621 protein-coding genes, 26 pseudogenes, 1 CRISPR repeat array and 1 riboswitch (1 of these 649 running past the window's edge) are annotated in these 922,746 nt (G+C 71.9%); of the genes and pseudogenes, 266 read left to right on the plus strand and 381 right to left on the minus strand.

All coding sequences use genetic code 11. The features are described 5' to 3' along the window. The 5 genes from GA0070608_RS25820 to GA0070608_RS25840 all read right to left on the minus strand — a co-directional run. Window positions 1–484 carry the 5' end (the start) of a proline racemase family protein gene (locus GA0070608_RS25820; protein WP_091631050.1) on the minus strand. 518 nt of this gene lie to the left of the window's left edge, so only the first 484 of its 1,002 coding nucleotides appear in the window; its start codon is at window positions 482–484; its stop codon lies off the left edge, out of view. Next, window positions 484–1,377 (minus strand): dihydrodipicolinate synthase family protein, encoded by an 894-nt coding sequence (locus tag GA0070608_RS25825; protein ID WP_091631051.1) that lies wholly within the window; start codon window positions 1,375–1,377, stop codon window positions 484–486. Before GA0070608_RS25825 ends, GA0070608_RS25820 begins: the two co-directional genes overlap by 1 nt. A 168-nt stretch (window positions 1,378–1,545) precedes the next feature. Then, window positions 1,546–2,253 carry a GntR family transcriptional regulator gene (locus tag GA0070608_RS25830; protein WP_218107582.1) on the minus strand — a complete coding sequence of 236 codons (708 nt, stop codon included), beginning with the start codon at window positions 2,251–2,253 and terminating at the stop codon, window positions 1,546–1,548. Window positions 2,254–2,346: 93 nt separating this feature from the next. Further along, complete coding sequence (locus tag GA0070608_RS25835; protein WP_091631052.1) at window positions 2,347–3,672, minus strand: flavin monoamine oxidase family protein; 1,326 nt, start codon at window positions 3,670–3,672, stop codon at window positions 2,347–2,349. 90 nt (window positions 3,673–3,762) lie between these two features. Next, entirely contained in the window at window positions 3,763–5,169 is a 1,407-nt protein-coding gene (locus GA0070608_RS25840; protein WP_091631053.1) for an aminotransferase-like domain-containing protein, read from the minus strand. Between GA0070608_RS25840 and GA0070608_RS25845 the strand changes: the two genes are divergently transcribed. Continuing rightward, complete coding sequence (locus GA0070608_RS25845) at window positions 5,168–6,106, plus strand: DMT family transporter (protein WP_091631054.1); 939 nt, start codon at window positions 5,168–5,170, stop codon at window positions 6,104–6,106. The two genes, GA0070608_RS25840 and GA0070608_RS25845, sit on opposite strands and share 2 nt — an antisense overlap. 133 nt (window positions 6,107–6,239) lie before the next feature. Continuing rightward, on the plus strand, window positions 6,240–6,770 hold the full coding sequence (locus GA0070608_RS25850) for an SRPBCC family protein (RefSeq protein ID WP_091631055.1): 531 nt from the start codon (window positions 6,240–6,242) through the stop codon (window positions 6,768–6,770). A gap of 56 nt (window positions 6,771–6,826) precedes the next feature. On the opposite strand, the gene GA0070608_RS25855 is transcribed toward GA0070608_RS25850, so the two are convergent. Continuing rightward, on the minus strand, window positions 6,827–8,050 hold the full coding sequence (locus tag GA0070608_RS25855) for a multidrug effflux MFS transporter (protein ID WP_091636191.1): 1,224 nt from the start codon (window positions 8,048–8,050) through the stop codon (window positions 6,827–6,829). Between the two features lie 476 nt (window positions 8,051–8,526). On the opposite strand from GA0070608_RS25855, the gene GA0070608_RS25860 reads away from it, so the two are divergent. From GA0070608_RS25860 to GA0070608_RS25880, 5 genes are all read left to right on the plus strand, one after another. Next, a complete protein-coding gene (locus GA0070608_RS25860; protein WP_091631056.1) occupies window positions 8,527–13,995 on the plus strand; it encodes an ATP-binding protein in 5,469 nt (1,822 codons plus the stop codon). Window positions 13,996–14,273: 278 nt separating this feature from the next. After that, window positions 14,274–15,311, plus strand: a complete 1,038-nt coding sequence (locus tag GA0070608_RS25865) for a nucleotidyltransferase family protein (protein WP_141719548.1) — start codon at window positions 14,274–14,276, stop codon at window positions 15,309–15,311. Between the two features lie 251 nt (window positions 15,312–15,562). Beyond that, a complete protein-coding gene (locus tag GA0070608_RS25870) occupies window positions 15,563–16,528 on the plus strand; it encodes a carbohydrate ABC transporter permease (protein ID WP_218107583.1) in 966 nt (321 codons plus the stop codon). Next, window positions 16,525–17,355, plus strand: coding sequence for a carbohydrate ABC transporter permease (locus GA0070608_RS25875; RefSeq protein ID WP_091631058.1), 831 nt, complete (start codon window positions 16,525–16,527; stop codon window positions 17,353–17,355). Before GA0070608_RS25870 ends, GA0070608_RS25875 begins: the two co-directional genes overlap by 4 nt. 20 nt (window positions 17,356–17,375) lie before the next feature. Next, window positions 17,376–18,785: an ABC transporter substrate-binding protein gene (locus tag GA0070608_RS25880; RefSeq protein WP_091631059.1), complete on the plus strand. Its 1,410-nt coding sequence runs from the start codon at window positions 17,376–17,378 to the stop codon at window positions 18,783–18,785. Between the two features lie 95 nt (window positions 18,786–18,880). Here GA0070608_RS25880 and GA0070608_RS25885 read toward each other — a convergent pair whose 3' ends face one another. Continuing rightward, window positions 18,881–20,407, minus strand: a complete 1,527-nt coding sequence (locus tag GA0070608_RS25885; protein WP_091631060.1) for a carboxylesterase/lipase family protein — start codon at window positions 20,405–20,407, stop codon at window positions 18,881–18,883. Window positions 20,408–20,629: 222 nt separating this feature from the next. On the opposite strand from GA0070608_RS25885, the gene GA0070608_RS25890 reads away from it, so the two are divergent. Beyond that, window positions 20,630–21,034, plus strand: a complete 405-nt coding sequence (locus GA0070608_RS25890) for a YbaB/EbfC family nucleoid-associated protein (protein WP_091631061.1) — start codon at window positions 20,630–20,632, stop codon at window positions 21,032–21,034. Window positions 21,035–21,346: 312 nt separating this feature from the next. On the opposite strand, the gene GA0070608_RS25900 is transcribed toward GA0070608_RS25890, so the two are convergent. Genes GA0070608_RS25900 through GA0070608_RS25910 form a run of 3 tightly spaced genes read right to left on the minus strand, consistent with a single transcriptional unit; the run spans window position 21,347 to window position 25,220 of the window. Continuing rightward, window positions 21,347–23,338: a hypothetical protein gene (locus tag GA0070608_RS25900; RefSeq protein ID WP_091631063.1), complete on the minus strand. Its 1,992-nt coding sequence runs from the start codon at window positions 23,336–23,338 to the stop codon at window positions 21,347–21,349. Beyond that, entirely contained in the window at window positions 23,335–24,495 is a 1,161-nt protein-coding gene (locus tag GA0070608_RS25905; RefSeq protein WP_091631064.1) for a 5'-methylthioadenosine/S-adenosylhomocysteine nucleosidase family protein, read from the minus strand. Before GA0070608_RS25905 ends, GA0070608_RS25900 begins: the two co-directional genes overlap by 4 nt. Further along, window positions 24,492–25,220 (minus strand): NUDIX hydrolase, encoded by a 729-nt coding sequence (locus GA0070608_RS25910; RefSeq protein ID WP_091631065.1) that lies wholly within the window; start codon window positions 25,218–25,220, stop codon window positions 24,492–24,494. The genes GA0070608_RS25905 and GA0070608_RS25910 overlap by 4 nt, the downstream gene beginning before the upstream one ends. A gap of 173 nt (window positions 25,221–25,393) precedes the next feature. On the opposite strand from GA0070608_RS25910, the gene GA0070608_RS25915 reads away from it, so the two are divergent. From GA0070608_RS25915 to GA0070608_RS25955, 9 genes are all read left to right on the plus strand, one after another. Then, window positions 25,394–28,204 carry a M14 family zinc carboxypeptidase gene (locus GA0070608_RS25915; RefSeq protein WP_091631066.1) on the plus strand — a complete coding sequence of 937 codons (2,811 nt, stop codon included), beginning with the start codon at window positions 25,394–25,396 and terminating at the stop codon, window positions 28,202–28,204. A gap of 139 nt (window positions 28,205–28,343) precedes the next feature. Further along, window positions 28,344–29,180, plus strand: coding sequence for a CPBP family intramembrane glutamic endopeptidase (locus GA0070608_RS25920; protein WP_091631067.1), 837 nt, complete (start codon window positions 28,344–28,346; stop codon window positions 29,178–29,180). Then, a complete protein-coding gene (locus GA0070608_RS25925) occupies window positions 29,180–30,334 on the plus strand; it encodes a sensor histidine kinase (protein ID WP_091631068.1) in 1,155 nt (384 codons plus the stop codon). Before GA0070608_RS25920 ends, GA0070608_RS25925 begins: the two co-directional genes overlap by 1 nt. After that, window positions 30,331–30,990, plus strand: coding sequence for a response regulator (locus GA0070608_RS25930; protein ID WP_091631069.1), 660 nt, complete (start codon window positions 30,331–30,333; stop codon window positions 30,988–30,990). The genes GA0070608_RS25925 and GA0070608_RS25930 overlap by 4 nt, the downstream gene beginning before the upstream one ends. Window positions 30,991–31,244: 254 nt before the next feature. After that, window positions 31,245–31,646: a YbaB/EbfC family nucleoid-associated protein gene (locus tag GA0070608_RS25935; RefSeq protein WP_091631070.1), complete on the plus strand. Its 402-nt coding sequence runs from the start codon at window positions 31,245–31,247 to the stop codon at window positions 31,644–31,646. Then, a complete protein-coding gene (locus GA0070608_RS25940) occupies window positions 31,633–31,953 on the plus strand; it encodes a type VII secretion target (protein ID WP_091631071.1) in 321 nt (106 codons plus the stop codon). The genes GA0070608_RS25935 and GA0070608_RS25940 overlap by 14 nt, the downstream gene beginning before the upstream one ends. Next, a complete protein-coding gene (locus GA0070608_RS32805) occupies window positions 31,950–33,260 on the plus strand; it encodes a WXG100 family type VII secretion target (protein ID WP_176733840.1) in 1,311 nt (436 codons plus the stop codon). Before GA0070608_RS25940 ends, GA0070608_RS32805 begins: the two co-directional genes overlap by 4 nt. Then, the gene (locus tag GA0070608_RS25950) at window positions 33,257–33,673 is read left to right on the plus strand and encodes a hypothetical protein (RefSeq protein ID WP_091631072.1); all 417 of its coding nucleotides are present in this window, start codon (window positions 33,257–33,259) and stop codon (window positions 33,671–33,673) included. The genes GA0070608_RS32805 and GA0070608_RS25950 overlap by 4 nt, the downstream gene beginning before the upstream one ends. Window positions 33,674–33,740: 67 nt before the next feature. Next, window positions 33,741–34,046, plus strand: coding sequence for a hypothetical protein (locus tag GA0070608_RS25955; protein WP_141719549.1), 306 nt, complete (start codon window positions 33,741–33,743; stop codon window positions 34,044–34,046). 103 nt (window positions 34,047–34,149) lie between these two features. Here the strand turns inward: GA0070608_RS25955 and GA0070608_RS25960 are convergent, their stop codons facing one another. Then, complete coding sequence (locus GA0070608_RS25960; protein ID WP_091631074.1) at window positions 34,150–34,401, minus strand: hypothetical protein; 252 nt, start codon at window positions 34,399–34,401, stop codon at window positions 34,150–34,152. Then, window positions 34,398–34,685: a DivIVA domain-containing protein gene (locus GA0070608_RS25965; protein ID WP_091631075.1), complete on the minus strand. Its 288-nt coding sequence runs from the start codon at window positions 34,683–34,685 to the stop codon at window positions 34,398–34,400. Before GA0070608_RS25965 ends, GA0070608_RS25960 begins: the two co-directional genes overlap by 4 nt. 262 nt (window positions 34,686–34,947) lie before the next feature. On the opposite strand from GA0070608_RS25965, the gene GA0070608_RS25970 reads away from it, so the two are divergent. Both GA0070608_RS25970 and GA0070608_RS25975 read left to right on the plus strand, forming a co-directional pair. Continuing rightward, window positions 34,948–35,835 carry a helix-turn-helix domain-containing protein gene (locus GA0070608_RS25970; RefSeq protein WP_091631076.1) on the plus strand — a complete coding sequence of 296 codons (888 nt, stop codon included), beginning with the start codon at window positions 34,948–34,950 and terminating at the stop codon, window positions 35,833–35,835. Next, window positions 35,828–36,037 (plus strand): DUF397 domain-containing protein, encoded by a 210-nt coding sequence (locus tag GA0070608_RS25975; RefSeq protein WP_091631077.1) that lies wholly within the window; start codon window positions 35,828–35,830, stop codon window positions 36,035–36,037. Before GA0070608_RS25970 ends, GA0070608_RS25975 begins: the two co-directional genes overlap by 8 nt. A 198-nt stretch (window positions 36,038–36,235) precedes the next feature. Here GA0070608_RS25975 and GA0070608_RS25980 read toward each other — a convergent pair. From GA0070608_RS25980 to GA0070608_RS25985, 3 genes and pseudogenes are all read right to left on the minus strand, one after another. Next, a pseudogene (locus GA0070608_RS25980) lies at window positions 36,236–37,405 on the minus strand (ISAs1 family transposase). Window positions 37,406–37,505: 100 nt separating this feature from the next. After that, window positions 37,506–37,658 (minus strand): hypothetical protein, encoded by a 153-nt coding sequence (locus GA0070608_RS32810; RefSeq protein WP_176733841.1) that lies wholly within the window; start codon window positions 37,656–37,658, stop codon window positions 37,506–37,508. A 67-nt stretch (window positions 37,659–37,725) separates the two neighbouring features. Next, on the minus strand, window positions 37,726–39,882 hold the full coding sequence (locus GA0070608_RS25985) for a UvrD-helicase domain-containing protein (protein WP_091631078.1): 2,157 nt from the start codon (window positions 39,880–39,882) through the stop codon (window positions 37,726–37,728). Window positions 39,883–40,350: 468 nt separating this feature from the next. Here GA0070608_RS25985 and GA0070608_RS25990 point away from each other — a divergent pair, with 468 nt between their 5' ends. Next, complete coding sequence (locus GA0070608_RS25990) at window positions 40,351–41,493, plus strand: M14 family zinc carboxypeptidase (RefSeq protein ID WP_091631079.1); 1,143 nt, start codon at window positions 40,351–40,353, stop codon at window positions 41,491–41,493. 202 nt (window positions 41,494–41,695) lie between these two features. Here GA0070608_RS25990 and GA0070608_RS25995 read toward each other — a convergent pair whose 3' ends face one another. Together GA0070608_RS25995 and GA0070608_RS26000 are read right to left on the minus strand one after the other, a co-directional pair. Beyond that, window positions 41,696–45,427, minus strand: a complete 3,732-nt coding sequence (locus tag GA0070608_RS25995) for an AAA family ATPase (protein WP_091631080.1) — start codon at window positions 45,425–45,427, stop codon at window positions 41,696–41,698. A gap of 83 nt (window positions 45,428–45,510) precedes the next feature. Further along, complete coding sequence (locus GA0070608_RS26000; RefSeq protein ID WP_141719550.1) at window positions 45,511–46,887, minus strand: serine/threonine-protein kinase; 1,377 nt, start codon at window positions 46,885–46,887, stop codon at window positions 45,511–45,513. Between the two features lie 446 nt (window positions 46,888–47,333). On the opposite strand from GA0070608_RS26000, the gene GA0070608_RS26005 reads away from it, so the two are divergent. After that, the gene (locus GA0070608_RS26005) at window positions 47,334–50,681 is read left to right on the plus strand and encodes a DEAD/DEAH box helicase (RefSeq protein WP_091631082.1); all 3,348 of its coding nucleotides are present in this window, start codon (window positions 47,334–47,336) and stop codon (window positions 50,679–50,681) included. Here the strand turns inward: GA0070608_RS26005 and GA0070608_RS26010 are convergent. Next, entirely contained in the window at window positions 50,671–52,293 is a 1,623-nt protein-coding gene (locus GA0070608_RS26010) for an Hsp70 family protein (RefSeq protein ID WP_176733842.1), read from the minus strand. The genes GA0070608_RS26005 and GA0070608_RS26010 overlap by 11 nt on opposite strands. 39 nt (window positions 52,294–52,332) lie before the next feature. Next, entirely contained in the window at window positions 52,333–54,426 is a 2,094-nt protein-coding gene (locus tag GA0070608_RS26015) for a hypothetical protein (RefSeq protein ID WP_091631084.1), read from the minus strand. A gap of 244 nt (window positions 54,427–54,670) precedes the next feature. On the opposite strand from GA0070608_RS26015, the gene GA0070608_RS26020 reads away from it, so the two are divergent. Together GA0070608_RS26020 and GA0070608_RS26025 are read left to right on the plus strand one after the other, a co-directional pair. Then, window positions 54,671–55,009, plus strand: a complete 339-nt coding sequence (locus GA0070608_RS26020; RefSeq protein ID WP_141719551.1) for a hypothetical protein — start codon at window positions 54,671–54,673, stop codon at window positions 55,007–55,009. A 75-nt stretch (window positions 55,010–55,084) separates the two neighbouring features. Beyond that, window positions 55,085–57,679, plus strand: a complete 2,595-nt coding sequence (locus GA0070608_RS26025) for an N-6 DNA methylase (protein ID WP_218107584.1) — start codon at window positions 55,085–55,087, stop codon at window positions 57,677–57,679. A 9-nt stretch (window positions 57,680–57,688) separates the two neighbouring features. Here the strand turns inward: GA0070608_RS26025 and GA0070608_RS26030 are convergent, their stop codons facing one another. From GA0070608_RS26030 to GA0070608_RS26040, 3 genes are all read right to left on the minus strand, one after another. Beyond that, window positions 57,689–60,226, minus strand: a complete 2,538-nt coding sequence (locus GA0070608_RS26030) for a GmrSD restriction endonuclease domain-containing protein (RefSeq protein ID WP_091631086.1) — start codon at window positions 60,224–60,226, stop codon at window positions 57,689–57,691. A 176-nt stretch (window positions 60,227–60,402) separates the two neighbouring features. Next, window positions 60,403–61,320, minus strand: a complete 918-nt coding sequence (locus GA0070608_RS26035; protein WP_091631087.1) for a helix-turn-helix domain-containing protein — start codon at window positions 61,318–61,320, stop codon at window positions 60,403–60,405. Beyond that, window positions 61,313–61,585 carry a hypothetical protein gene (locus GA0070608_RS26040; RefSeq protein WP_141719552.1) on the minus strand — a complete coding sequence of 91 codons (273 nt, stop codon included), beginning with the start codon at window positions 61,583–61,585 and terminating at the stop codon, window positions 61,313–61,315. The genes GA0070608_RS26035 and GA0070608_RS26040 overlap by 8 nt, the downstream gene beginning before the upstream one ends. Before the next feature lie 108 nt (window positions 61,586–61,693). Between GA0070608_RS26040 and GA0070608_RS26045 the strand changes: the two genes are divergently transcribed. Beyond that, window positions 61,694–61,930 (plus strand): GntR family transcriptional regulator, encoded by a 237-nt coding sequence (locus GA0070608_RS26045; protein ID WP_091631089.1) that lies wholly within the window; start codon window positions 61,694–61,696, stop codon window positions 61,928–61,930. Window positions 61,931–61,955: 25 nt separating this feature from the next. Here GA0070608_RS26045 and GA0070608_RS33690 read toward each other — a convergent pair. Continuing rightward, window positions 61,956–62,246, minus strand: a pseudogene (locus GA0070608_RS33690) (helix-turn-helix domain-containing protein); the annotation flags it as partial. Between the two features lie 677 nt (window positions 62,247–62,923). Between GA0070608_RS33690 and GA0070608_RS26055 the strand changes: the two are divergent. Then, on the plus strand, window positions 62,924–64,123 hold the full coding sequence (locus GA0070608_RS26055; RefSeq protein WP_141719611.1) for an IS110 family RNA-guided transposase: 1,200 nt from the start codon (window positions 62,924–62,926) through the stop codon (window positions 64,121–64,123). Window positions 64,124–64,834: 711 nt separating this feature from the next. On the opposite strand, the gene GA0070608_RS26060 is transcribed toward GA0070608_RS26055, so the two are convergent. The 4 genes from GA0070608_RS26060 to GA0070608_RS26075 form a co-directional block, all read right to left on the minus strand. Then, window positions 64,835–68,893, minus strand: coding sequence for an Eco57I restriction-modification methylase domain-containing protein (locus GA0070608_RS26060; protein ID WP_091631090.1), 4,059 nt, complete (start codon window positions 68,891–68,893; stop codon window positions 64,835–64,837). Further along, window positions 68,893–71,835, minus strand: coding sequence for a DEAD/DEAH box helicase (locus GA0070608_RS26065; protein WP_091631091.1), 2,943 nt, complete (start codon window positions 71,833–71,835; stop codon window positions 68,893–68,895). Before GA0070608_RS26065 ends, GA0070608_RS26060 begins: the two co-directional genes overlap by 1 nt. Before the next feature lie 59 nt (window positions 71,836–71,894). Further along, on the minus strand, window positions 71,895–78,179 hold the full coding sequence (locus tag GA0070608_RS26070) for a protein kinase domain-containing protein (RefSeq protein ID WP_091631092.1): 6,285 nt from the start codon (window positions 78,177–78,179) through the stop codon (window positions 71,895–71,897). 359 nt (window positions 78,180–78,538) lie between these two features. Next, the gene (locus tag GA0070608_RS26075) at window positions 78,539–80,461 is read right to left on the minus strand and encodes an N-6 DNA methylase (RefSeq protein ID WP_245715952.1); all 1,923 of its coding nucleotides are present in this window, start codon (window positions 80,459–80,461) and stop codon (window positions 78,539–78,541) included. Window positions 80,462–80,563: 102 nt separating this feature from the next. Between GA0070608_RS26075 and GA0070608_RS26080 the strand changes: the two genes are divergently transcribed. The 23 genes from GA0070608_RS26080 (at window position 80,564) to GA0070608_RS34045 (ending at window position 115,173) form a co-directional block, all read left to right on the plus strand. After that, on the plus strand, window positions 80,564–81,094 hold the full coding sequence (locus GA0070608_RS26080; RefSeq protein WP_091631094.1) for a DUF4352 domain-containing protein: 531 nt from the start codon (window positions 80,564–80,566) through the stop codon (window positions 81,092–81,094). 178 nt (window positions 81,095–81,272) lie between these two features. After that, entirely contained in the window at window positions 81,273–82,010 is a 738-nt protein-coding gene (locus tag GA0070608_RS26085) for a hypothetical protein (RefSeq protein WP_091631095.1), read from the plus strand. Window positions 82,011–82,099: 89 nt separating this feature from the next. Then, window positions 82,100–82,918: a ribonuclease HI gene (locus tag GA0070608_RS26090; protein ID WP_091631096.1), complete on the plus strand. Its 819-nt coding sequence runs from the start codon at window positions 82,100–82,102 to the stop codon at window positions 82,916–82,918. Window positions 82,919–83,250: 332 nt separating this feature from the next. Then, window positions 83,251–85,875, plus strand: a complete 2,625-nt coding sequence (locus tag GA0070608_RS26095) for an AAA family ATPase (protein WP_091631097.1) — start codon at window positions 83,251–83,253, stop codon at window positions 85,873–85,875. Next, window positions 85,872–86,393, plus strand: a complete 522-nt coding sequence (locus GA0070608_RS26100; protein WP_176733843.1) for a hypothetical protein — start codon at window positions 85,872–85,874, stop codon at window positions 86,391–86,393. The genes GA0070608_RS26095 and GA0070608_RS26100 overlap by 4 nt, the downstream gene beginning before the upstream one ends. 63 nt (window positions 86,394–86,456) lie before the next feature. Then, entirely contained in the window at window positions 86,457–88,472 is a 2,016-nt protein-coding gene (locus GA0070608_RS26105; protein WP_091631098.1) for a phage tail sheath family protein, read from the plus strand. Between the two features lie 12 nt (window positions 88,473–88,484). Then, window positions 88,485–89,003: a phage tail protein gene (locus GA0070608_RS26110; protein ID WP_091631099.1), complete on the plus strand. Its 519-nt coding sequence runs from the start codon at window positions 88,485–88,487 to the stop codon at window positions 89,001–89,003. Continuing rightward, entirely contained in the window at window positions 89,000–89,734 is a 735-nt protein-coding gene (locus GA0070608_RS26115) for a hypothetical protein (RefSeq protein ID WP_091631100.1), read from the plus strand. The genes GA0070608_RS26110 and GA0070608_RS26115 overlap by 4 nt, the downstream gene beginning before the upstream one ends. Then, a complete protein-coding gene (locus tag GA0070608_RS26120) occupies window positions 89,731–90,498 on the plus strand; it encodes a hypothetical protein (RefSeq protein ID WP_091631101.1) in 768 nt (255 codons plus the stop codon). The genes GA0070608_RS26115 and GA0070608_RS26120 overlap by 4 nt, the downstream gene beginning before the upstream one ends. Beyond that, window positions 90,495–91,781, plus strand: a complete 1,287-nt coding sequence (locus tag GA0070608_RS26125; RefSeq protein WP_091631102.1) for a Pvc16 family protein — start codon at window positions 90,495–90,497, stop codon at window positions 91,779–91,781. Before GA0070608_RS26120 ends, GA0070608_RS26125 begins: the two co-directional genes overlap by 4 nt. Continuing rightward, window positions 91,781–93,607: an ATP-binding protein gene (locus GA0070608_RS26130; protein ID WP_091631103.1), complete on the plus strand. Its 1,827-nt coding sequence runs from the start codon at window positions 91,781–91,783 to the stop codon at window positions 93,605–93,607. The genes GA0070608_RS26125 and GA0070608_RS26130 overlap by 1 nt, the downstream gene beginning before the upstream one ends. After that, a complete protein-coding gene (locus tag GA0070608_RS26135) occupies window positions 93,604–93,846 on the plus strand; it encodes a hypothetical protein (RefSeq protein WP_091631104.1) in 243 nt (80 codons plus the stop codon). The genes GA0070608_RS26130 and GA0070608_RS26135 overlap by 4 nt, the downstream gene beginning before the upstream one ends. Further along, the gene (locus GA0070608_RS26140) at window positions 93,843–101,375 is read left to right on the plus strand and encodes an eCIS core domain-containing protein (RefSeq protein WP_091631105.1); all 7,533 of its coding nucleotides are present in this window, start codon (window positions 93,843–93,845) and stop codon (window positions 101,373–101,375) included. The genes GA0070608_RS26135 and GA0070608_RS26140 overlap by 4 nt, the downstream gene beginning before the upstream one ends. Beyond that, on the plus strand, window positions 101,372–102,016 hold the full coding sequence (locus tag GA0070608_RS26145; RefSeq protein WP_091631106.1) for a hypothetical protein: 645 nt from the start codon (window positions 101,372–101,374) through the stop codon (window positions 102,014–102,016). Before GA0070608_RS26140 ends, GA0070608_RS26145 begins: the two co-directional genes overlap by 4 nt. Beyond that, window positions 102,013–102,435, plus strand: a complete 423-nt coding sequence (locus GA0070608_RS26150; RefSeq protein WP_218107586.1) for a hypothetical protein — start codon at window positions 102,013–102,015, stop codon at window positions 102,433–102,435. Before GA0070608_RS26145 ends, GA0070608_RS26150 begins: the two co-directional genes overlap by 4 nt. Next, entirely contained in the window at window positions 102,428–103,579 is a 1,152-nt protein-coding gene (locus GA0070608_RS26155) for a hypothetical protein (RefSeq protein ID WP_091631107.1), read from the plus strand. The genes GA0070608_RS26150 and GA0070608_RS26155 overlap by 8 nt, the downstream gene beginning before the upstream one ends. Further along, window positions 103,576–104,082, plus strand: coding sequence for a phage baseplate assembly protein V (locus GA0070608_RS26160; protein ID WP_091631108.1), 507 nt, complete (start codon window positions 103,576–103,578; stop codon window positions 104,080–104,082). Before GA0070608_RS26155 ends, GA0070608_RS26160 begins: the two co-directional genes overlap by 4 nt. Further along, entirely contained in the window at window positions 104,082–104,426 is a 345-nt protein-coding gene (locus GA0070608_RS26165; protein WP_091631109.1) for a hypothetical protein, read from the plus strand. Before GA0070608_RS26160 ends, GA0070608_RS26165 begins: the two co-directional genes overlap by 1 nt. Next, the gene (locus GA0070608_RS26170; RefSeq protein ID WP_091631110.1) at window positions 104,423–104,785 is read left to right on the plus strand and encodes a GPW/gp25 family protein; all 363 of its coding nucleotides are present in this window, start codon (window positions 104,423–104,425) and stop codon (window positions 104,783–104,785) included. Before GA0070608_RS26165 ends, GA0070608_RS26170 begins: the two co-directional genes overlap by 4 nt. After that, window positions 104,782–107,157: a baseplate J/gp47 family protein gene (locus tag GA0070608_RS26175; protein ID WP_141719553.1), complete on the plus strand. Its 2,376-nt coding sequence runs from the start codon at window positions 104,782–104,784 to the stop codon at window positions 107,155–107,157. Before GA0070608_RS26170 ends, GA0070608_RS26175 begins: the two co-directional genes overlap by 4 nt. Then, window positions 107,154–109,625 carry a putative baseplate assembly protein gene (locus tag GA0070608_RS26180; RefSeq protein ID WP_091631112.1) on the plus strand — a complete coding sequence of 824 codons (2,472 nt, stop codon included), beginning with the start codon at window positions 107,154–107,156 and terminating at the stop codon, window positions 109,623–109,625. The genes GA0070608_RS26175 and GA0070608_RS26180 overlap by 4 nt, the downstream gene beginning before the upstream one ends. Beyond that, entirely contained in the window at window positions 109,622–111,745 is a 2,124-nt protein-coding gene (locus GA0070608_RS26185; RefSeq protein ID WP_091631113.1) for a phage tail protein, read from the plus strand. Before GA0070608_RS26180 ends, GA0070608_RS26185 begins: the two co-directional genes overlap by 4 nt. Beyond that, window positions 111,742–115,173 (plus strand): DUF6519 domain-containing protein, encoded by a 3,432-nt coding sequence (locus tag GA0070608_RS34045; protein WP_091631114.1) that lies wholly within the window; start codon window positions 111,742–111,744, stop codon window positions 115,171–115,173. The genes GA0070608_RS26185 and GA0070608_RS34045 overlap by 4 nt, the downstream gene beginning before the upstream one ends. Window positions 115,174–115,393: 220 nt before the next feature. Here GA0070608_RS34045 and GA0070608_RS26195 read toward each other — a convergent pair whose 3' ends face one another. Both GA0070608_RS26195 and GA0070608_RS26200 read right to left on the minus strand, forming a co-directional pair. Continuing rightward, the gene (locus GA0070608_RS26195) at window positions 115,394–116,686 is read right to left on the minus strand and encodes an RNA polymerase sigma factor (protein WP_091631115.1); all 1,293 of its coding nucleotides are present in this window, start codon (window positions 116,684–116,686) and stop codon (window positions 115,394–115,396) included. A 5-nt stretch (window positions 116,687–116,691) separates the two neighbouring features. Then, window positions 116,692–117,033, minus strand: a complete 342-nt coding sequence (locus tag GA0070608_RS26200) for a YciI family protein (RefSeq protein WP_245716150.1) — start codon at window positions 117,031–117,033, stop codon at window positions 116,692–116,694. Between the two features lie 198 nt (window positions 117,034–117,231). Between GA0070608_RS26200 and GA0070608_RS26205 the strand changes: the two genes are divergently transcribed. From GA0070608_RS26205 to GA0070608_RS26225, 5 genes are all read left to right on the plus strand, one after another. After that, window positions 117,232–117,633 (plus strand): hypothetical protein, encoded by a 402-nt coding sequence (locus GA0070608_RS26205; protein WP_091631117.1) that lies wholly within the window; start codon window positions 117,232–117,234, stop codon window positions 117,631–117,633. Between the two features lie 171 nt (window positions 117,634–117,804). Continuing rightward, a complete protein-coding gene (locus GA0070608_RS26210; RefSeq protein ID WP_091631118.1) occupies window positions 117,805–118,920 on the plus strand; it encodes a glycoside hydrolase family 183 protein in 1,116 nt (371 codons plus the stop codon). Window positions 118,921–119,059: 139 nt separating this feature from the next. Next, window positions 119,060–120,187: an ABC transporter permease gene (locus tag GA0070608_RS26215; RefSeq protein WP_091636205.1), complete on the plus strand. Its 1,128-nt coding sequence runs from the start codon at window positions 119,060–119,062 to the stop codon at window positions 120,185–120,187. Beyond that, the gene (locus tag GA0070608_RS26220; RefSeq protein WP_091631119.1) at window positions 120,184–120,861 is read left to right on the plus strand and encodes an ABC transporter ATP-binding protein; all 678 of its coding nucleotides are present in this window, start codon (window positions 120,184–120,186) and stop codon (window positions 120,859–120,861) included. Before GA0070608_RS26215 ends, GA0070608_RS26220 begins: the two co-directional genes overlap by 4 nt. Before the next feature lie 14 nt (window positions 120,862–120,875). Beyond that, entirely contained in the window at window positions 120,876–121,457 is a 582-nt protein-coding gene (locus GA0070608_RS26225; RefSeq protein ID WP_091631120.1) for a TetR/AcrR family transcriptional regulator, read from the plus strand. An 83-nt stretch (window positions 121,458–121,540) separates the two neighbouring features. Here the strand turns inward: GA0070608_RS26225 and GA0070608_RS26230 are convergent, their stop codons facing one another. The 3 genes from GA0070608_RS26230 to GA0070608_RS26240 all read right to left on the minus strand — a co-directional run bounded on the left by GA0070608_RS26230 (window position 121,541) and on the right by GA0070608_RS26240 (window position 123,055). Continuing rightward, the gene (locus GA0070608_RS26230; RefSeq protein WP_091631121.1) at window positions 121,541–121,813 is read right to left on the minus strand and encodes a cation:proton antiporter regulatory subunit; all 273 of its coding nucleotides are present in this window, start codon (window positions 121,811–121,813) and stop codon (window positions 121,541–121,543) included. Window positions 121,814–121,934: 121 nt separating this feature from the next. Further along, the gene (locus GA0070608_RS26235) at window positions 121,935–122,699 is read right to left on the minus strand and encodes a rod shape-determining protein (protein ID WP_141719554.1); all 765 of its coding nucleotides are present in this window, start codon (window positions 122,697–122,699) and stop codon (window positions 121,935–121,937) included. Between the two features lie 152 nt (window positions 122,700–122,851). Continuing rightward, window positions 122,852–123,055 (minus strand): hypothetical protein, encoded by a 204-nt coding sequence (locus GA0070608_RS26240; RefSeq protein ID WP_091631123.1) that lies wholly within the window; start codon window positions 123,053–123,055, stop codon window positions 122,852–122,854. Between the two features lie 186 nt (window positions 123,056–123,241). On the opposite strand from GA0070608_RS26240, the gene GA0070608_RS26245 reads away from it, so the two are divergent. From GA0070608_RS26245 to GA0070608_RS26255, 3 genes are all read left to right on the plus strand, one after another. After that, window positions 123,242–123,682 carry a hemerythrin domain-containing protein gene (locus GA0070608_RS26245; RefSeq protein WP_091636208.1) on the plus strand — a complete coding sequence of 147 codons (441 nt, stop codon included), beginning with the start codon at window positions 123,242–123,244 and terminating at the stop codon, window positions 123,680–123,682. Window positions 123,683–123,803: 121 nt separating this feature from the next. After that, window positions 123,804–124,700 carry a bifunctional helix-turn-helix transcriptional regulator/GNAT family N-acetyltransferase gene (locus GA0070608_RS26250; RefSeq protein ID WP_091631124.1) on the plus strand — a complete coding sequence of 299 codons (897 nt, stop codon included), beginning with the start codon at window positions 123,804–123,806 and terminating at the stop codon, window positions 124,698–124,700. Between the two features lie 158 nt (window positions 124,701–124,858). Further along, window positions 124,859–126,187, plus strand: coding sequence for an extracellular catalytic domain type 1 short-chain-length polyhydroxyalkanoate depolymerase (locus GA0070608_RS26255; RefSeq protein ID WP_091631125.1), 1,329 nt, complete (start codon window positions 124,859–124,861; stop codon window positions 126,185–126,187). Between the two features lie 275 nt (window positions 126,188–126,462). On the opposite strand, the gene GA0070608_RS34050 is transcribed toward GA0070608_RS26255, so the two are convergent. Then, a complete protein-coding gene (locus GA0070608_RS34050; RefSeq protein ID WP_281186155.1) occupies window positions 126,463–126,594 on the minus strand; it encodes a hypothetical protein in 132 nt (43 codons plus the stop codon). 137 nt (window positions 126,595–126,731) lie between these two features. Here GA0070608_RS34050 and GA0070608_RS26260 point away from each other — a divergent pair, with 137 nt between their 5' ends. The 3 genes and pseudogenes from GA0070608_RS26260 to GA0070608_RS26275 all read left to right on the plus strand — a co-directional run bounded on the left by GA0070608_RS26260 (window position 126,732) and on the right by GA0070608_RS26275 (window position 129,287). Then, a complete protein-coding gene (locus tag GA0070608_RS26260) occupies window positions 126,732–127,415 on the plus strand; it encodes a DUF1963 domain-containing protein (protein ID WP_176733844.1) in 684 nt (227 codons plus the stop codon). A gap of 236 nt (window positions 127,416–127,651) precedes the next feature. Further along, window positions 127,652–128,014: pseudogene (locus GA0070608_RS26265) on the plus strand (IS5 family transposase); the annotation flags it as partial. Window positions 128,015–128,528: 514 nt separating this feature from the next. After that, on the plus strand, window positions 128,529–129,287 hold the full coding sequence (locus tag GA0070608_RS26275; RefSeq protein ID WP_218107587.1) for a hypothetical protein: 759 nt from the start codon (window positions 128,529–128,531) through the stop codon (window positions 129,285–129,287). Window positions 129,288–129,680: 393 nt separating this feature from the next. Here GA0070608_RS26275 and GA0070608_RS26280 read toward each other — a convergent pair whose 3' ends face one another. Further along, window positions 129,681–131,075: a glycoside hydrolase family 10 protein gene (locus GA0070608_RS26280; protein ID WP_091631128.1), complete on the minus strand. Its 1,395-nt coding sequence runs from the start codon at window positions 131,073–131,075 to the stop codon at window positions 129,681–129,683. A 700-nt stretch (window positions 131,076–131,775) separates the two neighbouring features. On the opposite strand from GA0070608_RS26280, the gene GA0070608_RS26285 reads away from it, so the two are divergent. Further along, the gene (locus GA0070608_RS26285) at window positions 131,776–133,644 is read left to right on the plus strand and encodes an adenylyl cyclase (protein ID WP_091631129.1); all 1,869 of its coding nucleotides are present in this window, start codon (window positions 131,776–131,778) and stop codon (window positions 133,642–133,644) included. Window positions 133,645–134,331: 687 nt separating this feature from the next. On the opposite strand, the gene GA0070608_RS26290 is transcribed toward GA0070608_RS26285, so the two are convergent. Beyond that, complete coding sequence (locus tag GA0070608_RS26290) at window positions 134,332–134,691, minus strand: hypothetical protein (RefSeq protein ID WP_091631130.1); 360 nt, start codon at window positions 134,689–134,691, stop codon at window positions 134,332–134,334. A gap of 190 nt (window positions 134,692–134,881) precedes the next feature. Between GA0070608_RS26290 and GA0070608_RS26295 the strand changes: the two genes are divergently transcribed. Further along, window positions 134,882–136,252 carry a glycosyl hydrolase family 18 protein gene (locus GA0070608_RS26295; RefSeq protein ID WP_091631131.1) on the plus strand — a complete coding sequence of 457 codons (1,371 nt, stop codon included), beginning with the start codon at window positions 134,882–134,884 and terminating at the stop codon, window positions 136,250–136,252. A 171-nt stretch (window positions 136,253–136,423) separates the two neighbouring features. Here GA0070608_RS26295 and GA0070608_RS26300 read toward each other — a convergent pair whose 3' ends face one another. Next, window positions 136,424–136,867: a VOC family protein gene (locus GA0070608_RS26300; RefSeq protein WP_091631132.1), complete on the minus strand. Its 444-nt coding sequence runs from the start codon at window positions 136,865–136,867 to the stop codon at window positions 136,424–136,426. 189 nt (window positions 136,868–137,056) lie between these two features. Between GA0070608_RS26300 and GA0070608_RS26305 the strand changes: the two genes are divergently transcribed. From GA0070608_RS26305 to GA0070608_RS26315, 3 genes are all read left to right on the plus strand, one after another. Then, window positions 137,057–137,470 carry an RlpA-like double-psi beta-barrel domain-containing protein gene (locus tag GA0070608_RS26305; RefSeq protein WP_091631133.1) on the plus strand — a complete coding sequence of 138 codons (414 nt, stop codon included), beginning with the start codon at window positions 137,057–137,059 and terminating at the stop codon, window positions 137,468–137,470. A 14-nt stretch (window positions 137,471–137,484) separates the two neighbouring features. After that, complete coding sequence (locus tag GA0070608_RS26310) at window positions 137,485–138,081, plus strand: cell wall protein (protein ID WP_091631134.1); 597 nt, start codon at window positions 137,485–137,487, stop codon at window positions 138,079–138,081. Window positions 138,082–138,150: 69 nt separating this feature from the next. Then, the gene (locus GA0070608_RS26315; protein ID WP_176733845.1) at window positions 138,151–139,017 is read left to right on the plus strand and encodes a MauE/DoxX family redox-associated membrane protein; all 867 of its coding nucleotides are present in this window, start codon (window positions 138,151–138,153) and stop codon (window positions 139,015–139,017) included. Between the two features lie 125 nt (window positions 139,018–139,142). On the opposite strand, the gene GA0070608_RS26320 is transcribed toward GA0070608_RS26315, so the two are convergent. The 4 genes from GA0070608_RS26320 to GA0070608_RS26335 form a co-directional block, all read right to left on the minus strand. Beyond that, window positions 139,143–140,279 carry a CaiB/BaiF CoA transferase family protein gene (locus GA0070608_RS26320; protein ID WP_091631135.1) on the minus strand — a complete coding sequence of 379 codons (1,137 nt, stop codon included), beginning with the start codon at window positions 140,277–140,279 and terminating at the stop codon, window positions 139,143–139,145. A 158-nt stretch (window positions 140,280–140,437) separates the two neighbouring features. Next, on the minus strand, window positions 140,438–141,217 hold the full coding sequence (locus GA0070608_RS26325) for an SIR2 family NAD-dependent protein deacylase (RefSeq protein ID WP_091631136.1): 780 nt from the start codon (window positions 141,215–141,217) through the stop codon (window positions 140,438–140,440). A gap of 127 nt (window positions 141,218–141,344) precedes the next feature. Beyond that, window positions 141,345–142,010: an SMI1/KNR4 family protein gene (locus GA0070608_RS26330; protein ID WP_091631137.1), complete on the minus strand. Its 666-nt coding sequence runs from the start codon at window positions 142,008–142,010 to the stop codon at window positions 141,345–141,347. Further along, the gene (locus GA0070608_RS26335) at window positions 142,007–142,723 is read right to left on the minus strand and encodes an alpha/beta fold hydrolase (protein ID WP_091631138.1); all 717 of its coding nucleotides are present in this window, start codon (window positions 142,721–142,723) and stop codon (window positions 142,007–142,009) included. Before GA0070608_RS26335 ends, GA0070608_RS26330 begins: the two co-directional genes overlap by 4 nt. A gap of 240 nt (window positions 142,724–142,963) precedes the next feature. On the opposite strand from GA0070608_RS26335, the gene GA0070608_RS26340 reads away from it, so the two are divergent. After that, window positions 142,964–143,692: a DUF899 domain-containing protein gene (locus GA0070608_RS26340; protein ID WP_091631139.1), complete on the plus strand. Its 729-nt coding sequence runs from the start codon at window positions 142,964–142,966 to the stop codon at window positions 143,690–143,692. A 24-nt stretch (window positions 143,693–143,716) separates the two neighbouring features. On the opposite strand, the gene GA0070608_RS26345 is transcribed toward GA0070608_RS26340, so the two are convergent. From GA0070608_RS26345 to GA0070608_RS26365, 5 genes are all read right to left on the minus strand, one after another. Beyond that, window positions 143,717–144,385 (minus strand): M23 family metallopeptidase, encoded by a 669-nt coding sequence (locus tag GA0070608_RS26345; protein WP_091631140.1) that lies wholly within the window; start codon window positions 144,383–144,385, stop codon window positions 143,717–143,719. 126 nt (window positions 144,386–144,511) lie between these two features. Beyond that, a complete protein-coding gene (locus GA0070608_RS26350) occupies window positions 144,512–146,968 on the minus strand; it encodes a right-handed parallel beta-helix repeat-containing protein (protein ID WP_141719555.1) in 2,457 nt (818 codons plus the stop codon). A 102-nt stretch (window positions 146,969–147,070) separates the two neighbouring features. After that, window positions 147,071–148,066, minus strand: coding sequence for a ribonucleotide-diphosphate reductase subunit beta (locus GA0070608_RS26355; RefSeq protein WP_091636214.1), 996 nt, complete (start codon window positions 148,064–148,066; stop codon window positions 147,071–147,073). A gap of 47 nt (window positions 148,067–148,113) precedes the next feature. Beyond that, a complete protein-coding gene (locus GA0070608_RS26360; protein ID WP_091636218.1) occupies window positions 148,114–150,459 on the minus strand; it encodes a ribonucleoside-diphosphate reductase subunit alpha in 2,346 nt (781 codons plus the stop codon). A gap of 220 nt (window positions 150,460–150,679) precedes the next feature. Beyond that, a riboswitch (cobalamin riboswitch) is annotated at window positions 150,680–150,895 on the minus strand. 204 nt (window positions 150,896–151,099) lie between these two features. Beyond that, entirely contained in the window at window positions 151,100–152,164 is a 1,065-nt protein-coding gene (locus tag GA0070608_RS26365; RefSeq protein ID WP_091631142.1) for a golvesin C-terminal-like domain-containing protein, read from the minus strand. Window positions 152,165–152,540: 376 nt separating this feature from the next. On the opposite strand from GA0070608_RS26365, the gene GA0070608_RS26370 reads away from it, so the two are divergent. Both GA0070608_RS26370 and GA0070608_RS26375 read left to right on the plus strand, forming a co-directional pair. After that, complete coding sequence (locus tag GA0070608_RS26370; RefSeq protein ID WP_091631143.1) at window positions 152,541–153,119, plus strand: hypothetical protein; 579 nt, start codon at window positions 152,541–152,543, stop codon at window positions 153,117–153,119. Window positions 153,120–153,277: 158 nt separating this feature from the next. Beyond that, on the plus strand, window positions 153,278–153,997 hold the full coding sequence (locus GA0070608_RS26375; protein WP_091631144.1) for a VOC family protein: 720 nt from the start codon (window positions 153,278–153,280) through the stop codon (window positions 153,995–153,997). A 62-nt stretch (window positions 153,998–154,059) separates the two neighbouring features. Here GA0070608_RS26375 and GA0070608_RS26380 read toward each other — a convergent pair whose 3' ends face one another. The 3 genes from GA0070608_RS26380 to metH form a co-directional block, all read right to left on the minus strand. Then, window positions 154,060–154,593 carry a GNAT family N-acetyltransferase gene (locus GA0070608_RS26380; protein WP_091631145.1) on the minus strand — a complete coding sequence of 178 codons (534 nt, stop codon included), beginning with the start codon at window positions 154,591–154,593 and terminating at the stop codon, window positions 154,060–154,062. 314 nt (window positions 154,594–154,907) lie between these two features. Then, window positions 154,908–155,228: a hypothetical protein gene (locus GA0070608_RS26385; RefSeq protein ID WP_091631146.1), complete on the minus strand. Its 321-nt coding sequence runs from the start codon at window positions 155,226–155,228 to the stop codon at window positions 154,908–154,910. A gap of 152 nt (window positions 155,229–155,380) precedes the next feature. Continuing rightward, the gene (metH, locus tag GA0070608_RS26390) at window positions 155,381–158,896 is read right to left on the minus strand and encodes a methionine synthase (RefSeq protein ID WP_176733846.1); all 3,516 of its coding nucleotides are present in this window, start codon (window positions 158,894–158,896) and stop codon (window positions 155,381–155,383) included. Window positions 158,897–159,156: 260 nt separating this feature from the next. Here metH and GA0070608_RS26395 point away from each other — a divergent pair, with 260 nt between their 5' ends. Both GA0070608_RS26395 and GA0070608_RS26400 read left to right on the plus strand, forming a co-directional pair. Continuing rightward, window positions 159,157–160,026 carry a PAC2 family protein gene (locus GA0070608_RS26395; protein ID WP_091631148.1) on the plus strand — a complete coding sequence of 290 codons (870 nt, stop codon included), beginning with the start codon at window positions 159,157–159,159 and terminating at the stop codon, window positions 160,024–160,026. Window positions 160,027–160,152: 126 nt separating this feature from the next. Beyond that, window positions 160,153–160,944: a GntR family transcriptional regulator gene (locus tag GA0070608_RS26400; RefSeq protein ID WP_091631149.1), complete on the plus strand. Its 792-nt coding sequence runs from the start codon at window positions 160,153–160,155 to the stop codon at window positions 160,942–160,944. A 183-nt stretch (window positions 160,945–161,127) separates the two neighbouring features. Here GA0070608_RS26400 and mshC read toward each other — a convergent pair whose 3' ends face one another. The 4 genes from mshC to GA0070608_RS26420 all read right to left on the minus strand — a co-directional run bounded on the left by mshC (window position 161,128) and on the right by GA0070608_RS26420 (window position 164,779). Then, on the minus strand, window positions 161,128–162,366 hold the full coding sequence (gene mshC, locus GA0070608_RS26405; protein ID WP_091631150.1) for a cysteine--1-D-myo-inosityl 2-amino-2-deoxy-alpha-D-glucopyranoside ligase: 1,239 nt from the start codon (window positions 162,364–162,366) through the stop codon (window positions 161,128–161,130). Between the two features lie 106 nt (window positions 162,367–162,472). Beyond that, on the minus strand, window positions 162,473–163,288 hold the full coding sequence (locus tag GA0070608_RS26410) for an SCO1664 family protein (protein ID WP_091631151.1): 816 nt from the start codon (window positions 163,286–163,288) through the stop codon (window positions 162,473–162,475). Then, the gene (locus GA0070608_RS26415; RefSeq protein ID WP_091631152.1) at window positions 163,285–163,869 is read right to left on the minus strand and encodes a DUF3090 domain-containing protein; all 585 of its coding nucleotides are present in this window, start codon (window positions 163,867–163,869) and stop codon (window positions 163,285–163,287) included. Before GA0070608_RS26415 ends, GA0070608_RS26410 begins: the two co-directional genes overlap by 4 nt. 193 nt (window positions 163,870–164,062) lie before the next feature. Beyond that, window positions 164,063–164,779, minus strand: coding sequence for an MSMEG_4193 family putative phosphomutase (locus tag GA0070608_RS26420; protein ID WP_091631153.1), 717 nt, complete (start codon window positions 164,777–164,779; stop codon window positions 164,063–164,065). Between the two features lie 170 nt (window positions 164,780–164,949). Between GA0070608_RS26420 and GA0070608_RS26425 the strand changes: the two genes are divergently transcribed. After that, on the plus strand, window positions 164,950–165,681 hold the full coding sequence (locus tag GA0070608_RS26425; protein WP_245715953.1) for a YoaK family protein: 732 nt from the start codon (window positions 164,950–164,952) through the stop codon (window positions 165,679–165,681). 55 nt (window positions 165,682–165,736) lie between these two features. Here GA0070608_RS26425 and GA0070608_RS26430 read toward each other — a convergent pair whose 3' ends face one another. The 12 genes from GA0070608_RS26430 to GA0070608_RS26485 form a co-directional block, all read right to left on the minus strand. Next, the gene (locus tag GA0070608_RS26430) at window positions 165,737–167,392 is read right to left on the minus strand and encodes an ammonium transporter (protein ID WP_245715954.1); all 1,656 of its coding nucleotides are present in this window, start codon (window positions 167,390–167,392) and stop codon (window positions 165,737–165,739) included. A 27-nt stretch (window positions 167,393–167,419) separates the two neighbouring features. After that, the gene (gene yut / locus GA0070608_RS26435) at window positions 167,420–168,445 is read right to left on the minus strand and encodes an urea transporter (RefSeq protein ID WP_091631155.1); all 1,026 of its coding nucleotides are present in this window, start codon (window positions 168,443–168,445) and stop codon (window positions 167,420–167,422) included. A gap of 19 nt (window positions 168,446–168,464) precedes the next feature. Continuing rightward, window positions 168,465–169,382 (minus strand): urease accessory protein UreD, encoded by a 918-nt coding sequence (locus tag GA0070608_RS26440; protein ID WP_091631156.1) that lies wholly within the window; start codon window positions 169,380–169,382, stop codon window positions 168,465–168,467. Further along, window positions 169,379–170,008 carry an urease accessory protein UreG gene (gene ureG, locus GA0070608_RS26445; protein WP_091631157.1) on the minus strand — a complete coding sequence of 210 codons (630 nt, stop codon included), beginning with the start codon at window positions 170,006–170,008 and terminating at the stop codon, window positions 169,379–169,381. Before ureG ends, GA0070608_RS26440 begins: the two co-directional genes overlap by 4 nt. A 107-nt stretch (window positions 170,009–170,115) precedes the next feature. Further along, complete coding sequence (locus GA0070608_RS26450; RefSeq protein ID WP_091631158.1) at window positions 170,116–170,793, minus strand: urease accessory protein UreF; 678 nt, start codon at window positions 170,791–170,793, stop codon at window positions 170,116–170,118. 23 nt (window positions 170,794–170,816) lie between these two features. Continuing rightward, window positions 170,817–171,380 carry an urease accessory protein UreE gene (locus GA0070608_RS26455; RefSeq protein WP_091631159.1) on the minus strand — a complete coding sequence of 188 codons (564 nt, stop codon included), beginning with the start codon at window positions 171,378–171,380 and terminating at the stop codon, window positions 170,817–170,819. Window positions 171,381–171,441: 61 nt separating this feature from the next. Continuing rightward, a complete protein-coding gene (locus GA0070608_RS26460) occupies window positions 171,442–173,160 on the minus strand; it encodes an urease subunit alpha (protein ID WP_091631160.1) in 1,719 nt (572 codons plus the stop codon). Window positions 173,161–173,207: 47 nt separating this feature from the next. Continuing rightward, on the minus strand, window positions 173,208–173,669 hold the full coding sequence (locus GA0070608_RS26465; RefSeq protein WP_091631161.1) for an urease subunit beta: 462 nt from the start codon (window positions 173,667–173,669) through the stop codon (window positions 173,208–173,210). A 42-nt stretch (window positions 173,670–173,711) separates the two neighbouring features. Next, complete coding sequence (locus GA0070608_RS26470) at window positions 173,712–174,014, minus strand: urease subunit gamma (protein WP_091631162.1); 303 nt, start codon at window positions 174,012–174,014, stop codon at window positions 173,712–173,714. Window positions 174,015–174,217: 203 nt separating this feature from the next. Beyond that, window positions 174,218–175,666, minus strand: coding sequence for a sugar porter family MFS transporter (locus GA0070608_RS26475; RefSeq protein ID WP_245715955.1), 1,449 nt, complete (start codon window positions 175,664–175,666; stop codon window positions 174,218–174,220). 172 nt (window positions 175,667–175,838) lie between these two features. After that, on the minus strand, window positions 175,839–176,675 hold the full coding sequence (locus GA0070608_RS26480; protein ID WP_091631165.1) for an undecaprenyl-diphosphate phosphatase: 837 nt from the start codon (window positions 176,673–176,675) through the stop codon (window positions 175,839–175,841). Then, entirely contained in the window at window positions 176,672–177,724 is a 1,053-nt protein-coding gene (locus GA0070608_RS26485) for an LLM class F420-dependent oxidoreductase (RefSeq protein ID WP_091631167.1), read from the minus strand. The genes GA0070608_RS26480 and GA0070608_RS26485 overlap by 4 nt, the downstream gene beginning before the upstream one ends. A gap of 175 nt (window positions 177,725–177,899) precedes the next feature. On the opposite strand from GA0070608_RS26485, the gene GA0070608_RS26490 reads away from it, so the two are divergent. Continuing rightward, window positions 177,900–178,871, plus strand: coding sequence for an aldo/keto reductase (locus GA0070608_RS26490; RefSeq protein WP_091631169.1), 972 nt, complete (start codon window positions 177,900–177,902; stop codon window positions 178,869–178,871). Window positions 178,872–178,971: 100 nt separating this feature from the next. Here the strand turns inward: GA0070608_RS26490 and GA0070608_RS26495 are convergent, their stop codons facing one another. The 3 genes from GA0070608_RS26495 to GA0070608_RS32815 are packed head-to-tail and all read right to left on the minus strand — an operon-like array spanning window position 178,972 to window position 181,281. Next, a complete protein-coding gene (locus tag GA0070608_RS26495; protein ID WP_091631172.1) occupies window positions 178,972–179,871 on the minus strand; it encodes a hypothetical protein in 900 nt (299 codons plus the stop codon). Window positions 179,872–179,893: 22 nt separating this feature from the next. Next, the gene (locus GA0070608_RS26500) at window positions 179,894–180,955 is read right to left on the minus strand and encodes a WXG100 family type VII secretion target (protein WP_091631174.1); all 1,062 of its coding nucleotides are present in this window, start codon (window positions 180,953–180,955) and stop codon (window positions 179,894–179,896) included. Then, window positions 180,952–181,281 (minus strand): hypothetical protein, encoded by a 330-nt coding sequence (locus tag GA0070608_RS32815; protein ID WP_176733847.1) that lies wholly within the window; start codon window positions 181,279–181,281, stop codon window positions 180,952–180,954. The genes GA0070608_RS26500 and GA0070608_RS32815 overlap by 4 nt, the downstream gene beginning before the upstream one ends. 94 nt (window positions 181,282–181,375) lie before the next feature. On the opposite strand from GA0070608_RS32815, the gene GA0070608_RS32820 reads away from it, so the two are divergent. The 3 genes from GA0070608_RS32820 (at window position 181,376) to GA0070608_RS26515 (ending at window position 183,063) form a co-directional block, all read left to right on the plus strand. Next, complete coding sequence (locus GA0070608_RS32820; RefSeq protein ID WP_176733848.1) at window positions 181,376–181,795, plus strand: YbaB/EbfC family nucleoid-associated protein; 420 nt, start codon at window positions 181,376–181,378, stop codon at window positions 181,793–181,795. Further along, window positions 181,792–182,760: an SseB family protein gene (locus GA0070608_RS26510; RefSeq protein WP_091631178.1), complete on the plus strand. Its 969-nt coding sequence runs from the start codon at window positions 181,792–181,794 to the stop codon at window positions 182,758–182,760. Before GA0070608_RS32820 ends, GA0070608_RS26510 begins: the two co-directional genes overlap by 4 nt. A 111-nt stretch (window positions 182,761–182,871) precedes the next feature. Further along, window positions 182,872–183,063, plus strand: a complete 192-nt coding sequence (locus tag GA0070608_RS26515) for a DUF5703 family protein (protein ID WP_013734349.1) — start codon at window positions 182,872–182,874, stop codon at window positions 183,061–183,063. A 55-nt stretch (window positions 183,064–183,118) separates the two neighbouring features. Here GA0070608_RS26515 and GA0070608_RS26520 read toward each other — a convergent pair whose 3' ends face one another. Beyond that, window positions 183,119–183,772, minus strand: a complete 654-nt coding sequence (locus tag GA0070608_RS26520) for a hypothetical protein (RefSeq protein WP_091636225.1) — start codon at window positions 183,770–183,772, stop codon at window positions 183,119–183,121. Window positions 183,773–183,831: 59 nt separating this feature from the next. Beyond that, complete coding sequence (locus GA0070608_RS26525; protein WP_091631180.1) at window positions 183,832–185,160, minus strand: M20/M25/M40 family metallo-hydrolase; 1,329 nt, start codon at window positions 185,158–185,160, stop codon at window positions 183,832–183,834. A 171-nt stretch (window positions 185,161–185,331) separates the two neighbouring features. Between GA0070608_RS26525 and GA0070608_RS26530 the strand changes: the two genes are divergently transcribed. From GA0070608_RS26530 to GA0070608_RS26540, 3 genes are all read left to right on the plus strand, one after another. After that, entirely contained in the window at window positions 185,332–185,940 is a 609-nt protein-coding gene (locus GA0070608_RS26530; RefSeq protein WP_091631183.1) for a hemerythrin domain-containing protein, read from the plus strand. Window positions 185,941–186,037: 97 nt separating this feature from the next. Then, a complete protein-coding gene (locus GA0070608_RS26535; protein WP_091631185.1) occupies window positions 186,038–187,033 on the plus strand; it encodes a LysR family transcriptional regulator in 996 nt (331 codons plus the stop codon). Window positions 187,034–187,052: 19 nt separating this feature from the next. Further along, window positions 187,053–187,295 (plus strand): hypothetical protein, encoded by a 243-nt coding sequence (locus GA0070608_RS26540; RefSeq protein ID WP_091631187.1) that lies wholly within the window; start codon window positions 187,053–187,055, stop codon window positions 187,293–187,295. Window positions 187,296–187,350: 55 nt separating this feature from the next. Here GA0070608_RS26540 and GA0070608_RS26545 read toward each other — a convergent pair whose 3' ends face one another. From GA0070608_RS26545 to GA0070608_RS26550, 3 genes are read right to left on the minus strand one after another with little or no spacing between them, the layout of a single operon-like run. Then, window positions 187,351–187,701, minus strand: coding sequence for a DUF3140 domain-containing protein (locus tag GA0070608_RS26545; protein ID WP_091631189.1), 351 nt, complete (start codon window positions 187,699–187,701; stop codon window positions 187,351–187,353). Next, window positions 187,701–187,865: a hypothetical protein gene (locus GA0070608_RS32825; RefSeq protein ID WP_176733849.1), complete on the minus strand. Its 165-nt coding sequence runs from the start codon at window positions 187,863–187,865 to the stop codon at window positions 187,701–187,703. The genes GA0070608_RS26545 and GA0070608_RS32825 overlap by 1 nt, the downstream gene beginning before the upstream one ends. Window positions 187,866–187,877: 12 nt before the next feature. Further along, a complete protein-coding gene (locus GA0070608_RS26550) occupies window positions 187,878–190,433 on the minus strand; it encodes an ATP-dependent Clp protease ATP-binding subunit (RefSeq protein ID WP_091631192.1) in 2,556 nt (851 codons plus the stop codon). Between the two features lie 181 nt (window positions 190,434–190,614). Between GA0070608_RS26550 and GA0070608_RS26555 the strand changes: the two genes are divergently transcribed. From GA0070608_RS26555 to GA0070608_RS26575, 5 genes are all read left to right on the plus strand, one after another. Then, a complete protein-coding gene (locus GA0070608_RS26555) occupies window positions 190,615–191,022 on the plus strand; it encodes a hypothetical protein (RefSeq protein ID WP_091631194.1) in 408 nt (135 codons plus the stop codon). A gap of 124 nt (window positions 191,023–191,146) precedes the next feature. After that, entirely contained in the window at window positions 191,147–191,407 is a 261-nt protein-coding gene (locus GA0070608_RS26560; RefSeq protein WP_089000636.1) for a hypothetical protein, read from the plus strand. Between the two features lie 9 nt (window positions 191,408–191,416). Next, a complete protein-coding gene (locus GA0070608_RS26565; RefSeq protein ID WP_245715956.1) occupies window positions 191,417–192,661 on the plus strand; it encodes a hypothetical protein in 1,245 nt (414 codons plus the stop codon). Next, a complete protein-coding gene (locus tag GA0070608_RS26570) occupies window positions 192,654–195,326 on the plus strand; it encodes an FtsK/SpoIIIE domain-containing protein (RefSeq protein WP_091631196.1) in 2,673 nt (890 codons plus the stop codon). Before GA0070608_RS26565 ends, GA0070608_RS26570 begins: the two co-directional genes overlap by 8 nt. Next, window positions 195,323–195,988, plus strand: coding sequence for a hypothetical protein (locus tag GA0070608_RS26575; protein ID WP_091631199.1), 666 nt, complete (start codon window positions 195,323–195,325; stop codon window positions 195,986–195,988). Before GA0070608_RS26570 ends, GA0070608_RS26575 begins: the two co-directional genes overlap by 4 nt. A gap of 60 nt (window positions 195,989–196,048) precedes the next feature. Here GA0070608_RS26575 and GA0070608_RS26580 read toward each other — a convergent pair whose 3' ends face one another. Together GA0070608_RS26580 and GA0070608_RS26585 are read right to left on the minus strand one after the other, a co-directional pair. Further along, window positions 196,049–197,317, minus strand: coding sequence for a cupin domain-containing protein (locus tag GA0070608_RS26580; RefSeq protein ID WP_091631201.1), 1,269 nt, complete (start codon window positions 197,315–197,317; stop codon window positions 196,049–196,051). A gap of 10 nt (window positions 197,318–197,327) precedes the next feature. Then, complete coding sequence (locus GA0070608_RS26585; RefSeq protein ID WP_091631203.1) at window positions 197,328–197,615, minus strand: hypothetical protein; 288 nt, start codon at window positions 197,613–197,615, stop codon at window positions 197,328–197,330. 161 nt (window positions 197,616–197,776) lie between these two features. Here GA0070608_RS26585 and GA0070608_RS26590 point away from each other — a divergent pair, with 161 nt between their 5' ends. Further along, window positions 197,777–198,553 (plus strand): PIG-L deacetylase family protein, encoded by a 777-nt coding sequence (locus tag GA0070608_RS26590; RefSeq protein ID WP_245715957.1) that lies wholly within the window; start codon window positions 197,777–197,779, stop codon window positions 198,551–198,553. Window positions 198,554–198,617: 64 nt separating this feature from the next. Here GA0070608_RS26590 and GA0070608_RS26595 read toward each other — a convergent pair whose 3' ends face one another. The 9 genes from GA0070608_RS26595 to GA0070608_RS26640 all read right to left on the minus strand — a co-directional run bounded on the left by GA0070608_RS26595 (window position 198,618) and on the right by GA0070608_RS26640 (window position 204,730). After that, the gene (locus GA0070608_RS26595; RefSeq protein ID WP_091631205.1) at window positions 198,618–199,046 is read right to left on the minus strand and encodes a DUF2267 domain-containing protein; all 429 of its coding nucleotides are present in this window, start codon (window positions 199,044–199,046) and stop codon (window positions 198,618–198,620) included. Window positions 199,047–199,349: 303 nt separating this feature from the next. Next, window positions 199,350–200,222 carry a DUF72 domain-containing protein gene (locus tag GA0070608_RS26605; RefSeq protein ID WP_091631207.1) on the minus strand — a complete coding sequence of 291 codons (873 nt, stop codon included), beginning with the start codon at window positions 200,220–200,222 and terminating at the stop codon, window positions 199,350–199,352. Between the two features lie 48 nt (window positions 200,223–200,270). Beyond that, the gene (locus GA0070608_RS26610; RefSeq protein ID WP_091631210.1) at window positions 200,271–200,669 is read right to left on the minus strand and encodes a TraR/DksA family transcriptional regulator; all 399 of its coding nucleotides are present in this window, start codon (window positions 200,667–200,669) and stop codon (window positions 200,271–200,273) included. A 161-nt stretch (window positions 200,670–200,830) separates the two neighbouring features. Continuing rightward, the gene (locus tag GA0070608_RS26615) at window positions 200,831–201,469 is read right to left on the minus strand and encodes a nucleoside/nucleotide kinase family protein (RefSeq protein WP_091631213.1); all 639 of its coding nucleotides are present in this window, start codon (window positions 201,467–201,469) and stop codon (window positions 200,831–200,833) included. A 73-nt stretch (window positions 201,470–201,542) separates the two neighbouring features. Continuing rightward, window positions 201,543–202,148 carry a winged helix-turn-helix domain-containing protein gene (locus GA0070608_RS26620; protein WP_091631216.1) on the minus strand — a complete coding sequence of 202 codons (606 nt, stop codon included), beginning with the start codon at window positions 202,146–202,148 and terminating at the stop codon, window positions 201,543–201,545. A 388-nt stretch (window positions 202,149–202,536) separates the two neighbouring features. Beyond that, complete coding sequence (locus tag GA0070608_RS26625) at window positions 202,537–203,091, minus strand: winged helix-turn-helix domain-containing protein (RefSeq protein ID WP_091631219.1); 555 nt, start codon at window positions 203,089–203,091, stop codon at window positions 202,537–202,539. A gap of 48 nt (window positions 203,092–203,139) precedes the next feature. After that, entirely contained in the window at window positions 203,140–203,634 is a 495-nt protein-coding gene (locus GA0070608_RS26630) for a rhodanese-like domain-containing protein (RefSeq protein ID WP_091631222.1), read from the minus strand. Between the two features lie 173 nt (window positions 203,635–203,807). Then, window positions 203,808–204,263 (minus strand): cysteine dioxygenase, encoded by a 456-nt coding sequence (locus GA0070608_RS26635; protein ID WP_091631224.1) that lies wholly within the window; start codon window positions 204,261–204,263, stop codon window positions 203,808–203,810. Between the two features lie 89 nt (window positions 204,264–204,352). Beyond that, window positions 204,353–204,730: a cupin domain-containing protein gene (locus tag GA0070608_RS26640; RefSeq protein WP_091636235.1), complete on the minus strand. Its 378-nt coding sequence runs from the start codon at window positions 204,728–204,730 to the stop codon at window positions 204,353–204,355. Between the two features lie 109 nt (window positions 204,731–204,839). On the opposite strand from GA0070608_RS26640, the gene GA0070608_RS26645 reads away from it, so the two are divergent. After that, on the plus strand, window positions 204,840–205,193 hold the full coding sequence (locus GA0070608_RS26645; protein ID WP_411970849.1) for an ankyrin repeat domain-containing protein: 354 nt from the start codon (window positions 204,840–204,842) through the stop codon (window positions 205,191–205,193). A gap of 149 nt (window positions 205,194–205,342) precedes the next feature. Then, window positions 205,343–206,299 (plus strand): DUF3500 domain-containing protein, encoded by a 957-nt coding sequence (locus GA0070608_RS26650; protein WP_091631228.1) that lies wholly within the window; start codon window positions 205,343–205,345, stop codon window positions 206,297–206,299. Window positions 206,300–206,648: 349 nt separating this feature from the next. Here the strand turns inward: GA0070608_RS26650 and GA0070608_RS26655 are convergent, their stop codons facing one another. The 6 genes from GA0070608_RS26655 to GA0070608_RS26680 all read right to left on the minus strand — a co-directional run bounded on the left by GA0070608_RS26655 (window position 206,649) and on the right by GA0070608_RS26680 (window position 214,801). Then, window positions 206,649–207,152: a DUF2231 domain-containing protein gene (locus GA0070608_RS26655; protein ID WP_091631230.1), complete on the minus strand. Its 504-nt coding sequence runs from the start codon at window positions 207,150–207,152 to the stop codon at window positions 206,649–206,651. Between the two features lie 278 nt (window positions 207,153–207,430). Continuing rightward, window positions 207,431–208,171 (minus strand): GAF and ANTAR domain-containing protein, encoded by a 741-nt coding sequence (locus GA0070608_RS26660; protein ID WP_091631232.1) that lies wholly within the window; start codon window positions 208,169–208,171, stop codon window positions 207,431–207,433. 185 nt (window positions 208,172–208,356) lie between these two features. Next, window positions 208,357–210,648, minus strand: a complete 2,292-nt coding sequence (gene secA2 / locus GA0070608_RS26665) for an accessory Sec system translocase SecA2 (RefSeq protein ID WP_091636240.1) — start codon at window positions 210,646–210,648, stop codon at window positions 208,357–208,359. A gap of 97 nt (window positions 210,649–210,745) precedes the next feature. Continuing rightward, window positions 210,746–212,617, minus strand: a complete 1,872-nt coding sequence (locus GA0070608_RS26670) for an ABC transporter ATP-binding protein (protein ID WP_091631235.1) — start codon at window positions 212,615–212,617, stop codon at window positions 210,746–210,748. Between the two features lie 95 nt (window positions 212,618–212,712). Continuing rightward, a complete protein-coding gene (locus tag GA0070608_RS26675; protein ID WP_091631237.1) occupies window positions 212,713–213,801 on the minus strand; it encodes a zinc-dependent alcohol dehydrogenase in 1,089 nt (362 codons plus the stop codon). Next, window positions 213,794–214,801 carry a Gfo/Idh/MocA family protein gene (locus tag GA0070608_RS26680; protein WP_091631239.1) on the minus strand — a complete coding sequence of 336 codons (1,008 nt, stop codon included), beginning with the start codon at window positions 214,799–214,801 and terminating at the stop codon, window positions 213,794–213,796. Before GA0070608_RS26680 ends, GA0070608_RS26675 begins: the two co-directional genes overlap by 8 nt. A 224-nt stretch (window positions 214,802–215,025) precedes the next feature. Between GA0070608_RS26680 and GA0070608_RS26685 the strand changes: the two genes are divergently transcribed. The 5 genes from GA0070608_RS26685 to ctaD all read left to right on the plus strand — a co-directional run bounded on the left by GA0070608_RS26685 (window position 215,026) and on the right by ctaD (window position 220,731). After that, window positions 215,026–216,009, plus strand: coding sequence for a glucosyl-3-phosphoglycerate synthase (locus GA0070608_RS26685; protein WP_245716151.1), 984 nt, complete (start codon window positions 215,026–215,028; stop codon window positions 216,007–216,009). Between the two features lie 73 nt (window positions 216,010–216,082). After that, window positions 216,083–217,240: a glycosyltransferase gene (locus tag GA0070608_RS26690; RefSeq protein WP_091631244.1), complete on the plus strand. Its 1,158-nt coding sequence runs from the start codon at window positions 216,083–216,085 to the stop codon at window positions 217,238–217,240. A 93-nt stretch (window positions 217,241–217,333) separates the two neighbouring features. After that, a complete protein-coding gene (locus GA0070608_RS26695) occupies window positions 217,334–217,798 on the plus strand; it encodes a DUF4383 domain-containing protein (RefSeq protein WP_245715958.1) in 465 nt (154 codons plus the stop codon). 93 nt (window positions 217,799–217,891) lie between these two features. Beyond that, the gene (locus GA0070608_RS26700) at window positions 217,892–218,620 is read left to right on the plus strand and encodes an ATP-binding protein (protein WP_091631250.1); all 729 of its coding nucleotides are present in this window, start codon (window positions 217,892–217,894) and stop codon (window positions 218,618–218,620) included. Between the two features lie 107 nt (window positions 218,621–218,727). Further along, window positions 218,728–220,731, plus strand: a complete 2,004-nt coding sequence (gene ctaD, locus GA0070608_RS26705) for an aa3-type cytochrome oxidase subunit I (protein WP_091631252.1) — start codon at window positions 218,728–218,730, stop codon at window positions 220,729–220,731. Between the two features lie 165 nt (window positions 220,732–220,896). Here the strand turns inward: ctaD and GA0070608_RS26710 are convergent, their stop codons facing one another. From GA0070608_RS26710 to GA0070608_RS26730, 5 genes are all read right to left on the minus strand, one after another. Then, the gene (locus tag GA0070608_RS26710; RefSeq protein ID WP_091631254.1) at window positions 220,897–222,036 is read right to left on the minus strand and encodes a SigB/SigF/SigG family RNA polymerase sigma factor; all 1,140 of its coding nucleotides are present in this window, start codon (window positions 222,034–222,036) and stop codon (window positions 220,897–220,899) included. Between the two features lie 228 nt (window positions 222,037–222,264). Further along, the gene (locus GA0070608_RS26715) at window positions 222,265–223,677 is read right to left on the minus strand and encodes a hypothetical protein (protein WP_091636245.1); all 1,413 of its coding nucleotides are present in this window, start codon (window positions 223,675–223,677) and stop codon (window positions 222,265–222,267) included. Window positions 223,678–223,972: 295 nt separating this feature from the next. Next, window positions 223,973–225,370 (minus strand): WD40 repeat domain-containing protein, encoded by a 1,398-nt coding sequence (locus GA0070608_RS26720; RefSeq protein WP_091631257.1) that lies wholly within the window; start codon window positions 225,368–225,370, stop codon window positions 223,973–223,975. A gap of 93 nt (window positions 225,371–225,463) precedes the next feature. After that, window positions 225,464–227,224, minus strand: a complete 1,761-nt coding sequence (locus tag GA0070608_RS26725; protein ID WP_091636249.1) for a thiamine pyrophosphate-binding protein — start codon at window positions 227,222–227,224, stop codon at window positions 225,464–225,466. After that, a complete protein-coding gene (locus GA0070608_RS26730; protein ID WP_091631259.1) occupies window positions 227,217–228,341 on the minus strand; it encodes a baeRF2 domain-containing protein in 1,125 nt (374 codons plus the stop codon). The genes GA0070608_RS26725 and GA0070608_RS26730 overlap by 8 nt, the downstream gene beginning before the upstream one ends. A 142-nt stretch (window positions 228,342–228,483) precedes the next feature. On the opposite strand from GA0070608_RS26730, the gene GA0070608_RS26735 reads away from it, so the two are divergent. Next, on the plus strand, window positions 228,484–229,032 hold the full coding sequence (locus tag GA0070608_RS26735; protein ID WP_091636253.1) for a hypothetical protein: 549 nt from the start codon (window positions 228,484–228,486) through the stop codon (window positions 229,030–229,032). Window positions 229,033–229,305: 273 nt separating this feature from the next. On the opposite strand, the gene GA0070608_RS26740 is transcribed toward GA0070608_RS26735, so the two are convergent. After that, the gene (locus GA0070608_RS26740; RefSeq protein WP_091631261.1) at window positions 229,306–229,644 is read right to left on the minus strand and encodes a DUF3817 domain-containing protein; all 339 of its coding nucleotides are present in this window, start codon (window positions 229,642–229,644) and stop codon (window positions 229,306–229,308) included. A 182-nt stretch (window positions 229,645–229,826) separates the two neighbouring features. Here GA0070608_RS26740 and GA0070608_RS26745 point away from each other — a divergent pair, with 182 nt between their 5' ends. Beyond that, on the plus strand, window positions 229,827–231,305 hold the full coding sequence (locus GA0070608_RS26745; RefSeq protein ID WP_091636257.1) for a glutamate-cysteine ligase family protein: 1,479 nt from the start codon (window positions 229,827–229,829) through the stop codon (window positions 231,303–231,305). A gap of 236 nt (window positions 231,306–231,541) precedes the next feature. Here the strand turns inward: GA0070608_RS26745 and GA0070608_RS34055 are convergent, their stop codons facing one another. After that, window positions 231,542–231,991 carry a GNAT family N-acetyltransferase gene (locus GA0070608_RS34055; protein ID WP_141719556.1) on the minus strand — a complete coding sequence of 150 codons (450 nt, stop codon included), beginning with the start codon at window positions 231,989–231,991 and terminating at the stop codon, window positions 231,542–231,544. A 49-nt stretch (window positions 231,992–232,040) separates the two neighbouring features. Here GA0070608_RS34055 and GA0070608_RS26755 point away from each other — a divergent pair, with 49 nt between their 5' ends. The 3 genes from GA0070608_RS26755 to GA0070608_RS32830 all read left to right on the plus strand — a co-directional run bounded on the left by GA0070608_RS26755 (window position 232,041) and on the right by GA0070608_RS32830 (window position 232,991). Then, complete coding sequence (locus GA0070608_RS26755) at window positions 232,041–232,520, plus strand: DUF2975 domain-containing protein (protein ID WP_091631264.1); 480 nt, start codon at window positions 232,041–232,043, stop codon at window positions 232,518–232,520. After that, window positions 232,520–232,726, plus strand: coding sequence for a helix-turn-helix domain-containing protein (locus GA0070608_RS26760; RefSeq protein ID WP_076472788.1), 207 nt, complete (start codon window positions 232,520–232,522; stop codon window positions 232,724–232,726). The genes GA0070608_RS26755 and GA0070608_RS26760 overlap by 1 nt, the downstream gene beginning before the upstream one ends. Before the next feature lie 100 nt (window positions 232,727–232,826). Continuing rightward, window positions 232,827–232,991, plus strand: coding sequence for a hypothetical protein (locus GA0070608_RS32830; protein WP_176733851.1), 165 nt, complete (start codon window positions 232,827–232,829; stop codon window positions 232,989–232,991). Between the two features lie 104 nt (window positions 232,992–233,095). Here the strand turns inward: GA0070608_RS32830 and GA0070608_RS26765 are convergent, their stop codons facing one another. Continuing rightward, complete coding sequence (locus GA0070608_RS26765) at window positions 233,096–234,733, minus strand: pentapeptide repeat-containing protein (protein ID WP_091631267.1); 1,638 nt, start codon at window positions 234,731–234,733, stop codon at window positions 233,096–233,098. A 416-nt stretch (window positions 234,734–235,149) separates the two neighbouring features. Here GA0070608_RS26765 and GA0070608_RS26770 point away from each other — a divergent pair, with 416 nt between their 5' ends. The 4 genes from GA0070608_RS26770 to GA0070608_RS26785 all read left to right on the plus strand — a co-directional run bounded on the left by GA0070608_RS26770 (window position 235,150) and on the right by GA0070608_RS26785 (window position 238,877). Then, window positions 235,150–236,148, plus strand: coding sequence for a hypothetical protein (locus GA0070608_RS26770; protein WP_245715960.1), 999 nt, complete (start codon window positions 235,150–235,152; stop codon window positions 236,146–236,148). A gap of 71 nt (window positions 236,149–236,219) precedes the next feature. Beyond that, complete coding sequence (locus tag GA0070608_RS26775; RefSeq protein ID WP_091631270.1) at window positions 236,220–237,785, plus strand: class I SAM-dependent methyltransferase; 1,566 nt, start codon at window positions 236,220–236,222, stop codon at window positions 237,783–237,785. Between the two features lie 168 nt (window positions 237,786–237,953). After that, window positions 237,954–238,436 (plus strand): cation:proton antiporter regulatory subunit, encoded by a 483-nt coding sequence (locus GA0070608_RS26780; protein WP_091631272.1) that lies wholly within the window; start codon window positions 237,954–237,956, stop codon window positions 238,434–238,436. Window positions 238,437–238,529: 93 nt separating this feature from the next. Further along, window positions 238,530–238,877, plus strand: a complete 348-nt coding sequence (locus tag GA0070608_RS26785; RefSeq protein ID WP_218107589.1) for a type I restriction enzyme subunit R domain-containing protein — start codon at window positions 238,530–238,532, stop codon at window positions 238,875–238,877. Between the two features lie 209 nt (window positions 238,878–239,086). Here the strand turns inward: GA0070608_RS26785 and GA0070608_RS26790 are convergent, their stop codons facing one another. The 3 genes from GA0070608_RS26790 to GA0070608_RS33705 form a co-directional block, all read right to left on the minus strand. Continuing rightward, a complete protein-coding gene (locus GA0070608_RS26790) occupies window positions 239,087–239,770 on the minus strand; it encodes a tyrosine-protein phosphatase (RefSeq protein ID WP_091631275.1) in 684 nt (227 codons plus the stop codon). A gap of 122 nt (window positions 239,771–239,892) precedes the next feature. Then, a complete protein-coding gene (locus GA0070608_RS26795; RefSeq protein WP_245716152.1) occupies window positions 239,893–240,867 on the minus strand; it encodes a trypsin-like serine peptidase in 975 nt (324 codons plus the stop codon). Beyond that, on the minus strand, window positions 240,767–241,687 hold the full coding sequence (locus GA0070608_RS33705; protein ID WP_141719557.1) for a TetR family transcriptional regulator C-terminal domain-containing protein: 921 nt from the start codon (window positions 241,685–241,687) through the stop codon (window positions 240,767–240,769). The genes GA0070608_RS26795 and GA0070608_RS33705 overlap by 101 nt, the downstream gene beginning before the upstream one ends. A gap of 282 nt (window positions 241,688–241,969) precedes the next feature. Here GA0070608_RS33705 and GA0070608_RS32835 point away from each other — a divergent pair, with 282 nt between their 5' ends. Continuing rightward, window positions 241,970–242,815, plus strand: coding sequence for a CHAP domain-containing protein (locus GA0070608_RS32835; protein ID WP_176733852.1), 846 nt, complete (start codon window positions 241,970–241,972; stop codon window positions 242,813–242,815). 192 nt (window positions 242,816–243,007) lie between these two features. Here the strand turns inward: GA0070608_RS32835 and GA0070608_RS26810 are convergent, their stop codons facing one another. The 4 genes from GA0070608_RS26810 to GA0070608_RS26820 all read right to left on the minus strand — a co-directional run bounded on the left by GA0070608_RS26810 (window position 243,008) and on the right by GA0070608_RS26820 (window position 247,026). After that, window positions 243,008–244,177, minus strand: coding sequence for a Cmx/CmrA family chloramphenicol efflux MFS transporter (locus GA0070608_RS26810; RefSeq protein WP_091631281.1), 1,170 nt, complete (start codon window positions 244,175–244,177; stop codon window positions 243,008–243,010). Between the two features lie 223 nt (window positions 244,178–244,400). Continuing rightward, window positions 244,401–245,546 (minus strand): helix-turn-helix domain-containing protein, encoded by a 1,146-nt coding sequence (locus tag GA0070608_RS26815; RefSeq protein WP_091631284.1) that lies wholly within the window; start codon window positions 245,544–245,546, stop codon window positions 244,401–244,403. Next, on the minus strand, window positions 245,533–245,703 hold the full coding sequence (locus GA0070608_RS32840) for a hypothetical protein (RefSeq protein WP_176733853.1): 171 nt from the start codon (window positions 245,701–245,703) through the stop codon (window positions 245,533–245,535). The genes GA0070608_RS26815 and GA0070608_RS32840 overlap by 14 nt, the downstream gene beginning before the upstream one ends. 129 nt (window positions 245,704–245,832) lie before the next feature. Next, a complete protein-coding gene (locus GA0070608_RS26820) occupies window positions 245,833–247,026 on the minus strand; it encodes a helix-turn-helix domain-containing protein (RefSeq protein ID WP_091631286.1) in 1,194 nt (397 codons plus the stop codon). Between the two features lie 153 nt (window positions 247,027–247,179). Between GA0070608_RS26820 and GA0070608_RS26825 the strand changes: the two genes are divergently transcribed. From GA0070608_RS26825 to GA0070608_RS26840, 4 genes are all read left to right on the plus strand, one after another. Beyond that, window positions 247,180–247,641 carry a hypothetical protein gene (locus tag GA0070608_RS26825; protein WP_091631289.1) on the plus strand — a complete coding sequence of 154 codons (462 nt, stop codon included), beginning with the start codon at window positions 247,180–247,182 and terminating at the stop codon, window positions 247,639–247,641. A 721-nt stretch (window positions 247,642–248,362) separates the two neighbouring features. Continuing rightward, on the plus strand, window positions 248,363–249,886 hold the full coding sequence (locus GA0070608_RS26830) for a carboxypeptidase-like regulatory domain-containing protein (RefSeq protein WP_091631292.1): 1,524 nt from the start codon (window positions 248,363–248,365) through the stop codon (window positions 249,884–249,886). Window positions 249,887–249,983: 97 nt separating this feature from the next. After that, on the plus strand, window positions 249,984–250,823 hold the full coding sequence (locus GA0070608_RS26835) for a helix-turn-helix domain-containing protein (protein ID WP_245715962.1): 840 nt from the start codon (window positions 249,984–249,986) through the stop codon (window positions 250,821–250,823). 66 nt (window positions 250,824–250,889) lie between these two features. Next, window positions 250,890–251,471, plus strand: coding sequence for a dihydrofolate reductase family protein (locus GA0070608_RS26840; protein WP_091631297.1), 582 nt, complete (start codon window positions 250,890–250,892; stop codon window positions 251,469–251,471). Between the two features lie 146 nt (window positions 251,472–251,617). On the opposite strand, the gene GA0070608_RS26845 is transcribed toward GA0070608_RS26840, so the two are convergent. Together GA0070608_RS26845 and GA0070608_RS26850 are read right to left on the minus strand one after the other, a co-directional pair. Continuing rightward, window positions 251,618–252,814, minus strand: coding sequence for an epoxide hydrolase family protein (locus tag GA0070608_RS26845; RefSeq protein WP_091631300.1), 1,197 nt, complete (start codon window positions 252,812–252,814; stop codon window positions 251,618–251,620). A gap of 164 nt (window positions 252,815–252,978) precedes the next feature. Further along, a complete protein-coding gene (locus tag GA0070608_RS26850) occupies window positions 252,979–253,527 on the minus strand; it encodes a YciI family protein (protein WP_091631303.1) in 549 nt (182 codons plus the stop codon). 100 nt (window positions 253,528–253,627) lie between these two features. On the opposite strand from GA0070608_RS26850, the gene GA0070608_RS26855 reads away from it, so the two are divergent. From GA0070608_RS26855 to GA0070608_RS32845, 6 genes are all read left to right on the plus strand, one after another. Further along, entirely contained in the window at window positions 253,628–254,503 is an 876-nt protein-coding gene (locus GA0070608_RS26855) for an alpha/beta fold hydrolase (protein ID WP_091631306.1), read from the plus strand. A gap of 105 nt (window positions 254,504–254,608) precedes the next feature. Beyond that, complete coding sequence (locus GA0070608_RS26860) at window positions 254,609–255,517, plus strand: ABC transporter ATP-binding protein (protein WP_091631309.1); 909 nt, start codon at window positions 254,609–254,611, stop codon at window positions 255,515–255,517. 10 nt (window positions 255,518–255,527) lie between these two features. Further along, on the plus strand, window positions 255,528–256,268 hold the full coding sequence (locus GA0070608_RS26865; protein WP_091631312.1) for an ABC transporter permease: 741 nt from the start codon (window positions 255,528–255,530) through the stop codon (window positions 256,266–256,268). A 3-nt stretch (window positions 256,269–256,271) separates the two neighbouring features. Then, complete coding sequence (locus GA0070608_RS26870; protein WP_091631315.1) at window positions 256,272–257,549, plus strand: sensor histidine kinase; 1,278 nt, start codon at window positions 256,272–256,274, stop codon at window positions 257,547–257,549. Further along, complete coding sequence (locus GA0070608_RS26875) at window positions 257,546–258,175, plus strand: response regulator (protein ID WP_091631317.1); 630 nt, start codon at window positions 257,546–257,548, stop codon at window positions 258,173–258,175. Before GA0070608_RS26870 ends, GA0070608_RS26875 begins: the two co-directional genes overlap by 4 nt. Window positions 258,176–258,303: 128 nt before the next feature. Continuing rightward, the gene (locus tag GA0070608_RS32845) at window positions 258,304–259,143 is read left to right on the plus strand and encodes a CHAP domain-containing protein (RefSeq protein ID WP_176733854.1); all 840 of its coding nucleotides are present in this window, start codon (window positions 258,304–258,306) and stop codon (window positions 259,141–259,143) included. A gap of 174 nt (window positions 259,144–259,317) precedes the next feature. Here the strand turns inward: GA0070608_RS32845 and GA0070608_RS26885 are convergent, their stop codons facing one another. From GA0070608_RS26885 to glgX, 5 genes are all read right to left on the minus strand, one after another. After that, window positions 259,318–261,006 carry a hypothetical protein gene (locus tag GA0070608_RS26885; protein WP_091631319.1) on the minus strand — a complete coding sequence of 563 codons (1,689 nt, stop codon included), beginning with the start codon at window positions 261,004–261,006 and terminating at the stop codon, window positions 259,318–259,320. 78 nt (window positions 261,007–261,084) lie between these two features. Continuing rightward, window positions 261,085–261,429, minus strand: coding sequence for a hypothetical protein (locus GA0070608_RS26890; protein ID WP_091631321.1), 345 nt, complete (start codon window positions 261,427–261,429; stop codon window positions 261,085–261,087). Between the two features lie 20 nt (window positions 261,430–261,449). Beyond that, window positions 261,450–263,183 carry a malto-oligosyltrehalose trehalohydrolase gene (gene treZ / locus GA0070608_RS26895; RefSeq protein ID WP_091631323.1) on the minus strand — a complete coding sequence of 578 codons (1,734 nt, stop codon included), beginning with the start codon at window positions 263,181–263,183 and terminating at the stop codon, window positions 261,450–261,452. Further along, window positions 263,180–265,504, minus strand: a complete 2,325-nt coding sequence (treY, locus tag GA0070608_RS26900; RefSeq protein ID WP_091631325.1) for a malto-oligosyltrehalose synthase — start codon at window positions 265,502–265,504, stop codon at window positions 263,180–263,182. The genes treZ and treY overlap by 4 nt, the downstream gene beginning before the upstream one ends. Window position 265,505: 1 nt before the next feature. Continuing rightward, window positions 265,506–267,623 (minus strand): glycogen debranching protein GlgX, encoded by a 2,118-nt coding sequence (gene glgX / locus GA0070608_RS26905; RefSeq protein WP_091631327.1) that lies wholly within the window; start codon window positions 267,621–267,623, stop codon window positions 265,506–265,508. A gap of 273 nt (window positions 267,624–267,896) precedes the next feature. Here glgX and GA0070608_RS26910 point away from each other — a divergent pair, with 273 nt between their 5' ends. From GA0070608_RS26910 to GA0070608_RS26925, 4 genes are all read left to right on the plus strand, one after another. Continuing rightward, complete coding sequence (locus GA0070608_RS26910; protein WP_176733855.1) at window positions 267,897–268,559, plus strand: response regulator transcription factor; 663 nt, start codon at window positions 267,897–267,899, stop codon at window positions 268,557–268,559. A 255-nt stretch (window positions 268,560–268,814) separates the two neighbouring features. Further along, entirely contained in the window at window positions 268,815–270,908 is a 2,094-nt protein-coding gene (locus GA0070608_RS26915; RefSeq protein WP_245715963.1) for a M14 family metallopeptidase, read from the plus strand. A gap of 91 nt (window positions 270,909–270,999) precedes the next feature. Beyond that, window positions 271,000–271,689, plus strand: a complete 690-nt coding sequence (locus GA0070608_RS26920) for a fasciclin domain-containing protein (protein WP_091631331.1) — start codon at window positions 271,000–271,002, stop codon at window positions 271,687–271,689. A 272-nt stretch (window positions 271,690–271,961) separates the two neighbouring features. Beyond that, a complete protein-coding gene (locus tag GA0070608_RS26925; RefSeq protein ID WP_091631334.1) occupies window positions 271,962–273,353 on the plus strand; it encodes a glycosyltransferase family 4 protein in 1,392 nt (463 codons plus the stop codon). Between the two features lie 148 nt (window positions 273,354–273,501). On the opposite strand, the gene GA0070608_RS26930 is transcribed toward GA0070608_RS26925, so the two are convergent. The 4 genes from GA0070608_RS26930 to GA0070608_RS32850 all read right to left on the minus strand — a co-directional run bounded on the left by GA0070608_RS26930 (window position 273,502) and on the right by GA0070608_RS32850 (window position 278,868). Then, window positions 273,502–274,785: a citrate synthase gene (locus tag GA0070608_RS26930; protein ID WP_091631337.1), complete on the minus strand. Its 1,284-nt coding sequence runs from the start codon at window positions 274,783–274,785 to the stop codon at window positions 273,502–273,504. Window positions 274,786–275,127: 342 nt separating this feature from the next. Further along, entirely contained in the window at window positions 275,128–277,218 is a 2,091-nt protein-coding gene (locus tag GA0070608_RS26935) for a sulfatase-like hydrolase/transferase (RefSeq protein ID WP_091636268.1), read from the minus strand. Between the two features lie 67 nt (window positions 277,219–277,285). After that, window positions 277,286–278,710 (minus strand): class I SAM-dependent methyltransferase, encoded by a 1,425-nt coding sequence (locus GA0070608_RS26940; protein ID WP_091631339.1) that lies wholly within the window; start codon window positions 278,708–278,710, stop codon window positions 277,286–277,288. Window positions 278,711–278,718: 8 nt separating this feature from the next. Further along, the gene (locus GA0070608_RS32850; RefSeq protein ID WP_165947858.1) at window positions 278,719–278,868 is read right to left on the minus strand and encodes a hypothetical protein; all 150 of its coding nucleotides are present in this window, start codon (window positions 278,866–278,868) and stop codon (window positions 278,719–278,721) included. A gap of 190 nt (window positions 278,869–279,058) precedes the next feature. On the opposite strand from GA0070608_RS32850, the gene GA0070608_RS26945 reads away from it, so the two are divergent. Then, window positions 279,059–279,454: a VOC family protein gene (locus GA0070608_RS26945; RefSeq protein ID WP_091636271.1), complete on the plus strand. Its 396-nt coding sequence runs from the start codon at window positions 279,059–279,061 to the stop codon at window positions 279,452–279,454. Between the two features lie 88 nt (window positions 279,455–279,542). On the opposite strand, the gene GA0070608_RS26950 is transcribed toward GA0070608_RS26945, so the two are convergent. From GA0070608_RS26950 to GA0070608_RS26960, 3 genes are all read right to left on the minus strand, one after another. Further along, on the minus strand, window positions 279,543–279,920 hold the full coding sequence (locus tag GA0070608_RS26950; protein ID WP_091631341.1) for a winged helix-turn-helix domain-containing protein: 378 nt from the start codon (window positions 279,918–279,920) through the stop codon (window positions 279,543–279,545). Further along, window positions 279,917–280,144, minus strand: a complete 228-nt coding sequence (locus GA0070608_RS26955; protein ID WP_091631344.1) for a hypothetical protein — start codon at window positions 280,142–280,144, stop codon at window positions 279,917–279,919. Before GA0070608_RS26955 ends, GA0070608_RS26950 begins: the two co-directional genes overlap by 4 nt. A 157-nt stretch (window positions 280,145–280,301) precedes the next feature. After that, the gene (locus GA0070608_RS26960; RefSeq protein ID WP_091631347.1) at window positions 280,302–280,988 is read right to left on the minus strand and encodes a helix-turn-helix domain-containing protein; all 687 of its coding nucleotides are present in this window, start codon (window positions 280,986–280,988) and stop codon (window positions 280,302–280,304) included. A gap of 37 nt (window positions 280,989–281,025) precedes the next feature. On the opposite strand from GA0070608_RS26960, the gene GA0070608_RS26965 reads away from it, so the two are divergent. Next, a complete protein-coding gene (locus GA0070608_RS26965; protein ID WP_091631350.1) occupies window positions 281,026–281,880 on the plus strand; it encodes an arginase family protein in 855 nt (284 codons plus the stop codon). A gap of 67 nt (window positions 281,881–281,947) precedes the next feature. Here GA0070608_RS26965 and GA0070608_RS26970 read toward each other — a convergent pair whose 3' ends face one another. The 3 genes from GA0070608_RS26970 to GA0070608_RS26980 form a co-directional block, all read right to left on the minus strand. Then, window positions 281,948–283,441, minus strand: a complete 1,494-nt coding sequence (locus GA0070608_RS26970; RefSeq protein ID WP_091631352.1) for a sensor histidine kinase — start codon at window positions 283,439–283,441, stop codon at window positions 281,948–281,950. Further along, window positions 283,419–284,165 (minus strand): response regulator transcription factor, encoded by a 747-nt coding sequence (locus tag GA0070608_RS26975; protein WP_091631354.1) that lies wholly within the window; start codon window positions 284,163–284,165, stop codon window positions 283,419–283,421. Before GA0070608_RS26975 ends, GA0070608_RS26970 begins: the two co-directional genes overlap by 23 nt. A gap of 175 nt (window positions 284,166–284,340) precedes the next feature. Then, window positions 284,341–284,574, minus strand: a complete 234-nt coding sequence (locus GA0070608_RS26980) for a hypothetical protein (RefSeq protein WP_091631358.1) — start codon at window positions 284,572–284,574, stop codon at window positions 284,341–284,343. 171 nt (window positions 284,575–284,745) lie between these two features. Between GA0070608_RS26980 and GA0070608_RS26985 the strand changes: the two genes are divergently transcribed. From GA0070608_RS26985 to GA0070608_RS27000, 4 genes are all read left to right on the plus strand, one after another. Beyond that, window positions 284,746–285,693 carry a serine/threonine-protein kinase gene (locus tag GA0070608_RS26985; RefSeq protein ID WP_091631361.1) on the plus strand — a complete coding sequence of 316 codons (948 nt, stop codon included), beginning with the start codon at window positions 284,746–284,748 and terminating at the stop codon, window positions 285,691–285,693. Between the two features lie 168 nt (window positions 285,694–285,861). Further along, a complete protein-coding gene (locus GA0070608_RS26990) occupies window positions 285,862–286,290 on the plus strand; it encodes an OsmC family protein (RefSeq protein ID WP_091631363.1) in 429 nt (142 codons plus the stop codon). Between the two features lie 278 nt (window positions 286,291–286,568). Continuing rightward, the gene (locus GA0070608_RS26995; protein ID WP_091631365.1) at window positions 286,569–287,411 is read left to right on the plus strand and encodes a hypothetical protein; all 843 of its coding nucleotides are present in this window, start codon (window positions 286,569–286,571) and stop codon (window positions 287,409–287,411) included. Between the two features lie 166 nt (window positions 287,412–287,577). Further along, complete coding sequence (locus GA0070608_RS27000) at window positions 287,578–288,522, plus strand: NAD-dependent epimerase/dehydratase family protein (RefSeq protein ID WP_176733856.1); 945 nt, start codon at window positions 287,578–287,580, stop codon at window positions 288,520–288,522. Window positions 288,523–288,526: 4 nt separating this feature from the next. On the opposite strand, the gene GA0070608_RS27005 is transcribed toward GA0070608_RS27000, so the two are convergent. The 5 genes from GA0070608_RS27005 to GA0070608_RS27025 all read right to left on the minus strand — a co-directional run bounded on the left by GA0070608_RS27005 (window position 288,527) and on the right by GA0070608_RS27025 (window position 292,995). Then, window positions 288,527–289,075 carry an ATPase gene (locus tag GA0070608_RS27005; RefSeq protein ID WP_091631369.1) on the minus strand — a complete coding sequence of 183 codons (549 nt, stop codon included), beginning with the start codon at window positions 289,073–289,075 and terminating at the stop codon, window positions 288,527–288,529. A 172-nt stretch (window positions 289,076–289,247) separates the two neighbouring features. Then, entirely contained in the window at window positions 289,248–289,694 is a 447-nt protein-coding gene (locus GA0070608_RS27010; RefSeq protein ID WP_091631371.1) for a response regulator, read from the minus strand. Window positions 289,695–289,764: 70 nt separating this feature from the next. Then, complete coding sequence (locus GA0070608_RS27015; protein ID WP_091631373.1) at window positions 289,765–290,112, minus strand: STAS domain-containing protein; 348 nt, start codon at window positions 290,110–290,112, stop codon at window positions 289,765–289,767. Window positions 290,113–290,197: 85 nt separating this feature from the next. Next, window positions 290,198–291,250: a cobalamin B12-binding domain-containing protein gene (locus GA0070608_RS27020; RefSeq protein ID WP_091631375.1), complete on the minus strand. Its 1,053-nt coding sequence runs from the start codon at window positions 291,248–291,250 to the stop codon at window positions 290,198–290,200. After that, window positions 291,247–292,995, minus strand: coding sequence for a PP2C family protein-serine/threonine phosphatase (locus tag GA0070608_RS27025; protein ID WP_091631377.1), 1,749 nt, complete (start codon window positions 292,993–292,995; stop codon window positions 291,247–291,249). The genes GA0070608_RS27020 and GA0070608_RS27025 overlap by 4 nt, the downstream gene beginning before the upstream one ends. Window positions 292,996–293,234: 239 nt before the next feature. Here GA0070608_RS27025 and GA0070608_RS27030 point away from each other — a divergent pair, with 239 nt between their 5' ends. After that, a complete protein-coding gene (locus tag GA0070608_RS27030; protein WP_091631380.1) occupies window positions 293,235–293,579 on the plus strand; it encodes an STAS domain-containing protein in 345 nt (114 codons plus the stop codon). 74 nt (window positions 293,580–293,653) lie between these two features. Here the strand turns inward: GA0070608_RS27030 and GA0070608_RS27035 are convergent, their stop codons facing one another. Continuing rightward, entirely contained in the window at window positions 293,654–293,968 is a 315-nt protein-coding gene (locus tag GA0070608_RS27035) for a hypothetical protein (protein WP_091636275.1), read from the minus strand. Between the two features lie 212 nt (window positions 293,969–294,180). Between GA0070608_RS27035 and GA0070608_RS27040 the strand changes: the two genes are divergently transcribed. Next, complete coding sequence (locus GA0070608_RS27040; RefSeq protein ID WP_091631383.1) at window positions 294,181–295,158, plus strand: 4a-hydroxytetrahydrobiopterin dehydratase; 978 nt, start codon at window positions 294,181–294,183, stop codon at window positions 295,156–295,158. 62 nt (window positions 295,159–295,220) lie between these two features. Continuing rightward, a complete protein-coding gene (locus tag GA0070608_RS27045; protein ID WP_091631386.1) occupies window positions 295,221–296,012 on the plus strand; it encodes a spermidine synthase in 792 nt (263 codons plus the stop codon). Between the two features lie 86 nt (window positions 296,013–296,098). On the opposite strand, the gene GA0070608_RS27050 is transcribed toward GA0070608_RS27045, so the two are convergent. The 9 genes from GA0070608_RS27050 to GA0070608_RS27090 all read right to left on the minus strand — a co-directional run bounded on the left by GA0070608_RS27050 (window position 296,099) and on the right by GA0070608_RS27090 (window position 305,124). Next, entirely contained in the window at window positions 296,099–297,400 is a 1,302-nt protein-coding gene (locus GA0070608_RS27050; protein WP_091631388.1) for an NAD(P)/FAD-dependent oxidoreductase, read from the minus strand. Between the two features lie 51 nt (window positions 297,401–297,451). After that, window positions 297,452–299,605, minus strand: a complete 2,154-nt coding sequence (locus GA0070608_RS27055) for an amylo-alpha-1,6-glucosidase (protein ID WP_091631392.1) — start codon at window positions 299,603–299,605, stop codon at window positions 297,452–297,454. A 21-nt stretch (window positions 299,606–299,626) separates the two neighbouring features. Further along, the gene (locus GA0070608_RS27060; protein WP_091631395.1) at window positions 299,627–300,175 is read right to left on the minus strand and encodes a GNAT family N-acetyltransferase; all 549 of its coding nucleotides are present in this window, start codon (window positions 300,173–300,175) and stop codon (window positions 299,627–299,629) included. 62 nt (window positions 300,176–300,237) lie between these two features. Beyond that, window positions 300,238–300,630 carry a SnoaL-like polyketide cyclase gene (locus GA0070608_RS27065; RefSeq protein ID WP_091636281.1) on the minus strand — a complete coding sequence of 131 codons (393 nt, stop codon included), beginning with the start codon at window positions 300,628–300,630 and terminating at the stop codon, window positions 300,238–300,240. 53 nt (window positions 300,631–300,683) lie between these two features. Beyond that, complete coding sequence (locus tag GA0070608_RS27070; RefSeq protein ID WP_091631397.1) at window positions 300,684–300,977, minus strand: DUF6510 family protein; 294 nt, start codon at window positions 300,975–300,977, stop codon at window positions 300,684–300,686. A 20-nt stretch (window positions 300,978–300,997) separates the two neighbouring features. Then, window positions 300,998–301,732, minus strand: coding sequence for a ferredoxin reductase (locus GA0070608_RS27075; RefSeq protein ID WP_091631401.1), 735 nt, complete (start codon window positions 301,730–301,732; stop codon window positions 300,998–301,000). Further along, window positions 301,729–302,319: a sulfite oxidase-like oxidoreductase gene (locus tag GA0070608_RS27080; protein WP_218107687.1), complete on the minus strand. Its 591-nt coding sequence runs from the start codon at window positions 302,317–302,319 to the stop codon at window positions 301,729–301,731. The genes GA0070608_RS27075 and GA0070608_RS27080 overlap by 4 nt, the downstream gene beginning before the upstream one ends. Before the next feature lie 80 nt (window positions 302,320–302,399). Next, complete coding sequence (locus GA0070608_RS27085; RefSeq protein ID WP_091631407.1) at window positions 302,400–303,419, minus strand: TerC/Alx family metal homeostasis membrane protein; 1,020 nt, start codon at window positions 303,417–303,419, stop codon at window positions 302,400–302,402. A 217-nt stretch (window positions 303,420–303,636) separates the two neighbouring features. Next, entirely contained in the window at window positions 303,637–305,124 is a 1,488-nt protein-coding gene (locus GA0070608_RS27090) for a DUF418 domain-containing protein (protein ID WP_218107591.1), read from the minus strand. Window positions 305,125–305,195: 71 nt separating this feature from the next. On the opposite strand from GA0070608_RS27090, the gene GA0070608_RS27095 reads away from it, so the two are divergent. Then, on the plus strand, window positions 305,196–306,362 hold the full coding sequence (locus tag GA0070608_RS27095) for a CaiB/BaiF CoA transferase family protein (protein ID WP_091631409.1): 1,167 nt from the start codon (window positions 305,196–305,198) through the stop codon (window positions 306,360–306,362). 93 nt (window positions 306,363–306,455) lie between these two features. On the opposite strand, the gene GA0070608_RS27100 is transcribed toward GA0070608_RS27095, so the two are convergent. Continuing rightward, on the minus strand, window positions 306,456–306,866 hold the full coding sequence (locus GA0070608_RS27100) for a DUF2267 domain-containing protein (RefSeq protein WP_091631411.1): 411 nt from the start codon (window positions 306,864–306,866) through the stop codon (window positions 306,456–306,458). Between the two features lie 154 nt (window positions 306,867–307,020). On the opposite strand from GA0070608_RS27100, the gene GA0070608_RS27105 reads away from it, so the two are divergent. Next, window positions 307,021–307,293: a DUF2795 domain-containing protein gene (locus GA0070608_RS27105; protein ID WP_091631414.1), complete on the plus strand. Its 273-nt coding sequence runs from the start codon at window positions 307,021–307,023 to the stop codon at window positions 307,291–307,293. Between the two features lie 116 nt (window positions 307,294–307,409). Further along, entirely contained in the window at window positions 307,410–308,063 is a 654-nt protein-coding gene (locus GA0070608_RS27110) for a DUF1345 domain-containing protein (protein WP_218107592.1), read from the plus strand. A 255-nt stretch (window positions 308,064–308,318) separates the two neighbouring features. Here GA0070608_RS27110 and GA0070608_RS27115 read toward each other — a convergent pair whose 3' ends face one another. The 5 genes from GA0070608_RS27115 to GA0070608_RS34060 all read right to left on the minus strand — a co-directional run bounded on the left by GA0070608_RS27115 (window position 308,319) and on the right by GA0070608_RS34060 (window position 312,464). Next, a complete protein-coding gene (locus GA0070608_RS27115; protein ID WP_091631416.1) occupies window positions 308,319–308,981 on the minus strand; it encodes a hypothetical protein in 663 nt (220 codons plus the stop codon). 48 nt (window positions 308,982–309,029) lie between these two features. Continuing rightward, window positions 309,030–310,001 carry a pirin family protein gene (locus GA0070608_RS27120; RefSeq protein WP_091631419.1) on the minus strand — a complete coding sequence of 324 codons (972 nt, stop codon included), beginning with the start codon at window positions 309,999–310,001 and terminating at the stop codon, window positions 309,030–309,032. A gap of 160 nt (window positions 310,002–310,161) precedes the next feature. Continuing rightward, window positions 310,162–310,758 carry a hypothetical protein gene (locus tag GA0070608_RS27125; RefSeq protein WP_091631421.1) on the minus strand — a complete coding sequence of 199 codons (597 nt, stop codon included), beginning with the start codon at window positions 310,756–310,758 and terminating at the stop codon, window positions 310,162–310,164. Between the two features lie 629 nt (window positions 310,759–311,387). Continuing rightward, the gene (locus GA0070608_RS27130) at window positions 311,388–312,239 is read right to left on the minus strand and encodes a DedA family protein (RefSeq protein WP_091631424.1); all 852 of its coding nucleotides are present in this window, start codon (window positions 312,237–312,239) and stop codon (window positions 311,388–311,390) included. A gap of 93 nt (window positions 312,240–312,332) precedes the next feature. Beyond that, window positions 312,333–312,464, minus strand: coding sequence for a hypothetical protein (locus GA0070608_RS34060; protein ID WP_266321256.1), 132 nt, complete (start codon window positions 312,462–312,464; stop codon window positions 312,333–312,335). A gap of 154 nt (window positions 312,465–312,618) precedes the next feature. Here GA0070608_RS34060 and GA0070608_RS27140 point away from each other — a divergent pair, with 154 nt between their 5' ends. Continuing rightward, a complete protein-coding gene (locus tag GA0070608_RS27140; protein ID WP_245715965.1) occupies window positions 312,619–313,500 on the plus strand; it encodes an MOSC domain-containing protein in 882 nt (293 codons plus the stop codon). 7 nt (window positions 313,501–313,507) lie between these two features. On the opposite strand, the gene GA0070608_RS27145 is transcribed toward GA0070608_RS27140, so the two are convergent. The 6 genes from GA0070608_RS27145 to GA0070608_RS27170 form a co-directional block, all read right to left on the minus strand. Continuing rightward, the gene (locus GA0070608_RS27145) at window positions 313,508–315,085 is read right to left on the minus strand and encodes a serine/threonine-protein kinase (protein ID WP_091631431.1); all 1,578 of its coding nucleotides are present in this window, start codon (window positions 315,083–315,085) and stop codon (window positions 313,508–313,510) included. Window positions 315,086–315,187: 102 nt separating this feature from the next. Then, complete coding sequence (locus GA0070608_RS27150) at window positions 315,188–315,391, minus strand: hypothetical protein (protein ID WP_091631434.1); 204 nt, start codon at window positions 315,389–315,391, stop codon at window positions 315,188–315,190. Between the two features lie 2 nt (window positions 315,392–315,393). Then, window positions 315,394–316,449, minus strand: a complete 1,056-nt coding sequence (locus GA0070608_RS27155; RefSeq protein WP_091631436.1) for a LacI family DNA-binding transcriptional regulator — start codon at window positions 316,447–316,449, stop codon at window positions 315,394–315,396. A 138-nt stretch (window positions 316,450–316,587) separates the two neighbouring features. Beyond that, window positions 316,588–317,436, minus strand: coding sequence for an SAM-dependent methyltransferase (locus GA0070608_RS27160; protein ID WP_091636293.1), 849 nt, complete (start codon window positions 317,434–317,436; stop codon window positions 316,588–316,590). Between the two features lie 107 nt (window positions 317,437–317,543). Continuing rightward, entirely contained in the window at window positions 317,544–318,425 is an 882-nt protein-coding gene (locus GA0070608_RS27165; RefSeq protein ID WP_091631439.1) for a helix-turn-helix domain-containing protein, read from the minus strand. Window positions 318,426–318,563: 138 nt separating this feature from the next. Further along, window positions 318,564–318,803 carry a DUF397 domain-containing protein gene (locus GA0070608_RS27170; RefSeq protein WP_091631441.1) on the minus strand — a complete coding sequence of 80 codons (240 nt, stop codon included), beginning with the start codon at window positions 318,801–318,803 and terminating at the stop codon, window positions 318,564–318,566. Between the two features lie 261 nt (window positions 318,804–319,064). Between GA0070608_RS27170 and GA0070608_RS27175 the strand changes: the two genes are divergently transcribed. Continuing rightward, entirely contained in the window at window positions 319,065–319,715 is a 651-nt protein-coding gene (locus tag GA0070608_RS27175; protein ID WP_091631443.1) for a GGDEF domain-containing protein, read from the plus strand. 83 nt (window positions 319,716–319,798) lie between these two features. Further along, entirely contained in the window at window positions 319,799–320,449 is a 651-nt protein-coding gene (locus GA0070608_RS27180) for a flavodoxin family protein (protein WP_091631446.1), read from the plus strand. 3 nt (window positions 320,450–320,452) lie between these two features. On the opposite strand, the gene GA0070608_RS27185 is transcribed toward GA0070608_RS27180, so the two are convergent. After that, window positions 320,453–320,935, minus strand: coding sequence for a type II toxin-antitoxin system PemK/MazF family toxin (locus GA0070608_RS27185; protein ID WP_091631449.1), 483 nt, complete (start codon window positions 320,933–320,935; stop codon window positions 320,453–320,455). Between the two features lie 88 nt (window positions 320,936–321,023). Here GA0070608_RS27185 and GA0070608_RS27190 point away from each other — a divergent pair, with 88 nt between their 5' ends. Together GA0070608_RS27190 and GA0070608_RS27195 are read left to right on the plus strand one after the other, a co-directional pair. Further along, window positions 321,024–321,650 (plus strand): DUF4291 domain-containing protein, encoded by a 627-nt coding sequence (locus GA0070608_RS27190; RefSeq protein ID WP_091631451.1) that lies wholly within the window; start codon window positions 321,024–321,026, stop codon window positions 321,648–321,650. 145 nt (window positions 321,651–321,795) lie between these two features. Beyond that, window positions 321,796–322,101, plus strand: a complete 306-nt coding sequence (locus GA0070608_RS27195; protein ID WP_091631453.1) for a glutaredoxin family protein — start codon at window positions 321,796–321,798, stop codon at window positions 322,099–322,101. 27 nt (window positions 322,102–322,128) lie between these two features. Here GA0070608_RS27195 and GA0070608_RS27200 read toward each other — a convergent pair whose 3' ends face one another. Beyond that, complete coding sequence (locus GA0070608_RS27200; RefSeq protein ID WP_091631456.1) at window positions 322,129–322,581, minus strand: DUF2752 domain-containing protein; 453 nt, start codon at window positions 322,579–322,581, stop codon at window positions 322,129–322,131. Window positions 322,582–322,930: 349 nt separating this feature from the next. Here GA0070608_RS27200 and GA0070608_RS27205 point away from each other — a divergent pair, with 349 nt between their 5' ends. Together GA0070608_RS27205 and prfH are read left to right on the plus strand one after the other, a co-directional pair. Then, window positions 322,931–324,106 (plus strand): RNA ligase RtcB family protein, encoded by a 1,176-nt coding sequence (locus tag GA0070608_RS27205; protein WP_091631458.1) that lies wholly within the window; start codon window positions 322,931–322,933, stop codon window positions 324,104–324,106. Beyond that, window positions 324,103–324,834, plus strand: a complete 732-nt coding sequence (gene prfH, locus GA0070608_RS27210; RefSeq protein ID WP_091631461.1) for a peptide chain release factor H — start codon at window positions 324,103–324,105, stop codon at window positions 324,832–324,834. The genes GA0070608_RS27205 and prfH overlap by 4 nt, the downstream gene beginning before the upstream one ends. Here the strand turns inward: prfH and GA0070608_RS27215 are convergent. After that, on the minus strand, window positions 324,823–325,509 hold the full coding sequence (locus tag GA0070608_RS27215; protein WP_091631463.1) for a macro domain-containing protein: 687 nt from the start codon (window positions 325,507–325,509) through the stop codon (window positions 324,823–324,825). The genes prfH and GA0070608_RS27215 overlap by 12 nt on opposite strands. A gap of 200 nt (window positions 325,510–325,709) precedes the next feature. Between GA0070608_RS27215 and GA0070608_RS27220 the strand changes: the two genes are divergently transcribed. Next, window positions 325,710–327,329, plus strand: coding sequence for an ADP-ribosyltransferase domain-containing protein (locus tag GA0070608_RS27220; protein WP_091631466.1), 1,620 nt, complete (start codon window positions 325,710–325,712; stop codon window positions 327,327–327,329). A gap of 39 nt (window positions 327,330–327,368) precedes the next feature. Here GA0070608_RS27220 and GA0070608_RS27225 read toward each other — a convergent pair whose 3' ends face one another. The 3 genes from GA0070608_RS27225 to GA0070608_RS27235 all read right to left on the minus strand — a co-directional run bounded on the left by GA0070608_RS27225 (window position 327,369) and on the right by GA0070608_RS27235 (window position 330,428). Further along, a complete protein-coding gene (locus GA0070608_RS27225; protein ID WP_218107593.1) occupies window positions 327,369–327,608 on the minus strand; it encodes a hypothetical protein in 240 nt (79 codons plus the stop codon). A 264-nt stretch (window positions 327,609–327,872) separates the two neighbouring features. Then, window positions 327,873–329,510, minus strand: a complete 1,638-nt coding sequence (locus GA0070608_RS27230) for a BCCT family transporter (RefSeq protein ID WP_091631468.1) — start codon at window positions 329,508–329,510, stop codon at window positions 327,873–327,875. Between the two features lie 285 nt (window positions 329,511–329,795). Next, entirely contained in the window at window positions 329,796–330,428 is a 633-nt protein-coding gene (locus tag GA0070608_RS27235; RefSeq protein ID WP_141719558.1) for a hypothetical protein, read from the minus strand. Between the two features lie 131 nt (window positions 330,429–330,559). Between GA0070608_RS27235 and GA0070608_RS27240 the strand changes: the two genes are divergently transcribed. Then, the gene (locus tag GA0070608_RS27240) at window positions 330,560–331,822 is read left to right on the plus strand and encodes a hypothetical protein (RefSeq protein WP_245715966.1); all 1,263 of its coding nucleotides are present in this window, start codon (window positions 330,560–330,562) and stop codon (window positions 331,820–331,822) included. A 102-nt stretch (window positions 331,823–331,924) separates the two neighbouring features. On the opposite strand, the gene GA0070608_RS27245 is transcribed toward GA0070608_RS27240, so the two are convergent. From GA0070608_RS27245 to GA0070608_RS27255, 3 genes are all read right to left on the minus strand, one after another. Beyond that, window positions 331,925–332,860, minus strand: coding sequence for a TauD/TfdA family dioxygenase (locus tag GA0070608_RS27245; protein WP_091631474.1), 936 nt, complete (start codon window positions 332,858–332,860; stop codon window positions 331,925–331,927). 75 nt (window positions 332,861–332,935) lie between these two features. Then, a complete protein-coding gene (locus tag GA0070608_RS27250) occupies window positions 332,936–333,694 on the minus strand; it encodes a thioesterase II family protein (protein ID WP_091631477.1) in 759 nt (252 codons plus the stop codon). A 253-nt stretch (window positions 333,695–333,947) separates the two neighbouring features. Continuing rightward, entirely contained in the window at window positions 333,948–334,334 is a 387-nt protein-coding gene (locus GA0070608_RS27255; protein WP_091631480.1) for a DUF2267 domain-containing protein, read from the minus strand. Window positions 334,335–334,477: 143 nt separating this feature from the next. Here GA0070608_RS27255 and GA0070608_RS34375 point away from each other — a divergent pair, with 143 nt between their 5' ends. Continuing rightward, a complete protein-coding gene (locus GA0070608_RS34375) occupies window positions 334,478–334,705 on the plus strand; it encodes a hypothetical protein (RefSeq protein ID WP_245715967.1) in 228 nt (75 codons plus the stop codon). Window positions 334,706–334,726: 21 nt separating this feature from the next. Here the strand turns inward: GA0070608_RS34375 and GA0070608_RS27265 are convergent, their stop codons facing one another. Genes GA0070608_RS27265 through GA0070608_RS27275 form a run of 3 tightly spaced genes read right to left on the minus strand, consistent with a single transcriptional unit; the run spans window position 334,727 to window position 337,946 of the window. Then, complete coding sequence (locus GA0070608_RS27265; protein WP_245715968.1) at window positions 334,727–336,094, minus strand: MGH1-like glycoside hydrolase domain-containing protein; 1,368 nt, start codon at window positions 336,092–336,094, stop codon at window positions 334,727–334,729. Next, the gene (locus GA0070608_RS27270; RefSeq protein WP_091631483.1) at window positions 336,091–336,909 is read right to left on the minus strand and encodes a sugar phosphate isomerase/epimerase family protein; all 819 of its coding nucleotides are present in this window, start codon (window positions 336,907–336,909) and stop codon (window positions 336,091–336,093) included. Before GA0070608_RS27270 ends, GA0070608_RS27265 begins: the two co-directional genes overlap by 4 nt. Then, on the minus strand, window positions 336,909–337,946 hold the full coding sequence (locus tag GA0070608_RS27275) for a zinc-dependent alcohol dehydrogenase (protein WP_091631484.1): 1,038 nt from the start codon (window positions 337,944–337,946) through the stop codon (window positions 336,909–336,911). The genes GA0070608_RS27270 and GA0070608_RS27275 overlap by 1 nt, the downstream gene beginning before the upstream one ends. A 116-nt stretch (window positions 337,947–338,062) precedes the next feature. On the opposite strand from GA0070608_RS27275, the gene GA0070608_RS27280 reads away from it, so the two are divergent. The 5 genes from GA0070608_RS27280 to GA0070608_RS27300 all read left to right on the plus strand — a co-directional run bounded on the left by GA0070608_RS27280 (window position 338,063) and on the right by GA0070608_RS27300 (window position 342,626). Next, on the plus strand, window positions 338,063–339,457 hold the full coding sequence (locus tag GA0070608_RS27280) for an ABC transporter substrate-binding protein (protein ID WP_091631487.1): 1,395 nt from the start codon (window positions 338,063–338,065) through the stop codon (window positions 339,455–339,457). Next, window positions 339,454–340,416 carry a carbohydrate ABC transporter permease gene (locus GA0070608_RS27285; RefSeq protein ID WP_091631490.1) on the plus strand — a complete coding sequence of 321 codons (963 nt, stop codon included), beginning with the start codon at window positions 339,454–339,456 and terminating at the stop codon, window positions 340,414–340,416. The genes GA0070608_RS27280 and GA0070608_RS27285 overlap by 4 nt, the downstream gene beginning before the upstream one ends. After that, window positions 340,416–341,282 carry a carbohydrate ABC transporter permease gene (locus tag GA0070608_RS27290; RefSeq protein WP_091631493.1) on the plus strand — a complete coding sequence of 289 codons (867 nt, stop codon included), beginning with the start codon at window positions 340,416–340,418 and terminating at the stop codon, window positions 341,280–341,282. The genes GA0070608_RS27285 and GA0070608_RS27290 overlap by 1 nt, the downstream gene beginning before the upstream one ends. 47 nt (window positions 341,283–341,329) lie before the next feature. Continuing rightward, on the plus strand, window positions 341,330–341,923 hold the full coding sequence (locus tag GA0070608_RS27295) for a GNAT family N-acetyltransferase (RefSeq protein WP_218107594.1): 594 nt from the start codon (window positions 341,330–341,332) through the stop codon (window positions 341,921–341,923). 97 nt (window positions 341,924–342,020) lie between these two features. Next, window positions 342,021–342,626: a class I SAM-dependent methyltransferase gene (locus tag GA0070608_RS27300; protein WP_091631499.1), complete on the plus strand. Its 606-nt coding sequence runs from the start codon at window positions 342,021–342,023 to the stop codon at window positions 342,624–342,626. Window positions 342,627–342,788: 162 nt separating this feature from the next. On the opposite strand, the gene eccB is transcribed toward GA0070608_RS27300, so the two are convergent. Next, window positions 342,789–344,180, minus strand: coding sequence for a type VII secretion protein EccB (eccB, locus tag GA0070608_RS27305; RefSeq protein WP_091631502.1), 1,392 nt, complete (start codon window positions 344,178–344,180; stop codon window positions 342,789–342,791). 81 nt (window positions 344,181–344,261) lie between these two features. After that, entirely contained in the window at window positions 344,262–345,266 is a 1,005-nt protein-coding gene (locus GA0070608_RS27310) for a zinc-binding dehydrogenase (RefSeq protein ID WP_218107688.1), read from the minus strand. Between the two features lie 131 nt (window positions 345,267–345,397). On the opposite strand from GA0070608_RS27310, the gene GA0070608_RS27315 reads away from it, so the two are divergent. The 4 genes and pseudogenes from GA0070608_RS27315 to GA0070608_RS27320 all read left to right on the plus strand — a co-directional run bounded on the left by GA0070608_RS27315 (window position 345,398) and on the right by GA0070608_RS27320 (window position 348,982). After that, window positions 345,398–346,111 (plus strand): polyamine aminopropyltransferase, encoded by a 714-nt coding sequence (locus GA0070608_RS27315; protein WP_091631508.1) that lies wholly within the window; start codon window positions 345,398–345,400, stop codon window positions 346,109–346,111. Between the two features lie 504 nt (window positions 346,112–346,615). Then, a pseudogene (locus tag GA0070608_RS34380) lies at window positions 346,616–346,807 on the plus strand (DUF488 family protein); the annotation flags it as partial. A 115-nt stretch (window positions 346,808–346,922) separates the two neighbouring features. Beyond that, window positions 346,923–347,099 carry a hypothetical protein gene (locus GA0070608_RS32860; RefSeq protein ID WP_176734010.1) on the plus strand — a complete coding sequence of 59 codons (177 nt, stop codon included), beginning with the start codon at window positions 346,923–346,925 and terminating at the stop codon, window positions 347,097–347,099. Window positions 347,100–347,290: 191 nt separating this feature from the next. Next, entirely contained in the window at window positions 347,291–348,982 is a 1,692-nt protein-coding gene (locus tag GA0070608_RS27320) for a long-chain-fatty-acid--CoA ligase (protein ID WP_176734011.1), read from the plus strand. 24 nt (window positions 348,983–349,006) lie between these two features. Here GA0070608_RS27320 and GA0070608_RS27325 read toward each other — a convergent pair whose 3' ends face one another. Continuing rightward, on the minus strand, window positions 349,007–350,824 hold the full coding sequence (locus GA0070608_RS27325; protein WP_091631513.1) for an acyl-CoA dehydrogenase: 1,818 nt from the start codon (window positions 350,822–350,824) through the stop codon (window positions 349,007–349,009). Between the two features lie 461 nt (window positions 350,825–351,285). On the opposite strand from GA0070608_RS27325, the gene GA0070608_RS27330 reads away from it, so the two are divergent. Further along, window positions 351,286–352,857: a pectate lyase family protein gene (locus GA0070608_RS27330; protein WP_091631515.1), complete on the plus strand. Its 1,572-nt coding sequence runs from the start codon at window positions 351,286–351,288 to the stop codon at window positions 352,855–352,857. A gap of 271 nt (window positions 352,858–353,128) precedes the next feature. Here the strand turns inward: GA0070608_RS27330 and GA0070608_RS27335 are convergent, their stop codons facing one another. The 3 genes from GA0070608_RS27335 to GA0070608_RS27345 all read right to left on the minus strand — a co-directional run bounded on the left by GA0070608_RS27335 (window position 353,129) and on the right by GA0070608_RS27345 (window position 356,805). Continuing rightward, window positions 353,129–354,301, minus strand: coding sequence for an alanine--tRNA ligase-related protein (locus tag GA0070608_RS27335; RefSeq protein ID WP_091631518.1), 1,173 nt, complete (start codon window positions 354,299–354,301; stop codon window positions 353,129–353,131). Between the two features lie 254 nt (window positions 354,302–354,555). Next, window positions 354,556–355,698 (minus strand): fatty acid desaturase family protein, encoded by a 1,143-nt coding sequence (locus tag GA0070608_RS27340; RefSeq protein WP_091631521.1) that lies wholly within the window; start codon window positions 355,696–355,698, stop codon window positions 354,556–354,558. Between the two features lie 15 nt (window positions 355,699–355,713). Beyond that, window positions 355,714–356,805 carry a ferredoxin reductase gene (locus tag GA0070608_RS27345; protein WP_091631523.1) on the minus strand — a complete coding sequence of 364 codons (1,092 nt, stop codon included), beginning with the start codon at window positions 356,803–356,805 and terminating at the stop codon, window positions 355,714–355,716. Between the two features lie 84 nt (window positions 356,806–356,889). On the opposite strand from GA0070608_RS27345, the gene GA0070608_RS27350 reads away from it, so the two are divergent. The 7 genes from GA0070608_RS27350 to GA0070608_RS27375 all read left to right on the plus strand — a co-directional run bounded on the left by GA0070608_RS27350 (window position 356,890) and on the right by GA0070608_RS27375 (window position 367,191). After that, complete coding sequence (locus GA0070608_RS27350; protein ID WP_091631525.1) at window positions 356,890–358,128, plus strand: PucR family transcriptional regulator; 1,239 nt, start codon at window positions 356,890–356,892, stop codon at window positions 358,126–358,128. A gap of 247 nt (window positions 358,129–358,375) precedes the next feature. Further along, window positions 358,376–359,776 (plus strand): hypothetical protein, encoded by a 1,401-nt coding sequence (locus tag GA0070608_RS32865; protein ID WP_176733858.1) that lies wholly within the window; start codon window positions 358,376–358,378, stop codon window positions 359,774–359,776. A gap of 137 nt (window positions 359,777–359,913) precedes the next feature. Beyond that, complete coding sequence (locus tag GA0070608_RS32870) at window positions 359,914–360,858, plus strand: transporter substrate-binding domain-containing protein (RefSeq protein ID WP_218107595.1); 945 nt, start codon at window positions 359,914–359,916, stop codon at window positions 360,856–360,858. A 14-nt stretch (window positions 360,859–360,872) separates the two neighbouring features. Further along, window positions 360,873–361,742: a hypothetical protein gene (locus GA0070608_RS27360; protein WP_091631528.1), complete on the plus strand. Its 870-nt coding sequence runs from the start codon at window positions 360,873–360,875 to the stop codon at window positions 361,740–361,742. Beyond that, a complete protein-coding gene (locus GA0070608_RS27365; protein WP_091631530.1) occupies window positions 361,739–363,967 on the plus strand; it encodes a serine/threonine-protein kinase in 2,229 nt (742 codons plus the stop codon). Before GA0070608_RS27360 ends, GA0070608_RS27365 begins: the two co-directional genes overlap by 4 nt. A 35-nt stretch (window positions 363,968–364,002) precedes the next feature. Then, window positions 364,003–365,454, plus strand: a complete 1,452-nt coding sequence (locus GA0070608_RS27370; RefSeq protein ID WP_141719559.1) for a VWA domain-containing protein — start codon at window positions 364,003–364,005, stop codon at window positions 365,452–365,454. A 6-nt stretch (window positions 365,455–365,460) separates the two neighbouring features. Beyond that, window positions 365,461–367,191, plus strand: coding sequence for an ATP-binding protein (locus GA0070608_RS27375; protein WP_091631534.1), 1,731 nt, complete (start codon window positions 365,461–365,463; stop codon window positions 367,189–367,191). Between the two features lie 451 nt (window positions 367,192–367,642). On the opposite strand, the gene GA0070608_RS27380 is transcribed toward GA0070608_RS27375, so the two are convergent. The 5 genes from GA0070608_RS27380 to GA0070608_RS27400 form a co-directional block, all read right to left on the minus strand. Continuing rightward, complete coding sequence (locus tag GA0070608_RS27380) at window positions 367,643–368,026, minus strand: VOC family protein (protein ID WP_091631536.1); 384 nt, start codon at window positions 368,024–368,026, stop codon at window positions 367,643–367,645. Window positions 368,027–368,047: 21 nt separating this feature from the next. Continuing rightward, window positions 368,048–368,293, minus strand: a complete 246-nt coding sequence (locus tag GA0070608_RS27385; RefSeq protein ID WP_091631538.1) for a DUF5988 family protein — start codon at window positions 368,291–368,293, stop codon at window positions 368,048–368,050. Between the two features lie 261 nt (window positions 368,294–368,554). Beyond that, a complete protein-coding gene (locus tag GA0070608_RS27390; protein ID WP_091631541.1) occupies window positions 368,555–369,292 on the minus strand; it encodes an ABC transporter permease in 738 nt (245 codons plus the stop codon). Then, complete coding sequence (locus tag GA0070608_RS27395; protein WP_091631542.1) at window positions 369,289–370,230, minus strand: ABC transporter ATP-binding protein; 942 nt, start codon at window positions 370,228–370,230, stop codon at window positions 369,289–369,291. Before GA0070608_RS27395 ends, GA0070608_RS27390 begins: the two co-directional genes overlap by 4 nt. Before the next feature lie 276 nt (window positions 370,231–370,506). Continuing rightward, window positions 370,507–371,181 (minus strand): HAD-IA family hydrolase, encoded by a 675-nt coding sequence (locus tag GA0070608_RS27400; protein ID WP_218107596.1) that lies wholly within the window; start codon window positions 371,179–371,181, stop codon window positions 370,507–370,509. A 244-nt stretch (window positions 371,182–371,425) separates the two neighbouring features. Here GA0070608_RS27400 and GA0070608_RS27405 point away from each other — a divergent pair, with 244 nt between their 5' ends. Further along, window positions 371,426–372,835 (plus strand): acyl-CoA synthetase, encoded by a 1,410-nt coding sequence (locus GA0070608_RS27405; RefSeq protein WP_091631543.1) that lies wholly within the window; start codon window positions 371,426–371,428, stop codon window positions 372,833–372,835. 93 nt (window positions 372,836–372,928) lie between these two features. Here GA0070608_RS27405 and GA0070608_RS27410 read toward each other — a convergent pair whose 3' ends face one another. Beyond that, window positions 372,929–373,591: a 4'-phosphopantetheinyl transferase family protein gene (locus GA0070608_RS27410; protein ID WP_091631545.1), complete on the minus strand. Its 663-nt coding sequence runs from the start codon at window positions 373,589–373,591 to the stop codon at window positions 372,929–372,931. 169 nt (window positions 373,592–373,760) lie between these two features. Here GA0070608_RS27410 and GA0070608_RS27415 point away from each other — a divergent pair, with 169 nt between their 5' ends. Next, entirely contained in the window at window positions 373,761–374,237 is a 477-nt protein-coding gene (locus GA0070608_RS27415) for a cold-shock protein (RefSeq protein WP_091631547.1), read from the plus strand. 44 nt (window positions 374,238–374,281) lie between these two features. Here GA0070608_RS27415 and GA0070608_RS27420 read toward each other — a convergent pair whose 3' ends face one another. Then, entirely contained in the window at window positions 374,282–375,661 is a 1,380-nt protein-coding gene (locus GA0070608_RS27420; RefSeq protein WP_091631549.1) for an AMP-binding protein, read from the minus strand. Between the two features lie 1,400 nt (window positions 375,662–377,061). On the opposite strand from GA0070608_RS27420, the gene GA0070608_RS27425 reads away from it, so the two are divergent. Together GA0070608_RS27425 and GA0070608_RS27430 are read left to right on the plus strand one after the other, a co-directional pair. Beyond that, window positions 377,062–379,911 carry an AAA family ATPase gene (locus tag GA0070608_RS27425; protein WP_091631551.1) on the plus strand — a complete coding sequence of 950 codons (2,850 nt, stop codon included), beginning with the start codon at window positions 377,062–377,064 and terminating at the stop codon, window positions 379,909–379,911. Between the two features lie 653 nt (window positions 379,912–380,564). Then, a complete protein-coding gene (locus GA0070608_RS27430) occupies window positions 380,565–383,387 on the plus strand; it encodes a helix-turn-helix transcriptional regulator (protein ID WP_091636311.1) in 2,823 nt (940 codons plus the stop codon). A 64-nt stretch (window positions 383,388–383,451) separates the two neighbouring features. On the opposite strand, the gene GA0070608_RS27435 is transcribed toward GA0070608_RS27430, so the two are convergent. The 18 genes and pseudogenes from GA0070608_RS27435 to GA0070608_RS27510 form a co-directional block, all read right to left on the minus strand. Continuing rightward, window positions 383,452–384,858 carry a glycosyltransferase gene (locus GA0070608_RS27435; protein ID WP_176733860.1) on the minus strand — a complete coding sequence of 469 codons (1,407 nt, stop codon included), beginning with the start codon at window positions 384,856–384,858 and terminating at the stop codon, window positions 383,452–383,454. Window positions 384,859–385,391: 533 nt separating this feature from the next. Next, window positions 385,392–386,231, minus strand: a complete 840-nt coding sequence (locus GA0070608_RS27440; RefSeq protein ID WP_091631555.1) for an ABC transporter permease — start codon at window positions 386,229–386,231, stop codon at window positions 385,392–385,394. After that, the gene (locus GA0070608_RS27445; protein ID WP_091631556.1) at window positions 386,228–387,280 is read right to left on the minus strand and encodes an ABC transporter ATP-binding protein; all 1,053 of its coding nucleotides are present in this window, start codon (window positions 387,278–387,280) and stop codon (window positions 386,228–386,230) included. The genes GA0070608_RS27440 and GA0070608_RS27445 overlap by 4 nt, the downstream gene beginning before the upstream one ends. 87 nt (window positions 387,281–387,367) lie before the next feature. Then, a pseudogene (locus tag GA0070608_RS27450) lies at window positions 387,368–392,857 on the minus strand (type I polyketide synthase); the annotation flags it as partial. A gap of 25 nt (window positions 392,858–392,882) precedes the next feature. Next, a complete protein-coding gene (locus GA0070608_RS27455) occupies window positions 392,883–402,374 on the minus strand; it encodes a type I polyketide synthase (protein ID WP_091631560.1) in 9,492 nt (3,163 codons plus the stop codon). A gap of 49 nt (window positions 402,375–402,423) precedes the next feature. Next, complete coding sequence (locus GA0070608_RS27460) at window positions 402,424–407,412, minus strand: type I polyketide synthase (RefSeq protein ID WP_091631561.1); 4,989 nt, start codon at window positions 407,410–407,412, stop codon at window positions 402,424–402,426. 36 nt (window positions 407,413–407,448) lie between these two features. After that, window positions 407,449–418,410 carry a type I polyketide synthase gene (locus tag GA0070608_RS27465; protein WP_091631563.1) on the minus strand — a complete coding sequence of 3,654 codons (10,962 nt, stop codon included), beginning with the start codon at window positions 418,408–418,410 and terminating at the stop codon, window positions 407,449–407,451. Window positions 418,411–418,457: 47 nt separating this feature from the next. Continuing rightward, the gene (locus GA0070608_RS27470) at window positions 418,458–432,599 is read right to left on the minus strand and encodes a type I polyketide synthase (RefSeq protein WP_091631566.1); all 14,142 of its coding nucleotides are present in this window, start codon (window positions 432,597–432,599) and stop codon (window positions 418,458–418,460) included. 46 nt (window positions 432,600–432,645) lie between these two features. Then, window positions 432,646–443,826, minus strand: coding sequence for a type I polyketide synthase (locus GA0070608_RS27475; RefSeq protein WP_091631568.1), 11,181 nt, complete (start codon window positions 443,824–443,826; stop codon window positions 432,646–432,648). Between the two features lie 42 nt (window positions 443,827–443,868). Continuing rightward, a complete protein-coding gene (locus tag GA0070608_RS27480) occupies window positions 443,869–458,481 on the minus strand; it encodes a type I polyketide synthase (protein ID WP_425413258.1) in 14,613 nt (4,870 codons plus the stop codon). A gap of 25 nt (window positions 458,482–458,506) precedes the next feature. Beyond that, window positions 458,507–468,544, minus strand: coding sequence for a type I polyketide synthase (locus GA0070608_RS27485; RefSeq protein WP_091631572.1), 10,038 nt, complete (start codon window positions 468,542–468,544; stop codon window positions 458,507–458,509). 349 nt (window positions 468,545–468,893) lie between these two features. Next, on the minus strand, window positions 468,894–498,770 hold the full coding sequence (locus GA0070608_RS27490) for a type I polyketide synthase (protein WP_091631574.1): 29,877 nt from the start codon (window positions 498,768–498,770) through the stop codon (window positions 468,894–468,896). Window positions 498,771–498,796: 26 nt separating this feature from the next. Further along, a complete protein-coding gene (locus tag GA0070608_RS34385; protein WP_425413244.1) occupies window positions 498,797–504,061 on the minus strand; it encodes a type I polyketide synthase in 5,265 nt (1,754 codons plus the stop codon). After that, window positions 504,058–510,942, minus strand: a complete 6,885-nt coding sequence (locus tag GA0070608_RS34390; RefSeq protein ID WP_425413245.1) for an SDR family NAD(P)-dependent oxidoreductase — start codon at window positions 510,940–510,942, stop codon at window positions 504,058–504,060. Before GA0070608_RS34390 ends, GA0070608_RS34385 begins: the two co-directional genes overlap by 4 nt. Beyond that, window positions 510,843–521,477, minus strand: coding sequence for a type I polyketide synthase (locus GA0070608_RS33730; RefSeq protein ID WP_245715969.1), 10,635 nt, complete (start codon window positions 521,475–521,477; stop codon window positions 510,843–510,845). The genes GA0070608_RS34390 and GA0070608_RS33730 overlap by 100 nt, the downstream gene beginning before the upstream one ends. Window positions 521,478–521,803: 326 nt before the next feature. Continuing rightward, complete coding sequence (locus GA0070608_RS27500; RefSeq protein ID WP_091631576.1) at window positions 521,804–522,664, minus strand: metallophosphoesterase family protein; 861 nt, start codon at window positions 522,662–522,664, stop codon at window positions 521,804–521,806. A gap of 208 nt (window positions 522,665–522,872) precedes the next feature. Next, window positions 522,873–542,243 (minus strand): type I polyketide synthase, encoded by a 19,371-nt coding sequence (locus GA0070608_RS27505; RefSeq protein ID WP_091631581.1) that lies wholly within the window; start codon window positions 542,241–542,243, stop codon window positions 522,873–522,875. Between the two features lie 43 nt (window positions 542,244–542,286). Beyond that, complete coding sequence (locus GA0070608_RS27510) at window positions 542,287–547,935, minus strand: type I polyketide synthase (RefSeq protein ID WP_091631585.1); 5,649 nt, start codon at window positions 547,933–547,935, stop codon at window positions 542,287–542,289. A 284-nt stretch (window positions 547,936–548,219) separates the two neighbouring features. Here GA0070608_RS27510 and GA0070608_RS27515 point away from each other — a divergent pair, with 284 nt between their 5' ends. Beyond that, window positions 548,220–548,981, plus strand: coding sequence for a thioesterase II family protein (locus GA0070608_RS27515; RefSeq protein ID WP_091631589.1), 762 nt, complete (start codon window positions 548,220–548,222; stop codon window positions 548,979–548,981). Window positions 548,982–549,049: 68 nt separating this feature from the next. On the opposite strand, the gene GA0070608_RS27520 is transcribed toward GA0070608_RS27515, so the two are convergent. From GA0070608_RS27520 to GA0070608_RS27530, 3 genes are read right to left on the minus strand one after another with little or no spacing between them, the layout of a single operon-like run. Further along, window positions 549,050–549,937 (minus strand): SAM-dependent methyltransferase, encoded by an 888-nt coding sequence (locus GA0070608_RS27520; protein ID WP_091631592.1) that lies wholly within the window; start codon window positions 549,935–549,937, stop codon window positions 549,050–549,052. A 31-nt stretch (window positions 549,938–549,968) separates the two neighbouring features. Continuing rightward, window positions 549,969–551,594 carry a bifunctional 3-(3-hydroxy-phenyl)propionate/3-hydroxycinnamic acid hydroxylase MhpA gene (mhpA, locus tag GA0070608_RS27525; protein WP_245715971.1) on the minus strand — a complete coding sequence of 542 codons (1,626 nt, stop codon included), beginning with the start codon at window positions 551,592–551,594 and terminating at the stop codon, window positions 549,969–549,971. Between the two features lie 46 nt (window positions 551,595–551,640). Further along, the gene (locus GA0070608_RS27530) at window positions 551,641–566,592 is read right to left on the minus strand and encodes a type I polyketide synthase (protein WP_091631597.1); all 14,952 of its coding nucleotides are present in this window, start codon (window positions 566,590–566,592) and stop codon (window positions 551,641–551,643) included. A 224-nt stretch (window positions 566,593–566,816) separates the two neighbouring features. Between GA0070608_RS27530 and GA0070608_RS27535 the strand changes: the two genes are divergently transcribed. Both GA0070608_RS27535 and GA0070608_RS27540 read left to right on the plus strand, forming a co-directional pair. After that, window positions 566,817–567,653 carry a hypothetical protein gene (locus tag GA0070608_RS27535; protein WP_245715972.1) on the plus strand — a complete coding sequence of 279 codons (837 nt, stop codon included), beginning with the start codon at window positions 566,817–566,819 and terminating at the stop codon, window positions 567,651–567,653. Beyond that, complete coding sequence (locus GA0070608_RS27540) at window positions 567,634–568,674, plus strand: 3-dehydroquinate synthase family protein (RefSeq protein ID WP_091631600.1); 1,041 nt, start codon at window positions 567,634–567,636, stop codon at window positions 568,672–568,674. Before GA0070608_RS27535 ends, GA0070608_RS27540 begins: the two co-directional genes overlap by 20 nt. 92 nt (window positions 568,675–568,766) lie before the next feature. Here the strand turns inward: GA0070608_RS27540 and GA0070608_RS27545 are convergent, their stop codons facing one another. After that, on the minus strand, window positions 568,767–569,933 hold the full coding sequence (locus GA0070608_RS27545) for an ATP-grasp domain-containing protein (RefSeq protein ID WP_245715973.1): 1,167 nt from the start codon (window positions 569,931–569,933) through the stop codon (window positions 568,767–568,769). Window positions 569,934–571,226: 1,293 nt separating this feature from the next. Between GA0070608_RS27545 and GA0070608_RS27555 the strand changes: the two genes are divergently transcribed. Both GA0070608_RS27555 and GA0070608_RS27560 read left to right on the plus strand, forming a co-directional pair. Continuing rightward, on the plus strand, window positions 571,227–574,919 hold the full coding sequence (locus GA0070608_RS27555) for a non-ribosomal peptide synthetase (RefSeq protein WP_091631610.1): 3,693 nt from the start codon (window positions 571,227–571,229) through the stop codon (window positions 574,917–574,919). A 124-nt stretch (window positions 574,920–575,043) separates the two neighbouring features. Further along, complete coding sequence (locus GA0070608_RS27560; RefSeq protein ID WP_091636318.1) at window positions 575,044–578,754, plus strand: non-ribosomal peptide synthetase; 3,711 nt, start codon at window positions 575,044–575,046, stop codon at window positions 578,752–578,754. A gap of 136 nt (window positions 578,755–578,890) precedes the next feature. Here GA0070608_RS27560 and GA0070608_RS27565 read toward each other — a convergent pair whose 3' ends face one another. The 3 genes from GA0070608_RS27565 to GA0070608_RS27575 all read right to left on the minus strand — a co-directional run bounded on the left by GA0070608_RS27565 (window position 578,891) and on the right by GA0070608_RS27575 (window position 581,530). Then, the gene (locus tag GA0070608_RS27565; protein WP_091631613.1) at window positions 578,891–580,651 is read right to left on the minus strand and encodes a vWA domain-containing protein; all 1,761 of its coding nucleotides are present in this window, start codon (window positions 580,649–580,651) and stop codon (window positions 578,891–578,893) included. A 208-nt stretch (window positions 580,652–580,859) separates the two neighbouring features. Then, window positions 580,860–581,015 (minus strand): hypothetical protein, encoded by a 156-nt coding sequence (locus GA0070608_RS32875; protein ID WP_176733861.1) that lies wholly within the window; start codon window positions 581,013–581,015, stop codon window positions 580,860–580,862. Window positions 581,016–581,053: 38 nt separating this feature from the next. Next, window positions 581,054–581,530 (minus strand): hypothetical protein, encoded by a 477-nt coding sequence (locus GA0070608_RS27575; protein ID WP_091631622.1) that lies wholly within the window; start codon window positions 581,528–581,530, stop codon window positions 581,054–581,056. A gap of 549 nt (window positions 581,531–582,079) precedes the next feature. Here GA0070608_RS27575 and GA0070608_RS27580 point away from each other — a divergent pair. Both GA0070608_RS27580 and GA0070608_RS27585 read left to right on the plus strand, forming a co-directional pair. Continuing rightward, window positions 582,080–582,766 carry a hypothetical protein gene (locus GA0070608_RS27580; protein WP_091631625.1) on the plus strand — a complete coding sequence of 229 codons (687 nt, stop codon included), beginning with the start codon at window positions 582,080–582,082 and terminating at the stop codon, window positions 582,764–582,766. A 117-nt stretch (window positions 582,767–582,883) separates the two neighbouring features. Next, the gene (locus GA0070608_RS27585; protein WP_176733862.1) at window positions 582,884–583,396 is read left to right on the plus strand and encodes a DinB family protein; all 513 of its coding nucleotides are present in this window, start codon (window positions 582,884–582,886) and stop codon (window positions 583,394–583,396) included. A gap of 19 nt (window positions 583,397–583,415) precedes the next feature. Here GA0070608_RS27585 and GA0070608_RS27590 read toward each other — a convergent pair whose 3' ends face one another. The 3 genes from GA0070608_RS27590 to GA0070608_RS27600 are packed head-to-tail and all read right to left on the minus strand — an operon-like array spanning window position 583,416 to window position 586,442. Next, window positions 583,416–584,111, minus strand: a complete 696-nt coding sequence (locus GA0070608_RS27590) for an HAD-IA family hydrolase (RefSeq protein ID WP_091631629.1) — start codon at window positions 584,109–584,111, stop codon at window positions 583,416–583,418. Between the two features lie 37 nt (window positions 584,112–584,148). Beyond that, window positions 584,149–585,282, minus strand: a complete 1,134-nt coding sequence (locus tag GA0070608_RS27595) for a Gfo/Idh/MocA family protein (protein ID WP_091631632.1) — start codon at window positions 585,280–585,282, stop codon at window positions 584,149–584,151. After that, window positions 585,279–586,442, minus strand: a complete 1,164-nt coding sequence (locus tag GA0070608_RS27600; protein ID WP_091631636.1) for a DegT/DnrJ/EryC1/StrS family aminotransferase — start codon at window positions 586,440–586,442, stop codon at window positions 585,279–585,281. Before GA0070608_RS27600 ends, GA0070608_RS27595 begins: the two co-directional genes overlap by 4 nt. Window positions 586,443–586,777: 335 nt before the next feature. Here GA0070608_RS27600 and GA0070608_RS27605 point away from each other — a divergent pair, with 335 nt between their 5' ends. The 4 genes from GA0070608_RS27605 to GA0070608_RS27620 all read left to right on the plus strand — a co-directional run bounded on the left by GA0070608_RS27605 (window position 586,778) and on the right by GA0070608_RS27620 (window position 589,170). Further along, window positions 586,778–587,209 (plus strand): type II 3-dehydroquinate dehydratase, encoded by a 432-nt coding sequence (locus tag GA0070608_RS27605; protein ID WP_091631639.1) that lies wholly within the window; start codon window positions 586,778–586,780, stop codon window positions 587,207–587,209. 91 nt (window positions 587,210–587,300) lie between these two features. Further along, window positions 587,301–587,654 carry a DoxX family protein gene (locus GA0070608_RS27610; protein WP_091631641.1) on the plus strand — a complete coding sequence of 118 codons (354 nt, stop codon included), beginning with the start codon at window positions 587,301–587,303 and terminating at the stop codon, window positions 587,652–587,654. Window positions 587,655–587,661: 7 nt separating this feature from the next. Then, window positions 587,662–588,597, plus strand: a complete 936-nt coding sequence (locus GA0070608_RS27615) for an ROK family protein (RefSeq protein ID WP_091631645.1) — start codon at window positions 587,662–587,664, stop codon at window positions 588,595–588,597. 12 nt (window positions 588,598–588,609) lie between these two features. Next, on the plus strand, window positions 588,610–589,170 hold the full coding sequence (locus tag GA0070608_RS27620) for an NADPH-dependent FMN reductase (RefSeq protein WP_091631649.1): 561 nt from the start codon (window positions 588,610–588,612) through the stop codon (window positions 589,168–589,170). 84 nt (window positions 589,171–589,254) lie between these two features. Here GA0070608_RS27620 and GA0070608_RS27625 read toward each other — a convergent pair whose 3' ends face one another. From GA0070608_RS27625 to GA0070608_RS27655, 7 genes are all read right to left on the minus strand, one after another. Continuing rightward, entirely contained in the window at window positions 589,255–590,763 is a 1,509-nt protein-coding gene (locus GA0070608_RS27625; RefSeq protein ID WP_091631653.1) for an MFS transporter, read from the minus strand. After that, window positions 590,760–592,616 (minus strand): IucA/IucC family protein, encoded by a 1,857-nt coding sequence (locus GA0070608_RS27630; protein WP_091631657.1) that lies wholly within the window; start codon window positions 592,614–592,616, stop codon window positions 590,760–590,762. The genes GA0070608_RS27625 and GA0070608_RS27630 overlap by 4 nt, the downstream gene beginning before the upstream one ends. After that, entirely contained in the window at window positions 592,613–593,179 is a 567-nt protein-coding gene (locus GA0070608_RS27635) for a GNAT family N-acetyltransferase (protein ID WP_091636327.1), read from the minus strand. The genes GA0070608_RS27630 and GA0070608_RS27635 overlap by 4 nt, the downstream gene beginning before the upstream one ends. A 5-nt stretch (window positions 593,180–593,184) precedes the next feature. Further along, a complete protein-coding gene (locus tag GA0070608_RS27640) occupies window positions 593,185–594,483 on the minus strand; it encodes a lysine N(6)-hydroxylase/L-ornithine N(5)-oxygenase family protein (protein WP_091631663.1) in 1,299 nt (432 codons plus the stop codon). A gap of 28 nt (window positions 594,484–594,511) precedes the next feature. Continuing rightward, window positions 594,512–596,068: a pyridoxal phosphate-dependent decarboxylase family protein gene (locus GA0070608_RS27645; RefSeq protein WP_091631667.1), complete on the minus strand. Its 1,557-nt coding sequence runs from the start codon at window positions 596,066–596,068 to the stop codon at window positions 594,512–594,514. A gap of 144 nt (window positions 596,069–596,212) precedes the next feature. Beyond that, entirely contained in the window at window positions 596,213–597,454 is a 1,242-nt protein-coding gene (locus tag GA0070608_RS27650; protein ID WP_091631671.1) for an MFS transporter, read from the minus strand. Next, complete coding sequence (locus tag GA0070608_RS27655; protein WP_091631675.1) at window positions 597,451–598,161, minus strand: siderophore-interacting protein; 711 nt, start codon at window positions 598,159–598,161, stop codon at window positions 597,451–597,453. The genes GA0070608_RS27650 and GA0070608_RS27655 overlap by 4 nt, the downstream gene beginning before the upstream one ends. 48 nt (window positions 598,162–598,209) lie before the next feature. Here GA0070608_RS27655 and GA0070608_RS27660 point away from each other — a divergent pair, with 48 nt between their 5' ends. Both GA0070608_RS27660 and GA0070608_RS27665 read left to right on the plus strand, forming a co-directional pair. Further along, a complete protein-coding gene (locus GA0070608_RS27660; RefSeq protein WP_245715974.1) occupies window positions 598,210–600,330 on the plus strand; it encodes a penicillin acylase family protein in 2,121 nt (706 codons plus the stop codon). Further along, on the plus strand, window positions 600,327–600,887 hold the full coding sequence (locus tag GA0070608_RS27665) for a GNAT family N-acetyltransferase (RefSeq protein ID WP_091631681.1): 561 nt from the start codon (window positions 600,327–600,329) through the stop codon (window positions 600,885–600,887). Before GA0070608_RS27660 ends, GA0070608_RS27665 begins: the two co-directional genes overlap by 4 nt. Before the next feature lie 146 nt (window positions 600,888–601,033). Here the strand turns inward: GA0070608_RS27665 and GA0070608_RS27670 are convergent, their stop codons facing one another. Further along, window positions 601,034–602,491 carry a cellulase family glycosylhydrolase gene (locus GA0070608_RS27670; RefSeq protein ID WP_091631684.1) on the minus strand — a complete coding sequence of 486 codons (1,458 nt, stop codon included), beginning with the start codon at window positions 602,489–602,491 and terminating at the stop codon, window positions 601,034–601,036. A 441-nt stretch (window positions 602,492–602,932) separates the two neighbouring features. Then, window positions 602,933–604,168, minus strand: coding sequence for a S8 family peptidase (locus GA0070608_RS27675; RefSeq protein ID WP_091631687.1), 1,236 nt, complete (start codon window positions 604,166–604,168; stop codon window positions 602,933–602,935). 268 nt (window positions 604,169–604,436) lie between these two features. Here GA0070608_RS27675 and GA0070608_RS27680 point away from each other — a divergent pair, with 268 nt between their 5' ends. The 3 genes from GA0070608_RS27680 to GA0070608_RS27690 all read left to right on the plus strand — a co-directional run bounded on the left by GA0070608_RS27680 (window position 604,437) and on the right by GA0070608_RS27690 (window position 607,760). After that, entirely contained in the window at window positions 604,437–605,513 is a 1,077-nt protein-coding gene (locus GA0070608_RS27680; protein WP_091631690.1) for a cellulose binding domain-containing protein, read from the plus strand. A 430-nt stretch (window positions 605,514–605,943) separates the two neighbouring features. Beyond that, a complete protein-coding gene (locus GA0070608_RS27685) occupies window positions 605,944–606,804 on the plus strand; it encodes a flagellar basal body-associated FliL family protein (protein WP_091631694.1) in 861 nt (286 codons plus the stop codon). A 311-nt stretch (window positions 606,805–607,115) separates the two neighbouring features. Continuing rightward, on the plus strand, window positions 607,116–607,760 hold the full coding sequence (locus GA0070608_RS27690; RefSeq protein ID WP_176733864.1) for a response regulator transcription factor: 645 nt from the start codon (window positions 607,116–607,118) through the stop codon (window positions 607,758–607,760). Between the two features lie 76 nt (window positions 607,761–607,836). On the opposite strand, the gene GA0070608_RS27695 is transcribed toward GA0070608_RS27690, so the two are convergent. Then, entirely contained in the window at window positions 607,837–610,743 is a 2,907-nt protein-coding gene (locus tag GA0070608_RS27695; protein ID WP_245716155.1) for an AfsR/SARP family transcriptional regulator, read from the minus strand. 519 nt (window positions 610,744–611,262) lie between these two features. Between GA0070608_RS27695 and GA0070608_RS27700 the strand changes: the two genes are divergently transcribed. Then, the gene (locus GA0070608_RS27700) at window positions 611,263–614,991 is read left to right on the plus strand and encodes a S8 family peptidase (RefSeq protein WP_176733865.1); all 3,729 of its coding nucleotides are present in this window, start codon (window positions 611,263–611,265) and stop codon (window positions 614,989–614,991) included. Window positions 614,992–615,225: 234 nt separating this feature from the next. After that, entirely contained in the window at window positions 615,226–615,486 is a 261-nt protein-coding gene (locus GA0070608_RS27705) for a hypothetical protein (protein ID WP_091631708.1), read from the plus strand. A gap of 151 nt (window positions 615,487–615,637) precedes the next feature. On the opposite strand, the gene GA0070608_RS27710 is transcribed toward GA0070608_RS27705, so the two are convergent. Then, a complete protein-coding gene (locus tag GA0070608_RS27710) occupies window positions 615,638–617,278 on the minus strand; it encodes an MDR family MFS transporter (protein ID WP_091631711.1) in 1,641 nt (546 codons plus the stop codon). After that, window positions 617,275–617,742, minus strand: coding sequence for a MarR family winged helix-turn-helix transcriptional regulator (locus tag GA0070608_RS27715; RefSeq protein WP_218107597.1), 468 nt, complete (start codon window positions 617,740–617,742; stop codon window positions 617,275–617,277). The genes GA0070608_RS27710 and GA0070608_RS27715 overlap by 4 nt, the downstream gene beginning before the upstream one ends. A gap of 109 nt (window positions 617,743–617,851) precedes the next feature. Here GA0070608_RS27715 and GA0070608_RS27720 point away from each other — a divergent pair, with 109 nt between their 5' ends. Beyond that, window positions 617,852–618,481 carry a TetR/AcrR family transcriptional regulator gene (locus tag GA0070608_RS27720; protein WP_091631720.1) on the plus strand — a complete coding sequence of 210 codons (630 nt, stop codon included), beginning with the start codon at window positions 617,852–617,854 and terminating at the stop codon, window positions 618,479–618,481. A gap of 94 nt (window positions 618,482–618,575) precedes the next feature. Here GA0070608_RS27720 and GA0070608_RS27725 read toward each other — a convergent pair whose 3' ends face one another. From GA0070608_RS27725 to GA0070608_RS27760, 8 genes are all read right to left on the minus strand, one after another. Further along, on the minus strand, window positions 618,576–619,859 hold the full coding sequence (locus tag GA0070608_RS27725) for a hypothetical protein (protein ID WP_091631723.1): 1,284 nt from the start codon (window positions 619,857–619,859) through the stop codon (window positions 618,576–618,578). Then, window positions 619,852–620,394, minus strand: coding sequence for an RNA polymerase sigma factor (locus GA0070608_RS27730; RefSeq protein WP_091631728.1), 543 nt, complete (start codon window positions 620,392–620,394; stop codon window positions 619,852–619,854). The genes GA0070608_RS27725 and GA0070608_RS27730 overlap by 8 nt, the downstream gene beginning before the upstream one ends. A 168-nt stretch (window positions 620,395–620,562) precedes the next feature. Continuing rightward, on the minus strand, window positions 620,563–621,594 hold the full coding sequence (locus GA0070608_RS27735) for a ParB/RepB/Spo0J family partition protein (protein WP_176733866.1): 1,032 nt from the start codon (window positions 621,592–621,594) through the stop codon (window positions 620,563–620,565). A gap of 249 nt (window positions 621,595–621,843) precedes the next feature. Further along, window positions 621,844–623,844 carry a tachylectin-related carbohydrate-binding protein gene (locus GA0070608_RS27740; RefSeq protein WP_141719560.1) on the minus strand — a complete coding sequence of 667 codons (2,001 nt, stop codon included), beginning with the start codon at window positions 623,842–623,844 and terminating at the stop codon, window positions 621,844–621,846. Window positions 623,845–624,000: 156 nt separating this feature from the next. Beyond that, on the minus strand, window positions 624,001–626,376 hold the full coding sequence (locus GA0070608_RS27745; RefSeq protein WP_141719561.1) for a DUF8189 domain-containing protein: 2,376 nt from the start codon (window positions 626,374–626,376) through the stop codon (window positions 624,001–624,003). A gap of 59 nt (window positions 626,377–626,435) precedes the next feature. Next, window positions 626,436–636,182: an RHS repeat-associated core domain-containing protein gene (locus GA0070608_RS27750; protein ID WP_091631743.1), complete on the minus strand. Its 9,747-nt coding sequence runs from the start codon at window positions 636,180–636,182 to the stop codon at window positions 626,436–626,438. Window positions 636,183–636,494: 312 nt separating this feature from the next. Next, window positions 636,495–639,068, minus strand: a complete 2,574-nt coding sequence (locus GA0070608_RS27755) for a glycosyl hydrolase family 18 protein (protein ID WP_281186158.1) — start codon at window positions 639,066–639,068, stop codon at window positions 636,495–636,497. A 193-nt stretch (window positions 639,069–639,261) separates the two neighbouring features. Continuing rightward, window positions 639,262–640,296: an MSCRAMM family protein gene (locus GA0070608_RS27760; protein ID WP_091631747.1), complete on the minus strand. Its 1,035-nt coding sequence runs from the start codon at window positions 640,294–640,296 to the stop codon at window positions 639,262–639,264. A 187-nt stretch (window positions 640,297–640,483) separates the two neighbouring features. On the opposite strand from GA0070608_RS27760, the gene GA0070608_RS27765 reads away from it, so the two are divergent. Then, window positions 640,484–641,500 (plus strand): methyltransferase, encoded by a 1,017-nt coding sequence (locus tag GA0070608_RS27765; RefSeq protein ID WP_091631750.1) that lies wholly within the window; start codon window positions 640,484–640,486, stop codon window positions 641,498–641,500. Window positions 641,501–641,592: 92 nt separating this feature from the next. Here GA0070608_RS27765 and GA0070608_RS27770 read toward each other — a convergent pair whose 3' ends face one another. From GA0070608_RS27770 to GA0070608_RS27775, 3 genes are all read right to left on the minus strand, one after another. Beyond that, the gene (locus GA0070608_RS27770; protein ID WP_176733867.1) at window positions 641,593–644,916 is read right to left on the minus strand and encodes a S8 family serine peptidase; all 3,324 of its coding nucleotides are present in this window, start codon (window positions 644,914–644,916) and stop codon (window positions 641,593–641,595) included. Continuing rightward, window positions 644,916–645,179, minus strand: coding sequence for a sulfurtransferase TusA family protein (locus tag GA0070608_RS32880; protein ID WP_176733868.1), 264 nt, complete (start codon window positions 645,177–645,179; stop codon window positions 644,916–644,918). Before GA0070608_RS32880 ends, GA0070608_RS27770 begins: the two co-directional genes overlap by 1 nt. Before the next feature lie 163 nt (window positions 645,180–645,342). Beyond that, window positions 645,343–648,432, minus strand: coding sequence for an ATP-binding protein (locus tag GA0070608_RS27775; protein ID WP_176733869.1), 3,090 nt, complete (start codon window positions 648,430–648,432; stop codon window positions 645,343–645,345). A 368-nt stretch (window positions 648,433–648,800) separates the two neighbouring features. On the opposite strand from GA0070608_RS27775, the gene GA0070608_RS27780 reads away from it, so the two are divergent. Next, window positions 648,801–651,410 (plus strand): M4 family metallopeptidase, encoded by a 2,610-nt coding sequence (locus GA0070608_RS27780; protein ID WP_091631761.1) that lies wholly within the window; start codon window positions 648,801–648,803, stop codon window positions 651,408–651,410. 142 nt (window positions 651,411–651,552) lie between these two features. Here GA0070608_RS27780 and GA0070608_RS27785 read toward each other — a convergent pair whose 3' ends face one another. The 10 genes from GA0070608_RS27785 to GA0070608_RS27830 form a co-directional block, all read right to left on the minus strand. Beyond that, a complete protein-coding gene (locus tag GA0070608_RS27785; RefSeq protein ID WP_091631766.1) occupies window positions 651,553–652,248 on the minus strand; it encodes a response regulator in 696 nt (231 codons plus the stop codon). Then, a complete protein-coding gene (locus GA0070608_RS27790) occupies window positions 652,245–654,797 on the minus strand; it encodes a sensor histidine kinase (RefSeq protein WP_091636335.1) in 2,553 nt (850 codons plus the stop codon). The genes GA0070608_RS27785 and GA0070608_RS27790 overlap by 4 nt, the downstream gene beginning before the upstream one ends. A gap of 95 nt (window positions 654,798–654,892) precedes the next feature. After that, window positions 654,893–655,774 (minus strand): potassium-transporting ATPase subunit C, encoded by an 882-nt coding sequence (locus tag GA0070608_RS27795; protein ID WP_091631770.1) that lies wholly within the window; start codon window positions 655,772–655,774, stop codon window positions 654,893–654,895. Window positions 655,775–655,776: 2 nt separating this feature from the next. Next, a complete protein-coding gene (kdpB, locus tag GA0070608_RS27800; RefSeq protein WP_091636340.1) occupies window positions 655,777–657,981 on the minus strand; it encodes a potassium-transporting ATPase subunit KdpB in 2,205 nt (734 codons plus the stop codon). A gap of 20 nt (window positions 657,982–658,001) precedes the next feature. Beyond that, window positions 658,002–659,657, minus strand: coding sequence for a potassium-transporting ATPase subunit KdpA (gene kdpA / locus GA0070608_RS27805; protein WP_091631774.1), 1,656 nt, complete (start codon window positions 659,655–659,657; stop codon window positions 658,002–658,004). Next, window positions 659,657–659,746 (minus strand): K(+)-transporting ATPase subunit F, encoded by a 90-nt coding sequence (gene kdpF, locus GA0070608_RS27810; RefSeq protein ID WP_036343797.1) that lies wholly within the window; start codon window positions 659,744–659,746, stop codon window positions 659,657–659,659. Before kdpF ends, kdpA begins: the two co-directional genes overlap by 1 nt. A gap of 248 nt (window positions 659,747–659,994) precedes the next feature. Then, entirely contained in the window at window positions 659,995–660,303 is a 309-nt protein-coding gene (locus tag GA0070608_RS27815) for a universal stress protein (RefSeq protein ID WP_091631777.1), read from the minus strand. After that, window positions 660,300–661,805 carry a tripartite tricarboxylate transporter permease gene (locus GA0070608_RS27820; RefSeq protein ID WP_091631780.1) on the minus strand — a complete coding sequence of 502 codons (1,506 nt, stop codon included), beginning with the start codon at window positions 661,803–661,805 and terminating at the stop codon, window positions 660,300–660,302. The genes GA0070608_RS27815 and GA0070608_RS27820 overlap by 4 nt, the downstream gene beginning before the upstream one ends. Beyond that, on the minus strand, window positions 661,805–662,473 hold the full coding sequence (locus tag GA0070608_RS27825; RefSeq protein ID WP_245715975.1) for a tripartite tricarboxylate transporter TctB family protein: 669 nt from the start codon (window positions 662,471–662,473) through the stop codon (window positions 661,805–661,807). Before GA0070608_RS27825 ends, GA0070608_RS27820 begins: the two co-directional genes overlap by 1 nt. Window positions 662,474–662,478: 5 nt before the next feature. Continuing rightward, window positions 662,479–663,486 carry a Bug family tripartite tricarboxylate transporter substrate binding protein gene (locus GA0070608_RS27830; RefSeq protein WP_091631789.1) on the minus strand — a complete coding sequence of 336 codons (1,008 nt, stop codon included), beginning with the start codon at window positions 663,484–663,486 and terminating at the stop codon, window positions 662,479–662,481. Window positions 663,487–663,586: 100 nt separating this feature from the next. Here GA0070608_RS27830 and GA0070608_RS27835 point away from each other — a divergent pair, with 100 nt between their 5' ends. From GA0070608_RS27835 to GA0070608_RS27845, 3 genes are all read left to right on the plus strand, one after another. Next, window positions 663,587–665,281 carry a sensor histidine kinase gene (locus GA0070608_RS27835; protein WP_091631793.1) on the plus strand — a complete coding sequence of 565 codons (1,695 nt, stop codon included), beginning with the start codon at window positions 663,587–663,589 and terminating at the stop codon, window positions 665,279–665,281. Further along, window positions 665,278–665,952, plus strand: a complete 675-nt coding sequence (locus GA0070608_RS27840) for a response regulator (RefSeq protein ID WP_091631797.1) — start codon at window positions 665,278–665,280, stop codon at window positions 665,950–665,952. The genes GA0070608_RS27835 and GA0070608_RS27840 overlap by 4 nt, the downstream gene beginning before the upstream one ends. A gap of 173 nt (window positions 665,953–666,125) precedes the next feature. Then, window positions 666,126–667,610, plus strand: a complete 1,485-nt coding sequence (locus GA0070608_RS27845; protein WP_245715976.1) for an MFS transporter — start codon at window positions 666,126–666,128, stop codon at window positions 667,608–667,610. A 49-nt stretch (window positions 667,611–667,659) separates the two neighbouring features. On the opposite strand, the gene GA0070608_RS27850 is transcribed toward GA0070608_RS27845, so the two are convergent. The 6 genes from GA0070608_RS27850 to GA0070608_RS27870 all read right to left on the minus strand — a co-directional run bounded on the left by GA0070608_RS27850 (window position 667,660) and on the right by GA0070608_RS27870 (window position 671,100). Continuing rightward, a complete protein-coding gene (locus GA0070608_RS27850) occupies window positions 667,660–668,127 on the minus strand; it encodes a hypothetical protein (protein WP_218107598.1) in 468 nt (155 codons plus the stop codon). Between the two features lie 117 nt (window positions 668,128–668,244). Beyond that, window positions 668,245–668,406, minus strand: coding sequence for a hypothetical protein (locus tag GA0070608_RS32885; RefSeq protein ID WP_176733596.1), 162 nt, complete (start codon window positions 668,404–668,406; stop codon window positions 668,245–668,247). A gap of 8 nt (window positions 668,407–668,414) precedes the next feature. Next, window positions 668,415–669,350, minus strand: a complete 936-nt coding sequence (locus GA0070608_RS27855) for a peptidoglycan-binding domain-containing protein (RefSeq protein ID WP_091631802.1) — start codon at window positions 669,348–669,350, stop codon at window positions 668,415–668,417. Continuing rightward, complete coding sequence (locus GA0070608_RS27860) at window positions 669,347–669,895, minus strand: hypothetical protein (protein ID WP_218107599.1); 549 nt, start codon at window positions 669,893–669,895, stop codon at window positions 669,347–669,349. The genes GA0070608_RS27855 and GA0070608_RS27860 overlap by 4 nt, the downstream gene beginning before the upstream one ends. Next, complete coding sequence (locus GA0070608_RS27865; protein WP_091631805.1) at window positions 669,892–670,482, minus strand: MauE/DoxX family redox-associated membrane protein; 591 nt, start codon at window positions 670,480–670,482, stop codon at window positions 669,892–669,894. Before GA0070608_RS27865 ends, GA0070608_RS27860 begins: the two co-directional genes overlap by 4 nt. A gap of 6 nt (window positions 670,483–670,488) precedes the next feature. Then, window positions 670,489–671,100 (minus strand): hypothetical protein, encoded by a 612-nt coding sequence (locus tag GA0070608_RS27870; RefSeq protein ID WP_218107600.1) that lies wholly within the window; start codon window positions 671,098–671,100, stop codon window positions 670,489–670,491. A gap of 361 nt (window positions 671,101–671,461) precedes the next feature. On the opposite strand from GA0070608_RS27870, the gene GA0070608_RS34395 reads away from it, so the two are divergent. From GA0070608_RS34395 to GA0070608_RS27910, 9 genes are all read left to right on the plus strand, one after another. Next, window positions 671,462–671,713 carry an IS3 family transposase gene (locus GA0070608_RS34395; protein ID WP_176733870.1) on the plus strand — a complete coding sequence of 84 codons (252 nt, stop codon included), beginning with the start codon at window positions 671,462–671,464 and terminating at the stop codon, window positions 671,711–671,713. Between the two features lie 701 nt (window positions 671,714–672,414). Beyond that, window positions 672,415–675,906: an NB-ARC domain-containing protein gene (locus GA0070608_RS27875; RefSeq protein ID WP_141719564.1), complete on the plus strand. Its 3,492-nt coding sequence runs from the start codon at window positions 672,415–672,417 to the stop codon at window positions 675,904–675,906. Window positions 675,907–676,519: 613 nt separating this feature from the next. Then, window positions 676,520–677,572, plus strand: coding sequence for a LacI family DNA-binding transcriptional regulator (locus GA0070608_RS27880; protein ID WP_091631816.1), 1,053 nt, complete (start codon window positions 676,520–676,522; stop codon window positions 677,570–677,572). 32 nt (window positions 677,573–677,604) lie between these two features. Next, complete coding sequence (locus GA0070608_RS27885; protein WP_091636352.1) at window positions 677,605–679,200, plus strand: FAD-dependent oxidoreductase; 1,596 nt, start codon at window positions 677,605–677,607, stop codon at window positions 679,198–679,200. A 22-nt stretch (window positions 679,201–679,222) separates the two neighbouring features. Continuing rightward, a complete protein-coding gene (locus GA0070608_RS27890) occupies window positions 679,223–680,506 on the plus strand; it encodes an ABC transporter substrate-binding protein (RefSeq protein ID WP_091631821.1) in 1,284 nt (427 codons plus the stop codon). Window positions 680,507–680,519: 13 nt separating this feature from the next. Then, window positions 680,520–681,467, plus strand: a complete 948-nt coding sequence (locus GA0070608_RS27895; protein WP_091631824.1) for a carbohydrate ABC transporter permease — start codon at window positions 680,520–680,522, stop codon at window positions 681,465–681,467. Beyond that, complete coding sequence (locus tag GA0070608_RS27900; RefSeq protein WP_091631829.1) at window positions 681,457–682,299, plus strand: carbohydrate ABC transporter permease; 843 nt, start codon at window positions 681,457–681,459, stop codon at window positions 682,297–682,299. Before GA0070608_RS27895 ends, GA0070608_RS27900 begins: the two co-directional genes overlap by 11 nt. 2 nt (window positions 682,300–682,301) lie before the next feature. Further along, a complete protein-coding gene (locus GA0070608_RS27905) occupies window positions 682,302–683,258 on the plus strand; it encodes an ROK family protein (protein WP_091636357.1) in 957 nt (318 codons plus the stop codon). Beyond that, a complete protein-coding gene (locus GA0070608_RS27910; RefSeq protein WP_091631833.1) occupies window positions 683,255–683,950 on the plus strand; it encodes an N-acetylmannosamine-6-phosphate 2-epimerase in 696 nt (231 codons plus the stop codon). The genes GA0070608_RS27905 and GA0070608_RS27910 overlap by 4 nt, the downstream gene beginning before the upstream one ends. Before the next feature lie 38 nt (window positions 683,951–683,988). Here GA0070608_RS27910 and GA0070608_RS27915 read toward each other — a convergent pair whose 3' ends face one another. Next, complete coding sequence (locus GA0070608_RS27915; RefSeq protein WP_091631837.1) at window positions 683,989–685,059, minus strand: LacI family DNA-binding transcriptional regulator; 1,071 nt, start codon at window positions 685,057–685,059, stop codon at window positions 683,989–683,991. A gap of 182 nt (window positions 685,060–685,241) precedes the next feature. Here GA0070608_RS27915 and GA0070608_RS27920 point away from each other — a divergent pair, with 182 nt between their 5' ends. The 3 genes from GA0070608_RS27920 to GA0070608_RS27930 are packed head-to-tail and all read left to right on the plus strand — an operon-like array spanning window position 685,242 to window position 691,054. Further along, on the plus strand, window positions 685,242–686,945 hold the full coding sequence (locus tag GA0070608_RS27920) for a DUF4127 family protein (RefSeq protein WP_176733871.1): 1,704 nt from the start codon (window positions 685,242–685,244) through the stop codon (window positions 686,943–686,945). Next, window positions 686,942–688,534: a hypothetical protein gene (locus GA0070608_RS27925; RefSeq protein WP_091631844.1), complete on the plus strand. Its 1,593-nt coding sequence runs from the start codon at window positions 686,942–686,944 to the stop codon at window positions 688,532–688,534. The genes GA0070608_RS27920 and GA0070608_RS27925 overlap by 4 nt, the downstream gene beginning before the upstream one ends. A 57-nt stretch (window positions 688,535–688,591) precedes the next feature. After that, window positions 688,592–691,054 carry a DUF4127 family protein gene (locus tag GA0070608_RS27930; protein ID WP_091631848.1) on the plus strand — a complete coding sequence of 821 codons (2,463 nt, stop codon included), beginning with the start codon at window positions 688,592–688,594 and terminating at the stop codon, window positions 691,052–691,054. A gap of 225 nt (window positions 691,055–691,279) precedes the next feature. Here GA0070608_RS27930 and GA0070608_RS27935 read toward each other — a convergent pair whose 3' ends face one another. Both GA0070608_RS27935 and GA0070608_RS27940 read right to left on the minus strand, forming a co-directional pair. Next, on the minus strand, window positions 691,280–692,188 hold the full coding sequence (locus GA0070608_RS27935; RefSeq protein WP_141719565.1) for a hypothetical protein: 909 nt from the start codon (window positions 692,186–692,188) through the stop codon (window positions 691,280–691,282). 101 nt (window positions 692,189–692,289) lie between these two features. Further along, window positions 692,290–692,592, minus strand: coding sequence for a helix-turn-helix domain-containing protein (locus GA0070608_RS27940; RefSeq protein ID WP_091631857.1), 303 nt, complete (start codon window positions 692,590–692,592; stop codon window positions 692,290–692,292). A 65-nt stretch (window positions 692,593–692,657) separates the two neighbouring features. Between GA0070608_RS27940 and map the strand changes: the two genes are divergently transcribed. Then, the gene (gene map / locus GA0070608_RS27945) at window positions 692,658–693,440 is read left to right on the plus strand and encodes a type I methionyl aminopeptidase (protein WP_091631860.1); all 783 of its coding nucleotides are present in this window, start codon (window positions 692,658–692,660) and stop codon (window positions 693,438–693,440) included. 54 nt (window positions 693,441–693,494) lie between these two features. Here the strand turns inward: map and GA0070608_RS27950 are convergent, their stop codons facing one another. The 5 genes from GA0070608_RS27950 to GA0070608_RS27970 all read right to left on the minus strand — a co-directional run bounded on the left by GA0070608_RS27950 (window position 693,495) and on the right by GA0070608_RS27970 (window position 701,082). Continuing rightward, entirely contained in the window at window positions 693,495–694,376 is an 882-nt protein-coding gene (locus tag GA0070608_RS27950) for a family 3 encapsulin nanocompartment shell protein (protein ID WP_141719566.1), read from the minus strand. Continuing rightward, window positions 694,373–695,110 (minus strand): sulfotransferase-like domain-containing protein, encoded by a 738-nt coding sequence (locus GA0070608_RS27955; RefSeq protein WP_091631862.1) that lies wholly within the window; start codon window positions 695,108–695,110, stop codon window positions 694,373–694,375. The genes GA0070608_RS27950 and GA0070608_RS27955 overlap by 4 nt, the downstream gene beginning before the upstream one ends. A gap of 58 nt (window positions 695,111–695,168) precedes the next feature. Further along, window positions 695,169–696,152, minus strand: a complete 984-nt coding sequence (locus tag GA0070608_RS27960) for an aldo/keto reductase (protein ID WP_091631865.1) — start codon at window positions 696,150–696,152, stop codon at window positions 695,169–695,171. A gap of 44 nt (window positions 696,153–696,196) precedes the next feature. Further along, entirely contained in the window at window positions 696,197–699,322 is a 3,126-nt protein-coding gene (locus GA0070608_RS27965) for a non-ribosomal peptide synthetase (RefSeq protein WP_091631868.1), read from the minus strand. A gap of 188 nt (window positions 699,323–699,510) precedes the next feature. Further along, on the minus strand, window positions 699,511–701,082 hold the full coding sequence (locus GA0070608_RS27970) for a long-chain-fatty-acid--CoA ligase (protein ID WP_091631871.1): 1,572 nt from the start codon (window positions 701,080–701,082) through the stop codon (window positions 699,511–699,513). Between the two features lie 138 nt (window positions 701,083–701,220). Here GA0070608_RS27970 and GA0070608_RS34400 point away from each other — a divergent pair. The 3 genes and pseudogenes from GA0070608_RS34400 to GA0070608_RS27985 all read left to right on the plus strand — a co-directional run. Next, window positions 701,221–701,367 (plus strand): annotated as a pseudogene (locus GA0070608_RS34400) (BTAD domain-containing putative transcriptional regulator); the annotation flags it as partial. Between the two features lie 145 nt (window positions 701,368–701,512). Next, a complete protein-coding gene (locus GA0070608_RS27980; protein WP_176733872.1) occupies window positions 701,513–702,724 on the plus strand; it encodes a cytochrome P450 in 1,212 nt (403 codons plus the stop codon). 58 nt (window positions 702,725–702,782) lie between these two features. Beyond that, a pseudogene (locus tag GA0070608_RS27985) lies at window positions 702,783–715,490 on the plus strand (SDR family NAD(P)-dependent oxidoreductase); the annotation flags it as partial. Window positions 715,491–716,098: 608 nt separating this feature from the next. Here GA0070608_RS27985 and GA0070608_RS27990 read toward each other — a convergent pair. From GA0070608_RS27990 to GA0070608_RS33105, 6 genes and pseudogenes are all read right to left on the minus strand, one after another. Further along, entirely contained in the window at window positions 716,099–716,341 is a 243-nt protein-coding gene (locus GA0070608_RS27990) for a ferredoxin (RefSeq protein WP_176733873.1), read from the minus strand. A gap of 63 nt (window positions 716,342–716,404) precedes the next feature. After that, window positions 716,405–717,226 carry an FG-GAP-like repeat-containing protein gene (locus GA0070608_RS27995; protein WP_141719567.1) on the minus strand — a complete coding sequence of 274 codons (822 nt, stop codon included), beginning with the start codon at window positions 717,224–717,226 and terminating at the stop codon, window positions 716,405–716,407. Window positions 717,227–717,644: 418 nt separating this feature from the next. Beyond that, window positions 717,645–717,770 (minus strand): annotated as a pseudogene (locus GA0070608_RS34200) (trypsin-like serine protease); the annotation flags it as partial. A 226-nt stretch (window positions 717,771–717,996) separates the two neighbouring features. Beyond that, window positions 717,997–718,425, minus strand: coding sequence for an HAD family hydrolase (locus GA0070608_RS28005; RefSeq protein ID WP_091631888.1), 429 nt, complete (start codon window positions 718,423–718,425; stop codon window positions 717,997–717,999). Window positions 718,426–718,480: 55 nt separating this feature from the next. Beyond that, on the minus strand, window positions 718,481–719,122 hold the full coding sequence (locus tag GA0070608_RS28010; protein WP_091631893.1) for an SIMPL domain-containing protein: 642 nt from the start codon (window positions 719,120–719,122) through the stop codon (window positions 718,481–718,483). A gap of 230 nt (window positions 719,123–719,352) precedes the next feature. Next, the gene (locus GA0070608_RS33105; protein WP_218107601.1) at window positions 719,353–720,039 is read right to left on the minus strand and encodes a hypothetical protein; all 687 of its coding nucleotides are present in this window, start codon (window positions 720,037–720,039) and stop codon (window positions 719,353–719,355) included. Window positions 720,040–720,322: 283 nt separating this feature from the next. On the opposite strand from GA0070608_RS33105, the gene GA0070608_RS28020 reads away from it, so the two are divergent. Further along, window positions 720,323–720,757: a hypothetical protein gene (locus GA0070608_RS28020; protein ID WP_141719568.1), complete on the plus strand. Its 435-nt coding sequence runs from the start codon at window positions 720,323–720,325 to the stop codon at window positions 720,755–720,757. Between the two features lie 72 nt (window positions 720,758–720,829). Here the strand turns inward: GA0070608_RS28020 and GA0070608_RS28025 are convergent, their stop codons facing one another. After that, complete coding sequence (locus GA0070608_RS28025) at window positions 720,830–721,765, minus strand: helix-turn-helix transcriptional regulator (protein ID WP_091636371.1); 936 nt, start codon at window positions 721,763–721,765, stop codon at window positions 720,830–720,832. 118 nt (window positions 721,766–721,883) lie between these two features. Between GA0070608_RS28025 and GA0070608_RS28030 the strand changes: the two genes are divergently transcribed. Then, the gene (locus GA0070608_RS28030) at window positions 721,884–722,633 is read left to right on the plus strand and encodes a class I SAM-dependent methyltransferase (RefSeq protein WP_091631901.1); all 750 of its coding nucleotides are present in this window, start codon (window positions 721,884–721,886) and stop codon (window positions 722,631–722,633) included. Between the two features lie 995 nt (window positions 722,634–723,628). Next, on the plus strand, window positions 723,629–724,144 hold the full coding sequence (locus GA0070608_RS28040; RefSeq protein WP_141719570.1) for a hypothetical protein: 516 nt from the start codon (window positions 723,629–723,631) through the stop codon (window positions 724,142–724,144). Between the two features lie 771 nt (window positions 724,145–724,915). Here GA0070608_RS28040 and GA0070608_RS32305 read toward each other — a convergent pair. Beyond that, window positions 724,916–725,029 (minus strand): annotated as a pseudogene (locus GA0070608_RS32305) (transposase); the annotation flags it as partial. Window positions 725,030–725,303: 274 nt separating this feature from the next. Here GA0070608_RS32305 and GA0070608_RS28050 point away from each other — a divergent pair. From GA0070608_RS28050 to GA0070608_RS28055, 3 genes are all read left to right on the plus strand, one after another. Then, entirely contained in the window at window positions 725,304–726,029 is a 726-nt protein-coding gene (locus GA0070608_RS28050) for a hypothetical protein (RefSeq protein ID WP_141719571.1), read from the plus strand. A gap of 137 nt (window positions 726,030–726,166) precedes the next feature. Continuing rightward, window positions 726,167–726,970, plus strand: a complete 804-nt coding sequence (locus tag GA0070608_RS32890) for an IS5/IS1182 family transposase (RefSeq protein ID WP_176733874.1) — start codon at window positions 726,167–726,169, stop codon at window positions 726,968–726,970. A 44-nt stretch (window positions 726,971–727,014) separates the two neighbouring features. Then, window positions 727,015–727,800 (plus strand): hypothetical protein, encoded by a 786-nt coding sequence (locus GA0070608_RS28055; protein ID WP_091631910.1) that lies wholly within the window; start codon window positions 727,015–727,017, stop codon window positions 727,798–727,800. Between the two features lie 205 nt (window positions 727,801–728,005). Here the strand turns inward: GA0070608_RS28055 and GA0070608_RS28060 are convergent, their stop codons facing one another. After that, complete coding sequence (locus GA0070608_RS28060; protein ID WP_245715977.1) at window positions 728,006–729,277, minus strand: MFS transporter; 1,272 nt, start codon at window positions 729,275–729,277, stop codon at window positions 728,006–728,008. 342 nt (window positions 729,278–729,619) lie between these two features. On the opposite strand from GA0070608_RS28060, the gene proB reads away from it, so the two are divergent. Genes proB through GA0070608_RS28075 form a run of 3 tightly spaced genes read left to right on the plus strand, consistent with a single transcriptional unit; the run spans window position 729,620 to window position 733,184 of the window. Further along, a complete protein-coding gene (gene proB / locus GA0070608_RS28065) occupies window positions 729,620–730,702 on the plus strand; it encodes a glutamate 5-kinase (protein ID WP_091631918.1) in 1,083 nt (360 codons plus the stop codon). A gap of 2 nt (window positions 730,703–730,704) precedes the next feature. After that, a complete protein-coding gene (locus tag GA0070608_RS28070) occupies window positions 730,705–731,955 on the plus strand; it encodes a glutamate-5-semialdehyde dehydrogenase (protein WP_091631921.1) in 1,251 nt (416 codons plus the stop codon). Further along, window positions 731,955–733,184, plus strand: coding sequence for a pyridoxal phosphate-dependent aminotransferase (locus GA0070608_RS28075; RefSeq protein ID WP_091631924.1), 1,230 nt, complete (start codon window positions 731,955–731,957; stop codon window positions 733,182–733,184). Before GA0070608_RS28070 ends, GA0070608_RS28075 begins: the two co-directional genes overlap by 1 nt. Window positions 733,185–733,412: 228 nt before the next feature. Here the strand turns inward: GA0070608_RS28075 and GA0070608_RS28080 are convergent, their stop codons facing one another. The 10 genes from GA0070608_RS28080 to GA0070608_RS28125 all read right to left on the minus strand — a co-directional run bounded on the left by GA0070608_RS28080 (window position 733,413) and on the right by GA0070608_RS28125 (window position 742,795). Beyond that, complete coding sequence (locus tag GA0070608_RS28080; RefSeq protein ID WP_091631927.1) at window positions 733,413–733,997, minus strand: hypothetical protein; 585 nt, start codon at window positions 733,995–733,997, stop codon at window positions 733,413–733,415. Window positions 733,998–734,308: 311 nt separating this feature from the next. After that, window positions 734,309–735,031 (minus strand): SDR family oxidoreductase, encoded by a 723-nt coding sequence (locus GA0070608_RS28085; RefSeq protein ID WP_091631931.1) that lies wholly within the window; start codon window positions 735,029–735,031, stop codon window positions 734,309–734,311. A gap of 163 nt (window positions 735,032–735,194) precedes the next feature. Then, window positions 735,195–736,145 (minus strand): hypothetical protein, encoded by a 951-nt coding sequence (locus tag GA0070608_RS28090; protein ID WP_091631934.1) that lies wholly within the window; start codon window positions 736,143–736,145, stop codon window positions 735,195–735,197. Between the two features lie 326 nt (window positions 736,146–736,471). After that, entirely contained in the window at window positions 736,472–737,242 is a 771-nt protein-coding gene (locus GA0070608_RS28095) for an SDR family oxidoreductase (RefSeq protein ID WP_091631937.1), read from the minus strand. 48 nt (window positions 737,243–737,290) lie between these two features. Continuing rightward, window positions 737,291–738,043, minus strand: coding sequence for an HAD family hydrolase (locus GA0070608_RS28100; protein ID WP_176733875.1), 753 nt, complete (start codon window positions 738,041–738,043; stop codon window positions 737,291–737,293). Continuing rightward, complete coding sequence (locus GA0070608_RS28105; protein WP_091631944.1) at window positions 738,030–739,064, minus strand: beta/alpha barrel domain-containing protein; 1,035 nt, start codon at window positions 739,062–739,064, stop codon at window positions 738,030–738,032. Before GA0070608_RS28105 ends, GA0070608_RS28100 begins: the two co-directional genes overlap by 14 nt. Then, complete coding sequence (locus tag GA0070608_RS28110; protein ID WP_176733876.1) at window positions 739,061–739,450, minus strand: L-rhamnose mutarotase; 390 nt, start codon at window positions 739,448–739,450, stop codon at window positions 739,061–739,063. Before GA0070608_RS28110 ends, GA0070608_RS28105 begins: the two co-directional genes overlap by 4 nt. Then, window positions 739,447–740,385, minus strand: a complete 939-nt coding sequence (locus GA0070608_RS28115) for a dihydrodipicolinate synthase family protein (protein WP_091631950.1) — start codon at window positions 740,383–740,385, stop codon at window positions 739,447–739,449. The genes GA0070608_RS28110 and GA0070608_RS28115 overlap by 4 nt, the downstream gene beginning before the upstream one ends. A gap of 48 nt (window positions 740,386–740,433) precedes the next feature. Beyond that, window positions 740,434–741,516 carry an NAD(P)/FAD-dependent oxidoreductase gene (locus GA0070608_RS28120; protein ID WP_091631955.1) on the minus strand — a complete coding sequence of 361 codons (1,083 nt, stop codon included), beginning with the start codon at window positions 741,514–741,516 and terminating at the stop codon, window positions 740,434–740,436. Further along, window positions 741,509–742,795: a lysine N(6)-hydroxylase/L-ornithine N(5)-oxygenase family protein gene (locus tag GA0070608_RS28125; RefSeq protein ID WP_245715978.1), complete on the minus strand. Its 1,287-nt coding sequence runs from the start codon at window positions 742,793–742,795 to the stop codon at window positions 741,509–741,511. Before GA0070608_RS28125 ends, GA0070608_RS28120 begins: the two co-directional genes overlap by 8 nt. Window positions 742,796–743,158: 363 nt before the next feature. Between GA0070608_RS28125 and GA0070608_RS28130 the strand changes: the two genes are divergently transcribed. The 6 genes from GA0070608_RS28130 to GA0070608_RS28155 all read left to right on the plus strand — a co-directional run bounded on the left by GA0070608_RS28130 (window position 743,159) and on the right by GA0070608_RS28155 (window position 751,827). Continuing rightward, on the plus strand, window positions 743,159–743,536 hold the full coding sequence (locus GA0070608_RS28130) for a cupin domain-containing protein (protein ID WP_091631964.1): 378 nt from the start codon (window positions 743,159–743,161) through the stop codon (window positions 743,534–743,536). Beyond that, on the plus strand, window positions 743,533–745,122 hold the full coding sequence (locus GA0070608_RS28135) for a class I tRNA ligase family protein (RefSeq protein ID WP_091631968.1): 1,590 nt from the start codon (window positions 743,533–743,535) through the stop codon (window positions 745,120–745,122). Before GA0070608_RS28130 ends, GA0070608_RS28135 begins: the two co-directional genes overlap by 4 nt. A 4-nt stretch (window positions 745,123–745,126) precedes the next feature. Next, window positions 745,127–747,118: an FAD-dependent oxidoreductase gene (locus GA0070608_RS28140; RefSeq protein ID WP_091631972.1), complete on the plus strand. Its 1,992-nt coding sequence runs from the start codon at window positions 745,127–745,129 to the stop codon at window positions 747,116–747,118. A 103-nt stretch (window positions 747,119–747,221) separates the two neighbouring features. Continuing rightward, window positions 747,222–747,818 carry a pyridoxamine 5'-phosphate oxidase family protein gene (locus tag GA0070608_RS28145; RefSeq protein ID WP_091631976.1) on the plus strand — a complete coding sequence of 199 codons (597 nt, stop codon included), beginning with the start codon at window positions 747,222–747,224 and terminating at the stop codon, window positions 747,816–747,818. Window positions 747,819–747,873: 55 nt separating this feature from the next. Then, window positions 747,874–749,724, plus strand: coding sequence for an asparagine synthase (glutamine-hydrolyzing) (asnB, locus tag GA0070608_RS28150; protein ID WP_091631979.1), 1,851 nt, complete (start codon window positions 747,874–747,876; stop codon window positions 749,722–749,724). Window positions 749,725–749,796: 72 nt separating this feature from the next. Then, on the plus strand, window positions 749,797–751,827 hold the full coding sequence (locus tag GA0070608_RS28155; protein WP_091631983.1) for an AfsR/SARP family transcriptional regulator: 2,031 nt from the start codon (window positions 749,797–749,799) through the stop codon (window positions 751,825–751,827). A 47-nt stretch (window positions 751,828–751,874) separates the two neighbouring features. Here the strand turns inward: GA0070608_RS28155 and GA0070608_RS28160 are convergent, their stop codons facing one another. The 6 genes from GA0070608_RS28160 to GA0070608_RS28185 form a co-directional block, all read right to left on the minus strand. Continuing rightward, on the minus strand, window positions 751,875–753,242 hold the full coding sequence (locus GA0070608_RS28160) for a condensation domain-containing protein (RefSeq protein WP_091631987.1): 1,368 nt from the start codon (window positions 753,240–753,242) through the stop codon (window positions 751,875–751,877). A 44-nt stretch (window positions 753,243–753,286) separates the two neighbouring features. Beyond that, window positions 753,287–754,861: an AMP-binding protein gene (locus GA0070608_RS28165; RefSeq protein WP_091631991.1), complete on the minus strand. Its 1,575-nt coding sequence runs from the start codon at window positions 754,859–754,861 to the stop codon at window positions 753,287–753,289. An 83-nt stretch (window positions 754,862–754,944) separates the two neighbouring features. Next, complete coding sequence (locus GA0070608_RS28170; RefSeq protein WP_245715980.1) at window positions 754,945–755,676, minus strand: SDR family NAD(P)-dependent oxidoreductase; 732 nt, start codon at window positions 755,674–755,676, stop codon at window positions 754,945–754,947. Window positions 755,677–755,926: 250 nt separating this feature from the next. Next, window positions 755,927–759,175, minus strand: a complete 3,249-nt coding sequence (locus tag GA0070608_RS28175; protein WP_091631998.1) for a non-ribosomal peptide synthetase — start codon at window positions 759,173–759,175, stop codon at window positions 755,927–755,929. Next, a complete protein-coding gene (locus GA0070608_RS28180; RefSeq protein WP_091632001.1) occupies window positions 759,169–759,390 on the minus strand; it encodes a phosphopantetheine-binding protein in 222 nt (73 codons plus the stop codon). Before GA0070608_RS28180 ends, GA0070608_RS28175 begins: the two co-directional genes overlap by 7 nt. A gap of 330 nt (window positions 759,391–759,720) precedes the next feature. Then, window positions 759,721–760,641, minus strand: a complete 921-nt coding sequence (locus GA0070608_RS28185) for a hypothetical protein (RefSeq protein ID WP_245715981.1) — start codon at window positions 760,639–760,641, stop codon at window positions 759,721–759,723. Window positions 760,642–760,982: 341 nt separating this feature from the next. On the opposite strand from GA0070608_RS28185, the pseudogene GA0070608_RS28190 reads away from it, so the two are divergent. Continuing rightward, window positions 760,983–762,383, plus strand: a pseudogene (locus GA0070608_RS28190) (ISL3 family transposase). 340 nt (window positions 762,384–762,723) lie between these two features. Next, window positions 762,724–763,377 carry a hypothetical protein gene (locus GA0070608_RS32315; protein WP_141719572.1) on the plus strand — a complete coding sequence of 218 codons (654 nt, stop codon included), beginning with the start codon at window positions 762,724–762,726 and terminating at the stop codon, window positions 763,375–763,377. A gap of 668 nt (window positions 763,378–764,045) precedes the next feature. Here the strand turns inward: GA0070608_RS32315 and GA0070608_RS28195 are convergent. Then, window positions 764,046–764,606 carry a hypothetical protein gene (locus GA0070608_RS28195; RefSeq protein ID WP_091632008.1) on the minus strand — a complete coding sequence of 187 codons (561 nt, stop codon included), beginning with the start codon at window positions 764,604–764,606 and terminating at the stop codon, window positions 764,046–764,048. A gap of 705 nt (window positions 764,607–765,311) precedes the next feature. On the opposite strand from GA0070608_RS28195, the gene GA0070608_RS34065 reads away from it, so the two are divergent. Both GA0070608_RS34065 and GA0070608_RS28205 read left to right on the plus strand, forming a co-directional pair. Further along, window positions 765,312–768,167, plus strand: coding sequence for a helix-turn-helix transcriptional regulator (locus GA0070608_RS34065; protein WP_218107602.1), 2,856 nt, complete (start codon window positions 765,312–765,314; stop codon window positions 768,165–768,167). A 178-nt stretch (window positions 768,168–768,345) separates the two neighbouring features. Continuing rightward, window positions 768,346–772,380 (plus strand): S8 family serine peptidase, encoded by a 4,035-nt coding sequence (locus GA0070608_RS28205; RefSeq protein WP_218107603.1) that lies wholly within the window; start codon window positions 768,346–768,348, stop codon window positions 772,378–772,380. 676 nt (window positions 772,381–773,056) lie between these two features. Here GA0070608_RS28205 and GA0070608_RS28210 read toward each other — a convergent pair. Then, window positions 773,057–773,458, minus strand: coding sequence for a UTRA domain-containing protein (locus tag GA0070608_RS28210; RefSeq protein WP_091632016.1), 402 nt, complete (start codon window positions 773,456–773,458; stop codon window positions 773,057–773,059). Between the two features lie 25 nt (window positions 773,459–773,483). On the opposite strand from GA0070608_RS28210, the gene GA0070608_RS32320 reads away from it, so the two are divergent. Beyond that, window positions 773,484–773,693, plus strand: coding sequence for a protein BatD (locus GA0070608_RS32320; RefSeq protein WP_141719573.1), 210 nt, complete (start codon window positions 773,484–773,486; stop codon window positions 773,691–773,693). A 970-nt stretch (window positions 773,694–774,663) separates the two neighbouring features. Here GA0070608_RS32320 and GA0070608_RS28215 read toward each other — a convergent pair. The 14 genes from GA0070608_RS28215 to GA0070608_RS28280 all read right to left on the minus strand — a co-directional run bounded on the left by GA0070608_RS28215 (window position 774,664) and on the right by GA0070608_RS28280 (window position 791,576). Next, window positions 774,664–775,095 carry a hypothetical protein gene (locus tag GA0070608_RS28215; RefSeq protein ID WP_141719574.1) on the minus strand — a complete coding sequence of 144 codons (432 nt, stop codon included), beginning with the start codon at window positions 775,093–775,095 and terminating at the stop codon, window positions 774,664–774,666. A gap of 660 nt (window positions 775,096–775,755) precedes the next feature. After that, window positions 775,756–778,629 (minus strand): FAD-binding and (Fe-S)-binding domain-containing protein, encoded by a 2,874-nt coding sequence (locus tag GA0070608_RS28220; RefSeq protein ID WP_245715982.1) that lies wholly within the window; start codon window positions 778,627–778,629, stop codon window positions 775,756–775,758. A gap of 59 nt (window positions 778,630–778,688) precedes the next feature. Continuing rightward, the gene (gene lhgO / locus GA0070608_RS28225) at window positions 778,689–779,894 is read right to left on the minus strand and encodes an L-2-hydroxyglutarate oxidase (protein WP_091632027.1); all 1,206 of its coding nucleotides are present in this window, start codon (window positions 779,892–779,894) and stop codon (window positions 778,689–778,691) included. Beyond that, window positions 779,894–781,390 carry an aldehyde dehydrogenase family protein gene (locus GA0070608_RS28230; protein WP_091632030.1) on the minus strand — a complete coding sequence of 499 codons (1,497 nt, stop codon included), beginning with the start codon at window positions 781,388–781,390 and terminating at the stop codon, window positions 779,894–779,896. Before GA0070608_RS28230 ends, lhgO begins: the two co-directional genes overlap by 1 nt. Continuing rightward, window positions 781,377–782,333, minus strand: a complete 957-nt coding sequence (locus GA0070608_RS28235) for a ribokinase (protein WP_091632034.1) — start codon at window positions 782,331–782,333, stop codon at window positions 781,377–781,379. The genes GA0070608_RS28230 and GA0070608_RS28235 overlap by 14 nt, the downstream gene beginning before the upstream one ends. Further along, window positions 782,330–783,343, minus strand: coding sequence for an acetamidase/formamidase family protein (locus GA0070608_RS28240; RefSeq protein WP_091632037.1), 1,014 nt, complete (start codon window positions 783,341–783,343; stop codon window positions 782,330–782,332). The genes GA0070608_RS28235 and GA0070608_RS28240 overlap by 4 nt, the downstream gene beginning before the upstream one ends. Continuing rightward, complete coding sequence (locus tag GA0070608_RS28245; RefSeq protein ID WP_091632041.1) at window positions 783,340–784,110, minus strand: alpha/beta fold hydrolase; 771 nt, start codon at window positions 784,108–784,110, stop codon at window positions 783,340–783,342. Before GA0070608_RS28245 ends, GA0070608_RS28240 begins: the two co-directional genes overlap by 4 nt. Then, entirely contained in the window at window positions 784,107–784,865 is a 759-nt protein-coding gene (locus tag GA0070608_RS28250; RefSeq protein ID WP_091632046.1) for a glutamine amidotransferase, read from the minus strand. Before GA0070608_RS28250 ends, GA0070608_RS28245 begins: the two co-directional genes overlap by 4 nt. A 57-nt stretch (window positions 784,866–784,922) precedes the next feature. Beyond that, window positions 784,923–785,855, minus strand: coding sequence for a nucleoside hydrolase (locus GA0070608_RS28255; protein ID WP_176733877.1), 933 nt, complete (start codon window positions 785,853–785,855; stop codon window positions 784,923–784,925). Continuing rightward, a complete protein-coding gene (locus GA0070608_RS28260) occupies window positions 785,852–786,763 on the minus strand; it encodes an ABC transporter permease (RefSeq protein ID WP_091632054.1) in 912 nt (303 codons plus the stop codon). The genes GA0070608_RS28255 and GA0070608_RS28260 overlap by 4 nt, the downstream gene beginning before the upstream one ends. Beyond that, on the minus strand, window positions 786,760–787,878 hold the full coding sequence (locus GA0070608_RS28265; RefSeq protein WP_091632058.1) for an ABC transporter permease: 1,119 nt from the start codon (window positions 787,876–787,878) through the stop codon (window positions 786,760–786,762). Before GA0070608_RS28265 ends, GA0070608_RS28260 begins: the two co-directional genes overlap by 4 nt. Beyond that, entirely contained in the window at window positions 787,875–789,428 is a 1,554-nt protein-coding gene (locus GA0070608_RS28270; RefSeq protein WP_176733878.1) for an ABC transporter ATP-binding protein, read from the minus strand. The genes GA0070608_RS28265 and GA0070608_RS28270 overlap by 4 nt, the downstream gene beginning before the upstream one ends. A 76-nt stretch (window positions 789,429–789,504) precedes the next feature. Next, entirely contained in the window at window positions 789,505–790,599 is a 1,095-nt protein-coding gene (locus GA0070608_RS28275) for a BMP family lipoprotein (RefSeq protein ID WP_091632061.1), read from the minus strand. Next, window positions 790,596–791,576, minus strand: a complete 981-nt coding sequence (locus GA0070608_RS28280) for a LacI family DNA-binding transcriptional regulator (RefSeq protein WP_091632064.1) — start codon at window positions 791,574–791,576, stop codon at window positions 790,596–790,598. Before GA0070608_RS28280 ends, GA0070608_RS28275 begins: the two co-directional genes overlap by 4 nt. A 937-nt stretch (window positions 791,577–792,513) precedes the next feature. Between GA0070608_RS28280 and GA0070608_RS28285 the strand changes: the two genes are divergently transcribed. Then, window positions 792,514–792,933, plus strand: coding sequence for a VOC family protein (locus GA0070608_RS28285; RefSeq protein WP_141719575.1), 420 nt, complete (start codon window positions 792,514–792,516; stop codon window positions 792,931–792,933). Between the two features lie 181 nt (window positions 792,934–793,114). Here GA0070608_RS28285 and GA0070608_RS28290 read toward each other — a convergent pair whose 3' ends face one another. After that, a complete protein-coding gene (locus tag GA0070608_RS28290) occupies window positions 793,115–794,557 on the minus strand; it encodes an MFS transporter (RefSeq protein ID WP_091632074.1) in 1,443 nt (480 codons plus the stop codon). A 411-nt stretch (window positions 794,558–794,968) separates the two neighbouring features. On the opposite strand from GA0070608_RS28290, the gene GA0070608_RS28295 reads away from it, so the two are divergent. Further along, window positions 794,969–795,250: a heavy-metal-associated domain-containing protein gene (locus GA0070608_RS28295; protein WP_091632079.1), complete on the plus strand. Its 282-nt coding sequence runs from the start codon at window positions 794,969–794,971 to the stop codon at window positions 795,248–795,250. A gap of 299 nt (window positions 795,251–795,549) precedes the next feature. Here GA0070608_RS28295 and GA0070608_RS28300 read toward each other — a convergent pair whose 3' ends face one another. The 19 genes and pseudogenes from GA0070608_RS28300 to GA0070608_RS28385 all read right to left on the minus strand — a co-directional run bounded on the left by GA0070608_RS28300 (window position 795,550) and on the right by GA0070608_RS28385 (window position 813,946). Continuing rightward, window positions 795,550–796,743, minus strand: coding sequence for a thiolase family protein (locus tag GA0070608_RS28300; RefSeq protein ID WP_091632086.1), 1,194 nt, complete (start codon window positions 796,741–796,743; stop codon window positions 795,550–795,552). Beyond that, entirely contained in the window at window positions 796,740–797,660 is a 921-nt protein-coding gene (locus tag GA0070608_RS28305; RefSeq protein ID WP_141719576.1) for an acyl-CoA dehydrogenase family protein, read from the minus strand. Before GA0070608_RS28305 ends, GA0070608_RS28300 begins: the two co-directional genes overlap by 4 nt. After that, window positions 797,650–799,155, minus strand: coding sequence for a class I adenylate-forming enzyme family protein (locus GA0070608_RS28310; protein WP_091632092.1), 1,506 nt, complete (start codon window positions 799,153–799,155; stop codon window positions 797,650–797,652). The genes GA0070608_RS28305 and GA0070608_RS28310 overlap by 11 nt, the downstream gene beginning before the upstream one ends. Further along, window positions 799,152–800,258 (minus strand): acyl-CoA dehydrogenase family protein, encoded by a 1,107-nt coding sequence (locus tag GA0070608_RS28315; protein WP_091632097.1) that lies wholly within the window; start codon window positions 800,256–800,258, stop codon window positions 799,152–799,154. The genes GA0070608_RS28310 and GA0070608_RS28315 overlap by 4 nt, the downstream gene beginning before the upstream one ends. Further along, window positions 800,255–801,052 carry an enoyl-CoA hydratase/isomerase family protein gene (locus GA0070608_RS28320; RefSeq protein ID WP_091632100.1) on the minus strand — a complete coding sequence of 266 codons (798 nt, stop codon included), beginning with the start codon at window positions 801,050–801,052 and terminating at the stop codon, window positions 800,255–800,257. Before GA0070608_RS28320 ends, GA0070608_RS28315 begins: the two co-directional genes overlap by 4 nt. Window positions 801,053–801,056: 4 nt before the next feature. Beyond that, window positions 801,057–802,214, minus strand: a complete 1,158-nt coding sequence (locus GA0070608_RS28325) for a CaiB/BaiF CoA transferase family protein (protein WP_281186185.1) — start codon at window positions 802,212–802,214, stop codon at window positions 801,057–801,059. 11 nt (window positions 802,215–802,225) lie between these two features. Next, window positions 802,226–803,365 carry an acyl-CoA dehydrogenase family protein gene (locus GA0070608_RS28330; RefSeq protein WP_091632106.1) on the minus strand — a complete coding sequence of 380 codons (1,140 nt, stop codon included), beginning with the start codon at window positions 803,363–803,365 and terminating at the stop codon, window positions 802,226–802,228. Window positions 803,366–803,375: 10 nt separating this feature from the next. Next, window positions 803,376–804,101, minus strand: coding sequence for an SDR family NAD(P)-dependent oxidoreductase (locus tag GA0070608_RS28335; protein ID WP_245715984.1), 726 nt, complete (start codon window positions 804,099–804,101; stop codon window positions 803,376–803,378). 41 nt (window positions 804,102–804,142) lie between these two features. Further along, window positions 804,143–804,973 carry an IclR family transcriptional regulator gene (locus tag GA0070608_RS28340; protein WP_176733879.1) on the minus strand — a complete coding sequence of 277 codons (831 nt, stop codon included), beginning with the start codon at window positions 804,971–804,973 and terminating at the stop codon, window positions 804,143–804,145. Between the two features lie 17 nt (window positions 804,974–804,990). Further along, window positions 804,991–806,217 (minus strand): acyl-CoA dehydrogenase family protein, encoded by a 1,227-nt coding sequence (locus GA0070608_RS28345; RefSeq protein ID WP_091632118.1) that lies wholly within the window; start codon window positions 806,215–806,217, stop codon window positions 804,991–804,993. Then, on the minus strand, window positions 806,214–807,410 hold the full coding sequence (locus tag GA0070608_RS33760) for a thiolase family protein (protein ID WP_245716157.1): 1,197 nt from the start codon (window positions 807,408–807,410) through the stop codon (window positions 806,214–806,216). The genes GA0070608_RS28345 and GA0070608_RS33760 overlap by 4 nt, the downstream gene beginning before the upstream one ends. Further along, window positions 807,402–808,172, minus strand: a pseudogene (locus tag GA0070608_RS33765) (NAD(P)-dependent oxidoreductase); the annotation flags it as partial. The pseudogene GA0070608_RS33765 and the gene GA0070608_RS33760, both read right to left, overlap by 9 nt. 3 nt (window positions 808,173–808,175) lie before the next feature. Next, window positions 808,176–808,892, minus strand: coding sequence for an ABC transporter ATP-binding protein (locus tag GA0070608_RS28355; protein ID WP_091632121.1), 717 nt, complete (start codon window positions 808,890–808,892; stop codon window positions 808,176–808,178). Continuing rightward, window positions 808,889–809,668 (minus strand): ABC transporter ATP-binding protein, encoded by a 780-nt coding sequence (locus GA0070608_RS28360; protein WP_091632124.1) that lies wholly within the window; start codon window positions 809,666–809,668, stop codon window positions 808,889–808,891. Before GA0070608_RS28360 ends, GA0070608_RS28355 begins: the two co-directional genes overlap by 4 nt. Beyond that, window positions 809,658–810,635, minus strand: coding sequence for a branched-chain amino acid ABC transporter permease (locus GA0070608_RS28365; RefSeq protein WP_091632128.1), 978 nt, complete (start codon window positions 810,633–810,635; stop codon window positions 809,658–809,660). The genes GA0070608_RS28360 and GA0070608_RS28365 overlap by 11 nt, the downstream gene beginning before the upstream one ends. Further along, window positions 810,632–811,507: a branched-chain amino acid ABC transporter permease gene (locus GA0070608_RS28370; RefSeq protein ID WP_091632133.1), complete on the minus strand. Its 876-nt coding sequence runs from the start codon at window positions 811,505–811,507 to the stop codon at window positions 810,632–810,634. The genes GA0070608_RS28365 and GA0070608_RS28370 overlap by 4 nt, the downstream gene beginning before the upstream one ends. 4 nt (window positions 811,508–811,511) lie before the next feature. Beyond that, complete coding sequence (locus tag GA0070608_RS28375) at window positions 811,512–811,928, minus strand: VOC family protein (protein WP_091632136.1); 417 nt, start codon at window positions 811,926–811,928, stop codon at window positions 811,512–811,514. A 48-nt stretch (window positions 811,929–811,976) separates the two neighbouring features. Further along, window positions 811,977–812,732 carry an SDR family NAD(P)-dependent oxidoreductase gene (locus tag GA0070608_RS28380; protein ID WP_091636385.1) on the minus strand — a complete coding sequence of 252 codons (756 nt, stop codon included), beginning with the start codon at window positions 812,730–812,732 and terminating at the stop codon, window positions 811,977–811,979. Further along, window positions 812,729–813,946 (minus strand): ABC transporter substrate-binding protein, encoded by a 1,218-nt coding sequence (locus GA0070608_RS28385; RefSeq protein WP_091632139.1) that lies wholly within the window; start codon window positions 813,944–813,946, stop codon window positions 812,729–812,731. Before GA0070608_RS28385 ends, GA0070608_RS28380 begins: the two co-directional genes overlap by 4 nt. 328 nt (window positions 813,947–814,274) lie before the next feature. Between GA0070608_RS28385 and GA0070608_RS28390 the strand changes: the two genes are divergently transcribed. The 3 genes and pseudogenes from GA0070608_RS28390 to GA0070608_RS28400 all read left to right on the plus strand — a co-directional run bounded on the left by GA0070608_RS28390 (window position 814,275) and on the right by GA0070608_RS28400 (window position 816,168). Then, window positions 814,275–815,291 (plus strand): LLM class F420-dependent oxidoreductase, encoded by a 1,017-nt coding sequence (locus tag GA0070608_RS28390; protein ID WP_091632142.1) that lies wholly within the window; start codon window positions 814,275–814,277, stop codon window positions 815,289–815,291. Between the two features lie 22 nt (window positions 815,292–815,313). After that, window positions 815,314–815,679, plus strand: a pseudogene (locus GA0070608_RS28395) (FAS1-like dehydratase domain-containing protein); the annotation flags it as partial. Between the two features lie 90 nt (window positions 815,680–815,769). Continuing rightward, window positions 815,770–816,168, plus strand: coding sequence for a MaoC/PaaZ C-terminal domain-containing protein (locus GA0070608_RS28400; protein ID WP_091636390.1), 399 nt, complete (start codon window positions 815,770–815,772; stop codon window positions 816,166–816,168). 133 nt (window positions 816,169–816,301) lie between these two features. On the opposite strand, the gene GA0070608_RS28405 is transcribed toward GA0070608_RS28400, so the two are convergent. Genes GA0070608_RS28405 through GA0070608_RS32325 form a run of 3 tightly spaced genes read right to left on the minus strand, consistent with a single transcriptional unit; the run spans window position 816,302 to window position 817,925 of the window. Then, a complete protein-coding gene (locus GA0070608_RS28405) occupies window positions 816,302–816,700 on the minus strand; it encodes a hypothetical protein (protein WP_141719577.1) in 399 nt (132 codons plus the stop codon). Beyond that, window positions 816,697–817,632, minus strand: coding sequence for a methyltransferase domain-containing protein (locus GA0070608_RS28410; protein ID WP_091632148.1), 936 nt, complete (start codon window positions 817,630–817,632; stop codon window positions 816,697–816,699). Before GA0070608_RS28410 ends, GA0070608_RS28405 begins: the two co-directional genes overlap by 4 nt. Next, entirely contained in the window at window positions 817,632–817,925 is a 294-nt protein-coding gene (locus tag GA0070608_RS32325) for a hypothetical protein (RefSeq protein ID WP_176733597.1), read from the minus strand. The genes GA0070608_RS28410 and GA0070608_RS32325 overlap by 1 nt, the downstream gene beginning before the upstream one ends. A 57-nt stretch (window positions 817,926–817,982) precedes the next feature. Between GA0070608_RS32325 and GA0070608_RS28415 the strand changes: the two genes are divergently transcribed. After that, the gene (locus GA0070608_RS28415) at window positions 817,983–818,627 is read left to right on the plus strand and encodes a TetR/AcrR family transcriptional regulator (protein WP_245715985.1); all 645 of its coding nucleotides are present in this window, start codon (window positions 817,983–817,985) and stop codon (window positions 818,625–818,627) included. A 27-nt stretch (window positions 818,628–818,654) separates the two neighbouring features. On the opposite strand, the gene GA0070608_RS28420 is transcribed toward GA0070608_RS28415, so the two are convergent. From GA0070608_RS28420 to GA0070608_RS32330, 8 genes are all read right to left on the minus strand, one after another. After that, the gene (locus tag GA0070608_RS28420) at window positions 818,655–819,020 is read right to left on the minus strand and encodes a winged helix-turn-helix domain-containing protein (protein WP_091632156.1); all 366 of its coding nucleotides are present in this window, start codon (window positions 819,018–819,020) and stop codon (window positions 818,655–818,657) included. Next, on the minus strand, window positions 819,017–819,721 hold the full coding sequence (locus GA0070608_RS28425; protein WP_091632160.1) for a hypothetical protein: 705 nt from the start codon (window positions 819,719–819,721) through the stop codon (window positions 819,017–819,019). The genes GA0070608_RS28420 and GA0070608_RS28425 overlap by 4 nt, the downstream gene beginning before the upstream one ends. An 82-nt stretch (window positions 819,722–819,803) precedes the next feature. Further along, on the minus strand, window positions 819,804–822,047 hold the full coding sequence (locus tag GA0070608_RS28430) for a S8 family serine peptidase (RefSeq protein WP_091632164.1): 2,244 nt from the start codon (window positions 822,045–822,047) through the stop codon (window positions 819,804–819,806). A gap of 105 nt (window positions 822,048–822,152) precedes the next feature. After that, a complete protein-coding gene (locus tag GA0070608_RS28435; protein ID WP_091632168.1) occupies window positions 822,153–823,265 on the minus strand; it encodes an LPXTG cell wall anchor domain-containing protein in 1,113 nt (370 codons plus the stop codon). A gap of 96 nt (window positions 823,266–823,361) precedes the next feature. Beyond that, on the minus strand, window positions 823,362–826,046 hold the full coding sequence (locus GA0070608_RS28440; protein WP_091632170.1) for a LuxR C-terminal-related transcriptional regulator: 2,685 nt from the start codon (window positions 826,044–826,046) through the stop codon (window positions 823,362–823,364). Between the two features lie 292 nt (window positions 826,047–826,338). Then, complete coding sequence (locus tag GA0070608_RS28445; RefSeq protein WP_141719579.1) at window positions 826,339–826,878, minus strand: hypothetical protein; 540 nt, start codon at window positions 826,876–826,878, stop codon at window positions 826,339–826,341. 29 nt (window positions 826,879–826,907) lie between these two features. Next, window positions 826,908–827,720 (minus strand): transposase, encoded by an 813-nt coding sequence (locus tag GA0070608_RS34405; protein ID WP_091632178.1) that lies wholly within the window; start codon window positions 827,718–827,720, stop codon window positions 826,908–826,910. A 130-nt stretch (window positions 827,721–827,850) separates the two neighbouring features. Then, window positions 827,851–828,045: an alpha/beta fold hydrolase gene (locus GA0070608_RS32330; protein WP_245716158.1), complete on the minus strand. Its 195-nt coding sequence runs from the start codon at window positions 828,043–828,045 to the stop codon at window positions 827,851–827,853. On the opposite strand from GA0070608_RS32330, the gene GA0070608_RS33770 reads away from it, so the two are divergent. Beyond that, window positions 828,014–828,184 (plus strand): hypothetical protein, encoded by a 171-nt coding sequence (locus GA0070608_RS33770; RefSeq protein WP_245716174.1) that lies wholly within the window; start codon window positions 828,014–828,016, stop codon window positions 828,182–828,184. The two genes, GA0070608_RS32330 and GA0070608_RS33770, sit on opposite strands and share 32 nt — an antisense overlap. Window positions 828,185–828,260: 76 nt before the next feature. Next, window positions 828,261–828,434, plus strand: a complete 174-nt coding sequence (locus GA0070608_RS28455) for a CsbD family protein (protein WP_091632181.1) — start codon at window positions 828,261–828,263, stop codon at window positions 828,432–828,434. A 139-nt stretch (window positions 828,435–828,573) separates the two neighbouring features. On the opposite strand, the gene GA0070608_RS28460 is transcribed toward GA0070608_RS28455, so the two are convergent. The 4 genes from GA0070608_RS28460 to GA0070608_RS28475 all read right to left on the minus strand — a co-directional run bounded on the left by GA0070608_RS28460 (window position 828,574) and on the right by GA0070608_RS28475 (window position 834,789). Beyond that, on the minus strand, window positions 828,574–829,596 hold the full coding sequence (locus GA0070608_RS28460; protein ID WP_091632184.1) for an NAD-dependent epimerase/dehydratase family protein: 1,023 nt from the start codon (window positions 829,594–829,596) through the stop codon (window positions 828,574–828,576). Beyond that, on the minus strand, window positions 829,593–832,169 hold the full coding sequence (locus GA0070608_RS28465) for an alpha/beta fold hydrolase (RefSeq protein ID WP_218107605.1): 2,577 nt from the start codon (window positions 832,167–832,169) through the stop codon (window positions 829,593–829,595). Before GA0070608_RS28465 ends, GA0070608_RS28460 begins: the two co-directional genes overlap by 4 nt. Further along, the gene (locus tag GA0070608_RS28470) at window positions 832,166–833,188 is read right to left on the minus strand and encodes a 3-oxoacyl-ACP synthase III (protein ID WP_091632192.1); all 1,023 of its coding nucleotides are present in this window, start codon (window positions 833,186–833,188) and stop codon (window positions 832,166–832,168) included. Before GA0070608_RS28470 ends, GA0070608_RS28465 begins: the two co-directional genes overlap by 4 nt. Before the next feature lie 551 nt (window positions 833,189–833,739). Continuing rightward, window positions 833,740–834,789: an aldo/keto reductase gene (locus tag GA0070608_RS28475; protein ID WP_091632196.1), complete on the minus strand. Its 1,050-nt coding sequence runs from the start codon at window positions 834,787–834,789 to the stop codon at window positions 833,740–833,742. A gap of 113 nt (window positions 834,790–834,902) precedes the next feature. Here GA0070608_RS28475 and GA0070608_RS28480 point away from each other — a divergent pair, with 113 nt between their 5' ends. The 5 genes and pseudogenes from GA0070608_RS28480 (at window position 834,903) to GA0070608_RS28495 (ending at window position 838,008) form a co-directional block, all read left to right on the plus strand. Continuing rightward, window positions 834,903–835,379, plus strand: a complete 477-nt coding sequence (locus GA0070608_RS28480; protein ID WP_091632201.1) for a MerR family transcriptional regulator — start codon at window positions 834,903–834,905, stop codon at window positions 835,377–835,379. Window positions 835,380–835,726: 347 nt separating this feature from the next. Beyond that, window positions 835,727–836,125, plus strand: a pseudogene (locus GA0070608_RS33775) (Tn3 family transposase); the annotation flags it as partial. A gap of 10 nt (window positions 836,126–836,135) precedes the next feature. After that, a pseudogene (locus tag GA0070608_RS33780) lies at window positions 836,136–836,674 on the plus strand (Tn3 family transposase); the annotation flags it as partial. 6 nt (window positions 836,675–836,680) lie between these two features. Beyond that, window positions 836,681–836,806 (plus strand): hypothetical protein, encoded by a 126-nt coding sequence (locus GA0070608_RS34070; RefSeq protein ID WP_266321498.1) that lies wholly within the window; start codon window positions 836,681–836,683, stop codon window positions 836,804–836,806. A gap of 236 nt (window positions 836,807–837,042) precedes the next feature. Further along, on the plus strand, window positions 837,043–838,008 hold the full coding sequence (locus tag GA0070608_RS28495; protein WP_091632210.1) for a zinc-binding dehydrogenase: 966 nt from the start codon (window positions 837,043–837,045) through the stop codon (window positions 838,006–838,008). A 583-nt stretch (window positions 838,009–838,591) separates the two neighbouring features. Here the strand turns inward: GA0070608_RS28495 and GA0070608_RS32340 are convergent. Next, window positions 838,592–838,768 (minus strand): annotated as a pseudogene (locus tag GA0070608_RS32340) (IS256 family transposase); the annotation flags it as partial. A 181-nt stretch (window positions 838,769–838,949) separates the two neighbouring features. Next, window positions 838,950–839,975 (minus strand): saccharopine dehydrogenase family protein, encoded by a 1,026-nt coding sequence (locus GA0070608_RS28505; RefSeq protein ID WP_245715986.1) that lies wholly within the window; start codon window positions 839,973–839,975, stop codon window positions 838,950–838,952. Between the two features lie 119 nt (window positions 839,976–840,094). On the opposite strand from GA0070608_RS28505, the gene GA0070608_RS28510 reads away from it, so the two are divergent. Then, the gene (locus GA0070608_RS28510; protein ID WP_091632218.1) at window positions 840,095–841,042 is read left to right on the plus strand and encodes a helix-turn-helix domain-containing protein; all 948 of its coding nucleotides are present in this window, start codon (window positions 840,095–840,097) and stop codon (window positions 841,040–841,042) included. A gap of 887 nt (window positions 841,043–841,929) precedes the next feature. Next, window positions 841,930–842,422 (plus strand): annotated as a pseudogene (locus GA0070608_RS28515) (hypothetical protein); the annotation flags it as partial. 190 nt (window positions 842,423–842,612) lie between these two features. On the opposite strand, the gene GA0070608_RS28520 reads toward GA0070608_RS28515, so the two are convergent. Both GA0070608_RS28520 and GA0070608_RS28525 read right to left on the minus strand, forming a co-directional pair. Beyond that, window positions 842,613–843,326, minus strand: coding sequence for a hypothetical protein (locus GA0070608_RS28520; protein WP_141719582.1), 714 nt, complete (start codon window positions 843,324–843,326; stop codon window positions 842,613–842,615). Between the two features lie 269 nt (window positions 843,327–843,595). Continuing rightward, window positions 843,596–843,883, minus strand: a pseudogene (locus tag GA0070608_RS28525) (transposase); the annotation flags it as partial. 611 nt (window positions 843,884–844,494) lie between these two features. Between GA0070608_RS28525 and GA0070608_RS28530 the strand changes: the two are divergent. The 5 genes from GA0070608_RS28530 to GA0070608_RS28550 are packed head-to-tail and all read left to right on the plus strand — an operon-like array spanning window position 844,495 to window position 849,126. Continuing rightward, window positions 844,495–845,256: an ABC transporter ATP-binding protein gene (locus tag GA0070608_RS28530; RefSeq protein WP_091632231.1), complete on the plus strand. Its 762-nt coding sequence runs from the start codon at window positions 844,495–844,497 to the stop codon at window positions 845,254–845,256. Beyond that, complete coding sequence (locus GA0070608_RS28535; protein WP_091632236.1) at window positions 845,243–845,935, plus strand: ABC transporter ATP-binding protein; 693 nt, start codon at window positions 845,243–845,245, stop codon at window positions 845,933–845,935. The genes GA0070608_RS28530 and GA0070608_RS28535 overlap by 14 nt, the downstream gene beginning before the upstream one ends. Before the next feature lie 40 nt (window positions 845,936–845,975). Continuing rightward, a complete protein-coding gene (locus GA0070608_RS28540; RefSeq protein WP_091632240.1) occupies window positions 845,976–847,235 on the plus strand; it encodes an ABC transporter substrate-binding protein in 1,260 nt (419 codons plus the stop codon). Beyond that, on the plus strand, window positions 847,232–848,113 hold the full coding sequence (locus GA0070608_RS28545; RefSeq protein ID WP_091632245.1) for a branched-chain amino acid ABC transporter permease: 882 nt from the start codon (window positions 847,232–847,234) through the stop codon (window positions 848,111–848,113). Before GA0070608_RS28540 ends, GA0070608_RS28545 begins: the two co-directional genes overlap by 4 nt. Beyond that, complete coding sequence (locus GA0070608_RS28550) at window positions 848,110–849,126, plus strand: branched-chain amino acid ABC transporter permease (protein WP_091632248.1); 1,017 nt, start codon at window positions 848,110–848,112, stop codon at window positions 849,124–849,126. Before GA0070608_RS28545 ends, GA0070608_RS28550 begins: the two co-directional genes overlap by 4 nt. Before the next feature lie 27 nt (window positions 849,127–849,153). Here the strand turns inward: GA0070608_RS28550 and GA0070608_RS28555 are convergent. The 4 genes and pseudogenes from GA0070608_RS28555 to GA0070608_RS28570 form a co-directional block, all read right to left on the minus strand. After that, window positions 849,154–849,397: pseudogene (locus tag GA0070608_RS28555) on the minus strand (IS110 family transposase); the annotation flags it as partial. Between the two features lie 381 nt (window positions 849,398–849,778). Next, window positions 849,779–850,174 (minus strand): hypothetical protein, encoded by a 396-nt coding sequence (locus tag GA0070608_RS28560; RefSeq protein ID WP_091632251.1) that lies wholly within the window; start codon window positions 850,172–850,174, stop codon window positions 849,779–849,781. Window positions 850,175–850,205: 31 nt separating this feature from the next. Further along, window positions 850,206–852,215, minus strand: a complete 2,010-nt coding sequence (locus tag GA0070608_RS28565; protein ID WP_091632254.1) for a hypothetical protein — start codon at window positions 852,213–852,215, stop codon at window positions 850,206–850,208. A gap of 333 nt (window positions 852,216–852,548) precedes the next feature. Next, window positions 852,549–853,478: an IS110 family RNA-guided transposase gene (locus GA0070608_RS28570; RefSeq protein ID WP_245715987.1), complete on the minus strand. Its 930-nt coding sequence runs from the start codon at window positions 853,476–853,478 to the stop codon at window positions 852,549–852,551. 42 nt (window positions 853,479–853,520) lie between these two features. Between GA0070608_RS28570 and GA0070608_RS28575 the strand changes: the two genes are divergently transcribed. Continuing rightward, window positions 853,521–853,793 carry a tyrosine-type recombinase/integrase gene (locus tag GA0070608_RS28575; RefSeq protein ID WP_245715988.1) on the plus strand — a complete coding sequence of 91 codons (273 nt, stop codon included), beginning with the start codon at window positions 853,521–853,523 and terminating at the stop codon, window positions 853,791–853,793. A 197-nt stretch (window positions 853,794–853,990) separates the two neighbouring features. On the opposite strand, the gene GA0070608_RS28580 is transcribed toward GA0070608_RS28575, so the two are convergent. From GA0070608_RS28580 to GA0070608_RS28595, 5 genes are all read right to left on the minus strand, one after another. Continuing rightward, on the minus strand, window positions 853,991–854,539 hold the full coding sequence (locus GA0070608_RS28580) for a DUF1062 domain-containing protein (protein ID WP_245715989.1): 549 nt from the start codon (window positions 854,537–854,539) through the stop codon (window positions 853,991–853,993). Between the two features lie 577 nt (window positions 854,540–855,116). Continuing rightward, on the minus strand, window positions 855,117–855,326 hold the full coding sequence (locus GA0070608_RS28585; RefSeq protein ID WP_141719583.1) for a hypothetical protein: 210 nt from the start codon (window positions 855,324–855,326) through the stop codon (window positions 855,117–855,119). Window positions 855,327–855,469: 143 nt separating this feature from the next. Further along, a complete protein-coding gene (locus GA0070608_RS28590; RefSeq protein WP_425413259.1) occupies window positions 855,470–856,738 on the minus strand; it encodes an IS701 family transposase in 1,269 nt (422 codons plus the stop codon). A gap of 231 nt (window positions 856,739–856,969) precedes the next feature. Further along, on the minus strand, window positions 856,970–857,221 hold the full coding sequence (locus GA0070608_RS32355) for a hypothetical protein (RefSeq protein WP_141719584.1): 252 nt from the start codon (window positions 857,219–857,221) through the stop codon (window positions 856,970–856,972). Window positions 857,222–857,363: 142 nt separating this feature from the next. Further along, on the minus strand, window positions 857,364–857,585 hold the full coding sequence (locus tag GA0070608_RS28595) for a nitroreductase/quinone reductase family protein (protein ID WP_218107607.1): 222 nt from the start codon (window positions 857,583–857,585) through the stop codon (window positions 857,364–857,366). A gap of 30 nt (window positions 857,586–857,615) precedes the next feature. Between GA0070608_RS28595 and GA0070608_RS34410 the strand changes: the two are divergent. Continuing rightward, window positions 857,616–857,759 (plus strand): annotated as a pseudogene (locus GA0070608_RS34410) (IS701 family transposase); the annotation flags it as partial. A 987-nt stretch (window positions 857,760–858,746) separates the two neighbouring features. On the opposite strand, the gene GA0070608_RS28605 reads toward GA0070608_RS34410, so the two are convergent. The 10 genes from GA0070608_RS28605 to GA0070608_RS28650 all read right to left on the minus strand — a co-directional run bounded on the left by GA0070608_RS28605 (window position 858,747) and on the right by GA0070608_RS28650 (window position 867,082). After that, window positions 858,747–859,661 (minus strand): aminoacyl--tRNA ligase-related protein, encoded by a 915-nt coding sequence (locus GA0070608_RS28605; RefSeq protein WP_245715990.1) that lies wholly within the window; start codon window positions 859,659–859,661, stop codon window positions 858,747–858,749. Between the two features lie 2 nt (window positions 859,662–859,663). After that, the gene (locus GA0070608_RS28610; RefSeq protein WP_091632276.1) at window positions 859,664–860,809 is read right to left on the minus strand and encodes an acyl-CoA dehydrogenase family protein; all 1,146 of its coding nucleotides are present in this window, start codon (window positions 860,807–860,809) and stop codon (window positions 859,664–859,666) included. Next, complete coding sequence (locus GA0070608_RS28615; protein ID WP_091632279.1) at window positions 860,806–861,063, minus strand: acyl carrier protein; 258 nt, start codon at window positions 861,061–861,063, stop codon at window positions 860,806–860,808. Before GA0070608_RS28615 ends, GA0070608_RS28610 begins: the two co-directional genes overlap by 4 nt. Window positions 861,064–861,080: 17 nt before the next feature. After that, window positions 861,081–861,998 carry a hypothetical protein gene (locus GA0070608_RS28620; RefSeq protein ID WP_141719586.1) on the minus strand — a complete coding sequence of 306 codons (918 nt, stop codon included), beginning with the start codon at window positions 861,996–861,998 and terminating at the stop codon, window positions 861,081–861,083. A gap of 198 nt (window positions 861,999–862,196) precedes the next feature. Further along, window positions 862,197–862,703, minus strand: a complete 507-nt coding sequence (locus GA0070608_RS28625) for a flavin reductase family protein (protein WP_091632285.1) — start codon at window positions 862,701–862,703, stop codon at window positions 862,197–862,199. 127 nt (window positions 862,704–862,830) lie between these two features. Next, a complete protein-coding gene (locus tag GA0070608_RS28630; RefSeq protein WP_218107608.1) occupies window positions 862,831–863,817 on the minus strand; it encodes a nucleoside-diphosphate kinase in 987 nt (328 codons plus the stop codon). Between the two features lie 14 nt (window positions 863,818–863,831). Further along, window positions 863,832–864,989 (minus strand): nucleotidyltransferase domain-containing protein, encoded by a 1,158-nt coding sequence (locus GA0070608_RS28635; RefSeq protein ID WP_091632293.1) that lies wholly within the window; start codon window positions 864,987–864,989, stop codon window positions 863,832–863,834. Continuing rightward, entirely contained in the window at window positions 864,986–865,261 is a 276-nt protein-coding gene (locus GA0070608_RS28640) for a phosphopantetheine-binding protein (RefSeq protein WP_091632298.1), read from the minus strand. Before GA0070608_RS28640 ends, GA0070608_RS28635 begins: the two co-directional genes overlap by 4 nt. Continuing rightward, the gene (locus GA0070608_RS28645) at window positions 865,251–866,300 is read right to left on the minus strand and encodes a pyruvate kinase (protein ID WP_245715991.1); all 1,050 of its coding nucleotides are present in this window, start codon (window positions 866,298–866,300) and stop codon (window positions 865,251–865,253) included. The genes GA0070608_RS28640 and GA0070608_RS28645 overlap by 11 nt, the downstream gene beginning before the upstream one ends. 5 nt (window positions 866,301–866,305) lie before the next feature. Continuing rightward, the gene (locus GA0070608_RS28650) at window positions 866,306–867,082 is read right to left on the minus strand and encodes a hypothetical protein (protein WP_091632301.1); all 777 of its coding nucleotides are present in this window, start codon (window positions 867,080–867,082) and stop codon (window positions 866,306–866,308) included. A gap of 173 nt (window positions 867,083–867,255) precedes the next feature. Between GA0070608_RS28650 and GA0070608_RS28655 the strand changes: the two genes are divergently transcribed. Continuing rightward, window positions 867,256–869,001 carry an ABC transporter ATP-binding protein gene (locus GA0070608_RS28655; RefSeq protein WP_091632306.1) on the plus strand — a complete coding sequence of 582 codons (1,746 nt, stop codon included), beginning with the start codon at window positions 867,256–867,258 and terminating at the stop codon, window positions 868,999–869,001. Next, window positions 868,998–870,746 carry an ABC transporter ATP-binding protein gene (locus GA0070608_RS28660; RefSeq protein ID WP_091632309.1) on the plus strand — a complete coding sequence of 583 codons (1,749 nt, stop codon included), beginning with the start codon at window positions 868,998–869,000 and terminating at the stop codon, window positions 870,744–870,746. Before GA0070608_RS28655 ends, GA0070608_RS28660 begins: the two co-directional genes overlap by 4 nt. Window positions 870,747–870,758: 12 nt before the next feature. Here the strand turns inward: GA0070608_RS28660 and GA0070608_RS28665 are convergent, their stop codons facing one another. Together GA0070608_RS28665 and GA0070608_RS28670 are read right to left on the minus strand one after the other, a co-directional pair. Then, window positions 870,759–871,226, minus strand: a complete 468-nt coding sequence (locus GA0070608_RS28665; protein ID WP_091632312.1) for a nucleotide disphospho-sugar-binding domain-containing protein — start codon at window positions 871,224–871,226, stop codon at window positions 870,759–870,761. 5 nt (window positions 871,227–871,231) lie between these two features. Continuing rightward, window positions 871,232–871,627 (minus strand): LmbU family transcriptional regulator, encoded by a 396-nt coding sequence (locus tag GA0070608_RS28670; protein WP_281186160.1) that lies wholly within the window; start codon window positions 871,625–871,627, stop codon window positions 871,232–871,234. Window positions 871,628–871,669: 42 nt separating this feature from the next. Between GA0070608_RS28670 and GA0070608_RS28675 the strand changes: the two are divergent. Then, window positions 871,670–872,575, plus strand: a pseudogene (locus GA0070608_RS28675) (IS701 family transposase); the annotation flags it as partial. Window positions 872,576–872,845: 270 nt separating this feature from the next. On the opposite strand, the gene GA0070608_RS28680 reads toward GA0070608_RS28675, so the two are convergent. Then, window positions 872,846–873,424, minus strand: coding sequence for a class I SAM-dependent methyltransferase (locus GA0070608_RS28680; RefSeq protein ID WP_077938073.1), 579 nt, complete (start codon window positions 873,422–873,424; stop codon window positions 872,846–872,848). A gap of 90 nt (window positions 873,425–873,514) precedes the next feature. Between GA0070608_RS28680 and GA0070608_RS28685 the strand changes: the two genes are divergently transcribed. The 5 genes from GA0070608_RS28685 (at window position 873,515) to GA0070608_RS28700 (ending at window position 878,612) form a co-directional block, all read left to right on the plus strand. Further along, a complete protein-coding gene (locus GA0070608_RS28685; protein WP_245715993.1) occupies window positions 873,515–874,297 on the plus strand; it encodes a TnsA-like heteromeric transposase endonuclease subunit in 783 nt (260 codons plus the stop codon). Further along, window positions 874,297–875,919, plus strand: a complete 1,623-nt coding sequence (locus tag GA0070608_RS28690) for an integrase catalytic domain-containing protein (RefSeq protein WP_245715994.1) — start codon at window positions 874,297–874,299, stop codon at window positions 875,917–875,919. Before GA0070608_RS28685 ends, GA0070608_RS28690 begins: the two co-directional genes overlap by 1 nt. 19 nt (window positions 875,920–875,938) lie before the next feature. Next, complete coding sequence (locus tag GA0070608_RS33785) at window positions 875,939–876,337, plus strand: hypothetical protein (protein ID WP_245715995.1); 399 nt, start codon at window positions 875,939–875,941, stop codon at window positions 876,335–876,337. Between the two features lie 89 nt (window positions 876,338–876,426). After that, window positions 876,427–877,470, plus strand: a complete 1,044-nt coding sequence (locus tag GA0070608_RS28695) for a TniB family NTP-binding protein (RefSeq protein WP_091632318.1) — start codon at window positions 876,427–876,429, stop codon at window positions 877,468–877,470. An 8-nt stretch (window positions 877,471–877,478) separates the two neighbouring features. Further along, on the plus strand, window positions 877,479–878,612 hold the full coding sequence (locus GA0070608_RS28700; RefSeq protein WP_176733884.1) for a TniQ family protein: 1,134 nt from the start codon (window positions 877,479–877,481) through the stop codon (window positions 878,610–878,612). 228 nt (window positions 878,613–878,840) lie between these two features. On the opposite strand, the gene GA0070608_RS28705 is transcribed toward GA0070608_RS28700, so the two are convergent. Beyond that, complete coding sequence (locus tag GA0070608_RS28705; RefSeq protein WP_091632326.1) at window positions 878,841–879,782, minus strand: hypothetical protein; 942 nt, start codon at window positions 879,780–879,782, stop codon at window positions 878,841–878,843. Between the two features lie 445 nt (window positions 879,783–880,227). On the opposite strand from GA0070608_RS28705, the gene GA0070608_RS28710 reads away from it, so the two are divergent. Beyond that, window positions 880,228–880,983, plus strand: coding sequence for a formylglycine-generating enzyme family protein (locus GA0070608_RS28710; protein ID WP_091632330.1), 756 nt, complete (start codon window positions 880,228–880,230; stop codon window positions 880,981–880,983). 49 nt (window positions 880,984–881,032) lie between these two features. Then, on the plus strand, window positions 881,033–881,218 hold the full coding sequence (locus tag GA0070608_RS28715; protein WP_091632334.1) for a hypothetical protein: 186 nt from the start codon (window positions 881,033–881,035) through the stop codon (window positions 881,216–881,218). 41 nt (window positions 881,219–881,259) lie between these two features. On the opposite strand, the gene GA0070608_RS33790 is transcribed toward GA0070608_RS28715, so the two are convergent. Then, a complete protein-coding gene (locus GA0070608_RS33790; RefSeq protein WP_245715996.1) occupies window positions 881,260–881,724 on the minus strand; it encodes a hypothetical protein in 465 nt (154 codons plus the stop codon). 247 nt (window positions 881,725–881,971) lie between these two features. Between GA0070608_RS33790 and GA0070608_RS33795 the strand changes: the two genes are divergently transcribed. Both GA0070608_RS33795 and GA0070608_RS28725 read left to right on the plus strand, forming a co-directional pair. Next, the gene (locus GA0070608_RS33795; RefSeq protein ID WP_245715997.1) at window positions 881,972–882,208 is read left to right on the plus strand and encodes a hypothetical protein; all 237 of its coding nucleotides are present in this window, start codon (window positions 881,972–881,974) and stop codon (window positions 882,206–882,208) included. A gap of 338 nt (window positions 882,209–882,546) precedes the next feature. After that, window positions 882,547–882,798, plus strand: coding sequence for a helix-turn-helix transcriptional regulator (locus tag GA0070608_RS28725; protein WP_091632337.1), 252 nt, complete (start codon window positions 882,547–882,549; stop codon window positions 882,796–882,798). Here the strand turns inward: GA0070608_RS28725 and GA0070608_RS28730 are convergent, their stop codons facing one another. Then, entirely contained in the window at window positions 882,799–883,038 is a 240-nt protein-coding gene (locus GA0070608_RS28730) for a hypothetical protein (RefSeq protein ID WP_091632340.1), read from the minus strand. It lies immediately after the preceding gene. 208 nt (window positions 883,039–883,246) lie between these two features. Between GA0070608_RS28730 and GA0070608_RS28735 the strand changes: the two genes are divergently transcribed. Next, window positions 883,247–884,416, plus strand: a complete 1,170-nt coding sequence (locus GA0070608_RS28735) for a site-specific integrase (RefSeq protein WP_091632343.1) — start codon at window positions 883,247–883,249, stop codon at window positions 884,414–884,416. 608 nt (window positions 884,417–885,024) lie between these two features. Here the strand turns inward: GA0070608_RS28735 and GA0070608_RS28740 are convergent. After that, window positions 885,025–886,533: an ISL3 family transposase gene (locus GA0070608_RS28740; RefSeq protein ID WP_176734017.1), complete on the minus strand. Its 1,509-nt coding sequence runs from the start codon at window positions 886,531–886,533 to the stop codon at window positions 885,025–885,027. A gap of 882 nt (window positions 886,534–887,415) precedes the next feature. Then, window positions 887,416–887,993: direct repeats of the CRISPR family, unit length 28 nt; unit sequence CTGCTCCCCGCGCACGCGGGGGTGATCC. Window positions 887,994–888,321: 328 nt separating this feature from the next. On the opposite strand from GA0070608_RS28740, the gene GA0070608_RS32900 reads away from it, so the two are divergent. Next, the gene (locus GA0070608_RS32900; protein ID WP_176733885.1) at window positions 888,322–888,588 is read left to right on the plus strand and encodes a hypothetical protein; all 267 of its coding nucleotides are present in this window, start codon (window positions 888,322–888,324) and stop codon (window positions 888,586–888,588) included. A gap of 329 nt (window positions 888,589–888,917) precedes the next feature. Here the strand turns inward: GA0070608_RS32900 and GA0070608_RS32905 are convergent, their stop codons facing one another. The 3 genes from GA0070608_RS32905 to GA0070608_RS28755 form a co-directional block, all read right to left on the minus strand. Continuing rightward, window positions 888,918–889,457 (minus strand): hypothetical protein, encoded by a 540-nt coding sequence (locus GA0070608_RS32905; protein ID WP_141719579.1) that lies wholly within the window; start codon window positions 889,455–889,457, stop codon window positions 888,918–888,920. Between the two features lie 294 nt (window positions 889,458–889,751). Then, a complete protein-coding gene (locus tag GA0070608_RS28750; protein WP_091632350.1) occupies window positions 889,752–891,446 on the minus strand; it encodes a SulP family inorganic anion transporter in 1,695 nt (564 codons plus the stop codon). Beyond that, a complete protein-coding gene (locus GA0070608_RS28755; RefSeq protein ID WP_091632353.1) occupies window positions 891,443–891,781 on the minus strand; it encodes an ArsR/SmtB family transcription factor in 339 nt (112 codons plus the stop codon). Before GA0070608_RS28755 ends, GA0070608_RS28750 begins: the two co-directional genes overlap by 4 nt. A 408-nt stretch (window positions 891,782–892,189) precedes the next feature. On the opposite strand from GA0070608_RS28755, the gene GA0070608_RS28760 reads away from it, so the two are divergent. Genes GA0070608_RS28760 through GA0070608_RS28770 form a run of 3 tightly spaced genes read left to right on the plus strand, consistent with a single transcriptional unit; the run spans window position 892,190 to window position 894,453 of the window. Further along, window positions 892,190–892,921: a hypothetical protein gene (locus GA0070608_RS28760; RefSeq protein ID WP_091632356.1), complete on the plus strand. Its 732-nt coding sequence runs from the start codon at window positions 892,190–892,192 to the stop codon at window positions 892,919–892,921. An 11-nt stretch (window positions 892,922–892,932) separates the two neighbouring features. Then, window positions 892,933–893,526, plus strand: coding sequence for a hypothetical protein (locus GA0070608_RS28765; RefSeq protein ID WP_091632360.1), 594 nt, complete (start codon window positions 892,933–892,935; stop codon window positions 893,524–893,526). A gap of 15 nt (window positions 893,527–893,541) precedes the next feature. Next, on the plus strand, window positions 893,542–894,453 hold the full coding sequence (locus GA0070608_RS28770; RefSeq protein ID WP_091632363.1) for an SH3 domain-containing protein: 912 nt from the start codon (window positions 893,542–893,544) through the stop codon (window positions 894,451–894,453). Window positions 894,454–894,480: 27 nt separating this feature from the next. On the opposite strand, the gene GA0070608_RS28775 is transcribed toward GA0070608_RS28770, so the two are convergent. The 3 genes and pseudogenes from GA0070608_RS28775 to GA0070608_RS34415 all read right to left on the minus strand — a co-directional run. Then, the gene (locus GA0070608_RS28775; RefSeq protein WP_091632366.1) at window positions 894,481–895,128 is read right to left on the minus strand and encodes a helix-turn-helix domain-containing protein; all 648 of its coding nucleotides are present in this window, start codon (window positions 895,126–895,128) and stop codon (window positions 894,481–894,483) included. Between the two features lie 90 nt (window positions 895,129–895,218). Further along, window positions 895,219–895,890: an NBR1-Ig-like domain-containing protein gene (locus GA0070608_RS28780; protein WP_091632369.1), complete on the minus strand. Its 672-nt coding sequence runs from the start codon at window positions 895,888–895,890 to the stop codon at window positions 895,219–895,221. 74 nt (window positions 895,891–895,964) lie between these two features. Next, window positions 895,965–896,166: pseudogene (locus GA0070608_RS34415) on the minus strand (hypothetical protein); the annotation flags it as partial. 144 nt (window positions 896,167–896,310) lie between these two features. On the opposite strand from GA0070608_RS34415, the pseudogene GA0070608_RS34420 reads away from it, so the two are divergent. Further along, window positions 896,311–896,721, plus strand: a pseudogene (locus GA0070608_RS34420) (transposase); the annotation flags it as partial. A gap of 179 nt (window positions 896,722–896,900) precedes the next feature. Here the strand turns inward: GA0070608_RS34420 and GA0070608_RS33800 are convergent. From GA0070608_RS33800 to GA0070608_RS28800, 3 genes and pseudogenes are all read right to left on the minus strand, one after another. Beyond that, window positions 896,901–897,539: an NADPH-dependent F420 reductase gene (locus GA0070608_RS33800; RefSeq protein ID WP_091632375.1), complete on the minus strand. Its 639-nt coding sequence runs from the start codon at window positions 897,537–897,539 to the stop codon at window positions 896,901–896,903. A gap of 55 nt (window positions 897,540–897,594) precedes the next feature. Then, window positions 897,595–897,822, minus strand: coding sequence for a hypothetical protein (locus GA0070608_RS28795; RefSeq protein WP_141719588.1), 228 nt, complete (start codon window positions 897,820–897,822; stop codon window positions 897,595–897,597). A 111-nt stretch (window positions 897,823–897,933) separates the two neighbouring features. Beyond that, window positions 897,934–898,158: pseudogene (locus GA0070608_RS28800) on the minus strand (response regulator); the annotation flags it as partial. A gap of 72 nt (window positions 898,159–898,230) precedes the next feature. Between GA0070608_RS28800 and GA0070608_RS33805 the strand changes: the two are divergent. The 5 genes and pseudogenes from GA0070608_RS33805 to GA0070608_RS28820 all read left to right on the plus strand — a co-directional run bounded on the left by GA0070608_RS33805 (window position 898,231) and on the right by GA0070608_RS28820 (window position 900,744). Beyond that, complete coding sequence (locus tag GA0070608_RS33805; protein WP_245716159.1) at window positions 898,231–898,476, plus strand: D-arabinono-1,4-lactone oxidase; 246 nt, start codon at window positions 898,231–898,233, stop codon at window positions 898,474–898,476. 96 nt (window positions 898,477–898,572) lie between these two features. Continuing rightward, window positions 898,573–898,647 (plus strand): annotated as a pseudogene (locus GA0070608_RS34075) (sensory rhodopsin transducer); the annotation flags it as partial. A gap of 64 nt (window positions 898,648–898,711) precedes the next feature. Next, a pseudogene (locus tag GA0070608_RS34430) lies at window positions 898,712–898,774 on the plus strand (sensory rhodopsin transducer); the annotation flags it as partial. 208 nt (window positions 898,775–898,982) lie between these two features. Next, window positions 898,983–900,113, plus strand: a complete 1,131-nt coding sequence (locus GA0070608_RS28815; RefSeq protein WP_091632381.1) for an FUSC family protein — start codon at window positions 898,983–898,985, stop codon at window positions 900,111–900,113. 37 nt (window positions 900,114–900,150) lie between these two features. Next, window positions 900,151–900,744, plus strand: coding sequence for an RNaseH domain-containing protein (locus tag GA0070608_RS28820; protein ID WP_281186186.1), 594 nt, complete (start codon window positions 900,151–900,153; stop codon window positions 900,742–900,744). Between the two features lie 596 nt (window positions 900,745–901,340). Here the strand turns inward: GA0070608_RS28820 and GA0070608_RS28825 are convergent. From GA0070608_RS28825 to GA0070608_RS28840, 4 genes and pseudogenes are all read right to left on the minus strand, one after another. Beyond that, window positions 901,341–901,922 (minus strand): annotated as a pseudogene (locus tag GA0070608_RS28825) (IS701 family transposase); the annotation flags it as partial. Between the two features lie 177 nt (window positions 901,923–902,099). After that, window positions 902,100–902,522 (minus strand): response regulator, encoded by a 423-nt coding sequence (locus tag GA0070608_RS28830; protein WP_091632384.1) that lies wholly within the window; start codon window positions 902,520–902,522, stop codon window positions 902,100–902,102. A gap of 400 nt (window positions 902,523–902,922) precedes the next feature. Next, window positions 902,923–904,734, minus strand: coding sequence for a glycoside hydrolase family 15 protein (locus tag GA0070608_RS28835; protein ID WP_091632387.1), 1,812 nt, complete (start codon window positions 904,732–904,734; stop codon window positions 902,923–902,925). Beyond that, window positions 904,731–905,651, minus strand: coding sequence for a TIGR03885 family FMN-dependent LLM class oxidoreductase (locus tag GA0070608_RS28840; RefSeq protein ID WP_342672661.1), 921 nt, complete (start codon window positions 905,649–905,651; stop codon window positions 904,731–904,733). The genes GA0070608_RS28835 and GA0070608_RS28840 overlap by 4 nt, the downstream gene beginning before the upstream one ends. A gap of 135 nt (window positions 905,652–905,786) precedes the next feature. Between GA0070608_RS28840 and GA0070608_RS28845 the strand changes: the two genes are divergently transcribed. Both GA0070608_RS28845 and GA0070608_RS28850 read left to right on the plus strand, forming a co-directional pair. Next, on the plus strand, window positions 905,787–907,004 hold the full coding sequence (locus GA0070608_RS28845; RefSeq protein WP_091632392.1) for a D-arabinono-1,4-lactone oxidase: 1,218 nt from the start codon (window positions 905,787–905,789) through the stop codon (window positions 907,002–907,004). Continuing rightward, window positions 907,004–907,378 carry a sensory rhodopsin transducer gene (locus GA0070608_RS28850; RefSeq protein ID WP_176733887.1) on the plus strand — a complete coding sequence of 125 codons (375 nt, stop codon included), beginning with the start codon at window positions 907,004–907,006 and terminating at the stop codon, window positions 907,376–907,378. Before GA0070608_RS28845 ends, GA0070608_RS28850 begins: the two co-directional genes overlap by 1 nt. A 41-nt stretch (window positions 907,379–907,419) precedes the next feature. Here GA0070608_RS28850 and GA0070608_RS28855 read toward each other — a convergent pair whose 3' ends face one another. The 12 genes from GA0070608_RS28855 to GA0070608_RS33810 all read right to left on the minus strand — a co-directional run bounded on the left by GA0070608_RS28855 (window position 907,420) and on the right by GA0070608_RS33810 (window position 919,041). Continuing rightward, on the minus strand, window positions 907,420–908,544 hold the full coding sequence (locus GA0070608_RS28855; protein WP_091632399.1) for an FUSC family protein: 1,125 nt from the start codon (window positions 908,542–908,544) through the stop codon (window positions 907,420–907,422). Window positions 908,545–908,903: 359 nt separating this feature from the next. Further along, entirely contained in the window at window positions 908,904–909,071 is a 168-nt protein-coding gene (locus GA0070608_RS33120) for a hypothetical protein (protein ID WP_218107609.1), read from the minus strand. Between the two features lie 742 nt (window positions 909,072–909,813). After that, on the minus strand, window positions 909,814–910,710 hold the full coding sequence (locus GA0070608_RS28865) for an IS3 family transposase (RefSeq protein ID WP_091632405.1): 897 nt from the start codon (window positions 910,708–910,710) through the stop codon (window positions 909,814–909,816). Further along, the gene (locus tag GA0070608_RS28870; RefSeq protein WP_176733888.1) at window positions 910,707–911,009 is read right to left on the minus strand and encodes a transposase; all 303 of its coding nucleotides are present in this window, start codon (window positions 911,007–911,009) and stop codon (window positions 910,707–910,709) included. The genes GA0070608_RS28865 and GA0070608_RS28870 overlap by 4 nt, the downstream gene beginning before the upstream one ends. An 843-nt stretch (window positions 911,010–911,852) precedes the next feature. Beyond that, window positions 911,853–912,440 carry an HNH endonuclease family protein gene (locus GA0070608_RS28880; protein WP_176734018.1) on the minus strand — a complete coding sequence of 196 codons (588 nt, stop codon included), beginning with the start codon at window positions 912,438–912,440 and terminating at the stop codon, window positions 911,853–911,855. Window positions 912,441–912,700: 260 nt separating this feature from the next. After that, window positions 912,701–914,194, minus strand: a complete 1,494-nt coding sequence (locus tag GA0070608_RS32915; RefSeq protein WP_091632416.1) for a hypothetical protein — start codon at window positions 914,192–914,194, stop codon at window positions 912,701–912,703. Further along, window positions 914,191–914,571: a hypothetical protein gene (locus GA0070608_RS28890; RefSeq protein WP_141719591.1), complete on the minus strand. Its 381-nt coding sequence runs from the start codon at window positions 914,569–914,571 to the stop codon at window positions 914,191–914,193. The genes GA0070608_RS32915 and GA0070608_RS28890 overlap by 4 nt, the downstream gene beginning before the upstream one ends. 171 nt (window positions 914,572–914,742) lie before the next feature. After that, window positions 914,743–915,027, minus strand: coding sequence for a hypothetical protein (locus GA0070608_RS28895; protein ID WP_091632422.1), 285 nt, complete (start codon window positions 915,025–915,027; stop codon window positions 914,743–914,745). 124 nt (window positions 915,028–915,151) lie between these two features. Then, window positions 915,152–916,312 (minus strand): tryptophan 2,3-dioxygenase family protein, encoded by a 1,161-nt coding sequence (locus GA0070608_RS28900; protein WP_245715998.1) that lies wholly within the window; start codon window positions 916,310–916,312, stop codon window positions 915,152–915,154. 71 nt (window positions 916,313–916,383) lie between these two features. Continuing rightward, entirely contained in the window at window positions 916,384–917,529 is a 1,146-nt protein-coding gene (locus GA0070608_RS28905) for an aminotransferase class V-fold PLP-dependent enzyme (RefSeq protein ID WP_245716161.1), read from the minus strand. Window positions 917,530–917,534: 5 nt separating this feature from the next. Beyond that, the gene (locus tag GA0070608_RS28910) at window positions 917,535–918,254 is read right to left on the minus strand and encodes a tryptophan 2,3-dioxygenase family protein (RefSeq protein ID WP_091632431.1); all 720 of its coding nucleotides are present in this window, start codon (window positions 918,252–918,254) and stop codon (window positions 917,535–917,537) included. Between the two features lie 82 nt (window positions 918,255–918,336). Continuing rightward, window positions 918,337–919,041, minus strand: a complete 705-nt coding sequence (locus GA0070608_RS33810) for a hypothetical protein (protein ID WP_245715999.1) — start codon at window positions 919,039–919,041, stop codon at window positions 918,337–918,339. A gap of 414 nt (window positions 919,042–919,455) precedes the next feature. Between GA0070608_RS33810 and GA0070608_RS33815 the strand changes: the two genes are divergently transcribed. Next, entirely contained in the window at window positions 919,456–919,605 is a 150-nt protein-coding gene (locus GA0070608_RS33815; protein WP_425413260.1) for a hypothetical protein, read from the plus strand. 409 nt (window positions 919,606–920,014) lie between these two features. On the opposite strand, the gene GA0070608_RS28925 is transcribed toward GA0070608_RS33815, so the two are convergent. Further along, complete coding sequence (locus tag GA0070608_RS28925) at window positions 920,015–920,848, minus strand: SAM-dependent methyltransferase (RefSeq protein ID WP_091636414.1); 834 nt, start codon at window positions 920,846–920,848, stop codon at window positions 920,015–920,017. Between the two features lie 145 nt (window positions 920,849–920,993). After that, window positions 920,994–921,419, minus strand: coding sequence for an SAM-dependent methyltransferase (locus tag GA0070608_RS34085; RefSeq protein ID WP_281186162.1), 426 nt, complete (start codon window positions 921,417–921,419; stop codon window positions 920,994–920,996). Between the two features lie 67 nt (window positions 921,420–921,486). On the opposite strand from GA0070608_RS34085, the gene GA0070608_RS28935 reads away from it, so the two are divergent. Further along, window positions 921,487–921,684, plus strand: a complete 198-nt coding sequence (locus GA0070608_RS28935; protein WP_091632440.1) for a hypothetical protein — start codon at window positions 921,487–921,489, stop codon at window positions 921,682–921,684. Window positions 921,685–922,746 lie beyond the last annotated feature (1,062 nt).

Genomic DNA, 922,746 nt, shown 5'->3' on the forward strand with positions numbered 1-922,746 from the left:
CCAGGCCGGGAACGTCGACCACGGCGTCCAACGCGACCGCGAAGGACGGGACGTTGCGGATCGTGACAGCGGTGGCGCGGCCGTCGGTCACCGCGACCGACGCCACCACCAGGCCGGCCGGCGTGTCCAGGCGTACGGTGGTCACCGGCTCGGTGACCTCGACCATCCCGGTCTCCACCAGCACGGTGGCCACGCCGATGGTGCCGTGGCCGCACATCGGCAGGCAGCCGGACACCTCGATGTAGATCACGCCGAAGTCGGCGTCCGGCCGGGTCGAGGGTTGCAGGATCGCTCCGGACATCGCCGAGTGGCCCCGGGGCTCGTACATCAGGAAGGTCCGCAGGTGGTCGAGGTGGGCCATCAGGTGTTCCCGGCGCTGCGCCATGGTGGCGCCGGGGATCACCGGGACTCCGCCGGTGACCACCCGGGTGGGCATCCCCTCCGTGTGCGAGTCGACCACGTGGATGACGCGGTTGCTGCGCATCAGTGGTGGCCCGCCGCGAGCAGTCGTTCGGTGGTCTCCCGGATCTCGGCGGCGACTGCCGGCGGCAGCGGCTGGCGCGGCTGACGGGTGGGTCCACCGGGCCGGCCGGCCACGTCCATGGAGAGCTTGATCGCCTGGACGAACTCCGGCCGGGAGTCCCAGCGCAGCAGCGGGTGCAGTGTCCGGTACAGCGGCAGGGCGGTCGCCAGGTCCCCGGCGACGGCGGCCTGGTAGAGGCGGGCGCAACTGGCCGGGATGGCGTTCTGGTAGCCGCCGATCCAGCCGACCGCGCCGGCCATCAGCAGTTCGAGAGCCACGTCGTCGGCGCCGGCCAGCAGGTCGAGGCCGGGAGCGACCTCGGCGATGGCGTACGCGCGGCGGACGTCGCCGCTGAACTCCTTGACCGCGACCACGAGGCCCTCGTCGAAGAGTTGGCGCAACAGGGTCGGGGTGAGGTCGACCCGGGTGTCGAGCGGGTTGTTGTAGGCCACGACGGGCAGGCCGGCCTTGGCCACCTCGCGGTAGTGGGCCAGCACGGCCGCGTCGTCGGCGCGATAGGCGGTGGGCGGCAGCAGCATCACGGCATGACAGCCCGCCTCGGCAGCCTGGTCGGCCCAGCGCCGCGCCTCGTCCGCGCCGTACGCCGCCACGCCGGGAATCACCGAGAAGCCGGCCGGGGCGGCCTCCACCGTGGTCCGTACGACGGCCGCACGTTCCTTGGCGCTGAGGACCTGGTATTCCCCGAGCGAGCCGTTCGGGACGACACCACGGCAGCCGTTCTCGGCGAGCCACCGGACGTGCTCCGCATAGGCGTCAAGGTCGACGCTCAGGTCGGGGGAGCCAAACGGCAGGGCGGTCGCCGTCAGGACGCCCCGCCATGGAATCTGTTCCACGCCACCTCCAGTAACATGTTACATGGCACCGTAGCACGGTTGTCGGGGCGTCACTAGGCGTGGATCACTCACTTTCCGGGCCGGCCGCCGTCGTCTCGCGCCCACCCGTCGGGCGCCGCCCGTCGCGACCGCCCGGTCAGCGCTCGGGTCGGTCAGCGCTCGGGTCGGTCAGCGCTCGGGTCGGTCGGCCCAGATCCCGCGTACGTGCCGCAGATGGCCACGCATCAGCTCGACGACCGCCGCCCGGTCCCCCGCCGCGAACAGATCCATGAGCTGGACGTGCTCGTCCGCCGAGTCGACCAGCCGGCCGTCCCTGACCAGCGCGTCGAGTCCGTACAGCCGGGTGCGGTTGCGCAGGTCGGCCACCGTCTCCACCAGCCGCAGGTTGCCGCCCGCGCGCAGCAGGGTCAGGTGGAACTCGCTGTCCGCCTCGATGTACGCCACGACGTCCCCCCGGCTCGCCGCTTTGACGATGGCCTCCGCCAGCACCCGGAGCTCGCGCAGCTGCTCGGCCGAGAGCCGACCCACCTGGTCGGCCACCACGGGGATCTCCAGCAGTTCCCGGATCTCCGTGATCTCGTCGAGTTCCCGCTCGGAGAGGGACCTGATCCGGAAGCCCTTGTTCTTGACGATCGTGATCAGGCCCTCCTTGGCCAGATCGAGAATCGCCTCCCGAACGGGTGTCGGGGAAACCCCGAACTGGGTCGCCAGGGTCGGTGCCGAGTAGATGGTGCCGGGCCTGATCTGGCCCGCCACGATCGCGGCGCGCAGCGCGTGCGCCACCTCCTCGCGGAGGCTCTGCCGACCCTGGATGGCCGTCAGCGCCAGTCCTGACCCGGCGGCACCGGGACCGCCCGCCTGCCAGTCGGCCGTCACAACCACTCCACCCTGCTCAGCTCACCGGGACGGTGAGGGTGGCACCCTCGCCCCGACGAACACCGGTCGACACACGTACGCCGAGGGTGGAGCTTACCGGTCGACGCGGCACAGGATCTCCGCCGCCGCCCGCTCGCCGGCCTCGATCGCCCCGTCCAGGTAACCCGCCCACCGGGTGGCGGTCTCCGTGCCGGCCCAGTGCACCCGCCCGACCGGCTGGCGCAGTTCCGGCCCGTAGCCGCACCAGGAGCCGAGGGTCGGCGCTCCGCAGAAGCAACCCCGGGTCCACTCGTCGGCCGACCAGTCGTACTCGACGAACTCCTCGGGTCGTCCGGCCGCCGGCCCGACGACGGTGGCGAGGGCGTCGAGCAGGCTCGCCTGCCGGGCCTGCGGCGACATCCGTCGCAGCGCGTTCGCCTCCGGGCCGTAGCTGAACGCGGTCAGCACCCCGCGCGGGGATTCCGGCGTGCTGTTGTCCACCGTCTCGGTGACCGGCCCGGCGAGGCAGAAGGCGACGCCGGAGCGGCCGTCCGCGCGCCAGAACGGCTCCGGGTAGACCGCGTGGACCTTGATCGCCGAGCCCATCGGCATCCGCTGGGTGAGCGCGTCACGCAGGGGCGGCAGGGGCGGGTCGTACCGGATCCGCCCGGCCAGGGTCGGCGGCAGCGCGACCACCACCGCGTCCGCCTCGACGCGTTCGCTGTCGGTGTGCACGACCACGCCGGCGTCATCCTGCCCGATCGCCCGTACCGGCGCGCCGAGCCGCACCGCGTCCGGGCCGAGCGCGGCGGCCAACGCCTCGGCCAGCACCGGCGGTCCGCCGACGATCCGGTCCTGCTGCGCGCCACCGACCATCGCGAGCAACGCCCGGCTGCCGCCACCGGAGCGCAGGTAGAACGCCGTCTGGAGCAGGGAGATCTCGTCCGGGCCGGCGGCCAGCAGCCCGCCCGCGAGCAGCCGCCCGAGATAGCGGGCGGTGGCCGGGTCCGGCGCGGCCGCACGCAGCCAGCCGGCCAGCGTCGTACGGTCCCACTCGGCGGCCTCGGGCCCCGTCCACGGCGCGGCGGGGTCCACCCGTTCGGCGTACGCGTCGAGCAGGGCGAGGACTCTTCCGGCGTCCTCCGGCACCCCGGCGTGCCGGCCGTCGGGGAACAGCACCGCAGAGGTGCCGTGCGCGGCGGACGGGAAGGTGGCGATCCGGTAGCGGGCGAGAAGCCCGTTGACCCGGTCCTGGGTCGGGCCCACCCACTGGGCGCCCAGGTCGAGCTGGGTGCCGTCGGCCAGCCACCGGGTGAGCACCCGCCCGCCCACCCGGTCGCGCGCCTCCAGCACCCGCGTCCGTACGCCGGCCCGGGCGAGCGCGAGCGCGGCGGCCAGCCCGGAGAATCCTGCGCCGACCACGACGACCTGGGTTCCCATGCGGCGGCATACCCGTTTCCGCCGCCGCCATGGCCCGGCCGCCGGGTCGCCGGCCGGTGGCCGCGAGGGCGGGCAGCCTGACGGCGCGGTTCACGAAGATGCCGGCTGGCCGTCCAGGGCGCGGGAGAGCCTGCGGACTGCCTCGTCCATGAGGTCTGGCGGCGCGGCGGCGTAGGTGAGGCGCAGGTGCGGTGCCGGGGGTTCGGCGGCGTACCACGGCCGCCCGGGAAAGACCACGACGCCTTCGTTGGCCGCGGCGGCGGCCAGTGCGACATCATCGGTGCCGTCGGGTAGCCGGGCCCAGAGATGCAGGCCGCCACGCGGAACCGCCTGCGGGACGAGTTGGGGCAGGTGCCGCCGCAGCGCGGCCAGCAATGCCTCGCGCCGCCCCCGCAGCGCGGTGCGCACGGCGCGGTGGTGACGCGCCCAGGCCGGCGAGGTGACGAACTCGAGCGTGGCCTGCTGTAGCGACCCGGCCACGAAGAAGTCGTCGAGCAGCCGGGCCGCCCGTAGGCGGGCGCCGGCCGGGCCACGGGCGCCGATCGCGGCGACGCGGAGCCCGGGCGCGGCGGACTTGGTCAGGGAGCGCAGGTGGATGACGTGTCCGTCGGGGTCGTCGGCGGCCAGCGGGGGCGGCGCTTCGCCGTCGATGGTGAGGTCCCGTGCGTAGTCGTCCTCGATCAGGAACGCCCCGGCGGCGCGTACGGCGGCGGCGACCTCGGCACGGCGGCGGGTCGCCAGGGTCGCGCCGGTGGGGTTGGCGTACAGCGGCTGGCAGTAGAACAGCCGCGCGCCGGTACGGGTGAACGCGGCGGCGAGTTGGTCGGGTCGTACGCCGTCGGCGTCGGCGGGCACGGGCACCACCCGCAGTCCGGCCGCGCGGGCCGTGGCCAGCGCGCCCAGGTAGGTCGGCGACTCGACGAGCAGGGTGTCCCCCGCGGTGGTCAGCGCACGCAGCGCCGAGGAGAGCGCGGCCTGGCCGCCCGGGCAGATCACCATGTCGCGGGCGGCCAGCCCGCCGCCGGCCTGGCGGGCGAACCAGGCGCGTAGGTCCTCGCGCCCCTCGGCGGAACCGCGTTGCCACGACGCGGGTTGCCGGGCGGCCCGGGCGAGCGCCGCACCGAGCGCGGCAGCCGGTTGAAGGTCCGGGTCCAGATAGCCGCCGGACAGCGGTATCGCGTCCGCAGGCGGTAGTGCCAGTAACGCCTGCATGTCCTCCTCGCCCGGTGGGCGAGGGCCGAGCGCCACGGTCTGCCAGGACAGGTCCGGCGCGCGCTCCGGCACGGGCACGGCGGCCACGAAGGTGCCTCTCCCGGATCGCGCCTCGACGACACCCTCGGCTACGAGCTGGCGGACCGCCTCGGTGACCGTCACCGGAGAGGCGTGGTGCCGCGCGGTCAGCTCACGCACCGACGGCATCCGGTCCCCCGGCTGCGCCCTGGCCACGAGCCCACGCAGATCGTGGATGACGCGTGCTGCTGCGTTACCGTTGCCCATGAGGGATAAGAGTAGCGTTACTGCGGCGAGCACGATAACAGCGGACCACACCGTCGGGCTCGCCCTCGGAGCGCTGGGCGTACTGGCCTTCAGCATGTCGCTGCCCATGACCCGCATCGCCGTGCAGGATCTCGGCCCCTGGTTCGTCGCCTTCGGCCGGGCCGTCGGCGCGGCGCTGTTGGCGTGGGCGTACCTGAGGTTCACCGGCGCGCCCCGGCCCACGCGGAGTCAGTGGTGGCGCCTGTCGATCGTCGCGCTCGGTGTGGTCGTCGGCTTTCCGTTGTTCACCTCGTTGGCCCTGACGACGCAGACCTCCGCGCACGGCGCGGTCGTCATCGCCGTGCTACCCGCCATGACCGCGGTGTTCGCGGTGCTGCGCGCCGGAGAGCGTCCGCCGCCGCTGTTCTGGGTCGCGAGCGTCGGCGGGCTGCTGGCGGTGCTGGCCTTTCTGGGCGTCAACGGCACGGTGAGCGGTGCGCTGTCCCTCGCCGACCTGTATCTGCTCGCGGCGGTCGTGCTGTGTGGACTGGGATACGCCGAGGGCGGCGCACTCGCCCGCGAGCTGGGCGGCGCCCGGACGATCTGCTGGGCACTGCTGCTCTCGCTGCCCGTCACCCTGCCCGTCACGGCCGTGGCCACCGCCGTTCATCCACCGCGCGCCGACGCCGGCGCCTGGACGGCGTTCGGTTACCTCGCCGCAGTCTCCATGTTCCTGGGCTTCTTCGCCTGGTACACGGGCCTCGCCCGCGGAGGCATCGCCCGGGTCGGACAGATCCAGCTCACCCAGCCCGTCCTCACCCTGGCCTGGTCGGCGCTGCTGCTCGGCGAGGCCGTCACCCCGGCTTCGGTCGGAGCGGCGTTCCTGGTGCCGGTCTGCGTCCTGCTGACCCAGCGATACCGCAACAGCACGGGGGCACCCACCGCGCAAGAGGCGTGACCACACGCGTCACATGGCGAAACGGGTCTTCGCGGTCCACCGGACGACGGTGACACATGGTCGTGTCGACGATCCGTACGGTGGCGGCGCGGTGGCATGATCTGGGGACCGACAGGACACAAAGGAGGGTGCCGTGCGCTACATCGACGGTCCGGTGGTCGAGTGCGACCTTCACCTGACAGCCGATCCGGCCCGGGTGTGGGAGCTGGTCACGAACATCGAACTGCCCGTGCGGTTCAGTACGGAGCTACGTCGGGTGCAATGGCTGGACGGCACCCGGGGGCCGACGCTCGGCGCCCGGTTCGAGGGGCACAACCAGCATCCCGCGCTGGGCGAGTGGCGCACCGTCTCGCACATCGTGCGGCTCGACGAGCCGCAGGTCTTCGGCTGGGTGGTGCTCGACCCGGACAACCGTTTCGGCGGCGGCCCCGCCGACCCGGGGCACCCGGGTGCCGCCTGGCAGTACCGGCTCACCGCCGAGGGCGACGGCTGCCGGCTGGCCCACTCCGTGCGGATCGGCCCCGGCCGCACCGGGCTCAGCATGGTCATCGACCAGGCCCCGGAGAACGAGGAGCAGATCATCGCACGCCGGCTGGCCGCCCTACGGGATGCTATGACGGCCACCTTGCAGGGCATCCGGGACCTCGCCGAGCAGCCGCGCTGACCACGGCGGCGGCGCTGTCGGCGCACGGGTACCGGTCGTGGGAGGCGTGCCGAGCCTCAGTGCGCCGCCATGACCGTCGGGTCCGGCTCCAGGTCGGCGAGGCGGGCCGGCCGCACGACGACGAGCAGCACCACCGTCGCCGCCACCATGCCACCCGCGACGACGACGGCCATCGCGACCGCGCCGGTGCCCAGCACGCCCACCAGGGGCGCGGCCAGCGCGCCGACGCCGAACTGCACCGCACCGAGCAGGGCGGAGGCCGTACCGGCCGCTTCCCCGTGGCGGGACAGGGCCAGGGCCGGCGCGTTCGGCATCGCGAGGCCCGCCGCCGCGAGCACCACCCACAACGACACCAGCAGACTCGGCAGCCCGCCGAACCCGGTCACCGCGAAAGCGACCATCGCCAGCCCGGCCACGCTTCCCACGGCCAGGGCGACGACGAGGATCCGTTGCGACGAGTGCCGGCGCAGCAGCCGCACGTTGTACTGGGTCGCCGCGATCAGCCCGACGGCGCCCGCTCCGAAGGCCAACCCGAACTGCTGCTCGTCCAGGCCGTACTGCTCCTGCAGGACGAATGACGACCCGGCCACGTACGCGAACAGCGCCGCCATGGCCAGCCCGGCGACCAGGACCAGGCCCACGAACGTGCGGTCCCGCAGCAGCGAGCCGTACACGGCCATCGTCGCGACCACGCCGCCGCGCTGACGCCGGTCGGCCGGCAGCGTCTCGCGAAGGCCGACCGCGGCGACCACGACGAGCAGCAGGCCGAAGGCGGCCAGGGCCACGAACACGCCACGCCAGTCGGTCCAGCGCAGCAGCCCGCCGCCGAGGGTCGGGGCGAGGATCGGCGCCGCCCCCATGACCAGCAGCAACCGGGAGAGCAGCTTGGCGAAGGCGGCGCCGTCGAACAGGTCACGGACCACGGCCATCGCGACCACCGAGGCCGCGGCCACGCCGAGGCCCTGCACCACCCGCAGGACGCCGAGGACCGCGATGCTCGGTGCGAAGACGCAGAGCAGCGACGCCACGATGTGCAGTGCGATGCCGGCGATCAGCGGCGCGCGCCGGCCGACGGCGTCGGAGAGCGGGCCGATCAGCAACTGGCCGAGTGCGAGACCCGCCAGCGTGCCGGTGAGGGTCAGTTGGACCGCCGCCGACGTGGTGTGGAAGTCGGCGACGATCGCGGGTAGCGCGGGCAGGTACATGTCGATGGTCAGCGGACCCACCGCGATCAGCGACCCGAGGACGAGGACGAGCCGCAGGCGTTGCCGGGAGCTCATCAGCTCACCCGGCGTCAGCGGGGCTGCCGGCCCCTCGGGAGCGTGGGCGGTGGCCGTCATCGGATCGTCTCCGACCGTTCGTCGCTCGGGCAGGCCGGGAACAGTGTGGGAGTCACATCTGGCTCCAAATCCGGATCCGGTGATCTCATTCCCGGTCGACGGTGAGGTAACGGAGCTCACAGCCGAGCGGTGACGGTCAGGCGGCCCTCCACCCGGCACCCCTATCCGCGGCGGCACCAGGGGTTTCCTCCGCGTCGAGGCACCCGACGTCCCACCAGATGGAAGATCGCGCCACGCCTCAGGAATGAGTCGAGGTTGCGACCAGTGTTTTCACAGGTCAAGGCCCTTATATCGCGGCGCGCCCGATGAGACTCGCACCCCTGACCTTCTGCTTCGTAGACAGGAGGGTGGACACTGCCGAAGGTGCCGCCGTGTCGCGGCACGCGCATCATTGGTCTACAGGAGGGCTCGGTCGGGTGTTCAGTCGTGTCGCCATCGTCAACCGTGGTGAGGCCGCCATGCGGCTCATCCACGCCGTACGGGACATTGCCGCGGAGACCGGAACACGGATCGAGACCGTCGCCCTGCACACCGACGTCGATCGTACGGCCACCTTCGTCCGCGAAGCCGATCTGTCCTACGATCTCGGTCCCGCGTCCGCGCGCCCGTACCTCGACCTGAAGGTCCTGGAGCGCGCGCTGGTGGAGACCGGGGCCGACGCCGCCTGGGTCGGCTGGGGCTTCGTCGCGGAGGACCCGGCGTTCGCGGAGCTGTGCGAGAAGGTCGGGGTCACCTTCGTCGGACCGAGCCCGGAGGCCATGCGCAAGCTCGGCGACAAGATCGGCGCGAAGCTGATCGCCGAGGAGGTCGGCGTGCCGGTCGCGCCGTGGAGCCGCGGTGCGGTCGAGACCCTGGACGCCGCCCTGGCGGCGGCGGTCGAGATCGGCTACCCGCTGATGCTGAAGGCGACCGCGGGCGGCGGCGGGCGCGGCATCCGCGTGGTCACGAACGAGGCCGAACTCGCCGACGCCTACGAGCGCACCAGCCAGGAGGCGGCGCGGGCGTTCGGCAGCGGCATCGTGTTCCTGGAGCGCCTGGTCACCGGCGCCCGGCACGTCGAGGTCCAGGTGATCGCCGACGGCGAGGGCACCGCGTGGGCACTCGGTGTCCGCGACTGCTCGGTGCAGCGGCGCAACCAGAAGGTCATCGAGGAGTCGGCGTCGCCGGTGCTCGACCCCGCGCAGACGGCCGAGCTCAAGACGTCGGCCGAACGGCTGGCCGTCGCGGTCGGTTACCGGGGCGCGGCGACCGTCGAGTTCCTCTACCACCCCGGCGACCGGCTGTTCGCGTTCCTCGAGGTCAACACGCGCCTACAGGTCGAGCACCCGATCACCGAGTCCACCACCGGGTTCGACCTGGTCAAGGCGCAACTGCACGTGGCGTCGGGCGGGCGCCTCGAAGGCGAGCCGCCGGCGGAGCGCGGGCACGCCATCGAGGCCCGGCTGAACGCCGAGGACCCCGACCGCGACTTCGCGCCCTCCCCGGGCCGCATCGCGCGACTGGACCTGCCCGCCGGGCCCGGCATCCGGGTGGACACCGGCGTCAGCGAGGGCGACACCATCCCCGCCGACTTCGACTCCATGATCGCGAAGATCATCGCGTACGGCCGCGACCGCGACGAGGCGCTCGGCAGGCTGCGCCGGGCGATGGCGCAGACCACCGTGATCATCGAGGGCGGCGCGACGAACAAGAGCTTCGTGCTCGACCTGCTCGACCAGCCCGAGGTGATCGACGCCAGCGCGGACACCGGCTGGATCGACCGCGTCCGGGGCGAGGGCAGGCTCGTCACGCACCGGCACTCCGCCGTCGCGTTGGCCGCCGCCGCCATCGAGGCGTACGAGGAGGAGGAACGCGTCGAACGGCAGCGGCTGCTGTCGACGGCGTTCGGCGGACGCCCGCAGGTGCAGCACGAGAGCGGCCGGCCGCTGGACCTCAAGCTGCGGGGCGTCGGCTACCGCGTACGCGTCGCGCGGGTCGGCGCGCACCGGTTCCGCGTCGGCGTCGAGGCGGGTGGCGCCGTCCGCACCGCCGACGTCGAGCTCGACCGCTTCGACCGGCACACCGGGCAGATCGTCGTCAACGGCGTCCGGTACCGCCTGCTCATCGGCACGCACGGGCCGATCCACCTCGTGGAGGTGGACGGCGTCGCGCACCGGGTCAGCCGTGACGAGGGTGGCGTCCTGCGCTCGCCGATGCCCGCGCTGGTCGTCGCCACGCCGTTGAAGGTCGGCGCCGAGGTCGAGGCGGGCGCGCCGGTGCTGGTGCTGGAGAGCATGAAGATGGAGACGGTGCTGCGGGCGCCGTTCAGGGCGCGGCTGAAGGAATGCGTCGTCTCCGTGGGCAGCCAGGTGGAGGCCGGCGCACCGATGCTGCGGCTGGAGCCGCTCGCCGACGACGCCGAGGCGGAGGTGGAGGACACCTCGGCCGTCGAGTCCGTCGAGCTGGACCTGCCCGTCGCGCCCGGGGAGATCCCGGCGCGGGATCGCGCCGCCCGCGGTCAGGAGGACCTGCGCAGCCTGCTGCTGGGCTTCGACGTCGACCCGCACGACGAGCGCCGGTTGCTCGACGACTATCTCGCCGCGCGCCGGACGGCCACCGAGGACGGCCACCGGCCGCTGGCCGAGGAGCTCGAACTCGTCGACGTGTTCGCCGACCTCACGGAGCTGAGCCGTAACCGGCCGACGGGCGAGGACGGCGGCGGTGCCGGCCACGTGCCCAGCGCCCGCGAGTACTTCCACACCTACCTCCAGTGCCTCGACGTCGAGCGGGCCGGGCTGTCCGGGACGTTCCAGGCCAGGCTCGCCAAGGCGCTGGGGCACTACGGGGTCACCGACCTGGAGCGCTGCCCCGAACTCGAAGCCGCCGTGTTCCGGATCTTCCTCGCCCAGCAGCGCGCGTCCGCCGACGCCACGGTCGTCGCGACGCTGCTGCGCGCGTGGCTGCGGGAGCCGCCGCCGGACGAGACGCTGCGCGAGCCCGCCGGTCTCGCGCTGGAGCGGCTGGTGGCCGCGACGCAGGTGCGTTTCCCCGTGGTCTGCGATCTCGCTCGCGGCGTCGTGTTCGCCTGGTTCGCCCAGCCGCTGCTCCGGCGCAACCGCGCCCGTGTCTACGCCGACGTCCGCCGGCACCTGCGCCACCTGGACGCGCACCCGGACTCGCCGGACCGCGCCGGGCGCATCGCCGAGATGGTGCGCTGCACCGAGCCGCTGGTGCGACTGCTCGGTCAGCGGCTAGTCCGCGACGACCTGGACAACGCGGTCATGCTGGAGGTACTCACCCGGCGGTACTACGGCAACAAGGGCCTCACCGGCGTCCGCACCAGCGAGGTCGCGGGCTGCACGTTCGTGGTCGCCGAGCGTGCGGACTCGTGGGTGGTCTCCTCCGCCGTCAGCTTCGACGCGCTGGGCAGCGCGCTGCGTGGGCTCGCGGAGCTGGCGAGCGGCCACGACGCCATCGATGTCGACATCTATCTGGCCTGGGAGAAGCAGCCGGCGGACTTCGACGCGTTGGCGGCGGCGCTGCACGAGGTCGTCAGCGCGCATCCGCTGCCGAGCCAGGTCCGCAGGCTCACCACCACCGTGGCGGGTCGCGGCGGCGCGGTGATGCACCACCACTTCACGTTCCGTCCGTCGACCATCGGGATGATCGAGGAGCGGCTGATCCGGGGCCTGCACCCGTACATCGCGCAGCGGATGCAGTTGGAGCGGCTGAGCAAGTTCGACCTCACCCGGCTGCCGTCGTCGGACGAGGAGGTCTACCTCTTCCAGTGCGTGGCGCGGGAGAACCCGTCGGACGACCGGCTCGTCGCGTTCGCGCAGGTGCGCGACCTGACCGAGCTGCGTGAGCACGACGGCAGGCTGGTGGCGCTGCCCACGGCCGAGGACGTCCTCGCCACCTGCCTCGACTCGATCCGCCGCGCGCAGTCGCTGCGGCCGTCGAGAAACCGGTTCAGCACCAACCGGATCGTGGTCTACGTCTGGCCGCCGAGCGACATCACCCGGGCGGAGCTGAAGATGATCGCCGGGCGGGTGCTGCCGACGACCGCGGGCGCCGGGCTGGAGGAGATCCTGTTCATCGCGCGGCAGCGCGACCGGAGGACCGGCGAGCTGACCAAGATCACGGTGCGTATCTCCTTCGACGCCACCGGCGGCCCCGCGCTCACCGTCGGCGAACCGTCGGACGAGCCGGTCGAGCCGCTCGACGACTACCGGCAGAAGGTGCTGCGCGCGAGCAGCCGCAACGCGGTGTACCCGTACGAGCTGACCGGCCTGCTCGGCAGGTTCGTCGAGCACGACCTCGACGACGACCACGCGCTGGTGCCGGTCGACCGGCCGAAGGGGCGCAACAGCGCGGCGATCGTCGCCGGTGTGGTCGCCACGCCCACCCGGCGGCACCCGCAGGGCGTCACCCGGGTCGTGCTGCTCGGCGACCCGACGAAGTCGCTCGGCGCGCTGTCGGAGCCGGAGTGCCGCCGGGTGATCGCCGCGCTCGACCTGGCGGAGCAGATGCGGGTGCCGCTGGAGTGGTACGCGCTGTCCTCGGGTGCCCGGATCTCCATGGAGTCGGGCACGGAGAACATGGACTGGGTGGCCGCGGCGCTCAAGCGGATCGTCGAGTTCACCCAGGACGGCGGCGAGATCAACATCGTGGTCGCGGGCATCAACGTCGGCGCGCAGCCGTACTGGAACGCCGAGGCGACGATGCTCATGCACACCAGGGGCATCCTGGTCATGACGCCGGACTCGGCGATGGTTCTCACCGGCAAGCAGTCGCTCGACTTCTCCGGTGGGGTGTCGGCCGAGGACAACTTCGGCATCGGCGGCTACGACCGGGTGATGGGCCCGAACGGGCAGGCGCAGTACTGGGCGCCGAACCTGGCCGCCGCGCGGGACGTGCTGATGTCGCACTACGAGCACACGTACGTCGCGCCCGGCGAGGACACGCCGCGGCGGGCGAGGACGACCGACCCCGTGGACCGCGACATCTCCGGCTACCCGCATGTCGTGGTCGGCAGCGACTTCACCACCGTCGGTGAGATCTTCTCCGCCGAGGCCAACCCGGACCGCAAGAAGCCGTTCGACATCCGGACCGTGATGCGGGCGCTCTCCGACCAGGACCGCCCGGTGCTGGAACGGTGGGCGGGCATGGCCGACGCGGAGACCGTGGCGGTGCAGGACGTACATCTCGGGGGCATGCCGGTGTGCCTGCTCGGCATCGAGTCACGGGCGGTGCCGCGGCGCGGCTTCCCGCCCACCGACGGCCCGGACACCTACACCGCGGGCACGCTGTTCCCGCAGTCGTCGAGGAAGGCCGCGCGGGCGATCAACGCGGCCAGCGGCAACCGACCGCTGGTCGTGCTGGCGAACCTGTCCGGCTTCGACGGCTCGCCGGAGTCGATGCGGAAGCTGCAACTGGAGTACGGCGCCGAGATCGGCCGCGCGATCGTGAACTTCCGCGGGCCCATCGTGTTCTGCGTGATCTCGCGGTACCACGGCGGCGCGTTCGTGGTCTTCTCGAAGGCGCTGAACCCGAACATGACCGTGCTCGCACTCGAAGGCTCGTTCGCCTCGGTGCTCGGCGGCGCCCCCGCCGCCGCGGTGGTGTTCTCCGGCGACGTCAACGCCCGCACCGCGACCGACCCGCGCGTGCGGGACCTGGAGGCCCGTGTCGCGGCCACCTCCGGCACCGACCGCGCCGCGTTGACCGCGGAGCTCGACGAGCTTCGCTCGTCGGTCCGCGCGGAGAAGCTCGGCGAGGTGGCCACGGAGTTCGACCGCGTACACAACATCCACCGCGCGGTCGAGGTCGGCTCCGTCGACGCCGTGATCCGCGCCGCGGAACTGCGCCCACGCATCATCGAGACCATCGAGTCCCGCCTGGGCTGACGGCCGGGGCGCCACGGCGAGGACCTCGCCGTGGCGTGCCCCGCCGACCCGCTCGAATGCCTGGCGCCCGCACCGGGGCAGACACGTCATACGTCTGCCCCGGTGCGGGCGCCTTCCCCGTCGCGCGCCTCGCCGGCGGCGGACGGCGCGACATGGGCATATCGAAAAAATGTGGCCCTCGGCGTCATCCTCCTCGCAATGAGACCGGCCAGCTTGCCTGACCCGCGGTGTCACCGACCCGTCCGCCGGAGTTCACTACCGGGAGGCTGTTGATCTTCATGGTTGACCTTGACGTCGTGGACCGCCTGCTCGGAGCACCGCCGGACCTGCACACCTGGCGCGTCGCCGACATGGCCAACCGTAAGGGAATTCTGGGCACCTGGCTCTCGTCCGCCGTCGCCCGGGGCCTTGAGCTCAGCGAGGCTGAGGGCGCCTACCTGCGACGGTGGGAACAGCGCGTCGAGACACTCCACGCCACCGGCGTCGAGTTGGCCGACCGGTACCAGGCGACAGTCCTCAAAGGCCCGGCCATCGCGCGGTTCTATCCCGATGGCCTGTTGCGGCAGTCGGGAGACGTCGACCTGTTCGCCCCCAGTCAGGACGTCCTGTGGTCCTGCGTACGGGATCTGGTCGACCGTCGGGGCGCCGTACCGCAGGGGGTCAGCATCCTGGAGGGACCCGAAGGGGTGCACGTCGGTGTGGCGATGAAGTGGCCCGCGGCCGAACCGCACCTGGACAAGCCGATGGGCGCCGACGTCACCACCTTCACCTTCGCCGGCGACCTCCGTGGGGTCCCGGTGCGGATCGCGCCCGTCGCCGAGGAGGACCTGTGCGGGCTCTTCGCCGTGGCCGAGGAACGGTTCCAGCGCAAGTTCCGGATCAAGGATCTGCTGGATCTCCTGGTCCTGGCCGAGATCCTGGAGCAGCGGCTGGGCGATGACCTCACCGAGGTGATCTGCGAACACGCCGCACGCCTGGCACTCGCTCCCGAACTGCGTCAGCTCATCGTCCGCGCGAGTGAGTGGGTGAGCATGTCCGAGCGATGGCGCCGCACCGCCGACGCGCTCCGGCCGCTGGCACGCCGCGAGAAGGACCTGCGCCGCCCCGATCGGCAGGGCGTACACAGGCTCAGCTTCGGAATGCCGCTCGACGAACGGCCCGGCGCCCCATCCCGGGTGGACATCCACCGCAGAGCCGGCAGCAGCCTGGTGACGACGCCCGTCGGCACCTGCCTGCTGACAGAACGGCTGGTCGTGAACGAGGACGAACTGACGGACGCCCTCGACCACGCCCGGTCTCTGACCGCACCTAGTTGAGAGGAGGTGTACGGATGCGTCACATCATTCTGGGAGCGTTCCGCGTCAAGCCGCGCCCGTCGGCCGTCGCCAAGTAGTAGGTGTCTCCGCTGTGGTCCCCGGCCTGTGCGGGCCGGGGACCACGGTCTCAGTCCTCGGCTCCCGATGCCGCCGCTGCCCGACGGCCGCTGCTCACGCCTGCCCGGTCACGATGTCGGATACACCGTGACGAAATGATGTCTATCCTTCGATGTCGTTGGTAGGGTGCTGCGGTGCCTCCCCCTCCCACCGTCGACGCGCCACCGGGCGACCGCTCCCTGACTACCGAATCCACCCGCTCCACCGCCCGAAAAGTGCGGCGCGCACGCTTCGGCGAGCACGGTCTCGCGTGGCTGATGCTGTTGCCCTCGGTGGCGGTCTTCGCCCTGTTCGTGTTCTGGCCGCTCGGACGGACCCTCTACCTGTCCGTGCACGGCAACGACATCTTCGGCGCCGCGTCCGAGTACGTCGGCGGGGCGCACTACCGGGACATGCTGTCCGGGGAGTTCGGCAAGGTGCTGGCCACGACGGCGCTGTTCACGCTGTTCTCGGTGGTGCCGGCCGTCCTGGGCGCGCTCTTCGTGGTGCTGCTGCTGGAGGCGCGCATCCGCGGGGTACGGGTGCTGCGCACCGCGTTCGCACTGCCGTTCGCGTTCTCGGTGGCGACCGCGTCGGTCATCTTCGCCGTCATCTACAACCCGGCGATCGGGGTGGCGAACGGCCTGCTCGGGTCCGTCGGGATCGACCGGGTCAACTGGCTCACCGACCCGTCGATCGCGCTGATCGCCGTCTGTGCCGCGACGGTGTGGATGAACTTCGGCTACAACATCCTCGTGCTCTCCGCCGGAGTCTCCGCCATCTCGCCCGAGGTGGTCGAGGCGGCGCGGCTGGACGGCGCGACCGGCTGGCGGCTGGCGACACGGATCACCGTGCCGTTGCTCTCCCCGCAACTGTTCTTCCTTGTCGTGGTGTCCACGATCCACGCGTTGCAGAGCTTCGGGCAGATCCACATCCTGACCAAGGGCGGGCCGGACCAGGCCACCACGACGCTGGTCTACTCGATCTACGAGAAGGCCTTCGCCTTCGGTTCCTCCGACTTCGGCGCGGCCAGCGCGCAGGCCGTCGTGCTGCTGGTCATCATGCTCGGCTGCACGGCCGTCCAATTCGGCATCCTCGAACGGCGGGTCCACTACCGATGAAGAAGCTCCGCCTCGGGCAGATCGCCGTCTACGTCGTGCTCGGCCTGGCCGCGATCCCCGTCCTGTTCCCGATCTACTACGGCTTCGTCGGGGCCGTGATGGGTCCCGGCGACCTGGCGACCTACCCGCCCGCGCTGGTGCCGAGCGCACTGCACTGGCAGAACATCACCGACGTGTTCCGCTCGGTGCCGCTCGGCCGCTTCTACGCGAACTCCGCCGTCCAGGCCGGGGTCATCACGGTGGCGCAGGTCATCACCAGCATCTTCGCCGCGTACGCTTTCGCGTTCCTTCGCCTGCCCGCGAAGGCGGCGACCTTCAGTTTGTTCCTCGCCACCCTCATGGTGCCGTGGGAAGCGATCATCATTCCCAACTACCTGGCGATCTCCGACTGGGGTCTGACCCGCGGTGGGCTGACGTACCTCGGCCTCGTGCTGCCCTTCCTCGCCTCGGCCTTCGGCACGTTCCTGCTGCGTCAGGCGTTCCTGCAGTTCCCGAGCGAGCTGCGGGACGCGGCGGTCATCGACGGGTGCGGTCACTGGCGCCTGTTGTGGCGGGTCATCGTGCCGCTGTCCAAGCCGTCGATCGCGGCGGTCGGGGTCTACGTCTTCCTCTCGGCGTGGAACCAGTACTTCTGGCCGCTGATCCTGATCCGCGACTCCGAGTTCCAGACGCTTCAGATCGGTATCTCCCAGCTCAACGATGCCGAGGCGGCGCAGCCGGGTCTCGTCCTCGCCGGCGTCGCGCTCTCCCTGCTCCCCACGCTGGCCGTCGTGATCTTCGGTCAGCGCTACATCGTCCGCGGGCTGACCGCCGGCGCGCTGCGTTGAACCATCGAGAAGGAGAACCAATGCGTAGACCTCGGCTCCGCCGTACCGCGGCGGCGTTCGTCGCCCTGGTGGCCGCCACCGCCCTCACGGCCTGCGGCGACTCCGGGTCCGGCACCGACAGCGGCAGTGACGCGCTCGACGCGCCCGGTGCCGAGGTGCTGGAAGGTGCCACGGACAAGACCACGATCGAGTTCTGGCATGCGATGAAGGGGGCCAACGCCACCGCCGTCGACCAGCTCGTCGCCGACTTCAACGCCCAGAGCGGGGGCAAGGTCGAGGTCAAGGCGGTCTTCCAGGGAAGCTACGACGAGACGATCGCGAAGTACAAGGCCTCGGTCCAGCAGAAGAGCACGCCGGCCCTGGTCCAGATCTACGACATCGGCAGCCGCTTCATGGTCGACTCGAAGCAGGTCGTCCCGATGCACAAGTTCATCGAGAAGGACGGCTTCAACGCGGGCGACATCGAGCCGAACATCGCCAGCTACTACTCGGTCGACGGCAAGCTGTGGTCGATGCCGTTCAACTCCTCGACTCCCCTGCTGTATCTCAACAAGGAGGCGTTCGAGCGGGCCGGCCTCGACCCGACGAAGCCGCCGAAGGACCTCACCGAGATCGGCGAACTGGCGAAGAAGCTGACGGTCAAGGACGCCAGCGGCAAGACCGTCCAGTACGGCTTCAACGCCGCCATCTACGGCTGGCTGTTGGAGCAGCTACTCGCCACCGACGGCAAGGAGTACTGCGACAACAGCAACGGGCGTAAGGGCCTGGCCTCGAAGGTGCAGTTCGACCAGGAGCCGGCCGTACGCGTCGCGCAGTGGTGGACGGACCTGGTGAAGGGCGGCTACGCGACGAACACCGGCCGCAAGACCGACGACGCCCAGGCGGCCTTCAAGGCGGGTACGGTCGCCATGCACCTGGAGTCCACCAGCGTGCTGCGCGGGTACGTCGACGCCTCGAAGGGCAAGTTCACCGTGCTCACCGCCCCGTACCCGAAGGTGAGCAGCTCGTCCACCGGCGGGCCGATCATCGGTGGCGCCTCGCTGTGGGTCAACGGCGTCGGCCACAGCGCCAAGGAGAAGCGGGCCGCGTGGGAGTTCGCGAAGTTCTCCGCCGGCCCGGTCGAGCAGGCCAAGTGGCACACCAGCACCGGGTACGTGCCGATCAACGCCAAGGCGCTCGACGAGCAGATCGACAAGGACTGGATGGCGAAGTTCCCCCAGTTCCGCACCGCGGTCGACCAACTGCACGCGCTGCCACCGTCGGTCGCGTCGGCCGGGTGCCTGCTGGGCGTGATGCCGCAGGCCCGCAAGGCGTCCGAGGACGGTCTTGAGGCGGCGATCGTCGGCAGCAAGCCGGCCGAGCAGGCCATGAAGGACGCGGCGGCGAGCGTGCAGGGCGCCATCGACAGCTACAACAAGTCGGTCAGCTGACGCCTGCCGTCAGCGCCGGTGCAGGGCCAGCCCCCGTCGAGGGCTGGCCCTGCACCGTCACGACGTCGCCCCACGGGCCGACCCGGCGCTGCCGGTCAGAGTCCGTCCCAGAAGGTCAACCGGTGCGCGGCGGTCCGGTCGAAGCGGCCCACCCGGTCGAGGTCCAGGCCCTGGACGTACGGGTGGTGCCGCCAGGACGGCAGGCCGTGGCCGTTGGGGTTGCCCGTGGCGGCGAACCGCGCCCAGTAGCCGATCATCAGATCGCCGAGCCGACGCTGCCGGTCGGTCAGCGGAGCGGACTCCCACGACGGGTCGAACAGGAACGGCAGCTCCGAGCCGTGCGAGGCCAGGGGCCGCACCTGGTCGTCGGGGTACGGGAACAGCGGCGGCGCCGTCCGGTCGAGGAACTCGTAGGAGTAGACCGGCACGTGCCTGGCCAGCAGGTCGTCGGTGTCCCGCGCCGACCGCGCCCAGTCCTGGTCGCTCATCAAGGCGGCGGCGGCCTGGGTGGGCACGTCGCCGGGCGGGTAAGCGGCCAGGACGGCCGGTGCCCGGTCCCCGAAGATCTGGGTGACGCCATCGACGTACTGCGCGGCGGTGAGCTTCGGGTACACCAGCGACGCGAACATGGTGCCCTCGTCGCGGGTGATGCCGGACAGGACCGGCACCCGGTGGAAGCGGCCCTCGGCGAACACCTTCGCCGGGTCCTCCGGCAGCACGACGTTGCCGTATCCGGGCAGGGGCAGTGCGGGCTGTGCGAGGAGTTCCGACACCGACTTGCCCCTGAGGCAGGAGACGTCGGGGCAGGTGAGCTGGTCGGCGACCAGTTGCCCGTGCCCCGCGTGGGCCGAGGCGGGGACCCAGAGTGGCACGTCCATGACCTTCGGCAGGTCGTCCTGGCCCCAACAGGGGGAACTCTGGGTGATCGCGCGGTGGAACAGGCCGGCCGCGGCCGGGGAGGCGAGCTGGGCGCACACCGAGTGCGAGCCCGCCGATTCGCCGGCCAGGGTGACGTTGCCCGGATCACCGCCGAACGCGGCGGCGTTGCGTCGTACCCACCGCAGCGCCGCCTGCTGGTCCTCCACGCCGAACGCGCCGGCGTCCGGCAGCCCCGGGTGGCCGAAGAAGCCGAAGATCCCCAACCGGTAGTTGAGGGTGACCACGACGACGTCGCCTCGGGTGGCGAGACGGGTGACGTCGTAGTCGCTGCCGGCGCCCTTCGTCAGGCTGCCGCCGTGCAGCCAGACCAGCACCGGCTTGGGACGGCGGGGTGCGGCGTCGCGTGGAGCGGTCACGTTGAGGTAGAGGCAGTCCTCGCTGTCGCTGGCCGGCAGGCCCCAGATGTCGGCCGTCTGGGCGCACCGGTCGCCGGGCCGCGTCGCATCGCGGACGCCGGCCCACGGCTCGACGGCTTGCGGGGAGCGCCAGCGCAGTTCGCCGACAGGTGCGGCGGCATAGGGAATGCCCTGGAAGACCCGGTGGTCGCCGCGTACCGTGCCGGCTATCCAGCCGGTGTCGGTGCGCACCGTGCGGGGCGTGGCGGGCGTGGCGGGCGTGGCGGCGGCCGGCGCGGGCAGCGCCAGGAGCGCGACGACGGTCACGATGGTCGTCAGGATTCGCATCCGTCCACGGTTCCATCCGGCGACGGCGCCCGCTAAGAGGTTTCCTACCCATCAGGGGTGGACCTACCTCCACCCCTGACGCGTCGACCGCGACCACCCTCCGTCGGTGTCTCTGCCCTTCCGTCACCCCCGCTGCGACAGGACAGTACGCAGCGCTACCGGTTGATAGCGTCACCGTGATCACGGTGACCGTCAGCGGGTGATGTCCCATGGGGAGGCGGAATGTGGGCGGACGCGGCCGCGCTGGACGCGGCGGCACGCCGAGTCGACGACTGGGAAGCGGCCTTCGCCGACCGGGCGCGGCGCACGCGATCGCTCACGTCGCGGATCCAGGCGCTGACCGGCACCGCACGCAGCCCGGACCGGATGGTCGAGGCCACCGTCGACTCGTCCGGCCAACTGGTCGCCCTGCGGCTGGACGAACGAACCCGGCAGCACTCCGCCACACACACGTCCGAGCAGATCGTGGCGACCGCCCGGGCCGAGCGTTTCCACGTCTCCGAGCTACGTGACGGGCAGCCGTACCCGACCACCCGTCACGAGGTCGACGCCTTCGAAGATCGGGCCTATGCACATGAGGAACGATGGTGGACGGACCACCCGGTCAGGCCGGAGAGAGCCCTCTGATGGCCACATTCGATGAATGGCTGGAGGCCTTCGACGCGGCATACCAAACCCTGCCTGAAGCACCAGGTCTCGCCTGCCCGAACTGCGGGCACCGAACGCTACGACTCGTGTTCACAGCGCGACCCTCGACTGACCACGGCTACGCATCGTTCTGGTGCGACACCTGCCTGGAAGGAATCTACGTCTCGCGGACATTCATTCCTGGTGGGGTCACGGCCCGCGCTGCGGACGACCCGGCGGCGGAGCGCAACCACGATATTCCCAACTATCGCCTTGTGACGTAACGGTTGCATCGACGCTGAACCGCCTGGACTAATCGAGCAATCTGCGTGTGGTCTTCGCGATGTTGGTAAGCCTCTCGTCGGCGCGGTTGCGTCGATGTTTCACCCATTCCTTGCCCTCGGCAGCGACACCTTCGAGGACGTGCAGGGTGTGACTGAGCCCGGCGGCGTCCAGCGACAGTTCAGCGATCTTCGTTGGATTCTCGTCGTCCTGAAGCGACTCGTTGTCAGGTGCACTCACAAGGATGGAGATGGGGTTTCCGTTGAACAGTGTCAGCTCGAAGGTCTGCTGCTGGGTGGCGATGCCGTCGATCCGGACGGCGGCGACGGCGTCGAAGCGGTAGTTGAGCCGCTGGTTGGTGCGGGGCGTGGCGGTTTCGAAGTCGAGATCGATGCTGGCCTGCCGGACACCATCGTCGGTGAGCAGGAAAAGCAGCAGGCGATACCGGGAATACCGCCACGGCCCCTGCGGATACCGAGCCCTTTTGCAGCTTGGCGCTGGTGCCTCGATAAAGGCGTGTGCGATCACGTGGCTGGGATGGAGCCGGTACTGCTGCATGGCCTGGTCGACCAGGACCTTGCGGTCACCTTCCAACCAGGCAGCCATTTCGGTGTCCGACGGCTTGTCGGACAGCTTCTGACACCACCGGTGGTAGGCGGCCCAGCGGGCCGTTTCCTTTTCGTCTCGTTCCGCCTGGTCATCGACGACCCTGCGCCGCTCGGCGACGATCCGAAACGACGAGCGCACCGCCGGCACCGCGGACGCCACGGCGAGCACGAGCCAACCTGCGCCGGACAGCCCGGCCCCGGCCATGACGGCAGGGACGACCCAGAGGTTCCCAACGGCGAGGAGAGCCAGGCCACCGATATGAAGAATCCTGGTCCGGGCCGGGACGGACAACTGCTCGCGATACGCCGTCAGCGTGTCTCGCTCCCACTGCCCTCGCACATCGCTCACCAGATGCCGGACAAGCCAGGCGATCCGGTCGGCCTTGATGCCTTGTTCCCGGTAGAGCTCGGCCACCTCGTCACGGAGGTGCCGCCGGATCCCCGCCGTCTGAGTGAGCCAGTAGGTTCGGTCGGTTCCTTGGGGGACGTACAGGCCGAAGTAGCGCTCGAAGAGCCGGTCCACCTTGCGGGCGTAGCCACCCGCTGGTGCCTCCCTTCCACGCTGGCGGGGCGCGCGGATCTGCGCCTCCTTAGCGCGGAGACGCGTCCTGCGGTAATACCGATCCGATCCGCCCGCACAGAACGCGGCCAGCCCCGTCAGCCCGGCGAGCAGGCCAAGGAGCGGATCGAACGCCCCACGAGCCACCACGAGCATGGTCAGCTGCACCGTGGCGAGGGTAAACACGGCCGTGCCCACGCCAGCACAGAGCCAGTCACGGAAGGCGATGACGGCGGGCCGCACCGGCAGCGTCCGCGGCTTCGCGGGTACGGGATGGAAGAACTTCCAGACTCGTGTGAACCGTTCGCCCGCCGTGCGCTGGAAGTCCGCGAGAGCGACGGACTTCCGCCACATCTCATCCTGCACCGCGCCCTCAAGCAGCGCCTCGAGGTGGCCGTAGATGTCGTCGCGTTGACGCTGATCCAGCGAATCGATTTCTTTGATCACTATCTCCGTCTCCGCTGGACGCACTGGAGCCAGGAGGCGGATGATGCTCTTCAACCCCACCACCCACTCATTGCGATCGTCGAGGTCCGGCAGGCTGGCGCAGATTACGGCGAGGCGATCCAACTCCTCGGGAGCGAGTTGGCGCAGGGTGCGTCCGCTCAGCAAGGCGATGAGCCGGTAGAACTGGACTTCGGCGGTGACGAGCCCGCCTGCGACCGCCTTCTCGATCAGCTCGCGTGCCTGATCACGAACACGGGCATCGAGATACTTCAAAGCAAAGGTAAACTGTTCTTCGGGACTGGCGTTCGGTGGCAACCGGTAGAAGTTGATGTCGCCGTGCACCACTCCTGCCTGCACGTCGACGCGAGCGTCTCCCTTCGCGACGTTGGTCGAGGTTGGGGCCGTCATGACATGCCCCGTACCACGGCGATGATCGCCGCAAGCCGGGCCGCAAGCTCAGTCACGTCGGCGACCAGGCCCCGCAGCCGCTTGAGCGCGACCATCAGGCCGCTCCTCTTCTCGGGCATACCCGCAGAGGCGCATTCCGTTGCCGCATCCAGTTCCGATTCGGCAGCGGCGTAGGTTTCTTGATCCAACTGTCCGTCGAGGTGGGCCTGCTTGAGATGGGTTCGTAGGTCCGCGATGCTGGCGGCCAAGTCGATTGGCCGCTCGGTGCCAGCGCCGACGGTGACGTTGCCGTAGATCTGCCCAGCCTGCACTCCGACTTGAGCATTCCCGGAGGCGGTGTTGCGGTTACTCATGGACATCGTGGGGCTCCCGTCCCGATCCGCCGAGCCTGATTGGCCGGTCGGACCGTCGATGAACAGTTCTTGCGCCAGAGCAGTCGCGAAAGCGGCCGCGTGACTTGCCGCCTTCGGCTGCCAGTTCTGCCCGTCGCTGGCGACCTTGGTGCCGTCGGCGTGGTCGCTGATGCCACGGATGACCACCACGGGCAGCGCGCGGTTGAGGTGTCCCGCCTGGGCCACACCCGCCGCTTCCATCTCGATCGCGACGGCGTCGTTGTAGTGCTGGCGGATCCAGCGGGCCTGCTCCGACCTCCCCGAGTCCTGCACCACCTCGCCGGCGGCGATCGGCCCGAAATGGACGACGGGCGCTGCCCCCGTGGGAAGACCCCGACGCCAGGCGCTGGACCTGGCGACGTGGTGGGCCACCTGGTCGGCCTCATGCGGGATCTCCCACGCCTTGGGGCGGGCCTTCAAGCCGTCGTCCTCGCTGGTGCCACCGTGATAGGCGTAGATCTTGCTGGCCACGACAACGTCGCCGAGCCGAATGTTGGGCCACAGGCCACCGGCGACTCCCACGAACAGCAGGGCAGCCGGGGCGAACTCGGCCATCGCCCGCTCCGCGAGTACGGCAGCAGGATGGTTGCCCTTACCGACCAGACCAAGCGCAACACTGCATCTACTATGGCCGATCCGGCCTACCTCGAATCGGGTGCCGGCGGGATGTCGACGTGGCCGCAGGCCGGTCAACCGATCGCGGACCGCTTCGTACTCAAGGTTCAGCGCCGTGAGGATCACGACAAGGCTGCTGTTCATACTCACGTTGTCTCCTTGCCTGCTCGACCGAGAGGGCGACTCATCGGAGGGTGAAGGGTCGTGCGGGGGCCAGGTCGGAACAGGCGAGCGGGACGCCCGCCCTCCGTCCTGCGAGTCGGGCCGGCGGGAACGATGAAGCCGTCCACGCTCTGCACTTTTCGGTAGAAGTTCCGTGCGTCGAGCGGCACGCCCCACACCGCCTCGTAGACGTCCTGAAGCTCTGAGATCGTGAACGTCGGGCCGCAGAAGGCGGTCGCGAGCGCCGATCGCTCCAACTTCTCCCGTGCCTGGTCGACACCGTCGGTCAAGATCTGCGCATGGTCGAAGGCGAGGCGGGCGTCATCGGACAGCGCCTGCGCCACCGGTGTCCAGCACGCCTCTGACGCGTCGGTACCGGCAACGGGTTCAGGCAGCCGAGGCGCGATGGCCAGGTAAGCCGCAGAGACCACCCGGCCCCTCGGGTCACGGTCCGGCGCACCGTAAAAACCAAGTTGTTCAAGGTGTAGCTGATCCGGCCCCAGGCCAGCTTCCTCGGCAAGCTCCCGATGGGCCGCGGCCAAAAGATCTTCCTTCTCGTGGCTGAGGAAACCGCCAGGCAGGGCCCATGCGCCCTGATAGGGCTGAACGCCGCGCTCGATCAGCAGCACATGGAGGCGGGATTCCCGCAGCGTGAGGATGACGAGGTCAACGGCAAGGAGAACAGCCGGAGCAACCCAGCGATCGTCGGACATGACTTGACCATAGGCTTAGTGTCATTCTGACAGGAAGCCTGGCGAGTGTCGGATTCCAGCACTCCAACCAGGGCGATCCCCGGACCCGACCGCCACATATTGACCATCGGAAATCCCTGGTCCTAGGCTCGGAGCACGCTGTTCACTTTCCGGAGCGGGAAACAGGGCGACACATGCGACGATCAGGGCACCGAGCCAGGGCAGTTTCCCCGAGACGACTGGCGGGCGCTGCCGCGTTCGTCCTGCTGGCCGCGACGACGCCGCTGCTGACCGGCCCTGCCGCCGGCGCCGCGCCCCGCGTACCGGCGTGCAGCGCCGATCCGACCGCCCGGCTGGCGTCGGTGCCGAGCCCGGAGGGCTTCCTCGGCTTCCCGCTCGGCGCCGGCCAGGAACGGGTGGTCACCAACGACGAGGTGCGCGGCTACCTCGGTGCCGTGGACGCCGCCTCGGACCGGGTCGTCACCGGCAGCATGGGCACCAGTGTGCTCGGCCAGCCGCTGCCGTACGCGGTCGTCTCCGCCGACGGCAACGTGCGGCGCGGCACCCTGCGGCGCATCGCCGACGACATCCGCTCGCTGCGGGACCCCCGCCGGACCAGCCAGCGGACGGCCAACGGGATCACCGAGGAGACACCGGCGATCGTCTGGATCACCGCGAACGTCCACGGCGGGGAGAAGAGCGGCGCCGACGCCGCCCTGAAAACCCTCTACGAGCTGGCCGCCGGGCTGTCCTGCGAGGTCGCGCGGCGCAACGACAACCTGGTCACCATCATCGTGCCGACCCAGAACCCGGACGGCCGCGACGCCAGCCGGCGGCAGAACGAGTACGGGTTCGACCTGAACCGGGACTGGTTCGCCCGCACCCAGCAGGAGACCGACGGCAAGATCGAACTCATGCGACGGTACCCGCCGCAGGTCTTCGTCGACGCCCACGAGATGGGCGGCCGGCAATACTTCTTCCCGCCCAACGCCGACCCGATCCACCACGAGATCGCCGGGGAGGCGGTCGACTGGATCAACCGGATCGGTGAGGCCAACAAGGCCGGATTCGGGTTCAACGGCGCCTGCGACGATGCCGTCACCACCGAGTGCTACTTCAACTACTCGACGTACGACATGTTCTTCATGGGCTACGGCGACACGGTGCCGGCCGCCGGCTTCGGCGCCGCCGGGATGACCTTCGAGAAGGGCAGCGCGTCGGCCGTGGCCGACCGGGTCCAACAGCAGTTCCACACGCAGTGGGCGACCCTCGACTGGGCCGCTGCGCACCGGCGCGAGGTGCTGGACGGCTACTTCACGATCTGGAAGGACGCCCTCGCCGAGGGCCGGGCCGGCGCGCTACAGCCGAACGAGGTGGTCCAGCCGGACAACACCGTCCAGTTCCCGGTGCCGGAGCAGACCGTCCGGTCGTACTTCCTCCTGCCGGACCGGCAGCTCGCCGACGCCCGCCGGCTGGTCGAGCGGCTGCGCCGGATGGACGTCGAGGTGTACGAGGTCACGAAGCCGCTGAAACTGCCCACCGCCCGCGTCTTCGGCGGACGGACCGCCACCAACCTGACCGTGCCCGAGGGCGCGTACTGGATCCCGATGGACCAGCCGCAGAAGCACTGGATCCAGGCGATCATGGGCGAGGACCCGTACGTGCCGTTCCCGTACTTCTACGACGTCTCGTCCTGGAGCAATCCGCTGCTGATGGGGCTGAACGCCGTCTGGACCGGTGCCACCGTACGGCCCCGCGCCCGCCTCGTCGAGCGCATCGAGGACACCGGTGGTGGCCGGGTATCGGCCGCGCCGAGGAGGGGCTCCTACACCTACGAGCTGGACTCCGCCGCGGCGGCCGAGTTCACCTTCACCCTGCTGGATCGGGGCATCGGGCTCGTCCGCGACCTGGACACGGGAGCGGTGGGGATACCGGCCCGCGCGCTGACCCCCGAGCTGGACCGGGCCGCCAGGAAACTCGGCGTCACGCTCACCCCGCGCCGCACGGCCGCAGCCGGCGCCCCGGTCGTCCGGCCGGACGTCGGGCTCTTCCAGGGCACCGGCATCTCCACCACCTCCGGCTCCCACGGGGAGGCACGGTACGTGCTCGGCAAGCGGTGGGGCCTCGATCTGACGCCGGTGACCACCGCCGACATCAACGACAACACGCCGGCCTTCACCGACCGCAGCGTGCTCCTCGTCCCGGACGGCAGCAGCCCGACCGGTGGGCTCACCGCCGCCGGGCAGGCCAACCTGCGTGCCTGGGTCGCCGAGGGCAACACCTACCTGGGGCTACGCAACGAGGGCACCCGGATGGCCCGCTCCGCCGGCCTCACCTCCACCACCGAGAAGCCGAAGCCCAGCGGGTACACGGTGATCGGCTCCCACCTGCGGGTCGACGTGGACGGCGACAGCCCGGTCGCGCTGGGCCGCCCGGCGGAGGACTTCGAGTTCAACAACAACGACCCGATCCTGAACCCGAGCAGCACCGGCACGAACGTGCTCCGCTACCCGACCGGCGACACCTTCTGGGCCAACGGCTACACCGTCGGGGGCGACGCGCTGAAGGGGACGGTCGCGCTGGTGGACGAGCCGACCGGCGATGGACGGGCGGTGCTGTTCGCGTTCAATCCGCTCTTCCGCGCGTACAACGAGAGCGGTCTGCACCTGGTCGCCAACGCGCTGCTCCACCCGGGCGGCGGCGGGGCGGCCCGCGCGAGCGGCGTCGACCCGGCCCGCGCCGCCGCAGCAGCCGCCCCGGTGACGGAGAACCTCGGCGGCGAGTGGCGGCCGTTCACCATCGAGGTGGCCGCCGCCGACCTGCCCCGCGCTGAGGCGGTCGTCAGCCGGTTCACCGGCGCCGCCCGGGTCTCCGTCGCGGGCGGCTCGGCGCACCTGGTGATCCCGAACCCGGACGGTCTCCAGGTCGACGAGCACCCGTTCCTCGGCGACCTCGTCCGGGCCCTGCGGGCGGAGCGGATCCCGCTGCGCTCGGTGGTGGGCTGACAGGCGACGCAGCGCTGCTTGTCCCCCGTGCGAGCTACCCGCAAGTGTCCACCGCACGGTGACGATTCCTGACCGGCGACTCCATAGCGTTTGACGTGGCCGCAGCGCTCCAGTTGCGGACCACGTTCAAGGAGTCGTCATGCGTTTGGTGAAGCAGCTCGTGGCCGTCGTGGCGGTCACCTTCGTCGGCAGCCAGGGAATCCTCGCGGTGCAGGGGAACACCTGGCTCACCCTGGCCCTGGGTGTGCTGACGGCGGTGGCCGCGCTAGGTGCGTACGCGTGGGTGGTACCGCGTACCGAGCGCCGCGAGGTCACGGAGCTGGCCCGGGCCGGGGCCGGCGCCCGAACCGCCCGAGGGATGCTGATCGGGTTCGGGATGTTCGCGGCAGTGATCGTCAACATCGCCTTCCTCGGCGGCTACCACGTCGACGGCCTGGGCTCGGTGTCCGGCGCGGTGGCGCTGTTCGGGTTCATGGCCGCCGCCGCCACGACCGAGGAGCTGATCTTCCGCGGCGTCCTGTTCCGCGTCGTCGAGGAACGCATGGGTACCTGGATCGCGCTGTTGCTGACCGGCGTGGTGTTCGGCCTGATGCACCTGACCAACCCGGATGCCAGCCTGTGGGGCGCGGTCGCCATCGCGATCGAGGCCGGTTTCATGCTCGCCGCCTGCTACGCCGCCACCCGCAACCTGTGGGTGCCGATCGGCCTGCACTTCGGCTGGAACTTCGCCGCGAGCGGCATCTTCAGCGTCGTGGTCTCCGGCAACGGCGAGTCGAAGGGGCTGCTGGACTCCACGATGTCGGGCCCGGCCCTGCTCACCGGCGGCGACTTCGGGCCGGAGGGAAGCCTGTACACGGTGGCGGCGGGTGTGGTGCTGACCCTGGTGTTCCTGTGGCTGGCCCACCGCCGCGGTCACCTCGTCCCACGCCGCCGCCGCGCGGTCGGCGCCGAGCCGGCGACCGCTACGGTCTCCTGATGATCGACCCTCGGATGCTCCCGGACTCGTGGCGGCGCTGGCCCGTCACGGTCCGGGATCTCCCGTTGGGGCTGCTGCTCGCCCTCACGTCGATGGTGCCGGCGCTGCGTCACCACGGTACGCAGCTCGGTGACCTACCGGCGCGTCCCTTCGACGCGCTGACCGCCGTGGTGGTCGCCCTGGAGTGCCTCCCGCTCGCCGTGCGCCGGCGCCGGCCAGCCCTCTGCCTCGCCCTGGTCTCGCTCGGCTTCGCGATCGACCAGCTCCGCGCCTACCACACGGTCGCGGGCTCCGCGCTGGCCATCGCGCTGCTGAGCGCGGGGGCCCACGTGGAACGTCGTCGGCGTACCACCCTGGTCCTGGCCTCCGCCGCGTACGTATCTCTGGCCGTCGCCCTCGACCGGCTCGGGTCGACCGAGGGCGTGACCGGGTTCGCCACGTTCTACCTGCTGCTGGCCCTGGCCTGGGGCATCGGGGCCCGGTTGCGGCAGTCCCGGATCGCCGAGGCCGAACGCCGCCGCCACATCGCCGTGACCGCCCGCGCCGCCGAACGCACCCGCATCGCCAGCGAACTGCACGACGTCGTGACCCATCATGTGACGGCGATGGTCGTGCAGGCCGAGGCGGCGCGCTATCTGACCGCCGCCCCCGAACGCCTCGAGGTGACCCTGACCGCCATCACCGACACCGGCCGGCGGGCCATCACCGACCTACGCCACCTGCTCGACCTGCTCAACCCCGACCACAGCGCCGAGCCCCGTACGCCGTCCGTCGGCGAGCTGCGCGCCCTCGTGGAGCAGACCCGGCAGGCCGGGCAGCCGGTGGAGTTCACCGAGGAGGGCACGCCGGCGGAGACGACCGGCGGCGCCGAGCTCGCCGCCTACCGGGTCGTGCAGGAGGCGCTGACGAACGCCCTCAAGTACGCCCACGGCAGCCGCACCATCGTTCACGTACAGCACGGCGAAAGGGAGATCACGGTGGAAGTCGGCACCGACGACGCAGGCTCGTACGCCGCAGCCCCCGGCGGGAGCGGGCGCGGCCTCGCCGGGCTCCGCGAACGGGTCGGCCTGCTCGGCGGCGAGTTCAGCGCGGGACGCCGGGCGGGCGGCGGCTTCGTCGTGCGGGCCCGCATTCCCATCGGGATCCCATCGTGACCGCGCCCATCCGGGTGCTGGTCTGCGACGACCAGGCGCTGATCCGCACCGGCTTCACGACGATCATCGACGCCCAGCCCGACCTCGAGGTGGTGGGCGAGTGCGGGGACGGGCGCGCCGCGGTCGACCTCGCCGGCCGGCTGCACCCGGACGTGGTCGTGATGGACGTACGGATGCCGGTGCTCGACGGCATCAAGGCGACCCGCCTGCTGGCCGGTGCCGGGGTCGCGCACCCGGTCAAGGTGCTCGTGGTGACGACGTTCAACCTCGACGAGTACGTCTACGAGGCGCTGCGCGCGGGAGCGAGCGGGTTCCTGCTCAAGGACGCCCCGGCGGCTCAACTGCTGCACGGCATCCGCACCGTCGCGAGCGGTGCCGCACTGCTGGCACCGGAGGTAACCCGGCAGCTCGTGGGCAGGTACGCGGCGCGGATCCGTCCCGCCGAGGGCACGCCGGGCGACGTGGGGCTGACCCCGCGCGAACTGGAGGTGCTGCGCCTCATCGCCGAGGGCCTGTCCAACAGCGAGATCGCCGCGAACCTGGTGATCAGCCAGGAGACCGTCAAGACGTACGTGTCGCGCATCCTCACCAAGCTCGACCTGCGCGACCGCGTGCAGGCGGTGGTCTACGCGTACCGCGCGGGCCTGGTGACCTGAGCGGGCGATCGCGTCAGAACGTCGTCCGGGTGCGATCAAGGCAGACGCGGCCACAACCGCGCGGAGATCACGTACCACTCGCTCACCGGCGACCGCCAGATCGGCTCCTCGAACCACTGTGGTCCACCCTGAGTTCGAAAGACAAACAGATCCGGTCGCCGTGGCACACCCACCGGCACACCACACAGTGCCACCGATTGATAACGTGACGGCGACGCAGACGGTCGGCGTCGATGCCCTGGGGAGGGTCAGGCATGTGGGCGGACGAAGCCGCGCTCGACGAGGCAACCCGCCGACTCGACGACTGGGAAGCGTCCATCGCCAACCGGGCAACCCGGGCCAAGGAGCTGTCCTCACAGGTGCAGGCGATGAGGGGCACGGCGACCAGCCCCGATCGGACCATCCAGGTCACCGTCGACTCGTCGGGCCTGCTGGTCGACCTGCGGCTGGACGAACGCGCCCGACAACGCTCCGCGGCGCACACCGCCCGGCAGATCCTGGCGACCACCCGGGCCGCTCACGCCGACCTCCTGAGCAGGATCACCGAGGCGACCACGGGCATCCTCGGTGCCGAGGATCCGACAGCAGCGGCGCTGGTCGAGTCGTACCGCCGCCGGCTGGATCCCGACCGGGGCACACCGGATGCCCGGCGATGACGGCATCCAGGTCGATCCCGACGGCCTGACCCGCCACGCCGCACGCCTCGACCGTAGCGCCGGAGACCTCGACACCGCCCGCCAGGCCGGCCAGCACGTCCGGCTGGGCGCCGAGGCGTACGGGCGGCTCTGCGCGATCATGCCGATGCTGCTCGACGGCCTCCAGCAGACCCTGGTCCAGGGCATCGACACTGCGGCCGGCTCGGTGCGCGACACGGCCGACAGACTGCGGACCAGCGCCGACCGCTACCGTGCCTCCGACGTCCGCGCCGAGCAGTCGCTGCAACGGATACGGGACAACCGGTGACCACCAATCCGCTCGTCGCCACGGCCGCCGAGACCCCGCCCAGCGCCTGGGCCGGCATCTGGATCTGCGAGGACATCGAGCTCATCGCCCAGGGCGTCCGCAACGGCAGCTGGATCGACGGCACCCTCGGCGTGGTCAGCGCCGGTCTGGACGCCCTGGCCTTCGTCTCCGACCCGGTCGGCGCGCTGCTCCAGTACGGCATCGCCTGGCTGATCGAGCATGTCAAGCCGCTCAGCGAGGCACTGGACTGGCTCGCGGGCGATCCAGCGCAGATCACCGCCCACGCCCAGACCTGGCGCAACGTCGCCGCGTCGCTTCGCAGGGAAGCCGCCGACCTGGCCGCCGCCGTACGCACCGACGTCGCGAGCTGGGGTGGCGGCGCCGGCCCCGCCTACCGGGCCTGGGCCGCCGAGCAGCAGCAGGCCCTCGGTGGGCTGGCCCAGGGCGCCGATGCCCTCGCCGCCATTACCGAAGGAGCCGCCGGCCTGGTCGCCGCCGTCCGGCTGCTGGTCCGCGACGCCATCGCCACCTGCGTCTCCCGGCTCATCGTGTACGCCGGCGAACTCGTCGTCACCGGCGGGTTCGCCGCGCCGCTGGTGGTGGAGCAGGTTACGACGTTGGTGGCGTCATGGGCGGCGCGGATCGCGCGGCTGCTGCGGGGGCTGCTGGCGAGTCTGCGGCGGCTGATGCCGGCGATCCGGCGGCTCGGCGACCTGATAGAAAGGCTGAAGCAGGCGCTCAACCGAATCGCAGGGATAGGTCCCCCCGACCGCATGGGGAGACGCCGGGACTGGGCGAACCCGGAGGACCAACCGATCGCACCGCAGCGGCCACCAGACTCGCATCTGCCCGCAGGCGATCCGGTGTATCACACGAACCATTCCACGGTGGTTGGATACGACGCGAGAACGATGCGCAACATGGAGAAGGTTCTCCCCCTTGAAGGCCACCATGATGTCGTCGTACATGGCACCGACAAGGGGTTCTTCGTCCCCGGTAAGGTCTCTGCCGAGGGTGGTGACATGAACGGGGTTCCGACCAGTGCGGCACAGATCGTCACGGCACTCAAGGAGAACCCTGCCTACGACGGGGGGCCCGTCAGGCTCGTTTCCTGCTACTCCGGGATGACCGACCCGAAGGCGCTCAACTCCGTGCCGCTCGCCCAACAGGTCGCCGACGTACTCGGCGTCAGCGTTGTAGCCCCAACAGAACGGGTGGGCACGAACCGGTGGGCGGCGAAACCGGAGCAACCCACCGTGGCCGACGGGGGCACATGGGTGACCTTCAAACCGAATGGATATCGATGAAAGCTGTTGGCTTCTTCCGCGAACTCGGACCGAACCCGGTTGAGGTCTACGCGGAGAGCATTCAAGACCATCTGGACGGCGCCCTACTGCCGGACGCCGCTCTGGTGATCCAGTATCTGCGTGATGGCCACGACCTGATCGACGTGATGGGCGCCGAGTCAGACGTTCTGGGAAGTGAGAAATTCATCATCGGTGGGGCGTCAGTGATGACCGACGGCGAATGGATCTGGCGCGAGGACCTACGGTTCTACGTGGCCACCTACCATGTGGGTCTTCCCGAGGATTTCCTAGCCTCCGTGCGGGCCAACAACTATCGAGTTCCCACCCTTCAGATCGAGGAACTCCGCGCGGCCAGCAAAGAGGCGATGCGCATCCTCGGCTACCACCAGGCCCCGTTCCCTCCGCTCCCGTGAAAGCGAACCGGCACTGAACTCCCAGCTTCCCGTCACTCGTCGGCACCACCCACACCGGGTGCGGGTCATGGCGGACTACGAGTGTTACCCGACATGGCTGGCTGGATTCGCCGGAGTCGACAACGTCGATCCGGCTGAGATGCCGATCTCGGACGAACTGGCGGCGGCGCTGTTGCAGTGGGCACAGACATACGACGGCACGTTGGATCGGGATGATCCAGCCTCGTCCGGATTCCCCGAAAGGGACCAGGAGGCGGACTTCTACGCCGCCGGGCACGAGCTGGCCCGGCGTCTCGCCGCCGAACTCTCGGGTAGGTACCCCGTCGAGTACTTCGACGGGCGGACCGGACGCCTGGCCCCCGCTGGCTCGTAGGACGGACACGCACTCCCAGCCAGGCGCGGCGGGGACCGGAGCCGGCGGCTCCTCGGCTACCCCTGGACATCAGGGCCGGCCCGCAGCCAGTGCTCGTCGGCCCTCACCGGGGCAGGCGGCGGGAGCAGGCGCCGTCGTGGTCGGCACGCAGCAGGCAGCGCCGACCGCCAGGCATCCGCAGGTCACAGAAGACCCGGTGACGTACGTGCTGGTTGTCCTCTTCCGAAACGGTGATCTCCCCCGGGTCGGTCTGCGGCAGCACCAGCAGCCAGCGGCTGATCACCCGGGCCAGCCGCTGCGCGGCCGGCAGGTCGACGGCGGCGACGGGCAGGTGGATGACGTACCGCTGGGTCATGCCTGGTGCCCCCGGTCGGCGCGGGCGCGGGCCTGCTCGGACTGCCAGCGGCGCAGCGCGTCCTTGACGACGGCGGTCTCCCGGCGGCTGGCGGCCAGGGCGGCGTAGACGTTGGCCATGTCGCCGGCGACGCGGTCGAGGAAGTCGTAGACGTCGGCCGGTTCCAGGCCGCGGCGTCCGAGGCCGACCGGCTTGAAGCGGCGCTCGCGCACCTGCAACGGCAGCAGACTGGTGTACGCCGAGGAGCGGTAGGTCGCTCCCGGTCGCTGGTTGCGGACGCTCATCTGCTGCCTGCCTCTCCCTGGTGGACTGGAAGGGGTGGCCCGTCCGCCCTCCCCGCACGCACGGGCCACCCCGCCCTGCCGCCGCAGCTTCGATCAGCGGTACGACAACAGAGCCTGTGGTCATCCTGTGACGGCACGCAGCATTGAGGCAACGTTCCACAGCAGAATTCTTCCCAGAAGTATTGACTTTCTTTGCTGCTACCTATAGCTGTTACATGACCAGGTGACGCAGTGTTGCGCGACGGAACCAGGGAGTGTCTAGATGGCCGAGGATGTCGGATCGACCGTGCCGCGCCGGCAACTCGGCCGGCTGCTACGCCAGTACCGCACCGAGGCGGACGTGACTCTCGACGCCGCCGCCGAGGCCCTCGAATACAGCCGGCAGAAGATCTGGCGGATCGAATGCGGCATGGGCCCGGTCCGGGTGCTCGACGTCAAGGCGATGTGCGAGCTGTACGGGGTGTCCGCCGAGATGACCGAGGCGATGCGCGGGCTCGCCACGGAGACTAAGTCGAAGGGCTGGTGGCACGCCTACGGCGACGCGGTGCCGAGCTGGTTCGAGCTCTACGTCGGCCTAGAATCCGCCGCCTCCCACCTCCGCCGATATGACGAGTCCCTGATCCCTGGCCTGCTGCAGACCCGGCACTATGCGCTCGGGCTCTACCAGCCAGGCAGTCGGCTGAGCACAGCGGAACGGGAACGCGCTGTCGAGGTACGTATGCAGCGGCAAGCCCTACTGACCCGTCGGCTTCCGAAGCCGCCACGGCTGGAGGCGGTGCTCTCGGAGGCGGTGCTCCGCCGGCCAGTCGGCGGGTCTGGTGTCATGACCGGTCAGCTCAATCACCTCCTCGAAACCTCCGAGCTGCCGAACGTGTCGGTGCGCGTGGTGCCACTGGCCGCAGGGCCGCATCCCGGAGCGGTCGCCGGGTCCTTCGTCATCCTCGACTTCCCCGCTACCAAGGGGGGACGAGCGGCGCCTGAACCGTCGGTCGTCTACAGCGAGTCGCTCACCGGAGCCCTCTACCTCGACAAGCCCGACGAACTCGCGGCCTACGAGAACACCTGGAGAGGCGTAGATGTTCTCGCGTTAGGTGAGGCAGAATCGGGGGACATGATCAAGCAGATCATCGGGGAGATGCGACATGACTGACCTCAGCGGTGCCCGCTGGCGGAAGAGCACCCGCAGTGGCGACAACGGCGGCGACTGCGTCGAGGTCGCCGACAACCTCCCCGGCATCGTCGCCGTACGCGATTCCAAGGACGAAGACGGCGCTGTCCTGACTTTCCCGCCAACGGCTTGGATCAGGTTCGTGACGGTGGCAAGTGTGGGCTTCGCCCACAACGGACGATGACGACTCGGGCACACCTCGCACCTTTGGTGCCTCACCATTTCAGCAACAGGGTGACGCTCAACGTCGCGGCACCCTTCCACCGATCGGAGGAAGAATTCGCCTACCAGGTAGTCGCCGATCCACTGCGATTGGCCACTGAGCCATTCCGCGCAACGGCTTGATTACCTGCAGTGATCAGGCAGGGCCCCGGCAAAGTCGTCAGGTGATGCCGAGTAGTGCCAGGGGGCGGGTGCTGTCGCGGGCGTGATGTCGGTTGGCGGCGGCGATGTTGGTGGCCCCGGTCAGGCGCAGGACGCTGATGGCGGCGTTGCGTAGGGCGGCCATGACTTGGGGTCCGGTGCCGGTGCGGATCTGGCTGCGGTCTTCGTCGTAGGTGACGTCGCGGACCCAGTGGATCTTGTTTTCGATCGACCAGTGGCTGCGGATCCAGCCGGCCAGTTGCGCCGGTTTCGCCTGGTGGACGCGGAGGTCGGTGATGGCGTAGACGGTTTCGGTGGTGAAGCGTTTCGGCTGGTCCAGACGTCGTCTGCGGCGGCGGATCTGGATGGCTTGGACGGCGTGCGGGAAGTCGATGCCGGTGGAGATCGTCAGGATCTTCAGGCTGCGGATCTCGCGGCGGCCGTGTCCGCGGTCGGTGTCGCGGGTGGCGTCGGGGACTGCCCGCCAGGGCAGCGCGGTGAGCTGGGCGTGCAGGTGGGGCTGGTTGCCTTTGACGGTCAGGATTCAGTGTGCGCCGCGTTGCGCGAGGTAGGTGACGTGCTCGCGTTGGCAGTGCAGTGCGTCGGCGGTGATCACGGTGTCGCGCAGGTCGCTGATCTGGTCGAGCAGCGGTGCGAACCGGGTGATCTCGTTGGTCTTGCCGTCGACGTCGATGCTGGCCAGGACCACACCGGTGGCCTGGTCGCAGGCGGCCATGACGTGCCGGGCGGCGGTGTCGGTGGTGCGGGAGCCGCGCAGGGCCTTGCCGTCGACGGCGATGGCCCGGCCAGCCGTCGAGGTGGTGGCGGTGGCCCGGCCGGCGAGCCAGACACCGATCGCCGCGGTCAGTAGCTGCGGGTCCATGGCCTGCAACAGCCGACGGATCATCGCCTCCGACGGGCGCCGATCGGGCGCCATGCCCAAAGCGAGAGCCGTCGCTGCCGGAACATCGGCGACCCACTCGGCGATCGCGGCATACGAGCGGTAGCCGGCCACCACGGCGCACACCGCCGCGGTCACCACGACCACCAGCCGGTGCCGGACACCTCGCCGGGCACGTGGATCAGGCAGACCAGCGAGCACCGCGGGCAGTCCACCAGCGGCTTCGGGCACGGTCAGAGCCGGTGCGCAGGACAGGGACGAGATCAGCGATGATGGCAGTGCGGGCATGACTCACTTCGGCGATCAGCATGGCGTAGGAACCTTGATGATCTTCCGAAGAGTCATGCCCGTCTTGCTGCCAACAACAACGGCGCTTCTACCCCAAGCATTACAAGTCAGACACCATCACGACTTTGCCGGGACCCTGCCCGGCGAAGGCCGCACCGCCGGCCCCCAGAAAGTAGCGCTGAAGGTCGAGAACTGACCAAGGATCATCCAACACAGCCAGAATCTCGGCGAGCGTCAGAGGCTGCTGCTTCATGCTTCTCCTTCAAGTCAGATCAGCGTCCTCGTCGTTTGAGGCTTCACATCCGGCAGTCTGCCTTCTGTCACGCCAGTTGGTTCTCCGAGGCGAACGACAGAAACGGGCTGGACGCCCCGCTCCAAGACACGTGCAGCGCCTCCCGAGCTCGAGTACTGGCGACGAAGAGCAGGCAGCGTTCTCGGAGCATGTCGCTGTCGTGCTGGAGCTGATCGACCTCGATTGGCGTGACTTCCTTGGCGAAGGGAACAGTCTTGGCCGTGACGCCCACCACCGCGACACAGCGGAACTCCAGCCCCTTCATCGCGTGCATGGTGGCGAGGCGCACTCCGTCGACGTCTGCGCCGGGCTGGTCCCGCACCCGCACGGCGGGGATCCCGGCCCCGGTCAGCTCGTCCTGCACGCTGCCCAGAACGGTGTTGAACCGCGCGCAGACACCGATCTCGCTCGGCTGGACGCCCTGTTCCAGCCACTCCCCCACCCGCTCGACGAGCGCTATCGTCTCGGCCTGTGGCGTCGGATAGCCCTGCGTGTGCGGTCGCTTGCCGTGCAGCAGTGACCGGTAACCGGTGAGGCTGTCCTCGCCCTCACCGCCGAGGTCATCGACGTGCGATCCGACGAGCACGCCGGTCGACCAGGACAGGATCTCCTCGGTGCTGCGGTAGTTGATGCGCAGCCGGCTACTGCGCCCCGCAACGGAGATCCCGAGTGCGCTGAGTGACACTCTGGAGTCGTAGATCCGTTGGTGCGGGTCTCCGGTGATGAACATGTCGTCGGCGCCGGGCACCACGGCGGCGCGCAGCACTCGCCACTGCGCGGGATGCAGGTCTTGCGCCTCGTCCACGACCACATGGTCGAACCCGTGGACGTCGAGGTCGGCGCCGTCGAGGAGCTGCGCCGCCCTCGCGCACACCTGCAGGTGCGTCATGGTGCCAGCTGCCGACAGCTCAGCCGAGAACATCTCGACGCCGTCCCACACCTGATCGCGCTGTCGGGAGCCCAGCGCCGACCCCCGTCCCCGCCGGCTGGCCACGCGGTACTCCTCCCGGCTCCGCACGTCCTGAGCGAGGACGACATGCCGGAACTCCTGGGCGAGGAACTGCTCGGTCCAGGACAACTTCAGTCGTCCGCACACCCGCCGCCAGACCTGCCGCTCGTCCGCGTCGCCGATGGGTGTCGGCACCCGCCCGGCGAGGGCGCGTACGGTGCGGTTCGCGAAGGCGTTCACCGTGGTCACCTCGACGCGCGCCAACTGCTTCTCGTCGCCGAGGAGCGCCGCGAGATTCTCCCGCAGGGTCGCGGCCAAGGCATTGGTGTACGTGGTGAGCAGCACCCGGCTGTCGGCGGACCGGGCCAGCAGGTGCTTGACCCGATGTAGGGCGACCACCGTCTTCCCCGTGCCGGGCCCACCCGTCACCTGCGCCGGCCCGTTGTACGACACCCGGTACGCGACGCGCCGCTGCGACGGGTGGAGAAACACCCGCCAGGCGGCGAACGGCTTGTCGAGGATCTCGGCCAGCTCGTCGGGCCGGGTCACCAGCGTGATGCGGCTGGTCGTGTTGGCGATCGCCATGGCCAGGCTCTCGCTCGGCTCCGGCGTGGCGTGGGCGGGTCGGCGCTGGGCGACGAGGTCGCGGTAGACGTCGTCCGGCGGAAATCCCTCGGCCAGGTGCTGCAACACCTCGAACTGGTCCTCGGGCAGTAGCGTGCCGAACGCTTCCAATTGCGGCTTGTCGATGATCGTCCGGACGGCCCGCAAGACCTGGTCGTCGATGCCCAGGTGACGCAACACCGTGTCGGAGTGGCGGGCGAAGAGCAGCGTCGGCGCCTGCGCCGCTGCTTTCTCCAGCGCCGGCGTGAGCTGCTCGATGGCGACGACGTTGCGCACCTCCAGCGCCCGCGTCGCCGTGTTGACGGTGTAGAGGCGCTTGGCCGCCCAGGTGTACGCGCCGTCGTGCGGCACGACGCTCAGCAGGAGGAAGATGTCGCTGCCATCGTCCGGCGCCAGCACCACCCCGCGCCAGAAGTCGTTGATCCGGATGGTCCGCATCCGCGGGTCCCGGGCGTTGTTCACCGACTCCAGGTGCAGGCCCTTGTCGGCGTACAGCTCCGCGATGGTGAGCTGCTGGAACTTCGCCATGGCCTTCCGTACGCCGGCCTTAATCGGCTTTTCCAGGACGTCAAAACTCTCCCAGAAGCTGTTGGCGAAGGCGAGCTGAGGCACGGACGGACCTCCGATGTGGTCGGTCGATGGCGGCGAGGGCGACATTACCGGCTGCCGCCCAGCGGGGCACCGGCAGCTATCTGGTACGCCCCCGTCCGTCAGGAACACGGCGGAGGGACCGACGAGACAGAGTTGAGGTGACACCACCGATGCGCGCATCCCCGTAGACCGGCCGGCACGACTCGCCGTGGATCCAACCCGAGGGCGGGCAGTACGAGGAGGATCCCGGCGCTACTTGATCAGCCGTTCGCTCTTGATCAGGTCGTACCGCCGCGCGCCCACGGTCAGCATGCGGATCGCCCATCCAACACTGCATCCGCCCGGGCCGCCAGCCCCGGCCGGCATGGGCGAACCGCCGCCGGCGGACCGGCACCTCCACCTAAACCATATATTGACCGCAGGAAATTCCTGATCCTACGCTCTCGGGGCACGCTGGTTCACTTCCCGGAGCGGGAAACAGGGCGACACATGCGACGATCAGGGCACCGAGCCAGGGCAGTTTCCCCGAGACGACTGGCGGGCGCCGCCGCGTTCGTCCTGCTGGCCGCGACGACGCCGCTGCTGACCGGCCCCGCCGCCGGCGCCGCGCCCCGCGTCCCGGCGTGCAGCGCCGACCCGACCGCCCGGCTGGCGTCGGTGCCGAGCCCGGAGGGCTTCCTCGGCTTCCCGCTCGGCGCCGGCCAGGAACGGGTGGTCACCAACGACGAGGTGCGCGGCTACCTCGGCACCGTGGACGCCGCCTCGGACCGGGTCGTCACCGGCAGCATGGGCACCAGCGTGCTCGGCCAGCCCCTGCCGTACGCGGTCGTCTCCGCCGACGACAACGTCCGGCGCGGCACCCTGCGGCGCATCGCCGACGACATCCGCTCACTGCGGGACCCCCGCCGGACCAGCCAGCAGAAGGCCAACGGGATCACCGAAGAGACACCGGCGATCGTCTGGATCACCGCCAACGTCCACGGCGGGGAGAAGAGCGGCGCCGACGCCGCCCTGAAGACCCTCTACGAGCTGGCCGCCGGACTGTTCTGCGAGGTCGAGCGACGCAACGACAACCTGGTCACCATCATCGACCCGATCCTGAGCCCGAGCAGCACCGGCACGAACGTGCTCCGCTACCCGACCGGCGACACGTTCTGGGCAAACGGCTACACCGTCGGAGGCGACGTGCTCAAGGGAACGGTCGCGCTGGTGGACGAGCCGTCCGGCGCCGGACGGGCGGTGCTGTTCGCGTTCAACCCGCTCTTCCGGGCGTACAACGAGAATGGTCTGCACCTGGTCGCCAACGCGCTGCTCCACCCGGGCAACGGCGGGGCGCGCCGCGCGAGCGGCGTCGACCCGGCCCGCGCCGCCGCAGCCACCGCCCCGGTCGCGGAGAACCTCGGCGGCGAGTGGCGACCGTTCACCATCAAGGTGGCCGCCACCGACCTGCCCCGCGCTGAGGCGGTCGTCAACCGGTTCACCAGCACCGCCCGGGTCTCCGTCGCGGACGGCTCGGCCCACCTGGTGATCCCGAACCCGGACGGTCTCCAGGTCGACGAGCACCCGTTCCTCGGCGACCTCGTGCGCGCCCTGCGGGCCGAACGGATCCCACTGCGTTCGGTGGTGGGCTGACCGGCCCTCCCCGGAAAGCTGATGGTGAACTGAGGCACCGGCGGGCCTCTCGGGTCGACGGGGCAAGGGTGCGGGGACGGGATGCCCCGAGTGGTGGTGGCGGTCGCGGCCACCGGCGTTCTCTCCACGGCGACCGTGCTGACGGGGCTGATCACCATGCCACCACCTTCCGACGAGCGTGGCGAGCGCCCGCCTTCTCTCCTCACATTCCCAGGGCCTTGCCCGCGAGCTCACGCCACTTCGGCACGTCAACGCCGTTCAGGTCGTCGGTGATGACCAGCGTCCCGCGCGGACCACCGCCCTCCTCATAGGAAAGGACGCCGTTGCGGGCGTACCAGGCCTTCTTCTCAGCCCACTTTGCGGCGTAACGAGGGTCGGTGAGCATGCCGAGGTGTTCCCAGTAGACGATGTCCCCGAGGTCGGTGTCGACGGTGAAGTCCGGCCGGACCGTGCGTCCGTCCTCACCGGTGAACGGCTCCTCGTACCTGTAGACGGCGTTCAGTTGCCGCAGCAGGTTTGCGATGATCACTTCACTCTTGCTTCGCACCAACTCGCCACCGTCGGTGCGGTGCACCAGGCCACGGTCGATGATCGTTCCGTCGACCTCGATCGGTTCGGATGGTACGAAGAGGTTCGTCAGGCGACCGGCGGTGTCGGACCAGACTGCCGAGCTGTGCTTCGCGACATCGTTCAGGTCGGCCTCGTGGAGTAGGACCACCTTCCGGCTCTGCCTGGTCAGCGCGGTATAGAGCAGCTCGCGGCTCAGGCCAGCGCCGTCAGCCGGCAGTACGACGAACGTGATCCCGAACTCGCTGCCCTGCGCCTTGTGGATGGTGATAGCCCAGGCCAGTTCCAGCATCGCCGCCCGGTCGTTGTCGGACCAGTCGTAGTAGTCGTACTTGACGCCCTCTCGTCCGCTGAACTCGACCTCGGTCTTCCACGGGCGCTTGACCCACTTGTTCCGGGTCTGCCCCACCGCCACGCCCAACTCGCCGTTGGCCACGAACGCTTCTGCGCCCTTCGGGTAGATCCCGGACTCACGGAAGGTGTGGTTGCGAATGTTGATCACCTTGTCGCCGACAACGATCCGCTCCGGGCCGATCGGCTTGGCGTTGTAGCGATTCCACCCGGTCGCCTGCGCCAGCGCCTTCGCCCCGAAGGCATCCTTGAGCGCCCGGTTGATTTCGGTGGTGCCCCAGCCCCGACCCCGCACCGGGGAAAGGATCTGCCAGGCGTCGGCCTTGGCCCCGGCCCCCATGGGAAAGTACAGGTTGCCCTTGCCAGAGACCTGGCCACCGTAGCTGAGGCCGAAAGCGGTCGCCATCTCCTCGCCGGAAGCCGTTCGAAGATCCTCGATCTCTTCCCGCAGCACCGCGACCAGCGTGTTGAACAGGTCCGACCGCTGGTACCGGACCGCGCGCAGCGTCATCATGTTCTCGCCGGATCGCAACCGCTCCCAGATAAGATCGGCGGCCGGGGACAGCTCACCGTCGGCAAACCAGTTGGCCAGGACCAGGTCGTCGCGTTCATCGCCGGTCTGCCGGCGCGGAATGGTCAGTTCGGCGTAGCCAGGTACGCAGCGCGGCTGGCGAGTGGCGATGTCCTCGGGCGCGAGTCGCCGAACGATGTCGACGAACGGCCGGCCGGCTCCGATCGGCGGAAGCTGGCGGGGGTCACCGACCAGCACCAGCCGCTGCACGCCGGCCACCGCGTCGAGGAGCGCGGCCAACTGTTCCTCGGTGAGCATCGACGCCTCATCGACGACCACGGTTTTATAGCTCGTCGTACGGCTCTGGGGATCTCCCGTGATCAGGTATCGCTCACGCTGCGGGTCGTACCGCCCCCTCCCGATCAGGAACTGCGCGAGAGTGACGGCGTCCGCCTGTACCAGGTGAGCCAGTTGCACGCGGGCCTTGCCGGTCGGGGCGACCAGGAGGACTCCCCCGGCGGCGACGGGCGCGGTGTGCCGCAGCACTTTCAGTAGGGTGGTCTTGCCCGTGCCGGCGGGCCCGATCAGCACGCTGATCCGCGACGAATACAGCGTCACGAGGGCAGCCGTCTTTTCCGCCCGCGCCCGCGTTTCGGCCTCCCTCTCGTCGGTGGTCAGGTCACCAGGGATATCGCCGAGTGCGTCGCCGAGCAGGGCGGCGAAGTCGGGTGCACCGCCGAGCGGCGCGGCCTTCAACCGCCGCTGCACCTGGTCGCGGATGAGGGCGGCGACCTCAGCCAACTCGGTAAGCTGCAACGCTGGCGCTCCGCCGGGCAGCATCACCCCGGTCAGCGGCGAATCCGGCGGCAGCGTGCCGGCCGAGAGTCCGTGCGCGTCGAGGACATCGGCGCTGACCGGGCACGGCGCGCTCAAACCGTCCTGGGCGCGCTCCCGGATGTGGTTGACCAGGTCGGCCTGGGGGCACAGGGTGTGTCCTGCGGTCTTTTCCCGTTGCAGCTCTTCGACGAGGAGGGCCCGCACCCGCCGCGCGTCGAGCCCGTCGTCCATCGCGGTGGGCCTGGGCAACGGATACGCGGAGGCGATCTTCGCATCCGGGAAGCAGCCGCGGTCGATGACGGAGAACGGCACGGCCTCCCGCTGACCGCGGTCGGCTTCGAACAGCAGGTACGGATCGGCAATGATATCCGCATCGGTCAGGGCGGCGTCACGCTGCTCGACCACGAAGAACCGCTCGGCCTGTTCCTTGGTCAGCGAGAAGCGGCTGAGAAGTTGCAGTAGTTCCCGCCGCTCGGGTCTCAGCGCCTGCCACGTCTTGCGCAGCGTGGGCGTCAGGTGTGCGGCAGCGGCGATGCCCAGGCGGTCCGGATTAGCCATCGCCTGTTCAAGCATCGGCCACGGATCCGCGTCGGGGCCCGCTGCCGCAGCCACCAGGTGGGCAAAGGTGACGGACTGCCGCACGCCGAACGCCGCCAAGGCGCTGGCCAGGCCGGGACGTGGGCCGCGCAGCTTCCACAGCCGATTGAGCTGGGCTTCCAGCCAGTCGAACCCGAGCGGGCGGGCGGCGTCGCCGAGGATCCGCTCAGCGTTGCGGCCGGCCGCCTGGAGGGCGAGCAGGGCATCGATGGCGAGGTCGTGGCTGACGTGCTCGCTCACGTACGAGAAGGCCACCCAGCCCGCCTCGGGTGCGAAGGCCAGGGCGTCGCTGATGTCGACCCCGTCATCGTCGCGGGCGGCCAGCAGCGCCTGGTACGGCAGGAGGAACCCCTCCTGCTGGTTCGGGCGCAGCGAATGCTCGATCGTGGTTTCCCACATCTGCGCCGGGAATCGCTCACCGCCCCCGCTGCGGTAGGCCCCGGTCGGCGTGACCTTGGCGACCGTAGCCGCCCCCACCAGGAGCCGGCGGGTGTCGTCGGTGAGCGGGCTGTGCTTGGCGTAGAAGAAGACAAGGCTGCGATCCGGCCGCACGGTCTCGAAGAAGGCGTCCAGCAGCGTGCGCTGGTTGTCGCCGTGCATCACCCAGTTGATGTTCTTCCAACCCGTGGCCGCGTCGACCTGCTCCTCGAGCTCCAACTGCAGGCCGATCTGGCGCTCCTCGCCGATTTCCTGCGCCTCGCTGCGGGACATCCACCGGAACGGAACCGCTTGGGCCGAGAACGGTAGAAGCGGCTGTGGCGTGGGGAGGAACGTCGCGAACGCCGGGTTCTTGTCCGTGAACGGGTGGACGCGCTGGAACTGGATGGGGCGCGGCGACATGAAGGTGGCCCGCTCGGCGACGCACGGCGGCGCGTCGGCCAGCGGCAGATCGGCGATCACCTTGCCGGCGAGGCTCGCTTCCTGCTGGTCGCGGCGGTTCTGGCCGATGTTCGGCAACAGCACGCACGTGCCGTTGCCGCGTGGGTCATGGCAGACCGTGCCGTTCCACCCGGCGTCGTGCCACGGCACGCGGATGGAGATGTGCTCGATCGGCCGGACCGGCTCCCCCATGGGCTCTCCTTGTTGTGAACGCGTGTTTCAGCGTGTCGACGCTGTCTGTCGTGAGTGAATCGGGTGTGCTCAGTCCGGCCCGGTCATCGGTTCCGAGGCAACGCGTTGAGCGTCCTGCGGGCCTCGTGCCGTTTGCCCCCGCTGAGCTGCAGCAGCCCGATGTCGCGCTGCAGCTCGATGATCCGGATGTCGTCGACGTCGAGGACAGGTCGGACGTCGCGCAGCAGATCCTCCAGTGTTCGCAGCGCACTGCTGCCATCGCCGATGCGGCTGTGGCAGGTCGCCTCCCGCTTCCCGCAGCGCAGCACCAGTTCGATGTCCTCGCGCACGCGGAGTCGGCCGGCGATGTCGGCGTACGTCCGAGCGGCGTTCCGGTAGTCGCCGCTGTCGAACCACATGTCCGCGCGGTGTAGTCGGCTGTCGAGGGCTCTCCGGTCCGCGTAGACCTCGCCCTCGCCCTCGAAGAACGGATCATCACCGCCGGTCGCGATCCGCGACGAAGCCGGTGCGGCTGCCGGCACGGCCGGTGGTACGTCGGCGAACACCTGGCTCAGCACGCCCGCGTACATTCGGACGGGGTCGCGCTGCGACGGCGGGTTGAGGGCGCCCGGCAGACGCCCCAGCTCGTGGACGAAGGGAAGTAGCCGCTGGTGGACGACCTCGGCGCCGGCCGGGCGATCCTCGGGGTTCTTCGCCAGCAGGTCGAGCACGAGCCGTTCCAGCCTGGCCGGCACCTCGGCGCCTACCTCGCGTAGCGCCGGCGGCCGTTCATGGACGTGTTGGTTCATGAGGAGATAGGTCGTGGACCCGTCGAACGGCCGCCCGCCGGAGAGCATCTCGTGCAGCGTGCAGCCCAAGGCATACAGGTCGCTGGCGTACCCAGGATTGTTCGCGTCGAGGAACTGCTCCGGTGCCATGTAGGCGAGGGTCCCGGGGTTCTCGTCGCTATGGGTGATCTTGGAAAAGCCCGGCAATGCGGGAGCAACCGCCAGGCCGAAGTCGAGCACCTTGACCGCGCCGTTTCGCTCTAGCATCAGGTTGCCCGGCTTCAGGTCGCGATGCACCAGGCTGGCCTCGTGTGCGGCAACGAGGACGGAGCAGACCTGCGCGCCGATCGCCGCCGCCCAGCCGATCGGCAGCGGCGCCTGTTCCGCGATCAGGTCGGAGACGTTGATGCCACGGACCCGCTGCATGACGAGGAACGGTTGCCCGTCCTGCTCGCCCCAGTCGTACACCGCCGGCACGCCCGGATGCTCCAACCGCGCCATGATGCGCGACTCACGCCGGAATCGCCGTGCGAGGGCACCGTTGTGCCTACCCTCGTCGAATCGGATGAACTTGACGGCGATATCCCGCTCAAGCCGGGTGTCGCGGCCGAACCAGACCTGCCCCATCGACCCACCGGGAACCGGAAACGGGTCGAGCTCGTAGCGGCCGCTCATCAACGTCCGCCCGGACACACTTATCTCCCCTGGCCCCTTTGCGACAAGTCCAATCCCGACCCGACATTGACACACGCGGGCGGAACCAGCAGATCCTAGTCCGACCGGAGGCGGCCTAGTGCTGATGGCCCTGGCGAAACTTGAACAAAGACTGTCGGCTATCTGACGCGTCAGCAAGCACCCTCGACGAACGGGTGACTTCCTTCGCGAGCGGCACCGCCCGCGCGGGTGGCACCGACCAGCCGCCGCGTGAGGTCGCTTGCCGTGCAGCACGAGCTGCTCGGTGGAAGGGCTTTCCACGCAGAACGGTTGGGATCGGGTGATGCCGCTGCCACCGCCACCGATTTGCGATGATCATCGTGGCGGACCGACAGCTGATCTCGGCTGGACGAATGGCCCTATGAACACGCGTCGTCGTGGGCCAGGATCAAATCAATCGCCGTGGGCATGGACAGGGAGCAGAAGTGCCGGACGACCTTCGCTACGAGCCGCCAAAGCACCGCTACGACTGGTTGATCGCCCTCGGTCCTGCCTCATGCCTCGTCATCGGGAACGTGCCGGACGACGACCGCGAGGTGATCTCCGGCCTGGCTCCGGAGGTCCGTACCGTCCCCGCCGGGGCATTCGACGATCTGGTCCACAGGGGCGCGTACGCCTTCCACCGGGCAGGAATCTGGCGGGCCGTCGTGATGGGCACCGGTTTGACGCCAACCGCTTCGGCGAGTGGACGTACCCGATACACGGAGGACGACAGCCACCTGGTGGCGGCGACCTTTCTACACAGGGCCCTCTGGCCGACTGCGGAGCAGTTCGCCGGCCGTGCGTTGTTCCGGGTGGGCGACATGGTGCGCGTCAGGGGCGGTGCAGGTCTGGTCGGCCGGATCAAACGGGTCGTGCAGTTGGCCGGCGCCTACCAGTACCAGGTCGACATGCAGGGCGAGATCAAGCGGTACAGCGAAGAGTCCCTGGTCCTGGAAGAGGGAGACCCGCGCGATCCGAGCTTCTGGTTGACTCAACCGCCCGTCGGGGCGGACGGGCTGTCGCTGACGTTGACCTGGACCAAGCTGCGTCATCCGTTGACCGACACGTTGTACTCGTTCGCCTCAAGCAAGACGGTTTTCCGGCCGTACCAGTTCAAGCCCGTGCTCAAGGTGGTGACCGCGTCGTCCGGCCGGCTGCTGATCGCCGACGAGGTGGGCCTGGGCAAGACCATCGAGGCCGGTCTCATCTGGAACGAGTTGGAGCAGCGGTCGCGCCTCGACCGGGTACTTGTCGTCGCACCCGCGGTGCTGACCCTCAAGTGGAAGTCAGAGATGGGGCGGCGCTTCGACCGGCAGCTCGAGGTGCTCCGCGCACGAGAGCTGGCGGACTTCGCCGACAGGCTGGCCGATGGCGATGACCCGCCGCTGCGGGGCATCGTCTCTTTGGAGTCACTGCGCGGTGCCGACGAGCTGCTGGACAGGCTCACCGACCTGCATCCGCGCTTCGGCCTCGTGATCGTCGATGAGGCGCATTACCTCCGCAACAGCGGCACCAAGTCCCACGCCCTGGGCCGGCTGCTGGCCGACTGGTCCGACTACCTCATCTTCCTGTCCGCGACGCCGTTGAACCTCGGCAGCAACGACCTGTTCAATCTGCTGAGCCTGCTCGACGAGGGTCACTTCGGCGATCCGGCCCTGTTCGAGGCCCAGCTCGAGCCGAACCAGGTCCTCAACGCCGTCGCGCGCTCGCTGCTGACCGAGGGTCGGCGAGAGCCGCGGAAGCTGGTGGGTCAGTTGGACATCCTGGACGCGATGGAGTTCGGCTCGTCGGTGACAGATCGGCCTGACTACCAGTTGCTCCGCCGTTTACTCGATGTCGACCGGCCGCTCATCCACGAGGAGATCGCCCGGGCGCGCCGGCTGCTCGCGGATCTCAACATGTTGGGCGGCGTCCTCACCCGTACACGCAAGGCAGATGTTCCCGACAACAAGGCGATCCGCGCGCCCCGGAGCATCGACGTCGAGTGGACGGAGCAGGAGAAGAGGTACTACGAGTCCATCCACGCGTGGTACATGAGCCGGGCCCTGCAGTCGAACACTCCTCCGGGTTTCGCGATGCAGATGCCGCTGCGGCAGGCGGCCAGTTGCATCGCCGCCTCGCAGGAACTCATGCGGGAACGCAACCCAGGGCTGTTCCGGCAGGAGATCGACGACGCCGATGAGGACGTCGCCGCGGACATCGCCGACCTGTTCAGTCTCCCGACGTTGGCGGTGCCGGTACGGGTCGACACCAAGTACGACCGGCTCCTGGCTGAGCTGGTACAGGTGCGGCTGGCAGGCCTGCGGCAGGTCATGATCTTCTCGTTCTTCCGGCGGACGCTCGGCTACCTCGCGAGGCGCCTCGGCGAGCACTTCACCGTGCGAGTGATGCACGGCGGGGTGGCGATGGCCGACCGCGAGCGGATCATGGACGAGTTCCGTGCAGGTGAGTTCGAGATTCTGCTGCTCAGTGAGGTGGGTTCCGAGGGTCTCGACTTCGAGTTCTGCAACGTGCTGGTCAACTACGACCTGCCGTGGAATCCCATGCGCGTGGAGCAGCGCATCGGCCGCCTGGACCGGTTCGGACAGAAACACGAAAAGATCTTTATCTACAACATGCACGTCCCCGGGACCATCGAAACCGACATCTTCCAACGCCTGTACGACCGGATCGGCGTGTTCGAAAGCTCCATCGGCGCGCTCGAGCCGATCCTGCGTGACGAGCTCAGCCACATCACGAGGCGGCTGCTGGATCCACGGCTCAGTGCAACGGAGCGGCTACGGGAGGCGGACCGCATCGGTGTGGCGCTGCAGCAGCGCGCGCACGACACGGACGAGCTGCGTGCGGCGCGCACGGACCTGTCCGGCCTGGACGGTCTGCTCGTCGAGGGGCTCACCGAAGCTGGGCCGGACAACGGGCGGTTCATCGGCGCGGCGGAAATCCAGCGGATGCTGGACGAGTTGTTCAGCCGTACGGGTGGACGGCGAGGCAAGCCCAACAAGGATGGCATTTTCAAGCTTGTCGGCACGGCCCAGCTCGCGGAGCGGCTGCGCTCCAGCCGCATCAGTGAGGACGGCAGCAGGCACCTCCGTCCGAAGCTGGCGGCGCTGATGCAGAACGAAGAGCCGCTCGACTGCACCCTGCGGCCGGAGGTGGCGAGCAGGCACGGCAACGTCGAACTGCTGTCGGCGCGGCATCCACTGATCAAGCTGGCGCAGGAGGTGCTCAGCGAGGAAACGCTTGCGTTGCCCCGTTTCGGCGCGGTCCGGGTGCCGGGAATCCCTGGCGGCCACCGATACCTAGTGACGCTCGACCTGGCCGAGACGACCGGGCTGCGTCCGCTGTTGGAGCTGTGGGCCACCGCCATCGACCTGGGCAGCGGGCAGCTCTGCGACGGCGTGGGCGACCTGTTGCTCACGGCGCTGGCCGAAGGACGCCTGCAGGACGGCGCAAGCAGTCAACCGGAGGACCTGCGGGATCTGTGGGAGCAGGCGCAGCAACACCTGGCGGTGCGGCACCGGGACACGGAGCGGGCCCGCCGCCAAGAGAACATGGCCCTGGTGCGGGGGCGAATCCGGGCGCAACAGGGGTCGCTCGACCTCCAGATCGGCAAGACCCGCGATCTGGTGGCACGGCTGCGGGCCGAGCACAACAGCCCGAGGATCATCCGGCTTCACGAGGGGCGGTTGCGTAACCTTCGGGCCCGACGTGAGGAGATTCGCCACGAGTTGACGCGCCATCAGGAACTCGCCGTTTCCCTGACGGCAGTCGCCGTCGCGCTCATCGAATAGGCGGGGCCCACTCCTTCTCCATGTACCAGGGCGTGGGTGGGGTGGGCGAGGTTCGCTCCGCGTTGCGCAGAACCAAGTGGGCGTGCTCCCGGCCGCGCACTACCGGCCAGCGATCGACCTTCATATCGAGGCGCCGTCCCGAGCCGTCCCGAAGGTGGATTCGCCCGTCGCAGTAGAGCTTGAAGCCCATGTTGCGGCCGAACGTCAGGCTGATGCCGTCCATAACCTGGTCGTTGAACATCAGTCCCAGAGGTTCTCCGGTCGTGGCGCGCACCCGCAGTCGACCCGTGCCGTGTTGCGGCCCCGGGAAGTCACGGCCGTGGCGCTCGTATCCGAGATTGGACTGACCGCTGAGCACCTGCCATGGCTCGTAGAACGGGGTGTAAGCGGCGTACAGGACCTGGTGGTGGCTCCGGCCGCCTTCCTCCCATTCGACCACGAAGTCAAAGCCAGGACGGTGCAGGTTGAGCCGATCGTATCCAGCGGTGTCGGCCAAGCCCGCCACGATGGCCTCGTCGGGCTGCACGCCCGCGTTGTCGAACACCTGAGCGTGGGGGAAGAGAGCGCCGAGGCGACGCTCCACATAGGGGACCCGGCTCATTCCCCCGGCAAGGAGAACGTAGTCGATGTCGCGGATCAGCGCCTCAGGGCCCAGGGCGCGGAGTTCAGCCGGCGAAGCGCTCTCGCGTTCGGTCAGCCGGGCGGCACGCAGAGCGGCCCAGACGAGGCGTTCGGCCTCGTCCATCTGCGGCCGGAATGCCTCTTCCAATTGCTCTCGCGTGTAGGTCAGCACGGGTGCGCGGCCGATCTGACGGGAGGGCAGCACGACGCGGTGCTCCAGCAGCCGGGACAGGTTCACCTTGGCGTCGCGGGCGGCCCGCAGGACGAGGGCGCGCAGCATCTCGGGGTGAGCCGTGGCGGTCACGTCGTAGCCGTTGTCGCCGAGGTCTTCGAACAGGTCGCGGGCGATGGCGTGGTCGAGCATGTCGCCGGCGAACTCGGCACCGAGGGCGGTCAGGACGGAGATCTCCGGATCTGGGCCACCGACGACGTCGAGCACGGCGATGTCCAGGGTACCGCCGCCCATGTCGAACACGAGCAGCCGTCCTTCGGGCTGCTCGCCGTAGGCGAGGTACCGATGGCTGACCCAGGCGATGCCGGCGGCGATCGGCTCGTCGACCAGGTCGCAGCCCTCCACCGGCAGACCGGCCTTCTCTGCCAGAGCCAACAGGCGTTGCCGTTGCGCACCGTCCCACATCGCGGGACAGCCCAGCCGGAACTCCCGCTGGGTGGTGAGGGGCTCACCGACGCGGGCGGCGCGGTCACCGATTTCCGCCAACAGGGCGATCATGACCTCGTCCGCCAACACCTCCGACATCCCGGCTGGGCCGGGAAGAGTCACCGCGTCCTCGTTCCTGGTGATGGCGCGTTTGATCGACCGGATCACCTGGTCGCTGGGCAGGGCGTCGGCATCCTCCCCCACGAGCAGTGTGCCGCCGCGATAACCGGCGACGGACGGGAACCACCGGGTGCTGCGGCCCAACGGCGCAATCTCAACGGGCCGGCGCCCGGCCCGGGTCGCCACCAGCGACGTCGACGTGCCGAAATCCACCCCGACGGCGTGGCCGTGGGCTCCCCCCATTGCGTACTCCTACGTGGTTACCAGCGCCTTTTCGATCAGCACGTCTTCGCCCGGCGGGCGCCAGTGATAGCCGGGCCGGATAACCGTAACGTCCGTGCCGTCTTTGGGAACACCGACGATAGGCTCGTGCACAGTCGGATCAAAGGTCATTTTCTGCCCGGCTTGACCGATCGGATCAAGCGCCTGCGCCATTACCAGAGCGCGACTGCGTTCAATGAGGACCTCCGCCTCAGTCCCGTCAGCAGCGAGTTCCTCTACCTCGGCGGCCAGGTTCACCAGAGACCGGATCACATCGATCTGGATCTGGCGGTCCTGCGCCGATCGCAGCGAGGCGGTGCCGCGGTGCTCCGCGCGTAGGGTCTCCTCCAGTTGCGTACACCGGTCCGCCATCGCCGCGGCACGTCCCTCGGCTGCCTCGGCCCGCTCGTCGGCGATCTTCGCCGCCGCCTGGGCCTGCTCGGCGTCGCGGCGCAGCGACCTCACGCGCTGCTCCTGCATAAGGGAGCCGGTCCAGATGGCCACGACGGGATCCGTTGTGGCAACACGGTGAAAGGCAGCGGCGACCGCCTCCCCAGGGACACCGACGAGGAACTCGCTGGGCAGGCCCAGCAGGAAGGTCAACCGTCCGCGGGATTCGACGACGGACAATTCCCGCACCACCAGTGGGTGCAGATAGCGCACGGCTACCTCGGGACGGGAGGTGACGCCTGCCAGGATTCCGTTGGCGCAACCTGCGAGGTCGTCGAGGTTCGCTCCCGTCCACCACTCGTCGTGCAGCATGCTCTTGCTGCGTACCTTGCCCACCGCAAGGATGAGCGCCGCCCGTCCCCCGTCGGGGGTGAACGGGAGACCCGTCACGAGCGGCGCGAGTCGATCAAGATCGACGCTGCAGCGCTCGTCGCGTGACATCGACGGCAGAAGCCGACTCAACGCCAGCGCGCAATCATCGAGCGCCCGCACCCCATCCTCACTGCACCCGGCCGCGACGGCGGAGGCCAGCGTGACCAGCGCGGGGATCGACGCTGTCGACAGCTCACCCGCCGCACAGACCCGGCGCAACAACGCGGCGGCAGCCGAGACGACATCCGGCTTCGGCTCGACGTACGCCTGAACCTCTGCGGCCGCCGCCGCCAGGAGCGGCGTCAGGGTCTGTCCGCTGGGCACGGCGGCGCGGTTCGCGACGGCCGACGACCGGGGCAGTGCGAGCAGAAGAACTTCGAGGGCGGCCGTCTCGTCGTCTTCGAGCTCGCGCACCAGGGCATCCAACTGCTCCTTGGTCAACTCGCCGAGACGGGCGCCGACGGCAAGTGGATTCGACAGGTAGTGCCCAAGGGATCGGGCGGCGTCCTCACCGGTCGCCTCGGCCAGCCGCTCGGTCAACGAGGCAGCCTTCGCTGCGGGAACAGGCTCACCGACCCGCACCGGCGTCGAGTCCGGCGCGGCAGGGCACAGCGTTACGGCCGGCTCCGGCTTCTCCGGCTCCGTCGACGCCACATCGGACGGCCAACCGGTGACCTCCGGCTCCCCGGCGACAGCCTCGGCTGGACCGTTCTCGGCGGGGGACGCCAACACGACAGGCGTGGGCGGTTGCGCCTCGGCCTGAGGCGAGGCCGGCGCGGTGGCGTCCGATCCTGGCCGCTCGCCCGCCTCATCCTGACTCTTCTTGGCCGGCTTGCACTCGAAGACAGCGGCAGCTCCCTTACCGCTCACCTGCACGTCGTCATGGCTGAGCAGAATCCGCTCGATGCGCTTCCAGCGGGCCCTCTTGAGGTCGACCTCGATGCCGAGGTCTTGCAGCTTCTGCCTGATCTGGGTCCGGGTCAGGCCTGACCTGCTCTCCCGCAGGAGCCGTAGCACCGGCCCGGTCGGGTCCTCGTCGAACGAGGCCATGGACGACGCGTGATCAAGCAGGAAATCGAGACGTAGGGAGCCCTGAGGAGCTCCGGCGATCCGGCCACCGAGCTTGACCATCTCCTCTGTGCCGTCGTCCTCCCAGCGGACGTGAAAAGCCCCGCCTCTTCTCGACAGAACCCCCCTGCCGAACCGGACTGGCCCACCATGCCGGTCCGGTTGCTGCACCAAAACCAACTCCGCCTCTTCCACGGCTGAGACTTTAGACGCGCCCGCCACCGGGCCGGCAGGGCGGCGGTGGCATCATGAACAGCACAGCCGGACCATGACGCTGGGTAGCTGTCGAAAATCCGACAGTAGTTCACGCCCTCTTGGATCCAATGGCCATCAATATCCACACTTATGCATGGCCTGCTCGGATGGTACGCCCAACGGAAGCCGGAGCCACAAACCAGTCGCGCCAGAGGTGAGCGCGCCCGAAGGACTCCCCAATGCGTTGCAGCCCCTGCTGACTCGCATCGCGGATCGCCGCGCTGCCCGCAGCGAGGCGACCCTCCAGGCCGACATCCGTCAGCTCCTGCTGGCCGGTGACTTCGGGCTCATCGGGAACGAACTCGACGTCGATCTCGAAGCTCCGGCCAGCGGTGGCCGACGCATCGACATTCAGGTCGGCTTCACCGTCATCGAGGTCAAGAAGCGGCTGCAGCCCGGGCGGACACTCCACGAGGCCGAGCGCCAGCTCGCTGGGTACGTCAGGTCACGCAGCCAGGAGACCGGCCAGCGTTACGTCGGCATCCTCACTGACGGCGCGAGCTGGCGCGCCTACCAACTGTGAAGCGATTCGCTGGTCCTGATCGACATCCACACCCTGGCTGCCGCCCGCCCCGACGGGCTGGCCCTGTTCTACTGGTTGGAGGGCGTTCTGGCGACGAGCCAGCGCGTCCGGCCGACTCCCGCCGAGGTGGCCCGCCGTCTCGGCGCGACCAGCACCTCACACAAGTTGGATCGTGCGGCGCTGGCCGCGCTCTATGAGGAGCACGAACAACTGCCCACCGTGCAGTTGAAGAGACAGCTCTGGGCGGAGCTGCTGGACAGCGCCCTCGGCACGCAGTTCGTAGACGACCCGGAACTCTTCGTCGAGCACACGCTGCTCATGAACAGCGCGCACATCATCGCGCACCTCGTCGTCGGCATCGACGTCATGGAGTCACAGCCGGAAGGCCTGATCACCGGGCAGCAGTTCGACCAGGCCGGCATCCTCGGCGTGGTCGAGCACGACTTCTTCGGCTGGACCACGGAGGTGCCCGGCGGCCGCGAGTTCATCCATGGGCTTGCCCGCCGACTAGCCCGCTTCGAGTGGACGAGCGTCGACCACGACATCCTCAAGGTGCTGTACGAGTCAATGATCGGCACCGAAACACGCAAACGGATGGGCGAGTACTACACGCCGGGCTGGCTCGCCGAGCACATCGTCGAGACCGCCGTCACCGACCCGTTGCGGCAACGGGTGCTGGACCCGGCCTGCGGCTCCGGCACGTTCCTCTTCCACGCCGTACGGCGATACCTCGCCACAGCGGAGGCGGCGGCTGTTCCGCTCGACGCCGCACTGACGCAGCTCGCCCAACAGGTGGTCGGCGTCGACCTGCACCCCGTCGCGGTGGCGCTCGCACGGGTGACCTATCTCCTCGCAATCGGGCACGACCGCCTCAACGACCAGCGCGGACCGATCACCATCCCGGTGTACCTCGGCGACAGCATGCAGTGGCGCGATCGCCTGGACCTCTTCACGGAGGACCACGTGCGGATCAGCGCCGGCTACAACGCCAACCAGGTCGAGGACTGGCTGCGCTTCCCGAGGAGGCTACTCAGGGACCCTGGCCACTTCGACCGGATCGTCGCCACGCTCGCCGCTCTGGCCGCCAAGCCGCGAGATCCGGACACCCCACCGTCCCTGGCGGGGTTCTTCCTTCGGATGAGGATCACGCCCGAGGACCAACCGATGATCCTCGACACCTTCGACGCGATGTGCCGGCTGCACGACGAGGGGCGCGACCACATCTGGAGCTACTACCTGCGCAACCTGGCCCGGCCGGTCTGGTTGGCGATGCGGGAGAGCCGCGTCGACGTCCTGATCGGCAACCCACCGTGGCTGTCCTACCGGCAGATGCCGCCGAAGATGCAGGCGAGCTTCAAGCGGCTCTCCGCCGACCGCGGCCTGTGGCACGGCAGAGAGTTCGCGACGCACCAGGACCTCTCTGCCCTCTTCGTCGCCAGAGCGGTCCAGCAGTACCTCACCGACGGCGGGACGTTCGCCTTCGTGCTGCCCAACGCGGTGCTCGACCGCGAATACTACGAGGGCTTCCGCAGCGGCTGGTACGAGGATGAGGGGGAGCCGACCGGCGTCGCCTTCACCAGTTCCTGGGACCTACGTCGCCTGCGGCCCCATCCCTTCCCTCGCGGTGCCGGCGTCATCTTCGGCGACCGGGCAACCCTGAGCACCTATCGCCGCCTGCCCTCGGTGACCGAGCGGTGGACCGGACGTCTGCCCGCGAGCGCCAAGTCGTGGAAGCTGGTCGAACCCCTCATCACCCGAGAGGCCGCCGAGCTGGTCTTCGGCGAATCGGCCCACAGCGAATCACCATACGGGCCGCGTTTCGCGCAGGGCGCCACGATCGTGCCTCGGTTGCTCTTCTTTGTCGACAAAAAATCGGGAGGTCCGCTCGGCCTCGGTGCAGGCCGCCGCGCCGTACGCTCGGCGCGCAGCAGTCTCGAGAAACCTCCGTGGAAGACACTGCCCGCTCTGAAAGGGGTCGTGGAGGCGGAGTTCATCCGGCCTGTGCTGCTCGGTGAGAATCTGCTGCCGTACCGGATCCTGCCGCCCAGGGAAGCGGTGCTGCCGCTGGACGGTTGCGCCGTGCTGACCGGCGACGATCCCCGGCTCGACTACCACCACGGTCTCGCCGAGTGGTGGCGGCAGGCGGAGGCGGCATGGGAAGCCCACCGCAGCAACGACCGTCTCACCCTCGCCGCGCAGCTCGATTACCGACGCAAGCTCACCGCCCAGCTCCCCGCGCCCCCACTACGCCTGGTCTATGCCGCATCCGGCATGCACATCGCCGCCGCCGTCGTCGACGACCCGGCCGCGATCATCGAACACGGCCTCTACCACTGCACGGTTCAGACGCGAGCCGAGGGCCATTACCTCAGCGCGATCCTCAACAGTCCGATCCTCACTGCGCTCGTCCGTCCCTTCATGTCGTACGGGAAGGACGAGCGGCACATCGACAAGCACGTGTGGAAGCTGCCCATCCCCCTGCACGACGCGGGGAACCCGACGCACCAGCGCCTCGCCGACCTCGGCCGGCAGCAACACGAGACGGTCGCCGGGCTGCGCCTCGCCGACGGCGCGAACTTCGTGGCCCTACGCCGTCAGGTCCGCGCCGACCTCGCGCGACACCCCGCCACCGGCGAGATCGAGGCGATCGTCATGGAGATGCTCGGCTGACGGGAACGCCTAGTCCGTGACCAACTCGTCCGAGGTGGGCAGTTGCGCCTGGTCGTAGAACCAGCGGAGGTGGTCGAGCAACGCTTCGCGGGCGTCGGCGTCCGCGAGGACTTCCAGGGGGACACCCGGACGCAGGGCGAGTTTGGCGGCGGCAATGTTCACACCTGGTAGTTGGTTGAGCCGCTGCCGAAGCTCCTCTCGCAGCGTGACGTCGTTGAACGGCGTCCGGACGCTGAGATGCTGGAACACCACCTCAACCTTCCCACCCGGGTAGATCACCGCCGGCCAGACGCTGCCGAGCTCGTGCTCCCTGCGCCGGGCCATCAGGAAGCAGGACGTCTCCCCGCCGGTCCCGTAGGACAGGGTGCCGCCCATCGTGGTCCACGCTTCGAGCAGGACGAACGTGGCGGTGGCGACCGCCGGGCTCTGCCGCGCGGTGAGCTGCTCGATGAACCTCTCGGCGTAGGTGCCGCCCTGGCTCGGCCTTTGTCGGGGCACGCGCTCGGGCAGTTCCTCCGGCGTGATGCCGGCGAGTTGCGCCAACTCCTCGGTGCGGATGCGCTGCGCCTGGTCGGCACGGCCCTGCTGGTCGAACGTCACGCCCTCCACCCGGAGCACCTCGCGCGGGTCGTCGGCGCGGTCCGGTTCAAGCCAGCGAAAGCCGGGCGCGACGGTCCCCTCGGCCTGCAACACCCGGTGCGCGTTCGGTGCCGGGTGGTTGGCCAGTCGGGTCCCGACCGGCATCGGCGCGGTGCCGATGAGTGCGGCCAGGTCGCCATACGTCGTCCAGGAGCCGGCGGGCAGTTCGGCCAGCGCCTTGGTCATGAGGTCCCAGGGCACCTCGGACTGGTTGCCGGCCTGCTCGGTGGGGCCGGGCCATTCCTTGATTACGCGGTCGGCCATGGCGTCGGCGCGGGCGAGGATCTCCGGACGTCCCCACTGGCGCTGATCCGCAATCTGCCGACTGAGCCGGATTCCGCTCTTCTCCAGTTTGGCGCGCTTCGCCGCGAAGGGCTTGTTGCCCAGCTCCGGGTTGTAGCCGGTGAGGGTCAGGTTTCCCAGGGTGTGGAGCAGCGCCTCGTGCATCTCGTCAAGGTTTTCGTCCGGCCCGAGGTCGGCGGCGAGCATCTGCCGCCACTCGTCGGTGAGCGTCTGCGGCAACACGTGCTCGATGGTCGCCTTCTCCAGCAACACCGGCTCCTTGCTGCCGTACGACTCCTCCAGCCACCGCAGCACCAGGCTGCGCTGGGGCGCGCGGCCGTGGAGGTAGAACGGGATCGACCGCACCGCGGCGCGCACGGCGGCGTCGGTGGCGTAGTGCTTGCGCCCGGTCGACAGATACGCCCGGACCGCCTCGTCTACCGGCAGGTCCTTGCTCATCTCGGTGACGACGGAGAGCAGAATCCGGTTGATGTTCATGGTGCTCCGCCCGATCAGCAAGCGGCGGACGAAGAAGCTCTCGACGTACAGCATCGCCGAGGCGACCTGTGCGGAGGTTGCCGTGCCGTGCTCCCGGCGATCGAGCAGGTGCAGGGCCAGCGGGTAGACGGTGGTGGTGCCCCAGGCGCTCAGCCGCTCCAGTCGCTGTCGTACCCCCGGGTCCTTCTCCTCGTCGGGATGGAGGATGACCCGCAGCAGCGCGCCGAGGCGGGCGAACCGCCGCACCTCCGCCTCGATCTCGGCCTCCTCGCGGAGCTTCTCCAGCCGCAGTTGCTGGGCCGAGTAGATGTCGGTCTGCTTGACGCGCGGGTCGCGGTGCACCAGGTCGAGCCAGAAGAGCAGCTCCAGCTCCGTCGATGCGAGCTGCTCTTGGAGCGGCCGCCAGAGGAACTCGTAGACGGTCGGTCCCTGCTTGGGCAGCCGCATGAAGAGGTAGTTGCGCAGCAGGTCAGCCTGGGTGAGTTTCAGCCCGGTGTTGTTCAGCGACTCGAAGATCCGATAGACGTTGTCCCCGGGTTGGGCGGTGACGGCCACCAGCCCCAGACCGGTGATGACAGCGCTCTCGATCCGCGTGATGTCCAACGGGTTGTCCGGGTCGTCGGTGGCCAGCGCGTCGGCGAAGAACTTGTATGCCACGCTCACCGCGTCGGTGCCCCCGGCCTTCACAGTCGACTTCAAGCAGGCCACGTACGCGTCGCGGTCATGCTGGGTGGGGACGAGCTTCTGCCAGCGCTGCTCCTCGAAGGGGTTGGTGAGGTATTGGTGGTCAATTCGGACGCGGTGCTTCGGGTCCTCGTGCGTGGCTCGGTGATCGCGGATGGCGCAGAGCAGGATGGAGAGGGTAGTGAGCCGCTGCTGCCCGTCCACCACCAGGAACTCGGCGGTCCCAGCGGGACCATTCGTGGGGCTCGGCGCAAGGACGAGCGAGCCGATGAAGTGCGTGGCGCGGGGACTGTCCACCCTGTCCTCGGCGAGCTTGCGCACATCGGCCCAGAGCCGCGCGAGCTGGATCTTGTTCCACGAATAGGTGCGCTGGTAAAGCGGCACGTGATATTGCTTTGCCCCCTCCAGCAGAACCTGCAACGTGGTTTCCATCGCCGTGACCATCCCCGGCCCCTGTCTCTTTCGGACCCGCCCTCAGCCCGGCAAGACAAACAGATCACCAGCGCTCGAAGCAACTCATGTCAGGCAGTGCTGCCGGTCGAGGCAGACATCCTGTCCTGACGGCCGATGCAGGCCAGAGCCCTTTGGCAATCGGCTCGCCACCCATTCCCCTCCGCCAATCACCAGGAGTCGGAAACACGACAACCATCGTCGGCGGCGAGGACGTAGGCCTCCTCGCTGACCTTGATGATCAGCCGTCGGGACTCCTCCTCGTCCAGGGCCAGCGCGTCGAGGCTGGTCCAGATCTTCTCGTACGCGGCCAGTTCCCACGGCCGGTCGAGATACAGCGCGCCGGTCAACGACTCGCTGTAGACGACTGGCGGTTCGGGCTCGACGCGGTTGCCGACCGAAAAGTCGAGCAGCACGAACGCCCCCGCGCCGGCACCGACGTGCAGCCCGGCGGCGAGCGGGAGGACCCGGATCGAGACGTGCGGCAGCCGGCCGGCGTCGAGCAGGTGCCGGAGCTGATCCGTCATCGTCGCCGCGTCGCCGACCACGCGCAGCAGCACCGCCTCGGATAGCACCACCTCGAACCGGGGTAGCGGGGGCAGCCGCAGCCGGAGCAGGGACTGCCGTTGCACCCGGGCCTCGACCAGTCGGTCCCGCTCGTCGGCGGTCACCCCGGGGCGGTGCAGGCAGACGGCCGACGCGTACGCCCGGGTCTGCAACAGCGCGGGGACCAGCATGCCGTGGTACTCGCGGAGCCGACACGCAGCGGACTCCAGGCCACCGTGCAGGTCAAACCAGTCGGGGACGGCGACGCCGTAGGCGTGCCACCAGCCCTTCTCCTTCGTCTGCCGCGCCAGACCGATCAGGGCGCCGGCCAGCTCGGAGGCCGCGCCGTACAGCTTGCACATGGCCTGCACGTCGGCTTTGCCCACCGCCCCGATGCCGCCCTCGATGCGCTGCACCTTCTGCCGGTTACACCGCAACGCCCCGGCCACGCCATCCAGCGTCATGCCCGCCTCGTTCCGCAGCTCCCGCAGCGCCCGCCCGAGCTGCCGGCGCGGCACGGTCGAGCCCGGGTCCTCAGCCATCAGAGCCCCGCCAACGCCGCCGGTCGGACGCCTGCGCCTGGTAGCGGCCCGCGCGCTGGTTCGGCCCGGGCGCCGCCCACCGCCGCTCGGGCCACTCGTAGACGATCGCGCCGTCGCACCGCGAGGTCTCCACCCCATCGGGTACGACGCCCTCGACCGTCTCCCGCCGGCAGCGCCCCGGCATGTCCCCGTCGGGCACCACCTGCCCGGTCAGGTCGACCGCCACCTTCCCCGGCCGCAAGAACCATTTCCACCGCTTACGCATGCACCCTCCCTCGCTGGCCTGCGATAGAACCTAGCAGACCTGTAAAGCCTGTAAAGACAGGACGGGGATGCTTTACACGTTCTTCAAAACGGCTGCTTTGCTGACCTCATGCCGTACGCCCAGCCGCTCTGGCGACAGATCAGAGATGACCTGCGCGCGAAGATCAAGGCTGGCATCTACCCGCCAGGGAGCAAGCTCCCCTCCGCGCGCCTCCTAGCCGAGGAGTACGACACAAGCCACATGACCGTCCGCCGCGCCTTGGACTCCATGATTGAGCTTGGCGAACTGGTCGGCCGCATGGGCATCGGCGTCTTCGTTTCCGACGGTTCGGCGCAGCACTCTTAAGGCCGAAGTCCCGCCAGATCCGTCCGATCGTCGACTTCGACAGCCCGGACCGCTCGGCCATCAACTTACGGGACCAGTGCGTGGCGTTGCGTGGTGTCTGCTCCAGGGTCGCCACCACGACGTCCTCGACTCGGTCCAGAGCTATGGAGGGTGGACGGCCCGGCCGCTGCTCGTCGACCAGGCCGTCCAGCCGCAGCTTCAGGAACCGACGCCGCCACTTACCCACTGTAGACAGATGCACCCCGAGGTTGGTTGCGACATCGACGTTTGAGATGCCCTCGGCGCACACCAGGATGATCCGCGAACGAATCGCCACAACCTGCGACGGCTTCGCCCGCCGCGACCACGCCTGCCGAATCGTTGGCTACCTGCATGGAAGCGGGCCGCGCCGGTCGGCCCCGGTTTACTGGCAACCTCCGCCCGGTATCCGTCGGGGCCGACCGGCAACACTGACGGGAAGGCCGCGTCTACTATGCCGCGCCAGAAGTTCGACTCATAAGTGGGTGTAGCATGCGGAGGTGCCGGAGGACCGGGCGTCCGACCCCGCCATTGACGCTGACAGACGAAGAGCGTGCGACGTTGACGCGATACCGCGTGGACCCTTGACTTGACCATTGGTCAAGAGGCGCTACTCATAGCCAACTTGACTAATCTCGGCCCCCAAAACGCCAAAGACGGCTGGTCCAAGTACCGAATCAGCCGTCTGAGCTGCGTCGGGACGGCCCGATTCGAACCGACGACCCCTTGCCCCCCCCCGTTACCTTTTTGATTGTCCCCAGTCGGGGACCCTCGGTCGCCCGGCCCGGTATGACTTACTTCCCCTGTCGTGTGGATGATCCGGGGGGTGTTGTCGCCGGGTCGGGTGGCGTCGGCGGACCGCTGATAGGGACACGGCCACCCGTGTTGGGGTAGGTCTCTTCGTAACGTGGCTGCCGGCAGTCCGACGCCTGACCAGCGGCCGGGGCCACGAGAGGATGCGTGGAGGCGGGTGTGGTGCACGACGGTTACGGCGTCTACCTCGGGTTGGACGTCGGCAAGGGTGATCACCACGCGGTCGGGTTGGCCCCGAACGGCAAGCGGCTGCACGACGCGCCGTTGCCGAATACCGAGGCCCGGCTGCGGCAGCTGTTCGACAAACTCGCCCGTCACGGCACGGTGTTGGTGGTGGTCGACCAGCCGGCCTCGATCGGCGCCTTGCCGGTCGCGGTGGCTCGGGCGTGTGGGCATCAGGTGGCCTATCTACCGGGGCTGGCGATGCGTCGGATCGCTGACCTGCACCCGGGTTCGGCGAAGACTGACGCTCGTGACGCCTATGTCATCGCTGACGCGGCCCGCACCCTGCCGCACACGCTGCGGCGGGTCGACATCGGCGACGAGACCTTGGCCGAGTTGGAAGTCCTGGTTGGCTTCGACGACGACCTTGCTGGCGAAGCCACTCGAGTGTCGAACCGTATCCGGGGCCTGCTGACGCAGATCCACCCCGCCCTGGAACGGGTCCTCGGCCCGAAAGTGCATCACAAGGCGACCCTGGAGCTGCTGTCGCGCTGCGGCGGTCCGGTCGGGTTACGCAAGGCCGGCCGCCGCAAACTGATGTCCATCGCCGCGCCTCACGCACCACGCATGGGTGAGCGCCTCGTCGAGCAGGTCATGATCGCCCTCGACGAGCAGACCGTCACCGTCCCCGGCACCCAGGCTGCGGAGACGATCCTGCCTCGCCTCGCCGACAGCCTCCGCGACGTCCTGCGACAACGCGACCAGGTCGCCACTCAGGTCGAGAGGATGCTTGATGCGCACCCTCTTGCCGGGGTCCTGACCTCGATGCCCGGCATCGGCGTCAGGACCGCAGCCCGGATCCTGCTCGAAGTCGGCGACGGCACCGCCTTCGCCACGCCCGGGCACCTCGCCGCCTACGCCGGCCTCGCCCCGGTGACCCGACGATCCGGCAGCAGCATCCGCGGCGAACACCCACCGCGAGGCGGCAACAAAAACCTCAAACGCGCGTTCTTCCTCGCCGCGTTCGCAGCCCTCGCCGACCCCACCAGCAGGGCCTACTACGACCGCAAACGCGCCGAAGGCAAACGCCACAACGCCGCCCTCATCTGCCTCGCCCGCCGCCGCTGCGACGTCCTGTTCGCCATGCTCCGCGACAAAATCCCCTACCAACCCCGCCCCACCACCCCGATCGCCGCTTGACGAAACACATAGGGACACCCCCCCGAACGCTTCGCCGCACGTCACACACGTTATCCCCAAGATCAGGCTGTGCAGCCAGCCGCATGCCGCCCGCTATCGCGCACGTCGTGCGGTCCCCATCTGGTCCCCAGACGAACGGCGGAGTTCAAGCCAATCCGCTCGACGAGCACCTGATCAGTCACCCCAGGTCACTTGCGCGGACAGTTGCGCTTGTCGTGCCCGTGGTAGGAACACACGCTGCACCGCCCAGCGTTGGGAGAGACTCCGCACGACCGCTTGTCGTGCCCTTCTTCACCACACCAAGAGCAAGTTCGGGTCCGGCTCGCGCTCATTTTTGTCCTTTGTGTTGTCCGTACCTCGCCACGCCTTGGGGAGGGCAAACTCAACTGCGCCTAATCCAGCGCGTTCGCGGAATCGACCCTATCGCTTTCCTGGTTCGTGGCCAGCAGGTCCGGCGACCCTCTACGCGGCCAGCACCCTGACGAACAGCCCGCCCTCGGGCGAGCGGACAAGAGCAGGACCTTGACTCCACGCCTATTTCCACGCCGCCCGACTCGCACCCTTCGTCCGTGTAACACCAATCAACCCTTATGTGTTGCTGAGATCACCTCAGTAGACAGATCCAAACATCCTGCTTGGGAACAACTCAGGCTTCTCGTCACTGAACACGCTAAGCCAAGTGGCGTTGCAGCGATGACAATGGCCTTCAGCCTAGGAGGAAGCGCCAGGAACCGGCAAGTGTCGCGGACCGCGTCCAGGCGGCGGAGTGAGTGTTGATCGATAGTTACCTCCGTCAGCCACTGGGGCCGTCAAGCCGATGCCAGCGGCGGCCATCCGGTCGTACTCGGCAAGGACCATATCCCTAGTCCGGTACATGCCATGCCTAGCTTCATCCTTACGCCTGAGGACAGTGAACGTGTTCATAATGTAGTTCACGTCATCCCGTGCAATGCCGTAGAGATGAAAGAATAGACCGTCCAGTTCAGCACGGATGACGGCACGCCGCTCTTCGTTCCAGCGAAACGGCGCACCATCATCACCTATATCACGAGCAAAAAAAGCCATATCGTGAGCAGTGTAAACCAACTCCAGGATACGTGGCTCAAGAAAAGAAGAATGAATAGACAGCAATTCCGGCGGAAGTGCGGGTAGCTGCTTGATGACAAAGTATTTAAATGCCGTCCCGCCGAGCTTTTGTCTCGCTACAAAGTCAAAGATCAGACTTGTCCAGTTGGCAAGCAGAAGCTCCATTCGCCCTTCGCCGCAGGCTAGCAGAAACTTGTCGCCAACCGCAGTCAGCGGCATTACAGTAGTAATCATGGTCCGCTCATCCAGGCTACTGGTCACGTCCCGCCAGCCCAGAAGCCACTGACGACCCCATCCCTTTCTATTAAGCTTGGACCGAACCTCGCCTTCACTTACCCAGTACCGGGGCTGGATTGTATAGCTTGGATCATCCAGCCTGCTGGCCGACGGAGTCGGGAGTGCGCGAACTCCCTTACCTTCCGACATGCTGGCGAGTGCGTAGTCGCCAAATCGATGCGTATAATGGTGCAGCATTTTCGCTTCATACAAGGGAAGCTTCCTGCATTCTCCCTTCGCAAAAATATTACCGGTCAAGGCCCAGCCATCAAGTTTGAGGTCCTCCCGCGTTTGAAACAATCCAGAGTCATTCGCCATATGGAACATCGCCATAAATGACAACGCCCAAGGATTACCCTTCGGGTCACCCTCCTTCCAGAGAATCGGAATACGACGATAGATGTCGAGGGTAATCTCCGCATCACGACGGGAGCGAAAAATCGGGCAGGTGCCGGTATTGGGGTTCACCAATTCAATCTCATCGCTATTCATGCCGACGTGCCGTTCGGAAACATCAAGCTCGACTAGCTCCGAAATTCGGTGCACCATGTCAACCGCCGCCTCATTCGGCAACCTTTGAAGCGTTAGCAGGCAAAAACGATTCCCTTGCGCGCCTGCCACATCACCAAAAAATCCTGCATTCCGAAAATCATACAAGGAGACGATGGATCTCTTGCGAGTGAGATTCTGAAAGAATAATTTGGTCGTGTCATCCGTCGCTATGCCGGTCGGAACGATTACCCCCAAGCGTCCACGCTCGCCCATGAGCGCATAGTCGGTTTCCGAGAAAACGGCGTAGGTGTTGATATCTCCTCGCCCGGTGAGCGGATACCGGCCGCCATTGCGCATAAAGTGGCTCTCGCCTTCGGCCCTCCGTTTAGCTGCCCCGAACTCCTCGTACAACGAGCGACGGTCCGCGTTATCCTTAAGCACGGCGATCAGCTTCTTCCGGGCGGCGGCGTTCGGCGCGGTTGCGATTGCCTCGTCCCGCTGGGCGAAGAACTCCTGCTCTTGCAGCTTGATGCGCTCCCACGGCGGGTTACCCAGAACGCTGTCAAAGCCGCCGGCCCAGCCCGTCGCCGGCTCGATGCCCGCGCCATGCGCCGGCACGTCGAAGACATCCGGAAACTCTAGGTGCCAGTGGAAGAACTCGTACTGCTTGCGCAGTCGATTGATTTCCTCGTGGGTCGCCTTCGAGGCGGCTGCGGCGGCGGGGTCGGCCAGCGCACGGAAGACCCCGTGAGTCACGGCCGGCGGAGCGTCCGGCGTCTTCCGCCACATGAACGCGGCGCACCAGGCGTCGGCGACGTGCAGCGCGTTTGCGTACTCAGTGGAGGTCTGCCACGTCTCGTATGCGGACGCCTGCCTGCGGACCTCCCCGAGGTTGCCGGCGGGGGCTGTGGTGATGTGGCGCAGGTCCCGGGCGAAGGCGATGTTGGTGACCCGGGCCTCGGCGTTCAGGTCGAAGAGGCTGGCCTGGTTCGCCCGCTGCTGGGCGTTCTGCTTCTCCAGGCCCTTAGCGTGCTTCTTGTCGTCGCCCTCAATCGGCTTGAACGCCTCGTCGGGGATGCCGCGCTTGAGCAGCGCGGGTGTCGCCCCGATCAGCGCGTTCCCGTGCTTAATGTGCGCGTCGAGGAAACTAAGCGGCTTGCCCGGTTCCAGGGCTTCCAGCCACAGGGACACCTTGGCGAGTTCCACGGCCATCGGGTTGAGGTCGACGCCATAGATGCAGCGGGCGATGACCTCGTGCAGGGCGCTGCGTACCGCGTCGAGGGTCGGCTCGGGGTTGCGTTCGCGCACGGCCGCGACCCGCTTGGCGATCCGGCGGGACGCCGCGACCAGGAAGTGGCCGGAGCCGCAGGCCGGGTCGCAGACGGTGAGCGACAGCAGCTCGGAAACGATCGTGTCGGACGGGTCGGGCTGGCCGGCGGCCGTGGCCGCCACTTCGCCGCGCTTCACCGCGTCGTCGATCACCGGGTCGAGCGCCGAGTCCAACAAACACTCGATGAGCGAGGACGGGGTGTAGTAGGAACCGGTGGTCTTGCGGGTGTTGCCGGCGAGTTCGACCAGCTCGAACGTGCGGTCGACGGCGCTGTGCCTCGGCACCAGCTCCAGCAGCGATTCGTAGATGGAGCCCAGTTCCTCCGCGTCCAGGTTGCGATAGTCGACGGACCGCCAGCGGCGGGAGCCCGTGTCTCGCACCTGGCAGAGGTGACGCACGGCGGTCAGCAGATGTTCGTTCGACAGCGACAGCCCGTGCAGCGGGGCGTCCGGCTCGCGGTCGTCGAAGATGCCGCCGAGGCCGGGCACACCGATCTCGGGCCGGCCGTCCACGTGGCCCAGCGCGTCGAGGACGATCCGCAGCGCCTGATAGAGGTCGGCGTGGGTGGTGCCCCGGCGGCGGCGGGCGTGGGCGCGCAGCCGCGCCGACGAGAAATACTTCGCGTACCGCTCGCGGGTTTCGTCGTTGGTCTCCGGCGGGTGCAGGGCGTCGCGGTCCTCGGCGACGAAGAGGAACAGCAGCCGGTAGACCAGGCGCAGCAGGGCGTTGTGGAACTCCTGGACGTCGAGGCTTTCCCGGAGCCGGTTGTTGTCGGGGTGGCGCAGGAAGCCGGTGCCGAGGGTGGCGATGGCCTCCTGGACGCCCCGGCGGAGCTGGTCCAGCGCGCGCACGCCGGTCTTGATTGCTTCCGCGCGCCACTTCTCCAGCCAGCACGTCGATGGGGCCGCCTCCTCCCCCACCGCGAAGCGGGAGACGTGCAACAGCCGGTACAGCAGGACGAATTCGCTGAACAGCTCGCCGTCGAAGATGGCTTCCAGGTCGAATTCGACGTACGCGGCGGTGGCGAGGGCGTTGGAGTCGCGCAGCAGCCGGAGCTGACGGCCATTGGTGAGCACCCCCCACAGGTGGGCGTCGGTGCGGTTCAGGCATTCCTGCACGAGCGACTGCGGCGGGACGCCGCCGTTGGCCGGACGCTTGTCGAGGGTGGCGTTCCACGGAGCCAGGTGCACCGGGACGTGGTTCCAGCGGTGGCTGATCGGGAAGGTCTTGCCGCCGTCGTCGGCGGTGATGCCGGCCGTCCCGATGGGGCTGAGGGCACCGAAGCCGAACGCGGTGAAGAGCGGTTCGAGCCACTGGGCGGCGGCTAGGCCGGTCGGGTCGGCGGGGGTGTCGGCCTCCGGGGCGGCGGGGAGCGTGCCGCGCAGGTCTTTCCACACCGCCTTGAGCCAGTCCCAGTGCCGTTCGGCGTCGTTCTGCACCGAGCGCGCGCCGACCACCCGGTAGTCGGCGGGCTTGCTGCCGGGAACGTCCCGGCCCTCAGAGATGCGGACCAGCATGTCGGCGGGGAGCAGGCCGCCGATGGTGTGCACGGCGGTGAAGACCTGGTTGCGGGCGGTGGCGGACATCAGGCGTTGCCTCCGGCGGCGGTGGGGGCGGGCAGGTAGACGTACGCGCCGAGGACGTCGGCGCCGTCCTGGGCGGTGACGGTGAGGCCCCGGACGATCTCGCCGGAGGCGCTGCGGACCCGGCGGTGCGAGACGAGCAGCTCGGCGGCCAATTCCTCGCCGTACCCCCGGAGGTGGTCGGCGACGGCGGGCAGTTCGTCGAGGACCCGGGCCATGGTGCGTTCGCCGAAACCGGGGTCGGTGTTGGCGTCGGCGGTGGCGTCGAGCAGCCCGAGCGCGTCGTCGGCGGAGAGCCAGCGGGCGTTGGCGGGTGCGCCGGCGAAGGCGAGCAGCCGGGCGTCCTCGGCGACGAGCTGCCGGGTGCCGGTGCGTGACGGCAGGGTGAGGTGGAAGCGGTAGCGGACCACCAGCAGGGTGGTGCGGGTGGTGACGGCCCGGGTGCGGATGACGCCGCAGCGCCGGGCCGGGCGGGGGCCGCTGGCCTGGTCGTCGAGGGCGGCGTTGAGGACGTACCCGGCGAGCGCCACCACGGCCGGGTCGGTGCGGACCAGGGCGGCCTCGCCGCGCGCCACGGCCGCCGTGCTGCGGAACGGGACCGGGCGGCCCAGCTCGACCACGTCGCCGCCGAGGACGGGGGCGAGGGCGTCGCGTAGGCCGGCGGGGGTGCCGCTCACCTCCGCCGTGAAGTCGCCCGGGCGGCCCGGGTCCTCGCGCAGGACGCCGTCGAGGGCGCGCAGCGACTGGCGTACGAAGCCTCTGATCTCCCCGGCGCGGCCGAGGGTGTCGCGGACGGCGGCGACCTCGCGGGCCACCTCCTCCGGGTGGATGGAGTGCTGGGCGAACCGGGAGCGGGAGGTCTTCTCCCGCTCGGCGGCGGACTGCCAGTCGGCGGCCAGGGCGGCGGCCTTCTTGTCGAGGGCGCGGTATTCGTCGGCGTCGAAGAGGCTGCCCTGCTCGCTGTCGCGCCCGCGCATCAGCACCCACTCGACGATCGCGTCGGTCACCCCGGCGGAGGCCGCGTCGGGCACGGAGACGGAAACCCCGAGGTCCTTGCGGATCTGGCGGTGCTTGCGGATGAGGACGTCGAGGACCCGGCCGTCGATGCCGTTGTCGCCGCCATAGAGGGTGATGACCCGCACGACGTCGCGCTTCTGGCCGTACCGGTCGACCCGGCCCTCCCGCTGGTCGTGCCTTGTGGGGTTCCAGGCCAGGTCGTAGTGGACGACGGCGTCGAAGTGGTGCTGGAGGTTCACGCCCTCGGAGAGGCAGTCGGTGGCGATCAGGACGCGGCGGGCGGCGGGGTCGTCGCCCGCGGCCTCGGCGAGCTTCTCGATGCGTTCGATGCGCTGCTGCGGGGAGAGGGTGCCGGTGACGGCGTGCACCACGGTCTTGCGGCCGAGCTTGCCGTCGAGGTGCTCGGCGACGTACTCGGCGGTGGGGATGTAGCGGCAGAAGACGATCGGGTGGTAGCCGTCCTTGAGCAGGGCCTTGAGATGGGTGACGAGGGCGGCGAGCTTGCGGTCCTCGGTCGGGCCCTCCAGCTTCGCGGCCTGCTCAGCCAGCTCCGCGAGCCGCGCTCCCCCACGGTCGGCGTCCCCGGCCGGGTCGCCGGTCTCCGCGCCCGGCACGACGTCGAGCCCTTCCAGGGCGTCGCTGTCGGACGAGTCACTGGTCAGCGGTGCGCCCAGCCGGTCGGCTTCCTCGGCGCTGCCGGCCGCCACGGTCGCCGACCGGGTGCGCAGGGTCTGCGCGGCGGCGCGCGGCGACGAGACCAGCGAGCGCAGCAGCGCGATCGCCGACCACCAGGCGATCCGGGCCTCCCGCCGGCCCTGCCGGTCCGCGGCGGTCACCCGCTCGCTGGCGTACGCGATGGCGTCGTCGAGCAGCGCCCGGTACGCCGGGGAGAGCTTGTACGTCTCGTCCTTGAAGTGCCGGTCGCTGGGGAAGGACGTCTCCTCGGCGAGGCTGTCGTCGGCCAGCCCGTCGGAACGGGTGAGATATTGGCGCACGTCGGCGCGCTTGCGGTGCACGAAATACGGGGCGAGCGCCCGGCGGCCCGCATCCGAGCTGAGGTCGACGGCGGCGAGTTCCGGCTTGACCAGGCCCAGCAGGTTGCGGAAGGCGCTCTCCTTGCCGCTGTGCGGGGTCGCCGTAACCAGCAGCAGGTGCCGCTCGGCGTCGGCGGCGACGCGCTGGAGCAGCTCGAAGCGGAGCTGATTCTGGGTGGAGATGCTGTCGTCGGCGGCGACGCAGGTGTGCGCCTCATCGACGATGACCAGGTCGGGGCAGTGCCGGACGAAGTCGTCGCGGTGCCGGGTCGACTTGATGAAGTCGGTGGAGACGATCACGTAGGGGTGTCGGTCGAACAGGGACTGCCCCAGGTCCAGGCCGCGTTCCAGCCGGGAGACGGTGGAGGCGAGGACCAGCTCGGCGTCGATGCCGAACTTGGTGCGCAGCTCCCCCTGCCACTGCTCGGCCAGCGCGGGCGCGCATAGCACGGCGAGACCGCGCGCGCCGCCCTGGGCGAGCAGTTCGCTGGCGATGAGACCCGCCTCGACGGTCTTGCCGATGCCCACGTCGTCGGAGATCAGCATCCGGACGGTCTTCTGCCGCAGCGCCATCATCAGCGGCACGAGCTGGTAGGCGCGCGGCTCGACGGCGATGCCGGCCAGCGAGCGGAACGGGCCAGCGCCGGAGCGGAAGCCGATCCGCAGCGCGGAGCGGAGTAGGCCGGCGGCCTGGGCGTCGCCGAGGTCGGCGGGCGACGGGTCGGCGAACCGGGCGCCGGTGACGCTCTCGAAGTCGGGGAAGACGGCCGCGATGTCGTCGTCCGCGCCGCCGAGGGGGCGCAGCACGAGCATGTCGGGTGCGCTCTCCGGCAGTACGACCCAGTCGCGGCCTCGGGCAGAGACCAGCGTGCCGGCGCTGAAGGGGGTGGTCATGAGGGGGTCCTCGCGCGTCGTGATGTGCGGTGGGGTGGGGGTGCTGGCCAGGGGGACGGTCAGCCGGTGACGCTGGTGCCGAAGCAGTACCGGTTCTGGTCGACGATCGCGACCCAGTCGGCGTCGTGCGGGAAACGGATCACCTCCCAGCCGGCGTCGCGCAGCCGCTCCTCGGCCTCGCGGTCGCGGTGGGCGATCGCCTCGTGCTTGTGCACGGGGCCGTCGACGAAGACCGCGACGGTGGCGCCGGGCAGCCGGTAGACATAGTCGGGGCGGGCCAACGCCTCGGTGACGAGGGTCTGCGTCTCGTCGGGCAGCCGCAGGCCGCGCTCCTTGAGCCAGGTGATGAGCTTGGCCTCCAGGGCGGTGTCCGACTGCTCGGTGAGCCGTTTGAGCTGCTCGGTGCGCGACTCGCCCTGACCGGTGGGGGCGGCCTTGGCGGCGGCGAAGCGCAGCAGCAGGTCCCGCACGCTGTGCCGGTCAATGGACCGGTGGCTGAGCTGGTTGCCGTAGGTGAGCAGGCACTCGTAGCAGCCCCGGGCGCAGGGCCGGTCGTGGTGCGCGCCGCCCTGGTCGGTGCCGTCGGGAGCGAAGTGGCAGATGGCCAGCGCCTCGGCGGCGGCCCGTGCCAGGGCGGCAGGGTCGGCCTGCATCAGCCGCAGCACGCCCGCGCCGCCCTCGGCCGCCTCGGTGAAGAGGAGGCGGTTGCGGGGGCCCTCGTTCGGCGGCAGCAGCTCGGTGGTCAGTTCCGAGTCCTCCAGCTCGAAGGCGGCCTCGATGCCGCGCTCCAGCGCGAACATCAGGGACAGCGCGACGTCGACGTCCAGTGGCTCGTCGAGCTTGAGCACGAGGATGTTGCGCCGGTCCTCCACGTACGGGATGACCCGCTTCTTGCGGCGCTTCTCGTTGCCGTCGGCGTCGACGAGCGGCATCTCGCTGGAGTCGCCGGAGGCGTCGCCGGCGTCGCGCTCGTTGAGCCAGCGCCCGTCGGCGGGGTCGAGCCAGAATCCGTCCGGCTCGTTCGGCTTGGCTCGCACCCGCCCGACGTTGGTGATCCGGACGGTCGCCGAGTCGCCGTACGAGAGGGTCGCCAGGCCCCCGGCGGAGTCGGCGACGAGGGCGTCGCGGCGGCCGGGGCGGGCGCCGTGGTCGTGAAAGCGGTACGAGGTGACCAGCCGGTATCCTGCCCGGCGGCGCTCCTCCTCGTCGGAGGAGATCCGCTCCCGGCGCTTGGTGTAGACGGTGTGCAGGTGCAGCAGGCCGGTCGTCTTGTCGTTCAGCGGCTCCTTGCACATCTGGCAGAGGTCGGCCTTCTCCCGGTCGGCGTGGTGGTACCCGCACCTGCCGCACCGGTTGGCCACGCCGGTGACCACCTCGCCCGCCGCTTCCGGAGGGAGTTGGATGCGGGTGACCTGGTAGCGCGCGCCCTCGTGGTAGATGAGGGCGCCGGGGCCGAACTCGCGGATGGCGAGGAAGCGGGGGCGCTGGAGGTAGTCGCCGTCGCCGAACCTGCGCCCGGTGGTGGGTACGTAGGCGGCCAGCGGCAGCCGGGGGAACGAGTAGCCGGGCAGGAAGCCCTCGCTGGCGAGGTACCGGTAGGGGTTGAAGTCCGACAGCACCGACTTGCTGTCGACGCTCTCGTTCTTGAGCAGGTTGAGCTGGGTCTCGGCCTCCTTGCGGCGGCCCACGGCGATTCGCCGGTCGCGCTCGGAGAGCGTGTGGTCGAGGACCCGCCGGTTCTGCTCGGCCTGGTCGACCAGTGCCGCCTTGAACAGGTCCCGCCACCGGTCGAAGGCCGCGTGGAACCGGTCGGGCGTGGTACGGACGGTGTCCTCGATCCACCGGTCGTCCCACCAGCTCGACTGGGCGTACTCGGCCAGCAGACCGGCGAAGACCGTGCGGGCGGATGCCGCCGCCTGCTTCTGGAACCGGGGGTCGTGCAGGGCGGCGCGGATGTGGTCGTGCAGCTCGAGGGCGGGGTTGGGCACGCGGGTGCCCTCGGCGTACGAGATGTCGACGGTCTCCGGGATGGCGCGGCCGAGCTTTAGTCCCGTCTCGGCCAGCCAGATCGCCTGCACGTGGGAGCGGACCAGGTCCTCGTTGGCCAGGTCCAGGCGCGGCGGGGCGACCGCGCCGGCGACCATCCGCTCGGAGCGGCGGAAGTAGTACTGGTCGTGGCTGTTGCCGGTGGCGCAGTAGGTGGTCACCAGCGCGGGCTGCCCACCCCGGCCAGCCCGCCCGCTGCGCTGGGCGTAGTTGGCCGGGGTGGGCGGCACGTTGCGCATCATGACGGCGTTGAGTTCGGAGATGTCGACGCCGAGTTCCATGGTGGGCGAGCAGTAGAGCAACTTCAGTTCCGCCTTGCGGAAGGCATCCTCGCGCCGCTCCCGTTCCCCCGGGTCGACCTGGGCGGTGTGCTCACGGGCGGTCAGCCCGGCGAGGGTCCCGGCGGCCTCCCGGTAGAGCTCGCGGAAGAAGGTGTTGACCCGGGGGCCGTCGTCGCCGGTGTAGGTGCGGGTCAGCGGGTCGTGGGTGCCCGTCTCCCCGGTGCCGGCCCGCCAGACCAGCGAGCCGGCCGACACCCGGTAGCCGGTGCCGCTCGGGCCGGCGGGGCGGCGGTAGCGGCCGGCGCGCTGCGGCGCGGCCTCGATCCTGGTGACCAGGCCGGCGTTCGCCAGCACCTCCAGCAGGTCGGCGATCACCAGCTGCGCGTCGTCGAAGCTCAGGCGCGTGCCGAAGTGCACCCGGCGCAGGTACTTGCCGAACTTGGCCCGGCCGGAGAGGAAGAGCCCGGACCGGTCCATACCCCGCCCCGACGGCCGCGGGTACGCGGTGCCGACCTTGGGGCTGTCGGTGGCCGACAGCACCCACGGGTCGGTCAGGCGCTCCTCGCTGGCCCGCTGGAGCGAGTCGAAGTCGTCGCGGAAGTACTGCACGTCGATGGCGAGGGATCGGCGCATCTCGTTCAGCAGCGCGCGCATGATGTCGACGCGCTGGCTCGACTCGGCGTTACGCAGCACCTGGTGTGCCTTCGACCAGCGTTCCTGGTTGCCGGCGAGCCAGTCGAGGTCCTGGTAGTCGATCTCCAGCAGGCCGGTCTGTTCGAGGTTGGGCATGGTGACCCGCCAGCCCCGTTCGAGGTCCAGGTAGAGGCGGTAGGCGACGACGTCCCGCAGGGTCCTGTTGGCCCTGTCCAACATCATCGGCGGCAGGTCGTCGCCGCGGGCGTAGTCGGCCTGCCGCAGGCCCAGTGCCGCCGTCACCTTCTCGGCGAGCTTCTCGTGGTCGATGCCCTTCTTCCCGGCGGCGACGGCCGCCTGGTAGAGCGCGCCGCGCAGCTGGGTGATCTGCACGAAGTCGTTGAAGTGGCCGGCCTGGAGCGAGGCGTCCTGCCGGTTGTCGACGAACGTCAGCAGCTTGCGGGCCTTCGGGTCCAGCGCCTCGGCGGGCGCGCGGAGCAGCGACCGGACGATGGACGCGGAGACCAGCGAGGTCGCCGAGGACCGCCCCTCCTGGTCGAGGGTGGCGAGCTTGGCGAAGTCCGTGCCCCGGACCTGCTCGTAGCTGACCCCGCAGTGGGCGCAGAACAGGAATGGCGACGGGATGAACGCCGCCCGCAGGCCGCCCCGGCCCTCGTGTCCGTAGGGGTCGACGGTGACGGCTCTCGGCAGCCGCTCCCGGTAGGAGGCGCGGACGACGTCCTGCCCTTGGTCGTCGGGCTCCAGCCAGGACTCCGGGAGCCGATGACCGTCGATGGCCTCCTGGGTGGCCGCGGGCCAGGCCCGCTCGGAGTCGATGTAGAGGTACCCGGGGGTGGTTTGGCCGCCAGTGGCGACGGTGTCCCGGCGGGGCTCGTAGACGACGTCGCCGTCCCGCTCGGTGCGCGACACCGTCAGGTACTCCTGGCCGCACTCGCGGCAGAACGCCAGCGGCAGCAGGATCTTGCCGTCCGAGCCGGGTAGGACGAGCTGGTAGTCCCGGGTGAGGTGGCGGGTGAGCGCGTCCTCCAGGGTGACGTAGACCGTGTCGCCCTTGGAGAGGAACTGGTGCAGCCGGAAGGCGAACAGGGGACGCTCGGTGACCGGGTGCCGCGCCTCGGATCCGGCCTTGAGGGTGCGCCGGATCGACCGGCCGCACTCGGCGACGGTGAGGCCGCTGGCGTCGGCGAGTTCGAGCGCCGCCTCCTCGATCTTGGCGGGCTTCTGCCGGACGAGCCGCCCACCGTTCACCGCGAGGCCGAAGCGGGTCTCGATCCAGCGGGCCAGTGGGTCGTTGACTAGGTCGGCGTACGCGCGGGGTGCGCCGGGTACCCGCAGCCGTTCGGCCGGCACGGCGTCCGGAGCGGGCCCGGTGGCGCGGACCAGGGTCTCGCCGATGACGTTGCCGGGCGTGACCTCGGTGCCGAACAGGGTGCTGGCGACCCGCGCGACGACGGCCCGCTGTTGGTCGGCAGTGCCCTCGCTGGAGATGGTGGCGGAGGTGCCGACGCACTGGAGTGCCTGCGCCTGGCAGGCCTCGCGCACCCGGCGGATCAGCAGGGCCACGTCGGCGCCCTGCCGGCCCCGGTAGGTGTGCAGTTCGTCGAAGACGAGAAACTCCAGCCCTCGGGCCATTTTGATCAGCGACCGCCGGTCGTCCGGGCGGGTGAGCATCAGCTCCAGCATCACGTAGTTGGTGAGCAGGATGTCCGGCTTGCTGTCACGGATCGCCCTGCGTCGCTCGTCGCTCTCCTGGCCGGTGTACCGGGCGTAGGTGACCGGCTCGCGACCGGGCCCGTAGCCGTCCTGGAGGTACTTGTCCAACTCCTTGAGCTGGCTGTTGGCCAGCGCGTTCATCGGATAGACGATGATCGCCCGGACCCGCTTCTCCGCCTTCTTCCCCTCCTGTTCGCGGGCCTTGAGCACCTTGTCGACGATCGGCACGATGTACGACAGCGACTTGCCGGAGCCGGTCCCGGTGGTCAGGACGTACGACGCCCCAGACTGTGCCTTGTCGATCGCCGCCCGCTGGTGCTGGTGCAGCGTCAGCGGGCGGCCGTCGCAGGCCGTACCGCCCTCGGTCTTCCTGGCCTGGAAGATGCGGGCGCACTCCTCGTGCAGCACACCCTGGCTGACGAGTTCGAGGATCGAGCCGCCGGAGGCGAAGAACGGATTGAGCGACACCCACGGGTCGGGCCACTGCGACTTGGCATCCAGGTCGTCCTCGACGAAGGTGGCGATCCGATCGTCCCGGATGATCGTGCCGCCCTGGGTGAATGCCCGGTAGTCCTTGATGAGCTGTCCGTGCACTCCGAAGACGTCCATGCCGGCGCTCGTCGGGTCGGCTGGCTCGGCCTCCTTGTCCCGTGCCTGCGGTGCGGCGGCTTCAGCGGCGACACGCCCCTGCGCCAGGTACCGCACAGGGTCGAAGGCCTCCCAGCCAAGGACCTGGTCGGTGCCGGTGGCGAAGGGCAAGAGCGTCTCCCGGACGGTCGCCGCGTTCGCCGGCCGCTCGGCCGGGTCCTTGGCCAGCAGGCGGTCCAGCAGCCGCACCACGTCGACCGGCACGTCCGAGCGCATCAGCCGGATCGGTGGGACCGGCTCGTAAAGGTGCTTCTGGCCCAGCTCGATCCCGGTTTCGCTGAGGAACGGCGGAACGCCGGTCAGAAGCTCGAAGAGCACGCAGCCCAGCGCGTACAGGTCGGCTGCGGGGGTGACCGCCGCAGCGAGGAACTGCTCCGGCGCCATGTAGCGGGCCGTGCCGACCGTGACCGACGAGCTCGTCAGCTTGCCGTCCTCGCCCTCGTCGAGGATCCGGCCCATGCCGAAGTCCAGGACCTTGATCGCCCCGGTCCGCAGCAGCATCACGTTGGACGGCTTGAGGTCGCGGTGCACGACGTCGGCTCTGTGCGCCGCCGCCAGCCCGTCCGCGATCTGCGCCCCCACGGCGGCGACCCACGAGATGGGCAGCTGCGGGTGCTCGGACACCAGGTCACGCAGGGTCTCCCCGTCGAGGAGCTCCATCGCGATGTACGGCAGTTCCTTGACCGCTCCGGCGATGATCCGCGGCAGATGCGGATGGCTGAGCTTGCGCATGATGCGCACCTCGCGCTCGAAGCGCTGCCGGGCCTTGTTGTTCAGAGAGGTGTCGATGACCGCCCCGGAGCGGCTGCGCAGGATCAGCTTCAGCGCGACGATCCGGTCGCCGGAGCCCTCCGCCGCCGCCATGTCCTCGGCGCGGTGGACCTCGCCCATGTTTCCTTTGCCGATCGCACCTTGCAGACGAAACCGGCCCGCCACCCAGTCATTCGTTCCCGTCACCCTCAAAGCCCCCAGCTCGTAGCCCTGGGCCCGTGTGGCGTTCATCTGCTGCCGATATCAGCGGTCGACAATCAGCGGAGTCCTGTCGACAGGACTCCGCTGGCTAGCCGCCTGTTGAACGTTCCTCACGAAGCCGCCCGTGGAGTATTGCCAGCTTCGTCGATCGCTGAAAGGGGCACGAACGGGTGAGGAACCCCAACCACTCCGCGGCGCTTGACAGGACGGCCTGCCATCTCGGCCACGAATGTTGCGTCAGATTCCGGCGTTATCTGTGCCGAAGGTGCGCATGACGCACACTCCCGCCGTAGCGGGCATGACCAATGTGAGCAGGCCTTCCGAATCTCCACTCCGCCCGCCGCACAGTCCTGTGTCGATATACCCGGCCGCCACCCACCGGTGCCGCCCTACGGACGTAGTTGTCCACCGGCCAGTCCGTCGGCAGCCAGTTGAGCGAGATCCGCCCCCAGCAATGCGATGTGTCGGATTGCCGACTCGAACTCAGCGAGGCGCCGAAATGCTTCGCCGTGCGCCCGCTGCTCGTCCAGCGGCAGCCGCCGCACCTGCGCCCGGCGGATGTCGAAGCGCAGGGTTCCGGACAGGCTCGACGCCTGCTTCTCGTTGGCCGAGGTGCGCAGTTGCCCGGCGAGGAACCACGGGTCGAGCGCGGCCGGGTTGGGGCGCAGCAGGTAGAGGTTGCGGCCGAGCAGCGTCCCCTCGGCGGTGATCACCCGGGCGGTGAGCATGTGGGCGATCATCGGCACCACCACGTCGCCGACCATCAGGGGAATCTCCTGGCCGAGCCGCTCGTCGACCTCCCCGGAGGCCTCGACGCCGGCGAGCACGTCGGCCACGGTCAGCACGGGTGACCTGCTCTCCGATCGGGGTAGCACGTCGACCTGCGGCTGACCGGCTGCGGAGGTGACGCGCACCGGCCCGATCAGGTGGAGCGCCCCGCCGCGGATCAGGTCGGCGACCGAGGTGACCAACGGCGCGGCCCTCTCGCTCGTGGGGTTGACCTGCGGCATCAGGGCGGGCAGGCCACCGACGATGGCGGCCAGCCGCTCTCTGGTGCGTACGAGATGCTCGCCGGTCTGCTCGCCCCCGACGGCGGGTTGCCGGCGGGCGGGGGTGAGGTCGACCTCCTCGTCGAGCAGTTCGATGACCGGGACCGAGCGGGCGAAGCCGGCCTCCTCGACCTCGGCGTCGGGCGCGGCGGTGAAGGCCCGCCAGGCGGCGAGGACCCGCGGGGACAGCTCGGCGACGTCGCCCTCGGCCGCGTCGACGAGCAGCGCCCGCGCCGGGGCGGGCGCGTCGGCCGCGGGCCGCCGCAGCACCCAGAGGTGCAGCGGTACGCCGTGCGGGGCGGCCACCCCACTGGGCAGGGCGACGACGGCGCGCAGCGCACCGCGCCGCAGCAGTTCCGCGCGGATGCGCCGGCCGGCCCGGCGTCCGGCTGCCGCGGGTGGCATGAGCAGCACGGCGTGTCCGCCGGGCCGCAGGTGGGCCAGCGCGTGCTGCACCCAGGCCAGTTCCGGTTCGGTGCGTGGTGGGGCGCCGTACTCCCAGCGGGGGTCGTAGGCCAGTTCCTCGTTGCCCCAGTTGGTGACGCCGAACGGCGGATGGCAGATCACCGCGTCGACGGTGCGGCCCTGGAAGGCGTCGGCGCGCAGCGAGTCGCCGGCGCGGACCTCGCCGGGCACGTCGCGCAGGGCGAGCCAGAGCTCGGCGAGGGTGGCGAGGTCGGCGTCGAGTTCCTGCCCGTACGCCGTGGTGCAGCCGGCACGGGCGGCGGCGCGGAGGGTGGCGCCGGAACCGGCGGCGGGGTCGAGGATGGTGCCTGCGCCGACGTCGGCGAGGGCGACCATCAGGTCGGCGAGTTCGTCGGGGGTGGCGAACAGCCGGCCCGGACCGGGGGCGGAGAAGCGCAGCCACAGCTCGTCGAAGGCGGCTTGAGGGCCGATCTCGTCGGCGAGCGCGTCGACGTCGGGCAGCAGGGCCGCCAGGTGTGCGTCGACCTTGCTGCGGGTGGGGCGTTCGCCGCGGTGGCGCGCGAGCAGCAGGGCGCCGACGCCGGCGAGTGCGGACGCCGGGGTCTCCGTCGGTGCGGCCAGGTGCTGCCAGAGGCGGTCCGCGCGGGACAGCTCGGGGAGCTTGCCCTGGCCGCGCAGCCACTGCTCGACCTGGATCAGGTCGAACTCCGGGCTGGCCGTGGTGCCGCCCACGGGAGCTGGGAAGTCGGGATGCCGCTTGCGCCAGTTGCTGACCGCGGCGCGACCGACCCCGGCGAGCCGGGCGATCTCCGCCGCCGTGACGGTCGGTGTCTTCACGCCCAAAGTCTCGCACGCATGTCAAGGTTCACAATGTCTGTTGACACCGTTGTCGGACGATGCTCTCATTGACGCCGCAACGTTCACACCGGGAGGACAACAATGCGCAAGACCACCACTCTCGCCCTCATCGTCACCGCCCTCGTCGCCCTGGGCTGTGGCTCCGGAGCCACCGACAGTTCCAGCACCACGGGTGGCGACAGCGATGCCAAGGGCGAGGAGAAGGCGGCGAAGACCGCCAAGATCGGCCAGCCGGCCCGCGACGGAAAGTTCGAGTTCACGGTCAAGTCGTCGAAGTGCGGCGTCGCCAAAATCGGCACCGACCTGCTCGGCGAGAAGGCTCAGGGCCAGTTCTGCCTGGTCACGCTCAACGTCAAGAACATCGGCAAGGAGGCGCAGATGTTCGACGGCAGCAGCCAGAAGGCGTACGCGGCCGACGGCACCGAGTACTCCTCCGACACCGGCGCCGCCATCTACGCCAACAAGAACGCCGAGACGTTCCTCAACGACATCAACCCCGGCAACCAGGTCACCGGTGTCGTGGTCTTCGACATCCCCAAGAACGTCAAGCTCGCCAAGCTCGAACTGCACGACTCGCCGTTCTCCGGCGGCATCACCGTCGCGCTGAACTGACCTCCCGCCGGCCCGTCGGGGCGGGCGATCCGCCCGCCCCTCTTCCCCGGGCGTCAGCCCACCGCCGCGTCAGTTCACTGAGGAGCGCTGTTATGACGGATCCGACCACCCCGATGCCCGCCGAGCGGCCCCCGTCCCGCCCAAGCCCTCGAACGCCCGAGCCTGGGCCGTCGGTGGCTTGGCCCTCGTCGTCGCGCTGTGCTGCGGTGGTGCGGTCATCGGTGCGGTCACTGGCGACGAGGACGAACCGGCCACCAGCGCCAGCAGCCTCCCGTCAACCACTCCGAGCAGCGCCGCGCCGAGCACGGCTGCTCCCACCACAGCCGCCCCGACCACGGCGGTTCCGACGACGGCCGCTCCCACCACCACCGCCCCCGAGCCGACCACGGCCCCGTCGACCCCTAAGCCCAAGGTGGTCAAGGGGCGCGGCGACGACATCGTGCGGGTAGGCGAGCTGACCGACCTCTCGGTCGTCAAGTTCACCTGCAAGTGCTCCAGCAACACGGTCCTCAAGAGCGACGGGGACGGACTGCTGGTCAACGAGATCGGCTCCTACAGCGGCAAACGTTGGATCAACCTCGAGGATGGCTCGCTGACCACCCAGTTCGAGGTGGAGGCGTCCGGGTCGTGGACGTTGACGATCGGCAGCGTGGCTCAGCTGGCCACGAAGGCAACCACCGGCAAGGCCGCAGGCAAGGGTGACGACGTGCTGGTGCTCGGCGGTGCCGGCACCGCCGCGAGGATCACCCACACCAGGGGCACGAGCAACTTCGTCATCCACGCCTACTCGACGGAGACCGGGGAGGGCGGTCTGCTGGTCAACGAGATCGGCGGCTACTCGGGTGTCCGTCCGCTGGAAGCGCCCGCCCTCGTCCAGGTGACGGCGGACGGCAACTGGACCATCACGCCCGCCTGATCCGTTCACGACATCAGCTCCACAGCGGCGAGGGCGGGCAGAACGCGTTGCCCTCGCCCCTCCCCCGCTACGAGACGTCAGGAGGCGTCGTGCGTCCCGATGAGTTCCTGCGCGCCCTGGACCTGCTCCCCGCTCCCCTGCACGACCGCGCCGTGGCGCTGCGCGGCTACGCCCGGGTCACCGGCTGCGAGGACTGCCAGCGGATCGGCGACGCGGTGCGGCTGGCGCTCACCGCCGCGCGCTACGACGAGATCGCCTCGGCCCGGCAGTTACTCGACACGGCAGGACAGCAGGCCGCCCGGCACGGTTCGACCTGCCGGCCGCAGCCGGACCACGAGCGCGGTCGCGGCCGGGTCGGCCGCTGGGCGACGGCGTCCGCGGCCGTGGTCGCCGCGACCGACGCCAGCTGGAAGGGACGCGCCGGCGGCATCGGGTACGTCGTCAGCGACGGCCACTACGGCCTGCGCGGCCGGGGCACCGACCGGATGGATCCAACCGGGGTCTCGCGCGTCCTGATCAACGAGCTGCGGGCGGTCGACTTCCTGCTGTCCGCGTACGGCGAGGCGCCGGCCGGCATGATCGTGCTGCTGGACAGTCTGACCGCCCTGCGGTACCTGCACCGATGGCAGGCCGGCGAGACCGACTCCGTGCCGGCCGGTTACAGCCTGCGGCCGCGCAGGTCGGCGGCCCAGCCCACCCTGGTCCGGCTCGCCGAGGTGGTGAGCCGGCGACCGGATCTGTCCTTCGCGCACGTGAAGGGACACAGCGGCCACGCGCTCAACGAGGCCGCCGACAGCCTGTCGCACATGGCGCGCCGCCGGGTCGGCGAGTCCTTCGACGTACGACCTCGGGCCCATGCCCTGGTCGACGCCTTCCTCCGCGACTGGCACACCACCGTCGCCGGCTGACCATATCGACTGACTTCTCACCCCCGGGAGATGACCGTGGTTCTCGCTGACCAGCGCACCGCCATTCCGCCCACGGGCTCGTCGATCCCGTCCTGGGTCGGTCCCGGCCTGATCTTCCGGTAGGTCGACGACCTGCGGCCCACCGGACCACGCCCCCTCCCCTGGCCGTCCTGCCTGCTGACACAGCCAGGCGGGGCAGCTCGACAGCGACGCGCAGAGCTCTGACCCGTCCACGGGATCAGCTCCACACCATCCGAACCTAATTTCCCCGCTTCCCCACGGCGGGCCGGCACATCCGCCGGCCCGCGGGGAGCACACGCCTGGAGACGATCATGCCCATTCCCCGTCAGCCCTTTCCCACCACTCCGGCCCTCCCCACCCGCCGTACCGAACCACTGGTCGAGCTGATCTTCGAGCGGCTCACCGCCGAAGACGTGCCCGATCACACCGCCGAACTGGTGCTCGCCGCGCTGAGCGGGCAGGACGACCTGGCCGCCGCGCTCGACGGCGGCAAGCCCAGGCTGGACCTGGGCGCACCGGCCGACGAGGCGCCGGCCGGGCGGATCTGGCTCTCCTCGATCACCGTCGCCGGGTTCCGGGGCGTCGGCCCGGAACGCACCCTCCAGATCGACCCCGGCCCCGGCATCACCCTGGTGGTCGGGCGCAACGGCTCCGGCAAGTCGAGCTTCGCCGAGGCCGTCGAGCTGGCGATGACCGGCGACAGCGCCCGCTGGGCGGACCGCAACAGCGTCTGGCGTACGGGGTGGCGCAATCTGCACTCCCCCGACCCGTGCTGGATCGTGGTGCAGCTGCGCGTCGACGGGGTGGCGAGGCCGGTGACGGTGACCCGGTCGTGGCCGCTCGGCGCGACGTTGGCCGACGCGGAGGTCACCGTCAGCAGCGAGCAGGGGCGACACGGGGGCCTGGCGGAGCTGGGGCTGGCCCGCCCGCTGGAGTTGTACCGGCCGTTCCTCACCGCCGCCGAACTGGGCCGGCTCACCGCCGGCACGCAGAGCCAGCTCTTCGACGCGATCTCCGCCATCCTCGGCCTGGAGGCGATCACCGACGCCGACCAGCGGCTGGTGGCCGCCGCCCGGCCCTTCGACGCCACCATCAAGGAGGTACGCGCCCGACGCGGCGCACTCGCCGATGAGCTGACCGGTGTCGCCGACGACCGGGCCCGGCGGGCGGCCGTGCTGCTGAAGGGGCGCGGTGCCGTCGACGTGGCGGCGCTGAGCGCGATCCTCGACGAGCCGGAGGAGGTCGCCGCCGACCGGCCTCTGCTGCTGTGCCGGCGTCTGGTCGAGCTGGCCGTGCCGGCCGGGGAGGAGGTGTCGCGGCTGGCGGAACAGATTCGTGAGGCGTCCGCCGAGGCGCAGCGGCACGACGATGGGCGGTCCCGGGCGGCGCTGCGCACCGCCGAGCTGTTCCGGCTCGCGATCGAGCACCACGAGGACGCCGGCGACAGCCCGTGCCCGGTCTGCGCCGCCGGCACCCTCGACGGGGACTGGCGCAACGCCGCCAGTGCGTCGCTGGCACAGCTGCGGGACCGCGGTCTCGCCGCCCAGTCGGCGGCGGCGCGGCTGACCGCCCTGCTGCGGCAGGCGCACCACCTGATCGACGACCTCACGGTGCCCGACGGCGACGCGGCGGAGGCGCCGCTGAGCCAGCCGCACACCGCGGCGCCACCGCTGGACGGGCCGCGTGCGGAGGTGCCACGGGACGAAGCGCACGCGGCGAAGGCGCTGGCCGGGCCGCGCGCCGAGGTGCGTTCGGACGGAGCGCACGCGGTGAAGGCGTCGCTGGACGACCTGCGCGGGGCGGTGGTGGCGCTGCGGCGCGTACCTGCGGAGCCGGCGGAACTGGCGGCGCACCTCGACGCGCGGTATCCGGCCGTCGTGGCGGCGGTGGGGGCGGCCCGCGCGTACGCCGAAGGGGTTCTGCGGCAGCGCGACACCGGGTGGCGGCGGGCGGCGGCCGAGCTGCGCGGCTGGGTCGACGCCGCGGCCGGGCTGCCCGAGCGGGAGGCGACGCTGGCCCGGGTGAAGGCGGCGCGGGCCTGGCTGAAGTCCACGGCGGCGCAGCTGCGCAACGAGCGGGTGGCGCCGTTCGCGGAGCACTCGCAGCGGATCTGGGCGCAACTACGGCAGGAGAGCAACGTCGAGTTGGGGGCGATGTCCCTCGAAGGGGCGAACACCCGGCGGCGGGTGGTGTTCCCGGTCAGCGTGGACGGCGCCGACAACGGGACCGCGCTGGGCGTGATGAGCCAGGGTGAGATGCACGCCCTCGGGTTGGCGACGTTCCTGCCGCGCGGGTGCGCGCCGGAGAGCCCGTTCCGGTTCATCGTCGTCGACGACCCGGTGCAGAGCATGGACCCGGCCAAGGTGGACGGCCTGGCCAGGGTGCTCGCCGCGCTGGCCGAGCAGCGGCAGGTGGTGGTCTTCACCCACGACACCCGGCTGCCGGACGCGGTCCGCCGCCTCGACCTGGGCCAGGCTCGGATCGTCGAGGTGACCCGCGCGGAGCGGTCGGTGGTGACGCTGCGGCCCGGCTCCGACCCGGTCATCCGTCACCTCGACGACGCGTACGCGCTGTCGCGCAACGAGGAGATCCCGGCCGAGGTGCGCGGGCCGGTGGTGGCGGAGCTGTGCCGCTCGGCGGTGGAGGCGGCCTGCCACCGGATGGTGTGGCGGCAGCGGGTGGCACGCGGAGTGCGGCACGACGACATCGAGGTGGCCATCGTGGACGCGTCGCGGCGGCTGACCACCACGCTCGCGTTGGCGCTCTTCGACGACGCCGACCGGGGCGGCGACGTGCTCGGCTGTCTGGGGCGCCGGTACGGGCCACGGGTGGTGGCCGCGTACAAGGCGTGCCGAGAGGGTGTGCACGGGGCGTACCTGGCGGACCTGCCGGGTCTGGTCGCGGACGCCTGCCTGTTGGCGGAGGCGCTGCGGTGACCGCGCCGACGCCGCAGCGCTGCCTGGCGGCGGCCGAGGAGTTGCTGCGGGGCGCCGGCGCGTTCGGCGGGGCCGCCGTCACCGGCGGCTGGTGGCCCCGGGCATGCGCCTGTCTGATCCGGCTCGCCCTCGAGGGTGGCGTCGACGCCTACTGGCGGCGGACCAGGCCGGCGGTGGCGCGGTGCGGGCAGGGCCGGGCGAAGCAGCTGATGCTGCGCGGTCGGCTCGGTCCCGGTGTCGTCGTCGCCCGCCGCGTCGCGTTCGCCTGGGCGACGCTGTCGGCCGCCACCCACCACCACTGCTACGAGTTGGCGCCGACGGCCGCTGAGCTGCGCCGCCTGCACACCGAGGTGAGTGTCCTGCTCGCCCGGCTCGACGACAACCGCCCTCCTGCCCCACCGATCGGGGCACGGGCCCCGAGACGTTCAGCGGCGAATACCGGCCGAGCGGGTGACGACGGTAACCGTACCGGCGCGTTCTGTCGGGTTCGCGTCGCAACACGGTCGGGTGTCCGCTAGGGGGCGCTGACCTGCGGGCGGAGGGTGTGACCAGCCGACTTTCCACTCCGAGACGAGGTAGTCATGCCCGTGACTCCGAGCTATCCCGGCGTCTACATCGAGGAAGCCCCGAGCGGCGTCCGACCCGTCATCGGCGTGGCGACCGGGTTGGCCGCCTTCGTCGGATACGTCCGGACCGGGCCGGAACACCGGGCCGTCCGGGTCAACAGTTTCGGCGAGTTCGAGCGCCGGTTCGGCGGGGTCGACCGGGACTCCGAGCTCAGCCTGGCGGTGCAGCAGTTCTTCCGCAACGGCGGCTCGGCCGCCCTCATCGTCCGGGTGCCCCGGGCCGACGCCTGCCCGGCCTCGGTCACCCTGCTGGACAAGGTGGGCGCCGGCCCGAAGCCGGCGCTGGTGCTGGACGCGGCGAGCAGCGGCGGGTGGGGCAGCGACCTGCTGATCGACGTCGACCACGACGACGCGGCCGACCCGAAGACGTTCAACCTGAGCGTCCAGGACGCGGCCACCGGCGCGACCGAGCGGTTCACCGGGCTGTCCTCGGACCCGGCCAGCGCCGCGTACGCCGTCACCGTGCTCAACGATTCCGACCGGGGCTCCTCGCTGGTGCGGGCCCGGGCCGGGGCGAGCGGAGCCGGCCGGCCGGTGCCCAGCGGCACCCTCGGCGCGGCGATCGGCTCGCCCACCGTGGACGCCGCGAAGAACTACCGGCTCACCGTGCAGCCCGACCGGCCCACCAAGCCGGACCCGGCGGACCCCACCAAGACCGTCCCCGCGGTGAGCGCGGTTACCGTCACGGCGCTGGAGAAGGACGAGCGGCTGCCGTCCTCCCCCGCCGGGGTGGCCGCGCTGCTGCAACGGAAGATCAACACCGCGCTCGGCGCCACCGACGGGGCCGCGGGGCTGCGGGTGCGGGTGCTGCCCACGGCCGACGGCGGGCTGCGCATCCTCGGCGACGTCGATTCGCAGGTGGCCCCGGCGGCCGTCGACGCGGCCTTCACCGTCACGGGCGCCACCGCCTCCGGCGACGTGGCCGACGGCGCGGCCCTGCTCGGCCTCGGCGGCGCCACCACGAACGTCGGCCGGTACACCCCCCTCGGGGCCAAGCGGCTCGGCCAGGGCGACCTGGTCACCGGCTCGGACGGCACGACGCTGCCCGGCACCGCCGCGCTGATCGGCTCCGAGGCCGCCTACACCGGCATCTACGCCCTGCTCAAGACCGACCTGTTCAACCTGCTCTGTATCCCCGACGCGACCCGCGCCAAGCCCGGCGACCCCAGCACCGTCGACACTGGGCTAAACCCGGAGGCGGTCTGGGCCGCCGCCTACGAGCTGTGCGCGCGGCGCCGGGCCGTGCTGCTGGTCGACCCGCCGCCCGGGGTGGACGACCCGGATCGCGCGCTGGACTGGATCAACCAGCTCGGCGTGAAGGGCCCCAACGCGGTGGCGCACTTCCCCCGGCTGCGGGTCCCCGACCCGACCGACGGCTTCCAGCCGCGCACTGTCGCCCCCGCCGGCACCCTCGCCGGCCTGTACGCCCGCCAGGACACCGAGCGGGGCGTGTGGAAGGCCCCGGCGGGCACGGAGGCGCAGCTGCGCGGGGTGACCAACCTGGTCTATCCGCTCACCGACGCCGAGAACGGCGTGCTCAACCCGCTCGGGCTCAACTGCCTGCGGACCTTCCCCGTGGTCGGCACCGTCAACTGGGGAGCCCGCACCACCGCCGGCGCCGACGTGCTGGCCAGCCAGTGGAAGTACACGCCGGTGCGCCGGCTGGCGCTCTACATCGAGGAGAGCGTCTTCCGGGGCACCCAGTGGGCCGTCTTCGAGCCCAACGACGAGCCGCTCTGGTCCCAGCTGCGGCTGAACCTGACGTCGTTCATGCAGGACCTGTTCCGCAAGGGCGCGTTCGCCGGGCGTACCCCGCGCGAGGCGTACCTGGTGCGGTGCGACGCGGAGACCACCACCGCCGACGACCGGGACCGTGGCGTGGTGAACGTGGTCGTCGGCTTCGCCCCGCTCAAACCCGCCGAGTTCGTGATCGTGCGGATCCAGCAGCTCGCCGGCCAGAGCCCGTCCTGAGAGGTGTGAGTCATGGTGCAGTTCGCGGTCAATCCGACGCGCTTCGACCCGTACAAGAACTTCAAGTTCCGGGTGAAGTGGGACGGCCGCTACGTGGCCGGGGTCAGCAAGGTCAGCGCGCTGAAGCGGACCACCGAGGTGGTCAAGCACCGCGACGGCGGCGACCCGTCGACCAGCCGCAAGTCGCCCGGGCGTACGGAGTTCGAGGCGGTCACCCTGGAACGGGGCCTGACCCACGACGCCGAGTTCGCCCAGTGGGCCGGCCGGATCTGGGCGCTGCACGCCGGCCTCGGCTCGGAGGCGTCGCTGGCGGACTTCCGGCGGGACATCACCATCGAACTGCTCAACGAGGCCGGGCAGGTCGCCCAGTCGTACCGGCTGTTCCGCTGCTGGGTGTCGGAGTACCAGGCGCTGCCGGAGCTGGACGCCAACGCCAACGCGGTGGCGATCGAGCACATCAAGCTGGAGAACGAGGGCTGGGAGCGCGACGAGGCGGTCAACGAACCGGCCGAACCCCGGCTCGGGTCGTGAGCACGGGGCCGCCGCTGACCGAGGTGGAGCTGGTCTCCGCCTGGGACCGCGCGCTCGGGCAGCCGGCGGCGCGGCGTCCGCTGCTGCTGCTGGGCCGCGAGGACGCCGACCGGCTCCCGGTGGGCGAGGTGGCGGCCATGCTGCTCAGGACAGCGCGGGACTGGGCCGGCGGCCGGGTGGAGGCCGTCCTGGACTGCCCGGCCTGCCCGGAACGCCTCGAGGTCGGCTTCGCCGTCGCCGACCTGCTGGCCGCCGCGCCGGACTGGCCGCACGAACCCGGTCCGACCGGAGACGAACCCGGCGCCGCGACGTTCACGCTGCGCTGGCGCGGGCACCGGCTCACCCTGCGGCTGCCCACCCCCGCCGACCTGGAGGGGGCGGCGCGGGCCGGGGACGCGGCGGCGGCCGAGCGGTGGCTGCTGCGGGCGTGCCTGCTCGCTGCCGACCCACCGCTGGACAATCCCGTCGCAGCCCTGCCGGAGGTGTCGGCCGCGATGGCCGAGCGCGACCCGCTCGGGGTCGTCGCGGTCGGCCTGACCTGCCCGGGCTGCGGCACCGCGACGGAGGCGCTGCTCGACCTGCCCGCCTGGGCGTGGCAGGCCGTCGACGCCCGGGTCCGGCGGCTGCTCGGCGAGGTGCACCGGCTGGCCCGCGCGTACGGGTGGTCGGAGGCACAGGTGCTCGGCCTCGGCCCGCACCGCCGCGCCGCTTACCTGGAGCAGGTGCCGTGACCGGCTACCTGGCGGCGTTGGCCGCCCTGGCCGTCGACGCCGCGCCCCGGCTGCGGCCCCGCACCGTGGGCCGGTTCGAACCGGAGCAGCCGGAGTCGGGCGGTGGCTTCGAGGCTTTCGACGTCGAGCGGGAAGTCCCCGCGCCGCCCCGACCGGCGACCCGTTCCGCCGCACCGGCCACGCCGGGCGCGGCACCGGCGCCCGCTGCGGTGCCGACCGCCGTCGCCCCGCTGCCGGTGGCCACCGCGCCGGCCCCCGACCCGGACCGGCTACCGGCCCCGGCCGCCGCGCGGACCACGCCACCGGCGCCGGTCGCCGCCCGACTGCCCGAACCCGCGCCTGAGCCGGCGCCGACGACGAGCCATGCGGAGGCGGTACGGCGCGCGACCGGGCCGGTCGACCCGGGCCGGCCGGCGCCCCCACCCCGGCCCGCACCGTCACCCGCTCCACCGGACCCACCCACCGCCTCGGCAGCCCGGCCGGCGACGGTGTCGCCGGTGGTCCCGGCGGTCGTGGTCCGCCCCGCGCCGCCCACCCCGCCCGCGCGCGCCGTGCCGGTGACCCGGGCCGCCGCCCGGGCACCGGAGCGGCCCACCGTGCACCTGCACATCGGCCGGATCGACGTCCGACTCGCCCCCGGGCAGCGCTCCGCGTCCGCCGCGCCCGCGCCGGTCGCCCCGGTCGCGTCGGTCCCGGCCGTGGACCCGGGACCCGCCCCCGAGCTGGAGGCCTACCTGCGCGCCCCGGAGAGGCAGCCGCGATGAGCACCGCGTACGCCCTCGCCGCCGTCACCGCCGTGCTACGCGCCCAGCTGATGGCGTACCTGCGGGCCACCGGCGCGTCCTCGGCCGTCGGCGGGGTGTCGGTCTCCGCCGGCCCGCCGGACCGGGTGACGGTGGGCAACCAGGAGGGCAACCAGGTAAACCTGTTCCTCAGCCGGGTCACCCGCAATCCGACCTGGGCCAATCTCGGCCCGCCGCCGCGCAACGCCGCCGGTGACGACGTCGCCGCTGCCCCGCTCGGCGTCGACCTGCACTACGTGGCCAGCGTCTACGGTCACGACCCGCTGACCGGCGAGATCCTCCTCGGCCACCTGCTGGCGATGCTGCACGAGACGCCGGTGCTGACCCGCGCCGCGATCCGCCGGTCGCTCGCCCCCGATCCGCCGGATGCGACCCTGCCGGCTCCGGTGGCCGGGTCGCGCCTCGCCGAGCAGGTCGAGCAGCTGCGGATCACCGTCGCCAACAGCCCCGGTGGCGAGGAGAGCTTCCGGCTCTGGTCGGCGTTCAGCGCCCCGTACCGGACCAGCGTCTTCTTCGACGTCTCGGTGGTGCTGATCGACCCGCTACGGGGAGCGCGGGAGCCGCTGCCGGTGCGGTCGGTCACCGCCGGAACGGTCGACGTGCACGGCCCCGAGGTCGACGCCGTACGCGCCGACGGCCCCACCGGCACCCCGGTCACCACCGGCGCGACCCTCGTGGTGACCGGCCGTAACCTCGCCGGCCCGGACACCCGGATCCGGGTCGGGGCGGCCACCGCCAGCCCCGCCACCGCGTCGGCCACCGAACTGCGGGTGCCACTGTCGGCCTTCGACCGGCCCATCCCCGCCGGCCTGCGGGGGCTGGTCGTCACCCACTCCGTCGACCTGGGCGACCCGCCCACGCCCCGGGCGGCACTCAGCTCCGACGCCGTACCGGTCAGCTACCACCCGACGATCACCGTCGCCCCCGCCGACGTGGTCGTCGACTCCAGCCGCACCGTCGACGGGGTGCTGCTGCGCACCGGTGCGGTCACCGTCACCGTCGCCCCACGGGTCGAGGCGACGCAGCAGGTCACCCTCTCGCTGACCGGGACCGCCGGCACGATCCTGCCGGCGCCGCCCGGGAACGGGGTCGCCCCGGGCGACGAGGACACCGACCGGATCCGCTTCGCCTTCCGCGACCTGCCCGCCGGCACGTACCTGGCCCGGCTGCGGGTGGACGGGGTGGACAGTCCGCTGAGCACCGACCCCACCGGCCGGTACACCGGACCTCCCGTGGTGCTGTGATGCCCGCCCCCCGCGCCGCCGCCCGCTGGCCCGCCCCTGCCGCCGTCGAGCGGGGCGACGACGGGCTGGCCGCCGAGGTGGAGCGGATCCGGCTGCTACTCAAGGGCGAGCCAGCCCACGGGCCTCGCCCGGGCGGCGCGCACCTGGACCGGCTCGCCGCCGGGTTCGGGCTGACCGACTTCGAGCGGGACGTGCTGGTCGCCGCCGTCGCCGGGGAACTCGGGCTGCTGGACCGGCCGCCCACCTTCGCCTGGTGCCTGGACGCCCTGCCCGGCGGGCACTGGGACGCGCTGGCCCCCGACCGTCCGCTGCGCGCCGCCCGGTTGGTCGAACTCGGTGAGGGACCGCTGCCGCACTCCCCGATCCGCGCCGACGAGCGGATTCTGCACGAGATGCGCGGCGCCGGGCGGCTCGACGAGCGGCTGCGGCCGTACCTCACGGAACTGCCCGCGCCGCCGGCCGGCCTGCCGGCCAGCCGGCGGCGGGCGGCGACCGACCTCTGCGCCGCCTGGCAGACCGGCCGGCGCGCGCTGCGGGTCAGCGGACCGGACCACGCCGACCGTACGGACGTGATCGCCGCCGCCGCCGCGACGGTGGGCCGGCCCGTCCACCGACTGGCGGGCGCCGACCTGCCGGGCGCGGTCGCCGACCGGGACGCCTTCGCCCGACTGTGGAACCGCGAGGTGGTGCTCGCCGACCCGGTGCTGGTGGTGGAGCTGACCGGCGACGAGCCGCCCGAGCTGACCGGCGTCGTGGCGCACCTGCTGGGGCGGCTCATCGGTGACGTGGTGGTGTCCGCCCCGCGCGCCGTCGCGCTCGACGGGGTCGCCGCCGGCCCCACGGTGGACCGGCCGACCCGCGAGGAGCAGCGCACGCTGTGGCGCCGGCTGCTGCCCGACCGCTCCGCCGCCGAGTTGGCCCGCGAGTACGACCTCGGGCACCACGAGATCCTCGGCACCGTCGCCCGGCCCGCCGCCGACCCGACGGCGCTCGCCCGGGACCTGGTCCGCGAGCGGGTCCGCCGCGACCTCGACGGGGTGGCCGAGCGGATCAACGTCCGTGCCGGCTGGGACGATCTGGTGCTGCCCGCCCCGGCCCTGGCCCAGCTACGGCAGCTGACCGCCGCAGCAGCGGGCCGGGCGGTGCTCGCCGAGCGGGGCTTCGGACGGCGTACCGGGCGGGGGCTCGGGGTCACCGCGCTCTTCGCCGGCCCGAGCGGCACCGGCAAGACCCTCGCCGCCGAGGTGGTCGCCGGTTCCCTCGGCCTCGACCTGCACCGGGTCGACCTGGCCACCGTGGTGAGCAAGTGGATCGGCGAGACCGAGAAGCAGCTGCGCCGGATCTTCGACGCCGCCGAACGCGGCGGCACGGTGCTGCTCTTCGACGAGGCCGACGCGCTGTTCGGCCGGCGGTCGGAGGTCAAGGACAGCCACGACCGGTACGCCAACATCGAGGTGTCGTACCTGCTGCAACGCATGGAGCAGTACCGGGGCGTGGCCGTGCTGACCACCAACATGCGTACCGCCATCGACCCGGCGTTCCTGCGCCGGCTGCGGGTGCTGGTCCCCTTCGGGCATCCCGGCCCGGCCGAACGGGCCGACCTGTGGCGGCGCGCGTTCCCACCGCAGGTCGGCACGGAGGACCTCGACCTGCGCCGCCTCGCCGACCTGGACCTCACCGGCGGCGACATCCACACCGTCGCCCTGCGGGCCGCGCTCGTCGCCGCCGGGGAACACACCCCGGTCCGGATGCGGCACGTGCTCGACGCCGTGGCCGCCGAGTACGCCAAGCACGACCGGCCCGCCGACCCCGGACTGTGGACATGAGCATCGAGGTGCACATCCGCGAACTCGTCCTCACCGGGATCGAGGCGCCCGACCCCGCCGCGCTCGGCCAGGCGGTGACCGCGCGACTGACCCGGCTGCTCGCCGAGCGGGGCCTGCCGCCCGCCTCACCCGCCCCCGGCCCGCTGCCGGCCCGACCGGAAACGGACCTGCCGAGCGCCCTGGCCGAGGCGATCTGGGCGCAGCTGGGCCGGCCCGCGTGCCGGGAGGCGGGCCGATGACCGAGCGCGAGGCGGCCGTCCGGCCGCAGGTCCCGCCCGGTGACCGGTCCCCGGCCCGGGACGCGGACCTGGCCGAGCTGACCCGGGATCTCATCGACCGGTACGCCCCCGCGCTGGGCCTACGGCCCGACGCCGTGCGGGTGCACCTCGGCGAGGCCGGCCGGCGGGCCGCCAACCACGGCGCGCGGGGGCTCTTCGCCGACGGCGCGCTGCACCTGGCCCCCGGATACGACCCGCGTCGGGCGGCCGGACGGGCGCTGTTGGCCCACGAGTTGGGGCACCTGGCGCAGGCCGGCGGGACCGGCACCACGTACCCGGCACAGGGCAGAGCTGGCGGCACCGCCCGGCCGGTGCGGCGCGGGACCGACCCGGAGGCGGAGGCCCGGGCGCTGGCGGAGGCCGCCGCCGCCGGCCGGGCGCTCTGGACGCCGACGGCGCGGCTGCCGGCCGGCGCGGTCGCCGCCGACACCGGCGCGGTCGCCACCGCGCCCCGGCCCGCAGCGGCCCCCGACGCGGAGGGCGCGACCGGGCCGCTGGAGGCGGAACTCAGCGAGCTCGTCGACCGCCGGTACCGGGCGGAGCGGGCCCGGATCATCGACCTGCTCGACGGGCTGTGGGTCTCCGGCGACGACGTGCGGGGCTGCCTGCGGGTGCTGGACACGCTGCCGTTCCTGGTCGCCCGCAGCCTCGTGCACAGCCTGCCCGCACCACGCCGCACCGACCTGGGCCGCAACCTCGACGACGGCCACCACCGGCTCTACCCGCGCGCCGCCCTCGCCGCGCTCGGCGGCCAGACGCCCTACCTGCTGCGGGTGCTGGAGGCCGACAACGTGCACGGGCTGAGCACCGAGGAGCTCGGCCCGGTCGAGTGGCGCACCGCGTTGAACGTGCTGCGTGCCATGCGCACCAGCGTCCTGCGGGAGCTGCTCACCGGCGACCGGAAGACGTACTTCCGGGGCCTGCTGACCGGGGCGCTGCCGCGCGGCACCGACGCCGACGCCCTGCGCGAGCAGATCGCGGCGCTGTCCGGCGTGGACGCCGAGGCCGGCCGGTTGGACGAGGACACCGGCCTGCGTGACCGGCTGCGCCGCGTCGAGCGGCTGATCGGCGAGCGGCAGGGCCGTCAGGCGCTGGAGCTGCTGGCGGGGTTGGCACCCGCGCCGCCCACCGCCGGAAGCCCGGCCGGCACCGCCTCCCCCGAGCCGCCCGAGCCGGGCGCCCGGCTGCGGCACGTGGTACGCCGGCTCGACGAGGCCGACCTGATCGACGCCCTGCTTGGAGAGCTGCCGTGGGAGGAGAAGCGGGTCAGGGCGTCCCTCGGCCCCCGGCTGCTCGTCGTGCTGGCCGCCCGGGAGGAACACCGGAACCTGACCCGGATCGAGGGGTTGCTGTCGTACGGGGTCTTCGACTGGGCGGTCCGGGACCACGAGGCCCGGTTCGCGTACCTGCTGGTGCGCAGCCTGCCGCTGGCCGCCCAGGACCGGTGGCGGCGGCTGGAGCAGGGCCGCTGGTTCGAGCGGCTGGAGGAGAACATCCCCGCCGAGGACATGCTCGCCGGCCGGTACACCGGCGTCGGCAGCCTCGCCGAACCCCTCGACCCGGCCCGCCGCGGCACCGGGGCCGTCGACGCGGACCGCCTCGTCGCGCAGCTGCACCAGGCGGTGCAGGCCGGCCTGGACGGCACTCGGGCCGTCGAGCTGGTCCGCCGGCTGATCGGCGTCGACCGGCCCACCGCCGCGCCGGCCGGGGGCCCGGGTGCGGGCCCCGCCGGCCGGGACGTGCTGCGGACCGTCATCCACCGCCTCGACGCGCTGCGCGACCTCGACCGCATCCTCGACGCGCTGCCCGACGCGTACCTCACCCACGAGATGTGGCGGGCCGAGCTGCTGGACCTGCTCGCCCTGCGCGACCCCGCCCACCTGGAACGGCAGGCCCGCCAGCTGCTCGCCGTCGGGCTGACCGACTGGGCGGTCAACCCGCGGGAGGCGTGGTTGGCCTTCCAACTGGTCCGGAACCTGCCGGTGGCCGACCAGGCCCGGCTGGAGGCGGAGGATCCCGACCGGTGGGCCCGGATGCGCTCGGCGATGACGCCGCAGATGCGCGCCTCGCTGGCGGTCACCGCGATCTCCGGGCCGCGCCGGGTCGAGGCCCGCGACCAGTTGCGCGACCGGCTGCGCGACGACCGGCTGTGGCGCGGCGAGCGCGCCACCGAGCTGCGCTCGCTGATCATCCAGCTGTACGCCCTCGACGACCGCCGCTGGGTGTTCCTACGCTCCCGCGACGTCCGCGCCGACCGGGTTCCCGCACTGGCCGCCCTCGTCGACGAGCTGCGCCTGCACCACGCCGAACGCCGGCCCTCCTTCGATCCGGAGACGCTGCGCACCGACGACGCCCCGACCGTCGTCGGCGACCTGGCCCGGCTGGTCGCGGTCGGGCTGAAGCTGCTCTTCCTCAGCCGCACCGGCCTGAGCCTGTTCACCCAGGAGGTCACGCTCCGCGAGTTCGACCTGCACGACGCCCAGTGGATCAGCGGCGACCTCGGCGGCGCCCGACTGCGCGACACCGACCGCGAGCGCACCAACCGGCTCTCGCTGTCGGTCGACGCCCGGCAGGGCATCCTGCGGATCCGGCTGCCCCGCCTGGAACTCGACGGGTTCAACCGGACGTTCACCGGCAGTTCCCTGCGTACCGGCCGGGTCACCCTCACCGACCTGGACGTCGTGGCCTCGTTCTCCGACCGGGGCTACGAGCGGCCGGTCGGCGCGCAGGCCGGAGTGGGCGCGCTCAGCGTCTCCGACGTGGTGTACGCCAGCGACTCCCTGCCGGGCGGACTGCTCGGGCTCACCAGGTTCGGCCTGTCCAGCCTGTTCTTCCGCACCGGGGCGACCGGCCAGGAGGACGTCACCGAACCGGGCCGACGGGGCTGGATCGGCATCCCGCTGATCGACCCGCTGATCCACCTGCTGCACAACGTGCTGTCGTTCTACGGCGGGCTGCCGTTCCTGTCGAAGATCAGCGACGCGTTGCTGGCCCCGTACACGGCCGGCGCACCCTTCCTGGCCCGGCAGCTCACCTCGCTGACCGCCGGGGAGATGTTCACGCCGCTGGCCAACGCCACCCTCGGGCTGATCACCGACGGGGTGTTCCGGCCGCCACGCACGGTGGGCGAGCGGGCCACCGACGCGGTCGCCATGCTGCACTCGTTGCAGGTCAGCTTCGCCAGCGCCACCGCCGAGGGGCTCTCCTTCGCCGGGATGCAGCAGATCGGCCGGATCGAGGTCGGCCGCACCCTGATCGGCCTGGGCAACAGCCTGCCGGCCCGGCTGCGCGCCGAGCAGCGGTCACTGCGGGAGCGGCTCGGCCGGGCCGGCGTACCGGAGCGCGCCGCGCTGGACCAGCGGCTGACGGCCGTCACCACCGAACTCACCGCGCTGGAGCCGCTGGAGCGGGAACTGCACGCGCTGGAGGCCCGGCACCGCTGGCACGCCGACTCGCTGAGCGAGGCGGAACGGCGTCGGCTGATCGGCCTCTCCGACCAGCTGCGCCATTCCTTTGGCAGCACCGTCGACGTCGGCGGCATCCGGGTGACCGGGCTGACCGGCCGTGTCGAGGCGGCCGGACTGGAGATCGACCCGATCCACGGCGAGATGTCGGTGCCCTCCCGCTCCGGGGAGTACCTGCCCGACGACGAGCTGATCGACCGGTTCCGCCGCGACCGTACCTCCGTCGATCCCGCCGCCGTGGCCCGCACAAGCACCGCGTCGACCAGCTTCGCCGGCGTACGGCTGCTGCCCGGCACCGCCGGGGAGCCGGCCCTGCGGATCACCGCCGCGAATCTGCCCACCGGTGAGCAGGTCGCCGAGCAGTTGCGGGCCCTGCCCGACGAGCCGCGCTGGGCCGCCCGGCGGGCCGAGCTGACCCGGTGGCTGGCCGACCTGGCCCGGCTCCGGGCGCTGGAGGCGCTGCCCGCCGAGCCGGTCGACGCGGCCGGCGCGTACCTGCCCGGGCACCGCACCGCCGCGCAGGAACGGGAGCTCCAGGAGCTACGGGAGGCGGCCCGCCGGTACTTCGGCCTGTCGGTCGGCGGGCTGGCCGTCACCGGGCTGAGCACCGCCCTGGACCCGGCCACGCTCGGCATGGAACTGCGGTTGGCCGAGGTCACCGCCACCGACGTGCGCAGCGGCGCCGTGCGGGTCGAGCGGGTCGAGGCGCACCGGCTGCGGGTTCGCGCCGACCTGGACGTCACCGGCGGCGGCGCGCTGCCCGCCGAACTGGCCGCCTCGGCCGCCGCGCAGGGGCTGCCGGCCGGCCGGACCGCAGTCGGTTTCGGCGTCGGCGACCTGACCGTCGCCGGGTTCTCCGGCCCCGGCGCCGAAGCCCGGCGGATCGCCTTCACCGCGCCCGGCCGGGCCGACGGCCGGCCCGGCGAGGCCATCCACGGCCGGGTGCTGCCCGACGGCGACGACCTCCGCCTGCCCGATCTGGTGGTGGAACAGACCGAACTGACCGGGGTCAGCTTCCACTCCCCGGGCCGCAGCCTCTACTCCCGGGGCAGCACCCGGATCGGCCGGATGAGCCTCGACGTGCGGGTACGCACCGGCCCGACTGCCACCGGCCGGCAGGTGCGCGGCGCACTGGTCCGCAGCATGGTCATCGATCGGATCGACGCCGACCAGATCGGCATGGACGTCACCGACCCGGCGCCCGGCTACTCCGTCGAGGTGGTCTCCGGCTCGCTGGTCGGCGTCCGGCTGCGCGACCTCGACGTGGACCTCTCCACCGAGGAGCTGACGTACGCCGGCCGGCTCACCGTCGGGCAGGTCGACCAGTTGCGGTTCAGCGTGCTCTCCCGCGCGTTGCAGGGCGCCCCGACCACGATCAACGGCACGGTCGACGGCCGGCCGACCGGCCCGGGCGCCGCCGCCGTCACCGTCGACCTGATCCGGGCCGGCGCCCACCAGGTCGATCCCGCCACCGGCCGGATCGTCAGCGACCCCACCGACAGCCAACGGATCCAGCTCGACGGGCTCACCCTCAGCGACACCACCCTGCGCACCCCGGACGGGGCGGTCACGGTGCGCCGGGCCGGGCTGGGCGGCCGGATCGTCACCGAACGGGCCGGCGGGCTGCGCTTCGAGGACATCGGCCCGGCCCGCATCGAGCTCGGCGCGATCGACTGGCGGGCCGGTGACGGCCGGATCGTCTCCCGTGGGCCGACCGTGCTGGACGGGCTGACCGTCAGCGGCCGGTGGGACAGCGCCCCCGAGGGGCGCGACCCCGCTGGGCGGGTCGTCCCGGCCACCGCCGACTTGCACGTGGAGCGGCTGCACATCGACCGGGTCACCGGCCGCGACCTGCGCTACCGCGACGGGACGCTCGACGTCGGCCTCGGCCGCGCGGAGCCGCTGCCGGCCGGCGCACCCGACCTGCCGCCGCTGGAGATCCTCGACGTGGAGCTGCGTGGCCTGCACTGGTCGCGGGCGGCCGGGCTGACCGCCGGCCGGCTCACCACCGGGGCCACCCGCCTGGAGATCGCCGGCCGGGTCAGCGCCGCGCTGCACGTCGACGGCGCGCTGTCGGCCGCGCAGCTCACCCTCGCCTTCGGCCGTGGCGGACGGATCCAGGCGCGGGTGATCGGGGGCGAGGGCCACCTCGGCGTCGGACCCCGGCCGGGCGAGCACACCCAGCACGTCGGCATCCAGGGCCTGGACACCGGGCTGATCAGCGTCGGCCCGGACCGCATCGAGATCGGCCCGGACGGCCAGCCGGGACTGAGCCTCGCCAGTATCTCCGTGGACGCCCTCGACTGGCAGGGCGAATCCCTCGGCCTGCGGATCCGCCCGGGCGAGGGGGCGATCACCCTGATCGGCATCACCGCGCGGGCCCGGGTCGACCTGCACCCGGCCGGCACCCCGGGCGGCCGGTTCCGCCGGCTGCTGCTGCGCGAGCTGGTGGTGCAGCAGACCCGGGCCAGCGGCCTGCTGGTCGACCTGCACGACGGCAACACCATCCGGCTCAGCCCGGAGATCGAGGCCGTCCTCGGTGAGCTGCGGCTGCGTCCCGCCGCCGGCCAGGAGGGTTTCCTCGTGGAGGCGACCCGGACGGCGGCCGGCATGCGGATCCTCGGCGGCCTGAGCATCGGGGCGATCGACGCCGCCCGCGTCGGCTTCGACATCGGCACCTTCCTCAGCGGCGGCTCGGCGAACTTCGCCGCCGCCGGGCTGAACGTCGACTTCCTCGACCACGGCGGTCTGCGGCTCAACCTGGCCAGCCCCACCCTCACCGGAATCCGGGCGCAGGTCACCGCCGACGCCCGCCGGGAGCTGCGGTTCCTCGGCGCGCCGGCCGGCCGGCCCGAGTACGGGCTGCGGTTCACCTCGATCGGCTACGAACAGGACCCGGCGGTGCCGGGCAGCACGACCACTCCCGGCCGCCGGATCTCCGTACGCGGCGGCGAGGCCACCGGCCTGACCTTCGACGACGGCGGCCTCGGGCTGCACATCTTCGTCGAGCAGGCCCTGCTCGGCGACCTCACCCACGACCTGAACTCCGGCTCCGGTGAACTGCCGTCGCTGGACATCCGCAACGCCACGTTCAGCCTGGACCTCGCGACGCTGCTCGGCGCGGCGGCCCCGGCCACGCCGACGCGGACCACCAGCGCGCAGCGGCGGGCCGCCATGGCGTCGCAGTGGGACGGGCTGCTGCGGATCCTCAACACCTACCACCTGAGCGAGGTCGTCGACAGCCTCAACGGGCACGCCAACTTCGACGTCGCCCACGACGGTTTCCTCTGGGGCACCCGGACCTGGGAGGTCCGACTGTCCCTGCGCGACGGCGCGCTGGACTACCGGCGGCTCACCGGGGCCCTGCCGTGGTGGACTCCGGGTCGGTTCGTCGTCGAGGGCGACGCCCTGGTCTACCGGGTGCATGTGCCCTCCTTCGCACCGGAGGGGGCGCCGCCGCCCGACACCGACATCGACGTGCTGCGGTGGCAGCTCAGCACCGGGGAGGTGGAACAGGCCCGCAGCGCGCACCTGGTCCGGCTGAACCGGCTGCTCCAGCCGACCGCCGAGTCCCGCGACGACCTGTTGCACACCATCGCCAACCACGGTGACGACGAGCCCTCGACCGAACCGCCGGGCCGGCTGGAGATCCGCAACGTCGACGTGGACCTCTCGGTCAACAACCCGCGCGAGATCACCCTGCCGCTCGGCGGGAGCAACGAGATCGTGCTGGCCCCCGACTCGCTGCTCCACCTCACCGTCGGCGGCGGGATGCGGCGCGCCGCAGGCGGGGCCGGCCGCCCCGGCGCGCTGCGCCCGATCGCGCTGGAGCGCGCCACCGTGGCCCGGATGAACCTGCTCTTCGACTCCGTCGGCGTGTCCACCGGCCAGATCCGGATCACCGACCTCACCGACGCCCGGCTCACCTTCGACGGGCTCACCCCGCAGCTGCTGACCGGACGGATCACCCGGGCCGTCGCCGAGCGGATCCGCTGGCGGCGTACCACTCCAGGAGGCACCCCGTGACCAGTCCGCTCAGCCCCCGCCTGCTCCGCGCCGGCCTGGTCGTCCTCGACCCGGACAGCGGCCGGACCCGGCGGGTGATCACCCTCCAGTACAACCCGGACGCGCTGACCCGGGGCTTCCAACTCAAGACCGGCGGCGCGGAGGGCGGCGCGAAGGGCGAGGCGCTACGGATCACCGGCCCGCCGGTGCAGACCCTCACCCTGGAGGCCGAACTCGACGCGGCCGACCAGCTCGCCGAACGGGACACGACCGAACTCGGCCTGACCGCGCAACTGGCTGCCCTGGAATCGCTGGCGTACCCCAGCCTCGCCGCCGTGCAGGACGCCGCCGCGCTGCTGGCCGCCGGAACCCTGGAGGTCGTACCCCCACCGGCTCCGCTGCTGCTGCTGGCCTTCGGGCGACGCCGGCTCTGGCCGGTACGCATCACCGAACTGACCATCACGGAGGAGGCGTTCGACCCCATGCTGAACCCGATCCGCGCCAAGATCCGGCTGGGTCTGCGGGTGCTGACCGTCAACGACGTGGGCACCGCCGGGCGGGCCGGCGGCCTCGCCATGGCCGCCCACCAGCAGCTCGAACAGCTCGCCGGCCGGGCCCGCGGCGGCCGGCTGGGCGACCTCGGAATCGACCGGCTGCCGTGAGCGGGCCGAGCGACACCGACCCGGCCCTGGTGGCCGCGCACAGCCGCGTCGCGGAGACCCTCTTCGCCGCCACCGGCGCCGGCGGCGTCGGTGAGCCGTCGCCCGGCGCGATCCCCCCGGAGAGCCGGTACGCCGGCGTCGGCACGTCGGTGACCGTCGACCCCGACACCGGCCAGGAGCTGGTCCACCTGCGCCGCCGGTTCGTGCCGCCCGCCGAGCGGCTGGCCACCGCCGGCTGGGAGCAGGTCGCCGACGGCGACCGGGTCGACCTGCTGGCCGCCCGTACCGTCGGCGACCCGACCGCGTTCTGGCAGCTCTGCGACGCCAACGGCGCCTTCGACCCGGCCGAGCTGGAACAGCCGGGCCGGGTGGTGCGGGTGGCGCTGCCCGAGGGCTTCCCGGGAGGCGGCGATGTCTAGGGGCGTGCGCCTGCAACTGCTGGTCGGGCCGCTGACCTTCCGCCCCGCACCGTACGAGCTGGTGGAGGCGTTGCAGGAGGCACAGGTCACCCAGAACGCCGGGCAGCGTTCCGGCTTCCAGCTGCGCTTCGCCCTGGGCCGGGGCTCGGTGGCCGAGCGGATGCTCGCCGACGGCAGCCTCGACCCGCCGACCCGGGTGCTGCTGGTGCTGCACCTCGACGGCCGGCCGCAGGTGCTCTCCGACGGGGTCGTTACCCGGCACGACGTGGCCCGCAGCAACGACGCCGGGGCGTCCACGCTCACCCTCACCGGCGTCGACGTGAGCCAGATGATGGACCTGATCGACCTGTCGGACCTGCCGATGCCGATGCCGGCCGAGGCCCGGGTGCTGACCCTGCTCGCCCCGTTCGCCGCGTACGGGGTGGTGCCGATGCTGGTGCCCAGCGTGCTGGTCTTCGCGCCGAACCCGATCCAGCGGATCCCGGCGGTGCGCGGCACCACCTTCGCGTACGTGTCGCAGCTGGCCGACGAGGTCGGCTACACGTTCTACGTCGAGCCGGGGCCCGTCCCCGGCATGAACACCGCCTACTGGGGGCCGGAGGTCCGTGCCGGCCAGCCCCAGCCGGCGCTGACCGTGAACGCCGACGCGCACTCCAACGTGGAGTCGCTGTCGTTCTCGTTCGACGGGGTGCAGAAGACCCTCTACCTGCTCACCGCCTTCCCGGAGCAGGTGCGGGTGCCGATCCCGCTGCCGGTGCCGGACGTCACCCCGCTGAACCCGCCGCTGGGCCGCAGGATCCCGGTTCCGCTGTCGTACCGGCGGATGAACGTCGGCCGGTCGAACCCGGGCGGCACCGACGACGCCACCGCCCGGATGGACGTGGTGCAGACCCTCGCCCGGGGCCTGGCCCGGGCCGCCCAGTCGGCGAACGTGATCACCGGTTCCGGCTCGCTGGACGTGCTGCGCTACGGCCGGCTGTTGCAGTGTCGGCGGCTGGTCGGGGTGCGCGGCGCCGGGCGCGCCTACGACGGCGAGTACGTGGTGAAGAGCGTGACCACCACCGTCAAGGCGGGCGAGGTGAAGCAGCGTTTCACCCTCGGCCGCAACGCCCACATCTCCACCTCCGGGAGGGCACAGGCATGACGACCAGGTACTACGGCAAGTATCGCGGCACGGTGGTCAACCACATCGACCCGTTGCAGCAGGGCCGGATCCAGGTGACCGTCCCCGACGTCACGCTGCCCCCGTCGAGCTGGGCGATGCCCTGCTTCCCGCTGGCCGGCATCCAGGCCGGCGTGTTCACGGTGCCGCTGCCCGGCACCGGCGTGTGGGTGGAGTTCGAGCAGGGCGACGCCGACCATCCGATCTGGACCGGCTGCTGGTACGGCTCGAAGGCGGAGATCCCCGCGCTGGTGGCCGCCGCCCCGCCACCCACCCCGCCGATCGTCCTGCAGACCCCCGGCCAGGCCACCCTGATGATCTCCGACGCGCCCGGCCCGGCCGGCGGCATCCTGCTCAAGACGCTGACCGGGGCGATGATCTCGATCAACGACACCGGAATCATCATCTCCAACGGCAAGGGCGCCTCGATCACCCTGGTCGGGCCGACCGTGGCCGTCAACCAGACCGCGCTGACGGTGACGTGATGCCAGGCCCGCCGCTGCACGTCGCCGCCGTCGTCTCCTGCCCGCACGCCGGGCCGGTCACCGCGCAGACCGGCAACTCCCGGGTGCTGGTCAACGGGATGCCGGTCCTCACCGCCGCCGACGCGTACCCGGTCACCGGCTGCCCGTTCCAGGTGCCGGTCGGCGCCGGCACCAAGCCCCAGCCCTGCGTCCAGATCCAGTGGACCACCCCGGCCGCCCGGGTGCTGGTCAACGGCCAGCCGGCGATGCTCGCCACCAGCGTCGGGCTGGGCGTGAGCGCCGAGGGCATTCCGCAGGGCCCGCCCACGGTGGCCGGGTTCCAGATCAGGGCGGTGGCGTCGTGACCTACCCGGCCTTTCCCTGGCGTCCCGACAACCGGGGCCGCTCCGGGCTGGCCGGCCCCGAACGGCATGTCGCCGACCTGGTGGAGGCGGTGCTGTTCACCGCGCCCGGCGAGCGGGTCAACCGGCCGGACTTCGGCGCCGGCCTCGGTCAACTGCTCTTCGCCCCCGTCGACGAGGCGGTGGTGGGTGCCGCCGAGTTGCAGGCCCGCAGCGCGTTGCAGCGCTGGCTCGGCGAGCTCATCGAGGTGGACGAGGTCCGCGTCGACCTGGCCGAGGCGGCCGTACGGGTGCACGTCGGCTACCGGTTGCGCGCCACCGGCCGTCCGGCGCAGGTGCGGATATCGAGGGGGACCGGATGAGCGTGCGGTGCACCGACGACGAGCGCCGGGCCGAGGTCGCCCGCCCCGGCAGCGCGTTCAACGGCATCGACTGGGTCGAGGTGGACGCGGCCGACCAGAAGCTGCTGCGGGTCGGGTTCCTGCACCCGCTGCCCGGCCAGCCGGGAGGTGTGCCCGGCGGCGCGGCGCTGGTCGCCGGCAACGTGGTCGTCGACGGGGGCGTACGGATCACCGGCGTGCGGGTGCTCACCGTCGCCGCCGCCGGTCCGGTGCTCACCGTGCGGGTGGACCGGGCCGGCGACTTCTCCCCGTACACCCTGCGGCTGGTGCGCTCGGCGGTGGACGACCGGGTGCCGCCCGGATTCGATCCGGTGCTGGCGGCGGCCGTCTTCTCTTTCAAGGCCAACTGCCCCAGCGACCTGGACCCGGCCCCCGCCGCGTCGGTCGGGCCCGCGTCGCCGGCGTCCCCCGCGCCGGCCGACTACCTGGCCAAGGACTACGCCGGTTTCCGGCGGCTGATGCTCGACCGGCTCGCGGCCCTGCCCGGCTGGGCCGAACGCAACCCGGCCGACCCGCTGATCACCGTGGTGGAGGCGTTGGCGCACGCCGCCGACCGGCTCTCCTACCGGCAGGACGCGGCCGGTACCGAGGCGTACCTCGGCACCGCCCGCAGCCGGATCTCGGTGCGCCGGCACGCCCGGCTGCTCGACTACGCCGTGCACGACGGCTGCGCCGCCCGGGCCTGGCTCAGCGTGCGGGTAGCCGCCGGTTCCGGCGCCGAGAGCCGGGGAATCGCGGCCGGCACCCCGGTGCTGGCCGCCGACCGGGCCACCCCGGTCGTGGCGCCCGCCGACGCGGCGGCGCTGCTGGCCGGCGGCATCGGCTTCGAGACGCTGACCGCGCTCGCCCCGCGGGCCGCCCGCAACGAGATCGCCCTGCACGTCTGGGGCGGCCGGGACTGCCGCCTGCCGGCCGGCGCGACCCGGGCCACCCTGGTCGACCTGCCGGCCACCGGGCTGGCCACCGGCGACCTGCTGCTGCTGGAGGAGGTCCTCTCCCCCGCCACCGGCCGACGCGCCGACGCGGACCCCACGCACCGGCAGGTCGTCCGGCTGGTGTCGGTACGCCCGGGCACCGACCCCGTGCAGGGGGTGGACGTGCTGGAGGTGGAGTGGAGCGCCGCCGACCGGCTGACGTTCCCGCTCACCGTCACCGCCTCCGTCGCCGGTACGGGCACCGGCCAGCTGGTGACCTGTGCGGTCGCCCGGGGCAACGTGGTGGCCGTCCAGCACGCCGTCGCGGTCGACGGCCAACTGCCGCCCGCCGCCGAGGCGCGGTGGCGGCCGGTGCTCACCGCCGAACCCGTGGCGGCGGCGGCGCCGTTCCCGACGGACACGCCGGCCGGCCAGGCCCTCGACCAGGACCCGCGCGCCGCGTTGCCGCTGATCCGGCTGGAGACCACCGAGGGCAGTTGGCGGCCCCGCCGGGACCTGCTCAACGCCGACCGGTTCGACCAGGGTTTCGTGCCGGAACGCGAGCGCGACGGCCGGGTCTGCCTGCGCTTCGGCGACGACGTGTCGGGCCGCCGGCCGCCGGCCGGCACGGTGTTCGAGGTGACCTGGTGGCGCGGCGGCGGCGCGGCCGGCAACCTCGGCCACGACGCGCTGACCACCCTGGTAACCGACCGTTCCGGCGTCCTCGGGGTGACCAATCCGCTGCCCGCCGTCGGCGGCACCGACCCGGAGGACATCGAGCACGCCCGCCAGCACGCGCCGGTCGCCTTCGCCACCCAGGAACGCGCGGTCACCACCGGTGACTGGGTGGCCGCGGCGCTGCGGCTGCCGGAGGTGGCCGGCGCCACCGCCCGGATCCGCTGGACGGGTTCCTGGTGGACGGTGTTCCTCACCCTCGACCTGCTCGGCGGCCAGCGGCTGGCCGCTGAGCCGGGGCTGGCCCGCCGGTTGGCCGGCCGGCTCGACCGGTTCCGGGTGGCCGGGTACGACCTGCAACTGCGCGACCCCGTCGACCTGCCGGTGGAGTTGCGGCTGTGGGTGTGCGTGCCGCCCGGGGCGTTCCGCTCCGACGTCCGCCGGGCCCTGCTGGAGCTGTTCTCCGCCCGGGACCTGCCCGGCGGCGGGCGCGGGTTCTTCCACCCCGACCGGTTCAGCTTCGGCGCCCCGCTCTACGTCAGCCAGCTGCTCGCCGCCGCGGTGAGCGTCCCGGGCGTCACCGACGTCCGGGTCACCGAGCTGCACCCGGTGGGCGTGGCGCCCGGCGGCGAACTGGCCGCCCGGGTGCTGCGCACCGGCGACACCGAGGTGATCCGCCTCGACAACGACCCCAGCGTGCCGGAGCACGGCATCCTGCACCTCGACCTGGTGGGTGGACTTTGACGACACGAGCGGGCCGGGGGCCCAACCCGCCCGGGCGGGACGGCATCGACTACCGGCTGGGCCGGCAGGCGGACTTCGCCGCCGACATGCTGGCCCGGCTCGGCGCCCGGCCGGAGCTGGCCGGGCTGACCACCCGCGAGGCCGACGACCCGGCCGTGGCCCTGCTGCGCGCCTGGGCGGGCACCCTCGACGTGCTCGCCTTCTACCAGGAGCGGATCGCCAACGAGGGGTTCCTCGGCACCGCCACCGAGCGCGGCTCGGTGCTGATGCTGGCCCGGGCCATCGGCTACGAGCTGCGCCCCGGGGTCGCCGCCACCACCTGGCTCTCCTTCACCGTCACCGCCACCCCGGGGGCGCCGGACGGGGTGCCGGTCCCGGCGGGCAGCCAGGCGCAGAGTGTGCCGGGCCCCGGCGAGCTGCCCCAGGTGTTCGAGACGGTCGAGCCGCTGCTGGCCCGCCCCGAGCTGAACGCGGTGGGACTGCGGGTCACCGAGCCGCGTGCCCCCCGCCCCGGCGACGACACGCTGCACCTGGCCGGCACGGACACCGTGCTCACCGCCGGCAGCACACTGCTGGTGCTCGGCCCCGACTGGTTCGACGTACGGCGGGTGCGGGCCGTCACGGCGGTGCTGCCGCAGGCGGCGACCGCCCTCGACGGCGGGCAGGTGGTGTCCGCGTACACCGTGGTGGGGTTGGACGCGCCGGTGACCGCCCGGGCCCTCGGCGCGGAGCTGCACCACCAGGTGCCCGGGGTGCAGGTGCACCTGCTGGCGCAGCGGGCCGCGCTGTTCGGCTACCAGGCCCAGCCGTGGTCGGCGCTGCCCGTGGCGCTGCGGGTGGGCGAGCTGAACCCGGGCACGAACCAGGTGCTGCCCGGCGCGTACGCGAACCGGCAGGCCAGCTGGGTGGACGCCGCGTTCGCCGCGAACGTGCGCGACCTGCACCTGGACCAGTCGTACCCGTCGATCATGGCTGGGTCGTGGCTGGTGCTGGAGACCGGCGGCACGCCGCAGCTGCGCCGGGTGGGCGCGGTCGCGGACCTGCCGGTGGCGGACTTCGGCATCGCCGCCCGCACCACCCGGGTCACCGTGACCGGCGGCGACTCGGACGCCTTCTCCCGCCGCTCGACGACGGTGCTCGGCGACAGCCGGCTGCTCCCTCTCGCCCCGCTGCCGCTCACCGCGCCGTTGGCCCGGGTGGCGACCCTGGAGCTGGCCCGCCCGGCGCCCGGGCTGGTGCCCGGCCGGCGGCTGGTGCTGACCGGCGTCGATCCGGCCGGCGCGACGGTCTGCGAGGTGGTCACGGTGCTGCGGGTCCGCGACGCCGCCACGGTCGACCTTGAGGCGGGCGTCGCGCGCACCTACCGGCGTGACAGCGTGCGCGTGCTGGGCAACGTGGCGAAGGCGACCCACGGGGAGAGCCGGGCCGAGGTGCTCGGCGGTGGTGACGCCCGGCAGGCGTTCCAGCGGTTCACGCTGCGGCACGCGCCGCTGACCCACGTCTCCGCCGCGACCGCCAGCGGGTCGCGCACCACCCTGGCGATCTGGGTGGACGGGGTGCGCTGGCAGGAGGTGCCGGCCCTGCTCGGTCAGCCCGCCACGGCCCGGGTCTACACCGTGCGCCGGGCGGACGACGGCACGGTCACCGTAACCTTCGGCGACGGCCGGACCGGGGCGCGGCTGCCCACCGGGCAGGACAACGTGGTGGCCACCTACCGCTCGGGGATCGGCCGGCTGGCCGACCTGGCGCCGGGACGGCTGACCATCCCGCTGTCCCGCCCGCTGGGCCTGATGGAGGTCACCAACCCGGTGCCCGCCGCAGGCGCCGACGACCCGGAGGGTGTGGACCGCGCACGGCGCAACGCCCCGCTCGCCGTACGGACCCTGGGCCGGGTGGTCTCCCTGCACGACCACGCCGACTTCGCCCGCGCGTTCGCCGGCATCGGCAAGGCCCGCGCGGACCTGGTCTGGGACGGGCACCGGCAGATCGTCCTGCTCACCGTGGCCGGCCCCGACGGCGCGGTGCTCCCGGAGGACGCGCCGGTGCGCGCCGACCTGCTGCGTGCCCTCGACGCCGCCCGCCAGCCGGCCGTGCCGGTGCGGATCCTCGGCCACCGCCGCCGCCGGGTCGCGGTGACCGCCCGGCTGCTCGTCGCACCCGGGCACCGGTTCGCCGCGGTCGCCGCCGCCGCCCGGTCGGCGTTGGTCGCCGGGCTGAGCTTCGACGCCCGCGACTACGCCCAGCCGGTACGCGCCAGCGAGGTGCAGGCCCTGCTGCACACGGTGCCCGGCGTCGCGGCGGTGGTGCTGGAGCTGCTGCACGACGCCGAGCAGCCCGCCGGGCGGGCCGAGGTCATCGCCGCCGCACCGGCCCGCCGCACCGGCGACCTGCTGCTCCCCGCCGACCTGCTCCCCGCCGACCTGCTCACCGCCGACGCCGGTGACGTCACCCTGTTGGAGGCATCGTGAGGGCCGAGGAGATCTGGACGCTGCTGCCGGCGGCCCTGCGCAGCCAGGACGAGGCAGCCGGCGGCGTGCTGCGCGCCTTGGTGGAGGTGATGGCGGAGCAGTCCGAGGCGTTGGGCGCCGACATCGACCAGCTCGCCGACGACTGGTTCGTCGAAACCTGCGCCGAGTGGGTGGTGCCCTACCTCGGCGAGCTGGTGGGCGCGGGCCGGCTGCACCCGCTGGCCGACGGCACCGGGTTCTCCGAACGGGCCCGGGTGGCCGACACGATCCGGTTCCGGCGACGCAAGGGCACCACCGCCGCCCTGGAGGAGCTGACCCGGGCGAACACCGGCTGGAGCACCGCCGCCGTCGAGTTCTTCGAACGCCTGGTGATCACCCAGCACGTCAACCACGTCCGGACCGGGCCGGCCACCGCGGCGATCCGCGACGCCGGGCCCCTCGAACTGGTCGGTGGCCCGTTCGAGCCGGTCTGCCGGACGGTGGACGTGCGGGCGATGGACGCCGGCCAGGGCCGCCCCAACATCCCGAACATCGGCATGTACGTCTGGCCGCTGCCGTCGTACCGGCTGGACCGGGCCACCGCCGCCCCGGCCGCCGACCCGCCGGACGGCCGGTGGTGGATCGACCCGACCGGGGTGGGCCGGCAGCTCACCGGGCCGACGGTGACCGAGCCGGACATCGACCACCGCGCCGACGAGGCCAACGTGCCCGGCCCGCTACGCCGCCGACCACTGCGCGACGAGTTGGCCGCGCTCGCCTCCGGCAGCCCGCCCGCCGCCGACGAGCTGCGCTGGTTCCGGGAGGACGACCCCTCCTTCGTCGTGTGGATCCAACCGGCCCCGGGCGACGAGCTGCGCCCCGTACCGCTGGAGCATTTGCGGATCTGCGACCTGGCCGGGTGGGAGCGACCGACCGGCAGCCTGGTCCGGGTCGACCCGGTGCGCGGCCGGGTCACGGTCGCGGCCGGCCGGCCCGTGCATCGCCTCGCGGTCTCCTGGTGGTACGCCTTCGGCGCCGACGTGGGCGCCGGCCCGTACCCCCGCCGGGGCGACCTGGGCGCGGCCGACGGGCCGGTCGACTGGCAGCTCGCGGTGAGCGTGACCGAGCCGCCGCGCCCCGGCGAGGTCGTCGCCTCGGTCGGCGAGGCCGTCACCGCCTGGCACGACTGGCAGGCCGCCCACCCGGGCACGGCTGGGCGGATCGTGCTCACCGACAGCCACCGCTACCCGGAGGACCTGACCGTGCGGGTCGGACAGGGCAGCCGGCTGAGCGTCCTCGCCGCCCGGTGGCCCCGACCGCCGGACCGGCCGCGCCGGCAGAGCGACCTCGCCCCGGTCGGCGTCCGGCCCTGCCTGCTCGGCAGCCTGTCGGTCGCCGGCACCGGCACCGGCGAGCGCCCCGGTGAGCTGGTCCTCGACGGCCTGCTGGTCTCCGGACCGGTGACCGTCGCGGCACCCGCCGACGGCGGACCCGGCCTGGGCCGGATCGAGCTGCGGCACTGCACCGTCGGCCCGGCGGCGACCGGCCTCACCGTCGCCGCCGGCAACGACCGGACGCGGGTGGCGGTGCACCGCTGCGTCACCGGCGAACTGGCCGCCGGTGACGGCCCGCTCAGCGTGGCGGACACCCTGGTCCACGGCGGGATCACCGCCCCGGACGCGGAGGCCGAGCTGGTCGGGGTGACCGTCCTCGGCGGCACCGACGTGCGGGTGCTGACCGCCACGGACTGCCTCTTCGACGAGCCGGTCACCGTGGCCCGGCGCCAGCAGGGCCACGTCCGCTTCAGCTACCTGCGGCCCGGCTCGGTCACCCCGCGCCGCTACCGCTGCCAGCCGGACCTGGCCCAGCAGGCCCACCCCGGCGACCCAGACGTGGCCACCCGGGTCGGGCCGGCGTTCGCCAGCACCCGCTACGGCGACGCCACCTACGGCCGGCTCGCCGGCACCGCCGCCACGGAGCTGCACACCGGCGCGGAGTCCGGCGCCGAGATGGGCGCGTTCCGGCGCGCGGCGACCCCGCAACGCCTCAACAACCTCGCCCTCGCCCTCGCGGAGTACCTGCCGCTGGGCCGGGTGGCCGCTGCCCTGCCCGTCCTGCCGACCGGAGGAACCCCATCATGAAGGGCGACATCAGCCGCTCCACGTTCGACCAGCGGCGGCACGCGACGAGCGTACGCAAGCAGCAGGGCCGGGTGGACCTGGACGCCGACTGGAACGAGCAGCAGGACATCCAGGCGCATTTGCGGGCCACCGCGCTGACCGACGTGGTCGGCGCGACCGGCGCGCCGCTGGCCGGCGGGGCGTTCGCGCTCACCGGCGGGGCCGACCTGACGCTGTCGGCCGGCCGCTACTACCTCGACGGGTTGCTCTGCGAGAACGACGCGCAGGTCTCCGTCTTCGCCCAGCCCGACCTGCCGGCGGCCGGCCCGTTCGTACGCCGTCTCGACGGCAGCTGGCTGCCCACCGGCACCCCGGTGCCGGCCGGTGTGTACGCCGCGTGGTTGCAGGTGTGGCCGCAGCACGTGACCGCCATCGAGGATCCGGGCCTGCGCGAGGTCGCCCTCGGCGGGCCGGACACCGCCACCCGGCTGCGTACCGTCTGGCAGGTGCGGCTGGTGCAGGCCGGGCCGCCGGGCACCCCGGTCGGCTGCGCGGACACCCCGCCCGGCTGGGCCGGGCTGACCGCCGCCTCCACCGGCACCCTCGCCGTACGCGCCGACCCGACCGGGGCCGCCGGCGGTGACTGCGTCATCCCGACCGGCTCGCCGTACACCGGTCTGGACAACCAGTACTACCGGGTGGAGATCCTCACCGGCGGCACACCGGGCACCGCCAGCTATGTGTGGTCCCGCGACAACGCCTCGACGGTGGCGACCTGGGAGAGCATCGACGTCGACGTGCTGACCGTGAAGGTGCCCGGCCGCGACGGCAGCGCCGGCTTCGCCAACGGCTCCTGGGTGGAGCTGACCGACGACAGCCGGGAGCAGAACGGTGTGCCCGGCACCCTGGTCCAGGTCGACCGGGTGGAGGGCGACCGGATCGTGGTCCGCCCCGCCACCGCCACCGGCAGCCTGAACCGGGCCGACTTCCCGAGCCGGCCCCGGGTACGCCGCTGGGACGGGCGGGGCACCGTCCCGGCCGGCGGCGCCGAACTCGACCTGGAACTCGGCATCAAGATCCGCTTCGCGGCCTCGGGCGGCTACCGCACCGGCGACTGGTGGTCGTTCCCCGCCCGGGCGTCGGTGCACGACGTGGAGTGGCCGCGGGTCGGCACCACGCCCGTGCCGCAGACCCCGCACGGCCCGCGCCGCTCCCACGGCCGGCTCGGCGTCGTCGCGTACGACGGCAGCCAGTGGAGCGTGCTGCGCGACTGCCGGCCGGTGTTCGCCCCGCTGACCGGGCAACTCACCCTCAGCCTGCTCGGCGGCGACGGCCAGGAGGCCGTACCCGTGCCGGCCAGCCCGGCGACCCTGGTGCCGCTCGGCCACGACCTGGTGGCCGGCGTCGCCACCGGCGGCCAGCCCGTCGCCAAAGCCCGGGTCAGATTCAGCGTCACCATCGGCCAGGGCCGGGTGACCTCCGGCGCCACCACCGCCGCCACCGTCACCGTCGAGACGGGCACCGACGGGCGGGCCCGCTGCGCGTGGCAGCTCGACTCCGCCACCGCCACCCAGGAGGTCACCGCCGTCCTGCTCGACGAGGCCGGGCAGCCCACCGGCCTGCCGCTGACCTTCACCGCCGCGCTGTCCCGCGCCGACCGGGTGTCGTACGACCCGACCGGGCACCCGGCGCTGGCCGGATCGACCACCGTGCAGGCCGCCATCAACCAGCTCGCCGCCGCCACCACGGGCGGCTGGGCGACGGTGACCATCCGGCCGGGCATGGACTGGGTGCAGGCCCTGACCACCCTGCCCGCCGGTGACGTACTGATCTGCTTCGCCCCCGGCCTCTACACCAGCAACACGCCGGTCACCTTCGCCGGCCGGGCCAACATCCGGCTGCTCGGCAGCGGCCCGGCCAGCCGCATCCGGGTGCAGGGCCACGAGCACGCGCTGCTGTTCGTCAACTGCGGCACCGTGTCGGTGGCCCACCTGGCGGTGGAGACCGCCGGACCGGCGGCCTCCACCGGCCGGCTCGGCCCGGTCACCGCGATCAACTGCGCCGAGGTCAGCGTCGAGCACGTCCAGCTCACCGGGGTGGCCGGCGCGTCACCACAGAGCACCTGCCTGACCGTCCGCAACGACCAGGGCACCCCGCCCGGCCGGGTCCGGGTGCTCGACTCGGACTTCCGCATCGGCCACGGCCAGCAGGGTGTGCTGCTGGTCAACCCCGACCACGCCGTCATCACCCGGTGCCGCTTCTCCTGCCCGCCCCGCCCGGCCTCGCTCACCCTCGCCGAGCTGGTCAAGGACGAGAAGTTCCGCAGCCAACTGGCCACCCAGCTCGTCGGCCGGCTCGCCCTCGACCGCGACGACCGGCTGGAACGCGGCGAGTGGAACACCGTCGTACGGGTCGGCCAGTGGGGCGTACGGATGAACTCGATCGTCCCGGAGAGCGAGTGGCGGACGCTGACCACGCTCAACCCACCCACGGCCGAGGATCTGCGCGGCGACGAGGCCGCCGGGGCGTACGTGCTGCGCCTGGCGGACCTGGCCACCCAGGACCCGGGCCGGCTGCCCAGCTACAAGCGGCAGCTCACCTCACTCAAGGGACGCCTCGGCGAGAGTGCCGGACGGATCTTCGACACCGACGAGGGCCGCCAGACGCTGCGCGACTACCTGGTCGGCGAGGGGGTCGACGTGCGGCAGGCCGACGACATCGCCCGGGACCGCCGCGAGGTCGCCCTGCCCGCCCCCGGCGCCAGCCTGCGCTTCGACTCGGCGCTGGGCCAGGGCGCGTGGGAGGCCGCCGTCGCCGCCTCGCCGCCGACACGCCCGGTGCAGACGCCGTCCGCCGCCGCCAGGCACCTGCGCGGCGTGGCCGACCGCATCCTGGTGGAGCCGGCCTTCGGCGACAGGTACGCCCGCGCGTACCGGCTGGAGCTGGCGGCGGCGGCCGAGACGTCGGTGGGCGCCTGCGGGGTGGTGATCGGTGGCGGGACGGCCGTCGGGGACGTCGAGGTCTCCGACTGCCGTTTCGACCAGGTGGCCGAGGGCATCCACATCGGCGTGTCCTTCGGGCTGGGACCGCCCATCCACGGCCGCACGATCCGGGTCACCGGCAACGACATCCACCTCTACAAGGCCTGGTGGCGCGGCTCGGGCACGATCCGCGGCATCAAGATCGGCAACATTCGCCACGTGTTCGTCTCCGACAACCGGATCTCGGTGGCCGCCGGCACCGGCCTCGGCGTCTGGGCGTACGGGGCCGGCGGGCCGATCATGGCGATCCGGGACAACCTCGCCCAGAACTGCGATCCCGGGATCATGTGCAACCCGTCCTGGTCCGGCGCACCGGCCAAGCGCCTGTGGTCGGTCACCGACAACGTCTCGACGGACGGGCAGATCCTGGTCGGCGGCGGTGCGCGGAACTCGGGCAACGTGAGCTGAGCTGTCACATGGGCGACTGCGCGGCCATCCGGTCCGGCCTACGCTTTCGGTGACTGCCACTTAGCACGGTTGCGGATTGCGGATGTGGTCTAGGGGTTCAAATCCTCTGGCAGTCACCAACAGTGGCAAGGCGGGTCCTCACGGGCCCGCCTTGTCCCTTTGGCCGTCACTTTCATTCAACCCGCGCCCTGCTGTCCGGCCCTGGTGCGCTCGGGTGGCGTCACGCTCCGGGCGAGCCGGGCCGCGTGACAGCGTCCAGCCTTCGTCGCAGCAGGGCGCGTTCGGGTTCGGTGCCGGCCAGGGCGAGCGCCTCCCGGTACGCCTCGGCGGCCTCGGCGTGCCGGCCGAGCCGGTGCAGCAGGTCGCCACGGGCGGCCGGGTAGGGGTGGTGGCCCCGCAGCAGCGGTTCGTCGGCCAGCTCGTCCAGCAGCGCCAGTCCCGCCTCCGGGCCGTCGCGCATCGCCACGGCGGCGGCCCGGTTCAGTGCGACGACCGGCGACGGCGCGAGGGCGAGCAGCACGTCGTAGAGGGCCACGATCTGCGGCCAGTCGGTGGTGGCGAGGTCGGCCGCCTCGACGTGCAGGGCGGCGATCGCGGCCTGCACCCCGTACGGACCGGGCGGGCCGCCGGTCAGCGCGACGGGTACCAGGTCGAGGCCGTCGGCGATCATCGAACGGTCCCAGCGACCACGGTCCTGCTCGTCGAGCAGCACCAGTTCGTCGTCCGGGCCGGTGCGGGCGGCACGCCGGGCGTGGATCAGCAGCATGAGCGCGAGCAGCCCGGTGACCTCCCGTTCGGCGGGCAGCAGCCGGCGCAGGATCCGGGCCAGCCGGATGGCCTCCTCGGCGAGGTCGAGCCGTTGCAGACGCGGGCCGCCGCTGGCCGCGTAGCCCTCGGTGAAGATCGAGTACACCGCCTGGAGCACTCCCGGCAGCCGGTCCGGCAGTTCCTGCGCGCCGGGCACGCGGAACGGGATCCGGGCTTCGTGGATCTTCTTCTTGGCCCGCGTGATCCGCTTGGCCATCGTCGCCGTCGGCACCAGGAAGGCCCGGGCCACCTCGGGCGTGGTCAGTCCGGCCAGGTAGCGCAGGGTCAGCGCTCCGCGGTCCTCGGCGGCGAGCGCCGGATGCGCGCAGGTGAAGAAGAGCTGGAGCCGCTCGTCCGGCAGGTCGCCGCCCACCGCCGGAGCGGGGGCGGGCTCCGCCCGGTCCGCCTCCGCCTGGAGGATGGCCAGCCGCGCGGCGAGGGCCTGGTCCCGGCGCAGCCGGTCGACCGCCCTGCGCCGCGCCGTGGTCATCAGCCAGGCTCCGGGCCTGAGCGGAACGCCGTCGACCGGCCAGTGTGCCAGTGCCGCCTCGACGGCCTCGGAGGTGACCTCCTCGGCCAGGTCGAGGTCGCCGAAGCGGCGGACGAGGGCCGCCAGCAGCCGGCCGCGTTCCTCGCGGAACACCGCCTCCACGACTGCCGCCGGCGCCTCGTCCGTCCCCCCGTTGCCGGTGGGCGCTTCGCCCACCGCGCTCAGCCGCCGAACTCGGCGACCGGCCGCACCACGACGGAGCCGCCCGCGCGCGCGCCGGGGCAGCGCGCCGCCCAGTCGAGCGCGACGTCGAGGTCCGGCACGTCGATCACGTAGAACCCGCCGAGGATCTCGCGGGTCTCCGCGAACGGCCCGTCCGTCACGGTCCGCCTGCCGTCCTCGCCGACCCGGACCGTCGTGGCGGTGACCAGGTCGGCCAGCGACTCGCCGGAGACCAGGATCCCCGCCTCCCGCACCTGCTTGTCGTAGGTCATCCAGTCGCTGACGTCGCAGCCGGCCGCCCCGCCGTCCTCGCCGACCGCACCGGCGTTGATGAGCATCATGTACTTCACGATCCGACTCCCCTGATGTCGTCCCACCCTCGTACAGCAGGACCGCCGTACGCCATCACGACGGACGGGAAGCCGTCGAATGGACACACCCTCCCAAGTTTTTTGCGCCGTGGCCCGGCAACTCCCCGTCCGACCCTCCGGCGCAGCGCCGGCCCGGCGGCTGAACGACCAGGTAGCTACGGTGACCGGATGGCCGCACCCCGACTGATCCCCATCGCCCACGAGCCCGGCTACCACACGGACCAGATCGGCCGGTACGCCGACGGGATGTTCCTGGCCTCGGCGTGGGACCACCTCGCGTACGTGCACCTCTTCGACCACGACGGCGCGTACCGGCACTCGACGGTCCGGCGGGTCGAGGATCGCGGGGCGCTGGACGCCGCGCTCGCGGAACTCGTCGCGGACCTGCCCGGCAGGGCGTACGGCGACATCGCGGTCCAGTTGTTCCAGACCCGGCAGGAGGACACCCTCTTCGGTCTGGTCGACGAGTCCGGCGACCGGGCCGGCGACGGGAGCCACGTCGACTGGGTCGAGCTTTATCCGGACCGCCTCGGCTTCAGCGAGCCGTGGGACGGTCTCTACGACACCTGACCCGCGCGGCTGCCGACGTCGGGCGTCGCGGTGCACGGCGGTCCTTGACCATGCCGGCCGATTGGCCGTAGGTTCCAGCCTTACATCGACGATCATAAGTCGGCGTGGCCGGTGCTCCGGCCCGGTTTCCCATGTCCGCGGCCCATGGGGCCCATCGCGACAAGGACGGCCATGACCATCACCCGCCGCTCACTGCTCGGCACCCTCGCCGCGGCCGGCGTGGCCTCGGCCGTCGCGCCGGCCCTGGCCCCCGGCACGGCCCACGCCGCCGTCTGGCGGAAGCGCCTCACCGGCGCCGACCTGGACACCAACCACCGCTGGCGGGTCGCGGGCACCGACCTCGGCATCCCGTACGTGCTGGAGAACGGCTCGATCGGCTACCTGTTCGGCGACACCTTCGACACCCCGTGGCCGGAGGGCCCGCCGCTGCCCAACGACTGGCGCTCACCGGTGCTGCTGCGCTCCGCCGTCCATCCCGGCGCAACCGGGGGGATCGTCTTCGACAGCGCCGCCCGCGTCGCGGGCAACGGCCGGGCCCCGGAGCTGATGCACAACGGCCACCACGGGATCGGCATCGACGGCCTCTGGGAGGTGACCGTCATTCCCAACGACGGCATCGCCTTCCCGGAGACCGGCCGCCAACTCGTGTCGTACATGAGCATCGAGAACTGGCACTCCGCCGGCCCGGCCGGGCCGCACTGGCGGTCGCGCTACGCCGGCCTGGCCTACAGCGACAACGGCAACGACTTCGTCCGTACGCCGTTGAAGTGGTGGAACGACGGCACCAACACCGACCCGTTCCAGATGTGGACGATGCAGCGCGACGGGGACTGGGTGTATGTCTTCTCGGTGCGTTCCGGCCGTCAGCACGGGCCGATGATGCTGCGCCGGGTCCGCTGGGACCGGCTGTTCTTCCCCGAGTCGTACGAGGGCTGGGGCTTCAACGGCAGCGGCTGGGGCTGGGGCCGGCCGTGCACGCCCATCCTGACCGGCCGCTTCGGCGAGCCGTCGGTGCGACGGCTCGCCGACGGCACCTGGGTGATGTCCTATCTCAACTGCGCCACCGGGTGCATCGTCACCCGCACGGCGACCGGGCCGGACCGGGTCTGGACGCCGGAGAAGATCCAGGTCACCTCCTGGCAGGAGCCCGGCCTCTACGGCGGTTTCATCCACCCGTGGTCCAGCCGGCGGGCCAACGACCTGCATCTCATGGTCTCGAAGTGGACCAGGACGCCCGACGACCGGAGCACCGCCTACCACGTCAGCCAGTTCGCCGGATCGGTGTGAGCAGGCCCCCACCACCCGCGACGGCCCGACACCCCCTCGCCGGTCAGGCACGACGACGGGCAACGCCGGAAAAGATGCCGACAGTGTGTTGATACGATCCTGACATGCAGTCGACAAAACCCGGCCCGCGGTGGTGGGCATGTTCCTAGCGGTACGCGAACTTCGGTTCGCCAAGGCCCGGTTCGGTTTGATGGGGGCGGTCGTCGCGCTCATCGCGGTGTTGGTGGTGCTGCTGTCGGGGCTCTCCTCGGGCCTGGTGAACGACGGCGTGTCGGGACTACAGCGCATCCCGGCGACCTCCTTCGCCTTCGCCGACGGCGTGCAGCACGACGCGGCGTTCTCCCGCAGTGTCATCGACATCTCCGCGGTGGACTCGTGGAAGGCGCAGCCCCGGGTCGCCGACGCGGCGCCGTTCGGCAACGCGCTGATCAACGCCCGCAGCGGCTCGGGCGTGGAGATCGACCTCGCGTTGTTCGGCGTGCCCACCGACTCCTTCCTGGCCCCACCGGTGGAGGAAGGCTCCCGGTTGGGTGCCGCGAACGGCATCGTGGTGAGCCGGACCGCGATCGACGCCGGGCTGCGCGTCGGTGACACGGTGACCGTCGACCGGATCGGCACCCGGCTGACGGTGGTGGGCGCCATGGCCGACCAGCACACGTTCGGTCACGTCGACGTGGCCTACCTGCCGCTGCCGGTCTGGCAAGAGATCAAGGCCGGCGTACGCCCCGGCGAGCCGGTCCCGGACGGCACCTACGACGAGATCACGGCCGTGGCGGTGCGGGGTGCCGACGGTGCCGAGATCGACCTGGCGGCCGGCGATCTGGCCGCCGGCACCGAGAGCCTGACCCGCACGGAGTCGTTCGGCGCCTCGCCCGGCTACACCGCCGAGACGTCGACCCTGCGGCTGATCGAGTGGTTCCTCTACGCCATCTCCGCGCTCGTGGTCGGCGCCTTCTTCACCGTGTGGACCATCCAGCGCCGCGCGGAGATCGCCGTGCTGCGGGCCATGGGCGCCCCCACGGGCTACCTGCTGCGCGACGGTCTGGCCCAGGCCCTCGCGTTGCTGCTGCTCGCCGTCGGCGCGGGCGTCGCGGTCGGCACGGCCGCCGGCAGCCTGGTCGGCGGCGGTATCCCGTTCGCGCTCAGCGCGCCGGCGATCGCGGTGGCCGCCCTCCTCCTGCTCGTCCTCGGCCTGGCCGGAGCCGCCGTGGCCATCGTCCGGATCGCCGCGGTCGATCCGCTGACCGCACTGGGAGCAAACCGATGACCGACACCGGCCTGGTCATGCGCGGCGTGACCCTGCGCTTCGGCGACGGCGACGACACCGTGCAGGCGCTGGACGGGGTCGACCTGACCGTCGCCCCCGGGCAGTTCGTCGCGGTGGTCGGCCCCTCGGGGGCGGGCAAGTCCAGCCTGCTCGCGGTGGCCGGCGGGCTGACCGTCCCGACCTCGGGTTCCGTCACCCTCGCCGGGCAGGACATGACCGTGCCGAGCGCACGGGCGCGGGCAGCCCTGCGCCGGGAGTCCGTCGGCTTCGTGTTCCAGTCCGGCAATCTCATTCCCGCGCTGACCGCCGTGGACCAGATCCGGCTGCCGGCCAGGTTCGGCGGTCTCGGCTCCCGGGCCCGCGACGCGGTGGCCCTGCTCGGCGAGGTCGGGATGGCCCAGAAGGCGAACCGCCGCCCGCACCAACTTTCGGGGGGCGAGCGGCAACGCGTCGGCATCGCCCGCGCCCTGGTCAACCGGCCACGACTACTCTTGGTCGACGAGCCGACCGCCGCCCTCGACCGCACCCGCAGTCACGAGGTGGTGGAGTTGCTCGCCCGCGAGACCAAGGAGAACGACGTCGCCACCGTCATGGTCACCCACGACCACGACGTACTGCGCCACTGCACGACGGTGTACGAGATGATCGACGGGCGACTGATGCCCGTGCCGTGACGACAGGGAGACCCGTGCCGAAGATCCAGGCGCCCACGGTGGCCGAACACCGTGCCCGGCAGCGACGGGCGATCCTGGCGGCGGCCCGCGAGATCCTCGCGGAGAACGGGACGCAGGCGCCGAGCCTGGCCGAGGTCGGCAAGCGGACAGGCTTGGCGCGCCCCAGCGTCTACCAGTACTTCAGGTCACGCGAAGACCTGCTCAACGCGGTCATCACCGACATGTTCCCCGAGTGGTCGGCGTACGTCACGCAGCAGATGGACCGGGCCACCGACCCGGGCGGACGGGTGCTGGCCTACGTCGAGGCCAACCTGCACCTCGTCGCCCAGGGCGAGCACGCGGTCATGCGCGGCCTCGCCAGCAGCGCGTCGGGCACCGTCCTGGCCGAGGAGAGCCGCACACTGCACCACCAGTTGCGTACGCCCCTGGTGGCGGCCCTCGCCGACCATGGCGCCACCGATCCGGACAGCGCGGCGGAACTGATCCAGGCGGTCGTCTACGCGTCCTCACAGATGATCGAGAACGGCACACCGGAACCCGCCGTGGTCGCTCTCACCCGAGAACTCCTCTGCCCCTACCTGCGACAACAACACTGACCTGCCGACGGATGGGATCGTCGCGAACCGGGGCAGCCGCCGACGCCCCGCCCCGGTTCGCGGGGCGGGGCGTCGACGCCTCCTCACCGCTGGACGGCGGGCTGCCTCCCGGGTACGCCGGGCCCGGTGATGTTGACGTCGAAGACGTCGAGCAGGCCCAGCAGTCCGGCGAGCACGACGGCCTCGTCGCGTCTGAGCGTGATGCTGCGGGTGGCGTCGGGGTCGTCGCCGTCGTGGTAGACCAGCTCGCGCCGGCCGCCTGCGTAGTGGGTCACCACCCCGATGCGCAGCCCCGCGTCAGTGGTGAACATGCGGCGGAACCCGATACCGGGCAGGGGGGTCAGTTCGACGTCCATCGAAGCTCCAGGTGGTGCGGGAGGGTCGGGGCGGTCCGGTCCCCGGCCGGGCAGGCGGCCGGTGGGCGGCAGTGGTCAGCCGCACGGCACCGCCCACCGGGACGCCGTGCGGGACCACCGGTCAGCCGGTGAGCAGCAGACGCAGGCCGGCGAGCGTGGCCAGGTGCGGATCGGCGGGCATCGTGACCATCCGACCGGTCAGCGCGGCCAGCCGGGCCGCGAGTTCCGGATGTGCCGCCCCGCCGCCGGTGATCAGCAGCCGGCGTCGGCGCGGCCACACCGGCTGGGTGCCCAGGCGGCGCACCGCTGCGGCGATCAGCGGGATCTGGTCGATGGCGTTGGGCACGTCGATGCGTTCGGCCGCCTCCACCGCGCGGTCGGCGATGCGGGCGATCTCGGTCCGACCGTGTCCGATGTCGACGGCGACCACGTCGTCGCCGTCGAGGTCGGCCCGACAGGCCAGGGCTGCCGCCAGCGGCTCCTCCACCGTGGCGACGCGCCCGCCGAACGCCCGGTGGACCACCTCGACCAGGAATTCCTTCTGCCGCAACGTGGCGGTGGCCGGCACGCCGACCACGACCGGGGAGACGTCGTCACCCGGCCGCCCGGAGGCCGCGGCCAACACCCGCAACAGGTGTACGCAGGCGAGGAAGTCGGCCACCACGCCGTACCGCACCGGCCACAGGAGCTTCGCGTCACCGGTGTCCCGCAGTTCCATGGCGGCACGCCCGACGGCATAGCCACCGGACGGCATCCGCGCGAGGACGGCGGGCTCGGTGACGACCCTGCCGGACACCGGCGTCCAGAGGCGCACCGTCGAGGTGCCCAGGTCCAGGGCGACGGGATGCCGTAGGCCGAGGCGGGCGTACGCACCGGGGGCCAGCATGGTCACCACCCCCACAGCAGGGTGCCCGTGACGGCGTACGCCACGGCTCGGGGTCCGACGGACCGGGGCAGGGTGGATCGATCATGATGCGGGGTCGGCATGGTGCTCCAAGCCACAGGCCCGGTCGGACGACACGGGGAGGCGGACAGGCTTCAGACGGCGAACGTCAGCCTGGGCGGAGCGCGGTCGGCCGACCACGCCGGCACACAGCCGGGGACGGCCCGAGCGCACCGGAACACGATGCACAGCCCGACGGCCCGGGCCGCGGACAGCACCATGACCAACACGGCCAGCATCAGCAGCGCCGGCAGCGAGACCCGCTTGCCGACGCGGCGGAGGCCGTGTCGATCCTGCATGCCGACACCATAGCCGGGCGACCCGCCGATCGGCCATGCCGCCGCCCGGCCGGCAGGCGCCCACCGGGACGCCGGGAAGGGTCGGGCCCGTCGTCCCGGCCCGCCGGGTCGATCGGCCCTGCCGAACGTGCTGTCCCACGCCGAGGATGGGATTCGGACCTCGTCGTGATCCTGGAGATGATCAACGTGTGCAACTACTGCGGCTGTCGGGAGTTCCCCCTGATCGGTCGGCTCTCCGCCGAGCACGAGGCGATCGCCAACGCCGCCGGCCGGGTGCGTGACGCGGTGCGGGCCGGCGGCGCGGACGCGCCCGCGGCGCTCGACGCCCTGCTGGCCCTACTGATCCCGCACACCGTCACCGAGGAGCAGGGGCTCTTCGTCGAGCTGCGGGCCGAGGGCAGCCTGGCCGACGCGGTGGAGAAGCTCTGCGCCGAACACGACGACATCCACGGTGTGCTCGGCGGCGTCGACCGGACGGCACCGGACTGGCCCGCGGTGCTGGCCGCGCTGGACCGGCTTCACCGGCACATCGACAACGAGGAGCACGGTCTCTTCCCGGCCGCGGTGATCGCGCTGCCCATCCCGGCCTGGGACCGGATCACCCCGACGGCCGGCGCCGCACTGTAGATCGCTCCGGGCTCGTCACCGTCGGCCCGTGGCCGCCTGCACCCCCGCCGGCTTCGTGGCCGGCAGGCGCCGCCGCGAGGCGCTGGCATCAACCTTGGATGCCTGACTAAAGTCAGGCGTCATGGAGTCGGAACTCATCGCCGCCGTACGGCGGTTCAACCGGACGGTCACCCAGCGGGTGGGGGCACTCGACGACGAGTACATGGCGCGTGCACGCCCGCTCGCGCAGGCCCGCCTGCTGTGGGAGATCGGCCCCGGTGGCGCCGAGGTCGCGGCGCTGCGGGCCCGACTCGGGCTGGACTCGGGACATCTCAGTCGACTCCTACGCGCCCTGGAAGGCGACGGGCTCGTCACCGTCGGCCCGTCCGACCAGATCGGCGGCGACGGGCGGGTACGCGTCGCCGCGCTCACCGACGCCGGCCGCACGGAGTGGGCCGAGCTCGACGAGCGCTCCGACGGGTTCGCCCGGTCGATCCTGACACCGCTGACCGGGCCACGCCGCGATCGGCTCGTCGCGGCGATGGCCGAGGTCGAGCGGCTGCTCGTCGCGTCGATGGTGGTCATCGAGCCCTGCCCGCCAGGTGACCCAAGGGCCCGGGCGTGCGTACGGGCCTACGCCCGGGAGGTCGCGCGACGGTTCGACGAGGGGTTCGACCCGACCCGGAGCAACCCGGTCCACGACGACGAGCTCGTCCCCCCGGCCGGCGTGTTCCTGCTCGCCACCCTCAACACCGAACCGGTCGGATGCGGCGCGGTCAAGCTCCACCGCGACGCGCCCGCCGAGATCAAGCGGGTCTGGGTGGCGGACACCGTGCGCGGGCTCGGAATCGGGCGGAGGCTGCTGAGCGAGCTGGAACGACACGCCACCGAACAGGGCTGGAGCGCCGTCCGGCTGGACACCAACCGCAACCTCACCGAGGCGATCGCGATGTACCGCGCAGCCGGCTACCGCCAGATCGAGGCGTACAACACCGAGCCCTACGCGCACCACTGGTTCGAGAAGCGGCTGGCCCCGTGACGGGACGTCCGCTCACCCCCGACACCGCCGGGAGAGCCTTGCCAGACCCTCGTTTGCGATAGAGAATTGTCGATGTTCCTGAGCCGGACGTGATCGGGCAGCCGGGCAGCCCTCGATCGGAACCCCGCCCTGTCCGCCGTCCTCCGGAGGAACCATCCATGAAAGCCAGACTCCGACTGCTGGGCGCCGCCCTGGCCGCCGCCGTACTGACGCCGCTCGCGGCGGTGTCGATCGCCCCGCCGGCGTCCGCCGCGACCCTGACCGAGGTCACGAACTTCGGCCCCAACCCGAGCAACCTGCGCATGTACCTGTACGTGCCGGACTCCGTCGCGCCCCGGCCGGGACTGCTGGTCGCGGTGCACTACTGCACCGGCACCGGCCCGGCGATGTACTCCAACACCCAGTACGCGGCCCTCGCCGACCGGTACGGCTACATCGTCGTCTACCCGTCGGTGACCCGCAGCAGCCAGTGCTTCGACGTCTCCTCCCCGCAGGCGCTGCGCCGCGACGGCGGCAGCGACCCGGTGGGCATCAGGTCGATGGTCGACCACGTCCGGCAGCGGTACGCCGTCGACCCCGACCGGATCTTCGCCACCGGCATCTCGTCCGGCGCGATGATGACCAACGTCCTGCTCGGCCTCTACCCCGACGTGTTCAGCGCCGGGGCGGCGTTCTCCGGGGTGCCCTTCGGCTGCTTCGCCACCACGAACGGCTCCGAGTGGAACAGCGAGTGCGCCAACGGCCAGCTCATCAGGACCCCGCAGGAGTGGGGTGACCTGGTCCGCAACGCCTACCCGGGGTACGCGGGACGCCGACCCCGGATGCAGACGTGGCACGGCACGAACGACGAGGTGCTGCGCTACCCGAACTTCGGCGAGCAGATCAAGCAGTGGACCGACGTGCACGGGCTGAGCCAGACGCCGACGTACACCGACAGCCCGCAGGCCGGCTACACCCGCACCCGATACGGCGGCAGCGGCGACCGGGCGCCGGTCGAGGCGATCAGCATGCAGGGGGTGTCGCACAACCTGCCGGTCGACGCCGTGCAGGCGGTCCGCTTCTTCGGGCTCGACAGCACCGCGCCACCCACCACCCCGCCGCCCACCACGCCCCCACCCACGACACCGCCACCGACCACTCCCCCGCCGACCACTCCCCCGCCCTCGACGGGTGCCTGCCGGGTGGGGTACGCCGTCAACGCCTGGAACACCGGGCTGACCGCCTCGGTCACCGTCACCAACACCGGTGCCACGACGCTCAACGGCTGGTCCCTGGCCTTCACGCTGCCTGCCGGCCAGAGCATCACCAACGGCTGGAACGCGACGTACGCCCCGACCAGCGGCGCGGTCACCGCCCGCAACGTCTCATACAACGCCACCCTCGCGCCTGGCGCGTCGGTCAGCATCGGCTTCCAGGCCACCCACACCGGTGACACGTCGCGACCCGCCTCGTTCACCCTCAACGGCGCCACCTGCGCGATCGCCTGAACCGGTCGGGCGGCGCCGGCACCGGTGCCGCCCGACCCCGGTCGCCGCCACCGGGACGCCCGGAGACCGGTCGGCTCAGCGATTGTCGGAAACGGTCACCCGAAAGCCCGACTCACCCCGGCTCGCGCCGATCCGACCGGGCACCCGCAGCGCCGCCTCGCAGCCCCCTGCACCTGGTAGTCACTCGCCAGTAGGTGCGCCAGCTGCCACCGTCGCCGGCGCTGCACTGGGCGGTGTACGTCGGTGCGTGCGGCCTGCGTGCTTGCCCCTCCAGCTCAACCGCCCAACTGCAAGGTCGGTCCGCCGCTACTAGGCCGTGTTTCGTAGTACGTCGACTTGTCGCGCGGTTCCAGCTTGTCGACCAGCTGCAACGTCCCCGACGGCAGCTTGACCGGTCTCACCTCCACCGTTCCGCCTGGTGGCCTGCGCCTCGGCGCCTGCCGCGAACCGGCCTTCTGATGTTTGTCGGACCCTTCAGGCATCATGCCCGGCCATGGATGTACGACAGGAGTTTCGGGGCGCAGCCCGGGAAAAGGGCGTGCCGATGGACGAGATCGAGCGCTGGGTGCGGCTAGCCCGACCACAGACGGAGCTGGTTCCGGAGGGCGACGGCCTGCCTGTGGCCGGTCGGTTCGGCGGTCTCGCGGCGTTGCCGGAGGGCGAGGAGTGGCCTCCCGGGCAGTGTCTCGTATTGACGCTCAACCTTGCCGCCATCCCCTCGCAGGGGCACGACCTTGACCTGCCGGCCGACGGGTCGCTGCTGTTCTTCGTCGAGCCGGACTTCACGCCCAATGACTGCCGGATCGTTCATGTGCCGGCCGGCACTCCGGTAACCGAGCACCCGAACCCCGGGGTGCCAGTCTTCGGTCCGATTCTGCTGCACGCTCGTGCCGGCTGGAGCCTTCCGGAGAACGAGCACGAGGTGCCGTTCGACCTTCGCTTGGATGACGAGGTCGAGGAAGTGATCGGAGAGGTGATGTGGGACCTCGAGGACAACAATTGCGAGTTTTCTCTCGGCGGTTACGGCAGCGCCAGCACCGGCGGCGCGGACAACCCCATCCTCAACGCAAACGAGCACACCGTGCTAGCCACCGTCTGGCTGGACAAGGGGCGGGTGGGTGACGCATTCGGCGAGACGCTGATTGTAGTCAACTTCATGATCAAGCATGCAGATCTGGCCGAGCGCGCCTTCGACCGGATCTGGCTGATGACTGACTTCAACGGCTGACGCGGTCAGGACTCCGGCGTGGTCCGCGGCTCGGCGTCCACCGCGTCGCGGGCGGTTCGGCGCAGAGCGGCGACGCCCAGCCTGTGGTACTGGGTCGACCAGCAGACAACTGCGTCGGTACTAGGCTAGGCCGTGTCTCGTAGCGCCGTCGATGTTGCGTCGTGGCGGTTCGATAACTGAAGAGGTCTCCGGTATGCGGTTCAGCGACCAAACCAGAACTTCACACCGGAGACCTCGTGCCGAGCGTAGCGGCAGCGCGACACGACCTGACCGACTTGCAGTGGGCGGCGCTGGAGGTGTTGCTACCCGCGGGAACGGGTCGTGATCGGCCACGCAGATGGACCATGCGAGTGATCATCGACGGGATCCGGTGGCGGGTCCGGACCGGCTCACCGTGGCGCGACGTGCCCACGGTATATCCGCCGTGGCAGACCTTGTACCGGTGGTTTCGCCGGTGGCAGCGCGACGGTGTCTGGGCACAGATCCTGGCCTTGTTGCAGGCCCGCGCGGACGCGGCCGGATTGATCGGCTGGACGGTGAGCGTGGACTCGACCGTCGCCCGGGCCCACCAGCACGCCGCCGGGGCCCGCCGTGACGGGCGGTCCGCAGTCGGCAGTCGGCGCTGCTCGACGTGTACGGGCCCGTCACGCTGGCCGCGCTGGCCACGGTGGCGCTGGGCGGTGCGCTGCTGCCGGCCGGATGGGCGGCCAGGAGCCGGACATCGGTGGCACTCCCCCCGGTTGGCACCAGCGCTGGGTCCCGCACTCGCCGTCGCGCTCCCACTTGGCGACCGCGTCGAGCAGCGCCGTCCGGTCCTGGCCCGGCACAGTCGCCGGCCTCTGGTGGTCGGGAGGGCGGTCAATCCGCGACCTCCCGGCCACCGCCGGCTCGACGACAATCCCACCATTATCAATTTATCGCTGGCAATATATTTAGCAATAGCAAAACAACGTTCCCGTAATCGATCCCAACTGAAGGCTCATACTTGCGATCATCAATGTGTCGCCCCTAGCATCTCAGCCAGTTCCACACATCTTCCGTGCGGCAATTGACGACGAAGCTCGTCGCGCTTCCACCGCATCTCTCGGTGCTCGGACCTCCCAGGAGCAACGCATGACGGAAAAAATGTCGGTGAGTCGGCGGAAAGGGCTTGTCGCCCTGGGCCTGACCCTGGGCGTGACCCTGCTGGGCGCGGCGCCCTCGGCGTCCGCTGCGGCCACGGCGTCGAAGGGCCGATCCGCCGCCGGCCCCGCCTCGACGACGTACACCGTCAAGATCGTCAACAACTCCGCGATCGATGACGAGAACGCCATCGTGTTCCAGCAGCAGCCGAACCAGCCCTCGGACGTCCACTCGCTGGCCTGGCTGTCGAAGATGTGCCATGCGGGCACGAGTGTCGCGTTCACGTGGTCGGTGGACTACAACTTCGTCTGGGGTCAGACGGGAACGCTCAAGCCCGGCGTCAACTACGACGCGGGCCAGATCATCTCGGCCGATCTCGACAGTCTGAACACGGTCCCCCTCTCGTACGTGGATGACGGATTCGAATTCGGCAAGCCGGTCTCGGGAGCCCCCAGCGGGTCGCTTCTCGTCCAGGAGGACGACTCGGTCCCCGGCCCGGACTCGTCCGCTCAGGGCAGCGTCGGTATCGGGATGTCGGGGGCGGGGACGTTCGTGGTCTCGACACAGCCCAACGCGGGTGTCGAGTTCGAGATCACGCCGACCTACTGGCTGGCGTTTGGCAGTTACACGGCCGGCACGGTCGTTAGCGAAGACATTCTGACCAATCCCTACCAACTACAGTTCCCGGACGGCGAGACCAGCGCCGTCGCCACCTTCGACGGCAAGAACTGGACGGTGCAGTACGGCTGACGGCCATCGAACCGCCATCGCCGCGGCAGGCAAGGCGGCGATGGCGGTGTGTCGATGCTCCACGCAGGACGAGACTCCCGGCAGGACAGTGGTTCGCGCACCGGCCCTCCCCTGTCCAACCTGCACGAGCAGATCGCGCTGGCCGGCCCCATGACGAACTCAGAGGCCTCGCCGACACCTTCGACTCGATGCTGGAACGGCTGGTCGGGCTGAACGACCGGCTACCGGACCACCTCATCGAGGTACGGCAGAACTGCTGACCACCAACCAACGCACCGAACGGCTGATCGACTCGCTACTGCTCCTCGCCCAGGCAGAACACGGCCTGGACACCACCCATCCGGTAGCCCTCGACCCCGGCGCGGGGTTCTCCCGCGCCGGGCCGTGGGCGGGTCAGCTCGCGGTGCAGGTGGGCGTGCCGGTCGGCCCGGTTCCGGTGCCCTGGAAGCCGAACTCGGTGGCGGTCCCGGCGGAGAGCCGGCCGTTGTAGTCGACGTTGCGGAACGTGACGGCGCCGCTGGTGCCGCTACCGCGCGCGTTCCACGTGTTGGTGACCGTCGCGCCGCCCGGCAGGGTGAGGGCGACGGCCCAGCCGTTGATCGCCGCGGATCCGGCGGTGACGCGTACCGTCGCGACGAAGCCACCGTTCCACGAGTTCAGCGACACCGTCGCGGCGCATCCGCCGGTGGGCGGCGGGGTGGTGGGCGGCGGGGTCGTCGGGGGCGGGGTGGTGGGCGGCGGGGTGGTGCCGCCGTTGAGTGCGTCGAGGGTGGCGGTGTACGCCGGCTTCTTGTTGCCGCTGCCGTCGAAGAGCAACGGGGTGCCGCTGGCCCGCCAGGAGTCGGTGTCCCGGATGCCCCACACGGTGATCCCCGTGCAGCGGGACACCGCGAGGCAGGCGCGCACCACCCGGCCGTAGTTGTCGGCCTGCGTCTGGCCCGAGCCCTCGATGTCCAGCTCGGTGATCTGCACGTCCACGCCGAGGTTGGCGAAGCGTTGCAGGTTGGCCTGGTAGTCACCGGGCACCGGTGAGGCGCTGTTGAAGTGCGACTGGAAGCCGACGCAGTCGATCGGCACGCCCCGGGCCTTGAAGTCCTGCACCATGGCGTACACCGCGTTGCTCTTGGCGTTCTGCCCGTCGGTGTTGTAGTCGTTGTAGCAGAGCTTCGCGGCCGGGTCGGCGGCGCGCGCGGCGCGGAACGCCACCTCGATCCAGTCGTCGCCGGTGCGTTGCAGGTTCGAGTCGCGGCGGGCCCCGCTGCCGCCGTCGGCGAACGCCTCGTTCACCACGTCCCAGGAATGGATCTTGCCCCGGTAGTAGGTCGCCACCTGGGTGGCGTGATTGAGCATCGCCTGACGCAGCGCGCTGCCGGTGAGGTTCTGCGCCCACCCCGGCTGCTGGGAGTGCCAGGCCAGGGCGTGGCCGCGCACCTGCATCCCGTTGGCACGGGCGTGGTTGACGATCCGGTCGGCGTTGGCGAAGGTGAACTGGCCCTGGGACGGCTCGGTCGCGTCCCACTTCATCTCGTTCTCCGGGGTGACCGAGGTGAACTCCCGGTTGAGGATCCCGACGTACGTGGTGTCGGAGAGCTTGTTGGCGGCCACCGCGGCGCCGAAGTAGCGCCCCTTCTCGGCGGCGGACGCCCCGAGGGTCGTTCCGGCGTTGGCGCCGGACGCCACCGCGAGCGTCGCGGCGGCGACGGAGAGACCGACCACGACTGACGCCAGCGCGACGCGCCGGCTGCGGGCCACCGGGCGCCCGCTGGCGCGGGCGAGCATGTTGTCCATGACAGAGCCTTTCGATGGACAGGATGGATGAGGAAGGTCGCTCCGGCAACCGCCCGCCACGGCGCGCGGCCCGTGGCGTGGTCGCCCGGAGACCACACCGCCGTCAGCATCCTCGACACCGTGAATTGATCGAAGCCCTTCCATCGGACCGTATCGGAACAAGCCCGGAAGCTCAACGCCCAATTATCGGATTCTTCCGGCAGGCGGACTCCGCGCCTCTCCGTCCAGCATCGATACACCCAGCCCGGACGTTGGTTCGCCACCCGACATTGTCCCCGGAAGTTTCGGAGTTCAGTTCGCTGAGCCGGACAGGGCAAGGTCCAGGACACCGACGGTCTCGCCGCCGCTCCGCTCGCCAGTCATCCGCCGCCACCTTGTTGACCGACGGCCGCCTGATCAGCCCCAAGGTCACATTGGGTGTACGAGAACCTGTCCTGATCCCGGCGGCGTGGCGGTGGCGCCGAGCGGGTCCACAGGGTAGAAACATGCCAACCCTTCCTTCCCGGCGTGACACCAGCCACGGCGGCGAGAGAGCGCTCTCACCCGTGCGTTGTCCCCCGCCACCACCCCACGAGGCAGGTCGACGACGACCGCGAGCCGGCTTCGGCGTACCCACCCGCGCCCGCGCCGGAGCACCTGCCCCCACCGCGTCGCCGTGCCCGGCACCTGTCCCGGCCGGCGGAGAGGACGAACGATGAGAATGCAGTCCCCCGACAGGCGACGGCGGCTTCGCCGGGCGCTCGCGCTCGGCCTGGTACTGACGGCGGTCGCCAGTACGACCGGCACCGCCGCCACCGCCGGTCCGGTCCGGCACGGCGCCCCGGACTTCGGGCCCAACGTGACGATCTTCGACCCCCGCACGCCCGTCGCCGAGATCCAGGCCACCCTCGACGCGGCGCACGCCCGGCAGGTCGACGCCGAGATGGGCACCGCGCGGCACGCGTACCTCTTCAAGCCCGGCAGCTACGGTACGGCCACACAGCCGCTACAGGTGAAGGTCGGCTACTACACCGAGGTCTCCGGCCTGGGCGCCTCCCCCACCGACGTCGCCGTCAACGGCAAGATCGAGACCTACAACCGCTGCCTCGAGGGCGGCGGGACGGGCAACTGCATCGCCCTGGTCAACTTCTGGCGCACCCTGTCCAACCTGTCGCTGTCCGTCAACGCCGCCGGCCAGGACGGCTGCCGGTCCTCGGCGAACTTCTGGGCGGTGTCCCAGGCGGTGTCGATGCGCCGCCTCGACATCAGCGGCGGCGGGTTGTCGCTGATGGACTACTGCACCGCCGGCCCGCAGTTCGCCAGCGGCGGCTTCATCGCCGACTCCCGGCTGCCCGCCACCACCAACGGCTCCCAGCAGCAGTGGCTGACCCGCAACAGCGAGGTCGCGAGCTGGTCCAACGCCGTGTGGAACCAGGTCTTCGCGGGCACCGTGGGCGCCCCCGACGACGCGGACTTCCCCGACCCGCCGTACACCACGCTGGACACCACGCCCCTGAGCAGGGAGAAGCCCTACCTGTTCCTCGACGACCGGGGCAGCTACCAGGTCCGGGTGCCCGCTGCCCGCCGCGACACCCGGGGCATCTCCTGGGGTGCGGGCATGACGCCGGGCCGGACCATCGGAATCCGGGACTTCTTCGTCGCCAAACCGTCCGATCCGGTGCACGTCATCAACCGCCAACTCGCTCGCGGCAAGCACCTGCTGCTCACCCCCGGCGTGTACGACGTCGGCCGCAGCATCGAAATCAAACGGCCCGACACCGTGGTCCTCGGCATCGGCCACGCCACGCTGACCGCCGTGAACGGCGCCGTTCCACTGGACGTCGCCGGCGTGCCGGGCGTGATCGTGGCCGGGGTCACCGTCGACGCCGGCCCGACCGAGTCGCCGGTGCTGCTTCGGGTGGGGCGCGAGCACGGCCGCAACACCAGCAACCCGCGCAATCCGATCACGCTGTCCGACGTGTACTTCCGCGTCGGCGGGCCGCACATCGGCAGGACGGACACCGCGTTGGAGGTCAACGCCGACCACGTTCTCATCGACCACACGTGGGTGTGGCGTGGGGACCACGGCGTCGAGGGCTTCACCGAGGGGGTCAACGGCGACACCGACCGCTGGCGGACCAACACCGGCCGCTACGGCGCCGTCATCAATGGCGACCACGTGACCGCCACCGGCCTCTTCGTCGAGCACTTCCAGCGGTACAACACGGTCTGGAACGGCGAGCACGGCACGACGATCCTCTACCAGAACGAGTTGCCGTACGACCCGCCGACGCAGGCCGACTGGATGAACGGCGACGTGCGGGGCTGGGCCGGTTACAAGGTCGGCACCCGGGTGCGGCACCACACCCTGCACGGCGGCGGGGTGTACGTGTTCAACCAGAACAACCCGTCGATCCGCACCGAGAACGGCTTCGAGGTCCCCGTCACCCCGGGCGTCCGGCTGCGCCACATCATGACGGTGAACCTGAGCGCGGGCACGATCGACCACGTGGTCAACGGCGTGGGCGAGGCGGCCGACACGACCCGGGTCGGCGCGCCCGTCTACGTCACGCGGTATCCCACCGGGTAGCCATCACACGCCGACCGGCTGGCCGGGCCTGCCGCGCGGGAACGGCTGGTGGCCGGAACCCGGGATGCCCGTCGGTGTTCAGCCCGACCTGGCCGGTGGGGTACGTCGCGATGAGCATCGCGTATCTGGCTTGGGACGCGGTGGGTCAGGTGGTGGTGGGCGTCGCCGACTGGCCCGCCTCCGCGCCAATGGCGCCCCAGCGGGGCGCTGAGCCACGGCACCTCAATGGGCACAGAAGATCGGTTGACGTTCCGCCGGGCTCCAGGCCGCGTCCCGCCCGGGCCAGCGTCAACCGATCATGGAACGGGCTGGTGCGCGAACAACTCCACGACACCGAGGCCACCCAGCGGTGATCAGGACGCCATGGACGCTAAAACGGCCAGGTAACGTCCATAGCGTCCTGATCACCGGGGCACCACGGGGGCAACGGGTGCGTCGTGTCGGTACCCCCGCCCACGCAGGGCGCCCCGACACCACGCGGCGCTGCCCCCGACACCACACCGCCCACCGCGCCAAACGCCGCAGGCCACCGACCCGACAACGCAGTTGACCGCCGACAAGGCGCGCCCGACAAGACCTCCCCCGTCGGCGTACGCCAACTGGGGCTCACCCCCGACGGGGAGCACCCTGCCGGTGACCGTCCGGTAGCCGGACGGGGCGCGCACCCTGCCCCGTCCGGCTCGGCCGTCAGCCGGCGCAGTTGTTGTTGCGCGCGGGCTGGGTCAGCTTCTCCTGGGTGCCGAACTGCGCGTAGACCCGCAGGTAGCACGGCAGCTCGATGTCGCCGTAGTAGCTCTGGACCGCGTTGTCGTAGTGCGTGGTGCCGCTCTGCGCGACCTGCCAGCTGCCACCGTCGCCCGACTGGATCTCCCAGTAGACGTCGCCGGAGCAGCCCTGCAGGCCCTGCGACCAGGCGATGATGTTGGCCCCGTTGTAGATCTCGGACTGCACGAGGGTGCAGCTCGCCGCCTGCGCCGGGCTGGCGCCGACGAGCAGCCCCACGGTCAGCATCGCTCCGGCTCCGACCGCCGACATCAGCTTGCGCATGCTCGATCTCCTCCACGATGGACGACAGGTGGTTCACCGGAGGGTAGCCCGTTTCGGAGGTTAGTTCCACGACGATCGTCGATGTTGGCGATAACTTTTACCACATTTCCGACCGCCACAGGAGGAGTCCCGCCGCTTACGCTTAACAAAGTTAACTGATAACCTCCCGCCATCGACGAGGAGGAATGCCATGCGACTTCGACGTACGATGCCCGCTCTGCTGGCCGGGGTGGCGCTGACGACCGCCCTGGCGGCCGTGCCCACCGTGGACGGCCTGGCCGCCACGAGGACCGGCGCCCCGCAGGTCGCCCTCGCGGCCTGCACCGCCCCGGCCTGGGCCGAAGGCGCCAGCTACCCCGCCGGCAGCCGGGTCAGCTACGCCGGGCGCTCCTACCAGGCACGGGTGACGCACACGCCCCCACCGGGCGCCGGTTGGAACCCCGCGGCGGCACCCGCCCTCTGGACCGACCTCGGGGCCTGTGACGGCGGTGGCACGCCGTCACCGACCCCCACCGGCACTTCGGGGCCCTCCCCCACCCCCACCCCGACACCGACACCGACGCCGACCGTGACGCCGACGGCAACGCCCACGCCGCCCGGCCCGGACACCTGCGCCGGCAGGCCGAAGCCGGCCGGCAAGGTCCTCCAGGGCTACTGGGAGAACTGGGACGGCGCGGCGAACGGCGTCCACCCGCCGCTGGGCTGGATCCCGATCACCGACGCCCGGATCACCGCGCACGGTTACAACGTGATCAACGCGGCGTTCCCGGTGATCCGCGCCGACGGCACCGTGCTCTGGGAGGACGGCATGGACGTCACCGTCAAGGTGCCCACCCCCGCCGAAATGTGCCGCGCCAAGGCAGCCGGCCTGACCATCCTGATGTCGATCGGTGGCGCGACCGCCGGTATCGACCTCAGCTCGGCCGTGGTGGCCGACCGGTTCGTCGCGACCGTCGTGCCGATCCTCAAGCGGTACAACTTCGACGGCATCGACATCGACATCGAGACCGGGCTCACCGGCAGCGGAAACATCTCCCAGCTCTCCGCGTCGCAGGCGAACCTGATCCGCATCATCGACGGGGTGCTCGCGCAGATGCCGCCGGGCTTCGGCCTCACCATGGCGCCGGAGACCGCGTACGTCACCGGCGGCAGCGTCACCTACGGGTCCATCTGGGGCGCGTACCTGCCGATCATCAAGCGGTACGCCGACAACGGCCGGCTCTGGTGGCTCAACATGCAGTACTACAACGGCAGCATGTACGGCTGCTCGGGCGACTCCTACCCGGCCGGAACCGTGCAGGGCTTCACCGCCCAGACCGACTGCCTCAACGCCGGGCTGGTCATCCAGGGCACCACCATCCGGGTCCCGTACGACAAGCAGGTTCCCGGGCTGCCGGCGCAGCCCGGTGCCGGCGGCGGCCACATGGCCCCGGCGACGGTGGCCCAGGCGTGGAACACCTACCAGGGCGGCCTGAAGGGGCTGATGACCTGGTCGCTGAACTGGGACGGGTCGAGGGGCTGGACCTTCGGCGACAACGTCCGGGCCCTCCAGGGCCGCTGACGCACCAGGCACCACAGGCCCCGACCGCGCGGTCCCGCCCCTCCCCACGGAGGAAGACCGCGCGGTCGGCACGTCCGGTTGCCGGTCGCCGGTCGGCACGTCCGGTTGCCGGTCGCCGGTCGGCACGTCCGGTTGCCGGTCGCCGGCCTCCGGCAAGGGCCGTGGCGACCGTCAGGAAGGGCGACCCATCTCGGTGAGGATGCCGGTGGCCTGACCGAGTTCGATCAGGTAGCCGTCCGGATCCCGCAGGTAGCAGCGGATCTCGGCGCCGTGGTCCTTCGGCTCGGTCAGGAAGCGGGCGCCCCGTGACCGCCACCGTTCGTAGACCTCGTGGACGTCGGTGACGCGGATGTTCATCGCCCCGCTGAGAGTGTCCGGGTCCGGCGGCGCCTGCGCCCGTACGGTCGGCTTGTCGTCGGTCGGGCCACCCTCGTCGTTGATCACGATGTAGCTGTTGTGGAACCGCAGGATCGCCGGCCGGCGGTCCCGCACCACCGTCGCGCCCAGGACGGTCCGGTAGAACTCCCGGGAGTGGTCGACGTCCCGCACGATCAACAGGTGCGTGAGCACGATCCCGCCCTCGGGCTGAAAGTAGTCCGGCGCCTCGCTGGCCATGCACGCCTCCCCCGGTCGGACCCGGCACGGCGTACCCGCTGGTGGCATCGGCACACCTGCCGCCGGCCCAGCTCGCGAGCGCGTGCAGAAATCCTTCGATCCATCCATTGACTTCAATTGTTTACGCCACAACAATCACCTCCATAGGAATTGATTAGCTTCGATCAATGAACCTGGAGGGAGGCACCCATGGCAGCACTGACAGGCGAGGTTTCCTGGTTCTGCTGCGGCAGCGCGTGGGGTCCGTGCGGCACCGCTGGCGGAGGCGCCTGCGGCACCGGCTCGTCCGGCAACTACCAGCACGCCTGGCCGAACACCTCCGACGCCTGCCTGGCCATCACCCGGCCGCACGCGTGCGGGATCACCGGGATGAGCCGCCGCGGCTGCGGCTTCCGGCACTACACCACCAACCTCTGCAACGGTGCCCGGGTCGGCACCGTCATCGCCGACTGCGGCCCGCAGACCGACCTGTTCTGCGGCGAGCGCACCTGCTGCGGCTCGGCCTGCGGCAGCAACCGGATCATCGACCTGACGCCCGCCGCGTACAGCGCGATCGCCAGCCTCACCACCGGGCTGCGGCCCTGCTCCGTCAACTCCGTCTGAACGGGAGGACCGCCATGCACCAGACCCTGGACCGGCGCCGGCTGCTCGCCACCGCCGCGCTCGGCGGCGTGGTCGGCGCCACCGGTCTCGGCTCGCTCGCCCCCGAGGCGGCCTTCGCCGCCGAGGCCGCCACCGTCGAACCCGGCGCGCCCGACCCGAACTTCGCCGAGGGCCGGATCAGCAAGATCTCCGGCAGCATGCTGCTGGTCACCGGCTCGGACACCGTGCTGCACTCGATCCGGATCACCGACGGCACGAGCATCTGGAAGCTGCACCCGACGACCTTCGACCGGGTGGCCGTCGGCGACGGGCTCTACGCCCGCGGCGTACGGCTGCCCGACGGCACTCTCGCCGCGGACTCCGTCTGGGTCAACATCGTCAACCTGCACGCGCACATCGCCGCGGTCGGCCGCAACCTGCTGCACCTCGACCACAAGGGCCACCGGATCGTCGCACACGTCGTGCCGGACCGCTCCGCCGCCGTCTACAACGGCACCCCGGCCGTCAGCGACCTGTCACTGCTGCGGGTCGGCCGGCATGTGCAGGTGCTCGGCGCCTGGCATCCGGACACCAACGAGATCGACATCGCCACCGTCTACGCCGCCGCATAGCCCCGGAGGCCCGGTGGTGCGCGGGTCGCGACCGCCGGGACCTCCGCCGGACCATCCGATGGAGATGCCATGGTCGACATGCTCGCGGCACTGCAACCGCTGGTCGTCGGTGCGGTGCTGATCTGGTCCGCCCGGGTGAAGCTCGTCAGCCGGCACGCCGCCGCGACGGCCGGACGGTCGGCGCTCGCCCCGCTGCTCGGTCAGCGTCGGGCGCTGACCGCGTACCGGCTGCTCGGCGGGGTCGAGCTGACGCTCGGCGCGCTGCTCCTGCTGCCGCCCGTCCGGCGCCTGGAGGCGGTCGCCGCGACCGTGCTGGCGGCCGGTTTTCTGGCCTACCTCGGGTACTCCCGCCGGGCCGCCCCGACGTCGTCCTGCGGCTGCCTGAGCGCCGCCCCCTCCCCGGTCACCGACCGGAGCCTGGCCCGGGCCGGGCTGCTGCTGGTGGCGGGCGCACTGGCCTGGACGGCCACCGACGGCTGGTCGGCCGCGCTCGCCGGCCGACCGGTGACCGGTGGCGTGGTGCTGCTCGTCGAACTGGCGGCGGTGGTGGCGCTCTCCCCCGAGCTGGACCGGTTCTGGCTGCTGCCGCTTCGCCGGCTGCGCGCCCGGCTGACCCATCCGCTGCGCGGCGGCGCCGGCCTGCCGTTGCTGGCCACCGTGCAGCAACTGCAACTCAGCGACGCATACCGGCGGGTGGCACCGCTGCTCCGCTCCGACGTACGCGAACACTGGGACGACGGCGACTGGCGCTTCGTCGGGCACGCCGCGCGCTACCAGGGTCGCCCGATGACCGCGGTGTTCGCCGTGCCACTGGCCGACCGGCAACCCGACGCCGTACGGGTCGCCGTGGTCGACGACGCCACCGGACACACCCTGCTCAGCCTGGCTGCCACCGCGCCACCCGCCGGTCCTCGGCTCCCGGTCGCTCCCGCCTGACAGTGCTCGTCGGCGGCGGCCGGCGCTCGTTCCGGTGTTGCCGCCGCGGGCGCCCGACCTCGTCGGCCGGCACCACAGGGGTGTCCGGGGGCGTCACTTCGACGCGCACGATGGCGTGGCGGGTGTCAGTCGGCCAGCCACTTCCGGATCTCGTCGCCGTGTTCGTCGAGCCCGGGTGGTGGCAGGTCGTAGCGCGGCGGGGTGGCGGTGAAACCGATCGGGTTACGGATGCCGGGCACACCACCGGCGACGACCACGGGTTCCAGCCCGAGGTCCCGGGCCAGGTCGACACCCCCGGCGACGGTGTTGATCGGGGCGCACGGCACGCCCGCCGCGCGCAGGTCCCGGAACCACTCGTCGCGGGTCCGCCGGACCAGTCGCGCGACCAGGATCGGCCGCAGGGCCTCCCGGTTGACCGTGCGGTCCTGGTTGCGCCCGAACCGGGGGTCGTCGGGCAGTTCGGGCAGGCCGAGCACCTGGCACAGCTTGCGGAACTGGCCGTCGTTGCCGGCGATGACGACGAGGTCGCCGTCGGCGGTGGGAAACGGTTCGTACGGGAACAGGCTCGGGTGCCCGTTGCCCATCCGGAACGGCATCGCGCCGCCGGCGACGTGGCCACTGGTCTGGTTGACCAGGCCGGACAGCGCGGAGGAGAGCAGGTCCACCTCGACGTGCTGGCCGGTGCCGCAGCGTTCCCGGTGACTCAGGGCGGCGAGGATGCCGACGGCCGCGTGTAGGCCCGCGATCACGTCGAACACGGCGACCCCGGCCTTGTAGGGCGGGCCGTCCGGCTCGCCGGTGAGGCTCATCAGGCCGGACGCGGCCTGGACCACGAGGTCGTAGCCGGGCAGGTTGGCGCCGGCCCCGGCGCCGAAGCCGCTGATCGAGGCGTAGACGATCCGCTCGTTGACGGCGGCGACGCTGTCGTAGTCGAGGCCGAAGCGCCGCAGGCCGCCGGGCCGGAAGTTCTGGATCATGACGTCGGCGCGGCGGACGAGTCGCTGGGCGACGTCCAGGTCGCCGGGCTCGGCGAGGTCGAGGGCGATGGACCGCTTGTTGCGATTGACGCCGAGATAGTAGGTGGAGGTCCCCTCCCGTACGGGCGGCATCCAGGTCCGGGTGTCGTCACCACCGGGCCCTTCCACCTTGATCACCTCGGCGCCGAGGTCGGCGAGGAGCATGGTCGCATACGGCCCGGCGAGAATCCGCGAGAAGTCCGCGACGAGGACGCCGCTGAGCGGCCCGGACCGTTGCTCCCCCATCGCCGCGCTCCCCTTCCCCGTCGACGGCCCGGCCGACGCGGTGGCGTGGCACCCGCCGGGGCGCCGATCTCCGGCGCGTCCGGATGGAAGGACCACGATGGCACAGCGGTCACGACGTACGGCGGTCACCCCGACGCGCCGGCCGCCACACCCCACCGTCACACCTGGTCGACACCACCCCAGGCGGCCTGCACGAGGGCCGGAAGCACCTGAGCGGCCGGACCGCGCAGGTTCACGTCGGCGACGGCGTCCAGGGGCGTCTGCTCTGGGTTGACCTGCATCACCGTGGCACCGGAGCGGGCCGCCACCTGGGGGATCTCGGCGGCGGGATACACCAGGCCGGAGGTGCCCACCGTCACCAGCAGGTCGCAGGTGGACGCCGCCTCCACGGCGGCCTCCAGGGCCATGGCCGGCAACGCCTCACCGAACCACACCACCCCGGGTCGGACGAGGCCCGCGCAGCGCGCGCATCGGGGCGGAACCACCCGCCGGCCGTCACCCGATTCCTCCGCCACCTCGTCCGGCACCGGCGCCGGATGCGCACACGCCGAGCAGCGCGGCGCGAACAGACTGCCGTGCAGGTGGATCGGTGCGACCGAGCCGGCGCGCTCGTGCAGATCGTCGACGTTCTGCGTGACGACCACTCCGCTGGGGACGCGGGCCTCGATCGCGGCCACGGCCAGGTGGCCCGCGTTCGGGCGGGCCTGCCGCACGGTGGCGCGTCGCCACTCGTACCAGCCCCAGACCAGTGCGGGATCGTCGCGGAAGGCTTCCGGCGTGGCGAGCCGCTGCGCGTCGAAGCTCCGCCACAGGCCGGTGAGGGCGTCACGGAAGGTCGGCACACCGCTCTCCGCGGAGACGCCCGCACCGGTGAGAACCACGACGCTATGCGCCTGCGCCAACAGCGCCCCGGCCTCCCGCACCATCCGCTGCCCCATCTGACCCCGTTTCCTCCGCACCGACACGAGTGCGGCACCGGGCCACGCCGACCCGGCCGCACGACCAGGTAAGGCTAGTTGCGGCCCGGTGACGGCGCTGTCCCGGCAGGGCTGGGGTACCTCGTTGTCAGCCCGTGCCCAACCCGGAGGCTGTCGCGGCTGGGAGCGGCGGGGCGGGGCGCAGCGCTTCGCCATGGAGGTTGGTCTCGTCGGCCAGGCTCCACCACAGCTCGTCGTCGGCGTTCAGGTAGGGATGCCAGTGGCCGACCGCCCCGCCCGCAGTCAGGGCGTCGGCGGTCGCCGTGAGGTAGGCGGCCAGCGACGGCCACGCGTCGGAGAAGTCCCCGCCGTTGTCGTGGACCGCCCGGCCCAGGCGGCCGTGGCCGGGCCCCGGCCGCAGGTCGATGACCTGAGAGTTGCCGTTGTCCTCGGCGACCGGCAGCCACCGTTCGTGCCACCACGGCTCGGCCCCGGGCTCCGTCGGGGTGAAACCGTCGACGTTCTCAGCCACGTCCATGCACATCTGCCGGTGCTCCACGATCTGGGCAACCGAGAGCAGCGGCGCCTCCGGGAAGACGTTCGCCCACGCGGTGAGGCCGTCGTGCCGCCGCAGCGACTCGACAAGCTCGTCCGGGAAGATCAGGCCGAGGGTGACCTGCGCGGCGGCGAGCTCGCCCGGGTCGGCGGGCGGCGCCAGGACGGCGGCGCTCCTCGGCGCGTACCGGCGCAGCCAGTCCTCCATCCGCATCCACGCCTCGGTGACCGTGCCCACCCGCGCAGGTCCGAGGCTCATTGTGCGGCGCGGACGGCGAGGAAGCCGTCGACCGCGGCGAGGAACTCCGCCGGCCGGCTGGCGTGCACGTCGTGGCCGGCCGCGATCGTGACGAGGACGGCGTCGGGCATCCGGTCGACCATCTCGGCGAGCAGGTGCTGCGGAATCTGGCTGTCCGGGCCGCCGCCGATCACCAGAGTCGGGACCTCGATCGTGTCGGTACGGTCCCACCAGGCCGGATCGGGATCGCTGAGCTGGGCGCGGATGGCGTTGACGGCGGCGAAGTCGAACGGTGTGGGCGTGTCCGGCGGCGTCAGGGGCGGGCGGTCGAAGGCGCCCGGCCGGGGTGCCGCCACGTCCTCCACGATCAGGTGGGTGAGTCGGTGCGGGGCGACCTCGGCGAGCAGGATCGCCACTGTTCCGCCCATGGAGTGGCCGATCACCACGCACCGCTCGACACCGACCGCGTCGAGGAAGCCGATGACGTCGTCGCGCATCAACTCGAACGAGTACCGGCCCGGGTGGTCGCTGCGGCCGTGGCCCCGCAGGTCCAGCGCGTACACCCGGTATCTGTCGGCGAGCGTGGGCAGCACGATGTGCCAGTCGCGTTCGTCTTCGCCGAGGCCGTGCAGCAGCAGCATGGGCGGGTTGGTCGGATCGCCGGCGACCCGATGGGCCAGGACCACCCCGCCGACCGCGACGGCCCGCAGTGCCCCGATGTCCGGCTCGGTCATGCGTAACACCCTATCGCCGGGCCGGCGGGTCCTCCCGCCGAGAGTGAGTGGGCCGGGTACGACATTTCCGATCGCTCCGCCCGTCGCGGCCCACGGGCCTTGCGGCGTCGGGCCGGAAAAGACTTCTTCGACGATGCGCACTTCACCGACGTACGCCCGCGACACGGGCCGGAGACTGGTGCGATCGCGCATTGGCCGATAAGAATGGTCCAGGCGCTCCAGCGGAAAGGCGTTTCGTCCATGATTGATCTGAAGGTCGTGTCCCGGGACGAGTGGGTCGACGCCCGCAAGGAGCTGCTCGACCACGAGAAGGAGATCACCCGTCTCCGGGACAGGGTCAGCGCGCTCCGGCGTCGACTGCCGGCGGTCGCCATCGAGAAGGACTACTCCCTCACGGGCCCCGCCGGCCCCGTTCGGCTGGCGGACATGTTCGAGGGACGACGACAGCTGATCGTCTACCATTTCATGTTCGACCCCGAATGGGCCGAGGGATGCACGAGCTGCTCCCTGCTGGTCGACAACTTCGGGCACCTCGCGCATCTGCACGCCGGTGACACGACGCTCGCCGTGGTCTCCCGCACGCCGTTTCCGTCCGTCGCGTCCTTCAAGAGCCGGATGGGCTGGCGCTTTCCCTGGTACTCGTCGCACGGCAGCGACTTCAACTACGACTTCCACGTCACCATGGACCCGGCCGTCGCCCCGGTGGAATACAACTACAAGGACGCGGCGACCCTGGAGGCGGAGGGCCTAACCCACCACCTGCGGGGCGAGTCACACGGCCTGAGCGTCTTCGTCCGTGACGGCGACCGGGTCCTGCACACGTACTCCGCGTACGGCCGCGGCCTCGAAGCGATGCTGAACACGTACAACTATCTGGACCTCACGCCGCTGGGCCGGCAGCGCTACGTCAACGAGTTCCCCCACCACGACACCTACGGCCCGGATCCGGCCGGCAGCCACTGCCACTGACCTCCCGCCGGAGGCGGGCGGCGATCATCCGGGGACGCAGTTGTTGCTCTTCCGCCTGACCGTGTACTCGGTGTCGTCGTGGGTGATGCCCGACGGCGCGCCGTCGAAGTACGCCTCGACCTTCTCCCAGCCCCGGCGCTGCTCGTAGTGCAGGTGGGGCGCCCCGGAGTTGCCGGTGCTGCCGACCCGCCCGATCTGCTCACCCTGGGTGACCCGCTGACCGACCTGGACAAGCGGCGGTTCGAGCAGGTGGAGATACTGCGTCTCCCATTTGCCGCCGTGGTCGATCTTCACCCAGTAGCCGCCGCCCCGGCCGCGCGGCCCGTTCGGGTTGTCGGGCGTACGGCCACCCAGCGACCCGTTGATCCCCGCCACGGTGACCTTCCCGGCGTAGGAGGCGAGCACCGGGCGCCCCCATGCCTTCCCCTCGATGGGAAACAGGTCCACGTCGTAGTCGTCGTGACCGGGGTAGGTGCCCAGCTGCCACGTCTCGCCGCAGGCGACGGGAAGCTGGAAGAGCGGACGCGGACCCGCCGGCCGCACCAGCGGCACGACGACCACCGCGACGGCGACCGCAACGACGAGGACCACCGCGACGGCACCGGAAACGAGCACGATGCGGGTACGGCGGCTGCGGACGCGACGGTGGGTGCGGGGACTGGTGGGGCGGCCGGTCGTCACCGGCCCGAGCATGGCAGACGCCGGCAAGGCACCGTCACCCGCGTAGGCAGGGCCATGCCGAGGCGACCGAGACGAGCAGTGACCACTGATACAGCCGCGCGGTCACGGCGGTGCCGGGGCGGCGGTGACGGAGCGCGCTCAGTCGTCGGCGGCGGGAATGTCCTCCGGCAGCAGCGTTCGCAGTTGCTCCGCGCTCGGCGCCGGCACGTCCGCCAGCCGTTCCGCCTGGCATTCGATCATGGCGTTGAACAGCTTCCGCGCGCCACGGCCGTTACCGAACACCGGGTTGTGGACGGCCTGCGCGAGCCGGTCCAGCAGGGCGTCGACGGCCGGCCCGGTCAGGTCGTAGCCGTGCTGCCCGGCCAGCGCGGAGATGATGGCGAGCAGTTCGTCGGGGGCGTAGTCGACGAACTCGATGCTCTTGGTGAACCTTGACGCCAGGCCGGGGTTGGTGTCCAAGAACCGCACCATCTCGTCGGGGTAACCGGCGACGATGACGACCGTCTCGTCGCGGTGATCCTCCATCAGCTTCACCAGCGTGTCGATCGCTTCCAGGCCGAAGTCCGAGTTGGTGCCGAACGTGCGGGCCAGCGCGTACGCCTCGTCGATGAAGAGCACCCCGCCGAGGGCCCGTTCGAAGGCCGCGGCGGTCTTAAGCGAGGTGCTGCCCAGGTATTCGCCCACCAGGTCGACCCGCGCCACCTCGACGACCTGCCCCTTGGCGAGGACGCCGAGTTGCGCGAGCAGCCGCCCGTAGATCCGCGCGACCGTGGTCTTGCCGGTGCCCGGTGATCCGGCGAAGACGAGGTGCCGGCTCACCGGCAGCACCGGCAGGTTGGCCCTGCGGCGTTGCTCGCCGACCCGGATGAGCTGGACCAACGTCCGTACGTCCCGCTTCACCGCGGCCAGGCCGATCATGCCGTCCAGTTCCTTCAGCACGGCGTCGACGTCAACGCCGGTCGACGTCGCCCGGCCGGCCGGAGCGGTCGTGTCGTCGGAGCGGGCCCGGTCGTCGGGAGCGGGATCGGCCCCGCCGGCAGGCTGTTCCGGGACGGTCACCGACACCTGCGGACGGTCGGCGCCCCGTACCGGTTCACCGGTCACGTCGACGAACTCGCACTGGTCGACCAACACCGGGGCGTCCGTCTCCACCTGCACGCCGTCCCCACCGCAGGCGCGTAGCGTGCTGGTCCGCAGGGTCAGCCTGGACTGCTCCCGCAAAAGCACCCCGGAGCCGGCGGTCCCGGTGACCGTGCTGCCGGTGAGGTGCAGGCCGGCCTGGCCCGCCCCGGCCACGCCGACGGTGCCGCCGGAGAACACCGCGTCGGTGAGGGTGATCGAGATCGTGTCGATGCCGACCAGGCCCACCGGGACGTTCTCCACCCGGATACGCGTACCGGTCAGCCGGCCAGGCCCCCCGGCGGCGATCCCGCTGCTCGTCGCGCCCTGGATGGTGGCGCCGTCGATCCGGACGTCCGCCGCGACGGTGCCGTCGAGCACCACACCCGCCTCGCCACCGCTCGTCGTCAGGTCCACGAAGGTCGGGTCGCCACCCTGCACGATCACCCCGTACCGGCCCGGATCCTCGATCCTCAGGCCGGTGTACCGGCCGGCGGCGGCCCGGACGAGCAGCGCGTCCTCCCGCGACCCGCGCAGGACGCCGCCACGGACCACCGGTGCCGCCCCGTCTACCACGGCGATGGCGGGCAACCGGCTGGCCGTCACGTCGCAGTCGGAGAACGTCCCACGCGCGGCGCTGACATGGATTCCGTTCCGGCCGACCCCCTCGATCCGGCACCGGCGGATGTCGGGCTCGGCGCCGCCGGAGACCTCGATCCCGCAACCCTCGAGGTCCGTCAGCTCACAGTCCTCGACCAGCCCGCCGGCGGACCCGCTGAACACCAGTCCACTGCCCCGGCCGCCGGAGACCCGGCACCGCCGCACTGTCGGCCGGGACCGTCCGCCCGCCGTGACGGCCCCCACGCGTACGCCGGTGAAGTGGCAGTCCTCGACGGTGCCGCCACCGCCCTCGAAGGCCTCGAAGCCCCGGTCCACGTCCCGGACGTGGCAGTGCCGCACGGTCGGCCGGCTGTCCCGCTTGGTCAGGACGGCGTACTCGTCGAGGTCCCACAGCCGGCAGTTCTCGACCACCCCGCTGCCGTCGACGAATGCCACTCCCCGGCGCATCCCGCTGACGTCGCACATCCGCAGCTGGGCGGTGCTCCGCTCGCAGAGCACGGCGTTGAAGGCCTGCCCGGTGATGACACAGGACTCGACTGTCAGGGCGGCCCGCAGCGCCGACACCGTCGCCGGCGAGTCCGCGCTCCACGTGCGCAGCATCAGCCCCTGTAGCACGACCTGGGCGTCCTCGCAGTACACGGCGGGTGCAGCGGTGCCACTCTCCACCACCACCGGCGGCCCACCCGGCACGGCCGCCCGGATCGTGACCGCCTTCGCCCGGACGACGACCTGCCCGTCATAGCGGCCCGGCTCCACCACGATCACCGCGCCGTGGGGTGCCGCCGCCACCGCCGCCCCGATGTCCCGGTAGGCGTTCGTCCTGGTCAGCGAGACCAGCAGCGTCGGTGCACCCACTTGACCCGTCCCCCCGCCCCGGCCGCGCCACCGACAGCGGCGAGCCACCAGGAGCATAGATCGCCCGGGTCGCCACACGGCGGCCCGGGCGTCACGATCAGCTCAGAAGTCGTCGTCGAAGGCGACCGTGCCGGTCACCCCGACCTGGTACGCCGACACGCGCCGTTCGAAGAAGTTGGACAGTTCCTGCACGTCCTGCAACTCCATGAACGCGAACGGGTTCGACGACCCGTAGTGGGCGGGAATGCCGAGCTGCGCGAGCCGCCGGTCGGCGACGTGTTGCAGGTATTCGCGCATGTCGGTCAGGGACATCCCGGACACACCCTGGCCGAGCAGGTCCTCGGCGAACTGGACCTCGCACTCGACGGCCTCGGTGAGCATCTGCCGGACCTGACCGGCGAGTTCGTCGTCGAACAGGTCCGGCTCCTCCCCGCGAACCGTCTCCACCACGTCCAGGGCGAAGGCCATGTGCATGGACTCGTCGCGGAACACCCAGTTGGTGCCGGACGCCAGGCCGTGCAGCAGCCCCCGGGAACGCAGGAAGTAGACGTAGGCGAAGGCGCCGTAGAAGAACAGCCCCTCGATGCAGGCGGCGAAGCAGATCAGGTTGAGCAGGAACGCCCGCCGGTCCTCCCGGGTACGCAGCTCACGCAGGTCGTTCAGCGAGTCGATCCAGCGAAAACAGAACTCGGCCTTACGCCGGATCGACGGAATGTTCTCGATGGCGGCGAACGCGGCGAAGCGTTCGGTCTCGTCGGGCACGTAGGTGTCGAGCAGGTTTAGGTAGAACTGGACGTGCACCGCCTCCTCGAACAACTGCCGGGACAGGTAGAGCCGCCCCTCCGGCGAGTTGACGTGCTGATAGAGGTTGAGCACGAGGTTGTTGGCGACGATGGTGTCGCCGGTGGCGAAGAACGCGACGAGGCGGCTGACCAGGTGCCGCTCGGCCGGGGAGAGCCTGTCGAGGTCGGCGAGATCGGCGTGCAGGTCGACCTCCTCCACGGTCCACGTGTTGCGGATGGCGTCGCGGAACCTGTCGAAGAAGTGCGGGTAACGCATCGGGCGGAGGGTGAGATCCATCCCCGGGTCGAGCAGCATGTGAGTGGCCCTCGGGTCGCTGGTGGTCGTGGCGGTCGTGGTGGTGGTCACTGGCAGGCCTCGCACGACTCGGGGTTCTCCAGGGAGCAGGCCAGCGCCTCGTCCACGGGCGCCGGCACCGCGACGAGGCCGGCGGCCCGCCCCGGACCGGCAGGCGCGACGGTGGCCTGCTGGATCCGGGTGGCCGGGCGGGACCGCAGGTAGTAGGTGGTCTTCAGCCCGGCCTTCCAGGCGTAGAGATACATCGAGGAGAGCTTGCCGATCGTCGGCGCGGCCAGGAACAGGTTCAGCGACTGGGACTGGTCGATGAACGGGGCACGGGCGGCGGCCAGGTCGATCAGCGCCCGCTGAGGCAGCTCCCAGGCGGTACGGAACAGCTCACGGACGTCGGCCGGCAGCTCCGCGACGTCCTGCACCGACCCCTCGGCGCGCTTGATCGCCGAGCGGACCCGCTCCGTCCAGAGGCCACGGGCCTTCAGCTCCCGTACGAGAGCGGTGTTGACCTGGAGGAACTCCCCCGACAGGGTCTCGCGCTTGAACAGGTTGGAGACCTGCGGCTCGACGCACTCGTAGCAACCGGCGATCGAGGCGATGGTGGCGGTCGGGGCGATCGCCACCAGCAGCGAGTTACGCAGTCCGTACGCGGCGACCCGCCCCCGCAGCGCGGTCCATCTCTCCGCCTGGGTTCCCGCCACGCCCCAGAGGTCGGGCTGCAACTGCCCGCGCGCCGCCCGGGTCTGCCCGTACGCCGGATGGGCACCGAGCCGTTGCGCCAGGTCGGCGGAGGTCTCCAGGGCGGTCAGGTACAGCTCCTCGCTGATCCGGGTGGACAGCTCCCGGGCGGCCGGGGAGTCGAACGGCAGCCGCAGCGCGAAGAACACGTCCTGTAGGCCCATCAGCCCGAGCCCGACCGGCCGCCAGCGGGGATTGCTCGCCGCCGCCTGCGACGTCGGGTAGTAGTTGATGTCGATGACCCGGTCGAGGAACGTGACGGCGGTGCGGACGGTGGCACGCAGCCGCTCCCAGTCGATGCCGCCAGCGGTCAGGTGGGCGGCGAGGTTGACCGAGCCGAGGTTGCACACGGCGGTCTCGGCGTCGCTGGAAACCTCGATGATCTCGGTGCACAGGTTGGACAGGTGCACCACGTTGCCCGGCTCGGCGGTCTGGTTGCACAGCCGGTTCGCGGCGTCCTTGAACGTCATCCAGCCGTTGCCGGTCTGGGCCAGGGTCCGCATCATCCGCCCGTACAGCTCCCGGGCCCGGACCTGCCGCACGTACCGGCCCTGTTCCTCGGCCGCCCGGTACGCCGCGTCGAACTCATCCCCCCACAGGTCCGGCAGCTCCGGCACCACGTCCGGGTCGAACAGCGACCACACCCCGTCGGACTCCACCCGCCGCATGAACTCGTCCGGAATCCAGTTGGCCAGGTTCAGGTTGTGGGTCCGCCGGGCGTCCTCGCCGGTGTTGTCCCGCAACTGCAGGAACTCCTCGACGTCCGGGTGCCACGGCTCCAGGTAGACGCAGGCCGCACCCTTGCGCCGGCCGCCCTGGTTGACCGCCGCCACCGAGGCGTCCAGCGTCCGCAGCCACGGCACGATCCCGTTGGACTGCCCGTTGGTGCCCCTGATCAGCGCGCCCCGGGAACGGACCCGGGAGAACGCGATGCCGATCCCCCCGGCGAACTTCGACAGGTTCGCCACCTGCGCGTACCGCTGGTAGATCGAGTCGAGTTCGTCGCGCGGGGAGTCGACCAGATAGCAGGAGGACATCTGGGTGTGCCGGGTGCCGGAGTTGAACAACGTCGGCGAACTCGGCAGGTACGCCAGGCTCGACATCAACCGGTAGAACCCGATCGCCTCGTCCGGTGTCTGGGACAGGCCGCAGGACACCCGCAGCAGCCAGTACTGCGGGGTCTCCAGCACCAGCCGGCTCGTCGGGTGGCGCAGCAGGTACCGGTCGTAGACCGTGCGTAGCCCGAAGTACTCGAACCGCAGGTCGCCACGCGGATCGACGGCGTCGTCGAGGGCGGCGGCGTGGGCGGCGACGAACGCGGCGGTGTCGTCGCCGATCAGGCCCTCGGCGTGGCCCCGACGGATCGCCTCGCTGAACGAGCCGATGTCCTGCCTGCGGACCTCCTTGTCGACGTACCCGGCCAGCAGGCGGGCGGCCAGCCGCGAGTACTGCGGCTCCTCACCGATCATCTCGGCGGCGGTCTGGATGGACAGCCGGTCCAACTCGGCCGTCGTCGCTCCGTCGTACAGGCCGCTGATCGTCCGGGTCGCCACCCGCAGCGGGTCGACGTCGGCGAGGTCGTCGGCCCACCGCTCGACGGCCCGGACGATCCTGTTGACGTCGACCGGTTCGGTGCCGCCGTCGCGCTTGCGGACGTGCATCTGCGGCCGCCGCTGGCCGGCCAGGGCCGCATCGTCGGACGCCGTACCGGCGGCCGGAACAACCTCGGTGACTGTCACCACTCACTCCTCGCGAGCCTTGATCCCAGACGGACTTCCTGGGCACGCGGGGAGCGGACACCGACGACGACGCGGCGCGGGGCACGCGTCGGGATGGCGTCGGCCGTCCCACGCGGCCTCGGACCGCCACACACCCGGATGCGGGCGTACGGCGCACTGGCAGGTCTTCGGACTCGCGGGCGTGACCGGACTTCGCCGGTCTCCTACTGGCCGTCGCTTCCCAGGCCGCGGGCGGCCCAGTGCTGATGACGGCGGTCGTTCCCACTCACCGCTGCGGGGCAGTCCCGGATTCCCACCGGGTTCCCTCTTGCCTCGACCGCCCCGGATGAGCGGTCGAACCAGCTGCGCCGACACCATATATAGGGACAGCGCCGTTGTCACACCCAACATGTCGGTCTCGGGCGTGTCGACGGCGACCCGGGTGACGCCCGTCGATCGCCCCCTGGGCGGCCTACCGCCGCCGGTGACGGTGGACGGCCGGTGGGCGCCGCGGGACGCCTACGCCAGACGGGCGGGCCGGGCCGCATCCTCACGCGACCCGACCCGCCCGTCTGGCGTAGCGCTAGACCCGGGTGACCCGGACCGCGTCGGCCACGACGTAGCCGGTGGCGCTGGTCCAGCGACTCACCCCGACCACGTTGCGGTCGCCCGCGGCGAGGGGGAAGTCACCCAGCGAGCGCCAGGTGCCACCGTTGGAGCGCTGGTCCACATTGACCGTACGGTTGCCCGCGGAGGTGACGACGACGTGCGGAGCCGAGCTGCTGTAACCGGCGTCGGCGGGGTACCGCACCTCGACCCGGTAGTTCCCGGCCGCCGGAATGTTCACCTTGAACCAGGCGGCGTCGCTGGCGGGCGTGGGGTTGGCGAAGCGGTAGTCGGCCCCGTAGCGCTGGGCCGAGTAGGAGGACGTGCCCCAGTTGGTGCTCGCCGTGAACCGCCCCGCGGTGGCGTTGTCCACGATGACGCTGAACGTGGGCGGGTTGGGAGTGCTCAGGCCGAGGTAGGCGGCGATGCCCTGCGCGTGCCCCCGGGCGGTGGCGGTGATGAAGTCGGCCCGCTTGAGCAGGTTCGCGTCGGCGAGGGTGTCGATGAAGAGATTCTCGGTGAGCACCGAGGGCATGGCCGCCTCGCGCAGCATGTGGAAGTTCGCGGTCTTCAGCCCCCGGTCGGTGACCGAACCGATCGTCCGCTGGGCGGCGATCACCCTCGGGTGCAGCGCGTTGTGCAGGTTGACGGTGGCGCCGCTCGCCGTCGGGTACCGATAGCTCTCGAAGCCGGTGCCGCCGCCGGAGTTGATGTGCACGCTGACGAGCAGGTTCGCGCCCCACGCGTTGGCGTCGTCGGTGCGGTAGGCCAGGCTGCGGGTGATGTCGGTCGTCCGGGACATGCGGACGTCGACACCCCAGTTGGCCAGCAGGATGCTGCGCAGTTGCAGGGAGATGTCGAGCGTCAGGGCCTTCTCCTGCAGCCCGTTGCCGACCGCCCCGGGGTCGGTGCCGCCGTGGCCCGGGTCGATGTACACCTTGGGCAACGCAGCCCAGGCAGGGCTGGCAACGACGGGGACGGCCGCAGCACCGGCAATGGCCGCCAGCAGGGTACGCCGCCGAAGCGTCGGGTTGTCGCGCATGAGCACCTCGTCATCAGGAACCGAAGAGATCGACAGTGCCCGCAATATAGCGGCAGATCGATGCCCGGTGAAAGATGTCTACGTAACTTGGTCCAGCCGACGAAGATTTTCGCCTCCGGAACCGGTGCGCCCTGCCGGCGACAGGTCAGCACCCGCCCCGCTCGGGCAGGGGCGCCGGCCACTCTCGACCGCGTGCTGGGCGCCGCCGCTCCTGCGCCACGTACCGGGACCGCGGGTCGCGGCAGTTGAGGACGTGCGCGTTGGCCGGCCCGTCCCACGTGGCCGTACGCTCGCGGTTCCCCAAGAACTCGTGCGGTCGAATAGCCTCGCGCCTGTGACCGCAGGGCCTGCCCAGGATTTCGCGCTCGTATCGCGCATGCGTAGCTGGTGGGTGCTGGCGTTCGTCCTGCTGTCCGTCGCGGTGTCCGGCGCCTTTCTGGTGTCGTGGGTGTCCGCGCCCGCGCCCAGCGAGCGGAAGCTGCCCACACCGCTACGGGACCAACTCGCCGCGCGGGTCGTGGAGACGCTCGAACACGACCCGACCTTCCGCACCGAAGTCACCCGGGAGCCCGGTCCACGGCCTGTCTGTGTGGCCTCTGTGTTCGGGGTGGCGCCAGACTGGGCCGCCACCGTGGACGAGGCCCGCACCATCTATTCGTGGGTGAACTGCTCCTGGCTGAGTCCGGCAGATTTCGCCAAGGGGCCGGCTGGCCTCGACATCAGTCAACTCTCCGGGCTGTCGATGCCGGTCGCCCTGCAACCGGGCCCACCCGTCACCTATCAGGCCCCAGGCGATGGAGGAGAACACGCGGACAGCATCCGGCGGATCTTCCCGAAGCCGCTGGAAGACGCCGCCTTCTCCCACCCGGTCCCGTCGCTCAGCCACGCGCTGCACAAGCGGATCCTGCATGTAATCGGCTCGCCGCCGCTCCCGCCGTCCCCCTCACACTCCTGACTACCCCGGCCATCTCGGTGCTCGCTGTGCCACCGGACCGGAAGACGGCCCAACCGTCGCCGCTGTTCTTCCGGCCCGTCGACCGTTCGGGTGCCTGAAGGAGATGATCGGCTATTTCCATGTGCGGCGGGCACCCCGCGACGCCTAGGAAGGGAGGCATGACCAACGAGGTGACCGTTCCGCTGCTGCCCTGCGCCTCCGTCGACGACATCGTCGCCTTCTATGCGGTTCTCGGGTTTCGTACGACCTACGAGCAGCGCAAACCCAACCCATACGTGGCGCTGCAGCGTGAGGATCTGCACCTGCACTTTTTCGAGATCGCCGGGTTCAGCCCGGATCAGTCATACGGCTCCTGCCTTGTGCTCACCTCGGACATTGATGGACTGCACCGGGCGTTCGCCGCCGGCATGCGCGCCGCATACGGCAAGGTGTTGGTGTCCGGGACACCGCGCATGACCCGCCCCAGGGCGCGGAAGAACTACGACGGGTTGGGCGGGTTCAGCGTCATCGACCCGGGCGGCAACTGGATCCGCGTCGTTCAGAACACCACCGCTGCTCCCCAACCGGCGGCCACGCCCCCGAAGCCTCTGGCCAAGGCACTGGCGAACGCAGTCGTGCAAGCCGATTCCAGGGGCGACATCCCACAGGCCGTCCGGATCCTCGACAGCGCACTGGCCCGCCTGCAAGCCGACGACGACCCGGTCACGCAGGTGGAGGTCCTGGTCTACCGCGCCGAACTGGCGATGGTGTTGCACGACTCCGAAACCGCGGCCATAATGCTGGACCGCGTCACACACGTCGTACTCAGTGAAGACGAGACCGAACGGGCGATGTCTACGTTCGAAGCCGCCGCCGACCTCGCAGCGGCACTACGGTGATCCGGCGTACGCAAACGAGCTTCCGCACATCGACCCAGGGTGGCCAGCTCGGGCGGTTGCGGTCAGTTCGCGTCCCACTCGGTGGCGAGCAGCCCGAGAATGACCTGATCAGCGAAGTCCCCATTCACCCATGCCGCACGGCGCAGGGTGCCCTCGGGCACGAACCCCGCCTGGGTGGCTGCTCGTATCATCGCGGCGTTGTCGGCCAGCGTCTCGACCTGCAACCGTTGCAGGCCGCGCACCACGAGGCCGTAGTGGCACAGCACCCGGATGACGTCGGTGCCCAGCCCACGGCCACGGAAGGCCGGCCGCAGCGAGATTCCGATGTGAGCCGTTCTGTTGTGCAGGTCGATTCCCCACAACAGCGCCTCGCCCGCCAGTTGGTCATCGGCGAGCTGCACCACCGAGAAGCAGGCGGCATCGTCGGTGGGGTCGGAAACCGTGTATGGCGACGCGGCGGAGCCGGGTGCGATCGGACGCCACGGACGGGAGTCCGCCTGTGACCGGGTCGCGACATCGTCGTAGAGCTCAGATTGGAGGACGGGAACGTCGGTTTCGTGTCGGGCCCGCAGCCCGATCTTGTTGCCACGCAGCATGCCGTGTTCCTACCCGATTCGACCTGTCATGATCAACCTATTTGTTCGCGGGCAGCCCGGGCGCAGAGGTTCCAGGGCCCAAGGCGGCCGTAGGCCGTCGCGATGCGACGCACCCTTGAGGTTGGAAGGGCAGTCCCGCAACGACGCCACCGCGCCCCACCACCCCGGACCGACGCCGACGCCTTCAGCACGGCACGCCCACCCCGGTCGACAGCGACCCACCCGACGGCACGGCATGCGCCGAGCGGGCCGCGCGGCAGCTCAGGCAGGGCGACGACGCGGTGGCCGCTGCTGGGCTGGCACCAGTCGCTGGGTTACTCCCGCGATACGACGAACCAAGCCAGCACAGCTACGGCAACCAGCATTGCTACCGCCAACAAGATGCCCGAGATCAGGAAGGGCATGGGTATGAGCGACGTGCCTTCCAGGATCAGCTGGCTCGCGGCAACCAACATGACGCCGACACCGACGCGGACCTGTCGGGATTGCTGGATCTCCGTCGGATGTGCGGGCCGAGCCCAGGTAACGGGAAACCGTCGCGACACGGCGAGACGGACGCCGAGTACGAACAGGAGAAAGAAGAAGATCACGAGCAGCAGGCGGAAGACGACCAACACGGAGTTCGCGTCTCTCATGCGGCCATCATTGACGGGGGCGTCAAAGCTTTTTTGCACGAGCCATCGCACGATGACTTGCGGCGGCTACCTGACCTGCGGCCTGGAGAAGGCATGATCATGGTTCAGCTCCTCCGGACGACCTAAATTGCAGGTCAGAGCACCTGCACTCGTCACTTGGCGTTGAAGTAGCTTGCCTCCGGGTGGTGCACCACGATCGCGTCCGTGGCCTGCTCCGGCATCAGCTGGAACTCCTCCGACAGCTGCACGCCGATCCGATCCGCGCCGAGCAGCTCCACGATCTTCGCCCGGTCCTCCAGATCCGGGCAGGCAGGATAGCCGAACGCGTACCGGCAGCCCCGGTAGTCGTTGCGCAGCAGACCCGCCAGCTCCGCCGGATCGCCGTCGGCCACCGTACGGCCGCCGGGCAGGGTCAGCTCGGAGCGGATCCGCCGGTGCCAGTACTCCGCGAGGGCCTCGGTGAGCTGCACGGACAGCCCGTGCACCTCCAGATAGTCGCGGTATTCGTTGCGGGCGAACATCTTCGCCGTGTACTCGCTGATCGGCTGTCCCACGGTGACCAACTGCAACGCCACCACGTCCAGCTCGTCGCCCCGCGGCCGGAAGAAGTCGGCCAGGCAGAGCCGCCGCTCCTGCCGCTGTCGGGGGAAGGAGAACCGCGCCCGCTCGGAGTGCCCGTTCTCGTCCAGCAGCACCAGGTCGTTGCCCTCGGCGTACGCCGGGAAGTAGCCGTAGACCACGGCCGCCTCCAGCACCTTGTCGGCGATCAGCCGGTCCAGCCAGTAGCGCAGCCGGGGCCGACCCTCGGTCTCCACCAGCTCCTCGTAGGACGGGCCCTGCCCGCTGCGGGCGCCCCGCAGGCCCCACTGCCCGAGGAAGGTGGCCCGCTCGTCGAGCAGCGCCGCGTAGTCGGCCAGCGGCACGCCCTTGACCACCCGGGTGCCCAGGAACGGCGCGGCGGGCACCTCCACGTCGGTGGCCACGTCGGAACGGACCGAGGCGTCGTTCAGCTCCGGCAGCGACTCACTGACGATCGCCCGCTGACGATCGCGACGTGCCCGGCGGGCCGCGAGCGCCGCCTCCCGCTCCGCGTCGATCACCGGCGCCCCACCGCGCTTCGCGGTCATCACCCGGTCCATCAGCGACAACCCCTCGAAGGCGTCGCGGGCGTAGTGCACCTGGCCGGGGAACATCGACCGCAGGTCGTCCTCGACGTACGCCCGGGTCAGCGCCGCCCCGCCGAGCAGCACCGGCCAGCGCTCCGCGACCCCGCGCGACGCCATCTCGGCGAGGTTCTCCTTCATGATCACGGTGCTCTTGACCAGCAGGCCGGACATCCCGATCGCATCGGCCCGGTGCTGCTCGGCGGCCTCCAGGATCGCGCTGATCGGCTGCTTGATGCCGATGTTGACGACCTCGTAGCCGTTGTTGGACAGGATGATGTCGACCAGGTTCTTGCCGATGTCGTGCACATCGCCCCGCACGGTGGCCAGCACGATGCGGCCCTTGCCGCCGTCCTCGGCGGTCTCCATGTGCGGCTCCAGGTACGCCACCGCGGTCTTCATCACCTCGGCGGACTGGAGCACGAACGGCAACTGCATCTGACCCGAGCCGAACAGCTCGCCGACGACCTTCATGCCGTCGAGCAGAATGTCGTTGATGATGGACAGCGGGCTGCGCCCCTGCGCCATCGCCGCGTCCAGGTCGGCCTCCAGGCCGTTGCGCTCGCCGTCGATGATCCGCCGCTTGAGCCGCTCCTCCAGCGGCAGCGCGGCCAGTTCCTCCGCCCGCCCGGCCCGCGCCGACGCGGCGTCCACGCCCTCGAAGACCTCGATGAACCGCTGCACCGGGTCGTAGCCCTCGCGGCGCCGGTCGTAGATGAGGTCCAGCGCCACCTCCCGCTGCTCGTCGGGGATCTTGTTGAACGGCAGGATCTTGCTGGCGTGCACGATGGCGCTGGTCAGGCCGGCCTCCCGGCACTCGTGCAGGAAGACCGAGTTGAGCACCTGCCGGGCGGCCGGGTTGAGCCCGAAGGAGATGTTGGAGATGCCGAGGGTGAAATTGATGCCCGGATAGCGGCGGGCGATCTCCCGGATCGCCTCGATCGTCTCGATACCGTCGCGCCTCGTCTCCTCCTGGCCGGTGGCGATCGGGAAGGTCAGCGCGTCGATCAGGATGTCCGATCGATCCATCCCCCACCGCCCGGTGAGGTCCTCGATCAGCCGGCCCGCGACCCGCACCTTCCAGTCGGCGCTCCGCGCCTGCCCCTCCTCGTCGATGAGCAGCGCCACCACGGCCGCGCCGTGCTCCTTGACGATGGGCATCACCCGGGCGTACCGGGATTCCGGCCCGTCGCCGTCCTCGAAGTTCACCGAGTTGACGACGCACCGGCCGCCGAGCATCTCCAGCCCCGCCTCGATCACGGGCGGCTCGGTGGAGTCCAGCATGATCGGCAGGGTGGAGGCGGTGGCGAAGCGGCCGGCGAGTTCCCGCATGTCCTGCGTGCCGTCGCGGCCGACATAGTCGACGCACAGGTCCAGCAGGTGCGAACCGTCGCGGGCCTGGCTACGGGCGATCTCCACGCAGGCCCGCCAGTCGCCGGCGAGCATTGCCTCGCGGAACGCCTTGGAGCCGTTGGCGTTGGTCCGTTCCCCCACCATCAGCAGGGAGGCGTCCTGGGCGAACGGCACCGGGTGGTAGACCGACGAGACGCCGGCCTCGTGCCGCGGCTCGCGGGGCGCGGGGCGGATGCCGTGCAGGCGCTCGGTCAGGACCCGGATGTGCTCGGGGGTGGTGCCGCAGCAGCCACCGACCAGCGAGACGCCGTACTCGGTGACGAACCGCTCCAGCGCGTCGGCCAACTCCACCGGGGTCAGCGGGAAGTATGCCCCGTCCGCGGTCAGCACCGGCAGGCCCGCGTTCGGCATCACCGACAGTGGGATCCGCGAGTGCCGGGAGAGGTAGCGCAGGTGCTCGCCCATCTCGGCCGGCCCGGTCGAGCAGTTCAGCCCGATCAGGTCGACCCCCAACGGCTCGATGGCCGCCAGCGCCGCCCCGATCTCGCTGCCCACCAGCATGGTGCCGGTGGTCTCCACGGCGACGTGGCAGATGATCGGAACCGGCCGGCCCAGCCGGGCCATGGCCCGCTTCGAGCCCACCACCGCCGCCTTGACCTGGAGCAGGTCCTGGCAGGTCTCCACGATCAGCGCGTCCGAACCGCCCTCGATCAGGCCCTCGGCGTTCTCCTGGTAGGCGTCGCGCAGGGTGGCGTAGGCGGCGTGTCCGAGGGTGGGCAGCTTGGTGCCCGGACCGATCGAGCCCAGCACGAAGCGGGGCCGCTCCGGGGTGCCGTACGCGTCGGCGGCCTCCCGGGCCAGCCGCGCCCCGGCCTCGGAGAGCTCGCGGATGCGGTGCCCGATGTCGTACTCGTTGAGGTTGGCCAGGTTGGCCCCGAAGGTGTTGGTCTCGACGCAGTCCGCGCCGGCGGCCAGGTATGCCTCGTGCACCCCGCGTACGACGTCCGGTCGGGTGACATTGAGGATCTCGTTGCAGCCCTCGTAGCCCTCGAAGTCGTCCAGGGTGAGGTCGGCCGCCTGCAACATCGTGCCCATGGCGCCGTCGGCGACAAGGATCCGGTCTGCCAGTACGTCGAGCAATGAGGTACGCACGGGATCAGGTTAGTGCCGCCGCGACCCGATCGATTGCCCCGCACGTGCCTTCCCACATTGTGTCAGCGGGATCACGCTGTCCGGTTCATCGTGGTATTGCCGGCCGTTGCCGGCACGACCGGCGCGGCCGGCGGGCCGCATCCCGCCCCGACCCGTAGGCTGACGGACGTGAAGGACTACAGCGACAACACCACGCCCGGCGGGCGGACGACCGGGTCCGGTCCCGGCAGCGCCCCCGACGAGCAGGGTGAGGTGACGGCGTGACCGAGTTCGACGGACTGCCGGTGCTGCGGTCCCCCGTGGCGATCGCCGCGTTCGAGGGCTGGAACGACGCCGCCGACGCGTCCACCGCCGCCGTGGAGCACCTGGAGCAGGTGTGGCAGGCCCGGCAGGTCACCGAACTGGACCCGGAGGACTTCTACGACTTCCAGGTCAGCCGGCCCACCATCACGATGGCCGAGGGCGAGACCCGCCGGGTGGAGTGGCCGACGACGCGCTTCATGGTGGCCAGCCCCGAGGGCACCGAGCGGGACGTCGTACTGATCCGCGGCATCGAGCCGAGCATGCGCTGGCGCACCTTCTGCGAGCAGGTGCTGGAGATCTGCCACAGCCTGGAGGTCGAGCGGGTGGTCGTGCTCGGCGCCCTACTGGCCGACGTCCCGTACACCCGGCCGCTGCCGATCAGCGGCAGCGCCTCCGACGCGGAGGCCGCCCAGCGCTACCAGCTCACCCCCACCCGCTACGACGGGCCGACCGGGATCGTCGGCGTGCTGCACGACGCCTGCAACCGCGCCGAGGTCGACGCCGTCTCGTTCTGGGTGCACGTGCCGCACTACGCCAACAACCCGCCCTGCCCGAAGGCCACCCTCGCCCTGCTGCACCGCGTCGAGGAGGTGCTCGACCTGCCGGTGCCGATGGCCGACCTGGCCGAGGAGGCCGCCGAGTGGGAGCAGCGGGTGCGCGGCGCCGCCGAGCAGGACGCCGAGCTCGGCGAGTACGTGCGCGAGTTGGAGGAACGTGTCGGCGACGCGGGCATCACTCCGCTGACCGGTGACGAGATCGCCCAGGAGTTCGAGAAGTACCTGCGCCGCCGGGGCGGCTCCGCCGGCCCGACCGCCGGTTCCTGGTAGCAACTCTCCTCTGCCCCACCGGGCCCCGGACGCGACGCGTCCGGGGCCCGGTCTTTCGCGTGTCCGGGGTGGCGCTGTCACCCCCTCTAGGGCATCCTAGGAACCTAGCTGATCGAGGAGGCAGGCATGCAGATCAATCCGGGGGCGGCCGAGTTCCCGCACCGGCAGATCGCCGCGCAGCTCAAAGCCCAGATCCGCCGCGGCGACTGGGCGCCCGGCGAGCGGCTGCCGTCCATCCCGGCCATCGCCGAGATGTTCGGCGTGGCGAAGCAGACCGTGCAGCGCGCCGTCGACCAGCTACGGGTCGAGGGCATCCTGATCACCAAGCCCGGCTCCGGGACGTACGTCCGAGGCACCCGGCGGCGGCTCAACCGGCTCTCCCGGGGCCGCTACGGCGGCTTCCGCGGCTACCACACCGACCTGGCCGCGCGGTACCGGCAGCAGCTCGTCTCGGTCGGTCGCGCCGCCGCCCCGCCCGAGGTGGCGGACGCGTTCGGGGTGGCCGACGGCACCGAACTGCTCTGCCGGCGCCACCTCGTGCGCACCGAGGACTCCCCGGTCGAGGTGGGCACCTCGTGGTTCCTGCCCGCCGACACCGCCGGCACCTCGCTGGAGCGCACCGAGGCGTTTGGTCGCCCGCTCTACCAGGAGGCCGAGGAGGCCACCGGCCGGCGCTACGTCTCCGCCACGGACACCATCAGCGCCCGCCAGCCCAGCCGGGAGGAGGCCGAGATCCTCCAGATCCGCCCCGACACCCCGGTGCTGCACCTGCTGCACGTCGCCTACGACGGCCACCGCAAGCCGATCGAGGTCGCCCAGGCCACCTGGCCCGGCCCGGTCACCACGCTGACCGAGGAATACAAGATCCCCGCCCCTACCCCCGATCCGGCACCCGACCCCGGCCTCGTCCTGGGCTGATCCCCCGCACCCCCAGTCCCCGCCCTCCCTCGCCCCGCCCTCCCTCGCCGTCGATCTTGCAGTTGTCGCCCCGACAAAGCGGGCCAACATCGCATATCGAGGGCCGAAAGTGCAAGATCGCGGGTGAGAGAGGGCGTCAGCGGCGCGAGGGGGGGTGAGGGGGGGTGAGGGGGGCGGGGGGTGTCAGAGGTGGAGGCCGAGGAGGGCGTCCAGGGTGGCGGCGAAGAGGGCGGGGGCGGACGGGTCGGGGGCGGTGCCGGCCAGGGTCGCCTCAGCCCATCCGTCGGCCAGGGCAAGTGCGCCCGGCGAGTCCAGGTCGTCGGCGAGCCGGGCGCGTACGCCGGCCAGGAACTCCTCGCCCGACGGGCCGGCGGGCGCGGCGGCGGCCCGGCGCCAGCGGGCCAACCGCTCGTGTGCGGTCGCGAGCAACTCGTCGGTCCAGGCGCGGTCGGCACGGTAGTGCCCGGACAGCAGGGCCAGCCGGACCGCCATCGGGTCGACCTGGTCGGCACGCAGCCGGGAGACGAAGACCAGGTTGCCCCGGGACTTCGACATCTTCTCGCCGTCCAGGCCGATCATGCCCGCGTGTACGTAGTGGTCGGCGAACGGCGCCGCGCCGGTGAGCCGCTCGGCGTGCGCGGCGGAGCACTCGTGGTGCGGGAAGATCAGGTCGTTGCCGCCGCCCTGCACGTCGATCCGGTCGCCGAGCAGGTTGAGCGCGATGACGGCGCACTCGATGTGCCAGCCGGGTCGGCCGGCGCCCAGTTCACCGCCCGGCCAGGACGGCTCGCCCTCGCGGGCGCCCCGCCACAGCAGCGGGTCGAGCGGATCGCGCTTGCCGGCCCGATCCGGGTCGCCCCCGCGCTCGGGGAAGATCTCCAGCATCTGCTCCCGGGTCAGGTTGGACTCGTAGCCGAACCGGGGCGTGGCGGCGATGTCGAAGTAGACGTCGCCGGTGCCGTCCTCCAGGCGGTACGCGGCCCCGTCCTTGAGCAGCAGGAGGACCTTGTCGGCGATGTCGGGGATCGACTCGACCGCGCCGACGTAGTGCGCCGGCGGGATCATCCGCAGCGCCTCCATGTCCTCCCGGAACAGCGCGGTCTCCCGCATCGCCAGGACCTTCCAGTCCTCGCCGTCCCGCTCGGCGCGCTCCAGCAGCGGGTCGTCGATGTCGGTGACGTTCTGCACGTAGCGCACGTCCCGGCCGGCGTCCCGCCACACCCGCTGCACCAGGTCGAACGCGATCATGGTGGCGGCGTGGCCCAGGTGCGTGGCGTCGTACGGGGTGATGCCGCAGACGTACATGGTCGCGGTGCCGGTCGGATCGCTCGGGTGGGTGCCCTGCCGCGCCGAGTCGAACAACGACAGCGGTCCGCCTCTGCCCGGCAGCCGCGGCACCTCATGTCCCGCCCAAGAGTCCATGACCGTCAGCCTAACCAGCCGGCGCGGCGCGGCAGGCCCGGCCCACAGTGATCATCACGACAACGCGGTGGGCGGCGCCCCGGCCGGATCGCCACCCGGCGCGCGCTCACATGGGGGGCCAGGGCACCGCCGGCCAGTCCTGCGACGGCTGCGGAAACAAGCCGGTGTGCCGCAGCCGGTCGACCCGGGCCGCCAGCTCGGCGACCTCCCGCAGGGTGAGGTGCTCGGCCAGCTCGGCACCGAGCGCCCCGGCGAGCTGACCGGCGAGCCCGTCGAGCATCTCCACGGCGTCCGCCGGCAACTGCCGGCCGGCCCAGCCCCAGAGCACCGTGCGCAGCTTCTCCTCGACGTGGAAGCTCACCCCGTGGTCGACGCCGTGGATCCGGTCGTCCGGACCGACCAGCACGTGCCCGCCCTTACGGTCCGCGTTGTTGATCACCGCATCGAGCACCGCGAGCCGGGCCAGCCTCGGATCGTCGGCGTGGGCCAGCGCGTACGGTGTGCCGTCGTCGTCGCGAGCCGCGGCGATCGGGAACCAGCGGGGCGGCAGCTCGTCGGCCGGCACGAACCCGACCAGGGGCTCGGCCTCCACCGGCTCGTCGATCCAGAGCTGGCACGATCCCGGCCCGAACGGGCCGTCGCGCAGCACCGTCGGTGGCACCAGGTCCCAGCCGGTGGCCCGGGAGACGACGTACGCCGAGACCTCCCGGCCGGCCAGCGTGCCGTCCGGGAAGTCCCAGAGCGGACGCTCACCCCGCACCGGCTTGTAGACGCAGCGGGCCGTCACCCCGTCGAGAGTCAGGATGCCGCGCAGTGTGGTGTTGGAGGCCTCGACGAGCCGCCCCTCAAGGTCGAGGTGGCCGTCCCGGAGCAACCGGAGCGCGGCCTCGCCGTCCTGTCGGGGCTGGAGATCCGACGTCACCGGTGGTAGCCGTTGTGGCGCGGGCAGAGGTGACCGGCGGGATCCAGCGGCTGGCCGCAGAGCGGGCAGGGCGGACGGCCGGCGTTGACCACCCGCCGGGCCCGCTCGATGAACTGGCGGGTCGCCTCGGGGGTGAGTCGCACCCGAAGCCGGTCGAGGTCGTCGTCCGGCTCCTCGTCCTCGGCGTCGGCATCCTCGTCGTCGTCGGGCTCACCGAGGTCGACCTCGACCTCTGTCTCGCCGACGGCGATGGCCTCGATCACCACGGTCGCGGTGTCGACGTCGAAGGCCAGCCCGAGCGTGCCGACCCGGAACTCCTCGTCGACCGGTATGTCCAGCGGGTCGTTGTCACCGATGGCGGCCACCAGCTCGGGCAGATCCACCCCGAACCGGCGCTGCGCCTCGGAGAGCAACTCCTCCAGCTTCTCGGCGAGCAACGACACCTGGACCTTCTCCAGCGCGACGCTGACCAGCCGGCCACCGCCGCGCGCCTGGAGGAAGAACGTGCGTTCCCCCGGCGGCCCGACCGTCCCGGCGACGAACCGCTCCGGCGGCTCGAAGGCGTGCACCTGGTGGGTCATACCCACGACCCTATCCGGCGGGCCTCAGCGCCGCGCACCCCACCGACGCGAATCGCCGGGCACCCGCCGCGCCCGGCGCACCGGCCGTCGTAGCCGGGCGTGGCGGCCGGTCGGACCCTCGGTCCGCCCCGGCGGCGCCCCGCCGGACGCCGTACCGTGCCCCCAGGTCGCGGGCCGGGTCGGCGCCGGCCCGTCACCGGCCCGCTCCCGCGCCGCCGCCGACCGGCGCGTCGGAGTCGGCCGCGCCGGCCGCCCGCGCCGCCCGTCGGCGCCGCCCGCGCGGTGGCGGCGGCACCAGCCCCGCCAGGTCGCCGCCGGTGTCGTTGAGGCGCATCAGGAACGGCCGCAGCGGCGTGTAGCGGATCGCCGTCACCGAAGCCGGGTCGGCCACGATCCGCTGGAACAGATCCAGGTGTACGCCGAGCGCGTCAGCCACGATCGCCTTGATCACGTCGCCGTGGCTGCACGCCAGCCAGACCACCTCCGGGCCGTGCTCGGCGGTGACCCGGGCATCCCACCCGCGCACCGCGGTGACCGCCCGCGCCGCCATCGCCGCCATCGCCTCCCCCTGCGGGAAGACCGCGGCGCTCGGGTGCTGCTGGACCACCGGCCAGAGCGGCTCCTTGGCCAACTTCTTCAGCGGCTGCCCCTCCCAGGCTCCGTAGCCGCACTCGATCAGCCCCTCCTCCAGCACCGGGGTGGCCGCGGGCAACGCCAGCTCCAGGGTCTGTCGGCACCGGATCAGCGGGCTGCTCACCACCGTCGCGAGCGGCACCGCCCGGAGCCGCTCGCCCACCGCGGTCGCCTGGGCCCGGCCCGTCTCGTCCAACTCGACGGGCTGGCGCCCGGCCAGCCCACCGTCCGCGTTCGCGGTCGTCCGGCCGTGTCGCAGAAGCAGAAGGGTCGCCACGGGACCACCCTATGACCTGCGCCCGACGGCGGTCGTCCGCCGGCGTGCGCGGGCCGGCCAGACCTGCACCATTCGTGAGGGATACTCGCACAAGATGAGGGTTTGTCGGATAGATTCCGATGGCAGGCGAACGGATACCCGGGTCCTCACTCGGAGGGTGCGTGAACGCGATGGGCGACTCTCAGCCCTCGACGAACGGCGGCACCTCGGACCCGGAGGACTCGTACCGGGAGTTCCGGCACCCGCTGCTGGTCCTGGCCCTCACCACCGGTATCGCCGGCTTCGTGGACGCCTTCGCCTTCCTGCGCTATGGCGCGTTCGTCGCCAACCAGTCGGGCAACGCCGTCTTCCTGGGCATCGGTCTGGCCGGGCGACACGCCACCTGGCTCGAGTCGGCGGCCTCCCTGGTCGCGTTCGCCGTCGGGACGGGCGTGGTCTCGCAGCTACGCGCGGCACACAGCCGCTGGTCGCCGTCCGTGCGAGCACTCGCCTGCGCCCTGGTCGCACTGTCGCTCTGGGCGGTGCTCAACGCCCTGCTCCAGTACGGCCGGCAGGGCGGGCTGCCGCGGATCGCGCTGGCCGCCGCCGGTGGCCTCGCCATGGGCGCCCTGGCGACGCTGTTCGCCCGCACCGCCGGAATCACCACCGCCATCACCTACCAGTCAGGCACGGTGGCGAAGACCGGCGAACGCGTCGGCCGTTGGCTCGCCGGGCCGGGCACCGCCCGCAGGCGGGCCAGGCAGGGCATATTCCTCGGGCTGCTGGCGCTGACCTGCTATGCCGTCGGGGGTGGCATCGGCACCGTGACCCAACAGGGACAACCTCGCTGGGTGCCGGCCTGGGGGGCGCTCGCCCTGTCGACCGCGGCGTTACTGCTCCGCCAGACCCGTTCCCGAAGGTGACCCGCTCTCCGCGCCGCCGGCCACTGCGCGGCCCGCGGGCGGGCCGCGCAGTGGTTCAGCGTACGTCCGTCGCGAGTTGGACGTCCTGCACGAAGCTCTCCGCCCGGTCGACGCCGTAACGGCTCAGCACGTCCAGCACCGCCGGCACCGCCTTTCCCTCCACCACCACCTCGACCCGGGCCCGGTCCAGGAGATCCTGGTCCTGCCAGTAACCCCTGGGCAGCGAACGGGAGGCCGGTTCGGCGGCGGAGACCGTGGCGTCGAAGACCACGATGGAGGCGGCTCCCGCACCGAGCAGGGCGTCCCGTAGCTCCCGGGTGGTCGGCAGCAGCATCGGATCCACCGTCGCGGTGACCAGCCGGGCATGCTGGACCGGCTGGGCGGGCCGGGCGGCGTCGTTGTCCCGTCCGGTCCGGCGCTGCGGCGCACCCGTGCCACTGAGACCTGCCACGCCGCCCAGGTGGTACGCCTCCGCGCCCTGCTGGGCGTGGTCGAGATCCTCCTGCACGTCGGCCGGCGCCCGCAGCCCGACGACTGCCTGCACGGCGGCGGCGATCGCCCAGCTGAGCACGAAGGCGAAGGCCACCACGGCGACCACGCCGACAAGCTGGTGCCAGAGCAGGGATCCGCCGCCACCGAAGAAGAGGCCGTCCTTGCCGAGCGGGTTGATGCCACTGTCGCCGAAGAGGCCGAGCAGCAGCGAACCGAGCATGCCACCGACGAAGTGGACCGCGAGTACGTCCAGCGCGTCGTCGAGCCGGAGCAGGTACTTCAACCGCAGCGCGGTGTGGCAGACGATGCCGGCGATCGCACCGATGACGATGGCGGAGAGCGCGTTGACGTACCCGGCGGCCGGGGTGATCGTCGCGAGACCCGCGACAGCGCCGGAGACGCTGCCCACCACGGTGCTGTGGCCGTCCTTGAACCGCTCCGCCACCAACCAGACGAGCATGCCGGCCGCGGCGGCGAGGTGGGTGTTGATCAGCGCCTGGGCGGCCACCCCGTTGGCCTGGAGTCCGTCGCCGCCGTTGAAACCGAACCAGCCGAACCAGAGGATGCCCGCGCCGAGAATGGTCAACGGGATCGAGTTGGGTGGGGCGGCGGTGTGCGGCCAGCCACGGCGGCGCCCGACGACCAGCAGCACCGCCAGGACCGCGGCGCCCGCCGAGGCGTGGACCACCATCCCGCCGGCCCAGTCCTGGGTGCCGAAGTTGGCCAGCCAGCCGTCGGGGTGCCAGAGCCAGTGCGCGACCGGCGCGTAGACCACGATGGACCAGATCGCCAGGAAGATCGCCCAGCCGAGGAACTTCAACCGACCGGCCGTGGCCCCGGTGACGAGCGCGGGAGTGATCACCGCGAACATCATCTGGTAGGCGACGAACGCCAGGGTCGGAATGGTCACCTGGCCGGCGACCACATGCAGGTTGGGCGCGGGCGGGACCCGCAGGTCGGTCAGCCCGAGCAGTTCGAGGTTACCGAAGAGGCCGGTGCCCGCGTCGTCGCCGAAGGCGATGGTGTAGCCCACCAGAACCCAGGTCAGGCTGACGACGCCCAGCGCGATGATGTTCTGCTGCAACATCGCGAGCACGTTGCGGGTGCGGACCATTCCGCCGTAGAAGATGGCCAGGCCGGGGGTCATGAACAACACCAGGCCGGCGCAGACCAACACCCAGGCGGTGTCGCCGGGATTCACCGCGTCCTGAGCGAGCACGGGAGCTCACCTCTCTTCTCGATACGGTCAGACGGCGCGTTTCAGCGTCGAGACGACGCTCTCCTTGACGCGTTCGTGGTTGGGCACCGGCGCGAAGTGCCGCTGGGGCAGCAGCAACAACCAGGTGGCGATGTTGAACGGCCCGGTCAGCACCGGGATGGCCAGCGGGGTGAGCACGGTCGCCAGGGCCATCTGGACGAAGAGCGTCAACGCGATTCCGAACAGGGTGTAGACCGTCACCAGCGCGCCGGGGCGGTGCATCACCGCGCCCACCGCGATCGCCGTCAACACCGCGTTGAAGCCGTACAGGCCCTTGTCCAGCGAGGCCCCGTCGGCACCGAACCAGAGCGCCAGCAGGGTCGCGCCGACGGTGCCGACCACCGCGAAGAGTGCCGACCAGCGGGAGTTGACCAGCAGCGCGATCACGATGATCAACCCGCTGACCCAGCTGTTGATCAGGAACACCTGGGACACGCCGCGCAGGAAGGTGGGAATGAGGTCCCAGTCGAAGCTGCCACCGGTCAACGACCCCTCGCCAGGAAACTTCGGCGTCATGTCGGTCAACACGGTGAACCGCTCGAACTGGTACGCGGCCATCAGCAGCACCCACGTGGTCAGCACGAACGGGAACGTGAACGCGGTCAGGCCCCACTTCTTGAAGATCGCGTTCAGGGCCAGCGTGACCACGGTCGTACCCACCGCGCCGAGCACCAGGTAGAGCCACATCAGCGGCCGGTCGTCGAGGAACGTCGGCACGGCGAGCCCGGTCAACAGCGGGCTGAAGCCGAACAGCCCCTGTCGCAGCGAGGTCCGGTCCACCTGCAGGGCGAGGGCCGTGGCGGTGCCGACGACGAGACCGAGGAGGCCTCCCCCGAAGACCCGTGGCTGCCCGCTGTCGAACGCTCCCCAGGCGAGAGCGACGAGGATGAGCAGGCCGGTCAGCGGATTGTTCTGGAAGACGACCTGCGCGGGCCCCCGCAGACAGGCGTCGACGAACTCGACCAGCGGGTTCCGGTTGCTCAACCTGTGCCAGGCGTGCGTCACGGCGCTCACGGTGACCTCCTTGGCTGACTCAACGCCAGCTGAACGCGGGTGGGAAGGTGTGGCCGGTCACCTCTTCGCGGGCGGCCACACAGAAGGCGCGTACCGCGGCGCGAACCGGCTCGGTCTCCTGTCCCAGGACCTTGAAGATGAGCCCCGCGTCGTTCGGCAGCCGGCTGACGGCACTGGCCAGCGGGATCTCCTCGTCCCAGACCGGCGCCGAGGTCCGGTCGAAGACCCGGGCGGCCCGCTCGGGACCGGTGAGCAGCACGACGTTGCCGAAGATGTGGAAGCGGTCCATGACCCCGACCCGGCCCACCTCGAACTGCCCGGGCGAGACCACGAACTTCTCCACGAACAACTGCTGGCTGTCGGGCCGCTCCGCCCGCAGCGAGCAGGAGAAGAGGTCGTAGGCGAAGAGCTCGCCGTCGCGGTAGTGCTTCCGGCCAGGCTGAAGGATCTCGCCGTAGAGCATCGTGGCGCTCTCGGGGAGCCGCACCCGGCTGTCGGTGACGAACCGGCTGCCCCGGTACGGGATCACCGGCTCCGGGAGGAACTCGAGGTAGGAATCCTCCCCGAGGGTGAACCGCTGGATCTGCGACCCGTAGTTCGCGTCCATCTCCTGGATCTTGGTGGCGGCCTGGGTCACCAGGTGCGCCTGGCTGCCGGGCGCCAGGTCGACGTCCATCCGCAGGCGGTCGCCCTGCAGCACGCCGCCGGAGGTGGTGAGGATCATGACGCAGGGCAGCTCTGGCATCTCCTCGTCCCAGTAGAGCGCCCGCTGGACCAACAGCGGTGACTGCCGGTAGAGGTCGTGCAGGATCGTGCGGTCCCCGCGGCGCTCGAACCCGAGGCGCAGCACCCCGACCTTGCCGTTGTACCCGGCCGGCAACTGGGCCGGTTGGTCCTGGTACGGATCCAGTTCCCGCGCGGTGTCCAGTGTGATCATGCGACCACTTCGGCGTCGAAGAGCGCGTTGCGGCGGATCAGCGAGACCAACTCGTCGATGCCCTCGCCCGTCTTGCAGTTGGTGAAGACGACCGGCTTGCCGTTGCGCATCACGTCCGCGTCGCGCGCCATCACGTCGAGGTCGGCGTCCACGTAGGGCGCGAGATCGGTCTTGTTGATCACGAGGATGTCGGACTTGGAGATCCCCGGGCCGTTCTTGCGGGGGATCTTGTCTCCGGCGGCGACGTCGATGACGTAGATGAAGTAGTCGACCAGGGCGGGGCTGAAGGTGAGGGTCAGATTGTCCCCACCGCTCTCGATCAGTACCACGTCGCTGTCCGGGAACCGGGCCTCCATGTCCTCCACGGCGGCCAGGTTCATGCTCGGGTCCTCACGCACCGCCGTGTGCGGACACGCGCCGGTCTCCACCCCGATGATCCGCTCCTCGACCAGGACCCCGGTCAACGCGCGCCGTACGTGCTTCGCGTCCTCAGTGGTGACGACGTCGTTCGTGATCACCAGTACCCGCAGCCCGTTCTCCACGAACCGGGGCACGACAGCCTCGATGATCGCGGTCTTGCCACTGCCCACCGGGCCGCCCACGCCGATACGACTTGCCGACTTCATGATGTGTCCTGTCCTTCTGGGAAGACGTTTCAGGTTCGGGGAAGAGGGGGTGGATCGCGGGATTCCCGCTGTCGAACGGGAGCGCCGCGGAGCTGGCGAGGGAGCCCTCAGCTCATGAACATCCGTACGTGGACGTGCTGGTGTGCGGCGGCCAGGACATCCAGGTGGGGTCCGAATGTCTGCATGTCGTCGAGGTTGGCGGTGCGTACCTCGCGGTAGTCGTCGGCGACCTTCTCGTTGACCGCGAAGAGGATCGACTGGGCGTCGAGATGGTCCACCCGCATCAACCGGATCGCCGCGCCGAGCACGGTGGAGGCCGTGCCGTACTGGTGGGCCGCGAAGGCGTCCTGCTCGGTCACCCCGAGATCGGCGAAGACCACCCCGAGCGCGACCGGGTAGGTGACCGGCACGCCGTTCGCCGACTCGCCGATCCGCTTCTTGAGCAGCGTCTCCCCGACGATCCGGGTCGAGGCCTCGGCCAACTTGCGACCCATGCGTACGGACATGACGCGCATCTCTTCGTTGATCTTGCGCAGGTTGACGGCCTCGTCCGCCTGCCGGATCCGGTCGAGGTCCCCGGCGGTGGCCGCGCGGTGCCCGGCGAGCAGGGCGACGCCGTCGCCCGTGGCGGCGAGCCGGGTGACCGTCCGGACGAAGTCCTGAAGGGTGCTCCGGTCGTGGACGACCCCGTGCTGGACCGCCATCTCCAGCCCGTTCGAGAAGGAGAAGGCGCCGACCGGGAACACCGAGTCGCCGAACTGCAACAGCTTCAGGGTCTCGACCATCTCGCGCACCGTCCGGCCCTGTCTCAGTTGAGCTCGGCGGGCAGGTGCGTGTGTGGCGTGGAGTCGGCCCCGCCGAACAGCCGCCGCGACTCGTGCGGCGCGAGGTACGCGATGATCTCGGTGCCCGGAAGGAACTCGTGCGTGATCCCGGTGAAGGCGTGGGTGCGCATCACCGAGTCCATGACCTTGCGGTCCACGGTCAGTGGGACGTACATCTTCGTGCCCTTGACCACGGCCGGCCAGTGCTGGTTGCCGATGGCGTGGCCGAGTTCGACGGCCGAGCGGATCAGCAGGTCGGCCGACTCGCCGCGCAACTTGTCGAGGTTCACGACCATCACCTCGCCCAACTGCACGCGGGCCACCACCGCCGTGGCGGTCAGGTCGTCCCAGGCGAGCACGTCGCCGTCGCGCAACCGGACGCCACGGGCCAGCGAGACCGACAGTTCCGCCCCGGAACTGGTCATCTTGCGGATGCGGCTCTTCTGGGCGTCCCACTGGTCGAGCACCAGGTCGTCGATGCGCGCTTCCTTCAGCCGGACGGTCCAGTCCGGCTCGTTCATGTTGCCCAGCACCGTCTCGACGAGCACGGGCTTCTCCTTTCGGTCGGTGTGCCGGGACCGGGTGCGTGCGAGACCGGTCCCGGCGGCGTCAGCTGAAGAAGTAGAGCTGGCTCAGGGGCAGGTTCCTGGCCGCCGGCACGGTGGCGTGCACGCCGTCCATCTTCACGGCGAAGGTCTCCGGATCGACCTCGAGCTTCGGCGTCCGGTCGTTGCGGACCATGTCCCGCTTGGTGAGACCCCGGGTCCGGTACACGGGCATGACCTGTCGTTGCAGGCCGAGCTGCTCGGCGACGCCGGCCTCGTGCGCCGCCCGGGACACGAAGGTCACGCAGGTCTTGGCGATCTGACTGCCGTACGCGGCGAAGTTCGGCCGGTAGTAGACCGGCTGCGGGGTCGGCAGCGAGGCGTTCGGGTCACCCATGATCGACCAGGCGATCATGCCGCCCTTGAGGACCATCTTCGGCTTGGTGCCGAAGAAGGCCGGCTCCCAGAGCACGAGGTCGGCCATCTTGCCCGGCGTGACCGAGCCCAGCACGTGCGAGATTCCCTGGGTGATGGCCGGGTTGATGGTCATCTTGGCCACGTACCGCAGCACCCGGAAGTTGTCGTTGGCGCTGGAGTCCTCGGCGAGCTTGCCGCGGACGGTCTTCATCTGCCCGGCGAGCTGGATGGTCCGCAGCCAGGTCTCACCGACGCGCCCCATGGCCTGCGAGTCGCTCTGCATCATCGAGATGACGCCCTCGTCGAGCAGGACGTCCTCGGCCGCGATCGTCTCCGTGCGGATCCGGCTCTCGACGAAGGCCACGTCCGAGGGGACCTGGGGATTGAAGTTGTGGCAGACCATGATCATGTCGTACAGCTCGGACTGGCTGTTGATGCCGTAGGGCACCGTCGGCGTGGTCGAGCTGGGCAGCACGTTCATCTGGGCGGCGATCTTGATGACGTCCGGCGCATGCCCACCACCGGCGCCCTCGGTGTGGAAGGTGTGGATCGTGCGGCCCTCGAACGCGGCGATGGTGTCCTCGAGGTAACCGCTCTCGTTGAGGGTGTCCGTGTGGATGCTGACCTGCACGTCGAACTCGTCGGCGACGTCCAGGCAGGCTCGGATCACCGCTGGCGGCGCACCCCAGTCCTCATGGATCTTGAAGCTCGGCGCGCCGGCCATGATCTGTTCGACCAGGGGCGCGCGGCCGGTGCTGTTGCCCTTCGCCATCAGGCCGATGTTGATCGGGATGTTCTCGAAGGCCCGCATCATCGCCTGGATGTTCCAGGGACCGGGGGTGATGGTGACGCCGTTGGTGCTGTCGGTCGGGCCGGTGCCGCCGCCCCACAGGGTGGTCACGCCGTTGCTCAGGGCGGCCTGCGCCTGGAACGGCGTCACCAGGTGCACGTGCGCGTCGATACCCCCGGCGGTCAGGATGAGGTGCTCGCCGGAGATGGCCTCGGTGCCCGGCCCGGTGATCAGCTCGGGGGTGACCCCGTCCATGACGTTCGGGTTGCCGGCCTTGCCGATGCCGGCGATCTTGCCGTCCTTGACCCCGACGTCGGCCTTGACCACGCCGAGGGTCGCGTCGAGGACGGTCACGTTCGTGATGACCAGGTCCAGCCCGCCCTCGGCGTTGGTGTACTGGTTGTGCACCCCCATGCCGTCGCGCAGCGTCTTGCCCCCGCCGTACATCACCTCGTCGCCGAGGACCCGGAGGTCCTTCTCGATCTCGATGTACAGGTCGGTGTCGCCGAGCCTGATCTGGTCGCCCGTCGTGGGGCCGTACATTCCGGAATACTCTTGCCGGGAAATCTGGCTCATCTGATCTTCTCTCCTGCCCGAGGCTGGCAGCCCTGCGGATAGTGGACCTACTGCTTCTTGCCCTTGGGGTTCTCCTGCTGTTCCGGGCCGAACTTGAAGCCCCGGGTCTTGGCGTTGTGGATCGCCTCGGTCCGGTCCGGCCGGTAGCTGGGGGTCGACTCGCTGCCCGTCCAGCCCTGCACCAGCCCGTTGAACCCGTACACGCGCTGCTGACCGCCGAAGGGAATGAGTTCCACCGTCTTCTTGTCGCCCGGCTCGAAGCGGATGGACGTCGTCGCCGGAATGTTCAACCGCTTTCCGAAGGCCGCCTCGCGGTCGAAGGCGAGCATCCGGTTGACTTCGAAGAAGTGGAAGTGTGAGCCGACCTGAATCGGCCGGTCACCGGTGTTCTGGACGACGACTTCGGTAACCGGCCGACCCGCGTTCAGCTCCAGCGGCTGGTCGCTCAGCACGTAGCCACCGATGGGTCGCACGTGCTTCGAGTTGGGGCCGGGATGTTGCTTGGCCATTTCTGCTCCGCCTTCCTGAAGATCGCGTCTGGGCTGCTGCGCCTATCGGATCGGTGAGTGCACGGTGACCAGTCGGGAGCCGTCGGTGAACACCGCCTCGACCTGGACCATGGGCAGCATGTCCGGCACGCCCGGCATCACGTCGGCGGCGCTGAGGGTGCTGCGGGCGTCGTTCATGACCTCTTCGACGGTCTTGCCCTCCCGGGCCCCTTCGAGGGCGGCGGCGCAGATCACCGCGACGGACTCGGGATGGTTGAGCTTGATCCCTCTGGCCTTGCGCGCGTTGGCGACGACGGCCATCGAGAGGATCGTGAGCTTGTCGAATTCCTTCGGTGTCAGATGCACTGTCCTGGTCCTTCGTGACTGTCGTTCGGGAGCCGCCAGCCGGCCGGCCGGACTCGGCTCGGGCTCTGGTACCGGCACCTCGGCTCGACGTTGAACAAACGTCCTTTAAGCCTGTTTAGTGCCGCTTCGAGTAGGACCGTACGCTTCGCCTTGCCGACGCGGACCGAATTCGGGGAACTGCCGCTCCCGGCCACCAGAAGCGATCAGCCAGACCGGCCGGCGGCGCCGTGAGAACGCCGGGCGCGGCCACCGGTCGCCCACATCTGCTGGATCTCTTCGAGGGTCTTGCCCTTCGTCTCCGGCAGGTACCGCCAGATGAACAGGAAGCCGATCACACAGGTGCCGGCGAAGAGCGCGAACACCCCGGACCGCCCCAGGGCATCGAGCATGCTCAGGAAGAACTGCGTGACGAGATACTCCGTGCCCCAGTGCGTGGCGGTGGCGATCGCCACGCACCGGCCCCGGATGCGGCCCGGAAAGATCTCGTTGATCACGGTCCAGGCGGCCGGCCCGATAGACATGGCATAGAACGCGACGAACATGACCACGCCGACCAGCAGGAAGATGCCCGCGTCGGTGGGGTGGTGCCCGGTCGCTCCGGCCCGCTCCGCGCCCGGGCTCATCTTCGCGAAGCTGATGCTGACCACCACGAGCGAGACCGCCATGCCCAGCAGACCGACCAGCAGCAGCGGGCGGCGGCCGAGCCGGTCCAGGAAGGCGACCGCGACCAGCGTGAAGAGCGAATCGACCCCACCGATCGCCCAGGTGGTCGCGGTGAGCTGCTCCTGCGGGGTGTGGAAACCCGCCGCCGAGAAGATCGAGTCCGCGTAGTAGATGATCCCGTTGATCCCGGTCAACTGCTGGAACAGGGCCAGGCCGACACCGAGCGCCAACGGTCGCCGCCACCGGTGCGAGAGCACCTCCCGCCAGCCCGCCTTCTCGGTCGTGAGGCTCTCCTCGATGGCGTGCAGCTTGTGGGCCACCTTCCGCTCCGGCGTGGTCGCCTTCAGCGACGCCTCCGCCCGGCGCTTGTCCCCCCGTTTGAGATACCAGACGGCAGAGTCGGGGATCACGGTGGTGACCAGGGCGAGGGCCACCCCCAGCAGCGCCGCCGCCCCCAGCAGGTAGCGCCAGGAGTCGCCCGACTCGAACAGTTCGTCGGCCAGGTAGCCGATGAAGATGGCGAATGTGGTGGAGAACTGGTAGACCGCCAGGAGACTGCCCCGGATCCGTTCCGGCGCGGCCTCCGCCGCGTACATCGGTCCGGCGACCGAGGCCACCCCGATGCCCAGCCCCAGGATCAGCCGCGCGCCGAACAGGACCCCGATCACCGGCGCGACCGCCTGCAGGATCGTGCCCGCCCCGAACGTGGCGGCGGCGACCCACAGCGCCCCCCGGCGACCGAGCCGGTCGGCGAGGTGACCACCGAGCAACGCGCCCACCAGCGCCCCGGGGGTCACCCAGCTCGCCGCCACCTCGACGGCGAAGGTGTCCGCCTGGAAGGTCTGACGGATGTCGCGCAGCGCTCCGCTGATGACACCCTGGTCGTAGCCGAAGAACGCACCGGAGAGGACGACGACGGAGAGGACCGCGATGAGGTTACGTCTCGGTGGCCTCCCCCGCCTGCGCTTCCCGCCGCCGTTGGCAGTCACGGTCGCCCCCCTCCGGCGCGAGCCACGGACAGGTCCATCCGAGAGACAGCGCGACATCCAGAGGATAGATCCGAAATGTCCGGCTAGCGTGGCGGATGGCGGACGCGGGGCCCCGACACGGGCCGGCCCCCGTACCCGCTGCGGGGTCCGGGGGCCGGCGGGCGCGGGCGGATCAGGTCGCGCTGATGGTGCCCGTCATCAGCAGGGCGAGCACCAGGGTGCCCAGCGCGACCCGGTACAGCACGAAGACGTACAGGGTGTGGTGGGCGACGTAGCGCAGCAGCCAGGCGATGGCCGCGTACCCGACGCCGAAGGCGATGATCGTGGCGATGATCATCTGGGCGCCGCTCGGCACCGACGTGCCCGGGGCCGCCGGCGCGAAGACGTCACCGACGCTGAAGATCCCGGACATCACCACCGCCGGGATGGCCAGCAGGAACGAGTAGCGCGCCGCCGCCTCCCGGGTGAGGTTGAGCAGCAGCCCGGCGGTGAGCGTGCCGCCGGAGCGGGACACCCCGGGGACCAGCGCCATCGCCTGGGCGAAGCCCATCACCACGCCGTCGCGCATCCGGAAGTTCTCCAGGGTGCGACTCTGCCGACCCCAGTACTCGGCGAACGCCAGCACGAACGCGAACACGATCAGCGTGGTGGACACCACCCAGAGGTTGCGGCCGGCGGTGCGGATCTGGTCCTTGAACAGGAAACCGAACAGCCCGATCGGGATCGAGCCGATGATGACGTACCAGCCCATCCGGTAGTCGAGGCTGGAACGCACCGACTTGTCCCTGATGCCGACCAGCCAGGTGCGGGTGATCCGCCAGATGTCCTTGGCGAAGTAGATCAGCACCGCCGCCTCGGTGCCCAGCTGGGTGACCGCGGTGAACGACGCCCCGGCGTCCTGGTCGAAAAAGATCGCCGAGGTGATCCGCATGTGGCCGGACGAGCTGACCGGCAGGAACTCGGTCAGTCCCTGGACGATGCCCAGGACGATGGCTTCGAGCCAGGTCACTCGCCGACTCCCGAGAGGTCCAGCGCCTCGGCGACGGTACGCAGGGTCTGCACACCGCTGTCCCGGTCGGCGGCGAACAGGCTCACCGACAGGGTGGTGACGCCGGCGGCGGCGTACTCCCGCATCCGCTCGGCGATGCGCTCCTTCGGGCCCAGCAGCGAGGTGCGGTCGATGAACTCCATCGGCACCGCGGCGGCCGCGTCACGCTGCCGCTTGGCCAGGTAGAGGTCCTGCACCTCGCGGGCGGCGTCGCCGTAACCCATCCGGGTGGCGAGCTGGTTGTAGAAGTTCTGCTGCCGGCTGCCCATGCCGCCGACGTAGAGGGCCGCGTACCAGCGGACCAGCTCGGCACAGGTGGCGATGTCGTCGCCGACCACCACGGGCACCGTGGGGACCACGTCGAAACCGGCCAGTTCCTTGCCGACCTTCGCCCGCCCGGCGCGTACCGACGCCAACTGCTCCTCGGCGAACTCGGGGGCGTAGAAGACGGCCAGCCAGCCGTCGGCCACCTCACCGGCCAGTTCCAGGTTCTTCGGGCCCACGGCGGCGAGGTAGATCGGTATGTGCTCGCGCGGCGGGTGGAAGCCCAGCTTCAGCGCCTTGCCCGGGCCGTCGGGCAGCGGCAGTGTGTAGAACTCGCCGTCGTACGCGACGCTCTTGCGCGCGACGGCCAGCTTCACGATGTCCACGAACTCGCGGGTCCGGGCCAGCGGCTTGCCGAACCGGACGCCGTGCCAGCCCTCGGAGACCTGCGGGCCGGACACGCCGAGGCCCAGCCGGAACCGGCCCCCGGAGAGCGCGTCGATGGTCGCCGCGGTCATCGCGGTCATCGCCGGGGTACGGGCGGGGATCTGCATCACCGCGCTGCCCAGGTCGATCCGCTCCGTCTGACCGGCCATCCAGGCGAGCATGCTCGGCGAGTCGGAGCCGTAGGCCTCCGCCGCCCACACCACCGAGTAGCCGAGCCGGTCCGCTTCCTGAGCGAAAGCCAGGTGATCGGCCGGCGTGCTCCACGCTGTCTGGTATCCGAGGCTGAGCCCGAGTCGCACTGGTCCTCCCCCATCCGCACCACAGGTCGCATCAGGTTACGCAATGCCCGGAGGTGGCCCGTTCACCGGCTCACCACCACCGAGGGTGGCCTGGACGGTCGGAAACGCGACGCGCCCGGCACACTTGACGGGAGCGAGGATATCGGCGGGGCCCGGTTCGAAATAAGGTTCACCCATGCAACAGCGACCGCTCGGCCGAAGCGGGCTGGCGGTTTCGCGGCTCGCGCTCGGCACCATGACGTGGGGCCGGGACACCGACGCCGACGATGCGGCCGCCCAGCTGAAGAGTTACCTCGATGCGGGCGGCAACCTGATCGACACCGCAGACGTCTACGGCGACGGCGACGCCGAGTCGGTGATCGGGTCCCTGCTGGGCTCCCTGGTGCCGCGCGAGGACCTGCTGATCGCCACCAAGGCGGGGCTGCGGCCGGGCAGCGGCCGACGTCGGGACGCCTCCCGGGGGCACCTGCTGCGCACGCTGGACGCCTCGCTGCGCCGGCTCGGGACGGACCATGTCGACCTGTTCCAGCTGCACGGCTACGACCCCGACACCCCGCTGGAGGAGACTCTCGCGGCGCTCGACCACGCGGTGGCCAGCGGCCGGGTCCGCTACGTCGGGGTGTCGAACTTCGCCGGCTGGCAGACCGCACGGGCGGCCGCCTGGCAGACCGCCTGGCCGGGACGTGCTCCGGTGGTGGCCGCGCAGGTGGAGTACTCACTCCTGGAGCGGGGCGTCGAGCGGGAGGTGCTGCCCGCCTGTGAGGCCCTCGGGCTGGGGGTGCTGCCCTGGTCGCCGCTGGGGCGCGGGGTGCTCACCGGAAAATACCGGCACGGCCGTCCCGCCGACTCGCGGGCGGCCTCGCCGCACTTCGAGCGCTTCGTCGCCACCTACCTGGAGCCCCGCTGCTCAAGCATCGTGGAGGCAGTCGCCACCGCTGCCGGCGGGCTGGGCGTGTCGCCGTCGGAGGTGGCGCTGGCCTGGATCCGCGACCGCCCCGGGGTGGTGGCCCCGATCCTCGGCGCACGCACGGTCGGGCAACTGCTCGGCGCGCTCCAGGTCGAGCGGATGACCCTGCCGGAGGAGATCGTCACCGCGCTGGACGACGTGTCGGCCGTGCCGGTGGGCTACCCCGAGCGCGACGCCTGAACCGCCGGGCGGCGGGCCAGGCCGACGATCGGCGGGCCAGGCCGGGTGCCGTGCCGGCGGCACCGGCCGTGCCGTCGCAGCCCCGCGGGCACCGCATCGCTCAGGTCGTGGGGCGCTGGCCGGGGAGGTCGCGTACGGCGGCGAGGAAGCGGGACTGGTCGTCGCGGGTGGCCGGGTTGACGATCCGGATCCAGGACCCGTCGTCGAACACGATGGTGGACGGGAACTGCGCGAGGCGGGCCGTGCCGTGCTCGCAGTCGATCCGGGTGATGCGCCGCCGCGGCACGCTCCAGAGCACCTGGGGGCGCCGCCGGTCCTCGCGGTCGGGATCGGGGCGGCGGCCCATCCGCAGCAGGTGCAGGTGGGTGTCGGTGACCGCCAACGGGGTGCCGGTGTAGCGCTCGAGGAAGAGCAGCAGGCTGCCGGCGAGCGTGGCCAGGTCGCCGCTGAAGACGTACCGCCGCCGGTGGGCGATCTCGGCGAGCTGGTCGGCCAGCGGGCGGTAGCGGCTGAGCCGGAACAGCGCCCGGAACGCCTCCTGCTCAGCGGTCAGCGGCAGCGGCTCCCGGGGAGCGACGCCCGGCGCGGGCTCCGGCTCGGCCGCCTCCGGCGTGCCCGCAGCGAGGACGGCGGCCTTGCCGGGCAGCAGCAGGACGCTCGCGGCGATCCGGACGGGCGTCATCACGGCGTCCACCCACGCGACCGGGTTGACGATGTTGAGCAGCCCGAACAACGCGCGCGGATCGAGCGCCTCGGCGAGTTCCGTGTTCACCCGGTCGGCGAGCTGGCTGCCGGCCCGGTGGTTCTCCGGGGCCCGCACCGGTGCCAGGCCGACGTAGCGGACCTCCTCGTCGGGCAGCAGGGGCGCGACCAGAGCGCGCTCGGGCTCGTCGGTGGTGCGGAACTCGTCGCGCAGCTCACGGGCCTTGTCCCGGGCGGCCCGCGCACCACCCAGCACCGTGTCGGTCAGCCGGCCCAGCCGGCTGCGCCCGTCGGACACGTTCCACCCCCTCGCTCGACCATCACCTGCCGGCCGGCTGCTGCGCCGGCGGCTGTCCGAAGACATTCTGGTCGACCCACTCGGCGCCGCCCTGCACCGCCGCGTCGACCTTGTCGCCGACCTGCTCCATACCGGGCACCGACAGGCCGGAGACCATCGCGACCGTGCCCCAGGTGGCGCCGTGCACCACGGAGTTCGGGATGTTCCACGGCAGGTTGGTGGCCCAGTCCCGGCCGATCATCCGCGCCCCGTCGGCCATGCCGTGCGCCCGTAGCGCCCCGAGGCGTTCGAACGTGCTCATGTCGAACGGCGTCCCGGACTTGCCGAGCTTCCAGCCGCCCTTCGCCGGGTCCATGAACTTGTGGAACCACTTGTCGGCGTCGCCGGCGGCGCGGCGCTTGTCGGCGTACTTCTGGCCGGTGCGCAGCGCCTTCTGCTTGTCGACCAGCTTGTCCAGGTGGTTGCGCAGCTTGCGCAGGTGCAGCAGGACCCGTTGCAGCAGCCGGATGACCTTCTGCAGGTGTGTCGCCAGCGGCCTGATGATCTTCAGCATCCGGGCGAGCGCGATCATGCCCCGGGTGACCCCCAGCGCCATGCCGGCCGCCCAGGACGCCCCGGCGGTGAACGGGGCCATCAGCAGCGCGGTGACCAGCGTCACCAGCAGGAAGTTGACGAACTCGACGCAGATGTCGACCAGCACGTCGTGCACGGTCTGCAACGCGTCGGCGACCCCACGCAGATAGTCGGCGGTGGCGGCGAACTGGTCGGCGACCTCGATCAGTTGCTGCTCGACCTCGGCCATCCGTTTCCCGTAGGCCTCCCCGGACGGGGAGCGCCAGCCGGCCTGTTCGGCCTCGCGCACGCCGCGGTGGTTCACCGCCAGCTCGCGCACCTGCGCGGCCAGCGCGTCCCACTCGGTGGCCTTGGCGCGCAGCGCGGCCGGCTCGCCGTCGACGAGGTCGACGAGCTGGATCAGCGGCCAGGCGAGGGTACGGCAGACGCTGTCGACCACCTTGTCCACGCTGGAGAGCGCGTTGTCGATGCCGTTCCAGAGCTCGACGGCGGTTCCCGCGGGCCCGCTCACCGGGGCATCACGGTGCCGATGGCCTTGAACGAGGCGTCGATGTCCTGCTCGTTGCGCTCGTACGCCTCGGCCGTCCCGCCCAACGCGCCGCCGACCCGCTCGAACGCGTCGTGGCCGGACCGGAACAGCTCCATCCCTCCGGTGACCTGCTCGGCGTACTTCTCGCGGAGCAGGTCACTGACGAACGGCAGGTGCCCGAACGCCCCGTCCGGGATGTCCCCCGCGGACGTGATCTGGCTCTCCAGCGCGCTGAGCGAGGTGGCCACCCCCTTCGCCGCCGCCTCAAGCCGACGTACCGCCTGCACGTCGACGTCGATGTCAGCCACGCCGTTCCTCCCCCCGTTCGCCCGGCTGGACGACGATACGATCATGCCGCCGTCGGCCGCCACCCCGGACGACACCCGCGTACGGGAGGTTCTCATGTCTGACCCGCTGTCCGCGTTCGACGCCCTCGCCGGACGGCTCGCCGACATCGAGCGCCGATTCGCCGGGCTCAAGGACGACCTGGACGAGCTGAGCGGCACCGCCACCGACGACAGCGGTCTGGTCACCGCGACCGTCGACGCCACCGGCGAACTCACCGACCTGAGCCTCGCGCCGACCGCCCTGCGGGCGGGCACGGAGGACCTCGCGGCGATGGTGCTCCAGGCGTACCGGCAGGCCCGCGCGTCGGCGACCGAACAGCTCAACGAGCGCACCGAGGGTCTCGACGCGACGCTCGGCGCGGGCCTGAACGGGATCTTCGGCACCCCCGGCGACTTCGCCTCCCTGGGCCGGCTGGATGAGGCCATGGGCCGGCTCGGGAGGCTTGACGGCCGCCTCCCGGGGCCGCCGGCATGACGTCGCCGGGCTGGTCCGACGTCGTCGCCCAGCTCCACGACACGCTGTCGGGCTGCGACCGCGACACCGACCTGGAACTCGCCGCCGGCCCCCGCCGGCTGCACCTGATGGTGCGCCGGGACGCCGTCCTCGGGGTCTGCCCGCCGTACGACGAGCCACGCCTCGCCGAGCTCGGCTGGCAGGCGCCGCGCGGGGCCGGCGGGTGGTGGCACGAGACGCCGCGCACCGCCGAGGGCCTGCGCTGGTGGAGCGGCTTCGCGGCGCGGACCGCCGCCACGGTGCTCACCACGGAGCCCGGCGCGCTGTCCTGCCAGATCCTCCCGCCCACCGGCCCCCGGGTGCGGCCGGAGCCGACCGTGCCCCGTGTCCGGGCGACGGAACCCGCCGCGCCGCCGACAGCGGCCGGTGCCGTGCCGCCGGCCTCCCCGGTTCCGTCCGAGCCCGCCGACCCGCAGGAACCCGCGCCGGCTTCAGCGGCCGGGTCCGCGCAGGAATCCGTGGCGGTTTCCCCGGGCCCGCCCGGGCCCGGTGCCGACGACGGCCAGGTGGCGGCCGGCCCTGCGGGCGAGGCGGGGGACGAATCGGCCCCGGACGGCCCGGCCGTACTTGATCTTCTCGGTGCCGCCGCCGCACGGCGGGACCTGCCCGGCTACCTCAGCGTCCTCGCCGCCGTGGCGGTCTGCGTACCGCTGGCGGCGGAGCCGGGGCCGGGGCGCGACGTGCCGTGGACGATCGTCACCGGCCCGACCGGCGCGCCGCTGCTGCCCATCTTCACCTCCCCGGACGCGCTGACCGCCTTCGCCGGGGAGGGCGTGCCGTTCGTCGCCGTGCCATGCGCGGACCTGCTCGCGGAATGGCCGAACCCGGCATGGGGGTTGGTGGTGGACGCGGGCACTCCGCGCGCCCTCGCCCTGTCCGCCCCGGCGCTGACCGCCCTGCTGGCCGCGAACGCACCCACCGGCTGACCACCGGGGCTGAGTCAGCCGATCCGCTTGTCCACCCTGCGGGCCGGCGCGGTGGTGCGGGTCACCGGCCAGGGCTGGCGGACGGCGCTCGGGCTGGGCAGCATAGGTCTCATGGACTACGAGTACGCGCCACTGCGGTTGCCGCCGAACGTCGACCGGTTGACCGCCGCGGCGCAGTTGGCGATCCAGGCGGAGTTCTCCGGGTGGGAGTTGGCGCGGGTACGGCTGTACCGCGACGGCACGCGGCAGGTGGTGCTGCGCCGCCGTCGGGTCAACCAGCCGCAGCCGGGACTCTCGTACTGAGGTACGGGTGCGGGCCCGGGGCCGACCGGACGGTCGGGCCCCGGGCCGTCACCGCCTAGTGGGCGTGGTCGTGTTCCTCGTCGAGTTCCATGAACGGGTGCTCGTCGAGCCGGCCGACCAGCCGGTCGTCGGCGGCCGGCTGGAACGGGCCGACCGGGTCGTCGTCGTCGAAGGACTCCAGGTCGACCGGGGTGCCGACCTCGCTGACCATCACCACGCCGTCGAGCGGCTCCAGCTCCGGCACGTCCAGCGCGCCGAGCGAGCCGTCGCCACTCTGGAGCAGCTCCAGCACCGCCTCGCCGACCCCCTCGACGGGCTCCGGCTCGTCCTCGGCCGGGGTGCCCTCCCGCCGGGCGGCCTCGGCGACCCGGATCAGCGCCGACACGCTCGGCACCCGGTAGTCGCGCCGCTGACGCACCGAGATGACCCGCGGGTGCGGGTCGGTGGGCTCCACGCCCTCCGCCGCGCCGAAGCGCTGGTCGGCCTCGTCCGGGTCGATCGACTCGACGTCCCACGGAGTGACCTCGCCGAAGGCGTCCAGGAGTTGCTCGTCGTACGCGAAGGACGCGTTGTTCAGCGCGACGTACGCCTGCCAGACGTCGTCGTCGTCGATACGGCCCTGCGCGGCGCGGACGGCGGCCAGGTGGTGGCGGGCCGCATCGATCACGCGCTCGAGGGCGGCGTCCAGCTCACCGTGCTGGTCGGTCATGTGGGTCAGTCCCTTCACGATAAATGTTCCCGCCGGAACGCGGGGGTGCCGGGCGGGGATTAGCAGGTGCGGAGGAACCGGTCGAGAACCCGCACGCCGAACTGTAGTCCGTCCACCGGAACCCGCTCGTCGATGCCGTGGAACAGCGCGGAGAAGTTCAGGTCGGCGGGCAACCGCAGCGGCGCGAAGCCGAAACAGCGGATGCCGAGCTGCGAGAACGCCTTGGCGTCGGTGCCGCCGGAGAGCATGTACGGCACCGGTCGCGCCCCCGGATCCTCGGCGCGCAGCGCAGCCGACATCGCCTCGACCAGGTCGCCGTCGAACGTCGTCTCCAGCGCCGGCTGGCGTTGGAGGTACTCGATGGCGATGTCCGGGCCGACCAGCTCGCGCAGCTGCCGCTCCAACAGCTCCGACTGCCCGGGCAGGCTGCGGCAGTCGATGGTGGCGGTGGCCCGGCCGGGGATGACGTTGTCCTTGTAGCCGGCGGCGAGCCGGGTCGGGTTGGCGGTGTTGCGGATCGTCGCGCCGATGATGTTGGCGATCGGCCCGAGCTTGGCGATGGCGGTCTCCGGGTCCTCCGGGTCCAGCTCGATGCCGAGCAGGTCGGAGACCTCCTCCAGGAACGCCCGCACGGTGTCGGTGACCACCACGGGGAAGCGGTGCCGGCCGATCCGGGCCACCGCCTCGGCCAGCGCGGTGACCGCGTTGTCGTCGTGCATCATCGAGCCGTGCCCGGGGCGGCCCCTGGCGTGCAGGCGCAGCCAGTCGATGCCCTTCTCGGCGGTCTCGATCAGATAGAGCCGCTGACTGTCGTTGACCGAGTACGAGAAGCCGCCGACCTCGCCGATGGCCTCGGTGCAGCCGTCGAGCAGGTCGCGGTGCCGCTCGACCAGGAAGTGCGCGCCGTAGTCGCTGCCCGCCTCCTCGTCGGCGGTGTACGCGAGCACGATGTCGCGGGGCGGGCGGACCCCGGTGCGCTGCCAGTGCCGCACCACGGCCAGCACCATCGCGTCGAAGTCCTTCATGTCGATGGCGCCCCGGCCCCACAGGTAGCCGTCGCGCAGCTCCCCGGAGAACGGGTGCACCGACCACTCGTCGGCGTCGGCGGGGACGACGTCGAGGTGGCCGTGCACCAGCAGCGCCCCGCGGCTCGGGTCGGTGCCCGGGATGCGGGCGAGCAGGTTGGCCCGGCCGGGCGCCGACTCGTGGATGACCGACTCGACGCCCACCTCGGCCAGTTTCTCCGCCACGTACTCGGCGGCGAGGCGTTCGCCCGCGCTGGTGTCGTTGTCCCCGGTGTTGGTGGTGTCGATCCGCAGGAGGTCGCGGCAGAGGTCGACGACCTCGTCGGTGGGGTCGGGTCGGGCGGAGGCGGTGTTGCTCGTCATCGGTCTTTCATACCAGCCCAGGGGCCCGATCCGGTCGCCCGCTCCGCCGTTCGCGCCCCTCGACGGCCGGCGACCGACGACCGGGCCCGGTTTCGCCGCCGACGCGGCCGGGTACCGCCGCTCGCGACCGCGCCCCACCACGTGCTCCGCCCGCCACCAGAGGAGTGCACCATGACCGTTCCCCTGCCACCGCTGCCGCCCACCGGAGAGGACGACGGCTTCCGGCCCGGCGGGCGCAGCGTCGCCGACATCCTCGACGCCGAGCACCGGCAGCTTCACGAGTTGCTGCGGCGGCTCACCGACCCGGGCCCGGAGCCCGCCCCCGAGCACGGCCTGGAGGTGCTGACGGCGGCGATGTCCCGGCACCTCTCCGCCGAGGAGCAGTACCTGCTGCCCGCCGTCCGGGCCGCCCTGCCCGACGCGGCGGACCGGATCGACCGGGCCATCGCGGACGACCGGGCCCTGCTGACCGCCCTCAAGGGGCTGACCGACGACGGGCTCGACGGCGTCGCCGAGCGGATCCGGCACCACGTCGAGGAGGCGGGCGCGCTGGTCGCGGCGCTGCGCGAGGTGGCCAGCGCCGAGGAGCTGATCCGCCTGGGCAACCGGCTGGAGATCGCCGAGGAGGCGGCCCCGACGCGCCCGCACCCGGGCACCCCGGCGACCCCACCGTGGAACCGGGTCGTCGAACCCGCGGTGGGCGTGGTCGACAAGGTCCGCGACGCCGTCACCGGCCGACCCACCTATCTGGCCGACCTGACCGAGCCGCCGCCGGGCTGAGTCGGCGGCCTCCGCCGGGGCGGATCGGGCACACATCGGAAGGCGCTGATCCGTTCGGGGCCTTCCGTCTGCCGCTACGGGGTCATACCGTCACGGTATGAATCTGGAGCTGCGACACCTGAGGGTGGTCTGCGCGATCGCGGAGACGGGGAGCGTGACCAAGGCGGCATCGACGCTCGGCCTGGCCCAACCGGCACTCACCGCCCAGCTCCAGCGCATCGAGCGGACCCTGGGCGGGCCGCTGTTCGAGCGGGACCGCCGCGGTGCCCGTCCCACCGCCCTCGGTGAGCTGGTGCTCGCCCGGGCCCGGGTGCTGTTGCCGGCGATGAAGGGCCTGCAGGACGAGGCGGCGCGGCTGGCCGGCGGCGGCGACGCGCCCCGCCGGTACCGGTTCGGCGGGGTGAACAGCCCCATCCTCGGCCGGCTCGTGCACCGGCTCGCCGCCGAACCCCCGCCGGCCCAGATCACCATGCACGCCTCCTGGTCGGCCGACGAGCTGGCCCAGCTCGTCGCCGGCGGCCGGCTGGACTTCGCGCTGATCGGGGTGTGCGGCGACGCGGCCCCGCCAGCGGAGTACGGGTTGAGCTGGCGGGAGGTGTCGGTCGACCCGGTGCTGGTGCTGCTGCCGGAGCAGCATCCGCTGGCCGACCGGGCCGAGGTGAGCCTGGTGGACCTGCGCCGCGAGCAGTGGGTCGCCGCGCCGGGCGACGGCTGTTTCGGCGACTGCTTCGCCGCCGCCTGCGCCCGGGCCGGCTTCACCCCCCGCAAGGTGTACGAGACCGACGTGCGCTGCTGCGTCGACATGGTGGACTCGGGCGCGGCGATCGCGCTCTGCCAGGCCATCTTCCGCCCGGTCGCCGGGCTGGTCACCCGGATGCTGGCCGGGACGCCGCTGCGCTGGCGGCTGATGCTGGGCTGGCATCCCGACTCCCCCGCCGCCCGGGACGCCGAACTGGTGCTGGAGACCGCGCTGGCCGCGTACACCGACTCGCTGGCGGCCCACCCGGACTACCTGGCCTGGCTGCTGCGCAACCCGGCGTACGGGGGGCGGAGGCTGACGGCCGCCGGGGCCGACGGGGTGCGAACGGCGTGACGCCGGGTATCAGGCGAACATGACCGATCTCTACCCCGCCGCCGACGACCGGGAGATCCTCCGGCAGGCGGCCGCCGCGCACACCGCCGCCGCCCGCGACGTGGAGGCCTTCCTGCGCCGCCTGCCCGAGGTGCCCGACCCGGCCGACATCACCGAGTACGCCAACCTGCTGACCCGCGAGGCACAGACGCTCGCCGACCGCGAGGCGGCGACCGACGCCGTGGGCCTGACGGTCGGCAGCCTGGAGAGCGACCACGGTTGACGACGCGACCGGCGGCGCCCGGGATCTTCCCAGGCGCCGCCGGTCTCTTCGCGGGTCAGCGTTCGACGAGGACGTCGTGGCCCAGGTCGAGCAGGGAGTGCCGCCACTCGTCGTCGGCGTTGCCGCGCGGCGGCTTCTCGTCCAGCCGGGACTGGATCTCGTCGATCGCGTCCCGCATCACCCCGATGTCCTCCGGGGTGAGGTCGACCTTGCGTTTGGTCAGCACCCGCAGGATCCGCCGGCCCAACCCGGGCAGGTCGAGATCCGGGTCGGGCCCGAACGACTCCTCCCCGGAGCCGCGGGTGAGCAGCCATTGCCGCAACTGCTCCGACGAGACGTTCACCTGGGCGTGGAAGTCGTCCCAGAGCACCTCCACCTCGGGTTCGAGCCGCTGCTCGCGTACCATCAGCCCTCCTCTCGACGGCGGTCGGACTCCGCCGGCTCCGGGTCGTCACCCTGCTGGCCCAGGCCCTCCGGGGGCACCCGCACCCGGGCGGGATTGGCGGTCGGCGGGGCCAGGATCGGATCGGTGCGGTCGGTCTCGTCCCGGGTCTCCTCGGATTCGCTCATGTCCGCCTCCGGTCATCGGGGATGGGACGTGGTGGCCGCGGTGTAGCCGCGCTCGCCGGCGGCCACGTCGAAGGCGAGTCGCCCGTCGCGGGTGTCCACGGTGACCTTCTGGCCGGGCGAGATCGCCGATTCCAGCAGCATCCGGGACAGCTGGTTGTCCACCTCCCGCTGGATGACCCGACGCAACGGCCGCGCGCCGAACTCCGGCTGGTAGCCGTTCTCGGCGATCCAGTCGATGCCGGCGGTGGTGAATTCGACCTGGATGTCCTGGGCGTGCAGCCGGCGGCGGGTCTCCTCCAGCAGCAGGCCGGTGATCTGGCGCAGCTGCTCGGCCTCCAGCCGGCGGAAAATGATCACCTCGTCGATGCGGTTGAGGAACTCCGGCCGGAAGTTCTCCTGGAGCCGGCGCATCAGCCGCTCACGCAGCTCCTCGCGCTCCTGGTCGCCGCCCTCCGCACCGGTGCCGAACCCGACCGCGCGCTGGGCACCGGTGATCAGCTCCGAGCCCAGGTTGCTCGTCATGATCAGCACGGTGTTCTTGAAGTTGACCGTACGGCCCTGGCTGTCGGTGAGCCGCCCGTCCTCGAGCACCTGGAGCAGGATGTTGAACACGTCGGCGTGGGCCTTCTCGATCTCGTCCAGCAGCACCACCGCGTACGGGCGACGGCGTACCGCCTCGGTGAGCTGGCCGGCCTCCTCGTAGCCGACATACCCCGGCGGGGCGCCGACGAGGCGGCTGACCGTGTGCCGCTCCTGGAACTCGCTCATGTCCACCCGGACCATCCGGTCGGCCTCGCCGAACAGCGACTCCGCGAGGGCCCGGGCCAGCTCGGTCTTGCCGACGCCGGTGGGCCCGAGGAAGAGGAAGCTGCCCATCGGGCGGTTCGGGTCGGCCAGCCCGGCGCGCGAGCGGCGCACCGCCTCGGCGACCGCGGTCACCGCGTCCTCCTGACCGACCACCTTCTCGTGCAGCTGGCCCTCCAGGCGCAGCAGCCGGTCGCGTTCCTCCTCGGTGAGCTGGCTGATCGGAATCCCGGTGGCCCGGGAGACCACCTCGGCGATCTCCTGCGGCCCGACCGCCGGCACCTGTGAGGAGCCGCCCTCGTCACCCCGCGCCCGGCGGATCTGCTCCTCCACCTCGGCGAGCCGGTCGCGCAGCGCGGACGCCTTCTCGTACTGCTCGTCGGCGACGGCCTGTTCCTTGTCCCGGCGTACCTCGTCGAGCTGGGTCTCCAGCTCCCGCACGTCGGAGGCGGGGGTGCGGGTACGCAGCCGGACCCGGGCGCCGGCCTGGTCGATCAGGTCGATCGCCTTGTCCGGCAGGAACCGGTCGGTGACGTACCGGTCGGACAACTCGGCCGCGGCGACCAGCGCCTCGTCGGTGAACCGCACCTGGTGGTGGGCCTCGTAGCGGTCCCGCAGCCCGCGCAGGATCGCCACGGTGTCCTCGACCGTGGGCTCCGGCACGAACACCGGCTGGAACCGCCGGGCCAACGCCGCGTCCTTCTCGATGCTCTTTCGGTACTCGTCCAGCGTGGTCGCGCCGATCACCCGCAGTTCGCCCCGGGCCAGCGCCGGCTTCAGCATGTTCGAGGCGTCCATGCCGCCCTCGCTGCCCGCCCCACCCGCGCCGACCAGGGTGTGGATCTCGTCCAGGAAGACGATCAGCTCATCGCGGTGCGCCCGGATCTCGTCGATGACCTTCTTCAGCCGCTCCTCGAAGTCGCCCCGGTATCGGGTGCCGGCCACCAGTCCGGCCAGGTCGAGCTGGATCACCCGCTTGCCGAGCAGCGTCTGCGGCACGTCGCCGTCACAGATCTTCTCCGCCAGGCCCTCCACGATCGCGGTCTTGCCGACACCGGCCTCGCCGATCAGCACCGGGTTGTTCTTCGTCCGCCGGGACAGGATCTCGACGGCCTGCTCGATCTCGTCGGCCCGGCCGATCACCGGGTCGATCTGGTCGTTGCGGGCCAGGTCGGTGAGGTCCTGGCCGTACTGGTCCAGGGTGGGCGTGCCGCGGTCGGGCTTCGGCCCGGTCATCGGCCCGCGCTCGGCGCTGGCCGCCTGCAACGACTCCGGCTGGATCCGGCCGGCGGCGAGCATCCGCCCGGCCGGGGACTCCGGGTTCAGCGGCAACGCCATCAGGATGTGTTCGGGGCCGATGTAGTTGGCGCCCATCGCCCGGGACAACTGGTGGGCGTCGAGCAACGCCCGCTTGGCCGCCGGGGTGAGCGACAGGTTGGGCGGTACCTCGCCCTTGGGCGCGCCGTCGCCGCGCCCGCCGAGCGCGTTGAGCAGCGTGTCCGGGTCGGCACCGGCGCGGCGGACGAGGTCACGCAGCGGTTCGCGTTGCAGCGCCGCCCAGAGCAGGTGGTCGGTGTCGAGGTCGGAGCTCTGCCGCTGGGCGGCTCGGCGGGCCGCGTCGGCCAGCATCTCCCGGGCGTCGGCGGTCATCAGCCGGGTGATGTCGACCCGGTGCGCGGGTCGGCGCCCACCCTCACCCCGGCCGAAGTAGCGGGCCAGGAACTCGTCCCAGGGGTCGGAGCCGAAGTCACCGGGTCCCATCATGTCTGTCCTCCGCAGTCGGGCGCGACACGGTCGCGAGGGGCTACCCGGCGACCGCCCTGACAAACGCCACCACCCCGCCACGACGCACCCGGAGGTAAGGAAGGGGCACCCTGTACAACGCCTGCGGTAGAGGAAGGGTCCCTTCCTTACCTGCGGGGCGGGTGGGTGGCAGGCTGGTGGGATGGAGCCGACCGTGCCGCTGCTGATCGTGGACGCCGCCAACGTGGTGGGCTCCCGCCCGGACGGCTGGTGGCGGGACCGCGCCGGCGCGACCGCCCGGCTGCGCGACTCGCTGGCCCGGGTGGCCGACGCCGGGCTGCCCCCGGAGCTGCCGCCCCCGGTGGAGGTGGTGCTGGTGGTGGAGGGGCGGGCGCGGGACGTGCCGGGCACGACGGGGGTACGGGTGGTCGCCGCGACCGGTTCCGGGGACGACGCCGTCGTCGAGCTGGTCGCCGCAGCCCCGCAGCGCCGGCGGCTGGTCGTCACCGCCGACCGTGAGCTGCGGGAACGGGTCACCACGCAGGGCGCCGAGGTGTACGGGCCACGCTGGCTGCGGGACCGGGCGACCCCGCCCGGACAGTCCCGTTAATCGGACTCCCGGCGCTTCCGGTCGACAACCGGTCAGCGGGGCAGGAACACTGACAGGGCGGATGTTCTCTCACCACAAGGGATAGGCTCTAATGGAGGCCTCCCCGCCCCCAGGAGGTTTCGCCGTGGCGAGCGTCGCCGAGCTCAAGGCAGCCATCGATGTCGCGCTCCAGCAGATCGGCGACGGCCAGAGCGCCGTACAGGCGGCCGGAGAGAAGCTGGCCGAGGCGCAGCAGACCCTGGCCGGTGCTCTGGAGGGCAGCGGGCACGAGACGGTCGAGGCGGCCCAGTCCTCGCTGACCCAGGCCAGCCAGGAGCTGGAGGAGTGCCTCGCCGCGACACTCGTCGCCGTCGAGCAGGCGCAACTCTACGTCGCGACGCTCTGAGGCCCGGCCGTGTCCATCGTCGAGGACGTCGGCGCGCAGGTCCGCTCCGCCGCCGATGACCTGCCGCTCGCGCAACTGGCCCTGGTGCTGGAGAAGTTCGGGCTGGCCGCCGAGCGGCTGCGCTGGGTCCGTCAGGAGTCGGCCAACCCGATGGGGGTGCCGGAGCTGTCCGCCGCCACCGAGCACGCCGAGACCGCCGGATACGCGTTGCGCGTCGCCCAGGAGCAGTTGTCGGCGTACCTCGTCGCGATCGGGCTGGCCGCCGACGGTTCCCCGGCCCCAAGGCCCGGGGAGCAGCAACGCCGGCCCGCGCACGACACGCCGCGCGAGGCGGCCCCGGGGGCTCCGGCGCCGGAGCCGGCCGCCGAGGTGACGCCTCGCCGTTGGTGGTCGGTACGGGTGGCCGAGCTGACGGGCGGCCGGGAGGGTCCGCCGGAGGCACCGGACGAGAAGGTCGACGATGCCCGGGAGCTGCTGCGCCGGGTGGTCGGCGGGGTACGCGCCGGCGACCGGGACCGGCTGCACACCGAGCTGCGCCGCGCACACGCCGACGTCGGCCTCGGCCTCGCCGCGGTGGCCCCGCCGCTGCTGCGAGACCTGGCCGGGGAGCTGCTCGGGCACCCGCCGCGCGCCGACGACCTGGGACGGTTGCACCGCGAGCTGGATGGCCGGGTCCGGGATCTGCTGCCCGGCCTACCCCCTGCGGTGCTGGACACCCTGTTGACCCGGATCTGCCGGATGCCCCCGCCGCGGCGCGGCGAGGCGGAGCAGCCGCACGCCGCCGACCCGGCGGTCACGGCGGGAGTGCTCACCGGGGTGCTGCTGGCCCGGCTCGGCCGGGACCTGCCCACCGACGAGGAGCGGGCCCGGCACGCCGAGGCCGCCCGGGAGCGGCGAGCCGCCACCGAGCGGGACCGACAGGCGGAGACCGCCCGCGACCGGGCCGACGACGCGCAGTGGCAACGGCGTGCCGCCGCCGCGAAGGGTCGAGTAGCCGATGCGCGCGATCGGGTCGCGGCGGCCCGGGACCGGGCGGAGGCGGCACGCGACCAGGCCACCGCAGCCCGGGAGCGGGCGACCCGCGCCCGGCCGGACGGGTCACCGGCCACCGACGGCGCCCCGGCGGGATCCGGTGCGCCGGCCGCCGAGGGTGCCCCGGCGGGTTCGGCCGGCCGAGTCTGGGCGAGTCCGCCCGCGGGGCGGCCAGCGTCGGGCGGCAGCACGGACCCGCGCGGGCGGGGCGTCGATGGCTGACCGGCGGACCCAGCTGGTCGCCCGGGTCCGGGGCATGCTCGGCGAGGCCCTCGGCGCGACCCGGACCCGTCTGTCCGGCGCGCAGGCCGAGCTGACCACGGCCCGGGAGCGGCTGGCGAAGGTCAGGCGGGCCGCGGCGGTCGTGCCGGAGCGGGTGGGCACACAACGTGACCGGCGGCTGGCCGAGATCGACGATCGGCACGCCGAGCGGATCGCGGAGCTGGCCCGGCGCGCTGCGGACGCGGCGCACCGGGAGGCCCCCGGCGCCGCGTCCGCGGACTGGACGCGCTGGCGGCCCACCCCGACCCGGCGGGCCGAACCGCCGGGCGCGCTGCGCATCGGCACGGTACGCATCCCGACCGCCGAACCGGTGCCGGCGCTGGTGCCGCTGCTCGACGCCGGACACGTCGAGCTGACCGGGGACGACCGGGAGGGCTGCGAGGCGGTGGTGTCGGCGCTGCTGCTGCGTGGCGTCGGGCGGGCCGACCCGGGTGCCGTCCGGCTGATCGGCTACGACCCGGAGCACCTGGGCGGCGGTCTGGCCGGTTTCGCTCCCCTCGGCACCGCCGGGCTGCTCACCTTCGTCGGCCCGGGCGGGTTGGCCCGGTTGCTCGACGACCTGGTGGAGCAGATCCGCCGGATCAACGAGACCGTGCTGGCCGGGGAGTACGGCTCGCTGCGCGAGTTGGCCGCCGCCACCGGTCGCCGGCCTGAGCCGTGGCGGGTGGCGGTGCTGCTGGGCGGGGACGAGTTGTCCCGGCACGAGCGCGGTCAACTCGACCGGGTGGTCCGCACCGGGGCGGCCTGCGGCGTGCACCTGGTGGTCCGGGGCATGGCACTGCCCGAGGATCCCACCGTGGCCCGGGTGGGCACGCACGCCGACGGGGCCTGGATCGGCGGACCCGCCGGCCTGGCCGTACGCCTCGATCCGCCGCCCCCGCCGGCCCTGGTCACCGAGACCTGCCGGGAGGTGGCGGCCCGGGTCAACGCCGGCCCCGCGCCGACCCCGTTCACCGACCTGCTGCCGCCCGCGGAGCGGATGTGGCGGGAGGATTCCGCCACCGGGCTGACCGCCCCGATCGGGGAGAGCCCGCACGGCCGGCCGGTGCTGCTCACCCTGGGCGACTATCCGCCGCACGCGCTGATCGGCGGCCCGTCCGGCACCGGCAAGACGAACCTGATCTTCGCCTGGATCGGCGCGCTGGCCGCCCGGTACTCCCCCAGTGAGCTGGAGTTCTACCTGCTGGACTTCAAGGAGGGGGTGTCCTTCGCCCGGTTCGCCCAGGGCCGGCGGGATCCGAGCTGGCTGCCGCACATGCGGCTGGTCGGGATCAACGTCAACACGGACCGGGAGTTCGGCCTGGCGCTGCTGCGCTTCCTCGCCGAGGAGCTGCGCCGGCGGGCCGACGCCGCGAAGAAGCACGAGGTCACCAAGCTCGCCGAGCTGCGCGCCGTCGACCCCACCGGGCACTGGCCGCGGATCGTCGCGGTGGTCGACGAGTTCCAGATGCTGCTGGCCGGGCGGGACGTGGTCGCCCGGGAGGCCGCCGACCTGCTGGAGGACCTGGCCCGGCGCGGCCGGTCCCAGGGCATCCACCTGGTGCTCGCCTCGCAGGACGTGCGCGGCATCGAGGCGCTGTGGGGGCGGCCGGCCCTGGTCGCACAGTTCACCCTGCGGATCGCACTGCCGAAGGCGCTGCGGATCCTCGCCGAGCGCAACGACGCCGCACAGTCCCTGCCGCGCCACCATGCCGTGGTCAACGCGGAGTCGGGCATGGCGGAGGGCAACCAGGTGGCCCGGATCCCGTCGGCGAGCGACTGGGAGACGTGGAGCGAGTTGCAGCACCGGCTGTGGCGGATGCGCCCGCAGGAGGCCGCCCCGGCCCGGCTCTTCGACGGCGACGCGGTCCCCCGGCTCGCCGACGCGCCGGACTTCCGGGCGCTGGCCGCGCCGGAGACGGGACATCCGCGTACGCCGGTCGCGCTGCTCGGCGAGATCATCGACGTGCAGGCCCGTTCGGCGGCGCTGCGGCTGCCCCGGGCTCCGGGTCGCAACCTGGCGGTGCTCGGCACCCGGGTGGACGAGGCGTGCGCGGTGCTCGACGCGGCGGCCCGCTCGCTGGCCCGGCAGCACCGCCCCGGCACGGCCCGGTTCTCCATCGCCTGCCTCGACCCGGACGCCGACCCGGCCGCCCGGTCCCTCTATGAGGATCTCGCCGACGACGCCGCCTGGTACGACGAGGAGACCGTCGGCGAGCTGATGGCCGAGACCGCCGAGGGGCTCGGCACGCCGGGCAGCCCGCACTACCTGCTGCTGTTCGCCGTCGACGCGGCGGCCGGGGCACTGGCGACGCGGATCGGCCGGCGCACCGGGCTGGAGGAGCTGCGTCGGATCATGCACGACGGACCGGAGCGGCGCACCCACGTGCTGGCCTGGTGGCGGGGGGTGGCCCGGATGCGGGCCGACCTGGGCGGGCCGGCGGCCCGGACGGACCAGATCGGCGCCTGGGTGGCGTTGGACGCCCACGGCGGCGAGCTGGGCTCGTCGCTGTATCCGGGCACCGGCGGCCCGGACTGGTATCCCCGCCCGTGGCGGGGGTTGTTCTTCGACCGGGCGGTGCACCGCACCGGCCAGGTGATCATCCCCTACGGGCCGGCGCGATGAACGAACCGGTGACCAGTGAGTCGTACGCGGCCCAGATCCGTCGGCTGGCCGAGTTGAGCGCGAGGGTGCGCGCCCAGCGGGCCGAGGCGCACACCTGGCACGCCCAGCAGTGTGCCGCCGCCGAGCGGGCCGTCGCCGAGGCGGAGGCCGATCTCCGGCGGGCGGAGCGGGAGCTGGTGGACGCCCGCGGGGAGCAGGAGCGGGTGGATGCCGAGGTCGCCGACCTGTGGCAGCTGCTGCGCGGTCGGCTCGGCGGGTCGGGCCGCCGGGCGGGCGGGCCGCCGGCGCCGGTGTCCGGTGCGACGGGTGACCCGGCTCCGCTGCTGGCCGGCGTGCGGGACCTGCTCAACCGCACCCGCCAACCAGGCGACCTGCCGGGCTCGGTCAACCCGCTGCTGGCGCTGTGCGGGGTGGCCGGCGCGGTGCTCGCGTACGCGCTCGGTGGCGCGGCGCGGGCGGCGGGCGACCGGTACGGCGGCGACCTCGGGGTCGGGCTGCCGGTGTTGGCCCTGGTGGTGACGCTGCTGGGCCCGCTGGTCGGCCTGGTGCCGGCGAAGCTCCTCGCCGACCGCCGGCACGCCGTGCTCGGTCCCCGGCCGATGAGCGTCGTGCTCGTCGCCGGGCTGGTGACCACCGTCGTGCTGCTGGTCGCCGGCCGCTGACCTGCCGACGCCGGAGCACCCGAGCTTCCCGGGCGGAGGCTGTGCCGTCCGCCGGCGCGATCAGGCGGGGATCAGCACGGCCTCGCGCAGGAGACGGCGGGCCAGGGTGAGCCGGTCGGTGTCGTCGTCTAGGCCCGGCAGGTCGCCGACCCGGACGGATTCGGCGCCGAGCAGGGCGTGCACGGCCGGCGCGCACGACGCGGGCAGGGTGATCGTGCGGTCGAACAGCACCAGCGCGACCTGGTCGCCCCGCGGGCTGAGCCGCCACCGCAGGCCGGGTCGTGGGGCCAGCCGGGTGTCGGCGTCCAGCGCCGCCAGTGCGGCGGCCTGGGCCAGCGGCCGGATGGGCGCGGGCCGGGCGGCCGGCCAGGCCCGCTGCCGCAGCCGGGCGGCGACCGCCGCCGGGTCGGCCCGCAGCAGCCAGTCCCGCAGCGCCTCCACCGTCTCGGTCAGCTCCGGCTCGATCGCGTCCGGGTCCGACACGTCGGTGCCGAACGGCAGGGTGGCGCGCAGCCGCTGGTCCTCGGCGGCGAGGGCGAGCAGTTCCTCGACCATGGTGTAGCGGGTCAGCGCCCGCACGCCGACGGTCAGGTGCAGCGAGCTGGACTCCTGGGCCTGCGCGCTGTGCAGCCAGCCTCGGGGCAGGTAGAGCGCGTCGCCGGGGGCGAGCACCACGTCCAGCGCGGCGGGCCCGTCGGCGGTGGCGGCGACCTCGTCGGCCCGGCCACCCCAGGTCTGCCTCTCCAGCGGGTCGGGCAGCACCGGCGGGTGGATCCGCCAGTGCTTGCGGCCGTCGACCTGGAGGACGAAGACGTCGTGGGTGTCGTAGTGGGTGGCGAAGCCCTGGTTTCCGGCGGGGGTCAGGTAGGCGTTGACCTGCAACGGCTGCCCGACGGCGGTGCCGAGCTCGCGGGTGAAGTCGATCAGGGCCGGCCAGGTGCGGTGCAGGCCCTGCAGGACGAGGGTGGCGCCGCCGGCGTACAGCTCGAGCACCCGCTCGTCGAGGACCTGGTCGGCGATCTCGGCACCGGCGCCGCCACCGCCGGTGAAGCGGGCCGCCGGCACGAGCTGGCCGTCCTTGGCGATCCGCAGGAAGGGGCTACGCAGGCCGCGGCGGCTGAGCAGTTCGTCGGCGTCGGCGGGGCTGAGCAGGTCGGTGAAGCCGGCCCGGTTGGGCAGCTCGTCGGCGCGGGAGAGCAGCGGTGTGCGTCCCCAGTGGGCGGCGGCGAACTTCGCCGGCTCGACCGACACGCAGCGGCTGAGCGCGGCGGCGGCCTCGGACGGAACCGCCGGGCGGCTGTGGCCGCCCGGCGGGTCGATGTGAGTCACGGCCGGTCCGTCAGGCACTGCCGTCGGCGCCGCCGTCGTGCTGGCCGGGGGTCGCGCCACCGTCGGCGGGACCCTCCGCACTGCCATCGGCACCACCGTCGTGCTGGCCGGGGGTCGCGCCGCCGTCGGCGGGACCCTCCGCGCCCTGGTCGGCGCCCTTGTCGGCACCACGCTCGACACCACGGTCGGCACCACCGTCGGCGCCGCCGTCCTGCTGGCCCGGGGTCGCGCCGCCGTCGGCCGGGCCTTCGAGGCCGCCACCGCTGGTGGTCTGCATGTCATCGTCGTTGAGTGCCATGATGCTCCCTAGGGATGTGCCGCCCCGCCGTTACGCCGGGGTCCGTCGTGTAGCGGGTGGTACCCCACGCGCGATCTTCTCTAACCACACCGTAGACGTCCTTTCCGGCTCACACCGGCGGTTCGCCGGGCCCGGTCGGGCTGTCAGGCGGTGGTGACAGGATGGTCCTCCTCGACCAGGAGGTGGCGATGACGGAGGCGACCGGGCCGCGCCCGCTGGAGCCGGTGACCGAGCAGTGGCAGCGCGCGCTGGCGATCGTGGCGCACCCCGACGACCTGGAGTTCGGCGCCGCCGCCGCGGTCGCCCGCTGGACCGAGCAGGGCAAACAGATTGCCTACTGCCTCGTCACCAGCGGCGAGGCCGGCATCGACGCGATGCCCCCGCCGCGGGCCAGGGAGGTCCGGGAGCGCGAGCAACGCGAGTCGGCGGCCCTGGTCGGGGTGGAGACCGTGGAGTTCCTCGGCCTCCCCGACGGCGTCCTGGAGTACGGCGTGCCACTGCGCCGCGCCCTGGCCGGGGTGGTCCGCCGGCACCGCCCCGAGATCGTGATCACCAACAACTTTCGCGACACCTGGGACGGGGCGTACGCGCTGAACCAGGCCGACCACATCGTCACCGGCCGGGCGGTCCTGGATGCCGTCCGCGACGCCGGCAACCGGTGGGTCTTCCCGGAGCAGCTCACCGACGCGGTCGAGCCGTGGAACGGGGTGCGCCAGGTCTGGGCCGCCTCCTCCCCCCTCGCCGCGCACGGGGTGGACGTCACCGACACCTTCGACCGGGGCGTGGCCTCGCTGCGGGCGCACGACGCGTACCTGACCGGGCTGGGCGACGGCGGCTTCGACGCCGAGGAGTTCCTCGAAGGGCTCAGCCGCCCTGTCGGCACCCGGCTGGGCGTCCGCTACGGCGCTTCCTTCGAGGTCTTCCACGTCGACCTCTGACCGGATGGCGGCGCGCGGCCCCGCCCTCACCGCAGTGGGGGCGGGCCGTCGCGGATGGGCGGGGTCAGGGAATGATCTTCGCCAGGTCGCGGGGCATGGTGGCCTTCACGTCCTCCCACTCGCCCTGGGTCACGTGCCGGCGCAGGGTGTCCAGCACCACCTGCACCACGCGCTCCGGACCGCCCTGCACGTCGTACGGGAAGCCCTGCCGGACCTCCAGCAGGAAGTCGTCGCGGTTGAGCTTGATCGGCACGTCCTGCGGCTTCCAGCCGTCGAAGTAGATCCCGCGCACGAGCACCGGCAGCTGTGCGGCGAACTCCACGCTCTCCTGCACCGGCATCCGGTCGCGCAGCAGGTGCAGCACGGTGCGCAGCGCGCAGTAGGACTGGTTGCGTTGCTCCTTGGGCCAGCCGTAGGCCTGCTCGATGTCCTTGAGGATCAGGTTGGTCTTGTCCATCGAGGACTCGAACGCGGAATGCAGCTGCTCAGCCATCTGTCCACCCCCGTACGTCGGTCTCCCACCGTCGGTCGTCATCACGTCGCGGCGGCCCCACCGGGCCGCGCGGCTGCCGGGTCGGGCCGACCCGGGCGGGGCGCGCCCACCGGGCGTCCGCGGACGACCCGACGACGTGCAGCACGGCGCCGCGTCGTCGACCCGGTACCACCCGAACCGTCATCTCCACCCACCTCCGTGGTGTCGCCTGCCACGGCCACGGTGACCGCACACACCGTCCATGCTGCGCGGCGACGGGGTGAGCGGCCCTCACCCGGACGGGGTGAAGAAACTGCGCCCGGCTCAGCCTGCGTCTAGCAGCCCGGCGAGGGTGGCGGCGTTGGTCTGCGCGAAGTCCCGCAGGCAGTTGTTCATGAGGACGTGCGTCTGCCCGGTGGAGTCGGCCAGCTCGCGCAGCTTCGGCGCCCAGTCGCGCAACTCCCGGTCGGAGTAGCGGTAGCCGAACTTCTCGTGGATGTCCCGGCTGGTCCACTTGTCGCTGTGCCCGTGGAAGCGGACCACCGCGAGGTCCGCGGTGGCGGCCAGCACCGGGGGCACCGACGAGCGGTGCCCCTGCGGCATGTCCACGCAGACGTACGCCAGCCGGTGCTGACGCAGGAAGGCGAGGGTCTCGTCGGCGTTGTCGCCGTCGAACCAGGAGGCGTGCCGGAACTCGTAGACCGGGCGCAGCGGGGCGCACCGCTTCGCCACCTCCAGCAGGTACTGCTTGTTGTCCCGCCTGATGGTGAACCAGGGCGGGAACTGGAACAGCAACGCGCCGAGCTTGCCCGCCTCCACCAGCGGGTCCAGCGCGGCGAGGAAGCGCGTCCAGACCTCCTCGTACGCCTGCGGCGGCAGGTCGTCCGGGTACAGGTTCTTCTTCCCCGTGTCCGGCCGGAGGTCCTTGTAGAGCGCGCCGACCCGGGTCGGGTGCCCGGTGAGCAGGCTGAACGCCTTGACGTTGAAGGTGAAGCCGGTCGGGGTGCGTTCGGCCCACAGCCGCGCCGTCCGCTCGGCGGGCGGCGCGTAGTAGGTGGCGTCCACCTCGACCAGCGGGAACCGGCGGGCGTAGTACGCCAGCCGCTTCTCGGGAGTGTCGGCGGTCTGCGGGTACCAGCCGGAGTCCAGCAGCGTCCGGTCGGTCCAGGAGGCGGTGCCGACCTTGATCTCACCCATCCGTCGACCTCACCGCGTTCCGGACCGACCGGCAACCACTGGCAGGGGTCAGGCCGCCCGGCGCTCCCGGTTCTGCTTGCACTGCACGCAGGTGGTGGCGGAGGGAAAGATCTCCAGCCGCTCGACGGGGATCGCGGAGGTGCAGCCCTCGCAGAAGCCGTAGGTGCCCTCCTCCAGCCGGGTGAGGGCGTGTTCGTACTGGGCGCGGCGGTCCAGGATGGTCCGCAGCAGGGACTGTGCGGTGTCCCGCTCCGCCGTCTTGGTGCCGCTGTCGGCCTGGTCGTCGCCGGCGGTGTCACCCACCTCCACCAGTCGCAACACGTGGCTCTGCAGCACCGCCTGCTCGTACTCCGCGGACAGCTCGTCATAGCGGGCCTGCAGGGAGCGCTGGATCTGGTCGATCTCCGTCTGGGACCGGCCCGTACCGATCGTGTCGTGGACGAGCATCGCTGCCTGCCTTTCTGGCCTGAGAATCCGCCGGGATCACCGGGTACGTGCGCCCAGCGCCGGGTCGGTCCTGGCGTGGGTGGATCACCCGCGCTCTGTGAGCCGGGCGAATACCCCGGTCCGGCGAGGATCAAACCGGCGACTTTTCGGACGTCGGGGCGTCAGGGCGACACCGGGGCCTCCACCAGAGCCGGATGCCGGGGATCGTCGGCGCGGACCACGACGTCGGCGAACGAGGCTGGGGCGACCTCGTCGGCGTACCGGGCGAACGCGGGCAGCGTCCACCGCTGCGCCGGGTCGGTGCGCCGGGCCAGGGCCGCCGGGGAGAGCACCAGGTGGACCGTGACGTCGAAGGGCAGGCCCCCGCCGAGCAGCAGCGCCCCGCTGACCAGCAGGACACCTCCGGGCGGCAGGTCGACGTACCCCGCGCGGCTGGCCCGGTCGGCGGTGGTGTCCCACAGCGAGGGCAACACCCGCCCGGAGCCGTCGGGCCCGGCCGGGTCGAGCACCTCCCGGCGCAGCCCCGGTTCGTCGACCCAGCCGTCGTAGTACGCGTCGGGGTTGGTCCGGCCGTACTCCAGGCGTACCGAGGCGGGGCGGAGGAAGTCGGCGGCGCGTACGTGCAGCGCCGGCCGGCCGAGCGCGCGCAGCGGGTCGACCAGCGCGGCGGCGAGCTCGTCCGGGCCGGCCGCCGGGGCACCGTCGACGGCCACCCTCAGCCGGCCGGGGGCACCGGTGCCGGCGAGGCGCTCGGTCAGCTCGGCGACGAGCCGCTCCGGGGAGATGGGTCGGATCCGCATCCGACCATGGTGCCCCGCCGGCCGTCCAGGACGTGCCCACGTACAGGGACTCCCGGACGGGGCGGGGTGGCCGTCAGCCGTTGCGGTCGATGGTGACGTGGGCGTCGTCGGCGAGCCGGTAGCCGACGCCGTAGACGGTGGTGACCAGCGGGACGTCGACGCCGACCTTGCCGCGCAGCCGCCGGACGTGCACGTCCACGGTGCGCACGCCAGCATGCTCGTAGCCCCAGACCGCGTTGAGCAACTGCAACCGGGTGAACACCCGGCGAGGGTGGGCGACGAGGTGCAGCAGCAGGTCGAACTCCAGCCGGGTCAGTGGCAACGGCTCGCCGTCGCGCAGCACCGACCGGGACGACGCGAGGATGTGCAGGGTGGGGACCATGGCGGCGACCGGACGTGACGGCGGCCGGCCGGCCGGCACCGGCTCGGGGCGGCGTTCGACGCTGGCGGGGGCGATGATGGTGCCCTCGCCGCGTTCCAGCATCTCCCGGGCGGCCTCCAGCAGCCGCCGGGCGGGCGGGGTCAGCGACTCCTCGGATGCCAACGGGATGTTCAGGGTCACCGTGAGCATCGGTGCGGCGGTGTTGGCGGGGCGACGCTGGCCACCCGGGGGTCGACCGGGGACAGCGGGCTGGGACGTATGCCATCCGGCGCGCGACGAGGCGGGGCTGACCGACATGGTCCTCCTTGGCTGGTCCGGGTATCTCCCCACGGCCCGGGACGCCGCTTCATCGATGCTTCCCGGCGCCCGGGCGAGGGTCAAGGGGCGGATGCGTTGCATGAATGTGACAATTGACGAACGCATCGGAGCCGAACGCTCGCTCTGCGTACGAAGTCTGATGATTACAGCAGAGCCGCTCGGTCGACCCGATACGGGGGTGCCTGCCGGGTTCACTGTGGTCGGCGCGGGCGCCGCGAGGCCGGGCGAGCGAGGATCACGTCCGCCGGACGGGCGGCCACGGCCGGGCGACCGGGTGGCGCACGGCGTACCGGGGACGGGACGCACCCGACTCGGACGCGCCGACGCGGCGCGCCCGCAACCGGGGCACGCCGCGCGGGTGGTGCCGTCAGCGATTGCGCTCGATCTCGATCCGGGCCTCGTCGGCTAGGCGGTAGCCGACGCCGTAGACGGTGGTCACCACCGGCATGTCCGCGTCGAGCTTGGCGCGCAGCCGGCGGACGTGCACGTCGACGGTGCGCGCCACCGCGTGCTCGTAGCCCCACACCCGGCTCAGCAGTTGGAGCCGCGTGAAGACCCGCCGGGGCTGCTCCGCCAGGAACAGCAGCAGGTCGTACTCGATCCGGGTCAGCGGGATCGGCCGGGATCCCTGGTGGACCACCCGCGAGCCGGTGGCGATCCGGATCGCCTGCGGGTCCGGGGCGGTCGGCACCGCACGGGGCGCCGCCGGCCGGTCGTCGGCGACACCGGGACCCAGCCGGCCCTCCCCCGACTCGGCGAGTTCGCCGATCAGCTCCAGCAGTCGGGCCAGGCGAGGGCTCACCGGGCCCGGGGCCAGGTCGAGGGTGATGGTGACGGTCGGGGCGGAACGCGGGCGGACCGGCCCGATCCGCTCGGGGCGGACGGTCGGGTGGGTGCGGGTGGGGATGGCGACGACGGACATGGAGCCTCCTGCGGCGGCGGTGCCGCCACGCCCGGTGGAGCGTGGCGGTCAGGACGGCGCCCGGCCGGCGGTCACCGGGGGCGCGGGAATGGACGGACGCTGCGGCGGGGTGGGGCCGAGCACGGGCAGACCGGCGAGCCGCCAGGCGACGAAGCCGCCGACGACGTCCGTGGCGTGGTGCAGCCCGAGGTCCTGGAGGGCGGCGGCGGCCAGCGAGGAGGTGTAGCCCTCCTGGCAGATGACCATCACTCGAAGGTCGTAGCCGACCGCCTCGGGCAGCCGGGCCGGACAGCGGGGGTCGAACCGCCACTCCAGCACGTTGCGTTCGATCACCAACGAGCCGGGCACGGTGCCGTGGGCGGCCCGCTGGGCGGCCGGGCGGATGTCGACCAGCAGGGCCCCGCCCCGGTGCGCCAGGTGCGCGCGTTCCGGATCGAACCGGTCCAGCCGCGCCCTGGCCGCGGCCAGGATCTCGTCGATGCCCCGGGAGCCCGGTGGCGCCACCGGGGCCGGACACGCGCGCGGGTCGTCGGTCTGCGGCATGGTCGTTTCCTCCACTGGTTTCTGACGGTTCACGTGGGACGGCGGACGGCCGGCACGGGGTGGGCGGCACGCGCCCGATCGCGGACGATCCACGCGGAAGGATGGGCGGTCCATGCGGGAGGGCGGACGGTCCGCGAAGGCGGGCGGGCGTTCCGGGTGGGTCGGCGGGGTGTTCACCAGGCGACTCCGGCCTCGGCCACCTCGGCGACGCGTAGCCGGCCGTCCACGATTCGATAGCTGGTCATCCGGCGCAGCGCGGGCCGGTAGGCGTGGACGCTCACCGCCGGCTCGTCGCCCCGGTTGGACACCAGGTGCACGTGCCGTGGGCCGAACCGGCGGCCGGATCCGGCCGGCAGCCGGTGCGGGCGCAGCACGCCCCCGCCGACCGTCTCCTCGGTCAGGACTCCGGACACCACCAGGAACGCGCCGCCGCAGCCGCCGTGGTCGTGCAGGTCGGTGCCCTGGCCGGGCAGCCAACTCAACGCCCACACCTCGTGGTCGGCGGTCTGGGCGAGCCGGGCGTACCACCGGGAGGTGGGGTCGAAGCGCAGCGGCACCGGCCAGCGGGCGGGGTCGGCGGCCCAGCGGTGGGCGACGGCGAGCAGGTCGGGTGGGCGTCGGTCGGGCATGGCGGTCCTCGCGGTTCGGCGGTGCGTCGACCCAGCATAGCCTGCAAACCCTATTGGTTTAGTAGGTAATCTCAGACGTTGGGACGACGTCAGCGGCGGACCGGCGGCGCCACCCGGTAGCCGGGGACCGACGGCCAACGCACGGTCAACACGACCGACTCGCGCTCGGCGTACCACGAGTGGTCCACGCCCCGTCCCCACACCACGTAGTCGCCGGGTTCGCCGAGCATCACCGTCCGGTCCGGCAGCTCGACCCGGAACCGGCCGCTGACCAGCACCAGCAGGGCCGTCCGCCGCTCGCCCGTGGCCCATCGGGAGCGCGCCTCCCCGGCCGGATGCACCCCCCACTTCACCTCGACCTCGTCGCTGTGCCGAGCGTCGCCCGGCGGCATGAAATGACCGAGCAGCCAGCCGGCGTTCGTCGCCCCGTCGACGCCCGCGTTGCCCACGTACACCCTGTCGTCCATCAGCCCCTCCCCCAGCACACCGGCCGAGCAACGTACCAGGCTGGCATCCGACTAACCTGGACCGGTGAGTGAGGAACTCGACGCCGAGACGCTGGCGTTCGCGCACCGGATGTTCGACCTGGCGCGCGACGGCGCCACCGCCGAACTGGCCGACTACGTCGACGCTGGGCTGCCGGTCAACATGACCAACGACAAGGGCGACACCCTGCTGATCCTGGCGGCGTACCACGCCCGTCCCGAGACCGTCGCCGCGCTGCTCGCCCGCGGCGCCGACCACTCCCGGACCAACGACCGGGGGCAGACGGCGCTGGCGTCCGCCGCCTTCCGCAGCAGCACCGAGACGGTCCGCGCGCTGCTCGCCGCCGGGGCCGACCCGCACCACGGCAGCCCTTCGGCGGTGGACACCGCCCGCTTCTTCGACCTACCCGACATGCTCACGCTGCTGACGGCCCCGACCGGCTGACCGCTACGCCCGGCGCGGGACCGGCTGACCGCTACGCCCGGCGCGGACCGGCTGACGGCTACGCCCGGTGCGGGACACGCCAAGCCCGGCGCGGGACCGGCTGAGGGCGTCGCCCGGCGCGTCCGGCCGGCACCCGGTATACAGGGTCGGTGGACGATCCGCTACCCGAACAGATGCGCGCCGCCGCCACGGCGCTGTTGGCCGCGCTGGCCGAACCCGCCCGCGCCCACGCCACCCACCGGTTCGACGACGAGGCGGCCCGCCGCTGGATCGAGTACCGGCCACGCCCCCGGCCCGGGGTCTGCCTGGCCGATCTCGACCGCGCCGGGCGCAAGGCCACGCACCGACTGCTGGCCACCGCGCTGAGCCCACCGGCGTACGCCCAGGCGATGGCGATCGTCGCGCTGGAGGAGGTGCTGGACCGGGCAGAGGGATGGCGCCGGGGCCGGCACAGTGGCGACTACTGGGTGGCTGTCTTCGGCGACCCGGCCCGCGACGACGCCTGGGCATGGCGCCTGGAGGGGCACCACCTCTCGGTGAGCATGACCGTGGTGGCCGACCAGGTCTCCCCCGCACCGATCTTCTTCGGCGCCAACCCGGCCACCGTCCGGTACGCCGGCCGCCAGGTCTCCCGGCCGCTGGCCGTGGAGGAGGACCTGGCTCGCGCCCTGCTCGACGCGATGGGCCCGGCCGGCCGGGCCGCGGCGATCGTCGCCGACGACGCGCCCCGGGACATCATCAGCGCCACCCGGCCCCGGGTCGACGGGCCGCTGGAGCCACTCGGGGTGCCCGCCGACCGGCTCGGCCCCACCGGAAGTGCCCTGCTCGACCAGCTCGTGGCGCTCTACCTGGACCGGCTCCCGCCCGAACTGGCCGTCCGGGAAGCCCGCCGGCTGGACTCCGGGCAACTGCACTTCGCCTGGGCCGGTCCGACCGCGCCCGGCCAGCGCCACTACTACCGGGTGCAGGGCGACGACCTGCTCATCGAGTACGACAACACCGCCGACGACGGCAACCACGCGCACACCGTCCTGCGCCGCCCGGCCAGCGACTTCGGCGCGGACGTCCTGGCCACCCACCACGCCACCTCACACCCCATCCCCTGACCACGCTCCCCCGGCCCTGCCACTCAACTCTCCCCGCTCAACCCCGTCGATCTTGGCCTCCCGCCCAGCCCAGCCCCGTCCGCTCAGCCCTGCCCAGCCAGCTCAGCCCAGCCCAGCCCAGCCCCGCCTCGTCCGCCCAGCTCAGCCCCGTCCCGCCCCGCCGATCTTGCAGTTTTGGCCCCCGGTTCGAGCGGAATACGGCATTTGCTGGGGCACAAAGTGCAAGATCGCGGGGGCACGAAGGCGCAGGGCGCAGGGCGCGAAGGCGCGAAGGCGCGAAGGCGCGAAGGCGCGAAGGCACGAAGGCACGAAGGCACGAAGGCGCGAAGGCGCGAAGGCGCAGGGCGGGTCAGGGGCGGTGGGGGGCCAGGTCGATGGTGGCGTCGGGGACACCGGTCAGGGCGTCGAAGGTGGTGGCCTCGGCCCGGCGGCCGGCGTCGAAGCGGCGAACCAGGCGGACGCCCAGCGAGACACCGACCGCGCCGATGGCCAGGGCCACCAGCTCGGTGAGCAGCAGTACGACCGAGGCGCCCCGCTGCGGCGCGTCCGCGCGGACCAGGCAGGCGATCAGGAACAGCGCTGCCATCGCCACGTTCACCAGGTTGAAGGTGATCGCCGTACGCCGGGTCCGGTCAACCGGCACGTCCCACAGGTCGATCATGCCGGCCACGGCGGCCATCGCGGCGGCGACCAGGGCCGCCACGGACGTCCAGTAGCCCACCTCGCCGAGGAAGGCCGGTCCGCCGAGCACGTCGGTCAGGTCGAACACGGTCGCGCTCACGAAGAGCCCGAACGGGAACGTCACCAGCATCGGTTGGATCGGGTGCCCCTGCACCCGCAGCCGGCTCTGCATGGTTCCTCCCCAGGAAGTTAGGCACGCGTCACCAGTCCAGGGTGCTACCCGGGTGCCAGCACGCCGAAACGACACGCGGCTCCCCAGTCACGCCGGCCCCAGCGGTCACGCCGACCCCGACCGGCCGAGCGGCCGAGCGGAGCAGCCGAGCGGACCCGAGCGGGGCGGCAAGGCGGCGGGGTAGGCCCGGGGCCTGCCATCCCGCCGCCACCGGCCCGTACCAACGGCGAGCCTTGCGCGGCACCCGGCCACGTCGGCGGCCGGGGCGGCGGGAGAGGTCAGTTGTCCCGGGGACGCGACACGGTGGAAACCAGCCGGTCGGCCACCTCCCGCAGCGGGATGTCCAGCGACGACGCCGCGCTGCGCAGCACGTCGAGGGCCTCCTCGGCCGGGCAGCCGCGCTGGGTCATGATCACACCGATCGCCTGCCCGATCACCCCGTCGCCGAGCACCGAAGGGTTCAGCTCCCCGGCCCGAGCCGCCTTGCGCGCCCGGTCGCGGACCGCGGCGAGGAGCAGCCCGGCGTGCTCGGCGAGCAGCATCGCGGTGAGCTGGTGCCCGGGGGTGAGCAGGTCGGCGGCGCCGGCGTAGAGGTTGATCGCCCCGATCACCTGGTCGTCGACGTCGACCGGCGCGGAGATCACCCCGTACACGCCCAACTCCCGTGCCCGCGGCGTCCAGGCCGGCCAGCGCTCGTCGCGGTGCAACCGGTCGGAGAGGATCATCTCTCGCCGCCGGATCGCATCCATCGCTGGCGAGTCAGGGCCGTGCCGCAGGTCGTCCAGGCCCGCCAGCCGCGCGTCGGAGGCGGCCACGCCGGCCGGTTCCCCGGCCCGCAGCGCGGTGAAGCCGCACCAGCTCACGCCGGTCACCGCGTCCCGGGCGATGCGCACCAGCGCGTCCAGCGCCTCGTCGAAGTCGTCGACCGCGATCAGCCCGGCCGTCAGCTCGCGCAGCAGGGCGGCGGCCTCCAGGACGCCGAGCAGCTCCACCGCCGGGTCCCGCATCTCAAGGTTCACCGTTGCACAGCCCTCACCGTCTGAGCGCGTGCCCCCGCACGCCCGACCGGCGCCGTCACCTGTTCCATCGTCTGGTTTCTCCCCCGACTCTTCGGACCCGGCCTTCTACCCTCGCAAACCCGGGTCGAAACGGCGCAAAAAGGGGCCTCTTCCGGGCCCGAAGGCACCGGAAGAGGCCCGCAGCGTCAGCGCGACGCGGAGCTGAGCCGCCGTCCCACCGAGGCGATCAACCGGTCCAGCTCCGAGCCGAACGGGTTGTCGTGCACGAGGTACGTCCAGGTCGCGCTCGGGCGAACCAGCTTCGCCTCGTCCGGCTCCCAGTCCTCCTCGAACTCCGTCTCCTCGAAGGTGTCGAGGGTCCGCCGCTCGATCTCCGGAATCAGGTTGTTGAACGCCGGCACCGCCGCCCGGTGGAACTCGTCCAGCGGGTCGAGCCGGCCGAGCGCGCGCAGGTGCACGCCCTCGCGCACCTCGGAGAGCTCCGCGAGGTGCTCCGCCCAGAGCCGGTCGAGGTGGAAGAGGGCGATCCACCGGGCGGCCCGGGCGAGCAGGTCCTCGTCCATGTCGCCGGCTTTCTCCGGCATCCGGTCCAGCAGCATCAGCGCCGCCACGTCGCTGGTCAGCAGCCGCTCGCGGCGCTCGGCGAGGGCCTTGCGCTGCTGCTCGATGACGACGCCGTAGCGCCAGGTGTTGCGGTGGATCTCGTGGTTGACGCCCTCGGCGACCCGCTGGGCGTGCTCCACGGCGTACTCGACCTGGTCGTCGGTGACCAGGCCGTCGGCGTTCATCCGGGGCGAGGCCGGGATGGCGTCGCCGGCGTGCCGGACGACCAGGTCATCCTCCAGGCTGACGAAGAAGACCGACCCGCCCGGGTCGCCCTGCCGACCGGCCCGACCGCGCAGCTGGTCGTCGACGCGCCGACTGTCGTGCCGGCCGCTGCCGATCACGTAGAGACCGTCCAGCTCGGCGACCCGGTCCCGGTCTTCCTGATCGCTGCCGCCGAGCCGGATGTCCACGCCCCGGCCGGCCATCTGGGTGGAGACGGTCACCGCGCCGTACGCGCCGGCCTCGGCGATGATCGTCGCCTCCTCGTCGTCGTTCTTCGCGTTGAGCACCACGCAGGACACTCCGGCGGCGTTCAGGCCGGCGGCCAGCCCCTCGGACTCCTTCACGTCCAGGGTGCCGACCAGCACCGGCCGCCCGCGCTCGTGGTTGCGCTTGATCTCGTCAATCAGCGCCTCCTCCTTCTCCGCGCGGGTGGCGTAGATGCGGTCCGGCTCGTCCTCGCGCACACACGGGGTGTTCGGCGGGATCACCGCCACCTCGAGGCCGAAGAACTCCCGGAGCTGGTCGCCGACCAGCACCGCGGTCGCCGTCATGCCGCACACCTTGGGATAGAGCGCGATGTACGCCTGCACGGCGATGGTGCCGAGCACCTCGCCCTCGGCGGTGGCGTCGAGGCCCTCCTTGGCCTCCACCGCCGCCTGGAGCCCGTCCGGCCAGCGGCGGCGCTGGGCGACCCGGCCCCGCATCTCGTCGATCAGCTCGACGGAGCCGTCCCGGACGATGTAGTCGACGTCGCGGTGCAGCAGGGCGTGTGCGTGCAGCGCCACGTTCACCGCGGACAGCTGCGCGACGTGCTCCTCGTCGTACAGGTCGATGCCGAGCTTCGCCTCGACGGCGGCCAGGCCGGCGGCGGTGAAGGCGACGCTGCGGCCGTCCTCGGCGACCGTGTAGTGCTTGCCCTTGCGCAGGCCCCGCACCTGCGCGGCGGCGGCGTGCACCGGGTCCTGCTCGCCGGTGACCGCGCCGGCGAGGACCATCGGCACCCGGGCCTCGTCGATGAGGATCGAGTCGGCCTCGTCGACGATCGCGGTGCGCAGCGGCGGCTGCACCCGGTCCTCCACGTCGGTGACGAGCTGGTCGCGCAGATAGTCGAAGCCGGCCTCGCTCACCGAGACGTAGGTGACGTCGCAGGCGTACGCGTCGCGCCGCTCCTGCGGGGTGGACGCCTCGTTGACCCAGCCGACGGTCAGGCCGAGCAGGGTGTAGACCGGCTCCATCCAGAGGGCGTCGCGCCGGGCCAGGTAGTCGTTGACGGTGAGCACGTGCACCGGGCCGTTGCCCATCCGGACGTGCCCGTACGCGGCGATGGTCGCGGTGAGCGTCTTGCCCTCACCGGTGGCCATCTCGGCGACCTTGCCCGAGAGCAGCGCCATCGCGCCGAGCAGCTGCACGTCGTACGGCCGCTGGTCGAGGCCGCGGCGGGCGGCCTCGCGGCCGACCGCGCAGATCTCCTCGTAGCCCGTGGCCTTGCCGGCGGCTTCGATCAGCTCGGCGTCGTCGAACGCCGACAGCTCATCCTCGCGCGCCTCGACGGCCGGCAGCAGCTTCTCCAACGGCGCCAGGTCGACCGTCGTCCCCGGGCGCTGGAGGAACCGGCGGAACCTGCTCTTCAAGCGTTGCGACACACCCATGAGCGGCAACGGTACGCGACCGGGCCCGGCGTTGGCGGCCCGCCCGGCGCGCCGCCGCGCGGGTGTCGCCGCCGGGCCGGTCAGGGGCATGCACCGCTCAGGTCACCAGAAGCTGGTGGGTGGCCAGCTCACGGTAGAGCGGGCTGGTTCCGGTCAGCTCGTCGTGGGTGCCGGTGGCCGCCACCCGGCCGCCGTCGAGCACCACGATCTGGTCGGCGTCGACGACGGTGGAGAGGCGGTGCGCCACGATCAGCAGGGTGCGCCGGGCGGCCACCGCGTCGATGGCCCGGCGCAGCGCGGCCTCGTTGCGGGCGTCGAGGTTGCTGGTCGGCTCGTCGAGCAGCAGCACCGGTGGGCCGGCCAGCAGGGCGCGGGCGATCGCCAGCCGCTGCCGCTCGCCGCCGGAGAGCAGCACCCCGCCCTCGCCGACCTGCACGTCCAGCCCCTCCGGGGCGCGCTCGGCGAGGTGGCCGAGGTTGACCTCGTCAAGGACCGCGCGCAGCCGGGCCTCGGCGGCCTGCGGCGCGCTGATCAGGAGGTTCTCCCGCAGCGTGCCGGCCAGCACGGGCGCGGACTGCTCGACGTAGCCGATCCGGGCCCGCAGCGCGTCGCGGGGCAGGTCCCGCACGTCGACCCCGTCCAGCCGCAACGCGCCGTCGGTGACCTCGTAGAAGCGCTCGACCAGCGCCAGCAGCGTGGACTTGCCGGCGCCCGACGGGCCGACCAGGGCGGTCCGGGTGCCGGCCGGCACGGTGAAGCTGACCTCGCGCAGCACCGGCGGGCCGCCCGGGTAGCCGAAGCCCACCCGGTCGAACTCGACGGACGCCGGGCCGCCGCCGGCCGGTGCCCGGGCCGGGGCGGGCGCCGGCCGGTCGGCCGCCTCCTCGACCGGTACGGCGAGCACCTCCTCGATCCGTTGGAGCGCGCCCAGGCCGGTCTGCAACTGGGTGTAGGCGTGCACCGCCTGCCCGAGCGGAAGCACCAGGAAGAACAGGAACATGATGAAAGCGACGAGGTCGCCGACGGTGATCGCGCCAGCCGCCACCCGCGCCCCGCCCACCCCGAGGACCAGCAGGAACGCCCCCTGGATGGTGACGCTGCTGGCCGGCCCGACGAACGCCTGCACCCGGGCCACCCGCAGCCCCGCCGCGTACGCCTGGGTGGCGCTGACGCCGATCGCGTCGGCCTCGCGCCGCTCCGCCCGGGCCGCGCGGATCGTCCGGGCGGCGGAGATGGCCCGCTCCACCGCCGAGGTCATCTCGCCGACGCGTTCCTGGGCGGCCCGGGCCAGGTCCCGAACCCGGTGGGCGAAGGCGACCGCGATGGCGATGCCGGCGGCCACCCCGAGCAGGGTCACCCCGAACAGCACCGGGTCGAGCAGGACCATCGCACCCGCCGCGCCGAGCACCATCACGGCGCCGGTGACCACCTCGAACAGGCCGGAGGTGACCACCGCGCGCAGCAGGGTGGTGTCCGAGCCGACCCGGGACAGCAGGTCGCCCGTGCGGCGGCGGTCGTACTCGGCGATCGGCAGCCGCAGCAGGTGCCCGGCCAGCCGCCGCCGGGTGCCCAGCACGACCCCCTCCGCGGTGCGTTGCAGCAGGTAGTCCCGCAACCCGCCGAGCGCCGCGGCCACCAGCACCAGGGCGACCAGCGCCGCCACCAGCCCGGCCACTCCTCGGCGGCCGGAGAGCCCGTCCAGCACCGAGCGGGTGAGCAGTGGCTGCGCCAGCGAGGCCGCCGCACCGGCCAGCGACAGCGCGCCCACCACGGCCAGGGTGCCGCGGTGGGCGCGCAGGTACGGCAGCAGGGCGACGAGACCGACCCGCCGACTGTCGCCGCTCCCGCCGGAACCACCGGCGCCGGTGTGCTCTGCGGCGGTCGTGGCGGAACCGTCGACGGCGGTCGTGACGGAACCGGCGGTGGCGGCGGAGTCGGCGGCGGCCAGGACGGGAGCGTCGGCGGTCATGGCGGGAACGGTATCGGGCGGCGGCACGCGTGTCCGGCGCGCTGGCCGGGCGACCCCGCCTGGGCCGTGCCGCCCGGTGGCCGGACGCGCGCCCCTCAGACGGCCAGCACCACCTGGAGTTCCTGGCGGCGCCGCTCGGCGAGGTCGGTCAGCAGCGTCGGCGCCTCCTCGAACGGCACCACCGCCGAGACCAGCTGCTTGCGGATCACGTCCCCGTACGCACGCAGCAGGTCGATGGTCTCGGCGGAGAGCCGCTCCCGGTCCCAGGTGGGGGCGAGCCCGCGCGGCACCCGGCCGATCTGCGCGCAGCGCAGCGACAGGCCGTTGTGGTGGAACTCCTCGCCGAACCGGACGGCGTCCGCGCCGGCCTGGTAGAAGGCCAGGTCGACCACCGTGCCCTGGGGGCGCAGCAGGCGCAGCGCGAGTTGCAGCGCCCACGCCTGCCCCCGGCACTGGAACACCACGTCGGCGCCCCGGTCACCGGGGCCGTGCGCCCAGCGGGTCTTCAGCACCACCGCCGGGTCGTCGGCCTCCGGGTCGAGGGCCTGTAGGCCCAGCGCCTCGGCGACGGCCCGCCGCTGCGGGGTCGGGTCGAGCACCACCACCGAGGCGGCCCCGTGGCGCTTGGCGAACAGTGCGGTGAGCAGGGCCACCACCCCGCTGCCGACGACCGCGACCCGGCGACCCCGCACCCCGTCGCCGAGGGACCGCACGTCGGCGCCGTGCAGGTCGGCGGCGGCGTGCAGCACCCCGTTGGCGCAGATCGGCCCCATGTGCGCGACGTATACGCCGAGCAGCGGGTCGAGGTCCTCGGGCAGCGGCACGAACCGTTCGGCGACCGGGTCGGCGACCCAGCCGGTGCGGTGGCCGTACGTCATCGCGCCGACGGTGCCCACGGCGACGGCCGGGGTACGGCTCTCCACCACCCGGGCGACCTGCATGTAGCCCAGCCGGTTCACCGGGAACGGGGTGCTCGCCGAGCCCGGCTGGAAGAGCCCGAGGTCGGCGTTCCAGGTGACGTTCAGGTAGGGGTTGGTGCCCTTGACGTAGCTCAGCTCGGTGCCCGCGGAGACTCCGCTGAACAGCGTCTCGACCCGGAACGTGCCGTCGGTCAGCGCGGCGGCGTCCTGCTCGACCAGTTCCACCCGCCCCGGGCCGCTGACCACCACCACCTTGTCACGCATCGACGGTCACCCCCGTGGTGAGCGGCGCGGCGGTGGGCGTGTCCAGGCGTACCGGCCGGCCGGTGCGGGCGGAGTCGGCGACCGCGAGGGCGAGCCGCTGGGTGCCGAGGGCCTCGGCGTACGGGACGCGGACGTCGTCGCCGACACCCCGCACCGCGTCGACGAAGGCCCGGTCCACGGCCACCCGGGCGGCCTCCGGGTCGGCGTCGAAGCGGCGCTCCCCGTCGGCGTCGCGCACCACCAGGCCGTCCTCGGTCAGCGACAGGGCCAGCCCGTCGGCGAGGATCTCCAGCCCGGCACGGTGCTTCCAGCCGAGCACGCAGGCGGCGGTGAGCGTGCCGACCGCGCCACCGGCGAAGCGCAGTGTGGCGGTGGTCACCGAGTCGATGTCGGCGCCGTCGACCGGCGGCGGGGTGCCGTTGCCGTACGCGGTGACCTCGGTGGCCTCGCCGACCAGGAACCGGACCAGGTCCAGCACGTGGGCGGCCTGCTCGACGACCGGGCCGCCGGAGCGGTCCCGCCGCGACCACCACGCGACCGGGGGCACCTTGTCCCACCACGCGCCGCTGACCATCCGTACCGGACGGTCGCCGAGCAGCTCCCGGGCCTGCCGCACCACCGGCAGGTAGCGCCAGTGGTGCCCGACGCCGGTGAGCAGCCCCCGCCGGGCCACCAGGTCGGCGATCCGCTCGGCGGTCGCCAGGTCGACGGCGACCGGCTTCTCCACGAACATCGGCACCCCGGCCGCGACGACCGCCTCCTCCGCCGGCCCGTGCGCGAACGGCGGCACGCAGACGTAGACCGCGTCCGGGCCGGCGGCCAGCAGCTCGTCGACGTCGCCGAAGGTCCGGGCGCCGTGCGCGCCCGCCAGTTCCGCCGCGGCCTCGGGCAGCACGTCGGTCACCCCGACCAGCTCCACGTCCGCGAAGCCGCCCAACACCCGGGCGTGGCGTTGCGCCACCCCGCCGGCCCCTACCAGTCCCACCCGGCACCTGCGCATGAAAAGCCCTTTCGCCACAGTTTCGCGTCCGGCGACAGCACTCCCCCCGGGTACGAGCAGTCAAACGTTCACCAGGGCGGAACCCGGCCACGTCACCGCCGTGATCAAGCTGTTAGGCATGCTGCGGTTAGCGCGAGCGCGGTAGTGGGAAAAACAGGGAAGGTTTTTCCGCCACGATCATGGGGGTGCCTGTGCGGGATACGGAGAAGACGGTCTCACCGGTGGTGGAGGCCTGGGCCACCTACCGCACCACGTCGGCGGACGACTGGCCGGCGCGGCGGCTGATGCGCGCCAAGGGGGACAGCAGGGTCAGCGTGGTCCTGCCGGCCCACAACGAGGAGGCGACGGTCGGCGCCATCGTGTCGACGGTCCGGGAGCACCTGATGGAGCGGGTGGCCCTGGTCGACGAGCTGATCGTGGTGGACTCCCGGTCGACCGACCGCACCGCCCAGGTGGCCCGCGCCGCCGGCGCGGAGGTGGTCAGCCAGGACGCGATGACCCGGGGTCTGCCCCGGCTGACCGGCAAGGGGGACGCCCTCTGGGCAGGGCTGGCCGCAGCCGACGGCGACATCGTGGCATTCGTCGACGCCGACCTGCGCGAGTTCCGCCCGCACTTCGTGACCGGGCTGATCGGCCCGCTGCTGACCGATCCCTCGGTGGATTTCGTGAAGGGCTTCTACCACCGCCCGCTGGTCGGGGTGTCCAGCGTGGAGGCCGATGGCGGCGGGCGGGTGACCGAGCTGATGGCCCGGCCGATGCTGAACCTGTTCTGGCCGGAGCTGGCGGGCTTCGTGCAGCCCCTCGCCGGTGAGTACGCCGGCCGCCGGGAGGTGCTGGAGCGGGTGCCGTTCGTCTCCGGCTACGGGGTCGAGACGGCGATGCTGATCGACCTGCTCGAGCTGGTCGGGTTGGACGCGCTGGCCCAGGTGGACCTGGGCGAGCGCAAGCACCGCCACCAGGACACCGCCGCGTTGGGCCGGATGTCGGCGCAGATCATGCTCACCGCCTGGTCGCGGTTGCAGCGGCGCGGCTGGGCGGCACCGGGCGCGATGCCCGCCGCCCTGCTGACCCAGTTCCGGCGCGGCGGCTCCGACGCCCTGCCGAACCTGGACCGGGAGATCGTCGTCAACGACGTCTCCGTCGAGGAACGGCCGCCCCTGGCGGAGCTGCGCCACCGCATCCCCCGCCGACGGGTCGCCGCGGCATGAGCGCGCGACCTCTGATGACCGCAGGTGACCGGGCGCGGACGGCCCAGGGCCCCGCCGAGGGAAGGAACCCCAGATGAGCCTCACCGTCCTGATGAACGCCGGTCCGTGGCTGTCCGTGCCGCCGCCCGGCTACGGCGGCATCGAGAACGTGATCGCGACGCTGGTGCCGGAGCTGCGCCGGCTCGGCGTACGGGTGGTGCTCGCCTCGGTCGACAGCAGCACCCTGCCGGTCGACGAGAAGTTCTCGGTCTTCCCCGACGGGCAGTTCCACGCCCTGCAACGGCCGTACAACCAGGTCTGCGGCATCTCCCAGGCGCACCTGTCCGGAGTCGTGCGCGTGCTGCACTCCCGCGACGACATCGACCTGGTGCACGACCACGTGGAGGCCGTCGGCCTAGCCACGCTCGCCGCGATGGGCCCCGACGCCCCGCCGGCGCTGCACACGCTGCACTGGGACCTGGCCAAGCACCCGGAGCTCTACGGCAACCTCGACGGCGGCGACCGAGTCCGGGTCAGCGGGGTCTCCGCCTCGCAGCTGGCCCGCGCGCCCCGGGCGTTGCGGGAGCACTCGGTGGGGCATGTGCACCTGTCCACGCCGCTCGCCGTCGGTGCGGACCGCCGGCCCCGGGCGGACAAGGGCGACCATCTGATCACCCTGGGCCGGATCAACCCGGGCAAGGGTCAGGACGTGGGCGCGCGCCTCGCCCACCAGGTGGGGGTGCCGCTGGTGCTCGCCGGTCCCGTCGGCCCGTACCACCGGCCGGAGGACCTGGCCGCCGCCGGGGACGAGGCCCGGCAGAACCCGGACGTCCGGTTCTTCTACGACGAGGTGGCGCCGCACGTCGACGGCGACCTGGTCCGCTGGGTGGGCACGGTGGCCGGGCAGGAACGCGACGACCTGGTGGCCGGTGCCCGTGCCTCGCTGTTCCCGCTGCGCTGGGAGGAGCCGGGCGGCACGGCGGTGGTCGAGTCGCTGGCCCTGGGCACGCCGGTGGTCGCCACCGCCCGGGGCTGCCTGCCCGAGCTGATCGAGAACGGCCGCACCGGCCTGCTCACCACGGACGAGGACGAGCTGGGCGATCTGCTGCTGGCCGCCGGCCTGCTGGACCCGGACGAGTGCCGACGCGAGGCCGCGCTCCGCTTCACCCCCGCCGTGATGGCGGAGAGGTACGTGGACCTCTACGAGCGGGTCCGCCAGCTCGCCGCCACGCCGCGCCTGCAACCGGCCTGACCGGGGTTCGCGATCTGCCCGGCGGCGGAGTTTGGCGGTCGGATGTGCGGGAAGGCGGAACCGCTCGACTTCCCGCACAGTGAGGAGACGGCGGTGACCGGTCCCACGGCGCACTCCCGCGCCCGGCACAACCCGGCCGACGGCAAGGCGCCCGTGAAGCGCGCCGCCACCACCGTGGCGGTGGTCTTCCTCGTTGTCGGCGTGCTCGGCTTCGTGCCGGGCGTCACCAGCGACTTCTACGACCTGCGCTTCGCCGGGCACGACTCGGACGCCAAACTGTTCGGGCTGTTCCAGGTCTCGGTCCTGCACAACATCGTCCACCTGCTCTTCGGGGTGGCCGGGCTGGTGCTGGGCCGCACCGTCACGGGCGCGCGGACGTACCTGGTCGGCGGCGGCGCGATCTACCTGGTGCTCTGGCTCTACGGTCTGGTGATCGACCACGACAGCACGGCGAACTTCATCCCGGTCAACAACGCCGACAACTGGCTGCACCTGTTCCTCGGCCTGGGCATGATCGCGCTCGGCATCCTGACCACCCGGGGCCGCCCCCGCCGGTGACGCGCCGTGGCGGGTGGGTTCCGGGGCGCCGGTTTGGTCCTTCGCGGGGGCGGGTAGTTCGCAGGTCCCCGACGACGCGAGACGAGGACGCACATGCCGAGCCGGATCACCTGCGAGGTGCGAGACGGGGCACCCGTTACCGTCGTACGCCTTCGTGGCGGTCTGGACCTCGGCACCATGCGCACGGTGCACACCGCGTTGGACGGCTGCCTCGCCGACCAGCCCGACGCCCTCGTGGTGGACCTCACCGACGTCACCGTCCGTGATCCGCTCGCCCTCTCGGTCTTCGCCGCCACCGCCCGCCGGGCCGCCGGCTGGCCGGCGGTACCCGTCGTGCTCTGCGCCCCGCCGCCCGAGGCGGCGGGTTGGCTGGCGCAGTCGACCGCCTGCCGGGTGGTGCCCGTACGCCGCGACTGCGCCGAGGCGACCCGGGTGGCGAACGCGGCGGCGGCGCCCCGGCTGCGGGCCAGGCTCGAACCGGTCGCGGAGGCCTGCCGGCGGGCGCGGGAGCTGGTCACCGACGCGTGCGCCCGGTGGCACCTGCCGGAGGCCGTCGGCCCGGCGTCGCTGGTGCTCAGCGAGCTGGTCGGCAACGTGGTCCGGCACGCCGGCACGCCGATGCGGGTGACGCTCACCCTGCGCCGGCCCTACCTGCACCTGACGGTGACCGACGGCAGCCGGACGGCGGTCCGGACCGGCTCCCCCGACCCGCGGGCCGAGGGCGGCCGTGGGCTGATGCTCGTCCGCGAGCTGGCCCAGCGGTGGGGCAGCGTGCCCGTCGGCGACGGGAAGGTCGTCTGGGCGATCTTGCCCGCGAATTGACTGAATTTACCACTCTCGCCTGAATAACCGCTGTCGCCTGGTTTCATGGGCTGTGGGGCGGGTAGCCGCGCCGTCCTATCTGTCGTCATGGCGGGGTGAGAAGTCACATGCCCAAGCGGGTAACCACGGAACCTGCACACGACCGGGGGCCGGCGATCCTGGCGCCGGCCCGCTTCGGCGGCTTTCCCGGGCCGCTGCGCGAGGCACTCCCCGGCAGCAAACTGACCCGGTTCCTGGCCACCACCGACCACAAGCAGATCGGCCTGCTCTACCTGCTGACGTCGTTCGTCTTCTTCCTGGTCGGCGGGATCGAGGCGATGCTGATGCGGGCCGAACTTGCCCGGCCCGGCCTGCAGTTCCTCTCGGCCGAGCAGTACAACCAGCTCTTCACCTCGCACGGCGCGGTGATGCTGCTGCTGTTCGCCACCCCGGCGGCGTTCGGGTTCGCCAACTACATCGTGCCGATCCAGATCGGCGCCCCGGACGTCTCGTTCCCCCGGCTCAACGCCCTCGCCTACTGGCTCTACCTGTTCGGCGGCCTGATGGTGATCGGCGGGTTCCTCACCCCCAACGGTTCCGCCGACTTCGGCTGGACCGCCTACTCGCCGCTGAGCGACCAGGCCCACTCGCCCGGGGTGGGCGCCAACATGTGGGTGATCGGCCTGGTCGTGTCGGGGCTGGGCACCATCCTCGGCGCGGTCAACCTGATCACCACGATCCTCACCCTGCGCGCTCCCGGCATGACCATGTTCCGGATGCCGATCTTCACCTGGAACATGCTCTTCACCAGCGTGCTGGTGATCCTGGTGTTCCCGCTGCTCGCCGCCGCGCTCCTGGCGCTCGCCGCGGACCGGTTGCTCAACGCCCACGTGTACGACGCGACCACCGGCGGGCCGATGCTGTGGCAGCACCTGTTCTGGTTCTTCGGGCATCCCGAGGTCTACATCATCGCGATACCGTTCTTCGGCATCATCACCGAGATCATTCCGGTCTTCTCCCGCAAGCCGATCTTCGGTTACACCGGCCTGGTGCTGGCCACCATCGCGATCACCGTGCTGTCGATGACCGTGTGGGCGCACCACATGTTCACCACCGGCCAGGTGCTGCTGCCGTTCTTCAGCATCCTGAGCTACCTGATCGCGGTGCCCACCGGGGTCAAGTTCTTCAACTGGATCGGCACCATGTGGAAGGGGCAGATCACCTTCGAGACGCCGATGCTCTTCGCGATCGGCTTCCTGGTCACCTTCCTCTTCGGCGGCCTCACCGGGGTGCTGCTGGCCAGTCCGCCAGCGGACTGGCACACCCACGACACCTACTTCGTCGTCGGGCACTTCCACTACGTGCTGTTCGGCACGGTGGTCTTCGCGCTCTTCGGCGGCTTCTACTTCTGGTGGCCCAAGATGACCGGGCGGCTGCTCGACGACCGGCTCGGCAAGGCCCACTTCTGGACGATGTTCATCGGCTTCCACGGCACCTTCCTCGTGCAGCACTGGCTCGGCAACGAGGGCTTCCCCCGCCGGTACGCCGACTACCTGCCGAACGACGGGTTCACGGCGCTGAACACGTTCTCCACGATCTTCTCCTTCGTGCTGGGCGCGTCCACGCTGTTCTTCATGTGGAACGCCTGGAAGTCCTGGCGCTACGGGGCGATGGTGACGGTCGACGACCCGTGGGGCTTCGGCAACTCGCTGGAGTGGGCGACGTCCTGCCCGCCGCCGCTGCGCAACTTCGACCGGATGCCCCGCATCCGCTCCGAGCGGCCCGCGTTCGACCTCAAGTACGGTCCACTCGTCTCCGACCTCGGCCGGGACCTGCCCCAGCGCGCCACCAAACCGCCGCAGGACTTCCGCGACGAGTTGCACCGCGACCGGCGCCAGCCCGAGTCGCCGTCCCTGGAAGGGGCGCACGGCGCGCGCGAGGCGTCCGCGTACCAGCCGGCTCCGCAGTCCGGGGCCCGACCGGTGGACGTCCCCGAGCCGGACGAAATCCGTCGGCCCAGCTTCGAGCAGACCGACGAACCGGAGGAGACCCACCCCGGCGCCGAGCCGGAGCAGCGGGAGAACGACCGCTGGCGGCACCCGCGCGGGCCCGGCGACACCCCGGAGCACTGAGCGGACGTACGCGCGGAGGTGCCGGCACCCACGTGGGTGCCGGCATCTCCGCCGACGTGGTTCGGCCCCTACGGACCTGACGTGGTTGACGCCCCTACGGATCCGACGCGGTTCGGTCCGTCCCTACGGACCCCGGCCGGTTCGGTCCTCCTGGACCGGTCGTGGTCAGCTCTCGCGGGCCGGGGCCAGGCCCGCCGCGGTGAGCGAGCGGCGCACGGCCGGCTGCACCCGGGTCAGCCGCAGCGGCACCCCGGTACGGGCGGCGGCCTCGCGGCCCGCCATCAGCGCGGCGATGCCGCCGGCGTCGAAGCCGCCCGCACCGACCAGGTCGACCACCACCTCGGCGGGCTGCCCGGTGACCGCCTCCAGCATCGCCCGGCGGAGCTGGTCCGCGCCGTTCCGGTCGATGTCCCCGCCGACCTCCACGACCACCCGGTCGCCGTTGTGCCGAACCGAGATCCTCGTCTTCGCCGGCTCGGACTCGGCAGCCCCGGTCTGCCACGGCGGCGGGGCGTCGGCGAGCATCGCCTGGCGCAGCCAGGTCAACGCGCGCGACAGCAGCCGGGAGACGTGCATCTGGGAGATGCCGAACCGGGCGGCGATCTCCGCCTGGGTCTGGTTGCCGTAGAAGCGCATGGCCAGGATCCGCCGTTCCCGCCACGGCAGCCGGTGCAGCAGCCCGCTGACCGTCACCCGGTCGTCGACGGATTCCAGCGCGTTGTCGGACTCACCGACCAGGTCGCCGAACTCGGCCGAGCTCTCCCCGCCGACGGGGGCGTTCAGCGAGGCCGGGCTGTAACCGGCGGCCGACTCCAGCGCGGCGAGGATCTCCTCCTGCGGCGTCTCCAGCCGCGCCGCCAGTTCGGCGACCGTCGGGGCCCGGGACAGCTCGCTGGTCAGCGCGGCGGTCGCCTGCCCGACCTCCAGGATCAGGTCGCGCAGCCGGCGCGGCACGTGCACGCCCCAGGTGCGGTCACGGAAGTGCCGCTTGATCTCGCCGACGATGGTGATCGCCGCGTACGCGGTGAACGAACCCCGCTCCGGGTCGTACCGGTCGACGGCATTGACCAGGCCGAGGCGGGCGACCTGCTCCAGGTCCTCCAGCGGCTCGCCCCGCCCACGGTAGCGGCGGGCCAGCCGACCCGCGAAGGGCAGGGCGAAGCGGACCAGGTCGTCACGCGCCTCCTGGCACCGTTCGGGCGGAAGACCCTCGATCCGGGCCGCGTACGCCAGCGCCGCCGCGTCGAGGTCCTCCAGGCCCCGTTCGGTCGGAGGTGGTGTGGTCGTGGTGGTCTGTCCGAACATCCGCGCCTCCCTCAGGAAGGTCCCCCGCCCGGATTCAGGAAACCGGTCGTGCGCGCGCGTGGACGGACCACGCGCCGGGCCGGAAGTGGGTCACATGACTGGGATGCCAGCGGGCGACGACGCCGTGCCGAACGGCGTGATCAGGCCGTCGCAGCCAGCGGTGTTCCCGCTCCGTAGGTACTCAATCACGGGATCCCGGGTTCGCGAGGATGTTTCGAAAGGGTCGGCTCAACAGACCAGTAACCCCTGGTGGGAGCCGCTGTCGCGCAGCGTCGCGAGGACGTCGGCGACCGTCATCGGCGGCGGCGTCGGCAGGTCGTACGGCTGTGCCCGCAGCACCTCCGTCGCCCGGCGGGTGGGTACCGAGGTGACCGGGTAGCCGCGCGCCGAGGTGCGGTCCAGCGCCCGCCGGCGACGGCCGAAGCCGGCGACGGCCAGCCACTGCGGCAGCCCGGCCAGCGCCGGCGACCGCAGGCCGGGCGGCTCGGGCAGCACGTCGACCGAGCTGAACGGCTCACTTCCGGCGAGCCACCACTCCACCCCCTCCACGGTGCGCCGGGTGGCGTTCTCGCACCAGTAGGGCACCATCCCGGCCCGCACCACCTGCCACGGGTCGAGCAGCCGGCCGCACTCCACCACCAGCCGGTCACCGGTCTTGCCGGCCGCGCGCAGCCAGCGCCGGTACAGGTCGGCGGTCACGGCGCTGAGCGCCTCCGGGCGCGGCACGAGGACCCGGTGCAGCGGATGCCCCTGCCGTCCGGTCCACTCCCGCAGGCCGGCCTCGAAATCGGACTCCACGCCGTGTTCCGCCGGCCCGGGTGGCGAGGTGACCTCCGGCGGCTCCCAGTGCGCGCCGTCCCCGCCGGCCGAGCGGAGCACCTGGCGCAGGGCATGGCTGTCCGGGTGGAAGTCGACCGGGTCCAGGCCACTGGCCGGGCAGCCGACCTGGAAGCTGTGCCCCGGGGCGGAGTCGAACACCGGCCAGGTGCGGACGTCGCGCAGCAGCACCACCGGGGCGCCCGGCTCTAGCCGGTCGGCCAGGAACCGCGCGTACGCGGCCGGCAGGGAGCGCCACCGGGCCGCCAGCGACACCGTGGCGCCGGCCAGCGCGCCCCGGCTGGCGGGGCAGTGCACCTGGCGAACGTGCAGATCGGCGTTGCCGCCGAGGAGCCGGGCGGTGAGCGCGGCACCGTGGTCCAGGGCGGCCTGCGGACGGTCCACGGCGCCCTGCGCCCAGTGCGCGGTCATCTCGAACCCGGCCGGCAGCCAGGGCACGCCGAGCGCCATCGCCAGGTGCGCGACCGCGCCGTGCGGGGAGCCGATCAGGGCGCCCGGGTAGCGGCGGCGCGGGTACTGGTCGGCGAACCAGCGGGCGACCCGGCCGGCGTCGACCTCGGCCGTCTGACCAGGGGTGAGCGCCACCCGACCGACCGCCCGGAGGACCGCCGCCCGGCGTACCGGCTCGGGCGCGCCGACGAACCGCGACAGCGGTCCCGGATGTCCCGGATGCCCCAGGTCGGCGCAGTCGGTCCCGCGCAGTGCCCGCGCGGTGGCAGCCACCAGGACCCGCGCGGCGCTGCCCGCCGCCACGACCCGGTCGCCCGCCAACCCGGCACCGTCGGCCGTGAGCCCCTCGCGCACCTTGTGCACCGGCCCCACCTTGCCTCGTTCGCTCACCACGCGGCCCGGCTTCCCGCCCCGATGCGGTTCAAACGGGGCATCCCCCACCGGGCGGGATCAATCAGAAGATCCCGGGCGCCCCCGAACCCCACGCCAGCCCTCCGCGATCTTGCACTTTCCGCCCCCACGAACCGGGACAAACGCCCTATTCCAAGGGCCGAAAGTGCAAGATCGACGAGCGGGGCTCTGCTGGCAAAGGGCGGAGCCTGTCAGTTGTGACGCGTGCTGGCTAGGTTCTCCCCGGCGTGCGCCTTGCTCACCCGCTCTTTGTCCATAGTCGGACCGAGCCGTCGTAGGTGGCGCTGGCGATCACCCGCCCGGCCCTGCCGACGGCCACCGAGGTCACCGCACTTCCCGGGTGGACCAGGGTCTCCAGCCGTTCGACGCCCGCGACGTCCCACAGTTCGACCACGCCGTCGCCCCGCTCGCCGACGGCGAACCCGACGACCAGCGTCCGGCCGTCCGGCGTGAACGCCAGCGAGTTGGCCGCCTTGTCCTTCCCCTCGATCGTGGCGGTGTTCCTCCGAGACGCGACGTCCCACAGCATCACGGTCTCGGTGGCCTCGTCGTCGTTGCCACCACCAGTGGCGAGCACGTCGCCGGCGGGGTTGAAGGCGAGCGCCCGCAAGGCAGTGTTCGGTGGCAGGGTCAGGGTGCCGGCCGCCTTCCGGGTGCTGATCTTCCACAAGGTGACCCTGGTGGCGTAGATGTCCGACATGACCTGGCTCCAGTCGGTGCCGCCTCCCGCGAGGGTCCGCCCGTCCGGGCTGAAGGCAAGCGCCGTGATGGGCGTCTTCCCCAGGACGAACTCGGCGATACGCCTGCGTTTGCCGACGTCCCAAAGCTGCACGTTTCCGTCCGGCGCCTTGTCGTCCGCCGCGCCGTCGGCCCCTTCGTCACCTTCCTCACCGCCGAAGGCGAGCACCGTCCCGTCCGAGCTGAACACCACCGTGCCCGGGATGACGGTCGGGACCTGCCACTCGCCGAGCTTGGCCTGCGCGTCAACGTCCCACATGCTGAAGTGGCTGCCAGGGCACTCCTTGGAGCGGCTGTAGCCGACCACGGCCAACGTCCCGCCGTCCGGCGACAGGGCCAGGTCGGCCAGCCCACTGCAGCCGCGCAGGACGAACCTGGCCCGCGTCCCGACGTCCCAGACGATGACGGTCCCGTCATAGAAGCCGGCCGCGAGCGTCGATCCGTCCCGGCTCAGCGACACCGGGTGCGTCGTCCTCTCCTGCAACGAGTAGAGCACCTCGGCCGACCAGTGGGGACCGGTCGCCGCCGCGATCGAGTCCGAGACCCAGGTGAACAGCGGCGGCCCCGCCACCGCGCCACCGCCCGCACCCGCCGCCACCATCGCCACGACCGTCGTCGTCCTGGTCAGTGCCCGGCGATTGCGCACTCGCGGAGTCGCCCCCGCCCGAGGCTCGTCAGTGCCGCCGGACAGCCGCTCGTACGCGACCGTCGCGGCTGTCCCCACCGCCAGCAGCCCCGCCACGGCGGCGACCGACACCCAGAGCGGCAATGCCGCGAGCACCCGCTCCAGCGGTGAACTGCTCAACTCGGAGACGAGGGCGAGGGCCAGCGCACCGACGACGAACAGCAGCGCGGGAAGGATGAGCCGGCGGCGGCGACGATTCGGCGCTGCTCCCACTCGGACAATCCTAACGACCCCGTGCCTGGTTGCGAATCATCGAGTATCGATGATCGCTGCCCGTGCCACGGTGGATGCTGCGCCGACAGGCGGCTAGACGAGGTCGTCGGCCTCCACGGCCACCCCGGCGGCGAGCATCTGGTCGCGCACCCGTCGGGCGGCGTCGCCCTCGGCGAACACCTCGCGCAGGTCCGCGAACGCGGGCTCGGGCGGAGCCAGTCGCACCGTCGGGTCGACCACCGCCTCCAGCACGCAGGGCCGGTCGGCCGCCAACGCCTCGTCCCAGGCCGCCCCCACCAGCTCCGGCCGGTCGACCCGGACGCCGTGCAGACCGAGCAGACGGGCCCAACCGGCGTACGGCACGTCGGCCCGGCGGTCCGTCGGGTCGCTCGGCGTACGGCCGCCGCCCATACCGGACTGGTCCCGGTTGTTGAGCACCAGCACCACCAGCCGGGGATCGTGCCACTCCCGCCAGTGGTGCGCCACGGTGATCAGCTCGGCCAGCCCGTTCAGTTGCATCGCGCCGTCGCCGAGCAGCGCGACCACCGGCTGGTCCGGGGCGGCCAGCTTGGCCGACACGGCGTACGGCAGAGCACAGCCCACCGAGCCGAGCGTCCCGCAGAGTTGCGCGTTGACGCCCGGGGGCAGCTCCAGGTGCCGGGCGTACCAGTAGATGACCGAGCCGACGTCCACCGCCACCGCTCCAGGACGCGGAAGCCGGGTGGAGAGTTCGTGCAGCACGAGCTGCGGGTTCACCGGCTCGGCGGGGGCGGCGGCCCGGGCGGCCCGCTCGGTCCGCCACCGGGCGACCGAGCCTTCGACGGTCTTCCGCCACCGGGCGTTCGGCCGGTCGGGCACCCGGGCCAGCAGCGCCCGCAACGTCTCCTGGGCGTCGCCGACGAGCCCGACGTCCACCGGGTAGCGGGTGCCGATGCGGCGGCCGTCGATGTCCATCTGCACCGTTCGGACCTGTCCCGGCATCGGGAAGTAGTCCGTCCACGGGTTGTTCGTGCCGACCAGCAGCAGCGTGTCGCAGCCGCCCATCAGCTCGGCGGCGGCCGGGGTGCCGACCTCACCGAGCACGCCGGCGTGAAAGGGCAGCCGCTCGTCGAGCACCGGCTTGCCCAGCAGCGACGCCGCCACCCCGGCGCCGAGCCGGTCGGCGAGGGCGACGATCTCCCCGGCCGCGCCCCGGGCGCCCTGACCCACCAGGATCGCGGTGCGCTGGCCGTTGGCGAAGAGCTGGGCGGCGGCGTCCAGGTCCGCCTCGTGCGGCAGGACCCGGGCCAGTGGTTCCCCCGGCGTCGCCGAGAACACCCCGGCCGCGTGTGGTTGCAGGTCGGGCACGGCGGCCTCCTGCAACTGGCGCGGCAACACCACGCAGACCGGGCTGCGAGTGGCGGCGGCGGTGCGGAACGCCTGGTCGAGCAGGGCCGGCACCCCGTCGGGGGCCCGGCCGTACCGGACGAACTGGTTGCACACGTCGCCGAACAGCCGGCTCAGCCCGATCTCCTGGTGGGCGCCGCCGAGCGGGCCCGAGACGTCCTCGCCGACGATCGCCACCACCGGCTTGCTGTCCAGCTTGGCGTCGTAGAGGCCGTTGAGCAGCTGGACGGCGCTCGGCCCCTGGGTGGCCACGCAGACACCGATGCCGCCGGTGAACTTGGCGTGCCCGGTGGCCATGTAGGCGGCGGTCTCCTCGTGCCGGGCCGGCACGAAAGCCGGGTCCCCGCCCGAGGCGTCCAACGCCTCGACCACCGGGGCGATGGCCTCCCCGGGATAGCCGAAGACCCTCGGGACCCGCCAGGCGCGCAGTCGCTCGACCACCAGGTCGGCCACCGTACGCTCAGCCATCGCCACGCCCCGGGGTGCCCGCGTCGACGTACCGCAGCACCGCCCCGACCCCGTCGGTCAGCTCCGGCGCCTCGTCGGGGCCGAGCACGGTCAGCTCGGCGTCGGTGCCGACCAGCGCGCGCACCAGCGCGGCGTCGGCGCGGACCTTCTCCGGGTCGCGTACGGACATGGCGGCGAGCTGCCCGCGGTCGGTGGCGATCTCGGTCGGGTCCGGCCCGATCCAGAGTTCCCCGGTGGCGGACGGATCGTCGACGATGAGCATCGTCTCGACCTGGTTGCGTTGCAGGGCTGACACCACGGCGTCCAGCCCGCCGCCGACGTCCTCCTGCATGCCGAAACGGTCCAGCGCGGCGGTGATCCGCTGGTCGGCGACCTCGGCGATGGTCTGCACGGTGAGATCGTCGAGCAGGGTCTGGTCTGCGCCGCCGGCCCGGGACCCGGCGTCCGTGCGGACCAGCACGTCCTGCCAGCGAGGCGGCATCTGGGCGGCGATCATCCCGGTGGCGCGTACGTCCCCGGCGACCACCACCACCTCGGCGCCGACCTTCTCGGCCAGCTCCACCGTCGCGGCGGTGACGTCACCGGCGTTGTGGTGCCAGGCCTCCATGGCGGCGCGCTGGTACCGGGACTGTGACCAGCCGCCGGGCTGCACCCGACGCAACTGGAAGTCCTCCCGGCCGGTCACGTGGGCACGGCGTGGCACGCCGCCCGCGCTGATCGCCACGGCGTCGGCACCGGTCCGGTCGGCCAGCACCCGCACCCAGGCCACCTGCTCGCCGCGCTGCGCCAGCAGCGGCATCACGTGCGGCAACGGGGTGTACGCGGCGAAGTCCCGCAACGGCGGGGCGGAGAGGTACTCGGAGAGCACCACCCGGCCCCGGGCGCCGAAGACCGCCAGGCCGTAGTCCCCCGGCATCGGGTCGTGTCCCCGGACGAGGAGTTCGACGGCGTCGATGGTGTCCGCGTCGGCGCGCTGCTCCTGAAGTTGGTGGCGCAGCGCCCGCCAGCGCAGATCGAGTGCCGGGTGGGCGTCCTCGGTGTTGGCGGACGCGTCCAGGTACACCGAGACCCACGGTCCCGGCCGGTCGTAGAGCGGGCGCAGGAAGGACAGCTGCATGCTCGACCCCTTTCCAGCTCGGCCCCCCGCTTACCCGCGCCGCTCCGGTTGTCACCTGGCCGGCGCAAGCGCGTGACCGGGTTTCATTCATGTCATTCAACCCGGACGACCGATACCATCAGTGAACACAACCGGACTCTGGGTGGTGAAGATGGACAGCGACCTGCACATCCGACGGATCGTCCACCCGGCCGACCGGATCGTCACAGGGCGGGTCGTCCGGCTGATGGACGGCTACCCGCGCGAGGTGCGCATCGGTCAGCCGGTGCTGGTCGCGGTGCTCGTGGCGGCCGGGGTGGCGGGGCTGCTGATGACGCTTCTGCGCTCCCTGTTCTCCGCCGGTTCCGGCGCGGCCCGCAGACGGTTCAAGGACCTGAAGAAGGGTCCGGAATACCTGGTCACCCCGCTGCGGCTGCGCGACAAGGCCGGGCAACTCTGCGAGGTCGAGCTGCACGGGCACCTGCCGCAGAGTGCCCTGCACCCCGCCGACCACGTGCAGCTCACGCTGCGCCGGCAGGGCGACCCGGACCTGCCGCCGAAGATCGAGCGGATCGTGAACCTGACGACCGGCCAGCTGCTCACCCCGCGTACCGCCACCCTGTGGTCACACCTCGGGCCGCCGCTGCTGCTCCAGGCGACCCTGGGGGCGCTGCTGGTCGCCGCCCTGGTGGCCTGGTCCGCGCTGACCTGACGGCCGGCGGGTCCGCCCGGCGGGACCGCCGTGAACGAGCGGCGGGCACGGGGCCGCCGCGGTTTCCGACGGCCGGCCGGCGGGCACCGTGGGGGTCGACGACGTGCGGGTGGCCTCGATCGACTCGGGCCACCACATGGCCGAGGAGGCCCCGGCGCAGCTCGCCGCCGCACTGGCCAGTTTCCTCGCCGGCTGAGGCTGACCGCTCGGGTTCCTCGCCGGCTGACCCGCTCGGGTTCCCGCCGATCGCCCCGCCGTGGGCGGGGTGGCTGGTCAGCCGACGGGGGTCAGCGGCCGATCCGGCTCCGCGGCGGTGCGCAGCATCCCCCGCCGGGCGGCCCAGCGCTCGAAGAACAGGGTGGCGAAGGGTGGCACGGCGCAGGCCAGCGCCACGAGGGTCGGCCACAGCCGCCACCGGTGCAGCCGGGCCATCGCGAGGACCAGCAGGCCGTACGCGACGAAGAGCGCGCCGTGGATCGGGCCGAAGATCTTCACGCCGATCTCGTTGCCGGGCGGGCCGTACTTGACGGCCATGCCGATCAGCAGGGCCAACCAGGAGCAGGCCTCGGCGATCGCCGCCGCCACGAACAGCCTGGTGATCTTCTCGCGCATCGTCACTCCCCCACCGGTTGCCGCACATGCTAACCACTCCGTCGGCGGCGCCGGCCGCGCGACCGGCCGAGGCGACGAGAATCACGCGGGCCCCGCCTGGGTACGTAAGGGACCTTCAGGTCTTCCCCGGCCCGCCCCGGTCGTGCGAGGTTAGGGGAACCAACGGTGACAGGGTGGTGACCATGGGCGAGGACGTCGGCGTACGGACCTTCAGTCGCGAGGACCGGGCCAGCTATCGCGAGAAGGTCCGGCGGTGCCTGGACGTCTTCGCCGAGATGCTCCGGGAGTCCCGGTTCGACGTGGAGCGGCCGATGACCGGGCTGGAGATCGAGCTGAACCTGGTCGACGACAACTCGATGCCGGCGATGCGCAACGCCGACGTGCTGGCCGCCATCGCCGACCCGAGCTTCCAGACGGAGCTGGGCCAGTTCAACGTCGAGATCAACGTGGCGCCGCGGCGGCTGGCCGGCACCGGCACCGCCGAGTTCGAGAGGAGCGTGCGGGCCAGCCTCAACGCCGCCGAGGCCAGGGCACGGGACGTCGGCGCGCACATGGTGATGATCGGCATCCTGCCGACCCTGCGCCCGGAGCACCTGACCGCCGCGACGCTGTCGGCCAACCCGCGCTACACGCTGCTCAACGAGCAGATCTTCGCCGCCCGCGGCGAGGACCTGCGGATCGCGATCAACGGCGTGGAACGGCTCGCGGTCACCGCCGACACCATCACCCCGGAGGCGGCCTGCACGAGCACCCAGTTCCACCTCCAGGTCAGCCCGGCCCAGTTCGCCGACTACTGGAACGCCGCGCAGGTGATCGCCGGCATCCAGGTGGCCGTGGGCGCGAACTCGCCGCTGTTCTTCGGCCGGGAGCTGTGGCGCGAGACCCGCATCCCATTGTTCCAGCAGGCGACCGACACCCGGCCGGAGGAGATCAAGGCCCAGGGCGTACGCCCCCGGGTGTGGTTCGGGGAACGCTGGATCACCACGGTGTTCGACCTGTTCGAGGAGAACGTCCGCTACTTCCCGGCGCTGCTGCCGGTCTGCGACGCGGAGGACCCGGCCGAGGCCCTCGCCCGGGGGGACGTGCCGAAACTCGCCGAGCTGCGGCTACACAACGGCACCGTCTACCGCTGGAACCGTCCGGTGTACGACGTGCTGAAGGGCCGCCCGCACCTGCGGGTGGAGAACCGGGTGCTGCCGGCCGGGCCGACGGTGCTCGACACCGTGGCCAACGGCGCCTTCTACTTCGGCCTCGTCCGGGCGCTCGCCGAGGCCGACCGCCCGCTGTGGTCGCAGATGTCGTTCAGCGCGGCCGAGGAGAACTTCACCACCTGCGCCCGGTACGGCATCGACGCCCAGGTCTACTGGCCCGGCCTGGGTTACCTCCCCGTCACCGAACTGGTGCTGCGCCGGCTGCTGCCGCTGGCTCACCAGGGGCTGGACCGGTGGGGCCTGGACCCGGGCGAGCGGGACCGACTGCTCGGCATCATCGAGCAGCGCTGCCTGACCGGGCGCAACGGCGCGAGCTGGCAGGTGGAGACCCTGCACCGGCTGGAGTCCACCGACCACCTGGACCGGCCGGAGGCGCTGCGTGAGGTGGTCCGGCACTACGTGGACCTGATGCACAGCAACCGGCCGGTGCACGAGTGGCCGATCCCCTGACCGGCCCCTCACCGCGCACTACTGCCCGGCCCCTTACCGCGCACCGCTGAGATCTTGGTGCCGGTCCGTTCCTGCGCCGTCCCGCCCCCGTCCAGCAGGTTCATCACCGTTACGGCGCAACTGCCAGGCAATCTTGGACACTTGCCGTTAGCTTCGAACGGAAACTGTCCAAGATCCAGGTGGATGCAGCCGGTGGGCGGGGGCGAAGGCCTCGCCGAGGGCGGGCGGGCAGGTCGTCAGGACAGCCCCGGTCCTCTTGCGAAGGCGCCCGACACGGGCGAGTGGACCGTCCAGCCGAGCGCGGAGTAGAAGGCACGGCCGTCGTGGGTGGCGACGAGGATGCCGGTGTGCGTACCGTGCCCCGCCGCTTGGTCGCAGAGCGCGCGCATGACGACGCGTCCCAGGCCACGGCGCCGGTGCGCGGGGTCCGTGGTTGGCGTACGCGATGGCCCGGCAGGCTCACGTCGACGCGGAAGCCGCTGGGGACCGCGACCGGGGCGGGGGTGCCCCGGGAGACGTCCCAGCCGCGCCCCCCGGCCGTCATCAGCTCGGGCACGGTGTGCGGCCCGCCGGTCACGGTGGGCAGGGTGAGCGTGTCCGGCATGGATGGTCCTCTCCACCGATGACGTCGTCGCACCGCCGAGCTTATTGCGCATTCTTGGCAACAAGGGTGGAGGGTGTCGCATCTCTGCCGATCCTATTTACAGTCGATAGGTTCCGAGCGATAGTCGATGCATGGTGACAGAGCACCGAGCGGTGGCCCCGCTCAGAGTCTTTCTCGTCCTGCTCTTCGGGATCCTGGTCATGTTCCAGACCCTCTCGCTGCCCGGGCAGTTCGCGCACATGGCCGAGGAGTCCCCAGAGCAGGCCTACCTCAAATGGCCGGCGACCGCCGTCACGGTGTTCTGGGTGCTGTGCATCCAGGTCGTGATCGTGGCCACCTGGAAGTTGCTCACCCTGGTCAAGCACGACCGCATCTTCAGCAACGCCTCCCTGGCGTGGGTGAACACGATCGTGTGGGCCATCGTCGCCGCCTGGGTGGTGCTGCTGGGCGTGTTCCTCTACGTCGGTTTCCGGGCGTCCGACCCCGGGCTGCCGCTCCTGCTGTTCCTGATGCTGGTGGGGGTCGCCGTGCTGGGGTTGCTGATGGTGGTGATGCGGGCCCTGCTGCGGCAGGCCACGACACTGCGTACCGACATGGAAGCGGTGATCTGATGCCCATCGTCGTCCGCATCGACGTCCAGTTGGCGAAACGCAAGATGAGCGTCGGCGAGTTCGCCGAGCGGGTCGGGCTCACCCCGGCGAACGTGGCGGTACTGAAGAACGGTCGCGCCAAGGCTGTCCGTTTCAGCACCCTGGAAGCCATGTGCCGGGTGCTCGACTGCCAGCCCGGCGACCTGCTCGAGTGGGTCGAGGAATGAACCGTCGCGGCGCACCACAAGCCACGCACCGAGTCGATCGACCATGGCGACCCGCGCACCGGCAGGACCGGCGGCCGGCCCGGCCCCTGAAGGAGACCCCATGAAATACGTCCTCGCCCTCATCGCCCTGCTCGCCGTCGCGGTCGGCGTCGCCGGCATCGTGTACGGGGAGGCCGACGACTCCCCCGGCCTGCAACTCCTGGGCGTCGTGCTCGTCGTCGGCGCCGTCGTGTTCGGCGTACGGTCGGCCCGACGCGGCAGGTAGCGACCAGCGCGCGACAACGCACCCGCCCTCCGACGAGGCCATCGGCACACGGGGACGGGTGCCCGCCCCTCCGGATCACCAGCCGGCAGCGGTCGGCGCGGCGCTCAACTCTTCCCCGCCAGCGGGGTGTCGGGGTCGTCGACCACGGCACCGGCGTGGAACACGACGCCACCGAGGAGGTCCCGGACGCCGCGCCACCGGTCCAGCCGTGCCCCGGCGAAGGTGACGTCGCCGTGGAACGAGGCACGCCCCTCGGGACCGCCGAGCTGGAAGGCGGCTGCGGCGAAGACGCCCGCGTCGAAGCGGGTGGTCCCGTGGAACTGGGCACCCGTGAAGTCGGCGTGGCCGACCCGGCACCCGCTGAGGTCGAGGTCGACCAGCGTCGCGCCACACAGCGGCAGGTCCGTCTCCGGCCAGTGCCGCGCCCCCGCCCCGCCTGCGGTGCCGGGGGCCGGTCGCAGGCGCTCGGCGAGCAGCCGCTGGGCGTCGCGCCGCAGCTGGACCTCCCCCGCCTGGGCCGGAGTCAGCTCGCCGGCCACGTCGAACGCCAGTGGCACCCGCAGGTACGCGCACACGGCGTCGGCCACGCGCTGGCGCAGCTCCGGCCTCGCGTCACCGAGCTGGCCGAGGATCCGCAGTCCCACGCGGCGGACGTCGGGATCGCGGTCGGCGAGCTGACGGAAGTAGGGCGCGACCGACCGGTCCGCCGCGAGCACGGGGGTGCCGTCCGGCGTCGCTTTCGACGTCCAGCCGAGGGGCCAGCGGGCCGGCTCGTCGTCGCCCGCCCACCGGGCACCGTCGAGGTCGACGACAGGCTGGTCGAGGTGGACCGACCCGCCGAACAGGGCGTCCCGGAACGTCGCGACCGCGCCGAACCGCGCCTTGCAGAACCAGGCCGGGCCGTCGAAGCGGACGCCGCGGAACGACACGGCCCCGACGAAGCGGGCCCCGTCGCCGCCCTCCTCCCAGCGCTGGTAGTCGCCCGTCAGGACGGCGACGGGCCAGCCCGGGTCGTCCTCGTTCGGCTCGTCCCAGGGTGCGGGTACGACGTCCTCGACGGCGTCCCAGGCCGGATCGTCCTCCCACAGCTCCTCCTCGCCCCGCCCGAACCAGGCCATCGCGGCGAAGCCCACCCGGTCGAAGCTGGCCGGGCCCCGGAACCGGGCCCGCCCGAACACGGCGTCGGCGGCGAACCGGGCGTCGTCGAACCGGACCGTGCCGTGGAAGACGGCACGGGCGAAGACCGCGTCGCCGGTGAACCGGGCGTCGGCGAACGAGGTCGACCCGAGGAACCGGGTGTCGGCGAACCGTGCCTCGGCCAGCTCGCAGCCGCCGAAGTCGGCGTCCACGAGGGCCGCCCCGGACAGGTCCACGGCGATGCCCGGCGACGCCCCGCCCGCTCCGACAGTCTCGTCCGCCCCGGGGGCGGCGGGGCGCAGCAGCCCGACGAGCACCCGCAGGGTCTCCCGCCGCGCGTCGGCGTCCGCGCCGTCCACCGCGCTCGCTCCGACCGGGCGGCCGAGGTGACGACCGTGGCCCGCCGTGCCGTCCACAACGGGCGCGACAGCGGGTGTACGCAGGTAGGCGCAGATCGTGTCGGCCGCGTCCTGGCGCAGCACGGGGTCGGCCGCACCGAGCTCCACCAGCCGCCGCAGGGCGTCCTCCCGCACCGCGCCCGTCGCCTCCGCCACCTGCCGGACGGCGATCCGGAACGCCTCGACGCCCACCTCTCCGACCGACACGTGCCCCTCCCGACCCGGTGCGGCAGCCCGCCCACCGGAATTCGCCGCCAGGACCGTCCCGACGTGCCGGCGCAGGATAGCGGCGGGCGGTGACAGCGCCCCGACGTCATGGCGATCTCCAGGGTGTGCCGGCCCCGCGTCGCCGCTCAAGACGGCCGTTGCGAAGTTGACCGGCGCCCTGGCCGGGCAGAGCGGGCCGGGGAGATTGCGCACGATGGAAGAACCGGACCGAGGACGGCCGCCCCATGATGAAACGCGGACATCGATCCGCGCGATTCGATTGCCCACCGAAGGCGCCGCGCGGGCGGGTCCACGTCGATCGGTGGCCGACGCCGGTCGTGGGCGTCGTCGCCAGCGTCGACGCGACGCCCGCGTTCCCTCCCCACCGCTTCCCTCCCCCACTCCGAGGAGCGCATGTGACGCAGACCCACAGGTCCTCCCAGCGGCCCGACGCCCCCGTCCGGCTCGACTCCGACAGCGCGCGGATCGGGACCTCCGCGTTCGTCAACGGGCACTTCCCCCGGCGCCGCGGGCTGATCATCCTGCTCAGCGTCCTCGGCGGGTTCCTGTTGACCGTCATCTGGTCGGCGGAGTTCGTGGACCGGACCATCGGCGACAACGTCGCCAACGGTCTGCTCGGCCACGATGCCAAGGAGACGCCCATCCAGGGCATCGCGGCCGGCATCCTGTTCGCCTTCGTCTCCGGCATCGCGGGCACGTTCACCGCCTGCAACATCGCCGCCTTCGGCGCCCTGGCCCCGCTGACCGGCACCACGGGCGGCCGGTTCAGCCGCTTCGTCCAGCCGCTGAAGCCGCTGGGCTGGATGTCGGTCGGCATGGTCGCGGTGTCGGCCGCGTACGGCGCGGTCGTCGGGCTCGTCGGCACGTCGATGCCGCAGTTCTCCACCGCGCCCAACGCCCCCGGCGGGCTGTCCCCGAGGAGCATCCAGTCCATGGTGGTCTTCGGCGCGATCGGGCTCATCATGATCTATCTCGGTCTGGCCTCGCTGGGCGTCGTGCCGGACCCGTTCGCCCGGATCGCCCGGCGCTTCCCCAACGCTCCGATGGTCTTCATGGGCGCACTGATCGCCGGTTTCCTGATCGGCCGGCCCTTCGCGCTGTTCCGACAGATGTTCCGCGACGCCGCCGAGAGCGGCAACCCGCTCTACGGCGCGGCGGCCTTCACGCTCCAGTCCATCGGCAACATCGTCATCATGGCGGTGCTGTTCCTGCTGCTGGCCTGGCTCGCCGGTTCCCGCCTGCAACGCTGGTTCGCCGCCCGGCCGAGTCGCCTGGCGGTCCTGACCGCGGTCGCGTTCATCGTCGCCGGGGCCTTCACGTTCCTCTACTGGGACGTGCGGCTGCTCGCCCGCCGCGAGATCATCCCCTGGTACCCGACGGCCCCCTGGGCCTGAGCCGGGGCCCACGAGGCCGGGCATCCACCCCTGCCGCGAACCGCCCACCAGGCATCGGCTAGGAACTTGACATGCCCCGCTACCTGCTCTTTCCTGGCCGCCATCACCTGCTGACCCGCTTCCAGGCCGCATACCTTCGCCAGCTCGCGGCGCAGGGCGACGGCACTCTCGCCGACGGTGACGGCGCGTCCGGAAGCGAGGACGCCGGCGGGGCGACCGTGGTGTGGGCGGTCACCTCGGCGAACCACGAGAACACCCGGCGCAACCCGGTCCCGTACCACCGGCGGGAGGCGGCGATCGAACGGTTCAGCGTGCTCGCCGGGCTCCGGTCCGTGGTGGTACCGGTCTTCGACACCGTACCGACGGACAGGTTCGCCGAGGTGACCCTCAAGACCGTCGCGGCGTCCACCGGGTTGGAGCTGACCCCGGCGGACACCGTGGTCGCCTGCTCCACGCCGGAGGTCGCCGCGATGTACGAACGGCTGGGGTTCCGGATCGCGGGGGTGGAGGCCGACGTCGAGCCCGCACCGGTCCGGCCGTGGGACGTCCTGCTGCGGCTGGCTGACGACGACCCGTCGTGGCGTGACCTCACCCACCCGGCGACCGTCGACGTGTACCGCCGCTACCGGCTCGACCAGCTGGTCCGCTCGGTGGTGAACGACCCGGTGGTCGGCGACGAGGGCGGACTGACCACCACCCGCGACTACCGGACGTACGCCGAGGCGTTCAGCGACGCCGCGCAGCGCAAGTGGGACGCGGTGCGCGAGCACGTGCGGCCGGGGCGGATCGTCGACGTCGGCTGCGGCGCGGGCGCCGTCCTGGAACTGGCCGACCGGGAGCCGGCCCTGCGGGAGAGCGACCTGATCGGGGTCGAGGTGGCCCGGCACCTGTTCGAGGAGTGCGTCCACAAGAAGGCGCAGGGCGTGTTCACCAACCCGAACGTCTTCTTCTACCGGCGTAACGTGCTCGGCGGGGCGGTGTTCGCCCCGCGCTCGGTGGACACCACGATGACCTTCGCGCTGACCCACGAGATCTGGTCGTACGGCGAGCGGATGGCCTCGCTGCGCCGGTTCGTGCAGGCCCTCTACGACCACACCGTGCCCGGCGGGGTGTGGATCAACAGTGACGTGTGCGGGCCGGACGGCCAGGACCGGACGGTGCACCTGCGGCTGGCCACGACGGACGGCGTCAACCCGCCCCGGCCGCGTGCCGACCTGGCGGCCGTGCCGCCCGGTGAGGTGGCGGCGTACGTCGACGCGCTGTCGACCCGGGCCCGGCTGGACCAGTTCGCCGTCGACTACCGGTTCCCGTTCGCGTACCGCCCGGTGGACGGGGCGGACGGCGTGGTCGAGTTGACCCTCGGCGCGGCGATGGACTTCCTCACCCGCAAGGACTACACCGACAACTGGCTGTCGGAGACCCAGGAACAGTTCTGCGGCCTGGAGTACGCCGACTGGAAGTCGCTGCTCACCGACGTCGGCTTCGAGATCGACGCCGCGAGCGGAACGTCCCGCAACGACTGGATCGTCACCAACCGTCTCGCCCCGGTGGCCGCCCTCAGCGCCCCGGCCGGCGAGCCGCTGGACTGGCCGGTCACCCACGTGCGCCTGGTCGCCCGCCGCCCGGTCAACACCTGACGCCCCGGGTGACCGGACACCCGGCCGGTGCCGTCACCAGAGTCAAGCCCTGAACAGCCACCACGCCCAGCAGGCCCGCACCGAGCAATCGTCACGATCCCGGCTGGAGCACTAGTCTGGGCGTCAAGGTGTTCGACCGCGGCGCGTCATCCTCGGAAAGGCGGAAACGTGGACCTGGAGAGGACTCGGCTGTTCGGCGTGGGAGAGTCGTACGGTTTCACCACCGCGGCGGGCCAGCGAGGCGCCGTGATCGTGCACTTCGACGGCCGACGCGACCTCGTGCTCTACGACCCCACTGAGCCCGAACGGGCCAAGCACACGTTGACGCTGGAGGGCACGGAGCCGCGGACGATCGCCGAACTGCTCGGTCTGCCTCTGGTCATGGATCACCTGACGGAGCTGACTCCGCCGTTGGAAGGCGTCGAGACCGTACGTATGCCGGTCCCCGCCCAGTCGCCGTATGTCGGCCGCCGGATCGGTGACACGCGTGCGCGGACCCGCACCGGCGCCTCGATCGTCGCGGTGGTCCGGGGCGATCGCGTGATCCCGTCGCCGGATGTCGACTTCACCATCCAGTCCGGTGATTCGCTGGTGGTCGTCGGCGGCGGTGCCAGCCTCGTCAAACTCCGTGAGATGTTCACGAACGGCTGAGCCACCACCGCCATCGGCACGGGGTCACGCTGGTCGTCCGCCGAGGTCCGGTGCCGACCCGGTCAGCGGGTCAGGCCGACCAGCGTCGTCGTCATGAGCCGCACCGCCCGTGACCCGGAGGAGTGGAAGGAGTACACCCCGGACCGGAACGAGTTGGAGCGCATCACCGCCCGGTTCAACGACCCGGCCGACCCTCTAAAGATCATCATTGTGACGGCGAAGCTGCTTATTGGGTTCGACGCGCCGATCCTGTACGCGCAGTACCTCGACAAGCCGCTCAAGGAGCACAACCTGCTCCAGGCGATCACCCGCACCAACCGCGTCTACCCGCCGAACAAAACGCACGGGCTGATCGTCGACTACCTGGGCATCTTCGACGACGTCGCCAAGGCGTTCGCCTTCGATGAGAAGAGCGTCCAGCAGGTCATCAGCAACACGTAATGACATTGCTGACCGGATTGGGTATTTTGTTGCGTTTCCTGGGTTCGGAACCTCCGGTACTTTCGCGCTCGCCTGGGGTTCCTAGATCACGAACGGACCGCGTGGTTCGCGTGGCGGGGCTGGCCGAGGTGTTCGATGTTATCGAGAGGGTCGGGCGTTCGGCGCTCCGGTGGCCGACGGGCGTCGGTAGTAATCGCCGCGCTGCACCATCAGGTGAGCATCGTGCGTAGCGCCTCCAACTCGGCGTCGCTGGCGCCGTATGCCTTGAGGTAGCCGGAGGGGGAGCCGTGATTGCTGCGGATCCAGATCATGGCGTGGAGCAGATGAGTTGCCGTGACAGGACGGGTTCCATGCCCGCTCACTGTGTCAGCTGGCGGCCCAGTGAGGTTCAGCGCGGCGTTCGAACAGAGGAAGTCCTCGGTGATCTGCGCTTCGGAGGCATCGAGGAGGGTCTGGATGAGGGCGATGACCAGGCCAGTGCGGTCCTTGCCGGAGGCGCAGTGGATGAGGGCGGGCAGGGCACCCGGAGCGATGAGCCGCCGGATGACCGCGACCACAGCAGGGCCGGCCTGCTCGGCCATGTATGGGTACAGCGCCACCTGATCGTCTGGCCAGTACTTCTCGACGAATACCGGATGGTGGCAGGCTTCGACGTCGAGTCCCTTGCAACGATCCGGTCGCTCGGTCATCTCTGTCCTGGCACGTAAATCGATCACTGTACGTAACCGAAGATCCTTGAGTACCCGCGCACCCTCAGGCGACAGCGCATGTAGGGCACCGGAACGGTAGAGGGCTCCACGGCGTAGCGATCCCACACCGCCCGCGTCGCGAAAGTTCCGCACCCCGGGCACGTCAGCGCAGGTGACGACGGTCTTGGCCGTACGACTGATCATAGGAAATTATGGGGGCCGACCCCCGCTCACCTGCGCGAGGGCTCCCATATCGACGAGAAGCACCCGCCCCGGCCACGGGCAGAGCCCCGGCCACGGGCCGGGGCTCTGCTAATCAGGTGTCACTACGCCGGGGAGAGACCTTCCGCGAAGTCGTAGAGGCTCTTGATGTCATCGTCGAAATACGGTCCGTCGAATTGGCCGTTACCCGGATTGTCGCCGTGACTGACGACGCTGTTGATGAATCCGAGGCCATTCTGGTCGTTGTATTCCTGAAGCCAGGGACCGCCGCTGGAACCGTAGGTCATGTTGCACCACATCCGGATCTGCTGGCCGCCGGCGTGCCAGGTGCCGCTCTGGCAGTAGTGCTGGCTCTCCCCGCCGCCGAGGTTGGACGGATAGCCGAGGGCCGTCATCAGGGACACGTTGTAGCCCCAGTTCCAGCGCATGCCGTGGCCACCGACCGTATCGACGACCTTCAGGCCCCAGCTGCCGCCGTTGTGCATGATGGCGATGCCCATGTCCTCGTCCTGGCTGCTGTTGTTGATCCACGCGGTGCGGGCCGTGAGCTGGTAGGCCACGAACGTGCCGAACGGCCGTGCGCCGTCGCGGTACCGCGGCACGAACTGCCAGTTGCCGTACCACTGGCCGCCGCCGCCCTGGTGCACGCAGTGCCCCGCGGTCATGACCAGTCGCCGCTTCCCGCTGCCGACCGCGCTCGCCGAACACTGGGCGGTGCCACCGTTGGGGGTGGTGAAGTAGACCTTGCCGACGACCGCTGATTCGTTGAGCTGAATGCCGACGTCGGCGCCGCTGGCGACGCTCGGTCGCATCGGCGCGACCGAGCCCGCCGGTCCGGTCGGCTTCGGCGCCCGGCTCGGCGATTCGGTTACGCCCGCGGGCTTCGCGATGTCGAGGTCGACGGCGTTCGCCATCCGTTCCGGCGTCCAGAACGCGGCGACCTCCCTGGCGATCGCCTCGTTGGTGATCGCACGACCGTCACTGGTGCGGGCGATGGTGGTGGTGTTGCCGTTCCTTTCGGCGGTGTTCGGCTTCGCCTCGGCGACCGCCGGAGCGGTGACGACCAGCGCGAGCGCCAGGCTGGCCGCCGCAGACCAACGTAGGGTTGGTTTCAAGTGTTGCCCCCTTGTCCTGGTTGCTCCATTCGGAGCCACCGGAACGTATCGACAGATTCACTTTGATCGCAACGTAATAGAATGACAGGAAATTGACACTGACTCCTTGACGACCGGGAAAGCGAACAGCGCGGCGATAAACAAAACGTGTCCAGCTCGAACAGAAGCCTCGATATTGGCCGCGCAAATCCCACCGCCGCAAATCCGTGCTCTCGACTTGAGGACGCTCACTGTTGTCGACAAGTGGGAATTGCGATTCGGGCAGCCACGGCGTCCACAGGCGAGCCGGCGACCGCCACGAGGCGGGCCGGCCGATCCGGTCAGCGGGCCAGGCCGACCGGCACCGGCCCCGCGTGCCCACTTGCTGCCGGATCACCATGCCGTCGATCGCTTCGGCGAGGATGTCGTGGGCGAGCGGGACGATGGTGGGCGAGCCGGGGGTGAGCAGGTCCAGGCAGAGGCCGTCGAGCAGGGCGAGCAGCATCGTGGCGCAGCGCTGCCGGTCGGGGTGGCGGAGTGCTCCTTCGGACTCGATCGTGGCCAGCCAGTCGTCCACCCGGTCGCGGGCATGCTGCGTCATGGAGGCCAACAGGGTTGCCGCCTGTTCGGTGCGGGCCGGCCCGACAGCGGCGGCGTGGGCGGTGAGCCAGGCTTCCAGTTCGACGGTCTGACTGTCGTCGCCCGGCAGGAACTGCCCAAGGCACTCGGCGAGCCGCCGGCCCGGCGGGATGGTGCGGTCGCTGATTTGCAGGTCCTCCAGTTGGGCGTGGAAGGTCTGACCCACCACGGCGTCGTAGAGGTCCCGCTGGGTGGGGAAGTAGTGCCGCAGCGTGCTCGCGCCGATGCCGGCCCGGGTGGCGACGGCGCGGACGCTGAGGAGGTCGCTCAGCCCGGAACACCTGACATTCGAAACTCAACAGAGAGGCGGCATTTCTCTGCCGCGACGCAGGTGGGCAGGCCGGGGTTGCGCCGTGACGGATGGCCGGCCGACGGAAGGGCACATGCCGATTGATCAATGGCTTGTAGGGTGAGCCAGTCGTCACATACCCCCGGAAGGGAAGTGGACATGTCCAGGATCATCGTTCGCGTCCTCGGCGCCCTCGGCGCGAGCATGCTCGGCGCGACCCTCGGCGTCCTCGCGGTCACCGCGCCTGCTCAGGCGGCGTCCCGCGACGGAATCTGCGACGCTGGCGAGTTCTGTTACTACTACAACAGCAGCCACGCGGGCTCGATCTCCGACCACACCGGATCACTGGCCGACTACGGCTCGACCCAGCCGGGCTGCTACGAGTTCAAGGGGGCTGGCGGCGGCCAGGGCCTGTGCGTCAAGAACAACGCCGCTTCCGCGTGGAACCGCACCAGCAACACGGTGCGGGTCTACTACAACAGCGACTACGACGGCTCCTACGCGTACCAGGACTTCGCGCCCGGCGCGAAGACGAACCTGAACGCCACGCTGAAGAACAACAATGCCTCCCACCAGTTTCTCTCCGCCGGGGCGACCTATCCGGCCAAGGACGACTACCCGTACAAGGGCCAGGGCACGGGCATCGACCCCTGGAACTTCTACAAGGGGCAGTGCACCAGTTTCGCGGCCTGGGCGCTGCGGAGCCGGGTCGGCGTGCCCTTCCACAACCAGTACGCGGGTCAGGCACGGTGGGGTAACGCCAAGGAGTGGGTCGCCGCTGCCGGTCGCGCCGGTGTGCCGGTGCACAACAGTCCGAAGGCCGGTGACATCGCGGTCCGGCTGGGCGGCACCTACGGTCACGTCGCCTTCGTCACCAGGGTGAACTCGAACGGCACCTTCGAGGTCGACGAGTACAACTACGTCTCCGCCGACAAGTACAGCCATCGGACGGTGTCGGTGGGAACCGCCAACAGCCAGTTCTCCAAGTTCATCCGCTTCAAGTGACCTGCTGCCTCAACTGAGGAATGCGGGCACGCCAACCCGACGGGGTCGACGTGCCCGCATCGCAGGTGGCCGCCGCCGCGAGATGCGGAACCTGCGAACGGTCGAGCACCCGGTGGATCGACCTCCCGCACTGTACGGAGCGCGTTCCGGGAGTGCGATCCCACCGCACCGGCACTGCCGGGTCGGTCCCGGTCACTGGACCCTTCTACCAGTCGCGACCACGGTACGGAGCGGGGCCGCGACGAGCAGTGCGGTCGCGACGAGCAGACCGCTTGCCCACAGCGGTCCACGCTCTCCGAGGGTGGTGCTGAGGGTGGTCGCGGCGATGAGTGGCCCGACGGCGGCACCGACGTTGAGTGCCGCAGTCGCGTACGAGCCGGCCATGGTGGGTGCTCCGACCGCCTCGTACAGAACCCTCGTGATCAACGTGCTGCCCAACGCGAACGACAGCGCCCCCTGTACGAACACCAGGACGAGCAGGGCGGCCGGGTTCTCGGCCAGCACCGCCAGTGCCAGCCAGCCGATGAGCAGCAACGGACCGCCGACGGCGATGATCAGGCCTGGGCGCTGGTCGGACAGCCGTCCCGCGATGGTGACGCCGACGAGGGAACCGGCGCCGAAGAGCACCAGAACGACGGAGATCCACCACTCGCCCAGCCCGGCGGTTTCGGTCACGATCGGGGCGAGGAAGGTGAAGCTTCCGAAGGTGGCCGCGTTCACCAGCGCACCGAGCAGCATGACCAGGATCAGCCGTGGACGTCTGAGTTGTGCGAGCTCCGTTCGCAGGGCCGGTCCAACATTTTCGTCGTTCTGCCCAACGCGCGCCGGGACTCCTCTGAGGATGCCGACAGCCGCGGGCAGGCAGAGGGCGGCGACGGCCCAGAAGGTGGCCCGCCAGTCGAGCAACGTGCCGAGTACCGCTCCCCCGGGAACCCCGGCGATCGTGGCGATCGTCGTGCCTGACAGCAGCACGGCGAGCGCACGTCCCCTCCGGTCGGGAGAGACCAGCATGGTGGCAGTCGTCAGGGCCACGGCGAGGAACCCCGCGTTCGCAAGCGCCGCGACCACCCGGGTCGCGAGCAGAATCGAGAAATCCGAGGTGGTGGCACCCACGACGTGGGCTGCCAGGAACACCAGGACGAACCCGAGGAGGCTGGACCGTCGAGGCCAGTTGCGGGCGAGCCCCGCCATCAGCGGGGCACCGACGACCATTCCGACCGCGAAGGCCGAGGTGAGCAGGCCTGCCGCCCCGACGGTCACGCCGAGGTCTGAGGCGATGTCCGGCAGGAGGCCGGCGAGCATGAACTCCGAGGTGCCCATGGCGAAGACCGCCACGGCAAGCAGATACAGCGGAAGAGGCATCACGTGGCTCCGAGGTGATGAGAAAGAACGAGAAGGACCGTCTCTCACCGCGGTCAGCACCCGAGGATGCGTTCGTCCGGCCGCAGACGCGGCGGGACGACAGAGCTATGAACTCAGTGGCTCAGGGGGCTGACGGCGTGAGCGAAAGCCCCCACCCTGGATGCCTCAGGACTCGACATGGACCACACGTTACCAACGCGGACCCTGCCGACGTAGAAGTAGGTCAACGGGTCAGGCCCACCAGCGTCGCCAGCCGTGCCACGCCGGCCGGTGCCGGGTGCGCCCGCGCCAACTCGGCCAGCACCGTACGCGCCGCCGGCCGGCACCGAACCTCCGCCGGCGCGAGCCCGTCCGCGTCCACCAGCACCCGCCCGGCCCCACGCAGGTCACCGAGTTGGAGGTACGCCCGCGCGGCGTCCACCAGGTACGCCGCCCGGTATTCAACCGGCAACCGCCGCCACGCCTCCCGCCGTACCACCTGCTCGTGCCGGAGGACCGCCTCCCCGGCGTCGCCCGACTCGACCGCCACCACCACCCGGGCCAGCGCGACGGCGGCCGACCCGAACGCGGTCCGGTGCGGGTCGTCGGCCGCGATCCCGGCGGCGAGCCCCGCCGCCCGGTCCGTCAGCTCCCCGGCCCGCCCGGCGTCGCCGCAGCCGGCGGCGGCCAGGGCCGCCTGGAGCAGCAGCGTCCCGTGCACCGCCTCCGACGCGGACCCGACGCGACGCGCGGCGGCCGTCGTCGCCACCAGCGCCAACCGGTCACGGCCCAGCGCCCGCAGCGCCTGCCCCACCGACACGGCCGCCGCCCCCGCCAGCGCCGGATCCGCGCTGGCCACCGCCATCGCCCGGTCCGCGGCCAGCCACCCCAGGTCGGCCTCGCCGAGCTTCACCAACACCGAAGACGTGATCCGGTACGCCTGCACCAACAGCTCCGGCTCCGCCGCCCGCATCCCCTGCGCCGCGCCCAGCAACCTCGGCAGCAGCCGCACCACCTGGGCGTAGTGCGCGTGCTGAAAGGTCAGCCAGGCGTACGCGACCTGCCGGCCCGTCTCCGCCACGCACACCGTCGCCGGGTGGTCGTCGTAGCGGGCGAGCGCCCCCCGCACCGCGTCCACCCCGTCGAGCGGGCCGACCATTGTCGACGGTGACGGCCGGTGCTCGCCGAGCAACACCAACGGATCGACCCGCAGCACCCCGGCGACCTCCCGGATCACCGGATACCGGTCCAGCGGCCGGACACCCCGCTCGGTCTTGTCCACCCAACTCTTCGACCTGCCGAGCCGGTCGGCGAACATCTGCTGGGTCATCCGCCGCCGCACCCGCCAGCGTGCCACGCGGCGACCGATCGGCTCGTCAACGCTGGTCACGCCGCCACCGCCGGTCCGGCACCGCCCGCGTGGTCTCCTCCACCGGTACGCGCTCCGCCTCGGCCTGCGCGAGCAGCCGCCGCTTGGCAGCCTCCCGCTCGGCAGCGTCGACCTGCTCACCCCGACTCTGCGCCGACTTGTCGTCCTGATGGTCCACGCTGCCTCCGCTGGTACAGGATCCAGCGGCGATACGTCGAGTGACCGTAACGCCGCGTCCGACTCAAGGAGGCGATCGCCTCCCGAATCGGACACTAGGGCGGCACGGTAATTGATCCATTACCAGCAGTTATACAGCCAGGCTGATGCCCATCCGGCCAGCGAGCGACCGCAGGTCGTCCGGGACGGCGCGGCGCTTCGCCCGCTGTGCCAGCGCGACCACCGCATCCCTGGCAAGAGGATTCAACACGAACGGCACCGGTGCGGCCTGCTCCGCCTGCACGAACGCCGCCAGCGCCTCAGCATCCCGGCGGCCCCCGTCCGCCAGTGCACGGCCGAGGTCAAGCCAGTACGACTGTTGGCGAATCGATGCCGTCAGAACCTGCGGTCGAACTTTTCGGGATAGTTCGATCACCCGACCGGACTCGCCCTGCTCTGCCGCGATGGTCATCTCCCAGAGCCCCACATTGGTCGGTCCAAATCCGCAACCGTTGAAGCCAGCCCCGTCGGGCGGATCTCCGAGGCTCGCAGCCTCGCGTGTCGCCTCCGTCAGGTGGTCTCGGGCATCATCCGGACGACCACTCACCGTGGAGGTCAACGCGGCGGAAAGGTGTAGCTGACCCAGCATCTGCCGGACACGGACGTCGGCGGCGCGAGCCTGGAGTTCCGTCAGTGCACGGTCAGCCGCCCTCGCAGCAAGCCGCGCCGACTCGATCGGCAGACTTTGGGCGTAGGCGAATCTGGACGCCCCTATCCACGCTGGATTCTGAACGTCGTAAGCGGCCGACACGGCAACCCGGGCCGCGTTCAGCGCTAGATGTCGATATCCGAGATTCCGCAGGCATGTCGAGGCTTGGTAGGCCACCTGGGTAAGCAATACGCCACCCACGGCGGCGGCATCCAGCAGCAGTCCCGGCAGCATCCGCGCCATCGTCGGATGGTGGCACGCGGTGCGAAGCTGGTCGCAGCGCGCAATGTCGGCGGCGAGCTGTTTCCTGGTACGGGTCGGAGATCGGCGCTCGCCGTCCTCGATCTCGATCAGGGCAGACCAGATCGCCGGTACCCACTCGGCGGCACCGTCACGGGCAGGGCTGCCCGGTTCCGTGCCCTGCCCGAGCAGGTCGGCCACCGTGACCTGTAGGGCGGCGGCGAGCGCGACCAGAGTGGAGCGGCGATCGATGGTTTTCCGGCCCGACTCGATCTGCGACACGTAGGACTGGCTGACGCCAGCAAGCCCGGCGAGGACGGCTTGGGTCATGCCCCCACGGCGCATCCGCCAGTACCGGATTCTCGCGCCAACGGTGTCGGTCTTCTTGATGACCATGGCTTCGTCTGCTTCCCAGGTAGAGGACTGGGACCGCGGCCATCAGCACTCGCTGATGCGGCCGTAGTTGGACCGTACACCGCTACAGGCTCCGAGTGACGCCACAAGTTGGGCGTGCCCCTCGCCGTCGTACCTGCAAGTCATTATCAGAGCATGGCGGCTACCTCGGAGCAGGCGGAGCACTCGATCCAGATGCTGATCAGCGACTGGTTACTCATCGACGGGACCATGGACAACCACGTCCATTCGGCCATCGATGGTGCTGTGCCAGTCGGCTGGGAGGAAGGGCCGAGCTGGGATACCGAAGCGGAGATGGAGACGACGAAACTGCCGACGGTGGCCCAGTTGGGTACCAGCATTCGCCAGGCAGGCTGGGACCAGATTCTGGGGTGGCCGCATGATGCCGAGGGTTTCCGAAGGTGGCCAGCTCCTGGACAAATGGCGACGATGACTCTAACCAACGTCCAATGGGACCTGGTTATCTTCGCTTTGAATTACTGGGCAGACGTCGATGTGCGCTTGTCCGACGCCGAGGGAGCGGCAAGGTCTCGGGCCATCGCCACCGTCATCGGGCAACTGCTTGCCGAACAGCGCTGGTCGCCAGAGTCGCAATGACGCACCCGTACGCCGTCGTGCGTGGCGACGAACTCGGTGCGCTCATCTGTAGCCGCGATCCGGGCGTGGGCCGTGTCTGATGCGTGGCCCGCCCGCGCCTTCAGCAAGTCGTTAACCAGCCGTGTTGCGACGACCCTCAGAATCCGTCCCGCAAGGGTAGGAACAGCTTGCCACTCGAATCGAGCCGGTTACCTGCTTAAGGTGACCAGCTCGACGCCTCTACCGACGCGGGGGTTACTCGCCGCCTTCCGGGCGTGCACCGCCTGGCTCGATTCTCGGGGCTCCAAGCCTCGGCCTTTCACGGCGGCCGTGACCTTGGATGTCGAGAATGCCTCGTCGTATAGACCGACTGCGGATGCACGCTGGCCTATCATGGCTTCTTGCATAGGCGCGAGCCTCCACGGAAAGGCATGGCGCGACGCGCGGGCCAAGGTGCTCAGTTCGACTCAGCAGCGCTGCCTGCTGGCCCGCCGGCCGCGACACGCCGAGGTCTTCCCGAGGTGGAGATTCGGGGTCCGGCACCAACATGTCGCCTGCGCAGCCGCCCGCAGATGCCTCGAAAAACGGCACCGTCCGTGTCCGTCACCTGACACGGAGTGTCGGGGTCCGTGGTTAGGCTGCTCTGACGTCCGAAAGGGAGCCCGGCTTCGCCGCTACCGGAGGTGCCACCACCATGGACAGTCGAGCAGCACGCCCCATCAGACGTACCGGAACTCTACTTTTGGCGGCACTGAGCGCGCTCCTGCTGATCGGCGTCGACGCGGTGCTCAGGCCGGTCGCGCCGGTCCGGGCCGGCAGCGCCGCCGCGACGGTCATCGGCACCCTGGCCGAAAGGTCGGGCCGGCCAGCCGCCCGCGTGCGGGTCACCATGGAGCCGAGCAACGGCGCCGGGAGCCCGACGTACTCGGCCACCACCGACCGGGCCGGGCGGTGGCGGGTGTCCGGCGCGTTGGCCGGGCGCTACCGGATCACCTACCACCTGCCCGGCGCCTCCGCGCCCCGCTACTACCCGGGCCGCGTCTCGCACCCCTTGGGATTCGTCGCCGTTCCGGCCCGCGGCCGGCTCGTCGTCAACGACGTCCTGCCCCGAGCCGGCCGGATTCGGTTCGTGGCGGCCGACGCGGCCACCGGGGTCAGGGTGCGGGAGTTCTGTGTGCAGAACCCGCTGGAGCTCGGCTTCTACTGCACCAACCCCTCGGGGCCATTCCCCGACGGGTATGTCGACCTGGAGTTGCCGCCCGGCAAGTACCGGTTCACCGGTTACGCGACCGACGGCGTGCACGAGGGCGCGATGGTCGACGCGACCGCGGTCGACGGCCGGACGACCCGGGCGACGCTGCCGGTCCAGCCGCCCGGCGCCGAACTGAAGGTGGTGGTGCGGGACCGGGTGACCGGCGCGCCGGTGCCCAACGCGGCGGTGCGCGCCATGCCGGTGGACAAGCGGTTCCCTGATGTCTACGACGTCACCGAGATCTCCGACGAGCAGGGGGTGGTGCGGTTCCGGAGTCTCTTCCCGGACCGGTACCACCTCTGGGCGGGCGCCGGTGGAGGCGTATACGGCGCGCAGTGGGTCGGCCCGAACGGTGGCACCGGCGACCGCGCCAAGGCGCTGGTGGTCGAGCCGGGGCCCGGGGTCACCACACTGCCCGACATCATGCTGGACGGGGCGGGGTCGATCACCGGGACGATCACCGACCGGGCCACCGGCCAGCCGGTGTCGGTGACCGTCGCCCTGACGACCTTCGACCCGTTCTGGTACGAGACCACGCCCAAGGTTCCCGGCAACGGCGCGTACACCTTCAGCGGGCTCGGCCCGTACGAGTGGTCCCTGGCGTTCATTCCCCCGGGCAACGGCGGACCCGGCAGTCCGTACGCCATCCAGTGGTCCGGTGGGGCGCCGAACAGCATCAAGGCGGCCCGGATCAAGGTCGTCGCCGGTGGCACGACCGTGGCGAACGAGCGGATGAGCGCCGGTACGGCCGTCTCCGGCAAGGCCAACGGCCTTCCGAAGTACGAATACGCCGGCCCTCTCTACGCCTACAACGCCGACACCGGCGACATCGTCGCGGTCGACGAGAACGTCGAGGACGGCCGGTACGACATCCGGCTCGTGCCCGGCCAGCGCGTCCGGTTCTGCCTGTCCACGGTCCGCTGCCACCCCGACTTCACCCGGCTGGCCGACGCCACCGCCTTCCGGGTGGGTACCCGCCCGTTCACCGTCGACTTCCCCGGCTGGCGCCGCTGAGCCGGGACCCTCGCACTCGCGCCGCTGCCCGGTTTACGGACTCTTCACAATACAAAGTGTCTTCGGTGATGCTGATGGCGTCTGCGATGCTGTGGGCGTGGAGTACGTGTCCAGAGTGCCGCGACCGCCGCTGGACGGGCTGATGGATGACCTCTACTACCTGGAGGGTACGTCGCCGTACGCCCGGCTGACGCTGCCGCCGATGCCGTCGGCGTTGCTCATCGTCAACCTCGGGGCGCCGTTCCGCATCCGCGCCGGCACCGACATCGAGACGGCCGAGTACGCCGACGGCTGCGTGGTCACCATGCCCACCCGCGCCTTCGAGTTCGGTTATCCGCCGGAGACCCGGTCAGTCGGCGTGCACTTCAAGCCGTGGGGGCTGGCGCCGTTCCTGCCGATGCCCGCGGCCGAGCTGTGTGACCGGCCGGTAACAATGGAGCAGGTTTGGGGCCGGCCCGCCATTGCTGAGCTGCGAGACCGGCTGGCCACGGCGGACGGACCGCACGAGATGCTGACGCTGCTCGAGGAGGAGCTGATGCGACGGCTGTGCGAAACCGCCGGCCTGGGGCTGGTCCGCCATACGAGCAGCGTCATCGCGGCGACCAGCGGGACGGTGGCGATCGGCGACCTGAGCGTGGCAGCCGGTGTCAGCAGCACTCATCTGGCACAGCGGTTCAAGGAGCTCATCGGCGTGACGCCGAAGCGGCTGGCCCGCACCTACCGCTTCGCCGCCACCGTGTTCGCGATCAACCCCGCCGGACCGATCGACTGGGGCGACCTCGCCGGTTGCGCAGGCTACTTCGACCAGGCCCACTTCGGCCACGAGTTCCGGGCGTTCACCGGGCTCACGCCGACCCGGTACGTCGAAGTCCGGCGGCGGTTCCTGCGCGAACATCCCGGCCACGTGCTGGACAGCTGGCCGCTGCCGGCCGATTGATTTCTTACAAGAGCGACAGGTCACGACACGCTAGTTTGGGGGCACCCTAAAGCAGAGGAGAGCCGCGTGGGCAAGGTGGTCATGTACAGCTCGGTGTCGGTGGACGGCTTCGTCGCGGACGAGAATGACCAGCCCGGACCGCTGTTCGACTGGTTGTCCAGCGGTGACGTCCCGTTGGACGAGAGCGGCGAGCTGAAGGTGTCGCAGACGTCCTACGACTACACCCGGCCGTACTGGGACCAGATCGGGGTGACAGTCGTCGGCCGCCACGTCTTCGACCTGACGGACGGCTGGGACGGGAAGCCGCCGGGCGGGATCGACCACGTGGTCGTCGTGACGCACCGGCCGGAGCCCGAGGGCTGGGACCCCGAGGCGCCGTTTCACTTCGTCGACGGCGTCGAGGCAGCCGTGGCCAAAGCACAGGAGCTTGCGGGTGACCGCATGGTCGAGGTCGCCGCTGGCGACGTCGGTGGCCAGGTGCTTGCCGCGGGCCTGGTCGACGAGGTGCGCATGGACGTCGTACCCGTGGTGTTCGGGTCCGGCAAGCGCTACTTCGGGTCGGTCCACGCGCAGCACCTGTTGGAGGATCCTGACGTGGTGATTCAGGGCAACCGGGTGCTTCACCTGCGCTATCGGGTGCGCCGTTGATCGATCTGAGCGGGTACGCGAAGAAGTCCACTGCGAACGGTGACACAAGATCGGGCCTCCGGCTGCGTTTGCGCAGGTACCTCCATCCTCGGAAGACCTCGACACCTACCCCGGGACCGACGCGCCAGCCACCATCCAACCAGCGACTACACCCTCAACTGTGAAGAGCCGGTATACGCGGCCCCGCCGCGCAGCGGCCGGAAGAAGTCTCGCAGGTCGTTGGCGAGCACGTCGGGTTCCTCCAGGGGCAGGAAGTGGCCCCCGCGGGTCGGGCCGCGCCATTGGCGCAGGTCACGATAGACGCGCTCGGCGTACTCGCGGGGGTAGTGCCGGTCCTCCAGGGTGAGCCGGACTCCCGCTGGCACGTCGACAGCCTCCAGGGGCGGAGTCCGGGAGTCGTCGTAGTAGGGCCGGAAGGATGAGCCGATCGTCCCGGTCGCCCAGTACAGCGTGACGACGGTGAGCAGGAGGTCTTTGCTGAACCGGGATTCCAGGTCTCCGTCGCAGTCGCCCCAGGCCCGGTACTTCTCCACGATCCAGGCCGCCAGGCCGGCGGGAGAGTCGAGCAGGGCCGCGGCGAGGGTGTCCGGTCGGGTGCTCTGGATGGCGGCGTAGCCGTCGTCGCTGCCATCGTGCTCGTTTGATCGCGCTGTCAGGTAGGCCTGCTCGGCTGCGGACAACGGATGGGCGTCGTCGAGGACGGGGTGCAGGTTCGGATGGTGGGTGTGGATCCCGACCACCCGCTGCGGGTGCCGGGCGCCGAGGAAGCCGGTGACATGAGAGCCGATGTCGCCGCCGTACGCGCCGAACGTGGAGTAGCCCAGGACATCGGCCATCAGCCGGGCCCACAGGTCGGCAACCACCGGAGGGGTCACCGGGCCGTGGCCCGGCAGGTCCGAGAACAGGAAGCCGGGCAGGGACGGAACGACGACGTCAAAGGCGTCGTCCTGATCGCCGCCGTAGGCGGCGGGGTCGGCCAGCCGCGCCGCCAGCGGCAACATCTCCACGAAGCTGCTGGGCCAGCCGTGGGTGAGCACCAGCGGCAGCGGTGGGCGGGCGCCGCTGGAGGTGGCGGCACGCAGGTGTACGAAGTGCAGCTGCGCGCCGTCCAGGGTGGCGGTGTAGTGCGGCACCGCGTTGAGTTCGCGTTCCCGGGCACGCCAGTCGAAGTCGCTGCGCCAGTAGGTCACCAGCTCGCGCAGGTAGCCCGGATCCGTGCCGGCACTCCACCCGCTCGCGGTGGGGCGGGGGAAGCGGGTGCGCGCCAACCGCTCGGCCAGGTCGGCCAGCAGGTCGTCGGGGACGTCGATGGCGAATGGCACAGCCTGCGGCAGGGACGACATGAAGGTGGCCTCCGTGACCTGGGACGGATGAGATCCATATTCCCCAGGTCAGCTCGCCATGTCGGCTCGCCCGATGGCTGCAAGGGAAGCGACTCGGATGCTACCGGCCAGGACGCTGCCTGAATAGTGGGCCCGTGCCCAGCAGGCCGGCGCCTCCGGGTTCGTCACGCCCGGCCGCCGAACGTCCAGTTGTGGACTTCGATCTCGGCGTACCGGTCCGGAGTCAGCACGGCACGCGCCTCGTCCGGGTCCTCCGCCCGCACCAGCACTGCCGTACCCACCCAGGTGGCACCGTCATCGGACAGCAGCGGCCCGTACGCGATCAGGTCGTCGCGGTCCGCGCTCACGTCCAGGTCGGCGGGCTGTCCCGCACCGAGGCCGAGCACCAGGTACCGGTTTCCCCCGGTCCGGCCGCCGGGAAAGTCCCACATGGTGCGGCCCAGCAGGTTGCGCCATCGGCGCAGCAGCACGTCCCGGTACACACCGGCCTGGTAGCCGGGCTCGTCGAAGGCGAACATCCGGGCGGCGGCGGCATCGGGCAGGTCGACGACGTGCACGCTGCCGGTGGGCGTCTCTCCGTCGGCGGCGAGGGTAGGGCCACGCGCGATCATCTCCGCCGCGTACCGGTCCATGTAGGACCAGTGTTCTTCCAGCAAATCGAGCCGCAGGGCCAGGGATTCGCGCCGGTCTCGGTGGAAACAGAAGAACTCCATGCCGTGGATGTTGACATCGACACCGGCCGTCGAGGCGGATGGGTGCCACTGCCCGCGTGTGGCACTCGACCTGTCACCCCTCGGTCGTAGGCTCGCTGGCATGACGACGACAGAGACCCGTACCCTCGCCGCACCCGGTGTCGACCTGGTCTACGACGTGCGCGGCCCGCAGTCGGCCACCGGCGGGCACCGCACGCTGCTCATGATCGGCCAACCGATGGCTGCGGACGGCTTCGGCTCGCTCGCCGCCCACTTCACCGACCGCCCGGCCGTCACCTACGACCCGCGCGGTCTGGGCCGCAGCGTACGAACGGACGGCCGGTCGGACCACACGCCGCAGCAACAGGCAGCCGACCTGCACCTGCTGATCGAGGCGCTCGGCGGCGCTCCGGTCGACGTGTTCGCCAGCAGCGGCGGTGCGGTGACCGCACTGGAACTGGTCGCGTCCCACCCGGGGGATGTGGTCACGTTGGTGGCGCACGAGCCGCCGATCAACTCCGTGCTCCCCGACGCCGCAGCCGCCGACCGCGCGAGGGCCGGCTTCAACGAGGCGTACCAGGCGAAGGGCACCGGCGCGGGCATGGCCGCCTTCATGGCCATGGTCTCCTGGCAGGGCGAGTTCACCGACGAATACTTCGCCCAGCCCGCGCCCGACCCGGCGGCGTTCGGCCTGCCGACCGAGGACGACGGCTCCCGCGACGACCCGCTGCTGTCGAGAAACTCCTGGGCGGTCACCGACTACCGGCCCGACGCGGCGGCGCTCACCGCGGCACCGACCCGGATCGTGATCGCGGTCGGCGAGGAGACGGCGGGGACGTACACCGCGCGCACGGCCGTCGCCACGGCGGCGCTGCTCGGCCAGGAGGCCGTGGTGTTCCCGAGCCACCACGGCGGCTTCCTCGGCGGCGAGTTCGGTTACGCCGGCAAACCCGCCGAGTTCGCGGCCAAGCTGCGGGAGGTGCTGGACGCCAGCTGACCCGGGCATCAACCGATCGGTTGACCGCAGCACCCATCGGGTTCCGCACCAGCCCTCGCCGGGCAGTCGATTCGGCGCACCCGTGCCGGACGGCACGCTTCAGTCATGGCAATCATCGAGGTAGACAGCCTCGTCAAGCGCTACGGCGACCACACCGTGGTGAACGGGGTCAGCTTTGCCGTCGAGCAGGGCGAGATCTTCGGCATCCTGGGTCCCAACGGGGCCGGCAAGACCACGACCGTCGAGTGCGTCGAGGGGTTACGCACCCCGGACGGCGGCACCATTCGCGTCTGCGGCATCGACCCGCAGCGCGACACCGGGAAGCTGCGGCAACTGCTCGGCGCGCAGCTCCAGGCGAGCGAGCTGCCCGACAAGCTCAAGGTCGGCGAGGCGATGGAGCTGTACAGCTCCTTCTACCGCGAGCCGGCCGACTGGCGGGAGCTGATCGGCACCCTGGGCCTCACCGGCAAGCTCGACACGCAGTTCCGGCGGTTGTCCGGCGGGCAGAAGCAGCGGTTGTCGATCGCGCTCGCGCTGGTCGGCAACCCGAGGGTGGCGGTGCTCGACGAGCTCACCACCGGCCTTGACCCGCAGGCGCGGCGCGACACGTGGGATCTGATCGAGGGCATCCGGGATCGGGGTGTGACGGTCCTGCTGGTGACGCACTTCATGGAGGAGGCGGAACGGCTCTGCGACCGGTTGGCCGTGATCGACTCCGGTCGCCTCGTCGCGCTCGATTCCCCGGCCGGGCTGGTGGCGCGGGTCGACGACCGGCAGCGGATCCGGTTCCGGCCGTCCGTGCCGTTGGACCACGCCGTACTGGCCGCGTTGCCCGAGGTCACGTCGGTCGAGCGGGCCGGCAGCCAGCTCGTGGTGACCGGCACGGGAAACCTGCTGCTCGCCGTGACCACCGTGCTCGCCCGCAACCAGGTCATCGCGGCCGACCTGCGAGTCGAGCAGACCTCACTGGACGATGCGTTCATCGCGCTCACCGGCCGCCCCATCGACGCCTGAGGAGACCACCATGTCCGCTCTGTCCCGGCTCACCGCCACCGAGACCAGACTGTTCTTCCGTGAGCCGATGCTCGTCTTCTTCACGCTCGGATTCCCCCCGCTGCTGCTCGCCATCCTCGGTGCGATTCCGACGTTCCGAGAGCCCGAGGCGACCCTCGGCGGTCTGCGGGTCATCGACCTGTACACGCCCATCATCGTCGCGATGGGCGTCGCCATGTTCGCGCTCAACAGTCTGTCGCAGCTGTTCGCCACCTACCGGGAGAAAGGCGTACTGCGACGCATGCGGACCACCCCGGTCAAGCCGAAGGTCATGCTCGGCGCGCAGCTGCTGATGTCCACGATCATGTCCGTGGTGACGATGTTGGTCGTGCTCGCCGTCGGCCGCCTGGCGTTCGACGTGAGCCTGCCCCGGCAACTGCCGGCCTACCTGACGGGCTACCTGCTGACGGCGCTGGCAATGTTCGCGATCGGTCTGCTCGTCGCCTCGCTCGCGCCAACCGGCAAGAGCGCCGGCGCGATCGGGACTCTGCTGTTCTTCCCGGTCGTGTTCTTCGCCGGTCTCTGGGTGCCGCGCGACAACATGACCGGCGCTCTTCGGACGATCAGCGACTTCACCCCGCTCGGCGCCGGCGTGCAATCATTGCAGGACGCCATGGCCGGTCACTGGCCGCAACTGCTGCACGTGGCCGTCATGCTGGGGTGGACGATCGTGGCCGGTGGGCTGGCCGCGCGATACTTCCGCTGGGAGTAGGTCGTGAGCATCGAGGCCGAGCTGCGTGCGGAGTTCGACCGCTGGGAGCGCAAGGAGATCGCGTTCCTCAGGGTCCTGCCGTACCTCCTCCTGGCGGTCTGCACCCTCGTCACGCTGCTGCTGCCGCTCTGGGGCGTGTCGCTGCACCTCCCAGCGGTGCTCGGGCTCTCGATCGCAGCCATGATCTGGGCGCTCTGGTTCCACCGGCTCCATCCGAGATGGCACCAGAACGCCCCGCTGATGGGCCTTTACTACGTGGGACTGATGGGGCTGGCTGCCGGCCTGGTGGCAATCGCGCCCTGGTACGGCCCCTTCGCCTTCGCCGGCTACCCCCTGGCGTTCCAGTACCTGAGCGGCCACTGGCGGTACGCGGGCGTCGCCGCCACGTCCATGGTCATGGCAGTGTCGTACCTGGGTGGGATGGTCACCACCGCCGCCGGCGGGTGGGCGTGGATCGCCATCAGCCTGATCAGCACGGTGCTGGCCGTGCTGTTCTCCAACTTCGCCGACATCGCCGACCGGCGCGACCACAAGCAGAAGCAGGCGCTCGCCGAGTTGCACGAGGCCAACGTCAAGCTCGAGGCGGCACTGGCGGAGAACGCCGGCCTGCAAGCCCAGCTGCTGGTCCAGGCGCGCGAGGCCGGGGTGCTGGACGAGCGACAGCGGATGGCGCGGGAGATCCACGACACCCTCGCCCAGGGCCTCGCCGGCATTGTCACCCAGCTCCAGGCAGCCGAGCAGACACTGGACGAGCCGCCGACGTTGCGCCGGCACGTGACGAACGCGATAGACCTGGCCCGCGACAGCCTCACCGAGGCCCGCCGGAGTGTTCACGCGGTGCAGCCGGAGGTGCTCGCCGAGGCCCGGCTACCGGACGCGATCAGCGACGTGACCAGGCGCTGGTCGGAGGTGCACCACATCGACGCGGCACTGACCACCACCGGCGACCCTCGGCCGATGCACGCCGACGTCGAGGTGACGCTGCTGCGGGCCGCGCAGGAGGCACTCGCCAACGTGGCCAAGCACGCGCGAGCCAGCCGGGTCGGCCTGACCCTGTCGTACATGGAGGATCTGGTGACGCTGGACGTGCGGGACAACGGGGTGGGCTTCGAGCCGACCGTCAAGCGCGCCAACGGTGCCACGAACGGGGGGTTCGGGCTCACCGGGATGCGGCAGCGGGTACAGCGCCTCGCGGGGCGGCTGGACATCGAGTCGGAACTCGGCGGCGGCACGGCGGTCTCGGCGACCGTGCCGGCGATTCCGGCCGGAGGTGGGCAGTGATCTCACTCCTGATCGTCGACGACCACCCGGTGGTCCGGGACGGACTGCGCGGCATGTTCAGCGCCGACTCGCGCTTCGACGTGCTCGGCGAGGCCGGTGACGGCGCGGAGGCCATCGCTGCCGGGGAGAAGCTCCAACCCGACGTGATCTTGATGGATCTACGGATGCCGAGGACCGACGGCGTCACCGCCATCAGGGAACTGGCGAAACGCGGAGTGCCGGCCCGCGTGCTGGTGCTCACCACGTACGACACGGACAGCGACGTGCTGCCAGCCATCGAGGCCGGCGCCACCGGCTACCTGCTGAAGGACGCGCCGAGGGAAGAGTTGTTCCGCGCGGTGGAGGCGGCCGTACAGGGGCAGGCGGTGCTCTCCCCCGCCGTCGCGACCCGGCTCATGCGGCAGATGCGGCAGCCGGCCTCAGAGCCGCTGTCGCAGCGGGAGCTGGAGGTCCTGGAACTGATCGCCCGCGGCTCGACGAACCGCGAGGCGGCGAAGCAACTGTTCATCAGCGAGGCGACGGTCAAGACGCACCTGCTGCACGCGTACGCGAAGCTCGGCGTCAACGACCGGGCGGCGGCCGTGGCCACCGCGATTTCCCGCGGTTACCTGACGCCACGGGGCTGACGCCTGGGTGACCGGCCCCTCCGGCAGCCAGCCGACGGTGTTTTGCGGCCGTCGGGTGAGGCGAATACGAATTGATCAACAGCTGTAGGGTGGGCCGGTCGACACAAACCCCTGGAAGGAAAGTGGACATGCCCAGGATCACCGTTCGCGTCCTCGGCGCCCTCGGCGCGAGCATGCTCGGCGCAACCCTCGGCGTCCTGGCGGTCGCCGTGCCCGCTCAGGCAGCGTCCCGCGACGGAATCTGCGACACCGGCGAGTTCTGCTACTACTACAACAGCGGCCACGCGGGCTCGATCTCCGACCACACCGGATCACTGGCCAACTACGGCTCGACCCAGCCGGACTGCTACGAGTTCAAGGGGGCCGGCGACGGCCAGGGCCTGTGCGTCAAGAACAACGCCGCCGCCGCGTGGAACCGCACCAGCAACACCGTGCGGGTCTACTACAACAGCGACTACGACGCCTCCTACGCGTACCAGGACCTCGCACCCGGCGCGAAGACGAACCTGAACGCCACGCTGAAGAACAACAACGCCTCCCACCAGCTGATCTCCGGGACGAGCTACCCGGCCAAGGACGACTACCCGTACAAGGGCCAGAGTGCGGAAACCGACCCCTGGTACTTCTGGAAGGGGCAGTGCACCAGTTTCGCGGCCTGGGCGCTGCGGAGCCGGGTCGGCGTGCCCTTCAACAACCAGTACGGCGGGGCCATGTGGGGTAACGCCAAGGACTGGGTCGCCGCCGCCGGGCGCGCCGGCGTACCGGTCCACAACAGCCCGAAGGCCGGTGACATCGCGGTCCGGCTGGGCGGCACCTACGGTCACGTCGCCTTCGTCACCAGCGTCAACTCGAACGGCACCTTCGAGGTCGACGAGTACAACTACAACGTCGCGGTCGCGTACAGCCACCGGACGGTGTCGGTAGGCACCGCCGACAACCAGTTCTCCAAGTTCATCCGCTTCAAGTGACCTTCCGCCCCGCCTGACGGATGCGGGCACGCCGGCCCAACCGGGTGGGCGTGCCCGCATCGGCCGTTTTCGGCAAGCTCATGGGTGCGGCTGCTGCCAGGGCTGGGCGCTTTTCGCTGGCAGGTTTCCCGGGGCCATCGGCGCTCGCCCCCGGGACCCTGGCCACCGGACCAGTTATCTCGGCGCTCCTTCGACCAGACCGCAGTGGCGCGCGATGTCCAGGGCGTCGGGCAACTCGCCGCAGCGAGCCAGCGCCATGGCGGCCCGACCCGCCACCCGCCGCGCATTCTTGGCGTCTGGTACCGCATCGAGCATGGCAGCGAGCAGACCAGCGTCGCCGACCTGCTCAGCGAAGCGCGCTACGGGGACGACCACACGGCGATGGTTGGCGGCGGGCAGCGCCGCCACCGCGTCCGGCACGACCATGCAAGCCTCCGCGTCGAGCGTCGCTAACAAGGCATCGGCGACACTCCAGCCGCCGTCGCGTAACACGCCGCCTACCAGACGAGTGAACAGCTCGCGGTCCCGCGCCAGCAGCCCGGTGCGGCCGGCCAGCCGCGTCAGCACCAGGCACAGCCGCACTTCGGGCGGGCCGCTGACAGCCTGCGCACACACCGAGTCGAGTGCGGTGACGTCCCCAGCGTCGACAAGCGCGGCACCGAGCCCGACGTCGGCCAGCAACTGCCACAGCCGTACGCCCCGCAGGCGCGCCCGTAGCTGCGGCACACGCACATCGACGAGCTCGGCACGCAGCTGTCCGTCAGCCAGGGCATGCGCGAGCGGTACGGCCTCCACGACGACGGCGGCAAGCTCCTGCGGAATGACCCGCGGGTCGGCCAGCACGTCCAGCACAGCGCGGAGCCGCTCCGGGGTCGCCGCCTCGCGCCGGCCGCCGAGCCAGCGCAGCACCTCACGAGCGAGCGGTCCCGGCCCGTAGCCCGACACGCGGCAGTCCCGCATCCGACTCAGGACGGCAAGCGCGTCATCGACCCGGTCCACCGCCAGGAACAGCTGCGCGAACCGGTGCTGGTAGATCATCTGCTCGTCGCGTCCGCGGCCACTCTTCGGGCACTTCCGGAACGCCGCCACGAGCGCCTTCGCGCGCGCGGCCGGGAGTCCGGGCGTCGCGAGTGTCAGCAGCGCACGCTGCTGTTGATTCGAGCCGAGCCGGATCGCCAGCGCGAAGGCGTCATCAAACCGGCCCGCCGTGAGGAACGCGACGACGAGCCGCTCACCGTCGACATCCTCGACGGTGCCGCAGCGCCGATCAGCCTCAGCCAGGCCGAGGGGCCCCAACAGGGCAGCCGCCGCAGCAAGGCGGGGCCGGTCGTCCTCGTGCAGCAGCGCCGACCAGCGGTCGAGGTACGTGGGTTCACCGACGTGCGCCTCAGCCAGCACCGCGAACACCGCCGAGATCCGCGCGACCCGGAAGTGCGCCAACCCACGATCCTCGTTCGGCCGAACCACCAGCACGGCCCGAAGCAGCGCCGCCTCCGCGTCGGGGTCACCGGCCGCGAGTCGCGCCAGCGTCCCGGCGACCGCGTGGTCGGGATCGTTGCGCCCGCTGACGAGCGGACGGTACGGGTGCTCGCCGTCGAGCGCGGCGGTCGCGACCCGCACCGCCTGCTCGCCGGTGAGAACTCGGGGCGCCACCGCAGCGAACTCCTTCGGCAGCCAGCCGTCCAGGCATGCCATCAGCTCCTCGGCCGCACCGGCGTGGTCGCCGCCGTCGAACCGGGCCGCTGCCCACTCGACCCGGTCAGCCGGATCCGCCCTCCACTCGGACTGCACTGTGCCGGAGCGTGCGAGCGCGGCGCGGGCGTGGTTCGCGAGGTCGTTGGAGGTGATCAAGTCAACCGGCACCCGCCGACTCTACTCACCACTCCAGTCGTACTCGCGGTGCCGTAATGGCGCGGGGAGATCCAGAGCTCGGTCTGGTGGCTACGGGTCCGACCGCCGGGGCGGCCGAGAGCCGACCGGGGGTGAGTCGTCCGCAAGCCGGACGCGCTTTCGCCACCGGTAGTGACGCCACGCACCTACGGTGACGGCCACGGCAACGATCAGCACGATGGCGCCCTTCCAGGCACGCTCGAACCACCACCTGTCGTTGCCCAACAAGGCATCCCCGGCCGCCATCAGCCACAGCCCCACCCACGCCCACTGCCAGCCGCGTGGCCGCGAGAATTCGTCAGGCGGCTTGAAGAACGCGACGGACACGGCGACTGCGGTGCCGATGACGGCGATCAGCGGCATTCCGATGCGCCAGGCGGCGTCCCACAGCGACACGGGTCAATCATGGCACCCCGTCAGAGCGCCACGACCGCCGCCGTCTCCGCCGGCAGGTCGATCCGGTCGCGGGTCACCGTGACCCCCTCCCCCGTGGCCAGCAGCACCCGACGCGCCACCCCCGGCAGCGTGATCCGCTGCGGTTTGGCGGCCAGGTTCGCCACCACCAGGCACTCGCCCCGTCGCATCACCAGGAACTGGTCGCCGTGGCGTACGTCGACGGCGTGCAACCTCGGGTCGGACAGGTCGGCCCGGCTCTTGCGCAGCGCGATGAGCCGCTTGTGGAACTCGTACATCTCGCGGTGTTCGGGTTTGTCCAGCTCCGCCCAGTCGAGCCGGGAGCGGGCGAAGGTCTGCGGGTCCTGCGGGTCGGGCACGTCGTCCGAGGTCCAGCCGTGCGCCGCGAACTCCCGCTTGCGGCCGGTGGCGACGGCGGTCGCCAGTTCGGGCTCGGGGTGGCTGGTGAAGAACTGCCACGGCGTGGCGGCTGCCCACTCCTCCCCCATGAACAGCATCGGCGTGAACGGCGCGGTGAACAGCAGTGTCGCCCCCACCCGGAGCAGAGACGGGGACAGCGATGCCGAGATCCGGTCGCCGGTGGCCCGGTTGCCGATCTGGTCGTGGTTCTGCAGGTAGGCCACCAGCCGGTGCCCGGGAAGTCGCTGCCGGTCCACGGGCCGCCCGTGCCGCCGGTTGCGGAAACTGGACCAGCTGCCGGCGTGGAAGAAGCCGCCGGTCAGCACGTCGGTGAGGCATTCCAGGGAGCCGAAGTCGCCGTAGTAGCCCTGCCGTTCGCCGGTGAGCAGGGTGTGCAGGGCGTGGTGGGCGTCGTCGTTCCACTGGGCGTGCAGGCCGAAGCCGCCGGCCTCCCTCGGGGTGATCAGCCGGGGGTCGTTGAGGTCGGACTCGGCGATCAGCGACAGCGGCCGGCCGAGGTGGGTGGCCAGCGAATCGACCTCGACCGCCACCTCCTCCAGCAGCGGGGTGGCGCGCGAGTCGGGCATGGCGTGCACGGCGTCGAGCCGCAGCCCGTCGACGTGGTAGTCGCGCAGCCACATCAGCACGCTGTCGACGATGTAGCGGCGTACGCCGTCGGAGTGTGGGCCGTCGAGGTTGACGGTGCGGCCCCAGGTGTTGTTCTGCTCGGTGAGGTACGGCGCGAACATCGGCGCGTAGGCCCCGGAGGGCCCGAAATGGTTGTAGACGACGTCGAGGATCACCCCCAGGCCTCTGGCGTGGGCGGCGTCGACCAGCCGTTTCAGGCCGTCCGGCCCGCCGTAGGGCTGGTGCGGGGCATACCAGCAGACCCCGTCGTAGCCCCAGTTGTGCTCGCCGTTGAAGGCGTTGACCGGCAGCAGTTCGATCAGGTCGACGCCGAGGTCGACCAGGTGGTCGAGGCGGCCGATGGCGGCGTCGAAGGTGCCCTCGGGGGTGAACGTGCCGACGTGCAGCTCGTAGAGGACGCTGCCCGGCAGTTGCCGGCCGGTCCAGGCGTGGTCGGTCCACTCGAACGCCGTGTGGTCGTAGCGCCGGCTCGGCCCGTGCACCCCCGTTGGCTGCCAGGCCGACCGGGGGTCGGGCAGGGCCCGCTCGTCGTCGTCGAGCAGGTAGGCGTAGTCGGTGCCGGGGCCGGCGGCGGGCACCTCGACGCGCCACCAGCCGTCGGGGCCGGAGCGCATCTCGTGGTCGGTGACGCCCGGCAGGCGCAGCCGGACCCGGGCGGCGTTCGGCGCCCACACCGTGAACTCGGTCATGACGCAGCCTCCACGGACTCGGCGGTGGGAGCCAGCAACGCGACAGGGTAGGTGGCCAGCAGGTCGGCCAGCGGAGTCTCCCCGCCACTGTAGACCCGGCCGGTGAACAGGTCGGTCATCTCGTGAACGGGAAGTGACAGGGAGGTGTCGCCCCAGCCGCGGACGCGGGCCAGCCCGAGCGGCAGCCGGGTGGCGACCGCGACCGCGCCGCCTCGGTCGAAGGCGAGCGCGTGCCGCCCGGCGGGCCCGTGGGCCGGCACCGGTCGGTAGCCGGTGAACAGCTCCGGGCGGTCGCGGCGCAGCCGCAGGGTCCGCGACACCACGAGCAGCTTCGCCGCCCCGTCGGCGTCGACCTGCGGAAGCGGGCCGTCGTCGAGCCGGGCCAGCAGCTCCCGGCGTACGGCGAAGTCGACCGGGCGGCGGTTGTCCGGGTCGACCAGGGAGTTGTCCCACAGCTCGGTGCCCTGGTAGGTGTCCGGCACGCCGGGCATGGCGAGCTGCACGAGCTTCTGCCCGAGCGAGTTGGACCAGCCGGCGGGGGCGATCTCGACGGCGAAGGCGGTCAGCTCGGCGTGCAGTTCCGGGTCGTCGTACATCGCGTCGATGACGGCGTGCATGGCCCGCTCGAAGGCCGGGTCAGGGTCGGCCCAGCTCGTGGCGGCCGATGCCTCCCGGGCGGCCTTCTCGGCGTACGCGTGCAGCCGCTCGCGCCCGATCGGCCAGGCGCCGACGGCGGTCTGCCAGAGCAGGTGCGCGAAGGCCGGGTCGGGCAGCGGCGCGCGGGCCGCCCACCGGGTGACCAGGTCGGCCCAGCGCCCCGGCAGTTCGCTGAGCACGGCGAGGCGGGCCCGGACGTCCTCGGAGCGCTTGGTGTCGTGGGTGGAGAGCGTGGTCATGCTCGCCGGCCAGCGCACCTGGCGGGCGGTGGCGAAGCGGTGGAACTCGGCCGGCGGCACGCCGAAGTGCGCGGGGCTGCCGCCGACCTCGTTGAGCGCGACGAAGCGGCTCCACCGGTAGAAGGCGGTGTCCTCCACCCCCTTGGCCATGACCGCGCCGGTGAACTGCGGGAAGCGCTTCGCCAGTTCGTCGTCCGGGTCGCGCAGGCGGCGGGTGACCGCGTCCAGCACGCCGGTCAGGTCCCGGCGGCGACGGCCGGCCTCGGCGCGGGCGGCGGCCAGGTGCCGGGCGCCCTCCGGCGGGTAGCCCCGGTAGACCGCGAAGGCGGCGGCCAGTTCGGCCAGCGCCGCCCGGGCGGCCTCGCGGTCGACCTCGGGGGCGAGCGCGGCGAGCCGGGTCAGCTCGGCCGACAGCAGGCGGGTGGCGGCGGCGAGCTTCGTGTCGTGGGTGAGGTCCTGCCAGGAGGTGTGCCGCCCGACCAGGTGGGTGTCGAGGGCGGTGAAGTCGCCTTCGGCGTCGGGGTCGACGAAGAGCCCGCAGACGGCGGCGAGGGCGTCGTAGCCGGTGGTGCCGTCCACCGGCCAGTCGGGCAACTCCTCGCCGTACTCCAGGATCTTCTCCACCACCAGCCAGGCGGCGGGGGCGGCGGCGCGCAGCCGGGCCAGGTAGGCCGACGGGTCGCGCAGCCCGTCCGGGTGGTCCACCCGGATGCCGTCGACCTCGCCGGCCGCCGCCCAGCGCAGCACCAGCTCGTGGGTGGCGGCGAAGACCGCCGGGTCCTCCACCCGCAGCCCGGCCAGGTCGGAAACGGCGAAGAACCGGCGGTACGTCAGCTCGGCGTCGCCGCGCCGCCAGGAGACCAGTTCGTAGTGCTGCCGGTCGTGCACCTCGCGGGGAGTGCCGTCGCCGGTGCCGTCGGCGACCGGGAAGCGATGCTCGTGGTAGCGCAGCTCCCCGTCGGCGAGCTTGAGGTCGTCGAGGGCGTCCGGGGAGTCGGCCAGCACCGGCAGCAGCAGCCGGCCCCGGTCCCAGTCGACGTCGAACCAGCCGGCGTACGGCGAGTCCCGGCCCCGGCGCAGCACATCCCACCAGGGCGGGCTGGCGGCGGGCACGGCCACCCCGGCGTGGTTGGGCACGATGTCCACGACCAGCCCCAGCCCGGCGGCGCGCAGTGCCCGCAGCAGCCGGAGCCGGGCCGCCTCGCCACCCAGCTCGGGGTTGACGGCCCGGTGGTCGACCACGTCGTAGCCGTGCGCCGAGCCGGGGGTGGCGGTCAGCAGGGGCGCGCTGTAGAGGTGGGTGACGCCCAGGTCGGCCAGGTAGCCGGCGAGGTCGGCGGTGGCGTCCAGGTCGAAGCCGGGGCGGACCTGCACCCGGTAGGTGGCGCCCACCCGGGGCGCGTCGGGTCGAGGGGTGCTCGACATGTCAGGCCGTCCTCTCCAGCACCACCACGCACCGGTCGGGGACGCTGAGGGTGCCGCCCGCCTCGACCACCGTGGTCTTCTCCGGTTCCGGTTCCGCGGTGCTGATCACCAGTTCCCAGCGCTGGCCGAACTCGGGGCCGGGCATGGTGAAGTCCAGCGGCGCGTCGTGGGCGTTGAAGCAGAGCAGGAAGGAGTCGTCCACGTGGCGCTGGCCGTACGGGCCGCGCTCGCGGATGCCCTCGCCGTTGACGAACAACGCGACGGCCCGGCCGAAGTCGTTGCCCCAGTCCTCGCCGGTCATCTCCCGCCCGTCGGGGGTGTACCAGGCCAGGTCCGGCAGCGGCTCGTCGACCTGGCGGCTGCGTACGGTGAGGCCGGTGAAGAACCGACGGCGGCGGAACACCTGGTGCCGGCGGCGGAAGTCGACCAGCTTGCGGGTGAAGTCCAGCAGGTCGGTGTCGACGGCGTCCCAGTCGACCCAGGCCAACTCGCTGTCCTGGCAGTAGGCGTTGTTGTTGCCGTGCTGGGTGCGACCCAGCTCGTCGCCGTGGCCGATCATCGGTACGCCCTGGGAGAGCACCAGGGTGGCCAGGAAGTTGCGCCGCTGCCTCGCCCGCAGGGCGCGTACCGCCTCGTCGTCGGTGTCGCCCTCGACGCCGCAGTTCCAGGACCGGTTGTGGCTCTCCCCGTCCCGGTTCTCCTCGCCGTTGGCCTCGTTGTGCTTGTCGTTGTACGACACCAGGTCGCGCAGGGTGAACCCGTCGTGGCAGGTGACGAAGTTGATGCTGTGGAACGGGCGGCGCCCGTCGTCCTGGTAGAGGTCGGCGGAGCCGGAGATCCGGGAGGCGAACTCGGCGAGGGTGGCCGGCTCGCCGCGCCAGAAGTCGCGCACGGTGTCGCGGTATTTTCCGTTCCACTCGGTCCACACCGGCGGGAAGTTGCCCACCTGGTAGCCGCCGGGCCCGACGTCCCACGGCTCGGCGATCAGCTTGACCTGGCTGACCACCGGGTCCTGCTGCACCACCTCGAAGAAGGTGGAGAGGCGGTCCACCTCGTAGAACTCGCGGGCCAGCGTGGCGGCGAGGTCGAAGCGGAACCCGTCGACGTGCATCTCGGTCACCCAGTAACGCAACGAATCCATGATCAGTTGCAGCGAGTGCGGGCTACGCACGTTGAGGCTGTTGCCGGTGCCGGTGTAGTCGACGTAGTAGCGGCGGTCGGACTCGCTGAGCCGGTAGTAGCTGGGGTTGTCGACGCCCTTGAAGCTGAGCGTCGGGCCGAGGTGGTTGCCCTCGGCGGTGTGGTTGTAGACCACGTCGAGGATGACCTCGATGCCGGCGGCGTGCAGTGCCTTGACCATGCCCCGGAACTCCTGCACCTGCTGGCCGAGGTGGCCCAGCGCCGAGTAGCCGTGGTGCGGTGCGAAGAAGCCGATGGTGTTGTAGCCCCAGTAGTTGCGCAGGCCCAGGTCGGTGAGCCGGTGGTCGTGCACGAACTGGTGCACCGGCATCAGCTCGATGGCGGTCACCCCGAGCTTCGTCAGGTGCTCGATCATCGGCGGGGAGGCCAGGCCGGCGTACGTGCCGCGCAGCTCGTCGGGGATGTCCGGGTGGCGCATCGTCAGGCCACGCACGTGCGCCTCGTAGATCACCGAATGGTGGTAGGGGATGCGGGGCGGCTTGTCGTTGCCCCAGTCGAAGTACGGGTTGACCACCACCGACTTCGGCATGAACGCCGCCGAGTCGGTCGTGTTCATCCGCTCCGGGTCGCCGTGCTCGTAGTCGTAGACCGCCGGGTCCCAGCGCACGTCGCCGTCGATTGCCTTGGCGTACGGGTCGAGCAGCAGTTTGGCCGGGTTGCAGCGCAGCCCGTTCGCGGGGTCGTACGGGCCGTGCACCCGGTAGCCGTACCGTTGCCCTGGCTCGATGCCGGGGATGTACGCGTGCCAGACGTACGCGTCGACCTCCCGCAGCTCGACCCGCCGTTCCGCCCCGGTGTCCCACTCGTCGAACAGGCACAGCTCGATCCGCTCGGCCACCTCGGAGAAGATGGCGAAGTTGGTGCCCATCCCGTCGTAGGTGGCCCCCAGTGGGTACCGCTCACCCGGCCAGACCTGCATGTCGCTCCCTTTACACAAGATCATGAGCGCGCACCGCACCATGAGCGCACCACACGGCGGGGACCGGCGGCGCGCGTGCGGGTATTGCCCCGCGGGTTCGTCCGCCAATCCACCCGATCGGCGGACGACCGGAGGCCACCGGACTGGTGGCACACCGGCGCACACACCGTGCGTGGGCCGAGCGCTGCGGTTACGATCTTGCATCCGCACTGGTCAGGGCGCATGATCATCCGACAGACTCGCAATATCCGGCTGGGACGAGGTCCGAGGAGGATGTGCGTGCGGGTGCTCCTGGTGGAAGACGACCTGCGCGTGGCTGCTGCCCTCTCCACGGCCCTGCGCCGTCGGGGACACGAGGTGGTGCCGGCGCTGACGGCCGCCGAGGCGATCCGGGCCGACCCGGTCGACCTGGTCCTGCTGGACCTCAACCTGCCCGACCGGGACGGCCTGGAGGTGTGCCGGCAACTGCGTCAGGTCGACGAGGACGTCGCCATCATCGCGGTCAGCGCCCGCGCCGAGGAGTACGACCGGGTGGCCGGCCTGCGGGCCGGCGCCGACGACTACGTCGTCAAGCCGTTCTCGATGGTGGAGTTGGAGGCCCGCATCGAGGCGGTGATGCGTCGCACCGCCCGTAGTGCCCGGACCATGAGCCAGTTGCGGGTCGGCACGCTGCGCATCGACGTCAACGCCCGGCGGGTCTGGGTGGGCGACCGGGAGGTCGGCCTGGCCCGCAAGGAGTTCGACCTGCTGGTGGCGCTGGCCCGGCAGGCCGGCATGGTGGTGCCCCGGGACCGGTTGCAGTTGGACGTCTGGCAGACCACCTGGGGCAGCCGGCACAACCTCGACGTCCACGTCGCGGCCCTGCGGGGCAAGCTCGACGACGCCGGTCTGGTCGAGACGGTCCGCGGCGTCGGATACCGGCTACGCACCGGCTGAGCAGCGTCGGCTACCGGGTGCGGCCCGGCTGGCCGCCGTCGGCTACCGGGTGCGCGCGCCCCGGGCACCGTCGGTGACCGGGGGCGGGCGCGACCGCCGCCCGCACCCCGCTGACCAGGCCGGAATCTCAGGTGATCCTCAAGAAACCCTCGTGATGCGCCAACGGTGGGCCCCGTGCGAGTGTGCTGAGGCACAACCCCAGCCAACCTCCTGTTTGGAGATCCCCCTTTGCGATACAGACGGACAACGGCAGGTGTGTTCTCCGCCCTGCTCGCCGCCACCATGGTGGCGACGGCGGTGCCCGCTCAGGCGCAGCCGCAGCTCACCGCGGCCCAGCAGCAGGCGGAGCCGAACCAGGTGCAGGGCCTCAAGGTCACCCAGGGCGACGGATACGCCACGCTGGCGTGGACCCTGGTGGACGGTGCCACCGACTACCAGATCGAGCGGACCCCCTACGCCGAGGACGGCACCCCCGGCACACCGGTGATCACCGGTGTCTGGCGCCCCAACCGCCAGATCAACAACACCGAGCCGACCTTCGCCGACGCCGGCTTCGTTCCCGGCAGCCGCTTCCAGTGGCGGGTCCGGGCCCGCTTCGGCACCGAGGCCCAGCCCTTCTCCGCACCGGTCAGCGGCGACACCCGGGCCCACTGGGGCAACCCGGGCACGCCGGGTGAGAACCTGCGTACCCAGTGGGAGGACACCCTGGGCGCGCAGTACACCAGCGACGTCAACGAGTACGCGTACACCGCCGCGATCGACGCGGCCAGCGACCGCGTCCGGGTGGTGGAGATCGGTCGCACCGTCCAGGACCGGCCGATCAACATGCTGGTCATCGGCTACCCCAAGCCGCCGGCGACCCCGAGCGCCGTGGCCGCGACCAACCCCCTGATGGTCAACTGCAACGTGCACGGCAACGAGCCGGGCGACCGCGAGGCCTGCCTGATCATGGCCCGGCAGTTGGCCTTCTCCAAGGACAGCAAGACCCTCGACCTGCTGTCGAAGACCACCATGCTGATCGTGCCGACGCTCAACGGCGACGGGCGGGCCAACAACACCCGCGGCAACTCCACCGGTCAGGACCTCAACCGGGACCACTCGCTGATCCGCCAGCCGGAGACCCGCGCCCTCGCCGAGATGGTCCGCGACTACCGGCCGATCGCCGGCTACGACGGCCACGAGTACGGCAACGCCAACACCGGTGACCTGCCGATGCTGCCGCCTCGGCACCAGAACGTGGCGCAGGGGATCTTCGACGAGTCGCAGGACATGATCGAAGGCCACATGTACGGCCAGGGCGCCAAGGACGGCTGGTGGGCCTGCCCGTACGGCTGCACCTCCAACGCCACGGTGGGCCTCAGCGAAGAGACCATCCTGCGCAACACCCTCGGCCTGAAGAACGTCGTCAACTCCCTGCTGGAGCTGCGCAGCTCCGGCGGCCCGACGCGGCCGGACGAGAGCAACACCGCGAACAACCGCCGGCGCAAGACGTACTCCGCGCTGTGGACGTTCAACGAGTTCTTCAAGTACCACGGCGCCAGCGTCAAGGACATCACCAAGGCCCGCGCCGAGGCGATCACGTTCCAGTCCGCCAACGAGGGACGGATCGTGTTCCGGGGCTCCCGGAAGATCGAGGCGTACCCCGCCCCGCACCCGGGTGAGGCCCCGCCGCCCGTGGACGCCCCCACCCCCGAGCGGATCCTCGAGCAGCCGCCGTGCGCGTACAAGCTGACCGAGGAGCAGTACAACGGTGCGCGTACCGACGGTCCGGACGGCAAGCGCACCACCGCCGCGCAGCGCATCGCCGCCCACGGCTGGCAGGTGGTCAAGGTCGCCGACGGCTACCTGGTTCCGCTGTCCCAGCCGCAGCGGGGCCTGATCCCGCTGCTGCTCGACGAGCAGGCCGTCGAGGGCCTGGTCGCCGGTGAGCGGATCGCCCCCACCCTGACCGGCACCCGCAACGGTCCGCTGGTCGTCTCCGGCGTCGCCTGCCTCGACGGTGCCACCGTCCGGGGACCGATCCAGGTGCGCCCCGGCGCCACGCTGATCGTCAACGGCAGCTCGCTCAACGGTCCGGTGAACGCCGTCGGCGCTGCCGGGGTCTTCATCACCGACAGCACGGTCAAGGGCCTGGTGCTCGCCACCGCCACCCAGGGCCCGGTCGTCCTGGTCGGCAACGAGCTGACCGGCCTGGTCGGCGTCTCCGCCGGCAAGGGCACGGCCCCGCTGGTGGCCGGCAACACCGTCAAGGGCTCGCTGACCTGCCTCGGCAACGCCGCGGCGCCGATGAACATGGAGGTCGCCAACACCGTGCGGGGCCTGAAGTTGGGCCAGTGCGCACGGCTGTGACCTGCTGATTCCCGCCTGAACGAGGTGCCGGCAGGTCGGCGGTCCGCCGACCTGCCGGCACCCTTGCGTACGGTTCTGGAGTGGAGAAGACGTGACCGACACCCGCACCCCGGGGCCGCGCCCCGGACCCCTGACCCGGGTCGTCCGCCGCCGGCGGGCGGCGACCGGGGCGGCCCTGGCCCTTCTGCTCGCGGCCACCGGGTGCACCGGCTCGTCGCAGGACCGGCCCTCCGCGACGCAGCGCACCGGCGACACCGCACCGGTCGCCGTCAGCGGACCGCTCTGCGACGCACTGCCCTCGGGCACCGAGCCGGGTAGCCCGGGCTCGCTCGTGAACCAGTCCCCCGACCAGGCCCTCACCTGGATTCCCGTGCTCACCACGTTCGAGGCGGCGGTCCGGGCCACCGGGATGGGCAAGGAACTCTCCGCCGCCGGAGGGCTGACCATCCTCGCCCCGACCGACGACGCCTTCCGGGCCAAGTTCTCCACCGCCAATCTCGACGAGCTGCTGCTCAAGGACACCGACACGCTGCGCGGGCTGCTGCGGGACCACCTGGTCGCCGGGGCGCGCCCGGTCGCCGAACTGGTGGCCGCCGGCTCCGTCACCACCCTCGCCGGCACCACTCTCGCCGTCACCGCGGCCGAGCCGGGAGCCCGGCTGGCCGACCGGGCCGAGACGATCTGCGCCGACTACCAGGTCACCGGCGCCCGCATCCACGTGATCAACAAGGTGCTCGGCAGCCTGCCGGAGACCGCCCACGAGGAGGACCACCACCACTGAGTGGCCCGCCGACCCACGACACCGGCCGCCGTCCCCTGAGCGGGGTCGGCGGCCGGTGTCGTCGATGGCAGATCCACCCGACTGACCCGACCTGAACCTTCGGGTGTCCTCCGTCACCTTGGCCCTTTTCGAGATGCGCAATCGGGCTCGATGCCCTTTGCTTGTTCGCGGGGCGCGCCCGCGCGTCTCCCCCTCGGCCTCTCGGCCACTCCCACCACTGTCTCGCCGCCACCGATGCCGGCGCGTTCCACCATGCCTGGACGGAGATTGATGTGACGACCCTGCGGGTCGACGAGCAGCCCACCACCAACCCGGGCCGGATCCACCGGCCCACCCTCACCTCCCGGCCCCAGGTCCCGACGCAGGCCGGATCGGGCACGCCCCCGCAGACCCGCCGCATCCTCATGCTCTCCTGGGAGTACCCGCCGGTCCTGGTCGGTGGCCTGGGCCGGCACGTGCACGCCCTGTCGGTGGCCCTGGCCGCCGCCGGGCACGAGGTCACCGTCGTCACCCGGCACGCCGACGGCGCACCCCTGGAGGAGTACGCCGACGGCGTCCGAATCGTCCGCGCCGCCGAGGACCCGGTCACCTTCCCACTGGCCACCTCCTCCCTGCTGGCCTGGACCATGGCGTTCAACCACACCCTCACCCGCGCCGCGCTACGCGCCACCGAGGCCGGCTGCTACGACGTCATCCACGCCCACGACTGGCTCGTCGCACACACCGCGATGACCCTGCGCGAACACCTGGACATCCCGCTGGTCAGCACCATCCACGCCACCGAGGCCGGCCGGCACCAGGGCTGGCTTCCCGAGGAGATGAACCGCACCATCCACGGCGTCGAGCAGTGGCTGGCCGGCGAGTCGGGCCGGGTGATCGTCTGCTCCGGCTACATGCGCGACGAGGTGACCGGGCTGTTCGGCGTACCGGCCGGCCGGGTCGACGTGGTGCCCAACGGGGTGGAGCCGCACCGCTGGCGGGTCCCGGCCGCCGCGGTGGCCAAGGCCCGCGCCCGGTTCGCCGGGGACGGACCGCTGGTCACCTTCGCCGGCCGGCTGGTCTACGAGAAGGGCGTGCAGCACCTGATCGCCGGTCTGCCCCGGCTGCGCGAGCGGCACCCCGGGCTGCGCGCCGTCATCGTCGGCGACGGTCCGTACCGCGGCGAACTGGAGGCCGAGGTGCACCGCCTGGGTCTCGGCGGCACGGTCAGCCTGCCGGGCTTCCTCGGCGGCACCGACCTGCCCGCCGTGATGGCCGCGTCGGACTGCTTCGCCGTGCCGAGCATCTACGAGCCGTTCGGCATGGTGGCCCTGGAGGGCGCCGCCGCCGGCGCACCCCTGGCCGTCGCCGCCACCGGCGGGCTGGCCGAGATCGTCGAGCCCGGCGTCACCGGGATGACCTTCCGGCCGCACGACCCGGACGGGCTGACCGACGCCGTCGACGCGCTGCTGTCGGACCGGGACCGGGCCCGTGAACTCGCCCGCCGGGCCCGCGTCATGGTGCACGAGCGGTACGGCTGGTCGGCCATCGCGCAGCGTACGGCCGCCGCCTACGCGGCGGCGATCACCACCGCCGGGGCGTTCGCCGCCGAACGGGTGACCCGGACCCGCGGCCTACCGGCTGTCGCCGAGGGCAACCTGCTGGCCGCCGCCGGCCTGCGCTGAGTTGTAAGGAAGGGCACCTCCTATTGCTTTCGTGGAGGAATGGCCCTTCCCCACCGGCGGTCGCCGGCGGTGGGTGCGGAGCGCGACACGGCGGAGGCCGCCGACCCGGTGCGGGTCGGCGGCCTCCGCCGTCGGTACGAGGTGGAACTCAGCGCTGGTCGAACGGGGCGTAGTCCCGCTCGGGAGCACCGGTGTAGAGCTGCCGCGGGCGACCGATCTTGGTCTCCGGGTCGTTGATCATCTCGCGCCACTGGGCGATCCAGCCCGGGAGCCGGCCCAGCGCGAAGAGCACCGTGAACATCTTCGTCGGGAAGCCCATCGCCTTGTAGATCAGGCCGGTGTAGAAGTCCACGTTCGGGTAGAGCTTACGGGAGACGAAGAAGTCGTCGGCGAGGGCGATCTCCTCCAGCTGCATGGCGATGTCCAGCAGCGGGTCCGGCTTGGCCATCCGGCCGAGCACGTCCTGGGCCGCCTTCTTCACGATCGCCGCGCGCGGGTCGTAGTTCTTGTAGACCCGGTGGCCGAAGCCCATCAGCTTCACGCCGTCCTGCTTGTCCTTCACCTTGCGTACGAAGGACCCGACGTCGCCACCATCGGCCTGGATCTTCTCCAGCATCTCCAGAACAGCCTGGTTGGCGCCGCCGTGCAGCGGGCCGAACAGCGCGTTCACACCGGCGGAGACCGAGGCGAAGAGGTTGGCGTTGCTGGAGCCGACCAGCCGCACGGTCGACGTGGAGCAGTTCTGCTCGTGGTCGGCGTGCAGGATGAACAGCATGTCCAGCACCTTGGCCATCACCGGGTCGACCTCGTACTGCTCCGCCGGCACGCCGAAGGTCCCCCGCAGGAAGTTCTCCACGTAGCCCAGCGAGTTGTCCGGGTACAGCAGCGGCTGGCCGATCGACTTCTTGTAGGCGTACGAGGCGATGGTGGGGACCTTCGCCATCAGCCGCACCGTGGACATCTCCACGTGCGAGGAGTCGAACGGGTCCAGGCTGTCCTGGTAGAAGGTGGAGATGGCGCTGACGGCCGAGGAGAGTACGGCCATCGGGTGCGCGTCGCGCGGGAAGCCGTCGAAGAAGCGGCGCATCTCCTCGTGCAGCAGCGAGTGCCGCCGGACCCGCTCGGTGAACTCGGTCAGCTGCTGCTGGGTCGGCAGCTCACCGTAGATCAGCAGGTAGGAGACCTCCAGGAAGGAGGACTTCTCCGCGAGCTGCTCGATCGGGTACCCGCGGTAACGCAGGATCCCCGCGTCGCCGTCGATGTAGGTGATGGCAGACGAGCAGGCCGCGGTGTTCACGAAACCGGGGTCGTACGTCGTCATCCCGGTTTCCTTCAGCAGCTTGCCCACCCCGATGCCGGCGGGGCCCTCGACCGCGGATTGCACCGGCATCGAAAGCTGCCCACCGGGGTGATCGAGCTTGACTTCCGTCATGTTTCCCTCGCTTCGCCGGCAGATCTGCGTTGAATTGCCTTCGCTTTTACCGTAATCACGGTCGAGGAGATACCGCCCGTCGTGGTTCGGCGGTGAGGCATGCGTCACCCGTTTCCCGGCCAGCCGGCCGGGAAACCCGCCCATTTCAGGCACAAGGCCGGTGACGAGGCATGGGAACGCTACCGCCCCGCGCGCCCCCGCCGCCCCCGCCAGCCCCCGGCTACCCTCGCCCCCGCACGGTGATCATGAGGTTTACGTCTTGGGCAAGCGCGTTCCGGGACGCAACCCTCATGATCGACACCATCAGCACCGGGGCCGGGGGCCGGCGGGGGTGGGGTGGGGTCAGGAGAGGGTGAGGCGGCGCAGGGTGCCGTCGGGGGCGACGCGGTAGACGTCGAGGCGGTTGGTGCCGGCGTGGAAGAGCCGGTCGTCGGCGAGCAGGGCGGCGAACCGGCGCCCGCCGGCGTCACGGGGTACCACCGGGACGACCGCGCCGACCCGGCCGTTGACGGCGACCGCCAGCGGCGTGCCGTCGGGCACCTCGTCCGGCACGTCGCCCCAGACGGCGGCCGGCAGCCGCCCGGTGTCCGGGTCGACCGCACCGAAGCCGGCCAGGTCGGCGACGCGGGCGGTGCCGTCGGTCGGACGGTCTCCGACGGCGGTGCCCACCAGCGGGTGGGGCGCGGGCGGTGCGATCGGGGCCGGCACGCCGCCGGTGATCGGGATCGGCTGGCCGGGGCGATCGTGGAAGACCTTGCCCGCCTCGGCGCGCGGGGTCTGCCGGGCGGACCGGCCGTCGACCGGCCACGGGAGCCGGATGGCCGCCTCGTCGGCGATGGTGGGCAGCAGGTCGACATGCTGCCAGTTCCGGTCGTCTATCCGCCCGGCGCGCTGGCCCGGGGTCTTGACGAACGTCGGCACCCAGGCGACCTCGCCGGGGGCGGCCCGGATGGCGTCCATCCCCCGGCCCTGCACGCCCGGGGTGAAACTGACGCCGTGGTCGGCGGTGACCACCAGCAGGGACTGGTCGTAGAGTCCGGTGGCCCGCAGGGTGCGCAGCGTCTCCCCGATCAGCCGGTCGGTGTAGCCGAGCTGTGCGAGGTGCCGCTGGCGGGCCAGTTCCGTCCAGCCGTCGCCGTCGTTCGGCAGGTCGTCCGGGGCGTCGTAGCGCACCCCCGACGGCAGGTACGCCCACGGTGAGTGCGGCATCAACAGGTGCAGGAAGTGCAGGGTGGGCCGGGACGCCGGCCGCAGCCCGGCGAGGAAGCTGGTGAACCGGGCCGGCTGGTTGTCGTTCAGGCTGTCCCAGCGGAACTTCGGGTCCGCCGGCACCGGCTCGGCGGCGTCGATGCCCGCCTCCGCGCGGGTGCGCTCGCGGTACGAGTCCTCCGGGTCGACCCGGCTGTCGACCGGGGCGGTCACCTGGCGCAGCAGCCCGCCGGCCTGCCGGAGGAGCACGCCCATCCCCTGCTCCGGGCTGACCGGCTGCTCGCAGCGGCTGGGCGGGCAGAGCCGGGTGATGCTCTCCTCGGCGCGGACGTCGTACAGGCCGCCGAAGGCGGTGAAGAGGTTGTCCGGGTACTGCGAGTAGTGCGGCGCCGACTCCCGCTGCGGGTACCGGCCGGTGAGCATCGCCGGCAGCGCGTAGGGCGTCCAGCCGCTGACACCGGTGGCGTTGCGGTACCAGGTGGAGCCGCCGGCCAGCTCGGCGAAGTGCGGGAACCGGGCGGCGTCGATCCGCCCGTCCGGGCCGAGCAGGGAGACCAGGGGCAGCTCGTCGAGGACCAGCACGACCACCGGCGGATGGTTGCCGGGCCCGGCCACCCCGGTGGCGCCGCCCTCGCCCCGGGGCAGCACCACCGTCGAGGTGGGCGAGGCGAACACGAACAACCCGACGAAGAGCAGTGGTCCGGCCGCCGCCAGCCGCAGCGCGCGCCCGGGCGCGCGCCACCGCCGGTGCGCGGCGGCCCCGGCGGCGCCGGCCAGCGCGGCGAGCAGCAGCAGCGGTACGCCCCGCAGCGGCGTACCGTGCCGGCCGACCTGCACAGCCAACGCGGCGAGCAACAGGCCGACCAGCAGGGTGTGTGTCGCCGACCGGGTGGTGCGTCCGGCCAGCCGGGACAGCGCGCCGAGCAACGCCACGGCGACGGTGGGCACCAGCGCGACCAGCGCCACCAGCAGCAGGATCTCCCCGCGGTCCGCCCGGTGGAACAGGAAGAAGTCGGGGCTGCGCCCGAGGACGTCCAGCAACGGCTGGGTGACCACGAGCCCGACCAGCCCTGTCACCTCGGCCAGCCGGCCGAGTTCGGCCAGCCAGCCGGCCCGTCCGGCCCGGTCGTGCCGGCCCGCTGAGCCGCCGGGACCGGACCGGCCGGACGGGTCACCGGGACCGGACCCACCGGCCGGATTGCCGGAAGCGGGCTGGCCGGGCAGGTCACCGGGACCGGACCCACCGGCCGGGTCGGGTGCCGGCTGCGGGGTGGGCGGGTCGGGCGGCGGCTCAGCCACCCACGACCGCCGTGTAGAGCGTCCGGGTGCCCGAGGGCAGGTCGAGCCGGCGCGCGATCCGGCAGCGTGCGGCGAGCAGCCGCTCGAACTCGGCCGGCCGGTAGTCGGGGAAGAGCCCCTCGGGCTTGTTGGCCAGCAGCCGTCGGGCCATCGGGTCCTCCGGGTGGACGAACTCCACCACCACGCGGGCGCCGGGGGCGGCGAGCCCGACGAGCCAGTCGAGTACCTCGGGCAGCGGCACGTTTCGCCCGATCGCCAGGTGGTGCACCACGGCCAGGGCGAGCACCGCGTCGGCGCCGGCCCGGTCGGCGAACGAGGCCCGCTCGACGCCACGCCAACCGCCGCCGGGCGACGGGTCGGCGAGGTCCATCACCAGGGGCAGGATCCGCCGCTCCCCCTGCGCGCGCAGTTCCCGGTAGAGCCCGTCCACCACGGCCGGGTCCTGCTCGACCGCTACGACGTAGTCGGCGTGCCGGGAGGCGAGCCGGGCGTACCGGCCGTCGTTGGCGCCGAGGTCCAGGGCCAGGCGGGGCCGCGGGCCGTCGGCCAGCGCCTCGGCGACGAAGCGTTCCTTCGCGGCCCGGTCGTCCGCCGTGTAGGCGCAGGTGCGCTGGTAGTCGACCCAGTGGCTGGCCGCCGGACGGTGTTCCAGCCGCCGGACGAGCTTCTCGATCCCGCGTACGGTGGCCAGCGCCAGCTCCCGGGAGTAGCCGGCCGCCCGCAGCTGGGATCGGACGTCGGCGGTGCTGGCCCGCGCGTTGCGCCGCTGCATCGCGCCGTGCAGGTGCACGTGGGTGAGCACGCCGGGCAGCAACCGGCGGGTGCCGCCGAACAGTCGACGCATCTGGTCGGGCTCGATGCCGTCGACCCGGGCGCGCAGCCAGGGCTGGAAGTCCAGCCCGAGGTGGGCGCCGAGCAGCAGCGGGTAGAGCAGCGTCTGACAGAACTGCCGGTACCCGGCCCAGGGCTCGCCGTCGCGTGCCGGGGTGAACGAGCCGACGTCGATGAAGACCGGTTCGGCACCCCGCCACTGGAGGTTGTAGGCCGAGCCGTCCTTGGTGGTGAAGCCGGCCGGCAGCGCCGCCCGCAGGATCTCCAGGTGCAGCAGCGCCGCGTCGCGGAGCATGGTGAAGGACCACTCGTACGGGTGGGAGACGAACGGGATGCGCTCGTGACGGAGGACGGCGGCCCACCGGTCCCCCGACGGCACGGCCGGCGGCTCGACCGCCTCGGTGCCGCACACCTTGCCGGCGGCGAGCAGCGGCGGGAAGAACTCGCTGGTGGCCAGGGCACGCCAGTCCCCGGCGGCCTGCTCGTCCAGCCCTCGCAGCACGTCGCCGTCGAGATGGAAGACCCGGTTGGCGGGGTCACGGAAGGAGCCTGGCTCGGTGCGCAGACCGGTGCGGGGGTTCCCCATCGGCCGGGTCAGCGCTGGTCGGTGGGCTGGCGGCGGAACCGGTCGACCAGTCGCCGCCAGTAGAGCTTGGCCGCCACCGCGGCGCCGGCCACCCCGCCGACCACCGCCTGCACGATCAGGCTGCCAGACCCCGCGTCCAGGTAGGCCAGGTGTTCCACCGTCTGCTCCTTCCCTCGCGTCTCGCCACCGGCGTACGCAGGCATGACCCTTTTACGGGTTTTGCCTGGAAAGCCGGACTTGTCTCACACGCTACGCCGATCGTCCCGATCGTGAGGGCCACACCCGGCACTCCGTCCGGTGTCCGTTTCGTTCAAGACGCCTGCCCCGGACGGTCCTACCGTGGAGGCCATGGCACCGACACTCGACCTCATCGGGATGGTCAGCAGCGACCTGCCCCGCTCCCTCGCCTTCTACCGGCGGCTCGGCCTCGACATCCCGGCGGACGCCGACACCGCGCCGCACGTGGAGATCACCCTGCCCGGGGGCCTTCGGCTGGCCTGGGACACCGCCGACACCATCCGCGCGTTCGACCCGGACTGGAAACCCGGCAGCGGCGGCGGGGCCAGCCTCGCCTTCCGGTGCGACGACCCGGCCGAGGTGGACCGGCTCTACGCGGAACTGGTGGCCGAGGGCCACGAGGGTCACCTGCCCCCGTGGGACGCCTACTGGGGCCAGCGGTACGCGGTGCTGCTCGACCCGGACGGCAACGGCGTGGACCTGTTCGCCCCGCTCCCCCGGGACTGAACGCGCACTGGCAACGTCGGACATCGGAATCACCGGAACAGCGTTGCCCGCCGCCCAACGCCGGGTCACCAGGTGCGACGTCGGCGGGTCAGCGCGGTGGCCATCGGTCCTCCGTGGTGTTGGTGATCTCGACGCGGGCGATGAGCTGCTTGAGTTGGGCGATCTCTTCGGCGAGCGCGGTGCTGCCGGCAGGGGTGAGGGTGATCCAGGTACGGCCGCGCCGGCCCTCGTAGCCCTTCTCGACCTGGATCAGGCCGGCCGTCTCCAGCACGCTCAGGTGCTTGGAGAGGTTGCCGGCGGTCAGGTCCAGCTGGGTACGCAGGAAGCGGAACTCGACCCGGCGGGCCTCGTGCGCGATGGTGAGGATGCCGAGCCGGACCCGTTGGTGCACCACGTCGTCGAGCTCGGTGACCGGATGGGCCGGTGTGGCCTCGTCCGGCGCCGAGGCGTCGTCGGGGCCGCTCACCGGGGCCGCCGCAGCCGGTGCGCCAGCCCGAAGCCGGCGCTGCCCAGCAGCAGCACGCCGCCGCCGATGATCAGCATTGGTGCGTCGTGCCACCGGCCGCCCCAGTGGACTCCCCAGCCGAAGTTGATCGGCACCAGCACCACCGCCAGGTACCCGAAGGCGAACACCAGCAGCGCGGGATGCCGCTCCAGCCAGGCCAGCACCAGCAGCGGCAGCCACGTCACCCGCCGGGCCAGACGAACCCGGCGCGCCAGGCCACGCGCCTCAGCCAGGAGCCGGCCCCACGTGTTCGTCGCAGGGCTGTGCGACACCGTCCGGGAACAGCGCGAGCGTCAGCGGTCGCCGGCCGACGGGATTGCCGAGGGTCTAGGAACAACCTGCTCAGCGGGGCAGCAGGGCGGTCGGCGGCACGCCGGCCAGGTCGCGTACGTCCCGGGTGAGGTGGGCCTGGTCGGCGTAACCGCAGCGGGCCGCCACCTCGGCCAGCGGGGTGCCGGCGCGTGCCAGCGCCAGTGCGCGCCCCATCCGCAGGATCCGGGCCAGCGTCTTCGGGCCGTACCCGAACAGGTGCCGGCACCGACGGTGCATGGTGCGCGGATCGAGGCCGGTTTCGGCGGCGGTCGCGGTCACGGTGGCGCCGGCAGCCAGGGCGGCGGCGATCCGGGCGCCCAGCGGATCGGGCCCGCCGGCCGCTCGCAGCCGCCGCACGGCGATCTCCGTCAGTACGACGGCCGGGGCGGCCTCCACCCGCTCGGCCAGCCGGGCGACGTCCCGCTCGCCCCACAGGTCGGCCAGGGGGACCCGCCGGTCGCGCAGCTCGACGGCCGGTACGCCGAGCACCGCCGGGCCGGTGCCCGGCGGCAGCCGCAGCCCCACCCAGCGCTCCGCCGGCCCGCCTCCGCTGAGGTGGGCGGAGCGGTCCGGCCCGGCCACCACCAGCCCGGAGCGGCTCGACCAGAGCAGGTCGACGCAGCCGTCGGGGAGCACCCTGGTCGGCGCGGCGCCCGCCGTCGTGACGCTGGACCAGAGCACCGCGCCGGCGAACCCGGCCGGACGTTCCCCGTACATGCCGCCCAGCCTGCCACGGCCGGGCTAGCCTCCGAATGTGCGATGGTCGGTGCTGGACGCTCCGCTCGACTCCTCCGGACGCGGCCGGGGCGAACACCGGGCGCCCGCGGCGCTGCGGGCCGCCGGGCTGCTGGACCTGCTGGGTGCTGCGGACGCCGGCACGGTCGACGCCCTGATCACCGACCCGGTCCGGGACCCGGAGACCGGCGTGATCGGCGTCGACCAGGTGCGCCGCGCCGGCCGGTCGATCGCTGCCCGGGTGACCGCACTGCTCGACGCGGGACGGCACCCGCTGGTCCTCGGCGGCGACTGCGCGATCCTGCCGGGCACGTTGCAGGGGCTGCCGGCCGGCTTCGACCTGTGGTTCCTCGACGCCCACCTGGACTTCGAGGACGGCCGCACCTCGCCCACCGGCGAGGGGGCCGACATGGGCCTGTCGATCGTCACCGACCACGGCCCGGCGGGGGTCCTCGACCGGGAGGGGCCGCTGGTCGACCCCGACCAGGTGTACCTGCTCGGCCACCGCCCGCTCGACCGGGCCGCACCGGAGGGCAGGGAGGCCCTCCGGGTCGACCCGGCCGTGCACCTGGTGCCGGCCGCCCGGCTGCGCGGCGCCGACGCGGCGCCGGTGGGCCGGGATCTCGCCGTCGGTACGACGCCCGCCTGGCTGCACCTCGACCTCGACGTGCTCGACCCGCTCGTGCTGCCGGCGGTCAGCTACCCGGAGCCGGGCGGCCTGGACTGGGCCGATCTGATCGCGCTGACCCGGCCACTGGTGCGCTCGGGACGGCTGATCGGGATGAGCGTCACCGACTTCAACGCCGACGAGGACCCGGACGGGCGCCACGCGGAGCGGATCGCGCACTCCCTCGCCGAACTGCTGGCCGACTGAACGCCGACCCGGCCGGACCCCGCGCCGGTCGCCCCGGCCCGGCCACGCATCACCTGGGCCGGGCCGGTCAGGTGTCGGTGGTGGCGCCCGGCAGCCGGACGGTGAACACCGTACGGCCCGGCCGGCTGTCCAGCTCGACCGAGCCGTGGTGGGCCTCCACCACGGCGGCCACGATGGCCAGGCCCAGGCCGGTGCTGCCGTGCGCCCGGGAGCGGGAACTGTCGCCCCGGGAGAAGCGTTCGAACACCTCGGCCCGCAGTTGCGGCGGCACGCCGGGACCATCGTCGGCGACGCCGAGCAGGGCGACGTCGCCGGCCACCCGCAGGGTGGTGGTGACCGTGCTGCCGGGCGGGGTGTGCACCCGGGCGTTGGCCAGCAGGTTCGCCAGCACCTGGTGCAGCCGGGCCGGGTCGCCGGGGACCCGGACGACGGTGTCCGGCAGGTCGAGCCGCCAGCGGTGCTCCGGCCCCGCGACGTGCGCGTCGCCGACCGCGTCCATCACCAGGGCGGACAGGTCCACGGGCTCGACCGCGAGCGGCCGGCCCGAGTCGAGCCGGGCGAGCAGCAGCAGGTCGTCGACGAGGCTGGTCATCCGGGCGCTCTCCGACTCGACCCGGCGCAGGGCGTGGGCCACGTCGGGCGGCACCTCGTCCCGGCCACGCCGGGCGACCTCGGCGTACCCCCGGATGGCCGCCAGCGGGGTGCGCAGCTCGTGGCTGGCGTCGGCGACGAACTGGCGTACCCGGGTCTCGCTGGCCTGGCGGGCGGCGAGCGCGGCGGCGACGTGCCCCAGCATCCGGTTCAGTGCCGCGCCCACCTGGCCGACCTCGGTGCGCGGGTCGGTGTCGGCAGCCGGGACCCGCACCGACAGCGCTACCTCGCCGCGGTCCAGGGGCAGCTCGCTGACCCGCCCGGCGGTGGCGGCGACCCGGCTCAGCGGACGCAGGGTCGCCCGTACGATCAGGGCGCCGGCCCCGCCGGCGACCAGCAACCCCACGGTCGCCACGCCGGCCTGCGCGGCGACCATCCACCAGACGGTCTCCGACACGCCCGACAGCGGCAGGCCGAGCACCCGGACGGTGCCGCCCTGAACCTGACGCGCCACCACCCGGTAGTCGCCGTGTTCCCCGAGTTCGCGGGTGCGGGGCCGGCCGTCCGTGGGCAGGTCCGCGAGGCCGGCCAGGTCTTCGGCGGGGACGGCGCGCTCCTCCCGGTCGACCAGGGTCCAGGCCCGGACCACCCGGCCGTCGACCACCTCGGCGGAGACCGTTCCCGGCGGGAAGCCACGGGGGATCCGCGCGTCCGGCGGGGCGGTCACGCCGGGCGCGTCGAGGGGTGACGGCAGGCCCCGGCCCGGACCGGTCCGCATCGGCGCCAGTTGGTCGTCCACCCGGTCGATCAGAAACTGCCGCAGCGCGACCGTGGTGATCCCGCCGATGGCGACGCTGACCAGGGCCAGCAGGGCGACCAGGATGACCACCAGGCGGGTCCGCAGGGACAGGCCGGCCAGCCGGCGGCGGAGCCGGCCGGCGGGCCGCTCACTCCGCCGGCCGGAGGACATACCCCGCGCCGCGCAGCGTGTGGATCATCGGCTTCCGGCCCGCGTCGATCTTCTTCCGCAGGTACGAGATGTACAGCTCCACCACGTTGGCCTGGCCGCCGAAGTCGTAGTTCCAGACCCGGTCGAGGATCTGCGCCTTGCTGAGCACCCGGCGCGGGTTGCGCATGAGATAGCGCAGCAGCTCGAACTCGGTGGCGGTGAGGGTGACGGCCTGGCCGTCGCGGCGCACCTCGTGGCTGTCCTCGTCGAGGCTGAGGTCGCCGACGGTGAGTACCGCGTCCGGGCGGGCGGCGACGGCGAAGCCCGAGCGGCGCAGCAGCGCCCGCAGCCGGGCGATCACCTCCTCCAGGCTGAACGGCTTGGTGACGTAGTCGTCGCCGCCGACGGTCAGCCCGGCGATCCGTTCCTCCACCGCGTCCCGGGCGGTCAGGAAGAGCACCGGCACCGTCGGGGCCTGCTCGCGCAGCCGGCGCAGCACCTGGAAGCCGTCCAGGTCGGGCAGCATCACGTCGAGCACCACGGCGTCCGGCTGGAACTGCCGCGCCGCGCTCAGCGCCGACGTGCCGTCGCCCGCCGTACGCACCTGCCAGCCCTCATAGCGCAGCGCCATCGACAGCAGGTCGGCCAGGGTCGGCTCGTCGTCGACCACCAGCACCCGCACCGGCTCCCCGTCCGGGCGACGCAGCTCGATGCGACCAGCCCCGGCCTGCCCGTCAGTCACCATGGCCCCATCGTGGGCCGGCGCGCTGTGGCCGGCTTGTGTGCCACCTGTGTCTCCGCTGTGCGCGGGCCGACCCGATCGTGGTCGGACGGCTGGCCACCACAGTGGCCGCCCCGCCCGGCGCGCGGCGAGTGGCCGGCAGGGCGGGTCGCTCGGCCCGCGCCCGCGTCCTGGCGTCTCATTCGGTCATGCCCACCGGGTAGGTGTGCACGAAGCACATCGTCCAGGTGCCACCACCCACCGGATGCTCGCGCTGGTAGAGGTGGTCCGGCCCGCCGCCGGCAGGCGGCCGAGCGTCGTCGGGGTGGCGCAGGATCCAGTGCGTGGGCGGGGAGCCGTCCGGCTCGGCGGGCAGCGCCCGGACCAGGTCGTGGGCCGGGCCGCCGACGAAACGTACGGTCACCTCGCTCATCCGCGCGCCCGCCTTTCCGCGTACCGGCCCGACACCGGCCCCGGCTCGCAAGCTACCGCAGCCGCCGACCGCCCCGCCCGGATCCGGCAGCGGTTTGCCCTGATCGGAGCTCGGGTACCGCAGCGTTGGCGACCCGTCGTGGGACGGGCCACGAGAGGCGGGGAGCGGTCGATGAGAACGCTGGACGGGCGGTACCGGCTCGAACAGCGCATCGGCATCGGCGGCATGTCGGAGGTCTGGCGGGCCCACGACGCGGTGCTGGACCGGCCGGTCGCGGTGAAGGTGATGTCACCCGGGCAGGAGGGGCAGGACACCTCCGTGGAGCGGATCCGCGCGGAGGCGCGCTCCGCCGCCCGACTGGTGCACCCGAACGTGGCCTTCGTCCACGACTTCGGCACCTGCGGGACGGGGCCCGACGGTCAGGTGCCCTACATCGTCATGGAGTTGGCCGAGGGAGGGACGCTGGCCGAGCACCTGCGGGCCGGCCCGCTGGACTGGCACATCGCCGTACGGGTCTGCGCCGAGGTGAGCGCCGCGCTGGCCGCCGCCCACGCGCACGGCATCGTGCACCGTGACGTCAAGCCGGCAAACGTGATCCTGACCCCGGCCGGCGTGAAGGTGCTCGACTTCGGCATCGCCACCCCCTGCGGCACTCCGGACCTGTCGCCGGAGGGAATGGTCGTCGGCACGCCGGCCTACCTGGCGCCCGAGCAGTTGGAACGGGCCCCGGCCACACCGGCCGCCGACATGTACGCCCTCGGTGTGCTGCTCTACTACTGCCTGACCGGGCGGCTGCCGTACCAGGCGGAAACGGCGACGCAACTGCTCGGCGCACGCCGCCGGCAACCACCGCGGCCGCTGCCGCAGATCGAGGGGCTGCCCCCGGAGGTGGCCGACCTGTGCGCGAGCTGCCTGGCCGACGACCCGGCGGAGCGGCCGTCCAGCCTGATGGCGGCGCTGTTGTTGGCGGAGGCGGTGGACGCCCGGGTGTACGTGCCGATGCAGCAGCCCACGGCACCGCGGCAGCGCGGCACGTCGATGTCGCCGTGGACCGAGCGGGCGGCGGCCGAGGTGACCGAGGCCGCCCCCCTTCCTGACTGGTCCACCCGGGCCGGCTGATCCCCGCCGCCCGCATCCCGGCCACCCGCCGGCCGGCCCGGCATCCCCCGGCCGGCCCCGTCGACGGGGTCGGCGTCGCCCCTCCCGTTCCGGCGTCCCCCGCCGGCCACCTGCGGTTTCACCCGACCGGGGGCGGGTAGCCGGGCGGGTGAGCGAGGGAGGAACGCGATGCCGGAATCGAGCTCCTGGCTGAACGAGACGGCCACCGCGACCGCCGAGGGCGGCCACGTGCGCACCGACGACGGGGGCCTGTCCACGGCCCTGGCGTCCCCGCTGGCACCACACTGCTCGGGACTCACCCCGGAGCAACTACTCGCCGCCGCCTTCGCGTCCTGCCTGCACCACGCGGCGGTGGAGGCGGCGGGCGAGATCACCGACGAGGCGCACACCGTGCAGGTCCGCGCGGAGGCGAAGCTCGGGCGCGACGACGACGGCCGGTACCGGGCCGACGTGCACGCCTCCATCTCGTCGGCGGGACTCACCCGGCAACAGCTGGCCGAGCTGGTCGAGCACGCGGACCGGCTGTGGCCCTTCTCCAGCGGCGACGGCAGCCGGCACCGGCTCACCGTGACCCCGGCGGAGAACGGCCGGCACTGACCGCCCGGCCGGTCCCGGCCAACCCGCCATCGTCCGGGCGACCGGGTACGGACTCCACCGTTCGGTGGAGGCTCCGCCCCACCCGTGACTGCGGAGCCAAGATCGAGTATTCGCCCTATTCGGCCATGCTTATCGGATATAGGCGAAGAATTCGACATGCGGTTATCGCCGCGTTGCTGGCAGATCGGGTGTAATCGAACGGCGGATCGGCGCAAATTGTGGCGCATGCCACCAACCAGGCCGATGGCAAGACGCGCTCGCCTTTCTAGCCTCGGCGGGTGCACCCCGACGACCCCCTCGACCAGAAGCTGACCCAGGATCGACCGGCCGCCCGCTCGGACGATCCCGCCTCGACCGAACAGACGACCGGCCGTCATCGCGCCGCGGAGCGGCGGCGTCGCGGCCCCCGGGCCCTGCTCGCCCCGACCGCCGTCCGGGTCGCGCTCGCCACCGGCGTGACCTGCTTACTCGGTGCGACCGCGTTCGCCTGCACGCGCGAGGACGCCGACGCCGCGCGGGAGCCCGTGGCCGAGGCACTGGCCGAGCGGGCCGTCGACGACGAGCGGGCCTCGCGGTCCCTGGACCGGGCCGTCTCACCCTCGCCCACGCTCAGCCCCAGCCCGACGCCGAAGCCGACCCCCTCGGCCACCCGCAAGGCCCCCCGCAAGCCGACCGCCCCGCCCCGCCCCCGCCCGGTCGCCGGGCTCACCCAGGCGCAGATGGACAACGCCAAGGTCATCGTCGACGTGGGCGTCGAGCTGAAGATGCCCCGCCGGGCCCTGGTCGTCGCCGTGGCGACCTCGATGCAGGAGAGCAGGCTCTACAACCTCGCCAGTGACGTGCTCCCGGAGTCCACCCGGTACCCGCACCAGGGCAGCGGCTCCGACCACGACTCGGTGGGCCTGTTCCAGCAGCGCCCGAGCAGCGGCTGGGGCACCGTACGCGAGCTGATGCGCCCGTCGTACGCCGCACGCGCCTTCTACGAGGCGTTGCGGGACGTCCCGGGCTGGCAGCAGATGAGCGTGGCCGGCGCCGCCCAGGCCGTGCAGGTCTCGGCCTTCCCCGACGCCTACGCCCAGCACGAGGGGCTGGCCACGACGGTCGTCGCCGCGCTGACGTGACCTGACGGCGTCGCGGGGGCCGCGCAAGGACTGGCAGGGTCCGGTAATTCGACTGGCGATCAATTGGGGTGCCGGAGCGCCCTGCGTTCGACGTCGCGGGCATGTTCGTTGCCGGAATGTGAGGCGGCTGCTTAGGTGAGCTCATGCGGGTGGCAACGTCGTGAGGGTGATCGTTCTCGGGGGAACCTGGTTCGTTGGACGGGCCATCGTCGCAGCGCTGTTGGCGGCCGGGCACACCCCGCTGGTTGTCCATCGAGGGCGCGCGGAGCCGGCCGGCCTCGCCGACGTGGAACATCTCCATGGGGAGCGTCAGTCGTGGCCGGCTCGCCGGGAAGCCTTTGCGGCATTCGAGGCGGACGCAGTGATCGACGTGTCGGCGGGAAACGGGGCGGGTGCCCGAGCGGCACTTTCGGCCCTGCCTCCGGGTGTCCGGCTCATCGCCCTGTCCAGTGTCGATGTCTATCGAGCCTACGAAGGTATGTTGTCTCGCCGGCAGACCGACGCCGTCCCGCTGACCGAGGTCTCCGCCCTGCGCACCGTCCGCCATGTGGAGGGGCCACACTGGGAGAACCTCGAGTTGGAGGAGATCTATCTGGCCGCTGGCGCCATGATCCTTCGTCTTGGCGCGGTTTACGGCGAGCACGACTACCAACGCCGCTTCGAGCCGGTCCTGCGGCGCATCCGAGGTGGGCGCGCGCATCTGCCCGTGGGCGCCGGCAATTTCCTGTTTAGCCGTGTCTACGTGGGAGACGTCGCTCAAGCGGTGCTCGCAGCCCTCGCCTCAGAGCACCGGCACGGCGATTGTTTCAACATCGTCGAGGCACAGACTGCTCCGATGAGGCTGTTCTATGAACAGATCATCGCGGCAGCCGATGCCGATCTTGAACTTGTTCGCGTCAGCGACGAGGTTCTGCCAGTAGACCTTCGCGCCTCCGGAGCCGTCGGCCAGCACCTCCTGGCCAGCGGGCAGAAGGCACGCGATGTGCTCGGATGGCAGGACTCTGATCCGCAGGCGGCCATGCGACGCTCCGTGCAATGGCATCTTGAGCACCCGCCGGAAGACTGGGAAACCGACTTTTCGGCTGACGACGCAGTGCTCCGTACGGCTTGACAGGTCAGCGGAACCCGGCTCGGCCGCCCGGCGGCTCGCTGGACGCGTCCGTGCCGCCACCGGCGGCGATCCGGGTCACCGGCACGCCGCTGCCGGGCACCCCGGCCGCGGCGGTCGGGGTGTCGGCCGGGACCGACTCGTCGGTCAGGCCGCCGAGGATCTGGTCCAACCGGGCCTCGCGCCGTCGCCGGGCGTACAGCGCCGCCTCGAAGTCCCGGCGGGCCTGCACCGCCTCGGCGTAGACCCGCTCGCGCACCTCCCGGGCCTCCTCCCGGGCCGCGTCGAGCTCGACCCGCGCCCGGTTCAGGAGGTCGACCGCCGCCCGCTCGGCGTCGTCCGCGTCCCGCGAGGTCCGGTCCGGGTCGCCGAGGTCCAACCGCTGGAGCAGGCCGCGGAGCGCCGTCGCCTCGTCGCGGATCTCGTCCCACTCACGACCGGCCCTGGCTGCGCCCTCCGCCCGGGCGGCGAGCCGGGCCAACCGGATGCCGATCTCATCCAGGCAGGAATCGACCTGCCGCTGTTCGTAGCCGGTCTCAACGACGGAGAACCTCATGCTGTCGCCCCCCAGGCAGCTGGTGCTTCCTTCCCCACCCTGGATCCTCCGTGCCGGGGACGGCAGCGGAGGGGGTTCGGGAAAAAATGCTCAGCACGCGGACGCGCCCGGGATCCGGCACGTCGCGGGGGGTGTGGGGCGACCCGGCGTGGACGATGCGGCCCGGAGCGCCTCAGGAGCGCTTCGGGAGCACGACCACCCGGCCGAAGAACTCGTCGATCCGGTGCACCACGTCGTTGAAGTCGTCCAGGTCGATCGGCTTGGTGACGTACGCGTTGGCCTGGAGCGTGTAGCTGCCCACGATGTCCGTGTCGGCGTTGGAGGTGGTCAGCACGACGATCGGGATGGTCCGCAGGTCCTCGTCGCTCTTGACCTCGCTCAGCACCTGCCGCCCGTCCATCCGGGGCATGTTCAGGTCGAGCAGGATGACGTCCGGCCGCCGGGCTGCGGCGTGCCGCCCCTCGCGGCGCAGGAACTCCATCGCCTCCTCGCCGTCGCTGACGATGTCGATGACCTTGTCGACATCGGAGTCCGCGAGCGCCTCCTCGATCATGAGCACATCACCCGGATCGTCGTCCACCACCAGGATGCGAACCGGATTCGGGCTTTCTGCACCCATCACTACCTGCTTCGTGTCGGTGGAACGGAGAACCGCGAGGCGTTCCGTGCTGGCGGGGAAATCTAGCCCATCATCCGGCGGACCGCGCCGTCGGGTCGGCCCTGTCAGACTCGTATCTCAGCACCTCGGCCAGCCCGGTCACCTGGAGCACCCGGTCGACCCGGCCGCCGGCGCCGGTCACCCGCAGCCAGCCGCCGTCGGCGGCGACCCGGTTGTCGCCCCGCACGAAGGCGGCGATCCCGGTGGAGTCACAGAACGTCAGCTCGGCCAGGTCGACCAGCAGCCGGCGCTCGCCGCCGTCGACCAGCCGGTCGATGACGGCATTGAGCTCGGGCGCGGTGCTCAGGTCTAGCTCGCCGGCAAGCCGCAGGCACGTCCCCCCGCCGTCGCGATCGGCGTACGTGACGGTGAACGTCACCCCTGGTCCCCTTCGCTCCACCACAGGCGGATGCTTGCAGTGTGGCAAGTATAAGCAGGGGTGTCGGTCATGGCCTCACCGGCGCTCAGCGCGATCCGGCACCGCCCACCGCGGCCACGGACGACCGGGCCGCGCCGAGGAACCGCGCCGCCCGGGGAAAGTCACGCAGGACGCGCCGGTAGTGTCCCAGAGTCAGCCCCAACGCGTGGGCCGGCACACCGCGACTGGTGAGGATCTCGACCATCCAGTCGACGAACTCGGTGAACAGCGAGCCGTCGTCGACGTAGAGCGCGGCGGCCAGGAAGTCCACGACATACCCCAGGTCGCTGACGGTGGAGTCCATCTGGCTGGGCGTGTAGTCACGGGTGCCCGGGACACGTTCCCGCAGTTCGGCCAGCGCCCCGTCGATCAGCTCGCCGCGCCGCTTGACCAGGCTGGTGTACTCGTCGTCGGCCAGGTGGCTCAGCTCCGCCAACGGGACGCGACGCAGCGCGCGCTCGTCGGCGACCAGGTCGGCGGCGCTCGGGGCGTCCGGCGCCCAGGCGACACCGAGCCGCCGGGCCCAGCGCCCGTCCGCGCCGAAGCCCCGGCCCCCGACCACCACGGGAACGTCCACGCGACGGCACGCCTCGATCATGCGGTACGCGTGCGGCAGGCGCATCGGCAGCGCACAGGCGAGCGCGACCGCGTCGGCGTCGTGCCGGTGCAGGTAGGACACCAGGTGCGGGGCGGGGACGCTCGCGCCGAGGAAGGTGACCTGCCAGCCCCGCAGCCGCAGCACCTCGGCGACCAGCCGGGGCGGCAGGGCGTGCCACTCACCGTCCATACATGCCACCACGACCCGGCCCCGCGTCGGGCGCGGGTTCGCGTACGCGGCGACCGCCGCCACCACCCGCTCGCTGATGTGCGTCGCGGCGTGCTCCTCGGCGACGCTCCACTCGTTGCGCGCCCACCGCTCCCCCACCTCGGCCTGCGCCGGGGCGACCAGGTCGAGCAGGACACGCTCGGCGGACACGCCAGCCTCGAGCAGGCCGGTGGCCACCTCGACGGCCGCGTACTCGTCCGCCTCCTGGAGGCAGTCCAGGTATCCGGACCAGGCGCCGGCCGGGGTGGCCTCGGCGGTCGGGGCAGCGGTCATCGGGTCCCCCTCGGCTCGACGGAGACGGTCGTGTCGGGCACCGCGTGCAGATGCCGGGGCGTACGCCCACCCGGGGTCGCGCGCAACGCCAGCACGGCGATGTCGTCGTGGTCCCCGTGGGCCAGCCAGTCGCAGGTCACCTGCTCGACGCGTTCGGCCAGGGCGGGGGCGGGCATCCGCTGGCAGCCGGTGACCGCGCGGACCAGCCGCTCCGTGCCGAACTGCTCGTCGCCGCGGCGGCCACCGCGCGCCTCGGTCACCCCGTCGCTGTAGAGCAGGCAGGTCTCGCCCGCCCGAAGCCGGACGGTCACCTCCCCGATCCGAGGGTCGGGCACCACGCCGACCAACATGCCCGACAACGGCACCGGCTCGACCTCGCCGGAGCCGCGCAGCACCAGCGGCGGCAGGTGGCCACCGCCTGCCATGGTCAGGGTGAGCCCACCCTCGCGGTGCGGCTGGGCCACCCCCACCACCATCGTCGCGAAACGCCCCTGGCCCTGTGCCTGACTGGTCTCCAGCAGCGCGTCGTTTAGCAACCTCAGCAGCCGTCCCGGCTGCGACTCCACCCGGTGCAACGCCTGGAGGCACTGACGCAGCTGACCGGTGAAGACGGCCGCCTCGACGCCCTTGCCGGAGACGTCGCCGAGAAAGAAGACGGAACCGCCGTCGGCCAGCCGGTGCGATCCATAGAAGTCTCCACCGATACGCAACCCGGCCTGGGCCGGCCGGTACGCGGTGCCCCACTGCACCCCTGCCGCCTCGGCCGGTTCCACCGGCACCAGGCTGGCCTGGAGCGTGTCGGTGACCTCGGCCTGGTCGCGGTGGAGCAACGCCGTGGTCAGCGCCGCCCCGGCCCGGACCGCGTAGGCACTGACCAGGTCCACGTCAGCCTCGTCATACCAACGGTCGACGCGTCGCGCGACCAGCAGGACGCCGGCCGGGGCGTCCCGACCGGGCAGCGGCACCACCCGCGCGCACGCTTCCGCCGCGGCCAGCCCGTTCAGCCAGCCGGCCTCCACGGCCTGCTCCACCAGCCAGTCGACGGCGTACGGTTCCGCGCCGTCCAGCCCCTCGCTGATCGCCGCGGGCAGGTCGGCGGGAAGCAGCACGCCGCTGTCCACCGTCGGGGCGTCGTCGTCGGTGCGGGCGGCCCGCCACCAGCGGGCCCGCCCGGAACGGGGTGCCAGCACCAGCACCGCCACCTCGGCCAGCGTCGGCACGGCGAGCCGGACCACCGCCGCAGCGGCCCGGTCCGGGTGCAGCGGGTTGCCGAGCTTCTCGCCGACTACCGCCAGGAACGCGGAGCGGGCCCGCTCGGCGAGCAGGGCGTCAGCGCGAGTGAGGCTCTCGGTGACGTCCTCGACGTACCAGCAGCAGTGGGCGGCCGACAGCGGCATCCGGCGCGCGCGCAGCCGTCGGCCGTGGTGGGTGAACTCGCCGTCTGCGGTCAGCCCCGCGATGCCGGCCGCCGCGAGCAGCTCACCCGGAGTGACCTCGGGCAGCAGCCGCTCGGCCACCGGGCTGACATGCCGGACGACGCCCCGCGCGTCGCATACGACGAGGCCCTCGCGGAGGTGCTCGACGACCTCGGGCCAGTCGGGCGCCGCGAGTGACCGGCCGGCCGCGAGCGGGGAAGGCGCCGGGCGTGCCGGGGCGGCGTCCGAGAACATCCCGGCCCGTACGGCACTCGGCGTGGAGAACCGTCCGTCGCCGGAATCCGAGCCCCGGACGTCGGCAGCAGTCACCAGCTGAGCCCCACTCCTTCGTCTGCACCCGTACCACCGCAGGGCGGCGCACATGGTCACCCAGCCTACGCGCGATTGCCGCGACCGCCACTCGACGCCCGTCGTGCGGACGGCGGCCCCGCCCCGGGCGGAACCTCGCGCCGAGGTCCACCCGGCTGCTCGTGGACGCGTCACCGGCCCGACGCGATCCGCCCGACCCTCGACTTTGCGCCCGGACCCGCGACTGGGAACATGGGTGCATGGCCGCCCAGCTGTTGACCATCGAGGTGACCCGGCTCGACGCCGGGCGTGCCCAGCTCCGGTTCTCCGGTGAGCTGGACTTCGACACCGCCCCGGAGCTCGTCGCCGCCGCCGCCGAGCTGCGCCGGGACGGCTACCAGGAGCTCCTGTTCGACCTGGGTGGAGTCAGCCTGTGCGACTCGTCCGGGCTCAGCGCGTTGCTGACCGTCCACCGGGGCGGCACGGGTGCGGTCCGGCTCCGCGGGGTCGGTCCCCAGCTCCAGCAGTTGCTCGACCGCACCGGGCTGACCGAGCTGCTCGCCGTGGAACGCGCCACAGACGGCAACGTCCGCCAGGCGGGCTGAGCCGAGCCGCTCCCACCCGAGGGCGTGGGGTGGCCCCCGACCCTGGGACCAGGGGCCGGGGGCCGGAGTAAGGATCAGGGTGCGGCGAGCGGTTGCAGCCGGGGCCCGGTCGTCCGCCGCTGGGACGTCGTCGGCATTTCGGCATCCTCCGGCGGCCCGGAATCGGGAGTCTGGAAGAGATAGCGGACGAACGCCCCACCCGCCTCGTTGTCGTCCGCTCCGGGCCACTGCCCGATGCAGTCCACCCCGACCACCTCACGCCCCGAGCCGTCAGCCTCTTCCAGCAGCGCCCACAGGCTTACCGGGTAGCACCGGGTGCCTTCCGGGGTCAGGCGCCAGCGCGCGTACCAGCCGGGCCGGGCGGGGACGATCTCGACGATCCTCTTCATCACGACCTGCCCTTCCGCGTTCTCGGAAGTTCTCCGGTCCGCTGCGATCGTCGGCTCCCACCGGGTGAGCGCCCCTCACCCCCGCCGGATGAAGCTCCCCCGGTGGCCGCCGAGCATCGCCGGCCCGGCCGCCGGCGTCCGTTTCGGTGCCGGTGACGGCGGGAAGGCGACCGACGGAAGCGAGGGAACACCAGCGGAAGCGAGGTGTCACCATGCGCAAGCAGATGGAGGGCGACAACCAGCGCCGCCGCGCGCTGGCCCGCCAGGCCCGCGAGCGCGGCATGCAGGCCAGCGAGACGGGGGCCAGCCTGAGCGCCTCCAAGCAGCTCACCCACCTGGAGCAGGGCAAGCGCGCCGGGCCGCCGCAGGCCGGCAGCCGCCATAAGCCGGACAGCACCCGGGGCGGGCCGGCTCCGCCACCGGCGGGCGTCCCGGAGTCGCCCCGCCCACTGCCGGACCGGCCGGGTGCGCCGGACGGGACGCCGATCGGCTACCACGCGCTGGTCGACGATGTCGTCCGCCGTACCGGGGCGGACTTCCGGACCGCCAAGGTGGGGGTGGAGTCGACCGTGCTGGTCCTCGCGTGGGCCCTCGGCGAGGCGGAACGTCGGCGACTGCTGTCGGCGGTGCCGTCGAAGCTGCACGACGTCGTCCCGGTGGACGGCATCGAGCGGCACCAGGACCTGCCCGGTTTCCTGGCCGAGGTGGGCCGGATCAGCGGTCGTACCCCGGAGCAGGCCCGCTACCAGGCGGAGGCGACCGTGGCGGCGCTGGCCGACCACGACGGCGACCTGATCGAGTCGCTGCACGTGCCGGACGGCCTGCGCGACCTGCTGGAGCCGCCGCCCGCGGGCGGCGGGGTGGTCGGCGCGGTCAGCGCGACACCTCCGCTCGACGACGCGGACCTGCGGGAGGCGCTCAGCGGGCTGCCGTACTGGTCCGGCGACGGCGAGTCGCTGTCGCGCACCGTGCAGCTGCCGGCGGACAACCTGGACCGGGTGCTGGACCGGATCGACCGGCTGCGGCAGGAGACCGGTCGCGGCCCACGGATCGGCCGCGCGGACCGGACCACCGCCGTGCTGACCGTACGGTCCCGGCAGGCCGGGGCGGTGACCGCGATGGACGTGGACCTCGCCCACGCCGTGGACGACGCGATCGACGAGGCCGGCGCCGGGATGGCGGCGGGCTGACCCGGCACGGGCCGGCGGGCGCCCACCCGCCGGCCCGCCACCGGCTCGGTTAGCCTGCCGGGATGGACTCCGAAGCGCCCCGGCTGGAGCTGGTCGTCGACCCGGCCCGGCCCACCGGGCGTACGCTCCTCGCCGCTGGCGTGGAGCAGTCCTACCTGGACGTTTCCGACCCACGTCACCTGCACTTCGAGTACGTGCGACGGATGGCCGCCGTCGCCGACCTGGCGTCGCCGACCGGCCGCCCGTTGGACGTGCTGCACCTCGGCGGCGGCGCGCTGACCCTGCCCCGCTACCTGGCCGCTGCCCGGCCCGGCTCGGCGCAACTGGTCGTGGAACGCGACCCGGCCGTGGTCGAGCTGGTGGCGCGGGAACTGCCGGCGCTGCCCGCCGGCATCGACGTACGCGTGGCCGACGCCCGGGCCGCGCTGACCCGGGCGCCCTCGGCCGGCTACGACCTGGTGCTCGCCGACATCTACCGGGCGGCGCGGATGCCCGCCCACGTGCGCAGCGTCGAGTTCGTCACCGAGGTGGCCCGCACGCTGCGCCCCGACGGCATCCACCTGGTCAACGTGACCGACCTCCCGCCGCTGGTCTTCGCCCGGGTCCAGGCGGCCACCCTGCGGGCCGTCTTCGCCGACGTCTGCCTGGTCGCCGACCGTCGGATGCTGCGCGGCCGGCGGTACGGCAACGTGGTGTTCGCCGCCGCGCTGCGCCCCGGGCGGCTGCCGGTGGCCCGGTTGTCCGCCCGGGCCATGCGGGACCCGGTGCCGGGCGGCGTGCTGCACGGGGCGGCCCTGGACACCTTCGTCGCCGGCGCCCGTCCCGCCACCGATGCCACCCTCGCCGTCCGCTGAGGCGCCACCCACCCGGGTCAGGAAGGGCACCTTCTCTACCCGAAGCGTCAGGAAGGTGCCCTTCCTTCCGCTTGGGCGGGTGGGGGTCAGCGTGCCCGGACAGCCACCTCCGGTGAGGTGCTCTCCAGGGGCACGGAGTTGGCGGGAACCAGGCCGAGTTGCACGGCCGGGCGCGGCAGCGCGGCGTCGAGCATCCAGTCGGTGCTCACCCGGGCCCGGTTGCCCGGCATGGCCAGCAGGTGGTAACCGCGGGTGACCGCCTTGGCGGGCAGCCCGGACAGCGACACCTTCAGCGGGTTCGCCGCCGCGTCCCGGCCGCCCAGGTCGACCACCCAGCCCAGGTCGTGGTGCTTGTACGGCCTGCGTCGGCCCTGCCCGTAGGAGGCCGCGATGTTGTGCGCGGCCAGCTTGCCCTGCCGCTGCGCGTGCTGCGCGGTCATGGTGCAGATCTGCCCGGGCCGGGCCAGGTCCGGCACGGCGGCGGCGTCGCCGCAGGCGTACACCTCGGGGAAGCCGGGGACGCCGAGGTACTCGTCGACGACCAGGCGGCCCTTCTCGGTGCGCAGCCCCAACTCGGCGACGAACGGGTCGGGCCGCACGCCGACGCACCAGACCAGGGTGCAGGTGGGCACGTACCCGCCGTCGGTGAGCTTGACCCCGTCGGCGGTGGCGACGGCCACCGAGGTGCCCATCCGCACGTCCACGCCCCGGCGACGCAGCACCCGGTCGGCGGTGTCCGACATCCGCTTGTCCAACTCGGGCAGCACCCGGGGCGCGACATCGAGCAGCATCCACTTCGGCCGGATCTTGAGCCGGGGGCGCTGGGAGACCAGTTCGTCGGTGAAGAGCTGACCGTGCGCGGCCACCTCGGTCCCGGTGTAGCCGGCGCCGACGACCACGAAGGTTGCCCGGGCCTGCTGCTCGGCCGGGTCCTCGGCCTGCTCGGCCAGCTCGATCTGCCGGATCACGTGGTCATGCAGGTAGAGGGCCTCGGGCAGGCCCCGGAAGCCGTGGGCGTACTCGGTCACGCCGGGTATCGGCAGCAGCTTGTTGACGCTGCCGACGGCGAGCACCAGCCGGTCGTACGCAATCCGGTTGCGGTCGCCCTCCGGCTGGGTGAAGCCGACCCAGCGGTTCTGCAGGTCGAGGTGGTCGGCCTCGCCGATCAGCACCCGCACCCCGGGGAGCGTGCCGGTCAGCGGCACGGCGATCCGGCGGGGCTCGACCACGCCGGCGGCAACCTCGGGCAGCAGCGGCAGGTAGAGGAAGTAGTCGGTCGAGTTCAGCACCACGATCTCGGCCCGGCCCCGGGCCAGCCGGCTCAACGTCTTCGCCGCGTGGTAACCGGCGAATCCGGCCCCCACGATCACCACACGAGGTTTCGTCATTTCGGCCCCGTTCCCACCCGGCGGCGGGACAAACGTGGCGGCTCGGACGATTCAGCACTCCGCCAGGCGGACATGTCCGGTCCGCCCGACCGCCTCCACTTCCCAGCAGTGCCCGAACGCGCGGACCCGCTCGGCGGCGATCCGCCCGATCTCGGGCGGGATGTCGGGGTCGAGAACCAGCCTTCCGTCCACCGGGTCCGCGCCGAGCATCGCCCTGACCAGCGCCAGCGGCGTGCCGGATGCCCACGCCTGCGGGCTGCACGCCGTCGGGTACGGCACAGCGAACAGCAGCCGCTCCCGGGGAAACCCGCTAATCGCCTCCGGCAGGCGGTGGCCGAACTGCTCGGCGACCTCCAGCAGGGCCAGGCTGATCCGGTTCGCCTCCGCCCGGTATCCGTAGCGGGCCATGCCGAGCACCGCGATCGAGTTGTCGTGCGGCCAGACAGTGCCCAGGTGGTAGCCGAGGGCGTTGTAGAGCCGGTCGTCCCAGGAGAGGGTGCGGATCCCCCAGCCGGAGAACATGTCCTCACCCATCAGCTGCCGCACGACCGTCCCGGCCCGTTCCGGCGGCACGATCCCGCTCCACAGCAGGTGACCCATGTTGGAGGTCTTCGAGTCGATCGGGTTCTTGTCGCCGTCCAGCCCGACCGCGTAGAAGCCGCCCCGGTCCTCGATCCAGTAGTCGCGGTTGAACCGCTCGTACAGCGTGGCGGCCTCGGCCCGCAGCCGGCGGGCGAGGTCGGGGTCGGCGAGCGGGCCGTCGGCCAGCTCGGCCAGCCGCAGCTTCGCGTCGTAGGTGTAGCCCTGTAGGTCGCAGGTGGCGACCGGCAGCACCGGGATGCGGCCGTCGGCGAAGGAGACCCCGTCCGGGGAGTCGCGCCAGCACTGGTTGCCCAACCCCTCCGGGGAGCGCGTCGCGTACTCGACGTAGCCGTCGCCGTCCCGGTCGCCGTACCGGTCGATCCAGTGCAGTGCGGCGAGCGCGTTGTGGCGCAGGAACCGGACGGTCTCCTCGTCGCCGGTCCACCGCCAGTACTCCGAGAGCAGGATCAGCCAGAGCTGGGTGGCGTCCGCCGAACCGTAGTACGGCCCGTACGGCTTCATCCCGGTGCGGGTGAGTTCGCCGCTGCGTACCTCGTGCAGGATCTTGCCGGGTTCCTCGTCGGTGAAGTCGTCGCACTGTTCGCCCTGCAACCGGGCCAGCGCGAGCAGTGCGCCCTTGGCCAGGGCAGGGCCCGCGACCAGCGTCTGGTACGCGGTGATCAGGGTGTCCCGGCCGAAGACGGAGAGGAACCAGGGCAGCCCGGCACCAGGGAGCATGATCCGTTGCCCCTTGACCTCCAGGTCCAGCCGCAGGGCCGCCAGGTCGTCCCGGGACTGCCGGATCGTCCGTTCCAGCGCCTGGTTGTCACTGCTCAGCACCGCCCGGCCGATGGTCCAGCGGCGCACCGGGTCGTCAGCCCGCCGGTGGAACACGTCGGCGATGTCGCCCCGGACCGGCTCCACCACCCCCATCCCCGGCGGCAACGGCACGTGCAGGTCGAGCTGCCACTCCGCGCGGCGCGACAGGGTGATGTCCCAGACCAGTTCGTCGCCCTCGACCCGGTCGGCCGGCCGGGAGCAGCGGACCCGGGTCTCGGCGGAGAAGTCTCCCCGTACGTAGGAGAAGCACAGCTCCGAGCCGTCCGGCGCGTGGCCACGGGTGATCTCCGCGGAGCGGTCCCGGACCCCAGACTTGACCTCGAACAGGTCGGCGAAGTCGGCACACACCGCCAGCCGCAGCTCGATCCGGACCGGCTCCGGCAGGAAGGACACCATCTCCACCCGCTCGTGGAAGCCGTCGCCGACGTACCGCAGCCGCCGGATGCCGAGGCTGTCCGGGGGCAGGTCGGACTGGGCCGGGTTGGTCAGCACGTACTGGGCCGAGTGGTGGCTGATGGTCTCGGCGCGCAGCACCAGCAGCCGCTCGCCGTTGATGGCGAGCACCCAGCCACTGAGCAGCCGGGTGTCCAGGTGCACCAGGCCGCCGATGCTGCCCGGCGGCACGTCCCCACGGGAGTCGGAGTACATGAAGGTCGGGCCGCTGAGCACGGCGATGGAGTCCGGGCCGAGTTCGGGCGGCATGGCCCGCTGGTCGCCGCTCTCCCCGGCGACGGCGCGGAGGCCCGGTGTGGGGTCGGCAGGGGTCGGACGCACGACAGCCATTACCCTACCGTAGGAGGGCTGTCACCGTCCGTCATCACCCGCTCCGGGTGAGGCAGGCGCGGTGATCGCCCACCGTTCGTGGTCGCGCCACGCCCCGTCGACGAACAGGTAGTCCGGCGAGTAGCCCTCCAGCCGGAAGCCGAGCCTGCGGGCCACCCGGCGGGACGGCTCGTTGCCCGGCTGGATGTTCGCCTCCAGCCGGTGCAGGCCCAGGGTGTCGAAGGCGTGCCGGACCACCAGGTGAATGCCGGCCGAGGCGTGCCCGGTGCCGCTGTACGGCAGGAAGGCGGCGTAGCCGAGGTAGCCGCCGCGCAGTGCGCCCATCAGGATTCCGCTGATGTTCACGTAGCCGGCGACCGCCCCGGAGTCCCGGTCGCAGATCAGGTAGCCGGCGTGGCCGCGGCGGCGGATCCTGCGCAGGTACGAGGCGTACGCCGCCGGGTCGTCGGGGGCGGCGAGCCAGGGATGGTGCAGGTCTCGGCTGCGCCGGGCAGCCGAGACGAACTCGGCCTCGTCGGCCGGCCGGGGCCGGCGGATGGCGGCCGGACCCGCCGCGCGCAGATATCTCACGGCGAACCACTGTCGCCGAGGGTGCCGCCGTTGTCCAGCGGATCGCGGGCGCGCCCCGGCCCTCACGGTCCGGCGGGCCGGTCCGCCCCGCCGTCGACCCGCTCGAGCGTGTAGTGGATGGTCTGGGCGACGATCCACCCCTGCTCGATGAGGAACGAGTCCGCCCCGTCACGGACCCGCACGCCCTCGACCTGCGCCGTCCACTCCAGGAACGCCACCCGCCCCTCGACCAGCCGGTTCGTGTACGCGTACCGGGCGCCGGGCAGTTCCTCCTCCAACAGGCGGGCCAACTCCCCGACGCCCGCGTGCCCCCGGAACACTCCCCGGCGTTCCAGGACCACGCAGGACGGCGACACGTTGCGCGACAGGTCCTCCGCGAACCGGTGTTCGGCGGCGAGCCGCAGGTGGTCGTCGAACACCTCCCGCGCCGACCGCGCCCGCAGGGCCTTGTCCACCGCCTGAGCGCCACCCGGTCCGGTCGCCGGCGCCGCGTCGCCCGCGCCCGCCGTCACAGCGGACCCGGGTGCGGCTGGTCCGGCGGCATCGGCACCCGCAGGAAGGTGGCCCCGCGCAGGTCCAGCCAGGCGTGGTCGGGCGAGCGGACCAGCCGCAGCATCACCTCGGCACAGTTCGGGCAGCGGCCGACCAGGCCGGGCGCGTGCGGGTAGACCCGCAGGCCGGCCATCGGGCCGATGCTGCCGCAGTGCTCGCACCGCCCGGCGGCGGCGCTCAGGTCGACGGCGAACAGTTCGCGCAGCGGGCCGTCGAGCATGTTGCCGTCCAGGTACGACGGGTCGGTCATCGGGCGCTCCTCCTCGACGCTCAGCCGGTCGGGCCGAACCGTTCGGTCTTCACCCGCCGGCTCTGGTGGCCCAGCCCGACGAGCAGGTCCGCCACCGTCTCCACGAACCCGGTCGGGCCGCAGACGTAGCAGAGCGGCTCCAGCTCCGGCGGCCAACCGTGGCTGTCGACGTCGGCCAGCCCGACCCGGTGCGGCTCGCTCCGCCAGCCCTGCGGCGCCTCGCGGGTGTACGCGTACGCGACGTCCAGGCCCGGGTCGTCGCGGACCCGGCGGCGCAGCTCGTCGGCGTAGAACGCGTCGGCGGGGGTGCGCACCGAGTAGAGCAGCCGGAACGGCACCCGGCTGCCGGCGGCGCGGCGGGCGCGGAGCATCGCCATCAGCGGCACGACGCCCGACCCGCCGGCCACCAGCAGCACCGGCGCGGTCTCCTCCGGCCGCCAGACGAACCAGCCGCCGACCGGGCCGCGCACCTCCACCGGGTCGCCCGCTGCGTAGACGTCGACGAGGTACGGCGACACCTCGCCGTCGGGCACCCGCTGCACGGTCAGCGCGATGCGATCGGAGTCGGCCGGGGCGGCCAGCGAGTACGACCGCGCCGCCTGGTAGCCGTCGGCGGCGGTCAGCCGCACGTCGACGTGCTGCCCGGGCAGGTGGCCCGGCCAGCCGGGCACCTCCAGCAGCAGGGTGTGCGCGGTCGGCGTCTCCACCCGGCGCTCGCGCAGCCGGGCCACCCGCCAACGCAGCGGGGCGGTCAATCGCCCTGGTACCGCTGCTCACGCCACGGGTCACCGTAGTCGTGGTAGCCGGCGGTCTCCCAGAACCCGGGCTGGTCCTCCGCGCTGAGCCGGATGCCACGCACCCACTTGGCGGACTTCCAGAAATAGAGGTGCGGCACGAGCAGCCGGGCCGGGCCGCCGTGCTCGGCCGGCAGCGGGTCACCGTCGTAGCGGTGCGCGACCCACGCCCGCCCGCCACGCAGGTCGGTCAGGGGCAGGTTGGTGGTGTAGCCACCGTACGAATGGGCCTGCGCGTACCGGGCGCCGGTGTCGATGCCCTCGAGCAGCGTGTCCAGGGAGACCCCCTGCCAGTCGGTGTTCCGCTTCGACCAGCGGGTCACGCAGTGGACGTCCACCGTCGGAGTCTCCTGGGGCAGCGCCATCAGCTCGTCCCAGCTCCAGCGGAACTCGGCGCCGGACTCGGTGCTGACGACGAACTCCCAGGTCTCCAGCGGCACCCTCGGCGTCGGGCCGGCGGAGAGCACCGGGAAGTCCTCCGTCAGGTACTGCCCCGGCGGCAGGGCCGGCTCCGCGGAGCGGGGCCGGCCCTGGAAGCCCGGTGACACGGTTCCCACCCGTCAGTGGTACCACCCGGGATGGGGCGGCGAGGCGCGGTCGGTCTGGAACCGCCGCGACGGGTGATGCCTCAGTGCCGCTCGGCCACGACCTCCTTCTCACCCCCGCCGGCCTTGCTGGTGGCCCGCAGACTGGTGAGGGTGACGATCACCAGGACGCCGATGATGACGCCCAGCGAGGCGAGGGTCGGGATCTCCGGCACGCCCGACCAGATGCCGTGTGCCCAGTGCAGGCCGAGCTTGAGGCCGATGAACGCCAGGATGATCGCCAGGCCGTAGCTGAGGTGCACCAGCCGGCTGAGCGCGGCGTGCAGCACGAAGTAGAGCGCGCGCAGCCCCAGCAGGGCGAACGCGTTGGTCGCGAAGACCAGGTACGGGTCCTCGGTGATGCCGTAGACGGCGGGCACCGAGTCGACGGCGAAGACGATGTCGGTGGCGAGCAGCGCGACCACCACGAGGGCGAGCGGCGTGAGCGTACGCCGGCCGCCGATGCGGACGATCATCTTCGTGCCGTGGTATTCCTCGGTGACCGGCATGAACCTGCGCAGCAGCCGCACCGAGCGCATGTTGTTGATGTCGACTTCCTGCTCGTGCCCGGAGAGGGCGTCGCGCAGCAGCTTCGCCGCCGTGACGATCAGGATGATCGCGAAGATCAGGAAGGCGAAATCCAGGGTCTGCAGGGCCGCCGCGCCGAGGGCGATGAAGACCGCCCGCAGCACCAGCGCGCCGGCGATGCCGAAGAGCAGCACCCGCTGGGCCAGTACGGCCGGCACCGCGAACGCGGCCAGCAGCAGCATGAAGACGAACAGGTTGTCGACCGAGAGGGACTTCTCCACCAGGTAACCGGTGAGGTACTCCACGCCCTGCTTGGAGCCGAAGCGATACCAGACCCAGGCGCCGAAGGCCAGCGGCAGGGCGATGTAGAACGCGGACCAGCCCAGCGCCTCCCGCATCGACACCTCGTGCGGGCGGCGGGTGACCAGGAAATCCAGCACCAGCAGGGCCAGCACGGCGAGGATGGTGACGCCCCACAGCGTGGGGGTACCGACCGACTGGAGACCGGCGGCAGCAAGATATGGCAAATCGGACATGGAGCCTCCTCGAACACTCTGTCATGTTCGAGGTCTCCTTCACCCACCTTTCGTGGGCAGCCACCCGAGGCGTGCCCCGGGCACGCCGTACTGACCGGGATGGCTCGTGGGAAGTACTCCCCTCGTCGCGACAAGGTTAGGGCAGGCCCGGGGGCTCGGCAAACGGGGCATGCCAGATCACGTGCCGAGGCCCGCCCGTGGCGGACCGCACCCACGCTCAGCTGGCTGGGAGCCGGCGCAGGGCCGCCTTCTGGAGCGCCTCCAGCGGGCCCTGCCCGTACCGGCGCAGGCACCAGCGTGCCCCGCCCGCCAGGGTCAGCCCGACCGTCGCCCAGAGCCCGAGCACCCACCACGGCGACGCGTCCTGCCACGCGTGGGCCAGGCCGAGCCCCCACCCGTAGGCGACCAGCACGCAGAGCACGTTCTGCGCCACATAACAGGACAGGGCGGTACGCCCCACCGCGGTCAGCCCCGCGGTGACCGGACCCGGCCGGCGAACCCGGTCCAGCAACACCCCAACCATCCCCAGGTAACCCAGCGCCAGCACCGGCGCGCACACGTACCGGTCGAACAGGAAGAACTCCGGACCGGCGAGGGTGGTGGCCGCGTTGAGCGGCAATCCGGCGCCCAGGCCGACGACGAGCAGCCGACGCCGCAGGGCGCGTCCCCGGACGTCCGGGTCGAACGCGCCCGCCCGGAACAGCCGGACACCGAGCAGGAACAGGAAGACCAGCAGTCCGAAGCTGACGATCGGCTCGGCGCGCAGGGCGAGCCAGTTGTCCAGGCGGAACGCGACCTGGTCGGCCCAGCTCCCGGCGGTGAACACCCGGGCGTCGGCGGCGACGACGGCCGGGTCGGCGGGCGCGCCCGGCGGGGCGGGCGCCAGGGCCAGGGTGAGCAGCGCCATCAGCGCCACGTGCAGGGCGCCGGCGGCGTACATGGCCACCCGCTGGACCCGCTCGGCGTGGGCGAGCAGCCAGGCCACCAACAGCGCGACGACCGCGTACCCCATCAGCACGTCGAAGGCGAAGACCAGGACGAAGTGCAGAGTGCCCTCGACGAACAGCAGCAGGGCCCGCCACCCGTACCCGCCGGGCCAGGACCGCCCCCGGTCGACGGCGGAGCGGTGCTGGATGGCGAGGCCGACGCCGAACAGGATGGTCAGCAACGCGAGGAACTTGCCGTTGGCGAGGAAGCGGAAGACCCCCTCGACGACGGCCGCGACCGGTTCCGCCGTGCCCACGGAGGCCGCCGAGATCGCGGTGGCATCGGTGAGGAACCGCGCCTCCGAGCCCGGGGTGGCGAAGAGCCACACGTTCGTGGCGAGGGTGCCGAGGATCGCCACCCCACGCAGCACGTCCGGCAGGGGCAGGCGGCGGTGCGCGCCGGCGAGGCCGGTGGGTGCCGTGGTCGGCGCGGAGTTCGTCGTCACGCTCCCACCGTCGCAGCACCGTCGTGGCCGGGCATCGTGCCGGCTGCCGAGATCCGCGTCCCGCTTTCGATGTACGCCGGTGTCCGGCCCGACCACCACGCCGCCGCGCTGGCCCAGGCCCCGCTCCCCGTCGGGGCGTACCGGCCCCGGGGTCACCTCGACGCCGATGCCGTCGAGCGCGGCGACCAGGTGCGTCACGTAGTCGCTGACGCCGTCGGCGTCAGGCCGACCGGGACCGTGCAGCATGGCCGCCCTGATCCGGTCGTCGAGCACGTCACCTCCCGCGTCTCGACAGGCGGATTCCGGCCCTTACGACGCAAACGCGCCTCGCCTATGGTTTGCCGATGACCGAGGACCTCCCGGCCGGCCCGCTGGCCGGCGTGCGGGTGATCGAGCTGGCCGGCATCGGGCCGGGCCCGTTCGCCGCGATGATGCTGGCGGACCTGGGCGCGGACGTGGTCCGGGTGGACCGGGCCACGGACGTGGACCCGGCCGCGTTCGGCACCCCGCACCCGGATCTGCTCAACCGGGGACGCCGCTCGGTCGGGGTGGACCTGAAGTCCCCCGGCGGCCGGGAGGTGGTGCTGGCCCTGGTCGCTGGCGCCGACGCGCTGATCGAGGGGTTCCGTCCGGGGGTGACCGAGCGCCTCGGCGTCGGCCCGGCGGACTGCCTGGCGGTGAACCCCCGGCTGGTCTACGGGCGGATGACCGGCTGGGGGCAGGACGGCCCGGCGGCCCCGTACGCGGGACACGACATCGGCTACCTGGCGCTGACCGGCGCGCTGCACGGGATCGGCCGGGCCGACGAGCGCCCGGTGCCGCCGATGAACCTGCTCGGCGACTTCGGCGGCGGCGGGATGATGCTCGCCCTCGGCCTGGTCTCCGCCCTGTACGCGGTGCGCGGCGGCGCGCGTGGGCAGGTGGTCGACGCGGCCATCGTCGACGGCGTGGCGGTGCTCAGCACCCAGATCCACGCGCTGCGCCGGCTCGGCATGTGGCAGGACGCACGCGGGGTGAACCTGCTCGACGGCGGCGCCCCGTTCTATGACACCTACGAGTGCGCCGACGGCCGCTACCTGGCCGTCGGCGCGCTGGAGCCCCGGTTCTACGACGAACTCGTCCGGCGCACCGGCTTCCCGCCACACCCCGACGAGGCGCTGGACCGCACCGATCCGGCGAACTGGCCGGCGCTGCGCCGGTCGTGGGCACGACTGTTCCGCACCCGGACCAGGGACGAGTGGACGGCGCTGCTGGCCTTCTCGGACGCCTGCGTGGCGCCGGTGCTGGACTGGCGGGAGGCGCCGGAGCACCCGCACCTGGCCTCGCGAGGCACCTTCGTGGAACGGGAAGGGGTCACCCAGCCGGCCCCGGCACCCCGCTTCTCCGGCACTCCCACCACGCTGCGTCGCCCGCCGCCCCACCCGGGCGAGCACACCGACGAGTTGCTGGCCGAGGTGGGCTTCGACCCGGATCGGGTCGCCGGCCTGCGCGCCGCCGGAGCCGTAGCCTGAGCGACGACGGCCGGCCTACGCGACGCTCGCGCCGTAGCCCGTGCGTCGACGGCCGGCCTGCGCGACGCTCGCGTCGTAGCCCGTGCACGACGGTCAGGAGCGACGCAGGGTGGCGCCCGGCGCCATCGCGGGCTCGACCATGTCCCGGTAGTCGCGTGGGAGCTGGACCACCACGTCGTCGAACTCGCCGCCGCTGATCGCCTCGCGCAGGGTGACGAACACCGCCCGTGTCGCGTCGCGGGCGGCAGGCTCCGCCACCCCGGCCCGCAACGCGACACGGGCGACGAACTCGGCCGCCCCGAACCGCTCCGCCGACTCGGTGCTCGGGCTCGGCTTCAGTACGAGCTGCAACGGCTTGGGCAGTTGGGCGGCGAGGTCCAGCACCTCGCCGCCGGTCAGCCGCTCGGCGAGGGTCTCCAGCGTCGCCCGGGTCAGCGCCACCGCCCGCTCGGAGGAGGTGCTGGTACGCCGGGCGACCTGGTCGACGAAGGTGTCGTAGTTCATCCGTACTCCCTTTGGCTGCGTCGGGGCCTGCGCGTACCCGCCGACGTGGCCGGGAAACGGCGGCGGATTTCCGCACCGGACGGCGCGTGACGGCCCGCCGGGCGGGTAACCGCCGCCGGTCGTGACCGGATCGATGCCCGGAGGAGCCGACACCATGGCGAGTTACGCCGACGTGCTGCACTACCTGTCGAGCCTGGACTACCCGGCCGAGAAGGACGACGTGGTACGCGAGGCCGAACGGGAGGGCGCCCCGCCGGACGTGCTGCGCGCGTTGCGGGCCCTGCCCCCGGTCGACTACGCCAACGGCAACGAGGTGGCCCGCTCAGCGGGCATCGAGGCGGCCCCGGAGGTCGGCTCCGCCCAACGGGCGACGCAGGCCCGGGACAAGCGGCACCAGCGGGTGTCACAGCACCTGCGCGGCATCTGAGCCTTGCTGTTCCAGGCCACCAGCGTGCCGGGGCCAGCCGCGCCCGGGCCGCACCTCGGTACCCGTGCCGGGCCGCACCCCAGCACCCGCGCCGGGCGGGACCGCGACGGTGACGGATGACGACGCGCCGGCCGGTCGGGCACACCCCGGCCGCGGTCCAGCTCACCGTGATGGGCGTGGTCGGGCTGGTGGCCGGTGGACTCACCGCGCTGGCCGCCACGCCGGCACTGGCGCCACTGGCCGGCTGGGACGCCGCCGCGCTGAGCTGGCTGGTGCTGGTCTGGCACAAGTTGTGGCCGATGGACGCGCGGTGGACGGCCCGGTTGGCGGTGTACGAGGATCCGAACCGGGCGGCCCGGGACGCGCTGTTGCTCGCCGCCTGCCTGGCCAGCCTGCTGGCCGTCGGCGTCGTGTTGACCCACGCGCACGGGACACCCGCCACGCCCGCCCGCAACGTCTACGGCGGGCTGGGCGTCCTGAGCGTGCTGCTGTCCTGGCTGGTGGTGCACACCGTGTTCGCCGCCCGGTACGCCCGGATCTACTACACGGGGCCGGACGGTGGGATCGACTTCAACCAGCCGGAGCCGCCGCGCTACTCGGACTTCGCCTACCTGGCGTTCACGGTCGGGATGACCTTCCAGGTCTCCGACACGAACCTGACCAGCAACGAGATGCGGCGCACGGCGCTGCGACACTCAATGGTGTCGTACCTGTTCGGGGCGTTCATCATCGCGGTCACGGTGAACCTGCTGGCCAGCCTGGCGAGTTGAACCGCCTGACGAGGTAAGCCGGTCTGGTGGAATGAGGGAGGGCCCTCCCGGACAGGCGGGCGCCCCCGTCGCGAACCGCGACCGGGGCGCCACACAGAACCTGTCCGGTAGCCGGTCGGGCCCGAACCGGGCCGCGACCACCAGGCGGCCGATGTACGCCCGAACCGGGCGGTCATCAGTGCCGCGATCATCATACGATGAAGCATCATCCGTTCGGCTGATTACGGCACAAGTGTGGGCCAGCCCACCAAATCGTCAACCGGCCAGCTCCGCGTAGCGTTGCTCCAGGTCGACCCGGGCCAGCGCCCCCACCAGCCAGGCGAGGCGTTCGGACTCGCCGCTGCCGGCCAGTTCCGCCAGGTCGTCGGCGGAGCGGCCCAGCCCCAGCCTGCGGGCCGCGACGAGCGCCCTGCGGTCGGCCACCGGTGCCACCTCCCGCCACAGCGCCTGGGCCTCGCGCAGGAACAGGTCCACCACCGCGCCGTCCACCCCGGGCAGTTCGGTGAGCAGTTCCCGCTCCCGGGCCGGGTCGTGGTGGGCCACCGCGCGCAGCCGGCGCAGGTCGCCCCGGTAGCGCTCCACCACGGCTCGGGCCAGGTCGCCGAGGGTGTCGGCCAGCGCGTCGACGTCGCCGCGCTGGCCGCTGTCGCGCAGCACGCGCACCCGGTCGGCGTGCAGGGAACGAGCCAGTCGGGCGGCACTGTCCCAGCCTGCGGCGGGCAGGGCGTGTGCACTGTCCAGGGCACGCCGGAAGTCTCCCCGGCGGGCCAGCAGTACGGCGAGGCAGAGCACCTGGAACAGGCTCGACGGGTTGTTGACCACCCGGAAGCCGTACTGCTCGGCGAAGCCCCGCCCGCTGGCCAGCCTGCGTACCAGGCGTTTCCTGTCCTCGGTTCGGGAACTGACTCTGGTCGGCATGCCGGCGACTACCCACGCCGCGCGAGGCCACGCCTGCCCTGCCCAGACTCAGCCGTGCAGCCCGCCGCTGCGGTCACGGGCCTTGAGGCGGGTGGTCGGCAGCTCCGGGGCGGGCAACGGCGGGGCGGAGTCGTCGGCTACGATGCCGAAGCGACGGCCGGCCGTCCAGTCCTCCCGGGCGGCGGCCACCTCCTCGTGCGAGCGACCGACGAAGTTCCACCACATCACCAGCGGCTCCTCGAACGGGGCCCCGCCGAGCAGCAGCAGTCGGCTCCCCGGCTCGCCCGTCAGGGTGAGCCGCTCCCGGCCGGCGCCGAGGTAGAGCAGCGCCCCCGGAGCGAACGGCACCCCGTCGACCTCGGCGGCGCCGGACATGGCCAGCAGCCCGTACTCGAAGTCGGGCCGCAGCGGCAGCGTGGCCGGCGCGGACCCGTGCAGCTCCAACTGCGCGCCGAGCAGCGGCGTGTACGTCACCGCCGGGGACCGTTCACCCGCGAGTTCGCCGACCAGCAGGGTGACGTCCAGTTCGCCGTCGCGCCAGCGCGGCAGGTCAGCGTGGTGGGCGAAGTCGGCGGCCCCGGCGCGGGCCGGGTCCGGCAGTGCCACCCAGAGCTGCACGCCGTGCATCAGTGGCGGATGCCGCTCGGGCGACCGCTCGGAGTGCGCGATGCCGTGCCCGGAGGTCATCACGTTGAGCTGGCCGGGGCGGATCGGCTGGACGTTGCCGAGGCTGTCCCGGTGCAGGATCTCCCCGTCGAGCAGCCAGGTCACCGTCTGCAACCCGGTGTGCGGATGCGGCGGCACCTCCATACCGGGCCGCTCGGCCACGTCGTCCGGGCCGAAATGGTCCACGAAGCACCAGGCGCCGACCATCCGCCGCTGCCGCTGAGGAAGGAGACGACGAACGGTCGTGTAGCGGCCCAGCGGCACGTCGTGACCCGGCAACAGGACGCTGCCGGGATCGGCGCCGGCCACGCCAGGTGGCCGGGTCTGCGCGGGCATTCTCTCGGTACGCTCCACCGCCCGACTGTACGCCGGGCAGGACGCCGATCCGCCCACACCCGCAGCCGCCGGTCGCTCCCACCGCTCAGCCGGCCCGCGCGGGCCGGCTTCCGGACATGCGGCTGGCCGGCGCCCCGGGCAGGGGTGCCGGCCAGCCGCGAATGCTCACCTGTGGGTGTCAGCTGTTCCAGTGCTCGGCGACCAGGTCGGCGGCCAGCTGCTCCCACTGCGCGTAGTGGTCCGGGTACGCCGACACCTGCACGGTCTGGGCGGCCTTGGTCAGCGGCATGTCCTGCCAGCCGTCAACCTGCTTCAGACCCTTAAGGAACGCCGTCGTCGAGTACTCCGGGTCGGTGATCTGCTCGACCGTGCCCCAACCACTCGACGGGCGCTGCTGGAACAGACCCTGCGAGTCGTGGTCGTTACGGTCACCCAGATGACCCAGGTTCTCCAACTTCGACTCCTGCAACGCCGTCGCGATCGACACCACCGCGGCCCGCTCATCCATACCGGCCTTCTTCGTCGCCGCGATGATCGCCTTCGTGCTCGCCACCTGCTCATCCGACAGGTCGATACGCGACTGGGCGCCCTGCACACCGTGCGGGATCAGCTTGGCCTTGTCGACGCCCGGCTTGTCAGCCTGCACCGCCACCGCCACCGGCTTGCCAGCCTCCACCGCCGGTGCCGCCTGAGCGGCAGCCGGACCAGCGAACACACCACCGGCAAACGCCAGACCAGCAATACCAAGCACGCTCTTACGAATGATCGTGTTCATCAGAAATGCTCCATTCGGGGTTGGCACCCGCACGCCGAACAAAGGGGGAACTCGGCTCGTGCGGGATGCAAGCACCGTCCGGCGCTCAATGAACCAGGGGGAAAATCTCCGACACTCTCTCGCCGAAGAGAAACTTCTGACCGGCCACACGGCCGGGAACCACCGGCTCCCAGGCGGGGCAGGGGACGCCCTCACCGGCCGGGACCATGTGTAACGACCGCCGGCCCGCCAACATTCCGGGCCCCGGCGCATCACCCCAACGGCCAGCGCGCCCTCACTCAGCCCGCAGCGGTAGTGGGCCCTACTCGGCCGTACGCGGGGTGTAACCACCCCGCCCCCGCCACGATTCCGCCCCCACGATGCCCCGCGCACCCCCAACTCCGACACCTGGCCCCGAACCACCCCACCCCAAACCCGACAAGCACCCCATCTCATACATTCGGCACGCCCGCGTGCGGCAGACGAGACCTTGGCAAGAAATGGCCCTTGGGGCGTTCTCGTACCAAGGTCTCCAGGCGGCAGACCGGGCGCACCGGGCAGCAGCCGGGACAGCCGTGCGGATACCGAGGGCGACCCCGACGGGGATCCGGACCGGGCGTGGTGACACCCGCCGGGGCGGCCTCACCGGTTCAGCGCGACAGGTCGCGGTCGTGGCCGGCGACCGGCCCGTCGGAGTAGGCGCTGCGGTAGATCGTGCCCCGCCCGGTCGGGTCCGGCGCGTGCGGCAGCGAGGCGGGATCGGCAGGCAGGACGAGGTCGGCAGGCAGGGCAAGGTCGGCAGGCGGGGCGGGGTCGGCGAGCTCCGCCTTGGCGCGCCGGGCCCGGATGATCCGGGAGATGACGAACCAGCCGGCGGCCACCACGCAGGCGACGATGACCACCTTCTGTAGCACGCCGGCGTAACCCTCGACCAGGTGCCAGTTGTCGCCGAGCAGGTAGCCGGCCATCACGAAGGTGGTGTTCCAGATCAGGCTGCCGAGCGTCGTGTAGACCGCGAAGGTCAACAGCGGCATCCGCTCCACGCCGGCCGGGATGGAGATCAGGCTGCGGAAGATCGGGATCATCCGGCCGAAGAAGACCGCCTTGACCCCGTGCCGCAGGAACCACTCCTCGGTGCGGTCCACGTCGCTCAGCTTGACCAGCGGCAGCCGCGCCGCGATCGCCCGGACCCGCTCCCTGCCGAGCGCGGCGCCGATCCAGTACAGGGCGAGGGCGCCGAGCAGGGAACCGAGGGTGGTCCAGAAGATCGCGCTGACCACGCTCATCCGGCCCTGGCCCGCGACGAAACCGGCCAGCGGCAGGATCACCTCGCTGGGGATCGGCGGGAAGAGGTTCTCGAGGGCCACGGCCAGACCCGCGCCGGGGCCGCCGAGCCGCTCGACCAGGTCGATGACGAAGCCGACCAGTCCGTCCTCGGGCGGCGCGGCCTTTTCGGGGGCGGCGGAGCCGGAGGCGAGCAGGGCGTGCGCGGTACGAATCATGGCCTACACGCTACGAACCGATTCTGGGAGCCCGCCAGCGGGCCGGCCCTCCGTCGCGCCGGAAGGCCCGCACCGGGCGGGGTGAGGAAATCCTCAGGGGACCGCCAGTGGCTTGACCTGTGCCGGTGCGTCGAGCGGTACGTACAGCTCGTGGCCGTTCTCCACTGAGCTGGCCCGGCGCGACGAGGGCACCCTGATGACGGTGCCCGGCTTCGTCCGGCTCATCGACCCGGCGCTGCCGGGCGACAGATACGGGGTCAGGCTGTTTCCGGAGGGTCAGGCCGGGTCGTGTCTCGCGACGAGGACGGCATACGACGCTCATCACCGTGCGAACGCCTGCGCCTCGGCGAACCGTCGCGGTGCCGACTAGAGTGTCCCTGTGAGCCCGCCCCACGGTCTCCAACGCGATGGCCTCCACGCGGGCGGCGGCGCGATGACCGGCCGGCTGGCCCAGCTGTGGCGTTACCCGGTGAAGTCGATGCTCGGTGAGCGGCTATCCGCCGCCGGCGTCGGTCCGGCGGGCGTGGCGGGCGACCGGCGGCTGGCCCTGCGGCATCGAGACACCGGGCGGGTGGCCAGTGCCAAGCACCCCAGGCTCTGGCGTGACCTGCTCATGTTCCGCGCGGCCGGCGCCGCACCCGATCCGGTACGGATCACGCTGCCCGACGGGCGGGCCCTGTCCAGCGTGGACCCCGACGTCGACGACGTGCTCTCCCGGGTGCTCGACGTCCCGGTGACGCTGATCGACCGGCCGCCCGCCGGGGCGGTCCTGGACCGGGCCGACCCGGACGCGGTGCTTGCCGCCGGCATCGCCGCCGACGTGCCGGTCGACGCCAACCCGCTCGGGGCGGCGGCGCCGGGCACCTTCTTCGACTTCGCCCCGGTGCACCTGGTCACCACGGCCACCCTGGCCCGGGTCGCCGCGGAGCTTCCGGGCGGCACCGTCGACGTGGCCCGCTACCGACCCAACCTCGTGCTCGACGTCGACGCGGACGGCTTCGCCGAGAACGACTGGGTCGGCCGCGAGCTGCGGGTCGGCGCGGAACTGGTGCTGCGGGTGCTCGCCCCGACCCCGCGCTGCGCGGTGCCGACCCTGGCACACGGGTCGCTCCCCCGCCAGACCGGGGCGCTGCGCGTTGCGGCCCGACTCAACCGGGTCGCCCCGCTGCCGGAGCTCGGCCCGCAGCCGTGCGTGGGCGCGTACGCGCAGGTGGTGCGAGGCGGTCGGGTGGCGCAGGGGGCTGTGGTCGAGGTCGGCTGAGCGCCGCTCAGTCGTCGTCGCCCTCGTCGTCGCCCCGCGCCGCAGTCTCGACCCGGTCCAGCAGGGCATCGAGTCGGGCTGCCGTGTCGGGCGGGATCTTCCCCTCCTCGGCCTCCTCGGCGAGGCGTTCCCGCAGCTGCTCGACCCGCTTGGCCCGGTCCTTCTGCTTGCCCCGGCTCAGGTCGACGAGCTTGTCCCGCAGCCCCTCGACCGTCTTGGGGTCGATCTCGCCGCGGGCCTGCGCCCAGGCGAGCACGGCGGTGAACTCGGCGGCGAGCTGCCGCAGGTCGACCGGGCCGGGCCGGGCGGTCACCGACGGCGGGGCGGAGGTCGGCGGCGGTGGCGTCGGCTTGGCCGAGGTCGGGTCCGCGGCCGGCATGCCGGTGGCCGGGGCCGCCGCCGGCGGCGGACTTCCGCCGTCGCTGAGGACGAGCGCCCCGACGAGTCCGACGAGCAGCGCGACGCCCACGGCGACGAGCGCGGTGACGGGCCTGTTCCGCGACGCCCACGGGCCGCCGGCGCCCCGTCCGGACGGCCGCCCCTCACCGTTCGGGGCGGGACGGCCGGTGCGGCCGGCCTCGGGGTGCTGCCCGCCCACCTGCGCCGGGTACGGCACCCCGGCACGGCCGATACCGGCGGGCCTGGGATCCGGTGACGGCAGCGAGCGGTCGATGAGGGTCGGCGGGTGCGCCGGCGGGGCTGCCGCGCCGGCGGAAAGGGTCGGCAGGATGGCTGTGGGCGGGTCAGCCTGCGCCCCGGTGGCGAACCGGGCGGAGAGCTGGGCCGCGCTCGGGCGGTGCGCTGGATCGGTGGCGAGGCAGGCCAGGGTCAGCTCGGCGATGTCGGCCGGCAGCCCGGGGACCCGCGGCGGCGGCACCGGCGGGTGCCCGGCGTGCACCTCCAGTGCGTCCTGCCAGGTCTGTACGGGCAGCGGGGCCTGGCCGGTAAGAGTGCGGTAGAGCAGCGCCCCGAGGGCGTAGACGTCGCTGGCCGGGTTCGGCGGCCCGGACCGCATCCGCTCCGGGGCGAAGTAGGCGGGAGTGCCCATCAGCAGCTCACCGGTCTGCCCGGCGCGCGGGTGGTGCGGTCCGGCGAGCGCGGCGATGCCGAAGTCGAGCACCTTGGCGCCGGTCTCGGTGAGCATGACGTTGCCGGGTTTGACGTCGCGGTGCACCACGCCGATGCGGTGGGCGGCGGCGAGCGCGGCGGCGATCTGACCGGCCATCCGCACCGCCTCCGGCCAGGGCATCGGTCCGGCGGCGAGCCGGTCGGCGAGGTTACGCCCCTGCACCAGCTCCATCACCAGGTACGGCACGACCACGCCGCCGTCCAGGGTCGCCTCGGCGTAGTCGTACACCTGGGTGACGTGCGGGTGGGTGAGCCGCGCGGCGGCGCGGGCCTCGCGTTGGATGGTGGCCCGCAGTTGCGGGTCGGTGGCGAACTCCCGGGTGAGTGCCTTGACTGCGACGGGGCGGTGCAGCACCTCGTCGTCGGCGCGCCACACCTCGGACATTCCGCCGAGGCCGATGCGCTCGCGCAGGACGTAACGGTCGTGCAACCGCAGGGTGGGCGAGAACGGCGACATAGTCGTTCAGTCTGCCCTGCCGGTTGGGACGGCCACCAGTGCGGTGACCGATCGTGTGCCGGTCGTCGGGGGCGGGGCCGCGACGACCGGCACGCGCGGCGGTCAGGAGCAGCGCGGCACGGCGGCGACCGGCGGCGGCTGGATCCGGTCGGCGAGCCGGCGCAGGACGCCGGCGGCGGCCAGCCGGGTAGGGGCGAGACGCGCGGTGCGGGGCCGCTCCGGGCGGACCGGGGCGTCCGGCCGGGCGGAGTTGACGTGGCGGGTCACCGCGTCGATGGCGAGGACGAAGCCGGTGGGCTGTTCCATGGTCAGCTCCCTGGGACGGGTCCGGTGGAGGACCGGACGACGAGTGCGGTGGGCAGCAGGACGTGGCCGGCCGCCGGATCGGCGGGCGGGTCGAGCAGGAGTCGGGCGGCGATGCGCCCCTTCTCCTCGGCGGGTTGCCGCACGGTGGTGAGGCCCGCGGTGGCGGCCTCGGCGATGTCGTCGAAGCCGGTGACCGAGATCGGCGGCCCGCCGGCCTCGGCGAGCGCGTCGAGGACGCCGAGTGCGAGCACGTCGGCGCAGGCCAGCACCGCCGTGGGCGGTTCGAGGGCGGCGAGCACGGCGGCGACGGCGGCGGCTCCGGCCGACCGGCTGTTGCCGGTGGCGGCGAGCACGGTCAGCTCGGGCCACGCGACGCCGACCTCGGCGAAGGCGTCGGCGAACCCAGCGAGCCGCGCCCGGGTGGTGGGATGGGCGACGTCGGCAACGTCGGCGAGACGCAGTTCGCCCGGGGCCGCGCCGGGCCGGACGGCGTCGCCGAGCAGGGCGACGCGCCGGTGCCCAAGCCCCGCCACGTGCGCGGCGACGGCTCGGGCAGCGGCCCGCTCGTCAATGCCGACGTAGCGGTCGTCGGGGCCGGCGTCGTCGCGGGGGGCGGTGGTGACGACTGGCAGACCGCGCTCGCGGAGCACGTCGACGACCCAGCCTTCGTCGCCCACGCAGTAGACGCAGAAGCCGTCGACGGCGGCGTTCTCCACCGCCCGCCGCGCGGCCGCCTCGGCGGTCGGCAGCGGCACGAGCAGCAGGCTGGTGCCGTGCCGCTCTGCCGCTTCGGAGACGCCGGCCAGGAAGCGGACCGCGAAGGGGTCGGTGAAGGCGTACGACAGCTGCGACTCGAAGAGCACCCCGATGGCGCCGACGTAGCCACGCCGCAGCGACCGAGCGGTGGGGTTGGGGCCGGGATAGCCGAGCTGCCGCGCGGCGTCCAGGATCCGCTGGCGCAGCGCGGCGGAGAGCTGGTCGGGCCGACTGTAGGCGTTGGAGACGGTGCTGCGGGACACGCCGACGGCGTCCGCGACGGCTTGCAGGGTCGGCTTCACCGCGCCTCCTCTGTATCGATTCAGACTGGATCGATACAGAGACTAGGTGGCGGGGGCCGCCGTCGTCAACGCGGTACGCCGGACGAAACGAATCCACCCCGCCCGGTCAGGCCGGACGGGGTGGTCGGAGGCAGACGGTCAGGGCTTGCGGGCCACCGCCCCGTACATGCTGACCTCGGCTGCCGCCGGGCGGGGCTGCGGGGCATCCCCGGCGCGCCACTCGGCGACCGAGGTGATGCCGGGCTCCACCAGTTCCAGCCCGTCGAAGAAGCGGGTGAACTCCGCCCGGGTGCGCAGGTTGATCAGGCCGTGCGGGCTGCCGCCCCGGGCCGCGGCCTTCGCCTCCTCGGCGATGTGCGCGGGCAGATGGTCATGGGTGGCGTGCGAGGCTGCCAGGTAGCTGCCCGGCGGCAGCGCGTCGAGCAGCCGGGTGACCACGGTGTACGGGTCGTCGTCGTCACCGACGAAGTGCAGGATCGCGACCAGCATCAGCGCGACCGGTCGGGAGAGGTCGATGGTGCGCAGCAGGTCGGGGTGGTGCAGGATCTTCTCCGGGTCGCGCAGGTCGGCGTCGATGTAGGCGGTGGCGCCCTCGGGCGAGCTGGTCAGCAGCGCCCGGGCGTGCGAGAGCACGATCGGATCGTTGTCGACGTAGACCACCCGCGACTCCGGGGCGATCGCCTGGGCGACCTCGTGGGTGTTGTCGGCGGTCGGGATGCCGGTGCCGATGTCGAGAAACTGGCGGATGCCCGCCTCCCCGGCGAGGTGGCGCACGGCCCGCTGGAGGAAGCGGCGGTTCTCCAGGGCGGCGGTGCGGATGGTCGGGAAGGACGCCGCCACCGCGTCGCCGGAGTCCCGGTCGGCCTGGAAGTTGTCCTTGCCGCCGAGCCAGTAGTTGTACCGGCGGGCGGGGTGGGCCACCGAGGTGTCGATGCGGTCACTCGGCTTGGTGGGGCCGGGCGTCGCACCCGGGGCATCGGTGGTCAAGGCAGCCTCCACGACTCTGCGCCACCCGCGACCGGGGGCGTCCGTCCACTGTCGCCGGTCGGCGACCATCGTAGCCGCATCGTCACCCGGGCGAGGCCCCACGGCGGTCACCCCGGGTAGAGGTCGTCCAGGATCCCGCCGAGGATCTCCGGCGTGCGCTCCGGCGGCTCGGCCTCCACACAGAGCCGCTCCATCGCCACCGCGTAGTAGTCGAGGTCGTCGCGCTTGTCGAGGTAGATCGCGCTGGTGAGCTGTTCGATGTAGACGATGTCCGGCAGCTCCTGGTCACCGAAGCGCAGGATGGTGAAGGACCCGCCCGCGGCGGCGTGCCCGCCGGCGGCGAACGGGATGACCTGGAGCCGGATGTTCGGCGCCTTCGTCGCCTCGACCAACGCCGCCACCTGGTCACGCATCACCCGGGGGCCGCCGATCGGCCGACGCAGCGCGGCCTCGTCCACCACCGCCCAGAGCTGCGGCGGTCTCTCGCGGTGCAGCAACCGCTGACGTTGCATACGCAGCGCGACCCGACGCTCGATCTCGGCCGGCGCGGCCCGCCCGTGCCCGAGCAGCACCACCGCCCGGGCGTACTCCCGGGTCTGGAGCAGGCCGGGGACGAACTGGACCTCGTAGCTGCGGATGAGCGCGGCGGCTGCCTCCAGGCCGAGGTACGACTGGAACCAGTTCGGCAGCACGTCGCCGTAGCGGTGCCACCAGCCCGGGTTGTTGGCGTCGCGGGCGAGCTTGAGCAGCGCCTCCCGCTCGTCGGCAGCGGTGACGCCGTAGAGGGTGAGCAGGTCGGCCACGTCGCGCTCCTTGAAGCCGACCCGACCCAACTCCATCCGGCTGATCTTCGACTCGGAGGCGCGGATCTCCCAGCCGGCACCCTCCCGGGTCACCCCGCCGGACTCACGCAACCGACGTAGCTGGGCACCGAGCAACATGCGCAGCACGGTCGGGCCGGTCGTCGGACCGCCCTCGGCGGGACCCATCGTCACTGCCGACCTCCACACGCCGGTTCGTGCCGACCGGGCGCCCCCCGCGCGGCCGACGTGTAAGCATGCCATGAACCGTGAGTGAGGTGAACTCCCTCGGAACGGTCGATCGGGCGCGTCGACGGGGCGGGACTGTCAGGCGATCAGGTTGTCGAAGTCGCCGTCGCGGGCGCCGAGCACGAAGGCGGTGATCTCGTCCGCCGTGTAGATCAGCGCCGGCCCTTCGGGGTGCCGGGAGTTGCGCAGGGCGATGCCGGCGCCACCGGGCAGTTCGGCCAGCTCGACGCAGTTGCCGCTGGGGTTGCTCCGGCGACTCTTCTGCCAGTCGAGCGGGGGCAGCTGGGTGGTGGGAACGCCGTTCGGAGGCTGTTGCATGGGCGTCTTTCTCTCGCGAGCCCCGCCGCTGCCGGCAGTCGTGCCTGATGAGGGGCGCACGGCATCGACGAGAGGGCTTCCTGCACGTGCATCTGCTATTGCATCTGCATCGGACAGCGAGCATGATAACGCACGTGAATGGTACCCATCTGTTCACTCTGAGTTACCCGGACCTGGGCTGCCACCAGGGAAGACAGGCCCGGCACGGGGCGCGGACGATCGCGCGCGAGGGCCGGAGACATCGTGGTGATGGGAGGTCCCGTGCCGGATCCGATGACCATCGCTTCCGGCATCTGTGCCGCCGGGGCACTCGTCACCTCCTGGCAGCTACGACGCCGCGCGATCCAGGCCGAGGTCGAGATCAGGCACCTGCAGGCTGAGCTCGACGCCGAGCGGCACGCCGCCAGCCATGACCCCCTCACCGGCCTGCCCAACCGCCGCGCCTTCTACCGCCTGGCCGCCACGCTGCTCACCGACGCGGCCGGGCAGCCGCTGATCGCCGTGGTGCTCGACCTCGACGACTTCAAGCAGATCAACGACCGCTACGGGCACGCCGCCGGCGACCAGGTGCTGGTCAGCGTCGCCCAACGGCTCGCCGCCTTCGCCGGGGACAACCTGGTCGCCCGGCTCGGCGGCGACGAGTTCGCCGGGCTGCTGGCCACCCCGACGATCGATCGGCGGTGGATCGAGCACGCCACCCGGCGGCTCTGCGACAGCCTCGCCGCGCCGATCCCGCTGGGCGGGCTCAGCGTCCGGGTGACCGCCTCCGTCGGGCTCGCCCCCGTCACCGGGCCGGGGCAGCTCACCGAGGCACTCGACCGGGCCGACGCCGCCATGTACCGGGCCAAGAGCCTCGGGGTGGCCCGCCCGCCCCGGCAGCTTGTCGACACCGCCCACCTGGCGGAGTGCTGAGCCGACACCCTTTCGACGTGTCTCGCGCCGGATGCCGGGTATGCCGACAGGGTCAGCGCCGCACCCGCGAGAGGGGAACCACCGTGGCGAACATCCGGGCCCTGGTCCTGAACTGCACCCTCAAGCGCTCCCCCGCCCCGTCGAGCGCCGAGGTGCTCGGGCGCGAGGTGCTCGACGCCCTCGCCGAACAGGGCGTGGCGGGCGACCTGGTCCGGGTCGTCGACCACGACGTGCGGTTCGGAGTCTCCACCGACGAGGGTGACGGCGACGGCTGGCCGGCCATCCGGTCCAGGCTGATGGCCGCGCAGATCCTCGTCCTCGCCACGCCGATCTGGCTCGGCCAGCCGTCCGCCGTGTGCAAGATGGTCCTCGAACGGCTCGACGCCGAGCTCTCCGAGACCGACGCCGAGGGCCGGCTGCTCACCTACGGCAAGGTGGCCGGTGTCGCGGTCGTCGGCAACGAGGACGGCGCGCACCACACCATCGGCCAGGTGCAGCAGGCCCTCAACGAGGTCGGGTTCACCTGCCCCGCGGCGGCAGCCACCTACTGGGTCGGGGAGGCGCTGCACACGGTGGATTACATCGACGTCCGACCCAAGCCCGACACCACGGGTCGCACCACGAAGGCGTTGGCCCTCAACAGCGCGCACCTGGCCCGGCTGCTGGCCGAGCAGCCGTACCCGCCGCCGGACGCCCGCGCCGCCGCCGTCGGCCCGAGCCGCGAGCCGACCTGACCGTCAGCACCAGCCGTAGCCGGCGCGCAGGGCCTGTCCGACCCGGTCGAAACGGGGCCGGTCCAGCACCGCGCCCTCCCGGCGGATGCTGTCCTCCCGCATGGTCAGCACCCGGTCCAGCCGCACCCAGCTCGGCCGGTTGTCCCGGTCCCACTCGCCCGGACCGAGCGCGAGCCAGTGCCGCTGACCGTCGCGCTCGCCCTGACTGGAGAGCATCAGCCCGAACAGGGTGCGGCTGTGCCGGCCCACCACCAGCACCGGCCGGTCCTTGCCCTGGCGCGGGTCGTCCTCGTACGGCACCCAGGTCCAGACGATCTCGCCGGGGTCGGCGTGCCCGTCGAGCTCCGGGGCGTACGCCAGTTGCCGGCGCTGCAACGCGGCGACCTGGCGGCGCCGGGCGACCTGCGCCGGGCCGGGCCCGGGCCGTCGGGGCGACGGGATGACGGCGCCGATGCGGGCCGCCACACTCCTGAGAAGACCTGCCACGACCGGCAGCCTATCCCCCGGCGGGGCCGCAGGCCCGGGCGGGACAATCCGGTGGACCGGGCCCGGGTGATCGGTCAGGATCGGCGCCATGCAGGTCCCCGTCCACCAGGTCCGCGCCCGCTTCACCGCCGACACCGTGACCGTCTACCAGGCGTACCCGCCGGAGATCGCCCTTCCGGCGCTGGCCGCCGGCCGCTTCGTGCCGCCGTTCAAGCGGGAACGGATGACCTGGATCAAGCCGTCTTTCCGCTGGATGATGTACCGCTGTGGCTGGGGCACGAAGCCCGGGCAGGAGCGGGTGCTGGCTGTCGAGATCACCCGCGCCGGCTTCGAGTGGGCGCTGGCCCACTCGTGCCCGAGCAGCTTCGACCGCGACCAATACCAGGACCGGGAGACCTGGTCGCGGCAGCTGCGGGCCAGCCCGGTGCGGGTGCAGTGGGACCCGGAACGGTCGCTGCGGCTGGCCCCGCTGCCGCACCGGTCCCTGCAGGTCGGGCTCTCCGGCGAGGCGGTGCGCCGGTACGTCGACGAGTGGCTGGTCGGCCTCACAGACGCGACCCCGACCGCCCACGCGGTGCGCGCGGTGCTCGACGTCGGCGACGACACCGCCGCCGAGGCACTGCTGCCCCCGGAACGCCCGTATCCGCTGCCGCCCGACCTGGCCGCCGTCGTCGCGGGCGGTGATCTGCGGGGGCTGCGTCACGTCCGTGGGTAGTAACATCAGAGCGCGGTCGAACAGGCCGGCTACAGCTCGTCAGCTGACACATGGCGGGTCGTGTCCGTCCGATTCGCGGGCGAACACTACCGGCCGCACTCCCCCTTGCCGCCGCTTCGCCATCACGTCAGTCACAGGAGTAGACATGACCGGTGTGAATCGTCCCGACCACCACCCCACCCGTCCCGGGCTCGTGGTCTACGGCACCGGCTGGTGTCCCGATGTGCGGCGCAGCCGGGCACTGCTCGACGCCGCTGGCGTCGCCTATCACTATGTCGACGTCGAACAGGATGAAGCCGCCACCACGCTCGTCCGGCAGCTCCAGCACGGGCGCCGACGCATCCCCACGCTGTTGTGGCCCGACGGCACGTTCCTGGTCGAGCCGACGGATGAGGACCTGCGGAACCACCTCACCCAGCGAGAGGCAGAATCCGACACCCTCGACCGGTGACGACCCGCCGGGCGGGGACAGCCCGGGTTACGGCGTCAGGTTGGGGATGTCGAACCAGGAGAACGGCATCCACGGCAGGTTGCGCAGCACCGTGCTGTAGAGCATGAAGAAGGCAATGTACGGCCCGTAGATCCATGGGGGCAGGCGCAGCGCGGGCAGCTCGCGTCCAAGCCAGGCCGAGGCGAGAAAGCGTACGCCGAGGTATGCCACGAACGGCACCGCGACCAGCGCGGCCAGATGGTGGCGAGCGGCCTCGGCGAGTTCACCGTGCAACAGGTAGTAGAACATGCGGGTGCCGCCACAGCCCGGGCCGTTGATGCCGGTGAGGGAGTGCCACAGGCAGGGGCCGGTCGGGTCGGCGACCTGATCGGTGGGATCGAAGCGCAGCACGAATCCGACCGCCGCAGCCAGTGCCACAGCCGCGACCACCGACGCCCCGCGCCGCATCATCCGATCGGGCGCTGCCGTGACCTGACGCACCGGTAACCTCCTCGCTGCGCCACCGGAGGGCGCCCACCCGACCCGTCGCGGTCATGACTGGACCGTGACGCCTCACGACGCTACTACTAGGGAGCCATAGTAGATGGCTTTCCATCGGGGTGCGGCCTCGGGATGTCCCCGCGTTGCCATCCCCCGAGGCAGCACCTCGCAGGGCCCTGAATGGGTCTCGGGCGCGGCGGATAATCGCTTGCCGCGCACGGTCGACTCCGGGAGGGTGTCGTCCATGACGTTCTGACGGACAGCATCCCAGTTACTCAGAGGCCGCGGCACCGACCTGTGCCGTGATGCCGCCGTCCGTCCATTCCGTTTCGGTGAGAAGCGAGCGTCCTTGTCTCAGCACGAGTCCCTACCGCAGTCCGCCCCGGCCACGGTCACCGTGTTCGCCTCCCCCACGAGCTGGATAGAATCCGGCGCCCTCACGCAGTGCCAACAGGTTGCCGCCCTCGACGGCATGATCCACGTCGCCGCCATGCCGGACCTGCACCCGGGCAAGGGTGCACCCATCGGCGCCGCCATGGCGTCGAGGGTGTTGTACCCGTTCCTGGTGGGCTCCGACATCGGCTGCGGCATCGCCGTGTTTCCGATCAGGCTCAGGCGGGCCGTGCCGGAGCGGCTCGCCGCCCGGTTCCCCGACCTCGACCGCCCGCTCGACCCTGGGCAGGACGCCGACGATCCCGCCTGGGCCGTCGTACGGGATGACATCCCCGCCGGTCACGTCGAAGGGCTCGGGACGGTCGGTCGGGGCAACCACTTCGTCGAGCTGGCGCGCGTCGGGACCGTCTTCGATCCGGGTCACGCGAGCCGTCTCGGGCTCGACGCCGGCGACCTCGTGCTCATCGTCCACACCGGTTCCCGGGGGCTGGGCGAGCGAATCCTGCGGGCGCACACCGAGGTCCACGGCGCGGGCCCCGCCCCTGATCCCGCCGCCTACCTGGCGGCGCACGACGAGGCCGTACGGTGGGGATCGCTCAACCGGCGGCTGCTCGCCGCCCGGGTCGCGCACGCCCTGGGGGCCGAGCCCACCGAGCCCGTCGTCGACCAGTGCCACAACCTGGTCGAGGTCCGCGACGGGGTCTACCTGCACCGCAAGGGCGCGGCGCCGGGCGACGGCCGTGACGTGCTCGTCGCCGGCACCCGGGGCACCCTCTCCTACCTCGTGGCCGCCCACGCCGGCCCGGACGCCAACCACTCGGTGGCGCACGGCGCCGGCCGCAAGATGTCACGCGCGGACGCCCTGCGCCGCAGCCGGGCCAAGCACACCGTCGAGGAACTGCGGCGCACCCCGGTGGGGTCGCTGGTGGTGTGCGGCGACCGTCAACTGCTCTTCGAGGAGGCGCCCTCGGCCTACAAACGCATCGAACACGTGATCACCGATCTCGTCGACCACGGCCTGGCCACACCCGTGGCCACCACGGTTCCCCTGATCACATACAAGACGCCCGACGTCGGGTCCACCGCCCGGCCGGACCGCCGCGACGACCGCCGCAGGCGGGGTCGGCCATGAGCCTGCACCTGCTCATGTCCGCCGGGCGCGGCCCGCAGGAGTGTGCCTGGGCGCTGGCCCGGCTGCTGCACCGCCTGGAAGCCGACGCCGCCCGACAGGGCCTGACGACCCACCGGGTCCAGACCGTGCCCGGTGATCGGCCCGACTCCTACCGATCGGCCCTGATCCGGATCTCCGGCGGTGACGCCGAGGCGTTCGCCGCCTCTTGGACCGGCACCCTGTGCTGGCAGGCCCCCAGCCCCTACCGGGCGAGCACCGGCCGGAAGAACTGGTACGTCGTCGCCCGACCGTGCCAGCTCGACAGCCCGGCCACGACGTTCGCGGAAGCCGACGTCGACATCGTGGCCTGCCGTACCGGCGGCCCCGGCGGCCAGCACCGGAACAAGGCCAGCACGGCGGTACGGGCGGCCCACCGTCCCTCGGGCATCGTCGTCGTGGTCGACACGGAACGGCAGTTCAGCCTCAACCGCCGTCTCGCCCTCCAGCTGCTGCGACAGCGCATCACGCGTGGCGACGAGAACGCGGAGCGTGCCGTGGTCACGGCCCGATGGCGCATCCACGACGAACTCGTACGCGGCGACCCCACCCGGGTCGAACGCCCGGAACCGCCGGGGAGGGAACCGGCCCCACCGCAACGGACGCGGCAACGCCGAGGGGGCCCCGACCACCGAGAGGGCTCCGACCGCCAAGGGAAATTTGACCGCCGCTCGGGTGTGTCAGCCTCGTGAACGACGGGGTTCTGGCGTCGTCGGAGCCATCACCCGCACCCGCTCATCCTCCGGGCGGCTGCCGATGTCGTCGAGCTGCTCGCAGATGGTCTTCCGCAGGTCGTCGTAGTCGCGGAAGTGGTAGTCGTTGAACAGCGTGTAGCCGGTCCACATCAGGTTGGCGCAGACCCGCGCCGGCACCCGGCCGGTCGCCGCGCCCATGCCGACCAGCACCACCGATGCGATGCTGCCCGGCTCCTTTTCGTTCTGCATGTGGATGGCCTGGAACGCGGCGGCGCACGCCAGAGCCACGTTCAGTGTCTCGCTCACGTTCTGCGCCGACTGCTCCATGGTCGGGGTCGAGATCAGGAACCTCGGCTCGGTCGCGCCCGACGGCACGCAGACGGCGCTGCCCACCGGCAGCGACCCGCCGAACTGGTCGCGGATCGCCCGCTGGACGCGCAGCTGGATCCCCGCTCCGAGGTGCCGTTTGATGGCCGCGTCGACGCCGCCGTCCATCCGCCCCCGGGAGTTGGTCGGGCTGACCCAGGCGTCGGCGGACCGGGTGAGAATCGAGCCCTTGTGGATCTCGACCTCGGGGGTGTCGGCGAACGCCGCCCGCCACGCCTGCACCACCTTCGCGTTGACGTCCGTCAGGACCACCTTGAGCAGCGACTTTTCGCGATCGACGGGCACGGTTCACTCCGGTGGGGGAAGGGGTTGTCTCCGACGTGGATCAAGGTATCGCGGCCCACCGACATCCTTCCGCGTCGCGCCGCACACGGCACCCACGCCGGGCGCCGACATCGAATCTGTCGCCCGCAGGCGGCAGAATGCCTCCACCTTGATCACCCGTGCCGCCGTACCGGCGCGGCCCGCCACTCCGGGAGCCCTCGATGAGCGACACCGCCGCCCCCACCCCGTCCGATCCGGACGACCCGCTGGCCCTCGCCGACCTCTTCACCGGCGGCGACGAGCCGTGGCTGCCGTTGGTGAAGCCGGTCATCGAGGCGCAGCCGGACGCCGCAACGTTCATCGGTCCGGGCCGCAGTCCGATGGTGGTACCCGTGCGGGAACTGACCTTCCAGGCGCTCAAGCCCAACCCGCCGCACAAGTGGAAGGTCGTCGTCTTCGGGCAGAACCCGTACCCACGGACCGAGAGCGCCACCGGCATCGCCATGTTCGACAACACCTTCCACAACTGGGACGACAGCCAGTTCGGCAGGGTCGTCAGCATCCGCTGCATCATCAAGGCGGCGGCGATGTGGAAGCACGGCATTGCCAAGAAGACGCCGATCGCCGACATCCGCGCCCTGCTGCGGGAACACGACACCGTGCAGCCGCCGGAGTGGTTCCAGGCGATGCTCACCCAGGGTGTGCTGCTGTTGAACGCGGCGCTCACCGCCAGCGGCGACGGGGCGATGGCCACCGACCGGCACACCGCGTTCTGGCGGCCGGTCGTCGAAACCCTGGTCGAGGAGATCCTGAAGGCCAAGCAGCACGCCACCGACGAGAAGGACCGGGGCGTGGTGTTCGCGTGGTGGGGCGCGCACGCCCGCAGCCTCAAGCGAGTGGTGCTCCGGCTCGAGAAGAAGTACCCGGACGTCGAGGTCCGCCACATCGACCACCCCAACCCGGCGGCGCAGGGCGACATCTTCTGCGACGGAAACCACTTCGAGGACGTGAACACGGCGCTCAGGACGCTGGGCGCCGACGAGGTCGACTGGCTGCCCCGCAAGGGGTGGAGCCGATCGACGGCCAACGCCGGCGGCACGGACGCGGCCATGGCCGACCGGATGGGTGCCTTCATCGCCTCCACGATGGAACTGCACAAGCTCTACCTCGAACGGCTCGCCAGTGTGAAGGACGAAGGGCTCGCCCTTCCCGCGATCACCGGCGTGTTCGACACCCCGCTGATGGACTTCCGTACGGCCGTCGCCCCGGTGTCCAGGCTGCTGTCCGGGCTCGACTGGCACGTCGAGCAGTCGCACCAGTTCGGCGAGAAGCAGGCGGACGGCGCGGCCGACGACCTCTCCGTCGACGAGGTCGCGGCCCTCTACCTCTACACCTGCGAGTCGGCGTTCTACCGGCAGATCAACGCCACCCTGCGTAACCCGGACCGCAGTCGGATCGTCCCGTACCTGCCGTACCTGCGACTGCTGTTCTCGGCCGTGTCACGGCTGCCGGCCCGCACGGAGCCGCTGTGGCGCGGGGTTTCGCTGGACCTACGGGCGCAGTATCCCCTCGGCGGGACCGTGACGTGGTGGGGCGTCTCGTCGTGCACGTCGAAGCTCAGCGTGGCCCAGGGGTTCCTCGGTGGTCGCGGCAGGCGGACGCTCTTCGAGGTGCGACCCGTGCGGGCGGTGGGCATCCGGCGGTTCTCCGCGTTCACCGGCGAGGAGGAGGTCATCCTCGCCCCCGGCACGCAACTCGAGGTGACCGATGTGAAGGCGGAACGCAACGGCCTGTGCACCGTCAGGCTGACCGAACTGGCCGACCAACGCCAGGTGGCGTGATCCGTCGGCGGTACCCGTGCCGGTCGACGGAGCCGTGCCCTACGTGAGGCAGGCGAGGAGTCTCCGGTATGCCTCGTCCGCCCTGCCGTGCTCGGTACGCACCACCCTGGTCCCGGGCCGGGTGGCGACGACGGCGAGCAGCCGGTCGTACATCGCCGCCAGCTCGGCGGCCCCGCCCTGCCGGTCGAGCTGGCGCTGGGCGTCGAGATGCGCGGGATCCGTGGAGGTACGGCTGCCCGGCGGGACCGGCATGATCGCGCCACCGGCCGATGAGGTCACGGATCCGGTCGATGTCGAGATCGAGCGCGAGTGGGTTGTCCTCGACGTACCGGCGGGCCAACGTCGACTTGCCGCACCCGGGCGGCCCGTTGAGCACGATCAGCCGCGGCACCGACAAGGCCTGCGTCACGACACACCTCCCCGGCCAGCCCGGCGTCGCTGGCGAGCCGCCGCCCGTACGGACAACCGCGATGGTACGTGTCGGCCAACTGTGGCGTGGGTCGTCCCGCCGAGGCCGGGACGACCCACGCCACAGTTGGTGGGTCAGGAGGCGTCAGGCGTCGTAGCGGTCGGTGGTGCGGTGGCGATCACGAGGGCGCGCAGCTCCGGAGCCATCGTGGCTTCGGGGGGTTCGCGACGCAACTCGCGCAGCAGCCCGACGACCATGCCGACCATCACGAACAGGAACGGCAACGCGGCGAGGATGGTCAGCGACTGCAGGGCGGACAGCCCGCCGGCGAGCAGCAGCACCGCGGCCACCAGGCCGGTCAGCACACCCCACATCGAGACCAGCCAGGTCTTCGGCTCCAGGTTGCCGCGTGAGGAGAGCGTGCCCATCACCACCGAGGCGGCGTCGGCGCCGCTGACGAAGAAGAGCCCCACCAGCACCATCACCAGGATCGCGGTGACGGTGAAGAACGGGAACTCCCGCAGGACCGCGAAGAGCGCCGCCTCCGGGCTCTCCTTCACCGCGGCCGACAGGTCGGTGCCGTTGAGTTGCAGGTCGATGGCGGTTCCGCCGAACACCGAGAACCAGACGATGCTGACGAGGCTCGGGATGGCCACCACACCGAGGACGAACTGCCGGATGGTGCGGCCCTTGGAGATGCGGGCGATGAAGGCGCCGACGAACGGGGTCCAGGAGATCCACCAGGCCCAGTAGAAGATGGTCCAGCCGGCCATCCACTGCTCGCCGCCGAAGGCGCCGGTACGGAAGCTCATCGGGACGAGGTCGAAGAGGTACCCGCCGGTCGACGCGGTGAGCGTGTTGAGGATGAAGACCGTCGGGCCCACCACGAGCAGGAAGAACATCAGCGCCACCGCGAGCACCATGTTGGTGTTCGAGAGGAACTGGATGCCCCGCTTGACGCCCGTGACGGCGGAAACCACGAACGCCACGGTGAGCACCGCGATGATGCCGATCGCCAGTGGGGTGGACGTCGGTACGTCCCAGAGGTTCGTCAGGCCGCTGTTGATCTGGAGTGCGCCCAGACCGAGGGAGACGGCCGATCCGAACAGCGTCGCGAAGATCGCGAAGATGTCGATGGCCCTGCCTGGTCCCCGGTCGGCGCGCTCCCCGATGAGCGGGAAGAAGGCGCTGCTGATCAGGCTGCGCCGGCCCTTGCGGAAGGTGAAGTAGGCCAGCGTCAGCCCCACCACGGCATAGATCGCCCACGGGTGCAGCGCCCAGTGGAAGAAGGAGTACTCCATGGCCTCCCGCGCGGCCTGCTGGGAGTTCGCCTCGTTGAGGCCGCGCGGCGGGGTTCCCAGGTGGGACAGCGGCTCGGCGGCGCCCCAGAACATCAGGCCGATGCCCATGCCGGCGCTGAACATCATCGCCACCCAGGAGACGGTGGAGAACTCGGGCTTGTCGTCGTCGCGGCCGAGCTTGATCCGGCCGTACCGGCTGAGCGCCAGCCAGATCGACAGCACCACGAAGCCGGCGCTGGCCAGCACGAAGACCCAGCCGAACGACCGGGCCACCCAGTCGAGCGCGGTGCCGGTGACCGAGGCCAGGTTGTCGGTGGCCACGATGCCCCACCCGACGAAGAGCACGGACACCGCGGCGGCGACGCCCAGCACCGTCCGGTCGATGCCCTGCGGACGGCGCTCCGGCTGGGGTGACACCTCGCCCGGCGGGGAGTTGTCGTCGGTTGCCGGACCTGCGGCAGACACGGTCATGGTCTGTGGACCTCCGTGGGCTTACCGGCGCGCAGCCCGCGTTCGCGGCGGTGCACGCGCCGGTCGGCCCGCATCTCGGGTTGTCCCGCGACCCCTCTGGGCGTCCGGGAACTCGGAAAGTTGTCGCCGGCAGGGCTGACGTCGTCGGGCGAACGTGCGGAGTCCGCCGGAGCCGACTGTCACGGATGCCGGTGACGGTCGGCGACCACTTTCGGGGTCAATGGTGGAGGTGGCCCTGCGATCTCATGACAGTCCTGTGACAAAGCCGGATGTGTGACCGGCGGATCACCAGCTCCCGTTCTCGTCGTGCCCCGACAGGTACGGCTTGCGTCCGTGCTCGGACCACCACCCGGCCGCGGCGCGGGCCCCGTCCGCCACCATCGCCGGAAGCTCCGCAGGCACCCGCCAGCCGAACGGGAACGGGTGCTCCCGCACCTGGTCGGCGATGAAATCGATCATCGCCCGGTCGTCGGCCGGTTCAGCCCGCACCCGGGACGAGCCGCGCTCGGTCGAGGTGACGACCCAGCCGCCGTCGGACCGCCGCTCGGCGGTGAACCTCGGCTCGTGCTCCCAGGCGAACCGTTCCTCGCCCACCTCGACGTCGTCGAAGCGGGCGCCCCAGATGCGAGCGTCGCGCAGCAGCCGGACCAGCCCGGGTGGGCTCCAGTCGACGCCGAACCGGCTGACGAGCGCCACGCGCAGGACCGTTCGGCACGGGTAGGGACGCTCGCACTCGGCGCACGCCGCATCGGGGTCCCGGCGCGGTCCGTGCGGCGCGAGTGCCTGGCCGAGCAGGAACTGGTGCACCCCCACGGCCTCGCCCGGCCGCTTGAGCTGTGACAGGTGCAGCATGAGCAACTGGTGGAAACGGCGCGCGTCGTCGTGACCGGCGAAGGGTGGCACGGGGATTCCTGACATGACGACGACGATGGCACGCCCCTGTGCACGGGCCACCAGCCGGCTGCGGTGCCGCGCACCGGGCCGAACCGCCAAGCGGCGGAGCGACGGGTGGTGGTGACGGCGGCCCGCCGAGCGGGCACAGTGAGGCGGTGACGACCGACATCAGCGCCCCCGTGGCCCACTACGCCGACCGCCTGCACGCCATGATCGGCGACGGGCACCACGTCGCCTCCCCGCTGGGCGCGTGGCTGCTGCTGGCGCTTGCCGCGCCGGCCGCCACCGGCCGGACCCGCACGGCCCTTGAGGAGGTGCTCGGCACCGACGTATCGACCGCCGCGGAGAACGCTCGTGCCCTGCTGGCGGAGCCGCATCCGCTGGTGCGCTCGGCGACCGCGTTCTGGCACCGGCCCGGAAGTGGGACCGCCGGGCTCGCCGGGTGGCAGGCGACCCTGCCTGGGCCGACCGCCACCGGGCCGCTGCCGGACCAGGCCCGGCTCGACGCGTGGGCCCGCGAGCACACGCTCGGTCTCATCGAGGCGTTCCCGCTGACGGTCACGCCGGAGGTGCTGCTGATCCTGGCGAGCGCCCTGGCCACCCGGATCTCGTGGGCGGAGCCGTTCGAGGTGGCGCCGGCCGACGCGCTCGGGTCCCACAGCGCCTGGGCCGGCGGGCTGAGCCGGGTGTTGCGCACCCCCGGGTACGGCCACCGGTGCTGGATCGCGGACACCGTGTGGGCCGACACCGTCGCCGTGCACGCCGCCCCGGCGCGTACCGCCGACGGTGCGGCCGGACTGCTGGTGGTCTCCGTCGCCGCGGCACCCGACGTGCCGGCCGGGTACGTCCTCGCGGCGGCCCACGAGATCGCGACGGCCGCCGCCAGAACGCCGGAGCGTGAGCTGCCGGCACAGCGACGGTCCCTCTTCCGCATCCCGCTGGGCGAAAGTCCGCTGTGGACGCTGCGTGAGGAGCCGACCTACACGTACGCGCCGGACGGCCGGGAGGAACGGGTCACCGCCGTACTGCCCTGCTGGTCGGCCCACAGCCGGCACGACCTGACCGCGCCCGGATTGGGCTTCTCCGCCGTCGCAGGGGTGTTCGGCGAGCTGCTGGACTCGCCGGGGCTCGGGTTCGAGGCGGCCCAGGCGGCGATGGCCCGCTACGGCCGGTACGGCTTCGAGGCAGCCGCCGTCACCGCCTTCGCCTCGGCGGCCAGCCTGCCGCCGGAGGGGGTGGCCCGGATCGCCGAGCTGCGCTTCGGCCACCCGTACGCCGTGGTGGCGGTCGCCACCGACGGCCGGGCCGGCGGCGGCGCGCCCGGCCCGTGGCACGGGGTGCCGGTCTTCTCCGCCTGGGTCGCCGCCCCGGAGGAACTGCCGGAGGCCGACGTCGCGGGCCGCTACGACGACGAGTAGCCCGGTGGAAGCTCGGCGGCGTCCACGTGCCGCCGGACCCCGAGCACGGGCCGGCCCGGCCAGCGTAGGGCCGCCGGGGTCGCGCCCGGGACACGACCCGGATCAGGGGGTGTGCGGTTCGGCCATCGCGACGGCGATCTTACGGGGGCCGGTGAACGGTTCCCGTCCGTGCGCGGCGGTCATGTTGTCCACGACCAGCACGTCGTCGCGCTGGTAGTCGAAGCGGACGCTGGCCGCCCGGTAGGCGGACCGCAGGTGGTCCATGACGTCGGCGGGGATCTCGCCGCCGTCGCCGTAGTAGGTGTTGGCCGGCAGCCCCTCGGTGCCGAACATGGCCAGCAGCCCTTCCTGGAGGTCCTTGGCCAGGGTGCTCACGTGGAAGAACGTGGCGTGGTTGAACCAGCGCGGGGTGTCCGATCCGGGCCGGTGGTGCACGACGTCGCGTACCGCGCGGGTACGCAGCCCGTCGGCGCCCCGCCACTCCAGCTCGATCCGGTTCGCCGTCGCGTACGCCTCGACCTCGGCACGGTCGTCGGTGCCGAACACGTGCTGCCATGGGGTGCCGAAGTCACCGTGGAAGTTGCGTACCACCATCCACCGACGGTGGACGAACTCCTCGCGTACCGCCGGGTCGATCTCGGCGTACACGCGGCGGACGTCGGCGAGCGGGGTGGCGCCCTGCGTCTGCGGCGGGGTGATGCAGTAGAAGAACAGCGTCAGCGGCCAGCGGGCCTGGTACGAGTTCTCGTTGTGCAGGAAGATCTCCTCGTTCGACGGGTAGTCGGTGGAGGTGTAGACCCGACCGGCGATGGCGTGCCGGGGCGACGACCGCTCGGTGTAGACCAACGGCTCGCCGGACAGCGCCCGCACCGCCCGGTCGAAGCCCTCGACGCCACCCACGTCGAACCCGCGGAAAAGCAGGCCGCCGTGCTCCACCAGGCTCGCGCGCAGTTCCACGCGGCGGGCGGCGATCAGCTCGGTCAGCTCGCGGCCGTCGTTCTCGACGACCATCGGCAACGTGGCGATCCGGTCACTCATGTTCTCACTCCTGCGTCGCTCGCCGTCGCCGGCGGGGGTGGCCGTGGGACGGCGGGGATGGCAGTGGCGGGCAGCTCACCCGTGGTGGCGGGGGGCCGCGTCGGTACGGGCCGAGATGAGGTCCGCCCGGATCGCGACGAGCAGGTCGGGCAGCCGTTCGTTGAGGAAGAAGTGCCCGCCGTCGATCTCGCGCAGGGTGAAGCCGGCGGCGCTGTGCTCCCGCCAGCCGGCGCTGGACTCCTGGCTGACGGTGGTGTCGCTGCGGCCACTGAACGCCACGATCGGCATCGGCAGCGGCTCCTCGGGGGTGTAGCGGTAGTCGTCCACCCGACCGAAGTCGGCGCGCAGCAGGGGTAGCAGCAGTTCGACCAGCTCGGGGTACTCCAGCAGCGTGGCCGGCAGCCCGCCGCCAGCCTCGAGGCGACGCAGCAGCTCGTCGTCGTCCACCCGGGACAGCCCGTCGAAGTGGCTGGCCCCGACGATGTGCGGTGCGCGGGCGCCACCGACGTAGAGCCGCAACGGCAGTGGACGTCCCGCGCGGCGCAGCTCGCGGACGACCTCGAAGCCGAGCCGGCCGCCCATCGAGTGGCCGTAGATCGCGTACGGGCCGCGGATCCGGTCGGCGATGGCGTACGCGACGTCGGCGACCTGGAACACCGGGTTCTCGCTGATCCGGTTCTCGCGGCCGGGCAGCTGCACCGGCAGCACCTCGACGTCGGGGCCGAGCCCGTCCTGCCAGCGCCGGAAGACGCTCGCGCCTCCGCCCGCGTACGGCAGGCAGAACAGTTGGACCGGCGCCAGGTGCCGGTCGCCGGCGGAAAGGAACCAGGTCACCGCGCGCCTTTCAGAGAGTCGGTCCAGTACCGCTGGCGCTGGAACGCTTGGATGGTCGGCCCGGTGTGCCGGACCGCGCCGTGGGGTGCGACGCCCTCCGGTCCCCGGTGGGTCGGCCGCGATCGGGCCGCTCGCGATGCTCCACGAGCGGCCTCATGAACTCCCTATAGATTCACAATGTGAGCATAGAACTCGATGCCCGATCGCGGAGATCCGCGTGACGCGCGGGCTTGGACGGTGACGGCGTGGCCGCTCAGACGTCGTCCGGCCGGGGGATCGGCTGGGTCATGCCGTCGAAGTCCCGGGGCAGCCGGGCGACCATGTCGTGGAACTCGTCGACGGTGACCGCCTCCCGCAGGGTGGCGAAGACGGCGCCGGTTCCCGTTCGGGCGGTGGCCTCGTCCACCCCGGCCCGCTCCCCCACCCGACGCACGAAGTCCGCCGGGCCGAACGCGGTCGCCGGACCGTCGGCGCCGGGCCCCGCCAGGTAGCCGTCCAGTTCGTCGGGGAGATGACCGGCCGTACCGCCGCTCATCCGTTCCACCATGGTCTGCAACACGGCGCGGGCGATCGTGGCGGCCTGCGCGGCGGGCAGGCCGGCGTGGCGGGACACCGCGTCGACGAATAGGGGAAACCGCACGGGCGCCTCCTGTCGTCACCGGCCCCGCGCATACCCGCCCCCGATGCCGGCAAACGAACTCCCCCCGGGGAGGTCGTCTGCCAACCGATCAGCCTGTCGAGCAGCAGCCGGGCGATCCCGCGTCCCCGGGCCGCCGGATCGACGTGCTGGCCAAGGTCCGCTACGACCGTCTCGACGCCGTCACCGGCGACCGGCGGCTGCTGGTCTCCTCGCTGGTGCTGAACTGGATCGTCGGGCCCACGCTGATGTTCGCCCTGGCCTGGATAGGGCTGGCCCGCCGCATGGCCGACCGCCTCCGTCCCGCGCTGAAGTCGCCGCCGAGCGGGAGCAGGAGGGAACTGCTGTTGCGGGAGCTGATCCCGGCCGGCTGACCGGGGGCGGCTCGGCGGAGCTCAGCCGGCCGGGTCGTCGGCGAGGACGTCGAGCAGCAGCGCGGCGGTCCAGCCGAACGCCGGCGAGCCGAGCCCGGCGCCGGTGTCGGGGTGGAAGTACTCGTGGCAGCCGGAGCGGGCCACCAGCTCGATCATCGAGTCGCGCAGGCCGGCGGCCAGGTCGGGGCGGCCGTGGCGCAGCAGCCCTCGGCGCACCAGCCAGTTGATGTTCATCCAGCTCGGCCCGCGCCAGTAGCGCAGCGGCTCGAAGTCCGGCGCGGTGCGGTCGTGGCTGGGCAGCGGCCGGTCCATCCGGGCGGCCAGCCCGAAACGCGCCGAGCAGGCCTCGGTGACCAGCGCCGACACCTGCCGGACGGGCAGGTCGGGCAGGATCAGCGGGGCAAGGCCGAGCACCGTCCGGGCCGGCACGAGGCGGTCGGTGCGCAGGTCCCGGGGGTGGAAGGTGCCGGTCGTCGGGTCGTACAGCCGGCGCACCAGGGCCTCGGTGACCCGCGCGGCGCGCTCCCGGTGCGGGCCGGGGTCGGCGCCGGCCAGCGGCGCGATCCGGGCGAGGGCGTGCTCCGCGGCGCCCATCGCCGCGTTGAACAGCGGGCACTCCACCAGGAACGGGTGGCGGGTGGCGAGGTCCTCGTCGCGGTAGCGGCGCTCGCGGTAGGACGCCACGATCGCCACGTAGCGCGCGTAGTCGAGGTCCGTGGGGCGGTGCGCGGCGGCGGCGTGCGCGGTGTCGTGTCGGCGGTACGCGCGCATGACGGCCACGTCGGCGGGCACCGCCGCCATTGGCGCGTCCCAGGCGGGGCTGTTGTCCAGCCCGGACTCCCACGGGTGCACGACGCAGGCCAGCCCGCCCCCGCCGACGTCCCGGCAGGTGGCGAGGTAGCGCTGCTGGGCCACCAGCCGGGGATAGAGCCGGCACAGCGCCGCCCGCCCGGCCGCCGAGGGAAACCGCCGGTACGCCAGCCAGGCGGCGGGCGCGTGCACCGGCGGTTGGATCAGCCCGGAGGTGGCGGCGGCCGGTGCGCCCTCGGCGAGCGCCGAGTCCCAGAACTCGGGCCCCGGGAAGTACGAGCCGACGCGCAGCGCCGGGTTGAACACGATGTGCGGCACCCGCCCGTCGACCCACTGGGCCCGGAACAGGCTTGCCAGCTCACGCCAGGCGCGGTCGGGGCGGACGTGGGACCAGCCGACCGCGATGAACGCCGAGTCCCAGCTCCACTGGTGCGGGTAGAGGGTGCGCGAGGGCACGGTGTGGTCGTGCTCCCAGTTGGCCTCGAGGGTGGCGACGGCGAGCCGGCGCAGGGCGGCGGCGTCCCGGGCTCCGCCCTGGGTGGTGCCGGCGGGCGGCCCGTCGGTGGTCCCGGTGCTCATGCCGCCGCCTGCCTTGGCAGCGCGTGCCGCAGCACGGTGGCGGCCTGGTGCAGGGCGCGTACGGGGTCGCCGCGCAGCCGGCACTCCAGCGCCAGCCAGCCCCGGTAGTCGATCTCCAGAAGGGTGCGCACCAGCGCCGGCCAGTCGAGGTGACCGGCGCCGGGCTGGAGCCGGTTGGAGTCGCTGACCTGCACATGACCGAGGTACGGCGCGGCGGCGCGCAGCGCCCGGTGCACGTCGTCCTCCTCGATGTTCATGTGGAACGTGTCCGCCACCACCCGCACGGAGGGCAGCCCGACGCTCGCGCAGAGGGCGACGGCGTCGTCGAGCCGGTTGACCATGTGGTCCTCGTACCGGTTGAGCGGTTCCAGGAAAAGGGTGACCCCCTCGGCGCGGGCGTGTTCCCCCAGCTCGCCCAGGGCGTCGACGAGCACCCGCCGGTCGCCGGCCGGGGAGCGGGGCGGCTCGAACGGAGGCAGCCGCCGGGAGAACATCCCCCACGCCGCCGGGGTCATCGCGCCGACGCCGCCGAGTTCGGCGATCACCGAGAGCTGGGAACGCAGGTTGCGCACCGCGTCGCGGGAGCGCTCGGGGTCGAAGTCGCCGATGAAGTGGTCCATCTCCACGCAGACGGTGGGCATGACCACCCCGGCGGCGCGGGCCCGGCGCAGCTCGGGCAGCCGGCGGGCGAGGTCGAGGTCGCCCCGGCCGCGCAGCTCGACGGCGTCGTAGCCGAGCGCGGTGGCGAGCGCGTACTTCCGGATCAGGTCGGTGCCCGGCAGGAGTTGCTCCTGACAGGCCAGTGGAATCGTCATCAGAACCTCAGCACCACTTGAAGGACGTCATCCGCACCGCGGTCGAGCAGCGCCAGCGCGTCGGCCACCGCGCTCGCGTCGACGACGTGGCTCACCAGCGGCAGCGGGTCGACGCTGCCCTCGGCCACCAGGTCCATGAAGGTGTGTGCGACGCGGGCCCCGGTCCACCGGCCGGCCATGCCGGGTGCCGGGGTCGGCCCGGACACCTGGGCCGCCACCAGCTGGATCCGGTTGTGGTGGAACTCCTCACCGAGGCCGAGCCCGTCGGCCTGCCCCTGGTAGAAGCCGGCGGCCACGACGCGGCCGGCGTGGGCGGTGGAGCGGATCGCCTCGTGCAGCGCCGGGTACGCCCCGGACAGTTCCAGGCAGACGTCCGCGCCCCGGCCGCCGGTGGCCCGGCGCAGCACGGCCGCAGCCGACTCGGTGCCCGCGTCGACGCCGAGGCGGGCGCCGAGTCGGCCGGCGTGCGCCAGCCGGGCGGGCACCCGGTCGACGGCGACCACCCGCGCGCCGGAGAGGGCGGCGAGCCGGGTGGCGAGCAGCCCGATGACGCCCTGCCCGAAGACCGCGACCCAGTCGCCCAGATGCAGGTCGCCGGCGAGCACCGCGGTGAGGGCGACCGCCCCGGGACGGGCGAAGACCGCCGCGAGCGGGTCCAGCCCGACGGGTAGCGGATGCACCGTGTCGGCGGGCACGACCGCCTCGGCGCGGTGCCCCCAGATGCCCCAGACGACCTGCCCGGCCCGCCGGTCGGCCACATCGGGCGCGACCTCGGCGATCTCGCCGACCTCCTCGTAGCCGAAGCCCACCAGCGGGTACGGCACGGAGGTCTGTCGGGGCACGAACATCCGGCTGATGTCGTCCCAGTCCTTGCTCAGCCGGGGATTGCTGCCCCGGTAGAGGGTGAGTTCCGTGCCGGCCGAGATGCCGGAGTAGCAGGTGCGGATCCGGACCTGGCCGGGGCCGAGCGGATCCCGGGGGCAGGGCTCGAGGCTGATCCGTCGGGGCCCGGCGAGTGAGACAACCCAGTTGACCATGAGTCACATCCCGGTAGCACTGGGCTCCATCGTAGGCAAAAAATCGGCATATGTCTTGTAATTGATCTATCGAAGGCGTTGAATCCCTTCTATACCCTTCGAGAGGAGTGCCACCGATGTCAGCACCTCCGATGCGGATACTCGCCGCCACCCTGATCCTCGCAGTCACCGGGGCCGGCCTGCTGGCCTGCGGCGACGACGGATCCAACAGCAACAGCAGGAAAATCACCGTGTGGAGCCTGGAGGACGTGGCCGACCGGGTCACCGCCACCAAGGCGATCATCGCGGACTTCACCGCCAGCACCGGCATCGCCGTCGACCTGGTCACCGTCAACGAGGACCAGTTTCCCGCCCTGATCGCCTCCAGCGCCGCCGCCGGCGAGTTGCCCGACGTGGTCGGCTCGGTGCCGCTCGCCGGCGTCCGCACCCTCGCCGGCAACGAACTGCTGCACCCCTCGGCGAACGCGGAGGTCGTCGAGAAACTCGGCCGGCAGACCTTCTCGCCGCGGGCCCTGGAACTGACCGCCGACGACGGGAAGCAGCTCGCCGTGCCCAGCGACGGCTGGGGCCAACTGCTCGTCTACCGCAAGGACCTGTTCGCCGCCGCCGGGCTGCCCGCCCCCGACACGTACGAGAGGATCGCCGCCGCCGCGACGAGACTCAACACCGGCGGCGTCGCCGGCATCACCGCCGCCACCGCCCCCGGCGACGTGTTCACCCAGCAGTCCTTCGAACACCTGGCGCTGGCCAACAACTGCCAGCTCACCGACGACTCCGGGGCCGTACGGCTGGACTCCCCGGAGTGCGTCGAGGCGTTCCGGTTCTACGGCGACCTGATGCGCACCAGCTCGGTCCGGGGCGCGCAGGACGTCGACACCACCCGGGCCACCTACTTCGCCGGCAGGGCGGCCATGCTGGTCTGGTCGCCGTTCATCCTCGACGAGCTGGCCGGCCTGCGGAACGACGCCAAGCCGACCTGCCCGCAGTGCCAGGCCGACCCGGCGTTCCTGGCGAAGAACAGCGGCTTCGTCACCGCGCTCAAGGGCCCGAACGGCACCGCGCCGGCCCAGTACGGCGAGATCAACTCCTGGGCGGTGCTCGACGGCGCCGCCACCGAACCGGCGACGTCCTTCGTGGAGCACCTGCTCGGCGACGCGTACCCGCACTGGTTCGGCATGTCCCCCGAGGGCCGCTTCCCCGTCCGCAGGGGCACCGCGGTCGAGCCGGAGAAGTTCCTCACCGCATGGAACGCCAGCCAGGCCGGGGTCGACACCCGCAAGCCACTCGCCGAGGTCTACGGCGACGAGGTGCTCGCCGGCCTGCGCGGCAGCCCCGACACCTTCCGGCGCTGGGGCCTCACCCAGGGCCAGGGCAAGCTCGTCGGCGCGATCCTCGGCGAGCTGCCGGTGCCCAAGGCGCTGACCGACGTGGTCGCCGGCAAGACCGACGCCGCCTCGGCCGCCCGGCGGGCGAAGAAGGACGTCGAGGCGATCAAGGCGGGCGTCAATTGACCACCGCCCCACCGGGCACCGACCGCTCCCCCGCCCGGGAGCGACCGGCCCCGGCCCGCCGCCGCAGACCGCCGACCCTGCGCCGGCGCGAGTCCCGCGCCGGGCTCGCGCTGGTCGCCCCGACCCTGCTCGTCGTGATCGCCGTGATCGGCATACCCATCGTCTGGACCGTCGTGCTGGCCTTCCAGCGGGTCCGCCTGGCCACACTGCGCCGCACCGGGCTGTTCGGCGAACTCACCATGGACAACGTCGAGCGGGTGCTGAACACCCCCGGCTTCGCCGACACGCTCTGGACCACCCTGGTCTACAGCGTGTCCAGCACCGCCGGCTCGATCCTGCTCGGCCTGGTGGCGGCGCTGGTCGTCCGCCGGCCGTTCCGGGGTCGCACCCTGGTGCGCGCGTCGATGCTGCTGCCGTACGTGGCGCCGGTGGTCGCGGTCACCTTCGTCTGGCAGGTGATGCTCGACCCGCAGCTCGGCATCGTCAACGACTGGGGCCGCCGGTTCCTCGGCTGGGACACCCCGGTGCCGTTCCTGTCCCAGGAGTCGACCGCCCTGGCCACGGTCATCGCCTTCGAGGCGTGGCGCTACTTCCCGTTCGCCTTCCTGTTCCTGCTCGCCCGGCTCCAGGCGGTCCCCGGTGAGCTGGAGGAGGCGGCCCGGGTCGACGGGGCCACCCCCACCCAGCGGTTCCGGCACATCCTGCTGCCGCAACTGTTGCCGGTGATCGGTCTGCTGGGCGTGCTGCGGTTCATCATGACGTTCAACAAGTTCGACGACGTCTACCTGCTCACCGGCGGGGCCGCCGGCACCGAGGTGGTCAGCGTCCGGGTCTACGAGTTCCTGACCGCGCGTACCGACGTCGGCGCGGCGGCGGCGCAGGCGGTCGTACTCGCCGTGGTGCTCATCGTGTTCGTGCTGGTGTACCTGCGCTTCTTCGGCGGACGGAGGGACGGCTGATGGACCGGGACCGGATCGAGACGGTGGGCCTGCGCTGGCTGCGCCGGCTGGTGATCGCCGCGTTCCTGCTGGTCACCGTCTTCCCCTTCTACTACATGCTGGTGCTCTCGGTGCGCCCGATCGAGCGGCTGCTGCTCGACCCCGGCTCGCTGGTCGTGGGCCTCAGCGAGCTGACCTTCGACACGTACGCCGAGGTGGTCCGGGCCGTCGACGACGGCGGCCAGGGCTTCCTCACCCTCATGCGCAACAGCGGCCTGGTCGCCGTCACGGCGACCCTGCTCACCCTGGCCGTGGCGATCCCCGGCGCGTACGCGGTCGCCCGGCTGCGGTTCTTCGGCCGGCGGCAGGTCGACTTCCTCTTCCTGGCGGTCTACCTGTTCCCGTCGATCGTCATCGCGATCCCGCTCTTCGTGGTCTTCACCCGCGCCGGGCTGCGCGGCTCGCTGCTCGGCCTGGTGCTGGTCTACATCTCGCAGACCCTGCCGGTCTCGGTCTACATGCTGCGCAACTACTTCGAGACGATCCCGGTCAGCCTGGAGGAGTCGGCCGCGATCGACGGCGCCGGGCGGCTCGGCATCATCCGCCGGGTCAGCCTCCCCCTCGCCGCGCCGTCGATCATGGCCGTCGCCCTGTACGCCTTCATGATCGCCTGGAACGAGTTCCTCTTCGCCCTGCTCTTCCTGGTCGACAAGCCGCACCGGTGGACGGTGTCGCTGGGGTTGGCGCAACTGTCGGACGGGGTGGAGGTGCCGAAGACGGTGCTGATGGCTGGTTCGGTGCTCCTCACCCTGCCCATCGTGATCCTCTTCTTCGCCAGCGAACGCCTGCTCACCGAGGGGCTCACCAGCGGTGCGGAAAAGGGCTGAGCCGGGCGGGGTTGCCGCACGGTGGGCGCTGACCGAGGATGTGCCGGGTGGATGTCTCCCCTGACGCGGTCGTCGGCGACCCGCCCACCGCGGCCCCGCCCGCTGTCGACGTGCTACGCGACGTGGAGCCGGGCGACCTCGACGCGTACGTGCGGATGCGCTGCGATCCGGCCGTGATGGCAGAGCTGGGCGGCCCGCAGCCGCGTGAGCGCGTAGCCGCCCAGCTTCGGCGGGACCTCGAAACCGTCCGGGACGGCAGCGCCTGGATCAAAATGATCATCCCCGGCGGCGCCGCGCAGGTGGCCGGGACGGTGACGTTGTACTCCCACGCGGGAATCTCCGAGATCGGCTGGATGGTCGCCCCGGAGTTCCAGGGCAGAGGCCTGGCGGGAAGAGCCGTCCGTGCGGTGCTCGACCTGGCCCGGGCGGACGGCCGATGGGGTCCCATCCACGCCTTCCCGGCCACGACCAATGCCGCGTCGAACGCCATCTGCCGATCGGGCGGATTCGCCTTCGTCGGTGCGGAGCAGACGGCCTTCGGCGGACGCCTCTTCCGCACCAACCACTGGGTCATCGACCCGTCGGCCCAGCCTGACGGCTCGTCGGCAGGACGTCCACGCGGCGACGTCGTGCCGGCCTGACCAGGCACGGCTTCGCCGGCCCGAGTCGCCGACAGGGGCGTTCCCGCCGTCCGCCCCACCGCCGCGGGACCGTTGGGAACCCGGCTACGGTGACGGCATGGGAAACCCGACCCGATGGCAGACCGAGACCGGTCCGGAGCACTCGCAGTGGTACATCGACCGGTTCCGCCGGCTGGCCGCCGAGGGGGCCGACCTGGCCGGCGAGGCCCGGCTGCTGGACGCGATCGTCCCGCCCGGGTCCCGGATCCTCGACGCCGGCTGCGGCACCGGCCGGGTGGGCGCGGCGCTGGCCGCCCGGGGCCACACCGTGGTCGGGGTGGACGCCGACCCGGCGCTGGTGGAGGCCGCCCGCGCCGACCACCCGGGCCCCCGCTGGCTGGTCGCCGACCTGGCCGAGCTGGACCTGGCGGCGGACGGCGAGCCGGAACCCTTCGACGCGGCGGTCGTCGCCGGCAACGTGCTGGCCTTCGTCGCCCCCGGCACCGAGCCGGAGGTGCTCCGCCGGATCGCCGCCCACCTGCGCCCCGACGGCGTGCTGGCGGTCGGCTTCGGCACCGACCGGGGCTACCCGCTGACCGGGTTCGACGCCGACACCCTCGCCGCCGGCCTGCGGCTGGAGCACCGCTTCGCCACCTGGGATCTGCGCCCGTGGCGCGACGACGCCGACTTCGCCGTCACCGTGCTGCGTCGCCCCGCCGACTGAGCCTCCCCCGCCGGCTGAGCCCAGCCGTCGGCTGAGCCCGAGCCGCCAGCGCCGCCGGTGCCGGCTGCCGGTGCTGGCCGCCGGTGCTGGCCGCCGGTGCTGGCCGCCGGTGCTGGCCGCCGGTGCCGCCCCATCGGGGTCGCGGGGCCCGGACCGGGCCGCTCAGGCGGGGGCGGCGACGACCCGCGCAGCCGCCGGGTCGAGCGTGGCGCCGGCGGGCACCAGGGCGACCAGGCTGGCCGGCAGCCGCACCGGCCGGACGTCGCGGTAGCCGAGCATCCCGAGCACCTCACCGCCGGCCAGCACGTACCGCCGGCCCAGGTCGGTGACCACGGAGACCGAGCCGCCGGACGCGCCGGGCGCCGCGGCAGCCTCGACCACCGCTCCCCGGCCTGGCTGCACCACGACGTGGTCGGCGCGCACGCCGCCCCCGGCCGTCGGGGCGGTACGCGGCGCGGCGGCCAGGTCGGGCAGCCGGACGTCGAGCCGGACCTCCGCGACGCCGCCGTCGTCGCCGACCCGCGCGCACAGTCCCGCCCCGTCGGCGACGGCCAGCCGGGGCGGTGCGGTCGGTGGGGCGGTCGGCCCGGTCGGGGCCAGGTCGGGCAGCTTCGGCAGCGCCGCGAACCGCCCGAGCGTGATCGGTTCCGGTTCGCCCTGGCCGGTGCGGGCCAGCAGCAGGCCAGCCTGCAACTCGGTGATGCCGGCCAGGCCGTCGCGCAGCGCGACCGCGTACTGCCGGCCACCGCCGGAGTTGCGCACCAGGTAGACGTCGCCGACCCGCGCCCCGGACACCCGCGCGGAGCGTTCCCCCTGCGCGGGCAGGGCCAGCGGGGCGAGGTCGGCGCCCGCGGGCAGGCTGTTGAGCAGGGCCGGGGCCACCGGCACCGCGCGGGCCCGGGTGGCCGCCAGGGCGGCCAGCACCCGGTTGGGATCACGCACCAGGTAGCGACGCTGGTGCCAGACGAGGTGCAGCCCGCCGTCGGGGTCACGCAGCAGCAGCGCGTCCTCGCCCAGTGCCCGGCCCCCACCGGCGGTCACGCCGATCAGCAGCGCCGAGCGGGGCACCGACCGGTCGGCCTCGGCGGCGGCCACGGAGCAGACCGTCCACGGCGTGGTGGACAGCCGACCGCTGGCCGGCAGCGAGTCGGGGGCGTCGGCGATGCCCAGCGGCAGCCCGCGCGGCACCCCGTCGATGGCCCGACGGGAGACCAGCACCGTCTTCGGCCGCTCCGCGCCGATGATCAGCAGGGCCGACGCGTAGTTGAGCACCGGGTGCAGCTTCTGCTCCCGGAAGACGAACCGGGCGCCGGACTCCTTCTCCACGATCACCGCGCCCGGGTCGCGCCATGTCTTGCCGCCGCCCCCGGTGAAGAGGCCGTAGAGGGCGAAGCCGCCCAGGCCGATGGCGGCGACCAGCACGCTGGCCAGGCCAGCGCCGGCCAGCCGCCGGAACGGCGACTGCACCGGGTCGGTCTCCCGCATGACCAGGGCGGCGACCGCCCGCTGGACGGTGAACTGGTACGAGTGCAGCTGGTCCTGCCGCGACGGCATGGGGTCCCTTCCGGTGGGGCGGTCGGGGCACAGGATAAGCGTTCCGTCGATGCCCCGAGGACCCTGCGTCGCGGCGGCAGGTCACGGGCGCAGGATCAGTCGGATCGGGTTGCCCTGCTTGGCGTGCACCCGCCGTACCGCCTCCTCCGCGTCGGCCAGCGGCAACACGTCGCTGATCGACGCCGACAGGTCGAGCCGCCCCTGCCGGACCAGGGACACCAACTGCTCGACGTGCTCGGACTCGGAGCCGTAGTGGCCGAGCACCGCCTGCTGGAAGTAGTTGAACGGGCTGTCCGACGCGATGGTGACCGGTTTGTTGGCGATGCCCGCCAGCACCAACCGGCCCCGACGCCCGAGCACGGCCAACGCCTGTTCCCGTACGGCGGTCACCCCGGCGAAGTCGAACGCCACGTCCAGCCCCCGCCCGCCCGTCAATTCCAGCACGGCGTCGCGGAACGCGGGGTCGGCCGGGTCGAGCACCGCGTCGGCCCCCAGGGCCACCGCCCGGTCCCGTGCCGCCGCCAGCGGCTCCACCGCGATCACCGGGGCCGCGCCGACCAGGCGCAGCAGCTGCACGGCGTGTGCGCCCAGGCCGCCCACGCCCCACACCCCGACCGCCTCGCCGGGGCGGGTCCGCGCGGTGTCCGTCACCGCCGCCCAGGGGGTGGAGACCGCGTCGGGGATGATGCAGGCCTGCTCGAAGGGCAGGTCGTCCGGGATCGGCACCAACGTGTCCTGGCTGGCCACGGCGTACTCGGCCCAACCGCCGTCGTAGTCGACGCCCCGGGTCAGCACCGTGCCGCGCCGGTCCCGCTCCCCCGCCTGGAGCAGCACCCGCTGGCCGGGTTCCCAGCCCTCGACGTCGTCGCCGAACGCGTCAACGACCCCGGCGACCTCGTGCCCCAGCGTCACCACGTCGCCGGGCAGGTAGAGCGGGGTGAGGATGCCGTCGATCAGGTGCACGTCGGAGAGGCAGACCCCGGCCGCCTCGACCCTGATGCGCACCTGCCCGCTCGCCGGCTCGGGCACCGGCACCGACTCCATCCGCAGCGCCCGCTCCGCCAGGTGCAGCCGTCCGGCCAGCATGTCCGCCACTGTGCGTCCTCCCTGCCCGGCCCCGGCCGGGGCCCTCGACAGGCACGCATACCCGGCAGCGCGGCAGGAATGCGCGTGCCGGCGGCCGGGGCCCGCAACGCCTGCGGGTAGCATCCGGGCCCGTGGGCGTGCGATTCGAGGAACTGGCCTGGCGGGAGACCCCGATCGGCCTCATCAGCCTGCGCCGGCGCCGCGACCCGTCGCTCGGCGTCGAGGTGTACGAGGTCAAGCTCGACGACGAGTTCCTGATGTCCAGCCTCTTCCCCGTCGCGGAGATCGAGCTGGCCCGACTGGGCCTGGCCCCGCTGGCCGGGCAGGGGCTCGACGTGGTCGTCGGCGGCCTCGGCCTCGGCTACACCGCCCGCACCGCCCTCGAGGACGACCGGGTCGCCTCGCTGCTGGTGGTGGAGGCGATCGAGGACGTCATCGACTGGCATCGCCGGGAGTTGCTGCCCTTCGCCGCCGGGCTGGCCGCGGACCCGCGTACCCGGTTCGTGCGCGCCGACTTCTTCGCCGCCGTCGCCGACGGCACCGGCTTCGACCCGCAGGACCCGGCGCGGCGGTTCCACGCCGTGCTGCTCGACGTGGACCACTCGCCGCGCAACGTGCTGCACCCCGGCCACGCCGCCTTCTACACCCCCGACGGACTGCGCCGCCTCGCCGCCCACCTGCACCCGGACGGGGTGTTCGCCCTCTGGTCGGACGACCCGCCCGATCCCGACTTCGAGGCGACCCTCGCCGCGGTGTTCCGGACCGCGCGGACGCACGTCGTCCCGTTCGCCAACCCGCTGACCGGCGGGGAGTCGGCCAACACCGTCTACGTCGCCCAGCGCTGACGCCGGAAGCTGCGCCTCCTGGTCGAGAGCGCGGGAACCGGACAGCCCTGCTGGTCCACCTGGCGACCCTGGACGCCGAGGCCGCCGAACTGAACGGCGGCCCGCCGCCGGCTGATCTGGAGCGGCGCTTCCCGCACTGGCCGACGCCCATGCTCTGCCCCCTGACCGCCCGCCCCGGGCCCCTTACGATTCCACCGCAACGGACGCGGGGCGGGTGGCCCGCAGGCCGTGCGCTGGGCGTGTTCGTGCGCCGGCCAGACGCCCGGCGGCAGTACGACCAGTTGGGGAAGTTGCCGCCGACATCGACCCGAGATCTTGGACAGTTGTCGTTCCCGGAGGACGGTAACTGTCCAAGATCTATCCTGCCGGCCGCCAACCGGCGGCGATTCGGCCGCCCAGCACCGGACGTCTGGGCTGTGGTGACGACGCCGGCCTGTTCGAACGCCAGCCAGTCGAGCGCATCGGCCTCGTCGGGCCGGAAGGTCGGGGCGCACTTTCCGCTTCATGCGCCTCGGCGGCCGGCGGCCCAGCCCGGCCAGCGCCGACGAGCCGGCCAGCCGGTGGGCCGTCGCCGCCTTCCGGGCGTACGCGGCGTACACCCGTACCGCCGACTTCCGGGCGGCGCTGGACGCGGTGCTGGCCGACGCGGCGGCCCCGACCTCGACGGTGGTGTGCAAGGAGAGTGTCCGGTGGCACTGCCACCGGCGCGACGCGCCGAGGACTTCGCCGGTCGTGGCGGCATGGCCGGGTGCGGGCCGGGAAGGCGGACGGGTAGGCCGCGCGTCGCGGCCGGAACCACGGGAGGGTGGACATGCGAGCCGTACTCTGGGTCGTCGGTGTCGTCGCCGGCGCGCTCGTCCTGCTCGGGCTGCTCCTGGAGGCGGTCCGCTGGCTGGTGATCATCGGTGTGGTGGCGCTGGTCGTGGTCGTCGTCATGGGGGTGGTCAAGGGCCGGCAGACGGTGCGCCGTTCGGCCGGGCACCGCTGACGTCGAGCGCGGCGGCAAACTCTCCTCGTAGGTCGCGAACGGGCGCCCGTCGGCCGGGTAGGCGACCAGCCGGCCGTGGGCCATCGCCGCGACCCGTCTTCCGCCGGTCGGGCGGGGGACCCCGCCGCTACCTACGCGACCGTAGGTTACCGTTAGGTAGGACGACGGTGCGCCACGGGCGGAGGAGAGACATGGACCTGAGTGCGGAGCGGCCCTGGCTGCGCAGCTACGCCCCGGGCGTGCCGGCGACCGTCACGCCGTCTGACGAATCGCTGGTCGACCTGCTGCGCGACGCCGCCCGCCGGTTCGGCCCCCGGGTCGCCCTGGACTTCTTCGGCGCCACCACCACGTACGCCGACCTGGACGACCAGGTGGGCCGGGCCGCCGAGGCACTGCGCCGGCTCGGCGTCGGCCGGGGCGACCGGGTGGCGCTGGTGCTGCCCAACTGCCCGCAGCACGTCGTCGCCTTCTACGCCGCGCTGCGACTCGGCGCGGTGGTGGTGGAGCACAACCCGCTCTACACCGCCGGGGAGCTCACCCACCAACTCGCCGACCACGGCGCCCGCGTCGCGATCGTCTGGGACAAGATCGCCCCCCTCGTACGCGACACCACCGACGCGACCGCCGTCGAGACGGTGGTCGCCGTGGACCTCACCCGGGCGCTGCCCCGGCGCAAGCGCCTGGCGCTGCGGCTGCCGCTGGCCCGGGCGCGGGCCACCCGCGCGGCGATGACCGGGCCCGCGCCGGGGGCGCTGTCCTGGGAGCGGCTGGTCGCCGCCGCCGGGCCCCTCGCTGCCGACCATCCCGCCCCCGGACCGGACGACACGGCGCTGTTGCAGTACACGGGCGGCACCACCGGCACGCCGAAGGGCGCGATCCTGACCCACCGCAACCTGCGGACCAACGCGGCGCAGGGCCGCGCCTGGGTGCCCGGCCTGCGCGACGGCGAGGAGACGGTGTACGCGGTGCTGCCGCTGTTCCACGCGTACGGGCTGACGCTCTGCCTGACCTTCTCGGTGAGCATCGGCGCCACGCTGGTGCTCTTCCCCCGCTTCGACCTGGAGCAGACCCTGGAGGCGGTACGCCGCCGCCCGCCGACCTTCCTGCCCGCCGTACCGCCGATCTACGAGAAGCTGGCCCTGGCCGCCCGGGAACGCGGGGTGGACCTCTCCTCGGCCCGGTACGCCATCTCCGGCGCCATGGCGCTGCCCCCGGCGACGGTCGAGCTGTGGGAGTCGGTCACCGGCGGGCTGCTCGTCGAGGGCTACGGCATGACCGAGACCTCGCCCGTCGCGCTCGGCAACCCGGTCTCCCCCGCCCGCCGGCCGGGCACCGTCGGCGTGCCCTTCCCGTCCACCGACATCCGCATCGTCGACCCCGAGGACCCGTCGCGCGACCGGGAGCCGGGCGAGGCGGGCGAGCTGCTGATCCGGGGACCGCAGGTGTTCACCGGCTACTGGAACCGCCCGGCGGAGACGGCGGCGGTGCTGCTGCCCGACGGCTGGCTACGTACCGGGGACATCGTGGTGACCGACGCCGACGGCTTCGTCAGCGTGGTAGACCGGATCAAGGAGCTGATCATCACCGGCGGGTTCAACGTCTACCCGTCGGAGGTGGAGGACGCGCTGCGCCAGGTTCCCGGTGTCCACGACGCCGCGGCGGTCGGCCTGCCCGGCGAGCACGGCGGCGAAGAGGTGGTGGCGGCGGTCGTCCTGGACGACGGCTCCGACCTCGACGAGGCGAGCATCCGGGCGGCGTGCCGGCGGCATCTGACCGGATACAAGGTGCCCCGCCGGGTGGTCGTCGTCGAGGATCTGCCCCGCTCCCAGATCGGCAAGGTCCTGCGCCGCGAGGTCCGCGACCGGCTGCTCGCCGACCGCTGACAGCGCCCGGCTGCGGGCGGTCGGTCAGAACCAGTCGTCGCGCATCTCCAGGATGGTCCGGTCGAGGCTGTCCAACAGGTCGAACTGCGGGCCGGTACGGGGCAGTTCGTGGCGGAAGAAGTACCGGGCGGCCTGCCGCTTGCCGGCGTGCAGGTCGGCGTCCGGGCCGTCGCCGGGGCCGCCGGTCGCCTCGACGACGAGCACCTGCTCCAGCCATATCCAGGCGATCACGACATGGCCGACCGCCTCCAGGTAGACGCTCGCGTTGGCCAGCGCCACGTCCGGGTCGCCGGTGCTCCACAGCCGCCGGGTGACCAGGGAGACCCGGTCCAGGGCGGCGCCGAGCGACGCGGCCAGCTCGGCGACCTCACCCCCGGCCTTCCACGCGCGGGTGACCGTGGCCCGGGCCGTCTCCACCAGCAGCGCGAGCCCCGCCCCGCCCCGCATGGTGACCTTGCGTCCCAGCAGGTCCAACGCCTGGATGCCGTGGGTGCCCTCGTGGATCGGGTTGAGCCGGTTGTCCCGCCAGTGCTGCTCGACGTCGTGGTCCCGGGTGTAGCCGGAGCCGCCGTGCACCTGGATGGCCAGGTCGTTGGCGGCCAGGCACCACTGCGACGGCCAGCTCTTCGCGATCGGGGTGAGCACGTCCAGCAGCAGGCGGGCCCGCTCCCGGTCCGCCGCCTCCGGTGCCGTCTTCTCCTCGTCGAGCAGCCGGCCGCAGTAGAGGACCAGCGCCAGGGCACCTTCCACGTAGCTCTTCTGCGCCAGCAGCATCCGTCGCACGTCGGGGTGGGCGACGATGGGCACCTGCGGCGTGGCCGGATCCTTGCCGGCCAATGGGCGACCCTGCGTTCGCTGTCGGGCGTACGTGAGGGACTTCAGGTAGCCGGTGTAGCCGAGGGCGGTCGCGCCGGCGCCCACCCCGATCCGCGCCTCGTTCATCATGTGGAACATCTGTGAAAGGCCCTGGTGCGCCTCGCCGACCAGGTAGCCGACCGCGCCGGGGCGCCCGCCGGGCCGGTGCACGCCCTCCCCGAAGTTGAGCAGCGTGTTGGTGGTGCCCCGGTAGCCCATCTTGTGGTTGAGGCCGACCAGGACGACGTCGTTGCGGGCGCCGAGCGCGCCGTCGTCACCCAGCAGCACCTTCGGGACGATGAACAGCGAGATCCCCTTCACCCCGGGCGGGCCGCCGGGGATCCGGGCGAGCACCAGGTGGACGATGTTCTCCGACAGCTCGTGGTCGCCGCCGGAGATCCACATCTTGGTGCCGTGCAGCCGGTACGTCCCGTCGTCCTGCGGCTGCGCGCGGGTGGTGATGTCGGCCAGCGAGCTGCCGGCCTGCGGCTCGGACAGGCACATGGTGCCGAAGAAGCGTCCCTGCACCATCGGCCGGACCCAGGTGTCGATCTGCTCGGGGCTGCCGTGCGCCAGCAGCAGGTTGGCGTTGCCGAGGGTCAGCAACGGGTACGCCGAGGTGCCGGCGTTGGCGGCCTGGAACCAGGCGAAGCAGGCGGCCCGTACGACGTGTGGCAGCTGCATCCCGCCGACCGAGGCGTCCATGCCGGCGCCCAGCAGCCCGGTCTCGGCGAAGACGTCGAGGGCCTGCTTGACCTGCGCGATGGTGTGTACCCGACGGCCGTCGAAGGTGGGCTCGGCGAGATCGGCGGCGCGGTTGTGCGGGGCGAACCGCTCGGTGGCCACCCGCTCCGCGAGTTCCAGCACGGCGTCGAAGGTCTCCCGGGAGTGCTCGGCGTAGCGGTGCCGCCCGGTCAGCCGGGTCACCTCCAGCCAGTCGTGCAGCAGGAAGCGCAGGTCGCGACGGGAGAGCAGGTTGGACGACACGGGTCTCCTTCCGCCGACGGGCGTGCCGTCGGCCGCGGCGCGGCCCGGCGGTGCCCTCGCGCAGGTCATCCTGACTGATCCGGGCGGCCGGCGCACCACCCGCAGCCGCGTGCGCCGGCCGGGTCTGCAAACCCCGGCGCGTCGCCTGCCGCCGGCCGGCCGGCCCACCAGCTACGGCACCCGCGCTGACCGCCTCGCATCCCGCCCCTGGGGACCGGCGGCATCTAGAACTTCGGGCTGCCGCATTGGATACGAAACGGCATTGCGCCGCAATTCGGACAGGTTCTTGCCATGTCCATCGATGTCTCCCTATTCTCTGCGGGAAAGCGCTTTCCACGCCCGGGTCGACCAGACGATCCGCTCGCCGGCAGGCGAAAGGTCGGCAGCCTCGACGGCCCGCCGACCTGACCAACGGTGTGCGGCAACAACACTCAGCGATCGAAGACGAAGGTGAGGCGAGGATGAGACGACCAGTCGCACTGCGGCTCAAGGTGGCCCTGGCCACGACGGCCGTCGGGGCCGCGATCGGGGTGGCGGCCCTGCCGACATCCGAGGCGTCGGCAGCGGCCGGCAGCGCCACCGGCTACGCGACCCAGAACGGCGGGACCACCGGCGGCGCGGGCGGGCAGACCGTGCGGGCCAGCACGGGGACCGCGATCCACGCGGCCCTGTGCGGTCGGGCCAGTAGCAGCACCCCGATCATCATCGAGGTCACGGGAACCATCAACCACGGCAACACCAGCAAGGTGTCGGGAGGAAGCTGCAGCACCGCCGACGGCGTGATCGAACTCAAGCAGATCAGCAACGTCACGATCATCGGGGTCGGCAGCGGAGCCGTCTTCGACCAGTTGGGCATCCACATCCGCGATTCCAGCAACATCATCATCCGGAACGTGACCGTCCGGAACGTCAAGAAGTCGGGCTCGCCCACGTCCAACGGTGGCGACGCCATCGGCATGGAGAGCAACGTCCGCAACGTCTGGGTCGATCACGCCACCCTGGAGGCCTCGGGCGGGGAGTCGGAGGGGTTCGACGGACTCTTCGACATGAAGGACAACACCCAGTACGTGACGCTGTCCTACAGCATCCTGCGCAACTCCGGCCGTGGCGGCCTCATCGGGTCCAGTGAGAGCGACCGCTCGAACGGCTTCGTCACGTTCCACCACAACCTGTACGAGAACATCGACTCCCGCACGCCCCTGCTGCGGGGCGGCGTCGCTCACATCTACAACAACTCCTACGTGAGCCTGCGCGAGTCCGGCATCAACTCCCGGGCCGGGGCCAGAGCCAAGGTGGAGAACAACTACTTCCGGAACTCCAAGGACGTCCTGGGCACCTTCTACACCAGCGAGGCCGGCTACTGGCAGGTCGCCGGCAACACCTTCGACAACGTGACCTGGTCCAGCCGCAGCGGCGACAACAACCCCGCCGGTCCCAACCCGCAGTCCAACACCACCGTCAGCATCCCGTACTCCTACCGCCTCGACGGTGCCAACTGCGTGCCGGACATCGTCCGCCAGACGGCCGGCGCCAACACGGGTCTGCGGGAGTCGGACGGCAACTGCTCGCCGCAGACGCCCGCACCGACGCCGACCACCCCCACGCCCGGGCCGACCAGCCCCACACCGGGCCCCACCAGCCCCACACCGGGACCGACCCAGCCCGGCGGGACCAACCTCAGCATCGGGGCCGGCTCCGACGGCTCCAGCAAGGCCAGCGGCACGAGCTACGGCAACGTGCGGGACGGCAACCTGAGCACCCACTGGTCACCGGCCGGCGCGACCGGCGACATCTCGATCAAGTGGGGTTCCGCCACCACGGTGTCCAGGGTCGTCATCCGCGAGCCGTCGGGCACCCAGGGCAGCATCGGGTCCTGGCAGGTGGTCAACCACGGCAACGGCGCCGTCCTGGCCGCCGGCAGCGGGGCGGGCGTCATCACCTTCGCCGCGACCTCGCTAACCAAGATCACCTTCAGGATCACCAGCTCGACCGGTGCGCCGAAGGTCGCCGAGTTCGAAACCTACGCCGGGTAGCAGCGCGGTCCCGTTGTCCGCCCGGGACCCGCGGCTCCCGGACCGCCGGGCAGCAGCAACCACCCGGCATCGACGCCGTGACCACCGCCGCCACTGATCACCCGGGCGGGGGCGAGGGCCGTCAGACACGACGGCCCTCGCCCTCGGCCCCGGCCTCCGCCCCTGCCCCCGGCCCTCGCCCCCGGCCCTCGGCCCCTGCCCCCTGCCCCCAGCCCTCGCCCTCGGCCCTCGGCTCCGGCCGCTCACGGGCGGGCGCTCGCCAGAATCCGGGTCAGCTCACCTCGGCGAGCAGTCCGTCGACGAGGTCGCGCGGCAGCCCGTGGGTGTCGTGCAGGTCCCGGTAGTCCTCGTCGGTCAGCGGCCCCCGGGACCGGCGTCGGGAGACCACCGGCCGCCCGCGCCGCAGCAACTCCCGGAACCGCCGCTCCTCGCCGGAGAACACGTCGCGCACCTCGTCAACGGTGCCGGGCTGCCCAAACCCGTCGAGGGTGTGCCGCACCGCGCCGGTCGGCAGGTCGGACAGGGTCCGGGAGGCGTCGTCGCGCCACAGCGTGGTGAGCGCCCGGCGCAACAGCCGGCGCAGCACGTAGCCGCGGCCGGTGTTCGACGGTCGTACGCCGTCACCGATGACCACCACGCTCGCCCGCAGGTGATCGGCGACCAGGCGCAGCGACCCGTCCCGCAGACCCCACCCGCCGGAGACGCCGCGTACCCACGGCACGAGACCCGCACCCTCGAAGACCGAGCGGTGCCCGCCCAGCACCATCTCCAGCCGTTCGAGACCCATCCCGGTGTCCACGTTGGGCTGCCGCAGCGGCGACAGCCGGCCGTCGGGGTGCCGGTGGTGGCGCATCCCGACGTGGTTCCAGACCTCCATCCACCGGCTGTCGGTGCCGGGGGTGCCCAGGGGCGGGCCGTCGCCGGTCCAGACGAAGATCTCCGTGTCGGGTCCGCACGGCCCGGTCGGGCCGTTGGACCACCAGTTCTCCGCCCCGGTCAGCTCCACGGGCAGGCCCAGCTCGTTCCAGGTACGCAGCGACGGCTCGTCCGGGCCGACCTGCTCGTCGCCGCCGAAGACCGTCACGTGCATCCGGTCGTGGTCGATGCCGAAGCCGTCGCGCAGCAGTTCGTAGCCCCAGCGCAGGCTGCGCGGCAGGTCGTAGTCGCCCAACGACCAGGAACCCAGCATCCGGAACAGGGTCAGGTGGGTGCAGTCGCCGACCTCGTCCAGGTCGGTGGTGCGCAGGCAGCGCTGCACGTTCACCAGCCGTCGGCCCAGCGGGTGGGGCCGCCCCTCCAGATAGGGGGTCAGCGGGTGCATCCCGGAGGTGGTGAAGAGCACCGGGTCGCCCGGCGGCGGGATCAGGGAGCCGTCGGACACGAGTTCGTGGCCGCGTTCACGGAAGAAGTCGAGGAAGGTTCGGCTGATCGGGTCGTACGTCATGGTGGTGGCCTTTCCGGGTGGAGCGACCGGAAGGTCCGCCGCCGGGGACCGGCGGGGCTGACGCGACGAGAGAGCCGGCGGACCGTTTCCGGTCGCCGGCGGGAGATGGTGAGGTCAGGCGGCGACGACCGACGAGCGCGAAGCTCGTGCGGCCGCGGCGGCAAAGAAACGCCTGATCTCCATGCCCCCGACTGTACGCACACGTCGGCGCCGCCGCCCAGCGCGTTTTCGCGGGCGGCGGCGCCGGGACGGGCTCAGGCGCCCGCGGACACGAGGGCCGGGGTGGGACGGTCGTCGGCGCGCTGGGGCGTCTTGCGGTTCGGCAGTGAGAGCCGGAACACCTTCCGCCACGCGGAGAGGACCTGCCGGGGCAGTGAGCCGGTGGTGTACTTCAGCCCGTAGCGGTCGAACAGCGCCCGCACCTCGGGGGCGACCTCCTGGTAGCGGTTGCTGGGCAGGTCCGGGAAGAGGTGGTGCTCGATCTGGTACGACAGGTTGCCGGTCATGATGTGCATCAGCCGGCTGCCGCTGATGTTGGCCGAGCCGAGCATCTGCCGCAGGTACCAGTCGCCGCGGGTCTCGCCCTCGATCGAACGCCTGGAGAAGGTCTCCACGCCCTCCGGGAAGTGCCCGCACATGATCACCGAGTGGCTCCACAGGTTGCGCAGGAGGTTGGCGGTGAAGGTGGCGGCGAGCGTGTGCAGGAACGACGGTCCGGACAGCAGCGGGTGCAGCACGTAGTCCTTGAGCACCTGCCGGCGGATCTTGCGGCCGACCGCCTTGGCGCGGGCCCGGAACTCCGGCTTCTTGTGCCGGCCCTTGCGCAGGTTGCGCCCCAGCTCCAGGTCGTACGCGGCGATGCCGTACTCGAAGAAGCAGGCGTTGATGAAGTTCCACAGCGGCTGGCCCAGGTGGAACGGGTGCCACCGCTGGTCCTCGTCGACCCGCATGATGCCGTAGCCGAGGTCGTTGTCCTTGCCGATGACGTTGGTGTACGTGTGGTGCAGCTCGTTGTGCGAGTGCTTCCACTGGTCGGCCGGCGAGACGTGGTCCCACTCCCAGGTGGTGGAGTGGATCTTCGGGTCGCGCATCCAGTCCCACTGGCCGTGCAGGACGTTGTGGCCGACCTCCATGTTCTCCAGGATCTTGGCCACGGTCAGGCCGGCCGTGCCGACGATCCAGGCGGGCGGGAACAGGGAGAACAGCAGCACCACCCGGCTGCCCACCTCCAGCTTGCGCTGCGTCGAGATGACCCTGCGGATGTACGCGGCGTCCCGCTCGCCCCGGTCGGCGACCACCCGGGCGCGGATCGCGTCCAGTTCCTTGCCGATGGTCTCGATGTCCTCGGCACTGAGGTGGGCGATCGGGTTGACGGGCTTGTTCTGGATCGTGGTCACGTCAGGTGCTCCCGGTCAGTGGTCGATGTCGCAGGGGCCGGCCGCGGCCGACACACAGGTCTGGATGCGGACGCCGTCCCCGGGCACCGCCGTGGTCAGGTCCCCGTTGCGCAGGTCCCGGACCGCGCCCTGGCGCAGCGGCAGGACGCAGCCGAAGCAGATGCCCATCCGGCAGCCCGAGGGCATCAGCACCCCGGCGTTCTCGCCGGCGTCGAGCAGCGGGGTGGCGCCGTCGGCCTGGACGGTGACGCCCGAGCGGGCGAAGGTGACGGTGCCGCCCTCGCCGGGCGAGATGACGGTGGGCCGGAACCGCTCGGTGTGCAGCCGTTCGCCGCACCCCCCGGCGGTCCAGTGCGCCGCCAGGGCGTCGAGCAGGCCGGTCGGGCCGCAGGCCCAGGTCTCCCGGTCCAGGTGATCGGGCACGAGACGGTCCAGGTCACCCACGGTGAGCAGCCCGTCGGTGTCGGTGTGCCGCTCCACCAGCCGGATCGCGCCCCGCTCGGCCAGGTCCCGCAGCTCGACGCCGAAGATCACGTCGGCCGGGGTGGGCGCCGAGTGCACCACGACGACGTCGGCGCCACCCAGCACGTCGGCGCGCAGCATCCCCATCACGGGGGTGACGCCGCTGCCCGCCGTCACGAAGAGCACCCGGGTCGGCGGCCGGCCCGGCAGCACGAAGTCGCCCTGGGCCTGGTCGAGCTGGACCACCGTCCCGGGCCGCGTCCGGCGCACGAGGTGGTTGCTGACCACCCCGTCCGGGATCGCCTTCACGGTGACCGAGATCGGCCCGCCCCGGCGCGCCGGGGCCGAGGTGACCGAGTAGGCGCGCCACTGGCGTACGCCGTCGACGTCGACGCCGAGGCGGACATACTGCCCGGGGGTGTGCCCGCGCCAGTCGCGGCCGGGCTGGATCACCAGCGTCACCGCGTCGGCGGTCTCGGGGCGTACGGCGAGGATCCGGCCGCGCAGGTCGGCGCCGGAGCGCAGCGGCGCGACCAGGTCGAGGTAGTCGTCGGGCAGCAGCGGGGTGGTGACCGACGCGGCCAGCCGAAGGATCCGGCCCCGCAGGGCCGCCTTCCCGGTGGGGTGCGGGACGGTGGTGGTCATGATTCGATGGTCGCGGCAGAATGGCATAAAATCTTGACCTCGGAAGGTGAACCGGACGAGGCATTTTGTGCGGAGGGAACAAACGTGTCGGAACGCTCGAAGGCCACCCGACGCGCGGCCCGCCTCGAGCTGGACGCCGGGGTGGCCGGCGCGCTGCACGACCGGCTGCCCCTGCTCGCCGAGCGCACGGTGACCGCCATCACCGCCGAGGTGCCGAGCTACTCCGGCACCCTGACCGGCCAGATGCGCGAGAAGATCGAAACGGCGGTGCAGATCGCGCTCGGCACGTTCCTCCAGCTCATCGGTCGCTCCCAGGGCAACGACCCGAGCACCCCACTCGTCGGCGCACTGGAGGCCGCGTACGCCCTCGGCAGCGGCGAGGCGCGCTCCGGCCGGAGCATGGACGCCCTGCTCGCCGCGTACCGCGTCGGTGCCCGGGTCTCCTGGCGGGAGATGTCCACCACCACCGTGCAGGGGGGGCTCTCCGCCGCCACCGTCGCCCAGTTCGCCGAGCTGTTGTTCGCGTACATCGACGAGCTCTCCGCCGCCAGTGTGGCCGGGCACGCCGACGAACTGGCCAGCGCCGGGCGGGCCCGGCGGCGCAACCTGGAACGGCTCACCCAGCGGCTGCTCGCCGGGGAGCCCGAGGAGGTGCTGCTGCGTAGTGCCGAGTCGGCCGACTGGCCGCCTCCGCAGACCCTCACCGTCGTCCTGCTCCCCCGGGCCAACCTCCGGGCCACGCTCGCGCGACTGCACCCGCACACCCTGGAGAGCGGCGACGACCCGCCGGCAGGCGGGGCGGGCGAGGACCTGGCGGTGCTGCTGGTGCCCGACACGCACGGCGACCGGCGGCGACAGCTCGCCCGGGTGCTGCACGGACGCCGCGCGGTGCTCGGCCCCGCCCGACCCTGGGCGCAGGTGGCCTCCTCCTACCAGCGCGCGGTCCGGGCGCTGTCGCTCGGCCTCCGCCCGGCCGACAACGGGCCGGCGCTGGACACCGAGGAACACCTCGCCGAACTGGTGCTGAGCACCGACCCGGAGGGACTCGCCGACCTGCGCGCCCGGGTCCTGGCGCCACTGGCGTCGCTGCCGCCCGGCACCGCCGACCGGCTCGCCGAGACGCTGCGCTCCTGGCTGCTGCACCAGGGCCGGCGCGACGACGTCGCCGCCGGCCTCTTCGTGCACCCGCAGACCGTCCGCTACCGGATGGGCAAGCTCCGCGAGCTGTACGGCGAGCGCCTCACCGATCCGGCGACCGTCCTCGACCTCACTCTCGCCCTGGCCTTCCCACCCCGGGCCGAGGCCGACGAGACACCGCCCTGACCGGACACGACCGCTCCGCGTGATCGCTCGATGACGCTGAGGTCAGATACCGGACATAGGCGTACCGCCCGTGCACGGAGAGTGTCACCCTGGTGCCTCCCCCGCCCGCGATCACCCACCCGGCTACCGGCTTCCCGAGCGGGCCGTCGGCGGCCCGCTCGGCGGGGCGAACGGGGCCGGCTCCGGTATCACGACGCCTTCCGCCAGAAGGCCGCCGGACGGGCCCCGGCGAACGGGAGGACGGGGCATGGCGTCGCACACGGGGGACGGGCCCGGAACCGACCGGACAGCCCCGGCCACCGGGACCCGGCCGGCGCGCCCGGGCGGCACCGGCCGGCTCCGCGACACGCTCCGGACGACCCCGACGCTGATCGTGCTCAGCGGCGCCGTGCTGCTCGTCGCGCTGGCCGCCACCGCCACCGTCGCCGTGCGGTCCCACCCGTCGGCCACCACGCTGGGCGAGCGGTCCGCGGCGACCGCCGTGGACACCAGCACGACCGCCCGGCAGATCTACCAGGGCCTCGCCGACGCGGACGTCGCCGCCAGCGCTGTCTTCCTGCTCCCGCCGACCGAGGACCGACGGGCCTCGCTGGTGACCGCCTACGACGCGTCCGTGCACGAGGTGGAACGCACGCTGACCGACTCGATGGGCAACGCCGTCGGTGACCCGGACCGGCTCACCCGGCTGGCGACGATCGCCGCCCGGCTGAAGGTCTACCGCGACGTGGTGTGCGCCGCCCTGCGGGTGGCCGGTCCGCTCCCCGCGGCGGCCACCGGGAACCGGCAGCCCTGCCCGCTGGCGGGGGCGACGGAGCAGGCCGGAACGGGCAGTCCGGCCGCCCGCGCGGTGCTCGCCTCGGCCTACGCGCGGGAGGCGTCGCACTACATGTCCACCGAGCTGCTCACCGCGGCGCAGGGCCTGTGGAACTACGACACCAGGCTGCTGCTCGACGCCCGCGCCGACGCCCGCGGATGGCTGGCCGCGTCCGTCCTGGTGCCGCTGGCGACCCTCGCCGCCCTGGTGGTGGCGCAGGTGTGGCTGCACCGGCGCACGCGGCGCCGGTTGAACGCCGGCCTGCTGCTGGCCTCGGTGAGTACCGCCGCCGTGCTGGCCATGCTGGTCTCGTCGTGGTGGCACTGGCCGGCCGCCGACCGGGGATTCCCGGAACTGGAACGGGCGATCGACGCGCAGAGCGCCACCCAGCAGCGGCTCGGCAGCCTGCTGGCCGGCCGCGCCGACGTCTACCTGGGGCTCGGCGCGAGCGTCGACCCGGCCGGGCACAAGGCGGACTTCGACCGTCGGGACCTCTGTCTCGACCCGGCCGGAGGGCCGGCACCGCCCAGGGACCGGATCGACTGCACCGACCTGGAGGAGACGGTCTGGCCCGCCCGGCAGAGCCGGACACCCGACGCGTTCCGCGGCGCGGTGGACACCGTGCTCGGCGGGGGATCGGCGGGCCGGGCCTTCGTCGCCGCCGAGGGGCACCTGCTCACCGACCTGACCACCCGCAACGAGGAGGTCTCCCGGATGGTCGCCGACCTGCCCGAGGCCCGCCGCCACCTGGGCGCCGCAGCCGCCTGGGTCACCCTGCTCGCCGCCGCCGGTGTGGTCGCCGGGCTGCGCCAGCGTTACCTGGAGTACCAGTGACCGCACCACGGCGGACTCCGACGCGGACCCGACGCCGAGCCGCGTCGCTCGCCGCGCTCCTGGCGGCGCTGGCCGGATGCACCGCGCCCATGCCGCCCACTCCCGCGCCCCCGCCCCGGCCACCGGGGGTGGCGACGGTGCCGACCACCGACGCGACCGGCGGGGTCTGCCCGGTGCGCCGCAGTCTTCCGCCGGACCCGACGCCCCCGCGCCGGATCGTCGACAAGGGCGAACTGGTCGCGGGCGTGGACCCGTCGGACGCCACGATGAGTCACTGGGACGCCCGCAGCCAGCGGTTCGAGGGCTTCAACATCGAGCTCATGCTGGCGGTGGCCCGCGCCCTCTGGCCTGCCGACGACCCACGCGGCCGGCTCACCTTCAAGGCGGTACCGCCCGGCCAGGGCGCCTTCACCATGTTGGAGAACGGCGAGATCGACGTCGTCGCCACCTCGCTGACGGCGTCCTGCGAGCGGGCGAGGCGGGTGCTGTTCTCCAACGACTACCTCGACTCGGGCCAGACGGTGCTGGTCCGCAGGCGCACCGACGGCACGCCCGAGTTCGCGGGCATCGAGCAGCTCGGCGGCCGGCGGGTCTGCGCCGCCGCGAACACCACCTCGCTGGCGATGATCGCCGGCTACCGCACCACGGCCGGCGGGCAGCCGGTCCCGGTGCGAGCCGTCCACCCGATCGACTGCCTGGTCATGCTGCGTCAGGGCCAGGTCGACGGGGTCAGCACCGACGACAACATCCTGCTGGGCTTCGCCCGGATGGCCCCGGACACGATGCTGGTTACCGAAGCGCCCCGGCCGGACCGGCGGTCCTGCTCCTACCACCGCGACGAGAACTGCACCTGGTTCACCGACGAGCCGCACGCCTTCGCGTTCCATCTGACCGAAGGCCGGGAGCTGGTCGCGTTCGTCAACCACGTGCTGGCGCAGCCAGGTACCGCGAAGGTGTGGCAGCAGGCCCACGACCGGTGGCTCGCCGGCCACCGGGACCGGGGCATGCCGTCGCCGGAGCCGCCGACCAGGGTCTGGCCGCCCCCCGACCCCGCGCCGGGCCCCGCACGGCCGGCCGACTGATGGGCGGTGGATGAATGGCCGTTCGAGACCGCCTCGACGCCACCCTGGCCGCGCACACCTGGGTCTGCGAGCACCTGCTCGACGTGCAGCAACTGGTCACGGACGCCTTCCGGCAGCCCGACGGCCCGGCCGCGGCGCCCGCGCAGGAGGCCCGGGACCTGCTGCACCGACTCGGCTGCCTGTCGCTGGCCCTCGACCGGCTGGTGGACGACCTCGACGGCGTCGCCCGGTCGACGGGGGCCGGCGAGCAGGCCCTGGCCCGGCTGCTGGCCGACCCGTGCCAGGTCCGGTTCACCGCGGCCACTGGCGAGCCGGTGCAGGTGGAGGCCATGGCCGTCCAGGAGATCCTGGTCGCGGCCCGCGAGCACGTCGCCCGGATCCGCCGGATCGTCGAGGCGTACGGTCGGGACCGGCTGGCGGTCCGGGCGCAGCGGCTGCGTTCCTCGGTGGACCGACTCCGGCAGCTCGCGGCGGAGGCCACCGCCGAAGGGCTGGGTGACGGGACCGACCCGCTGGCGGCGCTCGCGGTCGACGGGCTGCTGGACCGGCTCGCCGCCGCCGAGACGGCGGGCCGCGGCCAGTGGTGGCGGGGGGACGTCCAGCCGGAACGGGACGACGGGTCGCTGGGGGCCGCCGTCGACCGCGCGGTCGAGCGGACCGACACCGCGCGGCGCCGGCTGCGCCGGGGTTGCCACGTGGAGCTGACCGGGCGGCTGGAGGCGTACCGGCAGAAGGCCGCCGACGAGGGCCGGGCCGAGCACCCGGAGGTCGAACGGGCCTACCGGGAGGCGCTGGCCGCGCTGCGCCCCGATGCCTTCGCCGTGCCCACCGCCAGCCGGGCGGTGCGCACCTACCAGCAGGCCGTGAACGGGGGTACGCGATGACGGCGAGCCGCGGCTGCGCGGAACGCAACTGCCCCGGCACGGTGGACCAGGACGGGTTCTGCCGGCTGTGGGGACACGAGTGTGTCGGAGCCGGCGCGGGCGGCGTCGTCGGGGCTGGCGGCGGCATCGGGGCGGGCGGCGGGGCGGGCGACGTGGGCGCGGAGCCCGGTGCCGGGGCCGGAGCGGGCCGGACGCCGGAGTTCGACCCGCGGCCGCTGCGGACGACGTCGCGGCCGTGGGAGCGACCGGCCGTGCTGCCGACCGCACGGCCCCACGACCCGCTGACGGCGGTGGTGTCGCAGGCGGTCGTCCCCGAACACTCCCGCTACTGCGCCAGGACGAGCTGCCGTCGCCGGCTGCCCCGGATCGCCGGGTTCTGCCCGGACTGCGGCACCCGGTACTCCTTCACTCCGCCGCTGGCCGACGGCGACCTGCGCGCCGGGCGATACCGGATCGAGGGTTGCCTGGGCAACGGTGGGGTCGGCTGGGTGTTCCTCGCCCGGGACGAGGACATGGACGGCGCCTGGCGGGTGTTGAAGGGGCAGCGCAACCCGGAGGACCGGGAGGCCATCGCGGCGTTCGTCGCCGAACGGCAGGCGCTGATCGCGCTGAACCACCCGAGGATCGTCACCATCACCCACGCGCTGCGGCCCGAGTCCGACCGGGACGCCGGCTACCTGGTGATGGAGTACGTGAACGGCGGCACCCTGGAGGAGGCCCGCAGCGCGGCCGGCCCCGGCGGCGGGTCCTGCGCCGTGGACGTGGCGCAGGCGCTGGGCTACGCCGTGCAGATCCTCGACGCCTTCGAGTACCTGCACGACCAGGGCTGGCTGTACTGCGACCTGAAGCCCGAGAACGTGATGCGGGTCGGCGGCCAGGGCGCCAACGACCCGATCAAGCTGGTCGACTTCGGCGCGGCCCGCCGGATCGACAACACGGTGAGCCCGGCGTGGGGCACCGTCGGTTACACCGCCCCGGAGGTGGAGCGGCTCGGGCCCGCGGGTCCGAGCGTGCGCTCGGATCTCTACACCGTCGGCCGGACCCTCGCCGCGCTGGCCCTGGTGCCCCGGTCCACCGAGGTGACCCGGATCCCGCCCGGGCAGGACCTGCTGCGGCTGCCCGTGCCCGCGCGCCTCGACCCGTTCCTGCGGCTGGTCGCCCGCGCCACCGCCACCGAACCGGACGACCGGTTCGCCGCCGCGGCCGAGATGCGCGAACAGGTCCGGGGCGTACGACGGCAGGTCAGCTCGGCGACGGACGGCGTGCCCCGGCCGACCCGGTCCACCCTGTTCAGTCCTTCCTCGTGCGCCTTCGCCCTGCACACCGACCGCGACACCCTCGACGTCGTGGAGATCATGCTCGGCCTTCCCATGCCCCTGGTCGACGGCTCCGACCCGGCCGCCGGGTTCCTCGCCTCGCTCGGCCCCGCCGACCCGGCCGAGCTCATCGAGCTGTTGCGCACCGCACCGGCGCAGACCGCACAGGTGACCTACCGCGCCGTGCGGGCCCACCTCGCCGCCGGCCGGGTGGACGAGGCGGGGCCGCTGCTCGCCGGCTTCCCCGAGGAACTGCGGGACTGGTCGCTGTGGTGGCACCGCGGCCTGGTGGCCCTGGTGGGGCGGGACGGCGCCACCGCCCGACGCCGCTTCGGACAGGTCTACGGCTGGCTGCCCGGCGAGGTGTCCACCCGGCTCGCGTACGCGGTGGCCTGCGAACTCGACGGTGACCCGCGGACGGCCGCCGACCACTACCGGGGGGTGTGGGACGCCGACCCGGGCGTGGTGGCCGCGGCGTTCGGGCTGGCCCGCTGTTTGCTGGCGACGACGGACGCGCGCAGCGCGGCGGACGCCCTGCTGAGGGTGCCGGAGTCGTCCCGTGCCTCGACGGTGGCGGTGACCTGCGCGGTGCGGATCCTGCTCGACGCGCCGGACGACGGGCACCGGCTCGACGCCGCGCTCGACGCCGCCGCGATGGTCGACAAGCTGCCCCCGTTCGGGGAACGCGAGGAGGTGGAGGCGCACATCCTGCGGATCGCGCTCGACTGCGACCTGGCCGAGGGGCGCCGCAGCGGCCGGCGGCTGTTCGGTCACCGGCTCGACGAGGACGCCCTGCGTCGCGCGTTCGAGCACCGGTGCCGGTCGCGCGCCCGGCGCACCGCCGACCGGGGCGAGCGGATCGCGCTCGTCGAGCTGGCCAACGCGTACCGGCCGGTGACGTGGTGGTGAACCCGGCCGCCGACCCCGACGGAAAGAGGTCATCCGTGTCCCCCGCCAACGATCTGCCGCTGCGGCTCAGCGTGCACCACACCGAGTGCCTCCCCGCCGACGGGGCGGTCCTCGACGTGGTCGCCACCGTCCGGGGCGAGGAACCGGCCCACGCGGACGTCCGGCACGACGGCCTCGCGGAGGTGATCCTGCTCGACTCCTCCGGTTCGATGGGGGCGCCTCAGGCCAAGATGCGCGCCGCCCGGCAGGCCACCGCCGCAGCCGTCGACGCCCTGCCCGACGGGGTCGCGTTCGCGGTGGTGTCCGGCACCGCCCTCGCCACGATGGTCTACCCGGGCGACCGGCGGCTGGCGGTCGCCGACGAGACCACCCGCGCCGCCGCCCGCAACGCGCTGCGGCACGTGGCACCGCACGGTGGCACGGCCATCGGCACGTGGCTGCTGCTGGCCCGCCGGCTGCTGGCCACCCGACCCGACGCGATCGGGCACGTCATCCTGCTCACCGACGGGCGCAACGAGTCGCAACGCCCCGCCGACCTGCGGGCGGCGGTCGACGACTGCGTGGGCCGGTTCACCGTCGACTGCCGCGCCATCGGTTCGGCGGACGGCGTGCACGACTGGGACGCGGCGGAGCTGCTGGGCATCGCGGAGGCGTTGGGCGCCAACCCCGTCGTACCGGTCGAGGATCTCACCGGGCTCACCGGCGAGTTCCGGGCGGTGCTGACCCGCGCGATGTCCCGGCGGGTCCCCGACGTCCGGCTCCGGGTGCGCACCACCGGGCTGGCCCGGGTCCGCTTCGTCAAGCAGGTGCACCCGGCGCTCGCCGACCTGAGCGGGCGCGGCGAGCCGGCCGGCGAGCTGGCCACCGACTACCCGGTCGGCGCGTGGAGCCCGCACGACCAGCGGGACTACCACGTCGCCCTGGAGGTCGACGCGATGGCGCCCGGGGCACGCCGGCGGATCGGCTGGTTGAGCGTCCACGCCGGCGCGGACACCACGCCGGTCGAGGTGCCGCTCACCGTGGAGTGGACCGAGGACGCCCTGCGCTACTCGGAGATCAACGAGAGCGTCGCGTACTACACCCGCCAGCAGGACTACGCGGCGGCGGTCCAGCGCGGGCTGGCGGCAGCCCGGGCGGGCCGGGTCGCCGAGGCGGAGGAGCACCTCGGGCGCGCGGTCGCGCTCGCCCACGCCACCGGCCGGGACGACGACGTCGCCCTGCTCACCCGCGTCGTGGACGTCCTGGACGCCGCCGGTGGCCGGGTCCGCCTCAAGCCCGACGTCGACGCCCGGCTCACGCAGTCGTCCCTGGTGCTGGCCCACCAGACGTCCCGGTGGGGGCCGCAGGAACCGCCCGCGCAGCGGGCCGCGCCGGCCGGACCGCCCGCGCCGTGGCGGCACTGCGGCGACGAGCAGACCGGCGCGTACTGCGAGGGGTGCGGCGCCCACCACCTGTCGGCGGACCGGCCCGGCGCCGGCCGGTCCTGACCGCCGATGGACCTGGACCTCTCGGACAAGGTCGCCAGCGTCGTCAGCGGCACGTTGGCGCTCGCCACCGCGGTCGTCGCCGTCCGCCGCCACACCCGGGACCGGGGCCGGCGCGGCTGGTGGACCTCGCTGCGCCCGCTCTGGCGGCGGGAGGCGGATGCCGGCATCGTCCACCCGCACCGATTCGGGGGCTACGTCAAGCCGCTGTCCGAGGTGTACGTTCCGCGCCGCGCGGTGCCGCGGCTCGCCCCGGCCGGCGACGGCGTCGACGTGGCGGACCTGCTCACCGGCGCCGGCAACATACTGCTGATCGGTGAGCCGGGCAGCGGAAAGACGGCACTCGTCCGGTACGAGAGCGCCCGGTCGGCGCGGCGGTGGCTCGCCGGGCGCGGCCGGCGCCGGCGCTCCCCGCCCGGGCCGGTGCTGGTGAGCCTGCCCGCCGCCGCCCTGGTGCGCCAGCCGCTGCCCGCCGCGCTCGCCGAGGCGTACCCGGGCGACGGCGCCCCGCTCGACGTGGAGCAGCCTCCCGCCCCCGGCCGGCGGTGGCTGGTCTGCGTCGACGCACTCGACGCCGTGGCCGACCCGGACGAGCGGGCCGTCGTCCTCAACCGCCTCGCGGAGTTGGCCCGTTCCCCCGGCCCGTCCGGCACGCCGAGGCCGTGGCGGGTCCTGGTGACCACCCGGCACCTGGCCGAGGACGAGTTGGCCGTGCTGAGCGACGGCTACCCGGCGTACCACCTGGCGCACTTCACCGACGCCGACGTGGCGCTGCTGGCGGCCCGCTGGTTCCCGGACGGTGCCACCGCCCGCGGGTTCCTGGACTGGACCCACGCCCAGCGCATCACCGACCCGGTGCACAACCCGCTCACCGCCACCATCGCCGTGCTGGTCTGGGAGAGCGGGCAGGCGGGCGCGGCCCCGCAGCCCGGCCCGGCCGCCCTGCTCGACGAGTTCGTCCGCGCCCTGCTGCGCGGCGGCCGGGACAGCCTCGACGCCGCCTGCGAGGCGCTGCGTCGCCGCCCGCCGGACGGCGGGGCGGTCGCCGACTGGCTCTCCACCCGGCACACCGACCTCGTCGAGGTGGCGGCGACGGCCGCCGTCGCCGGCGGCGACCCGGTGGCGGCGGTCGTCGACTGGTCGGCGGCCCACGCCCCCGCTCCCCCGGCGGCCGTGCTGCCCGACTGGTCCGCGCGCGTACGGCAGGTGCTGCTCGCCACCGACCTCTTCCGGGCCGACCGGCACGCCCTGGCATCGGTCTGGCCCAGCCTGGTGGAATACCTGGCAGCCGGGCCGCTCGCCCGCGACTGGCGGCCCGACGAGTGGGTGACGCTGATGAACACCAGCTCGGCGCGGTTCGTCGCGTTGCAGGCGATCAGCCGGGCCGCCGTCGCACCGGCCTTCCTGCGGGCCCGGCTGGCCGAGCCGGACGGGGCGATCGCCGCCGGCCACCTGCTCGCCGGACGGAGCACGGCCGGGGCCGGCACGCCGTCGTTCCGGGCGGACGTCCTGGCGGCGCTGCTCACCCACTGGTCCGCGGGGCAGGACGCTCCGGCCGGCCGGGACGCCGCGCGGGAGTGCTTCTCGCTGTTGACGACCCTGGCGGCGGACCGGGCCGACCGGGACCTGCTGCACGAGATCGCCACGGATCCGCGGCGGCCGGGAGACGTCCGCCGGGCCGCCGCGCTCTTCTTCGCCGTACGCACCCGCACCGCCCACCGCACCCGGGCGCGGCGATGACCGCCATGGATGCCGGCAGTCACACCGGATGGCCCCGACCTGATCACGGGAGGGTGTTGGATCGGTCGTGGTGGCCGGTTCCGACGGTTACCTCAGGCGGTACGCGCCGCCAATTCCGCCACCGGCAACGGACATAGGTAGGTGGCCGACATTGCGGCCAACCTCCAATGTTCTTCGTTCGACCGCTTCGTCTCACAGGCCCACTTCGCGATCGTCACCGGGACATCCGGGAATTGGCCCGGGAGCGCTGTTCCGAGCAGGATTTTCCGAACCACGCCGACCGGCTGACGCTCGCCCGACGGTGGAGCGACTCATGGCGTGGCGGACGGATCCGGAAGGAGGCTGCGGACCGCCGGTTTCGCGGCACCACATGGCAGCGCCCGTGCCATCCGAGCGCGGGCGCCGCCACGTGACTCGGCCCGACGAAGCGGCGGGCTCGGCAGAGATTCGCCTACGCCGCCAGCCGCGGGCCGACGATGGTCCAGCGCAGGCCGGCGGGATCGCGCAGCGCCACCTGGTGCGACGGGTCCGCCGGCGGCTCGACGCGGGCACCGGCGGCCACCGCCCGCCGCAGCACCGACTCCGGGTCGGCCCGCTCGATGGTCAACACATCGTCCCGGCCTTCGGCCGCGGCCGGCGCCCCCGCCTCGTGCCACTCGCTCACGGTCAGGCGGTGGCTGCCGACGGCCAGTTCCGCGTGCAGCACGCGGCCGTCGAGCAGGCACTCCCGTTCGATCGCGACGGCGTCGAAGACGTCGATGTAGAAGGCGATCGCCTCGGCCGTGTCGATGACCGTGAGGTGGGGCCGCCCAGGGAGGTGATCCTGTGCCCTCATGAGACCGGTGCCGCCCTTCCGCTACTCGGCGATCCGGGTTCGACCGGTCCAGCGGAAGACCACCGGAAGGTCGATCGGCTCCGGGGAGGAACCCCGTTCGAAGTGCTCGTACCCGCCGTAGTGCAGGATCTTGATCTTTTCCTCCGCGCGCGCCACCCGGTGACTGCGCAGGTCGGTCGGCAGATCGACCGGGCCGCCCTCCAGGACGACGTCGATGATGCCGACGGCGTCCCGGGTGACCGGGTCAGCTTGCGAAACGTCATTCATGGCAGGACCTCCGTCGCATTCCGCACACCTCGGACGAGCCCGCCGCGTGGCGGCGGAAGCGTCCGCACAGGCCTGACGACACCCGTTGCCGGGGGGAACGGACGCTTCGGTCGAACGTCCTTGTCCGGTGACCGGCCGCCCGTTCTGCTTTCGAACGTAATCCAGGTCACACTGGACCAACACCCTTAGCACACCCCTAGGTACCGGCTCTGGGCAGCGACGATGTCCCCGCGCCGACGGGCGTCGGCGCGGGGGGCAGGCTCACTCCCAGCGGAAGAACCGGGTGGCCGCCACGGAGCCGACCACGGCCGTCACGGCCAGGGCGATCAGTTGCGGCAGCTCCGGGTTGGCACCCGCCCATGCCGCACCGAGCGTGTCCACCGTGGCACCCAGCGGCGAGTAGTCGGCGATGAAGGCCACAGCGGTCGGCATCCGGTCGCGGGGCAACCAGGCGCCAGCCAGGAAGAGCAGCGGGAAGAACAGCGCGGGGCCGATCGACTGTGCCGCCCGGGCGGACGGCGCCAGCGCCGCGATCAGCAGCCCGACGGCGAAGAGGCAGGCCACCCCGAGCAGGAAGGCCAGCACGAACCCGGGAACGTTGGCCGGTGCCGGCTGATCCAGCAGGAACCGTACGGCGACCGCGGTGACCACCGCGCCGAGGACGCCCATCACGAGGTTCACCACGACCTGGGCCACCAGCAGGAGGGCGGGCTGCACCGGGGTGGTCGCCAGGCGGCGCAGTACCTGCCGTTCCCGGTAGATGCCCAGTGCCATCGGCAGGGTGAAGAGCGCGAGCATCCCGATCGTCAGGGCCAGCGCGAGGGACGGCAGGAAGGTCTGCTCGGCGTGCTGCCCGGTGTCGGCGGCCGTACCGGCGCGCTGCGGCAACCCGAAGACGAGCATCAGGCCGATCGGCAGGGCGAAGACGAAGAACAGCGACACCGGCTCCCGCAGGAACAGCTTCATCTCGATGGTGATCAGCTTGGACAGTGCGCTCACGACGACCTCCCGGCGGCCGGGGACTGCGGGGCGGTCCGGCCCGAACGGCCGGTGAGTGCGACGAACGCGTCGTCGAGGCTGGGCTGCTCGACCCGGAGCGCGGTGTAGCTGATCCCGCTTCCGTTGAGCGCGGACAGGACCGACTGGAGCACGTCCTTCGTGCCGGTCACCGTCACCTCCTCGCCGGCGCGGGACACCCCTGTCACGTCGGGCAGCCCGAGCAGCAGCGCGTCCTCGACGGGTTCGGCGGGACGGAAGTGCACCCGGTGCTCGGTGCCGACCCGGGTGAGCAGGCCGGCCGGGCTGTCGATGGCCACCACCCGCCCCTGGTCGATGATCGCGAGCCGGTCGCAGAGGCGTTGCGCCTCCTCCATGAAGTGGGTGACCAGCACGACGGTGACGCCCCGGTCGCGGATCCGCTCGACCAGGTCCCAGGTGTCCCGGCGACCCTGCGGGTCGAGACCGGTGGTCAACTCGTCGAGGATGGCGACCTCCGGCATCCCGACCAGCGCCAGGGCCACCGACAACCGCTGCTTCTGCCCGCCGGAGAGCTTCTGGAAGTAGGTGTTGCGCTGCTCGGCCAGCCCGAGGTCGGCCAGCAACTCGTCGATGTCGGCACGGTTGCGGTAGAAGGACCGGTAGAGGTCCAACGCCTCCCACACCCGTACCTTGTCCGGCAGTTGGCTCTCCTGGAGCTGGGCGCCGACGCGCTGTCGCACCTCGGTGCGGTCGCGGATCGGGTCCAGGCCGAGCACCCGGATGGTGCCGCCGTCGGCACGACGCAGCCCCTGCACACACTCGACGGTGGTCGTCTTGCCGGCCCCGTTCGGGCCGAGCACGCCGAAGATCTCGCCCTGTTCGACGGTGAAGGAGACGTCCTCGACCGCGACCTTCTCGCCGTATCGTTTCTGCAGATGATCGACTTCGATGACCGGCATTGGGCGTGGTCCTCCTTCACGTGCGGGTTGCCGTCGGGAAGGGCGGGACCCCTCGGCTGATCGCGGCGTCGGCTTGCGGGAACGGGCCGGTACCGGCCGGCACCGGCCGACCGACGCCCGACATCATCCGGCCAACCGATGCGCGAATCAACTGATCAGCTGACGAATCGGGGGTATCGAACCGGAAAACGACACGGGACAGGGGTGTCGACCGGCAGCACACCGCACAGACAGGGGTGTTGGCCGGTTACCGCAGGTGTCCGTCGATGCGAGCGGTCAGCGGCGGGCCGGACAGAACGGCAGCAGCTCGTCCAGCCGGGTCAGGACGACGTCCGGGCCGGCGGCGCGCAGGGTCTCCTCGTCGGACTCGCCCCACAACGCGGCAACCGCGACCACGCCGGCCGCCCGCGCGCTGGCCAGGTCGCTGGGCGCGTCGCCGATCATCAGCGCCTCTGCCGGCCGGGCCCCGAGCAGCCGCACCGCCCGTCGCACGATGTCCGGGGCGGGCTTCGGCCGGGGCACCTCGTCCGAGCCCACCACGTGGTCGACGAGCGGCAGCAGGTCGAGCCGGCCGAGCAGGTCCCGGGCGCGCACCCCGCTGCGGCCGGTGGCCACCGCCAGCCCGATCCCCCGTCGGCGCAGGGTGCCGAGCAGCTCCGGCACCCCGTCGACCGGGGTCACCCGGTGTGCGAGGCGGTTGCTCTCCCGGACGAACGGCTCGGCCAACGCCGCCGGCAGGCCCATCAGCTCCAACACCTCCGGCAGGTACCGGCCCGGATGGCGACAGTACTCATCGACCGGGGCGACGCCGTCGCCCACCACCTCGGCGTACGCGAGAGCGAACGCCTCCCTGGCCACGGCGAGGCTGTCGACCAGCACCCCGTCGAGGTCGAGCACCACGGCCCGGACACCGCCGGACAACCGCACCCGGCCCGTCGCCTCCCCGACCACCGACGCCACCTCCCGCCTGTCCGGCCCGACCCGCGCCGGCCGGTAGGGGTGGCAGGTCGGGGTGGCAGGTCGGGAGCCGCCCGACTAGGTTCAGAACCGTCGTCCCGGGCCCGCCGTCGTGACGCACCCCGCCCACCTGGATCCACCGCCGCCCCACCGACCCTACCGTCGCCCCGGGGCGCCCGGTGCCGTGGTACGCCCGGGTCGGCTCGGCCCGGGTCCGAGCCTGGAGAAGGGTCGCACCATGCCGCTGCTGAGCTGGCTCTCGAATGGCACCGACGAGCGTCCGGAAGCGATCCGGGTCGACGACCGGGCGGTGTCCTGGGTGGAGCTGCGTCGCCTGGCCGCGGCGGTGGCGGACGAACTGCACGGCGTGGACCGGGTGGCGATCGAGGCCACCGCGACCCTGGAGACGGTGGTCGGGGTGGTCGGCGCGCTGACCGCCGGAGCGGCCGTCGTGCCGGTGCCGCCGGACGCCGGGCCGATGGAGCGCGACCACATCCTGCGTGACTCGGGGTCGACGGCGCTGCTGGTCCCGACCGGCGCGGAGCGCACCGCCGAGATCCCGGGGCGGGCCGTCGTGCCGATCGACCTGACCCGGCGGTCGGACACCACCCACCCCGAGCCGGACCCGGCCCGCACCGCGTTGATCCTCTATACCAGCGGCACCACCGGCGCCCCGAAGGGCGCGGTGATCTCCCGCCGAGCGGTCGCCGCCTGCCTGGACGGGCTCGCCGACGCCTGGGCCTGGACGCCGGACGACCTGCTGGTGCACGGCCTGCCGCTGTTCCACGTGCACGGGCTGGTGCTCGGTGTGCTCGGGCCGCTGCGGCTGGGCAGCCGGCTGCACCACGTGGGCCGACCGCGTCCCGAGCGGTACGCGGCCGCCAACGGATCGGTGTACTTCGGCGTGCCGACGGTGTGGTCCCGGATCGCCGCCGACCCGGACGCCGCGCGGGCGCTGCGCCCGGCCAGGCTCCTCGTCTCGGGCAGCGCGGCGCTTCCGGCGACGGTCTTCGCGGACCTCGCCACGCTCACCGGCCACCGGCCCGTCGAGCGGTACGGGATGACCGAGACCCTGATCACGGTGAGCGCCCGGGTGGACGGTCCCCGCCGGCCGGGCACCGTCGGGCTGCCACTGCCGGAGGTGCGGACGCGGCTGGTCGACGAGAACGGCGCCACGCTCCCGGCCGACGGGGCGGCGATGGGCGAGCTCCAGGTCAGCGGTCCCACGATGTTCGACGGGTATCTCAACCGTCCGGACGCCGACGCGGCGAGCCGCACCCCGGACGGCTGGTTCCGCACCGGGGACGTCGCCACCGTCGACCCGGACGGCTGGCACCGGATCGTCGGCCGGGCGTCCACCGACCTGATCAAGAGCGGCGGCTACCGGATCGGCGCGGGCGAGGTGGAGGACGCACTGCTGGCGCACCCCGGCGTCCGGGAGGCCGCCGTGGTGGGGACCCCGCACCCCGACCTCGGCCAGCAGGTCACCGCGTACGTGGTGGGCGACGGGGTGGACGGGTCGGAGCTGATCGACTACGTGGCCCGGCACCTGTCGGCGCACAAGCGGCCACGAGAGGTCCGCCTGGTCGACGCGCTGCCCCGCAACGCCCTCGGCAAGGTGCAGAAGACCAGGCTGACGGCGGACTGAGGCTGGATACGGCGGGGTCCCCCGGCATCAGCGCCCACCACACCGGCGCCCGCCGGCCGGCCCGTGGCCGGGTCGACTCGCCGGTGCGGTCGTTCAGCCGGTGGCCGCCGGGATGCTGATCGCGGTGGCCACCAGTCCCCGCTCGACCAGGAACCTGCCGGCGAAGGCCGTCACCGCGGCCCCGCCGAGCACCGGGCCGGGCACCAGCAGTTGAGCCTCGAACGTCCCGGCCGGATCGATCACGATGTCCGCCTCGGAGAAGTCCAGCCACCGGCCGGTGAGCGGGAACCACGCCTTGTACACCGACTCCTTGGCACTGAACAGCAGGCGGTCCCAGCAGATCGAGGGGTGGGCGGCGCTCAGCGTGGCGGTGCGCGTCCGCTCGGCCGGCAGGGCGATCGCGTCCAGCACCCCGTCGGGCAGCGGCGCGTGCGGCTCAGCGTCCACGCCGAGGGTGGCGAACGCCGTCGTACGGCCGAGGACCGCGGCCCGGTAACCCTCGCAGTGCGTCATGCTGCCGACCACACCGCCCGGCCAGACCGGGGCACCACGTGCGCCGGAGACGATCGGCACCGGGGCGAGACCCAGCTCGCCGAGGGCCAGGCGGGCACAGTGCCGCACGGTGGTGAACTCCCGGCGACGCTTCTCCACCGACCGAGCCACGAGCGCCTCTTCCTCGGGGAACAGGGTCAGGCCGGCGGGGTCGGTGAAGGACTCGGCTATCGCCACGGCGGGGGGCAGGATCTGCTCGATCACGTTCGCCGATGCTAGGCGCTGTGGCGACCTTCGCCGCCCCGACCCTGGCGGTACTGTGCACCATAGGGGTCGGGTACGGGTGCCGGGCCGCGCGGGCGGCTGCCAGTCTGGGGGCGCCCCGATCCCATGGGCGGGGCACGCGGATTGGTCGGATGGATGCGGGAAAGCGATGCTGACTGGCAAGGTGGTGCGGTTCGACGAGGTGCGGGGCTACGGGTTCATCGCCCCGGACGACGGCAGCGACGACGTGTTCGTGCACGCGAACATGTTGGACGGTGACAAGTGGGTGCTGGCACCCGGTGTCCCGGTGGAGTACGACGCGGTGGAGACCGACCGCGGCCCCAAAGCCGTGCTGGTCCGGGTGATCGGCGTTGCCGCGGGAGCGGAGCGGCACGGGACGGCTGGGGCCGCACCAACCCGGGGTGGCGTGGCGGTCGCCGGTGGGCGGAGTCGGGACAGCGCACAGACCACGGGCGGGGCGGAGGACGAGGAGGGCCTGTGCGACGTGCTCTCCGAGCGGTCCTTCTGCACGGAGACCACCGAGGCGCTGGTGACCTCCGTGCCGGACCTGACCGGGGCACAGATCGTGGCGGTTCGCGCCCGGATGCTGGACCTGGCCCGACGGCACGGCTGGGTGGAAGGCTGACCGCGCCGACCCTCGGTGGGGCAGCCGCGCACTCCCCGGCCGGTTCAACCGGCGGCGACCAGCAGTGACTTCCTGATCCGGCCCAGCGCGCTGCGGGGCAACTCGTCGACGAAGTGCACCCGCCGGGGACGGTGACTCGCCGAGAGGTACCGCCCGACGTGGTCGATGAGCGTCTGCGCGGTCGCCCCCGTCTCGGCGACGACGTATGCGGTGACCTGCTCGCCGAGCGTGTGGTGCGGCGTCCCGACGACTGCGGCGTCCCGGACCCCGGGGTGACTCAGCAGCGCCTCCTCGACCTGCCCGGTGTGCACCCACCGGCCCTGGCTGCGCACCACGTCGAGCCCTCGCCGCCCGATGATCCGGTGGGAGCCGTCCGCGGCGACGGTGGCCAGGTCACCGGTGGCGTACCAGGACCCGGCGGCGCTCTGCCCGCCCTCGACGTAGCCGCTGAACAGCGTCGGTCCACAGACGCTCAACTCGCCGACCGACTCGCCGTCGGCCGGGACCGGCCGGGCCTCGCGGTCCAGCACCCGGGTCCTGATGCCGGGCAGGGGGGTGCCGACGGCGCCGGCGACCGTGGGGTCGTCGGCCCGCCGGGTCAGCGCGATGAGGGTCTCGGTCGTGCCGTAGGCCTGGATCGGTGAGTGCGAGGTGAGCAGCCGGAGACGTTCGGCCACGGCGGGGGCCAGTGGGGCGTCCGCGGAGATCAGGATCCGCGCCGCGGACAGCGACCGGGCCCAGGGGCGGTTCAACGCGATCTGCGCCCACTGCGCGGGCAGCGCCAGGTACATGGTGCCGATCGGCCCGCCGACGGCCTTCCGGTCGAGGTGGACGAAGCGGCTGCCGACCCGCAGCGCGCCGAGCAGACCGACAACCAGGCCGTACGCCCGGAACAGCGGAGTGCCCTGGACCACGACGTCATCCCGGCTCCACCGCCACGCGTCGGCCAGCAGGTCGAGGTCGGCGGCAATGGCGCGACGCGAGATGCGCACGCCGCGCGGTGGTCCGCCGGCGCCGCCGGTGTAGAGGATGACCGCGTCGGTGCCCGGCGCCGGCTCGGGATGATGCGCCGAGGAGCGCTGGCGCAGGTCGACCGGGACCATGGGCAGCCGGTGGGCGCCGGCCAGGTTCCGGCCGAGAAAGACCGTCGCCCCGGACTGCCGCAGGATGCGGATCCGCTCGCACTCGCGGGCGTCGGGGGGCAGTGGTACGAGCGGGACGCCCGCGTGGACGGCGCCAAGCATTCCGACCACCGTCTCCAGGGTCGGTGTGCCGTCGACCGCGACCGCGACCGCACCCCTGATCCGGTCGGCGACCGCGGTGACGCAGCCGACCAGGGCCTCGCTGGAGAGCGCGCCGCCGGCCACCGTGACCGCATCGGCGCGGTCTGCAGCCGCTCCCCGCAGCGCCGGCAGCAGTGTCATCTCCGCTATCCCCGGCGGAGGGCGTCGACGAGTCGCGGCAGCTGGAACATCACGACGCCACAGAACCCTTCAGTTCATGGGGTCCGCACGGACCCTTATCCGGCTGTCCCGACGTGGAATCGGGTGCCCCGAAATTAGGCTGCGCTATCGTCCGGCACAACCCCTAGCCACCCGGCCCGGGTCCCCTGCCGATAGCCGACAGTCCAGGGAGGACACGATTTCGCTCCGCTTTCGGTGAAGACCTTCTCGGCCGCCCTTTTCCTGGGCAGCCACCATCGAGAGAACGCAGTTCCACCCGAACGGCGAACAATGGATCCGAACTCCGCGATCGAGTTATCGGTCAATATGGAAGGATCGACGGGATATCTGTATCGACCGCGCTTTTCTTACGCGCCTTCGGTCGATCGGTCAGCGGTGTCGGCGGCCACCAACAGACGCCTGGGGCGCATAGTTCATTTTTAACAACATAATCGCTTAATTTCCCCAAAGGTCCGAATCGGAGGGCATCGGCCACACCCGATACGGGCCCCGACCCCCACGCCAACCTCGGCAGCCCGCAGTAACACTTCGGGTACGCGACGTATTGCTCCACGACAAAGAGAGAATCTCTCGCAATTGTCGTCGGGCGGCCCGGGCTCGGGCCCCTCCGAAGTCGAACGGACCGGCAGGCCGGACGCCCGACCATCACCCTCCCGCGCGCCACGGCCCGGCGCCCCGGTCCAGGGCGGCACGCCGGGACGCACACCCCCGCCCGCCCGACAGCACCGAGCTGAGCAGCGCGTACGCGGACACCTCGAGGGTCGCCCCGGATCCGGCGACCCGCCCCTTGGGGAACCACCGACAGGGGCTGCCTCGGCGCGCGGGGGCCGACCGGGCCGGGCCCCCGCCGCGGCGGGGCTGGAACACGGACCGGACACCCGGCAACGCAACACCGCTCCAACCAATCGCCGCGCGACCAAAAGGCGGGATCAACGGGCCGCGAGGGCGCCTTTGTCACGTTACGGGATCGTCCGGCGACTTTCTGCTGCCAACCGCGCGTCGATGGCCTGGCCGAGCCCGCAGCGGTGCCCGGGACGATGTTTGCCTATCCTTTACAAACATCGGCTTGCCGCCCAATTGCCGAACTGCCATACTCCTCACCATCACGGCGGTCGATAGGGGAAACCGACCCGGGGAGGCTGGAGAATTATCGCCGACGCCGGCAGGGTGGCGACCCGGAGTTACCAGCCGGTCAAGTCGGTCGATGGCTCGACAGCCCTCGTTCGATGCTTATCAATATTTACCAATAATGGAATGGGTCGAGAGTTGCCGGTCTCCGATTTCGTCGAGCTCCAGGGCTGCGCAGAGCGGGTGGCGTGTCCGGTGACCGCGGACCGCACGCTCCTCCGGAGGCCACGTCGATGGAGCTGACCGAGCGGTCGTGCCAGCTCAGCCTGCTGGAAGGCCGGCTCGCGGACCTGTTCCGGACCGGCGCCTCCCCCACCCCCACCAGCCGGACGATGGCCGTGCTGACCGGTCCGGTCGGCTCCGGCAAGACCACGCTGTTGCAGGCCTTCGCCCGGCGGGCCTGCGAATCCGGGGCGCGCTTCCTCGGCGCGAGCGCCTCCCGCGCCGAGCGCACCGTCCCGCTGGAGGTCATCCGCCAACTGCTCCGGATGGCGCCGTTGAGCGGGGCCGGCAACCCGGACACCTGGGCCCGCCTCGGACGACTTCTGGACGCGGGCGCCCTGACCTGGGCCGACACCGACGACACGGACCACGAGGAAACGGCCCGGGCCACCGCCGCGATCGGCGCAGCCCTGCTTGAGATGACCACGCAGGGGCCGCTGGTCATCGCGGTCGACGACGTCCACCACGTCGACGTGCCGTCGCTGCGTTGTCTCGACTACCTGGCCCGACGCATCTCCGGCCTACCCGTGCTGATCGTCCTCACCGAGGCACCTCGGACCAGCCCGTGGCGTCCGGATGTCCACGCCGAACTGCTGCAGCCCGCGAGGCTGCACCGCATCCGGCTCCCCCTGCTCACCGCCGAGGGGACCTTCCAACTGCTCGCCCGGCGACTCGGTGTCCCCGTCGCGCGGACCATCGCCGAGGAGAGCCACCGGATCACCGGCGGCAATCCACTGCTGGTACAGGCACTCGCCGAGGACCAGGCCGCCGCGCCCCGGCCCGCCGACCACCCGGTGGCCGGAGAGTCGTTCCGGGAGGCCGTGCTTAGCTGCCTGTACCGCTGCGACCACCTGGTGCTCAATGCCGCCCGGGTGCTCGCCGTGACCGGCGAGCCGCTGCACGGCAACCTGCTGTCCCACCTCGTCGACGTCCGGTCACGGGCCACCCTGGGCGCGATCGACGGAGCGACCAGCGCCGGGCTGCTCAACGAGCAGGGGCTGCGCCATCCGACGGTGAGACAGGCCGTGATCGACGGGATGACCGCCGAGGAACGCGCACGGCTGCACCTGGAGGCGGCCTGCCTGCTGCACGAGGACGGCACGCCACCGGCCCGGATCGCGCCACATCTGGTCGGGATCGACGAGCTGGCTGAGCCCTGGATGGCGCAGACCCTGCTGGACGCCGGCGAGCAGGCGTTGCTCGACGGGGAGGTGGAGACCGCCCTGCGGTATCTACGCCGCGCGAACCGGGGCTGCGCCGGCGAGTGCCTGCGGGCGCGGATCCGTTCCGCGCTGGCGCGCGCCGAGTGGCGGCTCGACCCGCAGGCCGCGATCCCCCACCTGATCGGCGTCGTCACCGCGATCCGCGCCGGGCACCTGGGCAGCCAGCAGGCCGCCGGTCCCATCCAGTACCTGCTCTGGCACGGTGAGGTCGACAAGGCCGTCGAGCTCGTCAACCACCTGAGCGAACGGGCGGACCGCACCGATCCACGGTCTGCGGCCGACCAACTCGTCACCACGGGCTGGATGGCCACCTTCTACCCCGGGGTGATGGTCGACCGCCCCGCGCCCGCCGCGGCCGCCCGGGACCCACTCACCCTGGCCAGGGTCAAGCGCGGGCTCGCGGGGGCCACCCTGCTGTCCGCCGTGCTCGTGCGCGGTGACGCCACCGCCGTCGAGCAGGCCGAGCGGGCGCTGTCGACCATCGGGCTGGACGACGAACCGAACATGTGGAACGCCATCTGCGCCCTCATCGCCATGATCTACGCCGACCGGCTGGACCTGGCCGACGACTGGTGCGACCGGCTCGGCCGCAACGCCGCCACCCCGCGCCACCCCACCCCGGCGGCGACGCTCGCTGCCCTCCGGGCGGCCGTCACCGGTCGGCTCGGCGACCTGCCCCGCGCCGAGAAGCTGGCCGACGAGGCGCTGAGCCAGCTCTCGCCGAAGGGCTGGGGAGTGGTGATCGGGATACCGCTCGCCGTCCGGATGCGGGCCCTCACCTTCATGGACGAACTCGACGCGGCGGCGGCCTGCCTCCAGGTGCCGGTGCCACCGGCGATGTTCGAAACCCCGATCGGGCTGCACTACCTGCACGCCCGCGGGGTACACGCCCTCGCTGCGGGAAACCCGGAGGCCGCGCTGGCCGACTTCCAGCTCTGCGGACAGCTGATGAACCGCTGGCGGCTTGATTTCTCGGGCCTCGTCCCTTGGCGAACCGAGTCGGCCCGGTCGCTGCTCCGGATGGGTCGTCGCCAGCAGGCCGGCAAGTTGGTCCGCGACGAACTGGCCCGGCTGCGGCCCGTCCACGTCCGGCACCGGGCCGCCGCCCTGCGGGTCCTGGCCGCGACCGAGGACGGACCAGACCGGATCCCGCACCTGCGCAGCGCCGTCCGGCTGCTGCGACAGTGCGGCGACCGGATGGAACTGGCGCACAACCTGACCGACCTCGGGCACGCCTATCAGCAGGCCGGCGACCGGCAACAGGCCCGCGTCACGACCCGGGCCGCCCGGGCGCTCGCCGAGGAGTGTGGCATCCCGGTGCTGCGGCCCAGCGTCTCCACCGCCAGACGTGGTGACGCCGAGGGCCGCCCCGACACGACGGTCGTGATCCACGGGCTCAACGACGCGGAGTGCAGGGTGGCCACCCTGGCCGCCCAGGGCCACACCAACCGCGAGATCGCCGAGAGGCTCTTCCTCACGGTCAGTGCCATCGAGCAGCGGTTGACCCGGATCTACCGGAAGCTGGACGTCAACTCGCGCGGCGAACTGGCCGCCCGACTGCGGCTGAACCGAGCCGGCGCGACTGTTCTGGACCCGCCGTTGCGGGGCCCGGACGGCCCCGGGCCCCGACCGCGCTGACCGTCTGCTCGGCCCCCGCCTCGGCCCGCTCGTTGCCAGCCCTTCCGCCAGCCAGGCCGCCCGTCGCCGGCCGTTCACCCCGGCTTCCGCCGGCCTTCGTCTCTGGGCACCGCCTACGCCTCCGCCGGTAGCTACCGGCCTCTCCGCCGCACGTCGGGGTCTAAGTACCCGGCCGGGCGCCACCCGACTTTTGCCTCCCCGACCGTTGCCGGGCGTTCGCCTTCGGCCACGTTCCGTGCCCACGGGCATGTCGTGGGAACCACGGTGTGGCACCATCAGGTTGCGCACCCGACACCTACCGCTCATCGTGTTGCCAGCACCCCAACCAGGCCGCCCCCGACACCCCTTATCGCGATTCGCGCAACCCCTATCAGCGGAACCGATCCGCAGGTTTGTGCGCGAAACGATGGGGTCTCGCGCCCGTTGTCGCACCACCATGCCGGTGCCAGACTCGCCTGAACATGTGGACCGTACGGCGAGAAGCCCGGTCCGCCGAAGAATTTCCAGTCTCCACCCGGCACGGCGGCCCGGTGCGCTCCACCCCTACCCGGTAGACGCGGGTGGATGGACGGCTGTCCGGCAGGGCGGGCGGTGTCGGCAACACCGGAGTCCCGGTTCCGCACCGCGTACGAGAAGGGCACACGCTGGTGCTGGTGCTGGTGCAGCAAGAGGAACAGACGACCCGTCTCCAGCACGCATTTCGAGCGTGTGAGGAGCAACAGCGCGGACACGTCGCGCTGGTCACCGGCGCTGTCGGGAGCGGCAAGACGAGCCTGCTGGAGTCCTTCAGCGAGTGGGCGGCAGCCACTGGCGGGCAGGTGATGAGCGCCGCCGGCTCCAGGGCGGAACGCGGGCTTCACCTGGGGGTGATCGGGCAACTGTTCCACAGTGCCCGGTTCTCGCCGGAGGCTGCGGCGCGGGCCGAGAAGCTGATCCGCGACGCCGCCGTCGCCGTACCCCTGCCCGAGCCCGGCGGTGAGGCGGCCGAGGGCGACCGGGCCTGGGCCCCTCTGCTGCACGGCCTCTTCGCCACCCTGCTCGACCTGACCGGCACCGGGCCCCTGGTCCTCGCCGTCGACGACGTGCACCACGCCGACCCGGCCTCGCTGCACTGTCTTCTCTATGTGACCCGCAGGTTGCGTCACGCCCGGATCATGGTCGTGCTCGCCGAGGCGTCGACGCTGCGCCCGCCGCATCCGCTGTTCCGGGCCGAGCTGCTCAGCCAGCCGCACTTCGCCCGGATCGCCCTGCCGCCGCTGACCGTCGACGCCATCACCCGGCTGGTCGGCGGCGAGGCCGACGCCGCCGACGCCCGGGAGACGGCGGAACGCTGCGTGCACATGACCGGTGGCAACCCGCTGCTCACCCGGGCACTGATCGAGGAACGGGCCAGCGGCGAGGTGAGCGACGACTCCGGCCCCGCAGTCGGTGACGCGTTCGACCAGGCCGTGCTCGGTTGCCTCTACCGGCACGAGCCGGGGGTACGCCGGGTCGCCCAGGCACTGGCGGTACTCAACCGGCCCGCGCCGACCGAACTGCTCGGTCACCTCCTCGACGTGGTGCCCGAGTCCACGGTCCCGGCGGTAAGGGTGCTCCGCACCTCGGGTCTGATGGAGTCCGACCAGCTGCGCCACCCGCGCATCCTGCGCTCGATCCTGGGCGACATGTCGCCCGACGAACGGCGGAGCCTGCACCGGCGGGCCGCCGAGGTGCTGCACGACCACGGCGCCGAGCCGGGCATCGTGGCCGAGCATCTGGTGTCCGCCGGCTGGGCGGACGATCCCTGGGTGGTGCCGGTGCTCCAGGACGCCGCCGGGCACGCGTTGGCGGCGGGCCGGCCCGACCTGGCCGCTGCCTGTCTGCGCCTGGTCAACCGCGCGCCGGTGGACGAGCAGCAACGGACCGCCACCACCGAGATGCTGGTGAACGCTCGCTGGCAGGTCAACCCGCTGACCGTGAACGGGCAGCTGACCGAGCTGGTCGAGACGGCGCGGGCCGGCGGGCGGTCCACCGACGCGGGCCTGTCCGCCGTGCCGTACCTGCTCTGGCAGGGACGGGTGGCCGAGGCCACCGAGGCGGTCAGCGCCTTCCCCACCGACGAGGAGTCCGGCCCGGCCGGACCGGCCGGTCGCCTGCGGATGATGCAGCTGCTGATCTCCCTCTCCCACCCGGACCACCTGGCCACCGTTCGGGAGACCCCGAGCACCTGGAGCCGGGCGGCGAACGCGCCGACCACGATCAGCCCGTTGCTCCAGGCGGTGACGGTGCTCGGCACCGCGCTGACGCCGGCCGCGGAGAACGACACCGTGGCAACCGCCGAGCAGCTCCTTCAGCGCCACCACACCGACGACGGCACGTTGGGCCTGCTGACCGCTCCCCTGCTGGCGCTGCTCTGGGCGGGCCGGTCCGACCGGGCCGCCGTCTGGGGGGAGGTGCTGCTCGGCCGGCCGGCCGCCCAGCACGCCCCGATGTGGCGGGCCGTCATCCGGGCGGTCCGGGCGGAGGCGGCGTTGCGCATCGGCGACCTGCCGGGCGCCGAGCACCACGCCCGGGCGGCCCTGGCGGACATGCCCGCCCCTGCCTGGGGAGTGGCCGTCGCCGGCCCGCTCGCCACGTTGATCGCATGTGCGACCGAGACGGGCCGGTTGGCCGAGGCCGACCGGTGGCTTGCTCACCCGGTCCCGTCCGGCATGTTCCGCACCCCACTGGGCCTGCACTACCTGGCCGCCCGGGCCCGACACCACCTGGCCGTGCGGCGGCCCCACGCCGCCACCACCGACCTGCGGCGGTGCGGCGAACTGATGCGCACCTGGGGCATCGACGCGGCCGGGCTGGTGCCGTGGCGGCTGGAGCTGGCCCGGGTACAGCTCAGCGTCGGCAGCAAGGCGCAGGCCACGCAGCTTCTCCAGGAGCAGTTGCGGGTGCCGCACGGGGTCGACGACCGGACCCGGGGCCGGACGCTGCGGCTGCTCGCCACCACCGCCGCCCAGGACCACCGGCGCAAGCTGCTCTCCGAGGCGGTCAACCTGCTCCAGTCCAGCGGCGACCGGCTGGAACTCGTCCGGGCCCTCGGCGACACCGGTCAGACGCTGCAACGGGCCGGTGACTCCGCCCGGGCCAGACTGCTCGTCCGCCGGGCATACCAGCTCGCCCAGGACTGTGGGGCGTCGGTGCTGGCCCAACGGCTGATCCGACGGGAGCCGGGCAACGGGCTACCGGCGTACCCGGTCACCGCCGAGTTGCAGGAGCCGGACGACGGGCTGAGCGACGCCGAACGTCGGGTGGCCGCGCTGGCCGCCCAGGGACACACCAACCGGCAGATCTCCAGCAAGCTCTTCATCACCGTGAGCACCGTCGAGCAGCACCTGACCCGGGTCTACCGCAAGCTCGACGTGAAGCGGCGGACGGACCTGCCGTCCCGACTCGTCGCGTACGCCGAGGCACTGGCCGACGAGAGCCAGGGCGCCGCGTCCTGACGCGTGCCCGAGAGGGCGCGGTGTCCACCCACCGCGCCCCTTCGGCGCGTACGACAGCGGAAGCTCAGCCGACGGCCAGCCCGGCAGTGCGGTGGGCCGCCGTCTCGTCGCGGTGCCGCAGCACGAGGTCGGCGGCGGCGGTGACCCCGCCGGCCTGCCGCATCCGCCGGCTCCACAGCTCCGCCCGCGCCCGGAACGAGTCGTCGTCCAACAGTCGCCTGAGCTTGGCGAGGATGTCCTCGGCGCGCGGCGAGTCGACATGCTCGACGGTCAGCGCCACCCCGCTGTCGACCGCGCGCACCGCGCCGTCGGGGCAGTCCAGCCAGAACGGCATCACCAGCTGTGGTAGGGCGAAGTGGACGGCCTCGTGGATGGCGTTGGCGGCGCCGTGGTTGAAGACGACCCGCACGTGCGGGTGGGCCAGCACCCGAAGCTGCGAGGGCATCCACGCCTCCACCCGCAGGTTGCCCGGCAACCGCTCAGCCGGCGGAAGGAGGTGCTGCTGACGCGCGGGCAGCTTCCACAGCACGGCGTGTTCGGGCCCGAGCCGGTCGGCGACCTCGACGATCGCCTCCACCTGCCCCTGCGACGGTCGCATGATGGTGCCGAACCCGATGTAGACCACCGATGGATGGTCGTCGAGCCAGCGGGTCAGCTCGTCGTTTCCGTCGACCGGCGGCAGCTCCCGGGGCACCACCGGACCGAGCATCCGCAGCTTCGCCGGGGCGGTCGCGAACGGATACTCGAAGCCGAAGACCGTGTACGCCATGAGCGCCGCGGCGGACTCGACGTAGCCCGCCGGGCGCATCTCCGGGTTGCGGATGCCGGCCGCCTTGCGGGTGGCGACGGCGGCGAGGCTTCGCCGCAGCCGCTCCGGCTCCGTCAACGCGCGCACCAGCCGGTTACGGAAGCTGGCGTTGGCCGCCTGCTGCCGGGGCGTCATCCGCGCCGGCAGCCCGGAGAACGAGACGGGGTAGCGGGGCGGCAACTGCTGCTGGAGGAAATTGGACGGCGGCAGCGAGATGCTGACCACGAAGGGCAACTGCCGGGTCTGCGCCGCGTCCATCGCCCAACTGGTGAGGCTGTCCACCACGGCCACCGCTGGCCCGACCTCGTCGATGATCTCGAGGCAGCGCCGGTAGAGCTGACCCATGTGGTCGTAGTCGGTACTGACGTCGAGGTAGCGGGCGAAGGCGTTCGCCCGGTCGCCGGTGGTCAGCAGCCGGTACGTCGCGTCGTCCCAGGTCTCCGGCGACGACTGCGGGCGGGGCGGGCCGAGCGAGACGAACGAGACCTCGCCGGGGCCACGCAGCCCCTCGACGTCGCCCCGGCGGTCCTCGGTCGAGGCGAACCAGACGTTGCCGATGCCCCGAGCCTTCAACTCGCCCACGATGCTGAGCAGCGGGTTGAACATCCCCGCGCTGCTGTAGGCGACGACCAGCACCGCCCGGCCGTGGTCCTCTCCGGTCATGACCAATGTCCCCGCCACTCCTTCCCGCCTGTTCGGCGCCCCGCGCCGTCCCACCGTGGAGTACGCCCCCGCTGGCGGGCTGTTCGTGAAGCCGTTCAGTTGGGCGGTGAGGTCGACCATCGGGATATGTCGGTGAAAGGTTCAGCGCGGCTCATGGTGAACAGGTCGTCACGTCGGGACGCCCGGAACCATCAGCCACCGCTACCTATACACATTGCCACGGACCGCATGACAATGCCCGTCGAAGAGGCTGGCTTTTTACCGATTTTTTTGGATGAAGTGACTCAGTACATCATTTGCGCTGGTCAATTGCTGTTTGGTGGTATGCAGACGCGTATGCGGGTTTCCGCCTCACCGGCCACGGTCCGTCCTCCTGCTGGGACGCACCGGTGGCGGGCGGCGGCTCCGACCCGCTCGACGCCGATGGCCCGGGCCGCGGAAGCGGCTCGGGCCATCGGCGTATCGGAGCGGTGCGACGGAACAGGTGATGATGAGCATTCGCAGTTGCCGTCGCGGTGTCAGCCCATGTTCACCTAGTCCATGGCACGGCGCATGAAGCCACGCATGCCGATTGCCGAGAACACCACGAAGACCCCGGTGAGAACGACCATGCACAGCCAGAGCGGCAGCGACTCGACCCCCGGCGGGGCGACCAGCGACCGGGTCGCCTCGCTGATGTAGGTGAGCGGGTTGAGCGAGCAGATCACCTGGTACCAGCGCAGCGAGTCCAGCCCGAGCAGCGGGAACTGGGTCGCGCCGGTGAACATGAGCGGGGTCATCACCACGGTGAACATGATCTGGATGTGCTGCGTCGGCACCAGGGTGCCGAAGGCCAGGCCCACCGCGGCGCCGACCAGGGCGCCGATGGCCAGCACCCCGATCACCTTGAGCACCACCGCCCAGGGCCAGGTGACATCGAGCATCAGCATGCCGACCGGGATCAGCACCACGCCGGCGATCAGGCCACGGATGCCACCGAAGACGATCTTCTCCAAGGCCACCAGCGGGATCGCCATGGGCGACAGCAGCCGGTCCTCGATCTCCCGGGTGAAGGAGAAGTCCATCATCATCGGCAGCGCGGTGTTCTCCAGCCCGATCAGGAAGGCGTTCAGCGCGATGACGCCGGGCAACAGCACGCTGGTGAAGCTCTCGCTGGCGTACCCCAGGTTGCCGAGCACCTTGCCGAAGATCAGCAGCATGAACAGAGGCTGGATGAAGACCTGGAGCAGGAAGCCGACCAACTCCCGGCCGGTGACGAACAGGTCCCGCGAGAGCACCGCGCGGAACGTGGCGAACTGGTCGAGCGCACGCACCGGCGGCGGCGCCGCAGCCGTCGACGGCGCGGACGGGGTGGCGGGGGCGACGACGCTCACCGTAGTTCCCTTCCGGTCAGGTGGATGAAGACATCTTCCAGACTGGGCTGGCCGATGTTGAGGTCACGGACCTCGCAGCCCAGGTCAGCGAGGATCTTCATCGCCATCGGGATGGCGTTGGCCGGCTGGGTGCTGGTGTAGATCCGGAAGGAGAGCGGGGCGTTTGGATCGGCGGGCGTCTCGGGTGCCGGCATGGGCATCGGCATCGGCGGCATGCCGGGGAACGTCGGCGCCGCGGCGGCTCCGGGGTTGCTCGTCCGGAAGTGTTCCACCTGCTCCACGTCCGGGATGCCACCGAGCGCGGCGCGCACCTCGTCGGCGGGGGCACCGGGGGTCACCACGAGGGTCAGCGTGCTGCTGCCCGGCAGCGTACGGGTCAGCGCGGAGGGAGTGTCCAGCGTGAGCAGCTTGCCGTGGTCGACGATGCCGACCCGGTCGCAGAGCTTCTCCGCCTCGTCCATGTCGTGGGTGGTGACCACCACGGTCACCCCGGCCCGCTTCAGCTCGGCGATCCGGTCGTGCACGAAGAGCCGGGACTGGGGGTCGAGGCCGCTGGACGGCTCGTCGAGGAAGAGCACCCGGGGCGAGTGCATCAGCGCCCGGGCGATCATCGTGCGCTGGGCGAGGCCGCCGGAGAGGAAGTCGGTGCGGGAGTTGGCGTGCTCCTTGAGGCCCATCTGCTCCAGCAGCTCGTCCGCCCGACGGATGCGCTCCGCCCTGGGCACCCGGTGGTACGCCGCGTGGAACAACAGGTTCTGCCGGACGGTCAGCGCCCGGTCCAGGTTCACCCGCTGCGGTACGACCGCCAGCAACTGCCGGGCGGCAGCAGGCGCGCCGATCACGTCCGCGCCGCACACCTGGGCACGGCCGGACGTGGCCCGCACCCGGGTGGTCAGCACTCCGATCGTCGTCGTCTTACCCGCGCCGTTCGGCCCGAGCAGTCCGAAGACCTCACCGGCGCGAACGGAGAAACTCAGCCCGTCCACCGCCGGTGGCATGTTGGGCTGGTACTGCTTGACCAGCCCCGTGACCACCACTGCCTCGTCCACGTCGTCATGCTCCCGTCCTGAATCATCGGTCCGATAGATGTGCGTGCGCCGATAGGGGGCACTAGGGGCACGCCAGGGGCGCAGCCGTCACAGGCCCTGTCCGGTCAGCCACCGCTGAACGGTGCCGGCGAGCTCCGGCCCTCGGTCGGCGACCATGCTGAAGTGGTCACCGGGCGCGTCCACCGCCTCGTGCGGGTACGGCCAGCGGGACCGCCAGCCGCCCTCCTCGCCGTCCCACTCCCCCAACGGCTCGCTGGCCCGGACCAGCAGGGTGGACGCCGCCATCGAGGCCGGCTGCCAGTCCATGAACAGGGGCAGGTAGCCGGCCCAGGCGGTCGTCCGCCAGTCGTCCATCGGCGTGTACGCGCTTTCCCGGTCGATCATCCCGTCGAGCAGCTTCGGCACCCACCCGCCGAGCACCTCGCTGTTCGCCGGATAGGTGTCCATCAGCACGACCGCGGCCGGCGACCGGCCCTGGCGTTCCAGCTCACCGGCGAGCAGGTTGGCCACCATCGCGCCGCCGGAGTGGCCGGCCAGCACGAACGGGCCGGCGCCGACGGCGCCCAGCACCGTGTCGGCGTGCACCCGCAGCAGCGCGTCGAGGTCGGCGGGAATCTCCTCCCCCACGCCGAACCCGGGGTTGGGCAGGGCCCAGACGTCGCGTACCCCCCGGAAACCGGCGGCAAGGCGGGCGTACTCGTGGGCCCCGGAGAGCAGGGACATGGTGCAGCAGCACACCAGCTGCGCCCCGGTGCCCCCCTGTGCCAGCCGGAGGATGCCGGCCGGGCGGGTGAGCTGCGCCGGCTCGCTGAAGCTGGGTCGGAACTGGGCGAGCTTGACGAGGAGTTCGGCGTACCCGGCCGGATCCTCGCGCGCCTTCGGCTGGTTGAACAGCCCACCGAGCAGTCCGCCACCGGCACTCTCCGGGGCGTGCCCTCCGTCGACGTCCGGGGTGGCCTCGGCCGCGTCCGCGCCGACGAGTTGACCGAGCAGGTGGCGGGTCAACGCCGTAGGGGTGGGGTGGTCGAAGAGCAGGGTGGCGGACAGCTCCGTACCCGTCTCCTGGCGCAGCGCGTCCCGCAGTTCCAACGCGGTCAGCGAGTCGAAGCCGAGCTCCAGGAAGTCCCGGTCGGCCTCGACGGCCCCGGGCGAGGCGTGCCCGAGCACGGTGGCCACCCGCGCCCGGACCAGATCGAGCAGGATCCGGTGCCGATCGCCGGCCGAGGCGCCGGCCAGCCGGTCGCGCAGCACCCGGGCCGGATCGGTCGCGTCGTTGCCGGGCCTGCCGTCCCGGTGTGCGCCGGCCGCCGCCTCGGGCACGCCGCGCAGCAGCGGACTGGGCCGTACGGCGGTGAAGGCCGGCACGAACGCGGGCCAGTCGAGGTCGGCGACCGCGAGCTGGTCCTCGCCGCCTGCCACGGCCTGTTGCAGCGCGGACAGGGCCAGCTCGGCAGCGAGCGGGCGGACCCCCCGGCGGCGCAGCTGTACCGGATCGGTGACCTCGTCCGCCCAGGGCACCCACGCGACGACGGTGGCCGGCCGGCCGGCGGCGCGACGGTGTGCGGCCAGCGCCTCCAGTCCGGCGCCGGCGGCGGCGGCGACCGCCGCGCCACCGCTGCCCCAGACGGCGGCGGTGGAGGAGAAGACGACGAACTCGTCGATCGGCTGGTCGGCGCAGGCCCGGTCGAGCAGTTCCACCGCGGTGGTGCGGGCGGTCACGGCGTCGGCCAGGTCGGCCGGGGCCAGCGCCGCGACCGGGTCGCCGGCCCCGTCGGAGTCGGCGACGTGCAGGACGGTGCGGACTCCGGTGCCGTCGGCAGCCAGCCGGTCCAGCACCTCGGGCAGCCCGTCGAGGTCGTCGACGACGGTCACGGCGACGTTCGAGACGGTCAGCCCCGCGGGCACCGTGGAGCCGACGAGGACGAGACGGGTCGCGCCGTGGTCGACGAGCCACCGCAGCAGGTGCGGGGCGCGCGCCTGCGCGGCCCCGTGCACCAGGACCGCACCCCGGGGCCGCCAGTCCGTGTCGGCGGCGGCGCCGGCCGGGGCGCGGGACAGCCGCCGCGCGTACACCCCGCCGGAACGCACCGCCAGTTGGTCCTCGTCGCCGTCGGCCGCGACGATTCGGGCGAGCACCGCGAGGGCGGCGTCGTCCGGCTCCGCCGGCAGGTCGACCAGCCCGCCCCAGAGACGCGGCTGTTCCAACGCCAACACCCGACCGAGACCCCAGAGGTACGCTCCGGCGACGCCGGGCGGGGAGTCGCCCGCGTCGACGGCCACCGCGCCCCGGGTCACGGTCCACACCGGCGCGCCGACCCCGGCGCCGGCGAGGGCCTGGACCAGCGCGGCGGTGCCGGCGAGCGCGACCGTACCGGCCGCTCCGGCTGGCTCCCCGGCCGCCAGCAGCGAGACCACGACCGACGGGGCGGCCGCGGCGGGCAGGGCTCGGGCGACCGCAGCCGGGTCGTCGCCCACGGCCACGAGCTCCGGGGCCAGGCCCTCGGCGCGCAGGGCGGCCAACACGGCGGCGGCGTCGGTCTGTGTCCCGGCCACCACCAGGCAGGGGCCGGTCGGCGGGGTGCCGGCGGACGGCGGGTCGACGCGGACCCAGCCGGTGCGGTACCGCAGGGCGTCCAGTTCGGATCGGTGACGCCTGCGGTGCCGGTACGCCGCGAGGGCGGGCAGCAGTTCGGTGAGCGCGTCCTGCCGGTCGGCGTCCAGGCCGAGTGTGGCGGCCAGCGCGGCCGGCCGGTCCGCCTCCACGGCGGCCCAGAACTCCTCGTCCCCGCTGGGCACGGAGGGCTGACCGAGGTCGACGACGAGCGGGTCCGGCCAGTACCGCTCGTGGTGGAAGGCGTAGGTGGGCAGCTCGATCCTTGCCGCATCGGTACCGGCGAAGAGAGCCGGCCAGTCCACACCGGCCCCGCGCAGGTCGACGGCGGCGAGCGCGGCGAGCAGGCTGGCCGGTTCCGGCTGGTCCCGGCGACCGAGCGGCACGAAGGCCGCCGGCTCGGCGTCGGCCAGGCACTCCCGGGCCAGCGCGGTCAGGGCCCCGTCGGGGCCCAGCTCCAGGAAGGTCGCCACGCCGGCGGCGGCCAGGGTGACGACGCCGTCGTGGAAGCGGACGGTGTCCCGGACGTGGTCCACCCAGTAGCCCGGGTCGGTTGCCTGGGCTGCGGTGAGCAGCTCGCCGGTGCGGTCGGAGACGACCGGCAGGGTCGGCGGGTGCCAGGTGACCTTCTCCGCGATCACCCGGAAGTCGGCCAGCATGCCGTCCATCCGGGCGGAGTGGAAGGCGTGGCTGACCCGCAGTCGGCGGGACCGTCGGCCCTGGGCGGCTAGTTGCCTGCCGGCCGCGAGCACGGCCTCCTCGTCGCCGGAGAGCACCACCGACCTGGGGCCGTTCACGGCGGCCAGCGCCACCCGGTCGTCGAGCGACGCGGCCACCTCGGCCTCGGACGCCCGGACCGCCAGCATCGCCCCGCCGGCCGGCAGCTCCTGCATCAGCCGCCCGCGGGCGGCCACCAGGGTCGCCGCGTCGGCCAGCGACAGCACGCCGGCGACGTGCGCCGCGGCCAGCTCGCCGACTGAGTGGCCGAGCAGGTGCTGCGGGCGCAGCCCCCACGTGGTGACCAGCCGGAAGGCGGCCACCTGGTAGGCGAACAGCGCCGGCTGGGTGAACTCGGTACGGTCCAGCAGCGCCGCCTCGGGCGAGTCGGGGTGGGCGAAGACCACCTCCCGCAGCGGTCGGCTCAGGTGCCGGTCCAGCTCCCCGGCCACCTCGTCGAAGGCGGCGGCGAAGACCGGGAATCGGCGGTGCAGCTCGGCGCCCATGCCGGGGCGCTGGGCGCCCTGGCCGGTGAAGAGGAAGGCGACCCGGCCGGCCGGGCGGGCCACCCCGCGCACCACACCGGGGGCGTTGCGCTCCTCGGCGACCGCGCGCAGGCCGGCCAGCAGCCCGTCCCGGTCGTCGCCGATCACCGCGGCCCGGTGCGGCAGCGCCGCCCGGGTGGTGACCAGCGAGTACGCCACGTCGGCCGGGGCCAGGTCGGGATGGGCGACCAGGTGTTCCAGCAGCCGCCGGGCCTGCCCGACCAGGGCCGGCGCGGACCGGGCGGAGACGATCCACGGGGTCGGCGGGGCGGGCGTACCGGACGGACGGACGGCGTCGGTCTCCGCCTCCACGGCCTGCTCGACGATGACGTGCGCGTTGGTGCCGCTGATCCCGAAAGCGGATACCCCGGCCCGGCGCGGCTGCCCGGTCTCCGGCCAGGGCTGCGCCCCGGTCAGCAGGGACACCGCCCCGGCCGACCAGTCGACGTGCGGGGTGGGCTCGTCCACATGCAGCGTCGGCGGCAGCACCCCGTGCCGCATCGCGAGAACCATCTTCATCACCCCGGCCACACCCGCCGCCGCCTGGGTGTGACCAATGTTCGACTTGATCGACCCCAACCACAACGGCCGATCCACCGGACGGTCCTTGCCATACGTCGCCAGCAGCGCCTGCGCCTCGATCGGATCACCCAACGTGGTGCCCGTACCATGCGCCTCCACCACGTCCACCTGCTCAGCGGTCAACCCCGCGCTGGCCAGGGCCTGCCGGATCACCCGGCGTTGGGAGGGGCCGTTCGGGGCGGTCAGCCCGCTGCTCGCCCCGTCCTGGTTGACGGCGCTGCCCCGCACCACGGCAAGAACCGGGTGGCCGTTGCGGCGGGCGTCGGAGAGCCGCTCGACCAGCAGCATGCCGGCCCCCTCGGACCAGCCGGTGCCGTCGGCGGCGGCGGCGAACGACTTGCACCGGCCGTCGGTGGACAGGCCGCGCTGCCGGGAGAACTCGACGAAGACGGTCGGGGTGGCCATCACCGACACCCCGCCGACCAGCGCCATGGTGCACTCCTTCAGCCGCAGCGCCTGGCAGGCGAGGTGCAGCGCGACCAGGGACGAACTGCAGGCGGTGTCCACGGTGACCGCCGGCCCCTCCAGTCCCAGGGCGTACGAGATCCGGCCGCTGGCCACGGCGGCGGCGCTGCCGGTACCGAGGTAGCCCTCGACGCCGCCGCTGACGCCGGTGAGCAGCGCGGCGTAGTCGCCCTGGCTGCTGGTCGCCGCGTACACCCCGGTGGACGCGCCGCGCAGCGTGGTCGGGTCGATGCCGGCCCGCTCGAACGCCTCCCAGGCGGTCTCCAGCAGCAACCGCTGCTGCGGGTCCATGGCCAGGGCCTCGCGCGGGCTGATACCGAAGAAGTCGGGGTCGAAGTCCCCGGCGGAATAGAGGAACCCGCCCTCCCGCACGTACGACGTGCCCCGGCTGTTCGGGTCGGGATCGGGGTCGTAGAGCGCGCCCAGGTTCCAGCCCCGGTCGTCGGGGAACGCCGACATCGCGTCGGTGCCGCCGGCGACCAGGTCCCACAGCTGCTCCGGCGACCCGACGCCGCCGGGGAACCGGCAGCTCATCCCGATGATCGCCACCGGTTCGCTGAGCGCGGCGGTCAGCTGCTGGTTCTGTTGCTTGAGCTTCTGGTTGTCGAGCAGGGACGCGCGCAGCGCGCCGACGACCTCGTCCAGTGAAACACTCATCGGGGGCTCCTCAGGGCCGGCCGGGTCACGAGTCGGAGCCTTCCAGGGCCATCCGGACCAGGCCGGCGACGTCGAGTTCGCGGATCTGGGCCTCGGGCGCGGGGGACGCGGCCGGGGCGGCGGGCGCCACGGCCACCGGGCCGGCGCTCGTGCGGGCCAACTGGAGCAGCTGGTCGAGCAGGCCCGCCTGACGCAGCTCGTCCAGCGGGATCGCGGCGAGGGCCCGGCGGACCGACTCCTCGTCGCCACCGTCACCGGCGTCGCCGCCACCGTTTCCGAAGAGCTCCTCGTAAAGGTGGTCGGCCAGGCCGGCCGGGGTCGGGTAGTCGAAGACGACCGTGGTGGGCAGGTCGTGCCCGGTCGCCGCGGTGAGCAGGTTGCGCAGCTCCACGGCGGTGAGCGAGTCGAAGCCGAGGTCCAGGAAACCCCGGTCGGTCTCGATCACGTCGCCCGAGGAGTGACCGAGCACCTTGGCCGCGTCGACCCGCACCATCTCCAGCAGCGCGGCCCGCCGTTCGTCGCCGGGCAGCGCCCGCAACCCGGCGAGCAGGTCCCGGGCGACGGGCGCGGACGCGTCCGCCGGGTCGGCGGGAGTAAGAGCCAGCGCGCGTACTGCCGGCAGGTCCGCCAGCAGCGGGCTGGGCCGCAGCACGGTGAACAGCGGCTGGAAGACGGCCCAGTCGACGTCGGCGACGGTGACGCAGGTGTCACCGGCCGCCAGGGCGTGCCGCAGCCCGGCCATCGCCACGCCCGGCGGCATCACCCGCAGGCCACGGCGGCGCAGCTGCTCCGGCGCGCCCTCGGTGAACATGCCCGACTCGGTCCACGGCCCCCAGGCGACGGAGGTGGCTGCCAGGCCCCGGCCGCGCCGCCGCTCGGCGAGTGCGTCCAGGTAGGCGTTGCCGGCCGCGTACGCGCCTTGCCCGCCGCTGCCCCACACTGCCGAGATGGACGAGAAGAGCACGAACGCGTCCAGTTCGGCGCCGTCGAGCAGCTCGTCGAGATGCTCGGCGCCGGACAGCTTCGGGGCGATGACGTACGCCAGGTCCTCCAGGGTGGTGTCGGCCAGCGGCACCACCTCGCTGACCCCCGCGGCGTGCAGCACCGCGCGCAGCGGCGGTCCCTCCCGCCGCAGGTCGGCCAGGAGCTCGGCCACCGCGCTCCGGTCGGCGGCGTCACACCGGGCGACCCGGCAGTCCACTCCGAGGCCGGTCAGCTCGGCGAGCAGCTCGGTCGCGCCCGGGGTGTCGGTGCCACGTCGGCTGGTCAGCACGACCCGTTCCGCGCCGGCGCCGGCCACCCAGCGGGCCACGTGCCCGCCGAGCGCGCCGGTGCCACCGGTGATCAGCACGGTGCCCCGGGGCTGCCACGGCTCGGGCTCCCCGGCGGTGACGGCCGGGGCGAGCCGCCGGACCAGCACGCCGGACTCGCGGACGGCGAGCTGGTCCTCGGCGCCACCGCCGGTGAGGATGCCACCGAGCCGCATCGCCGTCCAGGGCTCGAGGTCGATGGGAAGGTCGACCAGCCCGGCCCAGCGGGCGGGCTGCTCCAGCGCGGCCACCCGGCCCAGTCCCCACAGCATCGCCTGCCGGGGGTTGGCCGGGACCTCACCCTCGCCGACTCCGACGGCGCCCTGGGTGACGCACCAGAGCCGGGCCGAGGCGTTGAGGTCGGTCAGCTGCTGGAGCAGGTGCACGGTCGCGGCGAGGCCGCGGGGCAGCGCCGGGTGTTCGGCGTGCGGGGCTTCGTCCAGGCCGAGGAAGGAGAGGATCGACAGTGGGCCGGCGCCCGCGCCGAGCGCCTCGGTGAGCACGTCGGTGAGTTGTCCGCACAGCCCGTCGGGGTCGGCGGCGGTGTCCACGGGCACGGTGGTCACGTCCGTGCCGAGGGTCCAGGTGCAGGAGTCCAGACCCGGGTCGTCCGCCCGGTCGGCGGGCAGCAGCACCAGCCAGCGGCCGGGGTCCTGCTCCTCCGGGGCCTCCGCGATGGGCTCCCAGACGACCCGGTACCGGGATCCGTCCACAAGAGATCTTTCCCGGCCACGTCGCCGCCACGCGGACAGGGCCGGCAGCACGGTCCCGAACGGCTGGTCCCGGTGCACGTCCAGATCGCGGGCCAGCGATTCGAGGTCCTCGGCCTCCACCGCCGCCCAGAAACGGCGCTCGACCTCGGTGCGGTCGTCCTCGGCCGCCAGGGCGGCCCACGGCGGCGGTTCCGGCCAGTAGCGCTGCCGGTCGAACGTGTAGGTGGGCAGGTCGACCCGCTGGGCGCCGGTGCCCTCGTAGAGGGTGGACCAGTCCGGGGACACGCCGTGAGTGTGCAGCGCGGCGACCGCCCGCAGCAGGGTGTTCGGCTCGGAACGGTCCCGGCGCAGGGCGGGCACGACCAGCGGGGCCCGGCCGCCGGTCGGGGCGTCCTCGGCCAGGACGGCCTGGGCGAGGGCGGTGAGCACCCCGTCCGGGCCGATCTCGACGTAGCCGGTGACGTTGCGCTCCCGCAGCGCCGCGACGGCGTCGGCGAAGCGCACGGCGTCGCGGGCGTGCCGTACCCAGTACTCCGACGTGCCGATCTCCGTCGCGTCGACCGGCGCGCCGGTGACGGTGGAGATCATCGGAATGGTCGGGGCCTGGTACCGCAGCCGCCCGGCGACGGCGGTGAGGTCGTCGAGCACCGGGTCCATCAGTGGACTGTGGAACGCGTGGCTGACGGTCAACCGCCGGATCCGGACGCCCCGGGCGGTCCACTCGGCGGCCAGTTCCTCGACGGCGTCGCCGGCCCCGGACACCACGACGGCGGTGGGACCGTTGACGGCGGCGACCGAGACACGGTCGGCGCGGTCGCCGAGCGCGGCGGTCACCTCGGCCTCGGTGGCCGCGATGGCGAGCATCGCCCCGCCGGCCGGCAACGCCTGCATCAGCCGGCCCCGGGCGGCGACCAGCTCGGCGGCGTCGGCCAGGGACAACACCCCGGCGGCGTGGGCGGCGGCGAACTCGCCGATGGAGTGCCCGGCGACCGCGTCGGGGCGGACCCCCCACGCCTCCAGCAGCCGGAACAGCGCCACCTCGACGGCGAAGAGCGCCGGCTGGGTGAACTCGGTGCGGTCCAGCGACTCGGCGTCCGGGGTGCCGGCCTCGGCGAAGAGCACCGGCTTCAGCGGGCGGGGCAGGTGCGGGTCGAGAACGGCGCAGACCTCGTCCAGCGCGGCGGCGAAGACGGGGAACGCCTCGGCCAGCTCGCGACCCATCCCGGCCCGCTGGGCCCCCTGCCCGGAGAACAGGTACGCCACCTTCGGCCGGGACGCGGCCACGCCGGTGACCACCAGCGGCGAGTCCTCACCGGTGCCGAGGGCACGTAGCCCGGCGCCCAGCGCGATCCGGTCGGTGGCGAGGACGACGGCCCGGTGCTCCAGGGTGGCCCGGGAGATCGCCGACGACCAGCCGACGTCGACCGTCCGGGGTGCTTCCAGCCCGGTGAGCTGGTCGGCCCAGCGGCCCGCCTGGGCGGCCAGCGCGACCGTGGTACGCCCCGACAGCAGCACCGGCGCCACCGGCAGCCGGGCCGGGTCCCCCGTCGGCTGCGCCGCGACGGACGGCTCCGGGGCCTGCTCCAGGATGGTGTGCGCGTTGGTGCCGCTGATTCCGAACGAGGAGACGGCCGCCCGGCGCGGGTGGCCGGTGACCGGCCACGGGCGGCCCTCGCCGAGCAGTTCGACCGCGCCGACGGTCCAGTCCACCTGGTTGGTCGGCTCGTCGACGTGCAGGGTCTGCGGCAGGTAGCCGTGCCGCAGGGCCAGCACCATCTTGATGATCCCGGCGACCCCGGCGGCGGCCTGGGTGTGCCCGATGTTCGACTTGATCGAACCGAGCCAGAGCGGCTGGTCGGCGGGCCGCTCCCGGCCGTAGGTGGCGAGCAGGGCCTGCGCCTCGATCGGGTCGCCGAGCCTGGTGCCGGTGCCGTGCGCCTCGACGGCGTCCACGTCCGCCGGGGTGAGGCCGGCGTTGGCGAGCGCCTGCCGGATCACCCGCTGCTGCGACGGCCCGTTCGGCGCGGTGAGGCCGTTGGACGCGCCGTCCTGGTTGACGGCGCTGCCCCGGATCACCGCGAGCACCGGGTGGCCGTTGCGGCGGGCGTCGGAGAGCCGCTCGACCAGGAGCAGGCCGAGGCCCTCGCCCCAGCTGGTGCCGTCGGCGGCGGAGGCGAAGGCCTTGACCCGGCTGTCCGGGGCGAGCCCCCGCTGCCGGCTGAAACCGACGAAGACCCCGGGGGTGGACATGACGGTGACGCCGCCGACGAGGGCGAGGGAGCACTCCGAGCGGCGCAGCGCCTGGCAGGCCCAGTGCAGCGCGACCAGCGACGACGAGCAGGCGGTGTCGACCGAGACGGCGGGCCCCTCAAGCCCGAGGGTGTACGACACCCGGCCGGAGAGCACGCTGCCGGCGTTGCCGGTCATCAGGTGCCCCTCGGCGCCCTCGGCGCTGAACATGAGGTTCCGGTAGTCCTGGTAGTTGGTGCCGACGAAGACGCCGGTGGGGCTGCCGCGCAGCGCCTGCGGGTCGATTCCGGCGCGCTCGATCGCCTCCCAGGACGCCTCCAGCAGCAGCCGCTGCTGCGGGTCCATGGCCAGGGCCTCGCGGGGGCTGATGCCGAAGAACCCGGGGTCGAAGTCGGCGGCGCCGGTGACGAAGCCGCCCTCGCGGGCGTAGCTGGTGCCTTCCTTCTCCGGGTCGGAGTCGAAGAGCCGGTCGAGGTCCCAGCCCCGGTCGGTGGGGAACTCGCCGATCGCGTCGCCGCCGCCGGCGAGGAGCTGCCACAGCTGCTCCGGGGTGTCCGCCCCGCCGGGCAGGCGGCAGCTCATCGCCACGATGGCGATCGGCTCGTCGTCCTCGGCCGTGGCTGCCGGGGCGGGGGTGGCGACGTCCGGCGCTGCCCCGGTGAGCAGTTCGTCGAGGTGTGCGGCGAGCACCGTCGGGTTCGGGTAGTCGAAGGCGAGCGTGGCGGGCAGCCGCAGGTCGGTGGCGGCGGCCAGGAAGTTGCGCATGTCCACGGCGGTCAGCGAGTCCAGGCCGAGGTCACGGAAGGGCAGGGTGGCCGGGATGTCGTCGGCCGCGCCGTAGCCGAGCGCGGTCGCCGCGCACTGGCGGACCAGCTCCAGCAGCGCCGCGGTGCGCTCCGCCGGGGCGAGCCCGGTGAGCCGCCGGGCCAGCGCCGACGGTACGTCCGCCTCATCCTCGGCGGTCTGCGGGACCTGCCGGGTCGCCTCGCCCACCTCGGCGAGGTCACCGATCAGCGGGCTGGGCCGGACCAGGGTGAACGCGGGGGCGAACCGGGCCCAGTCGATGTCGGCGACCATGGTCGTGGTCTCGCCACGCCGCAGCGCCCGGGCGAGGGCCTCGACGGCCAGGCCGGGGTCCATGCCGACCATGCCGCCCCGACGCAGCCGCTGCTGGGCGCGTTCGTTGTCGGCGGGCAGGCCGGCCCCGCTCCACGCGCCCCAGGCCACCGAGAGTGCCGGTCGGCCCTCGGCCCGGCGCCGCTCGGCGAGGGCGTCGAGGAACGCGTTTGCCGCCCCGTACGCGCCCTGCCCGGCGTTGCCGGTGGTGCCGGCGACCGAGGAGAACAGCACGAAGGCGTCCAGGTCGAGGTCCCGGGTCAGCTCGTCGAGGTGCAGCGCGGCGGCGCACTTGGGCGCGGCGACGGTGTGCAGGCGCTGCGGAGTGACGGTGTCGACGATCCCGTCGTCGAGGACGGCGGCGGTGTGCAGCACGGCGGTCACCGGGGCGTCCCCGGGGGCAGCGGCGAGCAGGTCGGCCACCTGCGCCCGGTCGGTGACGTCGCAGCGGGCCACGGTGACCCGTACGCCCAGGTCGGTCAGCTCCGCCTCCAGCTCGGCGGCGCCCGGGGCGTCCGGGCCGCGCCGGCTGGCCAGCAGGACGTGCGCGGCGCCGCAGCGGGCCGCCCAGCGGGCCAGATGCCCGCCCAGCCCACCGGTGCCGCCGGTGATCAGCACGGTGCCGCGCATCCGCCAGGCGTCGTCCCCGGTCTCGGCGGACGCGGTCGGCTCAGGCTCGGTGATCCGGGCGAGTCGGCGGACGAAGACTCCGGAGTCGCGGACGGCGAGCTGGTCCTCGCCGCCACCGTCGGCTGGTTGGTCCTCGGCGAACTGGTCCTCGCCGCCGCTGTCGCCGAGTGCCGCGCAGAGCAGGGCGCCGGTCTGCGGGTCGAGGGTGTCCGGCAGGTCGAGCAGGCCGCCCCAGCGGCCGGGGTGTTCGAGGGCGACCGCGCGGCCGAGCCCCCACACGGCGGCGGCGACCGGGTGCGGCGGCGGGTCGTCGGCGCAGACCGCGACGGCCCTCCGGGTCGCACACCACAGCGGCGCCTCGACGCCGAGCGACCCGAGCGCCTGCACCAGCAGGGCGGTGCCCGAGACGGCCAGCGAGGTCGCGGGATGCTCCGGGTGTGCCCGCTCGTCCAGGCCCAACAGTGAGAGCACGGCGACGGGCCCGTCCGGGCCGGGAAGCGCGGCGCGCAGCCGCTCGGCCTGCGCCGCCGGGTCGTCGGTGGCGTCCAGCTCCACGGGTACGACGTCCGCGCCGAAGTTGCCGAGTGCCGCCAGCACGTCGGTGACCAGGGGGTCCTCGCCCAGCGCCGCGGGTACCGGAACGAGCCAGGTGCCGGCGAGCCAGGTCAGCGGCAAGTCGGGAACGGCCTGCCAGGTGACCCGGTAGCGCCACCGGTCGATGTCCGGCTCGTCGTCGGGCCCGGTGGGGAAGACCGGCGGCGCGGGCCAGTACCGGTGGTGGTCGAAGGCGTACGTGGGCAGGTCGACGGTGGCCGTGGCGGGGAGGACGCTCGTCAGGTCGACCGGCAGGCCGATGGCGTGCGCGGTTGCCAGGCTGGTCAGCAGCCGGGTCGGGTCGTCGTCGTCACGCCGCAGGCTGCCCAGCGTGTGGCCGGTGACCCCGGTGTCGTCCAGGATGGCCGTCACCGGCATCGTCAGCACGGGATGCGGGCTGATCTCGACGAACGTGGTGTGGCCGGCGGCGACCGCCACCCGCACCGCCGGGTCGAAGAGCACCGTCTGACGCAGGTTGTCGTACCAGTGGTCGGCGCCCATGGAGATCGGGTCGGCCCAGTCCCCGGTCAGGGTGGAGACCAGGCGGGTGTGACCGGGCTGCGGAGCGATGTCGGCCAGGTCGGCGCGGAGTTGCTCGGCGACCTCCTGCACCGCCGGCGAGTGCGACGCGTAGTCCACCGGGATCAGGCGCGCCCGGATCCCCTCGGCCTGACATGCCTCGACCAGATCGGCGACGTGCTGCGGCGGGCCGGACACCACGACGGTGGACGGTCCGTTGACCGCCGCCACCCCGACACCGGGGAAGCCCGGCAGCCGCTCGGTGACCGCGTCGGCGGAGAGGTCGACCGACGCCATCGTCCCGGTACCCCGCAGCACGGTCAGCGCCCGCGACCGCAACGCGACCGCCTTCGCCGCGTCGTCCAGGGACAGGATCCCCGCCACACAGGCGGCACCGATCTCGCCCTGCGAATGACCGATCACCGCCGCCGGGGTCACCCCGGCGTTCTGCCAGACAGCGGCGAGAGCGATGCCGACGGCCCACAGGACCGGCTGCACCACCTCGACCCGCTCCAGCCACGACTCGTCGTCCCCGGTGAGCACCGACACCAGGTCCACGTCCAGATACGGAGCCAGAGCCCGCTGGCACTCGGCCAGCCGCGCGTCGAACACCGGCGTACGGCCGACCAGACCGGCGGCCATCCGCGCCGACTGGGCACCCTGGCCCGGGAACACGAACACCGGCCCCGCGCCGGGGCTCGACGCCACACCGCTGATCACGTTCCCGGCCGGCAGACCGGCCGCGACCGCGTCCAGCCCGGCCAGCAGCTCGTCGATGCTCGATCCGACCACGGCGGCCCGGTGGTCGAACGTCGACCGGGTGGCCGCCAGGGACCAGCTGACCGCGGCCGGGTCCAGCCCCTCCCGCTCCCGCAGGTACGACGTCAGCCGGGCAGCCTGCCCGACCAGGGCGGCCTTCGACCGGGCCGACACCGGCCAGAGCAGCGCGTCGGCGGCGACCAGGCCGGGGGCGGAGTCGGTCGGGCGGTCCTCGGCCGGCTCGGCCGGCTGCTCGATGATCACGTGGGCGTTGGTGCCGGAGATGCCGAAGGAGGAGACGGCGGCCCGTCGGACCCGGCCCGTCTCGGGCCACGGCCGCGCCTCGACGGCCAGTTCCACCGCGCCGGCCGTCCAGTCGATGTGCGGGGACGGCGCGTCGACGTGCAGCGTCGCCGGGACGATCCCGTGCCGCATGGCGAGCACGATCTTGATCACCCCGGCCACCCCGGCAGCGGCCTGGGCGTGGCCGATGTTCGACTTCACCGAGCCGAGCAGCAGCGGCGGGGCCTCCCCGCGGTCCTGCCCGTACGTGGCGATGAGCGCCTGGGCCTCGATCGGGTCGCCCAGCTTGGTGCCGGTTCCGTGCGCCTCAAGCACGTCGACGTCCGCGGTGGACAGCCGCGCCGAGGCCAGGGCCTGGCTGATCACCCGCTGCTGCGCCGGCCCGTTCGGCGCGGTCAGCCCGTTCGACGCGCCGTCCTGGTTGACGGCGGAGCCGCGGACCACGCCGAGGACACGGTGGCCGTTACGGCGGGCGTCCGACAACCGCTCGACGAGCAGCCAGCCGACGCCTTCGGAGAACCCGGCGCCGTCGGCGCCGGCGGCGAACGACCTGCACCGCCCGTCCGGTGAGAGGGCGCGCTGCCGGCTCGATCCGATGTAGAGGCCCGGGGTGGCCATCACGGTCACCCCACCGGCCAGCGCCAGGTCGCACTCCCCCGCCCGCAGCGCCTGCACCGCGAGGTGCAGCGCCACCAGCGACGAGGAGCAGGCCGTGTCGATGGAGACGGCGGGCCCCTCCAGCCCGAGGGCGTACGACACCCGGCCCGACGCGACGGCCGCCGCTCCCCCGGTCATCGAGTGCCCCTCGTCGCCGTCCGGCGACAACATCAGCAGGGTGCCGTAGTCCTGCCCGTTGGTGCCGACGAACACCCCGGTCCGGCTGCCGCGCAGCGAGGCCGGATCGATCCCGGCGGCCTCGACCGCCTCCCAGGACGTCTCCAGCAGCAACCGTTGCTGGGGGTCCATGGTCAGCGCCTCGCGGGGCGAGATGCCGAAGAAGGCGGAGTCGAAGTCCCCGGCCCCGTCGACGAACCCACCCTCCCGGGCGTACGACGTGCCCGGGTGGTCGGGGTCGGGGTGGTAGAGCCGCTCCAGGTCCCAGCCCCGGTCGTCGGGGAAGGGCGCGACGGCGTCCCGGCCGTCCCGCAACAGCTCCCACAGGTCGTCGGGGTTGCGCACCCCGCCCGGCAACCGGCAGCTCATCGCCACGATCGCCACCGGCTCCAGTTCCTGGGACTGTGCCTCACTGAGCCGGCGGCGGGTGTCGTGGAGATCAGCCATGACCCGCTTGAGGTAGTCGCGGAGCTTGTCTTCATTGGCCATCGGAGTGCCGCTTCCTCGCAAGGGACGGGGAGAGAACTGGAGCCGGGGGTCAGGAGATGCCGAGGTCCTTGTCCACCATCGCGAACAGTTCGTCGTCGGTGGCGTCGTCGAGGTGCCGGCCGATGGCGGCGCCACCGCTGTCCTGGCCGAGGCGGGAGAGCATCGCCTGCAGACGTACGGTGGCCCGTACCCGGGCCGCCTCGTCCCGCGCCACCACGTCGAGGCTGTCGGCGATCCGGTCGAGGTCGTCGAGGAGGGCGATCGGGGTGACCACGTCGTCGTGGGCGACCTCGGCGAAGAGGTACTCCGCCAGGGTCGTCGGGGTCGGGTAGTCGAAGACCAGGGTGACCGGAAGGGCCACGCCGGTGGCCGAGCCGAGTCGGTTGCGCAGCTCGACGGCGGTGACGGAGTCGAAGCCCAGTTCCCGGAACGCCCGGTGCTCGTCCACCGACTCGGCGGACGGATAGTTGAGCACGGCGGCAACCTGGCTGCGGACCAGGCCGAGCAGCACGGCGTGCCGGTCGGCGGCGGGCAGCCCGGCGAGCCGCTCCTGCAACGAGTCCGGGCCGTCGCCGGCCGCCACGCTGGCCACCTTCTCGGCCGTGGCGAGCCGGCGCACGTCCGGCAGGTCGCTGATCAGCGGGCCGGGCCGGGTGGCGGTGAAGGCGACGGAGAACCTCTCCCAGGCCATGTCGGCGATGGTGAGGAACGCCTCGCCGTGGTCCACGGCCTGGTGCAACGCGGCGATGGCCGCGTCGGGGGTCATCTCGGGTACGCCGTGCCGGTGCAGCAGTTCGCCGAGCGGCCCGTCGGCCATGCCGCCGCCGGCCCACGCCCCCCAGGCGATGGACGTGGCGGTCAGCCCGAGGCCACGTCGGTGCTGGGCGAGCGCGTCGAGGAACGCGTTGCTCGGGGCGTAGTTGCCGACGCCGGAGCTGGCCACGCTGCCGGCGAAGGACGAGAACATGATGAACGCGGACAGTTCGTGGTCGAGGGTCAGCTCGTGCAGGTTGTACGCGACGTCGACCTTGGCCTGGAGCACCCGCTCGATCTGTTCCAGCCGGATGTCGTTGATCATGGCGTCGTCGAGCACGGCGGAGGCGTGCACGACCGTGGTGAGCGGGTACTCGGCGGGGATCGCGTCGATCAGGCCGGCCAGCGCGTCCCGGTCGGAGGCGTCGCACTCGACCACGGTGGCCTGCGCGCCCAGTTCGGTGAGGTCGTCGACGAGCTGCCGAGCGCCCGGCGCGGCCATGCCCCGCCGGCTGACGACGACGATGTTCTCCACACCGCTGCGGGCCAGCCAGCGGGCGGCGTGCCCACCGAGCGCGCCGGTGCCGCCGGTGACCAGCGCCGTGCCGTACGGCTGCCACGGGTTCGCGGGCTGGCTCTCGCCGAGCGGGACCCGGGTGAGCCGGCGGGCGAGCAGGCCGCCGGGGCGTACCGCGATCTGGTCCTCCTCCCCGGCGGTGGTGAGGGCCGCGACCAGCAGGTCGGCGCAGCGCTCGTCGACGGCCTCGGGCAGGTCCACGAGACCGCCCCAGCGCTGCGGGTGCTCCAGCGCGGCGACCCGGCCGAAGCCCCAGACCAGCGACTGCACCGGGGAGCGCAGCAGGTCGGCCCGGCCGACCGACGCGGCGCCCGAGGTGACGCTCCACATCGGGGCGCGCAGACCGATGTCGCCGAGGGCCTGGAAGAGCGCGACGGTGGCGGCGAAGCCGCCGGGCACGGACGGGTGCAGCGGGTGGGCCAGCTCGTCGAAGGCGAGCAGCGAGACCACGCCGGTCACCTCGGCGGCGGCGTCGCCGCCCGGTGCGGCGGCGAGCGCCTCTTGCAGCAGCTTGCCGAACTGGTCGCGGTCGACGTCGGGAGTGGAGACGGCAACCGGGACGAGCGTCGCGCCGGCGGTCGTGAACGCCTCGACGCAGGCGTCCTGCCAGGGCTCGATGATGTCGCCGGTCGGCATGACGACGACCCAGGTGCCGGTCATACCCCGGTTGGCGACGCCGGTCAGCGGCTTCCAGGTGTCCTGGTAGCGCCAGCTGTCGATGTCGGACTGCCTGCGCCGCTGCCGGCGCCAGGAGGTGAGCAGCGGCAGGGCCGGGAGCAGCGCGTCGAGAACCTCGTGGGCCGGGGTGTCCTCGGTGGCGATGGTCTCGGCGAGGGCGGTGACGTCCCCGCGTTCCACGGCGGCCCAGAAGCTCGCGTCGCTCGGGTCGGCCGCCTGCTGGAGCAGGCTCTCCAGGTCGGGGCCGCCGCTGCCGTCCAGCCAGAACCGCTGGTGGTCGAAGGCGTACGTGGGCAGCGGCGCCACCTCGGCCTCGGCGAGGACGTCCGCCAGGTCGACCGGCAGGCCGATGGCGTACGCGGTGGCCAGGTTGGTCAGCAGCCGGGTCGGGTCGTCGTCGCCGCGGCGCAGGCTGCCGAGGGTGTGGCCGGTGACCCCGGTGTCGTCGAGGATCGCCGCCACCGGCATCGTCAGCACGGGGTGCGGGCTGATCTCCACGAACGTGGTGTGCCCGGCGGTGACGGCCACCCGGACGGCGGCGTCGAAGCGCACCGTCCGGCGCAGGTTGTCGTACCAGTAGTCCGCGCCCATCGAGGCCGGGTCGGCCCAGTCACCGGTGAGCGTGGAGACCAGTCGGGTGTGACCAGCCTGCGGGGTGACGTCGGCCAGGTCCGTGCGGAGCTGTTCGGCCACCTGCTCGACGGCCGCCGAGTGGGAGGCGTAGTCCACCGGAATCAGGCGCGCCCGAATGCCGTCGGCCTGGCACGCCTCCACCAGGTCGGCGACGGGCTGCGGCGGACCGGACACCACCACGGTGGACGGTCCGTTGACCGCCGCCACCCCGACCCCGGGGAACCGGGGCAGACGCTCGGTGACCGCGTCGGCGGACAGGTCCACCGACGCCATCGTCCCGGTGCCCCGCAGCACGGCCAGCGCACGGGAGCGCAGGGCGACGGTCTTCGCGGCGTCCGCCAGGCTGAGAATGCCCGCCACGCATGCCGCGCCGATCTCACCCTGCGAGTGCCCGACCACCGCGTCAGGGACGACGCCAGCCGCGCGCCACACGGCCGCGAGGGCGACGCCGACGGCCCACAGGACCGGCTGCACGACCTCGACCCGGTCCAGCCACGACTCGTCGTCGCCGGTGAGCACCGAGACGAGGTCCACGTCCAGGTACGGCGCGAGGGCCCGCTGGCACTCGGCCAGCCGCGCGTCGAACACCGACGTACGACCGACCAGACCGGCGGCCATCCGCGCCGACTGGGCACCCTGGCCGGGGAAGACGAAGACGGGGCCGCCACCGGAACCGGTGACCGCACCGGTGACGAGGTTGCCGGCCGGGTGGCCGGCAGCCAGGGCGTCCAGCCCGGCGAGCAGTTCCTCGGCGCTCACGCCGACCACGGCGGCGCGGTGGTCGAACGTCGACCGGGTGGTGGCGAGGGACCAGCCGACCGCCGCCGGGGCGAGGTCGCCGTGCTCGCGCACGCGCTGCGCGAGCCGGGCGGCCTGACCGGCGAGAGCGGCCTTCGACCGGGCCGACACCGGCCAGACCGTCGCGTCCGAGGCGATCAGCCCGGGCCGCCGCACGGGCTCGACGGCGACGGCCTCGACGGCCACGCCGTCGATGTTCTCCGGGTCGGCTACGCGCGGCCGGTACTCCTCCAGGATCACGTGGGCGTTGGTGCCGCTCACGCCGAACGAGGAGACGCCGCCGCGGCGGGGACGGTCCAGTTCCGGCCACGGCTTGGACTCGGTGAGCAGGGACACCGCGCCGGCGGTCCAGTCCACGTGCGCGGACGGCTCGTCGACGTGCAGGGTCTCCGGCATGACGCCGTTGCGCAGCGCCATCACCATCTTGACCAGCCCGGCCACGCCGGCGGCGCTCTGGGTGTGGCCGATGTTCGACTTCACCGAGCCGAGCCACAGCGGCCGGTCCGCCGGCCGGTCCTGCCCGTACGTGGCGATGAGCGCCTGCGCCTCGATCGGGTCGCCGAGGGTGGTGCCGGTGCCGTGCGCCTCGACCATGTCGACGTCGGCGGTGCCGAGCCGGGCGTTCGCGAGGGCCTGCCGGATGACCCGCTGCTGGGAGGGGCCGTTCGGGGCGGTGAGCCCGTTGGACGCGCCGTCCTGGTTGAGGGCGCTGCCCCGGATCACGGCGAGGATCGGGTGGCCGTTGCGCTCGGCGTCGGCCAGCCGCTCCACGACGAGCACGCCGCCGCCCTCGCCCCAGCCGGTGCCGTCCGCGCCGTTCGCGAAGGCCCTGCACCGGCCGTCGACGGACATGCCGCGCTGCCGGGAGAAGACGACGAACACACCGGGGGTGACCATCACCGTGACGCCACCGGCGATGGCCAGGTCGCACTCGCCGCGACGCAGCGCGTTCACGGCGAGGTGCAGGGCCACCAGCGAGGAGGAGCAGGCGGTGTCGACGGTGACGGCGGGGCCGTTGAGGCCGAGGGTGAACGAGATCCGGCCGGACGCGACGCTGGTGGTGTTGCCGGTGCCGATGTACATGTCGACGCCCTCGGGCACGTTCGGCAGACCCATGCCGTAGTTCGAGGTGCTCAGCCCGACGAAGACACCGGTGGAACTGCCGCGCAGCGACAGCGGGTCGATGCCGGCCCGCTCGACGGCCTCCCAGGACGTCTCCAGCAGCAACCGCTGCTGCGGGTCCATGGCGAGGGCCTCACGCGGCGAGATGCCGAACAGGGACGGGTCGAAGTCACCGGCGCCGTCGAGGAACCCGCCGATGCGGGTGTAGCTCTTGCCCGGCTTGTTGGGGTCGGGGTCGTAGAGCGCCTCCAGGTCCCAACCCCGGTCGTCGGGGAACTCGGTGAGCGCGTCCCGGCCGTCGGCGACAAGCTTCCACAGGTCCTCCGGCGACCGGACGCCACCGGGGAAGCGGCAGCTCATCGAGACGATGGCCAGCGGCTCCTGGTCGCGTGCCTCGACGGTCTGCAGCTTGCGCCTGGTGTCGTGCAGGTCGGCGGTCACCCGCTTGAGGAAGTACCGCAGCTTGTCGTCGCTCATCGGGTGGCACCTGCCTCGATCTGAAGGTTGGTCATCTCAGGAGATTCCAAACTCTTTGCTGATGAAGTCGAAGATCTCGTCGTCACTGGCCGAGTCGAGATCGGGCCGGTCCGGTTCGACGGCGGGCCCGGCCGCCAGGTCGGACGCCTTGGCGAGCAGGTCCTGCATCCGGGCGGTGAACCGGGCCCGGGCCGCCGGGTCGAGCGGGATGGCGGTGAGCAGGCTCTCCACCGTGTCGATGCCCTGGAAGAGGGGCTGCGTGGAGGGTGCCGCGTCGGCGGCGATCTCGCTGGTCAGCTTCTCGGCGAGCGCGGTCGGCGTCGGGTAGTCGAAGACCAGCGTCGCCGGCAGCCGCAGCCCGGACAGGCCGTTGAGCCGGTTGCGCAGGTCGACCGCGGTGAGCGAGTCGAAGCCCAGGTCGGTGAAGAGCCGGTTCGGGTCGACGGCGTCGGCGCCGGCGTGACCGAGGACGGCGGCGATGTTCGCCCGTACCACGTCGAGCACCACCTTGAGCCGCTCCGGACCGGCCAGGCCGGCGAGTCGCTGGCCGAGCTGCACCCCGCCGCCGCGGGCGCCGGTGGCGTCGGCAGAACGCCGCTGCGGCGCCCGGACCAGGGCCCGCAGCATCGACGCGAGGGTGCCGGCCTCCGCCTGCGCCCGCAGCGTCGCTACGTCCAGGCGCATCGGCACGACGGCCGCCGCGTCGAGCCGCCACGCGGCGTCGAAGAGGTTCAGCGCCTGCTCGGTGGCCAGCCCGGCCGCGCCCTGCTCGGCCATCCGCCGCACGTCGTCGTCGCCGAGGTGGCCGGTCATGCCGCTGGCCTGCTCCCACAGGCCCCACGCGAGCGAGATGCCGGCGAGTCCGCGGGCCCGGCGGTGCGCCGCAAGGGCGTCGAGGAAGGCGTTCGACGCCGCGTAGTTGGACTGGCCGGCGCTGCCCAGGGTGGCCGCCGCCGAGGAGAAGAGGACGAAGGCCGCGAGGTCCAGGTGGGCCGTGAGGCGGTGCAGGTGCCAGGCCGCGTCGATCTTCGGCACGGCGACCGCGTCCACCCGTTCGGGGGTCATCGACTCCAGCACACCGTCGTCGAGGACGCCGGCGGCGTGCACCACTGCGGTGAGGGGGTGCTCGGCGGGCACCCCGGCCAGCAGCGCCGACAGGGCGTCGGGGTCGGCGGCGTCGCAGGCCGCGACGGTCACCTCCGTACCGGTGCCGGCGAGTTCGGTGACCAGGTCGCCGATCCCCTCGGCCGCCGCGCCGCGTCGCCCGGCCAGCAGCAGGTGCCGTACGCCGTGGGTGGTGGCGAGGTGGCGGGCCAGGATGCGGCCAAGGACGCCGGTCCCGCCGGTGACCAGCACGGTGCCGTCCGGGTCGATCCCGCCGGGCAGCGGCTCCACCCCGGCCGGGACCCGCCCGAGCCGTGGGGTGCGTACCTGCCCGGCCCGTACGGCGAGCTGCGGTTCGCCGGAGGCGATCGCGGCGGCCAGCGCGCTGGTGCTGTCCGTGGTGTCGTCGAGGTCGACGAGCTGGCACCGGCCCGGGTGTTCGAGTTGCGCCGTGCGCAGCAGACCCCAGACCGGGGCCTGCCGCAGGTTGACCAGCTGCTGCTCCCCTGCCGCCACGGCGTCCCGGGTGACCAGCACCAGCCGGGACTCGGCGAACCGGTCGTCGGCGAGCCAGGTCCGCAACGCGGCGAGGGTACGGTGCGTGGTGGCCCGTGCCTGCCCGGCCAGCGCCGGGTCCGTCGGGTCCCCGACACCGCCGACCGGGACGATCACCGCCTCGGGCGTCGACTCGCCCCCGGTGAGCAGATCGCCCAGCGAGTCGAGGTCGACGTCGGTACGCACCCGGGCACCGGCCGCCTCGCAGGCGGCGCTGAGGGCCAGGTCGTCGCCGAGCACCACCCAGCGGGTGGCCGCCGGCACAGGGCCGGTGGGTACCGGCAGCACCGGCCAGTCCACCTGGAACAGCGACTCGTGTCGGCCGGAACGGGCCGCGCCGAGCGAGTCGCCGGCGACCCGCCGCATGATCAGCGAGTCGACGTGCAGCACCGGAGCCCCGGTGGCGTCGGCCACCTGGAAGGAGACGCCGACCTCGCCGGCTGCGGCGACGCGCACCCGCAGGGCGGTGGCACCGGCGGCGAGCAGGGAGACGCCGGTCCAGGCGAACGGAAGACGGGGCACGGTGGCGTCGGCGCCGTCGCCCATCCGGCCGAGGAAGCCGCCGATCGACATGGCCTGCAACGCGCCGTCCAACAGCGCCGGGTGCACGCCGAAGCGGCCGGCCTCGGCGTGGTGGTCGGTGGGCAGCTCGACCTCGGCGAAGACCTCGTCGTCGCGGGTCCACGCGGCGCGCAGGCCACGGAACGCCGGGCCGTACCCGAAGACGGTCGCCTCGATCCCGGCGTAGAAGTCGTCAGCCTCGACGCGCGTCGCGCCGGGCGGTGGCCACACCCCCAGGTCGAAGGCGGGCGCGGTGCCGCCGGCCGGTTCCGGGCCGAGCAGGCCCGTGGCGTGGCAGGTCCAGGCGACGTCGGCCAGGATCTCGTCCGAGCCGTCCCGGTAGGGCCGGGAGTAGAGCTGCACGGCGCGTCGCCCGTCGTCGTCCCGGTCGCCGACCATCAGCTGTACCTGGAGCGCGCCGAGTTCGGGCAGGACGAGCGGGGCGAGCAGGGTCAGCTCCTCCACCGTCGGGCAGCCGGCCTGCTCACCGGCGTACGTGGCCAGTTCCACGAAGGCGGTGCCGGGCAGCAGGATGTTGTCCATCACCCGGTGCTCGCCGAGCCAGGGGTGGGTACGCACCGACAGCCGCCCGGTGAAGACCATCCGCTCGCTGTCGGGGAAGGTCAGGGTGGCGCTGAGCAGCGGGTGTCCGGCGTCCTGGAGGCCGGCGGAGCTGACGTCGTGCGCCCGGTGCACCGGCGGGTCGACCCAGTACCGCTGGTGGTCGAAGGCGTAGGTGGGCAGTGTGACGGTGTCGGTCCCGGCGAGGACCGTGGTCAGGTCGACCGGCAGACCGATGGCGTGCGCAGTCGCCAGGCTCGTCAGCAACCGCGTCGCATCGTCGTCGCCCCGGCGCAGGCTGCCCAACGTGTACCCGGTGACCCCGGCATCGTCCAGGATCGCCGTCACCGGCATCGTCAACACCGGATGCGGAGAGACCTCCACGAACGTGGTGTGCCCGGCGGCGACGGCCACGCGGACGGCGGCGTCGAACTGGACGGTCTGCCGCAGGTTGTCGTACCAGTAGTCCGCGCCCATGACGGCGGGGTCGACCCAGTCCCCCGTCAGCGTCGAGACGAGCCGGGTGTGCCCCGGCTGCGGGGTCACGTCGGCCAGGTCGGCGCGGAGTTGCTCGGCGACCTCCTGCACCGCCGGCGAGTGCGACGCGTAGTCCACCGGGATCAGACGCGCCCGGACACCCTCGGCCTGACATGCCTCGACCAGATCGGCCACCGGCTGCGGCGGACCCGACACCACCACGATGGAAGGCCCGTTCACGGCTGCGACACCCACACCGGGGAAGCCGCCCAGACGCTCGGTGACCGCGTCGACGGACAGGTCGACCGACGCCATCGTCCCGGAACCCCGCAGCACGGTCAGCGCCCGCGACCGCAACGCGACCGCCTTCGCCGCGTCGTCCAGGGACAGGATCCCCGCCACACACGCGGCACCGATCTCACCCTGCGAATGACCGATCACCGCCGCCGGAGTCACCCCGGCCTGCTGCCAGACCGCCACCAAGGCGACACCCACGGCCCACAGCACCGGCTGCACCACCTCGACCCGATCCAGCCACGACTCGTCCTCGCCGGTCAACACCGACACCAGATCCACGTCCAGATACGGAGCCAGAGCCCGCTGACACTCGGCCAACCGCACGTCGAACACCGGGCTCCGACCCACCAGACCGGCCGCCATCCGCGCCGACTGGGCACCCTGGCCCGGGAACACGAACACCGGACCCGCACCATGACCAGCGACCGCGCCCGTGACGAGACCGCCCGCCGGCGCACCAGCCGCCAGAGCGTCCAGCCCCGCCAGCAGGTCGTCCACGTCGGCGCCGACAACCGCAGCCCGCTGGTCGAACACCGACCGCGTCGTCGCCAGGGACCAACCCACCGCCACCGGATCCACGTCACCGTGCTTGCGCAGGAACTCCGCCAGGCGGGCCGCCTGACCGGCGACGGCGCCCTTCGACCGCGCCGACACCGACCACACCGCGACATCCGACGCCACCAGAGGCGGACCCGGCACGGCCGGAGCGACGACCTCCACCGGCTCGTCGGCCTGCTCGATGATCACGTGGGCGTTGGTGCCGGAGATACCGAACGACGACACCGCCGCCCGACGCGGCCGGTCCACCGCCGGCCACGGGCGGGACTCCGTCGCCAACTCGACCGCGCCCGACGTCCAGTCGATGTGCGGGGACGGCTCCTCCACGTGCAGCGTCGCCGGCACGACCCCGTGCCGCATCGCCTGCACCATCTTGATCACACCCGCCACGCCCGCGGCGGCCTGCGCGTGCCCGATGTTCGACTTGATCGAGCCGAGCAGCAACGGCTCGCGACCGTCGCGGCCCTGACCGTAGGTGGCCAGCAACGCCTGCGCCTCGATCGGGTCGCCCAGCGTCGTGCCGGTACCGTGCGCCTCCACGACGTCCACGTCGGCCGTGGACAACCGCGCCGACGCCAACGCCTGCCGGATCACCCGCTGCTGCGACGGACCGTTGGGCGCCGTCAGGCCGTTCGAGGCGCCGTCGGAGTTGACCGCCGAGCCGCGTACCACGGCGAGGACCGTGCGGCCCTGCCTGCGGGCGTCGGAGAGCCGCTGCACGAGCAGCATGCCGACGCCCTCCGACCAGCCGGTGCCGTCGGCGGACGCGGCGAACGACTTGCACCGGCCGTCGGCGGCGAGGCCGCGCTGCCGGGAGAACTCGACGAACGCCGTCGGGGTGGCCATCACCATCACGCCACCGGCGAGGGCCATGTCGCACTCGCCACGCCGCAGCGCCTGGCCGGCCCAGTGCAGCGCGACGAGGGAGGACGAGCAGGCCGTGTCCAGCGACACCGCCGGCCCCTCCAGCCCGAACGTGTACGCCACCCGTCCCGAGATGACGCTGCTGGTCATCCCGGTCAGCATGTATCCCTCGGCGGCCTCCGGCGAGTACGCGAGCAGCGAGCCGTAGTCCTGGCCGCTGGTGCCGACGAAGACGCCGGTGCTGCTGCCCCGTACGGCGGCCGGGTCGATGCCCGCGGACTCGAAGGACTCCCAGGTGGTCTCCAGCAGCAGCCGCTGCTGCGGGTCCATGGCCAGGGCCTCGCGGGGCGAGATGCCGAAGAAGCCGGGATCGAACCGGTCGACGCCGTCGAGGAAGCCGCCACCCCGGGCGTAGAAGGTGCCGCTGGCATCGGGGTCGGGGCTGTAGAGGCTGTCGAGATCCCAGCCACGGTCGGTCGGTAGGTCGGTGATCGCGTCGACGCCGTCGACCACCAGCCGCCACAGGTCGTCGGGGGACCACACCCCGCCGGGCAGCCGACAGGCCATACCGATGATCGCGAGGGGCTCGTCGTCGCCGACCGGCCCGGTGGTGGTCGTGGGCCGCACGGGGACCGGGGTGCCGGCGATCTCCGTACCCAGGAAGGCTGCCAGGTCGTGCGGGCTCGGGTAGTCGAAGACGAGGGTGGCCGGCAGCCGCATCCCGAACGCGTTGTTGAGCCGGTTGCGCATCTCGACGGCGGTGAGCGAGTCGAAGCCGAACTCGCTGAACGCCCGGCGCGGCTCGATGGCCGCCGGGTCGGGATAGCCGAGCACGGCGGCGGCCTGGCCCCGGACGATCTCGACGAGCGCGGCGGCCCGTTCGGTGTCGCCGAGCCCGGCGAGCTGCTGCACCAGCGACGCGCCGGTGGTGGCCGCGGCGGCGCGGGCGGGCGTGCGGATCAGCGCCCGGTACAGCGGCGGGACGCTGCCGCCGGCGAACTGCACCTTCATCGCGGCGAGGTCCAGCCGGGCCGGGACGAGCGCGGCGTCGGTGCTGCGGCAGGCCGCGTCGAAGAGGGCGAGCCCCTCCTCGGCCTCCATGGCCGCGACGCCCGAGCGGGAGATCCGGTTGAGGTGGACGTCGTCCAGCTCGGTGGTCATGCCGCTGCGGTCTGCCCAGAGACCCCAGGCGAGGGTGAGCGCGGCGAGGCCGCGCGCCTTGCGGTGCTGGGCCAGCCCGTCGAGGAACGCGTTCGCGGCGGCGTAGTTGCCCTGGCCCGGGCCGCCCGCGGTGGCGGCGAGTGAGGAGTACGAGACGAACGCCTTCAGGTCGAGCCCGGCGGTCAGCTCGTGCAGGTTCCAGGCGGCGTCGACCTTGGGCCGCAACACGCCGTCCATCCGCTCGGGAGTGAGCGAGGAGATGACCCCGTCGTCACGGACACCGGCGGCGTGGATAACGGCGGTGAGCGGGTGCTCCGCCGGGATACCGGCCAGCAGGTCGGCCACGGCGGTCCGGTCGGCCACGTCGCAGGCGGCGACGGTGACGCTCACGCCGAGCGCCTCCAACTCTGCGCAGAGCTCCGCGACGCCCCCGGCCGCCCGGCCGCGCCGGCTGGTGAGGATCAGGTGCCGGACGCCGTGCACGGTCACCAGGTGCCGGCTCATCAGCTGGCCGAGGGTGCCGGTGGCGCCGGTGATCAGGACGGTGCCCTCCCCGTCGAACGGGGCGGACAGCGGCTCGGTCACGGCCGGGACCCGGGTGAGCCGGGCGCCGGCGGCGACGCCGGAGCGGATCACGACCTGCGGTTCGTCCGTCGCGACGGCCGGGACGAGCGCGGCGGCGGCGCCGGCCACGTCGTCGACGTCGACCAGCACGAACCGGTCGGGATTCTCCGACTGGGCGGAGCGGAGCAGGCCGATCACGGCGGCGCCGGCCAGGTCGGTCAGGTCGGTGTCCCGGTCGGTGGCGACCGCGCCCCGGGTCAGCACGACCAGCCGGGAGGCCGCGTAGCGGTCGTCGGCGAGGAACTGCTGGAGCACGGCGAGCGCCCGGTGGGTCACCGCGGCGACGACCTGGGGCACCTCCGCCGACTCGGGCGGGTCGAGGAAGGGCACGACCAGCACGCCGGGTGCGTCCGTACCGTCGTCCATCGCCGTGGCCAGGGCGGTCAGGTCGGGGTACGCCGCCACGGCCGTACCGGTGACCGCGACCGCGTCGGTGAGCGCCGCCGCGTCGCCGACGACCGCCCAGTCGACGGTCGACGGGCCGGCGGGCAGGGCGAGCGGGGCCCACTCGACCCGGAACAGCGACTCGGTGCCGCCGCCCCCGGCGGTCCGGAGCTGGTCGGCGGAGACCGGCCGCAGGACGAGGGAGCCGACGGAGATGATCGGCGCGCCGGTGACGTCGGCGAGCAGCAGCGAGATGCTGTCGGTGCCGGTGTGCGAGACCCGGACCCGGGCCGCTGCGGCCCCGGCGCCGTGCAGGGCGACGTCGTTCCAGGAGAACGGCAGCCGCCCGTACCCGGGAGGCATGTCCGCCCCGGACGGCTCCCCGGCCGGCGTGGTCAGGCCGAGGGTGTGCAGCGCCGCGTCGAGCAACGCCGGGTGCAGGCCGTACCCGCCGGCCTCGGCAGCGGGGGCCTCCGGCAGCGCCAGTTCGGCGAAGAGGTCGTCGCCGCGCCGCCAGGCGGAACGCAGCGCGATGAACGACGGGCCGTAGTCGTAGCCCTGCGCGGCGAGGTTCAGGTACAGGTCGTCGGTGCCGACCTCGGTCGCGCCCGGCGGCGGCCAGGCGGTCAGATCGGACCAGCCGGTGGGACCGCTCGGCCCGGCGGGGCCGCCGGCCAGCACACCGCTGGCGTTGCGGGTCCAGGCCCGCTCGTCGGCGCCCTCGGCCGGCTCGCCGTCCTGGGCGGAGTGCAGCGACACGGACCGGCAGCCGGTTTCGTCCGCCGGACCGATCCAGAGCTGGATGTCCACGCCCCCGGTCTCCGGCAGGATCAGCGGCGATTCCAGGGTGAGTTCGCGGACGTGGTCCGCGCCGACGTGCGCACCGGCCTGGAGGGCGAGTTCGACGAAGCCCGTGCCGGGCAGCAGTACGGTGTCGAAGACGACGTGGTCGGAGATCCACGGATGGGTACGCCGGGCCAGCCGGCCGGTGAACAGGAAGCCCTCGGCGTGCGCGACGCCGACGGCGGCCCCGAGCAGGGGGTGTCGCGCGGGCCGCAGGCCGACCGCGGTGACGTCGCCGGTCCACCCGGCCCCCGCCTCGGGCCAGTAGCGCTGGTGCTGGAACGCGTACGTGGGCAGGTCGACCCGGCTGGCACCGGTGTCGGCGAACCACGGCTGCCAGGTCACCGGCACCCCGTGGACATGCAGCTCGGCCAGCGCGGCCAGCAGTGCCTGCGGCTCGGGTCGGTCCTTGCGCTGCACGGCGACGGCGAGCACCCCGTCGGCGTCCGGCAGGATGTCCGCCGTCATCGCGGTCAGTACGCTGCGCGGCCCGACCTCCAGGAACGTGTCGACCCCGGCGGCCTTCAGCGCGGCGACCCCGTCGGCGTACCGGACGGCCTCGCGGACGTGCCGCACCCAGTAGTCGACGGTGCGGATCTCGTCGGCGTCGGCGAGCATGCCGGTCACGTTCGACACCACCGGCAGCGACGGCGCGGCGAGGGTCAACCCGTCCAGGACCACCCGGAATTCGGCGAGCATCGGCTCCATCAGCGGGCTGTGGAAGGCGTGGCTGACCGTGAGCCGGCGGGTACGCGCGCCCCGGTCCCGCCAGAGCCGCTCGACCTCGTCCAGAGCCGCCACGTCGCCGGAGACGACCACCGAGGTCGGCCCGTTCACCGCGGCGATCCCGACCCGGTCAGCCTGGCCGGCAAGTGTGGCCGACACGTCGGCCTCGGCAGCCGCGACGGCCAGCATCCCGCCCCCGGCCGGCAGCGCCTGCATCAGCCGGCCCCGCGCCGCCACCAGCGTGGCCGCGTCTGCCAGCGACAGCACCCCGGCCACGTGCGCGGCGGTGACCTCACCGATCGAGTGGCCGCCCACGAACTCCGGCACCACACCGAACGACTCGACCAGACGGAACAGCGCCACCTCGACCGCGAACAGACCGGCCTGGGTGAACACCGTCTGGTCCAGCAACTCGGCCTCGACCGAGCCCGGCGCGGCGAACAGCACCTCGCGCAGCGGACGGGGCAGCACTGGGTCGAGCTGCGCGCACACCTCGTCGAGCGCGGCGGCGAAGACGGGGAACTCGCCGTACAGCTCCCGGCCCATGCCGGCGCGCTGCGCGCCCTGACCCGAGAAGAGCACCGCCAGCGAACCCCGACCGCTGGCCTGGCCCGTGACCACCGCGCCCGACGGTTCCCCGGCGGCGAGGGCCCGCAGCCCGGCGAGCAGCTCGTCTCGGCCGGTAGCCGACACCACGGCCCGGTGCTCCAGGGTGGACCGGGAGGTGACCGACGAGAAGGCCACGTCCAGCGGACGCAGGGTCTCCTCGGCGGCCAGCCGGGCCGCCCAGCGACCCGCCTGCGCGGCGAGAGCGGCGGCGTCACGGGCCGACACCGGCACCGGCACGACCGGCCGCTCGACCACCGGCGCGGCGTCGGCCGACGCGGGCTGTTGGGGCGCCGGGGCCTGTTCCAGGATGGTGTGCGCGTTGGTGCCGGAAACCCCGAACGAGGAAACCGCCGAGCGGCGCGGCCGGCCCGCCGCCGGCCACGGTGTCGCCTCGGTCACCAGCGAGACCTCGCCGGCCGACCAGTCGACCTCGGGGGTCGGCTCGTCGACGTGCAGGGTCGGCGGCACGACGCCGTGCCGCATCGCCATCACCATCTTGATCACACCGGCCACCCCGGCGGCGGCCTGGGCATGACCGATGTTCGACTTCACCGAACCCAGCAGCAACGGCGCCGAGTCACCCCGGTCCTGCCCGTACGTGGCCAGCAACGCCTGCGCCTCGATCGGGTCGCCGAGCCGGGTGCCGGTGCCGTGCGCCTCCACCACGTCCACGCCGCCGGCGGCGAGGCCGGCGTTGGCCAGGGCCTGCTGGATCACCCGCTGCTGTGACGGCCCGTTCGGGGCGCTCAGACCGTTGGACGCGCCGTCCTGGTTCACCGCGCTGCCCCGCACCACGGCGAGGATCGGGTGGCCGTTGCGCTGCGCGTCCGAGAGCCGTTCCAGCACCAGGACGCCGACCCCCTCGGACCAGCCGGTCCCGTCGGCGGCGGCGGCGAACGCCTTGCACCGGCCGTCGGCGGCGAGGCCGCGCTGCCGGGAGAACTCGACGAAGGCCGCCGGGCTGCACATCGCGGTAACCCCGGCGACGATGGCCAGGGTGCACTCCCGCTGCCGCAGCGCCTGCCCGGCGAGGTGCAGGGCGACCAGGGAGGACGAGCAGGCGGTGTCGATGGTGACCGCCGGTCCCTCCAGCCCGAAGGTGTAGGCGATCCGGCCGGAGACGACGCTGCCGGCGTTGCCGGTCATCAGGTGCCCCTCCAGGCCCTGCGCGGCACCCATCAGCACCGTGCCGTAGTCCTGGCCGGTGCTGCCGGCGAAGACGCCGGTGCGGCTGCCGCGCAGCGAGTGCGGGTCGATGCCGGCCCGTTCGAGGGCCTCCCACGAGGTCTCCAACAGCCAGCGCTGCTGCGGGTCCATCGCCAGCGCCTCCCGGGGGGAGATCGCGAAGAAGCCCGGATCGAAGTCGGCCAGGTCGTGGACGAAGCCACCCTGCCGCGTGTACGACGTGCCGGACTGCTCCGGGTCGCTGTCGTAGAGCGACCCGAGGTCCCAGCCACGGTCCTCGGGGAAGTCGGAGACCACGTCCCGACCGGACGCGACGACCTCCCACAGGTCCTCCGGCGAGCGCACCCCGCCGGGGAAGCGGCAGCTCATGGAGACGATGGCGACCGGTTCCTGTTCACCGGCCTCCACCTCGCGCAGGCGCTGCCGCACCTGGTGCAGGTCAGCGGTGACCCGCTTGAGGTAGTCGAGAAGCTTCGCCTCGTCAGCCATGGACCGCGCACTCCTTGTGTTGACCCGTCGTCGCAGCAGCGATCACGTCAGGACATCCCCAGCTCGCGGTCGATGAAGTCGAAGACCTCATCCGGCGTCGCGTCCTGGAGCTTCTCGGCGACGGTGTCGCCGTCCGCCGGCGCGTCGGCCTCGTTGAGGGAGGCCAGCAGCGCCCGCAGCCGCTCAGTGATCCGAATTCGGGCGCTCCGGTCCGGCGCGGAACCGGAGAGCGCCGCCTCCAACCTGTCCAGCTCGCCGAAGACCGGCGCGACCCCGACCACCCCGCCGTCGACGATCGCGGCCCGTACGTACTCGGCCAGCCCGGCGGCGGTCGGGTAGTCGAAGACCACCGTGGCGGGCAGCCGGACACCGGTCGCCGCGGTGAGCCGGTTGCGCAGCTCCACGGCGGTCAGCGAGTCGAAGCCGAGTTCCCGGAACGCCCGGTCCGGCTCCACGGCGTCCATCGAGGCGTGTCCGAGCACGGCGGCGGCCTGTGCGCGTACCAGCTCCAGCAGGGTCCTGCGCCGTTCGGCGTCGGTCTGCCCGGCGAGCAGGGCGGCCAGGGACTCCGCGGAGACGCCGGTGTCCTCGGCCCGCTCGGCGGCGGCCCGCCTCGCCTCGGCCACGCCTGCGATGAGCGGGCTGGGCCGGACCGCGACGAACCCGGGCACGTACCGGGCCCAGTCGATGCCGGCCACCATCGTCGCCGGCTCGCCCCGCGCGACGCACTGCGCGAGCGCCGTGAGCGCGGGCCCGGTGTCGAGGCGGGCCACGCCGGTACGACGGCGGCGCTCCTCCACGGCCGGGTCGGTGGCGGCCATCCCGCCGGCCGCCCAGGGCCCCCAGGCGACCGAGGTGGCCGGCAGCCCCTGCCGGTGCCGCTGCTCGGCGAGGGCGTCGAGGTAGGCGTTGGCAGCGGCGTAGCTGCCCTGACCGGCGGCGCCGAGCTGGCCGGCCAGCGCGGAGAACAGCACGAACGCGCGCAGTTCCCGCCCGACGGTCAGCTCGTGCAGGTGCAGGGCGCCGAGCACCTTGGGTCGCAGGACGGTGGCGAGCCGGTCGGCGGTGAGCCCGTCGAGCACCCCGTCCTCCAGCACGCCGGCCGCGTGCACCACGCTGGTCAGCGGCGCGTCGGCGGGTACCTCGTCGAACAGCTTGGCCAGCGCCGCCCGGTCGGCCACGTCGCAGGCCGCGACGGTCACCCGGGTGCCCGCCCCGGTCAGCTCCCGGACCAGCTCGGTGGCGCCGGGGGCGTCCGCGCCGCGACGACTGACCAGCATCAGGTGCTCGGCGCCCCGGGCGGCCAGCCAGCGGGCCACCTCCGCGCCGAGTGCGCCGGTGCCGCCGGTGACCAGCGTCGTGCCCGGGTAGCCGGCCTCGTCGGTGGCCGCCTCACCGCCGGGCGCCCGTACGAGCCGGCGCACCAGGATGGTGGTGCCGTCGACCGCGAGCTGATCCTCGCAGTCGAGGCCGGCGAGCGCGGCGCAGAGCAGATCCCAGCCGTGGTCGTCGAGGGTGGCGGGGACGTCGACCAGGCCGCCCCACCGCTCGGGGTGTTCCAGGGCCACGACCCGACCGAGGCCCCAGAGCAGCGACTGCTCCGGTCGACCGGGCGTCGTGCCCCGGGTGGTGCCGGCGGCCCCCCGGGTGACGCACCACAGCGGTGCGGCCACGTCGAGGTCGCCGAGCGCCTGGATCAGCGCCAGCGACCGGGCGAGGAAGGGCGGCACCGGCTGGGTGTCGTCGACCGCGCCGTCGGCGAGGGCGAGCAGTGACAGCACCCCGTCCGCCGGGGGCCGTCCGCCGTCGGCGGTGTGGGTGGCGCTGATCAGGTGCTCGGCGAGGGCGGCCCGGTCGGTCAGATCCTCCGGCAGCAGCACCAGTCGGACGTCGGCGCCCCGGCGGGCCAGCTCGTTGACGGCGGCTTCGCCCTCCTCCGGGTGCCGCTCGTCGGCGACGACCCACCAGGCGCCGGGGAGGAAGCTGACCGGGGTCCCGGTGTACGGCTGCCAGACGCTGCGGTAGCTGAGGTCGTCCAGGGTGGACCGCTGCCGCTGCTGTCGCCGCCAGGAGGCGAGCACCGGCAGGGCCGCGCCCAGCCGTTCCAGCGATTCTGTCGCGTCCTGCGCGGTGAGTTCCGCGAGCGCGGCCAGGTCCTCCCCTTCGACAGCCGCCCAGAACGCGGAGTCGACGCCGCTCGGGGTCTCCTCGGCGCCGCCCTGCCCGGTCGTCGCGGTCGGCCAGAACCGGTCCCGGTCGAAGGCGTACGTGGGCAGTGCGACCGGGTCGGTCCCGGCGAGGACCGTCGTGAGGTCGACGGGCAGGCCGATGGTGTGGGCGGTGGCAAGGTTGGTCAGCAGCCGCGTCGCATCGTCGTCGCCCCGGCGCAGGCTGCCCAACGTGTACCCGGTGACCCCGGCATCGTCCAGGATCGCCGTCACCGGCATCGTCAGCACCGGGTGCGGGCTGATCTCCACGAACGTGGTGTGCCCGGCGGCGACCGCGACCCGGACGGCGGCGTCGAACCGCACCGTCTGCCGCAGGTTGTCGTACCAGTACGCCGCACCCATCGACATCGGCTCGACCCAGTCACCGGTCAGCGTGGAGACCAGTCGGGTGTGACCAGCCTGCGGGGTGACGTCGGCCAGGTCCGTGCGGAGCTGCTCGGCCACCTGCTCGACGGCCGCCGAGTGCGAGGCGTAGTCCACCGGAATCAGGCGCGCCCGAATGCCGTCGGCCTGACACGCCTCCACCAGGTCGGCGACGGGCTGCGGCGGACCGGACACCACCACGGTCGACGGGCCGTTGACCGCCGCCACCCCGACACCCGGGAACGCGGCCAGCCGCTCCGTCACGGCGTCGGCGGACAGGTCGACCGACGCCATCGTCCCGGTACCCCGCAGCACGGTCAGCGCCCGCGACCGCAACGCGACCGCCTTCGCCGCGTCGTCCAGGGACAGGATCCCCGCCACACACGCGGCACCGATCTCACCCTGCGAGTGACCGATCACCGCCTGCGGCACAACTCCGGCGTGCTGCCAGACAGCGGCCAGCGCGACACCCACGGCCCACAGGACCGGCTGCACGACCTCGACCCGCTCCAGCCACGACTCGTCATCGCCGGTCAACACCGACACCAGATCCACGTCCAGATACGACGCCAGAGCCCGCTGGCACTCGGCCAGCCGCACGTCGAACACCGGGCTCCGACCCACCAGACCGGCCGCCATCCGCGCCGACTGGGCACCCTGACCCGGGAACACGAACACCGGACCCGCGCCTGTGCCGGAGACGGTGCCCGTGACGAGATTGCCCGTCGGCAGACCGGCCGCCAGGGCGTCCAGCCCGGCCAGGAACTCGCCCACGTCCGAGCCGACCACGGCGGCCCGCTGGTCGAACGTCGACCGGGTGCTGGCGAGGGACCAGGCCACGGCGGCCGGGTCCAGATCCTCGTACCGTCGGACGTGACGGGCCAGCCGGGCGGCCTGACCGGCGAGGGCCGCCCGGGACCGCGCGGACACCGGCCAGAGCACGGCACCCGAGGCCACCAGCCCCGGGCCCCGGTCCGTGCCGGCCTCGGCGTCGGGCTCCGCGCTCTCGGCGGACGGCTCCTCGGCCAACTCGATGATGACGTGCGCGTTGGTGCCGCTGATGCCGAACGACGACACCGCCGCCCGGCGGGGGCGGTCGACCGTCGGCCAGAGCCGGGACTCCGTCGCCAACTCCACCGCGCCGGACGTCCAGTCGATGTGCGGGGACGGCTCGTCCACGTGCAGCGTCGCCGGGACCACGCCCGCCCGCATCGCCAGCACCATCTTGATCAGGCCGGCGACTCCGGCAGCGGCCTGGGTGTGGCCGATGTTCGACTTCACCGACCCGAGCAGCAGCGGCTCGTGCCCATCGCGGTCCTGCCCGTAGGTGGCGAGCAGCGCCTGCGCCTCGATCGGATCACCGAGCGTGGTGCCCGTACCGTGCGCCTCCACCACGTCCACGTCGGCCGTGGACAGCCCGGCCGACGCCAACGCCTGCCGGATCACCCGCTGCTGCGACGGACCGTTCGGCGCCGTCAGGCCGTTCGACGCACCATCCTGGTTGATCGCCGATCCGCGCACCACCGCCAGCACCTCGTGACCGTTACGGCGGGCATCCGACAGCCGCTCCACCAGCAACACACCGACGCCCTCACCCCAGCCCGTACCATCCGCACCCGCCGCGAACGCCTTGCACCGCCCGTCCGCCGCCAACCCCCGCTGGCGCGAGAACTCCACGAACAGTCCCGGCGTCGCCATCACCGTCACACCACCGGCGAAGGCCAGGTCGCACTCGCCACGCCGCAGCGACTGCACCGCCAGGTGCAACGCCACCAACGACGACGAACACGCCGTGTCCACCGACACCGCCGGCCCCTCCAACCCCAACGCGTACGCCACCCGACCCGACACCACACTCGCGGCGTTGCCCGTGCCCGCGAACCCCTCCACGTCATCCCCTGCCACCATCAACAGGGCCCCATAGTCCTGACCATTCGTGCCCACGAACACCCCTGTTCGCGAACCCCGCAAGCCCCCCGGATCAACCCCTGCCCGCTCCAACGCCTCCCACGAGACCTCCAACATCAACCGCTGCTGGGGATCCATCGCCAGAGCCTCACGCGGCGAAATACCGAAGAAACCGGCATCAAACTCCGCCGCCTCGTAGAGGAAGGCGCCGCTGCGGACGTAGGAGGTACCGGTGGAATAGGGGTCGGGGTCGTAGAGCCGCTCGACGTCCCAACCTCGATCACCGGGTAGGTCGGACACCGCGTCGCGGCCGGCGTGCAGCATCTGCCAGAACCGCTCGGGGTCGTTCGCCCCGCCGGGGAAGCGGCAGGACATGGCGACGATGGCCACCGGCTCGTCGTCACCGAGCGTCACCGGGGCGGTCTGCACCGCGACGGCGGCCCCGCCGCCCAACTCCTCGTGCAGGTGCCGGGCGAGCGCGGTCGACGACGGGTAGTCGAAGACCAGGGTCACCGGCAGCCGCAGCCCGGTGGCGGTGGCGAGCCGGTTGCGCAGCTCCACCGCGGTCACCGAGTCGAAGCCGAGGTCCCGGAACGCGTGGTTCGGGTCGACGGCCTGGCCGTCGGCGTACTTGAGGACCGTCGCCGCCTGGTCGCGGACCAGGTCGAGCAGTGCCTGCTGGCGCTCGACGGCGCTCATCCGGGTGAACCCGGCGGCCGGGCCGGACTCGTCGGTCTCCTTCGCCTCGGTCAGGCCCTTGGTGGCCCGCAACCGCTGCGCCTGCGGGATCTCGGAGATCAGCGGCCCTGGCCGGGTGGCGGTGAACGCGACGAAGAACCGGTCCCAGGCGATGTTCGAGATGGTCAGGAACGTCTCGTCGTGCTCGACGGCCTGGTGCAGGGCCGCGACGGCGAGCCGCGGCGACATCTCGGGCGCGCCGTGGCGGTGCAGCATCTGGCCGAACTCGCCGTCGGCCATGCCGCCGCCACCCCAGGCGCCCCAGCCGATCGAGGTGGCGGGCAGGCCGAGGGCACGCCGGTGCTCGGCGAGGGCGTTGAGGAACGCGTTGCCGGGGGCGTAGTTGCCCACGCCGGAGCTGCCGACGGTGCCGGCCATCGACGAGAACAGGATGAACGCGTCGAGGTCCATCTCGCGGGTCAGCTCGTGCAGGTTCAGCGCGGTCGTGACCTTCGCGCCGAGCGCGTAGTCGACCTGGTCCAGGGTCAACGAGTTGATCACCGAGTCGTCGAGCACGGCGGCGGTGTGCACGACGGTGGTCAACGGATGCTCGGACGGCAGGTCGGCGAGGACGGCGGCGAGCGCCGACCGGTCGGCGGCGTCGCAGGCGGCGACGGTCACCCGGGCACCCAGCCCCACCAGCTCGGCCTCGAGGTCGGCGATGCCGTCGGCCTGCCGGCCGCGCCGGCTGACCAGCACCAGGTGCGCGGCGCCGTTGGCGGCCAGCCAGCGGGCCATGTGCCCGCCGAGCGCGCCGGTGCCACCGGTCACCAGGGCGGTGCCGGAGGGCCGCCAGGAACGGGCGACGGGCGCGTCACCCAGCGGGGCGGGCAGCAGCCGCCGGCCGAACGCGCCGGCCCACCGCAACGCGACCTGGTCCTCCCCGTCGGCGCCGGTGAGGACGCCGACCAGCCGGCGGCCGGACGCGTCGTCCAGCTCGTCGGGGAGGTCGACCAGGCCACCCCAGCGGTCCGGGTGTTCCAGTGCGGCGACCCGGCCGAAGCCCCAGGTGAGCTGCTGCAACGGGTGCGGCAGCGGGTCGGCCGGGCCGGTGGCGACGGCGCCCCGGGTGAGGCACCACAGCGGGGCGCGGACGCCGGCGTCACCGAGCGCCTGCACCAGGGTCACGGTGGCGGCGAAGCCGACCGGCACCGAGGGGTGCGCCGGGGCCGGCGCCTCGTCGAGCGGCAGCAGCGACAGGATCCCGGCGACCGGGGTGCCGCCGTCGGCGAGGTCACGCAGCCGGGCGCCGAGCGCCTCGCGGTCCGTGCGGTCGCCGTCCAGCACCAGCGGTACGACGGTGCCGCCGTGCCGTTCCAGCGCCTCCCGGCAGAAGGCGGCCTCGGCCGCGCCGGTGTCGTCGGGGCCGGTGACCAGCCACCAGATGCCGGTGACGGCGGGCTCGCCGCGGCCGTCGGCGGCGATCGGCGTCCAGCTGTCCCGGTACCGCCAGGAGTCCACGGTGGCCTGGTCGCGGTGCCGGCGGCGCCAGGCGGCGAGGACCGGCAGCACGTCGGCGAAGGCCGCGTCCGGCACGGGTTCCGACTCGGTCGTGCCGGCGAGTTCGGCGGTGAGCGCGGCCAGGTCCTCCGCCTCGACGGCCGCCCAGAACCGGGCATCGACCTCGTCGGCCTCCACGTGACCGGCGGCGCCGGTGGCCGGGGTGGGCGTGGCGGACGGCTGCGGCCAGTAGAGCTGCCGCTGGAACGGGTAGGTGGGCAGGTCCCGACGACGTCCGGCGAGGCCGGTGAACGCGGGCCGCCAGTCCACCTGCGTACCCCCGGCGTAGACCTCGGCCAGGGCGCGCAGGAAGCGGCCGAGGCCGCCCTCGCCGCGGCGGAGGCTGCCGGTGACGGTGACCCCGTCCGGGTCGGCGGCCAGCTCGACGCTCTCCTGCACGGCCATGGTCAGCACCGGATGGGCGCTGACCTCGACGAAGGTCCGGTAGCCGGCGGCGACGAGGCTGCGCACCGCGTCGTCGAAGCGGACGGTCTGCCGCAGGTTGCGGTACCAGTAGTCGGCGTCGAGGGCGGCGGTGTCGAGCCAGTCCCCCTCCACCGTGGACCGGAACCGGACCTCGCCGGTGCGGGGCCGCAGCCCGGCGAGCAGTTCCAGGAGCTGGTCGCGCAACTGCTCGACGTGGGCGGAGTGGGAGGCGTAGTCCACCGGGATGCGGCGTACTCGCACCTCGCGGGACTCGTAGTGGGCGACCAGCTCGTCGAGGGCCGCGCTGTCGCCGGAGACCACGACCGAGGTCGGCCCGTTGACGGCGGCCAGGGCGATCCGGCCGGCCCAACGGGTGATCGTCGCGGTGGCCTCGTCGGCGGTGGTGGCGACCGAGACCATCCCGCCGTCCCCGGCGATGCCGGCGATGATCCGGCTGCGCAGCGCGACCACGGCCGCCGCGTCGTCCAGGGTGAGGCCCCCGGCGACGTACGCGGCGGCGATCTCGCCCTGGGAGTGGCCGACGACGGCGGACGGGCGCACCCCGTACGACTCCCAGAGCGCGGCGAGCGAGACGCTGACCGCGAACAGGGTGGGCTGGACGACGTCGACCCGCTCCAGCGACGGGGCGTCCGGCGCGCCGCGCACCACGTCGGTCGGCGACCAGTCGACGTACGGGCGCAGTGCCTCGGCGCAGGCGGCGAACTTCGCGGCGAAGACCGGGGCGGTGTCGAGGAGTTCGGCGGCCATGCCGACCCACTGCGATCCCTGGCCGGGGAAGACGAAGGCGACCTCCCCCGGCGTGCCGGGAACCCGGGTGACGGTCTGCGGGGTGGGTCGGCCGGCGGCGAGCGCGTCGAGAGCCGCGGCCAGGTCGTCCCGGTCGGTGGCGAAGACGACGGCCCGGTGGTCGTGGGAGGCGCGGGTGGCGGCCAGCGACCAGCTGACGTCGGCGAGTTCCGCGTCGTCGACGGTGTCGAGGTGGTCGCGCAGGTCCTGGGTGCGGGCGGTGAGGGCGTCGACGGTACGCCCGGACAGCACCCAGGGCAGCTCACCGGTCGGCCCGGTGGCGGCCGGCTCGGGCTCTGGCTCGGGTTCTGCGGTGGGGGCCTGTTCGAGGATGGTGTGCACGTTGGTGCCGCTGATCCCGAACGAGGACACCGCCGCGCGGCGGACGCCGTCGGCCGGCTCCCAGGGGCGGGCGGAGGTGAGCAGTTCGACGCCGCCGGCCGACCAGTCGACGTGCGGGGTGGGCTCGTCCACATGCAGCGTCGGCGGCAGCACCCCGTGCCGCATCGCGAGAACCATCTTCATCACCCCGGCCACACCCGCCGCCGCCTGGGTGTGACCAATGTTCGACTTGATCGACCCCAACCACAACGGCCGATCCACCGGACGGTCCTTGCCATACGTCGCCAGCAGCGCCTGCGCCTCGATCGGATCACCCAACGTGGTGCCCGTACCATGCGCCTCCACCACGTCCACCTGCCCGGCGGTCAACCCCGCGTTGGCCAGGGCCTGCCGGATCACCCGCTGCTGGGCGGGGCCGTTGGGGGCGGTGAGGCCGTTGGAGGCGCCGTCCTGGTTGACGGCGCTGCCGCGTACCACGGCAAGGACCGGGTTCCCGTCGCGGCGGGCGTCGGAGAGCCGCTGGAGCACCAGCAGGCCGACGCCCTCGCCCCAACCGGTGCCGTCGGCGGCCCCGGCGAACGGCTTGCACCGGCCGTCGGCGGCGAGGCCACGCTGGCGGGAGAAGCCGACGAAGATACCGGGGGTGGCCATCACGGTGGCGCCGCCGGCCAGGGCGAGGTCGCACTCCCCCGCCTGCAGGGCCTGCGCGGCCAGGTGCATCGCGACCAGTGACGCCGAACATGCGGTGTCGACGGTGACGGCCGGGCCGTGCAGCCCGAAGGTGTAGGCCAGCCGACCGGAGATGACGCTGGCGGAGGTGCCGGTGGCGAGGTAGTTCTCGTCGACGTCCCCGGCGGCCATCAGCAGCGAACCGTAGTCCTGGCCGTTGGTGCCGACGTACACGCCGGTGCGGCTGCCACGCAGCGCGGTCGGGTCGATCCGGGCCCGCTCGAACGCCTCCCAGGTGGTTTCCAGCAGCAGCCGCTGCTGGGGGTCCATGGCGAGTGCCTCGCGGGGGCTGATGCCGAAGAAGGCGGGATCGAACTCGCCGGCCCCGGCGACGAAGCCACCCTCCCGCACGTAGCTGGTGCCGAGGTGCTCGGGGTCGGGGTGGTACAGCTCGGCGAGGTTCCAGCCACGCTCGCCGGGCATCAGGCTCATCGCGTCGGTGCCGGTGGCGACCAGGTCCCAGAGCTGCTCCGGCGAGGCGACCCCGCCGGGGAACCGGCAGCTCATCGCGACGATGGCGATCGGTTCGTTGTCGCGGCCCGTGCCGTCGGCGACCACCTCGCTGACGGTGTGGCCGGCGGTGAGGCCGTGCAGGTGGGCGGCGAGTTCGGCGACCGTGGGGTGGTCGAAGGCCAGCGTGGCGGGCAGCGCCATGCCGGTCTCGGCGGTCAGCCGGTTGCGCAGCTCGACGGCGGTGAGCGAGTCGAAGCCGAGGTCGCGGAAGGTGCGCTCGGGCAGCGGCTGGCCGGCCGGGTAGCCGAGCACCACCGCGGCCTGGGCGCGGACGAGGTCGGCGAGCTGCGGCAGGGACCGGCCGACCACCACGGCGCGGACGGGGCCGGTGGGCACGGCGGGAACGCCGGGCAGGGCGGCGATCAGCGGGGTGGGCCGGCGCCAGGAGGCGGCGACGCGTCCCCAGTCGACGTCGGCGACGGTGACCGCCGGCTCGGCGGTGTTGACCAGCCGGCCGAGCGCGGTGACCGCCTCGGTGACGGGGAGCGGGTTGATCCCGCCCCGGGCGAGCCGGGCGGTCAGCGCGGCCGTCGTCGCGGCCATGCCGTCCTCGGCCCAGGCACCCCAGGCGATGGCGGTGCCCGGGAGGTCCTGGCCGCGTCGCCACGCCGCGAACGCGTCCAGGTACGCGTTGGCCGCCGCGTAGTTGCCCTGCCCGGCGCTGCCGATGACCCCGGCGAGGGAGGAGAAGAGCACGAACGCGTCGAGCTTCCGGCCGGCGGTGGCCTCGTGCAGCACCCGGGCGGCACGGACCTTGCCGTCGAGGACGCTCTGCATCCGGGCCAGGTCGAGACCGTCGAGGACACCGTCGTCGACCACCCCGGCGGTGTGCACGACGGCGGTCAGCTCGGGCAGACCGGCGACGAGCGCGTCGACCGCCGCCCGGTCGGTGACGTCGCACGCCACCACCCGCACCGCGCCCAACTCGTCGGCCAACTCCGCCGCACCCGGGGCCGCCGGGCCCCGCCGCGAGGCGAGCACCACCTCGTCGGCTCCGTTGCTCAGCAGCCAGCGGGCCACGTGCCGGCCCAGCGCACCCGTACCGCCGGTCACCAGCACCGTCCCGGCGGGCCGCCAACCCGACCCGGCGGGCGGCACGGCCGGCACCAGCCGCCGGCCGAGGATCCCCTGCGGGCGGATCGCCACCTGGTCGTGGCCGGTGTCGGCGAGGACCGCGAGCAGCGCGTCCCCGGCGGTCCGGTCGACGCGGGCGGGCAGGTCGACCAGGCCGCCCCAGCGGTCCGGCTGTTCGAGTGCGACGACCCGGCCCAGGCCCCAGGCCAGCGCGGGCCACGGGTCGGCGACGGTCTCGCCACCGACGGAGACGGCGCCCCGGGTGAGGCACCAGAGCCGGCCGGGCAGGCCGGCGTCGGCGAGCGCCTGGGTGAGGATGAGCAGCAGCGCGGCGCCGACGGAGACGGCCGGGGCGTCCGGCAACGCCCGGTCACACTCGGGCAGCACGCAGAGCACCCCGGTCCAGCCCTGGTCGCCGTGGCGGCGCAGCAGCTCGGTCAGCTCCGCGCGGCCGACGCCGGGGGCGACGGTGACGGTGTCGACGTGGGCTCCCGCGCCGGCCAGCGTCCCGGCCACCCCGGCGTCGGCGTCGGCGGTGACGACCAGCCAGCGGCCGGTCAGCGCCGACACGGCGGCGGGGCGTACCGGCTCCCAGTCGACCCGGTAGGACCAGCCGTCCAGTACGGCGTCGCGTTGCCGGGCCCGCCGCCACGACGACAGCACCGGCACGGCCGGGGCGAGGGCCTCGACCGCCGCCGGGTCGTCCTGAACGGCCAGGTGGGAGGCGACCTCGGTCAGGTCGCCGCGCTCCACCGCCGCCCAGAAGTCCCCCTCGGCGGTGTCGGTCGGCGCGGCCTGCCCGGTGGTGCCGCCGACCTCGGGCCAGTAGCGCTGGTGCTGGAACGCGTACGTGGGCAGGTCGACCCGTTCGGCACCGGTGTCGGCGAACCACGACTGCCAGGTCACCGGCACCCCGTGCACGTGCAGTTCTGCCAGCGCGGCCAGCAGCGCCTGCGGCTCGGGTCGGTCCTTGCGCTGCACGGCGACGGCGAGCACACCGTCGACGGCCGGCAGGATGTCCCCGGCCATCGCGGTCAGTACGCTGCGCGGGCCCACCTCCAGGAAGGTGGACACGCCGGCCGCGCGCAGCGCGGCGACCCCGTCGGCGTACCGGACGGCCTCGCGGACGTGCCGCACCCAGTAGTCGGCGGTCCGGATCTCGTCGGCGTCGGCGAGCGTGCCGGTCACGTTCGACACGACCGGCAGCGACGGCGCGGCGAACGTGAGCCGGTCGAGCACCGCGCGGAACTTTCCGAGCATCGGCTCCATCAGCGGGCTGTGGAACGCGTGGCTGACCGTGAGCCGGCGGGTCCGCGCGCCCCGGTCCCGCCAGAGCCGTTCGAGCTCGTCGAGGGCCTCGTCGGCGCCGGAGAGCACGATCGAGGTCGGACCGTTCACCGCGGCGATCCCGACCCGGTCGATGCACCCGTCGAGGGTGGCCAGCACGTCCGCCTCGGCAGCCGCGACAGCCAGCATCCCGCCCCCGGCCGGCAGCGCCTGCATCAGCCGGCCCCGCGCCGCCACCAACGCACAGGCGTGCTCCAGCGACAGCACCCCCGCCACGTACGCGGCCGTGACCTCACCGATCGAGTGACCACCCACGAACTCCGGCACCACACCGAACGACTCGACCAGACGGAACAGCGCCACCTCGACCGCGAACAGACCGGCCTGCGTGAACACCGTCTGGTCCAGCGACTCGGCCTCGACCGAGCCCGGCGCGGCGAACAGCACCTCCCGCAACGGACGCGGCAGGGCCCGGTCCAGGTGCCCACAGACCTCGTCGAGCGCGGCGGCGAAGACGGGGAACTCGCCGTACAGCTCCCGGCCCATGCCGGCGCGCTGCGCGCCCTGACCCGAGAAGAGCACCGCGAGTTGCCCGCGCGGCGACCCGGCGCCGGCGAGCACGCTGCCGGCCGGTTCCCCGGCGGCCAGGGCGCGCAGCCCGGCCAGCAGGTCGTCGCGGCCGGTGGCCGAGACCACGGCCCGGTGCTCCAGGGTGGACCGGGAGGTGACCGACGAGAAGGCGACGTCCAGCGGACGCAGGGTCTCGTCGGCGGCGAGCCGGGTCGCCCAGCGGCCGGCCTGGGCGGCGAGCGCGGCGTCCGACCGGGCGGAGAGCAGCACCGGGGCCACCGTGCGTTCTGCCGGCACGGCCGGCTCGGCCTCGGCTTCGGTCGGTGCGGGGGCCTGCTCGATGATGGTGTGCGCGTTGGTGCCGGACACCCCGAACGACGACACCGCGGCCCGGCGCGGCCGGTCCGCCGTGGGCCACGGTGTGGGGGCGGTGGCGAGGGTGACCGCCCCGGCGGACCAGTCGATGTGCGGGGACGGCTGGTCGACGTGCAGGGTCGGCGGGACGACGCCGTGCCGCATCGCCATCACCATCTTGATCACACCGGCGACACCGGCGGCGGCCTGGGTGTGCCCGATGTTCGACTTGACCGACCCGAGCAGCAGCGGCTCGTCGCGGTCCTGCCCGTACGTGGCCAGCAGCGCCTGCGCCTCGATCGGGTCACCGAGCCGGGTGCCGGTGCCGTGCGCCTCCACCACGTCCACCTGCTCGGGGGTGAGCCGGGCGTTGTCCAGGGCCTGGCGGATGACGCGGATCTGGGAGGGGCCGTGCGGGGCGCTGAGGCCGTTGGAGGCGCCGTCCTGGTTCACCGCGCTGCCCCGCACCACGGCCAGCACCGGGTAGCCGCGCCGTTGGGCGTCGGAGAGGCGGGTGAGCAGCAGCATGCCGATGCCCTCGGACCAGGAGGTGCCGTCCGCGCCGGCGGCGAACGCCTTGCACCGGCCGTCGACGGCGAGGCCGCGTTGCCGGCTGAAGCCGACGAAGACCGCCGGGGTGGGCATCACCGTCACGCCGCCGGCGAGGGCCAGTTCGCAGTCGCCGTTGCGCAGTGCCTGCGCGGCCAGGTGAATGGCGACCAGCGAGGACGAGCAGGCGGTGTCGACGGTGACAGCCGGTCCCTCCAGCCCGAGGGTGTACGCGACGCGGCCGGAGATGACGCTGGTGGCGTTGCCGGTGAGCAGGTGCCCCTCGCCGTTCTCGGCCTGTGCCATCATGCCGTCGTAGCCGTGCGACGACGCCCCGACGAAGACGCCGGTACGGCTGCCCCGCACCGCCGGCAGTGGCAGCCCGGCCCGCTCGAACGCCTCCCAGGAGGTCTCCAGCAGCAGCCTCTGCTGCGGGTCCATGGCGACGGCCTCGCGGGGCGAGATGCCGAACAGGTCGGCGTCGAAGTCGGCGGCGGTGTAGACGAAGCCGCCCTCGGTCACATAGCTGGTGCCCGGGTGGTCGGGGTCGGGGTGGAAGAGGCGGTCCAGGTCCCAGCCCCGGTCGGCGGGGAACGCTCCGATCCCGTCGCCGCCGTCGTGCACGAGCTGCCACAGCGACTCGGGGCTGTCGACCCCACCCGGGTAGCGGCAGCTCATCGCCACGATGGCGATGGGCTCGGAGTCCCGGGCCTCCAGCTCCCGCAGCCGCCGCCGGGTACGCCGCAGCTCCGAGGTCGTACGCTTCAGGTACTCGACGTACTTCTCGTCCTCGTTGCTCACCGTGGACCTACCTCACTCGGCATGCCGATGTCGTTGCGGCTGGGCGTCACGACGTCTCCAGCTCGCGGTCGATCAGGTCGAAGATGTTCTCGGCGGTTGCCGACTCCAGGTCGTCGTCGCCGTCCGCGTCCGCCTGCCGCTCGGCCAGCCGGTCCAGCAGGCCGTGCAGCCGGTCGGTGATCCGGCGGAACTCGTCGTCGGTGGGGTCGAGACCGACGAGTGCGGCCTCCAGTCGGTCGAGTTCCCGGCCCGCCGACCGGTCCGCTGTCGTGGCCACCGGGGCGAACTGCCCGGCCAGGTGGTCGGCGAGCGCCGTCGGCGTCGGGTTGTCGAAGACCAGCGTCGCCGGCAGCCGCAGCCCGGTGGCCGCGCCGAGCCGGTTGCGCAACTCGACCGCGGTGAGCGAGTCGAAGCCGAGTTCCCGAAACGCGCGGGTCGGCTCGATGCCGGCCGGGTCGCCGTGGCCGAGGACGACCGCCACGTGCGACAGCACCAGGTCGCGCAGCACGCGCGCCCGCTTGTCGTCGGGCAGGCCGCGCAGCGTCTCGGCGTACGCCTGCCCCTCGGCGGCCTCGCCGGCCGCGGCCCGGCGGCCGGCAGGGCGGACCAGTTTCGCCAGCAGCGGGTGGACGGGAGCCCCGGCCCCCGCCACCCCGGTGATGATCTTCGCGGGCATCAGGGCCGCCCGCTCGGAGCGCCAGACCGCGTCGAACAGGGCGAGGGCCTCGTCGTTGGCCAGAGCGGCCATGCCGCCCCGGTCGAGCCGGCGGATGTCGGCCGAGTCGAGGTGCCCGGTCATGCCGCTGGCCTGGGCCCAGCGGCCCCAGGCCAGCGCGACCGCCGGCAGGCCGAGGGCCCGCCGGTGCTCGGCGAGGGCGTCGAGGAAGGCGTTGCCGGCGGCGTAGTTGCCCTGGCCCGGGCCGCCGAACACGCCGGCGGCGGCGGAGAAGAGCACGAACGCGGTCAGCTCGTGGGCGAGGGTGGCCCGGTGCAGGTTCCAGGCCACGTCGACCTTGGGCCGCAGCACCGCGTCGAGACGCTCCGGGGTGAGCGACTCGACGGTGGCGTCGTCGAGGACGCCGGCGGCGTGCACGACCGCGCGCAGCGGATGCCGGGCGTCCACCATCGACAGCACGTCCGCGACGGCGTCCGGGTCGGCCAGGTCGGCGGCGACGATCGACACGTCCGCGCCGAGCGCCTTGAGGTCGGCGAGCAGTTCGTCGGCGCCCTCGGCGTCCGGACCGCGCCGGCTGACCAGGAGCAGCTGCCGGGCGTCGTGCGCGGTGACCAGGTGCCGGCAGAGCAACGCGCCGAGGGTGCCGGTCGCCCCGGAGACCAGGACCGTGCCGTCGAGCCGGGGCGCCTGCGGAATGCTCAGGGCGAGCTTGCCGACGTGCCGGGCCTGGCTGAGGAAGCGGAACGCCTCTGGGGCGCGCCGGACGTCCCAGGTGCGCCGGGGCAGTGGCCGCAGCGCACCGCTTGCGAAGAGCGCCATCAGCTCGCCCAGCATCGCCGCGATCCTGTCCTGGCCGGCCTCGATGAGGTCGAAGACCTGGTAGCTCACGCCCGGGTGCTCGGCGGCGACGTGCCGCGGGTCCCGCTTGTCGGTCTTGCCCATCTCGACGAACCGGCCGCCCTCGGCGAGCAGCCGCAGCGACGCGTCCACGAACTCGCCGCTGAGCGCGTTGAGCACCACGTCGACGCCCCGCCCGCCGGTGCGGTCGGAGAACTCGTCGACGAAGTCGAGGCTGCGGGAGGAGGCGAGGTGCGTCTCGTCGAACCCGGTGGCGCGCAGTGCCGGCCACTTGCCGGGGCTGGCCGTGCCGTAGACCTCCGCGCCGAGGTGCCGGGCGATCTGCACGGCGGCCATACCGACTCCGCCGGCCGCCGCGTGGATGAGCACGGACTCCCCGGCGCGCAACCGGGCCAGTTCCACCAGGCCGTACCAGGCGGTCAGGAAGACCACGGGCACCGCGGCGGCATCCGGGTACGACCAGCCGTCGGGGATGCGGGTGAGCAGCCTGCGGTCGGTGACCGCGGCCGACGAGAACGAGCCGGAGAAGATGCCCATCACCCGGTCGCCGGGCGTGAGGTCGGTGACCCCCGGCCCCACGCCGAGCACCACGCCGGCACCCTCGTTACCCAGTACCTCCTGGTCGGGAACCATGCCGAGAGCCAGCACCACGTCCCGGAAGTTCAGCCCGGAGGCGCGCATCCCGACCAGGACGTGGCCGGCCGGCAGGTCCCCGGTCACCTCGGGGGCGGGCAGCAGGGCCAGGTTCGCCAGGGTGCCCTTCTCGGTGACGTCCAGTCGCCAGGGCACCTCGTCGGCGGGCAGCGACAGCGCTCCGGCGTCCCGCGCCCGGGCCAGCCGGGGCACCAGCGGCGCACCGTCGCGGATCGCGAGCTGCGGCTCGCCGGAGGCGACGGCCGCCGGAACCGCTGCCAGAGAGGCGGTGGCGTCGTCGGTGTCGAGCAGCGTGAACCGGCCGGGGTGCTCGGACTGCGCCGAGCGGACCAGCCCCCACAGGGTGGCCCGGGCCAGGTCGCGGGGGGCCTCGCCGGGAGCGGCGCCGACCGCACCCCGGGTGTGCAGGACCAGCCGGGCCTGCTCCAGTCGGGGCTCGCCGAGCCAGCCCTGCACCAGCGCGAGCGCCTCCCGGGCCGCGTCGTGCGCGGCCTCGTCGGCCCGGTCCGGGTCCGCGTCCACGCCGGACCGCAGGTCCAGCACCACGTCGGGTACGTCCCCGGACTCCTCGACCGTGGCGACCAGCGTCGCCAGGTCGGCGTGGCCCCGAACCGGGTGCCCGGCGGCGGCCAGCGTTCCGGCGAGGCCGAGTGTGTCGTCACCGAGCAGCGCCCAGCGGGTGCCTCCCGGCATCGCGTCGCCGGCCGGCAGCGGCGTCCAGTCCAGGTGGAACACCGAGGTACGCAGCAGGGCGGCGGCCTCGTCGGCCCGACCCGCGGAGACTGGGCGGAAGGTCAGCGACTCGACGGTGGCGACGGGTTGGCCTGCGGTGTCGGCGAGGGCCACCGCGACGGTGTCCGGGCTGAGCGCCCGCAGCCGCACCCGCAACCGGGTGGCGCCGTGGGCGTGCAGGGCGACCGAGCGGAAGGCGAACGGCAGCCAGCCCGTACCGGAGGTGTCCGTCGGGTCGCCGAGCAGCCCGGTGACGCCGCTGGCCTGCAGGGCCGCGTCGAACAGGGCCGGGTGCAGCCCGAACCGGGACGCGTCGGTGGTCGCCTCGTCGGGGAGGGCCACCTCGGCGTAGACCTCGTCGTCACCGCGCCACACCCGGCGCAGACCCCGGAAGGCGGGGCCGTAGCCGAGGCCGCCCTCGGCCATCTCGGCGTACCAGGCGTCCAGGTCGGCGTCGACCTCCACGGCGTCGGCCGGCGGCCACTGAGCCGGTACGACCGTCCGGGCGGGAAGGTGCGGCAGCAGCAGGCCCTCGGCGTGCCGGGTCCACTCGGTGTCGCCGTTCGCCTCGGGACGGGAGTGCACGGTGACGGTCCGCTCGCCGGTGTCGCTCGGCGGACCGACCCGCACCTGCACCTGCACCGCGCCGGCCGGCGGGAGCACCAGCGGACTGATCAGGGTCAGGTCGCCCACCTGGCCGGCGTCGACCTCGTCGCCGGCCCGGACCACCATGTCGACGACACCGGTGCCCGGGACGATCACCGCCCCGCCGACGGCGTGGTCGGCCAGCCACGGGTGGGTACGCACCGACAGCCGCCCGGTCAGCACCACGGTCCGGTCGTCGGCGACCGGGACGGCCGCGCTGAGCAGCGGGTGCCCGGCGTCCTGGAGACCGGCGGAGCCGACGTCGCGCACCCGGTGGGCGGGCGCCTCCAGCCAGAAGCGTCCCCGGTCGAAGGCGTAGGTGGGCAGTGTGACGGTGCCGGTCCCGGCGAGGACCGTGGTCAGGTCGACGGGCAGGCCGATGGTGTGCGCGGTGGCCAGGTTGGTCAGCAGCCGCGTCGGATCGTCGTCGCCGCGCCGCAGGCTGCCCAGCGTGTGCCCGGTGACGCCGGCGTCGTCCAGGATCGCCGTCACCGGCATCGCCAGCACCGGATGCGGACTGATCTCCACGAACGTCGTGTGGCCCGCCTCGATGGCGACGCGGACGGCCGGGTCGAACCGCACGGTCTGCCGCAGGTTCTCGTACCAGTAGTCCGCCGTCATCGAGGCAGGGTCGACCCAGTCCCCGGTCAACGTCGACACCAGCCGGATGTGACCCTGCTGTGGGCTGACGTCAGCCAGGTCGGCACGCAACCGTTCCGCGACGTCCTGCACCGCCGCCGAGTGCGACGCATAGTCCACCGGGATCAACCGCGCCCGCACCCCGTCGGCCTGACACGCCTCGACCAGGTCGGCGACCGGCTGCGGTGGGCCCGACACCACCACCGTCGACGGACCGTTGACGGCCGCCACCCCGACACCCGGGAACGCGGCCAACCGCTCGGCCACCGCCTCGGCGGACAGGTCCACCGAGGCCATCGTGCCGGTACCGCGCAGCACCGTCAGGGCCCGCGACCGCAACGCGACCGCCTTCGCCGCGTCCTCCAGGGACAGGATGCCGGCCACGCACGCGGCACCGATCTCACCCTGCGAGTGCCCGATCACCGCAGCCGGGGTCACCCCGGCGTGCTGCCACACCGCCGCCAGAGCGAGGCCGACGGCCCACAGCACCGGCTGCACGACCTCGACCCGCTCCAACCACGACTCGTCCTCACCTGTCAACACCGACACCAGGTCGACGTCCAGGTACGGGGCCAGGGCCTGCTGGCACTCGGCCAGGCGCGCGTCGAACACCGGTGTACGGCCGGCAAGGCCGGCGGCCATCCGCGCCGACTGCGCACCCTGCCCCGGGAACACGAAGACCGGGCCCGCACCGTGCGACGAGGCCGTGCCGGCGACCACGTTGCCGGCCGGCGACCCCGACGTCAACGCGTCCAGCCCCGCCAGCAGGTCCGCCACACCGGCACCGACCACGACGGCCCGCTGGTCGAACACCGACCGGGTCGCCGCGAGGGACCAGCCCACCGCCGCCGGATCCACCTCGCCACGCCCACCCACGAACTCCGCCAGGCGGGCCGCCTGACCGGCCAGTGAGGTCTTCGACCGCGCCGACACCGGCCACACCACGATGTCCGACGCCACGAGTGCCGGGCCCGCTCCGGCGTCGCCCGCCGCGTCTTCGTGGGACGGCTCGTCGGGCAGCTCGATGATGACGTGGGCGTTCGTGCCGGACATGCCGAACGACGACACCGCCGAACGACGCGGCCGGTCCACCGCCGGCCACGGCCGCGACTCGATCGCCAACTCGACCGCGCCGGCGGACCAGTCGATGTGCGGGGACGGCTCGTCCACGTGCAGCGTCGCCGGCACCATCCCGTGCCGCATCGCCAGCACCATCTTGATCACACCCGCCACGCCCGAGGCGGCCTGGGTGTGCCCGATGTTCGACTTGATCGAGCCGAGCAGCAGCGCCTCGTGCCCCTCCCGGTCCTGCCCGTAGGTGGCGAGCAGCGCCTGCGCCTCGATCGGGTCGCCGAGCGTCGTGCCCGTGCCGTGCGCCTCCACGACGTCCACGTCCGCGGTGCTCAGTCGGGCACCCGCGAGGGCGTGCCGGATCACCCGCTGCTGCGACGGCCCGTTCGGCGCCGTCAGGCCGTTGGAGGCACCGTCCTGGTTCACCGCGCTCCCCCGCACGACCGCCAGCACCTCGTGGCCGTTGCGCCGGGCGTCCGACAGCCGCTCCACCAGCAGCACGCCGACGCCCTCGCCCCAGCCTGTGCCGTCCGCGGCCGCCGCGAACGCCTTACACCGGCCGTCGGCGGCCAGGCCACGCTGCCGGGAGAACTCGAAGAAGGTACCGGGGGTGGCCATGACCGTGACTCCGCCGGCGAGGGCGAGGTCGCACTCGCCGCGCCGCAGCGACTGCACCGCCAGGTGCAACGCCACCAACGACGACGAACACGCCGTGTCCACCGACACCGCCGGCCCCTCCAACCCCAACGCGTACGCCACCCGACCCGACACCACACTCGCGGCGTTGCCCGTGGCCCCGAACCCTTCGGCCTGGTCCCCCGCAGCCATCAGCAGGGCCCCATAGTCCTGACCATTGGTGCCCACGAACACCCCTGTTCGCGAACCCCGTAGGGCCCCAGGCTCAACCCCTGCCCGCTCGACCGCCTCCCACGAAACCTCCAGCAGCAACCGCTGCTGCGGGTCCATCGCCGCCGCCTCACGCGGCGAGATCCCGAAGAAGCCCGGGTCGAACTCCGCCGCCCCGTGCAGGAAGCCGCCCTTGTCGGCGTAGGTGGTGCCGGGGTTGGCCGGGTCGGGGTCGTAGAGCCGGTCGAGGTCCCAGCCCCGGTCGGTCGGGAAGTCGCCGATGGCGTCGACGCCGTCCGCGACGAGGCGCCACAGCCGCTCGGGGTCGTCGACGCCGCCGGGGTAGCGGCAGGCCATGGCGACGATGGCCACCGGCTCGTCGTCGTCGACGGCGGCCGGGGTGGCGACGTGGGCCGACCCGGCGTCGGCGTCGAAGAGGCCGGCGAGCAGGAACCGGGCCAGCACGGCCGGGGTCGGATGGTCGAAGACCAGCGTGGTGGGCAGCGCCTGCCCGGTGGCGGTGACGAGCCGGTTACGCAGCTCCACCGCGGTCAGCGAGTCGAAGCCGAGGTCGCGGAACGCGGTGGTCGCCGGGATGGCGGCGGCCCCGCCGTCGTGGCCGAGCACGTCGGCGGCGAGTTCCCGGACCAGGTCGGCGACGGTTTCCTCCCGCCGGGCGGCGGTCAGCCCGACCAGGCGTCGGCGCAGGGCCGCCGCCGTGCCCTCCTCGCCGTCGTCGACCGGGGCGCCGCCGTCGAGGGCGGCCCGAGCCTCCGGTACGCCCTCCAGCAGCGGCCGGCGCCGGGCGGAGGCGTACGCGGGCGCGAACCGGGCCCAGTCGACGTCGGCCACGGTCACGGTGACGTCGTCGTGGTCGAGGGACTGCCGCAACGCGCCCATGGCCACGGTGGGGTCCATGGCGGGCAGGCCCCGACGGCGCAGGTTCCGTTCGGCGTCGGCCGCGTGCATGCCGCCGTCGGACCAGGGTCCCCAGGCGATGGCGGTGCCGGCCCGACCGTCGGCCCGCCGCTGCTGTACGAGCGCGTCCAGGTAGGCGTTGCCGGCCGCGTACCCGACCTGACCGCCGCTGCCCCAGGTGGCGGCGATGGACGAGTAGACGACGAAGGCGTCCAGCTCCCGGTCGGCGAGGAGGTCGGCGAGGTGGGTGGCGCCGGCGGTCTTGCCGGCGGTCACCTCGGCCAGTTCGGCCGGGGTGACGTCCGCCAGCGGGGTGGCCTGCGCGATGCCGGCGGCGTGCACGACGGTGCGCACCGGCGGGCCGTCGGCCTCGACCCGGTCGAGCAGGTCGGCGACGGCGGCCCGGTCGGCGATGTCGCAGGCGGCGACGGTGACCCGGGCGCCGAGGCCGGTCAGCTCGGCTTCCAGTTCGGCGGCGCCGGGGGCGTCCGGTCCGCGCCGGCTGACCAGCACGACGTGTTCGGCTCCGGCGCCGACGAGCCAGCGGGCGGCCCGGGCGCCGAGCCCGCCGGTGCCGCCGGTGATCAGCGCGGCGCCGGTGGGCGCGAACCGGCGTGCCGGTGGGCGGTCGCCGACGGCGGCGCGGACCAGACGGCGGGCGAAGACGCCGGGGCCGCGTACGGCGAGCTGGTCCTCGCCGGTCGATCCGGTGAGGATCGCGGCGAGCCGGGTGGCGGTCCGGTCGTCGGCCCGGGGCGGCAGGTCGACCAGGCCTCCCCAGCGGTGTGGGGCCTCGACGCCGACCACCCGGCCGAGGCCCCAGATCGCGGCCTGCGCCGGGTCGGTGACGCGGTCGTAGGAGGCGGCGGCGACCGCGCCCCGGGTGACCAGCCACAGTGGGGCGTCCAACCCGGCGTCGCCGAGCGCCTGCACGAGCGCGAGGGTGGCGGCCAGGCCGGGCAGGCCGGTGCCGCCGGCGGTGGAGGGTTCCCCGGCGAGCAGGGAGACGACGCCGGCGAGGTCGGCGCCGGCAAGGGACTCGGCGAGGCCGGCCCGGTCGGCGTCCGGGTCGACGGTCAGCGGCAGCAGGCTGGCGCCGGCGCCGGTCAGCGCCGCCCGGACGGTCTCCGCGGCCGGGTCGTCGGCGCCGTCGGCTGGCAGTGCCAGCAGCCAGGTGCCGGTCAGCCGGGCCGGGACGGGTTCGGGGGTCACCTGCCAGTCGGCCCGGTACCGCCAGCCGTCGAGCGCGGAGTGTTCCTGCCGCTGCCGCCGCCAGTCCGCGAGGACGGGCAGCAGGGTACGCAGCGACTCGGCGGCTGCCTCGTCGTCGACGGCGAGGGTGTCCCGCAGCACGTCGAGGTCGGCCCGTTCGACGGCCTCCCAGAACCGCCGGTCGAGCGCGCCGGTCCCGGCGGCGGCCCCGTCGGCGGGCGCCTCGGCCGGCACCCAGTAGTGCTGCCGCTCGAACGGGTAGGTGGGCAGGCCGACGAGTCGGCCGGGCCGGTCGGCGAAGAGGTCTGCCCAGCGCACCGGCGTGCCGGCGACGTGGAGCTGGGCGAGGGCGGCGAGCAGGGTACGGCGGTCCGGGCGGTCCCGGCGCAGCACCGACACGACCACGGTGGGGGCGGCGTCGGCGGCCTCGGCGAGCGTCTCCTGGATGGTGCCGGTGAGGACGGCGTCGGGACCGACCTCGACGAAGGTGCCGACGCCGTGGGCGCGCAGGGCGCGCACGCCGTCGGCGAAGCGGACCGCCTCCCGGACGTGCCGCACCCAGTATCCGGGGTCGTTGAGCTGCGCCGGGTCGGCCAGTTCGCCGGTCAGGTTGGACACCACCGGCAGGGTGGGGGCGCGCAGGTCGAGGCCGGCGGCGACGGCGGCGAACTCGGCGAGCATCGGCTCCATCAGCGGGCTGTGGAAGGCGTGGCTGACCCGCAGCCGCCGCACCCGCACCCCCCGGGCGGTCCAGAGTTCGGCCAGTTCGTCGATGGCCGCGCCGTCGCCGGAGAGGACGACGGCGGTGGGGCCGTTGACGGCCGCGACGGCGACCCGGTCGGTCAGCTCCGCGATCGACTCGGCGACCCGGGCCTCGTCGGCGGCGACGGCGAGCATCGCGCCGCCGGCGGGCAGGGCCTGCATGAGCCGGCCCCGGGCGGCGACGAGGACGCAGGCGTCGTCGAGGGTGAACACGCCTGCCACGTAAGCGGCGGTCAGTTCGCCGACGGAGTGCCCGGCGACCAGGTCGGGGGTCAGCCCCCAGGAGCCGAGCAGCCGGTGCAGCGCCACCTCGACGGCGAACAGTGCGGCCTGGGTGAAGACGGTCTGGTCGAGCAGGGCCGCCTCGTCGGTGCCGGGCCCGGCGAACAGCAGCGGCTTCAGCGGCCGGGGCAGCCGGTGGTCGAGGTGGGCGCAGACCTCGTCGAGCGCCTCCGCGAAGACCGGGTACGCCTCGTACAGTTCCCGGCCCGCGCCGGCGCGCTGGGCGCCCTGGCCGGAGAAGAGGAACGCGACCCCGCCGCGTTCGGCGGAGGCGCCGGTGACCAGGCCGGGTGCCGGCCGGTCGTCGGCGAGGGCGTGCAGGGCGGTGAGCAGGCCGTCGGTGTCGTCGGCGAGGACGACCGCCCGGTGTTCCAGGGGCGAGCGGGAGACCACCGAGGTCCAGGCGACGTCGGCCGGTCGCAGGGCCGCGTCGTCGGCGACGTACCGGGACCACCGCTCGGCCTGGCGGCGCAGCGCGCCGCGGGTGCGGCCGGTGAGCAGCACCGGTGCGGGCGCGGGGAGTTCCGGCCGGTCGGCCTCGGCGGGGGCCGGCTCGGGCTGTTCGAGGATGAGGTGGGTGTTGGTGCCGCTCATCCCGAACGAGGACACGGCGGCCCGGCGTGGCCGGTCCACCGCCGGCCACGGGGTGGCCTCGGTCACCAGGGTGACCGCTCCGGCTGCCCAGTCCACGTGCGGGGTGGGCTCGTCGACGTGCAGGGTGGCCGGCACGATCCCGTGCCGCATCGCCTGCACCATCTTGATCACTCCGGCGATGCCGGCGGCGGCCTGGGTGTGGCCGATGTTCGACTTGATCGAGCCGAGCAGCAACGGCGCGGCGTCGCCCCGCTCCTGGCCGTAGGTCGCGAGCAGGGCCTGGGCCTCGATCGGGTCGCCGAGGGTGGTGCCGGTGCCGTGCGCCTCCACCACGTCGACCAGGTCGGGGGTGAGCCTCGCGCCGGCCAGGGCCTGCCGGATGACCCGCTGCTGGGACGGGCCGTTGGGGGCGGTGAGCCCGTTGGACGCGCCGTCGGAGTTGACCGCGGAGCTGCGGATGATCCCGACCACGGGGTGGCCGTTGCGGCGGGCGTCGGACAGCCGCTCCAGCAGCAGCATGCCGACGCCCTCGGACCAGCCGGTGCCGTCGGCCGACGCGGCGAACGACTTGCACCGCCCGTCGGCGGCGAGGCCGCGCTGCCGGGAGAACTCCACGAACGGGCCGGGGGTGGCCAGCACGGTCGCGCCGCCGGCCAGTGCCAGGCCGCACTCCCGCTGGCGCAGCGCCTGGCAGGCGAGGTGGATGGCGACCGACGCCGACGAGCAGGCCGTGTCCACGGTGACCGAGGGGCCCTCCAGCCCGAACGTGTACGCCAGCCGGCCGGAGACCACGCTGGCGGCGGTTCCGGTCAGCACGTACCCCTCGACGCCGGGCGCCCGGTGCAGCACGGCGGCGTAGTCCTGGCCGGAGGTGCCGACGAAGACACCGGAGCGGCTGCCGCGCAGCGACAGCGGGGCGACGCCGGCCCGCTCGAACAGCTCCCAGGTGACCTCCAGCAGCAGCCGCTGCTGCGGGTCCATGGCGACCGCCTCGCGCGGCGAGATGCCGAACAGCGCGGCGTCGAACCGTCCCGCGTCGTGCAGGAACCCACCCGAGGTGGTGTACGAGGTGCCGGCCTTGTCCGGGTCGGCGTGGTAGAGCCGCTCCAGGTCCCAGCCCCGGTCGGTGGGAAAGTCTCCGATGGCGTCCCCGCCGGACGAGACGAACTGCCAGAGCTGCTCGGGCGAGTTGATGCCGCCCGGGTAGCGGCAGCTCATCGCCACGATCGCCACCGGCTCGGACTCCTCGGCGGTGACCTCGCGAAGCCGTTGGCGGGTCTGGTGCAGCTCGGCGACGACCCGCGTCAGGTATTCGCGCAGCCGCTCTTCGTCCGCCATGACATCTCGCTTTCTCGTAACACCACAGGTTGCGCGGGCGGCTCAGGAGAGCCCGAGGTCCTGGTCGATGAGGTCGAACAGCTCCTGGTTGCTGGCCACCCGCAGCCGGTCCGCCACCTCGGCGGTCTCCTCCCGGTGTTCCTCGACGGCGCCAAGTCGTTCGAGCAGGCTGTGCAACCGCATCGTGATCCGCACCCGGCCGATGTCGTCCGGGTCGCGCAGCGCGAGGGCGCTCTCCAACTGGTCCAGCTCCGCCAGGGTCGGCAGCGCCTCCACCGACGCCTCGCTGAGCAGTTCGGCCCGCAGGTGCTCGGCCAGGGCCAGCGGGGTCGGGTAGTCGAAGACCACCGAGCTGGGCAGGCTCAGCCCGGTCGACCGGGTCAGCCTCCCCCGCAGTTCCACCGCCGTCAGCGAGTCGAAGCCCAGGTCCCGGAAGGGCCGGCTGCTCTCCACCGCGTACGGGCTGTCGTGCCCGATCACCTCGCCCGCCGCGGTGCGGATCAGGTCCACCAGCACCCGGGACTGTTCGGCCTGCGACAGCTCGCCGAGCCGCTTGCGCAGCTCGGTGGCGACCACGTCGCCGTCCTCGGCGTCCGCCCGGGCCGCTGCGGCCTGGGCGGCCACCTCGGCGATCTCGCTGATCAGCGGCCGGGGGCGGGCGGAGGCGAACACGGGTGCGAAGCGGTCCCAGTCGATGTCGGCGACGGTGAGGGCGGTGTCGTCGCCTTCCAGGCCGGCGCGGAGGGCGGCCATCGCCGGTTCCCGGTCGAGCAGGGACACCCCGCGCCGGCTCATCGCCGCCGCGTGCGCGTCGGTCACCATGCCACCGCCGGCCCACGGTCCCCAGTTGACCGAGAGGACCCGGGTGCGTCCCGCCGGTCGCGACTGCGCCCAGGCGTCCAGGAAGGCGTTTCCGGCGGCGTACGCCCCGTGGTCGCCGACGCCCCAGACGGCGGCGATGGAGGAGAAGTGGACGACCAGGTCGAGCGGTTCCGGGTCGAGGAACTCGTCCAGGTGCCGGGCTCCGGCGATCTTGCCGGACACGACGTCGGCGAGTTCCGCCTCGGTCACCGCGGCGACCGGGTTGAGCCGTCCCACCCCGGCGGCGTGCACCACCGCGCGTACGGTCTCGCCGTCGGAGCGCAGGCCACGGACGAGATCCGCGACCGCGTCCCGGTCGGCCAGGTCGCAGGCCAGGACCCGGGCCTCGGCGCCGAGGGCGGCCAGTTCCGCCACCGCCTCGTCGGCCCCGGGGGCCGCCGTTCCGCGCCGGCTGACCAGCAGCAGCCGTCGCGCGCCGTGCCGGGCGAGCCAGGCGGCGGCGTACCGGCCGACGGCGCCGGTGCCGCCGGTGACCAGGACGGTGCCCGGCGGCTGCCAGTCGCCCGGCGCCTCCGCCCGGGGCGCGCGGGCCAGCCGCCGCAGGTACGTCCCGGCGTCACGCACCGCGAGCTGGTCCTCGTGCCCGGTGGCGGTCAGCGCCGCCAGGACGTGCTCGGCGGCGGCGGTGTCCAGGGTGGCGGGCAGGTCCAGCAGGCCGCCCCAGTGCCGGGGGTGTTCCAGCGCGGCCACCAGGCCGAGCCCCCACGTGGTGGCTTGGGCCGGGTGCACGACGGGGTCGTCGGCCGCGGTGCTGACAGCCTGCCGGGTGAGCAGCCACAGCGGCACCGGGGGCAGGGTGTCGGTGACCGCCTGCACCAGGGCGAGGTTCGCGGTCAGACCCACAGGTACGGCGGGGCGGTCGGGGTGCGGCCGCTCGTCGAGGGCGAGCAGCGACACGATCCGGGTCGGCGCGATGCCGGCGAGCTGTTCGGCGAGCGCCGTCCGGTCGGTCGTGGCCGGGTCGACGGCGAGCAGTCGGACGGTGCCGCCCCGCGCGGCGACGAGCTCGGCGAGCCGGTCGACGACGGGCTGGTCGATCCCGGTGTGGACCAGGGCCCAGGTGCCGTCGGTAGCGCCCGCGGTGAGCGTCCCGGGACGCCAGGTGATCCGGTACCGCCAGCCCCCGGCGAGGGTGTCCTCCTGCTGCTGGCGCCGCCACCGGTCCAGCTCCGGCAGCAGGTCCCGCAGCGGCCGGTCGGGGTCGAGGCCGAGCCGGCCGGCGAGCGCGTCGCCGTCGCCCGACGCCACGGCCCGCCAGAACGCCGAGTCGACGTCGTCGTGGGTGGCGGCGGGGGTGTCCGCCACCGCGTCCAGGGTCGGCCAGAAACGCTGGTGGGTGAATGCGTACGTGGGCAGGTCAACCGGCCCGGCGCCGGGCAGCAGCCGCGACCAGTGGACGGCCACGCCCTGGCAGTGCAGTCGGGCCACCGCGCCGAGCAGGGCGGTCACCTCGTCCTGGCCGGGCCGCTGCACGCCGGTCACGAGGACCGGGGCGTCCGCCGGCAGCGCGTCGGCGGTCAGCGCGGTCAGCACCGTGTCCGGCCCGATCTCCAGGAACCGGGTCACCCCGTTGGCGTGCAGGTGGGTGACGGTGTCGGCGAAGCGGACCGCCTCGCGCACGTGCCGGACCCAGTATTCCGGGGTGCAGAGCCGGTCGGCGTCGACGACAGCGCCGGTCAGGTTGGACACCAGCGGCAGCGTCGGCGGGGCGTACTCCAGGGTCGCCGCCACGGCGGCGAAGTCGGCGAGCATCGGCTCCATCAGCGGGCTGTGGAAGGCGTGGCTGACCCGCAGCCGCTTCGTCCGCACCCCGCCAGCGGCGAAGTGGGCGGCCAGGTCCGTCAACGCGTCCTGAGGCCCGGCGACGACGACGGCCGCCGGCCCGTTCACCGCGGCGACGGCGACCTGCCCGTCGGTGCCGGTGAGCGCCCGGGCCACGTCGACCTCGGGCGCGGCGACGGCGAGCATCCCGCCGCCGGCGGGCAGGGCCTGCATCAGCCGCCCCCGGTTGCCGACGAGCGTGCAGGCGTCGGGCAGGGAGAGCACGCCGGCCACGTGAGCGGCGCTGATCTCCCCCACCGAGTGGCCGGCCACGAAGTCGGGCCGGATCCCCCAGTGCGTGAGCAACCGGAACAGCGCCACCTCGACCGCGAAGAGGCCCGCCTGGGTGAAGACCGTCTGGTCCAGCAGGTCGGCCTCGGCGGTGCCGGGCTCGGCGAACAGCACCTGGCGCAGCGGTCGCGGCAGGTACGCGTCGAGGTGCTGGCACGCCTCGTCGAGGGTCTCGGCGAAGACCGGGAACGTCTCGTACAGGCGGCGGCCCATCCCGGCGTGCTGGGCACCCTGGCCGGAGAAGAGCACCGCCAACGCGCCGCCGGGTTCGGCGACACCCCGGGTGAGTCCGGGATGGTCCTGCCCGGTGGCGAGCGCCCGCAGCCCGGCGAGGGCGGCGTCGGCGTCGGCGGCGAGCACCACCGCGCGGTGCCGCAGCGGGGAACGTCCGGTGGCCAGGCCCCTGGCGACGTCGGCGGCGGGCGTCGGGTGCCGGGGCAGCCAGTCGGCCAGCCGCGCCGCCTGGGCCGGCAGGCCGTCCGCGCCGTCGGCCGAGACGATCCAGGGCAGCACCGGCGGTCCGGCGGGTGGTGCGTTGGCCGGGCGGGACGCCCCGGTGTCGGCGGGCGCCTGTTCGAGGATGACGTGCACGTTGGTGCCGCTGACCCCGAACGACGACACGCCGGCCCGACGCGGCCGGTCCACCTCGGGCCACGGCTGCGCTTCGGTGAGCAGCGCGACCGCGCCCGCCGACCAGTCCACGTGCGGCGAGGGCTCGTCCACGTGCAGGGTGGGCGGCAGCAGGTCGTGCTGGAGCGCCATCACCATCTTGATCACGCCGGAGACACCCGCGGCGGCCTGGGTGTGGCCGATGTTCGACTTGACCGAGCCGAGCCACAGCGGCCGGTCGGCGGGCCGGTCCCGCCCGTACGTGGCGAGCAGTGCCTGCGCCTCGATGGGGTCGCCGAGCCGGGTGCCGGTGCCGTGCCCGTCGACGACGTCCACCTCGGCGGCGGACAGCCGTGCGTTGGCCAGCGCCTGGCTGATCACCCGCTCCTGGGCGGGCCCGTTCGGCGCGGTCAGGCCGTTGCTGGCGCCGTCCTGGTTCATCGCCGAGCCGCGTACGACGGCCAGGATTCGCCGGCCGTCCCGCTGGGCGTCGGAGAGCCGCTGGAGCAACACCAGGCCGACGCCCTCGCCCCAGCCGGTGCCGTCAGCGGCCCCGGCGAACGACTTGCAGCGGCCGTCGAGGGCGAGCCCTCGCTGCCGGGCGAACTCCAGGAACGGTCCGGGGGTGGCCATCACCGTCACCCCGCCGGCGACCGCTACGTCACACTCGCCCTGCCGCAGGGACTGGCAGGCCAGGTGCAGCGCCACCAGCGAGGACGAGCAGGCGGTGTCGACGGTGACCGCCGGGCCCTGCAGTCCGAAGTGGTAGGCCAGCCGGCCGCTGACCACGGCGGCGGCGTTGCCGGTGGCCTGGAAGCCCTCGGTCTCGGCCCGTGCCGCCAGCAGCAGGGTGGCGTAGTCCTGGCCGTTGGTGCCGACGAAGACCCCGGTCTCGGTCGCCCGCATGTCGGCCGGCGCGGTGCCGGCGCGCTCGAACAGCTCCCAGGCGCTCTCCAGCAGCAGCCGTTGCTGCGGGTCCATCACCAGGGCCTCGCGCGGGGAGATGCCAAACAGGGCGGCGTCGAAGCCGGCGGCGTCGGTGAGGAAGCCGCCCTCCCGGACGTACGAGGTGCCGGGCCGGTCGGGATCGGGGTGGTAGATCGCCTCCAGGTCCCAGCCCCGGTCGGCCGGGAACTCGGCGATCCCGTCCCGCCCCTCGCTGACCAGTCGCCACAGGTCCTCGGGGCCGGCGACGCCGCCGGGGAACCGGCAGCTCATCGAGACGACGGCGATGGGCTCGTCCAACGCGGTGGCGGCCTGCACGGGCGCCGTCGCCGGGGTGTCGTCGCCGGTGAGCCGGGTGGCCAGGTGCTCGGCGAGGGCAGCGGGCGTCGGACGGTCGAACACCAGGGTCGCCGGCAGGGTCAGTCCCACCGCCTCGGCGAGCCGGTTACGCATCTCGACGGCGCTGAGCGAGTCGAAGCCGATCTCCCGGAACGACCGGTCCGCCGCCAACGCCTGTGGCGAGGGCAGCCGCAGCACCGCCGCCGCGTGGACCCGTACGAGGTCGAGCAGGACCCGGCGCCGTTCCGGTCCGGCGAGCCCGGCCAGCCGGCCGCGCAGCGGCGAGGCCGCCCCGGAGGCGTCGCCGTCGCGCTGCCCGGCGGCGAGCAGCCGGGCCACCTCCGGGACGTCGGCGATCAGCGGCCGGGGGCGGGCCAGCGTGTAGGTCTGCAGGAACCGGTCCCAGGCGATGTCCGCCACGGTGAGCGTGGTGTCGCCGTGGTCGAGCGCCTCAGCCAGGACGGACACCGCGAGGTCGGGGCGCATGGCCCGCACACCGGACCGGAACATCTGGTCGGCGGCGCCCTCGGCGTCGACCATGCCGCCGCCGTCCCAGGCGCCCCAGGCGATCGCGGTGGCCGCCCTGCCGCGCCGTCGCCGGTCCTCGGCGAACGCGTCGAGGAAGGCGTTGGCAGCGGCGTAGCCGCCCTGGTGCCCGCCGCCCCAGACGCCCGCGCCGGAGGAGAAGAGCACGAACGCCGACAGGTCGTCGCCGCACACCTCGTCGAGGTTCACCGCGCCGGACACCTTGGCCCGCAGTGCGTCCGCGAGTTGGGCCACGTCGGTGGCCGCGACCGGTCCGGCGTGGGCGACCCCGGCGGTGTGGAACACGGCGCCGATGCGGGTGCCCTGCCCGGCCAGCCGCTCGACGAGGGCCAGCAGGGCGTCGGGGTCGGCGACGTCGCAGGCAGCCACGGTGACCGTGGCGCCGGCGGTGCGCAGTTCGGTCGCCAGTTCGTCGGCGCCCGGCGTGGCAGGGCCCTGGCGTCCGGTCAGCACCAGCTCACCGACGCCCTCCCGGGCCAGCCAGCGCGCCACCTGGGCCCCGATCGAGCCGAGACCGCCGGTGACCAGGACGGCGCCGCTCTCGGGGCGCCAACTGCCGGTCGTCGTCCGGTCGGTGCGGGCCCGCACCAGTCGCCGGGTGAACACCCCGGAGGACCGCAGCGCCAACTGGTCCTCCGCGTCGATGCCGGCCAGCACGGCCACCAGCCGGGCCCGGTCCCGCGGGTCCAGCTCGGTGGGCAGGTCGACCAGGCCGCCCCAGCGGTCCGGGTGTTCCAGGGCGACCACCCGGCCGAACCCCCAGAGCATCGCCTGTCGGGGACGGTCGACCGGGTCGGCCCGGCCGGTGGAGACCGCGCCGGCGGTGGCGCACCACAGCGGGGCGGTGACCCCGGCGTCACCGAGGGCCTGGACCAGGGCGTACGTGCCGGCGAGGCCGGTCGGCACCACCGGATGGGTCGGGTGCGGGGCCTCGTGAAGGGCGAGCAGGGAGAGCACGCCGGCAACGGATCCGGGGGCGACGCCGGTGTGCCCGAGCCGGTCGGCCAGCGGCTGCCGGTCAGGGTCTGTCGCGTCGACCCGGACGACCTCGGCCCCGCCCTCGGTGAGGGCTTGGGCGACGCCGTCGACCAGGGATCGCTCGGCGCCGTCCGCCGGCACCAGCAGCAGCCAGGTGCCGGAGAGGGTGGCCTCCGGTGCGGTGGTCACCGGCTTCCAGGTCACCCGGTACCGCCAGGAGTCCACGGCGGACTCGTCGCGGCGGCGTCGGCGCCACGAGGACAGCAGCGGCAGCGCCGGGTCGAGGGACCGGGCCGCCGTCTCGTCGATCCGCATCGCGGCGGCCAACGCCTGCGGGTCGGCCCGTTCCACGGCCTCCCAGAAGTGCCGGTCCGCCTCGTCCTGACCGGCGGGGGCCGGGCCGGTCGGGGCCGGTGCCTGCGGCCAGTACCGCTGGCGCTGGAAGGCGTACGTCGGCAGTTGCGCCGGTGGCCCGGTGCGGACGCCCAGGATCGCCGTCCAGTTCACGGACACGCCGTGGACGTGCAGCCCGGCGAGAACCGTCAGCATCCGGAGCCAGCCCTCGGCTTCGGCGGCGTCGACCACCACGGCCTCGGGCGCGGTCCCCCGCATTGCGGCGGTGAGCACGGGAGCCGGGGCGGCTTCCAGGAACACCTGGTGGCCGTCGTCGAGCAGGGCGCGCACGACCTGACTGACGTCGGCACCCCCGGGCAGGCCCCGGTACCAGTTGGCGGCGTCGAGGCCGTCGGTGTCGACCTGCCCACCGGTCGCCGCGGAGTGCAGCGGCACCTCGGGCGTCCGGAGGGTGATCCCGGCCAGGTCCGTGGTCAGCCGTTGCGTCGCGTCCGGGTCGGCCTCGGCCCGGCTGCCGAGGACGATCGCCTTCGCCGCGTCCTCCAACGACAGTGCCCCGGCCACGCAGGCCGCCGCCACCTCACCGTGGGAGTGTCCCACCACGGCGGCGGGCCGTACGCCGAGCGAACGCCACCAGCGGGCCAGTGAGACCGACACGGCCCACCGGACGGGGTGCGCCACCCCGGGATCTGTCGGGTGCGGGGCGTCGTCCATGCCGCGCAGCACGGCGGAGAGCGACCAGTCCACCCAGGGCGCGAGGGCCGTCCCGCACTCGGCGATCGAGGCGGCGAACTCCGGTGACCGGTCCAGCAGCTCGACGGTCGTGGCGGGCCACGGGTCGCCGTGGCCGGGGAAGACGAGGACCGGGTCGCCGCCACCCTGCGGGGGGCCGGTGACCGTCGCGGCGGCGTCCTCGCCGAGGCGGAACGACTCCAGGGCCCGGGTCAGGCCGACGGTGTCCCGGCCGAGAATCACGGCACGGTGCGGGAACTCGGCCCGGGTGGTGACCAGGGCGTGCGCGACGTCGGCGGGTTCGAGCTCCGGGTGTGCCGCCAGGTGTGCGCCCAGCCGGGCGGCCTGTTCGCGCAGTGCCGGGGCGTCCGCGGCGGAGAGCACCAGGGGTGTGACGCCGGCACGCGGCCGGTCGGTCGCCTGGCCGTCGACCACGTCGGCCGGCGGCTGCTCGATGATCACGTGCGCGTTCGTGCCGGAGATCCCGAACGACGACACCGCCGCCCGACGCGGCCGACCCACCTCAGGCCACGGGGTGGCCTCGGTGGCGAGAGCCACCGCACCGGCCGACCAGTCGATGTGCGGCGACGGCTCATCCACATGCAACGTCGACGGCACCAGGCCGTGCCGCATCGCCATGACCATCTTGATGACGCCGGCCACCCCGGCAGCAGCCTGGGTGTGCCCGATGTTCGACTTCACCGACCCGAGCCACAACGGGCGGTCCGCCGGCCGGCCCTGACCGTAGGTGGCCAGCAACGCCTGCGCCTCGATCGGATCACCGAGGGTCGTGCCGGTGCCGTGCGCCTCCACCGCATCCACGTCGGCGGTGGTGAGACGCGCGTTCGCCAGAGCCTGGCGGATCACCCGCTGCTGCGACGGGCCATTCGGCGCCGTCAACCCGTTCGACGCACCGTCCTGATTGACTGCCGTGCCCCGCAGGATGGCGTGGATCCGCCGCCCCTCCCGCTGGGCGTCCGAGAGCCGCTGCACGAGCAGCACCCCGACACCCTCGCTCCAGCCGGTGCCGTCAGCACCACCGGCGAAGGATCTGCACCGGCCGTCCGGCGACAGACCCCGCTGGCGGGAGAACTCGATGAACGTCCCCGGCGTGGCCATCACCGTCACGCCACCGGCCAGCGCCAGATCACACTCCCCGCTGCGTAGCGCCTGCGCGGCCAGGTGCAACGCCACCAGGCTCGACGAGCACGCCGTGTCGACGGTGACCGCCGGGCCTTCCAGGCCGAAGGTGTACGCCACCCGACCCGACAGCACGCTGCCCGAGTTGCCGGTCCCGACGTATCCCTCGACCTCGTCGGCCAGTTCCATCAGCTGGGAGGCGTAGTCGTGGTACATGACACCGGCGAAGACACCGGTGCGGCTGCCCCGCAGGCGTGCCGGGTCGAGGCCGGCGGATTCGAACGTCTCCCACGAGGTCTCCAGCAGCAACCGGTGCTGCGGGTCCATCGCGAGGGCCTCACGCGGCGAGATACCGAAGAAGCCCGGGTCGAACTCCCCGGCCCCGTACAGGAACCCACCGTGCCGGGTGTACGACGTACCGGGATGGTCCGGATCGGGGTCGTACAACGACTCCAGGTCCCAACCACGATCGGCCGGGAACTCCCCGATCCCCTCGCCCCCGGCGGCCAGCAACGCCCACAACTGGTCCGGGCTCTCGACCCCACCCGGGTAGCGGCAGGCCATGCCCACGATGGCGATCGGCTCGTCGGATCCGGTCGTGGTCCGCACACCAGACGCGACGGTGCCGCCGGCGGTGCCGGCCAGTTCGGCGTGCACGTGGGCGGCGAGGGCCTGGGGCGTCGGGTGGTCGAACACCAGCGTCGAGGGCAGTCGAAGGCCGGTGGCCGCGTTGGCCCGGTTGCGCAGGTCCACGGCGGTCAGCGAGTCGAAGCCCAACTCGCGGAACGCCCGGTCGGCGGGCACCGCCTCCGCGCTGCCGTGCCCCAGGACCTGCGAGACGAGACCCCGGATCAGCACGTCGATCTGGGCCCGCGCCTCGGCGGGGGCCAGGCCGCTGATCCGGGTCGCCCAGGTGGCGCCCTGTCCCGCCTGGCGGCGGGTCGTGGTCGTGCCGAGCAGGGCGCGGAGCATCGGCGGCACCAGGCCGGCACCGGCTGCGGCCCGGAGGGCGGCCAGGTCGATCACGGCCGGCACCAGGACCGGTCGGTCGGCGGTCAGCGCCGCGTCGAAAAGCTGCAGCCCGGTCTCGGCGCTCATCGCGGTGACGCCGCCCCGGGCCGACCGCACCCGGTCCGCCTCGTCGATCGACGCGGCCATACCGGGGGTGTCCCACATCCCCCACGCCAGGCTCACCGCCGGCAGACCCGACTGCCGCCGGTACACCGCCAACCCGTCCAGGAACGCGTTACCCGCCGCGTACGCCGACTGACCCGGCGAACCCAACACGCCCGCCACCGACGAGAACACCACGAACAAGTCCAGATCAAGGCCCGCCGTCGCCTCGTGCAGGAACCAGCCCGCCGACACCTTCGGCGCCAGCACCCCGGCAAGACGCTCGGCGGTCACCCCCTCGACCACCCCGTCGTCCAACACACCGGCCGTGTGCACCACGCCCGCCAACCGACCGGCCGCGGCAACCTCACCGATCAGGGCGACGACCTGGTCCCGGTCGGTCACGTCACAGGCCACCACCCGCACCACGACGCCCAACCCGGTCAACCGCTCCGACAGTTCCGCGGCACCCACGGCGTCCGGGCCACGCCGCGACACCAGCACCAGCGACCGCACCCCGTACGACGAGACGAGGTGCTCCGCCACCAACGCACCCAGCGCACCCGTCCCGCCGGTCACCAGCACCGTCCCGTCGCCGACCACGGAGCCGTCCAGCGACGTCGGAGTCACCGCACGCACCAGACGCGGCACGAACACCGCGCCGGATCGCACCGCGACCTGACCGCCGTGCGCCACCGGCTCATCCGCCACCCGCGCCAGCACACCCAAGACCCCGGCGTCCACGTCACCGTCGACATCCGCCAGGACGATCCGACCAGGATGCTCCGACTGCGCCGACCGCAACAGACCCCACACCGCCGCACCCGCCAGATCGGTGACCCGATCCCCGGCACCGACGGATACCGCCCCCCGGGTCACCACCACCAGCCGCGAATCCGCCAGGGCGTCGGAGGCCAGCCAGGACCGCACCGTCGCCAGCACGTTCGACGTCGCCGCGCGCACCTCGTCGGGGCCGTTGTCGTGGTGGGCCTCCGCAGGCCGGACCGCGTCCACGCGGTCCGGTCGTTCCACACTGCCCGCCGAACCCGCAGGCACCAGCAGCAGGCGCGGCGTCGCGCCCGACGCCTCGGTCACCGTCGCGGTCAGCGTCCCGACGTCGGGGAACACCGGCAGGCCGGCGGAGAGCGGCGTGCCCACCAGCGCCCATCCGGAGATGTCCCCGGACGCGGTGACCTCCTCGGCCTGCCAGGTGACCTCGAACAACGACCGGGCCGCCTCGCCCGGGGACGACACCCCGGTCAGCTCCCGCAGCGCCAACGAATCCACCGACACCACGGCCGCACCGGCCTCGTCACAGGCGACCAGCCGCACCGCCGAACCCACCCGCGTCAGCCGGACCCGCAGCGTCCTCGCGCCCGAGGCGTGCACCTGCACACCCTCGAACGCGAACGGCACCCGCGGCCCACCCGTACCCGCACCCAGCAGCAGTCCGATCGGGTGCAGGGCAGCGTCCAGCAACGCCGGATGCACTCCGAACCCCGCCGCGTCACCGGCCACCTCGTCCGGCAACGCGACCTCGGCGAACACCTCGTCGCCGCCGGTCCACACCCGGCGCAGGCCCTGGAACACCGGCCCGTACACCAGATCGCGCTCCGCCAACGCCGGATACCAGCCGGCCAGGTCCACCTCGGACCCGCCGACCGGCGGCCACGTTCCCACGCCCGGCTCGTCGGCCGACGCCGGCTCCAGCAGCCCCTCGGCGTGCCGGACCCACTCCGGGTCGATGCTCTCCTCCGGCTGCGAGTGCACGGTCACCGACCGGGTGCCGCTGTCGTCGGCAGCCCCGACCCGCACCTGCACCCGCACCGCGCCGGTCGACGGCAGCACCAGCGGCGCCGCGACGGTCAGCTCCCGCACCCGCGACGCACCCACCTCGTCGCCCGCCCGCACCGCCAACTCCACCAGGGCGGCGCCCGGCACCACCACGGTGCCGGACACCGAGTGGTCGGCCAACCAGGCGTGCGTCGACGTGGACAGGCGGCCGGTCAGCACCACCATGTCCTCGCCGGCCACCGACACCGCCGCGCCGAGCAGTGGATGCCCGGCCGCCCCGAGACCGGCGCCGGACACGTCCGTCCACCGTCCCGCCGGCTCCAACCAGAAGCGCTGATGCTGGAACGCGTACGTCGGCAGGTCCACCTGCCGGCCGCCGCTCCGGCGCAGGAGGTCCGCCCAGCCGACGGTCAGACCGTGCACGTGCAGCCGGGCGAGTGCCTCCAGGACGGCCTGCGGCTCGGGCCGGTCGTGGCGTGAGACCGGGACCAGCAGGGGCGCGGGTTCGTCCTCCGCCCGCTCGGCGAGACAGTTCTGCGCCATGGCGGTCAGGACGCCGTTCGGCCCCACCTCCAGGTAGGTGTCGACGTCCTCGGCGCGCAGGCAGTCGACGGCGTCGGCGAAGCGCACCGTGCCGCGTACGTGCCGCACCCAGTAGCCGGGGTCGCAGAGCTGCTCCGCGTCGGCGACCCGGCCGGTCAGGGTCGACACCACCGGGATCGTCGGTGGCCGGAAGGTCAGTCCTTCGGCGACCGTGGCGAACTCGGCGAGCATCGGGTCCATCCGACCGCTGTGGAACGCGTGGCTGACCCGCAGCCGGCGGGTCTGCACGCCCCGCTCGGACCACATCCGCTGCACCTGATCGAGCGCCTCGACGTCACCAGCCACCACGACCGCGGTGGGGCCGTTGACGGCGGCGATGTCGAGCCGGTCGGTGAGCCCCGCGAGGGACCCGGTCACCGCCGCCTCGTCCGCGCCGATCGCGACCATCCCGCCACCGGCGGGCAGGGCCTGCATCAGCCGGCCACGCGCCGCGACCAGGGCGCACGCGTCGGCCAGGGACAGCACCCCGGCCACGTGCGCCGCCGCGATCTCACCGATGGAGTGCCCGGCCACCAGGTCGGGTACCACGCCGAACGACTCGACCAACCGGAACAGCGCCACCTCGACGGCGAACAACCCGGCCTGGGTGTAGACGGTCTGGTCCAGCAGCTCCGCCTCCGGCGTGCCCGCCCCGGCGAACATCACCTCACGCAGCGGACTCGGCAGCAACGGATCCAGATGCCCGCACACCTCGTCCAGAGCGGCGGCGAAGACCGGCCAGGTCTCGTACAGCTCACGACCCATGCCGGCACGCTGCGCGCCCTGACCGGAGAAGAGGAAGGCCAGCCGGCCACGCGGGGTCGACATCCCGGTGGTGACCCTGCCGTCCGGTTCGCCGTCGGCGAGGGCCCGCAGCCCGGTGAGCAGGTCGTCCGCGTCGCCGGCGAGGACCACCGCGCGATGGTCCAGCCCGGAGCGGCTGATCGAGGAGAGCGCGACGTCCACCGGGCGCAGGGAGTCGACGCGGCTGAGGTGGCCGGCCCACCGGTCGGCCTGCCCGGCGAGCGCCTCGGGGGTGCGGGCGGAGAGGAACACCGGCGTGAGCGGGAGCGCCATCGGTGCGTCGGCGACGGGCTCGGCCCCGTCCGTGGGCGGGGCGTCGTCGACGGGCGCCTCCTCCAGGATGACGTGGGCGTTCGTACCGCTGATGCCGAAGGACGACACGGCGGCCCGACGCGGCCGGTCGGCGGCCGACCACTCTCGCGCCTCGGTCAGCAGCGAGACCTGCCCGGCGGACCAGTCGATGTGCGGCGACGGCTCGTCGACGTGCAGGGTGGCGGGCATGCTCCGGTGCCGGATCGCCTCGATCATCTTGATCAGGCCGGCGGCGCCCGCGGCGGCCTGGGTGTGGCCCAGGTTCGACTTGACCGAGCCCAGCCAGAGCGGCCCGCCCTCGCCCCGGTCCTGCCCGTACGTGGCCAGCAGCGCCTGCGCCTCGATCGGGTCGCCGAGGGTGGTGCCGGTGCCGTGCGCCTCGACCACGTCGACGTCCGCCGGGGAGAGTCGGGCGTTGGCGAGGGCCTGCCGGATCACCCGCTCCTGGGACGGGCCGTTGGGCGCGGTCAGCCCGCTGCTGGCGCCGTCCTGGTTGACCGCGCTGCCCCGGACGACCGCCAAAATCCGCCGGCCGTCCCGGCGGGCGTCGGACAGCCGCTGCAACAGCAGCACCCCGACGCCCTCCGACCAGCCGGTGCCGTCGGCGGCGGCGGCGAACGACTTGCACCGGCCGTCGGAGGCCAGGCCCCGCTGCCGGGAGAAGTCGGCGAAGGTGCCCGGCGTGGACATCACCGTCACGCCGCCGGCGAGCGCGAAGTCGCAGTCCCGCTGGCGCAGCGCCTGCGTCGCGAGGTGCACGGCCACCAGCGACGACGAACACGCCGTGTCCACCGTGACCGCCGGTCCTTCGAGCCCGAAGGTGTACGCCACCCGCCCGGACACCACGCTGCCGGAGTTACCGGTGCCGATGTAACCCTCGACGCCGTCGGGCAGGTCCAGCACCCGGGACGCGTAGTCGTGGTACATCACCCCGGCGAACACGCCGGTCCGGCTGCCCCGCAGCCGCTGCGGGTCGATGCCGGCGTGTTCGAACGCCTCCCAGGAGGTCTCCAGCAGCAGCCGCTGGTGCGGATCCATCGCCAGGGCCTCGCGGGGGCTGATGCCGAAGAAGCCCGGGTCGAACTGCGGCGCGTCGTAGAGGAAGCCACCCTGGTTGCTGTACGACGTGCCCGGGTTGTCCGGGTCGACGTGGAAGAGCCGCTCCAGGTCCCAGCCCCGGTCGGCCGGGAAGTCACCCACTCCCTCGCCGCCCCGGTCGACCAGGTCCCACAGCTCGGCCGGGCTGGTCACCCCGCCCGGAAACCGGCACGCCATCCCGATGACGGCCATCGGCTCGCGGTCCTTGGCCTCCACCTCGCGCACCCGCCGGCGCGCGTCACGCAGGTCGGCAGTGGCACGCCGGAGGTAGTCGAGGAACTCTGCCTCAGTGGGCATCGGGCCACTCCGTATCAGGAATCGAGGTGTGCGACATGCCGGATCAGGCCGTGCCGAGCTCTTCGTCCAGCAGGCTGAAGATCTCCTCGGCGGAGGCAGACTGGAGGCTGGGGCCGTCGTCGTCGGCGGAGCCGGCGTCGGACTCGGCGTAGGTCCACAGGGAGAGCAGTTCGCGCAGCCGGGCGCCGACGGCGGCCCGGTCGGTGTCACCGGTGGCCACCGTGCGCATGGTGTGTTCCAGCTTGTTCAGCTCGCCGAGGACCGCCAGCGCGGACGTGCTGCGCTCCGCCAGCATCGCGCCCCGCAGGTACTCGACCAGCGCGGCCGTGGTCGGCCGGTCGTAGATCAGCGTGGACGGCAGCCGCAGGCCGGTGGCCGCGTTGAGCCGGTTACGGAACTCGACCGCGGTCAGCGAGTCGAAGCCCAGCTCGACGAAGCCGCGCTCGGCGTCGATCGACCGGATCGACGCGTAGCCGAGGACCGCGGCGGCGTGGGTGCGGACCACGTCGGAGAGCACCTGGTCCCGGTCCGTTTCCGCAGTGGCGGCCAGGGTCTCCCGCAGCGCCTCGGCGGGGTCGCGCTCCGCGGCCCGGGCCGCGCCCGTCTCCGACGGCCGGACCAGCGACCGCAGTACCGGGGGCACCGCCGCCGGCCCGTGCCGGCCGATCAGCGCGACGTCCAGGCTGACCGGCACGATCACCGGCTCGGCGAAACGTAGCGCCTCGCTGAACAGGTCCATGCCCTCGTCGGCGCCGAGCGGGACGAAGCCGCCCCGGCTCATCCGGGCCTCGTCGACGTGCCCCGGCTGCCCGTCGCCGGTGTCGTTGGCCCACGGTCCCCACGCCAGTGACATCGCCGCCAGGCCCCGGTCCCGGCGGTGCTGGGCGAGGGCGTCGAGGAAGCAGTTGGCCGCGGCGTGGTTGGCCTGCCCGGGGCCGCCGAAGAGGCCGGCCGCCGAGGAGAAGAGCACGAACGCGGCCAGGTCCAGTTTCTCGGTCAGCTCGTGCAGGTGCCAGGCCGCGTCGACCTTGGGGCGGAGCACCGTGTCGAAGCGGTCCGGGGTGAGCGCGGACAGGATGCCGTCGTCGAGCACGCCGGCCGCGTGCACCACGCCGGTCAGCGGCCGGTCGGCGGGGATCTGGTCGACCAGCAGGGCCAGCGCGTCGCGGTCGGTGACGTCGCAGGCGAGCACCTGGGCGGTGGCGCCCAGGCCGGCGAGTTCGTCGACGAGACCGCCGACGCCCGGGGCGTCCGCGCCGGTGCGGCTCACCAGCAGCAGATGGTGTACGTCGTGCTCGGTCACCAGCCGCCGCGCGACCAGCCGCCCGAGCGCGCCGGTCGCCCCGGTGACCAGGACCGTGCCAGTGGCCAGGGCCGGGCCGGACCGGTCGGCCGGGGGCGGGCCGAGCCGGGCCAGCCGAGGTACCCGCAGCCGGCCGGCCCGTACCGCGAGCTGGGGTTCGCCCGTGTCGAGTGCCGCCGGCAGCAGCGCGGCGGCCGACCCGTCGTCGTCGACGTCGAGGAGCACGATCCGGTCCGGGTTCTCCGACTGGGCGGACCGCAGCAGACCCCAGGCGGTGGCGGACGGCAGGTCGGTGACCCGCTCGTCCGGGTCGACCCGCACCGCGCCGCGGGTGACCACCACCAGCCGGGCCGGCGCGAGGGACTCCTCGGCGAGCCACTGCTGGGCCAGGGCGAGCGTGCGGTGGCTGACCCGGTGCGCCTGCCGGGCGGGGTGCGGTTCGTCGGCATCGTGCCCGACGCAGGTCACCACCACCGCGTCGGGGACCGGGCCGCCGGCGCGCACCTCGGCGACCAGCGCGGACAGGTCCGGGTGCCGGTCGGTGCCGGGCCAGTCGTCGCCGAGAACGGCCAGCCGGGCCGTGCCGCCGGCGCGGCCCGGGACGGGGGCGACCCAGTCGAGGCGGTGCAGGGACCGGTTGGCCGACCGGCGGGCCGCGCTGAGCTGCTCGCCGGAGATGGGCCGCAGGACGAGGCTGTCGACGGATGCGACCGGCGTCGCGCCGGTGTCCGTGATCGTCAACGCGATCGACGCGGAGTCGGTGGCCCGCAGCCGGATGCGCAGTTCGCGGGCGCGGGTGGGCCGGATGGTCACGCCCGACCAGGTGAACGGCAGGCCCGGGCGGATGTCGGGGCCACCCTGCGGAGCCTCTCCCACCGGGTCCGTGCCGGCGGGGTCGGTGACGCTGGCGCCGATGGCGTGCAGCGCCGCGTCCATCAGGGCCGGGTGCACGGAGAAGGCCGTGGTGTCGGTGGACGCGTCGGCGTCCAGGGCCACCTCGGCGAGGATGTCCGACCCCGACCGCCACGCGGCGCGCAGCGACCGGAAGACCGGGCCGTAGTGGTAGCCCTGGGCGGCGAGCCGGCCGTAGAGGCCGTCGAGGGCGATCGGCTCGGCGTCGGCGGGCGGCCACACGGCAGCCGGGGCGGTTTCCGGGTCGGCGGTGCCGGTTAGCTGGCCGGAGGCGTGACGCTGCCAGGCCCGGGAGCCGTGCTGGTCGGTGTCGTCGTCCCGGCGGGAGTGGATGGCGACCGACCGGTGCCCGGTGTCGTCCTGCGGGCCGACGCGGACCCGCAGGTCGACTCCCCCCTCGGTGGGGATCGCGAGCGGCGCCTCCAGGTTCAGCTCGGCGACGGACGCCGCGTCGGCGTGCCGCCCGGTCCAGGACGCCAGTTCCACCAGCGCCGTCCCGGGCAGCAGCACCGTGCCCAGCACGGCGTGGTCGGCCAGCCAGGGGTGGGTGGCGAGGGTGATTCGGCCGGTGAACAGCAGGCCCTCGTCGCCCGGCAGGTCGGCCACGGCGCTGAGCAACGGGTGGTCGACGACGTCGAGGCCCACGGAGGGCAGCACGGAACGGTGGGCGCCGGTGCGCTCCAGCCAGTAGCGGTGCCGGTCGAAGGCGTACGTCGGCAGGTCGACCGGCTCGCTCGCGGGCAGCATCCGGCGGTGGTCCACCGGCAGGCCGACGGTGTACGCGGTGGCGAGGCTGGTCAGCAGCCGGGCCGTGGCGTCGTCCGGCCCGCCGAGGGTGTCCAGGACGTGGCCGGTGGCACCGGTCCCGCCGAGGATCTCGGCGACCCGGACGGTCAGCACCGGCTCCGGCGAGACCTCCACGAAGGTCACGTGTCCGGCCGCCACGGCGGTACGGACGGCGTCGTCGAACAGCCCCGGCCGCCCCACCCCGCCGGCCCAGTGGCCGGCGTCGAGGGTGGCCGGGTCGGCCCAGTGGCCGGTGACGGTGGAGGCCAGTCGGGCGGTCCCGGGCTGTGGGGCGAGCCCTTCCAGGTCGACGCGGAGGCCCTCGGGGCCCACCTCGCCCGCGGCTGCCCGGGCCCGCGACGCCACCGTCCGTGCCGCGTCGGGCAGGGACAGCACGCCCGCCACGCAGGCGGCCACGATCTCGCCGTCCGCGTCCCCGATGACCGCCGCCGGCGTCACCCCGGCGTGCCGCCAGACGGCGGCGAGCGCCACCCCGACGGCGAACAGCACGGGCTGCGCCAGCTCCGGCCGGTCCCTCCAGGAGGTGTCCGCGCCGGTCAGCAGGGCGGCGGGGTCCACGTCGAGCCAGGGCGCCAGGGCCTGCCGGCACTCGGCGAGCGTGTCGTCGAAGACCGGGCAGCGGCCGACCAGTCCGGCCGCCGTACCCGCCGAACGGGCTCCCGGGAACAGGAACACCGCGCCCGCGCCGTGGGCGGTGACGGTGCCGGTCACCACGTTGCCGGCCGGGGTTCCGGCGGCGAGCGCGTCCAGGCCGGCCAGCAGCTCACCCGGGGTCGCGCCGGTCACCACAGCCCGCCGGTCGAACGCCGACCGGGTGGCCGCGAGGGACCAGCCGACCGCCGCCGGGGCGAGACCGGGGTGTTCCCGCACGTGCCGGGCCAGCCGGGACGCCTGCGCGGTCAGGGCGGAGGCGGAACGGGCCGACACCGGCCACGCCACCAGGTCCGAGGCGACCAGGCCGGGCGGCGGGGCGGCGGCCGGCTCTCCGGCACCGGTCAAATCGGCGTCGGCGGGCTGCTCGATGACCACGTGGGCGTTCGTGCCGGAGATCCCGAACGAGGAGACCGCCGCCCGGCGCGGCCGGTCCACCGCCGGCCACGGCCGGGACCTGGTCACCAGTTCCACGGCGCCGGCCGACCAGTCGATGTGCGGTGAGGGCGTGTCGACGTGCAGCGACGCCGGAACGGTGCCCTCCCGCATCGCCAGCACCATCTTGATCACACCGGCGACGCCGGCGGCGGCCTGCGAGTGGCCGATGTTCGACTTCACCGATCCCAGCAGCAGCGGGCCGGTGTCCCCCCGGTCCTGTCCGTAGGTCGCCAGCAGGGCCTGCGCCTCGATCGGATCGCCGAGGGTGGTGCCGGTGCCGTGCGCCTCGACGACGTCCACGTCCGTGGCCGCCAGCCGGGCGCTGGCCAGCGCCTGCCGGATCACCCGCTGCTGGGAGGGACCGTTGGGCGCGGTCAGGCCGTTCGACGCGCCGTCGGAGTTGACCGCCGAGCCGCGTACCACGGCGAGGATCCGCCGGCCCTGCTGGCGGGCGTCCGAGAGCCGCTGCACCAGCAGCATGCCGACGCCCTCCGACCAGCCGGTGCCGTCGGCGGAGGCGGCGAAGGACTTGCACCGCCCGTCGGAGGCCAGGCCACCCTGGCGGGAGAACTCCTGGAACGCCGTCGGGGTGGCCATCACCGCCACGCCGCCGGCCAGCGCCAGGTCGCACTCGCCGCGCCGCAGCGCCGCCCCGGCGAGGTGCAGCGCCACCAGCGACGAGGAGCAGGCGGTGTCGACCGTGACGGCCGGTCCCTCCAGTCCCAGGGTGTACGCCACCCGCCCGGAGATCACGCTGTGCGCGGCACCGGTCATCAGGTATCCCTCGACCCCCTCGGGGACTTCGGTCAGCCCGGTGCCGTACCCGGAGGTCGAGGCACCCACGAAGACACCGGTGCGGGTGCCACGCAGCGACGCCGGGTCCATCCCGGCCCGTTCGAGCGCCTCCCAGGACGCCTCGAGGGTGAGCCGCTGCTGCGGGTCCATCGCCACCGCCTCGCGGGGCGAGATCTCGAAGAAGGCGGGGTCGAAGTCGGGCACGTCGTAGAGGAAGCCGCCGGCCGGGCCGTGCGCGCCCTCCACCGCCTCCGGGATCTCCCAGCCCCGGTCGGTCGGGAACGCCGAGATGGCGTCCACGCCGTCGGCGACCAGCCGCCAGAACGCCTCCGGCCCGTCGACGCCGCCCGGGTAGCGGCAGGCCATGCCGACGATCGCGACGGGCTCGTCGGCGTCGACGACGACCGTCTCCGGCGTGTCGGCCGGGTTGGCGCCGGACACCAGCTCGCGCAGGTGTGCGGCCAACTCGGCCGGGGTGGGGTAGTCGAAGACCAGCGTGGTGGGCAGCCGCAGGCCGGTGGCCGCGTTCAGCCGCCCCCGGAAGTCCACCGCTGTCAGCGAGTCGAAGCCGAGGTCCTTGAACGGACGCCCGCGCAGCTCGTCGGGGGTGGCGTGGCCGAGGACCGCCGCGGTCTGCTCGTTGACCAGCCGCAGCAGTTCCCGCTCCTGCTCCGCCGCGGGGAGCGACGTCAGGTGCCGCAGTGGTGCGGCGACGGCGCCCCCGACCGGGCCGGTGGCTTCATCCTCGGCGACGATCGCCCGCACCTGCGGGAGGTCACCGAGCAGCGGGCTGGGCCGGGCCACGGTGAACGCGGGGTGGAACCGGGTCCAGTCGACGTCGGCGACGGTGACGCAGGGCGCCGGTCGGCGCATCGCCCGGTCCAACGCGACGAGCGCCTTGCCCGGGTCGATCGGCGGCAGGCCCATCCGGTTCAGCTGCCCGGTGGCCACGTTCTCGGCGGCCATGCCGTCGGCGCCGCCCCAGGCGGTCCAGGAGACGGCGGTGGCCGGCAGGCCCCGGCCGCGCCGGTTGACGGCCAGGGCGTCCAGCAGCGAGTTGCCGGCGCCGTAGGCGCACTGGCCGGCGCTGCCCCACACGCCCGAGATGGAGGAGAAGAGCACGAACGCGCCCAGCTCGCGGTCGGCGAGGCAGGCGTCGAGGTGCAGGGCACCGAGCACCTTCCCGGCGACCACGTGGGAGAACTCGTCGAGGGTGGTGTCGGTCAGCGGCGTGAGCTGGTCGGTGCCGGCGGCGTGCACGACGGCGGTCAGGCCGGGCAGCGAGTCCACCAGGTCCGCCACGGAACGCCGGTCGGTGACGTCGCAGGCGGCGACGGTGACCCGCCCGTCCGCGCCGTACCGGTCGAGCAGGTCCGCCACGGCGGGGGCGGCGGTGCCCCGCCGGCTTGCCAGGACCACCTGCCCGACGCCCCGGTCCAGCAGCCAGCGGGTGACGTGGCCGCCGAGGGCACCGGTGCCACCGGTGACCAGGACGGTGCCGGAGCGCCAGTCGCCGGCGGGTGACTCGTCCGCCGCCGGCGGGGCCGGGCTGAGCCGGCGGGCCCAGATCCCGCCGGGCCGGACGGCGACCTGGTCCTCGCCGCCCCCGGCCAGCACGGCGGCGAGCCGCCGGGCGGTGGCGTCCTCGACGGTGGTCGGCAGGTCGACCAGCCCGCCCCAGCGGTGCGGTTGTTCGACCGCCGCCGCGCGGCCGAGGCCCCAGATCTCGCTCTGTAGCGGGTGCTCGGCCCGGTCGCCCGGCGCCGCCGCCACCGCGCCGCTGGTGACGCACCACAGCGGGGCAACCAGATCCAGGTCGGCCATGGCCTGGACGAGGGCGAGGGCGGTGGCCGCGCCGAGGGTCACGCCGGGGTGCTCGGGCAGCAGCCGGTCCTGGCCGGCGAGCAGGGCGAGCACGCCGTCGACCGGCCGTTCGTCGATCAGTTCCCGCAGCCGGGCGGTGAGCGCCGCACGGTCGAGGTCCGCAGCGTCGACCCGCAGCACCAGCGGCTCGGCGTCGGGGAAGATGCCGGCCAGGCGGTCGGCCCACGCCGGGGCGTCGTCGGCCGGCAGCACGACCAGCCAGCGGCCCGCCGGCCCGTCGCGGTCGTCGACCGCGACGGGCTTCCAGGTCACCTGGTACGACCAGCCGTCCGCCAGGGAGCGTTCCCGCCGGGACCGGCGCCACGAGGTGAGCACCGGCAGGGCCGGCAGCAGCGCCCGTACCTGCTCGTCGTCGTCCGGGCCGACGCCCAGTTCACTGCGGAGGGTGTCGACGTCCGCCTGTTCCAGTGCGGTCCAGAACTCGTCGTCACCGCCGGGCGAGGTGTGGGCGGGGGCGGCGGGCGGCGGCTCGGGCCAGAACCGCTGCCGGCGGAAGGCGTACCCGGGCAGCGGCACCCGCGCGCTGTCCGTACCGGCGAACAGCTCGGCCCAGCCCACCTCGACCCCGGCGACGTGCAGCTCGGCGAGGGCGGTGAACGCGGACGCGGCCTCGCCTCGGTCCCGGCGCAGCAGCGCCACCGCCGCCCGGCCGTCGTCCCCGCCGGCCGTGGTCAGGATGTCGTGGGCCAGCGCGGTGAGCACCCCGCTGGGGCCGACCTCCAGGAACGTGCGCACCCCCAGGGCGAGCAACTGGTCCACGCCGTCGGCGAACCGGACCGCCTCCCGCACGTGCCGGACCCAGTAGTCGGCGGTGCGGATCTCGTCGGGATCGGCGAGGGCGCCGGTCAGGTTCGACACGATCGGCAGCGTCGGCGGGTGCAGCTCCAGCCCACGCACCACGGCGGCGAACTCGTCGAGCATTGGTTCCATCAGCGGGCTGTGGAAGGCGTGGCTGACCCGCAACGGCCTGGTCCGTACGCCCTGGTCGGCCCAGCGGCGTTCGAGTTCCTCGACGGCGTCGGCCGCCCCGGAGACCACCACGGCGGTGGGCCCGTTGACGGCGGCCACGGCGACCCGGTCGTCGAGGCCGGCGAGGGCGGCCCGGACCGCGTCGGCGGGAAGCTGGACCGCCAGCATCGCGCCGCCGGCCGGCAGGGCCTGCATCAACCGGCCCCGGGCCGCGACGAGCGTGGCGGCGTCCGGCAGCGACAGCACGCCGGCCACGTGCGCCGCGGAGAGCTCGCCGATCGAATGGCCGAGCAGGACGTCCGGGGCGATCCCCCAGCTCTCCAGGAGCCGGAACAGCGCCACCTCGACGGCGAACAGGCCGGCCTGGGTGAAGAGCGTCTGGTTGAGCAGCCCGGCGGCCTCGTCGCCCTCGGGCGCGAAGATCACCGGGGTGAGCGGGCGGGGCAGGTGCCGGTCCAGTTCGGCACAGACCTCGGCCAGCGCCCGGGCGAAGACGGGGAACGCGGCGGCCAGGTCGCGGCCCATGCCGCTGCGCTGCGCGCCCTGACCGGAGAAGAGGAACGCCAGCTTGCCGCCGCGCGGCCCGGAGCCGGTGAGCAGGCCCGGGGCACCCGCGCCGTCGGCCAGCGCGCGCAGGCCGCCCAGTAGGGCGGCGCGGTCCTCGACGAGCAGCACGGCCCGGTGTTCCAGGCTCGCCCGGGTACTGACCGACGACCAGCCGACGTCGGGCAGCCGCAGGTCGGGGCGGCCGTCGAGCCAGTCGGCCCAGCGGGTCGCCTGGGCGGCGAGGGAGTCCGCCTCCCGGGCGGAGACCAACACCGGCACGAGGCCGGCCCCGGTGATGGGAGCGAGGGTGCCCGGCTGCGCGACGGTGTCCGGGTCGGTCGCGGCGGCGGGCCCGTCCGAGGCGTCCGGCGCGGCCGGGGCCGGGTCGGCGGCCGGCGCCTCCTCGATGATCACGTGGGCGTTGGTGCCGCTCATGCCGAAGGAGGAGATCCCGGCCCGGCGGGGCTCCGGCCCGGCGGGCCACGGCTGAGGGCTGGTCACCACCGACACCGCGCCGGCCGTCCAGTCCACGTTGGGGGTGGGCTCGTCGACGTGCAGCGTCGCCGGCACCGTCTCGTGCCGCAACGCCATCACCATCTTGATCACCCCGGCCACCCCGGCGGCAGCCTGGGTGTGCCCGATGTTCGACTTGACCGAGCCGAGCCAGAGCGGCTGGTCCGCCGGCCGACCCTGCCCGTACGTCGACAGCAGGGCCTGGGCCTCGATCGGGTCACCGAGGGTGGTGCCGGTGCCGTGTGCCTCCACCACGTCGACCTGCTCGGGCGCGAGCCGGGCGCTGGCCAGGGCCTGGAGGACGACCCGCTGCTGGGAGGGACCGTTGGGGGCGGTGAGCCCGTTGCTGGCGCCGTCCTGGTTGACCGCGCTGCCGCGGACCACAGCCAGGACGGGGTGGCCGTTGCGCCGCGCGTCGGAGAGCCGCTCGACGAGGAGCAGGCCGGCGCCTTCCCCCCAGGCGGTGCCGTCGGCGGCGGCGGCGAACGACTTGCACCGGCCGTCGAAGGCCAGGCCGCGCTGCCTGCTGAAGCCGATGAAGGCGGCGGGAGTGGACATGATGGTGGCCCCGCCGGCCAGCGCCAGGGTGCACTCCCCCTGCCGCAGCGCCTGCACCGCCAGGTGCAGCGCGACCAGCGACGAGGAGCAGGCGGTGTCGACGGTGACCGCGGGGCCCTCGATGCCGAGGGCGTACGAGATCCGGCCGGACACGACGCTCGCCGCCGTCCCGGTGAGGATGTACCCCTCGGTGCCGGGCGGCGGCTGCTGGAGCAGCGACACGTAGTCCTGGCCGGTGGTGCTGGCGAACACCCCCACCTGGTGACCACGCAACGCCGAGGGGTCGATCCCGGCGTGCTCGAACGCCTCCCAGGAGGTCTCCAGCAGCAGCCTCTGCTGCGGGTCCATGGCGACCGCCTCGCGGGGCGAGATGCCGAAGAACGCGGCGTCGAAGTCGGTGGCCGAGTCGACGAAGCCCCCCTCGGAGACGTACGACGTGCCGGGGTGGTCGGGGTCCGGATGGAACAGTTGCGCCAGGTCCCAGCCCCGCTCGGCGGGGAACCCGGAGATGGCGTCGCGTCCCGAGTCGACGAGTTCCCACAGCTCTTCCGGCGAGCGCACCCCGCCGGGGAACCGGCAGGCCATGCCGATGATCGCGATCGGCTCGCGGCTGGCGGCCTCAAGCTCGCCGAGCTTCCTCCTGGTCTGGTGAAGGTCCGCCGTCACCCATTTCAGGTACTCCCGTAGCGTATCTTCAGTCGCCATTAGTGCCACCTTTTCGGGCCGGAGAAAGCCAGGCGACCCAATACCGTCCACAGACGCCACAAAGCCGCGAAGACCAAAGCCCATTCAGCCGACCACGAATTGCCAGACAAATAGCGTTTAAGCGCACACCAGGTCTTACTTACCGGAGGAAGGTAATTGTCGCCGGACGGCGGTCACAACCCCTAGCCTGCCCCTACCGGTGCCCCTAGCGGCGGGGCCGCAGGCTGGGCCGAGCGGCCCTGCTGAACGGCCCGGGGCAGCCGCCTCGCGGGGTGCGGCCGGGCGGGTGCGACACCCCCGCCCGGCCGACTTCGCCACGACCGTCGACAACGGCCGGGCACCACCATTTCTAGAGGCTCGGCAAATTGCCGCCGGGCCCACCCAACTCGCGGTGGATGAAATCGAAGATCTCGGCATCCGTCGCGTCGTCGAGGGCACGCGCGGCCGGTTTCTCCTCGACTGGTCCGCGTTCGTCGCCCCACCGGGCGACGAACGCCTGCAACTGCACCAGCAGCTTCTGACGGGTCAGCCGGTCCGGTGCGCTGGCCGCGAAGACGCCGTCCAACCGGTCCAGCTCGGTCAGCAGCGGGCCGGCCGCCGAGGCGCCGTCCTCGACCAACCGGTCGCGCAGGTGCCGGGCCAGCGCCGCCGGCGTCGGGTAGTCGAACACCACACCGGCGGGCAGCTGCACCCCGGTGGCGGCGCGGAGCCGGTTGCGTAGCTCCACGGCCGTCATCGAGTCGAACCCGACCTCCCGGAACGCGCGTTCCGGCTCCAGTCCCCCGCCCTCGGCGTGGCCGAGCACGGTCGCCGCCAGGGCCCCCACCAGCTCGACGAGGACGCCGTCCCGCTCGGCGGGGCTCAGCGGACGCAGCCGCTCCCGCAGCGCGGTCGCCGCCTCGTCGTCCGCCGGCTGGCGGACGTCGTCGGTGGGCAGCGCCGCGGACGCCTCCGGGATCCCGGTCAGCAGCGGGCACGGCCGCATCGACGCGAACGTCGGCACGAAGTGGTCCCAGCGCACGTCCGCGACCACCAGCGCCGCCTCCTCGCGCAGCGCCTGCCCGAACGCCTCGACGGCCTGCTCCGGTGGCAGGCCCGGCAGGCCCCGCCTGCGCAGTTGTGCCAGTTCGGCCGACTCGGGTTCGTCCCGCCACGGCCCCCACGCCACGACGGTGGCCGCCAGTCCGCCGTGCCGCCGGTTCGCCGCGAGCGCGTACAGCAGCGCGTCGCCCGCGGACTGGCCGGCCCGGCCACCCGCACCCCACACCCCCGACGTGGAGGTGCAGAGCACGAACGCGTCGAGCGGCCGGTGGGCCAGCTCGTCGGCGTACCTCGGGATGTCGCCGACGGTGGCGACCAGGTCCGCGGCCAGGCCCGCGACGGTCAGCTCCGCCAACGGCACCGATCCGGTCTCCGCCGGGACGTGGACCAGCGCGGAGACCGGCCGGCTCTCGGCGGCCAACTGCTCCATCAGGTCGCCGAGCTTGCCCGCCGCCGGATCCTCCAGCGGGAGCACCTCCGCGCCCTGCCCGCTGAGCCAGTCGGTGGTGTGCCGGGCGAGGGCACCGGTTCCGCCGGTGAGCACCACGGTGCCGTGCGGGCGGTAGCCACCACCCGTCGCCGGCCCCGCGGTGTGCCGGACCAGGCGGCGGACGTGTACGCCGGATCCCCGGACCGCCAACTGGTCCTCTGCGTCGACGTTGGTGAGCGCGGTCGCCAGGGCGGCGTACGACTCCTCGCTCCCGCCCGCCGGCAGGTCGACGACGCCGCCGACGTGCCGGGGGTGTTCCAACGCGGCGACGAGGCCGAGACCCCACGTGGTGGCCTGCACCGGACGCACGACCAGCTCGTCGGCGACGGCGACGGCCCCGGTGGTGGCCAACCACAGCGGCACGGGCGGGCCGGAGCGGAGGGTGTGCGCCTGCACCAGCAGCAGGTTCGCCGCCAGGCCGGTCGGCAGCGCGGTCTGCTCCGGGTGCGGCGCCTCGTCGAGCGCCAGCAGGGAGAGCAGCGCCGTCGGCTGGTGTGCCGTGGTGAGCCGGTCGAGGTCGGCGACCAGGCCGTCCCGGGTGACCGTGGCCGGGTCGACGGTCAGCAGGTGCACCGTCGCGGAGCCGGCCGTGAGCGCGGCCACCACCCGGTCGGTGACCCGGTGCGGTGGGGCGAGGACCAGCCAGGTGCCAGCGCCGCCGCCGGTCAACGACCGGTGCTGCCAGGTGACCCGGTACCGCCAGCCGGCGAGGGTCCCGTCGAGGTGCTGGCGACGACGCCACGAGTCCAGTTCCGGCAACAGTTCGCGCAACGGCTGGTCCGGGTCGAGGCCGAGCCGGTCCAGGTCGCCGTCGGAGACCGCCTGCCAGAACGCGTCGTCCACCGGATCGGCGGCCGGGGTCGGCGTCATGCTCACCGTCGGCCAGTAGCGCTGCGGCCGGAACGCGTACGTCGGCAGGTCGGGCAACCGCCGGGCGTCGGGGCGGGGACCGGCCAGCGCGCCGAGCACCGCCGCCCAGTCGACGTCCCGCCCGGTGACGTGCAGGGCAGCCAGGGCGGACAGCAGGGCCCCCGGCTCGTCGAAGCCGGCGCGCAGCGCCGCCACGGCCGTCCCGTCGTCGTCGGTGGGCAGCAGACCGGCGGTCATCGCGGTCAGCACGCTCTGCGGACCGAGCTCCAGGAAGGTGTCCACCCCCGCGTCACGCAGCGCGTGGATCCCGTCGGCGTACCGGACGGCCTCCCGGACGTGCCGCACCCAGTACTCCGGCGTGCGGATCTCGGCCGGGTCGGCGACCGTCCCGGTCAGGTTCGACACCACCGGCAGCAGCGGCGCGGCGAAGCGCAGCCCCTTCAGCACGGCCCGGAACTCGGCCAGCATCGGCTCCATCAGCGGGCTGTGGAACGCGTGGCTGACCCGCAGCCGGCGGGTCCGCACCCCCCGGTCCTGCCAGAGCCGCTCCAGCCCGTCGAGGACGTCGACCGCCCCGGCGACCACCACGGAGGTGGGGCCGTTGACGGCCGCGACACCGACCCGGTCGGCCAGCCCGGCCAGCGATTCGACCACCGCGGCCTCGTCGGCGGCGACGGCGAGCATTCCGCCGCCGGTCGGGAGGGCCTGCATCAGCCGGCCCCGGGCGGCCACCAGCGTGCAGGCGTCCGCCAGGGACAGCACCCCGGCGACGTGCGCGGCGGTGATCTCGCCGATCGAGTGTCCCGCGACGTGACCGGGCACCACTCCGAACGACTCGACCAGCCGGAACAGGGCCACCTCCAGCGCGAACAGCCCGGCCTGGGTGAACGCCGTCTCGTCGAGCAGTGCGGCCTCGGCGCTGCCCTCCGCCGCGAACAGCACCGGCTTCAGCGGCTGCGGCAGTTGCCGGTCCAGCAGCCCGCAGACCTCGTCCAGCGCCGCCGCGAACACCGGGAACGTGGCGTACAGCTGCCGGCCGGCGCCGGGGCGCTGGGCGCCCTGGCCGGAGAAGAGGACCGCGAGACCGCCCGCGCGCCGCCGGGCGGTGACCAGCGCGGGGTGGGGTTCCCCGGCAGCCAGCGCCCGCAGCGCGGCCAGCCGGGTCGGCTGGTCGGCCGCGACCACCGTCGCCCGCTGGCCGAGGTGGGACCGGCCGTCCGCGAGCGCCCAGGCGACCAGGTCGGCGGGAGCGTCGCCCGTCCCGATCCGGTCGGCCAGCCGGCCGGCCTGGCCGCGCAGCCCGACCGGGTCGGCGGCGGAGACCAGCCACGGGAGATGCCGCTGCGGGCCCGCCTTCTCGGGATCGGCACCCACGTCAGGCCGCTCCCCGCTCGTCGGGGCGGGCGAAGCCGGTTCCGGCCGGTCCGGTGCCTGTTCCAGGATCACGTGGGCGTTGGTGCCGCTGATCCCGAACGAGGAGACACCGGCCCGTCGGGGCCGGTCCGCCGCGGTCCACGGCTGCGCCTCGGTGAGCAGCGCCAACGCGCCGGACGTCCAGTCCACGTGCGGGGTCGGCGCGTCGACGTGCAGGGTCGCCGGCAGCACCTCGTGTCGCAGGGCCAACACCATCTTGATCAGGCTGGCGGCGCCCGCCGCGGCCTGGGTGTGGCCGATGTTCGACTTCACCGAACCGAGCCACAGCGGCCGGTCGGCGGATCGGCCACGGCCGTACGTCGCCAGCAGCGCCTGCGCCTCGATCGGGTCGCCGAGGGTGGTACCGGTGCCGTGCGCCTCGACCGCGTCCACGTCGTCCGGCGTCAGACCCGCGTTGTCCAGCGCGTGCCGGATGACCCGCTGCTGCGCCGGCCCGTTGGGTGCGGTGAGGCCGTTGCTCGCACCGTCCTGGTTGACGGCGCTGCCCCGCACGACGGCCAGGATCCGGTTGCCGTCCCGCTGGGCGTCGGAGAGCCGCTGGAGCAGCAGGACGCCCACGCCCTCGCCCCAGCCGGTGCCGTCCGCGCCCGCGGCGAACGCCTTGACCCGCCCGTCGGCGGCGAGGCCGCGCTGCCGGGAGAACTCCAGGAACGCGCCGGGGGTCGACATGACGGTCACACCGCCGGCCAGGGCGAGGTCGCACTCGCCGCTGCGCAGCGCCTGCGCGGCCAGGTGTAACGCCACCAGCGACGACGAGCAGGCCGTGTCGACGGTGACCGCCGGGCCGTGCAGCCCGAACGAGTACGCCAGGCGGCCGGAGACCACCGACGCGCTGTTGCCGGTGGCCTGGTAGCCCTCCACCTGGGACCGGGCGCCCAGCAGCAGGGTGGCGTAGTCCTGCCCGTTGGTGCCCATGAAGACGCCGGTGGCGGAACCGCGTACCCGCTGCGGATCGATGCCGGCGAGTTCGAACACCTCCCAGGTGGTGTGCAGCAGCAGCCGTTGCTGCGGGTCCATCGCCAGGGCCTCCCGCGGGTTGATCCCGAAGAACGCGGCGTCGAAGCCGGCCACGTCGTGCAGGAACCCGCCGCTGCGGGTGTAGCTGGTGCCGACCCGGTCCGGGTCGCTGTCGAACAGGGCGTCGAGGTCCCAGCCCCGGTCGGTGGGCATCGGCGTCACCGCGTCCACCCCGTCGGCCAGCAGCCGCCACAGCTCCTGCGGGGACGACACCCCGCCGGGGAAGCGGCAGGCCATCGAGACGATCGCGATCGGCTCGTCCACCGGCGGCCGGGCCACGGTCGTGCCGCCGGCGGCCGGGCCGACGTCCGCGCCGACGACCAGTTCGGTACGCAGGAAGCGGGCCAGTTCCGTCGCCGACGGGTGGTCGAAGACCACGGTCGACGGCAGGGTCAGGCCGGTGACCCGGCCCAGCCGGTCGCGCAGTTGGACGGCCGCGAGGGAGTCGAAGCCCAGCTCGCGGAAGGCCCGGCCGGCCGGCACCTGGTCGGTGGTGGGGTGGCCGAGGACCGCTGCCGCCTCCGCGCGGACGAGGTCGACCAGCAGCGCCTCCTGGCCGGTTGCCGGCAGCGCCACGAGCCGGGCCCGCAGCCCGTCGCTGGCGGCGGCGTGCTCCGGTCGCTCCGGTTCCTCGGCGACGGGCGGGGCGACCCGGTCGAAGAGGTGGCTCGGCCGTCCGGCGGTGAACGCCGTGACGAACCGGGACCAGTCGACGTCGACGATCACCGGCGCCGGTACCGAAGCGTTCACCCAGCGGCCCAGCGCCGCGACGGCGGCGTCGGGCGCGAGTGGGTTGAACCCGCGACGGCGCAGGCCGTCCTCGGCCTCTCCGGCGGCCATGCCGCCCTCCGCCCACGGGCCGTACGCCAGGGCGGTGGCGGGTAGGCCCGCCGCCCGGCGGGCGGCGACGAGCGCGTCGAGCAGGGCGTTGCCGGCCGAGTAGCCGGCCTGTCCGCCGCCGCCCCAGACTCCGGCCACCGAGGAGAAGACCACGAACGCGTCGAGCTGCCGGCCCCGGCAGGCGCTGTCCAGGTGCATGGCGCCGAGCACCTTGCCGGCCAGGGTGTCCGACAGGTCCCCGTCGGTCACCTCGTGCGCCGGGGTGGTGCCGCCGGACGCGCCGGCGGTGTGCACGACAGCGGTCAGCCCGGGCAGCCCGGCGACGAGGTCGTCGACCGCCTTCCGGTCGGTGACGTCACAGGCCACCACCCGCACCGCACCCAACTCGTCCATCAGCTCCGCCGCGCCCGGCGCGTCCGGACCCCGCCGCGAGGCCAGCACCACCTGTTCGGCCCCGTTGCCCAGCAACCACCGGGCCACGTGCCGACCCAACGCTCCCGTACCGCCGGTCACCAGCACCGTCCCGGCGGGCCGCCAACCCGACCCGGCGGGCGGTGCGACCGGCACGAGCCGCCGGCCGAAGATGCCGTTGCGTCGGACGGCCACCTGGTCCATGGTGCCGTCGGCGAGCACCGCGACGAGTCCGCCGCGGGTGCTCCGGTCGCCGCGGGCGGGCAGGTCGATCAGGCCGCCCCAGCGGTCCGGCTGTTCCAGGGCGACGACCCGGCCCAGGCCCCAGGCCAGGGCCGCCCAGACGTCGCCGGCCCGCTCGCCAGCCGTGGCCGGCATCGCGGTGCGGCTGAGCGCCCACACCCGTCCCGGCAGGCCGGTGTCGGTCAGCGCCCGGGTGAGGGTGAGCAGCACCGCCGTGCCGGCGGGCACCGCCGGCGTGTGTGCCAGGGGCTGGTCCTGCCGGGGCAGGACGCAGAGCACCCCGGCCCAGCCTTCCCCGCTGATCCGGCGTAGCCGCTCGCCGAGGTCGGCGCGGGTGAGGGTGGCCGGTACGGTCAGCGTGTCCACCTGCACGCCCGCCCCGGTGAGCGTCTTCGCCACGCCCGCGTCGGCCCCGCTGTCGACGGTGACGACCAGCCACCGCCCGGACAGCCGGGTCGCGGGGGCCGGTCGCACCGGCTCCCACCCGATCCGGTACGACCACCCGTCGAGAGTGGTGCCCCGGGACCGGAGCTGACGCCAGCGCGAGAGGACCGGCAGGGCAGGGCTCAGGGCGTCCAGTGCCGCAGCATCGTCGCCGAGTTCGGCGGCGAGGGCGGTGAGGTCGCCACGTTCCACGGCGGCCCAGAACTCGGCGTCGCCGCCGTCCGGGGCGGCCTGCCGCGCGGGCATGCTCTCGGGCCAGTACCGCTGGTGCTGGAAGGCGTACGTGGGCAGGTCGACCCGCCGCGCGCCGGCGTCGGCGAACCACTCCGGCCAGAGCACCGGCACCCCGTACACATGCAACTCGGCCAACGCCGCCAACAGCCCGTGCACCTCCGGCCGATCCCGGCGCTGCGCAGCGACAGCCAGCACACCGTCATCGGCGGGCAGAATGTCCCCGGCCATCGCGGTCAGTACGCTCTGCGGCCCGACCTCCAGGAACGTGTCCACACCAGCAGCCCGCAGAGCCGTAACCCCGTCGGCGTAACGAACCGCCTCACGGACGTGCCGCACCCAGTAGTCCGCGGTCCGAATCTCCTCGGCGTCGGTGAGCCCACCAGACACGTTCGACACCACCGGCAGCAACGGCGCCGAGAACGTCAGCCCGTCCAGGACCGCCCGGAACTCCGCCAACATCGGCTCCATCAGCGGACTGTGGAACGCGTGGCTCACCGTCAACCGACGGGTCCGCACACCCCGCTCCTGCCAGGCCCGCTCGATGCCGTCCAAGGCCTCGACAGCACCGGACACCACCACCGACGACGGACCGTTCACCGCCGCGACACCAACCCGATCGGTCAAGCCGGCGATCGACTCCGCCACCGCCGCCTCGTCGGCGGCCACGGCGAGCATCCCGCCGCCAGCCGGCAACGCCTGCATCAACCGACCCCGCGCCGCCACCAACCGGCACGCATCAACCAGGGACAACACCCCCGCCACATGCGCGGCGGTCACCTCACCGATCGAGTGACCGGCAACCACGTCGGGAACGATGCCGAACGACTCCACCAGACGGAACAACGCCACCTCGACCGCGAACAAGCCGGCCTGCGTGAACACCGTCTGGTCCAGTAGCCCCGCCTCCGGGGTGCCCGCCTCGGCGAACAACACCTCCCGCAACGGGCGCGGCAGCAGCGGATCAAGCTGTGCGCACACCTCGCCAAGGGCCGCCGCGAACACCGGGAACTGCGCGGACAACTCCCGGCCCATGCCGGCGCGCTGCGCGCCCTGACCCGAGAAGAGCAGTGCGAGTTGACCGCGTTCGGCAGCGGTACCGGTGACCACGACGCCGGAGGGATCGCCCGCGTCGAGAGTCCGGAGGGCGGCGAGCAGGCTGTCCCGATCGGCCACCACAGCGACGGCGCGCTGCTCCAGCGCCGGCCGGGTGGTGATCGAGGACCAGGCGACGTCCAGCGGACGCGAGACCTCGTCGGTGGCGAGCCAGCGCGCCCACCGGCCTGCCTGGGCGGAGAGTGCGGCGGCGTCGCGGGCCGACAGCAGCACCGGCACGACCGGCGGCACGTTCCGGGCGACGATCTCGCCCTCGACCACGTCGGCCGGCGGCTGCTCGATGATTACGTGCGCGTTGGTGCCGGAAATCCCGAACGACGACACCGCCGCCCGACGCGGCCGACCCACCTCAGGCCACGGCGTCGGCTCGGTCGCGAGAGCGACCGCACCGGCCGTCCAGTCGATGTGCGGCGACGGCTCATCCACATGCAACGTCGACGGCACCAGACCATGCCGCATCGCCATCACCATCTTGATGACGCCGGCCACCCCGGCAGCCGCCTGGGTGTGACCGATGTTCGACTTCACCGACCCCAACCACAACGGCTCCCGGCCCTGCCGGTCCTGCCCATACGTCGCCAACAACGCCTGCGCCTCGATCGGATCACCAAGGGTCGTACCCGTGCCGTGCGCCTCCACCGCGTCCACATCCGCCGTGGTCAGGCGCGCGTTCGCCAGAGCCTGACGGATCACCCGCTGCTGCGACGGACCATTCGGCGCCGTCAACCCGTTCGACGCACCATCCTGATTCACCGCCGTACCACGCACCACCGCCAGAATCCGCCGACCGTCCCGCTGCGCATCCGACAACCGCTGCACCAGCAGCACCCCGACACCCTCGGACCAACCCGTACCATCCGCCGACGCCGCGAACGACTTACACCGACCGTCCTGCGACAAACCACGCTGCCGGGAGAACTCGATGAACGTCCCCGGCGTCGCCATCACCGTCACCCCACCAGCCAACGCCAGATCACACTCACCCGACCGCAACGCCTGCGCGGCCAAGTGCAACGCCACCAGACTCGACGAACACGCCGTGTCCACGGTGACCGCCGGCCCCTCCAGGCCGAACGTGTACGCCACCCGACCGGACAGCACACTGCCCGACGTGCCGGTGCCGACGTACCCCTCGACCTCGGCCGACAGATCCATCAGCCGGGAGGCGTAGTCGTGGTACATCACCCCGGCGAAGACACCGGTCCGGCTGCCCCGCACACCCTGCGGGTCGAGACCGGCGGACTCGAACGTCTCCCACGACGCCTCCAACAGCAACCGCTGCTGCGGATCCATCGCGAGAGCCTCACGCGGCGAAATACCGAAGAAGCCCGGGTCGAACTCAGCCGCCCCGTACAGAAAACCACCATGCCGGGTGTACGACGTACCACTACGGTCCGGATCCGGATCGAACAACGACTCCAGATCCCAACCACGATCCGCCGGGAACTCCGAGATCCCGTCACCACCGGCAGCCAACAACTCCCACAACTGGTCGGGCGACTCCACCCCGCCGGGGTAGCGGCACGCCATGCCCACGATCGCGATCGGCTCGTCGGAGCCGACGACCGTGCTGGTGACGAGGTCGGTCGTCGACTGACGCACCCCGGCCAACTCCGACCACAGGTGGTCGGCGAGCACGGCCGGGGTCGGATAGTCGAACACCAGCGTCGAGGCCAGCCGAAGCCCGGTGACCGCGTTCAGCCGGTTACGCAGCTCCACGGCGGTCAGCGAGTCGAAGCCCAACTCCCGGAACGCCCGATCCGCCGGCACCGCCTCGGCGCCGCCGTGCCCCAACACCTGCGCCACCAGGCCACGCACGAGCACGTCGACCTGGGCCCGACCCTCGTCCTCCGTCAGCCCGGCGAGCCGGTCGGCCCAACCGCCAACGCCCTGCCCCGCCTGGCGGCGGGCGCCGGTCACTCCGATGAGGGTGCGCAGCACGGCCGGCACGGGACCGCCGACGGCCGCCGCCCGCAACGCGGGCACGTCGATCACGGCCGGCACCAGGGCCGCCCGATCGGCGACCAGGGCCGCGTCGAACAGTTGCAACCCGGTCTCGGCACTCATCGGCGTCAGGCCCGCTCGCGCCGACCGCGCCCGATCCGCCTCGTCCAGGGACGCCGCCATGCCCGCCGTGTCCCACATGCCCCACGCCAGGCTGACCGCCGGCAGACCCGACTGCCGCCGGTACACCGCCAGCGCGTCCAGGAACGCGTTGCCCGCCGCGTACGCCGACTGTCCCGGCGAACCCAGCACCCCCGCCACCGACGAGAACACCACGAACAGATCCAGGTCCAGGGACGCCGTCGCCTCGTGCAGCAGCCAGCCGGCCGACACCTTCGGCGCCAGCACGGCTTCGAGCCGCTGCGCGGTCAGCCCCTCGACGACCCCGTCGTCCAGCACACCGGCGGTGTGCACCACGCCCGCCAGCCGGCCCGCCGCGCCGATCTCGGCAACCAGCGCCTCGACCTGGTCCCGGTCCGTCACGTCGCAGGCCACCACCCGCACGGCGGCACCCAGCGCGGTCAGCCGCTGCGCCAACTCGGCCGCGCCCGCAGCCGACGGGCCCTGCCGCGACACGAGCACCAGCGACCGTACGCCCCGCGACGACACCAGGTGCTCGGCCACCAGCGCGCCGAGCGCACCCGTGCCGCCGGTCACCAGCACCGCGCCGTCACCCAGGTTCGGCGTCTCCGCCGCCACCGTGAGACCCGCCCGGACCAGGCGGGCCGAGTACAGCCCGCCGCTGCGGACGGCCAACTGGCCGCCGGTCGTGGCCGGTTCCCGCAGGACGCCGTCGAGCGTGGCCACCAACGCGGCGTCCAGGTCGCCGTCGACATCCGCGAGGACGATGCGGCCCGGGTGCTCCGACTGCGCCGACCGCAGCAGACCCCATACCGCCGCACCGGCCAGGTCGGTGACCCGGTCGTCGTCGGAGACGGAGACCGCGCCCCGGGTCAGCACCACCAGCCGTACATCCGCCAGAGCGTCCGCCGCGAGCCAGGACTGCACCGTCGCCAGCACATCCGAAGTCACCGCCCGGACCAGCTCCGGCGTCTCCACCACCGAGCCGGTCGGTGGGAACACCGGAAGGAGCAGCGCCCGAGGGACGGACTCCGCCCCCGCGACCGCGGCCACATCGGCGTACGCGACCAGCCCGACCCGTGCCGCCAGTTCGGCCGGCACCTCCCGGCCGCACGCCAGCAGCGCCCAGCCGGACGCCTCCCCGCCGAGGGTGGCCTCCACGGCCGGCCACCGCAGCTCGAACAGCGACCGCGATGCCACGCCCGGCGCGGCCACCCCGGTCAGCTCCCGCAGGACCAGGGAGTCCACGGACACCACCGGCGCACCGGCCTCGTCGTACGCCGCCAGCCGCACCCCGGAACCGTTACGGGCCAGGCGCACCCGCAGCACCTCCGCGCCCGAGGCGTGCACCTGCACACCCTCGAACGCGAACGGCACCCGCGGTCCACCCGACTGCTCCGAACCGGACAGCAGCCCGATCGGGTGCAGGGCGGCGTCCAGCAGCGCCGGGTGCACCCCGAAGCCGGCGGCCTCTGTCGCGGCGTCGTCCGGCAGGCCCACCTCGGCGAACACCTCGCCACCGCTGGTCCAGGCACGCCGGAGCCCCTGGAAGACCGGCCCGTACGCCAGGCCGTACCCCGCCAGCGCCGGATACCAGTCCGCCAGGTCGACCTCCGACGCCCCCGCGGGGGGCCAGGCGACCGGGTCCGGTTCCTCGTCGGTGGACGACTCCAGCACGCCCTCCGCGTGCCGGGTCCAGCCCGCCTCGGGGTCGTCGTCAGGACGGGAGTAGATGACGACGGTGCGGTACGCGGAGTCGGCGGCCCCGTCCACCCGCACCTGGATCCGCACGCCTCCGGTGCCGGAGACGACCAGCGGGGCGGCCACGGTCAGCTCGCGCAGCCGGGAGAGGCCCACCTCGTCACCGGCGCGTACGGCCAGTTCGACCAGTGCCGTACCTGGGACCAGCGTCACGCCGGAGACCGCGTGGTCGGCCAGCCAGGGGTGCGTGGCCAGGGAGAGCCGGCCGGTCAGCACCATCTCGTCGGCACCGGCCAGGTCCACCGCCGCGCCGAGCAGCGGGTGCCCGGCGCGGCCGAGTCCCGCTCCGGACACGTCACCCAGCCGGGCACGGTTGGCGGCGGGCCAGTAGCGCTCGTGCTGGAATGCGTACGTGGGCAGGTCCACCCGCCGCGCGCCGCTGTCGGTGAACCACTGCTGCCAGCTGACCGGTACGCCGTGGACGTGCAGTTCGGCGAGGGCGTGCAGCAGTCCTTGTGCCTCCGGCCGGTCCTTGCGCTGCGCGGCGACGGCCAGCACGGCGTCGTCGGCGGGCAGGATGTCGGCGTTCATCGCGGTCAGCACGCTCTGCGGTCCGAGTTCCAGGAACGTGTCCACGCCCGCCTCGCGCAGCGCGTTGACCCCGTCGGCGTACCGGACGGCCTCACGCACATGCCGGACCCAGTAGTCGGCCGTGCGGATCTCGTCGCCGTCCGCCAGCGCACCGGTCACGTTCGACACGATCGGCAGCAACGGTGCCCGGAACGTCAACCCCGCCAGGACCGCGCGGAACTCGTCGAGCATCGGCTCCATCAGCGGGCTGTGGAACGCGTGGCTGACGGAAAGGCGGCGGGTACGGATGTTCCGGCCCTGCCAGGTCCGCTCCAACTCGTCCAGGGCCTCGACAGCACCAGAAACCACCACGGCGGCTGGCCCGTTCACGGCCGCAATGCCCACCTGCCCGGTCAGCCCGACGATCGCCTCCGCCACCGCCTGCTCGGAGTCGGCCACCGCAAGCATCCCGCCACCGGCCGGCAACGCCTGCATCAGGCGGCCCCGAGCGGCGACCAACTGACACGCGTCCGCGAGGGACAACACCCCCGCCACATACGCCGCCGTCACCTCACCGATCGAGTGACCGGCAACCACGTCGGGAACGACACCGAACGACTCCACCAGACGGAACAACGCCACCTCGACCGCGAACAGACCGGCCTGGGTGAACACCGTCTGATCCAGCAGCGCGGCCTCGGCCGTACCCGCCTCGGCGAACAGCACCTCCCGCAGCGGACGCGGCAGCAACAAATCGAGCTGCGCACACACCTCGTCCAGTGCGGCGGCGAACACCGGGAACGCCTCGGACAACTCCCGGCCCATGCCGGCACGTTGCGCACCCTGGCCGGAGAAGAGCAGGGCGAGTTGGCCCCGCTGCCGGGCAGCGGCGGAGACGACCGTGCCGGCGGGGCCGCCGGTGGCGAGGGTGGTCAGCGCCGCGACCAGGTCGTGCCGGTCAACGGCGGTCAGGACGGCTCGGCGCTCGAGCGGCGGCCGGGTGGTGACGGAGGACCAGGCCACGTCCAGCGGACGCAGGTGTTCCCCGGCAGCGAGCCAGCGCGCCCACCGGCCGGCCTGAGCGGCCAGCGCCGCGTCCGATCGAGCGGAGAGCAGCACCGGCACGACCGGCAGCACGTCCCGGACGACGATCTCGCCCTCGACCACGTCGGCCGGCGGCTGCTCGATGATCACGTGCGCGTTCGTGCCGGAAATCCCGAACGACGACACCGCCGCCCGACGCGGCCGACCCACCTCAGGCCACGGCGTCGCCTCAGTAGCCAGCACCACCGCACCAGCCAACCAGTCGATGTGCGGCGACGGCTCATCCACATGCAACGTCGACGGCACCAGACCATGCCGCATCGCCATCACCATCTTGATCACACCAGCCACACCGGCAGCAGCCTGCGTGTGCCCGATGTTCGACTTCACCGACCCCAACCACAACGGCCGGCCCGTTGGCCGATCCTGACCGTAGGTGGCCAGCAACGCCTGCGCCTCGATCGGGTCACCCAACGTCGTGCCCGTGCCGTGCGCCTCGACCGCATCCACGTCCGACGTGGTCAGCCGGGCGTTGGCGAGGGCCTGACGGATCACCCGCTGCTGCGACGGACCATTCGGCGCCGTCAACCCGTTCGACGCGCCATCCTGGTTCACCGCCGTACCACGCACCACGGCGAGGACCCGGTGCCCGTTGCGCCGCGCATCCGACAGGCGCTCCACCAGCAGCACGCCAACGCCCTCGGACCAACCCGTACCATCCGCCGACGCGGCGAACGACTTGCACCGACCGTCCTGCGACAGACCACGCTGCCGGGAGAACTCGATGAACGTCCCCGGCGTCGCCATCACCGTCACCCCACCGGCCAACGCCAGATCACACTCACCCGACCGCAACGCCTGCGCGGCCAAGTGCAACGCCACCAGGCTCGACGAGCACGCCGTGTCCACGGTGACCGCCGGCCCCTCCAGGCCGAACGTATAGGCCACCCGCCCCGACAGCACACTGCCCGAGGTACCCGTGCCGACGAAACCTTCGGCGTCCGGCGGCAGGTCCATCAGGCGCGACGCGTAGTCGTGGTACATCACCCCGGCGAACACACCCGTGCGGCTGCCCCGCAGGTGCTGCGGATCCAGGCCCGCCGACTCGAACGTCTCCCACGACGCCTCCAACAGCAACCGCTGCTGCGGATCCATCGCGAGAGCCTCACGCGGCGAAATACCGAAGAAGCCCGGGTCGAACTCCGCCGCCCCGTACAGAAAACCACCATGCCGGGTGTACGACGTACCACTACGGTCCGGATCCGGATCGAACAACGACTCCAGATCCCAACCACGATCCGCCGGGAACTCCGAGATCCCGTCACCACCGGCAGCCAACAACTCCCACAACTGGTCGGGCGACTCCACCCCGCCCGGATAGCGGCACGCCATGCCCACGATCGCGATCGGCTCGTCGGTGTTCGCGGTGAGCACCGCCGTCTGACGGGCGGTGATCTCTCCGGAGACCTGCTCGTAGAGGTGGTCGACGAGCACGGTCGGCGTCGGATAGTCGAAGACCAGCGTCGAGGCCAGCCGCAGCCCGGTGGTCGCGTTCAGCCGGTTGCGCAGGTCGACTGCGGTCAGCGAGTCGAAGCCCAACTCCCGGAACGCCCGGTCCGCCGGCACCGCCTCGGCGCCGCCGTGCCCCAACACCTGCGCCACCAGGCCACGCACGAGCACGTCGATCCGAGCCCGTGCCTCCTCGGGCGCCAGGCCTGCCAGTTGGTTGGCCCAGTCACCGCCCCGCGCGGCCCGTCGCCGAGCCGTCGTCGACCCGATCAGGGTACGCAGTACGGCCGGCACCGGGCCGCCGGTGCCGAGGCTCGCGCGCATCGCCGGTACGTCGATCACGGCCGGCACCAGGGCGGCCCGGTCCGCCACCAGGGCGGCGTCGAACAGTTCCAACCCGACCTCGGCGCTCATCGGCGGCAGGCCCGCCCGCGCGGACCGCGCCCGATCGGCCTCGTCGATCGAGGCCGCCATGCCGACGGTGTCCCACATCCCCCACGCCAGGCTCACCGCCGGCAGACCCAGCTGCCGGCGCCACACCGCCAACCCGTCCAGGAACGCGTTACCCGCCGCGTACGCCGACTGACCCGGCGAACCCAGCACGCCCGCCACCGACGAGAACACCACGAACAAGTCCAGATCAAGGCCCGCCGTCGCCTCGTGCAGGAACCAGCCCGCCGACACCTTCGGCGCCAACACCCCGGCAAGACGCTCATCGGTGACCCGCTCGATCACCCCGTCGTCCAGCACACCGGCGGTGTGCACCACACCCGCCAACCGGCCACCCGCAGCGACCTCACCGACCAGCCCCAAAACCTGGTCCCGGTCCGTCACGTCACACGCCGCCACCCGCACGGCGGCACCCAGCGCGGTCAACCGCTCCGACAACTCGCCGGCGCCCGCGGCTTCCGGGCCACGCCGCGACACCAGCACCAACGACCGCACCCCGTACGACGAGACGAGGTGCTCCGCCACCAACGCACCCAGCGCACCCGTCCCGCCGGTCACCAGCACCGTGCCGTCGCCGACCACGGAGCCGTCCAGCGACGTCGGAGCCACCGCACGCACCAGACGGGGCACGAACACGGCACCCGCCCGTACCGCGACCTGACCGCCGTGCGCCACCGGCTCGTCGGCCACCGCAGCCAGGACAGCCAGCGTTCCGGCGTCCAGGTCGCCGTCCACGTCCGCGAGGACGATGCGGCCCGGGTGCTCCGACTGTGCCGACCGCAGCAGACCCCACACCGTCGTACCCGCCAGCTCGGTCACCCGGTCCCCGGCCCCGACCGAGACCGCGCCCCGGGTCACCACCACCAGCCGCGAATCCGCCAGGGCGTCGGTCGCCAGCCAGGACCGCACCGTCGCCAGTACGGCGGACGCCGCCGCGCGCACCTCGTCCGGGACGGCGACACCCGACGCGTCGACCGGCAGCACCAGCCCGGTCGGCGCGGGCACCTGACCGGCGTCGACGGCCTCGACGAGCGCCTTGACGTCCGGGAACGTCGGCAGGTCGGCGGCGGCCGGCGAGCCCACCAGCGCCCACCCGGAGACGTCCCCGGCGGCGGCGACCTCCTCGGCCTGCCAGGTGAGCTCGAACATCGAGCGGGCCGCCGCGCTCGCCCCGGTCACGCCGGTCATTTCACGCAGCGCCAGCGAGTCGACCGACACCACGGCGGCGCCCGACTCGTCACACGCGACCAGCCGCACCGTCGTACCCGTGCGGGTCAGGCGGACCCGCAGCACCCGGGCGCCCGAGGCGTGCACCTGCACACCCTCGAACGCGAACGGCACCCGTGGCCCAGCCGACTCCGTGCCCGGCAGCAGCCCGATCGGATGCAGGGCAGCGTCCAGCAACGCCGGGTGCACCGCGAACCGGGCGGCCTCCGTCGCCGCCTCGTCCGGCAGGACCACCTCGGCGAACACGTCGTCCGCGGCGGTCCACACCCGGCGCAGCCCCCGGAACACCGGCCCGTACGCCAGGCCGTGCTCCGCCAGCGTCGGATACCAACCCGCCAGGTCCACCTCGACGCCGCCGACGGGCGGCCACTCCCCCACGCCCGGCTCGTCGACCGACGCCGGCTCCAGCACGCCCTCCGCGTGGTGGACCCATTCGGCCTCCGGGTCGCTCTCGGACTGCGAGTGCACCGCCACGACCCGGGTGCCCGCCTCGTCGGCCGCGCCGACACGCACCTGTACCCGCACCGCGCCGGCCGCCGGCAGCACCAGTGGCGCGGCGACGGTCAGCTCCCGTACCCGCGACGCGTTGACCTCGTCGCCGGCTCGTACCGCCAGCTCGATCAGGGCGGTGCCGGGCACGATCACCACGCCGGAGACGACGTGTTCGGCGAGCCACGCGTGGGTGGCGAGGGACAGTCGGCCGGTCAGCACCACCATGTCGGCGCCGGCGACGGTGACCGCCGCGCCGAGCAGCGGGTGCCCGGCCACGCCGAGTCCGGCGCCGGACACGTCGGCGGTACGCGCCTGGCCGGCGCCGAGCCAGTACCGATCGTGCTGGAAGGCGTACGTGGGCAGGTCGACCAGGGCGGCGCCGGTTTCGGTGAACCACTGCGGCCAGGTCACCGGGACGCCGTGGACGTGCAGCTCCGCCAGTGCGTGCAGCAGCGCCTGCGGGGCGGAACGGTCCCGGCGCTGGACAGCCACCGCGAGCGCGTCGTCGGCGAGCAGGTCGGCGTTCATCGCGGTCAGGACGCTCTGCGGGCCGATCTCCAGGAAGGTGTCCACGCCCGCCTCGCACAGCGCGGTGACCCCGTCGGCGTACCGGACGGCCTCGCGGACGTGCTGGACCCAGTAGTCGGCGCGGGTGATCTGCCCGGGGTCGGCGAGCACCCCGGTCAGATTCGACACGATCGGCAGCAGCGGCATCCGGAACGTCAGCCCCGCCAGAACCGCCCGGAACTCGTCGAGCATCGGCTCCATCAGCGGGCTGTGGAACGCGTGGCTGACCGTGAGGCGGCGGGTACGCACACCCCGGCCCTGCCAGGTCCGCTCCAACTCGTCCAAGGCCTCGACGGCACCGGAAACCACCACGGCAGCGGGACCATTGACAGCCGCGACACCCACCCGATCGACCAGCCCGACGATCGACTCCGCCACCGCCACCTCGTCGGCGGCCACCGCCAACATCCCACCGCCAGCCGGCAACGCCTGCATCAACCGACCCCGCGCCGCCACCAACACACACGCATCAGCCAGCGACAACACCCCGGCGACATACGCAGCAGTCACCTCACCAATCGAGTGACCGGCCACCAGATCGGGAACAACACCGAACGACTCCACCAGCCGGAACAGGGCCACCTCGACCGCGAACAACCCGGCCTGCGTGAACACCGTCTGATCCAACAACCCCGCCTCGGCCGTACCCGCCTCAGCGAACAGCACCTCCCGCAGCGGACGCGGCAGCAACAAATCGAGCTGCGCACACACCTCGTCCAACGCGGCGGCGAACACCGGGAACGCCTCCGACAACTCCCGGCCCATGCCGGCACGCTGCGCACCCTGACCGGAGAAGAGCACGGCCAGTTGGGTACGCGCCGTGCCGGTGCCGGTGACCACGGCGCCGGCCGACTCACCGGCGGCGAGGGCGCGCAGCCCGGCCAGCAGCTCGTCCCGGTCCGTCGCGGTGACCACCGCGCGGTGCTCCAGCGCCGCCCGGCTGACCGTCGACGACCAGCCGACGTCGACCGGGCGCAGATCCTCGTCGGCGGCGATCCAGCGGGCCCAGCGGTCCGCCTGCGCCGCGACGGCGGCCTCGGATCGGGCCGACAGCAGCACCGGGGCCGGCACCAGTTCGCCGGCGGTTTCGTCGCCGCGCGTCGGCGTGCCCTCGACCCGGGTCGGCGCCGCCTCGGCCGGTGGCTGCTCGATGATCACGTGGGCGTTGGTGCCGCTGACCCCGAACGACGAGACCGCCGCCCGCCGGGCCCTGCCCGCCGCCGGCCAGTCGCGCGCCTCGGTGAGCAGGGAGACCGCTCCGGCGCTCCACTCGATGTGCGGCGACGGCTCGTCCACGTGCAGCGTCGACGGCAGCACCCCGTGCCGCATCGCCATGATCATCTTGATGATGCCGGCCACCCCGGCGGCGGCCTGGGTGTGGCCGATGTTCGACTTGATCGACCCGAGCCACAGCGGCCGACCCTCCGGGCGATCCTGACCGTAGGTGGCCAGCAACGCCTGCGCCTCGATCGGGTCACCGAGGGTGGTGCCCGTGCCGTGCGCCTCGACGGCATCGACGTCCCCGACGCCCAGCCGGGCGTTCGCGAGGGCCTGGCGGATCACCCGCTGCTGCGACGGACCGTTCGGCGCCGTCAACCCGTTCGACGCACCATCCTGGTTGACCGCCGTGCCACGGACAACCGCCAGAATCCGCCGGCCGTCCCGCTGGGCGTCCGAGAGTCGCTGCACCAGCAGCACGCCGACGCCCTCGGACCAACCCGTGCCGTCCGCCGACGCGGCGAACGACTTGCACCGACCGTCCTGCGACAGACCACGCTGACGCGAGAACTCGATGAACGTCCCCGGCGTCGCCATCACCGTCACCCCACCGGCCAACGCCAGATCACACTCACCCGACCGCAACGCCTGCACCGCCAGATGCAACGCCACCAGGCTCGACGAACACGCCGTGTCCACGGTCACCGCCGGCCCCTCCAGGCCGAACGTGTACGCCACCCGGCCCGACAGCACACTGCCCGAGGTGCCCGTGCCGATGAAGCCTCCGACGCCCTCGGGCAACTCCTGCACCTGGGAGGCGTAGTCGTGGTACATCAGCCCGGCGAACACGCCGGTACGGCTGCCGCGCAGCCGCTGCGGGTCCAGGCCGGCGGACTCGAACGTCTCCCACGACGTCTCCAGCAGCAGCCGCTGCTGCGGATCCATCGCGATCGCCTCGCGGGGCGAGATGCCGAAGAACCCGGGGTCGAACTCCGCCGCGCCGTACAGGAATCCACCGTGCCGGGTGTACGACGTCCCGGGGTTGTCCGGGTCGGGGTGGAAGATCCGGTCGAGGTCCCAGCCCCGGTCGGTCGGGAACTCCCCGATGCCATCGGCCCCGGCGGCGACCAGGTCCCACAGCTGCTGCGGGCTCGTCACGCCACCCGGGTAGCGGCAGGCCATCCCCACGATGGCGATCGGCTCGTCGACGGTGGTCGCCCGCACGGCCTGCTGCTGGTCGGCGACCTGGCCGGACAGCTGCTCGTACAGGTGCTCCGACAGGGCGCCGGGGGTCGGGTAGTCGAAGACGAGTGTCGACGTGAGCCGCAGCCCGGTCGCGCCGTTGATCCGGTTGCGCAGCTCGACGGCGGTCAGCGAGTCGAAGCCCAGCTCCCGGAACGCCCGGTCCGCCGGCACCTGATCGGCGCCGCTGTGCCCGAGAACCTGCGCGATCAGCCCGCGGACCAGGAGGGCGACCTGCGTCCGCGCCTCCTGCGGTTCGAGCCCGGCCAACCGGTCGACCCATCCTCCGGTGCCGGACCGGCGGCGCTTCGCGACCGGTCCCACCAGGGCCCGCAGCATCGGGGGCACCCGACCCGCTGCGGTCTGCGTCCGCATGGCGGGCAGGTCGACCACGGCCGGGACCAGCGCCGCCCCGCCGTGGGCCAGGGCGGCGTCCCACAGCCCGAGGCCGACCTGGGCGGTCATCGGGACGAGGCCGGCCCGGGTCACCCGGGCCCGGTCGGCGTCGTTGATCGACGCGGCCATCCCCGCCGTGTCCCACATGCCCCACGCGAGGCTGACCGCGGGCAGCCCCCGCTGCGCCCGCACCAGGGCGAGGGCGTCCAGGAAGGCGTTGCCGGCGGCGTAGGCGGCCTGGCCCGGAGAGCCGAGCACCCCGGCGACGGAGGAGAACAGCACGAACAGGTCGAGGTCCAGCTCAGCGGTCGCCTCGTGCAGCCACCAGCCCGCCGTGACCTTCGGCGCCAGCACGTCCGCCAACCGGTCGGCGGTGATCCCGCTGACCACACCGTCTTCGAGGACGCCGGCCGTGTGGACCACACCGGCCAGCCGGTCCTCGTCGGTGATCGCCCGGACCAGCTCACCGACGCGTACCCGATCGGTCACGTCCGTCGCGACCACCCGGACGGCCGCGCCCAGCGCGGTCAGCCGCTCCACCAACTGGTCGGCACCGGGGGCCGCCGGGCCCTGCCGGGAAACCAGCACCAGCGAGCGCACGCCGTACGAGGTGACGAGGTGTTCGGACACCAGGGCGCCCAGCGATCCGGTGCCACCGGTCACCAGGACGGTTCCCCGGCCCAGGGTCGCCGGGGTCGGTGCGCCGCCAGCGGCGCGGACCAGCCGCGGCAGGTACGCCGTGCCCGCCCGCACCGCGAGCTGCCCGCCGAGGCCCGGGTCGGCGGCGGCTCCGGCGAGCAGGGCCAGCAGGTCGGAGTCCAGGTCGACGCCCGGTTCCAGGTCGGCCAGCACGATCCGGCCGGGGTGTTCCGACTGGGCCGAGCGCAGCAGGCCCCAGACCGCCGCCCCGGCCACGTCGGTGACACGGTCGTCCGTGGTGGCGGCCACCGCGCCGCGGGTCACCACGACCAGCCGCGTGTCCGCCAGGGTGTCGGCGGCGAGCCATGCCTGCACCGCGCCGAGGACGTTCGCCGTGACCGACCACACCGTGTCGGGCAGGGCCGCCTCGGACGCCGCCGTGGGGACGGGCAGCAGCAACCCGGCGGGGGCGGAAGCCGTTCCGTCCGTCACCGCCGTGGTCACCGCCGCCACCTCGGCGTACGCCGGCAGCTGCGGCGCGCCGTCGAGCGGACGGTCACCGAGCACGATCCAGCCGTACCCGCCGTCGGGCGCGGTGATCTGCTCGGGCTGCCAGGACACCTCGAACAGGGAGCGCTGCGCCTCGTCCGGAGGCGCTGCCACGTCGGTCATCTCGCGCAGCGTCAGCGAGTCCACCGACACCACCGGCGCACCCGTCTCGTCGACGGCGACCAGCCGCACGGAGGTGCCGGAGGCGGTCAGGCGGACCCGGAGCGTCCGGGCCCCCACCGCATGGACCTGTACCCCTTCGAACGCGAACGGCACCCGGGCCCCGCCGCCCGACTCGTCGGCGGGCAGCAACCCGATCGGGTGCAGGGCGGCGTCCAGCAGTGCCGGGTGCACCCCGAATCCCGCCGGTTCCCCGGATACCTCGTCGGGAAGGGTCACCTCGGCGAACACCACCCCCTCGGCGGTCCACGCCCGCCGCAGGCCCTGGAAGACCGGCCCGTAGGTGAGCCCGTGCTCGGCCACCGTCGGGTACCAACCGGTCACGTCCACCTCGGACGCGCCGGGCGGCGGCCACGCGCCCAGGGTGGGTTCGTCGGCCGTGGGGGCGCCGACGAGCCCGTCGGCGTGCCGGGTCCAACCCGCCTCCGGGTCGTCCTCCGGCTGGGAGTGCACGGTCACCGACCGGGTGCCCGTCCCGTCGACGGGACCCACCCGGACCTGTACCCGCACCCCACCGCCGGTGGCGGGCAACACGAGCGGGGCGAGCACCGTCAGCTCACGGACGCGGTTGGCGTCGACCTCGTCGCCCGCCCGGACGACGAGGTCCAGCAGGGCGGTGCCCGGCACGACCACGGCACCGGACACGACGTGGTCGGCCAGCCACGGATGGGTCGACACCGACAGCCGGCCGGTCAGCACCACCATGTCCTCGCCGGCGACCGACACCGTCGCGCCGAGCAGCGGGTGCCGCGCCACACCGAGGCCCGCCCCCGAGACGTCGGCCGACTGGCCGACCGGCGGCAGCCAGTAGCGCTCCCGCTGGAAGGCGTACGTGGGCAGGTCGACCCGCCGCGCGCCGGTCTCGACGAACCACTCCTGCCAGCTCACCGGCACGTCGTGCACGTGCAGTTCGGCGAGGGCGTGCAGCAGCGCGTACGTCTCCGGCCGGTCCCGACGCTGCACGGCGACGGCCAGCACGGCGTCGTCGGGCAGGACGTCGACGGTCATGGCGGTCAACACGCTCTGCGGACCGACCTCCAGGAACGTGTCCACACCAGCGTCCCGCAGCGTGGTGACCCCGTCGGCGTAACGCACTGCCTCCCGCACGTGCCGCACCCAGTACTCCGGCGTGCGGATCTCGTCGGCGTCGGCGAGCGCCCCGGTCACGTTCGACACGACCGGCAGCAACGGTGCCGAGAACGTCAGCCCGTCCAGGATCGCGCGGAACTCGTCGAGCATCGGCTCCATCAACGGACTGTGGAACGCGTGGCTCACCGTCAACCGGCGGGTACGCGCACCCCGCTCCCGCCACACCCGCTCGATGTCGTCGAGGGCGTCGACGGCGCCCGACACCACCACCGAGGTCGGCCCGTTCACCGCCGCGATGCCGACCCGGTCGGTCAGACCCCCGATCGACTCCGCCACCGCCACCTCGTCGGCGGCCACCGCCAGCATGCCGCCGCCCGTCGGCAGCGCCTGCATCAACCGACCCCGCGCCGCGACGAGCGTGCACGCGTCGGCCAGGGACAGCACCCCGGCCGCGTGCGCCGCCGTCACCTCACCGATCGAGTGGCCGGCCAGCACGTCCGGCACGATCCCGAACGACTCCACCAGCCGGAACAGCGCCACCTCGACCGCGAACAACCCGGCCTGGGTATACACCGTCTGATCCAGCAACTCCGCCTCGGCCGTACCCGCCTCGGCGAACAGCACCTCCCGCAGCGGACGCGGCAGCAACGGATCCAGCTGGGCGCACACCTCATCCAGGGCCGCCGCGAACACCGGGAACCCGGCCGACAACTCCCGCCCCATGCCGGCGCGCTGCGCGCCCTGGCCCGAGAACAACAGCGCCAGTTGGCCCCGCTGCCCACCCGGACCGGTGACCACGCTGCCCGATGGCTCGCCCACCGCCAAAGCCCCGAGACCCGCCAACAACTCGTCCCGGCTCGCACCGGTCACCACCGCGCGGTGCTCCAACACCGACCGCGAACCCACCGACGACCACGCCACATCCAACGGACGTAGGCCCTCGTCCCGGCTCAACCAGGCAGCCCAGCGCTCGGCCTGGGACGACAGCGCGACGGCGTCACGGGCCGACAGCAGCACCGGCACGACCGGCGGCTCGCTGCGGGCGTCGACCTCGCCCTCGATCACCTCGGCCGGTGGCTGTTCCAGGATCAGGTGGACGTTCGTACCGCTGATGCCGAACGACGACACGGCGGCCCGGCGCGGCCGGTCCACCGTCGGCCAGGGGCGTGCCTCGGTCAGCAGGGACACCGCGCCGGCGGACCAGTCCACGTGGGGTGTCGGCTCGTCGAGGTGCAGGGTCGACGGGAGCAGCCCGTGCCGCATCGCCTGCACCATCTTGATCATGCCGGCGACGCCGGCTGCGGCCTGGCTGTGGCCGATGTTCGACTTGATCGACCCCAGCCAGAGCGGCTGGTCGGCGGGGCGGCCCTGGCCGTAGGTGGCGAGCAGCGCCTGCGCCTCGATCGGGTCGCCGAGGGTGGTGCCGGTGCCGTGCGCCTCGACGGCGTCCACGTCGGCCGTGGTCAGCCGGGCGTTGGCCAGGGCCTGCCGGATCACCCGCTGCTGGGCCGGACCGTTCGGTGCCGTGAGGCCGTTGGACGCGCCGTCCTGGTTCACCGCGCTGCCGGCGATCACGGCGAGCACCTGGCGGCCCTCCCGGCGGGCGTCGGAGAGCCGCTGGACCAGCAGCACACCGACGCCTTCCGACCAGCCGGTGCCGTCCGCGCCGGCGGCGAAGGACTTGCAGCGGCCGTCCGGGGCGAGGCCGCCCTGCCGGGAGAACTCCACGAAGGCTCCCGGCGTCACCATGACGGTGACCCCGCCGGCCAGCGCCCTGTCGCACTCGCCGCTGCGCAGCGCCTGGGCGGCCAGGTGCACCGCCACCAGGGACGACGAACAGGCCGTGTCTACCGTGACCGCCGGCCCCTCCAGGCCCAGGGTGTAGGACACCCGACCGGATATGACGCTGTGCGCGCCGCCGGTGAGCTGGTATCCCGCCAGCTCCGCCGGGGTGTCGGTAGTGCCGTACCCCGAGGGGGAGGCGCCGACGAACACCCCGGTCCGACTGCCGCGCAACTGGTCCGGGTCGATCCCGGCCTGTTCCAGCGCCTCCCAGGACGCCTCCAGCAGCAGCCGCTGCTGCGGGTCCATGGCGACCGCCTCGCGGGGCGAGATGCCGAAGAAGCCGGGGTCGAAGGTGGTGGCGCCGGCGACGAAGCCGCCCTCGCGGGTGTGCGACACCGGTCGCCCGTCGGCGTCGGCGGCCAACAGCCGGGCGATGTCCCAGTGCCGGTCCTCGGGGAAGCCACTGATCCCGTCGCGTCCGGTGGCGACCAGGTCCCAGAGGTCCTCCGGGTTGGCCACGCCGCCCGGGTACCGGCAGCTCATCCCGACGATGACGATCGGGTCGTCGTCGACCGGGCCGGCGGGGCCCCAGGTGGTGACGGTGTCGACCTCGTGCAGGCGCAACGCCGACGACAGGTGGGCGGCGAGGGCGGCGGGGTTCGGGTAGTCGAAGACGAGGGTGGTGGGCAGGGTCAGCCCGGTCGCGCCGGCGAGGCGGTTACGCAGCTCCACCGCGGTGAGCGAGTCGAAGCCCAGTTCCTTGAACGCCCGGTGCGCCTTGACCACCTCGGTGCCGGAGTGGCCGAGCACGGCGGCGGTGTGCGTTCGCACCAGGTCCGTCAGGTGCCGGTCCTGCTCGGCGCGGGGCAACGTCAGCAGTTGCTGACGCAGACCGCCACCGGCCGCGTCCTGCGGTTCCCCGTCGACCACGCGCAGGGCGTCCCGTGCCTCGGCGATGTCGTCGAGCAGGGGGCGGGGACGGGCCGCGGCGAACGCCGGGGTGAACAGCGACCAGTCGACGTCCGCCACGGTCAGGGACGGCGTGGACCGGCCCACAGCGCTGCGCAGCGCGTACACCGCCTGGGCCGGGGACATCGGGCTGAGGCCGCGTCGGGCCAGCAGGTCCTGCCCCTCACCGCTGGCCATGCCGCCGTCGGCCCACGGCCCCCAGGCCACCGCGGTGGCGGCCAGGCCGCGCGCCCGACGCCGCTCGGCGAGCGCGTCGAGGAAGGCGTTGCCCGCCGCGTACGCCGCCTGCCCGCCGCTTCCCCAGATCCCGGCGATGGAGGAGAACAGCACGAACGCGTCCAACGGCCGGTCGCCCAGCAACTCGTCCAGGTGCACCGCACCGGCGATCTTGCCGTCCAGCACCCCGGCCAGACCGGCCAGGTCCGTGTCGACCAGCATGCTCAGCTGGCCCACGCCGGCGGCGTGCACCACCGCCGTCAACGGCGCCGGATCCGCGTCGATGTCACGCAGCAGCGCCTCGACCCGGGCCTGGTCGGCCATGTCACCGGCGACCAGGGTCACCCGGGTGCCGAGTGCGGTCAACTCGTCGCGCAGCTCCGCAGCTCCCGGGGCACCCTCGCCCCGACGGCTGGTCAGCACGACGTGCTCGGCACCGTTGGCCGCCACCCAGCGGGCCACGTGGGCGCCCAGCGCCCCGGTGCCCCCGGTTATCAGCACCGTGCCCGACGGCTGCCAGCGCTCGACGGTCCCGACGGCCGCCGGCGTGGCGCGGGCCAGCCGCCGCACGAACACGCCGGCGGGGCGTACGGCAACCTGGTCCTCGCCGCCGCCGCCGGTCAGGACGCCCACCAGGCGGTCCCAGCCGGCCTGGTCGGGCCGGTCCGGCAGGTCGACCAGGCCGCCCCACAGTTGCGGGTGCTCCAACCCGGCGACCCGGGCCAGGCCCCACAGACCGCCCTGGGCGACACTGCGGACGGGATCGGCCTCCCCGGTGCCGACCGCACCACGGGTCACCGTCCACAGGGGTGCCGTGATGTCGGCATCGTGCAGGGCCTGCACGAGCATCATCGTCGCGGCCATGCCGAGCGGCACCGCCGGCTGACCCGGGTGCGGCCGGTCCGGCAGGCCGAGCAGGGACACGACCCCGGAGAACCGGCGGTCCCCCACGAGTTCCGCCACCCGCGCCGTCACGTCCTCGCGCTCCGCGAGGGGGTCCACCACCAACCGGGACACCTCGCCGCTCGCTGCGGTCAGCGCCCCCGCCAACGCCTCGGCCCACTCCGTCGCCGAGGCGTCGCCGGCCGGCTCCACCAGCAGCCAGCCGCCCACCGGGGTGACCGGCGTCGGGAAGGTGGTCTGCTTCCACACCACCCGGTACGACCAGCCGTCGACCACCGAGTCCCGCAGCCTCGCCCTACGCCAGGACGACAATACGGGCAGAGCCGGGGCCAGCACGTCCAGGGCCGCCGCGTCGGCACCGAACTGTGCGGCCAGCGCCGCCACATCGGACCGTTCCACCGCGGACCAGAACTCGACGTCCACCACGTCCGGGCTGACCGGGCCGGTGACCGGCATCGGCAACTGCTCGGGCCAGTAGCGCTGCCGCTGGAACGCGTACGTGGGCAAAGGGACCGGGGTCGCTCCGGTGCCGGCGTAGCGGGCCGGCCAGTCGACGGGTGCCCCGTTGACGTGCAGCTCGGCCAGGGCGGCGAGCAGGGCCCGGGCCTCGGGGCGGTCGGCGCGCAGGACGGGCACCGCGAGCACCGGCGTCTCGCCGTCGGCGGCGTCCGCCGGTTCCTGCCGGTTCAACACGTCCCGGGTCATCGCGGTCAGTACGCTCCGCGGGCCGATCTCCAGGAACGTGTCCACGCCGGCGGTCCGCAGCGCGGCGATCCCGTCGGCGTAGCGCACGGCCTCCCGGACGTGCCGCACCCAGTACCGCGCGGTACGGATCTCGTCGGCGTCGGCGAGCGCACCGGTCAGGTTCGACACGATCGGCAGCGCCGGTGCGGCGAAGGTCAGCCCGTCGAGGACGGCCCGGAACTCGTCGAGCATCGGCTCCATCAGTGGGCTGTGGAACGCGTGGCTGACCCGCAGCCGGCGGGTCTTCGCGCCCCGCTCGTGCCAGACCCGCTCCACGTCGTCCAGGGCTTCGGCGGCGCCGGAGACCACGACCGAGGTGGGCCCGTTCACCGCCGCGATGCCGACCCGGTCGGCCAGGGCGGCGATCGACTCGGCCACCGCCTCCTTGGAGGCGGCGACGGCGAGCATCCCGCCGCCGGTCGGCAACGCCTGCATCAACCGGCCCCGCGCCGCCACCAACACGGCCGCGTCGGCCAGGGACAGCACACCGGCCACGTGGGCGGCGACGATCTCACCGATCGAGTGGCCGCCCACGAGGTCCGGCACCACGCCGAACGACGACACCAGCCGGAACAGCGCCACCTCGACCGCGAACAACCCGGCCTGCGTGAACACCGTCTGATCCAGCAGCCCCGCCTCCGCGGTGCCCGCCTCGGCGAACAGCACCTCACGCAACGGGCGCGGCAGCAACGGGTCGAGCTGCCCGCACACCTCGTCCAGCGCGGCGGCGAAGACCGGGAACTCCGCGTACAGCTCCCGGCCCATGCCGGCGCGCTGCGCGCCCTGACCGGAGAAGAGCATCGCGAGCGGACCACGGTCGGCGGCCTGCCCGGCGACCACCGCGCCGGACGGCTGACCGGCGGCGAGGGCGCGCAGGCCGGCCAGCAGGTCCTCGCGGTCCGTGGCGGTGAGCACCGCGCGGTGCTCCAGCGCGGACCGCGACACCACCGACGACCAGCCGACGTCCACCGGGCGGAGGCTCTCGTCGGCGTCCAGCCAGCGGGCCCAGCGTCCCGCCTGGGCGGCCAGCGCGGAGTCCGACCGGGCGGACAGGAGCACGGACACCGCCGGTAGGAGGGCCGCCGGTGGGGCGTCGGCGGGAGCCGCACCGTCGGCGTCCGGCGTGGGCGGCTCCTCCAGGATGGTGTGCGCGTTCGTGCCGGAGATGCCGAAGGAGGAGACCGCCGCCCGTCGGGGGCGCCCGCTCACCGGCCACGGCCGGGCCTCGGTCACCAGCGACACCTCACCCGCCGACCAGTCCACCTTGGGCGTCGGCTCGTCCACGTGCAGGGTGGGCGGGACGAGGCCGTGCCGCATCGCCATCACCATCTTGATCACGCCGGCCACGCCCGCGGCGGACTGGCTGTGACCGATGTTCGACTTGATCGACCCGAGCAGCAGCGGCCGGTCGGCGGGACGGTCCTGCCCGTACGTGGCGAGCAGCGCCTGCGCCTCGATCGGGTCGCCGAGGATGGTGCCGGTGCCGTGCGCCTCGACGGCGTCCACGTCGGCCGTGGTCAGCCGGGCGTTGGCCAGGGCCTGCCGGATCACCCGCTGCTGGGCCGGACCGTTCGGCGCCGTGAGACCGTTGGACGCGCCGTCCTGGTTCACCGCGCTGCCCCGGATCACCGCGAGGACGGGGTGCCCCTTGCGCTGCGCGTCCGACAGCCGCTCCACCAGCAGGATGCCCACGCCCTCGGACCAGCCGGTACCGTCGGCGGCGGCGGCGAACGACTTGCACCGACCGTCGGGGGCGAGCCCTCGCTGCCGGGAGAAGCCCACGAACGGGCTGGGGGTGGCCATCACGCAGACGCCCCCGGCCATGGCCAGGTCGAAGTCGCCCTGCCGCAGGGCCTGGCACGCCAGATGCAGGGCGACCAGCGACGACGAGCAGGCCGTGTCGACCGTGACCGCCGGGCCCTCCAGGCCGAGGGCGTACGCGATCCGCCCGGAGACGACGCTGGTGGCCGTACCCGTCAGCAGGTAGCCCTCGTCGGTGCCCTCGGCCTCGCTCTGCGGGCCCATCCCGTAGCCGTTGGCGGCGGTCCCGACGAAGACGCCGACCTTCTGTCCGCGCATGGACGCGGGCGCGATTCCGGCGTACTCGAACGCCTCCCACGACGTCTCCAGCAGCAGCCGCTGCTGGGGGTCCATGGCGACGGCCTCGCGGGGCGAGATGCCGAAGAACTCGGCGTCGAAGTCGGCCGCGTCGTAGAGGAAACCACCCTCGCGGGTGGTGGACCGGCCGGCCCGGTCGGCGTCCGGGTCGTACAGGTTGTCCAGGTCCCAGCCTCGGCCCGTCGGGAACCCGCCGATCGCGTCGCCACCGGAGGCCACCAGGTCCCAGAGCTGCTCCGGGCTGGCGACGCCGCCCGGGTAGCGGCAGGACATGGCGACGATCGCGATCGGCTCGCGGGCGGCAGCGGTCAACTGCTGGTTGAGCTGACGGAGGCGGCCCGTCTCCTTGAGCGAGGCGCGAAGCGCCTCGACGACCTTGTCTGCGGACGTAGACATCATGAGCTCCGTACTGGGGACAACGGTCAGGATTCGGTTCCGTCAAGCGCCAGCCTGACGAGGGTGTCGGTGTCCATCTCGTCGAGGTCCAGGGTCTCGTCGGTGGACTCGTCACCCGCGCCGCCGTCGGCGCCGGTGAGGTTGAGCAGCAGGTCCAGCAGGCCGGCCTCGCGGATACGGGCCAGCGGGATGGTCGCGAGCGCCTGCCGCACCGCCACCTCCGCCGGGTCGCCGTCGTCGGCCTGCCGCCCTTCGGGCACCAGGCCGTCGAGCAGGTTGTCGGCGAGGACGGCCGGGTTGGGATAGTCGAAGACGAGGGTGGCGGGCAGCGACAGGCCGGTGGCCGCGGTCAGCCGGTTGCGCAACTCGACCGCCGTCAACGAGTCGAACCCGAGTTCCTTGAACGCGCGCCCGGGCTTGACCCGGTCCGTGCCCGGGTGACCGAGCACGGCGGAGGCGTGGGCACGGACCAGCTCGACCAGGTGCCGGACCTGCTCGTTGCGGGGCAGGGTGAGCAGGTGCTCCCGGAGCCCGTCGGCGGCGCCGCCCGGCTGCTCCTCGGCGTGGGCGTGGACCGCCTCCCGGGCCTCGACGATGTCGTCGAGCAGTGGCCGGGGGCGGGCCGAGGCGTACGCCGGGGCGAAGACCGCCCAGTCGACGTCGGCCACGGTCAGCGCGGCCCCGGGCAGGCCGACGGCGTACCGCATGGCGTGCACGGCGTCGGCCGGTGCCATCGCGGTCAGGCCGCGCCGGGCCAGCAGTTGCTGGGCCTCGCCGGTGGCCATGCCGCCGTCGGCCCATGGTCCCCAGGCCACGGACGTCGCCGCCAGGCCCCGCCCGCGGCGGTTCTCCGCCAGCGCGTCGAGGAAGGCGTTGCCCGTGGCGTAGGCGGACTGTCCGCCGCTGCCCCACACTCCGGCGATGGAGGAGAAGAGCACGAACGCGTCCAACGGCCGGTCGCCGAGCAGGGCGTCCAGGTGCAGCGCGCCGGCGACCTTGCCGTCGAGCACGCCGGCGAACGCGGCCAGGTCCGTGTCGGCGATCATGCCGACGTCGCCCGCGCCCGCCGCGTGCACCACGGCCGTCAGCGGCGCGGGATCCTCGTCCAGCCGGGCCAGCAGGGCCGCCACCTGGTCGCGGTCGGCCGCGTCGCAGGCGACGACCGACACCCGGACATCCTGTGCGGTCAACTCCTCGCGCAGTTCCGCGGCGCCGATGGCACGGTCGCCCCGACGGCTGGTCAGCACGACGTGCGCGGCGCCGTTGGCCGCCGCCCACCGGGCCACGTGGGCGCCGAGCGCGCCGGTGCCACCGGTGATCAGCACCGTGCCCGACGGCTGCCACCGCTCCGCCGTGTCGGGAGCGGCGGAGGCCGCCCGGACGAGACGACGGACGAAGACCCCGGACGGTCGTACGGCCACCTGGTCCTCGTCGCCGGCGCCGGTCACCACCCGTGCCAGCCGGTCCCAGCCCGTCGCGTCGACCTGGTCGGGCAGGTCCACCAGGCCACCCCACAGCTGGGGGTGTTCCAGGCCCGCCACGAGTCCCAGCCCCCAGAGTCCGCTCTGGGTGACGTCGCGCAGCGGGTCCCCGTCGCCGGTGCTGACCGCGCCCTGGGTCAGGCACCACAGCCGGGTCGTCGCCCCGGCGTCATGCAGCGCCTGTAGCAGCAGCAGCGTGCCGGCCGTCCCGACCGGCACGGCCGGGTGGGCCGGGTGCGGCTGGTCGCGAAGGCCGAGCAGGGAGAGCACGCCGGTGACCGGCCCATCGGCGAGCGCGCCGGCCAACTGTCGGGCGAGATCCGTCCGGTCGGTGCCGATCGGGTCGATGGTCAGCCGGACCACGTCGGCGCCGAGTGCGGCGAGTGCCTTGGTGACCGCCTCCGCCCGGGTGCCGTCCGCCAGGTCGTCCTGCGCGGTCACGAGCAGCCAGACGCCGGGCTTCACCGGGTCGCCGGTGATGTCGGTCCGCTTCCAGCCGACCCGGTACGACCACCCGTCCACGACCGCCCGCCGCGTGCGCGCCCGGTGCCAGGTCGACAGGACCGGCAGGGCGGGGGTGAGGACGTCCAGGGCGGCGCCGTCGTCGCCGAACTGTGCGGCGAGGGCGGTCAGGTCGGCGCGTTCCACCGCGTCCCAGAAGTCGGCGTCGCCGCTGTCCGTCGTTCTCTTCCGTGGCCGGCTCACCGGCTCAGGCCAGTACCGTTCCCGTTGGAAGGCGTACGTGGGCAGGTCGACCCGACGCGCGCCGGCGTCGGCGAACCACTCCCGCCAGAGCACCGACACCCCGTACACATGCAACTCGGCCAACGCCGCCAACAGCCCACGCACCTCCGGCCGGTCCCGCCGCTGCACAGCCACCGCCAGCACACCGTCATCGGCGGGCAGGATGTCCCCGGTCATCGCCGTCAACACGCTCTGCGGTCCGACCTCCAGGAACGTGTCCGCCCCGACAGCCCGCAGAGCCGCGACCCCGTCGGCATACCGAACCGCCTCGCGGACATGCCGCACCCAGTAGTCCGAAGTACGGATCTCGTCAGCGTCGGCAAGCACCCCGGACACATTCGACACCACCGGCAACAACGGCGCCGCGAACGTCAGACCGTCCAGGACCGCCCGGAACTCCGCCAGCATCGGCTCCATCAACGGACTGTGGAACGCGTGACTCACCGTCAGCCGACGCGTCCGCGCACCCCGCTCCCGCCACACCCGCTCGATGTCGTCCAACACCTCGACGGCACCGGACACCACCACCGACGACGGACCGTTCACCGCCGCAATGCCCACCTGATCGGCCAAACCGGCAATCGACTCCGCCACCGCCGCCTCGTCGGCCGCCACCGCCAACATGCCGCCACCCGCCGGCAGCGCCTGCATCAGCCGGCCCCGAGCAGCGACCAACTGGCACGCGTCAGCCAGCGACAACACCCCGGCTACATACGCGGCAGTCACCTCACCGATCGAATGACCGGCAACCACGTCAGGAACGACACCGAACGACTCGACGAGGCGGAACAACGCCACCTCGACCGCGAACAGGCCGGCCTGGGTGTAGACGGTCTGATCCAGCAGCCCCGCTTCCGGGGTACCCGCCTCGGCGAACAACACCTCCCGCAACGGACCCGGCAACAACGGATCAAGCTGCGAACACACCTCGTCCAACGCGGCGGCGAACACCGGGAACGCCTCCGACAACTCCCGGCCCATGCCCGCGCGCTGCGCACCCTGACCCGAGAACAACAGCGCCAGTTGGCCCCGCTGCCCACCCGGACCGGTGACCACGCTGCCCGATGGCTCGCCCACCGCCAAAGCCCCGAGACCCGCCAACAACTCGTCCCGGCTCGCACCGGTCACCACCGCCCGGTGCTCCAACACCGACCGCGAACCCACCGACGACCACGCCACATCCAACGAGCGCAACTGCTCGTCGCCCACCAGCCAACTCGCCCACCGCCCAGCCTGCGCGACGAGCGCGGCCCCGTCGTGGGCGGACAGCAACACCGGCACGACCGACGGCACGACCGGCGGCACGTTCCCGGCGACGACCTCGCCCTCGACCACGTCGGCCGGCGGCTGCTCGATGATTACGTGCGCGTTGGTGCCGGAAATCCCGAACGACGACACCGCCGCCCGACGCGGCCGACCCACCTCAGGCCACGGCGTGGCCTCGGTGGCGAGAGCGACCGCACCGGCCGTCCAGTCGATGTGCGGCGACGGCTCATCCACATGCAACGTCGACGGCACCAGACCATGCCGCATCGCCATCACCATCTTGATGACGCCGGCCACCCCGGCAGCCGCCTGGGTGTGACCGATGTTCGACTTCACCGACCCCAACCACAACGGCTCCCGGCCCTGCCGGTCCTGCCCATACGTCGCCAACAACGCCTGCGCCTCGATCGGATCACCAAGGGTCGTACCCGTGCCGTGCGCCTCCACCGCGTCCACATCCGCCGTGGTCAGGCGCGCGTTCGCCAGAGCCTGACGGATCACCCGCTGCTGCGACGGACCATTCGGCGCCGTCAACCCGTTCGACGCACCATCCTGATTCACCGCCGTACCACGCACCACCGCCAGAATCCGCCGACCGTCCCGCTGCGCATCCGACAACCGCTGCACCAGCAGCACCCCGACACCCTCGGACCAACCCGTACCATCCGCCGACGCCGCGAACGACTTACACCGACCGTCCTGCGACAAACCACGCTGACGCGAGAACTCGATGAACGTCCCCGGCGTCGCCATCACCGTCACACCACCAGCCAACGCCAGATCACACTCGCCGCTACGCAACGCCTGCACCGCCAGATGCAACGCCACCAGGCTCGACGAGCACGCCGTGTCGACGGTGACCGCCGGGCCTTCCAGGCCGAAGGTGTACGCCACCCGACCCGACAGCACACTGCCCGAGTTACCGGTCCCGACGTACCCCTCGACCTCGTCGGCCAGATCCATCAGTCGCGTCGCGTAGTCGTGGTACATCACCCCGGCGAAGACGCCCGTCCGGCTGCCCCGAAGCCCCTGCGGGTCCAGGCCGGCGGACTCGAACGTCTCCCACGATGCCTCCAACAGCAACCGGTGCTGCGGATCCATGGCGAGAGCCTCACGCGGCGAGATACCGAAGAATCCCGGGTCGAACTCCCCGGCCCCGTACAGGAACCCACCGTGCCGGGTGTACGACGTACCGGGATGGTCCGGATCGGGGTCATACAACGAATCCAGGTCCCAACCACGATCGGCCGGGAACTCCCCGATCCCCTCCCCGCCGATGCTGATCAGCTTCCACAGCTGGTCGGGGGACTCCACCCCGCCGGGGTAGCGGCAGGCCATGCCCACGATGGCGATCGGCTCGTCGGCGTCGCCAAGGGTCGGCTCGTCGAGGGCTGCGGCGAATCCACCACCGACCAGTTCCGTGTACACGTGGGCCGCCAGGGCCTGCGGGGTCGGGTAGTCGAACACCAGGGTCGAGGTCAACCGGAGGCCGGTCGCACCGTTCACCCGATTGCGCAGCTCGACGGCGGTCAGCGAGTCGAAGCCCAACTCGCGGAACGCCCGGTCGGCCGGCACCGCCTCCGCGCTGCCGTGCCCCAGCACCTGCGCGGCCAGGCCACGCACAAGTTGGTCCACCTGTGCGAGGCCGTCCTCCTCGCTGAGGCCGGCGAGCCGGTCGGCCCAGCCGCCGCCAGCCTGTCCCGCCCGGCGGCGCGTCGCGGTCGTGCCGAACAGGGCCCGGAGCATCGGCGGCACCACCCCGCCGGAGGCCGCAGACCGCAGCGCGGGCACGTCGATCACTGCCGGCACCAGCGCCGGCCGCTCCGCCCCAGGGCGACGTCGAACAGCTCCAACCCGGTTCGGGCGTTCATCGGCCTGAGGCCGGCACGCGCCGTCCGGGCCCGGCCGATCCCGCCCATCGACGCGGCCATACCCGCCGTGTCCCACACTCCCCACGCCAGGCTCACCGCCGGCAACCCCAGCTGCCGCCGATACACCGCCAACCCGTCCAGGAACGCGTTACCCGCCGCGTACGCCGACTGACCCGGCGAACCCAACACCCCCGCCACCGACGAGAACACCACGAACAAGTCCAGACCAAGGCCGGCAGTCGCCTCGTGCAGGAACCAACCTGCCGACACCTTCGGCGCCAGCACTCCCGCCAGCCGCTCACCGGTGACCCGCTCGATCACCCCGTCGTCCAGCACACCGGCCGTGTGCACCACGCCCGCCAACCGGCCGGCGGCAGAGATCTCGCCGACCAGCCCGACGACCTCGTCCTGAACGGTCACGTCACACGCCACCAGCCGCACCGACGCGCCCAGACCCGACAACCGCTCCGACAACTCGTCAGCGCCCGGGGCATCCGGGCCACGCCGCGACACCAGCACCAGCGACCGCGCCCCGTACGCCGTCACCAGATGCTCGGCCACCAACGCACCCAACGCACCCGTGCCACCGGTCACCAACACCGCACCGTCACCCAGGGTCGGCGCCTGCGCCGACACCGGAGCCACCGTACGCACCAGACGTGGCACGAACACCGCACCGGCGCGGATCGCCAGTTGGCCGTCGGCCGGGTCGGCGGCGAACCGGGCCAGGGTGCCCAGCACGCTGACGTTCACTCCCCGGTCGACGTCGGCCAGGACGAGGCGGCCTGGATGCTCCGACTGCGCCGATCGCAGCAGACCCCACACCGCGGCTCCGGCCAGGTCGACGATCTGGTCCTCGGCGCCGACGGACACCGCGCGCCGGGTCACCACCACCAGCTTCGAGCCGGCCAGGACGTCGGCCGACAGCCACGCCTGCACGAGGCCCAACACGTCCGATGTCACCGCCCGCACCGTCTCCGCCGGGTCTGCGTCGTCGGCGTCCAGCCCGGTCGGCGCGAACAGCAGCAGGCGCGGCGGCGCGGTGCCGGCGTCGATCGCGGCCAGCAGCTGCGCGATCGTCTCGGCGGCGGGACCGCCCGAGACGCCCGGCAGGGCCGGCCCGCCCAGCACCGCCCAACCCGACACGTCGTCGACCGGCTCGACCTCCTCGGCCTGCCAGATCACCTCGAACAGCGACCGCGATGCCACACCCGGTGCCACCATGCCGGTCAGCTCCCGCAGGACCAGGGAGTCCACCGACACCACCGGCGCACCCACCTCGTCACACGCCACCAACCGCACCCCGGAACCATTGCGGGTCAACCGCACCCGCAACACCCCCGCACCCGAGGCATGCACCTGCACACCCTCGAACACGAACGGCACCCGCGGCCCACCAGCACTCTCGCCGGCCAGCAATCCGACCGGATGCAACGCCGCGTCCAACAACGCCGGGTGCACCCCGAACCGGGCCGCCTCCACCGCCGCGTCCTCCGGCAGAACCACCTCGGCGAACACCTCGCCACCGCCGGTCCACACCCGCCGGAGACCCTGGAACACCGGTCCGTACGACAGGCCACGCTCCGCCAGCGCGGCATACCAGCCCGTCAGGTCCACCTCGGACGCGCCGGCCGGCGGCCAGGCACCCGTCCTCGGCTCATCGGCCGTGGAGGGCTCCAGCACACCCTCGGCATGCCGGGTCCAGCCGGCCTCCGGGTCCTCGTCGGGACGTGAGTAGACGGCGACGGGACGCTGCGGCGAGTCCGACGCGGAGACCCGGACCTGGATCCGCACGCCGCCTGCCTCGGGCAGCACCAGCGGCACCAGCACCGTCAGGTCCCGCAACCGGGGCAGGCCCACCTCGTCGCCGGCCCGGACGGCCAACTCGACCAGCGCGGTACCCGGGACCAGCGTCAGCCCGGAGACCACATGCTCAGCCAGCCAGGCGTGCGTGGCCAGGGACAGCCGGCCGGTCAGCACCACCTCGTCGTCGCCGGCCAGGTCCACTGCCGCACCGAGCAGCCCGTGCCCCGCCACCCCGAGGCCGGCGCCGGATACGTCACCGGCCCGCAGCCGGCCCACGGCCGGCCAGAACCGTTGCCGCTGGAACGGATACGTCGGCAGGTCGACCAGGCGGGTCACGGTGCCCGGAAGAAGGGCGGTCCAGGTGACCGGCACGCCGTGCACGTGCAGCTCAGCCAGGGCGTTCACCAGCGACACCGGTTCGGGCCGGTCCGGACGGAGAGTTGCCACAACCGCCACCGGGGGCGTGGTCCCGTCGTCCGGCAGGCAGTTCCGCACCATGCCGGCGAGCACCGTGTCGGGGCCCAGTTCGAGGAACGCGCGGACGTTGCGCGAGCGCAGGGTGGCGACCCCGTCGGCGAACCGGACCGTCTCGCGTACGTGCCGGACCCAGTAGTCGGGGGTGCCGATCTCGTCGGGGTCCGCGATCTCCCCGGTCAGGTTCGACACGATCGGCAGGGTCGGCCAGTGGAACGTCAGTCCGTCGAGCACCCGCCGGAACTCGGGCAGCATCGGCTCCATCAGCGGGCTGTGGAACGCGTGGCTGACCTTCAGCCGGCGGGTGCGGACGCCCCGTTCCTGCCAGGTCCGCTCCAGTTCGTCGAGCACCTGGACGTCGCCGGAGACCACCACGCCGGTCGGGGCGTTCACGGCTGCGACGCCGACCCGGCCGGTGTGCCCGGCCAGCGACTCCACGACGGCCGGCTCGTCGGCGCCGACCGCGAGCATCCCGCCACCGGCGGGCAGGGCCTGCATCAGCCGGCCACGCGCCGCGACCAGGGCGCACGCGTCGGCGAGGCTGAACAGGCCGGCGACGTGGGCGGCGGCCACCTCGCCGATGGAGTGCCCGGCCACCAGGTCGGGTACCACGCCGAACGACTCGACCAACCGGAACAGCGCCACCTCGACGGCGAACAACCCGGCCTGGGTGAACACCGTCCGATCCAGCAGCTCCGCCTCCGGCGTGCCCGCCCCGGCGAACATCACCTCACGCAGCGGACTCGGCAGCAACGGATCCAGATGCCCGCACACCTCCTCCAAAGCGGCGGCGAAGACCGGCCAGGTCTCGTACAGCTCACGACCCATGCCGGCACGCTGCGCGCCCTGACCGGAGAAGAGGACGGCGGTCCGCCCGCCCCGGGCCACCCCGTGGACGACGGCGGCCGAGGGCTGGTCGTCCGCCACCGCGTCGAGGGCGGCGAGCAGGCCGTCCCGGTCGCGGGGCAGCAGCACCGCGCGGTGCTCGAAGGCGGTACGGCCGGTGACGAGGGCCTGGGCGATGTCGGCAACGGTCAGGTCCGGCTCGTCGACAACCAGGGTCCGCAGCCGGCGTGCCTGCTCGCGCAGGGCGTTGTCGTCACGGGCCGAGAGGACGCAGGCGACGAGATCGCCCGGGGCCGTGCCGGTGGGCGCTCCGGTCGGCGGCGGGGCGTACTCCGGCGCCTGTTCGATGATGGTGTGCGCGTTGGTGCCACTGATGCCGAACGACGACACCGCCGCCCGACGCGGCCGGTCCGCAACCGGCCACGGCCGCGCCTCAGCAAGCAGAGCAACCGCCCCCGCCGCCCAGTCGACATGCGGCGACGGCTCATCCACGTGCAACGTCGACGGCAGCAACCCGTACCGCATCGCCTGCACCATCTTGATCACACCAGCCACACCCGCCGCCGCCTGCGCGTGACCGATGTTCGACTTGATCGATCCCAACCACAGTGGCCGATCCTGCGGCCGGTCCTTCCCGTACGTCGCCAGCAGGGCCTGCGCCTCGATCGGGTCACCCAGCGCGGTGCCGGTGCCGTGCGCCTCGACCGCGTCCACGTCGGCCGTGGTCAACCGGGCGTTGGCCAGCGCCTGCCGGATCACCCGCTGCTGCGACGGACCGTTCGGGGCGGTCAGGCCACTGCTGGCGCCGTCCTGGTTGATCGCGCTGCCCCGCACGACGGCGAGGACCCGGTGCCCGTTGCGCTGCGCGTCGGAGAGGCGTTCCAGCAGGAGCATTCCGGCGCCCTCGGCGAAGCCGGTCCCGTCGGCGCCCGCGCCGAAGGCCTTGCACCGCCCGTCGGACGACAGGCCACGCTGCCGGGAGAACTCGGTGAGCATGCCGGGGGTGGACATGACGCTCACCCCGCCGGCGAGCGCGAGCCGGCACTCGTCCTGCCGCAGCGCCTGGGTCGCCAGGTGCAGCGCGACCAGCGACGACGAACAGGCGGTGTCGACGGTGACCGCGGGGCCTTCCAGCCCGAACAGGTAGGAGATCCGTCCCGAGGCGACGCTGCCCGCGCTGCCGTTGCCGACGTAGCCCTCCAGCTCGTCGGTGGTGCCGGCGGCCTGGGAGGCGTAGTCGTGGTAGATGAGCCCGACGTACACGCCGGTGCTGCTGCCCCGCGCCGAGTGCGGGTCGATCCCCGCCCGTTCGAATGCCTCCCAGGACGTCTCCAGCAGCAGCCGCTGCTGCGGGTCCATGGCCAACGCCTCCCGGGGTGAGATCCCGAAGAAGGCGGCGTCGAACTGGGCGGCGTCGTGGATGAAGCCCCCCTGCCGGGGTACGGACGCGCTGTCCTCGCCGCTGGCGCGCAGGTCGTTCAGGTCCCAGCCCCGGTCGGTGGGGAAGGGCGAGATGACGTCGGCGCCGGTGGTGACCAGCTCCCAGAGCTGCTCGGGGGTCTGCACGCCGCCGGGGAACCGGCAGGCCATGCCGATGATGGCGATCGGCTCGTCGAGCGCGGCGACCGTGCCGACCGCCGTGGACCGGGCCGTAGCCGTCCCGCCGCCCAGTTCCTGGTCGAGGAACTCGGCGAGCACGACCGGGGCCGGGTAGTCGAACGCGACGGTCGCGGGCAGCCGCAGCCCGGTCGCGGCGGACAGCCGGTTGCGCAGTTCCACCGAGGTGAGCGAGTCGAAGCCCAGTTCCTTGAAGGCACGTTGGGCGTCGACCTGCTCCGCCGAGCGGTGCCCGAGCACGGCGGCCACGTTCGTGGCCACCAGGTCGAGCAGGTGACCGCGCCGCTCGGCGGGGCTGAGCATCGCCAGGCGGTCCCGTACCGACGCGGTGTCCGCCGGGGCCCGGCCCACCGTGCGACGCGCGGGCGCGGTGGTCCGGATCAGGTCACGCAGCAGGCTGGGCACGCTCCCGCCCGCCGGCCGCGACGCCGCCGGCAGGTTCATGAGTACGAGGTGAGCGGTGTCGCGCTGCCGTGCCAGCTCGTAGAGCGCGACGCCCTGCTGGTCGGTCAACGGGGCACTGGTGGCGCGGATCGCCTTGCGGTGGTCGTTGCCGCCGAGGTGGGCGGTCATCGCGCTGCTGGTGGCCCACAGCCCCCAGGCGAGGCTGGTGGCGGGTAGTCCCTGCTGCCGGCGGTGCCCGGCAAGGGCGTCGAGGAACGCGTTGGCCGCGGCGTAGTTGCCCTGCCCCGGGGAGCCGAGGGTGGCCGCCACCGAGGAGAACACCACGAAGTCGGCCAGGTCCAGGTGCCGGGTGGCCTCGTGCAACGCCCAGCCGGCGTCCACCTTCGGCGCCATCACCGTACGCAGCGCCGCCTCGTCGAGCGAGCCGATGGTCGCGTCGGCGATCACCCCGGCGGTGTGCACCACCGCGGTCAACGGATGCGCCGGGTCCACCAGATCCAGCAGTCGGGTCACCTGGTCGGGGTCGGCCACGTCTGCGGTGCCGACGGTGACCCGGGCGCCCTCCCGGGTCAGCTCCTCGACCAGGTCCTGGTACTGCCCGGGGCCACGGCGGGAGGCCAGCAGCAGGTGCCGGGCCTGGCCGGTGGTGACGAGGTGCCGGGCGAACACCCCGGCGAGGGTGCCGCCCGCGCCGGTGATCAGTACGGTGCCGTCCGGCTCGACCAGCGTGGGCAGCCGCAGGACGACCTTGCCGACGTGGCGGGCCTGGCTGATGTGTCGCAGCGCCTGCCGGGCCTGCCGCACGTCCCACGACCGCACCGGCAGCGGACGCAACGCACCCTGCTCGAACAGGGCCAGCACCTCGGTCAGCATCTCGCCGATCCGCCGGTGTCCGGCCTCGTTGAGGTCGAATGCCCGGTAGGCCACGCCCGGGTGCCGGGCGGCGACCACGTCCGGGTCGCGGACGTCGGCCTTGCCCATCTCCACGAACCGGCCACCACGCGGCAACAACCGCAGCGACGCGTCGACGAACTCACCCGCCAGGGCGTCCAACACCACATCGACCCCGGCACCATCGGTGACCGCACCGAACGTCCCCTCGAACTCCGTGGTCCGCGACGACGCGATCCGCTCCTCAGCCACCCCCAACCCACGCAACACATCCCATTTGCCGGGGCTGGCGGTGGCGAACACCGTCGCACCCCAGTGGTGCGCGAGCTGGATGGCGGCCATGCCGACACCACCCGCACCGTTGTGGATCAACACCGACTCACCGGACCGCAACCCGGCCAGATCACGCAACGCATAGAAGGCGGTCAGGAAGACCACCGGCACGGACGCGGCCTGCGCGAAGGACCAGCCGGCCGGGATCTTCGCGACGAGTTCGCGGGTGGCGATCACCTCGGGGGCGAAGGCCGGCTCGAACATGCCCAGCACCCGGTCACCGGGCACCAGGTCGGTCACGCCGGGGCCGACCTCGACCACCACGCCCGCACCCTCACTGCCCATCACCGCCGCAGAATCCGGATACATCCCCAACGCGATCAACACATCACGGAAGTTCACCCCCGCCGCACGCACCGCGATCCGCACCTGACCCGCATCCAGCACCCCGGGCACCGCACGAACCAACCCGATCCCGTCCAGGGTGCCGGGGGCCACCGCCCCGACCCGCCACAGGCCGGCCGGGGGACCAGTTCGTCGGCCACCGGGCCGGTGGGGCGGCTCAGGCGCGGCGTACGCACCTCGTCGCCGCGCAGCGCCACCTGGCCGCCCGTCGCCGTGGGGTCCCCGGCGACGCCGGCCAGCACCGCGAGGGTCGCCGGAGTCAGCTCGCCCTCGACGTCGGCGAGGACGATCCGCCCCGGGTGCTCGGACTGCGCCGACCGCAGCAGACCCCAGACCGTCGCGCCGGCCAGGTCCCGCAACGGGTCGGCCGGCGTGGCGACCACGGCGCCCCGGGTCAGCACCACCAGCTTCGTGTCGGCCAGGGCCTCGGCGTCCAGCCAGGAACGCAGCACGTCCAGCACCCGGGCGGTGACCGCGCGCACCAGGTCGGGCAGGTCGGCGTCCGGCAGGTCCGGGCGGACCGGGAGCACCAGCACGCGGGGCGCCTCGACCGCCCCGGCGGAGACCGCCCCGGCCAGGTCACCGACGGTCGGGAACACCGGCGTGGGCAGGCCCGCCGGCACGTCGGGGTCGCCGAGCAGCACCCAGCCGGTGAGGTCCTGCGCCGGGGTGACCCGCTCGGGCTGCCACGTCACCTCGAACAGCGTCCGCTCGGCGATGTCGGGGCGGGCGGCGTCGGTCATCTCCCGCAGCGCGAGCGACTCCACCGACACCACGGGCGTGCCCGACTCGTCGCCGGCCACCAGCCGCACCTGTGAACCCACCCGGGTCAGCCGCACCCGCAGCGCCCGCGCCCCGGAGGCGTGCACCTGCACGCCCTCGAACGCGAAGGGCACCCGCGGCCCGCCGGACCGCTCCGTCAGCAGCAGCCCCACGGGGTGCAGCGCGGCGTCCAGCAGCGCCGGGTGCACGGCGAAGCCGGCGGGGTCGGCGGTCGTCTCGTCCGGCAGGGCGACCTCGGCGTACGCCTCGTCGCCGGCGGTCCACAGCCGGCGCAGGCCCTGGAACGCCGGGCCGTAGGTCAGGCCCCGCTCCGCCAGTGCCGGGTACCAGCCGGCGAGATCCACCTCGGAAGCCCCGGCGGGCGGCCAGGGGCCCAGCTCCGGCTCGTCGGCGGCCTGCTCCAGCACGCCGTCGGCGTGCCGCACCCACTCGGCCTCCGGGTCGCCGTCGGGCTGCGAGTGGACCGCCACCGACCGGGCCCCGGAGCCGTCGGCCGCGCCGACCCGCACCTGCACCCGTACCGCACCGGACTGCGGCAGCACCAGCGGCGCGGCCACGGTCAACTCCCGCACCCGCGACGCGCCCACCTCGTCGCCGGCCCGCACCGCCAACTCCACCAGCGCGGTGCCCGGCAACATCACCGACCCGCCGACCACATGGTCGGCCAGCCACGGGTGCGTCGACACCGACAGCCGCCCGGTCAGTACCACCTCGTCGTCACCGGCGAGACGCACCGCCGCACCGAGCAGCCCGTGCCCCGCCACGCCCAGACCCGCGCCCGACACGTCGCCGACCGCGGACCGGTCCACCGCCGGCCAGAACCGCTCCCGTTGGAAGGCGTACGTCGGCAGGTCGGCCGGGGCGGCGCCGGAGCCGGCGAACACCGTCGCCCAGTCCACGGGCACACCGGCGGCATGCAGCTCACCGAGGCCGGTCAGCAGCTGGTGCGGCCCGCTCTCGTCGCGGCGCAACGAACCCACCACGATGCCCGCGTCGAGGGCACCGGTGGCCTTCTCGAGCGCGTCCTGGACGACCACCTTGAGCACGGGGTGTGGGCTGACCTCGACGAAGACCCGGAAGCCCTGGTCGATCAGCCGGTCCACCACCGGCGCGAGCCGGACCGGTTCCCGCAGGTTGCGGTACCAGTAGTCGGCGTCGAACTCGGCGGTGTCGATGAGCTCGCCGGTGACCGTCGAGTGGAAGGCCACCTCGGTCGACCGGGAGTCGAGCGTGCCGAGCGCGACCGCCAGGTCGTCGCGTACGGCGTCGACGTGGCCGCAGTGCGAGGCGTAGTCGACGGCGACCGCGCGGGCCCGGATGTCCCGCTCGACACAGTGCGCGAGCAGTTCGGCGACCGACGTCGAGTCACCGGAGACCACCGTCACGGCGGCGCCGTTGAGGGCGGCGACGGAGAGGGTGCCCTGCCACGGCGCGATCAACTGCTCGGTGTCGGCGGCCGGGAGCGGGACGGAGACCATGCCGCCCCGGCCCGAGACGGCCAGCAGGCCGCGGCTGCGCGCCACGACGAGCCGTACCGCGTCGGCGAGGGTCAGCGCGCCGGCGGCGCAGGCCGCGGCGATCTCCCCCTGCGAGTGCCCGACGACGGCGGCCGGTTCGATGCCGCACGAACTCCAGAGCCGCGCGAGGGACACCATGACGGAGAAGAGCACGGGCTGGACCACGTCCACCCGGTCCAGGGGCGGCGCACCGGGCGCCTCCCGGAGCACGTCCTCAAGGGACCAGTCCACCAGCCCGGACAGCTCCTGCGCGCACTCCCCCATCCGCTGCCGGAAGACCGGCGAGGTGTCCAGCAGGTCCAGCGCCATGCCCGCCCACTGCGAGCCCTGGCCGGGAAAGACGAAGACGACCTTGGGTGTCGCGTCCGCGCTGGCCGGCGAGCTGTCACCGGCGGCGAGCGCGGCCAGTCGGGTGACGGCGTCGTCCCGGCCGGCGGCAACGGCGACCGCGCGGTACGGGTGATGGGCCCGCCCGGTGGCCAGGGAATACCCGAGGTCGCGCAGGTCCGCCTCGGCGTCGTCGGCGAGCCGCTCGCCGAGCCGGGCGGCCTGCGCCCGCAGCGCCCCGGGGCTTCTGCCGGACACCAGCAGGGGCACGGCGGCGGGCCCGACCAGGCCGGGGAGGTCCCCTGCCGGCGGGGGCGTCGCCGGAGCCGGCTCGTCGGGTGCCTGTTCGATGATGGTGTGCGCGTTGGTACCACTGATGCCGAACGACGACACCGCCGCCCGACGCGGCCGGTCCACAACCGGCCACGGCCGCGCCTCAGCAAGCAGAGCAACCGCCCCCGCCGCCCAGTCGACATGCGGCGACGGCTCATCCACGTGCAACGTCGACGGCAGCACCCCGTACCGCATCGCCTGCACCATCTTGATCACACCAGCCACACCCGCCGCCGCCTGCGCGTGACCGATGTTCGACTTGATCGACCCGAGCCAGAGCGGCTCTGCGCCGTCGCGGTCCTGCCCGTAGGTGGCCAGCACCGCCTGCGCCTCGATCGGGTCGCCGAGGATGGTGCCGGTGCCGTGTGCCTCCACGGCGTCCACGTCGGCCGGGGTCAGCCGCGCGTTCTCCAGTGCCTGCCGGATCACCCGCTGTTGCGACGGGCCGTTCGGGGCGGTCAGCCCGTTGGACGCGCCGTCGGAGTTGACCGCGGAACCCCGGACCACGGCGAGCACCCGGTGCCCGTTGCGCCGGGCATCGGAGAGCCGCTCCACCAGCAGCATTCCCACGCCCTCGGACCAGCCGGTGCCGTCCGCGCCGGCGGCGAACGCCTTACACCGCCCGTCCGGGGCCAGCCCGCCCTGCCGGGAGAACTCGGAGAACATGCCGGGCTGCGCCATCAGCGCCACCCCACCGGCCAGGGCCAGGTCGCACTCGCCGCCGCGCAGCGCCTGGGCGGCGAGGTGCAGCGCCACCAGGGAGGATGAGCAGGCGGTGTCGACGGTGACCGCTGGGCCTTCGAGGCCGAACGTGTAGGCGACCCGCCCCGAGGCGACGCTGCCCGCCGTTCCGGTCAGCAGGTGCCCCTCGAGGCCGTCCAGGTCGTCGCGTCCGCTGGTGGCGTAACCGGAGGAGGCGGCACCGATGAAGACACCGGTTGCGGTGCCGCCGAGACCGGTGGGGTCGATACGGGCGTACTCGAAGCTCTCCCAGGCGGTCTCCAGCAGCAGCCGCTGCTGCGGGTCCATCGCGAGGGCCTCGCGGGGGCTGATGTTGAAGAAGCCGGCGTCGAAGTGGGCCGCGTCGTAGAGGAATCCGCCCTGGTCGGTGACGGTGCCGCCGGCCTGGTCGCCGTCGGTGGCGTACAGCCGCTCCAGGTCCCAGCCGCGATCGGTGGGAAAGCCGCCGATGGCGTCGGAGCCGGAGGTGACCAGCTGCCACAGCTGCTCGGGGGTGGCGATGCCGCCGGGGTAGCGGCAGGCCATCCCGATGATGGCTATCGGTTCGTCGGCGTCGGCGGTGACGACCGTACGGACCGTCGGGCCGGCGCCGGAGGCGCGCTGGCCGAGCTGCTGGAACAGGTGGTCGGCCAGCCGGGCCGGGGTGGGGTGGTCGAAGGCCAACGTGGCGGACAGCCGCAGCCCGGTGGCGGCGCCCAGCCGGTTGCGCAGTTCCACCGAGGTCAGCGAGTCGAACCCGAGGTCCTTGAAGGCCCGGGCGGCGGGAACCGTCTGCGCCGAGGCGTGCCCCAGCACCGTCGCGGCCTGTCCGCAGACCAGGTCGACCAGCGCCTGGCGGGCGTCCGCCTCGGGCAGGCCGTCCAGCCGGTCCCGCCACGACGCCCCGGCGGGCGGCTGGTCGGTGGCCGTCCGCCGCCGGCCGGTGCCGCGCAGCAGGTGCCGCATCAGTGGCGGCACCTGGCTCGCCTCGCCGGTGACCTGGAGTCGGGCCGCGACGACGACCGGCGGGACCGCAGCCAGGGCGGCGTCGAGAAGTTCGGTGCCTTCGGCCGGGGAGAGACCGCTCATCCCGACCCGCCGCAGCCGCTGCTGGTCGTCGCCGTCGAGGTGGGCGGTCATCGCGCTGGCGGTGGCCCACATGCCCCACGCGACGCTGGTGGCGGGTAGTCCCTGCTGCCGGCGGTGCCCGGCGAGGGCGTCGAGGAACGCATTGGCCGCCGCGTAGTTGCCCTGCCCCGGAGAGCCGAGGGTGGCCGCCACCGAGGAGAACACCACGAACGCCGCCAGGTCCAGGTGCCGGGTGGCCTCGTGCAACGCCCAGCCGGCGTCCACCTTCGGCGCCATCACCGTACGCAGCGCCGCCTCGTCGAGCGAGCCGATGGTCGCGTCGGCGATCACCCCGGCGGTGTGCACCACCGCGGTCAACGGATGCGCCGGGTCGACCCCGGCGATCAGCGCGGTCACCTGCGCGGGGTCGCTGACGTCGACGGCGACAGCGGTGATGTCGGCGCCCGCGTCGGTCAGTTCCCGGACCAGGGTGGCGTAGTCGTCGCCAGCGGGCCGGCTGCCAGCCGCCAGCTTCGCGGAGGTGCCGTCGAGGTCCACGGTGGCGGGGTTGACGGGGTGACGGCGGGAGGCCAGCAGCAGGTGCCGGGCCTGGCCGGTGGCGACCAGGTGCCGGGCGACCACGCCGGCCAGGGTCCCGGCCGCGCCGGTGATCAGTACGGTGCCCTCGGGGTCCACCGGAGCGGGGACGCGGAGCACCACCTTGCCGACGTGGCGGGCCTGGCTGATGTGTCGCAGCGCCTGCCGGGCCTGCCGCACGTCCCACGACCGCACCGGCAGCGGACGCAACGCACCCTGCTCGAACAACGCCAGCACCTCGGTCAGCATCTCGCCGATCCGGGTGCTGCCCGCCTCGTTCAGGTCGAACGCGCGGTAGACCACACCCGGGTGCCGGGCGGCGACCACCTCCGGGTCGCGGACGTCGGCCTTGCCCATCTCCACGAACCGGCCACCACGCGGCAACAACCGCAACGACGCGTCGACGAACTCACCGGCCAGGGCGTCCAACACCACGTCCACCCCGGCGCCGCCGGTGACCGAGCCGAAAGCCTGCTCGAACTCGGTGGTCCGCGACGACGCGATCCGTTCGTCGGCCACCCCCAGCCCACGCAACACACCCCACTTGCCGGGGCTCGCCGTCGCATGGACGGTGGCACCGAAATGGTGGGCGAGCTGGATGGCGGCCATGCCGACACCACCCGCACCGTTGTGGATCAACACCGACTCACCGGACCGCAACCCGGCCAGATCACGCAACGCATAGAAGGCGGTCAGGAAGACCAGGGGGACGGACGCCGCCTGGGTGAAGGACCAGCCAGCGGGCATCTTCGCGATCCGCTCCCGGTCGGCGATCGCCTGCGGGCTGAACCCGAGTTCGAACATGCCCAGCACCCGGTCACCGGGCACCAGGTCGGTCACGCCGGGGCCGACCTCGACCACCACGCCCGCACCCTCACTGCCCATCACCGCCGCAGAATCCGGATACATCCCCAACGCGATCAACACATCACGGAAGTTCACCCCCGCCGCACGCACCGCGATCCGCACCTGACCCGCATCCAGCACCCCGGGCACCGCACGAACCAACCCGATCCCGTCCAGGGTGCCGGGGGCGACGGCGGCGAGGTGCCACGGTCCGGACGGCGGCGGCGTCAGCTCGTCGCCCACCGGCCGCACCAGCCTCGGCACGAAGGTCCGGTCGCCGCGCACCGCGAGTTGCCCGCCGGAGACCGACGGGTCGACCGCGGCCCCGGCCAGCACGGCGAGGGTCGTCCGGTCCAGCTCCCCCTCGACGTCGGCGAGGACGATTCGCTCCGGGTGCTCGGACTGCGCCGAGCGCAGCAGACCCCAGACCGCCGCGGCGGCCAGGTCGGTGACCTGGCCGTCGTCTCCGGCGGCCACGGCGCCCCGGGTCACCACGACCAGCTTCGCGTCCGCCAGCGCCTCGGCGGCGAGCCAGGACCGCAGCACCTCCAGGACACCGTTGGTGACGGCCCGCACGGCCTCCGGCACGGCGACGCCGGGTTCGCCGACCGGCACCGTCAGCAGCACCTGCCGGGCCGTGACCCCGCTCGCCGCCAGCGCCGCCACGTCCGCGAAGACCGGCAGCTCCGGCAGCGCGGCCGGCGCCGGCAGGCCCAGCGCCACCCACCCCGGGAGGTCGTCGACGCCGACGATCCGATCAGCCTGCCAGGCCAACTCGAACAGCGACCGGGCGGCGGCGCCCCGGGTCGCCGCCGCGGTCATCTCCCGCAGCACCAGGGAGTCCACCGACACCACCGGCGTGCCCGACCCGTCGCAGGCGACCAGCCGCACCCCGGACCCGTCCCGGGTCAACCGCACCCGCAGCGTCCTGGCGCCCGAGGCGTGCACCTGCACGCCCTCGAACGCGAACGGCACCCGCGGCCCGCTCGTCGCCTCCGCCGCCAGCAGCAGCGCCACCGGGTGCAGCGCGGCGTCCAGCAACGCCGGGTGCACCCCGAACGCGGTCGCGTCCCCGGCCGCCCCGTCCGGCAATGCCACCTCGGCGAACGCCTCACCGTCGGCCGTCCAGGCACGCCGCACACCCTGGAACACCGGCCCGTACGACAGGCCGTGCTCCGCCAACGCCGGATACCACCCGGTCAGGTCCACCTCGGTCGCGTCCGCCGGTGGCCACGCCCCGACCCCCGGCTCGTCGGCCGACATCGGTTCGAGCACACCGTCGGCGTGCCGTACCCACTCGGTGTCGCCGTCCTCCTCAGGCTGGGAGTACACGGACACCGACCGGGCGGCGGAGCCGTCGGCCGCGCCGACCCGCACCTGCACGCGTACCGCACCGGATTCCGGCAGCACCAGCGGCGCGGCCACGGTCAACTCCCGCACCCGCGACGCGCCCACCTCGTCGCCGGCCCGCACCGCCAACTCCACCAGCGCGGTACCCGGCACCACCACGGCGCCGCCGACCACATGGTCTGCCAGCCACGGGTGTGTCGACACCGACAGCCGCCCGGTCAGTACCACCTCGTCGTCACCGGCGAGACGCACCGCCGCACCGAGCAGCGGGTGCCCCGCCACGCCCAGGCCCGCGCCCGACACGTCGCCGACCCGCCACGGCACCACCTCGGGCCAGAACCGCGCCCGCTGGAAGGCGTACGTGGGCAGGTCGATCCGCCGCGCGCCGGTGTCGGTGAACCACTGCTGCCAGTTCACCGGTACCCCGTGCACGTGCAGCTCGGCCAACGCCGCCAGCAGCCCTTGCGCCTCCGGCCGGTCCCGGCGCTGGGCGGCTACGGTCAGCACGTCGTCGTCGGGCAGGATGTCCGCCGCCATCGCGGTCAGTACGCTCTGCGGCCCGATCTCCAGGAACGTGTCCACCCCGGCGGCGCGCAGGGCCGCGACCCCGTCGGCGTAGCGAACCGCCTCGCGGACGTGCCGCACCCAGTACTCCGGGGTACGGATCTTCTCGGTGTCGGCGAGCGCCCCGGTCAGGTTCGACACGATCGGCAGCACGGGCGCGGCGAAGGTCAACCGCGCGACGATGCCGCGGAACCGCTCCAGCACCGGCTCCATCAGCGGGCTGTGGAACGCGTGGCTCACCGTCAACCGGCGGGTACGCACACCCCGGTCCCGCCAGACCCGCTCCACCTCGTCCAGGGTCTCGATCGCGCCGGACACCACGACCGAGGTCGGCCCGTTCACCGCCGCGATCCCGACCCGGTCGGTCAGCCCGGCGATGGACTCGGCCACCGCCTCCTCGGCGGCGGCCACCGCCAGCATCCCGCCGCCGGCCGGCAGGTCCTGCATCAACCGGCCCCGCGCCGCCACCAGCAGACAGGCGTCCTGGAGGGACAGCACCCCGGCCACGTGCGCCGCGGCGATCTCGCCGATGGAGTGCCCGGCCACGAAGTCCGGCACGACGCCGAACGACTCGACGAGGCGGAACAGCGCCACCTCGACGGCGAACAACCCGGCCTGGGTGAACACGGTCTGGTCCAGCAGTTCCGCCTCGGCGGAGCCCTCGGCCGCGAACAGCACCTCACGCAACGGGCGCGGCAGCACCCGGTCCAGGTGCCCGCACGCCTCGTCGAGGGCCGCGGCGAAGATCGGGAACGACTCGTACAGCTCCCGGCCCATGCCGGCGCGCTGCGCGCCCTGACCGGAGAAGAGCACCGCCAGCGGACCCGGGTCCCCGGCCTGGCCCGTGACCACCGTGCCCGACGACCGCCCCGCCGCCAGGGCCTCCAGGCCCGCCAGCAGACCCACTCGGTCCTCGGCGAGCACCACCGCACGCCGGTCGAGCGTCGACCGGGACACCACCGACGACCACGCCACGTCGAGCGGGCGCGACTGTTCGTCCTCACCCCACCAGCGGGCCCACCGGTCGGCCTGGGCGGACAACGCGGCCGGCTGCGCGGCGGAGAGCAGTACCGGCAGGACGGCGGGACGGCGGGACGGGGCGACCTCGACGGCGTCCGGCACGGGGGCCGGGTCGAGGGCCGGGGCCTGCTCCAGGATCAGGTGGGCGTTCGTGCCGCTCATGCCGAATGACGACACGGCGGCCCTGCGGACGTGGTCGCCGCCGGTCCACGGGCGTGCCTCGTCGAGCAGCGACACGGCCCCCGCCGACCAGTCGACGTGCGGGGACGGCTGGGCCACGTGCAGGGTGGGCGGCAGCACGCCGTGCCGCATCGCCATCACCATCTTGATGACGCCGCCGGCGCCGGCGGCGGCCTGCGGGTGGCCGATGTTCGACTTCAGCGATCCCAGCCACAGTGGCCGGTCGGCGGGCCGTCCCCGGCCGTAGGTGGCCAGCAGCGCCTGCGCCTCGATCGGGTCGCCGAGCCGGGTGCCCGTGCCGTGCGCCTCGACCACGTCCACGTCGGACGGGCTGAGCCGGGCGTTCTCCAGCGCCTGCCGGATGACCCGCTGCTGGGAGGGACCGTTGGGGGCGGTCAGGCCGCTGCTCGCGCCGTCCTGGTTCACGGCGCTGCCCCGGATCACCGCCAGGACGGGGTGCCCGTTGCGCTGGGCGTCGGACAGCTTCTCGACGAGCAGCATGGCGACGCCCTCGGACCAGCCGGTCCCGTCGGCGTCGGCGGAGAATGCCTTGCACCGGCCGTCGGAGGCGAGCCCCCGCTGGCGGGAGAACTCGACGAAGGCGCCGGGCGTGGCCAGCACGGTGACGCCGCCGGCGACGGCGAGGGAGCACTCGCCGTCGCGCAGGGACTGGCTGGCGAGGTGCAGGGCGACCAGCGAGGAGGAGCAGGCGGTGTCGATGGTGACGGCCGGGCCCTCCAGCCCGAAGGAGTACGCCAGCCGGCCGGACATGACGCTCGCCGCCGTGCCGGTGAGGACGTAGCCCTCGGTGCCCTCGGGCAGTTGCCGCAGCACGGACGTGTAGTCCTGCCCCGCGGTGCCGACGAACACCCCGGTACGGCTGCCCCGCACCGACGTGGCGTCGATGCCGGCCCGCTCGAAGACCTCCCAGGTCACTTCGAGCAGGAGCCGCTGCTGCGGATCCATGGCCAGCGCCTCGCGTGGCGAGATCCCGAACAGGGTCGGGTCGAACAGGCCGGCGTCCCGCAGGAAGCCGCCCCGGTTGCTGTAAGTGGTGCCGGGGTGGTCGGGATCGGGATCGTAGAGCCCGTCGAGGTCCCAGCCCCGGTCGTCGGGGAAGGTGCCCGTGGCGTCCACGCCGCCCGCGACCAGGTCCCAGAGGCCCTCGGGTGAGGCGACCCCGCCGGGGAACCGGCAGGCCATGCCGATGATCGCGATCGGCTCGGCGTCCTCGTTCTCCAGCTCGGTCAGGCGCCGGCGCGCCAGGCGGAGCTCGGAGGTCACCCACTTCAGGTGTTCGAGGAGCTTGTCTTCGTCCGCCATGACCCACCCGCCCAGAGCTTGCTATTGATCGGAATCTGCCGATTCGTTGACCACACCACCGCCGACGGACCGGCTTCGCGCACAGGTGGGTGAAGACATGGCCGTTCGGCTCACGAATCCGTTCCCTGTTCCGAATTCCGGTTGTCGTGCCTGCTCAGGCGCCCGCCACGCCGGACCGTCCTGCCGACACATGCCCGCCACCGTGACTGGACGGTACTGAGCGCCAATGTCGTGCCCAACCCCTAGAGAACCCCTGATCGGCCGGCCCGCAAGGGCCGCCGCGGCGGGCCCGGGAAGGGACCTGCGACCGGCATCGCGACGGACGGTCAGGCGGGCTGGCCGGCGGTCGCCGGCAGGATGCGGCGCAGCTGTCCCGGAGGCGTCGACCGGCGACGCCACTCCCGTGGGTAGCCCACCGAGACCTCCTCGAACCGAACCCCGTCGTACCAGGTGGTGCGCGGGATGTGCAGGTGGCCGTAGACGGCGACGCGGGCGTCGAAACGGACGTGCCAGTCCGCGGTGGCCTCGGTGCCGCACCATTGCGCGAACTCCGGGTACCGGAGGATCCGGGTGGGCTCACGGACCAGCGGGAAGTGGTTGATCAGAACGGTGGGGAGCCCGCCCCGTTCCGCGGTGAGCCGGCGCTCGGTCAGGGCCAGCCGCGCCCGGCACCAGGCGTCCCGCGTCGGGTACGGGTCCGGATGCAGCAGGATCTCGTCGGTACAGACCACACCGACCTCGTGGGCCCGCGCCAGGGCCTGCTCCCGGGTGTACGTCCCGGCTGGCCGGAAGGTGTAGTCGTAGAGCAGGAACAGCGAAGCGATCAGGACCGGGTCGTCTCCCTGCGGGTCCCAGACCGGGTACGGATCCTCCGGGGTGACCACCCCGAGACCACGACACAGCTCCACCAGGTGCTGGTAACGCGCGTCGCCCCGCAGTTGCACCGGGTCCTCGCGGGGAGTCCAGAGCTCGTGGTTGCCGGGAGCCCAGATCACCTTGGCGAAGCGGCGGCTGAGCAGTCCCAGGGCCCACTCGATGTCGCTGGCGAACTCTCCGACGTCACCGGCGACGATGAGCCAGTCGCCGTCCCGCTCCGGCCGCAGCCGTTCGACGATGGCCTTGTTCTCCGCGTGGACCACGTGCAGGTCACTGATGGCGAGCAACTGAGGCAGGCCGGATCCGGCCATGCGGACCTCCCGTCCATCCGGGGCACCGCACGCACCCACATCCGTACCGTTCGGCTGCCGGCGGGCAGGGCGATACGGCCTGACGGCTCCGACCCTATGGAGCCGGGCCCGCACAGGCACACCCCTAACAGGCTCCACGGACCCCTAGCTGGGGCGGCGACCTGGCCGATGTCGGCCAGGTCGCGGTGCCCCGCCGCCTGCCGTACGGTCAGGACTTGCCGAACTCCCGCTGGATGATGTCGAAGAGTTCGTCCCGGCTCGCCGACTCCAACTCCTCCCCGGCCGCCGGCATCGGTGTGGTGGCGGGTCGTCCCCGCCACCTGGCCACCAGGTCCTCCAGCCGGCCGATGACCGCCTCGTCGACCTGGTCGCCCGGCAGCCCGCCGAGGAGTTCGTCGAGGCGCTCGATCTCCGCCACGATCGGCAGGGCCGGCTGCTCTGGCGCCAGCTCGGTCCGCAGGTGGCCGGCGAGCGCGTTCGGCGTGGGATGGTCGAAGACGAGGGTGGCGGGCAGCCCGATCCCCGTCTCGGCGGTCAACCGGTTGCGCAACTCGACGGCGGTGAGGGAGTCGAAGCCCAGTTCGAGGAAGCCACGGGCGGGTCTGATGCCGCTCGGCGTGGCGTGCCCCAGCACCGCCGCCGCGGTGCCGCGGACCAGGTCGAGCAGGATGCGGTCGCGCTCCGACTCGGAGGCGGCGGCCAGCCGCTCCCGCAGCGCCGACGCCGTGCCACGGTCTTCGCCGCTCGGCGTCTGCTCGCCCTGCGCCGACTGTGCTTCGGGGATCTCGACGAACAACCGACTCGGACGCAACGCCGTGAACGACGACACAAACCGATCCCACCGCACATCCGCCACCACCACCTCACCCACACCCTCATCCAACGCCCGCTGCAACGCCACCACCGCCAACTCCGGCACCATCCCCGGCAACCCCCGCCGACTCAACTGCTCCCCCGCCACCCCCACCGCCATACCCGCCTCAGCCCACGGACCCCACGCCACCGACGTCCCCACCAACCCACGACCCCGCCGCGACACCACCAACCCATCCAAAAACGCATTCGCCGCCGCATACCCCACCTGACCCGCCGACCCCCACACCCCCGCAATCGACGAAAACACCACAAACGCATCCAAATCCAAACCAGCCGTCAACTCATCCAACACCACCGCACCACCAACCTTCGCCCGCAACACCTCCTCCACCTCACCCACACCCACCTCACCCAACGGACTCAACTGCACCACACCCGCCGCATGCACCACCCCCCGCAACCGCTCACCACGCCCCACCAAATCCCCCAACAACCCCGCCACCGCACCCCGATCCGACACATCACACGCCACCACCGACACCCGCACCCCCAACCCCTCCAACCGCCCCACCAAATCCCCCACACCCGACGCACCCCCACCCCGCCGACTCACCAACACCACATGCTCCGCACCCACACCCACCGCCCACAACGCCACCCGCGCACCCAACGCCCCCGTACCACCCGTCACCAACACCGTCCCCGACAACCGAAAACCAGAACCAACACCAGCACCAGCACCAGCACCAGCCACCCTGGAAGAAACCCCACGCACCAACCGCCGCACAAACACACCCGACAACCGCAACGCCACCTGATCCTCACCACCACCCGACAACACCCCACACAACCAACCCCACACACCCCCACCCAACAACACCGGCAAATCCACCAACCCACCCCACCGCAACGGCAACTCCAAACCCACCACCCGACCCAAACCCCACACCGCAGCACCCGCGACATCGGACAGCACGTCAGAACCGCCGACCGACACCGCCCCACGCGTCAACCACCACAGCCGACCCGCCCCACCGACATCGGTCAGCGCCTGCGCCACAGCCAACGCCGTCGACACCTCGGCGACCGCCGGAACCGGGGCCGGCTCCCGCGGATCAGCCAGGGACAGCAGGGACACCAGGTCGGCGTCCCGGCCGTCGGTTCCCATCGCCTCCCGTAGCAGTTGCGCCACCACGTGCCGGTCCGCGCCGGTCGGGACCAGCACCGGGATCGCCCGGTCGGCCCGGGCCGCCAGCTCCGCGGCCACCGGGTGGTTCTCCTGCCCCGGCGCCATCAGCAGCAGCCAGGTCCCCGCCAACGTCGCGGAATCCGGCACCACGGCCTTACGCCACGTCGCCTGGTACCGCCAGGAGTCGACGGCGGCCCGCTGCTGCGTCGCCCGCCGCCACCGGGCGAGCCTGGGCAGCAGCGCCGTCGACGACTCGTCCGGGCCCACCGCCAACTCGTCGCCCAGCACACCGAGGTCCCCGGCCTCGACCGCCGCCCAGAACCGCTCGTCGGACGGGGCGTGGACGCTCTCCGGAGCCGAGCCCGGCTGAGGATCCTCCAGCCAGTAGCGCTGCCTGTCGAAGGCGTAGGTGGGCAGCTCGACCACGCGCGGCCGGGCACCGTTCTGGCCGTGGTACGCCGCCCAGTCAACTGGCACACCGGCAGCCCAGAGCTGCCCGACGGCGGTGGTCAGGGCGGTGACGTCAGGCTGGTTGCGGCGCAGCGCGGCGACGTACCGCACGTCGTCGGCGGATTCCGCCTCGGCGGCCATGGCGGTGAGGACCGCGTCCGGGCCGACCTCCAGGAACGTGTCCACACCCTGCTCCCGCAGAGCCAACACACCATCGGCGAAGCGCACCGGCTGCCGCACGTGCCGCACCCAGTATTCCGGATCCACCAACTCCAACGGGTCCGCCACCGCACCCGTCACATTCGACACCACCGCAACCCTCGGCACCCGCCAGTCCAGCCCCGCCACCACCGACCGGAACTCGTCCAGCATCGGGTCCATCAACCGCGAGTGGAACGCGTGACTGACCGACAACTCCTTGACCCGCCACCCCCGCTCACGGCACACCTCGACTACCACGGCCACCTCGCCAGCGGCACCCGACACCACCACCGACGCCGGCCCGTTCACCGCCGCGACGTCCACACCCGCACCCGACGCGTCGATGACCTCCCGCACCACACCCTCGGCCGCACCGACCGCCGCCATCACGCCGCCGCCGGGAAGCGACTGCATCAGGCGACCCCGCGCCGCCACCAACACACACGCATCCGCCAGCGACAACGTCCCCGCCACGTAGGCAGCGGTCACCTCACCGATCGAATGACCCGCCAGGAAGTCCGCCCGCACACCCCACGAGACGAGCAACTCCCACAACGCCACCTCCACCGCGAACAACCCCGCCTGCGCAAACACCGTCTGATCCAACAGTTCCGCTTCAGGCGAGCCAGGCTCGGCGAACATCACGTCACGCAACGCACCTGGCAACAAGCCGTCGAACCGCCCGCACACCTCGTCCAACGCGGAGGCGAACACCGGGAACACGTCGTACAACTCACGCCCCATGCCAGCACGCTGCGAACCCTGACCGGTGAACAACACCGCCCGACGACCCGCCGACACCACACCCGACACCGACGACCGACCCTCGGCAACCGCCGACAACCCCGCCACCAACTCGTCCACATCCGAGCCCCACGCCACCGCCCGGTGCTCCAACGCCGCCCGGCTCGTGGCCAACGACCACGACACCTCCACCGGCGACACGTCAGGCCGGTCCCGCACGAACGACGCCAACCGGGTCGCCTGACCCGTCAGGCCCCGCTCCGAACGCGCCGACACCACCCACGGCACCGACAACGCCACGGTCGCGCCCCCCACGGACGCCGGGACGAACTCCTTGGCCACAAGTGCGGCGGCGGGCTCAGGCTCACCCGCCGCCACCACCGACTGTGCCGTCGGCACCGCATCGAGCGCTGGCTCCGGCTGCTCCAGGATCACGTGCGCATTGGTGCCGGAGATGCCGAACGACGACACCCCCGCCCGACGCGGACGCCCCACCGCCGGCCACTCACACGCCTCGGTCACCAGTTCCAGAGCACCGGACGACCAGTCCACATGCGATGACGGCTCGCCCACGTGCAGCGACGCCGGCACCGTCCCATGCCACATCGACAGGATCATCTTGATGATGCCCGCCACCCCGGCAGCCGCCTGGGTGTGACCGATGTTCGACTTCACCGAACCGAGGAGCAGGGGCGCAGCGTCGCCACGGCCCTGCCCGTACGTCGCCAGCAACGCCTGCGCCTCGATCGGGTCGCCAAGCCTGGTGCCGGTGCCGTGCGCCTCGACGACGTCCACGTCCCTGGCCGAAAGCCCCGCCGACGCGAGGGCCTGTCGGATCACCCGCTGCTGCGACGGACCATTCGGCGCCGTCAACCCGTTCGACGCGCCGTCCTGGTTCACCGCCGTACCACGCACCACCGCCAACACCCGACGCCCGGCACGCCGCGCATCCGACAACCGCTGCACCAGCAGCACGCCCACGCCCTCGGACCAACCGGTGCCGTCCGCGGCCTCGGAGAACGACTTGCACCGGCCGTCGGCCGACAACCCGCCCTGGATCGAGAATTCGGCGAAGGTGGCCGGGGACGCCATGACGCAGACACCGCCCGCGAGGGCCAGGTCGCACTCCCCCGACCGCAACGCCTGCGCCGCCAGGTGCAACGCCACCAACGACGACGAACACGCCGTGTCCACCGTCACCGCCGGCCCCTCGAACCCGAACGAGTACGACACCCGACCCGACAGCACGCTTGTCGCGTTGCCGGTGAGCAGGTGGCCGCCGACCTCCTGGGCCCGGCCCACCGACCCGCTGGCGTACCCCTGGAAGCTGGCGCCGGCGAAGACACCGACCGCGCCGCCCTTCAGACTGGTCGGATCGATGCCCGCCGACTCGACGGCCTCCCACGACGTCTCCAGCAGCAGCCGCTGCTGCGGGTCCATCGCCAGCGCCTCGCGCGGCGAGATGCCGAAGAACTCGGCGTCGAACTCGGCGGCGTCGTAGACGAAGCCACCCCTGCGGGCGAAGGACGTGTCGGACAGGCCACTGCTGAGGAAGCTGTCCCAGCCCCGGTCGAGGGGGAAGTCGGAGATGCCATCGCGTCCCGTGGAGAGCAGTTGCCACAGCTCGTCCGGCGTTCCGACGCCACCCGGAAGGCGACAGCCCATTCCGACGATCACGATCGGGTCGTCGTCCACGGCGGTGGTCCTGCGGTCGGCCGGCGCGTCACCCGGGGCGCCGAGCACGGTCGCCCGGATGAAGGCGACGAGGGCGGCCGGCGTCGGGTGGTCGAAGACGAGGGTGGAGGGCAGTGCGAGACCCGTCTCGGCGGTCAGCCGGTTACGCAGTTCGACGGCGGTGAGCGAGTCGAAGCCGAGGCGCTGGAACGCCCGGTCCGGTGGCACCGCCTCCACGGTGGCGTGCCCGAGCACCGCTGCCACCTGGGATCGTACGAGGTCCAGAAGCGACGCCTCGACCTCCGGCGGCGTCAGGGCCGTGAGCCGCTCGCGGAGTGCGAAGGCCTGGTCGGTGGGGCCAGGCTCGGTGCGGGCCGCTGCCTCGATCGCCGACTGTGCTTCGGGGATCTCGACGAACAACCGACTCGGACGCAACGCCGTGAACGACGACACAAACCGATCCCACCGCACATCCGCCACCACCACCTCACCCACACCCTCATCCAACGCCCGCTGCAACGCCACCACCGCCAACTCCGGCACCATCCCCGGCAACCCCCGCCGACTCAACTGCTCCCCCGCCACCCCCACCGCCATACCCGCCTCAGCCCACGGACCCCACGCCACCGACGTCCCCACCAACCCACGACCCCGCCGCGACACCACCAACCCATCCAAAAACGCATTCGCCGCCGCATACCCCACCTGACCCGCCGACCCCCACACCCCCGCAATCGACGAAAACACCACAAACGCATCCAAATCCAAACCAGCCGTCAACTCATCCAACACCACCGCACCACCAACCTTCGCCCGCAACACCTCCTCCACCTCACCCACACCCACCTCACCCAACGGACTCAACTGCACCACACCCGCCGCATGCACCACCCCCCGCAACCGCTCACCACGCCCCACCAAATCCCCCAACAACCCCGCCACCGCACCCCGATCCGACACATCACACGCCACCACCGACACCCGCACCCCCAACCCCTCCAACCGCCCCACCAAATCCCCCACACCCGACGCACCCCCACCCCGCCGACTCACCAACACCACATGCTCCGCACCCACACCCACCGCCCACAACGCCACCCGCGCACCCAACGCCCCCGTACCACCCGTCACCAACACCGTCCCCGACAACCGAAAACCAGCACCAACACCAGCCACCCTGGAAGAAACCCCACGCACCAACCGCCGCACAAACACACCCGACAACCGCAACGCCACCTGATCCTCACCACCACCCGACAACACCCCACACAACCAACCCCACACACCCCCACCCAACAACACCGGCAAATCCACCAACCCACCCCACCGCAACGGCAACTCCAAACCCACCACCCGACCCAAACCCCACACCGCAGCACCCGCGGTCAGGTCGGTCAGGGGCTCGGAGCCGTCCACGGAGACCGCTCCCCGGGTCAGCCACCACAGCCGCCCCTGGACCTCGGTGACCGCCAGCGCCTGCGCCACGGCCAGCGCCTCCACGACGCCCGCCCCGGCCAACGACATCAGCGAGATCAGTCCGGCGACCGGCTCCCGGTTCTCCGCCACGCCGGCCAGCCGGCGCGCGATCTCGTCCCGCTCCAGCACGTCCAGCACCACCGGGACCACCTCGGCGCCCCGCTCCGCCAGCCCGGCGAGCAACGGGTGGTCCTCCTGGCCGGGGAGCATCAGCACCAACCAGACACCGGTCAGGTTCTCGTCCCCGGCCGCGTCCTGGCGACGCCACACCACCCGGTACCGCCAGGAATCCACGACCGACCGCTGCTGGGCGGCCCGCCGCCACTGCGCGAGCTTCGGCAGGACCGCGCTGAACGGCTCGTCCGCGCCGATGCCCAGTTCGCCGCCGACCAGGTCGGGGTCGCCGGACTCCACGGCCGCCCAGAACCGCCCGTCGAGGGCGTCGTCGTGCGCGTCCCGGCGGGCCGCGGGCGCGGCCTCCGGCCAATACCAGGTGTGCGCGAAGGCGTACGTGGGCAGCTCTACCACGCGCGGCCGGGCACCGGTCTGACCGTGGTACGCCGCCCAGTCCACCGGCACACCCGCCACCCACAACTGTCCCACCGCAGACGTCAGCGTCTCGACCTCCGGCTGATCCCGCCGCGAGGCCGCCACACGCCGCACCCCCGCATCCCCGGCGATCTCCGCCACCATCGCCGTCAACGTCGCGTCCGGACCCACCTCCAGGAACGTGTCGACACCCTGCTCCCGCAGAGCCGCCACCCCGTCGGCGAAACGCACCGCCTGCCGCACATGCCGCACCCAGTACTCCGGATCAACCAGCTCCAGCGGCTCCGCCACCGCGCCGGTCACGTTCGACACGATCGGCACGCGCGGCACCCGCCAGTCCAGCCCCGCCACCACCGACGCGAACTCGTCGAGCATCGGCTCCATCAACCGCGAATGGAACGCGTGACTGACCGACAGCTCCTTGACCCGCCAACCCCGCTCACGGCAGGACGCCACCAGCGACGCCACCGCATCGGCGGCACCCGACACCACCACCGACGCCGGCCCGTTCACCGCCGCCACATCCACCGCCGCACCGGTCACGCCGACCAGTTCGGCGACAGCCTCCTCCGACGCGCCGACCGCCGCCATCACGCCACCGGCGGGCAACGCCTGCATCAACCGACCTCGCGCCGCCACCAGGACACACGCATCGGCGAGGGACAGCATCCCCGCCACGTACGCCGCCGTCACCTCACCGATCGAGTGACCCGCCAGGAAGTCCGCCCGCACACCCCACGACGACAACAGCTCCCACAACGCCACCTCCACCGCGAACAGACCAGCCTGGGCAAAGACCGTCTGATCCAACAGAGCCGCCTCGGCACTGCCCGCCTCGGCGAACACGATCTCCCGCAACCCACCCGGCAGATGCCCATCGAACTGGACGCACACCGTGTCGAAGGACGACGCGAAGACCGGGAATGCCTCGTACAGCTCCCGGCCCATGCCCGCGCGCTGCGAACCCTGACCCGTGAACAACACCGCCCGACGACCCGCCGACACCACATCCGACAACCGGCCCTCGGACACCGCCGACAGGCCCGCAACCAGCTCGTCCGCCGACGAACCCCACACCACCGCACGGTGCTCCAACGCCGCACGCGTCGTCACCAACGACCACGACACATCCGCCACCGCGAGATCGGACCGGTCCCGCACGAACGACGCCAACCGCCCGGCCTGACCCGACAAAGCACGCTCCGAACGGCCCGACACCACCCACGGCACCGGCAACCCCACGACCGCGCCCCCGGACGACGCCGTGGCGGACTCCGGCTCCGCCGCGACCTCGGGGACGGCCTCGGGCTCCGGCTGCTCGATGATGACGTGGGCGTTGGTCCCCGAGATGCCGAACGACGACACACCCGCCCGCCGCGCACGACCCACACCCGGCCACTGCCGGGACTCGGTCACCAGCTCCACCGCACCCGACGACCAGTCCACATGCGACGACGGCGCGTCCACGTGCAGGGTCGCCGGCACCACACCATGCCGCATCGCCAAGATCATCTTGATGATGCCCGCCACCCCGGCAGCCGCCTGCGTGTGACCGATGTTCGACTTCACCGACCCCAACAACAACGGCACATCCCGACCCTGCCCATACGTCGCCAGCAGAGCCTGCGCCTCGATCGGGTCGCCCAGCGTCGTACCCGTACCGTGCGCCTCGACCACGTCCACGTCGGACATCGACAGACCCGCACTCGCAAGGGCCTGCCGGATCACCCGCTGCTGCGACGGACCGTTCGGCGCCGTCAACCCGTTCGACGCGCCGTCCTGGTTCACCGCCGTACCGCGCACCACCGCGAGGACCCGTCGCCCGTCGCGCCGCGCGTCCGACAGCCGCTGCACGACGAGGACGCCGACGCCCTCGCCCCACGCGGTGCCGTCCGCCGACTCGGCGAACGCCTTGCAGCGGCCGTCCGCCGACAGCCCGCCCTGGCGGGAGAACTCGATGAAGGCGCCCGGGGTGGCCATCACGGTGACGCCGCCGGCCAGCGCCAGGTCACACTCCCCCGACCGCAACGCCTGCACCGCCAGGTGCAACGCCACCAACGACGACGAACACGCCGTGTCCACCGTCACCGCCGGCCCCTCGAACCCGAACGAGTACGCCACCCGACCCGACAACACGCTCGCCGAGGCGCCGGTCGCGCCGAACCCGGCGAGCGACTCGCCGGCCTGACGCACGACGGTCTCGTAGTCCTGGCCGTTCGTGCCGGCGAACACCCCGACCCGGCTGCCGCGCAGCGCGAGGGGTTCGATCCGGGCGTCCTCGAACGCCTCCCAGGAGACCTCCAGCAGCAGCCGCTGCTGCGGGTCCATGGCGAGGGCCTCGCGTGGCGAGATGCCGAAGAACTCGGCGTCGAAGCCACCCGCGTCGGCCAGGAATGCTCCCCGCAAGACGTAGGAGTCGGTTCCGGCCAGCGATTCCAGGTCCCAGTGCCGGTTGGTCGGGAAGTCCGACATCGCGTCGACTCCGGCCGTCAGCAGCTCCCAGAGCCCTTCCGGAGACTCGGCGCCGGAGGGGAAACGGCAGCCCATGCCGACGACGACGATCGGGTCGTCGCCCACGACGGGGCCGGCGACGGAGGCGGAAGCGGCAGGCGCCTGCCCACCGGACAGCTCCGCGTGGATGTGCCCGGCGAGGGCCGTCGAGTTCGGATAGTCGAAGGCGAGCGTGCTCGGCAACGTGAGACCGGTGGCCGCGTCGAGCCGATTGCGCAGCTCAACCGCTGCCAGCGACGTGAAGCCGAGGTCCTGGAACGCCCGTTCCGGTGCCACCAGTCCGGCGGATTCGTGGCCCAGCACGGCGGCGACCTCGGCGCGGACGAGTTCACGAAGGGCGCGCAGCTGCTCCGTACCGGACATTCCCGATAGGTGAAGGCGCAGGTCGGCCGCCGGCACGGGCGCGTTGGCGGCTCCCGCCACTCCGGCCTCGGCCAGAAGGTCCCGGACCAGCGGGTCGGGGCGCCGACCGCCGGCGGCGGCCACCCGGGCCCAGTCGATGTCGGCCACCACGAGGTACGTCTCGTCGCGGTCCAGCGCGCGGGCGAGGGCGCGGACGGCCGTCTCCGGTGCCATCGCGCCGAAGCCGGTACGGCTCAGCCGCTGCTCGAACTCACCGGCGCTCACTCCGCCGTCGGCCCACAGGCCCCAGGCGAGCGAGGTCGCCGGCAGCCCTTCCGCGCGACGATGCTGCGCCAGGGCGTCGAGGAAGGCGTTGCCCGGGGCGTAGGTGGCCTGCCCTGCGGCGCCGATGAGACCGGCGAGGGAGGAGAAGAGGACGAAGGCGGACAGGTCCGCGCCCCGGGTCAGTTCGTCCAGGTTGCGCGCGGCGTCGACCTTTGCCCGCAGGGCGGTGGCCAACTGGTCGACGCTCACCGCGTCGACCACGTTGTCGTCGAGGGCGGCAGCGGTGTGCACGACCGCGCTCAGCGGGAGCTCGTCGGGAATCGAGTCGAGCAGTGCCGCGAGCGCGGCCCGGTCGGCCACGTCGCAGGACGCGAGGGTGACCCGGCTGCCGATCCCGGTGAGTTCCTCGGCGAGGGCGACCGCGCCCGGCGCCTCGGCACCTCGCCGGCTGACCAGCAGGAGGTGTTCGGCACCTTCCCCGGCCAAGGCACGGGCGACGTGCCCGCCGAGGGCCCCGGTGCCACCGGTGATCAGCACCGTGCCGCGAGGCGTCCAGGAACGGGGGGCGCCGGTGTCCCGGTACGTCGCCCGGACCAGCCGGCGGGCGTGCCCGCCGTTCTGGCGCAGGGCGACCTCGTCCTCCTGGCCGGAGCCGGCGATCAGCGTCCGGAGCATGCGCACGACGCTCTGGTCCGGTTGCTCGGGGACGTCGACGAGGCCACCCCACCGGTGCGGGTGCTCGGCCCGCAGCACGCTGCCGAAGCCCCACGCCATCGCCTGCGCGGGATCGACGTGCCGGTCCCGGGATCCGACGGAGACCGCGCCGCGGGTGGCGATCCAGAGCCGGGCGGTGATCCCGGCGTCCCCGAACGCCTGCGCGAGGGCGACCGTGCCGGCGAGGCCCGCCGGAACGGAACCGGCCCCGGCGTGCGGCCGGCCGTCGAACGCGAGGAGGGAGAGCACGGGCAGCGTGTCCCCGGCCCGGCCGGCCAACGCCTCGACGAGGTCGTGGGCGATCCGCTTCCGGTCGTACGCGGCGTCGACCTCGACGATCCGCCCGCCGGCGGCGCCGAGGGCAGCCGCCCAGTCAGTCGCCTCCGGGCCCGCGTCGGCCGGTACAACGAGCAGGAAATCGGTCGCCTCGGCGTGGGCGGGGTCGTCCGTGAGCGGCTGCCAGGCCACCCGGTAGCGCCAGGAGTCGAGGGCCGTCTCGGCGTCTCGGCGGCGTCGCCAGGTGGACAGTGCCGGCAGCACGTCCGCGAGCGGGGCGTCGGCGTCGACGGCCAGGCTCTCGGCGAGAGTCGCCAGGTCCTCCGCTTCGATCGCCCGCCAGAAGTCCTCGTCGGCCGTGGTACGCCCGGCGACAGTCGGCCGGTAGGACCGCGTCGCCGCATTGATCCAGTAGCGTCGGTGGTCGAAGGCGTACGTGGGCAGGTCGACCACGCCCGGCCGGGCACCGGTCTGGCCGTGGTATGCCGCCCAGTCGACCGCGACACCAGCGACCCACAGCTGCCCGACGGCCGAGGTGAGCGCGTCGGTCTCCGCCTGGTCCCGCCGCGACGCCGGAATCCGCCGCACCGCACCATCCGCGACGATCTCCGCCACCATGGCGGTGAGGACCGCGTCCGGACCGACCTCCAGGAACGTGTCCACACCCTGATCCCGCAACGCCGCCACACCGTCGGCGAACCGCACCGGCTGCCGCACGTGTCGCACCCAGTAACCCGGGTCGGTGATCTCCCCGGCGTCCGCGACCGCGCCGGTCACGTTCGACACGATCGGGATTCTCGGCGGCTGCCAGTCCAGCCGCGCCACCACCGACGTGAACTCGTCCAGCATCGGGTCCATCAACCGCGAGTGGAACGCGTGACTGACCGAAAGCTCCTTGACCCGCCACCCCCGCTCACGGCAGACCGCCACCACCGAGGCGACCTCACCGCCCGCACCCGACACCACCACCGACGCCGGGCCGTTCACCGCCGCCACGTCGACTGCCGCACCCGAGGCGTCGATGACCTCCCGCACCACACTCTCGGCCGCACCGACCGCCGCCATCACCCCACCGGCCGGCAGCGCCTGCATCAACCGGCCTCGCGCGGAAACCAGGACGCCCGCATCGGAGAGCGACAACATCCCCGCCACGTACGCCGCCGTCACCTCACCAATCGAGTGACCAGCCAGGTAGTCCGCCCGCACACCCCACGACGCGAGCAACTCCCACAACGCCACCTCGACCGCAAACAGACCAGCCTGCGCGAACACCGTCTGATCCAGCAGAGCGGCGTCGACGGATCCCGGCTCGGCGAAGACCACCTCACCCAGAGGACGCGGCAACAAGCCGTCGAACTGGGCACACACCTCGTCGAAGGCCGAGGCGAACACCGGGAACGCGTCGTGCAGCTCCCGACCCATCCCGACGCGCTGCGAACCCTGACCCGTGAACAGCACCGCCCGACGACCCGCCGACACCACACCCGACACCGACGATCGACCCTCGGCAACCGCCGACAGGCCCGCCACCAACTCGTCGACGTCCGAACCCCACACCACCGCCCGGTGCTCCAACGCCGCCCGGGTCGTCGCCAACGACCAGGACACGTCCGCCACCGACAGATCCGAACGATCGCGTACGAACGACGCCAACCGCGCCGCCTGACCCGCCAGACCCCGCTCCGAACGCCCCGACACCACCCACGGCATCGGCAACCCGACAGGCCCGCCGGATGCCGGGACGGACTCCGACTCACCCTGCTCGATGATCACGTGGGCGTTCGTGCCGGAGATGCCGAACGACGACACCCCGGCCCGACGGGCCCGCTCCACCGCCGGCCAGTCCCGCGACTGCGTCACCAACTCGACCGCACCCGACGACCAGTCCACATGCGACGACGGCGCATCCACGTGCAACGACGCCGGCACCGTCCCGTACCGCATCGCCAGGATCATCTTGACGATCCCGGCCACCCCGGCAGCCGCCTGGGTGTGACCGATGTTCGACTTCACCGATCCCAACAGCAGCGCGTCACGGTCGTCGCGGTCCTGCCCGTACGTGGCCAGCAGCGCCTGCGCCTCGATCGGATCACCCAACGTCGTGCCCGTGCCGTGCGCCTCCACCACGTCGACGTCCCCGACACCCAGCCGGGCGTTCGCGAGGGCCTGACGGATCACCCGCTGCTGCGACGGACCGTTCGGCGCCGTCAACCCGTTCGACGCGCCGTCCTGGTTCACCGCCGTACCACGCACCACCGCCAACACCCGACGCCCGGCACGCCGCGCATCCGACAACCGCTGCACCAGCAGCACGCCCACGCCCTCGGACCAACCGGTGCCGTCCGCGGCCTCGGAGAACGACTTGCACCGGCCGTCGGGGGCCATGCCCCGCTGGCGGGAGAAGTCGATGAACGTCTCGGGCGTCGCCATCACGGTGACGCCGCCGGCCAGCGCCAGCTCACACTCCCCCGACCGCAACGCCTGCACCGCCAGGTGCAACGCCACCAACGACGACGAACACGCCGTGTCCACCGTCACCGCCGGCCCCTCGAACCCGAACGAGTACGACACCCGACCCGACAACACGCTGCTGGCCGTGCCGACGCCGAGGTAGCCGTCGAGGGCCTCCGGAACGTCGGCCAGACCGGCGGCGTGGTTGTGGTACATCATTCCGGCGAACACGCCGACCGGACGGCCCCGCAGCGCGAGCGGGTCGATCCGGGCGTCCTCGATCGCCTCCCACGAGGTCTCCAGCAGCAGCCGCTGCTGCGGGTCCATGGCGAGGGCCTCGTGCGGGGAGATCTTGAACAGGGTGGCGTCGAAGTCGCCGGCGTCGGCCAGGAAGCCGCCCTCGCGGGCGTAGCTGCTGCCCCTGCGCGCCCCGGACGGGTCGTACAGGTCGCCGACGTCCCACCCACGGTCGGCGGGGAAGCTGGTGATGCCGTCCCCGCCGGACACCAGGAGGTCCCACAACTGCTCCGGTGAGCGTACGCCGCCGGGATAGCGGCAGCTCATGCCGACGATCGCGATCGGCTCGTCGAGCGCCGCGACGGCAGCGACCGGGACCGGCAGTCGACCGGCGTCGGTCCCGGTCTCGGCGTCCAGGTGGTCGGCCAGGCTCAGCGGGGTCGGGTGGTCGAAGATCAGGGTCGCCGGCAGACGCAGGCCGGTCACCGCGCCCAGCCGGTTGCGCAGCTCCACGGCGGTCAGCGAGTCGAAGCCCAGCTCGGTGAACGGACGTCCGGCCTCGACGGCGGCTGCGTCGGCGTACCCCAGCACCGCCGCGACCTGGTCGAGGACGAGCCGCAGCAGGGCGGCGGCGCGCTCCTCGCGGTCGAGCCCGGCCAGCCGTTCGGTCAGGGCGGCGGTCTCCGCCGGGCCGGACCGCGCGGCCCGGCGTCGGGGCGCGCGGACCAGGCCACGCAGGACCGACGGCAGGGTGCCCGCCTCGGCCTGGGCACGCAGCGCCGGGCCGTCCAGCGCCATCGGCACCGTCGCCGGCAGGCCGGTGAGCAGGGCGGCGTCGAAGAGCGCGAGGCCGTCCGCCTGGGGGATCGGCCGGACGCCCGCGCGGGCCAGCCGGTCGGTGTCGGCCCGGTCGAGGCCGGCGGTCATGCCGCCGCCCGACTCGACCCACGGTCCCCAGGCCAGGGAGAGCGCCGGGAGGCCCGTGGCCCGTCGCCGGTGGGCGAGCGCGTCCAGGAAGGCGTTGGCCGCCGCGTAGTTGGCCTGGCCGGGGCTGCCCGTCACGCCCGCCGCCGAGGAGTAGGTGACGAAGAGTGCGAGGTCGCTGCCAGCGGTCAGCTCGTGCAGGTGCGCGGCGGCGTCCACCTTCGGCCGGAGCACCTCGCCGAGGGACTCGGCGGTGAGCGAGGTCAGGGTGCGGTCGGCCAGCACGCCGGCGGTGTGCACCACGCCGGTCAGCGGGTGCGCCGGATCGACGCGGTCCAGCAGTGCGGCGAGGGCGTCGGAGTCGGCGGCGTCGCACGCCTCGACCCTCGCGGTGGCGCCCAGGTCGGCGAGGTCGGCGAGCAGGTCGGCGGCACCGTCCGCGTCGGCCCCGCGCCTGCTGGTCAGCACCAGGTGGCGGACCCCGTGCCGGGTGACCAGGTGGCGGGCGAGCAGTGCGCCCAGGGCACCGGTGCCGCCGGTGACCAGCACCGTGCCGTCCGGGTCCAGCGACGGCGCCGGTGCGTCGGATTCCGGTGCGGCGACGAGCCGGGGCACCCGGACCACCCCGTCGCGCACCGCCGCCTGCGGCTCGTCGGTGGACAGTAGGCCGACGAGGGCGGACGCGGAACTCTCCCGGTCGTCGACGTCGACGACCAGGAACCGGCCCGGATGCTCGGCCTGCGCGGACCGGAGCAGGCCCCAGACGGCGGCGCCGGCCAGGTCGACGACGTCCGCGTCGTCGGCCACGGCGACGGCACCGCTGGTGAGCACCACCAGCCGGGACCCGCCGGTGTGCCGCTCGGCGGCGAGCCAGCCCTGGAGCACGGCGAGGACCTCGGCGAGCAGGTCGTGGACCGGTCCGGGGCCGGTCGCGGTGGCACCGGCCACCGGGAACACGACGACGTCGGGCACCCCGGCGTCGAACAACGCGTCGAGGTCGGCGTGCCGGACGGCGGCCGGGCCGGACGACAGCGGCACGGGGTGGTCGCCGAGGACCGCCCAGGTCGTGCCGTCGGACGCTCCGGCGCCGCCGGCGTGCCGGGGCCAGTCGAGGCGGAACAGCGAGCGACGCCACGGGGACCCGCCGGAGGTCAGCTCTGCGGCCGGCAGGGGCCGCAGCAGCAGGGACCCGACCCGGGCGACCGGCTCACCGGCGGCGTCCGCGACCAGCATGGTCACCGTGTCCGGGGCGGTGGGGGTCAGCCGTACCCGCAGCGTGTCGGCGCCGTGGGCGGACAGCGTCACGGCCGACCAGGAGAACGGCATTCGAGCCTGGCCGGGGTCGACGATGCCCAGCCCGACCGCCTGCACGGCGGCGTCGAGCAACGCCGGGTGCAACCCGTACCCGCCGGCCTCGTCGGCTGCCGGCTCGGGGAGCGCCACCTCGGCGTACACATCGGCGCCGACCCGCCAGGCGGCGCGCAGCCCCTGGAAGGCCGGGCCGTAGGTGAACCCGGCCTGCGCCGCCCGCCCGGTCAGCTCCGACACGTCCAGGGCGGTGGCACCGGATGGCGGCCAGTCCGCCAGCGCGGTCCCGCCCTCCCCCGGCTCCGGGGTGAGCAGGCCGGTGGCGTGCCGGACCCACAGGTCGTCGGTGCCGGACCGGCGGGCGTGGACCGTCAACTGCCAGGCCTCGCCGCCGGTACGTTCGGCGGCGACCTGCACGTCGACGCCGCCGGTCTCCGGCAGCACCAGCGGCGCCTCCAGGGTCAGCTCGGCGAGCCGGTCGGCGCCGACCTCCGCGCCGGCGCGCAGCGCCATTTCCACGAACCCGGTGCCGGGGAAGAGCAGCACGTCGCGTACGGCGTGCTCGGCCAGCCAGGGCTGGCTCTCCACCGACAGCCGGCCGGTGAGCGTCACCTCGTCACCGTCGGCCGAGCGGAACACCGCGCCGAGCAGTGGGTGGCCGGTCGGGGTCAGTCCGGCGGCGGTCACGTCGGCGGCCTGCGGCAGGGGCAGCAGCCAGTGGCGCTGGCGCTGGAACGCGTACGTCGGCAGGTCGACCGGCACGGGCGGGCCGGCGAACAGGGCGGTCCAGTTCACCGGGACACCCCGGGTCCAGACGGTGCCCGCGGCGGCCAGCGCGGTCGCCGCCTCGTCGGAGTCGGCGCGCAGCACCGGGGCGCACACCGCCTGCTCCGACCCGACGATCTCCTGGGTCAGCGCGGAGAGCACCCCGCCCGGGCCCACCTCGACGTACGCGCCCACCCCGAGCTCCCGCAGGGTGGCCACGGCCGCGTCGAAGCGGACCGTGTCGCGGACGTTACGCAGCCAGTACGCCGGGGAGCGGACCTCGTCCGGGCTGAGCACCGCGCCGGTCACGGTGGAGACCACGGGGATCCGGGGCGCGGCGAAGGTCAACTGCCCGAGCACGTCGGCGAACGCGTCGAGCATCGGATCCATCCGGGCGGAGTGGAACGCGTGGCTGACCCGCAGCCGCTTCGTGTTCCGACCGAGGGCCGAGAAGTGCCCGGCGACCGCCAACACCGCGTCCTCGTCGCCGGAGAGGACGACGGACTCCGGGCCGTTCACGACGGCCAGTTCGGCGCCGGCCGCCTCGGCGGCGGCCAGGTGTCGGCGCACCTCCGCCTCGGTGGCGCGGATGGACACCATCGCGCCACCGGTTGGCAGCGCCTGCATCAGGGTGCCCCGGGCGACGACCAGACGGGCGGCGTCCGGCAGCGACAGCACGCCGGCGACGTGCGCGGCGGCCACCTCACCGACCGAGTGCCCGGTCACGAAGTCCGGCACGACGCCCCAGGACTCGACGAGCCGGTACGCCGCCACCTCGACGGCGAACAGCGCCGCCTGGGCGTAGCCGGTGCGGTCGAGCACGTCGGCGGGACCGTCGAGCACCTCGTTCAGGGGCCGGTCGAGGTGCCGGTCCAGTTCCGCGCGGGCGGCGTCGAAGGCCGCGGCGAAGACCGGGAACGCGGCGTACAACCGCCGGCCCATCCCGGCCCGCTGGGCGCCCTGGCCGGTGCAGAGGACCGCGACGCGGGTGGGGCTGGCGACCCCGCGCCGCACGGACGCCGCCGGTATGCCGTCGGCCAGCGCGCCGAGCCCGGCGACCAGTTCGTCCCGGTCGGCTCCGAGCACCACGGCCCGGTGTTCCAGGGTGGACCTTCCGGCGGCCAGGGCCCGGCCCACCGTGGCGGGCGCGGCGTCGGGGTGGTCGGCCAGCCAGGAGCGCAGCCGGTCCGCCTGGGCGGTGAGGCCGGCCGCACTGCGCGCGGAGACGACCCACGGCAGCGGGTCGGGCCCGGCGACGGTGTCGGCGGCCGGCTGCGGGGCGGGCGCGGCGGCCTCGACGATGACGTGGGCGTTGGTGCCACTGACGCCGAAGGAGGAGATGCCGGCCCGCATCGGCCGGGATCCGCGCGGCCACGGGCGCGGCTCGCGGAGCAGGCTCACGGCGCCGGCCGACCAGTCGACGTGCGGGGACGGCTCGTCGACGTGCAGGGTCCTCGGCAGGACGCCGTGCCGCATCGCCATGACCATCTTGATCACGCCGGCGACCCCGGCCGCGGCCTGGGTGTGCCCGAGGTTGGACTTGATCGAGCCGAGCCACAGGGGCTGGTCGGCGGGCCGGTCCCGGCCGTAGGTGGCGAGCAGCGCCTGCGCCTCGATGGGGTCGCCGAGTCGGGTTCCGGTGCCGTGGGCCTCCACCGCGTCCACGTCGGCCGGGGAGAGCCGGGCGTTTGCCAGTGCCTGACGGATCACCCGCTGTTGCGACGGGCCGTGCGGCGCGGTGAGGCCGTTGGAGGCGCCGTCCTGGTTGACGGCGGTGCCGCGCACCACGGCGAGCACCTGGTGTCCGTTGCGCTGGGCGTCGGAGAGCCGTTCCAGCAGCAGCAGCCCGGCACCCTCGCTCCAGCCGGTGCCGTCCGCGGCTGCCGCGAAGGACTTGCACCGTCCGTCCGGGGAGAGGCCGCGCTGACGGCTGAAGCCGATGAACGTGTCGGGACTGGCCATCACGGTGACGCCGCCGGCCAGCGCGAGGGTGCACTCGCCGGAGCGCAGCGCCTGCGCGGCCAGGTGCAGGGCCACCAGTGAGGAGGAGCAGGCGGTGTCGACGGTCACCGCCGGGCCCTCGAACCCGAACGTGTACGCGATCCGGCCGGAGACGACGCTGCCGTGGTTGCCGGTGCCGACGAACGCCTCGACCTCGTCCGGCACGCCGTTCAGCCGGGACACGTAGTCGTGGTACATCACGCCGGTGAAGACACCGGTCTGGCTGCCCTTGAGCGAGTCGGCGGCGATGCCGGCCCGCTCGACGGCCTCCCAGGCCACCTCCAGCAGCAGGCGCTGCTGCGGGTCCATCGCCAGGGCCTCCCGGGGAGAGATGCCGAAGAACGCCCCGTCGAACTCACCGGCGTCGTGCAGGAAGCCACCCTCGCGGGTGTACGACCGACCGGGCGCGTCCGGGTCGGGGTCGTAGAGGTTCTCCACGTCCCAGCCCCGGTCGGTCGGGAACAGCGTGACGGCGTCGCTGCCGGACTCGACCAGTCGCCACAGCGCCTCCGGGGTGTGCACCCCGCCCGGGTAGCGACAGCTCATCCCCACGATCGCGATGGGCTCGTGGTTCTGCTCATCGACGGCCCTCAGGCGTTCGCTGGTCTCGTGCAGATCAGCGGTGACGCGCTTGAGGTACTCGCGGAGTTTGGCTTCGTTCGCCATCGGTTGATCACCTGTCGCTAAGGGGCAAGCGGCGGACTCGTGGTCAGGATCGGCCGAACTTCTGGTCGATGAAGTCGAACAGCTCGTCGTCCGAGGCATCGTCGATGGCCTGGCTGACGTCGGCCAACCGGTCGGTGGCGTCGCTCCACCTGGTGACCAGTGCCCGGAGGCGGACCGCCACGGCGGTACGTGTCTCGTCGTCGGCGGCGAGCCGTTCCAGCTCGTCCGGTTCGGTCGCGGCGAACGCGGCCTCCAGCCGGTCCAACTCGGTCAGCAGGCCCGACGCGGGCGCGGGCGGCGCGACGTCGGCCAGCAGGAAGTCGGCCAGCGCGGCGGGCGTCGGGCTGTCGAAGATGAGGCTCGCCGGCAGCCGGATTCCGGTGACGGTGGTCAGCCGGTTGCGCAGCTCCACCGCGGTCAGCGAGTCGAAGCCGAGGCCGGTGAACGTCTGCCCGGACGGGATGACGGTGGACGACGGGTAGCCGAGCACCTCGATTACCTGCGCCTTGACCAGCTCCTCCACCAGCCGGCCGCGCTCGGCCTCCGGCGTGCCGGCCAGCCGTTGCGGGAAGGACGGACCGGCGTCGCCGCCGACGTCGAGCACCCGACGGCGGGCCCGGACCAGGCCACGCAGCGGTGCCGGGAGCTGGCCGGTGTCGGACTGGCGGCGCAGCGCGGCGGTGTCGAGCAGCGCGGGCACCAGGTGGGCGCGGCCACCGCGCAGGCTGGCGCTGAACAGGTCGAGCGCCTGAGCGGTGTCGAGCGGGTTGAGGCCGTTGCGGCTCATCCGTTGCCGCTGGGCGGCGTCGAGGCCACCGGTCATCCCGCTGTCCTCGGCCCAGAGCCCCCAGGACAGGGCGGTGGCGGCGAGACCCGAGGCGTGCCGATGGTGGGCGAGGCCGTCGAGGAACGCGTTCGCGGCGGCGTAGTTGCCCTGTCCCGGGCCGCCGAGGATGCCGGCGACCGACGAGAAGAGCACGAACATCGACAGGCCGCGCCCTCGGGTCAGCTCGTGCAGGTGCCAGGCGGCGTCGGCCTTGGCGGACAGCACGGCGGACATCCGCTCGGGGGTCAGCGCCGAGATCACCGCGTCGTCGAGGACGCCTGCGGCGTGCACCACGCCGGTGAGTGGGTGCTCGGCGGGGACGCCGGTCAACAGCGCGGCGAGACAGTCCCGGTCCGCCACGTCGCCGGCCACCAGCCGGGCCTGCGCGCCCAGCGCGGTCAACTCGGTCAGCAGCTCCGCCGCGCCGGAGGCGTCCGGCCCCCGCCGGCTGACCAGCAGCAGGTGGCGCACCTTGTGCGCGGCGACCAGGTGTCGGGCCAGCAGGCCACCGAGGGCGCCGGTGGCGCCGGTGACCAGGACCGTCCCGTCGGGGTCGAGTTCGGCGCCCAGCGCCGGATCGAGGGCGGCGGGCGCGAGCCGGGGCGCGAGCACCCGGTCACCCCGGATCGCGAGCTGGGGTTCGCCGGTGGCGACCGCGCGGGCCACCAGGTCGACCGTGCCGGCGGCCAGGTCGACCGTGCCGGCGGCCAGGTCGACCGTGCCGGCGGCCCCGTCGGGCTCCGGTCGCTGCGCCTCGTCGAGGTCCACGAGCACGAAGCGGTCGGGGTGCTCCGCCTGGGCCGACCGGAGCAGGCCCCAGACCGCCGAACCGGGCAGGTCGGTCACCCTGCCGGTGTCGCCGGCGGGGACCGCCCCCCGGGTCAGCACGACCAGCCGCCGGTCCGCCAGCCGGTCGTCGGCCAGCCAGCCCTGCACGGCGGTGAGCACGGTGGCGAGCCGGGTCCGGGTGCCGGTGGGGACCGGGTCGGCCTCGTCGTCGGAATAGGCCGGGAGCAGCACCAGGTCCGGGTCGAGCCGGCCGGACCCGACCGCCTCGGCCAGTTCGGTGAGCCCGTGCCTGGTGAGGTCGCCCGGGCCGGACGGGCCGGCACCGAGGAGCACCGTGCGGGCCGTCGTCGGGGCACCCGAAGGCACGGCCTGCCAGGCGACGTCGAAGAGTGAGTCGACGGTGGTCCCGGCACCGCGTACCTGGTCGGCGGTCACCGGGCGGGAGACCAGCGAGGCGATCCGGGCGACGGGGGCGCCGGTCGGATCGGTCAGGGTCAGGGTGACCCCGCCGCCGCTGCGCCGGGCGCGCACCCGCAGCGCGGTCGCGCCGACCGCCGAGAGGGTGACGCCGGTCCAGGCGAAGGGGAGCCGGACGCCGGACGCCTCCGGTTCCTCGTCGAGCAGGCCGACGACATGCAATGCGGCGTCCAGCAGGGCGGGGTGGATGCCGAAGCCGCCGACCTCGGTGCCGTCGGGCACCGCCACCTCGGCGCACACCTCGTCACCGGTACGCCAGAGCGCGCGCAGGCCGCGGAAGAGCGGGCCGTACTCGACGCCGAGACGGGACAGTTCGGCGTAGACGGTGTCGACCGGCACGCGGGCGGCGGCGGGGGGTGGCCAGGGGGACGGGTCTGGCCCGTCGGGGTGCGGTGCGGCGGCAGAGACGACTCCGGTGGCGTGGCGGTCCCATTCCCCGTCGGGGTCGGCTGCGGCGCGGGAGTGGATGGTGACCGGTCGGCGTCCCTCCTCGTCCGCCGCCCCCAGCTTCACCTGCACCGCCCGCGCGCCCTGCCCGGCGAGCGTCAGCGGCGCCTGCAGGGTCAGCTCGTCCAACGCGTCGCAACCGACCTGCGCGCCGGCGTGCAGGACCATCTCGACCAGGGCGGCGCCCGGCACCACCACCGAGTCCCAGACGACGTGCTCGGCGAGCCACGGGTGGGTCCGCGCGGACAGCTCGGTGCCGAAGATCCGCACGTCGTCACCGGCCACCGGCACGGCGGCGCCGAGCAGTGCGTGGTCGACGGCGCGTACGCCGAGCCCGGGTGCCCCCAGGCCGCCGGTGGTGACGTTGAGCCAGTACCGCTGGTGGTCGAAGGCGTACGTGGGCAGGTCGACCGTGCGGGGCTGGGCTCCGGTGCCGGCGAGGTACCCGGCCCAGTCGACGTGGCCGCCGGTGACGTACCGCTCGGCCACGGCGGTGAGCAGGGTGCCGGCCTCGGGGTGGCCGGCACGTAGCGTGGCGGTGAACCGGACGTCGTCGGTCGCCTCGACGCAGTCCTGCGCCATCGCGGTCAGTACGGCGTCCGGGCCGATTTCCAGGAACTGTGTCACGTCCTGCTGGTGGAGGGTCCGCACCGCGTCGGCGAACCGCACCGGCTGCCGCACATGCCGCACCCAGTAGGCGGGGTCGGTGATCTGACCGGCGTCGGCCACGGCACCGGTCACGTTCGACACGATCGGAATCTTCGGTGGCTGCCACGACAGCCCCGCCACCACCGACGCGAACTCGTCCAGCATCGGATCCATCAACCGCGAATGGAACGCGTGACTGACCGCGAGTTCCTTGACCCGCCAACCCCGCTCACGCGAGGCCGTCACCACCACCGCCACCTCACCCGCCACACCCGACACCACCACCGACGACGGCCCGTTCACCGCCGCCACATCCACCGCCACACCCGAGAAATCGATCAGCTCGGCGACCTGCTCCTCCGGCGCACCAACCGCCGCCATCACCCCACCGGCCGGCAGCGCCTGCATCAACCTGCCCCGCGCCGACACCAACACACACGCATCGGCCAGGGACAACATCCCCGCCACGTACGCCGCCGTCACCTCACCGACCGAATGACCCGCCAGGAAATCCGCCCGCACACCCCACGAGGTGAGCAGCTCCCACAACGCCACCTCCACCGCGAACAACCCCGCCTGCGCGAACACCGTCTGATCCAACAAGCCGGCATCCGCAGAGCCCGGCTCGGCGAACACGATGTCCCGCAACGCACCCGGCAACAGCCCGTCGAACCGCCCACACACCTCGTCAAACGTCGAGGCGAAGACCGGGAACAAGTCGTACAGTTCCCGACCCATGCCGGCGCGCTGCGAACCCTGACCCGTGAACAACACCGCACGACGACCAGCCGACACCACACCCGACACCGCCGACCGGCCCTCGGCAACCGCCGACAGGCCCGCCACCAACTCGTCCAGGTCCGAGCCCCACACCACCGCCCGGTGCTCCAACGCCGCCCGAGTCGTCGCTAACGACCACGACACGTCCGCCACCGACAGATCCGAACGATCGCGTACGAACGACGCCAACCGCGCCGCCTGACCCGCCAGGCCCCGCTCCGAACGCCCCGACACCATCCACGGCACCGGCAACCCGACAGGCGTGCCCGCGGGCTCCGCCCGCGACGCGGCCGCCGTCGCGGTCACCGGCTCCGCCCCGACCTCAGCATCCGGCTCGGTCTCCGGCTCCGGCTGCTCCAGGATCACGTGCGCGTTGGTGCCGGAAATGCCGAACGACGACACCCCGGCCCGACGGGCCCGCTCCACCGCCGGCCAGGCCCGCGACTGCGTCACCAACTCGACCGCACCCGACGACCAGTCCACATGCGACGACGGCGCATCCACATGCAACGACGCCGGCACCGTCCCGTGCCGCATCGCCGAGATCATCTTGATGATCCCCGCCACCCCGGCAGCAGCCTGGGTGTGACCGATGTTCGACTTCACCGACCCCAACAACAACGGCTCGTCACGACCCTGCCCATAGGTCGCCAACAGAGCCTGCGCCTCGATCGGGTCACCCAACGTCGTACCCGTGCCGTGCGCCTCCACGACATCCACGTCCCCGACGCCCAGCCCGGCATTCGCGAGGGCCTGACGGATCACCCGCTGCTGCGACGGACCGTTCGGCGCCGTCAACCCGTTCGACGCACCGTCCTGGTTCACCGCCGTACCACGCACCACCGCGAGGACCCGACGCCCATCACGCCGCGCATCCGACAACCGCTGCACCAGCAGCACGCCCACGCCCTCGGCGAGCGCCGTGCCGTCCGCCGCGTCGGCGAACGCCCGGCACCGGGCCACGGGGGACAGGTTGCCCTGCCGGGTGAAGTCGACGAACACCGCCGGGGTCGGCATCACGGTGACACCGCCGGCCAGCGCCAGGTCACACTCCCCCGACCGCAACGCCTGCACCGCCAGGTGCAACGCCACCAACGACGACGAACACGCCGTGTCCACCGTCACCGCCGGCCCCTCGAACCCGAACGAGTACGACACCCGACCGGAGGCGATGCTGCCCGCGTTTCCGAGACCCAGGTAGTCCTCGACGCCCGCCGGCGGGGTCTCCGGCGGATGGGCGTACCCGCTGTGGGTCATGCCGGCGAAGACGCCGACCCGGGCGCCCTTCAGGCTGGTCGGATCGATGCCGGCCGACTCGACAGCCTCCCACGACGTCTCCAGCAGCAGCCGCTGCTGCGGGTCCATCGCCAGCGCCTCGCGCGGCGAGACCCCGAAGAGCCGGGCGTCGAACTCGGCGGCGTCGGGCACGAAGCCGCCTTCGCGGACCGAGGAGGTGCCCGGGCGGGACCGCTCCGGGTCGTAGAGCGTGTCCAGATCCCAACCGCGGTCGTCGGGGAACGAGGCGATGGCGTCCCCACCGGCCGCGACGAGGTCCCACAACTCCTCGGCGGTCCGCACCCCGCCGGGGAACCGACAGCCGGTGCCGACGATCGCGATCGGCTGCTGTGCGTCGGCCTCGACGTCACGGAGCCTTTGCCGGGTCCGCCGCAGGTCGGCGGTGACTCTCTTCAGGTACTCCCGGAGCTTGTCTTCGGTGTCCATCAACCCAGCCCATCGCGATGCACGGCGGAGACTCGACGTATGCGACGGTACGAATGCGCAGTAGTCTCAGACGACACCTGTATCTGTCGTTCGGCTCGCTCGGCCGATAGCCACGAGGATCCCCATCTGCGGGGAGAAGTTATTGGGTGTACGCGAGCGCGGACAACCCCTAACCAGGCAACGGGCCAGCTAGGGGTGTCCCGTCCCGACCCACCGCACTAGCGTCGCCTCGACCGGGTCTGAGTCGATCCGGTCGCGAACCGCAGCCGCCGGAAGGACCGCCAAGGATGACCACGCCAGATACCGACAACGGCTTGTGGGTGCGACGCTTCCACCCGGCGCCGGGCGGCGCCAGGCGGTTGGTGTGCCTGCCCCACGCCGGCGGGTCCGCCAGCTTCTACTTTCCCGTCTCCCGCAGCCTCTCCCCCGGTGTGGAGGTGCTGTCGATCCAGTATCCGGGCCGGCAGGATCGGCGTCACGAGAAGTGCATCGGGGACGTCCACCAGCTCGCGCGGGAGGTCTTCACCGTGCTGCGGCCCTGGCTGGGCGAGCCGGTGGCCATCTTCGGGCACAGCATGGGGGCCAGCGTCGGTTTCGAGCTCGCCCGGCTGATCGAGCAGGACGGCGGTACGGCCGCGCACCTGTTCGCGTCCGGCCGTCGCGCGCCGTCCCAGGCGCGGCACGAGACGGTGCACCTGCTCGACGACGAGGGCCTGCTGGCCGACGTCCGGAAGCTGAGCGGCACCAACTCGGCCGTCCTCGGGGACCCGGAGATGCTGCGAGCCGCGTTGCCGGCGATCCGCAGTGACTACCGGGCCGCGGAGACCTACGCCTACCGGCCGGGCCCGCCGCTGAACTGCCCGATCACCGTCTTCACCGGCGACGCCGACCCGAAGACGACCGTCGAGGAGGCCCGGGCCTGGTCGACCCACACCACCGGGCCGTTCGACCTGAAGGTCTATCCGGGCGGGCACTTCTTCCTGGCCGAGCACCAGCCGGCGGTCCTGCGGGCAATCTCGACCGCGCTGAGCGCGGCACCGGCCGTCTGATCCACCGGCGAGGGGCCCGTCCTCCGGTTGCCACAACCGGACGGCGGGCCCCTCGTCGGTGCGGGTTGTCACCGCTTGTGGCCGACCGCGATCACGTAGTCGAGCTGCGCCAGCTCGCGCTTCATCAGGTCCTGGTTCTTCCAGTGCGAGGCCATGCTCTTGCGTACGGCGGGCTTGACGGCGGCGCGGAACTCGGGGTCGTTGGTCCGGTCAGCCATGTACGCCCGCCAGCCCTCCCAGGTCTGGTCCTTGATCGACTGGACCTCCGGGTTGTCGAAGCCGGCTTCGGCGAGCTGCTGCCGGTACGTCTCCCGGTCGTGCCAGTTCTCCTTGGGGATGCTGAACTTGACGAAGCTCAGCGGGCCGGACTGGATGGCGGCCCGGACAACGTCGGCGCTGACCGGGATGATGTCCGCCGTGGCCAGCACGCCACCCGGGCGCAGCACCCGCAGCGCCTCGGCGAAGAACGCGCTGCGCGGGTAGAAGTGGAAGGCGGATTCCAGCGCCACGACCCGGTCGAAGGTGTTGTCCTCGAAGGGCAGTTCGGTGGCGCTGCCCAGCCGGAAGTCGGTCCGGTCCGCGAGTCCCTCCTCCTGCGCCCGGCGCTGCGCCGCCTCGACGTGGTGCGGGGTGATGTTCAGTCCGTGCACCTTGCCGACCCGGCGGTCGCGCAGCCAGGTGAAGTCCTGGTCGGCGTAGCCGAAGCCGACGTCGAGGACGGTGTCGTCGGGCTTGAGCCCGGCGGCGTCGGCCAGCTTGTCGGCCAGCGCCTCGGCCGCCGTGTCGAGGTCGGTCGCCCCGTCGGCCCAGTAGCCGACGTTCATGTAGTGGGTACGGCGGGCCGCGAACTCCACGTCGGGCGACTGGATCTCGTAGAAGCGCCGGACCCGGGTGACGGGGTCGGCGGTGAAGACCGTGCGGATCGCCCGGCCGGCGATCTTCAGGTTGTCGAACATGAGGTGTTCCTTCCGGTGGGTGGTCTGTTGATCAGCCGCGCCGGACCTGCCGACGCAGGTCCTCGACGAGCGCGGGCACACCGGCCGGGTCGGCCGCCGTACCGAAGACGTAGAAGTCCGGCCGGACGAGCACCGCCACGGCGTCGTACCGCTTGAGGTGGGTCAGGTAGACGTCGTCGAGGTCGAACGCGGTAAGCGCGGCGCCGGACCCGGGGGCGGGGGCACCGGCGGGAGCCATCCGGACGACCCGGGTGTCGATGGAGTCCAGGAAGGCCCGGTCATCCGCGTCGAGCAGCCCATCGGGGTCCTCGGCGCAGATCAGGGCGAAGCCGGTCCCGACGACCTCGTCGAAGAGCCCGGCGCGACCGTCGACCTCGACCCGTCCCTGCGGCATCGGTACGCCGGCGCCGGCGGCGAGGGGGTCGGCGTCGGGGGCGTCGGCCGTACGGCTGTGCAGGATCCCGCCGGCCAGGGGCTCCAACAGTGAGCGGGTGCGGACCCGGGTGGTCCGACGACGCAGTTCGGCGAGCATGGCGGCGTCCCTGCCGGCCGCGGCGGTGCGGTCGGTCTCGCAGATGACCGTGCCCGAGTCGATCGACATCCGGATGGCGTGCTGCACGTGCGCGCAGCGCTCGTCCTGGTAGGTGTCCAGCAGGGCCTCGTCGGCGAGGCCGCGGTGCACCAGGTCGAGTTTCCAGGCGAGGTTGAGCGCGTCCCGGAAGCCGGAACTCATCCCCTGCCCCATGAACGGCGGCATCACGTGCGCCGCGTCACCGGCGATCAGGATCCGGCCGGAGCGCCAGCGGTCGGCCGAGCACGCCTGGGTGGTGTAGACGCCGTACCGCTCCAGGGTCGCGTTCTCGGGTGTGATGTCGAAGAGGCCGAGCAGCCGCCAGGCGCTCTCGACGCTCTCGAACTCCTCCCGGCTCTCCCCCGGCACCCGCATGAACTCCCACCGCCGGTGCCCCGGGCCGGCCGACACGGCGGTGCGTGGCCGGGCCGGGTCGCAGACCTGGAGGTTGTTCGGCTTGAACTCGCGGGTCTCGTGCGGCACCACGTCGCAGACCAGCCAGTCGTACGTGAAGCCGAGGTCGGTGACGTCGCTGCCCAGGTGTTCCCGGACGAAGCTGTTGGCCCCGTCGCATCCCACCACCCAGCGGGCCGCGCGGACCTCCTCGCCCGCCGGCCCGGCGATGGTGACCTCGACCCGGTCGTCGTGCTCGGCCAGGGCGGTCACCTGGTGCGGGCGCAGCACCGTGACGCCCGGCAGTTCCGTTGCCCGCTCGGCGAGCAGCGCCTCCAGGCCGGGCTGGTGGAAGGAGACCGAGTCGGGCCAGCCCATCGGGCCGTCGCCGGTCACCTTGACGTGCAGCAGGGTCCGGCCGAAGCCGTTCTTGAAGGTGTACTCCCCCGACGACTCCACCACCGGGCCGAGACGGTCGGCGACCCCGGCGGCGGCCAGGATGCGGCTCGCCTCACCGTCGTACGAAACGGCACGCGGGAAGTTGTACGGGGTGGCCCACCGCTCGACCGCGGTGACGGTGAGGCCTCGCTGCGCCAGCAGGATCGTGAGCATCTCACCGACCGGGCCGTAGCCCACGATCAGGACGTCGGTCATCAGCATCGGTATCGGTTCCTCGCGGAGTCGGTCGGACACGTTGTCGAAGGGACGGCTCCCGCTGTCCGGGGCGGCCGTAGGGCCATCAGAGGCCGAGTTCGGAGTCGATGAGGTCGAAGAGGTCGTCGTCGCTGGCCTGTTCGAGGTCGAGGTCGGGGTCGCCGCCCGATCCGGCGCGCATCGTCCGCCACTTGGCGATCAGCACCTCCAGCCGGGACCCGATCTGGGCGTGCAGCTCCGGCTCGACACTGGTCTCGGTCAGCGAGCGTTCCAGGTTCTCGAGGTCCGTGACGACCGGCGGCACCACTGGGCCGGTGTCCGGCGCGAGCTGGGACACCAGGAACGTGGCCAGCGCGTTCGGATCCGGACAGTCGAAGATCAGCGTGGCCGGCAGGCGCAGACCGGTCGCCGTGGTCAGCCGGTTGCGCAGCTCGACGGCGGTCAACGAGTCGAACCCGATCTGGCTGAACGCGCGGCCGGGGGCGACCGCCGCGCGGCTGCCGTGTCCGAGCACGCTCGCCGCCTGCTCGCGCACCAGGTCGAGCACCAGGCTGTGGCGATCGGGCCCGGCCAGCGCCGCCAGTTCGTCGGCGAACGTGCGCCCGCCGCCGGTCGGTGCGGCCGACCGGACGCTAGGCCTTTCCCGCCGCATCAGCCCGCGCAGCAGGGCCGGGGGGCGACCGACCCGTTCGCCGAGCGCGGTGACGTCGATCCTGGTCGGCACCAGCACCGGTTCGGCCATCCGCAGACCCGCGTCGAACAGGGCCATCCCCAGGTCGGACGGGATCGCGAGCTGCCCGTCCCGGGCGGTGATCCGAGGATCGGACCGGTCCAGTCTGGCGGTCATCTCGCTGGCCTGCTCCCACAGCCCCCAGGCGAACGACCGTCCCGGCAGGCCCTCGGCACGGCGGGCCAGCGCGAGCGCGTCGAGGAACGCGTTGGCCGCCGCGTAGTTCGCCTGACCGGGCACGCCGAAGACGCCCGCGCCGGAGGAGAACAGCACGAACCCGGCCAGGTCGAGGTGACGGGTCAGCTCGTGCAGGTGCCACGCGGCGTCGAGCTTCGGCGCGAACACCGTGTCGACGCGCTGCGCGGTCATGGTGGTGACCACCCCGTCGTCGAGCACGCCGGCGAGGTGCACGACCGCGGTCAGCGGGTGCCGCGCCGGCACCGCAGCCAGCGCCCCGGCCAGGCTGTCCCGGTCGCCCACGTCGGCCGCCACCACCGTGGCCTCGGCGCCCAGGGATCGCAGCTCGGCGACCGCTTCGGCCGCGCCGGGGGCCCGCTCGCCGCGCCGGCTGACCAGCAGCAGCCGCCGTACGCCGTGCGTCTCGACCAGTCGCCGGGCGACCAGTTGGCCCAGGGTCCCCGTCCCCCCGGTCAGCAGCACGGTGCCGTCGGGGTCCCACGCCCGGGGCATGGTGAGTACCACCTTGCCGACGTGCCGGGCCTGGCTGACGTGCCGGAACGCCTCCGGTGCCTGACGGACGTCCCACACCTGGGTGGGCAGCGGGGTGAGCGCGCCCCGCTCGAAGAGTTCCAGCAGCACGACGAGCATCCGCCGCACCTCGTCGGGGTCCTCCAGGGTCAGGTCGAAGGCGGTGTAGGCCACTCCCGGGTGATCGGCGGCGACCTGGGCGGCGTCGCGGATGTCCGTCTTGCCCATCTCGATGAACCGTCCGCCGCGCGGCAACAGCCGCAGCGAGGCGTCGACGAACTCGCGGGCCAGCGAGTCCAGCACCACGTCGACGCCACGGCCGCCGGTGCCGTCGGAGAACCGGGTCTCGAAGTCGAGGGTCCGGGACGACGCCAGGTGGTCCTCGTCGAGGCCCATCGACCGCAGTGCGTCCCACTTGGCGGGGCTGGCGGTGGCGTACACCTCGGCGCCGAGGTGCCGGGCGAGTTGTACGGCGGCCATGCCGACGCCGCCGGCCGCCGCGTGCACCAGCACCGACTCGCCCCGGGTGAGCCCGGCCAGGTTGACCAGGCCGTGGTACGCGGTCAGGAAGACCACCGGCACGGACGCGGCCTCGACGAACGACCAGCCGGCCGGCATCGGGGCCAGCAACCGGCAGTCGGTGACCGCGACGGGCCCGAAGCAGCCCACGAACACCCCGAACACCCGGTCGCCGGGGCGCAGGTCGGTCACCTCGGCGCCCACCTCGACGACCTCGCCGGCTCCCTCGCCGCCGAGCGGCCCCGCATCACCCGGGTAGAGACCGAGCGCGTTGAGCACGTCGCGGAAGTTCAGGCCGGCGGCACGGACGTGTACCCGGACCTCGCGGGGGCCCAGGACGGCGGCGTCGGCGTCGGTCGGGACCAGGGTGAGGTTCTCCAGGCTGCCCCGCACCGGCGCGTCCAGCCGCCACGCGGCGGCTGGCGGTGTGGCGAGTTCGCCCGCCGACCCGGCCCGCGCCAACCGTGGCACGTACGCCACGCCACCCCGGATCGCCGCCTGCGGTTCGGCCGCCGCCAGCAGGGAGGCGACCTGGTCGGCAGCGATTCCGTCATCGTCGACGTCGACGACGACCATCTGGTCGGGGTTTTCCGACTGGGCGGAGCGGACCAGCCCCCACGCCGCCGCGGCGGCCGGGTCGGTCACCTCGCCGGCACTGCGCACGGCCACCGCGCCCCGGGTCACCAGCACCAGCCGCGAGGCCGCCCAGCGGGGCTCGGTGAGCCAGCGCCTGATCAGGTCGAGGGCCCGGACGGCGGCGAGGCGGGCCGCCCTGGGGACGGGCTGCGCGGCTTCCGCGTCGAGCGGCACGATCACGGCCCCGGGCAGGTTCAGTCCCGCGTCGACGGCGTCGGCGAGACCGTCCAGCCCCGGGTGGAGCGGGAACCCGTCCAGGCCGGGGGCGATCGCCACCGCGGCGACCGGGGCGGCCTCGTCGACCGGCGGCAGCGGCGTCCAGTCGACCCGGAACAGGGCGTCCCGGGTGGCCCGGTCGTCAGCGACCACCAGCTCCGCGGCGGAGATCGGCCGCATCGTCAGGGCGGTCACGTCGACGACGGGGGCGCCGGTCGGGTCGGCGACGGTCAACGCGATGGCGTGCGGCCCGACCTGGGTGAGCCGCACCCGCAGCGCGGTTGCGCCGGTGGCATGCAGGGTGACGCCGTTCCAGGCGAACGGCAGCAGCAGCCGGCCGGCCCCGGCCTCGGCGAGACCGCCGAAGTGTGCGGCGTGCAGAGCAGCGTCGAAGAGGGCCGGGTGCAGGCCGTAGCGGTCGGCGTCGACCCGCTGGGCCGGCGGCAGCTCCACCTCGGCGTAGACCTCGTCGCCGCTGGTCCACACGGCGCGCAGCCCCTGGAACGCCGGCCCGTACGCGTAGCCGTCGGCGGCCAGTCCGGCATAGAAGCCGGTCAGGTCGACGGGGCGGGCGTCGCGCGGCGGCCACGTGGTGAGCTGCGCCGGCGGGCCTGGCTGGTCGGCGGAGAGGGTCGCGCTGGCGTGCCGGGTCCACGGGCCCCCGGCCGGGCCGTCTGCGGGCCGGGAGTGCACGGTCACCGGTCGGCGTCCGTCGTCGCCGGCCGGGCCCACCGCCACCTGCACCTGGGTCGCCCCTTCGGCGGGCAGCGTCAGCGGGGCCTCGATGACCAGCTCGTCGAGGACCGGGTGGCCGATCTCGTCCCCGGCCCGGAGGCAGAGCTCCACCAGGCCGGTACCGGGCACCAGCACGCTGTCGGTGACCCGGTGGTCGGCCAGCCACGGCTGCGCGTCGGTCGACAGCCGCCCGGTGAACAGGTGTCCCCTCGCCTCGGCCAACGCGACCGACGCACCGAGCAACGGATGCCCGGAGGCGTCCAGGCCGGCGGCGCCGACGTCGCCGGGGCCGGAGACGGGCCGGGGCCAGTAGCGGCGGTGGGCGAACGCGTACGTGGGCAGGTCGACCCGCCGGCCGCCGGCCAGCGCGGGCCGCCAGTCCACCGGTACTCCGCCCACGTGCAGCTGGGCCAGGGAGAGCAGGAACCGCCCCCGGTCGCCCTGGTCGCGTTGCACCGAGCCGACCACCACGGTCTCGCCGTCGTGGTCGGCGAGGCTCTCCTCGATGCCTACGGTGAGCACCGGATGCGGGCTGCACTCGACGTACGTGTCATGGCCCTGGCCGGCAAGCGACCGGATCGCCTGCTCCAGCTCGACCGGCTGCCGCAGGTTGCGGTACCAGTAGTCCGGGCCCATCTCCTCGCCGTCGAGCCAGCGCAGGTCGGTGGTGGAGAAGAGCGGCACGGCCGCCGGGCCGGGGGCGATGCCCGCCAGCACCTCGGCCAGTTCGTCGCGGATGCGTTCCACCTGGGCGGAGTGGGAGGCGTAGTCGACGGCGATCCGCCGGACCCGGGCCTGCTCGCCGGCCAGTTCGGCGAGGAGTTCCTCCACCGCCGCCGGCTCGCCGGAGACCACCACGGCGGCCGGACCGTTCACGGCGGCCACCGCGATCCGGTCGCCGAACCGGGCGATCCGGTCGCGTACCGTGCCGGCGGGAAGCGCGACGGAGGCCATCGCCCCGTGCCCGGCCAGGGCCCGCAGCGCCCGGCTGCGCAGCGCCACCACCCGGGCGGCGTCGGGCAGCGAGAGCACCCCGGCGACGCAGGCGGCGGCTATCTCGCCCTGCGAGTGGCCGACCACGGCGGCCGGCTGAACGCCGTGGGAACGCCACAGCTCGGCCAGCGACACCATCATCGCGAACAGGGCGGGCTGCACCACGTCGACCTCGTCGAGGCCGGGCGCGCCGGGCACCCGGCGCAGCACGTCCAGCAGCGACCAGTTCAGGTACGGCCGCAGCGCCGCGTCGCAGGCCGCCATCCGCTCGGCGAACACCGGAGCCTCGTCGAGCAGGTCCAGTCCCATGCCGAGCCACTGCGAGCCCTGCCCGGGAAAGACGAAGACACACCGGCCGGCGGGTCCCGCGTCGCCGCGTACCACGGCCGGGTCGGGCCGGCCCTCGGCGAGCGCGTCGAGGGCGGCGGCGATCCGGTCCGGGGACGCGCCGACCAGCACGGCCCGGGAGTCGAAGGTGCTGCGGCTGGTGGCCAGGGACCAGGCCACGTCGAGGGGCCGCTGGTCGGGCCGCTCGGCGGCGAGGTGCTCCCGCAGCCGGCGGGCCTGCCCGACCAGCGCCTCCGGGGTACGCGCGGACAGCAACCACGGCAGCGCGCGGGCCGTCCCGGCTGCGGTCTCCGGCAACCTCCCGGTGCCGGTCTCCGGGGTGGATCCGACGGGCGGCTCCGGGGTCGGCCAGTCGGCCGCCTCCGGTGCCGGCTCGGGGACGGCCTCGACGATCACGTGGGCGTTGGTGCCGCTGATGCCGAACGACGAGACACCGGCCCGTGCCGGCCGGTCCGCCGAGGGCCACGGGCGGGCTTCGGTCAGCAGTCGCAGCGATCCCGACTCCCAGTCGACGCGCGAGCTGCGGCGCTCGGCGTGCAGGGTGCGGGGCAGCCGGCCGTGCCGCATGGCGAGGACCATCTTCAGCACCCCGGCCACACCGGCCGCGGCCTGGGTGTGCCCGAGGTTGGACTTGACCGAGCCGAGCAGTACCGGCGGGGCGTCAGCCGGGCGCTGCCCGTAGGTGGCGAGGATCGCCTCCGCCTCGATGGGGTCGCCGAGTGACGTGCCGGTGCCGTGCGCCTCCACGACGTCCACCTCGGCGGCGGTCAGCCCGGCGGCGCCCAGCGCGGCCCGGATGACCCGTTCCTGGGACGGCCCGTTCGGGGCGGTCAGTCCGTTGGACGCGCCGTCCTGATTGACCGCCGAGCCGCGGACCACGGCGAGGACCGGATGGCCCCGGCGGCGGGCGTCGGAGAGGCGTTCCACCACCAGCGTCCCGACACCCTCGGACATGCCGAAGCCGTCGGCCTCCTCGGCGAACGCCTTGCACCGCCCGTCGGCGGCGAGACCACGTTGGCGGCTGAACCCGGTCAGCCCGGCGGGGGTGGACATCACCGACACGCCGCCGGCCAGGGCCAGATCGCAGTCGCCCTGACGCAGCGCCTGGACGGCCAGGTGCAGCGCCACCAGGGACGCCGAGCAGGCGGTGTCCACGGTGACCGCCGGCCCCTCCAGCCCGAGCGCGTACGCGACCCGGCCGGAGAGGACGCTGCCGGCCGTGCCGGTGAGCAGGTGTCCCTCGTCGGCAGTGACCTCACCGTCGTCGGAGACGACGCCCGGGGCGATCCGGTCGGCGTAGTCCTGGCCGTGCGTGCCGGCGAAGACGCCGGTGCGGCTGCCGCGCAGGGTCACCGGGTCGATGCCGCCGCGTTCCAGCGCCTCCCAGGAGGTTTCCAGCAGCAGCCGGTGCTGCGGGTCCATCGCGAGTGCCTCGCGGGGGCTGATACCGAAGAACGCGGCGTCGAAGTCGGCGATCCCGGTGAGGAACCCGCCGGCCCGCACGTACGTCCGGCCGGGCGTGCCGGGCGCCGGGTCGTAGAGCTCGGCCAGCGGCCAGCCCCGGTCGTCGGGCAGGGCGCCGATGACGTCCCCGCCCGCGTCGAGCAGCCGCCACAGCTCCTCGGGGGAGCCGATGCCGCCGGGGAACCGGCAGGCCATCGCGACGATGGCGACCGGCTCGTCGAGGGCGACGGTGGTCGCGTCGGTGACCTCTGTGGCGGCGGTGCCGAGCAGCCGGGCGTGCAGGTGCGCGGCGAGCAACTCCGGGGTGGGATGGTTGAACACGGCGTGCGGGGCGAGCCGGACGCCGGTGACGGCGGTGAGCCGGTTGCTCAGTTCCACCGCCATCAGCGAGTCGAAGCCGAGTTCCTTGAACGGGCGGCGCGGCTCGACATGGTCGGGGCCGGTGTGCCCGACCACGGTGGCGCACCGGGTGCGCACCAGGTCCAGCAGCAGGGCGGCCCGGTCGGGTTCGTCCAGTTCGGCCAGCCGGTCGGCGAAGCCCCTGGCGGAGGCGGGCGCGGAGCCGGCGTTGACGGCTCGGCGGGGTGGCGGGGGCAACAGCGCCCGCAGCAGGGCGGGCACCTCGCCGGAGCCCCGGACGGCAGCCAGATCGAGCCCGATCGGCACCAGCGCCGGCAGGTCGAGGTGCAGTGCGGCGTCGAACAGCGCCAGGCCGGCAGCCGGGTCCAGGGGGCGGGTGCCGCCCCGGGCGAGCCGGGCCAGATCCGCCGGGGTGAGCCGGCCGGCCATCCCGTCCTGCGCGGCCCACAGCCCCCAGGCGAGGGCGGTCGCGGGCAGTCCGTGGGCACGGCGGTGCGCGGCCAGCGCGTCGAGGAACGCGTTGCCGGCCGCGTAGTTGCCCTGGCCGGGGCTGCCGAAGGTGGCGGCGGCCGAGGAGAAGAGCACGAACGCGGCCAGGTCGAGGTCGGCGGTGAGCTCGTGCAGGTTCCACGCGCCGTCCACCTTGGACCGCAGGGCCCGCTCCCAGCGAGCCGGATCGAGGTCGGTGAGCAGCGCGTCGTCGGTGGCCCCGGCGGCGTGCACGACGGCGACCAGCCGGTCTGCCAGTCCGGCGACGACCTCGGCGAGCGCCGTCCGGTCGGCGACGTCGGCCGCGACCACCCGGACGGTGACGCCGGCACCGGTCAATGCGGCCGTCCAGTCGCCGGCCCGGCCGGTGCGGCTGAGCAGGACCAGTTCGGCGACGCCGTGCACGGTGGCGAGATGGGTGGCGACGTGCCGGCCGACCCCGCCCGTGCCTCCGGTGACGAGCACGGTGCCGCCGGCCAGCGCCGCGACCGGCGTACCCGCCGAGGGCTGGTCGACCGGGCGCAGCCGAGGCAGCAGGACCCGGCCGTCGCGGACCGCCACCTGGGGCTCGTCCGGGGCGACGGCCAGGGCCGACCGGACGGTGGCGTCGTCGATGGCGTCGAGGCTGAGCAGCAGGAACCGGTCGGGATGCTCGGCCTGCGCGACCCGGACCAGCCCGGCCACCGGGGCGTGCACCGGGTCACCGTCGCGGACGGCGAGGGCCAGCCGGGTGGTCTCCGCTCGGGGGTCGCCCAGCCAGCCCTGGAGCACGCCGAGGACGGCGAGGCCGACGGCGTGCGCCCGGTCGGGCACCGGACGGCCCGGTTCGCCGTCACCGACCCGCAGCACCAGCAGTGGCGGCAGCGGCCCGTCGGGTGGTGTGTCGTCGGCGAGCGTCCAGGCCGGCGCCGGCGTCGCCGGGAACGCCGCGGGCAGCCAGTCGACGGCGTACAGCCCGGCGGGGGCGGTCGCGGTCGCCGGCGCGTCGGCGGGCGGAAGTTCCAGGGTCCGCAGCACCACCCGGTCCGCGTCGAGCACGGGCGCGCCGGCGTCGTCGACGGCACTCAACGTCACGGCGTCCGCCCCGGCGGGGGCCAGGCAGACGCGCAGCGCGTGCGCACCGGTGGCGTGCAGGCGCACCCCCGCCCACTCGGTGGGCACCAGCCGGGCGGTGGACGCGGCGTCGACGCCGGGCGCGAAGTCGGCGAGCGGGAGCAGGCGCAGGGCCGCCTCCAGCACCAGCGGATGTACGCCGTACCGCTCGGCGTCCGGATCCCTGGCGTCCTCGGGCAGGCGTACGTCGACGAAGAGCCGGTCGGCGGCGACCCACGCGCCCCGGGCCAGCTCCCCCGCCATCGCCCGGCGCTGCGGGGTGTCCAGGTCCACCGGCTTGGCCCCGGCGGGCGGCCAGGCCGGGGCGAGTGCGCCCCGGCCGCTCTCCGGGTCGACCGGGCCGAGCACGGCCTCGGCGACCTCCCGCCAGGGCTGCCCGTCACCGGCCCGGACGTGGCAGTGCGCCACCCGGCGCTGGTGCTCGTCCGGCGCGCAGACGCCGACCTGCACCTCGAGGGTCAGCTCGGCGGGCAGCGGCACCGGCTCCGGGACGCGCAGCCGCTGCACGGTCGGGGTGCCGAGCCGTTCGCCGAGGTGGGTGAGCATGTCCAGCAGGGCGGTGGCGGGCAGCAGCGCGGGCGTGCCGTCACCGGGGGCGGCCAGCCACGGCTGTGCGGCCCCGGAGACCTGACCGGTGCAGACCACCTGCCCGGTACCGGCGACCGGCAGCACCCCGCCGAGCAGCGGGTGCCCGGCGTCGGCCAGCCCGACGCCGACCGGGCCGCCGGCCCCGGCCGAGGCGGGCAGCCAGTAGTGCCGACGCTGGAAGGCGTACGTGGGCAGGTCGACGCGGCGGTGCGGGCCGGGACCGGCGAGGGCGGCCCGGTCCACGGCGACGCCCCGCACGTGCAACCGCGCCACGGCGGCGAGCAGCGCCGCCGGCTCGTCGGCGACGCCCCGCACGGCCGGGACGAAGGCCAACTCGTCGGCCTCGGCCGCGAGGCAGTCCTGGGCCATCGCGGTGAGCACACCGGCCGGACCGACCTCCAGGAAGGTGGTGACTCCCTGCCCGTGCAGGGCCCGCACGCCGTCGTGGAAGCGGACCGTGCCCCGCACGTGCGCCACCCAGTGGTCGGGCGAGCAGAGCCGGGCCGGGTCGACGGGGTGACCGGTCAGGTTGGACACCACCGGCAGGTCCGGGGTGCGGTACGTGAGGCCGGCCGCCACCGCGCGGAACTCGTCGAGCATCGGCTCCATGCGCGGCGAGTGGAACGCGTGTGACACCCGCAGTCGGCTGGTACGCCGCCCGGCGGCGCGCAGGGCGGCCTCGACGGCCAGCACGGCGTCGGTGTCGCCGGAGACGACGACGCTGGTCGGGCCGTTGACGGCGGCGAGGCCCACCCGGTCGGTCAGGTGCGCGGCGACCTCGGCCTCGTCGGCCTCGATGGCGACCATCGCGCCCCCGGCGGGAAGCTGCTGCATCAGCCGGGCCCGGGCGGCGACGAGCGCTGCGGCGTCGGCGAGGGAGAACACCCCGGCCACGTGCGCAGCGGCCAGTTCGCCGACGGAGTGGCCGAGCACCGCGTCGGGGCGTACCCCCCACGACTCCAGCAGGCGGTACAGCGCCACCTCGAAGGCGAACAGCCCCGGCTGGGTGTACAGGGTCTGGTCGAGCAGGCCGGCCGCTTCGCCGCCCTCGTCGGCGAAGACGACGTCCACGACGGGGTGCGGGGCGTGTTCGGCAAGGCAGCGGTCGAGTTCCGCGCAGGCGGCGTCGAACGCGGCGGCGAAGACCGGGTACGCCGCGTGCAGTTCGCGGCCCATGCCGGCGCGCTGCCCGCCCTGCCCGCCGAAGAGCAGGCCGAGCCGGCCGTCGACGACCCGGCCGGTCAGCACGGTCGGGACGTCCGGCTCCGACTCGCTCCGAGTCAGCGCGGTCAGGCCCGCCCGGGCGGCGGTCGGGTCGCCGGCCAGCACCACGGCCCGGTGTTCGAGGGCGGCGCGGGTGGTGGCGAGCGCGTGCCCGACGTCGGCCGGGTCGGCGTCCGCCCCGGGCCCGTCGAGCCAGCCGAGCAGGCGGGCCGCCTGGTCCCGCAGCGCCTCGCCGGAGGCCGCGGCGAGCAGCCACGGTACGGGCGGACGCCGGGTGCCGGCGGTGGCGGTCTCAGCCGACGGCTGCCGGTCGGCGGTCCCGGGTCCGGACGGCAGGTCGGCTGGCGCCTCGACGATGACGTGGGCGTTGGTGCCGCTGATGCCGAACGACGAGATGCCGGCCCGGCGGGGCCGGCGCACCTCGGGCCACGGGCGGGCCTCGGCGAGCACCTCGACCGCGCCGGTGGACCAGTCCACCTCCGACGTCGGGGCGTCCACGTGCAGGGTGCGGGGCAGCACACCGTGCCGCATAGCGAGCACCATCTTGATCACCCCGGCGGCCCCGGCGGCGGCCTGGGTGTGGCCGAGGTTGGACTTCAGCGAGCCCAGCCGCAGCGGCTCGGCGTCGCCGCGTCCCGCCCCGTACGTGGCGAGCAGCGCCTGCGCCTCGATCGGGTCGCCCAGCCGGGTGCCCGTGCCGTGTGCCTCGACGACGTCCACGTCGGCGGTGCGCAGGCCGGCGGCTGCCAGCGCCCGGCGGATGACCCGCTCCTGGGCGGGCCCGCTGGGGGCGGTGAGCCCGTTGGACGCGCCGTCCTGGTTCACGGCGGAGCCGCGTAGCACGGCGAGGACGGGGTGTCCGCGCCGGCGGGCGTCGGAGAGCCGTTCCAGCAGCAGCACGGCGACGCCCTCGGACCAGCCGGTGCCGTCGGCGCCGTCGGCGAACGCCTTGCACCGCCCGTCCGGGGCGAGCCCGCGCTGCCGGCTGAACTCCACGAACGCCTGCGGGGTGCCCATCACCGCCACGCCGCCGGCCACGGCGAGGGAGCAGTCACCGGCGCGCAGCGCCTGGGCGGCCAGGTGCAGCGCCACCAGCGACGACGAGCACGCCGTGTCGACCGTGACCGCCGGTCCCTCCAGCCCCAGCGCGTACGCGACCCGGCCGGAGACGACACTGCCGGCGGTGCCGACGCCGAGGTAGCCCTCGGTGCCGGGCGGGGCCTGGCGCAGGTTGGCGGCGTAGTCGTGGTGCATGACGCCGGTGAAGACGCCGGTGGCGCTGCCGCGCAGGGAGGTGGGGTCGATACCGGCCCGCTCGAACAGCTCCCAGGACGTCTCCAGCAGCAGCCGCTGCTGCGGATCCATGGCAAGCGCCTCGCGCGGGCTGATCGCGAACAGGGTGGCGTCGAAATCCGCGGCGTCGGTCAGGAAGCCGCCCGTCCTGACGTACGAGGTGCCGGGCCGGTCGGGGTCGTCGGAGAACAGGTGCGCCAGGTCCCATCCCCGGTCGGTGGGAAACTCCGTGAGCCCTTCCCGGCCCTGGTCGACCAGGGCCCACAGGTCCTCGGGGGAGCCGATCCCGCCGGGGAGCCGGCAGGCCATGGCGACGACGACCACCGGATCGTCCATCGTGGACGGGAGGGGAGGCCGGTCCAGCACCGTACCGGCCTGCGGGGTGACGCCGCGCAGCCGGTCGGCGAGGTGTCGGGCCAGGGCGTCGGGGCTGGGCCGGTCGAACGCGGCCGTGGCGGAGAGCCGTACCCCGGTGGCCCGGGCCAGCCGGTCGCGCAGGGCGACCGCGCTGACCGAGGTGAAGCCGAGCTCCTTGAAGGCCCGGCCCGGGCGGACGGCCGCCGCTCCGGGCAGGCCGGCCACCTCGGCGGTCGCGGCGCGGACCAGGTCGAGCACGAGCCGGTCGCCCTCGGCGGTCGTCAGGCCGGCCAGCCGGCGGCGCCATTCGGCGGCGTCCCGGTCGTCCTCGGCGGCGCGGGCCGCCGCGACGGGTCTGCGCCAGGCGGGGTGCGCGGCATCGGCGTGGCCCGCCGGACGGGCGAGCAGCACCAGGTCGTCGCGGTCGTGGGCCACGTCGAACGCGGCGAGGTCAGCGCGCAAGGCCGGCACAGCGAGGTCGGCGCGCACGGCCGACACGGCGGTCGTGCCGACGAGCCTGGCCGGGAAGCCGGCGGCCCGGCGGCGGGCGGCCAGGGCGTGCAGGGCGCCGATGGCCGAGGCGGCCCGCTCCTGGCCGGCGGCGCCCAGCAGCAGGGCGGACGGGGCGAGGACGGTGAACGCGGCGGCCGGGTGCCGGGTCCCGGCGTCCAGCGCGGCGGCGAGGCCGAGCAGCCGGACGACCGCCTCGTCGTCGGCCAGGTCGTCCTCGGACGGGCAGAGGAAGACCCCGCCGAGCGGCTCGTCACCCGACTGGTCGGCGGGCAGCGCGGCGGCCTCGGCACCGGCGGCGGTGAGTTCGGCGACCAGGTCCGCCAGGCCGGTCCCGGCCGTGGCGCCGGTGGGCAGCAACCGCAGCCGGCGGGCGCGGTGCGCCGCGACGAGGTGTCGGGCCAGCGCCGCGCCGGTCGGCCCGTCGGCGCCGGTGATCAGAACAGGGCGGGCCGGGTCGACCACCGTGGCCGGCCGCGCCGGCATGGCCGCCGGGGCGGGTACGAGGACCGCGTGCAGGGCGGTTCCGGCGCGGAGCGCGACCTGCGCGGCGCCGGCGTCCAGCACGGCCGGCAGCAGGGCGATCGAACTCTGTTCGTTGTCGCGGTCGACCAGCACGATCCGGTCCGGGTACGCGGCCTGCAGGCTGCGCCCGATCGCCGAGACCGCGCCGGCCGCTGGATCAGGCCCGGCCCATTCGGCGGCGTCGCCCGCGCCGGGGCCGGTGGCCGCGTTGCCGGCCACGCCGGGCGCGTCGCTCGCGCCGGGCTCGGTTGCCGCGTAGGGCTCAGTTGACGCGCCGGGCCCGGTTGCCGCGTCGCTCGCGGTGGCGTCGCCGGCCGGGCCGGTCAGCAGCAACAGCCGGGTGCCGGCGAACCGGTCGTCGTCGAGCCAGCCGCGCAGCCGGTCGGCGAGGTCCGCCGCGACGGTGTCGGCCGGGTCGACCAGCAGCACCGTCACGTCGGGCAGGTCCGGGGCCTCGCGCAGTGCGGCCAGGTCGCGGTGGGACCGGAACCGGTCCTCCGTCGACGCCGCGCGCAGCGGCGCCACCAGCACCTCGCTCCCCCGACCGACGATCGCCCAGCGGCGGGCCGGGGCGACGGCGGCCTGGGCGGCCGTCGGGACGGGCGCCCCGACCGGCGGTACGGGGGTCAGGTCCAGCGGCTGCCAGGCAAGCAGGCTCAGCGCCTCGTGGTGACTGCCGTTGACCGCCCGCAGCCGGGCCGGCCGGCCGAGCAGGAGCCGGCGGGTGGCCTTGCCGGAGGCGGTGCGGGGCACCTGCGCGATCTCGTACAGCTCTTCCGGGACCTTGTGGTAGGAGAGCTTTTCGCGACAGGCCGCGTACCCGGCCCGGGGGTCGAAGCCCTCCGGGCCGGGCACCACGAATGCCACCGGCACCTCGCCGAGCACGTCGTGCGGGCGGCCGGTCACCGCCACGTCGGCGACGCCGGGCACCGCGCGCAGCGCCTCCTCCACCTCGGCCGGGTGGATCTTCTCGCCACCCCGGATGATCAGCTCCTGGTGCCGCCCGGTGACGAAGATGTTGCCCTCGGCGTCACGGCGGGCCAGGTCTCCGGTGCGGTACCAGCCGTCGCGCAGCGCGGCGGCGGTGACCTCCGGCAGGCCGTGGTAGCCGAGCATGACGCTCGGCCCGCGGACCCAGACCTCGCCCTCGGCGCCGGTCGGCACGTCCAGGCCGGTCTGCGGGCTGACCAGGCGCACCTCGACGCCGGGCACCGCGAGCCCGCAGGAGCCCTCGACCCGGGGCCGGTCCGGCCGGGTGACGGCGATCGAGCCGCAGGTCTCCGTGCTGCCGTACGCGTCGAGCAGCGGCGCGTCGAAGACCTCCTCGAACGCCCGGCGCAGCGCGCCGGTGGTGATCGCCCCGCCGACCAGGCAGACCCGCAGGGCAGGGGCGCGGAAGCCGGTCTCCCGGGCGGCGGTGACGAGGTGGTGGTACATGGCCGGCACACCGGCCAGCACGGTGGCCTCGTCCTCGTCGACAGCGCGCAGCACGTCCTCGGCGGAGAATCCGTCGACGAGCCGGGCCGTGGCCCCGACCGCGGTCACGCTGAGCACGCACCCGATGTGGGAGAGGCTGTGGAACAACGGCAGCGGCCAGACCACCCGGTCGGCGGCGGTGAGCTCGGGGATCGGCACGTAGCAGGCGGCGACGGACCAGAGGCAGGTCCGCTGGGTGGAGAGCACGCCCTTGGGCCGGCCGGTGGTGCCGGAGGTGTAGAGCATCCAGGCGACCTCGTCGAGGCCCAGGTCGTCACGGGCGTCCACACCCGGTTCGGTGTCGACCAGGTCACGCCACGCGGTGACGCCGTCGGGCACCGGGCCGTCCCCGGTGGACACGACCCGCAGGGCCGGCCGGTCGGCGCGCAGCCGCAGCAACTGGTCGAGGCGCTGAGGGTCGGTGACCACCAGCACCGCGCCGGAGTCGTCCAGCAGGTGTGCCAGTTCCGCATCGGTGCTGTGCGGATTCACCGGTACGCCGACCGCGGCGGCCCGGGTGACGGCCAGCCAGGTCTCCACCGTCTCCACCCGGTTGCCGAGGCAGAAGGCCACCCGGTCGCCCCGCCCGACCCCCGACGCCGCCAGGTGACCGGCCAGTCGGCGGGTCCGGGCTGCCAGATCGGCGTATCCGACGGCCCGGTGGTCGTCGCGGAACGCGACCTTGTTCCCCAACCTGGTGGCGTGGGCCTCGATCAGATCGGGCAACGGCTGGATCAGGTCGCTCCGAAGCATGTCACCACATCCGTCCGTCGGCGAGACTCCTCATCCGCGGCGTAGACCTCGCTCGCCGTAGCGGCCCAAGTCTTCCGAGCACCCTGCCGGCAACCTACCCCTGTCACCCCCTAAGTCGTCCCCAGTTCAGAGCACTGATCCGGTGGTGGGAGGCGCCGCAGGTCGATGATGGGGCGACCCCCGCGGACCGTCGAATCCCGTGCTCCACCCGCCCGTCAGCCGAGGTGCCGTCGTTGGAACGCTGCTGGTTGTTCGCCCGTTTGGCCGTGCCGGCCGACGGATGCCCGGACACGCGGGTGGTCGAGCTGGTCGGAACGGTACTCACCGATCTGGTCGCCGCCGCCCGCCGGGGCGATCCGGGCACGGACTGGTTCTTCGACCGGGACGACTCCCCCGTCGGTCCGGGACTGAGCCTCGGCTTCCACGCCGCCCCGGCCGCGCTCGACGCGGTACGGGCGCGGCTGATCGCGTACGACCTGCGGGTCTCCTTCGCCGCCGACCCGTACGCGGTACGCGACGCCGCCCGGGGCGGCCCGCTCGCCTGGGCGGGCAGCGACCTGGCCCTGTCCCTGCTCGGCGGGAACGCCCCCTGGCTGGCCGGCGTCGAACTGCCGTTGGCCGTGGCGCACCTGCGGCACCTGACCGGGCTGGTGCCGGCGGGCGACCGGTTGACGTTCCTCTTCCTGCACTGGCAGGACCGCAGCCAACTGCTCACCGGAGCGCACCGGCGGAACCTGGCCGCGCAGGCGGACGCCGGGGCGGAGAAGATCGTCCTGGCGGCCGGCGACCTGCCGCTGGGCGGGGAGGTCGCCGCCGCGTGGCAGCTCTACCTGGACCGGGTTGCCGACGTGGTCAGCCGGGAGCAACCGGCGACGCCGCGCGGCTTCCTCCTCGCGCACCACGCCCAGCTCACCCACGAGCGGTGGGGCATCGGGCCGGACGTCGACTCGCTGGCCGCGCTGGCGCTGCGCCTGTCGATGGTCCGGGACCACCCGGTCGTCTCCCTGCCGATCCCCGTCCCGCAGAGAAGGCAGCAGCAACATGCACGCGTCGGCACCTGACCGTCCCGCCCCCGCCGAACCGGTCCGGGTCGAGGTGGCGCTCGGCGAGCGGGCGTACCCGGTGCTGATCGGCCCCGGTGTGCGCCACCGGCTGCCGGCGGAGGTGGCCCGGATCGGCGCGCGCCGGGTCATGGTGGTCTCGGCCCGACCACCGGAGTGGACGCCCGACCCGGGCGTGCCGCACCGGGTGGTGCCGGCCCGCGACGGCGAGCACGACAAGAACCTGGCCACGGTGGAGCAGCTCTGCCGGGCCTTCGCCGAGTTCGGGCTGACCCGCGCCGACGCGGTGGTCTCCTGCGGCGGCGGCACCACCACGGACGTGGTCGGGCTGGCCGCCGGCCTCTACCACCGGGGTATCGCGGTGATCCACCTGCCGACCTCGCTGCTCGCCCAGGTGGACGCCAGCGTCGGCGGGAAGACCGCAGTCAACCTGCCGGAGGGCAAGAACCTCGTCGGGGTGTACTGGCAGCCCCGGGCGGTGCTCTGCGACACCGAGCACCTCGGCACGCTGCCGGAGCGGGAGTGGCGCAACGGGTACGGCGAAATCGCCCGGGCACACTTCATCGACGCGGGCGAGCTGCGCGACCGACCGGTGGCGGAGCAGATCGCCGCCTGTGTGGCGCTCAAGGCCCGGGTGGTGGCCGCCGACGAGCGCGACTCCGGCCTGCGGCACATCCTCAACTACGGCCACACCCTGGGGCACGCGCTGGAGCGGGCCACCGACTACCGGCTGCGGCACGGCGAGGCGGTCGGCGTCGGCACGGTCTTCGCGGGCCGGCTTGCCGGCGTTCTCGGCCGTATCCCGACTGATCGGGTGGCCGAGCACCACGACGTGGTGGCGGGCTACGGCCTCGACACCACGGTGCCCTCCGGTGTCGACGCCGACGAACTGGTCTCGCTGATGCGGCGGGACAAGAAGGCCACCTCGGGACTGTCCTTCGTCCTGGACGGCCCGGCCGGGCCCGAACTGGTCGCCGGCGTCCCCGAGGCCGCCGTCCGGGTCGCCCTCGCCGGCATGTGAGGGCAGCGGGCGCGTCCCGGGCGTGGCGGCGGACGATCGGTTTGCGCAGCGGGTCGCCCCCCGGGCCGCCACCGCGGCCCGGGGGATGCGCGTCAACTTCCCAGCGCTCGCTGGATCTGCGCGATCAGCACTCCGCAGGCGTAACGGTCAGCGGCGCCGACCATGCCGAGGATGGTCGCCGGCTGCGGGCCGTTGTCCGTCTCCGCCGGGTCGTGGTGCATGAACACGACCAGCTGCCCACGGTCGATGAACGGGGCGAGGATCGGCTCGGCGTCCACGCCCGGAGCGAGCGAAAAGAACGTGGTCATGGCGCACGGGTGCTGACCCAGCAGCGAACTGCGGTGCAGCACCGACGTGGTGGCTCCGCTGACCCGGAAGTTCGGGTCGATGACCCGCAGTCTGCCGTCCCGGCTGATCCCGGCGTCGAACGAGCAGTACCCCCGGTAACCGAGAGCACTGGCCTTTCGGACCCCTACGGTCAGCGCCTCGATCAGTTCCGCCGGTGGCTGGTCATCGTCCATCACACAACCGACCCACGTCGAAGTGGGCTGCGGCAGGTGTACGGACGCTCCGAAGTACTGCACCGCCCCGCTCTCCGTCACGCCGAACTGGAGTCCCCAGATCGTCCGGAAGGGGATCTCCTCCTCGATGATCCACCGATCGCTCACCTGTTCCAACTGGTTGAACAGTGACCGGTTCAGTCGGTCCTGCAACCGCCTGGTGAAGATCGCGATTCCGCTGTACACCTCGACACCGGCCGGTTTGATCACCGCCGGACGGCGGTCCTGCTGCACGATCCGGCGCACCTCGGCGGGGGTGGCGACCTGCCGGCGGGGCAGGTACTCCGGCGCGACCAGTGCCTCCAGGACGGTCTTGTTGTTGAGGCGGGCCAGCAGGTCCGGCGACACCCGGGCTCGCGCGGCCCGCAGTTCCGGATCATGCGGAGGGAACTGGAACTCCAGCATCTCGCCCCGCTCGGCAGCTTCCCGGGCGAACCGCACCGCCTGCGCGCCGGAGCGGAACTCGCGCAGATCGCTCGGCGTCTTGAGACCGCACCGGCTGAGCAGACGCAGTGACTTGTCCGCGCTGGATCCGGTGCTGCAAATGGCCGCCGACTGGTGCGGCAGGGTCAGGTGAAGACCTGTGATCATGTCCAGCCCGTTGTACAGGGCCGTGCCCGCACCGGCGAGATAACGGCTGTCGGCGGTCGTCACCGGATCGGGCGGCCGGGCCAGCAGCACCCCATCGTGAGCGAACACCTGTACCTGGATAGGCCTGTCCATCGGATCTCCTGACATGCCGGCCCGCAGGGGGCCTCGGGGTGGCGCAGATTCCGGGTGCGCCACGACCACGAACAGCGGAGAACGTGGACGGGTGCGTGGGCTCCCGGTCCTGGTGAGGCAGCTCGGCCGTGAGGGTCGGGCGTGCCGTGTGCACCGACCGGACGGCCTCAGGCTGGACCGGCCAGGTAGCGGGCTGACTTGTGACCAGCGCTGCGTCGACGCGGCGCACACCAACAGCCGGTGTCTGATTTGCCAGTCACCGACTGGATTGCGATCGGGAAAGCATAGTCAGTTCTCATTGCCCTGGGATGGGCCGGTCAGCCGAACACAGCCCGCCCTTTCGCGACCGGAGTCGCCAATGCTCCGACCTGCCCTCCCGACTCGGGTTGACCAGAAAGGTGTTTTCGGCGGCACCAACGGGATCATCCGCCGTCCAACCAGGACAATCGCCCACCGACCCTCTCGGAGAGCATGAACCATCTGCTATAGAAAAACTGTGGGACCGTGTGCTTTCACCGAAGACCTGCGGTATCCAATCGACATACATACAGGCGATCCCGGGCCGTACGCCGCACCGACCAGCCAACCTGGCCGATCCGGCGGCGACGACACCGCGCGCGACCCGGCTCCGGTCACCACGCCGGACAAACCCCGGCGGCGACTCAGCCGGGATCTCCGGCTGGCGCACTAGGGGTCGACGCGCACATCTCTAGGGGTGTACGCCACTCCACGAGGCTTCGTAGGGTCGGGCCCCATCGGTTCGTCGTTCCCTTTTCATCGCTACGGATCGGGGAAGAAATGTGGGTGCGCGGCGCACTGATGGACAGGAGGTGCCGGTGATCGGATCGGGCACCGACCTGCTCCTCCCGATCAGCGCCGTGGTCGCGGTGCGGATTCCGGACGGTGACCCCGCCCCGATCGCACCGCTGTTCCCGCGCCACGGCCACACGAGTCGGCCGCCGGGCCCGCAGACCGACCAGGGCGCTGCGCCGGCCGGAGCCCACCCGGTCGCGCGGCACCGGGGCCACGGCGGACCGGTGGATCCGCCACGGGCCCCGGGCCGCCGTCCACCGTCCCCCGCGCGGGTGCGGTACGACGGGGTTCGCGGCGCCGAGACGCCGGTCGACCACCCCCGCGAGCGGTCTCGGCGTTCCGCACCGCCCCGCATCCTCGCGTCACACCATTCCGTCCGGCGTACGGCACCTCGGCTGACCGGCCGCTCCGGCCACGTGCCTTCCGGTCATCCCCTTTCGATCGGAGGTTGAGTTCATGTCTGTCGGGTTCGATGGCGCTCAGGCCGTGGCCGGTGCGGTTGACGCCGAGGCTCTGGATCTGGTGGGTGACCTGCGTCGGCCGGCGGTGTGGCCGGCCCGGGCGGCCTCGGTGCACCGGGTGCTGCCCTCGTGGCCACCGGATGCCGGGCCGGCCGGTGAAGTCGTGGTGGCGGGGCTCGTGGCGGTGCTGGCCCGGTACACCGGCCAGGATGAGGTGGTGGTGGGGCTGTCCGCTGGTGGCGGGTCGGTGCTGCGGGTGGACGTGGCGGATGATCCGGGTCTTGCGGAGTTGGTGACGCGGGTGGGTTCGGCGTTGGGGACGCCGACGGCGGATCGGGGCCGGACTGGTCCGGTGGCGGTGGGGTTGGTCGACGGCCCGGTGGCGGAGACGGGGCCGGAGGTGGTGGACGTCGACCTGATGGTGAGTGTGGCGTCGGACGGGTCGGCGGCGCGGGTGGACTACGCGGTGGAGGAGTTTTCCGCGCAGTGGGTGCGGGGCCTGGTGGATCAGCTCGTGGTGCTGGTCTCCGCCGGGGTGCGGGATCCCGGGGTTGGGTTGTCGGGGTTGGTGTTGTTGGGGGATGTGGAGCGGGAGCGGTTGTTGGGGTGGGGTCGGGGTGTGGTGCGCGCGGTGCCGGGTGAGCCGGTTCATGAGCTGGTGTTGGGGTGGGCGCGGCGGTCGCCGGAGGCGGTGGCGGGTGTTGCGGGTGGTGAGGTGTTGACGTATGGGGAGTTGGATCGTCGGTCGGGTGTGTTGGCGGCGTATCTGCGGTCGTTGGGTGTGGGTGTTGGTGATGTGGTGTCGTTGGTGTTGGAGCGTGGGTTGTGGTCGTTGGTGGCGACGATGGGTGTGCTGCGGACGGGTGCGGCGTACACGCCGATGGATGTGTCGTGGCCGGTGGAGCGGATGCGGGTGTTGTTGGCCGATCATGGTGCGCGGGTGGTGTTGACGGTTGGTGCGGTGGCGTCTCGGGTTCCTGTTGGGGACGGGGTGTCGGTGGTGGCGTTGGATGATGACTGGTCGGTGGTGCAGGCGTGTGAGCCGGTGGGGTTGCCGGTGGTGGAGGCGTCGGAGCCGGCGTTCGTGATCTACACGTCGGGTTCGACGGGCACGCCGAAGGGCGTGGTGTTGACGCATGAGAAGCTGACGAACTTCCTGTCGTGGATGACCGACGAGTGCGCCATCGGCCCCGACAGTCGCATGCTGCACTCGGCGGCACCGGTCTTCGACGCCGCATTCGGCGAAATCTTCGCCACGCTCACCGGTGGCGGTTGCGTCGTCGTCTGTTCCCGCGACGACCTGCTCGACGCCCGCCGGCTCACCGACCTCGTCAACCGGCACGACGTCACGCACACCTTCGGACCGGCCACCAACATCGCCCCGCTCGACCCAGCCGCCTGCCCCGGCCTACGCTGCATCATCTTCGGCGGTGAGGCCGTCCCACCGCAGCTGGCCCAGCGGTGGTTGACGGCGGGCACCCGGGTGGTGAACGCGTACGGGCCGGCGGAGATCGCGGTGGCGTGTACGTGGTTCGACGCGTCGGCGGGGTGGGCTGGCGCGTACGTGCCGATCGGATGGCCGATGCCGAACCGGCAGATCCGCGTCATCGACCCGAAACTGAACCTGATGCCCGCCGGAGTCCCCGGGGAAATCCTGATCACCGGCTTCGGCGTGGCCGACGGCTACCTCAACCGCCCCGAACTCACCACCCAACGATTCGTCACCGACCCGTACGGCGGCGGAATCGCCTACCGCACCGGCGACCTGGGCCGGTGGAACACCGCCGGGGCACTCGAAATCCTCGGCCGAATGGACCACCAGGTCAAAGTCAACGGCATCCGCATCGAACTCGGCGAAATCGAAACCGTCCTCGCCCAACATCCCGACGTGGAAAGCGCCGTCGTCGTACGCCGCGAAGACCGAGGCGTCGCCCGCCTGGTCGGCTACGTCACCGGCCGCGACGGCCGACCCCCGGCCGTGAGCGAACTACGGGAACACGCCGCGACCGTGCTGCCCTCGTACATGGTCCCGGCCGTGATCATGATCCTCGACCGCTTCCCTCTCGGAAGCACCGGCAAAATCGACCGACAGGCACTCCCCGAACCCGACTCACAACGCCCCGACCTCGACATCGAATACACCGAACCGACAACCGACGAGGAACGCCTCGTCGTGGGGGTGTTCGCCACCGTCCTCGGGCTGGACCGGGTCGGCACCCACGACAGCTTCTTCCATCTCGGCGGCACCTCGTTGCAGTCGGCGGCCGTGGCCACCGGCATCGACGAGGCCGCGGACGCCGTCGTACCCGTCTCGCAGATCCACCGCACCCCCACACCGCACGCGCTGGCCCAGTGGCTGACCACCGCACCCCGCCGTACGGACACCGGCCCGACCGCCGGGCAGACCCGTCAGCGCCCCGGCCCGGTTCCGCTCGCGCAGCAGGTGGCGAAGTGCCTGATGTCGCCGCTGGAGGTCGTCGTCCCGGTCACCTGGTGGATCGAGGGCGAGCTGGACCTCCGTGCGCTGATGGCGGCACTCGGCGACGTGCACCGGCGACACGAGGCACTGCACGCCCGCTACCGGCGGGTCGACCCGCCGGTGGCGCTCGTCGCGCCGAACCCGGGAATGCCCCAGCTACGACTGCTGACCGACGCCACCACCGAACAGGAGGCCCTGGACCAGCTGGCCGAGGCGGTGCAGCAGCCACTGGACTACACCCAGGGCCGCAACTGGCGGGCGGCGTTGATCCGGGACAGGTCGACCGGGCGGGTCCTGTTCGGAGTCGGCGTCCACCACATCGCCTTCGACGGATGGTCGTACACGCTGCTGGTGCGGGACCTGAGCCACGCCTACGCGGCGCGGTTGTCGGGAGCTGCTCCGGTCTGGGCACGGCCCGCGCCGACACTGCGCCAGTCGTACGACGAGTACACCCGCCTGCGGAACGCCGCCGACCTGGAGACGCAGCGGGCCTACTGGCGCGAGGAGCTGCGCGGCCTGCCCCGACAGGGCCAGCCCCAACCCCAGGCGTCGTTGGAACAGGCGCTGGCGTGGGGCCCGAAGGCCGGGCACACTGTCACCGTCGCCCCCGAGGTCGTGCAACGCTGGGACCGGGCCGCCCGGGAACAGCGGTTCAGCCGGTCCAGCTACTTCGTCGCGGCGTTCGCGTCCGCGCTGCGCGCCATCCACCGGCAGGACGACATCGGCCTGCTGATGGTCGTCGCCAAGCGCGGCAGCCGCGTTCTCGACTCCGCCTTCACCACCCGGCTCAACCTCAACTGCGTCCGGGTCCGGTTCGACGGGCCGGAGGACGACAAGCTCGTCCTCCGGATCAACGAGACGATCAGCGACCTCATGCGGGCCCAGGACGTCCCCTTCGCGGAGACCGCCGACGATCCCGCCGCCGGGCTCTCCGGCGAGGTGGTCGCCAGCCTGCCGACCTTCGTGTTCCAGGACAACGTCGTGCTTCCGCTGGAGTTGCCCGGCTGCCGGGCCGAGGAGGTCGTCGACCCGTACGCCCGGGAGGTGCCCAACGGGCTCACGGTCGAGGTGCTGCCCCGCACCGACCATGCCCTACTGCGCGTCACCATCCGCACCGACTACCTGCCGTACAGCTTCGCCGAGGAGCTGAACGGGCACATGCTGCGTTTCCTCGAAGCCGGGCCCGCGACGGGCCCCACCGCTGACTGACCGTCAGCCCCGTCCACACCGAACTGCTCCACATGCCATGGGTGCGCGAGGCCGCGTCCACAGGTTCCTGGTTCCACTGACCGCCGTACCCGTACAGGTGGCGGTCCTGATCGGAGGTTGGCTCATGTCTGTCGGGTTCGTTGGTGGTCAGGCCCAGACCGCGGGTGTCGCCGGGCCCGGTGCCGACTTCGAGGCCCTCGACCTGATGGGTGACCTGCGGCGGCCGCTGGTGTGGCCGGCCCGGGCGGCGTCTCAGATGCGCACGTTGGAGTTGCCCGACCTGGCGGGCCCGGAGCCGGCCGGGTTGGTGGTGCTGGCGGGCCTCGTCGGGGTGCTGGCCCGGTACACCGGCCAGGAGGAGGTGGCGCTGGGCCTGTCCTCGGGTGGATCGGTGGTGCGGGTGGGTGTGGCGGACGATCCGGCGTTCGGTGTGCTGGTGAGCCAGGTGGGTGCGGCGTGGGCCGCGCCGGTGGTGGCTGCGGGCCTGGTGAGTCCGGTGGTGGTGGGCCTGGTGGACGGCCCGGTGGCCGAGGTGGGCCCGGAAGTGGTGGACGTCGACCTGGTGGTGACCGTGGCCTCGGACGGTTCCGGGCTGCGGGTGGACCACGCGGCGGAGGGCTTCTCCGCGGACTGGGTGCGGGGCCTGCTGGACCAGACCGTGACGCTGCTGTCGGCCGGGGTGCGGGAACCCGGGGTCCCGCTGTCAGGGTTGCCGTTGTTGGGCACGGCCGAACGGGATCGGCTGCTCGCGTGGGGCCGGGGCCCGGACCGCCCGGTGCCGGGCGAGCCGCTCCACGAACTGGTGCTGGAGTGGGCACGCCGGACGCCGGACGCGGTCGCGGGCGTCGCCGACGGCGAGGTCGTCACGTACGGAGAACTGGCCCGCCGATCGGAACTGCTGGCCCGCTACCTGCGCTGCGCCGGTGTCGGCGACGGGGACGTGGTGTCACTGGCGCTGGACCGCAGCATGTGGACCCTCGTCGCCACCCTGGCGGTGCTGCGGGCGGGGGCGGCCTACACGCCGATGGACGTGTCGTGGCCGGCGGAGCGGATGCGGATGCTCCTGGCCGACCACGGCGCCCAGGTCGTGCTCACCGTCGGTGAGGTCGCCCCACGCGTCCCCCGGCCCGACGGCGTACGGGTGGTCGCCCTGGACGACGACTGGCCTGCCGTGGAGGCAGCCGAGGCGATCGACCTGCCGGTGGTGGACGCTTCCTGGCCCGCGTTCGTGATCTACACGTCGGGATCGACCGGGACGCCGAAGGGCGTCGTGCTGACCCACGACAAGCTGACGAACTTCGTCACCTGGATGCGCGACGAGTGCGCGGTCGGCCCGGACAGCCGGATGCTGCACAGCTGCGCCCCGGTCTTCGACGTGGCCCTGGGCGAGATCTACACCGCGCTGACCTCCGGCGCCCGCGTCGTGGTCTGCTCGCGGGACGACCTGCTCGACGCCCGCCGGTTGACGGAGCTGATCGCCAAGGAACAGACCACCCACGCTTTCTGCCCACCCACCAACCTCGCCGCCGTCGACCCGGCCGACTGCCCGAGCATGTCCTGCGTGACCCTCGCCGGGGAACCCGTCCCGCCGCGGATGGCCCAACGGTGGATGGCCGCCGGCACCCGCCTGATCAACGCCTACGGCCCTGCCGAGGCATCCGTCGCCTGCACGTGGTTCGACGCCGAGGCCGGCTGGGGTGGCGCGTACGTGCCGATCGGCTGGCCCATGCCCAACCGCCAGATCCGCGTCGTCGACGCCGCACTCAACCTCGTCCCCATGGGTGTCCCCGGCGAAATCCTCATCACTGGCGCGGGGGTCGCCGACAGCTATCTCCATCGGCCCGAACTGACCGCGCAACGATTCGTCACCGACCCGTACGGCGGCGGGATCGCCTACCGCACCGGCGACCTGGGCCGGTGGAACGCCTCCGGGGCGCTGGAGATCCTCGCCCGGATGGACCACCAGGTCAAGGTCAACGGCATCCGCATCGAACTCGGCGAGATCGAGGCCGTCCTCGAACAGCACCCGGACGTCGGCACGGCCGTGGTGGTCCGCCGCGAGGACCGAGGCGTCGCCCGGCTGGTCGGCTACGTGACCGGCCGCGACGGCCGGCCCCCGGCCGTGAGCGAACTACGGGAACACGCCGCGACCGTGCTGCCCTCGTACATGGTCCCGGCCGTCATCATGGTGCTCGACCGGTTCCCCGTCGGCGGCACCGGGAAGATCAACCGGCGGGCGCTGCCGGAACCAGGCTCGCAGCGCCCGGACCTCGGCGTGGCCTACGTCAAAGCCGCGACCGACGAGGAAAGCCTGGTCACCGGCATTTTCGCCACCGTGCTCGGCATCGAACCCATCGGCACCGAGGACAGCTTCTTCGCCCTCGGCGGCACCTCCCTGCAATCCGCCGCCGTCGCCGCAGCCATCGACGAGGCCGCCGACGTCGTCGTACCCGTCTCGCAGATCCACCGCACACCCACCCCGCACGGCCTGGCCCACTGGCTCACCACCGCACCCCGCCGTCCCAGATCCGAACCGGAACCGCCCGTCACCGGACGCCCCACCCCGACCAGGCCCGTCCCGCTGACCCCGCCGGTCGCCAAGTGTCTCGTGCTCCCGTTCGAGCTGGTCTGTCCGACCACCTGGTGGGTCGAGGGCGAGTTGGACCTGCGCGCGCTGATGGCCGCCCTCGGCGACGTGCACCGGCGGCACGAGGCGTTGTACGCCCGCTACCGGCGGGTGGACCCGCCCGTGGCCATCATCCCGCCGAACCCTGGCATGCCCCAGCTCCGGCTGCTCACCGATGCCGCGAGCGAACAGGAAGCGCTCGACCAACTCGCCGAGGCGGTGCAGCAACCGCTGGACTACACCCAGGGCCGCAACTGGCGGGCCGCCCTGATCCGGGAGAAGTCCACGAACCGGGTCCTGTTCGGCATCGGCATCCACCACATCGCCTTCGACGGCTGGTCACACGCCCTCCTCGTCCGCGACCTCAGCCACGCCTACACCGCACGGCTGTCCGGCGAGGCACCGGTGTGGGCGCGACCCGCGCCCACCCTCCGTCAGTCGTACGACGAGTACACCCGGCTCCGCGACGCCGCCAACCTTGACGCGCAGCGGGCCTACTGGCGCGAGCAGTTGCGCGGGCTCGCCCGCCAGGGCGAGGGCCGGCCCCAGGAACTCCTGGAGCAGACCCCGACCTGGGGCCCCAAAACCGGGCACATCGTCGCCGTCTCTGCCGACGTGTTGGACCGTTGGGACCGGGCCGGCCGCGAACAGCGGTTCAGCCGCTCCACCTACTTCGCCGCCGCCTATGCCTCCGCGCTGCGCTCCATCCACCAGCAGGACGACATCGCCCTGCTGATGATCGTCGCGCAGCGCGGCAGCCGGATCCTCGACTCCGCCTTCACCAGCAGGATCAGCTCCAACTGCCTCCGGGTCCGGTTCGACGGGCCGGAGAAGAACCTGATCCGGGCCGTCCAGCAGAGCGTGGACGCACTGATGGCCGCCCAGGACGTCTCGTTCCTGGAGATGACCACCGACCCGGCCCTCGGGATGTCCCGCGAGGCGGTCAACAGCCTGCCCTCCTTCGCCTACCAGGACAACCTCGTCCTCCCGCTGGAGTTGCCCGGCTGCCGGACCGAGGAGGTCGTCGACCCGTACGCCCGGGAGTGGTCGGGCGGCTGTGTCGCCGAGGTGCTGCCCGGTAACGGGGACGCCCTGCTACGCGTCACCATCCGCACCGACCTGGTACCGACCCCGGTCGCCGAGATGCTGGCCACCGGCATGCTGCGCTTTCTGGAAGCCGGGCCCGAGGGCGCCGACCAGGCGCACTGAGACTCCCGCCGGACGCCGCCCCGGCCGGCCAGCGTCACGCCGGCCGGCGCGGTCCGGTCGGCGTCGACCAGGGCACGGCCTGTTGAAGCGCGGTCACCTGCTCCCGGTCAGTTGCGGGGCCAGACGCGGACCGGCACTAGAAGCTACTGACCAGCTTGACGAACGCGTCGTCGATCTTCGCCGGGTCGCGGGCGTCGAACGCCTTGCCCGCGGATGCCTTGGCGATCCGGTCCAGCGTCGCGAAGTCGGACCTCTCGTCAAAGGCGACGCAGAAGATCTTGATCGGCCGGTCCGGATCCAACGCGACATCTTTGAGCAGCCGGGCGAGATTGTTGTCCTTGTTGTACTCGTTTGTGCCGTCGGTCAGGACGACCACCGCGTTGATCCGGGACTGGTCATAGCGATCGAGCATGTGACGGTGTGCCGCCCGTACGGTGGCGTACAGCGCGGTGCCGCCCTCGACGTGGAGATTGTTGATCTCCTTGGTGAGCACCTCCGGCTTGAAGGCCGACAGCCGGACCTCCTCGCTGTACGGCGACTTCGGCCGCTGTCCGGTCTCGGACGAGAACGACCAGAGCGCCACCTGGTCCTCGGAGTTCAAGAGGCCGAAGCCCTTGACGGCGGCCCTGGTCGCCACCTGGAACCTGGTCAGGTCACCGATCTTCGCGTTCATCGAACCGGACGTGTCGACGGCCACGAGAATGTTCGCCTTCTTGCGCAGTGTGCCCCAGCCGGTGAGGATCGCCTTGACCACGGTGGGATCCGGCGGGTCGAAGTAGGTGAGGTCCCCGCCCCCGCCCCCGCCGACGGAGGCGGCCAGTGGGTCGGACGCCTTCCGCTCGTGGTCGCGGAACCCGTGCCGACCGAGGCTCTGCTGCTGCGGCGACTCCTGGAGGAACTTCAGGAAGTCGGCAGCGGCGTCACGTTGCTCCGGGCTGGCCGAGGGAAGCACCACGTACGGGTGGTCCAGGTTGAACGTGCCCTCCTTCGGATATATCGCGACCAGCGGGACCCTCGGCTTCTCGCCCCGGGTCGGGCTCAGCTCCCCTTCGTTGTACTGGTAGACCAACTCCTCCTGCGTCACCACCGCGCTCATGTCCGTCGGGGTCGCCGTGCCGGCGGCGGACAGGTCCGCCTCGGCGCGGTCCTTCAGCAGATCCACGATGTCGTCGCTGTAGTGGGACACGTTGGCCTCGATGCGGCGGACGAACTGGGTCACCGCCGGATTCGCGACGTCGTTCTCGGTCAGGTCGCTGGCCCGGTTGATGGCCGCGTAGTAGCTCGCGATCGTGGCCGCCAGCCCCGAGGTGGACAGGTTCGGGTTGACCTTGCCGAAGGTGAACCGCCCCCACTCGGGGCGTCCGAAGGCGGCCCAGCCCGTGCGCCCGGACGAGCCCAGGATCTCACCCCAGCCGAGTGGGCCCTGCTGTTGGAGCACCTTTCCCTTCGGCTGCGGCATGGCGATGACCAGCGGGCTGTTCGCGATCGACGGGTACTGGCCGGGGGTCTGCGCCGGACGTCCGGCGGCCTCGTCCAGCAACCTCAGCTGCCCGGTCCAGAGGGTCGACGTCGGCAACCACACCTGCGGCCGTGGCAGGCTGGGCTGCTTGGCCGCCCAGTCGCCGGCCAGCGCTTCCGTCGACGCACCGGAGGCGAGGCCATGTACGGTCACCACGGCGCACCGGTCGCCGTACCGCCGATCGCTCTTGTTGTAGCGTTCTGCCAGCTCGCCGAGCAGCACGTCCTTCTCGATCGACGAGCTGACCTCCAGCGGCGTGCACCCGACATCCGCTGCCGGCCGGACGATCAGGTAGGCCGCCGCGATGACCGCGAATCCGGCCACGATGGCTGCGGTGTACGGCAGCCACGGCCGGGCAGTCGGTCGACCTGAAACCATCTGGTCCCTCCAGGGTGTCGGCTGGCGGCGTCGAGATCAGCCACCCGTCCCTGCCCCGGTGGACGACGCCCTGGCCGCCCGCACCCGACCGCCCGACGAACGGCGTCGATGCGACGGACGACAGAGGCATGGTGTCACGCCCCGCCGGCACGAAGGTCACTCGCCTTCGGCGTGTCGTATCGTCTTGCGCCGTCAGAATCGATCCGGATCAGGTCACGCTCAGCGTCGCCGCGAGTTGGATGATCCTGCTCGGGGCCACCGGATACCGGGCGACCTGGGCGACGGCCTCCCGGGCGGCGGGGCGGTGGTGGATCTCGGTGGGTGCGGTGCGCTCCGCCTCGACCAGCGCTCGGCCGGCACTCACCGGATCGTCGGCCTGAAGGTACGCACGAGCCGCGTTGATCAGATGCTCCGCCCGGTGCTCGGCGGGCAACCATCGCCACGCGGGCCGATCGCCCGGTCGGCCGCCAGCCACGCCAGGTCGGCCTCACCGAGCTTGACCAGCAGTGCGGCGGTGACCCGGTAGGCGTCGACCAGCGGAGCCCGCCCCGGACCGGGGTACCGAGCATGGGCGCGCTGCGCGTGGGCGAGAAGGTCCGGCACGAGGGCCGTCAGGCTCGGGTACCGGGCGTGCTGGTAGGTGGTCCAGGCGTGCGCGACCATGCCCGCCACCCGCTCGACCGGCGCCACGACCCTTCCGGCCACCGGCGGGGCCAGGGCGATCTCGTACGTGCTCAACGTCGCCCGGACCTGGTCGACGCCCAGCATCCGGTGGCCGACGTCGGCCGGTTGCAGCTCCCGACCGAGAAGCGCTGGCACCTCGACCCGCAGCACGGTGGCGATCTCCTGAATGATGGACAGCCGGTCGAGGGACCGCACATCGGGTACATCGTGTACCCCACGTACGTGCCGCGACCGGGGGCGGGGAAGAACTGTCACACGGTGGGTTGTGGACGTAGCCTGGGATCTGGCGATGCCGCGTGCCACAGCGTGGCCTAGGGCCTCGTCATGCAGCCTTGAACGGGGAATCCGCGTTCCGTGGGGCGGTGGTGGCCGCCGGGCCGGCCCCGCGGGTGGAAAGGGTCGTACGACGCCGTCGAGCTGAGTCGTCTGCGACATCAGACGGCATCCGGCGCCATTGTGTGGGACCAGACGGCCCTGAATCGTCTGCGACATCAGCTCGACAGGTCCGGCGCGGAGATCCTCCGCCAGCCGGCACCGTGGCGGATCCTGCCGCTCACCGCGAACCCAGATCTCGGTCGGGGCATGCCGGCCGCGCCAGAACAGTGGATCACCCGGTCAACGTTCTCAATCAAACGAACTCGACAGCCAGTATGGCGTCCACCGTTCGGCCATCTGGCGCAAGGTCCACTCGGCTGATCGAATCTGAGACTCAGCTGGGACGAGACGGCCTAAGGAGTTCAACGCATGGCAACAGATGCCCACGACAGACCGGTTCCAGAAGCAGGCGTACGTGGGCAGCAGGTCCTCGACCTCCTGCATAAGGCAATCGACATCCAAGGCCCACTGGTGCGCAAGAACATCGCCAGGGCCCGTCAGCGGAACCCAGAAGCGACACCAGCAGAGGTAATCCGCAATCTGGAGCGGATGTACGTCAGCGCCTTGACCGGGACGGGTGCTGCAGTTGGCGGAGCTGCAGCAGCGCCCGGCGTCGGCACGGGCGTCGCACTGGCACTGTCGGCCGGCGAGGCCTTCTCATCTCTTGAGCTGAGCGCCCTCTTCGCGCTCTCGATCGCCGAAGTCCACGGAGTCCCCATCGACGAGATCGAGCGCCGCCGAACGATCGTGCTGGGAATCATGCTCGGCGGCTCCGGCTCCGCCACCATTACTAAGGTCGCCGAGCGTACGGGGCAACACTGGGCACGTCAGGTTGTCGCCAAGGTGCCTGGCGAGACGTTGAAGCAAATCAACAAGATCTTGGGGAGACACTTCATCACGAAGTACGGGACCAAGCAGGGAATCATCGTTCTCGGTCGGGTGGCACCGTTCGGTATCGGCGCTGTGATTGGTGGTGGCGCCAACGCTGCCCTCGCCACTCTGGCTGTGCGGGCCGGTCGTCGCGCATTTGGCCCACCCCCGACGTCGTGGCCATAGCTGACTCGCAGCACACTCCAGTCAGGACAGATGGGGCGCGGACGCCGGTGGGGACAGCGGCTCAAGCAGTTGCGGCGGCGGCTGAAAAGTGTCGGTGCCCGGCACTACGGTGACCCGATGACCGATGTATCCGTCGCGCCCGTGGTCCGCAGCCGCCCTCCAGAGGACGGCGGCGAGCGCGAGATCCTGTCCGGCCTGCTCGACTTCCTGCGTGCCTCGGTCGTGAACAAGGTCGCCGGGCTCACCGACGAGCAGGCGTTCGGCCGGCCGGTGCCCGCGTCCGGGCTCACCCCCGCGGGGCTGGTCAAGCACCTGACCGGGGTGGAACGGTACTGGTTCAGCATCGACTTCGCCGGCCACGATCTGCCCCCGCCGTGGACCGACGACCAGCCCGGCGCGTTCGCTCTCGTCCCCGAGGACTCGCTGGCTGAGATCGTCGAGGCGTACCTGGCTGAGTGCGCGCGGTCCGCCGCGGTCGTTGTGGGCGCGACGCTCGACGACCGCGCCCGGGCCGCCGACGTTTCCTTCACACTGCGGTACGCGCTGGCGCACATGGTCCAGGAGACCGCGCGTCACTGCGGCCACCTCGATCTGCTGCGCGAGAGCATCGACGGGCAGGCCGGCGAATAGTCGGGCTCCCCGGTGCGGGTCAGTGGACGAGGGCCGCCGGGCAGTGCGCGAGCAGCTCGGTCGGGGCGTGGATGACCAGGTCCGGGCCGGCTGCGAGCAGCGCGGCGACGTCCCCGCCGTGCCAGGTGGTGGCGACCGAGGTCGCTCCGGCGTCCCGGCCGCTGAGCAGGTCGATCACCGCGTCGCCGACCATCATGGCCTCGTGCGGCGGCACGTCGAGGTGGCCCAGCGCCTGGAGCACGATGTCCGGGGCGGGCTTGGGGCGGGCCACCTCGTCGGAGCCGATCACCTGGTCGAAGAGGTAGAGCACGCCGAGCTGGTCGAGCAGCGAACGGGCCCGGGGGCCGGCCTTGCCGGTGGCAACCGCCATCCGGATGCCGCGCGCGTGCAGGGCCTCCAGGGTCTCGCGTACGCCGGGGAAGAGCGGCACCAGGTGCGCCATCCGGTAGCTCTCCCGGACGAAGGGCTCCTCCATCGCCAGCGGCAGGCCCATCAGCCGCATGATGTCCGGGAAGTACCGGCCCATGTGCCGGTTGTACTCCTCGAACGGCGCCGGACCGTCGCCCACCACCTCGGCGTACGCGATGCTGAACGCCTCCCGCATGACGGCGGAGCTGTCGACGATGACGCCGTCGAGGTCGAACACGACCGCGCGGATCGGACCACGGGCCGGCGACTGCGGGGTCACCTCGACGGTGGCTGGTGGATGGCTCATGGCTGCTCCCGGAAGCGAGTGAGGTCGACGGTGGTTCTCACCGGTCGCGATGGCCCGCCAGCACGTGCTGCCGCTCCGGCTCGGTGGGCCGGGCGGACTGGTAGATCCGTTCGATGATGTCGATGGTCCGGCGCGTCTCGGCGACGGCCGCGCCCCGGCGTGTCGGGTCGGCGAGCAGCCCGGGGAGGGCGTCGAGTTGGCGGTCGTACTCGACGCCGATCGGCTCCTCGGGCAGCGGCAGCCGGACGGTCTCGCCGTCGCGGGTGCGGGTCAGCACCGGCGTCGGCTCCCGGTTGGGGCTGAACCCGAACGTGCAGCGCAGCGTCGCCGACCCGGTGGCGCCGTGCACGGTGATGGTGGTGCGGTCCAGCGACTCGTGCGAGGCCCAGCAGGCGTGCAGGGCGACCGACGCCCCGTCGGCGGTGAGCAGGAAACCCCGGGCGGTGTCCTCGACGTCCCCGCGGGCGCGGCCACCGGTGCCGGCATCGCTGCGCCAGGCGGCGTGCGCGGCGCTGTCGTTGACGAAGTCGTCGGAGACGCTGCCGATGGCGTGGGTGACCCGGGTCGGGCCGAGCATCGGCAGCACCGTGTCGAGCAGGTGCCAGCCGAGGTCCACCAGCGCACCCCCGCCGGAGAGGTCGCGGCGGGTGAACCAGCCGCCCGCGTCGGGCACGCCCCGGGCGCGGACCCAGGCCACGTCGACGTGCCGGATCGGGCCCAGCTCGTCGGCCGCCTCGGCCAGCGCCCGGATGTCGGCGCGCCACCGGGCGGCACTGCCGGCCAGCAGCAACGACCTGCCGTCACGTTCCGCGTCGGCGAGCACCTCCGCCTCGGCGGAGGTGAGGCAGACCGGCTTCTCCAGGAACACCGGCACACCCCGGCGCAGCAGCCGGGCGGCGACGGTCGCGTGCAGGTGGTTGGGGACGGCCACCACCACCAGGTCGACCGCGCCGACGGGCAGGTCGTCGACGTCGGCGTACGCGAAGGGCACCGCGTGGGTGTCGCGGGCGGCGTCCCGGACGGCCGGTTGCGGGTCGACCAGGGCGGTCACCTCGAAGCCCGGATGCGCGGCGAGCCGGGGCAGCCAGATCTCGCGCCCGGCCCACCCGAGGCCGGCCACCGCGACCCGTACCGGCCGGTCGGGCGCGGCGGCCGGGGGCAGGGCCGTCATCCGGCGAGGATGTCGGCCAGCACGGCGGCGATGTCGTGCATCTGCTGCTCGGTGCCGAGCAGCGTGCGGTGGTGCAGCCAGATGCAGTCGGAGTGGATCAGCTCGGTGTTGGGGCAGCGGGCGGCGACCGACTCGACCGACTCGTCGGGCGCGCCGGCCTTCCAGAAGCCGTCGCAGCGGTAGATCGCTCGGAACGCCACGAACGCCGGCACGCCCCGGGCGATGAGGGCGTCCACGACCTCGCGGCGGCGCGCGACGTCCATGCCGGGGACGCGGAACATCGCCATGTAGTGCGGGTTGCGGTCGGTCCGGGGGTCGGCGGACTGCGGGACGACGCCGGGGATCTCGGCGAGCAGGCTCGACAGCAGCGGCCAGCGCTGCTCGCGCAGCGCGATCTGCTCATCGAGGCGGGCCAGTTGGGCGCGCAGCACGGCGGCGGTGAACTCACCCATCCGGTAGTTCGAGCCGGTGGTGCTGTGCAGGTAGTCCCGGTCGGTGCGGGGGCGACCGCAGCTGTGCACGAGGAACGCCCGCTCGCGCAGCTCCTCGTCGGGGAAGAGCACCGCCCCGCCCTCACCGGCGGTCATCAGCTTGCCGTTCTGGAAGCTGAACGCGGCCACCGAGCCGAGCGCCCCGGCCCGCTTGCCCTGCCACTGCGCGCCGTGGGCGTGCGCGGCGTCCTGGAGCAGCGCCACCCCGGCGTCGGCGGCGAGCTTGTCCAGTGCGTCCATGTCGGCGAACTGGCCGGCCATGTGCACCGGCATGATGACCCTGGTACGGGGGGTGATCGCGGCCTCGACGGCGGCCGGGTCGATGCAGTAGGTGTCCAGGTCGACGTCGACCGGCACGGCGACCGCACCGAGGCGCTGCGCCGCCAGCGAGGACGAGATGAACGTGAAGGCCGGCACGATGACCTCGGTGCCCGGACCGACGCCGAGCACCTCCAGGGCCACCTCCAGCGCGTGCGTGCCGTTGGTGACGGCGAGCGCGTGCGGCGTGCCGTGGTACGCCCCGAACTCCGCTTCGAAGGAGTCGACCTCGCTGCCACCCATCCGCCACCACTGGCCCTGCTCGAGGGCGCGGATCAGGCCGGCGCGCTCCTCGTCGCCGAACTGCGGCCACGCGGGGAACTCCGGCACCGTCGAGGGCTGACCACTCATGACTTCCCACTTCCCAACTCGGGCAGACCAGGGGCTTCGCCGGACCATCGGGCGGGACGGCCCGGGACCGCCGGTACGCGGTCCGGGCGCACCGGGGCGTCGGATGGCCGGTTCGAGGTAGGTGACGCACCGGTTGGAGCCGGCGGCATCGCTTCAGCAGGGAGGACGGTAACCGAAGCGGACACACGGTCACCGCCCCTAACAGCCCCTAGCCACCCCTTAGTCCGCCCGTGCCACGGCCGCCGCCGGGTCGCCCGACGCCGTAGGCGTAGTAAGACTGCGGTGGACCAGTCATCGGTCCTGCCGCGACAGGACCGCGCCCCGCGAGGTGAAGCGTGCCGGACGTGCTGCTGTTGAACGGCCCGAACCTGGGCATCCTCGGCCAACGGGAGCCGGAGATCTACGGCACCGACACCCTGGACGACATCGAACGGGCGGTCGGCGAGGAGGTCGCCGCCCGGGGTTGGCGGGTGGTGGCCGAGCAGCACGACTGCGAGGGCGCGCTGATCCGCGCGATCCAGAACAACTACGACACCGTGGGTGCCATCGTCAACCCGGGCGCGCTGATGATCGCGGGCTGGAGCCTGCGCGACGCGCTGGCCAACTATCCCCGGCCCTTCATCGAGGTGCACCTGTCCAACGTCTGGGCCCGGGAGAGTTTCCGCCACGACTCGGTGATCGCCCCGCTGGCCAGCGGTCTCATCGCTGGGCTCGGGGCGCTGGGGTATCGGTTGGCCGCCCGAGCCCTCGTCGCGACCGTCCGATGACGACCCACCACGTCACCGTCCGGCTCCGTGGGAGTCGATCCGGCACCGGTATGGTCGTCCGCACCCTCCGCCTCTTCCCGAAGGACCTCACGTGCGCATTCCCATCCTCGTCCTGACCCTCATCCTCGCCGCGGTGTTCCTGGGCACCGCCGTACCGAAGCTCACCGGGCAGACGCAGATGCGCGAACGGATGGACCACCTCGGCGTCTCCACCGGGCTGACCCGCCTGCTCGGGGTGCTGGAGATCGCCGCAGTCGCCGGGTTGCTGCTCGGCCTGCTCTGGCCGCCGCTGGGCATCGCGGCGGCGATCGGTCTCACCCTGCAGATGGCGGGTGCGGCGGTCTACCACGCCCGCGCGAAGGACCCGGCCGGAATGACCCTGACGCCGGTGATCTTCGCCGTGGCCACCGTGGCGCTCGTGGTCCTGCACGTGCAGCAGGGCTGAGGCCGGCGTGCCTGGTCCGCAGTGGCGCGACGGCGTGCTGGGCGTCGACGTCGGCGGTACCAAGGTGGCGCTACGCGCCGAGGCGGGCGGGCGCCCGGCGTACGACCGGATCTTCCGCTGGCCACGCGGTGCCGACCCGGCCGCCGACCTGGCCGCCCTGGCCGCCGAGGTGGACCGGCTGCGCGACGAGTGGGGGCCGGTCGGCGCGGTCGGGGTGGCGATGCCGGCGACCACGGACCCGGCGGGCACCGTCACGACGTGGCCCGGCCGGCCGGGCTGGGCAGGCCTGGATTTCGCCGGCGCGCTGCGCCGTATCTTCCCCGACGCGGTGACCGCGGTCGCCGACGACGGCGACCTCGCCGCGCTGGCCGAGGCCCGGCACGCCGGCCGGGACGACGTGGTCTATCTGGGCGTCGGCACCGGGATCGGTGGCGGCGTGGTGCTGGCGGGGCGGTCGGTGCCCGGCCGCTCCTCCGCCGAGGTCGGACACATGGTCGTCGCCCTCGACGGCGAGCCCTGCGACTGCGGCCGGCGCGGCTGCCTCCAGTCGATCGCGTCCGGCCCGGCCACCCTGCGCCGGGCGGGTGCCGGTCGGGGCGCCGAGGTGAGTTTCGACGACCTGCGGGCGGGGCTGGACGGGGGCCTGCCCTGGGCGGTGGCGGCGGTCGACGCGAGCTGCCGGGCGCTGGCGGCGGCGGTGGTCAGCCTCGGCGAGCTGCTGGACCCGACGCTGGTGGTCGTCGGCGGCGGGTTCGCCGCCGGGCTGCCCGGCTTCGTCCCGCTCGTCGCCGAGCGGGCGCGCTCCGCCGGCCGGCCCGGGCGGCCGGCGCCGCCGGTGCGGGCCGCCGCCCTCGGCGCGTTGTCGTCCCTGCACGGCGCGGTGGAGCTGGCCCGCAGTCTGACCGAAGCGCCGTCCACCGTACATCCCATCCCCACCCCCTAGAGGAGATCAACCATGGTCAGGATTGGTGTCATCGTCGGCAGCACGCGGCCCGGCCGCAAGGCCGACGCCGTGGCCCGTTGGGTGACCGACGTCGCCGCCAAGCGGAACGACGCCACGGTCGAGCTGGTCGACATCGCCGACTACGAACTGCCGCACTTCGACGAGGTGCTGCCGCCGTCGATGGCGCCGTCGAGGCGTCCCGCCGTACGCCGGTGGGCGTCGACCGTCGCCGGGTTCGACGGCTTCGTCTTCGTCACCCCGGAGTACAACCACTCGATCCCGGGCGCGCTGAAGGACGCCGTCGACTTCCTCTTCCAGGAGTGGCAGCACGCGTCCGCCGGCTTCGTCAGCTACGGCGTGCACGGCGGCACCCGGGCGGCGGAGCACCTGCGGCTGGTGCTCGGGCAGCTCGGGGTGGCCGACGTCCGGTCCCAGGTCGCGCTCTCCCTGATGACCGACTTCGTCAACTTCCGCGACTTCCGGCCGGCGGCACACCACGAGCAGGCCCTCGGCACCATGCTCGACGAGGTGGTCACCTGGGCCGGCGCGCTGCGGACGCTCCGCCGGGGCTGACGCCGACCCCGCCCCTCCCGATGCCGGCCCGCCGGGCGTGACGACGACCTTGGCTCGGGAGGAGGAACCGGGTGCGGGTCGTCGTCAGTCGGCCCGCTCGGCCCGGAGCAGCAGCGCGGCGGCGACACAACCGCCCGCGAAGACCGCCAGGGCGCCGACCGTCTGACCGGTCTCCAGGGCGGAGCGGAACGAGTCGGAGACGATCGCTCGCTCCGACTCGCTCCGCGCGGCGGCCAGCGCGGCGGGGAACGATCCGGCGCCGGCCAGGGCGGCGGGCAGCAGGGCGGCGAACCGGGCGTTGAGGATCGCGCCCAGCACGGCGATGCCGAGGCTGCTGCCGACCTCCGTCATGGTGCCGTCCACCCCCGCACCGGCCCCGGCCTTCTCCGGCGGGATCGCGCTCATCACGGCCTCGACGATGGCCGGGTTGGCGACGGCGCAGCCGGCGCCCATCACCAGCAGACCCGGCAGCAGCACCCCGTAGCCGTCCGACGGGGCGTGGGTGATCAGGGTGAGACCGCCGGCGAGCAGCGTCATGCCGAGGGCGATCGACCAGGCCAGCCCGAGCCGGCGGATCACCCGTGCGGCGACGCCGCCCACGTTGAGCAGGACGATGGAGAGCGCGAACGGCATCATTCGCAGCCCCGCCTCCCAGGCCGGGTAGCCGCGTACGAACTGCAGGTGCTGGGTCAGCAGGAACAGTGCACCGGTGGCGCCGAAGGTGATCAGGACGACCCCGGAGACCGCGCCCACGAAACGGGGGTTGCGGAAGAAGTGCATGTCCAGCATGGGGTCGGCTGTCCGCCGTTCCCAGACCACGAAGGCGGCGAGCAGGAGCACCCCGGCGACCGCCGCGCCGAGGACCGGGGTGGCCAGCCAGCCGTGCTCCGGCCCGGCGATGATCGCGTAGACGACCCCGGTCAGGCCGGCCGTGGAGAGCAGCACCCCGCCCAGGTCGAGGCGGCCACCGGCCGGCTGGCGTGACTCCGGCACCAGCACCCACGCCGCCACCAGGCAGACCAGCACGATCGGGACATTGACCAGGAAGATCGCTCCCCACGGGAGGTGGGCGAGGACGAGCCCACCGAAGGGCGGCCCGGCCGCGAACCCCAGTGCGCTCGCCGCCGCCCAGAGGCCGATCGCCCGGGACCGCTCGGCATCGTCGAAGACCTGCATCGCCACCGCCAGGGTGGCGGTGACCAGGAGCGCCCCGCCGATCCCCATGCCGGCACGGGCCGCGATCAGCTGACCGCCGGACTGGGCGAGCCCGGCGGCCAACGATCCGAGCCCGAACAGCACGAGGCCGGCCAGCAGCATCCGGCGGCGGCCATACCGGTCGGCGGCGCTGCCGGCGCTGAGCAGCAGTCCGCACTGGACCAGCGCGTACGCGTTGATCATCCACTGCACGTCGGCGGTGCTGGCGGCCAACTCCGTCGTGAGCACCGGGATCGCCACGGTCAGCACCGTGTTGTCGAGCACCACGGTGACCTGGGCGAGGCAGAGCACGGCGAGGATCAGCCACCGACCCGGCACCCGGGTGTCCGCGCCGTCGGCCGGTGCCCCGGCGGGAGGCTCGATCGCCGCGGTCGTCATCGGGGCGGGGCGAAGCGGGCGAGCGGGTTGGTCAGGGTGCCGACCAGTTGCAACGCGGCCGACGGGTCGGCGAGGTCGACCATCTGCTGGTTGTTGCGCAGCTGGAGCCGGTTCAGGCAGGACAGCGCGAACTCCGGGGCGAAAAGGTCGTAGCGCCGCAGCCGATCGGCGAGGTGCGGGACGCTGTCGGCGTAGTCGGCCGCGCACTCGGCGACCGTCCGCCAGAAGGCGTCCTCGTCCAGGACACTCTCGGTGACGAGAATGGCGCTGAGGTAGCGCAGGAAGCAGTCGAAGACGTCGGTGAAGATGGACAGCAGCTTCATGTCCTCCGGCACCTCGGCCCTGACCCGCCGGACCTGCGGGGGCAGGTCGGCGTCCGGGTCCATCACCACGATCTCCTCGGCGATGTCCTTGAAGATCGCCCGTTCGACCGTACCGCCGTCGAGGACGAGGATGACGTTCTCGCCGTGTGGCATGAAGGCCAGGTCGTGGGCGTAGAAGCTGTGCAGCAGCGGGGTGAGGTAGGCGTCGAGGTAGCGGCGCAGCCACACCCTCGGAGCCAGCCCCGACTCCGCGATCAGCGCTGCGGCGAACGAGCGGCCGTCGCGGTCGGTGTGCAGCAGCGACGCCATGGTGGCCAGTCGCCGGCCCGGCTCCAGGGCGGGCACCGGGCTCTCCCGCCACAGTGCGGCCAGCATCTTCCGGTACGGGGAGTACCGGTCGGTGGCCGCCTCGTACTCCAGGTGCCGGTAGCCGACGGCGGCCCGCTCGCGGATGATCGTCAGCCCGGTGCGCTTGAGAACCTCGTCGCCGTCGATGAGGTCGGCCAGCCAGTCGTTGATGGCCGGGGTGGCCTCCATGTACGCGGCCGACAGCCCCCGCATGAAGCCCATGTTCAGCACGGACAGGGCCGTCTTGACGTAGTGCCGGGACGGGTCGGTGACGTTGAAGAAGGTGCGGATGGACTGCTGGGCGAGGTACTCGTCGGGGCCGGGGCCGAGGCACACCAGCCGGTGCTGCGCCACCTCGGCGGCGAAGGTGACGGAGATCTTGTTCCACCACTGCCACGGGTGCACCGGGATGAGCAGGTAGTCGGCCGGGTCGACGCCGAGCCCGGTCAGGGTCTCCGCGAACCCGGCGAGGACGTCGTCGCCGAGTTCGGCGCGGATCAGCGTGTCGTAGTCGAGGTCGGCGGCGCAGGTGAAGGTCGTCCGGTCGCGGTGCGCGGCCAGCCAGATCAGCCGTACCGGGTTGCCGGCCTCCGGGGCGTACCCGTGGTATTCGTGGATGCCGAAGCCGATCCGCCCGTTGTTCGCGACGAAGCCCGGATGGCCCTCGGTCATGCCGGTCTCGATGGCCTGGAAGTCCGCGCCGGCAAGCTCGGCGGCGCTTACCGCCGGCTTGTCGAGCTTGTACGCGGTGCTGGCCAGGGTGGCGCTGATCTCCTCCAGATAGACGGGGAGGATCTGGTCGGTGAGGCCGAGCGCGCCCCGCAGGTCGAGGCAGAACTCCAGGGCGTCCAGCGGCAGGTCGGTGTCGCCACGGTGGCGGGTGATGCTGTCGGCGTCGATCCGCCAGTGGTCGAGGGCCAGCAGGCTCGCGGTGAACCGGTAGACGACCTCGCCGTCGTCGCCGCGGACCTGGTACCGCCGCTCCCCCTTGGCCGGGCCGGCGGTAGCGGGCTCACCGTCCGGGTTGGCGGGGACGGGCTCACCGGCCGGGTCGGCGGGGACGGGCTCGGGCGCGAGGAGACGCTCGTGGGCGAACTCGGCCAGCGCCTTGCGGACCAGCAGCCGGTTGGCGTGGGCCCAGTTCGCGGGCGTCAGGTGGGCCACGGATGCGAGCGGGTTCACGCGGGCACGTCTCCTCGGGTTGCGGCGTGGAACTGGTCACGGGTGCAGACGCTGAGCAGCGCGTCCTTCTCGGGCTTGCGGATCGGGCCGACGACGGTGAAGCCGACGGCCGCGTTGAGCGCGTGCACCGCGGTGTTGTGCACGTCCGGCTCCACGACGACCCGCCGGGTGGCCGGGTCGGCGAAGAGCCACGCCATCACGGTGGTGATCACCGCAAGGGTGAAGCCGTGCACCGGCTCGTCGGCGGGCGCGCAGAGGAAGTGCATGCCGACGTCGCCGTCGGCCGCGTCGTGCAGGCCGACGAGTTCGACGTGGGCGGGGTCGTACCGCTCGGCGAGGAACGCCGGCCGGCCCTCGTGTAGGCCGAGGAACGCGTCGTGGTGCGGGTGCGCGGCGATCCGCCGGTACTCGTCGGCGACCTGGGCCACGTCGGCGTCCTGCATCAGCCAGAACGCCGCCTTCGGGTGGGTCACCCAGCGGTGCAGCAGCGCGGCGTCGCCGTCCGGGTCGAGGGTACGCAGGGCGAATTCGCCGAGCCGGTCGTCGACCCGACGGTGGACCACCTCGGTCACGAGCCGGCCCCGGCCGGCACGCCGAACTCCTGGAAGGCGATGCCCTTCTCGATCGGGTAGTGCTCGCGACCCAGCATCTCGCGGATGATCCACGAGTTGCGGTAAGGGCCCATGCCCAGGTCGGGCGAGGTGATGCTGTGCGTGTGGGTGCCGGCGTTCTGGAGGAAGATGCCCCGCCCGGTGTGGTCGATGCTGTAGTTGCGGGCCACGTCGAAGCGCCCGTGCGCGTCCCAGCGGATCCGGTCCCGCACCGGCGCCAGGAACTCCGGGACCCGGTAGTGGTAGCCGGTGGCCAGCACCAGCCCCTCGGTGTCCAGCGTGAAGTCGCGTTCCTGCTCGACGTTGCGCAGGCCCAGCGTGTACGTCCCGCTCGGCTCGTCGTAGGCGGCGGTGGTCAGCGTGGTGTTGGTCAGCAGCCGGGTGCGGACCGGACCGGAGATGCTCCTGGCGTAGAGCAGGTCGTAGATCTCGTTGATCAGGTCGGCGTTGATGCCCTTGAACAGGCCCTTCTGCTCGGACTCCAGCCGGTAGCGGGTGGGCTCCGGCAGGGCGTGGAAGTAGTCCATGTAGTCCGGCGAGGTCATCTCCAGGGTGAGCTTGGTGTATTCGAGGGGGAAGAACCGGGGCGAGCGGGTCACCCAGTTGAGCTGGTAGCCGCCGGCGTCGATGTCGCCCAGCAGGTCGTGGTAGATCTCGGCCGCGCTCTGTCCACTGCCGACCACCGTGATGCTCCGCTTCGCGCGCAGCGCCGCCCGGTGCTCCAGGTACCGCGAGTTGTGGATCACGTCGCCGCCGAGCCCCGCGCAGGCGTCCGGCACGTACGGCGGGGTGCCGGTGCCGAGCACCAGGTGCCGGGCCCGGTAGGTGACCGACTCCCCCGTGGCGGTCACCGTGACCCGCACCGTGTAGTGCTCGTCGGCCGGGTCGAACCCGACGTCGGTGACCCGCTGTCCGAACCGGACGCCGCGCAGCTTGCCGGCCGCCCAACGGCAGTAGTCGTCGTACTCGCTGCGCAACGGGAAGAAGCTCTCCCGGATGTAGAACGGGTACAGCCGCCCGGACTCCTTCAGATAGCTGAGGAAGGAGTACGGCGAGGTCGGGTCGGCGAGCGTGACCAGGTCGGCGATGAACGGCGTCTGGAGCCGGGTCGCCTCCAGCAGCATCCCGGGATGCCAGCTGAAGTTGTCCCGCGCCTCCAGGAAGAGCCCGTCGAGCTCGTCGATCGGCTCGGTCAGGCAGGCCAGGCCCAGGTTGTACGGGCCCAGCCCGACAGCGATGAAGTCGTGCGTCGACATGTGGTTCTCCAGAGCGGGGGGCGGATCGTCAGCCGACCGGGCAGGACAGCTCGGCGGTGGCCCTGGTCTGCGCGTACCAGCCGGCGTGTTCGGCGATGAGGTCGAGGACGTGGGCGATGTCGTCCAGCGTGGTCTCGGGGTTGAGCAGGGTGAACTTGAGGTAGTGCGCGCCGTCGACCTTGGTGCCGGCGACGAGGCCGGCGCCGGAGGCCGCCAGCGCGTCGCGGGCGTACAGGTTGGCGTCGTCGACGACCTCCCGGCCGGCGGCGGTAGGCAGGTAGCGGAAGACCACGGTGCTCAGCTGCGACCGGGTCACCACCTCGAAGCGGGGGTCCTCGGTGAGCATCTGCCAGGCGCCGGCGGCCCGGTCGACCACCTCGTCGAAGAGCGCGCCGATCGCGTCCGGCCCCATGATCCGCAGGGTCAGCCAGAGCTTGAGGGCATCGAAGCGGCGGGTGGTCTGGATGCTCTTGTCGACCTGGTTGGGGATCCGCTGCTCGACCATCCGGGCCGGGTTGAGGTAGTCGGCGTGCCAGGTGGCGTGCCGCAGCACGCGCCGGTCGCGCACCAGCAGGGCGCTGGAGCTGACCGGCTGGAAGAACGACTTGTGGTAGTCGACGGTGACCGAGTCGGCCCGCTCGATGCCGTCGAGCAGGTGCCGCCGGGTCGGCGACACCAGCAGCCCGCAGCCGTACGCGGCGTCGACGTGCAGCCAGACGCCGGCCGCCGCGCAGATGTCGGCGATCTGCGGCAGCGGGTCGATGGTGCCGAAGTCGGTGGTGCCGGCGGTGGCGACCACGGCCATCACCACCAGCCCGTCCTCCCGACACCGGGCGATCTCCCGGGCCAGGTCGGAGGTCCGCATCCGTCGGTCGGCGTCGGTGGGCACGGTGACCACCGCGTCGGCGCCGAAACCGAGCAGCTTGGCCGCCTTCTGCACGCTGAAGTGGCCGGCCGCCGAGGTGATGATGCGCAGCCGGGACAGCAGCTCCGGGCGGGACTGCCGCTCCGTCGCCCGCCCGACGAGGTTCGCGCAGGTCTCCTCGCGGGCCAGCAGCATCGCCTGGAGGTTGGACTGGGTTCCGCCGCTGGTGAAGATGCCGTCGGCGGCCGGTCCCAGGCCGATCCGGTCGGCGGTCCAGTCGACGATCCGGCGCTCGATCAGCGTGCCGCCGGCGCTCTGGTCCCAGGTGTCCAACGAGGAGTTGACGGCGCTGAGCACGGCCTCGGCGAGCAGCGCGGGGATCACCACCGGGCAGTTGAGGTGCGCGAGGTAACGGGGGTGGTGGAAGTAGACGGCGTCGCGCAGGTAGACGTCGTGGAGCTCGTCGAGCGCGGCGTCGCTGTCGCCCAGCGGGCGGTCCAGGTCGATGCCGGCGATCCGCGGCGCCAGCTCGTCCGGTGTCACGCCCGTGAAGGGCCGGTCCACCTCGGCCACCCGGGCCGCCACCCGGCCGACCCCGGCGGCCAGCACGCGCCGGTAGTCCTCGACCGTGCCGGCGGTGAACAGGTGGGCGCGGGCGCCGTCGGACCCGGGGGTCACCCCGGTCGAAGGCACCTGGACGGTGGATCCGGGCAGGCTCATGCGGGTCCTCAACGGTCGGGAGTGGACGGTGGGGCGGGGACGTCGGGACGTGACCATCCGCCCGCAGTCCGTGATCGAGCTAGATTAGGTTACCCTAACCTAAGGATCTGTCAACATCGCTGCCCCGGGTGTGAACGAGGTCGCTCAGCCGGGCACCTCCGCCAACTTCCGCCCGCCCGGCAGCACATCGGACGGACGCCGGAACCGCCGCTGGTGCCCGAGGCCCAGCAGGACGCCGAGCGCCACCAGGACGACCGAGGCCACCGCGACCGTGGGGTAGCCGAACGCGTCGGCTGCGGCCAGCGCGACGGCGGCCGCCACGAACGAGCAGACCAGCCCGAACGAGGACAGCACCGTGAAGTCCGTGCCGCCCGTGCCGGGCCGGGAGTAGTCCATGTTGACCGTGTAGAGCACGACGTTGGCGATCGTGTAGGCGGCCATGAAGCAGCAGAGGGCGGCGACCGTGCCGCCGAGCGGGGCCCGGCCGTTCATCAACGGCAGCAGCATCGCCGTGGACAACGCGAGCGCCACTCCCCCGGCGACGAGCACCCGGCCGCGCCCGAGCCGGCCGATCGCCGCCCCGGCGACCAGACCGGCCACGATGGCCGGCAGGCTGGTCACCACGCCGGTCACCACACCGACCCGCGCCAGCGACCAGCCAGCGTCGACCAGCGCCGGCGTCACGAGGGCGTACGTCGCGCCGGCTCCGACGTAGACCAGCGGCACCACGCCGAAGGTCCACCGGCGACAGCCGGGCTGACCGAGCACGGACAACAGCGCCCGGTAGGCCTGCCCGGCGCTGGCGACCCGGTCGGTGCGCTCCGGCTCCCGGAACCGCCACACCACCAGCAGGCCGACGGCGGTCAGCCCGGCGAGCAGCAGGATCGCGGGCACCCAGCCGAACCGGTCGTAGACGACCACGCAGGCGCCGCCACCGAGCAGGTTGCCGACGTAGCTCGCGGCGACCTGGATGCCGTTTCCGGTCCCCCGCGACCGCTCGGACAACAGCCGGACGGCGACGGCGTCGACGGCGATGTCCTGCGTCGCGGAGAGGAACACGTACGCGACGCAGATCGCGACGACCGGGCCGAGCTGCCCGGCCGGGCGGTCGAACGGCAGCAGGGCCAGTAGGGCCAGCACCAGGCCACCCTGAAGCGCCAGCAGCCACGACCGGTAGTGGCCGCGGTGGCGGGAGCCGTACCGGTCGAGGAGCGGCGCCCAGAGGAACTTGACCGGCCAGACCAGGCCGACGAACTGGAGCAGCGCCAGCGTGTCGAGGGAGGTGCCGCCGTCGCGCAGGATGGCGGTCAGCCCGACGGTGATGAAGCCGATGCCGAGGTACTGCGTGACGTAGAGCGCGGTGAGGGTACCGAGCCGACCTCTCACCTGGCGCTCCAGTAGGCGAGCGAGGTGAGCTGGTGCTTGCCGACGCCCAGGTTCCGCCGTACGTGCCTGGTGATGCCGCGCGTGCTGGCCGCCTCGCAGGCCACCCAGTAGTGGGCGTCCTCGGCGGCGGGCAGGGCCGCGCAGACGGTCTCGACCAGGTGCTGGCCCTCGTCGCGGCGCGGCACCCAGGTGACGTCGTGCCCGGCCTGGGCACGCGGCGCCAGCTCCTTCTCGCCCTCGTGGGCATACTCCAGCCAGACCGTCGCCGGGACGTCCGGGGCCGCGGCGAGCAGGCTGTTCACCGCCGGAAGCGAGGCGGCGTCGCCGATCAGGTACAGGTGCCGCGGGGCGGGGTCCGGCAGGCTGAACGTGGTGCCCTGCACGGTGGCGTCGATGGTGTCGCCGACCTGCGCGGCGGCGGCCCAGCGGGCGGCGCACCCGTCGTGGATGGCGAACTCCAGGTCGAACCGGCCGGTCTCCGGGTCCGGGTCGACAAGGGTGTACGCGCGCTGGTGCGACCTGCCGTCGTTGTCGAACCACAGCCGGACCCACATGGTGGGGTGCACGCCGCACGCCTCCAGCAGCCCGCCGCCGTCCACCCGCAGCCGGCGGTAGTGCTCGCCGACGGCCTCGGTGCCGAGCACCGTCAGCCGGAAGTCGCGGCCCCCCATCGCCTTGAGCACCAGGGCTTCCCAGTTTCGCTTCACGCACCCCTCCAGGTAAGGTCTGCCTAACTTAAGGGAGGGTAACCTAAGTTGACATTCCCTGTGGCAGGCGGCACGACCGCCCATCCGCCCCACGCGGCGACGACCGGTATCCATCGTGACCGGTGGGGAATCCCGCACCTGCGCGCCGGCACCGTCGACGGCCTCGCCCGATTGCAGGGACGGGTCGCCGCCGTCGACCGGGCCTGGCAGATCGAGGTCGAGCGGTGGCGCTCGGAGGGCCGGCTCGCCGAACACGTCGGCCCCGCCGAGCTGGGCTGGGACAGGTTCGCCCGCCGGGCCCGCCTCGACGACACCGCCCGGCGCTGCTTCGAGCGGCTCGCCCCCGCCACCCAGCGGTGGGTCACCGCCTATGTGGACGGGGTCAACGACGGGCTCGCCGAGGGTGCCGCAGCGGCACCCGAGTTCGCCGCGGTCGACTGCACCCCGGGCCGGTGGCGGCCGTGGTCGCCGCTTGGTGTCTTCCTCGTCCAGCACGTGCTCTTCTCCACCTTCCCCAACAAGCTGTGGCACGCCCACGTCGCCGCCGCCCTCGGCCCGTCGGCGACCGAACTGTTCGCCGTCGAGGGCCCCGGCGGATCGGGCAGCAACGCCTGGGCCGTGCCCGGCGACCCGGCCACCGGGCGGGCGCCGGTCGTCGCCGGCGACCCGCACCGCATCCTCGAACTTCCCGGCATCTACCAGCAGGTGCGCCTCGCCTGCCCCGAGTTCGACGTGCTCGGCTTCGCGTTCCCCGGGGTCCCCGGCCTCCCCCACTTCGGACATGCCGGCGAGGTCGCCTGGGCCGTCACCAACGCCATGGCCGACTACCAAGACCTCTACCGCGAGGAGTTGCGCCACGACGGCGAGCGGGTCCTGGTCCGCGAGGCGGACGGCTGGGCGCCGGCACACCGCCACGTCGAGCGGATCGAGGTCCGCGGCGGCGAGCCGGAGTCCGTCGAGGTGATCGAGACGCCGCGCGGCCCGGTGGTCGACCACGACCGGGGCACCGGCGAGGCGATCAGTCTGCGCACCCCCAGCCGGGTCGAGCAGCGGCTGGGCTTCGACGCGCTGCTGCCGCTGCTGCGCGCCCGCAGCGCCGACGACGTCGCCGACGCGCTGCGCGACTGGGTCGAGCCGGTCAACAGCGTCCTCGTCGCCGATCGGGGCGGAACGGTCCACCAGTTGGTGGCCGGGCTCGTCCCGCTGCGCGACGACCGGTGCCGCCGGGAACCGGTGCCCGGCGGGGATCCGCGGTACCGGTGGCAGGGCGGCTACGCCGAGCCACGGCGCACCGCCGTCGACGGGCTCGCGGTCTGTGCCAACGACCGTCGCCCCGACGTCACGGACCTCGGCACCGGCTTCGCCCCGCCGCACCGCGCCCGCCGCATCCGCGCCCTGCTCGCCGACGGCGCCCGGGCGGACGCCGTACACATGGACACCCGGCTGGAGGCCGGGGCGCTGCGCGGCGTGCTCGACCGGGTCGACCCCGACGGGCTCAGCCAGCCGGCGCGGCGCCTGCGGGACCGGCTGACCAGGTGGGACGGGCACATGCGGGCTGACAGCGCCGACGCCGGCGCCTGGGCCGCCTGGCGTGCGGCCCTGGCCCGCCGGCTGTACGACCACCCCTGCCTGCGCCCGCTGCGCGACACCCCGAGCGCGTTCGACGGCCTGTTCGCGCCGTGGACCGACCCGCTGTCCCGCATCGGCCACGCCCTCGACGGGGTGGCCACCGGGCTGCACCGCCTCGGCGGCGACATCGGCCCGGTGGCGGCCGGGGCACTCGAGGACGTCGCTGCGGGCGACCCACCCGGGCCGTGGGGCGGGCGACACGTGCTGCACCCCGTCCACCTCGGGGTGGAGGCGGCGGTCGACGAGGCGGTGCGGGCCATGCGGGAGCGGGTCAAGCTGGCCGGCGACTCCGACTGCGTACTGGCCACGTCGAGCGTGCCCGGGGTGTCCGACACGTGCTGGCGGGGCCCGGTGGCCCGCTACGTGTGGGACCTGACCGACCGCGCGGACAGCCGCTGGATCGTCCCCTTCGGTGCCTCCGGGCGCCCCGGCGACCCGCACTTCGACGACCAACTGCCACTGTGGGCCGACGGCGAACTGGTCCCGGTGGTCACCGACTGGCGAGAACTCACCCGAGAACCAGGAGACGCGACACCGTGACCCACCAGGAGAAGATCCCCGACTTCGGCGAGCTGTCGCTCGTCGTGCTGGACCCGAAGGCCCACGCGGAACTGGTGCACGGTTGGGTGACCGAGCCCCGGGCGGCGTTCTGGGGCATGGGGTCACACTCGGTCGACGAGGTGCGGGAGATCTACGAGTTCGTCGACAGTCTCGCCACCCACCACGCGTACCTGATCATGCTCGACGGCACACCGATCGGCCTGTTCCAGACCTACCAGCCGGAGGCGGACCCGGTCGGCGAGCGCTACGTCGTACGGCCCGGTGACGTCGGGATGCACCTGCTGCTCGCCCCCGGCAGGCGCCCGCCGAAGGGCCTCACCACGGCCATCGGTCCCGCGCTCGCCCGCTTCCTGTTCGCCGACCCCACCCGGCTGCGGATCGTCGTCGAGCCCGACGTGCGCAACGAGCGCGCGCTGGAGCGGCTGCGGCGGGAGGGCTTCACCTTCGCCGACGAGATCGACATGCCCGACAAGCGGGCCCAGCTGGCGTTCCTGACCCGGGACCGGTTCGAGTCGGACCACACCGTACCGGCCTGAGGCGACCTTCCCGGTGCCCCCGCGCAGGCCTGATCGGGTGGTCCTGCTACGCCGCGTGATCAGTGACGCACTGCGGTCGAGGGAAGCCGGGACCACGGGCGAGGCCCCGCCGGGGGCGGCGGGGCCTCGCGCGGGGACGGGGTCGATCAGGCGGTGGGGAAGTTGTCCGGGGTGCGGATGCGGTCCCGGATCAGGGCGCCCGACTGGGTGAGCACGTTCGGGCCGGTGTACGTGCCGCCGGCGCAGGTGCCCGGCCGTAGCGCGGCGCTGCCCTCGGCCTTGTCCGAGTAGGTCCAGTTCGCATAGCTGATCTTCAGGCGGTCCAGCAGGTCGAGCCAGGCGTTGCTGCTGGCGACGTCGACCCCGCCGTCACCGGTGTAGTCCACCGTGCCGAACTCGGTGACGAACAACGGCAGCCGGGCGGCGGCCCGCTCCACCTCGGCACGGTAGTTGTCCCGGTGGGACGCGGCGTAGAAGTGGAACGTGTACATGACGTTGGCGGCGTTCACCGGGTTGTTGATGATCTCGTTGGCGTTGGAGCCGTCGGAGACGCCCAGCGAGGACCAGCCGCGGGTGCCGACCACGACCACCGCGTCCGGATCGTTGGCGCGGATGACCGGGATGACCTGCTCGGCGTAGCTCTTGATGGTCCCCCAACTGACGCCGTTGGGCTCGTTGGCGATCTCGTAGATGACGTTCTTCTTGGCGGCGTTGCGGGCGGAGACGGCGGCGAAGAAGGTCTTGGCCCGGTCCAGGTTGTGCATCGGGTCGCCCGGCGTCAGGGTGTGGAAGTCGATCAACGCGTACATGCCCCGCTGCTCGGCCTCGTCGACCAGGGCGTTGACCCGGTTGGTGAACCCGGCCGGGTCGGTCTCGTAGCCGTCCTCCTGGACGTACATGGCGATCCGCAGCAGGTCGGCCCGCCAGTCGTCGGCCAGCGCGTCCAGTGAGGCGTCGTTGTAGCAGCGGGCGAACCACTGGATGCCGTGGGTGCTCATGCCGCGCAGTTGGATCGGCCGGCCGTACTGGTTGCACAGGTTGACCCCGCACACCCGCAGTTGTCCGTTGATCGCGACCGGGGTCGCACCGCCCGGCGGCGGAGTGGTCGGCGGCGGGGTCGTGGGGGGTGGGGTCGTCGGCGGCGGCGTCGTGGGGGCCGGCGGGGTGGTCGGCGTGGTCGCGCCGGTGCACGCGGTGCCGTTGAGGGTGAACGCCGTCGGCGCGGGGTTGGCGGCGGTCCAGGTGCCGTTGAACCCGATGCTGGTCGACGCGCCGGTCGCCAGCGTGCCGTTCCAGCTCACGTTGCGCGCGGTGACGGCGGTGCCGGTCTGGCTCCAGGTCGCCGACCAGCCCTGGCCGACCCGCTGGCCGGCGTCGGGGAAGGTGAAGCCGAGCGTCCACCCGTCGACCGCGTCGCCCAGGTTCTTGATCGTGATGTTGGCGGTGAAGCCGCCCTGCCACGAGTTGGCGCTGTACGTGACGGCGCAGCCGCTGGCGGCCTGCGCGGCAGGGGCCGGGACGAGGGACGACGCCGCGATGGTCAGCGCGCCGACTGCGCCGACCATGACCAGGTTGCGCCGGGACAGGCGCGGACGGAATTCCATGTGGGTGCCTTCGCTTCCGATCGGGGGTCAGGTGGTGGTGCGGCGACACAGGACGGGACGCCACGTCCGCCCGGACAGGTCGGCGGCTGGCGCGTCGGCGCCCGACGCCGGTCAGCCGCCCGGAGGCTCACGGAAATCCCTGCCCACAGGACCGGGAGCGCTCCCACAGCTCGCAGCTTATGCCTGCCACCAGTTCCCCGCAACATGGACACCCATCAAACTCCCCCACTCCCCCACCGCCCGCCCCCGCACGCCTGTCAGACAGATCTTGGTGCGGATCGGCCCCTGGCTGGGCCGAACCGCACCAAGATCTCCAGCGCCGCCGGCGGCGAGCCGCAGCGCGCCGCGGCGCGGTCGAGCGCGGGCGGTTTCGGCGCAATGGTGGCGGCGCACCGGCCCCCGGGCAGGGTCACCCGGGGGCCGGTGCGCCGACGGAGTCGGTCAGAAGGTGGGAGCCAGGTAGAGCAGGCGGTTCGGCGAGCCGGTGCCGGGGCTGGTGATCACGTTGGGCGTGGCCTGGCCGACCAGGTACGAGTGCACCTGGGCGGGCGTCCAGCCCGGGTTGACGCTGAGCACCCGGGCAGCCGCACCCGCGACGTGCGGCGCGGCCATCGAGGTGCCGCTGATGGAGTTGGTGGCGGTGTTGCTGGTGTGCCAGGCCGACAGGACGCCCACGCCCGGCGCGAACATGTCGGTGCAGGTGCCCCAGTTGGAGAACGAGGCCCGCGCGTCGTTGTTCTGCGACGCGTTGACGGTCAGCGCCGTCGGCACGGAGGCCGGCGAGAAGTTGCAGGCGTTGGCGTTCGAGTTGCCGGAGGCCACGGCGTAGCTGATGCCGTCGGCGATCGAGTTCGCCACCGCGGTGTTCAGGGCCGTGTTGGTGGAGCCGCCGAGGCTCATGTTCGCCACCGCCGGCTGACCCGCCTGGTGGTTCGACGTCACCCAGTTGATGCCGGCGATGACCTGCGCCCAGGTGCCGCTGCCCTGGCAGTTCAGCACGCGGACGGCGACCAGTTGGACGTTCTTCGCCACGCCGTAGGTGTTGCCGCCGACGGTGCCCGCGACGTGCGTGCCGTGGCCGTTGCAGTCGGCGGCCGGCAGCGCGTTGTCGATCGCGTCGTAGCCGTCGACGGCCTGGCCGGCGAAGTCGGCGTGCGAGGTCCGGATGCCGGTGTCGATGATGTACGCCGTCACGTTGGCGCCGGTGCTGTTGTAGGTGTAGCTACGGCTGAGCGGCAGGGCCCGCTGGTCGATGCGGTCCAGGCCCCACGGCGGGTTGTTCTGGGTGGCCATGGTCGACACGCTGTGGTTCTGCTCGACGTAGTCGACGTCGGGGTGCGCGGCGAGGCGCTTGGCGGCCCGCTCCGACAGCTTCACCTCGAAGCCGTTGAGCGCGTCACCGTAGACGTGGCCGACGCTGCCGCCGAAGCGGGCGGCGAGCGAACCCGCGGTGCTCTTCACCTCGCCCTGCCGGGTGCCGGCGCTTCCGCCGACGCTGGTGTCCTTGAGTACCACGATGTAGCTGTCGGCCACGGCGGTCGCGCCACCGGCGCTGAGGATCTCGCCGGTGGCCGAGGCCGCCGCCGGGGCGCCGATCATGGTGGTGACCATGGCGGCGCTGGCGAACACGCTGGCCGCAGCGGCGAGAGTACGCCGATGAGTGCGGGGGAATGTCATACCCCGGTCCTCCTACTGTGGTGGCCCCCGGGTGGCTCGTGGCGCACCCGACAGGCGGTCTGGACGATGAGCAAACCTTAGCCGCAACATTCATGGTCGTAAATTTTGTTGATGTTCACGATATGAGGACGATGTTGGGAAAGACTGCCGTGAATGCCTTGCGTGAAAGGTGATTCCATTGAGATAGGTCGACTTTTCTGGTTGACTGCCGGGGGAGCACCGGGCCGTCACACCTCGCACCTCGACCTGTGACAGGAGTTCCTCCACCATGCTCCGAAGGCCCCTGATCCATGCCCTGCTCGCCGCGCTGGCGGCGCTCCCCCTCGCCCTCGTCGTCGGGCTCACCGCCCCCTCCCCCGCCCTGCCGGCGTCCGCCGCACCGGTGCGGGTCATGCCGCTGGGCGACTCGATCACCGGCTCGCCCGGCTGCTGGCGTGCCGCGCTCTGGAACCGCCTCCAGTCCACCGGCCACACCGACGTCGACTTCGTCGGCACACTCGGCCCGCAGGGCTGCGGCCAGCCGTACGACGGCGACAACGAGGGACACGGCGGCTACCTGGTGACCAATGTGGCCAACCAGAACCTGCTACCTGGTTGGCTGGCCGCCACCCGGCCCGACATCGTCCTGATGCACTTCGGCACCAACGACGCGTGGAGCGACATCCCGCCCGCCACGATCCTCGCCGCGTACGGCAGGCTGGTGGAACAGATGCGGGCCAGCAACCCGGCGATGAGGGTCCTCGTCGCGAAGATCATCCCCATGGCGCCGCCCACGTGTCCGGCATGCGGCCAGCGGGTGGTGGCGCTCAACGACGCGATCGACGGCTGGGCGGCGGCGACCGGCACCCCGGCCTCGCCGGTGGTGGTGGTCGACCAGTGGACCGGGTTCAGCACGGCCACCGACACCTACGACGGCGTGCACCCGAACGCGACCGGCGACCAGAAGATGGCTGACCGGTGGTACCCGGCGCTGGCCGCGGCGCTGGGCGGCGTCACCCCGACCCCCACCGCGAGCCCCACGCCGACCCCCACCGGCCCGTCCATCGGTTGCACCGCCAGCTACCGGGTGGTCAACCAGTGGCAGGGCGGATTCCAGGGCGAGGTGACGGTCCGCAACTCCGGCGCCACGCCGGTCTCCGGCTGGACCGTGCGTTTCGTGTTCGCCGACGGCCAGCGGATCAGCCAGTCGTGGAACGCCCAGCTGGCGCAGAGCGGAGCCGAGGTCACCGCCCGCAACACGGCCTGGAACGGCGCCCTCGCCCCCGGCGCGCAGGCCACCTTCGGCTTCCTCGGCAGCACCGCCGGGAGCACGAACGTGGGGGCGGTGAGCTGCACCGCCACCTGAGACCGGCCAGCCCCGACCGCCCGGGCGGCGTGGTCTGCCCGGATACCCACGTCGGGCGTCCGGGCCGACCGGCCACCACCCGCCGACGGTCGGATCAGGGCCCAGCGGCCAGGTGTCACCCACGTCTCGGTCCACCAGCACGTGATCTTCGCCACACGCGGTGGCCCCTTGACCCCTCGGACCCACACCCGGGGCGTAACAACAGAATTCCCTTCCGGCGGCCCGGATTCGGGCCGCCGGCACAACGGACCATCCAGCGGCCCCGGACACGTACCGAGCCGTAACTCGTACTGAGAGTGATGTGTCGCCCCGTTGGTGCGGGGCATCGGGGCCAGCCGGTTCGACTGCCCATCGTCGCGGTTTGCGGCGCTCACTACCCTGATCGTTGATCCCGTGCCTGGGCACACGTCGACAGCGATAAGGGCTTCACATGAGCGACAGTTACCCTCCGTACGGAGGGCAGCAGCCGGACCCGAACGTCACCCCCTGGAGCGGGCCACCCGCGCCGCAGCAGGGCGGGTACCCGGGATACGGGCCGCCAGCGCAGGCGCCGCAGTTCGGCGCCCCTATCCCGCCGCCGAAGAAGTCGAACAAGGGCCTGATCATCGGGCTGGCCGCCGGCGCGGTGGTCCTCGTGCTCGCCATCTGCGGCGCCGGCATCGGCCTCGTGCTCGTCAACGGTGACGACGACGAGCCCACCACGGTCGCGACCTCCGGCCCCAGCCCCGATGCCGGCGGCACGCCGGGCACGGACGCCTCCCCCACGCCGGGGCAGGACGACACCGAAAAGCCGAGCAACAACGCGGTGACCGCCCGCTACTCCAGCGACCTGTCCAACGTCTGCGAGGGCGGCCAGATCCTCAACGCGGCGGCCTACAACGGCCCGTCCGGCGCCAAGGCGTACACGTTCTCGAACAACCCCGACCGGCCGACCTCCTGGTCGTCGAAGTCGGTCGGCTCGAACAAGCCGTACTACGCCAAGAGCGCGGACTTCGAGACGGTGTCGGTGGTCGGCTGCCTGAAGTTCGTGGAGGGCAGCGAGGGCGCGCCCAAGGCGTGCCAGTACAAGGACAGCTCGGACAAGCAGGTCACCGTCAACTACATCTCGTCGCGCTACACCCTGACCTTCTACGCCGCGAAGACCGGCGAGAAGATCGGCGACGGCGGCACCGTGAACGCCCCGGCCGCGAAGTGCCCGAGCTTCATCTCGTACAACAAGACCACCATGAAGTCGTACGCGGCGCCGGACTCCGGCAGCATCGAGGCCGCCCTGGACAAGTTCCTGTCCTGAGCGGCTCCGTCGACGGCGGGGAGGGACGGAATGCCGTCCCTCCCCGCCGTCGTCTCTGCTCCGGACGCCCCGACGCGACGGTGGTAGAACTACACGCCTTGTACACGCGAAGTACAGGCGCCCGACGGCCGATCCGGGCCTGCCGCGCGGCTTGGCCCGGTCAGCGTGGCCGCCGGCCGCCGCTTCGTCCGCCGTGCGGAGATCGACGACGGCAACGACGCCGCCGCGCCGTCCCCGGCATGTGCCCGCCTTGTATCCACCCGCCCGTACGGTGGCCGGGTCTGCCAGAGCAGACCACAGGGAGGTGGAGGATGACTGTCACCGTGGGTGTGGTGGACGACGGCTCGCTGGCCTTCCGAGGCGTCGTCGAGGTCCTCAACGGCGCCCCGGACGCGACCCTCGTGGGCGTCTTCCCGTCGCTGGGTGCCGTGCTGGCCCTGGAGGTCGTGCCCGACGTGCTCATCACCGACCGGTACTGCGCCGACGCGGCGCAGCAGGTGCGGCAGGCGCGGCAGGCGCGGCAGTTCGTCGCATGTCCGGGCGTCCTCGTCGTGTCGGGGTCCGCCGACCTCGGTCCCGCGCAGGTGGCGCTCTCCGCCGGCGCCCTCGGCTACCTCGGCCCGTACGCCAGCGCGGACACCCTGCTCAGGGCCGTCGACACCGTCGGCAGCGGGGACTGCTACGTCACCGGCAGGTACCGCGAGGCCATCCACCCGCCCCGCCCCGTCCCGGCGACGCGCGACGACGCGACGGTCGGCGCGCGCCCGCTGAGCGAGCGGGAGCGGGACGTCCTGACGCTGGTCGCACAGGGCCTGACGCACAAGCAGATCGCCAGCCGGCTCAGCCTGTCCAAGGCGACCGTCGACACCTACGTGCACCGACTGCGGCAGAAGACCGGCATGTCGAACAAGGCCGGCCTGACCCGGGTCGCGATGGGTTTCGACGCGCCGGGTTGAGCCGCCACGACCGGCAGCCGACGGAACCCGGCCAGGTCGACCGGGTCGGGCCGTCGACGGGCCCGGTCCCGGGAGTTCAGAGCTGGCCGAAGTACTCGACGTACTGCGGCTCCCGGTAGCCCGGCAGCGAACTGATCGCCTCCCGCGCCTCGGCCTCCAGGGCGGACGCGGCGCTCCGGTCGCCGGCCGCCCGGGCGATCCCGCCCCGGGCCTGCCGGGCAACGGCCAACAGGTAGCGGTCGCCGATCCGGACGGCCGCCGTCCCCGCCTCGTCGGCGTCGCGGGCGGCGGCGGCGTGGTCCCCCAGCCGGAGGTGGGCCGCCGCGCGGGACAGCAGGGCCTCGCAGCGCGACGGCAGGTCGCCGGACCGGCCGGTGGCCACCATCGCCTCGTCGAGGCACTCGCGGGCCTCGGACCAGCGGCCGGTGCGGCACAGCAACTGTCCCCGCATGCTGAGTGCGGCGCCTTCCAGGCCGATGGCGTCGATGTCGCGGGCGATGCGCAGCGCCTCCTCGACGTCCGCGAACGCCTCCTTCTCGGCCCCCGCCGACAGGCGCACCTGCGCGGCGTTGCTGAGGGTCGCGCCGACCGGGAGCGGTCGGCCCGACTCCCGGCGTAGCGCGAGCGTCTCGTCGTGGTAGGCGAGCGCACGCGGCACGTCGCCCATCCGGTAGCGCAGGTTGCCGAGGGCCTCCAGGCAGCTGGCGATCCGGTTCCGGTCATCGAGCGGCTGGAGCAGGTCGAGGCAGCGCAGCAGATCCGCCTCGACCACCGACGGATCAGCGGTGCCCTTGTTGAACGCCGCCCGGTAGAACAGCGCGGCGCAGTGTTCGAGGGTCAGGCCGAGCCGCTCGGTGGTGGCGACGGCGCCGTCGACGAGGGTGAGGGCCTCCTGCAGGTAGCCGTGCCGATGCAACGAGGCGACGCTCGCCCAGGCCAGTGTGGCGGCGAGCTTCGCGGTGGCCGGAGCGGAGGTGCAGGCCTGCCGGAAGGCCGCCAGGATGTTGGGATGTTCCTCGGCCAGCCACCGGGCCGCCTGCGCGAGGTTCTCCGGCAGGTCGTGCCAGGCGGGCCGGGCCTGGTCGCCGGGTCCGATCGGCGCCCAGCCGGCGTTGGTTATCCGCTCGAGTTCCCGGGCGCCCTGCACGTACATCTCCAGCAGCCGCCGCAGCGCGGTCTCCCGCTCGTCCGCCGGCTCGTCCTCCGCCCGTTCGACCGCGTACAGCCGGACCAGGTCGTGGATGCCGTAGACGCCCGGTTCCCGCGGCTCCACCAACCGCTCGTCGGCAAGCCGGTCGAGGGCGCTCTCGGCCCGCGCGAGCGACTCGCCGAGGAGGGCGGCGACGGCGCGGACGGTGACGTCGGGCAGGCGGGTGCTGCCGATCATCCGGAAGACCCGGGCGCAGAGTTGCCCAGGGGCACCGCCGTCGCACAGCGCGGCGTAGGTGAGCGAGATGGACGGCCGGACACTGAGGTCGTCGAACTCCAACTCGCTGAGGCGCAGCCCAGGGTCGGCGAGACGCTCGACCAGCCGGGCGATCGGCCAACCGGGCCGGCTGGCCAGCCGGGCACCGACGATCCGAATCGCCAGCGGCAACATGCCGCAGAGCTCCACCAGGCGGGCCGCCGCGTCCGGCTCGGCCGCCACCCGGCCGGCCCCGCACTCGCCCGCGAGCAGCCCGACCGCCTCGGTACGGGACAGCAGCCCCACCGCCAGGTGCCGGCCGTTGGGCAGCGTGGCGAGCATCCGCCTGCTCGTCACCACGACACCGCACGACCCGTCCGCCGGCAGCAACGCCCTGACCTGGGCGGCGTCCCGGGCGTTGTCGAGGACGACGAGCACCCGCCGGCCCGCGATCTCCGACCGGTAGGCGACGGTGGCCTCGCCGACGTCGGACGGCACGGCACCGCCCGGCACGCCGAGCGCCCGGAGGAACCGGCCGAGGACGTCGATGGGCCTCAGGGGTGGCAGGTCGACGTCCGACCCCTGGAGGTCCACATAGAGGGTGCCGCCCGGGTACCGGTCGGCGAGATGGTGGGCGAGCCGGACGGCCAGCGCCGACTTGCCGGCCCCACCCGGACCGTGCAACGCGACCACCGGGCTCGTCGTGGGTCCGTCGAGCCAGCCGCGTACGGCGTCGATCTCTTCCCGCCGACCGACGAAGGTGTCGACGGCAGGGGGCAGCCCACGGATCACCACCCGCGCGGGCAGCGACCGCTGCGGCTCGCCGGTCAGATGAGGGCTGTGGTCGAGGATGTCCCGGTAGAGCGCCTCCAGCCAGGGGCTGGGATCGATGCCGAGCTGGTCGGCCAGCACCCGGCGGGCCCGCAGGTACGCGTCGACCGCGCCGGCGATGTCGCCGGTGCGGTAGAGCGCGGTCATCAACTGGCCCCAGCCGCGTTGCCGGAGCGGATGGGTCTCGACGTGCCCCCGCAGCCGTCCGACCAGTTCGGCGGACGCGCCCAGGTCGAGTCTGGCCTGGACGTGTTCCTCCTCGACCATCAGCCGCTGCTCGTGCAGGCGCGTCAGGCGCACGGCGATCGTGCGGGGCAGGGGCAGCCCGGCCAGCGGCGAGTCGCGCCAGAGGGTGAGCGCGTGGGCCAGGCTCGCCTCGGCCTGCCGCAGCTCACCCCGGGTACGGGCGTCGCGGCCCTGCTGTGCCGCCTCCTCGAACTCGTCGAGGTCCCGTTCACCCGGGCGCACCTCGAGCAGGTAGCCGCCGGTGCCGGTGTGCAGCCGGCTCGCGCCGTCCGGCTGGTCGCGCAGGCCCTGACGCAGCCCGTGGGCGTACGTCCTCAGGTTGGCCGCCGCGGAGGCCGGCCGGGGTTCGTCCCACAGCATCTCGGCGAGGTGTTCGGTGTGCAGCACCTCGTTCGGGTCCAGCAGCAGGGTGGCGCAGAGCAACCGTTGCTTCACCGTGCCGAGGGGCACGCGCCGGCCGTCGGCCCACACGTCGAGCGGCCCCAGAAGTTGGAATCGCATGGCGGCCACCGGGGGTTTCTATCACAGGGACGACGCCGGCATCCGATCGTCGCCGGCTTCGTCCCGGCAGACGGAAACGGCGCGCGCGATGTCACTCCGGATGACTTCTCCGGCTACTACGCACCGTGATCATCCTGACACTCCGATTCGGTCGTCATCCGTGGCGCCTGGGCGGCACGTGGGTGTCGCTGCCACTCCCACCGGTCCGCAGGCTGATGACGAAGATCCATGGTGGCCGGTGCCGCCGGCACACCGCGTGACGGCACGACGCCATTGATGGATCTTCACAGGGGAGAGCCAGGTGGGATAGCTTCTCGATCCACTAGGTACCAGGAGGTGTCAATGTCCACTGTGCAGGTGGCGCGTTTACTCGTCGCCGCTACGGCCGGCGCAACGCTCGTGCTGACCTCGACGCAGATCGCGGTCGCTTCGCCTGATTCACCCGCTCCTACAGGTGATCGAACACCGTCCGCCACATCGACCCCGAAGGCCACCCCCGAGGAGGTCGGCACACACCGGGTGCCGCTGCTGACCGGTGACACCGTCACCGTGACGACCGGGGCCGACGGCCGGTCGACCTACGCGGTGGACGCCGCCGACGACCCGAACCGGTCGGTCACGTTCACCACTCAAGGCGACGGCGACGACCTCTACGTCATCCCGTCCGACGCCGCGCGGTACGTCACCGCCGGGGTCCTCGAACGTGACCTCTTCAACGTCCGTGAACTGGTCCGTCAGGGCATCACCGGCACGGCCAAGAGCCTGCCGGTGATCGTCACCTTCGACGGCGACCCGACCGCCAAGGCGCTCACCCGACAGGCCGACGCGCTGCCGGCCAGCGACAACGTCCGCACCTTGACCAGCATCGGCGGGGCGGCACTGAGCGTGTCGACGGCGAACGCCCGCCAGTTCTGGGACTCGCTCGAACCGTCGGCGAACACCCGCAGCGCCCGGAGCGTGTTCGGCAAGGGTGTCGAGAAGGTCTGGTTGGACCGCAAGTTCAAGGTCAACCTGGCCGAGAGCGTGCCCCAGGTCGGCGCGCCGGTGGCCTGGCAGGCCGGTGTCACCGGCACCGGCATGAAGGTCGGCGTGATCGACACCGGCATCGACCCGACCCACCCGGACCTGGCCGGCAACATCGCCGGTATCGCGAACTTCACCCCCGAGGCTGATGGCGTCGACCGCCACGGTCACGGCACCCATGTGGCATCCACCGTGGCGGGATCGGGCGCGGCCTCCGGCGGACGCCACAAGGGCGTCGCACCCGGTGCCCAGGTGCTGTCGGCGAAGGGCCTCGACACCGGCGGCTCCGGCCAGGACTCCTGGATCATCGCCAGCATGGAGTGGGCCGCCGCTCAGGGCGCCGACGTGGTCAACATGAGCCTGTCGTCACCGATCACCACCGACGGCAGCGACCCGATGAGCGAGGCGGTCAACAGCCTGACCGAGGCCACCGGCACGCTGTTCGTGGTCGCGGCCGGCAACAACTACGGCGACATGGCGATCGGCGCCCCGGGCGCGGCGAGTTCGGCGCTGACCGTGGGCGCGGTGGACGTCAACGACGCGCTCGCCGGGTTCTCCAACCGAGGCCCCCGCTACGGCGACGCGGCGGTCAAGCCGGAGATGACGGCACCGGGTGCGGCGATCGTGGCAGCCCGCGCGACCGGCACCGCTCTCGGGCCGATCGTGGATGGGCAGTACACCCGGATCGGCGGCACCTCGATGGCCACGCCGCACGTCGCTGGTGCCGCCGCCCTGCTCGCACAGGCCAACCCGGACTGGACCCCGGCGCAGCTCAAGGACGCCCTGGTGTCCGCCACCAAGCCCGGCAACTACGCCTGGTGGCAGGGCGGCACCGGGCGACTGGACATCCCGCGCGCACTCAACCAGCACGTCTACGGCCCGGCCACGCTGAACGTGGGCCGGTTCGTCAGCGGCGACCAGACCCCGAGCGACCGGAAGGTCACCTACCGCAACACCGGCAGCACGTCCGTCACGCTCCAACTCGCCCTGGATGTCAAGGCGTTCGACGGCAAACCGGTGCCCACCGGCTCGGTTGCCCTCTCCGCGACCAGCGTCGAGGTGCCGGCCCGGGGCAGCGCCGAGGTGACCCTCACGGTCGACCCCGGTGTCGGACCGCAGGGCGGATACGGCGGGCTGCTGCTGGCGAAGTCCGGCGACGGATCGGTGTCGGTGCGCACGGGTGTCTCCTGGTACAAGGAGACCGCGACGTTCCCGGTGACCGTGCGGCTGATCGGTTCGCGGGGTGACACGCCCCGCCCGCAGTCGGTCGGCGCGATCCGGATCGACAACCCGGTCGACAACGACCCGATGACGCAGCCGGCGTACTACGACACCGCCCGTAACGGCGTGGTGACGATGCGCCTGCCGGTCGGGGTGTACGACATCCAGGTGGCGATGACCGAGCACGAGGAGGACATCCGGCGGGCGACGCTGATGACGGAGACCGAGTTCGCGGTGACCGGGCCGGCCGAGGTGACCCTGGACGCCCGCAAGGCGGTCAACGTCCGGCCACCCACCTCGGCGCCGACCGACATGCCGAGCGTCTCCTTCGGCACCCTGCGTGGGTTGGCGGACGGCACCGTGCTGCCCTTCTCGATGCTGATCGGCGGCAGCCAGTACGAGGGCTACGCCACCCCGACCAAGCCGGTGAAGATCGGTTTCTTCGAGTTCCACAACCAGTGGACGCTCTCCGAGGCCCTGGTGGACCTGCGGGTCAGGGGCGGCGGCAGGCTCAGCCCGGACTACGACCTTCTCACCGTCTCGTCGCACCTCGACGGGAAGCAACGCAGCCTGCCTGTGGTGTTCGCCGGTGCCGGTAAGCCGGAAGAGCTGGCGGCGGCAGGGGTCAAGGGCAGGGCGGCACTGGTCCGGATCCAGATCCCGGCCGACATGACGTGGCCCTGGCGACATGTCCAGGCGCTGAACGAGGCGCGGGCGGCGCGGGACGCCGCCGCAGCGGCCGGGGCGGCTCTGGCACTGGTCTACGTGGACGTCGCGAACGCACCCGCGCTGCTGGGCAACTCCGTGCCGAGCACCGACGACATCGTCGCGCTGACCCTGTCCCGCACCGAGGGTGAGGCGCTGCGCAAGCGCGGCCGGACGACCCTCACCCTGGGCGGTGAGAGCAATCCGTCCTACGTCTACCACCTGCGTCGGGACCACCTCGACGGCGTGCCGTCGACGCCGGAGCGTCCGGTGAACCCGAAGGCCATGGTGAAGCTGGAGACGGAGTACCACGCCGACAAGCCGCACATGTTCGACTCGATCTGGGGGGTGCTCGGTCCGAAGGACCCGTTCTCGTCCCAGACGACCTGGCGGTTCCCCGGTCCGACCGCGCGCACCGAGTACGTGGGCGAGGGCGATGACCTGCGATGGCTGCGGTACATCATCCAGGTCGGCACGACGCCGCAGGGCGGCCAGGAACAGTTCTGGTGGACGTCGGACGACTACTTCCGCCAGGGCACGCGTCGGGCGCCCGAGAAGTGGTTCGCCTCGCCCCTGCGCGTCGGTGCGATCGAGGTGACGAGCCCGGTGGTCCGGGAGAACACCTGCGGATTCTGCCGCGACGGCGACTACTTCATCGCCGGGCAGTACTGGCTGGACGGGACCAACGGGCACAGCATGACCGCCGGCAGTGGTGACAGCACCTGGAAGCTGACCCGCGACGGCGTGGCAATTCCGCCGCTGGCCACGTCCCCGCGACGTTTCCAGCTCCCGACCGAACCCGGCGTGTACCGGCTGGAGACCTCGGACACGGCGTACGGACTCGACTCGGTCCGGGCGCTGGCCCCCAGAACGGACACGGTCTACACCTTCCGGTCCAAGGCCCCGCAGCCGGGTCGGCCCAGCGGGTACGCCTGTCCGATGGGCACCGGTTCCTGCGCCTTCCAGCCAGTGTTGGCGCTGGACCACGACCTGAACCTGGACCTGCTCAACCGGGCCAAGGCCGGGAAGCCGCACGTGTTCACCGTCACCGCGGCCCCGCACGGGCTCACTCCGGACAAGGCCAAGGTGAAGGGCATGTCCGTGTGGACCTCGACCGACGGCGGTGCGTCCTGGCGTCAGGCGATGGCAGTACCCACCGGCAACGGTCGGTTCCACGTCGTCGCCGGCCACCCGACGCTGTCCCGCACCGACGGCTTCGTCTGGCTGAAGGTGCACGCCTGGGACGCGGACGGTAACCGGACGGAACAGGTCATCCAGCGGGCGTACGCCCTGAAGTAGTGGATGTCAGGCGGTGGGGCCGGGGACTTGAGCTTTCCGTGCCCCACCGCCCGATCCGTTGGACGCGTGCTCGGCGCCCGGGTCAGAATCCGGCATCCGCCCAGCTCACCAGGGATCGACCAGAGCGCATGTGGTCCGGATTCGTGTGACCGGCTCGTGACCGGGTCGGTATTGACCTCACCCCCGGTCTCGATCACGCTCGCAGCATCCGACGGAAAACTCCCTGGAGGTCACATGCGGACCGTAGTCAACGGTCGCCTCGGTGCGCGGCTGCTCGTGCCGGGCGCGCTCCTGTTCATGGCCCTCGGATCGCCGGCGGTGGCCGGGTCGGCCGCCGACAGCTCCGACAGCCGTACCGTCGCCGGGTCGTCGACCATCGACCTGTCGACCGTCAACGGGGGCGGCCTGCTCCTGCCGCCTTCCGCTACGCCCTGTCCGGACGGACACGGAGTCCCGGGGTTGTGGGACAACCTGTTCCCGATGTGCGGCCGGTAGACCGGTCCGGCGACGACGGGCGGCGGCGTTCCCTGAACGCGTTCCTCCGGTCGGTGCCGTCCTGGTCGTGACACACGACCCGGAGTGCCCAGGCAGAGCGGGGCCGCCGCCGTCGGAGGACGGTGGCGGCCCCGCTCTGTTCGGTCCGGCGTCAGCGGCGCGCTGGCGTCTCCTGCCCGGCAGCGCCCACGCTCACCTGGTCGAAGGCGGGAGCGCCGTCGACGGCGTCGGCGGCCACGGCCGTCGACGTGGCGGTGTCGGGCAGGTCCAGGCTGGCTCGCAGGGCGACCGGCTTGAGCAGCACCGCGGCGATGACGCCGACGACGGCGATCGCGGCGGAGATGATGAAGATGTGGCCGGTGGCGTCCCCGTACGCGGCGCGGACGATCTGCTGGACCGCGGCGGGCATGGCGTCGAGGTTGAGGCTGCCGGCTCCCGCGCTGGCGGAGGCGGGGACACCGGCGGCGGAGAGATCGGCGGTGATCTGGTCGGCGACCTGCCGGGCGAGGACGGCACCGAGCACCGAGACGCCGATGGTGCCGCCGAGCGAACGGAAGAACGCCACGGTCGAGCTGGCCGCGCCGATGTCCTTGAGCGAGACGGTGTTCTGCACGGCGAGAACGAGGTTCTGCATCGTCATGCCGACCCCGACGCCGACGATGAGCATGGCCGCGCCGACCAGCACCAGTGAGGTGTCGTGGTCGATGGTGCCGAGCAGGGCGAACCCGATGACGAGGACGACCGCGCCGAAGACGATGTACGGCTTGATCTTCCCGGTCTTGGTGATCAGCCGGCCGGCGATGATCGACGAGATGAGGACGCCGGCCATCATCGGGATGGTGAGCAGCCCGGCCTCCGTGGGGCTGTAGCCGCGGCCGATCTGGAAGTACTGGCCGAGGAATACGGCGCCGCCGAACATCGCCATGCCGACGGCCAGGCTGCCCAGGATGGCCAGGGCGGTGGTGCGCTGACGGACGAGGCCGATCGGGATGACCGGCTCGTCGGCCCGGGATTCCACCCAGACGGCCAGCACGAGCAGCGCGACCGCGCCGCCCACCATGGCCGCGGTCTGCCAGGAGGCCCAGGCGAACGAGTTGTCGACGAAGGAGATCCAGATGAGCAGCACGCTGACCCCGGCGGCGATCAGGGTCGCGCCCAGGTAGTCGATCTTCACGTTCTCGCGGCGCACCGTCGGCAGGCGCAGAGTGAACTGCAGCAGGACCAGCGCGATGGCGGCGACGGGGACCCCGACGAAGAAGCACCAGCGCCAGCCGAGCCAGGACGTGTCGACGATGAGCCCGCCCAGCAGCGGGCCACCGACCGTCGCCACCGCCATGACGCCGCCGAGGTAGCCGTTGTACCGGCCGCGCTCCCGGGGCGGGATCATCGCGGCGATGGCGACCTGGACGAGGGCCTGGAGCCCGCCGACGCCGATGCCCTGGAACGCGCGGGCGGCGATGAGCTGGCCGGCGGTCTGGGCGAAGCCGGCGATCACCGAGCCGACCAGGAAGACGACGATGGCGACCTGCACCAGGAGCTTCTTGTTGAACAGGTCGGCGAGCTTGCCCCAGATCGGGGTGGTCGCGGTCGCCGTGAGCAGGGTGGCGGTGACCACCCAGGTGTACTGGTTCTGCGACCCGTTCAGCGCTCCGATGATGTTCGGCAGCGCCGTCGAGACGACGGTGCCGCTCAGCATCGCGACGAACAGCACCAGCAACAGACCGCTGAGGGCCTCCAGTGTCTGCCGGTGCGTCATCGGCGCGTTGCCGGCCGTGGTGGTGGGTGCGCTCATCGCGCGGCCTCCAGGTTGTCGTGGTGTCCGAGGGCGGTCTCGATGTCGCGGGTGAAGCGGCCGAGCGCGGTGGACAGCGCTGCCACCTCCGCGGGGGTCCAGTCGGCGAGCGCGGTGTCGAGGACCTGGCCGTACCAGTCGTAGGTGTCGGTGAGGGCGGCCTGTCCGGCCGGGGTGACGGTGAGCAGGCTGGCCCGTTTGTCGGCGGGGTCGACGCGCCGCTCGACCAGGCCGTGGCTGACGAGCGTGGCGACGGCGCGGCTGACGGTGGACGGGTCGAGCCCGCTGCGGGCCGCCAACTCCCGGGCGTGGCAGTCCACCGGAAGCTTCTCGATCTGCATGAGGAGGCCGGCCAGGCCGACCGGCACGCCCGGCCGGACGTCGGCCCGGCGCCGTTTGATCAGACGTACGCTCCGGACCAGCTCTGACAGCCTCGCACCAAGCTCGCGGCCGACAGTTTCCACCCTGTTCTCCCCCGTCTCAGATGGTTGCCGCATGCAAGCATCTGCCGATCTTGCCCAGAGTGCAAGTTTGCGCGATGAGAAATGAGTCACCGACCCGTAGGCTGTCGCCATGGAGGAGACCACCGGCCTGCGGGAGCGGAAGAAGGCAGCCACCCGCCTCGCCCTGCACGAGGCGGCGCTGCGCCTAGCCACCGAACACGGGCTCGATCGCGTCACCGTGGAGGCCATCGCCGACGCCGCCAACGTCTCCCGCCGGACGTTCTCCAACTACTTCTCCAGCAAGGAGGAGGCGATCTTCCACGGCGACGCCGTACGGCTGGTCCGACTGCTGGAACTGGTCCGCCGGCAACCGGCCGACGCGCCGCCGTGGGCCGTGCTGAGCGGGGCCGCCGAACGCCTCGCCGTCGAGGCGTACGGCAACGCCCCGCCCTCCTGGCTGGTCCGCCGCCGGCAGCTACGCGGGCACCCCGGCCTCGTCGCGCACCAGATCGCGGCCTACACCACCATCGAACGCGAACTGGCCGACGACATCGCCCACCGGTCGACCGGTCCCGACCTGGCGCTGCGGTCCCGGGTCCTGGCAGCGACCTTCCTGACCACCCTGCGCGTCGCCATCCAGCACTGGATCGACCACCCCGAAGGGCCGCTGCTCGACATCCTCCGGACCGCGCTCGCCGAGATCGCGTCCACCCCCGCCGTCACCTGTGCGCCATCGACGAACGGCAGCGGCACCGGCTGACGCCCGTCCACCGCGCCAACCGGATGCATACCGCCGCCGGTACGCGGGCGCTCCCCGCCGGGCGGTCGTCGCCGCCCGACGGGGAGCCCTGCTGTCAGGGCAGGTCGGGTGCGCTCACATAGGTCCAGGTCTCCCCGTCGGCGGAAAACCACAGGCCGGAGGCGTTCGGCCAGGTCTTCTGCACGTAACCGCTCGTACCGGGCACGGGATCCGCCGCGGCGCCCGGCGCGGGTGCCACCGGGGACAGGCTCTCCCCCTCGTCGCGGCTGGTGAACATCAGCGGGCGGTCGCCCGCGACGACACCGGCCTGGACGACCAGGGCCCCGTCGGGTCGGACGGACGCCCGGACCGACCGCTCACCCACGACCGCGGTGCCGGCGGTGCGCCGCCAGGTCCGCCCTCCGTCGGCGCTGCGGTGCACGACCAGTGCCGCGCCGACGCGGCCGACGGCGTAGACGGTCCGCCCGTCCCGCGTCGCGATGTCCAGCGCGACGTCGTCGCCGGCGGTGAGCGCCCCGGCGAAGACGTGCCGGTCCCAGGTGCGGCCTCCGTCGCGGCTCACCGCGACCGCGCTGCCCTGACCGACGAGCCGGCCACCGGAGACCGTCCGCTGCTCCTCGTACCCGCTCGCCCAGATGCCCGCCCCGGCCGGCACGTCACCGGTGAACTCGGACATCTTCAACCCGGAGGTCTGCGGCACCAGCACGACGTCACCGGTCACCGGGTCCGCCGCCACGATCTCGTCGAACCGGGGCCCCAGCCAGTGGTTCACCACCCGCCATCCCTCGGGCACCCGGGCAGCCGTGCCGGGCGTCACCTCCCGCCACTGCTCGCCGCCGTCGACGCTCGCGAGCCAGCCCTGACGGGTCGGGGCGGCCCTCCCGTCGCCGTACTGGTAATTGACGACAAGGGTCCGCTGTCCCGCCGCTGCCAAGACGAACCCCGCGTTGCGCGGCAGCGGAAGGGGGAAGGTGCGCCAGGTCGCCCCCCGGTCGGCGGTGCCGCCCACCTTCATCGCGCAGTCCTCCCCCTGGCAGTCGTACCAGCGCAGGTAGAAGTGGTCGAGGTCGCCCGCCACCAGCGGACCGCTGTGGGCGTTGCGCCCCACGCGGGGGCTGGGAGACGCGGTCGCGCTGGGCCCCGGGGACGGGACGAAGGCCGGCGTCGGGATCACGTCGGAGCCGGGCACCGGCACCGGTGGCTCGCCGGTGCGCAGGCCGACGGTCCCCGCTGCCGCGACCAGCGCCAGCGCCGTCAGCGACACGGCGGCCGTACGGGTCCGCCGACGACGGCGTGCCCGGTGCTGCACCGCGGCGAAGTCGGGCTTGAACGCCGCCTGGGCGGCCCGGTCGAGCCCGGCGAAGTCCAGATCAGGCATGGCGACGTCCTCCCTCGTTCACGGTTGCTGGCAGGACACTCGTCAGGTGGGCGGTGTCGTCGAGGTCGGCGGCGAGAGCGCGGCGGGCCCGGACCAGCCGGGTCTTCACCGCCTCCACCGAACACCCCAGGGCCGCCGCCACATCGACGACCGAAAGGTCCGCGATGTGGTAGAGGACCACGGCCTCACGGGCCGGTCGCGGCAGCCGCTGGAGGGCGGCGACGAGGGCGACGTGGTCGGGCGACAGGCCCGCGCTTCTCCCCCGCTCGGGATCGAGCCGGCCGGAGCGCGCCAGCCGGGCGAAGACCGCCTTGCGGCGGTACCGGCTGCGGGCGATGTTCAGGGCCACCGTACGCAGCCACGCCTCCGGATGCTCCACCTCGCCGAACCGGCCCGGCCGGGCGAGTGCCCGCACGAAGGCGTCCTGCACGACATCCTGGGCTTCCGCGTGGTCACCGGTGATGGCGAACAACTGCGACACCAGACGCGGTGCCGCAGCGGCGTACAACTCCCGGATCTGGTCCTGGGTCGTCACATCGTCTCCTCCTCCTCGACCTGTGCACCCTTAGGACCAACCAGCCCCCGGCCCGGTGACACCCTCGGCCCGCCGAACCGCAGCGACTGTGGGGCTGCGATCGCGGTCGGCCTCTCCGGGCTGCGGGCAGTACGCCGCGATGCAGCAGGTCAGACACCCGGCGGCCCCTCAGGCCATCCGCGACGGCGCCTTGTCGTCGCCGAACTGATCGGCGAGATCGAGCCAGCCGCCGGCGCAGGCGCGTGCGACCGCGTCCAACGAGCGCCGGCAGTGCTCGGGTGCCGCGTCCACCATCGGGCCGGACTGTTCGAGGAAGGCCAGCGTGGCGGACACCAGTCGGAGCAGCGCCCGGCCGCGATCGGTGTAGCGCAGGGTCGGCTCCCGAGCCAACCACTCCAACTGCTCGCGAATTCGCTGCACGGTCAGTTGCCCGGCGTCTTCCTCGGCCCACTGCCCTGCCGCGGGCCGGGCCGCGCCGCTGGTGTGACTGATCATCTCGGGGATCCCGGTCCCCAGGCGCCGCCGTACGTCCAGGGCGGTGCCGACGGACACGCCAGCGCGGCGAGCCACCTCGCGCAGGCTGGCGTCCGGTTCCTCGCACATGATCTGCTCGGCCATCCGGCGTCCCTCCCGGGCGGAGAGCGGATGGCGTCGGCCGTCGCGGCCGATCCGGGTGTCGAGCCGTGGGCTGTCGTCGGCCGAATCCTGTCGTAACGCGGCGACAGTGCGCGGCGCGACCCCGCACACCGAGGCGATCCAGCGGTCCGAACAGTGCGGATGCGTGGCGAGAATGCGCCGCACCGCCGCCGCGCGGTCCTTCGCGCGCAGCGCCTTGCCGTGGATCGCGTTGAGCCGTACCGCGACGACGAAGGCCTGCTCGGAGGTGCCTTCGAAGTACACCACGGGCACCTGCCGCTGACCGCGGCTGCGGGCCGCGGCGAGCCGGTGCAGCCCGTCCATCACGCGCATCGTGGCCCGATGCACCACCAGGGGCGGCAGATCCTCCGCCAGCTTGGCCAGGTGCCGCGCGTGGGAGCCGTCGATCCCGTCGATCCGGGGAGACAAACCATCCCGCAGCAGGGCGACATCCACCCACTCGACCTCGCCGGGGATGCGCTCGAGCACCTCCTCGATCCGCGTTCCCGCCAGCTCGTTCTGCCGTGCCGCGACAGTGTTGGTCGCCCCCGGTTCAGGACGCATCGTCCCTGCTCCCATCAGACAACAGCTACCCGAACGACCGTGTCGGCCAGGTCGGCGGACAGAAGTTACCGCTCCATCGACAGGCATGGGTACAGGCGACGTACACGGTGCGTACATGCCGCTCACCGCACGGGGTCGATGCCACGGTCACCGTTCGCCGACCTACCGGCACGCCACCGGTCGACGCCTTCGCACGACGCGAAAGGGGCCCGCGGGCTACGAACCCACGGACCCCTTCGCGGCCTTCGATCAGTCGGAGACGGGAGGCGGTGGGGGAAGTACGTGCCGACGGAAGACCGGACTCGGGACCGATCCGCTGCTCAGGCGGGCACTGTTCGCGCCGGCCGTCCAGGAGGCCGGCTCCTGGACGGTGTACAACCGCAGCGATCCGGCGGGGGTACGGGCGAGGTAGGCCACGTTCGGACCGTTGGCGTTGACGAAGCTGAACGCGGTCGGGTCGGTGGCGTAGGTCTCGAACGCGTCCTGGGCCGGAATCCAGTTTCCCCAGGTGCCGCTGCCCTGCGCCGTCTCGGCGGCGTAGTGGATGTAGCCGTCGGTACCGCGCACGTAGACCCCGATCCGGCCGGTGACCGGGCTCAACAGCGCGCTCGGCACACCCGCAGGAACGACGGCGGAGCCGCCGACCGGCGTCCACGTCCCGGTGAAGGTGCCGTCGACACGACGTTCCGTGGCCACGATCCGGCCTGCGCCGTTGCGGGCGAAGATCCGCAGCCGGTAGCCGGGCAGCAGCACCACGGCCGGGGTCCCGGTGAAGCCGCTGCCGCCGAGGCTCTGCCACGCCTGCAGCGTTCCGCCCGCGTACCGTGCCGCTCGCAACGTCCCGGCGCTGTCCGCGACGACGACCAGGGCGCTCGCGTCGGCCAGCGGCACCGCCACCGGGGTACCGGTCAGGTTGCTGCCGCCGAGCTTGCGCCAGGCCAGCAGGTCCGGGTGCACCGGGTCCTGCCAGCGGGCCCACAGGGCACCGCCCGCGTCCACCGCGAACATTGCCTCACGTTGGTTGGACAGGCGCACGGTGGCGGGTGCGGACGCCATCCGGCCGCCCAGGTCGGCCCAGCCGCTCCAGCCGGGGCTGCCGGCGGCGGACTGGGTACGGGTCCAGACATCGCTGTTGATGTTGCGAGCCGTGATCCGCACCAGGTTCTGCGTGGTCTCGGACAGTGCCGGCACCCCGCTGAACCCCTCGCTGCCAGAGACCGCGGTGAGCTGCAGCGAGCTGAAGTTGTCCGGATTCATCCGCCCGTGCAGCAGCCGGCCGATGTTGTCGGAGTGGGCGAGCTCGATGTTGTTGGAGGTGGCCTGCGTCACGGCTGCGGGCGCGTGCTGGGCCACCGGTACCGGCGGTCGGGCCGGCACGTGCGACGCGGTGAGCCTGCAGGCGTCGGTGATGGCGACCACGTTGCTGAAGACGTTCCAACCGCTGCCGACCGTCCGTCGCAGGATCGCCCAGGTGCGGGTGTCCTCGCGGAAGCGGTACTGCGACAGGATCCCGCTGTTGTCGATGCCGAACAGAGTGTCGCCGCCGGCCGAGAAGATGCCCCTGCTGAAGGCGTTCCAGCCGGTGCCGAGGGCCTCGTGGTACTCGAGCCAACGCTGGCTGTCCGGCTCGTAGCGGTAGCGGAACAGCCGGCCGTCGGTGGCGTCCCGGGCGTACAGCACACCCGGGCCGGCGGCGACGACAAGGTCGAAACGACCCCAGCCGGTGTCGAGCAGCCGGCCCGAGAAGAGCCACTTGCCCGCAGCCTCGTCGTACCGGTAGACGCGCAGCCTTCCCTCGCCGTCGACGAGGTAGAAGTCGCCCCGCTCGTCGACGGTGATCTTGTTCCGGAACCCGGCGGTGGCGTACTGGGTGAAGCTGGTGCTGATCCGCTGACCGCCGACGCCGTTGGTCGTCTCCCAGCCACTGCTGGTCCAGCGGTAGCGGTACAGGCCGTTGGCGTTGATGCCGTAGAGCCGGCCACCCGGGCCGCCGATGACCCGGCCGAAGGCCTGCCAGCCCGTACCGCCGGAGACGGGAGCCGACCAGGTGGAGTTCGCGCTGCCGGGCGCGTTGAGGGGGTAGCGATAGATCGTGCCGCCGGCGTCCGCGCCGAAGACCGACGTCTGGGCGACGCAGCTCACGGTGTCGGCAGCCCGCGCGGGTGCCGGCTGGGCCATCGCAAGCAGCGTCGCTGCCAGCGCCGCGACCTGCGCGGCGGCCAGCCGGGCACGCCATCGTGACCGATTCATAGCGATCCTTTCGATCATTCCGGCGATGTGGTCACCGCCGGTTCCCCAAGGGAGCGACGATCCGGTCGACGGTCAGCTGATCAATGTCGAGCAGTGGCGTTACCGGTGTGTCGGTGTCGGGTGGGCGCGGATCTGGCCGCGCCCACCCGGGTGGTGTCAGGCCGGTGGGGCGGGGAGGGTGTGCGCGGCGAAGGCGCCGCGCGCGGCCGAGGTGGGGGCGGCGGCCCCGGTCTGGTCCGCCGCTGCGGTCGAGTTACGGCTGGCCACGGCGAGGCCCGCCACCGGCTGCCGCTCGTAGATCCGGCTCGCGTTGTTCGCGTTGCGGAACAGGATCAACCACGTCTGCCCCGCACTGTTGGTCACCGGAACGATCGTCGGATCCGTCGCCGCCGACTCGAACAGATCCGGAATCGCCGTGGACCATCCGCCGAACACTCCCGAACCCTGTGCCGTCTCCCACGACAGCATCACCTCGCCCGACGGGCTACGGGTGACCACCGCCGTACGACCCAGCACCGGATCCAGGACCGCCGCCGGCGCACCCGCCGACACGTACGACCCCAGCGTCGTCCAGGCCGCCGGGAACGTCCCTGCCGCGTCCTGGTACTTCGTCGCGATCGTCCCGTCGAGGGACTGCACGAACACCCGCATCCGATACCCCGGGGACACCACCACCGACGGCAGGCTGGTGCCGGTGCCACCCAGGTTCGTCCAGGCGGACAGGGTGCCCTCGACGTACTCGGCCGTTTCCACCGTGCCGGACGAGGTACGAAGGAACAGCCGCACACCGGTGCGGGTCTGCGCCACGACCGGGGTGCCGGCGAAGTTCCGGTCGACCAGAGCCCGCCAGCCCGGGATGGTGCCGGTCTGCTGGTAGACCCACAGCTTGCCGTCGACGTCCACGGCGAACACGGCCATCGTCCCGGACGGCAGCCGGGTCACCGCCGGAGCCGCGGCCATCGAGCCACCGAAGTCCGACCAGGCGGCCCACGTCGCCGAACCCACCGCGGTCTGCGTACGCGCCCACACGTCCGAATCCGAGTAACGGGCCGCCACCTGCACCCGGCCGTTATCCGACACGCCCAGCGAAGGCCGGCCCGAGAACGCCTCGTTGCCCGACACCACGGTCCACTGCACCGAACCGAAGTTGTCGACATCGGTCTGGTGCCCGATCAGCACCCGGCCGATGTTGTCCGTGTACGCGTACTCCACCATGCCCAGCGACGCACCCGCCACCGGGCCGGCCTGCACGCCCACCGACGCCGCGTACGGCTCCACCGGAGCCACCGGGATCGGGTCGGTGAAGTATCCCTGGATGTCCACGATGAGCCGGGCGGACCCGCCCAGGGTGTTCTTGAGCCGGACGTGACCGTTGGTGCCGGGCCGAACGATCACCAGGCCGGCCGCGGTGATCGGCCTGCGTGCGTGCACCTGACCGACGTTGGGCTCGACGCCACCGGTCGGCCACACCCTGACGCCGCCGGTGGCGGACGGGTCGGCGACGGTCACGTTGAGTACCACGCCGGCCACCCCGCGGGTCGGCATGCCGAGCTTGCCGGTCACCTGCACGTCGACCACGCCGCCGTTGGCGATCAGGCTTCCGCTGTCGTAGAGCCGGGTCGCCGCGAGGTGCCGGAAACCGGCCCCGCTGCCGGTGGTGCCGGTGAGGTATCCGTACGGGGCGACGATCAGGTCGATGGCGCCACCACTCCTGTTGGTGAACGTGACCTGGCCGGCCGAGGAGAGCGGCAGCGACACCGTGTGCGAGTGGTGCCCGCTCTCCTCGAAGTTCAGCGCCGAGTGCGCCGGCGCGGCGCCGCCGCCCGGCATCACCCCGAGCCAGCCCTGCGCGGTCACGTCGACAGCGACCACGTTGGCCAGCACGGCGGTCGCGGTCGCCGGGATCACGCCGCCGGTCATCGTCACCGTACGGGTGCCGAACGCGGGGATCTTCGCCTTGGTCGTCCCCAGGCCGAGCTGGGTGTCGATCAGCTTGTTCTGCGACACCGGAACGAAGCCACCGCCGCTGCCCGGGCTGGAGCGGAAGTAGCCCTGCGCGGTGACGATGACGTGGGTGCTGCCGAACTCGTTGCGCACGGCGATCCGGCCGTTGCCGCCCGGGCGGACGACCATGGTGTTGGAAACCTGCTCACCCTGGGAGGGGTTGAGCATCGAGACCCCGTTCGGGGTGGTGCCGTCGGGATACGCCAGCAGAACGGTGGCGGCGGACCCGTCCACGGGCACCAGCCGGACGAGGACCCCGCTGACCCCGGAGGAGGGGATGCCGCCGACGCCCAGGACCGGGAACGTCACCACGCCGCCGGCCCCGACCACGCCGGTGCGCCCGCCGGTGCCGGTACGGGTGTCGAGCAGCGCGGCGCCGCTGGGCAGAGGCACGTAGTCGCCGCCCAGCCCGGCCGCGTCCGCGGCGACCGGCGACGGGCGCGAGACGGCCACACCCAACGCCGCCACCAACAGCACCAGCACCGTCAGCAGCCGGACCGGCCGCCGTCTGTATGTGCCTTCGGTCAACACGTCATTTCCCTTTTCGTCATGGCATGTAGGTGATTGGTACGTATGGCGCCGGGGCCTCAGAAGCCGGGCGGGAGCCACAGATCGGCAGCGGTCTCGAGAAGGTTCTCGGCCTCACCGAGGACGCTGTTGGGTAGGTCCGCCCGACTCTTCCGCTCCTCGAACACCTTCTTCAGGTCCTCCATGCGGTCGTCACCGCGGTGATAGCCGGCGCCGTTGGGACCTCGCCCCACCTCGGGGAGGTTGTTGTCCAGCTTCGAGTCGCCGCAGTTGCACCTGCCCGGGGGCCGGGTGCCGGTTGTCGATTCGGGCAGGATGGAGGGACCGTGGACCGGGCATCCGGCGTCGGTGTTGTGCACCAGCAGGTCCAGCGCGCCGGCGAGCACGTAGAACGTGTGCGTCGTGTCGACGGTGAGGTTGTAGACCCGCTTCCGCTCGGTCCGTTCGCGGGTGGCCAGCACGGTCCCGGTGCCCCCGGCGGAGGTCCGCAACTCCTCGCCGGCGGCCAGGTCGCCGGCTTCGACCCAGGTGTTCCGCTCGGTCGACCAGAACGGGTGACCCTCGGTGGCGGTGACCGTGGCGGTCGCCGAACCGCGCACACCGTCGGTGTCCACCTCGACCTCGACCAGTTCCTTGCGCCCCTCGCCGACGATGACGGCGGTGACCGCGAAGGCGCCGGCGCGACCGGTGGTGGGATCGGTGGAGAGCACCTTCTCCCCCACGTCGACCTTGCTGATCGGCTTGGTCGAGCCGTCCGCCATGCGGACCAGCGTGTCGCCGGTGAAACTGTTGCCGGTGGCGCAGGAGGCGACGTCGGCGGCGTCGTCCACCCGCCGCGTGGTCGGCAGCCGTGTTCCGCCGCGGAGGGCGCCGGCGACCTCGTCGCCGTGCTGGGCGACCAGTCGCGCCGCGCGCGCCGCGCGCACCGCGCCGCCGCCGACGCCACCGAGGGCGAAGCCGGCGACGGTCGCCGCGGTCCAGGCACACGCCTCGAGGTCACCCTTGGTCACGCAGTCGACCAGGTCGGTGACACCGACGGCGTCGGCGACGACGTTCAGTGCGTCTTGCACGTACGGCGCCGCAGCCTCGGCGAAGTCCACCACCGCCTCGGTCGCCGTGGAGACCGCCTCGACGACCGTGCCGGCCGCCTCGACGGCCGCCTGATAGATGATCTCGGCCGCCTGGACCGTGTCGGCCACCACGTCCCGCACGGTGGCCACCACTGCGGCCGGAATGTGTACCGCGACCGACACCACCGTCCTGATGGTCGACACGACCGGCTTCAGCACGGCGGCCAGGGTCGGAATCGGGTTGTACCGCACCACCTGCTCGATGACCTCACGCGCCCGCTGGGTGATCCGCTGCTGTGCCACACGGAACGCCGCCTGCGCCTGCTCGGCTTTCTTTCTCGCCCAAGTCGCCGCCGCCGCGACGCCGCCCTTCACCGTCTTGATCACACGGGAGACCTTGCTGGCGATCCAGACGGTCGTGGTTCTGATCTTCTTGCTGATCCAGTTCACCGCCGTTCGGGCCTTGTTGTAGAGCCACCTGGCGCCGTTGGAGATCGTGACGGCCGCGCTCCGGATCACCGAGCCGACCCAGCTGGTCACTGACCTGATGCCGGACACGACGGCGGAGGCCCCCGTCCGCACCACGGACCAGGCCCTGGAGCCCAGACGCTTCGCCCCGGACCAGACCGTGGAGGCCACCTTCTTGACCTTGTTGACCACGGATTTGCACCAGCTGCACGAGGGCCAGTACCCGTCCGGGTCGATGTGTGCCAGCGGGTCGCCCGCCGCGTAGGTGTACCGGTTGGCCAGGATCGCGTCGCCGGTGCTGTAGTTGACCGGGTCGCGGGAGACGAACGCGCCGGTGCCGGGCTCGTACCAACGCGCGCCCATGTCGACCTGACCGGTGGTCGGGTCCGTCCAGTCACCCTGGAAGCCCAGGTCACCCGGGTCGCCCTCGGTGGCGACGACCTTGCCGAACGGGTCGTAGGCCTTCGAGTCGGCCAGCTTGCCCAGCGTGCTGTCGGCGGGGTCGATGCCGGCCACCACGTCGCCGTGCCCGTCGGTGAGCGCCAGCAACTGCTCGGTGCCCTGGCCGACACCGAGGACCTCACCGGTCGGCCCCCGCGAGTAGCGGCCAGCGCCGTCGGTGACGACGTCGTCCGTCATGCCCGCGTAACCGAACGAGGAGCCGCCACGGGCCGCCACCCGGTTCAGCGCGTCGTACGCGTACGTCACGCTGCCGGCGGCGGTGAGCCGGTCGAACGCGTCGAAGGCGTACTTCTCGGTCAGTCCGGAGCTGGTCCGCGAGGCGAGCGTGCCCCGCGCGGTGTAGGTGTAGGTGTAGTCCGAATCGGACAGCAGGCGGTTGCGCTCGTCGTAGCTGGCCGTCTTCGCGCCGGCCCGGATCCGGTTGCCGGAGGCGTCCCAGGCGTACGCGACGGTGCCCTGCGGGCCGGTCCACGAGGTCAGCCGCCCGGCCAGGTCGTAGGCGTAGGTGTTCTTGCCCGCCCCGGCCGTTCCGGTCGTTGTCTTGCCGACCAGCTTGTCGTCGACGTCGTAGGCGTAGCTGACCGAGCTGACCGACTGCCCGGCCTGGTTGCGGGTGACGTCGGTGGTGACCCGCGCCAGGTTATCGTAGGTGAAGGCGCGGGTGCGGCCGGAGCCGTAGTCGATGCTGGTCGGCTGCCCGGCGGCGTCGTAGGTGTAACGCTGGGTGACACCGGTGACACCGTCGCGGGCCGCGGTCAGTCGCTGCTTCGTGTAGGTGTAGGCGGAGGTTCCGGAGCCGTCGATCCGGCTGACCAGCTGGCTGTCGGCGTCGTAGCTGAAGCTGGCGGTGCCGGCCCGGCCGGCGGAGCCGAGCAGGTTCCCCCGGTCGTCCCAGCTGTACGTGTCGGTGCCGACCAGCGCGGTGGCCCGGACCAGCCGGCCGGCCAGGTCGTAACCGAGGGCACGCTCCGGGGTGCCGGCACCGGTGCCGGTCTCGCTGGTCAGCCGGCCCGCCGTGTCGTAGCTGCGGATCCGGGTCACCGCGCCGGGCGAGGTGAGCCTGGTCGGCTGCCCGGCGATGTTGTACGCCACCGTCCAGGTGCGGTCGGTCGCGTTGGGGTGGGCGGTGGTCGCCGGCTCGATCTGCGACTCCAACAGCCCCCAGCTGTTGTACGTGGAGATGGTGCGGTTGCCCCGCCCGTCGGTGTAGCGGGTGGGGTTGCCGGCCACGTCGTAGCCGAAGCTGGTGCTGATCGAGGTGCTGGCGGTGGCCGGCTCCACCTGCCGGGCCAGGCGCCCGAGCGCGTCGTACTCGTAGCTGGTGGTCGCGCCAGCGGGGCTGACCGCCGAGGTCAGGTTGCCGGCGGCGTCATAGCCGTAGGTCTGGCTGCGCAGGAGCGAACCGTCCGGCGCCACGTCCGACTCGGCGATGATCGACCCGAGCTGGTCGTAGTCGATCCGCTCGGTACGGCCCAGCCCGTCGCTCACGCGCACCTGCCGGCCGGCGTAGTCGTAGCCGTAGCTGGTGGCCACCCCGGCGGGATCGACCACCCGGGTGAGCTGACCGAGCGCGTCGTACACGTTGGAGGTGGTGGCGCCGCTGGGTGACACGACCGACGTGACGTTGCCACCGTCGTCGTAGCGGTAGTTCGTGGTGAGCGCGCGGGCGGTCGGGTACCGCTCCAGCACCGTCGCGGTCACCTGCCGGTCGAGGTCGTCGTAGGTGGCCTCCGACCGGTTGCCGGTGGGACCGGTCATCGACAGCAACTGACCGGTACGGGTGTAGGTGTACCGGGTCACCGCCCGGTCCGTGGCTCCGCTCGGCGCGTCCCGGCTGACCAGCCGCCCCAACTGGTCGTACTGGTAGCGGGTGGCGCTGCCCCGGGCGTCGACGGTCTCGACGACGTTGCCGGCGGCGTCGTAGCGGGCCGTCGTGGTGGGCTTCAACGGGCTCAACCCGGCGGGTGGCGAGTACGTCGGGGCGGTCCTGCCGACCGGGCGGCCCACTCGGTTGTAGGCGAAGCTGGTGACGTTGCCCCGGGCGTCGGCCGTGTGCGCGGTCTCGTCGAAGGTGTTGTAGCCGGTGACGGTGGTCGGCGTGACGTTGCTCGGCGTGCCGCCGTTCTCCTCGGCGGCGACCGACGGGGCGGTCACCCTGATCCGGCGGCCCAGCTCGTCGTGGTCATAGCGGATCGTCCGCCCGAGCGGGTCGGTGGCGGCGGTCAGCATTCCACGCTGGTCGTAGGTGCTGGTGGTGACCCGGTTGACCGTGCCGGCGACGGCCGTCTGACGGATCGGGTTGCCGCTGTCGTCGTAGGCGTAGTCGACCTGCTCCGGGGTGGTGGAGAGGGTCCACGGCACGTTGGACCCCCGGCCGGTGTGTGTCACCCGGGTGACGTTGCCCATCGCGTCGTACGTGTACGACGTGGTCAGCGCGGCGCCGCCGGGGTTGACCACGATGCTGGCGACGGCGCTGGTCCTGGTGTACGTCTGCTGGGTGACCGAGGTGCCGTTGGCCGCGACCTGCCGGGTGCGGTTGCCCGCGCCGTCGTATGTGTTCTCCTCCACCACGTAGTCACGCGTACCGCCGTCGGGTTTGCGGAAGTTCTTCAGTACGAGGCGGTGCAACTGGTCGTCGCCGTAGTACTGGTATTCCAGCCGCCGACCCATCGCGTCGGTGTCGCTGGCCATCCGGCCGGCGTGGTCGTACGCGTAGGTGTGCAGCACCAGGTAGTCGCCGGTGGTGGGGCCCTCGTCGCCGGCGTACGCCCGCAACCGGACCTCGGCCAGCGCGTTGCGCGCGGTGTAGGCGTAGTCGTACCGGTTACCGTTCGCGTCCACGACGGAGGTCTCGTTGCCGAACCGGTCGTAGTTCTTGACGGTCTCGTTGCCCTCCGCGTCCGTGATCCTGGTCGGCCGGTTGGACTGGTCGTACTCCCAGGTGCTGGTGCGGGTCGGATCGTCGCCGCGCACGTCGTCGACCTCGACGCGGGACACGTTGCCGTCCACGTCGTAGGTGGTCCCGGAGCGCTTCTGGTGCGCCTGGCCGGTGACGGCGTCGGTGGTGGCCGGCTCGGTGGTGCCGACCACCCGCGACAGCGCGTCGTAGGTGTGGCTGGTGACCACGCCCGCCGGGTAGGCGTCGGAGGTCTCCGTGGCGGTGAGCATCCGGCCGAGCGCGTCGTAGGTGTGGGTGGTGACCAACCCGGACGGCTTCGTGACCCGGTAGAGGTCGCCGTTCTGGTAGTAGGCGTAGCGGGTGATCTTGGCCCGCGCGTCGGTCGTGGTCAGCAGCAGCCCGGCCGGCACGGTGCCACCGCCGTACGCCGCCTCGCCACCGGTGGTCCAGGTGTGCCTGACGGTGCTGCCGTCCGGGTTGACCTGGGTCGCCAGCTCCCCGAACGAGGTGTGGGTGTAGCTGGTCCGGTAGGTGCTGTCGGTGGCGCTGGCCGAACGCCCGTCCCGCGACTCGGTCGGCAGGTCGTTACGCGGGTCGAACTGGTCGGTCACCGTCGCCGGATAGGTCGTGTAGGTGGTGTGGCAGACGCCGGCGGTGCGGCAGGTCTGCTTGGAGATGACGTTGCCGCGCTTGTCGTGGCCCATCCGCACGGCGTCGCCGTTCTCGTTCGTGACCACGGTCTGGTTGCCGCGGTCGTCGTACTCGAACGTGCGGATCGCCATCCCGTCCAGCGGGTGCCGCACGAACACCGGTCCGCCCGCGTCACCCGGGATGACGGTGCAGAAGGACGGGTCGCCCGGGTCGGGGGTGGAGCACACCTCGGTCGGTGGCGGTGGTGGTGGCGGGGTGGGCGAGCCGGGCCGGTCCTCCTCGCGTGTTTCCAGCCCGAGTGGGGTGCCGGAGCGCAGCAACTGGCCGCTGATCGCGTCGTACTCGTACAGGTGCGGCCGGTTGCCCGGGTCCAGCACCTGCACGCTGCGGCGCAGGTCGGTGTCGCCGCCGTACACCAGGGGCGCGCCGATGTTCCACGCGCCGCCGTGCCGGTCGGTGTGCTTCGTGACCCGGCCGGTCGCGGTGTCGTACGTGAACTGCGCCGCGGTCTTGCCGCTCGGCAGGGTCACCGCGGTCAACTGGTTGGTGCCGGTGGCGTACTGGAAGTGCGCGGTGACCGCCGCCTGGCCCAACGGGTGGGAGTAGACGGCCACCTCGTCGATCGCACCGGTGAAGTACCGGCGTGCCGTGGTGCCCCAGCCGGGCCAGGACGCCGGCGTCGTCGCGTACGCCGCGCCGAGCTGGTTGAAGGTGAGCAGCGAGTGCTCGATCGTGGTGCCGGCGCGCTCGGCCATCTTGGCGCCGTCGAGATAGAGCGTCTGCACGCCGCCCATCGCCGACAGCACCACGTGGTGCCAGCGTCCGTCGTTGACGGCGACGGTGGAGGTCAGCGGCGCGATCGCGGGGCCACCGAACTGACCGCGGAGCAGGCCGTCGGTGCCCACGTACAGCACCGGCACCCCGGTGGTGGAGGTGGCGCTGAGGGCCTTGTCCTGATAGCCGAGCAGCGGGCCACCACTGCCGGTGGTGCTGGACTTGAACCACAGCTCGACCGCGCCGTCGCGGGCCTTCTTCACCGCCCCCTTGGGCAGGTCGACGGCCGAGGAGGTGCCGTTGAAGGTGGCCGCGGTGTTGGCGGTGCCGGTCAGCGCGCCCGCCACGCCGAGGGTCACGCCCGTGTGGGTGCCGGCGTCCTTGCCCAGGTTGACGGCGACCTCGCTGCCGGCGGCGGTGCCCTGCGGCTCGCCCAGCCGCCAGTACGACTCGGGCTTGGCGTCGAGCACTCCGGTGCGGTAGTGCGAGCCGGCCGCGTAGGCGTACCGGGTGCAGGCGTTGCCGGGGGCGCAGACCGAGGTGAGCAGGTCACCGCTGTAGGTGTAGGTCCACGTGGGCGCGGTGCCGTTGACCGCGTCCGCGGCGACGCTGCTGACGTGCGCCCCGGACCAGGTGAAGGTCAGCGACCGGCCGGCGGTGTTGGTCTGGCTGTTGGAGACCCGCGCCCGGGCCAGCTTCCCGTCGGCGGCGTTGTAGGTGAGCACGATCGACCGCAGGGCCGCGTCGGTGATCTTCGTGAGCCGGCCGGCGGCGGAGAACTGGTACGTCATCCTCGACTTGTCGACCAGTGTCCAGGTGGTGCCGCTCCAGATCAGCGACGCGGTGCGGCCCGACGGGGCGGCGAAGGTGCCGTCGGGGTTCCTGCCGAAGCGCACCTGCTGCCCGTCCGGGTAGGTGACCAGCACGTTGCCGGAGCCGTCCGCGTCGGCGACGACACGCATGTCGTAGTGGGTCGACCAGCCGGCACCGAACGCGCCGTCACGCCGTGGGTCGAGGCTGTTGTAGGTGCGGGCCAGGTTCAGCTGAGGGCCGACCGTGGTGACTGTGGCGTCCACCGCACTGGTGGACACGTTGCCGGTCTGGGCATCGAACTCGCGGTTACCCGCCGCCGTCGTCGCACCCGCGATCCGCGAGGTGATCTCCGGCTGCGGCACGGCGGTGCGCAGTACCGAGCTCGGTGACGAGACCTCGTTGCCGGCGTCCTTGACGATCACCCGCCACTGGTAGGTCTTGCTCCAGTGCAGCCGGCCGGCCGGCACGGCCCAGGCGGTCCTGGCCTGGAAGCCGGAGTCGAAGCACCCGGTGGTGCCGCCGGACTCCGTCCGCTCGCACACCTCGAACTTGTAGGACAGCGACAGTCCCGGGGGCGCGTCGATGTCCACCGCGCGGGCCCACAGCTGCGGGGCCAGGGTGGGCGCGGCGTAGCCGTTCGGCGGGTAGAGCTCCTGCACCACCGGCGCGATGTCGATGACCTCGAGCACGATCCGGCCGGGCGGCACCTGATGGTCGGTGAAGACGGCGCCGCCGGTGCGCACCATGGTGAAGTCGAGGAAGTACCGGCCCGGTGGCAGGGCCTTGATTGTCGCGTCCAGGGTGACCTTGGCGCCACGGGCCACCGGGGCGGCCAGGTTGGCCGCACGCTGCTGGGTTACCGCCGCGCCGGTCCGCGAGTTGTAGGCCCGGTAGGCCAGATAGTAGGCACCCGCCGCCCATGCCTCGGCACTGCGGTTGGTCACCGTCACGGCGACCTTGCCGTCCTGGTTCTGCAACACCGGCGGGTTGGGCACCGGCTTCGGGATCTCGTAGGAAGCGTTGTACGGGCTGTGCGTCACGTACAACCTCGGCGGGTTGGCCGTCGCGGGGCCGGTGAACCGCTTGCCGCTGAGCGGATCGGCGGAGGCGCGCAGCGACAGGCCGTGGTTCGGCTGTTCCCCGTTGACCCACCGTTGCACCAGGCCGCCCCCGGCGCCCCCCAGATCGAACGCCTCGGCCGCGGCGGGGCAGGCCGAGGATCCCTCGCCGAACGCGACGAAGCCGTGCGCGAACGACTTGCTGGCCAGCGCCGCACCGACCGCCGGGCCGGGATAGGAGTAGCCGGTGCCGGCCGACCACGAGGCCGTCACCGGGTGCACGGTCACCTCCCGCGCCCGGCAGGAGTCGGCGTCGTAGTTGACCACCTGCAACTGCGCGCCGTAGATGGTGTGGTAGCGCAGCCGGTCCACCAGGCCACCGAACCTGACGTACGAAGCGGCGTTGGCGCCGTCCACCGTGCCGACCCGCAGTTCGCTGCTGCCCGAGGCGGAGCCGGCGCCGTGCACGTACATGGCCGAGTCGGCGGCACCCTCCGCGACCGGCAGCGCGACCGTCGGGTCCAGACGCACCGGGTAGACCCGGGCCGGGTCGCGCAGCCACCCGTCGTCCGCGGACACCCGCAGGGTCGGCTTACCGCCGACGGTGAGCAGTTGGTAGCTGACAGCCGTCGAGGTCACCGGAACGGGCGCGGAGTCGATGACGTAGCCCGGCGGGATGACGGCCCGCACCGTCCCGGAAGCGTCGGACAGCCGCACCGCGCCGTCGTGCAGCGTCGCGGTGAGCCCTTCGAGGCGCAGCGGGAAATCGTACACCCGCGGCGCATCCGCGGAGCGCAGCACCAGCGTCTCCTTCAGGGCCCCGGGGCGTGACTCCAGTTCGAGGTCCACGCCGGGCAGCACGCCACGGTAGGTGACCAGCGCACCGTCGGCCCGACCGGGCACCGGCGCGGCACCGGCCAGCCCGTACGACACGGCCTTGCCGTCGGCGAGGGCGAAGCGGGCCACGGCCGGGGCGTCGGCCCGCGCGGCGAGCCGGACCTGCATCGCGTCTGCCTTGTTTCGCCAGCCGGAATTGGCGTCGGCGGTCAGCTTCGGGTCGATCGGCGCCCAGCCGCCGCCGGGGGCCGGGTAGTTGACCGGTGCGGTGGAGAACACGGTGGTCTGGGTGCCGTCGGCGTTGGCGTAGACCTGCCGGCGGGCGTCGCGCTCCTGCGCCAACTCCTGGCTGGTGCTCGGCTGGTAGCCACGGCCCTGTTTCGCCGGTGGCTGCTGCACGGAGGCCTTGTTGGGCGGGACGGTCGGCTGCTGCGGCAGCGAGTGCTGCGGATGGCGCGACCGCTGGGAGGCGGGGATCTTCCGGTTCGCCTGCTGGCGCGAAGCCTCGCGGGTGTCCGACGCGCCATCCCACCGCTGCCGTGGTGCGGCGCCGCCGTCGCTGCCCCGGGCCCCGTCGGCCGCCACGTCCCAGCCCGCCACGGGGGATTCGAGCGGCGGCGGCAACTCCCCCACCACGGTCACCGCCATGACGAGGGCCATCGCTCCCGCCAGCGCGGTGACCAACGTCCGGCTCAGGGGTGGTCGCGCGCGCCACAGACCAGGTACCAGGTCCATGGCCTGGTCACCTGACGCGCTCTTGATGCCGTCATGCATCGCCGACCTCCGTGACGCACAGCTTGCTCCCCCGCATCGCGGCGCGCGATGCCGCCAGATGGATATCGCGACACGATGCGGCGAATCGGCGCCGATACGAAACCGTTATCCACGGTGGACGTTCAACCGCTGCTGGTGATCGGCTGAACGGCAGCCCGGTCACCGCGTCGGTGACCCTGCCGGAGATCCGGCCGGGCGGATCGAGCCGGGTCCGGGGGCGGTGCTGGTGGCGCCGGCGCCGACCGAAATGACGTGCGGACCGGCGCATGGTCAAGCGGGGTCGCCGGTCGACCGGCGACCCCGCCCATGGGCTCAGCAGGGACCGTTGTCGGTCCAGACGCTCTGGGTGTTGGCTCCCGGCACGTCACCCTGGGTCCACCACTTCGCGGTCCACCGGTGGCCGTTGTGCGAGACCACCGTGCCGCCGGCATAGGCGGTACCCGCCGACCAGGCCGGCGCCGTGCAGGTCCCGCCGGTCGGGGTCGGGCTGGCCGTCGGAGACGTGGTGGGACTCGCCGTCGGCGAGGTGGTCGGAGACGGCGAGGCGGCGCAGGGCCCCTCGTCGGCCCAGACGGCGGCGCTGCCCGGGGTTTCCCCCTGGGTCCACCACTTCGCACTCCAGGTGCGCCCGGCATGGGACACCCTCGCCCCACCGGAGTAGGCGGTCCCGGCCGACCAGGCCGGCGCGGTGCAGGTTCCGCCGGGGGTGGAACCGCTCGGGGTGGGCGTCGGGTTGACCGGCACCGCCCCACGGGCGTGGTCGCTGGTCAGCGAGTACGTCTGCCCACCGAAGGTGAGGGTGTAGTTGGCCGGTCCCGCGATCGGCAGCTGGTAGTTGAGAGTCACCTCCGCGTACGCGCCGGGGGCGATGGCTGCCGGGACGGTGAGCCGGACCCGGTGGTAGTCACCCCTGAGCCCGCCCACGTTGCTGCCCGTGTGACCCGTGGACACGACGGTCAGGGCCCAGCCGGACTGCTGGGTGAGGGTCGGTGTGGTGGTCGGGTAGTCGAACTCCAGCTGCGCCCCGGCCGGGATCGGGCTGCCGGTGTTGTTGGTCAGCCGCAGTTCCGGGTTGATCGGGTAGTTGTTGTCGCCGAGGGCGAAGCCCCCGACTGTGGCGGTCACGTCGATGGTCTGGGTCGGCAGGGTGATGGCAGCCCTGCGGGCCCCGTACGCGGGCGCCGCCCGGAACCTGTCGTAGAGCAGGGTGGTCAGGGTCTCGCCCATCCCGTACTGGCCCTTGGCCTGGTCGTACGCGTAGTCACCGGCGAGTTCCCAGATCATCACGCCGCCGAGGCCCTTGTTGACCACGTAGTCCGCCTTGGCGCCGAGGGACTGCTCGTCCTCGGTGGAGAGGAAGACGTTCTTCTGCGCGTTCCACAGCCAGGGCGCGACCAGCGCGGCGGAGTAGTTACGGGCGTAGCTGCCGCTGATCCGGTCGGCCGGGTCGGTGGCCGGGGTCAGCCCGTACGCGGACAGGTAGTCCGGGGTGATGCCGCGTTCCAGGTTCTTGGCGTGCCACATCGGGTTCGCCCCGGCGGGCACCTCCCTGCCGGCGTTGTCCAGGTCGTGCCAGAGGTTGTCGATGCCGACCGCACCGTTTCCGCAGGGGGTGGTGGAGCCGACCGAGGAGCCGGTGCCCGGTGGGCACTTGGTCTGGTCCGGCAGGGCGGCCCGGCCCCACAGCCCGTTGGTGCCGCCGGTGACGCCCTGCCAGCCGCGGGTGTAGTAGGGCACGCCGATGTTGACCCGCCCGCTGGGTAACGCGGCGCGGAAGTAGTGGTAGGCCCAGTCGGTGTTGAGGTAGCCGATGTTGCTGTAGGCGCCGTAGACGCCGCCGGCGACCAGCTCGGCGTCGTCGCCGTTGTCGTAGAGGGCGGCGTTCGGACCGACGTGGTGGTTCCAGGAGCCGTGCAGGTCGTACGACATGATGTTGACGTAGTCGAGGTACTGCAACGCCTGGTGGGACTCCATGCCCCGCAGCAGCCACCCTGAGGCGGGTGCGGCCACCGTGAGCAGGTAGTGCTTGCTGTCGGTGGCGGCAGCCGCGTCGAGCTTCTCCCGCAGCGTCTTCATCAGCACCTGGTAGGAGGCGTTCAGCCCGGCCCGCTTGGCGTCCGCCTGCGCGAAGTCGAGGGGGTTGCCGGCCTTGTTGTTGGAGGTGGGGTACTCGTAGTCGATGTCCACCCCGTCGAAGCCGTAGGTGCGCAGGAAGGCGACCACGGAGTCGGCGAAGGTGTTGATCCCTGCGGTGTTGACCGTGTTCGCGCCGCTGGTGGTCATCCGGTAGAAGCCACCCGCGTCGACCCGGTCGCCGTTGTCGTCGAAGAAGCCGCCGGTCTCGGCCCACCCGCCGACGCTGATCAGCGTACGCACGTTCGGGTTCTGCTTCTTGTACTTGTTGAGCAGGTTGAAGTGTCCGGTGTAGGCGTACGCCGGGTCCATCTCGGCGCCGGCGACGCCCGGCCACGTCATGTTGGTGGCCGGGTTGTCCGCCGCTCCCGGGTTGCCGACCGAGATCTTGTTGCCCGCGTCGACGTGGGCGAAGGCGTAGTTGATGTGGGTGATCTTGTCCCAGGGGATCTGGTTGGCCAGGTACGCCGGGGATCCGTTGCGTCCGGTGCGCCAGCTGGTGAAGTAGCCGATGATGCGGCGGGAGTGGTCGGTGCCCAGCTTCTCCCGGCCGTTGGTGTCGTAGACGGTGCAGTACGGCACCGCCGTGCCCGGCGTCCGATACAGCCCGTCCGGCCGGCACGCCTCGTCGGCGCTGACGGCGGAGTGCGCGGCGGGGGCCACGGTCAGCGCCGTCGCCGCAGCCAACAGACCGACCGCACCGCCGACGAGGAGCTTGCTCAACTGCTTCCGCAACTCGCCCACCTCCAACACTTAACAAACTTTACTATTCAGGTCGATGAATGTATACCTGGCCACACCCCGCCAGCGCAAGGGCACGATCCGGCCCCGGCGAGATCCCGCACCAGCGCCAACGCCGAAGCGCCCTGCCCGCCAGGGACATGCTCCTGGTCAGGCAGGGCGTTCGGGGCGACCGATCCCGCGTGCGGGACGGGCCCGGCGACCGTCAGCCGTCGGCGCCGGCGGTCAGGTCGAAGTCGGCGGTGACCGGCGCCCGGCCCACCCACACCGGGAGGCCGTCGGTGAACCCGCTGCCGGCCGGATACCAGCGGCCAGGGCCGAAGGAGCAGTCACACCGCAGCCTGACCAACTGTCCGGGGAGCATCGGAAGGTCGTACGACGTGCCGACGTCCACCGCGCCGGTGACCTCTGCGGTGACGGCGTCGAAGGCGACGACAGTGCCGTAGGCCGCCGGCTCGTCCACCCGGATCGATCCACGCACGGTGGTCGGGGGGCGGAGAGCCTGGTCGAGCGTGGCGGTGCCGCCGGGGCGCACCCGGACCGTCCGGGCCAGCAGGGCGCCGCCGACGCCACCGGACCACTGCGCCGCGATCCGCGGGCCGGAGAAGCGCAGTGCCCAGTCGTACGGCCCCAGCCCGGTGACGGTGTAGCGGCCGGTGTCGTCGCTGATCGGGGTGTCCGGGGTGTACTTCGGATGCGGCACGAACGGCACCACGGCGACGTGCGCGCCCGCGACCGGCAGCCCGGTCACCGCGTCGGTGACCCTGCCGGAGATCCGGCCGGGCGGATCGAGCCGGATCCGGGGGGCGGTGCTGGTGGCGCCAGCGCCGACCAGGACCACCCACGCCCGGTGCCGCTGCCCGGTGCCGCCGTGCCCGCCGACCCACTGCCGCCCGTACCGCTCGGTCTCGTAGGGCTGGGCGAAGAGCCGGTAGCGTCCCGGTTCCACCCCGGTCACCTCGATCCTGCCCTGCTCGTCGGTGCAGCCGCCGAACCTGCCGAGCTGACTCTCGCCGATGTACACCCTGGTCAGCCGTTCGCGGTCCAGCGGGACGAGACTCACGCAGGCCCGGGCCGGCTGACCGGTGCCGGCGTCCTGGACCGTCGTCCTCACGCTGCCGGTGGCCGTTGCCGCCGCGTGGCCGGCTGCCGCCGGACCGAGGGCGGCCGACAGCAGGAGAAGCGTGGCGGCCAGCGCGGCAGTCACCCGCGCGCGTGGTCGGAGCAGAGAATCAGGCATCGATGACTCCCGGGGGATGCGGCGGCGACGGGTGACGGCCACCGTAGCCACCGTTCACCGCCGCGGCTGTCGGATCTGGGACCGGCTACGCCGTTCGGCGACATCAGGCATCGCGGACATGCCACGGGTCGGATCGAACGGTAGGGTCCATGATGGACGGACAGCCGGGTGTGTGGTCCCATATGTCATGATCAATCCCACACCTTTGATGCGTCTGGTGGCCGGCGTCTGGGGATTCAAGACCCTCGCGGTCGGCGTCGAACTCGGCCTGTTCACCCGGCTCGCGAACGGGCGGACCCTCACGGTCGACGAGGTCGCCACCGAGTTCGGGCTGGCCGAACGCCCGGCGGACCTGCTGTTGGCCGCGAGTGCGTCCCTCGGCCTGCTCGAGAAGGCCGGCGACGGTTACCGCAACTCCGAACTCGCCGAGCAGTTCCTGGTCGAGGGCCGTCCCTACTACTTCGGCGCGCAGATCCGCTACTCCGACCTGCGCACCTATCTGCCCTGGCACCGCATCGGTGAGGCCCTGCGCACCGACCGGCCCCTCACCTGGGACCCGCAGGCCCAGCAGTCGATGTTCGACACCACCGACCCGCAGATGCTGCTGGAGTTCTGGGACGCCATGTACTCCACCTCCAGCTTCACCGCCCGCGCGCTGGCCGACGCGTACGACTTCGGCGCGCACACCCGGCTGCTCGACGTCGGTGGCGGGGCCGGAGCGTTCCCGATCGAGTTCTGCCGCCGCCTGCCCGACCTGCGGGCGACCATCCTCGACCTGCCGCACGTGTGCGTCCGCGCCGAGGAGCGGATCGCGGAGGCAGGCCTGAGCGGGCGGATCGGCACGGTCGGCGGCGACTTCCTGGCCGACCCGGGACTGCCGGACGGGCACGACGTCATCCTGCTCAGCATGATCCTGCACGACTGGGACGAGCCGACGAACCGGGCGTTGCTGGCCAAGTGCCACGCGGCGCTGCCGGCCGGCGGGGCGATCGTCATCTGCGAACTGCTGCTCAACGACGAGCGCACCGGCCCGCCGGAGGCCGCCCTGATGGGTATGAACATGCTGGTCGAAACCGAGGGCGGCAAGAACTACTCCGGCGCCGAATACGCGGCCTGGCTCGCCGACGCCGGCTTCGTCGACGTACACACGGTGCCGTTCGACGCCCCGGGTGCCAACGGGGCGGTGGTGGCCCGACGGGCCTGAGCCGGACGGTGGTGGCCCGACGGGCCTGACCGCCGGCGTGTCACGCGCGGTGGGCCCCTTCCGCCGGTCGACGGAAGGGGCCCACCCGGATGTCAGCCCTTGACCGGAATGGCCCGGGGCAGCGACTGGTCGATCGAGGCGCCGCTGGCGTCCTCGGCGGTGATGCGGAAGCCGAGGAAGCCGCCCGCGACCAGCGCCGTACGCGGTGCGGTGAAGACGTGCTTGCCCTTGCCCCGACGCGACACGTCGACCTCGGTCCAGGTGGCACCGCCGTCGGCGGTCACCCAGGCCCGCACCTTGCGGAGCTTGTCCGACTCACCGGTGATGCTGGCCTCGAGGGTCAGCTTCCGGTTCGGCTTGGCCCGGTTGTGCAGGTCCAGGTCGGCGGTGACGCTGGTGTTGAGCAGCCGGACCGGGGTGGCCGTACCGGACGACCCGTCGGTGCGGAAGGTCCACCGGGTCTGGCCTTCGCCGCCCATCGGGAAGATGCCGCCCGAGGTGAAGGACCGCTCCAGGACGTAGGACGCGGGGCCGTTGTCCTCGAAGGTCTTGTCGATCTTGGAACCCCGGTCCACGACCAGCGCCCCGTCCCGGTAGAGCCGGGTGGCGGACGACCACTTCTGCGGGTAGCTGAAGTCGATGTAGTCGACGGTCCGGCCCGTCGTGTTGACGGCGTCGTTCGCGCTGAGCTCCAACCGGGCCCCGGTGACGGTGCCCTGGGCACGGGTCGTCAGCGGGCCGGCGAACCAGGTGTCACTGGTGGTGCTGCCGGGCCGGTAGGTGGTGATCGGCCCGGGCATGTTGCGCAGTTCCACCCGGTCCTTGCTGCGGTGGGTGAACCGCATCCACTGGGTGTCCCGCGCCTGGATGTACTCGGTGCGGACCCGGGGCACCGACAGGTACGACGGCGAGGTCACGTTGAGCCCGAGCAGGCCGGGGCCGTAGACCGTGCTGCCCTCCTGGTAGCGGAAGTCCTCGTTGTAGCCCTTGTAGGTGGTGCGGACCTTGGCCAGGTCGCGGACGTCCCGCCTGGTCAGCCGGTGCGCGGCCTCGGCGGGCACCTCGTCGTCGGCGAAGGTGAGGTCGAAGAGGAGGTTGCTGTCACCGGTCAGGTGGTCGCTGTCCGCGTCGGCCAGCCGCCAGCGCTCCGAGCGGGCCACGGTGCCACCCATGGTGCCCTTGGTCGGGCTGATCCAGAGCGCGTCGCGGCTGAACGGGCCGTACGCCCCACCGAACAGGACGCTGTGGCCGGTCCAGTACTTGCCGTCCGGCGTCATCCGACGCAGGTTGGCGGCGACCAGTTCGGGCCGGGTGTCGAAGCCGTCCACCGTGACGGTCCAGCGGCGGGTCTGCCGGGCGTCCAGCACGACCGTGTCGGAGTCCGCCGGGTTGTCCAGGGTCAGGATCGCGCCGGCGTGGTTGTCCCCGATCTTCATCGCCACGGTGCCGACCACCACGTACGGGCCGTCGGGGACCCGGACGTCGGCGGTGCCGGGGTTGGCGGGGATGTTCGCGTTGATGGCGGCGCCGCTCTCGGTGTTGAGCAGGGTCACCTGGGCGGCGGCCGGGTTGCCGTCGCGGTCCAGCGCGGAGACCTTCACCGTACGGGTCCGGTCGAGCATCAGCGGGACACGCAGCGTCTGGCTGCCGTCGGCCGGGGTGGCGGTGAGCGCACCGCTGTAGGTGCCGGTGGGGGTACCGGTGCTGTCGACGGCGAGCCGCACCTCGCCGGAGCCACCGGCGGGCAGGGTGAGGGTGGCCGGGCTGACGGTCAGCAGCCCGGCGGGCGTGCCGGCCCCGCCGCGGCCGAGGGTGCCGGCGAGGGCGACGGTGGTCTCCGCCGTACCGGTGTTGGTGATGGTGATCGTGCGGGTGGCGGCGCCCTCGGCGCCGGGGAAGGCGACCGACCCGGCGGAGGCGACCAGGCGCTGCGACAGCGCGGCCCTGGCGTCGAGCACGCCGGCGCCCACCTCGTGGATCGACTGCGCGGCGGGCGGGGCCACCGCTGTCCCCATCAGCACCGACTTCAGCCGGTCGGCCTTCCAGTCCGGGTTTTCCTCGGCGAGCAGCGCCGCGACGCCCGCGACGTGCGGGGCCGCCATCGACGTACCCGACATCGCGAGGTAGTTGGGGTCCGGCTGGACGGCGCCGTTGGTCGAACCGGCGGCGCGGGCGGCGACGATGTTCACGCCCGGCGCGGCGATCTCCGGCTTCATGAGTCCGGCCGCCCGCGTCGGTCCCCGGCTGGAGAAGCTGGCGGTGCCACCCACGTAGTCCACCGCGGCGACCGACAGGGCGCTCGGGGCGACCGAGGGAGCGGCGACGGAGCCGACCCGCGGTCCGTCGTTCCCGGCGGAGACCACGAAGAGCGCGCCGGACTGGGCGGTGAGCTTCTCCAGCGCGGTGGACACCGGGTCCGTGCCGTCACTCGGACCACTGCCCAGCGACATGTTGATGACCCGGGCGCCCTGCTCGACGGCCCATTCCATGCCCGAGATGATCATCGAGTTGGTGCCGTCGCCGTTGTCGTCGAGGACCTTGCCGACGATCAGGTCGGCCTGCGGGGCGACCCCGGAACGGATGCCGACCGCGCCCGCGCCGCTACCCGCCGCGATGCCCGCGACGTGGGTGCCGTGGCCGTGCCCGTCGGACGGGCTGCCCTTGCCGGTGAAGTCCGCGGAGCTGCTGATCCGGCCGGCCAGGTCGGGGTGGTTCGGGTCGGCGCCGGTGTCCAGCACGGCGACCTTGACGCCCTTGCCGCTACGCCCCGTCGCCCATGCCTGGGGTGCCTTGATCTGGGTCAGGTTGAGGTCGAGGGCGTCCACCCTGACCTTGGCATCCAGCCAGATCCGGCTGAAGCTGTCCAGCGTCTCGCCGAGCTCGTCGGCGTCGTCCTTGTCCAGGGTGGCCGCGCTGGCGCCGATCGACGGCAGCGCGCGTTCCCCGGAGAGCAGCCCGTCGGCCGCGCTCCGTGCCCGGGCAGCCGCCTTCGGGTCGGACTTGACGATCAGCGGGAGGGTGTCGCGGCGGGCGTCGTCGTAGCCGTCGCGTAGCAGGCCCGTGACGTTGAACAGCTGCGGGTCGAGCCGGTGGCCGACCTGCCCGATCACGTCGCTGGGATAGAAGAAGGTGTCGCCATCCACATCGGTACGCGCCAGGAATGTGCCCGGCGGCGAACCGGATGCCGGTTCCGCGCTGTAGGAGCGGCTGCCGTCGGGGGTGGTGGTCACCGTGACCCGGTCGCCCGTGACCAGGGTGATCGTCGTGGCGGTGGCCCCCGTCGGCGCGGTGGCTGCCTCCGGCGCGGTGGCGCCTGCTGTCCCAGCGGGCTCGGCGGACGCAGGAAGCGCCGGCAGCCCGAGGATCGCCAGGCCGGCCAGCCCCGCGATCCATCGTGAGCGGATGGGTTGTCTCATCAGTCCTCCAGGTTCCATTGCCTGTGCTGCGATCCCCCGGTCCGGATCCGGAGCACCACGGGAACCCCGGTCTCGTCCGTGGCGAGCAGTTCCGCACCGCCCGCCGCGCACCATGCGCCCACCTCGCCGGGGACCACGGGGTCCTCGGTGAGCAGTTCCACCACGCAGCCGGGTGGCAGGCGATGGCAGTGCCGTTCGAGAACGTCCCGCACTCGTGGCCAGGACTCACCGCCGGCGTCGACGACGGCATGAACGGGTTGCATGGCTTACCTCGGGGTTGAAAGCGTCTTGGCTCCACGCACGGTAGGAGGCGGCAATTACCACGGCCTTACCGCTGCCGGACAGGCCCGCGCCGCCACCGGTCCGCCGACTCCTGGCCGCTTCCCGAGGCCGAGCCCCGGCCTTCCGCCGGGCCGCCGCCGCGCCTCAACCCGCCGCCGGGCCGGCAGTCGCGGCGTCCGCCGCCGCCAACTCGTCGGTCAGCGCGCGGATGCCGTCGAGCACCTGCGTGTCGCCGGAGTCCCGGGCCGCCCGCTGGCAGGTGGCCAGCGCCACCCGCGCCTCATCGGTACGGCCGGTGCGCAGCAGGATCTCGGTGAGGTTGGCCAGGGTGGGTGGCAACGCCCACGAGTGGCCGAGCGACCGGGCCAGCCGGACCGCGGACCGGGCCAGGGCGTGCGCCCGCCGATGCTCGCCCAGGTGCAGCTCGATCACCGCCAGGTTGCTCTGGTCGATGGCGAGCACCGCCGGGTCACCCATCCGCCGGGCCGCGGTCACCGCCCGCCGGGCACAGTCCCGCGCCACGTCCAGCCGGCCGTCGATCCGGGCCAGTTCGCCCATGGTGGAGAGCGCTCCGGCCAGCAGCGGCAGGTCGTCGCAGCGTTCGGCCAGCCGCAGCGCCTCCGCGCAGGCGTCGGACGCCCGCTGGAGTTCCCCGGTGAGCATCAGGCACCCCGCGCGGATCGACTCGACCCGGGTGAGCCGGGGCAGGATCGCCGCCTCGTCGAGCCCGACGGCGGCCTGTTCCGCGCGGGCGAGGGCCGTCAGTGCCTCCGCGTACTGTCCGCAGCCGAAGTGCATGGTCCCCGCGGTCAACTCCAGGTCGACGCGTTCGGTGGCGGTGCCCCCACCGGGCACCTCCGCCAGCCGGTGCCGGACCGCGTCCAACTCGGCCAGGCCGTCCTGTGGCCGGGACAGCCGGCCGAGCACCTCCGCCAGCACGATCGCCACCCGTACCGTACTGCGCGCGTCCGTCGACTCCTGGTAGGTCCGCAAGGCCGCACGCAGCACCTGTTCCCCTTCCTGGTAGCGGGCGCTGCGGCGCAACACGATCCCCCAGTCCAGGCGGGCGGCGGACGCGGCGGACGAATCGGCGGCGGCGTCCAGCCGGGCCACCAGGTCCATGTAGTAGGCGCAGGCGCTGTCGTTGGCGAAGAGGCTGGCCGCCCGTTCGGCGGCGCGCCGCAGCCAGTGCACGGCCCGCGGGTCGTCGGCCCGGCCGAGATGGAAGGCAACCGCTTCGACCGCGTCGGGGCGCCGGACCAGCATCGTGTCGGCGTACGTGCGATGCAGGTGGCGCCGGCTCGCGGCACCGAGTCGCTCGGCGCAGGCCAGCTCCACCAGAGGATGGCGGAACGCGTACCCGAGCACGGGCCGGCCTCCCGTGGTGACCTCCCGTTCCACGACCAGGCCGGCGGCGACAGCGGTGTCCAGCGCCGCCGCCACCGCCGGACCGCCGAGCGACGGGTAGAGCCCGGCCAGCGCGACCGCCTCCAGCTCACCGAGGGAGACCGCGCCGCCCCCGCCGACCGCGAGCGCCCCGAGCACCGCCCGGGCCTCGTCGGAGAGGCGGGTCAGCCGGCCGCGGACCAGCCGTCGCACCCCGTCGGGTACGCCTCGCACGTCACCGGCGGTGACGAGTTCCAGGGCGAACAGCGGGTTGCCCCGGGACAGCTCGTAGATGCGCCGGGCACGCTGCGGCGCGACGCCGGTGAGCCGGGCACAGTCGGCGAGGCTGAGCCGGAGCAGGGCCACCTCCACGGCCAGCCCCTGTTCCACGGTGGTGTCCAGCACCAGACGCCGCGGGTCGCAGCCGGGCAGCTCGTCGTCGCGGAGGGTCGCGACGAACCGCCAACGCCGGGACCGGGTGGTACGCAGCAGGTGGTGCAACAGGCGCAGCGAGGCGGGGTCGGCGGCGTGCAGGTCGTCGAGGACGATCAGCAGCGGCCGGACGGCGGCCAGGTCGGTCAGCAGCGCCGCCACCGCCCGGAAGAACCGGGCCTGTTCCTCCTCCGGACTGGCGGCGTTGTCAGGAGCATCCCCCAGAGTGGTCAGTACGGCGGCGAGCCCCGGGTGTTCGGCCGTCACCACCGCCCGTTCGGTCGCGGGGCAGGTGGCGAGATACCCGTCGAGCGCCTCGGCGAACACCCCGTACGGGGTCTGTCCTTCTGCCGGGTGGCTGGTGCCCCACAACACCTGGGCACCAGCCGAGGCGGCCTGCCGAGCCGCCTCCGCCACCAGCCGGGTCTTGCCGATACCCGCCTCGCCGGTCACCAACGCGAGCGGCACCCCACCCGGCTCGGTAGCGGCCCCGGTACCGGCCGTGGCGTGCTCCACCAGCAGGGCCAGCGGGCGGGCCCGGCCGATCAGAGGCTGGTCGTGCGGGCGCCGGATCGCCGACGGCAGCAGCGTCGCAGTGCTGTCCGCCGGCGCGGTGGGCGGAGCGGCCAGCAGGTCCAGTGCTTCCCGCAGCAGCGCCTGGAGCTCGGGGGCGGGTGGGATCCCCAGTTCCTCGGCCAGCACGTCGCGCGCCACGTGGTACTGCCGCACCGCCTGCCTCGGCCGCCCCGCGTCCACCAGCACGCGAGCCAGCAGCAGATGCAGTTCCTCGGCGGCGGGCACCCGGTCCAACTCGGCCCGCAGCACCTCGACGGCCAGGTCCGGCTCCGCCGCCGTCACCAGTACCCGGGCCAGGGCGGGCACCACCCGGGCACGCAGCGCCACCCACTGCCGCCGCCGCTCGTCGGCCCAGGTGGCGTACCGGTCCTCGGGCAACAGTTCGCCGCTCAGCAGCTCCAGCGCGGCGGTGAGCGCCGTCCGGTCGCCGGTGTCGAGAGCGAGACCGGCCGCCCTCGTGGCCTCGTCCGCGTCGACCACCGTCGACACCGGGTCGAGACTCAGCAGCTCGCCGTCGCTGTGCAGGTACGCCGACGGGATCCGCGGGGGCAGTTCCGGTTCCAGCGCGTGCCGGGCACTGTGCAGGGTCACGTGCAGGTTGCGCAGGCCCGCCTCGCGTGGCGCGTCCGGCCAGATCGCCTCCAGCGCCTGGTCCCGGTGCAGGCGGTTGCCGGGTGCGACGGCCAGAAGCTTGACCAGGGTCCGGGCACTGCTGCGCCGCCAGTTCCCGGCGACCGGCAGGTGTCCCTCCCGCTCCACCCGGAACCCGCCGAGGAGACGGATGCGCAGCCGGCGGGGCCGTCCGACCTCCGGTTCACCCGGCTGAGCTGGCCCTGGCATGCGCGAAACCATATCCATGGTCAGCTGCCCGACGACCGGTAGGGCCGGGTCGAGCCAGCGGGACTCCGGAATGTGCGGTCCCGCAGGGCGGCCTCCACCTCCGCAGCAGCGGGGACTACCGGATGGGCGGATACGACCGGTAGGCGGCCATGGCGGCCGATGCGGGCCAACCGGATACGCCGGATCCGTGTCACCCGACCGGGCCGACAGGGGTTTCCTCGCCCTTGTCGTGCATCCGTGGGCTGAACCGATCACCAAAGCATGCGCGGGCGGGTGGGTTGCATCGGTTGAACGGCCTCTTCTCTTCGCTCAGATAGATCGCTATATCTACATGCGTGACTACCGTCACGTGACCCCCAGGAGGGCCAGTGAAGAGATCCCTCGCCGCCGTCAGCATCGCGCTACTCACCAGCGGCCTGCTGACCGGCGTCGCCACCACGGCGTACGCGGCACCGGCCGCCCCCACCCCCGAGGCGAGCGCTGTCGCGCGGGCCGAGGCGGCTCTGCGCGCGAATGGCGCAGCCGTGCGGGCCGCAGCAGGCGAAACGTACGCCGCCTACAGCTCCAAGGTCGACCCGAACGGGGCGGCACACACCCGCTACACCCGCGCCTACCACGGCTTGCGGGTCGCCGGCGGCGACTTCGTGGTGCACACCGCCCCGAACGGTAGCTTCGCCGGCTCCTCGGTCGGTCTGGTCACCCCCCTCACGGTCGGCACCACCCCCCGGATCAGCGCGGGGAAGGCAGCCGCCGCGGCGAAGACGTTGTTCAAGGGGACCCTGACCGCCGTCGGCACCCCGGAGCTCTTCGTCGACGCCAGCTCGGGCAAGGGCCGGCTGGCCTGGGAGACGGTGGCCACCGGGTGGCAGCCGGACGGGCAGACCCCGTCGAAGTTCCACGTCATCACCGACGCCGCGACCGGCAGCCTGATCGGCTCGTACGACGAGATCGAGATGGTCGCCGGCACGGGCAACAGCGTCTACTCCGGGACCGTCACGGTCGACACCACCCTGTCCGGCAGCACCTACTCGATGATCGACCCGGTCCGGGGCAACGGATCCACCTGCGACATGAACAACGGCACCTCCACCTGCACCACCCTCACCGACGCCGACAACACCTGGGGCACCGGGGCCCCCTCGAACCGGCAGTCCGCAGCGGTCGACGCGCACTTCGGTGCTGCCAAGACGTTCGACTACTTCAAGAACGTGCACGGCCGCAACGGCATCTTCGGCGACGGCCGGGGTGTGCCCAGCCGGGTGCACTACGGCAACAACTACGTCAACGCCTTCTGGGACGGCTCCCGGATGACCTACGGCGACGGCTCGGGCAACGCCAACCCGCTGGTCTCCATCGACGTCGCCGCCCACGAGATGAGCCACGGCGTCACCGAGAACGTGGTCCCCGGCGGCCTGACCTACTCCGGCGAGTCCGGCGGCCTCAACGAGGCCACCAGCGACATCTTCGGCAACATGGTCGAGTTCTACGCCAACACCGCCGCCGACCCGGGCGACTACCAGGTCGGCGAAAAGATCAACATCAACGGCGACGGCACCCCGCTGCGCTACATGTACAACCCGACCCTGGACGGCTCGAGCGACAGCTGCTGGTCCACCAGCACGAAGAACAAGGACGTGCACTACTCGTCCGGCGTGGCCAACCACTTCTTCTTCAACCTCGCCGAGGGCACCGGGGCCACCCCGTACGGCACCTCTCCGATCTGCGGCTCCGCTCCCGCGGTGACCGGCATCGGCCGGGCCACGGCGGAGAAGATCTGGTTCCGGGCGCTGGACGTCTACTTCACCTCCAACACGGCGTACGTCAACACCACCAACCCGGCCAACACGGCGCGGGCCTACAGCCTGCAGGCCGCGACCGATCTGCACGGCGTCTGCAGCACCCAGTACAAGGCCGTCCAGGCGGCCTGGACCGCGGTGAACGTGGCCGGTAGCGACACGGCCTGCCCGGTCGGCAACGACTTCTCGGTCTCCGTCTCGCCGGCCGCCGGTTCGGTGAACCCGGGCGGTTCGGTCACCGCGACGGTGGCCACCGCCATCACCAACGGCAGCGCGCAGACCGTGACGTTCTCCGCCACCGGCCTGCCGACCGGCGCGACCGCGTCGTTCAGCCCGGCCTCGGTGACCTCCGGCGGCTCGTCGACCCTGACGATCAGCACCTCGGCCAGCACTCCGGCGGGCACCTACTCGGTGACCGTCAACGGGGCCGGGGCGGCGGTGACCCGTTCCGCCACCTACAACCTGACCGTGAACGGGCCGCCCGGTTGCTCGCAGACCAACGGTACCGACGTGACCATCGCCGACAGCAGCACGGTGGAGAGCCCGATCACCATCTCCGGCTGCACCGGTAACGCCGGTTCGGCCAGCACCGTCGCGGTGGGCATCGTGCACACCTACATCGGTGACCTGGTGGTCACCCTGGTCGCCCCGGACGGCAGCACCTACGTGCTGCACAACCGGACCGGCGGCTCGACCGACAACATCAACCAGACCTACAACGTCAACCTGGCCGGGGAGGTCGCCAACGGCACCTGGAAGCTGCGCGTCCAGGACGCGGCCAGCGGGGACACCGGGTACCTGAACACCTGGACGCTCAACCTGACCGGCTCGGCGCCCCCGTCCTGCGGCGGCAGCAACGCCACCAACGTGACGATCAGCGACAACGCCACGGTGACCAGCACCGTCCCGGTCAGTGGCTGCACCGGCAACGCCTCGTCCACCAGCACGGTGGCGGTGCAGATCGTGCACACCTACATCGGTGACCTGGTGGTCACCCTGGTCGCCCCGGACGGCAGCACCTACGTGCTGCACAACCGGACCGGCGGCTCGACCGACAACATCAACCAGACCTACACCACCAACCTCTCCAGCGAGGTCCGCAACGGCACCTGGACCCTGCGGGTGCAGGATGCCGCCAGCGGCGACACCGGCTACATCGACAACTGGACGCTGACCCTCTAGTCGGTCGGCAGGACGACCGAGCGGGCCGGCGCCTCCTGACGGAGGTTCCGGCCCGCTCCGGCGTACGGGTGAGAGAAGCGGTGTCTGGGCGAACCGGGCCGCACCGACCACCGGTCCGCCGGCCACCTGGGCCACCCCGGCGTCAGGGGCGGAACCGGTAGCCCATGCCGGGTTCGGTGATGAGATGACGGGGGCGGGCGGGGTCGTCCTCCAGCTTCCGGCGGAGCTGGGCCATGTACTGGCGCAGGTAGTTGGTCTCGTGCTGGTACTCCGGACCCCACACGTCATGCAGGAGCTGCCGCTGGCTGACCAGCTTGCCGGGGTGGCGAAGCAGCTGGTCCAGCATCGCCCACTGGGTGGGGGTCAGCCGGACCTCCGTCTCGTCGTCCCGGATGACGGTGCGGTCGGCGAGGTTGACGGTGTGCCGGCCCACCCGGGCGGTCGCGGCGAGCGGGGCCGTGCCGTCGGCGGACGCCGCGGCGAGGCGTCGGGTGACGGCGCGGATGCGGGCGAGGAGTTCGTCGACGCCGAAAGGCTTGGTGACGTAGTCGTCGGCACCGGCGTCGAGGGCGGCGACCTTGTCCGCACTGCCGGCCCGGCCGGAGAGCACGATGATCGGAATGGTGGTCCAGCCGCGCAGCCCCTGGATGACCTCGGTGCCGTCGATGTCGGGTAGGCCGAGGTCGAGCACGACCAGGTCGGGTGGACGGCTGGCGGCGGCCTTGAGCGCGGCGACGCCGGTGGCGGCGACGTCCACGTCGTAGCCGCGGGCGCGCAGGTTGATCCGCAGGGCACGCAGGATCTGTGGTTCGTCGTCGACGACCAGGATGCGGGTCATCCCTGCGCCCCTTCCGACCTGACGGGCTGCGCGGCGGGCAGCCGCAGCACCATCGTCAGTCCCCCGCCCGGGGTGGTCTCCGGGGTGATGCTGCCGCCCATCGCCTCGGCGAGACCACGGGACAGCGCGAGGCCGAGCCCGACGCCGGTGGTGTTGTCCCGGTCGCCCAGACGCTGGAACGGCAGGAAGACGTGCTCCCACTGGTCGGCCGGGATCCCGGGGCCGGTGTCGATGACCCGAAGCTCGACCTGGCCGCCGTGGGCGCTGGCGGTGATCGTGGGCGGCTGACCGGGCGGGCTGTGCCGTAGCGCGTTGGCGACGATGTTGACCAGGACGCGCTCCAGCAGGCCGGGATCAGCCTGCGCGGCGGGCAGGTCGGCAGGCAGGTCGGTGGCGACGTCGGCGGCCGGTGCCCCCAGGTCGTCGAGGGCCCGGGGTACGGCGTCCTCGAGGCCGATCGCGGTCGTGGTGACGCCGAGGACACCGGCCTGCAGGCGGCTCATGTCGAGCAGGTTGGCCACCAGCCGGGCAAGCCGGTCCAACGACTCCTCCGCGGTGGCGAGCAGCTCCGTCCGGTCGTCGGCGTCGAACTCGACGTCGGGGCTGCGCAGGCTGCTCACCGCGGCCTTGGCGGAGGCCAGGGGCGTACGCAGGTCGTGGCTGACCGCGGCGAGCAGCGCGGTGCGCATCCGGTCGGCCTCGGCGAGCGGCCGGGCGGTGGCGGCCTCCTCGGCCAGGCGCTCCTGTTTGAGGGCGACCGCGGCCTGTGCGGCGAAGGCCTCGACGATGCGCCGGTCGGCGGCCTCCAACCGTCGGCCGCTGAGCACGACGGTGAGCCGTTCGTCCACCGGCACGGCGGTCTCCCCCGCGCTCGGGCTACCCGCCGGCCGGTCGCCGACGCTGGCCACCACCCGCCAGGCGCCCTCGTCGCGGGCCCGGTCGGGCCGCCCCTCGGCCTCGGCGGAGAGCTCCAGGACGCTGACCGCGCGCAGTCCGAAGGTCTCCCGCAGCCGGTCCAGCAGCGCCGGCAACGGCCGTTCGCCGCGCAGCACCCCGCCGGCCACGGTGGCCAGGGTCTGCGCGTCGGCGGATGCCCGGGCGGCCTCCCGGGTCCGCCGGGCGGCCACGTCGACCACCCAGCTGACGGCGACGGCGACGCCCACGAAGACGCCGAGGGCGAGCAGGTTGTCGCCCTCGGCGATGGTCAGCGTCCGGAACGGGGGTGTGAAGAACCAGTTGAGCAACAGGGAACTGCCGAGCGCCGCGACCAGCGCCGGCCACAGCCCGCCGACCAGCGCGACGCCGACCACTCCGGCGAGGAAGAGCAGGATGTCGTTGGTGAGGCTCAGCTCCGGCAGCACCCGGAGCAGCAGGGTGAGCAGCGGCATGCCCAGGCCGGCCAGCGCGAAGCCGAACAGCCGCCGGCGCCGGGACAGCGCCGCCGGCACCCCGGCCGTCCGCCGGCCCCGGCCGGCCTCGGGATGCGTCACCAGGTGCACGTCGATCGGCCCGGAGAGCGCGGCGGTGGTCACGCCGACGCCCCGGGAGAGCAGCTGCGCGAACCGGCCGCGCCGGCTCGCGCCGAGCACCAGCTGGGTGGCGTTGACGCCCCGCGCGAAATCGAGCAGCGCCGCGGGGATGTCGGTGCCGAGGACGTGGTGGTACGTGCCGCCGAGGCTCTCCACCAGGACCCGTTGCCGGGCGAGCTGGGCGGGATCGGCGCCAGCGAGTCCGTCGCTGCGGGCGACGTGCACGGCGAGCAGATCGGCGCCCTTGCTGCGGGCGGCGATCCGGGCGGCGCGGCGGATGAGCGTCGCGCCCTCCGGGCCGCCGGTGAGTGCCACCACCACCCGTTCGCGCGCCTCCCAGGTGTCGGAGATGCCCTGCTGGGCGCGGTACGCGTCGAGCTGGTCGTCGACCTTGTCGGCCAGCCAGAGCAGGGCCAGCTCACGCAGCGCGGTGAGGTTGCCGACCCGGAAGTAGTTGCCCAACGCCGCGTCGATCCGGTCGGGCCGGTAGATGTTGCCGTGCGCCATCCGCCGGCGTAGCGCCTCCGGGGTCATGTCGACCAGCTCGACCTGTTCGGCGACGCGGACCGCCTCGTCGGGCACCGTCTCCCGCTGGATGGTGCCGGTGATCTGGGCCACCACGTCGTTGACCGACTCGAGGTGCTGCACGTTCACCGTGGACAGCACGGTGATTCCGGCGTCGAGGAGTTCCTGGATGTCCTGCCAGCGCTTCTCGTTACGCGAGCCGGGCACGTTGGTGTGCGCCAACTCGTCGACCACGGCGACCTCGGGACGACGGGCCAGCACGGCGTCCAGGTCCATCTCGGGAAACTCGGTGCCCCGGTAGGTGATGGTGCGCCGGGGCACCTGCTCCAGGTCGCCGATCATCGCGGCGGTGTGCGCGCGGCCGTGGGTCTCGACGAACCCGATCACCACGTCGGTGCCGCGTTCGGCCCGCCGGTGGGCCTCCTCCAGCATCGCGTACGTCTTGCCGACGCCGGGTGCTGCCCCCAGGTAGATGCGCAGTTCTCCTCGTGGCACGGACACCATTCTTCCTGCTGCGGGTGTCGCCGGTCAGCCGGCGGTGGGGTGTGCCGGCGGGCCGGGCCCGTCACGGCCCGGCCCGGTGCTGTCGATCAGCGGGCGGGAAACTCCTCGTCGAGGGCGAGGTTGAGCTTGAGGACGTTTACCCCGGGCTCACCCATGAAGCCGAACGCCCGGCCGGTGGTGTGCTCGGCGACCAGGCGCCGCACCTCCGCCGGGTCCGCGCCCCTCTCGCGCGCGACGCGGGCCACCTGGATCTGCGCGTACGCCGGGCTGATGTGCGGGTCGAGGCCACTGCCGCTGGCGGTGACCGCGTCGGCGGGCACGGCCGGCTCGGCCGGGGCATCGCCCCGGACCGGGGTGACCAGAGCACCGGCGGCCACGTAGTCCTCGCCGGGCTGTGCCAGCGTCACCGGCACCCCCTCGTACGTGGTGACGAACGGCGTGCCCGGGGCGATCTGGTTGACGCTGACGACCCGGGTCACCTGGCCGGTCAGCCCGCCGGCGCGGAACACGGCCAGCACCGCGCCGACCCCGTCGGTGGTGCAGTACGGGCGTCGCCCGTCGACGCCGTTCAGCTCGCCCACCGCCCGGCTGCGGGCGCAGACCTGGGTGAGCAGACTCGGCGTGGACTCCTGCGGGTCGGTGGCGATGGTGTCGACCACGCTCTCCGGGCCGAGGTTGCTGGCGGCGGTGGCGGTGGGGTCGTAGCCGTCGCCGGCGGCTGAGGGACGGGACTGGAAGTAGCGCGGGACCGGGTTGCCGTCCGCGTCGGTGAAGGACTGGCCGAGCAGCGCGCTGCCGACCGTTGTCCCGTTCGCGGTCAGCAGGGAGCCGTCGGCCTTGCCGGAGAGACCGGGCAGGGTGCCGGCGCCGACCAGGGCGAGCGGGTAGGCCAGGCCGAGCAGCACGGTGAATACCAGCAGCGCGCGCAGCGCGGCGAGGTGTTGGGACAGCCAGCTGGGTAGGCGCATTGTCAGATCCCCGGGATGAACTGGATGAGCAGGTCGATGAGCTTGATGCCGATGAACGGCACCACGATGCCGCCGAGGCCGTAGCGCAGCAGGTTGCGGCTGAGCAGCTTCGAGGCGCTGGCCGGCTGGTACCGCACGCCCCGCAGGGCGAGGGGGATCAGCGCGACGATGACGATCGCGTTGAAGATGACCGCGGAGAGGATCGCCGAGGAGGGGCTGGCCAGCCGCATGATGTTGAGTGTGTCCAGGCTCGGGTAGATGCCGGCGAACATGGCGGGAATGATCGCGAAGTACTTCGCGATGTCGTTGGCGATGGAGAACGTGGTCAGCGCGCCCCGGGTGATCAGCAGTTGCTTGCCGATCTCCACGATCTCGATCAGCTTGGTCGGGTCGGAGTCGAGGTCGACCATGTTGCCGGCCTCCTTCGCGGCCGACGTGCCGGTGTTCATCGCGACGCCGACGTCTGCCTGGGCCAGGGCGGGGGCGTCGTTGGTGCCGTCGCCGGTCATCGCGACCAGCCGGCCGCCCTCCTGTTCCTTGCGGATCAGGGCGAGCTTGTCCTCGGGGGTGGCCTCGGCGAGAAAGTCGTCGACCCCGGCCTCGTCGGCGATGGCCTTCGCGGTACGCGGGTTGTCGCCGGTGATCATCACGGTGCGGATGCCCATCCGGCGCATCTCGTCGAACCGCTCCCGCATGCCGGCCTTGACCACGTCCTTGAGGTGGATCACGCCCAGGGCGCGGGCCGGCTGGCCGTCGAGGTGCTCGGCCACGACGAGCGGGGTGCCGCCAATACCGCTGATCTCGTCGACGATCTGGCCCACCTGCTCGGTGGGGTGGCCGCCGTTCTCGCGTACCCACTTCATCACCGCGGCGGCGGCCCCCTTACGGACCCGCCGGCCCGGCCCGGTGGCGCCGGCGTCCACGCTCGCGTCGGGGGTCAGGTCGACGCCGCTCATCCGGGTCTGCGCGGTGAACGGCACGAAGGTGGCGTGCGGGATCAGGCCCGGCTCACGCTGCCGCAACCCGAACTCGTTCTTCGCGAGCACCACCACCGAGCGGCCCTCGGGAGTCTCGTCGGCCAGGCTGGCCAACTGGGCCGCGTCGGCGACCTCGGCGGCGCTCCGGCCCTCGACCGGAACGAACTCGGCGGCCTGCCGGTTGCCCAGGGTGATCGTGCCGGTCTTGTCCAGCAGCAGCGTGTTGACGTCGCCGGCGGCCTCCACGGCCCGGCCGCTCATGGCGAGGACGTTGCGCTGCACCAGCCGGTCCATGCCGGCGATGCCGATGGCGGAGAGCAACGCGCCGATGGTGGTGGGGATCAGACAGACCAGCAGCGAGATCAGCACCACCCCGGAGACCCCGGCGTCGGTGATCGCGGCGGTGTCCCCCGCGGCGGCCTGGTAGCCCTTGGCGAAGATCGCCATCGGCTGGAGGGTGACCACCGCGAGCAGGAAGATGACGGTGAGCGCGGCGAGCAGGATGTTCAGCGCGATCTCGTTCGGGGTCTTCTGCCGGTTGGCGCCCTCGACGAGGGCGATCATCCGGTCGATGAAGCTCTCCCCCGGCTTCTGGGTGATCTTCACGATGATCCGGTCGGAGAGCACCCTCGTGCCGCCGGTGACCGCGCTGCGGTCCCCGCCGGACTCCCGGATGACGGGGGCGGACTCGCCGGTGATGGCGGATTCGTCGACGCTGGCGATGCCCTCGACGACGTCGCCGTCGCCGGGGATGGTCCCGCCCGCCTCGACCAGGACGATGTCGCCCCGCCTCAGCTCCGGCGCGGGCACGGCCTCGTCCCGACAGCCGTCGGCGCGGGTGCCGGGCGTCCAGCCGACCAGGCGGGTGGCGATGGTGTCCTTCTTCGCCTGTCGCAGGGTCGCGGCCTGGGCCTTGCCCCGGCCCTCCGCGACGGCCTCGGCGAGGTTGGCGAAGAGCACGGTCAACCAGAGCCAGACCGTGATCGCCCAGGCGAACACCGTGGGGTCGACCACCGCGAGGACGGTGGTGAAGGCGGCGCCGATCTCGACGATCAGCATCACCGGGTTGCGCCACATCGTGCGGGGATCGAGTTTGCGCAGCGCGTCGGGCAGAGAGCGGAGCATCTGCTTCGGGTCCAGCAGCCCTCCGCCGACCCGGTTGGCCGGGGCGGCCGGGCTCCCGCCGGTCGGCTGTTCGCCGGTCGGGGATGTCGCGGGCGTGACGGACATGTCCTCGTTCCTCATCGTGGTCACAGCCCTTCGGCCAGCGGGCCGAGGGCGAGGGCGGGCAGGAAGGTCAGCGCGACGAGGATCACCGTGACGCCGACGACCATCCCGACGAAGAGCGGTCGGTGGGTGGGCAGGGTCCCCTCGGAGGCCGGGGTGGGTGCCTGCTGGGCCAGGGAGCCGGCCAGGGCGAGCACGAAGATGATCGGCAGGAACCGGCCCAGCAGCATGCACAACCCGAGCGCCGTGTCCCACCACGTGGTGTTGACCGTGATGCCGCCGAACGCGGAGCCGTTGTTGTTGCTGGCCGAGGTGAAGGCGTACAGCACCTCGGAAAGCCCGTGCGGCCCGACGTTCAGTGCCGTCGAGTGGTTGCCGGTGGCGAACGCTGTGGCGGTGCCGGTCAGCACCAGCGCCGGGGTGATCAGGAAGTAGAGGGAGGCGAACTTGATCTCCCGCGCCCCGATCTTCTTGCCGAGGTACTCCGGGGTGCGGCCGACCATCAGACCCGCCACGAAAACGGTGATCACGGCCAGGATGAGCATGCCGTACAGGCCCGAACCGGTGCCGCCGGGCGCGACCTCGCCGAGCATCATGTTGACCATCGGCAGCATGCCGCCGAGCGCGGTGTACGAGTCGTGGAACGAGTTCACCGCGCCGGTCGAGGTGAGCGTGGTGGCAGCGGCGAAGGTGGCCGAGTTCGACACGTCGAAGCGCACCTCCTTGCCTTCGAGGGCCGCGCCGACGGCCTGCGGCACGGTGCCGCTGCCGGTCAGCTCGAACACGTTGGTCAGCGCCACGCTCGCGATGGCCAGGATCGCCATCACGGCGGCGATCGCGTAGCCCTGCCGGTTCTGCCCCACCATGCGGCCGAAGACCCGGGGCAGGCTGAACGGGATCAGCAGGATCAGAAAGATCTCCAGCCAGTTCGTCCAGGCCGTCGGGTTCTCGAACGGGTGGGCGCTGTTGGCGTTGTAGAAGCCGCCACCGTTCGTGCCCAACTCCTTGATCACTTCCTGGCTGGCCACCGGCCCGCCGGTGATCGTCTGCGTGCCGCCGGTCAGGGTGCTCGCCGCGGTGCCGCCGGAGAGGTTCTGCACCACGCCGCCGAGCATCAGCGCGAGCGCGCCGAGCACCGCGATCGGCAGCAGGATCCGCAGCACGATCCGGGTCAGGTCCACCCAGAAGTTGCCCAGCTGACCGGTGCGGCTGCGGGCGAAGCCGCGCACCAGCGCGACCGCCACCGCGATGCCGACGGCGGCGGAGACGAAGTTCTGCACCGCCAGACCGGCCATCTGCACCAGGTGGCCCATGGTCGACTCACCCGAGTACGACTGCCAGTTCGTGTTGGTCACGAACGACACCGCCGTGTTCCACGCGCCGTGCGGCACCACCGGGTCGAAGCCCAGCGACAGCCACAACCTGTCCTGCACCCGCTGGAACGCGTACAGGAACAGCACCGACACGGCCGAGAACGCCAGCACGCTGCGCGCGTACACGCCCCAGGACTGCTCCGCCGCCGGGTTCGCCCCGACCAGCCGGTAGATCCCCCGCTCGACGCGGGAATGCCGGGCGCCGGAGACCACCCGGAACATGTAGTCACCGAACGGCCGGTGGACGGCGACCAGGGCCACCAGCAGAGACAGGGCGAAGACGACGCCCGCTGTTGTCATGGTCATCAGAACCGCTCCGGGAACAGCAGGGCGACCACCAGGAAGACTCCCAGGCCGATCGCCAGCACCAGGCCCACGGCGTTGACGGCGCTCACAGCTTCTCCACCGCCCGCACCACCAGGGCGAGCGCTGCGAACAGCGCCACCGTCAACACCACGAACACCACGTCAGACACGGCTGACTCCTCTTACCGGAAATGAGTTCGTCACGACCGACAGCCGGCCGCGCCGGGCAATCACAACGCCTCATCCGGCAGATGGACAGGGGTGTTGACGCAACCATGACGGCGCCCGGTGGATTCTTGACGCCCTTTTCACGCGAGCCGGTGACCAGGTGAAACGGATCACCGACGGTGCCGGCTGCCGATCACCACCAGCGAGATCTCCTCCGCCTCGACGATCTCCGTGATCTCCTCGGCCGCGTCCCGCCCACGCATCAGCTGCCGGATGGCGTGCGGGATCCCCTCGGCGGTCAACTCGCGGACCACCCGGGCCAGGTCGCTCTCCTGGGCGAAGCGTGGGTCGGCGTAGGCGTCGCCGCGCGAGGTGTTCACCACCAGCACCGGTTCGTCGCGGAACCGGGCCTGCTCCACGACGGCCCGTAGGGCCGCCTCGCCCAGGGCGGAGGGGACGTATCCCAGCAGCACGGTCATCCGGTCACCAGCCTTCCCCGAACTCCTCGAATGACGAAGCGGCCGAGCACCGGCCAGAGCAGCACCACCAGGACCACGGCGTAGATCGTCCAGGACACCCAGCCGCCGAGCAGGCCGTGCAACTCGCCGCCGGAGAGCTGCAACGCCCGCCGGCCCTGCAACTCGGCGCGCGGGCCGAGGATCACTCCGACGATCAGCGGCAGGATCGGCAGCCCGAAACGCCTCATGCCGAACCCGAGCAGGCCGAGGGTGAGCAGCAGGAACAGGTCGAACGGCTGGGCGTTCACCGCGTACGCGCCCATCGAGGCGAAGAAGAGGATCCCGGCGTAGAGATACGGGCGGGGGATCCGTAGCAGTCTCGCCCAGGCGGGCGCGAGCGGCAGGTTCAGCACCAGCAGCAGCAGGTTACCCACGAAGAGGCTGGCGATCAGCGTCCAGACCAGACCCGACTCGCGTTCGAAGAGCAACGGGCCCGGCTGGATGCCGTACTGCTGGAAGGCGGCGAGCATCACCGCGGCGGTGGCGTTGGTGGGCAGGCCGATGGCCAGCATCGGCACCAGCGTGCCGGCGGCGGAGGCGTTGTTGGCCGCCTCCGGCCCCGCGACGCCCTCGATCGCGCCCCGGCCGAACTCCTCCGGGTGCTTCGTCAGCTTCTTCTCCGTGGCGTACGACAGGAACGTCGGGATCTCCGCGCCGCCCGCCGGCAGCGCTCCGAACGGGAACCCGTACGCGGTGCCGCGCAGCCACGGCTTCCAGGACCGTTTCCAGTCCTGCCGCCCCATCCACGGCCGACCGACCGGGATCACCTCGGCGGCGCGGCGGCGCAGGTGCGCGGCGATCCAGAGCGCCTCGCCGACGGCGAAGATGCCGACCGCCACCACGACCACGTCGATACCGTCGGCGAGCTGCGGAATCCCCAGGGTGAGCCGCTGCTGGCCGCTGACCGCGTCGATCCCGATGGTGCCGATGACCAGGCCGATCAGCAGCGAGGCGAAGCCGCGTACCCGGGACGCGCCGAGGACCGCGGTGACCGCCACGAACGACAGCAGCATCAGCGCGAAGTAGTCCGGCGCGCCGAGGCTGATCGCGAACCGCACCACCGGCGGGGTCACCACCACCAGCAGCAGAGTGGCGATGGTGCCGGCGACGAACGAGCCGATCGCGGCAGTGGCCAGCGCCTGCGCAGCACGGCCCGCCTTCGCCATCTTGTTGCCCTCGATCGCGGTCACGACGGACGACGACTCGCCGGGGGTGTTCAGCAGGATGGAGGTGGTCGAACCGCCGTACATGCCGCCGTAGAAGATGCCGGCGAACATGATGAACGCCTGGGTGGGCTCCATCCCGTAGGTGACCGGCAGCAGCAGCGCCACCGTCATCGCCGGGCCGATCCCGGGCAGCACGCCGACGGCGGTGCCGATGGTCACCCCGAGCAGCGCGATCAGCAGGTTCATCGGGGTCAGCACGTTGGCAAACCCGTCGAGCAGGCTTCCGAGGTTGTCCATCACAGGATTCCTTGCAGCACGCCCGCGGGCAGGTTCACGCCGAGCCCGATGGCGAACGTGTAGAAGGTGGCCAACGACAGCGCGACGGCGATCAGCAGACTGCGCACGTGGTGCCGGTTGCCCAACGCGAACGCCGAGCCCCAGAAGAGCAGCGTCCCGCTGATCACCCAGCCCAGCCGGTCGATGAGCACCGCGTTGACTCCGAAGGCACCGATGAGCAGCAGCACCGTCCGCCAGTCGATCGGGGTGGTGGGGTCGACGTCCTCGCCGGCCTCCGGTTCGCCGGTGCCGCCGCGGGCGACGTCCACCGTGTAGATCGTGGCGACGAGCAGCAGCAGCACGCCGAGCAGGATCGGCACCGGCTTCGGGCCGATCGCGTCGGCGGCGCTGATCGCGTGGCCGGTACGGGCCGCGTCGATGATGACCAGCACGCCGACCAGGGCGAGGAACGCGCAGACCGCGTACTGTGCCCGGTCGCGGGGCGGCGTCGCCGCCGCGGATACCGGTTCCGTCGCAGGCTCCACGTCCGGTGCGGGAACCGTCGCCGTGGCGTCAGACGCGGTCGGGTCCGGGCCGGTCGGCTGCCCCGGCACCGGCACGGTGACCGGTCCGGTGCCGGGGCCCGGGCCGGGCGGCGGGTCGCCGCCCGGCTCCGGTCGGGTGGTCATGCCGGTCATGCCAGTCCTAGCTGCGTGAGCAGGGCGGCCACCGACTTGTCCTGCTCGGTCAGGAAGGTGGCGAACTGGTCGCCGGTGATGAAGGCGTCGGTCCACCCCCGCTTGGCCAGTTCGGCCTTCCACCCGTCGGACTCGTGCATCTTGGTCAGCGCGTCGATCCAGACCTTCTTGTCGGCGTCACTGATGCCGGGCGGCGCGACGATGCCCCGCCAGTTGGTGAAGACCAGGTCGATGCCGGACGACTTCAGCGTCGGCACGTCCTTGAGCGCGCCGATCGGCGCCTCGCTGGTGACCGCGAGGACCCGAATCTGGCCGGCCTCGACCTGGTCGAGGAACTCGCCGAAGCCGCTGGCACCGAAGGCGACCTTGCCGCCGAGCACGGCTGGCAGCAGCTCGCCGCCGCCGTCGTACGAGACGAAGTTGACCTGGCGGGGGTCGATGCCGACGGTCTTGGCGAGCTGCATCGGCAGCAGGTGGTCCGGGCCGCCGGGAGAGGATCCGCCGCCGACCGCGATGCCCCTGGGGTTTGCCTTCCAGGCCGCGACGAGGTCGGCGATGGTCTTGTACGGCGAGTCCTTCGGCACCACGATCGCGCCGGCTTCCTCGATCAGCTTGGCCAGCGGGGTGGTCTGGGTGAGGGTCGCCGACGACTTCGAGGTGTACGAGGCACCGACCACGCCCAGCCCCATCTGCATGGCGAGCTTGCCGTTGCCCTTCTCGTTCACCGTGCGTTGCAGGCCGACGGTGCCGCCCGCGCCCGGCAGGTTGAAGACCTGCACACCGGTGGCGATCCTGGCGTCCTCCATCACCTTGGCCGCCGTACGGGCGGTGGTGTCGTACCCGCCGCCGGGGGTGTTCGGCACCATGATCCGCAGTCCGGTGGCCGGTCCGTCCTCGCCGCCGGAGCCGCCGTCGTTCTTCTCCGCGGTCGCGCCGCAGGCGCCCAGCGCCAGGGCCGTGGCGGTGGCGACGCTCATGAACAGCAGTTTTCTCCGAGTTGCCATCTTTGTTTCTCTTCCGTTTCGAAGGAGTCCGGCGGCAAGATGATGGCCCCGGGACGAACCCCGTGTCTGCGTTCTGTCACCAGCGGAAATTGAGGTCTTTGTGGTCGCGGTCACTCCTCGCCGCACGTTGGCCGGGCAGTTGCTCGTGCTCCAGCTCGCGATCATCGTGGTCGTGCTGGTGGCGGTGGCCGCGGTCTCGCTGGCGCAGTCCGCGGCCACCTTCAACCGGGTGGAGGGGCGGCGGGTGACCGCCCTCGGCGAGCAGCTCGCCGGCAACCCGCTGCTGCGCGAGCGGCTCAACCAGCCGGCGCCGGCCGAACTCGTCGCCCCGCTGGTGCAGAGCCTGCTGGCCCAGTCCGGGGTGACCTCGGTGACCGTGGCCGACGCCCGGGGCCGGGTGGTCAGCTCCACCGACCCGACGCTGGTGGGAAGCCCGCTCGTGCTCGGGGACCCGGGGGTGGCCGGGGGCCGGAGCTGGTCCGGCGAGCTGGCGGTCGGCGACTCGCGGGAGCTGGTCGCCCAGGTTCCGGTCCTCGGCGACCGCAAGGACAACCTCGGCCGGCACCTCGGCGTGGTGATGATCGGCGAGGCGTCACCCAGCTGGTCGCAGCGACTGGTGGGCGCCTCGTCGTACCTTTTCACCTATCTGGGCATCGCCAGCCTGCTCGGGGTCGCCGGTTCCTGGCTGCTGGCCCGCCGGATCAAGCGACAGACCCTGGGCCTGGAGCCCCGGGAGATCGCCGGCCTGGCCGAGCACCGGGAGGCGCTGCTGCACGGCATCGCCGAGGGGGTGCTGGCGCTGGATCCGCACCAGCGGGTCACCCTGGTCAACGAGGTCGGCCGACGGCTGCTCCACCTGCCTGAGCACTGCCTCGGTCGCACCCTCGCCGAACTGGAGATCTCCGGCCGGCTGCGGGACGTGCTGGCCGGCGCCGACGACGATCCGGAGGCCCGGGACGAGGTGGTGGTGCGAGCCGGCCGGGTGCTGGTGATGAACCGGATGACGGTCAGCAAGGAGGGCCGCCGGCTCGGCTCGGTCACCACCCTGCGGGACCGCACCGAGTTGGCCCGCCTGGAGCAGGAGATCGGGTCCTTCCGCAGCACCACCGAGCTGCTGCGCGCCCAGACCCACGAGTTCGCCAACCAGCTGCACGTCATCTCCGGGCTGATCCAGATCGGCGAACACGCCGAAGTGGTCCGGTACGTCGAGGCGCTGAGCCGGCACCGGGCCTCCCTCGACCTCACCGTCACCAGCCGGATCCAGGACACCGCGGTGGCGGCCCTGCTGATGGCGAAGTCGGCGCTGGCCGCCGAGCGCCGGGTGGAGCTGCGGATTTCCGACCGGACCGGCCTGGACCGGTTGGAGCCGGCAGTCGCCGTGGATGTCGCGACGGTGCTGGGCAACCTGGTCGACAACGCCGTCGAGGCCGTGGCCGGCGGTGGGGAGAACCGGAGCACGATGTCGTCCGGCAGTTTGGACGGCTCCGGACCGGACGGCGGCGACGTCCCGGACGGGCCGGCCTGGGTGGAGGTCGAGCTGCGCCAGGACGCCTCCTCGGTGGAGATCGTGGTCCGCGACTCCGGGCCGGGAGTGGCCCCGCAACTGGCCCAGGAGGTCTTCACGCACGGCTTCACCACCAAGGCGGCGCGGGGTGGCGAACGGGGCATCGGACTGGCGCTCACCCGGCTGGTCTGCCACCGCCGCGGCGGCGAGGTCGCGGTGACGAACACCGAGGAGGGCGCGATGTTCACGGCCCGGATGTCGGTGACCGGGGCACTGGAGGCGAGCCGGTGATCGACGTGCTGGTGGTCGACGACGACTTCATGGTGGCCCGGATCCACCGCGGCTTCGTCGAGCGGATCGACGGCTTCCGCGTGGTGGGCACGGCCAGCACCGGTGAGGAGGCGATCGCCGCCGTCAACGAGTTCCGCCCCGACCTGGTGCTGCTCGACCTCTACCTGCCGGACATGTTCGGCCTGGACGTGGTGACCCGGCTGCGGGCCGCTCGGCACGACTGCGACGTGCTGGTGATCAGCGCGGCCCGGGAGGCCGAGGCGGTGCGTCGGTCCGTCCGCTACGGAGCGGTCAACTACCTGCTCAAGCCGTTCGGCTTCGACGAGCTGCGGTCCCGGCTGGAGCAGTACGCCGCCCGGCGCAACTCGCCACGCGTCACGGTGGTCACCGACCAGGCCGACGTGGATCGGGTGCTGTCCCGCAGCGGCGCACACACCGCCACCTCAGCGCTGCCCCGGGGCCTCAGCGCGGAGACCGCCGAGCTGGTGGAGCGCGCCCTGCGGGAGCACTCCGGGACGCTCTCCGCCGCCGAATGCGCCAACGCGGTAGGTATCTCCCGGGTCAGCGCGCGGCGCTACCTGGAACACTTCACCGACACCGGGCGGGCAGAGGTCGGCCTTCGATACGGCTCCGCCGGCCGCCCGGAGCGTCGCTACAGCTGGGTTTCCTGACGGCCTGCGGCTCAGTCGCGGTCGCGGCCTTCCCCTCCCCCAGGCACGTGTCGAGGCCGTCAGGCCGTCCCGTTCGGCAACTGCCCCGCCGTCATTGGTGGGAAGGTGGTGGATGAGCCACCCTTCGAGGCCCCGGCGTGTCGGGCGATCACATCCAGGGAGACCGAGACCCCGTGAACGGCAGCTTGTCGCCTCGGCGCCGCTGGGCGGCGTTGTCCGTCCTCGTGCTCGCGATCCTGCTGCTGGCCATCGACGGCACCGTCCTCTACCTGGCGGTCCCGTCCCTGACCGAGGCGCTCGCCCCCACAGCGACACAGGTGCTGTGGATCGGCGACATCTACTCACTCGCCCTGGCCGGGCTGCTGGTCACGATGGGCAATCTCGCCGACCGGGTCGGACGCAAGAAGATCCTGCTGTACGGCGCGGTGGCGTTCGGCCTGGCGTCGCTGCTCGGGGCGCTGTCGACGAGCGCCGAGATGCTGATCGCCGCCCGCCTGCTGCTCGGTGTCGCCGGCGCCACGCTCATGCCCTCGACCTTGTCAATCATCCGGAACATCTTCACCGAACCCGCCGAGCGCACCCGGGCCATCGCCATCTGGTCCGCCGCCGCCGGCGGTGGTGCCGCCCTTGGTCCGCTGGTCGGCGGTGCGCTGCTCGAGCGCTTCTGGTGGGGCTCGGTCTTCATGATCAACGTGCCCGTCATGCTGGTGCTCGTCGTGGCCGGCGTGTTCCTCCTGCCCGAGTCGAAGGACCCGGAACCGGGGCGCTTCGACCTGATCTCCGCGGCACTGTCCCTGGCCGCCGTCGTCTCGCTCGTCTACGCCGTCAAGCACGCCACCAACACCGGGGTCGACCTGCCCGGTGTCGTGGCCCTGCTCGCGGGTCTGGTCGCAGGAGTGACCTTCGTCCGCCGCCAGCGGCGCCTCGCCGCCCCGCTCATCGACGTCGACCTGTTCCGTACGCCGGCATTCTCCGGCGCGGTCTTCGCCAACTTCGTCGCAGTGTTCGCTCTCACCGGACTGCTGTTCTTCTTCTCGCAGTACCTGCAGCTCGCACGCGGCTTCAGTCCGCTGCGCGCCGGGCTCGCGGAGCTGCCCGCGACCCTCGCGGCGATCGGCGTGGTGGCCTTGGTCGGGGTGGCCCTGGCTCGGCTGGGCCGCGGCCGGACGATCGCCTGCGGCCTGCTGTTGACCGCGGTCGGCCTGGTCTTCGTCGCCGTGGCCGAGGGCGCCGAGCAGTACGTGTGGCTGGCGCTCGCGCTGGTTCCCGTCGGCCTCGGCGTCGGCCTGGCGCAGACCACGACGACCGACGCCGTCGTCTCCGCCGTACCTCCGCGCAAGGCGGGCGCGGCCTCGGCGATCTCCGAGACCGCCTACGAACTCGGCGTCGCGCTGGGCATCGCGGTCCTCGGGTCGCTCGTCACACTCCTGTACCGCAACTCGGTCGACGTTCCCACCGACCTGTCGGGTGCCGACCGGGCCGCCGTCCAGGACTCCCTCGCCTCGGCGCTGACGGTCCTGACGCCCGGCTCCGACGCCGCGCACGCCGCACAGGATGCCTTCACACACGCCATGCAGGCCGCTTCGCTCGTTGCCGCCGGCATCACCGCCTTCGCAGCCGTCATCGCATGGCGTGCGATCCGCTCCGACCACGAATGACTACGGCGGCAGCGGCCAAGGTCCATGGCCCTGGATCACCGCGCCGCCCTCAGACCTGCCGTACGGCCAGCAGGCTGAGGGCGACCACGAGCACGACGCCCGCCGTGACGGTGATCGTCCGAATCCGTATCCGCAGGTCGGCGTCCCACCTGTCGCCGGTGCCGGCGGCACGGCGGGCCAGCGGGGTCAACGCGCGCCCGACGCCGAATCCGATCCCGGCGAGTATCGCGACGTGCAGGCGCTGACCGCCGAGGAGAAGGGCAACCACCAGCACGTACGGAGCACTCGCCGAGACGTAGGTGCGGACCCCGGTGCCGAGTTCGAAGCCGAACTGCAGCGCCCCGCGCCGCAGGCTGCGCTGAAGTACGTCCTGCGGTACCTGCCGGGCATTCTGCGGTAGCCGGATCGGCACCAGGCCCAGCTCGCGCAGCAGCCCCAGCGCCGCCACCGCCACGATGCCCGCGTACCGCCACGGGCCGGGCACGGGAGCCGACAGCCCGGAGAGCAATCCGAGCACCAGCCCACTGAGCGAGCCACCGACGATCAGCCCTGTGACGAACAGGGCGAGGACGACGCTCTGCCGATCTCGATCTCGCCACCCGGGCGAGGCCAGCGCGTGCGCGCTGTTGTGCGTTCAAACCGAGCCGGAGAGCGTGTAACCGGCGAGCCCTCCGATCATCGCCCAGGTGAGCACGTGCCCGTACGCGGCGGCGGCGAGCGCGCCGACGGCGAGCAGCAGGAAGGGGGCGAGCGGATCCGCACCCCAGCGGCGTGCCGCCCGCGCAGGGCCCGGCAACGTTCGGGTCATACGGCGGCGCCGGTCAGCGTCCGCCAGGAGTTGACCCCGATCACCCCGTCGGCCGTCAGCCCGTTCTGCCGCTGGAAGTCGCGCGTCGCGCTGTCGCTCGCCGGGCCGAACACGCCGTCGACGACCAGCCCGTAGCCGCGCCTGTTCAGTTGGCGCTGCGCGGCGTGGACGGCGTCGCCGGTGACCCCGGAGCGGACCGTGATCACGAGCGCCGGCCAGGTGTTCGCGTTGACGACACCGGTGGCCGCGAGGCCGGCCGCCGCCTGGAAGCTCTTCACCTTCGTCTCGGTGTCGGCACCGAAGATCCCGTCGATCTCGGTCGCGTGGCCCCGGGCGGTCAGCAGGTGCTGCACGGTGTAGACGTTCACTCCCGTGTTGCTCCGCTGGGTGGTGGGCCAGAGGGCCTTGCCCAGGCATCCGCACTTGGTGTTCCACCGGCAGATCGACTTCACCCAGCCCGAGCTTGTCTTCCGGTATCCGTCGTGGCATCGGCGTTCGACCGAGCAGGCGCAGGCGCCGCACGCCCCGTTGTAGGCCCACAACCAGCCGTCGTACGTCCCGCCGTAGCACTGGTTCGGCCGCAGGATCCAGGTGACGCCGTCGTTCTTGTGGAATCCGGTGTATGTCCCGCTGGTGTTGCAGGAGTCGGCGAAGATCGTGCTCGGGCCACACCCCGGTGAGCAGTTGTGGTCGCTGGCGTACGTCGGGCACCCGGCATAGATCGTGTAGCCGTCGGCGTATGCGCGGCGGGCTGCCGGAAACACGCTGAGCGCGGCCATCCCCACCGCGGTGCCCGCCCGGAGCAGGGTGCGTCGCGACAACTCCCAGCCCGTGCGCTTACGGCCGCCGGTGTGTGCCGGCGCCCGCCGGACGGCGGGCCCGGTCCCCGGGTCGGTGCCGCGCAGCCAGGGCACGGTGTCAAGATCCGTCATGCCCGACCTCCCTGATTCGTGACGACCGCCGATGCGGAACCGCCGGGTAGGCTGTCGATTTCGTCGAGCAGGCGGCGCAGTGCCGCGCGGGAGCCGAGGGGCTCGGCGCGCAGTACCCGCCCGGCCTGGTCGACAACGGTGGCGAACGGGGTGGCGAGGGCGTCGTACCGCTCGAACAGTTCCGCCTGCCCGCCGAGCACGGTGATCGGCAGTCCCGCCGCCCGCTCCGAGGGGGCGTCCCGGTAGAGGACCCGGAACTCCAGGCCGGGACGGTCGACGTGGTCGTTCGCCTCGGCCAGCACCTCGGTGCAGGTCCCGCAGTCGGGCTCCAGGAAGAGCAGCACCAGCGGAACCGCCGGCGCCACCGGCGCCAACCGGGCGAAGCCGGGGGCCGGTGCTCCCGGCCGCAGACCGACCGACTCAGGACGACGCTGGACTGCCCCGCTCGACAGCGCGTGCACCTGGCGTACCAGGCCGGAGACCGTGAGAGCCAGCAGGAGGATCGCAATCCAGCTCAGGATCAGCGCGCTGGTCTGGAAGCTCATCCGGGCAGGCCTCTCTCTGTGATGCCGATGGACCGGCCCTTCGCGGACCGCTCGGCCGGTGCCGTGGCCGGCTCGTACATCGCGGCGGGCAGATGCCACAGCAGCGCGGTGAACGTGGCGGCGGCCAGCAGCACGACGGCGAGCGAGGCGTCGATCCGACTCGCCGGAATGATCGAGCCGGACAGGAACAGCGCGACCAGTGCCAGCCCGGCGAGGATCGACGCCCGTGCCACCACCCAACCGGTCATCGGCAGTTCCACCCGGGAGCACCCGCACGGCCCGGTGCGCCCGGTCGACCTCAGGTGCAGGCCGTAGCCGGCGTACAGGCCGAACAACGCGGCGCCGCCGGCCATGACGGCGATGAGCAGGCCTTCGCCGCTGCCCTGGAGCAGCGCCACGATCCCGGCGCCGGCGAGCAGACCTTCGCTCGCGATGGCGAGAGCGGCGACCGCGGCCGGAGCCGGCAGCACCCGGTGCGCGGCCAGCGCCTCGGCGAGCGCCGCCGGTCGTGACAGGTGCTCGGCGGTGCTGACGAGCAAAGTCAACAAGACGGTGTACGTGGCCACGCCGGCCAGCAGTGCGGACATCCCGACCTACCCGGCCGTCCGGACGCGGAGCCGGTTCACCAGAGCGGGCACCTGTTCCAGGTCCGTGTCGGCGAACGGCACCAGGCTGAGCCAGGCGTCCGCCGCGGCCAGCACGAAGTAGGGCTGTCCGTCGGGGAGGACGTCCCGGAAGAGCTCGCCCGCCTGTGTCCGCAGGCCCCGCCAGGAGGGCAGTTGCCCGGCACGCTGCTTGGTGAGCGGTGCGATCTCCAGCAGGCCGAGCCCGGAGACCTCCTTGAGCACGGTGGCCGGTGCGGCGAACTCGGCGCCGGTCTTCGAGGTCGGGCGCAGGGTCAGGCCGTCGTCGTGCTCCTCGACGCGCAGGGTCCGCAACACCCCGAGCAGATCGGTGGTCGTCGCACCGTACATCTCGGTGAAGAAGCAGCGTCGCCGCCCCCGCCAGACCGCCACGAGCCGGTCCTCGGTCAGCTGGATCTGCGCATCGTAGGGTCGGATGCGCGCGGTCAGCAGCGTTCCGCCCTGGTAGGTGAGTTCCTCGTCGAACTTCTCGACACCGAGCGTCCGGGCCACGTCGTCCGCGAGCCCGATCGAGCCGGCCGTGAACTCGTGCAGTCGGCCACCGATCGTCACATCGGCCACGGATGTGAACGGTGCGCTGAGGTCGAGTGAGCCATCGAGCAGGAACCGGCTTTCGTCTATCGCCCGATGTGTCACCGGCACCCCTGTGGCTGCCATGCGACCGCCCTTCGTCCGGCTCGGAAACTTAACACCGGGCACGATATACGGATGTGTAAATATCTGACAAGGCCGATCGACTGATCGTGGTGGCCTCAGCCCGAGCGCGCCCACGCCCGCCCCACCGGGATCGCCGCCAACACCGCGTCGACGCCGCACCCACCGGCGAAAGCCGACCAGCACCGTGGTCACACTTCGGCGGACCGTTGAACCCAACCTCCGGCGCCTGCGTAGTGGCCGGTAAGCCACCGCCGGCCTGTCCGCGGTGACCGACAACTCGGTATGCAACAGGGAGCGATCACCGGCGTGGCGAAGCGCGACAGTTCTACGACCGAGGGGCTCCGACCGATCCGGGCCGTCTGGCTTCGGGCACAGCCCGGAGCGGAAACGGACGGCCAACGCGATCTTCGAGTACCTCGAGATCTTCCACAACCGGCAACGCCGTCACAGCTCACTGGGCATGCTCAGCCCGATCGAGTATGAGAGAGCCCGACCGATGTCCCTGTCCGTGGCATGAAACCAACCACGACGACTCCGTGAAACCCGGGGAACATCAGAAGCTCCATGAAGCGGGGGTAGCTCAGGGCACGATGAGCACCTAGGCCGGCTGGTGAGCAGTCCGGGGCACGCAGGTAGGTAAGCGCGGCGTCGGGTCGCTTCCGGTCGACGCGGCGATATCGCCGTCAGGTGTCGCCACCGCCGCCGCCTCGAAGCCGGCGGTGGTGAACAGCAGGTTGAGCCGGCCGCCGGATGACGGCAGCGCGCGGGCAGCCCCGATCGGCGAGGATCGGCGGGCACCGCGCAGCCGGCCGCCGACCCCGCACTCACGGACCGGCTCGTAGGCCGGGCCCGAGCCAATGTCGAGGAAGCCCTGGCCGAGCCGCGCGGGGTGATCCGAGGCATCGAACTTGCCTACCGGTACGCGTGGCGCGCCCGCGACGAGGCAGCGGACGCGATCTCCACCGGTGGTGACTGAACGTGCGGGTGTGCGATTAGATGGGTGGTCGCCGATGGTAGGAGAGTGTACGGGTGTGGCGATCGTGGCGGCTGTTGCTGGTCGTGGTGTTCGTTGTGGCGGCTGCGTGGGCGGCGACAGCGGCGTCGGTGTCGGTGAACGTGCTGACGGAGACGTTGCCAAGCTGGCTGAGGTTCGTTGAACGCTCGCCATGGTGGTGGACAGCAGGGTCGTCGATCGGTGCGGGCCTACTCGGGGCCGCGGTGTGGTGGTCACAGCGGCGGTACGAGCTTGGTCTGGCGGAGTTGGTGCCGGCGGAGCAGCGTCCGGAGCGTTGGATGGTGGACCGGCCCGCGGAGGTCCGGGAGATCGTGCAGGCAGTGCTGCATGGGCGTGGCGCCGAGACGGTGGGCATCACCACGGCGGTGCATGGTGCTGGTGGGTTCGGCAAGACGACGGTGGCGCGGCTGGTGCGGGCGGACCGACGGTTGCTGCGCCACTTCGACGGCCGGGTGTTCTGGGTGACCCTGGGGCGAGACGTGCGCCGGGGTGCGCTGGTGGAGAAGGTCAATGATCTGGTTCGGCGCATCGACCCCGGGCGGGCGCAGCCGTTCACGGATGTGCGCCAGGGCGCGGAGCATCTCGCGGCGGTGCTTGCGGATGGGCCGAGGCGGTTGATCGTGCTCGATGACGTGTGGTTCGACGACCAACTCGCGGCGTTCCCGGTGGCGGGCAAGTGCGCTCGGCTGGTGACCACGCGGATGCCGTCGCTGGTGGCCGGCCAGGTAGTGCCGGTGCGGGTGGACCAGATGTCGCTGGAGCAGGCTCTGCGGGTGCTGACCGCCGACCTGCCCCGACTGCCGTCGACGGTGGTTGATGCGTTGCTGGTGGAGACGGGGCGGTGGCCGCTGCTGTTGCGGTTGACCAACCGAAACCTGGTGGCGCAGGCGCAGTCACATGCCGACATCGCCGTCGTGGCGGGTGATCTGTTGCAGAGGCTGCGACGGGAGGGCCCGCTGCGGACAGTTGGGCAACTGCCCGAGGTCGGTGACGTGGAGCAGCTTGACATCAACGACCCGGATCAGCGGAGCAAGGCGGTGGCGGCCACAATCGAAGCCAGCGCCGGCCTGCTCACTGATCGTGACCGTAGCCGGCTGACCGAGTTGGCAGTCTTCGCCGAGGACGAAATCATCCCAGTGCCTCTGGTGGCGGTGTTGTGGCATGCGACCGGTGGGCTTGACAAGACGCAGACCCGCATGGCGTGCGCGAGACTGGCTGACTTGGCGTTGGTGACGCTGACCCCGACTGACAACGGCGGCGCCGTCGGCCTCCACGATGTCGTCCGGGACTATCTGCTCGAACACCTCGGCGTCCGGGTACGGCAGGTTCATCGGGTGTTCCTGGACGCGGTTGCTGCCGATCTGCCCCCTGCTCTAGATGCCTGCGGTAACGGGTCTGCGGAGGCGGCGGCCTGGTGGGAGTTGCCGGAGCGGGCACGGTATATGCGTGAGCACCTGGTCGAGCACCTGCGTGGCGCTGGCCGTGACGCCCACGCCGAGGCCCTCGTCACCGACCTGCGCTGGGTGCAGTCCCGGTTGCAGGAAACCGGACCCGCCGGCCCTTTCACCGACCTGGGGCAGATTTCCACACCACGAGCAGCGCGGCTGCGTCGGCTGGTCGGACAGACCGCGCATCTGCTGGCACGCACGGACCCGGCACACTCGCTACTGGACATCCTGTACTCCCGTGTCGCGCACGACCCGGACTGGGGCCCTCAAGCACAGACTCTCGCTCGAACGCGCACCATGCCGGCATTGGTCAGCACCTCGCCGCTACCCGACGTCCCCCACGCCGCATCACGCCGCGTCCTCACCGGACACACCAGGCCGGTGAATGCGGTGGCGATCACGCCGGACGGCACCTGGCTGGCCACCAGCGACGACGACGGGGTGGTGCGGGTGTGGGATGCCGTGACCGGCGCTGAGCGGACCACGCTCATCGGACACACCGGGCCGGTGACCGCAGTGGCGATCGCGCCGGACGGGACCTGGCTGGCCACCGGCGGCGACGGTGGGGTGGTGCGGGTGTGGGATGTCGTGACCGGTGCTGAGCGGGCCACGTTCACCGGCCCTACCTGGTCAGTGAAGGCGGTGACGATCGCGGCGGACGGCACCTGGCTGGCCACCGGCCACAGCGATGGGTCGGTGCAGGTGTGGAGTGTCGTGACCGGCGCCGAGCGGGCCGCGTTTGACAAACGCACCTGGTCGGTGGTGGCGATCGCACCGGACGGAACCTGGTGGGCCGACGGCCACAGCGACGGGGCCGTGCGGGTATGGGATGCCGTGACCGGCGCTGAGCGGACCACATTCACCGGATGCGGTTGGCCCGTGAAGGCGGTGGTGATCGCGCCGGACGGAACCTGGCTGGCCGCCGGCGGTGACGATGGGGTGGTGCGGGTATGGAATGTCGCGACCGGTGCTGAGCGGGCCACGCTTCCTGGATACCCCAGGGCGGTGCACGCGGTGGCGATCGCGCCGGACGGGACCTGGCTGGCCGCCGGCCACAGCGACGGGGCTGTACGGGTGTGGGATGCCGTGACCGGCGCTGAGCGGACCACATTCACCGGACACCGCTGGCCGGTGAACGCGGTGGCGATCGCGCCGGACGGCACCTGGCTGGCCACCGGCGACGCGGGCGGTGCGGTCCGGGTATGGGACGCCGTGACCGGTGAAGAACCGGCGACGCTCACCGGACACACCAAGCCGGTGTACGCGGTGGCGATCGCGCCGGACGGGACCTGGCTGGCCACCGGCGGCGAGGATCGGGCGGTGCGGGCGTGGGATACCGCGACGTCCGCTGGGCGGGCCACGCTCACCGGACACACCTGGCCGGTGAGGGCGGTGGCGATCGCGCCGGACGGCACCTGGCTGGCCGCCGGCGGCGACGATGTAACGGTGCTGATGTGGGATGTCGTAACCGGCGCTAAGCCAACCGAACTCTCCGGACACATCAAGCCGGTGTACGCGGTGGCGATCGCGCCGGACGGCACCTGGCTGGCCACCGGCGACGCGGGCGGTGCGGTCCGGGTATGGGATGCCGTGACCGGCGCTGAGCGGGCCACATTCACCGGACACACCTGGGGGGTGTATGCGGTGGCGATCGCGCCGGACGGCACCTGGTTGGCCACCGCCGGCAACGACGGCGCGGTGTGGATGTGGAATGTCGTGGGGGGCGAGTTCCTCGGTCAGGCCGACGGTGAGGGTGTCGTCACCGGCACTGCGCGGGCCGTGTTCACCGGACACCGATGGCCGGTGAACACGGTAGCGATCGCGCCGGACGGCACCTGGCTGGCCACCGGCGACGAACGTGGGGTGGTGTGGGTGTGGGATGCCGTGACCGGCGCCGCGCGGGCCACGCTCACCGGACACACCGGATCGGTGACCGCAGTGGCGATCACGTCGGACGGAAACTGGCTAGCCACCGTCGGTGACGACCAGACGGTGCGAATCTGGCGCGCCAGCAACGGCGAACTGGTCGCGATGATGCGTACCGACGAGCATCTCTCATGCTGTGCCTGGAACCCGCACAGCCAGCAACTCATCCTGGGAGGACGCGCCGGTCTGTACCGCTTCGAGTTCAAACCACCGACCAGCCAGTTGAGCCCGGTCTGGCTGGAGGCGTCAACGCCCAGGCCCTACGAATCCCCACCCGCCTGGAAACCCGCCCCAACGACACTGGGTGCGCCCACCGGCTGAATCCCACCCACGCCACCTCCGCAGCGGCTGCGAATACCCGCGGGGTGGCCGCGATGACCGTTCCGCCATGCCAACTGAACCGTGCTCGGCATAGCGGTCAGCGCACCGCTTCGCGGTCGGCCAGCGCTGTGACGAGGTGGTCGAGGGCGTCCCAGCTTCCACCGGCGGCACGGGAGATCGCCGCGACGACCGTGGATCTTGGTGCGTAGGTGGGGACGGTTCCCGCACCGGGGACGACTGTGGACGTCGCGCACGCCACAGGGCGGCACAATCTCACGCTGGGTGAGACAGCCAGCGACCGCAACGGCGGGGTGGGGTCAGCCGGTCGATTGCTAATACGTATTAGCGCCTACATTTCTCGAATACTGCTCGACCCGGTCGGGTCTTGTCAAGGGGTCAGTCGCCGGCCCCGGCGAGACGGCGCGACGGCCTCGCCCGGAGCCGTCCGCCCGTGAAGCCGGGATCGCCAGAGCAGTGCTAATTCGCATTACTTCAGGGACTTCATCTCGAAGAAATCTCTGCGCCCACCCCTTGACACACACCTGTTCGGCCCGCCAGGCTCCTCCCCAACGCCGAGCGCTAATACGCATTAGCCGCACCGGAAGGACCTGTTGTGCCCTCTACACCCCGACGCGTCACGCAGCGTGACATCGCGCGGCTGGCTGGCGTCAGTCAGGCGACCGTGTCGCTGGTGCTCAACAACCGGGCCGACGCCGACGTCCGCATCGCGCCCGAGACCCGCGACCGCGTGCTGCGGACCATCGCCGAGACCGGGTACGCCGCCGATCCCGTGGCCCGCCGGCTCGCCGCACGGTTCAACCGGATCATCGGCGTCTTCACCTACGAGCCCGCCTTTCCCAGCGGCAGCCGGGACTTCTTCCACCCCTTCCTGCTGGGCATCGAGGAGTACGCGGAGCGGGCCGGCTGCGACCTGCTGCTGTTCACCAGCGCCCCGGTGGTCGACGGCCGGCGACGCATCTTCCACCAGGACAACCGGCTCCGCCTGGCCGACGGGTGCATCCTGCTCGGGCAGGAGGTCGACGCCACGGAGCTGCACCGGCTCAACCGCGACGGTTTCCCGTACGTCGCCGTCGGGCGCCGCGACGACGCCGGCGGGCCGGTGCCGTACGTCGGTGCCGACTACGCGGCGGCGGTGGGCGAGTTGGTCGCCCTGGCCCTCGCCCGCGGCCACCGGCGCCTGGCCTACCTGAACACGGACATGACCGCGGAGTCCTCGGCGGACCGGCGGCGCGGGTTCGTCGAGGCCGCGACGGCCGCGGAGAGCGCCCGCCACCTGACGACCGTCGCCCGGGACGCCGAGGCGATCCTCGACGACCTGCTGGCCGACCGGACCACCGTCGCCTTCGTCGAGGACTTCGCCACCGCCGTGGCGCTGGAGCTGGCCACCCGGCGGCGCGGCCTGACCGTGCCCGGCGACCTGTCGATCCTGACGCTCGGCGACCCGACGGTCCCGGTTCCCACCGACCTCGCGTTCACCGGATTCCGCATCCCCCGCGAGGAGATGGGCCGGCAGTCGGTCGAGGTGCTGGCCAGCGTCATCGACGGCAGCGCCGTCGGCGTCCAGCAGCGGCTCCTCCCCTGCGAACTCGTCGAGGGCGAAACCCTCGGCACCCCTGATCGGCGGTCCACCGCAGCTGAGCGGTGACCGTGCAACCCGGAAGGAAGCAAGTGGTACAGATGCGTGCGGACGTCCTCGTCGTCGGAGGCGGGCTGGGCGGGGTGGCGGCGGCACTCGCCGCGGCCCGGGCCGGCCGGTCGGTCATCCTGACCGAGGAGTTCGACTGGCTCGGCGGACAGCTCACCAGCCAGGCCGTTCCGCCGGACGAGCACTCCTGGATCGAACAGTTCGGTGCCACCGCGAGCTACCGGGCCCTGCGCACCGGGATCCGCGACTACTACCGCCGGCACTACCCGCTCACCGAGCGGTCCCGGGCCTGGACGGACCTCAACCCGGGAGCCGGCTGGGTGAGCCGGGTCTGCCACGAGCCCCGGGTCGCCGTCGCCGTCATCGAGCAGATGCTGGCGCCGTTCCTCGGCTCCGGCCGGCTGACCGTGCTCCAGCCGTACCGGCCGGTCGCTGCGGACACCGACGGGGACCGGGTGGTCGGGGTGACCGTCGCGCACCGCGATCGGGACGAGCGGATCGACCTCGTCGCACCGTACGTCCTGGACGCGACGGAGACCGGCGAGCTGCTGCCGCTGACCGGCACCGAGTACGTCACCGGCTTCGAGTCGCAGGCCGACACCGGCGAGCCCAGCGCGCCGGCCGAGGCGCAGCCGATGAACATGCAGGCCGTCTCCGTCTGCTTCGCCCTCGACCACGTCGACGGCGACCACACCATCGAGCGCCCGGCGAACTACGACTTCTGGCGCGACTACAAGCCCGACTTCTGGGGTGACCGGCTGCTGTCCTGGCGGTCGCCGCACCCGCGCACCCTGGAGGTCGTCGAGCGCAGCTTCACCCCCAACCCGGACGACGACCCGCTGGCCGTCAACGCCGACCAGCGGCTCAACCCCGGCGACGGCAACCTCTGGACGTTCCGGCGCATCGCCGCCCGGCGCAACTTCACCGACGGCGCGTACGACAGCGACATCACGCTGGTGAACTGGCCGATGATCGACTACTTCGAGGGCCCGGTCATCGACGTGCCGAACGCGTCGTGGCACCTGAGCAAGGCCCGCGAGCTGTCGTACTCGGTGCTCTACTGGATGCAGACCGAGGCGCCCCGGACGGACGGCGGGACCGGCTTCCCCGGCCTGCGCCTGCGCGGCGACGTGACCGGCAGCCGCGACGGCCTGGCGCAGGCGCCCTACATCCGGGAGTCGCGCCGCATCCGGGCCGAATACACGGTGGTCGAGCAGGACCTGTCGCTGGCCGTGCGCGGCGAGCACGGCGCGGTCGCCTACCCGGACTCGATCGGCGTCGGGATGTACCGCATCGACCTGCACCCCTCCACCGGCGGTGACAACTACATCGACGTCGGCTCGTGCCCGTTCGAGATCCCCCTGGGCGCGCTGATCCCGCAGCGGGTCGAGAACCTGCTCCCGGCCGGCAAGAACATCGGCACCACCCACATCACCAACGGCAGCTACCGGCTGCACCCGGTCGAGTGGAACGTCGGCGAGGTCGCCGGTCTGCTCGCCGACTTCTGTCTGGCGCGGGGCGAGTCCCCGCGCGCGGTCCGCGGCACCCCCCGCCTGCTGGCCGACTTCCAGGACCGCCTCTCGGCGGCCGGCGTGGAACTGCGCTGGCCCCAGGTCGCGGGTTACTGAACACCCCCGTTGAGGAGAGATCATGAAATTGGGAAAGGCTGTGCACGGTGTCGCGGCGACACTGGCCGGCGTCCTCGCGCTGACCGCCTGCGGTGGCGGTGACGAGGCCGGGGACAAGGGTCCGGCCAGTCTGCGGATGACCGTCTGGTCGGCCAACGAGGCGCACCTCAAGCTGTTCAACGAGATCGCCGACGAATACCGCAAGACCCACCCGGACGTCGCGGCGATCACGTTCGACCCGCTGCCATTCGAGAACTACACCACGACGCTGACCACCCAGATCGCCGGCGGAAACGCGCCTGACCTGGCCTGGGTGTTCGAGAACTCGGCCCCCGACTTCGTCGCCTCGGGCGCGCTACTGCCGCTCGACGAGACGCTGAAGAAGACCGAGGGCTACCAGTACGACGACATCTCCCCGGCCACGCTCAAGCTCTGGCAGAACGAGGGCAAGCTGTACGCGTACCCGTTCTCCACCTCGCCGTTCGGGGTCTTCGTCAACACCGACCTGCTCAAGAAGGCCGGGCAGAAGACCCCGGCCGAGCTGATCGCGGCCGGACAGTGGAACTGGGACACCGCGCTGACCGTCGCTGGCGCCACCGCGGGCGCGACCGGCAAGGCCGGCCTCGTGATCCGCGACTTCGACTACAAGGGCTGGGACAACCTGTCCACCTTCTGGACGGGTTGGGGCGCCCAGGCATGGAGCGAGGACGGGAAGTCCTGCGGCTTCGCCGCCCCTGAGATGGTCGAGGCGATGACCACCCTGCACAAGGCGATCTTCACCGGGAAGGCGCTGCCCGGCCCGGGCACGACCGCCGACTTCTTCGCCGGTGACGCGGCCATGACGGTCACCCAGATCTCCCGCGCCTCGCTGCTGAAGCCCGACGGCTTCGGCTGGGACCTGGTTCCGCTGCCGGCCGGGCCGAAGGGCAACTACTCCGTGGTCGGCCAGGCCGGCGTCGGCGTGATGAAGAAGAGCAAGAACGCCGACGCGGCGGCGGGCTTCCTCGCCTTCCTGACCAACCCCACCAACTCGGCCAAGCTGGCCCAGTTCTTCCCGCCGCCGCGCCAGTCGCAGCTCACCGCGGAGACGCTGGGCAAGACCAACCCGACGCTGAAGCCCGAGCAGTTGCAGAAGGTCGTCATCGACGGCATCACCAACGGCGTGGTCAAGCCCAGCCACGCCGGGCAGGCTGAGCTCAGCCAGCAGGTGCGCGCCGGGCTCGACCCGCTCTGGAAGGCGGACGCGGACGTCAAGGCCGTCCTCGACGGCGTCTGCACCAAGATCCAGCCGCTGCTGGCGAAGTAGGGGCAGCCTGACCATGTCCCAGACGGACACGACGGTGGGCGGGGTCGAGGCCCCGCCCACCCGGGACCGGTCGCGGCCATACTGGACCAGCCGCCGCCGCGACCAGCTCGCCGGTTACCTGTTCATCGCCCCCCAACTGCTCGGCAGCGCCGTCTTCGTGATCCTGCCGCTGATCCTGGTGGTCTGGTACAGCCTGCACGAGTGGAACGTGCTGGCCGGCACGTTCGACTTCGTCGGCACCGAGAACTACGCGACCCTCGCCGAGGACACCAACCTGGGCTCGGTGCTGCGGGCCACCGGCCTCTTCTCGGTCGGGCTGGTGGTGTTCAACCTCGGCCTGGCCCTGCTGCTGGCCGTACTGCTAAACCAGAAGCTGCGCGGGACGATCCTGTTCCGCACCCTGTTCTTCTCCCCCGTGGTCGTCTCGCTGGTCGCCTGGACCATCGTGTGGGGGTTCCTGCTGCAGGACAACGGCGGCGTGAACGGCCTGCTCGACACGATCGGCGTGGACGGGCCGAACTGGCTGCGCGGTGAGGGCACCGCGATGTTCTCGGTCGTCGTGGTGCAGGTGTTCAAGAACGTCGGCCTGAACATGGTGCTATTCCTGGCCGCGCTCCAGGGCGTGCCGGCCGAGCTGTACGAGGCCGCCGAGGTGGACGGGGCGAGTCGGCTGCGCCAGTTCTGGCGGATCACCGTGCCGCTGATCAGCCCGACCATCCTGCTCACGTCGATCATCACGGTGGTCGGTTCGTTGCAGGTCTTCGCGCAGATCGCGGTGCTCACCCAGGGCGGCCCCGGCACCTCGACCACGGTGCTCGTCTACTACCTCTACCAGCAGGCGTTCCAGTTCCATCACTTCGGCTACGGCGCCACCCTGTCGATCGTCCTGTTCGGCATCGTGCTCGCGCTCACCGTGCTCCAGTGGCAGATGCGTAAGAGGTGGGTCCACCATGAGTCGTGAGCTGTCACGCCGCACCAAGCTGCTGCTCTACGGGGCGCTGATGGTCCTGGCGGTCCCGTTCGTCTTCCCGACCTGGTGGATGGTCACCTCGTCGCTGAAGCCGGTGGCGGACATCTTCGCCTTCCCGCCGAAGCTGCTGCCGGTCGACCCGGGGCTGGACGCGTACCGGCGGGTGTTCGAGTTGCAGCCGTTCGGTCAGCAGTACCTGAACAGCCTCTACATCGCGCTGGTGGTCACCGTCGGCACCCTGGCGGTGGCGGCGCTGGCCGGGTACGCCTTCGCCCGGATCCGCTTCCGTGGCCAGAACGTGCTCTTCCTGGTGATCCTCGCCGGCCTGCTCATCCCGAGCGAGGTGACGATCGTGCCGCTGTTTCAGATGTTCTTCAAGCTGGGCCTGGTCGACACACACTGGCCGCTGATCCTGGTGCCGATCCTCGGGGCGCCGAGCGTGCTGGCGACCTTCATCATGCGGCAGTTCTTCGTCAGCCTTCCCGGCGAGTTGGAGGAGGCGGCCCGGGTGGACGGGCTGGGTCGGTTCGGCACCTTCTGGAAGATCGCCCTGCCGCTGTCCCGGCCCGCACTGGGCGCGGTCGCCATCTTCACCTTCCTGCACAGCTGGAACCTCTACCTGGAACCGATCGTGTTCCTCTCCTCACCGGAGAAGTTCACCCTGCCGCAGGCGCTCACCCAGTTCGTCGACGCCTACGGCGGCCCGATGTGGAACGTCCAGCTCGCCGCGGCGTCGATGACCGCGCTGCCGGTGCTGGTGGTCTTCGTCATCGCGCAGAAGCAGTTCGTCGAGGGACTGGCGCACACCGGGCTCAAGGGATGACGGTGCCGGCTCCCCTGGTGGGCCTCGACATCGGCGGCACCAAGACGGCAGCGGCGCTGGTCGGACCCGACGGGGAGGTGCTCGGGCGTCGCCTGGCACCCACCCCCGCCGGGTCGGGGCCGGCGGCCGTGCTGGACACCGCCGCGCGGCTCGCCCGGGAACTACTCGATCCGGGCGGCGCCGGCCCGGTCGGCGTGGGCACCGCCGGCACGGTCGACCCGGCCACCGGCACCATCCGGTACGCCACCGACAGCCTGCCCGGCTGGTCCGGCACCGCGGTCGCCGACGAGTTGGCCGCACGGCTGGCCCGACCGGTCCACGTCACCAACGACGTGAACGCCGCCGCGCTCGGCGAATGCTGGGTCGGCGCCGGCCGGGACCGGCAGGAGTTGCTGCTGGTCGCGGTCGGCACCGGCCTGGGCGGCGCGATGCTCCAGCACGGCCGGATCTCCACCGGCGCCCGGGGCGGCGCCGGCGAGGTGGGGCACCTACCGGCTCCCGGTGCCGAGCGGCTGCGCTGCGGCTGCGGCCGGTACGGCCACCTGGAGGGCATCGCCTCAGGGACGGGACTCTCCGCCGCGTACGCCCTGGAAACCGGCCTCCGGATCACCGGACGGACCGTGGCCGAGCGGGCGGCGGCCGGCGAACCGGCCGCCCGGGAGGTGGTGGACCGCGCCGCCACAGCCCTCGGCCGGACACTCGCGGGGCTGGTCGCCCTGCTCGACCCACAGGCGGTGGTGCTCGCGGGCGGGGCGGCCGACGCCCTGCTCCCCGGTGCCCGCGCCGCCCTCGCTGCCGAACTGCCCACGGCCTGGGCGGACGTGCCCCTGCTCCCCGCGGCGCTCGGCGCCGACGCGGTCGTCGTGGGCGCCGCCCGACTGGCGGGCCACCCTGGCCACGGCCGGCAGGCAGCCGGCGGCACACCCGCCGTGGTCACCCACGAGAGGACGAGAGCGTGAACGTGTTCGACGAGCTGGCCGGCGGCCTCGTGGTCTCCTGCCAGCCGGTGCTCGACGATCCCGACGACCCGATGCGCGACCCGTACGTCCAGGCCCGGGTGGCCGCGGCGGTGGTACGGGGCGGCGCGGTGGCCGTCCGGGCCAACGGCACCGCCGACGTCAGGGCGATCCGCGCCGCCGTCGACGTGCCGATCATCGGGTTGCACAAGCACGGCGTCGAGGGGGTGTTCATCACCCCGACGGCGGCGCACGCGGTCGACGTCGCCGAGGCCGGCGCGCACATCGTCGCCGTGGACGCCACCGACCGCCCCCGTCCGGACGGGCGGAGCTTCGCCGACACGGTCCGCGCGCTCCGGGAGCGCACCGACGCGCTGGTCCTCGCCGACGTCTCCACCGTCGAGGAGGGCGTGGCCGCCGTGCGGGCCGGTGCGGACGCCGTCGCCACCACCCTCTCCGGCTACACCCCGGCCAGCCCGCCCACCGACGGACCGGACCTGACGCTGGTGGCCCGGCTCGCCGGTGCGCTGGCGGTGCCGGTGATCGCCGAGGGGCGGTATCGCGACGCCGAACAGATCGGACAGGCGTTCGCGGCCGGCGCCCACTCGGTGGTGATGGGCAACGCGGTCACCTCGCCGCTGTGGATCACGCGCCGCCTGGTACCGGCCACCCCGTCGGGCGGTCGGCTCACCTGACGCCGCCGGACAGCCCGGCCGGGCGAGCAACCCGCCGGTCAGCGTCGGCCGGTTGTCGGGCCCGGGGAAGCGAGGGTCTCGCCCTCGACCAGTTCGCAGGGAAGCAGCCGCTGGTGTTCGCCGCCACGGCCGTGCAGGATGTCGTCGAGCACCTCGATGGACTGCCAGCCCATCTCCCTGCGGGCGATGTGGAAGCCGGTGAAGTCGAGGTCGGTCTCGGCCTGTCGGGTGGGGTCGCCGAGTGCCACCAGGGACAGGTCACCGGGCACGGACACGCCTCGGGCCCGCGCCGCCTCGGCCATCGCCGCCGCCTCGACCAGTTCCTCGCAGAAGACGGCGGTGACCCGGGCCGAGCGCAGTGCGTCGAGTAGTTCCGCTGAGGTTCTGCCGCCGACCGGTTCGTGTCGACCGTCGACTCCGGTCTCCCGGAGCGCGGCGGTAAAGCCAGCGAGTCGGTCGACGGCGGACTCGGCCCCGACTCCGGCGCCGACGTACGCCACGGCCCGGTGCCCGAGATCGACGGCGCGGTGGACGAGGGCGGAGGTGGCCTGGGCGTAGTCCGCGCCGACATAGGGCACCGGACCGCCCTCACCGGAGGGTAGATGGGCATCGTCGCGTCGACCGACGGACACGAAGGGCATCTCCCCGGCGACCATCCGGGCCAGCTCGTCGCGAGGAATCTCCCGACCGAGCAGTACGCAACCGTCGGCGAGCCGGATGCGGTTGTTGTCGTGGAAGATCCGCCGGCTGCCGCCGCGCACGGGGGCGCTGGTGAACAGCAACAGGTCGCAACCGATGTTCTCCGCGCATGCCTCGATGCCGGACAGGAACGGGTGGTAGAAGTTCGCGCTGGTGCTCGGGAACACCGACTCGTAGGTGAACACGCCCAGGATCTGGTTGTGCTGTTGGAGCAGCCGTCGGGCGAGCGGGTCGGCGACGTATCCGGTCTCGCGGATGACGCGCAGCACCCGCTCCCGGGTCTCCGGGGCGATCCGCCAGGCCGCCTCACAACGGTCGTTGAGCACGAGTGACACCGTCGTCTGGCTCACTCCGGCCATCCGCGCGATCTCGTGCTGCGTCAGCCTGCCCCGTCCTGCGGACACGGTCATCGGCCACCTTCTGGAGCATCACGTATTGGCGAGGGTTGTCGCGGAGGATGCTGCCCCGCGCGCCGATCCGGTGTCAAGGATCGCCGGAGCCAGTAATACGTATTACTGGCTCCGGCGGTCTTGACCCGGGGTTCTTACTGATCCAAGACTCAACGCATCCCCCGGCAACGCAAGGAGCCGACATGCCTGATCACGCCCTCTCCCGCCGTGGCCTTCTCCGGGCCGCCGGCCTCGCCGGCCTGACCGGCGCCGGCCTCGCCGCCCTCGGCCGCCCGGCGCACGCCCGGCCGGACACCCCACGGCTCGGCCGCATCGCCCTGGTTCCGCTCGACGACCGGCCCTACACCTGGTACGCCCCGCAACAGATCGCCACCGGCGCCGGCTACGACACCCTGTTGCCGCCACGGGAAACTCTCGGGCGACACTTCGCCCCCGGCGACGGTCGCGCCGTCGGCCAGTGGCTCACCTCGTCCACCAAGCGGGCGGACGCGCTGGTCGTCGCCCTACCGATGCTCGCCTACGGTGGACTGCTCAACTCCCGCAACAGCTCCATCCCCGAAACCGAGGTGTTCGCCCGGTTGGCGGCGGTGCGGGCCGTCCGACGGAGCCGCCCGCGTCGGCGGCTCTACGCCTTCGACACCATCATGCGCCTCACCCCCGAAGGGCCGTGGCGCAACGAGCTGCGGGCCTGGGCGACGGTGAAGGACGAGGTCGACAACCTCGCGATGGTGGAGAAGCGCCCTCAACTCGACGCGCTGGAGTCCCAGATCCCGGCCGACGTGCGAAGCGACTACCTGGCCACCCGGGCACGTAACCACCGGGTCAACCTGACGATGATCGAATGGGCGGCCGAAGGGATCTTCGACTTCCTCGTGGTGGGTCAGGACGACGCGACCGGCCACGGCCTGCACCGACCGGAGTCGCAGGCACTCGCCGCCCGCATCGCCGAACTGGGCGTCGGTGATCGGGTGGTGATCTACCCGGGTGCCGACGTGGTGGCAGCCCTGCTCATCGCCAAGATCGCCATCAGGGACGCCGACGTACGCCCCCGGGTGAGCATCGAGTACTCCCGGGTGCCGGGTGAGGCCTGGACCGCGCCCTACCAGAACATCCCGTACGCGCAGCTCATCCGGGGCTACGTCGACATCCTCGGCGGGACGGTCGTGGACCGGCCGGAGCGGTCCGACCTGGTCCTGATGGCCAACACGGGCGGCAGTTCGGCGTCGGTGGCACCGTTCGCCGACCGTCTGGTGGCCCACGTCCGGGCCGGCCGGCCCGTGGCCCTCGGCGACGACGCGATTGCCGGGCACTCCGACCGGCGGTTGCTGTCCCTGCTCAACGGCCGGATCCGGTACGTCGAGCTGGCCGGCTACTCGGGCTGGAACGTCGGGATCAGCCTCGCCCAGGCGACGTCCCGCTGGGCGCTGCGGCAACGATCGGCTCGCGGTGAACTGCCACCCGGCGCGCCGGGCACCGCAGGTGAGCCGGTCCTGGCCGCACGACGGGCACTCCTGCACGACGCGGCGCGGGCCAGCATCGAGCTGTCCGTCTCCGAGCTGGTGCAGACCGACTCGTACCGCAACAACGTCCGCACCGCCACCACCGCCCACGCGTCCTCGCTGGGCGAGCCGGACCCGCAGAACATCAAGACCTACTTCTCCGAGATCAACGCGTACGCGGTCGACAGCACCACCCCGTACGCGGAGAAGCTGTTCGCCGACGAGTTCGCCGGGGCCACGCTCGCCCTCGGCAGTGACGGACGAGCGCCGGTGACGGCCCGCGTGGACCGACTCGACGCCTGGCACCTCCACCTGCCCTGGAACCGCACCGGCGAGATCGCCGCCGAGCCCCGGATCGTCCTGACGCCGGATCGGGGGCACCGGTGAGGGCGCGGGTCGCGGCACTGCTGGCCACCCTCATCGTCGGCGTCGCGGCGCCGGTCCCGACCGCTCCGGCCGTCGCCTCCACCCCGGTCCCTCTCGTCGACAGCTACTTCGACTGGCTCGTGGCGTCGTACGACGGGGTGCGGAACGGATTGCGCCGGGACATCGAACACGTCTACGGCAACCAGCTCGTGGTAGCCGGCAAGACCTGCACCACGGCGAGTCCGTGCACCATCGGCGGGCCGCGGCAGAGTACCGCCGCCTGCACCGCGCTCCAGTTCATCTCGGTCTATCTCGACCAGCGGGCAGCGTACGAGCAGCGGTCACTGTCGAGCGTGGAGACCGGGCTCATCGACGAGTTCGCCAGCGCGGTACTCGCCCACCGGTTGACCAAGGATCCGGCCGCGCCGAAGATCTTCGACGATGCGGTGGCCAGCACCCCGGACGGCCAGATCCGCTACTTCACCTCGTTCGGCAACGCGGCGTGCGGAGAGGCCCTGCTGGCCGCCCACCAGGCGACCGGCGCCTCCGGATACCTCGACGCGGCCACCGGCATCGGCGAGTTCCTGCTCCGTATGCAGGACCCGCGCGCCCACTACCTCACCTACGGCGTGCATCCGTTCGTCGACGGACTCGGCCAGCCCACCACCCCGCCGGGCGGCTACGTGGACCAGATCTCCAGCTGGAGCAACCTCTACTCGACGATCTCCACCTGGAATCTCACGGCGATCGCCTTCATGCAGCGGTTGGAGACGGCCGTGGCGCCGCCGGACAACCGGTACGGCCAGTCAGCCGCCGCCGCCCGGCAGTTCCTCAGCACGGGACTCCAACTCGGTGCGGACTGGTACACCTTCGACTTCGACTCCCCCACCACCAGCCAGAACCGGGTGGTCGCGCAGAGCTCGTACAGCGCGGACTGCCGTGACAACCGGTGGCACCGCAAGGGCTCCTGCACCTACACCAATGGCCAGATCGCTGGCGGAACCCTGGGCACCGACATGATCGAGTACGGACTGGCCGGACTCTACGACCACGAACGCCAGCTCAACGGTGCCAGTTCCGCGGCTGCCGCCGTGACGACCCTCTACACCACCTACACCAGCCTCCCGGGCTGGCACACCGCCTCGGCCAGCGACCCGCTCGACTGCGTCGACGACACCGCGGCCGGAGCCGTGGCGCCGTACTACCCGCCGGGCAACCAGGGTGCGACGCCGTCGGGGGACGCCTGGGACTACGACCCTCACCTGTCCTTCGGTGGGTTCTTCCGCCTCACCCCGCCCAACGAGAACGCCGAGGCGAAGTACTACGACATCGTCGGCTTCGGCATCCTCGCCGAGCTGCGCAAAGAGCTGGTGCCAACCAAGTTCACCGCGGGCTACCAACGGTTGCAGCATGCGGACCGGCAGGACGCGCTCTACGCCCTGCTCGACCGTTCACTGGCCGCGATGTTCCTGCCCGCCCGGGACACCAACGACCTCGACGGTGACAGCGACACCACCGAGTACCTGTGCAAGGGCACCCGGGGCACCCTCCCGGTCGCCCACAACGGGCTCGGCATCCTCAAGGCCGTCGGCTACGCCGGCACCCGGTGACAGCGCCACCGATCTCCGACCGCTGACCTCGTCCACCACCACCCCGAAAGTGAACTGATGCGTCGCAACAGACGACTGACACCCCGCGCCCTCAGCATGATCACCACCACCGCTGTCATCCTCACCCTCGCGGTCGCCCTCCCGGGCACACCGGCCGCAGCCGCCAGACCGCCGGCCAACCTGGGTCAGCTCGCCGTCGTACCGCTGGATGACCGGCCGTTCACCGCGTACACGCCGGTCGCGGTCGCCGAGGCCGGCGGGCACCAGGCGCTGACACCCCCGAAGGACCTGCTCGGCGAGTACTTCACCTACGGTCAGGCCGACGCGGTCGGCGCGTGGTGGCGCAGGGCCGCCGCCGACGCGGACGGCTCGGTCGTCGCGGCCCCGATGCTCGCCTACGGCGGCCTGGTCGCTTCCCGGACCTGCCAGACCAGCCTGGCCGACGCCCGGCGGCGGCTCACCGTGCTGGACGAGGTGAAGCGGAAGAACCCCGACAAGCCCCTCTACGCGTTCGACGTGATCATGCGCCTCACCATCGAGCCGACCAGCAGCTACCCGGGCATCTACTCCGGCCCGATCCGGCGCTGGGCGATCCTGATGGACCAGGTGGAGAACCTCGGGCAGGAGGAGCGCCGGGCCGAGTACGAGCAGGTCGCCAACGAGATCCCCGAGGAGATCAAGGCGGACTTCCGCTGTGCCCGCGCGCGGGACCACCAGATCAACCGGGACATGATCGAACGGGTCGCCAACGGCACCATCGACTACCTGGTCCTCGGTCAGGACGACGCCACCGAGCACGGCCCGCACCGCCTGGAGAAGGCGGGCCTGGCCGCGCTCGCGGCGAAACTCGGGGTCCAGGACCGGGTCAAGATCTATCCGGGCGCGGACATCCTCGGCGCGCTGCTGGTGGCCAAGCACATCACCAAGCGGCTCGGCGCCGCCCCGACGGTCGACGTCGAGTGGTCCCGTACCCCCGGCGACCAGTGGGTGGCGCCCTATCAGGACGTCCCCTACGCCACCCTGGTCGACGAATACGTGCGTACCCTCGGCGCCCGCCCCTCGGACAGTCCCGACGCCGACATCCTGTTGATGGCGAACACCGCCGGGGGCGGAAACCTGGAACCCTTCGCCGACCGGATCCACGAAGCGGTGGCCCGGGGCCGGCTCGTCGCAGTCGGCGACGACGCACTGGCCGGAAAGGTGGACAGTGAGCTACGTTCGCTGCTCGCCCCCCGGATCCGGTTCGGGGAACTGGCCGGTTGGTCCGGCTGGAACATCGGCCTGTCGATCTCCCAGTCGGTGGTCCGCGCGGCGCTGTTGCAGGCGAGCCGGACCGGGCGCCTGCCGGGTTTCCCCGGCAATTCGAAGGGGATTCCCTTCCAGAAGGCGCGCCAGGCCATCCTGCTGGGCGCCGCCACCGCGCACGTCGAGTTGACGCTGCAGGAACTGGCCCACACCGATCTCTACCGCAACCAGGTGCTCAGCCAGGTCCAGGCGTACGCCCGGGACAACGGCGACGATCCGCAGTACATGACGAAGGTGTTCGCGGGCGCCAACCAGCTCGCGGTGCAGCGGACCAGGGCGCTGGCCGATCAGCTCTTCGCCGACGAGTTCGCCGGCACCCCGATCCGAGCCGGCAACGACAGCCGGGACGAGGTGACCGCGGTCGTGCACCGGCTGACGTCCTGGGAGATGACGCTGGCCTGGTCGCGCTACCAGGAGCTGGAAGCCTTCCCCACGCTCGCGCTGAGCACCGCCCCCACCGACCGCGGCGCGCTGCTCACCGTCACGGCGCTGCCCCTGCGGACCACGGTCCGGCCGGACTCGGACGTGGACGAACGGGTCACCGTGGTACTCCGTAACGACGTCGGCACTCCCGTGACGGCACAGCTCAGCGCTGTCGTCCCCGACGGGTGGGTCGCCCCGGCCCCGACCGGGGTACGGCTCGCGCCGTTCGCGGTGGTGGAGGTTCCGTTGACCGTGGGGGTCCGACAGCTCGCGGCCGAGCAGAGCGCCACCGTCACGGTCGAGGCCCCGCACGTCATGCCGCAGAACGGGCACCGCCAGTTCGCCGCGAGCGCGACCATGACCTTCGGGGCGGTGTGGCGCAACGTGGCGCTGGCCGCCGAGGGCGCCACGGCCACCGCGTCGGGCTGGTGGCGACAGTACGTGCCGGCGCACGTGATCGACGGCAACCGCGTCAGCGCAGGTAGTCGCTGGATCACCGATCCGGGCGACAGTCACTGGCTGCAGGTCGAGTTCGCCGATCCGGAGCTGATCGACACGGTACGGCTGTACCAGTACGGCGGGTACGAGCTGACCGCGTACCGGATCTCCGGCCTCGTTGACGGTGCCTGGCAGGTGCTCAGCGAGGTCACCGGAAACACGACCCAGGTCACCACGCACACCGTCACGCCGGTCCGCGCGACCGCCGTCCGCCTCGACGTGCTCGGCAGCCGGGACAGGCAGGCCCGGCTCTACGAGATCGAGGTGACCTGCCGGGCCGCCGCCTGCGGCTGACCGTAAACCCCGCTGACCCGAAGCGCGTCCGCCGCCGCCGGACCGGGCGGCGTGCCGCCCCCGAAGCCGTAATGACTCGGGGGCGGCACGCCGCCCGCAGCACCACCGTGAGCAGCGCGGCGACCGCGAGGTTGCCGGGAGCAGACCGGCCCGCGCGCCGAGCGCGAGCCCGGCCGAGTCGGGCGGGCACCTGCAAGGCGCCGGTCGGTATGCGCTCCGCCGGCCTCAGCGCCGGGCGCTGCCCGGTCGGCCTCGGCCGGTCCCGGAGGCCCGGTGACCGATACGCGGAGCCCGTACCACCGGGGCGTTGCGAGACCCGGGGCGGAAGTCCCGCGCCGCGCCGGCAACCATCTCGTCGGGATCGCGGCCGAGCAACTGCCGGATGTGCGGCGGGACCACCTCCGACGTCGCCATCGCCATCCGTACCTGCACCGAGCGGTCGTCAACCAGGCGTCGCAGATCCGCCTCGTCCAGCTCGACCGCGAGCACCAGGGCGGCGCGGACGTCCACCACGGGATCCTGGGCAAGTGCGCTGCGCTGGGCGGTGGTGGTCCGCGGGTTGCGGGCGAGCCCCTTGCGTACGCGTACGGTGCGATCGGCCATCAGGGCGGTGATCACGCCGGGGTCGTGGGTGTGGGTGGCGAGTCGCTCCCGTACCTCGGGTGAGACGTCGTCGACCAGCCGCGCGGCCAGCTCGGGCTCCAATTCGCGCGTCTCCGCGAGGAGCCCACGAAGCTCCTTGTCGGGAGCCTCCGCCATCACCCGGCGGATCGACTCGTTGCAGGCCGGGTTGCCGGCGACCGCCCAGCGGACCCACCGGTCGGCGTCCTTGACGAGTAGCAGGAGATTGGCGACCGACGTCGAGGGGTTTCTCGCCACGGCCTCCCGGACATGACGATCATGGTCCCGGGTCAGCGGTCGCAGTGCCTGCGCGGGCGCGTCGGTGCGGGTCGCGACCGCCTTACGGACCGCGGCCGACGGATCGGACGCCAGGTCGATGAGGGTCATATGTGGCGTTGCGGGGTCCTGCGCGACGGCGAGCCGCGCGTCGACGCCGCCACCCGTCGCACCGTCCGCGGCGGCACCTGACTCACTGTGACGGTTGGGCCCGCCGGCGTCCTGCTGTTTCCCCATGGGCGCCATCATGTCACGGGCCGATATTGGCACCACGAGCCCTGACCAGAGCTTTGGCGGTGGTCGAAGCGTCACTTCCGCGGATGCCCCAGCAGGGAGACCTACGAGGCCAACCGCTCACGTGCGTTGTGACCAGTGCTGGTCGGTTCAACACCACGTTCGGGCTGGTTGATCTCGGCCCACACCGCATCGAGGGAGAGGCCGAGGATGTCGGCGATCGCCGCGATGGTCGGGAAGGCAGGGGTCGCTACGCGGCCCGACTCGATCTTCCGGAGGGTCTCCGGTGAGACGCGTGCGTCGAGCGCGGTCTCGAGCATCGAGCGCTCTCCCCTGGCGCGACGCAACACGGCACCGAGGCGCTGTCCGCGCTCGACCTCTGCGGGTGTGAGCGGCAACCTGACCATGCTCCGATTCTAGTACCGGGATAATATGGCCGGGATAGTTATTGGCTGCATGAGGAAGGCGCCGCATGATCGAGATCCTGAACCCCACCGACCTGCCCCGAGCGAAGGAGGCAGGCGCCCTGGTCGCCGACATCTTGCAGATGCTGAAGATCCGCAGCTCAGTAGGCACCAACCTCCAAGACATCAACCGGTGGGCCAAGACCATGATCGTCGAGGCTGGAGCGCAGTCCTGTTACGTCGACTACGAGCCGTCCTTCGGACGCGGGCCGTTCGGCCACTACATCTGCACGTCCGTCAACGACGCCGTGCTCCACGGGCTGCCATACGACTACACGCTTGCCGACGGAGATCTGCTGTCACTCGACCTCGCCGTCTCCAAAGGCGGAGTCGTCGCAGACTCTGCCATCAGCTTCATCGTGGGCGACTCAAAGCCCCCGGAGAGCGTCGCGATGATCAGCGCGACCGAACGCGCGCTGTACGCGGGGATAGCCGCTGCCGGGCCTGGGGCTCGCATCGGCGACATCTCCCACGCCATCGGCTCGACCCTCCACGAAGCGGGGTATCCGATCAACACCGAGTTCGGAGGTCACGGGATCGGATCAACGATGCACCAGGACCCGCACGTTCCGAACACCGGACGGCCCGGTCGCGGATACCGACTGCGCCCTGGGCTGCTGCTGGCATTGGAGCCGTGGGTCATGGCGGACACCGCTGAACTCATCACTGATGCCGACGGGTGGACGCTCCGAAGTGCGACAGGCTGCCGGACAGCACACAGTGAGCACACGATCGCCATCACCGACGACGGAGCTGAAATCCTCACCTTGCCGAAGCAGGCGCACTCGTGAGGCCCACGTCCCCATCCGTGGCGTGAAGCCAGCCTCACGACTGCGGTGACGCTCCTAGGCCGGTACGACGTGGAAGAAGTGGGTCGGCAGGTGCACGGCCAGGCCCTCGTGGATCTCGGCGCAGACAGCCGGGCCGTCGGTGGCGAAGGTACCGGGCGGCGGGGTGTCGACGCGGATCGCGGATCGCCCGGCGTCCAGCAGGCGGGCCGCCATCGCGAAGTCGCCCACCACCGCCTCGCCCGGCGCCACCATCCGCGTACGGCTGATCTGGACGCCGTTACGGGTCAGGTCCGCCAGCAACGCGCCCCGCCCGAGCAGGTGGGTGTAGTAGTCCCTCGGGTTGACAATCATCGCGTGCGGGGTGGCGCCGGTCTGCTCGATCTCGTCGCAGGCGGCGAGCAGGCCGCTCAGCCAGTCGTGCCGGTACGGCAGCCGCCCGATCTCCGGGTGCCGCAGCAGGCCGCCCTCGCCGATGGTCAGCGCCTGGTTCTCGGCCGTGGCGAGGCGGACCAGCAGCCGGTAGTCGATGAAGACGGCCAGCGCCTCCGGGTCGTCGGCGACTTCCTCGGGGATGCGCACCCAGGCGCGGATCGGGTGCACCCCGGCGGAGGCGGTGCCGAACCGGAAGGCGGCCTCCCGGCGCAGGCCCGACTCGTGGACGGCGGCGGCCTCGCCCGCGTCGGGCCGGCCCTCGCACCAGAACCGGACCGGCTCCATCCCGACCGACCGCTTGCGGAACAGGTTGCGGACGGTCACCCGGGGGCGTTCCTTCGTCGGCTGGAAGGCGTCCGTGATGGTGTAGTCGAAGCGCACCTCGGCGCCGGCGGGATCGGCGGCGTACGCGCGGGCGAACAGCTCACCGGGCGACAGCGTCGCCGAGGCGCCGGGCGACAGGGTCGCCGAGGCGGTCACGGGCGGTGCGGCGGTGATGGTCATGAGTCCTCCCCGATGCAGATGGCGTGCCGGATCAGCCGCTGGTAGAAGGGCTGGTGGTGGTCGTGGTACGACCGCAGGGTGTCGTTGTTGGCGACGGTCACCTCGAAGGACTTCTCGACCGGCGAGAAGCCCGAGGTGCGTTCGACGTCGAGGTGCCACTTGCGGGTACGCCGCCACTCGGCCCGCTCCCCCGGCGCCCAGTTCAGCGCCTCCGGCCGGAACGGCAGCCCCACGGCGGCGCACCAGGCGGCCACCGTCTCCCCCGGGTGCCGCAGCAGGTCCTCGGCCCGGATCACCACCGGCGGCCGGTGCGCGGTCCGGCTGACCAGGTCGAACAGCTCCCACTGGTGCTCGTAGCCGATCTCCGGGCAGGTCACCGTCGGCTTGATCGCGTAGTGCGAGCTGATCGTGCGGGCCGGTTCCCGGACGATGAAGGTGTGCGTGACGTCCGCGATCGCCCCGGGATCGGCGAACAGGTGCCGGTAGCGGTATTCGAGCGTGTCCTTGACGAAGACGGTCCGGTCCCGGCCCAGCTCGCTCAGGTGCGCGACGACCTCGGCCGCGTCGGTCACGGTGACGGTGCCGCCGTCTGCGGTGGGCAGCTCGACGTTCCCCTCGTCGACGAGGGTGACCAGGGGCTCGTGGACGACCGCGACGTCACCGCGGGCGATCATCATGCGCAGGAACGCGGTGGAGAGCGCCCGGGGGTGCGCCCACATGGCGATCACCGGCATGCCGGCCTCCCGTACCGCGTCGCCCGGCGCTGCACCGCGACCCCGCGCTGCGCCGCGCTCACTGCGACCACGACGTGGGCTTGCGGTCCCACCGGTGCGCGCGCAGCGTGTCCAGCAGCCCGGCGTCCAGCGGCACGCCGTCGCTGACGGCCAGGTTGGCGCGCACGTGCTCGGCGCGGCGCATGCCGGGGATCACCGTACTCACCGCCGGGTGGTGCAGGGTGAACCGCAGCGCCAGCTCCGGCATGGTCGTCCCGGCCGGCACCTCGGCGGCCAGCCGCTCGGCGCGCTCCACGCTGGGCAGCAGGTTCTCCGGCCCGAAGTACGTGCTGCGCCAGTCCTCCTCCGGCCAGGTGCTGTCGGCGGTCAGCGTGCCGGTCAGCGTCCCCTCGTCGAACGGGACCCGGGCGATGATCGCGATGTCGTCGCGCTGGGCGCGCGGGAACAGTTCGTCCTCCGGCGCCTGGTCGAAGATGTTGTAGATGACCTGCACGACGTCGATCAGGCCGGTGTCTAGGGCGGCGTGGCAGTTCGTCGGCTCCCACCGGTTGACGCTGATCCCGATGCCGTCGACCACGCCCTCCCGCTTGAGGTCCGCGACGGCCTCCTGCCAGCGGCCGTCGGCGGCCCACCGGTCCTCCCAGACGTGGAACTGGAGCAGGTCGATCCGGTCCACGCCGAGGTTCTCGAGGCTGCGGTGGGTGAACTCGCGGATGTGCTCGGCCGGGAAGACGTCGTCCAGGCTGTCCTGGGGACCGGGCGGCCACTCGCGGTTCTTCGGCGGGATCTTGGTGGCCAGGTACAGCCGGCGGTCCGGGTGCCGGCGCACCAGGCCGCCGAGGAGTTGCTCACTGACACCCCGCCCGTAGACCCAGGCGGTGTCGAAGAAGTTGCAGCCCCGTTCCACCGCCTCGTCCAGGCAGGCCGGTGCGGTGTCGTAGTCCCAGCCGGTGAAGCCGCCGGGTCCACCGCCGATGCCCCACATCCCGTACCCGACCTCGCTGACCTGCCAGCCGAGCCGACCCATCCTGCGGTATCGCATTCCACTCCCTCCTCCGTGCCGGTCACCGCGTCACGCGCGGCCGTTCACCCTGGTCCCGCCGGCAGCAGCAGCCGGTCGGCCTCCCGCCGCACGTGCTCGCCCAGCCAGGCGCGGTAGGCACCGACGGACGGGCCGAGCCGATGGTCGGTGAAGCCTCCGCGCCGTTCCAGCTCGGCGCAGCCGTCGCGCCGGAAGAGCCGGGGGTTGTCGGTGAGCAGCGTCGCGAAGACCGCGCGCAGCCGCTCCTCGTCGGCGCCCGCGCCGGGCGGAAACAGGGCCAGCAGCACGGCAGCGTCGCGGTCGCCCCCGCCCGCCGCCTCCCGCAGCCCCGCCAGGAACCGCCCGCAGCTCACCCGGGGCAGGGCGTCCGCGCCGGCCAGCGGCAGGTCGGTGAAGTCGACGCTCACCGGGTGCAGGACGTGCAGCGTGCCGCCCCACTGGCGCGGATCGACGACCGTGGCGACGATCCGCCGGGCGGCCCAGTCCACCGGCGTCCAGTCGGAGAGCACGGGCGCGTCGGGCCGCATCCGCAGCCGATGGCAGGCCGCCAGCAGCAGGTGGGTCAGGGCCCGGGGGTTGGGGTGGCCGTCGTCGGCCGCGGGCATCACCTCGCCGAGGCGCAGCACCGTGATGGTCGCGCCCCGCCGCCGGGCCTCGTCGAGGTACCGCTCCGCCACCCACTTCGACCGGCTGTAGCCGCTCGTCGGCCCGACGGCGAGGGCCGGGGCGTACGTCTCGGGCAGCGGCTGCGGATGGCGGGCGGCCTCGCTGTCGAGGACGCCGAGGGTGGAGACGTGGTGCAGCGGCTTCGGTCGACCCGTCAGGCAGAGCCGCAGCAGCTCGGCGGTGCCGAGGACGTTCGCGGCGCGGTGGGCCCGGTAGTCGAACAGGAAGTTGACCAGCGCCCCGGCGTGCAGCACGAGGTCGCAGTCGTGGGCCAGCCGGTCCCACGCCTGCGGGGTCAGGCCGAGGGCCGGGCGGCCGAGGTCGGCCACGTACCCGTGTAGGCGCAGGCCGTGGCCGGGCCGCCACAGGCCCCGCTCGGCCAGCGCGCGCACGACGCGGGCGGTGGCCTCGGCGTCGTCGGCCGCGCGGGCCAGGCACAGCACCCGGACGTCGGTGGTGGCGAGCAGCTCGTGCACCAGGCGCGCGCCGACGAATCCGGTGGCCCCGGTGACCAGGACCGTACGCGGCGCCCGGCGCCGGCCGACGGGACGTACGGGCAGGTCGGCCGGGACCTTCGCGTCCCGCTCCACCAGCTCGTCCTCGGTCTCGGCGGGGTCGGCCGCGCGCAGCCGTACCGCGAGCGCCCGGGCGAGCCGGGCGGCACTGCGGTGGGTGAACAGGTCCTGCACGCCGACGCGGAGGCTCTGGTCCGCGCCGAGGGCGGTGACCACGTCGAGGGCCTGGAGCGAGTCGCCCCCGGCGTCGAGGAAGTCGGTGTCGGGGCCGAGGTCGGGCCGGCCGAGGACCGTCCGGAACACCCCCAGCACCCGGTCGGGCAGCGTCCGCGCCTCGGCGGGCGCGGCCGACGGGCGTGTCCGGTCGACGAACGTACGGTCCAGCCAGGCCTCCAGCGCCCGCCGGTCGACCTTGCCGTTGCCGGTCAGCGGCAGCGCGTCGCGCACGACGACGTGCCGGGGCACGTGGGTCCGGGGCAGCAGCCGCCGCAGGTGCGCCCGCACCTGCGGCTCCGTCACCTCGGGGTCGGCGGCGAGGAAGAGTGCCAACGACCTGCCCCGGTGCTCGCGGGCGAGCAGGACCTTCGCCTGCCGTACGCCGGCCAGCCGGGTGGCGGCGGTCTCGATCTCGCCGGCCTCGATCCGCACGCCGTTGACCTTGAGCTGGTGGTCGCGGCGGCCGGCGAAGTGCAGCCGGCCGTCGGGGGCGATCCGGCCGAGGTCGCCGGTGCGGTAGAGCCGCGGGCCCGGGATGCCGGGCAGCGGGTTGGGCACGAACACCTCGGCGGTGCGGGCCGCGTCGCCGAGGTACCCCTCGCCCAGACACACGCCGCCGATGACGATCTCGCCGGTCTCGCCCGGCGGCAGGGGCCGCAGCTCGGCGTCCACCACGGCGGCGTAGCAGTTGTCGATGGGCCGGCCGATGGGGATGACGTCGCCGTCGGATCGGGCGACGGTGTGGAAGATCATGCCGATCGACGCCTCGGTGGGGCCGTAGCCGTTGGTGACCGCCACCTCCGGCACCAGCTCGACCAGGCGGTGCACCGCCCACGGGTCGATCTCCTCGCCGCCGACGATCACGTTGCGCAGCGACGCGACGGCGCGGCGGGCGGCCGGGTCCCGGTCCAGGACCGAGACCAGCGCGCCGAGCACGCTCGGCACGAAGTCGGTCATCGTGACGGCCTCGTCGGCGATGGTCCGGACGGTCCGCTCGACGTCGAGGAACCCGCCCTCGACCGGCACCACCGTCCGACCGCCGGTGGTCAGCGGCCAGAACATCTGCCACACCGACGAGTCGAAGGTGTGCCGGCTGTTCTGGAGCACCACCTCGTCGCCGGTCGCCGCGAAGTGGCGGGTCATGAACCGCAGCCGGTTGGCGATCCCGTCGTGCCGGTTCAGCGCGCACTTCGGGGTGCCGGTGGTGCCCGAGGTGAAGATGCCGTAGATCAGGTCGGCCGGGCCGATCGGCACGCCGGGCCGGCGGCGTTTCGGGGTGATCTCGTCGAGGTCGACGGGCAGGCAGGGGACGTCTCCGGTGTCGGGACGCGGGCCGGAGCCGCGTACCACCGCGAGCCGGGGCCGGACCACCCGCAGCGAGGCGTGCAGCCGGTCCGCCGGCCAGCCGGGATCGACGGGTACGAAGGCCGCGCCGAGCTTCATCAACGCCAGGTCGACGACGGGCAGTTCGAGCCCGTCGGCGAGCAGGACCGGCACCACGTCGCCCCGCCGGACGCCCCGCCCGGCCAGGGCGGCGGCGACGCCGTTGGCCAGGTCGTCGAGTTCGCGGTACGTCAGCGAGCGGCCCCGGAACGACACCGCCCGACGGTGCGGGTGCCGGTCGACGCGCTCTTCGACCATGCCGGGCACGGCGAGGAAGGGCCGGTCGTCGTACGGCGTCCCGGCAGCCGTCGGAGGGGTGGCGGTGCACCGGCAGGTGGATCCGTCGGAGACGGGAACCGCCGCCACGGATCCGGTGTCGCCCTCCCTCATCACGCCTCCTGTCCCTGTGCCCGCCCGGCCTGTCGTCACGCCGCGGACGGGACGGTTCCGACCCGACGCGCAGCAAGGGAAGTTGGAACTCGGCCGGAGTCAGCGGAATTCGACGTGGGGACGGTCGTCCAGCAGCCGGTGCCGTGGGGCCCGGCGGTCCGGCTCGCTGGTCACCGCGGTCATCGCGCTCAACCCACCCGGCGGTCGTGGCCCTGCCAGAACCGCTCACGCAGCTCGCGGCGCAGGATCTTGCCGCTGGGGTTGCGAGGCACCCGCTCGATGAACTCGTAGTGCAGCGGCTGCTTGAAGCCGGCGAGCTGGCCGCGCAGGTGCAGCGCCAGGTCGCGTTCGGTGAGCTGCTGGCCCTCCACCGGCACCACGAACGCGTAGACAGCCTCGCCCCAGCGCTCGTCCGGCACCCCCACGACCGCCGACTCGGCGACCAGCGGGTGCCGACCGATGACGTTCTCGACCTCGGCCGGGTAGACGTTCTCCGCCGCCACGATGATCACGTCCTTGATCCGGTCGCGGATGAACAGGTAGCCGTCCTCGTCCAGCACGCCCGCGTCACCGGTGACGACCCATCCGTCGACCAGCGTCTTCGCCGTGGCCTCCGGCTGGTTCCAGTACTCCACCATCACGCCCGGCGAACGAAGCCAGACCTCGCCGACCTCGCCCGCCGGCAGCGGGTTGCCCTTGTCGTCCACGACCTTGACCTCGAAGCCCGGGTACGGCAGCCCCGCCGCCTGCATCTTGCCGCTGTCCGGGGTGTGGTCGGCCGGGGGCAGGCAGACGGCGGAGTTGCCGGTCTCGGTCAGGCCGTAGATCTGGGCGAACTCGCAGCCGAAGCCCTCGATGCAGCGGGCCAGGAGCGCGGCCGAGATGGGCGCGCTGCCGTAGACGATCTTCCGCAGGGAGGCGAAGTCCTCCCTGGTGACACCGGGCTCCACGAGCAGCAGGCGCAGCAGCGCGGGCACCAGGATGGCGGTGCGCACGCGCAGCGTCCTGATCAGCTCGATCGCGCCCGCCGTGGTGAACTCGCGCATCACCACGTTCGTGACGCCCGAGATGAAACCCAGCGCCGCCCACCCCAGGCCGGCGATGTGGAAGCCGGGCACGCTGACGAGATTGACCTCGCCCTCGCGCAAGTCGAGCCAGTCCAGGTCGGCCGAGGCGAGCGCGTCGCGTACCGCGAATAGGCTGCGGTGCGCGAGGACGACGCCCTTCGGCAGGCCCGTCGTGCCGCTGGTGTACATCTGCACCAGCGGCGTGTCGGGCGTGACCCTGGCCAGCACGTTCGCGTCCGGCTGCGCCGCCACCCAGGCCGCGAAGCCGGCGCGGGCCACGCCGCCGGAGTCCAGCGCGACCACCTGCCGCAGCATCGGCAGTTCCGGCGCCAGCTTCTCGGCGACGGCGGCCGAGTCGGAGTCGACGAACAGCAGGGCGGCGCCGCAGTCGCGCAGGATGTGTTCGACCTCGCCGGCGGCCAGCCGCCAGTTGATCGGTACGAGCACCACACCGGTCTTGGCGGCGCCGAAGAGCAGGTCGTAGTAGTGCTCGGACTCCCTGCCCAGGTAGGCGATGCGGTCACCGGGGTGCAGCCCGGCCGCCTGGAGACCGCGCGCCACCTGGTTGCTGACGCGGTGCAGGGTGGCGTAGTCGACACGCCGGCCCTCGCAGATCATGGCGACGACGTCCGGCTGCTGGACGGCGTGCCTGCGCGCCACGTCGACGAGGGTGCGCAACTGAACAGTCACCATCGCTATTCCTCCTCTGCGCACGAGTGCGAAATTGAACGTAATAGGCGCGTGTCCATTACCCGGTAACAGTGAAAGAACTGGCCATGAGGGCCCCGCCTAACCACCAATTCATGCTCGCCCTCCACCGCAGCCGGACGCCAAGTCGACGCCTTCCGCGTCTATCGACGCACCCGCGAAGCACTCATTGACGGTCTCGGCAACGAACCCGGCCGCAGCTTGCAAGAAATCCAACAACGCATCCTCGAACACGACACCCGAATTCAGATCCCCGTACTCGTGAGTTGAGGTGTCACCGCACCAACGGCCGGCGTCCCGGCAGTTACCCGAGCGTGGACGGGCTGGGGGCACCATGGGCGCGCGGGCGGTCCCTCCCGCCCGGCGCACCGGATGCCGACAGCGATTCCTTCCGAGCGATCACAGCGAGGACGACATGGCGAACAAGTGCCCGGTGCACGGGCATCGGAAGCTGATGGACGACGACTACTTCGCGAGCCCGTACGCGGCGTACGAGCGCTACGCGACACTGCACGAGCGGGGCACCGTCCACCGGACCTGTCTCGACGACCACGGCCAGGTCTGGCTGGTGACCGGCCACGCGGAGGTCTACTCGGCGCTGCGCGACAAGCGCCTGGCGCGTCCCCGCGAGTACTCCAGCGGCGACTTCACCAGCCAGCGCTTCCCGGAGGGTTCGGCGACCGGCACCATCGTCACCCTCGACCCGCCGGAGCACACGCGGCTCAAGAAGATGATCAACTTCACCTTCCTGCCCCGCAACCTGGAGACCTTCCGCCCCCGCGTGCACCAGCTGGTCGAGGCCCGGCTGGACGCCATCGAAGCGGCGGGCGGCGGCGACCTGGTCGGCGACTACGCGGCCATCCTGCCGATCACGATCGTCTGCGACGTGCTCGGCATCCCTGACGAGTACCGCCAGGGCCTCAAGGAGATGGCCGACCTCGCCTTCGGCAGCGACGACGAGACCAACGCCCGGGTCCGCTCGACCATGTCGAAGCTCATGAACGAGATCCGGCAACAGAAGACGGCGGAGCCCGGCGACGACCTCTTCTCGTACTGGATCCACGCCAAGAACGCCGACGGGGAGCCGGAGCTCGACGTCTACCAGGTGATGGCCCTGGCCCTGCTGACGATGCTGGGCGGCTACGACACCACCTCGGGGATGATCAGCCGGGGCGCGCTGGCGCTGCTCGACGACCCGGACACGCTGGACCGGCTCCGCAAGGACCCGGACCTGTTCGACGAGGCCGTCGAGGAGTTGCTGCGCCGCAACGGCTCCGTGCACCACGGCTTCCGCCGCTTCGCCACCGAGGACCTGGAGATCGACGGCACGAAGATCGGCAAGGGCGACACGGTGCTGCTGCACCTGACCGCCGCCGGCAACGACCCGAAGCGGTTCCCCGATCCGCAGGTGCTCGACATCGACCGCGCCGACAAGGCGCACGTGGCGTTCGGCGGCGGCCCGCACTTCTGCTCCGGCTCCGAGCTGGCCCGGATGGAGGTCACCATCGCCCTCCGGGAGCTGTTCACCCGCTTTCCGAACATCAAGCTGGCCGTACCCCCGGAGTCACTGAAGGTGCGGCACTCGCCGCTGGTGCCCGCCCTGGTGTCCCTTCCGGTCACGGTCTGAGCGCATCCCCACCCACGGTCCGCAACACCACTGCTATCCAACAAGAGGTTGTTGAACCATGCCGCGTACCGATCTGCTCCGCCCCCTGCCCGAGCTGCTCCGGACCGCTGCCGCCAGGTCCGGCGACCGGATCGCGTACGCCGACTCACGGCGTGGCGTGACCCACGGGGAGTTGGCGGCGCGGACGGCGCGGCTCGCCGGACACCTCGCCGACCTCGGCGTGTGGCCGGCGGACCGGGTCGTCGTGCTGCTGGACGGCGTCGCGGCGGTGGAGGGCGTGCTCGCCGTCGTCCGCGCCGGCGGGATCGCGGTGCCGCTGGACCCGGCGCTCGACGACGCCGAGCTGGCCCGGCTGGTCGAGGACGCGGGCGCCGACGCGGTCATCACCGACGCGGCCAACGCGGCGCGGGTGTCCGTGTCGATCCTCGTCGTGGACGGCGGGCACGACGGCGAGGCGCACTCGTTCGAGGAGCTGGCGACGACCGACCCGGCGTCGCCGCCACAGGACGACGCAGGCCTCGACGACCTGGCGTTGCTCACCTACACGGCGGGCACGACCGGCCCCCGCAAGGGCGTGCTGGCCACGCAACGCAACCTGCTGTGGCCCGCCGCCGCGGCGCACGTGGCCGGGCTCGGGTACACCGAGGACGACCGGGTGCTGTGGATGCTGCCCGTGCGCGCCTGGTTCGGGCAGCTCGTCGCCGCCACCGCGGCGGGGGCCTCGGTCCGGCTCGCGGACGACCTGCCCCCGGGCGAGCTGCGGGCCGCGCTCGCCGATGAGGGCAGCACCGTGCTCGTGGGCACCGGCACGAGCCACCGGCCCCTGCTGGACGCGCCGGGCGCCGCCCCGGAGGGCGTACGGCTCGCGCTGGCCGTCGGCCCCGTGGACCCGGCGCTGCGCCAGGAGTTCGAGGCCGCGTTCTCGGCGCCACTGCTCGCCGGCTACGTGACCACCGAGACGTCCGGCCTGATCGCGGTGAGCTGGCCGAACGGCGACGCGGAGCGGCGCTGCCTGCCCCTGCCGGGCCTGAGCGTCCGGGTGGTCGACCCCCGCTCGGGCGCCGATCTCAGCCCCGGCCAGGAGGGTGAAGTCTGGGTCAGCGGCCCGAACGTGATGGCCGGCGGCTACCACGAACTCGCCGCCCGCACGGCCGAGGCGATGAGCGGCGGCTGGTACCGCACGGGCGACCTGGCCCGCCGCGACGACTCCGGGCACCTCACGGTCACCGGCCGGCTGGCCGACGCGGTCGAGGTCGGCGGCGAGCGGGTACGGCTGGACCGGATCGACGCGGTGCTGCGCGGCGTGGCCGGGGCGGCCGACGCGGCGGCCCTCTCCGGGCCCGACGGTCCGGTCGCGTTCGTCGTCGGGTCCGACGTGGACGCCGTCGGCCTGCTGGCGCAGTGCCGCGCGGAGCTTGCCGCGGCGGCCGTGCCGGTCGAGACGTACCTGGTGCGGGAGATCCCGCGCACCGCCCTCGGCAGCCCCGCCCGCCACCGGCTCCCCGAGCTGCCCGCCCGCCTGATCGGCGTGGCCGCGTCGCTGCCCGACCGGTTGCACGCGCTGCGCTGGGAGCCGGCACCGGAGTCCGGCTCCGAGTCGGAGGAGGGTCGCCTCGCCTGGTCGGTCGTGGGCCCGCCCGAGCTGACCGCCGACCTCACCGACGACGACCTCACCGTCGACAGCTACCCCGACCACACCGCGCTGTCCGAGCTGCTGGCACGGGTGCTCGACGAGGACCACCCGGCGGACTCACGCCTGGTCGTACTGACCCGGGGCGCCCTGCACGGCGACGACGCCACGGCCCCCCGGCAGGCCGCCGCCTGGGCGCTCGCGCGGGCCCACCAGCTCCGCCGTCCCGGCCGGCTCGTGCTCCTCGACGCCGACCGGGTCGGCGCCGAGGAGCTGCGCGCGGCCGTGGCCTGCGGCGAGGACGTGCTGGCCATACGCGAGGGCGAACTGCTCGTGCCCCGGTACGCGGCCGTCCCCGCCCTGCCCGGCGGCGCACCGCAGCAGGGCACGGTCGTGCTCGTCGCCCGGTCGTACGACGCGGCGCTCGCCCGCCACCTCGTGGCGGCCCACGACGTACGCGAACTGGTCCTGGTGGGGCCGGACGACGTGCCGGCGGGCGCCCCGGCGGAGCTGGCGGCGTTCGGCGCCGGGGTCTGCGTGCACCCGGGCGTGCCATTCGACCCGGAGACGCTGGCGGCCGTGCTCGGTGACCGGCCGGTCACCACCGTCGCGGCGGTGGACCTCACGGTCGAGGAGACGCTGGCGCTGCACACCGCGACGCTCGGGCGCGCCCCGACCGGCCTCGTGCTGCTCACCGACGGCCGCGACGTCGCCGCCACCGTCGCCGCCGACGCGCTGGTGCGGCACCGGCACGCGCTCGGCCTGCCCGGCGTCTCCGTGGCGTGGAGCGCGCCGGGGTTCGCCCGGCCCCCCACGGCACGACGCAGCGCCCTCCTCGACGCCGCGCTGGCCGCAGGCGAGCCCTGCGTGGTCGCCGCGCGCCCCGTGCTGGCCGCCGAGGGCGGCGCCGACGACGCCCGCAGCGCCCTGGCCGAGCAGCTGCTGGCCCTGCCGGAGACCGACCGGCTCGGCCTGCTGCGCGACGTCGTACGGACCGCGACCGGCGAGGTCCTGCGGGACCAGGCGCCCGCGACGATCGACGGCGAGACGCCGTTCCGCCAGCTCGGCTACGACTCACTCATCGCCGTGCAGCTGCGCAACCGGCTCTGCGCCGCGACCGGGCTGAACCTGCCGGCGAGCCTGGTCTTCGACTACCCGACGCCGGACATCCTCGCCAGCCACCTGCTCGACGCCCTGGGACTGGGCACGGTCGAGGCGGCGCCGAGCGCCGTGGCGGCGTACGACGAGAGCGAGCCGATCGCGATCGTCGGCATGGCCTGCCGCTACCCCGGCGGCATCACCTCCCCGGACGACCTCTGGCGGGTGGTCGAGGACGGGACGGACGCCATCGGCGAGTTCCCCACCAGTCGTGGCTGGGACCTCGCGGCGCTGTTCGCGGGTGACGGGCCGGGCACGTGCAGCGCGAACGCCGGCGGCTTCCTGCACGACGCGGACGAGTTCGACGCGGAGTTCTTCGGCATCAGCCCCCGCGAGGCGCTGGCGATGGACCCGCAGCAGCGGGTGCTGATGGAGACCGCGTGGGAGGCGCTGGAGCACGCCGGCATCCCGCCGGCCTCGCTGCGCGGCAGCGACACCGCCGTCTTCACGGGCCTGCACGTGCAGAACTACGGCCGGCTCGGGCACAGCGAGGAGGACGGGGTCGACGGCTTCCTCATCACCGGCACCGCGAGCAGCGTGGCGTCCGGCCGGGTCGCGTACGCCCTGGGCCTGGAGGGCCAGGCGATGACCGTCGACACCGCCTGCTCGGCGTCGCTGGTCGCCCTGCACCTGGCCATACGCGCGCTGCGCGCGGGCGAGTGCGCGATGGCGCTGGCGGGCGGGGTGACCGTGATGTCCGGCACGGAGACCTTCACCGAGTTCTCCCGGCAGAACGGCCTCTCCCCCGACGGGCGGTGCAAGGCGTTCTCCGACGACGCCGACGGCACCGGCTGGGGCGAGGGCGTCGGCGTACTGGTGGTGGAGCGGCTGTCCGACGCGCGCCGCAACGGCCACCGGGTCCTCGCCCTCGTCCGCGGCTCGGCCGTGAACCAGGACGGCGCCTCCAACGGCCTCACCGCCCCCAACGGGCCCTCGCAGCAGCGGGTCATCCGCGCCGCGCTCGCCAACGCGGGCCTCGCGGCCGGCGAGGTGGACGCGATCGAGGCGCACGGCACCGGCACCGCCCTGGGCGACCCCATCGAGGCCCAGGCCATCCTCGCCACCTACGGCCAGGACCGCGAACAACCGCTCTGGCTGGGCTCACTCAAGTCCAACATCGGCCACACGCAGGCCGCCGCCGGCGTCGGCGGCGTGATCAAGATGGTCCTCGCCCTGCGCAACGGGCTGCTGCCGCGCACCCTGCACGTCTCGGAGCCGAGCCGCAAGGTGGACTGGTCGGCCGGGGCGGTGGCGCTGCTGACCGAGCCGGTCGCGTGGCCCGCCGGCGACCGTCCGCGCCGGGCCGCCGTCTCGTCGTTCGGGATGAGCGGGACGAACGCGCACGTGATCATCGAGGAGCCGCCCGCCGCCGACGCCCCGGACGCCGACGCCCCGGACGCACCGCCGCCGGTGCTGCCGTGGCTGCTGTCGGCGCGCTCCGAGCAGGCGGTACGGGAGCAGGCCCACCGGCTGCACGACCACCTCGCCGACCGGCCCGGGCTGTCGGTCGCCGACGTCGGTCGGTCCCTCGTCACCACCCGGGTGGCCTTCGGCCACCGGGCCGCGGTCACCGGCGCCACCCGGCAGGACCTCCTCGACTCCCTCGCCGCCCTCGCCGCCGGTCAGAGCACCGCCGACGTGCTCACCGGCACCTCCCGCCCCGGCGGGCTGGCGTTCCTGTTCACCGGCACGGGCGCCCAGTACCTCGGGATGGGCACCGAACTCGCCGCCGCGTACCCCGTCTTCGCCGCCGCCTTCGACGAGGCCTGCGCCGAGCTGGACCGGCACCTGGACCGGCCGGTACGCGAGATCATCCTCAGCGACGACCTGCACCGGTTCGCGTACACGCAACCCGCCCTGTTCGCCTTCGAGGTCGCCCTCCACCGGCTCGTCGAGTCGTGGGGCATCCGCCCCGACTTCGTGGCGGGGCACTCCCTCGGCGAGCTCTCCGCCGCATACGTCGCCGGTGTCTGGTCACTCGCCGACGCCGCGAAGCTCGTCGCCGCCCGCGCCACCCTCATGGCGGCCCTGCCGCTGGGTGGCGCGATGGTCGCCGTGCAGGCCACCGAGGAGAAGGTCACCCCGTACCTCGGCGACCAGGTCGGCATCGCCGCCATCAACACCCCCACCGACCTGGTCATCTCCGGCGACGAGGCCGCGACCCTCGCCGCCGCCGAGCAGCTCGCCGCGCGGGGGCACAAGACCAAGCGGCTGCCGATCCCGCTGGGCGCGCACTCCCACCTGATGGACCCGATGCTCGACGACTACCGCGCCGTCGCCGCGTCCATCACCCACCACGAACCCCGCATCGGGCTGATCTCCACGGTCGACGGGCAGCCGCTGCGCTCCACGCCCGAGCACTGGGTCACCCAGGTCCGCCGGGCCGTACGCTTCCACGACGCCGTCACCGCCCTCACCACCGCCGGCCGCGTCGAGACCTTCCTCGAGATCGGCCCCGACACCGTCCTCGCCACCACCACCGGCGACGCCACCGGCATCGCCACCATGCGCCGGGGACAGCCCGAGACGCACAGCCTCGCCCGGGCCGTCGGCCACCTCTTCACCGTCGGGACCGGCCTCGACGCCGACGCCTACTTCCCCGGCGCCCGCGAGGTGCCGCTGCCGACGTACCCGTTCCAGCGGAGGTCGTACTGGCTGCGGCCCGCAGCCGGGGGCGACGTGGGCACGGCCGGCCTCACCGCGGCGCGCCACCCGCTGCTCGGCGCGGTGCTGGGCGTCGTCGACACCGACCGGCTCGTGCTCACCGGGCGGCTCTCCCTGCGCGAGCAGCCCTGGCTGGTCGACCATGCCGTCCTCGACACGGTCCTGCTGCCCGGCACCGCGTTCCTCGAGCTGGCCGCGCACGCCGCCGAGCACACCGGCAGCGGCACGATCGAGGAACTCACCCTCCAGGCCCCGCTGACGTTGACCGAACAGCAGCGGGTCAACATCCAGGTGTGGGTCGGCCGACCCGACGAGCAGGGCCGCCGCGAGTTCGGTGTGTACTCCCAGCCGGCCGGGCACACGCCGGGCGCGGAGTGGACGTGCCACGCCTCGGGCACGCTGGCCGACGCACCCGCGCCGGCTCCGGTGGCCCACGAATGGCCACCACCCGGCGCGGAGCCCGTCGACGTCGGCGACTTCTACGGCTGGCTGCTGGCGCGTGGCTTCTGCTACGGGCCTGCCTTCCAGGGCGTCCAGGAGGTGTGGCGGCGCGGCGACGAACTGTTCGCCCGGGCCACCCTGCGCGCCGAGGACGAGCCGGCCGCCGTGCGCTACGGCGTACACCCGGCGCTGCTCGACGCCGCCATGCACCCGCTCGTGCTGCACCTCGACGGCGGCGGGGACCCGGCGGGCCGGGCCTGGCTGCCCTTCTCCTGGCGCGGGGTGCGGGTGCACCGCCGGGGGGCCTCGACGCTGCGGGTCCGGCTGACCCCGGCCGGCGAGAACACCCTGCGGGTGAGCACCACCGACGACGAGGGCAACCCGGTGCTGAGCGCCGACGCGGTCGCGGTCCGGCCGGTCACGACGGACGGCCTGGCCGGCGCGAGCGGCCCCACCGCCGCGCTGTACCGCCCGGAGTGGGTGCCCGTGAGCGCCCCGGCCGGCGCCGGCACGCCCGACATCGAGGTGTTCCGCGTCGAAGCGGGCGACACCGCCGACGCCGTACGGCAGTCCCTGCACGACACGCTGGCGACGCTTCAGCGGGCCACGGCCGGCACCGCGCGGCTGGCCGTGGTCACCCGCGGTGGCGACCTCGCGGGCGCGGCGGCGTGGGGGCTGGTCCGCTCCGCCCAGACCGAGCACCCGGATCGCTTCGTGCTCGTCGAGACCGACGGTACCGACAAGTCGGAGCGCGCCCTCGCCGCCGCGCTCGCCACCGGGGAGCCGCAGCTCGCCGTCCGCGACGGGGCGCTGACCGTGCCGCGGCTCGCGCGGCACGCCTCCGCCGCCGCCGAGCGCCGGCTGTTCGACCCGGCCGGCACGGTCCTGATCACCGGTGGCACCGGTACGCTCGGCGCCGCGCTCGCCCGCCACCTGGTCACCCGGCACGGCGCGGCGCACCTGGTCCTCGCCTCCCGCCGGGGCTCGGACGCACCGGGCGCCGCCGCGTTGGCCGAGGAGCTGGCCACCCTCGGCGCCAGCTCGGTCGCGGTCGTCGCGTGCGACACCGCCGACCGCGAGGCGCTGGCGACGCTGCTCGCCGGGCTATCCCGGCCGCTGGCGGGGGTGGTCCACACCGCGGGCGTGCTCGACGACGGCATCCTGGAGTCGCTCACGCCCGAACGCCTGGACGCCGTCCTGCGACCCAAGGTCGACGCCGCGCTGAACCTGCACGAACTGGCCGGCGACGTCGAGCTGTTCGTGCTCTACTCCTCCGTCGCAAGCGTCGTCGGCACGGCCGGGCAGGCCAACTACGCGGCGGCGAACGCGTTCCTCGACGGCCTGGCCGCGCGGCGGCGGGCCGAGGGCCAGGCCGCGACCTCGCTGTCCTGGGGCCTGTGGGCGCAGGAGAGCGCGATGACCAGCCAGCTCGGCGAGACCGACCTGGCCCGGATCGCGCGCGGCGGTCTCCTCCCGCACAGCGTCGAGGAGGGGCTCGCGCTGTTCGACGCCGCGTGCCGCTCCGACGAGGCGCACCTGGTGCCCGTCACCATCGATGTCGCCGCGGTACGCGCCGCGCCGGACGCCGCGCCGCCGCTGCACGGCCTGGCCAAGGTGCCGCGCCGGCGGCAGGCCGCGACCCGGCCGGGCGCCACCGCGCTGGCCCGCGAGCTGGCCGGGCGCAGCGAAGAGGAGCAGCGCGGGCTGCTGCTCGACATCGTGCGTACGCAGGTCGCGACCGTGCTCGCCCAGCCGGACGTGGACGCCGTCTCGGTGGCCGAACCGTTCCGCCAGTTCGGCTTCGACTCGCTGATGGCCGTCGAGTTGCGCAACCGGCTCAACACCGCGACGGGGCTGCGCCTGCCCGCGACGTTGACCTTCGACTACCCCACCCCGGAGGCCCTCGTCGAGTACCTGCGGGGCGAGCTGGGTGGCCGCGAGGACGAGCGGGCGCCCGTCGTGGCGGTCGCCGCCCGGCCGACCGACGAGCCCATCGCGATCGTCGGCATGGCCTGCCGCTACCCCGGCGGCGTCAGCTCGCCGGACGAGCTGTGGCAGCTACTGGTCGACGGCGGGGAGGGCATCGGCGGCTTCCCGACCGACCGTGGCTGGCAGCTGGACACGCTGTTCGACCCCGACCCGGACACCCCCGGCACCAGCTACGTCGACCAGGGCGGGTTCCTGCTCGACGCGGCCGGGTTCGACGCGGAGTTCTTCGGCATCAGCCCCCGCGAGGCGCTGGCGATGGACCCGCAGCAGCGGGTGTTCCTGGAAACCTGCTCGGCGGCGCTGGAGAACGCCGGCCTGCGGCCGGACGCGCTGCGCGGCTCACCCACCGGCGTGTTCACCGGCCTCATGACGCACGACTACGCCGCCGGGGCGAGCGCCGTACCCAACGGTGTCGAGGGGTTCCTGGGCACCGGAACCGCGGGCAGTGTCGCCTCGGGCCGGGTGGCGTACACGTTCGGTCTGGAAGGGCCGGCGGTCACCGTCGACACCGCCTGCTCGTCGTCGCTGGTCGCCCTGCACCTCGCCGTGCAGGCGCTGCGCTCCGGCGAGTGCTCCCTCGCGCTGACCGGCGGCGTGACCGTCATGTCCACGCCCAGCCTGTATGTGGAGTTCTCCAAGCAGCGGGGCCTCGCCCGCGACGGCCGGTGCAAGTCGTTCGCCGCCGCCGCGGACGGCACCGGATGGGCGGAGGGCGTCGGCGTACTGGTGGTGGAGCGGCTGTCCGACGCGCGCCGCAACGGCCACCGGGTCCTCGCCCTCGTCCGCGGCTCGGCCGTCAACCAGGACGGCGCCTCCAACGGCCTCACCGCCCCCAACGGGCCCTCGCAGCAGCGGGTCATCCGGTCGGCGCTGGCCAACGCCGGGCTGTCGGCGAACCAGGTGGACGCCATCGAGGCGCACGGCACCGGCACCGCCCTGGGCGACCCCATCGAGGCCCAGGCCATCCTCGCCACCTACGGCCAGGACCGCGAACAGCCGCTCTGGCTGGGCTCACTCAAGTCCAACATCGGCCACGCCCAGGCCGCCGCCGGCGTCGGCGGGGTCATCAAAATGGTCCTCGCCCTGCGCAACGAGCTGCTGCCGCGCACCCTGCACGTCGACGAGCCGTCGCCGAAGGTGGACTGGGCGGCGGGCTCGGTCGCGCTGCTGACGGAGCCCGCCGAGTGGCAGCGGAACGGCCACCCGCGCCGCGCGGGGGTGTCCTCGTTCGGCGTCAGCGGCACGAACGCGCACGTGATCATCGAGGAGCCCCCCGCCGAACCGGACGGCGCCGACGCCGGCACGCCGCCGCCGGCACTGCCGTGGCTGCTGTCCGCCCGCTCGGAGCAGGCCCTGCGGGAGCAGGCCCGCCGCCTGCACGACCACCTCGCGACCCGACCCGAACTGCCGGACGCCGACGTCGCCCGTTCCCTGGCCGCCCGGGTCCGGTTCACGAACCGGGCCGCCGTCGTCGGGTCCGACCGGCGGGAACTCCTCGACGGCCTCGCCGCGCTGGCCGCCGGCCGGGACGCCGCCAACCTGGTCACCGGCAACCCCGGGGCCGGCAGGTTGGCGTTCCTGTTCACCGGGCAGGGCGCACAGCGGCTGGGCATGGGTGCCGAACTCGCCGCCGCCCACCCCGTCTTCGCCACAGCCTTCGACGACGCCTGCACCGCCCTCGACACCCACCTCGACCGGCCACTACGCGAAGTCATCGACACCGACGAGCTGCACCAGACCGGCTACACCCAACCCGCCCTGTTCGCCTTCGAAGTCGCCCTCTACCGACTCCTCGAATCCTGGGGCATCCGCCCCCACGCCGTCGCCGGACACTCCATCGGCGAACTCGCCGCCGCCCACATCGCCGGCGTCTGGAACCTCACCGACGCCGCCACACTCGTCGCCGCCCGCGCCACGCTCATGCAAGCCCTCCCCACCGAGGGCGCCATGATCGCCATCGAAGCCACCGAGGAACAGGTCACCCCCCACCTCAACGACCAGGTCGGCATCGCCGCCGTCAACACCCCCACCAACCTCGTCATCTCCGGCGACGAAACCGCCACCCTCACCGCCGCCGAAGCTCTCGCCGCGCAGGGCCACCGGACGAAACGGCTCACCGTCTCCCACGCCTTCCACTCCCACCTGATGGACCCCATGCTCGACCGCTACCGGGCCATCGCCGCGTCCATCACCCACCACGAGCCCCGCATCCCCCTCATCTCCACCGTCGACGGCCAACCACTGCGGCCCACCGCCGACCACTGGGTCGACCAGGTCCGCCAGGCTGTCCGCTTCCACGACGCCATCACCACCCTCACCAACGACCACCACGTCGACACCTACCTCGAAATCGGCCCCGACACCGTCCTCGCCACGGCCGCCGCCACCGGCGACGCCACCGCCATCGCCACCACGCGCCGCGGACAACCCGAGACCGCGACCCTCGTCAGGACCATCGGGCAGCTCTTCACCGCCGGGACCGGCCCCGACGCCGGCGCGTACCTGGCAGGCGCCCGCGAGGTGGAGCTGCCGACGTACCCGTTCCAGCACCAGCGGTACTGGCTGGTCCCCGACGACTCCCCCGCCGACGCCGGCGGACTCGGGCTCAGGGCGGCGGACCACCCGCTGCTCGGCGCGGTGCTGGCGCTCGCCGACTCCCAGCGGAGCGTGCTCACCGGCCGGCTCTCCCTGCGCGAACAGCCCTGGCTCGCCGACCACGCCGTCCTGGGCACGGTCCTGCTGCCGGGCGCCGCGTTCGTCGAACTCGCGCGGCGGGCCGCCGAACACGTCGACCTCGACCGCATCGAGGAGCTGACCCTGCACGCGCCGCTGGTGCTGCCACCGGACGGCGCGGTGCGGATACAGGTGGAGATCGGGGAACCTGACGAGGTCGGGCGCCGGCCGCTGCGGGTGCACTCCCGACGCGAGGACGCACCCGACGGCGAGCCGTGGACGCAGCACGCGAGCGGCCTGCTCGACATTGCCGGAGAGCCCGACACCGGCTGGGCCGGTGAGTGGCCGCCCGCCGACGCCGTCCCCGCCTCGGTCGAGGAGCTGTACGACCGCGTCGCCGACCTCGGCGTCGACTACGGGCCCGCGTACCGGGGACTGGTGGCGGTCTGGCGGCACGGCGACGAGCTGCTCGCGGAGGTCGCGCTCCCCGTCGACGCGCCCACGGGCCGCTTCGGACTGCACCCGGCGCTGCTGGACGCGGCCCTGCACCCGATCGTCCTGGCCACCGGGGCCGACGGTCCGCTGCGCCTGCCGTTCAGCTGGCACGGCGTACGGGTGCTGACCGCCGGGGCGACGGCTCTGCGGGTGCGGATCACGCCCACCGCCGGGGACGCGTACGCCCTGGCGCTCACCGACGGCACCGGGATGCCGGTGGCCACGGTCGAGTCGCTGGTCACGCGCCCGGTGACGATCGAGCAGCTGCGCTCCACCGCCGGTCCGGACGGGCTGCACCGGTTGGAGTGGCTGCCGGTCCCCACGCCCGTGGCCCCCGCCGGCGCCTTCGACGTGTTCCAGGTCGGGACCGGCACGGACGCCGAGGCGGTACGGGCCGCCGTGCACGACGCGCTCGCGGCGATCCACGAGTGGCTGCCCGGCGACCGTTCCCCGCTGGTTTTCGTGTCCCGGGGTGCGACCGACGGCACGAACCCGGCGGGGGCTGCGGTCTGGGGCCTGGTCCGCTCGGCGCAGTCCGAGCACCCCGATCGCTTCGTCCTCGTCGACGCCGACGATCCGGCTCTCGTCGGCGCGGCCGTCGCGACCGGCGAGCCACAGGTCGCCGTCCGCGACGGGGTGCCGGCCGTGCCACGGCTCGCGGCCTTCGCGGCCGACTCGGACCGCCGCCTGTTCGACCCTGCGGGCACCGTGCTCGTCACCGGCGGCACCGGAACACTGGGCGCCGCGCTGGCCCGCCACCTGGTCACCGCGCACGGTGCGCGGCACCTCGTGCTGACCTCCCGCCGAGGGCCGGCGGCGCCGGGCGCCGCGGAGCTGACGGCCGAGCTGGAGTCGCTGGGCGCCAGGGTCACGGTGGCCGCCTGCGACGCCGCCGACCGGGCCGCGCTGTCGGCGCTCCTGACGTCCCTGCCCGACCTGGTCGGTGTCGTGCACGCGGCGGGCGTGCTTGACGACGGTACGGTCGAGTCGCTCACGCCGGAGCGGGTGGACGCGGTGCTGCGGGCGAAGGTCGACGCCGCGCTGAACCTGCACGAGCTGGCCGGCGACGTCGAGATGTTCGTGCTGTTCTCCTCGGCGACCGGGGTGCTGGGCACGGCCGGCCAGGCGAACTACGCGGCGGCGAACGCCTTCCTGGACGCGCTCGCCGCACGACGTCGGGTGTCCGGCCTCCCGGCGACGTCGCTGGCCTGGGGCCTGTGGCGCAGCGGTGGCGCGATGACCGGTGGGCTGACCGAGGCCGACCTCGCCCGCATCGGGCGCAACGGCGTGCTGGCGCACACCGTCGAGGAGGGGCTCGCGCTGTTCGACGCGGCCTGCCGGACTGACGAGCCGTGCCTGGTCCCGATCAGGTTGGACGTGGGTGCCCTGCGCACGAGCACGTCGGCGCCGCCACCGCTGCGCTCCTTCGCTCGGCCCCGGCGTGCCTCCTCGGCCGGCAGCGCGGTGTCGCTGTCCAGCCGGCTGGCCGGCCTCACCGAGCCGGAGCAGCGCGAGGTGCTGCTGACCCTGGTACGCACGAACGTGGCCGCCGTGCTGGCGCACGGCTCGGTGGAGACCGTCCGGGCGGATCAGGCGTTCAAGCAGCTGGGCTTCGACTCGCTGACGGCGGTGGAGCTGCGCAACCAGCTCAACCAGGCCACCGGCCTGCGCCTGCCGGCGACGCTGACGTTCGACCACCCCACGCCCGCGGCGCTCGTGGAGCACCTGATCGGGGAGCTGGGCGGCAACCAGGCCCAGCTCAACTTGCGCACCCTCGTCGACGGCATCGCCAGGGTGGAGGCGACGCTGGAGTTGGTGGACGCGGCGCAGACGGCGGAGACGGACATCGCCGCGGCCCTGCAACGGCTGCTGACGAAGTGGCGCGACAAGTCCAACCCGGTTCCGGCCGAGAGTGCGGACCTCGCCTCGGTCACCGCGGACGACCTGTTCGACATCCTCGACAGCGAGCTGGACAACGTCTGACCCCGGGCGAGCCACGACCGCCCCCACCCCGACGCACGACCGGGGTGGGGGCTGGTCCGTTCGCGGGACGCACGAGACGTTGCTCGCCGGTGTGCTCCTCGGGTGTGGCTCGACCCCACGCCCGCCGGGGCCGCAAACGGCCCGGACCGGAAACAGTCCCGACCGGAAAAGGCCCACCCACCCGGACCGGGAACGGCCCACCGTCCCCGGGCGTACCGGGGCCGGTGGGCCGTTCGGAATTTCCTGCGATCACCGATGCTTCAGCCGGTCGTCCGCGTGCGGGCTGTTCCCGGGCCGGACCGGTGGTGGCGCCGGGAGCCGGGCGCGGGACCCGGCCGCCGTCACCTCTTCGGGGCGATCTGTGCCCCCGTCCGCGCGTCGAACACCGAGATGGCCTCCACCGGGCAGAAGTCGGCGGCCTCCAGCACCGTGTCGGCCGGCGCCACCACGTCGGCCAGCGGCCGAGAGACCTGCTCCATCGTGAAGTGCTCCGGCGCGCTGCCGACACAGAAGCCCGAACTGACGCATCTGGTGGAGTCCACCCTCAACCGCCATCCGGCCCGGTCGTCCGCGTTCGCGCTCACCGCTGCCCCTCTCGTCTCATGTCGACGTCACCGGGCCGTCCGGCCTCCAGCGGGCAGCCCACGTCAGCTCACCACCGAGTACTTCTGCCAACCCGTCGCGAGGACCTCCGGCGCGGAGAACGTGGCCGAGGGCTGCTCCGGATCGAACTTGCCGTTGTGCAGGTGGACGACGAGCGTGCCGTCGGCGCGTACGGCCAGCAGGTCCGGCCGGCCGTCGAGGTCGATGTCGGTCACCGTGATGATTTCGAACTCCTGCCAGCCGCGGCCGAGCGTGAACCACCGGCCCTCGCCGCGCCACCACGGGCCCTCACCGGTGGTGTCGTGCGCGAACTCGTACAGGTCGAGGTCACCGTTGGCGCGGCGGACCAACAGGTCAGGCCGGCCGGTGCCGGTGACGTCGGCCATCGCCAGCGGGAAGTCCTCGACGTCGACCGTCACCAGGCGGTGCGCGGTGCGGTCGTACGTCTCGTTCTGCCGCACCTCCCGCTGGTTGAAGAACGCGTCCACGTGGCCCGCGTTCTGCTCGCGGCCGAACATGTCGTCACAGCCGTCCAGGTCGACGTCGGCGATGCCGAGGGTCTCCCACTTCTTGTCGTCCCGCGCGCCGGAGATGCGGATCGGCTCGCCGAGGGTGTCGAGACCGTTCAGCCCACCCCTGTTCGGGTAGAGAAAGATCCCGTGCGTTTCGTTCATATGGCTCATGCTCACGCCGATGACGTCGGCGTAGCCGTTGCCGTTGACGTCGATGGGACGGACCAGCCCGTGGTTACGTTGCGGGTGGAAGCCGGTGCCGATCAGCACCGGCTCGTCGAATGTCTCGCCGCCACGGAAGCTGCCGCTGTGCGGGAAGACCAACAGTTCACCCGTGACGTCGTCACGGGCCATGATGTCCATCCTCCCGTTCCCATCGAACGAACGGCAGTGACCATTCCCGCCCATGCGTGCCACAAATTACCTCCACGTACGCCCCGAAATACGACAGTCCGATCATTACGAACAGGAGCCGGGGAGGTAACCCCTACCCGCACCCCTCACCACCCGCAAGACGGCGACCGGCGATGAGGAATCGACGCACGACAGAGCCGACTTACGCTTTTCGGCACTGATCGATGCCTCCACCGCAGGTCATGGACATTAGAATGTCGATCGAAGGTAGGGGAATATCCAACTTTCAGGTACATCGACGTCTATAACTTGAAGTCGAGGCCGCGGCCCGAGCGGCCCTCCGCGCCGACCGTCCGGCGGGCAGCCCTCCCCACAGGAATCCTTCGCGCCCACGCCGACGTACGCGAAGTTTCGACGCGGGGCAGGAGGGCCGGGCACAACCGTCGCCCCAGCTCACGATGCCGACCTGGATCCAGGCGTTGCTCGCGTCCCGCCGAAACATCGGGACACCCGAGTCTCCCTGACAGGTGTCGATGCCGCCGCTGGGTGTCGGCGTGAGCAATGGCATTGGCTGTACGGATAGCTGTACAGCTACAGGGCGGAGTCCTCGCCTCGCAGGACTTGGACAGCGGCCACGACGTCCGTGACGGTGCGATCAGGCGGGGTGAGTTCCGCCGGCCAGTTCTTTCCTCGACTGACCCAAGGTGGCAAGCCCTGCCGCGCGGCCACCCTCGACATCAAGTACAGGGCTGTCACCGATCACCCAGCCCTCACCCAGCAGATCGAGGCCGCACCCCACGGGCTGCTGCCTCGAAGATCTCACGTGCTGGCTTCCGGATGCCCAGTTCTCCCGACACTGCCCAGGCATCCACGCGTTGGTCCAGTCCGGTGCGCCTGATCTTCCCTAGTTGGTTGTCGGCCTGGCCGTTGGTCACGATTGCGACCGTCCAGCCGTCATCACGCAGCAGTGTCAGCGATGCCAGCACCTCTTGGCGGCAGCTCACCAGTTCCGGCCTCCGGCGTCGGCACTGCCTCCATGTGTCGTCCACCGAGGCCGCCAGTCCGAAACGCTCCGTCACCTCGCCGAAGAACCAGTCGCGGGACACGGACCCGTCCTGATCCGTAGCGATCAGCCAGGCCAATGCGTCGTCCGGCAGTTCGTGATCGGCGCAGAACTCGACCGCCCAGCGCCCGAACATCGATGCGATGCCAAGCGGTGTGCGGTGGAACGCCCGGGGCGCCCAGGACGCAGTATCAGTCGTGGGTGATCGAGAAGCCGAGGATCACCGCAGCCGAGACCACTACGTGTCCGGGTGCGAGGTCCTGGGCGGAAGCCTCTCCGCCCGAACCGTGGCCACGGTAGCGTTCGTGTCCCACGTTTTCTGGATCAACGTCGTCGATGTGCACGACAGCACCTAGTCGGACACCGGCCGCGGCGGCGTACAACTCGGCCTTCCGCCTAGCAGCCGCTACCGCCTGACGCCGAGCTTCCGCACGCATGTCGGCCTTCGTCGTGACGTCGAAGTCCACCGCCTCGATCTCGTTCGCGCCAGCGGCTACAACGTCATCGAGCAACTGCTGAACGATGTCCAGACGGCCCGACTCCATGGCAAACGACGCCTGACACTGATAGCCGAGGAACACTCGTTCCGGGCCATAGCCGCTCCACGAACTCTTGAGGTCCAGCCGTGACCGCTCCACGGAGCTGTCGGCAACGCCGTGGTTTCGCAGCGCCTGACGCACCGCGCCCACGGCCTCAGCCGCCGTAGCGAATGCACCTGACGGCGTCTGTTCCACCCGAACGACCCGGAATCTCGCTCGGACCATATCCGGCATGGACTTCACGCTCGCCGCGCCGTACGCGGTAACACCCCATGGCCGTTCGATCAGCTGCATGACGATGATCTTACGAGGGTCTCCTGCCGCGTGTTGTCCCCGATCAGCCCGCAGACCCCACGCTGATCGATCGCCACGACGTTGGAAACTCAAGTCGACGGCGGAGGGATTCCCAACCGATCCGTGACAGACCGCAATGCTCGCTCGGCGGCAGATCCGTGCGTTCCGACCTGAGCGCGGCAGGCCCTGTCAGCGGTCCGCAAAGCACTCGTCAGCTGGGCACGGGCCGTTCATCGGTAGAGCGGCTGGTTCTGGGTGGGGTCGGCGGGGACCACGTCGAGGCGCGGGTCGGTGATGAGTTGGGTGATCAGCGCCCGGGTGCCGCCGATCCCGGCCCAGTGCGGATCGACGTCCTTGGCCACGCACCAGGCGTGATCAGCAGGCCAGGCGAACGCCGGCTCGGCGTTGCTGAAAGGACGCTGGCCCGGCCACCCCGCAGCGGTCTCCCATGTGCCGACGTCGGCTGACGGCCCTCGAAACAACCAGTACGCGCGGTGGGGCACCACAACCTTGGGTGCACGCGGCATCGAGGGCTGGGCAGCGGGTGTGGGCGCCAGTCCCGGCTGGCCGCCGGGCCGCTCGAGCGCGGTGCCGCTGTTCTCCTCATCGATGTACACGGCGTCGTCGTCGGCAGTGACGTCGGCGTTGCCGAAGCCTTCCCAGACGCAGAAGTAACAGTCTTCGGGGGTCGTGGTGTGGGTGGCCAGCACCTCGAAAAGAGTGGGCAGCTGATCCGTGGGCCAGTCCGCGGCGGCGTCGTTCTCGCTTTGGCCGGGGCGTGCCGGATCGGGCAGAAACCGAAGCCGCGCGTAGGCGTCGAAGCCCGCAGGGCCGAAGCCTACAAGCCGCTGCCACGGCAGGTCGCTGTGGGCGATCCAGTCGGCGGCCGACAGTTCCCGACAGAAGTTGAGTGTCACGTTCCGGTTCTACCGCCAAGCCCGTGCCGGCGCATCCGCCACGCCGACGGGCAGATAAGGATTGAACTGCCGCCCAAGGGCAAAGCATGAGCAGGCTTATGGGTGCTGCCCCTGTCGATACGGATGACAGCCCGCCGGGGGGTGAGGCCCTGAGACCGCCGCAGGTTTCTAACGGCGACCAACGCAACTCGCGGTCATCGGCAGAGTCGGGCGGTAGCGGCTGGTGGGCGCGCGCTCGACAGAAGGGGTAGCCCGACTCGATGGCCGGCGTAGCCTCTTTGTCATGGCAGGTCGCTGGCATCCGGAACACGGGCCCGATGGGTTCCTAGGAGCAACTGCGGACCAGGCACGGCTCGTGCTCGATGTCGAAGAGGGCTGGCCCACCTACGACGCGGGTCTCAAGTTTCAGGGGCTAGCCATGAGCGCTATGTCCGAGACCCCCGAAGGCGAGCACCTGCCTGACACGCCGACCGTGCTCAACCTTATCTGGGGAGCACTGACAGATGAGATGGACGCTCCTGGAAGGGGATCGCCCGAACAGGACGCCGCTGCGGTCCGACACATGAGGCAGGCAGCAGCCGAATGGCTTGCGGTCGTGGATTCGCGAGTTGATAGGGCGGCCTACCTTGATCGTTGGGTACACGATGAGTGCGGCTACCAGCGCATGGCCCCTGAATCGTCGATGTCCCCGCAGCCCGGCATCGATGTAGCCGGGTGAGGTGTTTCGCTGGACCAACCACCTGCGGCGGCGCGTGACGCTCGGTCGGCGGCATCTGCGGATGAGCCACTGTCATGACCATGCTCGCTGGGTACGGCGCCATCGCTGCGGGGTGATGCCGTAGCGGTCGCGGAAGCGGCGGACGAGATACGTCGCGTCGCGCAGGCCGGTTCGGTCGGCCACGACGTCGAGCGACAGATCGGTCTCGCGCAGCATCCGCCGGACCTCGGTCATGCGCCGTTCGGTGATCCATTCGAGCAGGGGGCGGCCGGTACGCCGACGGAGCACGGTCGTGAGGTGCCCCGGGGTGTAGCCGAGCGTGCGGGCGACATCGGCGGCGGAGACCGGTTCGCGGAACGTCGCCTCGATCTCGGCGAAGACCCGCTCGACGAGTGGGTCCGGCATGGCCGGAGCGCTGGGTGCCAGTCGCGCAGCTGCGACCAGAAGCCGGGTGAGCAGTGCGGCGACGGCCTCGCGGGCGCCGAGGCGGCCTGGGTCGGCAAGTTCCTCGGCCAGGTCCGCCAGCCACGCCGACCAGTTCGCCTGGTCGGGCTCCGCGATCCGACCGTGCCCCCCGCTGAAGGCGAACAGGGCAAGGAGGGGATGGTGCGTCCAGGTCAGTGGGGAGACCGAGGTCAGGGCGGGGACGGCGTCCGGTGTGAACGCGACCGACCACGCGCGGCAGCGGGCGAGCCCGGCCGCTGCCGCGACGCCGATGACCTGCCCGGGCGATACCGCGTGGACCTCGCCAGCGCGCAACGGCCGTTCGGCCCCGTCGACGGTGAACGATCCCAGGCCCTCCTCGACATAGGACAGGACGAGGAAGTCGTGAGCGTGCCGGTGGTCCGGCGGGAGGCTGACGTGGGCGGCTTCGGTGTCGAAGCGGGTCACCGAGACAGGAGGCAGGCCGGGGCGCTGCCGGTAGCGGTAGACCGGCGTCCCGTCGGGCCGAACCGTGCGCAGCCTCGACGGGACTCCGGGTGAGTCACTGGCCAAAGAATGTCCCATGGTGCCCACGTTAAATCCTGCTTGGTAGCCGCAGAATATCCAAGACTTGGAGGTGACGACACCGGGTCCGTCACGGGCCACCGAGGCAGACCCGCCACCGCGTGCACAGGAGGCATCCATGGCAGCTTCGACCCACGTACGCATCCTCGACCAGCGAACTCCGGAGGATCGGGACCGCCCCTTCCTGCCGGGCGCGGGAAAGACCTGGCTTCTCCCGTTCTACGACGTCTTCACCCGGGTTGCCGGCGTCCGCGCACTGCACGAACGTACGGTCGAGCTCGCAGGCATCGAGCCCGGCCAGACGGTGGCCGACATCGGCTGCGGCACGGGCAACCTGTCGTTCGTCGTGCTCTCGGCCCAGCCGAGCGCGCGGGTGACCGGCCTCGACCCCGACGGAGACGCCCTGCGCAGGGCAGCGCGCAAGGCGCGCCGGCGCAGCGTCGCTCTTACCCTCGTTCAGGGATATGCCGACCGGATCCCCGCTGAGGACGCCTCGCTCGACCATGTGGTCTCGTCGTTGGCGCTGCACCACGTCGATGACGACGGTCGGATCGCGTTCGCGCGCGACGCGCTGCGTGCTCTTCGGCCGGGAGGAAGGATCACGGTCGTCGACTTCGGCGGCCCAGCATCCAACGTCGAGGACGCCGGGCACCCAACACACCGCCATGGCCACAGCCCTGTCCACGCCCTCCGGCACCTGACCCGCCTCATGCGTTCCCGGGCGGCGCACAAGCCGGTCGTGGCCCGCAACCACGGCGATGGCATCGTCACGCTCCTGGCCGACGCCGGGTTCGACGACGCCCGGGAGGTCGCGCACGCCGACCACAGGTTCGGCCGGGTCACCTTCGTGCAGGCGACTCGCCCTTAAGCTGAACATGATGGGGGTGTCGACAGACCCAACCACGCCACGCACTGGCAAAGTCCCAATGCCGCAGGTCGGTACCGCCAACAGCATCCGCTCATCGGCGCGTCCGAATGCACCCGGGCGTTCCCGTCGTCGCCGGTCTCGGGCCGGCCCTGACCTTCGTTCGCGCCCGGTCAGGAGCGACCGCGCGGGGACCGCCGCGTGATGCAGGGGTAGTTCAATCTGCGACTCCGCCAGGGGAGTGTGGATGTAACGGCTCTGTCTCACATTCGGCCCTGTCTCACACTCGGTGATGGCAGAAGGTGGTCGATGTCGTTGAGATCCTGTGTGCAAGATCGATGATCTTACGAAGATGGTGTTCTCAGGGCTGTCCCCGCTGGTGATCGACGACGTCACGGACGAGGGCGAGCGGATTCTGGAGCGGGCTCGGACTCCTGGAGGGTCGGTGGCCTGTCCGGGCTGCGCGGCGGTGACTCATTGCGCGGACACGGCCCAACACCGTGTCCGCGCACGCATTCGATCTGAAGGTGTTCTTCACCGTCGTTATCAAGCAGCCGTTCGACTTGACGACTACCCACGTACTCGATTCATCGAGGCGCAGCGTGCTCCGGGCCGGAGCCGCAAGTGGTCCGGTTGGCTGGCCGGGGAGTACCGCAAGAGGGTGAACATCCTCGACGGCCAGCACACCGACGTCGGGAGGGTGGCCAGGTGAGCGCTGTCGCCACGGATCCTTACGTCCGGGCCGCAGACCGCCGGCCTCGCGGGCGTTACGTCGCCGTCGGGGACACCGGGGCCGCGCGCCCGTGGGCCGGCAATGCCGCCGAGGCGTTCGCGTTACCTGCTCTGCCGGCGGCTGGTGTCCACAACGGCCGCGCCCCGCGTCGGCAGGTGCTCACCAAGTCCAGTGCGGTCGAGGTGGTTGCGCCACGTGGGCCAGCAACCGCAGCACCGAATCCGTCGACCATCAAGACCTGGACAGGGATCGTCAGACTGATCGAATGAGAAACATCGATCAGTCTGGGGTGGCAATGGATCACGATGACCTTCCGCTCGAGGAATGGCCGCTCCGCCAAGCCGCACGGGACCTGGCGAAGGACAGCCCCGAGGGGCGCTCCCTGAAGAGGAGACTCGAAGCCTTCGACGACCTCGATGATGTGGCGAAGAAGAATTCTGCCCAGGACATCCGGAAAGACATCGCCGACATCGTCGCCCGCGCCGTCACCGAAGAGCACCACCGCACCGAGATGCTGGACGCGCTCATCGCCTTCCGGAACCAACCCGGTGTCGCCGAGTCCGACCCAGCTGAGATACAGGACCAGCACCCGCTGGTGGCCGGGCTCCTGGACGTCGCGCAGGACATCATCACTGAACTGGGAAAGGAAGCGCTGATCGAGACACTGCTCCCCGGCGCACACCTCATCCTCCCGCCCAACGACTTCGTGGAGAGCCTCTTCACGGCCGTGGAGTTGCTCGAGATCGCCGAAGACCCCGCCGACTCGCCGTGGTGGCCCTGAACCCTGGGCCGCACCGACGAGGGAATGTCAAGTTAACGGCTGATCTTGGTTGTTGAGGTGGTTAGTGGTTGGCCGGGGTGAGCCGGCCCTCGAAAGGCGATCTGGAACGCGTTCAGGGGTGCTTTCCAGCGCATCGTCCACCGCCTGCGGCCTGCGCCGGTTGGGTCGAGGCTCATCGGCGCCATGTGCAGATGATCTTGCGGATCTCCACGTCGAAGAGCCTGTCGCAGAATGCCGTGTCTTGCGGGGTAGTCCGCAGCGGTTCTGGGAGAATTTGGTATGGTCCGCGGCTATCGTCCCGTACTGCGTGATCAGGTATTTCTCCTGCCACCGGATATGCGGGATTGGTTACCGGAAGATCCTCTGGCGTGGTTCGCCCTCGATGTCGTCGAGACCCTCGACGTCTCCGCGTTCGAGGCGTCCCGTCGCCGCGGTGGGGTCGGCGCCGCCGGGTAATACCCGCGGATGCTGCTGACTCTTCTGGTCTACGCATACTGCCGAGGAGTGCGTTCGTCTCGGCAGGTCGAGCGGCTCTGTCACACCGATGTCGCGTTCAAGGTCCTCTACGCCGCAGATATCCCTGATTACGCGACGATCGCACGGTTCCGGGCAGGCTCCGGGGATGCGTTCGCTGGGTTGTTCGAGCAGGTGCTGATGATCGCGGCGCGGGCAGGGCTTGCTCGGTTCGGCACGATCGCGATCGATGGCACCAAGATCCCCGCGAGCGCGTCGATCGACGCGAACCGGGGACAGGACGGGCTCGGATGATGCAGTCTGCACCACGGTCTGGGACCACACGTTGGTGACCACCTCGGGCAGGCCTTTGAGACCGTCGCAGACGAGGAAGAACACGTCCTTCACGCTGCGGTTGCGCAGGTCATCCAGCGCGATCACGGGCCTTGGCCAACTCGGCGCGCAACCGCTCGCAGCCGCCTGGCTTCCCGCTCGGCGTCGCCACGTGCCAACTTACACTGGATCACCAATTGATCTCAGAGAGTGACAGGCGTCACCCTCTAAATCGGACCAAACTACACGCTTCGAACCCGGAAGGCCCTTGCTGGGGCTGTCTCGATTGGGTTACTTTCAACCAGGAGGAACGGGGGCAGTCATCAATCGAAATCAGCCTGAAACAGACAATACACAAATTACTCATGACCCCGTGGAACACGCACTTCTGCAAGCGCGGAGCCTAATCGATTCCGCAGTTCTTGAAGTCCGCTCTCTTCCCGCACCGCGTTTCGTGGAGTTATCCACCGACCAGCGGCAGGAGGCGCCCGGTGTCGCCCTGACGGACCTGGTGGCCCAGGCCCGGCGCACCCTGCTGATTTCGCTGTCCGGCCGAAGGGGGCAGCTGGCAGCCATACGCACCGCGTTGGGTGACCTCAGGGCACGGCCCAAGACCGGTCCAGGCCGGATTACCGTCCGCGTGCTCGGGTCCGCCTCGGCACTGCGGGAGCTGCCGGCCTGGTTAGGGGCGGCCGACCTGGCGGAACTGCGGGTAACCAGCCGCCCGCTCGCCGAGTCCCTGGTGGCGGACGTCGCGGAGGCGCTGATCCATACGCCGGGCGACAGCACGGGTGGCCTTCTGGTTCGCGACCGAGTCACGGTCCGTGCGCTGGCCTCGCTGTTCATGGGGGCCTGGAACGCCTCGCTGCCCTGGCGGGATTATCAGATGCTGCACGCCTGTCTCGCCACCGACACCGCACGTGGAGTCCTGGCCCGGTTGTATGCCGGCTCCACGGACGCGGTCGCAGCCCATGAACTGGGCCTGTCCCTGCGCACCTACCGCCGGTACGTCGCCAGAATCCTGGCGTCCCTGGGAGCCAGTTCCCGTTTTTCCGGTGGCACCCGAGCAGCCGAATTGAAGTTTCTTGACATGCACTGAATCAATCTCAACGAGGCACGGCAGCCGAGTGGGGATGATACGGGCTTGACGTCCACGGCGGACGGTACTGGATGTGGGCGTAAAGCCATCAACAGACAGGTTCTTGCAACAGAATCCAGTCTCCGAGAGGGCTCGACGTGATCGCCTATTCTGCCAGGCTCGACGCGCCCAGGGAACTCGTACAGCACGTGGCGCGGCTGCTTCACGCCGAGCATCGGGCGATGGGCATCCGATCGGGAACCCGTACGTCGACGTGCTTCCACCAGGCGATCCTGGCGTTGGTGCGGTCCCGCAAGGGTGCGGACAAGACCACTCTCGGCACGGGGTTCGGCGTGTCGAGGGCGACCGTGTACCGGCACGTCGCCGAGGCCGTGCGGGTCCCGGCGGCGCAGACACCCACCCTGCACGACGCGCTGCGCCGGCGCCGACGGCTGGTCGCACGTCATGAACTGCTCGACAGCGACTGCCTCGTCGAGACCACCGTGAGCGCGAAAGTCGACACGATCGACGCGTGGTATTCCGGGAAACACCGCGACTTCGGGGCGAACATCCAAACCGTGACGCGCCCCGACGGACTACCTGCCTGGGCCTCGGACGCGATGCCTGGTCATCTGCACGATCTGATCTCGCCGAACGGTTGGACGTCACCGGGGCCCCCTACTGGGGCGGCCTCCAAACTCGGGTTGCCGACTCGGGCCACGAAGGCGCTGGCCAGGGCATCCGCGCTCGGTACAAGCAGCCCGCCGCCGGCCGCCGCCGGCTCGCGGTCGGCAACCGCGCTTCCAATGCCGCCTTTCGATCGGTGCGACGCCTCCGGGGACGCTGCTCCGCGATTCTCGTCGGTCTTTTGGCGGACCCTGCGTCACAGCACAGCCCGCCCACGACAGGTCGGCGATAGCGTCCACGCCGCTCTCCACCTCACCCACTTCAAATGCCGCTAGCTACCGCAATCCTGCTGGGATCAAGCCATTTGAAAGGAACAAGCGTGTTGTCGACCACGAAAATTCTGGAGCAGGATCTACTCAAGGTCCGGGGTCTGGTGGAATCATTGGCCGCGCAAAGGCGTAGCCAGACGGCGAACGATTCACCCGTCACCCAGCTCTCCATAAGCCGAGAAGCCCTCGGCGAAGCGGCCGAGAACCTCATGTCCCAGGCTTCGGAATCCCTCTGTCTGATAATCGGCGAACGCTCCGAGACGACCACCGTCGTCGTTGCCGCCTGTCGGCGGATCGCCCCGATGCTGGCCGCAGACGTCACAGTGCGGATGCTCGTCCCGCCGGTCACCGGGACCCGGTGCGCGCTCAACGCACTGTTTCCGGAAGAGGCCGAGATGCGGCTCGCCGCGCTCCCGGGGCTCACCGCGGTCGTCTCCGACACGCGGTCGACACTGGTGTCGAACGCCCCAGGGGACCCGGCACTCATACGCAGCACGTCTGTGGCGACGAATCTGCGCGCGCTCTTCGACACCATCTGGCCGACCGCGGCGGCAACGGACCCGCATCTGCGCTTCAGGGAACATTCCCAGGCCGAGGAATTGCGCCGCGTCCTCGACTGTCTCCAGGAAGGGCTCATCGACGACTTCGCGGCCCGCAAGCTCTCCATGTCCGTGCGCACCTACCGGCGCTACGTCGCCTACGTCATGGCACTGCTGGGCACCAACTCCCGCTTCCAGACCGGTGCCCGGGCGATCGAGACGGGCCTGCTGCCACGGCGGTCGATGCGCGTAGCGGACAGGCCTGTCCCGGCGGACATCGTCAACCGCATATCTTGAACGTGCAGCACTTGACGCTGGCACCGCCCTCCCGAGCAGAGGAGGAGGCCGGCGGCCAAGGGCTGCTGCGTGCCTCAGTCGATGGCGAGACCGACAATGCAATGAGGAATGTACGGTGTCTTCAGGCTGTTTCGTCGGGGCCAACCTCCACTCACCGCACCGATAACGCGAATGCCATCACGCGAATGGAGGGACACCCCGACCGTCAGCGGGCTGCGATCCGAGCTTCGACTTCGGTGAGTACCTTCGGCGTGAAGATCCGCAGGAAGGGAACGATAACCACCGTTGTGGCCACGGCGAAGAGGCCGAACGTCACCCGATACCCCAGCCACTGAGCGAGCGCTCCCGACGCTGCGGCACCGACCGGGATGGAGCCCCAGGAGAAGAGCCGGGCGGCGGCGCTGTAGCGGCCCATCAGCTCGGCACCCACCATGGTCTGACTGATGCTGCGGGAGTTGACCACCCACAGGGTGCCCCCCATGCCACCGAGGAACGCGGCTGCTCCAATCGCCCAGACGTTCCTGGTCAATGCCGGGACAGCGACCATGGAAGCGGAGAAGAAGATGTTTCCGAACATGACCCACCGCCGGCCGAAAAGCCGGTTGGCGAGGCCGACGCTCATCGTGCCCACGACACCGCCGACGCCCAACGCCCCCACGAGCATGCCGTAACGGTCCGCGCTCAGGCCCAACTCCTTCGTCGCGATCAGCGGCATGAGGGCGAACCAGGCGGACCAGCAGGTGACGAGCCCGGTGACCGTCAGCGAGAGCATCCGCAGCAGCCGTTGGTTCCACAGGAATCGCAGGCCTTCGCCGATCTGCTGATGGACCGTCAGCCTTGGCTGACCAGACTGCCGTTCAATCCGGAACCGGCCCACCAGGAAGGGCAGGATGAGGATGGCCAACGCGTATCCGGCGATGGTCGCGCCGAACGCGATCGAAGCACTCGCGGCGACGAGGATGCCGCCCACGAAGGGCCCGGCGAACTCGTTGCACAGCGTCTCCGCCCCTGTCACCCAGGTGTTGGCGCGCTCGCGACCGGCTGGTGCCACGGCGGCCGGGACCAGCGCTGCGGCGGATGTCAGTGCTATCACCTCCGCGACACCGAGGATCAGCCCGCCTCCGTAGAGCATGGGAAGGCTGACCACGTCAGTCGCCACGGCAGTGAAGAGACTGAGCACCACGGTCATGCGCATGGTGTTGGCCAGCCACAGGAGCTTGCGGCGATCAGACCGGTCGACCAGCACGCCCACGTGCATCGCGACCAGCAGCCACGGCAGGGTCAGGGTGAGCAGCACACCCGAGACCAGAGCGGGTGAGTCGGTCAATGATGTGGCGACGAGAGGAAACGCCACCTTGGTCACGCCGTCGGTCAGGTTGGTCACGGCGGTGAACGACACCAGCACCCAGGTGTTGCGCGTGCTGGGGTCCGCCGGGGGCGACTGTAGGGACAGATCCGGCGACGTGGTGCTGGACACTGCACGGTCTGCCATAGGATCTCCCGATTCTGATTGGCCCGTAGCCGAGGCACCAGTGCGCCATCAGGTGAGTCCTGAACAAGTGACCCTCCCGATTGATCAAGCGTCAACACCTGGGCGAGTTTAGCGAGTTGGCGACCCGACGCAACGCGTCGAACAACCGCGCATGCAGGGCAGAGGTAATGGAAGGCGCTGAATTTCGCGGGTGCGCAAGCGCCCGACAGCGGCAGCGAATCGACGGCACATTGAGGGAACACCGCCCCCGGCAATCATCTCCCTTTGGAAGCGGCCACCGCCCCTCCGCTTTCTCATATCGACTGCCGGGGTTCAGGCGAGGAGCCCATGCGAGATGGAATCAACGACGGCACTGGCAACCGGGTCGTCATCAAGGTCGGAACTTCGTCCTTGATCACTCGGGGAAAGGTGGACCCCGTCAAGCTCGACACCCTCTGCGCGACGGTGTCGAAAGGAATCGAGGCCGGTTTGGCGCCGGTGCTCGTCACCTCGGGGGCCATTGCACTAGGCCGGACCAAGCACAGCACTTTGGCACAGGACACGACGGAGGCCAGACAGACTGCGGCGGCGCTCGGTCAAGGAGTGCTGTATTCCGCACTCCATGCCCGGTTTACCGCATACAGCCTTGAAACAGGTCAGATCATGCTGACGCCGCACGATCTCATCGCGCCGGAGCGCGGAGGGGGGGTCCGCCGCACGCTCGACCTGATGCGGTCGCTGGGGATGGTGCCCATCGTCAACGAGAACGACGCGCTGGGTGTACGCAACAACGACGTGCTGGCCGCTCTGCTCAGCGGGTTCATTGAAGCGCGGCTGCTTCTGCTACTCACCAACGTGGCCGGCCTCTACGACGGCAACCCGCTGCTCGGCGGGGACGCTGCACGCATCGCCGAGGTGACGGGTCCGATCTCCGAGATCGAGGCAGTGGCCGAGGGATCGACCGGGGACGGCGGAACCGGGGGCATGCTCGTGAAGCTGAGCGCCTGCTGGATCGCCACGCACGCCGGGGTCCGCACCGTGGTGGCCGATGCCATGGACTCCACCGCCCTGATCGCGGCCTTCCGGGGCGACAAGGTGGCGGGGACCGTCTTCCCGCCGCGCACATCCCACTCCGTCTCACCCGATCTACGTCGCCTATGGCGTGCGTTTCGGACCCCCCCTAGCGGGTCCGTGGTCTGCGACGCCGCAGGGCAGCAGGCCATCGAGTCGGGCCGAGCCCTGCGCGGCGGGAACGTCGACGCGATCAGGGGATCGTTCGAAAGCGGCGACGTCGTCGACATCGTCGGCTCGGACTCCCGGATGATCGCCCGCGGCAGCGTCCGCCTCAGCTCGGCGGAGGCCGGGGCTGGTGGTTGGTCTGCCTCTGCATTGTTCAACGACTGTGACTACGTACGGATTCTTGGAGGGTAGTTGTGTCGGTAACCGAGATCTGCCGCGCTGCTGCGGAGGCGTCCGCCGCCGTCAAGCGTCTGACCACGGCCCAGAAGGACCAGGTCCTCCTGGACATGGCGGCCGCCGTCGAGCGCCACCGGGACTCGATCACCAAGGCGAACGAGCAAGACATCGGAGCCGCCCGCGCGGCCGGCGTCATTCCCACCCTCATCGACCGCCTGACCCTTACCGATAGCAGGATGGCCGGCCTGGTGAAGGCCATCCACAAGGTGGCATCGCTGGCGGACCCGGTCGGTGAGGTCGTCAAGGGCTGGACGCGGCCCAACGGGCTGCTGGTCGAGCAGGTGCGGGAGCCGCTGGGCGTCATCGCGGTGATCTACGAGGCTCGGCCCAATGTCACGGCGGAGGTCGCGGCGCTAAGCCTGAAAACCGGCAACTGCGCGGTGCTGCGCGGCTCGTCCATGGCCACGGCCACCAATGCCGCGATCATGGCGGCCCTGGCGGAAGCCATCTCCGAGCACGACGAAGTGCCCGCCGCGGCCGTTCAGCTGATATCAGACCCGTCCCGTGATGCCGCCGTGGAACTCATGCGTGCCAAGGGGTACGTCGACCTGCTCGTTCCGCGAGGCGGCCCGGAGCTGATCGCCTCCGTCGAGCAGAACGCCACCGTCCCCACGGTGATCGACGGCGCCGGCAACTGCCACACCTATATCGACGGCTCCGCCGACCTGGACATCGCGACCGCAGTGACGATCAACGCGAAGACCTCCCGGCCCAGCGTGTGCAATGCGATGGAGACCCTGCTGGTCCACGAGGACCTGGCGGAGTCCTGGCTGCCCGGTGTCCTTGACCGACTGGCCGAGGCAGGCGTGGAGATCCGCGGCGACGAGACGGTGCAGCACGTCTGGCCGAAGGCGGTCGCCGCGACCGAGGAGGACTGGGGCACCGAGTACCTGCGGCTCGTGCTCGCGGTAAAGGTCGTTCCCGATGCCGACGGGGCCATCGCGCACATCCGCCGGTGGGGCACTTCCAACGCGGAGGGCATCGTGGCCAAGGACATCGACGTGGCGCGGCGCTTCGCCCGGGAGGTCGACTCCGGCAGCGTCTTCGTCAACACCTCCACCCGCTACTCCGACGGCGGGGAGTTCGGCTACGGCGTGGAGATCGGTGTCTCCACCCAGAAGCTGCATGTGCGGGGGCCCATGGGCCTAGACGCGCTCACCACCGTCAAGAACGTGGTCTGGGGCAGTGGCCAGACGAGGACGATCTGATGGGGAGACAGCTGCACACCGCGACGAAGCAGCCGTTGCGCACCTCCTTGCTGATGGAGGACATCAGCCAGGCGCTGTCGGTCCAGTACAACAACGCCGTCTACGACATGAAGGCCGCCGGAAGGGACGTCATCACGCTGTCCCTCGGCGAGGCCTTCTTCGATCTGCCGCTGCCGACGTTCGACGGCCTCACGACGCCCGGTCTGCACCACTACTCGCACTCCCGAGGGCTGCCGGAGCTGCGGCGGCTGCTGGCCAAGTACTACGAGACCAGGTTCGCGCTCCCGGTGGACCCGGACACCGAGGTGATCGTCACCGCCGGATCGAAGGTCGGCATCTACATGGCGCTCATGGCCATCCTCGACCCCGGCGACCAAGTGATAGTGCCGGAGCCGTACTGGCTGAGCTATCCGGCGCAGATCCGTATGTGCCGTGGCGAGCCGGTGATGGTTCCCCACGACATGTCGGTCCTCGACTTCGAACGTTTCATCACTGCGCGCACACGTGCCGTCATCATCAACAACCCGAACAACCCGAGCGGGCACATCTACACCCGAACCGAGCTGGAGTACCTGCACCAACTGGCCGACCGTCATGGGCTCCTGCTGATCGTCGACGAGGCGTACAACGAGTTCACGCCGCCGGGCACCGAGTTCCTCGCGGCCGGGGCGCTCGACCCGGACAAGGAGCACACGGTCACGATCAACTCGATGTCAAAGAACTACGGCGTCTCGGGCTGGCGGATCGGATACCTCATCGCCAACCAGCGGCTCACCGACCAGGCTCTGAAGATCAACCAGCACCTGGTCACCTGTGCGCCGACCATTTTGGCGGCCTATCTCGCCGAACGTTTCGACGACCTTCTGGAAATCACCAGGCCGCAGATCCAACGCACCGTCCAACTGCGCAACCGCGTCGGTACCTGGCTCGCGGACAACGGCATCGACACATTGCCCGGCACGTCGACGTTCTATCTTTTCACCTCCCTGGGCGGATCCAGCCTCGACTCCACCGAGTTCGCCAGCCGGCTGCTGAAGGAGAGCGCGATCAGCGTGGTGCCCGGCATCGGGTACGGGGACTCATGCGATCGCTATATCCGGATCTCCGTGGGTAGCGAGTCCGAAGACCGCATCGCCCGCGGCGTGGCCGCGATCCGCGACCTCGTCGAGACCACCACTCCCGCACGCGAGGCTGTCAAACCAACGGCTCTGTCTCACATTCGCTGGTGACCGAAGGTAAGCCGCTGACGCTGCTGCTTTAGCGCCGGCTGGTCGGTTGTCAGGAAGCTGACATGAGGTAACGGCGGGGACGGAAGTGCGCTCAGCGGTGGCGGGAGCGGTCATGGACGTCATGTCGCTCCAGATTCGGGGTGAGCGGGACTGTTCCGGGGGTGCGCGGCACGGTGGTGCCGGGCACCCCGGCGGGCGAGCGGGAAGGACGGACGCAGCGCCCTCGGGTCAGCGAGCCGTGGCCAGCAACTCCTCCATGGGTGGGAACCGGGACGCGATCGCGTCGCCGGTGAAGGCCTCGTCCCAGTCGGTCTCGGCGGCGTAGATGTGCAGGGCGGCGAAGTCGGGCGTCTCCCCCATGTCGAACCAGTGCCGTACACCAGCGGGCGTGCACACCAGGTCGCCCGGCTCGGCGATCAGCACGTGGACGGTGTCGTCGTTGGCCAGCCGCAGATAGAAGCCGCACCGGCCCTGGGCGAAGAACCAGACCTCGTCCGAGCGGTGGGTGTGTTCGTTGAAGTAGCGGTCACGGGTGGTGCGGGCCTTGGCGGCCCACCGCGGGTCGGAGTCGTCCGGTGCCATCCGGACCACCTCGACATGTCCCAGGCCGGTCTCGGCGGAGAACCGGTCCGCCTCCGTCCGGTACAGGCCGAGCACGTCGTCGTCGCCGAAGCCGGCCGTCAGGTCCTTGAGGGTCCACCGCTCGAACCGGGCGCCGTGCGCTCCGAGTTGCGCCGCGATCCGGTCGGGATCCCGGGTGGTGAGCAGCGGCTTCGCCTCGCCCGTGGCGGGCAGAACCTGGAGCAGTGTCATGGCTGTCGCCTTTCGATGTTACGGACATACGGCACGAGCAATAGTCAAGAGTTATGGATGAGAAATCTTGATCAGGCGGCTGCGGCGTCGGTCATGAACGCCATGGCGAGGCCGGCCGCTTTCGGGCCAGTTCCTTTGGTGACCTTGGCGCGGTGCCGGACGGTGGCGAAGGTGGAACTTCGCGCTGTTGGCCAGCTTGAACGCGGCCACCCGCCGGCGGGCGTGCTCACGATTCTCGGCGTTCCACACCTCGGCCAGAGCCTTGACGTTCATCCACAGGTTTCGAGCATTGCTCACAGCACGGTGCCCGGTCAGTGGCCGGGCTCGAAGTGCAGCTGGCTGAGGAAGCAGTCCCGGGGCTGGTTGACGGCGAAGGCAACGCATTCCGCGAGGGACTGCGCGGTCAGGGTGTCCTTCGGGGTGCGCGAGGCGCCCTCCCAGGCGGGCGACAGCGGGTCGATGTTGTCGAAGTCCGGTGGGAACAGGGAGATGACACGGATGCCCTCCGCGCGCAGCCGCTTGGACAGGATGCCGGTGAACGCGGCCTGTCCACCCTTGGCCGCGTAGAACGCCTCGTGGCCCGCGCAGCCGGTGTAGTTTGGCGTCGCGGCCGCCGACACCAGGGTGACGATGTCGGGCCGCTGCGAAGCACGCAGTAGCGGCAGGAAGTGCTTGACCATCAGGACAGTGCCTCCGGCGGACGCGGTGGTGGCCAGGATGTCGGCATCGTCCGCGGTGGTCAGATCCTCGCTCTCCAGCCAGTTGGCCCCGTTGTTGAGAAGTACATCGACGGCGCCGGCCTTCTCCCGGACGCCGTCCGCGAAGGCGCGTACAGACTCTGGATCGGTGAAATCGCAGGCGAAGGCATGCACCCGGTCGCTACCGAGGTCACGGATCTCCTGCGCGGTGCGGCGGGCGCCCTCCAGGCTGCGCGCGGAGAGGAACACCTCGGCGCCCTGCCGGGCGAAGATGATGGCCAGGGTGCGCCCGAAGTCCCGGGCGGCACCGGTGATGACGACGCGGAGGTTCTCCATCGCAGTGGTGCCTTTCAGGTTGCGAGCGGCAGTCCGCTCGTACGGAGGGTGGCCTGCACGGGGCGGCGGTGGCCCCGGATCAGCCGCGGTGCGGGGAGCGTGCGGTGCTTGTCCCGGCGGGCCGGGCTGGCTGGGCTGCGAGCGATTACTTGAAGGGGCATGCTCATCGGCCGAGGGGCCGCTGGGCGTCGGCGGTGACGGAAAAGACGCCTTCCCGATTGCGGTTTTGGCAGAACTCAACGTCGGCGAGCAGGACTTCCTCGTCCTTGTGCCTCAACAGGATGGCGCCCGCGCCGCCTTCACCGGTGGTCGCGGTGATCGACTCGCCCGGAGTTGGCAGGAAGATGTCACCGGCGTAGGAGCGCAACGCCCGGATCTCGTCCAGGCCTTCGATGCGGACCAGCCGGCCCCCTTCGCGAGCGACGAAGGCGTAGTCGGCGACGAAGCCCGGCTCGATCGGCCGTCCGGCCAGTGCCCGGGGGCCGCCGGCGAGCGCGGCCGCCTGGTCGGGCAGGCCGAGCAGGGCGCAGAGGTGCGGCAGGGGGTGGCCCGCAGTCCGGGCCGCGAACTTGACCAATTTCAGGGTCCTGTCGGCGCCCATGACCACCTCAAACGTGACGGGTCCCGAGGCTAGGCCGATGCCCTTCACCACGGACGACAGCCGGTGCGCCAGATCGCGTTCTCGCGGCGAGCCGGGCGCGAGGTTCACCACGCTGGTGAGCAGTGACCTGTGGGCTTCCTCCAGCAGGAAGCACCGCCAGACGTCGGTGAGGTGGAGCACGCCGTCAAGGACGACACCGTTGACAAAGCACGGTGTGCCGGGCACATGGTCGTGGGCGACGATTCGGCCACCTCCGTCCCACAGCCGCCGGATCTCGGGTTCCGGCGGTGCGACTCCGGGCCGGACCAGCACGGCGGAGCCGGTGTCGTCGGAGATCTCCGGCCGCAGGACGACCGTACGGTCCCGGCGGGCCGCCAGGTGGGCGGTTAGCTCCGCCGGGCTGGCCAGGACGTGCAGGTCGAAGGCGAGTTCCGGGTCGACAGCCGCAATGGCCTCGTGCTGACGCACCTTGCTGGCCCACGGATTGGGCACCACGGTTCCGGCTTCGGACACGGTCGTCTCCTTCGGGTCAGTAACCCGAGCCTCTGTCGGGGCCATCCTGAGGGATGGAACTCGGGTACGCGGCCGTCCGGCGGACTCAACCGCCAATGGCGTGATCGAACCCGCGGGCGAGTCGGTGGGAGGGCGGATCGCCTGCCGAGCCTGCGACCGGGCCTACGGCCAAGGAACGGTCAGAGCAGCCCAGTTCGGGATCCTTCGGTACCTGGTGCAGCAGATAGTGGGCCGCCAGGCTTCGGGGCCCGGGTACCTCAAGGCCCCGGATCAGGCCGGAGACGATGACAGGCGTGGTGGTGCTGATGGAAACCCATGGTGTTCATTCAGACGGTTTGTTCGAAGTGGAACGCCTTGATGAAGCAGTCCCGTGGCTGGTCTATGGCGAACATGACGCACTCCACGAGGGAGTGGGCGGTGAGCTTGTCGCCCGCCCTGCGGGGTGCCGTGTCCCAGTCCGGGCCCAGTGGGTCCGGGTTGCTGAAGTCGGGCGGGTACAACGAGATGACGCGCACGCCGTGCGGCCGTAGTTGGGGGGAGAGCAGATCGGCGAGGCCGGCCTGCCCGTGCTTGGCCGCATAGAACGCGGCGTGGGCCTGGGTACGATAGTTTCCGGTGAGCCCGGCCGACGAGATCAGGTTGACCACGTCGGGCCGTTCGGACTTCAGCAGCAGCGGCAGCAGGTGCTTGGTGACGAGGACGGTGCCGGTCACGGTCGAGGCGACCGTGGCGACGATGTCCTCGTCGGCGGCGGAGGCGAGGTCCTCGCCGGGCAGCCAGCGGGCCCCGTTGTTGATCAGCACGTCGACGTGGTCGGTCACCGCGGCGATCTCGTCGGTGAAGGCGCGTACCGACGCCGGGTCCGCCAGGTCGCAGCGCAGGGCGTGGACGCTGCCCGACCCGAGGCCGCGGATCTCGTCGGCGACGTGCTCGGCCGCCGCCAGATCCCGGGCGGAGAGCAGGACATCGTCGCCGCGGCGGGCGAAGAAGAGGGCGAGTGTCCGGCCGAAGTCCCGGGCGGCTCCGGTGATGACCACGCGCCGGCCGCGGGGCTCGCGGCCGGCCGGGCCGGCCTGATTGCCGTTCTGAAGTGTCACTGTGCGGCTTCCATGTTCGCAGTCGGTTCAGGGGCGTGCGGGCTTGGGTCAGCGTCCGGCAGGACCCTCGTACGCCTCAATGCCGGTCAGCGAGCCGTTGGGGTCCAATCCGGCTGCGACCAGAGAGCTACGGGGATCCGCGCCGTCGAGCACCTGGGCGGGCGGAAAGAAGCCGTGCCCGTTGACGAGCACGAAGCCCATGCCTACCGTCTGGGCGGCGAGGAGGTCCTGGCGCGAGTCGCCGAGCAGGACCGCCTCGCCGGGGGCGGCACCCACGTCGGCGAGCGCCGTGGACAGCCGCCGCGCCTTGGGTTCATCGCCGCCGAGCACGGCTCGGAACTCACCGGCCAGCCCGTGTCCGTCCAGGACCCGTTCCGCCTCGGCGGTCAGGGTGCCGGTGGCCACGTACAGCGGCAGGCCGCGCGCGGACAGGCTGCGGACCAGCACGTCGGCGTCGGGGCACAGCGGCGCCTTGGGGTAGCGCTCGGCGAGCAACTCGGCGTAGCCGCCCGCGTAGCGCTGATAGAACGTCTCAAATCTCTCCCCCATGGCCTCTTCTCCGCCCAGATGGTACCGGTGGAAGGAGAGGAAGTGCTCACGGCGGGTGCGGCCGAAGGTCCGGCGGAACTCGTGGATGTAGGGGTCCACCAGTTCCGTTCCGAACTCCGCCAGCGCCTCGCGCATGCACTCCACCTTCAGCTCGTTGGAGTCCACGACCACGCCGTCGAGGTCGAACACGACGAGACGGTGGGCGGCCAGCGCCTGTTCGAGGCGCTCGCCGACATGGTCAGACAGCGGCATGGCGGAGCGCGTCCTCCAGCGACGCCGCGGTGAACGACGTCTTGCGGTTCTGAGCGAGGAAGTCCAGGGCGCGCAGTTTGACCTCGACATCCCGCTCCAGGCTCTCCTCCAGGCGCTGGACGTAGGTCGGGTGGATCCGGCGCATGCCCGCGATGGCGTAGAGCGCACTGGAGCCCCAGCGGTATTTGTGCATCAACGGTTCGAAGCGCCGGGCCACCAGGTCCAGCAACGGCTGCAGCGTCTGCTGGTCCGTGCCGAGCGCCGCCAGGAGCTGTTCGGTCCTGGCGTTGCCGGCCCCCCGGCCCATACCGAGGACGGTGGAGTCCACCCAGGTGGCGCCCGCCTGGGCGGCGGCAAGGGTGTTGTGCAGCGCGAAGCCCTGGTTGTCGTGGCCGTGCAGGCCCACGGGGGCGGCATGGCCGGCCCCGAACTGGTCGACCAGTTCGGTGATCCGGGGGGCGTGCAGGGAGCCCAGGGAGTCGGCGAGGTACACCGACTCCAACGGGCCCAGGCCGGCCACCAGGCGGACCAGGTCCGCCACTTCGGCGGGAGACGCCAGGTCCACCTGCATCAGGTTCAGACAGACCCCGAAGCCGGCCCCGCGCAGGGAGTCGACGGTCTCGGCGACGCCCGCCGCCCTGCTGTGGTGGACGGCCACGCGGACCAGGTCGACCGGCAACGGCCCGTCGGCCAGCAGGCTGCGCAGCCGCGGGCCGGCCTCGGACGCCGGGACCTCGGCCAGCGCCGTCGCGTCCACCATGACGGCGAAGCGCAGCCGGTGGCCGTCGGGCAGGGCGTCGCGCAGCGCGGGCGTGACACCCGACGGGAACCTGCCGTATGGACCCCGGTCGCTCGGGGTGAACTGGGTGTAGCCCAGCTCGACCACGTCCACGCCGGTCGCCGCGCAGGCATTGAGGTACTCCTGGACGAGAGTCGCCTCGAACTCCCAGTTTGTGTAGTAGCCGCCGTCCCTCAGCGTGCAGTCGAGCACGGTGACGTCGGTGCGGGCCACCGCGCTCACTTGTCCTCCAGGTCAGGAAGGGTATTGGTGAAGTCGACGTGGTGGATGCGGCGCATCGGCGCCCAGTTGAGGCGGCCGTCGTTGCCCGGGTGCCGGACCAGGAGGCTGCCCTCGCCGTCGTGCATCATGTCGTCCCACGCCTGGACCCGGGGGTGCAGGTCGTTGGCGCGCAGGAAGTCGTGCACGGGCTCGAAGTGGTCATCGGCCTCGACGTACATGAAGAGCGTGAGCGGGTCGATGTAGAAGATCTGCAGCTTGCGGACGCCGATGGTCTCCAGGGCGCCGCCCGGTCCGACGATCTCGGGCCACACCTCCCGGTGGAGCGCGATGTACTTCTCCGCAGCGGCCTCGTCCCGAAGGCGGATGGTGAAGGCGTAGTTCTTCACGGCGCGAGCTCCTTGGCAAGGGTTAGCAGGTACTGGTAGGTGCGGTGAACTTCGGTCCAGGACTCGTCGTCCAGGACGTGGCGGCTCGGACCCCGGACATGGGTGGTCTTGATCAGGCCGCGTTCTTTCAGAAACCGTTTGGCGATCGACAGGTAGTAGTCGGTGCTGTTCATCATGTGGCACATGAGGTACGACAGCGGGTAACCAATCCGTTCGGCCTTCTCCCGCTCGCCGGCCTCCAGCAGCCGCCACAGGGTCACCACGATCTCGGCGATCTCGGCGGCGGGGATCGTTCCGGCCAGGCCCCGGCGGTGACAGTCGAGGAGCATCATGCCGCCGTCGCCCTCGAAGATGCGGGCCCGTCCGCCGGTGGCGTCGCGCAGCTCGCTGACCTTGGGCGGCGAGGGTTGAGCCTCGGGCTTGAACAGCACCCGGTCGGGGCCGTACCGCTCCAGCATCCGGGCCTGGGCAGCGATGGTCAGGGGCTGCTTGGCCAGGCTCTTGGCGTGGTGGATGATCGCGGGTATCCGGACCGACTCCACGACCCGGGTGAAGTACTCCACCATCCCGTTCTCGTCGAGCGGAATCGTGGCCGGATGCATGACAAGCAGGGCGTCCACTCCGACGGACTCGGCGTGCCGGCTGTACTCGACGGCGGCCTCAGGCGTCTCGGCGCCGGTGCTCATCACGGACACACCGCGTCCGGAGGCGGCCTTCGCGCTCAGCTCGGCGACACGCAGCCGCTCGGTGTGCGTCAGTCGCAGCACCTCGGAGACCTGGCCGACCACGAACCCGTCGCAGCCCACATCGAACATGTGCTCCGTCTGGGCAAGGAAGTCCTCCTCGTCGAGGACGCCGTCGTCGGTAAACGGCATGATGACGACCGGCAGAACCCCCTTGGTCTCCTTGATTCCGTTGGGCCGTCGCAGACTCATCGATGCTCTCCTTCGTGTTGTGCCACCCCTGCGGCGTCGTCCGGCCGGTCATGCCAGACCCGCCAGGCGTGCGATCTCGGCGGCGGCCCAGGGCGCCATCTTGAATCCGCCCCCGTTGAAGCCGGTGGCCAGCAGCAGCGCGGGGGCGTCCGGGTGCGCCGCGACCCGGGCGCGGCCGTCCGGCGCCCAGCACTCCGCGGCGCGCAGCCCGCCGAGATGGCGGCTGCCGGGGAGCCATCCCCAGCGCCGGGTGCCCGCCGCAGCGGCCAGCCGGGACTGGGCCGCGTCCACCTGCTCCCGGCCGGGTGGCGAGGGCAGCCGGTGGTGCGTGGGGTGCCCGACGTAGACCCCGCCGGAGCCCGGATCGGGCCGGCCGTTGACGTCGAACTCATCGTCGGTGTAGGCGGGCTGGTCGGGCACCGGCGCCTCGGGTCGGTACAGCTCGACCTGTACGGCCTGGGCCCACAGGTCGTGTGCCAGGCCCCATGAGGTCAACAGGTGGGGGGTGGCGGCACCGGTGGCCAGGACCACCCGGTCGGCACGGACCGCTCCGGCGCCCGTACGCACCCCGGTGATCCGGCCGTCGCCCGAGCGCGCGAGGCTGTGCACGGCAACCCCTTCGAGGACCGTGCCGCCCCGGCGCCGGCCGGCGCGCAGGAAGCCGCAGGTCACCTCGACCGGGTCCAGCCAGCCAGACTCCGGCTCCCACACTGCCCCGTGGCCGGCCGGCCCGGCCAGCAGGTGGCCGAAGCGCTTGGTCACCTCCTCGGCCTCCAGCCAGGTCACGGGCGTCTGAGCACCGAGCCGGGCCGCCTCCGCGCGTGCGTCGGCCGCGCGGTCCGGGGCCGGCAGGTACAGGAACCCGCTGGTGTGGAAGGCGGCCGGTTCCCCGGTGTGTTCGACGAAACGACGGAAGTACCGCCAGCCGGCCGCCGCCCGGTCGGAGAGGACCGGGTCGTCGTGGTGGCAGCGGACGACGCCGCCGCTCCAGGCCGTCGTGCCCAGCCCGACACGGTCCCGCTCGACCATGGTCACGCGAGCGCCGCGGGCGGCCAGTTCGTGGAAGACGGCCGTACCGACCACTCCACCGCCGACCACGACCACGTCCGCCCGGTGGACAGGGTCAGTCATGCGCGGCACCTTCCAGTGTGAACGGTTCGTCGCTGTACATCGCTGCCTTCCGGTGCTCCAGCACGGAGCGAAGGATCTCGCCGGAGCGGACCGCGACCATCGACAGCAGCGAGGAGGTGATGCCGTGTGTGTGTTCGGTTCCGCCCTGAACGTAGATCCCGGCGTTCTCAAGGCCGTCCACAGTCAGCCGGTAGTCGCGACCGACGCGCAACCGTCCGGCGCCGTCCCGGGCGCAGTACGGAGCCAGGCCGCCGAGCAGCGACAGCGGGTCCTGCTCGTCGTAGCCGGTGGCGAAGACGGCCGCGTCGGCAACGACCTCCTCCTCCGTGCCGGTGGCTTGCGAGCGGACGCGGACGGTGACGCCGGTGCCCTCGTCCCGTATGTCGGTGACCTCGCTGACGCCCCGTATGCGCAGGCGGGTGCGGCCGCGCACCTTCTCCTGGTACGCCCGCCGGTACAGCTCCTCGATCAGATCGAGGTCCACGACCGAGTAGTTGGTGTTGCGGTGGTAAGTCATCAGCCGGTTCTTGGCGGCCTCGTCGGCGTCGTAGTAAACGTCAACGGCCTCGGGGTCGAAGATTCGGTTGGCGTACGGACTGTCGTCGGCAGGGCTGTAGCCGTAGCGGGCGAAGACCGCCTCTACCTCGGCCTGCGGGTAGGTGCGGTGCAGGTACTCGGTCGCCTCGGCGGCGCTCTGTCCGGCGCCGACCACCAAGAACCGGCGGACGTCCGCGGTCCGCCCGGCGAGCCGGGTCAGCAGCTCGCTGCTGTGCCAGATGTTCGCGCCGGCCTTCACCCCGTCGGGCATCCGGGGCCGCAGGCCACAGGCGATGACCACGTTGCGCGCACGGTGCACGGTGCTGCCGCCGGGGCCCGGGACGACCACCTCGAGCAGGTCGCCGGCCGCACGGACCTCGGTCACCTCGCTTGAGTAGGAGACCATGTGGTCGACCCCGACCGCCGCCCACCCGAGGTAGTCGTGGAACTCCTCGCGAGTGGGGTAGAGGATCTTGTGGTTGATGAAGTCCACCAGTCTGCCGCGTGCGTGCAGGTAGGGGACGAACCCGAAGTGGCTGGTCGGGTTGCGCAGGGTGGCCAGATCCTTGAGGAACGACACCTGCATGGTGGCGCCGTCGATCAACATCCCCCGGTGCCAGCCGAAGCCGGGCTGCCGCTCCAGGAAGAGTGCGGTGACCGCCTGGTCGTGCGGAGCGCTCTCATTGTGTTCCTCAAGGGCGATGGCAAGGCCCAGATTGGCCGGCCCAAAACCGATTCCCACAACGTCGTGAACCGGCGAGAAATTGTCGCGCGGATTCCCCATCAAGATATTTCCCTTCCCGTCGGGCCACTGGTTCGACATGCCATTGCCCGAGGCGAGGTCGAAGCTATCTCGAATCCCGTCCGAGTAGCGGACCGATAGCGGAGCGTGGCAGTGAGCTGTCATCCGCGACCCGTCACACCCTGCCGACTCACCCTATATGACCCATTATTCCCCTGTTCGTCGGTGACACCTTCCTGCAAGCTCGCCCGAGTCCCCTGGCTCAACGCCGAGGTCGCCGCCCACAGTTGACGGGACAGAAAAAGGCATGGAAACGCCACTGGTCCCCCGGTCGAGCGATCCTTTACGGGATATGGATGATGCATGATCACCAAATTTCGGATACATGAAGGTGCCGCTGTCGGCGAGTTCGGCATGGCGTGCCAGCGGATCATTCCCTGGCAGGCACAGGAGGGCCAGGAGGAACCGCCGTTCGGCGGCATGGCCTGCTTCTTGCCGGCCGGCGCCTCCTCGGACCCCGACTGCCACGACCAGGACGAGGTCATGGTGGTCCTCTCCGGTTCCGGAAGGCTCGATCTCGGCGGCGACAAGGCCGAGTTCACGACCGGAGACGTGGTCGTCCTGCCCCGCAACAAGGAGCACGTCGTGCACAATCCGGGACCCGAGACCCTGACCTGGCTCTCGGTCTACTGGCCGCTGCACGAGCCGAAGCGGACCGAGGGTACGGAGGTGAGCGCGTGAGCGGTCCAGTCTGGATCACCGCCACCCCACCCACTCCCAACGGCGAGCTGCACGTCGGTCACATCGCCGGACCCTACGTCGCCGGCGACGTACTGCGCCGCTTCCTCGCCGCCGACAAGGTCGAGGTCCACTACACCACCGGGCTGGACGACCACCAGAGCTATGTCGCGGTACGCGGCCTGAAGGACGGCGGGCGCACCGGCGGGGAGGTCGCCGACGGCTACGGCGTGTCCATCGTCCGGGTGTGGCAGCAGGCCGAGGTCGGTTTCGACAACGTGGTGCATCCGCGCAAGGAGGACGGCTACCTCGCCTACGTCCAGGACTTCCTGCACCGCCTCTACGACGCCGGGCACGTCGTCGCCCGTACCCGGCCGCTGCCGTACTGCACCCCGTGCCAGCGCTGGCTGTACGAGGCGTACCTGACGGGGAAGTGCCCGCACTGCGGCTCCTCGTCCAACGGCAACGCCTGTGAGCCGTGCGGCCGCCCCAATGACTGCGCCGATCTGGCCGAGCCGCAGTGCACTGTCTGCGGCACCCCGGCGGAAATCCGCGACGCCGCCCGGCTGTACTTCCCGCTGGCACCGCTCGCCGACCGGCTGAAGACGTTCTGGACAGCGGTCGACATGCCGCCGCACCTGCGGGTCCTGTGTGACCGGATGCTGGCCGACGGGCTGCCGGAGATCGCGGTGAGTCACCCCGGCGAGTGGGGCGTGCCAGTGACCGTGCCTGGCTTCGAAGACCAGCGGGCCTATGTGTGGTTCGAGATGGCGCCGGGCTATCTATGGGAACTGCCCGCGTCGGAGCGGGAGAAGGGCAACTGGCCCGCCCCCGTGCAGTTCTTCGGCTTCGACAACGGCTACTTCCACGCGGTGCTGTTCCCCGCCCTGTACGCCGCCCTGCACCCCGGGGCCGCCCTGGCGCGGGCCTTCGTGGTCAACGAGTTCTACCAGCTGGAGGGGCTGAAGTTCTCCACCAGCCGACAGCACGCCATCTGGGCCCACGAGGCGCTCGCCGAGGCCGGCTCCGACGTCCTACGCCATCATGTACTCGCTGACCGGCCCAACGGCCGCCAGACCAGCTTCACCCGCGCCGACCTGGCACGCACCCAGGAGCTGCTCACCGTCCAGTGGAACGGCTGGCTGGAGCGGCTGTTCGCGGCGGTCGCCCACGACAGCGACGGCCGGGCCCCCGAGGAGAGGCCCGAGGGACCCGCCTGGCAGCGGCTGCGGGCCCGGCTGGAGCGCACCGTGGCGGAGCTGCGCGAGGCCTATAGCGTCGAGGGCTTTGACCCGCGCCGTGCCGTCGCCCTCCTCAACGAGGTCGTCGCCGGCGTGAACGACTTCTGGTACGTCCACGAGCACGAGCGGGACCGCTCGCCCTCCGCCCACCGTGCCGCCCTGACCGCGCAACTGGCCGTCGCTGGCGCCCTGTCGGCGTGGGCCGCGCCCGTCATGCCGGCCGGCGCGGCACGGCTCGCCGCGCTGCTGGGCGAGGACGCGGACCGCGCGGTCGACGCCGCCGCGCTGACCCCGCCCCCGGCGGGCCAGCCGCTGACCTTGCCTGACCGTCCGGTCTTCGGTGACTGAGGTCATGACGCGACAGGATGACACCGAAGTGCGCGTCGCCGTCGTCGGCCCCTTCAGCGGCCCGCGAGCGGCCTGGGGCGAGCTGCTCACCCGGGCCGCCGCCGACCACAGCGATCCTGGCGTCGTCTGGGAGTTTCACGACGACCGGGGTGACGCCGACGCGGCCGAACGCGTCGCGCGTGCCCTTACGGCGGAACCCGAGCCCGTCGTGCGAGCCGTCATCGGGCACTTCAACAGCCTGGGCGCCGCACGGGCCCTGCCGCACTACCGGCAGGCCGGTCTCCCGGTGCTGCTGCCGCTGGCCACTGATCCTGACCTGCTGGCCGGCGGCGGCGGAGCGCTGCGCTGGTGCCCGCACGACCTGGGTCAGTCCGCTGCGATCCGCCGGGCCGCCGATGACCTCGGCATCGGCGCCCTGACCGTCGTCGACGACGGCAGCCCCTACGGGCGCCGGCTCGCCGAGCGGTTCGTCGCCCTGTCCTCGGACCCGGCCGCGACGGGCCAGGCCCTCGTTGTGTGCGGCACCCACCACGGCGCAGCCGACATCGCCCGGTGCCTGCGCGCGGACGGGCACGACGGACCGCTGTTCTTCACCGACGACTGCGCAATACCCGAATTTGCCGATCTGCTCGGCGACGTGGCGTATTCCGCCCGGGTCGTACGGTTGCGCGGCGGCCCCCACCTCCAGGTCGAGGCGGCCTTCGCGGCGCTCGTACGGGCCCTGCACTCCGACCCGGCCGCCACCGGTGACCGGCTCCTCGCGGCCGTCCGCGCGGTCGCCCGCTTCTCCTTCGACGCGGACGGCGATCCTGTCGACGCGGACGACGACGCCGGCTGGGAGGTCGTCCCGGTCACCCTGCTCTCGGCCCCGGCAGCACCACGCCCGACGGGCACCCCGGTCACCGGCTACGACGTCGTGGTCGTCGGCGCCGGTGTGGTGGGCACCGCCACTGCGGCGGGACTGGCCGCGGCGGGCCTCACCGTGGCGGTCGCCGAACTCGGTCCCGACGCCGGGTCGGCCACCCGCGCCTCCGGGGGGCTGGTCCGGGCGTACGAACCGGTGCCCGTCGTACGCGCCCTGGCCGTGCGCAGCCACCAGTTGCTTTGGGGCACCGCCTCGCCGCCTCGGTCGGCCGGCTTCCGCCGCACCGGCTCGGTGGTGCTGCTGGGCCCCGACGACGTCGCCGAGGCCGAACGCGGCATCAGCGAGTTGTCCGCGGCCGGGATCAAGGCGGACCTGCTCACGCCCCGCGAACTGACCGCACGCTGGCCTGACGTGACGGCGGACGGCGTCGCCGCCGCGGTGTGGGAACCGGGCGGCGGCTACGCCGATTCGGCCGGCACTGCCGCGCTGTATCTCGCCCGGGCCCTGCGGCACGGGGCCGTCCTGCTGCCCCCGGGACCGGTGCACGCGCTGGAGCCGCACCGGCGTGGGGTGCGTGTGTGCACCCCGGCGGGCGCGCTGATCGCCCGCTGTGCCGTGGTGACGGCGGGCACCGGAACCCCGGCGCTGCTCGGCGACCGGCTGCCGACCCGCTCTGGCGGCCCGGCCCCGCGCACCAAACGCATCCAATACGCCTTCTTCCGCGGACCCGGCCGACCACTGCCCGCATTCAGCGACCTGACCTGCGGCATCTGGGGCCGCCCACAGCTGGACGGGCCGTTCGCCGGAGGCCAGCTGACCGGCCGACCGGTCGAGGAGTGGGACGTGTCGGCTGACCACGGCGACGACCTCACCGACGAGCAGGTCGCCCACATTCGCGCCGGTGTCGTCCACCGCTGGCCCTGGGTGTCCCAGGTGCCTTACCTGGGTGGTCGGTTCGGGGCCGACCTGTACCATCCAGACGGGCCGTTCCTGGGCCTTCTTCCCGGTGAACCCCCGGTCGTGGTGGCCGCGTGCTGGTCTGGAGCCGGTTTCAAGACGGCGCCGGGTGCCGCCGAAGAGGCGGCGGCCGCCGTGCGGCGCCTGCTGCAGTGGCAGGGCGCCACGCCGTGACCGCTCCGCCCCAGCACACAGCGAAGGTGACGCCTTGAGCACTTCCCCGCGCCAGCCCCTCAGCGCCGAACTTCCGGTCACGGATCGGACGCGTCTGCGCCGCATGAAGGAGAAGGGCCGCACGGCCCGCGCGGACCTGGACGCCGTCCTCGCCGCCGGGTTCGTCTGCCACCTCGGCGTCGTCGTCGACGGTACCCCCGTGGTCGTACCCACCGTGTACGGCACCGCTGCGGACACCCTCTACTTCCACGGCTCCGTCGCCGCGCACAGCCTGACCTCGGCCCCGGGCCAGACCGTCTGCGTGACCGTCACCCACGTCGACGGGATCGTGCTGGCCCGCTCGCTCTTCGAGCACAGCATCAACTACCGCAGCGCCATGATCTACGGCGTCCCACGCCCGGTCACCGACCCGGAGGAGACCCTGGCCGGGCTGCGCCTGATCACCGAGCAGGCCCAGCCCGGTCAGTGGGGCTACGCCCGCCATCCCAGTCGCAAGGAACTGGCCGCGACGACGTTGCTGGCCCTGAGCCTGGAAGAGGCGTCGGTCAAGGTACGCGTCGGACCGCCGGACGATGGCGACAGCCCTGACGCCGCACTCGGCCTGTGGGCGGGCGTCATACCCCTGCGCCTCGTACGCGGCGCCCCGGTGCCCGACCCCGCGCTCGCACCGGACATCCCGCTGCCCCACCACCTCGACTGACGACCCCGCCGGGGTCCGAGACGTAGTACGACGCCACACAGAAAGGCGAGACGCCATGTGCGGTCTGAGCGGTTGGGTCTCCTACGGACGGGACCTGCGAAGGGATCGGGAGCAGGAGACGGTCGCCGCCATGACCGCGACCATGGCCTGCCGCGGCCCGGACGACTCCGGCGTGTGGACCCGGACGCACGTGGCACTCGGCCACCGCCGGCTCGCCGTCATCGACATCGAGGGCGGCCGTCAGCCGATGTCCTACGACACCGGCGGCGGCGAGGTAGCCCTTGCCTACACGGGCGAGATCTACAACTTCCCTGAGCTGCGCGACGAACTGCGCCACCGTGGCCACACCTTCCGCACCCGCAGCGACACCGAGGTCGTGCTGCACGCCTACCTGGAGTGGGGCGAGGCGCTGGCCGAGCGGCTGAACGGCATGTACGCCTTCGTCGTCTGGGACGGCCGCACCGAGCGGCTGCTGCTCGTCCGGGACCGTCTCGGCGTCAAGCCGCTGTACTACTACCCGACCCAGGACGGGGTGCTCTTCGGCTCCGAGCCCAAGGCCATCCTCGCGAACCCCTACGCGGAGAAGGCCGTCGACCTCGACGGGCTGCGGGAGGCGTTCTCCTGGATCCGTACCCCTGGGCACGCCGTGTGGCGCGGCATGCGGGAGGTCCGGCCGGGCACCCTGGTCACCGTCGACCGCGGCGGCGAACGCACCCACACCTACTGGAAGCTGGAGGCCACCGAGCACACCGACGACAGGGCCGCCTCTGTCGCCCGGGTGCGGGAGCTGCTCACCGACATCGTGCGCCGCCAGCTGGTCACCGACGTGCCGCGCTGCACCCTGCTCTCCGGCGGCCTCGACTCCAGCGCCATCACCGCATTGGCGCAGCGGGAGCTCGGCGACAGCGAGCGGATCCGCAGCTTCTCCGTCGACTTCGCCCGGCACGAGGAGAACTTCACCGCCGACCCGTTCCGGGCGGACGCCGACGCCCCGTTCGCCAAGGAGACCGCCGCACACTGCGGCACCGCGCACGAGAACCTCGTGTTCGACGCCCAGAGCATGGCCGATCCGGCTGTACGGCGCGCGGTGGTGGCCGCGAAGGACCTACCGACAGGGTTCGGCGACGCTGACAATTCCCTTTACCTGCTGTTCAAGGCCATCCGGGAACGTTCCACTGTCGCCCTGTCCGGAGAGTCCGCCGACGAGGTGTTCGCCGGCTACAAGTGGCTGCACCAGCCCGAAGCCCAGCAGGCCGGCTCGTTCCCCTGGGTCGACCACACGCATGTGACCAGCCCACACACCGGCACTGGGGTGTACGACAAGGGCCTGCTGGCCGCCCTCGACCTGCCCGGCTACATCCGCCAGCGGTACGCGGAGGCGGTCGCGGAAGCTCCCTGGCTGGCCGGCGAGGACGCGTTCGAGGCGCGGATGCGGCTGGTGTGCTACCTGCACCTGACCCGGTACCTGCGCATCCTGCTGGACCGCAAGGACCGGCTCAGCATGGCCGTGGGCCTGGAGGTCCGGGTGCCGTTCTGCGACCACCGGCTGGTCGAGTACGTCTTCAACACGCCGTGGTCGATGAAGACCTTTGATGGCCGCGAGAAGAGCCTGCTGCGGGCAGCCTCCGCCGATCTGCTGCCGCGTTCGGTGCTGGAGCGCCGCAAGGCCCCCTACCCGTCCACCCGCGACCCGTTCTACACGGCCGCGCTCCAGCAGCACGCCAAGGAGGTGCTCGCCGACCGAGGTCACGCCGTGCACACGCTCACCGACCAGGAGTGGGTGCAGCAGAGCGTGGCCCGGACCGCCGATGAGGTCGACGGCACGACCCGCACCGGCCTGGAGCGCTGGCTCGACTTGGCGACCTGGCTGGAGATCCACGCCCCCCGGCTGGTCCTGTCGGACTGAGAGCCCACGCAGTCGGCCCAACACACCGATCGTCCGTCGGGGCTGGCGAGATCCGAGACAGGGAGGCGAGCGATGAGTCAAGCATCGATCAAGTTCCGCATTCTAGGGCCGGTCGAGTACCACGACGGCGAGAATTGGGTCCCCATCAAGGCCGCCAAGCAGCGCACGCTCATGGCACTACTGCTCCTGAACGCGAACCATCTGGTTTCCGCACAGCAGTTGCACTCGGAGCTGTGGAACGACGGGCCGTCGAGCCACGTGGGCAGCTTGCTGGCCGGCTGCGTGTGGCGGCTACGCGCCGCCATCGGTGACTCCGCCGGGGAGACCCTTCTCACCCGGCCCGCCGGGTACCAACTGGCCGTGCCGTCCGGGGGCCTTGATCTTCACGAGTACGAGTCACTCGTCGCCTCCGGCCGCATGCAGCGCGCCTCGGGGAATCTGGTCGAGGCCATGAGGTCCTTCAGCGCCGCGCTCGAACTCTGGCGGGGCTCTCCCCTCGCTGACGTTGCCCTCACCTCATCGATCATGGCCGAGTCCGCGCGTCTGGAGGAGTCCCGGCTGGCGGTGCTGGAGGCGAACTTCGGCATGCGGATCGCCTTGGGACAACACGAGGACGTACTGCCCGAACTCAAACTCCTGGTCGCCCAGCATCCGTTGCGGGAACGGCTCCACGAACACCTGATGATGGCGCTGTACAGGACCGGGCAACAGGCCGAGGCACTAGGGGCGTACCGGGACCTCCACCACCTGCTCTCCGACGAACTGGGTATCGTTCCGAGCCGGCCACTGCGCGAGCTTCAGCAGCGCATCCTGGAAGAGGATCCGCGTCTCAACGACCACGGTGCCCTACCTGTCGCGACGGCATCCGGTCCCGGGGAGCCTGCCGTGTCCCCGGAGGCGGCACCGTGTCTACTCCCGCACCAACCCTCGCTGTTCGTCGGCCGGACGTCCGAACTGGCCGCGATCGTCGGGCTCCTGGCGGAGGGGCGCCCTGCGGTCGCGATCCACGGGCTGGCGGGATCGGGCAAGAGCGCCTTGGCAATCGCGGCTGCGCATGCCTCCGCCGGTGATTTCCCCGGCGGGCGGGTATATGTGGACATGCGGGGTACGACAGGCAGCTCCGCCCTGCGGCCCGACCAGGCGATGCAGCTTGTTCTGCGTTCGTTCGGAACGGAGCAGGGAAGCGGCGGCGCGGCGGTACCGCATGCGTGGACCGGTCCGGCCGGGGGCAGGGCTTTGATCGTGCTCGACAACGTCCGCGACTCCGACCAGATCCAGGAGTTCCTCTCCGTGCCCCCTGGCTGCTCGCTTATCGTCACGAGCCGATCGCCCATAGGGGGCATGGACGGCCTCAGGCATTTGCGGCTGGGACGGCTAACCGTGTCCGCCTCGATCGACCTGCTCCGGCAGAGCGTTGGCACACCGCGCATCGACACGGAACCCGCCTTCGCTTCCGAACTCGCCAGGTCCTGCGATTACTTGCCCTTCGCGCTCCGTCTTGCCGCCGACCGACTCGCGACACGGCCTGACTGGTCGGTCGCGGACTTCGCACGGTACGTGGCCGAGCCGCACCAGCGGCTCGACTTCCTGGCCGGCGGCAACGTCAGCCTGCGCGACTCACTCCTGGCGAGTCTCCCCCTCCTATCCGACGAGTCCGGCGGGACGGCAGTGACAGCGGTGATGGCACTGCGGAGACTGGGCTTCCTAGATCTGACCATCGTCACCGTCGAGGCGCTGGCAGTGCTCTTCGGTACAAGGGAGGGTGAGGCGCACAAGATCGCCGAACGGCTCGTCGATGTCGGGCTCATCGAATCGCTCGCGATCGACCGTTACCGCGTTCCGCAGAGTGTCCGGGCCCTGGCGCGAGAGATCACAGGATCGGACCACGAGGCCGCCGAGGCTGTACAGCGCGTTGTCGACCACTACGCCATTGCCGCGCGGGAACAGACGAGGCTGACTCCCGGCGCCTGGTACCGCCTAGAACGGGAAACGCTCAACGCCCTGGTCACGCGCGACAGGACCGGGGCCTTGGTCGAATCCCTCGGCAGGATGCGTTCCATGTTGGGCGCGAACGGATCCTGCTCGGCGCACTCGGAGTCTTAACTCTCTTCGACAGCAATGAACTGATGCGCGTCGGTCTGCGTACGCTGCTACTGCGCGGCGGGAGCGGACCGGGTCCGCACCCGTACTCCGCCTACCGGGCGGTCCATGTCCGCCGCGGCCATGACCAGGACGTCATCCATGTCGCGCATCATCCGCAGCACGGTCTCCTCCTCGTACACCTCGGTGTTGTACTCGATCTCGGCGAGGATCCCGTCGCTGCCGTCCCAGTAGCTGACGATCATGTCGCTCCGGGAGGCGCGGTTCGGGGCCTGGAGCATGGTCAGGCCGATGTCGCCGAGCGTCATGTCCTGGCCGATCGACCCGAGGCAATTGAGGATCAGCTTGACGTTGGTCAGGCGTGACCGGGTCGCCTCCGGGAGGGCCGCGTGCACGACCGGCAACGGCACGCCCTGGTGGGAAAGCAGGTTCCACGTCGCGTCCCGTGCCGCGGTGGCTACCTCGCCAATCGACGCCTGATCGTCGACCGCGGCGCGGACCAGGCAAACGTTGCTGAGGAATCCAACCAGCGCCTGCTCGCTGCGGGTGTTCCGGTTCATGCTGCTGACCCCGATGGTCAACTCGCGTTCCCCACCCCGCGCCAGAACGATCTGCCAGGCGGCCAGCATCACGGAGAACTGAGTGGCACCGAGTTCCTGGGCCAGTGCCGCACCTCCCAGGTCGGCCTGAGCGGTGAACCGGTACCGCACGGTCTTGCCGGGATCGCCGACCGCCGTGGGACGGCCGATCTCGCGGTCATAGGCCACCGTGGTGACGACGATCCCGTCGAGTGTCGTACGCCAATGGTCGAGGCTTCGTCGCCATCGGCCCTGTTCTTCCTCCGAGCGAAGCTTCTCGGCGTAACTGTGGAAACTGACGGCGTCGTTGGTGAAGACCGGCTTCTCGCCTCGGACCAAGCTCGCATACGCGGCGGAGAGGTCGTTCAGCAGAACCATCGTCCCCCAGCCGTCCACCACGATGTGATGGACGGTCAGGATCAGTTCTTCCTGCGCGCCGATCCTGACCAGGGCCAGTCGGGCCATGGGGCCCACTTCCAGGTGGAACTCCTGCGCGTGGAGTTCCGCAGCGACGCGCTGGAACTCCTGAGCAGCCTGGTCAACGTCAAGTACGACCGGCTCGATCAGCCGCGCGGTGACGTCCACGGCCGGTGGGATGACCAGGTCCAACTCGCCGTCGCGCGCGACGAACCGGGAGCGCAGGCTTTCGTGACGATTCACCACCGTCTGCCAGGCGGCGTCGAGGGCGTCGAAGTCGACATGTCCGGCACACTCCAGCCGCCAGGTGATGTGATGCACGGAACTGTCCCTGACGCTCTGCAACGTATGCCAACGGGCGGCCTGCTGAACCGTCGCCGGGATGACCAGAGGTCTGGTGGTCACACTCGTCTCCTCGGTCACTCAGTGAGTTGCACAGCTTGCCGGGGTCGGACATCGGACGCACGTCAGGCCGCCAACTCGTCGGTCAGCCGCTTGCGATCCACCTTCCCGACCGTGGTCAGCGGGATCGACTCGCGGTGGTGGTAGCTGCGCGGATGCATATAGCCGGGCAGGGCGGAGACAAGCTTGGTGAACTCGTTCGCCGCGACCTCCTTGCCGGTATACACGGCGCGCAGTTCGTTCTCGCCATCAGCGGCGGGGACGACGAGGGCCACGACCTCGTCGATCAAGAGGTGACAACGCAGCGCCGCCTCGATCTCACCAAGTTCGATTCGATTGCCGCGGATCTTGACCTGTCCGTCGACCCGTCCGAGGTGGACCAGTTCACCGCCATCGAGCCTGCACTGGTCGCCGGTGCGGTAGTAGTGCTCCGGCGTGAGCGCCTCCTGGCCGTCGTGGATGCGGCCACGACCGTGGTTCGAGTCGGAGTCCGATTCCATCAGGACGAACCGCCCGGCGTTCTCCCTGGGGTCCAGATAGCCGGGGAATCGCTGCGGGCCACGCACACACAGCTCACCGTCGTCGGCGGGCCGCAGGTCCTCGTCCAGCAGGAGCCAGTCCAGCTGCGGGTGCGGGAGGCCGATGGGGATGGACCGGTTGGTGGTCTCGGGCCAGTCGGCCCGCTCCCGCGGAACCTCGTACCCGGTGATGACGATCGTGGTCTCTGTCGGGCCGTAGCAGTTGTTCATGACCGCGTTCGGCGCCGCGGCGCACCAAGCCTCGGCCTGGTCGATGCCGAGCCTCTCCCCACCGAACAGGCCCCGCCGTAGCGTGGGCATGCTCCCGGGGGCCAGCGCGCGCAGGCGCTTGGCGAAGGAGATGACGGACGGCACCGACATCCAGTGGGTGAGCCGCTTGGTGTTGACGATCCGCACCGGGGTGAACACGTCACCGTGCTGCGCCACGCAGAGGGTCGAGCCGGACCCCCAGGTGCTGAACATCTCGGACACCGAGCCGTCGAAGGACATCTCGAAGTTCTGCGAAACCCGGCAGCCGGGGCCGAGTTCATAGCGCGGAATGACCTCCGTGAGGAACGCGTTCACGCTGGCGTACGTGGTGGGCACGCCCTTGGGCCTGCCGGTGGTTCCGCTGGTGAAGATGATGTACGCCGTGCCGGTCTCGGGCGGGTGGCCCTGGTCCGGGATATCGTCCGAAGGTTCGGGGGCGAGCAGGGGGCGCCACTTCTCACCCGTCATGTCGAGCAGCGGTACTCCTGCGCTGTGCCGGTACTCCGCCGCGCCGTCACCCGCGGTGTCGTCGAACACCGTGAGATCGAGTCCGCTCTCCCTGGTGATGTCGACGTTGCGCGACGCAGGTGCGGCAGGGTTCAGCGGCACCGCGGTCGCACCGAGCCGCTGCACTGCCAGATAGGCGACGTAGCTGACCGCAGTACGCGAGGTGAGCAGGCCCACTCTGCCGGCCCGTCCACTCGCCGCTTCAACGATGCGGGCCGACATCCATTCGGCAGCGGCCCGTAGTTCGGCGTAGGTGAGGGTGACGTCGAGCACCTCAAGAGCCGGGTCGTCCGGATTCGCCTCGGCGGAGGCCCGGAACCAATCGTAGAGGGTGCGGGTCGTCATGGTGCTTCCCTTTCAGAGGAGGCGATGATCGAGACGTCGAAGGAGCGGGATATTGCTCGCGGCCGGAGGTGCCGCCGTGCCCGTCACCACATGAACTGTCCGCCGTCCACGACGAGTTTCTGTCCCGTCATGTACGCGCTGCTCGGACTGACGAGGAATTCGAGGCCGTCCGCGATCTCTTCCGGATCGGCGATCCGCCGCTGCGGTATCTCGTCGAGCATTCCGCGCCGGGCGTCCGGATCGTTCAGGTTGAACCGTTCGACCAGTTCGTCGGTCTCGGTGTTGCCGGGGATCAGGCAGTTGACCCGGACGCGGGGTGCCAGTTCGAGAGCGAGGCACTTGGTCAGATGGAGCAGTCCCGCTTTGCTCGCACAGTAGTTGGCGCCGTCGCGGCGGGGGCGGATGCCCGTCGTGGCGCCGACGTTGACGATCGTCGCGTCGGTGCCTGCGGCCACCATCGCAGGGGCGAGCGCGCGGGTCAGATAGAAGACACCGGACAGGTTGGTGTCTATGACCCGCCGCCAGTCGTCGTGGCTCATCTTCAGGAACGGACGGTCGACGTTGATCCCGGCGTTGTTGACCAGAACCGTCGGCGGCCCGTACTCAGCCAGGACCGCCTCCGCCGCTTCGACCACCGAGGTTCCGTCAGACAGATCCACCCGCACCGGGTTGAGGCTGAGGCCCAACTCCCCCACCGCCTTGCGCGCACCATCCTCGTCGGACCGGTACAGCGCGTTCACCTGGAAACCCAGCTGCACCAGACGGCGGCTGAAAGCGAGGCCGATACCGCGGGTTCCGCCGCTGACGACTGCCACCGGAGGCCGAGTCGTCGCTGTCGCCCCTGCTTCCGCTGTCATCGCCCGTCCTGATTCGGGAACGCGTGAATGGCCTCGGTCGAATGGGGAATTTGCGCGGGCTCGAACACGTCGTGATGTCCGGCTGCGAGGCGGAGAAATCCAGGTTCGGCGCGAGTTCCCGCCAGCGCCTCACGGCGGTCTTCCGGCCGCCCCTGTCGTACGGGGAACACACGAGGAGCAGTGGCGTGCCCGGGCACAGCCGCGGCCGTCATGCCTGGGCCTCATCTTCGGCGACGTCAACATCTCGTGCGTGCTGGGCATCTTCGGCCAGGCTCGCCCATACGAGTTCGGCGAGCGTCGCGATGGTGGGCGACCGGAAGAACTCGGCTACCGGGACTGTCGCGCCGTACTCCTCTTGGATCTCGCCGAAGGCCGTGAAGATGTTCAGCGAGTGGGCTCCGTATTTGATCAATGATCGGTCACGGACGATGCCGTCGATTCCCAGGATCGACGACCAGATGGCGGCCAGTCCGCGCTCCAGGTCGGAGGCGTATTCGACCGTGGTCGTGGCCGCGTTCGTCTTCTTCTCGGCGATGAGCCGGTCCGCCAGGGCGGCCAGGGCGTCCCGGTCGGTCTTGCCGGTGCGCGACATCGGTATCCGGTCGATGTCGAAGGCCCAGGACGGCGACATGTACGACGGCAGTGCTGCGGAGATCCTGGCCTGGAGCTCCCCGTGATCGGGGGTGGCGCCGGGCTCCGCGACGAGGAAGAGGACCAGTTCGCGGTCGGCCCCGAGCCCTCTCGCCACTGCGACGGACTGCCTGACGCCCGCCACGGTGTTGGCGACCGCCTCGATTTCGCCGAGCTCCACCCGGTAACCGCGAATCTTCGTCTGGCTGTCCCGTCGGCCGAGGAAGATCAGCGTCCCGTCGGCGTCCCGCACCACCTGGTCACCTGTGCGGTACATGCGCGAGGTGTCGTCGCCGGAGAACCGGTCGGGCAGGAAGCTCACCACGGTCCGTTCTGCGTCGAGATAGCCGTCCGCGGCGCTGACGCCGCCGAGGTAGAGCTCGCCGGGTACGCCGACGGGCGCGAGATGGCCCGTCTCGTCGACCACGTACGCCGCCACACCGGGCAACGGGCGGCCGATCGGTGCGTGGGCGGGCCACCACGCGGCGTCGCCCCGCATCTCGTGCACCGTGGCGGCGTTGGTCTCGGTGGGACCGTAGAGGTTGACGAGCACACATTCTGGGTGGTCGACGAAGAACCGACGGATCTCGTCGTCGACGAGGAGCTGCTCACCGGAGACGCAGACGCGCCGCAGGCCGGGAAAGTGGGCCGAGGCACGCCGCACGGCCTGGACGAACGAGCGTAGGGCCGCCACCGGTATGAAGAGGTGACTGACCCGTGTCTCCTCGATGCGCCGGATCAGCGCCGGGAAGTCTCGCCGGTCGGCCGGCACGCGGGAGACGACGGTGCCGCCCGAGGCGAGTGTCGGAATGATCTCCTGGAAAGAAACGTCGAAGCCGAGGGGCGCGTACTGGAGGAAGCGCGTCGTCGCATCGTGCTCCATGGCGGAGATCTGCCACGCGGCCAGGTTCAGCAGGGGCCGGTGACCCATCACCACCCCCTTAGGCACGCCACTCGATCCCGAGGTGAACATCAGATACACCGCCGAGTCGGCGGAGCCGCCCGAGGCACGGGGCCCGTCGCCGGGGACGGAGAGTTCGGCCAGGCTGGTGGTGCGCGTACCGGGGAGGTTGAGGCCGTGGCCGACGATCAGGCGGCAACCCGCCTGGTCCACCATGTGAGCGAGGCGTTCCCACGGCAGGCCCGTGTCCAGCGGCAGATAGGTGGCACCGCAGCGAAGGATCGCGAGCATCGCGATCACGGCGTCGCACAGCCCGTCCAGGGACAGGCCGACGACCTGCCGCGGTATGACGCCCTGCCGGGCCAGCCCTTCGGCGGTGCGCTCGGTGGCGGCCAGGAGTTCGCCGTACGTCAGGTTCCGCAGGGGCTCCTCGACGGCGATCGCGTCGGGCGTACGGCGAGCGGCCTGTTCGATCCACTCCGCGAGACCGCAGGCCGGAGCCGGAGCCAGAGCCGGACGGCCGGCGTCCGCCAACCCGGCTGCTGCGCACGGAGGGTCGCCGTCGTTGATCCAGTCGGTGAACAGATCGGCCAACGGACGGCTGCCGTCCTTGAGCGTACGACGCAGTGCCGTGCGCAGCGACGCGAGTAGCGCGTCCGCGATAGCCTCCGATATCAGATGCCGGTCGTACTCGAGCTCCAGCAACCATCGGCTCTCCACCTTCGTGGCACCGAGCCACAGGTCGAACTTCGCCGTTCCGTTGCCCGGTTCCCGTACCCCGACGACGGCGCCAGTCGATTTCCCGTCGAAGGTGTCCTGCATCGCGAGCATGCAGGAGAACAAAGGGTTGCGGTTGCTGGTGCGGTCCTGCCCGACAGCCGCCACGAGCTGGTTGAGCGTGACGGCGACCCTGGCGCGGCAGTAGTCGACGGCGTCCCGGACGGTCTCGGCGATGTGCTCGTCCACCGTGCGCGACCAGTCCACGTCGACCGTGACGGGCAGGGTGTTGACGAAAAATCCGCAGAGGTCGTACGAGCGGACTGTCCGCCTGGCCGACAGGGGACTGCCGATCAGGACCGTGGACACACCGCCGTGCCGGGCGAGTACGGCCCCGTAGACGGCGCTCAGCAGCACGAAGGGCGTGACGCTCAGTCGTTTGCAGGCCTCCTGGAGGTCCGACGCTTCTCGCTCACTGAGTAGCCACGAAAGGCGTGCACCGGAGAAGCCCGTCTCCTCTGGCCGCCCTGGCCGGGGGTTCAACACAAGAGGTGGGACGCCCTGCAACTGCTCGGCCCATTCCTTGACGTGCTGGGCCGTCTCCGGCGAGCCGGAGGCCCGGTTCTGCGCCTCAAGTTCCCCACGGAAGGCCGATTCGCGTGCCTCGCGCAGCGCTTCGAGGTCCTCTGTGGTGAGCTTCGAGGTCAGCGCGGATTCCAGGTCACGGATGATCGGCCCCATCGAGACGCCGTCCCCGACAATGTGATGGCCGCACAGCAGAATGGCGACCGCGGAGCCGTCAGTGGCGCGTATGTATCCGAATCGATAGGCCGGCCCTGCCGCGAGGTCGAACGGCCGTTGCCCGAGTCGCCTCGCCAATGCCTCGACAGCTGCCGCGTACTCGTCCGGCGGTACGTCCACACGCTCGAACGGCACATGTCCCGGCTCCGGCGGAGGGGTGAGCCTGGAATGCATCCTCGGCAGGTGGCCGAAGACCTGGCGCAGAGCCGGCTGAACCGTGACCAGTACCGCGAGGGCATGGTCGATGGCCTTGTCCGACAGCCGCGGATCCAGGTCGAACTGCATGATCTGGTTGTAGATCTCGGGGGTCGGCACCCTGCTGTCGACGACGAGCAGCCCCTTCTGGGAATCGGTAATAGGCAGAAGGGCGGGGTCCGCCGTGCTAGATGCCACGGTGTTCTTCAGCATGCGACACCGGCCTCATCTGCATCGTTCGCGACTAGGCGGGTAAGCCAGACCTTAAGGTCTGCGACCGTCCGTACGCCGACCAACCCCGCAGCGTCGATCTCCGCGTCCGCGCTGGCTGCGTCAACAGCAAGGCGCAGGAGCGACAGCGAGTCCAGACCGGCCTCCTGGATCGATGTGGAGTCGCCGAAATCTTCCGTGGCATATTGCGCGATCATCGAATCAAGGTCTGGCGGTGTGGTTAGCACGTTGTCTCCACCTAATGCCGATGGCTCGTACGCCGAGCGTGGGTCCGCTCGTGCAACAGGCAACGGTGGGCGTGGCCCGCGAAGAAGCTCCACCGGGCGCTTACGACGCCTGCACGGCGATTCTTCCGAAACGAGTTGTTCTCTCGATGTGCTGTCGATGCGCCTACCCTGTGACGCGTGTCGACCTCACGTTCTGTCGACATGCCGAAGAGCGGATGGGCAAGTTAAGTCCCCGCTTCCGGGGGTGAACCTATTCGGACGGTCAGGAGCCCGTGACGTAGCTGAGTGTTCGGAAACCCGTCACGGCGCAAACGGGTCCCAGTGGGTGGCATAGCGGAGCAGGGACAGCGCCAGGTCGGGGTGGGCGGCTGCCCAACGCGTGTCGAAGAGGAACAGTTGCTCGTGGCCGAAGAAGTCGTCTATGTAGCGGGCGGCCTGGGCGAGGTGCTCATCCACCGCGACGCGAGCCTCCGGTGGTGGCTCCGGCAGCTTCCATTGCAGGATCTGCTCGTGGCTGGGTGCGGTCCACCTTCCGAAAGTCGACAAGTCGTGTGGTTCGAGGCAGAGGTAGCGGTCCATGGCGGGGCCGATGTTGTCGTCGCCGGGTCCGACGAGGGAGCGCAGCAGATCGGCGTCGAAGCGTTCCCGGGACACGGGATCGGCGATACCGCGTAGGTGGTCGGCGAGTCCGGGCAGGTTGACGCCGGGGAAGACGATCGCTTCCCGCTGGTCCAGGTTCGTGCCGTCGTGGTCGGTGTGCTGCCAGGTGATGCGGACCGCGTAGACGGAATCCGGATCGGGTCCGGGTGGGCCGACGACGCGGAGCGCCACGTCAGGGCTGAAGGTCGCGCCGGGCGCGGCGGTGCCGGACGGCAGCGGCCAAGTGTCGCTTACGAGGTACGCGAGCCGGTCGGGATGGGCGGTGATCGCCTCGTCCTCAAGGAAGTAGTAGGCCAGGTCCACCGCGTCGTCGTTGGTACGCACGCGCAGCCCTCGCTCGTCGAGGCGTATCGGGTCGTCAGATTCGACCCAGAGGTGCTCGTCCAGGAGTTCGCGCAGCTCATCGAGGGTCTGTGGGCAGGGCAGGCGGTGTTCCTCGATCGCCTCGAAGATCGAGTCGAAACCGTAGGCGCCGCCGCCGATCTCGGCGTTGAGAAGAGCTTCCAGGTCCTCATGGTGCCAGGCGCGCTGGAACCAGCCGAGCACCGTCGTTTCTGGCACGTGGAAAACCAGCTTGCTGAACGGAGAATCCACCCGCGACCGCTCCACGAAATACACGTGAGGAGCTTAGATGTGCGAGTGGTCACCGCATACGCCCTGATACACACCCGTTGGAGGGAAACCGGGTGCGTTCGGCGGACGTGACTCGGCCGATCGCAGCGCATGGAGTGCAGTGCCCATGAAGCCGGAATCACGCAACGGACGGCCCTCCGATCGAATGCGGATCGGGTCTGTCAAACGAACGGCTCTGTCTCACATTCGGCTCTGTCTCACATTCGGTGGTGACCGAAGGTAGTCGATGTCGTTGAGATCATGGGTACAAGATCGATGATCTTACGAAGATGGTGTTCTCGGGGCTGCTGCCGCTGGTGATCGACGACGTGACGGACGAGGGTGAACGGATCCTGGTGCGGGCTCGGACTCCCGAGGGGCCGGTGGCTTGTCCGGGCTGCGCGGCCGTGACGAGACGAGTGCACGGATATCACCAGCGGACCCTCGCGGATGTGCCGGTGGATGCTCGGCCGGTGGTGGTCCGGGTGCGGATACTGGTGTGCCCGACGCGGGGCTGCCGTCGCACGTTCCGGGAACAGTTGCCGGGGGTCCTGAGCCGCTACCAGCGCCGCACACCCCGGCTGATCTCTCATGTCGGTGCGGTCGTGCGGCAGTTGGCCGGCCGTGCCGGTGCCCGGGTACTGTCGGCCCTTGCGGTGGTCGTGTCCCGGCATACGGCCCTGCGGGCGCTGCTGCGGCTGCCGTTGCCCGAGCGGCGGGTGCCCCGGGTGCTTGGGGTGGACGACTTTGCGTTACGGCGACGTCAGCGATACACCACCGTTCTCATCGACGCGGTCACCCGTGAGCCATCGATGTGCTGCCCGACCGCAAGGCCAACACGTTGGAAACGTGGCTGCGTGAGCATCCGGGTGTCGAGGTGGTGTGCCGGGACTCCTCCGGCGCCTACGCCGAAGCGGTCCGCCGCGCCCTACCCGAAACGTTGCAGGTCGCGAACCGCTGGCACCTGTGGCACAACCCCGGCAGCGATGGCAGCAAGTCCACGACCTGCTCGACAAAGGCGTCGGCCTGCTCGAATGCGCCCGCCGGCTCAACCTCGGCCTCAACACCATCAAACGCTACGCCCGGATCAGCGAACCGCAACGCCTGGTCCGCGCACCGCAGTACCGGCCCACCCTCGTCGGCCCCTACCGTGAGCACCTGCGCCGACGCCGGGAACAAGACCCCGCCGTCGGCGCCACCCAACTCCTCGCCGAGATCAAAGAACTGGGCTACACCGGCAGCCTCAACCTGCTCTACCGTTACATCACCAAGGCCGCGTCGAAGCCGACCGCCCAGCACTATCACCCCGACGCCTGACCCGCTACCTCCTGACCGCACCCGACCAGCTCAAAGAACATCAGCGGACACTCGTCAACGCTCTCACCGGCGCCTGCCCACAGATGACCGCGCTGGCCGGCTTCATCAGCGCCTTCGCCGCGCTCCTCACCCCCGCAGACGGCAACGACGACCGTCTCACCGCGTGGATCACCGAGGTCAAGGCCACGGACCTGCCCCACCTGCACACCCTCACCCGCGGCCTCGGCCTCACCACGACGCCGTCAACGCCGCCCTGACTTCCCCCTCCACAACGGCGGCACCGAAGGCGTCAACACCAGACCAAACTGACCAAGCGACAGATGTACGGACGCGCAGGCTTCGCTCTCCTGCGACACCGCATCCTGCTCGGCTAACCAGCACCCTCCGTCACCACCGAATGTGAGACAGCCCCGTTCGTTTGACAGTCCCGACGCCCCTGGAGGCTGCTCGGCAGTGACCTGGCCTGGCCTGCGCTGTCACGCTTGTTGCCACGTCTAGGAGCTGACCGCCGTTGACCCTCGACTCCCGCCTCATCGGGCACGGAGCGGGCACGCCGCGCTCCCCTGTCTTGCAGAAATCAGGCTGCTGTCGGCTGACGTCGGCGACGCCTTCCCTGCTTCGACACCCGCCATATACGGTACAGGCCATGACTCTACTGATCGATGAGTCACAATTGGTTGCCGTAGCAAGCTTGAAGCGCTGGGGAGAAGGCACATGAGTTGGCCGAGCTTCTTGACGGACCCACCATTCATAACGTTTATCGCTGCATTTTCTGCCGTTTACTGGACAGTCTTCTTCTTTGTTTTCAAGCGCTATAATAAATCGGCACGAGTCAGGGATTTGCAGAGGCAGTTCTTCCGCGCCGTGGAAAACGCCCTTCGCAATGCCGCGCCCGATCAGCAGCTAGCGCAGCTTAAGCGGCATCATGAGTCATATTCGGCCATCATGCATTCTCTGGACGAGAATCCTCGGAGCCTCGCCGGCGACCTGTGGTACATCGTTGAGAGTATGGATGCCAACGGCTTGGAGGTGTTTCAAAAGCGTTACCGAGTTAAAATGGGTGACGATCAGCGCAATACGCTCGCCAAGCTGGTGGCGAGCTTAGACGCTGAAGACCCATTTGCGCATGTGCCGTCCCCTTGGAGTGTGCGGATCAAGAATGTCGCGATCGCGCTCAAAAATCTGGACGCCAATGGCGGAACTGCCGCCCTAACCGAACTCGCGGATGAACTGAGGCAGCGAGAAGAAATTCTCAGAAAAGCGCAAGAACGACGCGAGCGCAAGAACTTGCGACTCCAATGGGCTGGCATCATTCTCGGCGTGGTTTCTTTTATAGTCGGCACCATACTGACCATCGCGTTCACGTGAAGCTGATCCGTGCCACCCCGTCCGCCGTCGCCCCACACACCATGGAGCGGGCCTGACACAGGGCACTAAGGTGGAGCGCCCTACCGGACGTACGACCTTGGCGCCCTTGGCCAGGTCTGCTCGACTCTGCAAGGGTCGACGATGGGCGGGATGGCACACCTTCCCCGAAGCCTGTGCGCTCCCGCCGGGGCATCCCTGGGCTATGCCGTCGCCGCAGGAGATGGCCGGCGTGCCGGCCGATGCCGGCGCTTGCACCGCACAAGCGCGGCGCGGCCGGCCGATGCCGGCGCTTGTACGGTGCCATGAGTCCATAGAGGCCAATCCGGCAACAGGGCCGCTAGGCCATTTGCTGACGAAGGGACGCCGCCTGATTGAGGCGGAGGTCAGGTGCTCCACCACGGCAGGAACGGGCGTGGTCGCCTCATCCAAGAGATGCTCGATTGCATTGACTTCTGCCGATTGGTCGATATCGATCAGCCGCCATCTCCGTCAGGATCGAGTCATCGGCGTAGGCGGTGTCGAGGGCACGCAAGGCTGCAATGGCGACGTCTGCGGTGGGCCGTAGGGCTGTGCCAGCCGGCCACCGTTCATCGTTCTCTGGTACGCATCCGGCGAGGAGCGCAGCAGCCGCAACGCCCTGCACACAGAGCGTGTAATCCTCTACCCGCCTATCGCCCGACACCAGCTGGTCGATGGCCAGCGAGCGCCGCGAGATCGTCCCCGCCGGGCGGCCAGCAGATTTCATCACCGTCGCCCTCCCGGTCCAGCACCAGGCAGGCGGCACCGACAGACTCGGCGAGCCCGATGAAGGCACCGCGGATGCTCGCCGACCGCTCGAACAATCGGCTCATACTGCTGCTGGCTGCGGTGAAGTCCAGCCGCGAATAGCCGGGACGCAACCCGCAGCTCCGCCAGAAAGACAAATAGACCGAACCGACCCAGATTCGACCCTGCGCATCCGGGTGCTCCTGCCTCCCCTCGCGTCGTTCCACCTCGGCCCACGCCCGGATCGCCTCGTCGCCGACTGGGAAGAACAGGCATGTGTCCAGCGACCAGTGGTCCGCGTCATCCGCCGGCTCGCCGCGGAACGGCAGCGTGATCCGCTCACCGCCGGGCACGACGACATCCACCGACCCGATCCCTTCCCGGGCGATCGAGGCAACCGCCCGCAGGGTCTGGCCGACCGCGTGCGTCGGCAGGTAGAGGTCGTATCCGTAATCGACGCCCATCAGTCCGCCCGCCGAACCCAGTCCTCGCTGCACAGCACCCGGGGATCCGCTGCCCACAGGAGCCTAGGCGTGGGCGAGCCACCGGTCGCCTTCGACGCGACGGTAGGGGGCGGTCATCTGCTTGAGTTGTTCTTCGTGTTCGTGGGTACGCACGGGGGTGGTCTCCTTCGTTGGCCTGCTCAGATTGCCTCAGAGCGCTTGGCGATACCGGGTGGCGCGGGGCGGCTAGATCGGGGCGGCGCATCGACTGCGGCGGGTTCCCGGGGTGCTTCGGTGGCCACAAGAGATGATCAGGGCTTCGACCCGCAGTACCGAGCCGAGATCAAAGCACTCTGGGGCCAGCCAGGCGACTCTCGTATCACAGCCGCGACAGGACGTCGGCGACGCGGCATCGGCAGTTCCTTTGTGTCCTACTCCCGCCGCGAGATCGTCGACGCGATCCGCTACCTCGACCACAACAGCTGCACGCGGCTGACGCTGCCGGCCCGGATCCCGCCCTGGTCTACCTCGGCTCAGTTACTCGGCTCCGAGCTGCCATCCGGCGCTTACGTGTTCGCCACCGAGGCCGATGGGCGTACGCCGCTGGTGCCCGACACCGCCACGCAGCACTTCGGCCCCATGGCAGCGACTCGGTGCTACACGCGCTGCGGCAATACTCGGCTACCGAGCTCATCGCCGCGGGCGTCGACGCGAGGACCTGTTTGAATGATCGCAGAGGCGAGCGGAGGCGGCACGATGGCGCTGGACGGCACGGTTCTGGTGGGACGCCAGAAGGAGTTACGACGTCTGGTGTCCGCAGTGACCCGCCCGCCCGCCGTCGTCGTGGTGGAGGGCGAGGCGGGCATCGGCAAGAGCCGGCTCGTCGCGGAGATGGCCGCGCATCCGGAACTGGCCGGCCGGCTGCTACTCACCGGCGCATGCCGGCGCATCCGCGAGCCGTTCCCACTCGGCCCGGTCGTGGAAGCGCTGCGCGGCACCGGCGCGGCACTCGCGACGGCCGAGCTGTCGCCGGTCGCCGGCGCGCTGCGCGGGTTGCTGCCTGAGCTGGCGGCGGTGCTGCCGCCTCTGCTGGAGCCCCTGGACGACCGAGCGGCCGAGCGGCACCGGCTGTTCCGCGGCCTGGCCGACGTGCTGGGCGCGCTCGGGCCGGCGGTGCTGGTCGTGGAGGACCTGCACTGGGCCGACGACCAGACGATCGAGTTCCTGGCCTACCTGCTAGCCGTAGCGCCGGCCACGGCGTCGGTTGTGGTCACCTACCGGGGTGAGGAGGCCACAGCCGACATCAGGGAGATGACGGGACGGCCGGCCGACGCCGTCGTGCGCGAGCACCTCGTGCTGGAGCCACTCGACTCCGAGCAGACCCGCGTGCTGGCGGCCGCGATCCTGGAGGAGGAGGGGGTCACCACCGAGTTCGGCGCCCACCTGTACACGCTGTCATCGGGGCTGCCGCTGGCCGTACAGGAACTGCTGGCGCTGCTGCGCTCACGCGGCGCGCTGATCCGGCTGCGCGGCGGCCGGTGGGCGCGCCGGGCGCTGGAGGAGCTGGACGTGCCGCGCGGGGTGCGCGACTCGGTGCGTGAGCGGGTGGCCAGGCTGCCCGAGGTGGCGCGCGGGGTGGCCGAGGCAGCGGCGGTGTTGCAGGTGCCGGTGGCCGTACCGGCGCTGAGGGAGGTGGCTGGCCTCGCCCAGGCGGAGTTCGTGGCCGGGCTGGACGAGCTGCTGGTGTCCGGTTTGCTGACCGAGCGGGACGGGCTGGTGGTCTTCCGGCACGTGCTGGCCGCTCAGGCGGTGTACAGCGGGATCCCGCTGGGTCGGCGGCAGGACCTGCACGAGCGCGCGTCGGCCGCCGTGCGCGCGGTGGAGCCGGTGCCGCTGGGGCAGCTGGCGCACCACCTGCGCCGCGCCGGGCTGCTGGCGGAGTGGGCGGGGATCGCCGAGCGGGCCGCTGAGCAGGCGTCGGCTCTCGGCGACGACACGGAGGCGGTACGGATCCTGGAGGACGTGCTGCGCAGCGCGCCTTTGGAGCCGGAGCGGCGAGGAGAGCTGGCCGTACGCCTGGGCTGGGCGGCGGCCCAGGTGCTGCGGCCTCCGGCCGTGGTCGACCTGCTCTCCGACGCCCTGGAGTCGGCCGGTCCTGGCCTGAAGCGGGGGCAGCTGCACTTCCTGATCAGCATGTTGCACGAACGGCTCGGCGGCGACCCCGCCGTGCAGCGCCACGCCCTCGCGGCCGCGGTCGAGGACCTCGGCGAGCGCCCGGACCTCGCGGCCTGGGTGATGGCGGCGCTCGGCCGGCCGATGGATCCCACCGTGTCCGTGGCCGAGCACGCTCGCTGGCTGGACCGCGCGCTGGAGACCGTGCCCGCCATCGGCGATCCGGTCGCCGAAGTCTTCGTGCTGGGGAAGGTCGCGATGTCGCTGATCTGCATCGGCGACCCACGCTGGGCGGAGCTGGCCGGCGACATCCGGCGGCGGACCGGCGACCGGCCCCGGCACCGCCAAGAGGTCAACGCCTACCGGTCCATCGCGGAGAACGCCTGCTGCGCCGGGCACTTCGAGATAGCCGACCGGCTGCTGGCGGCCGCCACGCTGGGTGCCGCCGAGGACGGCGAGCCGCTCGCCAGGTGCCGCCTCGTCGGCCTGCTGCTGGCCTACGGCCGGGGCCGGTGGGAGGGGCTGGACGACCATGTGGCGGAACTGCTGGAGGAGTACGACGGGCGGCCGTCCGACCGCATCACCGCCGAGACTGTCGCGGCCTGCCTGGCCCTGGCGCGGGGCGACCTGGACACCGCCAGGCGCGACCTGCCCGATGTTGTACGGCGCACCATCACGCTGGGTGGATACGAGCTGCTGCCGCTGTCGGTGACCGCGTTGCTGCGGCTGTCGGCGGAGCCGGGCGAAGCCCGGGCAGCGATCGAGGTGTGGGACACCAAGGGGTTGTGGCCGCTGTCCGTACGCGTGCTGCCCGCGCTGGCCGCCGCGATGGATGGGACCGGCGGGCATGACGAGGCCGTCGCCCTGGTCGCCCGGCTCTCGGTGACGCTGGACGGACTGGACGCCCCGCTGGCCGCCGCCGCCCTGACGCACGCGCGTGCCCAGCTGAGCGGCGACGGCCGGGAGTTCGCCGCGGCGGCCGACGCCTATGACCGGCTGGGCGCGCCGTACGAGGCGGCGCAGGCGCGCGAGCAGGCGGCCGAGGCGCTGTTCGGGGCCGGGGACCCGGACGCCGGCGAGAGCCTACGCGCGGCGCACGCGGCCTACCTCGAGCTAGGCGCCCGGTGGGATCTGGACCGCGCGGCGCAGACAGCGCGCAGGCACGGCGTGGCGGTGAAGGGGCGCCACCCGGGCGGCCCGAACGGTTACGGTCCCGCGCTGTCGCCCCGGGAACGCGAGGTGGCCGAGCTGGCAGCCGCCGGGCTGACCAACCGGGAGATCGGCAAGGAGTTGTTCCTGTCCCCCAAGACGGTGGAGAAGCATCTCAGCGCCGTGCTGCGCAAGCTGGGGCTGCGCTCCCGCGCCGCGCTTGGGGGCTCGGGCGCGCTGAATGGGGGATCTGCCCCATAGTCCCGGCGTACCCGCGACGACGAGGCTTGCGGCATGTCCGAATCCGACGACCCGGGTGATCCGAACCCGGACGACGCAGAGCCCGCCCCCACCCCGGAAGAGGCTCCGGAAGAGCCCCCGGACGGGTTCGAGCCGGTCTGACACCACCCATCCCCCGCACCCGAAGGGCTAGTTCCGCATGTCTCCACGCAGATCCCGCGGCCCGTCGCTCCTGGCGGCCTCGATCATGGTGCTCGGCACCCTGGTCGCGCCGAGCGCACCTCCCGCGCTGGCCGCCCCAGCCCCCCAGCCCCCCACGCCCGGTCCGATTCCCCTGGCCGGGCTGAGCCCGGGCTCCAAGACGATCACCCTGGTCACCGGCGACGTCGTCAGCCTCGTCGAGGCCGGCGGCGGCAAGTACGCCGTGAAGGCCGAGGCCACGCCCCGCCCCGACGGCACGCGGGCGCTGCTGTCCACGCTGGCCACCCCGAAGGGGGTCTACGTCACCCCCACCGACGCCATGCCGGCCATCCAGGCGGGCCGCCTGGACCGGGAGCTGTTCAACGTCACCTACCTGGCCGAGAACGGCTACACCGACGACAAAACCGAGCAATTGCCGGTCATCGTGCAGTACCCCGCGCAGCGCAGCGACGCGTCCGTCGCCGCCGCGGCCCGGGCGATCCCGGCCAGCGAGCCCGCCCTCACCCTGGAGAGCGTGAACGCCTCCGCGGTCAAGGTCACCAAGGCTGAGGCGGGCACGTTCTGGCAGGCGGTGCGGGCCGTACCCGCGAAGAAGGACGCGAGTGGCTTGGCCGGGCTGGCCAACACGCCGGACACGCTGCGCGGCGACATCGCCAAGGTGTGGCTGGACCGCAAGGTCAAGGCCGACCTGGACGTCAGTGTGCCGATGATCGGCGCGCCGCAGGCGTGGGCCGGCGGGCACGACGGCACCAGCGTGAAGGTTGCCGTCCTGGACACCGGCATCGACGCCACCCACCCCGATCTGGCCGGCAAGGTCGTCGCCAGCAAGTCCTTCATGCCCGGCGAGGACGTCAAGGACGGGCACGGGCACGGCACCCACGTGGCCTCCACCGTCGCCGGATCGGGCGCGGCGGCGAACGGCAGGTACAAGGGCGTCGCCCCGGGTGCCCAACTGATCATCGGCAAGGTGCTCGACAACTCCGGCTCCGGCACCGACTCGGGTGCCATCGAGGGCATGGAGTGGGCCGTCGCCAGCGGCGCCAAGGTGGTGAGCATGAGCCTGGGCAGCAGCCCCACCGACGGCACCGACCCCGCGAGCCAGGCGGTCAACGCGCTGAGCGCCTCCAGCGGCGCGTTGTTCGTGATCGCCGCGGGCAACTCCGGCGCCGCCGGCGCCGAGACGGTCTCCTCCCCCGGTACGGCCGACGCCGCGCTGACCGTGGCCGCAGTCGACAAGGAGGACAAGTGGGCAAGTTTCTCCAGCCAGGGGCCGCGCTTCGGTGACGGCGGGCTCAAGCCCGACATCGCCGGCCCCGGCGTGGCGATCACCGCCGCGCGTGCCGGGGGCACCATGATGGGCACCCCGTTCGACGAGCACTACACAGCAGCCAGCGGTACCTCGATGGCCACGCCACATGTCGCAGGAGCTGCGGCGATCCTGGCCCAGCAGCACCCGGACTGGACCGGCCAGCAGATCAAGGCCGCGCTGATGTCGACGTCCAAGGACAACGACATCAGCGTGTACAAGCAGGGCGCGGGCCGGGTCGACGTGGCCAGGGCGTACACCCAGCAGGTCTTCGCCACCACCACGGGGCTCGACTTCGGCGCCCTCACGGAGGAGAGCGGGCCCGCGAGCCGGGACCTGACCTACACCAACCTGAGCGGGCAGCCGGTCACCCTGACCCTCACCGCTGGCCTGCGCAAATCGGACGGGAGCGTGGTGGAGGGCGCGCTCAGCGTGGCCGCCGCGACCCTGACCGTGCCCGCCTCGGCGACCGCGACGACCACCGTCAGCCTCGACTCCAAGGGACTGGCTCTGGACACCTACACGGGCGTGGTGACCGCAGCCGCCGACGGCGTCCAGCTGCGCACCCCCGTCGGTGCGGTGCGCGAGGCGCCCAAGGCCACGCTCACCATCCACACCCTGGGACGGGACGGCAAGCCGTACAGCCCCTGGGGCCAGGACACCATCGACGTGTCCGGCGGCAAGGGCGTCATCGGCGGCACCCTGCTGAGCAAAGTGGGGACCACGGTCACCCGCGTCCCGCAGGGCGTCGTCAGCGTGACGCAGGGGCTGACCTGGGTCGGCGGCGACGACCGGCACAACCTGGCCTTCCTGTTCCAGCCCGAGATCACCGTCACCGGCGACACGGAGATCACGCTCGACGCCCGGAAGCTGTCCGAGGTGCGCTTCACCACCCCGCAGCCGGCTGAACCGCTGAACAACTCCCCCACCATGGCCTACCAGCGGACCGTGTCCAACGGCACCTCCTACATGGGTGCCATCTCGACGAACACGCCGATCGGCTCGTGGGCCCGGCTGTGGGCCCTGCCCACGAAGACGGTCACCAAGGGCGGGTTCCGCTTCCACACCCGTTTCACCCTCGGCCGGAGCGAGGTCGCCATGAGCGTGCGCAAGCCGCGCGCACCTGCCCTGCACCCGGCGGCCCCAATGCACGGCTTCGACGTCTACGGGAATCACCTACAGCAGGACATCTTCCCTGACTTCCGGCCGTTCACCGGCACCCGTGATCTGGACGTCGTCGACGTCGGCGAGGGCAGGCCCGAGGACATCGCTGGCCGTGACCTGCGCGGCAAGCTCGTCCTCATGGAGGCGCCGACGTCGGCGGGCCTGTTCGGCGACGTCTGCGGAGCCCAAATCGAGCGGATCGGCCCAATCCGCGACGCGGGCGCGGCCACGATCGCGCACTTCCCGAAGCCGGGGAGCAACTGCGCGATCCCGCTCGGCCTCGTGCAGAAGCCGTTCACCGGCTCCCCTAAGCCGGTCGGCATCCCCAACGTGTCTCTGCCTTCCCGCGAGGCGCTCGACCTACGCGAGCGGCTCAGCGGCGGGGAGCGGCTAACCATCCGGGTGACCGGCACCGAGGAGTCGCCCTACACCTACACCTTCGCCCCGTACGAAGAGGGCCGCGTGCCCCGCTCGCTGCACTACACCTTCACCGAGCGGGACCTGGCCCGGATCGACATGGACATCCACACCGTCGCACCGCAGCGCTACAGCGACTGGCGGTACGCGTGGAAGACCGACGACCTCCTCCCGCTGGTGTCGCAGCCCTCGGAGTGGGGCACCCCCAGGCTCACCCTGCAGGAACGGCGTGACTGGGTCGGACCGCTCGACCCCGAGGTCGTCAGCTCGCACGGCATGTGGGAGATACCCGATCCGCTGAGCTTCTCCGATGCGCGACCGCAGTGGGCCCTGGAGGTGTTCGACAAGCCGATCCGCACCCGGCAGTCGTGGCTGACCGCCCCCTTCACGCCCGGCGCCGCGACCGGCCCGGACAGCCTCTACAAGCTCGCCAAGCCGGGCACGAACCTCGGCTGGAGCTTCCGGTGCATGATCTGTGTCCAGGGCGACAGCCTGTGGGCGGAGTTCGAGCTCAGCAACGGCTCGCCTGGCACAAGGCAGTACAATTCCGACTACTGGGCCAACCCCTTCGAGCCCGGCATCGACGTCAGCCTATTCCGGGACGGCAAGGAGATCCCGCGCACCCCGGTCTCCGGTACCGACGTCCTCCCGCTCTTCACCCTGCCGGAAGGCCCGGGCAGCTACCGGCTGACCGCCAAGAACGCCCAGCACGACACCGAGTGGACCTTCACCACCCCGGTGACGGCCGACCCCCTGCCCGGATCGTTCTGCTCCCTCGAAATGCTGTACGGCACCGCCAAGCCCTGCAAGCCGGCCCCGGTCGTGTTCGTCAGCTACGACCTGGGCGACACCCTGGACGCCGCCAACAGCGTGCGTGCGGGCCGCACGCACACCTTCACCGTCTCCCCCTATCACTCCCCGTCCGCCTCCAAGATGCCCGACATCGCCGGCCTGAAGCTCTGGGCCAGCACCGACGACGGCGCCACCTACACCCCCGTCACCGTCAAGCGTGACAAGGACGGCACCTACACGGCGAAGGCCCGCTACGGGGCCGCCAAGGGCGCCGTCACCCTGAAGGTCGAGGCCTGGGACGAGGCAGGCAACACCATCAAGCAGACCACCGTCCGCGCCTTCACCCTGAGATAACCGTGGCGGGCCTTTCCCCGAAGGCGGGCGACAGCTCCGGCCAGCGCCCGCCCGTGCACAGCGCGGGCGGGCCGGCGGTCGGTGGGCGCGGGCAGCGTGACCACCGGCCGCCGTTCAGGGAAAGGCCCGTCCACACGTCGATCCACTCCTGTGGCGCTTGAAATACGATTCCGGCCCTGAGCTGCAGTCTCCTGAGTCAAGCGGCGTGTTGGTACTCGCCGATCAGCCCGGCAGAACCCGTGGTCATCTCCTGGGACGATCACGGCCGGCCACCTCACTGAGCCTGGAACCGCTCGACCGGCCCCACCGCCACCGCGTTTACCGGGATCTCCAGAAAGGAAAACGACGGACTGCGCGGCCCCGGTGACCTCCACCCCGGGCGGCCTCAGCCGTACGAGAAACCGAGACCTGCGGCGATCGCAGGACGGACCACGCAAGCTGCGACACGCAACGGTTCATCCGCAGCGTCCCGCGTTGAACCCGTGCCTGGTAGGCGGTCAGATCGTTTGGGCGAGGGGTTCGGCAAACGCCGCTGCGGCCCGCAGAGCGGGCGGGGTGTCGATGGACCCCACGCACACGCCCAGGTCAGACACGCCTCAATCGACTACGCAATGCCCCTGGGATTCGCCCTACGGCCGTGGTCGGAGCATTCACCCGATAGCCATCGCCCTCGCCGTCACTCGCCCTGTCGCCGGGTCGGCTGTTCGGCCGGGGGTCCTGGCGGCCGAGGGGTGAGGGCGGTCAGGCCGAAGGCGCCGGCCTGCCGGGGCGCGGAGAGCGCGGGGTCGGCGGAGGCGGTCAGGCACAGGACGTCGGGCCGGAACACCAGCCGGCCGGTGGCGACGGCGTACGGGCCGGCGGCGTAGAGCTGGCAGTCGATCACCAGCAGCGGGGCACCGACCGCGACGTCGAGCTCTTTGGCGAGCGTTTCGGTGGCAGCCTCGGCGGTGATGGTGTGGTCGCTGCGGGTGAGACGGATGTTCTCCTCGTCGCGGAGAGCGGTCACAAGCCGTCCGCTTGACCGGATCTGCGCATACTGAGAGCAGCGATAGGCCCACGGGCTGTTGATCGGGCTTATGGTCGCTCAATAAACGGAGGTCGACATGCGTTGGCTCATGATTCTGATCATCGTGTTGGCGGTCATTGCAGCGGTCTGGCTGTGGCGCCGTTCCCAGAAGGCCTCACTCGACGTCGACGGGCAGGTTCGTAACCGGCAGGCGTCGACTGAAGCCCGCAGGCGACTTGACGAACACCGCAACCCGAGTGACGGTAGCCCCGGCAGCGGCGCCGGTGGGGTCGGTGGTGTCTGGTAATTCCCCGTGGGGCCCAGCTGGTCCTACAGAGTCGTTTGCCCTGTCTTCCCGCCCCTCGACCTCGAAGACGAAGACGACACGGGCTTCGGCCGCGTGATCGGCCACGTTCCAGACCCCGCCGAAGCGTTGGAGCTAGCGGAGCGGGACACTGGGGCCTCCCCGGATCGGTGGGTCAACCACGGGGTTGCCGGAGAGGACTATGCGGACTCGCGCGGCCACCGCCCCCATGCTTGGGGCTTGCCGCACGGACCCGGCGCGCCCTCCCTGCGCCGCGCTGCTCGGGCGCGGCGCGGCCGGCAGCCGGCGACGAACCTCCACCATTCTCTGAGCTATCCCGTCTGCGGCGGCCTGGGCTCCCCGCTCTCCGCGCCAGCCGCCGGGCGTGTTGCGTGGCCGGAGTCGGAGCGCCAGCGGAGCGACGGACGCGCGCCCAGGCGGCGGCGCGTGCGGCCCGTTCAGGGCCGCCTTGAATCCAGAGAACGAACAATTCGGCAAGTGACCCGGGTAGCCACCTAAAACTTGACCAGCGGTCAAGCAGCGCTAGCCAGGTTCAACTTGACTGATCCTGATCCCCAAGAACGGCGAAGGGCCGACCCGATGTCCTGATCAGCCCTTTGACCTGCGTCGGGACGGCCGGATTCGAACCGACGACCCCTTGACCCCCAGGACGCTTCGCCACACGTCCACGCACGTCACGCACGCTGTCCCCAAGATCAGGCCATGTAGTCGACAGCATGCCGGCCACCATCGCGCACGACGTGTGGTCCCCACCTGGTCCCCGGGCGCTGGCACGCTCCGGCGACCGCAGCACGCGGTTTAGGAAGTGTGGACACGGCCGGTGGTCGCGGGGCGCTGATCTGCTTGACCTGCGCCGCCATGCCGACCGCCACGTCCAGGAGCTGACCGCGCACCCGCCGGTCGCGGAGGAGAGAATGTAGTTTGACCGAGAGATCGAGGCGCAAACCGCCGTTCAGGCGAAGTAGAGAACGTCAGGAATTTCCTGATCGTCTGGATCCTCGGAGAGCAAGGGACTGGACGCTCCGGGTGGGACGGTTACTTCGGCCCAGTACACCCGGCCCGCGACCACATAGTCGGTGTCTCGCGTTCGGTCCACCAGGTACATCGTCGCGCTTGGCCACCACACACCCAAGCGCTCCGCCTCGGCGGTCTGCCGAGCCTCTGGGGCCGCCCGAAGATGCAGCTCCGAATAGGCATCAGACAAACAAATGCGCGAGACATCCTGGAAGAGGAGATCGAAGACCCGCAGCGGTTCGTCGCCCTCCGGATCTCCAATTAACCCCCGCAAAAGCAACTTGCTGTGTCCCACCGAGATCGCCCACGGCATAAACCGGCCGGCAACCGACAAGGGCAAACTGCCAGAGATAACCTTCCAACGAACCACTCGTACCTCGCTCTTCCTGCCTCACCCGCGCGAGGACCCTACGTCTCGAGCTGGGTTGAGTTCCAGCAGGGACTGTCTCGCTAAGGGCTCTGTCTCACATTCGGTGGTGACAGTCCGTAGCGACGTCGCAGAGCGTGCGGTGAGTCTCTGATGCCGGCATTGGACTGGCTGATCTTCTCGGAGAGAGCTGCAGATAGAACCCGGCGCCCCTTTTGCCGCAACCTGAAACGGTTTTGACAGGCGTTTGTCCGAGCGGTTGGCCAGAACTGACCCGCGACTCCTGAAGACGGGCACCGGAAGGTGATCTGGTCAAAGCGCCGGCCCACCACCCCGCCGGTCAACGGCCTGTCGTTCGGCGGCGGCCCTCCGAGCTTCCCGCCTTCCGCGCCAGCCGCCGGGCATCAGGCGACAGGTGGTGCCGGGAAATACATAGCTAGCCTTACATGAGTCGATGATTGACGTTCCCGCTCCCCTGTGTCTCGGTCCGGTAGCTGGGCAATGCCCGAGCGTCGACCAAACCGGAGTGGGAGAAGGAGAAGTCCGTGACGTCGCCGTAGGAGAGCGCCTCGGTCGCGGCCACCAGTGCATACGTGGGTTTGCGTCCGCCGATCCCGGGGTCGAAGCGGGCCTGGCGCCAGGTGGAGACCTCACCGGGCTACCTCAGCGCACCGGGTCGTCGGACCTCGGTGGCAGGTGACGGGCGAGGAGTTGGGCCAGGTGCTCACCGGAACGGTCGGCGAGCGTGTCGAGCTGGGTGCGGCAGCTGAATCCATCGGCGAGCACGACAGCGTCGGGTGCCGCCGCACGTACGGCGGGAAGCAGGTCGTGCTCGGCGACGGCGACCGAAACCTCGTGGTGGCCCCGCTCGACACCGAAGTTGCCGGCGAGACCGCAACATCCGCCGAGTCGCTGGACCTCGGCGCCGGCCCGCTCCAGCAACGCCGCGTCGGTGTCCCAGCCCATGACCGCGTGATGGTGACAGTGCGGCTGGGCGACGGCGGTGGCCCCACCCAGTTCCGGTGGCGTCCAGCCGGGAGTGGCGGTCAGCAGCTCCGCCAACGTGCGGGTGGCCGCCGCGACCTCCACGGCGGCGTCCGCGTCCGCGCCGTCGAGCAGTTCGAGGGCGTCGGACCGCAGCACCGCGGTGCACGACGGTTCCAGGCCCACCACCGTCGCGCCGGCCCGTACGTGCGGGGCCAGCGCGTCAACGGTGGCACGGACCTGCCGACGGGCGCCGTCGAGCTGGCCGGTGGAGATCCAGGTCAACCCGCAGCAGACGGGTTTCCCGGTCACGAGCACCCGGTAGCCGGCATCCTCCAGCACCGCCACAGCCGCCTGCCCCACCTCGGGTGAGAAGGCGTCGGTGAAGGTGTCGACGAGCAGGACCACGTCTCCGTGCCGCCCCTGCGACGACTGCCCACGCCGCGCGAACCAGCGCCGGAACGTCGTGGTGGCGAAGTTGGGCAGGGTCCGCCGGGCGTCCACCCCGGCGGACCAGGTGATGAGCGGGTGCAGCACCCTCGCGCGCAGCATCGCGTTGACCACGCCGGTCACGGCCGGTACGCGAGTCGCCAGCCGCGCCCAGCGCGGCAGCCAGCCGAGGACGTAGTGCGACCGGGGGCGGATCCGCCTGCGGTACCGCTGGTGCGTCGCCTCGGCCTTGTAGGAGGCCATGTCCACACCGGTCGGGCAGTCCGCGGAGCAGCCCTTGCAGGCCAGGCACAGGTCCAGCGCGTCGTGCAACGCCTCGGAACGCCAGCCGTCCGGTCCGAGCCGTCCGGAAACCACGTCCTGGAGCACCCGGGCCCGGCCCCGGGTGGAATCCTTCTCGTCCCGGGTCGCCAGGAACGACGGACACATCACGCCGCCTGACCCCGTCGTGTCGGCGCGGCACTTGCCGACACCCGTGCAACGGTGAACGGCCATCGACAGGTCGCCCCGGTCGTGCCGGTAGGCGAGCGCGAGGCTGGGCAGCTCGGTGCGGCGCAGCGGCGGCGCGGCGGCAACTCGCACGTCCGCGTCCAGGGGCGCCGGCCGGACGATGACCCCCGGGTTGAGCACGTCGTGCGGGTCGAAGACCGCCTTGACCCGCTCGAACAGCGCGATCGCGTCGGGCGAGTACATCAGCGGCAGCAGTTCACCGCGGGCACGCCCGTCGCCGTGCTCGCCGGACATCGACCCGCCGTGCCGGGCGGCCAGCGCACCGGCGGCGTGGAGGAAGTCCTTGAAGACCTTCGTGCCGTCGGCGGCGGTCAGCGGGAAGTCGATGCGGATGTGCACGCAGCCGTCGCCGAAGTGCCCGTACGGCACCCCGGTCAGCCGGTAGTCGGCCAGCAGCGCCTCGAACTCGCGCAGGTACGCCCCGAGCCTCTCGGGCGGTACGGCGGCGTCCTCCCACCCCGCGTGGGCGGGCGCGCCAGCGGGCGTACGGCCGGAAAGCCCGGCCCCGTCCTCCCGGATCCGCCACAGGGCCGCCGCGTGGGCGGGATCGGTGACGACCATCGCGTCGAGTGCGCCCGCCTCGGCGGCAAGCCGCCGCGCCGTGTCCACCACCGCGGACCGCTCGTCGCCCGCCAACTCCACCAGCAGCCAGCCGTCGCCGCGCGGCAGACCCGGCACCACGGCGTCACCCCGGCGGGCGCGTACGACGTCGACGATCCGCCCGTCCAGGCCCTCGCAGGCGATCGGGGCGTACGGCAGGATGGCCGGCACCGCGTCCGCGGCCTCCGCCATGGACGGGTAGCCGAGCGCCACCAGGACGCGCACGGGGGCGTCGCGGACCAGGCGGACGCGGGCGGCGAGGGTGAGGGCGAGGGTGCCCTCGGAGCCGACGAGCGCGCGGGCCACGTCGAAGCCCCGCTCGGGCAGCAGGTGTTCGAGAGAGTATCCGGAGACCTGCCGACCGAACCGGCCGAGTTCGGTCCTGATCGTGGCCAGGTTTCCCCGGACCAGTCGCCGGAGGTCGGTCAGCAGCGACGAGTCGTCGGTCGCCCCGTCGATCGCGCCGAGACGCAGCCGCTCGCCGGTGCCGGCCACCACGTCGAGGCCGAGGACGTTGTCGCTGGTGCGGCCGTACCCCAGGGCCCGCGACCCGCAGGCGTTGTTGCCGATCATCCCGCCGAGGGTGGCGCGGTTGTGGGTCGACGGGTCGGGGCCGAACCGCAGGCCGTACGGGGCCGCCGCCCGTTGCAGGCTCGACTGGACGACACCCGGTTCGACCAGCGCGGTCCGGGTCTCCGGGTCGACCTCCAGCACCCGGTCGAGGTGCCGACTGGTGTCCACGACGATGCCGGGGCCGACCGCGTTGCCGGCGATCGAGGTGCCGGCGCCGCGCATCGTCACGGCAACCTGGTGCTCGGTCGCGACGGCCAGTACGGCCAGCACCTCGTCGACGTGCCGGGGCAGGACGACCACTTGCGGCGGTACCCGGTACAGGGACGCGTCGGAGGAGTAGAGCGACCGGCGCAGCGGGGAGTCGTCGGCCTCGGCGACGCCAGCGCGGCGCAGCGCGTCGACTAGGTCGCGGCTGGCCACCGGGTCCGGCGTCCGGCGTGGACCTCCCCGCGTCGTGTCGGTCGAACTCGTGCCCATATCTACCCCCGTTCGGTTGCCGCGGCCAACGCCCGCTCCACCACGTGCTCGGCGATGGCCAGCGAGGACGTCGCCGCAGGTGAGGGGGCGTTGCGTACCGCGACGACCCGTCCCATGATCTCGATTCGGAAGTCGTCGACGAGGTCGCCCCGCCGGTCCACGGCCTGGGCGCGGACGCCGGCCGGGGCGCGGACCAGGTCGGCGGAGGTCAGCTCGGGGACGTAGTGCCGTGCGGCGGCGACGAAGCGGCCCTTGAGCAGCGATCCGAGCATCTCCTGCGCGCCGGTGCGCCAGTGCCGCGCGGCCAGCCGCGCGAATCCCGGGTAGCCCAGTGTCGCGAGCAGGTCGCCGAGGCGGACGTCCCGGCGGCGGTAGCCCTCGCGGGCCAGGGCGAGTACGGCGTTGGGGCCGACGTCGACGGTCCCGTCGATCCGGCGGGTGAGGTGGACGCCGAGGAACGGGTACCGCGGATCGGGTACCGGGTAGATCAGGCCCCGCACCAGCGACGACCGCTCCGGCCGCAGGCGGTAGTACTCGCCGCGGAAGGGCAGGATCCGCGGCGAGGGGTCCCCGCCGGCCAGGGTGGCGAGCCGGTCGACGTGCAGCCCGGCGCAGAGGATGACCTGCTCGGCCACGACGTCCTGCCCGCTCGTGGTGGCCAGCACCACCTTCTCGCCGCGCTGGGCGATCCCGGTCACGGCGGTGCCCAGGCGGACCTCGCCGCCGAGCCGGGCCACGTCGGCGGCGAGGGACCGGGCGACCTGGCCGAAGTCGACGACGGCGGTGTGCGGCGACAGGAGGGCGACCCTGCCCCGTACGTGGGGTTCCCGGTCCCGCAGGCCGTCGGGTCCCAGCAGCTGCACGCCGGGCACGCCATTGGCCCGCGCCCGCGCGAGCAGGTCGGCCAGCCGGGCCTCCTCCGTCGCGTCCCGCGCGACGATGGCCTTGCCCAGCTCCTGGTAGGCGATGTCGTGCTCGGCGGTGTACTCGCGCAGCAGCGCGACCCCGCGCCGGCACAGGGTCGCTTTCAGCGACCCCGGCTGGTAGTACACGCCGGCGTGCACCACACCGCTGTTGTGGCCGGTCTGGTGCAGGCCGACCTGGTGTTCCTTCTCGAGCACGACGACGGAGCTGCCGGGGCGACGGATCAGCACCTCCCGGGCGACCGCCAGCCCGACGATCCCCGCACCCACCACGACGCAGCTCATCACGACACCTCCCTCGCGGTCAGCGGCCCGTTCAGCCGCCCGTTCCGGCGCACCGGCAGGCCCCGGTCGTCCCCACCGGCCGCGTCGCGCAGCTCGGCGGGCAACAACGCCGCGGGCCAGCCCTGTAGCGCCGAGGGGCGCAGCCAGCGTCGGATCGCGGTGGCGCCGACGCTGGTGGTGCCGGACGCGGTGGAGGCGGGGTAGCCGCCGCCGTGGTGGGTCGCCCAGCCCACCCGCAGCCCGCTGGTCGGCTGGTTCCACACCACCCGGCCCGCCCGGTCCACCAGGACGGGCAGCACGTCGCGAGCGTCGGGCAGGTCGCCGTCGGTGGCGTACACCCCGGCCACCAGCGAGGACGGGAGGGCGGCCAGGGCGGTACGCAGCTCCGCCACGGACCGGTAGCGCACCAGCACGGCGTACGGGCCGAAGCACTCGTCCCGCAGGTCCGCGTTGGCGTCGTCCAGCAGGCTCACCACGGTGGTGGCCAGCAGCACCGGGGACACCGGGCTGCGGTCACCCGCGCCGGTCGCGGCGGCGTCGCCGCTGAGCACCTCGACCCCGTCCAGCGCCGCCCGCCTCGCGGTGCCGGCCGCGTACGCGGCGGTGATCGACGGGTTGAGCAGCACCGGGCGCGGCGCGTCCAGCATCCGCTGGCGCAGCCGGTCGGCGAGGTCCTCCGCGTCGTCGGGCAGGAAGACCAGGCCGGCCTTGGTGCAGACCTGGCCGCCGCGGGCGAGCATGGAGGTGACGAGCGGCTCGATCACCCGCTCCGGCGACCGGGCGGCGTGCGGCAGCACGACGGCCGGGTTGACGCTGCCCAGCTCGCCGTAGAACGGGATCGGCAGCGGGCGCGCGGCGCACAGGTCGAACAGAGCTCGTCCGCCGCCGACCGATCCGGTGAACCCGACGGCCGTGATGTCCGGGTGCGTGACGAGCTGCGCACCGGCCTCGAACCCGCTGACCATACCGATCACGTCCGGACTGACCCCGGCCGCCGCAGCCGCCGCCCGCAGGGCGGACAGCACGGCCCGGCAGGTACGCGGGTGCGAGGGGTGCTCCTTGGCCACGACGGGACACCCGGCGGCGAGCGCCGAGGCGGTGTCCCCGCCGGCGACGCCGTACGCGAAGGGGAAGTTACTGGCGCCGAAGACCGCGACGGGCCCCAACGGCCGCAGCCAGCGCATCACGTCTCCGCCCGGGGCGGTGTCGACGGTTGCCTCCAGGTACGAGCCCTCCCGCACCACACCGGCGAACATCCGCAGCTGGTCGGCGGTGCGGGTCACCTCGGCATCGAGCACGTCCGGGTCGAGGGCGGTCTCCGCCGCGGCGGTGGTCACCAGGTCGGCGCGGGCCCCTTCCAGGTGCCCGGCCATCGTCTCGAGCAGCCGGGCGCGTGGCTCGCGCCCGACATTGGTGAACCCGGGTGCCGCGCGGCGGGCGCGCTCGACGACGTCCGCGACGTCGCCGAGCCCGTCGAGCTGGTCATCGTGCGTCATGTGGGACCCCCATCCTGTCCTCGGGGTGTCGGTCGGCCGGTGCCGAGAGGGCCAGCACCTGCTCCCGGGTGGGCATCGACGCCTGCGCGCCGGGCACGGTCACGCTGAGCGCCGCCGCCCGTACGGCGAACGCGGCGGCATCGACCAGCGGGTGCCCGTCGGCGAGGGCGTCGGCGAGGGCCCCGCAGAAGCAGTCCCCTGCCCCGGTGGTGTCCACGGCGGTGACCGCGGGCGGTTCGAGATGGCGGACGGTGTCGCCAGCGACGACGAGGGCGCCGTCGCCGCCGAGGGTCACGACCACCGCGGCGCAGGGCAGCCGCCGGGCCAGCGCCGCCACCTCGTCCACCGTGGCCGGCGGCTGGGCCGCGCACAGCTGCGCGAGCTCGCCCCGGTTCGGTACCAGCACATCCACCCGCCGCAGCAGTTCCGGTGGCAGCGGTACGGCCGGCGCCGGGTTGAGTACGAAGGTGCCGCGGGTGGCGGACGCGGCGGCCAGAACGGCGTCGACGGGGATCTCCAGTTGCGCCAGGACGACCTTCGCCCCGGCCAGCTCGTCGTGCGCCCGGCGGACCAGGTCAGGGTGCACGGCCCCGTTGGCGCCGGGCGAGACGACGATCGAATTCTCGCCGGACGGGTCGACGAAGACCACCGCCTGGCCGGCAGGCCCCTCCACCGTGGCCAGCCGGTCGATGTTCACCCCCTCGGCCGCGAGCTGCCTGGCCAGGCCCGCGCTGACCTGGTCGGAGCCGACGGCCCCGACCAGGGCGACGGACCGCCCGAGCCGGGCCAGCGCCACCGCCTGGTTGGCGCCCTTGCCGCCGCCGAGCCACAACGGTGATCCACCGTGGATCGTCTCGCCCGGTCGGGGCAGCATGTCGACCTCGATGCGCAGATCGGCGTTGACGCTGCCGACCACGACGACGTCCGGTCGGTTCCCGCTCATGCGTCGGCCTCCGCCCGCTGCCCGCGCAGCCGGTCGTGGGCGCCGTCCATCAGCACCGGCCGGCCGGGCAGCAGAGCCTTGGGCAGCGAGACACTGACCGTGTACGCGGGGTTGACCAGGTTGCCGATACGGGCCGAGCAGCCCTGCGAGACCAGCTGGTAGGCGTCCTGCGGCGCCAGCTCACAGCTCTCGGCCACCCAGCGGACAAGGGTGTGCACGGCGACCCGTACGGCGTCCTCCAGCGGCCGGCCGACGCCGACGGCGATGATCTCGTCGTCGGTCTCCATCCGGGGCCAGTCGACGTCCCGGGCCGCGAGGTGCTCCTCCGCCAGCACCGCGGTCCGCAGCCGGGTCACCATGGCGCCTTCGACCGCAGTGCCGGCGAACTCGCCGTCGCCCTGGGCGAAGTGGCCGTCGCCGAGGTAGAGCATCGCGCCGTCCACGTTGGCGCGCAGGTAGAGGGTGGTGCCGGCGGCGAGCGCCGGCACGTCGAGGTTGCCGCCGAATGCGTCCGGCACAGCGCTGGTCCGTACCTCGCCGTGTGCCGGCGCCACCCCCATCGTCCCGTGGAACGGGCGCAGCGGCACGGCCAGCTCGCGGCCGTCGGCGGTGCGGGTCCGCACCGCGCCCGCTGCCGCGTCGACCGACCAGATCCACACGTGTTCCGACGTCTCCGGCTGCAGGTTGGGGCTCAACCGGGTGCCGGAGAGCGCCCCGAAGCTGGGCGACATGGTGGACACGCCCCAGTCCCGGGCCGGGGTGAGTTCGAGCAGGTGGATCGCAACGACATCCCCGCGCCGGACGCCGCGCAGCTCGATCGGCCCGGTGAGCGGGTTCACCCGCGGGAACGGCGCGACCTCACGGGGCCGGCCGGTGACCGAGTTCAGGCGTCCCGCGAAGCAGTCCTCGGTGAACACCTCGATCTCCGCACCGACCTCGACGGCGGCGATGGGGGGCAGCCCGCCGACGGTGAAGGCGAACCGCTCCGGCGCCGGGTGGATACGGGTCATGTACGGCTCCTCGGGTCGTGCAGCGACGTCACCACGTCGACGAACCGGTCCAGGTCGTCCCGGTGGATGCTGTGCCCGGCGTGCGGCACGACGACCACCGACTCCGCGCCGACCGCCGCGCGCAGCGCCGCGACGTCCGCCGCCGGGACGAACCGGCTCTCGCCGGGCAGCACCCAGCGGGTCGGCACGGCGGCGGCGACCTGGGCCGCGGCGCCGCGCAGGTCCCAGGGGGCGTTGCCGGCGAACGCCGTCCGGGCCCCGTCCCAGTTCACCTGTTCGAGGCTGAGCACCTTGCCGGCGGCGTCCAGCCGGGTCCAGTGCGGGTTCAGCGCCAGGGTTCCCTCGATGTCACGAGGCAGGTGCGCACGGTCGTACGCCAGCGACGCCGTGGGCGCCTCCCGGTCCGGCTGGTGGGAGACCGGGTCCTCGAGGACCAGCGCCCGGGGCCGGAACACGCCACGCAGCACGCCCTCCTGGGCGAGATAGCCGCCGAACGAGTGCCCGATCAGCACGTCCGGCTGCGCCGGCACGACGGCGGCAAGGTCCGCCAGCAGCGTCTCCGTGTCGTACCCGTCGGCGGTCTTCGGGCTCTCACCGTGCCCCCGCAGCTCGGGGGCCAGCACCCGGTAGCCGAGCGCGGCCAGCCGCGGCCCGAGCCGGGCCCAGGAGCTGGAGTTGGCGGTGATGCCGTGCAGGCAGACGCAGACCGGGCCACCCGCCGCGCCCCACGTCGCGACGTTGAGCGGTACCGGGCCGGCCGTGCTCATCGCCGGTCCCCTGCGGTCCAGGACACCATCTGCTGCCACAGCGGGGCGTAGCCGTCCCAGTCGACGAAGGTCGGCGGCGCCCAGTGCGGGCCGCAGTCGGAGGTGAAGGCCAAACCGCGTCCCCGGCCGTGGTCCCAGGCCACCACCAGCGGATCTGCGTCGACGGTGACGACCACGTCGGCCTCCGGGCGGGGCTGCACGACGTTGTAGCCGAGCAGGTCCGGCCAGGGGCCGGTGACGCCGGTGATCGCCGGGTGCTCCGGGAGCTGGACGGCGGGCGTGACCCCGGCGGGACGCTCGGCGCGGTCGTCGTACGGATGCATGGTCACCGGCAGGGCGTCCTCGATGGCGCTGCCGGCGTAGCGGGCCTTGGCGTCGATGCCCTGGAAGGTGAGGTAGCCGCCGACCATGATGACCCCTCCCCCGCCGTGGACCCAGTCCCGCAGCACGGCGAGGCGGTCCGGCCGCGGCACCGACTTCGTGAAGGTCTCCGGGTGCAGCAGGAAGGTGTTGGCGCCGACGTCGCTGATGATCACGCAGTCGTAGGCGTTCAGCTCCTCCACCGTGCTCGGGAAGTCGGTGGCCGCGACGTGCGCCGGTTGGTAGGTGACCTGCCAGCCGCCGTCTTCCAGGGCCTGCCGCAGCCAGCGCACCCCCTCCGCGTACTCGGTGGTGGTGAAGCTGTCGAAGCCCTTCTGGTGGATGCTGTGGACGGTCCAGGACTCACCGGCGATGAGGACGGATTTGCGGGTCACGGTAGGAATTCCTTTCGGCGCCAGGAAGGTGCTGTGCGAAGTGGGTTCGGTGCGGCGTCAGGGGGCGAGCCGGCGGAGGCTGTCGACCAGCGCGTCCCGCACGGCGGCGGCGTCCAGCCGGATCACCACGTCGACGTTGGCGGGCTCGGGGCTGCGCCCGCCGAGGTCGATGACCGTCCGCCCGTACGTGTGCCGGCCGGCCAGCTCGACGTCGGCGCGGACCCGCACCAGCTCACCGAGCGTGGGGTCGGCGGCGTACAGGACGGCGCACGGGTCGTTCAGCGGTACCGGGGTGGGCCCGAGGACGTTGCTGCGGTGGGTGGCGCGCAGCGACTGCATCAGCTCCACCGCCAGGGCGGCGGCGTCGCCGGGCAGTTGCGCAACCCGGGAGACGAGGTCCTCGTCGACGGGTACGGCGGTGCTGGCCTCGGTGGGCAACACGGTGACCGGCACGGGGGCCGAGTAGACGACCGCCGCCGCCTCCGGGTCGCACCACACGTTGAACTCCGCGGCCGCGGTCTTGCCGCCGAGGCCCCAGGCGCCGCTGAGGGTGATGATCCGGGCCAGATCGTCGGCGACGGCCGGGTGCTTGCGCAGCGCCGTGGCGACGTTGGTCAGCGGTCCGGTGGCGACCAGCACCGCGCCGGGCCGGGCCCGCACGGTGTCGATGATCAGGTCGACGGCGTGGCGCGGGTCGAGGGCCACTGCCGGCAGGTCCTCGCGGGCCCGGTCCAGCCCCTGCTCCAGGTCGAGAATCCCGGCGAGCACCTGGTCCCGGACCAGCGGCAGCGCGCCGCCGCGGCTGACCGGGACGGTGGCGCCGGCAGCGGCCACGGCGATCGCCGCGTTGCGGGCGGTCTGCTCCGCCACCAGGTGACCGGCCACGGTCGTGACCGCCAGAAGGTCAAGTCCGGGGTGCCCGACGGCCGCGAGGATGGCCAGCGCGTCGTCGTTGCCGGGATCGCAGTCGTAGACGATGGGGGTGCTCACGATGTTGCCTTCACTTTCCTCTTGGCACGCACGCGCCGCAGCACACCCGCCTTGGACAGGCTCAGCGCGACGATCGCGGCGATGTAGGGCAGCGCCAGGACCAACTGGTTGGGGATGGCGCCGCTCTGCAGGCGGTCACCGGCCGCCCCGGCGGCACCGAACAACGCGGACGCGGCGACCGAGCCGCCCGGGGTGGCGCCGCCGAACAGCATGGCCGCCAGCCCGAGGAAGCCACGCCCGCTGGTCATGTCGGGCAGGAAGAAGTGCAGGGTGGCCATGGACAGCTGCGCGCCAGCGAGCCCGCCGAGCACCCCACTGAACAGCACCGCGGTCAGGCGTACCCGGGGCACGTTGATGCCGGCGGCGCGGGCCGCGGCCTCGTCCTCACCGGCAGCGCGCAGGGCGTAGCCGAGCGGCGTGCGGTAGAGCACGATCGACGATACCGGCACGAGCAGGATCGCCAGGTAGACGATGACGCTCTGCCCGTTCAGCGCCGGCCCGAGGACCGGGATCGCCTCCAGCCAGTCGGCCTCGACCCGCCACAGCTCGGGGAAGCTGTCCGGCCGCAGGCCGCCGGGGTTGTGGTAGACCCGCTCGAGCAGGAACACCGTCACCCCCGCCGCCAGCAGGTTGATGCCGAGACCGGCGACCAGCGGGTCGGCGTGCAGGATCAGGGTCACCACGCCGAACACCAGGGCCATCAGCAGGCCGGCGAGCAGGGCCGCGACCAGCGCGACGGCGACGCTGCCGGTGGCCTGTCCGACCGCGATCGCCACGAACGCGGCGGTCAGCATCATGCCCTCGACGGCGACGTTGAGAATGTTGGCCCGCTGGGTGAACATCGCCGCCAGCGCCGCCAGCAGCACCGGGGTGGTCGCCAGCAACGCGGCGTACAGGAACTGGTTCATGCCCCGGCCTCCTTCTGCACCCGGGCGCGGTGCCGACGACGGAACTCGACGGTCATCAGGACGACGAGCAGACCCGTCAGCAGGCTGACGAGCGAGCGGGGCACGTCCGTGGTGATCTGCATGTAGGCGGCGCCATTGAGCATGGCCGCGTAGAACAGGCTGGTCAGCAGCACCGCCACCGGGTGCAGCCGGGCCAGCAGCGCCACGGTCAGCGCGATGAGTCCGAATCCCGGGGAGAAGTTCTGCTCGAAGCGGTGGCCGATGCCCAGGACGTAGATCGCGCCGGCCAGCCCGGCGAGGCTGCCGGAGACCAGCATCGCGCGGATGATCTGGCTCTTGGCGCGTACGCCCACCGCCTCGGCGAACCGCAGGTTGCTGCCGGCGGCGCGCAGTTCGGCCCCCCACGGGGTGCGGAACAGCACCAGCCAGGCCACCGGCACCATCAGCAGCGCGATCAGGAAGCCGATGTTGGCGGTCGGCAGGCCGGGAATCTGCGGCAGGAACGACTGCGGCGGCAACAGCCTGCTGGTGGCGCCGTAGGCGGTCGGGTCCCGCAGTGGCTTGCTGACCAGGTAGCTGGTCAACAGCAGGGCGATGAAGTTGAGCATCAGCGTGGTGACGACCTCGTCCACGTTCAGCCGGACCTTCAGCTGTCCGGGGATCCAGGCCAGGACCGCCCCGGCCGCCATGCCGGCAACCATGGAGATCACGATCAGCGGCACGGCGGGAAGCGTGGGCAGCGACAGGGCCACCGCGGCGGCGCTGATCGCGCCGACGTACAACTGTCCTTCCGCGCCGACGTTGAAGATGCCGGCCCGGAACGAGAAGACGATCCCGATGGCGATCAGCAGCAGCGGCGCCGTACGCATCAGCAGGTTACCGACGTTCGCGGGGCTGGAGAAGTTGCCCAGGAAGAGCTGCTCATAGGCGAGCACTGGGTCGTCGGAGACCACGACGACGAGCAGGAAACCGAAGACCAGGGTGAGGACCACCGCGATCAGCGGGCGGCGCGACGCGGACCACGTCTCGCGTACGCGTCGGCGCAGGGCGTCCCCGCGGGTCTCCAGGTACGCGTCGGCCGCGACCGCCGTCGTCGGGTCAGTTGTCGTGCTCATGCCTCCACCTCCGCTCGGCCGCCACTCATCAACAGGCCCAGCCGGGTCTCCGTCGCGTCTGCGGCGTCCAGCACGTCGACGATGCGGCCACGCAACATCACCCCGATCCGGTCGGAGAGCGCGAGCACCTCGGACAGTTCCGACGAGATCAGCAGGACGGCGCAGCCCTGCGCCGCGGCGGCGAGGATCTGCCGGTGGACGAACTCGCTCGCCCCGATGTCCACCCCGCGGGTGGGCTGGGACACGACAAGGACCCGTGGTTCCCGGGCGAGCTCGCGGGCGAGCACCACCTTCTGCATGTTGCCGCCGGACAGCGTCCCGACCGGGGTCTCCGGTGCGGCGCCACGGATGTCGTAGCGCCGGATCTGCTCGGCGGCGAAGCGGCGAAGCGCCGCCTGGGAGATCAGGCGACGGCGGACCAGCCCGGCACGGCCGTAGTTCGACGCGGCGAGGTTCTCCGCCACCGACATCGTCGGGCTCAGGCCCCGGTCCAGCCGGTCCTCCGGGATGAAGGCCACCCCGGCACCGCGGCGCCGGCCCGCCGACCAGCCGGTGATGTCCGTGCCGTCGAGGGTGACCCGGCCGGAGATGACGGGGCGCAGGCCGGTCAGCGCCTCGGCGAGTTCGGTCTGCCCGTTGCCCTCCACGCCGGCGATGCCGAGCACCTCGCCGGGCCGGATGCCGAAGGTGACGTCCTCCAGCACCGCGCGCCCGGTCGCGTCGACGCTGGTCAGGCCCGCGACCTCCAGGTGGTCGTCGCCGCGCTCGGTGCGGGGCGGCACCTGTTTGCGCTCGGCGAGGAAGACCGCCCGGCCCACCATGAGGTCGGCGATCTCCGACTCGGAAAGCCCCGCGTTGTCGCGGGTGCCGACGCTGCGGCCGTGCCGGATCACGGAGACCCGGTCGGCCACCGCCTTGACCTCGCGCAGCTTGTGGGTGATGAACAGGACGGTGCGGCCCCGGTCACGCAGCACGTCGATGACCTTCATCAGGTCGTCGACCTCCGCGGGCGTGAGCACCGCGGTCGGCTCGTCCAGGATGAGGATCTCGGCGTCGAAGGCGAGCGCCTTGATGATCTCCACACGCTGGCGCTGCCCCACGGTCAGTTCCCGTACCCGCTGGTCGGGGCGCAGCTCGAAGCCGTACCGGCTGATCAGGTCCGCTGCGGCGTGCCGCATCGCCGCGCGGTCGACGACGAGGCCGCCCCACCGGCGGGGCTGCCGGCCGAGGAAGATGTTCTCGGCCACCGACATCGACGGCACCAGGGTGAAGTGCTGGTGCACCATGCCGATGCCCAGCCGCGCCGCCTCCGCCGGACCCGCGATGCCCACCGGCCGGCCCCGGAGGCTGATCGTCCCGGCATCCGGCTGGTGGATGCCGGCCAGGATGTTCATCAGCGTCGACTTGCCCGCGCCGTTCTCGCCGCAGATCGCGTGGACCTCCCCGGCGGCGACCGCCAGGTCGATGGAGTCGATTGCCACCTTGCTACCGAACGTCTTGCGGATCCCCTGCAGATGCAGGATCGGGTGATCCGCGGTGGAGGCGTCCATATGGCTTCCTTAGCTTTGGCACGATCAGGCCGCGGCTCCGGCGGGCGTCGGGCGCCCGCCGGGGCCACAGGGGTGATTACTTCAGTACGGAGTCGACCTTGACCTCGCCGCTGACCACCTTCTGCTTGGCCGCGTCGATCTTCTGCTTCACCTCGGCGGGCACGAGCGCGTCGTTGTAGACCAGGGCCACGCCCTCGTTGCTCAGGCCGTACACAACGGTTTCGCCGAACTTGATCTCGTCCTTCTCGTACTTCTTGGCCGAGTCGTAGACCGAGTTGCCGATCTGCTTGAGCATCGAGGCGAGCACGTGCTGCGGGTGCAGGCTGTTCTGGTCGGAGTCCACGCCGATCGCGTAGTGCTTGGTGTCGGCGGCCGCCTTCAGGATGCCGAGACCGGCGGGACCGGCCACGTTGTAGACGACGTCCGCACCGGAGTTGAACAGCGTCGTGGTCAGGTCGTACGCCTTCTGGGCGTCGTTGAAGTTGCCGACGAACGAGATGTTCACGTTGATTCCGGGATCCACCGAGGCCACGCCCTGCTTGAAGCCGACGATGAACTCCTGGATGCCGGGCAGGTCCTGGCCCGCGACGATGCCCACCTTCTTGTTGCCCTTGGACAGCGGGAACGACTTCGGGTCCAGCGAGGCGTTGGCGGCCAGCACGCCGGCCAGGTAGGAGCCCTCATTCTGGGCATACCGGATGGACAGGACGTTCGGCGCCTTGAGCTCGTCGTCGAAGAATACGTACTTCTGGTCGGGGTGCTGGGGGGCGACCGCGGCGAGATTGTCGTGCATGCCGGGACCGGTGAAGATCAGGTCGTACTGGCCGGAGGTGGAGACGGCCTCGAGGTTCTGCCGCCACAGCTGCGGGTCGCTCGGCGACGCCTGCAGCAGTTTCGTGCCGGCGCCCTCGGCCTTGAGCCGGTCGAAGCCGGCAGCGGCGGAGTCGTTGAAACCCTTGTCGCCGAGGTTGTCGGACATCACGTAGACGGCGTTGGTCCCGTCGCCCTTGCCGGCGGCGTTCGTGTCGCCGGACGAGCAGGCCGACAGCGTGACGGCGGCCGCGGCCACGGCCGCCAGGGCCACCAGCGAGGGCCGGCGGACATGCAGGTTCTTCATCATGGTGCCTTTCCTGAGGTGCGTTTCGGGGGTGCTGCGAACGGTCTGGGTCATGCGGACTCCCGGACGATGAGTTCGGCCTGGAGGGTCAGGACGACGTCCGAGCCGTCGCCGAATCCGGCATCGGCGAGTGCCAGGCGGGCCGCCTGGCCGCCCAGTTCGGCAGACGGCTGTCGCAGGGTGGTCAGGCTCGGGTTCACGTGCTGCGCGACGTCGAGGTCGTCGAACCCCAGCACAGCCACGTCGTCTGGCACCCGCAGTCCGGCCTCGCGCGCGGCGGTCAGCAGGCCGACGGCGCAGAGGTCGTTGGCGGCGAGGACCGCAGTCGGTGGCTCGCCCCCGACGAAGAGCTGGGCCGCGGCCTGCCGGCCGCCGGCGATGGTGAAGTCACCCTCCACCACCTGGGCGGGCAGACCGGCTTCGTCCATGACAGTCTGGTAGCCGGCGACCCGCTCGCGGGCGGAGGAGGCCGACATCGGACCGCTGACGCAGACGACGCGACGGTGGCCACGCGTGAGGAGGTGCTGCGTGCCGGCCGCCGCGGCCTGCACGTGGTCCACCCGGACGCAGCGAAGGTCGGTTTCCGGCAGAGAGCGGTCAATGAGCACCACGGCGGTGTGCCGAGCGATCGACAGCACCTGCGCTGCCACGGTGTCGGCGCTCGGGGTGAACAAGATGCACGGCGTGTCGAGATCGCTCATGGCTTGGAGGTATGCGACCTCTGCCTCGACGTCACCTCCGGTGCTGCAGACGACGATGTGCAGCCCCGCGGCGCGGGCGATCTCCTCCGCGCCGCGGGCGACCCGCGCGAAGAACGGGTTGCTTATGTCCGGCACTACGAGCGGCACGAGGGGCGACGCGCCTCCGCTCAGGGCCTGGGCGATGCGGCTCGGACGGTAGTCGAGACGGGCGGCCGCCTCCAGCACCCGGGTACGGGTCTCGCCCCGGAACGCCTTCGGATCACGAAGGATGCGCGACACCGTGGAGCGGTGCACACCCGCCGCCCTCGCGACATCGGCGATGGTCGCCATCTCCCCTGCACCTCCTCGTGCAACCGGTTGCGCAACCGGTTGCGAGGAACCATACGCCTTAAGACGCGATGGCTGTCAAGACACGAAACGAAGAATCCTCGGAGGCCGGCGGGGGCGCCGGCAACGCCTCCACCAGGCGTGTTACCGGCGGGTCGACCCGACGGCCGAGGCTAGGCCATCTAAGATCATGGATAGATGCGCCACTGCCGGCGAATGCGAACCCCTGCGGAGTGGTTATTCCGATCCCGACAACAAGCACAGCCAAGCTGGCTACAATACTGCGACGCAAATGATCCTCCTTGCTCATGAGGTGGGTGGAACGTGGGACGTCAGCTTTCGAGCAATCGCCCAAATGTGACGGAACATCGGGAAACGATCTGGCCCAGAGAATTTCCAACGAGACCGAGACTTGTCAGAACGCCAATAAGTCTTTTGCATAACGGTCTGCTGCCCCGCCCCACGGGCAGCGTCCGTTGAACTTGCCGGCAACCGGTCGGCGATGCCGCGGAGAGTTCATGCGGACCAGGCGTCCCCATCCGATGGCGACGGCGCGCGATGGACGCATGGGCTGCCGGGCCGCCCACCTCGAGAGGCTGCCATTCCGGGCACCATCTGCCAGGTTCCTAGCGCTGGGCACCCTGCCACCACGGCCCACTCCAGCCCGCTTCACACCAGTGGGTGCGGCGGCTCACCGGTAAGCGACGCCGGCGCGGCGGCCCGATGGTGGATAGGTAACGGCAGCGACGTCGCTTCGCCGGCCACTGGTCGCACGCCGTCTGGGCGAAGGTCCTGGGCGGCCACCGCCACGCCGCCCGCAGATTGCCCGACACCGCTCCCGGCATCGCCCACCCGCACAACCTCGCCTCTGGCCCGTTGACCACCACCCGGCCGCAGGTGACGCTTTACCCGATTGCGAGGCGTCTTTAAAGTGCCGGTTATGGCTTCTCATGCTGGTAGCAGCCTGTTCTCGGGGCTTGGTCGTCTGGTGGTCCTTGTTGACGACCCCGATGCAGCCCTGGCCTTCTACCAGGGCGTTCTCGGCTTCCGTGTCCTGCACGACCAGACGGCAGACGGATACCGCTATTTGCACGTCGGAGTGCCTGGCCAGGAGACAGTCGGCCTCTGGCTCATGACCGCCACCAGCGACCGCGAACGCGAACTGATCGGCCGACAGCGCGGCGGCCAGCCTCTCCTCGTCCTGTACACCGAAGACCTGGACGCGGTTCGCGAGCACCTGTGCAGGCACGGGGTGCGGGTGTGGAATGAACGGGAGGACGCCGACAGCCGGTCGCTGCACCTGGCCGACCTGTACGGGAACGTGATCATCGTGGCGCAGCTGCCCGAGTCAGCGATGTGATGCCGACGGTCACAGCCGTTCGTTGATGACGGCGAAGTGCTTGTTCTCGCCTACAGCGACCGGATCACCATCTGACAACCTCGATCACACCACACGCCCAGGCATGGAAATCAACGCGCTCCCGCCTGTGGGGCGGTCGGCCATGGCGGCCGACCGCCCCACAGGGGCATCAGATGATGGATCACCGTGCTGATGCCCTGTCGGTCGATTCGGGCGTTTCGGCGGCGACAGTTTCCGGGCGCGGCGCGGCGGTGCGCAGCGTGATCCCGGTGATAACAGCCCCGGCGGCGGCCACGACGCTGGCGCCGATGAAGACAGCTGAATAGCCGTCGGTCAGAGCCGGCACGTCACCGAGCTGGCCGGCGCCGTAGGAGGCGGCGACGGCGGTCATAGCGGCGAGCCCGAGGGCCGAGCCGACCTGGTAGCTGGTGTTGACGATGCCGGAGGCCAGCCCGCCCTCCTCGGGACGTGCGCTGGAGATCGCCGTGCCGAGGGACGGGATGAAGGCGAGTGACATGCCCAGCGCCGCGACGAGCGAGGCGGGCAGGACGTCCGCGACGAAGGTGCCGTCGGGACGGATCAGAGCGAGCCACCCGAGGCCGGCAGCGAGAACCGCGAGGCCGGTCACGACCATGGGCTTGGGGCCGAACCGGTTGATGGCCTTCGGCGCGAGGGCGATCATCCCGACCATGATGAGGACCGTCATCGGCAGCAGCGCGGCACCACTGGGGAAGGCGCTGTAGCCGAGGACCTGCTGCAGGTACAGGTTCAGGTAGAACCACATCGGAATCCACGCGGCGCCGAGCAGCAGCTGGGCCACGTTCGCGGCGGCGAGGTTCGGGGTACGGAAGATGGACAACCGCATCAGCGGCTCGCGGCGGGCCGCCTGGATGACGACGAACGCCACCAGCGCTGCCACGGCACCGGCCAGCGCCAGCCAGGTCTGGGAGGATGTCCAGCCGACTTCAGGTGCGCGGACGATGGCAAACACGGCGGCGCCGAGACCGACGGTGACGGTCAGTGCGCCCGCGACGTCGAGGGATCCACGTCGGGCGCCGCCCGACGGCATCAGCACCGGGGTCGCGAGGACGGCGAGCAGGGCGATGGGGATGTTGATGTAGAAGACCCAGGGCCAGCTGACGTACTCCGTGATGACCCCGCCGAGGAAGACGCCGGCGGTGCCACCGGCGGGCGCGGCAGCTCCGTACAGAGCCAGGGCCCGAGTGAGTTCCCGGGGCTCGGCACCGAAGAGCGTCATCAGCAAAGTCAGCGCCGAGGGCGCGATCAGGGCGGCGCCAGCGCCCTGGACAGCACGGGCGGCCAACTCGACGGCGACGCCGTCGGCCAGGCCCGCCGCGGCGGAGCCGACCAGGAGGATCAGCCAGCCGGCGGTGAACATCCGACGGGCGCCGAACAGGTCGGACAGCCGGCCGCCGAGCAGCAGCAGGCCGCCGAAGGCGACCACGTAGGCGTTGAACACCCAGGACAGGTTCTCCGGCGAGAAGCCGAGATCCGCCTGCATCCGAGGTAGGGCGACGCCGATGATCGACGTGTCCATGATGACGATGAACTGGGCGAGCGCGATGAGGCCGAGGGCCCACCAGCGCTTGTTTCCGTTAGACATCTCAACCACTCCTTTATGCCCCGGGGGGTATGGAACAGGGCGATGAATGTTTACCCCCCAGGGGTATGGCGCGTCAAGGTGACGAGCGTCAGCCACCCGCGGACAGCCCACCGCTTGCTACCCATACCCCCCAGGGGTAAGGTTCTGGCCTAGATGCAACACAGATCGGCGACCCACGCACGGCATCGCAGGGACGGTGATCACCAGCGACAGCGAGGCCGGACCAGAGGTGACGGCTCCGGCACATCGGATGGTCGACGCGGCCCAGACCATCGATGGCGCATCGGTCACAGGTTCTGCGCACGGCCTGGGCAGCAGCCCAACGCCGGGGGCGCCGGGGGTCACTCGCGGTCGACGGGCTCGTCCGCTCCCGATCAGCGTTGCCCACCACGGAAGTAAGGGAGATCAGACATGTGCACCAGCGAAAGTACGTGCGGCTGCGCCACCGGCGTTGACACGGTCGGCTCGACCGCCACCGCCCCGGACGGCATCCGCACCACCTACGCGGTGTCCGGGATGACCTGCGGCGGCTGCGCCAAGTCCGTGAGCAGTCACGTCAGCGCGTTGGCCGGCGTCACCGGCGTCGAGGTCGACGTGACCCGCGGCGTGGTCACCGTGATCAGCGACGCCGCTCCGGAGACCGCCGACGTCCGCAGCGCGGTCGAGCAGGCCGGCTACCAACTGGTCAGTTGACCACCCGGGTCGGCCGAGTCCAGCCCAGTCGCGGGCGGACTCGGCCGACCCCACCGCCGCTTCCACCAGCACCTACGCTGCCTGCGGACCCGACGCCCCGACCACCGCCATGGCGGGAAGTCCATGTCAAGGCGCCGTTGGCCTCCCTGGCTGAACCCGGGTGAGCATCGGCGACCACGGCCCTCCACCCCACGGATTCGTGCCCTGGCGGCACCAGGCTCGGGAATGCCCTTACCGCCGTCCAGTCGCAAGCGGTGGATGCGAGCACGAGACGGCGGCCTCACCGCCCTCAGGGCAGGTCACCGGACGGTGACGATGGCTGACTCGGCTTCGCCGACGCCGCCGCAGATGGCGACCAGGCCCCTCCCCCCGCCCCGCCGGCGCAGCTCGTTGATCATCGTCATCACCAGCCGGCCGCCCGTCGCGCCCGTGGGGTGACCGACCGCGACAGCCCCGCCGTTGACGTTCGTCCGCTCACGCAGCCGCAGCGCCTTCTCCCGGTCCCCGTCCGCCAGAACGAGTGTCGTGACCAGGGGCACCGCCGCGAACGCCTCGTTGACTTCGATCAGGTCGATGTCCGCCAGGGTCAGGCCGGCCCGGGCCAGTGCCCGCTGGGCCGCCCGCGCGGGCATCGACGCCAGGCGTTGCGGATCGCCGGACACCTGGGTACACGCGCTGATGGTGGCCAGGCCGGTGGTACCGCGCCGGGTCGCCTCCGCCGTACTGGCCAGCACCAGGGCCACCGCGCCGGTACCCATGTTGGGCGCGTTGCCCGCCGTCACCGTTGCGCTGCCGTAGACAGTCCGCAGCGCGGCCAGTTGCTCTGCTGTGGTGTCGGGCCGCGGTACCTCGTCGGCGGCCAGCCGTACGGGGCGGCCGGTCCGGTCCGGCACGTCCACCGGCACGATCTCATCGTCGAAGCAGCCACGGGCCAGGGCGTCCGCGTACCGTTGCTGGCTGCGCAGCGCCCAGTCGTCCTGTTCGGCGCGGTCCACCCCGTGCTCGGTGGCTTCGACGCCAGCCTGCACGGCCCGGGGTACCCCCGTGTGCGGGCAGGAGACGACGAGTTGGTCGGTGAGCACGATGTCGCCGATCCGGTTGCCGAAGCGGGCCTCATGCACGAAGTACGGCACCCGGCTCAGGTTCTCCACGGCGCCGGCGACGCTCAGCGCGGTGTCGTTCAGCCGCAGTCCCCGGCTGGCCAGCGTGATCGCCGCAAGCGACGAGCAGCAGGCCCGGTCGACGGTGAACGCCACCTTCTCCTCGGGGATGCCGGCCCGCAGCAGCACCTGCCGGGCCACCGAGCGCTCGGAGCCGGGGAAGTTCACCCCGAACGCCAGCTCGTCGACGTCCGCGCCGGTCAGCCCGGCGCGGTCCAGCACGGCGCCCACCGGGATCGCGCCGAGGTCGGGCAGGGGCAGGTCACGAAGGGCGCCGCCGAAGCGGCCGAACGGGGTACGGCCCGTGGCGAGGACGACGACATCGTCGGTCATGGGGACTTCCTCTCGAAAACGTCGGCGGTCCACGCCGCCCGGCGGTACGGAGCCAACGCCTGGGTGCGCAGCTGTGCGATGCGCCGCCCGTACCAGGCCACGCCGCTCTCTTCGGTGAACGCCATCGCGCCGTACGCCTGGAAGGTGTGGTACGTGGTGGTACGGGCCGCACGGGCGGCGGAAAGGACGGCGGCGCGGGCGGCCCACGCGGCGTCCGCACTGCCGTCCGCCAGGCGGGACGCGGCCCGGCTGGTCAGGGCCCGCGCGGCGGCCAGTCCGATGTCGGCCTCGGCGAGCGGGAAGGCCACGCCCTGGAAGTCGCCCAGCGGCCGGCGGAACTGGTGGCGGCTGGCCACGTACTCGGCGGCGTCCCGAACCAGCCGGGCACCGGCTCCGACAAGTTGCGCGGCGAGCGCCAGGTCGCCCAGGGCGAGCGCGCCGCACTCGTCGGGGACGCGCCGGCGGGGTGCCAGCGGCACCTCGGCCCATAGCTCACCGGTGAGCATCGGTACCGGCACCGCCTCACCGGCCGGCTCACACTCCCAGAGGCCGTCGTCGGTGAGCGCGAAGAACACGGTGGCGCGGTGTCCCCAGGGCAGCGGGCCGCCGGTACCCACGGTGGCGATGCCGTTCGCCGGCGGTTCGGCGGCGGCGCGGGTCGCCAGGACGGTTTCCCAGAGCGGGCCGGGGCAGCCGAGGCCGCCCAACTCCTCCATGACAGCGGCGATCTCGCCGGCCACCTCGGTGCCCTCGGCTGCGAGGCCAAGGAACCCGATGTCGGCGAGGTCCTGCCAGGTCTGCTCGGGAAACCCGTCGCCGGGCAGGTGGCGCCAACCCTCCTCATGGCGCCGGCACAGCGTGCGTACCGCCTCCGCGAACTCGCGCGGCTGCTGGCCGTAGTCCACCTCAAGCGTCACGGGTGACCTCCCGTAGGGCACGTTTGTCCACCTTCATCGCAGGGGTCATCGGCAGCGCGTCGAGCACGTGGAACCGGCGAGGCACCTTGTACCCGGCCAGGGCGGCGCGGCAATGCTCGCGCAGCCCGTCGGGATCCACCCCTCGACCGGGGTGTGGTACGACGGCGGCCTCCACCCGTTCGCCCCACAGCGGGTCGTCCGCGCCGAACACCGCCACCTGGTGGACCTGCGGATGCCGGGCGATCACGTTCTCCACCTCAATCGGGAAGACGTTCTCGCCCCCTGAGATGATCATGTCTTTGGCGCGGCCGGCCAGGTGCAGGAAGCCGTTCTCGTCGAGCCAGCCGAGGTCACCGGAGCGGATCGCACCGTCGACCGCCGTGGCACGGGTCTGTTCCGGCCGCGCCCAGTACCCGGACATCTGCCACGGGGCGCGGACCAGTACCTCCCCGACGCTGCCCCGGGGCACGTCGTGGCCAGCGTCGTCGACGATGCGGATCGACACGCCCGGCACCGGGCGACCCAGCCCCCGGTCGACGCCGTCCTCCTGTTCCCAGGAGCGAACCCGGGCCACCGCGCCGAACTCGGTGGCGCCGTACCCGGTGATCAGGCGGGCCCGCGGAAACGCGGCGCGCAGCCGACCAGGGAAGGCGGGCACGCTGGCGGTAGAGCCGAACAGCACCCGGCGGATCGAGGCACCGTGCTCCGCACCGAAGCCGGGATGCTCCAGCAGCCGCAACAACGCGGTGGGTGCGCCGAACAGCCGGGTGGGCCGGCCGGTGGCGAGCGCGTCGAGGACAGCGGCCTCGTCAAAACGCGGCAGCAGCCAGGCGGTGCCGCCCGCGAACAGGGTCGCGAACACGATCGTGGCGACCGCGATGTGGAAGAACGGGGAGAAGTACAGCTCCACATCAGTACGCCGGATCTCCATCTGCGCCTGGCAGGACGCGGCGTACTGGTACAGCGCCGAATGGGTCCAGGTGGCGCCCTTCGGTTCGCCGGTGGTGCCGCCGGTACCGATGATCATCGCGGCCGCTTCGTCGCGGAACCCGGGCGACGACGAGGCGGGCGTCACGACGGTCAGCGACATCCGGCCGGCCAACGGCCCGGGAGCGCTGGCCGAAGGCAGCGTGGCCAGGCCACAGCCCAGCTTGGCCGCCAGCCCGGTGTCGGGTTCGGCGGCCAGCAACTGGGCCGGGCAGAGCGGGGCCAGGAAGGCGTACGCCTCGGGCGGGGCGAGTCGGATGTTCAGCGGTACCGCGACCGCCCCGGCGGCCATCACCCCGAACAGCGCGGCCAGGTGCGGGGCGCCGGGCGCCAGCGCGGTGACCACCCGGTCGCCGGGGGCGACGCCGAGGGCGCGCAGCGCGGCGGCGTGCTCCTCGATCGCGGTCCACAGTTCCGCGTAGGTGTACTCGCCGACCGCGTCGATCAGCGCCGGCGCGTTCGGCGCGTGCCGCGCGTGATCGGCGAGCACGTCCAGGTACCTGGTCATCGACGTCCTCCCAGCCCGAGCGCCTCGCGGGCCAGCACGCCCAGCATGATTTCCGAGGTGCCTCCGGCGATGGTCTCCATGAAGGTCTCGTGCCACAGGAAACTCGGCGTGCCGGTGCGGGCGGCCCCGGTATCGCCGACGTCGAACGGCAGCCGCGCAATGCGTTGCAGGGTCCTGCTGCCCAACAGCTTTGCCCGCGCCGCCTGCGCGGCGCCGTCGTGGCCGGCCTCCAGGGCCGCGAGGGTACTCATGGCCGCCACCTCCACCTCGGCCACGTCCAGCGCGATGTCGGCGATGTCGGCGCGGGTCCGGGCATCGACCGACCAGCCCCGCTCGGTCGACCAGCGCAGCAGATCCTCGAAGTCGCGGCGGACCCGGCCGGGCAGCACCATCAGATGCCGCTCGACGGCCAGCGCGGCCCGGATCAGCCGCCACGCCTCGCCTTCGGCACCGATCCGGTTCTCCTGCGGCACGTGCACGCCGTCGAGGCTCACCTCGTTGAGCCGATGCCCGTCGATGGTGTGGATCGGCCGGATCTGCACCCCGGGCGAGGTGAGGTCGAGCATCAACAGGGTGTGACCGCTTTCCGGGGTACGGCACAGCAGCCACAGGTAGTCGGAGTTGTGCGCGTCGGAGGTCCACCGCTTCTCGCCGGTAACCCGGTACCCGTCGCCGTCGGGAACCGCCCGGGTGCGTACCGCGGCCAGGTCCGATCCGGCTTCCGGCTCCGAGTATCCCAACGCGAAGCTGATCTCGCCCCGGCCGATGCCGGGCAGGAAGCGGGCCCGTTGCTCGTCCGTGCCGTGCCCGATGATGGTCTTCGCGACGATCCCGGCGGCCAGGTCGGGGCGTACCGCGCGGGCGTAGGCCAGCTCGTCCCAGACGATGAACTCGGTGGAGGGCCACGCGTCCTGCCCGCCCCACTCACCCGGCCAGGCCAGCCGTAGCCAGCCGCGCCGGCCGAGTTCGCGGTACAGCTCGCGGCTGGCGCCGCCGCGGCCGTGGAAGTACTGCATCGGGTCGCGCTGGTGCGCGTGTTCGGCCAGGAAGGCCCGCACCTCCTCGCGCAGGCGTTCCTGATCGGTGGTGAAGGCCCACCTCATGCGGGCACCTCGACATTCCACTGCGGCGGGCGTCGCTGCACGAAGGCGCGCGCACCCTCGATGAAGTCGGGGTGGGTCCACTGCCGGCGGGCCAGTTCCCAGCCGTACTCCAGGGCCTCCTGGTGCGGCCGTTCGGCGGCGCCCCAGACGGCCTGCTTCGAGAGCGACACCGCACTCGGAGAGTTCGCGGCGATGGCCGCGGCCAGTTCCCGCGCGGTGTCCATCAGGCCGGCCGCCGGCACCAGTTCGTCGACCAGACCAAGCTGGTACGCGCGGGTCGCGTCGAGCCGAAACCCCCGGCCCGCCAGCGTCATCCGCAGCACGGTGCCCAGCGGTAGGCGGCGAGCCAGTCCGATGTTCTCCACCGCACCGACCTGGCCGACGCTGACATGGGTGTCCATGAACTGGGCATGCTCGGCGGCCACGACGATGTCGGCGTCCGCGACGAAGTGCAGCCCACCTCCGGCGACCAGCCCGTTCACGGCACAGATGACGGGCTTCCACACCTGGTTCTGCAACGGTGACCAGACGATGTCCTCGGCCACCGTGCCATGCCCGGACGAGGTCGTACCGTTGTCGGCCACCTCGCGGACGTCGGCGCCGGTGCAGAAGTGCCGGTCCCCGGTGCCGGTGACGATGACCACCCGTACCGACGGATCGTCGCGTACCTTCGCCCACAACTCGCGCAGCCGGGGCCGCATCCGCCGGGACAGCGCGTTGCCCACCTCCGGCCGGTTGAGTCGGATGGTGGCGATGCCGTCGCGCTCGTCGTACTCGATGTCCTCGTTCGTCATGTCGCTAACCCACGATCCGCTCGGCGCGCAGCCGTTCGATGTCTCTGATGGAAAGTCCGAGGCCGGCGAGGAGCTCGTCGGTGTGCCGGCCGTACCCGACCGGCGGGCCCGGCGGCACCGCGGCGGTCCGGGAGAACCGCGGCGCGGGTGCCGGCTGGGGCGTACCCGCGACCGGCACCAGCGTGCCCCGGGCGGCCAGATGCGGGTGACCGACGGCCTCGGTCATCGACAGCACCGGCGTCACGCAGGCGTCGGTACCGTCGAACACCGCAGTCCACTCGTCCCGGGTGCGGGCGGCGAAGATCCGGGCGAACGCGGCGGCCGATGCGGGCCAGCGCTCCCGGTCGTGCTGCGGATGGTCGTCGGCCGTCACCCCGAGCCCGGACAGCAGCTGGGCGTAGAACTGCGGCTCGATCGCGCCGACCGCCATGAAGCCACCGTCGCTGGTGCGGTACGTGCGGTAGAAGTGCGCCGAGCCGTCGAGCACGTTGCTCTCCCGCCGGTCCGACCAGGTGCCGGCGGCCAGCATCCCGTGGAACATCGCGGTCAGCGAGACCGCACCGTCCACCATGGCCGCGTCGATGACCTGCCCGGCGCCGGAGCGCTCCCGTTCCCGCAGCGCGCAGGCGATGCCGAAGGCCAGGTACATCGCGCCGCCGCCGAAGTCGCCGACCAGGTTCAACGGCACCGGCGGTGGCAGCTCGGCCGGCCCCATCGGGTGCAGCGCTCCGGCGATCCCGATGTAGTTGATGTCGTGCCCGGCCCGCTGGGCCAGCGGCCCGTCCTGCCCCCAGCCGGTCATCCGCGCGTAGATCAGCCCCGGATTGCGTTCCAGGCAGGGCTGCGGGCCGGCGCCCAGCCGCTCCATCACGCCGGGCCGCATCCCCTCCATCAGCACGTCGGCGCCTTCCGCGAGGCGCAGCAACAGGTCCACGCCCTCGGACCGCTTGAGGTCCAGTGCCACGGTGCGCCGGTGCCGGTGCCGCGGATCCGTCTCGACGCTCGCTCCCGCACCCGGCGCGGGGGCGCCCACCCGGTCGACCCGGATCACCTCGGCGCCCATGTCGGCCAGCAGCATCCCGGCGAACGGCACCGGGCCCAGCGCCGCCACCTCGATGATCCGTACCCCCTGCAGCGGCCCGGACATGACATTTCCTCCGATGTGTGCTGTGTTCATCGCAGTGCCGAGACCCCGAGCAGGTGCTTGCCCAGGTGCAGGATCTGGATCTGGCTGGTGCCCTCGGGGATGGTCGCCTCCCGCGCGTCGCGGAAGTAGCGCTCCACCGGGGACTCCTCCATCAGCCCGGCCCCGCCGTGCACCTGCAACGCGAGCGTCGCGGCCTGACCAGCGGCCTCGCCGCAGTAGTACTTGGCCATCGAGCACTCGTACCGGCCCGGCAGCCCGGCGTCGAGCGTGCGGGCCGCCTGATAGCCCAGCAGCCGGGCGGTCTCGGTGAGCGTGGCGACCTGCACCACCATCTCCTGCACCAGCTGGAATCCGGCGATCGGGCGGCCGAACTGTTCCCGGGTACGGGCGAAGTCCACGCAGGACTCCAGGCAGGCCTGGGCCAGCCCGACCGCGCCCATCGCCATGTTCAACCGGCCCAGGTTGACGCCGGACATCGCCAGGGCCAGCCCACGACCCAACTCGCCCAGCAGATTGGCTGCCGGAATCCGGGTCTGGTCGAAGACCAGCTCACAGCTGGTCGTGGCCCGCAGCGGCATGTGCGGGATGTCGTAGGCCTGGTACTCCGACTCCGTCCGGTCCACCAGGAACGCGCTGACCTCGCCGGTGTCCGGCACCCGGGCCAGCACGACCCCGAAGTCGCCGGCCAGGGCGTTGGTGATGTAGAGCTTCCGCCCGTTGATGACATAGTCGTCCCCGTCGCGCCGCGCCGTCGTGCGCAGCGCACCGGCGTCGGAACCCGCGTCGGGTTCGGTGAGCGCGAACCAGCCGAACCGTTGCCCGGCCAGCAGCGGCCGGAGGAACCGCTCCTTCTGCTCCGGCGTGCCGGCCGTGCTCAGTACCCGGGCCACCATGCTCTGCACGTTGAGCGTGGTGCGCAGCGAACCCCAGCAGCGGCCGGCCTCCTGCATCAGCAGCGCCTGCGCCATGTGGCTGGCGCCGTCGCCGCCGTCCGCCTCCGGTACCACGCCGCGCACGTACCCGAACTCGTACAGCTCGGCCAGCCGATGCCAGGGAAAGGTACGCGCGCGTTCGTGCTCGGTCACGATCGGCGCGATCTTCGCGTCGAGGTACGAGCGCACGCTGTCGCGCAGCAGCCGCTCGTCCTCACTCAGCAGGACATCCATCGCCGCCTCCTCAGCTGAACCGGCCGCCGGTGACGTGCAGCACGTCCCCGGTGACGAACGAGGCTGCCGGCGAGGCGAGATACAGCGCGGCGGCGGAGATGTCCTCGGGGGTGCCGAGGCGGCGAATCGAGTTGGCGCGCTCCGCCCGTTCCGCGATGGCGTCGAACTTCGGGTGCCGGCGGACGGTCTCGGTGGCGATCAGGCCGGGGGCGATGGCGTTGACCGTGATGTTGTGCTTGCCGAGCTCCTTGGCCAGGGTACGGGTCAGGCCGACGATGCCGGCCTTGGCCGCCGCGTAGTTCGCCTGCCCCGGGTTGCCCAGGTACGCGCGGGAGCTGATGTTGATGAGCCGTCCGTAGCCGCGCTCGATCATGCCCGGCGCCACCGCACGGCTGCACGCGAAGGTGCCGTACAGGCACACGTTGAGCACCTGGTGCCAGTCTTCGTCACTCATCGACACCAGCGGCCGGTCCACCGGGAAGCCGGCGTTGTTGACCAGGATGTCGATGCGGCCGTGGCGGGCGCTCACCTCGGCGGCCATCGCGTCGATGCTCTGCCGGGACGTCACGTCCAGCACGTGCGGATGTGCGTCGACGCCGTCCGCGGCGAGTTGCTCGGCACCGCGGGCGGCGGGTTCGGCGGCGATGTCGGCGACGATCACGATGGCGCCGGCCATCCCGAGTTCCCGGCTGATGGCCAGGCCCAGTCCGCCCGCTCCACCGGTGACCACGGCCACCTGACCATGGAGCGTCTGTGTTGAAACCGAGGCCGTAGCCGTCATGTGCGGTACTCCCTGTCTTTCGGAGGTTGGTGGTCGGCCCAGGACTCGTCCTGACCGACGAGTTCGGTGCGACCGGCGAGCATTTTTGTGATCCGCTCGCAGCATTCGCGCAGCAGCCGCCCGTACAAGGCGGATTGTTGTTCGTCCATCTCACTGGTGAAAGCCACTGCGGCGGCTACCAGCCGGATCCGCCCGTCCGGCCCGAAGATCGGCGCGGCGACGGTGCTGACGCCCAGCGCGTAGCCCTCGTGGTCAACTGCGAAACCCTGCTCGCGTACCCGTTCCAGCTCGCGCAGAAAGATCTCCTTGCGGGCGACGCTCTTGCTGGTGAACAACTGCAGCCCGGTGGCCAGCGCGGCATTGACCTGCGAGGGCTGGTCGTAGGCGAGGAAGACCCGGCCGAACGAGCCGCCCTGGATCGGCACCGGCGTGCCGACCTGCAGGGTGATGCGTACCCGGTGCGGGCGCTCCAGCTTGTCGACCAGGATGATCTCGGTCAGGCTGATCCGCCGGTACAGCACGATCGTGGCGTTCATCTGGTCCAGCAGTTTGGCCAGGCTGCGCTTGGCGATGCTGACGTCGTTCATCTGGTTGGCCGCGGCGGCGCCGAGTTCGACCAGCGCGGGGCCGAGCTGGTAGCCCTGCCCGGCGTCGTCGTACTGGACGAGATTCTCGGCCAGCAGGGTGCGCAGGATGTAATAGGTGGTGCTCTTGTTCATGCCGGTGGCTTCCACCGTCTTCGCCAGCGACATTGAGTCCTGCGCCGCGAGCAGCCGCAGCACCCGTACGGCCCGTTCGATGGCGGGGACCCGATATTCCTCGGTCATGGCAGCGTCACCTCTACTCATCCGCTCACCTCTCCATTGGCCATGCGCCGTGAGATGAGCCGCTTGAGTATCTCCGAAGAGCCGTCCGCGATCTGGACCGTCCGCATGCTCTGCCACGCCTTCGCGAGCCCCACCTCGGTGGTGATGCCCATCCCGCCCAGCGTCTGTATGGCCCGGTCAATGACATCGGTCGCCATCTCCGTGGCGAACAGTTTGGCCATCGCCACCTCGGTCAGGGCGGGTCGCCCGGCGTCGACCAGTTCGGCGGCGTGCAGTCCCATCAGGTGCGCGGCGTGGATCCGGGTGGCGGCATCGGCCAGCGGGAACGAGATGCCCTGGTTGTCGAACAGCCGGGTGCCGAACGTCTCCCGCTCGGTGGCGAAGTCGACCGCCAGGCCCAGCGCCCAGCGGGCCAGCCCGACGCCCTTCGCCGTGTTGTACAGCCGGCCGGTGGCGATGCCGTCCAGCCCGAGCGACAGCCCGCCGCCCGGCTCACCGAACAACTGCCAGTCCTCGACCCGCACCTCGTTCATCGACAGGATGGCATGCTCGCCGCCCATCTGGCCGTACAGGCCGATGACGCTGTCCACCTGGAATCCCGGCGCGTCGGTCGGTACCAGGAAAGCCGAGATGCCGCCCGCTCTGGCCCGCACCCTCTCGGGGTCGGTGACCGCGAAGACGATGGCCAGGTCGGCATGCGGCCCGTTGGAGATCCACTGCTTGACGCCGGTGAGCCGCCAGCCGCCTGCCTCGGGTACCGCCCGGGTCGACATCTGCCACACGTCCGAGCCGGCGCCAGGCTCGGACATCGCGAAGCACATGGTCTGCTCACCGGAGAGCAGGGAGCCCAGGAAGGTGTCCCGCAGCCGCTGCCCGGCGCGGGCGAACACCACGCTCGGCCCGGTGGCCCAGTGCGCCACCACCTCGCTGCCCAGCCAGCCGCCGCTGCCGCAGAGCCGGTTGATCAGCTCCCACGCCGCGTACGAGGTGACCGCGCCCTGCCCACCGCCGCCCAGCTCCTCGGGAACGCACATCGTGTAGTACCCGGCGCGGGCCGAGGCCATCCGGACCGCCCGGCGGTGCTCCTCGACGGCGGCGACGTGCCGGCCGTCCGGCCCGTACCGCTGGCGCGGGTCGGACAGCAGCGCACCGGCGTCGCGGTGCCGGGCGAGGACCTCCGCGTTCAGGAAGTCGCGCAGCCCGTCCAGGATCTCCCGGGTCTGCGCCGACAGCAGTTCGCTCATGCCTCACCAATCCGTTCGTAGAGCGTCGCGGTGGCCATCCCGTAGCCGACGCACATGACCTGCAACCCGTACCGGCCACCTCGGCGGCGCAGCTCGTACAGCAGGGTGGTGGCCAGTCGGGCACCCGAGCACCCGGTGGGGTGGCCCAGCGCGATGGCGCCACCGTTGACGTTGAGCCGCCCGGGATCGGCGCCCGTCTCCCGCAGCCAGGCCAGCGGTACGCTGGCGAACGCCTCGTTGACCTCGTACAGGTCGATGTCGGCAAGGGTCAGTCCGGTGCGCTCCAGGATGCGCCGGGTCACCGGAATGACGCCGTGCAGCATCAGGTCGGTGTCCACGCCGACGACCTCGGTGGCCACGATCCGTGCCAGCGGTACCAGGCCGAGCCGTTGCGCCTCGGCGCCGTCGCAGACCAGCACGGCCGCCGCGCCGTCGGTGAGCTGGCTGGAGTTGCCGGCGTGGTGCACGCCGTCCGCGCCGAAGGCGGGCTCCAGCATGGCCAGGGCCGCCAGCGAGGTGTCGGGCCGGATGCCCTCGTCACGCTCGATGAGCCAACCGGCGTCGGGCAACTCGCCGGCGAGCAGCGCCGCGGTGAGGTCGGCGGGCACCGGTACGCACTCGTCGGTGAACCGGCCGTCCCGCCAGGCCGCCTCGGCGTTGCGGTGGCTGGCCAGGGCGAAGGCGTCCAGCTCGGCACGGTCCAGGTGCCAGCGCGCGGCGATCCGGTCCGCCGCCACGCCCTGGTCCACCAGCGCGTACCGGCCGGTGACCGCGCCCGGAGGGGTGGCGCCCGCCGCGTCGGCGCCCAGCGGTACCCGGGACATCGACTCGACGCCGGCGGCGATCACCATCCGCTGTTGGCCGCTCAGCACCGCGTGCGCCGCGAAGTGCAGCGCCTGCTGGCTGGAACCGCACATCCGGTTGACCGTCACACCCGGCACCGTGACCGGCAGGCCGGCGGCCAGCGCGGCCACCCGGGCGATGTTGCGCCCCTGCTCACCGACCGCGTTGACGCATCCGGCGATCACGTCGTCCACCGTGTCCGGCGCGATGCCGGCCCGCTGCACGAGCCGGCGCAGGGTGTAGGCCAGCAGTTCGTCCGGGCGTACCCCGCTCAGCGCGCCCCGGCGGCGGCCCAGCGGGGTCCGCAGCGCCGCCACCACCACCGCCTCCCGCTGGGTGCCGGCAGCCAGCCGGGTCAGCGGGAGGTCCGCGCCGTCGCCGGCCAGCGCGACGGCGGCGTGCAGGTCCTTGGCGACCATGCCGGGCGGCAGCACCTCGCGGATCTGCCGGCGGTAGTAGGCGAAGTTGCCGGTCAGCCAGGACTGCGCGGTGCCTGCGTCCAGCACCTCCAGCAGCGCCGCCTCGCCGACGCCCGCGTCGCCGCCCAGTGCCAGAGCCTCTTCCAGCACCTGGAACCCGACGTGCAGTGCCACGTTGTTGGCCAGCTTGGCGGCCAGTCCCGCGCCGACCGGACCCATGTGGTGGATCCGACTGCCGAGGGTGTCGAGGACCGGGCGGACGCGGGCCAACTCCTCCGGGTCGCCGCCGACCATCAGGGTGAGTTCGCCGCGTCGTGCCCGGGCGTCGCCGCCAGCCACCGCCACGTCCAGCAGCCCCACCCCTGCCGCGCCCGCCTGGGTCGCGACGTCCCGCACAGTGTCCGGCGAGATCGTGCTGTGCACCAGGATGGTGCCGCCCGGGCGCATCCCGGCCAGCAGCCCGGTCACCACGTCGCGAACCTGGGCATCGTCGTACACGGCGACGCCCACCACGGTGGCGGCGGCACCCACGTCGGCCAGTGAGGCCGCGACCCGGGCACCGGGCACCTCGGCCGCAGCCGACGCGTTTACGTCGTACACCACCACCGGAAACGCACCCGCCAGAGTGCCGGCCATCGGACGGCCGATGTTGCCCAGCCCCACGAAGCCGACCACCACGGTACCGTCGGTCACGGCTCAGCCCTCCACGATGGCGCCCATGGCTGCCTGGTAGGCGGCATCCAGTTCGGCGACGTCATCGTGTTCGGCGACGACGCGGCCGCGCATCATCACGACGCCGCCGTCGGCGACCTGGCCGAGCACGCCGATGGTCGGCGAGGCCAGCAGTACGGCGGTGCCCGACCGGGCCAGCTCCCGCACGGTGCGCAGCAGGTCGTCCACGATCAGCGGGGCCAGCCCGGTCGCCATCTCGTCGAGCAGCAGCACACTGGGGTCGGTCATCAGCGCCCGGGCCACCACCATCATCTGCTGCTCACCGCCGGAGAGCACGCCGGCCGGCCGGTTCGCGCGGGTGCGCAGGATCGGGAAGCGGTCCAGTGCCTGTTCCACCCGCTCCGGGTCCAGACGGAGCAGCTCGGCGCTGACCATCAGGTTCTCCCGGACGCTCATCCGGGCGAAGAGCTGCCGGCCCTGCGGTACCAGGGCGAGCCCGGACCGGGCCCGGACCCGGGTGGGCAGCGCGGAGATGTCCCGACCCCCGAGGTACACCTGCCCGCCCGCCGGCACTGAGCCGTACAGCGCCAGGACCAGACTGCTCTTGCCGGCGCCGTTGGGGCCGACCACGAGGGTCACCCGCCCCGCCGGTACCCGCAGTTCGGTGCCGGTGAGGTTCAACGCGCTCGCCCGTCCGTACCGGACGGTCAGGTCGGTGGCCCGCAGGCCTGTCTCGCTCATCGATCCACCTGCCCGGTGCCGAAGTAGACTGCCTGCATCTCGGTGCTGGCGAGGCAGTCGCGGGGTGCGCCGTCGAAGACGACGGTGCCGCCGGCCATCAGCACCATCCGGTCGGCCATCGAGGCCACGATGTCGACGTTGTGGTCGACCAGCAGCACGGCGGTGCCGCCGGCGGCGACCGTGCGGATGGATTCGGACAAGCCGGCGATGCCGTCGGAGGCCAGCCCGGCGAACGGCTCGTCGAGCAGCGCGATGCGCGGGTGCTGCAACAGCGCGCGGGCCACCTCCAGCAGCCGCAGCTCGCCGAGGGTCAGATCGGCGGCCAGCCGGTCGATCCGGTGCAGCCCGAGGCGGGCTGCGATCTGGCCGGCCTCCTCGCGCAGCGCCCGGCCGGCCGGGGCGACCACGCCCCGCGCCGCCGCGGCCAGCAGTCCGAGGCCGGAGGAGAGGCCTCGGGCGAGGCCGCCGACGATGATATTTTCGCGGGCGGTCAGCGCGCCGGCGACCTGCGGATACTGATAGGTACGGGCCAACCCGGCGCGACGGGCGCGGCGGGAGGGCGAGCCGGCCAGCGGCACCCCGCCGGCGAGCACCTGGCCGCTGTCGGGCTGCTGCTCGCCGCCGATCAGGTCGACCATCGTGCTCTTGCCCGCGCCGTTGGGGCCGACCAGCCCGACGATCTCGCCGGCACCGACCGTGAAGGAGGCGCCGGTGACCGCCTTGACGCCGCCGTACGACTTGGTCAGCTCTTGACAGGAAAGGATGTCAGCGTTCATCGCGTCCGCCTCTGTTGACAGCGCCGACGAGCCGGCCGGTCAGGTCGCGGGCCAGGCCGATCAGGCCCTCCGGGGCGAAGATGAGCACCGCCACCACGGCGACGGCGAACAGGAGCGTCCCGGAACCCTGGAAGAAGTTGAGGTTGAAGGTGAGCTGGGTGACCAGCAGCGCGCCGATGACCACTCCCCACGGGCTGGACCGCCCGCCCAGGAACGGGATGAACACCGCGAGGAACGCCACCGACAGCGGGATCGACTCCGGCAGGATCGAGAGGTTCGCCGAGGTGAACACCGCGCCGGCCAGCGATCCGATCGCGGCGCCGATGCTCAGCGAGATGAGGGTCAGCGCGGTCACCGGCACCCCGGCCGCCTCGACGGCGACCGCGGCCTGCCCCTTGGCCCGCAGCGCGACGCCGAACGGCGAGCGGCGCAGCCGGGACAGTAGCAATGCGACGAGCCACATCAGCACCAGCGCGATGACCACGACGTGGTCCCTGCCGAGCTCCGCGCCGAAGACGCTGATCGACCGGGTGAGGATCACGCCCTCGGCGCCGCCGGTGACGCCGTCCGCGTCGATGAGCCATGCCTGGAACGCCTCGCCGAACAGCAGCGTCACGGCAGCCAGGTAGAAGCCGTTGAGCCGGCGGGTGGCCATGCCCAGGAGCATGGAGATGACCACGGCGGCGACGATGCCCAGTGGCAGCGACACCAGCAGCGGCCAGCCGGTCCGGGTGGCGACCAGGCCCAGCGCGTAGCCGCCGATCGCCGCGTACGCGTTGTACGCGATGGACAGCGAGTCGCCCATGATGAAGTGGCAGTACAGGCCGAGTCCGATCAGCCCGTACGTGACGGTGAGCACGGCGAGGTCCTGCCGGTACCCGTCGGTGCCGACCCAGGTGACGGCGAGGATCAGCAGCACGCCGGAGATGACCGGTTCGGCGAGGGGCCGTAAGCGGGTGGCGCTCATACCCGTACCCGTTTCATGAAGATGCCCTGCGGGCGGAAGGCGAAGAACAGCACGGCGGCGGCGAGCGTCGCGTAGTGCAGAGCTGCCGCGCCGAAGTAGAAGATGGCGGCCGACTGGATGGTGGCCAGGATCAGTCCGCCGGCCAGCGGCCCCCACACCGACGCGGTACCGCCGATCACCAACGCCAGGAACGCGAAGAGGGTGTAGTCCATCGCGCTGTCGAAGATGATCCCGGATCGCGCCGCGAAGACGCTGCCGGCGAGGCCGGCCAGTGCCCCGGCGAGGGTGAACGAGGCGATGCGTACCGCCCGCACCGGCAGCCCGAGGACGATGGCGGCCGGGGTGTTCTCGCCGATCGCGCGTAGTCCCCGACCCATCCGGGTGCGGTAGATGAACAGCAGCAGCAACCCGAACGCCAGCGCGGTCAACCCGATCTCCAGCGCGGCCTGAGCGGTCACCGTGGCGCTGCCCAGCCGTACCGCACCGTCCCCGACCAGTTGTGGCCCGGGCAACGCGGCACGGCCGAACAGCACCCCGGAGATCTGTTCGAGGGCGAACAGCGTGGCCACCAGCGCGATCACCATCGGCAGTTCCTCGTTGGCGCCCGGTTTCCACATCGGCCGCACCACGAGCACCTCGGTCAGCAGCGCCAGCGCCACCGCGCCGATCACCCCGATGGCGATTCCGGCGGCGGCGGGCAGCCCTCGTACGCTGGTGAAGTACGCCGAGGCGAGCCCGGCGAACACGGCGTACCCGCCAACCGCGAAGTTGAAGAATCCGGAACTCTCCCGCACCACGAACATCGCCGCGGCCAGCAGACCGAAGAAGCATCCCGTCTCGATGATCGAGACGATGACCTGTAGGGGGATCATTGGATCAAGGGTGCTTCTGGTTGATCTCGACGACGTTCATCGACGGGTCGTAGCAGTAGACCTGCCGGTATCCCTTGAACGCCCACGTGCCGGCGTCGTTGTAGGGCATGCCCATCTCGGCCAGCCGTCGCATCACGCCGTCGATGTCGTCGACCTCGATGGCGATGTGTCCGTTGATGACCGGGTGCAGCCGCAGGTCGTTGTCCCACGGCAGCGACGGGGTCGGCTTGCAGATGTGGATCTGCCGTTGGTTGGTGTCCTCGAACAGGGCGACGAAGTCGTTGCCCGTCTGCATAGCGCCCCGGCCGTCCTCGACGAACGGGAACGTCTTCTCCTGCATGCCGAACACCTTCGAGTAGAAGGCGGCCATCGCCCGGACGTCCGAGGCGGGCAGGTTGACGTGATGCAGGCTCCACGACATAGAACTCACTCCTTGGGGTGGTGGTGCGGGTGGTGGTGGCGGTGCGGGTCAGACCCGAAGTGGGTGACCGCCGCCGACGATCAGGGTTTCGCCGGTGATGAAGGCGCTGTCCGCGCCGCAGAAGAACCGCATGGCGCCCACGAGGTCGGCCATCCGGCCCTGGCGCTGGATGAGCTGCTTGTTGGCGATGAAGTCGCGAAGCAACTCCTCGGGCAGGTCGGCCATGGCCGACTCGGAGTCCATCGGCCCGGGGGCCAGGCAGTTCACCCGTGTCCCGTCGGGCGCGAACTCCTTTGCCAGCGCGGCGGTCAGGCCACGCACGGCGAGTTTGGTGATGCCGTACACGTCGGTGGCGGCGAACCCGGACACCGACGAGATGTTGAGTACCGCGCCCGCGCCGCTGCGGCTCAGGTGTGGCCGGCAGGCCCGGGCGCAGTTGACGATGCCCAGCACGTTCACGTCGAGGATCTCCCGCCAGCCGGCGGTGGAGATCTCGGTGACCGGCCGGCTCCAGGCCATCAGGTGCTTGCCGGCGTTGTTGATCAGGATGTCGAGACCGCCGAAGTGCGCCACCGCCTCGTCGACCGCGCGTTGCACCGACGTCTCGTCGGCGGTGTCGCAGGCAACCCCGAGCGCCACGGCGGCCCCGATTTCGGCGGCGGCCTGCACCGCCGCCGTCTCGTCGATGTCGGCCAGGACCACCCGGGCACCGTCGGCGACGAGCGCCTCTGCGAACGCCCGCCCGATGCCCCGGGCGCCACCGGTGATGAAAGCTGTGCGCGGCTGAGCTGTCGTGTCGATCATGAGCACTGCGGCTGGTAGTCGGCCCAGTTGTCGCCGGGCTGGTTCTGCTCGGTGAAGCGGCGCAGCACGATGCCGCACAGCCCGTCGCTGCCGACGTGCTTGGTGGGCGTGAAGCTCATCGTGAAGCCCTGCCGTCCCCAACTCGCCGGGGTTTTGCTGATCTGTTCGAGCCCGCCCCGCACCTGCGCCGGGCTGCTGTCCACGCCGGCCTTCTCGATCGCCTGCTTCAGCAGGTACACGGTGTCGTAGCCCTGCGCGGCGAACGCGGTCAGCCCCAGGTACTTGTCCCCCAGCTTGGCCTTGAGCTTGTCGCCCAGCTCGATGGAGCGGGTGTTGTCGGCGGAGATGGCGCTGGCGTAGACGAGCTGCCGCAACGCGCCGGGCTTGGCCAGCTTCCAGGTATCCGGCTGGTTGCCCATCGACGCCAGGGAGATCCGCGGCAGCTCCGGCATGATCTGGTGCGCGGTGTTGTGGAACAGCACCTCCAGCTGCCCGCCCAGCGAGGACACGAACAGCGCGTCGGGCTTGGCGGCGTCGATGCGGCTCAGCTGCGGCGCCACGTCGGTGCTGTTGAGCGGCGCCTTCTCGTTGGCGACGATGGTGACGCCGGCCTTCTCGAAGATGGGCAGCAGCCCCTTGTTGAGCCCGGCCATGGTGGGCGAGTCGTCGGTGATGACGGCCAGCCGCTTGACGCCGATCTTCTCGAACGCCGCCGCGTACACGGTGCCGATGTCAGTGATCGGGTTGGCCAGGATGAACGAGAACGTGTTGTTCGGCGGTTCCGCGATGGCGGAGGCGATGTTCGTCGCCGAGACGGCCACGATCTTCTCCTGCTCGACGACCGGCTTGACCTGCTGGGCCGACGCCGACGACGAGTTCATGATGATGACGCGGGCACCGTCGCTGACCAGCTTGCGGAGCACGGCCGGGGTCTGGCTGGGCTGGCTGCCGTCGTTCTGACGGATCAGCTTGAGCGATCGTCCGCCGACGCCGCCGGCCTTGTTGATCTCGTCGATGGCCAGCGAGATCCCGGTGGTCGCCTCGGCCGACGTGGCCGCGGTACCACCCGAGGTGTCCTCGACCATGCCGATCACGATGTCTTTTCCGGACGAGTCGCCGGAGTCCTTGCCGTCGCCGCAGGCGGTGATCGTTGCGGCGAGCGTGAGTGAGGTGGCCACGATGCTCAGGCATCGCGCCGCGTGGGTACGGGACATGGTCGCTCCTGCGGGTGGGGCATTGCGGCCGGAGAGCCCTGACGACCGATGTGCGATGCCGGGCTGTGGGGGTGTGGAGGAGATGAGCCGAAGCTCCGGCTCTCGGCGTCCGAGTAGCGGACGGGAACAGACGCCGACGGTCTACCAGTAGAACCATGTTCAAGGTCTGTGTGGCGAACATCATCGAATGGGCCATGCGGGTTGTCAACCCTCTTCTGGCCTTCACCTCGGCAGGAGTCGAGAACCCCGGCTCTTGACGCCCATCCCTCAGCGTCCCTACTGTTCTCAAAATCAAGACGATGATCGTTCTACACACAGAACGGGCCTCATGAAACTCGGACTCAGCCTCGGACACTCGACCGGCCTGCGGGACCTCGGCGCCGTGGCCCACCGCGCCGACGCTGCCGGCCTGGACTCGCTGTGGGTCTCGGAGGCGTACGGCTCCGACGCGGTCAGCGTGCTGGGCCACCTGTCGGCCATGACCAGCCGGATCGGTCTGGGCACGGCGGTACTCCAGATGCCGGCCCGCACCCCGGCGGCTACCGCGATGACGGCGCTCACCCTCGACCAGCTCAGCGACGGCCGGCTCCTGCTGGGCCTGGGCACCTCCGGCCCGCAGGTGGTGGAGGGCTGGCACGGCGTCGCGTTCGACTCCCCGCTGGCCCGAACCCGCGAATACGTCGACATCGTGCGCGCGGCGGTGGCCCGGCGGGAGCCGCTGACCTACCCGGGCGTCCACTACCCGCTGCCGTATCCGCGGGCCGACCGGGAACCACCGCGCCCGCTGAAGGCCACACTGCACCCGGTACGCCCACGGATACCGGTCCTTCTGGCGGCCAACGGCCCGCGCAACGTGGCGCTCGCCGGAGAGCTCGCCGAGGGCTGGCTGCCCGCCTTCTACTGCCCGGACCGGCCCGAGTTGTACCGGGACATGCTCGCCCCCGGGCTGGCCCGCCGCCCTGCGGACCTCGGCCCGCTGCGGGTCGTGGCCACGGTGCACATCGCGCCCGGAGCCGACCTCGCGGCCTGTCGGGACGCGCTGCGACCGGCGTTCGCCCTGTACCTGGGCGGCATGGGCGGACGCGGCCGCAACTTCTACGCCGACCTGGCGTCCCGACTGGGCTACGAGGCGGCCGCCCAGCAGATCCAGGAGTTGTACCTGGGCGGCCACCGCGCCCAGGCCGCCGCCGCGGTACCAGACGCACTCATCGACCAGCTTGCCCTGGTGGGACCCCGCGAACGGATCCGGGACCGGCTGGCGGCCTGGGCGGATGCCGGGGTCGATGTCATGACCCTCAAGACCACCGACGTCGACCTGGTCGCGTGGCTGGCCGCCGCGCTCTAGAAGACCCGATCAGGAGAGAGACATGCCGCTCAACGAGGCGTTCGTCGGCCGAGTGTTCGCGCCCACCGCGCCGTACCGGGTCAGCCAGGAGAAGATTCAGGAGTTCATCGTGGCCACCGGGGCCGCCCTCCCCCGGGACGGCCAGCCGGTGGTCCCGCCCACCTTTCCCATCGTGCTGAGCCTGCCCGCCACGCGGAACATGCTGTCCGACCCGACGCTGGGTCTGGACTACAGCCGGGTGGTACACGGGCGCCAGCGATTCCGGCACACGCGAGGCGTACAGGCCGGCGACGAGCTGACGGTGACCGTCCACATCGAGCAGATCCAGTCCGGCGGGGTACACCAGATCGTCGCCACTCGCAGCGAGATCGCCACCACGGCCGGCGAGCCGGTCTGTACGGCGTACTCGACGCTGGTGGAGCGGGGCACCCGGCCCCGGGCAGGCAAGCGCAGCGCGGAACCGCGACAGCGCTGGACCGTGCCCGGCCAGCAGCTCCCGGCCCGCGAGTTCAAGGTCACCCGGCAGGACCTGGTGCGCTACGCGGGCGCGTCGGGCGACTTCAACCCGATCCACTTCAGCGACCACGCCGCCACCCGGGCGGGGCTGCCCGGCGTCATCGGGCACGGGATGCTCACCATGGCGCTGACCGCGCGGGCGGTCACCGAATGGATCGGGGACCTGGCCGGAGTGCTCGACCACGAGACGCAGTTCATGCTGCCGCTGCTGGTGCCCGACGACGGGGGCGCCACCCTCACCGTCACCGCGACGATCAGCGACCCCGACGATGCCGGCCACCGCCAGTTGGTGGCCGAGGCAACCGCCGGCGCCACCGTTGTCGCCGTCTCCCGCTTCACCATCCGCCCAGCCGCGCGGTGATCGGGCTTTGAGACGGTGGACGACCCGCCGCAAATCTCCGCGCAGCGGCTGAGGAAGGCGTCTTCGATCGCGGCGCGGTCCGACAGCGCATCCGGCGACCGGGCGCCGATCGGGCGGCGCCGGCTCCCGGCGGCTACAGCCGTTCGAAGCTCTCCATACCGGCGAGTTCGAGCACCTCGGTCCGGGTCGCCGGGCATTCCTGTCGGGTCTGGTCGTCGATCTGACGGCCGGTCGGCACGGCACCCTGCTTCTCGTACCAGGAATAGAGGTTCACGGTGAGGTTGGCCATCGTTCCCGTCTCGGACCCGATCCCCCTCAGCGTCGGCAACTGGCCGTCCAGGTAGGCGCACACCTCCTTCGCCGACACCGGCGTCGAGCCACCGGAAGGAGCGGATCCGACCGCGCTGGACGCGGCGTCGGCTGCTGCGGGGGTGCCCGGCGCCGCGGCCCCGGAGGGGTCGGGCGCGTCGGCACACGCCGTCAGGGCGAGCACAAGACAGAGGGTCGGCGCGAGCATTCGGATCGTTCTCATCGGTTCTCATCCTGACCTGGTTGTCGGTGGTGGGTGACCGGTGGACGGGCCGCGGCGGTTGGTTTGTCAGCGCCGGCGGCGATCGCGGTGACGAGCCAGAGGCCGGCGGGCAGTCGGTAGACGACGCCAGGTTCACGAAACCGGTCGAGCAGCCGGGCCGCCCCCGCCCGGGCCGAAGCCTGCTCAGCCAGCGGAGCCGCCCGGTACGCGGCACCGGCGGGGCCGACCTCGATAAGCCATTCGGCGACCGCGTCGGCATCATCTGGAGCCTCCATGGCGACGTCACACGGCGTGATCGTGACGGCGGTCATGCCGGCGACGGTGAGGACCCGGGCGAGCCGCGCCGGGTCGGCGAAAGCGAACGGACCGGGCTCGTCGCCCACCGGTAGCGGTGGTAACGGCCCGAGGTGCGGTGCTGCGCCGAGCATCGCCGCGGACATCCACGGGTTGACGCTGCCGTCGCGGAAGACGGTCGCGGCGAGGCGCCCTCCCGGGCGCAGTGACCGCCGGATCGTGGTGCAGCCCGCGACCGGATCCGCCAACAGCATCAGGGCCATTCGCGAGTACGCCGCGTCGAACGGTGCCCCCGGCACGACATCGAGGGTCTCGATGTCGGCCGCGTGGAACCGGATACCCGGGTACCGGTCCGTGGGGAACCGTTGCAGGGCGGCGGTCACCATCGCCTCGGCGATGTCGATACCGACCGCCGCCCCGGTCTCGCCGACCGCCGTGGCGAGTTCGGCCGTGGTGCCACCACAGCCGCAGCCCACATCAAGGATCCGTTCGCCCGGCTGAGCGGCAATTCGATCCATGGCCGGCGCGCCCAGCGGTTGACCGATCTTGTCCTGCCGATCGGCGTGGCGGATCCAGCCAGCTGCCGCTCCCGTCCAGAAAGCGGCGTTGCGGGACCGCAAGAGGGCGGCGTCGGCCATCAGAACGGCATCTCGGCGCCGTCGACGCTCATCGATCGGAAGCCGGCCGCCTTCGCCGGGTCGAAGCCGTCCTCCTGCGCCGCCAAGCCTGCGGCCCGGACCAGCCGTTCGGACTGGAACCGGCGGAACGCCGCCTCGTCCTGCCAGATGTTGATGATCCGCCAGCCGCCCTCGGTCGGGCCGGCGACATGGGCGACGAGCCCCGGTGGCCGGTCCGGGCCAAGGTGTCGCTCCACCTGCTGGTACTCCGCCTCGCTGACGCCGGGCATCTCCTGCAACACACCGAACGGCATGGGCCGCGCCCTTTCGATAGAGTTAGGTTCTATCCAATAGAGCACTACACTCGAGCCGTGGTTGTCAAGAGACGCTATGACTCTTCCCGGCGGCAGGAGCAGTCCCGACAGACCCGGCGAGCAATCCTCGAAGCGGCTGGCCGGCTGTTCGTCGACCCCGGCTACGCGGCCACGCCGCTGACTGCCGTCGCCGCGGAAGCCGGCGTCGCGGTCCAGACGCTGTACGCGGTGTTCGGCAGCAAGCGGCAACTGCTCTCCCAGCTCGTCGACGTCACCCTGGCCGGCGACGACGAACCGGTGGCCCTGCCGGACCGCCCCTTCGTCGCCGAGATCCGCGCGCTCGCCGACCCCCGCGCCAAGCTCGCCCGCTACGCCCGCCATCTGGTCGAGGTCAACGCCCGGCAGGCCCAGGTGATGCTCGCGCTGGCCGGAGCGGCCACGGCCGATCCGGACGCCGCCGAGATCTGGCGCAAGAACATCGACGAGCGGCGCCGTGGCATGGCCATGTTCGCCGCGGAACTCGTCGGCACGGGAGCCCTCCGCCCTGACCTGGACGTCGAACAGGTGGCCGACATCCTCTGGTTGGCCCAGGACGTCCGCAACTTCGACTGGCTCGTCCGACAACGCGGATGGCCGCTGGAGCAGTACCAGCGGTGGTATGTGGACACCGTCAGCGGCGCCACCATCGCCAACGCCAGATAGCGGGCGGCGACGTCTCCACCGACACCGTCATCGGTCCTCCGTGGTGTTGGTGATCTCGACGCGGGCGATGAGCTGCTTGAGTTGGGCGATCTCTTCGGCGAGCGCGGTGCTGCCGGCAGGGGTGAGGGTGATCCAGGTACGGCCGCGCCGGCCCTCGTAGCCCTTCTCGACCTGGATCAGGCCGGCCGTCTCCAACACGCTCAGGTGCTTGGAGAGGTTGCCGGCGGTCAGGTCCAGCTGGGTACGCAGGAAGCGGAACTCGACCCGGCGGGCCTCGTGCGCGATGGTGAGGATGCCGAGCCGGACCCGTTGGTGCACCACGTCGTCGAGCTCGGTGACCGGATGGGCCGGTATGGCCTCGTCCGGCGCCGAGGCGTCGTCGGGGCCGGTCACCGGGGCCGCCGCAGCCGGTGCGCCAGCCCGAAGCCGGCGCTGCCCAGCAGCAGCACGCCGCCGCCGATGATCAGCATTGGTGCGTCGTGCCACCGGCCGCCCCAGTGGACTCCCCAGCCGAAGTTGATCGGCACCAGCACCACCGCCAGGTACCCGAAGGCAAACACCAGCAGCGCGGGATGCCGCTCCAGCCAAGCCAGCACCAGCAGGGCCAGCCCGATCCCGCCGATCGGAGTGAGCAGCCGGAACAGAACCTGAACGACACCGGACGGGTCGAGAAGCTGCGGGTCAGAAACGATCCACGCACCGGCGCCAGCGGCGAGGGCGGCGAACAGCACGACCGCGAGCACGACACCGGTCAGCACATACGGCAGCACCCGGGCGTCCACTCCCCGGGCCCGGGCAACCCGCAGGTACCCGCCGGCGATCACCACGTACGCCAGGGACAGCGCCACCAGCCAGTAGAGCTGCGGAACTGGTTCCCAGATCTTGCACACCTGATCGCCGTCCACCGCCCGGCAGTCGCTGACCACCGTGGGACCCCACCCGGAAACGACAATCGCGCCGAAGGTCACCGCGGCCAGCACCAGCAGCGGCAGCCACGTCACCCGCCGGGCCAGACGAACCCGGCGCGCCAGGCCACGCGCCTCAGCCAGGAGCCGGCGGGGATCACCACCGGCAGAAACCACATCCGAAGTCATGCCAACAGGTTTCCACAACAAACCTGTTGGCGCTAGCCCCGAACGCGTACGGATGCGCCTCCCCTGGGCGGCGGACGGCCCGCTACCAGGTCACCGCCGGCATCGGCACCTCGGTCCCGGCCGCGAACGAGTCGTTCCACCTGCGGACATCAGTCGCGAACGCGGTGCCGGTCGACGGCGCGACCAGCACGTCCGCGCTCTGGCCCCGGGTGAAGGCGATCACGTCGTCGCGGCCGTCGCCGGTGAAGTCGCCGGCACCGGGCACCGTCGCGCCACTGGCGAAGTCGCGGTGCCAGACGGTCGGGTCCCCGAACGACCGGACGGCCCAGTAGCCCACCATCGAGGTCGCGACCCGGACGATCGGCGTGCCGCCTCGGGAGAACTCCGCCACGTCGTCGCAGCCGTCGCCGTTGAAGTCGCCGACCGCCGGTGCGGCGGCACCGAGCGCGAACCGGTAACCCCAGAGCGTCCCCGCCCCGAACCGATCGCCCAGCGAAGACCCGACGAGCACCCGGCCGGCGCCGCCACGTTCGAAAGCAACCAGGTCGTCGCGTCCGTCGCAGTCGAAGTCTCCGGCCATCGGCACCGCGTCGCCGCCGAGGAATCCGTCGCTCCACCGCACCCCGGTGCCGACGAACTGGCCGCCGTCGGAAAGCGCCACGTAAACGGTCCTGGCCACCGATGGTGCGCCGAACACGCCGCGGGTGACCGTGGCGATGTCGTCCCGGCCGTCGCCGTTGAAGTCGCCGACCACCGGGGTCTCGTTGCCGGCGGCGAACCAGGTGTGCCAGCGCTGCGACGGCCCGAACGAGGTCCCGGTGGAGAGCGCGACGTAGACGTCAGCGGCGCTGCCCCGGGTGAACGTGATCAGGTCGTCCCGGCCATCGCCGTTGACGTCGCCGAGCAGCGGTATCTCCTGGCCGGCCCCGAAGTACTCGTGCCACTTGGTCCCGACGCCGAAGCCCGATCCGGTCGACAACGCCACGTGCACGTCGGCGGGGGTGCCCCGTTGGAAGCTGACAATGTCGTCGCGGCCATCGCCGTTGACGTCTGCCCCGGTCCGCCCGAAGCCGTCGTTGCCCGGCCCGTTCGGGTCGACGTAGAGGACCAGGTTCGGCGAGCCGCGATGGTCGGTGACCTGGTCCCTGCTCGCCTCGTTGCGTAGCGCGGCCTGGACCAGGGACGGTGGGGCGGCCGGGAAGCGCTGTAGGTAGCGGGCGACCGCTCCGGTCACGAGGGCGGTCGCGGGCGAGGTCTGGCTGGCACTCGCGGTCGCGGTGTCGCTGGCGTTGGCGGTCGTCGGGATCCGGTCGCCGGGGGCGAACAGGTCCACGCAGGCACCCCAACTGGAGGTGGGGTAGCGGTCGAGCAGGTGCACCGCGCCGACCGTGATGACCGCTGGCAGCCGGCCCGGGGAGAAGCGGCAGGCGTCGTCGTTGCTGTTGCCGGCCGCGGCCACCACGGAGATGCCCCGGCTGATCAGCGCCAGCGCAGCGTTGTCGATCACGGTGCTGGCCGGCCCCTGGAAGCTGAAGTTGGCCACGGCCGGACGGACCGCGTTGACCGCCAGCCAGTCCACCGCCGCGAGCAGCGTCTCGCTGGTCCCCTCCACGCAGCCGAGCCGGATCGAGTGCAGCCGGACGTTCTTGGCTATCCCGTGCACCCGTCCGCCGATCGCACCGGCCATCAACGTGCCGTGCCCGTTGCAGTCGGCCGACCCGCCCGGCCCGGCGCCAGCGTCTCCGAAGGCGACGGTGGTCAGGACCCGGCCGTCGAAGTCGCGGTGCGTCCGCCGGATCCCGCTGTCCAGCACGTACGCGTTGACTCCGGATCCGTCGGTGTCCCAGTGGTAGACGTCGTCCATTCCCCGGTGCTGGTCGGTGACGTCCAGTGCCCATGACGCGTCTACCTGCTCGCCGAGGAACGTCAGTACGAGTTGCTGCTCCACGTACGCGACCTCGGGGTCCTTGCTGAGCGCCCGCGCGACCTCGGCCGGCATCCGAACGGCGAACCCCGGTAGGGCATGGTAATACGTCGAGCCCAGCTTCCCCGGGTATTCCTCGAGCAGCCGCTTGGTGGTGGCGTCGATCTTTTCCTTGTCGACCTCCTCCTTGCCGCCCAGAGCGAGGAGGACCACGTACGCGTCTTCGATCCCGTCCTCGGCCGCGGGGCGGAACGTCCCACCGGGCTGCACGGCAACCGGGGCCGACCGGGTGGCTGCGGTGGGCGAAGCGACGGCCGTGGCCGGCGCGGAGAGTGTCAGCAGGGCGAGTGTCACGAGCGCAGCAGCGGCCAGCGCCGGTCTGCGGCGGGATCCGTTCGACATCAGTGGGTGCTCCGATCGGTGGGGCGGTTCAGAACCGAGCGGCGGCGCGGATCAGGAAGGCCGCGTCCCCCGGTCCGGTCACAGGTTCGGCGTACCGCCGGGGGTTCATCGTCCGTCTGCCGTGGTGAAGCGGAGCCGCCGGCGGCGGGCCAGCAGGAACAGCACCGCCCCGGCGCTGAGCAGCATCAGGCCAGCCACGGAGAACAGCGCCGTCCGCACGCCGGTTACCGGCAGCCCGCCGCCGGTGCCCGGACCACCACCGGGGGACGGCGGCTCCGTCCCGCCCGGCTCCGCGCCGGTGGGGCTGGGGTCCGGCGAGCCGCAGGTCGAGGTGCCGATCGTGTGTCGGCCGAACTCGACGCCGGTCACCGCGTCGCGTACCTGCACGACGGTTCCCGGGGCGGCGACCACGTCGATCCGACCGGTGTCGCCGGGCGCCAGCAGCGCGCCGCCGCCGGTGCCGCCGGGGGCGATGGTCTCCACCCGGATCACCCCGCCCGCCGTGCTCGCCAGGTCGACCCGGACGCCGTCGCAGACGTCGGTGAAGCGCACCTTGACCGCGTCCGGTGTGCAGCGTTCCGGCTGGTGGTAGCGGCCGGACAGCAAGGTCGCCCAGCCGCCGCCGGGCACCGGGCCGCGGACCTGGAACGGGTCGCCGTCGGCGAGGTCGAAGAACTGGGCGATACTGCCCGGGCCGACCGGGTCGAGTACCCGGGGCGCGCTGCCGGGCAGCAGCATCTGCAGCCCGGTGACCGGGGTATCGCCGCCGTTGACGAACGTCAGCACCAGCGAGAAGCACTCGTCCTTCGCGGTGGCGGTCAGCTCCGGTGCGCCAGTGCAGCCGTCCGGCACCCGGTGCGCGTAGGTGCGCTCCGGCAGCCCTTCGCGGCGGATCTCGAAGATGTCGCCGTCCCCCGCGACGTAGGTGGCGCTGCCCCGGTCCCGCATCACGAACTCGTCGATCACGGCGCCGTTGCGCAGCACCGTGGTCGGCCAGCTCTCGTCGCCGCCGATCGTCCCGGTGCTCCAGGTGAAGTCGACCGCACCGCAGAGGTTCACCAGGCGCACCTCGGGCGGATCTGCGGCGGCCGGTGCCGCCAGTCCAACGACGACACCGCCGGTCAGCAGCAGTGCCGCGGCGGCGGCGAGCATCCGGCCGATCGCGGTGCCGGCTCGCCGGGGCGGGACCGAGGTGGACGGCAGGGAGGTGGCGCGCATGATGGAGGGTGCCTTTCGGGGGGTGGCGACCCGCGTTGCTGCGGGGACTCCCCAGCCCAGCACGTCCCGGGCCGCCGGGCATGAGTGCCCGGGTACTCAATCCAGACCCAGCGCGCCGCGCAGCTCCGCCCGCCCGCCGATGCCGAGCTTGCCGTACGCCCGGTGCAGGTGGTTCTCCACCGTCCGCTCCGACAGGTGCAGCCGGACGGCGATGTTCCGGCTCTGCTCGCCCCGGGCGGCGGCGAGCACGATCTCGTGTTCCCGCCCGGTCAGCCGGGTGATCGGCCCACGCCGGCGCAGCGCGGGGGTGCTGACCGGCTCGCCGATCAGCGCGAGCTGGGTGTCGGCGAACACGTACGCCCTGGCGGCCGTCGTCGGCTGCCCGCCGGCCATCCGGGCCGCGCCGGCCATCGTCGCCGCCTCGGCCGCGTGCAGTGGCATGCCGTAGCGGGCAAACCGGGCGGCCACGTCGAGCAGGGTGCCGGCATCGGCGGTCCGCGCGGCGGTGGCGTACGCCTCGATGGTCCGGCCGAGCGACCAGCGCGGATCGGGCGGATGACTGGCGAGCAGTTCCGCCGCCCGACCGGCCGCGCCGAGCCGGACCAGGTCCAGTGCGCCCAACGCGCCGACGGCGACCGCGCCGCGCCGGCCGTGCCCGACGACCGCCTCGACGAGCGCGGTGATCCCCGCCCCGCCGTCGTTCTCGGCGGCGCCCCGCCAGGCGTGTGCGCGGGCGACCTCGATGTCGAAGAGCCGCAGCGAGTGCGGCCCGGCGGCGTGCTGGTGCAGGTCGGCCGCGAGTGCCGCCAGGTCGGTGTCGCCGCCGAGTTGGACGGAGGCCTGCATCCGTACCCCGGCCGCCCACCGGTAGACCGGCCGCATGCCGATCTCACCGGCCACCAGCCGGGCCTCCTGCGCCCAGCGCAGCGCGGTGCCGGGCCGGCCGGCGAAGAGAGCGATCTGCGCCAACGTCAAGGCGTGCAGCGCCTGGCTGACCGGGTTGGTGGGGTGCAGGCTGGCCTCGTATCCGCGTTCGGCCATCTCCCGAGCGCCGGCCGGATCGGGCCGGTAGCAACGCAGCACGGCGACGATCGGCGGTACCCCGAGGGACTGCATCTGGCTGGGCCCGGTGTGCCGGTGGGCCAACGGCACGGTCTCCGCGATCAGTTCCTCGGCCTCGGCCAGCCGGCCGGCGAGCAGCATCGCGCACCCGGCGGCGCAACTCGCGGCCAGCCGGGTGGCGACCGGGTTCGCGCCGCGGAACACCGCCAGCGCCGGCTCGATCACCGTGCAGTCGAGCTGGTACGACCGCAGGTAGAGATCGAAGCCGGCGAGCGGCCCGGTTCCGGTGGCCTCGTCGTCGGGCGGCTGGGACGCGCCGTCGAGCACGGCGCGGGCGGCGCGCACGTCGTCGACGGCGTGCACGAGGATCTCGGCGTGCTGGATCGCCACCTGGATCCGGTCTGTCGCGCCGCCGGCCCTGGCTGTCTCGGCCGCTGGCCCGGTCCCGACGGCTGACGCGGTCCCGGCGGTGGCGGCCAACTCGGCGCAGAGCGCGATGGCCTCGTCGATGTGGCCGAGGTGCACCAGCGCCCGGACCGCCGCCAGTCCCGCGTCGACCGCCGCGCCGGCCCGGTAGGCGCGCTCCGCCAGCCGGTACGCCAGGGCGTATTCGCGGGTCAGCGCCGCCTGTTCGGCGGCGGCCAGCATCAGCTGGGGGTTGACCGGACCGCCGGCATCGAGGCGCCAGCGGGCGATCCGGAGCAGTTCGTCCTCGCCCGGCGTACCGCCGGCCTCCACCGCGTCGGCCAGCCGGCGGATGTGCCGCAGCCGGCCGAGCGCAGGCGTATCGGCCCGCAGCAGCTCCCCGTAGAGCGGGTGGCTGAGCCGGACCATCGGCTGCTCCACCGGCTCGACGGTGATCAGGCCGCGGCGTTCCAACGCCTCCAGTATCCGGTCGCCGGCGATGGCGACGGCGACCGGCAGGGGCACCGGCTCACCGGCGGCGACCAGTTCCAACGCCTCCCGTTCGACAGGGTCCGATGCTGCGAGCCGGCTGCGCAGCAACTCGCTCAGCCGAGGCATCGCCGTCATCGGGCCGGTGAGCCGCCACAACCCGTCGGCCCGATCCAGCACGCCCGCCTCCCGCGCAGAGGTGACCAGTTCCCGCAGGAAGAGCGGGTTGCCGGCGGCGGTGTCCCGCAACCGACGCAGGGCCTGCCCCTCGACCGGTCCGTCGAGCATGGCGGTCAGCAGTGCGTCCGATGTCGGGGCGTCCAGGACCGCGAGGTCGATCCGGACAACTCCGGCGTCCTTCCAGAGCGCGGTCAGCACGTCCGGGATCGGCTCGTCGGTTCGCATCGTGGCCAGCAGGGCAACGACATTCTCGACAACCGCCTGGTGCAGCACCGCGAGGGAGACGGGGTCGAGTTGGTGAGCGTCGTCGACGGAGAGAAGGATCGGGCCCTGATCGGCGAGGCGACGCAGGGCGAGCAGGCCGAGCTGCAGCGGCCCCTGGCCGGCGGCCAGACCTGCATCCGCCGGGAGCAGACCGGCCAGCGCGCCGAGCGCGAGCCCGGCCGAGTCAGCCGAGCACTGCACCGACAGGATCCGCCGGCCGCGCACCCGGGTGGCCGCCTCCCGGGCGAGCCGGGTCTTGCCGACCCCGGCGGGGCCGGCGATCAGCAGGCCAGGCGCGGCCGGCCCCCACAGCGCCCGGACGGCGTCGGCGAGCTCCTCGTCCCGGCCGGTCAATGGCGACTCGCCCGCCGGCCGGCTCATGGATCGCAAGAGTAGTGGCTGGACCCGATCCGCGGACCCGGTCGTCCGGATCGGAATCAGGCGCCGGTCTGATGGTCCCCGGGTTTCACGGAGTCGTCGTGGTCGGTTTCATGCCACGGACAGGGACATCAACCGCTCCATCAAAGCGGGGGGAACTCACCTCCCGCTCGGACCGCACGGCGGCGTCGGCCAACGTCCCGTACCCGACAGCCCCGGCGGTCGGGGCAGGAGTCGCCGCGGACTGCTGCAGGGGTCGTGCACCGCACCGACGTCACCCAGCCGGGGCCAGGAGTCACCCGACAGGCAGCGAATCGACCCCGGCGGCGAGAAGATCGCGCAGGTCCTGCTCCGCACCTGGGGGAAAGCTCCGGGGTGCGACCAGCTGGTAGGTCACGCTCACCTCGTAGTCGCCGCCGACCCAGGCTCGGCCGTCGATCCGTGCCTGACCGCCGGTCCAGGGAGTAGTCACCAGGCAGGAGGCATCACCGGGCCCGCTGGACGTCAGCTTGGCCCCGATCTTGGCGCACTGCTTGGCGCGCCACCCGTCGTCGTACATCTCGCTGCCGTCGACCGCGACCGTGATCTCCAGGTCGCCGCGCATCGACGCGGTGCCGGCGGTGAGGTCAACGTCGCACGCTCTACTGCCGCTGATGTCACCCAGTTGCGCCCGAGGCTCCCGCGCCGAGCCAGGGGCGAGCCGATCCAGCACCTCGTCGTTGATCAGTTCGCACGGATCGCGAAGCGCCGCAGGCGCGGCGGGACCGGCCCCACATCCGGTCGCACCCACCGACAGGACACAGACAACCAGCACCATGCAGGCACGCAAACGCATTGGCCCTCCCCAGAATCAGCTTCGGCAGCTTACTCGGCGGTCCGCACAGTCAGCGCCGCCAGTTGGCTGAACCCTTGACCCGGCAGAGCCCCTGACCGGCGGGGAGACGACCGGCAGGATGGCGAGCATCTGGGCCAGAACAACGCCGGGCCGGAACGCCACCGTTGCGCTGACGTCCGTCCTAAAGCGGGCGCAAGCGGCGTTGTTGGCGACTGGCGGGTCTGCTGCGGGTGAGACGGCGAAGCATGCCGCCGAGCGCGGCCCTTCGGATCATGGCCTCTGAGGTGCGGGGGTGGGTTTCGTAGTCGCGGGCCAGGCGGCGGTGGGCGGTGATCCAGGCCAGGGCCCGTTCGACAACCCCAGCGGCGGGGGTGCATGACGAAGACTTGCTGGTCGGCGGGTTTGCGGACGATCTCGACGGTGGTACGCAGGAGGTCGCGGGCCCAGTCGACGAGGCGGCCGGCGAAGCCGGAGTCGGCAAAGACGTGCCGGATGGGGGTTGCCGCGTAGGTGGCGAGCAGGGCGCCTTTGGCGCCGTCGCGGTCCTGCCAGGACGCGGCCAGGACCCAGACGGTGACCAGCCGTCCGAGGGTGTCGGTGACGATTAACCCTTTCCGGCCGTTGATCTTCTTGCCGGCGTCGTAGCCGCGGGAGCCGCAGGGCACGGTGTCGGCTCCTCTCACGCCCTGGGGGCCGATGATCCCCGCGGTCGGCTCGGGCTGGCGGCCGTGAGCCAGGCGGACCTCCCAGGTGCAGGTGCAAAGCAGGGGCGGACGACGACCCGGATGAGAAGCAGGGCCACTTCTTCCAGTCGGTACTCCTGGCCCGGCCGGGGCTACCACGACCCTCGCAGGGGCAGCGGCACGGCTGGCCGCTGGCGAAGAGCCCGGTTACTGATCCGTCCGGCCCGCACCCTGGACCGGCCACCACGCCACGTGTACGGCACTCCATCTGGCCGCGGACCTTGCCCGATCAGGCCCCGAGGAAACCGTCGGTCACCCACTCGAACTCGTCGGAGTGCGCCCAGATCAGAGCGTGGTCAGCATCGTCGATGATGACCAGCCGGGAACCAGCAATGCCGTCGTGAAGCATCCTCGCGTGGTGGATCGCTACCGCTTGATCGTTCGAAGCGGCGATGACGAGCGTCGGACGTGCGATCTTCGCCAGCCTGAGCCGCGCGACCCGGGATCCTCTGGGCGCGCCGCGTCGCCGAGCCCTGCCCACCGCCACCGCGATCTACCTCGAACCCGACATCGACCGGCAAGCCGCGTTCACCGGCGCCGCCACGCCCGGACCCATCACCTGACCCCTTGAGGGTGGTTCAGATCCAGAGCTGGGGGTACTGACGTCGGCATAGCGCCGCCATCGACGTAGGGGGCTCCATGGGTATCGATGACAAGATCGACAACACCTCCGAAGAGGCCGCCGGCAAGCTGAAGGAAGGCGCCGGCCGTGCCACCGCCGACGAGCGACTCGAAGCCGAAGGCCGCGCTGACCGGACCAGCGCGAACCTCAAGCAGGCCGGTGAGAAGATCAAGGACGCCTTCAAGAGCTGACCCGGGCCGGGCAGTGCGCGGCAGGGTGAGATGACTGAACGGCCACGACAGCATGATCCGTCGTGGCCGTGTCCTGTGCCAGCCGCCTGCTGTCTGGGCGCGCCTGGCGGTTACCGGTCAACCGCCGTCATCGTCCTCATCAGGAGGGCGATGACGTCCCCGCCCCCCGGCGGCCACGAGGGCGGGGACCTTGCCGGTACGCCAAGGCTAGCCGGACGAAGCCTTCCTCAAGCGTCACCTGCGGTGACCAGCACAATGCCTCTCGGGTCCGGCGTTGGTCGAACCAGTGCGCGGTGGACAACTGCTCGGCCAGAAAGCGGGTCATGGGCGGTTCTTCGGTGCGCCGAAGTGCCGACCATAGACACTCCACTGCGGCGCCGCCGGCCTTTGCTACGGCCACCGGCACCCGAAGCCTCGGTGGCGCCGTCTCGGCGGCGACGCAGATCCGGTCGATGAGTTCGTGCATCGTCCGTGGCTCGCCGTTGGTCACCACAAAGACCTGCCCGTGTACGCCCACCTCGGGCGCCCGGTCGAGCGCGGCGACGAGGGCGTCGGCGGCGTTACTGACGTACGTCGTGTCGATCAGGGCGGTTCCCTGGCCGACCAGTGCCAGCCGGCTGGCCCGGGCCCGCTCGACGATCCGGCCTACCAACTGAGTGTCACCCGGTCCCCAGACCAGATGCGGGCGGACCGCCACCACGGCGAAGTCGGGAGAGTCGGCGTCCAACGCGAGCAGCTCAGCCGAGGCCTTGCTGCGGGCGTAGTGGCCCCGGGCCCGGTCTGGGTCGGCTGCGCCGGCGCCGACGCCGACGAGGCCGGCGCCGTGGTGGGCGACCGACGGCGAGGACACGTGCACGAATCGCGTCACGCCGGCTGCCCGGGCGGCGGCGAGCAGGGTGGCCGTGCCGCCGATGTTGGTGTGCTCAAATTGTTGCCACGGGCCGGTCATGGACACCTTCGCGGCCAGGTGGACCACGGCATCGACCCCCTCAGCGGCCGCACGTACGGCTTCCGGATCGGTGATGTCGCCGCGCCGCTCGTCGACCCCGACCAGGCCGCTGGGCCGACGCTGCAGGACGCGGACCTCGTCGCCGCGCATCCGCAGAGCTGTGGCGACGGCGGCGCCGAGCATGCCGCTGGCACCGGTGACCAGGATCTTCACAGTCCGCTGACCCTCCCGCCGGCGAGCACTCGTTCCGCCCAGCGACGGAGCCGGGTACGGTCGATCTTCGAGTTGTGGCGGATGTCCGTGGGCAGGGAAGGGACCACCAACACGGCCGCGACCGGCGGCGCGGCTGCGGTACGCACCGCGTCGGCCAGCTCCCGGCTGGCCAGTCGGGCACGGCGGGCCCCGGGCAGGGTCTCGGCGATGACCACGACCTGCGCCACACCGGGCGGTCCCACACCGACCACCGCGGCCCGCGCGATTTGCGGCAACGACTCGACCTGCTGCTCGATCCCGACCGGGCTGAGCACGCCGTCGGACGTGACCAGGATGTGGGCCAGCCGGCCCTGCACCCACAGCCGCCCGTCGGGATCCAGGTAGCCGACGTCGCCGGTACGGTGCCAGCCGGGGTTGCGGGAACTGTCCCGTTCGGTCAGCCAGAGGGCGTCGTAGCGATCCTTCGCATGCCCGGCCCTCACCAAGATCTCGCCGGTCAGTCCAGGAGCGCAGCCGGGTTGCTCGGAAGGCGTGCCGGTCGGGTCCAGAGCGGCAATCGCCACCTGAACACCGGGCAACGGCCGGCCGACGCAGACACCGTCACCCGGCTCGGTGTCGACGATCTCGTCGAGGGTGATGTCGGTGACCGGGAGGACCTCGGTCATTCCGTACGGGGTATGCGGCTGCGCCTTGGGCATCAGCGCCCGCGTCTGCGTGAGCAGCACGGCGGGCACCGGTGCGCCCGCGCTAAGCAGCAACGTCACCCCCTCCAACGCGGTGCGCTGGCGATCGTCCAACGCGTCGCGGGTGTCGACCACGTTGCGTAGCGCAGCCGGTGATGCGAACACCGCCGAAGCGTCGACTGCGGCTGTCGCCTCGGCGAGAGCGGTGGCGGTCAACGTCCGTGGTGCGGTCACCCTCATGTCCGGGATCGCCGAAGGGGCACCGAGAGCCGGCCCGAAAAGTGCGAATGGCGCGAACGCCGCCACGATCCCGGCATCGGCGTTCACCCCGAGTTCGAACAGCGCGTCACGCATCGCGGCGAGTTGGCGATGGGTGTAGACCACACCCTTCGCCGGCCCGGTGGAGCCGGAGGTGAACAACACGGCCGCGTCGTCGTCCGGGTCTGGCATGGCCGGCAGTTCCCGGACACCGGCGCCGAGGCGGGCGAGCCTGCCCAGGGTAAGCGCGCCCAACACGGCGGCGCCGGGCCCGGCCCCGAAACGCCGCCCGGGCCAGCGCAGGGCCCGGGCGACAACGAGTCCGCGGCCGATGGCGACCAGGTACGAGGGGTCGGCGCTGCGCAGTGCCCGGTTCATGCCGGCCAGTCCCAGCCCTGGGTCGGCCACCACGATCACCGCACCGATGCGAAGGCACGCGTAGACGGCGGCGGTCAGGTCGGCGCCGGGCGGTACGAGTAGTGCCACCCGATCACCGCGACGCACTCCGGAGGCGGACAACCCGGCCCCGATCTCCCGAATCCGTTGCCACAGCAGTGACCAGCTGACCTGCCGGCCGTTGTTCGCCAGCTCGACCAGAGCGACGGAGCGGTCCTCGGCACGCTCTGCCAATGCCGCCCACAGCGGACGCCAAGGCGCTGCCGGTTCCGGCGTCGCAATCGGATCGGCGGGCCGGCGGTCCAGGTCAACCAGCCACTGCGCGACCGCACCGGCGACATCAGCGTCCTCGGCGAGCAGGTGACCCGCGCCTTCGAACCGGTGCAACTGCGCATGCGGCAGCCGGTTCCGCAGATCCCTCAGGTGCACCTCGCCGAAGACCGGGTCGCGCGGCCCCCACAGCAGCAGTGTCGGTGTCTCCGCCAGCGTGTGCAGACCCTGCGCGACCTCTTGCAGCGCCGGCCAACTCGGGTGGTCGGGACTGAGCGGGATGTCCGCGACGAAGCCGCCGATCGCCGCCCTTCGGTCCACCGTACGGTATGGAGCGGAATAACCCTCTCGGACAGGCTCCGGCAGCCACGGGTTCGCCAATGCGAGGGTGGCCTGCAGGAACGTCGGCGTCCGCACGGTCACCGCCGGCAGCACGCCGGGCAGCCGGGCCAGGCGGATCAGCGTGGGCGCTGGCGATCCACTCGGCTGGTGCACTGCAGTGTTGGTCAACACCACACCACGTAGCTGATCGCGGTGGCGCAGTGCCCAGCCCAGCGAGATGGACCCGCCCCAGTCATGCCCGACCGTGACCACCGGCCCGGTCAAGCCCAGCGCGTCGGTGACCGTGGTGAGGTCGTCGATCCGCTGCGCCAGCCCGCGTACCGTGCCGGTGCGCTCCGAGAACCCCATGTCCAGATGGTCGACGGCGACCACCCGCCACGGCGGTGCGTCAGCCCGCTCGAACCGGGCCAGCAGGTGCCGCCACAGGTACGACCAGGTGGGATTGCCGTGCACACACAGTAGCGTCCCGATGTGTCGAATCGGGCCTCCGGAGTCCGTCGCGGCGGTGTCCAAGACATGCCAGGTGCGCTGCACGCCCTGGCTGTCCACCGCAGTAACCCACCGGGACCAGGCGCTGTCCAGACCGGGCAGCCCGAGCGGCGGCAATGCGTTTCGATTGCTCACCACACGACCTCCAGGGCGCACGTGTTCAGGCCGGAGCCGACCCCCATGCACAACACCCGGTCACCGGAGTTGAGCGATTCGGCGTGGTGGGCCAGGGTCAACGGCAGCGACGCCGGGCCGACGTTTCCCAACAGCGGGAACGTCTCCGGGACCTTCCGAGTGTCAAGGCCGAGCCGGTTGACGACGCCGTGCGTGTGGGCCACCGAGACCTGATGCATCACGTAGAGGTCCATGTTCTGCCAGTCCCACGACCCGGCGTGCGCCCAGGTCGCCTCAGCGAGGTCCAGACCCGCGTCGAGTAGGCCCTTCGCGTCGGTACGCATCCGCGTGTTGTCCCCGACACACAGATCATGGTGTTGTGTCGCCGCCCTGCCCACACCGCCGACCAGTCGGTGACCCTGTTTGTGGGCGTCTGCGGTAGCCAGCACCATCGCGGCCGCGCCCGAACCGAGGGTCAACGTGGCGAACTGCTCCCGGACGTCGTCCAGGGTGGAGTCGAAGCTGCGTAGCCGCTCGATCGTCGCCTGTTGGGCCTCGCGGGAACTCTCTCCCGCCACGATCAACGCATATCGGATCTGTCCGGCGTCGATCATGTTGGCCGCAACCTGGATCCCGTTGACGAACCCGAGGCAGGCGTTGGCGATGTCGAAGTTCAATGCCGACGGCGGCAGTTCGAGGGAGTGGTGGATAGCTACCGCCGTCGATGGCTCCAGATGCGCTCGAGACACGGACGTGTTGATCAGCAGGCCGACGTCCCGCGCGTCGACACCCGCCTCCGACAGCGCCTTGGCCCCAGCCATCGCCGCCGCGTCGGCGAAGCCGAAGCCCTCCGGCCACCAACGCCGCTCCTGGATGCCGGCAATCCGCTGAAGCATCCCCCGGCGCAGCCTCAACCGTCGGAAGGTCTCACTCAGCTGCTCGTCGAACTGATCAGAAGTGACGATGACCGGCGCCTCCAGGGCCGCCACCGACAATATCGCTGTGTTCGTGTAGCGATACTCAGCGTTGCCATGCGTCATTCAGCCTCCATCCGTCGCCCACCCTGAGGGCTCGAAGCTATCCACTCGGTCTCCCACCCACCAATGGTCATTAGGCATCGCGGTGAACATCACTCACCTGCCCACGCCCCATCCAGCACACCTTCACCCCTTGGGGGCTCACTGTCGCAGCGAAGCTGACCGGGTGTCTGGTCGTTGAACAGGCATGTCGCTTCGCGTCCGCCAGCGAGCCCGGGAAGTTCAAAACCCCGGCTGCATGCCCACGGTCGCGGCAGCGGTGGCCGCGATCAGATCGCTCAATCATCGTCGTGCGGGGCGGCCACCGGTCGGCGAGCGCACCGGCTGGCAGACCGAGGATCAGCCACGGTGACCAGCTCGCCGCCGCTAGGATTTCCATCCAGCCCGGACCGGCATCCAGCTGCGTGGCCGCGAACAGCGACAGCAGCGTCGCCGTGGTCGCGGTACCGAACAGGCTGACGGCTTCACCGAACCAGAAGACTCGGAAGGCGCGAGGGAGACGGGGGACGCCCGTCTCCCTCGATTCAAATTCTGGCCCACCACTATCAGCTCGCTCAGGCCGCGGCGCGGTCGGTGAGTGGGCGGCGACGTAGTGCGGTGTCGGTCAGTGAACGCGGGGGCAAGGGAGCGTTGGGGTTGTACAGGTTGGTCCCGGGCGGCACGATCTCGTCGATTCGGTCGAGGGTCGCATCGTCCAGGGTTAGCGCGGCGCCCTTGAGGAGATCCTCCAGCTGCGGCATGGTCCGCGGTCCGATGATCGCCGAGGTGACGGCCGGGTGGGCCACGGTGAACGCAATGGCGAGCTGCGGAAGGGTGCAGCCGATGTCTTCCGCGAGTTCGACGAGCTGCTCGACGACGTCGAGCTTGGCGGCGTTTTCCGCGATCGTGGGATCGAATCGTTCCGGCCGGATTGTGGGACGGCCGGTTGACAGGTCGATGGGCTGGTTCTTGCGGTACTTGCCGGTGAGGAACCCGAAAGCCAGTGGGCTCCAGACCAGCACACCCATGCCGTAGCGCTGGCAGACGGGCAGGACCGCGGCCTCGATCCCGCGGGCCAGGATCGAATACGGCGGCTGCTCGGTGCGGAAGCGTCCGAGGCCACGACGCTCGGAGACCTGATGCGCCTCGACGATCTCCTCAGCCGGGAACGTCGAGCAGCCGAAAGCGCGGATCTTCCCCTCGCGCACGAGGTCGCTGAGCACCGAGAGCGTCTCCTCGATGTCGGTCGAGTCATCGGGGCGGTGGACCTGGTAGAGGTCGATCCAGTCGGTGTTCAGGCGCCTGAGGCTGTCCTCAACCGCCTTGAGGATCCAACGCCGCGAGTTTCCACTGCGATTACGGCCCTCGCCCATCTGAAAGTGCACCTTGGTGGCCAATACAACGTCGTCACGGCGCCCCCGCAGCGCCTTGCCCACGATCTCCTCGGACTCTCCCTGTCCGTACATGTCGGCGGTGTCAACGAAATTGATCCCCTGGTCGTGGGCGGCGTGGATGATGCGGACGCAATCGTCGTGGTCGGAGTTGCAGCCATCCTGGAACATCATGGTCCCGAGGCAGTAGGCACTGACTTCGATACCGGTACCGCCGAGGGCGCGATAGCGCATGGTGATGATTCCCTTACTGGTTCAGCCGTGATTGCAGAGCGACAGAAGCGTCGATCGCAGGGGAACCCTAGGATCTAGAGTCAGCTCTAGGTCAAGCCGCTAACCTGCACGGTATGGCTGAGGTCACCACAAGTCTGAGCATCGGGCAGGTCGCCGAACGCACCGGCTTGAGCGTCCACGCGCTGCGCTTCTACGAGCACGAGGGCCTCTTCGTCAACCCTGTGCGGCGCGGACCTGGCGGGCGCCGCGTCTACAGCCAGGATGACGTGGACTGGCTCACCGTCTGCATCATCTTGCGCGCCTCCGGCATGCCCCTGCCCGCGCTACGCCGATACGCCGACCTCGTCCGGCAAGGAGCCGGAAACGAGGAAGAACGACTCACGCTTATGCGCGAGCACCAAGCTCACGTCACCGCCCAGATCGGCAAGCTCGCCGAGTGCCTGGACCTGATCAGGTTCAAGGTCGGGGTGTATGAGGACCTCCTCGACCCAGACAGCGCCGGCGACCACCAATGTCACGCTCCGATCCCTTCGGCACCAGCGCAGGCGACCGAGATCCGCATCGGCTACGCGCGAGTGTCGGGCTCCTGAACACGGCGCCGTGCGGCTGACGCCACCAGTGCCGACGTCATCCTGCTGATGCGCGCCCAACTACGTCACCAGCTACGTGCCGGACGCCTCGCCCGACCTGTGGCAGCGATACCTTGCCATCATCTTCGACGGCCTACGCCCACCCGCTGCCCCACCCGCCGTCAGTCGCTCCTTGACGCCCCACCACAGAGCCGGACCGCCACTACCTGCTGACGCCTCTGGCGGCTGCTCGGCGCTCACAAGGGAACGGAAACCTCGGCCGCAACTGATTGAGCACATCGACAGGCACCGTCATGGACATGTCCACGACGCAACATCGCCGACGAACCCACCAACCGATCAGCTGACCCAAGATAAACGGTGAGGTGATGAGCTGGGAGCCGCAGTTCCCGGCCGCGTTCACCGCGGCGTCCGGCGGCGAGGCCCGGCTGGCCGACCTGCACGTCACGATCGCGGCCGCGCTGACCGCGCACGCCCTCAATGTCGGCTACAGCCCGGTGGTGTCCAGGGCGCCGGCGCTGACGAGGTCCCGGATCGGCCACGTCGACCAGAACTACCTGCGGGCCGAGACGTATGCGGCGGCGAACGCCCCGCTGATCGTGGCGCAGTCAGGTATCGAGCTGGCCCAGGCGTGGGGCGGCGGCCTGGTCGCCGCGGTGGACGGCATCCGGTTCGTGGTGCCGGTCCGCACGATCAACGCCCGGCCGAACCCGAAATACTTCGGGCGCCGGCGCGGTACGACCTGGCCTGCTGCGCCTGCTCGGCTTCGACTACCGGCCCCAACTGGCCGACCTGCCCGACACCAAGCTGTGGCGCATCGACCAGACGACCGACTACGGGCCATTGAACGCGACCGCGCGGGGCCGCATCGACCTCGGCCGGGTACGCCGGCACTGGCCGGACATCCTGCGGCTGGTCGGCTCCATCCACACCGGCGCGGTCAGCGCCTACGACGCGATGCGGATGCCGCAGCACGGCGGGCAGCCCACCCAGCTCGGCGACGCACTGGCCCACTTCGGCAGGATCTTCAAGACGCTGCACGTGCTCGCCTACGTCGACACGGCCGACTACCGCCGCGACATCAAGAGCATCCGCAACCTGCAGGAGAGCCAGCACAGCCTCGCCCGGCATGTCTTCCACAGCCGCAAAGGGCAGTTACAGCGCGCCTACACCGAGGGCATGGAAGACCAGTCGGCGCGCTCGGCCTGGTCCTCAACTGCATCACCCTGTGGAACACCGTCTATCTGGACGCCGCCCTGACCCGGCTACGCGCCGACGGCTACCCGGTGCTGGACACCGACGTGAAGCGACTCTCGCCGTACATCAGCGCCCACATCAACGTCCACAGCCATTACTCGTTCCACCTGCCCGACCTCGGCGACCAACGCCGACGCCCGCTGCGAGACCCCGAAGCCAACGACGACTAGCGACCAGCCTGTTCCGGGGGCACAAAGGAACCGGATAACGGACCGTTATCGGGTTTGAACGTGGCGTGGGTTCAAGCAGGGGCTTGTTGGAGCGGGGTAGATGTGCCGCCCGCCGCTCGGTTCTCTAATCACGGAGGCCGATTCTAGGAGCGCTGCCGAGGGTCTGCCCTTGACCTCTACCAAAGTTTAGGTTTCAGAATGATCTCGTTCTCATCGAGCGAGGGGCGTGATCGGTCATGCGAGTTGTGCAAGTGGCGGAGTTCGGCGGTCCGGAGGTTCTTCGGATCGCGATCGTGCCCGAGGTGGCCCCGGCACCCGGCCAGGTCGTCGTCGACGTCGAGGCCGCCGGGGTGCTGTCGATCGACACCGTGATCCGCAGCGGGCAGGGCGGTGAGATCTTCCAGGTGCAGCCACCGTACGTGCCCGGGGTCGGCGCGGCCGGGCAGGTCAGCGCGGTGGGCGAGGGCATCGACCGGGAGTGGGTCGGGCGGCGGGTTCTCGCCGATGTCGAAAACGGCGCGTACGCCGAGCGGGTCACCACCGAGCTGGAGAACCTCATCCCGATCCCGGACGGCTTGGAGACGCGGGACGCGGTGGCGTTGCTGCACGACGGCGCCGGGGCGCTGTCCGTCTTCGACCGAGTCGACGTTCAGCCCGGCGCGACCGTGCTGGTGCAACCGGCCGCCGGTGGCCTCGGTAGCGGGCTGGTGCAGCTCGCCAGCGCCGCCGGAGCCCGTGTCATCGGCGCCGCCCGCGGCTCCCACAAACTCAAGGTCGTCGAGGAACTCGGCGCCGACCTGGTGGTCGACTACACCATGCCCGACTGGATCGATCAGATCGGCAGCGTGAACGTGGTATTCGACGGCGTCGGCGGTGACCTCGGTCGGACCGTGTTCGCAAGGGTGGCACGCGGCGGCACGTACTCCAATTACGGATTCGCCGGCGGCGGATTCACCGAGATCGACCGAGACCAGGCGGCGCGGCGCGGGGTGACGGTGATCGGGATGGAGCAGCTCGTCGAGGGCCAGCCGCACCGACAGAAGTGGGCCCGGCGGGTGCTGGAGGAGGCGGCAGCCGGCCGGATCCGCCCGGTCATCGGCCAGACCTATCCCTTGGAACGCGCCGCCGACGCTCACACCGCCCTGGAGAACCGCGACACCATCGGGAAGACCCTGCTTCTTGTCCGACCCGGAGGCTCATGAAGCCCGCCGGCTGAGGGTAATGAAGATGTGGTCGACCAGACGGCGGGTCAGCTCCTGGTACACGCGTTCGCGCTGACCAGGGCGCGGAAGAAGAGGGTTGCCGGTATCACCTGCCACAGCAGGTCGATGTCGACGTCGGCGGACAACTCGCCCCGGGCGGATCGCGGCGCGGCTGCGGGTGATCCGGGCGTTCGCCGATCATGCCGGGGGCTACCCGTGGCAGTGGCTTCCGCAGATGGTCGACGAGTGGAGCATGGATCTGCGGTCGGTGCGCGGGCTGCGTCGGTCGACGCTGCGGGGTTACCAGGAGGCCGTCCGGCTGTTCTGCGACTACCTGACCGATCCGGCCTACGACTGGGCGGCCGAGTGCCAGCAGCGGTTCGGCTCGCACCCGGTGCAGGTCTGCCACGAGTGGAACACCGCAGTTCATGTGCAGGAGGGCGAGGCCGATCCGGCGAAGCGGGCCTTTACGGTCGTCGAGTTGCAGGCGTTGTTCGACTACGCCGACGAGCAGGTCACCCGTATCCGTGGAGTGGGTCGTAAGGGCTGGTTGCCGGCGTTTCGGGACGCGACGCTGCTGAAGGTCGCCTACGGCTACGGGCTGCGCCGTCTTGGTCAACTGCTTCAACAGCCCGTCCGGACCCGTCAACGACAAGCCCTGCTCCTTCGCCGCCCGAACCAACTCGGCGGCAGCCTTCGCCTCCGCCGACGGCTCGGGCCGCTTCTTGCGTCCGGTCTGGTCGTTCAGTGTCGCGGTCATCACGGCACCCTCCTCACCAGGCACAACGCCCGGCAGGTCAGGCCGGAAACACCTTTAGATCCACAGACCCGCGGCGCGTTCGGACTTACCTTTCGGGTGCGTCGTGGGCGCTGTCCGTTCGCGGCCGAGTTGGCAAAGTGGCCGCACTGACCACGGTCTGGATCCCTGCACGGGTCGCCGGTCAGCCGCGTGTGTCGAGCGGGACGTGCAGCGAGAGGTGCGAGGACAGGGCGCGGAGGAAGTCCGGGGTGTCGAAGACCGCGCCCGCGGAGGCGACGCCGGTGGTCCTGGTCCGGCCGGTGAGGATGCGGTCGACGGCCTCCACCGCGAGCGGCGCGCTGATGGCGTAGATGTCCTGACCGGCGGCGACCACGCGGCGTTCCGCTCCGCCGGAGCGGACGAGGACGTCGACGACGAAGGTCTGCGCGGAGCGGCCGCGCTCGTCGACGGCGGTCGGTGCCGAGGCGTCAGGAGCGGACAGGTCCGCGGCCGCCTTGGCGGTCATGTAGGTGCGCACCTCCGGGATGGCCAGGTGGCTGGGAATGGTGACGACGTCGGCCATGGTGAACTCTCCGATGACGCTCTGGGGGCCGAGCGGAGCCGGGAAGGGCCACTCCAGGGTCGGCAGAGTGTCGTCGTGGTACTCCAGCCGTCCGCCGGTGTAGCGGACACGGCGGCCACCCCGTCGCTGCCCCGAGACCGCGCCCGCAACACGCGTCCCGGCGGTGGGGTGCCAACTGCTCAGGCCGTAGGCGATGTGCGCCTCGTCCGCCGCCGTCCAGTCGCCCATCGCGGTGGTGACCAACAGGTCGCCGAGGCCGCCGTAGAAGGCCATCGCAGGGACCACCACGGTGCCCGCGGCGCGGGCGCGCTCCGCGAAGTGCGCGAACGTGTCAAGGTTCGCCTCGATCTCGGCCGCCACGTCGACATACGGGATGCCGGCGCGCAGCGCCGCCTCGACCAGCGGGGCTGCGGTCGTGGCGAAAGGCCCGGCGCAGTTGATCACGGCGGCCGCGCCGTTCAGCGCGCGGTCGAGCGAGGCTGGATCGTCGACCGACGCCTGCCGCGCCTCGAGCCCCGGTTGGGCCTGCGCCAGCGCCAGCAGCTTGTCCTCGTCGCGACCGAGGAGCAGCGGGACGTATCCGCGCTCGCGCAACTCCGCGACCACGAACCGCCCGGTGTGCCCGTAGGCCCCGAACACTGCCACGTTCCGACCTGATCCCATGTCTGCTCCCGCGTGCTCGAAGTGATCCACTGCGGAAATCCTGTCCCCGTTTGCCCATCGGTGCCAGTGTCCGGAACGACATGACCCGTACAATTCCCGACATGAGTTCTGTCCCGCGTTCCGTCGCGGTCGCCGCTACCGACGGGATGCTGCACTTCGAACTGGCCCTGGCCTACGAGGTCTTCGGTTCCGCCCCGGCCGCCCTGCCAGGCCCTTGGTACGACGTCAAGGTGTGCGGCACGCACGCCGTCCGGGTCGGCCGGTTCCTGCTGGAGCCGGACTGCGGGCTCGACCGGCTGGCGCACGCCGACACCGTGATCGTCCCCGCCTTGGCGGACGTCGACGAGGACCCGCCGGCCGACCTGGTCAAGGCGGTGCGCGCGGCCCACGAGTCGGGCGCGCGGGTGGTCTCCCTGTGCACGGGCGTGTTCGTGCTCGCCGCCGCCGGCCTGCTGGACGGGCTACACGCGACCACGCACTGGGCCCACACCGATGAACTGGCCGCGCGCTATCCCCGGGTGAAGGTCGACCCGGACGTGCTCTACGTCGACAACGGCAGCGTGCTCACGTCTGCGGGCAAGGCCGCAGCGATGGACCTGTGCCTGCATCTAGTCCGCCGCGACCACGGCTCGGCGATCGCCAACGTGGTCGCCCGCCGCCTGGTCGTGCCGCCCCACCGGGCCGGTGGCCAGGCCCAGTTCGTCACCACACCGGTGCCCACCCAGGACGGCCATCCCCTGGCCGAGCTGCTCCCCTGGGTGATGCGGCGGCTGGACCAGCCGCTCACCGTGGAGGACCTGGCCTGCCAGGCGAACATGAGCTCGCGCCACCTGGCCCGCCACTTCCACTCGGTAACCGGCACCACCCCGCTGCAGTGGCTGCTGACGCAGCGGATCCGCCGCGCGCAGGAGCTGCTGGAGACCACGGACGACAGCGTCGACACCATCGCCTCGGCCGCGGGCATGGGCACGGCGACGACACTGCGCCGCCACTTCCACCGTACGATCGGCGTACCGCCGGACGCCTACCGCCGCACGTTCCGGGCGTGAGGCTGCGGTCCTCGCCTTGACGGCTCTCGGCCGTCTCAGCAGCGCCCTCCGCCAGCTCGTCGCCCAGGTCCCCGCCCCCGTCATCGCCGACGCCCTCGGCATCCACCAGACGACCGCGACCAGTCAAATGACGGTGCTTCGTTGACCCCCACGGCTGTAGCTTGTGGTCCCATCGTCGCCTTGAATTCGTCCCCAGCCAGTAGCGGTGGCACGCATCGCGGATGCCTTATCCGGCGGCGGGCCCATGAACGCCTGGCGATGTGGCGCTTGAGGCAGCGCATGATCTCGGTCTTGGCCTTGCCCTCGACAGCGGCGGCGGGCAACGCAGTTCTTGGGCGAGTGGTAGCCCTGCGGACGAGAGTACTGCGCCAGTTTGCACTGTTGGCGTCACGGCCAGCGCCGCAGTAGGAGGCGGTAGCGGCCGGTGTGCCGAATCATGCCGGGGGCGAGGTCGCGAAGCCCGCGCAAAGACGGCTTCAGCGCCTACACGCTGCGGCGTTGCCCGACGGCGGTGACGAGCAGTTGCCTGGCGGTATCAACGCCGATTTCGGGAGGCGCGACCAGGCCCAGCTGTAGCCATGACGAGATGGGTCAGGCGGCTGTCGAGGTCGTCCATACAGGCGAACTACGCCGCCTGTGTGGACGACACACCCGCTACGCTGCACTCAGCGCCTCGTCGGATGCGAGCCGCTGTCTCCGAAAGGACGATCTTGCGGGTCCAAGTGAAGGAAAACCGCTCTGTTGATCTTTAGAGCCCCAGGTCAACAAGTCTGCTCCCCGCGCACGCGGGGGTGATCCTCTCCATCACCGGGTCAGCGGCCCGCTCAGCGTCTGCTCCCCGCGCACGCGGGGGTGATCCGTCGAGCAGGCACTCGCACACCTCGGGCGCGCTACGCGACCGGGCGGACCTGACCAAACCCGCGCCGTACGCGGGCCTGTGCAAGGCGGCGCGGCGGGCCGGGCGGGACCCGCGGCTGCGGCTGCAGCAGCACGAGTACCTGCCGGTGGAGGACATCGAGTACGGCTCCCCCGGCCCCCGCACCCCCGGGTGCTCTACGGGCATCCGGACATCCTGGTCCGCCGTGCGGTGACGCTGGGGATTCTCGACCCGGAGGACGAGCAGGCCTACATCGACGTGCGGCTCGGGCACCGGGCGTTCGAACCCAGCGCCGCCGCGAACGGCATCACTGTGGACGCGCTACGCATGAGGCTGTCGCGAATCGATAACCGCATCGCCGAGGCCTCGCCGACGGACTGCTGACCGGAGTCGCGTCGCCGGAGACCCTGGCGCACCTACGAGCGCAGGCACAGCAACGTGGCCAGCGGCGGACAGGCCGTGCCGCAGCCGCCCGCCACGCGCCAGTCGCGGCGGCTGCCTGACAACTTCCCGCCCCCGACAGGCGGCTGTGGCCCGACGTGCACAACGTCGGGCCACAGCCGCTTTTGCTTCGCCCCGGCGCGGGCACACCGGGACCGGTGGCCGATCACATCAGGGCAACCGCCGGGCGAACGCACCAGTGAGCGGGACCGTTGCCCTCGATGGAGCCCCTACCCGCTCTTCCCAGTTGGGTCAGCCGCAGCGGCGGAAGGCGTCCGTGGTGCCGGCGGTGGTAACCACGCCGGATCCCTGGTCGAGGACAACGATGATGGCCGGCTGGGTCTGTCCGGAGCGGCAGCGGATGTCCGCGACGTACTGCCAGCCGGAGATTGCGCCGCTGCTGTTTGCGGTCAACGACCCAAGCGAGTACGGGCCGACCGTGTTGATCCGCACCGCATAGAAGCGCACCGGCCGGTTCGGGGAGAGCCCGCTGCCGGTGGCGTACAGGTAGCCGCCGAGTTGGTGGTAAGTGGTGGTGACGGATACTCCGCCACGTGGCGTCGCACCCGGGTCGACCAGCCGCCAAGGCGCGTTAGCGTTGTCGCTGTACGCCCGGTCGCGGCTGGACGGGAACACGCAGACGAGGTCCGAGGGACGCGTCTCACGCCACACGAAGCCGGCCTTGCAGAAGCCGTTGGACTCTCGGCGCGACGGCCCCAGGACGTTCTCGGTCTGGGTGTCGGACCGCGTCTGCGGGGTCACACAGACCTGGTCACCCGGCACCGCCTCTCGCCAGACATAGCCAGTCACGCAGGTGTACGGCCCCGAGGCCAGGCCCACTGCCTGCGCCGGTGAGGCAACGGTCAGCAGACCAGCCAGCAACACCACCGCCGCGAGGGCCTCCGCCAGCCAACGCCGCCTGGTGTCGCGACCGGCATCCGTCGCCATTTCTCTGATGTCGTGCATCTGCCATCCTCCGGTGTCAGTCAGTCAGTCCCGTACGTGTGGTTCTCTTCTGTCGACAGAGGACATCAAACCGCGGCCTCCGGCTTCGGGAGGGTGCTCCGGCTGGATTCCGACACTGTCGAGAATTGAAGCAAAGCGTGAAGACCTCCATCAATGTTCCGGAGTTCAGCCAGGGCATCGGCACGGCGAAGAAGATCAAGGGACGCAAGCGGCACATCGCGAACGACGCCTGATGTTCCCCGGGTTTCACGGAGTCGTTGTGGTTGGTTTCATGCCACGGACAGGGACATCGGTCGGGCTCTCTCATACTCGATCGGGCTGAGCATGCCCAGTGAGCTGTGACGGCGTTGCCGGTTGTGGAAGATCTCGAGGTACTCGAAGATCGCGTTGGCCAACTCGATCCGGGTGCGCCACCGCTGTCGATCGAGGAGTTCGGTCTGCATACGGCCCCAGAACGACTCCATCATGCCGTTGTCGTAGCAGTCGCCGATCGAGCCCATCGACGGCGCGAGCCCGGCGTCGTGGACCCGACGGGTGAAGGTCCAGAAGGTGTACTGGGCCTGGCCTCATCATCCACGCACCACCGCACCGAGCCCTTCACCAAACCGCTCAAGGCCCTACCAGCAACACCCCACCGCCGACGAGGTGATTCGGGTCGGCGTGCTCGACGGCTTGCATCGCCGTGACCCTGGTGCCGCTGGCATCGCTGGGGCTAACGAGGTCTTCTGACGGCTTGGCTGAAGATCCAGGGCTCAGGCTTCGAGCATAAGTGTCTGCCCGGCCCAACCCGTTCGCATGGACCAAGACAACTGATGACATCCTCGCCTTGAACGGGCAATCGGGGTAATGGATCTTGGACTCGATGGCGCGCGCTCCCCTCGGTACAGCCTCGTCGACCGGTTGAAGCTCAGCGGAGGCGACGGAGCGTTAGCGACCGTGGGATCCCGATATGGCGGCGGCCTGAAACATCCTTCGCAGTGGTAGTCGTCAGTGCGAATAAGGGAACAGCCCGGACACCGGGTGGAGATCCCACACGGTCCGCCGCCCTGCTTTATGGCCGCCATCGACATAGATCGACATCTTGACGCCACATAGGTTTCCAGCACGCGGCAACCATGTGACCGCGGTCACCGGTCCGGCCGTCGTCGGACCTACGAAGGAGTAGGCGATGGCCGGGCAAGCGCTCCTGTCGGCTCGTGGGCTGACCCGTGACTTCCGCGGTTTCCGGGCGGTCGACGGGGTCGACGTCGACATCGCGGCGGACAGCGTCCACGCGCTCGTCGGCCCGAACGGCGCCGGGAAGACCACCCTGTTCAATCTGCTCACCGGGTTCCTGCGGCCCAGCGGTGGGCGGATCGAGCTGGCCGGCCGCGACATCACCGGGCTGCCCCCGGAGCGGATCGCCCGGCTCGGCGTGGCCCGGTCGTTCCAGATCACCAGCCTCTTTCCGCAGTTGTCCGCGCGGGAGCACGTCGAGCTGGCGTTGCAGAGCCCGAGCGGGCTGGGCTGGCGGTTCTGGCGCTCGGCGAAGCTGATGCGCCGCTACACCGAGCGGGCCGGCGAACTGCTGAACATGGTCGGGCTGGCCGAGCTGTCCGAGGCTCCCGCCGAGGCGCTGGCGTACGGGCGCAAGCGGGCACTGGAGCTGGCCATCGCCCTCGCCCTGGATCCGAAGGTGCTGCTGCTCGACGAGCCGACCGCCGGAATGGGCCTGGAGGACGTCGACCGCACCGTCGAACTGGTCTCGCGGGTCCGGCAGGGCCGGACGGTGGTGCTGGTCGAGCACAACATGAGCGTCGTCGGGCGGCTCGCCGACACCGTCACCGTCCTACAGGCCGGCAAGGTCCTCGTCGAGGGCCCGTACGAGCAGGTACGCGCCGACGAGCGCGTGATCACCGCATACCTGGGAGCCGCTGATGCTACGCATTGAGAACCTGTCCGCCTGGTACGGCGAGGCGCAGGTGCTGCGGGAGGTCAGCCTGGACGTCTCCGCCGGTGAGGTGGTCACCCTCGTCGGGCGCAACGGCGCCGGCAAGTCCACCCTGCTGCGTTGCGTGATGGGCCTGCACACCGGCCAGCGCGGCAGGATCGAGCTGGACGGGCGGGACGTCGGGAGGCTGCCCGCGTACCGGCGGGCCAGGTTGGGGCTCGGCTGGGTCCCCGACGACCGGGGCAGCTACGCCACGCTGAGCGTGACGGAGAACCTCACGCTGCCGCCGACGGTCGGCCCCGACCCGTGGTCGCTGGAGCGGGTGTACGAGGCGTTCCCCGCCCTGCACCAGCGGCGGGACTCCGCGGCCACCATGCTCTCCGGCGGCGAGCAGCAGATGCTCGCGCTGGCCCGGGTGCTGCGGATGGGCGCCCGGCTGCTGCTCTGCGACGAACCGACCGAGGGGCTCTCGCCGCTGCTCGTGCAGCAGGTCGGCGACCTCCTGCGCGAGGCCAAGCGGCACGGGGTGACCGTGCTGCTGGTCGAACAGAACCTGCACTTCGCCACCGGCGTCGCCGACCGGCACTACCTGCTGGCCGAGGGACGCGTCGTGGAGGCGATGGACAACTCCGAGGTGCGCTCCCGGGAGCGGGAGCTGCTGTCGTACCTCGGCATCTGAATTCCGATTCGATGACCCGCGCGGCGCGCGGGGTGGAGGGATGGGCATGCGTAGGACGGTGGGTGTGGCCGCCGCTTCGGCGGCGGCGATGGTGCTGGTCGCGGGCTGCGGCGGAGGTGGTCCCCAGGCGGGCGGGGACCAGAAGCTGACCGGCGGCAAGATCGTGTTGGGCGTGCTGAACGACCAGTCCGGTGCGTACTCCGAGCTGTCGGGCAAGAACTCGGTCAAGGCCGTGGAGATGGCGATCGCCGACTTCAAGGCCAGGCACGGCGACCGGGCGGTGACGAAGGACATCACCGTGGAGACCGCCGACCACCAGAACAAGCCCGACATCGCCAACACCAAGGCCGCCGAGATGTACGACCGCAAGGGCGTCGACCTCGTGCTCGACGTGCCCACCTCGTCGGCGGCGGAGAAGGTGGCCGACGTCGCCAACGAGAAGAAGAAGCTCTACTTCAACATCGGTGCGGCAACCACCACGCTGACCGGCGTGAAGTGCAACAGGTACACGTTCCACTACGCCTACGACACCTACATGCTGGCCAACGGCACCGGCAGGAGCACCACCGAGCAGGGCGCGAAGAACTGGTACGTGCTCTACCCGAACTACCAGTTCGGCCAGGACATGGAGAAGAGCTTCTCGGCCGCGATCACCGCCGCCGGCGGTCAGGTCGTCAACAAGGACGCCGCGCCGTTCCCGAACACCACCGGCGACTACTCCACCTTCCTGCTGAAGGCGCCGACACTGAACCCGAAGCCGGACGTGCTCGGCACCATGCAGGCTGGCGCCGAGCTGGTCAACGTGGTCAAGCAGTACAACGAGTTCAAGCTGCGGGAGAAGGGCGTCGGGCTGGCCGTCGGCCTGATGTTCCTCACCGACATCCACTCGCTCACCCCAGCCGCGCTCGCCGGCACCACCTACACCGACGCCTGGTACTGGAACTTCGACGCGAAGAACCGGGAGTTCGCCGACCGGTTCCAGAAGGAGACCACCACCCGGCCGACCTTCGCGCACGCGGCCAACTACTCCGCCGCGACGCAGTACCTGGAGGCCGTGCAGGCCGCCGGCACCGACGACGCCGACACCATCGTCGAGGCGCTGGAGGGCAAGACGATCGAGGACGTCTTCCTGCGCAACGGCAAGATCCGCGCCGAGGACCACCGGGTGGTGCACGACGCGTACCTCGCCCAGGTGAAGCCGCAGTCCGAGGTCACCGAACCGTGGGACTACGTCAAGGTCCTCAAGACCATCCCGGCGGCCGAGGCGTTCGCCGCCCCGTCCTCGGAATGCAAGCTGTGACGGGCTTCCTCCAGAACACGTTCAACGGGTTGGTGAGCGGGGCGTTCTACGCCCTGCTCGCCCTCGGGCTCGCCGTCATCTTCGGCATGCTGCGGGTGGTCAACTTCGCCCACGGGGCGTTCTACATGCTCGGTGCCTTCGGCGCGTACATGCTGCTCACCGAGGTGGGCGTGCCGTTCTGGGCGGCGTTGGTGATCATGCCGGTGGGGCTGGCCCTGGTCGGCATGGCCCTGGAGCGGGCGTTCATCCACCGGCTGACCCGGCTCGACCCGCTCTACAACTTCCTGCTCACCTTCGGCCTGACGCTCATCCTCCAGGACCTGGTGAAGCTGCGGTACGGCGTGCAGTCCAGCCCCTACGAGACCCCGTCCGCGCTCAGCGGATCGGTCAACTTCGGGCTCTTCGACTTCCCGACCTACCGGGTCTTCATCCTCGGCTTCGCGATCGCTGTCTGCGTCGGCGTCTGGTGGGTGCTCACCCGCACCCGGATCGGCATGGTGGTCCGGGCGTCGACCGAGCGGCCCGAGCTGACCCGGGCGTTCGGCATCGACGTCGGACGTTGGGTCACCCCGGTCTTCGGCTTCGGCATCGGCCTCGCCGGGCTCGCCGGGGTGCTGGCCGCGCCGATGCGGGCCGTGAACCCGCTGATGGGCTCCGACCTGATCATCGTGGTCTTCGCGGTGGTGGTGATCGGCGGGCTGGGCTCGATCTTCGGGTCCGTCGCCGCCGGCTTCGGCATCGGCCTCGTGCAGGCCTGGGGCGAGGCGTACCTGTCCGACTTCCCGATCGTGTCGCAAACGATCGTCTTCATCGTGATGGCCGTCGTGCTGCTTTGGCGCCCGGCGGGGCTGTTCGGCCGTGAGGAGGCACCGGCATGACGAACACCGTCGACACCGCGACCGACGCCGGTCGCCCGGCGCCGAGGTCCGGGCTGGCCGCCGTGGCCCGGGCCCCCGGCTGGCTCCGGTACGCGCTGCTCGCCGCCGGGCTGCTGGTGGCGTTCTGGTTGCCCAACGGGCTCTACCCGGCGGTGGCGGTGGACATCCTCTGCTGGGCGCTGTTCGCCGTCGCCGTGGACCTGCTGCTCGGCTTCACCGGGCTGATGTCCTTCGGGCACGCGGCCTTCTGGGGCGCCTCCGCATATGTCACCGGGTTGACGGCCATCCACCTCGGCCTGCCGTTCCCGGCGGCCGTGCTGGCCGGGGCACTCGCCGCAGCCGTGCTCGCGGTGCCGATCGGCTACCTGGCGGTGAAGCGGACGGGCATCTACTTCGCCATGGTCACTCTCGCGTTCGCACAGATGGTCTACTACGTGGCCAACGAGTGGCGTTCGGTCACCCGGGGCGAGAACGGCCTGCAGGGCGTGCCCCGCGCACTGTTCGGGCTGGACCTGACCGACGACTACTACTTCTACTACGCGATCCTGCCGATCGTGCTGCTCGGTCTGGCCGCCGCCTGGCGGATCGTGCACTCGCCCTTCGGGCGGGTGCTGGTCGGCATCCGCGACAACCCGGCCCGCGCCCGCGCGCTCGGCTACCCGGTGCACCGCTACAAGCTGACCGCGTTCGTGCTGTCGGGCTTCATCGCCGGGCTCGGCGGCGGGCTGTTCGCCGTCGGCCACCGCTTCGTCTCCCTCGACGTGCTGCACTGGACCACCTCCGGCAAGGCCGTCATCGTGGTGGTGCTCGGCGGCATCGGCACGCTCTGGGGCGGGGTACTCGGCGCGGGCATCCTGGTCCGCCTGGAGGACTGGCTGTCGTTCTCCGGATTCGAGGCGATCGGCCTGGTCACCGGCGGCATCTTCGTCCTCGTCGTACTGGTGTTCCGGCGCGGTATCTGGGGCAGCGCCGCCGCACTGGCCACCCGCTGGATGGCGTCCCGCCGCAGGTAGTCGCTCACGGGGGCCCTATGGGGTTCGTCAAGCGGCGATTGAGGCGGCTGGGCGGGGTTGGTAGGGGTTCTTGTCGCGGAGCATGGCGAACAGAACGTCGCAGCGGCGTCGGGTCGAGGCAGATGAGGGCGGCGTTGTGGCGTTTACCTTCGGCGCGTTTGTGGTCGTAGTAGGCCCTGCTCACGGGATCGGCGAAGGCTGCAAACGCGGCGAGGAAGGGCGCGCGTTTGAGGTGTTTGTTGCCGCCTCGTGGTGGGTGTTCGCGCTCCACATGCAGCTCGGTGCTCCACACTCCGCGCGGTTCGAGTTGGATGTCGAAGCTCATCCCGCCGTGATCGGATGCGGCTGCACATCATGTCCAGAGCGTCCCCACGACCACCGATTCGACTGCTCCTGACCCGATAGGAGTCACCGACAGCGTCCGAACCGGCATCCGGATCTGCCGCCGACCGGGCGTCACGGTACGTGTCATGTGAGCGGGCTGCGTCCGGTGCGCGGTCGTGCTGATGAGAGGGCGTCGCGGTCGCTGTTGTACCGATGTGAGTTCGCCGAGAAGTGGCCGTGAGCGCCGGCCTGGCCGCACAGGTCTTGCATGGCGACCGTACTTCTCGGCGATGTGCGGGCCCGCTGGCAGACGCTGATTGTCGGCGGGCTACAGGTTGTTGATTCGGGCCAGCAGCTCTACCTCGGTCAGGTTTTCCAGGACCGCGTCCTGCTTGCGGCCCAGGACCGCCAGCAGCTTCTCCTTCTCCAGCTTCTTGGCCGCCGCCGCCTTCGCCGACTGGTCCTCCGCGAGGCGAACGGCGATGACGTGCTTGACGACCTCCAACTTGGTCTCCAAGGTTGCCTTGGCCGGATTGGCCTCGGTGGCCACGAACGACTCGGTGTCGACGGCCTTGAGCTCGGCGTTGACCGCCTTGGCCACATCATCGAGGCTGAAGCCGGACCTGGCGGTCAGCGGAAGCTCCCACAGCTGTTCCGTGGTCAGCAGTCCCTTGGCCGACGGATAGCGGAACTTCTCCCGTGTGGCCTTCTCGAAAATGGTCACGGTAGCCTCTCTGGAATATCAGGGTAGGGAATCAGAACTGGATGCTGATGAGGCGGCGCCGGCCGCCGGTCATGGTCACCTTGGCGACCACAGAGCTGCGGACCGTGGAGCTGAAGCCGAGGCCGGACAGCTGATCCGGAGACGGCTCGCACTTGGTGCGGTCGCCGAGAACCTCGAACACCTTGCGGTGCGGTTGCAGGTCGCTGCGGAGGAACTCGTTGTAGATCCCCCGCGTCGGCTGGTCGTTCACGCACCCCTTCAGGATGAAGAAGTAGTGCCGGTTGCCGACCTCGTTGTCGTCGAAGTAGTTCGGCGAGTACATGATGGTGGACACCGGTACGAACTGTTCGGTGGTGATGCCCCACAACTCCTTGCCCGCACTGCCCGGCTGCACGTCCCTACCCGGCCGGAAAGCGGTGATCACCCCGCCGGCAACCGTCATCCGGCCCACCTCGACGGTCTCCTTGTGGCCGACCGCCCGCTCGTGGCTGTAATGCTCGATCTTCCCGTTGCTCTCGGTCTCGATCACGAAGCCGACCTCGGTGCTGTCCCGCTTGCGGTACTGGTTCACCTCGATCCGGTACTCACCGTCGGGGACACGGTCGGTCCAGGTGACGTTCTCCACCGGCTCGCGGGAGAGCGTCCCGCCCGCGTTCATGTCGACGTCCAGCTTGTTGCGCTTCTCCTGGTACCAAATGTGGTCGCCGTTGGGTTCGTACACGTGCAGGTCTAGGTCGTCGTGGTTGAACCAGGACAGGCTCACCCGCAGCTTGCCGGTGACGTTGCCGCCGGCCCGCTTGACCTTCTCCCTGATCGAGTCGGTGACGTTGCCGCCGTACGACCAGCCGAAATCGTTGTCCCACTTGAACAACCGCGGAGCAGCCGGGCGCCGGCCGGTGGTGAGGCTGACCAGGTGCGGCTCATAGGTGTTGGCGACCCACAGGTCGATGGTGGCGGCGCCGGGCAGGATGTCCTTCATGAAGGAGACCACGGGAATCTCCTCCGGCTTGGCGTCGCGAAGGAGCCCACCTGACGACCGGATGGTGGCCGCCTGCATGAGCAGCCCTTCGATGCCGTCCTTCATCCGTGCCTGGGTGTCGTTGTCGACCCACAGCACGTTGGTGACCGACACGTCGGACAGCCGGGCGAACCGTCGCTGCAACGACTCCTCGATGCCCAGCTCGGCAATGGTCCTCATGGCGGCCTTGACCATGCCCGGGGTGATCAACGCCGTGGGGCGCTGGTAATTCTGCGGCGCCACCTTCGCCTCGAACGACCGGACCGCCTGCTCCAGGTCGACGCCCGCGGAGAGATCCTGGACGAGGGTGCCGATCACCGTGTTGCGGAACCGGGCCGCCGGGTTCATGGCGTTGGCGAAGACGAAGGCACGTCGGTCGGTCGCCTGGGTCCACCGGTTCTGCAGCGAGCGGAACTCGGTCATCGCCCGGCGATGCTCCGCGCCGCGGTAGAGGGCGTTGTCGTCGACGAGGTCGACGATGGTGTCCAGAGCGTGCCGGGTCAGCTCGGCCAGGCCACGCTGGAAGACCTGCACCGCAGCGTCAAAGTTGCCCTGGGCCGCGCCGACGTCCTCGATGCGATGCCGCTTCTCCACCCGGCCGTGCAGGTGGTGCCACACCTCGACCTGGCCGTCGCGCAGCGTTCGGGTCGTCTTCGTCCCGTACTGCGCCTGAGTGGACCGGAAGATGGTGGACAACGGCAGCGAAAGAACGAACTCGTCCAGAGCGGCCGCGACGACGGAGAAGACCGGGTCGGATGCCGACACCCCGGACCAGACGGTACGGACCCGCCCATCGTGGATCTCGACGACGTTGCCGAAGTGCTTGATGAAACCGCGGCAGGTCGAGCAGTCGTACTCGGATCGCTCACGGAATCGCAGATTGGTGCCGGCGGGGAAGGAATCGAGAAAGGTGAGCCAAAGTGAGTCCCGGTCGAGACCGTCGCCGACGGCGTACAACTCACCCCTGGACATCGTGGACAGACGCGCACTCACATCCGTCACGAACTGCTGGAAATCGCCCACCGTTTCATCCCCCTTGATCGCCGGAGATCCTACGCAGCGAACGCCAATCGGAGAAACGCGTTTCCGGCTGTCCGCACGGTCACAGACGGGCGCCGGTGGCCGGCGGTCAGTCGACCGGAGCGCGTACGGCGGTGGGGTGCCGGGCCGGCGGTCAGCAGTTTCCGCCAGTTGGCCGGTGGCGCCGTTGAGTACATCCCGGCTCACACTGTGGTTGCCTTCCCGGGCACCGGCAGGCCTGGGTGGTCGAACAACTTCTCAGGCACGCCAGGCTCGCACCGAGGGACCGTGTGAACGCGCGCTCGATCAGGTGCTCGCTCATGGCACCCCTTTATGTCAAGACACCGCTCGGAGGGCGGGTTTAGGCTGGCTGGTGGCGGGTCCGGGAAGTGGCTTGTCCGAAGGGCCGATGTCCGGGGTCAGGTCGGTCACGCTGGATTGCAGAGTCGTCCCCGAGTGCCCTCCCGGATCCGCCGTCTGCCGGCGTTTCTGGTCGGCGACCATGCGGGCGTAGACGACGTTGGACAGCCGCCGTTTCAGCGCCCGCATGGCTTCCATCGAGGTCTTCCCGGCGGCCTTCTTTGCCTCGAAGTAGGCGCGGCCTTCGGTGCGGTTGCGCAGCTGGACCACGGCCATGATGTGCAGCGTCCGATTGATGCGCCGGTTGCCGGCGCGGGAGAGCCGGTGACGCTTCTGGTCGCCGGAGGAGGCGTCCAGCGGGGCGGTGCCGTTCCAGGACGCGAACCGGTCGCGGTCGGCGAAGCGGCGGATGTCGCCGACGTCTGCCAACAGCCGAGCCGCACCTGAGGGGCCGATGCCGTGCAGGCCCATCAGCGTGGAGCCGCGGGCGATCACCAGCTCCTTGAGGTCCTTCTCCGCGGTTTTGATCTTCTTGTCGATGCCCTCGAGTTCACCGATGAGTTCGACGGCGAGGCGGCGCCGGGTCTTGCCCACGATGTCGCGGGGTCTGATGGTCGCGATCAGCGCACGTGCCTGCCGTGCAGACAGGAGTTGCTTTGCCCCGCCTGGGAAAAGCTCCAGCAGCAGCCGGTGCAGCCGGTTGATGGTCTGCGTCCTCGCGCGGCCCAGCTCGTCGCGACGGTCGACCAACATTCCCATCACCTGCAGGTCCGGGTCGAGCTGGACCTGCACGAGGTTCGGGGTGCGCAGTGCGACCATGGCTACCGAGTGGGCATCCACCGGGTCGGTCTTGCGGCCGTTGCCGGTGGCGAACACCCGCACCTGCGCGGACAGCTTCGCAGGCACGTCGAGCACCGTCTCGCCGTCGTGCAGCAGGCGCTGGGCGATATGAGCGCACCAGCGGCCGCTCCTGCGTGGCGGATGGACCGGCACGCCGCCACCCGCCGGCTCAAGCACCTCGCCCACGCGGCGGGGATCTGGATGCCGAGGATGCACCCCCACATGCTGCGGCACACGTTCGTGACGACGATGCTCGACGCCGGCGTCAGCCTCCGCGACGTGCAGATCGCCGCCCGCTACGCCGACCCGAGAACCATGCGCTACGACCGAGCACGCAAGAACCTCGACCGCCACCCAACTACATCCTCGCCGCGTACATGACCTCCGGGACATAGCCAGCGCTCACGGCTCTGCCGAGTTGAGTGCATTTGATCAAGCCAGAATGGGGTAGACGGCAACGAACGGATGTTGTCAAAAGTGGGGACATAGGCGAGCCGGCCTATGTCCCCACTTCTGATTCCCGCTGTACGTGTATGTGGCGTGGTAGCGGCTGTGACTCGCGCCGCTGGGAGTGCAGATCAGTTCATCGAGTCCCTCATCATCACGACAAAAGTGAATCCGGCGCTCGTCGGACGGCGCAGGGAAATGTCACACTTGATTCGGCGCAGCACCTCGTTTCTGCTGAGGCGGAGCCCTTGCGCGATGAGCCGCTCCGGGCGGACCGGCACCGGATCCTCGAAGGCAACCTCCACCTGCAGTGGCCACGCCTCGTCGAGCTGTGCCGGCGGGGTGTCCAGATGCCAGGCCCCCTGCCAGTCCAGGGTGTACCGGTTGCGACGGGCGAGCAGCGGATCCAGCAGCGTGGCCGCCACGAGCTCCGGACCGTTGGCGTGGTAGCCGTCGAGTAACGCCGGATCGAAGGAATTGACCGGCGCTCGCTCGTGCACGGTGAGTTTGCTCGTCCGATTGCAGGACACGCAACGGACCAGCAGCCACACGTCCAGCAGCTTGCCGTTGGCGTTGACGCGGAACCTGCCCTCGCCGGTGGTGGCCGACTCCGACCGGCAGTCCACGCACCGCAACGACAGCAGAGGCAGCCTGGTCCGGCGAACGATCCAGGGCAGCACAGTATGAGGTTGTGAAGACATGATGATCTCTCTGAAGACCTGACACGAGGCCGATTGCGCGCGGCCTCAAACGCTGCATGAACGGGCGCACGCGGGCAGCCCGGCAGAACCGACGGGAGGGTCGGCCTGTAGATGCGCGGAAGAAGGCGTCAGGTCTAAAGAGCGGGCGGGGTCACGCGGTTTGTCCTCTGTCCTCGCTGCGACGGGGCATCGGCAACCTACGGGAACGCGGAAGGAGGGCTCAAACGGTTTTCCGGCTCGAAGAGTGATCCGCCTGCCGGGGGCACGTCGGGATCTCGTTAGACCAGGAGCGTGCCTTGCTCACGGTGGCGGAAAGCGGCGACAGCGAAGCCGTGGCCGAGGTCGTCGAGGAGCGTTTCCGCGGACAGCTTGAAGCTAGTACTCCAACGTCACTTGGCTTGTTTGCGCTGGTAGTGGGATCGTCGGGCTCGGGCATGGGATGTTCGTCGCCAGATCGACCAGTGCAGGGTGTGCGTTGGCGGGAGCGGTGTGGCGAGGACGAAGGCGCTGAGGATTCGACGGATCTCGGCGACAAGCCGGTCAAGCCCACAACTACTTACTGGCCTCGCGGGTCAGTGGCTTGCCTCCAGCGCACAAGGGCGCCGACCAAGAAGTACGCGCTCAACAGCAGAAGAGTCGCGGCGAGGATGTAGGCGAACACGTTTCCGCCAGCGTTCAGGATGAGCAGCACCGATCCTGCGGCCACGAGACCGGTTTCCACGATGAGAAGGAGCCCGCGGACCCGCTTCGTCCTGGTAGCCAGCATGCTCTCCTCCTCACCCACCGTCGGCCTAGCTTGTGTCGACATAATCCATTCAACTCAACGATCGAAGCCAGATACCGTATCGGGGGCACGTACCGGCATGAGCGACCGCTGGTCCCTGTTTCCTTCCACGCCGGTGTTCTGCCCTACACCGCGCTAATACTCCAACGTCGATTCGCCTGTCTACGTTGGTAGTGGGATCGTCGGGCTCGGGCTTGGGATGTTCGCCGCCAGATCGACCAGTGCAGGGTGTGCGCTGGTGGTAGTGCTGTGGCGAGGATGAAGGCGTTGAGGAGTCGGCGGATCTCGGCGACGGTCAGCGCGATGATCTCCGGATCAGCGTCGGGCTGCTGGGCCGCGAGGATGGTCAGGACGGCGAGGGCGAGCATGGCCAGGGTGATGAACCGGTGCCAGCCGGTCCAGCCGCGGACCTGGTAGTGGTCGAGGCCGACCTGTCCTTTGCCGGTTTGGAACAGCTCTTCGATGCTCCAGCGGGAACCGGCGACTCGCACGAGGGTGTGCAGCGGGACCGGGCGGGGTGACCAGCAGAGGTAGAAGGCCAGTTCACCGGTGGTGCGGTTGCGGCGGATGAGCAGCCATCGGTGCTCACCGGGGTTGGTGGCGGTGGTGATCCAGGCCCACAGGTAGTCGCGGGGACCTTTCGCGCCCGGCCCGCAGCTGTGGGGCTGCCATTCGCGGGTGGGGATCCGCTCGGCGAGGTCGTCGACGCGTACGAGGGTGCGGCCGTCGTTGACGGCCACGCGTCGGTCGCAGCCGACGGCCAGGACGTAGCCGATTCCGCGCTGTTCCAGGTCGCCGCGCAGGCCGGGGTCGGCGCCGTAGACCTCGTCGCCGGTCACCCACCCGAACGGGACACCAGCCTCGATCGCGGCGGCGATCATCTGCCGGGCCAGGGCCGGCTTCGTGGCGAACCCGATCTGCTCAGGGACGCCGGCGGCGGTGAGACGCCCGGGCTGGGCGCACCAGGTTGCCTCGGGGAGGTAGAGGCGGCGGTCGATCAGCGCCCGCCCGTGCGGGGTGACGTAGGCCAGGAACACCCCGACCTGGCTGTTCTCGACACGACCGGCGGTGCCGGTGTACTGCCGCTGCACCCCGACCGAGCACACGCCCTTCTTCAGGAAGCCGGTCTCATCGGTGGCCAGCACCGCGTCGGGGTGCCCGACCTGCTCGATCAGCCAGGAACGCACGTCATCGCGGACGGCGTCGGCGTCCCACACCGCCGTACGCAGCAGCCGCTGCATCGCCTGCGGATCGTCGTGACCTGCCCGTTCCGCAAGCGACCAGCAGGTCTTCCGCTCCACGCCCGACAGCAGCCCTTCCACAAACTGCCCGGCCGTCCGGCGCGGCTCGGCCCGCACGAACCTGTCAGCGACACGCGTCACCGCCTCGTCCAGGACGACCCGTCACCCCGCGGGGTCTACGCTGTGGCACGCGGCCACCGCACAATCGTCGGTTGTCCTCACAAGCCATCGATGATCAACGCGGTGGCCGTCTTCATGCCCACGCCACGCCCAACGCCAAAGCCAAGTGACGTTGGAGTACTAGGTCGGCTGCACGCTCATGCCGCTGCTCGTGCGCGGGCCTCCGCGCAGCCGTCACGTTCTGTGCGACCAGCGCAGAGGCCGTTACGCGCTCGTGCCAAGGAGAGTGCGTTCGATCAAGCGTTTTGCTGGCCCGGCGAGCTTGCCGAGGCTGAGTACGGGCGGTGAGGCGCGTGTCCGGGCCATGGCGGTATCCGGGCGGGGGCCAGGGCTGTCGGTGTTCGTGAAGCGACCGTGGCGCTCGGCGTCGGTGAGCTCTTCGTATACACCCTGGACTACGCCGGCCCCGACCTGACTGACTTCGCGATCCGCCAGGCGTGCCAGTTCGGCGCTCATTGCGTGCTGAGTGACAGGGCAGTATCCCGCGTCCGAGTGAATGTTTGACCAGATCGCCGACAGGGGTCTTCAGGTCAGCGAATGGCCGCCCGCGGGTGGAGCGGGCTCGGCCCCACCCGCGGTCCCGTCGAGGCGGAACGGATCACATCCGTTCCAGGACGACGACCGGGATCACTCGGCGGCATCTGGCCTCGTACATGTGGTAGATCGGCACGAGTGAGGTCATCAGCCGCCACAGCCGGGTCCGCTCCTCGCCCAGAGCGGTCCGGGCCTGAGCGGCGAACTTCTCCGCGCGAATTTGGACCCGCACCTCTGGGTTGCGAACCACGTTGAGGTACCAGTTGGGATGTTGAGGGCTGGCCACGGCACCCGAGGCGACGAGGATGTAGCGGCCGTCGCCGAGATCCGCCGACTCCTCAACGCCTTCGTCCTCGCCACGTCACTCCCGCCAGAGCACACCCTGCACTGGTCGCTCTGGCGACGAACATCCCAAGCCCGCGCCCGCCGATCCCACTACCAGCGCAGACAGGCCAAGTGACGTTGGAGTACTAAGTCGTCCTGTCTGACGTCCTCGCCGAGTGGAGAGCGGCGGCTGCACGAGATGACTCCATCCCAGCGCGTCGCGCATTGCCCCGTGTACCAGCCGGGCCATCGCCCGCCGGATGTTGATGGTCACGTAGCCGGGCTGGCCATCGCCTACTCGCATCTTGCCGACTGGGGACTCCACCACCGCCACGGGTGCGACCAAGGGGGCAGCGCTGCAGGCGAAGGCCTCGCGCACCACACCCTTCTCGATCAGCTCACGCCAGGCATGGAGGCCGAGATTCGCCTCACGCAGGGGAAAGCCGAGCATCCGACTGAGCTGCTCGACGGTGTCCCGCGCAATGGTGGGACCGTCGCTCAGCACCGGGCTGAATACCCGCGCGTTGCGTGAGTCACCGAAAACGAAGAACGGATGGTGGGTGGTTTCCAAGCCCGCCACAGCGTGGTCGATCTGGAGTGTGATCGGCAACAACTGGTCGGCGTACGGCTCGATCACCGGCCTCAGTCGGCAGCAGTACCGCCGCTGTCCCGGGCCGGGTGCCTCCTCGCGCAGCTCCACGGTCAGATGCAGCGAGTCCAATGCCCCACCGGGGATACGGTCGGCGCGGCGTACCGCTTCCTCGGCGGCTGCGAGCAACAGCGAGGCCGGCACCACCGGCATGCAGCGTTCACGACAGGCCCGCCGGATGAGCCCCGCGTAGTCACGGGGGCGGAAGAGTGAGACGCGGCCACGGTCCCAGCGGTACGCCCGAAGGCCGGTGACCACTCGGACCACCCGACCGCCGGGCAGCTCCTCGTGGCCGGGGTTGGCCCGGATCCACCGCCAACCCGTCAGCGGCGCCCAGCACAGGTGTTGGACGCCCTGGGCGTGTGGGATCGGAGCCGGGTACGTCATCGCGCCTCACCTTCCTGCGGTAACCGTCGAATTGCCGACGATCTGGCGAGCCGTCGAAGGAGCCACCAGCGCGGCGAGGCGGGCCGGTCACCGCGGACCTACCGCCAGGGTGGCGCGGACGCGGGCCGGCCAGCTTGCAGGATCGGGGCCATGCGCGGCGAGCAGGGCGAGGGTGATGCGTTCCAGGCCGAACGCGGCGCAGGCGGTGTGTGCGGTCTCGCCGCCGATTCGAATCGAGAACGGCGTCCCGAAGTGGTCCTTGTGGTAGTTGGCGCTGGCCACGGCTTGGACCGCACCGTCACCGACCGGTGCCGTCAGTTCCCACTTGAGCTGTTGTTCGCGCTGGGTGGCACCCATCAGCCGGCCGGCGCCACCAAAGAACGGATCCGAGGCCGGCACGACTGACACGTCCAGGCCGAGGTCGCCGAGCCACCGCTCGGCGCGGGCCACCCAGGCGTCCCGCCATTCCGTGACCTCGTCGGCCACGCCGATCCGGACGAACTCCCGCATCCGGAAGCTCCGGAGCCGGCCGTGCTCATGGGTGCCCTCGTTGCGGTAGCAGTACGCCTCCGCGGTGACGACGACCGGCTCGGTCAGGTCCTTCCCCTCGAAGAGCGGATAGAGGTGATAGCACGTCGCCGGCAGCACCGCTACGTCGGTGATCTGCTGAGCGGTGTGCCACGGCGCATTCTGTTCGTCCCGGGCGAGCTGCAACTCGTGCCAGCGCGCGGGACTTCCCGCGAAGCTGTGTACCGTTCCCAGGAGGTTCGGGAACCCGTCGACGTAGCCGACCCGCTCCAGCAGGGCCCGGGCGATGACCGGTGGTACGGCCACTGACACCGGCTGCTGGGGTGCGGTTAGCGTCAGCAGCGCCGATCGCAGGGCAGCCACGATCGCGTCGAAGGATCGGTTGGCGACGGCGATGCCCGGTGTCTCGGTCGGGATGAGGGCGGCATCGGCGGTGGACAGGTGCGGCTGGGCCGCGGTGGAGGTGTCGGTCACGGCTAGGCTCGTTTCCATAGGCTGAGTCGGGCGTTGGCGTTCATCAGGCGCTCGTTGCCGATCATGAGGCGAGCGGAGTACAGGTCGCGCAGCGGCCGAGCGACCGATAGGGGGCCGGCCTCGGCATAGCCGGGCATCCCGCAGATTTCGAGGGCCGCAACCGCGACGTCGACGGCGAGGGTGGAGACGGTGACCTTGAGGTTGTTCACGGCCAAGGTGAGGGTGGGGCCACCGTGCTCGTCGACGGCACCCGGGTCCGCCCAGATCGGCTCGAAGCGGCGGGCGGTGGCTGCTAGCGCGGCCTCCATCTGGTCCATCCGCCCGGCGGCCTCCGCCAGCCGCGGATCGACCAGGTCGGGGTTGCCGCGCATGCGTCCCCGGACGGCCTGTTGCGCACGGCGGAACGCGGCAGCGGCGATGCCGAACCAGCATGCTGCCCACAGCAGGTGTGACAGCGGCACCATGGTCGCGCTGGCGATCCGCTCGAAGGGGTCGGTCAGGACGTATCCGGCCGGCACCTCGGTGTGGAACTCGAACCCCGGACTACAGGTGCCCCGCATGCCCATGGGATTCCACGGGGGTCCGGCCGGCGTGAGCGCACAGGCGTCCGCCGGGGCGAGCACAGCGATCTGGTCGCCGGCCGCGGCCTGCGCGTCCCGCCGGGCGGTGACCAGATAGGCGCAGGCGTAAGCGCCGTACGAGACGGTAGGTGCCCGCTTTGTCAGGCGGACCCGATCTCCGTGGCGTTCCAGAGCCGCGCCGCTGGTACGCAGGCTGCCGCCGATACCGGCCTCTGAGGTGACGGAGGCGATCAGTGTCCCGTCGACGACGATGTCCTTGAGCGCGGTGCGTAACGGCGCGGATCCACCGTGGTGGCGGGCGACGCAGGCCAGCTGGACCTGATGCATCGCCCAGATCATCGAGGTGGAGCCACACGCCTTGCCCAGCTCGGCGGCGATCGCGACGAGGTCCGACAGGGAGCGATCGAGGACTGGCGCGAGCAGACCGGCCCGGTGCAGTGCCGCGACCGACGCCGCAGGGAAGGCCGCTTCGCTGTCGACTGAGTCGGCATGCTCTGCCAGGGTGGCAGCGACGTGTCGGGCGGCGGCCACCACGTCGCTCGGCGTTTCCGTCACCGTGGCCGTCATCGGGCCACCGCCGGATCCGAGTCGCGCAGCTTCCGCACCGCGTGTGCGATGGACGCGACCGAGGTGAACGTCGCGCGGGTCAGTAGCCCTTCGGGGAACTCGACGCCGAACTCCTCCTCGACGGCCATCATCACGCTGACGCTGTGCATCGACGACATGCCTGCGTCCCACAGGTCGGTGTTCGGGTCGAGGGCATCCGCCGCGGCATCGAGCTGGGCGAACCGCAACACGAGTGCGGATACACGGTCTTCCACTGGCGTCTCCTCATCGGTCAACGTGGACAGGGGGAGCCGACCTGCATGATCGCGCTCAGCCGGGTGTTCAGGTCGGCTTCGCGGGTCGCCAGGTCGGTGAGCATGCGGACGAGTCGGGCCGGCCGAAGGGTGCCGGTGCCGCGGGTGGCCGCCCAGGCCATCGCGTGCACGATGTACCAACGGTGGGACAGATCGGCGAACGCCTCGGCTACCGGCGTCCACCGATCGTCTGGTCCGTTCGGCGGGGCGACGACCTGGCTGAGTGCCAGCCGTTCGGCGGCCACGTCCGCGATGTCGACGTCGGGGCCGGTGCGTCCCTCGCGGACGTCGGTGATGAACTGTTCCAGGACAGCGAGCTCACCCCGGTGTGCGGGCAGTTCTGCTCGTAACCTGTCCGCCACGATGTCGGACGGCGGGGGTACACCGACGACGCCGCGACAGACGATGCCGAATCCGCCGGCGACCGGGCTGAGCCGGGTCTTCTGGTACACGTGCAGCGGGAGCGAGTGCGGCTCAGGGCGGTTCGTCATGTCGGCCACGACGACCTCGTCCCCGGCGTACCGGTGCAGCACCAACGCGTGCGTCAGGTGCTCGTGATCCCGGTACGGGGACTCGATGTCGAACGAGTCGACCGCCACGATCAGCTGCGCCGAGTCGGCCAGGGCCGCCCGCTCGGCCTGGGCCAGCTCGGCCCAGTCGGTCTGCGCGAATCGTTGCAGCCGCAGACCGGTGAGCCGGGCCGTGCCCGCGAGCCACCGTTCCCCGCCGCCCAGCCGATGTCCCGCCACCCGCCGAAAACCCCAGCTGGGCCCGAGTCGAGCCGCTGCGTCGGGCACTCCGTGCTCGGTGGCCACCGCCGCGACCGCCTGCATGAAGCAGGTACCGAAGGGTGCCTGGCCTCGAATGACGATGCTCGGTCCGGTGGGCGTTGTCATGCCGTCGTCGTCGGCCGGGCTGTGGCGGCCAGGCCAGTCGTGGTGGGGGTTGCCGGGCCGACCGGTCGCGGACGTCGGTGACGGACGGTCGCCATCGATGGGACCGTGTCCGGGGGCTCGTCGGCCGCCGAACGCGCGGCATCGGCACGGAGGTTCAGCATGTCTTCTCCTTCGCTGGCGTGATGGCCTAGGCACGAACTACGACGTGGGCGCGACAATGGGGGTGATCGAGTGGTAGCGGCGTTGGCAGTGGACGAGCGGGCCGCCGGATCGGACGATGGCCAGGTCACCGACCGCTGCGATGACCACCGAGTGCGTGCCGGCATCGTGCAGGTCGACGACGTCGCACGCGATCCAGGCCAGCGCGCCGGCAACGGCCGGTATGCCCGCACCGTTCGCCGGCCAACTGACCAGGGCGAAGCCTTCGGGATCCACCTGGTGGGCCAGAATCCTGCTGACCCGGTGCTGGTCCTCGGCGAGGACGTTCACACACAGTCGGACGGATTTCCTCATCCGTTGCCAGGTGCGCGACGAACGGTTGACGCAGAACCCGATGAGGCACGGGTGGATCGACACCGAGAAGAACGACCCGATCGTCAAGCCGGTCGGGCCGTCGTCGCCTTGGGCGGTGACGGCGACGACGCCGGTCGGGAACAGCGCCATCACCTCCCGGAAGGCGGCAGCGTCCGGCCGTCCGGATGACATGTGGTGTGGCGAGCAGTCAGTTGTCACGGCTCAGCCGATCAACTGGCCGGGGTGAGCTTCGGCAGCCCACCCGGCGCGGTGCCGATGTCGCGTCTGATGCCGGTGACGCGGGAGGCGCTCGGCTCGGTCATGGCCCTGTCCTTTCTATGAGGGAGTGGAAGCCCCAGCCGCTGACCAGAACCGTCTCCGCCCAGTCGTCGAGGTCCACGCGCAGGTTCCGCAGGTGGCCGACGACACCGTCGCCGAAGGTGGCCGCCGTCTGCGACATCTGCATCGACCAGGTGAGATAGACGAACTCGGGGTCGCGGCGGCTGCTCAGCTCCTCGCGCAGCGGGCTGGCGTACCGCCACGGTGCCCGCAACGCCCGGGTCCGGCGTCGGTAGACCGGGTCCGTCAGGTCACCGCCGTGCGCCTGCTGGAGGGCGGTGCGCACCATGACTGCCTCCCGGCGGCACTCGATGCGCGGCTGGAGCCGGTCAAGCAGGGCGATCTGGGTGGCGGCCACGATCTGGTGAAAGGTCGGCAGCATCGCCGGCACGGCCGGGATTTCGGCGGCGTCGAGCACGGCCGGGCAACGTCGGCTGATCGCCTCGTCGACCCGTTGCTCGCCGAAGAACAGGCACGCCTCCCGGATCGCGCTGTCGGCGTCTTCCGACGAGTGGACGATCGACATCAGCATGTTCTGTGACCGGTAGCGGTAGCGGAGCTGCCCCGGACGCGTCTGCGCCGGGTTGGCCGGACCCTTCAGCACGGTCAGCCGCTCGGCCGCTCCCGTCTCGTTCGGCCCACCGGTCAGCAGCACCGCGACCGCAGGCGCCAGTTCGTAGTAGCGGGGCATGTACCACCACATGGGCCGCTGTCCCGCCTTGGCCATCCGGATCTGGGTCGACAGGTACAGCTCCTCGAGCTGCCGAGGGTGTGGCCGGACCACACCGATCTCCAGCGGCGTCAGGCCCTCCCGGCGAAGCTCGTCCAGGATCGCCCAGCTCAACCCCTGTCGCACCGCGTCGGGCCGGACCAGCAGAAACGCGAGGGGCGTGCAGTGCTCGCCGTGCCGCGCCCGTAACCGGGTCACGGCCCCGTCGTCGAGCGGCAGGGCATCGATCACATCCACCATCGATGACACTGCTACACGCTCGATCTCGTGCCGGGAACGTTGCTGCGCACCTCGACGGCGTGGCGCCGGCCGCGGTCGAACATGCGCTCGGTGAAGCCGACGTCCCACCGCTTCGGCGTGCCGTCGAAGCCGCCGTACTCGTCGAGATAGGCCGTGTCGGCCGGCTGGAACTCCTCGGCGAGCCCCGGCGGCACGGCCTCCGGATAGAGTTGCCGCGTGTAGTGCAGGGCGTAGTGCACGCTCGGCCCGCAGCCCAGCTCGTGTGCTCGAGTACGGAACCGGGACAGGTCCTGCGCCGTGCTGACGTGCAGCAGTTCGACGAGGTCGACGAACTTGCGCAAGGTGAGGTCCTTGTCGCTCTCGATGTAGTAGAGCAGGGTCGCTTCGGCGTGCAACTGCACGCAGGCGTCGATGAGTTGGTCGGCGGGGTCCAGCACCCGGGCGGGCTGGCCATAGATCACGGTGGGCGTCGCACGCTCCAGGAACGGGTCGGGGCTCAGCGGCAGGCCGGCGTTGGGCTGGAAGAGGCTGAAGCACGGGGAGAGGATGAAGGTCTCCACCTCGGGCCGGTGTCCCAGCTTGAGATAGGGCAGTGCCACGTTGCCCAGGTTGACCTGCCAATAGAGCGTGGTGCGCCGGTCGAAGGGCGCGATCCGGGTGCCCGTGGGCGTCACTTTCCCGACGTCGTAGCCGGCCGTGGTGGCCACCTCGGCAAGGACGGGCAGATCCGTACGCCGGATGAGGACGTCGAGGTCGGACATCCGCCGGGTGCCGGGATCCCGATAGAGGCCGTCCGTGAGGGCCGGGCCCTTGCGGATGACATACCGCAGCCCGGCGGCGTTGAGCTGCCCGAGCACCCGGCCGAACTCGTCGCTCAGGGCCAGGTTCCGACGCCGGGTGCCCTGGTAGACGTCGGCGTAGAGCCACGCGTAGGGCATCTGCTGGCGTCCGTCGTCGTCGTGCGAGAGCCGGTTGCGCAGGACGTTCCGGGAGATCAGCGGCAGCACCATGTGCCGGCTCGCCAGATCGACGAACCGTCCCCAGTCGAACTCCTCGTGTCGGGTCAACAGGTCATGGACCCGACCACGCACGTCGGTGTCGGGCCGTAGCCGCGCCAGCGCGACCAGGAGGCGCGCCTCCGCCGGCAACTCGAGCTCAGGACCGGTCATCGGCCGACCTCCGCTTCGCCGGGTGCGTTGCCGGCGCAGCCCATCAGGGCGGCGAGCTGACCGACATCGACGGAGTGGAGATCGAGCAGTGCGTCGTCGGGCACCGGGACGTCGAACTCCTCCTCGAGTTCGAGCAGCAGACTCACCAGGGCGAGCGAGTCGACGCCCTGATCGGCTGGTCGCAGGGTCGCGGTCAGCGGGGCGGCCGGGTCCAGCCGAGGCAGGTGGGCACGCATGATCTTCTCGAAGGCGGACGGCCAGCTATCGGGCATGGGTCTCCCTCTCCATCTGTTCGGTCCGGTGGCGTTCGGCGCGTTCGATCACCCGTCGGCAGACGTCCACCACGTCGACCGGGCGGCGGCCGAATCCGGTCTCGCCCGCCAGCACCAGGTAGTCGGCACCGTCGAGTACGGCGTTGAAGATGTCGGCGACCTCGGCGCGGGTGGGACTGGCCGCGGTCCGCATGGAGTGCAGCAGTTGAGTGGCCACCATCGAGCTACGTCCGCGGGCCGCGCAGCTCGCGGTGACCTGCTTCTGCACCACCGGCACGTCCTCGAACGGGATCTCCAGGGCCAGGTCCCCCCGGGCCACCATCAGCCCGTCGAAGGCATCGATGAGCGGCGGGAGCGCGCGTACCGCATCCGGATGTTCGATCTTGGCGATCAACGCCGCTTCCGGCGCGATCCGGTGCAGCGCCTCCCGGTCGGACGGATGGGCGGTGAAGGACAGCGCGATCATGTCCGCCCCCAGGTGACGGGCGAAGGCGGCATCGTCGCGGTCCCGCGGGGTCAGCCCCACCGGAATCGGCTGCCGGCCCGGCAGGGTCACCCCGCGCCCGTCGGTCACCGGGCCACCCTGCGTGACCGTGCAGGTCATGGTGCTGTCGTCGGCCTCCTCCACCCGCAGCACCACGGCACCGTCGTCGATCAGCACGTGCGAGCCCGCCTGCGGCACCGCTCGCCAGCCGTGGATGAGCCAGGTGCGGTGCGAATCGAGATCGCCCGGTGCTGCGGCCAGGACCACCTTCTCGCCCGGCTCCCACCGCGCCGCCCCGTCACGCAGGCGGCCGATCCGGTTCTTGCGGCCCTGCAGGTCCGCGAGGACGCTGACCGTCCGGCCCTGCCGGTCGGCTTCCGCCCGCACGGTACGGACCGTGGCGAGGTGCCGTTCGCGGCTGCCGTTGACCATGCTGAGCCGCACCACGTCCACGCCCGCCCTGATCAGCGCGGCGAGGCACGCGGGGTCGGCGCTGGCCGCGCCGATGGTTGCGACTATCCGGGTACGCCGTACGGCGGCCGTCGCTGTGCTCACGGCCATCACCGCGCGCTGCATCGGTGGTACTCGCGCACCATGCGGCCCGGGTCGTCGGCGATCACCGGGGTGACACCGTGCAGGATGCCGGCGCCGTAGGTGTTGTTGACGAAGAACACCTGGCCCGGTGCGGGAGCTCCCAGGTTGATGCCGAACTCACGTGTCGCCGCGTCGCCGTACTCCGCGCGCAGCACCGGCTTGCTGCCGGGTGTGGGCTCGACGGACCACTCGAACGCATCGTCGAAGGACAGCTCTCGCGCCTGCATGAGGGCCCGCGCGTCGACCAGCAGAAACTCGCCGCCGACGAACCCGCGGACCGGACCGTACAAGTGCGAGAAGAGCATCGCATCGCGGTCCGTATGCAGTGCCTTGAAGCTCCAGCGGCTGCCGTACTGCTCCGGCGGAATGACACCATCGCGGGTCACTGATTCCTTGACAATCGGCGTAGCGGAAGAACTTAGCTCGTCGCATCGGGTGACGAATTGTTCCCACACTGCGGAAAACAGAACGCGGTGCAGTCGGCGGCCGTCGGCGACGTCCGCCATTGGCAGACCGTCGACCACGGCGGCACCGGCGGCTGGCCGCTCCGCCGGACGCAGCAGCCGATCCACCACGGCGCTGACCAGGGCGGGAGCGGTGACATCACCGCCGTGATCAGAGATCCGCACCGTGATGTCGGTAAATGCTGGCAATTTCACTGCCGTGCCGGAGACCGCCATCCGGTCCAGCGCCGACCGCCTCATACGCATCGATTCGGGGGCAGGTGGGGGTTCGGTAATCATTCCAAGGCTCGCTCTCTCCGGTCATCGGGAGATCTCGCACCGCTGTGGCGCACCTTTCGCCATTCTGCACACGTCCTGTCTCGCCGGCGAGACGAGACGATCGTCAAAGTTTCCGCATCCGTGGCTCATCGGCGAACGGCATGGTCGAACAGACTGCGGGTAGTGTCGCCGCTATGCGCATCGGCACAATATTGCGCCGCCTCGGTGACCATTGGGGCGGCACCAGTGTGGTGATGGCGTCCCATCTCGTGCAGGCGGCCGCCGCCCTGTGGCTGCCTCTGCTGACCGCCCGCCTGGTCGACGACGGCCTGGCGTTCGGGGACCGCGGACGGATCGCGGTGACCGGGGCGGTGATGCTGGGCGTGGCCGTCGTCCAGGCGCTCGCGGCCGCTGTCGCCGTACGGACGGCCACCACGATCGCCGAGGCGATCGGGCGGGACCTGCGGGAGGAGGTCTTCGTCGCCGCCCAGCGGCTGAGCATCGCGCAGGTGGCCCGCTTCGGGACGTCCTCGTTGACGGTACGCACCATCAACGACGTCCAGCAGGTGCAGCAACTGCTGCAGATGCTGCTCGCGGTCGCGGTGCCGGTGCCGATGATCTGCGTCGGCGGCATCGTGCTCGCCGCCTTCCGCGACGTGCAGTTCACCGTGATCCTGCTGGCCGCGATCCCGGCGCTGATGCTGCTGACCACCGGCGTGCTCCGCGCCATGCGGCCCCTCACCTCGGTGGTGCAGGGTCGCATCGATGACATCGACCGGCTGTTCGACGAGCAGATCACCGGCGTACGCGTCGTCCGGGCGTTCGGCGCCGAGTCGCACGAGGAGCAACGCCTGCAGCGGTCCGGGGCCGAGCTCGCCGGGGTCGCCCTGCGCGCGGGCCGGCTGTCCACACTGGTGCTCCCGGCGGGTTCTCTCCTGGTGAACCTGCTGAGCGCCGTCACCGTCTGGCTCGGCGCGGGCCGGATCGCCCAGGGCTCCCTGGGGATCGGTGAGCTGATCGCCTTCATCAGCTATCTGGCCCTGGTGCTGAGCTCGATCACGACGCTCAGCTTCCTGTTCACCACGCTTCCGCGCGCCGAGGTGTGCGCCGTCCGGATCGGCGAGGTGCTTGCCGAGCGGCCCGACGTCGTCGCGCCGGCCCGGCCACGGACCGCGCAACCCACCCCTGGCTCGGTCGAGACGCGTGCCCTCCGTTTCGGCTACCCGGGCGCGGCCCGGCCGGTGCTCGTGGACGTCACCCTGACCATCCGGCCCGGCGAGCAGGTCGCGGTGATCGGCGCGACCGGAAGCGGCAAGTCGACGTTGCTGCACCTGGTGGCACGGCTGGCGGACAGCACCAGCGGGGCGGTGCTGGTCGGCGGCTCCGACGTCCGGCAGCTCGACCCCACGGTCCTGTCGCGCGCGGTGGCACTCGTACCGCAGCGGCCGATGCTGTTCTCCGGGACCGTCGCGACGAACCTGCGCCAGGGCCGCACCGGGGCCACCGACGCGGACCTCTGGGAGGCGCTCGACGTGGCGCAGGCGCGGGAGTTCGTCGAACGGCTGCCCGGTGGGTTGCGGGCCGAGGTGGGGCCCGGCGGCGCCAACCTCTCCGGCGGCCAGCGGCAACGACTGGCCATCGCCCGCGCGCTGGTCCGCCGCCCCGACATCTATCTGCTCGACGATGTCACCTCGGCGCTGGACCAGACCACCGCGACCGCGGTGGAACGGGCGCTGGCACTGGCGCACGCGAACGCCACCAGGATCGTGGTGACCCAACGTGCCGAGGTGATCCGGCATGCCGACCGCGTCGTCGTGCTGGACGCCGGGCGGGTCGTCGGCCTCGGGACACCCGCCGAGCTGCTGGCCGGCAACGCCATCTACCGGGACATCGTGGCGGCCGAGCCCAGCCACGACGACGTCATGGACATACCCGCGTGAAGCGCTCGGACTCGGCACGGCGACTGACCGCTCGCCTGGGTGCCCACCGCCGGTTGTTCGTCGGCCTGTTCCTGCTCGGGCTGACCAGCGTGACGCTCAACGTGCTCGGCCCTGCCCTGCTCGGCCGCGCCACCGACCTGATCGTCGCGGGCGTGACGAGCGACCGGGGCGTCCCGTTCTCCGCACTCGCCCGCGTGTTGCTGCTCGCGGCGGCCACCTATGTGCTCTCGGCGGCCTGCTGGGCGTTGCAGGGCCGGGTCACCAGTCGGCTCATCCAGCAGACCGTGCTCCGGCTGCGAACCGATCTGGCCGCGAAGGTGAACCGCCTGCCGATCAGATACTTCGACCGGCAGCCACGCGGTGAGATGCTGAGCCGCGCCACCAACGACGTCGACAACGCCGCGGCGACCCTGCAGCAGACGATCAGCCAGATCACCAACTCGCTGCTGCTCTGCGCAGGGTTGTTGACCATGATGATCATCATCTCGCCGCTGCTCGCATCGGTCATCACGGCCACGGTGCTGGTCCTGGTCGTCCTGAACATCGCGCTCAGCAGACGGGCCCAGGAGCGGTTCGGCGCACGCTGGGCCACCTCAGGTGACCTGCACGCACACGTGGCCGAGATGTACACCGGCCACGCCACCGTCGTGGCGTTCCAGCAGCAGGGCGAGGCGCTGCGCGGCTTCCGGCGCCTCAACGACCGGCTCCGGGCCGACGGGCTCCGGGCCCAGACCACCAGCGGACTGGTGACACCTGCCATGACCCTGCTGTCCAACCTGGGCTTCGTCCTGATCGCAGTGGTGGGCGTCGCACGCGTCGCGGCCGGTGCCGTGACGATCGGCGAGGTCCAGGCGTTCCTGCAATACTCCCGCCAGTTCAACGGACCGCTTACCCAGCTCGCCACGCTCAATGCGGTGATCCGGTCGGGCCTGGTGTCCCTCGACCGCATCTTCGAACTACTCGACGCGCCCGAGCTGGACAGCCGGCCCAGCGTCGCGGTCCAGCGGACCCGGCCGGCCGGTCAGCTGGTCTTCGACCGGATTCGCTTCGGGTACGACCCGGCGACCCCGGTGCTCCGCGAGCTGGACCTGACGGTCGCGCCCGGCGAGACGCTGGCGATGGTCGGCCCCAGCGGCGGCGGAAAGTCGACGCTGGTCAACCTGCTGCTCCGCTTCTACGACCCGGACCACGGAACGATCCGCCTGGACGGGGCGGACCTGCGTGCGCTGCCCCGCGAGCAGGTGCGGTCGGTGGTGGCGCTGGTGCCGCAGGACGTCTGGCTGCGGCACGGCACGGTGGCCGAGAACATCGCGTACGGGCAGCTCGACGCGACTCGCCAGCAGATCGAGGCGGCAGCGCGCGCAGCCCACGTCGACGACATCATCCGCGCGCTGCCGGACGGCTACGACACGGTCATCGAGGACGGCGGCTATCTGAGCACCGGTGAGCGGCAGCTGGTCACCATCGCCCGGGCCTTCCTCCGCGATCCCGCGGTGCTGGTGCTGGACGAGGCGACCAGTGCGGTCGACTCGCATACGGAGCGCCTCGTCCGGCAGGCCATCAGGCGGCTGACGCACCAGCGCACCGCGGTCATCGTCGCGCACCGACTCGCCACCATCCGTGACGCGGACCGGATCGCCGTGCTGAACGAGGGCCGGATCGTCGAAAGTGGCGACCACGCCGGCCTGCTCGCCCTTGACGGCGCCTATGCGCGGCTGCACCGCGCGCAGCGTACGGACGGATGAGGCAGGGGTGGCTCAGACAGCGACCGCACGTCGGGCGAGGAAGGCCTCGGCCGCGTCGGCCGCGACGATCGCCCCGTCGCCGCGGAGGTGCCGGTCGCGGAAGCCGCGTACGGCGGCGCGCTCCGGGGAGTCGCCGAGCAGGGCGGTGGCGGCGTCCCGTAACGCGCTCGCGGAGAGTTCTCCCGCCGTGAGCCGGCGACCGAGGCCGAGTTCCGCCACCCGGGCCGCGTTGACCTTCTGCTCCGGGCGCTCCGGCACGACGACGGTGGGCACCACGGCCAGCAGGGACTCCATGACCGAGTTCATCCCGCCGTGCGACACGAAGACATCCGCGTGGCGCAGGACGGCCGGTGCTGCGGGCGCCGGCCGTGAACGTCGGCGGGTATTGAGACCTCCGGTTTCGGTGTGGACGTCGGCGCCCCACGCCTCGCCGGAGGTCTCGCCCTGTCTCACCCCCGCCACGCCGTCGACGCCCTTCATGGGTGCTACCGCTGGCCGCCGGTCGCGCCAAGGGCCTGCGCCGCGGCCCGATCGAGGGCTTGCACGATCCAGGCGTCCAACGAGGTGTTCAACTCGGCGGCGGCCTTCTGCCAGGTGTCGATCCGGTCCGTCGACACCCGGACCCGGGGCAACTCGGCGGCCTTCCGGTCAGCGCGCTGGGCGGCTCGTCGGTGATTGCGCAACTGGATCCGCAGTCGGTTACGCGACCATCCCTTTTCGGCTGCCAGGTCGAGCCAGTGGTCCTGTTCGGGCTCCGGCAACGCGGCCACCTCCGTGTGGTGCTGGAAGCTCAGCTCCTCACGGCGGCGACCGATGGGGAACTTGCGGGCGATCCAGGCATAGTTACGTAATGTCTGGTATTCCAGGCCAACCCGCTCCACGGTCTCGGCGTATCTGCGCTCGTAGCGTTCCTGCCCGTAGATCAGAACAGCCAGGTCGGGGTGTTCCTCGCCTACGTCTCACCTCTGGGGCGGGCGATGATCGACCGCCGGCTCTACCTACCCGAGACGACCTGGTGCGACCGGCCGGAGCGTCTCACCGCCGCCGGCGTCCCCGACAAGGTCGGTTTCGCCACGAAGCCGGCCCTGGCCCGGCAGATGATCGCCGCCGCGGTGGACGCCGAAGTTCCGTTCGGGTGGGTGACCGGCGACGAGGTCTACGGCGCCGACCCCGGCCTGCGCGCTGACCTCGAACACTGTGGGATCGGTTACGCGCTGGCCGTCGGCCGCGACCGACGCGTGGCGGTCAACAACGGCCGCACCCTCATCCGCGTCGACGACCTCGCCGAGCGGATACCCACCCACGAATGGCAGCCCCACAGCTGCGGGCCGGGCGCGAAAGGTCCCCGCGACTACCTGTGGGCCTGGATCATCACGGCCACCCAGCCTGGTGAGCACCGGTGGCTGCTCATCCGCCGCAACCGCACCACCGGCGAACTGGCCTTCTACCTGTGCTGGTCAGCCCGCCCGGTGCCGCTGCACACCCTCGTGACCGTCGCCGGCTCCCGTTGGAGCATCGAGGAGCTGTTCCAAACCGGCAAAGGCCAGGTCGGCCTGGACCACTACCAGGTCCGCAGTTGGACCGGCTGGCACCGATTCATCACCCTGGCCATGCTCGCCCTGGCCGTCCTGACCATCCTCGCCGCGCAGCAACCCGACCCCGACCCGAAGATCATCGCGTTGACCGTCGCCGAGATCCGCCGACTCCTCAACGCCTTCGTCCTCGCCACGTCACTCCCGCCAGAGCACACCCTGCACTGGTCGCTCTGGCGACGAACATCCCAAGCCCGCGCCCGCCGATCCCACTACCAGCGCAGACAGGCCAAGTGACGTTGGAGTACTAATGGCCATATCTTGCTCCGTCACGTCGGCCATCCGGTTCGTGCTGGAGGGGAAAGCCTTATGTCCCGTCCGCGTTGAGTTGGCACCGTCCGGTATGACTTGGCACGAGGTTGGCACTGTCCGGGTTGAGGTGGCACGTCCGGTACGGTGCTGTCCGGTCTCAGCGAGGTTAGCGGGTTCTCGGCGAGTTGACAGGCTTCCCGATGAGTGTGCGTGTACTTGGTCTCGACCGGCAGTCAGCTGTGTGCCGATCGGGCACTACGGCGCGGCGACTGTTGCGGCAATGGCCGCGTACTTGCGGTCCGGGCGGTCCGGGGACTGCTGCTGCAAGCGCTGAAGTTCGGTGAAACCAGCCTTTGCCAGGCGGGCAGAGAATGTGTCTACGGGCCAGCGGTATGCCGTGTGGACCTTGTGGTCGAACGCGGCCACATCGTCGTCGCTGTCGAAGAAGCCGATCACCAGGTTCCCGGAAGGAGGCAGCATCCGGCGGAACTCGGCGAGTACCGCATCCAGCTCCGATGGCGGTAGGTGGATGGTCGAGTACCAGGAGAGGATGCCGGCCACCGAGTGGTCGGGAAGGTCCAGGTCCGTCATTGATCCGAGCTGGAACGCCGGCCCGGGAAAGTGGGTCCGGGCGTAGCCGATGAACTCAGGTACCAAGTCGACGCCGGTCACGTTGGCGCCGAGCGAATGCAGGTAGGCGCTCCAATGCCCGGGGCCGCAACCGAGATCGAGCACGGCGCCGTCCAAGCCGACGAGGTGGTCTCGGACAAGGGCCGTGTCATCCACGTGGGCCTGCCAGTCACCATCGAACAGGGCGATGTACTGCTCGGACATGTGCGAGTAGGCGTCGCGGACCGGCTGGTTGCTCACGGCGCCACTCTAAAGTCTGCCCGCGTTCCGCCCCGAACCCAGTACGCGTCCGGGTTGAGGTGGCACGTCCGGTACGGTGCCGGGGTGCTGCGCGCGGTGCCGGGCCTGGGTGGGCCGCTGACGGCTGAGTTCGAGGTCGGCTACGTCGGCGCCGAGGGATCGGAGGTCCGCACCTCCTTGATCGACTCGGCGGGGGTGCTGTTCGAGCTGGTCAAGCCGGTACGCGGCTTCCCGTCGTACAAGCGGCAGCGCAACTTCCCGGGCTTGTGGTGGTCGTCGACGACCGGCGCTCACGTCGGGTACGAGTCGTGGCTGGAGCGCGATCACCTGATGCTGCTCGACTTCGACCCGGCGGTGGCCGGGATCGCGTCGCAGCCGTTCTGGCTGTTCTGGGACGACGAGGCTTCCGGCCGGCGCCGTTCGCACGCGCCGGACTACTTCGCCCGGCTGGCCGACGGGCGGGGCCTGGTGGTGGACTGCCGACCAGTCGACCGGATCAAGCCGCGTGACGCCGCGGCGTTCGCCGTGACTGGCCGGGCGTGTGAGCTGGTCGGATGGGAGTATCGGCTGGTCGGCGCGCCGGAGCTGGTGATGGTGCGCAATGTGCGCTGGCTGGCCGGTTACCGGCATCCGCGGTACCGGCTGCCGGCGGTGGGCGCGGCGTTGCGGGAGGTGTTCGCCGAGCCCGCGCCGTTGATGGACGGTGCTGGCGCGGCGGGTGACCCGATCGCGGTCCTGCCGGTGTTGTTCCACCTGCTGTGGTGCGGTGAGCTGGCCTGTGACCTCGGGGTACGGCTGCACGAGGCGACCATCGTGACCACGGCCGGGGCCTGCTGATGGGCGCGGGCAAGTTGCCGGTGCTGCGTGTCGGGGAGTGGGTGCGTTTCGACGGCGACGAGCACCAGGTGGTGGCGCTGGCCGGCACGTCGGTGCGGCTGCGCTCGCGGGGTGGGGTTGCGCAGGTGGTGCTGCTGGCGTTCCTGCTCGCCGCCGCGGACTTCGAGCTGCTCGACGAGCAGCAGGCGGTGCCGGCGGTGGAACCGCTGGGGCTGCTGGAGACCCTGCCGCACGAGGTGCTCGAGCGGGCCCGGCGCTGGGAGCGGCACCTCGTCGAGGTGGTCACCGGCCGGGCACCGGAAGCGCCGGAGGGCGCCGGGCCGCGGCCGGGTTACGACCCAGCGGCGAGCACGCTGAAGGACCGCGACGCGGCCAAGGCCGTCGAGCTGAGCGCCGCCGGGCAGCCGACCTCGGCGCGGACGGTGACGCGGATGCGGCTGCGCTACGCCGAGCAGGGCCTGTGGGGGCTGGTCGACCAGCGATACACCCGCGGCAGCGACCCGGTCGGCCGGGCCGACGAGCGGCTGGTCACGGCGATCCGCGCCGAACTGGACGCGCAGACGCACGCCTCGACGGGCACCCGCGGGCGCCTGATGCGACGGGTGCGCACCGCGCTGGACGCCGAGCACGGGCCCGGGGTGGTGCCGATTCCGGGTCGCAGCGCGTTCTACGAGCTGGTCGGCGTGCTGGCCGGCGGGCGGCACTCGTTCGGCGCGGCGACCACGCGCCGGTCCCTGGCCAACCGGCCGGTTGCGCCGTTCACCCCGACGTTCGCCACCCGGCCCGGTGAGCTGGTGCAGATCGACTCCACGCCGCTGGACGTGATGGTGCTGCTGGACTCCGGCGTCCCCGGCCGCCCCGAGCTGACGATGGTCGTCGACGTGGCCACCCGCACCATCGCCGCGGCGGTGCTGCGCCCGGCCGGCACCAAGGCCGTCGACGCCGCGTTGCTGCTGGCCCGCACGCTGGTCCCTGAGCCGATGCGGCCCGGCTGGTCGGCCGCGCTGCGCATGTCCGCCTCCTGGCTGCCGCACACGCGGCTGCTCGACATCGACGCCCGGCTGGAGACCGCCGCGGCCAAGCCGGTGATCGTCCCGGAGACGATCGTCATCGACCACGGCCGGGTGTTCGTCTCCGAGGTGTTCACCCGCGCTTGCGACCGGCTGGGCATCTCTGTCCAGCCGGCCCGCAAGGGCACCCCGACCGACAAGCCGCTGGTCGAGCGGCAGTTCTCCTCTATCGCCAGCCTGTTCTGCCAGCACGTCGCCGGCTACACCGGCGGCAACGTCACCCGCCGCGGCGACCGGATCACCGACGAGCCGCTCTGGAGCCTGCCCGAGCTGCAAGACCTGCTCGACGAGTGGATCGTCGCCGGGTGGCAGCACCGGCCCCATGACGGGCTCCGCGACCCGCACGCGCCGCGCCGGGCGTTCAGCCCGAACGACGCCTACGCCGCGATGGTCGCCGTGTCCGGCTACCTGCCCCTGACGCTGTCTCGGACCGACTACCTGGAGCTGCTGCCGGTGCACTGGCGCCACGTCAACGAGTACGGCATCACCATCGACCACCGCACCTACGACGACGACGCCCCTGCCCCACGGCGAACGCTCCACCGTCGCTGAGCAGGGCGGGCGCTGGGAAGTGCACTACGACCCCTACGACCTGTCCCACGTCTATGTCCGCACCCCGGCCGGCTGGATTACCGCGGCCTGGACGCACCTGCCGATGGTCAGCGCGCCGTTCGCCGACTTCACTTGGCGCCACGCCCGCCGGATGGCCGCCGCCCGCGGCCTGCCCGACGACAACGAGACCGAGGTCGCCCGGGTCCTCGACGAGCTGCTCACCCGCGCCGGCAACGGGCCGCCGAACAAGGCCACGGCCCGCGTCGCGGCCCGCACCCGGGCGGCACGCCGCCGGGTGCTGCCCGAGGCGCAAGTCATCGACCTGCCCACGCCCGCACCCGCACTCGGCGCCGGGCCGGCGCCGGTGGAGCCGTTCGGGCTGTTCGACGTCGACGCCGAAGCCGAGCGCTGGCTATGACCCGGCGCAGGGCCACAGTCCCGGCTCCCGTCTCGGTGCGCCTCCGCCGCAAACGTCCCTTCCGATTGAGAGGCAAAGGCCCCGCCCCGATGGAGCACCTGAGCCAGCCCGACCAGGCCAAGCAGGTCCTGGCCGACGAGCCGTTGACCACCAAGGAGGGCTGGGCGCGGTTCGTGGACCGTCGGCCCACCCCGCCGGCCGCCGGCGACGGGACCGACACCGACGACGCGCGCATCGACTACCTGTCCGAGCTGGTCATGGTCAACACCCCGGTCGTTGCCGAGGTCGTGGCGACGGCACGGCGCTTGGTGCTGCTCAACCGCCGCCAGCTGTCCGCACGCCGCGGGCTGATCGTCACCGGCGTCCCGGGCACCGGCAAGACCACCGCAATCACCGCGCTGGGCCGCACCCACGAAGTCGCGGTGCGTCGCCGGCACCCGCACGAGAAGAACCGGCTGCCGGTCGTCTACGTCACCGTCCCGCCCGCGGCCACACCCCGGATGCTGGCCGTCGAGTTCGCCCGCTTCTTCGGTCTGCCGCTGGGCCGCCGGGCCAACATCACCGACGTGACCAACGCCGTCTGCGCGACCGCCGCTCACGTCGGTGTCGAGCTGGTCCTGGTCGACGAGGTGCACAACCTCAACCTCGCCACCCGCGCCGGGGCCGAGGTGTCCGACCAGCTCAAATACTTCGCCGAGCGGCTGCCCGCCACGTTCATCTACGCCGGCGTCAACGTCGAACGCGTCGGCCTGTTCGCCGGCCCCCGAGGTCAGCAGCTCGCCAGCCGGTTCACCACCATCCCCACCACCGCGTTCGCCTACGGCACCGCCGACCAACGCGCCGCCTGGCACGCCCTGGTCGCCAGCCTGGAAGCCACTCTGCCGCTGCGCGCCCACCAGCCCAGAACGCTCGCCGCGCTGGACGAGTACCTGCACCGGCGCACCGCCGGCATGATCGGCAGCCTGTCGCACCTGGTCCGCGGCGCCGCCATCGACGCCATCCTCGACGGCACCGAACACCTGACCCGCGCCCACCTCGACCGGGTCCGCCTCGACCACGCCGCCGAGGCATACGCCGCGACCCACCCCAGCCCCGCACCGGCGCCACGGGCGCCGGCCGCCACGACCGCATGATCCGAAGGTTGCCGATCACGGTTCGGCCTGCCCAGCAGGAAACCGTCACCTCCTACGTCCGGCGCCTCGCCGCACTGCACTCCATCGGCTACCGAGACCTCTGGCAGCACCTCAGCGCTTCGGTGCCCTACAGCGGCACCAGCAAGCGCCGCCAGCTCATCGTCGCGCAGCGGCTCGTCGCCGCAACCGGCCACCAACTCGCCGCGCTCGCGCACGCGATGCCCGAACTGCGTGACCCCGCCCCGCGCTGGCGGGAGTTGCGTCACCTTCCCCAACGGGCCTGCCCCGTCTGCACCGCACGGCACCCGGGCGGGCCGGTCGTCCGGTTCTTCGCCCACCACGAGTTCGTCTGCACCCGCCACGGCTACTGGATCGGCCCGCCGGTCCCCACCATCCCGGACCTGCGTCCTCGACAGCTCGCGCGGCTGGTCCCCGAACTCGTCACCGCGCAGCGACGGCACACCCGGCTGCTGCGCCGCCGAGGCTGGCGGCACGTCTTCAACGCGTTCGACGTCTCCATCGCCGTCTGCGTCGACCGGCGGTTTCAGCAACGTATCGACGTTCCCGGACGCCGCAGTTGGCAGGAACGCATCGACCTGCTCATCCCTACCCGCACCCGGTTCAACACCTCGGTGTTCCTCGCCGCGTTCTACCCCGAGATCGTCAACCTTGCGCGGCTGTTCTGCTCGCCTACGTGGCGGGCCGTTGCCCGCCGGGCGCTGACCTCCGCGGAGCACCGGCTCACCATCACCGCCGAGATCAGCCGGCAGATCGGACCTGAGCCCGTCCCCCATGACTGGCCCGTCACCCAGGGGTGGACCGGGTACGAAACAGACCGTTGGCTGCGGGCGATGGCCGGCCTGCCGGATGTCGTCGTGCCCAACCGCACGTTCCCGCAGACCCGCCGGGTCACCTTCGACGGCGTCCCGGTCAACCACGCCACCTCCGACGAGACCCTCGCCAAGAAAGCCAACAAGGAGTTCAACAAGCACCGCCATGTTCCGAGCTGGGCGCTACCGAACTACGCCGACCGGCCCACCAACCACGACCTGCCGCTCGACTACCAACCCGAGCCCGAACACCACCCACGCCTCAGCCTGTCGCAGCTGCTGGACGCACTCATCGCCGACAGTGCCAAGTAGATCCGGACGACTAACCTGATCTTGTCCGCGTGGACCTGGCACAACCGCAGCTCAGGCACCGACACCAGTGCCACTTTCCGCCGGACGGGACACCTTACCTTCGCTCGAACCTAGCGCCCGGCCACCGGGTGATGAGCGTCTGCCGCTACGAAGCCGGCCGGTTCACCACGGTGGCATACCCCCGCCCTGCGAGGCAGGGCGGGGGTACAGCTCATCTGGGCGGACGTCTCAGCGCGCCGAAGCCCCTTGGCGGGCTTGCTCGCGTTGTTTGTGGAGGCGGTCCACATCGCGGCTGCTCATCGCGAACAGCGCGTTGGGCCCGTCCTCGCGGCGCATCGGGTAGCCGGCCATCAGGGCCGCCGTGATCAACTCGCCGTTGGTGATGTAGTACCCGAGCAGGTCCTCGGCGAGGTGCTTGAGCCCGTAGCTGCCCATGTTGGGGGTCTTGATCGGGGCGATGTTGGCCACCAGCCAGTCGTGGACCTGCTCCACGATCTCCTCCCGCGAGATTAGGTGCTGGCGGTGCTCTTCGAGCCGTCGGCGCCGCTCGTCGCGGTGCAGGTAGCCGTAGTCGTAGCCAAAGCCGTTGCCGTTGAGCGCGGGGTACTGGTCGATCACCTCGGCGAAGCCGAGCAGCGGCGCCCGTAGCGGCAACGGTTCGAAGGCCGGTGTCCGGGATGCGGGACGCTCGGCGCGCGGCAGCGGCGGGAGCCCGCGCTGGCGGCGGCAGGTGGCGTGGCTGCAACCGGCGGGGACCTCGCGGACCTCCAGCCGGTCGAGGGCCCCGGCACGGTCAAGGCTCGCGGCGATGCCGGAAAGGTACTCGCGGCGGGTCACGGTGTATCGCGCCTCGACGGAGAGCCACAGGCCGCGCCGTTCCGGCGGGCGATTCTGCTGCGCGCCGGCCGCCACGCGGGCCAGGTCGTCGAGTTCCCACCACCGATGCTGTCCACTGATCCTCAGGGCGATCAGCGGTCCGTGTTCGTCCTGCAGCTTCTCCCAGAGGGAGCAGTGGTTGGCGCGCTGCCAGTCGGCGAGCGGGGGCTGAACGATCACCTCGGCAGCGGCCGGGGCGGGGACGATAACCTGCCTGCGGGCTTCGAGGTAGTTGGTACCGGTCGCGGCTTGCTGCAGCCGAAACCGGGTCTTGGTACGACGGTTCTTGGTCACCGTTTCTCCTGTACCGAGACGCCCCACGTCCGTCCCGTCAGCGTGATGACCGTGCGTCGGGATCGTGCGCGATTCGGGTAGGAACCTTGGTCTCGGCGTACCGCTCGACGTGGGCGACTGGTACATCGACACGGGCAGGCGCAGCTGCCGCTGCCCGGATTCTAGCGCGATGACGCGTTCGCCGGCCACCCAGGAAATCGCGGAGCGAAGCGGCGCGCGGGGTCACCTCGGCTCCCCAAAAGTGGGCCAGAACCCGAGTAGAGCCGTCAGAATCACGTTGTCCGGACCACCATACGGACCACTTCTCACACCCTTGATCATTCCTAATCCTCGACTAGACGAGACGGTGTTTTCCCGTGCAGAACGGCCATGCAGGCGATCCACGCGCAAGCTGCGGTCCGTCGGGAAAGACCGACCGCCGACCGGGCTGCTAGCGTCCGGCGCCATGTGGAGCGAGGAGATCGTGGCCGGGCGCCCGGCATGGCGGCACATCCCGTCGGGCGTGGTGTTCCGGAAGGTTCCGGGCGGCTCATTCCGGATGGGCCTGTCCGACGCGGAGCTGGACGCGGTACGCGCCATCGAGCGCAGCGGTGGTGTCGAGGACACCATCGAGCCGTTCTTCGCTGGCGCCGGGGACGCACAGCCGGTACGGGAGGTGCGGGTCGAGCCGTTCCTGATCGCCCGGCACCCGCTGACGGTGGCGCAGGTCCGGCACTGGCTGCCTGAGTACGAGGACGAGTACGGCGAGGCCGACGCCGGCACGGCACGGCTCGAAGACGACCTGGAAGACCTGCTCGAGCTGTTGCCGTTCGGGCTGCCCAGCGAGGCGCAGTGGGAGTACGCGGCCCGGGCCAGCACCGCCACGCTGACCTTCCGCGGTGACGGAAAGCCCGACGAGGATCAGCTTCTCGACGACTTCGGCGACGAGGCGCGGACGGCCGCCGGGGAGAACGCGTTCGGGCTGGCGGCGATGGGGTCGGCGAACGAGCTCTGCGCCGACGTGTGGATCCCCGGGTTCGCCGGTGCGCCGGCAGACGCGCGGCCACGGACCGGCGAGGGGCCCAGGACCGTACGCGGTGGAGCCGCCGATGCCTACCCGTGGCAGGGCTGCGACGAGTGGCTCCTGCTACTTTCCGCCACCCGGTACGAGCACGCCCAGTTCACGGCGGTCCGCCCGGTCGCACCATTGCCACCCGGCTGACAGCCATCTCAACGGATCTGGCGGCACCCGGCATGAAGGACGACCGCCGGTGATTGAACCGCTGCGGGACGACCATGACGGCGGCGAGCCGAGGTACGAATCGGTGGAAAGGACCGGCTTCGTCCTGGCGGCGGCCGCGCTCGCTGTCGGGATTCTGCACGTCGACTTGATCGCCTGGAGGGCGGCGCTCGCCGCAGTCATCGGTGGCCGGCCTGCGAAGCTGGTACGCCGGTGACCAAGGGAATAGCGGATCGTCGCCAGCCCGAGGCGAAGGCGTCAGTCGTCGCCAGCCACCGAAATTCGGATGGCGATGGGGTTCCCTGCGGCGTTGACCTCCAGGTCAACGGGGAAGAAGCCGTCGCCGACGGAGGTCATTGCCATCATGATCCGAGCACCGCCGATTTCGATGGTGGCGGCCTCGTTCTCAGATGCCCGGACGCCTGCCATGACCTGCCAGTGGTGTGAGTGTGGGCGGAAGTCGAAGGCGAACTTGCGGGCCGGCCCAGCGTTCTTGCGGTCATTGAGGGCGACCGCCCGCGCGTAGGCATCTCGTACCGGGATGTTGAGCCAGCCGTAGCCGCCTTCCCCGGACGTACCAGTGCGCTGTGCGCCGAACTCGGCCGCGACCTGCTCCTCGTCCCGCCCCCAGAACACCACGTCGGCGAGACCGTCGAGAGGGTAGTTGTGGGCCCATGATCCGAGCGCGTCCGCGTCGGCAAAGACGAACCGGGCATAGTCCACCCCCGATACTGCCGAGCCGGTGGGTAGCGACGGCGGTGTCCTCGCGCAGCCCGATGCGGACCTGCGACCAGCCCCACTCCCCCGGCACCGCGGTCACCGGCAACGGCCGGCCTGTTGGCACACCCCCGACGGGGACGACCGGCACACCCGTGATCAGGAAGTCAGGATCCCCTTCGGCGATTGCGCGTCGGACCCTGTCCCGATGCGAGATCCGCCCAGGGAACAGGTGCAGCGAAGCGTCATAGGCATGTTCACGGCAATGCTGGTCGAACAGCCGCGAGAACTCGTCGGTGCCGTGCTGCGGAATGTCGTACAGCATCCGGCCGGACTGGCGATCGAACGACCTGGCCGCGACCTCCGCGTCGGGGCCGACGATCTCGAAGTCGGATGCCGGCATGTCCTTGACGCCGTCGACCTCGTCGGGCGACCGGTCTCCGGACCACAACTCCAGGTAACCACCGTCCATCAGGACGAGCTCTCCTGACGGGCACGTCACCTCGCCAAGCAACACGGTCTCTCCCGTGATCGAGAGAGTCTAGGTGACCCTCATGGGCCAGGGATCACCTACCAGGCGGAACCAAGCTGCCGAACCTCACAGCACGCGAGTGTGCGGTCCTGCCGGTTGCGGTGCCGTCAACGCCTCTAGCGGGTGGCCCTTGTCGGATGAACAATGCGCTACCAGACGCTCCGGATCGCGCAGCCAAGGAGAGGTAGCGCCACAAGCAACGCTCAGCCCGGATGGTCGTGTCGAGGCATGCCAGACCGTGCCTCTTCAGCCGGACGCCACCGGCGTCCGCTCCCCTCGACCTAAGGAGCAGGGTGATGATCGCCAGCACTCTCAACTGGGACGAGCTACTCCAACTACCCGCGATGATCGATCTCGCGACCGCCGCTCGCGCTCTCGGCGTTGGCCGCACGAAGGCTTACGAACTGGCGAAGAGCGGTGCCTTCCCCTGCCCGGTGCTTCGGATCGGGACCACCTACCGCGTACGCACCGCGGACCTGCTCAGGCTCGTCGGCATCGAACGGCAGCAGCACGGCGGCGAGGCCCATGCAGTCCCGACGGACACGTGACTACGCCTCACGCTGACGGCTGGCCCCGTCGGGCCCAGCGGTCGCCCACGCAGGCCGGTACCGGCCGGCGAGCACGTCGTCGACGAGCAACGCGAGAATCCCGGAGGGCGTGAGGTCAGGCCGCATAACTACCAGCCTCTCCATCTCTGACGGCGTGAGCCGGATCTTGACCTGCTGATCCCGCTTCTCGCGTACCGGCAACGGCGGCAGATTCTCGGCGACAGGGCGCTGTCGCGGCATGCCTCAACTCCTCGGCGAGCGCTCGAACGGCTGGATGACGAGTTGAGGTTCCCACATCCCACATCGCCTATCACCAACCGCCATCTCACGGCTTACCTTGTGACCCAAAATCGGTACCACTTTTAGGTACCATTGGCGTCAAGCTCGCCGCCGTTGCAGGCACTGAAGGCAGAGGGCTACCCCTCCCCCGCGAAAGGAGCAGGACTACGTGAGCACCTCGGACCCGATCAAGAAGGTCACTCTCCGCAGCGGCAAGACCCGCTACCGGTTCGTCATCGACGTCGGGCGCAAGCCGGACGGACGTCGGGATCAACGGACCTACACCTTCGATACCAGGAAGGAAGCCAAGGCGGAGTACGCGCGGATCAAGCACGAGACCGACCGCGGCACGTACGTCAAACCCGGCAAGGTCACGGTCGACGAGTTCCTCGACGAATGGTTGACGTCCGCCACCCGCGATGTCGAGAAGGCTACCGCCGCCAACTACCGCGATGCGCTCCTGCCGGTCCGCGCTCGTCTCGGCAGCAAGCCGCTCCAAGACGTCACCGAGGCGCTGATCGACTGGATGCTGACAGAGGGCCGGCGGCGCGGCGGCAAGCCGGGAACGGGACTGGGCGTCCGTTCGGTGCGCCTGACGCTCGGCCGTCTCAGGACCGCGCTGAACGTGGCCGTTCGCCGCCAGCTCGTGGTGCGCAACGTCGCAGCGTTCGTGACCATCCCAAGGGCGGCAGCGAAGGCCGACGCCGAGACGCGGGCACAGCGCAAGCCCTGGCCCCAGGAGGAGGTGAAGACGTTCCTGACGGGAATCGCGGGCGAGCGCCTGCACGCCCCCTGCCTGCTGTCGCTGATGGGCCTACGGCCAGCCGAGGTGTGTGGGTTGCGCTGGTCCGATGTCGACTTCGAGGCCGGCACGATCGCGGCCGGGGAGAACACGCGGACGCTCGTCGACGGCGAGATCGAGGAGAAGGAGGCCAAGTCGGCGGCCGGCAAACGCGGCCTACCGATGCCGGCGACGGCCGCGAAGGCTCTGAAGGCGTTCCAGACCCTGCAGAAGAAGGAGCGGCTGAGGGCGGGTGACGTCTACGTCGACAGCGGTTACGTCCTAGTCGACGAGCTCGGCCAGCCGCAACGTACCGACTGGTTCCGCCGCCGGGTCTACGAGCTGATGGCGAAGGTAGGGGTTCGCAAGGTCCGGCCGTACGACGCGCGGCACGCCTGCCTGACCTACCTCGCCGGCGCCGGAGTGCCCGACGTCGTTTTGGCGGCCTGGGCCGGTCACGCGGACGGTGGCACGCTCGCCAAGCGGGTCTACGTCCACCCCGACAACAGCCACCTGAAGGTGGCGGCTGAGCACCTCGAATCAGGGCTGTTCGGATGACTCCAGCGCCCTAAATTCAGCAGTACGAGCGTACGTGATGAATTGTGAGACGAGACAGCAAGAAGGCCCCGACTCACCGAAGTGAATCAAGGCCCTGACCTGCCGATTTACTGTCGGGACGGCCGGATTCGAACCGACGACCCCTTGACCCCCAGTTACATAACAGTTCTGTCACGCCGTGTTGGGCCGTGCCGATAAATGCAGAATTCGGGATAGTTCGACATTGGACGGCACCGCGATGCCGGCCAGTGCCGGACCTTTCCCTCCCACGGCCTCAAGCCTGTGACCAGGGCCGTGACCACAACCAGTCAAGTGCCCAGGTCGCTTCAGCCAGCAGGCGAGCACCGAAGACGTTACGCCCATGGTGGGATGTGCCGGCTCACGTACTCGCGAGCGCGAGGAAGCGGGTCATGCCAATACTGGTTCGGCATACGGGAGTGGTGCTCCTCGCAGAATTCAGCAAGACTGGCCGTGATCTTGACTGCTCCAGCGGGTGGCCTTCGAAATCTGTGTTGACCGCCAGCAACTACGCCTCGGGATGCCAGCCTGAGTGGGGTCTGTGGATCTAAAGGCTCTGTCTCACATTCGGTGGTGACGGAGGGTGCTGGTTAGCCGAGCAGGATTCGATGGCGCAGGAGAGCGAAACCCGCGCGTCCGTACATCTGTCGCTTGATCAGTTTGGTTTTGGTGTTGACGCCTTCGGTGCCGCCGTTGTGGAAGGGGTAGGTCAGGGCGGCGTTGACGGCGTCGCGGTCGAGGCCGAGGCCGCGGGTGAAGGTGTGCAGGTGGGGCAGGTCTGTGGCCTTGACCTCGGCGATCCACGAGTCGAGACGGTCATCGTTGCCGTCTGCGGGCGTGAGTAGCGCGGCGAACGAGCCGATGAAGCCGGCCAGCGCGGTCATCTGCGGGCAGGCGCCGGTGAGAGCGTCGACAAGTGTGCGTTGATGTTCTTTGAGCTGGTCGGGTGCGGTGAGGAGGTAGCGGGTCAGTCGCCTGGGTGAAAGGGCTGGGCGGTCGGCTTCGACGCGGCCTTGCGTGATGTAGCGGTAGAGCAGGTTGAGGGTGCCGGTGTAGCCCAGTTCTCTGATTTCGGCGAGGAGTTGTGTGGCGCCGACGGCGGGGTCTTGTTGGCGGCGGCGTCGCAGGTGGTCGCGGTAGGGGTCGACGAGTGTGGGCCGGTATTGCGGTGCGCGGACCAGGCGTTCGGGTGCACTGATGCGGGCGTAGCGTTTGACGGTGTTGAGGCCGAGGTTGAGCCGGCGGCCGCATTCCAGCAGGCCGACGCCTTTGTCGAGCAGGTCGTGGACCTGCTGCCACCGCTGTCGGGTAGTCACGGCTCGTTTGCCTTCCTGCGGCGGCGGGCCTGCGGTGGCCCAGCATGAGCTGTGTGCGGTGACCTCCCTGCGCACGGCTTCGGCGAGGTTGTGCCACAGGTGCCAGCGGTCTGCGACCTGCAACGCCTGGGGCAGGGCACGGCGGATCGCTTCGGCGTAGGCGCCGGAGGAGTCCCGGCAAACCACCTGAACACCGGGATGATCGCGCAGCCACGTCTCTAGCGTTGCGGCCTTGCGGTCGGGCAGCACATCGATGCGCTCACGCGTGACCGCGTCGATCAGGACGGTGGCGTAACGCTGACGTCGCCGCAACGCGAAGTCGTCGACCCCGAGCACGCGGGGCACCTGCCGCTCGGGCAGCGGTATGCGCAGCAGCGCCCGCAGAGCGGTGTGCCGGGACATGACGACCATTGCCAGGGCCGACAACAACCGAGCGCCTCCCCGGCCGGCCAACTGGTGTACCACCGCAGCGACCTGGGAAATCAGCCGGGGTGTGCGGCGCTGGTAGCGGTTCAGAACGCCCGGAAGCTGTTCCCGGAACGTCTGACGGCAGCCCCGGGTCGGGCACACCCGCCGACGCACGCGCACCCGCACCACCACCGGCCGGGCACCGACCGACACGTCCGCGAGGGTCCGCTGGTGATACCCGTGCACCCGGCCCGTCACCGCCGCACAGCCCGGACAAGCCACCGACCCTCCAGGAGTCCGAGCCCGCACCAGAATCCGCTCGCCCTCGTCCGTGACGTCGTCGATCACCAGCGGGGACAGCCCTGAGAACACCATCTTCGTAAGATCATCGATCTTGCACACACGATCTCAACGACATCGACCACCTTCTGTCACCACCGAATGTGAGACAGAGCCCTTAGCGAGACAGGCCCGATCTGTAGCGAGATAGGCCCCTTGTTGATGCTGGCTGCCTGGTGTCTGCCAGGCGTGATTAACTCGACCGTGGGAGAAGTCGTGACCGTTGAAGTCTTCTTGGGGGATGGAGGCGAAGTAGGGCCAGAAGTCAAATGACGGTGCTTTGTTGACCCCCACGGCTGTGGCTTGTGGTCCCATCGTCGCCTTGAATTCGTCCCCAGCCAGTAGCGGTGGCACGCCTCGCGGATACCTCATCCGGGCGGGTCCATGAACGCCTCGCGGGGCGATGTGGCGCTTGAGGCAGCGCATGATCTCGGTCTTGGCCTTGCCCTCGACAGCGGCGGCGGGCAACGCAGTCCTTGGGCGAGTGGTAGCCCTACGGACGAGAGTACTGCGCCAGTTTGCACTGTTGGCGTCACGGCCAGCGCCGCAGTGGGAGGCGGTAGCTGCCGGTGCGCCCGAATCATGCCGGGGGCGAGGTCGCGGAGCCCGCGCAAAGACGGCTTGAGAGCTCACCCGCTGCGGCGTTGCCCGACGGCGGTGACGAGCAGTTGTTTGGCGGTATCAACGCCGATTTCGGGAGGCGCGACCAGGTCTCAGCTGTAGCCATGACGAGATGGGTCAGGTGGCTGTCGAGGTCGTCCATGTAGGCGAACTACGCCGCCTGTGTGGACGACACACCCGCTACGCTGCACTCAGCGCCTCGTCGAATGCGAGCCGCTGTCTCCGAAAGGACGATCTTGCGGGTCCAAGTGAAGGAAAACCGCTCTGTCGATCTTTAGATCCCCAGGTCAACAAAGTCTGCTCCCCGCGCACGCGGGGGTGATCCACCGGTGATCGGTGTCCTCCAGTTGCGCGGTGACTGCTCCCCGCGCACGCGGGGGTGATCCGAACCGCCAGATCAGGAGCAGGCCGAGCGCGGCCTGCTCCCCGCGCACGCGGGGGTGATCCCCGTGCTGACCCAGCTTCTTCGTACGCGCCCGGCTGCTCCCCGCGCACGCGGGGGTGATCCCGTCACAGGCCGGGCTATCGGCCGGCGGGACGCCTGCTCCCCGCGCACGCGGGGGTGATCCCCATGGCTGACACCAGCATCGAGTGGACGCAGCCTGCTCCCCGCGCACGCGGGGGTGATCCGCGGCACAGGTATCCGCGCTCGGTGGCGAACAGCTGCTCCCCGCGCACGCGGGGGTGATCCTACGACCCGAGACAGCAGTAGCGGGGCCGGCACCTGCTCCCCGCGCACGCGGGGGTGATCCCTCGTCGGACTTCTCCTTCACCCGGGAGATGCCCTGCTCCCCGCGCACGCGGGGGTGATCCGTCCCACGCCGTGCCACCTGACAGCGACCGGGTCTGCTCCCCGCGCACGCGGGGGTGATCCGTCCGTCGTCACCACGGCGCCCGACAAGACCTTCTGCTCCCGAGCACGCGGGGTGATCCGGTGTCGTCCCGGGTCGCCGGGATCCTCGGTGACTGCTCCCCGCGCACGCGGGGGTGATCCCAGGATCTCCACGTCACGCCTCCGCCGTCGCGCCTGCTCCCCGCGCACGCGGGGGTGGTCCCTCGCAGATCATCGGTAGCTCGACGGCCTCCGATAGTTCGCGGGTAGCCGGTGCGGGTCCGCCGCCGGTCCGGCTGGATCCGGTCGGGCTGCTCGACGCGCTGCCGGCGACGGTGCGGCGGCGGGCCCGGCAGTGGGAGCGGCACGTCGTGGAGATGCAGACCGGGTTGCCGCCGGCCTCGCCGGCAGGTGTCCGGCCGCGCGAGCCCTACGACCCGGCTCGGCACACGTTGGCGGAGCGGGAGGCGGTCAAGGCGACCGAGGCGGGGCAGCCGACCAGCGCGGTCACGGTCAAGCGGATGCGGCTGCGCTACCGGTCTGAAGGGCTGTGGGCCTGGTCGACCACCGGGCCACTCGCCCGGCGTCCTCCTAAGGTCGGGTCGACGACCAGGTGGTCGCGGCGGTCGAGGCTGTGATGGTGGCCGAGACCGGGGAGTCGACAGGCACCCGGTCGCGGCTGCGGCACCGGGTGGAGCAGTTGCTGGCCGTCGAGCACGCGGGTATGGTGCCGATGCCGTCGACGGCGACATTCTATCGCCTGGTCGCCGTGATGGACGCCGGCCGGCACACCTTCGGTGAGGCGACCACCCGCCGCAGCCTGGCGAATCGGCCAGCGCGGCCGTTCACCCGCGCCGTGGCCGGTCACCTCCGGCTCGGACCGCACGGTGGCATCGACCAACCTCCCGCACCCGACAGCCTCGGCGGTCGGGGCAGGAGTCGCCGCGGACTGCTGCTGGGCCAGGAGTCACCCGACAGGCAGCGAATCGACCCCGGCCGCGAGAAGATCGCGCAGGTCCTGCTCCGCACCTGGGGGAAAGCTCCGGGGTGCGACCAGCTGGTAGGTCACGCTCACCTCGTAGTCACCGCCGACCCAGGCTCGGCCGTCGATCCGTGCCTGACCGCCGGTCCAGGGAGTAGTCACCAGGCAGGAGGCATCACCGGGCCCGCTGGACGTCAGCTTGGCCCCGATCTTGGCGCACTGCTTGGCGCGCCACCCGTCGTCGTACATCTCGCTGCCGTCGACCGCGACCGTGATCTCCAGGTCGCCGCGCATCGACGCGGTACCTGCGGTGAGGTCAACGTCGCACGCTCTACTGCCGCTGATGTCACCCAGTTGCGCCCGAGGCTCCCGCGCCGAGCCAGGCGCGAGCCGATCCAGCACCTCGTCGTTGATCAGTTCGCACGGATCGCGAAGCGCCGCAGGCGCGGCGGGACCGGCCCCACACCCGGTCGCACCCACCGACAGGACACAGACAACCAGCACCATGCAGGCACGCAAACGCATTGGCCCTCCCCAGAATCAGCTTCGGCAGCTTACTCGGCGGTCCGCACAGTCAGCGCCGCCAGTTGGCTGAACCCTTGGCCCGGCAGAGCGCCTGGCCGGTGGCGGAGACGACCGGCAGGATGGCGAGCCGCCCAAGCCCTGGTATCCGGCATCGGCGAGGATCTGCACGCCGAGTGGTGCGGGCAGGAGCAGGTCAACCAGTCCTTCGGTGGAGCCAGCCCGCGCCGCACGCCAGGATCACAATGACGCCTGATTCTGAATACATCCAGCTACTCCAGGGTCAGGCTCACGCAGTCAGCCGTACCTCGCTGCGTCAAACTGGTCCGCTCTGCCTCTGGGTAGCACGACGGTCCGGGCGTGCCGGATGGCCGCCGGGGTGTCGGGAAAGACCAGGCCGTCGCGGCGCAACTGGCCGGCGACGCCGAGGGTGGCCAGCACCTGGTCGTGGCCGGGCGCGATTCCGGAGAGCAGCACGGTTATGCCGCGTTCCTGGAGTCGGAGGATGGCGTCGCCGAGCACCTGCGCGCCGGTGGCGTCGAGGGTGGACACCCGGGACATCCGCAGGATGACCACGCGTACGTCGGCGACGTCGGAGAGTTGGAGCAGGAAGCTGTGCGCGGCGGCGAAGAAGAGCGGGCCGTCCAGCCGGTACGCCACGATGTGGTCGGCGAGCAGGGCCTGTTCCTCTGCGCTGTGCTCCCCGGGGTCGAGAGGGACCTGCTCCACGCGCGCCGTGCGGGCCACCGCGCGCAGGGCGATCACGATCGCCACGCCCACCCCGACCGCCACGGCGGTGACCAGGTCCAGCGCCACCGTGACCGCGAAGGTGAGCACCAGCACGAGGGCGTCGCCCCGGGTGGCTCGGGCCAGCGCCCAGAGTGACCCGGCCTCGACCATCCGGACGGTGGTGGCCAGCAGGACGCCGGCCAGGGCGGCGAGCGGGATCCGGCCGACCAGCGGCGCAGCGGCCAGCACGATTCCGGCGAGGGCTACGGCGTGGGTGAGCGCGGCCAACTTCGAGCTCGCGCCGGCGCGTACGTTCACCGCCGTACGGGCGATGGCGGCGGTGGCGGGGATCCCGCCGAACGCCGGGGCGGCGAGGTTGGCCAGCCCTTGACCGAACAGCTCGCGATCGGGGTCGTGGCGCTGGCCGACGGTCATCCCGTCGGCCACGGTGGCGGAGAGCAGGCTCTCCAGCGCGGCCAGCGCCGCTACCGCGAGGGCGGAAGGCAGCAGGACCCCGACAGCGTCGAGGTCCAGGAAGCCCAGCGAGGGCGTAGGCAGGCCGGCGGGCAGAGCGCCGATGCGGGCCAGCTCGACCGGGGCGGTCTCGGCCAGGACGGTCGCGGCGGCCACCCCGAGCAGGGAGAACGGCCAGCCGGGACGCCACCGGGCACCGAGCAGCATCACCGCCGCGACGCCGAGGGCCACCGCGACCGGGACCGGCTGCGGGTCCGCGACGAACCGGGTGACCGCGTCGGCGGCCACGGCCCAGACGCGGTCGCCGTGCGCACCGGACACCCCGAGCGCGGCCGGCACCTGTTGCAGGGCGATGACCACCGCGATGCCGGCGGTGAATCCCTCGATCACGGGGACGGGCAGGTAGTGGACGTACCGGCCGAGGCGGGCGAGGGCCAGCGCGATCAGCACCAGCCCGGCCAGCGCTCCGACCATCAGCACGCCGGTGGGGCCGAACTGCTGGACCACCGGCACCAGCACCACGGTCATCGCCCCGGTCGGCCCGGAGACCTGTAGGTGGGAGCCGCCGAAGACGGCGGCGACAGCGCCGGCCACCACCGCTGTCACCAGGCCGGCCTGGGCCCCGAGCCCTGAGGTGACGCCGAAGGCAAGGGCCAGCGGCAGCGCCACCACCGCCACGGTCAGCCCGGCGAGCAGGTCGCGCCGGGGCGAGCGGCGCACCGCCAGCCAGTCGGCGCGCGGTGGCAGCAGTCCGACGAACCGGTCGCGCAACGAGAGTGTCCCGCTCACCGGTCCCGCCCGTCGGCCCGCAGCTCGTCCAGCAGCGCGTCGCGGTCGGTGAGCATGCTGCCGAGGATGCGGCGGCCGGCGGCCAGCAGGTCGGCCACGTCCGGGGTGCTGAGCGCATAGACGACCAGGGCTCCGTCGCGGCTGGAGGTGACCATGCCGGCCCGGCGGAGCACCGCGAGCTGCTGGGACAGGTTGGACGCCTCGACGTCGATCGCCGCCAGCAGGTCGCGGACGGGCTTCGGGCCGTCCTGGAGCAGTTCCAGCACCCGGATCCGCACCGGGTGGCCGAGGGTGCGGAACAGCTCCGCCTTCGCCTGGTAGAGGGGTACCGACACATCAGCCTCCGTCACGCGACGCCACATCTGATTGCAGACTTTAACACTTGCGAAAATCTTCAACTACAAGAGCGGCATGCGGCCCTGCCTCACGGGTAGCAGGCTCGGGCGACCGATGGCGTGGTCCTCGCGGAACAGACCGTGTCGAGCCGGGCAGGGCGGGTGAGATCCACTTGAACCGGCCGGCGGCGTCGGCGACGACTTGGACGTTGACGCCGGGGCAGCGGTGGTGCCGGCGTAGCGGCAGGAACCGGGGGTCACACCGTGACACCTGTACGACTGTCAGCCCAAGAAGTGTCCTGACCGACCGAACCTCGGCATAAACAATGACCTCTATCGATATCGCTGCTCTTTCGATGACGCACCGCACCCTGTACCGCCGCAGTGACGCCAATCCAGGAGGTAACAATGCCCGGACCCGATCGGCCGCCCCGGCGGCAGACCCCGCTGTTGTGGGTGGCCATCCTCTTCGCGAGCATGGTGGCGGCCACGCTCCAGGCCAGCCCGGCGTCGGCCCACGGCTCGCACAGCGGCTGGGAACAGCGGCACCTGGCCGACATGCACACCTGGACGCCGTACCACGGCATCGAGGACGAGGAGTTCTGCGTCCAGATCATCGGTGGCGCCACCCACTCGTACGCCCTCTCCCGGATCAAGTCCGCGCTGTTCAGCACGGGAACGCCGAGCTGGCACCTGATGACCAAGTCCGACGGCACCACCGACGCACGGATCGACCTCCGGCCCATGGACAACCCCTGTTCCTCCTACGGAGACCGGCGGTCGCAGATCGACTATGAGTACTGGATACGGCCGAACAACTCCGTCGTCCCGGCGTGCGGCTCCGACAACGTCAGCTGCGTGACCTTCGACGTGCAGACCCGGGCGGCCAGCGGCAGTCACGTCCACTACGAGTGGGGTTACGTGCACATGGACGCCGACCACCTCGGCTCCAACACGCTGATCAACCATGAGACCGGGCACATATTCGGCCTGATGGACGGCGGCCCGAACGTCAGTTACCACGGCGGCTGCCCGTCCAGCCTGATGCACCTGGCTTACTACGGCTGCAGTGGCAACGCGGGCCTCTACAAGCCGACCGACAACGACATCTCCTCGGTACGCACGGTCGCCAACCGCTGAGGGAGCGCCAAATGTCACTGAGGTTGCCCCGGCTCGCCGCGTACGGCGTCCTCGCCGCCCTGCTCGCGGTCTTCCTCGGGCTGTTCATCGAGTCGCGGCTATCCGCCGCCGTGCCACAAGTCGACCCGGAGAGCGATCTGATCGTGAGTACTCGGGAACGGCTCCGGGTCTGCGCCGACATCCGGGCGGCGAACCAGCGGCAGGTGACGGACCAGCTGACGGCGGGCCTGAGGCAGGTACGCCGGCACCCGCACTGGGAGCGGACCGACTTCGGCACCGAGACTCCCGTCCTGGAACGTGGCTGCCGCGCCCAACTGCCGGACGACGGAGTCGCCAAGGGCATCGTGGTCGGTCCCGGTATCACCGAGCATCCAGGGCCCTACCGCACCATCGTCGTCGTCCTCGGCGGAGAGGAGGCCGACCGGCTCCTGGGCAACCAGCGGGCCGTCCTGGTGCCGTACGAGTTGATGAAGCTGGACCCCGGCATGACAGCGACGGTGACCCAGACCGTCGTGGTCCGGGACGCCTTCGTCAGTTCACCGGAGTTCGTCAAGGACTACCTGACCCCCGCGATCGGCCTGCACCCCGATCCGGACCGAACCTGAAGGAGGGCCAGCACGATGAGACGACTACGTGAGCTCGTCGCCGTGGCGGCGCTGGTGGCCGCGGCGGTGCTGGCTCCGGCCCAGCCCGCGTCCGCCGGGCTGAACAACCCGGCGCGAGGCGCCACGGTCAAGGTAATCGAGGGGGTACACCTGCGCACCGGGCCGGGAACCTCGTACAGCTCGATCGTGGTGGTGCCGGTCGGCCACACCGCCACGGTGCTCAGTCCCACCCCCTCCAACAGCTTTTACCAGGTCAACTACCAGGGCTCGGCGGGTTGGACCCACGGCTCGTACTGGAACGCGGTGCCGGGCTTGGTCGTCAACGGCTACCGGATCAGCGCCGACGAGGAGAAGTGGGTCCGCTGGATCGCCGCCAACACGGTGCCCCGCCTTACCGGGACCCGACCGACCCGCTTGGTAAACGCGTCCCGGGCCACCTGGTGGTCGCTGAAGGAGGGCGTACTGGAGATCGACAACGTCCATCCCTACTCGCACTGTTCCCGGCACATCGGCCCGCTGGAACTGTGTCCCAGCGGGCAGGCGTGGCAGGTGGGGATCGCTGGCGTCCAGGTGCCCAACTGGTCTCTCAGTGAGAACGAGGCCCTTGCGCTGCAGCTCTATCCGGGATGGACCGTACGTCAGGTACTCGCGCACACCGCGTCATACTCCGGGTACTCGTCGAGCACCTCGGTCCACGACGCCGTCGTCAACTCCACCGGCAACCTGCGCAACTCCTGGCTGCTGCGAAACCACGGGGTCGGCTTCACGCAGGTGACGAAGGACGTCACCCGCGAGTGCGTGTCCGGGAGCCTCTACTGGTGTTACGGCACCGGATGGCTGGAGAGCCAGCTCTACGCGCCGAACAAGCCCACCGCCCTGCGGGTGATCGGAGAACTCAACGCCATCCTCGACGGCATCGCGCCCTGAGGTGGCATCGGGTTGGTCGAGTGGAACTCAGTGCTCGGCCAACCCGTCCTCCACCAGCCGCTGGTAGAGGTGGACCTTCGTCGGGCAGGCCCGGCCCACCGACCGGTACTTGCCCCGGGCCCGGTCGATGTACTGCTTGACGGTCTGTGGGCTCAGGCCCATGAGGCGGGCCACCGAGGGCAGTGAAAGTCCCCCCTGCGCGTAGAGCCGGCTGGCCGTCGTCTCCTGCGGGCTCAGCCGTACGTCGGCGGCTGCGGCCACCAGTTCGCGGGCAAGTCGTACGGGAATGAGCAGGTCCCCCGCCGCGGCTGCCCGGATCGCCTGTACCGCCGCGCCTGCCGGGGCGGTCTTACTCAGCAGACCCGCGGCACCGTTGCCGAGCGCCACCCGGGCCAGCCGTCCGGAAAACCGGACGGCAGTCACCACGACCGATCGTCCCGCCTTGGTCAACGTGAAGATCTCCCGGGACAGGTCGGGACGGTCGGGTTGACCCGCGTCGAGCAGCACCACGGTGGCGTCGCGTCCCGGACCGGCGAGCAGTGTGTCCACGTCCGGCGCCGAGCCGGTGACGACGATGGTGCGGTCGGCCGCCAGCCAGCCGGCCAGGCCGTGCCGGGTCGGCTCCTGCTCGTCCACCAGCGCGACGGAGATGACGCGTTCGGATCGACGGGCCAAGGCCGGCCTCCTCGTGTGACACCTACGTGGCCTGTGACACCAGGAGGTGAAGGTAGTCGTGGCTGGCCCGGTTGGGCGAACACCCAACCCTCACCGCTGCTCGCCCGCCCACGGTGGGGACGGGGCATCCTCGTCCACTATGATCGTGAGCAGCAGCCCGAGCCGGCCGGGATCCGGAAAAAAGTCCCAGCCTTCCTCGTCGACGATCTTCCAGCGCACCTGGGCCGTGCCGCCCATGCACTGGGTACGCATAGGAACCTCGATGTCGACCACGCCGCCCTGGCTGGTGTCGTCGATCCGCACCCGCGACGGCGACCACGGGATGCCGTGCCCGAACGGAGAGCCGACCCGGGCCAGCCAGCGTCCCTGCCAGAGGACGGAACCGACGTTTCCCACCCGCCACACCTTCCGGAACGAGAAGTCCGGCGGCAGCACCGTACCGTCGGGGACGGTGACGTCCCGGATGAAATGCACCGCGTCGCCCGGTACCGGATAGCGGCCGTCCACGGCTGGTTGCGGCAGTGCCTGCCGGTTCGTACGGGCCGCGATGTACGCCGACCACAGCAGCCCGTCGGCACTGAACATCTCCTCGTAACGCTCGATGAGCCCCACGCCGGGCCGGTCCCGACCACACTCGACGTGGCTCAGGTGCCCCTTACTCACCCCCATCATCTGGGAGGCGTCGGTGAGCGACATCCCCGCGCCAGATCGCAGGGACCGCATGATCTCGCCGATGACGGCCCAGTTCGATTTGCTACCCACCGGGGCAGGATATTTCGACCGCAATCGATCTTCAAGAAGCCTCCCCGACGGCACCGCCGCCGGGGAGCGTCAAGTTACCGGCTGATCATGGTTGTTGAGTTGATCAGTGGCTGGCGGGGTGAGCCGGCCCTCAAGGCGGTCTGGAAGGCCTTCAACGGCGCCTTCCAGCGCATGGTCCATCGCCGGCGGCCGGCGCCGGTCCAGGCTCATGAGTGCCAGGTAGAGCACTTCCAGCGCGGCTTGTTCGATGCCCCCACGTTTGTCAAGGTGCCGACGGCGCGGGCGACACCGCTTATGATCTTGAATATTCCGCGAGCCAATTACCGCTTCACGCAGCGTAGGATCTCGCGTTTGGTTCGTCCTTCTGATGTTCGTCTCAGAACGTAAGCCCGGGTGCGTGGATCGGCTCGTAGCCTGGTCAGTGCTACGAAGCCGGCCCTGGCCCGGCAGATGATCGCCGCCGCGTTGGACACCGGTGTGCCCGCCGAGTGGGTGACCGACGACGAGGTCTACGGCGCCGACCCCGACCTGCGCGCAGACCTCGAACACCGCAGAATCGGCTACGTCCTGGCGGTCGGCTGCGACCGACGCGTACACGTCAACAACAGTCGCACCCTCATCCGGTCGACGACCTCGCCGACCGGATCCCCACCACCGAGTGGCAGCCGCAAAGCTGCGGGCCAGGGGCGAAAGGACCCCACGACTACCTGCGGGCCTGAATCACCACCGCCACCACCCTGGGTGAGCACCGGTGGCTACTCATCCGCCGCAACCGCAACCACCGGAAAGCTGGCCTTCTACCTTGTCCCGCCGGATCAACAACACCCACTCGCCGTCGGAATGAAGGACGTAGCCGAGTGTCGCGAGGGTGGCCTGCACCCGCTCACCCTATGTGGTTCTACCACCACCTTCACGAAGGGTTGGGTAGGCATGGTCGGGTCGGCGGGCTTGTGGGTTTGGATTGTTCGCGATCGAGAACGGCCCGCCAGGTCGTCATCGTCGCCGGGCTGTCATTGCGTCTCGACGGGAGCGCCGATCCTGGCGCGTAGTTCCTCGGCGATAAGGTCGGCGTGGAACGTCGGCGCTCCCGGCTGGTGCTTGCGCCCTCCGTGGGGCAGGTCACCCGCGTCGATCGGGTCGAAGCCGATCTGGTGCACCAGGTCGAACACCACCGGTTTGGACTCGACGTCGCCGGATACCGTCATCCCGAACCGGTCCAGGGCCGTAGACCTGAGGCCGTAGTCCCGCAGATGCTCCCACTGCAGGGCGTTGAACGTCTTGACGACCCGGGCACCGGGCAGGTGCGACGCGAGCATCTCGCTGGAGGTCGTCTGGTCCTGGTCCAGTTCAGGGAATGGTCCGTCTCGTTCCGGCATGTAGTTCATGGTGTCGATGACGATCTTCCCGGCTAGCGCTTGCGACGGTAGCTGCCGGTAGCGGCCGAAGGGGATCGACACGACGACCACCTCACCGAACCGCGCGGCGTCCTCGACAGTCACCGCCCTGACCCGGCCCCCGAGTTCATCGATCAAACCGTCTAGGGTCTGCGGTTCGCGAGAGTTGGCTATCACAACGTCGTGGCCAGCGGCGGCGCAGTCACGAGCGAGAGTCGAGCCGATCCTGCCCGCACCGATAATCCCAATGCGCATGACCTACCCTTTCCGTCCGCCGCCGGGTACCCAACTCGTCTCGCACCAAACCGGCTTACAGCGCATCCCCTTGACCGCTGACGGGAAGGCCGCAACCAGGAGCTTCGGCCTCGGTGCCGCAGTCGGAGGGGCGTCTGCGGATGCCGTCCACATCGGCCTGCAACCCAACAACCGTGGACAGGTCGATCGACGTGTCATGGTAGTCGCGGTCGAAGGGGATGACGTGGTTTCGGCCATCGATGAGGCAGTCGTTCGGCACGGCAGTTCGGGGTGCGCGGGTCACCGCCCTCCCCAGCGGATTTAATGCCGCAGAGCTGGGCTACCTCGACCGCGCGAGTGACGGCTTCCTACCCATCCCGCTGCGGTAAGAGGTGGGGGTTTGCCGAGGAGAATGTCAGGCGCGTGCCGGCAGCTTGACCACGCTGACGAAGAACTCGTCGATCTGCCGGACCACCGAGATGAAGCGCTCGAAGTCCACCGGCTTGGTCACGTACGCGTTGGCGCGCAAGCTGGTAGCTGGTAGCTGCGCAGGATGTCCTCGACGGCCTGGGAGGTCGTCAGCACCCACGACCGGGATCCGGCAGAGCTGCTCGTCCTTCGTGATCTCCTCCAGCACCTGGAGGTCCACATGGCCTCCACCCACCAGGCCATCCCCCGCCACAGGGAGTTGCGGTTCGAGGAGATCGAGTACATGCTGCCCTCGGAGGTTTGCGGCGTGCTTCGTCGGCTGCGGGTGCTGGTACGCACCATCGCCCCCGACGACATCTGGCTCAGCAACACGTACGGCCGGCCCACCACCATCGCCTGCCTGCAGAACACCTCGCTGCCATACGAGGAGTACTTCCAGGACATGGAGGCGGTCTTCCGGCAGTACGGCGGCCGGGCACACTGGGGCAAGAAGCACTGGCTGACCGCCCGCGAGCTACGTCCGCTCTAATCCTTATTGGGACGACTTCCAGGCGTTGCGTCGTCGACTGGACCCGGACGGGTTGTTCCTCACCACTGACCTGGCCCGGTTGCTCGAGGAGGCGTGATGGCGCAGATCGGTGCCCGCACGTGGGTCGTCCCAGGCGGGCACGTGCCGTTCCCCGGCCACGGCCCCGAACCCGAGTTCACCAGCTTCGACCAGCTCTGCGTGCTCAAACGCCACCGACCAGGACGCCGAGGTCAGCCTGGACGTCTACTACGAGGACGCCGAGCCCGTCGGGCCGTACCGGATCCTGGTCGGCGCGCGACGAATCCGACACGTCCGGGTCAACGACCTGATCGACACGGAGCCGTCCGCCGCGACCGTCCCTACGACTGCCTGCTGCGCTCGTCGGCGCCGGTGGTGGTGCAGTTCCTGCGCCAGGACACCCGCCTGCCCGGCGTCGTCGCGCTCACCGGCGTCATGGCCCACCCCGCCTGACGTTCGGATCTCGGCACGTCGGGTACCCCGCGCCCATGCGGGTCTCGCAGTGCAAACAGTCAGCGACCAAGGCGGACTCCGGGCTGCGCCAGACCTGCCAGAAGGCCTACCGGCGGATGCAGACGTACTTCATCCTCGCGGTGCAGGCCGGCCTCGCCGCAGCCCTGGCGTGGGTGACGGCCCGCGAACTGCTGGGCAACCAGGACCCGACCTTCGCTCCGGCCGCCGCGGTCGGCGTGATCGCCGCCGCCATCGGCAACAACGCCCGGCGTACCGTCGAACTGATCGCCGGGGTGGTGCTCGGCATCGCCGTGGGTGACATGCTGATCCGCCTGCTGGGCACCGGGCCATGGCAGACCGGCACCACCGTCTTCCTAGCGATCGCCATGGCAGCGGTGGTCCGTGGCACCGGGGCCCTGATGGCCCAGGCCGGCGGTACGGGCGTGCTGGTCGCCACCGTCACCCCGACCAATCCCGACCTGGAGCTGCCCCGGACGATCAACGCGCTGATCGGCGGATTGATCGGACTGCTAGTCGTGCTCGTGATCGTCCCGCTCAACCCGACGCGGACGCTGCGGCGCGTCGCCGACCCCGCGCTCGATGTTTTCGCCAGGCAGATGACCGCCTCCGCGGAGGCCCTGGCCTGCGGCGACGCCCGCGCCGCTGAGGAGCTACTCGACCGGATGCGCGCCGCCGAGCAGGAACTCGACCGGCTCGACGAAGTCGTCGTCGCCGCCGACGAGGTTGCCCGGCACTCGCCGCTGCGCTGGCGCCGCCGGCGGACGCTGGCGGCCTACCGGCAGGGCGTCGATCACATGGAACGGGCCTTCCGCAACAGCCGCACCCTGGTCCGCCGCATCGGCACCACCCTGCGTGACCACGAGCCGGTGCCGCCCGGCCTGCCCGCCGCCATCGAACACTACGGCGAGGCGGTCCGAATGCTGCACCGCGATTACCTGGCTGCCCGCGAGCCCGTCGGTGCGCGGGAGCGGGTGCTGGTGGCCGTCCGGGAGGCCGGCGAGGCATGTCGCCACGATCTGGGCTTCTCCGGCACCATCGTGGTGTCCCAGCTGCGGACCATCGCCAACGACCTGCTCCGCGCCACGGGCGTCCCCCGCGACGAGGCACGGCGAATGGTGCGCCGCGCCGCTGCGGGTCAGGGCTGAGCGCATCGTCCTACCTCCGGCCACGAACCGCGTCATCATCGCCCTGGACAAGGAGGAAGCGCGGAGCATCTACCCGGTCATCGGGGATAACCCGTCGGTCGCATCCCCCATCCCCGGTCGCCAACTGGCAGAGGACGGATTCGCCGTCACCATCGCCCGCGTCGCACTTGGAAGCCCCGCCACGGCCTTCCGAGACGGCGACAACCTCGACACGATGCAACCCTCTTACCACAAGCGGGTCCTGTTCCTCAACGACCAGCACAGCGAGCCCGTCTGGCTTCTCACCCAGGACTCCCACCAGCACCAAGGCGCCCGATCCCCCATGCGGATCGGCACTCAGAGGTCCCGCGAGGACTTCGACGAGATCGCGGCGAGCCGCATGAGCAAGGATATGCACGCGACGAGCCGGGTGGAGATCACCGTCCCCGAGCCGGGCGGTCTGCCCGCCGGCTCCGTGGCAGCCCTCATCGCCCGCCTCTGCGACCAAGCGCTGGTCTGGGACAGTCGGACCTCCCGCCCGGCACCGCTCCACCTCGGCCACACCGCCGACCGCGACCACCCCGACTACGGAGACCACGACCCCGGCGGAGAGGCCGACGAGGACATCACCGAAGACGACTTCGACGAATAGGCGCCTCACACCCTGCCAACTCGCGGTCCCGGCGACGTCGCCACTACGCCGGCATCGCCTGACACCGGCTGCCCCGACCTGGTGCAGCGACGGCGATGGCCAACCTTGACCGCCGCCGCTGCACCAGGTCCACCGAGCCCGGCCGCGACCTCGGACGTGGGACGTGGGACGTCGGCCTGAGCATCCTTTGCCTGCGTAAACACGCTAGGTGCATCACCACTCGCGGTCCCCAAGCGATGCGAGGACCGATGCGACCCGACCGGTTTCGCGACACCGGATCGGTGTCCTTGCTATGAGATCGGTCGCCGCACCCGAACCACGCGCTCTGCCGCGCTCGTCAACGCGGAGTGCCGACGGGCCGCCGGCTTCGCCCGGCGCTGGACGGCCAGTGCCGGGGAGCACCGATGGGGTTGGTCCGGATTGCACAGGAGCCGGCATGTCGGGCTGCCCTGGGGTTGTCCTACGTCGATGGCCAGGTCTACCGTGATGGCATCGTTGGGCAGGGCGGCTCCCCCCGTGGCCACCCTGCCCAACCTATCCGTTCGGGATGTGCCAGGCGTCGGCCATTTCTCGAGAACACACGCAGACCGCGCCACCCATTTCGCTGGCAGGCCGGCGGTGATGGCGCGTTCGACCATCCGCAGCCCCAGCGCGGGCTTCGTGGCGAACCCGACGCTGGCTGCGACGCCGGCTTCGGCGCGGCGGGCGGGGGCCTCGCACCAGCGGCGGGGCAGATATAACTTCCGGTCGATCAGCGTGCGCCCGGCCGGGCTGGCATAGGCCAGGAACACCCCGAGCTGGCAGTTCTCCGTCCGGCCGGCCGTGCCCGAGTACTGGCGCTGCACGCCGGCCGACTTGATCCCCTTCTTCAGGAACCCGGTCTCGTCGACGATCAGCACCCCGTCGTCGTGGCCGAGGTGCTCGGACACGTAGGCGAACAGGTCATCACGGACAGCGTCCGGATCCCACGCCGACCGGTTGAGCAGCCGCTGCATCCGATCCGGTGTCGCATCGCCGGCGGCCTCGGCCAGAGTCCAGCCATTCTTGCTCGCCAGTGGCGACAGCAACCCGACCAGGTAGCTCAGCGCTTGCCGGCGCGGCTCCGCACGCCCGAACCGGCGCGCGAAACGCACCAACAGATCATCCAACCCTGCCCGCCAGCCGACGATCTCATCGATCAACACAAGCACGGGAGCTTGCCCGCCCTCCGACCGACTACAACAGACAAGCAGTCCGATCACGCCACCCGTCTGCCGATAGCATCGATATCCGCAGCTACACGGCCGGGGCAACTCGGATGTCGACCATACCGATGAGCTGCCGAAACGCCAGATCAGCAAAGTGCGGCTGGAGTATTAGCCGCGTGACGGCAGTCTGACGATGCCCAGGAAGAACTCGTTGATCTGCCGGACCACCGAGATGAAGCGCTCGAAGTCCACCGGCTTCGTCACGTACGCGTTGGCGTGCAGCTGGTAGCTGCGCAGAATGTCCTCGTCGGCCTGGGAGGTCGTCAGCACCACGACCGGGATCCGGCAGAGCTGCTCGTCGGACTTGATCTCCTCCAGCACCTCCCGCCCGTCGCGGCGGGGCAGGTTCAGGTCGAGCAGGATCAGGTCCGGCTGCACCGCGTCGGCGTACTGGCCCTCGCGCCTCAGGTAGGACAGCGCCTCGGCGCCGTCGGAGACGACGGTCAGCCGGTTACGGAGCTTGTGCTCCTCGAACGCCTCCTGGGTCATCAACACGTCACCCGGATCGTCCTCGACCAGCAGGACTTCCATTGGGATCACTTTACCCCGCGGAACGGACACCAGTGTGAAGCGGTTGGATGTCGTTCAGGCTAGGGGTTGTCCTAGTGAGCTTTGCATCCTCGCATCCGTGCCTTAGCTGAAGGCGAAAGTGAGATGACGAGCAGCAGTTGACCAGCGACGGGGACGATGGTGGTGGCGACGTCGACCACCCTGGTGTCGTGCGATGTGGCAGGTCGCATCCGCATCACCTGCCGGTACGGGATACGACCAAGGGTGGACGTCGGCTACTTCGCCCTCGACGTGCTCTGCCCGCACGCACCGGCGTGAAGATCCTGACCGGCGTGGAACGCCAGGTAGACCTGCTCGACCTGCTCGCTGTGGCCCCGCCCGACAGCGCGTTTCAGGAAGTAGAACGCGACCGGCAGGTAGGTCAGGTTGTGTTGGGCTGCTTCCGCTCGGCCCAGGCGTGCAGGGCGTCGCGGTCGCCGGCCGCGTCGAGGTTCAGTGCCGCCTCAATCAGTGCGAGGTGGGTGAACGCCTGTGGATGGTTGCCCAAGGCGGTGCCGTCGGCCCCGCGCTCCTCGGGCTGCAGGCCGAGCGGCCCGGCGTGGCTCATTAGGCGATCGAAGAGGTTACGGGCTTCGGCATGCTCGCCGGCCAGCACGAGGGCGGAGACCAGCTCGAAGCAGCACAGCAGGAAGGCACCCTCCTCACCCGGCAACCCGTCATCGATTCGGTAACGGCGGATCAGGGCGGGCGCGATGGAAAGTTCGTCCCGGATCCGCTCGATGGTCGCTACCATCCGCGGGTCGTCGCCGGGCAGGAATCCGACCAGCGGCATCCGCAGCAGGGAGGCGTCGAGGTCGGTCGAGTCGTACGCCATGATGAAGCTGCCCAGTCGCTGGTCATAGCCTCGGTCAAGGACCTCGGCGTGCAGTGTGTCCCGGACCTGCCGCCACCGGTTCATCGGCACGGTCCGGTCGGCGAGCAGTTCGGCGAGGCGGATGCCGCGATCGAGGCAGACCCAGGTCATGACCTTGGAGTTCACGTAGTGACGGCATGGGCCGCGGATCTCCCAGGAGCCGTGGTCGGGCTCATGCCACCGCTGGGCCATCATGTCGACGTGTCGGCGCAGCAGCGCCCACTGATCGCCGGTCAGTTCGCCGGTGAGCTGCTGGTAGGTCAGGGCTGCGTCGAGAAGGTGCCCGTAGGTGTCGAACTGGGTCTGGTCGGCGGCTTCGTTGCCGATGCGGACAGGTGCGGAGTGGGCGTAGCCGGACAGGTGCGGCAGTTGCTGTTCGGCGGTGGTGTGGCCGTGAATGCCGACCAGCGGGGCGAGCGGGTGTTGTCGGGCGCAGAGGCCAAGCAGGAAGTGCATGTAGCGGCGGCCTTCCTCGGCGTGGCCGAGGCGGAAAAGGGCTAGCAGCAGCAGGGCGGCGTCGCGGTGCCAGGTGTAGCGGTAGTCCCAGTTGCGTACCCCGCCGATCTCCTCGGGCAGCGAGGTGGTCGAGGCGGCTAGGAGCGCGCCGGTCTCGTCGTACGACAGGCCGCGCAGCACCAGGGCACTGTGTCCTACCGCGTCGGCGGCGAAGCCGGTGTAGTCGCTGCGCGCCGACCAGTCCCGCCAGGTCGCGGTGGTCCGGTCCCACAGCCGGTCCGCGCTGGCGATGTCGGGAACGGTGTCGGCATAGCCGAGAAGGAGCATGACGCTCTGCCCGGCATGCAGTTCCGCGTCGATGATCAGCGTCCCGCCGGCCACCGACGCGGACCGGTCCGTGGCCAGCCGCAGCGGAGTCCCGACCGCGTGCCAGCCGCCGGCGCAGCGCTCCCAGCGGACCGGGTGCGCGCCATACCCGGGGCGCGGGGTCAGTTCCACCCGGACCCGGACCACGCCCGTCCCGGCGCGCACCCGGCGCAGCAGCACATGCTCGGCGCGGACCGGTTGGGTCGCATCGCCGGGCCCGATCGCGAGCAGGTCGTGGCCGACTGCCGTGCCGTCCGGGCTGTCCCACCGGTTCTCCAGCACCAGCGTCTCGGGCAGGTAGCGGCGGGTGGGTGCCGGGCAGCCGGCGACGGTGAGTGCGAACCGACCGCCGACCTCGCGGTCGAGGAGCCTGGCCAGGACCGCGTCGCCCTCCGCATGAGGTACGCAGAACCAGTCGACCGTGCCGTCCGGCCCCACCAGCGCGGTGGTGTGGGTGTCCGACAGAAACGCGTACGCGTCAATCGGTGGGAAGCTCATGACAGCTCCGGTAGTACTCGGGCGGCGAAGACCTCGAGGAAGCGGTCCTGGTCGCGTCCGACATGGTGCAGGTACATCTCGTCGATGCCGAGCGCGGCGTACTCGTGCAGCCAGTGCGCGTGTCGTTCGGGGTCGCTGGAGACCAACACGTGCTCGCGCATGTCCTGCGGCCGCACGTAGGCCGTCGCCTCCGCGAAGTCCGCCGGAGTAACCAGGTCCCAGCCCACATCGCTGCCCAGGATGCCGGTACGCCACTGCTCGTGCGCCACCCGCAGCGCCGTGTCCTCGTCGGCGGCCCAGGACAGGTGCACCTGCAACAGCACCGGCCCCCCGCCCCCGCCGTCCCGGTACGCCTCCACCACCCGCCGTACCGTCTCGACGCCCTGGTTGACGGTAATCAGACCGTCTGCCCAGGAGCCCGCCCAGCGGGCCGTCTCGGGAGTCACCGCCGCCGCGTACAGCGGGGGTGACTGCACCGGCCGCGACCACAGCACGGCCCGGTCGACGGTAACCGAGCCGCGGTGAGTGACGCACTCGCCGGCGAAGAGCCGACGGATCACCTCCACGCACTCCCGCAGCCGGGCATTGCGCTCCGGCTTGCTCGGCCACCGGTCCCCCGTGACGTGTTCGTTGAGCGCCTGCCCGCTGCCCACGGCGAGCCAGAACCGGCCGGGAAACATCTCTGCCAGGGTCGCGGCGGCCTGGGCGACGATCGCCGGGTGGTAGCGCTGCCCGGGCGCGTTGACCACGCCCAGCGGCAGGTTGGTTCGGGCCAGTGCGGCGCCCAGCCACGACCAGGCGAACCCGGATTGCCCCTGTTCCTCACCGAACGGCGCGAAGTGGTCGGAGCACATGGCCCGCCTGAACCCGGCCTGTTCGGCCGCCTCGGTCAGCCGCAGCAGCGCGCTCGGGGGAATTGCTCATGTGAGGCGTGGTAGCCGTAGACGGGCATGGGCTTCTCCCGTTGTCATGGTCGACCGGGTCCTGCGCGACTACCCCGGGCGGCGGCGGGTAAGCCTGCGCGACCGCAGCGACCGGGAAGGGGCGCCGAGGTGGGACAGTGGTTCGTGAACTGGTCCGGCAGCCTCTCCTTTTCGCCGGACGAGTGCGCCGAACCCGCCGACGAGGATGAGGTTCGCGCCCTGGTGCACCGCGCCCGGGAGTCCGGTAGGAAAATCCGGCCGGTCGGCTCCGGCCACTCGTCCAGTCCGCTGGTGCGTACGGATGGGATACTGCTCAGCCTGGACCGCCTTGCCGGGGTGATCTCCGACGACGGGCGCCGCGCCAGCGCCTGGGCTGGCACCAAGCTGAGGACGTTGGGCGAAGGGCTCTTCGACGCGGGTCTGGCCATGGACAACCTTGGCGACGTCGACTACCAGTCCGTCGCCGGGGCCACCGCTACCGGCACTCATGGCACCGGGCTCGGCTTCGGCAACCTCAGCACGCAGCTCACCGCCGTGCGCCTGGTCACCGGCACCGGCGAGACGCTGGACATCGCCGCGGACCGCGACCCGGAGCTCTTGCCGGCAGCGCGGCTGTCCCTCGGCGCTCTCGGCGTCATCACCCGGGTCACCCTCGACGTGCAGCCCCGCTACGAGCTGCACCGCCGGTCGTGGTGCGCGCATGTCGACTGGACCCTGGACCATCTGGCCGAGCTCCAGCACACCAATCGCAACATGGACTTCTACTGGTACCCACGCAGCGACCAGACGCAGGTCCGGGTGATGAACCGGGTCGACGAAACCCAGGACCAGCCAGCCTGGCCGGACTCCCGGGTTGCCGGCTCCCCTCCGACACACACGCCCCGACAGATCCAGGTCGGCCCGACCCACCGCACCATTCCTCAGCACCGTGAGCTGCGCTTCGAGGAAATCGAGTACATGCTGCCCTCGGAGGCGTTTGCGGCGTGCTTCGCCGAGGTCCGGCGGCGGATCCGGGACCGCCACCGCCAGGTGGTCGGCTGGCGGGTGCTGGTACGCACCATCGCCCCCGACGACATCTGGCTCAGCAACGCGTACGGCCGGCCCACCACCACCATCGCCTGTCTGCAGAACACCTCGCTGCCATACGAGGAGTACTTCCAGGACATGGAGGCGGTCTTCCGGCAGTACGGCGGCCGGCCACACTGGGGCAAGAAGCACTGGCTGACCGCCCGGGACCTGCGCCCGCTCTACCCTCGCTGGGACGACTTCCAAGCCGTGCGGCGCCGCCTCGACCCCGACGGGGTGTTCCTCAGCCCCGACCTGTCCCGACTGCTCGAGGAGGCGTGATGCCCGAACTCGGCGCCCACACCTGGGTGGTTCCGGGGGGACAGGTCCCGTTTCCGGCGCACGGGCCGGAACCAGAGTTCACCGGCTTCGACCAGCTTTGCGTGCTCAACGCGACCGACCGCGAGGCCGAGGTCAGCCTCGACATCTACTACGAGGACGCCGAGCCGGTCGGGCCGTACCGGATGCTGGTAAAGGCTCGCCGGATACGGCACATCCGGATCAACGACCTCATCGACCCGGAGGCGATCCAGTTGGACCGACCGTACGGCTGCCTGCTGCGCTCCCCGGTTCCCGTGGTCGTGCAGTTCCTGCGCCAGGATACCCGCCTGCCGGGGACGTTGGCGTTGACCGGCACCATGGCCCACCCGGTCTGAGATTCGACGGTCGAGGCATGGCATGGCGCGGACACCCCCGACTACCCGGCGGCGGCCCGGCTGACCATTCGCCGAGCCTCGTTCCGGGGCAACCCGGTGGCACGGAGCAGGTCGTTGGCAACGGTACGCAGCTGCGACACGACAATGACGCCAGAGAATCCGATGTCCTGCCGGCATGCCTCGCCGGCTTCCCGCACCGCCTGCAACACTCGCTCGCGCGCCCGCACGGGGTCGTGGGCGGCCAGGAACTCGCGGTGCAGCATCCGGACGGCTTCACCGAGGCACTCAACGGCGGCGGGCAGGCCGGCCGGGACCGGTTCCTTGTCGCGCAGGGTCGTGCCGATGCGGCGCACCAGGGATCGGCTGTTGCGGTAGGCCCGGTCCATGTGGTCGACAGCCCGCCCGTACGCGGCCAGCGTCTCGCGCCGGCGCCAGCGCACCGGGGAGAGCCGCACCACCTCCTCGGCGGCGGTCACCGCCTCCCTGAGCCGCTCCAGCTGCGGCTCCGCGGCGCGCATCCGGTCCAGGATCTCCTCCGCGGCGCGGGCGTCGGCGCCGGCCAGCGCCTCCGCTGAGGCGGTCATCTCCCGGGCGAAGGCGTTCAGTGTCGGGTCCGCGACCCGGCGAACAGTACGCATCGGGTTGAGCGGAACGAGCACCAGCACCACCAGCAGGCCGATCGCTCCCCCAACCGTCGCGTTGACGGTCCGGGACCATTCCAAGTTGGGTGAAGTGGGGGTAACGGTGGCGACCAGCACCGCAGTACCCCCGGCCTGAGTCATCAGCGCACCAGTTCCCCGGGCCGCCGCGGCCGCCGCCGCCGCCACGAAGACGATGACGCCGGTCTGCCACGGACCAGTGCCCACGGTTTCGACCAGCAGGTCGCCCACGAAGATGCCGAGTAACACCCCACCGACCAACTCGACGGTGCGCCGGGCGCGGTTGCCTAGGGCCGCAGCGATCACACCAACCGCTGCCGCCGGAGCAAAGGTCGGATCCTGGTTGCCCAGCAACTCCCGGGCCGTCAACCAGGACAGGGTGGCGGCCAACCCGGCCTGCACCGCCACGATGAGGTACGTCTCCAGACGACGACGACTCCTGCGACCGGCGTACAGCAGTCGGCCACGCAGTATTGCCGGCCTCCGTGCCTCCGCCGCGAACCGCATGGCCGGGCATACCCGGTTCGGGCAGTCGCCGAACCTCGCCGCCGCAGCGGACGGGGCGGGGTGCCGGTGAGCGCAGCACCCACCCGAGCGCTGGCGATCGATGCCCAAGGAGGTCGGCGGGCAGTCCCCGCTTCCTTCCGATGCTCACGCTGAGCGACGGTAGAGTCGGTCGGGCACCGGATTGCGGCAGAAGCAAATGCTGATCTTGGCGTTATGGCACGGCGCCCGGCCGTTGTCGGTGGGCGCCCGCCACACCCTGCAAGCGTGGAACCATGACTCGGACACCCCCAGGGCACGGCAGGCCACCGCGTGCGGCACGGAATGCTCGGTCCTCTGGGAAGCGATGAAGGCGGCCACGCTCACCGGCCCGTCGCTTCCTTGACCCACAGGACCACGGATCGCTTGAGGACATCACGCTCCATCGCCAACTCGGCGTTCTCCCGCCGCAGCCGGGCCGGCTCCGCCCGCTCATCCTCGGCCAACTGTCCGGCAGCGGCCTCACCGCGCGTCTCACGGTCCCTCTTCACCCATTCGCCAGAGTCCCACTGTTGATCCCCAGGTCACGGGCGACCTGAGCGATTACTTGCCCGTCTCCCGCACGATACGCACCGCGCCCGCCCGGAACTCCGGATCGAACTGCCGTCTCGTCTCAGCCATGAACCTCTATCCCTCAAGCTCCGGCTTCCACGCTACGAGGGGAAGGGCAACGCACCCGACCAGCAATTATCGGCGGATGAACCGCAACGTCCGGCACCGGCCCGGTTGCGGCTGGTGCGGACAACCCGACCAACGCAGGCACTATCCCCGAGACGTCCGCTCATCGGCTGAGCCGTGCACGCCAACTGGCGACGCGCGAACTCTCACATAGCAGCCTGGCCGAAGCGCTCTATCTCCAGCGGTTCGCGTCGTTGAGGGTACAAACCCCGCCCGGGCTCTTCTTCGTTTTCTCCATCTGGATGCCTCTCCCCGAAGGCCGAGACGACGTTCAGCGCTCCGGCAGGACGCAACCCTGCACGTCAACCGCAACCACCACCTGACGCAACCGAGCCAGGGAACGCTAATGAATGAGGTGGGTTCGCATCTGGCCCAGCTGGTCCGATCATCGCCCGCCCGGAGACCGGGCGCAGCGCGGCGTACGCCGCCGTAGCGGGCATTACCTTGCGATCCTCGCCTGGTCCGGAGATTAGGCGCAGCTGGTGGGCGAACCAGTCGACGTGGTCCTGTGGGCTTGACCCGTTTCGACGGACAGGGTCAATGTGTTGATCTTAGTCAGGCTGCCTGGACGGCTGGTTGCAGGTGCGGGCCGGTGGCTTCGAAGGCGGCGGGGCTGAGGTAGCCCAGGGTCGAGTGCCGGCGGCGGGTGTTGTACCACCCTTCGATGTACTCGAATATGGCTTGGTGGGCGGCTTGATGGGTGGGCCATGGCTGGCGGTGCAGCAGTTCTGTCTTGATGGTGGAGAAGAACGATTCGGCGACCGCGTTGTCCCAGCACTGCCCGCGCCGTCCGACGGACAGGCGGATGCCGTGACGTTGCGCGAGGCGGGCGTGCTGGGCGCTGCTGTATTGGGCGCCGCGATCCGAGTGGAAGACCAGTCCAGACGTGGGTCGGCGCCGCACGAGGGCGTCGGTGAGAGCGGCGTCGATCAGGTCGGTTTTGAGGTGGTCGGCGATGGCCCAGCCGACGATGCGGCGTGAAGCCAGGTCGATAACGGTGGCCAGGTAGAGCCAGCCCTGCCAGGTGTTGATGTAGGTGATGTCCCCGCACCAGCGGGAATCGAGGGCGGCCGGATCGGTGGTGAAGTCACGCCTGACCAGGTCAGGGCGTCTGCTGGCGTTCGGGTCCGGGATCGTCGTGGCCCGCCACCGGCGAGGGCTCTTACCGGCCAGTTCAGCGGCGCGCATCAGCCGGGCGACGCGTTTACGGCCGTGCCGCATGCCGGCGTCGGCGAGGTCGGCGTGGATCCGTGGCGCCCCGTAGGTGCCCTTCGACCCCGCATGAACCTGGATGATCTTCTCGGTGAGCTGGGCATCAACGCGCCCACGGACGGACTGGACACCGGATGTGCGCTGGTAGTAGGCGGACCTGGAGACCTCGAGCAGCTCACACGCACGCTTGACGTTGTGTTTGCCGGCTCGCTCCGCCTCGATGAACGGGTGCACGTTCACCGGGTCTCCTTCGCGAAGAAAGCCGTCGCCCGCTTGAGGATGTCCACGTCCTCGCGCAACCTGCGGTTCTCCCGCCTCAACTGCGCGAGCTCGTCTCGTTCGCCGGTGGTCAGCCCGTCGGCGCGGACGCCGGTGTCGAGTTCGGCCTGCTTGACCCAGTCACGCACCGCGGTCTCGGTCAGGTCGAAATCCTGGCTGACCTGTCGAAGCGTGCGGTCACCGCGCTGGCACAACTCGACGATCTCGGCCTTGAACTCCGGCGTGAACGAACGCCGAGGCCGCGGCCGCTTCTTCCCCATGCTCTCCATGATGATGGACATCCTCCCGGAGACCCCAGGTCCCCTGATCTTGGATGTCCGTCAAAACGGGGCAGGCCCACTGCCAGTCGACGTTGCGATCCATGCCCGGTTCGTGGACCCGGCGCAGTACAGCGACAGACAGCTGGGCCTCGTGCCTCTCGGACGATACGGAAGCGCTGCTCAGACAAGGTGTCAGTCGTCGTTGGTCGCAGTGATGCGAACAGCACCGGGATCCCCGGCGGCGTTGACGTCCACGCAGACCGAAAAGAGCCCCGTCGCCGACGGAGGTCATCGCCATCATCGCGTGGGCACCGCCGAGCTCGATGGTGGCAGCCTCGTTCTCGGAGGCCCGCACACCCGCCATGACCTGCCAGTGATGCGAGTGTGGACGGAAGTCGAAGGCGAACATGCGAGGCGGAGTCACCCCCTTGCGATCGTTGAGCGCGACGGAACGCACGTAGCCATCCCGTACCGGAAGGTTCAACCAGCCGTAGCCGTCATCTCCCGCTATACCAGTGCGCTGGGCGCCGAACTCGGCGGCGATTTCCGCCTCGTCCCTTCTGCGAACGGTGATCGCCAGAGCGCACGCCCTCCTCGCACCGCAAAGGCAGCACCCGTCGCGCCGCCTCGCGCCTGCCGCGGCCGACATCAGCTCTCCTTCGGTCGTGAGCTCGGACGCCCGGACTGCCGTGTGCTGGGACCAACCACCTTCCCTGACCTCGGCGATCCAGCGCACCACAGCTGAAGCCTGTGCGTTTCGCCTCCATGGCCGGCACCGTTCCCGATCGGGAGCTTTCGCTCGACGTTCGTGGTCGCTGCCGGCACCTCATCGCAGCACGGCTATCAGGAGGAGCACGTGGTGAGCATGCTCTGCAGCGCGGATTTCTCGGACGACTGGAGCTTCAAACCCCAGCCGTACTTCACGGTGATCCACATCTTGCTGTACGTGCACCGGTAAGACGCCAACGGCGGCTGCCAGGTCGACGGATCCTGGTCACCCTTGGCCTGATTGACGTTGTCCGTCACCGCGATCAGCTGAGGACGAGACAGGTCATTGGCGAAACTTTGCCGGCGACTGGTTGTCCACGAGCTGGCGCCTGAGCGCCAGGCTTCAGCCAGGGGTATGACGTGGTCGATGTCGACATCGGAAGCGGCGTACCAGGTCGCCCCGTCATACGGGCTGTACCAGCGCCCGGACGTGGCAGCGCAGGAACTGTCCACAACGACGGACGTGCCGTCGCGCTTGAGGACCTGCTCCCGGGTGTTGCAGCTGCCGCTGACGGTGATCCAGTGCGGGAACAGATCCCGGGAGTAGCCACTCATTGATCCCTGAGCGGCCACTGTCAGGGAGTTGAGCTGGGACTGGGCGGTCGCCTTGGACGGGATGCCAGGGGGTGCGGCCGAGGCCGGCTGGGCGTAGACGCTCGCCATCTGGACTCCGACGAGGGCAGCGATGACCGTCGAGGCGACACGCCGCCGCACAGTGGGTTGGTTGGATTGTTGAGCGACACGCATGGCAGGCCTCCTCAGGCGACGACAAGCAGTAGCGACCGTCTCTAGCGATCATGTCTATCGAAAGGCACCCTTGTGAAGAGGCAGAAGCGCCTTCGCGAAGATTGGACCGCTGAGGGTTCGTCCATTGCTTTCGGCCTCGGGCCGGAGCTGCGCCAGCTATGCGGTTCGGCGGTGAGTCAGTCGATTGAGATGTCGCCCGACAATGGCCCTCCGCCTTCTTCGACAGCCTCGCTGCCACCTACAGGAGTTGAAGGCTGAACTGCCCGTCGGGTTAGGTGACCGTTGCCGGCATGGCGCAGGTCAGGGCCAGCGAGATCGTCCGGCGCCCGGCCCGGGTTCAGGCTCTGCCGGGCCACGTCGGCTGGCCGACTCACCGCTTGCAGGCGGGGCGGTGTGGCTAGAACCCGGGCGATCATGGCGGTCGTATCGCCTTGAGCGTTCTGCCCAATTGTCTGCCACAATGCGCGGCTGAGGTCGCGCACCAAGTCGTCGTTGGTGGTTGCGGGCCGCCAGCGGGGAGCGGCGCGGTAGACCAACGAGCCGGCGGGACGGTGAAGGATGGCGTCTGCTCGGACGAACAGGTTGCAGTGCCGTACAGCGGCGCGCAGTCCTCGGTGCAGGGTGGCGGCCATGAGCCGCATCTCGCTGACGAGCCGTTCTGGGTTTCTCGCCTGCTGGTGGACGTGTTCCTGAGCGGGGAGGTTCAGCAGCGAGCGGGTCCACCGCAGCGCTTCGCTGATCTCGGCGGCGGCGTCCTGGGCGGGGCCGTTTGCGGGGGTGGCTTGTAGGTCGGCAGCGGCGATTGCCGCTTGTCGCCAGCCGCCGATCATGTCGGGATTCTTTCCGGCGGTAAGGACATGCACGGCTAGGCCCAGTTGAGTACCGATTTGCAGGTGCACGCCGGTGACCTGGTCGGGGTGGAGCCAGAGCCATGTCCGTGCGGCCCGGATTGCGGCGATCGCCGTATCGACGGTGTCGACCGCCGGCGCTGGGCGCAGGGGCGACCGGGCGGTGTCAAGCTCGCGCAGGCCCGGCTCGAATTTCGCGGCTGCTACCAGCTGCGCGGCGGCGAGGCCCAATCGGCTGTTGCTCGTCCATCTGGCTGCCTCCGCGGCCGACCGGTACGTGTGTGCCAATGGCCCGCCCCGGTTCAGCCAGGCCGGAAGCCGGCCATCGAGCCGGACCGCCTCGACAGTAAGCCGCGCGAGGTCAGCGAGTGCTCCCTGGACACCGCCTCCGGCGCGGATTGCCCTGCCCTCGGGCGTCCCGGGGCGTCGCTTGAACGGAAGGTGCCCGGCGATGATGTCGCCGATGACACCAAGGGCATCGGCAGCGCGGCGCAGGGACCGCGCCGGGCCGGCAGTGACAGCGGGCGCCGGCGCAAGGTGTTCGTCCAGCACTGCGGCGGCGCGTAGACCGACGTAGAGGCGGGTCAGGTTCTGCCCGTGCCGCCCGAGGATCAGCGTTGCAGTCGCCCTGTTGGCTTCCTCCGCTACTGGCCGGCCCCCGACCAGTAGTTCGGTGATCCTGGCCATCTGGTGATACAGGTCCGCTCGGGCATGTACCAGGGCGTTGATCTCGGCAGCGTCGGCGGCGCGGCGGCCGGTCACCGCCGAAGTTGCGGCCCGCAGCGCCCGCTGCGCCTCCTCATGCCAGAAGCCGACCGTCATGCCAGGGCTGCGACCGCACGGCGCAGTTGTTGGGCGGCGGCATCGTGGTCGAGTCGTTCAGACAGCGCACTGTCGGCGTCGAGGGCGCGATGATCGTGGTAGCGCGCGAGTTGCGAGACGAGTTCCCTCACGGCGTCTCTGATGTGAGTGCTGGCGGTAGTGGGGACGGTTGTGTCTACGACGACGTCGTCGTAGTGGGTGTAGAACGTGCTCCGCACGTTGAGGATCTCAAGACCGAACCGGTCCCACGCAGTGTCCTCGCCGGCTAGGTGTTTCCACGCCTCGACAGCCAGGCAGATCGCACCGGCGGCGGCAAGGTCGTCGTTGCCAGCGGCGAGTCGCGCGGTCAGCGCGCTGGTTGCCTCCACGAATTCCATATGCGCAGCATCTGTCAGCGCCCGCATCCCCGTCCACCCCATCCTTCTGCATAGGAATTCCCATGATCAGCCATGTGCCGGCGCAGCAGGGACGGCCGACCACGATGTGATGACGCAAGTTCACCTGGTCGCGCTAGCCCCGCTCCGGATCCCTGTTTCTGTCCACGCGCTCTATGAGCTAGCTCGGCTCTCCTCCGCAGAAGAATGATTCGGCGTCGTTTCTCCCACCAGCAGATCCATGATGTCAGCGACCGGCACCAGGTAGCGGAACCCGACCTTCAGAATTCGGACCGGAAACTGGTTCATCTTAGCCAACTCGTAGGCTTTTGTTCGACCGATACCGAGGGCGGCTCCGGCCGTCACGACATTGGTCACGACGCCAAGAGACCGGATGCGCTCTACAGTCCACTCGGCGACGGGCCTCTTGCTTTTGTCTTGTGGATGCTGTTCTTTCATGGCGAACTCCTATGAACCTCGAAGCTCCGTGATATAGGACTGCCTGCGGCTAACGGTGCAAGCGGATTGCGGGATCCGAGGCGTCGCTCTCATCTGGAAGATCGTCCTAGGATTGATCGAGGTCTCATGGGATGCCTTGCTCGCGGTTGCTCGCGTTGCGGTGCGAGAAGACTGGCTGGTCGCGGCCGTGTAACAGGTAGGGGGTGCCGGGTGTGTCACCGGTGCCGGGCTGGTGGGTGCCGAGCATTCGGACGGCAAGGCTGTAGTGGGTGCGGCGCCATTGGTGAACGGCGGCGGCGAAGTGTCGTAGTCCGTCAGCAAGGACGGGCGTCTCGGCGAGCGCGTGATGGTCGGCGCGAATGGTGTCGAGGGCGTCGTCGATGCTCAATTGTCCGTGGTTGATGCGGGCACAAACATCGGGTACGGACAGGTACGCAGCCGAATCGAGGCGCTGCGGGTCGGGTGTACGGCACAGCGATTCGGCCAGTTTGTAGGCGCGAGACTGGATGGCGCTGGCGCCGTCGGTGTGGGTGCGGAAGGTGCGGAACGCCTCCGGTTGCATGGTGGCCAGCAGGGACCACAGTGGTGCGGCTTCGCGCAGGAGAGTGGCGGCGAGGGTCAGTCGGGTGCCGGCTGCGGGTAGGCGGCCTTCGGCTACGGCGGTGGTAACCGCGGTGAGGTCTCCGGCCAGGAGCCCGAAGGTCAACTCGAACGTTTGCAGGACCCGGATGAACAGGTATTCGTCGTGAACGGTCGAGACGGGCAGCATGGTCGTACGCATCGTCAGCCGCTCGTCGCTGCTGCGGTCAATGGAAGTCATGGCGATCAGCCGTCGGGCGAACGTCACCGGGTCGCCGACGGCATGGACGTCGAAGCTAAGGCGGCGCAGGGCCGGGGCTGCGGAGCGGGAGGCGTGTCGGAGGCGTTTGCGCACCACCAGGGGGTCGGGACGCAACTGTGGCAGCGGCGCCTGCATGGTGTCGAGGGCATGTATCTCGAAGGCGATGAGGTCGGACAGGAGCAGAAGGTGGAAGCGGTCACGGCGGGCCAGCAGTCGGTCTGCCCGTTCGGTGTCCCGGTCCGGGTCAGGTATGGGCAGCAGGGGCAGAGCGAGGTAGCTGCGGTAGTCGTACCGGTCGTCGGTCTTGTCGAGGGCGATGTTCAGGAAGGCACTCAGTTGACGGTGCGGCCCAGAGACCTCCGGTAGGCGTTCGCGGGCCGATTGCAGCAGCGTTGTCCACGTTCCGGAGACGAACTGCTTGCCGTGGTGCTGGTAGGCGTCCACGACGCAGTCGTACGGGAAGCGACGTGTGGTGGGTCGTCGCTGGGCTAGCCATCGCTGCAAGGGCTCGGGGTTCATCGGGCTGCTCCTGGGCGGGTACGGCTGCGGCAGCGGTAGGAGGCGACTGCCTCGGATACGGCGTCGAGGTCGTCGGTGGTGGTGTAGGCGTGGGTGGCCAGGCGCAGGACGCCGCAGCGGGGTGCGGCGATGACGCCGCGGTGTCCGAGCCAGGCCGCCATGGCTTCCGCGTGTGGCTCGACGAGCGCCAGGTGCGGGCCTTGCGTGTCGACGTCGGCGGCCAGGCGCACGATCTCGCCTTGACTGGCCAGGCGTGTCGCCAGTCCGAAGACCATTCGTTGCGTGTGGCGGCGCACCTGCCGCAGGTCGAGGTCGTGCACCGTGGACAGGCCGGCGACGGCGGCATAGACGGCGGCCACGGCGGGTGTGCCGGTCTCGTAGCGGCGGGCGTGTGGCGGGAAGTCCAGGACGGTGGCTTGGTAGGCGTGGGGGTTGGCGCGGCCGAGCCAGCCGGTGAGGGTCGGCCGTGGTCCGCCGGGGTTGCGGACGTAGAGGAAGGCCAGCCCGGGGAGCCCGAGCAGGTACTTGCCGGTGCCGGTGACGAGGTAGTCGCAGCGCAGGGCGTCGACGTCGAGGGGCATCACTCCGGCGGCCTGGTAGGCGTCGACGAACACGGCGGCACCGGCGGCGTGCGCGGCGTCGGCGATACGGGCCACGTCGAGGCGCCGGGAGTCTCGATAGGTGACGGCGGGCACCGATACCAGGGCGGTGCGCGGGGTGATGTGCGACAGGTAGTCACCGGTGCGGACCGTCGCGTGGGTGCCGCACCAGCGCACTCGCGCGCCGGGTTGGGCCAGCCAGGTGTGGGCGATTCCGGGGAACTCGGCGTGGCTGGTCAGGATGTCGCTGCGCCGGCGCCAGCGACAGCCGCCTGCCGCCTGGTGGGCGGCAACACTGGCGTTGGGCAGGACAGCGATCTGCTCGACGTCGGCGCCGATGAGCCGCGCGAACAAGATGCGGGCTTCAGTGACCTGCTGTTCGCATGCCTGCCAGAAGCCTGGGCGCGACAGGTCATCGAGCATCCGCGCGATGGCCTCGTCGACGTCGACGGTGCGTGGCGCGATGCTGCACGCCGCCATGTGAGCGCTGCCAGAGGGCAGGCGCAGCTTGTGCCGTAGCAGCGAGGGCAGGGTTTCGGTCATGGCGGTCACGGCTGCACCTGCTCGGGGCAGACCGGCTGTGTGGCTTCTTGGGTGAGGACGGTGCGGGCGTCCCAGAGGGTCGGGAAGCGGCGGTGGGCGATGAGTTTGGTCAGGCTGTCGACCGGGGTGTGGCGGGTGCCGAGCACGCCGTGGCCGATGATGCGGGTGGCGACGGTGTAGTGCTCGGTGCGCCACAGGGCGATCCGCTCGTCCAGCCCCACGAGCGCTTCGGCGAGCCGGTACAGCGGGTCCGACGGCTCGCCCCGGTATACGTCGACGGCGGTGAGGTTCAGCGATGACAGCAGGCGGGCGAACGCGATGTCCAGTTCGGTGGTCGCTGATCGCAGCAGCGCCCACCCGGGAGACTCGAAGCCGGAGCCGTTGCCCAGTGCGGTGCGGATGACGGCGAACCGGGCCGGCGGCAGAGACCGCAGCATGTGGAGCTGCTCGGTGATCAGGCGCAGCTCTTCCGCGGCGCGATGCAGAAGCAGTTCGGCCGCGGACGGCCGGTCCGCGTCGAGGTGCGCCAAGGCCCGCAACATGTGGGAGCGGGTGAGCTTCAGCCAAAGCTCGGTGCTCTGGTGCACGATCTGGAACAGCAGCTCGTCGGGGTGCACCCACTCCCCCGGCCCTTTCTGTAGGGAAAGCAGGTCGTCGGTGTGCATGTAGCGGGCGTAGTCGTTGTCACCGGATCCCGGTAGGACAGCGGGCAGAGGTGAAGGCACAGAAGTCTCCAGGTGCGGGTGGGCTGTTGCCCGGGGCGGGGATCTTGGTCGCGGCCAAGACGTGCCGGTGGCACAGGTTCGGTCAGGTACGCAGGGCGGCGAGCGTGGAGGCCGCTGCGGCGCGCACTCGGGCAGGCAGGTCGCCGCGCAGGGTGGCTCCGGGACGCAGCGGCGCGGCGGTGACCGTCAAGTAGAGATTCGCGTCATAGGTGGCGACGGTGAAGCCGCTCGCCTGGTCGGTGTAGGTGTAGGCGGCGGCCCCGACGCCGATCACGTCGGCAACCGGGCCAGTGGACTGCTGCGCCTGTCGTAGACCCTCGTACATGAGCCTGCCGGAGCCGGGCGCCCCGATGTCGGCGCGGACGGTCAGCACGATGCCGTCGGGCAGGCGGCCCACCGTGGCAGTGCATGCCGTGCTGACGGTGCTGCCCGCCGCGCGGGAGTCGTCCTGTTGGTTCCCAACCGAACCGACGATCTCGGAGATCGGCTCGAGGGCCACCTTCGAGCACAGCGCGTCTACCGGGCGATACGGTGCTCCGGTCGACGCGCCTGCTGTGGGCGTCGTTGCCTCGGCCGTCCTGGTGGTGCCGGCGGTGTCGGAAGCGGTTGTCGCCGTGGTCGTGCCCGAAGCGTCTTGAACTCCGGAATGTTTGGTACAGCCCGTTGCCGCTAGGACCACGGCGACAATGACGGCCTTCGCCGCAACTGCGCGGTGCCGCGCAAAGAACGGGTACGCCTTACGGCGGTCACGGTATTGATTTAGGGCAGACAATGGGGGCAGGCTCACAGGATCCACCTATCCCGGGGATGCAAGGTAGTTGCCCGCGCGAATCAACGGGCGTGCTTTGACGCAGGCCCGCTCCCCAGTCATCGGGACTGCGTCGTTAACGCAGCAAATTCAGCACAGCCCTGACCTCAGTGTCCACAGTTTCGGCTACCCCTAGCCACATTTACTGCCCTGTTGCAATACGTTCGTACAACACCTGAGCAGGGATGAAGCGCTCATCAGACGCACAATCGAAGGATGCGCCTTTCGGGTGTAGACGATTCGCCCTGCTCGAAAGCACAAGCGCTACGGCGTGAACCTGCTCGACTCCGAGGGCGACTTCCAGGTTGGCGGGGGTCCGGAGGTCGGCCTAGCGGTCGCCGTTGAGCACCGAGCCGAACCGGTCGATCCAACCTGAGTCGGTAACGCCACCACCTGGACGGTCAACTCGCCGCGTCCTATCACGCCTGCGCGACGCGTACCGATGGCAGCCTGTGGTGCTGGGGCGGCAACTCGTTCGGGCAGCTCGGCGACGGCACCACCACTCACCGGTCGACCCCGGCACAGGTGGCCCTGCCGGGCTGACCGCCCCCGGTGGACGAGCTGGGCCGTCGGTCCGCGCCGCTGCCGCGTCGGCAGCGGCGCGGACCGACGGCACCGCACCATCGGTCGGTGTCGCGCAGTGAGGTCGGGGAGCGCAACTGCACGTTGCCGGCATCGAACGCGGTCTCTCACGCGACGCCACCGAGCACCTCAACCGAGCCGCGGAGCAGGCATGTGCCCGCTGACACCGGGCACCGGAGCCTGAAGGAACACCTCGAGGTTGACGAGAACACCCCGCAGGCGGAAGTACCTACCAAAACGTGGTACGAGCGGCAGACCTAAACAACGCCGATAGGCAGGTTAATCAGACCGGGCGCGGTGCGGGCATCGGCGGCGTGGCCGAGGCCGGCTATTGGATGATCAAAGGACTTGGCGCCTCGCGCCGCCACAGTCAGAGATCGATGGCGACGGCTCCCCGCATCGGCGAAGGCGTGGGGCCGGCGGCGTAGGGGTCCGGCTCGCCGAGTTCGGGGCGCCATTCGTTGAGCGGCACCAGACCCGGTTCGAGCAGCGTGAGATCGCCGAAGAGAGCAGCGAGTTGCGCGTCGGTGCGCAGCGTAATCTCGGTGGCGGCACGGGCTCGAAAGACGGCCTTGCCCTCGGACACGGTCGTGTTGTCATACCGATCGGCCACGGTGGCGCTGATGTGGGACATGACCATCGCGCTCCCGGGGGCGAGCCGCTCGCGGATCGGGGTGACGACGGCATCGATACGATCGTCGGGAACCTGCTGTAGCACGGAGCAGTACAGCACCGCGGTGGGCTGATCGAGGTCGATGACGCTGGCGAGGTCGCCGTCGGCTAGCGCGTCGAGGATCAGATCGGGGCGGGTGAAGTCGCCCTCGATGGCGCGGCAGGTGGGGTTGTCCCTGAGGATCTGGTTGGAGACGACGACCGCGACGGGATCAATATCTACGTACAGCACGCGGATGTTAGGGTCGATTGCCTGGGCAATCTCGTGCACGTTTCCCTGCGTGGGGATACCGGAGCCCAGATCGAGGAACTGCTTGATGCCGTCCTCGGCGAGGGTGCGGACCGCCCGCTGCATGAAAAGCCGGTTAGAGCGAGCGATGTTCGCAGAGTCGGGTATGGCTTGCAGGAGTCGCCGTGCGGCTTCGCGGTCGGCTTCGAAGTTCTGCTTGCCACCGAGGAGATAGTCGTATATCCGGGCGACGGTGGCACGGCCTTGGTCGTGGCTCGATGTGCTCGTCGGCGGGCTGCTCATCACTGTCTCCCTCGCAGGTCCTGTCACTTGTGGATCTCGCAGCCTACGGGAGAACTGCTACGCCGACGGTCCCGCTTATCTGCCGCAGGTCGTGCGGCTACCCTCCGGTGGCGGACCGATATCATGACCAGTCAGAAACGGAAGGTCACTGCGCGCCGCATCGGTGAGGGCGTCGCGGCGCCGTCGTAAGGCCCGGGTCACCGAGTTCGAAGCGCCAATCGTTGAGCGGCACCAGACCCCGCTCGATCAGCGTGAGGTCGCCGAAGAGGGCAGCGAACTGCTCGTCGGTACGCACGACGATGTCCGTGGTGGTACGGGTGCGGTACAAGTCCTGGGCCGCGGACACGGACGACTCGGCCGTACCGGTTGCTGACCACAGCACCAAGGCGAGAGATGACCCTAGGGCTGCCGGCAGCGTACCGGGGCGACGGCTCCCTCCACCTGACCTTCGGGGACCGCCTGGAGGACGGAGCAGTACAGCAGTCGGTGGGCCGCAGTTCGATAACGCTGGCGAGGCCGCCGCCGGTGAGCGCGTCGCGGATAAGGTCGGAGGTCCTGCGTCGATTACCACCAGACGCCACGGATTTGCTCAGCGCAACCCGTAGCCGCCGGCAAGACAGGCTGCGTAGCGTCGAGGCATGAAGGTGTTGCTGCGCGGCGGACCAGGCGACGGCCAGGTGGTGCCTGCCGTCGGGCCGAGCACCATGTGGCGCGCGTGTCTGTACGAGGCAACGCCGGAGCGGGTCGATCGGCAGGGCCGCGAGCTGCGGATTTATCGGCACCGGCCCGACTGCTGCGAGGTGCACGGCCGAGGGGCTGAGGACCGCTGCGAATAGCCCGGCTTCGTGGGCCCACCACGACACCTGTTCGAACGTGCGTACGATCTCGGTGTGGACGTGGTGGCTCGACGGTGGTGGAATGGCCTGTGGGAACGCCTCGCGCGTCGCGACGTATGGCTCGTTAGCAGACCCGTTGGAAGGTCGTCGCCCGCGCTGGTGACGGCGAAACTGGAAGAGTGCTGAGCTTCGAGTTCAACTCCCCGGGGAGGCCCAGGAGATGATTGACCGTCTCCTGCGCGCGCCCTCGCCCGGATCATGGCGAGAGCAGCCCCGTCAGCAGTCGTCGATATCGTCACCGTTCAGCGGCGAACCGGCTCAGTGACGGGCGCCACTTTGACGCAGGTGAAGTCGGCGCCGTGCGCAGGGGATGCCTCGGTAATTTCGTCGGCGCTTTGCCCCGGGTTCGTACGGGCTGCCCTATGGTCGCCGCGTGAATCGTCCGGCAGCATCCGCTGATTGCCCGTGCGGTGGTCCCAGCCAAGTAAGGCCGGCGAGCTGCCGTTGACTCCGAGAGTCCAGGCGACCCCTTGGGCTGGCAACCACAGCTCGGATGCCGTGAGCCGGGCTACGGGGTGGAGGCGCCGATGCTGGCGAGGCTGTGAATTGCTCGGTGGGCGTGATCGGCGCTCACGAGGGTCAAGCGGTCGATGCCCGGAACTGTCAAGGTCACGTAGTGGCAGCTAGCGCACCATGTGCCTGCGCGCCACACCCTAATCGCTCGCGCCGTCCTCGCGCTTGATTGCCGCGTACGTCGCCAGCGAGCAGCCGCGACGACTGCCACCAAGGCGGCGGCTGCGGTGAGGACCGCCGCCATAAATAGCGCCGCCGAGGTGTCCTGCGTAGAGGTCGCCGGCGCGGCCAGCAGCCCGTAGAGAGTGAAGAGGGCCAGCGCCGCACAACCTGCTGCCGCTGCGGCTGGCCGTGAGGCGGAGCGCTGCCGTACCGGAGGACGCAGCTGTGTCGCCAGCAGGCTCGACGACACGGTGACGCTGCGGCTGCGAGCGGCAAGCATGCCCCCGACCAAGGTCATGGTGGACGTGCGGGCCACGCGTGCCCCTG

Origin of the sequence: Micromonospora peucetia, from assembly GCF_900091625.1 — a bacterium.
In the GTDB taxonomy this organism is placed as follows: Bacteria; Actinomycetota; Actinomycetes; order Mycobacteriales; family Micromonosporaceae; genus Micromonospora; species Micromonospora peucetia.

Coding starts and splice junctions, on each gene's coding strand:
- GA0070608_RS27915 (WP_091631837.1), bottom strand. CDS start 685,059: ATGACCGTGTCCGCAGGACGGGGCAGGCTGACGCAGCACGAGATCGCG.
- GA0070608_RS27950 (WP_141719566.1), bottom strand. CDS start 694,376: ATGACCATCACCGCCGCACCGCCCGTGACCGCCTCGGCGACCCTGTCG.
- GA0070608_RS27500 (WP_091631576.1), bottom strand. CDS start 522,664: ATGGCCGGATCCGGCCTGCCTCAGTTGCTCGCCATCAGTGACCTGCAC.
- GA0070608_RS28880 (WP_176734018.1), bottom strand. CDS start 912,440: ATGGCGAGCGTCTACGCCCAGCCGGCCTCGGCCGCACCCCCTGGCATC.
- GA0070608_RS25965 (WP_091631075.1), bottom strand. CDS start 34,685: ATGAGCGTCCGCAACCAGCGACCGGGAGCGACCTACCGCTCCTCGGCG.
- GA0070608_RS26595 (WP_091631205.1), bottom strand. CDS start 199,046: ATGGCTGAGCAGCTGCATTCCGCGTTCGAGTCCTCGATGGACAAGACC.
- GA0070608_RS26590 (WP_245715957.1), top strand. CDS start 197,777: ATGGTCCTCCTCGACCAGGAGGTGGCGATGACGGAGGCGACCGGGCCG.
- GA0070608_RS28585 (WP_141719583.1), bottom strand. CDS start 855,326: ATGCTGGCTACCAGGACGAAGCGGGTCCGCGGGCTCCTTCTCATCGTG.
- GA0070608_RS27920 (WP_176733871.1), top strand. CDS start 685,242: ATGCCTGATCACGCCCTCTCCCGCCGTGGCCTTCTCCGGGCCGCCGGC.
- GA0070608_RS26460 (WP_091631160.1), bottom strand. CDS start 173,160: ATGAGCCAGATTTCCCGGCAAGAGTATTCCGGAATGTACGGCCCCACG.
- GA0070608_RS27600 (WP_091631636.1), bottom strand. CDS start 586,442: ATGAGTGGTCAGCCCTCGACGGTGCCGGAGTTCCCCGCGTGGCCGCAG.
- GA0070608_RS27710 (WP_091631711.1), bottom strand. CDS start 617,278: ATGAGCGCACCCACCACCACGGCCGGCAACGCGCCGATGACGCACCGG.
- GA0070608_RS26855 (WP_091631306.1), top strand. CDS start 253,628: ATGACGACGACAGAGACCCGTACCCTCGCCGCACCCGGTGTCGACCTG.
- GA0070608_RS25845 (WP_091631054.1), top strand. CDS start 5,168: ATGAGGGATAAGAGTAGCGTTACTGCGGCGAGCACGATAACAGCGGAC.
- GA0070608_RS25950 (WP_091631072.1), top strand. CDS start 33,257: ATGAAAGCTGTTGGCTTCTTCCGCGAACTCGGACCGAACCCGGTTGAG.
- GA0070608_RS27320 (WP_176734011.1), top strand. CDS start 347,291: ATGGACCTGAGTGCGGAGCGGCCCTGGCTGCGCAGCTACGCCCCGGGC.
- GA0070608_RS28355 (WP_091632121.1), bottom strand. CDS start 808,892: ATGAGCGAGACAGGCCTGCGGGCCACCGACCTGACCGTCCGGTACGGA.
- GA0070608_RS33800 (WP_091632375.1), bottom strand. CDS start 897,539: ATGCGCATTGGGATTATCGGTGCGGGCAGGATCGGCTCGACTCTCGCT.
- GA0070608_RS28165 (WP_091631991.1), bottom strand. CDS start 754,861: ATGACGACCCGCACCCTCTACGATTGGTTCCGGGCCTCCGCCGAGGCG.
- GA0070608_RS26980 (WP_091631358.1), bottom strand. CDS start 284,574: ATGAGCGAGGTGACCGTACGTTTCGTCGGCGGCCCGGCCCACGACCTG.
- GA0070608_RS25925 (WP_091631068.1), top strand. CDS start 29,180: ATGATCGACCCTCGGATGCTCCCGGACTCGTGGCGGCGCTGGCCCGTC.
- GA0070608_RS28310 (WP_091632092.1), bottom strand. CDS start 799,155: ATGACCAGGTACCTGGACGTGCTCGCCGATCACGCGCGGCACGCGCCG.
- GA0070608_RS26975 (WP_091631354.1), bottom strand. CDS start 284,165: ATGGTGACTGACGGGCAGGCCGGGGCTGGTCGCATCGAGCTGCGTCGC.
- GA0070608_RS28625 (WP_091632285.1), bottom strand. CDS start 862,703: ATGTCATCCGGACGGCCGGACGCTGCCGCCTTCCGGGAGGTGATGGCG.
- GA0070608_RS27010 (WP_091631371.1), bottom strand. CDS start 289,694: ATGGGTGCAGAAAGCCCGAATCCGGTTCGCATCCTGGTGGTGGACGAC.
- GA0070608_RS25960 (WP_091631074.1), bottom strand. CDS start 34,401: ATGACCCAGCGGTACGTCATCCACCTGCCCGTCGCCGCCGTCGACCTG.
- GA0070608_RS28230 (WP_091632030.1), bottom strand. CDS start 781,390: ATGACGCACGATGACCAGCTCGACGGGCTCGGCGACGTCGCGGACGTC.
- GA0070608_RS27300 (WP_091631499.1), top strand. CDS start 342,021: ATGGGAAACCCGACCCGATGGCAGACCGAGACCGGTCCGGAGCACTCG.
- GA0070608_RS26960 (WP_091631347.1), bottom strand. CDS start 280,988: ATGTACGGGGAACGTCCGGCCGGGTTCGCCGGCGCGGTGCTCTGGTCC.
- GA0070608_RS33795 (WP_245715997.1), top strand. CDS start 881,972: ATGTTCACGGCAATGCTGGTCGAACAGCCGCGAGAACTCGTCGGTGCC.
- GA0070608_RS32830 (WP_176733851.1), top strand. CDS start 232,827: ATGAAATACGTCCTCGCCCTCATCGCCCTGCTCGCCGTCGCGGTCGGC.
- GA0070608_RS27965 (WP_091631868.1), bottom strand. CDS start 699,322: ATGAGGGAGGGCGACACCGGATCCGTGGCGGCGGTTCCCGTCTCCGAC.
- GA0070608_RS28290 (WP_091632074.1), bottom strand. CDS start 794,557: ATGTCTAACGGAAACAAGCGCTGGTGGGCCCTCGGCCTCATCGCGCTC.
- GA0070608_RS27895 (WP_091631824.1), top strand. CDS start 680,520: ATGTCCCAGACGGACACGACGGTGGGCGGGGTCGAGGCCCCGCCCACC.
- GA0070608_RS28725 (WP_091632337.1), top strand. CDS start 882,547: ATGATCGCCAGCACTCTCAACTGGGACGAGCTACTCCAACTACCCGCG.
- GA0070608_RS27475 (WP_091631568.1), bottom strand. CDS start 443,826: ATGGCGGACGAAGAGCGGCTGCGCGAATACCTGACGCGGGTCGTCGCC.
- GA0070608_RS27565 (WP_091631613.1), bottom strand. CDS start 580,651: ATGGTTTCAGGTCGACCGACTGCCCGGCCGTGGCTGCCGTACACCGCA.
- GA0070608_RS34055 (WP_141719556.1), bottom strand. CDS start 231,991: ATGCGACACCCTCCACCCTTGTTGCCAAGAATGCGCAATAAGCTCGGC.
- GA0070608_RS25940 (WP_091631071.1), top strand. CDS start 31,633: ATGCCCGGCGATGACGGCATCCAGGTCGATCCCGACGGCCTGACCCGC.
- GA0070608_RS26400 (WP_091631149.1), top strand. CDS start 160,153: ATGCAGATCAATCCGGGGGCGGCCGAGTTCCCGCACCGGCAGATCGCC.
- GA0070608_RS27720 (WP_091631720.1), top strand. CDS start 617,852: ATGGAGGAGACCACCGGCCTGCGGGAGCGGAAGAAGGCAGCCACCCGC.
- GA0070608_RS28115 (WP_091631950.1), bottom strand. CDS start 740,385: ATGAGTCTGCGACGGCCCAACGGAATCAAGGAGACCAAGGGGGTTCTG.
- GA0070608_RS26375 (WP_091631144.1), top strand. CDS start 153,278: ATGACCAACGAGGTGACCGTTCCGCTGCTGCCCTGCGCCTCCGTCGAC.
- GA0070608_RS26740 (WP_091631261.1), bottom strand. CDS start 229,644: ATGCGCGAGAAGATCACCAGGCTGTTCGTGGCGGCGGCGATCGCCGAG.
- GA0070608_RS32810 (WP_176733841.1), bottom strand. CDS start 37,658: ATGAAGCAGCAGCCTCTGACGCTCGCCGAGATTCTGGCTGTGTTGGAT.
- GA0070608_RS28610 (WP_091632276.1), bottom strand. CDS start 860,809: ATGACGGCCACGGTGACGGAAACGCCGAGCGACGTGGTGGCCGCCGCC.
- GA0070608_RS28380 (WP_091636385.1), bottom strand. CDS start 812,732: ATGATCGACACGACAGCTCAGCCGCGCACAGCTTTCATCACCGGTGGC.
- GA0070608_RS27515 (WP_091631589.1), top strand. CDS start 548,220: ATGACCACGCCAGATACCGACAACGGCTTGTGGGTGCGACGCTTCCAC.
- GA0070608_RS26990 (WP_091631363.1), top strand. CDS start 285,862: ATGCCGGAATCGAGCTCCTGGCTGAACGAGACGGCCACCGCGACCGCC.
- GA0070608_RS27275 (WP_091631484.1), bottom strand. CDS start 337,946: ATGGTCAACTGGGTTGTCTCACTCGCCGGGCCCCGACGGATCAGCCTC.
- GA0070608_RS26140 (WP_091631105.1), top strand. CDS start 93,843: ATGACCGAGCGCGAGGCGGCCGTCCGGCCGCAGGTCCCGCCCGGTGAC.
- GA0070608_RS28030 (WP_091631901.1), top strand. CDS start 721,884: ATGGCAGCTTCGACCCACGTACGCATCCTCGACCAGCGAACTCCGGAG.
- GA0070608_RS28835 (WP_091632387.1), bottom strand. CDS start 904,734: ATGAGCTTCCCACCGATTGACGCGTACGCGTTTCTGTCGGACACCCAC.
- GA0070608_RS27360 (WP_091631528.1), top strand. CDS start 360,873: ATGGCCGTTCGAGACCGCCTCGACGCCACCCTGGCCGCGCACACCTGG.
- GA0070608_RS26930 (WP_091631337.1), bottom strand. CDS start 274,785: ATGACGGAAGTCAAGCTCGATCACCCCGGTGGGCAGCTTTCGATGCCG.
- GA0070608_RS27555 (WP_091631610.1), top strand. CDS start 571,227: ATGTCTGTCGGGTTCGATGGCGCTCAGGCCGTGGCCGGTGCGGTTGAC.
- GA0070608_RS32325 (WP_176733597.1), bottom strand. CDS start 817,925: ATGCCGTTCGGTGTGTTGCAGGAGATGCCCGGCGTCAGCGAGGCGGAG.
- GA0070608_RS27020 (WP_091631375.1), bottom strand. CDS start 291,250: ATGACCGCTGCCCCGACCGCCGAGGCCACCCCGGCCGGCGCCTGGTCC.
- GA0070608_RS27725 (WP_091631723.1), bottom strand. CDS start 619,859: ATGCCTGATCTGGACTTCGCCGGGCTCGACCGGGCCGCCCAGGCGGCG.
- GA0070608_RS28475 (WP_091632196.1), bottom strand. CDS start 834,789: ATGCGCTATCGCGCCCTCGGCGGTACCGGTATCGAAGTCAGTGCCTAC.
- GA0070608_RS27820 (WP_091631780.1), bottom strand. CDS start 661,805: ATGGACAACCTCGGAAGCCTGCTCGACGGGTTTGCCAACGTGCTGACC.
- GA0070608_RS25970 (WP_091631076.1), top strand. CDS start 34,948: ATGGCCGAGGATGTCGGATCGACCGTGCCGCGCCGGCAACTCGGCCGG.
- GA0070608_RS27485 (WP_091631572.1), bottom strand. CDS start 468,544: ATGGCGACTGAAGATACGCTACGGGAGTACCTGAAATGGGTGACGGCG.
- GA0070608_RS27230 (WP_091631468.1), bottom strand. CDS start 329,510: ATGACCGTGTCTGCCGCAGGTCCGGCAACCGACGACAACTCCCCGCCG.
- kdpA (WP_091631774.1), bottom strand. CDS start 659,657: ATGACCATGACAACAGCGGGCGTCGTCTTCGCCCTGTCTCTGCTGGTG.
- GA0070608_RS27775 (WP_176733869.1), bottom strand. CDS start 648,432: ATGCCAGGGCCAGCTCAGCCGGGTGAACCGGAGGTCGGACGGCCCCGC.
- GA0070608_RS27960 (WP_091631865.1), bottom strand. CDS start 696,152: ATGCGATACCGCAGGATGGGTCGGCTCGGCTGGCAGGTCAGCGAGGTC.
- GA0070608_RS27045 (WP_091631386.1), top strand. CDS start 295,221: ATGGACTCCGAAGCGCCCCGGCTGGAGCTGGTCGTCGACCCGGCCCGG.
- GA0070608_RS27290 (WP_091631493.1), top strand. CDS start 340,416: ATGGACCGGGACCGGATCGAGACGGTGGGCCTGCGCTGGCTGCGCCGG.
- GA0070608_RS26080 (WP_091631094.1), top strand. CDS start 80,564: ATGCGCAAGACCACCACTCTCGCCCTCATCGTCACCGCCCTCGTCGCC.
- GA0070608_RS28440 (WP_091632170.1), bottom strand. CDS start 826,046: ATGAGCCGGCCGGCGGGCGAGTCGCCATTGACCGGCCGGGACGAGGAG.
- GA0070608_RS26620 (WP_091631216.1), bottom strand. CDS start 202,148: ATGTCGGTCAGCCCCGCCTCGTCGCGCGCCGGATGGCATACGTCCCAG.
- GA0070608_RS27365 (WP_091631530.1), top strand. CDS start 361,739: ATGACGGCGAGCCGCGGCTGCGCGGAACGCAACTGCCCCGGCACGGTG.
- GA0070608_RS28925 (WP_091636414.1), bottom strand. CDS start 920,848: ATGAGCAGCCCGCCGACGAGCACATCGAGCCACGACCAAGGCCGTGCC.
- GA0070608_RS26640 (WP_091636235.1), bottom strand. CDS start 204,730: ATGGACGACAGGGTGTACGTGGGCAACGCGGGCGTCGACGGGGCGACG.
- GA0070608_RS26065 (WP_091631091.1), bottom strand. CDS start 71,835: ATGACCACCCCCTTCAGCGCCGGCACGCTGGTCTCTGCCCGAGGCCGC.
- GA0070608_RS27415 (WP_091631547.1), top strand. CDS start 373,761: ATGCTGACTGGCAAGGTGGTGCGGTTCGACGAGGTGCGGGGCTACGGG.
- GA0070608_RS28235 (WP_091632034.1), bottom strand. CDS start 782,333: ATGAGCGGGAACCGACCGGACGTCGTCGTGGTCGGCAGCGTCAACGCC.
- GA0070608_RS27585 (WP_176733862.1), top strand. CDS start 582,884: ATGACCGATGTATCCGTCGCGCCCGTGGTCCGCAGCCGCCCTCCAGAG.
- GA0070608_RS28195 (WP_091632008.1), bottom strand. CDS start 764,606: ATGGGCGTCGATTACGGATACGACCTCTACCTGCCGACGCACGCGGTC.
- GA0070608_RS28260 (WP_091632054.1), bottom strand. CDS start 786,763: ATGAACCAGTTCCTGTACGCCGCGTTGCTGGCGACCACCCCGGTGCTG.
- GA0070608_RS27595 (WP_091631632.1), bottom strand. CDS start 585,282: ATGACGGCCCTGCCCCCGGCCGCCGCGCCCGACCGGCCGGTACGGGTC.
- GA0070608_RS26530 (WP_091631183.1), top strand. CDS start 185,332: ATGACCGTTCCCCTGCCACCGCTGCCGCCCACCGGAGAGGACGACGGC.
- GA0070608_RS32355 (WP_141719584.1), bottom strand. CDS start 857,221: ATGAGCGCCGAACTGGCACGCCTGGCGGATCGCGAAGTCAGTCAGGTC.
- GA0070608_RS27505 (WP_091631581.1), bottom strand. CDS start 542,243: ATGGCGAACGAAGCCAAACTCCGCGAGTACCTCAAGCGCGTCACCGCT.
- GA0070608_RS26235 (WP_141719554.1), bottom strand. CDS start 122,699: ATGCTGGCCCCCGGTGCGTACGCCCGCCTCGGCCTACGGCATCCCGTC.
- GA0070608_RS26515 (WP_013734349.1), top strand. CDS start 182,872: ATGGACTACGAGTACGCGCCACTGCGGTTGCCGCCGAACGTCGACCGG.
- GA0070608_RS25840 (WP_091631053.1), bottom strand. CDS start 5,169: ATGGGCAACGGTAACGCAGCAGCACGCGTCATCCACGATCTGCGTGGG.
- mshC (WP_091631150.1), bottom strand. CDS start 162,366: ATGGACTCTTGGGCGGGACATGAGGTGCCGCGGCTGCCGGGCAGAGGC.
- GA0070608_RS27030 (WP_091631380.1), top strand. CDS start 293,235: ATGGCCGCCCAGCTGTTGACCATCGAGGTGACCCGGCTCGACGCCGGG.
- GA0070608_RS26310 (WP_091631134.1), top strand. CDS start 137,485: ATGCACCAGACCCTGGACCGGCGCCGGCTGCTCGCCACCGCCGCGCTC.
- GA0070608_RS28510 (WP_091632218.1), top strand. CDS start 840,095: ATGAGTTCTGTCCCGCGTTCCGTCGCGGTCGCCGCTACCGACGGGATG.
- GA0070608_RS26540 (WP_091631187.1), top strand. CDS start 187,053: ATGACCGATCTCTACCCCGCCGCCGACGACCGGGAGATCCTCCGGCAG.
- GA0070608_RS27890 (WP_091631821.1), top strand. CDS start 679,223: ATGAAATTGGGAAAGGCTGTGCACGGTGTCGCGGCGACACTGGCCGGC.
- GA0070608_RS27335 (WP_091631518.1), bottom strand. CDS start 354,301: ATGACGTACGACCCGATCAGCCGAACCTTCCTCGACTTCTTCCGTGAA.
- GA0070608_RS28890 (WP_141719591.1), bottom strand. CDS start 914,571: ATGGAATTCGTGGAGGCAACCAGCGCGCTGACCGCGCGACTCGCCGCT.
- GA0070608_RS27035 (WP_091636275.1), bottom strand. CDS start 293,968: ATGAAGAGGATCGTCGAGATCGTCCCCGCCCGGCCCGGCTGGTACGCG.
- GA0070608_RS27330 (WP_091631515.1), top strand. CDS start 351,286: ATGAGACGACCAGTCGCACTGCGGCTCAAGGTGGCCCTGGCCACGACG.
- GA0070608_RS26755 (WP_091631264.1), top strand. CDS start 232,041: ATGGTGACAGAGCACCGAGCGGTGGCCCCGCTCAGAGTCTTTCTCGTC.
- GA0070608_RS27270 (WP_091631483.1), bottom strand. CDS start 336,909: ATGACGATTCCACTGGCCTGTCAGGAGCAACTCCTGCCGGGCACCGAC.
- GA0070608_RS27385 (WP_091631538.1), bottom strand. CDS start 368,293: ATGAATGACGTTTCGCAAGCTGACCCGGTCACCCGGGACGCCGTCGGC.
- GA0070608_RS27560 (WP_091636318.1), top strand. CDS start 575,044: ATGTCTGTCGGGTTCGTTGGTGGTCAGGCCCAGACCGCGGGTGTCGCC.
- treY (WP_091631325.1), bottom strand. CDS start 265,504: ATGTCGAGCACCCCTCGACCCGACGCGCCCCGGGTGGGCGCCACCTAC.
- GA0070608_RS28540 (WP_091632240.1), top strand. CDS start 845,976: ATGGGCATGCGTAGGACGGTGGGTGTGGCCGCCGCTTCGGCGGCGGCG.
- GA0070608_RS27345 (WP_091631523.1), bottom strand. CDS start 356,805: ATGACCACCACCGTCCCGCACCCCACCGGGAAGGCGGCCCTGCGGGGC.
- GA0070608_RS28385 (WP_091632139.1), bottom strand. CDS start 813,946: ATGTCCCGTACCCACGCGGCGCGATGCCTGAGCATCGTGGCCACCTCA.
- GA0070608_RS28365 (WP_091632128.1), bottom strand. CDS start 810,635: ATGAGCGCCACCCGCTTACGGCCCCTCGCCGAACCGGTCATCTCCGGC.
- GA0070608_RS26095 (WP_091631097.1), top strand. CDS start 83,251: ATGCCCATTCCCCGTCAGCCCTTTCCCACCACTCCGGCCCTCCCCACC.
- GA0070608_RS32835 (WP_176733852.1), top strand. CDS start 241,970: ATGTCCAGGATCATCGTTCGCGTCCTCGGCGCCCTCGGCGCGAGCATG.
- GA0070608_RS28245 (WP_091632041.1), bottom strand. CDS start 784,110: ATGAGCACGGCCGGCCCGGTACCGCTCAACGTCGCGACGTGGGGCGCG.
- GA0070608_RS26370 (WP_091631143.1), top strand. CDS start 152,541: ATGCGTAGCTGGTGGGTGCTGGCGTTCGTCCTGCTGTCCGTCGCGGTG.
- GA0070608_RS26575 (WP_091631199.1), top strand. CDS start 195,323: ATGAACGAACCGGTGACCAGTGAGTCGTACGCGGCCCAGATCCGTCGG.
- GA0070608_RS27580 (WP_091631625.1), top strand. CDS start 582,080: ATGGCAACAGATGCCCACGACAGACCGGTTCCAGAAGCAGGCGTACGT.
- GA0070608_RS32905 (WP_141719579.1), bottom strand. CDS start 889,457: ATGCGTTTGCGTGCCTGCATGGTGCTGGTTGTCTGTGTCCTGTCGGTG.
- GA0070608_RS26175 (WP_141719553.1), top strand. CDS start 104,782: ATGAGCGTGCGGTGCACCGACGACGAGCGCCGGGCCGAGGTCGCCCGC.
- GA0070608_RS26635 (WP_091631224.1), bottom strand. CDS start 204,263: ATGCCCGACCGACGCCCACCCGACCTGCTCGCCGTCGCCCACCGCTGG.
- GA0070608_RS26910 (WP_176733855.1), top strand. CDS start 267,897: ATGTGCGTGCGGGTGCTCCTGGTGGAAGACGACCTGCGCGTGGCTGCT.
- GA0070608_RS26645 (WP_411970849.1), top strand. CDS start 204,840: ATGTTCGACCTGGCGCGCGACGGCGCCACCGCCGAACTGGCCGACTAC.
- GA0070608_RS26330 (WP_091631137.1), bottom strand. CDS start 142,010: ATGAGCCTCGGACCTGCGCGGGTGGGCACGGTCACCGAGGCGTGGATG.
- GA0070608_RS28155 (WP_091631983.1), top strand. CDS start 749,797: ATGAGTCAAGCATCGATCAAGTTCCGCATTCTAGGGCCGGTCGAGTAC.
- GA0070608_RS26825 (WP_091631289.1), top strand. CDS start 247,180: ATGGCGGCTACCTCGGAGCAGGCGGAGCACTCGATCCAGATGCTGATC.
- GA0070608_RS28295 (WP_091632079.1), top strand. CDS start 794,969: ATGTGCACCAGCGAAAGTACGTGCGGCTGCGCCACCGGCGTTGACACG.
- GA0070608_RS27070 (WP_091631397.1), bottom strand. CDS start 300,977: ATGACCGACCCGTCGTACCTGGACGGCAACATGCTCGACGGCCCGCTG.
- GA0070608_RS28535 (WP_091632236.1), top strand. CDS start 845,243: ATGCTACGCATTGAGAACCTGTCCGCCTGGTACGGCGAGGCGCAGGTG.
- GA0070608_RS26710 (WP_091631254.1), bottom strand. CDS start 222,036: ATGTTCGGACAGACCACCACGACCACACCACCTCCGACCGAACGGGGC.
- GA0070608_RS27165 (WP_091631439.1), bottom strand. CDS start 318,425: ATGGGTCCCGCCGAGGGCGGTCCGACGACCGGCCCGACCGTGCTGCGC.
- GA0070608_RS25935 (WP_091631070.1), top strand. CDS start 31,245: ATGTGGGCGGACGAAGCCGCGCTCGACGAGGCAACCCGCCGACTCGAC.
- GA0070608_RS27125 (WP_091631421.1), bottom strand. CDS start 310,758: ATGAACACGATCATTCGTAAGAGCGTGCTTGGTATTGCTGGTCTGGCG.
- GA0070608_RS26425 (WP_245715953.1), top strand. CDS start 164,950: ATGGGCGACTCTCAGCCCTCGACGAACGGCGGCACCTCGGACCCGGAG.
- GA0070608_RS27770 (WP_176733867.1), bottom strand. CDS start 644,916: ATGAGACAACCCATCCGCTCACGATGGATCGCGGGGCTGGCCGGCCTG.
- GA0070608_RS28010 (WP_091631893.1), bottom strand. CDS start 719,122: ATGCAGCTGATCGAACGGCCATGGGGTGTTACCGCGTACGGCGCGGCG.
- GA0070608_RS26820 (WP_091631286.1), bottom strand. CDS start 247,026: ATGGTCATCAAGAAGACCGACACCGTTGGCGCGAGAATCCGGTACTGG.
- GA0070608_RS28650 (WP_091632301.1), bottom strand. CDS start 867,082: ATGATTACCGAACCCCCACCTGCCCCCGAATCGATGCGTATGAGGCGG.
- GA0070608_RS26415 (WP_091631152.1), bottom strand. CDS start 163,869: ATGACCCACCAGGTGCACGCCTTCGAGCCGCCGGAGCGGTTCGTCGCC.
- GA0070608_RS27680 (WP_091631690.1), top strand. CDS start 604,437: ATGCTCCGAAGGCCCCTGATCCATGCCCTGCTCGCCGCGCTGGCGGCG.
- GA0070608_RS26570 (WP_091631196.1), top strand. CDS start 192,654: ATGGCTGACCGGCGGACCCAGCTGGTCGCCCGGGTCCGGGGCATGCTC.
- GA0070608_RS27830 (WP_091631789.1), bottom strand. CDS start 663,486: ATGGCAACTCGGAGAAAACTGCTGTTCATGAGCGTCGCCACCGCCACG.
- GA0070608_RS32915 (WP_091632416.1), bottom strand. CDS start 914,194: ATGACGGTCGGCTTCTGGCATGAGGAGGCGCAGCGGGCGCTGCGGGCC.
- GA0070608_RS27740 (WP_141719560.1), bottom strand. CDS start 623,844: ATGAATCGGTCACGATGGCGTGCCCGGCTGGCCGCCGCGCAGGTCGCG.
- GA0070608_RS27980 (WP_176733872.1), top strand. CDS start 701,513: ATGGCGAACAAGTGCCCGGTGCACGGGCATCGGAAGCTGATGGACGAC.
- GA0070608_RS27930 (WP_091631848.1), top strand. CDS start 688,592: ATGCGTCGCAACAGACGACTGACACCCCGCGCCCTCAGCATGATCACC.
- GA0070608_RS26865 (WP_091631312.1), top strand. CDS start 255,528: ATGTCCGCTCTGTCCCGGCTCACCGCCACCGAGACCAGACTGTTCTTC.
- GA0070608_RS26320 (WP_091631135.1), bottom strand. CDS start 140,279: ATGGGGGAGCAACGGTCCGGGCCGCTCAGCGGCGTCCTCGTCGCGGAC.
- GA0070608_RS27170 (WP_091631441.1), bottom strand. CDS start 318,803: ATGCAACAGCCTCCGAACGGCGTTCCCACCACCCAGCTGCCCCCGCTC.
- GA0070608_RS27420 (WP_091631549.1), bottom strand. CDS start 375,661: ATGACACTGCTGCCGGCGCTGCGGGGAGCGGCTGCAGACCGCGCCGAT.
- GA0070608_RS26730 (WP_091631259.1), bottom strand. CDS start 228,341: ATGCAGCTGTCCTTCCTGCGCCCGCTCTACGACCGGCCGGGACCGTGG.
- GA0070608_RS28480 (WP_091632201.1), top strand. CDS start 834,903: ATGGCTGAGGTCACCACAAGTCTGAGCATCGGGCAGGTCGCCGAACGC.
- GA0070608_RS26220 (WP_091631119.1), top strand. CDS start 120,184: ATGACCGACACCGGCCTGGTCATGCGCGGCGTGACCCTGCGCTTCGGC.
- GA0070608_RS26130 (WP_091631103.1), top strand. CDS start 91,781: ATGCCCGCCCCCCGCGCCGCCGCCCGCTGGCCCGCCCCTGCCGCCGTC.
- GA0070608_RS32315 (WP_141719572.1), top strand. CDS start 762,724: ATGAGTTGGCCGAGCTTCTTGACGGACCCACCATTCATAACGTTTATC.
- GA0070608_RS28205 (WP_218107603.1), top strand. CDS start 768,346: ATGTCTCCACGCAGATCCCGCGGCCCGTCGCTCCTGGCGGCCTCGATC.
- GA0070608_RS26305 (WP_091631133.1), top strand. CDS start 137,057: ATGGCAGCACTGACAGGCGAGGTTTCCTGGTTCTGCTGCGGCAGCGCG.
- GA0070608_RS26275 (WP_218107587.1), top strand. CDS start 128,529: ATGACGGAAAAAATGTCGGTGAGTCGGCGGAAAGGGCTTGTCGCCCTG.
- GA0070608_RS28760 (WP_091632356.1), top strand. CDS start 892,190: ATGCCCGGACCCGATCGGCCGCCCCGGCGGCAGACCCCGCTGTTGTGG.
- GA0070608_RS32860 (WP_176734010.1), top strand. CDS start 346,923: ATGCGAGCCGTACTCTGGGTCGTCGGTGTCGTCGCCGGCGCGCTCGTC.
- GA0070608_RS26365 (WP_091631142.1), bottom strand. CDS start 152,164: ATGCGCGACAACCCGACGCTTCGGCGGCGTACCCTGCTGGCGGCCATT.
- GA0070608_RS28100 (WP_176733875.1), bottom strand. CDS start 738,043: ATGCCGCTGTCTGACCATGTCGGCGAGCGCCTCGAACAGGCGCTGGCC.
- GA0070608_RS26760 (WP_076472788.1), top strand. CDS start 232,520: ATGCCCATCGTCGTCCGCATCGACGTCCAGTTGGCGAAACGCAAGATG.
- GA0070608_RS27425 (WP_091631551.1), top strand. CDS start 377,062: ATGGAGCTGACCGAGCGGTCGTGCCAGCTCAGCCTGCTGGAAGGCCGG.
- GA0070608_RS28320 (WP_091632100.1), bottom strand. CDS start 801,052: ATGACGAACGAGGACATCGAGTACGACGAGCGCGACGGCATCGCCACC.
- GA0070608_RS26255 (WP_091631125.1), top strand. CDS start 124,859: ATGAAAGCCAGACTCCGACTGCTGGGCGCCGCCCTGGCCGCCGCCGTA.
- GA0070608_RS27375 (WP_091631534.1), top strand. CDS start 365,461: ATGGACCTGGACCTCTCGGACAAGGTCGCCAGCGTCGTCAGCGGCACG.
- GA0070608_RS25885 (WP_091631060.1), bottom strand. CDS start 20,407: ATGCGAATCCTGACGACCATCGTGACCGTCGTCGCGCTCCTGGCGCTG.
- GA0070608_RS28430 (WP_091632164.1), bottom strand. CDS start 822,047: ATGTCGAACGGATCCCGCCGCAGACCGGCGCTGGCCGCTGCTGCGCTC.
- GA0070608_RS28005 (WP_091631888.1), bottom strand. CDS start 718,425: ATGTTCGGGCGCTGGGCGGTCGAGTTCTGCGCCGATCACGAACTGCCG.
- GA0070608_RS26970 (WP_091631352.1), bottom strand. CDS start 283,441: ATGTCCTCCGGCCGGCGGAGTGAGCGGCCCGCCGGCCGGCTCCGCCGC.
- lhgO (WP_091632027.1), bottom strand. CDS start 779,894: ATGAGCTGCGTCGTGGTGGGTGCGGGGATCGTCGGGCTGGCGGTCGCC.
- GA0070608_RS25855 (WP_091636191.1), bottom strand. CDS start 8,050: ATGAGCTCCCGGCAACGCCTGCGGCTCGTCCTCGTCCTCGGGTCGCTG.
- GA0070608_RS28765 (WP_091632360.1), top strand. CDS start 892,933: ATGTCACTGAGGTTGCCCCGGCTCGCCGCGTACGGCGTCCTCGCCGCC.
- GA0070608_RS27150 (WP_091631434.1), bottom strand. CDS start 315,391: ATGGAACAGCCCACCGGCTTCGTCCTCGCCATCGACGCGGTGACCCGC.
- GA0070608_RS25920 (WP_091631067.1), top strand. CDS start 28,344: ATGCGTTTGGTGAAGCAGCTCGTGGCCGTCGTGGCGGTCACCTTCGTC.
- GA0070608_RS32825 (WP_176733849.1), bottom strand. CDS start 187,865: ATGAGCGAATCCGAGGAGACCCGGGACGAGACCGACCGCACCGATCCG.
- GA0070608_RS28855 (WP_091632399.1), bottom strand. CDS start 908,544: ATGCGGTTCGCGGCGGAGGCACGGAGGCCGGCAATACTGCGTGGCCGA.
- GA0070608_RS28330 (WP_091632106.1), bottom strand. CDS start 803,365: ATGGATGTCCTGCTGAGTGAGGACGAGCGGCTGCTGCGCGACAGCGTG.
- GA0070608_RS28455 (WP_091632181.1), top strand. CDS start 828,261: ATGGGTATCGATGACAAGATCGACAACACCTCCGAAGAGGCCGCCGGC.
- GA0070608_RS26105 (WP_091631098.1), top strand. CDS start 86,457: ATGCCCGTGACTCCGAGCTATCCCGGCGTCTACATCGAGGAAGCCCCG.
- GA0070608_RS27280 (WP_091631487.1), top strand. CDS start 338,063: ATGTCAGCACCTCCGATGCGGATACTCGCCGCCACCCTGATCCTCGCA.
- GA0070608_RS27235 (WP_141719558.1), bottom strand. CDS start 330,428: ATGTCAGGAATCCCCGTGCCACCCTTCGCCGGTCACGACGACGCGCGC.
- GA0070608_RS25975 (WP_091631077.1), top strand. CDS start 35,828: ATGACTGACCTCAGCGGTGCCCGCTGGCGGAAGAGCACCCGCAGTGGC.
- GA0070608_RS28275 (WP_091632061.1), bottom strand. CDS start 790,599: ATGACCCAGACCGTTCGCAGCACCCCCGAAACGCACCTCAGGAAAGGC.
- GA0070608_RS26845 (WP_091631300.1), bottom strand. CDS start 252,814: ATGTCGTCCCTGCCGCAGGCTGTGCCATTCGCCATCGACGTCCCCGAC.
- GA0070608_RS27900 (WP_091631829.1), top strand. CDS start 681,457: ATGAGTCGTGAGCTGTCACGCCGCACCAAGCTGCTGCTCTACGGGGCG.
- GA0070608_RS28140 (WP_091631972.1), top strand. CDS start 745,127: ATGACGCGACAGGATGACACCGAAGTGCGCGTCGCCGTCGTCGGCCCC.
- GA0070608_RS28300 (WP_091632086.1), bottom strand. CDS start 796,743: ATGACCGACGATGTCGTCGTCCTCGCCACGGGCCGTACCCCGTTCGGC.
- GA0070608_RS28470 (WP_091632192.1), bottom strand. CDS start 833,188: ATGACGCATGGCAACGCTGAGTATCGCTACACGAACACAGCGATATTG.
- GA0070608_RS26160 (WP_091631108.1), top strand. CDS start 103,576: ATGACGACCAGGTACTACGGCAAGTATCGCGGCACGGTGGTCAACCAC.
- GA0070608_RS26655 (WP_091631230.1), bottom strand. CDS start 207,152: ATGCAGAGCCGGCTGCGGGTGCAGGGGCACCCGATCCAACCGATGCTG.
- GA0070608_RS27490 (WP_091631574.1), bottom strand. CDS start 498,770: ATGTCTACGTCCGCAGACAAGGTCGTCGAGGCGCTTCGCGCCTCGCTC.
- GA0070608_RS28075 (WP_091631924.1), top strand. CDS start 731,955: ATGGGGAGACAGCTGCACACCGCGACGAAGCAGCCGTTGCGCACCTCC.
- GA0070608_RS26280 (WP_091631128.1), bottom strand. CDS start 131,075: ATGGACAACATGCTCGCCCGCGCCAGCGGGCGCCCGGTGGCCCGCAGC.
- GA0070608_RS26355 (WP_091636214.1), bottom strand. CDS start 148,066: ATGCTGCTCGACCCGGGGATGGATCTCACCCTCCGCCCGATGCGTTAC.
- GA0070608_RS25880 (WP_091631059.1), top strand. CDS start 17,376: ATGCGTAGACCTCGGCTCCGCCGTACCGCGGCGGCGTTCGTCGCCCTG.
- GA0070608_RS34060 (WP_266321256.1), bottom strand. CDS start 312,464: ATGAGCCGGACGAAGCCGGGCACCGTCATCAGGGTGCCCTCGTCGCGC.
- GA0070608_RS33770 (WP_245716174.1), top strand. CDS start 828,014: ATGACGAGCGTCGGACGTGCGATCTTCGCCAGCCTGAGCCGCGCGACC.
- GA0070608_RS27085 (WP_091631407.1), bottom strand. CDS start 303,419: ATGTCCGATTTGCCATATCTTGCTGCCGCCGGTCTCCAGTCGGTCGGT.
- secA2 (WP_091636240.1), bottom strand. CDS start 210,648: ATGGGTGTGTCGCAACGCTTGAAGAGCAGGTTCCGCCGGTTCCTCCAG.
- GA0070608_RS27460 (WP_091631561.1), bottom strand. CDS start 407,412: ATGAGCGACGACAAGCTGCGGTACTTCCTCAAGCGGGTGACCGCCGAC.
- prfH (WP_091631461.1), top strand. CDS start 324,103: ATGAGCCTGCACCTGCTCATGTCCGCCGGGCGCGGCCCGCAGGAGTGT.
- GA0070608_RS28130 (WP_091631964.1), top strand. CDS start 743,159: ATGATCACCAAATTTCGGATACATGAAGGTGCCGCTGTCGGCGAGTTC.
- GA0070608_RS32880 (WP_176733868.1), bottom strand. CDS start 645,179: ATGCAACCCGTTCATGCCGTCGTCGACGCCGGCGGTGAGTCCTGGCCA.
- GA0070608_RS27995 (WP_141719567.1), bottom strand. CDS start 717,226: ATGGCCCGTGACGACGTCACGGGTGAACTGTTGGTCTTCCCGCACAGC.
- GA0070608_RS27005 (WP_091631369.1), bottom strand. CDS start 289,075: ATGAGGTTCTCCGTCGTTGAGACCGGCTACGAACAGCGGCAGGTCGAT.
- GA0070608_RS26490 (WP_091631169.1), top strand. CDS start 177,900: ATGCAACAGCGACCGCTCGGCCGAAGCGGGCTGGCGGTTTCGCGGCTC.
- GA0070608_RS28180 (WP_091632001.1), bottom strand. CDS start 759,390: ATGATCGCGCAATATGCCACGGAAGATTTCGGCGACTCCACATCGATC.
- GA0070608_RS26335 (WP_091631138.1), bottom strand. CDS start 142,723: ATGACCGAGCCGGACATCGGGGCACTGCGGGCCGTCGCGGTCGGCGGG.
- GA0070608_RS26045 (WP_091631089.1), top strand. CDS start 61,694: ATGCCGTACGCCCAGCCGCTCTGGCGACAGATCAGAGATGACCTGCGC.
- GA0070608_RS27685 (WP_091631694.1), top strand. CDS start 605,944: ATGAGCGACAGTTACCCTCCGTACGGAGGGCAGCAGCCGGACCCGAAC.
- GA0070608_RS26200 (WP_245716150.1), bottom strand. CDS start 117,033: ATGATGCTCATCAACGCCGGTGCGGTCGGCGAGGACGGCGGGGCGGCC.
- GA0070608_RS27050 (WP_091631388.1), bottom strand. CDS start 297,400: ATGACGAAACCTCGTGTGGTGATCGTGGGGGCCGGATTCGCCGGTTAC.
- GA0070608_RS32320 (WP_141719573.1), top strand. CDS start 773,484: ATGCGTTGGCTCATGATTCTGATCATCGTGTTGGCGGTCATTGCAGCG.
- GA0070608_RS26510 (WP_091631178.1), top strand. CDS start 181,792: ATGACGTCGCCGGGCTGGTCCGACGTCGTCGCCCAGCTCCACGACACG.
- GA0070608_RS27380 (WP_091631536.1), bottom strand. CDS start 368,026: ATGAGGGCACAGGATCACCTCCCTGGGCGGCCCCACCTCACGGTCATC.
- GA0070608_RS25900 (WP_091631063.1), bottom strand. CDS start 23,338: ATGACGGCCCCAACCTCGACCAACGTCGCGAAGGGAGACGCTCGCGTC.
- GA0070608_RS26605 (WP_091631207.1), bottom strand. CDS start 200,222: ATGGGTGAGATCAAGGTCGGCACCGCCTCCTGGACCGACCGGACGCTG.
- GA0070608_RS26295 (WP_091631131.1), top strand. CDS start 134,882: ATGCGACTTCGACGTACGATGCCCGCTCTGCTGGCCGGGGTGGCGCTG.
- GA0070608_RS25875 (WP_091631058.1), top strand. CDS start 16,525: ATGAAGAAGCTCCGCCTCGGGCAGATCGCCGTCTACGTCGTGCTCGGC.
- eccB (WP_091631502.1), bottom strand. CDS start 344,180: ATGCCGTCGCGGCAGGACCAGCTGCACTCGTACCAGTTCACCGTCCAG.
- GA0070608_RS26945 (WP_091636271.1), top strand. CDS start 279,059: ATGGCACCGACACTCGACCTCATCGGGATGGTCAGCAGCGACCTGCCC.
- GA0070608_RS28445 (WP_141719579.1), bottom strand. CDS start 826,878: ATGCGTTTGCGTGCCTGCATGGTGCTGGTTGTCTGTGTCCTGTCGGTG.
- GA0070608_RS28730 (WP_091632340.1), bottom strand. CDS start 883,038: ATGCCGCGACAGCGCCCTGTCGCCGAGAATCTGCCGCCGTTGCCGGTA.
- GA0070608_RS26675 (WP_091631237.1), bottom strand. CDS start 213,801: ATGCGTGACAAGGTGGTGGTGGTCAGCGGCCCGGGGCGGGTGGAACTG.
- GA0070608_RS28550 (WP_091632248.1), top strand. CDS start 848,110: ATGACGAACACCGTCGACACCGCGACCGACGCCGGTCGCCCGGCGCCG.
- GA0070608_RS26940 (WP_091631339.1), bottom strand. CDS start 278,710: ATGGGGAACCCCCGCACCGGTCTGCGCACCGAGCCAGGCTCCTTCCGT.
- GA0070608_RS27690 (WP_176733864.1), top strand. CDS start 607,116: ATGACTGTCACCGTGGGTGTGGTGGACGACGGCTCGCTGGCCTTCCGA.
- GA0070608_RS26135 (WP_091631104.1), top strand. CDS start 93,604: ATGAGCATCGAGGTGCACATCCGCGAACTCGTCCTCACCGGGATCGAG.
- GA0070608_RS26775 (WP_091631270.1), top strand. CDS start 236,220: ATGCCCCGCTACCTGCTCTTTCCTGGCCGCCATCACCTGCTGACCCGC.
- GA0070608_RS27620 (WP_091631649.1), top strand. CDS start 588,610: ATGGTCAGGATTGGTGTCATCGTCGGCAGCACGCGGCCCGGCCGCAAG.
- GA0070608_RS28905 (WP_245716161.1), bottom strand. CDS start 917,529: ATGACCGAAACCCTGCCCTCGCTGCTACGGCACAAGCTGCGCCTGCCC.
- GA0070608_RS28405 (WP_141719577.1), bottom strand. CDS start 816,700: ATGAGAACGATCCGAATGCTCGCGCCGACCCTCTGTCTTGTGCTCGCC.
- GA0070608_RS27765 (WP_091631750.1), top strand. CDS start 640,484: ATGATCAATCCCACACCTTTGATGCGTCTGGTGGCCGGCGTCTGGGGA.
- GA0070608_RS26545 (WP_091631189.1), bottom strand. CDS start 187,701: ATGGTACGCGAGCAGCGGCTCGAACCCGAGGTGGAGGTGCTCTGGGAC.
- GA0070608_RS34045 (WP_091631114.1), top strand. CDS start 111,742: ATGAAGGGCGACATCAGCCGCTCCACGTTCGACCAGCGGCGGCACGCG.
- GA0070608_RS27405 (WP_091631543.1), top strand. CDS start 371,426: ATGCCGCTGCTGAGCTGGCTCTCGAATGGCACCGACGAGCGTCCGGAA.
- GA0070608_RS26325 (WP_091631136.1), bottom strand. CDS start 141,217: ATGGGGCAGCGGATGGTGCGGGAGGCCGGGGCGCTGTTGGCGCAGGCG.
- GA0070608_RS26535 (WP_091631185.1), top strand. CDS start 186,038: ATGAATCTGGAGCTGCGACACCTGAGGGTGGTCTGCGCGATCGCGGAG.
- GA0070608_RS28435 (WP_091632168.1), bottom strand. CDS start 823,265: ATGCGCGCCACCTCCCTGCCGTCCACCTCGGTCCCGCCCCGGCGAGCC.
- GA0070608_RS26700 (WP_091631250.1), top strand. CDS start 217,892: ATGCCGAGCCGGATCACCTGCGAGGTGCGAGACGGGGCACCCGTTACC.
- GA0070608_RS28175 (WP_091631998.1), bottom strand. CDS start 759,175: ATGCTGAAGAACACCGTGGCATCTAGCACGGCGGACCCCGCCCTTCTG.
- GA0070608_RS26610 (WP_091631210.1), bottom strand. CDS start 200,669: ATGCTCGTCCACGACACGATCGGTACGGGCCGGTCCCAGACGGAGATC.
- GA0070608_RS27760 (WP_091631747.1), bottom strand. CDS start 640,296: ATGCCTGATTCTCTGCTCCGACCACGCGCGCGGGTGACTGCCGCGCTG.
- GA0070608_RS27100 (WP_091631411.1), bottom strand. CDS start 306,866: ATGAACTACGACACCTTCGTCGACCAGGTCGCCCGGCGTACCAGCACC.
- GA0070608_RS26630 (WP_091631222.1), bottom strand. CDS start 203,634: ATGCCGCAGACCGACGACCCGCGCGCGTGTCCGGCCCCGGTGGCGCCA.
- GA0070608_RS28830 (WP_091632384.1), bottom strand. CDS start 902,522: ATGGAAGTCCTGCTGGTCGAGGACGATCCGGGTGACGTGTTGATGACC.
- GA0070608_RS27145 (WP_091631431.1), bottom strand. CDS start 315,085: ATGTCGCCGTTCTCGCCCACCCTGCGGTTGCACGACCGTTACGTCCTG.
- GA0070608_RS28375 (WP_091632136.1), bottom strand. CDS start 811,928: ATGTCGTGGAGCCTGCATCACGTCAACCTGCCCGCCTCGGACGTCCGG.
- GA0070608_RS27055 (WP_091631392.1), bottom strand. CDS start 299,605: ATGGCTGTCGTGCGTCCGACCCCTGCCGACCCCACACCGGGCCTCCGC.
- GA0070608_RS26550 (WP_091631192.1), bottom strand. CDS start 190,433: ATGATGGGACCCGGTGACTTCGGCTCCGACCCCTGGGACGAGTTCCTG.
- GA0070608_RS27245 (WP_091631474.1), bottom strand. CDS start 332,860: ATGAGTGACCGGATCGCCACGTTGCCGATGGTCGTCGAGAACGACGGC.
- GA0070608_RS27935 (WP_141719565.1), bottom strand. CDS start 692,188: ATGGGGAAACAGCAGGACGCCGGCGGGCCCAACCGTCACAGTGAGTCA.
- GA0070608_RS26520 (WP_091636225.1), bottom strand. CDS start 183,772: ATGACCGACCAGCACGGTGAGCTGGACGCCGCCCTCGAGCGCGTGATC.
- GA0070608_RS26725 (WP_091636249.1), bottom strand. CDS start 227,224: ATGGCTGAGCGTACGGTGGCCGACCTGGTGGTCGAGCGACTGCGCGCC.
- GA0070608_RS26585 (WP_091631203.1), bottom strand. CDS start 197,615: ATGGCACTCAACGACGATGACATGCAGACCACCAGCGGTGGCGGCCTC.
- GA0070608_RS27040 (WP_091631383.1), top strand. CDS start 294,181: ATGCGCAAGCAGATGGAGGGCGACAACCAGCGCCGCCGCGCGCTGGCC.
- GA0070608_RS26290 (WP_091631130.1), bottom strand. CDS start 134,691: ATGCGCAAGCTGATGTCGGCGGTCGGAGCCGGAGCGATGCTGACCGTG.
- GA0070608_RS26300 (WP_091631132.1), bottom strand. CDS start 136,867: ATGGCCAGCGAGGCGCCGGACTACTTTCAGCCCGAGGGCGGGATCGTG.
- GA0070608_RS26690 (WP_091631244.1), top strand. CDS start 216,083: ATGAGCCTCACCGTCCTGATGAACGCCGGTCCGTGGCTGTCCGTGCCG.
- GA0070608_RS28640 (WP_091632298.1), bottom strand. CDS start 865,261: ATGCCCGATAGCTGGCCGTCCGCCTTCGAGAAGATCATGCGTGCCCAC.
- asnB (WP_091631979.1), top strand. CDS start 747,874: ATGTGCGGTCTGAGCGGTTGGGTCTCCTACGGACGGGACCTGCGAAGG.
- GA0070608_RS28850 (WP_176733887.1), top strand. CDS start 907,004: ATGCCCGAACTCGGCGCCCACACCTGGGTGGTTCCGGGGGGACAGGTC.
- GA0070608_RS26615 (WP_091631213.1), bottom strand. CDS start 201,469: ATGCGGATCCGACCCATCTCCCCGGAGCGGCTCGTCGCCGAGCTGACC.
- GA0070608_RS32865 (WP_176733858.1), top strand. CDS start 358,376: ATGGCGTCGCACACGGGGGACGGGCCCGGAACCGACCGGACAGCCCCG.
- GA0070608_RS27625 (WP_091631653.1), bottom strand. CDS start 590,763: ATGACGACCGCGGCGATCGAGCCTCCCGCCGGGGCACCGGCCGACGGC.
- map (WP_091631860.1), top strand. CDS start 692,658: ATGATCGAGATCCTGAACCCCACCGACCTGCCCCGAGCGAAGGAGGCA.
- GA0070608_RS26680 (WP_091631239.1), bottom strand. CDS start 214,801: ATGCGCAGGTGCCGGGTGGGACTGGTAGGGGCCGGCGGGGTGGCGCAA.
- ureG (WP_091631157.1), bottom strand. CDS start 170,008: ATGAAGTCGGCAAGTCGTATCGGCGTGGGCGGCCCGGTGGGCAGTGGC.
- GA0070608_RS27675 (WP_091631687.1), bottom strand. CDS start 604,168: ATGACATTCCCCCGCACTCATCGGCGTACTCTCGCCGCTGCGGCCAGC.
- GA0070608_RS27735 (WP_176733866.1), bottom strand. CDS start 621,594: ATGCGTCCTGAACCGGGGGCGACCAACACTGTCGCGGCACGGCAGAAC.
- GA0070608_RS28340 (WP_176733879.1), bottom strand. CDS start 804,973: ATGACCGAGGAATATCGGGTCCCCGCCATCGAACGGGCCGTACGGGTG.
- GA0070608_RS26315 (WP_176733845.1), top strand. CDS start 138,151: ATGGTCGACATGCTCGCGGCACTGCAACCGCTGGTCGTCGGTGCGGTG.
- GA0070608_RS28575 (WP_245715988.1), top strand. CDS start 853,521: ATGAGCGCACCAGCGGCCGCTCCTGCGTGGCGGATGGACCGGCACGCC.
- GA0070608_RS27825 (WP_245715975.1), bottom strand. CDS start 662,473: ATGACCACCCGACCGGAGCCGGGCGGCGACCCGCCGCCCGGCCCGGGC.
- GA0070608_RS27265 (WP_245715968.1), bottom strand. CDS start 336,094: ATGAGCACCGGGACCACCGACGGGCCGCCCGCCGGCACCACCCAGGGC.
- GA0070608_RS28025 (WP_091636371.1), bottom strand. CDS start 721,765: ATGGGACATTCTTTGGCCAGTGACTCACCCGGAGTCCCGTCGAGGCTG.
- GA0070608_RS26790 (WP_091631275.1), bottom strand. CDS start 239,770: ATGATCAGTCGTACGGCCAAGACCGTCGTCACCTGCGCTGACGTGCCC.
- GA0070608_RS26625 (WP_091631219.1), bottom strand. CDS start 203,091: ATGTCCGTCGTCGCCATCCCCACCCGCACCCACCCGACCGTCCGCCCC.
- GA0070608_RS28040 (WP_141719570.1), top strand. CDS start 723,629: ATGAGAAACATCGATCAGTCTGGGGTGGCAATGGATCACGATGACCTT.
- GA0070608_RS27395 (WP_091631542.1), bottom strand. CDS start 370,230: ATGCCGGTCATCGAAGTCGATCATCTGCAGAAACGATACGGCGAGAAG.
- proB (WP_091631918.1), top strand. CDS start 729,620: ATGCGAGATGGAATCAACGACGGCACTGGCAACCGGGTCGTCATCAAG.
- GA0070608_RS27540 (WP_091631600.1), top strand. CDS start 567,634: ATGCACGCGTCGGCACCTGACCGTCCCGCCCCCGCCGAACCGGTCCGG.
- GA0070608_RS26345 (WP_091631140.1), bottom strand. CDS start 144,385: ATGCTCGGGCCGGTGACGACCGGCCGCCCCACCAGTCCCCGCACCCAC.
- GA0070608_RS27670 (WP_091631684.1), bottom strand. CDS start 602,491: ATGGAATTCCGTCCGCGCCTGTCCCGGCGCAACCTGGTCATGGTCGGC.
- GA0070608_RS25915 (WP_091631066.1), top strand. CDS start 25,394: ATGCGACGATCAGGGCACCGAGCCAGGGCAGTTTCCCCGAGACGACTG.
- GA0070608_RS27695 (WP_245716155.1), bottom strand. CDS start 610,743: ATGCGATTCCAACTTCTGGGGCCGCTCGACGTGTGGGCCGACGGCCGG.
- GA0070608_RS26250 (WP_091631124.1), top strand. CDS start 123,804: ATGGAGTCGGAACTCATCGCCGCCGTACGGCGGTTCAACCGGACGGTC.
- GA0070608_RS25955 (WP_141719549.1), top strand. CDS start 33,741: ATGGCGGACTACGAGTGTTACCCGACATGGCTGGCTGGATTCGCCGGA.
- GA0070608_RS28665 (WP_091632312.1), bottom strand. CDS start 871,226: ATGAAGGGCGTCGACGGCGTGGCGGGGGTGAGACAGGGCGAGACCTCC.
- GA0070608_RS27130 (WP_091631424.1), bottom strand. CDS start 312,239: ATGATTCGTACCGCGCACGCCCTGCTCGCCTCCGGCTCCGCCGCCCCC.
- GA0070608_RS28370 (WP_091632133.1), bottom strand. CDS start 811,507: ATGATCCCCCTACAGGTCATCGTCTCGATCATCGAGACGGGATGCTTC.
- GA0070608_RS25995 (WP_091631080.1), bottom strand. CDS start 45,427: ATGGGGGAGCCGGTCCGGCCGATCGAGCACATCTCCATCCGCGTGCCG.
- GA0070608_RS28315 (WP_091632097.1), bottom strand. CDS start 800,258: ATGAGGTGGGCCTTCACCACCGATCAGGAACGCCTGCGCGAGGAGGTG.
- GA0070608_RS28410 (WP_091632148.1), bottom strand. CDS start 817,632: ATGGCCGACGCCGCCCTCTTGCGGTCCCGCAACGCCGCTTTCTGGACG.
- GA0070608_RS26555 (WP_091631194.1), top strand. CDS start 190,615: ATGGAGCCGACCGTGCCGCTGCTGATCGTGGACGCCGCCAACGTGGTG.
- GA0070608_RS27110 (WP_218107592.1), top strand. CDS start 307,410: ATGACGACGCGCCGGCCGGTCGGGCACACCCCGGCCGCGGTCCAGCTC.
- GA0070608_RS28655 (WP_091632306.1), top strand. CDS start 867,256: ATGCGCATCGGCACAATATTGCGCCGCCTCGGTGACCATTGGGGCGGC.
- GA0070608_RS28895 (WP_091632422.1), bottom strand. CDS start 915,027: ATGAAAGAACAGCATCCACAAGACAAAAGCAAGAGGCCCGTCGCCGAG.
- GA0070608_RS26035 (WP_091631087.1), bottom strand. CDS start 61,320: ATGGCTGAGGACCCGGGCTCGACCGTGCCGCGCCGGCAGCTCGGGCGG.
- GA0070608_RS26230 (WP_091631121.1), bottom strand. CDS start 121,813: ATGGACGTCGAACTGACCCCCCTGCCCGGTATCGGGTTCCGCCGCATG.
- GA0070608_RS27590 (WP_091631629.1), bottom strand. CDS start 584,111: ATGAGCCATCCACCAGCCACCGTCGAGGTGACCCCGCAGTCGCCGGCC.
- GA0070608_RS26110 (WP_091631099.1), top strand. CDS start 88,485: ATGGTGCAGTTCGCGGTCAATCCGACGCGCTTCGACCCGTACAAGAAC.
- GA0070608_RS34065 (WP_218107602.1), top strand. CDS start 765,312: ATGATCGCAGAGGCGAGCGGAGGCGGCACGATGGCGCTGGACGGCACG.
- GA0070608_RS28710 (WP_091632330.1), top strand. CDS start 880,228: ATGTGGAGCGAGGAGATCGTGGCCGGGCGCCCGGCATGGCGGCACATC.
- GA0070608_RS28620 (WP_141719586.1), bottom strand. CDS start 861,998: ATGACAACGCCCACCGGACCGAGCATCGTCATTCGAGGCCAGGCACCC.
- GA0070608_RS25910 (WP_091631065.1), bottom strand. CDS start 25,220: ATGTCCGACGATCGCTGGGTTGCTCCGGCTGTTCTCCTTGCCGTTGAC.
- GA0070608_RS28530 (WP_091632231.1), top strand. CDS start 844,495: ATGGCCGGGCAAGCGCTCCTGTCGGCTCGTGGGCTGACCCGTGACTTC.
- GA0070608_RS26210 (WP_091631118.1), top strand. CDS start 117,805: ATGACCATCACCCGCCGCTCACTGCTCGGCACCCTCGCCGCGGCCGGC.
- GA0070608_RS28270 (WP_176733878.1), bottom strand. CDS start 789,428: ATGGACGCCTCCACCGCGGATCACCCGATCCTGCATCTGCAGGGGATC.
- GA0070608_RS27955 (WP_091631862.1), bottom strand. CDS start 695,110: ATGCCGGTGATCGCCATGTGGGCGCACCCCCGGGCGCTCTCCACCGCG.
- GA0070608_RS32820 (WP_176733848.1), top strand. CDS start 181,376: ATGTCTGACCCGCTGTCCGCGTTCGACGCCCTCGCCGGACGGCTCGCC.
- GA0070608_RS28425 (WP_091632160.1), bottom strand. CDS start 819,721: ATGACTTCGGATGTGGTTTCTGCCGGTGGTGATCCCCGCCGGCTCCTG.
- GA0070608_RS27940 (WP_091631857.1), bottom strand. CDS start 692,592: ATGGTCAGGTTGCCGCTCACACCCGCAGAGGTCGAGCGCGGACAGCGC.
- GA0070608_RS27815 (WP_091631777.1), bottom strand. CDS start 660,303: ATGACCGTGCTGCTGGGATACGTCCCCTCCGCCCTGGGCGAGGCGGCC.
- GA0070608_RS28695 (WP_091632318.1), top strand. CDS start 876,427: ATGGAGCACCTGAGCCAGCCCGACCAGGCCAAGCAGGTCCTGGCCGAC.
- GA0070608_RS26810 (WP_091631281.1), bottom strand. CDS start 244,177: ATGCCTCTTCCGCTGTATCTGCTTGCCGTGGCGGTCTTCGCCATGGGC.
- GA0070608_RS27435 (WP_176733860.1), bottom strand. CDS start 384,858: ATGACCGGAGAGGACCACGGCCGGGCGGTGCTGGTCGTCGCCTACAGC.
- GA0070608_RS33805 (WP_245716159.1), top strand. CDS start 898,231: ATGCTGCCCTCGGAGGTTTGCGGCGTGCTTCGTCGGCTGCGGGTGCTG.
- GA0070608_RS28690 (WP_245715994.1), top strand. CDS start 874,297: ATGGGCGCGGGCAAGTTGCCGGTGCTGCGTGTCGGGGAGTGGGTGCGT.
- GA0070608_RS28145 (WP_091631976.1), top strand. CDS start 747,222: ATGAAGGAGAAGGGCCGCACGGCCCGCGCGGACCTGGACGCCGTCCTC.
- GA0070608_RS26380 (WP_091631145.1), bottom strand. CDS start 154,593: ATGCTGCGTGGCAACAAGATCGGGCTGCGGGCCCGACACGAAACCGAC.
- GA0070608_RS26030 (WP_091631086.1), bottom strand. CDS start 60,226: ATGGTCACGGCGATGGAAACCACGTTGCAGGTTCTGCTGGAGGGGGCA.
- GA0070608_RS28360 (WP_091632124.1), bottom strand. CDS start 809,668: ATGAACGCTGACATCCTTTCCTGTCAAGAGCTGACCAAGTCGTACGGC.
- GA0070608_RS26785 (WP_218107589.1), top strand. CDS start 238,530: ATGAGCCGCACCGCCCGTGACCCGGAGGAGTGGAAGGAGTACACCCCG.
- GA0070608_RS28285 (WP_141719575.1), top strand. CDS start 792,514: ATGGCTTCTCATGCTGGTAGCAGCCTGTTCTCGGGGCTTGGTCGTCTG.
- GA0070608_RS27970 (WP_091631871.1), bottom strand. CDS start 701,082: ATGGTGACTGTTCAGTTGCGCACCCTCGTCGACGTGGCGCGCAGGCAC.
- GA0070608_RS26850 (WP_091631303.1), bottom strand. CDS start 253,527: ATGGAGTTCTTCTGTTTCCACCGAGACCGGCGCGAATCCCTGGCCCTG.
- GA0070608_RS28390 (WP_091632142.1), top strand. CDS start 814,275: ATGAAACTCGGACTCAGCCTCGGACACTCGACCGGCCTGCGGGACCTC.
- GA0070608_RS28770 (WP_091632363.1), top strand. CDS start 893,542: ATGAGACGACTACGTGAGCTCGTCGCCGTGGCGGCGCTGGTGGCCGCG.
- GA0070608_RS28495 (WP_091632210.1), top strand. CDS start 837,043: ATGCGAGTTGTGCAAGTGGCGGAGTTCGGCGGTCCGGAGGTTCTTCGG.
- GA0070608_RS26155 (WP_091631107.1), top strand. CDS start 102,428: ATGTCTAGGGGCGTGCGCCTGCAACTGCTGGTCGGGCCGCTGACCTTC.
- GA0070608_RS28240 (WP_091632037.1), bottom strand. CDS start 783,343: ATGACCCGTATCCACCCGGCGCCGGAGCGGTTCGCCTTCACCGTCGGC.
- ctaD (WP_091631252.1), top strand. CDS start 218,728: ATGCCCAAGCGGGTAACCACGGAACCTGCACACGACCGGGGGCCGGCG.
- GA0070608_RS26125 (WP_091631102.1), top strand. CDS start 90,495: ATGAGCACCGCGTACGCCCTCGCCGCCGTCACCGCCGTGCTACGCGCC.
- GA0070608_RS28280 (WP_091632064.1), bottom strand. CDS start 791,576: ATGGCGACCATCGCCGATGTCGCGAGGGCGGCGGGTGTGCACCGCTCC.
- GA0070608_RS28935 (WP_091632440.1), top strand. CDS start 921,487: ATGAAGGTGTTGCTGCGCGGCGGACCAGGCGACGGCCAGGTGGTGCCT.
- GA0070608_RS25865 (WP_141719548.1), top strand. CDS start 14,274: ATGGTTGACCTTGACGTCGTGGACCGCCTGCTCGGAGCACCGCCGGAC.
- GA0070608_RS27455 (WP_091631560.1), bottom strand. CDS start 402,374: ATGGCCAATGAAGACAAGCTCCGCGACTACCTCAAGCGGGTCATGGCT.
- GA0070608_RS27465 (WP_091631563.1), bottom strand. CDS start 418,410: ATGGCTGACGAGGCGAAGCTTCTCGACTACCTCAAGCGGGTCACCGCT.
- GA0070608_RS28120 (WP_091631955.1), bottom strand. CDS start 741,516: ATGACTGACCCTGTCCACCGGGCGGACGTGGTCGTGGTCGGCGGTGGA.
- GA0070608_RS28080 (WP_091631927.1), bottom strand. CDS start 733,997: ATGACACTGCTCCAGGTTCTGCCCGCCACGGGCGAGGCGAAGCCGCTG.
- GA0070608_RS28870 (WP_176733888.1), bottom strand. CDS start 911,009: ATGGGGAAGAAGCGGCCGCGGCCTCGGCGTTCGTTCACGCCGGAGTTC.
- GA0070608_RS33730 (WP_245715969.1), bottom strand. CDS start 521,477: ATGGCGGACGAAGACAAGCTCCTCGAACACCTGAAGTGGGTGACCTCC.
- GA0070608_RS26670 (WP_091631235.1), bottom strand. CDS start 212,617: ATGACCGCCGACGCTCCCGTCCTGGCCGCCGCCGACTCCGCCGCCACC.
- GA0070608_RS28680 (WP_077938073.1), bottom strand. CDS start 873,424: ATGTCCGAGCAGTACATCGCCCTGTTCGATGGTGACTGGCAGGCCCAC.
- GA0070608_RS26440 (WP_091631156.1), bottom strand. CDS start 169,382: ATGATCACACTGGACACCGCGCGGGAACTGGATCCGTACCAGGACCAA.
- GA0070608_RS25835 (WP_091631052.1), bottom strand. CDS start 3,672: ATGGGAACCCAGGTCGTCGTGGTCGGCGCAGGATTCTCCGGGCTGGCC.
- GA0070608_RS26745 (WP_091636257.1), top strand. CDS start 229,827: ATGGGCGAGGACGTCGGCGTACGGACCTTCAGTCGCGAGGACCGGGCC.
- GA0070608_RS28740 (WP_176734017.1), bottom strand. CDS start 886,533: ATGGTGTTCTCAGGGCTGTCCCCGCTGGTGATCGACGACGTCACGGAC.
- GA0070608_RS28520 (WP_141719582.1), bottom strand. CDS start 843,326: ATGCACGACATCAGAGAAATGGCGACGGATGCCGGTCGCGACACCAGG.
- GA0070608_RS26450 (WP_091631158.1), bottom strand. CDS start 170,793: ATGGTCGAGACCCTGAAGCTGTTGCAGTTCGGCGACTCGGTGTTCCCG.
- GA0070608_RS26060 (WP_091631090.1), bottom strand. CDS start 68,893: ATGTCCGCCACCGCCCGCAACCAGGTCTTCACCGCCGTGCACACCATC.
- GA0070608_RS26215 (WP_091636205.1), top strand. CDS start 119,060: ATGTTCCTAGCGGTACGCGAACTTCGGTTCGCCAAGGCCCGGTTCGGT.
- kdpB (WP_091636340.1), bottom strand. CDS start 657,981: ATGTCCGTCACGCCCGCGACATCCCCGACCGGCGAACAGCCGACCGGC.
- GA0070608_RS27115 (WP_091631416.1), bottom strand. CDS start 308,981: ATGCCGACCAGAGTCAGTTCCCGAACCGAGGACAGGAAACGCCTGGTA.
- GA0070608_RS26260 (WP_176733844.1), top strand. CDS start 126,732: ATGGACGAGATCGAGCGCTGGGTGCGGCTAGCCCGACCACAGACGGAG.
- GA0070608_RS27860 (WP_218107599.1), bottom strand. CDS start 669,895: ATGAGCTTCCAGACCAGCGCGCTGATCCTGAGCTGGATTGCGATCCTC.
- GA0070608_RS27640 (WP_091631663.1), bottom strand. CDS start 594,483: ATGTCGACGCACGACTTCATCGCTGTCGGGCTGGGCCCGTACAACCTG.
- GA0070608_RS27310 (WP_218107688.1), bottom strand. CDS start 345,266: ATGCTGGCCGGACGGCTGCACCTGGCGGAGCGGGCGCTGCGGATGGAG.
- GA0070608_RS26465 (WP_091631161.1), bottom strand. CDS start 173,669: ATGGCCAAGCAACATCCCGGCCCCAACTCGAAGCACGTGCGACCCATC.
- GA0070608_RS28265 (WP_091632058.1), bottom strand. CDS start 787,878: ATGAGCACGACAACTGACCCGACGACGGCGGTCGCGGCCGACGCGTAC.
- GA0070608_RS26070 (WP_091631092.1), bottom strand. CDS start 78,179: ATGAACGCCACACGGGCCCAGGGCTACGAGCTGGGGGCTTTGAGGGTG.
- GA0070608_RS27220 (WP_091631466.1), top strand. CDS start 325,710: ATGAGCGACACCGCCGCCCCCACCCCGTCCGATCCGGACGACCCGCTG.
- GA0070608_RS32845 (WP_176733854.1), top strand. CDS start 258,304: ATGCCCAGGATCACCGTTCGCGTCCTCGGCGCCCTCGGCGCGAGCATG.
- GA0070608_RS27105 (WP_091631414.1), top strand. CDS start 307,021: ATGGCGAGTTACGCCGACGTGCTGCACTACCTGTCGAGCCTGGACTAC.
- treZ (WP_091631323.1), bottom strand. CDS start 263,183: ATGACCGAGTTCACGGTGTGGGCGCCGAACGCCGCCCGGGTCCGGCTG.
- GA0070608_RS26205 (WP_091631117.1), top strand. CDS start 117,232: ATGGCCGCACCCCGACTGATCCCCATCGCCCACGAGCCCGGCTACCAC.
- GA0070608_RS27645 (WP_091631667.1), bottom strand. CDS start 596,068: ATGAGCCTGCCCGGATCCACCGTCCAGGTGCCTTCGACCGGGGTGACC.
- GA0070608_RS28635 (WP_091632293.1), bottom strand. CDS start 864,989: ATGACCGGTCCTGAGCTCGAGTTGCCGGCGGAGGCGCGCCTCCTGGTC.
- GA0070608_RS27095 (WP_091631409.1), top strand. CDS start 305,196: ATGACCGAGGACCTCCCGGCCGGCCCGCTGGCCGGCGTGCGGGTGATC.
- GA0070608_RS28815 (WP_091632381.1), top strand. CDS start 898,983: ATGCGGGTCTCGCAGTGCAAACAGTCAGCGACCAAGGCGGACTCCGGG.
- GA0070608_RS27785 (WP_091631766.1), bottom strand. CDS start 652,248: ATGACCCGCATCCTGGTCGTCGACGACGAACCACAGATCCTGCGTGCC.
- GA0070608_RS26385 (WP_091631146.1), bottom strand. CDS start 155,228: ATGAGAGACGCGAACTCCGTGTTGGTCGTCTTCCGCCTGCTGCTCGTG.
- GA0070608_RS28020 (WP_141719568.1), top strand. CDS start 720,323: ATGGCAGGTCGCTGGCATCCGGAACACGGGCCCGATGGGTTCCTAGGA.
- glgX (WP_091631327.1), bottom strand. CDS start 267,623: ATGCAGGTCTGGCCGGGTGAGCGGTACCCACTGGGGGCCACCTACGAC.
- GA0070608_RS26340 (WP_091631139.1), top strand. CDS start 142,964: ATGATTGATCTGAAGGTCGTGTCCCGGGACGAGTGGGTCGACGCCCGC.
- GA0070608_RS28085 (WP_091631931.1), bottom strand. CDS start 735,031: ATGGAGAACCTCCGCGTCGTCATCACCGGTGCCGCCCGGGACTTCGGG.
- GA0070608_RS27885 (WP_091636352.1), top strand. CDS start 677,605: ATGCGTGCGGACGTCCTCGTCGTCGGAGGCGGGCTGGGCGGGGTGGCG.
- GA0070608_RS28345 (WP_091632118.1), bottom strand. CDS start 806,217: ATGAGCGAACTGCTGTCGGCGCAGACCCGGGAGATCCTGGACGGGCTG.
- GA0070608_RS27865 (WP_091631805.1), bottom strand. CDS start 670,482: ATGTCCGCACTGCTGGCCGGCGTGGCCACGTACACCGTCTTGTTGACT.
- GA0070608_RS25990 (WP_091631079.1), top strand. CDS start 40,351: ATGCGACGATCAGGGCACCGAGCCAGGGCAGTTTCCCCGAGACGACTG.
- GA0070608_RS27855 (WP_091631802.1), bottom strand. CDS start 669,350: ATGACGGATCTTGACACCGTGCCCTGGCTGCGCGGCACCGACCCGGGG.
- GA0070608_RS27520 (WP_091631592.1), bottom strand. CDS start 549,937: ATGTTCGACAACCTGAAGATCGCCGGCCGGGCGATCCGCACGGTCTTC.
- GA0070608_RS27195 (WP_091631453.1), top strand. CDS start 321,796: ATGACCGGTGTGAATCGTCCCGACCACCACCCCACCCGTCCCGGGCTC.
- GA0070608_RS27530 (WP_091631597.1), bottom strand. CDS start 566,592: ATGCTTCGGAGCGACCTGATCCAGCCGTTGCCCGATCTGATCGAGGCC.
- GA0070608_RS26040 (WP_141719552.1), bottom strand. CDS start 61,585: ATGCGTAAGCGGTGGAAATGGTTCTTGCGGCCGGGGAAGGTGGCGGTC.
- GA0070608_RS27705 (WP_091631708.1), top strand. CDS start 615,226: ATGCGGACCGTAGTCAACGGTCGCCTCGGTGCGCGGCTGCTCGTGCCG.
- GA0070608_RS27795 (WP_091631770.1), bottom strand. CDS start 655,774: ATGCGCCTACCCAGCTGGCTGTCCCAACACCTCGCCGCGCTGCGCGCG.
- GA0070608_RS27750 (WP_091631743.1), bottom strand. CDS start 636,182: ATGCATGACGGCATCAAGAGCGCGTCAGGTGACCAGGCCATGGACCTG.
- GA0070608_RS26165 (WP_091631109.1), top strand. CDS start 104,082: ATGCCAGGCCCGCCGCTGCACGTCGCCGCCGTCGTCTCCTGCCCGCAC.
- GA0070608_RS26360 (WP_091636218.1), bottom strand. CDS start 150,459: ATGCACGTCCGCAAGCGCGACGGCGGCACCGAACCGGTCGACGTCAAC.
- GA0070608_RS26985 (WP_091631361.1), top strand. CDS start 284,746: ATGAGAACGCTGGACGGGCGGTACCGGCTCGAACAGCGCATCGGCATC.
- GA0070608_RS27190 (WP_091631451.1), top strand. CDS start 321,024: ATGCAGGTCCCCGTCCACCAGGTCCGCGCCCGCTTCACCGCCGACACC.
- GA0070608_RS26285 (WP_091631129.1), top strand. CDS start 131,776: ATGCAGTCCCCCGACAGGCGACGGCGGCTTCGCCGGGCGCTCGCGCTC.
- GA0070608_RS25890 (WP_091631061.1), top strand. CDS start 20,630: ATGTGGGCGGACGCGGCCGCGCTGGACGCGGCGGCACGCCGAGTCGAC.
- GA0070608_RS26860 (WP_091631309.1), top strand. CDS start 254,609: ATGGCAATCATCGAGGTAGACAGCCTCGTCAAGCGCTACGGCGACCAC.
- GA0070608_RS26240 (WP_091631123.1), bottom strand. CDS start 123,055: ATGCAGGATCGACACGGCCTCCGCCGCGTCGGCAAGCGGGTCTCGCTG.
- GA0070608_RS26525 (WP_091631180.1), bottom strand. CDS start 185,160: ATGACGAGCAACACCGCCTCCGCCCGACCCGACCCCACCGACGAGGTC.